This is a genomic window from Burkholderia orbicola (genome assembly GCF_900100915.1).
Classification (GTDB): domain Bacteria; phylum Pseudomonadota; class Gammaproteobacteria; order Burkholderiales; family Burkholderiaceae; genus Burkholderia; species Burkholderia orbicola.
In genome coordinates this window covers 1472913-2387390 of the sequence record NZ_FNKW01000001.1, presented here as the reverse complement: position 1 = coordinate 2387390, position 914478 = coordinate 1472913, and the positions used below count along the sequence as shown (strand labels likewise).

At 67.2% G+C, this 914478-nt stretch carries 815 protein-coding genes, 13 tRNA genes, 6 rRNA genes, 4 pseudogenes and 4 riboswitches (2 of these 842 running past the window's edge); of the genes and pseudogenes, 410 read left to right on the top strand and 428 right to left on the bottom strand.

Annotated elements, in window-relative coordinates; all coding sequences use genetic code 11:
* Both BLS50_RS11390 and BLS50_RS11385 read left to right on the top strand, forming a co-directional pair.
* Positions 1-893, top strand: the 3' portion of a protein-coding gene (locus tag BLS50_RS11390) for a YheT family hydrolase (protein WP_027809228.1). It extends 145 nt beyond the left edge of the window; the window shows 893 of its 1038 coding nt (coding positions 146-1038); its start codon lies off the left edge, out of view; its stop codon occupies positions 891-893.
* Positions 886-1473, top strand: coding sequence for a DUF2946 family protein (locus BLS50_RS11385; protein ID WP_074802238.1), 588 nt, complete (start codon positions 886-888; stop codon positions 1471-1473). The genes BLS50_RS11390 and BLS50_RS11385 overlap by 8 nt, the downstream gene beginning before the upstream one ends.
* A gap of 39 nt (positions 1474-1512) precedes the next feature.
* Here the strand turns inward: BLS50_RS11385 and BLS50_RS11380 are convergent, their stop codons facing one another.
* A complete protein-coding gene (locus BLS50_RS11380; protein WP_053523910.1) occupies positions 1513-3207 on the bottom strand; it encodes a M48 family metalloprotease in 1695 nt (564 codons plus the stop codon).
* 269 nt (positions 3208-3476) lie between these two features.
* Between BLS50_RS11380 and moaC the strand changes: the two genes are divergently transcribed.
* The 4 genes from moaC (at position 3477) to BLS50_RS11360 (ending at position 8901) form a co-directional block, all read left to right on the top strand.
* Positions 3477-3965, top strand: a complete 489-nt coding sequence (gene moaC / locus BLS50_RS11375) for a cyclic pyranopterin monophosphate synthase MoaC (protein WP_011546113.1) — start codon at positions 3477-3479, stop codon at positions 3963-3965.
* Between the two features lie 113 nt (positions 3966-4078).
* Positions 4079-6766, top strand: a complete 2688-nt coding sequence (locus tag BLS50_RS11370) for a type VI secretion system Vgr family protein (RefSeq protein WP_074802237.1) — start codon at positions 4079-4081, stop codon at positions 6764-6766.
* Complete coding sequence (locus tag BLS50_RS11365; protein ID WP_074802236.1) at positions 6759-7664, top strand: hypothetical protein; 906 nt, start codon at positions 6759-6761, stop codon at positions 7662-7664. The genes BLS50_RS11370 and BLS50_RS11365 overlap by 8 nt, the downstream gene beginning before the upstream one ends.
* 76 nt (positions 7665-7740) lie before the next feature.
* Positions 7741-8901, top strand: a complete 1161-nt coding sequence (locus BLS50_RS11360; RefSeq protein ID WP_074802796.1) for a WD40/YVTN/BNR-like repeat-containing protein — start codon at positions 7741-7743, stop codon at positions 8899-8901.
* Between the two features lie 363 nt (positions 8902-9264).
* On the opposite strand, the gene BLS50_RS11355 is transcribed toward BLS50_RS11360, so the two are convergent.
* From BLS50_RS11355 to recA, 9 genes are all read right to left on the bottom strand, one after another.
* On the bottom strand, positions 9265-9615 hold the full coding sequence (locus BLS50_RS11355) for a TonB family protein (protein ID WP_074802235.1): 351 nt from the start codon (positions 9613-9615) through the stop codon (positions 9265-9267).
* A gap of 458 nt (positions 9616-10073) precedes the next feature.
* A complete protein-coding gene (locus tag BLS50_RS11350; protein WP_074802234.1) occupies positions 10074-11852 on the bottom strand; it encodes a PglL family O-oligosaccharyltransferase in 1779 nt (592 codons plus the stop codon).
* Positions 11853-12007: 155 nt separating this feature from the next.
* Entirely contained in the window at positions 12008-12604 is a 597-nt protein-coding gene (locus tag BLS50_RS11345; RefSeq protein WP_011546121.1) for a pilin, read from the bottom strand.
* A gap of 96 nt (positions 12605-12700) precedes the next feature.
* A complete protein-coding gene (locus tag BLS50_RS11340) occupies positions 12701-13405 on the bottom strand; it encodes a TerC family protein (protein WP_011546122.1) in 705 nt (234 codons plus the stop codon).
* 157 nt (positions 13406-13562) lie between these two features.
* A complete protein-coding gene (gene sucD / locus BLS50_RS11335) occupies positions 13563-14444 on the bottom strand; it encodes a succinate--CoA ligase subunit alpha (RefSeq protein WP_006477916.1) in 882 nt (293 codons plus the stop codon).
* Positions 14445-14513: 69 nt separating this feature from the next.
* Positions 14514-15680, bottom strand: coding sequence for an ADP-forming succinate--CoA ligase subunit beta (sucC, locus tag BLS50_RS11330; RefSeq protein ID WP_006477915.1), 1167 nt, complete (start codon positions 15678-15680; stop codon positions 14514-14516).
* A gap of 68 nt (positions 15681-15748) precedes the next feature.
* Positions 15749-16357 carry a DUF2889 domain-containing protein gene (locus tag BLS50_RS11325; protein ID WP_012329167.1) on the bottom strand — a complete coding sequence of 203 codons (609 nt, stop codon included), beginning with the start codon at positions 16355-16357 and terminating at the stop codon, positions 15749-15751.
* Positions 16358-16503: 146 nt separating this feature from the next.
* A complete protein-coding gene (gene recX, locus BLS50_RS11320; RefSeq protein ID WP_074802233.1) occupies positions 16504-17397 on the bottom strand; it encodes a recombination regulator RecX in 894 nt (297 codons plus the stop codon).
* Positions 17397-18467 (bottom strand): recombinase RecA, encoded by a 1071-nt coding sequence (recA, locus tag BLS50_RS11315; protein ID WP_012329169.1) that lies wholly within the window; start codon positions 18465-18467, stop codon positions 17397-17399. Before recA ends, recX begins: the two co-directional genes overlap by 1 nt.
* Before the next feature lie 186 nt (positions 18468-18653).
* Here recA and BLS50_RS11310 point away from each other — a divergent pair, with 186 nt between their 5' ends.
* The 4 genes from BLS50_RS11310 to BLS50_RS11295 all read left to right on the top strand — a co-directional run bounded on the left by BLS50_RS11310 (position 18654) and on the right by BLS50_RS11295 (position 23074).
* Entirely contained in the window at positions 18654-19382 is a 729-nt protein-coding gene (locus BLS50_RS11310) for a response regulator transcription factor (RefSeq protein ID WP_006497347.1), read from the top strand.
* Between the two features lie 17 nt (positions 19383-19399).
* Complete coding sequence (locus BLS50_RS11305; RefSeq protein WP_027811887.1) at positions 19400-20953, top strand: sensor histidine kinase; 1554 nt, start codon at positions 19400-19402, stop codon at positions 20951-20953.
* Between the two features lie 227 nt (positions 20954-21180).
* A complete protein-coding gene (locus tag BLS50_RS11300; protein WP_027811886.1) occupies positions 21181-22839 on the top strand; it encodes an MFS transporter in 1659 nt (552 codons plus the stop codon).
* Between the two features lie 158 nt (positions 22840-22997).
* Positions 22998-23074: transfer RNA gene (locus tag BLS50_RS11295), tRNA-Met, on the top strand.
* A 108-nt stretch (positions 23075-23182) separates the two neighbouring features.
* On the opposite strand, the gene BLS50_RS11290 is transcribed toward BLS50_RS11295, so the two are convergent.
* Together BLS50_RS11290 and BLS50_RS11285 are read right to left on the bottom strand one after the other, a co-directional pair.
* Positions 23183-24157: a LysR family transcriptional regulator gene (locus tag BLS50_RS11290; RefSeq protein WP_027807635.1), complete on the bottom strand. Its 975-nt coding sequence runs from the start codon at positions 24155-24157 to the stop codon at positions 23183-23185.
* A 176-nt stretch (positions 24158-24333) separates the two neighbouring features.
* Positions 24334-25305 carry a GlxA family transcriptional regulator gene (locus BLS50_RS11285; RefSeq protein ID WP_074802232.1) on the bottom strand — a complete coding sequence of 324 codons (972 nt, stop codon included), beginning with the start codon at positions 25303-25305 and terminating at the stop codon, positions 24334-24336.
* Positions 25306-25419: 114 nt separating this feature from the next.
* Here BLS50_RS11285 and BLS50_RS11280 point away from each other — a divergent pair, with 114 nt between their 5' ends.
* Positions 25420-26103, top strand: coding sequence for a DJ-1/PfpI family protein (locus BLS50_RS11280; protein WP_011546131.1), 684 nt, complete (start codon positions 25420-25422; stop codon positions 26101-26103).
* A gap of 73 nt (positions 26104-26176) precedes the next feature.
* A complete protein-coding gene (locus BLS50_RS11275) occupies positions 26177-26488 on the top strand; it encodes a cupin domain-containing protein (RefSeq protein ID WP_027807637.1) in 312 nt (103 codons plus the stop codon).
* Positions 26489-26546: 58 nt separating this feature from the next.
* On the opposite strand, the gene BLS50_RS11270 is transcribed toward BLS50_RS11275, so the two are convergent.
* Positions 26547-26831: a PAAR domain-containing protein gene (locus BLS50_RS11270; RefSeq protein ID WP_006477906.1), complete on the bottom strand. Its 285-nt coding sequence runs from the start codon at positions 26829-26831 to the stop codon at positions 26547-26549.
* Between the two features lie 584 nt (positions 26832-27415).
* Here BLS50_RS11270 and BLS50_RS11265 point away from each other — a divergent pair.
* Both BLS50_RS11265 and BLS50_RS11260 read left to right on the top strand, forming a co-directional pair.
* On the top strand, positions 27416-28303 hold the full coding sequence (locus BLS50_RS11265) for a LysR family transcriptional regulator (RefSeq protein ID WP_027807638.1): 888 nt from the start codon (positions 27416-27418) through the stop codon (positions 28301-28303).
* A gap of 257 nt (positions 28304-28560) precedes the next feature.
* The gene (locus BLS50_RS11260; RefSeq protein ID WP_074802231.1) at positions 28561-31668 is read left to right on the top strand and encodes a transglycosylase domain-containing protein; all 3108 of its coding nucleotides are present in this window, start codon (positions 28561-28563) and stop codon (positions 31666-31668) included.
* 42 nt (positions 31669-31710) lie between these two features.
* On the opposite strand, the gene BLS50_RS11255 is transcribed toward BLS50_RS11260, so the two are convergent.
* A complete protein-coding gene (locus BLS50_RS11255) occupies positions 31711-32058 on the bottom strand; it encodes a GFA family protein (protein WP_027807640.1) in 348 nt (115 codons plus the stop codon).
* A gap of 147 nt (positions 32059-32205) precedes the next feature.
* Between BLS50_RS11255 and BLS50_RS11250 the strand changes: the two genes are divergently transcribed.
* Positions 32206-32451, top strand: coding sequence for a DUF1272 domain-containing protein (locus BLS50_RS11250; protein WP_006483256.1), 246 nt, complete (start codon positions 32206-32208; stop codon positions 32449-32451).
* A 28-nt stretch (positions 32452-32479) separates the two neighbouring features.
* On the opposite strand, the gene BLS50_RS11245 is transcribed toward BLS50_RS11250, so the two are convergent.
* Positions 32480-33163, bottom strand: a complete 684-nt coding sequence (locus BLS50_RS11245) for a FadR/GntR family transcriptional regulator (protein WP_034175645.1) — start codon at positions 33161-33163, stop codon at positions 32480-32482.
* A 146-nt stretch (positions 33164-33309) separates the two neighbouring features.
* On the opposite strand from BLS50_RS11245, the gene dgoD reads away from it, so the two are divergent.
* Entirely contained in the window at positions 33310-34458 is a 1149-nt protein-coding gene (dgoD, locus tag BLS50_RS11240; RefSeq protein ID WP_074802230.1) for a galactonate dehydratase, read from the top strand.
* A gap of 142 nt (positions 34459-34600) precedes the next feature.
* Here dgoD and BLS50_RS11235 read toward each other — a convergent pair whose 3' ends face one another.
* The gene (locus tag BLS50_RS11235; RefSeq protein WP_012329179.1) at positions 34601-35533 is read right to left on the bottom strand and encodes a CopD family protein; all 933 of its coding nucleotides are present in this window, start codon (positions 35531-35533) and stop codon (positions 34601-34603) included.
* Positions 35534-35923: 390 nt separating this feature from the next.
* Between BLS50_RS11235 and BLS50_RS11230 the strand changes: the two genes are divergently transcribed.
* The 3 genes from BLS50_RS11230 (at position 35924) to BLS50_RS11220 (ending at position 39595) form a co-directional block, all read left to right on the top strand.
* Positions 35924-36688: a c-type cytochrome gene (locus tag BLS50_RS11230; protein ID WP_006477898.1), complete on the top strand. Its 765-nt coding sequence runs from the start codon at positions 35924-35926 to the stop codon at positions 36686-36688.
* A gap of 19 nt (positions 36689-36707) precedes the next feature.
* Positions 36708-38006 carry a c-type cytochrome gene (locus BLS50_RS11225; protein WP_074802229.1) on the top strand — a complete coding sequence of 433 codons (1299 nt, stop codon included), beginning with the start codon at positions 36708-36710 and terminating at the stop codon, positions 38004-38006.
* 137 nt (positions 38007-38143) lie between these two features.
* Positions 38144-39595, top strand: coding sequence for a DEAD/DEAH box helicase (locus BLS50_RS11220; RefSeq protein ID WP_074802228.1), 1452 nt, complete (start codon positions 38144-38146; stop codon positions 39593-39595).
* Here the strand turns inward: BLS50_RS11220 and BLS50_RS11215 are convergent.
* From BLS50_RS11215 to BLS50_RS11205, 3 genes are all read right to left on the bottom strand, one after another.
* Entirely contained in the window at positions 39589-40095 is a 507-nt protein-coding gene (locus BLS50_RS11215) for a hypothetical protein (RefSeq protein ID WP_053523945.1), read from the bottom strand. The two genes, BLS50_RS11220 and BLS50_RS11215, sit on opposite strands and share 7 nt — an antisense overlap.
* 70 nt (positions 40096-40165) lie before the next feature.
* Positions 40166-40993 carry a ferritin-like domain-containing protein gene (locus tag BLS50_RS11210; protein WP_011546143.1) on the bottom strand — a complete coding sequence of 276 codons (828 nt, stop codon included), beginning with the start codon at positions 40991-40993 and terminating at the stop codon, positions 40166-40168.
* Between the two features lie 327 nt (positions 40994-41320).
* On the bottom strand, positions 41321-42961 hold the full coding sequence (locus BLS50_RS11205) for a gamma-glutamyltransferase family protein (protein ID WP_074802795.1): 1641 nt from the start codon (positions 42959-42961) through the stop codon (positions 41321-41323).
* Positions 42962-43172: 211 nt separating this feature from the next.
* Between BLS50_RS11205 and BLS50_RS11200 the strand changes: the two genes are divergently transcribed.
* Together BLS50_RS11200 and BLS50_RS11195 are read left to right on the top strand one after the other, a co-directional pair.
* Positions 43173-43952, top strand: a complete 780-nt coding sequence (locus BLS50_RS11200; RefSeq protein WP_006493999.1) for a DeoR/GlpR family DNA-binding transcription regulator — start codon at positions 43173-43175, stop codon at positions 43950-43952.
* A 301-nt stretch (positions 43953-44253) separates the two neighbouring features.
* Complete coding sequence (locus tag BLS50_RS11195) at positions 44254-44451, top strand: hypothetical protein (protein WP_006477892.1); 198 nt, start codon at positions 44254-44256, stop codon at positions 44449-44451.
* 95 nt (positions 44452-44546) lie between these two features.
* Here BLS50_RS11195 and BLS50_RS11190 read toward each other — a convergent pair whose 3' ends face one another.
* Positions 44547-44915, bottom strand: a complete 369-nt coding sequence (locus tag BLS50_RS11190; protein WP_027807645.1) for a hypothetical protein — start codon at positions 44913-44915, stop codon at positions 44547-44549.
* Between the two features lie 162 nt (positions 44916-45077).
* On the opposite strand from BLS50_RS11190, the gene glpD reads away from it, so the two are divergent.
* The 3 genes from glpD to BLS50_RS11175 all read left to right on the top strand — a co-directional run bounded on the left by glpD (position 45078) and on the right by BLS50_RS11175 (position 49014).
* A complete protein-coding gene (glpD, locus tag BLS50_RS11185) occupies positions 45078-46601 on the top strand; it encodes a glycerol-3-phosphate dehydrogenase (protein ID WP_074802227.1) in 1524 nt (507 codons plus the stop codon).
* 113 nt (positions 46602-46714) lie between these two features.
* A complete protein-coding gene (glpK, locus tag BLS50_RS11180) occupies positions 46715-48217 on the top strand; it encodes a glycerol kinase GlpK (RefSeq protein WP_053523946.1) in 1503 nt (500 codons plus the stop codon).
* A gap of 80 nt (positions 48218-48297) precedes the next feature.
* Positions 48298-49014: an MIP/aquaporin family protein gene (locus BLS50_RS11175; protein ID WP_074802226.1), complete on the top strand. Its 717-nt coding sequence runs from the start codon at positions 48298-48300 to the stop codon at positions 49012-49014.
* A 60-nt stretch (positions 49015-49074) separates the two neighbouring features.
* Here the strand turns inward: BLS50_RS11175 and BLS50_RS11170 are convergent, their stop codons facing one another.
* From BLS50_RS11170 to BLS50_RS11160, 3 genes are read right to left on the bottom strand one after another with little or no spacing between them, the layout of a single operon-like run.
* Complete coding sequence (locus BLS50_RS11170) at positions 49075-50325, bottom strand: NAD(P)/FAD-dependent oxidoreductase (RefSeq protein WP_074802225.1); 1251 nt, start codon at positions 50323-50325, stop codon at positions 49075-49077.
* 4 nt (positions 50326-50329) lie between these two features.
* Positions 50330-50638 carry a non-heme iron oxygenase ferredoxin subunit gene (locus BLS50_RS11165; RefSeq protein WP_074802224.1) on the bottom strand — a complete coding sequence of 103 codons (309 nt, stop codon included), beginning with the start codon at positions 50636-50638 and terminating at the stop codon, positions 50330-50332.
* A gap of 36 nt (positions 50639-50674) precedes the next feature.
* Positions 50675-51757 (bottom strand): fatty acid desaturase family protein, encoded by a 1083-nt coding sequence (locus BLS50_RS11160; RefSeq protein WP_074802223.1) that lies wholly within the window; start codon positions 51755-51757, stop codon positions 50675-50677.
* Positions 51758-51931: 174 nt separating this feature from the next.
* Between BLS50_RS11160 and BLS50_RS11155 the strand changes: the two genes are divergently transcribed.
* The 5 genes from BLS50_RS11155 (at position 51932) to BLS50_RS11135 (ending at position 56942) form a co-directional block, all read left to right on the top strand.
* Entirely contained in the window at positions 51932-52996 is a 1065-nt protein-coding gene (locus BLS50_RS11155) for a LacI family DNA-binding transcriptional regulator (RefSeq protein ID WP_074802222.1), read from the top strand.
* 143 nt (positions 52997-53139) lie between these two features.
* Positions 53140-54141, top strand: coding sequence for a xylose isomerase (locus BLS50_RS11150; protein WP_074802221.1), 1002 nt, complete (start codon positions 53140-53142; stop codon positions 54139-54141).
* A gap of 40 nt (positions 54142-54181) precedes the next feature.
* Entirely contained in the window at positions 54182-55006 is an 825-nt protein-coding gene (locus tag BLS50_RS11145; RefSeq protein ID WP_074802220.1) for a TIM barrel protein, read from the top strand.
* A 74-nt stretch (positions 55007-55080) separates the two neighbouring features.
* Complete coding sequence (gene iolG, locus BLS50_RS11140; RefSeq protein ID WP_074802219.1) at positions 55081-56067, top strand: inositol 2-dehydrogenase; 987 nt, start codon at positions 55081-55083, stop codon at positions 56065-56067.
* Positions 56068-56255: 188 nt separating this feature from the next.
* Entirely contained in the window at positions 56256-56942 is a 687-nt protein-coding gene (locus BLS50_RS11135; RefSeq protein ID WP_074802218.1) for an HAD family hydrolase, read from the top strand.
* A 70-nt stretch (positions 56943-57012) separates the two neighbouring features.
* On the opposite strand, the gene ribB is transcribed toward BLS50_RS11135, so the two are convergent.
* From ribB to BLS50_RS11120, 3 genes are all read right to left on the bottom strand, one after another.
* A complete protein-coding gene (ribB, locus tag BLS50_RS11130) occupies positions 57013-57723 on the bottom strand; it encodes a 3,4-dihydroxy-2-butanone-4-phosphate synthase (protein WP_050014629.1) in 711 nt (236 codons plus the stop codon).
* Positions 57724-57841: 118 nt separating this feature from the next.
* A riboswitch (FMN riboswitch) is annotated at positions 57842-57990 on the bottom strand.
* A gap of 187 nt (positions 57991-58177) precedes the next feature.
* Entirely contained in the window at positions 58178-58864 is a 687-nt protein-coding gene (locus BLS50_RS11125) for a helix-turn-helix domain-containing protein (RefSeq protein ID WP_011546157.1), read from the bottom strand.
* Positions 58865-59083: 219 nt separating this feature from the next.
* Positions 59084-60259: an MFS transporter gene (locus BLS50_RS11120; protein WP_074802794.1), complete on the bottom strand. Its 1176-nt coding sequence runs from the start codon at positions 60257-60259 to the stop codon at positions 59084-59086.
* A gap of 147 nt (positions 60260-60406) precedes the next feature.
* Between BLS50_RS11120 and BLS50_RS11115 the strand changes: the two genes are divergently transcribed.
* From BLS50_RS11115 to lnt, 8 genes are all read left to right on the top strand, one after another.
* Positions 60407-61339, top strand: coding sequence for a LysR family transcriptional regulator (locus BLS50_RS11115; protein ID WP_006477876.1), 933 nt, complete (start codon positions 60407-60409; stop codon positions 61337-61339).
* Positions 61340-61551: 212 nt separating this feature from the next.
* Positions 61552-62925, top strand: a complete 1374-nt coding sequence (miaB, locus tag BLS50_RS11110; RefSeq protein WP_074802217.1) for a tRNA (N6-isopentenyl adenosine(37)-C2)-methylthiotransferase MiaB — start codon at positions 61552-61554, stop codon at positions 62923-62925.
* Between the two features lie 33 nt (positions 62926-62958).
* Positions 62959-64005, top strand: a complete 1047-nt coding sequence (locus tag BLS50_RS11105) for a PhoH family protein (protein ID WP_074802216.1) — start codon at positions 62959-62961, stop codon at positions 64003-64005.
* A 154-nt stretch (positions 64006-64159) separates the two neighbouring features.
* A complete protein-coding gene (ybeY, locus tag BLS50_RS11100; RefSeq protein ID WP_074802215.1) occupies positions 64160-64936 on the top strand; it encodes an rRNA maturation RNase YbeY in 777 nt (258 codons plus the stop codon).
* A gap of 12 nt (positions 64937-64948) precedes the next feature.
* Positions 64949-65581 (top strand): gamma-glutamylcyclotransferase, encoded by a 633-nt coding sequence (locus BLS50_RS11095; RefSeq protein ID WP_011546161.1) that lies wholly within the window; start codon positions 64949-64951, stop codon positions 65579-65581.
* 88 nt (positions 65582-65669) lie between these two features.
* Positions 65670-65819 (top strand): hypothetical protein, encoded by a 150-nt coding sequence (locus tag BLS50_RS35895; protein WP_171984331.1) that lies wholly within the window; start codon positions 65670-65672, stop codon positions 65817-65819.
* Positions 65820-66116: 297 nt separating this feature from the next.
* Positions 66117-67004, top strand: coding sequence for an HlyC/CorC family transporter (locus BLS50_RS11090; RefSeq protein ID WP_006477871.1), 888 nt, complete (start codon positions 66117-66119; stop codon positions 67002-67004).
* 52 nt (positions 67005-67056) lie between these two features.
* On the top strand, positions 67057-68760 hold the full coding sequence (gene lnt, locus BLS50_RS11085; RefSeq protein ID WP_074802214.1) for an apolipoprotein N-acyltransferase: 1704 nt from the start codon (positions 67057-67059) through the stop codon (positions 68758-68760).
* A 54-nt stretch (positions 68761-68814) separates the two neighbouring features.
* Here the strand turns inward: lnt and BLS50_RS11080 are convergent, their stop codons facing one another.
* Positions 68815-70488, bottom strand: a complete 1674-nt coding sequence (locus BLS50_RS11080) for a hypothetical protein (protein WP_074802793.1) — start codon at positions 70486-70488, stop codon at positions 68815-68817.
* Positions 70489-70771: 283 nt separating this feature from the next.
* On the opposite strand from BLS50_RS11080, the gene glyQ reads away from it, so the two are divergent.
* The 5 genes from glyQ to BLS50_RS11055 are packed head-to-tail and all read left to right on the top strand — an operon-like array spanning position 70772 to position 76213.
* Positions 70772-71776 (top strand): glycine--tRNA ligase subunit alpha, encoded by a 1005-nt coding sequence (glyQ, locus tag BLS50_RS11075; protein ID WP_006477868.1) that lies wholly within the window; start codon positions 70772-70774, stop codon positions 71774-71776.
* 22 nt (positions 71777-71798) lie between these two features.
* Positions 71799-73898 carry a glycine--tRNA ligase subunit beta gene (gene glyS / locus BLS50_RS11070; protein WP_006477867.1) on the top strand — a complete coding sequence of 700 codons (2100 nt, stop codon included), beginning with the start codon at positions 71799-71801 and terminating at the stop codon, positions 73896-73898.
* 10 nt (positions 73899-73908) lie between these two features.
* Complete coding sequence (gene gmhB, locus BLS50_RS11065; protein WP_006477866.1) at positions 73909-74472, top strand: D-glycero-beta-D-manno-heptose 1,7-bisphosphate 7-phosphatase; 564 nt, start codon at positions 73909-73911, stop codon at positions 74470-74472.
* A gap of 43 nt (positions 74473-74515) precedes the next feature.
* On the top strand, positions 74516-75280 hold the full coding sequence (locus BLS50_RS11060) for a lysophospholipid acyltransferase family protein (protein WP_006477865.1): 765 nt from the start codon (positions 74516-74518) through the stop codon (positions 75278-75280).
* A 45-nt stretch (positions 75281-75325) separates the two neighbouring features.
* Positions 75326-76213, top strand: coding sequence for a M48 family metallopeptidase (locus BLS50_RS11055; RefSeq protein ID WP_006477864.1), 888 nt, complete (start codon positions 75326-75328; stop codon positions 76211-76213).
* A gap of 108 nt (positions 76214-76321) precedes the next feature.
* Here BLS50_RS11055 and gloA read toward each other — a convergent pair whose 3' ends face one another.
* Positions 76322-76705: a lactoylglutathione lyase gene (gene gloA, locus BLS50_RS11050; protein WP_006477863.1), complete on the bottom strand. Its 384-nt coding sequence runs from the start codon at positions 76703-76705 to the stop codon at positions 76322-76324.
* 345 nt (positions 76706-77050) lie between these two features.
* On the opposite strand from gloA, the gene BLS50_RS11045 reads away from it, so the two are divergent.
* The gene (locus BLS50_RS11045; protein ID WP_074802213.1) at positions 77051-77986 is read left to right on the top strand and encodes a DMT family transporter; all 936 of its coding nucleotides are present in this window, start codon (positions 77051-77053) and stop codon (positions 77984-77986) included.
* 95 nt (positions 77987-78081) lie between these two features.
* On the opposite strand, the gene rsmA is transcribed toward BLS50_RS11045, so the two are convergent.
* Genes rsmA through BLS50_RS11025 form a run of 4 tightly spaced genes read right to left on the bottom strand, consistent with a single transcriptional unit; the run spans position 78082 to position 83727 of the window.
* Entirely contained in the window at positions 78082-78909 is an 828-nt protein-coding gene (rsmA, locus tag BLS50_RS11040) for a 16S rRNA (adenine(1518)-N(6)/adenine(1519)-N(6))-dimethyltransferase RsmA (RefSeq protein ID WP_011546170.1), read from the bottom strand.
* Positions 78910-78956: 47 nt separating this feature from the next.
* Positions 78957-79946 carry a 4-hydroxythreonine-4-phosphate dehydrogenase PdxA gene (gene pdxA, locus BLS50_RS11035; RefSeq protein ID WP_074802212.1) on the bottom strand — a complete coding sequence of 330 codons (990 nt, stop codon included), beginning with the start codon at positions 79944-79946 and terminating at the stop codon, positions 78957-78959.
* A gap of 10 nt (positions 79947-79956) precedes the next feature.
* Complete coding sequence (locus BLS50_RS11030; RefSeq protein WP_011546172.1) at positions 79957-81315, bottom strand: peptidylprolyl isomerase; 1359 nt, start codon at positions 81313-81315, stop codon at positions 79957-79959.
* A gap of 51 nt (positions 81316-81366) precedes the next feature.
* Positions 81367-83727 carry an LPS-assembly protein LptD gene (locus tag BLS50_RS11025; protein ID WP_011546173.1) on the bottom strand — a complete coding sequence of 787 codons (2361 nt, stop codon included), beginning with the start codon at positions 83725-83727 and terminating at the stop codon, positions 81367-81369.
* A 221-nt stretch (positions 83728-83948) separates the two neighbouring features.
* Here BLS50_RS11025 and BLS50_RS11020 point away from each other — a divergent pair, with 221 nt between their 5' ends.
* Both BLS50_RS11020 and murU read left to right on the top strand, forming a co-directional pair.
* Positions 83949-84998 (top strand): aminoglycoside phosphotransferase family protein, encoded by a 1050-nt coding sequence (locus tag BLS50_RS11020; protein WP_027811447.1) that lies wholly within the window; start codon positions 83949-83951, stop codon positions 84996-84998.
* A 25-nt stretch (positions 84999-85023) separates the two neighbouring features.
* Positions 85024-85746 (top strand): N-acetylmuramate alpha-1-phosphate uridylyltransferase MurU, encoded by a 723-nt coding sequence (gene murU, locus BLS50_RS11015; protein WP_074802211.1) that lies wholly within the window; start codon positions 85024-85026, stop codon positions 85744-85746.
* A gap of 229 nt (positions 85747-85975) precedes the next feature.
* On the opposite strand, the gene BLS50_RS11010 is transcribed toward murU, so the two are convergent.
* A complete protein-coding gene (locus BLS50_RS11010) occupies positions 85976-87847 on the bottom strand; it encodes an ABCB family ABC transporter ATP-binding protein/permease (RefSeq protein ID WP_074802210.1) in 1872 nt (623 codons plus the stop codon).
* Positions 87848-88022: 175 nt separating this feature from the next.
* Here BLS50_RS11010 and BLS50_RS11005 point away from each other — a divergent pair, with 175 nt between their 5' ends.
* Positions 88023-88418: an acyl-CoA thioesterase gene (locus BLS50_RS11005; RefSeq protein ID WP_027809384.1), complete on the top strand. Its 396-nt coding sequence runs from the start codon at positions 88023-88025 to the stop codon at positions 88416-88418.
* Between the two features lie 54 nt (positions 88419-88472).
* Here BLS50_RS11005 and BLS50_RS11000 read toward each other — a convergent pair whose 3' ends face one another.
* Positions 88473-88955 carry a nitrate reductase associated protein gene (locus tag BLS50_RS11000; protein ID WP_012329205.1) on the bottom strand — a complete coding sequence of 161 codons (483 nt, stop codon included), beginning with the start codon at positions 88953-88955 and terminating at the stop codon, positions 88473-88475.
* A gap of 114 nt (positions 88956-89069) precedes the next feature.
* On the opposite strand from BLS50_RS11000, the gene fdhD reads away from it, so the two are divergent.
* Complete coding sequence (fdhD, locus tag BLS50_RS10995; protein WP_124632659.1) at positions 89070-89924, top strand: formate dehydrogenase accessory sulfurtransferase FdhD; 855 nt, start codon at positions 89070-89072, stop codon at positions 89922-89924.
* Between the two features lie 51 nt (positions 89925-89975).
* Here the strand turns inward: fdhD and BLS50_RS10990 are convergent, their stop codons facing one another.
* From BLS50_RS10990 to BLS50_RS10905, 18 genes are all read right to left on the bottom strand, one after another.
* A complete protein-coding gene (locus BLS50_RS10990; RefSeq protein WP_011694394.1) occupies positions 89976-90743 on the bottom strand; it encodes an enoyl-CoA hydratase in 768 nt (255 codons plus the stop codon).
* A gap of 91 nt (positions 90744-90834) precedes the next feature.
* Positions 90835-92034 carry an acetyl-CoA C-acyltransferase gene (locus BLS50_RS10985; RefSeq protein ID WP_006477849.1) on the bottom strand — a complete coding sequence of 400 codons (1200 nt, stop codon included), beginning with the start codon at positions 92032-92034 and terminating at the stop codon, positions 90835-90837.
* Positions 92035-92056: 22 nt separating this feature from the next.
* Positions 92057-94492 carry a 3-hydroxyacyl-CoA dehydrogenase/enoyl-CoA hydratase family protein gene (locus tag BLS50_RS10980; RefSeq protein ID WP_027809381.1) on the bottom strand — a complete coding sequence of 812 codons (2436 nt, stop codon included), beginning with the start codon at positions 94490-94492 and terminating at the stop codon, positions 92057-92059.
* A 118-nt stretch (positions 94493-94610) separates the two neighbouring features.
* Positions 94611-96398: an acyl-CoA dehydrogenase C-terminal domain-containing protein gene (locus BLS50_RS10975; protein WP_006485746.1), complete on the bottom strand. Its 1788-nt coding sequence runs from the start codon at positions 96396-96398 to the stop codon at positions 94611-94613.
* A 58-nt stretch (positions 96399-96456) separates the two neighbouring features.
* Complete coding sequence (locus tag BLS50_RS10970) at positions 96457-97056, bottom strand: TetR/AcrR family transcriptional regulator (protein ID WP_006477846.1); 600 nt, start codon at positions 97054-97056, stop codon at positions 96457-96459.
* A 200-nt stretch (positions 97057-97256) separates the two neighbouring features.
* The gene (gene clsB, locus BLS50_RS10965) at positions 97257-98531 is read right to left on the bottom strand and encodes a cardiolipin synthase ClsB (RefSeq protein ID WP_012329207.1); all 1275 of its coding nucleotides are present in this window, start codon (positions 98529-98531) and stop codon (positions 97257-97259) included.
* Positions 98528-99022 carry a dihydroneopterin triphosphate diphosphatase gene (nudB, locus tag BLS50_RS10960; protein ID WP_053525207.1) on the bottom strand — a complete coding sequence of 165 codons (495 nt, stop codon included), beginning with the start codon at positions 99020-99022 and terminating at the stop codon, positions 98528-98530. Before nudB ends, clsB begins: the two co-directional genes overlap by 4 nt.
* Before the next feature lie 158 nt (positions 99023-99180).
* On the bottom strand, positions 99181-100983 hold the full coding sequence (gene aspS, locus BLS50_RS10955) for an aspartate--tRNA ligase (protein ID WP_006477843.1): 1803 nt from the start codon (positions 100981-100983) through the stop codon (positions 99181-99183).
* Positions 100984-101050: 67 nt separating this feature from the next.
* Positions 101051-101701: a DUF502 domain-containing protein gene (locus BLS50_RS10950; RefSeq protein ID WP_006477842.1), complete on the bottom strand. Its 651-nt coding sequence runs from the start codon at positions 101699-101701 to the stop codon at positions 101051-101053.
* Positions 101702-101762: 61 nt separating this feature from the next.
* The gene (locus tag BLS50_RS10945; protein WP_074802209.1) at positions 101763-102116 is read right to left on the bottom strand and encodes an FmdB family zinc ribbon protein; all 354 of its coding nucleotides are present in this window, start codon (positions 102114-102116) and stop codon (positions 101763-101765) included.
* A 96-nt stretch (positions 102117-102212) separates the two neighbouring features.
* Positions 102213-102839, bottom strand: a complete 627-nt coding sequence (locus BLS50_RS10940; protein ID WP_074802208.1) for a class I SAM-dependent methyltransferase — start codon at positions 102837-102839, stop codon at positions 102213-102215.
* A 17-nt stretch (positions 102840-102856) separates the two neighbouring features.
* A complete protein-coding gene (gene ubiB / locus BLS50_RS10935) occupies positions 102857-104434 on the bottom strand; it encodes a ubiquinone biosynthesis regulatory protein kinase UbiB (RefSeq protein ID WP_006487907.1) in 1578 nt (525 codons plus the stop codon).
* Positions 104435-104446: 12 nt separating this feature from the next.
* On the bottom strand, positions 104447-105073 hold the full coding sequence (locus BLS50_RS10930) for a ubiquinone biosynthesis accessory factor UbiJ (protein WP_011546187.1): 627 nt from the start codon (positions 105071-105073) through the stop codon (positions 104447-104449).
* 164 nt (positions 105074-105237) lie between these two features.
* Entirely contained in the window at positions 105238-106269 is a 1032-nt protein-coding gene (locus BLS50_RS10925; protein WP_006477838.1) for a Tim44 domain-containing protein, read from the bottom strand.
* Positions 106270-106310: 41 nt separating this feature from the next.
* Positions 106311-107042 (bottom strand): bifunctional demethylmenaquinone methyltransferase/2-methoxy-6-polyprenyl-1,4-benzoquinol methylase UbiE, encoded by a 732-nt coding sequence (gene ubiE / locus BLS50_RS10920; RefSeq protein WP_006477837.1) that lies wholly within the window; start codon positions 107040-107042, stop codon positions 106311-106313.
* Positions 107043-107094: 52 nt separating this feature from the next.
* A complete protein-coding gene (locus BLS50_RS10915) occupies positions 107095-107508 on the bottom strand; it encodes a gamma-butyrobetaine hydroxylase family protein (RefSeq protein ID WP_074802207.1) in 414 nt (137 codons plus the stop codon).
* A complete protein-coding gene (locus tag BLS50_RS10910) occupies positions 107505-107948 on the bottom strand; it encodes an HIT family protein (RefSeq protein WP_011546191.1) in 444 nt (147 codons plus the stop codon). The genes BLS50_RS10915 and BLS50_RS10910 overlap by 4 nt, the downstream gene beginning before the upstream one ends.
* Positions 107949-108032: 84 nt before the next feature.
* Positions 108033-112058 (bottom strand): DUF3683 domain-containing protein, encoded by a 4026-nt coding sequence (locus BLS50_RS10905; protein ID WP_006477834.1) that lies wholly within the window; start codon positions 112056-112058, stop codon positions 108033-108035.
* Between the two features lie 598 nt (positions 112059-112656).
* Here BLS50_RS10905 and ilvA point away from each other — a divergent pair.
* Complete coding sequence (gene ilvA, locus BLS50_RS10895) at positions 112657-114180, top strand: threonine ammonia-lyase, biosynthetic (protein ID WP_006477833.1); 1524 nt, start codon at positions 112657-112659, stop codon at positions 114178-114180.
* Between the two features lie 12 nt (positions 114181-114192).
* Positions 114193-115023 carry an NADPH-dependent 7-cyano-7-deazaguanine reductase QueF gene (gene queF, locus BLS50_RS10890; protein WP_023477301.1) on the top strand — a complete coding sequence of 277 codons (831 nt, stop codon included), beginning with the start codon at positions 114193-114195 and terminating at the stop codon, positions 115021-115023.
* An 88-nt stretch (positions 115024-115111) separates the two neighbouring features.
* On the opposite strand, the gene BLS50_RS10885 is transcribed toward queF, so the two are convergent.
* From BLS50_RS10885 to BLS50_RS10875, 3 genes are all read right to left on the bottom strand, one after another.
* Positions 115112-115498: a RidA family protein gene (locus tag BLS50_RS10885; protein WP_006477830.1), complete on the bottom strand. Its 387-nt coding sequence runs from the start codon at positions 115496-115498 to the stop codon at positions 115112-115114.
* Between the two features lie 78 nt (positions 115499-115576).
* Positions 115577-117058 carry an N-acyl-D-amino-acid deacylase family protein gene (locus BLS50_RS10880; RefSeq protein ID WP_074802206.1) on the bottom strand — a complete coding sequence of 494 codons (1482 nt, stop codon included), beginning with the start codon at positions 117056-117058 and terminating at the stop codon, positions 115577-115579.
* A 2-nt stretch (positions 117059-117060) separates the two neighbouring features.
* Entirely contained in the window at positions 117061-117999 is a 939-nt protein-coding gene (locus BLS50_RS10875) for a MurR/RpiR family transcriptional regulator (protein WP_074802205.1), read from the bottom strand.
* A gap of 120 nt (positions 118000-118119) precedes the next feature.
* On the opposite strand from BLS50_RS10875, the gene BLS50_RS10870 reads away from it, so the two are divergent.
* Entirely contained in the window at positions 118120-119400 is a 1281-nt protein-coding gene (locus tag BLS50_RS10870; protein ID WP_012329215.1) for an amino acid deaminase, read from the top strand.
* A gap of 133 nt (positions 119401-119533) precedes the next feature.
* The gene (locus tag BLS50_RS10865; protein ID WP_006477826.1) at positions 119534-120115 is read left to right on the top strand and encodes a DJ-1/PfpI family protein; all 582 of its coding nucleotides are present in this window, start codon (positions 119534-119536) and stop codon (positions 120113-120115) included.
* A 68-nt stretch (positions 120116-120183) separates the two neighbouring features.
* Here BLS50_RS10865 and BLS50_RS10860 read toward each other — a convergent pair whose 3' ends face one another.
* Positions 120184-120630: a MarR family winged helix-turn-helix transcriptional regulator gene (locus tag BLS50_RS10860; protein ID WP_006477825.1), complete on the bottom strand. Its 447-nt coding sequence runs from the start codon at positions 120628-120630 to the stop codon at positions 120184-120186.
* Positions 120631-120684: 54 nt separating this feature from the next.
* Entirely contained in the window at positions 120685-122280 is a 1596-nt protein-coding gene (locus BLS50_RS10855) for an MDR family MFS transporter (RefSeq protein WP_074802204.1), read from the bottom strand.
* A gap of 107 nt (positions 122281-122387) precedes the next feature.
* Here BLS50_RS10855 and BLS50_RS10850 point away from each other — a divergent pair, with 107 nt between their 5' ends.
* The gene (locus BLS50_RS10850; RefSeq protein WP_074802203.1) at positions 122388-123230 is read left to right on the top strand and encodes an EcsC family protein; all 843 of its coding nucleotides are present in this window, start codon (positions 122388-122390) and stop codon (positions 123228-123230) included.
* On the opposite strand, the gene BLS50_RS10845 is transcribed toward BLS50_RS10850, so the two are convergent.
* A complete protein-coding gene (locus BLS50_RS10845) occupies positions 123200-124162 on the bottom strand; it encodes an alpha/beta hydrolase (protein ID WP_074802202.1) in 963 nt (320 codons plus the stop codon). The genes BLS50_RS10850 and BLS50_RS10845 overlap by 31 nt on opposite strands.
* Before the next feature lie 89 nt (positions 124163-124251).
* Positions 124252-124686 (bottom strand): CHRD domain-containing protein, encoded by a 435-nt coding sequence (locus BLS50_RS10840; protein WP_006477821.1) that lies wholly within the window; start codon positions 124684-124686, stop codon positions 124252-124254.
* Positions 124687-125184: 498 nt separating this feature from the next.
* On the opposite strand from BLS50_RS10840, the gene BLS50_RS10830 reads away from it, so the two are divergent.
* Positions 125185-126186 carry a hypothetical protein gene (locus BLS50_RS10830; RefSeq protein WP_074802201.1) on the top strand — a complete coding sequence of 334 codons (1002 nt, stop codon included), beginning with the start codon at positions 125185-125187 and terminating at the stop codon, positions 126184-126186.
* 31 nt (positions 126187-126217) lie between these two features.
* On the opposite strand, the gene BLS50_RS10825 is transcribed toward BLS50_RS10830, so the two are convergent.
* The 8 genes and pseudogenes from BLS50_RS10825 to BLS50_RS10790 all read right to left on the bottom strand — a co-directional run bounded on the left by BLS50_RS10825 (position 126218) and on the right by BLS50_RS10790 (position 133810).
* Positions 126218-126991 (bottom strand): class II aldolase/adducin family protein, encoded by a 774-nt coding sequence (locus BLS50_RS10825; RefSeq protein WP_074802200.1) that lies wholly within the window; start codon positions 126989-126991, stop codon positions 126218-126220.
* 254 nt (positions 126992-127245) lie between these two features.
* On the bottom strand, positions 127246-128868 hold the full coding sequence (locus BLS50_RS10820; protein WP_074802199.1) for a phospholipase D family protein: 1623 nt from the start codon (positions 128866-128868) through the stop codon (positions 127246-127248).
* Positions 128869-129107: 239 nt separating this feature from the next.
* Positions 129108-129411 (bottom strand): annotated as a pseudogene (locus BLS50_RS36525) (FCD domain-containing protein); the annotation flags it as partial.
* Positions 129412-129524: 113 nt separating this feature from the next.
* On the bottom strand, positions 129525-130286 hold the full coding sequence (loiP, locus tag BLS50_RS10810; RefSeq protein WP_011694399.1) for a metalloprotease LoiP: 762 nt from the start codon (positions 130284-130286) through the stop codon (positions 129525-129527).
* Between the two features lie 203 nt (positions 130287-130489).
* A complete protein-coding gene (locus tag BLS50_RS10805) occupies positions 130490-131272 on the bottom strand; it encodes a glycosyltransferase family 2 protein (protein ID WP_074802198.1) in 783 nt (260 codons plus the stop codon).
* Positions 131273-131397: 125 nt separating this feature from the next.
* Positions 131398-132651, bottom strand: coding sequence for a chorismate transformation enzyme, FkbO/Hyg5 family (locus tag BLS50_RS10800; RefSeq protein WP_074802792.1), 1254 nt, complete (start codon positions 132649-132651; stop codon positions 131398-131400).
* An 88-nt stretch (positions 132652-132739) separates the two neighbouring features.
* Positions 132740-133456: a 3-oxoacyl-ACP reductase FabG gene (fabG, locus tag BLS50_RS10795; protein WP_074802197.1), complete on the bottom strand. Its 717-nt coding sequence runs from the start codon at positions 133454-133456 to the stop codon at positions 132740-132742.
* A 69-nt stretch (positions 133457-133525) separates the two neighbouring features.
* A complete protein-coding gene (locus BLS50_RS10790) occupies positions 133526-133810 on the bottom strand; it encodes a phosphopantetheine-binding protein (RefSeq protein ID WP_011546210.1) in 285 nt (94 codons plus the stop codon).
* Positions 133811-134356: 546 nt separating this feature from the next.
* Between BLS50_RS10790 and BLS50_RS10780 the strand changes: the two genes are divergently transcribed.
* The 10 genes from BLS50_RS10780 (at position 134357) to BLS50_RS10735 (ending at position 144771) form a co-directional block, all read left to right on the top strand.
* Positions 134357-135010: a COG4648 family protein gene (locus BLS50_RS10780; protein WP_053524650.1), complete on the top strand. Its 654-nt coding sequence runs from the start codon at positions 134357-134359 to the stop codon at positions 135008-135010.
* A gap of 60 nt (positions 135011-135070) precedes the next feature.
* Complete coding sequence (locus BLS50_RS10775; protein ID WP_074802195.1) at positions 135071-136843, top strand: acyl-CoA synthetase family protein; 1773 nt, start codon at positions 135071-135073, stop codon at positions 136841-136843.
* Positions 136840-137823 (top strand): LpxL/LpxP family acyltransferase, encoded by a 984-nt coding sequence (locus BLS50_RS10770; protein WP_074802194.1) that lies wholly within the window; start codon positions 136840-136842, stop codon positions 137821-137823. The genes BLS50_RS10775 and BLS50_RS10770 overlap by 4 nt, the downstream gene beginning before the upstream one ends.
* A complete protein-coding gene (locus tag BLS50_RS10765) occupies positions 137820-138461 on the top strand; it encodes an outer membrane lipoprotein carrier protein LolA (RefSeq protein ID WP_074802193.1) in 642 nt (213 codons plus the stop codon). The genes BLS50_RS10770 and BLS50_RS10765 overlap by 4 nt, the downstream gene beginning before the upstream one ends.
* Positions 138461-140950 (top strand): MMPL family transporter, encoded by a 2490-nt coding sequence (locus BLS50_RS10760; RefSeq protein ID WP_074802192.1) that lies wholly within the window; start codon positions 138461-138463, stop codon positions 140948-140950. The genes BLS50_RS10765 and BLS50_RS10760 overlap by 1 nt, the downstream gene beginning before the upstream one ends.
* The gene (locus BLS50_RS10755) at positions 140947-141831 is read left to right on the top strand and encodes a polysaccharide deacetylase family protein (RefSeq protein WP_074802191.1); all 885 of its coding nucleotides are present in this window, start codon (positions 140947-140949) and stop codon (positions 141829-141831) included. Before BLS50_RS10760 ends, BLS50_RS10755 begins: the two co-directional genes overlap by 4 nt.
* 63 nt (positions 141832-141894) lie before the next feature.
* Positions 141895-143118: a beta-ketoacyl-[acyl-carrier-protein] synthase family protein gene (locus BLS50_RS10750; protein ID WP_074802791.1), complete on the top strand. Its 1224-nt coding sequence runs from the start codon at positions 141895-141897 to the stop codon at positions 143116-143118.
* 8 nt (positions 143119-143126) lie between these two features.
* The gene (locus BLS50_RS10745; RefSeq protein ID WP_074802190.1) at positions 143127-143945 is read left to right on the top strand and encodes a beta-ketoacyl synthase chain length factor; all 819 of its coding nucleotides are present in this window, start codon (positions 143127-143129) and stop codon (positions 143943-143945) included.
* Entirely contained in the window at positions 143942-144445 is a 504-nt protein-coding gene (locus tag BLS50_RS10740; protein ID WP_074802189.1) for a hotdog family protein, read from the top strand. Before BLS50_RS10745 ends, BLS50_RS10740 begins: the two co-directional genes overlap by 4 nt.
* The gene (locus tag BLS50_RS10735; protein ID WP_074802188.1) at positions 144442-144771 is read left to right on the top strand and encodes a hypothetical protein; all 330 of its coding nucleotides are present in this window, start codon (positions 144442-144444) and stop codon (positions 144769-144771) included. Before BLS50_RS10740 ends, BLS50_RS10735 begins: the two co-directional genes overlap by 4 nt.
* A gap of 101 nt (positions 144772-144872) precedes the next feature.
* Here BLS50_RS10735 and BLS50_RS10730 read toward each other — a convergent pair.
* The 9 genes and pseudogenes from BLS50_RS10730 to BLS50_RS10690 all read right to left on the bottom strand — a co-directional run bounded on the left by BLS50_RS10730 (position 144873) and on the right by BLS50_RS10690 (position 152712).
* Positions 144873-145080, bottom strand: a pseudogene (locus BLS50_RS10730) (hypothetical protein).
* A gap of 108 nt (positions 145081-145188) precedes the next feature.
* The gene (gene phbB, locus BLS50_RS10725; protein ID WP_027809372.1) at positions 145189-145932 is read right to left on the bottom strand and encodes an acetoacetyl-CoA reductase; all 744 of its coding nucleotides are present in this window, start codon (positions 145930-145932) and stop codon (positions 145189-145191) included.
* Between the two features lie 218 nt (positions 145933-146150).
* Entirely contained in the window at positions 146151-147332 is a 1182-nt protein-coding gene (locus BLS50_RS10720) for an acetyl-CoA C-acetyltransferase (RefSeq protein ID WP_074802187.1), read from the bottom strand.
* A gap of 311 nt (positions 147333-147643) precedes the next feature.
* Complete coding sequence (gene phaP, locus BLS50_RS10715; protein WP_011694404.1) at positions 147644-148228, bottom strand: TIGR01841 family phasin; 585 nt, start codon at positions 148226-148228, stop codon at positions 147644-147646.
* Positions 148229-148729: 501 nt separating this feature from the next.
* Positions 148730-149494: a ParA family protein gene (locus BLS50_RS10710; RefSeq protein ID WP_074802186.1), complete on the bottom strand. Its 765-nt coding sequence runs from the start codon at positions 149492-149494 to the stop codon at positions 148730-148732.
* A 113-nt stretch (positions 149495-149607) separates the two neighbouring features.
* The gene (locus BLS50_RS10705) at positions 149608-150231 is read right to left on the bottom strand and encodes a DNA-3-methyladenine glycosylase (protein WP_074802185.1); all 624 of its coding nucleotides are present in this window, start codon (positions 150229-150231) and stop codon (positions 149608-149610) included.
* Entirely contained in the window at positions 150218-150748 is a 531-nt protein-coding gene (gene mug, locus BLS50_RS10700; protein WP_074802184.1) for a G/U mismatch-specific DNA glycosylase, read from the bottom strand. Before mug ends, BLS50_RS10705 begins: the two co-directional genes overlap by 14 nt.
* Before the next feature lie 122 nt (positions 150749-150870).
* Positions 150871-151422: a single-stranded DNA-binding protein gene (locus BLS50_RS10695; RefSeq protein ID WP_012329229.1), complete on the bottom strand. Its 552-nt coding sequence runs from the start codon at positions 151420-151422 to the stop codon at positions 150871-150873.
* 102 nt (positions 151423-151524) lie between these two features.
* Positions 151525-152712 (bottom strand): MFS transporter, encoded by a 1188-nt coding sequence (locus tag BLS50_RS10690; RefSeq protein WP_074802183.1) that lies wholly within the window; start codon positions 152710-152712, stop codon positions 151525-151527.
* Between the two features lie 264 nt (positions 152713-152976).
* Between BLS50_RS10690 and uvrA the strand changes: the two genes are divergently transcribed.
* A complete protein-coding gene (uvrA, locus tag BLS50_RS10680; protein WP_012329231.1) occupies positions 152977-155862 on the top strand; it encodes an excinuclease ABC subunit UvrA in 2886 nt (961 codons plus the stop codon).
* Positions 155863-156101: 239 nt separating this feature from the next.
* Positions 156102-157184 carry an AI-2E family transporter gene (locus tag BLS50_RS10675; RefSeq protein ID WP_006477797.1) on the top strand — a complete coding sequence of 361 codons (1083 nt, stop codon included), beginning with the start codon at positions 156102-156104 and terminating at the stop codon, positions 157182-157184.
* A 93-nt stretch (positions 157185-157277) separates the two neighbouring features.
* Here BLS50_RS10675 and purU read toward each other — a convergent pair whose 3' ends face one another.
* The 5 genes from purU to BLS50_RS10650 form a co-directional block, all read right to left on the bottom strand.
* Positions 157278-158162 carry a formyltetrahydrofolate deformylase gene (gene purU, locus BLS50_RS10670; RefSeq protein ID WP_006483149.1) on the bottom strand — a complete coding sequence of 295 codons (885 nt, stop codon included), beginning with the start codon at positions 158160-158162 and terminating at the stop codon, positions 157278-157280.
* A gap of 73 nt (positions 158163-158235) precedes the next feature.
* Positions 158236-159102: an NUDIX hydrolase gene (locus BLS50_RS10665; protein ID WP_074802790.1), complete on the bottom strand. Its 867-nt coding sequence runs from the start codon at positions 159100-159102 to the stop codon at positions 158236-158238.
* Positions 159103-159107: 5 nt separating this feature from the next.
* Positions 159108-159722, bottom strand: a complete 615-nt coding sequence (locus tag BLS50_RS10660) for a LysE family translocator (protein WP_027810397.1) — start codon at positions 159720-159722, stop codon at positions 159108-159110.
* 87 nt (positions 159723-159809) lie between these two features.
* Entirely contained in the window at positions 159810-160376 is a 567-nt protein-coding gene (locus BLS50_RS10655; protein ID WP_074802181.1) for an adenine phosphoribosyltransferase, read from the bottom strand.
* Between the two features lie 77 nt (positions 160377-160453).
* Positions 160454-162460: a monovalent cation:proton antiporter family protein gene (locus BLS50_RS10650; RefSeq protein ID WP_012329236.1), complete on the bottom strand. Its 2007-nt coding sequence runs from the start codon at positions 162458-162460 to the stop codon at positions 160454-160456.
* Positions 162461-162584: 124 nt separating this feature from the next.
* On the opposite strand from BLS50_RS10650, the gene kdsD reads away from it, so the two are divergent.
* The 11 genes from kdsD (at position 162585) to BLS50_RS10595 (ending at position 171828) form a co-directional block, all read left to right on the top strand.
* Positions 162585-163568, top strand: coding sequence for an arabinose 5-phosphate isomerase KdsD (kdsD, locus tag BLS50_RS10645; RefSeq protein WP_006483136.1), 984 nt, complete (start codon positions 162585-162587; stop codon positions 163566-163568).
* Positions 163568-164104 carry a KdsC family phosphatase gene (locus BLS50_RS10640; protein WP_074802180.1) on the top strand — a complete coding sequence of 179 codons (537 nt, stop codon included), beginning with the start codon at positions 163568-163570 and terminating at the stop codon, positions 164102-164104. Before kdsD ends, BLS50_RS10640 begins: the two co-directional genes overlap by 1 nt.
* Before the next feature lie 3 nt (positions 164105-164107).
* Entirely contained in the window at positions 164108-164722 is a 615-nt protein-coding gene (gene lptC, locus BLS50_RS10635; protein ID WP_006477790.1) for an LPS export ABC transporter periplasmic protein LptC, read from the top strand.
* Positions 164723-164742: 20 nt separating this feature from the next.
* Entirely contained in the window at positions 164743-165408 is a 666-nt protein-coding gene (gene lptA / locus BLS50_RS10630; protein WP_012329239.1) for a lipopolysaccharide transport periplasmic protein LptA, read from the top strand.
* The gene (gene lptB / locus BLS50_RS10625) at positions 165405-166181 is read left to right on the top strand and encodes an LPS export ABC transporter ATP-binding protein (protein ID WP_006477788.1); all 777 of its coding nucleotides are present in this window, start codon (positions 165405-165407) and stop codon (positions 166179-166181) included. The genes lptA and lptB overlap by 4 nt, the downstream gene beginning before the upstream one ends.
* 172 nt (positions 166182-166353) lie before the next feature.
* On the top strand, positions 166354-167859 hold the full coding sequence (locus tag BLS50_RS10620; RefSeq protein WP_074802179.1) for an RNA polymerase factor sigma-54: 1506 nt from the start codon (positions 166354-166356) through the stop codon (positions 167857-167859).
* A gap of 158 nt (positions 167860-168017) precedes the next feature.
* Positions 168018-168377, top strand: a complete 360-nt coding sequence (hpf, locus tag BLS50_RS10615; RefSeq protein WP_006477786.1) for a ribosome hibernation-promoting factor, HPF/YfiA family — start codon at positions 168018-168020, stop codon at positions 168375-168377.
* A gap of 194 nt (positions 168378-168571) precedes the next feature.
* Positions 168572-169084 (top strand): PTS sugar transporter subunit IIA, encoded by a 513-nt coding sequence (locus BLS50_RS10610; protein ID WP_027806888.1) that lies wholly within the window; start codon positions 168572-168574, stop codon positions 169082-169084.
* 129 nt (positions 169085-169213) lie between these two features.
* The gene (hprK, locus tag BLS50_RS10605; protein ID WP_006483133.1) at positions 169214-170182 is read left to right on the top strand and encodes an HPr(Ser) kinase/phosphatase; all 969 of its coding nucleotides are present in this window, start codon (positions 169214-169216) and stop codon (positions 170180-170182) included.
* Positions 170183-170256: 74 nt separating this feature from the next.
* A complete protein-coding gene (rapZ, locus tag BLS50_RS10600; RefSeq protein ID WP_006477783.1) occupies positions 170257-171165 on the top strand; it encodes an RNase adapter RapZ in 909 nt (302 codons plus the stop codon).
* Positions 171166-171192: 27 nt separating this feature from the next.
* Positions 171193-171828 (top strand): LON peptidase substrate-binding domain-containing protein, encoded by a 636-nt coding sequence (locus tag BLS50_RS10595; protein ID WP_011546241.1) that lies wholly within the window; start codon positions 171193-171195, stop codon positions 171826-171828.
* Between the two features lie 113 nt (positions 171829-171941).
* Here BLS50_RS10595 and mutY read toward each other — a convergent pair whose 3' ends face one another.
* Positions 171942-173048 carry an A/G-specific adenine glycosylase gene (gene mutY / locus BLS50_RS10590; RefSeq protein WP_011546242.1) on the bottom strand — a complete coding sequence of 369 codons (1107 nt, stop codon included), beginning with the start codon at positions 173046-173048 and terminating at the stop codon, positions 171942-171944.
* 24 nt (positions 173049-173072) lie between these two features.
* On the bottom strand, positions 173073-173900 hold the full coding sequence (mutM, locus tag BLS50_RS10585; protein ID WP_011546243.1) for a bifunctional DNA-formamidopyrimidine glycosylase/DNA-(apurinic or apyrimidinic site) lyase: 828 nt from the start codon (positions 173898-173900) through the stop codon (positions 173073-173075).
* 246 nt (positions 173901-174146) lie between these two features.
* Here mutM and BLS50_RS10580 point away from each other — a divergent pair, with 246 nt between their 5' ends.
* The 8 genes from BLS50_RS10580 (at position 174147) to hisC (ending at position 181306) form a co-directional block, all read left to right on the top strand.
* Positions 174147-175970, top strand: coding sequence for a tetratricopeptide repeat protein (locus BLS50_RS10580; protein WP_012329244.1), 1824 nt, complete (start codon positions 174147-174149; stop codon positions 175968-175970).
* The gene (lolB, locus tag BLS50_RS10575) at positions 175970-176590 is read left to right on the top strand and encodes a lipoprotein insertase outer membrane protein LolB (protein WP_012329245.1); all 621 of its coding nucleotides are present in this window, start codon (positions 175970-175972) and stop codon (positions 176588-176590) included. The genes BLS50_RS10580 and lolB overlap by 1 nt, the downstream gene beginning before the upstream one ends.
* 27 nt (positions 176591-176617) lie before the next feature.
* Complete coding sequence (gene ispE, locus BLS50_RS10570; RefSeq protein ID WP_074802178.1) at positions 176618-177499, top strand: 4-(cytidine 5'-diphospho)-2-C-methyl-D-erythritol kinase; 882 nt, start codon at positions 176618-176620, stop codon at positions 177497-177499.
* Positions 177500-177554: 55 nt separating this feature from the next.
* A tRNA-Gln gene (locus BLS50_RS10565) sits at positions 177555-177631 on the top strand.
* A 44-nt stretch (positions 177632-177675) separates the two neighbouring features.
* Complete coding sequence (locus BLS50_RS10560) at positions 177676-178638, top strand: ribose-phosphate pyrophosphokinase (RefSeq protein ID WP_006477778.1); 963 nt, start codon at positions 177676-177678, stop codon at positions 178636-178638.
* A 157-nt stretch (positions 178639-178795) separates the two neighbouring features.
* On the top strand, positions 178796-179401 hold the full coding sequence (locus BLS50_RS10555) for a 50S ribosomal protein L25/general stress protein Ctc (RefSeq protein WP_011546248.1): 606 nt from the start codon (positions 178796-178798) through the stop codon (positions 179399-179401).
* Positions 179402-179521: 120 nt separating this feature from the next.
* The gene (gene pth / locus BLS50_RS10550) at positions 179522-180121 is read left to right on the top strand and encodes an aminoacyl-tRNA hydrolase (protein ID WP_006477776.1); all 600 of its coding nucleotides are present in this window, start codon (positions 179522-179524) and stop codon (positions 180119-180121) included.
* A gap of 117 nt (positions 180122-180238) precedes the next feature.
* Entirely contained in the window at positions 180239-181306 is a 1068-nt protein-coding gene (gene hisC / locus BLS50_RS10545) for a histidinol-phosphate transaminase (RefSeq protein ID WP_074802177.1), read from the top strand.
* 80 nt (positions 181307-181386) lie between these two features.
* On the opposite strand, the gene BLS50_RS10540 is transcribed toward hisC, so the two are convergent.
* The 3 genes from BLS50_RS10540 to rsmD all read right to left on the bottom strand — a co-directional run bounded on the left by BLS50_RS10540 (position 181387) and on the right by rsmD (position 182935).
* Positions 181387-181653 carry a YfhL family 4Fe-4S dicluster ferredoxin gene (locus tag BLS50_RS10540; RefSeq protein WP_074802176.1) on the bottom strand — a complete coding sequence of 89 codons (267 nt, stop codon included), beginning with the start codon at positions 181651-181653 and terminating at the stop codon, positions 181387-181389.
* Positions 181654-181711: 58 nt separating this feature from the next.
* The gene (gene coaD, locus BLS50_RS10535) at positions 181712-182209 is read right to left on the bottom strand and encodes a pantetheine-phosphate adenylyltransferase (RefSeq protein WP_006477773.1); all 498 of its coding nucleotides are present in this window, start codon (positions 182207-182209) and stop codon (positions 181712-181714) included.
* A 111-nt stretch (positions 182210-182320) separates the two neighbouring features.
* Entirely contained in the window at positions 182321-182935 is a 615-nt protein-coding gene (gene rsmD, locus BLS50_RS10530; protein ID WP_012329248.1) for a 16S rRNA (guanine(966)-N(2))-methyltransferase RsmD, read from the bottom strand.
* A gap of 216 nt (positions 182936-183151) precedes the next feature.
* On the opposite strand from rsmD, the gene ftsY reads away from it, so the two are divergent.
* Positions 183152-184318: a signal recognition particle-docking protein FtsY gene (gene ftsY, locus BLS50_RS10525; RefSeq protein WP_074802175.1), complete on the top strand. Its 1167-nt coding sequence runs from the start codon at positions 183152-183154 to the stop codon at positions 184316-184318.
* 95 nt (positions 184319-184413) lie between these two features.
* Here ftsY and maiA read toward each other — a convergent pair whose 3' ends face one another.
* Entirely contained in the window at positions 184414-185058 is a 645-nt protein-coding gene (gene maiA, locus BLS50_RS10520) for a maleylacetoacetate isomerase (protein ID WP_074802174.1), read from the bottom strand.
* 177 nt (positions 185059-185235) lie between these two features.
* Between maiA and ybiB the strand changes: the two genes are divergently transcribed.
* Both ybiB and leuA read left to right on the top strand, forming a co-directional pair.
* Positions 185236-186210 (top strand): DNA-binding protein YbiB, encoded by a 975-nt coding sequence (ybiB, locus tag BLS50_RS10515; protein ID WP_011546254.1) that lies wholly within the window; start codon positions 185236-185238, stop codon positions 186208-186210.
* 377 nt (positions 186211-186587) lie between these two features.
* On the top strand, positions 186588-188234 hold the full coding sequence (gene leuA, locus BLS50_RS10510) for a 2-isopropylmalate synthase (RefSeq protein ID WP_027810410.1): 1647 nt from the start codon (positions 186588-186590) through the stop codon (positions 188232-188234).
* Positions 188235-188377: 143 nt separating this feature from the next.
* Here the strand turns inward: leuA and BLS50_RS10505 are convergent, their stop codons facing one another.
* Positions 188378-188761, bottom strand: coding sequence for a nuclear transport factor 2 family protein (locus BLS50_RS10505; protein WP_006477767.1), 384 nt, complete (start codon positions 188759-188761; stop codon positions 188378-188380).
* Between the two features lie 45 nt (positions 188762-188806).
* Positions 188807-189376: a lipid A 3-O-deacylase PagL gene (gene pagL / locus BLS50_RS10500; protein ID WP_011546256.1), complete on the bottom strand. Its 570-nt coding sequence runs from the start codon at positions 189374-189376 to the stop codon at positions 188807-188809.
* Between the two features lie 360 nt (positions 189377-189736).
* On the opposite strand from pagL, the gene rpoH reads away from it, so the two are divergent.
* From rpoH to BLS50_RS10460, 6 genes are all read left to right on the top strand, one after another.
* Positions 189737-190672 carry an RNA polymerase sigma factor RpoH gene (gene rpoH / locus BLS50_RS10490; RefSeq protein ID WP_006477765.1) on the top strand — a complete coding sequence of 312 codons (936 nt, stop codon included), beginning with the start codon at positions 189737-189739 and terminating at the stop codon, positions 190670-190672.
* A 360-nt stretch (positions 190673-191032) separates the two neighbouring features.
* Positions 191033-191314: a cytochrome oxidase putative small subunit CydP gene (gene cydP, locus BLS50_RS10485; protein ID WP_027806881.1), complete on the top strand. Its 282-nt coding sequence runs from the start codon at positions 191033-191035 to the stop codon at positions 191312-191314.
* The gene (locus BLS50_RS10480; protein WP_006477763.1) at positions 191304-192884 is read left to right on the top strand and encodes a cytochrome ubiquinol oxidase subunit I; all 1581 of its coding nucleotides are present in this window, start codon (positions 191304-191306) and stop codon (positions 192882-192884) included. The genes cydP and BLS50_RS10480 overlap by 11 nt, the downstream gene beginning before the upstream one ends.
* 31 nt (positions 192885-192915) lie before the next feature.
* Positions 192916-194052 carry a cytochrome d ubiquinol oxidase subunit II gene (gene cydB / locus BLS50_RS10475; RefSeq protein WP_006477762.1) on the top strand — a complete coding sequence of 379 codons (1137 nt, stop codon included), beginning with the start codon at positions 192916-192918 and terminating at the stop codon, positions 194050-194052.
* Positions 194053-194114: 62 nt separating this feature from the next.
* The gene (gene cydX / locus BLS50_RS10470) at positions 194115-194237 is read left to right on the top strand and encodes a cytochrome bd-I oxidase subunit CydX (RefSeq protein ID WP_006477761.1); all 123 of its coding nucleotides are present in this window, start codon (positions 194115-194117) and stop codon (positions 194235-194237) included.
* A 545-nt stretch (positions 194238-194782) separates the two neighbouring features.
* On the top strand, positions 194783-197269 hold the full coding sequence (locus tag BLS50_RS10460; RefSeq protein WP_027810412.1) for a family 20 glycosylhydrolase: 2487 nt from the start codon (positions 194783-194785) through the stop codon (positions 197267-197269).
* A gap of 204 nt (positions 197270-197473) precedes the next feature.
* Here the strand turns inward: BLS50_RS10460 and nagE are convergent, their stop codons facing one another.
* The 6 genes from nagE to BLS50_RS10430 all read right to left on the bottom strand — a co-directional run bounded on the left by nagE (position 197474) and on the right by BLS50_RS10430 (position 206140).
* The gene (gene nagE, locus BLS50_RS10455; RefSeq protein ID WP_027814124.1) at positions 197474-199243 is read right to left on the bottom strand and encodes an N-acetylglucosamine-specific PTS transporter subunit IIBC; all 1770 of its coding nucleotides are present in this window, start codon (positions 199241-199243) and stop codon (positions 197474-197476) included.
* A gap of 100 nt (positions 199244-199343) precedes the next feature.
* Complete coding sequence (gene ptsP / locus BLS50_RS10450; protein WP_074802171.1) at positions 199344-201926, bottom strand: phosphoenolpyruvate--protein phosphotransferase; 2583 nt, start codon at positions 201924-201926, stop codon at positions 199344-199346.
* A gap of 15 nt (positions 201927-201941) precedes the next feature.
* Positions 201942-202973: an SIS domain-containing protein gene (locus BLS50_RS10445; protein WP_034174394.1), complete on the bottom strand. Its 1032-nt coding sequence runs from the start codon at positions 202971-202973 to the stop codon at positions 201942-201944.
* Positions 202966-204069 carry an N-acetylglucosamine-6-phosphate deacetylase gene (gene nagA, locus BLS50_RS10440; protein WP_027812018.1) on the bottom strand — a complete coding sequence of 368 codons (1104 nt, stop codon included), beginning with the start codon at positions 204067-204069 and terminating at the stop codon, positions 202966-202968. Before nagA ends, BLS50_RS10445 begins: the two co-directional genes overlap by 8 nt.
* Positions 204070-204191: 122 nt before the next feature.
* A complete protein-coding gene (locus BLS50_RS10435) occupies positions 204192-204926 on the bottom strand; it encodes a GntR family transcriptional regulator (protein WP_027812017.1) in 735 nt (244 codons plus the stop codon).
* Between the two features lie 302 nt (positions 204927-205228).
* Positions 205229-206140 (bottom strand): LysR family transcriptional regulator, encoded by a 912-nt coding sequence (locus tag BLS50_RS10430; protein WP_027812016.1) that lies wholly within the window; start codon positions 206138-206140, stop codon positions 205229-205231.
* A gap of 183 nt (positions 206141-206323) precedes the next feature.
* On the opposite strand from BLS50_RS10430, the gene BLS50_RS10425 reads away from it, so the two are divergent.
* From BLS50_RS10425 to BLS50_RS10415, 3 genes are read left to right on the top strand one after another with little or no spacing between them, the layout of a single operon-like run.
* Positions 206324-209770: a molybdopterin-dependent oxidoreductase gene (locus BLS50_RS10425; protein WP_074802170.1), complete on the top strand. Its 3447-nt coding sequence runs from the start codon at positions 206324-206326 to the stop codon at positions 209768-209770.
* Between the two features lie 25 nt (positions 209771-209795).
* Positions 209796-210731 (top strand): bifunctional Delta(1)-pyrroline-2-carboxylate/Delta(1)-piperideine-2-carboxylate reductase, encoded by a 936-nt coding sequence (lhpI, locus tag BLS50_RS10420; RefSeq protein WP_074802169.1) that lies wholly within the window; start codon positions 209796-209798, stop codon positions 210729-210731.
* 25 nt (positions 210732-210756) lie between these two features.
* On the top strand, positions 210757-212208 hold the full coding sequence (locus tag BLS50_RS10415) for a short-chain fatty acid transporter (RefSeq protein ID WP_074802789.1): 1452 nt from the start codon (positions 210757-210759) through the stop codon (positions 212206-212208).
* A 161-nt stretch (positions 212209-212369) separates the two neighbouring features.
* Here BLS50_RS10415 and BLS50_RS10410 read toward each other — a convergent pair whose 3' ends face one another.
* The 6 genes from BLS50_RS10410 to BLS50_RS10385 all read right to left on the bottom strand — a co-directional run bounded on the left by BLS50_RS10410 (position 212370) and on the right by BLS50_RS10385 (position 220758).
* Positions 212370-215585, bottom strand: coding sequence for an error-prone DNA polymerase (locus BLS50_RS10410; protein ID WP_074802168.1), 3216 nt, complete (start codon positions 215583-215585; stop codon positions 212370-212372).
* A 6-nt stretch (positions 215586-215591) separates the two neighbouring features.
* Entirely contained in the window at positions 215592-217088 is a 1497-nt protein-coding gene (locus BLS50_RS10405; RefSeq protein WP_074802167.1) for a Y-family DNA polymerase, read from the bottom strand.
* Positions 217021-217728: a translesion DNA synthesis-associated protein ImuA gene (gene imuA, locus BLS50_RS10400; protein ID WP_053525953.1), complete on the bottom strand. Its 708-nt coding sequence runs from the start codon at positions 217726-217728 to the stop codon at positions 217021-217023. Before imuA ends, BLS50_RS10405 begins: the two co-directional genes overlap by 68 nt.
* 233 nt (positions 217729-217961) lie before the next feature.
* The gene (locus BLS50_RS10395) at positions 217962-218756 is read right to left on the bottom strand and encodes an ABC transporter ATP-binding protein (RefSeq protein WP_027805337.1); all 795 of its coding nucleotides are present in this window, start codon (positions 218754-218756) and stop codon (positions 217962-217964) included.
* 1 nt (position 218757) lies between these two features.
* Complete coding sequence (locus BLS50_RS10390) at positions 218758-219654, bottom strand: ABC transporter permease (RefSeq protein ID WP_011546267.1); 897 nt, start codon at positions 219652-219654, stop codon at positions 218758-218760.
* A gap of 138 nt (positions 219655-219792) precedes the next feature.
* Entirely contained in the window at positions 219793-220758 is a 966-nt protein-coding gene (locus BLS50_RS10385; protein ID WP_027805336.1) for an ABC transporter substrate-binding protein, read from the bottom strand.
* 333 nt (positions 220759-221091) lie between these two features.
* On the opposite strand from BLS50_RS10385, the gene BLS50_RS10380 reads away from it, so the two are divergent.
* Positions 221092-221400: a VF_A0006 family four-cysteine protein gene (locus tag BLS50_RS10380; RefSeq protein ID WP_027805335.1), complete on the top strand. Its 309-nt coding sequence runs from the start codon at positions 221092-221094 to the stop codon at positions 221398-221400.
* A gap of 86 nt (positions 221401-221486) precedes the next feature.
* Here the strand turns inward: BLS50_RS10380 and BLS50_RS10375 are convergent, their stop codons facing one another.
* The gene (locus tag BLS50_RS10375) at positions 221487-222302 is read right to left on the bottom strand and encodes a MetQ/NlpA family ABC transporter substrate-binding protein (RefSeq protein WP_006477742.1); all 816 of its coding nucleotides are present in this window, start codon (positions 222300-222302) and stop codon (positions 221487-221489) included.
* A 211-nt stretch (positions 222303-222513) separates the two neighbouring features.
* Positions 222514-224151, bottom strand: a complete 1638-nt coding sequence (locus BLS50_RS10370; protein ID WP_074802166.1) for a methyl-accepting chemotaxis protein — start codon at positions 224149-224151, stop codon at positions 222514-222516.
* Between the two features lie 227 nt (positions 224152-224378).
* Between BLS50_RS10370 and BLS50_RS10365 the strand changes: the two genes are divergently transcribed.
* Positions 224379-224669, top strand: a complete 291-nt coding sequence (locus tag BLS50_RS10365) for a YciI family protein (RefSeq protein WP_012329263.1) — start codon at positions 224379-224381, stop codon at positions 224667-224669.
* Between the two features lie 153 nt (positions 224670-224822).
* Here BLS50_RS10365 and BLS50_RS10360 read toward each other — a convergent pair whose 3' ends face one another.
* Genes BLS50_RS10360 through BLS50_RS10340 form a run of 5 tightly spaced genes read right to left on the bottom strand, consistent with a single transcriptional unit; the run spans position 224823 to position 228905 of the window.
* Positions 224823-225440, bottom strand: coding sequence for an SCO family protein (locus BLS50_RS10360; RefSeq protein WP_074802165.1), 618 nt, complete (start codon positions 225438-225440; stop codon positions 224823-224825).
* Between the two features lie 18 nt (positions 225441-225458).
* Entirely contained in the window at positions 225459-226361 is a 903-nt protein-coding gene (cyoE, locus tag BLS50_RS10355) for a heme o synthase (protein ID WP_006477738.1), read from the bottom strand.
* 8 nt (positions 226362-226369) lie between these two features.
* Complete coding sequence (locus BLS50_RS10350) at positions 226370-227482, bottom strand: COX15/CtaA family protein (protein WP_011546270.1); 1113 nt, start codon at positions 227480-227482, stop codon at positions 226370-226372.
* A gap of 25 nt (positions 227483-227507) precedes the next feature.
* Positions 227508-228134 carry an SCO family protein gene (locus tag BLS50_RS10345; RefSeq protein ID WP_011546271.1) on the bottom strand — a complete coding sequence of 209 codons (627 nt, stop codon included), beginning with the start codon at positions 228132-228134 and terminating at the stop codon, positions 227508-227510.
* A gap of 60 nt (positions 228135-228194) precedes the next feature.
* Complete coding sequence (locus BLS50_RS10340; RefSeq protein WP_256334046.1) at positions 228195-228905, bottom strand: SURF1 family protein; 711 nt, start codon at positions 228903-228905, stop codon at positions 228195-228197.
* Between the two features lie 84 nt (positions 228906-228989).
* Between BLS50_RS10340 and BLS50_RS10335 the strand changes: the two genes are divergently transcribed.
* On the top strand, positions 228990-229199 hold the full coding sequence (locus BLS50_RS10335) for a twin transmembrane helix small protein (RefSeq protein ID WP_006477735.1): 210 nt from the start codon (positions 228990-228992) through the stop codon (positions 229197-229199).
* A gap of 174 nt (positions 229200-229373) precedes the next feature.
* Here the strand turns inward: BLS50_RS10335 and BLS50_RS10330 are convergent, their stop codons facing one another.
* From BLS50_RS10330 to BLS50_RS10300, 8 genes are all read right to left on the bottom strand, one after another.
* Positions 229374-230231, bottom strand: a complete 858-nt coding sequence (locus tag BLS50_RS10330; protein WP_006477734.1) for a cytochrome c oxidase subunit 3 — start codon at positions 230229-230231, stop codon at positions 229374-229376.
* Between the two features lie 164 nt (positions 230232-230395).
* Positions 230396-230596 (bottom strand): DUF2970 domain-containing protein, encoded by a 201-nt coding sequence (locus BLS50_RS10325; RefSeq protein WP_011546273.1) that lies wholly within the window; start codon positions 230594-230596, stop codon positions 230396-230398.
* A gap of 16 nt (positions 230597-230612) precedes the next feature.
* The gene (locus tag BLS50_RS10320) at positions 230613-231221 is read right to left on the bottom strand and encodes a cytochrome c oxidase assembly protein (protein WP_006477732.1); all 609 of its coding nucleotides are present in this window, start codon (positions 231219-231221) and stop codon (positions 230613-230615) included.
* Positions 231222-231256: 35 nt separating this feature from the next.
* Positions 231257-231397 carry a cytochrome oxidase small assembly protein gene (locus BLS50_RS35890; RefSeq protein WP_006486385.1) on the bottom strand — a complete coding sequence of 47 codons (141 nt, stop codon included), beginning with the start codon at positions 231395-231397 and terminating at the stop codon, positions 231257-231259.
* Positions 231398-231466: 69 nt separating this feature from the next.
* A complete protein-coding gene (gene ctaD / locus BLS50_RS10315; protein ID WP_006477731.1) occupies positions 231467-233074 on the bottom strand; it encodes a cytochrome c oxidase subunit I in 1608 nt (535 codons plus the stop codon).
* 43 nt (positions 233075-233117) lie between these two features.
* A complete protein-coding gene (gene coxB, locus BLS50_RS10310) occupies positions 233118-234716 on the bottom strand; it encodes a cytochrome c oxidase subunit II (RefSeq protein WP_074802163.1) in 1599 nt (532 codons plus the stop codon).
* A gap of 56 nt (positions 234717-234772) precedes the next feature.
* Entirely contained in the window at positions 234773-235297 is a 525-nt protein-coding gene (locus BLS50_RS10305) for a DUF2244 domain-containing protein (RefSeq protein WP_011546277.1), read from the bottom strand.
* Between the two features lie 195 nt (positions 235298-235492).
* Entirely contained in the window at positions 235493-236458 is a 966-nt protein-coding gene (locus tag BLS50_RS10300; RefSeq protein WP_074802162.1) for a methyltransferase domain-containing protein, read from the bottom strand.
* Between the two features lie 81 nt (positions 236459-236539).
* On the opposite strand from BLS50_RS10300, the gene BLS50_RS10295 reads away from it, so the two are divergent.
* A complete protein-coding gene (locus BLS50_RS10295; RefSeq protein WP_074802161.1) occupies positions 236540-237337 on the top strand; it encodes a ComF family protein in 798 nt (265 codons plus the stop codon).
* A 101-nt stretch (positions 237338-237438) separates the two neighbouring features.
* Entirely contained in the window at positions 237439-237909 is a 471-nt protein-coding gene (trmL, locus tag BLS50_RS10290; RefSeq protein WP_006477726.1) for a tRNA (uridine(34)/cytosine(34)/5-carboxymethylaminomethyluridine(34)-2'-O)-methyltransferase TrmL, read from the top strand.
* A gap of 34 nt (positions 237910-237943) precedes the next feature.
* Here trmL and BLS50_RS10285 read toward each other — a convergent pair whose 3' ends face one another.
* The 5 genes from BLS50_RS10285 to BLS50_RS10265 all read right to left on the bottom strand — a co-directional run bounded on the left by BLS50_RS10285 (position 237944) and on the right by BLS50_RS10265 (position 240867).
* A complete protein-coding gene (locus tag BLS50_RS10285; protein WP_027807188.1) occupies positions 237944-238468 on the bottom strand; it encodes an O-acetyl-ADP-ribose deacetylase in 525 nt (174 codons plus the stop codon).
* Between the two features lie 92 nt (positions 238469-238560).
* Positions 238561-239559, bottom strand: coding sequence for an NAD(P)H-dependent glycerol-3-phosphate dehydrogenase (locus tag BLS50_RS10280; RefSeq protein WP_027813646.1), 999 nt, complete (start codon positions 239557-239559; stop codon positions 238561-238563).
* A 26-nt stretch (positions 239560-239585) separates the two neighbouring features.
* Positions 239586-240080 carry a protein-export chaperone SecB gene (secB, locus tag BLS50_RS10275; protein ID WP_006477723.1) on the bottom strand — a complete coding sequence of 165 codons (495 nt, stop codon included), beginning with the start codon at positions 240078-240080 and terminating at the stop codon, positions 239586-239588.
* Positions 240081-240187: 107 nt separating this feature from the next.
* On the bottom strand, positions 240188-240448 hold the full coding sequence (gene grxC / locus BLS50_RS10270) for a glutaredoxin 3 (RefSeq protein ID WP_006477722.1): 261 nt from the start codon (positions 240446-240448) through the stop codon (positions 240188-240190).
* Positions 240445-240867, bottom strand: coding sequence for a rhodanese-like domain-containing protein (locus BLS50_RS10265; protein ID WP_006477721.1), 423 nt, complete (start codon positions 240865-240867; stop codon positions 240445-240447). Before BLS50_RS10265 ends, grxC begins: the two co-directional genes overlap by 4 nt.
* Before the next feature lie 134 nt (positions 240868-241001).
* Between BLS50_RS10265 and gpmA the strand changes: the two genes are divergently transcribed.
* The 3 genes from gpmA to BLS50_RS10250 all read left to right on the top strand — a co-directional run bounded on the left by gpmA (position 241002) and on the right by BLS50_RS10250 (position 244409).
* Positions 241002-241748 carry a 2,3-diphosphoglycerate-dependent phosphoglycerate mutase gene (gene gpmA / locus BLS50_RS10260; protein WP_012329275.1) on the top strand — a complete coding sequence of 249 codons (747 nt, stop codon included), beginning with the start codon at positions 241002-241004 and terminating at the stop codon, positions 241746-241748.
* Positions 241749-242004: 256 nt separating this feature from the next.
* Positions 242005-243552, top strand: a complete 1548-nt coding sequence (locus tag BLS50_RS10255) for a S41 family peptidase (protein WP_011546283.1) — start codon at positions 242005-242007, stop codon at positions 243550-243552.
* Between the two features lie 104 nt (positions 243553-243656).
* On the top strand, positions 243657-244409 hold the full coding sequence (locus BLS50_RS10250; RefSeq protein WP_074802160.1) for a HesA/MoeB/ThiF family protein: 753 nt from the start codon (positions 243657-243659) through the stop codon (positions 244407-244409).
* Positions 244410-244477: 68 nt separating this feature from the next.
* On the opposite strand, the gene ptsP (BLS50_RS10245) is transcribed toward BLS50_RS10250, so the two are convergent.
* The 7 genes from ptsP (BLS50_RS10245) to BLS50_RS10215 form a co-directional block, all read right to left on the bottom strand.
* Entirely contained in the window at positions 244478-246250 is a 1773-nt protein-coding gene (gene ptsP, locus BLS50_RS10245; RefSeq protein WP_027807186.1) for a phosphoenolpyruvate--protein phosphotransferase, read from the bottom strand.
* Between the two features lie 201 nt (positions 246251-246451).
* Positions 246452-246721: an HPr family phosphocarrier protein gene (locus BLS50_RS10240; RefSeq protein ID WP_006477716.1), complete on the bottom strand. Its 270-nt coding sequence runs from the start codon at positions 246719-246721 to the stop codon at positions 246452-246454.
* Between the two features lie 74 nt (positions 246722-246795).
* Positions 246796-247266 carry a PTS sugar transporter subunit IIA gene (locus tag BLS50_RS10235; protein WP_006477715.1) on the bottom strand — a complete coding sequence of 157 codons (471 nt, stop codon included), beginning with the start codon at positions 247264-247266 and terminating at the stop codon, positions 246796-246798.
* A 237-nt stretch (positions 247267-247503) separates the two neighbouring features.
* Positions 247504-248460 (bottom strand): glutathione synthase, encoded by a 957-nt coding sequence (gshB, locus tag BLS50_RS10230; RefSeq protein WP_069233185.1) that lies wholly within the window; start codon positions 248458-248460, stop codon positions 247504-247506.
* A gap of 27 nt (positions 248461-248487) precedes the next feature.
* Complete coding sequence (gene gshA, locus BLS50_RS10225; protein ID WP_006477713.1) at positions 248488-249777, bottom strand: glutamate--cysteine ligase; 1290 nt, start codon at positions 249775-249777, stop codon at positions 248488-248490.
* Positions 249778-250020: 243 nt separating this feature from the next.
* A complete protein-coding gene (locus BLS50_RS10220; protein ID WP_074802159.1) occupies positions 250021-251523 on the bottom strand; it encodes an ammonium transporter in 1503 nt (500 codons plus the stop codon).
* A 37-nt stretch (positions 251524-251560) separates the two neighbouring features.
* The gene (locus BLS50_RS10215) at positions 251561-251899 is read right to left on the bottom strand and encodes a P-II family nitrogen regulator (protein ID WP_006398175.1); all 339 of its coding nucleotides are present in this window, start codon (positions 251897-251899) and stop codon (positions 251561-251563) included.
* 355 nt (positions 251900-252254) lie between these two features.
* Here BLS50_RS10215 and BLS50_RS10210 point away from each other — a divergent pair, with 355 nt between their 5' ends.
* Entirely contained in the window at positions 252255-252506 is a 252-nt protein-coding gene (locus BLS50_RS10210; RefSeq protein ID WP_006489451.1) for an accessory factor UbiK family protein, read from the top strand.
* Between the two features lie 277 nt (positions 252507-252783).
* Positions 252784-254388, top strand: a complete 1605-nt coding sequence (locus BLS50_RS10205; protein ID WP_074802158.1) for a YifB family Mg chelatase-like AAA ATPase — start codon at positions 252784-252786, stop codon at positions 254386-254388.
* Between the two features lie 333 nt (positions 254389-254721).
* Here the strand turns inward: BLS50_RS10205 and BLS50_RS10200 are convergent, their stop codons facing one another.
* Complete coding sequence (locus BLS50_RS10200; RefSeq protein WP_074802157.1) at positions 254722-255294, bottom strand: hypothetical protein; 573 nt, start codon at positions 255292-255294, stop codon at positions 254722-254724.
* Positions 255295-255451: 157 nt separating this feature from the next.
* Here BLS50_RS10200 and BLS50_RS10195 point away from each other — a divergent pair, with 157 nt between their 5' ends.
* Positions 255452-255988 carry a peroxiredoxin family protein gene (locus BLS50_RS10195; RefSeq protein ID WP_006490813.1) on the top strand — a complete coding sequence of 179 codons (537 nt, stop codon included), beginning with the start codon at positions 255452-255454 and terminating at the stop codon, positions 255986-255988.
* Between the two features lie 103 nt (positions 255989-256091).
* On the opposite strand, the gene BLS50_RS10190 is transcribed toward BLS50_RS10195, so the two are convergent.
* From BLS50_RS10190 to BLS50_RS10150, 9 genes are all read right to left on the bottom strand, one after another.
* Positions 256092-257444, bottom strand: a complete 1353-nt coding sequence (locus tag BLS50_RS10190; protein WP_054928068.1) for a sigma-54-dependent transcriptional regulator — start codon at positions 257442-257444, stop codon at positions 256092-256094.
* Between the two features lie 91 nt (positions 257445-257535).
* Positions 257536-259545: a sensor histidine kinase gene (locus BLS50_RS10185; protein ID WP_074802156.1), complete on the bottom strand. Its 2010-nt coding sequence runs from the start codon at positions 259543-259545 to the stop codon at positions 257536-257538.
* Between the two features lie 4 nt (positions 259546-259549).
* Positions 259550-260842: a dicarboxylate/amino acid:cation symporter gene (locus BLS50_RS10180; RefSeq protein ID WP_006477705.1), complete on the bottom strand. Its 1293-nt coding sequence runs from the start codon at positions 260840-260842 to the stop codon at positions 259550-259552.
* Positions 260843-261213: 371 nt separating this feature from the next.
* Positions 261214-262899: a cation acetate symporter gene (locus tag BLS50_RS10175; RefSeq protein ID WP_074802155.1), complete on the bottom strand. Its 1686-nt coding sequence runs from the start codon at positions 262897-262899 to the stop codon at positions 261214-261216.
* A gap of 11 nt (positions 262900-262910) precedes the next feature.
* On the bottom strand, positions 262911-263216 hold the full coding sequence (locus BLS50_RS10170) for a DUF485 domain-containing protein (RefSeq protein ID WP_006477703.1): 306 nt from the start codon (positions 263214-263216) through the stop codon (positions 262911-262913).
* Between the two features lie 95 nt (positions 263217-263311).
* Complete coding sequence (locus tag BLS50_RS10165; RefSeq protein ID WP_074802154.1) at positions 263312-264517, bottom strand: CaiB/BaiF CoA transferase family protein; 1206 nt, start codon at positions 264515-264517, stop codon at positions 263312-263314.
* Positions 264518-264547: 30 nt separating this feature from the next.
* Positions 264548-265693, bottom strand: coding sequence for an acyl-CoA dehydrogenase family protein (locus BLS50_RS10160; protein ID WP_074802153.1), 1146 nt, complete (start codon positions 265691-265693; stop codon positions 264548-264550).
* Between the two features lie 14 nt (positions 265694-265707).
* The gene (locus tag BLS50_RS10155; protein ID WP_006477700.1) at positions 265708-266916 is read right to left on the bottom strand and encodes an acyl-CoA dehydrogenase family protein; all 1209 of its coding nucleotides are present in this window, start codon (positions 266914-266916) and stop codon (positions 265708-265710) included.
* Positions 266917-266954: 38 nt separating this feature from the next.
* Positions 266955-269081 carry a 3-hydroxyacyl-CoA dehydrogenase NAD-binding domain-containing protein gene (locus BLS50_RS10150; RefSeq protein WP_074802152.1) on the bottom strand — a complete coding sequence of 709 codons (2127 nt, stop codon included), beginning with the start codon at positions 269079-269081 and terminating at the stop codon, positions 266955-266957.
* Positions 269082-269260: 179 nt separating this feature from the next.
* Here BLS50_RS10150 and BLS50_RS10145 point away from each other — a divergent pair, with 179 nt between their 5' ends.
* From BLS50_RS10145 to BLS50_RS10135, 3 genes are all read left to right on the top strand, one after another.
* Positions 269261-270223 carry a LysR family transcriptional regulator gene (locus BLS50_RS10145; protein WP_074802151.1) on the top strand — a complete coding sequence of 321 codons (963 nt, stop codon included), beginning with the start codon at positions 269261-269263 and terminating at the stop codon, positions 270221-270223.
* A 101-nt stretch (positions 270224-270324) separates the two neighbouring features.
* Complete coding sequence (gene ggt, locus BLS50_RS10140; RefSeq protein ID WP_074802150.1) at positions 270325-272199, top strand: gamma-glutamyltransferase; 1875 nt, start codon at positions 270325-270327, stop codon at positions 272197-272199.
* A 286-nt stretch (positions 272200-272485) separates the two neighbouring features.
* Entirely contained in the window at positions 272486-274390 is a 1905-nt protein-coding gene (locus BLS50_RS10135; RefSeq protein ID WP_256333988.1) for a YadA family autotransporter adhesin, read from the top strand.
* A 119-nt stretch (positions 274391-274509) separates the two neighbouring features.
* On the opposite strand, the gene BLS50_RS10130 is transcribed toward BLS50_RS10135, so the two are convergent.
* The 6 genes from BLS50_RS10130 to BLS50_RS10105 form a co-directional block, all read right to left on the bottom strand.
* The gene (locus tag BLS50_RS10130; protein WP_027806730.1) at positions 274510-275475 is read right to left on the bottom strand and encodes an ABC transporter permease subunit; all 966 of its coding nucleotides are present in this window, start codon (positions 275473-275475) and stop codon (positions 274510-274512) included.
* Positions 275475-276272, bottom strand: a complete 798-nt coding sequence (locus tag BLS50_RS10125; protein WP_012329291.1) for a taurine ABC transporter ATP-binding protein — start codon at positions 276270-276272, stop codon at positions 275475-275477. The genes BLS50_RS10130 and BLS50_RS10125 overlap by 1 nt, the downstream gene beginning before the upstream one ends.
* Before the next feature lie 40 nt (positions 276273-276312).
* Positions 276313-277329 (bottom strand): taurine ABC transporter substrate-binding protein, encoded by a 1017-nt coding sequence (gene tauA, locus BLS50_RS10120; protein WP_074802148.1) that lies wholly within the window; start codon positions 277327-277329, stop codon positions 276313-276315.
* A 260-nt stretch (positions 277330-277589) separates the two neighbouring features.
* Positions 277590-278582 carry a lipoyl synthase gene (gene lipA / locus BLS50_RS10115; protein WP_012329293.1) on the bottom strand — a complete coding sequence of 331 codons (993 nt, stop codon included), beginning with the start codon at positions 278580-278582 and terminating at the stop codon, positions 277590-277592.
* A complete protein-coding gene (lipB, locus tag BLS50_RS10110; protein WP_054928077.1) occupies positions 278575-279330 on the bottom strand; it encodes a lipoyl(octanoyl) transferase LipB in 756 nt (251 codons plus the stop codon). Before lipB ends, lipA begins: the two co-directional genes overlap by 8 nt.
* 84 nt (positions 279331-279414) lie before the next feature.
* Entirely contained in the window at positions 279415-279741 is a 327-nt protein-coding gene (locus tag BLS50_RS10105; protein WP_011546304.1) for a DUF2917 domain-containing protein, read from the bottom strand.
* 102 nt (positions 279742-279843) lie between these two features.
* On the opposite strand from BLS50_RS10105, the gene BLS50_RS10100 reads away from it, so the two are divergent.
* On the top strand, positions 279844-280833 hold the full coding sequence (locus BLS50_RS10100) for a transcriptional regulator GcvA (protein WP_006485238.1): 990 nt from the start codon (positions 279844-279846) through the stop codon (positions 280831-280833).
* Between the two features lie 22 nt (positions 280834-280855).
* Here BLS50_RS10100 and BLS50_RS10095 read toward each other — a convergent pair whose 3' ends face one another.
* The 10 genes from BLS50_RS10095 to BLS50_RS10050 form a co-directional block, all read right to left on the bottom strand.
* A complete protein-coding gene (locus BLS50_RS10095; protein ID WP_011546305.1) occupies positions 280856-281164 on the bottom strand; it encodes an HP0495 family protein in 309 nt (102 codons plus the stop codon).
* On the bottom strand, positions 281164-282090 hold the full coding sequence (locus BLS50_RS10090) for a D-amino acid aminotransferase (RefSeq protein WP_012329295.1): 927 nt from the start codon (positions 282088-282090) through the stop codon (positions 281164-281166). Before BLS50_RS10090 ends, BLS50_RS10095 begins: the two co-directional genes overlap by 1 nt.
* Positions 282091-282138: 48 nt before the next feature.
* Positions 282139-283449: a D-alanyl-D-alanine carboxypeptidase family protein gene (locus BLS50_RS10085; protein WP_011694421.1), complete on the bottom strand. Its 1311-nt coding sequence runs from the start codon at positions 283447-283449 to the stop codon at positions 282139-282141.
* Between the two features lie 547 nt (positions 283450-283996).
* Positions 283997-284641, bottom strand: a complete 645-nt coding sequence (locus BLS50_RS10080) for an alpha/beta hydrolase (RefSeq protein WP_074802147.1) — start codon at positions 284639-284641, stop codon at positions 283997-283999.
* 13 nt (positions 284642-284654) lie between these two features.
* A complete protein-coding gene (locus tag BLS50_RS10075) occupies positions 284655-284972 on the bottom strand; it encodes a (2Fe-2S) ferredoxin domain-containing protein (RefSeq protein WP_006485233.1) in 318 nt (105 codons plus the stop codon).
* Positions 284973-285127: 155 nt separating this feature from the next.
* Positions 285128-286279: a VanZ family protein gene (locus BLS50_RS10070; protein WP_074802146.1), complete on the bottom strand. Its 1152-nt coding sequence runs from the start codon at positions 286277-286279 to the stop codon at positions 285128-285130.
* A 43-nt stretch (positions 286280-286322) separates the two neighbouring features.
* Positions 286323-286940 carry an ABC-type transport auxiliary lipoprotein family protein gene (locus tag BLS50_RS10065; RefSeq protein WP_074802788.1) on the bottom strand — a complete coding sequence of 206 codons (618 nt, stop codon included), beginning with the start codon at positions 286938-286940 and terminating at the stop codon, positions 286323-286325.
* A 129-nt stretch (positions 286941-287069) separates the two neighbouring features.
* A complete protein-coding gene (locus BLS50_RS10060; protein WP_012329298.1) occupies positions 287070-287999 on the bottom strand; it encodes an MlaD family protein in 930 nt (309 codons plus the stop codon).
* 17 nt (positions 288000-288016) lie between these two features.
* Positions 288017-288931 carry an ABC transporter ATP-binding protein gene (locus BLS50_RS10055; RefSeq protein WP_074802145.1) on the bottom strand — a complete coding sequence of 305 codons (915 nt, stop codon included), beginning with the start codon at positions 288929-288931 and terminating at the stop codon, positions 288017-288019.
* Entirely contained in the window at positions 288928-290052 is a 1125-nt protein-coding gene (locus tag BLS50_RS10050; RefSeq protein WP_069233201.1) for an MlaE family ABC transporter permease, read from the bottom strand. Before BLS50_RS10050 ends, BLS50_RS10055 begins: the two co-directional genes overlap by 4 nt.
* A gap of 383 nt (positions 290053-290435) precedes the next feature.
* On the opposite strand from BLS50_RS10050, the gene BLS50_RS10045 reads away from it, so the two are divergent.
* From BLS50_RS10045 to BLS50_RS10020, 6 genes are all read left to right on the top strand, one after another.
* Positions 290436-292505: a bifunctional 2',3'-cyclic-nucleotide 2'-phosphodiesterase/3'-nucleotidase gene (locus BLS50_RS10045; protein WP_074802144.1), complete on the top strand. Its 2070-nt coding sequence runs from the start codon at positions 290436-290438 to the stop codon at positions 292503-292505.
* A gap of 8 nt (positions 292506-292513) precedes the next feature.
* Positions 292514-293359 carry a tetratricopeptide repeat protein gene (locus tag BLS50_RS10040; protein ID WP_074802143.1) on the top strand — a complete coding sequence of 282 codons (846 nt, stop codon included), beginning with the start codon at positions 292514-292516 and terminating at the stop codon, positions 293357-293359.
* Positions 293360-293418: 59 nt separating this feature from the next.
* The gene (locus BLS50_RS36295) at positions 293419-293553 is read left to right on the top strand and encodes a hypothetical protein (RefSeq protein WP_256333986.1); all 135 of its coding nucleotides are present in this window, start codon (positions 293419-293421) and stop codon (positions 293551-293553) included.
* 90 nt (positions 293554-293643) lie between these two features.
* Positions 293644-294564 (top strand): biotin--[acetyl-CoA-carboxylase] ligase, encoded by a 921-nt coding sequence (locus BLS50_RS10030; protein ID WP_011546317.1) that lies wholly within the window; start codon positions 293644-293646, stop codon positions 294562-294564.
* Positions 294561-295358 (top strand): type III pantothenate kinase, encoded by a 798-nt coding sequence (locus tag BLS50_RS10025; RefSeq protein WP_074802141.1) that lies wholly within the window; start codon positions 294561-294563, stop codon positions 295356-295358. The genes BLS50_RS10030 and BLS50_RS10025 overlap by 4 nt, the downstream gene beginning before the upstream one ends.
* 206 nt (positions 295359-295564) lie before the next feature.
* Positions 295565-295807, top strand: a complete 243-nt coding sequence (locus BLS50_RS10020; RefSeq protein WP_074802140.1) for a hypothetical protein — start codon at positions 295565-295567, stop codon at positions 295805-295807.
* Between the two features lie 16 nt (positions 295808-295823).
* Here BLS50_RS10020 and rfaE2 read toward each other — a convergent pair whose 3' ends face one another.
* The 6 genes from rfaE2 to BLS50_RS09990 all read right to left on the bottom strand — a co-directional run bounded on the left by rfaE2 (position 295824) and on the right by BLS50_RS09990 (position 301836).
* Entirely contained in the window at positions 295824-296309 is a 486-nt protein-coding gene (rfaE2, locus tag BLS50_RS10015) for a D-glycero-beta-D-manno-heptose 1-phosphate adenylyltransferase (protein WP_012329309.1), read from the bottom strand.
* 162 nt (positions 296310-296471) lie between these two features.
* Positions 296472-297350 carry a ferritin family protein gene (locus BLS50_RS10010; RefSeq protein WP_011353352.1) on the bottom strand — a complete coding sequence of 293 codons (879 nt, stop codon included), beginning with the start codon at positions 297348-297350 and terminating at the stop codon, positions 296472-296474.
* A gap of 465 nt (positions 297351-297815) precedes the next feature.
* Positions 297816-299042 carry a patatin-like phospholipase family protein gene (locus BLS50_RS10005; RefSeq protein ID WP_074802139.1) on the bottom strand — a complete coding sequence of 409 codons (1227 nt, stop codon included), beginning with the start codon at positions 299040-299042 and terminating at the stop codon, positions 297816-297818.
* A 24-nt stretch (positions 299043-299066) separates the two neighbouring features.
* Positions 299067-299804 (bottom strand): PhaM family polyhydroxyalkanoate granule multifunctional regulatory protein, encoded by a 738-nt coding sequence (locus BLS50_RS10000; protein ID WP_074802138.1) that lies wholly within the window; start codon positions 299802-299804, stop codon positions 299067-299069.
* An 81-nt stretch (positions 299805-299885) separates the two neighbouring features.
* On the bottom strand, positions 299886-300713 hold the full coding sequence (locus BLS50_RS09995; RefSeq protein WP_074802137.1) for an enoyl-CoA hydratase/isomerase family protein: 828 nt from the start codon (positions 300711-300713) through the stop codon (positions 299886-299888).
* A gap of 130 nt (positions 300714-300843) precedes the next feature.
* Positions 300844-301836 carry a fumarylacetoacetate hydrolase family protein gene (locus tag BLS50_RS09990; RefSeq protein WP_027812546.1) on the bottom strand — a complete coding sequence of 331 codons (993 nt, stop codon included), beginning with the start codon at positions 301834-301836 and terminating at the stop codon, positions 300844-300846.
* A 129-nt stretch (positions 301837-301965) separates the two neighbouring features.
* Between BLS50_RS09990 and BLS50_RS09985 the strand changes: the two genes are divergently transcribed.
* The 6 genes from BLS50_RS09985 to BLS50_RS09955 all read left to right on the top strand — a co-directional run bounded on the left by BLS50_RS09985 (position 301966) and on the right by BLS50_RS09955 (position 309518).
* Entirely contained in the window at positions 301966-302832 is an 867-nt protein-coding gene (locus BLS50_RS09985; RefSeq protein WP_011546324.1) for an IclR family transcriptional regulator, read from the top strand.
* A gap of 114 nt (positions 302833-302946) precedes the next feature.
* On the top strand, positions 302947-304203 hold the full coding sequence (locus tag BLS50_RS09980) for a DUF3108 domain-containing protein (protein WP_074802136.1): 1257 nt from the start codon (positions 302947-302949) through the stop codon (positions 304201-304203).
* Positions 304204-304456: 253 nt separating this feature from the next.
* Complete coding sequence (locus BLS50_RS09970; protein ID WP_006477667.1) at positions 304457-304714, top strand: BTH_I0359 family protein; 258 nt, start codon at positions 304457-304459, stop codon at positions 304712-304714.
* A 202-nt stretch (positions 304715-304916) separates the two neighbouring features.
* Complete coding sequence (locus BLS50_RS09965) at positions 304917-305984, top strand: homocysteine S-methyltransferase family protein (RefSeq protein ID WP_054928089.1); 1068 nt, start codon at positions 304917-304919, stop codon at positions 305982-305984.
* Positions 305985-306013: 29 nt separating this feature from the next.
* Complete coding sequence (metH, locus tag BLS50_RS09960; protein WP_412668061.1) at positions 306014-308743, top strand: methionine synthase; 2730 nt, start codon at positions 306014-306016, stop codon at positions 308741-308743.
* Positions 308744-308930: 187 nt separating this feature from the next.
* Positions 308931-309518 carry a hypothetical protein gene (locus BLS50_RS09955; RefSeq protein ID WP_074802135.1) on the top strand — a complete coding sequence of 196 codons (588 nt, stop codon included), beginning with the start codon at positions 308931-308933 and terminating at the stop codon, positions 309516-309518.
* A 314-nt stretch (positions 309519-309832) separates the two neighbouring features.
* On the opposite strand, the gene BLS50_RS09950 is transcribed toward BLS50_RS09955, so the two are convergent.
* Positions 309833-310156 carry a DUF1840 domain-containing protein gene (locus BLS50_RS09950; RefSeq protein WP_006489103.1) on the bottom strand — a complete coding sequence of 108 codons (324 nt, stop codon included), beginning with the start codon at positions 310154-310156 and terminating at the stop codon, positions 309833-309835.
* A 200-nt stretch (positions 310157-310356) separates the two neighbouring features.
* On the opposite strand from BLS50_RS09950, the gene argS reads away from it, so the two are divergent.
* The 6 genes from argS to BLS50_RS09920 all read left to right on the top strand — a co-directional run bounded on the left by argS (position 310357) and on the right by BLS50_RS09920 (position 318552).
* Positions 310357-312138 carry an arginine--tRNA ligase gene (gene argS / locus BLS50_RS09945; protein WP_006477662.1) on the top strand — a complete coding sequence of 594 codons (1782 nt, stop codon included), beginning with the start codon at positions 310357-310359 and terminating at the stop codon, positions 312136-312138.
* Positions 312139-312272: 134 nt separating this feature from the next.
* A complete protein-coding gene (locus tag BLS50_RS09940; RefSeq protein ID WP_027809035.1) occupies positions 312273-313169 on the top strand; it encodes an SPOR domain-containing protein in 897 nt (298 codons plus the stop codon).
* Positions 313170-313239: 70 nt separating this feature from the next.
* Positions 313240-313878 (top strand): thiol:disulfide interchange protein DsbA/DsbL, encoded by a 639-nt coding sequence (locus BLS50_RS09935; RefSeq protein WP_012329316.1) that lies wholly within the window; start codon positions 313240-313242, stop codon positions 313876-313878.
* 19 nt (positions 313879-313897) lie between these two features.
* Positions 313898-314671, top strand: a complete 774-nt coding sequence (locus tag BLS50_RS09930; protein WP_011546330.1) for an SDR family oxidoreductase — start codon at positions 313898-313900, stop codon at positions 314669-314671.
* A gap of 437 nt (positions 314672-315108) precedes the next feature.
* Complete coding sequence (locus BLS50_RS09925) at positions 315109-316704, top strand: ABC transporter substrate-binding protein (RefSeq protein ID WP_074802134.1); 1596 nt, start codon at positions 315109-315111, stop codon at positions 316702-316704.
* Between the two features lie 192 nt (positions 316705-316896).
* Positions 316897-318552, top strand: a complete 1656-nt coding sequence (locus tag BLS50_RS09920) for an ABC-F family ATP-binding cassette domain-containing protein (protein ID WP_074802133.1) — start codon at positions 316897-316899, stop codon at positions 318550-318552.
* Positions 318553-318568: 16 nt separating this feature from the next.
* Here the strand turns inward: BLS50_RS09920 and BLS50_RS09915 are convergent, their stop codons facing one another.
* Positions 318569-319648, bottom strand: coding sequence for an MBL fold metallo-hydrolase (locus BLS50_RS09915; protein WP_074802132.1), 1080 nt, complete (start codon positions 319646-319648; stop codon positions 318569-318571).
* A gap of 301 nt (positions 319649-319949) precedes the next feature.
* Here BLS50_RS09915 and aceK point away from each other — a divergent pair, with 301 nt between their 5' ends.
* From aceK to bioB, 9 genes are all read left to right on the top strand, one after another.
* Positions 319950-321767 (top strand): bifunctional isocitrate dehydrogenase kinase/phosphatase, encoded by a 1818-nt coding sequence (aceK, locus tag BLS50_RS09905; RefSeq protein WP_074802131.1) that lies wholly within the window; start codon positions 319950-319952, stop codon positions 321765-321767.
* Positions 321768-321824: 57 nt separating this feature from the next.
* On the top strand, positions 321825-322592 hold the full coding sequence (gene can, locus BLS50_RS09900; protein WP_011546334.1) for a carbonate dehydratase: 768 nt from the start codon (positions 321825-321827) through the stop codon (positions 322590-322592).
* 111 nt (positions 322593-322703) lie between these two features.
* The gene (locus BLS50_RS09895; RefSeq protein ID WP_011546335.1) at positions 322704-323381 is read left to right on the top strand and encodes an SDR family oxidoreductase; all 678 of its coding nucleotides are present in this window, start codon (positions 322704-322706) and stop codon (positions 323379-323381) included.
* 42 nt (positions 323382-323423) lie between these two features.
* Entirely contained in the window at positions 323424-323858 is a 435-nt protein-coding gene (locus BLS50_RS09890; protein ID WP_074802130.1) for a YchJ family protein, read from the top strand.
* Between the two features lie 106 nt (positions 323859-323964).
* Complete coding sequence (locus BLS50_RS09885; RefSeq protein WP_074802129.1) at positions 323965-325236, top strand: dienelactone hydrolase family protein; 1272 nt, start codon at positions 323965-323967, stop codon at positions 325234-325236.
* A 515-nt stretch (positions 325237-325751) separates the two neighbouring features.
* The gene (gene bioA, locus BLS50_RS09875; RefSeq protein WP_175682921.1) at positions 325752-327098 is read left to right on the top strand and encodes an adenosylmethionine--8-amino-7-oxononanoate transaminase; all 1347 of its coding nucleotides are present in this window, start codon (positions 325752-325754) and stop codon (positions 327096-327098) included.
* Positions 327095-328315: an 8-amino-7-oxononanoate synthase gene (gene bioF / locus BLS50_RS09870; protein WP_074802126.1), complete on the top strand. Its 1221-nt coding sequence runs from the start codon at positions 327095-327097 to the stop codon at positions 328313-328315. Before bioA ends, bioF begins: the two co-directional genes overlap by 4 nt.
* Positions 328312-329031, top strand: coding sequence for a dethiobiotin synthase (gene bioD / locus BLS50_RS09865; RefSeq protein ID WP_074802125.1), 720 nt, complete (start codon positions 328312-328314; stop codon positions 329029-329031). The genes bioF and bioD overlap by 4 nt, the downstream gene beginning before the upstream one ends.
* A 41-nt stretch (positions 329032-329072) precedes the next feature.
* The gene (gene bioB, locus BLS50_RS09860) at positions 329073-330092 is read left to right on the top strand and encodes a biotin synthase BioB (protein ID WP_074802124.1); all 1020 of its coding nucleotides are present in this window, start codon (positions 329073-329075) and stop codon (positions 330090-330092) included.
* A 79-nt stretch (positions 330093-330171) separates the two neighbouring features.
* Here the strand turns inward: bioB and BLS50_RS09855 are convergent, their stop codons facing one another.
* Positions 330172-331089 carry a LysR family transcriptional regulator gene (locus BLS50_RS09855; RefSeq protein ID WP_006483476.1) on the bottom strand — a complete coding sequence of 306 codons (918 nt, stop codon included), beginning with the start codon at positions 331087-331089 and terminating at the stop codon, positions 330172-330174.
* A gap of 259 nt (positions 331090-331348) precedes the next feature.
* Here BLS50_RS09855 and BLS50_RS09850 point away from each other — a divergent pair, with 259 nt between their 5' ends.
* From BLS50_RS09850 to BLS50_RS09825, 6 genes are all read left to right on the top strand, one after another.
* Positions 331349-332131, top strand: a complete 783-nt coding sequence (locus BLS50_RS09850) for a 5-oxoprolinase subunit PxpA (protein ID WP_012329326.1) — start codon at positions 331349-331351, stop codon at positions 332129-332131.
* Between the two features lie 22 nt (positions 332132-332153).
* On the top strand, positions 332154-332396 hold the full coding sequence (locus BLS50_RS09845; RefSeq protein WP_069233224.1) for an acetyl-CoA carboxylase: 243 nt from the start codon (positions 332154-332156) through the stop codon (positions 332394-332396).
* A 4-nt stretch (positions 332397-332400) separates the two neighbouring features.
* Positions 332401-333858, top strand: coding sequence for an acetyl-CoA carboxylase biotin carboxylase subunit (locus BLS50_RS09840; protein ID WP_012329328.1), 1458 nt, complete (start codon positions 332401-332403; stop codon positions 333856-333858).
* Positions 333855-334730 (top strand): 5-oxoprolinase subunit B family protein, encoded by an 876-nt coding sequence (locus BLS50_RS09835; protein ID WP_006495445.1) that lies wholly within the window; start codon positions 333855-333857, stop codon positions 334728-334730. Before BLS50_RS09840 ends, BLS50_RS09835 begins: the two co-directional genes overlap by 4 nt.
* The gene (locus BLS50_RS09830) at positions 334720-335715 is read left to right on the top strand and encodes a 5-oxoprolinase subunit C family protein (RefSeq protein WP_006483468.1); all 996 of its coding nucleotides are present in this window, start codon (positions 334720-334722) and stop codon (positions 335713-335715) included. Before BLS50_RS09835 ends, BLS50_RS09830 begins: the two co-directional genes overlap by 11 nt.
* Positions 335716-335949: 234 nt before the next feature.
* Entirely contained in the window at positions 335950-337305 is a 1356-nt protein-coding gene (locus tag BLS50_RS09825; RefSeq protein ID WP_006484074.1) for a purine-cytosine permease family protein, read from the top strand.
* Between the two features lie 96 nt (positions 337306-337401).
* Here BLS50_RS09825 and BLS50_RS09820 read toward each other — a convergent pair whose 3' ends face one another.
* From BLS50_RS09820 to BLS50_RS09805, 4 genes are all read right to left on the bottom strand, one after another.
* Positions 337402-338127: a copper homeostasis protein CutC gene (locus tag BLS50_RS09820; RefSeq protein WP_074802123.1), complete on the bottom strand. Its 726-nt coding sequence runs from the start codon at positions 338125-338127 to the stop codon at positions 337402-337404.
* A gap of 96 nt (positions 338128-338223) precedes the next feature.
* Positions 338224-338628 (bottom strand): hypothetical protein, encoded by a 405-nt coding sequence (locus BLS50_RS09815; protein ID WP_074802122.1) that lies wholly within the window; start codon positions 338626-338628, stop codon positions 338224-338226.
* Positions 338625-339011, bottom strand: a complete 387-nt coding sequence (locus BLS50_RS09810; RefSeq protein ID WP_012329334.1) for a hypothetical protein — start codon at positions 339009-339011, stop codon at positions 338625-338627. The genes BLS50_RS09815 and BLS50_RS09810 overlap by 4 nt, the downstream gene beginning before the upstream one ends.
* Before the next feature lie 158 nt (positions 339012-339169).
* Positions 339170-340456: a sensor domain-containing phosphodiesterase gene (locus BLS50_RS09805; RefSeq protein ID WP_011546344.1), complete on the bottom strand. Its 1287-nt coding sequence runs from the start codon at positions 340454-340456 to the stop codon at positions 339170-339172.
* 306 nt (positions 340457-340762) lie between these two features.
* Between BLS50_RS09805 and BLS50_RS09800 the strand changes: the two genes are divergently transcribed.
* The gene (locus BLS50_RS09800; protein ID WP_011694427.1) at positions 340763-342430 is read left to right on the top strand and encodes a Na+/H+ antiporter; all 1668 of its coding nucleotides are present in this window, start codon (positions 340763-340765) and stop codon (positions 342428-342430) included.
* Positions 342431-342526: 96 nt separating this feature from the next.
* Here the strand turns inward: BLS50_RS09800 and BLS50_RS09795 are convergent, their stop codons facing one another.
* Together BLS50_RS09795 and BLS50_RS09785 are read right to left on the bottom strand one after the other, a co-directional pair.
* The gene (locus tag BLS50_RS09795) at positions 342527-346099 is read right to left on the bottom strand and encodes an indolepyruvate ferredoxin oxidoreductase family protein (RefSeq protein ID WP_074802121.1); all 3573 of its coding nucleotides are present in this window, start codon (positions 346097-346099) and stop codon (positions 342527-342529) included.
* Positions 346100-348138: 2039 nt separating this feature from the next.
* A complete protein-coding gene (locus BLS50_RS09785) occupies positions 348139-348696 on the bottom strand; it encodes a DapH/DapD/GlmU-related protein (RefSeq protein ID WP_074802120.1) in 558 nt (185 codons plus the stop codon).
* Between the two features lie 392 nt (positions 348697-349088).
* Here BLS50_RS09785 and BLS50_RS09780 point away from each other — a divergent pair, with 392 nt between their 5' ends.
* Positions 349089-349703, top strand: coding sequence for a glutathione S-transferase family protein (locus BLS50_RS09780; protein WP_074802119.1), 615 nt, complete (start codon positions 349089-349091; stop codon positions 349701-349703).
* A 32-nt stretch (positions 349704-349735) separates the two neighbouring features.
* On the opposite strand, the gene BLS50_RS09775 is transcribed toward BLS50_RS09780, so the two are convergent.
* Both BLS50_RS09775 and BLS50_RS09770 read right to left on the bottom strand, forming a co-directional pair.
* The gene (locus BLS50_RS09775) at positions 349736-350704 is read right to left on the bottom strand and encodes an ion channel (protein ID WP_074802118.1); all 969 of its coding nucleotides are present in this window, start codon (positions 350702-350704) and stop codon (positions 349736-349738) included.
* A gap of 165 nt (positions 350705-350869) precedes the next feature.
* A complete protein-coding gene (locus tag BLS50_RS09770) occupies positions 350870-351889 on the bottom strand; it encodes a sulfate ABC transporter substrate-binding protein (RefSeq protein WP_074802117.1) in 1020 nt (339 codons plus the stop codon).
* 451 nt (positions 351890-352340) lie between these two features.
* On the opposite strand from BLS50_RS09770, the gene dapA reads away from it, so the two are divergent.
* Positions 352341-353234 carry a 4-hydroxy-tetrahydrodipicolinate synthase gene (gene dapA, locus BLS50_RS09760; protein WP_074802116.1) on the top strand — a complete coding sequence of 298 codons (894 nt, stop codon included), beginning with the start codon at positions 352341-352343 and terminating at the stop codon, positions 353232-353234.
* Between the two features lie 21 nt (positions 353235-353255).
* On the opposite strand, the gene BLS50_RS09755 is transcribed toward dapA, so the two are convergent.
* From BLS50_RS09755 to BLS50_RS09745, 3 genes are all read right to left on the bottom strand, one after another.
* Positions 353256-353636 (bottom strand): type II toxin-antitoxin system VapC family toxin, encoded by a 381-nt coding sequence (locus tag BLS50_RS09755; RefSeq protein ID WP_011546352.1) that lies wholly within the window; start codon positions 353634-353636, stop codon positions 353256-353258.
* The gene (locus BLS50_RS09750) at positions 353636-353875 is read right to left on the bottom strand and encodes a type II toxin-antitoxin system Phd/YefM family antitoxin (RefSeq protein ID WP_011546353.1); all 240 of its coding nucleotides are present in this window, start codon (positions 353873-353875) and stop codon (positions 353636-353638) included. Before BLS50_RS09750 ends, BLS50_RS09755 begins: the two co-directional genes overlap by 1 nt.
* Positions 353876-353968: 93 nt before the next feature.
* Positions 353969-355018 carry a LysR substrate-binding domain-containing protein gene (locus BLS50_RS09745; RefSeq protein WP_027811665.1) on the bottom strand — a complete coding sequence of 350 codons (1050 nt, stop codon included), beginning with the start codon at positions 355016-355018 and terminating at the stop codon, positions 353969-353971.
* 106 nt (positions 355019-355124) lie between these two features.
* On the opposite strand from BLS50_RS09745, the gene BLS50_RS09740 reads away from it, so the two are divergent.
* The gene (locus BLS50_RS09740) at positions 355125-356408 is read left to right on the top strand and encodes an MFS transporter (RefSeq protein WP_074802115.1); all 1284 of its coding nucleotides are present in this window, start codon (positions 355125-355127) and stop codon (positions 356406-356408) included.
* Between the two features lie 67 nt (positions 356409-356475).
* Here the strand turns inward: BLS50_RS09740 and BLS50_RS09735 are convergent, their stop codons facing one another.
* On the bottom strand, positions 356476-357114 hold the full coding sequence (locus tag BLS50_RS09735) for a glutathione S-transferase family protein (protein WP_074802114.1): 639 nt from the start codon (positions 357112-357114) through the stop codon (positions 356476-356478).
* Between the two features lie 111 nt (positions 357115-357225).
* Between BLS50_RS09735 and BLS50_RS09730 the strand changes: the two genes are divergently transcribed.
* Positions 357226-358146 carry a LysR substrate-binding domain-containing protein gene (locus tag BLS50_RS09730; protein ID WP_074802113.1) on the top strand — a complete coding sequence of 307 codons (921 nt, stop codon included), beginning with the start codon at positions 357226-357228 and terminating at the stop codon, positions 358144-358146.
* Positions 358147-358167: 21 nt separating this feature from the next.
* On the opposite strand, the gene BLS50_RS09725 is transcribed toward BLS50_RS09730, so the two are convergent.
* From BLS50_RS09725 to BLS50_RS09715, 3 genes are read right to left on the bottom strand one after another with little or no spacing between them, the layout of a single operon-like run.
* Entirely contained in the window at positions 358168-360393 is a 2226-nt protein-coding gene (locus tag BLS50_RS09725) for a xanthine dehydrogenase family protein molybdopterin-binding subunit (RefSeq protein WP_074802111.1), read from the bottom strand.
* Positions 360390-361391, bottom strand: coding sequence for an FAD binding domain-containing protein (locus BLS50_RS09720; RefSeq protein ID WP_074802109.1), 1002 nt, complete (start codon positions 361389-361391; stop codon positions 360390-360392). The genes BLS50_RS09725 and BLS50_RS09720 overlap by 4 nt, the downstream gene beginning before the upstream one ends.
* 18 nt (positions 361392-361409) lie before the next feature.
* A complete protein-coding gene (locus tag BLS50_RS09715) occupies positions 361410-362168 on the bottom strand; it encodes a (2Fe-2S)-binding protein (RefSeq protein ID WP_069233240.1) in 759 nt (252 codons plus the stop codon).
* A 553-nt stretch (positions 362169-362721) separates the two neighbouring features.
* Here BLS50_RS09715 and BLS50_RS09705 point away from each other — a divergent pair.
* Positions 362722-363006 carry a hypothetical protein gene (locus BLS50_RS09705; protein WP_074802107.1) on the top strand — a complete coding sequence of 95 codons (285 nt, stop codon included), beginning with the start codon at positions 362722-362724 and terminating at the stop codon, positions 363004-363006.
* Between the two features lie 264 nt (positions 363007-363270).
* Here BLS50_RS09705 and BLS50_RS09700 read toward each other — a convergent pair whose 3' ends face one another.
* On the bottom strand, positions 363271-363894 hold the full coding sequence (locus BLS50_RS09700; protein WP_012329348.1) for an RBBP9/YdeN family alpha/beta hydrolase: 624 nt from the start codon (positions 363892-363894) through the stop codon (positions 363271-363273).
* A 335-nt stretch (positions 363895-364229) separates the two neighbouring features.
* Between BLS50_RS09700 and BLS50_RS09695 the strand changes: the two genes are divergently transcribed.
* The 4 genes from BLS50_RS09695 to BLS50_RS09680 are packed head-to-tail and all read left to right on the top strand — an operon-like array spanning position 364230 to position 366869.
* On the top strand, positions 364230-365171 hold the full coding sequence (locus tag BLS50_RS09695) for a 2-hydroxyacid dehydrogenase (RefSeq protein ID WP_074802105.1): 942 nt from the start codon (positions 364230-364232) through the stop codon (positions 365169-365171).
* Between the two features lie 29 nt (positions 365172-365200).
* Complete coding sequence (locus tag BLS50_RS09690) at positions 365201-366133, top strand: hydroxymethylglutaryl-CoA lyase (RefSeq protein ID WP_012329350.1); 933 nt, start codon at positions 365201-365203, stop codon at positions 366131-366133.
* A gap of 26 nt (positions 366134-366159) precedes the next feature.
* Positions 366160-366666: a YbaK/EbsC family protein gene (locus BLS50_RS09685; protein WP_023477734.1), complete on the top strand. Its 507-nt coding sequence runs from the start codon at positions 366160-366162 to the stop codon at positions 366664-366666.
* Entirely contained in the window at positions 366663-366869 is a 207-nt protein-coding gene (locus BLS50_RS09680) for a DUF1289 domain-containing protein (RefSeq protein WP_006477621.1), read from the top strand. The genes BLS50_RS09685 and BLS50_RS09680 overlap by 4 nt, the downstream gene beginning before the upstream one ends.
* A gap of 254 nt (positions 366870-367123) precedes the next feature.
* On the opposite strand, the gene BLS50_RS09675 is transcribed toward BLS50_RS09680, so the two are convergent.
* A complete protein-coding gene (locus BLS50_RS09675; protein WP_074802103.1) occupies positions 367124-368026 on the bottom strand; it encodes a DMT family transporter in 903 nt (300 codons plus the stop codon).
* 113 nt (positions 368027-368139) lie between these two features.
* Here BLS50_RS09675 and BLS50_RS09670 point away from each other — a divergent pair, with 113 nt between their 5' ends.
* Positions 368140-368631: an Lrp/AsnC family transcriptional regulator gene (locus BLS50_RS09670; protein ID WP_074802102.1), complete on the top strand. Its 492-nt coding sequence runs from the start codon at positions 368140-368142 to the stop codon at positions 368629-368631.
* A gap of 64 nt (positions 368632-368695) precedes the next feature.
* Here BLS50_RS09670 and BLS50_RS09665 read toward each other — a convergent pair whose 3' ends face one another.
* The gene (locus tag BLS50_RS09665; protein ID WP_011546367.1) at positions 368696-369592 is read right to left on the bottom strand and encodes an alpha/beta fold hydrolase; all 897 of its coding nucleotides are present in this window, start codon (positions 369590-369592) and stop codon (positions 368696-368698) included.
* Positions 369593-369843: 251 nt separating this feature from the next.
* Here BLS50_RS09665 and BLS50_RS09660 point away from each other — a divergent pair, with 251 nt between their 5' ends.
* On the top strand, positions 369844-370803 hold the full coding sequence (locus BLS50_RS09660; protein ID WP_012329354.1) for an NAD(P)H-dependent flavin oxidoreductase: 960 nt from the start codon (positions 369844-369846) through the stop codon (positions 370801-370803).
* Positions 370804-370926: 123 nt separating this feature from the next.
* Here the strand turns inward: BLS50_RS09660 and BLS50_RS09655 are convergent, their stop codons facing one another.
* The 3 genes from BLS50_RS09655 to BLS50_RS09645 all read right to left on the bottom strand — a co-directional run bounded on the left by BLS50_RS09655 (position 370927) and on the right by BLS50_RS09645 (position 373997).
* Positions 370927-371889, bottom strand: coding sequence for a LysR family transcriptional regulator (locus tag BLS50_RS09655; RefSeq protein WP_006477616.1), 963 nt, complete (start codon positions 371887-371889; stop codon positions 370927-370929).
* 194 nt (positions 371890-372083) lie between these two features.
* On the bottom strand, positions 372084-373160 hold the full coding sequence (locus BLS50_RS09650) for a porin (protein WP_011546370.1): 1077 nt from the start codon (positions 373158-373160) through the stop codon (positions 372084-372086).
* 345 nt (positions 373161-373505) lie between these two features.
* Positions 373506-373997, bottom strand: coding sequence for a peptide-binding protein (locus tag BLS50_RS09645; RefSeq protein WP_074802100.1), 492 nt, complete (start codon positions 373995-373997; stop codon positions 373506-373508).
* A 346-nt stretch (positions 373998-374343) separates the two neighbouring features.
* Here BLS50_RS09645 and BLS50_RS09640 point away from each other — a divergent pair, with 346 nt between their 5' ends.
* The 6 genes from BLS50_RS09640 to BLS50_RS09610 all read left to right on the top strand — a co-directional run bounded on the left by BLS50_RS09640 (position 374344) and on the right by BLS50_RS09610 (position 381386).
* A complete protein-coding gene (locus BLS50_RS09640) occupies positions 374344-375375 on the top strand; it encodes a bile acid:sodium symporter family protein (RefSeq protein WP_074802099.1) in 1032 nt (343 codons plus the stop codon).
* Positions 375376-375604: 229 nt separating this feature from the next.
* On the top strand, positions 375605-377452 hold the full coding sequence (locus tag BLS50_RS09635; protein ID WP_027809705.1) for an EAL domain-containing protein: 1848 nt from the start codon (positions 375605-375607) through the stop codon (positions 377450-377452).
* A gap of 387 nt (positions 377453-377839) precedes the next feature.
* Positions 377840-378859, top strand: a complete 1020-nt coding sequence (locus tag BLS50_RS09625) for a LacI family DNA-binding transcriptional regulator (RefSeq protein ID WP_011546374.1) — start codon at positions 377840-377842, stop codon at positions 378857-378859.
* The gene (locus BLS50_RS09620; protein ID WP_011694428.1) at positions 378856-380136 is read left to right on the top strand and encodes an AGE family epimerase/isomerase; all 1281 of its coding nucleotides are present in this window, start codon (positions 378856-378858) and stop codon (positions 380134-380136) included. Before BLS50_RS09625 ends, BLS50_RS09620 begins: the two co-directional genes overlap by 4 nt.
* Complete coding sequence (locus BLS50_RS09615) at positions 380133-381041, top strand: carbohydrate kinase family protein (RefSeq protein ID WP_074802097.1); 909 nt, start codon at positions 380133-380135, stop codon at positions 381039-381041. The genes BLS50_RS09620 and BLS50_RS09615 overlap by 4 nt, the downstream gene beginning before the upstream one ends.
* Before the next feature lie 123 nt (positions 381042-381164).
* Positions 381165-381386 (top strand): hypothetical protein, encoded by a 222-nt coding sequence (locus tag BLS50_RS09610; RefSeq protein ID WP_006484657.1) that lies wholly within the window; start codon positions 381165-381167, stop codon positions 381384-381386.
* Between the two features lie 63 nt (positions 381387-381449).
* Here the strand turns inward: BLS50_RS09610 and BLS50_RS09605 are convergent, their stop codons facing one another.
* Entirely contained in the window at positions 381450-381644 is a 195-nt protein-coding gene (locus BLS50_RS09605) for a DUF2905 domain-containing protein (protein WP_006477606.1), read from the bottom strand.
* A gap of 32 nt (positions 381645-381676) precedes the next feature.
* Positions 381677-382867, bottom strand: a complete 1191-nt coding sequence (locus BLS50_RS09600) for a class I SAM-dependent methyltransferase (protein ID WP_074802094.1) — start codon at positions 382865-382867, stop codon at positions 381677-381679.
* Positions 382868-382880: 13 nt separating this feature from the next.
* On the opposite strand from BLS50_RS09600, the gene BLS50_RS09595 reads away from it, so the two are divergent.
* The 9 genes from BLS50_RS09595 to BLS50_RS09555 all read left to right on the top strand — a co-directional run bounded on the left by BLS50_RS09595 (position 382881) and on the right by BLS50_RS09555 (position 390027).
* A complete protein-coding gene (locus BLS50_RS09595) occupies positions 382881-383624 on the top strand; it encodes an SDR family oxidoreductase (protein WP_053525185.1) in 744 nt (247 codons plus the stop codon).
* A gap of 75 nt (positions 383625-383699) precedes the next feature.
* On the top strand, positions 383700-384104 hold the full coding sequence (locus tag BLS50_RS09590) for a dihydroneopterin aldolase (RefSeq protein ID WP_011546380.1): 405 nt from the start codon (positions 383700-383702) through the stop codon (positions 384102-384104).
* The gene (gene ttcA, locus BLS50_RS09585; RefSeq protein WP_011694429.1) at positions 384101-385096 is read left to right on the top strand and encodes a tRNA 2-thiocytidine(32) synthetase TtcA; all 996 of its coding nucleotides are present in this window, start codon (positions 384101-384103) and stop codon (positions 385094-385096) included. The genes BLS50_RS09590 and ttcA overlap by 4 nt, the downstream gene beginning before the upstream one ends.
* Before the next feature lie 134 nt (positions 385097-385230).
* Positions 385231-386592, top strand: coding sequence for a bifunctional UDP-N-acetylglucosamine diphosphorylase/glucosamine-1-phosphate N-acetyltransferase GlmU (gene glmU, locus BLS50_RS09580; protein ID WP_006477599.1), 1362 nt, complete (start codon positions 385231-385233; stop codon positions 386590-386592).
* Positions 386593-386646: 54 nt separating this feature from the next.
* Complete coding sequence (glmS, locus tag BLS50_RS09575) at positions 386647-388464, top strand: glutamine--fructose-6-phosphate transaminase (isomerizing) (protein ID WP_074802091.1); 1818 nt, start codon at positions 386647-386649, stop codon at positions 388462-388464.
* Between the two features lie 130 nt (positions 388465-388594).
* A complete protein-coding gene (locus BLS50_RS09570) occupies positions 388595-388960 on the top strand; it encodes a type II toxin-antitoxin system RelE/ParE family toxin (protein ID WP_027813298.1) in 366 nt (121 codons plus the stop codon).
* Positions 388953-389273 carry a helix-turn-helix domain-containing protein gene (locus tag BLS50_RS09565; RefSeq protein WP_006477596.1) on the top strand — a complete coding sequence of 107 codons (321 nt, stop codon included), beginning with the start codon at positions 388953-388955 and terminating at the stop codon, positions 389271-389273. Before BLS50_RS09570 ends, BLS50_RS09565 begins: the two co-directional genes overlap by 8 nt.
* A gap of 68 nt (positions 389274-389341) precedes the next feature.
* A complete protein-coding gene (locus BLS50_RS09560) occupies positions 389342-389809 on the top strand; it encodes a hypothetical protein (protein ID WP_011546385.1) in 468 nt (155 codons plus the stop codon).
* Positions 389809-390027, top strand: coding sequence for a hypothetical protein (locus BLS50_RS09555; RefSeq protein ID WP_006477594.1), 219 nt, complete (start codon positions 389809-389811; stop codon positions 390025-390027). Before BLS50_RS09560 ends, BLS50_RS09555 begins: the two co-directional genes overlap by 1 nt.
* Before the next feature lie 94 nt (positions 390028-390121).
* Here the strand turns inward: BLS50_RS09555 and BLS50_RS09550 are convergent, their stop codons facing one another.
* Together BLS50_RS09550 and BLS50_RS09545 are read right to left on the bottom strand one after the other, a co-directional pair.
* Positions 390122-390958 carry an FTR1 family iron permease gene (locus tag BLS50_RS09550; RefSeq protein WP_027807839.1) on the bottom strand — a complete coding sequence of 279 codons (837 nt, stop codon included), beginning with the start codon at positions 390956-390958 and terminating at the stop codon, positions 390122-390124.
* 12 nt (positions 390959-390970) lie between these two features.
* A complete protein-coding gene (locus BLS50_RS09545; RefSeq protein ID WP_006477592.1) occupies positions 390971-391303 on the bottom strand; it encodes a cupredoxin domain-containing protein in 333 nt (110 codons plus the stop codon).
* Positions 391304-391633: 330 nt separating this feature from the next.
* Between BLS50_RS09545 and BLS50_RS09535 the strand changes: the two genes are divergently transcribed.
* The gene (locus tag BLS50_RS09535; protein WP_074802089.1) at positions 391634-391834 is read left to right on the top strand and encodes a heavy-metal-associated domain-containing protein; all 201 of its coding nucleotides are present in this window, start codon (positions 391634-391636) and stop codon (positions 391832-391834) included.
* Positions 391835-391899: 65 nt separating this feature from the next.
* Here BLS50_RS09535 and BLS50_RS09530 read toward each other — a convergent pair whose 3' ends face one another.
* A complete protein-coding gene (locus tag BLS50_RS09530) occupies positions 391900-393390 on the bottom strand; it encodes an aldehyde dehydrogenase (RefSeq protein ID WP_074802087.1) in 1491 nt (496 codons plus the stop codon).
* Positions 393391-393478: 88 nt separating this feature from the next.
* Positions 393479-394030 carry a cupin domain-containing protein gene (locus BLS50_RS09525; RefSeq protein ID WP_011546390.1) on the bottom strand — a complete coding sequence of 184 codons (552 nt, stop codon included), beginning with the start codon at positions 394028-394030 and terminating at the stop codon, positions 393479-393481.
* 454 nt (positions 394031-394484) lie between these two features.
* Between BLS50_RS09525 and BLS50_RS36290 the strand changes: the two genes are divergently transcribed.
* The 11 genes from BLS50_RS36290 to BLS50_RS09470 all read left to right on the top strand — a co-directional run bounded on the left by BLS50_RS36290 (position 394485) and on the right by BLS50_RS09470 (position 407372).
* Positions 394485-394667 carry a hypothetical protein gene (locus tag BLS50_RS36290; protein WP_006488040.1) on the top strand — a complete coding sequence of 61 codons (183 nt, stop codon included), beginning with the start codon at positions 394485-394487 and terminating at the stop codon, positions 394665-394667.
* A 281-nt stretch (positions 394668-394948) separates the two neighbouring features.
* Entirely contained in the window at positions 394949-395734 is a 786-nt protein-coding gene (locus BLS50_RS09515) for a gamma-glutamyl-gamma-aminobutyrate hydrolase family protein (protein WP_074802085.1), read from the top strand.
* A 28-nt stretch (positions 395735-395762) separates the two neighbouring features.
* Complete coding sequence (locus BLS50_RS09510; RefSeq protein ID WP_011546392.1) at positions 395763-397100, top strand: glutamine synthetase family protein; 1338 nt, start codon at positions 395763-395765, stop codon at positions 397098-397100.
* Between the two features lie 34 nt (positions 397101-397134).
* Positions 397135-398577 carry an aspartate aminotransferase family protein gene (locus BLS50_RS09505; RefSeq protein WP_069233255.1) on the top strand — a complete coding sequence of 481 codons (1443 nt, stop codon included), beginning with the start codon at positions 397135-397137 and terminating at the stop codon, positions 398575-398577.
* A gap of 62 nt (positions 398578-398639) precedes the next feature.
* Positions 398640-399755, top strand: coding sequence for a polyamine ABC transporter substrate-binding protein (locus tag BLS50_RS09500; RefSeq protein ID WP_027813302.1), 1116 nt, complete (start codon positions 398640-398642; stop codon positions 399753-399755).
* Positions 399756-399943: 188 nt separating this feature from the next.
* A complete protein-coding gene (locus tag BLS50_RS09495; RefSeq protein WP_011546395.1) occupies positions 399944-401098 on the top strand; it encodes an ABC transporter ATP-binding protein in 1155 nt (384 codons plus the stop codon).
* A gap of 10 nt (positions 401099-401108) precedes the next feature.
* Complete coding sequence (locus BLS50_RS09490) at positions 401109-402095, top strand: ABC transporter permease subunit (protein WP_006477583.1); 987 nt, start codon at positions 401109-401111, stop codon at positions 402093-402095.
* Positions 402092-402931 (top strand): ABC transporter permease subunit, encoded by an 840-nt coding sequence (locus tag BLS50_RS09485; RefSeq protein WP_006477582.1) that lies wholly within the window; start codon positions 402092-402094, stop codon positions 402929-402931. Before BLS50_RS09490 ends, BLS50_RS09485 begins: the two co-directional genes overlap by 4 nt.
* A 118-nt stretch (positions 402932-403049) precedes the next feature.
* Positions 403050-404642, top strand: coding sequence for a DUF3138 family protein (locus tag BLS50_RS09480; RefSeq protein ID WP_074802083.1), 1593 nt, complete (start codon positions 403050-403052; stop codon positions 404640-404642).
* A gap of 98 nt (positions 404643-404740) precedes the next feature.
* A complete protein-coding gene (locus BLS50_RS09475; protein ID WP_074802081.1) occupies positions 404741-406045 on the top strand; it encodes an NAD(P)/FAD-dependent oxidoreductase in 1305 nt (434 codons plus the stop codon).
* 25 nt (positions 406046-406070) lie between these two features.
* Complete coding sequence (locus BLS50_RS09470) at positions 406071-407372, top strand: NAD(P)/FAD-dependent oxidoreductase (RefSeq protein ID WP_074802079.1); 1302 nt, start codon at positions 406071-406073, stop codon at positions 407370-407372.
* A gap of 94 nt (positions 407373-407466) precedes the next feature.
* On the opposite strand, the gene BLS50_RS09465 is transcribed toward BLS50_RS09470, so the two are convergent.
* From BLS50_RS09465 to BLS50_RS09420, 9 genes are all read right to left on the bottom strand, one after another.
* A complete protein-coding gene (locus tag BLS50_RS09465) occupies positions 407467-408141 on the bottom strand; it encodes a DUF799 domain-containing protein (RefSeq protein ID WP_053524655.1) in 675 nt (224 codons plus the stop codon).
* 10 nt (positions 408142-408151) lie between these two features.
* A complete protein-coding gene (locus BLS50_RS09460) occupies positions 408152-408583 on the bottom strand; it encodes a DUF4810 domain-containing protein (protein ID WP_041489255.1) in 432 nt (143 codons plus the stop codon).
* 57 nt (positions 408584-408640) lie between these two features.
* Entirely contained in the window at positions 408641-409312 is a 672-nt protein-coding gene (locus tag BLS50_RS09455; protein WP_218133155.1) for a CsgG/HfaB family protein, read from the bottom strand.
* 541 nt (positions 409313-409853) lie between these two features.
* Positions 409854-411209, bottom strand: coding sequence for a glutathione-disulfide reductase (gene gor / locus BLS50_RS09450; protein ID WP_074802075.1), 1356 nt, complete (start codon positions 411207-411209; stop codon positions 409854-409856).
* A 240-nt stretch (positions 411210-411449) separates the two neighbouring features.
* A complete protein-coding gene (locus tag BLS50_RS09445; RefSeq protein ID WP_074802787.1) occupies positions 411450-411674 on the bottom strand; it encodes a hypothetical protein in 225 nt (74 codons plus the stop codon).
* 386 nt (positions 411675-412060) lie between these two features.
* Positions 412061-413182, bottom strand: coding sequence for a porin (locus BLS50_RS09440; protein WP_011546404.1), 1122 nt, complete (start codon positions 413180-413182; stop codon positions 412061-412063).
* A 426-nt stretch (positions 413183-413608) separates the two neighbouring features.
* Positions 413609-414355, bottom strand: a complete 747-nt coding sequence (locus BLS50_RS09430) for a YoaK family protein (protein ID WP_074802073.1) — start codon at positions 414353-414355, stop codon at positions 413609-413611.
* A gap of 58 nt (positions 414356-414413) precedes the next feature.
* Complete coding sequence (locus BLS50_RS09425; RefSeq protein ID WP_074802071.1) at positions 414414-414941, bottom strand: chromate transporter; 528 nt, start codon at positions 414939-414941, stop codon at positions 414414-414416.
* Positions 414938-415618 (bottom strand): chromate transporter, encoded by a 681-nt coding sequence (locus tag BLS50_RS09420; protein WP_011546407.1) that lies wholly within the window; start codon positions 415616-415618, stop codon positions 414938-414940. Before BLS50_RS09420 ends, BLS50_RS09425 begins: the two co-directional genes overlap by 4 nt.
* A gap of 96 nt (positions 415619-415714) precedes the next feature.
* Here BLS50_RS09420 and BLS50_RS09415 point away from each other — a divergent pair, with 96 nt between their 5' ends.
* A complete protein-coding gene (locus BLS50_RS09415; RefSeq protein WP_074802069.1) occupies positions 415715-416599 on the top strand; it encodes a transcriptional regulator GcvA in 885 nt (294 codons plus the stop codon).
* Between the two features lie 40 nt (positions 416600-416639).
* On the opposite strand, the gene BLS50_RS09410 is transcribed toward BLS50_RS09415, so the two are convergent.
* The 13 genes from BLS50_RS09410 to flgB form a co-directional block, all read right to left on the bottom strand.
* On the bottom strand, positions 416640-417947 hold the full coding sequence (locus tag BLS50_RS09410; RefSeq protein ID WP_027807827.1) for a solute carrier family 23 protein: 1308 nt from the start codon (positions 417945-417947) through the stop codon (positions 416640-416642).
* A 267-nt stretch (positions 417948-418214) separates the two neighbouring features.
* On the bottom strand, positions 418215-419450 hold the full coding sequence (flgL, locus tag BLS50_RS09405; protein WP_006477568.1) for a flagellar hook-associated protein FlgL: 1236 nt from the start codon (positions 419448-419450) through the stop codon (positions 418215-418217).
* A 14-nt stretch (positions 419451-419464) separates the two neighbouring features.
* Entirely contained in the window at positions 419465-421396 is a 1932-nt protein-coding gene (gene flgK / locus BLS50_RS09400; protein ID WP_074802067.1) for a flagellar hook-associated protein FlgK, read from the bottom strand.
* Between the two features lie 193 nt (positions 421397-421589).
* Positions 421590-422345, bottom strand: a complete 756-nt coding sequence (locus BLS50_RS09395; protein ID WP_006477567.1) for a flagellar brake protein — start codon at positions 422343-422345, stop codon at positions 421590-421592.
* Positions 422346-422565: 220 nt separating this feature from the next.
* The gene (gene flgJ / locus BLS50_RS09390; protein WP_074802065.1) at positions 422566-423549 is read right to left on the bottom strand and encodes a flagellar assembly peptidoglycan hydrolase FlgJ; all 984 of its coding nucleotides are present in this window, start codon (positions 423547-423549) and stop codon (positions 422566-422568) included.
* Positions 423550-424734, bottom strand: a complete 1185-nt coding sequence (locus BLS50_RS09385) for a flagellar basal body P-ring protein FlgI (protein WP_074802786.1) — start codon at positions 424732-424734, stop codon at positions 423550-423552.
* A gap of 5 nt (positions 424735-424739) precedes the next feature.
* Positions 424740-425429, bottom strand: a complete 690-nt coding sequence (gene flgH / locus BLS50_RS09380; protein ID WP_011546413.1) for a flagellar basal body L-ring protein FlgH — start codon at positions 425427-425429, stop codon at positions 424740-424742.
* A 21-nt stretch (positions 425430-425450) separates the two neighbouring features.
* Positions 425451-426239 (bottom strand): flagellar basal-body rod protein FlgG, encoded by a 789-nt coding sequence (gene flgG, locus BLS50_RS09375; protein ID WP_006477564.1) that lies wholly within the window; start codon positions 426237-426239, stop codon positions 425451-425453.
* 34 nt (positions 426240-426273) lie between these two features.
* Positions 426274-427032, bottom strand: a complete 759-nt coding sequence (flgF, locus tag BLS50_RS09370; RefSeq protein WP_006477563.1) for a flagellar basal-body rod protein FlgF — start codon at positions 427030-427032, stop codon at positions 426274-426276.
* Between the two features lie 19 nt (positions 427033-427051).
* On the bottom strand, positions 427052-428293 hold the full coding sequence (gene flgE, locus BLS50_RS09365; protein ID WP_011546415.1) for a flagellar hook protein FlgE: 1242 nt from the start codon (positions 428291-428293) through the stop codon (positions 427052-427054).
* Between the two features lie 27 nt (positions 428294-428320).
* Positions 428321-429067: a flagellar hook assembly protein FlgD gene (flgD, locus tag BLS50_RS09360; protein WP_074802063.1), complete on the bottom strand. Its 747-nt coding sequence runs from the start codon at positions 429065-429067 to the stop codon at positions 428321-428323.
* A 59-nt stretch (positions 429068-429126) separates the two neighbouring features.
* Complete coding sequence (flgC, locus tag BLS50_RS09355) at positions 429127-429552, bottom strand: flagellar basal body rod protein FlgC (protein WP_006477560.1); 426 nt, start codon at positions 429550-429552, stop codon at positions 429127-429129.
* A gap of 51 nt (positions 429553-429603) precedes the next feature.
* Positions 429604-430092, bottom strand: a complete 489-nt coding sequence (gene flgB, locus BLS50_RS09350; protein ID WP_006485705.1) for a flagellar basal body rod protein FlgB — start codon at positions 430090-430092, stop codon at positions 429604-429606.
* A gap of 204 nt (positions 430093-430296) precedes the next feature.
* Here flgB and flgA point away from each other — a divergent pair, with 204 nt between their 5' ends.
* The 3 genes from flgA (at position 430297) to BLS50_RS09335 (ending at position 432490) form a co-directional block, all read left to right on the top strand.
* Positions 430297-431526 (top strand): flagellar basal body P-ring formation chaperone FlgA, encoded by a 1230-nt coding sequence (gene flgA, locus BLS50_RS09345; protein ID WP_074802061.1) that lies wholly within the window; start codon positions 430297-430299, stop codon positions 431524-431526.
* A gap of 117 nt (positions 431527-431643) precedes the next feature.
* A complete protein-coding gene (gene flgM, locus BLS50_RS09340; protein WP_011546419.1) occupies positions 431644-431973 on the top strand; it encodes a flagellar biosynthesis anti-sigma factor FlgM in 330 nt (109 codons plus the stop codon).
* A gap of 76 nt (positions 431974-432049) precedes the next feature.
* Positions 432050-432490: a flagella synthesis protein FlgN gene (locus tag BLS50_RS09335; RefSeq protein ID WP_074802785.1), complete on the top strand. Its 441-nt coding sequence runs from the start codon at positions 432050-432052 to the stop codon at positions 432488-432490.
* 56 nt (positions 432491-432546) lie between these two features.
* Here BLS50_RS09335 and BLS50_RS09330 read toward each other — a convergent pair whose 3' ends face one another.
* Positions 432547-434397 (bottom strand): M24 family metallopeptidase, encoded by a 1851-nt coding sequence (locus BLS50_RS09330; protein ID WP_074802059.1) that lies wholly within the window; start codon positions 434395-434397, stop codon positions 432547-432549.
* Between the two features lie 377 nt (positions 434398-434774).
* Between BLS50_RS09330 and BLS50_RS09325 the strand changes: the two genes are divergently transcribed.
* Entirely contained in the window at positions 434775-435554 is a 780-nt protein-coding gene (locus BLS50_RS09325; protein WP_074802057.1) for a helix-turn-helix domain-containing protein, read from the top strand.
* 50 nt (positions 435555-435604) lie between these two features.
* On the opposite strand, the gene BLS50_RS09320 is transcribed toward BLS50_RS09325, so the two are convergent.
* The 4 genes from BLS50_RS09320 to BLS50_RS09305 form a co-directional block, all read right to left on the bottom strand.
* Positions 435605-436846: a multifunctional CCA addition/repair protein gene (locus BLS50_RS09320; RefSeq protein ID WP_074802054.1), complete on the bottom strand. Its 1242-nt coding sequence runs from the start codon at positions 436844-436846 to the stop codon at positions 435605-435607.
* Positions 436843-437490 carry a glutathione S-transferase family protein gene (locus BLS50_RS09315; protein ID WP_069233272.1) on the bottom strand — a complete coding sequence of 216 codons (648 nt, stop codon included), beginning with the start codon at positions 437488-437490 and terminating at the stop codon, positions 436843-436845. Before BLS50_RS09315 ends, BLS50_RS09320 begins: the two co-directional genes overlap by 4 nt.
* 67 nt (positions 437491-437557) lie before the next feature.
* Positions 437558-438517, bottom strand: a complete 960-nt coding sequence (locus BLS50_RS09310) for a complex I NDUFA9 subunit family protein (protein ID WP_074802053.1) — start codon at positions 438515-438517, stop codon at positions 437558-437560.
* A 50-nt stretch (positions 438518-438567) separates the two neighbouring features.
* Positions 438568-440520, bottom strand: coding sequence for a lytic transglycosylase domain-containing protein (locus BLS50_RS09305; protein WP_034174350.1), 1953 nt, complete (start codon positions 440518-440520; stop codon positions 438568-438570).
* 8 nt (positions 440521-440528) lie between these two features.
* On the opposite strand from BLS50_RS09305, the gene BLS50_RS09300 reads away from it, so the two are divergent.
* Positions 440529-441137 (top strand): 5-formyltetrahydrofolate cyclo-ligase, encoded by a 609-nt coding sequence (locus BLS50_RS09300; protein WP_006477550.1) that lies wholly within the window; start codon positions 440529-440531, stop codon positions 441135-441137.
* 73 nt (positions 441138-441210) lie between these two features.
* Here BLS50_RS09300 and BLS50_RS09295 read toward each other — a convergent pair whose 3' ends face one another.
* Positions 441211-441723 (bottom strand): winged helix DNA-binding protein, encoded by a 513-nt coding sequence (locus BLS50_RS09295; protein ID WP_006483173.1) that lies wholly within the window; start codon positions 441721-441723, stop codon positions 441211-441213.
* A 149-nt stretch (positions 441724-441872) separates the two neighbouring features.
* Between BLS50_RS09295 and pxpB the strand changes: the two genes are divergently transcribed.
* Genes pxpB through pxpA form a run of 3 tightly spaced genes read left to right on the top strand, consistent with a single transcriptional unit; the run spans position 441873 to position 444413 of the window.
* Complete coding sequence (pxpB, locus tag BLS50_RS09290; protein ID WP_006477548.1) at positions 441873-442529, top strand: 5-oxoprolinase subunit PxpB; 657 nt, start codon at positions 441873-441875, stop codon at positions 442527-442529.
* Positions 442526-443593, top strand: a complete 1068-nt coding sequence (locus BLS50_RS09285; protein WP_011546428.1) for a 5-oxoprolinase subunit C family protein — start codon at positions 442526-442528, stop codon at positions 443591-443593. The genes pxpB and BLS50_RS09285 overlap by 4 nt, the downstream gene beginning before the upstream one ends.
* Before the next feature lie 55 nt (positions 443594-443648).
* Positions 443649-444413 (top strand): 5-oxoprolinase subunit PxpA, encoded by a 765-nt coding sequence (gene pxpA, locus BLS50_RS09280; protein ID WP_006483671.1) that lies wholly within the window; start codon positions 443649-443651, stop codon positions 444411-444413.
* A gap of 558 nt (positions 444414-444971) precedes the next feature.
* Here the strand turns inward: pxpA and BLS50_RS09275 are convergent.
* The 10 genes from BLS50_RS09275 to BLS50_RS09230 form a co-directional block, all read right to left on the bottom strand.
* The gene (locus BLS50_RS09275) at positions 444972-446117 is read right to left on the bottom strand and encodes a TraB/GumN family protein (RefSeq protein ID WP_006477545.1); all 1146 of its coding nucleotides are present in this window, start codon (positions 446115-446117) and stop codon (positions 444972-444974) included.
* A complete protein-coding gene (locus BLS50_RS09270; protein WP_074802044.1) occupies positions 446110-447126 on the bottom strand; it encodes a peptide ABC transporter ATP-binding protein in 1017 nt (338 codons plus the stop codon). Before BLS50_RS09270 ends, BLS50_RS09275 begins: the two co-directional genes overlap by 8 nt.
* Positions 447123-448121: an ABC transporter ATP-binding protein gene (locus tag BLS50_RS09265; RefSeq protein ID WP_074802043.1), complete on the bottom strand. Its 999-nt coding sequence runs from the start codon at positions 448119-448121 to the stop codon at positions 447123-447125. Before BLS50_RS09265 ends, BLS50_RS09270 begins: the two co-directional genes overlap by 4 nt.
* A 1-nt stretch (position 448122) precedes the next feature.
* Positions 448123-449040 carry an ABC transporter permease subunit gene (locus tag BLS50_RS09260; protein WP_006489141.1) on the bottom strand — a complete coding sequence of 306 codons (918 nt, stop codon included), beginning with the start codon at positions 449038-449040 and terminating at the stop codon, positions 448123-448125.
* 4 nt (positions 449041-449044) lie between these two features.
* Positions 449045-450055, bottom strand: coding sequence for an ABC transporter permease subunit (locus BLS50_RS09255; RefSeq protein WP_006477541.1), 1011 nt, complete (start codon positions 450053-450055; stop codon positions 449045-449047).
* 118 nt (positions 450056-450173) lie between these two features.
* The gene (locus BLS50_RS09250; protein ID WP_006477540.1) at positions 450174-451802 is read right to left on the bottom strand and encodes an ABC transporter substrate-binding protein; all 1629 of its coding nucleotides are present in this window, start codon (positions 451800-451802) and stop codon (positions 450174-450176) included.
* Between the two features lie 324 nt (positions 451803-452126).
* Positions 452127-453434 (bottom strand): MFS transporter, encoded by a 1308-nt coding sequence (locus tag BLS50_RS09245; protein ID WP_011546431.1) that lies wholly within the window; start codon positions 453432-453434, stop codon positions 452127-452129.
* 190 nt (positions 453435-453624) lie between these two features.
* On the bottom strand, positions 453625-453936 hold the full coding sequence (locus BLS50_RS09240; RefSeq protein ID WP_006477538.1) for a high-potential iron-sulfur protein: 312 nt from the start codon (positions 453934-453936) through the stop codon (positions 453625-453627).
* 439 nt (positions 453937-454375) lie between these two features.
* The gene (locus BLS50_RS09235) at positions 454376-455485 is read right to left on the bottom strand and encodes an NAD(P)/FAD-dependent oxidoreductase (RefSeq protein WP_011546432.1); all 1110 of its coding nucleotides are present in this window, start codon (positions 455483-455485) and stop codon (positions 454376-454378) included.
* Between the two features lie 180 nt (positions 455486-455665).
* Positions 455666-456646: an AAA family ATPase gene (locus tag BLS50_RS09230; protein ID WP_006477536.1), complete on the bottom strand. Its 981-nt coding sequence runs from the start codon at positions 456644-456646 to the stop codon at positions 455666-455668.
* A 250-nt stretch (positions 456647-456896) separates the two neighbouring features.
* Here BLS50_RS09230 and BLS50_RS09225 point away from each other — a divergent pair, with 250 nt between their 5' ends.
* The 8 genes from BLS50_RS09225 (at position 456897) to BLS50_RS09190 (ending at position 464973) form a co-directional block, all read left to right on the top strand.
* The gene (locus tag BLS50_RS09225; RefSeq protein ID WP_034174348.1) at positions 456897-457625 is read left to right on the top strand and encodes a nitroreductase; all 729 of its coding nucleotides are present in this window, start codon (positions 456897-456899) and stop codon (positions 457623-457625) included.
* 146 nt (positions 457626-457771) lie between these two features.
* A complete protein-coding gene (locus BLS50_RS09220; protein WP_011546435.1) occupies positions 457772-458260 on the top strand; it encodes a hypothetical protein in 489 nt (162 codons plus the stop codon).
* Positions 458261-458265: 5 nt separating this feature from the next.
* Positions 458266-459081 (top strand): endonuclease/exonuclease/phosphatase family protein, encoded by an 816-nt coding sequence (locus BLS50_RS09215; protein WP_027807808.1) that lies wholly within the window; start codon positions 458266-458268, stop codon positions 459079-459081.
* Positions 459082-459389: 308 nt separating this feature from the next.
* A complete protein-coding gene (locus BLS50_RS09210; RefSeq protein ID WP_006477532.1) occupies positions 459390-460160 on the top strand; it encodes a ferredoxin--NADP reductase in 771 nt (256 codons plus the stop codon).
* 415 nt (positions 460161-460575) lie between these two features.
* Entirely contained in the window at positions 460576-461391 is an 816-nt protein-coding gene (gene rqpS / locus BLS50_RS09205; RefSeq protein ID WP_011694433.1) for a quorum system sensor histidine kinase RqpS, read from the top strand.
* Between the two features lie 7 nt (positions 461392-461398).
* Entirely contained in the window at positions 461399-462055 is a 657-nt protein-coding gene (gene rqpR, locus BLS50_RS09200; protein ID WP_074802041.1) for a response regulator transcription factor RqpR, read from the top strand.
* 232 nt (positions 462056-462287) lie between these two features.
* Complete coding sequence (locus BLS50_RS09195; RefSeq protein WP_011546437.1) at positions 462288-463694, top strand: amino acid permease; 1407 nt, start codon at positions 462288-462290, stop codon at positions 463692-463694.
* Between the two features lie 253 nt (positions 463695-463947).
* The gene (locus tag BLS50_RS09190) at positions 463948-464973 is read left to right on the top strand and encodes an XdhC family protein (RefSeq protein WP_012329405.1); all 1026 of its coding nucleotides are present in this window, start codon (positions 463948-463950) and stop codon (positions 464971-464973) included.
* 54 nt (positions 464974-465027) lie between these two features.
* Here BLS50_RS09190 and BLS50_RS09185 read toward each other — a convergent pair whose 3' ends face one another.
* From BLS50_RS09185 to fliE, 6 genes are all read right to left on the bottom strand, one after another.
* Positions 465028-465762 carry a PepSY-associated TM helix domain-containing protein gene (locus BLS50_RS09185; RefSeq protein ID WP_006477527.1) on the bottom strand — a complete coding sequence of 245 codons (735 nt, stop codon included), beginning with the start codon at positions 465760-465762 and terminating at the stop codon, positions 465028-465030.
* A 268-nt stretch (positions 465763-466030) separates the two neighbouring features.
* Positions 466031-466348, bottom strand: a complete 318-nt coding sequence (locus BLS50_RS09180) for an EscU/YscU/HrcU family type III secretion system export apparatus switch protein (RefSeq protein WP_006477526.1) — start codon at positions 466346-466348, stop codon at positions 466031-466033.
* Positions 466345-467709 carry a flagellar hook-length control protein FliK gene (fliK, locus tag BLS50_RS09175; protein ID WP_176934189.1) on the bottom strand — a complete coding sequence of 455 codons (1365 nt, stop codon included), beginning with the start codon at positions 467707-467709 and terminating at the stop codon, positions 466345-466347. The genes BLS50_RS09180 and fliK overlap by 4 nt, the downstream gene beginning before the upstream one ends.
* A gap of 171 nt (positions 467710-467880) precedes the next feature.
* Positions 467881-468213: a flagellar protein FliT gene (locus tag BLS50_RS09170; RefSeq protein ID WP_011546441.1), complete on the bottom strand. Its 333-nt coding sequence runs from the start codon at positions 468211-468213 to the stop codon at positions 467881-467883.
* Complete coding sequence (gene fliS, locus BLS50_RS09165; RefSeq protein ID WP_006477524.1) at positions 468210-468644, bottom strand: flagellar export chaperone FliS; 435 nt, start codon at positions 468642-468644, stop codon at positions 468210-468212. Before fliS ends, BLS50_RS09170 begins: the two co-directional genes overlap by 4 nt.
* Before the next feature lie 202 nt (positions 468645-468846).
* A complete protein-coding gene (fliE, locus tag BLS50_RS09160; RefSeq protein ID WP_006486991.1) occupies positions 468847-469191 on the bottom strand; it encodes a flagellar hook-basal body complex protein FliE in 345 nt (114 codons plus the stop codon).
* A 248-nt stretch (positions 469192-469439) separates the two neighbouring features.
* Between fliE and fliF the strand changes: the two genes are divergently transcribed.
* The 6 genes from fliF to BLS50_RS09125 are packed head-to-tail and all read left to right on the top strand — an operon-like array spanning position 469440 to position 476268.
* A complete protein-coding gene (gene fliF / locus BLS50_RS09150) occupies positions 469440-471203 on the top strand; it encodes a flagellar basal-body MS-ring/collar protein FliF (protein WP_074802037.1) in 1764 nt (587 codons plus the stop codon).
* Positions 471193-472188: a flagellar motor switch protein FliG gene (fliG, locus tag BLS50_RS09145; protein WP_011546444.1), complete on the top strand. Its 996-nt coding sequence runs from the start codon at positions 471193-471195 to the stop codon at positions 472186-472188. The genes fliF and fliG overlap by 11 nt, the downstream gene beginning before the upstream one ends.
* The gene (gene fliH, locus BLS50_RS09140; RefSeq protein WP_027806595.1) at positions 472181-472864 is read left to right on the top strand and encodes a flagellar assembly protein FliH; all 684 of its coding nucleotides are present in this window, start codon (positions 472181-472183) and stop codon (positions 472862-472864) included. The genes fliG and fliH overlap by 8 nt, the downstream gene beginning before the upstream one ends.
* 32 nt (positions 472865-472896) lie before the next feature.
* A complete protein-coding gene (fliI, locus tag BLS50_RS09135; RefSeq protein WP_233631873.1) occupies positions 472897-474402 on the top strand; it encodes a flagellar protein export ATPase FliI in 1506 nt (501 codons plus the stop codon).
* Between the two features lie 5 nt (positions 474403-474407).
* Complete coding sequence (fliJ, locus tag BLS50_RS09130) at positions 474408-474866, top strand: flagellar export protein FliJ (protein ID WP_027806593.1); 459 nt, start codon at positions 474408-474410, stop codon at positions 474864-474866.
* Between the two features lie 31 nt (positions 474867-474897).
* Complete coding sequence (locus tag BLS50_RS09125; RefSeq protein WP_074802035.1) at positions 474898-476268, top strand: flagellar hook-length control protein FliK; 1371 nt, start codon at positions 474898-474900, stop codon at positions 476266-476268.
* Between the two features lie 27 nt (positions 476269-476295).
* On the opposite strand, the gene BLS50_RS09120 is transcribed toward BLS50_RS09125, so the two are convergent.
* On the bottom strand, positions 476296-477936 hold the full coding sequence (locus BLS50_RS09120; RefSeq protein WP_074802034.1) for a GMC family oxidoreductase: 1641 nt from the start codon (positions 477934-477936) through the stop codon (positions 476296-476298).
* 725 nt (positions 477937-478661) lie between these two features.
* Between BLS50_RS09120 and BLS50_RS09110 the strand changes: the two genes are divergently transcribed.
* Complete coding sequence (locus BLS50_RS09110; RefSeq protein WP_006477516.1) at positions 478662-480104, top strand: coniferyl aldehyde dehydrogenase; 1443 nt, start codon at positions 478662-478664, stop codon at positions 480102-480104.
* Positions 480105-480180: 76 nt separating this feature from the next.
* Here BLS50_RS09110 and BLS50_RS09105 read toward each other — a convergent pair whose 3' ends face one another.
* Together BLS50_RS09105 and BLS50_RS09100 are read right to left on the bottom strand one after the other, a co-directional pair.
* A complete protein-coding gene (locus BLS50_RS09105; protein WP_027812642.1) occupies positions 480181-481203 on the bottom strand; it encodes a serine/threonine protein kinase in 1023 nt (340 codons plus the stop codon).
* 46 nt (positions 481204-481249) lie between these two features.
* On the bottom strand, positions 481250-481462 hold the full coding sequence (locus BLS50_RS09100; RefSeq protein ID WP_006477514.1) for a hypothetical protein: 213 nt from the start codon (positions 481460-481462) through the stop codon (positions 481250-481252).
* A gap of 807 nt (positions 481463-482269) precedes the next feature.
* Here BLS50_RS09100 and BLS50_RS09090 point away from each other — a divergent pair.
* A complete protein-coding gene (locus BLS50_RS09090; RefSeq protein WP_074802784.1) occupies positions 482270-483157 on the top strand; it encodes a DMT family transporter in 888 nt (295 codons plus the stop codon).
* Between the two features lie 354 nt (positions 483158-483511).
* A complete protein-coding gene (locus BLS50_RS09085) occupies positions 483512-483697 on the top strand; it encodes a hypothetical protein (protein ID WP_006482800.1) in 186 nt (61 codons plus the stop codon).
* Between the two features lie 106 nt (positions 483698-483803).
* Here BLS50_RS09085 and mgrA read toward each other — a convergent pair whose 3' ends face one another.
* Positions 483804-484847, bottom strand: a complete 1044-nt coding sequence (mgrA, locus tag BLS50_RS09080; protein WP_069233283.1) for an L-glyceraldehyde 3-phosphate reductase — start codon at positions 484845-484847, stop codon at positions 483804-483806.
* A 195-nt stretch (positions 484848-485042) separates the two neighbouring features.
* Between mgrA and BLS50_RS09075 the strand changes: the two genes are divergently transcribed.
* Complete coding sequence (locus BLS50_RS09075; RefSeq protein WP_006477510.1) at positions 485043-485249, top strand: DUF3185 family protein; 207 nt, start codon at positions 485043-485045, stop codon at positions 485247-485249.
* A gap of 208 nt (positions 485250-485457) precedes the next feature.
* Here BLS50_RS09075 and BLS50_RS09070 read toward each other — a convergent pair whose 3' ends face one another.
* Positions 485458-486231 (bottom strand): phytanoyl-CoA dioxygenase family protein, encoded by a 774-nt coding sequence (locus tag BLS50_RS09070; protein WP_012329416.1) that lies wholly within the window; start codon positions 486229-486231, stop codon positions 485458-485460.
* A gap of 352 nt (positions 486232-486583) precedes the next feature.
* On the opposite strand from BLS50_RS09070, the gene BLS50_RS09065 reads away from it, so the two are divergent.
* Positions 486584-486925 carry a hypothetical protein gene (locus tag BLS50_RS09065; protein ID WP_006477508.1) on the top strand — a complete coding sequence of 114 codons (342 nt, stop codon included), beginning with the start codon at positions 486584-486586 and terminating at the stop codon, positions 486923-486925.
* A gap of 110 nt (positions 486926-487035) precedes the next feature.
* On the opposite strand, the gene metK is transcribed toward BLS50_RS09065, so the two are convergent.
* Positions 487036-488223, bottom strand: coding sequence for a methionine adenosyltransferase (metK, locus tag BLS50_RS09060; RefSeq protein ID WP_011546455.1), 1188 nt, complete (start codon positions 488221-488223; stop codon positions 487036-487038).
* 265 nt (positions 488224-488488) lie between these two features.
* On the opposite strand from metK, the gene lpxL reads away from it, so the two are divergent.
* Positions 488489-489373, top strand: a complete 885-nt coding sequence (gene lpxL, locus BLS50_RS09055) for a lauroyl acyltransferase LpxL (RefSeq protein WP_006477506.1) — start codon at positions 488489-488491, stop codon at positions 489371-489373.
* 30 nt (positions 489374-489403) lie between these two features.
* Here lpxL and BLS50_RS09050 read toward each other — a convergent pair whose 3' ends face one another.
* Positions 489404-489706 carry a HigA family addiction module antitoxin gene (locus BLS50_RS09050; protein ID WP_074802030.1) on the bottom strand — a complete coding sequence of 101 codons (303 nt, stop codon included), beginning with the start codon at positions 489704-489706 and terminating at the stop codon, positions 489404-489406.
* Between the two features lie 302 nt (positions 489707-490008).
* Here BLS50_RS09050 and dapF point away from each other — a divergent pair, with 302 nt between their 5' ends.
* From dapF to hslU, 8 genes are all read left to right on the top strand, one after another.
* Entirely contained in the window at positions 490009-490878 is an 870-nt protein-coding gene (gene dapF, locus BLS50_RS09045; RefSeq protein WP_074802028.1) for a diaminopimelate epimerase, read from the top strand.
* A 37-nt stretch (positions 490879-490915) separates the two neighbouring features.
* A complete protein-coding gene (locus BLS50_RS09040; RefSeq protein WP_011546459.1) occupies positions 490916-491641 on the top strand; it encodes a DUF484 family protein in 726 nt (241 codons plus the stop codon).
* Between the two features lie 13 nt (positions 491642-491654).
* Complete coding sequence (gene xerC / locus BLS50_RS09035) at positions 491655-492575, top strand: tyrosine recombinase XerC (RefSeq protein WP_023477636.1); 921 nt, start codon at positions 491655-491657, stop codon at positions 492573-492575.
* A gap of 76 nt (positions 492576-492651) precedes the next feature.
* Positions 492652-493866, top strand: a complete 1215-nt coding sequence (locus BLS50_RS09030) for a class I SAM-dependent rRNA methyltransferase (RefSeq protein WP_011546461.1) — start codon at positions 492652-492654, stop codon at positions 493864-493866.
* Between the two features lie 190 nt (positions 493867-494056).
* Positions 494057-495139 carry a CobW family GTP-binding protein gene (locus BLS50_RS09025; RefSeq protein ID WP_023477633.1) on the top strand — a complete coding sequence of 361 codons (1083 nt, stop codon included), beginning with the start codon at positions 494057-494059 and terminating at the stop codon, positions 495137-495139.
* A 495-nt stretch (positions 495140-495634) separates the two neighbouring features.
* Positions 495635-496051 (top strand): RNA polymerase-binding protein DksA, encoded by a 417-nt coding sequence (gene dksA / locus BLS50_RS09015; protein WP_006477498.1) that lies wholly within the window; start codon positions 495635-495637, stop codon positions 496049-496051.
* A 237-nt stretch (positions 496052-496288) separates the two neighbouring features.
* A complete protein-coding gene (gene hslV, locus BLS50_RS09010; protein ID WP_023477631.1) occupies positions 496289-496825 on the top strand; it encodes an ATP-dependent protease subunit HslV in 537 nt (178 codons plus the stop codon).
* A 10-nt stretch (positions 496826-496835) separates the two neighbouring features.
* Positions 496836-498179, top strand: coding sequence for an ATP-dependent protease ATPase subunit HslU (hslU, locus tag BLS50_RS09005; RefSeq protein WP_074802025.1), 1344 nt, complete (start codon positions 496836-496838; stop codon positions 498177-498179).
* Positions 498180-498247: 68 nt separating this feature from the next.
* Here hslU and BLS50_RS09000 read toward each other — a convergent pair whose 3' ends face one another.
* The 3 genes from BLS50_RS09000 to BLS50_RS08990 all read right to left on the bottom strand — a co-directional run bounded on the left by BLS50_RS09000 (position 498248) and on the right by BLS50_RS08990 (position 500539).
* Positions 498248-498790, bottom strand: coding sequence for a response regulator transcription factor (locus BLS50_RS09000; protein WP_011546464.1), 543 nt, complete (start codon positions 498788-498790; stop codon positions 498248-498250).
* Between the two features lie 13 nt (positions 498791-498803).
* Positions 498804-500234, bottom strand: a complete 1431-nt coding sequence (locus BLS50_RS08995) for an ATP-binding protein (protein ID WP_074802022.1) — start codon at positions 500232-500234, stop codon at positions 498804-498806.
* A gap of 80 nt (positions 500235-500314) precedes the next feature.
* Positions 500315-500539: a cysteine-rich CWC family protein gene (locus BLS50_RS08990; protein WP_074802019.1), complete on the bottom strand. Its 225-nt coding sequence runs from the start codon at positions 500537-500539 to the stop codon at positions 500315-500317.
* 293 nt (positions 500540-500832) lie between these two features.
* Here BLS50_RS08990 and argB point away from each other — a divergent pair, with 293 nt between their 5' ends.
* The 7 genes from argB (at position 500833) to BLS50_RS08945 (ending at position 507748) form a co-directional block, all read left to right on the top strand.
* A complete protein-coding gene (gene argB, locus BLS50_RS08980) occupies positions 500833-501732 on the top strand; it encodes an acetylglutamate kinase (protein ID WP_006490510.1) in 900 nt (299 codons plus the stop codon).
* Positions 501729-502520, top strand: a complete 792-nt coding sequence (locus BLS50_RS08975; RefSeq protein ID WP_074802016.1) for a pyrimidine 5'-nucleotidase — start codon at positions 501729-501731, stop codon at positions 502518-502520. Before argB ends, BLS50_RS08975 begins: the two co-directional genes overlap by 4 nt.
* Positions 502487-503152, top strand: a complete 666-nt coding sequence (gene slmA, locus BLS50_RS08970; RefSeq protein WP_012329426.1) for a nucleoid occlusion factor SlmA — start codon at positions 502487-502489, stop codon at positions 503150-503152. Before BLS50_RS08975 ends, slmA begins: the two co-directional genes overlap by 34 nt.
* A 265-nt stretch (positions 503153-503417) precedes the next feature.
* Positions 503418-504563, top strand: coding sequence for a homoserine O-succinyltransferase MetX (metX, locus tag BLS50_RS08960; protein ID WP_006477489.1), 1146 nt, complete (start codon positions 503418-503420; stop codon positions 504561-504563).
* A complete protein-coding gene (metW, locus tag BLS50_RS08955; RefSeq protein ID WP_006755281.1) occupies positions 504560-505168 on the top strand; it encodes a methionine biosynthesis protein MetW in 609 nt (202 codons plus the stop codon). Before metX ends, metW begins: the two co-directional genes overlap by 4 nt.
* Before the next feature lie 116 nt (positions 505169-505284).
* Entirely contained in the window at positions 505285-506706 is a 1422-nt protein-coding gene (locus tag BLS50_RS08950; protein ID WP_074802010.1) for an AmpG family muropeptide MFS transporter, read from the top strand.
* Entirely contained in the window at positions 506696-507748 is a 1053-nt protein-coding gene (locus BLS50_RS08945; protein WP_074802782.1) for a M48 family metallopeptidase, read from the top strand. The genes BLS50_RS08950 and BLS50_RS08945 overlap by 11 nt, the downstream gene beginning before the upstream one ends.
* A gap of 23 nt (positions 507749-507771) precedes the next feature.
* Here the strand turns inward: BLS50_RS08945 and BLS50_RS08940 are convergent, their stop codons facing one another.
* Positions 507772-508716, bottom strand: a complete 945-nt coding sequence (locus BLS50_RS08940) for an AraC family transcriptional regulator (protein WP_006477485.1) — start codon at positions 508714-508716, stop codon at positions 507772-507774.
* 226 nt (positions 508717-508942) lie between these two features.
* Between BLS50_RS08940 and BLS50_RS08935 the strand changes: the two genes are divergently transcribed.
* On the top strand, positions 508943-509995 hold the full coding sequence (locus BLS50_RS08935; RefSeq protein ID WP_011546472.1) for an NAD(P)-dependent alcohol dehydrogenase: 1053 nt from the start codon (positions 508943-508945) through the stop codon (positions 509993-509995).
* Positions 509996-510081: 86 nt separating this feature from the next.
* Here BLS50_RS08935 and BLS50_RS08930 read toward each other — a convergent pair whose 3' ends face one another.
* The 5 genes from BLS50_RS08930 to gatC all read right to left on the bottom strand — a co-directional run bounded on the left by BLS50_RS08930 (position 510082) and on the right by gatC (position 515194).
* Positions 510082-510855, bottom strand: a complete 774-nt coding sequence (locus BLS50_RS08930) for an exodeoxyribonuclease III (protein ID WP_074802007.1) — start codon at positions 510853-510855, stop codon at positions 510082-510084.
* A 41-nt stretch (positions 510856-510896) separates the two neighbouring features.
* Complete coding sequence (locus BLS50_RS08925) at positions 510897-511736, bottom strand: polyphosphate kinase 2 family protein (RefSeq protein ID WP_006477481.1); 840 nt, start codon at positions 511734-511736, stop codon at positions 510897-510899.
* Between the two features lie 118 nt (positions 511737-511854).
* Complete coding sequence (gene gatB, locus BLS50_RS08920; RefSeq protein ID WP_006477480.1) at positions 511855-513330, bottom strand: Asp-tRNA(Asn)/Glu-tRNA(Gln) amidotransferase subunit GatB; 1476 nt, start codon at positions 513328-513330, stop codon at positions 511855-511857.
* Positions 513331-513334: 4 nt separating this feature from the next.
* On the bottom strand, positions 513335-514825 hold the full coding sequence (gene gatA / locus BLS50_RS08915; protein ID WP_074802003.1) for an Asp-tRNA(Asn)/Glu-tRNA(Gln) amidotransferase subunit GatA: 1491 nt from the start codon (positions 514823-514825) through the stop codon (positions 513335-513337).
* Between the two features lie 69 nt (positions 514826-514894).
* On the bottom strand, positions 514895-515194 hold the full coding sequence (gatC, locus tag BLS50_RS08910) for an Asp-tRNA(Asn)/Glu-tRNA(Gln) amidotransferase subunit GatC (protein ID WP_006477478.1): 300 nt from the start codon (positions 515192-515194) through the stop codon (positions 514895-514897).
* A gap of 366 nt (positions 515195-515560) precedes the next feature.
* On the opposite strand from gatC, the gene BLS50_RS08905 reads away from it, so the two are divergent.
* From BLS50_RS08905 to rodA, 5 genes are all read left to right on the top strand, one after another.
* On the top strand, positions 515561-516604 hold the full coding sequence (locus tag BLS50_RS08905) for a rod shape-determining protein (RefSeq protein WP_004189550.1): 1044 nt from the start codon (positions 515561-515563) through the stop codon (positions 516602-516604).
* 138 nt (positions 516605-516742) lie between these two features.
* Positions 516743-517807: a rod shape-determining protein MreC gene (gene mreC, locus BLS50_RS08900; protein ID WP_074802000.1), complete on the top strand. Its 1065-nt coding sequence runs from the start codon at positions 516743-516745 to the stop codon at positions 517805-517807.
* A complete protein-coding gene (gene mreD, locus BLS50_RS08895; protein ID WP_006477476.1) occupies positions 517804-518316 on the top strand; it encodes a rod shape-determining protein MreD in 513 nt (170 codons plus the stop codon). The genes mreC and mreD overlap by 4 nt, the downstream gene beginning before the upstream one ends.
* Positions 518317-518417: 101 nt before the next feature.
* Complete coding sequence (gene mrdA / locus BLS50_RS08890; protein ID WP_069233293.1) at positions 518418-520700, top strand: penicillin-binding protein 2; 2283 nt, start codon at positions 518418-518420, stop codon at positions 520698-520700.
* Between the two features lie 11 nt (positions 520701-520711).
* The gene (gene rodA, locus BLS50_RS08885; protein WP_011546477.1) at positions 520712-521860 is read left to right on the top strand and encodes a rod shape-determining protein RodA; all 1149 of its coding nucleotides are present in this window, start codon (positions 520712-520714) and stop codon (positions 521858-521860) included.
* Positions 521861-521936: 76 nt separating this feature from the next.
* Here the strand turns inward: rodA and BLS50_RS08880 are convergent, their stop codons facing one another.
* The 14 genes from BLS50_RS08880 to def form a co-directional block, all read right to left on the bottom strand.
* Positions 521937-522689: a tetratricopeptide repeat protein gene (locus tag BLS50_RS08880; protein ID WP_074801998.1), complete on the bottom strand. Its 753-nt coding sequence runs from the start codon at positions 522687-522689 to the stop codon at positions 521937-521939.
* On the bottom strand, positions 522686-523471 hold the full coding sequence (locus BLS50_RS08875; protein WP_027807152.1) for an HpcH/HpaI aldolase family protein: 786 nt from the start codon (positions 523469-523471) through the stop codon (positions 522686-522688). Before BLS50_RS08875 ends, BLS50_RS08880 begins: the two co-directional genes overlap by 4 nt.
* Before the next feature lie 338 nt (positions 523472-523809).
* Complete coding sequence (gene queD, locus BLS50_RS08870) at positions 523810-524262, bottom strand: 6-carboxytetrahydropterin synthase QueD (RefSeq protein WP_006477472.1); 453 nt, start codon at positions 524260-524262, stop codon at positions 523810-523812.
* A gap of 18 nt (positions 524263-524280) precedes the next feature.
* A complete protein-coding gene (queE, locus tag BLS50_RS08865; RefSeq protein WP_011546480.1) occupies positions 524281-524913 on the bottom strand; it encodes a 7-carboxy-7-deazaguanine synthase in 633 nt (210 codons plus the stop codon).
* A 76-nt stretch (positions 524914-524989) separates the two neighbouring features.
* On the bottom strand, positions 524990-525724 hold the full coding sequence (gene queC, locus BLS50_RS08860; RefSeq protein WP_011546481.1) for a 7-cyano-7-deazaguanine synthase QueC: 735 nt from the start codon (positions 525722-525724) through the stop codon (positions 524990-524992).
* A gap of 351 nt (positions 525725-526075) precedes the next feature.
* Positions 526076-526151 (bottom strand) — tRNA-Phe (locus BLS50_RS08855).
* 60 nt (positions 526152-526211) lie between these two features.
* A complete protein-coding gene (gene esaR / locus BLS50_RS08850; protein ID WP_006495385.1) occupies positions 526212-526913 on the bottom strand; it encodes a response regulator transcription factor EsaR in 702 nt (233 codons plus the stop codon).
* A complete protein-coding gene (esaS, locus tag BLS50_RS08845) occupies positions 526914-529328 on the bottom strand; it encodes a sensor histidine kinase EsaS (protein WP_011546482.1) in 2415 nt (804 codons plus the stop codon).
* Positions 529318-529908: a DUF4390 domain-containing protein gene (locus tag BLS50_RS08840; RefSeq protein ID WP_006477467.1), complete on the bottom strand. Its 591-nt coding sequence runs from the start codon at positions 529906-529908 to the stop codon at positions 529318-529320. Before BLS50_RS08840 ends, esaS begins: the two co-directional genes overlap by 11 nt.
* Complete coding sequence (gene rsmB, locus BLS50_RS08835; RefSeq protein WP_074801995.1) at positions 529905-531296, bottom strand: 16S rRNA (cytosine(967)-C(5))-methyltransferase RsmB; 1392 nt, start codon at positions 531294-531296, stop codon at positions 529905-529907. Before rsmB ends, BLS50_RS08840 begins: the two co-directional genes overlap by 4 nt.
* 231 nt (positions 531297-531527) lie before the next feature.
* On the bottom strand, positions 531528-532385 hold the full coding sequence (gene htpX / locus BLS50_RS08830; RefSeq protein WP_011546484.1) for a zinc metalloprotease HtpX: 858 nt from the start codon (positions 532383-532385) through the stop codon (positions 531528-531530).
* A 100-nt stretch (positions 532386-532485) separates the two neighbouring features.
* Positions 532486-533127 (bottom strand): LysE family translocator, encoded by a 642-nt coding sequence (locus tag BLS50_RS08825; RefSeq protein ID WP_074801992.1) that lies wholly within the window; start codon positions 533125-533127, stop codon positions 532486-532488.
* 119 nt (positions 533128-533246) lie between these two features.
* The gene (gene fmt / locus BLS50_RS08820) at positions 533247-534239 is read right to left on the bottom strand and encodes a methionyl-tRNA formyltransferase (protein WP_074801989.1); all 993 of its coding nucleotides are present in this window, start codon (positions 534237-534239) and stop codon (positions 533247-533249) included.
* Positions 534240-534273: 34 nt separating this feature from the next.
* The gene (gene def, locus BLS50_RS08815; protein WP_006485794.1) at positions 534274-534777 is read right to left on the bottom strand and encodes a peptide deformylase; all 504 of its coding nucleotides are present in this window, start codon (positions 534775-534777) and stop codon (positions 534274-534276) included.
* Positions 534778-534962: 185 nt separating this feature from the next.
* On the opposite strand from def, the gene dprA reads away from it, so the two are divergent.
* The 3 genes from dprA (at position 534963) to BLS50_RS08800 (ending at position 539484) form a co-directional block, all read left to right on the top strand.
* Entirely contained in the window at positions 534963-536276 is a 1314-nt protein-coding gene (gene dprA / locus BLS50_RS08810; RefSeq protein WP_176934186.1) for a DNA-processing protein DprA, read from the top strand.
* A 36-nt stretch (positions 536277-536312) separates the two neighbouring features.
* The gene (locus BLS50_RS08805; protein WP_027809102.1) at positions 536313-536693 is read left to right on the top strand and encodes a thioredoxin family protein; all 381 of its coding nucleotides are present in this window, start codon (positions 536313-536315) and stop codon (positions 536691-536693) included.
* A gap of 193 nt (positions 536694-536886) precedes the next feature.
* Positions 536887-539484 carry a DNA topoisomerase III gene (locus BLS50_RS08800; RefSeq protein WP_074801983.1) on the top strand — a complete coding sequence of 866 codons (2598 nt, stop codon included), beginning with the start codon at positions 536887-536889 and terminating at the stop codon, positions 539482-539484.
* Between the two features lie 130 nt (positions 539485-539614).
* On the opposite strand, the gene BLS50_RS08795 is transcribed toward BLS50_RS08800, so the two are convergent.
* Complete coding sequence (locus BLS50_RS08795; RefSeq protein ID WP_011546489.1) at positions 539615-540664, bottom strand: LysR family transcriptional regulator; 1050 nt, start codon at positions 540662-540664, stop codon at positions 539615-539617.
* Between the two features lie 428 nt (positions 540665-541092).
* Between BLS50_RS08795 and BLS50_RS08790 the strand changes: the two genes are divergently transcribed.
* Entirely contained in the window at positions 541093-542106 is a 1014-nt protein-coding gene (locus tag BLS50_RS08790; protein WP_011546490.1) for a D-2-hydroxyacid dehydrogenase family protein, read from the top strand.
* A gap of 46 nt (positions 542107-542152) precedes the next feature.
* Here the strand turns inward: BLS50_RS08790 and BLS50_RS08785 are convergent, their stop codons facing one another.
* Positions 542153-543019 (bottom strand): patatin-like phospholipase family protein, encoded by an 867-nt coding sequence (locus tag BLS50_RS08785; protein ID WP_074801980.1) that lies wholly within the window; start codon positions 543017-543019, stop codon positions 542153-542155.
* Between the two features lie 8 nt (positions 543020-543027).
* The gene (locus BLS50_RS08780; RefSeq protein ID WP_006477449.1) at positions 543028-543432 is read right to left on the bottom strand and encodes a PaaI family thioesterase; all 405 of its coding nucleotides are present in this window, start codon (positions 543430-543432) and stop codon (positions 543028-543030) included.
* 189 nt (positions 543433-543621) lie between these two features.
* Between BLS50_RS08780 and BLS50_RS08775 the strand changes: the two genes are divergently transcribed.
* The 3 genes from BLS50_RS08775 (at position 543622) to BLS50_RS08770 (ending at position 546948) form a co-directional block, all read left to right on the top strand.
* A tRNA-Lys gene (locus BLS50_RS08775) sits at positions 543622-543697 on the top strand.
* A 1040-nt stretch (positions 543698-544737) separates the two neighbouring features.
* Positions 544738-545688 carry a helix-turn-helix transcriptional regulator gene (locus BLS50_RS35245; protein ID WP_143028331.1) on the top strand — a complete coding sequence of 317 codons (951 nt, stop codon included), beginning with the start codon at positions 544738-544740 and terminating at the stop codon, positions 545686-545688.
* A 213-nt stretch (positions 545689-545901) separates the two neighbouring features.
* A complete protein-coding gene (locus tag BLS50_RS08770; RefSeq protein WP_074801975.1) occupies positions 545902-546948 on the top strand; it encodes a DUF3592 domain-containing protein in 1047 nt (348 codons plus the stop codon).
* A gap of 36 nt (positions 546949-546984) precedes the next feature.
* On the opposite strand, the gene BLS50_RS08765 is transcribed toward BLS50_RS08770, so the two are convergent.
* Positions 546985-547599, bottom strand: coding sequence for a CGNR zinc finger domain-containing protein (locus tag BLS50_RS08765; protein WP_074801972.1), 615 nt, complete (start codon positions 547597-547599; stop codon positions 546985-546987).
* 81 nt (positions 547600-547680) lie between these two features.
* Here BLS50_RS08765 and BLS50_RS08760 point away from each other — a divergent pair, with 81 nt between their 5' ends.
* Positions 547681-548496, top strand: coding sequence for an alpha/beta fold hydrolase (locus tag BLS50_RS08760; RefSeq protein WP_074801969.1), 816 nt, complete (start codon positions 547681-547683; stop codon positions 548494-548496).
* A 30-nt stretch (positions 548497-548526) separates the two neighbouring features.
* Here BLS50_RS08760 and BLS50_RS08755 read toward each other — a convergent pair whose 3' ends face one another.
* From BLS50_RS08755 to phnA, 5 genes are all read right to left on the bottom strand, one after another.
* Positions 548527-549285: an amino acid ABC transporter ATP-binding protein gene (locus BLS50_RS08755; RefSeq protein WP_006485792.1), complete on the bottom strand. Its 759-nt coding sequence runs from the start codon at positions 549283-549285 to the stop codon at positions 548527-548529.
* Positions 549282-549962 carry an amino acid ABC transporter permease gene (locus BLS50_RS08750; protein WP_012329442.1) on the bottom strand — a complete coding sequence of 227 codons (681 nt, stop codon included), beginning with the start codon at positions 549960-549962 and terminating at the stop codon, positions 549282-549284. The genes BLS50_RS08755 and BLS50_RS08750 overlap by 4 nt, the downstream gene beginning before the upstream one ends.
* Positions 549963-549976: 14 nt before the next feature.
* Positions 549977-550759 carry an amino acid ABC transporter substrate-binding protein gene (locus BLS50_RS08745; RefSeq protein WP_074801966.1) on the bottom strand — a complete coding sequence of 261 codons (783 nt, stop codon included), beginning with the start codon at positions 550757-550759 and terminating at the stop codon, positions 549977-549979.
* Between the two features lie 180 nt (positions 550760-550939).
* Positions 550940-552394, bottom strand: coding sequence for a phosphonoacetaldehyde dehydrogenase (gene phnY, locus BLS50_RS08740; protein ID WP_074801964.1), 1455 nt, complete (start codon positions 552392-552394; stop codon positions 550940-550942).
* A gap of 27 nt (positions 552395-552421) precedes the next feature.
* Complete coding sequence (phnA, locus tag BLS50_RS08735) at positions 552422-553660, bottom strand: phosphonoacetate hydrolase (RefSeq protein ID WP_074802781.1); 1239 nt, start codon at positions 553658-553660, stop codon at positions 552422-552424.
* A gap of 218 nt (positions 553661-553878) precedes the next feature.
* Between phnA and BLS50_RS08730 the strand changes: the two genes are divergently transcribed.
* The 5 genes from BLS50_RS08730 to BLS50_RS08710 all read left to right on the top strand — a co-directional run bounded on the left by BLS50_RS08730 (position 553879) and on the right by BLS50_RS08710 (position 560510).
* Complete coding sequence (locus tag BLS50_RS08730) at positions 553879-554934, top strand: putative 2-aminoethylphosphonate ABC transporter substrate-binding protein (protein WP_074801961.1); 1056 nt, start codon at positions 553879-553881, stop codon at positions 554932-554934.
* Positions 554935-555031: 97 nt separating this feature from the next.
* Positions 555032-556123 carry a putative 2-aminoethylphosphonate ABC transporter ATP-binding protein gene (locus tag BLS50_RS08725; RefSeq protein WP_006477438.1) on the top strand — a complete coding sequence of 364 codons (1092 nt, stop codon included), beginning with the start codon at positions 555032-555034 and terminating at the stop codon, positions 556121-556123.
* Complete coding sequence (locus BLS50_RS08720) at positions 556120-557847, top strand: putative 2-aminoethylphosphonate ABC transporter permease subunit (protein WP_012329445.1); 1728 nt, start codon at positions 556120-556122, stop codon at positions 557845-557847. The genes BLS50_RS08725 and BLS50_RS08720 overlap by 4 nt, the downstream gene beginning before the upstream one ends.
* A gap of 47 nt (positions 557848-557894) precedes the next feature.
* Positions 557895-559025: a 2-aminoethylphosphonate--pyruvate transaminase gene (locus BLS50_RS08715; RefSeq protein ID WP_074801958.1), complete on the top strand. Its 1131-nt coding sequence runs from the start codon at positions 557895-557897 to the stop codon at positions 559023-559025.
* Positions 559026-559121: 96 nt separating this feature from the next.
* Positions 559122-560510 carry an FAD-dependent oxidoreductase gene (locus BLS50_RS08710; protein WP_074801955.1) on the top strand — a complete coding sequence of 463 codons (1389 nt, stop codon included), beginning with the start codon at positions 559122-559124 and terminating at the stop codon, positions 560508-560510.
* Positions 560511-560602: 92 nt separating this feature from the next.
* On the opposite strand, the gene BLS50_RS08705 is transcribed toward BLS50_RS08710, so the two are convergent.
* Both BLS50_RS08705 and BLS50_RS08700 read right to left on the bottom strand, forming a co-directional pair.
* On the bottom strand, positions 560603-561331 hold the full coding sequence (locus tag BLS50_RS08705; RefSeq protein WP_074801952.1) for a phosphonate utilization associated transcriptional regulator: 729 nt from the start codon (positions 561329-561331) through the stop codon (positions 560603-560605).
* Between the two features lie 210 nt (positions 561332-561541).
* Positions 561542-563713, bottom strand: coding sequence for a phosphocholine-specific phospholipase C (locus BLS50_RS08700; protein WP_074801949.1), 2172 nt, complete (start codon positions 563711-563713; stop codon positions 561542-561544).
* A 226-nt stretch (positions 563714-563939) separates the two neighbouring features.
* Between BLS50_RS08700 and BLS50_RS08695 the strand changes: the two genes are divergently transcribed.
* On the top strand, positions 563940-564875 hold the full coding sequence (locus BLS50_RS08695; protein ID WP_074801947.1) for a LysR family transcriptional regulator: 936 nt from the start codon (positions 563940-563942) through the stop codon (positions 564873-564875).
* 99 nt (positions 564876-564974) lie between these two features.
* Here the strand turns inward: BLS50_RS08695 and BLS50_RS08690 are convergent, their stop codons facing one another.
* Positions 564975-566615 carry an L-lactate permease gene (locus tag BLS50_RS08690; protein ID WP_074801944.1) on the bottom strand — a complete coding sequence of 547 codons (1641 nt, stop codon included), beginning with the start codon at positions 566613-566615 and terminating at the stop codon, positions 564975-564977.
* 418 nt (positions 566616-567033) lie between these two features.
* On the opposite strand from BLS50_RS08690, the gene BLS50_RS08685 reads away from it, so the two are divergent.
* A complete protein-coding gene (locus BLS50_RS08685) occupies positions 567034-567351 on the top strand; it encodes a DUF4148 domain-containing protein (RefSeq protein WP_012329452.1) in 318 nt (105 codons plus the stop codon).
* 75 nt (positions 567352-567426) lie between these two features.
* Here BLS50_RS08685 and gshA (BLS50_RS08680) read toward each other — a convergent pair whose 3' ends face one another.
* From gshA (BLS50_RS08680) to ada, 3 genes are all read right to left on the bottom strand, one after another.
* Positions 567427-569040, bottom strand: coding sequence for a glutamate--cysteine ligase (gshA, locus tag BLS50_RS08680; protein ID WP_074801942.1), 1614 nt, complete (start codon positions 569038-569040; stop codon positions 567427-567429).
* A gap of 463 nt (positions 569041-569503) precedes the next feature.
* Positions 569504-570463 carry a DNA-3-methyladenine glycosylase family protein gene (locus tag BLS50_RS08670; RefSeq protein WP_074801939.1) on the bottom strand — a complete coding sequence of 320 codons (960 nt, stop codon included), beginning with the start codon at positions 570461-570463 and terminating at the stop codon, positions 569504-569506.
* Positions 570460-571551, bottom strand: a complete 1092-nt coding sequence (ada, locus tag BLS50_RS08665; RefSeq protein WP_074801936.1) for a bifunctional DNA-binding transcriptional regulator/O6-methylguanine-DNA methyltransferase Ada — start codon at positions 571549-571551, stop codon at positions 570460-570462. The genes BLS50_RS08670 and ada overlap by 4 nt, the downstream gene beginning before the upstream one ends.
* Before the next feature lie 431 nt (positions 571552-571982).
* On the opposite strand from ada, the gene BLS50_RS08655 reads away from it, so the two are divergent.
* Entirely contained in the window at positions 571983-572396 is a 414-nt protein-coding gene (locus tag BLS50_RS08655; protein WP_074801932.1) for a VOC family protein, read from the top strand.
* 41 nt (positions 572397-572437) lie between these two features.
* Here the strand turns inward: BLS50_RS08655 and BLS50_RS08650 are convergent, their stop codons facing one another.
* The 3 genes from BLS50_RS08650 to speG form a co-directional block, all read right to left on the bottom strand.
* Positions 572438-572992, bottom strand: coding sequence for a YaeQ family protein (locus BLS50_RS08650; protein WP_006477425.1), 555 nt, complete (start codon positions 572990-572992; stop codon positions 572438-572440).
* A 189-nt stretch (positions 572993-573181) separates the two neighbouring features.
* Positions 573182-573529 (bottom strand): surface attachment protein Sap1, encoded by a 348-nt coding sequence (gene sap1 / locus BLS50_RS08645; protein WP_006477424.1) that lies wholly within the window; start codon positions 573527-573529, stop codon positions 573182-573184.
* A gap of 502 nt (positions 573530-574031) precedes the next feature.
* Positions 574032-574574 carry a spermidine N1-acetyltransferase gene (speG, locus tag BLS50_RS08640; protein WP_011546509.1) on the bottom strand — a complete coding sequence of 181 codons (543 nt, stop codon included), beginning with the start codon at positions 574572-574574 and terminating at the stop codon, positions 574032-574034.
* 151 nt (positions 574575-574725) lie between these two features.
* On the opposite strand from speG, the gene BLS50_RS35885 reads away from it, so the two are divergent.
* The 4 genes from BLS50_RS35885 to BLS50_RS36285 all read left to right on the top strand — a co-directional run bounded on the left by BLS50_RS35885 (position 574726) and on the right by BLS50_RS36285 (position 577005).
* Positions 574726-574896, top strand: coding sequence for a hypothetical protein (locus BLS50_RS35885; RefSeq protein WP_006489933.1), 171 nt, complete (start codon positions 574726-574728; stop codon positions 574894-574896).
* A gap of 115 nt (positions 574897-575011) precedes the next feature.
* A complete protein-coding gene (locus BLS50_RS08635; RefSeq protein ID WP_027811031.1) occupies positions 575012-575260 on the top strand; it encodes a DUF2795 domain-containing protein in 249 nt (82 codons plus the stop codon).
* Between the two features lie 110 nt (positions 575261-575370).
* The gene (locus BLS50_RS08630; protein ID WP_074801929.1) at positions 575371-576729 is read left to right on the top strand and encodes a sensor domain-containing diguanylate cyclase; all 1359 of its coding nucleotides are present in this window, start codon (positions 575371-575373) and stop codon (positions 576727-576729) included.
* A gap of 150 nt (positions 576730-576879) precedes the next feature.
* Entirely contained in the window at positions 576880-577005 is a 126-nt protein-coding gene (locus tag BLS50_RS36285) for a hypothetical protein (RefSeq protein ID WP_256097665.1), read from the top strand.
* Between the two features lie 279 nt (positions 577006-577284).
* On the opposite strand, the gene BLS50_RS08625 is transcribed toward BLS50_RS36285, so the two are convergent.
* Positions 577285-578067, bottom strand: a complete 783-nt coding sequence (locus tag BLS50_RS08625; RefSeq protein WP_074801926.1) for a peptide arginase family protein — start codon at positions 578065-578067, stop codon at positions 577285-577287.
* A gap of 112 nt (positions 578068-578179) precedes the next feature.
* On the opposite strand from BLS50_RS08625, the pseudogene BLS50_RS36520 reads away from it, so the two are divergent.
* A pseudogene (locus BLS50_RS36520) lies at positions 578180-578402 on the top strand (Fe(3+)-hydroxamate ABC transporter permease FhuB); the annotation flags it as partial.
* A gap of 43 nt (positions 578403-578445) precedes the next feature.
* On the opposite strand, the gene BLS50_RS08620 reads toward BLS50_RS36520, so the two are convergent.
* Positions 578446-579309, bottom strand: coding sequence for a hypothetical protein (locus tag BLS50_RS08620; protein WP_256333981.1), 864 nt, complete (start codon positions 579307-579309; stop codon positions 578446-578448).
* A 246-nt stretch (positions 579310-579555) separates the two neighbouring features.
* Here BLS50_RS08620 and BLS50_RS35230 point away from each other — a divergent pair, with 246 nt between their 5' ends.
* Positions 579556-580254, top strand: coding sequence for a hypothetical protein (locus BLS50_RS35230; RefSeq protein ID WP_143028327.1), 699 nt, complete (start codon positions 579556-579558; stop codon positions 580252-580254).
* Between the two features lie 120 nt (positions 580255-580374).
* Here BLS50_RS35230 and mnmE read toward each other — a convergent pair whose 3' ends face one another.
* Positions 580375-581769, bottom strand: coding sequence for a tRNA uridine-5-carboxymethylaminomethyl(34) synthesis GTPase MnmE (mnmE, locus tag BLS50_RS08615; RefSeq protein WP_074801920.1), 1395 nt, complete (start codon positions 581767-581769; stop codon positions 580375-580377).
* 345 nt (positions 581770-582114) lie between these two features.
* On the opposite strand from mnmE, the gene BLS50_RS08610 reads away from it, so the two are divergent.
* Entirely contained in the window at positions 582115-582549 is a 435-nt protein-coding gene (locus BLS50_RS08610; RefSeq protein ID WP_006489946.1) for a transcriptional regulator, read from the top strand.
* Between the two features lie 132 nt (positions 582550-582681).
* Here the strand turns inward: BLS50_RS08610 and yidC are convergent, their stop codons facing one another.
* The 4 genes from yidC to rpmH form a co-directional block, all read right to left on the bottom strand.
* Positions 582682-584340 (bottom strand): membrane protein insertase YidC, encoded by a 1659-nt coding sequence (gene yidC / locus BLS50_RS08605; RefSeq protein ID WP_074801918.1) that lies wholly within the window; start codon positions 584338-584340, stop codon positions 582682-582684.
* An 8-nt stretch (positions 584341-584348) separates the two neighbouring features.
* Complete coding sequence (gene yidD, locus BLS50_RS08600) at positions 584349-584615, bottom strand: membrane protein insertion efficiency factor YidD (protein ID WP_011546514.1); 267 nt, start codon at positions 584613-584615, stop codon at positions 584349-584351.
* Positions 584616-584690: 75 nt separating this feature from the next.
* Positions 584691-585152, bottom strand: a complete 462-nt coding sequence (gene rnpA, locus BLS50_RS08595; protein ID WP_006489941.1) for a ribonuclease P protein component — start codon at positions 585150-585152, stop codon at positions 584691-584693.
* 15 nt (positions 585153-585167) lie between these two features.
* A complete protein-coding gene (rpmH, locus tag BLS50_RS08590; RefSeq protein ID WP_004198824.1) occupies positions 585168-585302 on the bottom strand; it encodes a 50S ribosomal protein L34 in 135 nt (44 codons plus the stop codon).
* A gap of 421 nt (positions 585303-585723) precedes the next feature.
* On the opposite strand from rpmH, the gene dnaA reads away from it, so the two are divergent.
* The 3 genes from dnaA to gyrB all read left to right on the top strand — a co-directional run bounded on the left by dnaA (position 585724) and on the right by gyrB (position 591244).
* Positions 585724-587301 (top strand): chromosomal replication initiator protein DnaA, encoded by a 1578-nt coding sequence (gene dnaA / locus BLS50_RS08585; protein WP_218133152.1) that lies wholly within the window; start codon positions 585724-585726, stop codon positions 587299-587301.
* 170 nt (positions 587302-587471) lie between these two features.
* Positions 587472-588578, top strand: a complete 1107-nt coding sequence (gene dnaN / locus BLS50_RS08580; RefSeq protein ID WP_006490996.1) for a DNA polymerase III subunit beta — start codon at positions 587472-587474, stop codon at positions 588576-588578.
* Between the two features lie 191 nt (positions 588579-588769).
* On the top strand, positions 588770-591244 hold the full coding sequence (gene gyrB / locus BLS50_RS08575; protein WP_011546516.1) for a DNA topoisomerase (ATP-hydrolyzing) subunit B: 2475 nt from the start codon (positions 588770-588772) through the stop codon (positions 591242-591244).
* Positions 591245-591422: 178 nt separating this feature from the next.
* On the opposite strand, the gene BLS50_RS08570 is transcribed toward gyrB, so the two are convergent.
* The 3 genes from BLS50_RS08570 to BLS50_RS08560 are packed head-to-tail and all read right to left on the bottom strand — an operon-like array spanning position 591423 to position 597487.
* On the bottom strand, positions 591423-594809 hold the full coding sequence (locus tag BLS50_RS08570; protein WP_074801912.1) for a DEAD/DEAH box helicase family protein: 3387 nt from the start codon (positions 594807-594809) through the stop codon (positions 591423-591425).
* On the bottom strand, positions 594810-595952 hold the full coding sequence (locus tag BLS50_RS08565) for a restriction endonuclease subunit S (RefSeq protein ID WP_143028326.1): 1143 nt from the start codon (positions 595950-595952) through the stop codon (positions 594810-594812).
* The gene (locus BLS50_RS08560; protein ID WP_074802779.1) at positions 595949-597487 is read right to left on the bottom strand and encodes a type I restriction-modification system subunit M; all 1539 of its coding nucleotides are present in this window, start codon (positions 597485-597487) and stop codon (positions 595949-595951) included. The genes BLS50_RS08565 and BLS50_RS08560 overlap by 4 nt, the downstream gene beginning before the upstream one ends.
* Positions 597488-598028: 541 nt before the next feature.
* Between BLS50_RS08560 and BLS50_RS08555 the strand changes: the two genes are divergently transcribed.
* From BLS50_RS08555 to BLS50_RS08545, 3 genes are all read left to right on the top strand, one after another.
* Complete coding sequence (locus tag BLS50_RS08555; protein WP_074801909.1) at positions 598029-600773, top strand: MrcB family domain-containing protein; 2745 nt, start codon at positions 598029-598031, stop codon at positions 600771-600773.
* A 3-nt stretch (positions 600774-600776) separates the two neighbouring features.
* On the top strand, positions 600777-603062 hold the full coding sequence (locus BLS50_RS08550) for a DUF2357 domain-containing protein (RefSeq protein ID WP_074801906.1): 2286 nt from the start codon (positions 600777-600779) through the stop codon (positions 603060-603062).
* An 88-nt stretch (positions 603063-603150) separates the two neighbouring features.
* Positions 603151-603339, top strand: a complete 189-nt coding sequence (locus BLS50_RS08545; protein WP_074801903.1) for a SymE family type I addiction module toxin — start codon at positions 603151-603153, stop codon at positions 603337-603339.
* Between the two features lie 248 nt (positions 603340-603587).
* On the opposite strand, the gene rrf (BLS50_RS08540) is transcribed toward BLS50_RS08545, so the two are convergent.
* The 5 genes from rrf (BLS50_RS08540) to BLS50_RS08520 all read right to left on the bottom strand — a co-directional run bounded on the left by rrf (BLS50_RS08540) (position 603588) and on the right by BLS50_RS08520 (position 610913).
* Positions 603588-603700: ribosomal RNA gene (rrf, locus tag BLS50_RS08540) — 5S ribosomal RNA — on the bottom strand.
* Positions 603701-603851: 151 nt separating this feature from the next.
* Positions 603852-606733: ribosomal RNA gene (locus tag BLS50_RS08535) — 23S ribosomal RNA — on the bottom strand.
* A 439-nt stretch (positions 606734-607172) separates the two neighbouring features.
* Positions 607173-608705, bottom strand: a 16S ribosomal RNA gene (locus BLS50_RS08530).
* Positions 608706-609297: 592 nt separating this feature from the next.
* Entirely contained in the window at positions 609298-609828 is a 531-nt protein-coding gene (locus BLS50_RS08525; protein WP_011544490.1) for a cytochrome b, read from the bottom strand.
* A complete protein-coding gene (locus BLS50_RS08520; protein WP_074802778.1) occupies positions 609828-610913 on the bottom strand; it encodes a catalase family peroxidase in 1086 nt (361 codons plus the stop codon). The genes BLS50_RS08525 and BLS50_RS08520 overlap by 1 nt, the downstream gene beginning before the upstream one ends.
* 158 nt (positions 610914-611071) lie before the next feature.
* On the opposite strand from BLS50_RS08520, the gene BLS50_RS08515 reads away from it, so the two are divergent.
* Both BLS50_RS08515 and BLS50_RS08510 read left to right on the top strand, forming a co-directional pair.
* Positions 611072-611593, top strand: coding sequence for a sigma-70 family RNA polymerase sigma factor (locus BLS50_RS08515; protein ID WP_060263554.1), 522 nt, complete (start codon positions 611072-611074; stop codon positions 611591-611593).
* On the top strand, positions 611590-612348 hold the full coding sequence (locus BLS50_RS08510) for an anti-sigma factor family protein (RefSeq protein WP_074801900.1): 759 nt from the start codon (positions 611590-611592) through the stop codon (positions 612346-612348). Before BLS50_RS08515 ends, BLS50_RS08510 begins: the two co-directional genes overlap by 4 nt.
* Positions 612349-612937: 589 nt before the next feature.
* Here the strand turns inward: BLS50_RS08510 and BLS50_RS08500 are convergent.
* The 4 genes from BLS50_RS08500 to BLS50_RS08485 all read right to left on the bottom strand — a co-directional run bounded on the left by BLS50_RS08500 (position 612938) and on the right by BLS50_RS08485 (position 614275).
* Complete coding sequence (locus tag BLS50_RS08500; RefSeq protein ID WP_074801893.1) at positions 612938-613255, bottom strand: PX domain-containing protein; 318 nt, start codon at positions 613253-613255, stop codon at positions 612938-612940.
* A gap of 182 nt (positions 613256-613437) precedes the next feature.
* Positions 613438-613656 (bottom strand): Imm74 family immunity protein, encoded by a 219-nt coding sequence (locus BLS50_RS08495; protein WP_256333980.1) that lies wholly within the window; start codon positions 613654-613656, stop codon positions 613438-613440.
* A gap of 57 nt (positions 613657-613713) precedes the next feature.
* A complete protein-coding gene (locus tag BLS50_RS08490) occupies positions 613714-614043 on the bottom strand; it encodes a hypothetical protein (RefSeq protein ID WP_012492979.1) in 330 nt (109 codons plus the stop codon).
* Between the two features lie 31 nt (positions 614044-614074).
* On the bottom strand, positions 614075-614275 hold the full coding sequence (locus tag BLS50_RS08485; protein WP_249191961.1) for a hypothetical protein: 201 nt from the start codon (positions 614273-614275) through the stop codon (positions 614075-614077).
* A gap of 654 nt (positions 614276-614929) precedes the next feature.
* On the opposite strand from BLS50_RS08485, the gene BLS50_RS08480 reads away from it, so the two are divergent.
* Together BLS50_RS08480 and BLS50_RS08475 are read left to right on the top strand one after the other, a co-directional pair.
* Positions 614930-615006: transfer RNA gene (locus tag BLS50_RS08480), tRNA-Val, on the top strand.
* Between the two features lie 321 nt (positions 615007-615327).
* Entirely contained in the window at positions 615328-615843 is a 516-nt protein-coding gene (locus tag BLS50_RS08475; RefSeq protein WP_074801884.1) for a DUF2628 domain-containing protein, read from the top strand.
* A 100-nt stretch (positions 615844-615943) separates the two neighbouring features.
* On the opposite strand, the gene BLS50_RS08470 is transcribed toward BLS50_RS08475, so the two are convergent.
* Positions 615944-616825 carry a sigma-70 family RNA polymerase sigma factor gene (locus BLS50_RS08470; protein ID WP_074802777.1) on the bottom strand — a complete coding sequence of 294 codons (882 nt, stop codon included), beginning with the start codon at positions 616823-616825 and terminating at the stop codon, positions 615944-615946.
* Positions 616825-617301 (bottom strand): carboxymuconolactone decarboxylase family protein, encoded by a 477-nt coding sequence (locus BLS50_RS08465; protein ID WP_011544480.1) that lies wholly within the window; start codon positions 617299-617301, stop codon positions 616825-616827. Before BLS50_RS08465 ends, BLS50_RS08470 begins: the two co-directional genes overlap by 1 nt.
* 580 nt (positions 617302-617881) lie before the next feature.
* On the opposite strand from BLS50_RS08465, the gene egtB reads away from it, so the two are divergent.
* From egtB to BLS50_RS08435, 5 genes are all read left to right on the top strand, one after another.
* Positions 617882-619108, top strand: a complete 1227-nt coding sequence (egtB, locus tag BLS50_RS08455; protein ID WP_074801878.1) for an ergothioneine biosynthesis protein EgtB — start codon at positions 617882-617884, stop codon at positions 619106-619108.
* A complete protein-coding gene (gene egtD, locus BLS50_RS08450) occupies positions 619092-620105 on the top strand; it encodes an L-histidine N(alpha)-methyltransferase (protein ID WP_074801875.1) in 1014 nt (337 codons plus the stop codon). Before egtB ends, egtD begins: the two co-directional genes overlap by 17 nt.
* Positions 620106-620400: 295 nt before the next feature.
* Positions 620401-620703, top strand: coding sequence for a hypothetical protein (locus BLS50_RS08445; RefSeq protein ID WP_006477218.1), 303 nt, complete (start codon positions 620401-620403; stop codon positions 620701-620703).
* A gap of 52 nt (positions 620704-620755) precedes the next feature.
* Positions 620756-621028, top strand: coding sequence for a hypothetical protein (locus BLS50_RS08440; RefSeq protein ID WP_074801872.1), 273 nt, complete (start codon positions 620756-620758; stop codon positions 621026-621028).
* A gap of 187 nt (positions 621029-621215) precedes the next feature.
* Complete coding sequence (locus tag BLS50_RS08435; protein WP_074801869.1) at positions 621216-621572, top strand: hypothetical protein; 357 nt, start codon at positions 621216-621218, stop codon at positions 621570-621572.
* A gap of 265 nt (positions 621573-621837) precedes the next feature.
* Here the strand turns inward: BLS50_RS08435 and BLS50_RS08430 are convergent, their stop codons facing one another.
* The 11 genes from BLS50_RS08430 to BLS50_RS08380 all read right to left on the bottom strand — a co-directional run bounded on the left by BLS50_RS08430 (position 621838) and on the right by BLS50_RS08380 (position 633155).
* A complete protein-coding gene (locus tag BLS50_RS08430) occupies positions 621838-624864 on the bottom strand; it encodes a type III restriction-modification system endonuclease (RefSeq protein ID WP_074801866.1) in 3027 nt (1008 codons plus the stop codon).
* Complete coding sequence (locus tag BLS50_RS08425) at positions 624864-626882, bottom strand: site-specific DNA-methyltransferase (RefSeq protein ID WP_011544473.1); 2019 nt, start codon at positions 626880-626882, stop codon at positions 624864-624866. The genes BLS50_RS08430 and BLS50_RS08425 overlap by 1 nt, the downstream gene beginning before the upstream one ends.
* 351 nt (positions 626883-627233) lie before the next feature.
* Entirely contained in the window at positions 627234-628016 is a 783-nt protein-coding gene (gene fliR / locus BLS50_RS08420) for a flagellar biosynthetic protein FliR (protein ID WP_027809606.1), read from the bottom strand.
* A gap of 25 nt (positions 628017-628041) precedes the next feature.
* On the bottom strand, positions 628042-628314 hold the full coding sequence (fliQ, locus tag BLS50_RS08415) for a flagellar biosynthesis protein FliQ (RefSeq protein WP_006401718.1): 273 nt from the start codon (positions 628312-628314) through the stop codon (positions 628042-628044).
* Positions 628315-628331: 17 nt separating this feature from the next.
* Positions 628332-629093, bottom strand: coding sequence for a flagellar type III secretion system pore protein FliP (gene fliP, locus BLS50_RS08410; protein ID WP_006477229.1), 762 nt, complete (start codon positions 629091-629093; stop codon positions 628332-628334).
* A 36-nt stretch (positions 629094-629129) separates the two neighbouring features.
* A complete protein-coding gene (gene fliO / locus BLS50_RS08405; RefSeq protein WP_069231972.1) occupies positions 629130-629711 on the bottom strand; it encodes a flagellar biosynthetic protein FliO in 582 nt (193 codons plus the stop codon).
* The gene (fliN, locus tag BLS50_RS08400; protein WP_069231973.1) at positions 629708-630196 is read right to left on the bottom strand and encodes a flagellar motor switch protein FliN; all 489 of its coding nucleotides are present in this window, start codon (positions 630194-630196) and stop codon (positions 629708-629710) included. The genes fliO and fliN overlap by 4 nt, the downstream gene beginning before the upstream one ends.
* The gene (gene fliM, locus BLS50_RS08395; protein ID WP_006477232.1) at positions 630189-631187 is read right to left on the bottom strand and encodes a flagellar motor switch protein FliM; all 999 of its coding nucleotides are present in this window, start codon (positions 631185-631187) and stop codon (positions 630189-630191) included. The genes fliN and fliM overlap by 8 nt, the downstream gene beginning before the upstream one ends.
* A gap of 22 nt (positions 631188-631209) precedes the next feature.
* Positions 631210-631710 carry a flagellar basal body-associated protein FliL gene (fliL, locus tag BLS50_RS08390; RefSeq protein ID WP_023477391.1) on the bottom strand — a complete coding sequence of 167 codons (501 nt, stop codon included), beginning with the start codon at positions 631708-631710 and terminating at the stop codon, positions 631210-631212.
* Positions 631711-631945: 235 nt separating this feature from the next.
* The gene (locus tag BLS50_RS08385; RefSeq protein ID WP_011544465.1) at positions 631946-632668 is read right to left on the bottom strand and encodes an LrgB family protein; all 723 of its coding nucleotides are present in this window, start codon (positions 632666-632668) and stop codon (positions 631946-631948) included.
* 13 nt (positions 632669-632681) lie between these two features.
* The gene (locus tag BLS50_RS08380) at positions 632682-633155 is read right to left on the bottom strand and encodes a CidA/LrgA family protein (protein ID WP_027812872.1); all 474 of its coding nucleotides are present in this window, start codon (positions 633153-633155) and stop codon (positions 632682-632684) included.
* Between the two features lie 141 nt (positions 633156-633296).
* On the opposite strand from BLS50_RS08380, the gene BLS50_RS08375 reads away from it, so the two are divergent.
* Complete coding sequence (locus BLS50_RS08375) at positions 633297-634223, top strand: LysR family transcriptional regulator (protein WP_006477236.1); 927 nt, start codon at positions 633297-633299, stop codon at positions 634221-634223.
* Positions 634224-634295: 72 nt separating this feature from the next.
* Here the strand turns inward: BLS50_RS08375 and BLS50_RS08370 are convergent, their stop codons facing one another.
* Both BLS50_RS08370 and BLS50_RS08365 read right to left on the bottom strand, forming a co-directional pair.
* Positions 634296-635858, bottom strand: a complete 1563-nt coding sequence (locus BLS50_RS08370; protein WP_011544461.1) for a DHA2 family efflux MFS transporter permease subunit — start codon at positions 635856-635858, stop codon at positions 634296-634298.
* A 176-nt stretch (positions 635859-636034) separates the two neighbouring features.
* The gene (locus BLS50_RS08365; protein ID WP_074801863.1) at positions 636035-636523 is read right to left on the bottom strand and encodes a MarR family winged helix-turn-helix transcriptional regulator; all 489 of its coding nucleotides are present in this window, start codon (positions 636521-636523) and stop codon (positions 636035-636037) included.
* Positions 636524-636697: 174 nt separating this feature from the next.
* On the opposite strand from BLS50_RS08365, the gene BLS50_RS08360 reads away from it, so the two are divergent.
* Both BLS50_RS08360 and BLS50_RS08355 read left to right on the top strand, forming a co-directional pair.
* Entirely contained in the window at positions 636698-636985 is a 288-nt protein-coding gene (locus BLS50_RS08360) for a multidrug ABC transporter ATPase (RefSeq protein ID WP_011544459.1), read from the top strand.
* 284 nt (positions 636986-637269) lie between these two features.
* Positions 637270-638841 (top strand): efflux transporter outer membrane subunit, encoded by a 1572-nt coding sequence (locus tag BLS50_RS08355; RefSeq protein WP_074801860.1) that lies wholly within the window; start codon positions 637270-637272, stop codon positions 638839-638841.
* A 31-nt stretch (positions 638842-638872) separates the two neighbouring features.
* Here BLS50_RS08355 and BLS50_RS08350 read toward each other — a convergent pair whose 3' ends face one another.
* From BLS50_RS08350 to gspG, 8 genes are read right to left on the bottom strand one after another with little or no spacing between them, the layout of a single operon-like run.
* A complete protein-coding gene (locus tag BLS50_RS08350; protein ID WP_012327580.1) occupies positions 638873-639661 on the bottom strand; it encodes a type II secretion system protein N in 789 nt (262 codons plus the stop codon).
* Positions 639662-639697: 36 nt separating this feature from the next.
* Positions 639698-640204 (bottom strand): type II secretion system protein GspM, encoded by a 507-nt coding sequence (gene gspM, locus BLS50_RS08345; RefSeq protein ID WP_023477383.1) that lies wholly within the window; start codon positions 640202-640204, stop codon positions 639698-639700.
* The gene (gene gspL / locus BLS50_RS08340) at positions 640201-641574 is read right to left on the bottom strand and encodes a type II secretion system protein GspL (RefSeq protein WP_074801857.1); all 1374 of its coding nucleotides are present in this window, start codon (positions 641572-641574) and stop codon (positions 640201-640203) included. The genes gspM and gspL overlap by 4 nt, the downstream gene beginning before the upstream one ends.
* A 26-nt stretch (positions 641575-641600) precedes the next feature.
* The gene (gspK, locus tag BLS50_RS08335) at positions 641601-642710 is read right to left on the bottom strand and encodes a type II secretion system minor pseudopilin GspK (RefSeq protein ID WP_074802776.1); all 1110 of its coding nucleotides are present in this window, start codon (positions 642708-642710) and stop codon (positions 641601-641603) included.
* Between the two features lie 2 nt (positions 642711-642712).
* Positions 642713-643411, bottom strand: a complete 699-nt coding sequence (locus BLS50_RS08330) for a PulJ/GspJ family protein (protein ID WP_006477243.1) — start codon at positions 643409-643411, stop codon at positions 642713-642715.
* Positions 643389-643796 carry a type II secretion system minor pseudopilin GspI gene (gspI, locus tag BLS50_RS08325; RefSeq protein WP_006477244.1) on the bottom strand — a complete coding sequence of 136 codons (408 nt, stop codon included), beginning with the start codon at positions 643794-643796 and terminating at the stop codon, positions 643389-643391. Before gspI ends, BLS50_RS08330 begins: the two co-directional genes overlap by 23 nt.
* Complete coding sequence (locus BLS50_RS08320; RefSeq protein ID WP_006477245.1) at positions 643793-644362, bottom strand: GspH/FimT family pseudopilin; 570 nt, start codon at positions 644360-644362, stop codon at positions 643793-643795. Before BLS50_RS08320 ends, gspI begins: the two co-directional genes overlap by 4 nt.
* A 39-nt stretch (positions 644363-644401) precedes the next feature.
* The gene (gspG, locus tag BLS50_RS08315) at positions 644402-644854 is read right to left on the bottom strand and encodes a type II secretion system major pseudopilin GspG (RefSeq protein ID WP_006477246.1); all 453 of its coding nucleotides are present in this window, start codon (positions 644852-644854) and stop codon (positions 644402-644404) included.
* 174 nt (positions 644855-645028) lie between these two features.
* Between gspG and BLS50_RS08310 the strand changes: the two genes are divergently transcribed.
* On the top strand, positions 645029-645439 hold the full coding sequence (locus BLS50_RS08310; RefSeq protein WP_011544450.1) for a type II secretion system protein N: 411 nt from the start codon (positions 645029-645031) through the stop codon (positions 645437-645439).
* Positions 645440-645476: 37 nt separating this feature from the next.
* Here BLS50_RS08310 and gspF read toward each other — a convergent pair whose 3' ends face one another.
* The 3 genes from gspF to gspD are packed head-to-tail and all read right to left on the bottom strand — an operon-like array spanning position 645477 to position 650537.
* A complete protein-coding gene (gene gspF / locus BLS50_RS08305) occupies positions 645477-646694 on the bottom strand; it encodes a type II secretion system inner membrane protein GspF (RefSeq protein ID WP_006477248.1) in 1218 nt (405 codons plus the stop codon).
* Positions 646695-646698: 4 nt separating this feature from the next.
* Entirely contained in the window at positions 646699-648198 is a 1500-nt protein-coding gene (gspE, locus tag BLS50_RS08300) for a type II secretion system ATPase GspE (protein ID WP_006490004.1), read from the bottom strand.
* Positions 648195-650537 (bottom strand): type II secretion system secretin GspD, encoded by a 2343-nt coding sequence (gspD, locus tag BLS50_RS08295; protein WP_074801855.1) that lies wholly within the window; start codon positions 650535-650537, stop codon positions 648195-648197. The genes gspE and gspD overlap by 4 nt, the downstream gene beginning before the upstream one ends.
* A 368-nt stretch (positions 650538-650905) precedes the next feature.
* On the opposite strand from gspD, the gene BLS50_RS08290 reads away from it, so the two are divergent.
* Together BLS50_RS08290 and BLS50_RS08285 are read left to right on the top strand one after the other, a co-directional pair.
* A complete protein-coding gene (locus BLS50_RS08290; protein WP_027811019.1) occupies positions 650906-651391 on the top strand; it encodes a lytic transglycosylase domain-containing protein in 486 nt (161 codons plus the stop codon).
* A gap of 153 nt (positions 651392-651544) precedes the next feature.
* The gene (locus tag BLS50_RS08285) at positions 651545-652858 is read left to right on the top strand and encodes a GTP-binding protein (RefSeq protein ID WP_074801851.1); all 1314 of its coding nucleotides are present in this window, start codon (positions 651545-651547) and stop codon (positions 652856-652858) included.
* Between the two features lie 128 nt (positions 652859-652986).
* Here BLS50_RS08285 and BLS50_RS08280 read toward each other — a convergent pair whose 3' ends face one another.
* Positions 652987-653265 (bottom strand): HU family DNA-binding protein, encoded by a 279-nt coding sequence (locus BLS50_RS08280; protein ID WP_006401505.1) that lies wholly within the window; start codon positions 653263-653265, stop codon positions 652987-652989.
* A gap of 388 nt (positions 653266-653653) precedes the next feature.
* On the opposite strand from BLS50_RS08280, the gene mnmC reads away from it, so the two are divergent.
* From mnmC to BLS50_RS08235, 7 genes are all read left to right on the top strand, one after another.
* Complete coding sequence (gene mnmC, locus BLS50_RS08275) at positions 653654-655585, top strand: bifunctional tRNA (5-methylaminomethyl-2-thiouridine)(34)-methyltransferase MnmD/FAD-dependent 5-carboxymethylaminomethyl-2-thiouridine(34) oxidoreductase MnmC (protein ID WP_074801848.1); 1932 nt, start codon at positions 653654-653656, stop codon at positions 655583-655585.
* A 670-nt stretch (positions 655586-656255) separates the two neighbouring features.
* Positions 656256-657470, top strand: a complete 1215-nt coding sequence (locus tag BLS50_RS08260) for a cation:proton antiporter (protein ID WP_011544444.1) — start codon at positions 656256-656258, stop codon at positions 657468-657470.
* Between the two features lie 14 nt (positions 657471-657484).
* The gene (locus BLS50_RS08255; RefSeq protein WP_006490006.1) at positions 657485-658600 is read left to right on the top strand and encodes a YbdK family carboxylate-amine ligase; all 1116 of its coding nucleotides are present in this window, start codon (positions 657485-657487) and stop codon (positions 658598-658600) included.
* Positions 658601-659104: 504 nt separating this feature from the next.
* Positions 659105-659743 carry a MarR family winged helix-turn-helix transcriptional regulator gene (locus BLS50_RS08250; protein WP_006477254.1) on the top strand — a complete coding sequence of 213 codons (639 nt, stop codon included), beginning with the start codon at positions 659105-659107 and terminating at the stop codon, positions 659741-659743.
* A 28-nt stretch (positions 659744-659771) separates the two neighbouring features.
* Entirely contained in the window at positions 659772-660482 is a 711-nt protein-coding gene (locus BLS50_RS08245) for a glutamine amidotransferase (protein ID WP_012327591.1), read from the top strand.
* A 227-nt stretch (positions 660483-660709) separates the two neighbouring features.
* A complete protein-coding gene (locus BLS50_RS08240) occupies positions 660710-661822 on the top strand; it encodes an NADH:flavin oxidoreductase/NADH oxidase (protein ID WP_012327592.1) in 1113 nt (370 codons plus the stop codon).
* Positions 661823-661999: 177 nt separating this feature from the next.
* On the top strand, positions 662000-662530 hold the full coding sequence (locus tag BLS50_RS08235) for an SET domain-containing protein (RefSeq protein WP_027808863.1): 531 nt from the start codon (positions 662000-662002) through the stop codon (positions 662528-662530).
* A 153-nt stretch (positions 662531-662683) separates the two neighbouring features.
* Here the strand turns inward: BLS50_RS08235 and BLS50_RS08230 are convergent, their stop codons facing one another.
* Together BLS50_RS08230 and BLS50_RS08225 are read right to left on the bottom strand one after the other, a co-directional pair.
* On the bottom strand, positions 662684-664168 hold the full coding sequence (locus tag BLS50_RS08230) for a sensor histidine kinase (protein ID WP_074801842.1): 1485 nt from the start codon (positions 664166-664168) through the stop codon (positions 662684-662686).
* A gap of 118 nt (positions 664169-664286) precedes the next feature.
* Positions 664287-664979, bottom strand: coding sequence for a response regulator (locus tag BLS50_RS08225; protein ID WP_006401494.1), 693 nt, complete (start codon positions 664977-664979; stop codon positions 664287-664289).
* A gap of 122 nt (positions 664980-665101) precedes the next feature.
* Here BLS50_RS08225 and BLS50_RS08220 point away from each other — a divergent pair, with 122 nt between their 5' ends.
* Positions 665102-665332: a DUF3717 domain-containing protein gene (locus BLS50_RS08220; RefSeq protein ID WP_006401493.1), complete on the top strand. Its 231-nt coding sequence runs from the start codon at positions 665102-665104 to the stop codon at positions 665330-665332.
* Positions 665333-665431: 99 nt separating this feature from the next.
* On the opposite strand, the gene BLS50_RS08215 is transcribed toward BLS50_RS08220, so the two are convergent.
* Positions 665432-665809 carry a 4a-hydroxytetrahydrobiopterin dehydratase gene (locus BLS50_RS08215; protein WP_256333977.1) on the bottom strand — a complete coding sequence of 126 codons (378 nt, stop codon included), beginning with the start codon at positions 665807-665809 and terminating at the stop codon, positions 665432-665434.
* A gap of 62 nt (positions 665810-665871) precedes the next feature.
* A complete protein-coding gene (gene phhA, locus BLS50_RS08210; protein WP_218133151.1) occupies positions 665872-666765 on the bottom strand; it encodes a phenylalanine 4-monooxygenase in 894 nt (297 codons plus the stop codon).
* Positions 666766-666903: 138 nt separating this feature from the next.
* Between phhA and BLS50_RS08205 the strand changes: the two genes are divergently transcribed.
* Positions 666904-667389, top strand: coding sequence for an Lrp/AsnC family transcriptional regulator (locus tag BLS50_RS08205; protein ID WP_027811012.1), 486 nt, complete (start codon positions 666904-666906; stop codon positions 667387-667389).
* 66 nt (positions 667390-667455) lie between these two features.
* Here the strand turns inward: BLS50_RS08205 and BLS50_RS08200 are convergent, their stop codons facing one another.
* Together BLS50_RS08200 and BLS50_RS08195 are read right to left on the bottom strand one after the other, a co-directional pair.
* A complete protein-coding gene (locus BLS50_RS08200; RefSeq protein ID WP_027811011.1) occupies positions 667456-667989 on the bottom strand; it encodes a class IV adenylate cyclase in 534 nt (177 codons plus the stop codon).
* 203 nt (positions 667990-668192) lie between these two features.
* A complete protein-coding gene (locus BLS50_RS08195; RefSeq protein ID WP_027811010.1) occupies positions 668193-669092 on the bottom strand; it encodes a LysR family transcriptional regulator in 900 nt (299 codons plus the stop codon).
* A gap of 282 nt (positions 669093-669374) precedes the next feature.
* Between BLS50_RS08195 and BLS50_RS08190 the strand changes: the two genes are divergently transcribed.
* The 26 genes from BLS50_RS08190 (at position 669375) to BLS50_RS08065 (ending at position 698470) form a co-directional block, all read left to right on the top strand.
* Entirely contained in the window at positions 669375-671060 is a 1686-nt protein-coding gene (locus BLS50_RS08190; RefSeq protein WP_074801836.1) for a GMC family oxidoreductase, read from the top strand.
* Positions 671061-671493: 433 nt separating this feature from the next.
* A complete protein-coding gene (locus BLS50_RS08185) occupies positions 671494-672273 on the top strand; it encodes an ABC transporter ATP-binding protein (protein WP_006477266.1) in 780 nt (259 codons plus the stop codon).
* Positions 672270-673025 (top strand): ABC transporter ATP-binding protein, encoded by a 756-nt coding sequence (locus BLS50_RS08180; RefSeq protein WP_006477267.1) that lies wholly within the window; start codon positions 672270-672272, stop codon positions 673023-673025. Before BLS50_RS08185 ends, BLS50_RS08180 begins: the two co-directional genes overlap by 4 nt.
* 77 nt (positions 673026-673102) lie before the next feature.
* Positions 673103-674302, top strand: a complete 1200-nt coding sequence (locus tag BLS50_RS08175) for an ABC transporter substrate-binding protein (protein ID WP_006496321.1) — start codon at positions 673103-673105, stop codon at positions 674300-674302.
* A 128-nt stretch (positions 674303-674430) separates the two neighbouring features.
* Complete coding sequence (locus tag BLS50_RS08170; RefSeq protein ID WP_012327599.1) at positions 674431-675315, top strand: branched-chain amino acid ABC transporter permease; 885 nt, start codon at positions 674431-674433, stop codon at positions 675313-675315.
* Positions 675315-676292 (top strand): branched-chain amino acid ABC transporter permease, encoded by a 978-nt coding sequence (locus tag BLS50_RS08165; RefSeq protein ID WP_006477270.1) that lies wholly within the window; start codon positions 675315-675317, stop codon positions 676290-676292. The genes BLS50_RS08170 and BLS50_RS08165 overlap by 1 nt, the downstream gene beginning before the upstream one ends.
* Before the next feature lie 332 nt (positions 676293-676624).
* On the top strand, positions 676625-677359 hold the full coding sequence (locus tag BLS50_RS35205) for a hypothetical protein (RefSeq protein ID WP_176934182.1): 735 nt from the start codon (positions 676625-676627) through the stop codon (positions 677357-677359).
* A complete protein-coding gene (locus tag BLS50_RS08160) occupies positions 677360-678517 on the top strand; it encodes an ABC transporter substrate-binding protein (RefSeq protein ID WP_011546810.1) in 1158 nt (385 codons plus the stop codon).
* A 200-nt stretch (positions 678518-678717) separates the two neighbouring features.
* Positions 678718-679773: a branched-chain amino acid ABC transporter permease gene (locus BLS50_RS08155; RefSeq protein WP_074801833.1), complete on the top strand. Its 1056-nt coding sequence runs from the start codon at positions 678718-678720 to the stop codon at positions 679771-679773.
* A gap of 4 nt (positions 679774-679777) precedes the next feature.
* Entirely contained in the window at positions 679778-681562 is a 1785-nt protein-coding gene (locus BLS50_RS08150) for a branched-chain amino acid ABC transporter ATP-binding protein/permease (protein ID WP_074801830.1), read from the top strand.
* Positions 681562-682317 carry an ABC transporter ATP-binding protein gene (locus tag BLS50_RS08145; RefSeq protein WP_012327602.1) on the top strand — a complete coding sequence of 252 codons (756 nt, stop codon included), beginning with the start codon at positions 681562-681564 and terminating at the stop codon, positions 682315-682317. Before BLS50_RS08150 ends, BLS50_RS08145 begins: the two co-directional genes overlap by 1 nt.
* 533 nt (positions 682318-682850) lie before the next feature.
* Positions 682851-684821: a tRNA uridine-5-carboxymethylaminomethyl(34) synthesis enzyme MnmG gene (mnmG, locus tag BLS50_RS08140; RefSeq protein WP_074801827.1), complete on the top strand. Its 1971-nt coding sequence runs from the start codon at positions 682851-682853 to the stop codon at positions 684819-684821.
* Positions 684818-685504, top strand: a complete 687-nt coding sequence (gene rsmG / locus BLS50_RS08135; RefSeq protein WP_074801824.1) for a 16S rRNA (guanine(527)-N(7))-methyltransferase RsmG — start codon at positions 684818-684820, stop codon at positions 685502-685504. The genes mnmG and rsmG overlap by 4 nt, the downstream gene beginning before the upstream one ends.
* A gap of 51 nt (positions 685505-685555) precedes the next feature.
* On the top strand, positions 685556-686335 hold the full coding sequence (locus tag BLS50_RS08130; protein ID WP_006482737.1) for a ParA family protein: 780 nt from the start codon (positions 685556-685558) through the stop codon (positions 686333-686335).
* A gap of 31 nt (positions 686336-686366) precedes the next feature.
* Positions 686367-687260: a ParB/RepB/Spo0J family partition protein gene (locus BLS50_RS08125; protein WP_011546803.1), complete on the top strand. Its 894-nt coding sequence runs from the start codon at positions 686367-686369 to the stop codon at positions 687258-687260.
* 10 nt (positions 687261-687270) lie between these two features.
* A complete protein-coding gene (locus BLS50_RS08120) occupies positions 687271-688401 on the top strand; it encodes an SLC13 family permease (RefSeq protein ID WP_074801821.1) in 1131 nt (376 codons plus the stop codon).
* 567 nt (positions 688402-688968) lie between these two features.
* Entirely contained in the window at positions 688969-689493 is a 525-nt protein-coding gene (locus BLS50_RS08110) for an ATP synthase subunit I (RefSeq protein WP_006477280.1), read from the top strand.
* Positions 689494-689603: 110 nt separating this feature from the next.
* Positions 689604-690455, top strand: a complete 852-nt coding sequence (atpB, locus tag BLS50_RS08105) for a F0F1 ATP synthase subunit A (protein WP_074801818.1) — start codon at positions 689604-689606, stop codon at positions 690453-690455.
* A 75-nt stretch (positions 690456-690530) separates the two neighbouring features.
* Entirely contained in the window at positions 690531-690800 is a 270-nt protein-coding gene (atpE, locus tag BLS50_RS08100; protein WP_006482730.1) for a F0F1 ATP synthase subunit C, read from the top strand.
* A 129-nt stretch (positions 690801-690929) separates the two neighbouring features.
* The gene (locus BLS50_RS08095; RefSeq protein WP_006477283.1) at positions 690930-691400 is read left to right on the top strand and encodes a F0F1 ATP synthase subunit B; all 471 of its coding nucleotides are present in this window, start codon (positions 690930-690932) and stop codon (positions 691398-691400) included.
* A gap of 2 nt (positions 691401-691402) precedes the next feature.
* The gene (locus BLS50_RS08090) at positions 691403-691942 is read left to right on the top strand and encodes a F0F1 ATP synthase subunit delta (RefSeq protein WP_006477284.1); all 540 of its coding nucleotides are present in this window, start codon (positions 691403-691405) and stop codon (positions 691940-691942) included.
* A gap of 44 nt (positions 691943-691986) precedes the next feature.
* A complete protein-coding gene (gene atpA / locus BLS50_RS08085; RefSeq protein ID WP_006477285.1) occupies positions 691987-693528 on the top strand; it encodes a F0F1 ATP synthase subunit alpha in 1542 nt (513 codons plus the stop codon).
* Between the two features lie 68 nt (positions 693529-693596).
* The gene (gene atpG / locus BLS50_RS08080) at positions 693597-694472 is read left to right on the top strand and encodes a F0F1 ATP synthase subunit gamma (RefSeq protein ID WP_006482709.1); all 876 of its coding nucleotides are present in this window, start codon (positions 693597-693599) and stop codon (positions 694470-694472) included.
* A gap of 66 nt (positions 694473-694538) precedes the next feature.
* Positions 694539-695933, top strand: coding sequence for a F0F1 ATP synthase subunit beta (gene atpD / locus BLS50_RS08075; RefSeq protein ID WP_006477287.1), 1395 nt, complete (start codon positions 694539-694541; stop codon positions 695931-695933).
* A 120-nt stretch (positions 695934-696053) separates the two neighbouring features.
* Positions 696054-696479 carry a F0F1 ATP synthase subunit epsilon gene (locus BLS50_RS08070; protein WP_006477288.1) on the top strand — a complete coding sequence of 142 codons (426 nt, stop codon included), beginning with the start codon at positions 696054-696056 and terminating at the stop codon, positions 696477-696479.
* Positions 696480-696742: 263 nt separating this feature from the next.
* Complete coding sequence (locus BLS50_RS08065) at positions 696743-698470, top strand: AMP-binding protein (RefSeq protein WP_074801814.1); 1728 nt, start codon at positions 696743-696745, stop codon at positions 698468-698470.
* A gap of 300 nt (positions 698471-698770) precedes the next feature.
* Here the strand turns inward: BLS50_RS08065 and BLS50_RS35880 are convergent, their stop codons facing one another.
* Positions 698771-699148 carry a hypothetical protein gene (locus BLS50_RS35880; protein WP_176934156.1) on the bottom strand — a complete coding sequence of 126 codons (378 nt, stop codon included), beginning with the start codon at positions 699146-699148 and terminating at the stop codon, positions 698771-698773.
* A gap of 26 nt (positions 699149-699174) precedes the next feature.
* Positions 699175-699987, bottom strand: a complete 813-nt coding sequence (locus BLS50_RS08050) for a transporter substrate-binding domain-containing protein (RefSeq protein WP_074801807.1) — start codon at positions 699985-699987, stop codon at positions 699175-699177.
* Positions 699988-700136: 149 nt separating this feature from the next.
* On the opposite strand from BLS50_RS08050, the gene hemE reads away from it, so the two are divergent.
* From hemE to BLS50_RS08025, 4 genes are all read left to right on the top strand, one after another.
* The gene (gene hemE / locus BLS50_RS08045) at positions 700137-701231 is read left to right on the top strand and encodes a uroporphyrinogen decarboxylase (RefSeq protein WP_279609113.1); all 1095 of its coding nucleotides are present in this window, start codon (positions 700137-700139) and stop codon (positions 701229-701231) included.
* A 451-nt stretch (positions 701232-701682) separates the two neighbouring features.
* The gene (locus BLS50_RS08040) at positions 701683-703944 is read left to right on the top strand and encodes a primosomal protein N' (RefSeq protein ID WP_074801802.1); all 2262 of its coding nucleotides are present in this window, start codon (positions 701683-701685) and stop codon (positions 703942-703944) included.
* 426 nt (positions 703945-704370) lie between these two features.
* Positions 704371-708303: a trifunctional transcriptional regulator/proline dehydrogenase/L-glutamate gamma-semialdehyde dehydrogenase gene (putA, locus tag BLS50_RS08030; protein ID WP_074801799.1), complete on the top strand. Its 3933-nt coding sequence runs from the start codon at positions 704371-704373 to the stop codon at positions 708301-708303.
* Positions 708304-708387: 84 nt separating this feature from the next.
* Positions 708388-709527, top strand: a complete 1140-nt coding sequence (locus BLS50_RS08025; protein ID WP_011546793.1) for a branched-chain amino acid ABC transporter substrate-binding protein — start codon at positions 708388-708390, stop codon at positions 709525-709527.
* Positions 709528-709637: 110 nt separating this feature from the next.
* Here the strand turns inward: BLS50_RS08025 and BLS50_RS08020 are convergent, their stop codons facing one another.
* Together BLS50_RS08020 and BLS50_RS08015 are read right to left on the bottom strand one after the other, a co-directional pair.
* Complete coding sequence (locus tag BLS50_RS08020) at positions 709638-711146, bottom strand: class I adenylate-forming enzyme family protein (protein WP_074801797.1); 1509 nt, start codon at positions 711144-711146, stop codon at positions 709638-709640.
* Positions 711147-711196: 50 nt separating this feature from the next.
* Positions 711197-712849 carry an acyl-CoA dehydrogenase family protein gene (locus BLS50_RS08015; RefSeq protein WP_074801794.1) on the bottom strand — a complete coding sequence of 551 codons (1653 nt, stop codon included), beginning with the start codon at positions 712847-712849 and terminating at the stop codon, positions 711197-711199.
* A gap of 118 nt (positions 712850-712967) precedes the next feature.
* Between BLS50_RS08015 and BLS50_RS08010 the strand changes: the two genes are divergently transcribed.
* The 4 genes from BLS50_RS08010 (at position 712968) to BLS50_RS07995 (ending at position 717293) form a co-directional block, all read left to right on the top strand.
* On the top strand, positions 712968-713636 hold the full coding sequence (locus BLS50_RS08010) for a TetR/AcrR family transcriptional regulator (RefSeq protein WP_027806350.1): 669 nt from the start codon (positions 712968-712970) through the stop codon (positions 713634-713636).
* A gap of 210 nt (positions 713637-713846) precedes the next feature.
* Positions 713847-715001, top strand: a complete 1155-nt coding sequence (locus BLS50_RS08005; RefSeq protein ID WP_074801791.1) for a pyridoxal phosphate-dependent aminotransferase — start codon at positions 713847-713849, stop codon at positions 714999-715001.
* Positions 715002-715058: 57 nt separating this feature from the next.
* Positions 715059-715847: an ABC transporter substrate-binding protein gene (locus BLS50_RS08000; RefSeq protein WP_074801788.1), complete on the top strand. Its 789-nt coding sequence runs from the start codon at positions 715059-715061 to the stop codon at positions 715845-715847.
* 15 nt (positions 715848-715862) lie between these two features.
* Positions 715863-717293 carry an FAD-binding oxidoreductase gene (locus BLS50_RS07995; RefSeq protein WP_074801786.1) on the top strand — a complete coding sequence of 477 codons (1431 nt, stop codon included), beginning with the start codon at positions 715863-715865 and terminating at the stop codon, positions 717291-717293.
* 45 nt (positions 717294-717338) lie between these two features.
* On the opposite strand, the gene BLS50_RS07990 is transcribed toward BLS50_RS07995, so the two are convergent.
* Together BLS50_RS07990 and cadR are read right to left on the bottom strand one after the other, a co-directional pair.
* Positions 717339-717911: a PadR family transcriptional regulator gene (locus tag BLS50_RS07990; RefSeq protein WP_006477299.1), complete on the bottom strand. Its 573-nt coding sequence runs from the start codon at positions 717909-717911 to the stop codon at positions 717339-717341.
* Between the two features lie 68 nt (positions 717912-717979).
* A complete protein-coding gene (gene cadR / locus BLS50_RS07985; RefSeq protein ID WP_006477300.1) occupies positions 717980-718411 on the bottom strand; it encodes a Cd(II)/Pb(II)-responsive transcriptional regulator in 432 nt (143 codons plus the stop codon).
* An 81-nt stretch (positions 718412-718492) separates the two neighbouring features.
* Between cadR and BLS50_RS07980 the strand changes: the two genes are divergently transcribed.
* Positions 718493-721051 (top strand): heavy metal translocating P-type ATPase, encoded by a 2559-nt coding sequence (locus tag BLS50_RS07980; protein ID WP_074801784.1) that lies wholly within the window; start codon positions 718493-718495, stop codon positions 721049-721051.
* Between the two features lie 10 nt (positions 721052-721061).
* Positions 721062-721445 (top strand): zinc ribbon domain-containing protein, encoded by a 384-nt coding sequence (locus BLS50_RS07975; RefSeq protein WP_074801782.1) that lies wholly within the window; start codon positions 721062-721064, stop codon positions 721443-721445.
* 137 nt (positions 721446-721582) lie between these two features.
* On the opposite strand, the gene BLS50_RS07970 is transcribed toward BLS50_RS07975, so the two are convergent.
* A complete protein-coding gene (locus BLS50_RS07970) occupies positions 721583-722464 on the bottom strand; it encodes an AraC family transcriptional regulator (protein ID WP_074801780.1) in 882 nt (293 codons plus the stop codon).
* Positions 722465-722740: 276 nt separating this feature from the next.
* On the opposite strand from BLS50_RS07970, the gene BLS50_RS07965 reads away from it, so the two are divergent.
* The 4 genes from BLS50_RS07965 to eutC all read left to right on the top strand — a co-directional run bounded on the left by BLS50_RS07965 (position 722741) and on the right by eutC (position 728127).
* Positions 722741-724204, top strand: a complete 1464-nt coding sequence (locus BLS50_RS07965) for a mechanosensitive ion channel (protein WP_012327619.1) — start codon at positions 722741-722743, stop codon at positions 724202-724204.
* Between the two features lie 218 nt (positions 724205-724422).
* The gene (eat, locus tag BLS50_RS07960) at positions 724423-725835 is read left to right on the top strand and encodes an ethanolamine permease (protein WP_027806342.1); all 1413 of its coding nucleotides are present in this window, start codon (positions 724423-724425) and stop codon (positions 725833-725835) included.
* 100 nt (positions 725836-725935) lie between these two features.
* Positions 725936-727333 carry an ethanolamine ammonia-lyase subunit EutB gene (locus tag BLS50_RS07955; RefSeq protein WP_012327621.1) on the top strand — a complete coding sequence of 466 codons (1398 nt, stop codon included), beginning with the start codon at positions 725936-725938 and terminating at the stop codon, positions 727331-727333.
* On the top strand, positions 727330-728127 hold the full coding sequence (gene eutC / locus BLS50_RS07950) for an ethanolamine ammonia-lyase subunit EutC (protein ID WP_023477993.1): 798 nt from the start codon (positions 727330-727332) through the stop codon (positions 728125-728127). The genes BLS50_RS07955 and eutC overlap by 4 nt, the downstream gene beginning before the upstream one ends.
* On the opposite strand, the gene BLS50_RS07945 is transcribed toward eutC, so the two are convergent.
* Positions 728120-729004, bottom strand: a complete 885-nt coding sequence (locus BLS50_RS07945; RefSeq protein WP_074801777.1) for a LysR family transcriptional regulator — start codon at positions 729002-729004, stop codon at positions 728120-728122. The two genes, eutC and BLS50_RS07945, sit on opposite strands and share 8 nt — an antisense overlap.
* Before the next feature lie 164 nt (positions 729005-729168).
* Here BLS50_RS07945 and BLS50_RS07940 point away from each other — a divergent pair, with 164 nt between their 5' ends.
* A complete protein-coding gene (locus tag BLS50_RS07940; protein WP_074801774.1) occupies positions 729169-730794 on the top strand; it encodes an MFS transporter in 1626 nt (541 codons plus the stop codon).
* 196 nt (positions 730795-730990) lie between these two features.
* Here the strand turns inward: BLS50_RS07940 and BLS50_RS07935 are convergent, their stop codons facing one another.
* Complete coding sequence (locus BLS50_RS07935; protein ID WP_074802772.1) at positions 730991-731419, bottom strand: pyridoxamine 5'-phosphate oxidase family protein; 429 nt, start codon at positions 731417-731419, stop codon at positions 730991-730993.
* Between the two features lie 331 nt (positions 731420-731750).
* Here BLS50_RS07935 and exaC point away from each other — a divergent pair, with 331 nt between their 5' ends.
* The 3 genes from exaC (at position 731751) to BLS50_RS07920 (ending at position 735237) form a co-directional block, all read left to right on the top strand.
* On the top strand, positions 731751-733277 hold the full coding sequence (exaC, locus tag BLS50_RS07930; protein ID WP_012327625.1) for an acetaldehyde dehydrogenase ExaC: 1527 nt from the start codon (positions 731751-731753) through the stop codon (positions 733275-733277).
* 181 nt (positions 733278-733458) lie between these two features.
* Entirely contained in the window at positions 733459-734004 is a 546-nt protein-coding gene (locus BLS50_RS07925) for a hypothetical protein (RefSeq protein WP_074802771.1), read from the top strand.
* 216 nt (positions 734005-734220) lie between these two features.
* Positions 734221-735237, top strand: a complete 1017-nt coding sequence (locus BLS50_RS07920) for a helix-turn-helix domain-containing protein (protein WP_027807895.1) — start codon at positions 734221-734223, stop codon at positions 735235-735237.
* A gap of 350 nt (positions 735238-735587) precedes the next feature.
* On the opposite strand, the gene BLS50_RS07915 is transcribed toward BLS50_RS07920, so the two are convergent.
* Entirely contained in the window at positions 735588-736682 is a 1095-nt protein-coding gene (locus BLS50_RS07915) for a glycosyltransferase family protein (RefSeq protein WP_069232006.1), read from the bottom strand.
* Entirely contained in the window at positions 736679-738382 is a 1704-nt protein-coding gene (locus tag BLS50_RS07910) for a thiamine pyrophosphate-binding protein (protein ID WP_074801771.1), read from the bottom strand. The genes BLS50_RS07915 and BLS50_RS07910 overlap by 4 nt, the downstream gene beginning before the upstream one ends.
* 340 nt (positions 738383-738722) lie before the next feature.
* Here BLS50_RS07910 and vapB point away from each other — a divergent pair, with 340 nt between their 5' ends.
* A complete protein-coding gene (gene vapB, locus BLS50_RS07905) occupies positions 738723-738959 on the top strand; it encodes a type II toxin-antitoxin system VapB family antitoxin (RefSeq protein WP_012327630.1) in 237 nt (78 codons plus the stop codon).
* On the top strand, positions 738959-739360 hold the full coding sequence (locus BLS50_RS07900) for a type II toxin-antitoxin system VapC family toxin (RefSeq protein WP_012327631.1): 402 nt from the start codon (positions 738959-738961) through the stop codon (positions 739358-739360). The genes vapB and BLS50_RS07900 overlap by 1 nt, the downstream gene beginning before the upstream one ends.
* Positions 739361-739427: 67 nt before the next feature.
* On the opposite strand, the gene BLS50_RS07895 is transcribed toward BLS50_RS07900, so the two are convergent.
* The 8 genes from BLS50_RS07895 to BLS50_RS07855 form a co-directional block, all read right to left on the bottom strand.
* A complete protein-coding gene (locus tag BLS50_RS07895; RefSeq protein ID WP_074801769.1) occupies positions 739428-740816 on the bottom strand; it encodes an L-serine ammonia-lyase in 1389 nt (462 codons plus the stop codon).
* A gap of 30 nt (positions 740817-740846) precedes the next feature.
* Entirely contained in the window at positions 740847-741989 is a 1143-nt protein-coding gene (locus BLS50_RS07890) for an alginate lyase family protein (RefSeq protein WP_074802770.1), read from the bottom strand.
* 154 nt (positions 741990-742143) lie between these two features.
* The gene (gcvP, locus tag BLS50_RS07885) at positions 742144-745071 is read right to left on the bottom strand and encodes an aminomethyl-transferring glycine dehydrogenase (protein WP_011546764.1); all 2928 of its coding nucleotides are present in this window, start codon (positions 745069-745071) and stop codon (positions 742144-742146) included.
* 58 nt (positions 745072-745129) lie between these two features.
* A complete protein-coding gene (gene gcvH, locus BLS50_RS07880; protein WP_074801766.1) occupies positions 745130-745510 on the bottom strand; it encodes a glycine cleavage system protein GcvH in 381 nt (126 codons plus the stop codon).
* A 125-nt stretch (positions 745511-745635) separates the two neighbouring features.
* Positions 745636-746754: a glycine cleavage system aminomethyltransferase GcvT gene (gcvT, locus tag BLS50_RS07875; protein ID WP_054928235.1), complete on the bottom strand. Its 1119-nt coding sequence runs from the start codon at positions 746752-746754 to the stop codon at positions 745636-745638.
* An 83-nt stretch (positions 746755-746837) separates the two neighbouring features.
* Positions 746838-746971: riboswitch (glycine riboswitch) on the bottom strand.
* A 35-nt stretch (positions 746972-747006) separates the two neighbouring features.
* Positions 747007-747109: riboswitch (glycine riboswitch) on the bottom strand.
* Between the two features lie 114 nt (positions 747110-747223).
* Positions 747224-747589 (bottom strand): hypothetical protein, encoded by a 366-nt coding sequence (locus tag BLS50_RS07870; protein WP_027811833.1) that lies wholly within the window; start codon positions 747587-747589, stop codon positions 747224-747226.
* 213 nt (positions 747590-747802) lie between these two features.
* The gene (locus BLS50_RS07865) at positions 747803-748855 is read right to left on the bottom strand and encodes an oxidoreductase (RefSeq protein WP_074801763.1); all 1053 of its coding nucleotides are present in this window, start codon (positions 748853-748855) and stop codon (positions 747803-747805) included.
* A 477-nt stretch (positions 748856-749332) separates the two neighbouring features.
* The gene (locus BLS50_RS07855; RefSeq protein WP_074801757.1) at positions 749333-750040 is read right to left on the bottom strand and encodes an SGNH/GDSL hydrolase family protein; all 708 of its coding nucleotides are present in this window, start codon (positions 750038-750040) and stop codon (positions 749333-749335) included.
* A 311-nt stretch (positions 750041-750351) separates the two neighbouring features.
* Here BLS50_RS07855 and BLS50_RS07850 point away from each other — a divergent pair, with 311 nt between their 5' ends.
* Entirely contained in the window at positions 750352-752439 is a 2088-nt protein-coding gene (locus BLS50_RS07850) for a UvrD-helicase domain-containing protein (protein ID WP_012327640.1), read from the top strand.
* A gap of 109 nt (positions 752440-752548) precedes the next feature.
* Here the strand turns inward: BLS50_RS07850 and BLS50_RS07845 are convergent, their stop codons facing one another.
* Positions 752549-753436: a c-type cytochrome gene (locus BLS50_RS07845; protein ID WP_074801754.1), complete on the bottom strand. Its 888-nt coding sequence runs from the start codon at positions 753434-753436 to the stop codon at positions 752549-752551.
* Between the two features lie 251 nt (positions 753437-753687).
* Here BLS50_RS07845 and BLS50_RS07840 point away from each other — a divergent pair.
* Positions 753688-753763, top strand: a tRNA-Arg gene (locus BLS50_RS07840).
* A gap of 54 nt (positions 753764-753817) precedes the next feature.
* Here the strand turns inward: BLS50_RS07840 and BLS50_RS07835 are convergent.
* Together BLS50_RS07835 and BLS50_RS36515 are read right to left on the bottom strand one after the other, a co-directional pair.
* Entirely contained in the window at positions 753818-754849 is a 1032-nt protein-coding gene (locus BLS50_RS07835; RefSeq protein ID WP_412668060.1) for a tyrosine-type recombinase/integrase, read from the bottom strand.
* Positions 754762-755016 carry a DNA-binding protein gene (locus BLS50_RS36515; RefSeq protein ID WP_349252866.1) on the bottom strand — a complete coding sequence of 85 codons (255 nt, stop codon included), beginning with the start codon at positions 755014-755016 and terminating at the stop codon, positions 754762-754764. Before BLS50_RS36515 ends, BLS50_RS07835 begins: the two co-directional genes overlap by 88 nt.
* On the opposite strand from BLS50_RS36515, the gene BLS50_RS07830 reads away from it, so the two are divergent.
* Positions 754909-755169 carry a hypothetical protein gene (locus tag BLS50_RS07830; RefSeq protein WP_176934178.1) on the top strand — a complete coding sequence of 87 codons (261 nt, stop codon included), beginning with the start codon at positions 754909-754911 and terminating at the stop codon, positions 755167-755169. The genes BLS50_RS36515 and BLS50_RS07830 overlap by 108 nt on opposite strands.
* 51 nt (positions 755170-755220) lie before the next feature.
* On the opposite strand, the gene BLS50_RS07825 is transcribed toward BLS50_RS07830, so the two are convergent.
* The 5 genes from BLS50_RS07825 to BLS50_RS07805 form a co-directional block, all read right to left on the bottom strand.
* A complete protein-coding gene (locus tag BLS50_RS07825; RefSeq protein WP_074801744.1) occupies positions 755221-755592 on the bottom strand; it encodes a hypothetical protein in 372 nt (123 codons plus the stop codon).
* Complete coding sequence (locus tag BLS50_RS07820) at positions 755589-758381, bottom strand: toprim domain-containing protein (RefSeq protein WP_074801741.1); 2793 nt, start codon at positions 758379-758381, stop codon at positions 755589-755591. The genes BLS50_RS07825 and BLS50_RS07820 overlap by 4 nt, the downstream gene beginning before the upstream one ends.
* A gap of 5 nt (positions 758382-758386) precedes the next feature.
* On the bottom strand, positions 758387-758644 hold the full coding sequence (locus BLS50_RS07815) for a hypothetical protein (RefSeq protein WP_069232015.1): 258 nt from the start codon (positions 758642-758644) through the stop codon (positions 758387-758389).
* A gap of 127 nt (positions 758645-758771) precedes the next feature.
* A complete protein-coding gene (locus BLS50_RS07810) occupies positions 758772-759020 on the bottom strand; it encodes an Ogr/Delta-like zinc finger protein (protein WP_006485448.1) in 249 nt (82 codons plus the stop codon).
* A 181-nt stretch (positions 759021-759201) separates the two neighbouring features.
* Positions 759202-759417: a hypothetical protein gene (locus tag BLS50_RS07805; RefSeq protein WP_074801738.1), complete on the bottom strand. Its 216-nt coding sequence runs from the start codon at positions 759415-759417 to the stop codon at positions 759202-759204.
* 90 nt (positions 759418-759507) lie between these two features.
* Between BLS50_RS07805 and BLS50_RS07800 the strand changes: the two genes are divergently transcribed.
* Both BLS50_RS07800 and BLS50_RS07795 read left to right on the top strand, forming a co-directional pair.
* Positions 759508-759999: a helix-turn-helix domain-containing protein gene (locus BLS50_RS07800; protein WP_074801736.1), complete on the top strand. Its 492-nt coding sequence runs from the start codon at positions 759508-759510 to the stop codon at positions 759997-759999.
* A 315-nt stretch (positions 760000-760314) separates the two neighbouring features.
* Entirely contained in the window at positions 760315-760611 is a 297-nt protein-coding gene (locus tag BLS50_RS07795; RefSeq protein WP_006485449.1) for a hypothetical protein, read from the top strand.
* A gap of 187 nt (positions 760612-760798) precedes the next feature.
* On the opposite strand, the gene BLS50_RS07790 is transcribed toward BLS50_RS07795, so the two are convergent.
* The 20 genes from BLS50_RS07790 to BLS50_RS07695 form a co-directional block, all read right to left on the bottom strand.
* Entirely contained in the window at positions 760799-761869 is a 1071-nt protein-coding gene (locus tag BLS50_RS07790) for a phage late control D family protein (RefSeq protein WP_074801733.1), read from the bottom strand.
* Positions 761866-762297: a phage tail protein gene (locus tag BLS50_RS07785; RefSeq protein ID WP_074801731.1), complete on the bottom strand. Its 432-nt coding sequence runs from the start codon at positions 762295-762297 to the stop codon at positions 761866-761868. Before BLS50_RS07785 ends, BLS50_RS07790 begins: the two co-directional genes overlap by 4 nt.
* Before the next feature lie 24 nt (positions 762298-762321).
* Positions 762322-764889, bottom strand: a complete 2568-nt coding sequence (locus BLS50_RS07780) for a phage tail tape measure protein (RefSeq protein ID WP_074801728.1) — start codon at positions 764887-764889, stop codon at positions 762322-762324.
* 15 nt (positions 764890-764904) lie between these two features.
* The gene (locus BLS50_RS07775) at positions 764905-765018 is read right to left on the bottom strand and encodes a GpE family phage tail protein (RefSeq protein WP_006484104.1); all 114 of its coding nucleotides are present in this window, start codon (positions 765016-765018) and stop codon (positions 764905-764907) included.
* An 8-nt stretch (positions 765019-765026) separates the two neighbouring features.
* Positions 765027-765410, bottom strand: coding sequence for a phage tail assembly protein (locus BLS50_RS07770; RefSeq protein ID WP_074801725.1), 384 nt, complete (start codon positions 765408-765410; stop codon positions 765027-765029).
* Between the two features lie 74 nt (positions 765411-765484).
* The gene (locus BLS50_RS07765; RefSeq protein ID WP_048251463.1) at positions 765485-765994 is read right to left on the bottom strand and encodes a phage major tail tube protein; all 510 of its coding nucleotides are present in this window, start codon (positions 765992-765994) and stop codon (positions 765485-765487) included.
* A 28-nt stretch (positions 765995-766022) separates the two neighbouring features.
* Positions 766023-767195, bottom strand: coding sequence for a phage tail sheath protein (locus tag BLS50_RS07760; protein WP_069232022.1), 1173 nt, complete (start codon positions 767193-767195; stop codon positions 766023-766025).
* Positions 767196-767275: 80 nt separating this feature from the next.
* Positions 767276-768112 (bottom strand): tail fiber assembly protein, encoded by an 837-nt coding sequence (locus BLS50_RS07755; RefSeq protein ID WP_069232023.1) that lies wholly within the window; start codon positions 768110-768112, stop codon positions 767276-767278.
* A gap of 14 nt (positions 768113-768126) precedes the next feature.
* Complete coding sequence (locus BLS50_RS07750) at positions 768127-770745, bottom strand: phage tail protein (protein WP_074801722.1); 2619 nt, start codon at positions 770743-770745, stop codon at positions 768127-768129.
* Positions 770746-770751: 6 nt separating this feature from the next.
* Positions 770752-771294: a phage tail protein I gene (locus BLS50_RS07745; RefSeq protein WP_074801720.1), complete on the bottom strand. Its 543-nt coding sequence runs from the start codon at positions 771292-771294 to the stop codon at positions 770752-770754.
* The gene (locus tag BLS50_RS07740; protein WP_069232026.1) at positions 771287-772201 is read right to left on the bottom strand and encodes a baseplate J/gp47 family protein; all 915 of its coding nucleotides are present in this window, start codon (positions 772199-772201) and stop codon (positions 771287-771289) included. Before BLS50_RS07740 ends, BLS50_RS07745 begins: the two co-directional genes overlap by 8 nt.
* Entirely contained in the window at positions 772198-772560 is a 363-nt protein-coding gene (locus BLS50_RS07735) for a GPW/gp25 family protein (protein WP_074801717.1), read from the bottom strand. The genes BLS50_RS07740 and BLS50_RS07735 overlap by 4 nt, the downstream gene beginning before the upstream one ends.
* Positions 772557-773243, bottom strand: coding sequence for a phage baseplate assembly protein V (locus tag BLS50_RS07730; RefSeq protein ID WP_074801714.1), 687 nt, complete (start codon positions 773241-773243; stop codon positions 772557-772559). Before BLS50_RS07730 ends, BLS50_RS07735 begins: the two co-directional genes overlap by 4 nt.
* Positions 773244-773736: 493 nt before the next feature.
* Complete coding sequence (locus BLS50_RS07725) at positions 773737-774186, bottom strand: phage tail protein (protein WP_074802769.1); 450 nt, start codon at positions 774184-774186, stop codon at positions 773737-773739.
* Positions 774179-774415, bottom strand: a complete 237-nt coding sequence (lysC, locus tag BLS50_RS36170) for an Rz1-like lysis system protein LysC (RefSeq protein WP_256333976.1) — start codon at positions 774413-774415, stop codon at positions 774179-774181. The genes BLS50_RS07725 and lysC overlap by 8 nt, the downstream gene beginning before the upstream one ends.
* Positions 774303-774743, bottom strand: a complete 441-nt coding sequence (gene lysB, locus BLS50_RS36280; protein WP_074801709.1) for an Rz-like lysis system protein LysB — start codon at positions 774741-774743, stop codon at positions 774303-774305. The genes lysC and lysB overlap by 113 nt, the downstream gene beginning before the upstream one ends.
* The gene (locus tag BLS50_RS07710; RefSeq protein ID WP_074801704.1) at positions 774740-775606 is read right to left on the bottom strand and encodes an N-acetylmuramidase domain-containing protein; all 867 of its coding nucleotides are present in this window, start codon (positions 775604-775606) and stop codon (positions 774740-774742) included. The genes lysB and BLS50_RS07710 overlap by 4 nt, the downstream gene beginning before the upstream one ends.
* The gene (locus BLS50_RS07705) at positions 775603-775869 is read right to left on the bottom strand and encodes a phage holin family protein (RefSeq protein ID WP_074801701.1); all 267 of its coding nucleotides are present in this window, start codon (positions 775867-775869) and stop codon (positions 775603-775605) included. The genes BLS50_RS07710 and BLS50_RS07705 overlap by 4 nt, the downstream gene beginning before the upstream one ends.
* Before the next feature lies 1 nt (position 775870).
* Positions 775871-776215, bottom strand: coding sequence for a putative holin (locus tag BLS50_RS07700; protein ID WP_074801698.1), 345 nt, complete (start codon positions 776213-776215; stop codon positions 775871-775873).
* Positions 776216-776231: 16 nt separating this feature from the next.
* On the bottom strand, positions 776232-776438 hold the full coding sequence (locus BLS50_RS07695) for a tail protein X (protein ID WP_074801696.1): 207 nt from the start codon (positions 776436-776438) through the stop codon (positions 776232-776234).
* 553 nt (positions 776439-776991) lie between these two features.
* Here BLS50_RS07695 and BLS50_RS07685 point away from each other — a divergent pair.
* The 3 genes from BLS50_RS07685 (at position 776992) to BLS50_RS07675 (ending at position 781537) form a co-directional block, all read left to right on the top strand.
* Entirely contained in the window at positions 776992-778596 is a 1605-nt protein-coding gene (locus BLS50_RS07685) for a TIGR04222 domain-containing membrane protein (protein WP_074801692.1), read from the top strand.
* 239 nt (positions 778597-778835) lie between these two features.
* On the top strand, positions 778836-780779 hold the full coding sequence (locus BLS50_RS07680) for a tetratricopeptide repeat protein (protein WP_074801689.1): 1944 nt from the start codon (positions 778836-778838) through the stop codon (positions 780777-780779).
* A 59-nt stretch (positions 780780-780838) separates the two neighbouring features.
* Positions 780839-781537: an acetyltransferase gene (locus BLS50_RS07675; RefSeq protein WP_256333974.1), complete on the top strand. Its 699-nt coding sequence runs from the start codon at positions 780839-780841 to the stop codon at positions 781535-781537.
* A 10-nt stretch (positions 781538-781547) separates the two neighbouring features.
* Here BLS50_RS07675 and BLS50_RS07670 read toward each other — a convergent pair whose 3' ends face one another.
* The 5 genes from BLS50_RS07670 to BLS50_RS07650 form a co-directional block, all read right to left on the bottom strand.
* Positions 781548-782690: a DegT/DnrJ/EryC1/StrS family aminotransferase gene (locus BLS50_RS07670; protein WP_074801683.1), complete on the bottom strand. Its 1143-nt coding sequence runs from the start codon at positions 782688-782690 to the stop codon at positions 781548-781550.
* Positions 782691-782718: 28 nt separating this feature from the next.
* Complete coding sequence (locus BLS50_RS07665; RefSeq protein ID WP_074801679.1) at positions 782719-785061, bottom strand: tetratricopeptide repeat protein; 2343 nt, start codon at positions 785059-785061, stop codon at positions 782719-782721.
* A 259-nt stretch (positions 785062-785320) separates the two neighbouring features.
* Positions 785321-785620: a flagellar protein FliT gene (locus tag BLS50_RS07660; protein ID WP_074801676.1), complete on the bottom strand. Its 300-nt coding sequence runs from the start codon at positions 785618-785620 to the stop codon at positions 785321-785323.
* Positions 785621-785645: 25 nt separating this feature from the next.
* On the bottom strand, positions 785646-787154 hold the full coding sequence (gene fliD / locus BLS50_RS07655; RefSeq protein WP_011546722.1) for a flagellar filament capping protein FliD: 1509 nt from the start codon (positions 787152-787154) through the stop codon (positions 785646-785648).
* Between the two features lie 132 nt (positions 787155-787286).
* Entirely contained in the window at positions 787287-788441 is a 1155-nt protein-coding gene (locus BLS50_RS07650; RefSeq protein WP_027808104.1) for a flagellin, read from the bottom strand.
* Positions 788442-788971: 530 nt separating this feature from the next.
* Here BLS50_RS07650 and rpsU point away from each other — a divergent pair.
* A complete protein-coding gene (gene rpsU / locus BLS50_RS07645) occupies positions 788972-789184 on the top strand; it encodes a 30S ribosomal protein S21 (protein ID WP_006401410.1) in 213 nt (70 codons plus the stop codon).
* Positions 789185-789347: 163 nt separating this feature from the next.
* Here rpsU and BLS50_RS07640 read toward each other — a convergent pair whose 3' ends face one another.
* On the bottom strand, positions 789348-791471 hold the full coding sequence (locus BLS50_RS07640) for a TonB-dependent siderophore receptor (protein WP_074801673.1): 2124 nt from the start codon (positions 791469-791471) through the stop codon (positions 789348-789350).
* 229 nt (positions 791472-791700) lie between these two features.
* Here BLS50_RS07640 and BLS50_RS07630 point away from each other — a divergent pair, with 229 nt between their 5' ends.
* On the top strand, positions 791701-792939 hold the full coding sequence (locus BLS50_RS07630) for a PepSY-associated TM helix domain-containing protein (protein ID WP_074801667.1): 1239 nt from the start codon (positions 791701-791703) through the stop codon (positions 792937-792939).
* A 126-nt stretch (positions 792940-793065) separates the two neighbouring features.
* On the opposite strand, the gene BLS50_RS07625 is transcribed toward BLS50_RS07630, so the two are convergent.
* Positions 793066-793668 (bottom strand): DNA-3-methyladenine glycosylase I, encoded by a 603-nt coding sequence (locus BLS50_RS07625; RefSeq protein WP_006477342.1) that lies wholly within the window; start codon positions 793666-793668, stop codon positions 793066-793068.
* A 142-nt stretch (positions 793669-793810) separates the two neighbouring features.
* On the opposite strand from BLS50_RS07625, the gene BLS50_RS07620 reads away from it, so the two are divergent.
* Positions 793811-794692, top strand: coding sequence for a glucosamine kinase nucleotide-binding domain-containing protein (locus tag BLS50_RS07620; RefSeq protein ID WP_074801664.1), 882 nt, complete (start codon positions 793811-793813; stop codon positions 794690-794692).
* Between the two features lie 166 nt (positions 794693-794858).
* Positions 794859-795683, top strand: coding sequence for a Cof-type HAD-IIB family hydrolase (locus BLS50_RS07615; RefSeq protein WP_074801662.1), 825 nt, complete (start codon positions 794859-794861; stop codon positions 795681-795683).
* A gap of 131 nt (positions 795684-795814) precedes the next feature.
* Here BLS50_RS07615 and aqpZ read toward each other — a convergent pair whose 3' ends face one another.
* A complete protein-coding gene (aqpZ, locus tag BLS50_RS07610; protein ID WP_006489324.1) occupies positions 795815-796558 on the bottom strand; it encodes an aquaporin Z in 744 nt (247 codons plus the stop codon).
* 299 nt (positions 796559-796857) lie between these two features.
* Between aqpZ and BLS50_RS07605 the strand changes: the two genes are divergently transcribed.
* Positions 796858-797154 carry an H-NS histone family protein gene (locus tag BLS50_RS07605; protein ID WP_006489320.1) on the top strand — a complete coding sequence of 99 codons (297 nt, stop codon included), beginning with the start codon at positions 796858-796860 and terminating at the stop codon, positions 797152-797154.
* 111 nt (positions 797155-797265) lie between these two features.
* Here BLS50_RS07605 and BLS50_RS07600 read toward each other — a convergent pair whose 3' ends face one another.
* Positions 797266-798330, bottom strand: coding sequence for a glycosyltransferase family 4 protein (locus tag BLS50_RS07600; RefSeq protein WP_074801659.1), 1065 nt, complete (start codon positions 798328-798330; stop codon positions 797266-797268).
* Between the two features lie 662 nt (positions 798331-798992).
* On the opposite strand from BLS50_RS07600, the gene flhD reads away from it, so the two are divergent.
* From flhD to metF, 24 genes are all read left to right on the top strand, one after another.
* On the top strand, positions 798993-799313 hold the full coding sequence (gene flhD / locus BLS50_RS07590) for a flagellar transcriptional regulator FlhD (protein WP_011350590.1): 321 nt from the start codon (positions 798993-798995) through the stop codon (positions 799311-799313).
* 92 nt (positions 799314-799405) lie between these two features.
* Positions 799406-799960, top strand: coding sequence for a flagellar transcriptional regulator FlhC (gene flhC, locus BLS50_RS07585; protein WP_006493184.1), 555 nt, complete (start codon positions 799406-799408; stop codon positions 799958-799960).
* Positions 799961-800152: 192 nt separating this feature from the next.
* The gene (gene motA / locus BLS50_RS07580; protein WP_006477350.1) at positions 800153-801013 is read left to right on the top strand and encodes a flagellar motor stator protein MotA; all 861 of its coding nucleotides are present in this window, start codon (positions 800153-800155) and stop codon (positions 801011-801013) included.
* Positions 801014-801026: 13 nt separating this feature from the next.
* Entirely contained in the window at positions 801027-802046 is a 1020-nt protein-coding gene (motB, locus tag BLS50_RS07575; protein WP_011546714.1) for a flagellar motor protein MotB, read from the top strand.
* A gap of 16 nt (positions 802047-802062) precedes the next feature.
* Positions 802063-802440, top strand: a complete 378-nt coding sequence (locus BLS50_RS07570; protein ID WP_006477352.1) for a response regulator — start codon at positions 802063-802065, stop codon at positions 802438-802440.
* A gap of 33 nt (positions 802441-802473) precedes the next feature.
* Complete coding sequence (gene cheA, locus BLS50_RS07565) at positions 802474-804744, top strand: chemotaxis protein CheA (RefSeq protein ID WP_074801656.1); 2271 nt, start codon at positions 802474-802476, stop codon at positions 804742-804744.
* A gap of 48 nt (positions 804745-804792) precedes the next feature.
* A complete protein-coding gene (cheW, locus tag BLS50_RS07560) occupies positions 804793-805308 on the top strand; it encodes a chemotaxis protein CheW (RefSeq protein WP_012327702.1) in 516 nt (171 codons plus the stop codon).
* A gap of 37 nt (positions 805309-805345) precedes the next feature.
* A complete protein-coding gene (locus BLS50_RS07555; protein WP_069232053.1) occupies positions 805346-807310 on the top strand; it encodes a methyl-accepting chemotaxis protein in 1965 nt (654 codons plus the stop codon).
* A gap of 3 nt (positions 807311-807313) precedes the next feature.
* Positions 807314-808306, top strand: a complete 993-nt coding sequence (locus tag BLS50_RS07550) for a CheR family methyltransferase (RefSeq protein ID WP_069232054.1) — start codon at positions 807314-807316, stop codon at positions 808304-808306.
* The gene (cheD, locus tag BLS50_RS07545) at positions 808303-809046 is read left to right on the top strand and encodes a chemoreceptor glutamine deamidase CheD (protein ID WP_023477954.1); all 744 of its coding nucleotides are present in this window, start codon (positions 808303-808305) and stop codon (positions 809044-809046) included. The genes BLS50_RS07550 and cheD overlap by 4 nt, the downstream gene beginning before the upstream one ends.
* On the top strand, positions 809043-810134 hold the full coding sequence (locus tag BLS50_RS07540) for a protein-glutamate methylesterase/protein-glutamine glutaminase (RefSeq protein WP_027810841.1): 1092 nt from the start codon (positions 809043-809045) through the stop codon (positions 810132-810134). The genes cheD and BLS50_RS07540 overlap by 4 nt, the downstream gene beginning before the upstream one ends.
* 67 nt (positions 810135-810201) lie before the next feature.
* The gene (gene cheY, locus BLS50_RS07535) at positions 810202-810597 is read left to right on the top strand and encodes a chemotaxis response regulator CheY (protein ID WP_006754880.1); all 396 of its coding nucleotides are present in this window, start codon (positions 810202-810204) and stop codon (positions 810595-810597) included.
* A 2-nt stretch (positions 810598-810599) separates the two neighbouring features.
* Positions 810600-811331, top strand: a complete 732-nt coding sequence (gene cheZ / locus BLS50_RS07530) for a protein phosphatase CheZ (RefSeq protein ID WP_006477357.1) — start codon at positions 810600-810602, stop codon at positions 811329-811331.
* A 272-nt stretch (positions 811332-811603) separates the two neighbouring features.
* Positions 811604-812107, top strand: coding sequence for a DUF2844 domain-containing protein (locus BLS50_RS07525; RefSeq protein ID WP_011546708.1), 504 nt, complete (start codon positions 811604-811606; stop codon positions 812105-812107).
* 16 nt (positions 812108-812123) lie between these two features.
* Positions 812124-813368: a DUF3443 family protein gene (locus BLS50_RS07520; protein WP_027808932.1), complete on the top strand. Its 1245-nt coding sequence runs from the start codon at positions 812124-812126 to the stop codon at positions 813366-813368.
* A 162-nt stretch (positions 813369-813530) separates the two neighbouring features.
* On the top strand, positions 813531-814028 hold the full coding sequence (locus tag BLS50_RS07515; RefSeq protein ID WP_011546706.1) for a VOC family protein: 498 nt from the start codon (positions 813531-813533) through the stop codon (positions 814026-814028).
* Between the two features lie 419 nt (positions 814029-814447).
* Complete coding sequence (gene flhB / locus BLS50_RS07510) at positions 814448-815647, top strand: flagellar biosynthesis protein FlhB (RefSeq protein WP_069232055.1); 1200 nt, start codon at positions 814448-814450, stop codon at positions 815645-815647.
* Positions 815644-817746: a flagellar biosynthesis protein FlhA gene (flhA, locus tag BLS50_RS07505; protein ID WP_069232056.1), complete on the top strand. Its 2103-nt coding sequence runs from the start codon at positions 815644-815646 to the stop codon at positions 817744-817746. Before flhB ends, flhA begins: the two co-directional genes overlap by 4 nt.
* Complete coding sequence (flhF, locus tag BLS50_RS07500; protein WP_069232057.1) at positions 817743-819506, top strand: flagellar biosynthesis protein FlhF; 1764 nt, start codon at positions 817743-817745, stop codon at positions 819504-819506. Before flhA ends, flhF begins: the two co-directional genes overlap by 4 nt.
* A complete protein-coding gene (locus BLS50_RS07495; protein ID WP_011546703.1) occupies positions 819499-820317 on the top strand; it encodes a nucleotide-binding protein in 819 nt (272 codons plus the stop codon). The genes flhF and BLS50_RS07495 overlap by 8 nt, the downstream gene beginning before the upstream one ends.
* A 25-nt stretch (positions 820318-820342) precedes the next feature.
* Positions 820343-821074 (top strand): RNA polymerase sigma factor FliA, encoded by a 732-nt coding sequence (locus BLS50_RS07490; protein WP_011546702.1) that lies wholly within the window; start codon positions 820343-820345, stop codon positions 821072-821074.
* A gap of 114 nt (positions 821075-821188) precedes the next feature.
* A riboswitch (S-adenosyl-L-homocysteine riboswitch) is annotated at positions 821189-821306 on the top strand.
* A 32-nt stretch (positions 821307-821338) separates the two neighbouring features.
* Positions 821339-822757, top strand: coding sequence for an adenosylhomocysteinase (gene ahcY / locus BLS50_RS07485; RefSeq protein WP_012327710.1), 1419 nt, complete (start codon positions 821339-821341; stop codon positions 822755-822757).
* 99 nt (positions 822758-822856) lie between these two features.
* Positions 822857-823210, top strand: coding sequence for a phage holin family protein (locus BLS50_RS07480; protein ID WP_006477367.1), 354 nt, complete (start codon positions 822857-822859; stop codon positions 823208-823210).
* A 34-nt stretch (positions 823211-823244) separates the two neighbouring features.
* Positions 823245-824075, top strand: a complete 831-nt coding sequence (metF, locus tag BLS50_RS07475; protein ID WP_011546700.1) for a methylenetetrahydrofolate reductase [NAD(P)H] — start codon at positions 823245-823247, stop codon at positions 824073-824075.
* 103 nt (positions 824076-824178) lie between these two features.
* Here the strand turns inward: metF and BLS50_RS07470 are convergent, their stop codons facing one another.
* Together BLS50_RS07470 and BLS50_RS07465 are read right to left on the bottom strand one after the other, a co-directional pair.
* On the bottom strand, positions 824179-825657 hold the full coding sequence (locus BLS50_RS07470) for an amidase (protein WP_074802768.1): 1479 nt from the start codon (positions 825655-825657) through the stop codon (positions 824179-824181).
* An 81-nt stretch (positions 825658-825738) separates the two neighbouring features.
* The gene (locus tag BLS50_RS07465) at positions 825739-826431 is read right to left on the bottom strand and encodes a dienelactone hydrolase family protein (RefSeq protein ID WP_011546698.1); all 693 of its coding nucleotides are present in this window, start codon (positions 826429-826431) and stop codon (positions 825739-825741) included.
* A gap of 222 nt (positions 826432-826653) precedes the next feature.
* On the opposite strand from BLS50_RS07465, the gene BLS50_RS07460 reads away from it, so the two are divergent.
* Together BLS50_RS07460 and BLS50_RS07455 are read left to right on the top strand one after the other, a co-directional pair.
* The gene (locus tag BLS50_RS07460) at positions 826654-827736 is read left to right on the top strand and encodes an NAD(P)H-dependent flavin oxidoreductase (RefSeq protein ID WP_074801653.1); all 1083 of its coding nucleotides are present in this window, start codon (positions 826654-826656) and stop codon (positions 827734-827736) included.
* Between the two features lie 436 nt (positions 827737-828172).
* Complete coding sequence (locus BLS50_RS07455; RefSeq protein ID WP_012327715.1) at positions 828173-829315, top strand: branched-chain amino acid ABC transporter substrate-binding protein; 1143 nt, start codon at positions 828173-828175, stop codon at positions 829313-829315.
* A gap of 99 nt (positions 829316-829414) precedes the next feature.
* On the opposite strand, the gene BLS50_RS07450 is transcribed toward BLS50_RS07455, so the two are convergent.
* Entirely contained in the window at positions 829415-830632 is a 1218-nt protein-coding gene (locus tag BLS50_RS07450; RefSeq protein ID WP_027806794.1) for an MFS transporter, read from the bottom strand.
* 187 nt (positions 830633-830819) lie between these two features.
* Here BLS50_RS07450 and BLS50_RS07445 point away from each other — a divergent pair, with 187 nt between their 5' ends.
* From BLS50_RS07445 to BLS50_RS07435, 3 genes are all read left to right on the top strand, one after another.
* Positions 830820-831479: a HugZ family pyridoxamine 5'-phosphate oxidase gene (locus tag BLS50_RS07445; RefSeq protein WP_074801650.1), complete on the top strand. Its 660-nt coding sequence runs from the start codon at positions 830820-830822 to the stop codon at positions 831477-831479.
* A 357-nt stretch (positions 831480-831836) separates the two neighbouring features.
* Complete coding sequence (locus tag BLS50_RS07440) at positions 831837-832130, top strand: H-NS histone family protein (protein WP_006491875.1); 294 nt, start codon at positions 831837-831839, stop codon at positions 832128-832130.
* Between the two features lie 243 nt (positions 832131-832373).
* Complete coding sequence (locus tag BLS50_RS07435; protein WP_011694093.1) at positions 832374-833531, top strand: cation diffusion facilitator family transporter; 1158 nt, start codon at positions 832374-832376, stop codon at positions 833529-833531.
* A gap of 70 nt (positions 833532-833601) precedes the next feature.
* Here the strand turns inward: BLS50_RS07435 and BLS50_RS07430 are convergent, their stop codons facing one another.
* The 3 genes from BLS50_RS07430 to BLS50_RS07420 all read right to left on the bottom strand — a co-directional run bounded on the left by BLS50_RS07430 (position 833602) and on the right by BLS50_RS07420 (position 835452).
* On the bottom strand, positions 833602-834072 hold the full coding sequence (locus tag BLS50_RS07430) for an Lrp/AsnC family transcriptional regulator (protein WP_006477376.1): 471 nt from the start codon (positions 834070-834072) through the stop codon (positions 833602-833604).
* 79 nt (positions 834073-834151) lie between these two features.
* Entirely contained in the window at positions 834152-834811 is a 660-nt protein-coding gene (locus tag BLS50_RS07425) for a 3'-5' exonuclease family protein (protein WP_011546691.1), read from the bottom strand.
* Positions 834808-835452: an MBL fold metallo-hydrolase gene (locus tag BLS50_RS07420; protein ID WP_012327719.1), complete on the bottom strand. Its 645-nt coding sequence runs from the start codon at positions 835450-835452 to the stop codon at positions 834808-834810. Before BLS50_RS07420 ends, BLS50_RS07425 begins: the two co-directional genes overlap by 4 nt.
* A 655-nt stretch (positions 835453-836107) precedes the next feature.
* Between BLS50_RS07420 and BLS50_RS07415 the strand changes: the two genes are divergently transcribed.
* Complete coding sequence (locus tag BLS50_RS07415; protein WP_012327720.1) at positions 836108-836719, top strand: septal ring lytic transglycosylase RlpA family protein; 612 nt, start codon at positions 836108-836110, stop codon at positions 836717-836719.
* 78 nt (positions 836720-836797) lie between these two features.
* Here BLS50_RS07415 and rsmI read toward each other — a convergent pair whose 3' ends face one another.
* Positions 836798-837685: a 16S rRNA (cytidine(1402)-2'-O)-methyltransferase gene (rsmI, locus tag BLS50_RS07410; RefSeq protein WP_074801647.1), complete on the bottom strand. Its 888-nt coding sequence runs from the start codon at positions 837683-837685 to the stop codon at positions 836798-836800.
* A gap of 46 nt (positions 837686-837731) precedes the next feature.
* Here rsmI and BLS50_RS07405 point away from each other — a divergent pair, with 46 nt between their 5' ends.
* From BLS50_RS07405 to BLS50_RS07385, 5 genes are all read left to right on the top strand, one after another.
* Positions 837732-838160: a YraN family protein gene (locus BLS50_RS07405; RefSeq protein WP_175769575.1), complete on the top strand. Its 429-nt coding sequence runs from the start codon at positions 837732-837734 to the stop codon at positions 838158-838160.
* Between the two features lie 136 nt (positions 838161-838296).
* Positions 838297-838881, top strand: coding sequence for an SIS domain-containing protein (locus BLS50_RS07400; RefSeq protein ID WP_074801644.1), 585 nt, complete (start codon positions 838297-838299; stop codon positions 838879-838881).
* Positions 838882-838898: 17 nt separating this feature from the next.
* The gene (locus BLS50_RS07395) at positions 838899-839699 is read left to right on the top strand and encodes a BON domain-containing protein (protein ID WP_012327725.1); all 801 of its coding nucleotides are present in this window, start codon (positions 838899-838901) and stop codon (positions 839697-839699) included.
* Positions 839696-840049, top strand: coding sequence for a c-type cytochrome (locus tag BLS50_RS07390; RefSeq protein WP_006477385.1), 354 nt, complete (start codon positions 839696-839698; stop codon positions 840047-840049). The genes BLS50_RS07395 and BLS50_RS07390 overlap by 4 nt, the downstream gene beginning before the upstream one ends.
* 67 nt (positions 840050-840116) lie before the next feature.
* Positions 840117-840192: transfer RNA gene (locus BLS50_RS07385), tRNA-Ala, on the top strand.
* Positions 840193-840639: 447 nt separating this feature from the next.
* On the opposite strand, the gene BLS50_RS07380 is transcribed toward BLS50_RS07385, so the two are convergent.
* The 8 genes and pseudogenes from BLS50_RS07380 to BLS50_RS07335 all read right to left on the bottom strand — a co-directional run bounded on the left by BLS50_RS07380 (position 840640) and on the right by BLS50_RS07335 (position 854244).
* Positions 840640-844746 carry a KAP family P-loop NTPase fold protein gene (locus tag BLS50_RS07380; protein WP_074801642.1) on the bottom strand — a complete coding sequence of 1369 codons (4107 nt, stop codon included), beginning with the start codon at positions 844744-844746 and terminating at the stop codon, positions 840640-840642.
* Between the two features lie 173 nt (positions 844747-844919).
* Positions 844920-846329 carry a DUF2130 domain-containing protein gene (locus tag BLS50_RS07375; protein ID WP_074801640.1) on the bottom strand — a complete coding sequence of 470 codons (1410 nt, stop codon included), beginning with the start codon at positions 846327-846329 and terminating at the stop codon, positions 844920-844922.
* A gap of 2 nt (positions 846330-846331) precedes the next feature.
* Positions 846332-848211, bottom strand: a pseudogene (locus BLS50_RS07370) (ATP-dependent nuclease).
* A gap of 885 nt (positions 848212-849096) precedes the next feature.
* A complete protein-coding gene (locus BLS50_RS07360; protein WP_074801634.1) occupies positions 849097-849357 on the bottom strand; it encodes a hypothetical protein in 261 nt (86 codons plus the stop codon).
* 460 nt (positions 849358-849817) lie between these two features.
* Positions 849818-850129, bottom strand: coding sequence for a hypothetical protein (locus tag BLS50_RS07355; RefSeq protein ID WP_074801630.1), 312 nt, complete (start codon positions 850127-850129; stop codon positions 849818-849820).
* A gap of 125 nt (positions 850130-850254) precedes the next feature.
* Complete coding sequence (locus BLS50_RS07350; protein ID WP_074802767.1) at positions 850255-851652, bottom strand: enolase C-terminal domain-like protein; 1398 nt, start codon at positions 851650-851652, stop codon at positions 850255-850257.
* Positions 851653-851714: 62 nt separating this feature from the next.
* Complete coding sequence (locus BLS50_RS07345) at positions 851715-853055, bottom strand: MFS transporter (RefSeq protein ID WP_074801628.1); 1341 nt, start codon at positions 853053-853055, stop codon at positions 851715-851717.
* 211 nt (positions 853056-853266) lie between these two features.
* Positions 853267-854244, bottom strand: a complete 978-nt coding sequence (locus BLS50_RS07335) for a LysR family transcriptional regulator (RefSeq protein ID WP_074801625.1) — start codon at positions 854242-854244, stop codon at positions 853267-853269.
* Positions 854245-854284: 40 nt separating this feature from the next.
* Here BLS50_RS07335 and BLS50_RS07330 point away from each other — a divergent pair, with 40 nt between their 5' ends.
* The 3 genes from BLS50_RS07330 (at position 854285) to BLS50_RS07320 (ending at position 857122) form a co-directional block, all read left to right on the top strand.
* The gene (locus BLS50_RS07330; protein WP_074801623.1) at positions 854285-855016 is read left to right on the top strand and encodes a glutathione S-transferase family protein; all 732 of its coding nucleotides are present in this window, start codon (positions 854285-854287) and stop codon (positions 855014-855016) included.
* 126 nt (positions 855017-855142) lie between these two features.
* A complete protein-coding gene (locus BLS50_RS07325) occupies positions 855143-855769 on the top strand; it encodes a DUF2239 family protein (RefSeq protein WP_074801620.1) in 627 nt (208 codons plus the stop codon).
* A gap of 15 nt (positions 855770-855784) precedes the next feature.
* Positions 855785-857122, top strand: a complete 1338-nt coding sequence (locus tag BLS50_RS07320) for a carotenoid oxygenase family protein (RefSeq protein ID WP_074801617.1) — start codon at positions 855785-855787, stop codon at positions 857120-857122.
* Between the two features lie 13 nt (positions 857123-857135).
* On the opposite strand, the gene BLS50_RS07315 is transcribed toward BLS50_RS07320, so the two are convergent.
* From BLS50_RS07315 to BLS50_RS07300, 4 genes are read right to left on the bottom strand one after another with little or no spacing between them, the layout of a single operon-like run.
* Positions 857136-858302 carry an ABC transporter permease gene (locus BLS50_RS07315; protein WP_011546675.1) on the bottom strand — a complete coding sequence of 389 codons (1167 nt, stop codon included), beginning with the start codon at positions 858300-858302 and terminating at the stop codon, positions 857136-857138.
* 8 nt (positions 858303-858310) lie between these two features.
* Positions 858311-859465: an ABC transporter permease gene (locus BLS50_RS07310; protein ID WP_027808344.1), complete on the bottom strand. Its 1155-nt coding sequence runs from the start codon at positions 859463-859465 to the stop codon at positions 858311-858313.
* A gap of 21 nt (positions 859466-859486) precedes the next feature.
* A complete protein-coding gene (locus BLS50_RS07305) occupies positions 859487-860185 on the bottom strand; it encodes an ABC transporter ATP-binding protein (protein ID WP_069232070.1) in 699 nt (232 codons plus the stop codon).
* A gap of 5 nt (positions 860186-860190) precedes the next feature.
* Positions 860191-861396 (bottom strand): efflux RND transporter periplasmic adaptor subunit, encoded by a 1206-nt coding sequence (locus BLS50_RS07300; RefSeq protein ID WP_074801615.1) that lies wholly within the window; start codon positions 861394-861396, stop codon positions 860191-860193.
* A gap of 360 nt (positions 861397-861756) precedes the next feature.
* On the opposite strand from BLS50_RS07300, the gene BLS50_RS07295 reads away from it, so the two are divergent.
* A complete protein-coding gene (locus BLS50_RS07295; RefSeq protein ID WP_023477920.1) occupies positions 861757-861990 on the top strand; it encodes a hypothetical protein in 234 nt (77 codons plus the stop codon).
* A 79-nt stretch (positions 861991-862069) separates the two neighbouring features.
* Here BLS50_RS07295 and BLS50_RS07290 read toward each other — a convergent pair whose 3' ends face one another.
* The gene (locus BLS50_RS07290) at positions 862070-862849 is read right to left on the bottom strand and encodes a Mut7-C RNAse domain-containing protein (RefSeq protein ID WP_074801612.1); all 780 of its coding nucleotides are present in this window, start codon (positions 862847-862849) and stop codon (positions 862070-862072) included.
* Positions 862850-862945: 96 nt separating this feature from the next.
* On the opposite strand from BLS50_RS07290, the gene BLS50_RS07285 reads away from it, so the two are divergent.
* Both BLS50_RS07285 and BLS50_RS07280 read left to right on the top strand, forming a co-directional pair.
* Entirely contained in the window at positions 862946-863815 is an 870-nt protein-coding gene (locus BLS50_RS07285; RefSeq protein ID WP_011546669.1) for an NAD(P)-dependent oxidoreductase, read from the top strand.
* Between the two features lie 73 nt (positions 863816-863888).
* A complete protein-coding gene (locus tag BLS50_RS07280) occupies positions 863889-864524 on the top strand; it encodes a LysE family translocator (RefSeq protein WP_074801609.1) in 636 nt (211 codons plus the stop codon).
* Between the two features lie 131 nt (positions 864525-864655).
* On the opposite strand, the gene BLS50_RS07275 is transcribed toward BLS50_RS07280, so the two are convergent.
* On the bottom strand, positions 864656-865939 hold the full coding sequence (locus BLS50_RS07275; RefSeq protein WP_074801606.1) for an MFS transporter: 1284 nt from the start codon (positions 865937-865939) through the stop codon (positions 864656-864658).
* Positions 865940-866036: 97 nt separating this feature from the next.
* Between BLS50_RS07275 and BLS50_RS07270 the strand changes: the two genes are divergently transcribed.
* On the top strand, positions 866037-866966 hold the full coding sequence (locus BLS50_RS07270) for a LysR family transcriptional regulator (protein WP_074801603.1): 930 nt from the start codon (positions 866037-866039) through the stop codon (positions 866964-866966).
* Positions 866967-867150: 184 nt separating this feature from the next.
* Here BLS50_RS07270 and BLS50_RS07265 read toward each other — a convergent pair whose 3' ends face one another.
* From BLS50_RS07265 to BLS50_RS07235, 7 genes are all read right to left on the bottom strand, one after another.
* A complete protein-coding gene (locus BLS50_RS07265; protein ID WP_074801600.1) occupies positions 867151-867984 on the bottom strand; it encodes an OmpW/AlkL family protein in 834 nt (277 codons plus the stop codon).
* An 18-nt stretch (positions 867985-868002) separates the two neighbouring features.
* Positions 868003-869244 carry a DUF2957 domain-containing protein gene (locus BLS50_RS07260; protein WP_011694100.1) on the bottom strand — a complete coding sequence of 414 codons (1242 nt, stop codon included), beginning with the start codon at positions 869242-869244 and terminating at the stop codon, positions 868003-868005.
* Positions 869245-869392: 148 nt separating this feature from the next.
* The gene (locus BLS50_RS07255) at positions 869393-870814 is read right to left on the bottom strand and encodes a DUF2957 domain-containing protein (RefSeq protein WP_006477399.1); all 1422 of its coding nucleotides are present in this window, start codon (positions 870812-870814) and stop codon (positions 869393-869395) included.
* A gap of 434 nt (positions 870815-871248) precedes the next feature.
* Positions 871249-872199: an N-acetyl-gamma-glutamyl-phosphate reductase gene (gene argC, locus BLS50_RS07250; RefSeq protein ID WP_053526517.1), complete on the bottom strand. Its 951-nt coding sequence runs from the start codon at positions 872197-872199 to the stop codon at positions 871249-871251.
* A 165-nt stretch (positions 872200-872364) separates the two neighbouring features.
* Positions 872365-872937, bottom strand: a complete 573-nt coding sequence (locus BLS50_RS07245) for a flavodoxin family protein (RefSeq protein ID WP_011546661.1) — start codon at positions 872935-872937, stop codon at positions 872365-872367.
* 211 nt (positions 872938-873148) lie between these two features.
* Positions 873149-873745: a YbhB/YbcL family Raf kinase inhibitor-like protein gene (locus BLS50_RS07240; RefSeq protein ID WP_074801598.1), complete on the bottom strand. Its 597-nt coding sequence runs from the start codon at positions 873743-873745 to the stop codon at positions 873149-873151.
* Positions 873746-873984: 239 nt separating this feature from the next.
* Complete coding sequence (locus BLS50_RS07235; protein ID WP_011546659.1) at positions 873985-874671, bottom strand: orotate phosphoribosyltransferase; 687 nt, start codon at positions 874669-874671, stop codon at positions 873985-873987.
* Positions 874672-875130: 459 nt separating this feature from the next.
* On the opposite strand from BLS50_RS07235, the gene BLS50_RS07230 reads away from it, so the two are divergent.
* A complete protein-coding gene (locus BLS50_RS07230; RefSeq protein WP_006477404.1) occupies positions 875131-877401 on the top strand; it encodes an NADP-dependent malic enzyme in 2271 nt (756 codons plus the stop codon).
* 150 nt (positions 877402-877551) lie between these two features.
* On the opposite strand, the gene BLS50_RS07225 is transcribed toward BLS50_RS07230, so the two are convergent.
* Positions 877552-881142, bottom strand: coding sequence for an indolepyruvate ferredoxin oxidoreductase family protein (locus BLS50_RS07225; protein WP_074801595.1), 3591 nt, complete (start codon positions 881140-881142; stop codon positions 877552-877554).
* 330 nt (positions 881143-881472) lie between these two features.
* Here BLS50_RS07225 and BLS50_RS07220 point away from each other — a divergent pair, with 330 nt between their 5' ends.
* Positions 881473-881667, top strand: a complete 195-nt coding sequence (locus BLS50_RS07220) for a hypothetical protein (RefSeq protein WP_012327745.1) — start codon at positions 881473-881475, stop codon at positions 881665-881667.
* A gap of 137 nt (positions 881668-881804) precedes the next feature.
* Here BLS50_RS07220 and hppD read toward each other — a convergent pair whose 3' ends face one another.
* The gene (gene hppD / locus BLS50_RS07215; protein WP_006477405.1) at positions 881805-882902 is read right to left on the bottom strand and encodes a 4-hydroxyphenylpyruvate dioxygenase; all 1098 of its coding nucleotides are present in this window, start codon (positions 882900-882902) and stop codon (positions 881805-881807) included.
* A gap of 211 nt (positions 882903-883113) precedes the next feature.
* Here hppD and BLS50_RS07210 point away from each other — a divergent pair, with 211 nt between their 5' ends.
* Positions 883114-883638 (top strand): Lrp/AsnC family transcriptional regulator, encoded by a 525-nt coding sequence (locus tag BLS50_RS07210; RefSeq protein WP_011546655.1) that lies wholly within the window; start codon positions 883114-883116, stop codon positions 883636-883638.
* A 58-nt stretch (positions 883639-883696) separates the two neighbouring features.
* Here BLS50_RS07210 and BLS50_RS07205 read toward each other — a convergent pair whose 3' ends face one another.
* From BLS50_RS07205 to paaA, 8 genes are all read right to left on the bottom strand, one after another.
* The gene (locus BLS50_RS07205) at positions 883697-884344 is read right to left on the bottom strand and encodes a GNAT family N-acetyltransferase (protein WP_074801592.1); all 648 of its coding nucleotides are present in this window, start codon (positions 884342-884344) and stop codon (positions 883697-883699) included.
* A 233-nt stretch (positions 884345-884577) separates the two neighbouring features.
* Positions 884578-885183: a TetR/AcrR family transcriptional regulator gene (locus BLS50_RS07200; protein ID WP_006482923.1), complete on the bottom strand. Its 606-nt coding sequence runs from the start codon at positions 885181-885183 to the stop codon at positions 884578-884580.
* A 16-nt stretch (positions 885184-885199) separates the two neighbouring features.
* Positions 885200-886021 (bottom strand): DUF1835 domain-containing protein, encoded by an 822-nt coding sequence (locus BLS50_RS07195; RefSeq protein ID WP_074801589.1) that lies wholly within the window; start codon positions 886019-886021, stop codon positions 885200-885202.
* Between the two features lie 129 nt (positions 886022-886150).
* Complete coding sequence (paaE, locus tag BLS50_RS07190) at positions 886151-887239, bottom strand: 1,2-phenylacetyl-CoA epoxidase subunit PaaE (protein WP_074801586.1); 1089 nt, start codon at positions 887237-887239, stop codon at positions 886151-886153.
* A gap of 2 nt (positions 887240-887241) precedes the next feature.
* The gene (gene paaD, locus BLS50_RS07185; RefSeq protein ID WP_027806703.1) at positions 887242-887805 is read right to left on the bottom strand and encodes a 1,2-phenylacetyl-CoA epoxidase subunit PaaD; all 564 of its coding nucleotides are present in this window, start codon (positions 887803-887805) and stop codon (positions 887242-887244) included.
* A 25-nt stretch (positions 887806-887830) separates the two neighbouring features.
* Positions 887831-888634, bottom strand: a complete 804-nt coding sequence (paaC, locus tag BLS50_RS07180; RefSeq protein WP_074801583.1) for a 1,2-phenylacetyl-CoA epoxidase subunit PaaC — start codon at positions 888632-888634, stop codon at positions 887831-887833.
* A gap of 10 nt (positions 888635-888644) precedes the next feature.
* The gene (gene paaB, locus BLS50_RS07175; RefSeq protein ID WP_011546649.1) at positions 888645-888929 is read right to left on the bottom strand and encodes a 1,2-phenylacetyl-CoA epoxidase subunit PaaB; all 285 of its coding nucleotides are present in this window, start codon (positions 888927-888929) and stop codon (positions 888645-888647) included.
* A 36-nt stretch (positions 888930-888965) separates the two neighbouring features.
* Positions 888966-889964: a 1,2-phenylacetyl-CoA epoxidase subunit PaaA gene (gene paaA / locus BLS50_RS07170; protein ID WP_006477414.1), complete on the bottom strand. Its 999-nt coding sequence runs from the start codon at positions 889962-889964 to the stop codon at positions 888966-888968.
* A gap of 206 nt (positions 889965-890170) precedes the next feature.
* Between paaA and BLS50_RS07165 the strand changes: the two genes are divergently transcribed.
* From BLS50_RS07165 to recQ, 20 genes are all read left to right on the top strand, one after another.
* Positions 890171-891436, top strand: coding sequence for an SGNH/GDSL hydrolase family protein (locus BLS50_RS07165; RefSeq protein ID WP_074801581.1), 1266 nt, complete (start codon positions 890171-890173; stop codon positions 891434-891436).
* Positions 891437-892000: 564 nt separating this feature from the next.
* A 16S ribosomal RNA gene (locus BLS50_RS07160) occupies positions 892001-893533 on the top strand.
* A gap of 63 nt (positions 893534-893596) precedes the next feature.
* Positions 893597-893673 (top strand) — tRNA-Ile (locus BLS50_RS07155).
* 42 nt (positions 893674-893715) lie between these two features.
* Positions 893716-893791 (top strand) — tRNA-Ala (locus tag BLS50_RS07150).
* A gap of 331 nt (positions 893792-894122) precedes the next feature.
* Positions 894123-897004: ribosomal RNA gene (locus BLS50_RS07140) — 23S ribosomal RNA — on the top strand.
* Positions 897005-897185: 181 nt separating this feature from the next.
* A 5S ribosomal RNA gene (gene rrf, locus BLS50_RS07135) occupies positions 897186-897298 on the top strand.
* Between the two features lie 2065 nt (positions 897299-899363).
* Positions 899364-899449: transfer RNA gene (locus BLS50_RS07130), tRNA-Tyr, on the top strand.
* A 43-nt stretch (positions 899450-899492) separates the two neighbouring features.
* Positions 899493-899566 (top strand) — tRNA-Gly (locus BLS50_RS07125).
* A 22-nt stretch (positions 899567-899588) separates the two neighbouring features.
* Positions 899589-899663 (top strand) — tRNA-Thr (locus tag BLS50_RS07120).
* Positions 899664-899729: 66 nt separating this feature from the next.
* Positions 899730-900920 carry an elongation factor Tu gene (gene tuf, locus BLS50_RS07115; RefSeq protein ID WP_011350666.1) on the top strand — a complete coding sequence of 397 codons (1191 nt, stop codon included), beginning with the start codon at positions 899730-899732 and terminating at the stop codon, positions 900918-900920.
* A 59-nt stretch (positions 900921-900979) separates the two neighbouring features.
* Positions 900980-901055, top strand: a tRNA-Trp gene (locus BLS50_RS07110).
* Positions 901056-901097: 42 nt separating this feature from the next.
* On the top strand, positions 901098-901478 hold the full coding sequence (gene secE, locus BLS50_RS07105; RefSeq protein WP_006477202.1) for a preprotein translocase subunit SecE: 381 nt from the start codon (positions 901098-901100) through the stop codon (positions 901476-901478).
* 1 nt (position 901479) lies between these two features.
* On the top strand, positions 901480-902037 hold the full coding sequence (gene nusG / locus BLS50_RS07100; protein ID WP_006400672.1) for a transcription termination/antitermination protein NusG: 558 nt from the start codon (positions 901480-901482) through the stop codon (positions 902035-902037).
* A 140-nt stretch (positions 902038-902177) separates the two neighbouring features.
* Entirely contained in the window at positions 902178-902609 is a 432-nt protein-coding gene (gene rplK / locus BLS50_RS07095) for a 50S ribosomal protein L11 (protein ID WP_074801579.1), read from the top strand.
* Positions 902610-903308, top strand: coding sequence for a 50S ribosomal protein L1 (gene rplA / locus BLS50_RS07090; protein WP_006477200.1), 699 nt, complete (start codon positions 902610-902612; stop codon positions 903306-903308).
* A gap of 308 nt (positions 903309-903616) precedes the next feature.
* A complete protein-coding gene (rplJ, locus tag BLS50_RS07085; protein ID WP_011546647.1) occupies positions 903617-904114 on the top strand; it encodes a 50S ribosomal protein L10 in 498 nt (165 codons plus the stop codon).
* A gap of 63 nt (positions 904115-904177) precedes the next feature.
* Positions 904178-904552 (top strand): 50S ribosomal protein L7/L12, encoded by a 375-nt coding sequence (gene rplL, locus BLS50_RS07080; protein ID WP_006477198.1) that lies wholly within the window; start codon positions 904178-904180, stop codon positions 904550-904552.
* Between the two features lie 381 nt (positions 904553-904933).
* Positions 904934-909040: a DNA-directed RNA polymerase subunit beta gene (gene rpoB / locus BLS50_RS07075; protein ID WP_011546646.1), complete on the top strand. Its 4107-nt coding sequence runs from the start codon at positions 904934-904936 to the stop codon at positions 909038-909040.
* A gap of 21 nt (positions 909041-909061) precedes the next feature.
* Positions 909062-913303, top strand: coding sequence for a DNA-directed RNA polymerase subunit beta' (gene rpoC / locus BLS50_RS07070; RefSeq protein WP_011546645.1), 4242 nt, complete (start codon positions 909062-909064; stop codon positions 913301-913303).
* A 277-nt stretch (positions 913304-913580) separates the two neighbouring features.
* Positions 913581-914478 carry the 5' end (the start) of a DNA helicase RecQ gene (gene recQ, locus BLS50_RS07065; RefSeq protein WP_006477197.1) on the top strand. It continues 950 nt past the right edge of the window, so the window shows 898 of its 1848 coding nt (coding positions 1-898); the start codon lies at positions 913581-913583; its stop codon lies off the right edge, out of view.

Genomic DNA, 914478 nt, shown 5'->3' with positions numbered 1-914478 from the left:
TCGGTTATCGGCGAGAGCGATGGGAAACGCCCGACCACGACTTCATCGACCTCGACTGGGTCGCGCACCTCGACAGCGCGGCGCCGGCGCCCGACGCGCCGCTGTTCGTGCTGTTCCACGGCCTCGAAGGCAGCTCCGGCTCGCACTACGCGCTCGCGATGATGGCCACCGCGCGCGCGAACGGGTGGCACGCCGTCGTCCCGCACTTCCGCAGTTGCAGCGGCGAGATCAACCGCCAGCCGCGCTTCTACCATCTCGCCGACAGCGCCGAGGTCGACTGGATCCTGCGCCGGCTCGCCGCGCAGCATCGCGGGCCGCTGGTCGTGGCCGGCGTATCGCTCGGCGGCAACGTGCTGCTGCGCTGGCTCGGCGAGCATCGCAGCGACACGTCGATCGTGCGCGCCGCCGCCGCGATCTCCACGCCGATCGACGTGCACGCGGGCGGCCGCGCGCTGTCGCAGGGGTTCGCGATGGTCTACACGCGCAGCTTCCTGAAGACGCTCAAGCGCAAGGGGCTCGCGAAACTCGAACAGTACCCGGGGCTGTTCGACCGCGACGCGATGCTGCGGGCCGTGACGATGCGCGACTTCGACGAGGTCGTGACCGCGCCGCTGCACGGGTTCGCGAACGCGGACGACTACTGGACGAAGGCGACCACGCGGCCGCTGCTGCGCGCGATCGACGTGCCCACGCTGATCCTCAACGCCCGCAACGACCCGTTCCTGCCCGAGTCGGCGCTGCCGGGCCCGGCCGACGTGTCGCCGGCCGTCGAGCTCGACCAGCCCGCGCACGGCGGCCACGCGGGCTTCATGACCGGGCCGTTCCCCGGCCGCCTCGACTGGCTGTCGGCGCGGGTGTTCGGCTATTGCTCGAAATTCGTCGACCATGGATGACATCGTCAGGCAGGCGCTCGCCAAATGGCCGAACGTGCCGGATTGCACCGGCTGGCTGCTGCTCGACCGGCGCGGCACATGGCGGCTGCGCGACGACGCCGCACAGGCGACCGGCGAGCTCGGCTCGCCGATCCGGCATGAGGCGCTGAACGCGTTCATCGGCCGCAACTACGCATGCGACGCGCAAGGCCAGTGGTTCTTCCAGAACGGGCCGCAGCGCGTGTACGTCGAGCTCGCCTATACGCCGTGGGTCGTGCGGCTCGCCGAACGTGACGGGCAGCTTGCGCTCACCGACCAGACGGGCGCCCCGTTCGAACCGGATGCGGCCTGGCTCGACGACGGCGGCGGCGTGCTGTTTCGCGAGGCCGGCACGCCTGCGCGCATCGCGGCGCTGCACGATCACGACCTTGGGCTGCTCGCCGATCACGCGGATTTCGATGCCGAGCCGCCGGTGCTGCGCTGGCGCGACGGCCGCACGCTGTCGCTCGGCAGTATCGCGTGCGCCGACGTGCCGGGCCGGTTCGGCTACGTCGCCAGCCCGGCGCACCACGCACGCGACGCGGCCGACAGCGGCAACTGACCCGCCGCGACGCCGGCTGCGTTCGCCCCGCGCCGGCCGCTACCCGCGGCCGTTCTTCTCGTCGTCGCGCTCTTCCTTGTAGCGCGCCTCGAATTCCAGCAGCCGCGCGCCGATGATCGACTGCTCGTAGAACGACACGTCCTTCGCGTCGCGCGCCTCCTTCAATTGCCGGATCGCCGACGGCCACGCTCCGTCGAGCGCCAGCTTCTCCGCCAGCGCCCGGCGCCGCGCGAGCACGTCGCCCTTGCCGTCGCTCGACTTCGCGAGGTAATCCCACCAGTCCGGCTGTTCGGGGTCGGCCTTCGCCTGCGCCCGCGCGAGGGTTTGCGCTTCGGCGAAGCGGCGCGCGGCGATCAGCGCCTGCAGGTGCGCGACGATCGCCGCGTGCGACGCCGGCCAGCGCCGCTGCGCGAGCGCCGAGAGCCGCACCGCGTCGTCGGTCCGGCCCGCGCGGCGGGCGATGTCGGCGGCCAGCACGTCGAGACTCGGCGAGCTGGTCGCCGGGTCGTCCTCGCGCCGCTCGCGCGTATCGAATGCGGCGCGGGCCGACGCGAGCGCGTTGTCGGCCGCGTCGTACTGGCCGAGCAGCGTGTTCGCGAGCGCGATGCCGTACCAGTTCGCCGCGACGTTCGGCGCCGTGTGATCGTCGATCTCGAGCTGCATCCGGCGCGCCTCGGCCGCGATGTCGGTCGGCGCCCGGTTCTGCAGGACGCGCAGCCGTGCCCGCACGAACCCGTATTCGGCCGACTGGCGCGGCTGCCGGTACGGCGCGCGGCGCGCGCGATCCTCCATGTCGGCAATCCGCTCCCCGGTCAGCGGGTGTGTGCGCGCATAGGCCGGCACGCCCGCATCGCCCATCGACGCGCGGTCGAGCCGCTCGAAGAAGCCGGGCATTCCGTACGGGTCGTAGCCGGCCCCCGCGAGCAGCTGGAAGCCGACGCGGTCGGCCTCGCGCTCGGCCGACCGCGAGAAGCGCAGCTGGTTGTCGACCGCATACGCCTGTCCGCCCATCGCGATCGCGCTGCCGAGATCGCCGCTGCGCGCGAGCACGCCGGCCAGCACGCCGAGCAGCATCGTCGCGAGCGCCGTGTAGCCGGTCTTCTCGCTCGCACCGATCATCCGCGCGATGTGCCGCTGCAGCACGTGGCCCATCTCGTGGCCGACCACCGATGCGAGCTCCGACTCCGTCTGCGTCGTGACCACCAGCCCGCTGTTGATCCCGATGAACCCGCCCGGCATCGAGAACGCGTTGATCTGCGGATCACGCACCGGGAACAGGTCGAAGTCGGGCGTGTAGCCGCCGATGTAGCGCGCCGCCGCCGCGGCCGCGAGCCGCGCCGCCATCGCGTTCAGGTAGTCCCGCACCAGCCAGTCGTCGAGATAGTCGGGATCGCGCCGCACCTCGCGCATCACGCGCTCGCCGAGCCGGCGCTCGGCGCGCGGCGTCAGCGAACCGCCGGAGCCGTCGCCGAGATCGGGCAGTTCCAGCGCCCGCAGCGGCGCGCGCAGGCTCGCGACCGGCGCCGACGCACCGGCCGCGCCCGAGAACCGGCTTTCCGCGCCGCCGTACGTGCCGAATACGCCGGTCGCGATGCCGGACGGCACGGTGGAAATCGACGTCGCGCCGCCTGCCGCCGGCTCGAGCGGCGGCGCGGATGCGCTCTGCGCATGACCGCCCGGCGGCAGCGCGAGCGCCGCCGACAGCGACACGGCAAGCAACTGTTTGACACGCATGGCAGGATGAAAACGACGCCGTCCCGCGCGCGCGGCGCGCATCGCGGCGTTTGGTCTGAATATTCGGGTCATTGTACCGGCGCCGCGACGACTGTCCCGTGCCGCGCGAGCGTCATCTGCGCCTCCGGCAACGCGAACGCCGCTGCTATGATAAGCGCCCGTTGCGAGGTTGGATCGGTTCGCCGCGCCGGTACGGGATGCGGTGCCCGGCCGGTCGCGCGGCTGGATCGAGGGACCTGCGCGCGCACGCCGTTCCACTAGAGGAAGACATGTCAGGACTCACCCATTTCGATGCCGCCGGCCACGCCCACATGGTCGACGTCGGCGACAAGCAGGAAACCCGGCGCATCGCGATCGCGCGGGGCACGATCCGGATGCTGCCGGCCACGTTCGCGCTGATCCGCGACGGCAAGGCCAAGAAAGGCGACGTGCTCGGCGTCGCGCGCATCGCGGCGATCCAGGGCGCCAAACGCACGGCCGACCTGATTCCGCTGTGCCACCCGCTCGCGCTCACGCGCGTGGCCGTCGAGTTCGAACTCGACGACGCGCTGCCGGGCGTGCATTGCGTCGTGCAGGTCGAGACGTTCGGGCGGACCGGCGTCGAGATGGAAGCGCTGACGGCCGTCCAGGTCGGGCTGCTGACCGTCTACGACATGTGCAAGGCGGTCGATCGCGGGATGGTGATCACCGACGTGAGCGTGCGGGAGAAGCGCGGCGGGAAGTCGGGGGACTGGAAGGCGGAAGACGCGGCGGGGTGAATACCCGGGCACCACCGGCCCGTCAATTCGAGATAAACCGTTTTATCTCATACAATTACCGGATTCCGCACGAGAGAGCGTGCGAACCAGCACAACAAAAGCGAGCACTGGTGATGAATTCGCAAGCGTTAAGAAGCGCGTTGCTGGCCGGACCGGTTCAGCATGAGCGCCTGATCAAACTGGATACCCCGCTCGGGCCCGACGTCCTGTTGCCGCAGCGCGTCACGGGACGATCGCGCCTCGGACGCCATTTCGAGTTCACCGTCGATACCGTGTCGGTATCCGACCACCTCGAACTCAAGAAACTGATCGCGCAGCCCGTGACGCTGTGGATCCAGCAGGCCGACCAATCGTATGCGCCGCACCACGGCTACGTGCATGCGGCCCGCCGGCTCGGGTCGGACAGCGGCGTCACGCACCATCAGATCGTCTTTGCGTCGTTCCTGCACTTCCTGAAGTTCCGCCGCGATCAGCGCATCTGGCAGGACCGGTCGGCGGACGACATCATCGCCGACGTGCTGAACCAGCATCCGCAGGCCAAGGGCCGCTTCACGTTCAAGCTCTACCAGCCGCTGCCGTCGCGCTCGTTCTGCATGCAATACGAGGACGACTGGAATTTCGTCCATCGCCTGATGGAATCGGAAGGCCTGTACGGTTTCTGGGAACAGGACAGCGACGGCAAGTCGCACCGGCTCGTCATCGTCGATCGCATCGACGCGTTGCCCGCGCTGTCGCCGCGAACCGTGCGCTTTCATCACGCGGGCACGGGCGACGAAGCCGACACGCTCGTCCAGTTCAGCGGTACGCGCACGCTGCGCAGCGTCGCACGCACCACGCGCACGTTCGACTACAAGCAGCCGCCCACGGCGTCGAATCCGAAGGCCACCCATACGCCGACGATCGCGAACCAGGGCGATCTGCCGCAGCAGCTCGAAGTCTACGAATACACGGGCGCCTACACGTATCCCGAGCAGTCACGCGGCGACCATCTGTCGAAGATCTGGATGGAAGAGCAGGAATCGCACGCGAAGCGCTTTCACGGTGTCGGCGGTGTGCGGCGCATGGACGCGGGACGCGTGTTCGAGTTCGCGGAACACCCCGAACACGACAAGGACGATGCCGGCCAGCGCGAATTCGCCGTGATCGAAACGGCGTGGGTCATCGTCAACAACCTGCCCGTGGCCGACGAGCCGGCCGTTTTCCCGCACAGCCTGCAGGCCGAGATCGGCAGCATCATGCAGGCCACCGATACGGACCGGTCCCGCGTGCGTCATCCCGACGGCAGCGAGGGCTTCTTTCAGATCCGCATCGAGGCGCAGCGCACGACGGTGCCGTTCCGTAGCCCGTTCGAGCACGCGAAGCCGCCGATGCACCTGCAATCGGCGATCGTCGTCGCCCCGCAAGGCGAAGAAGTCCATACGGACGAGCTCAACCGCGTCAAGGTCCGCTTTCACTGGGACCGCTTGAACGACGGCGACGAAAAGGCGTCGTGCTGGCTGCGTGCCATGGCGTCCGATTCGGGCAATGGCTACGGTGCCGTCCACCCGCACCGCAGCGGCGAGGAAGTGCTGGTCGACTTCCTCGGCGGCGACTGCGATCGTCCGATCATCGTCGGCAAGGTCTACAACGGCGCGACGAGCCCGCAATGGCACAGCAACGGCATCCTGTCCGGGTACCGGTCCAAGGAATACGCGGGCGCCGGCTACAACCAGCTGGTGCTCGACGACGCAACCGCGCAGAACCGCGTGCACCTCTACAGCAGCCAAGCCAACACGCACCTGCACCTCGGCTACCTGATCGACCATACGGGCAACAACCGCGGCAGCTATCTCGGCAGTGGCTTCGACCTGCGCTCGGACGCCTACGGCGCCGTGCGCGCGAACCGCGGGCTGTACGTCACGACGCATCCCAAGCAGGCGGCCAGCCAGCCGCTCGACGTCGACGAAACCCGGGAGCAGCTCGTGCGCGCGCAAGGGCTGATCGACGCCATGTCGCAGGTCAGCGCGCAGCATCAGGGCGAGTCGCTCGACCCCGGCCACACGGCGCTGAAGCAGTTCAGCGACGCGACGCAGAACAGCGTGAGCGGCAACACGTCGGGCGGCCGGACCGCCGGCGGCGGAACCGGCAACGCCAACGCGTTCAAGGAGCCCGTGATGCTGTTCGGCAGCCCGGCCGGCATCGGGATGTCCACGCAGCAGTCCGCGCAATTTTCCGCGGACCAGCACATCAACCTCGTCAGCGGGCAAAGCACCCACGTCGCCGCCGGAAAATCGCTGATCGCCAGTGTCCTCGACCGGATCAGCCTGTTCGCGCAGAACGCGGGGATGAAGCTGTTCGCCGGCAAGGGCAAGGTCGAAGTGCAGGCGCAGGCGGACAACATCGAGCTGACCGCGCAGAAGGCGCTGAAGCTGATCGCCGTCACGCAATCGATCGAAGGCGCCGCGGCGAAGGAGATCCTGTTGACGTCCGGCGGCGCCTATATCCGCATCGCGGACGGCAACATCGAAGTGCACGCGCCCGGCAAGATCGACATCAAGGGCGCGCAGCATGCGTTCAGCGGCCCCACCCACCTGTCGCAAACGATGCCGACGTTGCCGAACTCCAACGGCAACTACGACCAGGCGTTCATCGCGCACTGGGCCGGCACCGACATTCCGGTCGCGAACACGCGGTACCAGATGTTCTCGAACGGCAAGCTGCTCTCGGAAGGCGTCACCAATGCGGCAGGCGAAACCGGGCTCACGCAGAGCCACGTGCCGCACGACGTCGTCGTCAAGTTTCTAGGGAAATCGAATGGCTGACGGACAACAGGGCAAGGTGCTCGGGACCGGTGCGGGGATGCTGACCCCGACGGGATACCAGGATCGGCCGAAGGTGCAGATCAACATCTGCGACAAGCATGTGACGCCGGCTGCGGATTCCATTATCGGAACGTGCCCGTACTACTACCGGCCGCTGCATGGCGAGTACTGGGAAACGGTCGAGAAAGTCAGCACGTCGAGTATCTGGGCGACCGTCAAGAAATTCGCCACGTCATGGGATCCGTGGAAGGACACGAAAGTTGCCCGTGAACTGCTGCATCGGCGGGAGAACCTGATACAAGCCGAAAGCACCGATTCCGACTGGTCCCGCCACGGCAATTTCATGATGCGTCATATCGGCTGCGGACATAAGCCGCCGGGATATTACGTCAGCTACGGTTACTACTATTGCTCGAATTACGGCAAATACCTGCTCCCGCAATTGAGCGACAAAGGCAAGGCGTGGCTTGCGAGCGCACGCTGGTTCCTGCAGCATTATCTGGAACAGGGTTTGCAGCAGAACATGCGCGGCGACACCATTTCGATCAGGGGCAAGAAGCCGAACAGCGGCGGTTGCGAGATGAACGTGCCGCAGTACGCGCTCGAACTGGATGACGACACCTTCAAGACGTACGCGTTCAAGACCCACCCTCTCGCCTATCTCGACGGCGGCCTAGCGGGGCTCGGGCCTGTCGATATGTACTACATCCTGAAGCAACCCAACGCCCAGGAATGGGGTGATCTCAGAACGTTCTCCCAGGCGTTCGACAGCGGTGTCGGCGTGGGCAAACAATACGTCGACAATACCGTGGAATATGCAAAAAAGGCCGGTGATGCCGTCAACGAACATGTCATCGACCCTGTTGCACAGGCAATCGAAAAACTGATGCCGAAATGAAATGACGAAAAAATTCCTGAAACTGTCGCTGGGTGCGGCAGTCGTGTTCATTGTCTTGATTGTCGGGTTCTCATCTATGTCGAATGACTGGCAGGTCGTTTCCAACACTTTCATGAAGAACAGCAAGCCTTACGGCGGAGGCGACTTCGTGATATCGGGAAACGAAGCGATCACGCTGAAGATCAGCGATCCTGAAATCACCTTCAAGCCGTACGCTGAATGGAAGGACAAGGAAAAAGCCGAGCCGGCCGAAGCCTGGATGAACGACAGTCGCGAAACGCTGAACCGGACGTCGGTCGAATTCTGGCGCGGCCCGGTGAACGGCGACATGACGCGCCATTTCAAGCAGGTGGGCCAGACCGCTGCCTGGTGGCACGCCAAGGACTGGACGGTCGAATTCATCAGCACCGGCTGGATGGACTACAAGTCGCCTCAGCCTGCCGATGGGCTGACGCCGCAAGTGACCAAGCTCTGGAAGTCGTCCAACGGCGGACGCGACTGGGCGCAGCTCGCATGGCCCGAAGACCGGAACATCGGTCGCCTGCTGTTTCTCGACCCGCAGCGCGGCTATGCGATCGGCTGGGGCCCCCACGTGTGGCGCACGTCCGACGGCGGTCAATCGTGGCGGGAAATCCAACTGCCACCGGGTGCTGCGGACGCCGGCAAACCCCGCCGCACCTTTGACGGCATCGACCTCGGCCCGGACGGTACTTTGCGCGTGGCGTACCACGTCGAGAAGTCCGAGCATGGTTCCGCCGGAAGCGTGGTCTATCGGCTCGGCTGGGAGCAATCCGGGTTCGCCCTGGATGCAGTTTTGCCCGAACAGGTCGTCGTCAACCTGTCCTCGTCTCCGACCGCGTCGAATCACTATGCGCTTTACGCGCTGTCGCGCCTCGGCGAACCGCGCAATTTAGATAATCCCGCCGACAAGGGAAAACGCGTCGGCGCCATTTCCACCTGGACGAACAATGCGCCTGAGCAGGTGCGGCAGCTGCATTCGTTTGACGACACGCTGACGCTCGATAGTCTGAGCGTGGGCCGGGACGGATTGCTGCTCGTCTACGCAACCGACTCCAGCCGCAACGGCACGCCGCTCGATGTCACGTTCGTCAGCAGCGACGGTGGGAAGACCTGGGACTCGAGCAAGGACAAGCCGGCTCAGGGCGGGTATTTCAACGCCCAAACGAACACACTGTATTCGCTGGTCGCCTATACGCTCAAGAAGCGGCAGTTCTGATCGTTCCGATGCGATTGCCGCGGGGCGCCCGTCGCGATTCGGGTGCCGGCTCCGCGGCCTACGGCCGATCCGAAATGGCCGGGCAATGCGGGGCCCGGCCGCACGATCACGACGCGACGCCTGCCAGAGCCGTCAGATACCGGTCCTGCCGGGTCGGTCATGTCTCATGGGTGACCGCATATCCAATGACAAGCAAAAACACACTTGCATCGGCGCAAAAACCGGATCAAGACGGCAAGCACCGATACGCTCTATCCGGTGTTCGCCTACCCACTACGGAAACGGCAATTCTGACCGCTGCCAGACGCACTTGCCGTGGGTCGAGTCCGCAGAATCGGACGACGCCCGCGGCACGACCGTGCGTCATTCGACGCGCCGCGGCTCGAACACGAACGGTTGCGTCAGCAAGAAAGGATTCGCCGTCGCGCCGGTCTGCACGCAGCTCGCGTGCGTCATCGCTTCGACGGCCGCGCGATCGGCCGCCGCGTTGCGGCTGCTCGTCGTCACGGTGACGTTCTGCGCTTCGCCGGACGTCGTCATCAGCGCACGCACGAGCACGGTCGCCGGGCGCGTGAGCGGCTTCGCGGTATCCGGATAGACCGCACGCGGAATGTGGCAGGTCAGCTTGCTTTCCTGCGACGACGACAGCATCGCGCAGCCGGAAAACAGCATCGCGACGGCGGGCAGGATCAGGTAGGTCGAGCGAATGGCCATGGTCGAATATCGTTCTTCAGTACTGTTCTGGGCACACGCGCCGCGCAACGAAGGCCTTCCCCCGCCCGCATCGCGTGTGTCGCACTGCGCCGCGGCCATCGGACCGGCGCCCCGTTACGGCCGCACGGCCGAGCGATGCCCGGCCGCGATCCTGCTCGGCGCAATCCCCGGATAACCGGGAAGTGTGCCGTGTTGGCACCGCCTGCGCCCCACGCCGACGCGCACGCGAGCCCTTTCGCGCATTGTGCCCGCGCCGCCCGGTCAGCAGGCGGCAATTTGACAATGGTTGACGCGAATCGCCGCCCCTTCGACCCGAATCCGCGCGATCCGCGACGTAATCGATAGCCGATCGGCTCAGCGCGTGATGCGCCGGGCCATGTTGCGCCGACGACGTCAGCCCGCTTTCATCACGGCCAGACAAACGCCGGAATTCCCCGTTCCGGCGCGCACGACACGCGTCAATCCGAATCGTCGTCGTCCGAGTCGTCACCCTCGTCGGCCGGCGCTTCCCCGTATTTCGCGACGACGGCCGCCCTGAACGTCTTCAGCGCCGGCTCATCGCCGCACAGCTTGTACAACGCGGCCAGCTGTTGCGGCCAGTCCTTCAACTCCTTCGCAAACACATGCAGGCGCGCGACGGTATCGAGCGCGTCGGCTTCGCGGCCGGCCAGCGCCTGCAGCACCGCGTAGCGGCGCAGCACCGTCTCGCCCGGCAGCAGCGCGATCGCGCGCTCGTGCGCGGCGAGCTTGAGCGGCAGGTTGTCCGGCGAAATGGTCAGCAGCGTCGCCGCACCGTAATCGCCCCACGCGCCGAACAGCAGCGACGGCGCATCGCGATACTGCGCGGCCGGGCTGCTGCCGTAATAGAGCACTTCTGCGCGCTGGTAGTCGCGCAGCACGGGCACCGCCGCCAGCACGCCGCCCAGCGACAGCACTGCGAACAGCCCGAATGCCGCACGCCCCGGCAGGACGCGCAGCGGCTTCACCTCGAGCAGCCCGATCACGAACATCGCCGGTAGCAGGAAGAACATGTATTGCTGCGGATACTCGACCAGCGCATGCATCAGCAGGATGCCGATCAGCGCGAAGCCGAACACGCGCATGCTCGACTGCGGCGCCCGCACCGTGCGCACGAACCACATGACGAGCGTGACAGCGAGCACGCCGAGCCCGACGAGACCGGACTTCGCGAGCAGGTCGATGAAGATGTCGTGCGAGTTGTTCGCGATCTCGACGCCGCCGAGCGTGCGCACGAGCGCAAACTGGTGCGACGGGAATTCGCCCCAGCCGACGCCGAGCAGCGGATGCTCGCGGAACATCGCGAGCCCGTACTTCCACAGCGCGAGGCGCGGCGCGATCTGCCCGGCGTCGCGCATCCGGTCGGCGGCCGACTCCGCGAGATTCAGGTGATAGTGCACGTTGGCCCAGCGCACCGCGACGTTCACCGCGATGAACGCGACCGCCAGCACGACCGGTATCAGCCACGCACGCGCATTGCCCGGCGTGCGGCGCGATTCGACCCACGCCATCCAGAAGCCCGCGACGACCATCACCGCCACCTGCAGCCACGGCCCGCGCGACACCGTCAGCGCGAGACCGACCGACAGTACGAGCGACAACGCGAGCCAGGCCCACACCGCGAGCCGGCGTGTCTGGACCAGATACAGCGCGCCCGCGAGCGCGAAGGCGATGTAGCTGGCCAGGTGGTTCGCCTGCGCCATGTTGCCGTACGGACGGCGGTCGACCGCGATGTTGTACACGACGACGAACGGCGAGACGGCCGACTCGAGGTGGAACAGCTGCACGATCTGGGTACCGACCGCGAACACGCCGCCCACGAGCAGCGCGCCGGCCATCATCCGCGACACGGTTTCCGCCATCCCGTCGCGCGCGAGCGCGTAGCCGGCCTGCATCGCGACCAGCGCGGCCGCGAGATAACCGACCGCCAGCCAGTTCATCGACGGCACCTTGAGCGGGATCAGCGCGACCTGCGCGATCAGCACCGCCGCAAAGCCGAGCGGGACGACGAACGCGGCCGGTGCGGCAAACGGCTCGGCCGGGCGGCCGGTGCGCGCGAGCAGCACGACGGACACGCCCACCAGCAGATACAGCACCAGCGCGGAAAACTCGGAATAGAAGGTCGGGATCGGATACGTGTGATTCGTGATCGCGTACGGCACGATCAGGGCGACAGCCAGCGCAACGAGCGACAACGAACGGGAAAAAGTAGAAGGCATGAGCGAACCGGATGTCAGCAACCGGCGCACTATACAAAACTTTCCCTGCTCTGTGCGGGGCCGTCGCTCCGCGAGCCGGCGCCGGGCTGCGGCCCGGCCGGCCGAAGCGGCGGCCGGCAGGCCGCAGGCGCCGCCGCCCTGCTTCTCCGCCAGCCTTATGCGCGGCACTCCGCGGGCGCATATTTCGCGGGCAGCGTCGCGGCGTTACCCGGCAACGGCCCCGCTCCGGGCGCCGGCAGCGACGACGCGTCCTTGCCGGCCGCGAAGCATTCCCATGCAATCGCGCCCGCCTGTATCGCGCCCTTTTTGAGCGGCACGCGCGCGGTGGGCGCCTCGGCCTTGTCGGGCGCGGACGGCACGAGCACCAGCGTATTGGTGCCGGCCGCGGCGACGCGGGTGGTGAAAGAAACCGTGATCTGGCCGGTGGCGCCGTCGATCGCAACCGATTCGACGTTGCGGGTACCGGCGGGCGGGCTGTAGCCGCCGTCGAGACTCGCGCCGCTCGCGGCGTTGTCGGCGACCGCGAGCCGCGCGGACGATGCGAGCGCCAGCCCCTCGCCAACGCGCGAGCGCGCGAGGTAATCCTGGTACGCGGGAATCGCATAGGCCGCGACGACCCCGACGATCGCCAACACGATCATCAGTTCGATCAGCGTGAAGCCGGCCAGCCGCCAGCGCGACGACGGCCGGTTCGCGTGCCGCAGATCGGCGGCAACGCGACGGAACAGGGAAACGGAAAAGGCTTCGAACATGAACAGGCTCCGGAAACGAAAAACGCCTGCCGATACAGGCAGGCGTCTCGATCGTAGCCAGCGGGCCGCGAAGCCGGCAGTCAGCCGGATGGCCAGTCAGTGCGCGTGCGGCACGCTGCGGCGTTTCCTAAGCGCATAACCGATCGCGACGACGAACAGTGCGCCGACGATGCTCGCGCCGTAGACCACTTCCGGCGCATCGAGCACCGGCCAGCGGTCGCCGACCGGATCGTTCACGATCAGCCCGCCCGCGATCCAGCCGAGCAGCCCGGCGCCGAATGCCACGACGACCGGGAAACGGTCGAGCAGCTTCAGCACCAGCGTGCTGCCCCACACGATGATCGGCACGCTGACGATGAGCCCGAAGATCACGAGCGCGATCCGGTGCGACGGATCGGCCTGCTCGGCCGCGCCGGCGATCGCGATCACGTTGTCGAGGCTCATGACCGCATCGGCGATCACGATCGTCTTCACGGCATCCCACAGCCGGTCGGCCGGCTTGATGTTGTCGTGCGCGTCGGCGGCCGGCGCCATCAGCTTGATGCCGATCCACAGCAGCAGCAGGCCGCCGCCGAGCTTCAGGAACGGCACGTCGAGCAGCGCGACCGCGAACGTGATCAGCGCGACACGCAGCAGGATCGCCCCCGCGGTGCCCCAGACGACGCCGCGCAGCCGCTGGTTCGCCGGCAGGTTGCGGCACGCAAGCGCGATCACGACCGCGTTGTCGCCGCCGAGCAGGATATCAATGATGACGATCTGGAGAATGGCGCCCCAGTGCAGCGAGGTCAGGAATTCGAGCATGGCGGAGAGGAAAGGACAACGGCTGCCTTGCGGGCGGCCCGGTTCATCGTAGGCGCATGCAGAACGCATGCCCGGTGCTTACGAATTCATTGCGGGAGCATAACAAAAAACGCCGGCAAAGCCGGCGTTTTTTGCAGGACGAGCCCAATGGAAATGATTACAGCGCCTTCTTCAGCAGACGGCCCATTTCCGACGGGTTGCGCGTGACGGTGATGCCGCACGCTTCCATGATTTCCAGCTTCGCTTCGGCCGTATCCGCACCGCCCGAGATCAGCGCGCCGGCGTGGCCCATGCGCTTGCCCGGAGGCGCCGTGACGCCCGCGATGAAGCCGACCACCGGCTTCTTCATGTTGTCCTTGATCCACTCGGCGGCGTTGGCTTCGTCCGGACCGCCGATTTCGCCGATCATCACGACCGCATCCGTGTCCGGATCGTCGTTGAACATCTTCATCACGTCGATGTGCTTCAGGCCGTTGATCGGGTCGCCGCCGATACCGACTGCCGACGACTGGCCGAGGCCGAGTGCCGTCAGCTGTGCAACGGCTTCATACGTCAGCGTGCCCGAACGCGACACGACGCCGATGCGGCCCTTGCGGTGGATGTGACCCGGCATGATGCCGATCTTCAGTTCGTCCGGCGTGATCGTGCCCGGGCAGTTCGGCCCGAGCAGCAGCGTCTTGCGGCCTTCGCGACGCATGCGGTCCTTCACTTCGATCATGTCACGGACGGGGATGCCTTCCGTGATGCAGATCGCGAGATCCAGGTCGGCTTCGACCGCTTCCCAGATCGCAGCGGCCGCGCCTGCCGGCGGAACGTAGATGACCGACACGGTCGCGCCGGTTTCCGCCTTCGCTTCCTTGACGCTCGCGTAGATCGGAATGCCTTCGAAGTCTTCGCCGGCCTTCTTCGGGTTCACGCCCGCGACGAATGCTTCGCGGCCGTTTGCGTATTCACGGCAGGCGCGCGTATGGAACTGACCGGTTTTGCCGGTAATGCCCTGCGTGATGACCTTCGTGTCCTTGTTGATCAGAATCGACATGTATTTTGACCTCTGTTCGATGGGCGTCGCGTGCAAACCGCGCCGCCCTACGTGTTCATTAGCGCGTGCTTACTTGCCTGCGGCAGCCGCGACGACCTTCTGCGCAGCCTCTTCCATGCTGTCGGCCGAGATGATCGGCAGGCCCGAATCGGCCAGCATCTTCTTGCCGAGGTCCTCGTTCGTGCCCTTCATGCGCACGACGAGCGGCACGTTCAGGTTCACGGCCTTCGAACCGGCGATCACGCCTTCCGCGATCACGTCGCAGCGCATGATGCCGCCGAAGATGTTCACGAGGATCGCCTTCAGGTCCGGGTTCTTCAGCATCAGCTTGAACGCTTCCGTGACCTTCTCGGTCGTCGCACCGCCGCCGACGTCCAGGAAGTTCGCCGGTTCGCCGCCGAACAGCTTGATGGTGTCCATCGTCGCCATCGCGAGGCCCGCGCCGTTCACGAGGCAGCCGATGTTGCCGTCGAGCGAGATGTACGCGAGGTCGAACTTCGACGCTTCGATTTCAGCCGGATCTTCTTCGTCCAGATCGCGGTACGCGACGATTTCCGGGTGACGGAACAGCGCGTTCGAGTCGAAGTTGAACTTCGCGTCGAGTGCGGTGACCTTGCCGTCGCCAGAGACGTTCAGCGGGTTGATTTCGGCCAGCGATGCGTCGGTTTCCCAGAATGCCTTGTACAGGCCTTGCAGGATCGCGCGCGCTTGCGGAATCGACGCAGCCGGCACGCCGATCTTCGCGGCGAGGTCGTCGGCCTGCGCGTCCAGCAGGCCCGTCGACGGCTCGACGATGACCTTGTGGATCAGTTCCGGGTGCTTCTCGGCGACTTCTTCGATGTCCATGCCGCCTTCGCTCGAACCCATCAGCACGATCTTCTGCGAGATGCGGTCGACGACGAGGCTGACATACAGTTCCTGCTTGATGTCGGCGCCTTCTTCGATCATCAGACGGTTGACCTTCTGGCCTTCCGGACCGGTCTGGTGCGTGACGAGCTGCATGCCGAGGATCTGGTTCGCGTATTCGCGGACCTGCTCGATCGACTTCGCCACCTTCACGCCGCCGCCCTTGCCACGGCCACCCGCGTGAATCTGAGCCTTCACGACCCATACCGGGCCGCCGAGCTCTTCCGCCACCTTGACGGCCTCGTCAACCGAGAACGCCGGCTTGCCGCGCGGTACCGCGACTCCGAATTTCCGCAGGATTTCCTTACCCTGGTACTCGTGAATCTTCATGCGTGATTCCCTTCAGTCTGAGAGTTGGATGAAAAGTCGCTTAAGACGCTTCTTCGAATGATTTCCGTTCATTCCTTCGTGCTGCCTTCACCGGGCAGATCCGGCCGAATCGGGCCGTACCAGCGCGGGTAGTACTGCCGCACGACCTCGCCGTCGAATCGCAGCGCACGGCAGCGGCCGAGCTGGAAAGGCGGTTCGGCGTGCGCGCCGTCGTGATCCGGCCCTTCGCCGCCCTCCTCGCGCACGTTCCACACGTCACCGGCGAACGCCTGGATCGCGGCCGTCGGCAGCACGGCGCACAGTTCGGTGAGATGGGAACAGCCTGCGACGCCGGCGAGGAGCCGGTTCGCGTTGCGGCGGAAATTGCGGAAGAGATTGAGCCCGATGAGGGCCCGATAGGCGGGCGGGGCGGATTGACAATGACCAGGATAGGGCACCCATTCCGAAGACGCTTCGGCGTCGACGACATTGAGGTCACGATCGATGGTCACGCGCAGCCAGAGTTCGTGGATCGGCAGGCCCTGGGGCCGGATGCCCGACGCAAGCGCGACATCGCGCGGCTTGTGGTCGGTCAGGCAGGCTTCGATGTCCCACAAGCCGTCGCCGCGCTCGTAGGCTTCCGCTCGGATTGCGCGTCGATGTCGCAACTGACGGGGCACGGGCTCGGATAGCGGCATGCTGGAGGTTGAGGCCGAAGAGGAAAACCCGTGGATTTTAGCATATTGGGTATTTGAGACAGTTTGCCGCGACGGCGGGTATTCCCGCCTGTCCGGAAGCGGTTGCAATGCAGCAAAATCGCGCGCCACGCGCGCGACCGGGCGGCTCAGTCGTCGATCGGGAAATCGTCGCCGACCTTCAGCAACTTCACGATGGTCGCGCTCGAGAAGCCGCGCGCGGCCAGGAAGCGCGCCTGCTTCGCGCGTTCGGCGGGCGTTTGCGGCAGTGCACCGAATTTCTTGCGCCAGACAGCCTGCGCGCGCGTCAATTCGGTCTCGCGCAATTGGGCATTCACCTCTTCGACGAGACTGTCGCCGACCGCATGGCGCTTCAGCTCGCTGACGATGCGCGCGACGCCGACACGCGACGCGCGACGATGCACGAGGCTCTCGGCGAAGCGCGCGTCGGACAGCCAGCCTTCCTGTTCCAGCGCATCGAGTACCGGTTCGATGGACTCGCCTTCGTCGACGTAGGGTGCGAGCTTGCGCGCGAGCTCCGCGCGGCTGTATTCACGCCTCGACAGATAGCCGAGCGCGCGGCCCTTCAACGACCGCGGCGGCTTCGACGACTTGCGCTCGCTGGCGCCCGGCGCGTCGCTTGAAGCAGCGCCGCCGGAAGATGCGCCGAAAGACGCACCGGCTACGCGGCGTGTGCGGCGCGGATGCTGGCTGCTGCGCGTATAGACATCTTCCGTCGCGGACGCATCGGCTGTGCGATCGGCCGGGGCGCGATCGCCCGGGAAGCGGACACCGGACACGCGACGGCGCGAGCGATCATGCGCGTCGAACGACTCATCGTCGTCGAACGGATCGTCCGGTGCGGCAATCTCAAATGAAACGAGGGCATCGTCGGATGCCCTCGTCGCGGTGCGGTTCGCGGCGTTGCCGCCTGCGTCCCGCCGGTCGGCGCCCGAGGAACCGGCTCGCCGGCCGGAGCGACCCGCCGTTTCGGGCATGTCGCTCTCCTCCGGCTCGCCAGCCTGACCTCGGCGCACAACCATTACTCTTCTTCGTCCAACACCTCGGCTTCGTTGGCTACGCCATCGGGCATGCTGACGACACCGAGCGATTCGCGGATGCGGTTTTCGATCTCGCGTGCGATTTCCGGATTCTCGCGCAGGAATTCACGCGCATTGTCCTTGCCCTGGCCGATCTTCTCGCCGTTGTAGCTGTACCAGGCGCCCGCCTTGTCGACGATCTTCGCCTGCACGCCAAGATCGATGATCTCGCCCTGACGCGAAATGCCTTCGCCGTACAGGATGTCGAAGATCGCTTCGCGGAACGGCGGCGACACCTTGTTCTTGACGACCTTCACGCGGGTTTCGTTGCCGATCACCTCGTCGTTCTTCTTGATCGAGCCGATCCGGCGAATGTCGAGACGCACCGACGAATAGAACTTCAGCGCGTTGCCGCCGGTGGTGGTTTCCGGGTTGCCGAACATCACGCCGATCTTCATCCGGATCTGGTTGATGAAGATCACGAGGCAGTTCGTGCGCTTGATCGTGCCGGTCAGCTTGCGCAGCGCCTGCGACATCAGGCGAGCCTGCAGACCCGGCAGCGAATCGCCCATCTCGCCTTCGATTTCGGCCTTCGGCACGAGCGCCGCGACCGAGTCGATGACGATCATGTCGATCGAGCCCGAGCGCACCAGCGCATCGGTGATTTCGAGCGCCTGCTCGCCGGTGTCCGGCTGCGAGATCAGCAGTTCCGGCACGTTCACGCCGAGCTTCGACGCGTACTGGACGTCGAGCGCGTGCTCGGCGTCGATGAAGGCTGCCGTGCCGCCGATCTTCTGCAGTTCAGCGATGACTTGCAGCGTGAGGGTGGTTTTACCGGACGATTCCGGTCCGTAGATCTCGACCACCCGGCCGCGCGGCAGGCCGCCGACGCCCAGCGCGATGTCGAGACCCAGCGACCCCGTGGAGACGACCTGGATATTCTCGGCCGCCTCGCCGTCGCCCATGCGCATGATCGAGCCCTTGCCGAACTGCTTCTCGATCTGTGCGAGTGCGGCCGCCAGCGCCTTGCTCTTCTCGGCGGTCATCCCGGAGCCCTTCTTGCTATCTTCCATGAATCGTCCTTTGCTATGATGAGCAGCGTCTGTTGGAGGCGCGCTCGCTTCAAGCGCTGCCCACGAATGCAGACACTGTATAAAAAAACAGTGTTTTGTGCAAGCCCGCAATGCAAAGCGTTGTGCACGAATAACTTCGGAGACAGCCGCGCCGGCGCGAACGCCCTGCCGGCACCGGTCAGCAACATGCGAATTCTCATCGCCGAAGACGACAGCATACTCGCGGACGGCCTCACCCGGTCACTCCGCCAATCGGGCTATGCCGTCGATCACGTGAAGAGCGGCGTCGACGCCGACACCGCGCTGTCGATGCAGACTTTCGACCTGCTGATCCTCGATCTCGGGCTGCCGAAAATGTCCGGGCTCGACGTGCTCAAGCGCCTGCGCGCGCGCAATTCCAATCTCCCCGTGCTGATCCTGACCGCCGCCGACAGCGTCGACGAACGCGTGAAAGGGCTCGACCTCGGCGCCGACGACTACATGGCCAAGCCGTTCGCGCTCAACGAGCTCGAGGCGCGCGTGCGCGCGCTGACCCGGCGCGGCGCCGGCGGCGGCCCGACCGTCGTGCGCCACGGCTCGCTCGCGTTCGACCAGGTCGGCCGCATCGCGTACGCGAACGATCACGTGCTCGATCTCTCCGCGCGCGAGCTCGGCCTGCTCGAGGTGCTGCTGCAGCGGATCGGCCGGCTCGTGTCGAAGGAACAGCTCGTCGATCATCTGTGCGAATGGGGCGAGGAAGTCAGCAACAACGCGATCGAAGTCTACGTGCACCGGCTGCGCAAGAAGATCGAACCGAGCGGCGTGCGGATCTCGACCGTGCGCGGCCTCGGCTATTGCCTCGAGAAGGTCGCGCCCGCGACGCCGGCCGACACGGCGGCGCCCCAGCCCGCGGCGGCCGGCACGCCGCTGCGCTGACGCCGGGCGGCGCCGCGATGGCCACGCCGGCCCATTCCCCTTCCCGCCACCCGACCGGCGCGCCGTCGTCGGCTGCCGACGAGGCGCGCGACGCGCGCTACGAGAACCCGTTCGCGCCGCCCGACGAGACCGAATCGCCCGAAACGCCGCGCCCGCGCTCGCTGTTCGGCGAAATCCTCGACTGGATGCTCGCGCCGCTGCTGCTGCTGTGGCCGATGAGCATCGCCGTCACCTATCTCGTCGCGAAAACGATCGCGAACAGCCCGTTCGATCGCGCGCTCGAGACCAACGCCTACGTGCTCGCGCGCCAGATCCATCCGGTCAACGGCGTCGCCGAGCTGACGCTGCCGGAGCAGACGCGCGACTTCCTGCGCGCGGACAACATCGACAGCGTCTACTTCCAGGTGCTCGGCACGCGCGGCGAGCTGGTCGCCGGCGAAGCCGACATGCCGCTGCCGCGTGACGAGGACCGCCCGCCGCCGGGCGTCGTCGTGTTCCGTGACGATCTGCTGCGCGGCAACGACGTGCGCGTCGCGTATACGACCGTCGCGCTGCCGCAGGCGAGCGGCGCGCAGCCCGTGCTCGTGCAGGTCGGCGAGACGCTCGACAAGCGCAACGCGCTCGCCAACGACATCATCAAGGGCGTGATCCTGCCGCAATTCGTGATCCTGCCGCTCGCGATCCTGCTCGTCTGGTTCGGGCTGTCGCGCGGGCTCGCGCCGCTCAACGCGCTGCAGGCGCACATCCGCGCGCGGCGGCCCGACGACCTGTCGCCCGTCGAGGCGCAGCGCGCGCCGCCCGAGATCGAGCCGCTCGTCACGTCGTTCAACGACCTGCTCGCGCGCCTCGAACAGAACATGGCGCTGCAGAAACGCTTCATCGCCGATGCCGCGCACCAGATGAAGACGCCGCTCGCGGGCCTGCGCACGCAGGCCGAGTTCGCGCTGCGCCACCCGGTGCCACCCGACGTCCAGCGCTCGCTCGAGCAGATCGCGACGAGCTCCGAGCAGGCCGCGCGGCTCGTCACGCAACTGCTGGCGCTCGCGCGCGCCGAGAACCGCGCGAGCGGGCTGACGTTCGAGCCGGTCGAGATCGGTTCGCTCGCGCGGCGCACCGTGCGCGACTGGGTGCAGGCCGCGCTCGCGAAACGCATGGACCTCGGGTACGAAGGCCCGGACGACGACGCGCCGCTCGAGGTCGACGGCAACCCGGTGATGCTGCGCGAGATGCTCGGCAACCTGGTCGACAACGCGATCCGCTATACGCCCGAAGGCGGCCGCATCACGGTGCGCGTACGGGCCGAGCGCGCGGCGCGGCGCGTGCATCTCGAGGTCGAGGATACCGGCCCCGGCATCCCGGCCGGCGAGCGCGAGCGCGTCGTCGAGCGTTTCTACCGGATCCTCGGCCGCGAAGGCGACGGCAGCGGCCTCGGGCTCGCGATCGTGCGCGAGATCGCCACGCAGCACGGCGGCACGCTGACGCTCGACGATCACGTCTACCAGCACGCGCCGCGCCTCGCCGGCACGCTGGTGCGCATCAGCCTGCCGCTGACCGATACCGCCCCGGATTAACCCTGACGCGTGCCGCCACGGCGCGGCGCCAATACGCAGAAACCGGCGCTTTACCGGACGTTCACGCCACGATCGACACGCGAAGCGACCGATTCGACACGGGTTAACGCGCAGTCGTTTTGTACGCGCAAGTCAGTGCGCCGTAAGTTTCCGTGCCAATAATCGTCGACAGGCCCGCCCCTCCCAAGGCGGCCGCACATCTATATCAAGGGACTTGGAGACGATTCATGGCAACGTTAGGCGGGCAAATTTCGCACTCGCCGATGACGGGCGAAGAGAAGAAGGTGATCTTCGCGTCGTCGCTCGGCACCGTGTTCGAGTGGTACGACTTTTACCTGGCCGGCTCGCTCGCGGCCTACATCAGCAAGAGCTTCTTCTCCGGCGTCAATCCGACCGCCGCCTTCATCTTCACGCTGCTCGGCTTCGCCGCCGGCTTCGCGGTGCGGCCGTTCGGCGCGATCGTGTTCGGCCGGCTCGGCGACCTCGTCGGCCGCAAGCACACGTTCCTCGTGACGATCGTGATCATGGGCGTCTCGACGTTCGTGGTCGGCTTCCTGCCGGGCTACGCGTCGATCGGCATCGCCGCCCCCGTGATCTTCATCGCGATGCGGCTGTTACAGGGCCTCGCGCTCGGCGGCGAGTACGGCGGCGCGGCGACCTACGTCGCCGAGCATGCGCCGGCCAACCGGCGCGGCTTCTACACTGCCTGGATCCAGACGACGGCCACGCTCGGGCTGTTCCTGTCGCTGCTCGTGATCCTCGGCGTGCGCACGTTCATCGGCGAGGAAGCGTTCGGCAGCTGGGGCTGGCGCGTGCCGTTCGTCGCATCGATCCTGCTGCTCGGGGTGTCGGTGTGGATCCGGCTGCAACTGAACGAATCGCCGGTGTTCCTGCGCATCAAGGCGGAAGGCAAGACGTCGAAGGCGCCGCTGACCGAAGCATTCGGCCAGTGGAAGAACCTGAAGATCGTGATCCTCGCGCTGATCGGCCTGACGGCCGGCCAGGCCGTTGTGTGGTACACGGGCCAGTTCTACGCGCTGTTCTTCCTCACGCAGACGCTGAAGGTCGACGGCGCCAGCGCGAACATCCTGATCGCGATCGCGCTCCTGATCGGCACGCCGTTCTTCCTGTTCTTCGGTTCGCTGTCGGACAAGATCGGCCGCAAGCCGATCATCCTGGCGGGCTGCCTGATCGCCGCGCTGACCTACTTCCCGCTGTTCAAGGCGCTCACGCACTACGCGAACCCGCAGCTCGAACTCGCGACGCAGAAGGCGCCGATCACGGTCCTCGCCGATCCGGCCACCTGCTCGTTCCAGTTCAACCCGGTGGGCACGTCGAAGTTCACCAGCTCGTGCGACATCGCGAAGAGCGCGCTCGCGAAGGCCGGCCTGAATTATGAGAACGTCGCGGCGCCGGCCGGCGCGCAGGCCGAAATCAAGGTCGGTGACACGGTGATCCAGACCTACGACGGCAAGGCGGCCGACGCGAAGGCGCAGGGCGCGGCGTTCGACAAGACGCTCGCGTCGACGCTGAAGGGGGCCGGCTACCCGGCGAAGGCCGACCCGGCGCAACTCAACTGGCCGATGACGATCGTGATCCTGACGATCCTCGTGATCTTCGTGACGATGGTCTACGGCCCGATCGCCGCGATGCTGGTCGAGATGTTCCCGACGCGAATCCGCTACACGTCGATGTCGCTGCCCTATCACATCGGCAACGGCTGGTTCGGCGGCTTCCTGCCGGCGACCGCGTTCGCGATCGTCGCGGCGAAGGGCAACATCTACTCGGGGCTCTGGTATCCGATCGTGATCGCGCTGGCCACGTTCGTGATCGGCCTGCTGTTCGTCAAGGAGACGAAGGACTCGGACATCTACGCGCAGGATTGATGTCGAGGGTGCGGCGGGGATGGCCAGCGGAGGATCTCCTTCCGGTGACTGGCTCCCGCCACGATGGAGGTCGGCACGGCGACTGGCAACTTTTTTCGGGAAAGATGGAAAAAGCTATTGACAGCTGACCGGCCGATCGACATAATTCAAGTCTTCACGGCGAATTAGCTCAGTCGGTTAGAGCGACGGAATCATAATCCGCAGGTCCGGGGTTCGAATCCCTGATTCGCCACCAAATGCGAAAAGCCGCTGTTTCGAAAGAAACAGCGGCTTTTTTCATTGCTTCATCCGGCGCACGCGGCGTCGCGCGTTGCCCGCCTTCAGGCCGCGCGCTGCGCCAGGACTACGCCACCACCGCTCCGCGCTGCGCATCCGGCGTCTCCGCCCGCACCTTCCCCCGCCAGTTCTCCCCGCCCTCCAGCGCCGGCGTCGACTCGAACACCTCCGCGATCCAGTCCGCAAACACGCGCACCTTCTGCGACAGATGCCGGTTGTGCGGGTAGACGATCGAGATCGGCTTCGGCTTCGGATTGCTGTCCGGCAGCACCTCGACCAGCGAGCCGTCGAGCAGGTGCGGCAGCACCATGAACAGCGTCGGCTGGATCATCCCGAAGCCTTCGAGCCCGCACGTCACGTACGCATCGGAGTCGTTGACCGTGACGCTGCCGTTCATCCGCACCTCGAACGGCTTGCCGTCGATCATGAACACCCACGGAATCGCCCGCGCGCCGTGGCTCGAGCGAAAATTCACCGCGTGATGCTCGACGAGATCGGCAATCTCGTTCGGCTCGCCGTGACGGGCGAGGTAATCGGGCGACGCGCACGTCACGCGCTTGAGCATCCCGATACGCCGCGCGACCATCGACGAATCCTCGAGCGGCCCGACCCGGATCATGCAGTCGATGCCCTCCTCGACCGGATCGACGTAGCGGTCGGACAGCCCCAGCTCGAGCGTGATGTCCGGATAGCGCTGCCGGAAGATCGACAGCGACGGCAGCACGACGCGCCGCCCGAGCGAACTCGGCATGTGGACGCGCAGCACGCCGCTCGGCTTGCGGTTGCCGGCCTGGAAACTCGCATCGGCCTCGGCGATCTCCGCGATGATCTTCATGCAATGCTCGTAGTACGCGGCGCCCTCCGGCGTCAGCGACAGCCGGCGCGTGGTCCGGTGCATCAGGCGCACGCCGAGCAGCGCCTCGAGATTCTGGATGATGGTCGTCACCGATGCGCGCGGCATCGCGAGCGTGTCGGCCGCCCGCGTAAAGCTGTTCGCGTCGACCACGCGGGTAAAAACCTCCATTGCCTGGATGCGGTCCATGCTGCTTCCCCCTTCGAATCGCCAACGGGACAGAATAGAGCGCGCGGCGGGCGCGGCACAAGCCCCCGCCTATTGTTCTCCGATCCTGAATAGTTTCGACGCTTCGGACTGGAAACCGACCGGTTTCCGTTCAGTTCCGGGTAGCGGCCGCCGCGGCCCCGCTCATCCGTCAACCGTCACCGCACGAACCGCTCGCGATATCCCTGCGGCGATACGCCCAGCACGCGCACGAAGCTGCGCCGCAGCGTCTCCTCCGAACCGAAGCCGCAACGCCCGGCGATCCGCTTGACGGGCCATGTCGTTTCGCCGAGCAGGCGTTGCGCGGCCTCGACACGGATCTGCTCGACCGCACGCGCGGGCGTTCGGCCGGTTTCCGCGCGATAGTGGCGCACGAAGCTGCGCTCGCTCATGCTCACGCGCTCGGCGAGCGCGGGCACCGACAGGTCGGCCGTCAGGTGCTCGGCCATCCATGCGTGCAACTCGCCGAACCGGTCGGCGGTGCGCTGCATCGACAGCATCGTGCTGAACTGCGCCTGCCCGCCCGGACGCTTCAGGAATACGACGAGTTCGCGCGCGACGTCGAGCGCGGTCGCCCGCCCGAGATCCTCCTCGACCAGCGCGAGCGCGAGATCGATGCCGGCCGTCACGCCGGCCGACGTCCACAGCGCACCTTCGCGGATGAAGATCGGGTCCGGCTCGACGCGCACGTTCGGGTAGCGCGCCGCGAATTCGTCGCAGCGCGCCCAGTGCGTGACCGCGCGCCGCCCGTCGAGCAGGCCGGCCTCGGCGAGCAGGAACGCGCCGGTGCAGACCGACGCCACGCGCCGCGCGCGCCCGGCCTGCTGCCGCACCCAGCGTACCACCCGCGCGTCCTTCGACGCCGCGTGCACGCCCTTGCCGCCGGCGACGATCAGCGTGTCGGGACGGCGCGCGGCCGCACGCAGCGACTCGGCCATCACGACGAGACCCGACGACGTCTCGACGGGCCCCGCTTCGACGGCCACGACGCGCGGCGCATACGGCGCCGGCTGCCCGCGCTCCAGCGCGAGCTCGTTGACGGACGCGAACACCTGCAACGGGCCCGTCACATCGAGCAGTTGCGCACGGGGAAACGCGAGGACCAGGATCGAACGCGGGGCGGCAGGCATGGCGATTGGCTGAAAACGTGGGTGATATGGCAATTTCGCCAAACACTACGCGCCTAGAATCGACCTGTCCATCCCGTGCCGAACGGCGCGCCCCTTCCCTGTCGGAGCTTTCGCATGACCCTGCATATCGGCCTTCTCGTCTTTCCGGGCGTCCAGCAACTCGACCTCACCGGCCCGCACGACGTGCTCGCGTCGCTGCCGGACGCAACCGTCCATCTGGTGTGGAAGTCGCGCGACGCGGTCGCGTCGAGCAGCGGCCTCGCGCTCGCGCCGACCTGTACGTTCGACGACTGCCCGCCGCTCGACGTGATCTGCATCCCGGGCGGCATCGGCATCAACGAACTGCTGCTCGATGCCGAAACGATCGCGTTCGTGCAGCAGCGCGCGGCCACCGCGCGCTACGTGACGTCGGTCTGCACGGGCTCGCTGCTGCTGGGCGTGGCCGGCCTGCTGCGCGGGCGGCGCGCGACGACGCACTGGGCGTTCCACGCGCTGCTCGAACCGCTGGGTGCGATACCCGTGCGCGAACGCGTCGTGCGCGACGGCAACCTCGTCACGGGCGGCGGCGTGACGGCTGGTATCGACTTCGCGTTGACGATCGCCGCGGAGCTGGTCGGCGACGAAGCCGCGCAGGCGATCCAGCTGCAACTCGAATATGCGCCCGCGCCGCCGTTCGACGCGGGCTCGCCCGACACCGCGCCGGCCGCGGTCGTGAAGCGCGTCACCGAACGTTCGGCCGCCGGCTTCGCGAAGCGCAAGCAGATCATCGAGCAGGCGCTGCGCGCCACGTCGCGCTGAATGCGGAACGGGAGATGCGGATGTCGGAACAATCACTGGAAAGCAGCGCACGCGCGTGCCGGAGAACACCTCGATGAACATCATCCGGAGTGCCGCATTCACGGCGGACCGTGCGTGGGGCGCCCTCGACATCGCAAACCTGAACGGCATCACGGTGCGGCTGCACTGGACCGACGAGCCGTATCGCTGGCACGTGAACGACGGCGAGGAGGTGTTCGCGGTGCTCGACGGCCGCGTCGAGATGCGCTACCGCGAAGCGGGCGTCGAGCACGCGACGGTACTCGAAACGGGCGACGTCTTCCATGCGACGGTCGGCACCGAGCACGTCGCGCATCCGCTCGGCGCCGCGCGCATCCTCGTGATCGAGACCGAAGGCAGCGTCTGACGGCGGGCGTCGGGGTTTCGATGTCGCGCGGATGACGGGCGCCGCCGCGCGGCGAAGGTCACCCCGAGATCGTCCCGGTTGCCTGCGAGGGGATCAGTTTCGGTAGCGGTGTGCACTGGCACTGGCACAGGTCGTGTTCGAGCGCGACGACCTTGCCCATCACGGTCATCGTGCGCTCGCCGCCGTCCGATACGATCACGCCCGGCGACTTGCACGCCGCGCAGAACACGGCTGCGCCGAGATACGCGAGTTCGCGCCCGTCGAACGACGAATTGGCGATCCCTTCGAGCACGACGCCGCCGTGATCGGTCGTGTCGCCCTTCAGAATGAATTTGCGGCTCATGATGTCGGTTCTTCCCTCGGAAACGCCGCGCAACGCAACCGCGCACGGGCATCGTGAAACCGCCCGTCGGTCGCGGGCGTCCCGCGAGCATATCACCGCTCGCCGCGGCCGCGACACGCGCCTTCCGCATCGGCCGGTCGCTCCATCAGGTATTCGCCGCGCACGGCGATTCGGCGCCACGGCATGCTCACGCGCCGCGATGCGCCGAACCCGATCGCCTGCGGCTACCCGATCCACTGTTCCGTCGAGGCTCGCGCCGGCACGATCGCGCGACGTTGCCATGGCGACAGGGACGCATCCGGTTCGGCACCCCATCGCATCGATAATGTCTGATGCTTTAACCCAAAAATTAGCCTATATTTTCGTACAATTACTAAATACAAATACATCAAAAAGGTTTAATAGCAATTCACCTCGAATCATTCATTCGACGCTCCTCACATCTCAAAACCCATCATTCTCCGACCGTTCGCATACCCGATAAATACGCGGCTCCACAATAAACATTCACGAAAACAGGCCGTTAAAATTAAGCAAGCCGATAGATAGAATTCAATCAACGCTTTCTGTTTATCGATAAAAAAATGGACGAACTCCTACCGATGCGACTATTCGTCAAGGTCGCCGAACTTCGCAGTTTCGCGCGCGCCGCCACGGAACTGAACATCTCCAACTCATCGGCCACCCGCCTCGTCATGAGCATCGAGGACCGGCTCGGCGCACGCCTGCTGAATCGCACCACCCGCAGCCTGTCGCTGACCGACGCAGGCCACCTCTATCTGGCGCAGATACGTCACGTGATCGACGAAATCGACCGGGTGGAGGACACGATCGCCTCGATGCATCACGAACCGATCGGATCGCTGAAAATCGCCGCGCCGGTCATGTTCGGGATGCACGTGCTCGCACCGGCAATCGATGCGTTCAAGATGCGCCATCCGGCCATCGTGCCGGAAGTCACGATCGTGGACCGTCACGTCGACCTCGTGTCGGAGGGCTTCGACGTCGGGCTGCTGCTGTCCCAGCACATCAGCAACAACACGCTGGTGAAGCGCCCGCTCACGCGGCTCAAGCAGCTCGTCTGCGCCGCACCGCAATATGTCGAGCGGCATGGCACGCCCGCGCATCCGCAGGATCTCGCGTCGCACGCCTGCCTGGCGTTCCATGCCGATTTCATGGGCGAATACCTGTCGTTCGATCACGACCAGACGCGCATCACCGTACGCCCGAACAAGTCCGCGTCGTCGAACAACGTCGGGCTGATCCGGAACTGGGCGCTGTCCGGCATGGGCATCGCGGTCCTGCCCGACTTCCTCGTCAAGTCGGATCTCGACGACGGCCGGCTGCTCGCACTGCTGCCCGGCTATCGGCTCGAGGCCCTCGAGATGAACGTCGCGTACCCGAGCCGCCGGCACTTTCCGCGCAAGGCCCGACTTTTCGTCGATCACCTGATCGACCATTTCGTCAGTTGAATGCAGGACGGCATCGCGCACGATTTTTCATGCCGATTCGCCGTCGCCTGCTCGAGTCGCACTCGCCCCGCGCCTGGCCGGAGCGGCGCGCCGGCAGGCGCTCTCACGGCCGTCGACCCGTCGCCCGGCGGGTATGGGCACGCCTGTTGCGCCGGCGCATCTCGGTAGTCGACCGCTCTTGGCAGCCCGCCGCGGAGGACTACACTAATCCTTAATGGGGTGCGGCCGGATAACCGCGCCCTCAGGGAGACGCCGCCATGAATCGGCCGCTGAATCGTATCCTGCCGCGCGTGACCGGTCCCGCCTCGGTGTGGACGTGGGTCAAGTGGTCCTTGCTGGCCGCACTGCTGATCGCGCTCGCGATCGTCGCGCGACTCGTGCAGACCGAGATCGAAACCTCCCGGCTGCAGGCGCGCTACCTGTCCGAGCTCACCCGCGACGTCGGCTATACGGTCGAAGCGGGGCCGAGCGATCACATCCGCTTCCCCGCGAACGGCCCGTACGACCAGCGCTTCGGCTATGCGATGATTCCCGCGTTCCAGCAGCGGCTGCTCGCGCGCGGCTTCGTCGTCAGCGAGCAGGCGCGCGATTCGCAGCGGATGCTGGCGCTCGGCGAGCGCGGGCTGTTCCTTCCTTATGAAGAGAAAGACCAGACGGGCCTGATGCTGTTCGATTCGACCGGCTCGCCGCTGTTCGCGACCGTGTTTCCGCAGCGCGTCTACGCGGACTTCGACACGGTGCCGCGCGTGATCACCGATTCGCTGCTGTTCATCGAGGATCGCTACCTGCTCGATGCGAACGAACCGAACCGCAACCCGGCGATCGACTGGGGACGCTTCAGCCGCGCGCTCGCCGACCAGGCGCTGCACGTCGTCAACCGCCATCAGGCGCGCCCGGGCGGCAGCACGCTCGCGACGCAGATCGAGAAATTCCGCCATTCGCCCGAGGGCCGCACCGCGACGCCGCCCGAAAAGCTGCGGCAGATCGCGTCCGCGTCGGTGCGCGCCTACCTGAACGGCCCGCAGACGATGCTCGCGCGCCGCACGATCGTCGTGCGCTACCTGAACTCGGTGCCGCTCGCCGCGCGGCCGCACGTGGGCGAAATCACCGGCATCGGCGACGGTCTCGCCGCGTGGTACGGCCGCGACTTCAACGACGTGAACCGCATCCTCTCCGCGCCGACGACCGGCGACAACGTCGACCAGCAAGGCAAGACGTTCCGCGAAGTGTTGTCGCTGCTGATCGCGCAGCGCGCGCCGTCGTACTTCCTCAACCGCGGCTATCCGACGTTGCAGAAGCTGACCGACAGCTACCTGCGGCTGCTGTCCAACGGCGGGATGATCTCGCCCGCGCTGCGCGATGCCGCGCTCGCCGCGCAGATCGAACGCAGCGCGCCGCCGGCCGCCGCGCGCGTGCAGTCGTTCGTGTCGCGCAAGGCCGTCACCTCCGCGCGCGCGTCGCTGCTGTCGGCGCTGGGCATCAGCGACCTGTACCAGCTCGACCAGCTCGACCTGCAGGCTACCAGCACGCTCGACAACGGCGTGCAGCAGGCGGTCGCCGAGCAGCTCGCGCGGGCGTCGACGCGCGACGGTGCGCAGGCCGCCGGCCTGTACGGTTTCGAGATGCTCGCGCCGAAGGACGACCCGTCGCACCTCACGTACAGCTTCACGCTGTACGAGCACCGCAACGGCGCGAACATGCTGCGCGTACAGACCGACAGCGTGAACCAGCCGTTCGACGTGAATCGCGGCGGCCGCATCAACCTCGGCTCGACCGCGAAGCTGCGCACGCTGATCACGTACCTGCAGATCGTCTCCGACCTGCATGCGCGCTATGCGAACCTGTCGAACGCGGAGCTGGCGCGCGTGAAGCCCGATCCGATCGACGGGCTGTCGCGCTGGGCGCTCGACTACCTGTCGCATACGCGCGACCGCTCGCTGCAGGCGATGCTCGATGCGTCCGTCGAGCGCAAATATTCGGCGAGCCCGGACGTGTTCTACACGGGCGGCGGCGCGCAGGTGTTCTCCAACTTCGAGAAGTCGGACAACGGCCGCATCCTGACGCTGCACGCGGCATTCGAGCACTCGGTCAACCTCGTGTTCGTGCGGCTGATGCGCGACATCGTTCACTATGAAACGCTGCAGGCGGCCGGGCCGTCGTCGTCGTGGCTCAACGATCCCGCGCAGCGCCAGCATTACCTGCAGCAATTCGTCGACGGCGAAAGCCAGGTCTACGTGAAGCGCTACTACACGCGCTATGCGGGCAAGGCGCCCGACGACGCGCTCGCGCTGATGCTGCGCGACGTACGCAAGTCGCCGCCGAAGCTCGCGACGGTGCTGCGCAGCGTCGCGCCGAACGAGTCGCTCGCGTGGTTCTCGGCGCAGATGCGCGCGCAACTGAAGGGCACGCCGGCCGCGACGCTGTCCGACGACGATCTCGCCGCGCTCTACGCGAAGTACGCGATCGACCGCTTCAACCTCAACGACCGCGGCTATATCGCGAGCGTCCATCCGCTCGCGCTGTGGACGCTCAACTACCTGCGCGCGCACCCGGGCGCGTCGCTCGCCGAGGTTCAGCGCGACAGCCGCGATACGCGTTTCTACACGTATTCGTGGCTGTACAAGACCCGCTACCACGCGACGCAGGACCGGCGCATCCGCCGCATGGTCGAGCTGCGCGCGTACGCGGAGATCACGAAGTCGTGGCGCGCGCTCGGGTACCCGTTCGCGGAAGTGACGCCGTCCTATGCGGCCGCGATCGGCGCATCAGGCGACCAGCCCGACGCGCTCGCGAAACTGATCGGCCTGATCGCGAACGGTGGCCAGAAGGCGCCGACCGAGACGATCACGCGGCTCGATTTCGCGAAGGGCACGCCGTACGAAACGCGTTTCGTGCGCGCGGCCGCCCAGCCGCAGCCGGTGCTGTCGCCGGAGATCGTCAACGTGGCGCACACGCTGCTGCGCGACGTCGTGCTCCACGGCACCGCGCGCCGCCTCGCCGGCGGGCTCACGCTGCCGGACGGCAAGACGCTCGACGTGTACGGCAAGACGGGGACGGGCGACCAGCGCTTCAACGTCTATGCGCGCGGCGCGCGGCTGATCGAGTCGCGCAAGGTCAACCGCAGCGGCACCTTCGTGTTCGCGATCGGCGACCGGTTCTTCGGCGTGCTGACGGCGACCGCGCACGAACCGTATGCGGCGCGCTACGACTTCACGAGCGCGATGGCCGTGCAGTTGCTGAAGTCGATGGCGCCGGCGCTCGCGCCGCTGATCGAACGCCCGGCCGACGCCGGCACGCGCACCGCGGGGCCGGCGCCGCAGGCGGAAACGCCTGCGGCGAATGCAGCGGCCGTGCAACCTTCCTGACCGCCTGATCGCGGCGGGTAGGCACCCGCACCGGCGCGCCGCTCAGTGCGAGCGGCCGTCGTAGTGCGTGACGGGCAGCGCGTCGAGGTCGACGCCGTCGAGGCAGCGCACGTTGATCGCAGCCATCGCGGTGCCCTTCGGATCGACGCCCTCGCCGAACGCGTGAATCCCGCAGCGCTTGCAGAAGCGATGCTGGATCACGTGCTTGTTGAACATGTAGGTGGCAAGATTCTCGTCGGGCGTCAGCAGCTTCATGTGATCGCGCGGCACGAACCACATCAGCGCGCCCTTGCGCCGGCAGATCGAGCAGTTGCACGCCATCACGCCCTGCAGGTCGCCTTCCGCCTCGAACGTCACGTCGCCACAATGACAGCTTCCGCGATAAAGCATGGTCGTCTCCCGGTGCAGCCCGTGCACATCGCCGGCGCCCCGGCGGGACACCGTTGGCCGGGCCGATCCAAACGCGTACAGTAGCGCTCGCATGCGTCGCCCGCAATGTCCGGACGGCGCCATCCCTCACCGACCCAGGAGACCGTCATGCTCGAACTGCGCCCCGGCTGCGAATGCTGCGACAAGGACCTGCCGCCCGATTCGGCGGAAGCACGCATCTGTACGTTTGAATGTACGTTTTGCGCGACTTGCGCGGACGACGTGCTGAAGGGCCGCTGCCCGAACTGCGGCGGCGACCTGGTCGCGCGCCCGCGGCGGCCGGCGAGCCTGCTCGCGAAGTACCCGCCGTCGACGGAACGCATCCACAAGCCGGGCGGCTGCGCGAACGCCTGACGGCACCAGCGCCGCCTGCCCGCTTCCGTCACGACATCTCGATCCGGGCACGCGTCACCGCGAGCAGCGTCGCCATCGCGCGGCGCGCGCCGTTCTCGTCGCGCACGCGAATCGCGTCGCTGACGGCCGTATGCTCGGCAAGCGACGCGTTGTACACGTCCGCCCGGCGCGCATTCAGCTGCAGTTGCGCCTCGAGCGTGCGATCGATCAGCGCACCGAGCGGCACCAGCAGCTCGTTGCCGCCGGCCTCCAGCACGCTCAGGTGAAAGCACAGATCGGCGCGCACCCATTCGTCGACGTTGCGCGCGGCGGCCATCGCGCGCACCGCGCCGTCGATCGCGTCGAATGCTTCGGGCGTATGGGTGCGCGCGGCCAACGCGGCCGCGTGCGGCTCGATCATCTCGCGCATCTCCTGCAGCTTCAGCGCGAACGCGAGCGGCGGCGCGACGCGCGCATACCAGTCGAGCAGGTCGGCATCGAGCAGGTTCCACGCCCGGCGCGGCCGCACGCGCGTGCCGACCTTCGGCCGCGATTCGACGAGCCCCTTCGACGTCAGCGTGCGCAGCGCCTCGCGCATCACCGTGCGGCTCACGCCGTACATCTCCATCAGGTCGGGTTCCCTCGGCAGCAGCGATTCGGGCGGATAGTCGCCGCGCAGGATCGCCGTCGCGAGCCGGAAGGCCGTCTGTCCATGCAGGTCGCGTTGAATGATCGTTCTCCGTCGGGCGAACTGCCCACTATCTGCACATTAATGCTATTAATACTATTTTTTATTCGACTACGCTAGGATAACCGCGAAAGCACGGATCGTGCGCCGCGCCCGCGCGGGCGCGCCGGTCAATCATGGAGACTCGCGTCATGAAAATCACCCGCCTCGAAACGTTCGTCGTCCCGCCCCGGTGGCTGTTCCTCAAGATCGAAACCGACGAGGGCATCATCGGCTGGGGCGAACCGGTCGTCGAAGGCCGCGCGCACACGGTCGAGGCCGCCGTGCAGGAACTGGCCGACTACCTCGTCGGCCGCGACCCGCTGCTGATCGAGGATCACTGGCAGGTGATGTACCGCGCGGGCTTCTACCGCGGCGGCCCGATCATGATGAGCGCGATCGCGGGCGTCGACCAGGCGCTGTGGGACATCAAGGGCAAGCATCACGGCGTGCCGGTGCACGCGCTGCTCGGCGGCCAGGTGCGCGACCGCATCAAGGTGTATTCGTGGATCGGCGGCGACCGGCCGAGCGACGTCGCGAACAATGCACGCGCGGTGGTCGAGCGCGGCTTCAAGGCCGTGAAGATGAACGGCTCCGAAGAGCTGCAGATCGTCGACACCTATGACAAGGTCGAACAGGTGATCGCGAACGTCGCGGCGGTGCGCGACGCGGTCGGCCCGCACGTCGGGATCGGCGTCGACTTCCACGGCCGCGTGCACAAGCCGATGGCGAAGGTGCTCGCGAAGGAACTCGATCCGTACAAGCTGATGTTCATCGAGGAGCCGGTGCTGTCGGAAAACGCCGAGGCGCTGCGCGACATCGTCAACCAGACCAACACGCCGATCGCGCTCGGCGAACGGCTGTACTCGCGCTGGGACTTCAAGCACATCCTCGCGGGCGGCTACGTCGACATCATCCAACCGGACGCATCGCACGCGGGCGGCATCACCGAGTGCCGCAAGATCGCGACGCTCGCGGAAAGCTACGACGTCGCGCTCGCGCTGCACTGCCCGCTTGGGCCGATCGCGCTCGCCGCGTGCCTGCAGCTCGACGCGGTCAGCTACAACGCGTTCATCCAGGAACAGAGCCTGGGCATTCACTACAACCAGGGCAACGACCTGCTCGACTACCTGCGCAACCCCGAGGTGTTCCGTTACGAGGACGGCTTCGTCGCGATCCCGCAGGGCCCGGGGCTCGGCATCGACGTGAACGAGGAGAAGGTGCGCGAGATGGCGAAGACCAGCCACCGCTGGCGCAACCCGGTGTGGCGTCACGCGGACGGCAGCGTCGCCGAGTGGTGATGAACGCGTGAGATAAGAAAGAGGCGTTGCGCGGCATGCGCCGCGCGAGGCGTTCGACACGGCCGCCCCGACAGGGCGGCCGTTCTTGCATCTGCGGCGCGGCGCGCGCCGGCGCCCTACACTGTGCCGCCCCGTTCGGCCGTCAGCCGAGCGCCGCGAACCCCGGCACGCTGAACGACAGCACGGCCGCCGCGACGAACACGCCGATCATCGTCATCCCTTCGAGATGCAGGATGTTGCGGAACGTGTGCGCGTCCTCGGTCGACGCGGTGCGGCGCAGGCGCGGCAGCGCCGAGAAGCGGTTGAGCCCGCCGAGCACGAGCGCGAGTGCGACGAGCAGCAGCTTCAGCAGCAACACGCGCCCCCACGTGCTGCCGTCGAGCGGCGCGAGCGAGCCGCCGAGCCCGCGGATCGCGTTGAGCACGCCCGTGCCGAGCACGAACACGACCGCGACGATCGACGTGCGCGACAGGTGCTGGCCGATGCGGATCAGCGCGCCGCGCGCGACCGACGTCCCCAGCGCGGGCAGCACCGCGAGCCCGCCCGCGAGCACGAGGCCGCCCCATACGGCGGTGGCCAGCAGGTGCAGCGTCTGCACGCCGACCGCCGCGGACAGCACGCCGCTATCGGCCGCATGGCCGAGCGAGGCCTTGCCGGCCGCGACCACGATCACCGCGAGCCACAGCACCGCATGCGCGAGCGGGCCGTCCGGCTTCGCGAGCGCGACGAACGCGAGCACCACCGCGCCGGCGAACGCGACGCTCCACGCGAAGCCCGTGTGCGTCTGCATCAGCATCACGGGAATCGCGGCGAACGCGCCGCCGAGCCCCGCGCCGCTCATCGCCGCGGCCTCGTAGACGAGCCAGCCGAGGTCGGCGAGCACCAGCGCCAGCGCCGCCGCGACCAGCGAATGTTGCGCGCGCAGCCATGCGGGATGCGACGGCGCGACGACCGGCCGCGCGCCGTCCTTGCCGAGCCATGCCTTGAGCAGCGCCGAGCCGACCGCCATCGCGAACGCCGCATCCATCAGCGCCGCGAGCGCGACCTGACCGATCCACAAGCTGTCGAACTTCATCGCGCACACCCTCCCTCGAGCGGCAGGCCGGCAGGGCGGCTGCGAAGGGACGGACAGCGGGACGGACAGCGTGAGGCAGGCAACGGCACGGTAGAAAACGTCATCGATGAATCCGGAAACGGGAGAAATGACTGGACCTGCGGCGGAGGCGGCGCCGCGCGACCCGCGAGTGTACGGTCTTCGATGGTGAAAACGCACGCCGGTTCACACGCCCGGACCGCAATGCGCGTCAAATTGTCGCAAGTCGCAAACAGACAGGAACCGATGTCCTTTCGTCAAATAGCCGTCATTACCCATCGATGATAGAATGCCGCGTCGCAGCAGCCCGGCTGTCCTGCCGTCCATGCGCCGAGCCGATCGTAGCCCGGACAAGGTCCCCGACGAATAAACATGGAGTCTCGTGTGTCTTCAAGACGCCTCTTCCGTCCGCTGCTCGCCGTTCTGATGATCGGCGGCGCGGGCCTTATGAGCGCTGCCCAAGCGCAGACCAAGCCCACGGAGCAAGCGCACGCCCAGCAGGCGCCGCTCAAGGCACCCGATACCATGGCCGAGCGCGTGCGCGGCTGTACCGCATGTCACGGCGTCCACGGCCAGGGCACGGACAACGATTACTTCCCGCGTCTTGCCGGCAAGCCGGCCGAGTACCTGTACAACCAGCTCGTCAACTTCCGTGACGGCCGGCGCAAGTACCCGCCGATGAACTATCTGCTGACGTACCTGAACGACGACTACCTGCGCGAAATCGCCGAGCACTTCTCGGCCGAACGTCCGCCGTATCCGACGCCGGCGAAGCCGACGCTGCCGGCCGCGACGCTCGCACGCGGCAAGCAGCTCGTCACGCAGGGCGACCCGGCCCGCAAGCTGCCCGCCTGCGTGGCCTGCCACGGCGCGGGCCTGACCGGCATGCAGCCGGCGATCCCGGGCCTCGTCGGCCTGCACGCCGATTACCTGAGCGCGCAGCTCGGCGCATGGCGCTCGGGCAACCGCCACGCGAAGGCACCCGACTGCATGCACGACATTGCCGCGAAGCTTTCCGACGAAGACGTGACGGCCGTGACCGCATGGCTCGCCGCGCAACCGGCGCCCGCCAACCCCGTGCCGGCCCCGGCGCGTTCGATGAAGACTCCGCTCGCCTGCGGCAGCGAACCGCAATAAGGCAAGGGAGACAGACACAATGAAACGCAAGTCCCTGTTTGCAATCTCGGCCGTCGCGATCGTCGCGGCTGCTGCCCTCGTGCCGGTCCTGTGGCCGGGCAGCGACACGCTGCACGGCGCTGCCGCCGTCGCGGCCACGCCGGCCGACCAGGCCGCGCTGATCAAGAAGGGCGAATACCTCGCGCGCGTCGGCGACTGTATCGCGTGCCACACCGTGCGCGGCGGCAAGTCGTTCGCGGGCGGCCTGCCGATGGCGACGCCGTTCGGCACGATGTACACGCCGAACATCACGCCGGACGACCAGAACGGTATCGGCAAGTGGACGTCGGACGACTTCTATCGCGCGATGCACACGGGTCGCTCGAAGGACGGCAGCCTGCTGTACCCGGGCTTCCCGTTCGCGAGCTACACGAAGGTCACGCGCGCCGATTCGGACGCGATCTACGCGTACCTGCGTTCGGTCCCGCCGGTGTCGGTGCCGAGCCGTCCGCACGAACTGAAGTTCCCGTTCAACAACCGCAACCTGCTGATCGGCTGGCGCACGCTGTTCTTCAAGGAAGGCGAATACAAGCCGGACCCGACGAAGTCGGTCGAATGGAACCGCGGCGCGTATCTCGTCGAAGGCCTCGGCCACTGCTCGATGTGCCACACGTCGATCAACATGATGGGCGGCCCGGTGAGCTCGTCGGCGTTCGCCGGCGGCCTGATCCCGCTGCAGAACTGGTATGCGCCGTCGCTGACGAACGACAAGGAACTCGGCCTCGGCGACTGGCACGTGCAGGAGCTGTCCGACCTGCTGCAGGCCGGCGTGTCGCAGAAGGGTGCGGTATTCGGCCCGATGGCGGACGTGGTCCACAACAGCCTGCAGTACATGACCGACGAAGATACGCGCGCGATGTCGACGTACCTGAAGTCGATCCCGCAGAAGGCTGAAGCGCCGAAGAACATGCAGTACGAGCCGTCGAAGCAGTTCGGCAACGCGCTGTTCGACCAGGGCAAGAAGATCTACGCGGACAACTGCGCGACCTGCCACGCCGAAACCGGCGCCGGCAAGCCGCCGGCCTATCCGCCGCTCGCGGGCAACCACTCGATCATGATGGAATCGGCGGTCAACCCGATCCGCATGGTGCTGAATGGCGGCTACCCGCCGAGCACGTTCAAGAATCCGCGTCCGTATGGGATGCCGCCGTTCGCGCAGTCACTGTCGAACCAGGAAGTCGCGGCGGTCGTCACGTATATCCGGATGTCTTGGGGTAACAACGGTACGCCGATCTCGCCGCAACAGGTGAGCGACCTGCGTTCCGCGCCGCTCGACTAAGAAGCGGCTCACACAAACGGGGCGCGGCTGCGGGAAACCGCGGCCGCGCCCTTTTGCTTTTTGGCTGTTTAGCGATGCAGGTTTGCCGCGCGGGCCGCGCGCTGCATCGCCGATCATAAAACTCAAGAGTGGTATCTATGTCTTTCGAATCTCTCGGCCTGGCCGAACCGTTGGTCAAGGCGGTCAACGAGCTCGGCTACACGTCGCCGACTCCGATCCAGCAGCAGGCGATCCCGGCCGTCCTCGGCGGCGGCGACCTGCTCGCCGGCGCACAAACCGGCACCGGCAAGACCGCCGGCTTCACGCTGCCGATCCTGCAACGCCTGCACACGTTCTACGCCGAGCACCGTGGCGCGAAACGCGCGGTGCGCGCGCTGATCCTCACGCCGACGCGCGAACTCGCCGCCCAGGTCGAGGAAAGCGTGCGTGCGTACAGCAAGTACCTGAAGCTGCGCTCGACCGTGATGTTCGGCGGCGTCAGCATCAATCCGCAGATCGATGCGCTCAAGCGCGGCGTCGACATCGTCGTCGCGACGCCGGGCCGCCTGCTCGACCACATGCAGCAGAAGACCATCGACCTGTCGGATCTCGACATCCTCGTGCTCGACGAAGCCGACCGGATGCTCGACATGGGCTTCATCCACGACATCAAGCGCGTGCTCGCGAAGCTGCCGCCGCAGCGTCAGAACCTGCTGTTCTCGGCGACCTTCTCGGATGAAATCAAGGCGCTCGCCGACAGCCTGCTCGACTCGCCCGCGCTGATCGAGGTCGCCCGCCGCAACACGACCGCCGAGAGCGTCGCGCAGAAGATCCACCCGGTCGACCGCGACCGCAAGCGCGAGCTGCTCACGCACCTGATCCGCGAACACAACTGGTTCCAGGTGCTCGTGTTCACGCGCACCAAGCACGGCGCGAACCGGCTCGCCGAGCAGTTGACGAAGGACGGCATCAGCGCGATGGCGATCCACGGCAACAAGAGCCAGTCGGCCCGCACGCGCGCGCTGGCCGAATTCAAGAACAGCACGCTGCAGGTGCTCGTCGCGACCGACATCGCCGCGCGCGGGATCGACATCGACCAGTTGCCGCACGTCGTCAACTTCGACCTGCCGAACGTGCCCGAGGATTACGTGCACCGCATCGGCCGCACCGGCCGCGCGGGCGCGACCGGCGAAGCCGTGTCGCTCGTGTGCGTCGACGAGAAGCAGTTGCTGCGCGACATCGAGCGGCTGATCAAGCGCGAGATCCCGCAGGAAGTGATCGCGGGCTTCGAACCCGATCCGAACGCGAAGCCGGAGCCGATCCAGCAACGCCGCGGGCAGCAGCAACCGCGCGGCGGTGGCGGTGGCGGCGGCAATCGCCAGCCGCGTGCCGGCGGCTCAGGCCAGCCGGCCGCGAAACGCGACGGCCACGCGCAACCGAAGGCCGCACAGCAGAAGGCCGCGAAGCCGCGCACGCAAGGCGGCGCCGGCGCGGGTGGCAATAGCGGCGGACGTCCGGCAGGCGGCGGCAACGGCGCCCGCCCGGCAAGCGGCAACGCCGCGCATCCGAACCGCAACCGTTCGTCGCGCAGCGGCCAGCGCGGTCACTGAAGCCGCGCGGCCGCGCGCCGCAGGTGCTCGATCTGGCGTTGCCAGCGTGCGAGCACCGCGGCGCGCTCCCCTTCCAGCGTGAACGTGACGCCGGTCGCGAGACGCGCATAGCCGACCCGCTGCGCATCGCCGTGCGCGATCGTCGCAGCGAATCCGGCCAGGCCGCCGAAGTCCCCTTCGAGCGGCACCATCTCCAGTTGCGCCTGAAAGAACGCCCCGTCCGCGACGAGCGTCAACGCGGCCGTGCGCCGTTGCTCGATCGCGCGCGCCGCCCGCGACTGCGGCCAGAGCGCGATCAGCAGCGTGCGCGCATCGTGTGCATAGATCTCGCCGACGCCGAGCAGCGTCGTGCGCAACTGGCCGTCGTCGGTCGCGACGATCAACGACGCGGCGAGGTCGGCATGACGCTCGAGTGCGGTGCCGTCGAACAGCGACACGACGGCGGACGGCCACGCGTCGAACGTCCATTGTTCGAGCGCGTGGCGATGGGTATCGGTCATGATGGCGTGGCCCGGGCGCGGATCGGATGAGGATGCGTCAGCATACGCGCGCCGGGCCGTGCCGCGGCGATCAGCGCAGGAAAACGTGCCGCGTGATCTTCGTGAGCGGATAGTGGACGCCCGGCTGGATCTTCGCGGGCAGGTCGAGCGGCTTGAGCAGCATCTTCACGCACATGTCGGCCGACAGGTTGCGCCGCACCAGCGAGTTGATGCGCGCGGCGCGCTCGCGGTTGTACTGGCTGTCGCCGACGCGGTCCGGATAGCGGATCGCGAACACGTGGCGCAGCGCGATCTCGGAATCCTCGTTCTTGATTTCCATCACGCGGCGCGCGAGGGCCCCGAGCACCGCGAGCCGGCCGTTGCCTTCGACCTGGTTGTACTTCTTGAAGAACTTGAAGAAGTGCTTGTAGTGACGCACTTCGTCGGTGCGGATGTTGTCGGTGATTTCCTTCAGCACCGGCTCGTCCGAGCATTCGTTGATCGCGCGATAGAGCGTGGCCGTGCCCGTCTCGACGACGCAGCGTGCGACCATTTCGAGCGCGCGGGTCTTTTCGAACGCCTCGACCGAGCAGGTCTTCGAATACTCGGCAAAGAAATTCGCGAAGGCGGTATCCCAGTCGAACTCGGGCCACACGTGCGCGATGTACGCCTTCAGCGCGCGGCCGTGCTGCAATTCTTCGGGCTCCCATGCATTGTTGAGCCATGCGGAGACTTCCGGATCGTCATTGAAGAATTCGCTCAGATTGCTCGTATAGAGATCCGAGCCGCTCTCGATGAACGACGACGCGCACAGCAGCAGCAGCAGATCCTCGTTCGCGGCCGCACGCTGACGATCGATCCGGTTCAGGTCGATGTCCTCGATACGCCACGGCATCACATGCGTCGTTTTGGTGTCCATGGTAGTGCGCTCCCAGTCGTCGCGCGGAGGCCGGCCCATGCCTGGGGCACAGGCGCCAGCCGATCCGCAGGCGGCGTTTTACTTGCGTTTATAGTGAATCGGTCCGGCCGAACCATCTTGGCATCTTAGCCGGACTTTGATGTTCGTGCTCCAGAGCACTGACCATACCCGACGGGCGCAGTTCCACGGCGTCTATTGCCGTTCGTTAGATGAGTCCTTCAAACCGCTTGCGCGCGTTCGATGGCAGGCGCCGCGCCAAATGAAAACGGGCGGCCGTCGGGCCGCCCGTGATACCGGGAAACTGCCAAGGAAGCTGGAAGCGATCCGTCAGAAACCGGCCGCCAGCCCGTCGCGCCGGCTGTCGCTCGCGGCCACGTAGCCGCGCTCAGGATCGTCGGGATCGAGGCGCCAGACGAACTGCCCCGAACCGAAATCCATGTAAGGATCGTCGATCGACTTGATCGTATGGCCGCGGGCGGCCAGCCCATCGACGGTCGCGCGGTTCATCGTCGCCTCGACGTCGAGCGTGAAGTCGCGGTTGACCTTCCAGCGCGGCGCGCAACACGCGGCCTGCGGCTGCTGACCATAGCCGAGCATCCGGACGATGGTCTGCAGGTGACCCTGCGGCTGCATGTCGCCGCCCATCACGCCGAAGCTCATCACGGCCTCGGTGCGGCCGTCGACTTCCTCGGTGACGAACGCCGGAATGATCGTGTGGAACGGCCGCTTGCCGCCCGCGACGACGTTCGGCGAAGCCGGGTCCATCGAGAAGCCGTGCCCGCGATTCTGCAGCGCAATGCCCGTGCCGGGGACGACGAGGCCCGAGCCGAAGCCCATGTAGTTCGACTGGATGAAGCTCACCATCATCCCGCGCTCGTCGGCCGCCGACAGGTAGATCGTGCCGCCGGAATGCGGACGGCCGGCGGCGAAGTGCGTCGCCCGTGCGCGATCGATCAGCTTCGCGCGTTCGGCGAGATACGCATCGTCGAGCATCTGTTCGGGCGTGAGCTCCATCGCGCGCGGATCGGCGACGTAGCGATAGACGTCCGCGAACGCGAGCTTCATCGCCTCGATCTGCAGATGCTGCGAGTCGACCGAGTCGACCGGCCATTCGGTCACGCCCGCATGCTCGGCGATGCCGAGCGCGATGAGCGCGGCAATGCCCTGCCCGTTCGGCGGGATCTCGTGAATCGTGTGGCGACCGAAGCGCTTGCCGATCGGCTCGACCCATTCCGGCCGGTACGCGCGCAGGTCGGCTTCGGTCAGCGCGCCGCCGCCCTCGCGCGCGAAGGCGGCGATCCGCTCGGCGAGCGCCCCTTCGTAGAACGCACGGGCGCCGTCCTTCGCGAGCGTGCGCAGCGTCTGTGCATGACCGGGCAGGCACACGCGTTCGCCGACGAGCGGCGCGCGGCCGCGCGGCATGAAGGTGTCCGCGAAGCCCGGCAGGCCCTGCAGTTCGGGAACGGCCGCCGCCCACTTGTGCGCGACGATCGGCGGCACCGAATAGCCGCGCTCCGCGATCTCGATCGCCGGCTCGAGCAGATCCGCGAACGGCAGCGAACCGAACTTCGCGTGCAGCGCTTCCCAGCCCGCGATCACGCCCGGCACGGTGACGGTGTCCCAGCCACGCGTCGGCTTGTTCGCGATGCCGCGCGCATCCTCGCCGTGGCGCTTGCGGAAGTAGTCGACGTTCCAGGCGGCCGGCGCGACGCCCGATGCGTTCAGCCCGGACAGCCGCTCGCCGTCCCACACGAGCGCGAATGCATCGCCGCCGAGCCCGCACGACACGGGCTCGACGACCGTGATCGCGGCGGCGGCGGCCAGCGCCGCGTCCACCGCGTTGCCGCCCTTCCACAGCATCCGCAGCCCGGCCTGCGCGGCCAGCGGGTGCGACGTCGACACGACGTTGCGCGCGAACACCGGAATGCGGGTCGTCGGATACGGGTTGTGCCAGTTGAAGCCACTCATTGATACCACCTCGTCGAAAGCTGAATGAACGTGCCCGCGCGAGCGGGCAATCCGCCATTGCAGCGCGATCAGCGCCATCGCGCAAATTCATTTGTCACATGAATCCATGCAATTCACGCATGAATTGCGTGCGCCGACGGCTGGCAGGCCGGCCGAACGCCGTTACCGCCCTTACAATACCCGCTCCGTCTCACGACACGACCATCGAGCCATGACCCGAGATCCCCGCCTCACCCTCAACGCGCGCCAGCAGGAATTGCTCGAATGGGTGCAGCGCGACGGCTTCGTGACCGTCGACGATCTCGCCGCGCACTTCGCGGTGACCCCGCAGACGATCCGCCGCGACGTGAACTGGCTCGCCGACCTGAACCTGCTGCGCCGCTATCACGGCGGCGCGAGCCTGCCAACCAGCTCGGAGAACGTGTCGTACACGGCGCGCCAGCGGATGTTCCACGACGAGAAGCGGCGCATCGCGGCGCTCGCGGCGTCGCACATCCCCGACCAGGCGTCGCTGTTCATCAACCTCGGCACGACGACCGAGGAAGTCGCGCGCGCGCTGAACCGGCATCACGGGCTACACGTGATCACCAACAACCTGAACGTCGCGTCGATGATGAGCGGCTACCCCGACTGCGAGGTGCTGATCACCGGCGGCATCGTGCGGCCGTGGGACAAGGGCATCGTCGGCGAACTCGCGATCGACTTCATCCGCCAGTTCAAGGTCGACTACGCGATCATCGGCACATCGGCGATCGAGGCCGACGGCACGCTGCGCGATTTCGACACGCGCGAGGTACGCGTCGCCGAGGCGATCATGCAGCATGCGCGCACGGTCTACCTCGTGACCGACCATTCGAAGGTCGGCCGCCCGGCGCTGGTGCGCCAGGGCCATCTGAGCCAGGTGCACGCGCTCTTCACCGACAAGCCGTTGCCGCCCGAAATGGCCGACACGGTGGCCGCCGCCGGCACGCAGGTGTACGTCGCGGAATGACGGTTGCGATGCTGCACCGCACCTGAAACTTCAAGTGAAATCAAGAAGTTGGCGCCGCGCGCGGACCGCTCGTGGCGTGCGTTTCTGTCAAACGGAAAATTAACGGGGCACGATTTGTCGTTGCCCGCGCACTCGACTAGACTCCAGTTCCCCGGCCCGTTCGCCGATCCGCCTGTGCCAGGGCGGTGCGAATCGCAGGCCGGCGAATGCAGCTTTTCCCCCCAAGCCATACCCTCGCGGGGTATCGCGCGGCGGCGTATGCGCCGGCCGCGCGGGCAGTCTGATTGCCACGGAGAGAACGATGCTGAGTCCGCATGAATTCGCCACGCTCTTGCTTGTGAAGGACGCGCCTGATCAGCGCGACATGGATAGGGATGAACTGGACATCCTGCTCGAACAGCAGCTCGTCCGCCTGGAAGGGCTCGGCTCGGGGCGCAAATACTGCGTGACCGAGACCGGCGACGCCGCGCTGCGATCCATCAAGTACCGCTATTCGTAAACCCCGCTGTTCCCTGACCTGAACCTGATTGCGCGGCCGACATCCGGCCGCGCGGTCGTTCCTGCCTTCCCTCTGCCCGTTCGGCGCCGTCAGCTTCAACCGCCGCGCAGCGTCGGGTCGACCGCCGCCCGCCAACTGATGGCCTGCGCGCGCGCACCGTTGAAATAGGCGATCCAGCCGGCGCGTGCCGCCGCGTCAGGCGCCACATAGTGGGTCGAAAGTTCGTTTACGAACGCACAATAGTTCGCTTCGGTCAGCCCGCGATACCGTTTCGCCACATAGGCGTCGTACAGCGTCGAGTAAACCGGCTGCGCGTCCGCGCCCCAGTCGCGCGCCGCGCCGCCGCACGACGTCTGCAGGTCGACGAACGACGGCGCCCGCCAGTTGCCGGCGAGCGGCGGCATCCCCGCGCTGCACCCCGCCAGAAGGACGGCGCACGCGCCGGCCCACATCCCAATACGCATGATTCACCTCGCGAAACGGTCGATTCCGCCAGTATCGTCCGGGATCGTGTCACGCGCTACTGGCCCCGCTTTTTCGAACTTTACTTTTTCGATTTCGTTCGTTAAATTTCGAATTCGAACATTTCATGTTCGCCCTATTTCAACAGACGATAAGGACAGCAGGTGACCCAACCGAATCGCTACGATCTGCTCGTCGTCGGCGGCGGCATCAACGGCGCGGGGATCGCGCGCGATGCGGCCGGCCGCGGCCTGTCGGTCATGCTCTGCGAGCAGGACGACCTCGCGTCGCACACGTCGTCGTCCAGCACGAAGCTGATTCACGGCGGCCTGCGTTACCTCGAGTACAACGAGTTCGGGCTGGTGCGCAAGGCGCTGCAGGAACGCGAAACGCTGCTGCGCGCGGCGCCGCACATCATGTGGCCGCTGCGCTTCGTGATGCCGCACATGCCGAACCTGCGCCCGGCCTGGCTGATCCGCATCGGCCTGTTCCTCTACGATCACCTCGCGAAACGCGAGCTGCTGCCCGGCTCGCGCGGCATCGACATGCGCCGCCATGCGGCCGGCGCGCCGCTGATCGACTCGATCAAGCGCGGCTTCGTGTATTCCGACGGCTGGGTCGACGACGCCCGCCTCGTCGTGCTGAACGCGATGGATGCGAAGGAGCGCGGCGCCCAGATCCTGACGCGCACGAAGCTCGTTTCCGCCGAACGCCGCGGCGACGAATGGGAAGCGCGGCTGCAGCACGCCGACGGTTCGATCCGCGTCGTGCATGCGCGCGCGATCGCGAACGCGGCCGGCCCGTGGGTCGGCGAGGTGCTGCACGGCGCGCTCGGCCGCGACGCGCATCACAGCGTGCGGCTCGTGAAGGGCAGCCACATCATCACGCGCCGCCTGTTCGATCACGATCACGCGTACATCTTCCAGAATCCGGACAAGCGGATCATCTTCGCGATTCCGTACGAGCACGACTTCACGCTGATCGGCACGACCGACGTCGAATACACGAACGATCCCGCGAAGGTCGCGATCGATCGAGACGAGACGCAGTACCTGTGCGATTCGATCAACCGCTACTTCAAGCGCAAGATCTCGCCGGCCGACGTGCACTGGACCTATTCGGGCGTGCGCCCGCTGCTGGAAGACGAGAACGCGGCGAACGCATCGGCCGTCACGCGCGACTATCGCCTCGAACTCGACGATGGCGCGGGCGCCCCGCTGCTGTCGGTGTTCGGCGGCAAGATCACGACGTTCCGCAAGCTCGCGGAAGAAGCCGGCGACATGCTGTGCCGCGCGCTCGGCCGCGATGCGAAGACCTGGACGGCCGGCGTCGCGCTGCCGGGCGGCGACATCGCGGACGCGAAGTTCGACGGGTTCGCCAGCGCGTTCGCGAAACGCCATCCGTGGCTGCCCGCCGCGCTCGCGCGCCGCTATGCACGTGCGTACGGCACGCGTGCGGAGCGCGTGGTCGACGGCGCGAAGTCGCTCGCCGATCTCGGCGCCGAAATCGCGCCGGGCATCCACGACGCCGAACTGCGCTACCTGCGCGATGCCGAATGGGCGACCTGCGCGCAGGACGTACTGTGGCGCCGCTCGAAGCTCGGCCTGCACGTCGCGCCCGGCACGCTCGATGCGGTGACCGCCGCGGTCGATGCGTGGTTCGCCGCCGCGCATGCGCCGCATGCGTGATCCGAATGCAGTTGCAATGGTAGTTTTGCCTGACCGACGTTGATTCACCGACGCGCCGCCCCACATGCGGCGCGCATCACAACTAAGCCAATCCACGGATGGAGATGAGAGACATGCAGGACCAGTACATCCTCGCGCTTGACCAGGGCACCACGAGTTCTCGCGCGATGCTGTTCGATCGCCAGGGCAACATCGTATCGATCGCCCAGAAGGAATTCGAACAGATCTACCCGCAACCCGGCTGGGTCGAGCACGACCCGCAGGAAATCTGGTCGACGCAAGCCGGCGTCGCCGCGGAAGCCGTCACGCGCACGGGCCTGAACGGCACGTCGATCGCCGCGATCGGCATCACGAACCAGCGTGAAACCACGATCGTCTGGGATCGCGAGACGGGCCAGCCCGTCTACAACGCGATCGTCTGGCAGGATCGCCGCACGGCCGACTTCTGCGACTCGCTGAAGAAGCAGGGCCTCGAAGCGAAGGTGCGCGCGAAGACCGGCCTGCCGATCGACTCGTACTTCTCCGCGACGAAGATCCGCTGGATTCTGGACAACGTGCCGGGCGCGCGCGACAAGGCGCGCCAGGGCAAGCTCGCGTTCGGCACCGTCGACAGCTGGCTCGTGTGGAACTTCACGAAGCACGAACTGCACGTGACCGACGTGACGAACGCGTCGCGCACGATGCTGTTCAACATCCATACGCGCGAATGGGACAGCGAGCTGCTCGAACTGCTCGACATCCCGCGCAGCATGCTGCCGGAAGTGAAGGCATCGTCGGAGATCTACGGCCACACCAAGACCACCGTGTTCGCGTCGAAGATCCCGCTCGCGGGCATCGCCGGCGACCAGCACGCGGCGCTGTTCGGCCAGATGTGCACGACGTCGGGCATGGTGAAGAACACCTACGGCACCGGCTGCTTCCTGATGATGAACACCGGCGACAAGCCGATCGAATCGAAGAACAACCTCGTCACGACGATCGCCTGGCAGATCGGCGACGACGTGCAGTACGCGCTCGAAGGCAGCATCTTCATCGCGGGCGCGGTCGTGCAGTGGCTGCGCGACGGCGTCGGCCTCATCAAGACGGCCGCGGAAATCGAGGCGCTCGCCGCGACCGTGCCGCACACCGACGGCGTGTATCTCGTGCCCGCGTTCGCCGGCCTCGGCGCACCGCACTGGAACGCACGGGCGCGCGGCTCGGTGTTCGGCGTCACGCGCGGCACGAGCGCTGCGCATCTCGCCCGCGCGGCGCTCGATGCGATCGCGTATCAGTCGCTCGACGTGCTGGCCGCGATGGAAGCCGATTCGGGTATCAGCATCGGCGAGTTGCGCGTCGACGGCGGCGCCAGCGCGAACGACCTGCTGATGCAGTTCCAGGCCGACCTGCTCGGCGTCGACGCGGTGCGTCCGCAGATCACCGAGACGACCGCGCTCGGCGCGGCCTACCTCGCGGGTCTCGCGATCGGCTACTGGAAGAACCTCGACGAAGTGCGCGACCAGTGGCAGCTCGATCGCCGCTTCGCACCGTCGATGCCGAAGGAGCAGGTCGAGCAGCGCATGGCCGGCTGGCAGCGTGCGGTGCGCGCCGCGAAGGCGTGGGCCGACGACACCCAGTAATCCGAATAAAACCAAACGAAATACAACAACACCGGCGGACCGCGCGATGCGCGAGTCCGCCGTGACTTCGAGAGACAATCATGTCACCTTATATTGCAGAATTCATCGGCACGGCGATCCTCGTGCTGCTCGGCAACGGCGCGGTCGCAAACGTGCTGCTTGCAAAGACCAAGGGCAAAGGCGCGGATCTGATCGTGATCGTGATGGGCTGGGCGATGGCGGTATTCGTCGCGGTCTACGTGACCGCGTCGTTCAGCGGCGCGCACCTGAACCCGATCGTCACGATCAGCCTCGCGCTCGCGGGCAAGTTCGCGTGGTCGAAAGTCGGCGGCTACGTGCTCGCGCAGATGCTCGGCGGGATGGCGGGCGCGCTGCTCGTGTGGCTCGCGTATCGCCAGCACTTCGCGAAGGAAGCCGATGCCGACGTGAAGCTCGCGGTGTTCTGCACGGCGCCGGCGATCCGCAGCACCACGCACAACGTGCTGACCGAAGCGATCTGCACGTTCGTGCTGATCCTCGGCGTGCTGTATCTCGCGTCGCCGCAGGTCGGCCTCGGCGCACTCGACGCGCTGCCCGTCGGCCTGCTGGTGCTCGGCATCGGCATCTCGCTCGGCGGCCCGACCGGCTACGCGATGAGCCCCGCGCGCGACCTGTCGCCGCGCATCATGCATGCGCTGCTGCCGATTCCCGGCAAGCGCGACAGCGACTGGCGCTATGCGTGGGTGCCCGTCGTCGGCCCGCTGCTCGGCGGCGCGGCGGCAGCCGGCCTGTATCTGCGCCTGCACGCGATGGCCTGATCGCGGTTTGAACGAAGCGCGCGGCGTTCGCTGCCGCGCGCTTCATTTCCCTCTTTTCCGCTACCGGTCATTCACGGCCGTCACCAGCGACTTCAGCTTCACGTCGACGTCCGCGACCGCCGCGGGCGTCACGTCGATCCCGTGTTCGACCAGCATCCTCGATACGCGCATTTCCTTCACGAATCCCGCCGCCCGCCCGAAGCCGCTCGCCGCGACGAGCCGCGCGAGCGCATCGAAATGGAAATGGATTTCCGCATCGTCGCCAAGGCTGCGTGCGACCGACTGCGTACCGAGCGCCGGCTCCCCGGCCACCTGCAACTGCGCATCGTATTGATCGGACCAGAACCACGGCGTGTCGCGATACGCTTCGCCCGCACCGAGCATGTTACGGGCGGCGACGTACGCTTGCGTCTCGGCGCCATGCCAGGTCTCCTGTCGAACCAGCTGGCCCGATAACGCGCTCGGAAACACCGCGACGTCGCCGGCCGCGTAGATGCCTCGCGCCGACGTCTCGAGCTGCGCATTCACGACGATGCCGCGCTCGACCGCGAGGCCCGCATCGCGCGCCAGTTCATCGGCCGGTTCGATGCCGATGCCGACCACGACCGTGTCGGCGAGCAGCGTGTCGCCGTCGTCGAGCACGACGGCCAGCGCACCGCCCGAGGTCCGCTCGATCGCCATCGGCTTTCGGTTCAGGCGAATCGCCACGCCCTGCGCATCGTGCAGCGCATGCACGCGCGTCGCGATGGCTTCCGGCACAGCGCGGCCGAGCAGTCGCGGCGCCGCGTCGAGCACGGTCACGCGGCAGCCGCGCCGACGCGCCGACGCCGCGACTTCGAGACCGATGAAACCGCCGCCGATCAGCACGATCCGCGCGTCGGGCACGAGCCGCGCGCCGAGTACCGCCGCATCGTCGAGCGTGCGCAACGCGACTACGCCGTCGAGCGCCGCGCCCGGAATGGCCAGACGGCGCGCACGGCCGCCGGTGGCCAGCAGCAGCGCGTCGTAGCCGAACACGTGTCCGCCGGACATGCACACTTCGCGTGCGTGCGGATCGATACGCTCGACGGTCGCGACGATCCGCTCGATGCGGTCGACCGTCCATGCGTCGGCGTCGCGCAACCGGCATTGCACCGCGCTGCGCTCGCCCGTCAGCACGCCCTTGGACAACGGCGGCCGCTCGTACGGCGGATGCGGCTCCGCGCCGATCAGCACGATGCGCCCGCGCCAGCCGGACGCGCGCAGCACCTGCGCCGCGCGGCCGCCGGCATGGCCCGCGCCGACGATCGCCATCACCCGGTCGCTGGTCATCGCGTCATACCTCGATCAGGATGCGGCCGTCCTCGATCTTCGCGCGGTACGTGCGCAGCTTCTCGCACGCGGGCGCCGACAGCGGCCGGCCGTCGCGCACGTCGAAGCGGCCGTTGTGCTTCGGGCACTCGATCACGTGATCCATCACGAGCCCGTCCGCGAGATGCACCTGCTCGTGCGTGCACAGGCCGTCGCTCGCGTAGACCTCGCCGTCGATCCGGTAGATCGCATACGTGCAGCCGGCGTGATCGAAGCGCGCGACGTCTTCGTCGTCGATGTCGTCGAGCGCGCCGGTGTCGATCCATTGCGTCATGGTGCGTGTCTCCTTCGTTGTGAGGTTCGATAGCGGTCAGGCACGCGCGGCATCCGGCACCGGCCGCACGACGTAATCGGACGGGTCGCGCGTCTGCCGGACCAGCGCCGGCACGATCTCCGCATAGGCCGCCAGCGTGCTGCGGTACGGCGGCGGCATGTCGGCCTTCACGGCGTCGTGCAGCTTCGGCAGCGCATGGAACGGCACCATCGGGAACATGTGGTGCTCGACGTGGTAGTTCATGTTCCAGTACAGGAAGCGGAACACCGGATTCATCATCACGGTCCGGCAGTTGCGCCGGTGATCGAGCACGTTCTCCGGCATGCCCGCGTGCTGCGTGAGGCCGAAGTACAGGTACAGCCACGCGCCGTAGAGGCTCGGCAGCCCGATGTAGAGCAGCGGCAGGAGCGTGTGCCAGTACACCGCCGCGCCCGTCACGAGCGCGTAGATCGCGAGATGGATGCGCGACTCGCGCACGACCTTCGGCCATTCCGATTCGGGCACGTAGGTACGCTCCTCGTCGTCGAGCCGGCCGGTGAACGACACCGCGATCATCTTGCGCAGCTCACCGGCCACGTGCTTCAGCGCGACGACGTTCAGCGCGAGCGCGAGCCAGTCGGTCGGCTTCGGCGCGGCGATTTCCGGATCGCGCCCGACGACCAGCGTATCGGTGTGATGGCGCGCATGGCTCCAGCGCCAGGCGGTCGCGCGGCGGAACACCTGGAACGACGCGATCTGGTACAGCACGTCGTTCATCCAGCGCGTGCGGAACGCGGTGCCGTGCCCGCATTCGTGCCAGCGCGAATCGGCCGGGCTGCAGTACAGCGTGCCGTACACGAAGAACGCGGGAATCGCCCACGCCGAATGCGCGCGCCAAGCCAGCCACGCGAGCTCGCCGCTGATCGCGATCGCCGCGTACCAGATCAGCGTGTCGCGAATCGCCCGCGCATCGCCGCGCTGCATCAGCTGCTTCATCAGCGGCCGCGGCACCGCGCACCGGTACCACGCGGCGTTGACGAGCCCGGCCGCGTGCGCGCGCTCGCCGGCGCCGCCGATCATTCGGTATGCCTGACGGCGCGCCGCCGTGGGTTCGCGTGCCGGGTCGTCGGGTTGGGCCACTTCTGTCTCCTGGGGTTCTTGTGCGCGGCAAGCACGGCAAGCGCTTCGCCACAGGAACGAAATTAGGCGACCGGCCGCCCCGCCTCAATCGAAACGTTGACGAAATTTCGCCACCGCTTTAGCGTTCCCGACAACGCCACGCGATCGATGGCGACCCTCACGATGGAGACGACCATGGCAGGTGAATCCGGGCCGCGCTGGCGCAAGCGCACCGCGCGCTTCGACGAGATCGCGGCGCTCGCCGGCGTCAGCACGACGACCGTCGACCGCGTGCTGAACGAGCGCGGCAGCGTCTCCGCGCAGGCGCGCGAACGCGTGGTGGCGGCCGCGCGGCAACTCGGCGTGCCGCGGCAGTTGCCCGACACGCGGCACGGGCTGATCCACGTCGACGTGCTGCTGCCGGACACCGACGCACCGTTCTTCCGACGATTGCAGCAGGCGCTGCAGCGCTCGCTGCAAATGCTCGACCGGCGCGTGGTCGTGCACCGGACGATCCTGCCCGCCGCGGACGACGCGCGCGCCGCCGCACTGATCGAACGGCCCGCGTACCGGCGCGCGACGCTGATCGTCACCGCGCACGACACGGCCCGCGTGCGTGACGCACTGGCTGCCGCGATCGCGCGGGGCGAGACCATCGTCACGATGGTCACCGACATCGGCGGCATCGACCGCGCGCACTTCGCCGGCATCGACAACTATCGCGCCGGGCGCACGGCCGGCTACTACATCGGCCGCCTCGCCGCGCGCCCCGGCCGCGTGCTGCTGCTCGGCGGCCGGATGGGCTACCGCGCGCACGCCGACCGGATGGCCGGCTGCCGCGACCAGCTCGCCGATGCGTTCGCCGCCGTGCGCTGCGACGATGAACCGATCGAGACGCTCGACCAGGACGACCGCTGCTACCGCGCGGTGTCGAAGGCGCTGCAAGCGCACGACGACGTGGTCGCGATCTACAACAGCGGCGCCGGTTCGGCCGGCATCGAAGCGGCGCTGCGCAAGGCCGGCGCGATCGGTCGCGTGGTGTGGATCGGCCACGAGATGATCGACCTGCACCGTACCTTCATCGAAGCCGGCGCGATGGATCTCGCGATCGACCAGGACCCGGACGGACAAGCGATTTCCGCGCTGCAGCACGTGCTGCATGCGTGCGGCATCGTCGAACAGCCGCCGCCGGACGATCCGGTCGAATTCCGCGTGTTCTGTCCGGCGAACGTGAGGACGAGCGCGTACCTGCAGGCGTGAATCCCGCCGTGCGGCGCACCGCATGCGCACGATGAAAAAATCGACCGCGGCATGGGCGATTTTTCGTCAACGTTCGTCATGCAGCCCGCGCCGCGCATCCGTACATTGATCAGCCATCCACGGACAACGACGGACAGGAGACGATGGCTGAACCGATCCTCATCGGCGTGAACCTCGACGGCGTGCTCGAACACGACGGGCTGCCGCCGCCCACGCCCGCCGAACGCTTCCGGAGGGTCGCCGCTGCCGGCGTGTTCGACTACATCGAAAAGAACCCGGTGCGCGGCGAAAACCTGTCGCCGTATTTCGCGCTGGTCGATCGCCACGCGCTGCCGATCCGCGTGATCGGCGGCATCTGGTGCGCGGGCCGCGACGAAGCGCACGTCGCCGAGATCGTCGCGGCGGGTGCGCAGTTCGGCAGCACGGTGCTCAACTGCCAGCTACATGCGCGTCACGCGGACGGCCACCTGCTGTCGGACCGCGAAGTCGCCGATTTCTACCTGCGCGCCTACGCATTGGGCGAGCCGGTCGGCTGCCTGCCGAGCCTCGAAGTGCACGTCGACATGTGGAGCGAGGACTTCATGCGCGTGGCGCGCGTCGCGCGGCATGTCGAGCAGGCCGGCGCGCCGTTCCGTATCACGCTCGATCATTCGCACCTGCTGTTCAAGATCGGCAACCGCGCCGAGCTCGACGCATCGGGCCTGCGTGAATCGGCCGACGGTGGCCACGCGCTGCTCGACCCGGCGTCCCCCGCCGCGATCTACGCCGACTGGATCGCGCGCGGCTGGGTCCGACATGCGCATGCGCGCAGCGTGACGCCGAACAACCCCGAGAACCGCTGGATGCGCCGTGCGGACGGCAGCCCCGGCCGCGGCATCCAGTACCCGTTCGTCGCGCCCGCGCCGGGCGCGTATCACGGCGAATGGCGCGCGGATGCGCTGGACACGTGGAAAGCCGCGCTGCGCCAGTTGCTGCGAACGCAGGCTCACGCGCGGCCATCGCTGCTCGCGCAGATCAGCTGCGAGTTCATCCCGTTTCCCGACTACGGCGGCGGCGCGCGCTATTCGATCTTCGACAACAACGTCGCGTGCGCGCACTGGCTGCGCGACACGTGGCAGGCACTTGCCGCGCGCACCGGCACCTGATTCGGACCCGCCCCACTCCAGCCTCAAGGACAGAACGACGATGCAAACCTTCCACTTTTCGCTGAACCGGATGAGCGCGCCGCGCTTGCCGCTCGACCGCTACGTCGCGCTGTGCCGGCGCCTTGGCGTCGACACGATCGAAATCCGCAACGATCTCGACGGCGTCGAGCTCGCCGACGGCACGCCGGCGGCTGCCGTCCGCGCGACGGCCGAAGCCGGCGGCGTGACGATCCTGACGATCAACGCGCTGCAGCGCTTCGAGCAATGGAACGCCGAGCGCGCGGACGAGGCGACCGTGCTGGCCGACTACGCGGCGCAATGCGGCGCGCGTGCGCTGGTGCTGTGTCCGACTAACAACCACGGCGACACGCGCAGCGCAGACGCCCGCCATGCGGATCTCGTCACGGCGCTGAAGGCGCTGAAACCGATCCTCGAAGCCCGCGGCCTGCTCGGCTTCATCGAACCGCTCGGCTTCGAGGAATGCGCGCTGCGCCGCAAGTCGGACGCGGTGAAGGGCATCTACGCGGCGGCGGGCGAGCCGGTATTCCGGCTCGTGCACGACACGTTCCATCATCACCTCGCCGGCGAGGACATCTTCTTCCCGAACCTGACGGGCCTCGTGCACATCTCGGGCGTCGAGGACGCCGACCTGCCGGTCGACCGGATGCGCGACGGCCATCGCGTGCTGGTCGGCGGCGCGGACCGGCTCGGCAACGTCCGGCAACTACGCGAGCTGCTCGCGCGCGGCTACCGCGGCGCGTTGTCGTTCGAGCCGTTCGCGAGCGAAATCGCCGAAGCGGACGACATCGAAGACCGGCTGCGGGCGAGTATCGACTACGTGCGCGGCGAACTGGCCGATCGCTGAGCGGGCCACCGTGACGGTGCGCGACCCACGCCGGTCGCGCACCGGCAAGACGAGAAAATCCACAGGAGAACGGAATGATCGAATTCGCTTTGTTCGGCGCGGGCAGGATCGGCAAGATCCACGCGGCGAATCTCGCGCGCCATCCGGGCGCAAAACTGAAGTACGTGATCGACCGGCATGCGCCGTCGGCGGAAGCGCTCGCCCGCACGCACAACGCGCAGGTCGCCGACGTCGAGCGCGCGCTCGGCGATGCGTCGGTGCGGGCCGCCGTGATCGCATCGAGCACCGACACGCATGCGGACCTCATCATCGCGGCCGCGAACGCGGGCAAGGCCGTGTTCTGCGAGAAGCCGGTCGACCTCACCGTCGAGCGCTCGCGTGCGTGCGCGGACGTCGTGCGGCGCACCGGCGTGACCTGCATGATCGGCTTCCAGCGCCGCTTCGACCCGACCTTCGCGGCGCTGAAGGCACGCGTGGAGCACGGCGAGATCGGCGCGCCGGAAATGCTGATCGTCACGAGCCGCGATCCGGGCGCGCCGCCGGCCGATTACATCCGCAGCTCGGGCGGCATTTTCAAGGACATGCTGATCCACGACTTCGACGTGTTCCGCTGGATCCTCGGCGACGAAGCGCAGACGCTGCACGCGACGGGCAGTTGCCTGACCGATCCGGCCGTGCGCGACGCGGGCGACATCGATTCGACCGCCGTGACGATCCGCACGCGGCGCGGATTGCTGTGCCAGATCAACACGTCGCGGCGCGCGGCCTACGGCTACGACCAGCGCTTCGAACTGCTCGGCAGCCAAGGGATGCTGCAGGCCGGCAACGTGCGGCCGACCGAGGTGAGTGCCTGGCTCGCAGGCGGCATCGCGAGCGACGTGCCGGAGCCGTTCTTCCTCGAACGCTACCGGCATGCGTATGCGGCCGAGATCGCGCACTTCGTCGACGCGCTGCGCGACGGCACGCCGGTCAGGACGACGATCGACGACGGGCTCGCCGCGCTCGAACTGGCCGAAGCCGCGATGACGTCGTGGAAAACGGGGCGCGTGATCGAACTGTAACGCAGCAAACGGCGGCCGCGATCCGGGCAAGCGAGCCGCCGCTGCGCGAGCGGCGGCGCCCCGGCACGACCTGCCGCAACCCCACGGCGGCATCGGGCAAATTTGCCGCCACGTCACGCGGCATGCGCGTGAAAGCACGTATGATGACGAATCGATCGGCGTCGCCGATATCCCGCGTTTTCATCACCATGCTCGATCACCTCATCTGCGACTGCGACGGCGTGCTCGTCGACAGCGAAGTCATCGCCGACCGCGTGCTGCTCGACACGCTGTCCGCCACGTTCCCGAACCTCGATTTCGAAGCCGCCGCGAAGTCGGCATTCGGCCAGCAGACGTCGCGCTTCCTCACCGGCATCGAATCCCGCTTCGGCATCGAAATGCCCGCCAACTTCATCGAGACCATCGAGCACAACATCGAGATCGCGCTCGCGCAATCGCTCACGCCGATCAGCGGCGTGCGCGACGCGCTGCTGAAGGTCACGCTGCCGGCCGCCGTCGTGTCGAACAGCCGGCTCGTGCGCGTGCGCAATTCGCTGAAGCGCGCGTCGCTCACCGAAATCTTCGGCGAGCGGGTGTTCAGTTCCGAACAGGTCGCGCGGCCGAAGCCCTACCCCGACGTCTACCTTCACGCGGCGCACACGCTCGGCGTCGAGCCGGCGCGCTGCGTCGTCGTCGAGGACAGCATTTCGGGGCTGAATGCCGCGCGGGCGGCCGGGATGAAGACGATCGCGTTCGTCGGCGCGAGCCACATCCCCGACAACTACGCGGACGCGCTGCGCGCGATGGGCATCACGCGGATCATGCGCAAGATGGATGAACTGCCGGCGCTCGTCGAAGCCGGCATGCGCGGCGAATTCGGCGACGCGCAGTCCTGATCGTCATTCGGGCCGGATCGGTCGATCCGGCCGCGCCACGGGCGCGCGAACGCGCCCGCCTTTCCTTCGCTCAGGCCGGCTCGCAGCAGCGTTCGCGCGCGGCCGCCAGCGCCTCGCGGAACGCGACGAGTTCCGCGATCGTCAGCATCGGCAGCCCGTGCCGTTGCGCGAAGCGCTCGACATCGTCGCCGCGCGTCATCGTGCCGTCCGGATTCATCAGCTCGCACAGCACGCCGGCCGGCTTCAGGCCCGCGAGGATCGACAGGTCGACCGTGCCTTCGGTATGACCGCGGCGCGCCAGCACGCCGCCCGGTTGCGCACGCAACGGAAACACGTGGCCGGGGCGCACGATGTCGTGCGGCTTCGCGCCGTCGGCGATCGCCGCGCGGATCGTCGTCACGCGATCGGCGGCCGACACACCGGTATGCACGCCTTCGCGCGCCTCGATCGAGACGGTGAACGCGGTGCCGTTGCGGCTTTCGTTGGTCTGCACCATCGGCGGCAGTTCGAGCGCGCGCACCGTGTCGTCGGTCAGGCACAGGCAGACGATGCCGCTGCACTCGCGGATCAGCAGCGCCATCGTCTCGGGCGTGATGCGCTCGGCGGCGACGATCAGGTCGGCTTCGTTCTCGCGGTCGTGGTCATCCTGCAGCACGACCGCGCGGCCGGCGCGCATCGCGTCGAGCGCGGCGGCGATGCGCGGCGGCACCGGTTCGGCATCCAGCAGGGGGAGATCGGCAAAGGCGTCGGCAGGCGCCGACGAAACGGACATCAAGGACATGTGAAACGCTCCTCGCAAATACGATTAGGGCGAAAAACGTTTCAGGGCATTGCAAACAGACAGAACGACAACCCGCTTCGCATGCAGCGCGAAGCGGCCCTGACGGACATGACTATCTGCACATCTTCTCTCATCCGGACTGTGACCGTCGGCTCTGGCATTCGACCAGATCTGCTGACCCCGCGCGAATGCGCGGGCGCTCGCGGGCTCGCCGGCTTACGCCAGCCTACCGCCGGTGGGGAATTTCGCCCCGCCCTGAAGACGCACTGATTGCCGGACGGGAACGCCCCGTCACCGGCGGGCCAAGCATACAACAGCCGCGCACGACGCGCAGCCAACTACCGGTAAAACCTTACTGACGACCCCGTCTAACCGGATCGCCCGAACGGCCGGCGGGCGATCCCGCGATCCCGCGACCATCCGGGAACGCAGTCGCGCCGCGCGGCCCGCGCGATCAGTTGACGGCCGCGTGCGCCGCGTCGGGCACGAGCCAGCGCGGCGGCACCTCGGGGCTCACCGTCACGCGGAACGCGCGCGCTTCGCTGTCGCCCGGGTTGCGCAGGCTGTACGGCTGGTCGGCGTCGAACACGATCGCGTCGCCGGTCGCGAGCAACTGGCGGCGGTCGTGCACGCTGACTTCGAGCGTGCCTTCGCTGACGACGAGATTGACCGTCGTGCCGGGCGCACGGCGCGCGCCGGGCTCCGTATGCAGCGGTGCGATCCGCAGCTCGTGGAATTCGGCCGCGGCCGGCTCGCCTTCCGGGTACAGCGCACGTGCCGAGAAACGGCCGTTCGAGCTGACCACGCGCGACGCGCGCTCGGCCGCCAGATGCTCGAAGCCGTTCACCGCATGGCGCCGCAGGAACGCGGCGACCGACACCTTCAGTGCCGCCGCGATCTTGCAGAGCACCTTGATCGACGGCACGCTGCGCGCCGATTCGATCTGCGCGAGCATCGCGCGCGACACGCCGGACAGCCGCGCGAGCGCATCGAGCGACAGTTGCCGCTCGGCACGCAAGCGCGCGAGGTTCACGCCGACGACCTGCTCGAGGACGTCGAGCGACGCGGAGCCGCGCCCGTCGGCGGCATTGCCGGACTCGAAGGAAGACACGTCGCGCACGAGCGCCAGGGATGAAGACATAGCATTGCCTCCGGGCCGCTGCGCGGCCCTGCGTAGGGGTAAGCCGGAACCGGAATCGGGTTGCGCCGGTCATTGGCGCGTATCGAGACGCTATCACCCGGCCTGGCACGGGCAAACGAAGTTATCTTCACACCGTTATCAGCATCGCGGAGGAATACGTTTCTCGCGAACCTTTTCCTGCCGCTATGGCGTCGCCGCGCAAGGCGCCGTGGCGACCGCTTACTGCGCCGCCGGCGCGGCCCCGCGCGCCGGGCCGCGCGTGTCGAGCCGCATCGCGAGCCACGTGACGATCAGCGCCGCGAACGTCACCGCGACCGCGACCCACGGCAGCGCATCGAGCGCGAAGCCGTGTTCCAGCGCGAGGCCGCCAAGCCACGCGCCGCCCGCATTGCCGACGTTGAACGCGCCGATGTTCAGCGTCGACGCCAGATGCGGCGCGCTCGCGGCCTTCTCGACCACGCGCGCCTGCAGCGGCGGCACCGTCGCGAACGCGGCGATCCCCCAGACGAATACGGTCACGGCGGCCGCGACCGGCAGGTGGCTCGTCTTCGCGAACACGGCCATCACGGCCATCAGCGCGACGAGGATCGCGATCAGCGACGGCATCAGCGCGCGGTCGGCGAGCTTGCCGCCGATCGTGTTGCCGATCGTCAGCCCCGCGCCGAACAACACGAGGATCAGCGCGACCGCGCGCGGCGAGTAGCCCGACACGGTCTCGAGGATCGGCGCGATGTAGGTGAACACGACGAACACGCCGCCGAAGCCGAGCACCGTCATCAGCAGCGCGAGCCACACCTGCGGCTCCTTCAGCACGCGCACTTCGTGGCCAAGGCCGACCGGCCCGCTGTCGTGGCGGTTCGGCACCAGCGCGGCCACGCCGCCGAGCGCCAGCACGCCGAGCGCGGCGACGATCCAGAACGACGCGCGCCAGCCGAGCAACTGGCCGACGAACGTGCCGAACGGCACGCCGAGCACGTTCGACAGCGTGAGCCCGGTGAACATCAGCGCGATCGCGCTCGCGCGCTTGTCGGCCGGCACGAGCGACGCGGCGACCACCGCGCCGATGCCGAAGAACGAGCCGTGCGCGAACGACGTGACGACGCGCGCGACCATCAGCATCGCGTAGCCGGACGCGGTCGCGCACAGCACGTTGCCGACGATGAAGATCGCCATCAGCAACTGCAGCGCGGCCTTGCGCGGCATGCGGCTCGTCAGCACCGCGAGCAGCGGCGCGCCGACCGCGACGCCGAGCGCGTAGCCGGTGACGAGCAGGCCGGCCGACGGCAGCGACACGGCGAGGTCGTGCGCGACTTCGGGCAGCAGGCCCATGATGATGAATTCGGTGGTGCCGATGGCGAAGGCGCTGATCGCGAGCGCCAGGAGCGGAATGGGCATGACGTTCTCCGGAAGGCGGCGGCCGCGGCGCCGGTTCGGTGCCGCACCGCACAAGAAAGCGGGATGTGCGCGCATTGTCCCGAAGACGCCTATATTTGATAATTGGCGTGGCATTTGAACCATTTTCAAAAATTTCTGGAAAATCGCATGGACCGACTGGGCGATATCCGGCTGTTCGTCGAGGCGGCGGAGCTGGGCAGCCTGTCCGCCGCCGGGCGCAAGCTGAACCTCACGCCGGCCGCCGCGAGCGCGCGGCTTGCAAAACTCGAGGCGAAGATCGCGACACGGCTGTTCGAGCGCTCGACGCGGCAATTGCGGCTCACCGACGAAGGCAAGCTGTACCTGAACTGCTGCCGCCAGGCGCTGCAGGCGCTCGACGACGCGGATGCGATGCTGCAGGAAGGCCGCAACGTCGTGAGCGGCAAGGTGCGGCTGTCGTCGACGTCCGATTTCGGCCGCCACCAGTTGCTCGACTGGCTCCACGAATTCACGACGCTGCATCCGGGCGTCACGTTCTCACTGACGGCGTCCGATTCGTCGTCGAACCTGTGGCAGGACGAGATCGACCTCGCGATCCGCTTCGCCGCGCCGCCCGACGGCGCGCTGATCGCCCGCCGGCTCGCGACCAACCGGCGCGTGCTGTGCGCGGCGCCGTCGTTCGTCGAACGCCATGGCCTGCCGGCCGATCCGCACGATCTGGCCCGCTTTCCATGCAACGTGATCACGATCGCGTCCGGCCCGATGAACACCTGGCATTTCACCCGCGGCGACGAAGTGCAGATCCACACGGTGCCGGTATCGACCGCGTTCGAGACCAACGACGGCGGCCTCACGCGCGAATGGACGCTGCGCGGCCACGGCATCGCGCTGAAGTCGCTGTGGGACATCGCCGACGACGTCCGCGCGGGCCGGCTGCGCGTGCTGCTGCCCGACTGGCGGCACCAGGACGCGCCGCTGCACGCGATCTATCACAGCAAGCGCTACATGGCGCCGCGCGTGCGCGTGCTGCTCGACTTTCTCGCCGAACGCTTCGCGCGCGAGGAAGCCGCGCTCGACGACCTGCTGAACGCGTGCCACTGATCGCCGATTCGCCGCCATCAGGGTCAGAACCCTAGAGCCGGCGTCGCGCGCCCGCAACCGGCCGCCCGCCCGTCGTGGCACGAAAAGCTATAATGGAAGGCTTTCCCGACGGCCTTTCCTGCCCGATGCGCGCGATTCGCGTGCCGCGCACGGCCGTCCCGATTCACCCTTGACGACGCCCCCAGGTCAACCACTGCGAACGGCGAATCCCCATGACCAAGAAAGTTTACGTAAAGACCTTCGGCTGCCAGATGAACGAGTACGACTCGGACAAGATGGTGGACGTGCTCAATGCGGCCGAAGGCCTCGAAAAGACCGACACGCCGGAAGACGCGGACATCATCCTGTTCAACACGTGCTCGGTGCGCGAGAAGGCGCAGGAGAAGGTGTTCTCCGATCTCGGCCGCGTACGCGAGCTGAAGGAAGCGAAGCCGGGCCTGCTGATCGGCGTCGGCGGCTGCGTCGCGAGCCAGGAAGGTGCGTCGATCGTGTCGCGCGCGCCGTACGTCGACCTCGTGTTCGGCCCGCAAACGCTGCACCGCCTGCCGCAGATGATCGACGCGCGCCGCGCGAGCGGCCGCGCGCAGGTCGACATCACGTTCCCCGAAATCGAGAAGTTCGACCATCTGCCGCCCGCGCGCGTCGAGGGGCCGAGCGCGTTCGTGTCGATCATGGAAGGCTGCTCGAAGTACTGCAGCTACTGCGTGGTGCCGTACACGCGCGGCGATGAAGTGTCGCGCCCGCTCGACGACGTGCTGACCGAAGTGGCCGGCCTCGCCGACCAGGGCGTGCGCGAAGTCACGCTGCTCGGCCAGAACGTGAACGCCTATCGCGGCGCGCTGACGGCCGGTTCGACCGACATCGCCGATTTCGCGACGCTGATCGAATACGTCGCCGACATCCCCGGCATCGAGCGAATTCGCTACACGACGTCGCATCCGAAGGAATTCACGCAGCGCCTGATCGACATGTACGCGAAGGTGCCGAAGCTCGTGAGCCACCTGCACCTGCCGGTCCAGCACGGCTCCGACCGCATCCTGATGGCGATGAAGCGCGGCTACACGGTGCTCGAATACAAGTCGGTGATCCGCAAGCTGCGCGCGATCCGCCCCGACCTGTCGCTGTCGACCGACATGATCGTCGGCTTCCCCGGCGAGACCGAGGACGATTTCGACAAGATGATGGCGCTCGTGCACGAGATGGGCTACGACACCAGCTTCTCGTTCATCTACAGCCCGCGCCCCGGCACGCCGGCCGCGAACCTCGCCGACGACACGCCGCGCGACGTGAAGCTCAAACGCCTGCAACATCTGCAGGCGACGATCGAGGAGAACGTCGCGCGCATCAGCCAGTCGATGGTCGGGAAGGTCGAGCGGATCCTCGTCGAGGGCCCGTCGCGCAAGGACCCGAACGAGCTCGCGGGCCGCACCGAGAACAACCGCGTGGTGAATTTCCCGGCGCCGCTCGCGTCGCACCCGCGCCTGATCGGCCAGATGATCGACGTGAAGATCAACCATGCGTACCCGCACTCGCTGCGCGGCGAGCTCGTGCTCGTCAGCGACGACGCGAGCACGGCCACCCACTGACCGACTGACGCCCGACAGGAGCCCGACGCTACTTTGAAGACCGTCCAAGCACTGGAATTCACCGCCCCGCGCGACGACAACGCGCGCCTCGCCAACCTCTGCGGCCCGCTCGACGAGAACCTGCGGCAGATCGAACAGGCGCTCGACGTCACGCTCGCGCGGCGCGGCCACCGGATCACGATCCGCGGGCGCGGCGCCAAGCTCGCGCTCGCGGCGCTCGAAAACTTCTACAACCGCGCGCGCGATCCGCTGTCGGTCGACGACATCCAGCTCGCGCTGGTCGAAGTGCGCCACACGGCCGGCAACGGCCGCCAGGACACGGTCGACGTGCGCTTTCGCGGCGACCCCGATCATCCGTTCGACGAACCCGTCGCGCAGCTCGACGCCAGCGAGCCGGACGAGGAGCCGGGGCCGAAGCTCTATACGCGGCGCGCCGACCTGCGCGGCCGCACGCCCGCCCAGCGCGAATACCTGAAGCAGATCCTGCAGCACGACGTGACGTTCGGCATCGGGCCGGCCGGCACCGGCAAGACCTACCTCGCGGTCGCGTGCGCGGTCGATGCGCTCGAGCGCGACCAGGTCAAGCGGATCGTGCTGACGCGCCCGGCCGTCGAGGCCGGCGAGCGGCTCGGCTTCCTGCCGGGCGATCTCGCGCAGAAGGTCGACCCGTACCTGCGGCCGCTGTACGACGCGCTGTACGACCTGCTCGGCTTCGACAAGACGGCCAAGATGTTCGAGCGCCAGATGATCGAGATCGCTCCGCTCGCGTACATGCGCGGCCGCACGCTGAACCACGCGTTCATCATCCTCGACGAGGCGCAGAACACGACGCCCGAGCAGATGAAGATGTTCCTCACGCGGATCGGCTTCGGCTCGAAGGCGGTCGTGACCGGCGACACGAGCCAGGTCGACCTGCCGCGCGGCCACAAGAGCGGCCTCGTCGAGGCGCAGCAGGTGCTCGGCGGCGTGCGCGGCATCGCGCTCACGCGCTTCACAAGCGCGGACGTGGTGCGCCATCCGCTGGTCGCGCGCATCGTCGAGGCGTACGACGAATTCCACGCGCAGCATCAGGACGGCTGAGCGGCGGGCGGCGCCTGCGCGCAGCCCGCAGCCTCCCGGCCCGGCCCGCCAGACGGCGCGCCGGGCTTTTTTTCGCCCGGGGACAGCCGGTCCGAATTCGGGCGCGATCGGCCGTTTGGTGTATCCTCAACGCGTCCCAATCGCCGTACGCGTCATGAAATCCTCCCGTTCCCGCAAGTCCGGCCGCGCCCCGTCCGCCGCGCCCGAATCCCCCCGCCTTTCGCTGTTCGACGCGAAGGGCAAAGCCCGCACCGTCAACGCACAAGGGCTGCGGATCGACTTCCCGGACGGCCGCAGCCTGATGTTCGACCTGTCGGGCAGCTCGGGCGACGCGGCCGTCGCGATCGTCGCGCAGCACAACGATCCGGCGATGCGCGCGAAGCTCGCGCTGCAGCCCGAGCACTACGACAGCGTGACGCTGCACGTCGGCGCCGAATTCGCGCCGCGCGAGGACGACCCCGAAGACGAGCCGCGCGCGCTGGAGCTCGACCTGTCCGTGCAGTACGGCGACGAGATCACGAGCGACGTGCGCAAGACGCTGCCGAAGCGCAAGCTGATCGCCGAGTGGATCGAGCCGGCGCTGTTCGCGAGCGCGCAGCTCACCGTGCGCTTCGTCGGCGAAAACGAAGGCCGGACGCTGAATGCCGGCTACCGCCACAAGGACTATCCGACCAACGTGCTGACCTTCGCGTACGACGCGGCGCCCGACGGCACCGTGATCGGCGACCTCGTGCTGTGCTGCCCGGTGGTCGAGAAGGAAGCGCACGACCAGGGCAAGCCGCTCGCGGCCCATTACGCGCACCTGCTGGTGCACGGCGCGCTGCACGCGCAGGGCTACGACCACGAGACGAGCGACGAGGACGCGACCGAAATGGAAGCGCTCGAAGTCGACATCCTCGCGAAACTGGGTTTCCCGAACCCGTACCAGTAAGCCGTCCGCCCGATGCGTAACGCCGCGATGCTGCCGCCCGCCTACCCGCCGTCGATCGGCGAAGGCCGTCTGCTGACGGAAGACGAGCTCGCGGCGTCGCTCGCGCATACGATGCGCGACTGGGACGGCCAGCAAGATCTCTGGCTGTTCGGCTATGGCTCGCTGATCTGGAACCCCGGGCTGCCGACCGTCGCCGCCGTGCGCGGCAAGGTGCACGGCTATCACCGCGGGCTCTACCTGTGGTCGCGCGTGAACCGCGGCACCCCCGAACGGCCGGGCCTCGTGCTCGCGCTCGATCGCGGCGGCTCGTGCTCGGGCATCGCATTCCGGCTCTCCGGCCCGACCGCGCAGCCGCATCTCGAGACATTGTGGAAACGCGAGATGCCGATGGGCTCGTACCGGCCTGCTTGGCTGCCGTGCTCGCTCGAGACCGGCGAACGCGTGAACGCGCTCGCGTTTGTGATGCGCCGCGACGCACCGACCTATACGGGCAAGCTGCCCGACCCCGTCGTGAAGGAAGTGTTCGGCTGCGCGGCCGGCCGCTACGGCACGACGCTCGACTACGTGAGCCGCACGGTCGACGCGCTGCGCGCGAGCGGCATCCCCGACCGCGCGCTGGAAGGGCTGCTGGCGCGATGCCGGTGATCCCGCTGATCCCGCACGACGCGCGGCCCGCCGTCATGCGACACCGCTCAGCCAGCGCATCCCGCGCATCCGCACGAGGGCACACCCGATGAAACCGTCACGCTGGTCGCGTTGCAGGATCGCCGCGCTGCTCGTCGCCGCGAGCGTCGCGCTGTCCGGCTGCGGCATACTCGGCTGCGGCGGCGCAGCCACCAACGGCGCGGCTGCCGGCGGCTGCTCGGCCGGCATGCGGTTCTGAGCGGCGCGTGAGGCGGGCGCCCGCCTGCGGCAGAATGCCGCCGTCACGACCGATTTCCCGCGTCGGGCCGCGCCGCGCTTCCCGCCAGCGTTTTTTGGCCGCCATGCCCCGCCGACCCTTTCTGCGATAGGATGGACCCGAAGACGACGCCGCGCCCGGCGCGGCCGTCCGCGAGCGGGGCCCGCGCGAGCCGCCCATCCTGGCCGTGCGGCCGGGGTGACACGGTCGCGTCGTGCCCTTGGTGTATCCTTGCCTACTCCGTGACCGCGCGCTCCGGCATGACCCGGGCGCACCACCATGAACGATTCGTATCCCAGTCGTAAGCCAACCGACAAACCGCAAGAAAAGCGCTCGCTGCTCGAGCGCCTGACCGACTTCATCTCGCCCGAGCCCGAATCCCGCGGCGAGCTGCTGGAAATCCTCCAGGACGCCCACGAACGCAACCTGATCGACGCCGATTCGCTGTCGATGATCGAAGGCGTGTTCCAGGTCTCCGATCTGTGCGCGCGCGACATCATGGTGCCGCGCGCGCAGATGGACGCGATCAACATCGCCGACAAGCCCGAGGATTTCATCCCGTTCGTCCTCGAAAAGGCGCACTCGCGCTATCCCGTGTTCGAGGAGAACCGCGACAACGTGATCGGCGTGCTGCTCGCGAAGGATCTGCTGCGCTTCTACGCCGAGGAAGAGTTCGACGTGCGCGGGATGCTGCGCCCGGCCGTGTTCATTCCGGAATCGAAGCGCCTGAACGTGCTGCTGCACGACTTCCGTGTGAACCGCAACCACCTGGCGATCGTCGTCGACGAATACGGCGGCGTCGCGGGCCTGATCACGATCGAGGACGTGCTCGAACAGATCGTCGGCGACATCGAGGACGAATACGACTTCGACGAGGAAGCCGGCAACATCATCTCGGGGCCGGACGGCCGTTACCGCGTGCGCGCGCTCACCGAGATCGAGCAGTTCAACGAGGTGTTCGGCACCGATTTCCCCGACGACGAAGTCGACACGATCGGCGGGCTGATCACCCATCATTTCGGACGCGTGCCGCACCGCGGCGAGAAGCTGCAGCTCGGCAACCTCGTGTTCGAAATCCAGCGCGGCGATGCGCGCCAGGTTCATGTGCTGCTGGTGCGCCGCAACCCGCTCGCCAGCCGTCGCGCCGAAACCTCGCACGAAGACTGACCGCTCCGCGCCAGCCGCGCCTCCTTCAACCGCTCGCCCTCTTCCGCTTCACATGGACGATCCGATCCCGTCCCGCCCGGCTGGCGGCCTTCTCGCGCCGGCGCCCGGCCGCGCGCTGCCGCGCTGGCACTATCCGGCCGCGCTGCTCGCCGGCGCGGCCAATACGCTCAGCTTCGCGCCCACGCCGCATGGCGGCTGGCTGCAACTCGTCGTATTCGTCTGGTTTTTCGCACAGCTGACGCGCACGTCGAGCTGGCGCGGCGCCGCGCTCACCGGTGGCGCGTTCGGCTTCGGCAACTTCATCACCGGCGTCTGGTGGCTCTACATCAGCATGCACGTGTACGGCGAGATGGCCGCGCCGCTCGCGGGCGGCGCGCTCGTGCTGTTCTCGCTGTACCTGTCGCTGTACCCGGCGTTCTCGGCCGGGCTGTGGTCGTTCTGCGCGGGCCATGCGTGGCACCGCCGCGAGCCCGACCCGCGGCCGTTCTCGCCGACCTGGCACGGCGCGTTTGCATTCGCGAGCGCGTGGGCGCTCGGCGAATGGCTGCGCGGCACCGTGTTCACCGGCTTTCCGTGGCTCGGCAGCGGCTACCCGCAGGTCGACGGCCCGTTCGCGGGCTTTGCGCCGGTCGTCGGCGTGTACGGGATCGCGTGGGTGCTCGCGCTGTTCGCCGCGCTGGTCGTGCAGGCGCTCGCCGCCGCGCGCCCGTCGCCGGGGCGTGACAGTGGCGCCGGCGCACCGGGCGGCAACGCCCGCGTGCGCATCGCCGCGCCGGCCGGCATCGCCGTCGCGCTGGTCGCGGCCGGCGTCGGGCTGTCGCAGGTCACGTGGACGGTGCCCGCGAACGCCCCGCTCACCGTGCGGCTGCTGCAAGGCAACGTGAAGCAGGACATCAAGTTCGAGCAGGAAGGCATCGACGCGGCGATCAAGATGTACCAGCAGATGATCGTCGAGAAGCCGGCCGACCTGATCGTCACGCCCGAGACCGCGATCGCGGTGATGATCCAGGAGTTGCCCGAGCCGTTCGCCGTCGCGATCCGCAAGTTCAGCGACACGACCGGTTCGGCCGTGCTGTTCGGCGCGGTCGGCGCGTCGGTGACCGAGGACGGCCACTACGTCGACTACACGAACAGCCTGTACGGCGTGACGCCGAATTCGCGCGACATCTATCACTACGACAAGCACCACCTCGTGCCCTTCGGCGAATTCATCCCGTGGGGCTTCCGGTGGTTCGTCAACCTGATGAAAATGCCGCTCGGCGACTTCGCGCGCGGTGCGCCGGTGCAAAAGCCGTTCCTCGTGCACAACCAGCCGGTGATGGCCGATATCTGCTACGAGGACTTGTTCGGCGAGGAAATCGCCGCGACGATCCGCGACAACCCGCAGCCGCCCGGCGTGCTCGTCAACGTGACGAACCTCGCGTGGTTCGGCGACACGATCGCGCTCGACCAGCACCTGCAGATCGCGCGGATGCGCTCGCTCGAAACCGGCCGGCCGATGCTGCGCTCGACCAATACCGGGATGACGGCCGCGATCGACGCGCACGGGCGCGTGCTCGGCCAGTTGAAGCCGTTCACGATCGGCTCGCTCGACGTGCGGATCGAAGGCACGAGCGGCTTTACGCCGTACGTGACGAGCGGCAACAACATCGTGCTCGCGGTGTCGCTGGTACTGCTCGCGTTCGGCTTCACGTTCGGGCCCGGGCTGCGCCGGCGCAATGGCCGGAAGCAGCGCGGCGGCGACGCAGCGAAATGACGCAGCGGGCCGCCGCCACGCGCGGCTGCCCGTGACCGCCAACCGGCCGGCCGCTCAGGCCTGCCGGTCCGATTGGTCCAGTTGGTCCAGTTGGTCCAGTTGCTCCGGCTGCGCGGCGACGCGCCGCAGATCGCGGCTCACTTCCTCCATCACCGGCGCCCACGCGCCGAACGTCGGCTGCCGGTACAACGTCGCGGTCGGATACCACGGGCTGTCCCGGCGCTCGAGCAGCCACGGCCAGTGCGGATTCACGTCGAGCAGCACCCAGGTGCGCGCGCCGAGCGCGCCGGCCAGATGCGCGACCGACGTGCACACGGTAATCACGAGATCCAGCGCGCCGATGAACGCGGCCGTATCGTCGAAACTCGTCAATTCGGCCGTGTAGTCCTCGATCGCGAAACCGGCCGCGCGCGCGGCGGCGACATCGGCATCCGCACCCGGCTGCAGCGAATAGAACGTGACGCCATCGATGCCTCGGAACGCGTCGGCATAACGCTCGAGCCCGACGCGCCGGAACGGATTGCGCTGGTGGCCCGCACTGCCCGTCCACACGAGCCCGACCTTAAGCCGGCCGTCGCGGGCGAGCCGCGCGCGCCACGCGTCGCGTGCGCCCGGTTCGGCCCGCAGGTACGGCACCGAGGCGGCGAGCGTCGACGCCTCCATGCCGAGCATCAGCGGCAGGCCGATCAGCGGCACTTCGTAATCGAATGCCGGCAACGCATCGATGCCGCCGCCCGCGCCGAACACGTCCGCGTGCGCACCGAGGCTGCGCTGCATCAGCGTACCGAGCGCCGGAAACGTATTCCACGCGAGCCGGCCGCCCTCGCGATGCACGCGCTCGGCGAGCGGCACGACGAAGCGGCAGAACTGCAGCACGTCGCCGAGCCCCTGCTCGCCCCACACCAGCAGCGTCTTGCCGGCGAGCGGCTCGCCCTGCCAGCGCGGGCCCGGCAACGCCGGCCGGCGGCCGCGCAACTCGCCCGCGCCGTCCCAGCGCGCCTCGTGGCCGCGCCAGCCGGCCGCGTGGTTGCCGCGCACGAGCTGGATGATCGCGAGATTGAAGCGGAACGACGCATCGTCGGGCGCCAGCTCGCATGCGCACGCTGCATGGCGCTCGGCCTCGTCCCAGCGCTGCGCCTCCTTCATCGCCATCGCGACGTTGTTCATCGCGAGCGCGTTGTCGGGCGCGAGGTCGGCGAGCCGCGCTGCGCACGCGAGCGCAGCGTCCAGATCGTGCGTCGCGATCCGCGCGACGACGAGGTTGATCCATGCCTGCACGTCCCGCGGATCGTGCTTCACGGCCGCGTCGAGCAGCGCGATTTCTTCCGCGCGATCCGCGCCCGACAAGCGCAGCGCGATCGCGAGGTTGTTGCGCAGCGACGGCCAGCCGGCATCGATCGCGAGCGCCGCGCGGTACGGCGCGACCGCATCCGCGTGACGGCCGGCCATCTGCAGCGCGTAACCGTGGTTGAAGTGCGTGGCCGCGCCCGGCTGCACGCGCACCGCGCATTCGGCGAGCGCGAGCGCGTCGGCCGGGCGCTGCCGCGCGACGAGCGCCGTCGTGAGCCGCACCAGCGCATCGGCATCGACCGCATGCAGATGGGCCGCAGCGGCCAGCCACAGATCGTGCGCGGCGCGCTCGCCGCGCGCCTGCGCGTCGGCGGCCTGCCCGAGCAGTGCGAGAAACGGAGGAAGCAGCGGAATCAGGATGTCGTTCGGGTCGTCCATGCAGTCGGCGTCGGCAAGCGGTGACGCGGCACGCGTGGCGCGCCGCAATACGCGCATCTTACCGCCCGCGCGACGCGCCGCGGCATGGGCGCCGCGCACGTACGCGCAGGCCGCCGGACCGGTGCGGCGGTGCCCGCATCCGCCTTCCGGCCGCATCCGGTCGCCGATCCGGTAAAATTACGCGTTTCAGCACACTAACAAGCCGCGCCGCCGCGCGAGCCGACCCTCCGGGCCCGCCCGGAGCGCCGTCCGCAACGGAGCGCCAGCGCCACGAAGGCTCTTCATGCTTACGTTTCAGCAAATCATCCTGACGCTGCAGTCCTACTGGGACAAGCAGGGTTGCGCCCTGCTCCAGCCCATCGACATGGAAGTCGGCGCGGGCACGTCGCACGTCCACACGTTCCTGCGCGCGGTCGGCCCCGAGCCGTGGCGCGCCGCGTACGTGCAGCCGTCGCGCCGCCCGAAGGACGGCCGCTACGGCGAAAACCCGAACCGCCTGCAGCACTACTACCAGTACCAGGTCGTGCTCAAGCCGGCGCCGGAAAACATCCTCGACCTGTACCTCGGCTCGCTCGAGGCGCTCGGCTTCGACCTGAAGCAGAACGACGTGCGCTTCGTCGAGGACGACTGGGAAAACCCGACGCTCGGCGCGTGGGGGCTCGGCTGGGAAGTGTGGCTGAACGGGATGGAAGTCACGCAGTTCACGTATTTCCAGGAAGTCGGCGGCCTCGAATGCAAGCCGGTGCTCGGCGAGATCACGTACGGCCTCGAGCGCCTCGCGATGTACCTGCAGAAGGTCGAGAACGTGTACGACCTCGTGTGGACCGAGTGGGAAGAGCAAGGCCCGAACGGCCCCGAGCTGCGCCGCCTGTCGTATGGCGACGTGTACCACCAGAACGAGGTCGAGCAGTCGACCTACAACTTCGAGCACGCGAACGTCGACCTGCTGTTCACGTTCTTCAACAGCTACGAAGCGGAAGCGAAGAAGATGATCGACGCGCAGCTCGCGCTGCCCGCGTACGAGCTCGTGCTGAAGGCCGGCCACACGTTCAACCTGCTCGACGCGCGCGGCGCGATCTCGGTCACCGAGCGGGCGGCGTACATCGGCCGCATCCGCGCGCTGTCGCGTCTCGTCGCGCAGGCTTACTACGACTCGCGCGAGAAGCTCGGCTTCCCGATGCTCGGCAACCCGCCGGGCGTGCCGGGCCTCACCACCGACGCCCAGGACGCCGCGCAGCCGGCATGGGCGCCGCCGCTCAAGGTCGAACGCAAGATCGATCAGGACTGACGAGACGAGATTCAATCCAACCATGACGCACAATCATCCCGCCCCCCTGCTCGTCGAACTGCTGACCGAAGAGCTGCCGCCGAAGGCCCTCGCGCGCCTTGGCGACGCATTCGCCGAAGGCATCGCGCAACGCCTCGCGGCGCGCGACCTCATCGAAGGCGAACTCGTGTTCGAGCGCTACGCCACGCCGCGCCGCCTCGCGGTCGTCGTGCAGAACGTGCGCGCCGTCGCCCCTGACAAACAGGTCCGCGAAAAGGTCCTGCCCGTGTCGGTCGCGCTCGACGCGGAAGGCAAGCCGACGGCCCCGCTCGCGAAGAAGCTCGCGGCGCTCGGCCATCCGAATGCGTCGATCGCCGATCTCGAGCGTGCGCAGGACGGCAAGGCCGAAGCGTTCTTCATCAACTACTCGGCGGCCGGCGCCACGCTCGCCGACGGCCTGCAGGCCGCGCTCGACGAAGCGCTCGCGAAGCTGCCGATCCCGAAATTCATGACGTACCAGCGCCCCGACGGCTCGGACGTGAAGTTCGTGCGCCCGGTGCATCGCCTGACGGTGCTGCACGACGACCGCGTCGTGCCCGTCACCGCGTTCGGCGTCGATGCCGGCGACACCACGCTCGGCCACCGCTTCCTGTCCGACGGCCTGGTCGCGATCCAGCATGCCCGCGCGTATGCCGACACGCTGCGCGACAAGGGCCGCGTGATCGCGCACTTCGCCGATCGCCGCGAAACGATCCGCACGCAGCTGAACGAACATGCGAACGGCGACACGGTCGTGATGCCCGAGTCGCTGCTCGACGAAGTCACGTCGCTGGTCGAATGGCCGGTCGTCTACCCGTGCCGCTTCGAGGACGAATTCCTGCAGGTGCCGCAGGAATGCCTGATCCTCACGATGCAGACGAACCAGAAGTATTTCGCGCTGACCGACGTCGCCGGCAAGCTGCGCTCGCGCTTCCTGATCGTGTCGAACATCGAGACGAAAACGCCGGGCGAGATCATCGAAGGCAACGAGCGCGTCGTGCGCCCGCGCCTCGCCGATGCGAAGTTCTTCTTCGAGCAGGACAAGAAGAAGCCGCTCGCCGACCGCGTGCCGCAGCTCGCGAACGTCGTCTATCACAACAAACTCGGTTCGGCGCTCGCCCGCGTCGAGCGCCTCGAGGCGCTGGCCGGCGAGATCGCCCCGGCGATCGGCGCCGACACCGCGCACGCGAAGCGCGCCGCGCGTCTCGCGAAGGCCGACCTGCTGACCGACATGGTCGGCGAATTCCCGGAACTACAGGGCACGATGGGCACGTACTACGCGCGCCACGACGGCGAAGCCGACGACGTCGCGCTCGCATGCGCCGAGCACTACCAGCCGCGCTTCTCCGGCGACGCACTGCCGACCACGCCGGTGTCGACCGCCGTCGCGCTCGCGGACAAGCTCGAAACGATCGTCGGCATCTGGGGTATCGGCCTCGCGCCGACCGGCGAGAAGGACCCGTTCGCGCTGCGCCGTCACGCGCTCGGCGTGCTGCGCCTGCTGCTCGAAAAGCAGTTGCCGCTCGATCTCGTGTCGCTGCTGCGCACGGCCCACGCACGCTTTGCTGGCGTGCCGGGCGTCGCCGAGTCGACGGACGCGATCTTCGCGTTCTTCATGGATCGCCTGCGCGGGCTGCTGCGCGAGCGCGGCTATTCGGCCGGTGAAATCGACGCGGTGCTGAGCCTGAACCCGACGCGCATCGACGATCTCGTCGCGCGCCTCGACGCGGTGCGCGAATTCACGCGCCTCGCGGAAGCCGAAGCACTCGCGGCCGCGAACAAGCGGATCTCGAACATCCTGAAGAAGTCGGAAGGCGGCGCGAACGGCGCGGTACAGCCGACGCTGCTCGTCGAGGCCGCCGAGAAGGCGCTGCACGAACAGCTCGCGGCCGTCACGCCGCACGTGCAATCGCAGCTCGAGGCGCGTGCGTACACGGGCGCGCTGTCGGCGCTCGCCGCGCTGCGCGCGCCGGTCGACACGTTCTTCAACGACGTGATGGTCAACGCGGAAGATCCGGCCCTGCGCGCGAACCGTCTCGCGCTGCTGTCCGCGCTGCACCAGCAGATGAACTGCGTCGCCGACATCTCGAAGCTCGCCGCATAAGGGCCGCACGATGCCGACCAGCCCCAACCGAAAGCTCGTCGTCCTCGACCGGGACGGCGTGATCAACGTCGATTCGGATGCGTTCATCAAGACGCCCGACGAATGGATCGCGCTGCCCGGCAGCTTCGAAGCGATCGCCCGGCTCAACCACGCGGGCTACCGCGTGGTCGTCGCGACCAACCAGTCCGGCATCGGTCGCGGGCTGTTCGACATGGCCGCGCTCAACGAGATGCACCTGAAAATGCATCGCGCGGCGGCCGCGGTCGGCGCGCGCATCGACGCGGTGTTCTTCTGCCCGCACACGGCCGAGGATCATTGCGACTGCCGCAAGCCGAAACCGGGCATGATGCAGATGATCGCCGAGCGCTTCGAGATCGATCCCGATCACACGCCGGTCGTCGGCGATTCGCTGCGCGACCTGCAAGCCGGCGTCGCGGTCGGCTTCCAGCCCCACCTCGTGCTGACCGGCAAGGGCAAGAAGACGCTCGCCGCGGGTAATCTGCCGGACGGCACGAAGGTCCACGACGATCTGCGCGCGTTTGCGCTCGATTTTCTTTCACACGAACACGAGTGATGCGGCTGCCGCGCGCATCCTCCCCAACGCCAGACTCACGCCGATGCGCTTCGTCCGCTCCCTGCTGCTGCTGATCTACTTCATCCTGTACACGGTGCCGTACGCCACCGCGTGTTTCATCGCGTTCCCGTTCATGCGCCCCGACGCGCGCTACTGGATGGCGGCCGGCTGGTGCAAGTCGACGCTGTGGGTCGTGCGCTGGCTGAACGGCATCCGCTACCGGATCGAAGGGTTCGAGAACCTGCCCGACGGCCCGGCCGTGCTGCTGTCGAAGCACCAGTCCGCGTGGGAGACGCTCGCGTTTCCGGCGCTGATGCCCAAGCCGCTGTGCTATGTGTTCAAGCGCGAGCTGCTGTACGTGCCGTTCTTCGGCTGGGCGCTCGGACTGCTGCACATGGTCAACATCAATCGCAAGGAAGGCAAGAACGCGTTCGCGTCGGTGATCCGCCAGGGCAAGAAGCGCCTGTCGGAAGGCGCATGGATGATCATGTTCCCCGAAGGCACGCGCACGCCGGTCGGCAAGCAGGGCAAGTACAAGACGGGCGGCGCGCGCTTCGCGATCGAAACCGGCACGCCGGTCGTGCCGATCGCGCACAATGCAGGTCGTGTGTGGCCGCGCAACTCGTTCACGAAATTCCCGGGCGTCGTCACGGTGTCGATCGGCAAGCCGATCGCGAGCGAAGGGCTGACGCCCGACGCATTGAACTCGCAGGTCGAAGCGTGGATCGAAGCGGAAATGCGCCGCATCGATCCCGATGCGTATCGTCAGGCGGGCAACGCCGGCACCCGCGATGCCGCGCGCGCCTGACGCCCCGGATTGCAGCCGTTGCGTACGACAAAAAGAAGCGAACTGATGAAACAGCGTCCGCGGCCACGGCCTGCCGTCGTGGCCCTCGATCATCGCCAGATGGATCTGCCGCTCTTCGACGGGCCGGCCGCTGCGCCGTCGGCGCCTGCCGCCCCGCCGGCACCGCCCGAAGCCGCCCCCGCCGCGCCGCTCGATCCGGGCCGGGCCCCCGATCGCTCGCGCGTGCGCACGTTCGCGCTCGACAGCCGCGTGCTCGAATACCGGCTGAAGCGCTCGGCGCGCCGCACGATCGGCTTCACGATCGACGGCAGTGGGCTGTCGATCACCGCGCCGCGCTGGGTCACGCTCGCCGATATCGAAGCGGCGATCGCCGAGAAACAACGCTGGATCTTCGCGAAGCTCGCGGAGTGGAAGACGCGCACCGAGCAGCGCGCGCTGCCGCAAATCGACTGGCGCGACGGCGCGCAACTGCCGTATCTCGGCAAGACGGTGACGATCGCGCTCGGCGCGGGCGCCGTCGCGTTCGACGCCGATGCGTTGCGGCTGTCGCTGCCGCTGCCCGTGCAGGCCGACATGCAGCAGATCAAGGATCGCGTGCAGGGCTGGCTGCAGGGCGAAGCGAAACGCATCTTCGGCGAACGCCTCGTGGTCTACGCGGAAAAGCTCGGCGTCACGTATTCGATGTATGCGCTGTCGTCGGCCGCGACGCGCTGGGGCAGCTGCTCGAGCGACGGCAAGATCCGCCTGAACTGGCGGCTGATTCATTTCCCGATGTCGATCATCGACTACGTCGTCGCGCACGAGCTGTCGCACCTGCGCGAGATGAACCACAGCCCGGCCTTCTGGCAGACCGTCGAATCGATCTTCCCCGAGTTCCGCGAAGCGCGGCACACGCTCAAGCATCACCCGCCCGAGCTGCTGCCGTCGCTTTGACGCGCACGGCTTCGGCGTCAACGAAAAAGGGCGATGCGGATTATCCCGCATCGCCCTTTTTCGCTGCCGCGGCGTACGTCGCATGCCGCGGCCCGGTTCGTCCGGCGCTTACTTCTTCTGGATGAACTCGATCTTGTAGCCGTCCGGATCCTCGACGAACGCGATCACGGTCGTGCCGTGCTTCATCGGGCCCGCCTCGCGCGTGACCTTGCCGCCTTGCGCCTTGATCTTCTCGCAGGCCGCGTACGCATCGTCGACCGCCACCGCCAGATGGCCGAAGCCGTTGCCGAGATCGTAGGACGGCGTCTCCCAGTTGTGGGTCAGCTCGATCACGGTGCCCGTGCTCTCGTCTTCGTAGCCGACGAACGCGAGCGTGAACTTGCCTTCCGGATAATCCTCGCGGCGCAGCAGCTTCATGCCGAGCAATTCGGTATAGAACTTGATCGAGCGGTCGAGATCGCCGACTCGCAGCATCGTATGCAGCAAACGCATGTGTTGTACTCCTGTGGGGACTTTCCAGAACCGGAAATTCTACCGGAGTCGGGTGAATCTCGCCGGGGGCGCCTAGCCGGGGGCGCAGCCGATGCAGCGTGTCGGCTGCACCGGCGCGAGCAAGAGTGCAGCGGCGAAAACGGCACGATCCGGCTCGCCCGATCACCGCCCCGATCAGGTAACATCCCTCCACTTCGCACCAAAATCGGGCATGCGAGCCGCCGCCCGACCGCGACCACCCTCTCTTCGTTGCCGCCACACTGCCGTGCGAAACCGCCGATTCGAGCGCGCCGGACGCGCCGCCCGCCCTACCTCGTTGCCGCCATGCCCGCCCGAGGCGCGCCGATGACCGCGCTTGCCGCCGCCCCCATGCGCCGCACCCTCGATACACGCGCCGTCGGCCTGATGTTGCTGCTGTGCGCGATCTGGGGCTTCCAGCAGGTCGCGATCAAAAGCACGAACGCCGCGATCGCGCCGATGTTCCAGGCCGGGCTGCGCTCGGCGATCGCCGCGCTGCTGCTATGGGGCTGGGCGCGCTCGCGCGGCACGCCGCTGTTTCAGGCGGACGGCACGTTCGGCGCGGGGCTCGCGGCCGGGGCGCTGTTCGCCGGCGAATTCATCTGCGTGTTCTTCGGGCTGACGCTGACGAGCGCGTCGCACATGGCGATCTTCCTGTACACGGCGCCGTGCTTCACCGCGCTCGGCCTGCACCTGTTCGCACCGGGCGAGCGGCTGCAGCGCGCGCAATGGGGCGGCGTCGGCCTCGCATTCGCCGGCATCGCGCTCGCGTTCGCGGACGGCTTCCTGAAGCCGCGCATGCCCGGCGCGTCCGTGCTGGCCGGGCTCGCCGGCGACGCGCTCGGCATCCTCGGCGGCGCGATGTGGGCCGCGACGACGGTCGTCGTGCGCGCGACGGCGCTCGCGCGGGCCAGCGCGAGCAAGACGCTGTTCTACCAGCTCGCGGTATCAGCGCTCGTACTGGTCGCGCTCGCCGCGCTGTGCGGCCAGATGTCGTTCGCGCAGGTCACGCCGCTCGCGCTGGCGAGCCTCGCTTACCAGTCGGTGATCGTCGCGTTCGTCAGCTACCTGTCGTGGTTCTGGCTGCTGACGCGCTACAGCGCGTCCCGGCTGTCCGTCTTCACGTTCCTGTCGCCGCTGTTCGGCGTCGCGTTCGGCGTGCTGCTGCTCGGCGAATCGGTCGGCTGGCGCTTCATGTCGGCGGCCGCGCTCGTGCTGATCGGCATCGCGCTCGTCAACGCGCCGCCGCGCCGGCGGGCGTGACGGCCAGCGCAACACGCGCGGGAAATAAAAAAGGCTGCCGGTCGGGCAGCCCTCTTCGATACGGCCGGTGGGGTGGCTCGCGCCACGCGCGTCCGTCATCCGGCCTTGCGCAGCGCCGCCAGCGCCTGCGCGACGCCCACGTATTCGGCCACGCTCACGTCCTCCGCCCGGCGCGCGAGATCGAAGCCGAGCGCATCGAAATCGATCGTCTCGCGGTAGTCGCCGAGCGTATTGCGCAGCATCTTGCGACGCTGCGAGAACGCGGCCGTGACGATTTCGCCGAGCAGTACCGGATCGACGTCCGGCAGTTCGTGCGGCTCGTACGGAATCATCCGGACGATCGCCGAATCGACCTTCGGCGGCGGCTGGAACGATTCCGGCGGCACATCGAGCATCTTTTCCATCACGTAGCGGTACTGCAGCATCACCGACAGCCGCGAAAACGCCTTCGTGCCCGGCTCCGCGACCATCCGCTCGACGACTTCGTTCTGCAGCATGAAATGCTGGTCGATGACCGCATCGGCGAACGTCATCAGGTGAAACAGCAGCGGGCTGGAAATGTTGTACGGCAGGTTGCCGACGATCCGCAGCGACGGCTTGTCGCCCGGCGCCGCGAGCGACCGGAAGTCGAACGCGAGCGCGTCGCCCGCGTGCAGCTCCAGCAGCGCGCCGAAGCGTTGCTGCAGGCGCCCGATCAGGTCGCGGTCGAGCTCGACCGCGTGCAGCGGCGACTCGGGCGTCGCGAGACGCTCGATCAGCGGCCCGGTCAGCGCGCCGAGCCCCGGGCCGATCTCGACCATCCGCTGGCCGCGCGCGGGGCCGATCGTCGCGACGATCGAGTCGATCACGCCGTGATCGACGAGGAAGTTCTGCCCGAAGCGCTTGCGCGCGAAATGGCCTTGGTGCTGTCTGCTGTTCGACATCGACTGAATGAAACGAAAAATACGACGAATGGGGTAAACCGGCAGCGTCAGGCTGCGCGGCGATGGCGCGCCATCGTGACGGCCGTATCGAGCGCGGCGATCATGCTGCCCGGATCCGCGCGGCCCGTGCCGGCCAGATCGAGTGCGGTGCCGTGATCGACCGAGGTGCGGATGATCGGCAGCCCGAGCGTCACGTTGATGCCCTCGCCGAACGTCGCGTACTTCAACACGGGCAGACCCTGGTCATGGAACATCGCGAGTACGCAATCGGCATCGGCCAGATGGCGCGGCTGGAACAGCGTGTCGGCCGGATACGGGCCGCGCGCATCGATGTGTTGCGCGTTCGCGCGGGCCAGTGCCGGCGAGATCACGTCGATCTCCTCGCGGCCGAGATAACCGTTCTCGCCCGCGTGCGGGTTCAGGCCCGTCACGAGGATGCGCGGTGCGGCGAGACCGAAGTCGCGCCGCAGGTCGCGATCGATGATCGCGAGCGTCTCGACGAGCCCGTCGATCGTCAGCGCGGCCGATACGTCCTTCAGCGGCAGGTGCGTGGTCGCGAGAGCGACACGCAGCGACCGGTGGCCGGTGCCGGCCAGCATCATCACGACGCGCGGCGTATGCGTGCGCTCGGCCAGGTATTCGGTATGACCGGTGAACGGCACGCCCGCATCGTTGATCGTGCTTTTCTGCAGCGGCGCGGTGACGATCGCGTCGTACCGGCCCGCCAGCGCGCCGTCGATCGCCGCGTCGAGCAGGCCGAGCACGTACCGGCCGTTCGCCGCGTCCAGCTTGCCCGCCTGCGCGGGCACGGCCAGCGCGTGATGCGCGACCGACACCTGCGCGCCGCCGGCCAGCGTGGCCGGGTCGGCGCCGACCGCCGCGGCCCGCACGTCGAGCAGCGCCGCATCGCCGAGTACGGTGAAATGCGCGTCGGGCCAGCGCTGCGCGGCGTCACGCAGCGCCTGCACGGTCAGCTCCGGGCCGACTCCCGCGGGTTCGCCGGTCGTGATCGCGATCTGCAGCGCGGGCGTGGTCATTGATGCTCGCTCAGTTCGCCGGGCCGACGCCGCCGATCTTGTACTGCACGTACGACGAGTCGCGCAGCTCGCGCAGCCAGTCGGCATACGCCTGCTCGGCCTTGCGCTGGCCGATCGCCTGACGGGCGATGTCCATCTGCTGCTGTACCGACCCTTCCGCCTCGCGTCGGTTCAACACCTGGATCAGGTGGTAGCCGTATTCGGTACGAATCGGCTGGCTGATCTGGCCGTCCTGCAGGTTGTTCATCGCGCGCTCGAATTCCGGCACGGTCTCGCCCGGGCTGATCCAGCCGAGATCGCCGCCCTGCGACGCGGAACCGTCCTGCGAATAGGTGCGCGCGAACTTCGCGAAATCGCCGCCGGCCTCGACCTGGTTGCGGATGTCGACCAGTTGCTGGCGCGCCTGGCCTTCGGACTTGCCTTCGCCGACGCGCAGCAGGATATGGCGCACGTGCGTCTGGACGATCTTCGGCGCCGCCGCGCTCGCGCCCTGGCTCTGGCGGCGATCGACGAGGCGCACGATCTCGAAGCCGTCCGGCACGCGGATCAGCGTCGGGTTGACCTGGCCCGGGCGCAGCTTCGACGCGGCATCGACGACGTCGGCCGGCAGCGCGCTCGGCGACTTGAAGCCGAGATCGCCGCCCTTCTTCGCGTCGTTCGCTTCGGAATTGTTCTTCGCAAGGCGCTCGAAATCGGCGCCCGACTTCGCCTGCTGCAGCAGCGCGTCGGCCTTCTTCTGCGCGGCCTCGATGTCGGCCTGCGGCGCGTTGGTGGGCGCCTTGATGAAGATGTGCTGGAAGCGCAGGTCCTGCTGCTGCGACGCGTTCGGCCCGCGCTGGCTCGCGATGTAGTTCGCGACCTCGGCGTCCGACACCGTGATCTTGCCGTCGACCTCGCGCTCGCGCAGCTTCGACAGCATCAGCTCGGTACGCGCGTCGTTCGTGAAGATGCTCCAGGGCACGCCTTGCGCCTCGAGGCGCCCGCGGTACTGGTCGAGCGTCATCCCGTTCGCCTGCGCGAGACGCTGCAGCGTGGCCTGCACGGTCGCGTCGTCGATACGGATTCCGTCGTCCTTGGCCTTCTGCACCTGGATACGTTCGAGCACCATCTGGTTCAGCACCTGCGCGCGCAGCTGGTCGGCCGGCGGCACCGGCGCGTTCTGCTGCTGCAGCCGGCGCGCGATCAGGCCGACGCGCTGGTCGAGTTCGCGGCCCGTGATCACGTCGTTGTTGACGACCGCGACGACTTCGTCGGCGAGCTGCGCACCTTGCGAACCGAGCGCCTGCGCCGCGGCCGGCGCGGCGACGAGCAGCGCGGCGGACGCGGCGAGGCTGGACACGACTGCCGCGAAACGAAGGGTTTTCTTCATTGCCACTGGAACTCCATTGAAATCGTGCTGACCGGTGCAGACATGCCGGCGTTACTCGTAGTTGCTGAAGCGGGACATCGGCGGCGGCGGCGGCGGCAACGGCGTGTAGCCCGGCACCCCGGCGCGGAATGCGGACACGAGGCCGTTGTCGACGGTCGACAAGCCCTTGAGCGTCAGCTGCATCATGAATCGCGTCGACGAGTTCTGCTGTCCCGACGAATTGATGCCGTTCGCGGCCCGCTGCACCCCGACCCCGAGCGCCCAGCAATCCGCGTCGTATTGTAAGCCGACCAGACCGTCGACCACGCGATCTCCGGCGAGGTCGTAGTTGAAACGGCCGATCGCATACAGGCGGCGCGTGAGCGGCCATTGCGCGGACACCAGGAACTGGTTGATCGGCTGGTTGTCGAGCGTGGTGTTCGCTCGCGTATAGCGGTAGCCGACGTTGATCACGCGGCGCTCGCCCGGGCTGTAGCCGAAACCGACGCTCGACTTCACGAGCTGGTTGTTGTTCTGGTTGTACTGGAATGCCGTCTCGGACATGAAGCCCGAGCCGAGCTTCAGCGCGGCGCCGACGATCAGGTCGGAGTGGCGCGCCAGCACGGCGGCCTGCCCGGGGTTCAGCGTGACGCGCTGATCGGCGAAGTAGTACTGCTGCGCGATCACGAAGCGCGCGCGCTCGTCGCCGGTGCGCGGATCGATGAAGCGCGACGTGAGGCCGGCCGTGATCCGGTTCGCATCGGCGATCCGGTCGTTACCGACGAACGTGTTCGGCTGGTAGATCTCAGCGAGGCCGAAGTCCGATTCCGCGGTGTCGAACAGCGGCGCGTTCGACTGGTCGCGATACGGCGTGTACACGTAGTACAGGCGCGGCTCGAGGGTCTGGATGAAATCCTGGCCGAACAGGCGCACCGAGCGATCGAAGATCAGGCCGGTGTCGAAGGTCACGGTCGGGATCGACTCGGTGAAGCGCTTCGGGCTGTTCGGCGTGGTCGACGACAGGTAGTTCAGGTCGTACGACGCGAAGTGGTACTGGACCTTCGGCACGACGAAGTAGCCGGGGCCGTACACGCCGTACGAGATGTACGGGTTGAAGACGATCCGGTCGCCTTCGGTCGCATCGGCGGTCGTGATGCGGAACCGCGAATAGTCGGCTTCCGCGCCGAAGTCGAACCCGCCGACGTTGTACTTCGTGTACTTCACGTTCAACTGCGGCTCGCGGCTGTACGGCGCGATCGACGGCGGCAGCGTCTGCCAGTGCTGGTAGCGCGCGAGCACCGACCACGGCCCGTTGTTGTACGTGAGGCCCGCTTCCTGCTGGTACAGCGTCTGCGTCCCGTTGATGAACTGGTTCGCCGAGCCGAGGTCTTCGGGATACGTGTTGTCCGAGACCTTGTTGTAATAGACGTAGCCGCCGAAGCCGCCGCCGAAGTTCTGCTGGTGCTGCCAGTAGATCGCGTAGCGGTTGCGGTGCGCGAGCCGGTCATCCGGCAGGTAATTGGCCGTAAACGTGCCCGAATACGACGGCGACAGATAGCGGAACGTCGCTTCGGTCATCACGCCGCGCCGCGAGATGATGCGCGGCGTGAGCGTCAGGTCGCGGTTCGGCGCGATGTTGAAATAGTACGGCAGCGACAGCTCGAAGCCGTTGCTCGAGTTCATCGAGAACGTCGGCGGCAGCAGGCCGCTGCGCCGCTCGCCCGACAGCGGGAACGTCATCCACGGGCTCGCGAAGATCGGCACGCCCTGGAAGAACAGCACGCCGTTGCGCGCGGTGCCTTCGTCGGCGCCCGTATCGAAATCGAAGCGGCTGCCCTTGATGTACCACGCGGGGTTCGTCGAGCACTGGCACGCCGTGTACGTGCCGTTGACGAACACCGAGCGCTCGTTGTCGACCATGTCGACACGCTCCGCGCTGCCCGACCCGCCCGTCACGTTGAAGTGATACTTCGGCGCGGTCATGAAGCCCTGGTTCGCCTCGATCTTCAGGTGCGCCTCGGGGCCGGCGAACGACGTGCCGCCATTGATCACCTTGACCTGGCCGTACGCATCGGCCATGTCGGTATCCTGATCGTAGTGGATCGCGTCGGCCTTCACGACGGCGTCGCCGCGCCGCAGCTCGGCCGAGCCCTTCGCGGCGAGATCCTGCTCGGCGGTGCCGCTCGTATGGTCGGCGATCACGAAGGCGGCCGGCTTCGCGCCGTCCTTCAGCGGATGATCCTCGAGCTGGGGCGCGAGACGCAGATCCCACGGCGAGTCGAGCGGCTGCGGCTGCGCAGCCGCGCCCGACAGCTGCGCATACGACACGGCCGGCACGAGGCCGGGCACGGCCAGGAGCGCGAGCGCGAGCCGCCGTTTGCGCGGCGCCCCGTCACCGGGGAAAACATTCGGGAATAGCGGTTTGGGCGGCATCTATCGTTTGGCGAATCGCCCCTTGTCAACCGCGCCTGCACGGCACCTCGCGCGCGGCGGCCGCGCCGTCGAGCCGCGACTGCGGCTCTTCGCAAACCGGGGAGGCGATCGGGCGGACGGCGCGACAGGCGGCGGGCCTGCACGGCGGAAGCTGACGCGGGGCGCGTCAAAAAAGTCGTGGGGTATTATATGGCAAGACGTTCCCCCCTCCGCCGAGTTTCATGACGCCCCCATCCGCCGCATCCCAGCCCGACGCCCGCCTCGACGCGCTCACCGCGTGGCTGCACCCGCTCGCCGAGCGCTACGCCCTCGACCTGTCGACCCTCGCGCCCGCCTCGTCGGACGCCAGTTTCCGCCGCTATTTCCGCGTCGCGTCGGCCGCGAGCCCCGGCGGCACGCTGATCGCGGTCGATGCGCCGCCGCCCGAAAAGTGCCGCGAGTTCGTCCAGGTCGCGCAGTTGCTCGCCGCGGCCGGCGACCACGTGCCGGACGTGCTGGCCCACGATTTCGACGCGGGCTTCATGCTGGTGACCGACCTCGGCCGCACGTCGTACATCTCGGTGCTCGATCCGGCCGACCCGGCCGCCGCACGGCCGCTGATGCGCGCCGCGCTCGATGCGCTGATCCGCTTCCAGCTCACGTCGAAGCCCGACGTGCTGCCGCCGTTCGACGAAGCGTTCCTGCGCCGCGAAATGGAGCTGCTGCCCGAATGGTTCGTCGGCCGCCACCTCGGCAAGCCGGTCACCGACGCGATGCGCGGCACGCTCGACCGCACCTTCGCGCTGCTGGTCGCGAGCGCGCACGCGCAGCCGCAAGGCTTCATGCTGCGCGACTTCATGCCGCGTAACCTGATGGTCTGCGAGCCGAACCCGGGCGTGCTCGACTTCCAGGACGCCGTGTACGGACCGCTGACGTACGACGTCGTGTCGCTGCTGCGCGACGCCTTCATCAGCTGGGACGAGGAGTTCGAGCTCGACTGCTTCGCGTATTACTGGGAAAAGGCGAAAAAGGCCGGCCTGCCGGTCGATCCGGATTTCGGCGAGTTCTACCGCCAGCTCGAATGGATGGGGCTGCAGCGCCATATCAAGATTCTCGGCCTGTTCGCGCGCATCAACTATCGCGACGGCAAGCCGCATTACCTGAACGACCTGCCGCGCTTCCTGACCTATGCGCGCAAGGTCGCGCTGCGCTATCGCCCGCTCGTGCCGTTCGCGAAGCTGCTCGACGAGCTCGAGGGCAACGCACCGGCCGACGTCGGCTATACGTTCTGACCGTCCTCACGCCCCCCAGTCGAACATGAGCACTACCCTGACCACGGCGATGATCTTCGCCGCCGGACGCGGCGAGCGGATGCGCCCGCTGACCGACACCCGCCCGAAACCGCTGCTCGAAGTCGGCGGCAAGCCGCTGATCGTGTGGCAGATCGAGGCGCTCGCGCGGGCGGGCATCGAGACGATCGTGATCAACCACGCGTGGCTCGGCGAGCAGATCGAGGCGGCGCTCGGCGACGGCTCGCGCTGGGGCGTACGGCTCGCGTATTCGGCCGAAGGCGACGCGCTGGAGACCGCGGGCGGCATCGCGCAGGCGCTGCCGCTCATCGAGCGCGACGGGCGGCCGGCCGTGTTCGCGGCGGTTGCCGGCGACGTGTACTGCGCATTCGACTACCGGACGCTCGCGCCGCGCGCCGCCCGGATGGCCGCGCTCGACACGCCGGCGATGCATCTCGTGATGGTGCCGAACCCGCCGTTTCATCCGACGGGCGATTTCGTGCTCGGTGGCGACGGGTGCCTGTCGCTCGATGGCAGCGAACGTGTCACCTTCGGCAGCATCGGCGTATACGACACGCGGATGTTCCGCGACATCGTGCCCGGCACGCACCGCCCGCTGGCGCCCTACTTCAAGACGACGATCGAGGCCGGACTGGCAACCGGCGAACTGTACGAAGGTATCTGGGAGAACGTCGGTACGCCCGCACAGCTCGGCGAGCTCGACGCGCGCCTGCGCGCCGCCGCGGGCTGATCGTCTCGTGGCCGAGCGCCGGTCCCCCGGCGTCGTGGCGGCCGATGGGCTGACAGGCCACTGACGGCGCGCGGTCCACCAGCCGCGAACCGTTCCGGAGCGAATGCCGGAAACGCTCCGCCGGCTCACCCGGCCGTGACGGCGCCACGCTGCAGGGTGTCGGACAGCCGGCACACCGCCCGCTGCCGCTCCCGCCGCGCGCCACGGCACGCAGCACGCCTCCAAGCCGTTACACGGCCTCGGCCTCTTCCCCACCCGCTGCCGCGCGCTGCTGTTGCAGCGCCCACATCTGCGCATACAGCCCGTCGGCGCGCACGAGTTCATCGTGCGTGCCGCGTTCGACGATCCGCCCGTGGTCCATCACGAGGATCTGCTGCGCGTGCACGACCGTCGACAGCCGGTGCGCGATCACGAGCGTCGTGCGATGCCGCGCGATCTGGTCGAGTTCGTGCTGAATCGCACGCTCCGAGCGCGAATCGAGCGCCGACGTCGCTTCGTCGAACAGCAGCACCGGCGGGTCCTTCAGCAGCGTGCGCGCAATCGCGACGCGTTGCTTCTCGCCCCCCGACAGCTTCAGCCCGCGCTCGCCCACCGGCGTGTCATAGCCCTTCGGCAAAGTTTCGATGAAATCATGGATGTGCGCGGCGCGCGCGGCCGCGACCACCTCGTCGCGGGTCGCCGTCGGCCGGCCGTACGCGATGTTGTAGTAGATCGAGTCGTTGAACAGCACGGTGTCCTGCGGCACGATCCCGATCGATGCGCGCAGCGATTCCTGCGCGACGTCGCGGATGTCCTGACCGTCGATCCGGATCGCGCCGCCCGTCTCGCGGTCGAGATCGTAGAAGCGGAACAGCAGCCGCGACAGCGTCGATTTCCCCGAACCGCTGTGGCCGACCACCGCGGTCGTCGTGCCGGCCTCGATCGTAAACGTCACGTCGTGCAGGATCTGCCGCGACGGCTCGTACGCGAAGTTCACGTGTTCGAAGCGCACCTGCGCGCCGGCCACCGCGAGCGGCCGCGCATCGGGCCGGTCGGCCACTTCCTTCGGCGCGGACAGCAGCCCGAACATCCGGTCCATGTCGGTCAGGCTCTGCTTCAGCTCGCGATAGACGACGCCGAGAAAGTTCAGCGGAATGTACAGCTGCAGCATGAACGTGTTGATCAGCACGAGATCGCCGAGCGTCAGCTTGCCCGCGAGCACGCCCTGCGTCGCCCGCCACAGGATGAACACGAGGCCCGTGCCGATGATCGCCTGCTGGCCGAAGTTCAGCACCGACAGCGAGTTCTGCGAGCGGATCGCGGCCTTCCGGTAGCGCTTCAGGTTCTCGTCGTAGCGCTGCGCCTCCCACTCCTCGTTGCCGAAGTACTTCACCGTCTCGTAGTTGATCAGCGAATCGATGGCCCGCGAGTTCGCGCGCGAATCGAGCTCGTTCATCGTGCGGCGGAAGTGCGTGCGCCAGTTGGTGACCTTCACGGTGAACACGATGTACGTGACCAGCGCGGCGAACGTCACGTACGCGTAGTAGGCCTCGTACTTGACCACGAAGAAGCCGAGCACGAGCCCGACCTCGACGAGCGTCGGCAGGATGCTGTACAGCGAATACGAAATCAGTTGCTGGATGCCGCGCGTGCCGCGCTCGATGTCGCGCGACATGCCGCCCGTCTGGCGTTCGAGATGAAACCGCAGCGACAGCCCGTGCAGATGCCGGAACACCTGCAGCGCGAGCTGGCGCACCGCGCTCTCGGTGACCTTCGAGAACAGGATCTCGCGCAGCTCGGTAAAGAGCGACGTCGACAGCCGCACGAGCGCATACGCGACCACCAGCAGCCCGACGCCGCCCGCGAGCACGATGCCGGCCGACTGTTCGGCACGACCGAGCGCGGTGAGCTGCTGGACGTAGGACAGATGGTCGACGATGCGCTTCATCACGACCGGCACGCCGAGGTTCGCGACCTTCGCACCGATCAGGCAGCCGAGCGCGAGCGCGACGCGCCATTTGTAGGTGGTCAGGTACGGCAGCAGCGACCGGATGGTCTGCCAGTCGTTGCGAGGCCCGGTCGAAGCCGGCGCGGGCTCGCCGGAAGCAGGAAATCGGCGCATGGGGAAGGGTTCCGCGGCGGGGCTCCAACCGTGTCTCGACGGCCGGCTCGCGCGCTTTCTCGTACAATTTGCGAACGTTGTATTGTCGCAGAAGCCGCTTCGCGCCGCTGCCGGCGCCCTCGCCGGCCAAGCCTGCGCGCGGCGGCTCATTTATTACAGGATGAAAGCCCCCGCCATGACCGATTCGACCCTCGAACTCCCGCAGAAGCAGCCCGCGCTGCGCGTCGTCCCGCAACCGCACGACGCGAACGTCCACGGCGACGTGTTCGGCGGCTGGATCATGTCGCAGGTCGACATCGCCGGCTCGATCCCCGCGAGCCAGCGCGCGAACGGCCGCGTCGCGACGGTCGCGGTCAACTCGTTCGTGTTCAAGCAGCCGGTATTCGTCGGCGATCTGCTGAGCTTCTACGCCACCATCATGCGCACCGGCAACACGTCGATCACCGTCGACGTCGAGGTGTACGCACAGCGCATGCGCCTGATGGGCGAAGTCGTGAAAGTCACCGAAGCGACGCTCACCTACGTCGCGACCGGGTCGGACCGCAAGCCGCGGCAACTGCCGCCGCTCTGACGCGCACGCGTCGCGCCGCATCGCAGCGCGGCATGCGGCGCGGCATACGGCCGGTCAGTGCGTGGCGGCCAGCCCGAACTCCCGCATCGCGGGCACGAAATCGTGATTCAGCGTCGGCTTGCGCGACAGCTTGACCAGCACGTAGCGCTGGAATGGCGCAAGCCGCTGCCACTGCGCGAGCGCGGGCGCCGGCAGCCCGGCCAACGCGCTTTGCTGCACGAGCGACGCCGGCACCGTGTCGACGGCGCGCCAGGCCGGTTGCTCGTCCGGCTGGAACCATGACGGCTCCAGATCGGCGTGCGTGCGCAGCATTTCGAACAGCGCGTGATCGAAATTGGGCTCGATCGCGGTGTCGTCGTCGGCCGGAAAGCGCGCGAGCAGCTTGCGGTCCTCGAGCGGCAGCAGTTGCCACTGTTCGAGCGAAATCCGCAGCCCGAAGCGGTCGAGATTGAAACGCACGATCATCGGGATGTACGTGAAGTTTTCCGACGAATCGTGTTCGAAGTTGAAGAGCAACGGAGCGTCGCTGAGTCCCATGGTCGTTACCTGACGTGGCGGATGCCGGCGCGGCCGGCTTGCCTGGGGTATTTTAGAACCTCTGCGCGCGGGCGGCGGCACGATCGTCGCCGGCCGCGCTTCGAATCAACGGGAGTGCTCGTGAATCCGACCCAATCAGACGAACTGCGCGACGCGTTGCGCGACGAACCGCGCGGCGCGATCGAGCTGCCCGTGAGCCGCACGCGCGGCGGCGCGGTCGAAACCGCGCACGACTTCGTCGGCCAGGAATGGCCGGTCGCACTCGTCTTCAACGGCATCTCGCACGCGGTGATGATGTGTACGCCATGCGACCTCGAAGCGTTCGCGGTCGGCTTCGCGATCTCGGAAGGCATCGTCGCGCGCGGCAGCGACATCAAGGACATCGAGGTGATCCTGCACGCCGACGCGCCGCTGCCGCATGCGGAAGTCCATCTGGAAGTGGTCCAGCAGGCGTTCGCCGCGCTGAAGGACCGGCGCCGCGCACTCGCGGGGCGCACGGGCTGCGGCGTCTGCGGCATCGAGAGCATCGACCTGCTCGACCTCGCACCCGAACGCGTGCCCGATACCGGCTTTCTCGCGCGCCTCGCGCCCGACGCGCTGGCGCGCGCCGCGCATGCGCTGCCGGCGCATCAGGCGCTCACGAAACTGACCGGCGGCCTGCACGCGGCCGCGTGGTGCGACGCAACAGGCGCGATCCGCGCGGCATTCGAGGATGTCGGCCGCCACAACGCGCTCGACAAGCTGATCGGCTCGCTCGTGCTGTCGCGCGCCGATACCACCGACGGCTTCGTGTTCCTGTCGAGCCGCGCGAGCTACGAGCTCGTGCGCAAGGCCGCGCGGGTCGGCATCCCGCTGGTCGCGACCATCTCCGCGCCGTCATCGCTCGCGATCGAGATCGCGAAGGCGGCCGGCTTGCGGCTCGTCAGCTTCTGCCGCGAAACCGGCCACGTCGATTACGGCACGGCCTGATCCAGACCGTGCGCGCGCGGCGACGGTCTCCCGCCGGCGCGCCCCAGTCCGTCAGTCGAACTGACGGAAATCCGGCTTGCGCTTCTCGAAGAACGCGGTCATCGCCTCGCGCGCTTCCGGCGCGCGCAGCATCGTCGCGAAATGACGCGCTTCCTCGGCCATCCGCGCGGGCGTCGCCACGCCGCCCGTATCCTTGAGCAGCGCCTTCGTCACCCGCAGCGATGCCGCCGGCAACGCCGCCAGCTTCGCTGCCTGCTTCGCCGCGAACGCGTCGAGTTCGGCTGCCGGCAGCACGCGGTTGACGATGCCGATCCGGTGCGCTTCCAGCGCGTCGAACGCCTCGCCCAGCAGCAGCTTCTCGGCGGCGACCTGATGGCCTGCCAGGCGCGGCAGCAGTGCGCTCGACGCGGCTTCCGGGCACAGCCCGAGCTGCGCGAACGGCAGCGAGAACGTCGCGGTGTCGGCCGCGTAGACCAGATCGCAGTGCAGCAGCATCGTCACGCCGACGCCGACCGCGATGCCCGGCACCGCGGCCACGACCGGCTTGCTCGCGCTGCTGATCCGCGCCAGGAACTGGAACACCGACGCGGTATCGTCCTGCGGCGGCGCCTTCAGGAAATCCTCGAGATCGTTGCCCGCGCTGAAATTGCCGTCGCTGCCGCGCAGCAGGATCACGCGCGTCGCCTTGTCTTCCTGCGCGTCGGCGAGCGCATCGGCCATCGTCTGGTACATCGCCGCCGTCAGCGCATTCTTCTTCGCCGGGCGCGCGATCGTGATCGTCATCACGCCGTCGGCGCGTTCCACTTGAATGTCGGCCACAACCGTCTCCTTTGACTGTCTCTACCGGAATGAAAAAACGGTGCGCGAGCTCGTGGCCCGCGCACCGTCGTCGCTTCTCGTCGTGTCCCGCTTACAGGCGTTCGATGATGCCCGCCGCACCCATGCCGGTGCCGACGCACATCGTGACCATCCCGTACTTCAGGTTGCGGCGGCGCAGGCCGTGCACGACGGTCGCCGCGCGGATCGCGCCGGTCGCGCCGAGCGGGTGGCCCAGTGCGATCGCGCCGCCCATCGGGTTGACCTTCGACGGATCGAGGCCGAGATCGCGCATCACCGCCAGCGATTGCGCGGCGAACGCTTCGTTCAGCTCGATCCAGTCGAGATCGTCCTGCTTCAGGCCCGCGGCCTTCAGCGCGGCCGGAATCGCTTCCTTCGGACCGATCCCCATGATTTCCGGCGGCACGCCGCGCACCGCGAAGCTCACGAAGCGCGCGAGCGGCGTCAGGTTGAATTCCTTGAGCACCTTCTCCGACACGACGAGCAGCGCACCCGCGCCGTCCGACGTCTGCGAGCTGTTGCCGGCCGTGACCGAGCCCTTGTTCGCGAACACCGTGCGCAGCTTCGCGAGGCCTTCGAGCGACGTATCCGCGCGCGGACCTTCGTCGAGCTTGATCTCGCGCGTCTTCACGTCGACTTCACCGGTCGCGAGGTTCGGGAACCGCTCGGTGATCGTGTACGCAGCGATTTCGTCGCCGAACTCGCCGGCCTGCTGCGCGGCGAGCGCCTTGCGGTGCGATTCGACCGAGAACGCGTCCTGGTCGTCGCGGCTCACCTTCCACTGTTCGGCGACGCGCTCGGCCGTCAGGCCCATCCCGTACGCGATGCCGAAGTCTTCGCTGCGATCGAAGATGTGCGGCGACATCGACGGCTTGTTGCCCATCATCGGCACCATGCTCATCGATTCGCAGCCGCCCGCGAAGATCGCGTCCGATTCGCCGACGCGGATGCGGTCGGCCGCCATCGCCAGCGCGGTGATGCCCGACGCGCAGAAGCGGTTGACCGTCACGCCGCCGACCGTCTGCGGCAGCCCGGCGAGCAGCGCGCCCATGCGCGCGACGTTCAGGCCCTGCTCGGCTTCCGGAATCGCGCAGCCGATGATCGCGTCCTCGATCACCTTCGTGTCGAGACCGGGCACCTGCGCGACGGCCGACTTGATCGCGTGAACCAGCAGCTCGTCGGGGCGCGTGTTCTTGAAGACACCGCGCGGGGCCTTGCCGATCGGCGTGCGGCTGGCGGCGACGATGTATGCGTCTTGCAGTTGTTTGCTCATTTCAGACTCCTTGTCTGCTCGCTCAGTTACGCACCGGCTTGCCGGTCTGCAACATGCCCATGATCCGTTCCTGCGTCTTCTGCGTGCCGAGCAGCTCGACGAACGCGCGGCGCTCCAGCGCGAGCAGCCATTCCTCGTCGACGAGGCTGCCGGCTTCGACGTCGCCGCCGCACACGGCTTCGGCGATGCGGCTCGCGATCAGGTAGTCGTGGTCGCTGATGAAGCGGCCGTCACGCATGTTGACGAGCGATGCCTTGATCGTCGCGATCGCCGAGCGGCCAGCGACCGGCACGTCCTTCGCGCGCAGCGGTGCGCGATAGCCGGTGTCGGCCAGCGCACGCGCTTCCTTCTTCGCGGTGTCGAGCAGTTCGAACACGTTGAAGACGATCGTGTCGGACGGCTTCACGTAGCCCATCGCCCGTGCGTCGTGCGCGGACGCCGACACCTTCGCCATCGCCGCGTTCTCGAACGACTTCGTGACGAACTTCAGGATGTCGGTGGTCGCGTTCGCGGCCGTCGCGGCGTCCGCCGCGCGCAGCGCCGCTTCCTTCAGGCCACCGCCCGCCGGCACGAGACCGACGCCCACTTCGACGAGGCCGATGTAGCTCTCGACGTGCACGACGCGCTTCGCGCTGTGCAGCATCAGCTCGCACCCGCCGCCGAGCGCGATGCCCGACACGGCTGCCACGACCGGCACGTTCGCGTACTTCACGCGCAGCATGCCTTCCTGGAACTTCTTCACGAACGGCTCGATGCCCTTCGCGCCGCCCATCATGAACGCGGGCATCGCCTCCTCGAGGTTCGCGCCGGCCGAGAACGGGCCGCCCGGCGTGCCGAGCTTCAGCGACGTCGGCTGCCAGATCACCACGCCCTTGTAGTCCTTCTCCGCGAGTTCGATCGCCTGCACGAGGCCGTCGATCACGCTCGGTCCGATCGTGTTCATCTTCGACTTGAACGACACGATCACGACGTCGTCTTCGCCGGCACGGTCGTCGACCCACGCGCGCACCGCGTCGGTCTCGAACAGCGTCTTGCCGTACGTCTTCGGATCGGCGCCGGCTTCACCCAGCAGCGGCGCGCGGAACACCTGCTTGCGGTACACGGCCAGGTCCGAACGCGGCACGAAGCGCTTCGATGCCGGCGCCCACGAGCCTTCGGCCGTGTGCACGCCGCCCTTCTCGGCGACCGGGCCTTCGAGCACCCACGACGGCAGCGGCACGTTCGCGAGCGCCTTGCCGGCCGCGATGTCTTCCTGCACCCACTCGGCGACCTGCTTCCAGCCGGCGGCCTGCCAGCCTTCGAACGGGCCTTCGTTCCAGCCGAAGCCCCAGCGGATCGCGAGGTCGACGTCGCGTGCGTTGTCGGCGATCGACTCGAGATGCACGCCGATGTAGTGGAACACGTCGCGGAAGATCGACCACAGGAACTGCGCATGCGGATGATCCGTCTCGCGCAGCAGCTTCAGGCGTTCCGCCGGCGGGCGCTTCAGGATGCGGCCGACCGTTTCGTCCGCCTTCGCACCCGAATCGACGTAGCTGCCCGTCTTCGCGTCGAGCACCTTGATCGCCTTGCCTTCCTTCTTGTAGAACCCGCCGCCCGTCTTCTGGCCGAGCGCGCCCTGCTTCACCAGTTCGGCGAGCACGGCGGGCGTCTGGTAGACCGGGAAGAACGGATCGTCGGCGAGGTTGTCCTGCATCGTCTTGATCACGTGCGCCATCGTGTCGAGGCCGACCACGTCCGCGGTGCGGAACGTCGCCGACTTCGCGCGGCCGAGGCGGCTGCCGGTCAGGTCGTCGACTTCGTCGAAGCGCAGGCCGAACTTCGCGGCCTCGGTGATCACCGCGAGGATCGAGAAGATGCCGACGCGGTTCGCGATGAAGTTCGGCGTGTCCTTCGCGCGCACGACGCCCTTGCCGACGACGCTCGTCAGGAAGGTTTCGAGCTGGTCGAGGATCTCCGGACGCGTGTGCGCGGTCGGGATCAGCTCGACGAGGTGCATGTAGCGCGGCGGGTTGAAGAAGTGCACGCCGCAGAAGCGCGCCTTCAGCTCGTCCGAGAAACCTTCGGACAGCTTCGTGATCGACAGGCCCGACGTGTTGGTCGCGAAGATCGCGTTCGGCGCGATGTGCGGCGCGACCTTCTTGTACAGGTCGTGCTTCCAGTCCATCCGCTCGGCGATCGCTTCGATCACGACGTCGCATTCGGCGAGCTTCGCGATGTCGTCTTCGTAGTTCGCCGCCTCGAGGTACTTCGCATCGTCCTTCACGCCGAACGGCGCGGGCGACAGCTTCTTCAGGTTCTCGATCGCCTTCAGCGCGATCGCGTTTTTCGGGCCTTCCTTGGCCGGCAGGTCGAACAGCAGCACCGGCACGCGCGCGTTGACGAGGTGCGCGGCGATCTGCGCGCCCATCACGCCGGCGCCCAGCACGGCGACCTTGCGAATCAGGAAATTGCTCACGGGATGTCTCCGGATAGTGTCGTGCAGCACGGGATGTGAGGGCTGCACGGCGAAGTGAGTACCAGGAACCGTTGCGTTCGGGCGGCGCGGCACGCGGCGCGCACCGCCCGGACTCGCGTCAGAACAGCGATTCGTCGACTTCCATCAGCGTCTTCGAACCGGCGCGCGCGGCGCGGATCGTCGATGCCGTTTCGGGCAGCAGACGCGCGAAGTAGAAGCGGGCGGTGGCGAGCTTCGACTTGTAGAACGGATCGCCCGACGCTTCCTTGTCGAGGGCGAGGCGCGCCATGCGCGCCCAGAAGTACGAGAACACCAGGTGGCCGACGGTACGCAGGTACGGCACGGCGGCCGCGCCGACTTCGTCCGGGTTCTGCATCGCCTTCATGCCGATTTCCATCGTCAGCTTCTGCACCTTTTCACCGATGTCGGCGAGCGGGTTGATGAACTCGGCCATCTCCGGCTTCACGCCTTCGGCTTCCGCGAATTCGGTCACGAGCTTGCCGAACTTCTTCAGCTTCGCGCCCATGTCGCCGAGCACCTTGCGGCCCAGCAGGTCGAGCGACTGGATCGAGTTCGTGCCTTCGTAAATCATGTTGATCCGCGCGTCGCGCACGTACTGCTCCATGCCCCACTCGGAGATGAAGCCGTGGCCGCCGTAGATCTGCATCGCGTGGTTGGTCGACTCGAACGCGTTGTCGGTCAGGAACGCCTTGATGATCGGCGTGAGCAGCGCGACGAGGTCGGCCGCTTCCTTGCGCACCGCTTCGTCGGCGTGCGACAGCTCCTTGTCGATCTGCAGCGCGGACCAGTACGTGAATGCGCGCGCGCCTTCCGCGTAGGCCTTCTGCGTGAGCAGCATGCGACGCACGTCCGGGTGCACGATGATCGGGTCGGCCGGCTTGTCCGGTGCCTTCGGGCCCGTCAGCGAACGCATCTGCAGGCGTTCCTTCGCGTACGTCAGCGAGTTCTGGTACGCGACTTCCGTGAGGCCGAGGCCTTGCATGCCGACGCCGAGGCGCGCGGCATTCATCATCACGAACATCGCGTTCAAGCCCTTGTTCGGCTCGCCGACCATCCAGCCCTTCGCGCCGTCGAGGTTCATCACGCACGTCGAGTTGCCGTGGATGCCCATCTTGTGCTCGATCGAGCCGCACTTGATGCCGTTGCGCTCGCCCGGCTCGCCCGCGGCGTCCGGAATGAACTTCGGCACGATGAACAGCGAGATCCCCTTCGTGCCTTGCGGCGCGTCCGGCAGGCGCGCGAGCACGAGGTGGATGATGTTCTTCGACATGTCGTGCTCGCCGCTCGAGATGAAGATCTTCGTGCCGCTGATCGAGTACGAGCCGTCGCCGTTCGGTTCGGCCTTGGTGCGCAGGATGCCGAGGTCGGTGCCGCAGTGCGGCTCGGTCAGGCACATCGTGCCCGTCCATTCGCCCGACACCAGCTTCGGCAGGTATTGCTGCTGCAGTTCCGGCGCGCCGTGCGCGTGCAGGCATTCGTACGCGCCGTGCGACAGGCCCGGATACATCGTCCACGCCTGGTTCGCCGAGTTCAGCATTTCGTAGAGTGCGTTGTTCACGAACGCGGGCAGGCCCTGGCCGCCGTAGTCCGGATCGCAGCCGAGCGCCGGCCAGCCGGCCTCGACGTACTGCTGATAGGCTTCCTTGAAGCCGGTCGGGGTCTTCACGACGCCGTCGCCTTCATACGTGCAGCCTTCGCGGTCACCGACCTGGTTCAGCGGGAACAGTACCTCGGAGCAGAACTTGCCCGCTTCCTCGAGGACCTGGTTGATCGTGTCGGCGTCGAGGTCCGCATGCTTGGGCATTTGCTTGACTTCGGCTTCGACGTTCAGAAGCTCGTGCAACACGAATTGCATGTCGCGCAGCGGCGCGGCGTACTGTCCCATGACTCTCTCCAAAGGTGGGCAAAACGGCTCGAGCTCCTGGCGGGCGGATCACGCGCCGCTAACGGCTCTCGCTCTGATACGAAACAATCGTCTTTTCCAGCGCGGCCCACGTGAGGCGCACGGCGTCCGGCGAATGCAGGAAGCGTGCGTCGTGATGCAGGCCGAGCGTGAAGCTGTACAACTCGAAGAGCATCAGTTCCGGATCCGTATCCGCACGCAGATGCCCCTCTTCCATCGCCTGCGAAATGGCGCGCAGCAACGCGGCACGCCAGGCGGTCACGCTCGCGATCAACTGCTCGCGCACGGGGCTGTCCGGCCGGTCGTCGTACTCCACTGCGCCGCTGATGTAGATGCACCCGGTCGTCACCTCCTGGATGCGCTTCTCGATCCAGCGCGCCAGCATCGCCCGAAGACGCGGCAGACCGCGCGACTCGCGCAGGCTCGGAAAGAACACCTCGTTCTCGAAACGATGGTGGTACTCGCGGACGACCTCGACCTGCAGGTCCTCGCGCGATCCGAAGTGCGCGAACACGCCGCTCTTGCTCATCTGCATGCGCTCGGCCAGCAGGCCGATCGTCAGCCCCTCCAGCCCGTCACGGCTGGCAAGGTCCAAAGCAGCTTCAAGTATCGCGGCACGCGTCTGTTCGCCTTTTCGCATAGCTATTTCTGTAACCGTTCGGGGGTTCGAATAAAATCGAACGGCCGTACTATTATTGAGTGCGGCCGCTCGCGAAACAAGGAAATTATTAGAAACCGGTGTCTAACCGAGCCGCTATTTTGCGCGATTCCGGCGGGACCGGAGCGGCTTTTCCGCACGAACGTGCGGACAGATTTTTTGAAGCGAATACTTAGTCGGCGTCAGTCGTAACCGCCGACCGTCAGCGCCTTCATCACGACACGGTACGTGGTGTACGCGAGCCAGTTCAGCAGCCGTTCGATGCGCGGGCGGGCGGCATAGTGCGCGGCGTCGATCTCCCGCCCTTCGGCGAACGCGGTGGCGATCGCGTCGCGCAACTGGTTCGTCACTGCATCGTAGCGCACCAGCACGACGTTCGCTTCATTGTTCAGCATCAGGCTCAGTGCGTCCAGATTCGACGAGCCGACCGTCGCCCAGTTGTCGTCGATCACGGCGACCTTGCCGTGCAGGATCGTCTTGTCGTATTCGGCCACGCGCACGCCCGCGCGCAACAGCGAGTGATACAGGAACGGCACGGCCGTATCGAGCGCCGTGAACTCCTTGCGGCCGATCAGCACCTGCACGTCGACGCCGCGCCGTGCCGCGCCCGTCAGCGCGCGGCGCAGCTTGCGGCCCGGCATGAAGTACGGATTCGCGAGCAGGATGCGCTGGCGCGCCTGGCCGATCGCCGCGAGATACGCCTTCTCGATCGCGCGGCGGTTCACGACGTTGTCGCGCGCGACGAACGCGACGCTCGGCTCGGTCACGACCCGCAGCGCGCCGGCCTTGATCCACCGGTGGCTGCGCATCCAGCGCCGGAACATGTCGGGGAACGCTTCGCCGCCGTGCAGCCCGGCCGCGTACTGCGCATACGGCTTGTGGCCGAACTGGATCCGGTGCCACTGCAGCTCGAACGCGGCGCGCACGTCGGACACCGCGGGCCCGGCCATCTCGACCGCGAAATCCCAGCGCGGAAACGGCAGCGTCGCGCTGCCCTGCGTGTAGTCGTCGACGATGTTGATGCCGCCGCAGAATGCGGCCGTCTGGTCGATCACCGCGAGCTTGCGGTGCGTGCGCGAGAAGCCGAAACGGCCGAACAGGAAGCGGTTGTAGATGCAGTGCTCGACGCCGGCTTCGGCCCATGTGTCGAACAGCGGCAGGCGCGCGGTGCCGATGCCGTCGGTGATCACCCGCACGCGCACGCCGCGCTGCGCCGCGCGGATCAGCGCGTCGGACACCGGGCGGCCGGCCTCGTCGTCGCAGAAGATGTAGGTTTCGAGCATCACCTGCTCGCGGGCGGCGTCGATCCGCTCGATCAGCGCGTGGAAGAATTCGCCGCCGGTTTCGCACAGCCGCACCGTGTTGCCGGCCGTAAACGCGAGCCGCGACGCGGAGCCGCGCTCCTGCAGGAACATCTGCCGCAATTGCGCGAAGCGCTTGCGGGTCTCCGCATTCATGCGGACGAGCCGTGCGGCGCACGCGCGAGGGCCATGCGTGCGGGCAATTGCAGGATCGCCTCGGCGTTCGACGGCGAGAAGCAGCGTGCGGCCGCCTCGCGGAACGGCAGCCACGCATGGTCGACATGCTCGCGCGGCGACAGCGTCACGTCGACGCGATGCGGCACGCACAGGCCGAACCAGTGCTCGACGTTGCGGGTGACGCCCGGCGCATAGCGATGCAGGTATTGCGGATAGATCGTGTACTCGATCCGGTGATGCCAGTCGACGAGCGCGCTGGCCGGCACGTCCGGCGTGCCGACCGCGATGCCGGTTTCCTCGGCCACTTCGCGCGCGGCGGTGAGCGCGAGCGGCTCGTCGAGCGTGTCCTTCGAGCCGGTGACCGATTGCCAGAAATCGGGCTGGTCGGCACGCTTGATCACGAGCACATCGAGGTCGGGCGTGTAGATCACGACGAGAACGGATTCGGGGATTTTCGGCGGCTTCGTCATCTTTGTTTCATGCGGCACAGGGCCGTGCGCCGGGCCTGCGCCCGAACGTGCGGCAAGTGCTGCGACTGTACCGCAAAAAATGAAAAAGGCGCATCACTGCGCCTTTTTCAGGGTGCCGTGCGTGCGTGACCGCACACACGACCGGGGGCGAAAGCGCGTTACGCCTTCGGCTGCTCCGGCTGACGCAGACGGATGTGCAGCTCGCGCAATTGACGCTCGTCGACCGGGCTCGGCGCCTGCGTGAGCAGATCCTGCGCACGCTGCGTCTTCGGGAACGCAATCACGTCGCGGATCGAATCGGCGCCGGCCATCATCGTGACGATGCGGTCGAGACCGAATGCGATACCGCCGTGCGGCGGCGCGCCGTACTGCAGCGCGTCCAGCAGGAAGCCGAACTTCAGTTGCGCTTCTTCCGCACCGATCTTCAGCGCGCGGAACACCTTGCTCTGCACTTCCTCGCGGTGGATACGCACCGAGCCGCCGCCGATTTCCCAGCCGTTCAGCACCATGTCGTAGGCCTTCGCGAGGCAACGGCCCGGGTCGGTCTCGAGATACTCGAGGTGCTCGTCCTTCGGGCTCGTGAACGGGTGGTGCGCGGCAACGTAGCGCGCATCTTCGTCGTCGTATTCGAACATCGGGAAGTCGACGACCCACAGCGGCTTCCAGCCGGCCTGGACCAGACCGTTCGCCTTGCCGAATTCCGAATGGCCGATCTTCAGGCGCAGCGCGCCAAGGCTGTCGTTGACGACCTTCGCGCGGTCGGCCGCGAAGAAGATGATGTCGCCGTCTTCGGCGCCGGTGCGCTCGAGGATCGCCGCGATCGACGCGTCGTGCAGGTTCTTGACGATCGGGCTTTGCAGGCCGTCGCGGCCCTTCGCCTTCTCGTTGACCTTGATCCACGCGAGGCCCTTCGCGCCGTAGATGCGCACGAATTCCGTGTAGCCGTCGATGTCGCCGCGCGACAGCTCGCCGCCCTTCGGCACGCGCAGCGCCGCGACGCGGCCGTCCTTCGCATTGGCCGGCGTGCTGAACACCTTGAAGTCGACGTCCTTCATCGCGTCGGTCAGCTCGGTGAATTCGAGCTGCACGCGCAGGTCCGGCTTGTCCGAACCGAAACGCGCCATCGCTTCCGAGTACGGCATCACCGGGAATTTCGCGTCGAGCTCGACGTCGATCGTCGTCTTGAAGATGTGGCGGATCATGTCCTCGAACAGGTCACGGATTTCCTGCTCGCCGAGGAACGACGTCTCGCAGTCGATCTGCGTGAATTCCGGCTGACGGTCGGCGCGGAGATCCTCGTCGCGGAAGCACTTGGTGATCTGGTAGTAACGGTCGAAGTTCGCGACCATCAGCAGCTGCTTGAACAGCTGCGGCGACTGCGGCAGCGCGAAGAACTGGCCCGCGTTCACGCGCGACGGCACGAGGTAGTCGCGCGCGCCTTCCGGCGTGCTCTTCGTCAGCATCGGCGTTTCGATGTCGATGAAGCCCTGCTCGTCGAGGTACTTGCGCGCCTCGATCGCGACGCGGTAGCGCAGGCGCAGGTTGTGCTGCATCTGCGGGCGACGCAGGTCGAGCACGCGGTGCGTGAGACGCGTCGTTTCCGACAGGTTGTCGTCGTCGAGCTGGAACGGCGGCGTGACCGACGCGTTCAGCACGTTCAGTTCGTGGCACAGCACTTCGATCTTGCCGCTCTTCAGGCCGGCGTTGACCGTGCCTTCCGGACGGTTGCGCACGAGGCCCTTGATCTGCACGCAGAACTCGTTGCGCACGCCTTCGGCAGTCGCGAACATCTCGGCGCGATCCGGGTCGCACACCACTTGCACGAGGCCTTCACGATCGCGCAGGTCGATGAAGATCACACCGCCGTGATCGCGGCGGCGCTGCACCCAGCCGCACAGCGACACGGTTTGGCCCAGCAGGTGTTCGGTCACGAGACCGCAGTATTCAGTACGCATCGACATGATGTTTGCTTTCGTTCGGTTTGATCAACGGGCGCCGCAACGCGCGGCCCGGGCGATGATTCTTTACTTACAGCGGCGGCTCGACGGGACGGCGGGCGGGCGCCGGAGCCGGCGCCGAAGGCGCCACGACGCCCATCGAGACGATGTACTTGAGCGCGGCATCGACCGACATGTCGAGTTCGATGACTTCGCTCTTCGGCAGCATCAGGAAGAAACCCGACGTCGGGTTCGGCGTCGTGGGCACGTACACGCTCACGTACTCTTCCGTCAGATGGTTGACCACGTCGCCGCCGGGCGTGCCGGTCAGAAACGCGATCGTATACGAGCCGCGGCGCGGGTATTCGATCAGCAGCGCCTTGCGGAACGCGTTGCCGCTGCTCGACAGCAGCGTGTCCGATACCTGCTTGACGCTCGTGTAGATCGGCCCGACGACCGGGATGTGGCGTACCACCGCGTTCCACCACGTGACGAGCTTCTGGCCGATGAAGTTCTGCGTGGCCAGCCCGACGACGAAGATGAACGCGAGCGTCAGCACCGCGCCGATCCCCGGCAGGTGGAAGCCGAGCATCCGCTCGGGCTGCCACGATTCGGGCAGCAGGAGCAGCGTCTGGTCCATCGTGCCGATGATGAGGCCGAGCACCCACAGCGTGATCGCGAGCGGGACGAGAACCAGCAAGCCGGTCAGGAACACCGTTTTCAGGGTCGTCTTTTTCATCATCTGCCGTCAATGAACCGCGCCTGCGGCGCGAGTGGGTCGCGACCCGGCCGGGCCGCGACGGTCAACTGCCGGCGGCGGGCGTCGCGGCCAGAGCCGGCGCGGCGCTCGTCGTCGTGGTGCTGCCCGAACTGCTCGCCGCAGCCGGCGCGGCAGCGGCGGGTGCGGCTTCCGCCGCGGGTGCTGCCGGCGCCGCGTCGCCCGACGCCGTCGCCGGTGCGCTGGCGCCGCCCGAGCCGCCGCGGAAATCGGTGACATACCACCCCGAGCCCTTCAGCTGAAAACCGGCGGCGGTCACCTGTTTGCGAAAAGCATCCTTCCCGCATTCAGGACATTGCGTCAGCGGCGCGTCGCTCATCTTCTGGAGCACGTCCTTCGCGAAACCGCACGCTTCGCATCGATAGGCGTAGATCGGCATGATATTTTTTCCCGCAGAAACTGGAAACGGCTTGCAAAACCTTGAATTATAGCCGAAACCCCGGCGCGCTCCGGCAATGGCCGCGACGCCCGCGCATCAGCGACGGCGCCACGTGAGCCAGCGCTCGTGCCCGTCGAACACGGCCAGCGAATCGGTCACGGGCAAATCCTCGAGCAGCTCGAAGTGCGGCGCGAGCAGCGCATCGAGTTCCGCCCGCTCGATCCCGAACGGCGGCCCCTTCGGTTTGGCCACCACGAAGAAATAGCCGGCCAGCAATCCGCCCGTGGGCAGCAGCTCGGCCATCCGCGCCGCATAGTCGGCGCGCAGGCTCGGCGGCAACGCGCACAGGAACGCGCGCTCGTACACCCACTGCACGTCGAACGGCGGCCGGTACTGGAAAAAATCAGCCTGCTCGACGACGTCCGCATGCGCGCCGAGCTGCGCCTTCGCCGCAGCGACCGCCTGCGCGGCGAAATCGATCGCACGCACCGGCCAGCCGGCCTGCGCGAGCCAGCCGGCCTCCTGCGCACTGCCGCAGCCGGGAATCAGCACCGCGCACGGCTCGTGCCGCTGCGCGAATGCGCGAAACCCGTCCGGCACGCCGCCGAATTCCCACGGCGTCACGCCGCGTGCGAAACGCTCGTCCCAGAACGATGCGCTACCGGGGTCGCGCGTCGCGAAATCGGCGGCCGACGGTGCGGCCGGTTGCTTCGGATCGGACATCGCCGCGCTCCTTTCGATCAAGCGCCGTACGCGAGCGCGAGCAGCACGCGCGCGACGAGCGCCCCGACGCCGACGGCCAGGCCGAAGATCAGCAACGCCTGCAGCAGCCGGTTCGTCCGCTTCTGCTCGACGAGGACCTGACGCATCAGCTCCTCGCTCGCGGCGCGCGGCGCGTCGTGGCGCGCGGCCAGCGCATGGTGGATCAGGCGCGGCAGTTGCGGCAGCGTCTTGCTCCACTGCGGCGCCTCGACCTTGAACCGCTCGTACCAGCCGCGCAGGCCGATCTGCTCGGTCATCCAGCGCTCGAGATACGGCTTCGCGGTCTTCCACAGGTCGAGTTCGGGGTCGAGCGAGCGACCGAGCCCTTCGACGTTCAGCATCGTCTTCTGCAGCAGCACGAGCTGCGGCTGGATCTCGACGTTGAAACGGCGCGACGTCGAGAACAGGCGCATCAGCACCTGGCCGAGCGAGATGTCCTTCAGCGCGCGATCGAAATACGGCTCGCACACCGCGCGGATCGCGCTTTCGAGCTCCTCGACGCGCGTCTCGGGCGGCACCCAGCCCGATTCGAGGTGGAGCGTCGCGACACGGTGATAGTCGCGCTTGAAGAACGCGAGGAAGTTCTGCGCGAGGTAGTTCTTGTCGAAATCGGACAGTGCGCCGACGATCCCGAAATCGAGCGCGATATAACGGCCGAACGTGTTCGGGTCGAGGCTCACCTGAATGTTGCCCGGGTGCATGTCCGCATGGAAAAAGCCGTCGCGGAACACCTGCGTGAAGAAGATCTCGACGCCTTCGCGCGCGAGCTTCTTGATGTCGACGCCGGCCGAACGCAGCGTCTCGACCTGGCTGATCGGCACGCCGGTCATGCGCTCCATCACGAGCACCTGCGACGTCGAGAAATCCCAGAACATCTCGGGCACGAGCAGCAGGTCGAGGCCCGCGAAGTTGCGGCGCAGCTGGCTGCCGTTCGCGGCCTCGCGCATCAGGTCGAGCTCGTCGTGCAGGTACTTGTCGAATTCGGCGACGACCTCGCGCGGCTTCAGGCGCCGGCCGTCGGCCCACATGCGCTCGGTCCACGTCGCGATGTCGCGCATCAGCGCGAGGTCGGAATCGATCACCGGCAGCATGTTCGGCCGCAGCACCTTGACGGCGACGGCCTTGCCCGCGTGCACGCCCTGCTTCAGCTTCGCGAAGTGCACCTGCGCGATCGACGCGCTCGCGATCGGCTCGCGCTCGAATTCGTCGAACAGCTCGTCGACCGGCGCGCCGAGCGACTTCTCGATGATCGCGATCGCGACGGCCGAATCGAACGGCGGCACCTGATCCTGCAGCTTCGCGAGTTCGTTCGCGAAATCGACCGACAGCAGGTCGCGGCGCGTCGACAGCACCTGGCCGAACTTCACGAAGATTGGGCCAAGGCTTTCGAGCGCGTGACGCAACCGCACGGCGGGCGGATCGGAGAAGCGGCGGCCGATCGTCGTGATCCGCAACAGCAGCTTCACGCGCCGGTCGTCGATCCGGGACAGCATCACTTCGTCGAGACCAAAGCGGATGACGGTGTAGACAATCTTGATGAAACGGAAAATGCGCATGCCCTGCGGCCCTCAGTGCGCGCCGCGCGGGCCGGAGCCTGCGCGCGCGCCGATTTTTTGTTCGAGTCGCTCGACCCGCTTTTCGACCCGCGCGAGCGCATCGCGTGCGCGCGCCAGTTCGGCGTCGAAGCCGCCGAGCGACGCGCGCCGGACGACCTGCGGGTTCTCGTCGAGCCAGTATTCGGCGACGGAATCGAGCACATTGCGGCCGGTGCGGCGCGCGCGCGCGCCGGCGTCGCGCACGACCGTCGCGATCCGGTACGCCGCCGCATCACCGACCAGCTTCGCGAGATCTTCTTCCGGTTCCCAGCGCAGGTGCTCGGCCAGCTTCGCGATCTGCGTCGCGAATTCCGCGTCGCCTTCGATCTTCACGTGCTTCATCACGGCCGCCTGGCCGCCCTGCAGGAACGCGGCGACCGTGTCGCCGGCAAGCGCGATCGACACGTCGACCTGTTGCGCATCGTGCGCGTCGACGGCCGACAGATAGCCGTCGGGCTGCACCAGCAGCGTGAGCGTGACGGGAGGCACGTCGATCCGGGCAGTCTTGCCCGCATAGGGAATCAGGCGGTCTCGCGCCCACGATTCGCGCGCGAGCAAGTGGTTGACGGCAGCAGCAAAAGGCTTGGCGGCAAAGGTCATCGGGCTGGGAAAGAAAAAACCCGCGCAGGCCGGGCGCCCACGCGGGTTTCTATTGTAACGTCGGATCGGCGGCAGACCGTGCCTGACCGTACACCCGGGCGGCAAGCGGTCGCAGTGCGGCGGCCGTCGCCCGGGTGCCCGGCGGCGCAGGCCGCCGGCCACGCTCAGTGCGTGTTGATCTGCTGGATACCCGCGAGCAGCCAGCCCTGACTGCCCGACTTCGACAGGTTCCACACCTCGTCGAACGGCGCGGCCGACGTATTCGCCGATTCGCGGATCAGGCCGTGGAAGCGCACGCTCGCCGACTGCTCGATGCCGCGATCCTCGATCGCGACCAGTTCCGCGTCGAGCTGCACGACGTCGGTCTGATTCGCGTCGTTGCCGCGCGAATCGAGGTCGATCTTGATCTCGGCGAACATTTCGGGCGTCGTGAATTCGCGGATGTCGGCCAGGTTGCCCTGGTCCCACGCCGCCTGCAGGCGCACGAAATAGACTTTCGCGCTGCGCAGGAACGCTTCGGTGTCGAAGCCGGCCGGCACCTGCAGCGGCGCCGCTGCCGCCGCGGCTGCGCCGGCGGCCGCTGCACCGCCGCCGAACACGCCCTGTGCTTCGTTCGCATAGCTGCTGCCGCTGCCCGCGTAGTTGCTGCCGGTGTTGCCCTGCTGGAACGACGGGCTTTGCGAGTAGCCGCCCGACGACGAAGCCGCGCCGCCGACCGAATACGCCGGCTCCTGCGGGCGACGGCGGTTCATGAACTTGCGGATCAGCCAGATGCCGACCATCGCGAGCAACGCGATCACGATGACGTTCGCCATCATGCTCGCGAATGCGCCGCCGAGACCGAAGTGCGACAGCAGCGCCGCGATGCCGAGACCGGCCGCGAGGCCGGCGATCGGCCCGAGCCAGCGCGAGCGGTTGGGCTGCGCGGCCGGCGTGGGCGCAGCCGGGTTCGCACGCTGCGCCTGCGACGGCGCGGCCTGCTGCATCGGCTGCTGCGCGGGCGGCGTGGCCTGGCGCTGCGTAACGGTGGAATTCTGGCGGCCGATGCTGCGCCCGCCGCCCATGCGCCGGGCTTCGGCGTCAAGCGATGCGAACGTGCCGGCCGTGAGCAGGCCGACCATCAGCAGCGTGCCGACCCGTCGAGCCCACGGCTTCGACGGTTTGCTACGGTTGAACAACGAACGCGATTCAGACATCAGCTTCTCCGAATGTAAGACGAATGTAGGGAAAGAACCCCTTAGTACTTGGTCCCTAGGTGTAAAGCTACCACGCCACCTGACAAATTGTAATATTTGACGGCGTCGAGGCCCGCTTGTTCCATCATCGTCTTCAGCGTGTCCTGATCGGGGTGCATCCGGATAGATTCAGCAAGATACCGATAACTTTCAGCATCTTTCGCGAACTTGTCGCCAAGCCACGGTAATACTTTGAAAGAATACAGATCGTACGCCTTTTTCAGCGGATCCCAGACTTTCGAGAATTCCAGCACCATCACGCGGCCGCCGGGCTTCGTCACGCGGCGCATCTCGGCGAGCGCGGCATCCTTGTGCGTCATGTTGCGCAGCCCGAACGCGACCGTGACCACGTCGAAGTAGTTGTCCGGAAACGGAATTTTCTCGGCGTCGCACAACAGCGACGGCGTCACGACGCCCTTGTCGAGCAGCCGGTCGCGGCCGACGCGCAGCATCGATTCGTTGATGTCGGTATGCCAGACCTCGCCCGTCGGCCCGGCCGCCTTCGCGAACGACTTGGTCAGGTCGCCGGTGCCGGCCGCGATGTCGAGCACCTTGAAGCCGGGGCGCACGTTCGCCTGCGCGATCGTGAACGCCTTCCACGCGCGGTGCATGCCCGCCGACATCAGGTCGTTCATCAGATCGTAGTTGCTCGCGACCGAATGAAACACGCCCGCCACTTTCTTCGCTTTTTCGTTTTCCTCGACGCTCTCGAAGCCGAAGTGGGTTTTGCTCATCGCGTTGATCCTCAGTAAATGGCAAGACGGCGCCGAGCGGGCGCCGTCGATTTCAGTGGCAGTGGCCGTGCGGCGCGCTGGCCGCCTGCATCGGCGCGTCGCGCTCGACGCCCGCCGCCTTCAGTTTGTCGAAATAGTCGCGCCACAGCGCGTCCTGCTGCGTCGCCAGCTCGTACAGCAGGTCCCACGAGTAGATGCCGGTCGAATGGCCGTCGGAGAACGTCGGCTGCAGCGCGTAGTTGCCGACGCCCTCGAGCGCGGTGATCGTCACTTCGCGCTTGCCGGTCTGCAACGTCTCCTGGCCGGGCCCGTGGCCGCGCGCCTCGGCCGACGGCGAATAGACGCGCATCAGCTCGAACGGAATCCGGTAACTCTCGCCGTTCGGATACTGCAATTCGAGCACGCGCGACACCGCGTGCGCGACGACGCCGGACGGAATCGGCGTCGTGGAAGTCAAACCGCTCATGCTTGCCTCGAATCGGTCATGCGTTGAATTTCCTCGCGCACCGCATTGTGCAGCAGCGAGGCCTGCGCCGCGCGCGAGCGCAGCAGCGCCTCGGACACGCTGCGCTGGCGCGGCGCCCACACGGGCTGCGGAAAATGGGCATCGTTGGAAAAACGCGGAATCACGTGCCAGTGCACGTGCGGCACCATGTTGCCGAGGCTCGCGAGATTCACCTTGTTCGGCTGCATCACGCGGCGCACGGCCCGCTCGACCGCGTAGACCACACGCATCAGATGTGCCCGCTCGGGCTCGCCGAGATCGGAGAACTCGGCCACGTGCGCGCCCCAGATCACCCGGCAGAAGCCCGGGTAGTCGTGCTCGCCCGTGGCGAGCACGACGCGCAGCGCATCGTCCTGCCAGAGCACCTCGCCGCCGTCTTCACGGCAAAACACGCATTCCATCGTCGCTCCCATGTGGACGGGCGCCGGCATGACATGCCGGCGCCCGCTCATTCCCGGCCCGGTCGGGCGGTCGTCATGCCCGCATTAGACCAGCACGCGCTCGATCCCGCCATGGTTCGCCCGTGCGACATAATCGGCCATCCAGTTCTCGCCGAGCACCTGGCGCGCGATTTCGACCACGATGTAGTCGGCTTCGAGGTTCGCATCCTCGCTGTAGCGCGACAGGCCCTGCAGGCACGACGGGCAGCTCGTCAGGATCTTCACGTCCGGGCCGTTCGCAGCCGCGGCGGCCGGCGCCGGCGCATCGCCCGCGACCACCGGAATCGCGCGCAGCTTCGCGGCGCCCTTGCGGATCTCCTCTTCCTTGCGGAAGCGGACCTGCGTGGAGATGTCCGGCCGCGTGACCGCGAGCGTGCCCGATTCGCCGCAGCAGCGATCGTTCTTCTCGATCTTGTAGCCGTCCTTCTCCGAACCCATCAGCTCGTTGACCAGCTTGACCGGGTCGATCGTCTTGATCGGCGTGTGGCACGGGTCGTGATACATGTAGCGCGTGCCCGTCACGCCATCGAGCTTCATCCCCTTCTCGAGCAGGAACTCGTGGATGTCGATGATCCGGCAGCCCGGGAAGATCTTGTCGAATTCGTAGCCCGCGAGCTGGTCGTAGCAGGTGCCGCACGACACGACCACCGTCTTGATGTCGAGGTAGTTCAGCGTATTCGCGACACGGTGGAACAGCACGCGGTTGTCCGTGACGATCTTCTCGGCCTTGTCGTACTGGCCCGAGCCGCGCTGCGGATAGCCGCAGCACAGGTAGCCCGGCGGCAGCACCGTCTGCACGCCCGCTTCCCACAGCATCGCCTGCGTGGCCAGCCCGACCTGCGAGAACAGCCGCTCGGAGCCGCAGCCCGGGAAGTAGAACACCGCTTCCGAATCGACGGTCGTCGACTTCGGGTTGCGGATGATCGGCACGATCTTGTTGTCCTCGATGTCCAGCAACGCGCGCGCCGTCTTCTTCGGCAGGTTGCCCGGCATCTTCTTGTTGACGAAGTGGATCACCTGCTCGACCGCCGGCGGCTTGCCGGTCGTCGCGGGCGGGTGCTGCGTCTGCTTCGTCACGACCTTCTTCAGCATGTCGTTCGCGAAGCGCTGCACCTTGTAGCCGACGCCCATCATCACGCCGCGCGCGAGGTTGATCGTCTGCGGATTGGTCGCGTTCAGGAAGAACATGCCCGCCGCATTGCCGGCGTTGAATTTCTTCTTGCCCATCTTGCGCAACAGGTTGCGCATGTTCATCGTGACGTCGCCGAAGTCGATCTTCACCGGGCATGGCGTCGCGCACTTGTGGCACACCGTGCAGTGGTCGGCCACGTCGTTGAACTCGTCCCAGTGCTTGATCGACACGCCGCGGCGCGTCTGCTCTTCGTACAGGAACGCCTCGACCAAGAGCGACGTCGCGAGAATCTTGTTGCGCGGGCTGTACAGCAGGTTCGCGCGCGGCACGTGGGTCGCGCACACCGGCTTGCACTTGCCGCAGCGCAGGCAGTCCTTCACCGAATCGGCGATCGCGCCGATGTCGGACTGCTGCATGATCAGCGATTCATAGCCCATCAGCCCGAAGCTGGGCGTGTACGCGTTGCGCAGGTCGGCGCCGTCGAGCAGCTTGCCCTTGTTGAAGCGGCCGTTCGGGTCGACGCGCTGCTTGTACGCGCGGAATTCGGCGATCTCGTCGTCGGTCAGGAATTCGAGCTTCGTGATGCCGATCCCGTGTTCGCCGGAAATCACGCCGTCGAGCGAGCGCGCGAGCGTCATGATGCGGGCGACCGACGCGTGCGCGTCCTGCAGCATCTCGTAGTTGTCGGAGTTGACCGGGATGTTGGTGTGGACGTTGCCGTCGCCCGCGTGCATGTGCAGCGCGACGAACACGCGGCCGCGCAGCACGCGCTTGTGGATCGCCTGCGCCTCGTCGAGGATCTGCTTGAACGCGCCGCCGTTGAAGATCGCGCGCAGTTCCGCGCGGATCTCCTGCTTCCACGAGATGCGGACCGTGCGGTCCTGCGTGATGTGGAACACGGTCGCGCCCGGCTGCTCGTCCGCGCGATCCGCGAACTTCTCGGCGAGCGCCTCGTAGCCGAGCTGCACCAGGTAGTGCTGCGCCTCGCGCAGCGGCTGGTCGAGCCGGTCGCGCACGAATTCCCAGCGCGCGCGCACGCGCTTGAGCAGCTCCAGCGCCTGCTGCACACGGTCTTCCAGCAGTTCGGCGCTCGGGATCTCGTTCGCGTCGTCGGTCTTGCCGAGCGGCAGGTTGCCGCCGCGGAAGAACGCTTCGAGCGCATCCACCAGTTGCAGCTTGTTCTTCAGCGACAGCTCGATGTTGATTCGTTCGATGCCGTCGGTGTACTCGCCCATCCGGTTCAGCGGGATGACGACGTCCTCGTTGATCTTGAACGCGTTCGTGTGCTTCGCGATCGCGGCCGTGCGGCTGCGGTCGAGCCAGAAGCGCTTGCGCGCCTCCGCGCTGACCGCGACGAAGCCTTCGCCGCTCTTGCCGTTCGCCATCCGGATCACTTCGGACGTCGCCTGTGCGACCGCGTCGGCGTCGTCACCGACGATGTCACCGATCAGCACCATCTTCGGAAACGCATTGCGCTTGCTCTTGGTCGCGTAGCCGACCGCGCGCAGGTAGCGCTCGTCGAGGTGCTCGAGGCCCGCGAGGATCGCGCCGCCCTGCTTCGACGTCTCGAACAGGTAGTCCTTGATCTCGACGATGCTCGGGATCGCCTCGCGCGCCTGGCCGAAGAATTCGAGGCAGACGGTGCGCGTATGCGCGGGCATCTTGTGCAGCACCCAGCGCGCGGACGTGATGAGCCCGTCACAGCCTTCCTTCTGCACGCCCGGCAGGCCGGCGAGGAACTTGTCGGTCACGTCCTTGCCGAGCCCTTCCTTGCGGAACCGGCGGCCTTCGATCTCGAGCATTTCAGTGCGCAGCAGCTTCTCGCCCGGCGCATACGCGCCGTCGAACCACTTCAGCTCGAAGCGCGCGACCGCGATGTCGTGGATCTTGCCCTGGTTGTGCTCGTGGCGCGTGACTTCGAGCCAGTTGCCGTCCGGGTCGACCATCCGCCACCAGGCCAGGTTGTCGAGCGCGGTGCCCCACAGCACGGCCTTCTTGCCGCCCGCGTTCATCGCGACGTTACCGCCGATGCACGAGGCGTCGAGCGAGGTCGGATCGACCGCGAACACGTAGCCGGCCGCTTCCGCCGCCTCGGTCACGCGGCGCGTGACGACGCCTGCGCCGGAGAAGATCGTCGGCACCTTGTGCGCGACGCCCGGCAGCTCGGTCAGTTCGACCGCGCCGAGCTGTTCGAGCTTTTCGGTGTTGATCACCGCGGAGAACGGCGTGAGCGGCACCGCGCCGCCCGTGTAGCCGGTGCCGCCGCCGCGCGGGATCACGGTCAGGCCGAGCTCGAAGCACGCCTTGATCAGGCCGGCGATCTCGGCTTCGGTGTCGGGCGTCAGCACGACGAACGGGTATTCGACGCGCCAGTCGGTCGCGTCGGTCACGTGCGACACGCGCGACAGCCCGTCGAAGCGGATGTTGTCCTTCTGCGTGCAGCGGCCGAGCGCCTTGGTCGCGCGGCGGCGCAGGTCGGCCATCTTGTCGAATTCGTCCGCGAACTCGTTGACCGCGCGCTGCGCGGCGGTTTCGAGCATCTCGACGCGCGACGCACGCTCGCGGCCCGCGTCGTCGCGGTGCTCGGTGAGATCCGCGCTGCGGCGCTTGCCGATCTCGGTCAGGCGGTGGTTCAGCGCCTCGATCAGCAGCGCGCGGCGCTTCGGGTTGTCGAGCAGGTCGTCCTGCAGATACGGGTTGCGACGCACGACCCAGATGTCACCGAGCACTTCGTACAGCATCCGTGCCGAGCGGCCCGTGCGGCGCTCGGCACGCAGTTCGTCGAGCACCGACCACGCCTCTTCGCCGAGCAGGCGGATCACGATCTCGCGATCCGAGAAGGACGTGTAGTTGTAGGGAATCTCGCGCAAGCGGGGCGCGGGGTCGGCGGCGACGGCGGCGGCCGCGCCATGCGGATCGAAAACTTGTGGTGCGTTCATGTTCGGACGACTCGGAGGGCCGATACACCGTGCACGGGCGTCGGCAAGCGCGTAGGCGCAATCTTGGGGAAATCTGTTCTGTTACCAGGCGCGCGGCTGTCCTTCATGGGGCCGGAGCGGGCGACTCGCCCCTCCTGGCCGGCGACAGGGCCTGGCGGCACTCGGAATCATCAGCACGATCGCGCGCGGCGCGCATGCCGTTCGGCCGCGGGGCTGGCTGCGCGCGGCGTCGGCTTCAACGGTGCGATCCGAGGGTGCCTCTGCATCTTCCGAATCCTTGATTCAAAACGGAATTCTAACCCATGATCGGGCCGCCCGTGACACGCCGGACAGGTCGTGGGGCTATCGCCGCGAGCCGCGCCGGGCGGGGCTCGGCGCGATTTCATGTGATCATTCGCCGTCCGTCCGGTCGGTAACCATGCGGTTAAACCGGTAAAGTGCGCCGGTAAAAGGCGGCGCCCGGCGGCGCGAATGCCCTGTCCGCCCGCGCACGCGAGCGCTCACGGCCGCCCGCCCGGCATGCCGCTTGCGTGCGGGCGGACCCTTGGCGCTATCATTGACCCTTTACCGTCTGCATCCGCACTGCCCGCGAGCGCCCATGGCATCCCACGATTACCTGAAGAAAATCCTCACCGCGCGCGTCTACGACGTCGCGATCGAGACGGAACTCGAACCGGCCCGCAACCTGTCGGCCCGGCTGCGCAACGCCGTTTACCTGAAGCGCGAGGACAACCAGCCGGTGTTCTCGTTCAAGCTGCGCGGCGCGTACAACAAGATGGCGCACATTCCGGCGGACGCGCTCGCGCGCGGCGTGATTACCGCGTCGGCCGGCAACCACGCGCAGGGCGTCGCGTTCTCGGCGGCCCGGATGGGCATCAAGGCCGTGATCGTCGTGCCGGTCACGACGCCACAGGTGAAGGTCGACGCGGTGCGCGCGCACGGCGGCCCGAGCGTCGAGGTGATCCAGGCGGGCGAATCGTACAGCGATGCGTACGCGCACGCGGTCAAGGTCCAGCAGGAGCGCGACCTCACGTTCGTCCACCCGTTCGACGATCCGTACGTGATCGCCGGTCAGGGCACGATCGCGATGGAGATCCTGCGCCAGCACCAGGGCCCGATCCACGCGATCTTCGTGCCGATCGGCGGCGGCGGGCTCGCGTCCGGCGTCGCCGCGTACGTGAAGGCGGTGCGCCCGGAGATCAAGGTGATCGGCGTGCAGGCCGAGGACTCGTGCGCGATGGCGCAGTCGCTGGACGCGGGCGAGCGCATCGAGCTGAGCGAAGTCGGCCTGTTCGCGGACGGCACCGCGGTGAAGCTCGTCGGCGAGGAAACCTTCCGGCTGTGCCGCGAATTCCTCGACGGCGTGGTGACGGTCAACACCGACGCGCTGTGCGCGGCGATCAAGGACGTGTTCCAGGACACGCGCAGCGTGCTCGAGCCGTCCGGCGCGCTCGCGGTCGCGGGCGCGAAGCTGTATGCGGAACGCGAAGGCATCGAGAACCAGACGCTCGTCGCGGTCACGTCCGGCGCGAACATGAATTTCGACCGGATGCGCTTCGTCGCCGAGCGCGCCGAGGTCGGCGAAGCGCGCGAAGCCGTGTTCGCGGTCACGATCCCCGAGGAACGCGGCAGCTTCAAGCGCTTCTGCTCGCTCGTCGGCGATCGCAACGTCACCGAGTTCAACTACCGGATCGCCGACGAGAAGTCCGCGCACATCTTCGTCGGCGTGCAGATCAAGCGCCGCGGCGAATCGGCGGAGATCGCCGCGAACTTCGAGTCGCACGGCTTCAAGAGCGTCGACCTGACGCACGACGAGCTGTCGAAGGAACACATCCGCTACATGGTCGGCGGCCGCTCGCCGCTCGCGCTCGACGAGCGCCTGTTCCGCTTCGAATTCCCGGAACGGCCGGGCGCGTTGATGAAGTTCCTGTCGTCGATGGCGCCGGACTGGAACATCAGCCTGTTCCACTACCGCAACCAGGGCGCGGACTACAGCTCGATCCTCGTCGGGCTGCAGGTGCCGCAGGCCGATCGCGCCGAATTCGAACGCTTCCTCGCGGCGCTCGGCTACCCGTATGTCGAAGAGAGCGCCAACCCGGCTTACCGCCTCTTCCTGTCGTAAAGGCTTCGTGCAATGAATCCCGAACATTCCCCGCTCGGCAAGGCCACCGTCTACGCGGCGCAGTACGACGCGTCGCTGCTGTTCCCGATCCCGCGCGCCGGCGCGCGCGAGCAGCTCGGCATCACGTCGGCGCTGCCGTTCTTCGGCACCGACATCTGGAACGCGTACGAGCTGTCGTGGCTCAACGCGCGCGGCAAGCCGCAGGTCGCGATCGCGACGTTCTACGTGCCGGCCGAATCCCCGAACATCGTCGAATCGAAGTCGTTCAAGCTGTATCTCGGCTCGTTCGCGCAGTCGAAGTTCGACTCGGTCGATGCGGTGCGCGACGTGCTGAAGCGCGACGTGTCGGCCGCGTGCGGCGCGAGCGTGTCGGTCCAGCTGGTGTCGCCGCACGATTTCGCCAAGCTCGAGATGGACGAGCTCGACGGACTGTCGCTCGACCGGCTCGACCTCGACACCGACGTGTACGAACCCGATCCGTCGCTGCTGTCGGCGGCCGACGGCGAGAACGAAGCGCCGGTCGAGGAAACGCTCGTGTCCGACCTGCTGCGCTCGAACTGCCCGGTCACGGGCCAGCCCGACTGGGGCAGCGTGCAGATCCACTACGTCGGGCCGCAGATCGACCACGCGGGCTTGCTGCGCTACATCATCTCGTTCCGCAATCACACGGGCTTTCACGAGCAGTGCGTCGAGCGGATCTTCCTCGACATCATGCATGCGTGCAAACCGGTGAAGCTCGCGGTGTACGCGCGCTATACGCGCCGCGGCGGGCTCGACATCAACCCGTTCCGCACGAATTACAACCAGCCGATGCCGGACAACGCGCGGACCGCGCGGCAGTAACGGCCACGCGCGCGAGCGCCAAACGAAACAGCCCGGTCGGCTTCAACCGACCGGGCTGTTTCACTGTGCGTAGGGAAGCGCGGCCGCGTTACTTCACCGGCGGCTTGTAAGCGATGCAATCGACCTCGACCTTGCAGTCGATGACCATGCTCGACTGCACGCACGCGCGTGCCGGCGGATGCTCGCCGAAGTACGACACGAACACCTTGTTGAACGACGCGAAATCGCGCGCATCGTCGAGCCACACGCCGCAGCGCACGACGTGCTCGAGTCCGTAGCCGGCTTCCTTCAGGATCGCGATCACGTTCTCGATCGTCTGCTTCGATTGCGTGACGATCCCGCCTTCGACGACCTCGCCGTTCACCATCGGCGTCTGGCCCGACACGTACAGCCAGCCGTCGGCCTCGACCGCCCGCGCGAACGGCATCACCTGCCCGCCCGTGCCCTTCGCTTCGCCTACGCCATATCGCTTCATCGTTTCACTCCTCACATTTCGGTTACGGATGCGCGCGCCGGCTTGGGCACGCGCGGAAGATCGGAACACCTGCCGCGTTCAGAACGCCGCATCGGCACTGGCCGGCACGCGCTCGCCGCGCGCGACGAAACCGCCGGCGCGCTCGCCGGTCGGCTGGCCGTTTTCATAGGTCAGCACGCCGTTCACCCACACCGCGTCGATCCCGTGCGCGGGCTGTTGCGGCTTCTCGAACGTCGCGGCGTCGATCACGCTCGCCGGATCGAACAACACGAGATCCGCGTGGTAACCGACATGCACTTCGCCGCGCTTCGGGATGCCATAGCGACGCGCGGACAGCGACGTCATCTTGCGGATCGCCTCCTCGAGCGGCAGCAGGTTGGTGTCGCGCACGTAATGGCCGAGCACGCGCGGGAACGCGCCCCACAGCCGCGGGTGCGGCAGCGGATCGTTCGGCAGGCCGTCGGAGCCGACCATCGTCGCCGGATGCGACAGGATCCGGCGCACGTCGTCCTCCGACATGTTGTGGTACACGGCGCCCGCGGGGCGAATGCGCTGCGCGGCTTCCTGCTCGCTCACGCCCCAGTCGGCCGCGATCGCCTTCAGCAGCTTGCCCGCGACTTCCGGGTGCGGCTCCGACCATGTGATCGTGATGTCGATGTCGCCCGTCACCTGCTTCAGGTCGAGCGTCGACGAACTGCGGCTGTACGGATAGCAGTCGCAGCCGACCGGCTGGTAACGTCGCGCGCCGTCGAGCGACGCGAGCACCTCGGTGCTGCGCCCCCAGTTCGACGGGCCCGCGCACTTCAGGTGCGAGATCACGACCGGCACCTGCGCGTGACGGCCGACGCGATAAGCCTCGTCCATCGCATCGAGGATCGCGTCGAACTCGGTGCGCATGTGCGTCGTGTACAGCGCGCCGGCTTGGGCGAGCGGCTCGGCGAGCGCCATCACTTCCTCGGTCGGCGCCGCGAACGCGGAACCGTACGCGAGACCCGACGACAGGCCGAGCGCGCCGTTCGAGAGCGCCTCCTCGAGCTGCGCGCGCATGCCGGCGATCTCGTCGTCGGTCGCCGCGCGGTCGAGGCGGTCCATCTGGTTGTTGCGCAGCGCCGTGTGGCCGACGAGCGCCGCGACGTTCACGGCCGGGCGCGCGTCGTTCACGGCCGCGACGTAAGCGGCGAAGCTCGGGTACTGGAACGCGCCGCGCTCGCCGAGCAGGTTCATCGGATCGGGCGGGTCGCCGGCGAGCGTCACCGGCGATGCGCTGATTCCGCAGTTGCCGACGATCACGGTCGTCACGCCCTGCGAGATCTTCGGGATCATCTCCGGCGCACGGATCACGTGCGTGTCGTCGTGCGTGTGCACGTCGACGAAACCCGGCGCGAGCGCCCGCCCGTTCGCGTCGACGACGTGCTCCGCGAGCCAGTTCGACAGATTGCCGATCGCCGCGATCAGGCCGTTGCGGATCGCGACGTCGCGCGTGACGGGCGGCGCGCCGGTGCCGTCGTACAACTGCGCGCCGACGATCAGCGTATCAGCGGCTTCGGGATGCGAATGCATGGTCAGTCTCCTACCGGTTGACGGTCTCCGCCGCCACGGTGCGCATCGAGCGCGTGTTTGATGCGGCGCAGCGATTCACGGCCCGCATCGCCGAGCCGCAGCGCGACGCCGGTGACGAGCACGTCGATCGCCATCATCATCGCGTAGCGCGATGTCGACGGCTTGTAGATGAAATCGGTTTCGAACGCGACGACCGGGATCAGGTGGTCGGCGAGCTTCGCCAGCGGCGACGCCGGTGCGGTGATCGCGATCAGCTTCGCGCCGTAGCGCTTCGCGAGCCGGCAGCTCTCGAGCAGCTCGGGCACGCGCCCGCTCACCGACAACGCGACGACGACGGTGTCGCTCGACAGCGTCGCGGCCACCATCCGTTGCAGCAGGCTGTCCTGGTAGCTCGCGACCGGCCGGCCGAAGCGCACGAGCCGGAAGCGCAGCTCGTCGGCCAGCGCGGTCGAGCCGCCGCCCTGCCCGTACACGTACGTCATCTTCGCGCCGGCGAGCAGGTCGGCCGCCGCGTCGAACGACGTGTTGCGCAGCAACTGGTGGTTGTGCGCGAGCGCCACGCGAATCTCATCGTAGACCATCGACGCGGGGCTCGCGTCGTCGGCCGGCGCGTCGTCGGACGGCACCAGGAAGCGCTGGCCGACGGCCGCCGCCTGCGCGACGAGCACCTTCAGTTCGCGCACGTCGCGGCAGCCGACGGCCTTCGCGAAACGCGTGACCGTCGCGACACTGACCTCCGCGTCGCGCGCGAGCGCGCCGATGCTCGCATGCGCGGCGCGCGCCAGATCGGCGAGGATGAACGCGGCGACCTTGCGCTCGGCTTCGCGCAGCTCGGGCGCGCATTCGGCGATCCGCGCGACGATGTCGAGGACCGGCGGGGCGGCCTGAGCCGGATGCGGCTCGGCGGCAGGCGGAGCGGACGGGGAAGCGGACGTATTCATCGGCGGAAAAAGGGTGTGAAGCAGGATGTTATTAAATAACATCACCGCGCCGATGCTACTTTCTGTACCATCTACATGTCAACTTCAGTGCAATGCATAGTGATGATGGAGCGGGATGACATGAAAGTTACAAACTATCAGGAAGCGACGATCGATCCGTTCGGCAAGGGCCTGGGCAATCTGCCGAGCGCGAGCGTGCCGCTCGGCGACGCGAGCCGGCTCGAATGGAATCTGCTCGCGGAAGACGTCAGCCTGCCGGCCGCCGTGCTTTACGAGGATCGCGTCGAGCACAACCTGAACTGGATGCAGGCGTTCGTGCAGAAATACGGCGTCAAGTTCGCGCCGCACGGCAAGACGACGATGGCGCCGCAATTGTTCCGCCGCCAGCTCGACGCCGGCGCGTGGGGCATCACGCTCGCGACCGCACACCAGACGCAGGCCGCGTATCACGGCGGCGTGCGCCGCGTGCTGCTCGCGAACCAGCTGGTCGGCCGCCAGAACATGACGATCATCGCGGGGCTGCTGTCCGATCCCGATTTCGAATTCTTCTGTCTCGTCGATTCCGCGGAGAGCGTCGACCAGCTCGGCCGCTTCTTCGGCGCCGCGAAGAAATCGCTGAACGTGCTGATCGAGCTCGGCGTGCCGGGCGGCCGCGCGGGCGTGCGCGATGCCGCGCAGCGCGAGGCCGTGCTGGCCGCGATCGCGCGCTATCCGGACACGCTGAAGCTGGCCGGCATCGAGCTCTATGAAGGCGTGCTGAAGGAGGAAGGCGAGATCCGCGCGTTCCTGCAGCAGGCGGTCGCGCTCACGCGCGAACTGGCCGAAGCCGGCCGCTTCGCGCGCACGCCGGCGATCCTGTCCGGCGCCGGTTCGGCGTGGTACGACGTGGTCGCGGAAGAATTCAGGAAGGCGTCCGACGCGGGCTTCGCGGAAGTCGTGCTGCGTCCGGGCTGCTACCTGACGCACGACGTCGGCATCTACAAGAAGGCGCAGACCGACGTGTTCGCGCGCAACCCGATCGCGCGTTCGATGGGCGAAGGGCTGCTGCCGGCGCTACAGCTGTGGGCATACGTGCAGTCGGTGCCGGAAGCCGACCGTGCGATCGTCGCGCTCGGCAAGCGCGACGCGGCGTTCGACGCGGGCCTGCCCGAGCCGGCGCGCCACTTCCGCCCGGGCCGCGACACCGCGCCGCGCGACGTCGCCGCCGCCGAAGGCTGGGCCGTCACCGGGATGATGGACCAGCACGCATACCTGCAGATCCCGCCGGGCGCGGACGTGAAGGTCGGCGACATGGTCGCGTTCGACATCTCGCACCCGTGCCTGACGTTCGACAAGTGGCGCCAGGTGCTCGTGCTCGATCCGCAGTTCCGCGTGACGGAAGTCGTCGAAACCTTCTTCTGACGCACGTCGCGCGGGGCGGTCGTCACGCAGGCTTCAATCTGCCGGAGTACACTGCGCTTTCGTCCTCGGGGCCCGTCGCGGCCGTCATGCACGGCGCGACCGGGCCTTCAACGCTGCTTCACTGGAGAAAGCCATGGCCGCGAAGAAGATCCTGTTCCTGACCGGCGATTTCGCCGAAGACTACGAAACGATGGTGCCGTTCCAGGCGCTGCAGGCCGTCGGCCACCACGTCGACGCAGTCTGCCCGGGCAAGCGCGCGGGCGACAAGATCAAGACCGCGATCCACGATTTCGAAGGCGACCAGACCTACACCGAAAAGCCCGGCCACAATTTCACGCTGAACGCGGCGTTCGACGACGTCGATGCGGCGCGCTACGACGCGCTCGCGATCGCGGGCGGCCGTGCGCCCGAATATCTGCGACTCGATCCGAAGGTGATTTCGCTCGTGCGCGAGTTCGCCGAAGCCGGCAAGCCGATCGCGGCGATCTGCCACGCGGCGCAACTGCTCGCGGCCGCCGACGTGATCCGCGGCAAGCGCATTTCGGCCTACCCGGCCTGCGCGCCGGAGGTCAAGCTCGCGGGCGGCGAATACGCGGACATTCCGGTCGACGCGGCCGTGACCGACGCGCCGTTCGTCACTGCGCCCGCGTGGCCCGCGCATCCGGCCTGGCTCGCGCAGTTCCTCGCGCTGCTCGGCACGCGCATCGAGCTGTAAACCTGCACCCACTCGGAATGAAACGAAGCGATGGCCGGCGGCGCTGACGTGCCGCCCGGCCGCGCACGTCAACGCGCGGCTGGCGTCGACCCGACGTCCGCGATCCGCGATTCCAGCATCGCGAGCGCGCCCGACAGCGCATTCAGCACGTCGTCCGGCAACTGCGCCATCGTCTGTTCGAGAAACGCCTTGCGGCGCGGCAGGCACGCGTCGAACGCCGCGCGGCCTGCGTCCGTCAGCGTGACGTTGGTCACGCGGTTGTCGCGCGCGTCCGATTCGCGCTCGATCCAGCCGAGCGCGTCGAGCGACTTCAACTGGCGCGTGAGCGCGCCCGGATCGATGCGCAGCACTTCGACGAGCTTCTTCTGCGACGAATGACCGTCCATCGTGTGCAGCGCGACCATGATGCGCCAGCGCGGCATCGGCTGCCCGACGTGCGCTTCGAACGCGGTCATGAAGGCGCGATACGTGCGTCCGAATTGCTGCAAGATCGCGACGCGGTCCTGTTCTTCCATGCGCTGATTTCGTTCCGGTGAATCGTTGAGTCGTCGAATCGCTCGCCCGATCGGTCAATCGGCCGCGACGTGCGGTTCGATCTTGCGCCGCAGCGCGATCGGCGGCACGCGACGGCACTGCCACACCGACACCACGGCGACGACGGCCGCCATCGCGACACCCAGGTGAATCGCGCCGACCAGCGATTCCCGAGCCGCTTCCAGCAGCAGCGCGCCATTATGCCCGGCACGCGTCAACTCCGCGACGAGACCGCCCTGCGCCGCGCGATCGATCAGGATCTGCGGGTCGGCGAGCCGCGCGTGCCAATGCATCGCGTGGTCGGCCGACAGCGCGTCGCGCACGCCGCCCGAATACATCTGGTTGACGAGCGTGCCGGTGAGCGCGGTGCCGAGCATCCCGCCGACCATTCGCAGCGACTGCAACAGCGCCGTCGCGATGCCGAGATGCTCGCGACCGGCCGTCTGCTGCGCGAACACGGTGAGGTTCGGCAGCACGAAGCCGAGCCCGATGCCGCCCGCGACCATCAGCGCCATCAGCATCCAGGCCGGCGTCGTGTGGGTCGACACGACGACGCCCGCGCACGCGATGGCGAACAGCACGAAGCCGACGTGCAGCATCGTGTTCGGATGGCGGATGCGCGTGACGACGCGGCCGTTCATGATGCTGCCGATCGTGATGAACACGACGAGCGGCGTGATCACGAGCCCGGCCTCCCTCGGCGACATCCCGAAACCGCCCTGGAACAGCAGCGGCGCGTAGAACAGCAACGAGAACATCGAGAAACCGGCGAGGATCGCGAGCACGAAGAGGGCCGACAGCGCGCGGTTGCCGAACATGTCGAACGGCAGAATCGGCTGCGCGCAGCGCTTTTCCCAGTGCCACAGGCCGATGCCAGCCGCGACCGCGACGACGAGCAGCAGCGACGCCCAGCTCGCGACGCCGTACTTCGGCAGCCATTCGACGAACAGTTGCAGCGCACCGAGCGACAGCGCGATCAACAGCGCGCCCGGCCAGTCGAGCCGCATCTTGCGATCGTGCTCGACGTGGCGCAGGTGCGGCAGGTAGCGCCACACGAAGAACAGCGACAGGATGCCGATCGGCAGGTTCACGTAGAACACCGAGCGCCAGCCGAACGACTGGGTCAGCACGCCGCCGAGCGACGGGCCGACCGCGTTCGCGATACCGAACGCCGAGCTCATCAGCACCTGCCAGCGCAGCCGCACGACGGAATCGGGGAACAGATCGGGAATGCACGCGAACGCGGTGCCGACCAGCATCCCGCCGCCGATCCCCTGCAGCCCGCGCGCGAGCACGAGATACAGCATGTCGTTGGCCATCCCGCACAGCACCGACGCGCCGGTAAACACGACGATCGACGCGATCACGAACGGCTTGCGGCCGTAATAGTCGCCGAGCCGGCCGAAGATCGGCACCGTGATCACGGAACTGAGCAGGTACGAGGTCGCGACCCACGCGTACAGGTCGAAGCCGCGAAGTTCGGCGACGATGGTCGGCAGCGCGGTGCCGACGACCGTCTGGTCCAGCGCGACCAGCATGGTGACGAACGAGATCCCGATCATCGCGAGCAGCGATTCGCGGAACGGCAGGACTTGCCCGCTCGAATGGTGGGCGGCAGTATGAACGGCCATTTTTTGTCGATGCAACTTTTGCCGAGTCAAATAATCTCAAAATTCTAGCATGCCGGAGTAATCTAGGCTGGCGATAGGTTCAGGGCCTGTTCAGGCCAAGGAGAAAGATGGAACCGATTTCAATCACCCCCGCGACGACGCTTTCGCCGGAGGATCGGGACGCGCTGCGGCGCGCGAAGCAGGTGCTGGAAAGCCCGTCGCTGACGATGAAGCTGACGGGCGTGCTCGGCGCGCCGGTCGAGAAAATGATCGCGCGGCTGCCGGACTTCGCGACCGGCAAGATCAACGACGCGACGCAGCTCGCGCTGCGCAAGTGCCTGAACATCGCGCTGCGCACGCTCGGCAAGCCGCCGGCGCCGGACGCCGAGCCCGAAAAGCCCAGCAACCTGCTGCACAAGCTCGCGGTCGCGACGACCGGCGCGGCGGGCGGCGCGTTCGGCTTTCTCGCGCTGCCGGTCGAGCTGCCGGTGACGACCACGCTGATCTTCCGCTCGGTGTGCGACATCGCGCGCAGCGAGGGCGAGGATCTGACCTCGGTCGATACGCAGCTGCAATGCCTGGCCGTGCTGGGCATGGGCGGCAACCCGGACAAGCAGGAGGAAGACGCCGATCTCGGCTATTTCGTGCTGCGCGGCGCGCTCGCGCAGGCGATCTCGAAGGCGTCGTCGGACATCACCGCGAAAGGCATCGCCGCGCACAGCTCGGCGGCTGTCTTCAAGCTCGTGCAGACGGTGGCGTCGCGCTTCTCGGTGCAGGTGACCGAGCAGATGGCCGCGAAGTCGATCCCGGCGATCGGCGCCGTGCTCGGCGCGACCGTCAACACGCTGTTCATCGACCACTTCCAGCAGATGGCGCACGGCCACTTCACCGTGCGCCGGCTCGAACGCAAGTACGGCTCGGTGGCCGTCCAGGCCGCCTATCAGGCAATCGACGCCTCGCCCGCGCGCTGAACCGCACGTTCGACCGCGACGCGGCGCAGGAACGCGGCCGCGCGGTCGAGCGCGTCGCGCGCTTCCGGCACCATCGGCGCGTACAGTTGCCACACGTGCGGCATGTCGGGCCACACCTCGATTTCCACCGCCACGCCGGCCGCCTTCGCCTTCTCGGCGACGCGGCGCGAATCGTCGAGCAGCACCTCGGTGCTGCCGGCCTGGATATACAGCGGCGGCAGGCCCGTGAAATCGGCGTAGAACGGCGACGCGTACGGATGCGTCGCTGGCGCGTCGCCGAGATACAGCTTCGCCGCCTTCGGCAGCGCCGCGGCCGCGAACATCGGGTCGACGCCGTCGTTGCTGCGCATCGTGCCGCCGGTGCCGGCCAGGTCCGTCCACGGCGAGAACAGGATCGCGCCGGCCGGCAGCGGCTCGCCGCGGTCACGCAGCGCGACGAGCGTCGCGAGCGCGAGGCCGCCGCCCGCCGAATCGCCGCCGAACACGATCGACTCGGGCGGCGTGCCGAGCGCCAGCAGTTGCCGGTACGCGGCGAGCGCATCGTCGAGCGCGGCCGGGAAGCGGTTTTCGGGCGCGAGCCGGTAGTCGAGCGAGAACGAACGCACGCCCGCGCGCTTCGTCAGCCCGAACACCAGCGGCCGGTGAGTCTTCGTCGAACAGAAGTAGTAACCGCCGCCGTGGAAATACAGCAGCGTGCGGCCCGGTCCACGCCCCGCGGCCGCATCGGCGCGTTCGAGCCATTCGCCGCGCAGCGGCGCATCGTCGGCGCCATAGCACTGCCGCAGGCGGTAGCCCGACGGCGGGCGGCGCGGCACGAACATCCGCAGGTCGGTAAAGCGCCGGGCACGCGCGGGGTCGAGCACCTCGCGCGTGGTCTCCGGACGAAACTGCCAGCGCAGCAGCCAGCAGGCGAACTTGCTTTGCCAACTCATCGGACGCACTCCGTCATCACAGTGTGACGATGGTACGTTCAAACGTTCCCGCGTCGCTCGACAGGTGCCTCTACATCAAACGCCGGCGCTCAGTTCGCCGGCATCACCTGGCCGCGGATCTCGCCGGACGGGTGCTCCTTCGTATGGATGTTGAAGTACCACTTGCCGCCCATCAGGTCGGTGACCTGCTCGTCGGTGAGCGCCTTCGAACCCTTGATCGGGCTCGCCAGTTCGTCCTTCGGAATCGGCACCTGCACGCCGGCGTTCTGGCCGACCGGCGCGGGCCCGTGGAAATGCGCGGCGGTGGCCGGGCCCGAGAGGTGTTCGTAAGTGACCGTCCACTGCAGCATGTGGGTGGCCGTGTCGTAAGTGGCGGCGACGGTGCCGGAGCCCTTGGTCGCCGTCGGCGGCACTTCGCTCGACGGCTGCAGACTGGCGGACAGGCGCACCGTTTCGGCGGCGGCGCTGCCGGCGGCCAGCACGCCCGCCAATAACGCGACCTGGAGCAAACGCAGCTTGAGCATGGATTCTCCTTGTACGACGTGGTACGCCGCGCGAGCGGCGGCGTCATCCCTGATGGTAGTCGATCGGCGCCCGGTCCGGCAGACTGCCGGAACCTGGAAGAGACCTTTGCAGCATGGCCTCTGAATCCGTGCGCGGCCTTTCGCTACACTTCGTTTCACAGTTGCTTGTTTCCTTCGTCCGAAGGAGTCTGCGAGTATTCACGCGGCCGCCCCGGTCGCGTTTTTTTTGCGTGTTCCGAACGACACGCGGCATGCCGCACGCGGATTCCGCTTTTCCGCTCCCTCCATTACCAAGCAGCACGAAGCGTTTCTTTTCCCGCACACGTCGCGACCGACGCGCATCCCGCCAGTCATCAGGACGAGCCAGCGTACCCGCATGTTGTCGCGATACGTGTAATACGTTATTGCGCCAAGCCGGGTCGACACGTGTTTTCCTGCGCAGGAAAATGTTCGCGTGTTGTCGTGACTGGAAAGTGAACCGTGCCGGCCCGTCCCCCGATGCCCTGCCCGACCCGCCCCGTCCGTGTCCGTCCGCTGCTGGCGAGTCTCTGCTCCGTCGCCGCCCTTTACGGCGCGCCCGCCGACGCGCAGGAGTTCTCGCTGTTCACCGGCCCGCTCTGGGGCGGCGGACAACGCACGTATTCGTGGGCGTTCGATTACCAGGAAGGCTTGAGCCCGCATACCGCGCTCGGCTTCACGTGGTACAACGAAGGGCATATTCCGAATCACCACCGCGATGGCCAGGCGGTGCAGTTCTGGGGCCGCGTGCCGCTCGAGAACCGCCGCCTGGTGCTGTCGGCCGGCGCGGGTCCGTATCGCTACTTCGACACGGTGCCGGCCGCCGAAGGCCGCGGGTATTCGAATACGCATGGCTGGGGCGTGCTGATGAGCGTGCGCGCCGCGTACTACACGTCGCACCGCTGGATCGCGCAGCTTCAGGTCAACCGCGCGCACGTGTTCAGCGGGCCCGACACGACGTCGGTGATGTTCGGCGTCGGTTACCAGCTCGATGCGCCCGACACGCCGGGCCCGCGCGACACCGCGCTGCCGCGCACCCGCAAGGTCACGCACAACGAAGTCACCGCGATGCTCGGCGAGACGATTCTGAACAGCCGCTCGTCGCCGTCGACGCTCGGCGGCAGCCTCGAATACCGGCGCGGCCTCACGCGTTCGATCGACTGGACCGCGACGTGGATGTACGAAGGCGCGAAGCAGGCGGTCCGCCGCAACGGCATCGCGTCCGAGCTGTGGCTCACGCGCGCGTTCCTGAACGACAAGGTCACGCTGTCGGCCGGCGCCGGCGCGTACTTCACCGTCAACCAGCGCAACCGCGACGGCCAGCCGGGGCCGGGTGACGGCCGCCTCTCCGGCATCGTGTCGATCTCGGCCAGTTACCGGATTTCCGACCGCTGGCTCACACGTATCACGTGGAACCGCGTGGTCACGCGCTACGACCGTGATACCGACGTGATCCAGGCCGGCGTCGGCTACCGGTTCTAGTCCGGCGCCCTCACCGGGCGTGCTGTCCGCATCACGCGCGGTAGCCCGGATCGATCCGGTCGACGATGCGCTGGAGCGCGTCGAACGCGTCCTGTCCCGCGCCATGCTTCGGATCGAAATTCAGCGAATCGCGCACGCACCCTTCGAGCACGGGCGGCGCAATCGGCAGCGCCGCGCCGATCGCATGCGTCGCGATCTGCACCTCGCACGCGCGGTTGAGCAGCCACATCAGCGAAAACGTCTGCGCGAGCGTCGCGCCGATCGTCACGGGACCGTGGTTGCGCAGCAGCAGCACGGGCCGCCCGCCCGCGCTTTCGACGATGCGCCGGCCTTCTTCGAGATGCACGGTGATGCCTTCGAAGTCGTGATACGCGATCTTCCCGTACAGCTGCGCCGAATAGAAATTCGAGAACGACAGCCCGTCGCGCGAACAGCACACGGCCATCGTCGGCGTCGTGTGCACGTGCATCACGCAGTGCGCATCGAGCAGCGTCGCATGGATCGCGCCGTGGAACGTGAAGCCGGCCGGATTGATCGGCCAGTCGGAGTGGCCGATCACATTGCCGTCGATGTCGATCTTCACGAGATTCGACGCGCACACCTCGCGGTAATGGAGCCCGAACGGGTTGATCAGGAAATGTCCGTCCTCGCCCGGCACGCGCAGCGAGATATGGTTGTAGATCAGTTCGGTCCAGCCGAGATGATCGAAGATGCGGTAGGCGGCCGCGAGCTGCACCCGCGCCTGCCATTCGGCTTCGGAGAAGCGCGCGGGACGCGTGAACGGCTGGTTCGGAACACGTTGCATGGGGAACTCCGGTTGCGGGGGCGCGCGGCCCCGGGCGAATGGCGGTGCGTATCGTCCATCGTGTGCAGGCGCCGGGCGCGGTGCGAGGTGCGTATCACGCACGTGTGGCGGCACGTCGGTCGGCGCCGTTCCGGCCCGCATTGTGCGAGCGGCTCGGCAGCGCCTCTTCTCGATTCACTTATAGTTGCGCGCACAACCATATCACCTTTCCCCGCGCACCGATATCGCGGGTTTTGCCGGAGCCGTTCGTGCCCTTACAGCTGGTCGTCGACCGGCAGCAGCGTGAAGATGCCCGTCATCACGTTGCGCAGCAGCCCCGCATGCGGGTCGACGTGATAGGTGGAGGTCTGGCCGCCTTCGGTGCCCGTCCACTCGAGCGCGGGCGGGCTGCCGTCGGTCCGCTTCGCGAGCGTGACGCGGTAGCTTTCGTCCGGCTGCGTCACGCGCGCGAAGATCGCCGCGGCCTGCTGCGCGAGCACCGGGCTGTGGATCACGAGCGCGAGCTCGGTGTTCAGGTACGCGGAACGCGGGTCGAGGTTCAGCGAGCCGATCACGAGGATTTGCCGGTCGATCACGTACGCCTTCGCATGCAGGCTCGCACGCGAGCGCGAACCGAACAGCCGCGCGGGCTGCTGGTCCGGCTGCGACTTGAATTCGTACAGCTCGACGCCGCGCTGCAGCAGCGGCACGCGATACGGCGCATAGCCCGACTGCACCGCGACCGCGTCGGTCGCCGCGAGCGAGTTCGTCACGATCGCGACGCGCACGCCGCGCGCGACCGTGTCGCCGAGGATCTTCACGCCGGCGTCGTGCGGCACGAAGTACGGCGAAAACGCCAGGAATTCCTTCTGCGCGCCGCGCGTCAGCTCGGCCAGGCGCTGCATCGGCGGGCTCACGTACGTGCCGGTCGGCCGCGCGACCTTGTCCGGCGCATCGACCTTGAATTCGGCCGGCGCCCACACGAGTTCGAGTTCGTCGCGCGCGATCTGCCGGGCGAGCGGCGTCGCGTTCAGCGGTTTAGCGTTGTACGGATCGGCGTTCTTGCGCCAGTGATCGCGCAGCTCGTCGCGCATCGCGTCGAGATCCTTCGGATCGAACGTCTGATGATTCAGCACGCGCAACGGGTAGCTGCTCGCGCTCGCCCAGTAGTCGTCGAAGCTCTTCGAGATGTCGCTCGTCACGGGGCCGGCCGCCAGCACGTCGAGATCGCGGAACTGCAGCGTCGGGCTCGCACTGAAGTATTCGTCGCCGAGGTTGCGGCCGCCGACGATCGCGAGCTGGTTGTCCGCGATCATCGCCTTGTTGTGCATCCGGCGCGTGAAGCTGTCGATCCGCGTGAAGAAGTTGGCCGTGCGCTCCATCATGCCGCGCTGCGACGCGCCGAACGGGTTGAACACGCGGATCTCGATGTTCTGGTGCGTATTCAGCGCGGCCATCACGCGGTCGATATCGTGGAAGTTCAGGTCGTCGACCAGCATCCGCACGCGCACGCCGCGATCGGCCGCGTACAGCGCCGCGCCCAGCAGCAGCTTGCCGGTCGTGTCCTCGGTCGCGATGTAGTACTGCATGTCGAGCGTCTTCGTCGCCGCACGCGCAAGCGCGATGCGCATCTGCAATGCGGTGGCGCCGTCGGCCAGCAGCCGGAAGCCCGACTGCCCGGGATGCGCGGCTTCCGGCGCGGCCAGCGCATCGCGCAGCGGCGTGGCGGTTTCCGCCGACAACGCATGGGAGACGGGGCGATCGAGCGAGGTGGCGGGCGGATGCGTCGCGCACGCGGCGAGCGGCAGCAGCGCGCAGACGACCAGCGCGCGGGCCTGGCGGCATGCGGCGCGCCACGACAGCGCGGCCGGCGCGCGCCGGATCAGGGACGTGAGCACGGAAGCTTCCTCGACAGTCGGATCAATGGGCACATCATGGCCGCGGCGCGCGGCTGACAGGCGGTTCCGGACGATTCTAGTGGGCGCCCGACGAGCGGGTCAATCGAGCGGCCCCCGCATGCCGCGCCGCACCGCCGCCACGTGCGTCATGCACGGCGGCTCGTGATGCGTGATGCGCGACCGGTCGCCGCTCCTGCGGGCACCGGCGCAGGTCCAACCAATCTCACGGTGCGCCGCTCCCGTTCGAAATGGCTGCGCACGCAGCCGATATGCGTCTGCATCGCGGTGCGCGCCTCTTCGGGCCAGTGCGCGCAAATCGCCTCGTATACGCCCCGTGTGCTGCAATGACAGCAACTCGGATGCCTGCTCGTCCTCCATCGTCATCCGGTCACGTCGATGGCGATGTGCTCGCGCAGCATGCCGATCACGCTCGTATGTAGATGCAGGAACATCGTGTTGTCCGACGCCAACGCGATCGCCTCGTGCAGCTTCGCCTGGGTCGCGGCTTCGACTGCCGTCCTTCGCGTGCGCGGTTTCGAGCTGGTAAGCGGCGACGTGCATGCCGAAAAAACAAAAAACCCACGCCCGAGCGAGCGTGGGTTGCTTCATGTCGCTTGCCGATCGCCGGCGCTGACGGCCAGCGATCGGCCGCGGGATCAGCTGCCCTTCGCGATGCGATCCTGGATGTGCTGCGCGCGGCTCGCCGACGACGGGTGCGAGCTCATCATCGAGCTCTGGCCGCCGTCCATCTGCGCGAGCTTCTGGAAGCCGGTAACGAGGCCCTTCTGGCTCATGCCCTTCTGCTTCATCAGGTCGAACGAGTAGTCGTCGGCCGCGCTTTCCTGCGACTGCGAGAACTGCGCGTTGATGAACTTCTCGGTGATGTCGCCGAGCTGCGAGCTCGACAGTGCCGCCACGCCCGGCGATGCCGCGCCAGCCGCGCTGCGCGCCGCGCTCACCGCGTATGCCGTCTGCATTGCCTTCTTCGAGTGGCCGAGTGCGACGTGGCCCATTTCATGGCCGATCACGCCGCGCAGCTCGTCGTCGTTCATCATGTCCATCAGGCCGCTGTACACGCGCACGCAGCCGTTGCCCATCGCCCACGCGTTGACGTCCTTGGTCACGTAGACCTTGTAGTTGATCTTCTGGCCGTTCAGCGTCATGTCGCCGAAGCCCTTCATCACCTTCGTCAGGCGCTTCGCGTAGGCGCTGTTGGCCGGCGCGATCTTCGATTCGGCGTCGCTCGACTTGCACGACTCGTTCGACAGCGCGGCGATGTCGCTGTCCGACAGCGTCGCTGCCTTGTACAGGTTGGTCCCCGCCGACGTCAGGCTGTTCGCGTCAAGGCTCTGTACCCCGCCGCACGCGCTCAACAGAAACGCCACGCCACACGCCGCCACCGCTTTCTTGAGTTGCATCCCGGAATCCCTCGATAGTTGTATTTGGGAGCGGCGATTTTGCATAATCCGGCAGAAAATTACCAGATGTTTACATCGGATGACACGTTCATTACTCAGCGGATTGACATGACGTGGCGATCCGGCCCCGGATTGGCGACGAAAAGCGGGGCAATCGCCGCGGCCGGCGCGCCGGCCGGGAAGGAAAGCGGGCGGGCCGTCGCTCAGGCCGTCTGGTCGCGGCGACGCGTCAGGCGGCGTGCGACCAGCATCGGCAGCCGCATCGCGAAGCCGGTGAACAGGCGCAGGTGCATCCACGCGAGCAGTGCGTTGTCGCGGCCGTAGTGAAAGTGCGACACACCGCCTTCGTGCCGGCCGAAATAGCGCACCGGCGCGTCGATGCGGATCGGGCGCACGCCGGCCCAGCACAGCCGCACGGCCGCCTCGGGATCGAAGTCGAAGCCGCGCATCCACGGCTGGCGCCGCATGATCGCCGCCAGCGGCGCGACCGGATAGACGCGAAAACCGTACAGCGAATCGCCGATCCCGGCCCACAGCGTCTCGAGGTCGGCCCACGCGTTCGACAACCGGCGCCCCTGCACGCGCAACTGCGGCGCGCTCGCGTCGAACTTCGGCACGCCGAGCACCATCGCGTCGGGCGCGGCCTGCGAGGCCGCCATGAAGGCGGGAATCAGGTCGGCCGGATGCTGGCCGTCGGAATCCATCGTCAGTACGTGCGTGAAGCCGCTCGCGGCCGCCGCATCGAGCCCCGCGAGCACCGCGGTGCCCTTGCCGCGATTCTCCGGCAGCACGATCACGCGCAGGCCGGGATCGCGCTCGGCCATCGCCTGCAGCCGTTCGGCGCTGCCGTCGGTGCTGCCGTCGACGACGACCCACACCGGGTTCCACTGCGCACGGGCATTGCGCACGGTCGTGTCGACCTTGGCGCCCGGGTTGTAGCTCGGAATCAGGACGAGATGGGTGGACGACGCGTGCAGCTTGGACATGGGAACAGCCGATGACGAAGACGGAGATCCTGACAAAAGTGTATGACTCGCCGACGAACGCCGGCACGCTTCGTCGACACCGGCCGAGGGCCGGACCGGTTGCCGGATCGTGAGGCTCTCGCGCTTCATGACAGCCACTCCATCGCATGACCGGCGCTGGCCTCGATCTCGACCAGCAGGTCGTCGCGACACACGTCCGCATGAACGAACAGCGGCCGCACGTGAGGACCAGCGGCCTCGCGCAGCACGCGGCCGATCGCGGCCAGCGCCGCGGTGTCGCCTGCGTCGCGCACGTAGACGCGGTAACTGAGGTCGGCGAGCGAGAACGACCCGTGCCCCTGCCGCGCGGCCTGCTCGAGCACGGCCGCGAGGTTCGCGACCGTCTCGCGCGTCTGCGCAACGACGTCGCCGCGATGCACGGTGCGGTGCCCGACGATGCTCGCGGTGCCCGAGACGAACAGCACCGGCGTCGCTTCACCGTCGGCCCACGCGGCGGCGCGCGCGAACGTCGGCGCACGCGGGCCGTACTGCGCCGGATAGTGATACGCGCTGACCTGGCGCGGATTCTCGATCGAGTCGGCCGGCGTGCGACTCGCGAGGAAATGAATCGCGAGCGGCGCGGCCGGCGACGCATCGCCCGCGACCGCCTCGACCGAGCCGAGCGCGCACGCGGCCGGCACGCCGCCCGTCAATGCGCGGCGGCACGCGTCGAACGCGCGCTGACGGCCGATATTGAACTGACGATAGCGCTCGACGCCGAACTGCACCGCGTTGATCGCCGGCACGGTGTTCCAGATCCGCAGCGGATGCGGCATGCGGAGCGTATCGAGCAGGTCGAACAGCGCGCGGTACGCGTCGAACGTCGCGCGTTCGAGCGGCGTGCCGCCGTCGCGCGGCGCGTCGTACGCCGCGTCCGTCTCGTGCACGACGAGGCTGCCGAACACGAGCCCCGCCGCTTCACTGTAGCGGTAATGCAGTGGACCGCGCCGTTCGCCGCGCAGGTCGTGCGCATCGCACTGCCACAGTTCGCAGACGGCCTCGCCCGGTGCGACTTCGGCGCCGAGCAGCGCCATCTGCACCGGCGCGACCGGCAGGCCGGGCGCGGCATCGGTCAGCATCCGCGCCATGGCCGCCGCGCGCGACGCGTCCGGGGTTCCCGCCGCGCCGATGCACACCGCACCCAGCGCACCGGGAAACACGCGATCGAGTCCGTCGCCTCGGCCGCGCGCATCGTGCAGCAGCGCGACGAGCCGCGCATCGCTCATCTGGACGAGCCGCAACGCGCGGTCGCCGCCGTGCGCGAACGGCGCGGCCGCAGGCGCGGCGGCGGGCAACATCGAACACGGGCGCCGTTCGGCGTCGACTGGATGCACGGACACTTCGATTTCCTCACTATGCGGCGCAGGCCGCGCGACCACGCGGCCCTGCGCCACGTTGCGTTACGTCAGGCGAATGCGGCGCGCTTCGTCATGCGAGCCCGCCGTTGACGGACAACACCTGCCCCGTCACATAGGCCGCGGCGTCGGATACCAGATACGCGACCATCGCCGCGACTTCGTCGGGCCGGCCCGCGCGCTGCGCGGGCACGAGCTGCTTGATGCGTTCGGCGGGAAACGCCTGGTCGGCCATCGGCGACGCGATGATGCCGGGCGCCACCGCGTTCACGGTGATGCCGCGCGACGCGAGCTCCTGCGACAGCGACTTCGTCGCGCCGATCAGCCCCGCCTTCGCGGCCGCGTAATTGGCCTGCCCGCGATTGCCGGTCACGCCGGCCACCGACGCGATGTTGACGATCCGTCCGCGCCGCGTGCGGATCATCGGCAGCAGCAGCGGCTGCGTGACGTTGAAAAAGCCGTTGAGCGTCACGTCGATCACGCTGTGCCATTGCTGGCGCGACATGCCGGCCATCGGCGCGTCGTCGTGAATGCCCGCGTTGTTGACGAGGATCTGCACCGGCGTCTCGTCGATGAACGGCTTCAGCGCGGCGAGCGTCGCATCGGCGTCGGTCACGTCGAACGCGATCGCGTGCGCGGCGCCGCCGGCCGCGACGATCCGTTGCGCGACGGCCTGCGCCTGCTCGATATGGCGGTTCGCATGCACCCACACTTCATGGCCGGCCTGCGCGAGCGCCGTGCAGATCGCCTGCCCGAGTGCGCCGCTGCCGCCCGTCACGAGCGCCCGCATCGCCTTGCTCCGTTCATCGCGTGTTCCCCTCGATCGCTGCCGCCGCGCATCGTCCGCCGAGCGCCGCCGTCACTTCGTGCGATGCGCGGCGACGTAGGCAGCCAGCGCACCGAGCGTCGCAAAGATTGTCTGGTTGTCCGGATTGTCCGAGCGCAGTTCGAAGCCGTATTTCTTCGAAATCAGCAGCGCGATTTCCAGGATGTCGATGGAGTCGAGCCCGAACCCTTCGCCATACAGCGGGGTGTCGGCCGTCACTGTGTCGAGCGGGACGTCTTCGAGATTCAGTTCGCCGATGATCAGCGTGGCGAGCTCTTGTTCCAGTGCGTTCATCATGCGTGCGTGCAGGCGGCCCATGGCAGCGGGAGGCGCCCGGAAACGGCAACCGTCGTGCACGCCCGGCGCGTGCAAATCTCCGTCCCTCCGGCCTCTGCCGGCTTCCCCGCCTGCGTCGTTGGGGGATTGTTTGTAAAAGTTACGCGGATTCTAGACGAAGGGTATCGGGGCGTATACCGCGAATGGTTACAAGACTGGCGAGCCGCTGCAGCAGCCCGTTTCGGACGCGAAGGCACGAGACGCTTGAGCCGCTTCGGATGGAAATGGACCGACCCCGCGAAACCGTTCGGCCGGCGCCATACAATCGGTTACAAAACCCGGTCGCGACGCCCCCGAACCACACTGCCGCCGCCCTAAAATGTGCGTGCCCGACCACCGGCCCGGACCCGCGTCCCGGCCGCCATTCATATGATGTTTGACGGCCCGACCATCGTGTCCGGCCACGATCCGCCCGATGTCTCCAGTCATGCCGTATCCGCCCTTGCGCTCCGTTCCGGTTCGCCCGCCCGTCAGCCGCCGCAGCCCGGCCGCCGGCCGGTGCGCGCGCCGCGCGCCCGGAGGCCGCCGATGAGCCGGCTGCTGACCGTCGTGCGCGGCGTCGCGGCAGGGGGCGCCGTGGCCGCCTACCAGGTTGGCGCGCACTACGCGAGCGCGACACCCGGCGCGCACGGCCTCGGCCTCGCGATGGCGCTCGTGCCGCCGCTGCTGCTCGCGCTCGGCGCGGCGCTGCGCTCGCCGCGGCGCGCCTGGCTCGTGCCGGCGTGGCTGCTGGCCGCCGCCGCGCTGTGGGCGGCACGCGCGCCGCTCGCGCGGCACTTCGAATGGGGCCTGTATCTGGAACACGTAAGCTTCAACGTCGCGATGGCGCTGCTGTTCGGCCGCACGCTCGTGGCCGGCGACGTGCCGCTGTGCACGCGCTTCGCGGCGATGATCCACGGCACGGTCACGCCGGCCGTCGCGCGCTACACGCGGCGGATCACGCTCGCGTGGACGCTGTTCTTCGTCGCGATCGCCGCCGTGTCGACGCTGCTGTTCGCGACCGCGCCGATCGTCACGTGGTCGACCTTCGCGAACTACCTGTCGCTGCCGCTCGTCGCCGTGATGTTCGCCGCCGAGCATGCGTGCCGGCGTGTCGCGCTGCCGCACGAGCCGCGGCCGCGGATGGTCGATGCGGTGCGCGCGTATCGCGCGTCGACCCACGCCTCGCAGGCCGCGCGATGAATTCATGACCGGCGCGGCCCCAAGGACCGCGCGGGCCTTCGTTCCCGTCTTGACCGATTTATGCCGACTCACCCGCTGGTATTTCACGCCTCGCCCGACCAGACGATCGCCTGGCGCGACGGCTCGCCCGTCACCGTGCGCGCATTCGTCGCCGACGTCGCGCGCGTGGCCGCCGCGCTGCCCGCCGGCGGCCACGTGTTCAACGTGTGCCGCGACCGCTATCGCTTCGCGGTCAGCCTGTGCGCGGCGCTCGTCGCCGGCAAGGTCAGCCTGCTGCCGTCGACGCACACGCCGGAAATGGTGCGCCAGCTCGCGTCGTTCGCGCCCGATGCGTTCTGCCTGCACGATGCGCCCGACTGCGCGATCGACCTGCCGCGCTTCGCGTATCCCGATGCCGCGCCGGGCGAGCCGCCGAGCGATACACCGTTCGCCGTCCCGCGGATCGACGCGGCGCGGATCATGGCCTACGTGTTCACGTCCGGCTCGACCGGCGCGCCGGTGCCGCACCGCAAGACCTGGGGCTTCCTGGTCGGCTGCGTGCGCGCGGCGGCCGATCGCCTCGGGCTGCTCGACGGCCGCGCGGCCACGCTGATCGGCACGGTGCCCGCGCAGCACATGTACGGCTTCGAGTCGACGGTGCTGCTCGCGCTGATCGGCGGCCTCGCGTTCAGCAACCGCCAGCCGTTCTACCCGAGCGACATCCGCGACGAGCTCGACGCGATCCCGCAGCCGCGGGTGCTCGTCACGTCGCCGATCCACCTGCGCGCGTTGCTGTCGGCCGGCCATGCGCTGCCGCGCGCGGCGCTCGTGCTGTCGGCCACCGCGCCGCTGTCGGAGAAGCTCGCGTGCGAAGCCGAGGCCGCGCTCGACGCGCCGCTCGTCGAGATCTACGGCAGCACCGAGACCGGCCAGATCGCGACCCGTCGGACGTCGCAAGGCGCGGCGTGGGAACTGTTCCCGGACATCCGGCTCGACGCGCGCGCCGAACCGGATGGCGACGACGGCGGGCCGACCGTGTGGGTATCGGGCGGGCACGTCGAGGCGCCGGTGCCGATGGGCGATGCGCTCGAACTGCTCGGCGACGGCCGGTTCCTGCTGCACGGCCGCAAGGCCGACCTCGTCAACATCGCGGGCAAGCGCACGTCGCTCGCTTACCTGAACCATCAGCTCAACGCGATTGCCGAAGTGGTCGACGGCGTGTTCTTCATGCCCGACGAAGCCGCGCCGGCGCACGGTGACACCGCCCTCGAGCCGGTCACGCGGCTCGTCGCGCTGGTCGTCGCGCCGACGCTCTCGGCCGCCGATCTGCAGCGCGCGCTGCGCGAGCGGATCGATCCCGCGTTCATGCCGCGCCCGCTCGTGTTCGTCGATGCGCTGCCGCGCAACGAAACGGGCAAGCTGCCGCGCGACGTGCTGGCCGCACTCGTGGCGCAACATACGCGTAGCGCGGCGGCGGCGGCCACGACGGCCATGCCGCCCGCGACGCCGAACGAGCGCGACCCGGCCGGCACGCCCGCGCTCGCGTTCACGATTGCCGCCGACCATCCCGCGCTGCCCGGCCACTTCCCCGGCCATCCGGTCGTGCCCGGCGTCGTGCTGCTCGATCACGCGATCCATACGATCGGCGCGGCGCTGAACCGTCCGCTGCATGCGTGGCGGCTCGGGTCCGCGAAATTCCTGAGCCCGGTCGCGCCCGGCGAACCGCTCGATCTCGCGTACGACGCGACGGCCAGCGGCGCGATCCGCTTCACGGTGCGCGCCGGGTCGCGCGAGGTCGCGACCGGCGTGCTGTCCGCCCCACCGCCCGCCGCGCAGGATGGCGCGCAGCCATGAAGCGCACCGCATGGGCCGAACGCCAGGAACGCAGCAACGCGAGTTTGCTACGCGCCATGACGTGGATCTCGCTGCGCTTCGGCCGGCAGCGCGCGCGCATCGTGCTGCACCTGATCGCGACGTATTTCGTGCTGTTCTCGCCGATCGCGTGCGCGGCGTCGCGCGACTACCTGCGCCGCGTGCTCGGTCGCCCCGCGCGCTGGCGCGACGTGTACCGGCACGTGTTCACGTTCGCGGCGACGATCCACGACCGCATCTACCTGATGAACGGGCGCTTCGACCTGTTCGACATCCGGCTGCACGGCGAAACGCTCGTCGACGACGCGCTCGCGGGCGGACGCGGCGCGTTCCTGATGGGCGCGCACCTCGGCAGCTTCGAGGTCGTGCGCGCGATCGGCCGCACGCGTCCGGACCTGCGCGTGGTCGTCACGATGTACGAGAAGAACGCGCGCAAGATCAACGCGACGCTCGCCGCGGTGAACCCGGCCGCGCAGCCGGAGGTGATTCCGCTCGGCCAGGTCGACTCGATGCTGAAGGTGCGCGAGCGCCTCGAAGCGAACTGCATGGTCGGCATGCTCGCCGACCGCACGCTGCTCGACGATGCCGCCGCGTCGCTGCGGCGCGTGCCGCTGCTCGGCGCGCCGGCCGCATTCCCGCTCGGCCCGCTTTACATGGCCGCGATGCTGAAGCGCCCGGTGATCTTCATGACGGGCCTCTATCGCGACGGCAACCGCTACGACGTGCACTTCGAGACGCTCGCCGATTTCTCCGACGTGCGGCGCGACGCGCGCGCGGCGGCGGTCGATGCGGCGCTCGCGCGCTACGTCGCGCTGCTCGACAAGTACTGCCGCGCGGCGCCGTACAACTGGTTCAACTATTTCGATTTCTGGCAAGGCGGCGATGCCGCGGCCGCAACCGCGCGCCGCGAGACGGCGCATGCCGGCGCCGACCTGCCCGCCACGAGGGATTCCGACGCATGACCGCCGTTCGCCGCCGCCTGTTCCCGTTCCCGTCGCGCCGCATCCACCGCGCGGCCCGCGTGCTCGCCGCCACCGCCGCGATCGTGCTGGCCGTGCCCGCGCACGCGGCCGATACCGGCTCGACCTGGACCCTCGACCGGCTGATGTCGACGCTCGCGCAGCACAAGTCGGGCCGCGCGACCTTCACCGAGACGAAGACCCTGTCGATCGCCACGCAGCCGGTCGAATCGTCGGGCGAACTGATGTTCGTCGCGCCCGACCATCTGGAAAAGCACACGCTGAGCCCGAAGCCCGAACATCTGGTCGTCGACGGCGACATGCTCACCGTCGAGCGCAACAACCGCAAGTACACGCTCGCGCTCGCGCGCTATCCGGAGCTCGGCGCGTTCATCGACAGCATCCGCGCGACGCTCGCCGGCAACCGCTTCGCGCTCGAACGGGTGTACAAGGTCGCCCTGTCCGGACGCGGCGACGACTGGACGCTCACGCTCACGCCGCTCGACTCGCGGATGCTGAAGGTCGTCAACACGATCACGCTCGACGGCACGCGCGACGTGCTGCGCAGCGTCGCGATCCGGCAGGCCGACGGCGATCGTTCGGTGATGCGCCTGCAACCCGTGGCGGCGAACGCGAACTGATGGACGAGCGCACCCGATCCTCACCCGTCGCCCGCCGCGTGCCCGCGTGGCGGCAGCGCGCGGTGCTCGTGTGGCTGCTCGCGCTGGTCGCGTGCGGCATCGCGATCGGACGCGCGCACTTCACGGCCGACCTGTCCGCATTCCTGCCGAACGCGCCGAGCGCCGGGCAGCGCGTGCTCGTCGACCAGTTGCGCGACGGCATCGTGTCGCGCCTGATCCTCGTCGCGATCGACGGCGGCGACGCGGGCACGCGCGCCGCGCTGTCGCGGCGCGTCGCCGGCACGCTGCGCACCGATCCGCAGTTCGCGGCCGTGCACAACGGCGAAGCCGCGAACGACGCGCGCGACCGGCAATTCATCTTCGCTCACCGCTATCTGCTGAGCCCGGCCGTCACGCCGCAGCGCTTCAGCGCCGACGGCCTGCACCAGGCGCTCGGCGACAGTCTCGACCTGCTGAGTTCGTCAGCCGGCCTCGTCGCGAAGGCAATGCTGCCGCGCGACCCGACCGGCGAAGTCGCCGCGCTCGTCGACGAGCTCGACCGCGCGGCCGAACCGGCCAGCCGCGACGGCGTGTGGGCGTCGCGCGACGGCACGCGCGCGGTGCTGGTCGTGCAGACGGCCGCCGCCGGCTCCGATACCGACGCGCAGGCCCGTGCGATCGACGCCGTGCGCCGCGCGTTCGCGGTCGCGACGCAAGCCGTGCCGAACGCGGCCGGCACCTCGCTCGCGATGACGGGCCCCAGCGTGTTCTCGGTCGACACGCGCGACACGATCCGGCACGACGTGGAGCGATTGTCGACGGCGAGCGTCGTGCTGATCGTCGCGCTGCTGCTCACGCTGTACCGTTCGCCGCGCACGCTCGCGCTCGGCCTGCTGCCGGTGCTGACGGGCGTCGCGGCCGGGATCGCGGCGGTCAGCGTCGCGTTCGGCACGGTTCACGGGCTGACGCTCGGGTTCGGCACCACGCTGATCGGCGAAGCCGTCGACTATTCAATCTACCTGTTCGTGCAATCGGCGCAGGCCGGTACGCGCGGCGACCCACGCCCGGCCGACGCGACGCGCGCGTGGGTCGCCGCGTACTGGCCGACGATCCGGCTCGGCGTGCTGACGTCGGTGTGCGGATTCGCATCGATGCTGTTCTCCGGGTTCCCCGGCCTCGTGCAGCTCGGGCTCTATTCGATCGTCGGGCTGACGGCCGCCGCGCTCGTCACGCGCTTCGTGCTGCCGCATCTGCGTGGCGAGCATGTCGCGATCCGCGACGTATCCCGCGTCGGCGCCGCGCTCGCGCGCGCGGCCGACGCCGCGCCGCAGCTGCGCTGGCCGCTCGCGGTGCTCGTGGTCGCCGCCTGCGCGATGCTCGCGCTGCATCGCGACGCCCTGTGGAGCCGCGAGCTCGCCGCGCTCAGCCCCGTGCCGGCACAGGCGCAGGCGCTCGACGCACGGCTGCGCGCCGATGTCGGTGCGCCCGACGTGCGCTACCTCGTCGTCATTGCCGCACCAACCGAACAGGCCGCACTCGAAGGCGCGGAAAAAGTCGCCGCGCAATTGCAGCCGCTCGTCGACCGGGGTGCGCTCGGCGGTTTCGAGAACCCCGCCCGCTATCTGCCGAGCGACGCCGCGCAGCGCGCGCGCCAGGCGAGCCTGCCGGCTGCGGACGCACTCGCCGAACGGATGCGCGATGCCGTCGCGCATCAGCCGATCACGGTGAAGCCCGACCTGTTCGCACCGTTCCTCGCCGACGTCGACGCCGCGCGCCACGCGCCGCTGCTGACGCGTGCGGACCTGCGCGGCACGTCGATGGCGCTCGCCGTCGATGCGCTGCTGACCGAACGCGACGGCCGCTGGAGCGCGATGCTGCCGCTGCGTGCGCCGGACGCCGCGCGCGCCGGGCAGCCGGCGTCGAGCCTCGACGCCACGCCGATTCGCGCCGCGGTCGCGCGCGCGGGCGTGCCCGATGCGCTGTTCGTCGACATGAAGGCCGAAGCTGATCGGCTGTACGTGAGCTACGTGCATGAGGACATCCGGCTGTCGCTCGCAGGATTCGCCGCGATCGCCGTGCTGCTGCTGATCGCGCTGCGCTCGCCTCGCCGCGCCGCGCGCGCCCTTGCGCCGCTCGTCGCCGCCGTGCTGGTCGTGACGGCCGGTTTCCCGCTCGCCGGCGTGCAACTGACGATCCTGCACCTCATCGGGATGCTGCTGATCGTCGCGGTCGGCTCGAACTATGCGTTGTTCTTCTGCCGGCGCGACGATGCGCAGCCCGTCACGCCGCATACGCTCGTGTCGCTGCTGATCGCGAACCTCGCGACGGTCGCCGGCTTCGGGCTGCTCGCGCTGTCGCGCGTGCCGCTGCTCGAAACCTTCGGGCTGACCGTGGGCCCCGGCGCGATGCTCGCGCTCGCGTTCGCGGCGATTCTCGCGCCGCGCGCCGCAGAGACGGCGGCGACGGCGACGGCGACGGCCGGCAATCGTGAACGAGGAGGCCGCGCATGAACGTGCCGCCTCTCGTTCCACCGCACGACGCCGGCGACGCGCGCCGCTGGAAGCCGACGCCGCTGATCGCCGGCGCCGCCGCGCTGCACGCGGGCGCGGCCGCCGCGGTGATCGCGCAACCGGCCACGTGGCCGTGGGCCGTCGGCGGCGTGGTCGCGTCGCATTTCGCGCTGACCGCGGCCGGGTTGTGGCCGCGCAGCACGCTGCTCGGCCCGAACTGGACGCGCCTGCCGGCCGGCGCGGGCCGCCGCATCGCATTGACGATCGACGACGGTCCGGACCCGGACGTGACGCCGCGCGTGCTGGACCTGCTCGACCGTTACGACGCGCGCGCGACGTTCTTCTGCATCGGCGATCTCGCGCGCCGCCACCCACTGTGGATCGAGGCGATCGTCGCGCGTGGCCATGCGGTCGAGAACCACAGCCAGCGGCACCGCCATACGTTCTCGCTGTCGGGGCCGGCCGCACTGCGGCGCGAGATCGCGGCCGCGCAGCAGACGCTGACCGACATCACCGGTACGCGCCCGCTGTTCTTCCGCGCGCCGGCCGGCCTGCGCAATCCGTTTCTCGAACCGGTGCTGTGCGAATTCGGGCTGCAACTCGCGAGCTGGACGCGGCGCGGCTTCGACACGCGTGCGCGCGACGCCGCGACCGTCACGCGCCGCCTGCTGCATGGGCTCGATGCGCGCGACATCCTGCTCGTGCACGACGGTCACGCGGCGCGCGACACGCGCGGCGAACCCGTCGTGCTCGACGTGCTGCCCGCGGTGCTGCGTGCGGCCGCCGACGCGCAGTTGCCCTGGACCACCCTGCGCGCGGCGCTGGCGCCCGAACCGCCCGGCCAGCCGGGCGTTCCGGCACCCCCGTTTGATAAAATCTGACCTCGAACGGCGCGCGTGCCAGCCCTGCTGCGGCGCCCGTTCCGGCCACCGGATGCGACCCTCGTGAACCCTCTCCTGCTCTCGCACTTCACCGCCACCAGCTGCATCGGCCGCGGCCTCGACGCGACCCTCGATGCGCTGCGCCACGCCCGCGGCGGCCTCGTGCCGTGCAACTTCGAGCGTGCGGATCTCGACACGTGGATCGGTGCGGTGGACGGCGTCGATGCACACCCGGTGCGCGCCGATCTCGCCGACTTCGACTGCCGCAACAACCGCCTCGCGCAACTCGGCCTGACGCAGGACGGCTTCGACGCGCGCGTCGCGGCGGCGGTCGCGCGCTACGGCGCCGCACGCGTCGGCGTGTTCGTCGGCACGAGCACGGCCGGCATCCTCGAAACCGAACGCGCGTACCAGCGCCGCGATCCGGCGAGCGGCGCGCTGCCCGCCGACTTCCGCTACGCGCACACGCACAACCCGTATTCACCGGCCGCGTTCGTGCGCGCGTATTTCGCGCTGCGCGGGCCGGCGATGGCGATCTCGTCCGCGTGCTCGTCGGGCGCGAAGGTGTTTGGCTCCGCGCGGCGCATGATCGAGGCCGGGCTGATCGACGCGGCCGTCGTCGGCGGCGTCGATTCGCTTTGCCTGACCACGCTGTACGGCTTCAATTCGCTCGAACTGCTGTCGCGGCAGCCGTGCCGGCCGTTCGACGTCGCGCGCGACGGCATCTCGATCGGCGAGGCCGCCGCGTTCGCGCTCGTCGAGCGCGTCCCTGCCGCGCCCGCCACGCTCGACGCCGACGCGATCCTGCTGCTCGGCATCGGCGAATCGAGCGACGCGCATCACATGTCGTCGCCGCATCCGGAAGGGCTCGGCGCGCGCGCCGCGATCGAGCAGGCGCTCGCGTCCGCCGGCCTCGGCGCGCACGACATCGACTACGTGAACCTGCACGGCACGGCGACGCCGAGCAACGACGCAGCGGAAAGCCGCGCGCTCGGCGCGCTGTTCGCCCGCACGCCGTGCAGCTCGACGAAGGGCGCGACCGGCCATACGCTCGGCGCGGCCGGCGCGCTGGAGGCGATCGTCGCCGCGCTCGCGCTGCGCGAGCAGTTCGTGCCGGCCGGCGTCAACACGATGCAGCCCGACCCCACGCTCGTCGCCGATTACGTGCTCGCGAGCCGCGACACGCGCGTGCGCGCCGTCCTCTCCAATTCGTTCGGCTTCGGCGGCACGAATTGCAGCCTGATCCTCGGCCGCGCCCAGCGCGTGGCCGGTCGCGCCCCCCGTTGAGGCCCGCCATGACACTCACCGCCTTCATCGAAAGCATCGGCCTCGTCGGGCCGGGATTGACCGACTGGCCGCATGCGGCCGACGTGCTCGCGGGCCGCACGCCCTACGCGAGCGCCCGCACCGAGCTGCCGCCGCCGGCCGGGCTGCCGTCCGCCGAACGGCGTCGCACGGGCCCGGTCGTGCGCGCGGCGCTCGCGGTCGGCCACGAAGCGGTGGCCGCGAGCGGCCGCGACGCCGCGACGCTCGCGACCGTGTTCAGCGCATCCGGCGGCGACGGCCAGAACTGCCACGCGATCTGCGAAACGCTGGCCGGCGACGATCGTCAGCTGTCGCCGACCCGCTTCCACAACTCGGTGCACAACGCGCCGGCCGGCTACTGGAGCATCGCGACCCGCGCGACGGCGACGTCGAACGTGCTGTGCGCGCACGACGGCAGCTTTGCCGCCGGCCTGCTCGAAAGTCTCTGCCAGGTCGTCGTCGATCGCGCGCCGAGCCTGCTGATCGCGTACGACACCGACTATCCGGAACCGCTGCGCGCGGTGCGGCCGATCGGCGATGCGTTCGGCGTCGCGCTCGTGTTCGCGCCGGAAGCGAGCGCGCGCACGCTCGCCCGCATCGACGTGCAACTCACCGATGCGCCCGCCACGACGCTCGTGCATGCCGAACTCGACGCACTGCGCGCCGGCAACCCGGCCGCCCGCGTGCTGCCGCTGCTCGAAGCGCTCGCCGCACGGCAATCGACGCGCGTCGTGCTCGACTACCTGGCCGATACGCGCGTGCAGGTCGACGTCGCGATGTCCGAACCCTTCGCGGAGCGCGCGCGATGACCGCCACGGTCGTATTGACCCCACCGCTCGACCATGCGTGGATTGCCGCGCACATTCCGCACGCCGGCACGATGTGCGTGCTCGATTCGGTCGATGCGTGGGATACCGAACGAATCCGCTGCACCGCGACGAGCCACCGCGATCCCGACAACCCGCTGCGCGCGCATGGGCGGCTCGCGTCGGTCTGCGGCATCGAGTACGCGGCGCAGGCGATGGCCGTGCACGGCGCGCTGCGCGGCGCGCACGAAGCCCGCCCGCGCGTCGGCTATCTCGCGAGCGTGCGCAACGTCGACGCGTTCGTCGACCGCCTCGACACGTTCGAGCAGCCGCTCACCATCGACGCGCAACGCGTGAGCGGCGACGGCCGCTCGGTGCTGTACGAATTCACGCTGCGCTGCGGCGAGCGCGTGCTGCTGTCCGGCCGCGCGGCGGTGATGCTCGACGCATCGGCCGCCGGCGCGTTTCAACCGGCGCCTGCCGGCAACACGAATCCTCGATGAAGAGGCTCACCTCAAGGAACCCGGTCGTGAAAGTTCGTCAGTTCATTGGCGCCACGCTCGTTCTGGCGCTGCTCAGCCCGCTCGCCCACGCGGACATGTCGGAAGTGAAGCAGGACATCAAGCGCGATTCGAAGGAAGCCGCGCACAAGACCGGCGACGCGGCGCGCAGCTTCGGCCACGCGACCGCGAGCGCCGCGAAGGCGGTCGGGCACGGCGTCGCGCATGCGTCGCGCGAAGGCTGGGAAGCCACCAAGCGCACGACGAAGCGGCTCTTCCACAAGAACGACTCCGGCGAGTCAGCTGGAAGGGGCGAAAAGAACGACTGATCATGCATCCCGCGCGAGGGGCCGACGGCATGCGCGCGGGGCGTGACCGCTCATCGACCGGTCATCGAGCGTTCACCGATCGCGAGGCGTCGGCACCGCGCTCAGCGTGCACCGCGCATGCGGCGCAGCGACCTCGCCGGCTTGCGCGCGAAAGCACTTGCCGTACGCGGCGAGCCAGCAATCGCGATGATCGAAGTTCCTCAGCAGCCGCGCGCGGCGCCGCTCGAGCCAGTAGAGCGAGATCGTCATCGTCAGCGCGACGGCCAGTGCCGAGCCGCCGATCACGAGTCCCAGCCAGGTGTCGCCCATGCGCTCTCCGGAATGCGAGGCCGAAGCGGCGCGCCTGCCGCCGCTCCGGCACGGGATGGTGGGGAACGCGGCCCGCACCGGCGCGAACGCCGTACGGGCCGCCGCGCGTCAGTGCATGTGCTGACCGCCGTTGATCGCGATGTTGGAGCCCGTCACGAAGCCGGCCTCCTCCGAGCACAGGTAAGCGACCAGCGCCGCGACTTCCTCGGGCTTGCCGAGCCGGCCCGCCGGAATCTGCGGGAGGATCTTCGTATCGAGGATGTCCTGCGGAATCGCGGTGACCATCTTCGTCGCGAGATAGCCCGGCGACACCGTGTTCACCGTCACGCCCTTGCGTGCGACCTCGAGCGCAAGCGATTTCGTGAACCCGTGCATGCCGGCTTTCGCGGCCGCATAGTTGGTCTGGCCGACCGACCCTTTCGAGCCGTTCACCGACGAGATGTTGACGATGCGGCCCCAGCCGCGCTCGACCATGCCGTCGCAGACCGGTTTCGTCATGTTGAACACGGAATCGAGGTTGGTGCGGATCACCGCATCCCAGTTGACCTTGTCGAGCTTGCGCAGCGTCATGTCGCGCGTGATCCCCGCATTGTTCACGAGAATGTCGACCGGGCCGACGTCGCGCACGATCTTCTCGATGCATTGCTGGCACGAGTCGTGATCGGCCACGTCCACCGGATACGCATGGAATTCGCGGCCGGCCGCATGCATCTCGGTCAGCCAGCGGTCCGCGCCGGCGTTGTTCGGCGAATACGTGACGACTACCCGGTGACCCGCGTCGTTCAACCGGATGCTGACCGCTTCGCCGAGGCCGCCCATCCCACCTGTCACAACTGCGATTCGCTTAGTCATACTATGAATTACCGACAAAAAAGTAATCGATGAAAGGCGGGGCGACGGCATCGCACCTGCTGCCGCCCCACCGCTTCGATGCGCAGCCGCCCGCGTCGCGGACGCGGCACGCACCGGCACCTCGCGCTTATCGTTGACTACCTGTGTTGCTCGAAAACCGCCTGGCTCGCCCGCGGCGCTGGCCCACACCGCGAGCGAACCGTGTCGTCAACCGCTGCTCAGACGCGCTCGACCGCGAGCGCGACGCCCATCCCGCCGCCGATGCACAGCGACGCCAGCCCGCGCTTCGCGTCGCGCTTGGCCATCTCGTGCAGCAACGTCACCAGAATCCGGCAGCCCGACGCGCCGATCGGGTGGCCGATCGCGATCGCCCCGCCGTTCACGTTCACCTTCGACGTGTCCCAGCCCATCTGCTTGTGCACCGCCAGCGCCTGCGCCGCGAACGCCTCGTTGATCTCCATCAGGTCCAGGTCGCCCGGCGTCCAGCCCGCGCGCTCCAGCGCCCGGCGCGACGCCGGCACCGGGCCCATGCCCATCACGCTCGGGTCCACGCCCGCGTTCGCATACGCCTTGATTCGCGCCAGCGGCGTCAGGCCCAGCGCCGCCGCCTTCTGCGCCGACATCACCAGCACCGCCGCCGCGCCGTCGTTCAGCCCCGACGCGTTCGCCGCCGTCACCGAGCCGTCCTTGGAGAACGCCGGCTTCAGGCCGGCGAGCGATTCCGCCGTCACGCCGTGACGCACGAACTCGTCGGTCGCGAACTGCAGCGGCTCGCCCTTGCGTTGCGGGATCGACACCGGCACGATCTCGTCATTGAAACGGCCGGCCTTCTGCGCGGCTTCCGCCTTGTTCTGCGACAGCGCCGCGAACACGTCCTGCTCTTCGCGCGTGATCCCGTATTCCTTCGCGACGTTCTCCGCCGTGATGCCCATGTGGTACTGGTTGTACACGTCCCACAGGCCGTCGACGATCATCGTGTCGACCAGCTTCGCGTCGCCCATCCGGAAGCCGTCGCGCGAGCCCGGCAGCACGTGCGGCGACGCGCTCATGTTCTCCTGGCCGCCCGCGACCACGATCTCCGCGTCGCCCGCGATGATCGCGTTCGCCGCCAGCATCACGGCCTTCAGGCCCGAGCCGCACACCTTGTTGATCGTCATCCCCGGCACGGCCGTCGGCAGCCCCGCCTTGATCAACGACTGCCGCGCCGGGTTCTGCCCGGAGCCGGCCGTCAGCACCTGGCCCATGATCACTTCGCTGACCTGCTCGGGCTTCACGCCCGCACGCTCCAGCACCGCGCGGATCACCGTCGCGCCCAGTTCGGGCGCCGCAATCTTCGCGAGCGAGCCGCCGAATTTGCCGACCGCGGTCCGCGCGGCCGATACGATCACTACATCCGTCATGTTCAATCCCTGCATCGAAATCAGTTTGTCGTCGTGACGCCGGCACGAGGCGGTCACACGTGGCGATGGCACGCGCCGCGCCAACCGGCGCAATCGCGGTCGGGGTCGCACGCCGCCGTCCGGACGGGTTCGCACCGGCGGCACGGCACACCGCCGCACGAGCAACCGTGCACGGACGTCTTGCGGCGCACCGGACGCTTGCCGGCCCCCGCGTGGCACACGCGGCGCCGGCGCCGTCCGGCGCCGATCAATCGTGTCGCGCCGACGCGCGACACGCATTCACGCGCGCCTTCATGCGCGCATTTGCGCGATTACGCAGCCGATTCGCGCGCAGCCGCTGCGTCCTTGCGGGCGGCGGCCGCCGTCTGCTTGGCGCCGCGCGTGGCCGTCTCGCTGACCGCATCGAAGCCGCTCTGCGCCGCTTCGATCGCCTGGCCCGTCGCCGCACGCACGGAGTCGGCCGCGGCGCTCGCCGCGGACAGCGCCGAATTCAGCGCGGCCACCACCGGCGCCGAGCCGGCCGGCGCGTGCTTCGACAGTTCGCCGAGCACGTCCTTCAGGCGCTTGTCGTTCTGTTCGTACTGCGCCTGCGCGACCTTCGCCCATTCGGACTGCGTCGACACCGCGATGTCGAACAAATGGCGCCCATACGACACGGCCTTGCCGGCCGCTTCCTGCGGCGCGGCGACCTGTTGCGCGAAACCCGCGGCCGGGTTGTTGGCGTTGAACGCGTTCTTCAGCTTGTCCTCGTATTCCTCGAGCGCCGTCCGGGCCGCTTGCAGGTTGAGTTCGACGACGGCCTCGAAGCCGTGGATCGCCGGACGGGCGATCGCGAACCAGGCGGCGATACCGGATTGATAATCGGCGGCGAGTTTTTCGGGGGCAAATACGGACATCGGGCACGCTCCTGTTAACAATGCGAGAGACAAACGTAAAGAAAAGTGGAAGCTTGATCGACAGTCGCTTCCTTATTGGCAACCCGCTACCTGTTTGGGCACGGGAAGTTGAAGGAAACCATTCTAGAGCGATTAATTGTCAATTAAGTGGCATTAATGATAGGTATAAACCCTTATTACCCTATACGGCGACCGCCGAGGCCCGCTGCACGCCGATATCACGAACACGCAAACCGAGCGGCTCCGACCCGCAATGCCTTTTTACCTTTTTGCAGCATAGCGCATCGTGACATCGCGCAATATTTACCCATTCATTATTCTGTTTATTAGAAAACCGGCCTTCATTGAAAATGGAGCCGCAGTCTATGTAATCGTTTTTCTGAATTTATTATGAAATCGTTTTCCGGATTATAAATGACGAATTCAATAATCGGAGGAATGACGAGTCGCGATAAAAAAGGCCGCTCGAAGCGGCCTTGGTCGATCCGGTCAGGCGCGGGCTCAGCCCGTCAGTTCGCGATGCAGCGCGCGAAACTCCTGCGCGAGCTTGTGCGTCGGCTCGAGATGGATCACCGGCGTCGACTGCTGATGTGATTCGCGGATCTTCACCGACGCGGACAACCGCGACGCGAGCACCGGCAGCCCTTCGTCGACGAGCTCGTCGACCAGCCGCTGCGGCAGGCTTGCGCGCGGCTGGAACTGGTTGATGACGATCCCTTCCACCTCGAGCGCCGCGTTGTGGTCCTGCTGGATTTCCTTCACGTTCTCGAGCAACGTGTACAGCGCGCGCCGCGAGAAATCGTCGCAGTCGAACGGGATCAGGCAGCGCTCGACCGCGATCAGGGCCGAGCGCGTATAGAAATTCAGCGCGGGCGGCGTGTCGATGTACACGGCGTCGTACATGTCGAGTTCGTTCAGCGCGTCGCGCAACTTGTAGATCTTGTAGCGCGATTCGAGCTTGCCGTGCAGCGTATCGAGATCCGGATGCGCGGGCATCACGTCGAGCCCGTCGAACGGGGTCGCGTGGATGAACGACGCAACGTCGACCGGACGGAAGTTGAAGGTCAGCGCGGTTTCGAAGAAACCGGCGACGCCCGGTTGCGCGTCGGCCGCTGCGTCGCCGAGCAGGTAGCGCGTCGAGTTCGCCTGCGCATCGAGATCGATGACGAGCGTGCGCAATCCTTCGCTCGCGCTGATCGCCGCCAGGTTGCAGACGATCGTCGACTTGCCCACGCCGCCCTTCTGGTTGAATACGACCCGCCGCATGGTGTCCCCTCGATCGAAACGTCGAAACGGCCAGCTTAGCCGATCAATAATGGCGACCGCGTGACGCAGGTCGAATCGGGCGCGACGGGCATGTGACTTGGGCGCGGCACGCGTCAGATGCGCGGCACCGCGCCCGATACGTATCGGTTGCCGGGCACGCTCCACCGCCACGGCAGATCCTGGCCGACGCGAATGCCGATGCGCGGCCCGCCCGCCAGATCGGCGGGTGGCGCCATCCCGTCGTCGACGATCGCGAATCCTTCGCGCGCGCCGACCAGATCGACGCCATCCTGCGCGCCGCCGATCCCCATCGCCTGCGTCAATCGAGCCGGGCCGCGGCACAGGTCGCGATCGCGCGTGCGCGGCGGCCGCGCCGCGCGCATCTGCTCGAGCCCGTGCAGCGGCTCCAGCGCACGAATCAGCACGCCCGTTCCCGCGGCGTCCGGGCCGCACACGCAGTTGCAGCACCAGTGCATGCCGTACGTGAAATAAACGTAGAAGTGCCCGGGCGGCCCGAACATCGTCGCGTTGCGCGGCGTCTTGCCGCGATAGGTGTGCGCCGCCGGATCGAGCGCGCCCGCATACGCTTCCACTTCGACGATGCGGCCGGCCCGGCCATCCGCTGCCGCGAGGATCTTGTTCAGGAGTTGCGGCGCCACCTCGGTGGCCATGCGGTTGAAGAATGCGCGCGGCACGATGGTGCCCGGCCACGGCGCCGCCGTCTTACTGCGTCGCATCGTGCCGGTCCTTCATCGCCGCGAGATGAAGCCCTCGATACGCATCGACCAGATCGTCGAGCCCGAACGCAAGGTTTCTGCCGCTGGGGTTGGGGAGCACCCACACCCGCGCCCGCTGGATAGGGGACGGTTGCACTCCCCACGCGACTTCCCGTTGCCCCGACAGCGCCGCATACGCCGCCTTGCCGAGAAACGCGACGAAGCGCGGCGCATGACGCGCGACCTTCTGCTCGAACCCGGCGGCCGCGGCCACGAATTCCGCGCGCGACAGCTGATCGGCACTGGCGGTCGGCCGCGGCACCACGGCCGTCAGCCCGCAGCCGTAACGGAGGATCTCGCGATCATCCTGCGGCGAAATTTCCGTCGGCGTGAAGCCCGCGAGATGGATCACGCGCCAGAAGCGGTTGTTTCTCCCCGCGAAGTGATGACCGGTCGCGGCCGCGATCAGGCCGGGATTGATCCCGCAAAACAGGACGTCGAGATGGGGCGCGATGAGGTCGGGGAGTGCGTCAGCCACGGTTCATCCAGGGTGCGGCGTGCAGGAACCACGTAAACGAAACAAGGCCCGAAAACCCGGGCCAAGCGACTGGCTTGACTCGGACGTTCGGGCCCATCGTGATGCAGGATGCCGACTGGCGATCAGAACGGAATATCGTCGTCCATCTCGTCGAAGCCGCCGCCTGCCGGTGCGCTCGGACGGCTCTGGCCGCCGCCACCCGCACCGCCACGCGCCGCGCCGCTGGCACGGCCGCCACCACCACCGCCGCGCTCCGCCTGCTCGCCGCGACCGCCGCCGCCACCGTAGCCGCCGCCATAACCGCCTTCGTCACCGCCGCCGCCACCGCCGCCCGAACCGCCGCGGCCGCCGAGCATCTGCATCTGTTCGGCGACGATTTCGGTCGAGTAACGGTCCTGGCCGTCCTGGCCCTGCCACTTGCGCGTGCGGATACGGCCTTCGATGTAGACCGACGACCCCTTCTTCAGGTATTCGCTGACGATCTCCGCCAGACGGCCGAAGAACGCGACGCGATGCCACTCGGTCATTTCCTTGAAATCGCCGCTTGCCTTGTCCTTGTAGCGATCGGTCGTCGCGAGACGGATGTTCGCAACCGCGTCGCCGCTCGGCAGGTAACGGACTTCAGGATCGGCGCCGAGGTTGCCGACGAGGATGACCTTGTTGACGGATGCCATGTGTTTCTCCAGTAAATTCGATGCTGGGCCGCCCGCGCAAGCGTCGGAGCGGCCCGCCGGGCGAGCCGGCGAACGCCGCCGGCGCCTGCCCGACAATCAGGTTCAGGCCTTGCGCGGCGGCGCTTTCATATTGGCCGCGATTATAAGCCACGCGGCAACGAGCCCCGAACAGGTATAAAAGACCGTGTTCGCGCCGCCGTGCTTCAGCAGCCAGCCGCCCACGATGCCGCCGAGCGCGAGCCCGATCGACTGCGTGGTGTTGTAGACGCCCGTGGCCGCGCCCTTGCGCGAACCCGGCGCGAGCTTCGACACGAGCGACGGCTGCGACGCTTCCAGGATGTTGAAGCCGAGGAAGTAGACGAAGAGGATCGCCGCCACAATCAGAATGGTATGCGGTGCACTGCCGAGCAACAATTGGCCGCTCAGGATAGCCAGAATGCCGCCGAGCAGCACCGGCTTCATCTTGCCCCGTTTTTCCGCGACGATGATCGCCGGCACCATCATCACGAACGCGAGCCCCATCACCGGCAGGTAGACCTTCCAGTGCGCGGCGACCGGCAGCCCGCCGTCGACCAAGAGGCGCGGCACGACCAGAAACAGCGCCGTCTGCGTCGCATGCAGCACCAGCACGCCGAAGTTCAGGCGCAGCAGCTCGACGTTGTGCAGCACCTCGGCGAACGGCGCGCGCACGTGGACGGGCTTCGCCGCGTCGGGCACGATCCACAGCACGACGCCGATCGCGAGGATCGACAGCACGCCGACGATCGTGAACAGCCCGCTCATCCCGACCCAGTGGAACACGATCGGCGCACCGACGATCGCGACCGCGAAGGACACGCCGATCGAGCCGCCGACCATCGCCATCGCCTTCGTGCGGTTCTGCTCGGAGGTCAGGTCGGCGATGAACGCGAGCACCGCCGACGACACGGCGCCCATCCCCTGGATCACGCGGCCGACGATGATCCACGTGATGTCGTGCGCGAACGCGGCGACGAAGCTGCCGAGCGCGAAGATCACGAGGCCCGTGGCGATCACCGGCTTGCGGCCGAACTTGTCGGACGCCCAGCCGTAGAAGATATAGAACAGCGACTGCGTGACGCCGTAGGCCCCGAGCGCGATCCCGACGAGCAGCACGTTGTCGCCGCCCGGGATGGTTTTCGCATAGACCGAGAACACCGGCATGATCATGAACAGGCCGAGCATGCGCAACGCGAAGATCGCCGCGAGCGACGTGGTCGCGCGCAGTTCGGGCGCAGTCATGCGGGAAGACGTGGCAGACGGATTGGACATCGGGAATGAATTTCGAATGATCGGAATGTCCGCCCGGCAGCGGGCGGCGGAAGATCAGGACCGGCGGCCTGGCGGCCTTTCGGACGACACGTCGGGGCCGGATGCAGACGGCCTGCGGGCCGCCCGGAACCGTGCGGCGCGACCGCTTTCCCCGGCGCAGGTGTCGCCTTGCTGCCACCTGCTGTAAAGGCTGGGGGCCGTAAACGACGGTCTCGAAAAGCCGTTATAGTAGCAGGTTTGGTTCCCTCCATTTTCGCCAGGTTCATGGAACAGATCCGTATCCGTGGGGCACGCACCCACAACCTGAAAAACGTCAATCTCGACCTGCCGCGCCACAAGCTGGTCGTGATTACCGGGTTGTCCGGGTCGGGCAAGTCGTCGCTCGCGTTCGACACCCTTTATGCCGAAGGCCAGCGCCGCTACGTGGAAAGCCTGTCCGCGTACGCCCGCCAGTTCCTGCAGCTGATGGAGAAGCCCGACGTCGACCTGATCGAGGGGCTGTCGCCGGCGATCTCGATCGAGCAGAAGGCCACGTCCCACAACCCGCGTTCGACCGTCGGCACGGTCACGGAAATCCACGACTACCTGCGACTTTTATACGCACGGGTCGGCACGCCGTACTGTCCCGATCACGACATCCCGCTCGAGGCGCAGAGCGTGTCGCAAATGGTCGACGCGGCGCTCGCGCTGCCCGAGGAAACCAAGCTGATGATCCTCGCGCCCGTCGTCGCGGATCGCAAGGGCGAGCATGCCGAGCTGTTCGAGGACATGCAGGCGCAGGGCTTCGTGCGCTTTCGCGTGCGCTCGGGCGGCGGCGCCGCAAACGAAGGCGCCGCGAAGATCTACGAGGTCGAGTCGCTGCCGAAGCTGAAGAAGAACGACAAGCACACGATCGACGTCGTCGTCGATCGCCTGAAGGTGCGCCCGGACATGAAGCAGCGGCTCGCCGAATCGTTCGAAACCGCGCTGCGCCTCGCCGACGGCCGCGCGATCGCGCTCGAGATGGATACCGATCGCGAGCACCTGTTCAGCTCGAAGTTCGCGTGCCCGATCTGCTCGTACTCGCTGCAGGAGCTCGAGCCGCGCCTGTTCTCGTTCAACAACCCGATGGGCGCGTGCCCGGAGTGCGACGGCCTCGGCCAGATCACGTTCTTCGACCCGAAGCGGGTCGTCGCGCACCCGTCGCTGTCGCTTGCCGCCGGCGCGGTGAAGGGCTGGGACCGCCGCAACCAGTTCTACTTCCAGATGCTGCAGAGCCTCGCGGCGTTCTACGAATTCGACATCGACGCCGCATTCGAGGATCTGCCCGAAAAAATCCGCAAGGTGCTGCTGTTCGGGTCGGGCAAGCAGACGATCCCGTTCTCGTACATCAACGAGCGCGGCCGCACGACGATCCGCGAGCACGTGTTCGAAGGGATCATCCCGAACCTCGAGCGCCGCTACCGCGAAACCGATTCGGTCGCGGTGCGCGAAGAGCTGTCGAAGTACCAGAACAACCAGCCGTGCCCGTCGTGCGACGGCACGCGCCTGCGCCGCGAGGCGCGCCACGTGCGGATCGGCACCGGCGACCACGCGCGCGGCATCTATGAGATCAGCGGCTGGCCGCTGCGCGACGCGCTCGGCTATTTCGACGGGCTGACGCTCGAAGGCGCGAAGCGCGAGATCGCCGACAAGGTGATCAAGGAAATCGTCGCGCGCCTGACGTTCCTGAACAACGTCGGCCTCGACTACCTGTCGCTCGAGCGCAGCGCCGAGACCCTGTCGGGCGGCGAGGCGCAGCGCATCCGGCTCGCGTCGCAGATCGGCTCGGGGCTCACGGGCGTGATGTACGTGCTCGACGAGCCGTCGATCGGCCTGCACCAGCGCGACAACGACCGCCTGATCGCGACGCTCAAGCACCTGCGCGACCTCGGCAACTCGGTGATCGTCGTCGAGCACGACGAGGACATGATCCGCACGGCCGACTACGTGGTCGACATGGGCCCCGGCGCGGGCGAGCACGGCGGCGTCGTGGTCGCCGAAGGCACGCCGAAGCAGGTGCAGTCGAATCCGCAGTCGCTGACGGGCCAGTACCTGCTCGGCAAGCGCGTGATCGAGTATCCGGACGAGCGGCTCGCGCCCGATCCGGAGCGGATGCTGCGCATCGTCGACGCGCACGGCAACAACCTGAAGCACGTCGATCTCGAACTGCCGGTCGGCCTCCTGACCTGCATCACCGGCGTGTCCGGCTCCGGCAAGTCGACGCTGATCAACGACACGCTGTATCACGCGGTCGCGCGCCACCTGTACGGCTCGGCGGCCGAACCGGCGCCGCACGAGGCGATCGAGGGCCTCGAGCACTTCGACAAGGTGATCAACGTCGACCAGTCGCCGATCGGCCGCACGCCGCGCTCGAACCCGGCCACGTACACGGGCCTGTTCACGCCGATCCGCGAGCTGTTCTCGGGCGTGCCGACGTCGAAGGAGCGCGGCTACGATCCGGGCCGCTTCTCGTTCAACGTGAAGGGTGGCCGTTGCGAATCGTGCCAGGGCGACGGCGTGCTGAAGGTCGAAATGCACTTCTTGCCGGACGTCTACGTGCCGTGCGACGTGTGCCACGGCAAGCGCTACAACCGCGAAACGCTCGAAGTGCAGTACAAGGGCAAGAACATCAGCGAAGTGCTCGACATGACGGTCGAGCACGCGTACGAGTTCTTCAGCGCGGTGCCGGTCATCGCGCGCAAGCTGAAGACGCTGCTCGACGTCGGCCTCGGCTACATCCGCCTCGGCCAGTCGGCCACGACCCTGTCGGGCGGCGAGGCGCAGCGCGTGAAGCTGTCGCTGGAGCTGTCCAAGCGCGACACCGGCCGCACGCTGTACATCCTCGACGAGCCGACCACCGGCCTGCACTTCCACGACATTGCGCTGCTGCTGGAAGTGATCCACCGGCTGCGCGACCAGGGCAACACGGTCGTGATCATCGAGCACAACCTCGACGTGATCAAGACGGCCGACTGGGTGATCGACCTCGGCCCCGAGGGCGGCGCCGGCGGTGGCCAGATCATCGCGCAGGGCACGCCCGAGCAGGTCGCGAAGACGAAGGCGAGCTTCACCGGCAAGTACCTCGCACCGCTGCTCAAGCGTCCGACCCGCAAAGTCGCGGCCGGCTGACGCCCGTTCCACCCTGCCCGCGCGCGGCCGCCCGGCCGCGCGCTCGTCGAAGCCGCCGCGCCCCCTCGTTTTCCCTTCTGCGTTTACACCACGCGCCAAACGGCCCGTTTGCGGACCATAATGGCAGCTATACTTTACGGTCGTAAGGTTCGCCATCCGCACCAATCCGGTGCGGCGCCGGGCGACCCGCGCGCTACCGCGCGCGGCGCGGCACGACATACGGACGACAGGAATCCACGATGGAGAAGCAACAAGAGTCGCGCGACACGCAGAACCGCGAGCCGCACCTGCGCAGCGTGCGGCTGACGAGCGACTTGAGCCTGCCGAAGCTGTCGGCACTCGAGATCGGCAGCTATCTCTTCGCGCTCGTCATGATGTGGCTCGTCCTTGAGCTCAAGCTGCTCGGCGGGATGCTGGCCGGCCTGCTGGTCTACCAGTTGATCCACACGATCGCGCCCGTGATCGAACGCCATACCACCAGCATGCGCGCGCGCTGGGTCGCCGTCGTGCTGCTGTCGATCGCGATCGTCGGCGCGCTCACCGGCCTGACGCTCGCCATCATCGAGCATTTCGAGCACACGGTGCCGAACCTGCAGAGCCTGCTCGGCCAGTTGATGCAGATCGTCGAGCAGACCCGCGCGCGCACGCCGGCCTGGATCGCCAACCTGCTGCCCGTCGACGTCGAACAGATGAAGACGAAGGCGGCCGTGCTGATGCACTCGCACATGGACCAGCTCCAGCAAAGCGGCAAGAGCGTCGCGCGCGGCTTCGGCCACGTGCTGTTCGGGATGATCATCGGCGCGATGATCGCGATCGGCGTCGAGCAGGGCAAGGTGCGCCGGCCGCTGTCGACCGCGCTCGTCACGCGCGTGTCGCGCTTCGCCGACGCGTTCCGCCGCATCGTGTTCGCGCAGATCAAGATCTCGGCGATCAACGCGGCCTTCACCGGCATCTACCTGCTCGTCGCGCTGCCGATCTTCCATCAGCGGCTGCCGCTGTCGAAAACGCTCGTGCTGGTCACGTTCATCGTCGGCCTGCTGCCGGTGATCGGCAACCTGATCTCGAACACGCTGATCGTCGCGGTGTCGCTGTCGGTCAGCATGGGCACCGCGATCGCGTCGCTCGCGTTCCTCGTGGTCATCCACAAGCTCGAATACTTCCTGAACGCGAAGATCATCGGCGGCCAGATCGAGTCGCGCGCGTGGGAGCTGCTGCTCGCGATGCTGATCATGGAAGCCGCGTTCGGGCTGCCGGGCGTGATCGCCGCGCCGATCTTCTATGCGTACCTGAAACGCGAGCTGTACCTGCTGCGGCTGATCTGAAGCCGCCCGCTCGCCACCGGCAAGCGAAAACGCCGCGCCCCGTGAAGGGCGCGGCGTTTTCGCTTGTGGAGCCGGCCGTTGGGGGCCGACGGATCAGCGGAACACGACCGTCTTCGTCCCGTTCAGCACGATCCGGTGCTCGACGTGCCACTTCACCGCCCGCGCGAGCGTCACGCACTCGACGTCGCGGCCGATCGCGGTCAGCTGGTCGGGCGTCATGCTGTGGTCGACGCGCTCGACTTCCTGCTCGATGATCGGGCCTTCGTCGAGATCGGTCGTCACGTAGTGCGCGGTCGCGCCGATCAGCTTCACGCCGCGGTCGAAGGCCTGGTAGTACGGCTTCGCGCCCTTGAAGCTCGGCAGGAACGAATGGTGGATGTTGATCGCGCGCCCGGCGAGCTGCTCGCACATGTTCGGCGACAGGATCTGCATGTAGCGCGCGAGCACGACGAGATCGGCCTGGTGCTCGTCGATCACTTCCAGCACGCGTGCTTCCTGCGCGGCCTTCGCGGCATCGGACGAGCCGCCGATCAGCGGGAAGTGATGGAACGGAATGTTGTAGCTCGCGGCGAGCTGGTAGAACTCCTTGTGGTTCGACACGATCGCCGGAATCTCGATCGGCAGCTGGCCGGTGCGATAGCGGAACAGCAGATCGTTCAGGCAGTGGCCGATCTTCGACACCATGATCACGACGCGCGGCTTCACGGCCGCATCGTGCAGTTCCCAGCGCATCGAGAACTGTTCGGCGAGCGGCGCGAATTCCTTGCGAAGCGTGTCGAGCGCCGACGCGGCATCCACGCCGCCGCCGTCCTGTTCGAAGTGCACGCGCATGAAGAACTCGCTGGTGCGGCTGTCGCCGAACTGCGCGGAATCGAGGATGTTGTTGCTGCGCTCGAACAGGAAGCCCGAGACCGCATGGACGATGCCGTGCCGGTCAGGGCACGACAGTTTCAAGATAAAGCTGTGATCGGTCGGCATGACCGCTACTCCCATTGTTTCCGTATTCGTCAAATTGCCCGTTCACGCCGCGCCGCGCGCGTCGCGGCGCACGTCATGCAGCCGGCACGAACAGCGCGTCGATGCCGGCCGCGTCGGCCGCCGCGATCCAGCGGTGGCGCAGCAGCGTGTCGAGCGTCGCGAGGCTCGCATCCATCGTCGCGCGGCCTTCGCGCAGCCAGCCGATCACCTCGGGCACGCCGGCCAGCAGGTGCTCGGCCACTTCGCCATCCTGGTTGCGCGGCGCGAAATCGTGCGGCAGCGGCAGGTCGTACACGAAGATCAATTCGGACTGCGTGCCTTCCGGCAGCGAGTTCAGTACCTGCACCGTGCGGCCCGCGATCGCGCGCGCCGCCAGGTCGGCCGGAATGCCGGCTTCTTCCCAGCATTCCTTCGCGAGCGTCTCGTGAACGCCCAGCCCCCAGCCGATCCCGCCCGCGACGACGTTGTCGAGCATGCCGGGGTCGGTCGCCTTGGTCGCGCTGCGGCGGCCGAGCCACATCTTCGGCGCGGCCGCGACGGGCGGCTCGCCCGGCGTAACCGCATATTCTACGATGCCGTTCACGTGCACCGCATAGGTCTGCGTGCCGAAGAAGCGCGACGCGGCGCGCTCGATGTACGCGAGCGGCGGATCGTCGAAGCGGTTGCGGATCGCATAGATCTCGTCGCGCCAGCCGGGAATCGCGCCCTCGGCCGCGAGCGCGCCGATCGCGCTGGCCAACGCCATGCTGCGCGCATCGACCGAATCGTAGCGCGCCGACAGCACCACCCGCTCGCCGGTCAGCTCGAACACGTCGGGCCAGCGCACGAGCTTCGCGATGTCCTGGCGGCGCACCCAGCCGACCGCCTGGCCGGCGATCTCGAAACGCAGGTGTGCGGCCGGATCGAAGCGGCGCGCGGCCGCGATGCACGGAAACGTCATCGTCATCAATCCTTCAGTGCGACGCGAATGCCGATCGCGATGAACGTGGCGCCCGCGATCCGGTCGAGCCACACGCCGGCCTTCGGGCGCCGCTTCAGCCACGTGCCGATCATCCCCGCGCCGACGCCGAACAGCGAGAAGACCGCGGCCGTCTGCAGCATGAACAGCGCGCCGAGCTCGAACATCTGCAGCGTCACGCTCTGCGCGCCGTGCGGATCGACGAACTGCGGCAGGAACACGACGAAGAACAGCGTGACCTTCGGGTTCATCAGGTTGCCGATCACGCTCTGCCGGAAGATCGTGGCGAGCGGCTGCGGCGGCCGCGCATGCGCGTTAGCGAGGCCCTGGCTGCGCAGCGCCTTGATGCCGATCCACACGAGGTACGCGGCGCCCGCGAGCTTCAGGATCTGGAACGCGACCGGCGACGAACGCAGCACGGCCGCCACGCCGAGCGCCGCGAGCGTCGTGTGGAACAGGATTCCCGCCGTGAAGCCGAGCGCCGCGACGAAACCGGCCGCGCGGCCCTGCGAGATGCCGCGGGCGAGCACCTGCAGGTTGTCGGGACCCGGCGCGAACGTGATCGCGACCGACGTGGCGAGAAACAGCATGAAGTTGGGCATCGTGACCTCGCTGCGGAAGGTGAACCAAGCGGTGAACCAAGCGTGAACCGAGGCCAGCCGGGGCGGCAAACCCCGACGGACCGGCGTTCAGTGGCCGGCGAATTCGGTAACGGTATAGACCGGCAGTCCGGCGTTGCGCAGCAGCGTCGAGCCGCCGAGATCGGGCAGGTCGATGATCGCCGCGCCCTCGACGACCTCCGCGCCGAGCCGCTGCAGCAGGTTGCACCCCGCCATCATCGTGCCGCCGGTCGCGATCAGGTCGTCCATGATGATCACGCGGTCGCCGGGCTTGCACGCATCTTCGTGGATCTCGACCGTCGCGCTGCCGTATTCGAGGTCGTACGACTCCGAACGCGTCTTGTACGGCAGCTTGCCGACCTTGCGGATCGGCACGAAGCCGACGCTCAGCTCGTACGCGACGATCGGCGCGATGATGAAGCCGCGCGCGTCGAGCCCCGCGACGTAGTCGAGCTTCGCGTCGACATAGCGTTCGACGAACAGGTCGACGAGGATGCGCAGCGCCTTCGGGCTCTGCAGCAGCGTCGTAATGTCGCGGAACTGCACGCCGGGCTGCGGCCAATCGGGCACCGTGCGGATCTGGCTGTGGATGAAGGCGACCGGATCGAGCGGTGCGCCCGGCGACGAATGCGGCATGAAACTCTCCGAAAAAAACGGTGCGCGAAGATCGGGCACCGTTTCTGATCAATACGGGTCGGGTTGTGAATCGCGGCTCACGCAGCCGCGGCCGGCGGATCGCGCCGATGGCGCGACAACCGCTCCTCCGCGAGCGCGAGCGCCTCGGGCAACCCGCGCAGCACCACGATGTCGCTCGCGCGCAGCTTGGTCTGCGGATCGGGTTCGACGCCGCGGATGCCGTGCCGGCGGATCGCCGTGACTTCCAGCCCGAGCGCGTACAGCCCGAGTTCTTCCAGCGAACGCCCGACCGCGTCCGCGCGCGCATCGACCGGCACCGATTGTAGCCGCACCTGCTCGTGATCGTCGTCGTCCGCATCGTCCGCGCCGCGGAAATAGCCGCGCAGCAGGCTGTAGCGCTCGTCGCGCATCTCCTCGACGCGCCGCACGACCTTGCGCATCGGCACGCCGACCAGCACCAGCGTGTGCGACGCGAGCATCAGGCTGCCCTCGACGATCTCCGGAATCACCTCGGTCGCGCCGGCCGCGAGCAGCTTCTCGAGATCGGCATCGTCGACGGTGCGCACGATCGCGGGCAGCGTCGGCTCGAGCTCGTGCACGTGATGCAGCACGCGCAGCGCGGACGGCGTGTTCGCGTAGGTGATCGCGACGGCCGCCGCCCGGTGGATACCGGCCGCGAGCAGCGACTCGCGGCGCGCCGCGTCGCCGAACACGACCGATTCGCCGGCGGTCGCCGCAGCACTCACGCGATCGGGGTCGAGGTCGAGCGCGACGTACGAAATACCTTCCTGTTCGAGCATGCGCGCGAGGTTCTGCCCGGCGCGGCCGTAGCCGCAGATGATCACGTGGCCGCGCTGCTTGAGGCTTTGCGTCGCGATCCGCGTCATCTGCAGCGACTGCTGCATCCATTCCGTCGACGACAGCCGCATCACGATGCGGTCGGCGTTCTGGATCAGGAACGGCGCGGCGAGCATCGACAGCAGCATCGACGCGAGGATCGCCTGCAGCAGCGTCGAATCGACGAGATGCCGGTCGAGGATCAGGTTCAGCAGCACGAAGCCGAATTCGCCGGCCTGCGCGAGGCCGATGCCGGTGCGCATCGCGACGCCCGGCGTCGCGCCGAACAGCCGCGCGAGCCCGGCGATCATCGTCGCCTTGAACAGGATCTGCCCGACGAAGAAGCCGAGCACGATCAACGGATGCTCCCAGATCACGCGCGGGTCGAGCAGCATCCCCGTCGTCACGAAGAACAGGCCGAGCAGCACGTCGCGGAACGGCTTGATGTCCTCTTCCACCTGATGGCGGAACGGCGTCTCGGAAATGAGCATCCCGGCGATGAACGCGCCGAGCGCGAGCGACAGGCCGAAGCGGTCGGTGATGAACGCCGCGCCGAGCGTGACGAGCAGCAGGTTCAGCACGAACAGCTCCTGCGAGCGGCGCCGCGCGACGACGTTGAGCCAGCGCGTCATGAAGCGCTGGCCGATGACGAGCAGCAGCGCGAGCGCGATCACGATCTTGACCGCCGCGAAGCCGAGCGTGAGCGCGAGATCCTTCGACGATTCGGCGCCGAACGCGGCGATCACGATCAAGAGCGGCACCACCGCGAGATCCTGGAACAGCAGCACGCCGAAGATGTTGCGGCCGTGCTCGGTCTCGATCTCGAGCCGCTCGGCGAGCATCTTCGACACGATCGCCGTCGACGACATCGCGAGCGCGCCGCCGAGCGCGATGCTGCCCTGCCATGTGATGTGCACCCAGTGCTCGAACAGCGCGCCGAGCACGAGCGCGAGCACGAGGGTCGCGACGACCTGCAACAGGCCGAGGCCGAACACGAGCCGCTGCATCGACCTCAGCTTCGCCAGCGAGAATTCGAGGCCGATCGAAAACATCAGGAACACCACGCCGAATTCCGCGAGGTGCTCGGCCCGTTCGAGATCCGCCGCGACGCCGAATGCGTGCGGGCCGACCAGGATGCCGACGGTCAGGTAGCCGAGCATCGGCGGCAGGTTCAACGAGCGGAATACGACGACGCCCACCACTGAGGCCAGCAGCAGCAGCAGGGTCATTTCGAGCGGGGAAATCACAGGCGAAGCATCCTCGTTCGTCGGGGCCACGGCAATGCGGGCGCGGGTGGTGGCGGTGGACAGGCTGCTTCGGACGAGTCCGAAGGCCGGCGCGGCGAACAAACGCCTTTGCTATACTCCGCGCATGATAGCGAAAATCAATGATGATCGGGCGCTCGCGCTCGCCCGCGACGTGCTCGACATCGAGGCGGACGCCGTGCGCGCGCTGCGCGACCAGCTCGACGGCGGCTTCGTCCAGGCCGTGGCGCTGCTGCTCGGCTGCCGCGGCCGCGTCGTGGTCTCCGGGATCGGCAAATCGGGGCATATCGCCCGCAAGATCGCAGCCACGCTGGCCAGCACCGGTACGCCGGCCTTCTTCGTCCACCCTGCCGAGGCCAGCCACGGCGACCTCGGGATGGTCACCTCCGACGACGTCTTCATCGGCATCTCCTATTCCGGCGAATCGGAAGAACTCGTCGCGATCCTCCCGCTCGTGAAGCGGATCGGCGCGAAGCTGATCGCGATCACGGGCCGTGCGGGGTCGAGCCTCGGCACGCTCGCCGACGTGAACCTGAACGCCGCGGTGTCGAAGGAAGCGTGCCCGCTGAACCTCGCGCCCACCGCAAGCACGACCGCCGCGCTCGCGCTCGGCGACGCGCTCGCCGTCGCCGTGCTCGACGCGCGCGGCTTCGGCTCGGAGGATTTCGCGCGCTCGCATCCGGGCGGCGCGCTCGGCCGGCGCCTGCTCACCTACGTGCGCGACGTGATGCGCTCGGGCGACGACGTCCCGTCCGTCGGGCTGAATGCAACGCTGTCGGACGCGCTGTTCCAGATCACCGCGAAGCGCCTCGGCATGACGGCCGTGGTCGACGCCGACGGCAAGGTCGCCGGCATCTTCACCGACGGCGACCTGCGCCGCGTGCTCGCGCGCGACGGCGATTTCCGCACGCTGCCGATCACCGAAGTCATGACGCGCGACCCGCGCACGATCGCGCCGGATCATCTGGCGGTCGAGGCCGTGGAACTGATGGAGCGCCACCGGATCAACCAGATGCTGGTCGTCGATGCCGACGGCGCGCTGATCGGCGCGCTGAACATGCACGACCTGTTTTCGAAGAAGGTGATCTGATGAGCGCAGCGCTGACTGCGGCCGAACGCGCGAGCCGCGTGAAGCTGATGATTTTCGACGTCGACGGCGTGCTGACCGACGGCGGCCTGCTGTTTACCGCGGCCGGCGACGCGATGAAGTCGTTCAATTCGCTCGACGGCCACGGCGTGAAGCTGCTCGGCGAAGCCGGCATCGCAACCGCGATCATCACGGGCCGCCGCTCGGACATCGTCTCGGCGCGCGCGAAGGAAATGAAGATCGCGCACCTGTTCCAGGGCGTCGAGAACAAGCTCGCCGTGTTCGCCGAGCTGATCGCGTCGCTCGGCCTGACGGCCGACGCCTGCGGCTATATGGGCGACGACTGGCCCGACCTGCCGGTGATGCTGCGCTGCGGCTTCGCGACGGCCCCCGCGAACGCGCACCCCGAGGTGATCGCCCGCGCGCACTGGGTCGCCGAGGCCCGCGGCGGCCACGGCGCCGTGCGCGAGGTCTGCGATGCGATCCTGCGCGCGCAGCGCCGCTACGACGCGCTGCTCGCCGCCGCCTGCGGAGCCTGACCGATGAGCACGCATTTCCGCTGGACCCAGATGCTGCCGCTCGCCGCGGTCGCCGCGCTCGCGGGCGTCACGTGGTGGCTGCTGCAGGCCACGCTGCCGCCGCCCGGCGAGGGCATCGCGCAGCCGAAGCGCCACACGCCCGACTATTTCGCGGACAACTTCTCGGTCACCGAGCTCGACCAGACCGGCACGACCCAGTACCGGCTGACGGCCGCGAAGCTGGTCCATTACGAAGACACCGAAGGCAGCGACCTGACCGATCCGGCCATGCGCGCGTTCCAGCCCGGCAAGCCGGTCGTGACGACCACCGCGAAGCGCGGCACCGTCAACGGCGACGTGTCGATCGTCGATTTGTACGACGATGCACGCATCCTGCGCGCGGCCGGCGGCGGCGATCCGCAGATGCAGGCCGATTCCCAGCATTTCCGGATCTTCGTCAATGACGATGTGATCCAGACCGAAAAGCCGGTTAAACTTCAGCGCGGCCTGTCGCTCGTCAACGCGACCGACGGCATGAAGTACAACAACGTCACCCGGGTCATCGAGCTTTACGGCAACGTGCGCGGCACGATCGCCGCGGCGGACACGTCCGGCGGCTCGAAAGGTCAACCCAAGTGACGCATCCCTCACGTGACTGCATGAACGAACCGTTCCCTCGACAGATTTCCGGCGGCGCTGCGCGCGCCGTCCGCGCCGCGCTCGCCGCGACGCTCGTGGCGCTCCCGCTCGTCGGGCTGGCGCCGCTCGCCCATGCCGAGAAGGCCGACCAGAACAAGCCGATCAACGTCGAGGCCGACAACCTGACCTATGACGATCTGAAGCAGGTGACGGTCGCGACCGGCAACGTCGTGATCACGAAGGGCACGATCATCATCAAGGGCGATCGCGTCGAAGTGCGCCAGGACCCGGAAGGCTATCAGTACGCGACGTCGTTCGGCAGCGGCAAGAAGCACGCGACGTTCCGCCAGAAGCGCGAAGGCCTCGACGAATACATCGACGGCGACGCCGAGCGCATCGACTACGACGGCAAGCAGGATCTCACCACGCTGACCACCGCCGCGACCGTGCGCCGCCTGCAGGGCACGTCGACGATCGCCGATACCGTGCACGGCAGCGTGATCACGTACGACGGCCAGCGCGACTTCTACACCGCGAAGGGCGGCAAGGACGTCGCGGCGCCGGGCAACCCGAACGGCCGCGTGCGCGCGATGCTGTCGCCGAAGAACGGCGGCCCCGCGCCGCTGAACGGGGCGCCGGCCAAGCTGTCGCCGTCGACCACGATCCAGGGGGCGCCGGGCCAATGAACGCGCTCCCGAACCGCCAGCCGGCCGGCACCACGAGTTCGCTCGTCGTCCGCAACCTGAAGAAACGTTACGGCTCGCGCACGGTCGTCAAGGACGTGTCGCTCGACGTGAAGAGCGGCGAAGTCGTCGGCCTGCTCGGCCCGAACGGCGCCGGCAAGACCACGTCGTTCTACATGATCGTCGGCCTCGTGCCGACGGACGCGGGCGAAATCTCGCTGAACGGCAGCTCGATCAGTCTGCTGCCGATCCACAAGCGCGCGTCGCTCGGCCTGTCGTACCTGCCGCAGGAAGCGTCCGTGTTCCGCAAGCTGACCGTCGAGGAAAACATCCGCGCGGTGCTCGAGCTGCAGCACGGCGAGGACGGCAAGCGGCTGTCGAAGGACGCGATCTCGTCGCGTACCGAAGCGCTGCTCGACGAGCTGCAGATCGGCCACCTGCGCGAGAACCCCGCACTGTCGCTGTCGGGCGGCGAACGGCGCCGCGTCGAAATCGCGCGCGCGCTCGCGACCAACCCGAGCTTCATCCTGCTCGACGAACCGTTCGCCGGCGTCGACCCGATCGCGGTGCTCGAGATCCAGAAGATCGTCAAGTTCCTGAAACAGCGCAACATCGGCGTGCTGATCACGGACCACAACGTCCGCGAAACGCTTGGCATCTGCGACCACGCGTACATCATCAGCGACGGTTCGGTGCTGGCCGCCGGCGCACCGAGCGAAATCATCGAAAACGAAAGCGTGCGCCGCGTGTACCTCGGCGAACACTTCCGCATGTAACGTCCTCCTCGTGGCTGGCTGCACCCCGCCCGGCATCGCCGCGCGGGGCTGCGCCCCGCTTTGCATCCACGCCCGCGGCCCTGCCCGCGGCCGGGCGGCGCGCCGCGCGTAATCGCGGATGGCTCAATGCGCCTGGGTCGTGGCAAACTGCCGGTATGACTCCCTCCTTGCCATGAAAGCCAGCCTTCAACTCCGCCTGTCGCAACATCTTGCGCTGACGCCTCAGCTGCAGCAGTCGATCCGGCTCCTGCAGTTGTCGACGCTCGAATTGCAGCAGGAAGTCGCGATGGCCGTCGCGCAGAACCCGCTGCTCGAGAACGACGACGAATGGATCGCCAGCCCGCTGCGCGTCGCGGCGGACGGATCGCTGATCGCGCAGACGCCGCCCGCACAGAACACCGAGCCCACCGCGACCAACGGCAGCAGCACGTCCAGCGATCGCGCCGAGCGCGACGAGCCGGCCGGCGCCGACGAATACGACGGCTACGGGTCCGGTGACGGCAACGACGGCCCGCAGTGGAATCTCGACGAATACGGCCGCTCGAGCGGCGCGTCCGACGACGACGACCTGCCGCCGCTGCAGGTGCAGGAAGCCGCGACGTCGCTGCGCGATCATCTCTCGGCGCAGTTGCGCGTCACGCAGGCCGGCCCGCGCGATCGCGCGCTCGTGATGTTCCTGATCGAATCGCTCGACGACGACGGCTACCTGACCGCCACGCTCGACGAAGTGCTCGCCGACCTGCCGCCCGAACTGGAAATCGACGGCGACGAACTGAATGCGGCGCTCGCGCTGCTGCACAGCTTCGACCCGGCCGGCGTCGGCGCGCGCTCGGCCTCCGAATGCCTGAAGCTGCAGCTGCTGCGTCTCGATCCGTCCCCCACGCGCACGCTCGCGCTCGAGATCGTGTCGCAGCATCTCGAACTGCTCGCCGCACGCGACTTCACACGGTTGCGCAAGCACCTGAAGGCGAGCGACGACGCGCTGCGCGACGCGCACGCGCTGATCCGCTCGCTGGAGCCGTTCCCCGGCGCCGCCTACGGCAAGGCCGAGGCCGACTACGTCGTGCCCGACATCATCGTTAAGAAGGTCGGCCAGGGATGGCTCGCGGAGCTCAATCCGGAGGTCGTGCCGCGCCTGCGGATCAACAACCTGTACGCGAACATCCTGCGCAACAGCCGCGGCGATCCGTCGGCCGGATCGTTGAAACAGCAGCTGCAGGAAGCGCGCTGGTTGATCAAGAACATCCAGCAGCGTTTCGACACGATCCTGCGTGTCGCGCAGGCTATTGTCGAGCGTCAGAAGAATTTCTTTGCGCACGGTGAAATTGCCATGCGCCCCTTGGTTTTGCGGGAAATAGCTGATACGCTGGGCCTACACGAGTCGACTGTCAGCCGTGTGACAACCGGGAAGTACATGCTGACCCCGTTCGGGACGCTTGAATTTAAGTACTTCTTCGGATCTCACGTCTCGACCGACACCGGTGGCGCCGCCTCGTCGACCGCCATCCGAGCCCTCATCAAGCAACTGATAGGAGCTGAAGACCCAAAATCGCCACTTTCGGACAGCCGCATTGCCGAGCTGCTGGCAGAACAGGGTTTCGTGGTCGCGCGCCGCACGGTTGCGAAATATCGCGAAGCCCTCAAGATCCCGGCAGTGAATCTGCGCAAGTCTCTTTAAGCCTGCTGCCTGCCCGGCGGCAGGCGTGTCCCGGCCACCGCGCACACGGGGAACAGGCCGGACGATCTGTCCGCGATACGCCGCTTCGTGCGGCACGGGCAAGTCGACCGGAGCGCCGCCTCGATGCGGCCGGGTGGCCACTCGCTTGGAGAAGCACTATGAACCTGAAGATCAGTGGACATCATCTCGAAGTCACGCCTGCAATTCGCGAATACGTGATCACCAAGCTGGACCGGGTGCTACGGCATAGCGATCAGGTGATCGATGGCACTGTGATCCTCTCGGTCGACAACCACAAGGAAAAGGACAAGCAGCAGCGCGCGGAAATCAACCTGCACCTGAAGGGCAAGGACATCTTCGTCGAAAGCGCGAACGGCAACCTGTACGCCGCGATCGATCTGCTGATCGACAAGCTGGATCGCCAGGTCGTCAAGCACATGGAGCGCCTGCAAACGCACGCGCACGACCCGATCAAGCTGCAGCCGTCGATCGACCAGATCGAGCTGCCGCCGCAATAACCGTCACCGCAACACGCACGCCGCCCGGTTCGCCGGGCGTTTTTTTTGCCACTCCGCGCGGAGGTGCAACCGGTCCGTCCGTGCTGCGCCACGCACGCGGCTGTGCTCTATAATGTTCCGGTTATCGCCGGGGGGTGTTGGATGCGGTAGCTGCGTTGCAGGTTGCCATGCCACATGCCTTGATATCGCCGAACATGGAAAATCAGTCCGCCGCCGCAAGGAGACCCCAGGCCGCCCAATCGCCTGCCAACATGAATCGCCTAGCCAAAATCCTGCCCATAGAGAACGTCGTCATCGACCTCTCGGTCACCAGCAAGAAACGCGTCTTCGAACAAGCCGGGCTGATGTTCGAGAATCAGAACGGCATCGGTCGCAGCACCGTCACGGACAACCTGTTCGCGCGCGAGCGCCTCGGTTCGACCGGGCTCGGCGAAGGTGTCGCGATTCCGCACGGCCGCATCAAGGGCCTCAAGCACCCGCTCGCCGCGTTCGTCCGCCTCGCCGATGCGATCCCGTTCGAAGCGCCCGACGGCCAGCCGGTCGGCCTCCTGATCTTCCTGCTCGTCCCCGAGCAAGCCACCCAGCAGCACCTCGAGATCCTGTCGGAAATCGCGCAACTGCTGTCCGATCGCGACGCACGCGAGCGTCTGCACAACGAAACGGATATCGCCGAGTTGCATCGCCTGCTCACTCAGTGGCAACCTTGAGTTGTTCCGGGCGGAATATTTCCCCGTACGAGGCGGCCCACGCCGCCGTCCAGGGCCGCCCGGCGCCGGCCCGGCATGGCGACGTCCGTCGCCGCGCGCCCGCACCGGCCCATTGGAGTGACGAGAGTCATGGATACGTCCAGCATCAACGCCCAGAGCATCTTCGACGACAACGCAGCCACGCTGAAACTGAGCTGGCTGACGGGGCATGAAGGCTGGGAACGCGGCTTTTCGGCCGACACGGTCGGCAACGCAACGTCGAGCGCCGACCTCGTCGGCCACCTGAACCTGATCCACCCGAACCGGATCCAGGTGCTCGGCGAAGCCGAAATCGACTACTACCAGCGCCAGACCGACGAAGACCGTTCGCGCCACATGGCCGAGCTGATCGCGCTCGAGCCGCCGTTCCTCGTCGTTGCCGGCGGTGCCGCGGCGCCGCCCGAACTGGTGCTGCGCTGCACGCGCTCGTCTACCCCGCTGTTCACGACGCCGATGTCGGCCGCCGCCGTGATCGACAGCCTGCGGCTCTACATGTCGCGCATCCTCGCGCCGCGCGCGACGCTGCACGGCGTGTTCCTCGACATCCTCGGGATGGGCGTGCTGCTGACCGGCGATTCGGGCCTCGGCAAGAGCGAACTCGGCCTCGAGCTGATCAGCCGCGGGCACGGCCTCGTCGCCGACGACGCGGTCGATTTCGTACGTCTTGGCCCCGATTTCGTCGAAGGGCGCTGCCCGCCGCTGCTGCAGAACCTGCTCGAAGTGCGCGGCCTCGGCCTGCTCGACATCAAGACGATCTTCGGCGAAACGGCGGTGCGGCGAAAAATGAAGCTGAAGCTGATCGTTCAGCTGGTGCGGCGCCCCGACGGCGAATTCCAGCGCCTGCCGCTCGAAAGCCAGACCGTCGACGTGCTCGGGTTGCCGATCAGCAAGGTCACGATCCAGGTTGCGGCCGGCCGCAACCTCGCGGTGCTCGTCGAGGCGGCCGTCCGGAACACGATCCTGCAGTTGCGCGGAATCGACACGTTGCGCGATTTCATGGATCGGCAACGACTCGCGATGCAAGATCCCGACAGTCAGTTCCCCGGCAAACTGGTGTAACCCGCACGCGCCGGCCGCGCAACGCCGACGCGTCGAGCCGGTGCTATGATGAAACGTCAGGATTCTCTGTTCCCATGCGCATCGTCCTCATCACCGGCATCTCCGGCTCAGGCAAGTCCGTCGCGCTGAACGCGCTCGAAGACGCAGGCTATTACTGCGTCGACAACCTGCCGCCGCACGTGCTCCCCGAACTCGCCCGCTACCTCGCGCAGGACGGCCAGCGCCGGCTCGCGGTCGCGATCGACGCGCGCTCGAGCGCGTCGCTCGACGAAATGCCCGGGCTGATCCGCGAGCTGTCCCGCGAGCATGACGTGCGCGTGCTGTTCCTCAATGCGAGCACCCAGGCGCTGATCCAGCGCTTCTCCGAAACGCGCCGCCGCCATCCGTTGTCCGGCTCGCGGTCGCACGATGCGGACGTCGGCCTGCTGTCGTCGCTCGAGGAAGCGATCGAGCGCGAGCGCGAACTCGTCGCGCCGCTCGCCGAATTCGGCCACCAGATCGATACCAGCACGCTGCGCGCGAACGCGCTGCGCACCTGGGTCAAGCGCTTCATCGAGCAAAAGAACAACGACCTGATGGTGATGTTCGAATCGTTCGGCTTCAAGCGCGGCGTGCCGCTCGACGCCGATCTGATGTTCGACGTGCGCGCGCTGCCAAATCCGTACTACGACCACCAGTTGCGCCCGCTCACCGGGCTCGACCAGCCGGTCATCGCCTTTCTCGACGCACTGCCGATCGTCCATCAGATGATCGACGACATCCATGCGTTCCTGATGAAATGGCTACCGCACTTCCGCGATGACAACCGCAGCTACCTGACCGTCGCCATCGGCTGTACGGGCGGCCAGCATCGCTCGGTGTTCATCGCGGAAACGCTCGCCGCGCGCCTCGCGCGCGACGCGAACGTGATCGTGCGGCATCGTGACGCGCCAGTGGATGTCGACGCGTCGTCGCGGCTCGTCTCCGAGGTCGACCGACCCTAGCGACACCCGCTCCCACGCCCGCGTGCCATGTCCTCCCTATCGACCACCCTGATCGACCTGCCGCTGTTTCCGCTGCACACGGTGCTGTTTCCCGGAGGGCTGCTCCCGCTCAAGGTGTTCGAGGCGCGCTATCTCGACATGTCGCGCGCATGCCTGCGCGACGACGCACCATTCGGCGTGTGCCTGCTGAAGAGCGGGCCCGAAGTCGCGCAGGACGGCGCGGTGTCAGTGCCCGAAACCATCGGCTGCATGGCGCGCATCACCGAGTGCGATACCGGCGAATTCGGGATGCTGTATCTGCAGGCGGTCGGCACGCAGCGTTTCGAGCTGCTGTCGTATCGCGTCGAAGGCAACGGGCTGCTGGTCGGCATCGCGGAGCCGCTGCCCGACGACATCCCGCTCGAAGGCGAACAGGCGCTCGCGCAGTTCGGCTCGTGCGCCGAGGTGCTCGAGCGCATCATCGACGCGCTGAAGAAGTCCGATCCGGAGAAAATGCCGTTCGGCGAACCGTTCCGCCTCGACGATCCGAGCTGGGTATCGAATCGCCTCGCCGAGCTGCTGCCGCTCGACCTGCGCGCGCGGCAGAAGCTGATGGAGTTTCCGGACGTCGGCGCGCGCATCGACGCCGTGCACCACGTACTCGACCGGCACGGCTGGCTGTAACTGCCGCGCCTGAGCCGCCGCGCATTGCGTGCCGCGTGCGCCCGACGACCTGTCCTGCCCACGGCAACCCGGCACCTTTCCAAACGCGGCCCGCGCCGCGCCCTTCCCGTTCGTTACAGCAGCGGCCCGCTTAGCGCATCGAGCAGCTTGCGCACGGGCGCCGGCACGCCGTACGCGTCGAGCCGGCTCAGCGGCACCCATGCGGTGTCCGCGTCGCGCGCCTGCGACGGCAGGCCACCGCCGTCCGCCAGATCGCTCAGCCGCGGCTCGATCTCGAGCCGGAAATGCGTGAACGTATGCGTGAGCGGCGCGAGCGGCACCGTGCCGCCGCCGCCGAAGCCGCGTGCAAGCTCCGCGAGCGCGGCATCGCCGTCCGCTTGCGGCAGGCTCCACAGCCCGCCCCAGATGCCGGTCGGCGGCCGTCGCTCGAGCAGCACGGCGTCGCCGTCGCGCAGCACGAGCATCCAGGTCTTGCGCGTCGGCACGGCCTTCTTGGGCCGCGCGGCCGGCAGTTCGCGCTGGCGGCCGGTCGATTGCGCGACGCAGTCGCCCGCGAACGGGCAGCGCGCGCAGTCGGGCTTGCCGCGCACGCACAGCGTCGCGCCCAGATCCATCAGCCCCTGCGTATACGCGCTCACGTCGGCCGGGTTCGCGGCATCGGGCAGCAGCGATTCGGCGAGCGCCCACATGTCGTTCTCGACACGCTTCTCGCCCGGAAAGCCCTCGACGCCGAATACCCGCGCAAGCACGCGCTTCACGTTGCCGTCGAGGATCGTCGCGCGCGCACCGTACGCAAACGACGCGATCGCGGCGGCCGTCGAACGGCCGATGCCCGGCAGTTCGGCCAGCGCGTCGGGCGTCGCGGGAAACACACCACCGTGCTCGGCGACGACGACCTGCGCGCAGCGGTGCAGGTTGCGCGCGCGCGAGTAGTAGCCGAGGCCCGCCCACAACGCCATCACGTCGTCGCTCGGCGCGGCCGCGAGCGCGGCGACGTCCGGGAAGCGGTCGAGAAAGCGCGTGTAATACGGAATGACGGTCGATACCTGCGTCTGCTGCAGCATGATTTCCGACAGCCAGATCCGGTACGGATCGCGGGTGTTCTGCCATGGCAGGTCATGGCGGCCATGCGCGCGCTGCCACGCGACGAGACGCGTGGCGAACGTGCGGTGCAGCGGCGTGACGGGGAACGGAGCGGGGGCGATGCGGGGCGGCTTCAAGTTATCGAATTGTGGAAAAGGGTTTCAACGCTGGCACGTCGGGCAGAAATAGGTCGACCGCTGGCCCTGCACGATCTGGCGAACCGGCGTGCCGCAAACGCGGCACGGCTGGCCGGCACGATCGTAGACGAAGCAGTCGAGCTGGAAGTAGCCGCTTTCGCCGTTGCTGCCGACGAAATCGCGCAATGTACTGCCGCCGCGCTCGATCGCGTCGGCGAGCGTCGCGCGCACCGCGTCGGCCAGCCGCTCGTAGCGCGGCAGCGAAACCTTGCCGGCGGCCGTCGTCGGCCGGATGCCGGCGCGAAACAGGCTCTCCGACGCATAGATGTTGCCGACACCGACGACCATGTCGCCCGCGAGCAGCGCCTGCTTGACCGACACCGTGCGGCCGCGCGTGCGCGCATGCAGCAGCGCGCCGGTGAATGCCGGCGAGAACGGCTCGACGCCGAGGCTCGCGAGAAGCGGATGCGCATGCACGTCGCCTGCTTCGCGCGGGTGCCACAGCACGGCGCCGAAGCGGCGCGGATCGCGGAAGCGCAGCACGAATTCGTCGAAGATCCAGTCGATGTGGTCGTGCTTCGCGGCGACCGGCACGCCGGCCGCGGGCAGCACGCGCAGCGTGCCCGTCATCCCGAGATGGACGATGAACCAGCCCGCGTCGACCTCGAACAGCAGGTACTTGCCGCGGCGCTCGACGGCGAGCACCTCGCGCGCGCGCAACTGCTCGGCGAGCCCCGCCGGCACGGGCCAGCGCAGCATCGCGGTACGGACGTCGACACGCTCGACGCGGCGGCCCGCGACAAAGGGCTCGATGCCCCGGCGCGTGACTTCGACTTCTGGCAACTCTGGCATGTTTTGCGGGTCTGAGGCTACGGTCTGTTTACAGGGTGAACGCGCATGCGGCGCCACGAGAACGGCCGTTCTCGCGGCGACCCCGAATGAAACACGGGAATGCCCGAAATCGCCCGCCTGGCGGCACGCGAGGCGGGCGATTTCGGGCATTCGCATGGGGGTTCCACAGGTAAGCGGACCCTATCACGATCGTGCGTGTATTGTAGCGAGCGCGTTACAATCGGTTGAAACATCGAACGGATTTCCATGACCCTGCCCTCGAAGCTGCTTCAGGAGCGCCCCGCCGCCGTGCGCGGCGCGCGCGCCTTCCCGGTCCGCCGTGCACTCGGTGCCGCGCTGTTTGCCGCCTGGACCCTCACCGCCTTTCCGGCCCACGCGCAGGATCCGGCATCGGACGACGCGGAGCCGCAGGGTGCGTTCGAGCATGTGATGCCGGACGAGCAGAAAAATCTCCCCGGCGTGCCGCTGACGAGCCAGATCGTCTACCAGGTGCTCGCCGCCGAGGTCGCGCTCCAGCGCAACCAGCCAGCGCCGGCCTACCAGACCTACCTCGCGCTGGCCCGCGACACGCGCGATCCGCGCATGGCGCAGCGCGCGACCGAAATCGCGCTCGGCGCACAGAGCCCGGCCGACGCGCTGTCCGCCGCGAACCTGTGGCGTCAATACGCACCGGATTCGAACCGGGCGTCGCAGGTCGACGCCGCGCTGCTGGTGCTCGCCGGCAAGCCGGCCGACGCGCAGCCGATGCTCGCGCGCGAGCTGGCCCGCGCGAGCGGCGACACGCGCGGCCCGGCGATCCTCGCGCTGCAGGCGCTGCTGGTGCGCGGCCCCGACCGCGTCGGTGGCCTCGCGGTGCTGAAGGACATGCTGAAGAACGACATGAATCGCCCCGAGGCGCAGCTCGCGATCGCGCGGCAGCAGCTCGCGGTCGACGACAAGGACGGCGCCGCGCAGTCGCTGAAGCAGGCGCTGCAGCTCCGCCCCGACTACCTGCCGGCAGCGCTGATGCTATCGCAGATGGGGCCGGCGGAACGTGCGGCGGGCATCGCGTCGTTCGAGAAGTATGTTCAGCAGAATCCGAAGTCGCGCGACGCGCGGCTGGCGCTGTCGCAGCTCTATCTCGCCGACGATCGCCTCGACGACGCGCAGAAGCAGTTCGAGACGATGCGCAAGCTCGACGCGAAGGACCCGACGCCGTTGATGGCGCTCGCGCTGATCAAGATCCAGCAGAAGAAACTCGACGAGGCGACCGGCTACCTGAAGCAGTACGTGCAGCTCGGCGACAAGCAGCCGAACCTCGACGTCGGCCAGGGCTACATCTATCTCGCGCAGATCGCGATCGACCAGAACAACGACGCGCAGGCGTCGCAATGGCTCGACAAGGTCGACCAGACGAGCCAGCACTACCTGCCCGCGCAGATCACGCGCGCGCAGCTGCTGCAGAAACAGGGCAAGACCGACGAGGCGCGCAAGGTGCTCGACAACCTGCCGATCTCGGATCCGCGCGACGCGGCCGTGGTGGCGCGCACCGATGCGTCGATCCTGTTCACCGCGAAGCGCTATCCGGAAGCGGAGGCGCGGCTCGGGCAGGCCGTCCAGGACTTCCCGGACGACCCCGACCTGCGCTACGACTACGCGATGGCGGCCGAAAAGACCGGCCACTACGCGACGATGGAAAAGCAGTTGCGCGAGCTGATCCGTACGCAGCCCGACAACCCGCAGGCCTACAACGCGCTCGGCTATTCGCTCGCCGATCGCAACCAGCGCCTGCCCGAGGCAAGCAAGCTGATCGACAAGGCGATGGCGCTCGCGCCGAACGACGCGTACATCATGGACAGCCTCGGCTGGGTGAAGTACCGGATGGGCGACACGGCCGGCGCGACGAAGGTGCTGCAGCGTGCATACGAACTGCAGCCGAACGCCGAAATCGGCGCGCATCTCGGCGAAGTGCTGTGGAAGAGCGGCGCGCAGGACGACGCGCGCAACGCGTGGCGTGCCGCGCAGAAGCTCGAGCCCGACAACGAAACGCTGGTGCAGACGCTGAAACGCCTGCAGATCAACGGCCTCTGATGCAGATGTTCCCGATGTTTTCCCTGCCCTCCCGCGCGCAGCGCGCGCTGGCCGCGGCCGGCGCGGCGCTCGCGCTCGCCGGCTGCGCGAGCACGCCGCCGTCGGCCAATGCACCGACGGGCGCCGTACTGCAAACGGCCGCAACGCATGCCTACCATGGCCGCTTCGCGGTGCGCTACGACGATCGTCTCGGCAACCCGCAGAACGTGTACGGCAACTTCGACTGGCAGGAGCACGGCGACGACGTGTCGCTCGAACTGCGCAGCCCGCTCGGCCAGACGCTCGCGGTCGTGAAGTCGACGCCGCGCGCGGCGTCGCTCGAATTGCCGAACCGGCCGACCCAATATGCGCCTGACGTCGGCGACCTAATGCAGAAGACGCTCGGCTTCGAGCTGCCGCTCGCGGGCCTGCGCTACTGGCTGCTGCCGACCGCCGCGCCCGCGACGCCCGCCGAAACCGTGCGCGACCCGGCCGACGGCACGCGCATCAAGCAGTTGCGTCAGGACGGCTGGACGATCGACTACCTTGCCTACGCGGATGCCCCGGCCACGGGCGTCAAACGCGTCAACCTCGTGCGCGCGACGCCGCCGCTCGACATCAAGCTCGTGCTCGATCAGTGAGCACGCGCGCCTAGCCCCGATACCCGCATGACCGATTCGACCCGCTCGCTGCGCAACTGCCTGGCGCCCGCGAAACTCAACCTGTTCCTGCACATCACCGGCCGTCGTCCGAACGGCTATCACGATCTGCAGAGCGTATTCCAGCTGCTGAACTGGGGCGACACGCTGCACTTCACGCGGCGCGACGACGGCCGTGTCGCACGCGTCACCGACGTAGCCGGCGTGCCCGAGAAAAGCGATCTGGTCGTCCGCGCGGCCAACCTGCTGAAAGCGCATACGGGTACCGCGCACGGCGTCGACATCGAGATCGACAAGATCTTGCCGATGGGCGCCGGCCTCGGCGGCGGCAGCTCCGACGCGGCGACGACGCTGCTCGCGCTGAACCGCCTGTGGCAACTCGATTTGCCGCGCGCCGAGCTCCAGTCGCTCGCGGTCAAACTCGGTGCCGACGTCCCGTTTTTTATTTTTGGAAAAAATGCGTTCGCAGAGGGTATCGGAGAAGAATTAGCTGAGGTAGAATTGCCGACTCGCTGGTTCTTGGTTGTGACGCCACGCGTTCATGTCCCGACCGCTGAAATATTTTCAGATGAGTTGTTGACAAGAGATACGAAGCCCGTCACAATTGCTGACTTTCTTGCACAGCAAACCAGCGATGCGGAATGGCCAGATAGCTTCGGCCGGAACGATATGCAGGAAGTTGTAACAAGGAAGTACGCGGAAGTTGCACAGGTGGTCAAATGGTTGTATGATGTGACCCCCGCGAGGATGACCGGCTCCGGAGCAAGCGTGTTTGCAGCGTTTCACAGCAAGCACGAGGCAGAAGCGGCGAAAGCCAACCTGCCCGCCAGTTGGAATGGCGCAGTTGCCGAGAGTCTGAACGAGCATCCGCTCTTCGCTTTCGCGTCATGAAGTTTTACTTTGCCGAACGGCCTACACAAGTTCGGTGAAGTTATCAGTTAAGTGTAGGGGAGTCGCCAAGTTGGTCAAGGCACCGGATTTTGATTCCGGCATGCGAGGGTTCGAGTCCTTCCTCCCCTGCCAAAAATTTTCCCGCATTTCCCGCCCAAGCCTGAAGCAGGTGCACGATGAGCAGCCACAGCCATGATGGCCTGATGGTCTTTACTGGCAACGCGAATCCCGCGCTCGCCCAGGAAGTCGTCAATATCCTTGGTATCCCCCTCGGCAAAGCAATGGTCAGCCGTTTCTCCGACGGCGAGATCCAGGTCGAGATCCAGGAAAACGTGCGCGGCAAGGACGTCTTCGTCCTGCAATCCACGTGCGCACCGGCGAACGACAACCTGATGGAACTGATGATCATGGTCGATGCGCTCAAGCGCGCATCCGCTGGCCGGATCACCGCTGCCATCCCCTACTTCGGCTATGCGCGTCAGGATCGTCGCCCGCGTTCGGCGCGTGTCGCGATCTCGGCGAAGGTCGTCGCGAACATGCTGGAAATCGCCGGCGTCGAGCGGATCATCACGATGGATCTGCACGCCGACCAGATTCAGGGCTTCTTCGACATCCCGGTCGACAACATCTACGCGACGCCGATCCTGCTGGGCGATCTGCGCAAGCAGAACTACTCGGATCTGCTCGTCGTGTCGCCGGACGTCGGCGGCGTGGTGCGCGCCCGGGCACTCGCGAAGCAGCTCAACTGCGATCTCGCGATCATCGACAAGCGTCGCCCGAAGGCGAACGTCGCCGAAGTGATGAACATCATCGGTGAAGTCGAAGGCCGCACCTGCGTGATCATGGACGACATGGTCGATACGGCCGGCACGCTCTGCAAGGCCGCGCAAGTGCTGAAGGATCGCGGCGCGAAGCAGGTGTTCGCGTACGCGACGCACCCCGTGCTGTCGGGCGGCGCCGCGGATCGCATCGCCGCGTCGGAACTCGACGAGCTGGTCGTCACCGATACGATCCCGCTGTCGGCCGAATCGCTGGCCTGCTCCAAGATCCGCTCGCTGACGAGCGCGAGCCTGCTGGCCGAGACGTTCTCGCGGATTCGCCGCGGCGATTCGGTGATGTCGCTGTTCGCGGAATCCTGATCGCGAATCGACGGAACAAAGCATGCGCAGAAAGCGAAGCGGCAACGCTTCGCTTTTTGCACAATCGGACGGGATAGACGAAACCCCGGCCGTTTCATCGGGGGCCGCTGATGGCCCCGTTTTACTGCCTGGTCGCGGGCAGCAAATGGAGAATCACATGAAAGTCGTCGCTTTCGAGCGCCAACAGCAAGGTACGGGTGCGAGCCGCCGCCTGCGCAACGCCGGTAAGACCACGGGTATCGTCTACGGTGGCGAAGCAGCCCCGCAAAAGATCGAACTGGATCACAACGCGCTGTGGCATGCACTGAAGAAGGAAGCCTTCCACTCGTCGATCCTCGACCTGGAAGTGGCTGGCCAGTCGCAACAGGTTCTGCTGCGCGACGTGCAATACCACCCGTTCAAGCAACTCGTGCTGCACGTTGACTTCCAGCGCGTCGACGCGAAGAAGAAGCTGCACACGAAGGCACCGCTGCACTTCCTGAACGCAGAAGTCAGCCCGGCCGTGAAGCTGTCGAGCGCGATCGTTTCGCACGTCGCGACGGAAATCGAAATCGAGTGCCTGCCGGCCGACCTGCCGGAGTTCCTCGAAGTCGACCTGTCGAAGATCGAAGCCGGTCAGTCGCTGCATGCGAAGGACATCGCACTGCCGAAGGGCGTCGCGCTGGTCGCGCACGTCGACGCGGAAAACCCGGTCATCGCTTCGGCGACGGTCCCGGCTGGCGCCGTGTCGGACGCAGCAGAAGGCGAAACGCCGGCTGCCTAAGCGGCTGCGTACGCGCCCCATCGATCCGTTTCACGAAACGGTCGACGCAACCCGCCGCGGCTTGCCCGGCGGGTTTTTCTTTTTCTGCGCCCAGGCGGCTGCCGCCGCCTTCGAAACGTCATGATCAAACTGATCGTCGGCCTCGGCAATCCCGGGGCGGAATACACCGCGACGCGCCACAACGCCGGCTTCTGGCTGATCGACCAGCTCGCCCGCGAAGCCGGCACGACGCTGCGCGACGAACGCCGCTTTCACGGCTTCTATGCGAAAGCACGCCTGCATGGTGAGGAAGTTCATCTGCTCGAGCCGCAGACCTACATGAACCGCTCCGGCCAATCGGTCGTCGCGCTCGCGCAATTCTTCAAGATCCTGCCCGACCAGATCCTCGTCGCGCACGACGAGCTCGACCTGCCGCCCGGCACCGTGAAGCTGAAGCTCGGCGGCGGCAGCGGCGGCCACAACGGCCTGAAGGACATCACCGCGCACCTGTCGTCGCAGCAATACTGGCGGCTGCGGATCGGCATCGGCCATCCGCGCGACTTGATCCCGGAAAGCGCGCGCGCCGGCGCGAAGCCCGACGTCGCGAACTTCGTGCTGAAGCCGCCGCGCCGCGAGGAACAGGACGTGATCGACGCCTCGATCGAACGCGCGCTTGCCGTGATGCCGATGGTCGTCAAGGGCGAACTCGACCGCGCGACGATGCAGCTGCATCGCAACTGACCGCACCCGCACCAGCCCGGTAGCGTCGGCCGGCCGGCGCAACCGGGCGGCCTCGCCCGCCCCACCGCGATGCGCACATGCGGTAATCTGGACGCTTTGCCCGACAGGAGCCAAGCGGTGAGCCGTTACTGGAGCAACGTCGTTCAGCAACTCGTGCCTTACGTGCCGGGCGAACAGCCCGCGCTCGCGCACCCCGTCAAGCTGAACACCAACGAGAATCCCTATCCGCCGTCGCCGCGTGTCGTCGCGGCAATCGCACGCGAACTCGGCGCGACCGGCGACACGCTGCGCCGCTATCCGGACCCGGTCGCGCGCGCACTGCGCGAGACGGTCGCGGCCCATCACCGCATCCAGCCCGAACAGGTGTTCGTCGGCAACGGCTCCGACGAGGTGCTCGCGCATGCGTTCCAGGCGCTGCTCAAGCACGACCGGCCGCTGCGCTTTCCCGACATCACGTACAGCTTCTACCCGACCTACGCGCGCCTGTACGGCGTCGAGACCACGATCGTGCCGCTCGCGGACGATTTCTCGATCCGCGTCGACGACTATCTCGACGACGCCGGCGGCGTGCTGCTTCCGAACCCGAATGCACCGACCGGTCGCGCGCTGCCGCTCGCGGACGTCGAGCGGATCGCGGCCGCGAATCCGTCGTCGGTGGTCGTGATCGACGAAGCGTACGTCGATTTCGGCGCGCAGTCGGCCGTCACGCTGATCGACCGTCATCCGAACCTGCTCGTCGTGCATACGACGTCGAAGGCGCGCTCGCTCGCGGGCATGCGCGTCGGCTTCGCGTTCGGCGACGCGGCGCTGATCGACGCGCTGAACCGCGTGAAGGACAGCTTCAACTCGTACCCGCTCGACCGGCTTGCACAGGTTGCCGCGCAGGCCGCGTATGAAGACACCGACTATTTCAACGCCACCTGCCGGCGCGTGATCGACAGCCGGGCGCGACTCACGCACGCGCTCGACGCACTCGGCTTCGAGATCGTGCCGTCGGCCGCGAATTTCGTGTTCGCGCGCCATCCCGCGCACGATGCGGGCGCGATCGCGGCCAAGCTGAAGGAACGGGAAATTTTCGTGCGGCACTTCCGGCTGCCGCGGATCGACCAGCATCTGCGCATCACCGTCGGCACCGATGCCGAATGCGATGCGCTCGTCGCGGCGTTGCGCGAGTTGCTGGCCTGACACGGAAGAACCGGCGCCGGGCGGCGCCGATCTGAAAGAAAGCGCGACGCGCGCTACACAAAGCGCGCGTCAGCGCAGGATCACGACGCGTCGTCGTCCTTCACGGCGATCAACGCGTGGTACTTCTCCATCAATTGCGCGTGCGATTCGTCATGCTGCGGATCGCGCGGAATGCATTCGACCGGACACACCTGCTGGCACTGCGGTTCGTCGAAATGGCCGACGCACTCGGTGCACTTGTTCGGGTCGATCACGTAGATATCCGGGCCCATCGAAATCGCGCCGTTCGGGCACTCGGGCTCGCACACGTCGCAATTGATGCACTCGTCGGTAATCATCAAAGCCATACTGATCTCACTTCTTCAGGCCGGCGGCCGGCTTCGCGATGAAACCGGCCGCGCCGCATCACGCGGCAGGGCCTCCCATCGCGGTGACTTTCTCGGTCAGCCACTTCTCGACGGACGGAAACACGAATTTGCTGACATCGCCGCCCAACTGCGCGATTTCGCGCACGATCGTCCCCGAGATGAACTGGTACTGGTCGGACGGCGTCATGAACATCGTCTCGACGTCGGGCAGCAGATAGCGGTTCATCCCCGCCATCTGGAACTCATATTCGAAATCGGACACGGCGCGCAGCCCGCGCACGATCACGCGCGCATTGTTGACGCGGACGAAATCCTTCAGGAGGCCGGTGAAACTCATCACCTTCACGTTCGGGTAATGGCCGAGCACCTCGTTCGCAATCGTCAGACGTTCCTCGAGCGAGAAAAACGGCTTTTTCGCGCGGCTGTCGGCAACGCCCACCACCAGCGTATCAAAAATGCTCGACGCACGCCGCACGAGGTCTTCGTGCCCGCGCGTCAGCGGATCGAACGTACCGGGATACACGGCGACTACCATGTCGCTCCTCCTGTCATCACGCAAACGGGATGGCAGCCGTGCGATGCACGCGCCGCTGCCGAGATGGGCATGCGTCGCCTTTGCGGCGCGCCGCCTCGTATGGAACGCGCATTATTCATCATTTTCGCGCCGCAGCAAATGATAGTGAACCGCACCGGCCTTGCCGTGCTTCACCACCTGCCAGCCCGCCAGCGCGTCGTGCGCGGCCGGGTCGAGTTCCGCCCCCGTTTCGACGTACAGCGCGCCGCCCGCCGCGACGAGCGGCGCCGACAGCGCGATCGCGCGCTCGAGCGCGGCGAGGTCGTCGAACGGCGGATCGAGGAACACGACGTCGAACGCGCCCGGCGTGAGCCCGGCCGCGAGCCGCAGCGCATCGGCTTCGGCGACCTCGACCGAACGGGCGCCGAGCTTGTCCTTGATCGCACGCAGCTGCTGCGCGGCGCGCGGATGGCGCTCGACCATCACGACGCTCGCCGCGCCGCGCGACGCGGCCTCGAAGCCGAGCGCGCCGGTGCCCGCGAACAGGTCGAGGCAGCGCCAGCCTTCGAGATCCTGGCCGAGCCAGTTGAACAGCGTCTCGCGCACGCGATCGGGCGTCGGGCGCAGGCCGTCGAGATCGAGCACCGCGAGCGGGGTGCGTTTCCAGTCGCCGCCGATGATGCGGATCGTGTGCGGCTTGCCGCGACTGGAAGGGGCCGCCGGGCGGCCGGAAGAGGAACGGGACATACGGGATATCGACGACGGAGGAACCGGGCGCGCGCAGGGGCGCGCCGCCAAACAGGCGCACGTTACCACAGCGGCGACGCGCACTGACGCGAGGGCCACGCCGCACTGATAAAATGCACGGTTTCGGCCGCCGTGCGCCGCGCCCGCGCGAACGCAGAACGGCCCGTCCGGCGCCCCGCTCCCGGCGGCGGCCCACCCTCTTCCCGACGTCAGACCATGTTCAGTTTCTTCAAACGATTCAAGAAAACGCAGGAGCCCGATCCGGCGGAATCGCAATCGGCCGACGCGCAGCAAACGGACGAAGCGTCCGACGCGGCCGAGACGGCGCCCGTGCTCGACGCGCCGCCCGCGGCCGACGTGCCGCAGGCGAGCGCGCAACCGGCTGCGCCGGCCGTCGTGATGACGGTCACGCCGACCAACGACGGCCGCGACGAAGTCGTCGAGACGGTCGAGATCGTCCCGCCGCCGCTGCAGGACGCGTCCGCGAAGAAGTCATGGCTCGCGCGCCTGAAAACGGGGCTCGCGAAGACGGGCTCGAGCATCACCGGCGTGTTCGTCAATACGAAGATCGACGAGGATCTGTACGAGGAGCTCGAAACCGCGCTGCTGATGTCCGACGCGGGCGTCGACGCGACCGAATACCTGCTCGACGCGCTGCGCGAGAAGGTGCGCGCGGGCCGGCTGACCGATCCGCAGCAGGTGAAGGATGCACTGCACGACCTGCTCGTCGAGCTGCTGACGCCGCTCGAGAAATCGCTGATGCTCGGCCGCGCGCAACCGCTCGTGATGATGATCACCGGCGTGAACGGCGCGGGCAAGACGACCAGCATCGGCAAGCTCGCGAAGCATCTGCAGAGCTTCGACCAGTCGGTGCTGCTGGCCGCCGGCGACACGTTCCGCGCGGCCGCGCGCGAACAGCTGGCAGTCTGGGGCGAGCGCAACAACGTGACGGTCGTGCAGCAGGAAAGCGGCGATCCGGCCGCGGTGATCTTCGACGCGGTCAGCGCCGCGCGCGCGCGCAAGATCGACGTGATGATGGCCGATACGGCCGGCCGCCTGCCGACGCAACTCCACCTGATGGAAGAGCTGAAGAAGGTGAAGCGCGTGATCGCGAAGGCGCACGACGGCGCGCCGCACGAGGTGCTGCTGGTGATCGACGCGAACACCGGCCAGAACGCGCTCACGCAGGTGAAGGCCTTCGACGACGCGCTGGGCCTGACCGGCCTGATCGTCACGAAGCTCGACGGCACCGCGAAGGGCGGGATTCTCGCGGCGATCGCGCGGCAACGGCCGGTGCCGGTCTACTTCATCGGCGTCGGCGAGAAGGTCGAGGACCTGCAGCCGTTCAGCGCGGTCGAATTCGCGGACGCGCTGCTCGGCTGAACACCGCCGGCCCGCCTCGCACGGGGCGCCTTCGGGCGCCCTTTTTCATGCGGGCCCGATCCTGCCCGCCACGGGCCGCTGCGCGCATTCCGCGCTCATTCCGCGTCCGGCTGCACGCCCGGCTCGGCAGCCTTGAACGCATCGATCGTCGCCGCATGGTCGACGATCCGCTGGATCGTTGGGAAACGCGTCGTGTCGATCGAGAAGCGGTTCGCGTTGAACACCTGCGGTACGAGGCACACGTCGGCGAGCGTCGGCGTGTCGCCGAAGCACAGCTTGCCGGTGCGCGGATCGTTCGCGAGACGCGTCTCGAGCGTGTCGAAGCCCGCCTCGATCCAGTGCCGGTACCACGCGTTCTTTGCTTCCTCCGGCACTTTCAGCGTGTGCTTCAGATACTTCAGCACGCGCAGGTTGTTGAGCGGGTGGATTTCGCATGCGATCTGCAGCGCGACCGCCCGCACATAGGCACGATCGGCCGGCTGCTTCGGCAGCAACGGGGGCTCGGGATGGGTTTCGTCGAGATATTCGATGATCGCGAGCGACTGCTGCAGCGTCGCGTCGCCATCGATCAGCGTCGGCACGACCGCATCCGGGTTCAGCGCGCGGTACGCGTCCTTCAGTTGCTCGCCGCCGTCGCGCAGCATGTGTACGGGTGCATAGTCGAACGGCAGCTGCTTGAGGTTCAACGCAATCCGCACGCGGTACGACGCGGAACTGCGGAAATAGCTGTAGAGCTTCATGGGATGTCTCTCTTTGGTCGTATTCGGCCGGCGGCGGCCTGGGCGCGGCGCAGCGGCGCGCGCCGCCGGGACCCAGAGTGTAGCGCGGCACGATGGGCGGCCGCGCCCGTGCGATACTCGGGGCATTCCTTACCGCTCACCGCGCGGCCCGATGCCGGCCGCCCGCCCCACGTTCCGATGACCGCTTCCCACGATCCCGCCGCCGCTCCGTTCCCTTGCGCCCGCTTCATCAAGGAAATCGGCCGCGGCCCGAACGGCGCGCGCGCCCTGTCCGCCGAGGACACGTTCGCGCTCTATCGCGCGATGCTCGATGCGCGCGTGTCGGACGTCGAACTCGGCGCGATCCTGATCGCCTATCGGCTGAAGGGCGAATCCGCCGACGAACTGGCCGCGATGCTCGCCGCCGCGCAGGCGTCGTTCGAGCCCGTGCACGTACAGGACGCCGCGTTCCGCCCGGTGTCGATCCCGAGCTACAACGGTGCGCGCAAGCAACCGAACCTCGTGCCGCTGCTCGCGCTGCTGCTCGCGCGCGAAGGCGTGCCGGTGCTGGTGCACGGGGTGGAGCAAGACCCGGGCCGCGTGACGAGCGCCGAGATCTTCTCGGCGCTGTCGCTCGCGCCGTCAACGTCGCACGATGCGATCGAGGATACGCTCGCCGAACGCCGCGTCGCGTTCGCGCCGATCGACGTGCTGGCGCCGCGCATCGCGCGCCTGCTGTCGATGCGCGGCGTGCTCGGCGTACGGAACTCCACGCATACGCTCGTGAAGATCCTGCAACCGTTCGCGCCGGCCGGCCTGCGGCTCGTCAACTACACGCATCCGCCGTACCGCGACAGCCTCGCGCAGTTGTTCCGCGATCATCCGGACGCCGCGCTCGGCGGCGCGCTGCTCGCGCGCGGCACCGAAGGCGAAGCGGTGGCCGACACGCGGCGCCAGGTGCAGGTCGACTGGCTGCACGACGGCGTGTGCGACACGCTGATCGACGCCGAGCGTTCGTCGACCGACGCGCCGCCCGTCGCGCTGCCCGAGTCGCGCGATGCGGCGACCACGGCCGCGTGGACGGACGCCGTGCTGCGCGGCGAGGTGCCGGTGCCCGACACCGTGGCGCGACAGGTCGCGACGATCGTGCAGATCGCCCGCATCGCGCGCTGACGGCGCGACGACGACCCGCCCCTTTACCCCGACATTTGACACGCGGGCGCATCCTGGCATAGAGTGACCGTCATGCGTTCCTTTCCGAACCCCCTCCGAATTACCTCCGGCCGCCTAGCGCGGCCGCTATCGCTACGACTAGCCTAAGGCTGTCGTAGCGCCGTGTGCCGTCCGCACGGTCCTCCCAGCAGTTCCTCGCCGTACCCCTCTCGCAGTTTTTACAACCCGAAGTCGTCAGCATTCGTCCGTCCATCCGTCGGCCGATTCGCGAAGATCATCCGCATCCGCGGCGCCATCGCGCGCCGGATGCGAGGCAGCGCCAACCGTCGCCCATGCCGCCCGTCTTCGCTCGCGACTTGAGACCCGAGGTCCAGAAGATGATGCGCAATCCGCAAGACAAATACCGTCCGTTCGAGCCCGTCCGCCTCAATGGCCGCCGCTGGCCGGCCCGCACCATCGAGCGTGCGCCCGTGTGGATGAGCACCGACCTGCGCGACGGCAACCAGTCGCTGATCGAGCCGATGAGCATCGAGCAGAAGCTCGAGTTCTTCGAAATGCTGGTCGCCATCGGGTTCAAGGAGATCGAAGTCGGTTTTCCGTCGGCGTCGCAAACCGACTTCGATTTCGTGCGCAAGCTGATCGACGACAAGCGGATTCCCGACGACGTGACGATCGAGGTGCTCGTGCAGTCTCGCGAAGACCTGATTGCCCGCACCTTCAATGCGCTCGAAGGCGTGCCGCGCGCGATCGTGCACCTGTACAACGCGGTGTGCCCGTCGTTCCGCCGCATCGTGTTCGGGATGTCGAAGAACGACGTGAAGGCGCTCGCGATCGACGGCACGCGCATCATCAAGGCACACGCGGCCGCGCGCCCCGATACCCGCTGGACCTTCCAGTACTCGCCGGAAACCTTCAGCATGACCGAGCTGACGTTCGCGCGCGAGATCTGCGACGCGGTCGCGCAGACGTGGCGCCCGACCCGCGACCACAAGATGATCGTCAACCTGCCGGCCACCGTCGAGGCCGCGACCCCGAACGTGTTCGCCGACCAGATCGAATGGATGGACCGCAACCTCGCGTATCGCGACAGCATCGTGCTGTCCGTGCATCCGCACAACGATCGCGGCACCGCGGTCGCGGCGGCCGAACTCGCGCTGCTCGCGGGCGCCGACCGCATCGAGGGCTGCCTGTTCGGCAACGGCGAGCGCACCGGCAACGTCGATCTCGTCACGCTCGCGTTGAACCTCTACACGCAAGGCATCGACCCGGGCCTCGATTTCTCCGACATCGACGCCGTGCGCCGCGTCGTGGAGCGCTGCAACCAGATTCCCGTGCATCCGCGCCACCCGTACGCGGGCGATCTCGTGTTCACCGCGTTCTCGGGCTCGCACCAGGACGCGATCCGCAAGGGTTTCGCGCAGCAGCGTCCCGATGCGATTTGGGAGGTCCCGTACCTGCCGATCGACCCGGCCGACCTCGGCCGCAGCTATGACGCAGTGATCCGCGTGAACAGCCAGTCCGGCAAGGGCGGCGCGACGTTCCTGCTCGAGCGCGGGATGGGCTTCACGCCGACGCGTCGCGTCCAGATCGAGTTCAGTCATGCGGTGCAGACGCTCGCCGACGCGTCGGGCGAGGAAGTGACGGGCGACGCGATCTGCGCGCTGTTCTCCCGCGAATTCTTCGAGACCGACGGCCCGGCCGCACGCCACGGCAGCGGCGCGCGCTGGCAAAACCGCGAGATCGCGGTGGCGCCCGCCGCCGACGCGACGCCCGAGGACGCCGTGCGACGTTTCGCCGCGGCATTTGCGGCGGCCGCCGGCGCCGCGATCGACGTCGCGTCGTGCGAACACACGCGCACCGCGGACGGCCGGATCGCGGTATCGGTCGGCTGCCGGGTCGGCGACGCGCCGCTGCGGCACGGGGTCGGCGTGCACGCCGATGCGGCGAGCGCGGCACTCGATGCGGTCGTCAGCGCGATCAACCGCTCGGCATGGCACTGCGCCGATCGACGCGCGGCGGCCTGAGCGCCGGGCTTCGATGCAGGGTTGAAAGGTCAGCGAGCGGTGCGTGACCGCCCGTGCGCCGCGCGATCCGCGCCGCACGAGGCAGCAAAAAGCGGCTCAGAAGGCCGCTTCGGTCGGGACATGAAAAGGCGCGTCACCCGCGCTCACGTCTCGGTCGCGCACCGCGTCGCCTGCCACGCGAACAGGCACCATCGGCCCTGGTCGTGCGTGTGGACGGACGTATAGGCAATCGGGAAGACGAGGCCGCCGTTGTTCGTTTCCATCTCGATCAACGCGCGGCCGGTGACGACGCAGGTCTCGTCGCCGACCGGCAGCACGTCCTGCGACTGGATTTCGATCTGGCGATAGCGGCGGCGGCCGGCGACGATGGCGTCGATGAACTGCTGCTTGGTTTCGCGCTTGCCGTTGGTATGGACGAAAAACACCTTGTCCGACAGCAGCGCGGCGAGCGCCTCCCCGTCGCCGTCCACCATCGCCCGGAACCGGTCGCGCTCGAGCGCGCGGATCGCATCGACCACCTTCGCCATCGCCTGACTCCTCGGCAACGCGCCCGCCTTGCACGGGCGTACGGATCAGAAGTTGTACTGCAGGTAGAACTGGTGGAAATTTATACCAGGATTCGGCTCTTTGATACCCGCGTTAGACACATGTTCGAACCGGTAGCCGACCTGATACTGTTGCCGTTGGCCGAACTGCACGCCCACGCCGCCCGTCGGCGCGAACTGGAACGCGGTCGACAGCGAGAAATTGTCCGAGATCGTCGGGTGCGTCAGAAGCCGGACGCCCCCGCCCGCCTCGATGAACGGGCGAATCTGCCCGCTGCTCTTGATGAAACGGAACATCGGCGTGACGCCGAACTCGCCGATGTTGCCGTGGACGTTGCCGCCCGTATGCCAGTAGCCGGCGTGCCCTTCGACGACGAACGCGAAGTGCCAGCCGCCGATTTCCCACCAGTTCCAGCCCGGGTCCCATACGACGCCGATATCGGCCTTGTCGATCCCGCGACGATCCGAAAACCCGCCGCCCGCCTGGATCCCCCATCGATCCGCGAAAGCCGCACCGGATCCGCCCAGAAGAGACGCTGCCAGCATCGCATGCAGCACCAGCCGGCTGCCGGGCCGGCGATTCTTCTTATTGTTCATCTGACACTCCAACTTTGTGGGTTGAATGGAGCCTGCCGCAACGGCCGGGCCCGAGCGAACTGAATGGTATGGTAAAGGACTTTTCGGATCGGCATCACGAAGCGAAATTGTTTGCTTCCAAAACGACAAAAATCGAAATCGTCTACTGATTCCCATCAGAAACAACGGCTTACGGAACTTCATGGCTCCGCCCGTGTCGCAGAATAGACTATCGACTCAACCGGTTCGATAGAAAAACCGGGAACTCCGATGCCCCCGCCCGCTCTAAGGAATTAGCACTCGTATTGCGGGAGTGCTAAGATGACCCACGGAATCTCATTCGAGACCGGGGTTTGTCCCTGATTCCAAAGGAGTTTTTTAGTGAGCCACGCCCTGACCCTCCCGAACACGCTGAGCCCGACGCCGGCCAAGGCCGAATCGGCAGGCTCGCTGGCGCTCGCAGCCCAATCGATGTTGCCCGGCCAGCTCGGCAACATCGACGCGTACATCCAGGCCGTCAATCGCATTCCGCTGCTGACCGCCGAAGAGGAACGCCGCTACGCAACCGAATTCCGCGAGGACAACAACCTCGACGCGGCGCGCCGCCTCGTGCTGTCGCACCTGCGTCTCGTCGTGTCGATCGCGCGCAACTATCTCGGCTACGGCCTGCCGCACGGCGACCTGATCCAGGAAGGCAACATCGGCCTGATGAAAGCCGTGAAGCGGTTCGACCCGGCGCAAAACGTGCGCCTGGTGTCGTATGCGATTCACTGGATCAAGGCCGAGATCCACGAGTACATCCTGCGCAACTGGCGCATGGTGAAGGTCGCGACCACGAAGGCGCAGCGCAAGCTGTTCTTCAACCTGCGCAGCCACAAGAAGAGCATGCAGGCGATGACGCCCGAGGAAATCGACGGCCTCGCGCAGGAGCTCAACGTCAAGCGCGAGGAAGTCACCGAGATGGAAACGCGCCTGTCGGGCGGCGACATCGCGCTCGAAGGCCAGGTGGAAGACGGCGAGGAGTCGTACGCGCCGATCGCCTACCTGGCCGACTCGCACAACGAGCCGACCGCCGTGCTGGCCGCACGTCAGCGCGACATGCTGCAGACGGACGGCATCGCGCAGGCGCTCGACGCGCTCGACGCGCGTAGCCGCCGCATCATCGAGGCGCGCTGGCTGCACGTCGACGACGACGGCTCGGGCGGCTCGACGCTGCACGATCTCGCCGCCGAGTTCGGTGTGTCGGCGGAACGCATCCGCCAGATCGAAGCGAGCGCGATGAAGAAGATGCGCACGGCCCTCGCCGAATACGCGTAAATCCCGGCGATTTAGAGCGCTTCATCGAAAACCGCTGCCTGCCCGGCAGCGGTTTTTTTTCGTCCGTTTTTCCGCTGCTTTTCCCCCGCTTTTCAATGCGTTTCACGCTCCGTTTCTTCGCCGATTAATTGACCTGATTCATCGGGTATTACGCCATTTGCGGTGCCCTTCCGCATAACCTTGATCCACCTCAATTTTTACCCCACGTTTCGCGACGGTCTGCCGCAGCGCAGCACTCGGCATCGGAAAGCAGTCCTTTTAAAATTGGCATGTCAGGCGCACAAGGATTAAAACAGCTTCACGGCCGTCATAAATCCGACGTAAAGTCGCCCCCAATCCGACGTAAATCGATTCAGGATAATCGCCTTGATCTCGATCAATAAAGAGCCTGCGCCGCCTTCGCGGCCGGCCGGCACGATCGGCTGGCGTGCGCGCATCGCCGCGTGGGCACGCGGACCGACCCTCGCCCGCGACATCACCCTGGTGCTGATCGTCAAGCTGATCCTCCTGATGTCGCTCAAATACGCATTCTTCAATCATCCGCAGGCCGAGCACATGTCGTTGCCGCCTGCCGCCGTCGCCGAAAAGCTGCTCTCGGTGCCGGCGCCCGCCTCTACCGAGGGAGACCACCATGATAAGTAGTGAAGTCGTCGATCTGTCACGCCTACAGTTCGGCATCACGGCGCTCTACCACTTCCTGTTCGTGCCGCTGACGCTCGGCCTGTCCTGGCTGCTCGTCATCATGGAAGCCGTCTACGTGATGACCGGCAAACAGGTCTACAAGGACATGACCCAGTTCTGGGGCAAGCTGTTCGGGATCAACTTCGCGATGGGCGTGACGACCGGCATCACGCTCGAATTCCAGTTCGGCACGAACTGGTCGTACTACTCGCACTACGTCGGCGACATCTTCGGCGTACCGCTCGCGGTCGAAGGCCTGATGGCGTTCTTCCTCGAATCGACGTTCGTCGGCCTGTTCTTCTTCGGCTGGAACCGCCTGTCGAAGGTCAAGCACCTGATCGTCACGTTCCTCGTCGCGCTGGGCTCGAACCTGTCGGCGCTGTGGATCCTCGTCGCGAACGGCTGGATGAACAACCCCGTCGGCGCCGAGTTCAACTACCAGACGATGCGCATGGAGATGACGAGCCTGTTCGACGTGCTGTTCAACCCGGTCGCGCAGGTGAAGTTCGTGCACACGGTGTCGGCCGGCTACGTGTCGGCGGCGATGTTCGTGCTCGGCGTGTCGTCGTGGTACCTGCTGAAGAAGCGCGACGTCGACTTCGCGCTGCGCTCGTTCGCGGTCGCGGCCGGCTTCGGCCTCGCGGCGACGCTCTGCGTGATCGTGCTCGGCGACGAATCGGGCTATACGACCGGCGAAGTGCAGAAGATGAAGCTCGCCGCGATCGAATCCGAATGGGAAACCCAGCCGGCGCCCGCGTCGTTCACGCTGATCGGCATCCCGAACCAGGAGGAACAGCGCACCGACTACGCGATCAAGATCCCGTACGCGCTCGGCCTGATCGCGACGCGCTCGATCGACGAACCGGTGATCGGCCTGCGCGATCTCGCGAAGCACAGCGAGGAGCACATCCAGAGCGGGATGATCGCGTACGGCGCGCTGCAGAAGCTCAAGCAGGGCGACACGAGCGACGCGACCCGCGCGCTGTTCGACCAGCACAAGCAGTATCTCGGCTACGGGCTGATGCTCAAGCAGTTCACGCCGAACGTGACCGACGCGACGCCGGAACAGATCAAGGCCGCCGCGAAGAAGACGATCCCGCCCGTCGCGCCGGTGTTCTTCTCGTTCCGGATCATGGTGTTCCTCGGCTTCCTGTTCGTCGCGACGTTCGTTGCCGCGTTCTGGTTCTGCGCGCGGCGGCAACTGCTGCAGGACAACCGCCGCTGGTTCCTGCGCTACGCGGTATGGGCGATCCCGCTGCCGTGGATCGCGATCGAATTCGGCTGGATCGTCGCCGAGCTCGGCCGCCAGCCGTGGACGATCGCCGGCGTGCTGCCGACGCACCTGTCCGCGTCGAGCCTGCAGCCGAGCGACCTGTACCTGAGCCTCGCCGGCTTCATCCTGTTCTACACCGCGCTGTTCGTCATCGAGATCAAGCTGATGTTCAAGTACGCGCGCCTCGGCCCGTCGTCGCTGCATACCGGCCGCTATCACCACGAACTCGCCGCTGCCGGCGAGCGGGCCGCGGTCTGAGCACGCCCTCGCAACCGAACAAGGAATCGCTATGGACTATGCAACTCTCAAGCTGATCTGGTGGCTGCTCGTCGGCGTGCTGCTGATCGGCTTCGCCGTCACCGACGGCTTCGACATGGGCGCGACCGCGCTGCTGCCGTTCCTCGGCAAGACCGACGAGGAGCGCCGCATCATCGTCAACACGGTCGGCGCGACCTGGGAAGGCAACCAGGTGTGGCTGATCACGGCCGGCGGCGCGATGTTCGCGGCCTGGCCGCTCGTCTACGCGGCGTCGTTCTCCGGCTTCTACTTCGCGATGCTGCTCGTGCTGTTCGCGCTGTTCTTCCGGCCGGTGGGCTTCGACTACCGCAGCAAGCGCCCGGACCCGCGCTGGCGCGCGGGCTGGGACTGGGGCCTGTTCGCCGGCGGCTTCGTGCCGGCGCTGGTGTTCGGCGTCGCGTTCGGCAACCTGCTTCAGGGCGTGCCGTTCAAGTTCGACAGCGACCTGCGCGTGACCTACTACGGCGGCTTCTGGGCGCTCTTGAACCCGTTCGCGCTGCTGTGCGGGCTGGTCAGCCTCACGATGCTCGTCGCGCACGGCGCCGCGTTCATCAAGATGAAGACCGACGGCGTGATCGCGCGCCGTGCATCGATCGCGCTGCGCGTCGCGTCGTTCCTCGCGGTCGTGCTGTTCGTGCTGGCCGGCGTGCTGGTGGCCTCCTATATCGGCGGCTTCCACATCACGCATGCGGCGCCGACCGACACTGTCGCGAACCCGCTGCTCAAGGACGTCGCCGCCGGTTCGGGCCTGTGGCTCGCGAACTACGGCGACTATCCGTGGATGATCGCGGCGCCCGTCGTCGGGATCGCGGGCGGCGTGCTGGCACTGCTGCTCGCGGGCTCGAAGCAGGAGAAGACGGCGTTCTTCTGCACGGGCCTGATGATCACCGGCGTGATCCTGACCGCGGGCTTCTCGATGTTCCCGTTCATCATGCCGTCGTCGCTGGACCCGCGCAGCAGCCTGACCGTGTGGGATTCGACGTCGAGCCACATGACGCTGCAGGTGATGCTGTTCGCGGTGATCGTGTTCCTGCCGATCGTGCTGCTCTACACGAGCTGGGTGTATCGCGTGATGCGCGGCAAGGTCACGCACCAGACGCTCGAAGAGAACACGCACTCGATGTATTGATGCATTGAACCGGGCCGGGGTGCGCAGGCGCCCTCGCCCACCGTTTCGCAAGGAGTCGGATCATGTGGTATTTCAGCTGGATTCTCGGTATCGGCGTCGCGCTGTCGTTCGGCATCGTCAACGCGATGTGGCTCGAAGCGCGGCAGAAGACGCAGGAAGCGCCCGTGCGTGCGCGGCGCGACTGACGCGCCGGCGCCGCCCGGAAGGGAAAAGAACCTCGCTTCGTGCGAGGTTTTTTTTCGTCCTGGCCGCGCTGGCCGGCGTCGCCCGGCGATGCCAATTTAGCGCCAGATTGATACCACTTGAATACCAATAAAAGGTTTCATAAGATCGTTGGACACGGCCGCTGACAGGCCGAATCCTTCTGGGTGGGGGAGACATGCGAATCCCGTGTGTGGCGTGCGCCTGCGCGCCATCTCGACGTCCGTGCGCCACGGCGCGCGCCGTCGTCGCGCTCGTGCGCGGCCAACCGAGCGCCGCCGGCCGTGGCCGCCTCGTCGCCGCGGCGAACGCCATGGGCCGCCGATGAATCCGCGCACGCCGCCGCGCCGCTCCGATCGGCACGCATGCCCGCCGCCCGTTCCGTAACGCACGCTCCCGCGTGCCGAATGCGCGCGGGGCAGCCGCATCGCCCAGCGTGCCGGTATCTCCCGCAGCTCCACTGAAAGACCCGATCGCAGCGACGTCGCGTCACGGCGTCGCTACGCCCCCCTTTTTCTCAGGAGTTCGAATGAAGCGTACCTTGTCATCCCTCATTGCCGGCCTGTTGATCGCGGTGCTGTCGCCGGCTGCGATCTCGGCGTTGCCAGCGTCGGCCGCCACTGGCGCGACCGCCGGCAGCGCGCAAGCGGCCGCCGCACAAGCAGCCAGCCTCGCGACGCAGCTGTCGAACGGCCTCGCGTTGCGCGTCGCCGTGGACAACAACCACGCGGCCGCGGCCGGCGTGCCGTGCGCCGATCTCGGCGCCGACGGCGCGGCCTGCGCGACGGGCCGCCTGATCCTGCAGAACCGCGGCCACCAGGCGATCGCCGACGGCGGCTGGAAGCTCTATCTGCACAGCATCCGCCGCCTGCTGCGGATCGACCGGCCCGGCTTCGCGCTGCGGCGGCTCACCGGCGACCTGTACGAACTGACGCCGCAGCCGGGCTCGGTGCGACTCGCGCCCGGCGAGCGCATCGAGCTGCCGTTCGTCGCCGAATACTGGCTGCTGCGTTACAGCGACGTGATTCCGCGTCCGTACGTCGTCGTCGACGGCGCGCCGCCCGCCGTGCTGCGCTACAACGACACCGACAACGAGCTGCGCTACGTCGAATCGCTGCCGGCCGACGCGCAGAACAACTCGACCGGCAACGCGCCGCCGGTGGCCGCACGACCCGATCCGGGCCGCGCGCTGCCGAGCGTGAAGCGCGAACTGCCGCTGCCCGGCACGCTCGAGCTGCGCGGCGTCGAACTCGCGCTGCCGGATCTGCCGGACGCGCAGGTCGCGGCGCTGCACGAGCGCGCGACGACCCTCGGGCTCGACGGCGCTCGCGTGCCGGTGCGCGGCTTCGTCGCGCCGCGCCGGCTGCCGGCCGACATCGCGACACCGGGCGGCTATCGGCTCGCGATCGGGCCGCGCGGCGTGCTGATCGAAGGCTACGACCGCGCGGGCCTCTACTACGGCGTGCAGACGCTCTACTCGCTCGCGCCGGCCGGCGGCGGCCCGATCCCGGCGATGCTCGTCGAGGATGCGCCGCGCTTCACGCATCGCGGGATGCACGTCGACCTCGCGCGCAACTTCAAGCAGCCGGCGACGCTGCGCCGCCTGATCGACCAGATGAGCGCGTACAAGCTCAATCGCCTGCACCTGCATCTGTCCGACGACGAAGGCTGGCGCATCGAGATTCCGGGCCTGCCCGAGCTGACCGAGATCGGCTCGCGCCGCTGCCACGACCCGAGCGAGACGCGCTGCCTGCTGCCGCAGCTCGGCTCCGGCCCCGACAACCGCTCGGGCGGCGGCTACCTGACGCGCGACGACTACGTGGCGCTCGTGCGCTACGCGGCCGCGCGCTTCGTGCAGATCATCCCCGAGATCGACATGCCCGCGCATGCGCGCGCGGCCGTCGTGACGATGGAGGCGCGCTACCGGCGGCTGCATGCGGCGGGCCGCGAGCAGGAAGCGAACGCGTACCGGCTGCTCGACCCGCAGGACACGACGAACCTGACGACGGTGCAGTTCTACGACCGGCGCAGCGATCTGAACCCGTGCGTGCCGGGCGCGCTCAACTTCGCGTCGAAGGTGATCCGCGAGATCGCGGCGATGCACGCGGACGCGCAGGCGCCGCTGCAGACCTGGCACTACGGCGGCGACGAAGCGAAGAACATCTTCCTCGGCGGCGGCTTCCAGGCGCTCAACGGCACCGATCCGAACAAGGGGCGCATCGATCTCGCCGCGCAGGACAAGCCGTGGGCACGGTCGCCGGCTTGCACGGCGCTGCTCCAGCGCGGCGAGATCAAGTCGATCGACGAGCTGCCGACGCGTTTCGCGAAACAGGTGAGCGCGGCGGTCAACGCGAACGGGATCGGCACGATGGCCGCGTGGCAGGACGGCATCAAGCATGCGAACGGGCCGCAGGATTTCAGCACGCGCCACGTGATGGTGTCGCTGTGGGACACGATCTTCTGGGGCGCGTCGGACAGCGCGCGCGACCTGAGCGGCAAGGGCTACCAGACGGTGCTCGCGCTGCCCGACTACCTGTACTTCGACTTCCCGTACACGCTCAATCCGCGCGAGCGCGGCTACTACTGGGGCTCGCACGCGACCGACGAGTACAAGGTGTTCTCGCTCGCGCCGGAGAACCTGCCGCAGAACGCAGAAGTGATGGGCGACCGCGACGGCAACCCGTTCGAGGTGACGGGCACGGGCCCCGCGCCGCGCATCGAGGGCATGCAGGGCCAGGCATGGGGCGAGGTGATGCGCAACGACACCTTCCTCGAATACATGACCTATCCGCGGCTGCTCGCACTCGCCGAGCGCGCGTGGCACCGGGCCGACTGGGAGCTGCCGTATGCGGCCGGCGTGCGCTTCAAGCGCGGCGACACGCATCATGTCGACATCGCCGCGCTGCAGCGCGACTGGGCCGGCTTCGCGACGCTGCTCACGCAACGCGAATTGCCGAAGCTGGAGCGCGCCGGGGTCGGCTACCGGAAGCCGACCTTCACGCTGACGAATCCGTGAGCGGGTGAACGGCCGGGCAGTTGAGCGGCAGGCGATGCGGACCCACGCATCGCTTATCGCACACTTATCGCGCACTTATCGCACACGGCCTTCGGCAAAGCAAAAACGGCTTGCGACGCACACGTCGCAAGCCGTTTTTCTTTGACCGCTTTTGTCCGCCGGCCCGCATCCGCCGCGCGGATCGGTCAGGCCGGCCTCACCGCATCACGCCGGTTGTGCCGCCGCCCCGCTGCCCGACGGCGGCAGGCGCGCGCCGAGCTGTTCGGCATAGCGTGCCGCCGCGTTGCCGCAGACGATGTGGAACGTATCGAGCGACACCCACGCGACGTCGAGCGCGCCGAGACGCTCGCGATCGACCGCCGACGGGTCGCGCACGACCACGCGCAAGCGCGTGGTGGCCACCGCATCGAGCGACGCGACGTTGGTCGCCCCGCCGAACACCGCGAGCCAGCGGGTCGGTTCCGGATCGAGCGGGCCGGCGGCCGCGCCCGTGACGGGCTGCGCGGCAGCGGCCGGCGCGGCCGATGCGGCACCGGTCGCGCCGCCACCAATCGCGGCACGCATCTCGTCGGCAATGATGTCGGCCTCGGGCCCGATGATCACCTGCACGCTGTTGCCGCCGCGCTTGAGCACGCCGCGTGCACCGATCGACTTCAGTTCCGGCTCCGATACCTTTTCCGGATCGACGACGGTCAGGCGCAGGCGCGTCGTGCACGCGTCGACGACCGACAGGTTGGCCGCCCCGCCGAGTGCGGCGATGTAGCGTTGCGCACGCGGTGCGGCAGCCGTCGCAGCCGCTCCCGCAGCCGGCGCGACGAAGCCGCCCGGTGCGTACGACTCCGTGGCCGCATCGGCCGAGGCCGGCTCACGGCCCGGCGTGGCCATGTTGAACTTGCGGATGAAGAAGCGGAACAGCCCGTAGTACGCGACGCCGTACGCGATGCCGAGCGGGATCGCGATCCAGCCCTTCGTCGACAGCCCGTAGTTCAGCACGTAGTCGATCGCGCCGGCCGAGAACGTGAAGCCGAGCTTCACGCCGAGGATCTGGCAGATCGCGAGCGACAGCCCCGTCAGCACCGCGTGGATCACGTACAGCACCGGCGCGAGAAACATGAAGCTGAATTCGATCGGCTCGGTCACGCCGGTCAGGAACGACGTCAGCGCCATCGACAGCAGCAGGCCGCCGACCATCGCGCGGCGCTCCTTCGGCGCTTCGTGCAGCATCGCGAGACACGCGGCAGGCAGGCCGAACATCATGATCGGGAAAAAGCCGGCCATGAAGGTGCCCGCGGTCGGGTCGCCCGCGAAGAAGCGGTGCAGGTCGCCGTGCACGATCTCGCCGCCGGCGGGCGGCGTGAAGTTGCCGAACACGAACCACGCGAGCGAGTTGAGGATGTGGTGCAGGCCGGTGACGAGCAGCAGGCGGTTCAGGAAGCCGAACACGAACGCACCGATCGCGCCCGCCGTCGTCAGCCACTGGCCGGCCGCGTCGATCGCATGCTGGATCGGCTGCCACACGTACCCGAACGCAATGCCCAATATCACGCAGACCAGCCCCGTGATGATCGGCACGAACCGCTTGCCGCCGAAGAACGCGAGGTAGTCCGGCAGCTTGATGTCCTTGTAGCGGTTGTACAGCAGGCCCGCGACGACACCCGCGATGATCCCGGACAGCACGCCCATGTTCAGCTTGGGATCGATGTCCTTCATGATCGCGGTTTCGATCAGGTAACCGATCGCGCCCGCGAGCGCCGCCACGCCGTTGTTGTCCTTCGCGAAGCCGACCGCCACGCCGATCGCGAACAGGAGCGGCAGGTTGTCGAAGATCGCGCCGCCGGCGTCGGCGATCATCTTGATGTTGAACACGTCCGGCTGGCCGAGTCGCAGCAGGATGCCGGCGACCGGCAATACCGCGATCGGCAGCATCAGCGCCCGACCCAGGCCCTGTATTTTCAGAAACGGATTCCCGTTCATTCAGTCCTCCAATCCATGTCTCGTCATTAATCGTCGTTAATCGTCGTTGACCTACTTGCCTTCTTCGTCGTGAAACGCGCCGCGAACCTGCCGTCGACGCTCAGTCGAGCGGCCAGACCTCGCGGCTTGCTGCCCTTACCGCCTGTGCCGAGTCGAGCGCGAGCAGATCCTGCGCGCGCTGACGGCACAACGGGTAATCGAGACGGCGCACACGCGCCTTGATGCCCGGCACCGACACCGGGTCGACCGACAGTTCGGTCACGCCGAGGCCCACCAGGACCGGTACCGCGAGCGGATCGCCGCCGAGCGCGCCGCAGACGCCCACCCACTTGCCGTGCTTCGCGGCGCCGCGCACCGCGATGTCGATCAGGCGCAGCACGGCCGGATGCAGGCCGTCGGACTGCGCGGCGAGATCGGCCTGGCAGCGGTCCATCGCGAGCGTGTATTGCGTGAGGTCGTTGGTGCCGATCGACAGGAAATCCGCATGCTGCGCGAGCTGGTCGGCCAGCAGCGCGGCCGACGGCACCTCGATCATCACGCCGACCTCGATCGGCTCGGTGCGGCCCTGCGCGCGCGCGAATTCGTCGATGCGCTTGCGCAGCCGCACGAGTTCGCCCGCATCGGTCACCATCGGCAGCAGGATGCGCACCGCGCCGAACGGCTTCACCGCGAGCAGGCCCTGCAACTGATCGTCGAGCAGATCGGGGCGCACCTGCGCGAGACGGATGCCGCGCAGGCCGAGCGCCGGGTTCGGTTCGGGCGGCAGCGTCAGGTAGTCGACTTCCTTGTCCGCGCCGACGTCGAGCGTGCGGATGATCGCCGTGCGGCCCTGCAGCGCGTCGACGATCGACTGGTAGCTCTGCTGGTGCTCGACCGCCGTCGGGGCGGCCTGGCGATGGATGAACATCAGCTCGGTGCGCAGCAGGCCGACCGCGTCGGCGCCGTTGTCGACCGCGGTGTTCGCATCGTCGAGCGTCGCGATGTTCGCGGCGACCTCGATCGCGCGGCCGTCGATGGTCGCGGCCGCCTCGCCGGCCTGTTGCCGGTTCGCCTCGCGCACGCCGTCCAGGCGCTGACGCTCGTGCCGCGCGCGCTCGACGTCGAGCGCGGTCGGCGCGTGTTCGAGCCGGCCCGCGCTCGCATCGACGACCACCTGCGTGCCGTCCGGAATCGCGTACAGCGCATCGCCGACCGCCACCAGCGCAGGGATGCCGAGCTGCCGCGCGATGATCGCCGCGTGCGACGTCGCGCCGCCGCGCGCCATCACGAGCGCGGTCACGCGTTCGCGATCGAGCGACGACAGGTCGGACGGCGTGAATTCCTCGGCCGCGAGCACGGCTTCGTCGGGCAGCGCGCGCGCGGCGCCGCTCGTGTGGCCAAGCGCGCGCAGCACGCGTTTCTCGATGTCGCGCAGATCGGCCGCGCGTTCGGCGAGCAGCGCGTCGTCGAGCTTCGACAGCATGTCGATCTGCGTACGGATCGTCGCGCGCCATGCGAAGCCCGCGCCCTTGCCGAGACTGATCAGGTCGCGCGCCGCGTCGACCAGCGTCGGGTCTTCCAGCAGCACGCGATGCACCGCGAAGATGCCCGCTTCGCCGACCGCGCCGCGCGCCGACGCGCTACGGACCGTTTCGGTGAGTTCGGCATCGACCGTCTTCAGCGCCTGATCGAGCCGGCGGCTTTCCGTGGCCGGTGTGCCGGTCGCCTGCTCGGGCGGCACGATGTTCGCATCGTCGAGACGCACCAGCGTGCCGACCGCGATGCCGGGCGCCGCGCACACGCCGGCGAGCGTGTTCGGATCAATCGGCGCGCCGGCATGGCGTGCGACCGCCTGCGGTGCGGGCGATTTCAGCCGGGCCGGCTTTTCTTCCACTTCGCCGTGCGCTTCGCGCAGCAACTCGCGCTCGACCGCCTCGACGGCCTGTTGCGCGTGCGCGCCGCGGCCGACCAGCTCGACCGTCGCGCCTTCGCCGGCGCCGAGGCCGAGCAGGCCGACGACGCTCGCGATCGACGCCTTGCGGCCGTCGAACAGCACGTCGACGGTCGCGTCGAAGCCGCGCGCGGCTTCACGTGCCCGCGCGGCCGGCCGCGCATGCAGGCCACCCGGCTGCGCGAGCACGATCTCGCGACGCACTTCGTTGTGCGCGGCCGCACCGGCCTGCGCTGCCTGCGCGGCGGCTTCGCCCTTGCCGCGCAGCGCGAGCAGCGGCGTCTCGCCGGCCGTCGCGAAACCGCTCGCGCGCTCGACCACCTCGAACGCGTCGGAATTCGCGATCGCGATCACCGACACGAGCGAATGCGCGTTTCGCGCCACCGCGTCCTGGTCGAACTCGATCAACAGCGCGCCCGCTTCGACGCGCGCGCCGGCTTCGACGTGCGCGATGAAGCCCTGCCCGTTCAGCTCGACGGTGTCGATGCCGATGTGCAACAGCACTTCCGCGCCTTGCGGTGTCGTGATCGTCACCGCGTGGCCGGTGCGCGCGAGATGCGACACGACGCCCGCGCACGGCGCGACGAGCTTGCCCGCGAGCGGGTCGATGCCGATGCCGTCGCCGAACATCCCGCCGGAGAACACCGGATCGGGCACGTCGGCCAGTGCGACGATCGGCCCCGTCAACGGGCTAAGCAGAACGATCTGATCGTGGTTGGGGCTCTTCAACTGGGATTCCTCGGCGCGTCTCATCGGCTTTCTCGGCTATCAGTGCGTTTCGGTGACTTTGTTCAGGTGGCGCGGCGTGTCGGGATTGCGGCCGCGCGCGACGGCGAGATCCGCCGCCATCACGTAGAACGAAAGAATGGCGGCGATCGGGTCGAGCGCCGAATGGGCGGACTGCGCGAGCGGCAGCACGGTGCCCGATACGCCGGGCGTCGATACGCCGGGCGTACCGGCGGGCGCCGCGAGCAGCACGGCGGCGCCGCGTGCGCGCATGTCGGCGGCCAGCTGCAGCAGGCCGGCCTGCTCGGGCCCCGGCGGCGCGAACACGAGCAGCGGATAGTCGCGGTCGATCAGCTCCATCGGGCCGTGACGGACTTCGGCGCTCGAGAACGCCTCGGCCTGGATGCCGGACGTTTCCTTCAGCTTGAGCGCGGCTTCCTGTGCGATCGCGAGGCCCAGCCCGCGGCCGATGACGATCATCCGTTCGACGCCCGCGAGCGCCGCGACGGCCGGCGACCAGTCGAGCCGGCCGGCCTGCGCGAGCACGTCGGGCAGGCCGCGCAATGCGGTGATCAGCGCGGCGTCGCGCTGCCAGTACGCGACGATCTGCGCGGACAGCGACAGCATCGCGATATAGCTCTTGGTCGCGGCGACCGACAGTTCGGGGCCGGCCAGCAGCGGCAACTGGTGCTCGCACGCATCGGCGAGCGGCGACGGCAGCACGTTCACGGCGGCGACGGTACGCGCGCCGGCTTCGCGCAGCGCGGCCATCGTGTTGACGAGATCGGGGCTCTTGCCCGACTGGGAGAACGCGAGCGCGAGCTGGTCCTGCACCTTCAGCGGCGCCTGCTGCAGCGTCGCGACCGACATCGGCAGCGACGCGACGGGCACGCCGAGGCGGCTCATCGTCAGGCTCGCGAAATAGCTGGCGGCGTGATCCGAGCTGCCGCGCGCGACCGTCAGCGCGACGGCCGGCGGGTGATCGAGCAATTGGCCGGCGAGCGCTTCGACGCGCGTGGTGTCGGCGATCTGCGCGGCGACGACCTGGGCGGACTCGCGCGCTTCCTTAAGCATATTCGACAATCGATTCTCCTTCGACATAGGTCGCGGTGAGGTTCAGGTCGCGATCGAACACCGCAAGGTCGGCCCAGGCGCCGCGCTCGAGGCGGCCGCGATCGGCGACGCCGAGGTAGTCGGCCGCGTAGCGCGACATCCGGTTCGACACGTCGGCGATCGGCAGGCCGAGCGACACGAGGTTGCGCAGCGCCTGGTCCATCGTCAGCGTGCTGCCGGCGAGCGTGCCGTCGGCGAGCCGCACGCCGCCGAGGCACTTCGTCACGTGCTGGCTGCCGAGCCGGTATTCGCCGTCGGGCATGCCGGTGGCGGACGTGCTGTCGGTCACGACGTACAGGCGCGGAATCGCGCGCAGCGCCGCCCGGATCGCACCCGGGTGGACGTGCAGCAGATCGGGGATGATTTCCGCGTATTCGGCATGCGCGAGCGCCGCGCCGACGAGGCCCGGGTTGCGGTGATGCAGCGGCGACATCGCGTTGAACAGGTGCGTGAAACCGCATGCGCCGTGCTTGAGCGCGGCGACCGCATCGTCGTAGGTCGCGAGCGAATGGCCGAGCTGCACGCGTACGCCGCGCGCGGCCATCTCGCCGATGATTTCGATGTGGCCCGCGATTTCCGGCGCGAGCGTGACGACGCGAATCGGCGCGATCGACAGGTACTTCAGCACCTCGTCGAGCACGGCCGACACGGCCGCGTCGGGCTGCGCGCCGAGCTTGCCCGGGTTGATGTACGGGCCTTCGAGATGCACGCCGAGCACGCGCGCGCCGCCCGGCGTGCGGTTCCGCGCGACGGTGCCGAGGTTCGCGACGACTTCCATCAGCTCGTCGCGCGGCGCGGTCATCGTCGTCGCGAGCAGGCTCGTCGTGCCGAATTGCGCGTGCGTGCGGACGATCGTCTCGATCGCGTCGCCGCCTTCCATCACGTCGGCGCCGCCGCCGCCATGCACGTGCAGGTCGATGAAGCCGGGCAGGATGTACGGCGCGTCGTTCGTCGCGGGATCGACGGGCGTGCCGTCGAGCGTGGTGATGCGGCCGTTCTCGCTATCGAGCGAACCGTGAATCCAGCCGTCGGGGGTGAGGATGTTGCCAGTCAGCATGACGTTCTCTTGATGATCGGGTGACGCGAGCGTCCGCGTCGTGATGTGCCAATCCGTTGCGATTCATTGCGCGCGATTGCGTTCCATCGCGATCGCGCGGGATGCGCGGGCAGTCTCGCGCGTCAGCGTTTCAGTTCGGCGACGAAGTCGTAGTAGTCGTCGCGGCAATACGTTTCGGTCACTTCGATCGCACGCTGGTCGGCGCCGTAGCCGACGCGCGTGATCACCAGCAATGCCGAGCCCGGCTTCACCGCCATCCATTTCGCGATCGCGTGCGTGGCATTCGCCGCGCGAAAGTGCTGCAGCGCGCGCACGACGGTCATGCCGCGCGTATCGAGGTATTCGTACAGCGACGCGCCGAGCGCCTGCGGATCGGGCACCACCGCGGCCGGCAGCGTCGAATGCTCGACGGCCATCACGATGCCGTCCGCGCGACGCAGCCGTTCGAGCCGCGCCACCGTCGCGCCGGGCGCGAGGCCGAGATGCGTGAGCTCGTCACGGCTCGCGGCGCGCAGCGTGCGCGACAGCCACACCGAATCGGGCACGAAGCCGCGCTGCTGCATCTTCGCGGTGAAGCCGACGAGCCGCGACAGCGGATCGGCGACGCGCGGCGTGATGAAGCTGCCCGCACCGCGCGCCCGCTTGATCAGGCCCTGCTCGACCAGCAGCGCGAGCGCACGACGCGCGGTGATCCGCGACACGCCGACCGACCCCGACAGCAGCCGCTCCGACGGCAGCGCCTCGCCGGCCCGCCACGCGCCGGCGTGGATCGCGCTCGTCAGATTGCGGGCGAGCTGCAGATAGAGCGGCGTGTCGTCGAGGGGGTCGGGCGCCAGTTCGGACCAGCCGGTTTCCATGTGCCTCCGGGTGTCGGACGACGATCCGCGACCGTCGAAAGTGAACGCATTATATAACCACCATAATACCAGTCAACGAACTGGTATTAGCGCCGCGGAAATCGCCGAAAGCCTTGCGCGGCAAGCGTTTTAGTGCCGGCAAAGCCTTTGTTTACAACGCAGTGCGGGATAGGGATTTACCCGAAGTGGTATGCAAAGGGACGGGTCAAAGGAGGGATTTGCCGCGTTTCCGGGCGTCGAAAGCAGACCAGAATAGAACCACTTTGGGCAACTGGTATGCATCGCCCAACGAGGCCGATGCACTAGCCGGCCGTCTTTCTCCACGACCGGAACAGCTCCAGCAGCGCGCGGCACGGCATCGACGTCGCGCCGCCCCGCCGCCACACCGCGCCGACGTCCATCGTCGGTACGGTCACGCTGAGATTGCGGCGGCTGATCCGGTTGCCTTCCAGCGACCACGGCCGATAAACGAGATCCGAGAGGATCGTCACCCCGTGCCCGAGCGCGACGAGGCTTCTCACCGCTTCGATCGACTTGCTCTGCATCCAGACGTTCGGCGCAATGCCGTAGCTGCCCCAGTACTTGCCGACGGTGCGCAGGTGCTCGTCCATGTCGAGCAGCAGATAGTTCTCGCGCGCGACGTCCTCGAGGGTGACGCGACGGGCGTCCTGCAACGGATGCCCCGGATGGGTCCACAGCCGGCGCGGCGAACGAAGAATCGTCTCGTATTTCAGGTCGCCGACTTCCGCGGTATTCGACACCAGCAGCAGCGCGATATCGAGGCGATCGTCGATCAGCATCGTCTCGATCGTTTCGCGTTCGCTTTCGACGATGCTCACGCTCAGCTTGCCGAAGCGCCCGGAAATGGCGGACATCAGCGACGGCATCAGATAGGTCGAAATGGTTTCGGTCATCCCGATCCGGACATGCCCGGCGATCTGCTCCGGGTCCTCCTGGGCGGCCGCGACCGCGCGATCGATCGACGTCGTCGCGTGCTGCACGTGACGCAGGAACCGCTCGCCGGCCGGCGTCAGGCGCACGCCTTTCGGATGACGCAGCAGCAGCGTGACGCCGACCGCCTCCTCGAGGTTCTTCAACGCGATCGTCATCGACGATTGCGACACCGAACACAGATTGGCCGACTTCGAGATTTGCCCCGTATCGGCAACCGACACGAAGTATTCGATCTGGCGCAGGGTGATGTGCGTATTCACGGGAAAAGGTCCGGGAAGGCCGGGCAGCTCCGGATCAGCACTGCCTCGGAGGCCCGAACAGTACAACGGATCGAGGGATGCGATATTGATTCAATATATACCGGACCATCGAAAGGATGAATTTGTCATGGCCGCCGTCGCTTCCTAGCATGGTCGCAAACATGAACCGGACGATGCCAGGCGATGGAGACGCAGGAAAAGAAGGGCTATTGCACGTTGTGCCGGTCGCGATGCGGCACGATCAACGTCGTGCGTGGCGACATGATGATCAAGGTCCGGCCCGACGATACGCACCCGACCGGCCACGCGATGTGCATGAAGGGAAAAGCGGCGCCGGAACTCGTGCATAGCCCGAACCGCGTGCTGTACCCGATGCGGCGCACGCAACCGAAGGACGCCGCCGACCCCGGCTGGCAACGTATCGGCTGGGACGAAGCGCTGGCCGAGATCGCCGGGCGTCTCGCGTATTTCAAGCGGGAAAACGGCGCCGAATCGGTCGCGTTCGGCGTGACCACGCCCAGCGGCACGCCGATGAGCGACAGCATCGACTGGGTCGAGCGATTCGTCTGGTCGTTCGGCAGCCCGAATATTTGCTACGCGACCGAGATCTGCAACTGGCACAAGGACAGCGCGCATGCGTTCACGTTCGGCTGCGGCATGCCCGGCGCGGACTACCGGCATGCCGGGCTCATCGTGCTGTGGGGCAACAATCCCGCCAACACCTGGCTCGCGCAGGCCGATGCGATCGCGAAAGGCCGCCGCAACGGCGCCCGGCTGATCGTCGTCGATCCGCGGCCGACCGCGCTCGCCCGGGAAGCCGACCTGTGGCTGCGCGTCCAGCCCGGCACCGACGGCGCGCTCGCGATGGCGATCGCGCGGCAGATGATCGCGACCGGCAACGTCGACGATGCATTCGTGCGCGAATGGACCAACGGCCCGCTGCTCGTGCGGGCCGATACCGGCCGGTTCCTGCGCGAGCGGGATCTCGACGGCGAGGCGCCCGACAACCGCTACGTGGTCTGGAACGAGACGCTCGATCGGCTGGAACTCGCCGGCGGGGAAACCTCGACCCGGCCTGCCGACCTGTCGATGACCGGCGTGCGCCGCGTCGCGATCCGCGATGCGGCGGGCCGCTGCGTGGAGGTCGACTGCACGCCGGCCTTCGACCTCTATGCGAAGGCGCTCGACGCCTATACGCCGGAACAGGGGGCAACGATCACCGGCGTCGCTGCAGCCGACATCGTGAAGGCCGCCGACATGCTGCGCCCGCACCAGGCGATCGCCTATCACGCGTGGTCCGGCGTCGGCATGCACACCAACGCCACGCAGACCGAGCGCGCCATCGCGACGTTGTATGCGTTGACGGGTGCATTCGACACGCGCGGCTCGAACCGCGAATGGACGAAGCAGCCGGCCAACGCGGTGAGCAGCTACGCGATGCTGAACCCGCAGCAACGCGCGAAAGCGCTCGGCCTCGCGGAGCGACCGCTCGGCCCGCCGGCGCAAGGCTGGGTCACGGCGCGCGACGTCTATCGCGCGATCCTCGACGGCGAACCGTACCGCGTGCGCGCGCTGTTCGCGTTCGGCACGAACATGGTGATGTCGCAAGCGGACGGCGGCCTCGCGCACGAGGCGCTTTGCGCGCTCGATTTCCATGTCCACTGCGATCTGTTCGAAACCCCGTCGTCACGCTATGCGGACATCCTGCTGCCGGTGAACACGCCGTGGGAACGCGAAGGGCTGCGGCTCGGCTTCGAGATCGACGAGCGCGCGGTCGAACTCGTGCAGTTGCGGCAGCGCATGGTGCCGCCGCGAGGCGAGAGCCGCGCGGATTACGACATCGTGTTCGACCTGGCCGTGCGGCTCGGGATGCAGGACGCGTTCTTCGGCGGCAGCATCGAGGCCGGCTGGAATCACGTGCTCGAACCGCTCGGGCTGGACGTCGCATCGCTGCGCGCCCATCCGGAAGGTATCGTCAGGTCGTTGCCGCAACGCGAGCGGCAATACGCGGCGGCGACGCCCGACGGCATGCGCGGTTTCAACACCGAGACGCGGCGCGTCGAACTGTATTCCGAGAAACTGCATCGTCACGGCTACCCGCCCGTGCCGCAGTACGTGCCGCCGCGGCATGGCGACGATGCACGCGCGGACAACCCCCGCCGCTTTCCGTACACGTTGACGTCGACGAAGAACGGCTACTACTGCCACAGCCAGCATCGCGGCCTGCCGAGCCTGCGGCGCCGCGCGCCGTACCCGGTGGCGGAACTCAACGACGCACTGGCGGCGGAGCACGGCATCGTCGACGGCGACTGGTGCGTGATCGAAACGACGAACGGCGCGGCGCGCTTCAAGGCGCGCGTCGTACCGGAACTAGCGCGCAACGTGATCGTGGCCGAGTACGGCTGGTGGCAGGCCTGCGACGAGATCGGCCTCGATGCGCTCGCCGTGGACGGCCGCGACAACAGCAATTTCAACCCGCTCGTGTCGGCCGCGCAACTCGATCCGGTCAGCGGCTCGTCGCCGCTGCGGTCCTTGCGCTGCCGCATCCGGCGCGACCCGTCGGTCGATCCGGCGCGCCGCGCGTGGCAAGGCCTGCGGGATTTCGTCGTGTCCGCGATACGCGAGGAAGCGAGCGGCGTACGCACCGTCACGTTTCGGGCCGCGGACGGCGGCGCGCTGCCGGACTATTTGCCCGGTCAGCACGTGACGCTGCATATCCCGTCGCTCGGCGACGGCGGGACGACGCGCGCCTATTCGCTGACGGGCGCCGCACGCGAGGACGATCGCCGCACTTACACCATTTCGGTACGGCACCAGAAAGGCCAGACGCGCGACGGCACCGCGTTCGAAGGTGCAATGTCGTCCTACGTTCATTGCACGCTCGAGGTCGGCGACCCGGTGTTGCTCGGTGCGCCCGGCGGCACGTTCGTCGTGCCGCCGGCATCGCGCCAACCCGTCGTGATGTTCGCGGGCGGCATCGGCATCACGCCGTTCATTTCGTATCTCGAATCGATTTGCAATCTCGCGGACCGCGCGCCGGAATCGCGGCTCTTCTACGCCAACCTGAACAGCAGCACGCACGCGTTCCGCGACCGCATCGAGACGTTGAAGCAGCGCCTGCCGACGCTCGACGTCGTCAACTGCTACAACCAGCCGCGCGACGAGATACCGGGGCGCGACTTTCAGCTGCACGGCTACCTGTCGGCCGACGTGGTCGCTGACGACCTGATCCGGCGGCGCGCGCGGTTTTACCTGTGCGGCCCCGAACCGATGATGGAGGCGATCACGGCGGGGCTGATCGCGCGCGGCGTCCCGCCGTTCGACATCTTCAAGGAAGCGTTCAGGTCCCCGTCCCGGCCGACGCTCGACCCGTCGAAGCAATACGCGGTGCAGTTCACGCGGTCGCGCCGCACGGCCACCTGGACACCCGGCGACGGCAGCCTGCTGTCGTTCGCGGAAAGCCTCGGCATCGCGTTGCCGAGCGGTTGCCGGGTCGGACAGTGCGAGAGCTGCGCGGTCAAGGTCGTCTCCGGCGAAGTCACGCATCTGAGCGGACAGGGGCCGGACGAAGCCGACTTGTGCCTCGCCTGCCAGGCCATTCCGGCAACCGACATCAGCATCGATGCATAACCCCCCATTCGAGGAAAGGTTCACCATGAAACATTTCGACGCCGTCGCAACCCGCGACGCGCTGGATTTCGACTCGCTGGTCGCGCGCCTGCGGCAAGCATTCGTCGACGGCTGCCACGTGCCGCTGCGGCATTCGCACGTCGTCCATGCCGGCAGCGCGGACGAAGGCACGGTGCTCATCATGCCCGCGTGGCAAGACCACGGGTATCTGGGCATCAAGACGGTCAACATCTTTCCCGGCAATGCGGAACACGGCCTGCCCGGCTTGCACTCGACCTACGTGCTCTACGACGGACGAACGGGCCGCCCGCTCGCGCAACTGGACGGCAACGAAATCACGTCGCGCCGCACCGCGGCGGCGTCGGCGCTGGCCGCCACCTATCTGGCCCGGTCCGACGCATCGCGCCTCGTGCTGCTGGGCGCCGGCCGGGTCGGCAGCCTCGTGCCGCTCGCGTATCGCAGCCAGTTGCCGATCTCGCACGTCGAGGTCTGGGACAAGGATCGCGAAGCGGTGGCGCGACTGGTCGACCGGCTGACCGGCGACGGTTTCGACGCGGCGCCCGTCACGCATCTCGAGGAGAGCGTCCGTCGTGCCGACGTCGTCACCTGCGCGACGCTCGCGACGGAGCCGATCGTCCGCGGCGAGTGGCTCGCACCGGGCTCGCATCTGGACCTGATCGGCAGCTTCACGCCGCGCATGCGCGAAGCGGACGACGACTGCTTCCGGCACGCGGAGATTTACGTCGACACGGACGAGGCCGCGCAAAAATCCGGCGACCTGCTGGGCCCGCTGGCGCGCAACGTCATTGCGCCCGAGCACCTGAGCCGGACGCTGACGGCGCTGTGCCGGGGCGACGCGCAGGGCCGGACGAACGACCTGCAGCGCACCGTGTTCAAGGCCGTCGGCACCGCGCTGGAGGATCTGGCCGCGGCCATTCAAATCCATGAAAAAGCGAATTGAACCCGTGACGGGCAAGGAGATCGAGATGAAAGAGCTGATGAACGTGCAGCGCGGCGACGCGCCGGCGGCGGACCGCGAACGTGCGCTTGAACGGATGGCCGCGGGCATGGCGCGCTGGTCGGAGAAGTGGTTCCCGGACGCCTATATCTTCGCCGCGCTCGCGGTGATGATCGTGGCGGCGGGCGCCCTGGCGGTCGGGGCGCCGGTCACGCGGGTCGGCGTGGCGTTCGGCGACGGCTTCTGGAGCCTCATCCCGTTCACGATGCAGATGGCGATCGTCGCGATCTCGGGTTATGTCGTCGCGGTGTCGCCGCCTGCGTCGCGGCTGATCGGTGCGCTTGCGCGCGTGCCCGCGTCCGGGCGCGCCGCGGTGACGTTCGTCGCGCTCGTCAGCATCGTCGCGTCGCTGTTCAACTGGGCGATCAGCCTGATCTTCAGCGGCCTGCTGGTGCGTGCGCTCGCGCGCCGCACCGATCTGCGGATGGATTACCGCGCGGCCGGCGCGGCCGCTTATCTCGGCATGGGCGCGACGTGGGCGCTGGGTTTGAGTTCGTCCGCGTCGCAATTGCAGGCGAATCCGGACAGCCTGCCCAAGGCGCTGCTGGCGATCTCCGGCGTCATCCCGTTCACCGAGACGATCTTTCTCCCGCAGTCGATGCTGATGGCCGCGGTGCTGACCGTCGCGTCGCTGCTGATCGCGTATCTGTCCGCGCCGAACGACGCGCGGGCGAAGACCGCGACGGCGCTCGGCATTGCGCTCGACGAAAGCCATACCGCGCTCGCCCGCCCCAGCCGCCCGGGCGACTGGCTCGAATACAGCCCGCTCGTCACCGTCGTGATCGTGGCGATCGGCGCGATCTGGGCGTGGCACGAGTTCACGACGAAAAATCCGCTGATCGCGATCTCGAACCTGAACACGTACAATTTCCTGTTCCTGCTGCTGGGCATGCTGCTGAACTGGCGGCCGCGGCGCTTCCTCAATGCCGTCGCGCGTTCGGTGCCGTCGGTCGCGGGCGTGCTGATCCAGTTTCCGCTGTACGGCGGGATCGCGTACATCCTGACCAAGGCGGCCGCGCCCACCGGGCTGCCGCTGTCCGATCACCTCGCCCACTTCTTCGTCGCGATGTCGTCGCATGCGTCGTTCCCCGCGGTGATGGGCGTGTATTCGGCCGTGCTCGGGTTCTTCGTGCCGTCCGGTGGCGGCAAGTGGATCATCGAGGCGCCGTACGTGATCGAGGCAGCCAAACTGCTGCAGGTTCATCTGGGCTGGGCCGTGACGGTCTACAACGCGGCCGAGGCGTTGCCGAACCTGATCAATCCGTTCTGGATGCTGCCGCTGCTCGGCGTGCTCGGCTTGCGGGCGCGCGACATCGTCGGCTTCACGTTCACGCAACTGGTCGTGCACCTGCCGCTCGTGATCTTCATGCTGTGGGCCCTCGCCGGTACGCTCGCTTACCATCCGCCGGTGATGCCGTAACGCGTATGGGGGGCGGCTTGTGGTCTTGGGTGGTGGTGCGGCGGCGGTGTCGGTGTCGGTGTCGGTCCCGTGCCGTGCCGTGCCGTGCCGTGCCGTGCCGTGCCGTGCCGTGCGGCATCGTACCCGTCGTGCCGCGCGCGTGCCGGCGCTGCATGCCGGCCTTAGTGGAATTCGCGGCTCGACGTGCGCAGGCCGCCGAGCAGCGGCGTCAGATCCTCGAAATGCTGCGCGACGAGGTGCCGCACGTCGCTCACGACTTGCCACACGCCGGACGCCGCAAGCAGCCGCGAATCGAGCGTTTCGCGGCGCTGCCGCGCGAGCAGTTCGGGCCGGACGATCACGTTCACGCAGCCCGTTTCGTCCTCGAGCGTCATGAACATCACGCCCTTCGCGGTGCCCGGCATCTGTCGCGCGATCACGAGCCCGCATGCGCGTGCGAGCCGGCCGTCGGGACGCTCGCGCAACTCGGCCGCCGACGACAGCCGCTGCGCGCGCAAGGCCGGCCGCAGCAGCGCGACCGGGTGGCGGTTCAGCGTGAGGCCGGTGGTGTGATAGTCGGCGAGGATGTCGTCGGCTTCCGACGGCGCGCCGAGCGCGGGCTGCTCCACCTCGTCGATCGGCGCGGCGGCGAGCAGGTCGCGCTCCGGCGCCGCGGCGACGGCCTGCCACAGCGCATCGCGGCGATGGCCGGCGAGCGTCGCGAGCGCATTCGCGGCGGCAAGCACCTCGAGATCGCGGCGTTCGAGCTGCGCGCGACGGGCGAGGCTGTCGACGCTATCGAACGGGCCGGCGGTACGAGCGGCTTCGATGCGCCGCGCGGCGGCTTCGCTCAGGCCGCGCACGAGCGACAGGCCGAGCCGCACGGCCGGTTGACCATGCGGGGGCGGCTGATCGGGCAGTGCTTCGAGCGACGCTTCCCAACCGCTTTGCGTGACGTCGATCGGCAGCACCTTCACGCGATGACGCTTCGCGTCCTGCACGAGCTGCGACGGCGGGTAGAACCCCATCGGCTGGCTGTTCAGCAGCGCGGCGAGGAAGATCGCGGGTTCGTGGCATTTGAGCCAGCTGCTCGCGTACGCGAGTTTCGCGAAGCTGGCGGCGTGGCTCTCGGGGAAACCGTATTCGCCGAAGCCCTTGATCTGTTCGAAGATCTGCTCGGCGAATTCGCGCGTGTAGTTGCGTTCGAGCATCCCGCTGATGATCTTGTCCTGATATTTCTCGAGATTGCCCTTGCGCTTCCACGCGGCCATCGCGCGGCGCAAGTCATCCGCTTCGCCGGGTGTAAAACCGGCCGCAACGATCGCGATCTGCATCACCTGCTCCTGGAAGATCGGCACACCCAGCGTGCGAACGAGCACTTCCTTGAGCGCGTCGCTCGGATACGTGACCTCCCCCTTCTCTTCGCCGGCCACGATCCTGCGCCGCTTCAAATACGGATGCACCGCGCCGCCTTGAATCGGACCGGGCCGCACGATCGACACCTGGACGACGAGATCGTAGTAGTTGCGCGGCCTCAACCGCGGCAACATCGACATCTGCGCGCGCGATTCGATCTGGAACACGCCGACGGTATCGGCACGGCAGATCATGTCGTAGGTTGCCTTGTCATCCTGCGGAATGTGTTTCAGCGTGAATGGCTTGCCGTCCTTCGCTGGCCCGCGCCACGCGGTGCGCAGGTCGAACGCGCGATGCAGCGCCGACAGCATGCCGAGCGCGAGCACGTCGACCTTCATCAGCCCGAGCGCTTCGAGATCGTCCTTGTCCCACTGAATCACGCGCCGCCCGTCCATCGCCGCATTTTCGACCGGCACGAGCCGCGTGAGCTTGCCGCGGCTGATCACGAAGCCGCCCGAATGCTGCGACAGGTGGCGCGGAAAGTTGAGCAGGCGCCCCGCCAGTTCGGCCCATGTCTGAATGATCGGCGTCGCCGGATCGAGCCCGGTCGACGCGAATTGCTGCAGCAGATCGCGGCTGCCGTCGAACCAGCGATGGCCCTTCGCGACGCGATCCACCAGCATCGGATCGACGCCGAGCGCCTTGCCGGTTTCACGCAGCACGCCGCGCGGGCGATACGTCGAAACGGCGGCGGCAAGCGCGGCGCGATCCTTGCCGTATTTTTCGTAGATGTGCTGGATCACCTCTTCGCGGCGCTGATGCTCGAAGTCGACGTCGATATCAGGCGGCTCGCCTCGCTTCTCGCTGATGAAGCGCTCGAACAGCATCGTGCTCTGATCGGGATCGACCTCGGTGATGCCGAGGCAATAGCAGACGACCGAATTCGCGGCCGAGCCGCGGCCCTGGCACAGGATATTCTGGCTGCGCGCGTATTTGACGATGTCGTAGACGGTCAGGAAGAACGGTTCGTAGCTCAGCTTCGCAATCAGGTCGAGTTCATGGCGGATCAGCTTTTCGACCTTCTCCGGAATGCCCTGCGGGTAACGCACGGCCGCGCCTGCGAAGGTTTCCTGTTCCAGATAACGCGTCGGCGTGAGCCCCTTCGGCACGATCTCGTCGGGATACTCGTAGCGCAGCTTGCCGAGATTGACGTCACATGCATCGAGAATCGCGCAGGTTTCGCCAATCTCTTCGGACGAAAACAACTTCGCGATCCGCCCGCGCGAACGCAAATGCTGCTCCGCATTCGGCGCGAGCGCATAGCCGCACTCGGCCACCGGCATCCCGACACGAATCGCCGTCATCACGTCCTGCAGCGGCTTGCACGAGCGCACGTGCATCGTCACGTCGCCGAGCGCGACGAGTCGCACGCCGCGCCGTTTGCCGGCCGCACGAATCTCGTCGCGCTGCACGCCGTCGAGCGCGCGCTGCAACTGCACGAGCCCGAGCCGCGCACGCTCGCCGAACGTCGCGCGAAACCACGCGACCTGCGCATCGAGCACGTCCGCCCGCACCGGATACGTCGGCACGAGAATCGCGAAGCAGTCGGGCATCCCGCGCAGGTGTGCAAACTTCGCCGGCGGCGCCGACAGCATCCGCGACGTCAGCTTGTACGTCCCCTTCGGAGCCTCCATCCGCCGCCATGAAATCAGCTCGGACAGATTGCCGTACCCTTCGCGGTTCTGCGCGAGCAACACGAGCCCGAACGCACCGGGGCCCGGGTCGTGGCCGGGTGCGACGTCATCCGGCGTGACGTCGAAATACGAACCGATGACGAGCGACAGCCCTTTCTCTTTAGCGGCGACATGCATGCGCGGCGCGCCGGCGAGCGAGCATTCGTCGGTGATCGCGATCCCGCGATAGCCAAGTTCGTCGGCGCGCTCGACCAGTTCCTCCGCATGCGATGCGCCATGCAGGAACGAAAAATTCGAGCGGCAGAACAACTCCGCGTAATCGGGCAGCAAGCTGAATTCCGCAACCATCTTCGTTCACCCGAACAGGCCGTGCAGGAACCAGCGCGGCGCAGCCTGACTGCTCGTCCGCTCCCTGAACACCCAATAGCACGCACCCTCTTCGTCCTGCGCGACGTGGTAATCGCGTGCAGCGAGCTGCCCGTCGAACCACCCGGCCTCGATCCGCTCGACCGACGACATCATCCGGAGCGGCGTATGAAATACCGGCCGCTCGCCGCGCATCAGCAACGGCAGCGGCTCGGCCAGCAGCCACGCGGGACGCGGCGGCGCGGCGGGTGAAACAGCAGCGGGCTTGCCGGGCTGCGCATCGAGCGGTAGCCAACGGTTCGCGGCTTCGGGCCGGTAATCGGCGACAGGCGCCGCGCGCAGCACGTTGTCCGCGCCCAGCCGCGCGACCAGCAGTTCGAACAACCGCTCGCGGGTTTCCCGCGTACCGCCCGGCTCGGGAAAAAGATCGTCGGCCGGCGGCGCGACCGATTCGACGCGCGTGGCCTTCAGCCGCACCGCGATCACCGCGGCCGGCAACTCGACGCGCGCGAGCCGCTCGCCCAGCAGCCGCATGAAATGCGCTTCGTCGCGCACGGGCGCCGCGAACGCGAGCTCGAGCGGGGTCGGCGGCACGGCCTGGCGGCCGCGCTCGTGCTCGAGATCGAAGGTCATCGCGGCCAGCGACAGTTGCCGCGCGGCCAGCCAGCCGCACAGCTGCACGACGAGCCGCCGCGCGGCGAACAGCACGGCTTCCGCGTATTCGACGCGCTCCGGCAATTCGAGCCGCACGTCGAACACGGGCGGCACCGCCATCCATGCGAGCGGCTCGACCGCTTCGCCGTACGCCCGATCGAGCGCGGCCAGTAGCGCGGGACCGCAGCGCCGCTGCAGCCCCGCGCGCGGCAGCCGGCGCAGATCGGCGAGCGTGCGGCAGCCGAGGCCGTCGAACCAGCCCGCATACGGACGCGCATCGGGCAGCAGCATGCACGGCAACCGATCGAGCGTGCGGACGAGCGAGCCCTGGCGCGCGACGCGGCGCCGGATGCGTGCCCGCGCCGACGTGCGCGCGAGCAGCCACGCGCCGCACCCGGTCGGCGCGGCGGCCAGGCGCGCCGCGTAGCCGAGCGCCGCGAGCGTCGCGCGCACCTGGCGGCACAGCGACGGCAGCCCGCCGAACAGCCGCAGGCTCGGACCGACGTCGACGATCAGCGTGGCTTCGTCGCCGAGCGCGACGCACGGCGAGAAGCGCAGCAACGCGAGCGCGACCGCGCGCAGCGCATCGGCTTCGCGGGCGGGATCGCGCTCGACGAGCAGCGTGTCCGGCGCGAGCGTGAGCACGCCGCCGCGCTTCATGCCCGCGCGCACGCCCTGCCGGCGCGCGGCCGCATCGGCGATCAGCACGACACCCTGCTCGAGCACCGCGCAGCCTGCCTCGCTGGCCTCGCCGGCCGCCGCGTCAGACGGCGGCGGGGCGCACACGTCGAGCGGCAGGCGCGGCAGATGGATGCCGAGCAAGACGCGCATAGCGGCTCTCCACGATGGGCGACGGCAAATCGAGCACGAGCGGCTCGCTGCGCGCGGGCCCGCGACGCTTGACGATGTCGAGCGACACGCCGCCCGGCACCGGATACAGCGCGACGCGCAGCACGGCCGGCGACGGCTGCCGCGCGGCTGACAGCGGACGCAGCATCACGAACAGCGTGTCGCCGGTGCGCGCGGCCGCGAGATGCAGGCGCCGCAGCGCATCGGGCCGCGCGTCCTGCCAGAGCAGCAGCGCGCCGCAACAGCCGGTCTTGAGCGCCTGCTCGGCGGCCCACAGCGCATCGGTGCGGCTACCGGCGCGCAGCCACAGCAGCGTATCGGCCGGCACGCCGAGACTGGCGAGCGCGGTGGCATGCGGCGACTGCGGCGGCGCGACGAGCGCGAGCGGCCGCCGCGCGCTGACGCTGCGGGCGAGCGCGGGCGCGAGCAGCCGCATCTCGCCGCAGCCCGGCTGCGCGGCCAGCAGTTCGACGAGGCCGCCGACCGGCCAGCCGCCACCCGGCAGCTCGGCCGACAGCGGCGCGAAGCCCGTGTCGATCGTGCGCGGACCGCCGCGCGCGAGCTGCGAGCCGCGCCAAAGGGACGGATGAAGGGATTCGGGAGCAATGGAGGATGCGAGCATGACGCTACCCACAACTGTATGGATATACAGTATATGGCAATGCGTCCGCGCCGCACAGCACCGGTGTAGAACCGGTTTTCGTCAGAGGAAAAACGACGGGAAAGCCGGCGTGGCCGTCATGTTACGCCGCGCCGGAGCGGGCGTGCCCGGATCGTGCCGGCCCGGCCGGGCCGGCACGCCAACCCGCCGGAGAACCGGCACGATGCAGCACCCCGCACCGCACCGGCCGCCCGTCAGCCGAGCAGCAGCGCGTCGTCGTCGAGCTGCTCGTGCCGCACCTTCTCGAACATCTGCAGCAGGTCCGGCACGTCGAGCCCGCGACGCGCCTCGCCCGACACGTCGAGCACGACCTGCCCCTGGTGCAGCATCACCGTGCGGTCGCCGTAGTCGAGCGCCTGCCGCATGCTGTGCGTGACCATCATCGTCGTCAGCTTGCTCTCGGCGACAATGCGCGCGGTCAGCTCCAGCACGAACGCGGCCGTCTTCGGGTCGAGCGCGGCCGTGTGCTCGTCGAGCAGCAGGATTCGCGACGGCCGCAGCGACGCCATCAGCAGGCTCACCGCCTGCCGCTGGCCGCCCGACAGCAGCCCGATCCGGTCGGTCAACCGGTTTTCCAGCCCGAGGTTCAGCAGTCGCAGCTTGTCACGGAACAGCTCGCGCGACGGCCGGTCGAGCGCCGCCCGGAAACCGCGCCGGGCACCACGCGCCATCGCGAGCGCCATGTTCTCCTCGATCGTCAGCGCCTCGCAGGTGCCGGCCATCGGGTCCTGGAACACGCGCGCGACGAGGTGCGCGCGATCCCACGCGGCCTTGCGCGTGACGTCCGTGCCGTCGATCGCGATGCGCCCCGCATCGACGCGCTGGTCGCCGCTGACCGCATTGAGGAAGGTCGACTTGCCGGCGCCGTTCGAGCCGATCACCGCGACGAACTGGCCGTCGGGAATCTCGAGCGACAGCCCGCGCAGCGCGCGCGTCTCGATCGGCGTGCCGGGATTGAACGTGAGTTTGAGATCGTGTGCGGACAGCATGTCATGCCCCTCCGTTCTTGCGCGCGAACAGCTTCTTGCGCGTCGCCGGCAGCACCAGCGCGATCGTGACGAGCGCGGCCGTCACGAGGTTCAGGTCCTGCGCCTTCAGGCCGATGAATTCGCTGTTCAGCGCGAGCGCGATGAAGAAGCGGTAGACGATCGCGCCGAGCACGACGGCGAGCGTCGTCAGCACCAGCCGGCGCGCGGGCAGCAGCGTCTCGCCGATGATCACCGCGGCCAGCCCGATCACGATCGTGCCGATCCCCATCGAGATGTCGGAGCCGCCCTGCGTCTGCGCGAACAGGGCGCCCGCGAGTGCGACGAGCGCGTTCGACAACGCCATCCCGGCGAGCGTCGCGCGGCCGGTCGCGATGCCTTGCGCACGCGCCATCCGCGGGTTCGCGCCGGTCGCGCGCATCGCGAGGCCGAGCTGCGACGAGAAGAACCAGTCGAGGCCGAGCTTCGCGACCACGACGACGATCGCGAGCAGCGCCGGGCGCAGCACGTAATCGGGCATCCAGTCGGGCTGCAGCACGGTGAAGAGGGTCGGCTCCGTGATCAGCGGCACGTTCGGCCGGCCCATGATCCGCAGGTTCACCGAGTAGAGCGCGATCATCATCAGGATACTGGCGAGCAGATCCATGATCTTCAGGCGCACGTTCAGCCAGCCGGTGACGAAGCCGGCCAGCGCGCCCGCGACGATCGCGATCACGGTCGACGTGAATGGGTCATGGCCAGCCGAGATCAGCGTCGCGGCGACGGCGCCGCCGAGCGGAAAGCTGCCGTCGACGGTGAGGTCGGGGAAGTTGAGGATGCGAAACGAGATCAGCACCCCGAGGGCGACGAGGCTGAAGATCAGGCCGATCTCCAGTGCGCCCAGAAACGAGAACAGAGACATGATGGGGAAATCCTGTTGCTTCCCGGCCGGACGTGTACGGCCGGGCGAAGCGAACGGGCGGCCCCGGGTGGAGGCCGCCCGTCCGGCGATGTCGTCGAGGCCCGGATCGGGCCTGCCAGCGCGGCGTCGGGCCGCGGCTTACTTGATGACCGTCTTCGCTTCCTTCACGAGATCCGGCGACAGCGTGACACCCTGCTTCGCGGCCGCGCCCGTATTGACGAACAGCTCGAGGTTGCTGCTCGTCTCCGACGCGATCGCGCCCGGCTTCTCGCCCTTCAGGATGCGCGCGACGACCTTGCCGGTCTGGCGGCCGAGGTCGCCGTAGTTGATGCCGAGCGCCGCGATGCCGCCGCGCTTCACGCTGTCGGTATCGCCCGCGACGAGCGGGATCTTCGCTTCGTTCGCGACCTTCACGAGCGCTTCGTACGCGGACACGACGTTGTTGTCGGTGTTCGTGTAGATCACGTCGACCTTGCCGATCAGGCTCTTCGCGGCCGGGCCGATGTCGACGGTACGCGGCGCGGCCGCTTCCTTCAGCGTCATCCCCTGCTTCGCGAGGATCTCCTTGAGCTCCTTCACGACGACGACCGAATTCGCCTCGCCCGGGTTGTAGACCATGCCGACCGTCTTCGCATTCGGCACGACGCGCTTGATCAGCGCGACCTGGCGATCGAGCGGCAGCTTGTCGGACACGCCCGTCACGTTGGTGCCCGACGGGCCCCAGCCCTTCACGAGCTGCGCGGCGACCGGGTCGGTGACGCCCGAGTAGACGACCGGCACGCTCTTCGTCGCGGCGACGACCGACTGCGCGGCCGGCGTCGCGATCGCGACGATCACGTCGGGCTTGTCGCCGACGAACTTGCGCGCGATCTGCGCGGCCGTGCCCGTGTTGCCCTGCGCGCTCTGGTATTCCCACTTGAGCTTGTCGTCGCCGTAACCTTCCGCCTTCAGTTCGGCGCGCACGCCGTCGCGGATCGCGTCGAGCGCCGGATGGTCGACGATCGACAGCACCTTGACGGTCTGGGCATGCGCGGCGCCGGCCAGCGCGAATGCGGCGACGCCGGCCGTGATCGAACGGATCGCGAAAGTCTTGAATCGCTTCATGGGTATGTCTCCCCCGTATTGTGTCGGTTCTGGATGATGGATTCCCGCCGCCGTCGGGCGGGCGCCGCCCGTGCGTACGAAACGCGGGCGATCGGCCCGCGCATGCTCCGGGAAAGCATGCAGCGGCGAACGCACGAGGATACCATTTCCGCAGACCACCGCCTGACTCCACGCTTTCACGCGGCGCGCCGGACGCCGCCCTCGCCGAGGCCCCGCGAAGGCGTCCAAAGCCCCGCCGGTGGCGGCTCCGGCGCGCGGCGGCCAACGCGTCAGCCGTGCTCATGGCTTTACGCTATGCTGTCGGCCGACCCAATCCACTCCATCGGAGGGCAGATGAAACGGGGTATCCGAGCCGGCGCGTTCGCCGCCGTCGCGCTGGCGCTGCCGGGCGCGGCGTTCGCACTGACCGACGGCAGCGCGCAATACGACGACTGCATGCTCAATGCGCTGCGCGAAAGCCGCAACGGCGCGGCGGCCCAGTTGATCCAGCGCTCGTGCGACGCGCTGTACCGCAACAACGCGATGCTGCTGCCGCGCGAGCGGCGCTTTCACGAGTGCGTCGTGCAATCGCTGCCCGGCGTGCGCGACAACTACGCGATCCAGCAGATCATGTCGATCTGCTCGCGGCGCGGGGAGATGTAGGTATAGGCGCGCGTGCCGCGCCAATGAAAAAAGGGCCTGCGCGATGCAGGCCCTGTTCGTTCAGCGGTCCGACCGGTGGGCGGCGTTCAGAACGACGCGACCATCGAGCCCTTGAACTGCTTCTTGATGAATTCCTTCACTTCCGGCGACTGGTACGCCTTGACCAGCTTCTTCACCCACGGCTGATCCTTGTCCTTCGCGCGCACGGCGATCAGGTTCGCGTACGGGCTGGTCAGCGCCTCGAGTGCGATCGCGTCCTTGGTCGGCTGCAGGTTCGCGGCCAGCGCGTAGTTGGTGTTGATCACGGCCGCATCGACGTCCGACAGCACGCGCGGCAGTTGCGCGGCGTCGAGTTCGGAGATCTTCAGCTTCTTCGGGTTCTCGGCGATGTCGAGCACCGTCGCGTTGTTGCCGCCCGTGCCGGCGCCCGCCTTCAGCTTGATCACGCCTTGCGTCTGCAGCAGCAGCAGCGCGCGGTTTTCGTTCGACGGATCGTTCGGCACCGCGAGCTTCGCGCCCTGCGGCAGATCCTTCAGCGACTTGAACTTCTTCGAGTACACGCCGATCGGCGAGATGTAGGTCAGGCCCGCGCTGACGATCTTGTAGCCGCGCTGCTTCACCTGGCTGTCGAGGTAGGGCTGGTGCTGGAAGCTGTTCGCGTCGAGGTCGCCCGAATCGAGCGCCGCGTTCGGCTGCACGTAGTCGTTGAACTCGATGACCTTCACGTTCAGGCCTTCCTTCTCTTTCGCGACCTTCTGCACGACTTGCCACACTTCCGAATCCGGGCCGGCGACCGTGCCGACCTTGATCACCTTGTCTTCGGCGTGCGCGCCGGCCGACAGCGTCAGCGCGGCACCGGTGGCCAACACGGAAAATACCTTCAGGAGACTGCGACGCTTCATCTGTTTCTCGCTTGCTTGCTTACTTGAAATGGGGCGCGATACGGGTATGCCCGGACTCGCAGGAAGGGCCAAATGGTGTCACAGGATCGGTGGGAAGTGAAATACATCCCGCTCATATGGGTATGCACCAGCGCAGTGCTGGCGGCCGACGTGTCGACTCGGCCGTTAGTTGCATTTCTCGCTCAACGGATCAGTTCGTCGACCGACCGCGTCACGCCGCCACCGCCTCGTCGGCCGTCTGCTTGCCGAAGGCCGGCTCGGCCGCCCGTGCGCCGGCTCTGCGCGTCGACGCGCCGCCGGCATTGCCGACCCGGAACGCGCCGACCGCATCGCGCAGCCGTGCGGCCTGCTCCTGCAGCGACGCGGCCGCCGCCGCGGCTTCCTCGACCAGCGCCGCGTTCTGCTGCGTCACCTGGTCCATCTGCGTGACCGCGCGCCCGACCTGCGTGATGCCGCTCGCCTGCTCCTCGGACGCGGCCGCGATCTCGCCCATGATGTCGGTCACGCGCGCGACCGCCTGCAGGATCTCGCCCATCGTCGTGCCGGCCTGGCCGACCAGCGTCGAGCCGTTGCGCACGCGCTCGACCGAATCGACGATCAGCTCGCGAATCTCCTTCGCGGCCGTCGCGCTGCGCTGCGCGAGCGAACGCACCTCGCCCGCGACCACCGCGAAGCCGCGCCCCTGCTCGCCCGCACGGGCGGCCTCGACCGCCGCGTTCAGCGCGAGGATGTTGGTCTGGAATGCGATGCCCTCGATCACGCCGATGATGTCGGCGATCTTGCGCGAACTGTCGTCGATCTCGCCCATGGTGCCGATCACGCGGTTCACGACGTCGCTGCCGGTGCGCGCGATGTCCGACGCGTTGTTCGCGAGCCCGCTCGCCTGCCGCGCGTTGTCGGCGTTCTGCTTCACCGTCGCGGTCAGCTGCTCCATGCTCGCGGCCGTTTCCTCGAGCGACGCGGCCTGCTCCTCGGTGCGCTGCGACAGGTCGTCGTTGCCGGCCGAGATCTGGCGGCTCGCCGACGCGATCGCTTCGGCCGACTGGCGAATCCCGCCGATCGTCGCCTGCAGCCGCGCCTGCATGTCGTGCATCGCGGCCATCATGCTCGTGCGGTCGCCCGCGCGCACCGGCACCGGCAGCGTGAGGTCGCCCTGCGCGATGCGCGCCGCGAGCGCGGCCGCTTCGTCCGGCTCGCCGCCGAGGCTGCCGCGCACGTTGCGGATGATCACCAGCATCGCCGCGCTGATCACGAAGCCGATCACGAACACCACGGCCAGGTGGCCGAGCAGCGTCCGGTAGTAGACGGTGTCGATGTCCTTGAGGAACACGCCGCTCGAGATGTTCCAGTCCCACGGCGCGAACCGCGTGACGTAGCTGATCTTCGGCACGGCCGTCTCGCTGTGCGGCAAGCGCCCGCGATATTCGGCGAACCCGCTGCCGGTTGCCTTCGCGGCGTTCAGGATCGTCACGAACAGCGGCTTGCCGTCCGGATCGAGATAGTCGCCGACCTGCGTGTCGACGAGCTTCGGCAGCGTCGGATGCATCAGCACGACCGGCTTCGAATCCATCACGAACACATAGCCCGAATCGCCGTAGCGCATCGCGGCGAGACTCGCGAGCGCGTCGCGCTTCGCGTCGGCCTCGGGCAGCGTGCCGTTCTGCGCGAGCGCGTGATAGGCCTTCACGATGCCCGCCGCCGAGTCGACGAGATTCGCGATGCCCGCCTTGCGTTCGGCGAGCATCGTCGCGCGCGTCTCGTAGGCGCTCCATGCGCCGACGCCCAGAAGACCGATCCATACCAGCGCAAGCGCGAGCCACAGCTTGCGGTTCAAACTCATTCTGCTCATCTGCGTGCCTCTGTCGATGTCGATGCATCCGGCGCGCGAACGGCCTGCCGCGCGCAAACGGTTGCTCTTTTATTTACGGCAACGAGGCTTACATCTTGAATACACGCGAACCCGGCGAACCGGAGATCGACAAACGCACCGCCCGCCGGCGCGACAGCCCGCATCCGCTGTGCTAAAAAGACCGGCTGACCGGCGCACAAAGCGCCGGCATCATTCCAGGGCCATCCATGTACGTCATCGACATCCACTACACCGCGTCGCTCGAGCGCATCGACGACGCGCTCGAACGCCACCGCGCGTACCTTCAGCCGCAGTTCGACAAGGGCATCTTCATCGCGGCGGGGCCGAAGGTGCCGCGCGAAGGCGGCGTGATCCTCGCGGCCCGCATCGATCGCGACGCACTCGACGCGATCCTCGAAACCGACCCGTTCGTCACCGAGGGGCTCGCCACCTATCGCGTGACGGAATTCCGGATCACGCGCGCCGCGTCGGGCTTCAACGTGCCGGCGCTGCCGTAACGCGGCTTCGGCGCAATACGTGCGCAATACGCGCGCATGCCGACGCGCCGCCCGGCGGGCAGCGCATGCGCACGACAACGAGAGCGGGAAAACGTGACGGCGCAAAAACGGCCGTCACGCGAAACGCCGGACCGGGCGCCCGGCGGTTGCCGGTCAGTCGACCAGCAGCTTCAGGTCGTGGACCCACGGGGCCGGGCCCTGGCCGTCGCGCACGAACAGGCGCAGCTTGCCGTCGCGGTCGAACACGTAGCTCGCGGCCGTGTGATCCATCGTGTAGCTGCCGAGCGTCTTGCCGGGCACCTTCGCGTAGTACACGCGGAAATCCTTCGTGACCTTCTTCAGCGCCGCTTCGTCGGCCGGCCGCAGGCCGATGAACGACGGATCGAACGCGGGCACGTACTGGCCGAGCAGCGCCGGCGTGTCGCGTTCCGGATCGACGGTGACGAACAGCACCTGCACGCGTTTCGCGGCGTCGGGGCCGAGCTGCTTCAGCGCTTCGGACAATTCGGCCATCGTGGTCGGGCACACGTCCGGGCAATGCGTATAGCCGAAGAACATCACGACGGCCTTACCCTTGAAGTCGGCGAGCGTGCGCACCTTGCCGGTGGTATCGGGCAGCGAGAAATCGGAGCCGAACTGCGTGTTGCCGGTGATGTCGAGATTCTGGAATTTCGGCGCGTTGTCGCATCCGGCGAGCAGCAGCGCTGCCGTGAATGCGCACGCGAGCATCCAGCCTTGGCGCGCGCGGCGCCCGAACCGTGATGGAAGCATTGCGTTCAAACCGTGCGGTTACACGCCGAGCAGCGGGCGTGCATAGTGATCGACGAGCAGCGCGGCAAACAGCAGCGACAGATAGACGATCGAGTAGCGGAAGGCCTTGCGGGCGAGTTCGTCCGAATAGTCGCGATGGATCTTCCACGCATACGCGAGGAACACCGCGCCGAGCAGCACCGCGCTCGTCAGGTAGACGGCCCCGCTCATCCCGGAAATGAACGGCATCAGCGTGACCGCGAACAGGATCACCGTGTACAGCAGGATGTGCAGCCGCGTGAACTTCTCGCCGTGCGTGACGGGCAGCATCGGCAGCCCGGCGTTCTCGTAATCCTTGCGGCGATACAGCGCGAGCACCCAGAAATGCGGCGGCGTCCAGACGAAGATGATCAGCACGAGGATCCACGCGTCGCCCGGCACCGCGCCGGTGACGGCGGCCCAGCCGAGCGCCGGCGGCATCGCGCCCGACGCGCCGCCGATCACGATGTTCTGCGGCGTCATCGGCTTGAGCAGCAGCGTGTAGATCACCGCGTAGCCGACGAACGTCGCGATCGTCAGCCACATCGTCAGCGGGTTCGTGAACGTATAGAGCGTCCATGCGCCGACGCTGCCGAGCACGGCCGAGAACAGCAGGATCTGCGGCGTCGTGATCTCGCCGCGCGCGGACGGACGCCACGCGGTGCGGCGCATCATCGCGTCGATCTTCTGTTCGACGAGGCAGTTGATCGCGAACGCGGCGCCGGCCAGCAACCAGATGCCGACGGTGCCGCCGATCAGTACATGCCACGGCACCATGCCCGGCGTCGCGAGGAACATGCCGATCACCGCGCAGAACACCGCGAGCTGCGTGACACGCGGCTTCGTCAGCGCCATGTACTGGGAAAAGCGGCTACCGGGCGATTGGGAGAGGGTGCTTTGCATGGGGACGGTCACGCCGGGGCGGCGTCGCGCGCAGGCTGCGCGACACGGCCGGGGCGGCTTGAAAGGATGCGAAAGTTTAACATGACGACGAGCAGCAGCAGGATCGCGGCCCCGCCGTTGTGCGCGACGGCGACGGGCAGCGGCCACTGCAGCACGATGTTGGTCAGGCCCGTCACGAACTGCAGCAGGACGACCAGCAGCACGCCGTTCGCGGGCCGCCGCAGCGAGTCGAAGCGGCGCATCTTCAGCGCGAACGCGACCAGATACGCGACCACGACGAACGCGAACGTGCGGTGCGTCCAGTGGATCGCGACCAGCGCGTCCTGCGTGATCGCGTCGCCGTCCTTCGTCATTCCGAGCGCGCGCCACAGGTGGAAGCCGTGCTGGAAGTCCATCGGCGGAATCCACTGGCCGTTGCAGGTCGGGAAGTCGGTGCACGCGAGCACCGCGTAGTTGGTGCTCACCCAGCCGCCGAGCGCGATCTGCACGACCAGCAGCACGAGCGCCGCGAGCGCGGCCGCACGGTAACGCCCGGCCTCGGGGTCATACGACGGCAGCGGCGTCTGCCGCGCCGCGAGCCAGCCCAGCGTGCCGAGCAGCGTGAGACCGAGCAGCAGGTGGATCGTGACGATCACCGGTTGCAGCTTCATCGTGACCGTCCATGCGCCGAACGCGCCCTGCACGAGAATCAGCAGCAGCAGGCTCGTCGGCCACCACGGCGACACGTGCAGCGGGCGGCGGCGCAGCCGCGCGGCCCATGCGATCACCGTCTGCGCGATGATCAGCACGCCGATCGCCATCGCGAAATAGCGGTGGATCATCTCGATCCACGCCTTCGTCATGCTGACCGGCCCGGTCGGCATCGCCTGGTGCGCGGCCGTGATCGCCGCGTGCGCGATGAACGGCGACGACGTGCCGTAGCAGCCGGGCCAGTCGGGGCAGCCGAGGCCCGAATCGGTCAGCCGCGTGAAGCCGCCGAACATCACGAGGTCGAGCGTCAGGAACGTGGTGATCCACACGAGCTTGCGGAACTTGTCGTCGTCGGCCTTCACCCACACGTACGACAGCGGCAGCAGCGCGATGCACAAGCCGATCAGGCCGAGTTGCAGTAGATACGACATCGGAATGGTGCCTCGTTCTCTCGCCTTAACCGATGCTCGACCACTTCAGCAGCTTCGTCACGTCCGACTTGATCTTGCTGGGATTCGGGTCTTTCGGGAAACGCATCATCAGGTTGCCGTTCGGGTCGACCATGTAGATGTGGTCGCTGTCCTTCGTGCCGGCATCGGCCGGCAGCCACGCGGCCACCGCGGCCGGATCGGCGACGAGCCGGCGCGTGTCCGGATACGCATCCAGCACCTTCTGCGGCATCGCGCCCGCATCGCTGCGCAGCCACACCATCGTGATCCGGTGCCGTTCGCCCGCCTGCGTGACGCGGACCTGACGCATGAAATAAAGCTTCTGCGCGCAGGCGTCGTCGCACGCGCTGCGGTCGGTCATCACGAACAGCCAGACCCCGCGCAGCGACGACAGCGGCACCGTCTTGCCGGTTTCGTCGGTGACCTGCAGATCCGCCGGGATCGGGCGCTGCGGCTCGATCAGCGTGCCGTAGTTCGTCGACCCGCCCTTCGGCTTGATCACGTAATAGGTGAAGTACGACGCGATCATCGGCGCGGCGCACACGAGACCCAGCAGCACGAGCATCCAGCGGCCGCGCTTGCGGGCCGCGGGCGACATCGGCGCAGCGGCCGGACCCTGACGGGGAGATTGCATGGACAAATCAGACCTCTCGAAACGAACCCGCGGCGCCGGCGCCGCGTCCTGGCATGGCGCTCACGCGCCGGCCGACTTCTTCGCCGCACGCCGCGCGGCGTACAGGCCGAAGCCGAGCACGGCGGCCGCCATCGCCCACCACTGAAACATGTAACCGTAATTGCGCTCGACGCCGGTCGTCGCCGCCGGCCAGTCGCGCACGAGCTTGTCGCCGTCGTCGCTCGTCTGCTGGATCACGAACGGCTGCAGCGGCAGCCCGGTTTCCTTCGCATACGCGGCGACGTCGAGGTTCTGCCGGATCTTCTGGTGCGCGGCCGACCCGCCTTCGCCGAGCTCGAACGCGCGCGACGCGTCGGCACGCGCGATGCCGACGATCTCGATGTCGCCCGCCGGCGTCGCGAACGGCTCGATCGCCGTGCGATCGGCGATGTTGCGCGGCAGCCAGCCGCGGTTCACGAGCACGACGCCGCCGCCCGTGAGTTTAAACGGCATCACGACGTAAAAACCCGGCTGGTCGTTATACGGCCGATTGTCGAGGAACACCGCCTGCTCGGGCATGAAACGGCCCTTTGCCCGTACGCGATGAAACTCGATCGACGCGAGCGGAACCGGCTGCGCGCCGAGGTCGACGGGCGCCGCCCGTTCGTAGCGCCCGATGCTCGCCTGCAGCGCTTCCTTCTGGTGCGCGCGGTCGCGCTGCCAGAAGCCGAGACGGATCGTGACCGCGACGACGACGAGGATCAGCAGCGCGGGCAGCCAGCGGATCTTCATCATGCGGCCCGCCCGGCACCTGCGCGAAAGCGAAGTGCGATAATTATCCTCTTCCTTTCGAATTGCCGTCGTCCGGTTCGTGTCATGCACATACTCGTTCCCATCGCCTTCGTCCTCATCATTGCCAGCATGGGCTCGGCGCTCTACTTCATGATGCACGACCGCGGCCATACGAAGCGCATGGTCTGGTCGCTCGCCACCCGTGTCGGGCTGTCGGTGTCGCTGTTTCTGCTCATCCTGTTCGCGAACTGGATGGGCTGGATCCATTCGACCGGCCTGCCGATCGGGCGTTGATGCCGTTGCCGCGCCGGCCGCTGTGACATTTAGCCGCACGGCCGCGCCACCAAGCAAAAGCGCCGCCTGACTGAGTCGCGGCGGCGCCAGGGTGGTATCGCTCGCGGCTTCGCCGCCGCGCCCACGACACCAATGAAAACGGCCCGCGCATCGCTGCGCGGGCCGTTGTTCCATTTACAGCCAGTAGACGACGACGTACAGGCCGAGCCAGACGACGTCGACGAAGTGCCAGTACCACGCGGCGCCTTCGAAGGCGAAGTGATGATCGGGCTTGAAGTGGCCGCGGATCATCCGCACCAGCACCACCGCGAGCATCGTGCCGCCGAGGAACACGTGGAAGCCGTGGAAGCCGGTCAGCAGGAAGAACGTCGAACCGTACACGCCCGAGTTCAGCGTCAGGTTCAGTTCGTTGTACGCGTGGTAGTACTCGAAGCCCTGCAGGAACAGGAAGCAGATCCCGAACACGAGCGTCGCGGCCAGCCACGCAATCGCCTTCTTGCGATGATCGTCGCGCAGCGCGTGGTGCGAGATCGTCAGCGTCACGCCCGACGACAGCAGGAACGCGGTGTTCAGCGTCGGGATCGGCCACGGGCCCATCGTCTTGAAGTGACCGGCGAGCGCGGCGGGGCCTTCGTTCGGCCACACGGCGGAGAAGTCCGGCCAGATCAGCTTGTAGTCGAGGCTGCCGAGCTGGTGCAGCGCGATCTCACGCGCATAGAACAGCGCGCCGAAGAATGCGCCGAAGAACATCACTTCCGAGAAGATGAACCAGCTCATGCTCCAGCGGTACGACTTGTCGACGTTCTTGCCGTAATGACCGCCTTCCGATTCGGCGATCGCGTCGCCGAACCAGTGATACAGCGTGAAGAGCAACCACAGCAGGCCGAGCAGCGCCGTAAACGGCGCCCAGTCGTGACCGTTGATCCACAGCGCGGCCGACCCGAGCATGACCAGCAGGCCGATGGCCGCGCTGATCGGATGCTGCGACGGATGCGGCACGAAATAGTACGGGGTCTGGTTTTGACCGCTCATGCTTGATTCTCCACTTCAGTCCAATTTGTGTACCGGAAACCGCTCCGGCTTTATTTCTTGCGCGGCGAGACCGCCACCGCGCTTTCCTGCACGCCGCGCCGGGGCGCCGCGCACTGCATTCTTTCGTCGCTGCTAGCCGCTAGCCGCGCGCCGCCAGCACGCGCTCAACCCACGACGGCACGCACGATCAGGATCAGCACGCCGATGAACACGCCGGCCGCGAGCAACGCGACGATCAGCACGTGCAGCGGATTGAGCTGCGTCGCGTCGGCCTCCAGGTCGCGCCGCTTGCGCACCCCGAAGAACGACCACAGCACCGCTTTCAGCGCCTGACCGAACGTTCCGCTCCGCTTGACTTCCGTCATCGCCCCGTCTCCTTCGTCATGCGTCCGGCTTCGCCGCACCCTGCGCCGCCGTACTGCGCTGCGCCGGTGCCGGCGTGGCCGGGGTATTCAGCTCGAAGAACGTGTACGACAGCGTGATCGTCTTCACGTCCTTCGGCAATTTCGGGTCGATCACGAACACCACCGGCATCTTGCGCGACTCGTTCGCGGTCAGCGTCTGCTGCGTGAAGCAAAAGCACTCGATCTTCTTGAAGAACTCCGTCGCCTGCTTCGGCGCGTAGCTCGGAATCGCCTGCGCGACGACCGGCCGGCCCTGCCCGTTCGTCACGTCGTACACGATCGTCGTCAGTTCGCCCGGATGCACGTCGAGGCTGTTGTGCTCCGGCTTGAACCCGAGCGGCCCGCGCGCGTTCGCATCGAACTCGACGGACACCGTGCGGCTGGTGTCGACCTGCGAGTTCTTCACCTCGCGCTCGCTGACATCGCGCTGCACCAGGTTGTTGATGCCGGTGATCTGGCAAATCGCCCGATACATCGGGATCAGCGCAAAGCCGAAACCGAACATCAGCCCGGCCACGACGAAGAGCTTCACCAGCATCGAACGATTGAACGCACGATCCACGGCGCCCTCTTCCGGCTTCGACATACGACGACTTCCTCGCTACTGCGTCAGTTACTGCATCAGTGGGTGGACAGCCACCACTGCTTGATCACGACACCCACGAAAAAAACGGCGGCGATGACGAGCAGGGTGAGGCCGAGCCGCTTGTTGCCCGCGCGGATCTGCTCGGGCGTTCGTCTTTCTTGTGGATTCCGGGTCATCTGAAACTTCAGTTCCGCGCCCGCCGCGCCTGCCTGCGCGGCAGGCAGCGGCGGAACGCTCGGTGAAACTTATTCGACGTGCGGCGGTTGCTCGAACGTGTGGAACGGAGCCGGGCTCGGTACCGTCCACTCGAGGCCCGTCGCACCATCCCACGGCTTGTCCGACGCCTTTTCCAGCTCGCCGCCGCCACGGTAGGCCGGCAGCGCGACCGCGAACAGGAAGTACACCTGCGCGAGGCCGAAGCCGAATGCGCCGATCGTCGCCACCTGGTTGAAGTCCGTGAACTGTGCCGGGTAGTCCGCATAGCGGCGCGGCATGCCCGCGAGACCGACGAAGTGCATCGGGAAGAACGTCAGGTTGAAGAAGATCATCGACGCCCAGAAGTGGATCTTGCCGCGCGTCTCGTTGTACATCCAGCCCGTCCACTTCGGCGCCCAGTAGTACCAGCCCGAGAACAGCGCGAACAGCGAGCCGGCCACCAGCACGTAGTGGAAGTGCGCGACCACGAAGTAGGTGCCGTGATACTGGATGTCGAGCGGCGCCATCGCGAGCATCAGGCCCGTCAGGCCGCCGAACGTGAACACGAACAGGAAGCCGATCGCGAACAGCATCGGGGTTTCGAACGTCATCGAGCCGCGCCACATCGTCGCGAGCCAGTTGAACACCTTCACGCCCGTCGGCACCGCGATCAGCATCGTCGCGTACATGAAGAACAGCTGGCCGGTGACCGGCATGCCCGTGGCGAACATGTGGTGCGCCCAGACCATGAACGACAGGATCGCGATCGATGCCGTCGCGTACACCATCGAGCTGTAGCCGAACAGCGTCTTGCGTGCGAACGCCGGGATCACCTGCGACACGATCCCGAACGCCGGCAGAATCATGATGTACACCTCGGGGTGGCCGAAGAACCAGAAGATGTGCTGATACATCACCGGGTCGCCGCCGCCTGCCGCGTTGAAGAACGACGTGCCGAAGTGGCGGTCGAACAGCACCATCGTGATCGCGCCCGCCAGAACCGGCATCACGGCGATCAGCAGGTACGCGGTGATCAGCCACGTCCACGCGAACATCGGCATCTTCATCAGCGTCATGCCCGGTGCGCGCATGTTCAGGATCGTCACGACGATGTTGATCCCGCCCATGATCGACGATGCGCCCATGATGTGGACCGCGAAGATCGCGAAGTCCATGCCCGGGCCCATCTGCGTCGACAGCGGTGCGTACAGCGTCCAGCCGGCAGCCGTCGCGCCGCCCGGCGCGAAGAACGAACCGACCAGCAGCACGGCCGCGACCGGCAGCAGCCAGAAGCTGAAGTTGTTCATCCGCGCGAACGCCATGTCGGATGCGCCGATCTGCAGCGGAATCATCCAGTTCGCGAAGCCGACGAACGCCGGCATGATCGCGCCGAACACCATGATCAGGCCGTGCATCGTCGTGAGTTCGTTAAAGAACTCCGGACGCATGATCTGCAGGCCCGGCTCGAACAGCTCGGCACGGATGCCGAGCGCCATCACGCCGCCCGACAGGAACATGATGAACGAGAACAGCAGGTACAGCGTACCGATGTCCTTGTGGTTGGTGGCGAACAGCCAGCGACGCCAGCCGTGCGGGGCTTCGTGCGCGTGGTCGTCGTGCGCGTGGTCCGCGGCTACGTCGTGCCCGATGCTAGACATGAGAATCTCCTAATGCGAATACGTCGACTAACTCAGCGACACGTCAAGCCGCCGGGCCGATCTCGACACGCCGGGCTTCCTTTGCGTCAGCCCCGCCCGTGATCGTTTCCGGCTTTTTGAGAATAATGTGGTCTTCCGCCACGCCTGCTGCCTTCAGCGCATCGCGCACGGCCTGCGCGCGATGCTTCGCCAGTTCGGCGTTCGCGTCGGCCGAGCCCGTCTTGTCGGTGAAGCCCGACAGCGCGAGCTTCACGTCCGGATGTGCCTTCGCATAGTCGGCCGCGGCGGCGATCGCCGCCTTCGCGTCGGCCGGCAGCACGCTCTTGCCCGTCTCGAAGTAGATCGTCGACAGCGCGGCCGATGCCGCTGCCGCCGGCTGTTCGGCGCCCGACGCGGCTTGCGCCGGCGCCGAAGCCGCTTCTGCCGGGACCGCTGCCGTTGCCGCGCCCGCCGTGTCTTCCGGCAGCTTGCCGTTGCGTGCGTCAGCCACTTGCTTCGGCTGCAGCAGGTCGTTCTTGTGGTTGCCCCACGAGTTGCGTTCGTACGTGACGACCGAAGCGATGTCGAGGTCCGACAGCGACGCCCACGACGGCATCGCGCCCTTGCCGTGCAGCACGCGCTCGACGTGCGCGGCGATCGGGCCGTTCACGATCGGGCTGCCGTCCATCGCCGGGAACGCGCCGAGGCCCTTGCCGTTTACCTGGTGGCAGGCCGCGCAGTTCGCCTTGTAGACTTCCTCGCCGTGCGCGACGAGTTCGGCCATCGTGTAGACCTTGTTCGGATCGACCGCCGCGCTGGCCAGCTTGGCCTTCTGCGCGCTGACCCACTTCGCGTAGTCGTCGTCCGACAGGACTTCGACGACGACCGGCATGTACGCGTGCTCCTTGCCGCACAGCTCGGTACAGAAACCGCGGAACGTGCCGACCTTGTCGGCCTTGAACCACGTGTCGCGCACGAAGCCGGGGATCGCATCCTGCTTCACGCCGAACGCGGGCACGTACCACGAGTGGACGACGTCGTTCGCGGTCGTGATGATGCGGATCTTCTTGTTGACCGGCACGACGAGCGGGTTGTCGACTTCCTGCAGATAGGTGTCGGTGATCGGCTTCTTGCCCATCACTTCGTCGCGCGGGGTGGTCAGCGTCGACAGGAAGCCGATGCCCTCGCCCGGGCCCTTCACGTAGTCGTAGCCCCACTTCCACTGGTAGCCGGTGACCTTGATCGTGAGATCGGCGTTCGTCGTGTCCTTCATCGCGACGACGGCCTTCGTCGCCGGCAGCGCCATCAGCACGACGATGACGAACGGCACGATCGTCCAGATGATCTCGACGGTCGTGCTTTCATGGAAATTGGCGGCCTTGTGGCCCTTGGATTTGCGGTGCGCGAAGATCGAATAGAACATCACGCCGAACACGCCGACGAAGATCACCGTACACAGGATCAGCATCATCGTGTGGAGATCGTAGAGCTCCTCGGCGATCTTCGTGACAGGCGGCTGAAAGTTGATCTCGTTGACACGGGGGCCGCCCGGGCTATCACCGACCGCCAGGGCCGCACCGGCAAAGAGCAATCCGCTGCATGCCAGCACGCCCGTGAGGGCTCGCTTGATTGTTTTCATAGCATCCTTACCCAAAATTTCCATTCAAACCCTCCCCCGTCGCAAGCCACCAGCCTCGTCCGGCCAATGACCGCGCCTCGTCAGCCGCAGCGCCTGAGCGACACGCGCAGTTCGTCGGCGAACTGCGCACGCTTGTACTGCGCGAGATGCTGCCCGATTACGACGGTCTGCCCGCGCGATACCAGCCGAATCGGATCGCGTGGCGTCGCACCCGGCTCGACCCGCACCCAGCGCGGGTTGAATTCGATCTGCGTGAGCCGCTCCGCATCCATCCGCTCGATCACGAGCCGGTGCGGAAACAGCCTGATGCGCTCGTAATCGACCGCGTGGCGAGCATAGATCGCAAATGCGACACCCACCGCCAGCAACTCGATTCCGGTAAAGGGCATGACGAGCCAGACCCCTCTCCACAACAGCAACGCCGCGATCGCCAGCGAGAAGCCCGCCAGCGACGCGTAAAACAGCACGAACTGGCGTGGCGACACCGAACAGTTGCGTTTCATGAGCCAGTCTTCGAGGACCGGTTCGCTGTCCGCCGTCTCCGCCAAAACCCTCGCTGCTTCCATCGCCGCCTCACGCGAATGGCATGCGATGCATGCCTGCATCGGACTCGTCGCCCCGTATTGCGGGGACCCCGGGACGACAAGCTGACGCATTATAGGCGGGTTCAATGGCATCCACAAGCAAGCGCCTATCGCCCGCCAAGCCAAGCGCGACAAGCTTTCCGGCCGTTTTGGCCGCCAATTCGACCCCGCTTTGCGCCGCTAATTTCAGACATAACAAAACCCCTCTTTACCGCTTTACCGATTCTTCGGACGCCCCTTGCCGATGTCCTCGATGCGCACGATCCCGTGCCCTTCGGCGGTCGTGCGCGGCACGGCCTTCCACGCGTGGCCGTAGATCACCTCGAACGTCAGCGGAATCGTGCCGTCCTCGCGCCGGCGCGCGTCCAGCGCATCGCCGAGCGCCGCGCGAAAGCGCCGCGTCGCGTGCTGCGGCGTCGCCCGCTCGAACGGATAGGCGCCCCAGCGGCGCACGTCGGCGAGCAGGGAATCGGGGGACTTGTAGGTCACGGTCAGCACTTCCTGGTCCATCACGGGAATCTCGAAGCCGCTCTCGACGAGCATGTCGCCGAGGTCGTGCATGTCGACGAAATCGATCACGCGCGCGGCGGGCGGGGCGATGCCGAGCGCCGCTTCGGCGTCCGCGCAGGCCGCGCGCAGTTCGCGCATCGTGTCGGGGCCGAGCGTGCTGAACATCAGCAGCCCGTTCACGCGCAGCACGCGCTGCCATTCGGGGAAGACGGTATCGGGACGCGAATGCCAGTGAAGCGCGAGATTCGACCAGATCAGGTCGAACGCGCCGCCCGGGAACGGCAGTGCGGCGAAATCGGCCTGCGCGACGCGCGGGCCGCGCTGGCCCAGCGCCCGGCCGAGCGACGCCGGCAGCCAGCGGCGCCAGGTGGTCTGCTCGACTTCACGCTGACCGGCCCGCGCGAGCATCGCGCCGGACAGGTCCACGCCGAACACCGGCGCTTCCGGAAAGCGCGCGCGCAGCGCCGGCAGGTCGTCGCCCGGGCCGCAGCCCGCATCGAGCACGGCCGCGGGGCTCACCTTGATGTATTCGAGGCGCTCGTTCATCCGCTGCGCGATCTCGCGCGGCAGGAACGCAACCGCATCGAACGTGGCGGCACGGCGATCGAAGATCCGCCGCAGGCGCCTGGTGTCATTGGCCGGACGGCCGGTTGAAGTCGAAGCTGGGGACATGTCGGGCACACTGGCGAAGAGCCCGAAGTATACTCGCTCGCCTCGCAAGCTTCATTGAGGCGGCGTGCCAGGAGTGTTGCGATGGTCCGCGGTTCCGCCGAGCGCACGTTGCGCGTCGTTTTGTCGCAGGTTCGAACGCTGGCCGCGCGCGTTGCCGCGGCCACGTTGCCGAATCGCTGCGCGTTGTGCGGCAATTTGTCACACGTCGTGATTTGCGGCGCCTGCGATGCCGTGTACTGGAATGAAGCGCAGCTGCGCTGCGAGGTCTGCGCGCTGCCGCTCGGTGTCGGGCACGCGCGGTCACGCGGCGGCAGTGGCAGCGGCACCGCCCGCGCGGCCGCATACCGGTGCGAAACGTGCCGCACTGCGCCGCCGCCGTTCGACGCGACGCTCGCGCTTGCCGATTACCGCGCGCCGCTCGACGGGCTCGCGCGCGGCCTGAAATTTCACGCACGGCTCGCGCTCGGTGGTGAATTCGCAGCCCGGCTTGCGCGGCTGGTCGACGATACGCGCGGCGCGAGCGGCTTCGACCTCGTCGCGCCGGTGCCGCTGTCGCACCGGCGGCTGGTCGCGCGCGGCTACAACCAGGCGTGGGCGATCGCGCGTCCGCTCGCGCGCCGGCTCGGCGTGCCAGCGGAGGCAGCCTTGCTCACGCGCGTCGCCGACACCGCGCCGCAGTCGCGGCTCGACCGGCACGCACGACGCGACAACGTGATGGCGGCTTTCGCGGTGGCAGGCGGCGTCGCCGGCCGCCACATCGCGCTCGTCGACGACGTGATGACGTCCGGCGCGACGCTCGCGGCGGCCGCGCAGGCGCTGAAGGCGGCGGGCGCCGCGCGCGTGACGAATCTGGTTGCGCTGCGCACCGCCAGGGATTAATTAGATAGAGAGGCCGGCCGCCCGCATGCGGCCGTCACGAACCGGCCAGCCGGATGCACGCGCGCGTTGCGCCGCTCCGGCCGCCCCAGCCAAACCGAAACATGTTCAACGTCGTCCTCGTCGCCCCCGAAATTCCGCCGAACACCGGCAACGTGATCCGCCTGTGCGCGAACACCGGCGCGCATCTGCACCTGATCGAGCCGCTCGGCTTTCCGCTCGATGACGCGCGGATGCGCCGCGCCGGCCTCGACTATCACGAGTATGCGCAGATGCGCGTGCACCGCGACTGGGATGCGTTCGTCGCCGCCGAAACGCCCGATCCCGCGCGGATGTTCGCGTTCACGACGCGCGGCTCGGGCCGCTTCCACGATCATGCGTTCCTGCCCGGCGACTGGTTCGTGTTCGGCTCGGAAACGCGCGGCCTGCCGGCCGAGCTGCTCGAACGCTTCCCGAACGAGCAGCGCGTGCGCCTGCCGATGCGGCCGGACAACCGCAGCCTGAACCTGTCGAACACGGTCGCGGTGGTCGTGTTCGAGGCGTGGCGCCAGGCCGGCTTCGAAGGCGGCGCCTGACACGCGCCGGGCGTAGCCCGCGGCGCGGAACGCGTCAGGTCCGCGCGAGCCGCGCGCGGTACAGGTCGTAGATGTCGGGGGAAAAGCACGCGAATACCACGCGTGCGAGGTTCGGCGCCTGCGCGAGCATCTCGACGACGGTGCCGACCGCGATGTCGACGGCGGCTTCGGCCGGATAGCGGTAGACGCCGCAACTGATCGCCGGAAACGCGATCGACGTCGCGGCAACCTCCTCGGCCAGTTCGATCGCGCGCCGGTAGCACGACGCGAGCAGCTCGGCCTCGCCGCGCGCGCCGCCGTACCAGACCGGCCCGACCGCATGGATCACGTAGCGCGCCGGCAACCCGTGGCCGCGCGTGAGCTTCGCGTCGCCGGTGTCGCACCCGCCGAGCGTGCGGCACTCGGCGAGCAGGCCGGGGCCGGCCGCGCGGTGAATCGCGCCGTCGACGCCGCCCCCGCCGAGCAGCGAACCGTTCGCGGCGTTGACGATCGCATCGACATCGAGCGTCGTGATGTCGACGACCTGCGCATCGAGCGTGGTGGAATGGATCTGCAGCATGACAACCTCGCGGAACGCCGAAGACTGTTCAAGCGTAGTCCGCTTTGGCGCCGCGCGCCCGGTGCGACCGTGCCGGGCGAACCCGGCCCGTGCTACTCGGCGCGCGCGTCGCGGCGCAGCAGGCCGCTGACGGCGTCGCGCGGTGCGATGCCATCGAACAGCACGCCGCACACGGCTTGCGTGATCGGCATGTCGATCGATTGTGCGCGCGCGAGCGCCAGCACGGCCTGCGCGCAGCGCACGCCTTCGGCCACGTGGCCGAGCGCGCCGAGGATGTCGTTCAGCGTGCGGCCGGCCGCCAGTTGCAGCCCGACCGTGCGGTTGCGCGACAGGTCGCCCGTCGCGGTGAGGATCAGGTCGCCGAGGCCCGTGAGGCCCGTGAAGGTTTCCGCGCGGCCGCCGAGCGCCACGCCGAGCCGCGACATTTCGGCGAGGCCGCGCGTGATCAGCGCGGCGCGCGCGTTCAGCCCGAGGCCGAGGCCGTCGGAAATGCCGGTCGCGATCGCCAGCACGTTCTTCACCGCGCCGCCGACCTCGACGCCGACCACGTCGTCGCCCGTATAGATCCGCATCGCGCCGTGATGGAACGCGGCGAGCGTGCGCTCGCGGCATTCGGCCGACGCGCTCGCCACCGTCAACGCGACGGGCAGCGACTGCCCGACCTCGCGCGCGAAGCTCGGCCCCGACAGCACGCCGTTGCTCTGCTGTTCGGGCAGTTCGGCCGCGATCACCTGATGCGGCAGCAGATGCGTGTCGGCCTCGAAGCCCTTGCAGACCCAGACGACGTGCGCGGGCACGCAGCCCGCGTCGCGCATCGCGTGACACAGCGTGCGCAGCCCGGCCACCGGCGCGGCGATCACGCACAGCGCATCGTCCGCGGCGCCATGCGCGAGCGCGGCGCCGAGATCGGCGTCGTAGCGCAGCGCGTCAGGCAGCGCGATGCCGTCCAGATAGCGGGAATTTTCGTGCCGGGCCTGCAGCCCGGCGATGAGCGCGGCGTCGCGCGCCCACAGAAGCGTATCGTGCCGCGCGGCCAGATGGCCCGCGAGCGCGGTGCCCCAGGCACCGGCGCCGAGAACGGCTACTTTCATACCCAGCACCGGTCCGGAGTGAAACGTCAGTTCAGCGTCGTGCCATTCGGCGCGCCGTTCGGTGCGCCTGCTGCGGCGCCGGCTTGCTGCTGAAGCTGCGCGAGACGCTGCTCGTACAGCGCCTGGAAGTTGATTTCCGCGAGGTGGATCGGCGGGAAGCCGGCGCGCGTGATCGCGTCGGCGATGTTCGAGCGCAGGTACGGGAACAGGATCGTCGGGCATGCGATGCCAACGAGCGGATCGAGCTGTTCGTCCGGAATGTTGCGGATGTCGAAAATGCCGGCCTGCTTCGCTTCGATCAGGAATGCGACCTTGTCCTTCACCTTCGCGGTGACGGTACCCGACACGACGACTTCGAACACGCTTTCCGCGAGACGGTCGGCCTTGACGTCGACTTCGACTTCAACCGACGGCATGTCCTGCTCGAGGAAGATCGCCGGCGAATTCGGCTGCTCGAGCGACATATCCTTCAGGTAGACGCGCTGGATGTTGAAGAACGGTTGGTTTTCGACGTCGGACATGGTGTTTCCCTAAAAGTGGTGACGGGGCGGCCCGGCTGTTCGCCGGCCGCCACGGATGAATCCTGCGCGCCCGACCCGCGGCGCGGCCGGCGGCCATTCTGCCCTAATCAGGCCGCTTGCAGAAGCGGCACGAGGCCGCCTTCGCGGTCGAGCTTCGACAGATCGTCGTAGCCGCCGACGTGCGTGTCGCCGATATAGATCTGCGGCACCGTGCGGCGCCCCGTGCGCGTCATCATTTCCTCGCGGCGGGCCGGATCGCGATCGATCAGCACCTTTTCGATCTGCTCGACGCCGCGCAGCTTCAGCAGGCGCTCGGCCTGCATGCAATACGGACACACCTGCGTGCTGTACATCAAAACCTTGTTCACTTCGCCACTCCTTGTTTGACGACCGGCATCCCGGCCTGCTGCCAGGCGGCCACGCCGCCTTCGAGCACGTGCACCTCGGCGTAGCCCGCCGCCTCGACCTCACGCGCCGCCTTCTGCGACTGCTGGCCATTCTGGCAGACGAGCAGCACCGGGGTGCTCTTGTTCTTCGCGACCTGCGCAATTTTCGCGCCGATCTCGCCCGCCGCGACCTGGCGCGCCGACGGCAGGTGGCCGGCGGCGAAATCGGCGGCGGCACGCAGGTCGATCACGACCGCGTTGCGGCGATTGATGAGCTGCGTCGCTTCCGCAGCCGACAGCCCGCCGCGGCCGCGGCGCAGGGCCGGCCATGCCAGCAGGCCGCCGGAAACCAGCAGGATCGCGATAAGGGCCAGGTTCGTGTAATTGGTAAAGAACGTCACGGAATGCCGCCGGAAAAAGAGAAATCGGATGAGGACAATCCCGCCATTATAAAATAACCGTCTTGCGCGATGTCGGGCCCGGTTCGGTCCCGTGCGACGCGCCCCGCTTCCCATCACTACCGACCGCAAGATCCATGTACAAACTCGTTCTCATCCGCCACGGCGAATCGACGTGGAACAAGGAAAACCGCTTCACCGGCTGGGTCGACGTCGACCTGACCGAACAGGGTCGCAACGAGGCCTACCAGGCCGGCGAACTGCTCAAGGAGGCCGGCTACACGTTCGACATCGCGTACACGTCGGTGCTCAAGCGCGCGATCCGCACGCTGTGGCACGTGCAGGACAAGATGGACCTGATGTACCTGCCGGTCGTCCACTCGTGGCGCCTGAACGAGCGCCACTACGGCGCGCTGTCGGGTCTGAACAAGGCGGAAACGGCCGCCAAGTTCGGCGACGAGCAGGTGCTCGTGTGGCGCCGCAGCTACGACACGCCGCCGCCCGCGCTCGAGCCGACCGACGAGCGCGCGCCGTTCAACGACCCGCGCTACGCGAAGGTGCCGCGCGAGCAACTGCCGCTCACCGAGTGCCTGAAGGACACGGTCGCGCGCGTGCTGCCGCTGTGGAACGAGTCGATCGCGCCGGCGGTGCGCGCCGGCAAGCAGGTGCTGATCGCCGCGCACGGCAACTCGCTGCGCGCGCTGATCAAGTACCTCGACGGCATCTCGGACAGCGACATCGTCGGCCTGAACATCCCGAACGGCGTGCCGCTCGTGTATGAACTCGACGAGAACCTGAAGCCGATCAAGCACTATTACCTCGGCGACCAGGACGCGATCGCGCAGGCGCAGGCCGCCGTCGCGAAGCAAGGCAAGGCGGGCTGACGCCCGGCGCGGCGAGCAGGCCGCGTTCCGGCGCGGCGTGCCGGGCCCCGACCCGCACGCCGCGCGAACCTTCCCGGCCCCGCTGCGGTCGAACCCGCTTTCGAACCCCGCAGCGCGCCTGGCGGTGCCCCGCCGGGGCCTCTGCGGCCTTTTCGACGCTTTTCGCGCCGTTCCACTGAGTTATCGGACGAACAGTTATACTTGTCCGCTACATCCCCGCTACCGCCACGCGCTTCCCGACCGCACCAGACTCTCTATGCGAATGAATTTGAAGAACATCGGCCTGATTGCCGCGGGCCTCGCCACGGGCGTGTTCGCCACGCTGCAGGTTTCCGCATCGGCCGAGCAGACCGCCACGGCGCCGCTTCCCCTCGACCAGCTCCGCCTGTTCGCGGAAGTATTCGGGCAGATCAAGCGCGAGTACGTCGAACCGGTCGACGACAAGAAGCTGCTGACGGCGGCGATCAAGGGCATGGTGTCGAGCCTCGATCCGCACTCGTCGTTCCTCGACAAGACCGACTATGACGAGCTGCAGGAGCAGACGAAGGGCCGCTTCGCGGGCCTCGGCATCGAGATCTCGCAGGAAGACGGCCTCGTCAAGGTGATCTCGCCGATCGAGGATACTCCCGCGTTCCGCGCCGGCATCCGTCCGGGCGACCTGATCACGCGCATCAACGACAAGCCGGTGCGCGGCATGACGCTCGACAAGGCCGTCAAGCAGATGCGCGGCGAGCCGGGCACCAAGGTCACGCTGACGATCTTCCGCAAGAGCGACGACCGCACGTTCCCGGTCACGGTCACGCGCGCGATCATCAAGGTCCAGAGCGTGAAGATGAAGATGCTCGATCCGGGCTATGCGTATGTCCGCATCACGAGCTTCCAGGAGCGCACGACGCCCGATCTCGCGCAGAAGCTGCAGGACATCGCGCGCCAGCAGCCGAACCTGAAGGGCCTCATCCTCGACCTGCGCAACAACGGCGGCGGCCTGCTGCAGAGCGCGGTCGGCGTGGCCGGCGCGTTCCTGCCGCCCGACTCGGTCGTCGTGTCGACCAACGGCCAGATCCCCGATTCGAAGCAGGTGTACCGCGATACGTACGACAACTATCGCCTGCCGTCCTTCGACGGCGATCCGCTGAAGAACCTGCCGCCGGTCTTCAAGACCGTGCCGATGATCGTGCTGACGAACGCGTATTCGGCGTCCGCGTCGGAAATCGTCGCCGGTGCGCTGCAGGATTCGAAGCGCGCGCAGATCATGGGCAAGACGACGTTCGGCAAGGGTTCGGTGCAGACGGTCCGCCCGATGACGGCCGACACCGCGCTGCGCCTGACCACCGCGTACTACTACACGCCGAGCGGCCGTTCGATCCAGAACAAGGGCATCACGCCCGACGTGCCGGTCGATCAGTACGCGGACGGCGATCCGGACGACGTGCTCGTGACGCGCGAGGTCGACTACACGAACCACCTCGCGAACACGCAGGATCCGAACGAGAAGAAGGAACAGGAAGAGCGCGAGCAGCGCCGGATGGATCAGCTGCGCGTTCTCGAAGAGCAGAACGACAAGAAGACGCCGGAGCAGCGCCAGAAGGATCGCGATCGCAAGCCGATCGAGTTCGGCAGCGCCGACGACTTCATGATGCAGCAGGCGCTCAACAAGCTCGAAGGCAAGCCGGTCCAGGAATCGAAGTCGCTGCTCGCCGAGAGCACGGCGAAGAGCCCGGCCGCCAAGGCGGCCGCGAAGGCGTCGGGCGCCAGCGCCGCGAAACCGGCTTCCGCACCGAAGCCGGCATCCGCGCCGAAGTAAGCGCCAGCCGGCATCCAACGGGCCATCGCGGGAAGACCGCGATGGCCCGTTTTTCATGCGCGCCTAAAATAACGAACGTCCGCCCGCCTCGCTCACGCCTCCCCATGAACGACGATCAACTCCTTCGCTACTCCCGCCACATCCTCGTCGACGAGATCGGCATCGAGGCGCAGCAGCGCTTTCTCGATGCGCATGCGATCGTCGTCGGCGCGGGCGGTCTCGGCTCGCCGGCCGCGATGTATCTCGCGGCGTCGGGGGTCGGCACGCTCACGCTCGTCGACGCCGATACGGTCGACCTCACGAACCTGCAGCGGCAGATCCTGCACGTGACGGCATCGGTCGGCCGCAGCAAGGTCGAATCGGGACGCGACACGCTCGCGCATCTGAACCCCGAGGTGACGGTGAACGCGGTCGCGGAACGCGTCGACGACGCGTGGCTCGACGCACACGTGCCGCACGCGAGCGTCGTGCTCGACTGCACCGACAACTTCGCGACGCGGCATGCGATCAACCGCGCGTGCGTCGCGCACGGCGTGCCGCTCGTGTCGGGCGCCGCGCTGCGCTTCGACGGCCAGATCAGCACGTTCGACTTCCGCGACGCGGCCGCGCCCTGCTATGCGTGCGTGTTTCCGGAAGACCAGCCGTTCGAGGAAGTCGCGTGCTCGACGATGGGCGTGTTCGCGCCGACCGTCGGGATCATCGGCGCGATGCAGGCGGCCGAGGCGCTGCGCGTGATCGGCGGCATCGGCAAGACGCTCAACGGGCGGCTGATGATGCTCGATTCGCTGCGGATGGAATGGACGACGATGAAAATCGCGCGTCAGGCCGACTGCCCCGTATGCGGGGGCCGACACTGACGCGCGACGGGCATGCGCCAAACGGCCCATGCGTGACACTTCGCTACAGTTAGCGGCGGCGAAAACGCCTACGCGGCCGCGTCCGCCCGCGGCTCGGCGACCGCCAGCCGCTGCAGCGCCGCCTGCACTTCCTCCGGCTCGAACGCGGCCAGCACGTCGGCCGTCGGCTTCTCAAGCGCCTTCAGGTGCGCGCGCAGGATCTCCTGCTTCACGACGAGCAACTGGCTCGGGTGCATCGAGAACTCGGTGAGCCCCATCCCGAGCAACAGGCGCGTGAGCGCCGGGTCGCCCGCCATCTCCCCGCACACCGACACCGACACGCCCGCGCGCTTCGCTTCGCGCAGCGTATAGGCGATCAGATGCAGCACGGCCGGATGCAGCGGGTCGTACAGGTGCGCGACCGCATTGTCGGCGCGATCGATCGCGAGCGTGTACTGGATCAGGTCGTTCGTGCCGATCGACAGGAAATCGAAGCGCTTCAGGAACAGCGGAAGCGCGATCGCCGCGGCCGGGATCTCGATCATCGCGCCGAGGCGCACGTTCGGATCGTACGCGAGCCCCGCGTCGTCGAGCTGCCGCTTCGCCTCGCGGATCAGGTCGAGCGTCTGGTCGATCTCCTGCGCGTGCGCGAGCATCGGGATCAGGATCTTCACCTGGCCGAACGCGGACGCGCGCAGGATCGCGCGCAACTGCGTGAGGAACATCTGCGGCTCGGACAGGCTCCAGCGGATCGCGCGCAGCCCGAGCGCCGGGTTCGGCGCCGTTTCGTAGCCTTCGTCGAGCGCCTCGAGCGGTTTGTCGGCGCCGACGTCGATCGTGCGGATCGTCACCGGCATGCCCTTCATCCACTCGACGGCCCGCTTGTACGCGGCGAACTGCTCCTCCTCTTCCGGCATCTCCTTCTCGTGCATGAACAGGAACTCGGAGCGGAACAGGCCGACGCCGACCGCGCCGGCCTCGACGGCCGCCTTCGCGTCGTCGGGCAGCTCGATGTTCGCGTACAGGTCGATCTTCGTGCCGCACAGCGTTTGCGTCGGCGAGAACTTCAGGCGCTGCAGCTTGCGTTGCTCCAGCAGCTTCTCGGACTGGCGGTACGAATATTCCTCGAGGACGATCGGCGCCGGATCGACGATCACGATGCCCTGGTCGCCGTCGACGATGATCAGGTCGTCCTGGCGGATCAGCGAACTCGCATGCTGCACGCCGACCGCGGCCGGAATGCCGAGGCTGCGCGCGACGATCGCCGTATGCGACGTGCGCCCGCCGAGATCGGTGACGAACGCCTGGAACGACTGCGTCTTGAACTGCATCATGTCGGCCGGCGCGATGTCGTGCGCGACGACGATCATGTCGTTCGTGCCGTTCCTGGCCGCGCCGTCGAGCGCCTGCGATGCGGACGGCGCACCGGCGAGCGCCTTCAGCACGCGCTCGACCACCTGCTCGATGTCGGCCTTGCGCTCGCGCAGGTATTCGTCTTCGATGTCGTCGAAATGGCGCGTCAGCAGTTCGAGCTGCTCGGTCAGCGCCCATTCGACGTTGTAGCGGCGCGTGCGGATCAGGTCGATGGTTTCCTGCACGAGCATCTCGTCGCTCAGGATCATCGTGTGGACGTCGATGAATGCACCGACTTCGCTCGGGGTGTCGTCGGTCAGGTCGGCGCGCAGCGCTTCGAGCTCGCGACGCACGACGTCGAGCGCCGTGCGGAATCGCTCCACTTCGGCGTCGGTCCGGTTGGCCTCGATCAGGTAATGGGCGACGTCGAGCGCCGCCGGCGCGATCAGATACGCTCGCCCGATCGCGATACCTCGTGAGACGGGAATGCCATGCAGCGTGAAGGACACGCGCACCTCCTCTGTACAAGTAAAGCCGCGGCACACTGCTGCGATGCGCTTATGACCCCGGTTAGCGATTATAAATTCCGCGACTCCCTGCTGACTGCATGCAGCGCAGCATTGCGCATTCCGCATCAATGCTTCCGACGAAAAAAATGCCGCGACATCCGCGGCATTCTGACTGGAAACGGCAATGATTCCGCGTGGCGATCACTGGCCTTCGCCGAACTTGTCGGCGATCAGCTTCAGCAGCGCATCCATCGCTTCCCGCTCGTCGGGCCCTTCCGTCTCGATCGTCACGGTGCTGCCGATACCGGCCGCCAGCATCATCACGCCCATGATGCTCTTCGCATTGATCTTGCGCCCGTTGCGTGTCATCCAGACTTCCGACTGGAAGTTGCCGGCCAGTTGCGTAAGCTTGGCCGATGCGCGTGCATGGAGCCCCAATTTATTGACGATGGTGGTTTCTTGTTGAAGCATGATTCTCGGTCGGGTCGGTCGAGGCCGCCGGCGGCGGGCGTCGGCGGGTCAGTCTAAAACGGAAAACGGGGCGGTCAGTGCGATTCGGTGCGCGGCTGCGGTTCGGGCGGAATCGGCGCGCACTGGCCGCAACCGGTTTCCGACGGCGGCGGCGGCGTGCCGGCCGACACCTCGTGGACACCCTTCGCGCCGCCGGACAGCGCCTTGTCGACCAGCTTGTCGAGCGGCACGGTGCGGTAGCAGACGGCCCGCACGAGCATCGGCAGGTTCACGCCGGCCAGCACGCGCACGTTGTCGAGCTTCGCGAGCTGGCCTGCGATGTTTGCGGGCGTCGCGCCGTACATGTCAGTCAGCACGACCACGCCGTTCTCTTCCTTGAGCCGCGCGAGTTCCGCGTGCGCGAAGGCCATCACCTGGGCCGGATCGCTGTCCGCCGTCACGTCGATGCAGCCGATGCGGGCGGGCACGCCGCCGTAGATGTGCGCGATGCAGTCCCGCAGCGCGGTGGCGAGCGGAGCGTGCGCGATGATCAGGATTCCGGCCATGTCAGATCGCTCCCGGCCGCCCCTGGCGGGCCGATACCCCGCGGCGGGGCAATGAGCGTAGCGAGTGTGGAGAACGTTTCATGTTCAGCCTTGCAACAGTGTCGGCCCGACCGCCGGGCCTTCGGTGCGCCGATCACGGCACCGGGCAAGCGGGCATTGTAGCAGGCCGGTCAAGCTGCTCCGGCGACGGGGGACCTGCGCGGCCGCCGCCGGGGTTGCGCGGGAAACTGGTCGGGCCTACGCGGCCGCACGCTCCAGCGCGTCGATGAACATCGCGGCGACGTCGAAACCCGTCTGTTCCATGATCTCGCGGAAGCACGTCGGGCTCGTGACGTTCACCTCGGTCAGCCAGTCGCCGATCGCGTCGAGCCCGACCAGCAACAGCCCGCGCGACGCCAGCACGGGCCCGAGCGTGTCGGCGATCTCGCGGTCGCGGGCCGTCAGCGGCTGCGCGACGCCGAGCCCGCCCGCGGCGAGATTGCCGCGCACCTCGCTGCCCTGCGGAATCCGCGCGAGCGAATACGGCACCGGCTCGCCGCCGATCAGCAGGATGCGCTTGTCGCCGGCCTTGATCTCGGGAATGAACTTCTGCGCCATCACCGAGCGCGTGCCGTCGTGGCTCAGCATCTCGACGATCGAGCCGAGGTTCATGCCGTCCGGCTTCACGCGGAACACGCCCATCCCGCCCATCCCGTCGAGCGGCTTCAGGATCACGTCGCCATGCTCGGCGTGGAACGCGCGCAGCCGTTTCGCGTCGCGCGTGACGAGCGTCGGTGCGACGAACTGCGGAAACTCGCCGATCGCGAGCTTCTCCGAATGGTCGCGGATCGACTGCGCCTTGTTGAACACGCGTGCACCCGCACGCTCGGCCAGCTCGAGCAGCCACGTCGACGTCACGTACTCCATGTCGAACGGCGGGTCCTTGCGCATCAGCACCGCGCCGAACGATTCGAGACGGCGCGCGTCGACCGGGCCCGCTTCGAACCAGATGTCGCGATGCAGGTCGTCCAGCTCGCCGACGAACGTGATGCGCCGCACGTCGGCCTCGACGGCCGAGCCCGTCCACGCGAGGTGGCGCGGTTCGCACGCGTACACCGCATGCCCGCGCCGGGCGGCCTCCGCCATCATCGCGTAGGTCGAATCCTTGTAGATCTTGAAATGATCGAGCGGGTCGGCGATAAAAAGAATGTCCATGCGGGTCCTGTACGTAGCGAAGGTCCGTTACACCTGGATGGCTTCGGGATCGGTCTTTTCCAGTTCGATCGACGACGCGATCAGCGACAGCCGCGCGACGACGCCGTACATGTAGAAACGGTTCGGCGGCGCGGCGCCCGGCTTGGCGCCCGCATCCGGCAGCGCGGTGTGCTCGAAGCCGAGCGGCACGTAGTGCATGCCGGGCGCGTTCAGGTTCTGGTCGCGCTCGCGGCCGCCGTGCGTGCGGTAGAAGCCGCCGACCACGTAGCGGTCGATCATGTACACGACGGGCTCGGCCACCTCGTCGCCGACGCGCTCGAACGTGTAGACGCCTTCCTGCACGATCACGTCGCGCACCGCGAGGCCGGCCTTCGATTCGGCCATCTGCGCACGCTCGGCCTTCGTCATGCGGCCGATCTCGGCCGCGTCGTGCACGGTCATCACGCCACGGCCCGCGGTGCCCGCGTCGGCCTTCACGACGACGTACGGCTTCTCGCTGATCCCGTATTCGCGATACTTGCGCGCGATCTTCTTCAGCACGCCGTCGATCGCGTCGGCGAGCGCCTGCTCGCCTTCATGCGCCTGCCAGTCGACGCCTTCCACGTGCGCGAAATACGGATTCACCATCCACGGATCGACGCCGACCATCTTCGCGAACTTCTTCGCGACGTCGTCGTAGCACGAGAAATGCGTCGACTTGCGGCGCACGGCCCAGCCCGCGTGCAGCGGCGGCAGCAGATACTGCTCGTGCAGGTTTTCCAGCACGGCCGGGATGCCGGCCGACAGGTCGTTGTTCAGCAGGATCGAGCACGGATCGAAATTCTTCAGGCCGAGGCGGCGCTGCGAACGCTCGAGCGGTTCGAGCACGATCTTCTGGCCGTCGGCCAGCGTGATCGGCGTCATGTCGGTGATGCTCGGGTCGAGCGAGCCGAAGCGCACGTTCAGGCCGGCCTGGCGCATGATCGTCGCGAGGCGCGCGACGTTTTCCAGGTAGAACGCGTTGCGGGTCGGCAGCTCGGGAATCACGAGCAGATTCTTCGCGTCCGGGCAGATCTTCTCGATCGCGGCCATCGCGGCCTGCACGGCGAGCGGCAGCACTTCGGACGGCAGATTGTTGAACGCGCCGGGAAACAGGTTCGCGTCGACGGGCGCCAGCTTGAAGCCGGCATTGCGCAGGTCCACCGAACAATAGAACGGCGGGGTGTGTTCCTGCCATTCGAGCCTGAACCAGCGTTCGATCGCAGGCGTCGCGTCGAGGATCTTCTGCTCGAGTTCGAGCAGCGGACCGTTCAACGCGGTAACGAGGTGGGGAACCATGAATCACTCGCGAGCGGGAGAATGAAGATTGTAGAGCAATTGCCTTGCCCATTTGGGGATTGTTCCCGGCTTCGCAAGGATATCGAGGAACTTTTCGGCTATTGACCCGATAGAGTGAAGGGTTATCCGCTACGGCAGCGCGTGACAGGAGAAAAAAAGCCCGCCGGGTAGGCGGGCCGAAGTCGCTGCGCTCATTCGGGGCGGGCGCCGTCGTCGCGGCGGCCCGCCGTTGATTCGTGTGACTTATTCCACGTGCTCGCCGTGCAGGATCACGTCGAGACCTTCGCGCTCTTCCTCTTCGGTCACGCGCAGGCCGATCGTCAGGTCGATCAGCTTCAGCAGCACGAAGCTCAGCACGCCGCTGTAGACCAGCGTGATCAGCACGCCCTTGGCCTGCAGCAGGAGGCTGCCGTCGAAGCCGCCGATGTCCTTGACCGCGAATACGCCCGTCAGCAGTGCGCCGAGAATCCCGCCGATGCCGTGCACGCCGAACGCGTCGAGCGAATCGTCGTAGCCGAGCTTGGACTTGAGCCAGGTAGCCGACCAGAAGCAGACGACGCCCGCCGCGATACCGATCACCAGTGCGCCCGCCACGCCGACGAAACCGGCGGCCGGCGTGATCGCCACGAGACCCGCGACCGCGCCCGACACGATGCCGAGCACCGACGGCTTGCCCTTCGCGATCCACTCGGCAAACATCCAGCCGAGCGCCGCGCAGGCGGTCGCCACTTGCGTGGTCAGCATCGCGAAGCCGGCACGGCCGTCGGCCGCGACCGCGGAGCCCGCGTTGAAGCCGAACCAGCCGACCCACAGCATCGAGCCGCCGATCATCGTCAGCACCAGGTTGTGCGGCGCCATCGATTCACGGCCGTAGCCGACGCGCTTGCCGAGCACGAGGCACGACACGAGGCCCGCGATACCGGCGTTGATGTGCACCACCGTGCCGCCCGCGAAGTCGAGCACGCCGTCGGCCGACAGCCAGCCGGTCGGCTCCCACACCATGTGCGCGATCGGCACATAGACGATCAGCGACCAGAGCGTCATGAACACGAGCATCGCCGAGAACTTCATCCGGTCGGCGAACGCGCCGCAGATCAGCGCCGGCGTGATGATCGCGAACGTCATCTGGTAGACGAAGTAGACCGATTCCGGAATCGTCGACGCGAGATGGCTGACGGTCAGCGTCGTCGCCTTGTCGCCCTTGATGTAGTTCATGCCGTGCAGGAACGCACGCGACAGCCCGCCGATGAAGCCGTTGCCCGGCGTGAACGCGAGGCTGTAGCCGACCACCGTCCACAGGACCGTGATCACCGCGGTGATCGCGAAGCTCTGCATCACGGTCGCGAGCACGTTCTTCTTGCGGACCATGCCCGCGTAGAACAGCGCGAGGCCGGGGATCGTCATGAACAGCACGAGCGCGGTGGACGTCAGCATCCAGGCGGTGTCGCCCGCGCTGATCTTCGACGAATCGACCGAGAACGGGGCGGTGGGCGCGGCCGGAGCGGCCGGCGCGGACGCGGCAGCCGATGCGTCGGCCGTGCCCGAAGCCGGTGCGGCAGCGGCGGTGGCGGATGCGTCGGCGGCCGGCGCCGATGCGGCCGGTGCAGCGGCGGCCGATGCGTCGGAAGCGGTGGCGGCAGGCGCGGAAGCTGCCGCGGCGGACGCCGCGTCGTCGGCGAGCGCGGAGCCGACGCCGGTCGCGATCAGCGAACCGGCCATCAGCAGGGACATCAGAAGTTTTCGCATCTTGGGTTTCCTCTTGTCGCTTGTCTTGTCTGTTCTGTTACAGCGCGTCCGCGCCTGTCTCCCCGGTGCGAATCCGGATCACCTGTTCGATCGGCGTGACGAAGATCTTGCCGTCGCCGATCTTGCCGGTGCGCGCGGCCCGCTCGATCGCTTCCACCGCCTGGTCGACGAGATCGTCGGACACGGCCGCCTCGATCTTCATCTTCGGCAGGAAATCGACCACGTATTCGGCGCCGCGGTACAGCTCGGTGTGCCCCTTCTGGCGCCCGAACCCTTTCACCTCCGTCACCGTGATGCCGGAGACGCCAAGCGCCGACAGCGCCTCGCGCGTCTCATCGAGCTTGAACGGCTTGATGATTGCGGTAATGAGTTTCATGAAGTCCTCTCGCTGGGTTGTCCCGTCGAATGAGTTGGAATGTTGTAACGGACTCTTCTCAGCAACTCGCATGCCATGTTGGCCCGAACACCGTCTCGAACGGCTCCGGAACGGGGTCACATCCCGCGATGTAAGGCGCGAAAGCCCGGCCGAATGGCCAACATGGCCCGGTTTGCTGGCGCGGCGAAAGGATCGTTGCTAGAGTGCACGCACGTCCCGGATCGCCGGGCCATTCACCCATGCGGGCGCCATGCCCGGAATTCGCGCCCCGCGCGCACCATTTCCGGTCATGCGTGCATCATGGGCACGTACGCAACTGAAGATGCACATTTTTTGTGCAAGGAAGGGAAATCACATGAAGCAACCCAGCGACGTTTTCAACGATCTGCAGTCGCGCGTCAGCGATTTGCTGAAAAACTCGCCGGCCAAGGACGTCGAGCGCAATGTGAAGGCCATGCTGTCGCAAGGCTTCTCGAAGCTCGATCTCGTCACGCGCGAGGAATTCGACACCCAGGCGCAGGTGCTCGCCCGCACCCGCGTGCGCCTCGAGGAACTCGAAAAGCGCGTCGCCGAACTCGAGCAGAAGCTCGCGGCCCCGCAGGCCTGACGCTCTACCCGGATGCGGGCCGCGTCGTGCGGCCCGCATCCGCCACCTTCCGCCACGCTTCGTCGTCCGTCGTTCTTCGCTGCACCCCGCTCTTCGCTGTCCATCGCTCTTCGCAGCACCCCGCTCTTCGCTGTCCATCGCTCTTCGCAGTTCGTCGTTCCGCAACACCTCGTTCTTTCCCCGCGCCACGCCGGCAAGCGCGCACCCGATTCCTCCGATTCCCGCGGCATGCGGCCCCGAACGGCTGTCGTCCGCCTGCTTTTACAGGAGCCTCGCCATGTCGCTCGCCGTGGTGCGCAGTCGCGCGCCCGCCTCCGGCCGCGCGCCGGACGTCACCGTCGAAGTCCATCTCGCCAACGGGTTGCCGTCGTTCTCGATCGTCGGCCTGCCCGATCTCGAAGTCCGCGAAAGCCGCGAGCGCGTGCGCGCCGCGCTGCAGAACTGCGGGTTCGAATTCCCGGTGCGCCGCATCACCGTCAATCTCGCGCCGGCCGATCTGCCAAAGGAATCGGGCCGCTTCGATTTGCCGATCGCGCTCGGCATCCTCGCCGCGAACGGCCAGATCCCGGCCGACGCGCTGGCCGGCCGCGAATTCGCCGGTGAGCTGTCGCTGACGGGCGCACTGCGGCCGATGCGCGGCGCGTTCGCGATGGCGTGCGGCGCCGCGCGGGATTGGCGCACGGAGGCGTCCGGCGCGGGCCTAGCCGGCGGCCCGGGCCTGGATGGCGGCGAGACGCGCGCTTGCACCGCGACATCGCGTCCGCCCGAGTTGTACCTGCCGCTCGACAGCGCCGCCGAGGCCGCGCTCGTGCCGGGCGTGACCGTATTCGGTGCACGCGACCTGCCCGCGCTGTGCGCGCACCTCGCCGATGCGCCGGACGGGCGGCTCGCGCCGGTCGCGGCGCCCTGCCTCGACGGCCTGCCGGCACCCGCCGCGCCCGACCTCGCGGACGTCGTCGGCCAGCGCGGCGCCCGGCGCGCGCTGGAAGTGGCGGCCGCGGGCGGCCATCACATGCTGATGGTCGGCCCGCCCGGCGCCGGCAAGTCCATGCTGGCCGCGCGCCTCGCCGGGCTGCTGCCGCCGCTGACCGACGACGAGGCGCTGACCTCGGCCGCGCTGCTGTCCGCGAGCCGGCTCGGCTTCTCACCCGCGCAGTGGCGCCGCCGGCCGTTCCGCGCGCCGCACCACTCGTCGAGCGCCGCCGCGCTGGTCGGCGGCCGCAATCCGCCGCAGCCGGGCGAAATCACGCTCGCGCACCTCGGCGTGCTGTTTCTCGACGAACTGCCGGAATTCGACCGGCACGTGCTGGAAATGCTGCGCGAGCCGCTGGAAGCCGGCCGCATCACGATCTCGCGCGCGGCCCAGCAGGCCGACTTCCCCGCCGCATGCCAGCTGATCGCCGCGATGAATCCGTGCCCGTGCGGCTGGCACGGCGATCCGTCCGGGCGCTGCCGCTGCTCGCCGGACGTGGCCGCCCGCTATCTGCGCAAGCTGTCGGGGCCGCTGCTCGATCGCATCGACATCCAGATCGACCTGCCCGCGCTGTCGCCGGCGGAACTCGCGACCCGCGCGACGGCGCCCGGCGAGCCGAGTGCGGCGGTGGCCGCCCGGGTCGCACAGGCGCGTGCGCTGCAGCTCGCTCGGCAGGGCAAGACGAATCACATGCTGAGCGGTCGCGAAACCGACGACCTGTGCCGGCCCACCGACGAAGGCGAGCGATTGCTGCGCGAGGCCGGCGAGCGCTTCGGGTGGTCGGCGCGCGCGTATTTCCGCGTGCTGAAAGTCGCGCGGACGATCGCCGATCTGGCCGGCGACCCGCTGCCGACGGCCGCGCAGATCGCCGAGGCGATCCGCTACCGGCGTGCGCTGACGGCGCTGTAGGCGCGCTGGGAGGACAAAATCAGGCTGTCAAGACTTGACTTATGCACAATTCCCCTAATCCGGCCCCGGATCGCGGCTCGCCGCGGCCTTTGCCGGGCGGAATGCGTATCCCGTTGTTTTGATTGATTTTTCTCAAAGGGCGAATGGGCGACCAAACGAGCCGGAGGGCCGTCCGGCGCGGCTTTGCGGGAAATCCGTGCGACTTTTCAACAAAGTTATCCACATGCGCTGTGGATAGCCGAAAAACCCTCGCAAAATCCGGTGATTAGCGTCGAAAGCTGCGAATGAACTTTCAGTTGCCGTTGCCTGTCGGAGCGCCCTCGCCGGCCGTCGTCAATCGAGTTTGAACGAGCCGAAAAACTGGTCCAGCTGCTCCTGCGCGAGCGGCCCGTCGGCGATCACGACGGCCTGGTATGCGTGCCGGCCGCGCGCGGCAAGCCGCGCGACGATCGTCTTGCGCGCGCGATCGCCGCCGGCGGCGGCCCCCGCGATACGCAGTTCGAGCCCGTTCACCGCGCCGCCGGCGGCGAGCGGCACGGGCACCGCGGCCGTCTGCGGCGCGCCTTCGAGGTTGCGCGACAGCCCCGCGCGCAGGAAGTCGAGTGCCGTGCGGCGCGTGTCGTCGCGGTCGTCCGGCAGCGTCAGCGTGCCGACCGCGAACACCGCGCCGTCGACGTGCGCGGCCTGCATCCGCATCGGCATCGACGTGCCGCCGAGCGCCACCGGCTGCTCCTCGACGGTCGGCTTCGCCGGCAGGTCGATCGTGTAGCCGGCATCGTTGTGCAGCGTGCGCCAGTCGTACGACGGCGAGCACGCGGCCAGCGCGGCGCTCATGCAGGCCAGCGCGGCGAAGTGTCGCAGCGGGCGAAAAAGGGGGCGCAACGAATCGATGACTTCCTTCGGCATGGCGTGGATCGCGGCAGGCAAAACGGCCATTATCCGCCGAACCTGAAAACCGGGATGCGCGGCCGCCGCCGGTGCGCGCGCCGCATTCGCGCTAAAATGAGCGCCGAATTTCGACGTCCTTTGCATCGATCCGCGTCATCGACTCCGAGAGCACCAGATGAACACCACGCCTCCCGCCCGCCGCAGTACCGGCCCCGTCCGCTATATCGTCGCGGCCGCCGTCGTCGCGGCGATCGCCGTCGCCGGCTTCTTCGCGTTCAACGGCAAGTCCAGCGTGCCGGACGCGACCTTCACGCTGCTGTCGGGCCAGAAGGTCTCGACCGCCGGCGACCTGAAAGGCAAGGTCTATCTCGTGAACTTCTGGGCGACGAGCTGCGCGACCTGCATGCAGGAAATGCCGCAGATGGTCGATACCTACAATCGTTTCAAGGGCCAGGGACTGGAATTCGTCGCGGTCGCGATGAACTACGATCCGCCGATGTACGTCGCGAACTACGCGCAGACGCGCCAGTTGCCGTTCAAGGTCGCGCTCGACGACGGCAGCGTCGCGAAGCAGTTCGGCAACGTGCAACTCACGCCGACGACCTTCGTCGTCGACAAGGACGGCAAGATCCTGAAGCGCTACGTCGGCGCGCCGCAATTCGCGGAACTCGACGCGCTGCTCAAGAAGGCGCTCGACGGCAACGCGGCCTGAGCGCCGCCGCATCGGATTCGAAGGGGCGCGCACCGCACCGCCTCTTTCGGTAAAACAACGGACCGCATGACCGGGCACCCCGGTTCCGCGGTCCGTTTGCTTTTCAGCGCTCGGTTTCGCCTTTCGCCGACAGCCCGTAGCGCTTCATCTTCTCGTACAGCGTCGCCTTGCCGACATGCAGCCGGTCGGCCGTCGCGGCGACCGCGCCGCCCGTCTGGTTCAGCGCCTCGGCGATCACCGCGCGCTCGAACTGCTCGATGCGCTCCTTCAGCGTCTGGTCGTTGTCGGCGTCGTCGCCCGCGCCCGTTTCCGGCGGCATGTCGGCCACGCCGAGCACGAAGCGGTCGGCCGCATTGCGCAGCTCGCGCACGTTGCCCGGCCAGTCGCGCTGCATCAGGCTCGCGCGCTGCCGGTCGGTCAGCACCGGCGCGGGCCGCCCGTAGCGCACGGCCGCATCGAGCATGAAGTGCTCGAACAGCGGCACGATGTCCTCGCGGCGCTCGGCGAGCGGCGGCAGCGCGATCGTCACGACGTTGAGCCGGTACAGCAGGTCGCGCCGGAACGTGCCGGCCGCGACGAGCTCGCTCATGTCGCCCTTCGCAGCGGCGACCACGCGGCAGTTCACGCGGATCGGCTGGTTCGAGCCGAGCCGTTCCAGCACACCGTCCTGCAGCACGCGCAACAGCTTCACCTGCAGCGCGAGCGGCATGCTTTCGATTTCGTCGAGGAACAGCGTGCCGCCGGACGCGTATTCGAGCTTGCCGACGCGCCGCTTCGCCGCGCCGGTGAACGCCCCGGGCTCGTAGCCGAACATCTCCGACTCGAACATCGGCTCGGGCAGCGCGCCGCAATTGACCGCAATGAACGGCTTGTCGCGGCGCGGCGACAGCTCGTGCAGGCTGCGCGCGATCAGTTCCTTGCCGGCGCCCGTGTCGCCGTTGATCAGCACCGACGCGTCGGTGGGCGCGACGTTCGCGATCAGCTTGCGCACCTGCTCGATCGCGGGGCTGCGGCCGATGATGCGCGGCGCGACCACGTTCTGTCCGGCCAGCTCGCGCCGCAGCGCGTGGTTCTCGAGCACGAGCTCGCGGCGCTCGAGCGCGCGGCGCACCGTCTCGATCAGGCGCTCGGCCGCGAACGGCTTTTCGATGAAGTCGTACGCGCCGTCGCGCATCGCCTGCACGGCCATCGAGATGTCGCCGTGCCCGGTGACGAGAATCACCGGCACGTCCGGCACGCGCTCGCGGCACTGCGCGAGCACGTCGAGCCCGCTCGCGCCGGGCAGCCGGATGTCGCTGACGATCACGCCGGCGGTATCCGCGACGATCGCCTTCTCGGCCGCCTCGGCCGACTCGAAGCCGGCGACGTCGAAGCCTGCCAGTTGAAGGCTCTGCACGCTCGCCCGGCGCACGAGCGCATCGTCTTCGATATAGATCACTTGCAGCCGGTTGGCCATCTTGGTCACTTGCTCCTGACAGGCCGCGCGGCGCTGGCGCGTGCGGCTCTCGTTGATTCCGATCGTTCGTCGACCGGCCTGTTCACGCTAATTAATGCGAGCCCGCCGGCTCGGACACGGAGTCCGGATGATGCGTGCGGGCGCGCCGCAGCGTCAAGACGAACAGCGCGCCGCCCGACGGTGCGTTGCGTGCCGTCAGCGCGCCGCCCGCGTCGCTCGCGATCGACGACGAGATCGCGAGGCCGAGCCCGAGCCCGCGCCCCATTTCCTTGGTCGTGAAGAACGGCTCGAACAGGCGCGGCAGCAGATCGGGCGCAATGCCGGAGCCGTTGTCGCGCACCTCGACCGCGAGCGTCGCGGCCGACACCGCGATCGTCACCTCGATGGCCGGCGCCGCGACGCCGGCCACCGCGTCGAGCGCGTTGCCGAGCAGGTTGATCAGCACCTGTTCGAGGCGCAGGTCCTCGCAGCGCGCGACGAGTTCGGGATAGTCGCGCGCCAGGTCGAGCGGCGCGTCGTGCGCGGGCGACACGGTCGCGTCCTGCAGCGTCAGCGTCAGCGCGACGCCGCGCAGGCGCTCGCCGAGCAGCGACAGCACGCTGCGCAGCGCGCGCACGACGAGTGCCCGCTCGTTGCGCGGCTTCGCGCGGCCGACGAACAGCTTCAGCTGGTTGGTGATCTTGCCCATCCGCTCGGTGAGCGCGGCGATCGCCTCGAGATTCTCGCGCGCGGCGGCCTGCTCGCCGCGATCGAGCAGCACGCGCGTGTTGTCCGAGAAGCTGCGCAGCGCCGCGAGCGGCTGGTTCAGCTCATGCGTGATGCCGGCCGCCATCTGGCCGAGCGCGGCGAGCTTGCTCGCCTGGATCAGTTCGTCGTGCGCGGCGCGCAGCTCCTGCTCCGCGCGAATCCGGTCGCCGACTTCCTTCTGCAACTGCTCGTTCGCTTCGGACAAATCGGCCGTACGCTCCTCGACGCGCCGGTTCAGCTCCGCGTACGCCTGCTGCAGCAGCGCGCGGCCACGGATCATCTCGCGCACGCGGGCGCGGCGCATCCGCCAGTAGAACGCCAGGAGCGCGACCGACACGAAGCCGAAACCGGTGACGATCGTCGCGTTGCGCGCATCCGCGTCGATCGGTGCGAGCGGCGCGAGCGTGACGAGCAGCCAGTCGGGCTCGCCGATCCGGCGCTTGCTGGCGAGGAAGCGCGGCGCGCGCCGGCCGGCGCCGAGGCGCACGATTTCCGCGTCGGCGCCGAGCGTCTGCTCGACGCGCAGCGGCAGCGGCGTGACCGGTTGCTGCGCGTACTGGCGCGTTTCGTAGATCGACGCGGCGACCGGCCCCGTGAGCGGGCGCAGCGTGTGGTACTTCCACGCGGGCACCGACGACAGGAACACGACGCCGTGATCGTCCACGACGACGAGCGGCTCGGACGCGTCGGCGCCCTGGAACCATTCGAGGTTGAGCTTCACGACGACGACGCCCGCGATCTTGCCGTCGCGCCACACGGGCTGCGAGATGTAGTAGCCGGGATCGCGCGAGATCGTGCCGATCCCGAAGAAGCGGCCGACCTGGCCGTTCATCGCGTCGAGGAAATACGGGCGGAAACGGTATTCGATCCCGACGAAGCTGTCGGGCGCGCGCCAGTTGCTGGCGGCGACGCACAGGCCGTCCGCGCCGATCACGTAGGTGACGGTCGCGTGCGCGTGTTCGTTGAGGTCTTCGAGATAGCGGTTGACGCGGGCGGTGTAGTCGCCGCGCTTCGGGTCGGCGAGCAGATCCTGCACGTACGGATGGCTGCCGAGCAGATAAGGCAGCGATTCGTAGCGGTCGAGCGTGCTCTTGAGCGCGCTGGTGGTGCGGTCGACCCGCACCGCGGCATTGCGCTGCAGCTCGGCGACGCCGCGCTGCCAGGTGATCGTCCACGTCAGCGCGCACGCCGCGACGAGCGCGGCGGCGAGCACGACGAGGATGAGCAGGCGGCGCGTCACGGTCGAGGCTTCCTGGCGATGCGGATCGCCTATTGTGTCATAGGCCTCCGCCTCGATGCCCCGGCCGCCGCGGGCCGCCCGGCCGGCGGGCGGTGCCGCCGCCTGCTCCTTCATGACGTCAGACGCCGGCCGTCGTCTCGGTCGGCGCGACTTCGCCGCCACCCTTCAGCGCCTGGCGCAGCTTGTTGCGGTCGAGCTCCTTCTCCCATGCCGACACGACGACGGTGGCCACGCCGTTGCCGACGATGTTGGTCAGCGCACGGCATTCGCTCATGAAGCGGTCGATGCCGAGGATCAGCACCATGCCCGACAGCGGGATCGTCGGCACGACGGCCAGCGTCGCGGCCAGCGTGATGAAGCCCGCACCGGTCACACCGCTCGCGCCCTTCGACGTCAGCATCGCGACGGCCAGCAGCGTGAGCTGCTGCATCCACGTCAGCTCGATGTTGGTCGCCTGCGCGATGAACAGCACGGCCATCGTCATGTAGATGTTGGTGCCGTCGAGGTTGAACGAGTAGCCGGTCGGCACGACGAGGCCGACGACCGAACGCGAGCAGCCGGCCTTCTCGAGCTTTTCCATCAGCTGCGGCAGCGCGGCTTCCGACGAGCTCGTGCCGAGCACGATCAGCAGCTCTTCCTTGATGTACGACACGAAGCGGATGATCGAGAAGCCGGTGAAGCGCGCGATCGCGCCGAGCACGACCAGCACGAACACGACCGACGTCAGGTAGAACGTGCCGATCAGCTTGAGCAGCGGCACCAGCGAGCCGACGCCGTACTTGCCGATCGTGAACGCCATCGCGCCGAACGCGCCGATCGGGGCCAGCTTCGTGACGATGTGCACGATGCCGAACAGCACGCGCGTCAGGCCGTCGATGAAGTCGGTGACCACGCGGCCGCGCTCGCCGAGGTGCGCGAGCACGCTGCCGAACAGCAGCGCGATCAGCAGGATCTGCAGGATTTCACCCTGCGCGAACGCGTCGACCATCGTGTTCGGGATGATGTGCATCAGGAAGTCGACCGTCGACTGCCCGTGCGCCTTGGCCGCGTACGACGCGACGGCCTTGCCGTCGAGCGTCGCCGGATCGATGTTGAAGCCGACGCCCGGACGCAGCAGGTGCGTGGCCGCGAGGCCGAGCAGCAGCGCGAAGGTCGACACGATCTCGAAGTACAGCAGCGCCTTGCCGCCGACGCGGCCGACCTTCTTCATGTCCTCCATGCCGGCAATGCCGGTGACGACCGTACAGAAGATGATCGGGCCGATCACCATCTTGATCAGCTTGATGAACCCGTCGCCGAGCGGCTTCATGTCGGTGGCGATCGATGGGTAGAAGTGGCCGAGGATCACGCCGACGATGATGGCGAAAATCACCTGCACATAGAGCACTTTGTAGAAGGGTTTCTTCTTCACGATGGTTCCTGCTGAAGTAGATGAGCCGTGGAAACGGCGTCACGCGCGCAGGGATGAACGAGAACGGGGGGCAATCCCCCCCGAAGCCATTCGCCCGCGCGGCCGCCGTGCCGCAACAAGCGATGCCTCAGGACATCCGGAGGGGGAGGAAGGCATTGGTCATCGGTTGTCTCCTTGCTTGCTGTAGTAGTTCGGCCGGGGGATGGCCGTGCGCTTTATATCGCAAGGTCGATGCCAGGTTTCCGGAACCCCTCAAGCCGTTGTTTTCATTGTATTTCCCATAATGCGGCAGGCAAGGAAATCCGGGATTCCGGATTTCCGGAAAATATCCGTCCGGCGATCCGGACGGATGCGTCGTTTCACCAGAGGAATCAGTGCTGCACGGCCTCGCCGGCCAGCAGGCCGGTCTGCGCGTAGAACTCCTGCTGCGCGAACGCGTCGCGCTCGCGGCGTGCGCGCTCGCCACGATCCGCGAGCGAACCGACCACGATCCCGACGAACGCGAGCGGCACCGACACCAGCGCCGGGTTGTCGAGGAACACCGCCGCGTGCGCGTGGTGCAGCACGTCGACCCACACTGACTTCGACAACACCGTGAGCGCGACCGCCGACACGAGGCCGAGGCCGCCGCCGAGCACCGCGCCGCGGGTCGTCATCCCGCGCCAGAAGATCGACATCGCGAGCACCGGGAAATTGGCGCTCGCCGCCACCGCCGCGACGAGCCCGACCATGAACGCGACGTTCACGTGCTCGAACAGGATCGACAGCGCGATCGCGACGGCCGACAGCCCGATCGTCGCCGCGCGCGAGATGCGCATCTCGAGCCGTTCGTCGGGCTTGCCGCGCGCCCACATCTGCGCATACAGGTCGTGCGAGATCGTCGTCGCGCCGGCGAGCGTCAGGCCCGCGACCACCGCGAGGATCGTCGCGAACGTGACGGCCGCGATGAACCCGTAGAACCAGTTGCCGCCCACTGCCTGCGCGAGCTTCACCGCGACCATGTTGGAGCCGCCGAGCAGGTCGTGCGTCAGGTTGAACGTGCCGTTCGCGCCGAGCCGGAAGAATTCCGGATGCTGCGCGAGCAGCACGATCGCCGAGAAGCCGATCACGAAGGTCAGCAGATAGAAGTAGCCGATGAAGCCGGTTGCGTAGAGCACCGACTTGCGCGCCTCCTTCGCGTTCGGCACCGTGAAGAAGCGCATCAGGATGTGCGGGAAGCCGGCCGTGCCGAACATCAGCGCGATGCCGAGCGACAGCGCGTTGGCCGGGTCGCGGATCAGCTTGCCGGGCCCCATGATCGACAGCGCGCCCGGATGCACGGCCACCGCGCGGCGGAACATCGCATCGATGCTGAAGCCGAATTCGCCGAGCGCGAGCAACGCCAGCAGCGTCGCGCCGCACAGCAGCAGCACGGCCTTGATCACCTGCACCCAGGTGGTCGCGGTCATCCCGCCGAAGAACACGTAGACGACCATCAGCACGCCGACGATCAGCTCGGCCGTGCCGTACGACAGCCCGAACAGCAACTGGATCAGCTTGCCCGCGCCGACCATCTGCACGACGAGGTACAGCACGACGATGGTCAGCGCGTTCGCCGAGGTCAGCAGCCGGATCGGCCGCTGCGCGAAGCGGTACGCGACGACGTCGACGAACGTGAACTTGCCGAGGTTGCGCAGCGGTTCGGCGATCAGGAACATCACGAACGGCCAGCCGACCAGGAAGCCGATCGAGTAGATCAGCCCGTCGAAGCCGAACATGAACACCATCCCGGACAGCCCGAGGAACGACGCGGCCGACATGTAGTCGCCCGCGATCGCGAGCCCGTTCTGCAGCCCGGTGATGCCGCCGCCGGCCGTGTAGAAGTCGCGCGTCGAGCGCGTGCGGCGCGCGGCCCAGCGTGTGAGCGCGAGCGTCGCGAACACGAACGCGAAGAACATCCCGATCGCGACCAGGTTCAGCTCGACCTTGTCGGGCATCGGGCCGGCGATGCCGGTGGCATGGGCGGTGGAGGAAACGAGAACGGTCAGCGCGACGAGCGCGCTCGAAAGGAATCGCATGCGGGCCTCCGTCACGAACGCTGCAGGATCGCGTCGACGCGGCGGTCGAACGCACGGTTCGCGCGCAGCACGTAGCACGCGGTCAGGCCGATCGCGATCAGGATGATCGCGACGCCCGCGGCGATCCCGACCGTCGTCGTCGCGCCGCGGTACAGCGGCGCGGCGAGCACGTGCGGCGCGAGCGCGACGAGCAGGATGAAGCCGTAGTACGTGGCGATCATCAACGCGGTGAGCGTGAAGCTGAAGCGGCGCCGGGCCCGCACAAGCTGCTGGTAGTCGCGGCGCGCCGTGACCGATTCGATGACGGAAAGCTCCATGGTGTCTCCATTTCCGGCTCATCATTGCGAGCGGTGTTTTGTGGAATGGTCGGCGCGCGTCGACTCACCGCCCGCGCCGCGGCGGAACAAGCGATCTACACGACGCGATCCGCCCGCAGCCGCGCGACGTCCTCCGCCGACATCCCGAGCCAGCCGCCGAGCACCGCGTCGGTATCGGCGCCGAGCACCGGCGGCGCACCGCGCACCGGCAGCCGCGCGCCGTCGAAGCGGTACGGCGGCGCGAGCACGTCGACCGCGCCCGCGGCCGGATGCGGCTGCCGCGTGACGAGCCCGGCGCGGGTGGCGCGTTCGGACGTCAGCGCTTCGTGCAATCCGAGCACTTCGCCGCACGGAATGCCCGCGTCGGCGAGCGCCGCCAGCAGCGTCGCGCGCGACCGCCGCGCGAGTTCGCGGCGAATCTCGGGCAGCAGGTCGGCACGATTCTGCGAGCGGCCGAGGTTGGTCTTGTAGCGTTCGTCGGCCGCGAGATCGGGCCGCTCGATCGCGTCGCAAAAGCGCGCGAACTGCGTGTTGTTGCCGACCGTGATCACGAGCGGGCCGTCGGCCGCGTCGAACACGCCGTACGGCACGATCGACGGATGCGCGTTGCCGTAGCGCGGCGGGTCCTCGCCCATCAGCAGCGCGTCGAGCCCGTAGTAGGCGGTGATCATCAGCCCGCAATCGAACAGCGCCATCTCGATGCGGCGCCCGCGCCCGGTCGCATGGCGTTCGTACAACGCGGCGAGGATCGCCTGCGCCGAATACATGCCGGTGAACAGGTCGACCGCCGCGACGCCGAACTTCAGCGGCGGCTGGCCGGCCTCGCCGTTCAGCGCCATCAGCCCCGCCTCGCCTTGCACGACGAGGTCGTAGCCGGGCCGCGCGGCTTCGGCGCCCGACCGGTCGTAGCCGGAAATCGCGCAGTGCACGAGGCGCGGATTCAGTTCGGCCAGCGCGTCGTAGCCGAGCCCGAGTTTCTCCGCGCCGCCGCACTTGAAGTTGTGGATCACCACGTCGGCCTGCGCGGCCAGCTCGCGCGCGATGCGCTGGCCGGCTTCTGTCTGCAGGTCGACGCAGATCGACCGCTTGCTGCGGTTCACGCTGTTGAAATAAGTGGTTTCGGTGTCGCCGATCCGCAGCCCCCAGTCGCGCGTATCGTCGCCGCGCGCCGGATGCTCGACCTTGATCACTTCCGCACCGAAATCGGCAAGCACCATCGCGCACCACGGGCCCGCGAGCACGCGCGAGAAATCGAGCACCTTCACGCCGGCCAGCGGCAGCGCGCACCGTTCGTTCGTCATCCTTGTCTCCTCCATTCGCGCCGTGCGCCCTTACTGTTTCGACAGCGCGATGTAGCGCGCGAGATGGTGATCCTCGTCGCCCAGCTGGTGATCGATCATCACGAGCCGCTTCGCGTAGTGCGACAGCGGCAGCTCCCACGTCATCCCGATCCCGCCGTGCAGCTGGATGCTTTCCTCGGCGACGAGCGTGCCGATCCGGCCGATGCTGTATTTCGCCGCCGCGAGCGCGCGCTCGCGCACCGCGCGCGGCGCATCGAGCTGCGCGGCCGCGTTGATCACGGCCGAGCGCGCCTGCTCGACTTCGAGCAGCAGGTCGGCCATCCGGTGCTGCAGCGCCTGGAAGCTGCCGATCGGCAGCCCGAACTGCTTGCGTGTGCGCAGGTAGTCGAGCGTGTGCTCCTTCGCGACGTCCATCGCGCCGAGCGCTTCCGCCGACAGCGCGAGCAGCCCGTAGCCGAGCACACGTTCGAGCAGCTCGGCGCCCGCTTCGCCGTCGAGCGCATCCGGCGCGCCGAGCGCGGCGTCGGCCGGCAATGCGACACGCTCGAAGCGCACTTCGGCCGCGCGGCCGCCGTCGATCTTCTTGTAATCGCGCAACGACACGCCCGGCGCATCGGCCGGCACGACGAACAGGCCGATGCCGGCCGCGTCGTCGTCGTTGCCGAACACCCGCGCGCTGACGACGAAGAACGCCGCCTGCGCGGCCTGGTCGACGACGCCCTTCGCACCGGTCAGCACCCAGCCGTCGCCCGAACGTTCGGCGCGCGTGCGCACCGTCGTCAGTTCGTAGTGCGAGCCCGGTTCGTCGTGCGCGAACGCGGCGCTCGCGCTGCCGTCGATCAGCGCGGCGATCCGGTCGCGATGCGCGGCGCCGCCGGCGAGCGCGAGCGCACGGCCCGCGAGCAGCGCGCCGAGGAACGGCTCGACGACGAGCCCGCGCCCGAGGCATTCGAACACCACGGCGATGTCGAAGCCCGCGCCGCCGAAGCCGCCGTCGGCTTCGGCGAACAGCGCGCCGACCGTGCCGAGTTCGGCGAAGCGCTGCCACATCGCGCGATCGAACCCTTCGGCCGACTGCGCGATGCGGTCGCGCACCGGGAACGCGTACTGTTCGGCGATGAAGCGGTTCAACGTGTCCGCCAGCATCCGGCGGTCTTCTGTGTGCTGGAAATCCATCGTCGCGTCCCTCGTTACAGCCCGAGCATCATCTTCGCGATGATGTTCTTCTGGATCTCGTTCGAGCCGCCGAAGATCGACAGCTTGCGGTTGTTGAAATACTGCTGCGCGGCGCTCGCGGCTTCTTCCGGGCCGACCGGTTCGCCGTCGTAATCGGCGTCGAGCGCGTCGTCGACGAACGGCTGCGCGTACGGCCCCATCGCGCGCCGCATCAGCGCGGTGATCTCCTGGCGGATCTGCGTGCCGCGGATCTTCAGCATCGAGCTTTCCGCGCCCGGCACGCCGCCGCCCGCGACCGCGGCCAGCACGCGCAGGTTGGTCGTGCGCATGTTTTCCAGTTCGATCTCGACGCGGGCGAGCCGCGCCGCGAAGAACGGATCGTCGGCCAGCGGCCGGCCGTTTTTCGTGACCTTCGCGGCCACCGCGCGCAGCCGGTCGAGCGCGGCGGTCGAGAAGCCGATCCCCGCGATGTTGGTGCGCTCGTACGTGAGCAGGTATTTCGCGTAGGTCCAGCCGCGGTTCTCTTCGCCGACCAGGTTCTCGACCGGCACGCGCACGTCGGTGAAGAACACCTCGTTCACCTCGTGCTCGCCGTCGAGCGTGATGATCGGGCGCACTTCGACACCCGGCGTATTCATGTCGATCAGCAGGAAGCTGATGCCCTCCTGCTTACGTACGTCGGTCGCGGTGCGCACGAGACAGAAGATCATGTTCGCGTAGTGGCCCAGCGTGGTCCACGTCTTCTGGCCGTTCACGACGTAGTGAGCTCCCTGCGCATCCACACGCCGCACCGCGCTCGTCTTCACCGCCGCGAGATCGGAGCCGGCGCCCGGCTCCGAATAACCCTGGCACCACCAGTCGGTGCCGTCGAGAATGCGCGGCAGCCAGTGACGCTTCTGCGCTTCGTTGCCGTACTTGATCAGCACCGGGCCGAGCATGTTCACGCCGAACGGCACGATGCGCGGCGCGCCGGCGAGCGCGCATTCGTTGTCGAACAGGAATTTCTGCGCGACGCTCCAGCCGGGGCCGCCGTATTCGCGCGGCCAGTGGCTCGCGAGCCAGCCGCGCGCGTTGAGGATCGCGTGCCATTCGCGCATGTCGTCGCGCGTCAGGTGCAGGCCGCCCTTCACCTTGCGCGCGGTACGCGCCGGCAGTTCGGCGGCGAGGAAGCGCTGCACTTCCGTGCGGAAGGCTTCCTCTTCGGGGGTGAAATTCAGGTCCATCTTCGGTCCGTGGCAAATGCGGTGGGTGCGGTGGGTGTTCAGTCGATGTGGTTCAGGCTCGCGAAATCGGCGCCGCGCGCGACGAGATCGACGAGCAGCGGCGACGGCTTCCAGAACAGCGGATCTTCCTTCGCGAACGCGCGGATATCGGCGAGCACGTTCGCGAGGCCGACCGTGTCCGCGTAGTGCATCGGGCCGCCGCGATAGCGCGGGAAGCCGTAGCCGTGCAGGAACACCGCGTCGACGTCGAGCGGGCGCAGCGCGATCTTCTCGTGCACGACGTTCGCGCCTTCGTTGATCATCGCGGCGAGGTAGCGGCGCAGGATCTCGTCGTCGGAGAAGGTGCGCGGCGTGATGCCCTTCTTCGCGCGTTCTTCCGCGACGATCGCGTCCACTTCCGGGTCGGGCGTGCCGACGCGCGCGCCGTCCGGATACAGGTAGTAGCCGCGGCCGGTCTTCTGCCCGAACCAGCCGCGCTCGCACAGCCGGTCGGAAATCTCCACGTAGCGCGCGTTCGGATCGCGCGTCGCCGCGCGGCGCTTGCGGGTCGCCCAGCCGATGTCGCCGCCCGCGAGATCGACCACCTGGAACGGGCCCATCGGGAAGCCGAACCCGCGCACCGCGCGATCGATCTGGTACGGCGACGCGCCGTCTTCCATCAGGTAGTCGGCAGCCGTCCGATAAACGGCGAGGACCCGGTTGCCGATGAAGCCGTCGCATACGCCCGCGCGCACCGGCGTCTTCTTCAATTGCTTGGCCAGCGCGAACGCGGTCGCGACGACGTCCGGGCTCACCCGCGCCGGCACGACGATCTCCAGCAGCTTCATCACGTTGGCCGGCGAGAAGAAATGCAGGCCGATCACGTCGGCCGGCCGGTCGATGCTCGCCGCGAGCGCGTCGATGTCGAGATACGACGTATTGGTCGCGAGCACCGCGCCCCGCTTGCACACGCGGGCGAGTTCGGCGAACACGGCCTGCTTCACGGCCATGTCCTCGAACACGGCTTCGATCACGACGTCGGCCTGCGCGAGCGCGTCGTACGACGTGCTGCCCTTGAAGCGCGCGAGCCGCGCCGCGTGCGCGGCCGGCGTCATCCTCCCTTTCGCGACGAGGCCGTCGTACACCTTCTCGACGTGCGCCCGGCCGCGCGCGAGCGATGCTTCGTCGCGCTCGATCATCGTCACCGGCAGCCCGGCGTCGAGCGCCGCGACCGCGATGCCCGCGCCCATCGTGCCGCCGCCGACCACGCCGATCCGCTCGACCGGCCGCGCACTCGCGCGCCGCGCCTCGGGCGCCTTCGCCGCTTCGCGTTCCGCGAAGAACGCATGCACGAGGCCCGCGCGCTGCGGGCTGTCGAGGCATTGCAGGAACAGGCTGCGTTCGAGCTTCATCCCCGCGTCGAACGACTGCGTGAGCGCGGCCTCGACCGCGTCGACGATCTTCGCCGGCGAGAACAGGCCCCGCGACTTCTTCGGCAATTCCGCGCGCGCCGCGTCGATCGCGGCCTGCGCGGCCGCGCGGTCGGCCAGCCCCTGCGCGTCCCGCGTGCGGCGCACCGGCGCGCCGAGCGACACGAGTTCCTGCGCATAGGCGAGCCCTTCGGCGAGCGTGTCGTCGCTGTGCGCGATGCGATCGACGAGGCCGAGCGCGAGCGCTTCCTCCGCGCTCGCATGGCGGCCCGTCAGCATCAGGTCGAGCGCGGCCTTCGCGCCGATCAGACGCGGCGCACGCTGCGTGCCGCCCGCGCCGGGCAGCAGGCCGAGCGTCACTTCGGGCAACCCGAGCTTCGCGCCGGGCACCGCGAGCCGGTAATGCGCGGCCAGCGCGACTTCGAGGCCGCCGCCGAGCGTCGCGCCGTGCAGCGCGACCACGACCGGCTTGGTACCCGATTCGATCCGCTCGCACACGTCGGGCAGCGACGGCGGTACGGGCGGCTTGCCGAATTCGCGGATGTCGGCGCCCGCGATGAAGTTGCGGCCGGCGCCGACGATCAGCACCGCGCGGATCGCGTCGTCGGCGTGCGCGGCGTCGATCGCATCGGCGAGGCCGCGCCGCACGTCGGCGGACAGCGCGTTGACGGGCGGATGGTCGATCGTGACGACGAGCACCTTGTCGCGCCGTTCGCGCGTGACCGTGCCGGTTGGGGGGATGGCGGGGGAATTCATGGCGTCTCCTGTCGAAGCTGTCGAGGCAGCAGGCATGCCCTGATTCTCGATTGATCGAGATTCATTGACAATTCCCGCACGCCTTTACAAGCTGTCAAGTCTGACTTGACACTGAATGCTTTCGGACCGTTTCAGACCGCATCGATCCGATTAACGGGCCGGATCAGGAGAGACCCCGCATGGACCTGAACGCGCTGACGCTGCTCGTCGAGATCCTCGACGCCGGCAATCTCAGCAAGGCCGCGCAGCGGCTGAAGATGAGCCGGGCGAACGTCAGCTACCGGCTCAACCAGCTCGAGCGCTCGATCGGCCAGCAGTTGGTACGGCGCACGACGCGGCGCATGGAGCCGACCGAGATCGGGCTGAAGCTGTACGAGCACGGCCGGCGCATCCGCAACGAACTGCTCGCCGCGCAGGAGTCGGTGACGACGCTCGGCCAGGACCTGCAGGGCCGCGTGCGGCTGTCGGTGCCGAGCGGCTACGGGCAGATCGTGATGTCCGACTGGCTGCTCGCGTTCAAGCGGCGGCATCCGGGCATCGTGCTCGACGTGGTGTTCGAGAATCGCGTGGAAGACCTGATGCGCGACGAAGTCGACATCGCGATCCGCGTGATGTCCGAGCCGCCGCAGAATCTGGTCGCCCGCGACATGGGCGCGGTGCGCTACGTCGCATGCGCGTCGCCCGCGTTCGCGGCCGCGCACGGGATGCCGGCGAGCCTCGGCGCGCTGGCCGCCGCGCCGGTCGTCACCGCGACGGTGATGGGCCGGCAGCTCCGCATCGCCGCGTATCTCGGCGACGAACGCCACGAGGTGCTGCTCGAGCCGACGCTGATTTCGGAGAACTTCCTGTTCCTGCGCCAGGCGATCCTCGCGGGGATCGGCGTCGGCATCGTGCCCGACTACGTGATGCAGGACGACCTGCGGCACGGCACCGTCGTCACGTCGCTCGATGCGTACCGGCTCAGCATCTTCGGTACCCACATGTACATGCTGTACATGCCGAACCGCCACCACACGCGCGCGACTTCCACGTTCATAGAGTTCATCCTCGAACAGGCCGGAAAGTCCGGCCGGGGCGGGCCCGGCGGGATGCGTCAGGGTTTCCTGACGGATGACAAGCCGGCGGGCCCGCGGCGACAATAGCGCGCCGGGGCGGGCCGCACCGTTGCGCCCGCACCGACGTCAACGTCAACGTCAACATCAACGCCGCCGCCTCCTTCGAATTCACTGCTGCCGAGGGTTCAATGTTCGACCGGATTCGTCCGCATTCGCGTCCCTGGACGCTGCTCGCCGCCGTCGCGTTCGTCGCGTTGAACGCCGGCTGCACGTCCCCGTCCGCGCCGTCGGGCGCCGTCGTCCCGGTCGCCGCCGCGTCGGGCGCGGCCGTCCCGCTGCCCGGCGTTCACGCGCCCGAACTGTCGTCCGGCTGGACCGACAAGTCGGGCTGGACCTCGCAGCACTTCATGATCGCGGCCGCGAACCCGCTCGCGACGCAAGCCGGCTATGACATGCTGAAGGCGGGCGGCACCGCGATCGATGCGGCCATCGCGACGCAGATGGTGCTCGCGCTGGTCGAGCCGCAATCGTCGGGCATCGGCGGCGGCGCGTTCATGCTGTACTTCGACGGCAAGACGACGCAGGCGTACGACGGCCGCGAAACCGCGCCGGCCGCCGCGACCGAACGCCTCTTCTACGGGCCGACCGGCCAGCCGATGGGCTTCTACGAAGGTGTCGTCGGCGGGCGCTCGGTCGGCACGCCGGGCGTGCTGCGCATGCTCGACGCCGCGCATCGCGCGCACGGCAAGCTGCCGTGGCGCCGGCTGTTCCAGCCGGCCATCCGGCTCGCCGAACGCGGCTTCACGATCAGCCCGCGCCTGGCGATGCTGATCGCGAACGACAGGTACCTGAAGAACGACCCGGCCGCCCGCGCGTACTTCTACAACGCGGACGGCACGCCGAAGGCCGCCGGCACGGTGCTGAAGAACCCGGCGCTCGCGACCGTGCTGCGCCAGGTCGCCGACCGCGGCGCGAACGCGTTCTATGGCGGCGCGATCGCGCGCGACATCGTGACGAAGGTGCGCAAGCACCCGACCAACCCGGGGCTGCTGTCGCTGCAGGATCTCGCGCGCTACAAGGCGAAGGTGCGCGCGCCGCTGTGCGCCGACTACCGGCGCTCGGTCGTGTGCGGGATGCCGCCGCCGTCGTCGGGCGGCCTCGCGATCGCGCAGATGCTCGGCATCCTCGAAGCGATGCCCGACTGGCAACAGATCGGCGCGCAGAAACCGGTGCGCAACGAGGTCGGCTACGAGCCGACGCCGTTCGCTGCGCACCTGTTCAGCGAAGCCGGGCGCCTCGCGTACGCGGACCGTGCGCGCTACGTGGCCGATCCCGATTTCGTGCCGCTGCCGGGCGGCACCTGGGCGAGCCTCACCGACAAGACCTATCTCGCGCAGCGCGCGCGGCTGATCGGCGACACCAGCATGGGCGTCGCGCAGGCCGGCACGCCGCAGGGCGCGGCGCTCGCGCTGGCCGACGACCGCAGCCCCGAATTGCCGTCGACCTCCGACATCGCGATCGTCGACCGCTACGGCCAGGCGCTGTCGATGACGACCAGCATCGAGGACGCGTTCGGCTCCCGGCTGATGGTGCGCGGCTTCATGCTGAACAACCAGCTCACCGATTTCTCGTTCGCGTCGAACGACGACGGCCGGCCGATCGCGAACCGCGTGCAGCCGGGCAAGCGACCGCGCTCGGCGATGTCGCCGGAACTCGTGTTCGACAAGAAGACGAAGCAGGTAACGATGATCGTCGGTTCGGCCGGCGGCCCCGCGATCATCAATCACGTGACGAAGACGCTGGTCGGCGTGCTCGACTGGGGCATGACGATGCAGCAGGCGATCGCGCTGCCGAACTTCGGGTCGATGAACGGGCCGACGCAGCTCGAACGCGGCCGCGTGTCGGACGCGCTCGCCGACGGGCTGAAGGGCCGCGGGCACGACGTGCAGATCGTCGAGATGAACTCGGGGCTGCAGGGCATCCAGCGGCTGAACGTGCAGGGGCAGACGGTGTGGTTCGGCGGCGCGGACCCACGCCGGGAAGGGGTCGCGATGGGCGATTGAGCGGACGATGTTCGTCCGTCGGTGGCGGTGTGCGTGAAGCGGCGCGCACCGCCCATGAGGCTCCGGCGTTCATGCGCCATGCGCCCCCGCCCTCTCCCCGCGCCCGCCGGCCCCGGCCGCGCGCTGCCTCAACGCCCCGCCTGTACCCGATCCATCCCGGCGACACCGGCCGGCACGCGATCATGCGCTCGTAGCGCGTCCTATATCCGCCCAATCAATTTCGAAACTGTCTGATCGACGGCGCCTGCGTGCGTCCGTATAGTCGCTCCCCTTACATCGGGGCGACGTGATTGCGGTTCACCGCACACGCACCACCACACTTCACCCCTGCCTTTCGACGAAGCCGCACAGGCGTCATCCGGCTGCGTCACGCATAACGTTGATCAGGACTACGATTAATATGTCAGGTATCTCCGCTGCACACTCGCGTGCGACGCGTGCCCGCTCGCATGCTTCGCTCAAACGACAACGCACGCCGTCCGCCCGCCTGTCGGCGCTCGCCCTCGCCATCGCCGCACTCGCGCCGTGCTACGGCCACGCGTCCGGCACCGATCTCGTCGAGACCAACCTGATCGTCAAGGGCGGCGACAGCGGCGACCCGATCGCCTCGGGCGCCGGCTCGATCGCAATCGGTGCGGGCGCGAAGGCGACCGGCGAAACCGGTAGCGATTATTCCGCGATCGCGATCGGTGACAGGGCCGTCGCCAATGGTCGCTCGACCATCGCCGTCGGCGAAGCGGCGAACGTCCACGGCGATCGCTCGAGCGCCTTCGGCGTGTCGTCAAGCGTCAACGCGAATCGCGCGCTGGCGCTCGGCGCGGACGCGAAGGTCACTGCGCACGGTGCGGTCGCGCTCGGCCAGGGCAGCGTCGCCGATCGCACGAACACCGTGTCGATCGGCACGGCGGACACCCAGCGCCAGCTCGTCAACCTCGGCGCAGGCACGCGCGATACCGACGCAACCAACCTGTCGCAGTTGAAGCCCGTGGTCGCTGCGCTCGGCGGCGATGCGGCCGTCAACGCGGACGGCACCGTGCGCGGCCCGAACTACACGGTGGACGGGCGATCGTTCAACACCGTCGGCGGTGCGCTGACCCAACTCGACGGACGCGTCACGACGATCGACGGGCGTGTCACCACCGTCGAAAACAACGTCACGTCGATCCGCAACGACGTCACCGATCTCGGCACGCGGCTCGACAACGGCACGACCGGCCTCGTCCGGCAGGACCCGGCGAATCTCGCGATCTCGATCGGCGCCGACAAGGGCGGCACGTCGGTCAGCGTCGGCGGCACTGACGGCACGCGCACGCTGACCGGCCTGTCGAACGGCACCGGCGACACCGATGCCGTGACGGTCGCGCAGCTCAAGGCGACCGGGCTGATCGATCCGAACGGCAAGGCGCTCGGCGCGATCGTGTACGACGACCTGACGCTGAATCGCGCGACGCTCGGCGGCGTCGGCGGCACCTTGCTCGACAACGTCAAGGCAGGCGCGATCGCGGCGAGCAGCATGCAGGCCGTCAACGGCGGGCAGCTCTTCTCGATGCAGCAGCAATTCGAAACGCGCCTGGAATCGCTCGACACGCGCATCAAGAACATCGAGCAGGTCGGCCCCAACACCCGGCCGCCGACCGGGCAGGGCGGCCAGCTGGCGCAGCTGGGTGACGGCTCGGGCGCGACCGGCTCGGATTCGATGGCGCTCGGCCCGAACTCGAGCGCATCCGGCAACGGCAGCCTCGCGATCGGCAACAACACGACGGCGTCGGGCAACAATTCGGTGGCGCTCGGCAACGGCTCCGTCGCCGATCGCGACAACACGGTGTCCGTCGGCGCGCCCGGTCAGGAGCGGCAAATCACCAACGTGAAGGCCGGCACCGCGCCGACCGATGCCGTGAACGTGCAGCAACTGAACGACCACATCGGCAGCGTTCGTTCCGACATGGATCATTACCGGCGCGACGCAAGCGGCGGTATTGCGTCGGCGGTAGCGATCGCGAACTTGCCGCAGGCATCGCTGGCGGGCGAAAGCATGGTGGCGATCGCCGGCGGCACCTACAGCGGGCAGTCGGCCGTCGCGTTCGGCCTGTCGACCGCCACCCGCAACGGGCGCTGGGTGGTCAAGGCATCCGGGTCGACCAATACCCGCGGCACGGTCGCGGTCGGCGCCGGCGCCGGCTATCGCTGGTAACGCGCCACGGCTACATCGCCCGCATCAAGCAACAGGGGCCGGGGTTCTATCGATACGAACCCCGGCCCCTTCGCACTCGCTGCACGGACGCCAAACACAGTCCTTTCCGCCTGTACGGCCTACCCTCGCCCCTTCCACGGCACCACCCGCCGCTCGACCCAGCGCATCGCCAGATCGAACAGCCATGCGATCGCGCCGATGATCAGGATGCCCATCACGACGATGTCGGTGCGCAGGAAACTCGATGCGTTGAGCACCATCTGCCCGAGCCCGGCCGTCGCGGCAACCATCTCGGCCGCGACGAGCGTCGTCCAGCCGAACCCGATCGCGATCCGCAGGCCGGTGAGGATCTCCGGCAGCGCGGCCGGCAGCACGACATGCCGCACGATCTGCGCGAAGCTGCCGCCGAGCGAATACGCGGCGTTGATCTGCTCGACGGTTGCCGCACGCACGCCGGCGCGCGCGGCCATCGCGATCGGCGCAAAGCAGGCGAGAAAGATCACGACCAGCTTCGCCGTTTCGTCGATGCCGAACCAGATCACGACGAGCGGCAGATACGCGAGCGGCGGCAGCGGCCGATAGAACTCCAGCAACGGATCGAGCACGCCGCGCGCGATGCGGCTCACGCCCATCAGGATGCCGGCCGGCACGCCGATCGCGGTCGCGAGCAGGAACGCACCGAACACGCGCGCGGCGCTCCACAGCAGATGTTCGGACAACGGCAGGCCGCCCTGGATGCGGCCGTGCCATGCGTCGACGAACGCGGTCCACACTGCTTCCGGTGCGGGCAGGAACAGCGGCGGCAGCCACTGGAAATGCGTCGCGACCCACCAGAGCGCGGCCAATGCCGCGATCGTCGCAGCGCTCAACCCGGCCGTCTTTCCTTGCCCCGGCAACCGGTAACGATGTGATGTCCGGGCGGGACGCACCGCATGGCGCTGTTGCGCCGCGCGCGCATCCCGTTCGGAGTCGGCGGTCGCGCGATCGGCCGCCCAGGAATCCTGCGTGCTCATGTCGTCCTGCCTGTGCAATGTACTGATCCGGCCGCGCCCGACGGACGCACCCTGCCGCGCGAACTCGTGCATCACGCGGGCTCCGCGACCGCCTCGTCGCGATGCAGGTACGCGATCAGCCGCTCGCGCCACCCGATGAAATCCGGCGACGACTTCACCGCACGCGCGTCGCGCGATTCGACGTAGCGGCGTGCGAACGGCAACTCGAAGGTTTCGGCGATGCGACCGGGGCCCGGCGTCATCACGACGAGACGCGTCGCGAGGAACAACGCCTCCTCGACGTCGTGCGTGATGAAGAACACCGTCTTGCCGGTGCGCGCCCACACGTCGAGCACGAGCGCCTGCATCGTGCCGCGCGTCATCGCATCGAGCGCGCCCATCGGTTCGTCCATCAGCAGCACGCGCGGGTCGCTGGCGAGCGCACGCGCGATACCGACCCGCTGCTGCATCCCGCCCGACAGTTCATACACGCGTGCGTGCGCGTGGCGCTCGAGACCGACGAGCGTGAGCATCTCGCGCGCCCGCGCTTCGCGTTCGGCCTTCGATACGCGCGCAAAGCGCAACCCGAGCGCGACGTTGTCGAGCACGTCGAGCCACGGCAGCAACGCGTACTTCTGGAACACGACGCCGCGATCGGCGCCGGGGCCCGTGATCGGCACGCCGTCGACGCGCACGTCGCCCGTCGTCGGCGCGACGAAGCCGGCCATGCAGTTCAGCAGCGTGGTCTTGCCGCATCCGGACGCACCGAGCGCGACGACGAATTCACCGGCATCGATGCGCAGGTCGACCTGCGCGAGCGCCTGCGTCGTCGGCCTGCCGCGCTCGCCCGGATAGGCAACCGATACCTGGCGGACTTCCAGCGTGCTCATGATCGAAGGCCTCCGCGATGAGTGGGCTGAGTGGCCGCGCTCAGCGCGCGGCCTTCTGCACGAACTGCGGATCGACGCCGACCGAATAGTCGGCGAGCACCGTCTGGATCGTGCCTTGCGATTTGAGGAACGTGGCCGTGGCCGCGAGCGACTTCGCGGCGCCCGATTGCGCACCGCCGCCGAGCCACGTCGGCGATGCCTGTTCGGCCGCCGTCGGGAATGCGTAGAGCGCGAGGCTGGCCGGCACGTCCTGCGCGTTCGCGCCGGACACCTTCGCGACCGCCGCGACCTGCGGCGAGCCGACCTTCCACGCCGCCGCATGCGAGCGGTAGTCGGCGTCCGCCGCCGCGAGCACCTTCACGAAGCGCGTGACGAACTCGGGGTTCTCGCGCGCGAACTTGCGGCTCACGACGAAGCCGTCGAAGGTCGCCTTGCCACTTTCTTTCGCAACCTGGCCGGACGTCGTCAGCACGGTGCCCGACTGCTTGACCTTCGCGAGCACCGGGTCCCAGATATAAGTCGCGTCGATGTCGCCGCGCGTCCAGGCGGCGGCGACTTCGGGCGGACGCAGGTTGACGATCTTCACGTCGTTCGGATTGACGCCCGCGGCCTGCAGCGCGACGAGCGTATGGAAGTGCGACGTCGACACGAACGGCACGCCGATCTTCTTGCCCTTGAGCGCGGCGATGCTGGTCACGCCCGAGCCGTTGCGCGCGACGAGCGCCTCGGCGTCGTTGATGTTGTCGAGCACCCAGAACAGCGAGATGTCGAGCCCCTGCGACAGGCCTGCCGCGATCGGGCTCGAGCCCGCTTCGCCGAGCTGCACGGAGCCCGACGCGAGCGCGCGGATCACGTCGGCGCCGCTGTCGAGCTTGCGGAACGTGACCTTGTAGCCGGTCGCCTTTTCGACTTCACCGCTCGCCTGCGCGTAGCGCCACGGTACGACCATGTCCTGGTACGCGATCACGACTTCGCGCGATTCGGCGTGCGCCGCGCCGAGCGCGGCAAAGGCGGTCAGCGCGACGACGGCGCGGCGGATGAAGCTGAAACGGGACATGCGGCTCTCCTTCGGAATGCGGGCATTGCTGCGGGAGAGCCGACTTTACGGGCTTTGCGCGCGGCGGGAGCGAACTTATCCTGCGAAGCTATCGATGCCGTTTCAGCTTTGCTTTCCACGCTAGACCGGATTGCGCATCCGGTCGGATGACGATTGCCGCGCGCATGCACGGATAACCGCCGCGTCAACGAAAAAGCCCGCATCGCTGCGGGCTTTTTTCGACTGCTCGAGACTGTTGCAGATGGAAGTGAGCGCGACGCTCAGACCACCCCGGCCCCATGCGCCTGCAGATCGGCGTGATAGCTCGAGCGCACCATTGCGCCGACGGCCGCGTGCGTGAAGCCCATCTTGTACGCCTCTTCCTCGTACATCTTGAACGTGTCCGGATGCACGTACGCCCGCACCGGCAGGTGGTGCTCGGACGGCTGCAGGTACTGGCCGATCGTCAGCATGTCGACGTCGTGCGCGCGCAGGTCGCGCATCACCTGCAGGATTTCCTCTTCCGTCTCGCCGAGGCCGACCATCAGGCCCGACTTCGTCGCGACGTCAGGATGCAGCGCCTTGAAGTCCTTCAAGAGCTTCAGCGAGTGCGCGTAGTCCGAACCCGGGCGCGCTTCCTTGTACAGGCGCGGCACCGTTTCGAGGTTGTGGTTCATCACGTCGGGCGGCGCGGCGTTCAGGATCGAGATCGCGCGGTCGAGACGGCCGCGGAAGTCCGGCGTCAGGATCTCGATGCGCGTGTCCGGCGACTGCGCACGCGTTTCTCGAATGCACTCGACGAAGTGGGCGGCGCCGCCGTCGCGCAGGTCGTCGCGGTCGACGCTCGTGATCACCACGTACTTGAGCTTGAGCGCCGCGATCGTGCGCGCGAGGTTCTTCGGTTCATCCGCGTCGAGCGGATCGGGACGGCCGTGGCCGACGTCGCAGAACGGGCAGCGGCGCGTGCACTTGTCGCCCATGATCATGAACGTCGCGGTGCCCTTGCCGAAGCATTCGCCGATGTTCGGGCAGCTCGCTTCCTCGCACACGGTGTGCAGGTTGTGCTCGCGCAGGATCGTCTTGATCTCGTTGAAACGCGAGCTGCCGGTGGCCGCCTTCACGCGGATCCACTCGGGCTTCTTCAGCTTCTCGATCGGAATGACCTTGATCGGGATGCGCGCCGTCTTCGCCTGCGCCTTCTGCTTGGCGGTCGGATCGTAGGCCGGAGTCGCGGCCGAATCGGCCGGTGCGGGAGAAGCGGTAACGTCAGTCATTCGATTGTTCCAGTGCGTGCGGCTTGTCGGCGGCCGCGGATGCGCCGTCGAGGTTGGCGATCAGACGGCCCACCAGCGTGTGGGCGACGTCGTTCCAGTCGGCGGCAACCGCGAGGCTCGCCATGTCGACGGTTTCCAGTCCGGCATAGCCGCACGGGTTGATCGCAAGAAACGGGCGCAGATCCATCTTCACGTTCAGGCTCAGCCCGTGATAGCTGCAGCCGTTGCGGATCTTCAGGCCGAGGGCCGCGATCTTTGCGCCCTCGTGCACGCCGGACGCCACGTAGATCCCGGGCGCGCCCGCCTTGCGGACCGAAGCGAGATTATACGCCGCGAGGGTTTCGATCACGGCCTCCTCGATCTTCGTCACGAGCGTGCGCACCATCAGCTTGCGCCGGCGCAGGTCCAGCAGCAGGTAGACGACGATCTGGCCGGGGCCGTGGTAGGTGATTTGTCCGCCGCGGTCGACCTTCACGAGCGGCACGCCGCTGTCGGCCACCAGCAGGTGCGCCGGGTCGCCGGCCTGGCCGAGCGTGTAGACGGGCGGATGCTCGACCACCCAGATCTCGTCGCCGGTGTCGGCCGTGCGCGTGTCGGTGAACGCGCGCATCGCGTCGAAGCTCGCCTCGTACGCCTCGCGGCCCCGCCACCGCACGGTGACCGGCTGGACCGGCTGATCCGGAGCTCCGGCGGGCGATGCGGAAACGGCGACAGGCGTGGACACGATGGAAACCGGCGAAACGGACATGGGCGGTAGTTTACCGAAAACCCATGGGTCTCGCCGGCCTGGAGAGGGGGACGGATCGCCGGTATCCGTCGGATGAAAGGATGGTCAGACCGTGCGCCAGCCGTCGTGGAACAGCGCGCTCACGCGTTCGCGCAGCCGGGTCAGCCCGCCCAGCGCGACCTCCCGCGGCGGCCGCGACACCGAGAACGCGACGCACGCGCCCTCGCGGCCTTCCGCGCTGAGCCACAGCCGCTCGCCGCGACGCAGCTTGAGCGTCTCGCCGTCGACCAGGAAGTAATCGTCCACGTCGTTGCTGCGCGTCGCCCAGACCGGCCCGCACTGGACGGTCAGCCGCGTGCTGCGCTGCACCTTCATCGGCACGGTCTCGCCCGCGGGAATTTCAAAGGTGATGCTTGAAGAAATTTCTTGCATGATCGACTCCGCCAATAAGTGCTTCGATGGCTACAATCGTAGTCATTCAAAGGCGTCCGACCAAACGACCAATTTTCACGTCGATGTGAGGAAAATTAGCAAATGGACCTCCGCCAGCTCCCGGCGCTGAACGCGATTCGCGCGTTCGAAGCCGCCGCCCGCCACGAGAACTTCTCGCGCGCCGCCGACGAGCTGTTCGTCACGCACGGCGCGGTCAGCCATCAGGTGCGCGCGCTCGAGGAAGAGCTCGGCGTGCAGCTGTTCACGCGCAACGGCAAGCGGCTGTGCCTGACCGACGCCGGCATGCGCTACGCGCAGCAGATCCGCACCGCGCTGATGGTGATCGCCGACGCGACGCGCGACGTGCGCGCGAGCGACCGCGACCGGCGGCTGGTGGTGTCGATGCTGTCGTCGTTCGCCGCGCGCTTCATCACGCCGCGCATCGGCACGTTCATCGAGCGGCATCCGGAAATCGACGTCGAGCTGCAGTCGACCAACTCGCTGACCGATTTTGCGCGCGACGACGTCGATCTGGCGATCCGCTTCGGCTTCGGCAGCTATCCGGGGCTCCACGTGGAGCCGCTGTTCGAGGAGGTGTTCTTTCCGGCGTGCGCGCCGACGCTGAACGGCGGCAAGCTGCCGCAGACGCCCGCCGATCTCGTGCACTACCCGCTGCTGCGCTCGGACGACGAGCTGTGGCGGCCGTGGTTCGACGCGGCCGGGCTCGATACGCTGACCGAGCCGAAACGCGGGATTCTGTACCAGGATTCGTCGAACCTGCTGCTGGCCGCGATCGAGGGCCAGGGCATCGCGCTGGTGCGCCGCTCGCTCGCGGTGCACGACCTGCTCGACGGGCGCATCGTGCGCCTGTTCGACATCGACGGGCCGAGCCCGTGGCACTATTTTTTCGTGTGCCCGCCGCCGCTGCTGAACACGCCGCGCGTGCAGGCGTTCCGGACCTGGCTGTTCGAGGAAGTGGCCGAATACAAGCGGCTGTGCGACGAGCTGGACGCGCGGCGCGCGGCGGGGAAATGCCCCGCCGAGTGCGCGCTGGAGGGAGGATGGAAAGGGATCAGCGGCCGTTTGCGCTGATCCCGGACGCCGGAACGAGCGCTTAAAGGACGACCTTGACCATCGGATGGCCGGTCAGCGCACGGTAGATGTTGTCGAGCTGTTCCTGGCTCGTCGCGCGCACGGTGATCGTGAGGCCCGTGTAATTGCCGCCGCTCGACGCGCGCTCCTCGATCTTCTCGACGTCGATCTCGTTGTCGTGAACGGCCACGACCTTGAAGATTGTGTCCTTGAATTCGGGGTGCGCCTTGCCCATGATCTTGATCGGGAAATCGCACGGAAACTCCAGCAGCGACTCCTTCCGGGTCTCGATCGCGCCGGTCACCTCGACGGTTTTGGTCGGTTCGCTCATCATTTTCTCCGGGTCAGGTCAAACTGTTCAAATTCGCGTGCCTTCGCACGCTGGTACGCGTCATACAGCGCCGCGAACACGGGGCCCGGCTTGCCGCCCTGCACGGGCAGATCGTCGAGCGACGTCACAGGCAGGATTTCCTTGGTGGCCGACGTCAGCATGATCTCGTCGGCCGAGCGCAGCTCGACCTCGCTGATCTCGCGCGCGACGAACCGGATCCCGCACTCTTCGGCCAGCTGCTCGACCAGCGCGTAGCGGATCCCTTCGAGGATCTTGTTGCTGCGCGGCGGTGCGAACAGTTCGCCGTTCTTCACGATCCACACGTTCGACGACGAGCCTTCGGTCACGTTGTCGTCGCGCAGCTGGATCGTCTCGAACGCGTCGCGTTCGGCCGCATGCTGCGCCATCAACACGTTGCCGAGCAGCGAGATCGACTTGATGTCGCAATGCAGCCAGCGACGATCCTCGGCCGTCACGCAGCGCACGCCCTTCGCGCGCTCCGCTTCCGACGGCAGGCGCAGCGGGCTCGTCATCGCGAACACGGTCGGCACCGCGTTCGCCGGGAACGCGTGGCCGCGCTTCGCGACGCCGCGCGTCACCTGCAGGTAGACGAGCGCGTTGCCGTCGCCGAGGCCTTCGGCATTCGCCGCGACCACCCGCTCGATCAGCGCGCGCCAGCCCGCCGCATCGTGCGGGTCGTCGATGCCGATCTTCTTCAGGCTGCGCGCGAGCCGGTCCAGATGCTGTTCGATCCGGAACGGCACGTGCGCGCCATCGTGCGCATAGACGGGCACGACTTCATACACGCCGTCGCCGAAGATGAACCCGCGGTCGAGCACCGGTACACGGGCTTCGGACAGCGGCACCAGTTCCTCCTGCGCCGAGACGCTGAGGTAGACGATCGGTTCGAATTCGGCTTGGCTCATGGCTATGACAGATGGGGATGAAGTCGTGAAAACAAAGGCCCGTCGTGCTTACTTCTTCTTGCTGAACATCAGCAGGATCGAGTCCCAGATACGTCCGAAGATACCCGCTTCCGGCACGGCCTGCAGCGCGACGACCGGGAATTCGGACAGCGTCTTGCCGTCGGCGACGATCTTCACGGTGCCGACCTGCTGGCCTTCGGCGAGCGGCGCGATCAGCGGCGCGTTGACGTCGACTTCGGTCTTGACCTTGTCGCCGAGGCCGCGCGGCACGGTCGCCCACTGGTCGCCCTTCACGCCGACCTGCACGGTGTTGTCCTTGCCCTTGTAGATGCGCGGCGTCGAGATCGCCTGGCCGCCCTTGAACAGGCGCACCGAATCGAACGCGCTGTAGCCGTAGTTCAGCATCTTCATGCTGTCCTGCGTACGCTCGCTTTCCTTCTGCTCGCCCATCATCACCGACACCAGGCGGCGCTGGCCGTCGACGCCCGGGATCGCGCGCTTCGCCGACGCGATCAGGCAGTAACCGGCCGCCTGCGTATGGCCGGTCTTCAGGCCGTCGACCGTCGGGTCGAGCCACAGCAGCCGGTTGCGGTTGCCCTGGCGGATGTTGTTGTACTTGAATTCCTTCTCCGAGAAGATGCTGTAGTACTGCGGAAAATCGCGGATCAGGTGGGCCGACAGCTTCGCGAGATCGCCGGCCGTCGTGTAGTGGTTCGGGTCGGGCATGCCGTTCACGTCGGCGAAGTGCGTGCCCTTCATGCCGAGGCGCCCTGCCTCGTCGTTCATCATCGTGACGAACTGCCCTTCGCTGCCGCCGACGAGCTCGGCCAGCGCGATCGCGGCATCGTTGCCCGACTGGATGATCATCCCGTACACGAGGTCGTGCACGGACACCGGCTTGTTCGCCTCGATGAACATGCGCGACTCGTCGCGGCCGACGCGGCGCACTGCGTCGCTCGGCGTGACGATCTGCTCCATCGAGATCTTCTTCTTGTCGAGCGCCTCGAACACGAGGTAGGCCGTCATCAGCTTCGTCAGCGACGCCGGCTCGACGCGTTCGTCCGCATTGCCCGACGCGAGCACCGTGTTGCTCGTCGCGTCGACGAGCACCCACGAGCGCGCGTTCACGCCCGGCGGCGGCACCGCGCCCGGCATGTAGGTCGCGGGCGCGCCGGTGAACTGCTCGGCGGCCGGCGCCGCATGCGCGGCCTTGGCCTTGGCGGCCGGCTTCGCCTCGGCGACGACGATCGTCGAGGCGAGCGCGACGGGCAGCATCACGCCGAGCGCGACGTTGCGCGCGGCGGTGCCGAAGGCGATGGAAGAAGCGAGGGACTTGAGGCCTTGGGAAGACAGACGCATGATCGATTCAGGCTGATGGCAGAAAGTGCGGTGCGAGACGCGCAGGGTTGAACGGCAAGGCGGCGGGCGTCTCGGGCACTCGCCCGACACCGTCGGGCGACGCGAAACGCGCCGGTTGGACTCGTGCGGGCGCGTTCGGTTCGCGGCCGTCGCGAGCGGGCGGACAGGCGGCGAAACGAGCGCCGCATGGGCCCAGCCGGGCCGCGGGCAACGCGAAATGCGGCCATTATACGTGGCCGCGAACGGCGTTTTCGCGAACCTGGCAGCGGACACCCGCATACCGGTTGCGAGAGCATCGCACGGGCATGCAACGGACACGCGCGCTCGAAGCCGCGCGAAAGGTGTGCGCAGGCGGCGTGCAAGTCGGGTTGCGCCGCCATGCGGCCGGCCGCGCGCCGTGCGGGGCGGCGCGATGTCGCATGAAGTTTCGGGAAGGGTCGCGCCTCAGCCGGCCGGGCGCCGGTGCGCGGTGCGGTCACCGACGCTCACGCCGGCCACCGCATGCAGGCAAGGGCCTGTTCACGCCAATAACCGACTTGCGCCGACCCTAGCGCCACGCGTCGACGATGATGCGCTTCAGCACGTGCAGCTTGCGATGGAGAAAATGCTCGGCGCCGGGGATCACGACGACCGGCAGCTCCTGCGGCCGCGCCCAGTCGTACACCGACGCGATCGGCACCGTGTCGTCGGTTTCGCCGTGGATCACGAGCGTGTTCTCGGGCACGTCGGCCACCTGCCAGCGGCTCGCGGCCGTGCCGACGAACACCATCCGCTCGATCGTCTCGCCCGCGTCGCGCAACCGCTTCGCGACGTGCGACAGCACGAAGGTGCCGAACGAGAAGCCCGCGAGCACGAGCGGCAGGTCCGCATACGTGGGCTGCGCGCGCATGTGCGCGAGCACCGCGAGCAGGTCGTCGGCCTCGCCCGTGCCGTTGTCGTGCACGCCCTCGGTCGCGCCGACGCCACGGAAGTTCGACCGGTAGACGACGTAGTTCAACTGCACGAGCGTGCGCGCGAGCGTCTGCGCGACCTTGTTGTCCATCGTGCCGCCGAACAGCGGATGCGGATGCGCGACGAGCGCGATGCCGCGCGGCGCGGCGCCGCCTTCGCGCACGGCGTCGGGCAGGTCGACCGCGATTTCGATCTGGCCGACCGGGCCCGCGATCAGCGATTTCTGCGTATGAACGTTCATTCGGCCGGCCCGCTCAGATCTTCAGGCGGTCGACGACCTTGCCGTCGCGCAGGTGCGACTCGACGATCTCGTCGATGTCGGCCTGATCAACGTACGTGTACCACGTGCCTTCCGGATACACGACCATCACCGGCCCTTCCTCGCAGCGGTCCAGGCACCCGGCCTTGTTGATGCGGACCTTGCCGGGCCCCGCGAGACCGAGTTCCTTCACGCGCTTTTTCGCGTATTCCTGCATGGTCTGTGCATCGCATTGCGCGCAGCTCGGGCGTTCGGCGCCCGGATCGCGCTGGTTCAGGCAGAAGAAGACGTGGTGCTGGTAGTAGGAATCCATGATGGTGACGAGCGGCCCGGCACGAAGCCGTGCGGAAAGAGGGGCGATGGATTGCCGTTGCGCGAGGCGGCAACGGAGGATGCGGACGATTATAGCGACCGGCGCACGCGGCTGCCCGCGGCACGGCCGCCGCCGCACGGCCCCCGGCCGCCGGGTCAGCGGCGCAGCGCGGCCGGCAGCCACGCGTGCTCGACGCGCTGGCCGAGCCAGATCAGCGCCGCGTAGGGCCAGATCCATGCGAGCCAGCGCGCGATGCTGTTGAAGTGCACGTAGCGGCCCTGTCGCCACCCCGACAGCGTGAAGTCGAAGAACGGGTTGACCGGCAGCAGGTTCACCAGCGCGACACCGGCCAGCAGCGCGAGCGCCGCGAGCAGCGCGCGCCACGTCGCCGGCACGCGCAACGCGACGAGCGCCGCCGCGAAACCGAGCTCGATGCCGAGCCGCGCGCCGGGCGTCGCCCACACGACGACGAGGCCGGTGGCCGACTGCATGAACGTCGCGGCCGCCTTCAGCACGAGCGTGGCGACCACCAGCGCGATCAGCAGCCGGATGCGCGGCGCGCGCGCGCGCATCGCGAGCGACGCGATCGCCAGCGCGGCGAACAGCATCAGCCCGCCGAGCACGGCTTCCCATGCGGAATCGGACAGCCAGCCGTCGACCCGCTCGGGCCATTCGCTGACGCGCCATGCGGCCGGCAGCCACGCGAGCAGCGCGTCCTGCATCGACGCGTCGGCGCGCTCCCACAGCGCGGCCGGCCAGTCGCCGATGCCGAACAGGAACGGCGACGGAAACACGATCGCGAACGGCCACAGCGCGGCGAGCAGCAGCGGCGTCGAACCGTCGGGCTCCAGCCACGCGAAGCGCAGCCGGCGCAGCGCGCCGCGGTCGAGCAGCGCGCCGGTGGCCGGCGCCGCAAGCGCCGCGCCCAGCAGCGCGCCGAGCGCGTTGGCGCCGAGATCGAGATTCGACGCAACGCGCGTCGGCAGGTAGGTCTGCAGCGCTTCCATCGTGCCCGACAGCAGCACGCCGAGCCCGCCCGCGATCAGCGTCGCGGCCACGCCGCGCCAGCGCGGATGCAGCGCGAGCACGCCGAGCGCGCCGAACGGCAGATAACCGAGCACGTTCGTGACCACGTCGAACGCGGTCACGTAGCGCTGCATCGGCGCGAACAGGTAATCGAACGGGCCGATGCCGAGCGACACCCAGCCTTCGAACGGATACAGCGACGCATAGACGATCAGCGCCGCATAGGCGGCAAACGCCTGCCGTGCGAGCGGCGACGCGCGATGCGTGCCGGGCACGTTCATCGCGGATGCAATCGCGGATGCAATCGCGGCGGCACGTCGGGCGTCACGGCGTGCCCGCGTACGCCTGCACGCCGACCCACGCGGCGATCTGCGACACGAGTTCGTCGCTGGCCGCCGCAAGCGCACGCGCGCCGCCGGCGGCGTCGGGCGTGCTCGACGGCGCACGCGCGACGAACGTGCGCTGGCCGAGCACCTTGCCGTCGAGCATCAGCGTTGCGCGCGCGGTGACCGCGCCGTGGCTTTGCGACTGCCCGTCGAAGACCTGTTCGAATTCGCTGAGGTCGACCTTGAGGGTCGGCGCGCGCACGCCGTCGGCGCCTTCGAGCACCGTGCCGCGCGACGACAGCGCGCCGCGCAGCCGCTGTGTGAGCAGTTGCGCGGGCGGCGCGGTCCAGCGGCTGTCGCGATAGACGGCCACGTGCTGCGCATCCGCGTACGCGAGGCGGTACGCGAACTTGTCCGAATCGAGCGCGTCGGGCGCGGCGACGTCGAGCACCTTCAGCGCGGGGCCCGAACCGGTGGTCGTCACCGACGAGGCAGGTCCGAGGTCGTAGCGGATGTTCGACAGTACCGCGTCGTTGCCGGCGCAACCGGCCGCGAGCGCGAGCGTCAGCACGGCGAGCGCGGCCGGGCGCAACGCGCGGTCAAGGATTCGTGGCATGGCGTATTCCTGCATGATGTGTCCGGTTTCGATGGGCGTCATGCCCGGCCGCTCCCGGCCGGACGATCGATCAACTGCTGCGGGGTGTCCCGTATCGGTGTGTCCCGTATGTTCCGTACGTCCCGTCTGTCACTTCCCGGCCGTCGCACCCGGCCAGACGAAGCCCGCCTCGCCGGGCCCCGGCGCCGCGCCGGGCGAACCGAACAACAGACTGCGCGGGTTGCGGCCAAGTTCACCGGCGACGTCCTTCAATTGCCGCGACGCGTCGCCGACGCTGTCGGCCAGCGCATTGAAGCGCGGCAGCGTGTCGTACTGCACGCGCGCGTTGAGGCCGTTCAGCGCGACGCCCACCTGCTCGGCGGCCGTGCCGGCCTTGTTCAGGTTCGACACGAGCGGCCCGTTCGGCTGCAGCAGCGTGTTCGCCGACGCCATCGCGCGGTTCACCTCGTGCATCGTCTCCGGCAGCGCGGTGACCGCCGGGCCGAGCTGCTTCGTCAGCGTCGCGGCGCCGTCGGCCGCGTGCTGCAGGCTTTCGGCGGTCGCGCGCAACTGCTCGCGCATCTCGGGCGACATCAGCGCGTTCGCGCTCTTCGCGGCCAGTTCGAGCTGCCGCAGCAGCACGTCGCCGCGCTCCTGGATCTGGTCGAACAAGCTCGGCCGCATCGGGATCTGCGCGATCGCCTTCGGCGACGACGGCAGCGGCGCCAGATCGCGCCCCGTATCCTCCAGCTGCACGAACGCGATGCCCGTCACGCCCTGGAAGCCGAGGCTGCCGTAGGTCGACTGCGTGATCGGCGCATCGTGATCGACGAGGATGCGGATGCGGATCTGGCCCGGATGGGTGCGATCGAAGCCGATCGACTGCACCTTGCCGACGTCGAGGCCGCGAAAGCGCACCGCCGCGTCCGGGAACAGCCCCGTCACGTTGGTGCGCGCGAGCAGGTCGTACGGCACGCGCACGGTACGGTCGACGTTGAACCAGAACACGGTGCCCGCGATCGCGAGCGTCAGCGCGATCGTGAACAGGCCGGCCCAGAACGCATGTGATTTGTTTTCCATTCGCGGGTTCCTTGCTTCTACAGCTCGACGCTCGAGAGCGCCGGTTCGAGGGCCGCCTTCGGCAGCTTCGTGCGCCGCTCGGGCGGCAGCGCCTGCAATGCGCGGCGCCCGCGCAGCCCCAGGAAATATTCGTGGATGAACGGATGGTCGACGTTCGCGGCCTCCTCGACGGGCGCGGCGACCAGCACCTTGCGGTCGGCCAGCACCGCGACGCGCGTCGACAGCGCGACCATCGTGTCGAGGTCGTGCGTCACCATCACGACGGTCAGCCCGAGCGTGCGATGCAGCGTCGCGATCAGCTCGACGAATTCGTCGGACGCCTGCGGATCGAGGCCGGCCGTCGGCTCGTCGAGGAACAGCAGTTCGGGCTCCAGCGCGATCGCGCGCGCGATGCCGACCCGTTTCACCATCCCGCCCGACAGCGCGGCCGGCATCTTAGACGCGTGCTTGCACGGCAGCCCGACCATCTCGAGCTTCAGCATCACGATGTCGTGCAGCAGGTCCGGCGGCACGCGGCCAAGCTCGCGCAGCGGCTGCGCGACGTTGTCGAACACCGTCATCGACGAGAACAGCGCACCCTGCTGGAACAGCATCCCCGAGCGCGTGCGCATCATCCGCGCGCTTGCATCGTCGATCGTCGACGTATCCTCGCCGAACACCTTGATCGTGCCCGACGTCGGCCGTTCGAGGCCCAGGATCTGCCGCACGAGCGTCGTCTTGCCGGAGCCCGACCCGCCGACGATCGACACGATCTCGCCGCGCCGCACGTCGAAATCGAGCTTCTGGTGAACGATGTTGCGCCCGTAGCGCTTGGTCAGGTTGCGCACCTCGATCACGAGATCGCCGGCGTCGGCGGCCGCGTCCGGCCGGGCGCCGACCGACCCGGCGCCGATGGCCGCGGCATGCGCGGTCGTTTCGTTCGATGCGTTCATCCGAGCCCCACGTTCTGGAACAGGATCGCGAACACCGCATCGGCGAGGATCACGACCGTGATCGACGACACCACCGACGTGGTCGTGCCTTCGCCGAGGCTCTGCGAGTTCGCCTTGATCCGGAAGCCGAAATGGCACGCGACCAGCGCGATCAGCATGCCGAACACGACGCCCTTGCCGACGCCGATGTACAGGTTCGCGATCGGCACGACGCCCGGCAGCGAGCGCACGAAATAGTTGATGTCGATGCCGAGCACCAGCTTCGCGGCGAGCGCGCCGCCCGTGAGCGCGATGATGTTGGTCCACATCACGAGCAGCGGCATCGCGACGCCGAGCGCGAGCACGCGCGGCAGGATCAGCCGCAGCCCGTGCGGAATGCCCATCACGCGCATCGCGTCGAGCTCCTCGGTCACCCGCATCACGCCGATCTGCGCGGTGATCGCCGAGCCGGAGCGGCCCGCGACGAGGATCGCCGACAGCACGGGGCCGAGCTCGCGGATCACCGACAGCCCGAGGATGTTCACGATGTAGCGGTTCGCGCCGAACATCTGCAGTTGCTGCGCGGACAGGTAGCTGAGCACGATGCCGATCAGGAACGCGACGAGCGCGGTGATCGGCAGCGCCTGCGCGCCGGCGCTGTAGATGTTCGCGGAGGTTTCCTTCCACGGCATCGTCTTCGGGCGGCGCAGCACCGACAGCGCATCAAGGATCACGCGGCCGAACATCGTGATACCGCCCTGCAGGTGTTCGCCGAACGCGAAGATCGCCAGGCCGAGCCGCGTGACGGGATCGAAGCGCACGATGCGCTCCGGCGCCTCGCGTTCGCTGTCGAGCCGCTCGATGCGCTCGAAGATCGTGCGCTGCGTGGCGCTCAGCGCGACGCCGGCCGGCAGCTTGCGGCCCCATACGCGCCACAGCGCCTGGCCGCCGACGTGGTCGAGCCGCTCGATGCCGGACAGATCCCATTCGCTCACGCGCCCGGCGGCGATGCTCGCGATGCGGCGCGCCACGACGCCGCGGTTGCGCGCGAGCGAGAGCGCGGTCCACTGGCCGGTCAGGCGCACCGTCTGGCCCTGGCCGCCGGCGTCGACCGACAGGCCGGGAGGAGTCTCGAAGTCCAAGGGCAGGTTGTTTGCAAAAGGATGACAGCGGCCATTGTAGCGAACCGCCCGATGCCGCGACGTGAGGATTTCGGCGGGTTGCGCAGCCGGCGGCGCGAACTCGGGAGGCGCAGCCGGGGCGCGGGGGCGGGGGCGCCCGAACGCGGGGCGCGCGATCGAGGCGCCGGGCTCGGGCGTGCAACCGGGACGCCGGGCCGGGGCCGGCCGGGACCGGCCCGAAACCGAGACGGACCTCGGCTCGCGGCCCGCATCGCGACCTTTCATTGTTCCGTCACGTTTCCTTTCGATACTCTCACGCGCCGCACCTCAGGCCGACGGCGCGCCGCGCCGCCATTCGTGCGTACCTCGCGTTTCATAAAACAGAACACCGAACAGGACAACCGATGCGTCTCCCCCCGCTTTCCCGCCGTCACGTGCCGGCCGCCGCCGCGCTCGCCAGCCTCGCCTTCGTCCTCGCCGGCTGCGGCGGCGACGACGTCACCGCCACGCCGCCGGCTCAGCCGGAGGCCCAGGCGCCCGTCGGCACGACGGCCACGCTCGCGCTGCTCGAGACGACCGACCTGCACACCAACGTGCTGTCGTACGACTATTTCAAGCTCGCCGCCGACAATTCGCTCGGCTTCGAGCGCGTGTCGACGCTGATCGCGCAGGCGCGCAAGCAGTACCCGAACACGCTGCTGCTCGACAACGGCGACACGATTCAGGGCACCGCGCTGTCGGACTACCAGGCGCTCGTGAAGCCGGTCGGCTGCGACCAGACGCTCGCGATCTACAAGGTGATGAACGCCGCGAAGTTCGACGGCGGCGGGATCGGCAACCATGAATTCAACTACGGGCTGCCGTACCTGTCGCAGGTGACCGGCAACACGTTCGAGGTCGACGGCCTGCCGGCGCCGGCCCAGCAGAAGAAGTGCGCGGGCCCGAACTTCCCGCAGGTACTCGCGAACGTGATCAGCGCGAAGACCAACGCGCCGCTGTTCACGCCGTACACGATCCTGACGCGCACGGTGACGGCCACGACGCCGGACGGCAAGACGGTCAGCGCGCCCGTGAAGATCGGCATCATCGGCTTCACGCCGCCCGCGATCATGAACTGGGACAAGCGCTGGCTCGACGGCAAGGTCTACACGACCGGGCTGAAGGAAGCGGCCGAGAAGTACATTCCGGAGATGCGCGCGAAGGGCGCCGATCTCGTCGTCGCGATCTCGCACGGCGGCCTCGACAATTCCGCGTACTCGCCGACGATGGAAAACGGCAGCTGGTGGCTGTCGAAGGTGTCCGGCATCGACGCGATGCTGATCGGCCACTCGCACCAGGTGTTCCCGGACGCGAACAGCACCGTGGCGCAGTTCAACCTGCCGGGCGTCGACAAGGTCAAGGGCACCGTCAACGGCGTGCCGACCGTGATGGCCAACTACTGGGGCAAGCATCTCGGCGTGATCAAGCTCGGCCTGAAGTTCGATGGCAAGACCTGGGCCGTCGACAAGTCGCAGACGACCGTCGAGGCGCGGCCGATCCAGAATGCCGACAAGAGCTACGTCGCGGCCGACCCGTCGGTGTCCGCCGCGATCGCGGCCGAGCACCAAGCGACGATCGACTACGTGAAGACGCCGATCGGCTCCACCGACTACCGGATGAACTCGTACTTCGCGGACGTCGGCGATCCGGGCGCGATCCAGATCGTCAACGAGGCGCAGGCCGACTACGTGAAGACCTACGTGCAGGCGAACCTGCCGCAGTACGCGTCGCTGCCGGTGCTGTCGGTCAGCGCGCCGTTCAAGAGCGGCTTCGGCGGCGGCACCGACTATACCGACGTCGCGCCGGGCGCGCTCGCGATCAACAACGCGGCCGACCTGTACCTGTATCCGAACACCGTGTACGCGGTGAAGGTGAGCGGCGCCGACGTGAAGAACTGGCTCGAGACGGCCGCCAAGCGCTTCAACACGATCGACCCGACCAAGGCCACCGTGCAGCCGCTCGTCAGCACCTTCCCCGGCTACAACTTCGACATGTTCACGTCGGCCGATCTCGCGTATGAAATCGACGTCACGCAGCCTGTCGGCAGCCGGATCAGGAACCTAACGTACAAGGGTGTGGCGATCGACCCGAACGCGCAGTTCATCGTCGCGACCAACAACTACCGTGCGAGCGGCGGCGGCAACTTCCCGGGCCTCGACGGCAGCAAGACGATCTTCGCGTCGCCCGATGCGAACCGCGACGTGCTGATCGCGTTCATCAAGAAGCGCGGCGCGATCACGCGCGCGGCCGACGGCGCGCAGCGCAGCTGGCGCTTCACGAAGCTCGCGAGCTCGGTCGCGCACGTGCAGTTCGCGTCCGCGCCGAACCGCCTCGGCGACGCCGCGGCGGCCGGCCTGACCGGCATCACGCAGGTCGCGGCCGACGACGGCTCGGGCAAGAACCTCGCGACCTACGAAATCGACCTCACGCAATGAGACACGCTATGCAACCGATCCGGACGATGCGGCCCGCCGAAACCGGCTTCGCCGCCGCCGCGCGGCGCGTGCTGCGCGCGAAACTCCCGCCGGCCGCCTTGCTCGCGGCGGTGGCCGTGACCGTCGCGGCCGTCGTCGCGGCGACCGGCCTGCGCGGCGCCGGCCCCGCGCCGAGCGCCGCGCAGCTCGACGAATGGCAGGCGATGGTCACGCAGGCGACCGAGCCGCATGCGCTGGCCCAGTTGCGCACGCTCGCGCGGCGCGGCTCGGGCGCCGCGCAGGCGGCGCTCGGCATCGCGCTCATCGATGCACATGAGCCGGGGCTGCGCGACGAGGGGCGCGGCTGGCTGGAAACGGCCGCGGCGACGGAGGGCAAGGCCGACGCGCCGGCCGCGCGGCGCGCGCAGCTTGCGCTCGGCAAGGCGTTGCTGCTCGGCAGCGGCGACATTCCGAAGGACTATGTGCGCGCCCGCGCGCTGCTCGGCGCCGCGGCCGAACAGGGCGACCCGGCCGCCGCGTACTACCTCGGGCTGATCTACCGCAGCGGCTACGGCATCGCGGCCGACCCGGTGCAGGCCGCGCACTGGTTCGACATCGCGTCGCGCGCGGACATCCCGGCCGCCGACTTCATGCTCGCGAACGCGTACCGCGACGGCAGCGGCGTGCCGCGCGACGAGGTGCGCGCGCTCGCGCTGTATCGCCGCGCCGCCGAGCACGAGCTGCCGGAAGCCGTGCAGACGCTCGCGATGGCCTATCGCAACGGCGAACTCGGGCTTCGCCCCGACGCGGACGAATTCCACGCGCAGTGGATCGAGACCGCGCATGCGCTGAAGCACCCGGTCGTCGCGCCGTGATGGCCGTTCGGCTGGGGGGAGCGCGTGGGCGTGACCTGGCCGAACGGTGGTTGCGTCGTATGCGTCATCTGCGAGCCGTCGGCGGCGCACCGATCCTCGTTTCGACCCGCCAAGGCCCGGCGCTGAAGGGCAGGACGCCGCTCGCGTGCGAGATGACGTCGGAAGAGGACATCAAGGCGCTGGAGCGCGGATAGAGATGCAGCGCTAAGCCCCGCCGTGTCGTCCTGCAGGTTGGGCGCGCCCTCCGGCGCGCGCCAACGCCCCCTGTCGCTACAATAGGCGCCATGAACGCCCCCACATCCTCCGACACGCCCGAATCCGGCGACGCGCACATCGCGCGCAACCGGCTCGAGGCGCACCTGGACGCCGCGCCGCGCGCGTGGCCGCTCGACATCGTCGCCGCCACCGGCTCGACCAACGCCGACGTCGCGACGCGGCTCAAAGCGCTGCCGCGCAGCGCGAACGCGTTGCCCGCGCCGCTCGTGCGCGTCGCGTTCGAGCAGACGGCCGGCCGCGGCCGGCAGGGCCGCCCGTGGTTCGCGCAGCCCGGCAATGCGCTGCTGTGCTCGGTCGGCTGCATCGTGCCGCGCGCCGTCGATGCGCTCGGCGGCCTCAGCATCGCGATCGGCGTCGCGCTCGCCGAAGGGCTGGCCACGCTGCCGCTCGACGCCCGCACGCGCGTCGCGCTCAAATGGCCGAACGACCTGCTGCTGACGGCCGACGACGACGGCACGCCGCGCATCGTCGGCAAGCTCGCCGGGATCCTGATCGAAACCGTCTGGACCACCGCCGACGCCACCGCCGTCGTGATCGGCTTCGGCATCAACGTGCGAGGCGCGGAAGCCGTGGCCGCGCAGGTCGACGCGCTGCGCGCGCGCGAAGCGACGCTCGCGAGCGGGCTGCCGCCCGCCGCGCTGTCGATCGCGTGCGCGTCGGCGAACCTCACCGATACGCTCGCCGCGTCGCTGAACGCGCTCACGCCCGCGCTCGCGCAGTTCGGCACCGACGGCCTCGCGCCGTTCCTGCCGCGCTGGCACGCGCTGCACGCGTACGCGGGCCGTGAAGTCGTGCTGCTCGAACAGGGCGTCGAGCGCGCGCGCGGCATCGCGACGGGCATCGACGCGACCGGTCAGTTGCTGCTCGACACGCCGAACGGCATACAAACGATCGCGGCCGGCGACGTGTCGCTGCGCGAAGCGCAATGAGCGAACCGCACCTGCTGATCGATGCCGGCAACAGCCGGATCAAGTGGGCGCTCGCCGACGCGCGGCGCTCGCTCGTCGACACGGGCGCGTTCGGCCATACGCGCGACGGCGGCACCGATCCCGACTGGTCGCACCTGCCGCGGCCGCGCGGCGCGTGGATCTCGAACGTCGCGGGCGCCGACGTGGCCGCACGGCTCGACGCGCTGCTCGACGCGCGCTGGCCGGGCTTGCCGCGCACGACGATCCGCGCGCGGCCCGCACAATGCGGCGTGACGAATGGCTATACGACGCCCGAACAGCTCGGCAGCGACCGGTGGGCCGGCCTGATCGGTGCGCACGCGGCGTTTCCCGGCGAGCATCTGCTGATCGCGACGTTCGGCACCGCGACGACGCTCGAGGCATTGCGCGCGGACGGCCGCTTCACGGGCGGGCTGATCGCGCCGGGCTGGGCGCTGATGATGCGCGCGCTCGGCACGCACACCGCGCAGTTACCGACGCTGACCACGGATATCGCCAGCGGCCTGCTCGCGGGCGCGCAGGCCGAACCGTTCCAGATCGATACGCCACGCTCGCTGTCGGCCGGCTGCCTGTACGCGCAGGCCGGCCTGATCGAACGCGCGTGGCGCGATCTCGTCGCGGCGTGGCAGGCGCCCGTGCGGCTCGTGTTGGCAGGCGGTGCGGCGGACGACGTCGCGCGTGCGCTGACGGTCGCGCATACGCGGCATGACGCGCTGATCCTGTCCGGGCTCGCGCTGATCGCAGCGGACGCCGCTCCGGCAACGGCACAGGATTGACGCAAAAGCGTCGGCATCGCGCCGGCGCGTCGCGACGCAGGCCAAAGTGAGCCCGGCCGGCCCACGTCACGCCGACGAGGCAATACGCGCGGTGCCGCGCCAGCGGCCCGCACGAACGGTCAACGAAAGCCATGAAAAAAGCCGGCCATGCGGCCGGCTCGACTGAACGACGTGAATCACGTCAATGACGACAAGGAGTTTCGACGATGCTGCGCTGGCTGATCGCTGTTCTCTTTCTCGCCAACATGCTCGCGTTTGTGGTGGCACGCGGCATGTTCGGGCCGCTGCCCGCGGCCGGCCCGCGCGAACCGGGCGTGCTGTCGCGGCAGGTGCGGCCCGACGCATTGCGCGTGACACCGCTCGTGCGGGCGACCGACCAGCCCGTCGTCGGCGGCCCGATCGCGGCGCCGGCCATCACGACCGCACCGCTCGCGGCGTCCGCCCCGTGACGGCGCTGCGTCGCGCTCAAGACTGTTGCGCGCGCACCTTCTTCAGCAATGCAGTGGTCGAGCGATCGTGCTCGAACGGAATCGCCAGCGCCCGGCCGCCCCAGCCGCGCACGAGCGCCGATTCCGGCAGCGCGTCCATGTCGTAATCGCCGCCCTTCACGAGGATGTCCGGACGGACGGCTTCGATTAGCGACACGGGCGTCTTTTCCCCGAACGTCACGACCCAGTCGACGCTTTCCAGCGCCGCGAGCAGCGCTGCGCGATCTTCTTCGCGGTTGATCGGCCGGTCGTCGCCCTTGCCGAGCATGCGCACCGACGCGTCGCTGTTCACGCCGACGATCAGGCAGGCGCCGAGCGCTTTCGCATCGGCGAGATACGTGACGTGACCACGATGCAGGATGTCGAACACGCCGTTGGTGAACACGACGGGCGACGGCAGCGATGCGCGCAGCGCGACGAGGGCATCACGGGTGATCAGCTTGCGTTCGAAAGTGGCGGACATGATGGAGATCGGACGGGATGAACGACGGCGCGCGCGACGGCGGCACCCGATAAAAAGCCCGCCGGACCGGCCGGGCGGGCTTCATGCGACGAGCGCGACACGGTGCCGCGAGCCGGGCGCGAACCGGACACGACTCGCGCCGACGGCGGCCCCTGGCCGGCCTCAGGCCGGCTGCGCGGCCGACGACGGGCCGCTTTCGGCCTGCAGGCGGCCGGTGACTTCCTTGCGGTAGCGGTTCAGTTCCTGCGCGGTCGCGAACGTGCGCTCGAACAGGATCGACAGGTTGTGCAGAATCCGCTCGACGACCTTCTTCTCCCATTCGCCGTCGAAACGGATCTGCTCGTCAAGCCAGCGCTCGAGCCATTCCGGATCGGGCAGGCGCGACTGCACGGTGTCGCGCGGGAACAGCGCCTGGTTCACGTGCAGGTTGGTCGGGTGCAGCGGCTTCTCGGTGCGACGCGCCGACGCCATCAGCACGCCGATCTTCGCGAAGGCGGCACGCGCGACGTCGCCGCAGTTGTTCAGCGCTTTCTTCATGTAGCGCAGGTACGCGCCGCCGTGACGCGCTTCATCGCGCGAAATCGTTTCGTAGATCTGCTTGATGACGGGCTCGGTGTGCCAGTCGGCCGCGCAGCGGTACCAGTGGTTCAAACGGATCTCGCCGCAGAAGTGCAGCATCAGCGTCTCGAGCGGCGGCGCCGGGTCGAACTGGAAGCGCACCGCGTGCAGTTCCTCTTCGGTCGGCACCATCTCCGGCTTGAAGCGGCGCAGGTATTCCATCAGCACGAGCGAATGCTTCTGCTCCTCGAAGAACCACACGCTCATGAACGCGGAAAAGTCGCTGTCGTGCTGGTTGTCGCGCAGGAACATTTCCGTCGCGGGCAGCGCCGACCATTCGGTGATCGCGTTCATCTTGATCGTCTTCGCCTGCTCGTCGGTGAGCAGCGAAGCGTCGAACTTGTCCCACGGAATGTCCTTCTCCATGTCCCAGCGGACAGCTTCGAGCGACCTGTAAAGTTCCGGATAAAGCATGGTGTTCATGATGGTCCCACCCCTGTTCTGCGCAATGCGACTTCTCTAAACGTGACTGTTGCCGCGCCAGCGCGCCGCGCGCGCTTTTTGCGGCCAAGACTCTAATTTTACGCGGGAAACCGGCCGCCGGACGCTGATTCCTCGTCCGGCAGCCAGGCGGCCGCGTTGCCGCCGTTGGGCATGCCGCAACCCGCTCCGTTCCGACGGAGGCCGGTCGCGCTTGCCTGAGTGGGGGCCGGCGCTGGCCGGCTCGTTGGCGCGCCCGTCCCCTGCCCCAGGCGGGTTCCCCGAAAGGTCCCGTGCGGATGCCGGATCGGCGGGCTGCTCGATATGGTGTATACGGCGGCGGCCATGATAGCACGCGTGCATGACGGTTCCGAGACGCCTGCTCGGTCGCGCGCCGCCAACCGCGGTGCGGCGATCGGTCGCGCCCGACCGTCGCGAAAACGTAACCTTACATTGCGCCTGCGTGTGTCAGACCCGTATTTCACCGGCCGCGAGGCCGCCTTCCGGCGGCGTGCCGGCCGCCGATGCGCTGCTACCGTCCGCCTGAGCGATCCAGCCGGCGAGCGTCTCGCGCTGCGCCCGGCCGTCGCGGTAGCCGAGCTCGATCAGTTCGCGCGTGAAGGCCTCCTCGAACAGCAGGTAGCTCGCGAACGACGCGCCGGCCGGCTGGCTGCCGCCGATCGCGCCGAGCAGTCCGCGCATCGTCGCCGGCATCTGCTTCAGGTGCTTCGCGGCAATCAGCTCGATACGCTCGGACGGCGCGATCGCGAGCACGTCGACGTGCCGCCAGCCGCTGTCGAGCTCCACCTGGTGCGGCAGGTGCTCGATCATCCGGTTGATGTGCTCGATCCGTTCGATGTCCGAGCCGATCGAGTCGAGGAACACGCTCGCGAGCACCTGCTGGCCGATCTGCGCGAGGCTCGGGTAGCCACGAGCCCGTCCCGCGCCGTTCGCGGCCGGAATCTCGGGCCGCGGATCGGCTGCACCGACCACGACGATCCGGTCCGCGCCGAAGTGGATCGCCGGCGACAGCGGTGCGATCTGCCGGATCGAGCCGTCGCCGAAGTACTCGATCTGCCCGTCGAGCACGAGCGGCACGGCGGGGAACACGAACGGAATGGCCGACGACGCGAGCAGGTGCGACGCCGACAGGTCGACGAGCCGCGCGGTGCGCTGCGCGCGCCGCCACGCCTGGATCGGCTCGGCCGCCTGGTAGAACGTGAGGTGCCGGCCGCTCGAATAGCTGAGCGCGGTGATCGCGAGCGCGTGCAGCAGGCGCGCCTCGAGCATCTGCTCGATCCGGTGGAAACTCAGCTCGCGCTGCAGCAGGTGCGCGAGCGGCGTGTTGTCGAGCAGCCCGCGCGGCGAGCGGCGCGCCGCCCAGCCGAACGTCATCGTCGCGAGCCAGCGCGCGCCGGCGGCCGCGATGCCGAGCCAGTCGGTGCGATACACGTAATCGGCACGCAACGGCTCCCAGAATTCGAGCAGGCGCCGCACGCCATGGGAAAAGTCGTCCGCGTGGCTTGCGACCGACGTCGCGTTGATCGCGCCGGCCGACGAACCGCACACGACCGCAAACGGCAGCGTGTGCCGCTGCGGATCGGCCTCGCGCGCGATCTCGGCCAGCGCCTTCAGCACGCCGACCTGGTATGCGGCGCGCGCGCCGCCTCCCATCAGAACGAGCGCGAGTCGCATGATCGACCTGCTACCTGCGCCGCATCACGTCGAGCGCTTCGGCGGACGCGTTTCGGGCGACGAAGCGGCCGCCGCGCGCTCCGCGGCCGAACCGGACGGCTTCGCACGCTTCGCGGCGGGCTTGCGCGGTGCGGCCGCGGCGGATTTCGCGGCGGGCTCCGGCGCGGTGGCGGCCTCCGGCGGCGCGGCGCCCGGCGCGGCAGGCTGCATGCCCGGCTGCGCCATCGCGAGGCTCGCGAGCTGATTGAATTGCGTCTGCAGCAGGTTCCACCAGCCGGCCGGGTCGAACTGCTGCGCGGGGTCGCCCGCCGGCGCATCCGCCGCGGACGCCGCGGCATCGGGTGCGGCCTCGCCCGCCGACGTGGGTTTCGCGGCCTGCGCGGCGGCCACGGCCGCTTCCTCGGCCGCCGACATCGAGCTTTGCGCGAACGCGCCGAATGCGCGCAGCGTCGCGAGCGTCGCGCGCTGCACCTCGAGCGCCTGGATCGCGGACTGCAGCATCCCGAGATTGAGCTTCAGCCATTGCTCGACCGCGCGCAGGTCGGTGATCCGCTTGTCGAGCTCCTCGACGTTCGTGAGCGGCGACATCATGTCGGACATGCTCGACAGCGACGGCGGCAGCCCGTGCGTGGCGCCCGGAAACGGCGCCATCCCGCCGAACGGCGACATCCGCATCATGTCCCACATCCGGTCCATCATGTCGGCGGGCTGGAACCCGGCAAAGCCGGCGAAAGGGTTGGCGCCGGAGGCATCGGTCGTCATACGGGCATCCTGGTTGACTGGGGGAGCGAGGCGGCCGCCGTGCGTCGCGCAGCCGCGCGTGGTTCGATCATAGCGCGCACGTCAGAACGGCGCGTCGCCGGGGAACGCGGGCGGGCGCCGCTCGCGCAGCGAACGGATGCCTTCCTGCACGTCGGGCCCCGAAAAACCCATGAATTCGAGCGCGAGCGACGTATCGAAGGTCGGGCCGGCCATGCGCAGCCAGTTGTTCAGCGCGTACTTGGTCCAGCGGATCGCCGACTGCGAACCGTGCGCGAGCCGCTCGGCCACTTCGTATGCCTTCGGCAGCAGGTCGGCCGGCTCGACCGCGAGCGAGACCAGCCCGATCCGCTCGGCCTCCTCGCCGCTCACCGGCTCGCACAGCATCAGGTAGTACTTCGCCTTCGCCATCCCGCACAGGAGCGGCCACACGATCGCCGCGTGGTCGCCGGCCGCGACGCCGAGCCGCGTGTGGCCGTCGATGATGCGCGCATCCTTCGCGGCGATCGAGATGTCGGCGAGCAGCCCGGCGACGAGCCCCGCGCCGACGGCCGGGCCGTGCATCGCCGACACGATCGGCTTGCTGCAGTTGATCACGTTGTAGACGAGGTCGCGCGCCTCGCGCCACACGCGGGCGCGCACGTCGAAATCGTTCGCCATGTCCTCGACGAGCGCGAGATCGCCGCCCGCCGAAAAGCCCTTGCCTTCGCCGCGGATCACCGCGACGCGCGTGTCGGGATCGCGATCGACGTCGCGCCAGATGTCGGCGAGCTCGCGATGCATGCGCGCGTTCGCGGTCGCGAGGCCGCTGCGGTTCGCGCCCTCGCCGCTCATCACGATGTCGAGCACGCCATGGTCGCGGCGCGTCACCTTCAGTGCTTCGTAACCGCCGTACGCGGCAAGATCGGCCATCTGCTGCTCCTTGTTCGAGGCGCTCGAACGCTTGAATCGAGTGTAGCCAAGCCCGCGCGGTCAAACATCGGGCGAAACCCGGCGCGCGGGCCGAAGCCGGGTGTCGCCGGCGCGTTGCGTACCGCGCCGCTTATGCCGCGCCGTCGGGCGGGGCGACCGACTGCTCGATCGCGCCGAAGATCGATTTGCCGGCCGCGTCGAACATCTCGATGCGCACCGTATCGCCGTAGCGCATGAATTCGGTCTGCGGCGCGCCGTGCTCGATCGTCTCGAGGCAGCGCTTCTCGGCGATGCAGCAGTAGCCGCGCTTCGCGTCCTTGTTCGACACCGTGCCCGAGCCGACGATCGAGCCGGCACGCAGGTTGCGCGTCTTCGCCGCGTGCGCGATCAACTGGCCGAAGTGGAACACCATGTCGGTGCCCGCATCGGGCTGGCCGACCTTCTTGCCGTTCCAGTGGACGATCATCGGGCGGTGCACGCGGCCTTCGCGCCATTCGTCGCCCAGCTCGTCGGGCGTGACGGCGACCGGTGCGAACGCGGTGGCCGGCTTGCTCTGGAAGAAGCCGAAGCCCTTTGCGAGTTCGGCCGGAATCAGGTTGCGCAGCGACACATCGTTCACGAGCGTGACGAGCCGCACGGCCTTCAGCGCGTCGTCGGGCGTCGCGCTCATCGGCACGTCGCCGGTGATCACCGCGACTTCCGCCTCGAAATCGATGCCCCATTCCTCGGACGGGCACACGACGTCGTCGCGCGGCCCCAGGAAATCGTCGCTGCCGCCCTGGTACATCAGCGGATCGGTCCAGAACTCGGGCGGCATCTCGGCGCCGCGCGCACGGCGCACGAGCTCGACGTGGTTCACGTACGCGGAGCCGTCGGCCCACTGGAACGCGCGCGGCAGCGGCGCCATGCAGTTGGCCGGATCGAACGCGAACGCATTGCGCGCGCGGCCGTGGTTCAGCGCGTCGTACAGGTCGCGCAGTTGCGGCGCGTAGAACGCCCAGTCGTCGAGGACGCGCTGCAGCGTCGGCGCGATCGCATCGGCAATCGCCGCGGTGTGCAGGTCGCGCGACACGACGATCAGCTGGCCGTCGCGCGTGCCGTCCTTCAGCGAAGCAAGTTTCATAGGGAGGATCTGCCGTTGTAGTGACGATGGAGGGAATCTATTTTACGATGGTGAATCCATGCGGCGCGCCACGATCGCGCACGCCGTTTTCGCCCCGTTTCCTGTCGCATTTTCGCGCACCCGTTGCCCATGCCCGCCAGCCCGCTTCCCGACGACGATCTCGCCGACTCCGATACCGACGACGCTGCTTCCGGCGAACACGGCGAGAAGGTCCGTTCCGGCATCCAGTCGATCGAGGTCGGCTTCCGCCTGCTCGACGTGCTGACGAGCGAGCCGCGCGCGATGATGCTGCGCGATCTCGCGCAGCGCGCGGGCATGAGCCCGGCGAAGGCGCATCGCTACCTGGTCAGCTTCTCGCGGCTCGGCGTCGTGTCGCAGGACCCCGTCTCGGGCCGCTACGAGCTCGGCGGCTTCGCGCTGCAGATGGGCCTCGCGCGGCTCGCGCGCGTCGACGGCGTGAAGCTCGCACGGATCGCGCTGACCGAATTCCGCGACCGTCTCGACCAGACGGTCGGAATCGCGGTGTGGGGCAACCAGGGGCCGACGATCGTGCACTGGATGGAGTCGAGCCATCCGGCGAAGGCGTCGCTGAAGCTCGGCGACGTGATGCCGCTGCTCGGTTCCGCGACGGGCCTGCTGTTCGCCGCGTACCTGCCGCGCAGCAAGACCGCCGCGATGCTGGAGCGCGAACTCGCCGATACGCGCCGCTCGCCGCACCACGGCGGCCCGCGCACGCTCGACGAAGTCGATGCGGTGCTCGCCGACGTGCGCCGGCACCAGGCCGCGCGCGTCGAGGGGATGCTGCTGCCGACGATCCACGCGTTCTGCATGCCGGTGTTCGACGCGGTCGGCGAACTCGCGCTCGCGATCGTCGCGCTCGGCCAGGAAGGCTCGTTCGACATCGCGTGGGGCGGCGAGATCGACACCGCGCTGCGCGCCTGCGCGCAGAAACTGTCTTACGAACTCGGCTATAGTCCCGACGCACGCGACGCCTGACGCGTCCGGTTCACGCCACGTCACGCATCGCGAACGCGCAGCGCATCCGACGGTCCGATTCCTGTGGCGCGCGCCGCGCGCCCGACGTCACCCACGCGCCCCGATCCTGTTCCGATGCCCATGCAGCCTGCCGACCTTCGCCCGAGTCACGCCCAGCCCCGCCGCTGGCTGCGCGTGGGCGTCGCGCTCGTCGCCGTGCTGGTGCTGCATGCGCTCGCCGGGTTCTGGCTGATGCGCAACCGCGAATCGTTCACGCCGCCGCCGCCCGCCGACATCCCCGTGCAGATCGAGTTGCTGAAACCGCAGCCGATCGAGCGCCAGCCGGCCCCGCCGGCGCCGAAGCCGGTCGAACGTCCGGCCGCACCGGCCGCGCCCAAGGCCGCCCCGCCGAAACCCGCGCCGCCGCAGGAGCCGGTCCTCACGTCGACGCAGACGGCCGAGCACCGCGAACCGCCGGCGGCGGCCGCGTCCGCTGCGAGCGGCACACCGGAGGCGTCGGGCGCCTCGGCCGCGCACGCCGCGTCGGCCGCGGGCGCCAGCGCCGCGACACCCGGCCCCGCGACGAGCGGCGTGAAGTTCGCCGCGCCGCCGTCCGGCGACCTGCAGTACGACACGTTCTACAACGGCATGCAGAACATGATCGGCACGATCCACTGGCGCACCGACGGGCACACCTACGACCTGTCGGTGTCGATGCCCGTGCCGTTCGTGGGCCCGTTCACCTATCGCAGCGAAGGCCGCATCGATGCGTTCGGCGTCGCGCCCGACCGTTACGTCGAGAAGCGCGGCAAGCGGCCGGAAGACATCGCGATCTTCAACCGCGAGATCCGTCAGGTGGTGTTCACGCGCACGCCGAACAACGCGCCGCTGCCCGACGGCGTGCAGGACCGCTTCAGCATGCTGATGCAGTTGTCGGGGCTCGTGCGCGGCAATCCCGCCGCCTACAAGCCGGGCGTCACGCAGCAGTTCTTCGTGATCGACAACAACAGCGGCGAGACCTGGCCGATCACCGTGATCGGCGACGAGCAGGTGCAGACGCAGGCCGGCATCATCGCGGCGCGGCACTTCATGCGGCTGCCGCGCCGCGACGGCGACACGCGCCGCATCGACATGTGGCTCGCGCCGTCGCTCGGCTGGCTGCCCGCGCGACTCGTGCAGAGCGAGCCGAACGGGGCGCAGATCGAGCTGCTGTGGCACGGCCGCCTCGCCGCACCGAGCGTGTCTGCCGATACCGCGCCGCCCGGCGGCGCAACGAACGCGCCTGCCGCCGCGCCGACACCCGATGCATCGCCTGCGCCGCCAGCGGAACCGGCGCAAGCGGCACCGCCCGCGCCGCTGCAACCACCGGCCTCGTCGACTGTCACACAGTGAACGCGCGTGAATCCGCGCCGATCGGCAATTTCGACCGATTACAGATTTCCCGGAAATGGCCGATGACACTCTTTAACAACTATTTCAGTCCACCGGCTCACAATGAGAAACGTTTGATAGACATCGGCTTCTAACCGATACACCCCACGCAACGGGAGAACGGGGTGTGCAGCGCAAGCCCCTTGAAACCGGCAAGGCTTGCCCCACCTAGGGGACAACAAGGCCAGATGCCACTGCGAAGAGGAGTGCCGCCATGCAAATGATCTACAACAGCCCCAACTACTGCGTCGTCGAATTTGCGCCGCAGGCCGGCCATCACCTGATGAATGCCGGCGGATACGAAATCGTCGACAAGAACGCGCAGCGCGAAATCTTCATCGACGGCGAACTTGCCGAACGATTCCGCGCACACGTGAAGCAGCTGATCGAGGATGAACCGTCGCTCGACGAAGTCGACGAATTCCTCGGACAATTCGACAGCCTGATGATGATGCCCGTCGTGCTCCACTGACGAGCGCAGCCCGGCGCGTCACGCGGCCGGGCCATTTCGCCGCGCATCGACGCGGCGCCGCGCGCACTCCGATCCTGCCCCCGTCCGGCTCGCCGGCGGGGGCTTTCATTTGGCGGGCCGCCAGGCCGGCACGGCGAGGGCCCGCGCCCCCTTGACGCACCGGCTACAATGACGGTTTTCCGTCTTCGCCGGTCTTCCGCCCATGTCTGCGACTCCTCTCGCCGCTTCCGTCCCGCTCGACGCGCGCTACACGCGCGGCGCCGCCCTGCCCGCGCTGCTGAAATCGCGCATCCTGATCCTCGACGGCGCGATGGGCACGATGATCCAGCGCTACAAGCTCGACGAGGCCGCGTATCGCGGCGAGCGCTTCAAGGATTTTCCGCGCGACATCAAGGGCAACAACGAGCTGCTGTCGCTCACGCAGCCGCAGATCATCCGCGAGATCCACGACCAGTACTTCGCGGCCGGCGCCGACATCGTCGAGACCAACACGTTCGGCGCGACGACCGTCGCGCAGGCCGACTACGGGATGGAAGATCTCGTCGTCGAGATGAACGTGGCATCGGCGAAGCTCGCACGCGAATCGGCCGCGAAATACGCGACTCGGACCAAGCCGCGCTTCGTCGCGGGCGCGATCGGGCCGACGCCGAAAACGGCCAGCATCTCGCCGGACGTCAACGATCCGGGCGCGCGCAACGTCACGTTCGACGAGCTGCGCACGTCGTACTACCAGCAGGCGAAGGCGCTGCTTGACGGCGGCGTCGACCTGTTCCTCGTCGAGACGATCTTCGACACGCTGAACGCCAAGGCCGCGCTGTTCGCGCTCGACGAGCTGTTCGAGGACACCGGCGAGCGCCTGCCGATCATGATCTCGGGCACCGTCACCGATGCGTCGGGCCGCATTCTGTCGGGCCAGACCGTCGAGGCGTTCTGGAATTCGCTGCGTCACGCGAAGCCGCTCACGTTCGGCCTGAACTGCGCGCTCGGCGCGGCGCTGATGCGCCCGTACATCGCCGAGCTCGCGAAGCTGTGCGACACCTACGTGTCGTGCTACCCGAACGCGGGCCTGCCGAACCCGATGAGCGACACCGGTTTCGACGAAACCCCCGACGTCACGTCGGGCCTGCTGAAGGAATTCGCGCAGGCCGGGCTCGTGAACCTCGCGGGCGGCTGCTGCGGCACGACGCCCGAGCACATCGCCGAGATCGCGAAGGCGCTCGCCGACGTGAAGCCGCGCCGCTGGCCGAACCAGTACAGCGACAACGCCTGACCGACCGCCCCACGTCCTTCATCAAAAGAATTCGCACCGCCATGACCGATCACATGATGCGCCTTGCCGGCCTCGAGCCGTTCAACGTCACGCCCGGGACGCTCTTCATCAACGTCGGCGAACGCACCAACGTCACCGGCTCGAAGGCGTTCGCACGGATGATCCTCAACGGCCAGTTCGACGAGGCGCTCGCCGTCGCGCGCCAGCAGGTCGAGAACGGCGCGCAGGTGATCGACATCAACATGGACGAGGCGATGCTCGATTCGAAGGCGGCGATGGTGCGCTTCCTGAACCTGATCGCATCGGAGCCGGACATCGCGCGCGTGCCGATCATGATCGACTCGTCGAAGTGGGAGGTGATCGAAGCCGGCCTCAAGTGCGTGCAGGGCAAGGCGATCGTGAACTCGATCTCGCTGAAGGAAGGCGAGGACGCGTTCCGTCACCACGCGAACCTGATCCGCCGCTACGGCGCGGCCGCGGTCGTGATGGCGTTCGACGAAACCGGCCAGGCCGATACCTACGCGCGCAAGACCGAGATCTGCAAGCGCTCGTACGACTTCCTCGTGAACGAAGTCGGCTTCCCGCCGGAAGACATCATCTTCGACCCGAACATCTTCGCGGTCGCGACCGGCATCGAGGAGCACAACAACTACGCGGTCGACTTCATCGAGGCGACCCGCTGGATCAAGCAGAACCTGCCGCACGCGAAGGTGAGCGGCGGCGTGTCGAACGTGTCGTTCTCGTTCCGCGGCAACGACCCGGTGCGCGAGGCGATCCACACCGTGTTCCTGTATCACGCGATCCAGGCCGGGATGGACATGGGCATCGTGAACGCGGGCCAGCTCGGCGTGTACGCCGATCTCGACCCCGAACTGCGCGAGCGCGTCGAGGACGTGATCCTGAACCGCCGCGACGACTCCACCGATCGCCTGCTGGAGATCGCCGACAAGTTCAAGGCAGGCGGCGCGAAGAAGGAAGAGAACCTCGAGTGGCGCAACCAGCCGGTCGAGAAGCGGCTCTCGCATGCGCTCGTGCACGGCATCACGACCTTCATCGTCGAGGATACCGAGGAAGTGCGCGCGAAGATCGCCGCGGCCGGCGGCCGTCCGATCAACGTGATCGAAGGGCCGCTGATGGACGGGATGAACATCGTCGGCGACCTGTTCGGCCAGGGCAAGATGTTTCTGCCGCAGGTGGTGAAGTCAGCGCGCGTGATGAAGCAGGCGGTCGCGCACCTGATCCCGTTCATCGAGGAAGAAAAGCGCCTGCTCGCGGAAGCGGGCGGCGACGTGCGCGCGAAGGGCAAGATCGTCATCGCGACCGTCAAGGGCGACGTGCACGACATCGGCAAGAACATCGTGTCGGTCGTGCTCCAGTGCAACAACTTCGAAGTGGTCAACATGGGCGTGATGGTCCCGTGCAACGAGATCCTCGCGAAGGCGAAGGTCGAAGGCGCGGACATCATCGGGCTGTCGGGCCTCATCACGCCGAGCCTCGAGGAAATGGCGTACGTCGCGTCCGAAATGCAGCGCGACGACTACTTCCGCGTGAAGAAGATTCCGCTGCTGATCGGCGGCGCCACGACGTCGCGCGTGCACACGGCCGTGAAGATCGCGCCGCACTACGAAGGCCCGGTCGTCTACGTGCCCGATGCGTCGCGCTCGGTGTCGGTCGCGTCGAACCTGCTGTCCGACGAAGGCGCGGCAAAGTATCTCGACGAGCTGAAGTCCGACTACGAACGGATTCGCGACCAGCACGCGAACCGCAAGGCGCAGCCGATGGTCACGCTCACCGAAGCACGCGCGAACAAGACCAGGATCGACTGGGCCGGCTACCAGCCGGTGAAGCCGAAGTTCATCGGCCGCCGCGTGTTCAAGAATTACGACCTGAACGAGCTCGCGAACTACATCGACTGGGGCCCGTTCTTCCAGACCTGGGATCTCGCGGGCCCGTACCCGGCGATCCTGAACGACGAGATCGTCGGCGAATCGGCGCGGCGCGTGTTCTCCGACGCGAAGTCGATGCTCGCGCGCCTGATCCAGGGCCGCTGGCTGACCGCGAACGGCGTGATCGCGCTGCTGCCGGCCAATACGGTCAACGACGACGACATCGAGATCTACAGCGACGAGTCACGCTCGGAAGTGCTGCTCACGTGGCGCAACCTGCGCCAGCAGAGCGTGCGCCCGGTGGTCGACGGCGTGATGCGGCCGAACCGTTCGCTCGCCGACTTCATCGCGCCGAAGGAGTCGGGGGTGGCCGACTACATCGGGATGTTCGCGGTGACGGCCGGCCTCGGCGTCGACGTGAAGGAAAAACAGTTCGAAGCCGACCACGACGACTACAGCGCGATCATGCTGAAGGCGCTCGCCGACCGTTTCGCGGAAGCGTTCGCCGAAGCGATGCACGCGCGCGTGCGGCGCGAACTGTGGGGCTATGCGAGCGGCGAGACGCTCGACAACGACGCGCTGATCGCCGAGAAGTACGCGGGCATCCGCCCGGCGCCCGGCTATCCGGCTTGCCCCGACCACCTCGTGAAGCGCGACATGTTCGACGTGCTGCACGCAGACGAGATCGGCATGAGCGTGACGGATTCGCTCGCGATGCTGCCGGCGGCGAGCGTGTCGGGTTTCTATCTCGCGCACCCGGACAGCCGCTACTTCTCGGTCGGCAAAATCGGGCAGGATCAGCTCGAGGACTACGCGCAACGCATGGCGCTGTCGCTGGACGACGCGCGCCGCGCGCTCGCGCCGCAACTGTAACCGCGTCGACTGCGGCGACCCGCCGCTTCCATCGCCACGCGCCCCGTTCCAGGGGCGCGTCGCACAACGGCTTGATTTATCAGGACAACTAATCTCAATAATCGAGATCGAAGTCCTGCAACGCTGAGCTTTCAGGCCAACACGTGCGGGCGAGATGACGCGCCCTTCTCCGTCAATCCTTCCCGCCATGTCGACCTTCGAGATCCGGATCACCGAAACGCCAGCGGACAGCGCGAGCCCGTTCCCGCCGACGATCTACCGCGACGAGCGCTGGGATCTGAGCCATCTACGTCCGCTGGCATTCACCTGCGATCTGGAAACCGGCTTCGACGTGACGGTTCTGGTGCTGTTCTCCTGTCACTGCTTCACACGCAGCCTCAAATGGGACGGACGCACCCGCGACACCATTCCGGATGACGAGATCTACGACGACGGCCGCGAAACACGCGTGCTCTGCGCAGATCGGTACCGCGCGTCACGGGAGCTGCTGCGCGGCGTGATCGTCGGGCTGGCGACGCGCCGGATCGTCGTCGCGGATGAACGGCAACCCAATTTTGTGACGGTGGAAGCGGTCGTATCGGACGGCACGCAACGCGTGTATGCGGTGTTCTTCGAGGTTTCGAAGGACCGGATCAGGAAACGCCGGCTCATCCTGCGCGTACAGTCGGCCTACATGCTGGATGGCGGCCTGAACCGGCGCCAGCGGGAAGCCCGGAAAGTCGCGCTGCGCACGTTGCTGCGAGCAAGCCTCGAAGGCCGCAAGATCCGGGCGTAAAAAAACCAACGGCCGCCTTTCGGCAGCCGTCGCATGCGGGATTCTCTTTCCGTCGTTCGACGAAATACCCACTCCAGGTGGGACCCGGTTGCCCGGGCGGCGCCATGTTTTCGCACCCGCTTTCACATAGTCTTGCGTTGAATTATAAGGGATTTCATCCTTCGGTCAAGGCAGGCGCCGCGCTACCGCCCCGATTTCGCGCACGCCATCCGCTCGAGATAAATTTTCATCAGACAAAAGAAAAGGCCCGCTCGAAAGCGGGCTTTTTCCTGTCTGGCGAACCTTTCGATCTGCCAAGCAAGGAAGAAGGAAGCTCAGAAGCCCCAGTGCACGTCGGCCTGGCCGGCCTTCGCTTCGCGCAGCATCGTCAGGAACGGCGCGACGCGCTGCGCCAGGCTCGGCGGCACTTCGTGGTGCGCGTGGTCGGCTTCGTCCTCGTGGAAATGGCCGGCGTGCTCGGCGCGCTCCTGCTTCGCCTGCGCGACCGCGCCTTCCAGCTTGGCGATCGCGTGGTCCAGTTCGTCGTGCGTGATCACACCGCGCTCGCCCAGTTGCTTGCCGACGAGACCCAGCACATACACGGCGAAATCCTTCAGCACGTCGAGATCCTGTGCCGCCTTGCTCTTGAACGTAATCATGACAATTCCCTTTTCATCTTGTTGTGCCTGCGCGGCGCGGTTGGGGAACGCCGGCAGACCGGCGTCCGGCCTCGCGGACGCGGGCCGCCTGAGCGGCATATTAGCACCTGTTAAAATTCTGCGATCCCTGAAACGCGCGCTTAAAAAGCGTGCCGGCGGGCCGGCGTTTCCGGCCGCCACCAACGAAGCCTTCTACCAGCATGCTGCCAGCACACAAACAGACCCTCGAAGCCCTGCTCGCGGATAGCGTCAAGCAGGTCGCACACGCGCTGAAAGGCGCCGACGCAGCGTTCGTCGCCCCGGCCATCACGCTGGAGCGCCCGAAGGTCGCCGCGCACGGCGACGTCGCGTGCAACGTCGCGATGCAGCTCGCGAAGCCGCTCGGCACGAATCCGCGCCAGCTCGCCGAGCAGATCGTCGCCGCCCTCACCGCGCAGCCGGCCGCGCAAGGCCTCGTCGAAGCCGCCGAGATCGCCGGCCCCGGCTTCATCAACCTGCGCCTGTCGGCCGCCGCGAAACAGGCGGTAATCGCCGCCGTGTTCGAGCAGGGCCGCGCGTTCGGCACGTCGGATCGCGAGAAAGGCAAGCAAGTGTTGCTGGAATTCGTGTCGGCCAACCCGACCGGCCCGCTGCACGTCGGTCACGGCCGTCAGGCCGCGCTCGGCGACGTGCTCGCGAACGTGATCGCGAGCCAGGGCTACGCGGTGCACCGCGAGTTCTACTACAACGACGCGGGCGTGCAGATCGGCAACCTGGCGATCTCGACGCAGGCGCGCGCGCGCGGCCTGAAGCCGGGCGACGCGGGCTGGCCGGAAGCCGCGTACAACGGCGAGTACATCGCCGACATCGCGCGCGACTACCTGAACGGCGAAACGGTCGCCGCATCCGACGGCGAGCCGGTCAAGGGCACGGGCGACGTCGAGGATCTCGACGCGATCCGCAAGTTCGCGGTCACCTACCTGCGTCGCGAGCAGGACATGGATCTGCAGGCGTTCGGCGTGAAGTTCGACCAGTACTACCTCGAGTCGTCGCTGTACAGCGAAGGCCGCGTCGAGAAGACGGTCGACGCGCTGGTCAAGGCCGGCATGACCTACGAGCAGGACGGCGCGCTGTGGCTGCGCACGACCGACGAAGGCGACGACAAGGATCGCGTGATGCGCAAGTCGGACGGCACGTACACGTACTTCGTGCCGGACGTCGCGTACCACGTGACGAAGTGGGAGCGCGGCTTCACGAAGGTGATCAATATCCAGGGTTCGGACCACCACGGCACGATCGCGCGCGTGCGCGCCGGCCTGCAGGGGCTGCATATCGGGATCCCGAAGGGCTATCCCGACTACGTGCTGCACAAGATGGTCACCGTGATGCGCGACGGCCAGGAAGTGAAGATCTCGAAGCGCGCGGGCAGCTACGTGACGGTGCGCGACCTGATCGAATGGTCGGGCGGCGCGGCCGCGGGCCAGGAAGCGGCACCCGACCTGATCGACGAGGCCACCATCACGCGCGGCCGCGACGCGGTGCGTTTCTTCCTGATCTCGCGCAAGGCCGATACCGAGTTCGTGTTCGACATCGACCTCGCGCTGAAACAGAACGACGAAAACCCGGTCTATTACGTCCAGTACGCGCATGCGCGGATCTGCTCGGTGCTCAACGAACTGAAGTCGCGCTACAACGTCGACGTCGCGCAACTGCCGGGCGCCGACCTGTCGCAGCTGACGAGCGCGCAAGCGGCGTCGCTGATGCAGAAGCTGGCCGAGTATCCGGACATGCTCACGCACGCGGCGAACGAGCTGGCGCCGCACGCGGTCGCGTTCTACCTGCGCGATCTCGCTGGCGAATTCCACTCGTTCTACAATGCGGAGCGCGTGCTGGTCGACGACGAGGCGCCGCGCAATGCGCGCGCCGCGCTGCTCGCCGCGACCCGGCAGGTGCTCGAGAACGGCCTGGCGGTGCTCGGCGTATCCGCGCCCGCCAAGATGTAAGGATGTCAGCGCGGCCCCGAACCGGGCCGCGAATGGCTGCGGCAGCGGCCGTCGTCAGGTTGCCCGTCGCCGGGCGCCGTCGTCGGATACCCGCCGCAGCCTTTTCACGATTCTTTTTGCAGGTGACTCAAGCAATGGCACAACCACGCCGAACTTCGAAGCAGTCGAAACAAGCCGGAGGGACATTTCTTGGAATCGTGCTGGGCCTGATCGTCGGCCTCGCAATCGCCGTGGTGGTGGCGCTCTACATCACGCGTTCGCCGTCGCCGTTCGTGTCGAAAGTCGCGCCGCCGCCGGCCGACAACGGCGCGAGCCAGCCGCAGCAGTTCGACCCGAACCGCGCGCTGCAGGGCAAGACGCCCGGCCAGCCGGTGCCGCAGGCCGCGCAATCGGCGCCGCCGAACACCGCGCCCGGCCAGGCCGCGAACCAGACCCAGGGCGGCCTGCTGCCCGAGCCGCAGATCGTCGAAGTGCCGCCGTCGGGTAACACGAACGGCGCCACCGGCTCGAGCAACACCACCGCGTCGAACACGCCGTCATCGGGCAACGGCGTCGCCGTCGCGCCGAAGCCGGCCGACACCACGCCGCCGCCGAAGAAGACGCAACAGGCGCAGCAACAGCAGCAAGGCGGCGAGGACGACCTCGCCCGCTTCGCCGCGCAGAAGCAGGCGCAGCAGGCCGCCGCGCAAAAGCAGCAGCAACAGCAGCAGGCCGCGAACACGCCGAAGCCGACGTCGTCGGCCGGGGCCGCGGCGGCAGCAGCGGCGAAGCCGCCGACCGCGAACGACGCGAACACCGGCTACTTCCTGCAGGTCGGTGCGTACAAGACGGAAGGCGATGCCGAGCAACAGCGTGCGCGCCTCGGCTTCCAGGGCTTCGAATCGAAGGTGTCGAAGCGCGACGTCAGCGGCGTGACCTATTTCCGCGTGCGGGTCGGCCCGTTCTCGAAGTTCGAGGATATGAACTCGGCCCGCCAGCGCCTGTCCGATGCAGGTGTCGACACGGCGGTGATCCGCTTCACGAAGCAGTAAGCCAACCGGCCGAGCCCACGCAGAACCCGTTACGTTCCGTAACCCGAGCAACTGATTCGACGTTCACAACATGAAAAAACTGCTTAGCACGCTCCTTCTGTCCCTGGGCCTGGCCGCCGGCCTCGCCCAGGCTTCGCCCGCCGCGCCGGCCTCCGGCAAGGACTTCGAGGTGATGAAGTCGCCGCAGCCGGTGTCCGCGCCGGCCGGCAAGGTCGAGGTGATCGAGTTCTTCTGGTACGGCTGCCCGCACTGCTACGAATTCGAGCCGACGATCGAGGCCTGGGTGAAGAAGCAGGGCAACAACATCGACTTCAAGCGCGTGCCGGTCGCATTCCGTGACGATTTCCTCCCGCACTCGAAGCTGTTCTACGCGGTGTCCGCGCTCGGCATCTCCGAGAAGGTCACGCCGGCGATCTTCAACGCGATCCACAAGCAGAAGAACTACCTGCTGACGCCGCAGGCGCAGGCCGACTTCCTGGCCACGCAGGGCGTCGACAAGAAGAAGTTCATGGACGCGTACAACTCGTTCAGCGTGCAGGGCGAGGTGAACCAGTCGGCCAAGCTGCTGAAGGACTACGCGATCGACGGCGTGCCGACGGTCGTCGTCCAGGGCAAGTACAAGACGGGCCCGGCTTACACGAACAGCATCCCGGGTACCGCGCAGGTGCTCGACTTCCTCGTGAAGCAGGTTCAGGACAAGAAGCTCTGATCCCCGCCCGCGCGCCGGCATGACTACTCCGCTGAAGGTCTTCATCACCGGCGCGTCGAGCGGCCTCGGCCTTGCGATGGCCGAGGAATACGCCCGCCAGGGCGCCACGCTCGCCCTCGTCGCGCGACGCACCGATGCACTCGATGCGTTCGCGCGGCGGTTCCCGAAGCTGTCCATCTCCGTCTATTCCGCCGACGTGCGCGACGCCGATGCGCTCGCGACGGCCGCCGCGTCGTTCATCGCCGCTCACGGCTGCCCCGACGTCGTGATCGCGAACGCGGGTATCAGCCAGGGCGCCGTCACGGGCCAGGGCGACCTCGCGGCGTTCCGCGACGTAATGGACATCAACTACTACGGGATGGTCGCGACGTTCGAGCCGTTCGTCGGCCCGATGACGGCCGCGCGCCACGGCACGCTGGTCGGCGTCGCGAGCGTCGCCGGCGTGCGCGGCCTGCCCGGCTCCGGTGCGTACAGCGCGTCGAAATCGGCCGCGATCAAGTATCTGGAAGCGCTGCGCGTCGAGCTGCGCCCGGCCGGCGTCGGCGTCGTGACGATCGCGCCCGGCTACATCCGCACGCCGATGACCGCGCACAACCCGTACCGGATGCCGTTCCTGATGGACGCCGATCGCTTCGCCGCGCGCGCGGCACGCGCGATCGCCCGGCAGCACGCATTCCGCGTGATTCCGTGGCAGATGGGTGTCGTCGCGAAGGTGCTGCACGTGCTGCCGCGCTGGCTGTACGACCGCCTGTTCGAAAAGGCGCCGCGCAAGCCGAAGGCCGGCGCGCACTGAGTGCGTCGTGGATCCGGCGCGCGTCTCGCCGGATCGCTGTCGGGCCTCGGCCTGATCCGCATCGCCATCCCGCGAAACCGCGCGGGTTTCTCCCCCTCGTATCGCATCACACGCCGCGCACATCTGTCGCGGTCCTGCCCATTCCGGCGTTTGTGCCGCTCATTTCCGCCCCGCATTCGCGACCGACGGCCCCGTCCCGGCCCCTCGCCTCGCCCACACCTCCCGCACCGCGTCCGCCCCGTCTGGACCGCCGCCCCAACACGCATTCCGTCGCGAACGCAGCCGTTTTTCGGTCAATTCACCGCGTTCCGGCGCCTTTTTTCGCGCGTCGCACGCTTTGACGGTATGCTATTCGCCAGCCGCGTCGGCCCTGCCCGCTTCCGGGCCGCGCCAGCCTCCGTCATTCAGCGAAAAACACACGCCACGTGGGAGATCCTATGCACGTCAAGCTGTTCGCCGCGGCCGCCGTGGCCACGGCCCTTGCCGCCCCCGGCCTCGCCGCCGCCAAGCCGCTCACCGTCTGCACGGAATCGAGCCCGGACGGCTTCGACGTCGTGCAGTACAACTCGCTCGTCACGACCAACGCGTCGGCCGACGTGGTCTTCAACACACTCGTGTCCTACGACGAAGCCGCGAAGAAAGTCGTGCCCGCGCTCGCGGACAAATGGGAAGCGAGCGCCGACGGCCTCACGTACACGTTCCACCTGCGCCCGAACGTCGCGTTCCAGACCACCGACTACTTCAAGCCGGGCCGCACGCTGAACGCGGACGACGTCGTGTTCACGTTCACGCGGATGCTCGACGATGCGAATCCGTGGCACAAGGTCGCCGGCGCGAGCGGCTTTCCGCACGCGCAGTCGATGGGTCTCGTGAAGCTCGTGAAATCGGTCACGAAGGTCGACGACAGCACCGTGAAGTTCGTGCTGAACGAACCGAACGCGACGTTCGTGCCGATCCTGACGATGGGCTTCGCGTCGATCTACTCGGCCGAATACGCGGACCAGTTGCTGAAGGCCGGCAAGCAGGCCGACCTGAACGCGAAGCCGGTCGGCACCGGCCCGTTCGTGCTGAAGAGCTATACGAAGGACGCGCTGATCCGCTACGACGCGAATCCGACGTACTGGGGCACGAAGCCGAAGGTCGACCGGCTGATCTACGCGATCACGCCCGACCCGTCGGTGCGCCTGCAGAAGGTGAAGGCCGGCGAATGCCAGATCGCGCTGTCGCCGAAGCCGCAGGACGTGCTCGCCGCGAAAGGCGAAAGCGCGCTGAAGGTCGTGCAGACGCCCGCGTTCATGACCGCGTTCGTCGCGCTGAACACGCAGAAGAAGCCGCTCGACAACGACAAGGTGCGCGAGGCGCTGAACCTCGCGTTCGACCGCGCGACCTACCTGAAGGTCGTGTTCGACAACACCGCGACGGCCGCGAACAACCCGTATCCGCCGAACACGTGGAGCTATGCGAAGGACGTCGCGCCGTATGCGTACGATCCCGCGAAGGCGAAGCAACTGCTCGCGCAGGCAGGCTTCCCGAACGGCTTCTCGACCACCCTCTGGACGCGCCCCACCGGCAGCGTGCTGAATCCGAACCCGAAGGTCGGCGCGGAACTGCTGCAGGCCGACCTCGCGAAGATCGGCGTGAAGGCCGAGGTGAAGGTGATCGAATGGGGCGAGCTGATCAAGCAGGCGAAGCTCGGCCAGCATGACATGCTGTTCATGGGCTGGGCCGGCGACAACGGCGATCCGGACAACTATCTGTCGCCGCTGTTCAGCTGCAACGCGGTGAAGTCGGGCATCAACTTCGCGCGCTTCTGCGATGCGCAGCTCGACAAGCTGATCGCCGACGGCAAGTCGACCGCCGACCAGGCCAAGCGCGCGAAGCTGTACGAAAGCGCGCAGAAGATCATCCACGACCAGGCGCTGTGGATCCCGCTCGGCTACCCGACCGCGGCCGCGTTGACGCGCACGAACGTGAGCGGCTATCACGTGAGTCCGTTCGGACGACAGAACTTCACGACGGTCGCCGTGCAGTAACCGTGCGTGGCGCGCAAGCGACGGCGTGCACGCCGCTCGCTTGCGGCCCGCGCGCCGCGCTTGCTACACTGCGCCCCTGTTCCTCCTACCGGACGCCAGCCAAAGTGAACCACTAAGCCTTCCCGAAATGTTTTCGCCGCCCGTGCCACGCACGCCGCGCGCGAAGGTCTTCACGCATTTTTGGAGGTGCTCATGGCTGCAGCCACGCCCACCGGCGCGCTCGTCGCGCTTCATCACGTTTCCTTCCGCTTCGACGACGGCGTCACGCTGTTCGATTCGCTCGACCTGTCCATCGATCGCACGCCCACCGGCATCGTCGGCCGCAACGGCGTCGGCAAGAGCCTGCTCGCGCAACTGATCGCCGGCTGCCGTGCACCCAGCGCGGGAACGATCGAGCGGCATGCGCACGTCGTCTACGTCGCACAGCAGCACGATCATGACCGCGACGACACGGCGGCGGCGGCCCCGCGGACCGTCGCGCAGATCGCCGCGCTCGATGCACCGCTCGGCGCGCTCGCGCGTCTCGCGGAAGGCCACGCAACACCGAACGACTTCGACCTGATCGGCGATCGCTGGGATCTCGCGGAACGCCTGCGCATGGCGCTCGACGCGGCCGGCCTGCACGACGTCCACGCCGACACGCCCGCGCACGCGCTGAGCGGCGGCCAGGTCGCACGCGTGGCGCTGATCGGCGCGCTGCTGTCCGGCGCCGGCCTGCTCGTACTCGACGAACCGACCAACCATCTCGACGCACCGGGCCGCGCGTGGCTGCGCACGGCGCTCGACGGCTGGCGCGGCGGCGTCGTCATCGTCAGCCACGACCGTGCGCTGCTCGCCGGCGTGCAACGCATCGTCGAGCTGACGCCGCACGGCGCGCGTTCATATGGCGGCAACTATGCGCTCTACCGCGCGCAGCGCGACGCGGAACACGAAGCCGCACACGCGGCGCTCGACCATGCGCGTACCGAGCGCGGGCGCGTGCGGCGCAGGCTCGAACAGGAGCACGACACGATCCAGCGCCACGCGGCCGCGTCGCTGCGCGACGCGAAGACGGTCAACCTGTCGTCGATGGCGCGTCAGAGCCGCAAGGGCGCCGCGCGCGCGATCATGGGGACCGTCCGGCGTCATCAGAGCGACTTCAAGGCGACGCTCGACGCGCGCGTGCAGGAAGCGGCCGCGCGCGTCGAAGCCGACGCACCGGTGCTGGTATCGCTGCCGGGCACCGAGGTCAGCGCGCGCCGCCAGCTGTTCACGCTCGAACGCGCGCAACTGCCGTGGCGCGTCGCGGGCGACGCCGACGCGATCACGTGGTCCGCAAGCGGCGCCGTGCGCATTGCGCTGACGGGCCCGAACGGCTGCGGCAAATCGACGTTGCTGAGGATGCTCGCGGGCGAGCTCGCGCCGCGCTCAGGCACCTGCACGACGCACGTGAGCGCCGCGTATCTCGACCAGCGGCTCGCGCTGCTCGACCCCGAGCGCTCGATCGTCGAGCAACTGGGCCTGCTCGATACGCCCCTTGCCGAAGGTGATCTGCGCAGCCGTCTCGCGCTGCTGCAACTCGACGCGACGCGTGCGACGCAGCCGGCGCGGCAACTGAGCGGCGGCGAACGGCTGAAGGCCGCGCTCGCGTGCGCATTGTGGCGCGGCACGCCCGCGCAACTGCTGCTGCTCGACGAGCCGACCAATCACCTCGATCTCGAATCGGTGCGGGCGATCGAAGCGGCGCTGGCCGGCTTCCCCGGCGCGATCGTGGTCGCGTCGCACGACGCCGCGTTCCTCGCGGCGCTCGAACCGACGCACACGATGCAGTGGCAGCGCGACGGGTGGCGTTACGAACCCGTCGCGTAAGCGCTACGAAAAACGCTCAGCCGGCGGTACGGAACCGCAGCACCCCGTCGTCGCCCTGCTCGCGCACGAGTTCGCCCGCGAGCCACAGCAGGTTCAGGTGCGCAAGCGCCTCGCCGAGCGCGAACGTCATCTGGTGGATATCGAGCTCGCGGCGGCGGAACATGATCGGCACGATATCGGCCGCGCTCCTCGGCTGCTCCGCGCACGCGACGCGCACCTCGGCCAGGCGCGCATCGTGGTGTTCGCGCAGTTGCGCGATGCGTGTGCGCACGCCGCGGAACGGCTTGCCGTGCGACGGCAGCACGAGCGTGTCGGGCGCCATCGTCTCGTAGCGGCCGAGCGATTCGAGGTACAGCGCGAGCGGGTTCGCTTCCGGTTCGAGGTCGAACACCGACACATTCGTCGAGATGCGCGGCAGCACCATGTCGCCGGAAATCAGCACGCCGTCCGCTTCGCTGTGGAGCGCGCAATGTTCAGGCGAATGACCGAAGCCGGTGACGACGCGCCACGTGCGCGCGCCGATCGTCACCGCGTCGCCTTCGCGCAGGCGCCGGTAACGCGGCGGCACGGCCGGCACCAGATCCGCGTAGTAGCTGCGGCGGTTGCGCAGCTTGTCGAGCGCGGCCGGATCGGTCAGCCCGTGGCGCGCGAAGTGATCGGCGGCGGCCGCGCCGCCCGCGTTCGAACCGTTGCCGGCCGCCATCAGGCAGCCGAACATATATTCGCCGAGCGTCATCCACAACCGCACGTTCCAGCGGCCCTTGTCGCCGCCTTCGCACAGCCAGTTCGCGAGGCCGAAGTGATCGGGGTGGCAGTGCGTGACGAGCACGCGCAGCACGGGCAGGCCGTCGAGCTGCGTGTCGAAGATCTGCTCCCAGTGCGTGCGGATCGCGTCCGACGCGATCCCGCAATCGACCACCGTCCAGCCGGCCTGCCCGTCGATCTCGTCGCGCAGCAGCCAGAGATTGATGTGGTCGAGCGAAAACGGCAGCGGCATGCGCAGCCAGCGCACGCCGGGCGCGACCTCGAACGTGTCGCCCGCGGCGGGCAGCGTATCGGCGAAGGGGTAATCGAGTTGGTGTTCCAGGGCGTTCATCGGTGGGGCGTCTCGTCGTTATCGGTGCGAATGCGCGCCGGCGGCACGCGCGGCGGGCGGTGCGTCGATTCTATCGCCGTCGCGAGAAAGACGTGCCCGGCGCCCTGCGGCCCGTCAAAAAAGTTCGTGTCAGAATCGGTTCCGTACCCGTATCTTTACGCGAAGATGCACCGAACAGTGCCTAACGGCGAGCAACACACCGATTGACGACTGTTCGCGCGTCACCTCGAAAGTCATTGAAACGCCGACTTGGGCGCTAAAATGGCGGGTGCTTACAGCCCCTTGAACGAGCCTGCACGCGATGAATCACTTCCCCAAACTGCTGTCGTCGCAGATCGGTTTCGACGTCGCGCAGACGATGCTCGAATACTTCGATCGCCATTACCGGATCTTCCGCGAAGCGGCGGTCGATGCGAAGACGCTGTTCGAGCGCGGCGACTGGCACGGGCTGCAGCGGCTCGCGCGCGAACGGATCACGTCGTACGACGAGCGCGTGAAGGAATGCGTCGAGGTGCTGGAAGACGAATACGACGCGGAGAACATCGACGACGAAGTGTGGCAGCAGATCAAGCTGCACTACATCGGCCTGCTCACGTCGCACCGCCAGCCCGAGTGCGCGGAAACCTTCTTCAATTCGGTGTGCTGCAAGATCCTGCACCGCTCGTATTTCAGCAACGATTTCATCTTCGTGCGCCCGGCGATCTCGACCGAGTATCTGGAGAACGACGAGCCGGCCGCGAAACCGACTTACCGCGCGTACTATCCGGGCACCGACGGGCTCGCGGTCACGCTCGAGCGCATCGTCACGAACTTCCAGCTCGACCCGCCGTTCGAGGATCTCACGCGCGACATCGGCTGCGTGATGCAGGCGATCGACGACGAATTCGGCCACTTCGACGAGGCGCCGAATTTCCAGATCCACGTGCTGTCGTCGCTGTTCTTCCGCAACAAGAGCGCGTACATCGTCGGCCGCATCATCAACGCCGACCGCGTGCTGCCGTTCGCGGTGCCGATCCGCCACGTGCGCCCCGGCGTGCTCGCGCTCGACACCGTGCTGCTGCGCCGCGACCTGCTGCAGATCATTTTCAGCTTCTCGCATTCGTACTTCCTCGTCGACATGGGCGTGCCGTCCGCGTACGTGGATTTCCTCTGCACGATCATGCCGGGCAAGCCGAAGGCCGAGATCTACACGTCGGTCGGGCTGCAGAAGCAGGGCAAGAACCTGTTCTACCGCGACCTGCTGCACCATCTGTCGCATTCGAGCGACCGCTTCATCATCGCGCCCGGAATCAAGGGCCTCGTGATGCTCGTGTTCACGCTGCCGTCGTTCCCGTACGTGTTCAAGATCATCAAGGACCACTTCCCGCCGCCGAAGGAAACGACGCGCGCGCAGATCATGGAGAAGTACCAGCTCGTGAAGCGCCACGACCGGCTCGGGCGGATGGCCGACACGCTCGAGTATTCGAGCGTCGCGCTGCCGCTCGCGCGGCTCGATCACGCGCTCGTGCGCGAACTCGAGAAGGAAGTGCCGTCGCTGCTCGAATACGAGGACGACAAGCTCGTGATCAAGCACCTGTACATCGAGCGCCGGATGACGCCGCTGAACCTGTACCTGCAGAACGGCAGCGACGCGGACGTCGAGCACGGCGTGAAGGAATACGGCAACGCGGTGAAGGAGCTGATGAAGGCGAACATCTTCCCCGGCGACATGCTGTACAAGAACTTCGGCGTCACGCGCCACGGCCGCGTCGTGTTCTACGACTACGACGAGATCGAATACCTGACCGACTGCAACGTGCGGCGCGTGCCGCCGCCGCGCAACGAGGAAGACGAGCTGTCCGGCGAACCGTGGTATACCGTCGGCCCGCACGACATCTTTCCGGAGACCTACGGGCCGTTCCTGCTCGGCGACCCGCGCGTGCGCAGCGTCTTCATGAAGCATCACGCGGACTTTTTCGATCCCGCGCTGTGGCAGGCGAGCAAGGACAAGCTGATGCAGGGCGAACTGCCCGATTTTTATCCGTACGACGCGACCCTGCGCTTTTGCGTGCGCTACCCCGCGCGCTTCGGCGCGACGGGCGAGAACGACGGCACAGGCGACGCGCAGCGCGCCGCCTGACGCCGGCCACACCCCGATCCGATATCGACTTGATTTCCGCCAACGGAATCCACACCGATGACTACCCAAGACAATCCGCTTTCACATCTGTTCGACAACAACGATGCCTGGGTCAAGCGCCAGCTCGCCGACGATCCCGATTTCTTCGCACGGCTCGCCGACCAGCAGGCGCCGGAATATCTGTGGATCGGCTGCTCGGATTCGCGCGTGCCGGCGAACCAGATCATCGGCCTGCCGCCGGGTGAAGTGTTCGTGCACCGCAACATCGCGAACGTGGTCGTGCACAGCGACCTGAACTGCCTGTCGGTGATCCAGTTCGCGGTCGACATCCTGCGCGTGAAGCACATCATGGTCGTCGGCCACTACGGCTGCTCGGGCGTAAACGCGGCGTTGCACAACCGCCGCGTCGGCCTCGCGGACAACTGGCTGCATCACGTGCAGGACGTGCGCGAGCGCCATGCGGCCCTGCTCGACGAATGGCCGGTCGGCGAAGCAAGGTATCGCCGCCTGATCGAGCTGAATTCGATCGAACAGGTCGTCAACGTGTGCCGCACGACGATCGTCAACGACGCGTGGGCGCGCGGCCAGTCGCTGACCGTGCACGGGCTCGTGTACGGCGTGCACGACGGCCGGATGCGCAACCTCGGGATGTCCGTGTCGAACTTCGACGCGCTCGACGCAACCTACAAGCGCTGCGTGGCGGCGCTGACCGCGCGCGGCCAGCATGCGCCCGACAACGACATGGTCGCGGCGGACGCCGCGCAGCTCGACGGCGTCGCGCAGGCGGTCGCCGCCACGCTGAAGCCGTGCGACGACGCGCAGTAACGTGCGGTGCGCGCCAGCTGCCCGGCGGCGGCGGCCGCGCGGGCGCGGCACGCGTCGAACGGATCTGACACCGGCACTGCCACGGCGGCGCCCACCCAAGGAGCGACGGACATGAAAACCGTATTGATCGTCGGCGCATCGCGCGGCCTCGGCCGCGAATTCGTCCGGCAATACCGGCGCGACGGCTGGAACGTGATCGCCACCGCACGCGACGCGGCATCGCTCGACGCGCTGCGCGCGCTCGGCGCGCAGCCGCATGCGCTCGACATCGCGCGGCCCGAGCAGATCGCGGCGCTCGGCTGGAAGCTCGACGGCGAACGGCTCGATGCGGCCGTGCTGGTGTCGGGCGTGTACGGGCCGCGCACCGAAGGCGTCGAGACGATCACCGCCGAGGATTTCGACGCGGTGATGCATACCAACGTGCGCGGGCCGATGCAGTTGCTGCCGATCCTGCTGCCGCTCGTCGAGGACGCGCGCGGCGTGCTGGCCGTCGTGTCGAGCCGGATGGGCAGCATCGCCGAGGCGACCGGCACGACCGGCTGGCTGTACCGCGCGAGCAAGGCCGCGCTGAACGACGCGCTGCGCATCGCGTCGCTGCAGACGCGCCATGCCGCGTGCATTTCACTGCATCCCGGCTGGGTGCGCACCGACATGGGCGGCGCGCAGGCCGCGATCGATCCGGAAACGAGCGTGACTGGCATGCGTCGCGTGATCGCCGAATCCGCTTCGGACGTGTCCCAGGCGAACGGCCGGTTCTTCCAGTACGACGGCGTCGAGCTGAGCTGGTGAGTGCGCCGGCCGGCAACCCAGCGTTGTTAATTCACATTTCGCATGATTTTGACCCGACCTGACGCGTGCCCGTGCGGCGGCGCGTCCCCCGCGCCCGCCAAGGCGCCGCCGCCGCGCTACGCGGCCTGCTGCGGCCGCTTCATCGACGGTGGCGAAGCCGCCCCGACCGCACTCGAATTGATGCGTTCGCGGTACAGCGCGTACGTCCTCGGCGCGACCGATTACCTGCGCGCGACGTGGGCCGCGCGCACCTGCCCGCCCGATCTCGACACCGACCCCGACGCGCCGGACGCGCCGCGCTGGCTGGGCCTCGCGGTCAAACGCCACGCGCCGCTCGACGACCGGCACGCGGAGGTCGAATTCGTGGCCCGCTACAAGGTCGGCGGCCGCGCCTACCGGCTGCACGAGACGAGCCGTTTCGAGCACGACGAGCAGGGATTCTGGCGCTATGTCGACGGCGATGTAAGTGAACGCTGACAAATAGTTGCCGTGTCAGACGCCGGGTTATTCCCGCATTGCACAACCTGATTTTGTCGGGCTACGATGGGCTCGAATTGGTCATGTTGCGTGGCAGGGCTTACGGATGGCGTTCAGCAAGGTATTGGTGGGATGGATGGCGGCCTGTGCGCTGTCGGCCGCTCAGGCCGGTACGCTGCCGAGCGCGAACACGGGTGCAGGCGCCAGCGGCTCGCTCGCCCACGCCGAGCACTTCGACTACGCCGACGCGAACCTGCCGCAGGTCGCCGCCGACCTCAACGAACAGATCCTCCGCATTCCGGCCGACGCGTCGGGCGCCGTCACGCTCGAGGCGACGCTCTTCAAGCCGAACGGCCCCGGCCCGTTCCCGCTCGTCGTCTTCAATCACGGCAAAAATACCGGCGATCTCCATCAGCAGCCGCGCAGCCGGCCGCTCGCGTTCGCGCGCGAATTCGTGCGCCGCGGCTATGCGGTGATCGCGCCGAATCGCCAGGGCTTCGCCGGTTCGGACGGCACGTACCGGCAGGAAGGCTGCAACGTCGGCAAGAACGGCCTCGCGCAGGCCGCGGACGTCGACGCGACGGTGCGCTACATGGCGCGCCAGCCGTACGTCGATGCGTCGCGCATCGTCGTCGCCGGCACGTCGCACGGCGGGCTCGTGTCGGTCGCCTACGGCACCGAAGCCGCGGCGGGCGTGCGCGGCATCATCAACTTCTCCGGCGGGCTGCGCCAGGACCTGTGCGACGGCTGGCAGCGCAACCTCGTCGACGCGTTCGACCAGTACGGTGCGCACACGGCCGTGCGGTCGCTGTGGCTGTACGGCGACAACGATTCGGTGTGGACGCCCGCGCTCGTCGCGCAGATGCATGATGCGTACGTGTCGCACGGCACGCAGGCGCAGTTCATCGATTTCGGCCGCTACAAGGACGATGCGCACCGGTTGATCGTCGATCGCGACGGCGTGCCCGTCTGGTGGCCGGCCGTGCACGCGTTCCTCGCCGAACTGAACCTGCCGACCGCGGTGCGCTATGCGGTCGCGAACCCGCACGAACCGAAGGCTACCGGCTATGCGTCGATCGATGCGGTCAACGCGGTGCCGTACGTCGACGAAGCCGGCCGCGAAGGCTATCGCCGCTTCCTGAACCAGCATCCGAGCCGCGCGTTCGCGGTGTCGTCGGAAGGCGCGTGGTCGTGGGCCGAAGGCGGCGACGATCCGATGGCGCTCGCGCTCGACAACTGCGCGAAACAAGGCGCGGGCGCCTGCCGGCTGTATGCGGTCAACGACCGCGTCGTGTGGAACGACAGCACGACGCAGACGGCCGACAACGGCGGCGATCATACCCGCGACACCGATACGCGCGCACTGGCTTCGCGCTGACGCGCGGTTGTCGTTTCTCCCGCTTCCCCCTTCGCACGCCGTCGATTCAACGTCACCGCGGCACTCTGCCGCCTGCTTGTCAAATCGAGCACACGCCGCGTAATGCTCGTTTTTACGAGCAATCGACCTGAATTCGCGCCAGATTTCGTCCGGTCGTCCGGCGTTGCGCCGCCCCGCGTCGATCGACCCCGCGCACAACAAGTTCGGCCCCTTGTCGCCGTCAGCATCTCACCCTCATCGCTCCCCCTATTTCGACGCTCCATCGCGCCCCGGCCCGCGATTTTTTCTGTCGGGGGGTGTCACTCGAACGTCGTCATCTGCGCGCATTTCGCCCGATCCGCCGCGTTCCGTCCCGAGCACCCCCGAACTGCGCCGAACTCCCGCCCAGTAAGGCTGTGCGGCGTTTGTAACCGCTAGTGCAACGTCCGGCGGAACACGCTAATCTCTGCGCGTTTCGTGTCCCGCCGCGCGGCATCCCGTCGATGCCGCGCGGTCGTTTTACCCCCGGAGTCGCCTTGAGTACGCCAGCCACCGACGACTGGGTCGCGCGCAGCCTGCGCGCGGTCTGGCATCCCTGCACCCAGATGAAGCATCACGAGCGCCTGCCGCTCGTCCCCGTCGCGCGCGGCGCGGGCCTGTGGCTGTACGACCGTGACGGCCGCCGCTACTTCGACGCGATCAGCTCCTGGTGGGTCAACCTGTTCGGCCATGCGAACCCGGACATCAACGCGGCGCTGAAGGACCAGCTCGACACGCTCGAGCACGCGATGCTCGCCGGCTGCACGCACGAACCCGCGATCGAGCTCGCCGAACGGCTACACGCGCTCACCGCGCGCACGCTCGGTCATGCGTTCTTCGCGTCGGACGGCGCGTCGGCCGTCGAGATCGCGCTGAAGATGAGCTTCCACGCGTGGCGCAACCGCGGCCGCGCGAACAAGCAGGAATTCGTCTGCGTCGCGAACAGCTATCACGGCGAGACGATCGGCGCGCTCGGCGTGACCGACGTCGCGCTGTTCAAGGATGCGTACGACCCGCTGATCCGCCACGCGCACGTGGTCGCGTCGCCCGATGCGCGCGGCGCGCTGCCGGGCGAGACGGCCGCCGACGTCGCGGGCCGCGCGCTCGCGGACGTGCGGCGCCTGTTCGTCGAACGCGGCGACCGGATCGCCGCGCTGATCGTCGAGCCGCTCGTGCAGTGCGCGGCCGGCATGGCGATGCACGATCCGTCGTACGTGCGCGGGCTGCGCGCGCTGTGCGACGAATTCGGCGTGCACCTGATCGCCGACGAGATCGCGGTCGGGTGCGGGCGCACCGGCACCTTCTTCGCGTGCGAGCAGGCCGGCGTCTGGCCCGATTTCATGTGCCTGTCGAAAGGGATCAGCGGCGGCTATCTGCCGCTGTCGCTGGTGCTCACGCGCGACGACGTGTTCGCGGCGTTCTACGACGACGACACGACGCGCGGCTTTCTGCACTCGCATTCGTACACCGGCAACCCGCTGGCGTGCCGCGCGGCCGTTGCGACGCTCGACCTGTTCGCGCGCGACGACGTGCTCGCGAGCAACGCCCGCAAATCGGCGACGCTGCGCGCGGCGCTCGCACCGCTCGACACGCACCGCCAGGTGCGCCACCTGCGCGAGCGCGGCACGCTGTTCGCGTTCGACGTCACGCTCGACGGCGACGCGGCGCGCGGCTTCTCGCGGCGCTTCTTCGAACATGCGCTGGCGCGCGAACTGCTGCTGCGCCCGATCGGCACGACCGTGTACCTGATGCCGCCGTACGTGATGAGCGACGACGACATCGCGTGGCTCGCGCAGCGCACGCGCGACACGCTCGACGCGACGCTGGAGGACCTCGGCCGATGAGCCTGCTCGACACCCTGCAACGCGGCCTCGCCGACCTCGACGCGCAAGGGCTGCGCCGCGTGCGCCGCATCGCCGACACCGCGTGCGACGCGCGCATGATCGTGAACGGCCGCGAGATCGTCGGCTTCGCGAGCAACGACTACCTCGGCCTCGCCGCGCATCCGGCGCTGATCGCCGCGTTCGCGGAAGGCGCGCAGCGCTACGGCGCCGGCAGCGGCGGCTCGCACCTGCTCGGCGGCCATTCGCGCGCGCACGCCAGACTGGAAGACGAACTCGCAGGCTTCGCGGGCGGCTTCTCCGACGCGCCGCGCGCGCTGTACTTCAGCACCGGCTACATGGCGAACCTCGCCGCGATGACGGCGCTCGCCGGCAAGGGCGCGACGATCTTCTCCGATGCGCTGAACCACGCGTCGCTGATCGACGGCATGCGGCTGTCGCGCGCGAACGTGCAGGTCTATCCGCACGCCGATACGGCCGCGCTCGCCGCGCTGCTCGACGCATCGGAGGCCGAAACGAAGCTGATCGTCAGCGACACCGTGTTCAGCATGGACGGCGACATCGCGCCGCTCGCCGAGCTCGTCGCGCTGGCCGAACGCCACGGCGCGTGGCTCGTCGTCGACGACGCGCACGGCTTCGGCGTGCTCGGCCCACAGGGTCGCGGTGCGCTCGCGGCCGCCGCGCTGCGTTCGCCGCATCTGGTGTACGTCGGCACGCTCGGCAAGGCGGCCGGCGTCGCCGGCGCGTTCGTGATCGCGCATGAAACCGTGATCGAATGGCTGATCCAGCGCGCACGCAGCTACATCTTCACGACCGCCGCGCCGCCGGCCGTCGCGCATACGGTCTCGGCGAGCCTGAAGGTGATCGCGGGCGACGAAGGCGACGCGCGCCGCGCGCACCTCGCCGCGCTGATCGAACGCACGCGCGCGCTGCTGCGCAACACGCGCTGGCAGCCGGTCGATTCGCACACGGCCGTGCAGCCGCTCGTGATCGGCAGCAACGATGCGACGCTCGCGGCAATGCGCGCGCTCGACGCGCACGGCCTGTGGGTGCCCGCGATCCGGCCGCCGACGGTGCCGGCCGGCACGTCGCGGCTGCGCGTGTCGCTGTCGGCCGCGCATTCGTTCGACGATCTCGCCAGGCTCGAAGCCGCGTTGATCGAGGCCAGCGAGGCGGCCGCGGCCTCCGTTGGAGCGGCCCGGCAGGAGGCAGCAGCATGAGCGCCCCGCTCTCCGTCTTCGTCACCGGCACCGACACCGAGATCGGCAAGACCTTCGTGTCGGCCGCGATGCTGCACGGCTTCGCGCGGCACGGGCTGCGCGCGGCCGCGCTAAAGCCGGTCGCGGCCGGCGCGTACGAACGCGACGGCGTGTGGCGCAACGAGGACGCCGACCAGCTCGACGCCGCCGCGAACGTCGCGCTGCCGCCCGAGCTGCGCACGCCGTTCCTGCTGAAAGCGCCGGCCGCACCGCATATCGTCGCCGCGCAGGAAGGCGTGACGCTCGACCTCGACACGATCGTCGCGTGCCATCGCGAAGCGCTGACGCGCGCGGACGTCGTCGTCGTCGAAGGCGTCGGCGGCTTTCGCGTGCCGCTGAACGATACGCAGGACACCGCCGATCTCGCGGTCGCGCTCGGCCTGCCCGTCGTGCTGGTGGTCGGCGTCCGGCTCGGCTGCATCAGCCACGCGTTGCTGACGGCCGATGCGATTCGCCAGCGCGGCCTCACGCTCGCGGGCTGGGTCGCGAACCACGTCGACCCGGCCATGTCGTTCGCCGACGAGAACGTCGCGACGATTCGCGACTGGCTTGCGCGCGAGCACCGCGCGCCACTCATCGGCCGCATCGCGCACATGACGCCGGCCGCCCCCGAATCCGCCGCGGCGATGCTCGACATCGCCGCGCTCGTCGAGTCGCTGCGCGCCGCGCGGCCTTGACCCAACCGATCCCCCAATCCCGCCCAGGACAGGAAAACGAAATGACCCAAGCCCAGACCGCCGCCGTGCAACCCGCCGCGATCCCCGTGGCCGCCCCGGCGTCGCAGCGCTGGCGCGTCGCCGACGTCGTCGCGCTGTTCGAGCTGCCGTTCAACGATCTGATGTTCCGCGCGCAGCAGGTGCATCGCGAGCACTTCGACGCGAACGCGGTGCAGCTGTCGACGCTGCTGTCGATCAAGACGGGCGGCTGCGAGGAAGATTGCGGCTACTGCTCGCAGTCGTCGCATCACGACACGGGCCTGAAGGCCGAGAAGCTGATGGACGTCGACACGGTGCTCGACGCCGCGCGCGCGGCGAAGGCGAACGGCGCGAGCCGCTTCTGCATGGGCGCCGCGTGGCGCAACCCGAAGGAGCGCCACATGCCGGCGCTGACCGAGATGGTGCGCGGGGTGAAGGAGCTCGGTCTCGAGACCTGCATGACGCTCGGCATGCTGGAAAACGAACAGGCCCGGCAGCTCGCCGATGCGGGCCTCGACTACTACAACCACAACCTCGACACGTCGCCGGAGTTCTACGGCCAGGTGATCTCGACGCGCACGTACCAGGATCGCCTCGACACGCTCGACCGCGTGCGCGATGCGGGCATCAACGTGTGCTGCGGCGGCATCATCGGGATGGGCGAGTCGCGCCGCGAACGCGCGGGCCTGATCTCGCAGCTCGCGAACCTGAACCCGTATCCGGAATCGGTGCCGATCAACAACCTCGTCGCGATCGAGGGCACGCCGCTCGAAGGCACCGCGCCGCTCGATCCGTTCGAATTCGTGCGCACCATCGCGGTCGCGCGCATCACGATGCCGAAGGCCGTCGTGCGCCTGTCGGCCGGCCGCGAGCAGCTCGACGACGCGATGCAAGCGATGTGCTTCCTCGCCGGTGCGAACTCGATGTTCTACGGCGACCAGCTGCTGACGACCAGCAACCCGCAGACGCAGCGCGACCGCGCGCTGTTCGAGCGCCTCGGCATCCGCGCGAGCCAGGCCGACGCGCTGTCGGACAACGCGTAAGCGGCAACGGCCGGCGCGCCGCGCCCGCCAACGAAAAAGCCGGGGCATGCCCCGGCTTTTTTACGCCCGCGCGCACCACTCAGGTCGCGCCGCCCAGTGCGCGCGGCTCCATGAACGTGTGCCGGAAATAGTCGCGCACCGCGTGCATCGCGGGACTCAGCTCGATGTTCTTGCGCCACGCGAGGCCGACGCTCATCGGCGGCACCGGGTCGCGCAGCACGATCGTCTCGATGCGCCGCCCTTCGAGCGACCACGGGCGATACACCATGTCGGACAGGATCGCGACACCGCTGCCGTTCGCGACCATGCTGCGCACCGCCTCGACCGACGAGGTGCGCAGGATCACGTTCGGCCGGTACGGCGTCTCGTTCCAGTAACGCAGCGCGGTCTGCCCGGCCTCGTCCACCGTCAGCATCACGAACGGCTCGTGCGCGACCTCCGCGAACGTGACGCTCTCGCGCCGCAGCAGCGGATGATGCGCGCCGACCCACAGCCTGCGCACCGAATGGATCACCGGCTCCAGCACGAGCTCCGGATTCGACACGTTCGACGTGAGCAGCACGGCCATGTCGTAGCGGCCCGCGATCAGCCCTTCCTCGATCGACTCGCGGTTCAGCTCGTGCAGGTGGATCGTCAGACGCGGATAGAGCGTATTGAGCCGCAGCACGTGATGCGGCAGGAAGTAGCCGAGCACCGTGTAGCTCGCGGCGATCGCGAGCGTGCCGGTCAGCGTGCTTTCGAGATTCGGGATCCGCATCGCCTCGTCGACCGACGACAGGATCGTGTACGCGTGATTGAGAAAACGCCGCCCGGTATCGGTCAGCGTCACGCCCGCCGACGTGCGCACGAACAGCTGCGTGCCGAGACTGTCCTCCAGTTCCTTGATCGCGCTCGTCACGGCCGACTGCGAGATGGTGAGCTGGATCGCGGCCTGCGAGATCTGTCCGAGCTCGGCGGTCGCGACGAAGTACTTGAGCTGTCTGAGCGTCAGGGCCATGCGCGGTGGAAAACTGATGGGGGCAGGGCAACCATCATATCAACCGTCCGTTTCGCGGCAATCCGGACCCGCCCGACCCGCGCACATCCGCCTGCCGCGGCGCCGGGCGGCCGCTTCCCGTGATATCTGAAAAATCGATACGCTCGCATATAAAAATAGAACTATTTTGACGCACCCCGCACGGCTAACCTGCGTTCAACACGGTGTCGACACGCGCTGCGGCGCACGCGAAACCGGAGAACCTGGAGGAACGAACCGTATGAGGAAGCACAGTGTCGACCTGAATTCGGACATGGGCGAAGGTTTCGGCCCGTGGACGATCGGCGACGGCGTCGACGAGCAGATCATGCCGCTCATCAGCTCGGCGAACATCGCCACCGGTTTTCATGCCGGCGACCCGAACATCATGGCGCGCACGGTGCAGCTCGCGCGCGACGCCGGCGTCGGGATCGGCGCGCATCCGGGCTTTCGCGATCTCGCGGGCTTCGGTCGCCGCACGATCACCGAAACGCCGCAGGCGCTCGTCCACGACATTCTGTATCAGCTCGGCGCGCTTCGCGAGTTCGCGCGGCTCAACGGCGTGGGCCTGCAGCACGTCAAGCCGCACGGCGCGCTCTACATGCACGCGGCGGCCAACGAGGCGTTCTCGCGGCTGCTGATCGAGACGCTGCAGCGCGTCGATCCCGGCCTGTGGCTGTACTGTATGGAAGCGTCGGTCACGTATCGCGTGGCGAGGGAGTACGAACAGCCGGTGATCCGCGAGTTCTACGCCGATCGCGACTACGACCGCAGCGGCTCCATCGTGTTCACGCGCCGCGTCGGGCGCCTCGACCCGCAGCAGGTGGCCGACAAGGTGCTGCGTGCGTGCATCGACGGCAAGGTGCGCACGATCGACGGCGACGACATCGACATCGATTTCGATTCAGTCTGCATCCACAGCGACACGCCCGGCGCGCTCGACCTCGTGCGCGAAACGCGCGACGCGCTGGTCCGCGAAGGCATCCGGACCGCCGGCCCGCGACCGCTCGCCGCTCATCACTGAACCCGATTCAAGGAGACGCAAGATGGCATTGCACGACATCGTCAGCCCGTTGCCGGGCACGTTCTACCGACGCCCGTCGCCCGAGGCGGACTACTACGTCGCGGTGGATGCGACGATCGCGGCCGGCGCGGTGGTCGGCCTCGTCGAAGTGATGAAGCAGTTCACCGAGATCGAAGCCGATGCGGCCGGCCGCGTCGTCGAGCTGCTCGTCGACGATGGCGAGCCGGTCGACGCCGGCCAGGTGCTGATGCGGATCGAGGGGTGATGCGATGAAGCCGGCAAACGCCCCCGACACCTTCTATCGACCGTCGCGGATCAAGACCGTGCTGGTCGCGAACCGCGGCGAAATCGCGGTGCGCGTGATACGCGCGGCACGCGAGCTCGGCATGCGCGCGGTCGCCGTGGTCAGCGACGCGGACCGCGACAGCCTCGCCGCGCGCATGGCCGACGAAGCGATCCACATCGGGTCGTCGCATGCGGCGAAGAGCTATCTGAATCCGGCCGCGATCCTCGACGCCGCGCGGCAATGCGGCGCGGACGCGATCCATCCGGGCTACGGCTTCCTGTCCGAGAACGCGGCGTTCGCCGCGCAGGTCGAGGCGGCCGGGCTGATCTTCGTCGGCCCGGGCGCGCAGGTGATCGCGACGATGGGCGACAAGGCGCGCGCCCGCGACACCGCGCGGCGCGCGAACGTGCCGACCGTGCCCGGCAGCGACGGCGTCGTCCAGTCGCTCGACGCGGCCCGCGCGGTCGCCGCGCGCATCGGCTATCCGATCATGATCAAGGCGGCCGCGGGCGGCGGCGGGCGCGGCATCCGCGTCGCGCACGACGCCGCGCAGCTCGACGCCGAACTGCCGCTCGCGCAGCGCGAGGCGCAGGCCGCGTTCGGCGACGGCGGCGTCTATCTCGAACGCTTCATCGCGCGAGCGCGGCACATCGAGGTGCAGGTGCTCGGCGACGGCCGCGACGTCGTCCACTTGTTCGAGCGCGAATGCTCGCTGCAGCGGCGCCGCCAGAAGATCCTCGAGGAAGCGCCGTCGCCGTCGCTCACGCCGGCGCAGCGCGACGCGCTGTGCGCGTCGGCCACGCGCCTCGCGCGCGAAGTCGGCTACCGCAGCGCGGGCACGCTCGAATACCTGTTCGACGATGCGCGCGGCGAGTTCTACTTCATCGAGATGAACACGCGCATCCAGGTCGAGCATCCGGTGACCGAGGCGATCACCGGCATCGATCTCGTGCGCGAAACGCTGCGCATCGCCGACGGCGAGCCGCTGCGGTTCGCGCAGGCCGACATCGCGATGCGCGGCGCCGCGCTCGAATGCCGGATCAACGCGGAAGATCCGCTGCAGGATTTCCGACCGAATCCGGGCCGGATCGACGCACTGGTGTGGCCGACCGGCCCCGGCGTGCGCGTCGATTCGCTGCTCTACCCGGGCTACGTCGTGCCGCCGTTCTACGATTCGCTGCTCGCGAAGCTGATCGTGCACGACGAGAGCCGCGCGGCCGCATTGCGGCGTCTGTCTCGCGCGCTCGGCGAGCTGCAGGTCGGCGGCCTGAAGACCACCGCGCCGCTGCACGTCGCGCTGCTCGCGGACGACGACGTGCGCGCGGGCCGCTATCACACGAATTTTCTCGAAGCGTGGATGCCGTCATGGCGCGAGGCCGCGACGGCCGCCGCCCGGCAGCACGAAACCGCGGACGCCGCGCGCGTCGGGGAGGCCCTGTGACGACCCGTTATACGTTCGGCGGCGACGAGTTCGTGTTCGTCGAGATCAGCGAGGCGATGTCGCTCGACGCCTTCTTCAAGGGCACGGCGATCACGCGCGAATTGCAGCGGCGCGCGGTGCCGGGCATCACCGAGATCTGTCCGGCGAACGCGTCCTATCAGGTGCGCTATGACCCGGACGTGATCGAGCCCGACACGCTCGTCGCGCTGCTCAAGGCGATCGAGGCCGAGGTCGGCGACGCGCCGCTCGAACTCGATACGCGCATCGTCGAGGTGCCGGTGCTGTACAACGACCCGTGGACGCACGAGACGCTGATGCGGTTTCGCGAGCGTCACCAGGACCCGTCGTCGACCGACCTCGAATATGCGGCGCGGATCAACGGCAAGCGCGACGTCGACGACTTCATCGCCGCGCACTCGGGCTCGCCATGGTTCGTGTCGATGGTCGGCTTCGTCGCGGGCCTGCCGTTCATGTACCAGATGGTCGAGCGCGCACGCCAGCTCGAAGTACCGAAATACCTGCGGCCGCGCACCGACACGCCGAAGCTGACGGTCGGCCACGGCGGCTGCTTCGGCTGCATCTACTCGGTGCGCGGCGCGGGCGGCTACCAGATGTTCGGCGTGACGCCGGCGCCGATCTTTGATCCCGCGCAGCGGCTCGACTACCTGCGCGATTTCATGGTGTTCTTCCGGCCCGGCGACATCGTGAAGTTCCAGCCGATCGATCGCGACGCCTATGACGCCGCGGTGGCGGCCGTCGAAGCGGGTACCTTCTCGCTGCGCGTGCGCCCCGTGAAATTCTCGCTCGACGCGTTCCGGCGCGATCCCGATGCGGTCAACCGTTCTCTCGTCGAGGTGCTGCATGCCCGCTGACGCACACAACCTGATCGAGGTCGTGAAACCCGGCCTCGCGACGTCGGTCCAGGATACGGGTCGGCAAGGCTACTACCACGTCGGCATCCCGCCGTCGGGCTCGCTCGACCAGTACGCGTCGCGCGCGGCGAACCTGCTGGTCGGCAATCCGGAACAGGCGGCCGTGCTCGAATGCACGCTGCTCGGCCCGGAGCTGCTGTTCCATGCGGACGCGCTGGTCGCCGTCACGGGCGCCGAGATGACCCCGAAGATCGACGGCGTCGGGCAGCGCTGCAACGTCGCGCTGTGGATTCGCGCGGGCAGCGTGCTGTCGTTCGCCTACGTGAAGGGCGGCGCCCGCGCGTACCTGGCCGTCGCGGGTGGCATCGACGTGCCGGTCGTGCTCGGCAGCCGCTCGACCTACACGCTCGGTGCGATCGGCGGCCACGCGGGCCGGCGCCTGCAGAAAGGCGACCGTTTGCCGATCGGCGCGGCGCGCGGCACGCTTCGCGAAGGGCGCGAGCTGCCGGCGTCGGTCAGCCGGCCGCTGGACAGCCAGGTCGAACTGCGCGTGCTGCCGGGGCTGTACCACTACCGGCTCACCGACGCGTCGGCGCACACGTTCTTCGATGACGAATGGACGGTCGCGCCCGAGGCGGACCGCATCGGCTACCGCTACAAGAACGGCCGGCCGCTGCAGTTCCGGCCGCGCGAGCAGCCGTTCGGCGCCGGGGCCGATCCGTCGAACATCGTCGACGCGTGCTATCCGATCGGCTCGATCCAGGTGCCGGCCGGGGTCGAGCCGATCATCCTGCATCGCGATGCGGTGTCGGGCGGCGGCTACGCGACGATCGGCACGGTCATCAGCGCCGACATGGACCTGATCGGCCAGATGCAGCCGAACCATCGCGCGCGCTTCGTGCGCGTGACGATGGCCGACGCGCTCGCCGCGCGCCGCGAGTACCAGCGGCGCCTTGCGCTGCTGCGCGCCGTACTGAAGGACTGAGCGCCACGCGCCCGGCCGTCGCGCCGGGCACCGTGCGCCGCCCTCCGCTTTCATCCTCCGCTTTCATCCTTCGCTTCCGTTTCCCGTCCGTGCGGCCGCGCGCGGCGCGGCGGGGACGCCTGCGCGCCGTTTTCGCCGGACCGGTTGCCCGCCCCGACGTCGGGGCAACCCCGCGGCTCGCATGAGCCGCGGCCCAGACGTCGTCCGCTGTTTCGCTCATCGAGGAGCACGCTCATGGCCAACCTGGCTCAGGCCCGCACCGACGAGGATCTCGACCTGTCGACGCTCGCCATTCCCGATCACGCACGCATGCCGCCCTTTGCGCTGACGATGGCGTGGTGGGCCGTCTGCAGCGCGGTGTTCTACATCGTCGTCGGCGCGACGCTCGCGCTCACCTACGGCGCGCGCAACGCGCTGATCGGGATGGCGCTGTCGGTCGTCTCGTACGGCATCGTCAATTCGATCATCAGCCGTTACGCGATCCGTACCGGCCTGTCGGTCGCGCTGTTCTCGCGCGTGCTGTTCGGCAGCGCGGGCGCGGCGCTCGCGACGCTGATCTTCTTCGCGACGGCGATCTACTACGCGGTGTTCGAGGGCTCGGTGATCGCGGTCGCCGCGCATCACCAGTTTCCGGCGCTCGACTACAAGTGGGCCGCGCTGATCGTCGTCTGCTACAGCGTGCCGCTCGTGTTCGGCAGCGTGCAGCACTGGCTCGACAAGTTCAACGGCGTGCTGCTGCCGTTCTACCTGTTCGGGTTGCTCGCGGCGGTCGGGCTCGCGACGGCCGAGTACGGCTATCACGCCGCGTGGCTCGATTTCGGGCCGGCGGGCGGCGCCCCGGCCGGCGGCTGGTGGCAGTGCTTCGTCTACTACATGGGCGTATGGGTGCTGATGATGTTCACGTTCGACTACGCGCGCTTCGGCCGCAAGGCCGACGCCCGCTATCACGGCCGCTTCAACTTCGGGATGCCGTTCTACCTCGTCACGTTCCTCGTCAACGGCGCGGCCGGCATCTATCTCGTCAGCACGATTCCCGGGCTCGGCACGCTGTCGGAAGTGTCGGTCGTGCTCGCGCTGCTGAAGCTGATGGGCGTATGGGGGCTGCTGTTCGTGTGGGTCACGCAGTCGCGCATCAATACCGCGAACTACTACCTCGCGACCGTCAACATGCAGGCGTTCTTCCAGAAGGTCGCGGGGCTGCGCGCGCCGAAATTCGTGTGGGCGGTCGTGGTCGGCGCGGTCGTCTATGCGCTGATGATGGCCGACATCTTCTCGCGGATCCTGCAAGCGCTCGCGTACCAGGGCATCTTCGTCGTCGCGTGGGTCGGCGTCGCGCTCGCGCACATCCTGTCGGCGCGCTACGGGCAGCTCGTCGGCGACGACGTCGAATGCCGCGACGCGCACGTGCCGGTGTTCAATCCGGGCGGCCTGACCGCGTGGTTCGCGGGCGCGTTCGCGGGGCTCGCGCTGAACCAGGCGACCGGGTTCGCCGCGTCGCTGTCGGCGCCGGCCACCTTCGTCGTGTCGTGGCTCGTCTATCGCGCGCTGCTCGGCACCGCGAAGCGGACCTGGTTCGTGCGGAACACGTGACGCGCCGCGGCTCGGCCGATCGTCTGCATCCGACTGCCTGCGCGTCGCGAATCGATGAGCTTCTCGACGCGTCCACGCGCAGCTTCGGCACGCACGTCACACGTGCGACGCCGCGCCGTCGAGCGCCGCGCGCACGCGCTCGACGCGCTGCGCGTCGACGGGCGCCAGCACCTCGCCGCGCGGCCGCACGCCCGAGCCGAAATGCACCGCGCGCACGCCGGTGGCGCGGACGAAATCGCCGACCGCGTCGATCGTGAGCCCCGAGCCGGCCAGCACCGTGCAGGTCGTGCCCGCCGCTTGCCGCACGAGCCGCGTGATCGTCGCGACCGCATCGAGCACCGACGGATGGCCGCCCGACGTCAGCACGGACGTGACGGCCGGCACGCGCAGCAACGCGTCGAACGCGGCGTTCAGATCGCGCGCGACGTCGAATGCGCGGTGAAACGTGAGCGCGCGCCCGTCGGCGGCCGCCGCGATCCGGGCCAGCGCGCCGAGATCGACGTCGCCATGCGCGTCGAGCGCGCCGAACACGACCCCGTTCGCGCCGGCCGCAACCGCCGCGCGCACGTCGCGCTCGATCACGCGGAGGTCTTCGGCGTCATAGACGAACGAGCGGCTGTGCGGACGCACGATCACGTTGACGGGAATCGGCACGGCGGCCACGACGGCCTCGATCAGGCCGACGCTCGGCGTCAGCCCGCCTTCGGTGATCGCGGTCACGAGTTCGAGGCGGTCGGCGCCCGCGTGGGCGGCGGCCTTCGCATCGCCGACGGTCGTGGCGATCACTTCGAGGAGAACGGAGGAAGCGGCGTGTCGGTTCATGGGCGGCCCGCGAATCGTCTGGACAATTCGCGCATCCTAGCCGAGCCGCGTGACGGACGCCAGCGTCGCGGCCGCCGCGGACTTCAGCCCAGTACGTCAGCCGCGCCGCACGAGCCAGACGCCGACGAGCGCGGACAACGCCGTCACCGCGGTGCCGGACACGAACCGGAACATGCGCGCATCGAAGTACGCGCCCTGCTGCTGCATCACGTCGACGATCGCCGGTGTGAGCACGAGCATCCCCCAGCCGAGCATCCCGAGCGCCGTGGTCGCGGCCGCGACGAGCAACGTGATGCCCGCGCCGCGCGCACGCGGCCGGAATACGCCGGCAAACGCACCCGCGGCCAGCAGCACGGCCGACACCGCGAACAGCACGACGACGAATACGACCGTCGCGCCCGCCTGGCCGACTTTCATGAACGCGGCCATCTGCGCGGCCATCACGCAGAAGCCGGCGATCGAGAACAGCACGATCGCCAGCGCGTTGCGCACGACGCTCACGCGAAGGCGTGCCGGAAATACGCGGTCGCCGGGCGCCGGAACAGCAGATAGACGAACACCGCGAACAGCAGGAAGCCGGGAATCAGCACCATGAACATCGACTTCGGCATGTTGACGAACGAAAACGCGAAGCCGAACACCGACGTCGCGAGGTAGGCCTTGCGCGACCACTCGCGCCCCTTGAGGATCGCGATGCCGATCACGACGTTCGCGGCTTCGATGATCACGCTGATGCCGAGCGTCGCCCACACGGGCAGCAGGTAGTGCGACAGCAGCGCCTGGGTGGTCGGCATGCCGATCGAGAACGGCGTGTAGACGCAGGTGATCGCGTTGGTCACGATGATGATCCACGCGAGGATGGTCAGCGAAATTGGTCTTTTCATGGTGTTTTCCTTTTTATATTCGCCGCCATGGTGGCCCCCGGGACGGCGCGCGCGGTCACGACGGCCGCGCTCGCGCCATTGTCGGGGAAGCACGCGGTGAACGCAACGACCGCCCCCGCGGCCCCGCGCACCCGTCTCCGCATGCGAGCCGTGCGTCGCTACGCGGCCTGCGCGTCGTCGTCGAGCCAGTCGATATCGCCGCACAGCACGCGCTGCGCATCGCCGACGCGCACGGCCACCGACAGCGTCACGCACGGCTGCGCCTCGTTGATCGACAGGTACGGCCGCGTGACCTGCACGCGCCCCGGCTCGGCGATCGCCGAACGGAAATACGGCCGGCGCAGCCAGTTCGCGCCCTGCGCGTCTGCCAGCGGCGAAAAACGCGCCTCGGCCAGCGCGCGATCGGCGCGCAGCACGACGTTGCGGCCCGACTGCCGGCCCTGCGCGTCGAGCAGGAAGCAGCGCGCGGCGGCGTCGAGCGCGAGGAAATTCCAGCACACCTCGTCGAGCGGCTCGCCGGCCTCGAGGCGCTCGGCCGCGCGTTCGAACGCGCGCAGGTACGGCGCGAGCCGCTGCGTGTCGCGCCGCTCGCGCGCTTCGGTCTGCTGACGAAAGCGCTCGGTCAGCTCGCCGATGCAGCCGGTGGCGGCCGCGCTGTCGGGCAGCCCAGGCGCCGGGCGGCCGAAGTAGTAGCCCTGCACGAAATCGGCCTCGCACGACAGCGCGATCTGCGCTTCGTGCTCGGTCTCGATCCCTTCGACGAGCACCAGCTTGCCGGCCTCGTGCAACAGCGTCACGAGCCCGTGCAGGATCGCGGTGAGCCCGGTGCGGTGCGCCGCGTGCGACAGCATGATGCGGTCGAGCTTCACGATGTCCGGGTTCAGTTGCCAGATCCGTTCGATGTTCGAGTGGCCCGCGCCGAAATCGTCGAGCGCGATCAGGAAGCCGTGCGTGCGGAATTCGCGCACGGCCTCCGCGAGCCGCTCGACGTCGTCCGCGCGCTGTTCGAGCACCTCGAGCACGATGCGCCGCGGCGGCATGCCGAGCCGCTTCAGGTTCGCGAGCAGCGCGGCCGCCTGGAACGGGTCGGTGAGCACGCCGGGATGGACGTTGAGAAACAGCCACTCGCGCTCCGCGCCGAGCAGCGCGAAATTCTCCAGATGCAGCGCCTGCGCGAGCCGGTCGAGCTGCAGCAGTTCGTCGCGGCGCGCGGCTTCGCCGAACACGTCGAGCGGCGACACGGCGCGGTCGAGCGCATCGTGCGCGCGCAGCAGCGCCTCGTAGCCCACCGCGCGCTGATGCGACAGGCTGAATATCGGCTGGAACACGGTCGTGAGCGTCAGGTCGCGATGCTGCGTCGCCAGCCGTTCGAGGCCGGAGCTCATCTCCCGCTCGAACCGGTACGGCGACGCGGCGGCCGGACGCTCCTGTTGCACGATCGTCATGCTTCCTCCTGGTGATGCAATCGAACGCGACGTCCGGCGAAACGGACGACGAACGGGACGGCGCGCAATGTCATGGTTGGACCCTCGGTTGCCCGGCGCGGGCCGGGTGGCTGCCCACCTTCAAGCAAGCTCCGTGCAAGGCGCGCAGAACCCATGCGCCGCGCGGCCGCACGCGGCCACCGCACCACCGTGGCGCGCTACTCGCGCACCATTTCCGTGCGCACGCACCGACCGCTTGAACGCGCCCGTCACGTCGGCACGCTACACTCCGTACGATCGTTTCATTTCACGTCATTCGCCGTATCGATGGAAATCGTTTTCACAGTCCTCATTCTGCTGCTGACCGTCGCACTGTCCGGCGCCGTCACGCGTCTCCTGCCGTTGCAACTGCCGCTGCCGCTGATGCAGATCGCGTTCGGCGCGATGCTCGCGTGGCCGAAGCTGAACCTGCACGTCACGTTCGATCCCGAGATCTTCATGCTGCTGTTCATTCCGCCGCTGCTGTTCGCGGACGGCTGGCGGATTCCGAAACGCGAGCTTTACCTGCAGCGCCGCGCGATTCTGATGCTCGCGTTCGGGCTCGTGTTCATGACGGTACTCGCAGTGGGCTACTTCGCACACTGGCTGATTCCCGAGTTGCCGCTGCCGATCGCGTTCGCGCTCGCTGCGGTGCTGTCGCCGACCGACGCGGTCGCGCTGTCAGGCATCGCCGGCAAGGGTCGCATTCCGCCGCAACTGATGCACATCCTCGAAGGCGAGGCGCTGATGAACGACGCGTCGGGCCTCGTCGCGCTGAAGTTCGCGATCGCGGCCGCGCTGACGGGCGTGTTCTCGCTGCGCGCCGCGTCGGTCACGTTCGTGATCGTCGCCGCCGGCGGGCTCGCGACGGGCGCGATCGTGTCGTGGGTGTTCAGCGCGCTGTCGACGCGCTTCCTGAATGCCGAGCAGGAAGGCGATCCGGCCCCGGGCATCGTGATGACGCTGCTGGTGCCGTTCGCCGCCTACCTGTTCGCCGAGCACCTCGACCTGTCGGGCGTGCTCGCGGCCGTGTCGGCCGGGATGATGATGAATTACACGAGCTTCTCGCGCAAAAGCACGGTCGCGTCGCGCGTGCGCGCCGAAAGCACGTGGGCGATGATCGAATTCGTGTTCAACGGCATGGTGTTCATCATGCTCGGGCTGCAGTTGCCGCACATCATCGGCCGCGCGCTCGTCGACGCGCACCATACGAGCGACGCGCTGGTCGGCCGCATGATCTTCAACGTCTGCGCGATGATGCTCGCGCTGTATGCGATCCGCTTCCTGTGGGTATGGCTGCTGCGCTGGTTCGCGAGCCGCCGCGCCGCGCGCCATGGCCTCGCCGGCACGATGGCCGGCGTACGCACGATCGCGGTGATGACGGTCGGCGGCGTGCGCGGCGCGGTCACGCTCGCCGGCGTGCTGTCGATTCCGGTCGCGCTGTCCGACGGCGCACCGCTGCCGGGCCGCGACACCGCAATCTTCATCGCGTCGGCCGTGATCCTCGGCTCGCTGATCGTCGGGGTGATCGGCCTGCCGCTGCTGCTGCGCGGCGTGCGCTCGACGCGCAACCCGCTCGGCAACGAGGAACGCATCGCACGCTCGGCCGCCGCGCAGGCCGCGATCCGCGCGATCGATTCGTCGCACGACGCGATCTCGGCCGATCTCGACGAATCGGGCGCGGCGCGCTGCGCGGACATCTCCGCGCGCGTGATGGATCAATATCGCCGCCGGCTCGCCGCGCTGGCCGACGACGGCCCCACGCCACGCGCGCAAGCGCAGCAGGCCGAAACGATGGAGCTGCAGATGCGGATCGCGGCCGTGCGCGCGGAACGCTCGGCGCTGTACCGGCTGCGCAGCGACAGCAAGATTTCCGACGAGACGCTGACGAAGCTGCTCCGCGAGATCGACCTGTCTGAAACCGCGCTGTCGACGCGCAAGAAAGGCATTGTTTGACGGGCCGGATGCGGCCTGCGCGCAGCCACCGAGGACCATAAAAAAACGGCGACGCTCGCACGAGCATCGCCGTTTTCACATCCACTCACGCTCGCGTTACTTCGCGACGACGACCGGAATCCCCTTCAGCGTCCCCGCGCCCTTCATCTCGTCGAGCGCATGCTGCACGGCCGCGCTCGTCGCCGCGTCGATGCCGAGCTGCAGCGCGAGCTCGCGTTCCGCACGCTTCACGCCGGCCAGGTTGCGCACTTTCACGTGACCGAAGCCGCGCACGCGGGCGTGCAGATCGGCCAGTTGCACGACCTGCGCCGCATTGCCGGGGGTCATCGCGGCGAACGCACGCTTGAGTGTCGTTTCGTAGTCGTCGGCCAGCGCGCGCTCCATCTTGCGCTCGACCGTGCGGCCGAACGGATCGAGCCACGTGCCGCGCAGGCTGCGCACGCGCGCCAGCATGCCGAACACCGGCCACATCCACTGGCCGAACACGCGCTTCTTCGGCGTGCTGCCGTCGCTGCCGGCCTTCGCGACCGTCGGCGGCGCCAGGTTGAACTTCACGCGGTACGTCTGCCCCGGCACGCCTTCGAACTGCGCTTCGAGCGCCGTGCGGAACGCGTCGTCCGTGTACAGCCGCGCGACTTCGTATTCGTCCTTCACCGCGAGCAGCCGATAGAACGTCGTCGCGACCGCGCGCGTCAGCGCATCGTCGCCCTTCGCGCGCGCCGCGTTCACCAGCGCACGGTAGCGTTCGACGTAGCGCGCGCCGCCGTAGGCATCGAGGCGCGCCTCGCGATCGGCGATCAGCTCGGCAAGCGTCTCCGGCGCGGCGTGGACGGCCACCGCATGACGCGCATTCCACAACGCGTCGAGGCCCGCCGCGTCGCCGGCCGCCATCCGGCCGATCGAGAACGCGAGCTTGTTCATCGGCACCGCGACGTTGTTCAGCTCGATCGCGCGCATCATCGCGGCGAGCGACACCGGCACGAGGCCGAGCTGCCACGCGTAGCCGAGCATCAGGATGTTCGCGCCGATCGAATCGCCGAGGAATTTCGCGGCGAGCGCCTGCGCGTCGCAGCTCGACAGGTAGCCGTCGCCGGCCGCGTGGTGCATTTTTTCAAGCAATGCGTCCGCATGCAGGTTCGCGTCGGGGTTCTGCACGAACGATGCGTTCGGAATCCGGTGCGTGTTGACGACGATCCGCGTGCGCGCGTGACGCACCGTCTGCAGCGCCTCGGCGCTCGCGCCGACGACCATGTCGCACGCGAGCAGCACGTCGGCCTGCTGCGTGTCGATGCGCACCTGGTTCAGCCAGCGGTCGCTCGACGCGATCCGCACGAACGACAGCACCGAGCCACCCTTCTGCGCGAAGCCCATGAAGTCGAGCACCGATGCGCTCTTGCCTTCGAGATGCGCGGCCATGCTGATCAGCGCGCCGACCGTCACGACGCCGGTGCCGCCCACGCCCGTCACGAGCATGTCGAACGGCGCCGCGTCGAGGTGCGTCGCCGGCACCGGCAGCGCGTCGACACGCGCGGCGAGCGCGGCTTCGTCGAACGCGGCGCCGGCCGCCTTCTTCAGCGCCGCGCCTTCGACCGTCACGAAGCTCGGACAGAAGCCGTTCACGCACGAATAGTCCTTGTTGCACGACGATTGATCGATGCGGCGCTTGCGGCCGAGCGGCGTCTCGAGCGGCTCGACCGACAGGCAGTTCGACTGCACGCCGCAGTCGCCGCAGCCTTCGCACACCGCGTCGTTGATGAACAGGCGCTTGTCCGGGTCGGGGAATTCGCCTTTCTTGCGGCGGCGACGCTTCTCGGCCGCGCAGGTCTGGTCGTAGATCAGCACGGTGACGCCCGGCGTTTCGCGCAATTCACGCTGCACCGCGTCGAGTTCGCTGCGGTGATGGAACGTCGTGCCGGTCGGGAACTGCCCGTGATGGCCGTCGTACTTCTCCGGTTCGTCCGACACGACGACGAAGCGCGACACGCCTTCCGCCTCGACCTGCCGCGCGATCTGCGGCACCGAGATGCTGCCGTCGACCGGCTGGCCGCCCGTCATCGCGACCGCGTCGTTGTAGAGGATCTTGTACGTGATGTTCGCTTTCGCGGCGACCGCCTGGCGGATCGCGAGGATGCCCGAGTGGAAGTAGGTGCCGTCGCCGAGGTTCTGGAACACGTGCTTCGTGTTGGTGAACATCGCGTGCGCGGCCCAGTCGACGCCCTCGCCGCCCATCTGGATCAGCCCCGTCGTGTCGCGCTCCATCCACGACGCCATGAAGTGGCAACCGATGCCGGCCTGCGCGATCGAGCCTTCCGGCACCTTCGTCGACGTGTTGTGCGGGCAGCCCGAGCAGAAATACGGCGTGCGCTTCACCGCGTCGGCCTCGTTCGACAGGATCTGCGGCGCGACGAGATCGACCACGCGCTCGCGCCGGTCGAGCGCCGGCTTGTGCCGCGCGAGCCATTCCGCGAACACCGGCAGGATGCGCGACGGACGCAGCTCGCCGAGCTCGGACAGCAGGCACGCACCGGCCGCGTCGTGCTTGCCGAGCACGCGCGGGCGGGCGCCTTCGGTGCGGTTGTACAGGTAGTCCTTGATCTGCTGCTCGATGACCGGGCCCTTCTCCTCGATCACCAGCACTTCGGCGAGCCCGTCGACGAAGGTTTCGATGCGCGTCATTTCGAGCGGATACGACAGGCCGACCTTGTAGATCCGCACGCCGGCCGCGTCGAGATCGGCGACCGTCAGGTCGAGGCGGCGCAGCGCTTCCATCAGGTCGAGGTGCGCCTTGCCGCAGGTGACGATGCCGACGTTCGCCTGCGTGCTCGGCGCGATCCACTTGTCGATGCTGTTGGCACGCGCGAAATGACGCACCGCGTCGAGCTTCGCCGCGAGACGCGCCTCGATCGTGAGACTCGGCAGGTCGGGCCAGCGGTTGTGCAGGCCGCCCGCCGGCGGCGTGAAGCCTTCCGGCGCCGGCCAGCGCGTCTGCAATGCATCGAGGTCGACGGTCGAGCCCGACTCGACCGTTTCCGAGATCGCCTTGAAGCCGACCCACGCGCCCGAGTAGCGCGACAGCGCCCAGCCGTACAGGCCGAATTCGAGCATGTCGGCGATGTTCGACGGGTTCACGACCGGCATGTGCCACGCCATCATCGCGAAATCGCTCTGGTGCGGCATCGACGACGACACGCAGCCATGGTCGTCGCCCGCGACGACCAGCACGCCGCCGTGCGGCGACGAACCGTACGCGTTGCCGTGCTTCAGTGCATCGCCCGCGCGATCGACGCCCGGGCCCTTGCCGTACCACATCGCATACACGCCCTCGACCGTACGCTCCGGGTCGGCCTCGACCCGCTGCGTGCCGAGCACGGCCGTGCCGCCGAGTTCCTCGTTGATCGCGGGCAGGAAGCGCACGCTGCTGGCGTCGAGCAGTTTCTTCGCCTTCCACAGCTGCTGGTCGACCATGCCGAGCGGCGAACCGCGATAGCCGCTGACGAAGCCGGCCGTGTTGAGCCCCTGTTCGGTATCGACCGCGCGCTGCATCAGCAGCAGGCGGATCAGCGCCTGCGTGCCGGTCAGGAAGATCCGGCCGCGCGTCGCGGTCAGGTTGTCGGTCAGGCGGTAGTCGGACAGGGCAGGCGTGCCGTCGACGGGCAGGCGGGCGGTCATGAGGGGATGTCTCCGGATTGTGCTGTCGTGCTGTTCTGGGCCGTGCGCGGCGGGGCGTCGGATGACGCAGGGTCCCGGCAGCGAATGGCTCTATTTTTTCGCGCGCGGCCGAGAATGTTTTTTCTCATCTTGCTCGGAGGGGCCTGCCGTGAGAAAAACTGCGCAGCTTTTTGACGGGATTTGAGAGAGTTCTCGCTCGGGGCGGCCGGAGTGTGATGGGGAGGCGGGTCGCGGCGGTCGGATGGTCCGGCGGAAAAGGCGAGGCGTGCCGCAGGGCTCGCCCGTCAGCAGGGCGGATGGCGATCGAGCCCCCTGCGACAAGGGTTTCGGGGCATTGGGCCGTCACCCTCACCGTTGGAATGCACAGCGTTCCGATTGGCTGGCGACGTCGGATGTCCACAATGCCGCGCCCCTCTGTTGATCGGCTCGCGCACTCACCGTTCGATTGCACAGCGTTTCGAGTGGCGTCGGGGCCGGGATATCCACATCAGGAATCGGCATGCGGGGCGCTCAGGCGGCGCTCACCGTTGAAATTCACAGATTGGCGAGTGGGTTTCGGCGGCGGATATCCACATCGGAAACCGCGCGTTTCGCGCGGTCCTCCGTCTGCGCTCACCGTTCGAATACACAGGGCGAGCGTGGGTTTGCCGGCTGGACATCTCGCCTGAACACGCTGGTCGAGCGATTGCCGGCTCGCTCTCACCGTTGAAATACACAGGGCTTCGACTGGCTGGCGGGGTAGTTGTCCACGCGGAACTGCGTTGCCTCCCGGCCATACGCGCACCCTCACCGTTGAAAACCACAGCGCTTCGAGTGATTGAGCAGGCCGGATATCCACATGGACGTGCGTTCTCCGATCGATAGCTGACACACGTTTCGAAGCGTACCGCCAAGGGGCAATCCATATCGGAAGCGGCTCGTCACCCGATCGGACGCGGATGCTCACCGTCGAAATACACAGTGCCGCGAGTCGTTTCGACGGACGGATATCCACATGAGCGAACGCGCTTGATCGATAAGAGAAGCACGCTTCGAAGGCTACCGACGAGTGGCAATCCATACCGGAAGCGGCTCGTCAACCGATCGGGTGCGGATGCTCACCGTCGAAATACACAGTGCCGCGAGTCGTTTCGACGGACGGATATCCACATGGACGTGCGTTCTCCGATCAATAGCTGACGCACGTTTCGAAGCGTACCGCCAAGGGGCAATCCATACCGGAAGCGGCTCGTCATGCGGTCGGGCACGGATGCTCACCGTCAAAATACACAGTGTCGCGGGTCGTTTCTGCCGACGGATATCCACACGGGCACGCGCGTCGTCGTTGCTCGCTACCTTGCGCCCGGGTCGGACAGGAACACCGCTTCGTGCGGCCTCGGCGGTCGAACGGCAGCATTCCGACGGCCCTCGCGCCGATCGCCGGCTGACGCTCACCATTGAATTGCACAGCGCGCCGAGTCGCTGGGGAACGCGGATAGGCACGTCGAAATCTGCATATTGCGAACCACGCGCCGGCGCTCACCGTTAGAATGCACAGCCCTTCGATTGGGGGCCGGAGCCGGATGTCGACGTGTCGGGTCTGCGGATCGCGGTCATGCACGCTGCGCCATTCGGCTAGAATGCGCGGCGCTCCGAACCACGGCAACGACCGGAAACCCGTGCCAATGCAGGCACACCGCCAGATCGGGCGCGACACTCACCGTTGACTTTCACAGCATTTCGCTTCGATTTGCCGCAAGTTGTCCACAACCCGCTTCATGTATCGCGCAGCGTCCGGTCACCCTCACCTGTGAAAACCACAGCGCGCCGAGTCGTTTCGGGCCGCAGATATCCACAACCGGCGCACGCCCGGATCTTCCTCTGCCGATCGACGGACGACTCGGCACGCAACAATCGGGAAAAGCTGGAAAGGCTTGTCGGGCCGGCCTCGGCGGCACGCTCACCGTTCAAATGCACAGCGTTTCGAGTGATCGTGGTAAGCGGTTGTCCACATCCCTCCGCCGATGCTTCATCGCACCGGCGCGCACACCCGGGCGACGTTATTCAGCAATCGACCGGATGATCTTCGCCGGATTGCCGCCGACCAGCATATTCGGCGGAACGTCCCGGGTAACGACGGCCGCGGCTGCGACGACCGCATTCTCGCCGATCGTCACGCCGCCGATGATCGTCGCGCCCGCGCCGATCCACACGTTCCGCTCGATCACGATCGGCTTCGCGATCACGCCGTCGCGCCGCCGCGAAGGCTCGACCGGATGACCGGACGTGATCAGGCTGACGTTCGGGCCGATCATCACGTCGTCGCCGATCTCGAGTCCGCCCAGGTCGTAGAACGTGCAGTTCTGATTGACGAGCACGTTGCGCCCGAGCTTCATGCCGGCGCCGCCCGTCGCATGGAATGGCGGGATCAGCATGAAGCCGTCGTCCACCTGCGAGCCGATCAGTTCACCGAACAATGCGCGTACGTCCGCCGCATCGTCGAACGTCAGGCGGTTGAGCCGCGCGGTGATCGCCATCGCCCGCTTGACCTCGGCCACCATGGCCGCCGATTCGGGCGTTCTGCGCGGAATGATCGTGGTGCGATCGTCGGTTGCCATGCGTGACTTGTCTCCGGTGAGTGCGACGGTGCGTGATGCGTCGGCGAGCGCGGCCGGGCGATTGCGTTACCGTATGCGTGGGTACTGGGCAATGAGCCGGGCGCAGTGTAGCAATGCTGGTTCGCGCAAAGGATTTCTCTGAATTTTCATAACTAGTTTTACTATAACTAGTTATATTACGAACTTCAGTCACACAAGGCTCTGCGGGTCATCTCCCGCGATTCACCGCTGCCCCAGCGCATCGAATCAACTGCGTGCAACCGAACCCGGTACCCGTTGCCGGACGCCCTTGGCCCTGTGCCCCTAGCCGGGCGCCCCTGTCCCAACCTCCCGCGCTCGGGTACGCTTGAGCATCGACCGGATCGACAGCAGCACCCAAACGCGGAGGCGCGATGAAGCTCTACTACTGGCCGAAGACCCGGGCATTCCGGGCGCTGTGGATGCTCGAGGAAATCGGCGTGGTGTACGAACTCGTGCCGATCGACCTGCGCTCGCACGAACAGGGCAGCGACGCGTTCGTGCAAGTCAACCCGATGGCGAAGCTGCCCGCGCTCGACGACGGCAGCGCCCCGTTCGCCGAATCGGGCGCCGTGCTGCTCTATCTTGCCGACCGTTGCCCGGACGCCGGGCTCGGCGTCGCGCCCGACGATCCGCTGCGCGGCCGCTTCCTCCAGTGGATGTTCTTCACGCCGACCTGCCTCGAACCGGCGATGGCCGAGAAATTCACCGGCGCGTCGGGCAACCCGGTCGCATTCGGCTGGGGCAATATCACGCGCGTGCAGCGCGCCCTCGCACAAGCGCTCGCCCACAGCCGCTGGCTCGTCGGCGAGCGCTTCACCGCGGCCGATCTGCTGCTCGCCAGCACGCTGAAGATCGCGTTCGATGCGCATCTGTTACCGCACGAAGGCGTGCTCGGCGACTACGTCGCACGCGCCGAGGACCGCGACGCGTTCCGCCGCGCGGTCGCGATCGAACAGCGCGAAGCGGCGCGTCTGCTGCACGCATGACGCGCGACGGGGCGGCGCCCCGCCGCCCTTGATCACGCCTGCGCGGCCGACCCCGGCGCCGACGCACCCGCGTCGATCACCACACCCGGCGAACCGCGCTCGTCGGTATCGACGTCGATCGGCACGACTTCATGAAAATGCGTGTAATCGATGTGCGTGATGCCGTCCTCATCGTGCATCAGGTCGACATAGCGGTGGCCCCAGCGGATCGCGTCATGCGCCCACTCATGACGCGCCTGCATGACCTGCGCGGTGGTCTCGTCCGAGCCCTCGATCGTGATCAGCAGCGACGCTTCGCGCGCGGCGAGCGACTCGGGCGTCTCGCCGAACAGCGCGCTCGACTCGTCGATCACGTGCATCAGGTTCCAGCCGAGCAGGAAGATCGGATGCTCGTTGCGCACGAGCGGCAGGTCGTGAATCTTGCGCAGCGAGTAGCCCTCGTGCGTGCCTTCGACGCGCATCAGCCGCAGTTTCGCCTGCGCCTCGGCAATCACGTTCTGGCGGGCATTCGCGGCGCGCACCATCAGCGTCATCCGGCCGTTCAGCGGCCGCACGATCGCGTAGCGCGCGAACAGGATCTTCGCCTGCGGCCGCGAAAACCGCGCGAATACGAGCCCCGTGGCCAGTGCGATGCCCGACATCCCGACGAAGATCTCGAACGTCGCGACGAGGTGCGCATAGACCGTCTGCGGATGCATGTCGCCGTAGCCGACGGTCGCAAGCGTCTCGACGCTGAAGAAGAACGCGCCGCCGAAGCCGGCCGGCGACTGGTTCGCGATCGGCGCATGGCCGAGCAGATAGAGCGTCGCGAAGCCGCCGTTGAGCAGCAGGAACAACACCGCGAGCGACAGGAAGAACACGGGCCAGCTGACCGTCAGCGCGCGATGGTAGAAGTCGCGCCAGCCGAGCGGCGGCATCCCGTACGCGATCACCGGGCGGGTGCCCGACCAGATCTTGCGGCCACGGCCGCGGGAGGCTGGGGAGGACGAATCGACGTTCATCGCGCGGCGCCGGTTGCAGGGAGGCGATGAGCGTAGCACGCGCGGCGGCGGCCGGGAATGCGGGCCGGTTTGGAACGGCAACGCGCCGCGCAGGCGTAAAAAAAGCCGGCCGCACGAGCGGCCGGCTGCGTCGTCATGCGAACCCGCGCGTCGCGCTCACCGCGCTCACTTCCGGTCGACGATCACCTGGTCGAACGTACCGCCGTCGGCGAAATGGGTCTTCTGCGCGTTCGCCCAGCTGCCGAAGACCTGCTCGACGCTGAACGTCTTCAGCGCCTTGAACTCGGCCGCATGCTTCTTCAGCACGGCCGCGTCGCGCGGGCGCAGATGGTGCTGCGCGATGATCTCCTGCGCTTCCGGCGTGTACAGGTAGTCGAGATACGCCTGCGCGACCTTGCGCGTGCCCTTCTTGTCGACCACCTTGTCGACGACGGCGACGGGCGGCTCCGCGAGGATGCTTGCCGACGGATACACGGGGTCGAATTCCGCGCCCGACGCGCCCGTGTCCATCAGCGCGACCTCGTTCTCGAACGTGACGAGCACGTCGCCGATGCCGCGCTGCGTGAACGTCGTCGTCGCGCCGCGGCCGCCCGAATCGAGCACCGGCACGTTGCGGAAGATCGCCTTCTCGAAGTCGAGGGCCTGCTGGTCGGTCGCGCCCTTCTGCTTCTGGAAGCCCCATGCGGCGAGATACGCATAGCGGCCGTTGCCCGACGTCTTCGGGTTCGCGATGATCACCTGGACGCCCGGCTTCGCGAGATCGCTCCAGTCCTTGATCGCCTTCGGGTTGCCCTTGCGCACGAGGAACACCATCGTCGTCGAGTACGGCGAGCTGTTGTCCGGGAAGCGCGCGCGCCAGTCCTTGGGCAGAAGCTGCCCGCGCTCGGCGAGCAGGTCGATGTCGTTCGGCTGGTTCATCGTCACGACGTCGGCCTGCAACCCCTGCAGCACCGACAGCGCCTGCGCGCTCGATGCGCCGTGCGACTGCTTGATCGTGACCGTCTCGCCGGTCTTTTGCTTATAGGCGGCGGCAAAGCTCGTGTTGATGTCCTTGTACAGCTCGCGCGTCACGTCGTACGACACGTTCAGGATCGACGTATCCGCGTACGCGGCCGTCGCCGCCACGACCAGCGCCGCCGCCGTGCCCGTGTGCAGCCAGCGGCCGATCCCCTTGATGCTTGCCATCGTGATATGCCCCGTTTCCAGTGGTGGTGAATGTGCGTGACCGCACGCGTACGCGCTGTCATCGAAACGTAAGCGGGCATTCTAGCGGCCGGCCGCGGCGCGCCTTCCAATCAGTCGTGGAAAGCAAATCTCGAATTCTGCTAAACGGCGGCCGGGGCTCGCGCGCGCCGCCGCCCCGGTGTTAAGATCGCCGCTCAGCCCACTCACGGTTCATCCATGTCCGCTACCCTGCGCTCGCCCTCGATCCTCGCCGCCGTCGCGGCAGGTGCGCGCGCGGCCGGGCTGAAACTGAAAAAACGACTCCTCGACTGACGGGGACGTCGCGTCCCGTCAGGCGAATGCCGGACGGGATGCCCGCAGGTCGTTTCATTCTCCTTGCACGCACGCCTCGCTCCGGCACACCGCCGGCGGAACGGTTCCTTCCCACTCCGTTTCCACCATGAGGCTTTGCATGAACACACGTTTCGAAGGTATCTGGCTGCCGATCATCACGCCGTTTCATCATGGCGAGGTCGACCATGCAGCGCTCGCGCGGCTCGCGCGCCACTATGCGACCGCGGGCATCGCAGGCTTCGTCGCGGGGGCGACGACCGGTGAAGGCGTGCTGCTCGACGCGCGCGAACAGGACGCGGTGTTCGCGACGCTGCGCGATGCGGCGCCCGCGCTGCCGATCGTCGTCGGGCTGACCGTGAGCGCCACGCACTTCGCGGCCGCCCGCGCGCGCGAACTCGCGGCGCTGCGCCCCGACGGGCTGCTCGTCACGCCGCCCGTCTACGTGCGGCCGACGCAGGACGGCATCCGCCGCCACGTCGAAGCGATCGTCGACGCGGCCGACCTGCCGGTGCTCGTCTACAACATCCCGTATCGCACCGGCGTGAACGTCGAACTGGACACGCTGCAGGCGCTCGCGTGCGACTCGCGCGTCGCCGGCATCAAGGAATGCGGCGGTACGCTCGACCGGATGAGCCGGCTCGTGCACGACACGCCGCTCGCGATCCTGTCCGGCGACGACAACCAGAATTTCGCGGCGATGTGCGCGGGGGCGCACGGCGCGATCGCGAGCAGCGCCCACGTGCTGCCTGAATGGCATGTGCGCATCCATGCGCTGCTGCGCGACGGGCGGCTCGCCGATGCGCGGCGCCTGTCGGTCGCGCTGCAGCCGCTCGTCGCGGCGCTGTTCGCGGAACCCAACCCGGCGCCGGTTAAGGCCGTGCTCGCCGCGCAAGGGTGGTGCGAGGACGGGTTGCGGCTGCCGTTCGTGCCGGCGAGCGAGGGGTTGCGGGAGCGGTTGGCGGCGATTTGCGCGACGCTCGAGGCGTCCGCGCAAATTACCGCGGCGGCGTAGGATTTCGCGCCGAAAACTGTTTCAAACCGTCAAAATCCGTGACGCGCCATACTGCGAAAGATGGCCGTCCGCGGTCACGAGCAACAGCGGTTCGTACCACGCCTGCGCGACGAGCAGGCGGTCGAATGGATCGAGATGGTAGTGGGGTAGATGACGCACGGCAGCGCCGTGCGCCATTCGAACCGGCAGTTCGCGGTACTCGCTCGTGTTGATCTTGTCGACCAGACGATCCACATCGACATCCAGCTTTCCCTTCCCGGCCTTGATCGCAACCTCCCAGATACTCACGCTGCTCACGAACACTTCATCGGCAGCGGTGATCAAACTGCGCGCGCGAACGCTCAGTTTCGGATCGTTCGCCACTGCCCAGAGAAAGATGTGCGTATCGAACAGCAACCGCATTACTTCCCCATGAATGCGGCCAGTTCTTCGACGGAAAGCGGTGCATCGAAATCATCCGCAATCCACATCTGCCCCTCGAGGGCACCGAATGGATGAATCGGCCTGAGCGGCACGAGCCGGACCGCCTGCTTGCCGGCCTGCGTGATCACGACACGTTCGCCGGCAATCGCGGCATCGAGAAGCCGCTGCAGATCGAGCGTGGCTTCGGGGACAGTGGCAACTTGCATGATGAGCTCCATTGAGTGACCCACCATTGTTACGACATTCGCGTCATTGCTCCAATAGGCCGAACGTCCAGCCGCTCGGACACTGGCTGGTCGTCGCGTCCGGAATCACGCCGCAAGCGCTCCCTCCGTCGCCTCCCCCACCGCCTGCGTCACGATCCGCGCGAGCCGATCGACCGTCGGCGTCGCCGACGACGTGCGCCGCAGCAGGATCAGCGGCAGGCTCGGCAGCGCCGGCAGCCCGCACGACGCTGCATCGAGCACGCGCACCGACGCGGGCAGCCCGTAATGCGAGCGCACCGTCAGCCCGAGACCGGCCGCCGCGGCCGCCCATAAGCCGGCCAGGCTCGGCGTCGTGAACGCAACGCGCCACGGCACGCCCGCACGGTCGAGCGCATCGGTCGCCGCGCCGAAGAACCGGCACGGCCGGTCGAACACGACGAGCGGCAACGGCTCGCCCGTCGCACGCACGGCACGGCCGCCCTCGCCCTCACCGCGCACACCGCCCTCCCCACCCGCATCCCCGCCGCCGTCCATCATCCCGACACCCCCGCCCGCCACCGCACCGATCCATTGCATCGGCACGTGCGCGATCGCTTCGCTGTCGATGCCCGCCCGCGACACGAGCGCCGCCGACGCCGGATCGCCCCACACGAGCGCCAGATCGAGCTGGTTCGCATCGAGCCGGTCGAGCAGATCGGCGTTGCGCGCGACGCGCGCCTCGATCTTCACCTTCGGATGCGCACGCGCGAACCGCCCGAGCACGTCGGGCAGGATCGCCTCGCCGAAATCCTCCTGCAGCCCGACCCGTACCCAGCCGTCGAGCTTCACGCCGCGCACGGCCGCGGCCGCCTCGTCGTTCAGCTCGATCATCCGCCGCGCGTAGCGCACCATCGCGTCGCCGGCGTCGGTCAGCGCGAGCCCGCGCCCGGCTTTCACGAACAGCGGCGTGCCGGCCTGCTCCTCGAGCTTGCGAATCTGCGCGCTCACCGCCGACGACGAGCGCGCGACGCGGTCGGCCGCCTTCGCGAAACTGCCGAGATCCACGCCCGCGACGAGGCTGCGCAGCGCCGCGACGTCGAAGTTGGGCCGCGCCAGCGCGGCATCGGCCCCCGCGAGCGGCTCGCCGCCGTCGCGCGGAATGTCTTGTCCGGGCATCTCAATCATCCTGATTTATCGAACGATTCATCAAAAACTTTCCGATTTTCAGGATGAATGTAGGCCGCCAGACTGTGGACGTCAACTTCGAACCGGGCCTACCGTCATGGATACGTCGTGCATCGCTTCTCCCTCCTCGCCGGCCCGCGACGTGCGCGGGCCCGCCCATCGCTGGCGCGTGCTGGCGGCCGGCGTCGCCGCGAACCTGAGCTTTTCGGCCGCCGCAGCCGGTATTCCGACCACGGCCGTATGGATGCGCTCGGCCTATCACCTCGACAACGGCGCGCTCGGCCTCGTGCTCGGCGCGCTCGGCTTCGGCGTCGCGCTGTCCGAGCTGCCGTGGGGAATCGCCGCCGACCGCTTCGGCGACCGCCGCGTACTGCTGACCGGGCTCGTCGCGACGGCCGCGATGCTCGCGCTGATGGTGTGCACGATCGTCCCGACCGCGCACGCGGTGCCGCCGCTGATGCGCGTCGTCGCGGCAATGTGCTGCGTCGGCCTGCTCGGCGGCAGCGTGAACGGCTCGAGCGGGCGCGCGGTGATGCGCTGGTTCGGCGAGCGCGAACGCGGGCTCGCGATGAGCATCCGCCAGACGGCCGTGCCGCTCGGCGGCGGCCTCGGCGCGGCGCTGCTGCCGTCGCTCGCGTCGCATGCGGGATTTGCCGCGGTGTTCGGTGCGCTGATGCTGCTGTGCGCGGGATCGGCCGCGCTCACCTGGCGCTGGCTGCACGAGCCGCCCGCCGAGCCGGCCGCGGCGCACCTCGCCCCATACGTCGCCACGCCTCGCGCGGCCCAACGGCCGCAGGCCGCCAGCCCCACGCGCAATCCGCTCGCGAGCGGCCCCGTATGGCGCATCGTGCTCGGCATCGGCCTGTTGTGCGCGCCGCAGTTCGCGGTGCTCACGTTCGCGACGGTGTTCCTGCACGACTTCGGCCGGCTCGGCCTCGCCGGCATCAGCGCGGCGATGGTCGCGCTGCAGCTCGGCGCGATGGTGATGCGCGTCTGGAGCGGCCGCCATACCGACCGGCACGGCAACCGGCGCGCGTACCTGCGCGGCTCCGTGTTCGTCGCGGCCGGGTCGTTCACGCTGCTCGCGGCGGCCACGGCCGGCAGCCCGCATGTGCCGCTCGCCGCGATCGTCGCGATTCTCGTGTTCGCCGGCATCTGTGTGTCGGCGTGGCACGGCGTCGCGTACACGGAGCTCGCGACGCTCGCCGGCGCGAACCACGCGGGCACCGCGCTCGGGATGGCGAACACGGTCGTCTACCTCGGGCTGTTCGCGACGCCGCTCGCGATTCCGCCGCTGCTCGCCGCGAGTTCGTGGAGCGTGGTGTGGCTCGCGGCCGCGCTGATCGCGGGCGCGACCTATCCGCTGTTCGCGGCGAAATAGCCGCCGACCGTTTCACTCGGGCGACGCGGGCATCGCGGCAAAGACCCGCGACGCCCGCACCCCCTCGTCAGGCCGCCTCGCGCGCCAGCGCGCGCCGCGCGGCCGGCCGTTCGGCCTCGCGCTGCGCATGGGCGGTCCATGCAGGATGCCGCGTCATGTCGAGCCCGATCGCGACGCCCCAGCGATACAGCACGAGCAGGAACGGATCGACGATCGAATGCGCGCCCGGCTCGGCCCACGTGCGGCCGTCGGCCAGCAGGGCTTCGATCGACGCGTTCGCGGCGTCGATCGTGCCGCGCCCATGCGCGCTCACCGCGCCGTGCAGCGCCGGATCGTCGATGAAGCGGCCCGGCCGCCACAGCGCGCCATAACCGACGCCATGCACCCAGCCGACCAGCCAGGCGAGCCATTCGTGGCACCGCGCCTCGCGCAGCGGATCGTCGAGCGGCAGCAATTGCGCATCCGGATAGCGGCGCGCGAGATACGTGAGGATCGCCGGCGTTTCGGTCAGCACGCGCGGCTCGCCCGGAATCGCGAGCACGGGCACGCGCGCTTTCGGGTTGATCGCGAGATAACGCGCTTCGAGGTTCTGCTGCTCGCGCACGGACACGATCCCGACGTCGAACGGCGCGCCGGTTTCCTCCAGCGCGATGTGGGCGGCGAGCGAGCAGGCGCCCGGCGAAAGATAGAGACGATAGGCGTTCATGGCGGTGTGGCCCGACGGGCTGTGGAAGACGGAACCGAGTGTAGGAACGCACGCCGCCGCGCGGCAAACGATGAATTGTCGTGCTCGGGCATTAGTGTTACTAATATCCGTATGCGACGCATCCACCTCCCTCCGCTGCAGACGCTGCGCGCGTTCGAAGCCGCCGTGCGGCTGCAGAGCTTCACGCGCGCAGCCGACGAGCTCGCGCTCACGCAAGGCGCGGTCAGCCAGCACATTCGCACGCTCGAGGCGCAGCTCGGCTATCCGCTGTTCACGCGCGAACGCAACGGCGCGACGCCGACGCACGCCGCGCATGCCCTCGCACTGCAGGTTCGCCAGGGCCTGAGCGTGCTCGAACGCGCGTTCGAGCCGACGCTGGCGGTGCGCCGCCGCCCGCGCACCTGCGACGTGACGCTGAACGTGAGCGTGCTGCCGAGCGTCGCCGAGCGCTGGCTCGCGCCGCGCCTGCCGCGCTTCTCTGCCGCACATCCGCACATCTCGATCGTGCTGCATCCTGACGTGGCGCTCGCGCCGCTGCGCAAGCGCGACCGTATCGACGTCGCGTTGCGCTACGGGCCCGGCACGTGGCCCGGCGTCGTCGCCGAGAAGCTGATGAACGAGACGATCTTCCCGGTCGCGAGCCCTGCATACCGCAATCGCGACGGCGTCGCGCCGCGCACGCCGGCCGATCTCGTGCGCGCGACGTTGCTGCGTCATCCCGCGCAGCCGTGGGAACCGTGGTGCCAGGCCGCGCGGCTCGACCTCACCGAATCCGCGCGCGCGCCGCGCTTCACCGACACGAACGCGCTGATCGACGCGGCGCTGAAAGGCCGCGGCGTCGCGCTCGCGCGCCGCTCGCTGATCGAGCCGGAACTCGCCGACGGCACACTCGTGCGCGTGTCGACGGTACGCATCACCGACGTGTACGCGCACTACGTCGTGTGGCGCCCCGGGCATCCACACGAAGCCGCGATCCGCACCTGGCTCGACTGGCTGCGCAGCGAAGTGCGGCGCAGAACGCCGCGGCGCTGACGCCAATGCCGATGCCGACGCTCACGCGCGCATCGGTATCGCCACCTTGTCGAGCGTGATCGGCAGATCGCGCACCCGCACGCCAGTCGCGTGATAGACCGCATTGGCGATCGCGGCCGGCACGCCGGTGATGCCGATCTCGCCGATGCCGCGAATGCCGAGCGGATTGAAATGCGTGTCGTTTTCGTCGACGAAACTCACGTCGAGCTCGCCGATGTCCGCGTTCACGGGGACGTGATATTCGGCGAGATTCGCGTTCGTGAAGCGGCCGTGCCGCACGTCGAGATGCGAGCCTTCCTCGAGCGCGGTGCCGAGCCCCCACACCATCCCGCCGATCAACTGGCTGCGCGCCGTCTTCGCGTTGAGCAGGCGGCCGACGCTGTAGACGCCGACGATGCGCGGCACGCGAATCGTGCCGAGTTCGGCGTCGACGTGCACTTCGGCAAACACCGCGCCGAACGAATGGGACGCATAGCGCGACTTCTCGTCGCCAGGCTTCGCCGTCGCCTGCGCGTCGATCGGCTGGCCGCCCGCACGCGCGATCACCGCCGCGGCCGGATCGCGCCGCGACGGGTCGCCGCGATGCACGACCCAGCCGCTGTCGACCGTCACGTCGTCGGCCGCGGCGCCGTGCAGCGGCGATCCGGAGTCGGCGATCGCCAGCGCGATCAGCTTCGCGCGCGCCTGCAGCGCGGCCTCGCGCACGGCGGGCGCGACGCTTGCCGCCGATTGCGAGCCGCCCGATACCGGCGCGCGCGGCAGACTGGAATCGCCGAGCGAAAAGCGCACGTTCTGCGGCGCGAAACCGAGCGCATCGGCCGCGACCTGCGTCATCACCGTGTAGGTGCCGGTGCCGATGTCCTGCGTGCCCGACGCGACTTCGGCCGTGCCGTCCGGCAGGATGCGCGCCCGCGCCGATGCTTCGCTGCGGTTCGCCGGATACGTGGCGGCCGCCATCCCGAGGCCGATCAGCGTGTCGCCGTCGCGCATGGTGCGCGGCGCGCCGGTGCGGCGCGACCAGCCGAAGCGCCGCGCGCCGGCCTCGTAGCATTCGCGCAGCTTGTTGCTCGACCACGGCTTGCCGTCCTGCGGATCGACCTCCGCGTAATTCGCGAGCCGCAGCGCGACCGGGTCCATGCCGAGCCGCCACGCGAGCTCGTCCATCGCCGATTCCAGCGCGAACGAGCCCGACGCCTCGCCGGGCGCGCGCATGAACGTCGGCGTGCCGACGTTCAGCGACACGATCCGGTGCGTGGTTGCCTGGTTCGGCACCGCATACATGATGCGCGACGGCATCCCGCACATCTCCATCCAGTCCTCGAACGTCGACGTGGTGGCGATCGTGTCGTGGCGCATCGCGGTCAACGTGCCGTCCTGCCGTGCGGCCAGCACGATGCGCTGTTCGGTGAACGGCCGCCCGCCGACCGGGCCGAACATCTGTGGCCGCGTCAGCGCGAGACGAACCGGCCGCCCCACCTGCTTCGCGGCCATCGCGCACAACGACACGTGCGACCACGACGAACCCTTGCAACCGAAGCCGCCGCCGAGGAACGGCGAAATCACGCGCACGTGCTCCGGCGCGATGCCGAACACGGCGGCCACCGCCGTGCTCGCGCCCGACACGCCCTGCGTCGCGTCATGCAGCGTGAGCGTCGGGCCGTCCCAGCGCGCCATCGTCGCGTGCGGCTCGATCGGGTTGTGGTGCTGCATCGGCGTCGTATAGGTTGCGTCGATGCGCACCGCGCCTTCGCGCAGGCCGGCCTCGACGTCGCCGCGCTGCGTGTCCATCGCGCGGCCCTGCTGCTTCGGCGGCACGCGCGCGCCGCGCTTCGCCTGCCCGAAATCCGCCACCGCCTCGCTCGCGCGATAACGCACCTGCACCGCATGCGCGGCGTCGGTCGCCTGCTCGAGCGTCTCGGCGACGACGACCGCGACGGGTTCGTTGCTGTAGCGCACCGTGTCGTCCTGCAGCAACGTGAGCCGGCGCCCGGCGGGCGGCGACAGCGGCGGCCGGCCGCCGTTGGGCAGCCGCATCGCGTTCTCGTGCGTGATCACGATCAGCACGCCCGGCATCGCGCGGGCGCGCGCCGCATCGATCGATTCGATGCGGCCGGACGCGATCGTGCTCGTCACGAGCACCGCATGCGCGAGCCGCGTATCGGAGAATTCGGCCGCGTAATGCGCGCCGCCCGTCACCTTCAGCACACCGTCGACCCGGTCGAGTGGTTGTCCCGTCAACGTGTTCATGCGGCACCTCCCGTGGTGGCGGCCGCCGTTTCGACCGCACGGACGATCGCCCGCTGCGCGAGCGTGACCTTGAAGCCATTGCCGTCGAGCGGCCGCGCATCGCGCAACGCCAGCGCGGCCGCCTCGCGCAACGTCGCGTCGGTTAGCGTGCGGCCCGCGAGATGCGCTTCCGCCTCCGTCGCACGCAGCGGCTTGTGCGCGACGCCGCCGAGCGCGATCCGCGCGTCGGCGATGCGCGGGCCGTCCATCCGCAACGCGGCCGCGACCGACACCAGCGCGAACGCGTAGCTCGCGCGATCCCGCACTTTCAGATAGTGCGCATGGTCGGCAAAGCGCGGCGGCGGCAAGTCCACCGCGGTGATCAGTTCGCCCGGTTCGAGCGTCGTGTCGAGATCGGGCCGGTCGCCCGGCAAGCGGTGAAACGACGCGATCGGAATCTGCCGTGCGCCGCGCGGGCCGCTCACCTGCACGACGGCGTCGAGCGCGGCGAGCGCGACGCTCATGTCCGACGGGTTCACCGCCACGCACTGCGGGCTCGCGCCGAGGATCGCGTGCATCCGGTTGTGGCCGCCGATCGCCGCGCAGCCGCTGCCCGGCTCGCGCTTGTTGCACTGTGCGAACGCGGGATCGTAGAAATACGGGCAGCGCGTGCGCTGCATCAGGTTGCCACCGACGGTCGCCATGTTGCGCAATTGCGCGGACGCGCCGGCGAGCAGCGCCTGCGACAGCAGCGGATAGTCGGCGCGCAGGCGCGGATGGTCGGCTGCATCGCTGTTGCGTACCAGCGCGCCGATGCGCACGCCGCCGCCGGGCAGCGCGTCGACCGTATCGAGGCCCGCGATCCGCGTGATGTCGATGAGCGTGACGGGCCGCGCGACGCCGCCCTTCATCAGGTCGAGCAGGTTCGTGCCGCCGCCGATGAAGGCCGCGCCGGGCCGCTGCGCCGCGCGCACGGCGCCGGCGACGTCCGTCGCGCGTTCGTAGGAGATCGCTTCCATTGCGGTGCCCTCCGTCGGCTAGCCGTGCGCCGCATGCGCGGCGCGCACGGCGGCGACGATGTTCGGGTACGCGCCGCAGCGGCACAGGTTGCCGCTCATGCGCTCGCGGATCTCGTCGTCCGACAGGTGCTCGGGACGGCGCCGCACGTCGTCGGTAGCCGCGCTCCCCGCGCCCGCCGCGAACTCGTCGAGCAGCGCGGTCGCCGAGCAGAGCTGACCGGACGTGCAGTAGCCGCACTGGAACGCATCGCATTCGACGAACGCGCGCTGCACCGGGCTCAGCTCGCCGCCGCGCGCCAGCCCTTCGACGGTCGTGATCCGCGCGCCTTCGTGCATCACCGCGAGCGTCAGGCAGGCGTTGATGCGCCGCCCGTCGACGAGCACCGTGCACGCGCCGCACTGCCCGCGATCGCAGCCCTTCTTCGTGCCCGTGAGTCCCGCGTATTCGCGCAGCGCGTCGAGCAGCGTGACGCGCGGTTCCAGCTGCAGCGTGTACGCGCGTCCGTTGATGTCGAGACGCACGGGCTGCGCCGGCACCGTATCGCGGCGAGGCGCAGCCGGCGTGGATGCCGCGTACGGCGGCTGCGAATGAACGTGCGATGCGGCGCTGACGGTCGCGGCAGCCGCCGCGGATTGCAGGAAGCGGCGCCGCGCGGCGCTGGACGGCGTATCGTGCGACAGCGGCGGCGCCCCCGCTGAATGGCTGGTCCCGAGCGGCGACGGGGCGGCATCGCGCGCCGGTTCGGCAGACGGAGAATCGGATCGATCGCTGGACATGACTTCTGCTCGCTCCATGGTGGATGGACGCGGATGTGCCGCCAGTGCCTGAATGGCAGCACGGTCGGCACGCGCATCGGCAAAGAGCAATTCGGGTGCCGCGAAATTGTGGGGACAGCGTGCCGGTGCAGTGCCGGCCGCCTGTGCGTGGCGCATACCGGGCAACAGCTGGCCGCGTTGCCGGTGATGGCGGCTCCATGACGCCACGCTGTCGCGCGGCTGGCCGTTCGCTGACGAAGCGGCAATAACGCCCGGATTTTGGGCGTGACGGGGCGCGCATCGGTCGCAAGTTGCCGGGCGCATTGGCCATGCCGCGCATGGCGCGCGCGTCGCCGCGGCCGGGTCGCGGCGTGGCGCGCCGTGTAAATGTGCGCAGCATCCGCGTCTGCTGGAAAATTCCGCCATGCGTGCCGGTGGATCGCCGCGACGGCCTTCGGTCAGCCTGACGAAAACCTGTCGCGATCACGCCCCGAACGCAGACGATTCACCGAAACGTCGCATCGCGGCGGCATACTCGAAAACGTTTCCCGATCAGCCTGCCAGGAGAGAAGTCATGCGTCGCGTTTCCGTCGCCGTCGTTCTGTGTGCCGCCGTGTTCGTCGCCGCCTGCAGCGACGACGCACCGCACGACGCCAACGCGACCGACGCCGCGCCGCAGGCCGGCGCCTCGAGCGGCGCCGCCAGCGCGTTCAACAGCGACGCGACCGCGAATACGGCCGCGTCCGATGCCGCGCCGCTCGCGCCGCCCGTCGTGCACTACCCGCCCGATGACGACGACGATGCGAAGCCCGCCGCGAATGCAGCGGCCTCCAGCACGGCCGCGTCGTCGCCGAGCTGATTCCGTCGCCACCTGATAGAAGTCGGTACCGCTCGGGGAGAGCGGCGGGCGCTCACGTCGAGCCGGCGCTGGCATGACGTAACGGTCGGCGACGGCACGAACGGCACGGTGTCGCGCCGCCTCACGGGCGATGCCGAGCCCGGCCGGCCAAGGGATTCGGACCCGGCCGCCGTCAGGCCCGTGCGCGCGCCACAAGCGCCGCAAGCGCGACGGCGCGCGATGCCGCGACCGCCGCCGCGCGGCATGCGCCGCGCAACCCGTCCGTCAGACCGCGTGCGCGAGCGCGCGATCGACGAGCGCGGCCTCGAAGCCGTCGTCCGCGTCGCGAAAGCGCAGCGGCGCCGCGCAATGCACCAGCGTGTCGATGAAGTATTTCGCGCGCGGCCACGGCCCGAAGCCGGCCGCCGTGTTGATGTGCCCGGCGTCGCCGAGGTTCACGAATGCGCTGCCCAGCCGCTGCGCGAGCGCGCGCGCATCGGCGAGCGGCATCCACGGGTCGGTCTCGCTGCCGATCACGATCGACGGCACCGCGAGCCGGCGCGCGTCGAACGGCCCGGCAAAGGTGAATTTCTTCGGGCTGGCCGGCGCGACGAACAGCACGCCCGCGACATCGCCCACGTGCGGCCACTGCGCGAGCGCATGCGCGGCCGCGAGGCAGCCGAAGCTGTGCGCGGCGAGCACGAACGGGCCGCGCTCGCGATCGAGCAGCGCGCGCACCGATTGCGCCCAGCCCGCGAGATCGGGCGCGTCCCAGTCGTGCTGCTCGACGCGCAACGAGCGCGGGAACTGACGCTCGAGCCAGGTCTGCCAGTGGGCGCCTTCGCTGCCGTGCAGGCCCGGAACGGTGACGAGCCGCGGCGGCCACGCCGATTTGCTGCATGCGCGCATGATTGCCCTCGCTTCCTTGAAGACGAGGTTCGATTGTGGCGTCGGGTACGCGGCGACCGAACCAATATTTTGTGCTTTGCTTTTGCTCGGCCGACGGCCCGGCGACCGTGCGAAACGCGGCCCGGGTCGAATGCCCGGCCCGCACGACGGCGCAATGCGCGGCGAAACCGTAGAATGTGGGCTTCCCGTCAGCTTCACACGGACCGGTCCCCGCGCCGACGCGCCGGGCCGGCCGTCAGGAGTCGCCCGATGTCCGCTACGTCCGCCGGCGCGCCGCGCCCGGCTCTACTCGTCGTTCCCGCGACGCACCTCGCCGGCGCGCGCGCCGTCACGCAATGAAGATCCTGTTCCATTCACCGCATCAGGACGCCGGCGCATGGCGCGACGAGATCGCGCGTGCGCTGCCGGAAGCCGAACTGCGCGCGTGGCAGCCGGGCGATACGGCCGCCGCCGACTACGCGCTCGTGTGGCGCCCGCCGCGCGAGTTGTTCGCGCCGCGCGACGGCCTGCGCGCGATCTTCAACCTCGGCGCGGGCGTCGATGCGCTGCTCGCGCTCGAGCACGCGCATCCGGGCACGCTGCCCGCGCACGTGCCGCTGGTGCGGCTCGAAGATTCCGGCATGGCGCAGCAGATGGTCGAATACGTGACGCACGCGGTGCTGCGCTACCTGCGCCGTTTCGACGAATACGACCTGCAACAGCGCGAACGCCGCTGGCAGCCGCTCGAACCGCATGCGCGCGCGAGCTTCACTGTCGCCATCCTCGGCCTCGGCGTGCTCGGTGCGGCAGTCGCCCGCGCGCTCGCCGCGCTCGGCCTGCCGGTGCGCGGCTACAGCCGCAGCGCGAAGCAGCTCGACGGCGTCGCGACCTTCGCCGGCGACGGCGCGTTCGACGCGTGCATCGACGGCGCGAAGGTGCTCGTCAACCTGCTGCCGAGCACGCGCGACACCGACGGCATCCTGTCGGCGCGCGCGTTCGCGCGGCTCGCGCCCGGCGCGTACGTCGTCAACGTCGCGCGCGGTGCGCATCTCGTCGAAGCCGACCTGCTCGACGCACTTGCAAGCGGCCAGGTCGCCGCGGCCACGCTCGACGTGTTCCAGCACGAACCGCTGCCGGACGACCATCCGTTCTGGCGCGCGCCGCGCATCACGATCACGCCGCACAGCTCGGCCGAGACGCTGCGCACGGAAGCCGTCGAACAGATCGCCGGCAAGATCCGCGCGTTCGAGCGCGGCGCGCCCGTCAGCGGCATCGTCGACTACGCGCGCGGCTACTGAATTCCGCCTACACAAAACCGGAGACAACCATGACGTTCCCCACCGCCGTCAAGATCGTCGAAGTCGGCCCGCGCGACGGGCTGCAGAACGAGAAGACCTTCGTACCGACCGACGTGAAGATCGCGCTCGTCGACCGGCTGTCGCGCGCCGGCTTCCGCAACGTCGAGGCCGCGTCGTTCGTCTCGCCGAAATGGGTGCCGCAGATGGCCGACGGCGCCGACGTGATGGCCGGCATCGAGCGCCGCGCGGGCACCGTGTACTCGGTGCTCACGCCGAACCTGAAGGGCTTCGAGAATGCGGTCGCGGCACGGGCCGACGAAGTCGTGATCTTCGGCGCGGCGAGCGAGGCGTTCTCGCAGCGGAACATCAACTGCAGCATCGCCGAGAGCATCGCGCGCTTCGAGCCGGTCGCGAAGGCCGCGAAGGACGCGGGCCTGCGGCTGCGCGGCAGCGTGTCGTGCACGCTCGGCTGCCCGTACCAGGGCGAGGTGCCGGTCGCGTCGGTCGTCGACGTCGTCGAACGGTTCGCCGCGCTCGGCTGCGACGAGATCGACATCGCCGACACGATCGGCGTCGGCACGCCGAAGCGCACGCGCGAAGTGCTCGCGGCCGTCACGCGCGTGTTCCCGCGCGAACGCCTGTCGGGCCACTTCCACGATACCTACGGCCAGGCGCTCGCGAACATCTACGCGGCGCTGTTCGAAGGGATCGAGATCTTCCACGCGTCGGTCGCGGGCCTCGGCGGCTGCCCGTACGCGAAGGGCGCGACCGGCAACGTCGCGACCGAGGACGTGCTGTACCTGATGCAGGGCCTCGGCATCGAGACCGGCATCGATCTCGCGCAGGTCGTCGCCGCAGGCGATTTCATCTCGAACGCGATCGGCCGCGCGAACGTGTCGCGCGCCGGTCGTGCACTGCTTGCCAAGGCGCAGAGCGCGGCCGACGCCGCGAACTGCGTCTGATCACCTCGTTCCACGGATTCCCCGACATGACGACACCCGCTTCATTCGATTCCCTCCCCGATTCCGCGCGACGCGTCGCGCTGCTGCTGCGCGAGCGCGGCCATGCGAAAGGCATCGTGATGCTCGCCGAAACCGGCAAGACCTCGGCCGAGGCCGCGGCCGGGCTCGGCTGCTCGGTCGCGCAGATCGCGAAGTCGATCCTGTTTCGCCGGCAGGCCGACGGCGCACCCGTGCTGGTGATCGCGAGCGGCGTCAACCGCGTGGATGAAAAGAAGGTCGCCGCGCAGGTCGGCCCGGTCGGCCGTGCGGACGCGAAATTCGTGCGTGACAACACCGGCTATGCGATCGGCGGCGTCTGTCCGATCGGCCATCTGGTCGAACCGGTCACGCTGATCGACGCCGACCTGCTCGCGCTCGACAGCCTGTGGGCCGCCGCCGGCCATCCGCACGCAGTGTTCAACCTGTCGCCGCACGAGCTCGTGTCGCTGACCGGCGCGCCGGTCGCGGACGTCGCGTTGCGGGAGTCCGCATGAGCGACGTGACGATGCCGGTCGCCACGGTCGCGTCGCCGTGCACCGACGTCTGCCGGATCGATCCGCGCACCGACTGGTGCGCGGGCTGCCTGCGCACGCGCGGAGAGATCAAGGGATGGCGTGAGTCGGACGACGACGCGAGGCGCGCGCTGCTCGCGCGGCTCGACGCGCGGCGGCGCCTGATCGCGGGCAGCGAGACATAAAAAAAAGCCGTTCAACCTCACGGGCGAACGGCATCGAGATCGGAATCCTGTGAACGTGATCAACGTCACAGCCCGCATCATACGAGCGACGCGACCGCATCGCATCGGGTGTTTCCCTACAACTTCTTACAGCGCTTTTCACGGCTGCGCGCGACGGCCGCGTGACGTCATTTCGTGCGCAACCGTCGTTCCCGATACGCGCCCTCGACGGGCCGTCGCGTCACCGCGCAACGGCGTCGAATCGTCTGACCGTTTCAGTTACCGACCGCCGCGCGACGCGTGGGCACGATCCTCCAGCCGAGGTTCACACCGGCCGCCGCGAGCAGGATCAGCAGCGCGCCGAATACCTGCGTCCACGCAAGCGTCTGCCCGAACGCGACGCGATCGACGACGATCGCGACGACCGGATAGACGAACGACAGCGCGCCCGTCATCGCGGTCGGCAGCTTCTGGATCGCGCCGTACAGCAGCACGTACATCAGCCCCGTGTTGACGATGCCGAGCACGATCAGGTCGAGCCATTGCCCGGCCGTCGCCGGCAACGCGTCGAAGTGCGCGAACGGTGCGAGCAGCACGATGCCGAGGCCGACCTGTAGCAGTGCGAGCAGATGCGGCGGCGTGCCCTTCAGGTGCTTCGTGATGATCGACGAGATCGCATACAGGAATGCCGCGCCGAGCGACAGCGCGACGCCTTCCAGATATTCGCCGGGCACCGCGAGCACGGCCGGCTCGACGCGCACCACGAACACCAGCCCGGCGAACGCGAGCGCGAGCCACGCGAGCGTCGACGCGGTGATCCGCTCGCGGAACACGATGGCCCCGAGCGCGACGAGCATGAACGGCTGGGTGTTGTAGACGGCGGTCGCCATCGAGATCGACGCGCGCGAATAGGCGGCGAACAGCAGCAGCCAGTTCGCGACGATCGCGAGGCTGCCGAGCGTCACGAGCGCGAGCATCCGCGGCGAGAACAGCGAGCGGCGCAGGAAGCCGAACACCGCGCAGACGATCGCGAGCGTCGCGGCGCCGAATATGCAGCGGAAGAACACGACATTGGTCAGCGGCTGCTGCGACGACATCACGAGCCAGCCGATCGTGCCGGACATCAGCATCGCGACGATCATCTCGGCGGCGCCGCGGCGAATTTCATTCGAGGCCATCATGAACTCCGTTGAAAAAGCGGGGATGAGTTCGATTCTAGAAACTTGCTTTCGCCACAACCATGACTAAACTGAAGTGAATCCGCCAATTCACCTTCGAAAGCAAAGCGATCATGCCGAAACGCCTTTCCCCGCCCGCCGTCACGTCGCTCGACGCGACCGACCGCGCGATCGTCGCCGCGCTGGCCGACGACGCGCGCCTCGCGACCAGCGAACTCGCCCGGCAGATCGGACTGTCGGCGCCCGCGACCGCCGACCGCGTGCGGCGGCTCGAGGCGCAAGGCGTGATCGCAGCATTCACCGTCGAGCTCGATCCGCGCGCGCTCGGCTACACGCTGCAGGCGATCGTCCGCGTGAAGCCGCTGCCGGGTCAGTTGCATCTGGTCGAGGAGTTGCTGCGGCGGATTCCCGAGTTCGTCGAATGCGACAAGGTCACCGGCGACGACTGCTTCATCTGCCGGCTCTACCTGCGCACGATCGAGCATCTCGACGACATCCTGTCGAAGGTGACGGAGCGCGCGGAGACGAGCACCGCGATCGTGAAATCGACGCCCGTGCCGCGCCGCCTGCCGCCGCTCGTCGAGGACGACCCCGCCCATCGCTGAGCCGCGACGGCCGGCGTACATCGCCGAGCCGCGGGCGGCACGCGCCGCCCGCGCGCCCGCACCGTCATGCCGCCGCGTCGCGCGCCTCGAAGAACGCGAGCAGTTCGTCGATCAGCGCGGCGGGCGCCTCTTCCGGAATGTAGTGCCCGCAATCGAGCGCGCGGCCGCTGACGTCGCGCGCGACGCGCCGCCATTCGTCGAGCGGATCGAAGCAACGGCCGACGACGCCGTGCTCGCCCCACAGCACGCGCAGCGGACACGCGACCTTGTTGCCGCGTTCGAGATCCGCACGGTCGTGCTCGAGATCGATCGTCGCGGACGCGCGGTAGTCCTCGCACATCGCATGCACGGCGCCCGGCTGCGCGAGCGCCGCCCGGTACGCGTCGAGCGCCTCCGGCGCGAACGGCGCCAGCCCGGCCGACCGGTTGCCCATCACGCGCTCGATGTACGCATCGGTGTGCGCGCCCACCAGCGTCTCGGGCAGCGGCTCGGGCTGAATCAGGAAGAACCAGTGGAAATACGCGGTCGCGAACGCGCGATCGGTTTTCTCGTACATCGCGAGCGTCGGCGCGATGTCGAGCAGCATCATCCGCTCGACGGCGTCCGCGTGATCGAGCGCGAGCCGGTGCGCGACCCGCGCGCCGCGATCGTGCGCGCACACGTGGAACTGCTCGAAGCCGAAATGCCGCATCACGGCGACCTGGTCCGCCGCCATCGCCCGTTTCGAATACGGCGTGTGCCGCGCGTCGCTCGGCGGCCGGCCCGATGCGCCGTAGCCGCGCAGGTCGGTGGCGATCACCGTGAAGTGATTCGCGAGCGTCGCCGCAACGCGATGCCAGATCATGTGGGTCTGCGGATGGCCGTGCAGCAACAGCAGCGGCGGACCCGTGCCTCCTTTGACACCGAAAATGTCGGTGTCCTGCACCGTCACGCGAAACGGTGCAAACGCCTCAAACGACATGGTTTGTTTCTCGTTGGTTTGTTATGGCGGCTATTTTAGGAGCGACGACGCGTCTTCACAGCGGGCCAAGCACCCGAAACCGTAGAAAGAGAACACTCACTCGATTGCCGGCACACCGCGCAGTTTGTTAAGCTCGCGTAGAATCGCACGACCGTTCGTATTAATATGAACGAACGCGTTGCGCCGCTACACTCAATACACTCGAATCACCGTCCGACCGCAACGCCCCCCCCGGAGACTGGAGACATCACATGGCATTGCCCACCGTCCTGCAGAACCTGACGCTCCCCGTCATCGCGTCGCCGATGTTCATCGTCAGCTACCCCGAACTCGTGCTCGCGCAATGCAAGGCGGGCATCGTCGGTTCGTTCCCCGCGCTCAACGCGCGCCCGGCCGAACTGCTCGACGCGTGGCTCACGCAGATCCAGTCGGAACTCGCCGACCACAAGGCAAAACATCCCGAGGCGGTGATCGGCCCGATCGCGGTCAACCAGATCGTCCATCAATCGAACGCGCGGCTCGAACACGACGTGCGCGTGTGCGTCGAGCACAAGGTGCCGATCTTCATCACGAGCCTGCGCGCACCGGCGCGCGAGATCGTCGACGCGGTGCACAGCTACGGCGGCATCGTGCTGCACGACGTGATCAACCTGCGGCACGCGCAGAAGGCGCTCGAAGCGGGCGTCGACGGGCTGATCCTCGTCGCGGCCGGCGCCGGCGGCCACGCGGGCACGACGTCGCCGTTCGCGCTGGTCGGCGAAGTCCGCAAGATCTTCGACGGCCCGATCGTGCTGTCCGGCTCGATCGCGAACGGCGGCTCGATCCTCGCCGCGCAGGCGATGGGCGCCGACTTCGCGTACATGGGCACGCGTTTCATCGCGACGCAGGAAGCGCACGCGATCGACGACTACAAGCACGCGATCCTGAACGCGAAATCGTCGGACATCATCTACACGAACCTCTTCACCGGCGTGCACGGCAACTACATCCGCGAGAGCATCGAGAAGGCCGGCCTCGATCCGGACGCGCTGCCGGAATCCGACAAGACCAAGATGAATTTCGGCAGCGACAAGACCAAGGCGTGGAAGGACATCTGGGGTGCCGGCCAGGGCGTCGGCCTGATGGACGACCTGCCGAGCGTAGGTGCGCTCGTCGAGCGGCTCAAGCGCGAGTACGACGACGCGAAGGCGCGGCTCGGCATCCCGCGCTGACGGAGGCGGCGGCCGGCGCGGTCGCCATCGACGCGAGATCGTCGAACCAAACAAAAAAGCGCGAACCGTTGCGGTTCGCGCTTTTTTATTGCCCCGCCGCGGCAGACGGGCCGACGCTTTGGCTCAGACCGCGCGCTTCATCCGCGTGATCGGCAGCACACGCAGCCGCGATTCGATCGACGGGCACAGCGACTGCCCTTCGAAACGCGCGGCCAGGAAATCGACGAACGAGCGCACCTTCGCGGACACGTGGCGACGGCTCGCGTACACCGCATAGATCGGCGCCTCGTGCGGCGGCACGGAATCGAGCAGCACCGGCACGAGCCGGCCCGATTCGATGTCGTCGCCGACCACTTCGGTGCCGAGCAGCGCGATACCCGCGCCGGCGAGCACGGCCGCGCGCAGCCCTTCGAGATGGTTCACGATCAGGTTGCCGTTCAGGCTCACGCGCGACGCGGCGGCCGCGTCGATCACGAGCGAATCGAGCATCGTCGAATTCGAATCGCGCCGCAGGTAGTTGTGGTTCGCGAGATCGGCGATCGTCTGCGGCGTGCCGTGTTTCTCGAGATACTCGGGCGACGCGACCAGCAGGATGTGCGCGGTCGCGATCTGCCGCGCGACCAGCGACGACGATTTCAATCCGTTCGGCGCCGCGCGCACCGCGACGTCGTAGCCTTCCTCGATCAGATCGACCACGCGATCGGACAGCGTCATGTCGACGGTCACGTCCGGGAACCGGCCCGCGTAATCGGTGACGGCCTGCATCACGTGCCGCAGCCCGAACGCGGACAGCGACGTCACGCGCAACCGGCCCTGCGGCACTACGCTCGCGGCGCCGACGGCCTGGCCGGCTTCGTCGAGTTCGGACAGCGCCTGCACGAGGCGCTCATAGTATTCGCGTCCCGCCTCGGTCGGCGCGACGCGTCGTGTCGTGCGATGCAGCAGCCGCGCGCCGAGCTGCTGCTCGAGGTGCATCACGTGCTTGCTCGCCATCGCCGCCGACATCTGCATGCGCTCCGCCGCGCCGACGAAGCTGCCCACTTCGACGACGTAGCGAAACACATTCATGCTGACGAGGGTATCCATCGAACTAGCTCGCAATCCCGGGGGAATCAACCAATTACGAGATAGGGTAACAAAGGCGAGGAAACAGAAAGGTCAAGAAAGGCAAAACGGCGCCGCGGGTGACGGCGCCGTTTTGGGTAGCAATGACGGACGAAAACATGCAGCCAAAACGCGCGATTGACGCGCGCGTCCGGCGCACCGATCGCGCGTGCGCGTCAGAACTTCGCGCGGATGCCTGCGCCGAACGTGTTGCCGGTCGACAGGCCGCTGATGTGGTCGTTCATGTAGGCCGCGTAGACGTCGGTGCGCTTGGACAGCGGATAGTCGTAGCCGACGGCCCACGTCTGGCGCGTCTGGTCGAGGCCGCCCGCGTCGCGCGAATACGCATACGACGCCATCGCGTTGCCCACGCCGATCGGCACCGACACGCCGCCCTGCGCGGTGTTGACGTGCCAGCTGCCCGCGACCTGGTCGTTCTTCGTATACATGTACTGGCCGAACAGCTTCACGAGCTTCAGGTCGTAGGTCGCGCCGACCAGCGCGATGCCCTGGCTCTTCATGCCGGTCACGAGCGCGCTCAGATCCTGCGGGCCGTTGTTGAAGTTCACGTACTGATACACGGCGGTCGCCGCGAACGGGCCGTTCGCGTAGTTGAACTGCGCGCTCCACTTCTTCGAACGGTTGTCGCCGGCCTGGTTGCCGAGTGCGTACATCGCGCCGAAATTCAGGCCACCGAACGAAGGCGACGTATAACCCACCGCGTTGTTCCAGCCCGAATCGCCGACCGCGCCCTGGTCGCTCGGATAGGTCGGGAACGTGCCGAGGCCGAGGAACACGTGATACACCATCGGCGAGAAGGTGTACGAGTCGTAGAACGGGTTGAACAGGATCGTCGACAGGAACAGGTGCGTCGTCAGGCGGCCCGCCGTCACCGTGCCGTACGGCGAGCTGATGCCGACGTACGCGTTGCGCGCGAAGAACGTGTCGCCCTGGAAGCGGCCGTACTGGCCGTTCTGCGCACGGAAGAAGCTCTCCAGCGTGAAGATCGCCTTGTAGCCGTCGCCGAGATCCTCTGCGCCGTGCAGGCCCCAGTACGACGTCGACATGCCGCCGCCCGACACGTTCCACGCACGATCGCCGCCGGGGAACTTGGTGGCGCCGACCCATTCGTCAACCTGCCCGTAGAGCGAAACGCTCGATTGCGCATGGACGGGTGCGGCGGCCGCCACGCAGGCGGCCGCGGCGATCAGCTTGACGGACGTGCGCGACGCACGGCGAGCGAATGCTTTCATGGGATCTCCAGGTTTTGTCGGATAGTCGATAAGTGGCGCGAGCGTTGTTGTTTGGAGCCGAGTGCTTGCGTCGTATGGGGCGCAGCCATCTTTACGGATCATTCGTCCGGTCAAAATTGCGCACACTTATTGCGGGTATAGCGCCGGCATTAACTTCGCGGAATGTATCCATGGCCGGACGCACGGCAGCGGCCCGGCGCAAGCGCGGTCGCGCGGGCGGGCGGCGGCGTGGCATACGCGTACCGGGCGCGAAAGATAGCGCAATGCGGTCGGAAAATCAGCGGAAATCTGCGCGCGACTGTGGCGAATTCGCATCAGCCGGCCAGGGGACGAGCGCCGAGGCGCTCAGTTTCGGTAGAACGGGGAGAAAGAAGGCGAGTGTGCAGGCTCTTCCTGCGAGCGGGGCGGCGGCATCGGGCGTCCGCCGCGCTCCTCGTTGTAGCGGGCGACGTCGGCGCGGATCGAACCGGCCCGCAGCGGAACGTTGCCGCCGCCCGGCGGGCGCGGCATCTGGCGGACTTCGGCGCTGATCGGCCGATACGGGCTTTGCGCGGCGTAATGGCCGTACGACGGCGTCGGGCGCAGCCCCCAGCGGGAGCCCGAGCCGCTCACGCCGCCGGGACGCACGCCGGCAGGCGGCGCAGCACGGCGCCAGATGGGACCCGGGCCGGGGCCGCCGGCCTGCTGGCCGTACGCGCGCATGTCGCCGCCGCCGAAGCCGTGGCCGCCGAACCCGTGACCGCCATGGGGCGGCTGGGCGAGCGCGAGCGGCATCAGCAGCGCGCCGAGCACGCCTGCCACCCATCGTCCGATCTTCCGTTTCACCCGTTCCGTCATCGTTCCGTGCCCATCGACGCCCGCCGTCGGTTCCTTTCGGCCGACCCAAGGCTTTCAGCAGTAATTTATGGGCGGGGGGAAAGAGTGTCGAGCCAAAAAGTGTTATGTCGCCGGCATCGGTGTAACACCATGTTACTGCTAGGTTTTTTCGCTTCGGCGGGCGGTCGCGACAGAACATTCTTCTGCCGTTTGGAGTGCGGCCGGGCAACGGCGGCCGCCGCCGCCTCATGCAATCGGTTCATCAATCGATTCGCACAATGAATTTGTGTAGTGAATCGCCAACCGGGACAATAACGCCATCCGCGCGCGCGACGCGCGCCTTCGCCATTTCCGAATCGAGTTCCCGATGGCCCGTCCCCGTTTTCTGCCCGACAACTTCACGCTCGCGCTCGTCGGCACCGTCGTGCTCGCGAGCCTGCTGCCCTGCCGCGGCCCGGCCGCCCATGCGTTCAACTGGGCGACCAACCTCGCCGTCGGCCTGCTGTTCTTCCTGCACGGCGCCAAACTGTCGCGCGAAGCCGTCGTTGCCGGCGCGACGCACTGGCGGCTGCACGCGGTCGTGCTGCTCAGCACGTTCGCGCTGTTTCCGCTGCTCGGCCTCGCGCTGAAACCCGTGCTGCAGCCGCTCGTCACGCCGACGCTGTATGCAGGCGTGCTGTTCCTGTGCACGCTGCCGTCGACGGTCCAGTCGTCGATCGCGTTCACGTCGATCGCCAAGGGCAACGTGCCGGCCGCCGTGTGCGCGGCCTCCGCGTCGAGCCTGCTCGGGATCTTCGTCACGCCGGCGCTCGTCGGGCTGATGATCACGTCGCAGTCGGCCGCCGCGGCGTCGCCGTGGAGCACCGTCGGCAGCATCGTGATGCAGCTGCTCGTGCCGTTCATCGCCGGCCAGTTGCTGCGACCCGTGATCGGCGGCTGGATCGACCGCAATCGCGGCGTGCTGCGCTTCGTCGACCAGGGCTCGATCCTGCTGGTCGTCTACGTCGCGTTCAGCGAGGCCGTCAACGAAGGGCTGTGGCACCAGATTCCGCCGCGCGCGCTCGGCGGCCTGCTCGTCGTCAACCTCGTGCTGCTCGCGATCGCGCTGCTGCTGACCGCGTTCGTCAGCAAGCGGCTCGGCTTCAACCGCGCGGACCAGATCACGATCATCTTCTGCGGCTCGAAGAAGAGCCTCGCGGCCGGCGTGCCGATGGCGAAGGTGATCTTCTCGGCGAACGCGGTCGGCGCGATCGTGCTGCCGCTGATGTTGTTCCACCAGATCCAGCTGATGGCGTGCGCGGCGCTCGCGCAGCGCTGGGGCGCACGCGACACGAGCGGCGAGCACGACGAAAGCGACGCGGCAGCCGCGTCGGGTGCGCTGAGCACGGGCAAGCGCTGACGCGTCGGGGGGCAGGAGGGCCGCCGGTGGCGGCCTTCCGCCTCCCGCCTTCCGCACCCGGCCCTCCGCCTTTCACACGCAGCTTCCCGTCCGCCCCTTCGCACCACGCGCCCGCGCGGGCCCGGCGCGATGCACCGGCAACGCCCCCTCGTGTCACGAAATCTTCATTCAATTCTCCGCGAGCGGTGCCGTTAAGCCGGGCGTCCCGTCGATTCGGCTGCCCTCACCCATGCCCGCGCTCCCCTCCGATTCCGCTGTCGCCCGCACTACGCGCCTGATCGCGGAACGCGCGCTCGCCGCCGTGTTCCAGCCGATCGTCGACCTCGGGTCGGGGACGGTCATCGGTTACGAAGGGCTGATCCGCGGCCCGCGCGGCACCGAACTCGAGCCGCCCGCCGCGCTGTTCGCGCAGGCCGCGCGCGACGGCGAAACCATCGCGCTCGAACGGGCCGCCGCGCTCACCTGCCTCGACGCGTTCGCGGCGCTCGGCTGCGACGGCAAGCTGTTCCTCAATTTCAGCGCGGGCACCATCCTCACGCTCGCCAGCGAACGCGAGCGCGCACGTCAATTCCTCGGCCGCGCGCGGATCGGCGCCGAGCGCATCGTGATCGAGCTCACCGAGCAGAACGCGATTCCCGATCTCGCGGACATCGGGCCGGCGGTCGCATCGTTGCGCGACGCCGGCATCCAGTTCGCGCTCGACGACTACGGCACCGCGAACGCCAGCATGAACCTGTGGCTGCGCCTGCATCCGGACGTCGTGAAGATCGACCGCTTCTTCATCCACGACATCGCGCGCGATCCGCTCAAGTTCGAAGCCGTGAAAGCGATGCAGCACTTCGCGCAGGCGAGCGGCGCGAAGCTGATCGCGGAAGGCATCGAGAACGAATGCGACCTGATCGTCGTGCGCGACATGGGCATCTGCTGCGTGCAGGGCTTCCTGCTCGGCCGGCCGAACGCGCAGCCGTCGCGGGTGGTCGCGCCGGCCGCGCGCGACGCGATCCGCGCGCCGCACATCGCGGTGTTTCCCGGCGTGACGCGCGCGGTGCGGCCGGCCGGCACGATCGCCGGGAAGATGCTCGTGCCCGCCCCGGCGCTGCCGCGCGACGCGACCAGCAACGACGTGCTCGAGCTGTTCAACCGGATGCCCGACCTGCACGCGGTCGCGCTCGTGGAACGCGGGCGGCCGGTCGCGCTCGTGAATCGGCGCGGCTTCATCGACCGCTTCGCGCTGCCGTATCACCGCGAGGTGTTCGGCAAGAAACCGTGCCTGCAGTTCGCGAACGACGCGCCGCTGATGATCGACAACGCGACCACCTTCGAGCAGCTCGCGATGCTGCTCGCGAGCCACGACCAGCGCTATCTCGCCGACGGCTTCGTGATCACCGAGCACGGCCGCTATGTCGGGCTCGGCACCGGCGAGAGCCTGGTACGCGCGGTGACCGAGATGCGCATCGAGGCCGCGCGCTACGCGAATCCGCTGACCTTCCTGCCCGGCAACATCCCGATCAGCGCGCACATCGACCGCCTGCTCCAGCGCGACGCCGGCTTTCACGCGTGCTACGTCGACCTGAACCAGTTCAAGCCGTTCAACGACCAGTACGGCTACTGGCAGGGCGACGAAGTGCTGAAGTTCGCCGCGACGGTGCTGGCCGGCGTGTGCGATCCGCAACGCGACTTTCTCGGCCACGTCGGCGGCGACGATTTCCTCGTGCTGTTCCAGCGCGACGACTGGCGCGAGCGCGCCGCCGACGCGATCGCGCGCTTCAACGACGGCGCGCAACTCTTCTACACGCAGGTCGACCGGCAGGCGGGCGGGCTGCGCGGCGAGGACCGCCACGGCAATCCGGCGTTCTTCGGCTTCGTGACGATGGCGATCGGCGCGGTCGGCGTGCCGGCCGGCGCGCACGGCGCGAAACGCTACGGCAGCGACGAGATCGCGTCGGTCGCGGCGCTCGCGAAGCGGCGGGCGAAGCAGCAGCCGGACGGGCTCGCGGTCGTCGATCTCGATGCCGGCCGCGCCGCGCTGCGCGATCGCGGCGAACCGCCGGCCGTGGCGGTGGCGGGGGCGGGCTGAACGGCGCGCTAGTCGCCGGGGATGCACGGAACACGGAAGCACCTGCGCATCGTGCGACGGGGCCGATGCGAGGCGGCGCAAGATTCGGCCGTTGCGCAACGGCACGTCGTCGTCACGCGCGCAGGCCAAGGGCGCCGCGCCCTCATGCTCGCCCCTGCCCCGCAGCCGCGCTGTTGCCTTTCCGGCGGGCGCCATCCGCCCCGCCAGACACCCGCACCCCCACCTTGCCTTTTTCGCGTTTTGTTTAGTATTTTTAGTAACGGCGTTTTCGCAGATTAGCGCTTAAAAACCCGTTATTCGCGGGTATTCCCCGGTTATCCGGCCCGAATTCCGCCATCCGTTTTACTATACAATCGCTTTCAACCTAAACAAACCGGACCCCGAACGATGGGTACGACCATTCGCGATGTGGCGCGGGCGGCAGAGGTCTCGATCGGCACCGTCTCCCGCGCGCTGAAAAACCAGCCCGGCCTGTCCGAAGCCACGCGTGCGCGCATCGTCGGGATCGCCCAGCAGCTCGGCTACGATCCCGCCCAGTTGCGGCCGCGCATCCGCCGGCTCACCTTCCTGCTGCACCGCCAGCACAACCGCTTTCCCGCGAGCCCGTTCTTCTCGCACGTGCTGCACGGCGTGGAGGACGCGTGCCGCGAGCGCGGCATCGTGCCGACGCTGCTCACGGTCGGCCCGAACGACGACGTGCTGCGCCAGATGCGCCCGCACGCGCCCGACGCGATCGCGGTCGCCGGCTTCATCGAGCCCGAGACGATCGAGGCGCTCGCCGCCACCGGCCGGCCGCTCGTGCTGATCGACCTGTGGGCGCCCGGGCTGCGCTCGGTCAACATCGACAACGCGACGGGCGCGGCGCTCGCGATGCGCCATCTGCTCGCCACCGGCCGCTCGCGGATCGCCTTCATCGGCGGCTCGGCCGCGCACTACAGCATCGCGCAGCGCGCGATCGGCTACCGGCGCGCGTTCTTCGAAGCCGGGCGGCTGTTCGATCCCGCGTACGAAGTGACGATCGACGCGGGGCTCGACCCGGACACGGGCGCCGCGCGTGCGATGGAGCAACTGCTCGACGCGCCCGGCCCGCGGCCCGAAGCCGTGTTCGCATACAACGACGCGGCCGCGCTGGCCGCGCAGCGCGTATGCATCGCGCGCGGCCTGCGGATTCCGGACGACATCGCGATCGTCGGCTTCGACGACATCCCGGCCGCCGCGCACGCGAACCCGCCGCTCACGACGCTCGCGGTCGACAAGGAAGCGCTCGGCCGCCGCGGCGTCGAGCTGCTGCTCGCCGACGCGCCCGAGCGCACCGAGATTTCCCTGCCCGTCGAGCTGATCGTGCGGGCCAGCAGCCAGCCCGCCGGCTCCCCGGCACTCGATACCGTAACGGCCACCGAATCATGAACATGCCCCCGGTCCAACCCTGCACGGCCGCGCCGGCCGCCCACACGCCCGCCGTACCGTTCGTCGCGAGCTTCCGCGATCCGTCGTTCCTGCTGTCGCACATCGAAGACACGCTGCGCTTCTACGCGACCAACGCATTCGACCCGACGGGCGGCTTCTACCATTACTTCCGCGACGACGGCAGCATCTACAACCGCACGTCGCGCCACCTCGTCAGCACCTGCCGGTTCGTCTTCAACTACGCGATGGCGTACCGCCACTTCGGCGATCCGCGCCACCTGGACTACGCGCGCCACGGGCTGCGCTTCCTGCGCGACGCGCACTGGGACGACGCGCTGCAGGGCTACGACTGGGAGCTCGACTGGCGCGACGGCGGCAAGCGCGCGACGCTCGACGGCACGCGCCACTGCTACGGGCTCGCGTTCGTGCTGCTCGCGGCCGCGCACGCGACGATGGCCGGCATCGACGAAGCGCGCCCGCTGATCGCGGCCACCTACGAGCTCGCCGAGCACCGCTTCTGGGATGCGGCCGCGGGCCTGTATGCGGACGACGCGACGCCGAACTGGATCGTGTCGTCGTATCGCGGCCAGAACGCGAACATGCACATGACGGAAGCGCTGCTCGCCGCCTACGAGGCGACCGGCCACCTCACGTACCTCGATCGCGCGGAAAAGCTCGCCTCGCACATCACGCAGCGCCAGGCCGCGCTGTCGGGCGGCCTCGTGTGGGAGCACTACCATGCGGACTGGTCGGTCGACTGGGACTACAACAAGGAAGACAGCTCGAACATCTTCCGGCCGTGGGGCTTCCAGCCCGGGCACCAGACCGAATGGGCGAAGCTGCTGCTGATCCTCGAGCGGCACCGCCCGCTCGACTGGCTCGCGCCGCGCGCGGCCGAGCTGTTCGACGCGGCGCTCACGCACGCGTGGGACGCCGATCACGGCGGCCTCTGCTACGGCTTCGGCCCCGACTTCACGATCTGCGACCACAACAAGTATTTCTGGGTGCAGGCGGAAACCTTCGCGGCGGCCGCGATGCTCGGCGCGCGCACCGGCAGCGAACGCTTCTGGGACTGGTACGACGAGATCTGGCGCTACAGCTGGGCGCATTTCGTCGATCACCGCTACGGCGCGTGGTACCGGATCCTCACCTGCGACAACCGCAAGTACAGCGACGAGAAGAGCCCGGCCGGCAAGACCGACTATCACACGATGGGCGCCTGCTACGACGTGCTCGCGACCCTCGCGCGCACGCAACGCAGCGAGCCGACGCAATGAGCGGCGGCACGTTTCCGGCTTTCGTGTCGGCGGGCGACATCCTGACCGACATGGTGCGCGCGGGCGACGCGCAGTGGACGTCGGTGCCAGGCGGCGCCGGCTGGAACGTCGCGCGCGCCGTCGCCCGGCTCGGCGTGCCGAGCGCGCTCGCCGGCTCGATCGGCGAAGACTGCTTCTCCGACGTGCTGTGGCACACGAGCGAAGCGGCCGGCCTCGACCTGCGCTTCCTGCAACGGGCCCCGCGGCCGCCGCTGCTCGCGATCGTCCACGAGACGCGCCCGCCCGCGTACTTCTTCATCGGCGAAGCGAGCGCGGATCTCGCGTTCGACCCGGCGCGTCTGCCGGCCGGCTGGACCGAGCACGTGCAATGGGCGCATTTCGGCTGCATCAGCCTCGTGCGCGAGCCGCTCGCGGGCACGCTGGCCGCGCTCGCGGCCGATTTGCACGCGCGCGGCGTGAAGATCAGCTTCGATCCGAACGTGCGGAACCTGATGACGGCCGCGTACCGGCCAACGCTGGAGAAGATGGCCGCCCTAGCCGACCTGATCAAGGTGTCCGACGAAGACCTGCGGCACCTGTTCGGCGGCGACGGCCCCGACGCGATCACGGCCGTGCGCGCGCTGAACCCGCGGGCGGCGGTGCTCGTCACGCGCGGCGCGCAGACGGCGACGCTCTACGCGGACGGCGACGTGCACGAAGCCAGCCCGCCGCGCGTGGAGGTGGCCGACACCGTCGGCGCGGGCGACGCGTCGATCGGCGGCCTGTTGTTCAGCCTGATGGCCGCGCCGCAGCGCGGCTGGCGCGAGCATCTCGCGTTCGCGGTGGCGGCCGGCGCCGCCGCGTGCCGGCACACGGGCGCGCACGCGCCGACGCTCGACGAGGTCGTCGCGCTGCTCGAAGGATGAAGGGACGTTGAAGGAACGACGCCGGCAGTACGGTGGCCGATCGCCGATCGGTCACCGATAAGCGGCGCTGTACATGTTGCGCCGCAGTGCTACGATGAAGTGTCCTTTTCGCGGGAGAGCACGATGGACACGAACACGTTCACCAAAGGCATCTATACGGCCAAGGCGCATACGCACCGCGCGGACAACGGCGAGTTTCAGGGCTACGTGATCCTCGCGCGGGACGACGGCGACGAGACGGAGAACATGCGCTACGACGTTCACACGACGAGTTCGAGCGAGGAAGAAGCGTTCGAGGAAGCGAAGGCGCTTGCGCACCGGATCCTCGGCGAAATCGAGCTGTAACGCGCGAGCTGTAACGCGCGAACTGTCATGCGCGCGCCGCGGCCCGGCCGCGCCGTCTTCGGCTCAGAGCAGCCGCGCCACCATCGAGAGCAGCATCGTCAGCACCAGCGTCGACATGAACGGGAACGGGTAGCGCCGCCCGCCCAGCGTCAGCGTGACGTCGCCCGGCATCCGCCCGATGCCGAGCTTGCCGAGCCACGGCCAGCAGCGCGTCAGGATCATCACCGCGATGAACGTCGTCAATAGCCAGCGGAGCATGTGCGTTCCATATGGAAACAGGCCCTGGCCCGTCAGAGCGCGTGCGAGCGGTCGCCGCGCGCGAACGCGTCGAGCGTGCCGTCGATCCCGCGCGAAAACGCGATCACCTTGAACAGCTCGCCCATCTCGGCTTCCGAGATCAGCTTCTGCACCGCGTTCGCGGCCGGCAGGAACGCGCGGATGTCGGACGGGTCGATCGCGGCCAGCGCGTCGGTGATGCCCGCGTTCAACAGGAAGCGCGCCTGCGACGTGTAGCCGAGCAAGTCGACGCCGGTGGCGACCGCCGCCTCATAGATGCCGGTGAATTCGACGTGCGCGGTGAGGTCCTGCAGGCCCGGGTAGACGAACGGATCGTCGTGCGCGTGGTGACGGTAGTGGCACATCAGCGTGCCGCGGTCGCGCTGCGGATGGTAGTACTCGTGCGCGGGAAAACCGTAGTCGATGAGCAGCACCGCGCCGCGGCCGAGCATCGTACAGACGGTGCGCGTGAACGCGAGCGCGGCCTCGTGCGTTTCGGTCACGTAGCCGTCGCCGACGTCCAGCGCCGCGAGCACCGCCGGCAGGCCGGCCGCGCCGACCGGCCGGTCGTCGAACACGAACGCGTGCCGCGCGTCGAGCGCGACGCCGCGCTCGCGCCACGCGCCATCCGCCTTCGCGAAGAGGCGCACCGGCATCGCGTCGAGCACCTCGTTGCCGACCACGACGCCGTCGAACCGCTCGGGCAGCGCGTCGAGCCAGCGCACCTTCGCGGCCAGCGCCGGCACCGCGGCTTCGATCGTGTCGCGCTGCCGTTCGCGCAACTCGCCGGACAGGTCGACGATCAGGTATTCGTCGAGTTCGGCGCCGAGCGCGTCGAGCGCCGCGAGCAGCCCGGCCGCGAGCTTGCCGGTGCCGGCGCCGAATTCCATCACGCGGCGCGTGCCGCTCGCCGCGAGCGCCTCGGCCACCGGTTGCGCGAGCGTCTGCGCGAACAGCGGCGACAGCTCGGGCGCGGTGATGAAGTCGCTGCCGTCGTCGGCGCGGCGCCCGAACTTGCGCGCGCCGCCGCTGTAATAGCCGAGGCCCGGCGCATACAGCGCGCGTTCCATGAAGCGGTCGAACGACAGCCAGCCGCCGGCCGCCGCGATCTCGTCGCGCAGTTGCGCGGCGAGGGTTTCGGACTGCGCGAGCGCGTCAGGGCCGGGAGCAGGTAGACTAGCGGGTTCGTGAGCTTTCGGGTTCATCCCGGCATTGTAAATGACCGTTTCAGCCGATACGTCGACCCCACGCGTGGTGCTCGTCACGGGCGCCCTGGGCAGCGCGGCCGACGCCGCGTCGATCGGCCGTGCGCTCGCGACGGGTTTCGCCCGCCGCGGCTGGGACGTCGCGCTGCAGCGCAGCCACGGCGCGCCGCGCGCGGCCGCCGACGCACTCGTCGCCGAAGTCGCGGCGCTGGGCCGCCGCGCGGCCGTGCTCGACGCCGATCCGGCCCTGGAAGCCGATGCCGCGGCCCTCGTCGCCGCGTGCGGCGAAGCGCTCGGCCGGCCCGCGTGCGCGGTGTTCGTCAGCGCCAGCGCCGGCGCCGACGACGCGCACACGGTGGACGGCGCGTCGCTCGCCGCCGCGCTCGCCCGCAACGTGACGGCGCCGCTCGCGCTGGCCCGCGCGCTCGCCGATGCGACGCCCGATGCCGCACGCGACGACGAAACGCTGCGCGCGTGCGCGATCCACGTGCTGGATCAGGCCCTGTTTCACCCGGCACCGGCGCAGCTGTCGCACGCGCTGATGCAGGCCGCGTTGAACCGCGCGACGTCGGCGCTCGCGCTGGCGCTCGCACCGAAGGTGCGGGTCGCGGCGCTCGTGCGCGGCCACGCGCCGCACGCGGACGACATCGCGGCGGCCGCCTGCTATCTCGCGAGCGCGCCCGGCGTGACGGGCGCGACGCTGACCGTCGACGGCGGCGAGCACCTGGTGCCGCCCGCCGCCGGCCCGAATGAATGAACCGCGCGGGTGCGGCCTGAGCGCCGCCGCCCGCGCCGCTTTGCGTGCGCGCACGCCAATTTGACTGGGACGACCATGTTTTCCGCTCTCCTGCACCCCCGCCTCGCGGATTGCCGCAGGCTCTACCTGCGCGACTACGAGGTGCACATCAACATCGGGGCCTTCGAACACGAGAAGCGCGGCGAGCAACGCGTCGTCATCAACATCGACCTGTTCGTGCCGCTCGCGCTGTCCACCCCCGTCGACGACCGGCTGCACGAAGTCGTCGACTACGACCTGATGAAGCAGAGCGTCGCGCAGAGCCTGGCGCGCGGCCACATCCACCTGCAGGAAACGCTGTGCGATTCGATCGCCGCGCACCTGCTGGCGCACGATACCGTGCGCGCGGTACGTGTCCGTACCGAGAAACCGGACGCCTATCCGGACTGCGACGCCGTCGGCGTCGAAGTCTTTCGCATCAAGGACGAGGAGCGCCAATGAACGCCCCCCACATGAACGACACGGCGGCCGACGCCGCCACGCTGGACGACGCCGCCGCGCCGGCCGGCCGCCCCGCGCTGACGCGCCGCGAGCAGAAGGAAGCGTACGAGAACAACAAGCTGTTCAAGCGGATCGTGCGCCAGGTCGGCCAGGCGATCGGCGACTACAACATGATCGAGCAGGGCGACAAGGTGATGGTGTGCCTGTCGGGCGGCAAGGACAGTTACGCGATGCTCGACGTGCTGCTGCGCCTGCGCGAGCGCGCGCCGATCGACTTCGACATCGTCGCGGTGAACCTCGACCAGAAGCAGCCGGGCTTCCCCGAGCACGTGCTGCCCGAATACCTGAAGCAGGTCGGCGTGCCGTTCCACATCGAGAACCAGGACACCTACAGCATCGTCAAGCGGCTCGTGCCGGAAGGCAAGACGACCTGCTCGCTGTGCTCGCGGCTGCGCCGCGGCATCCTGTACCGCGTGGCCGGCGAGCTCGGCGCGACCAAGATCGCGCTCGGCCATCACCGCGACGACATCGTGCAGACGCTGCTGCTGAACATGTTCTACGGCGGCAAACTGAAGGGAATGCCGCCGAAGCTGCAGTCGGACGACGGCAAGAACATCGTGATCCGCCCGCTCGCGTACGTGAAGGAAACCGATCTCGAGAAATACGCGGAGCTGCGCGAATTCCCGATCATCCCGTGCAACCTGTGCGGCAGCCAGCCGAACCTGAAGCGCGCGGAAATGAAGGCGCTGATCCGCGAATGGGACAAACGCTTCCCGGGCCGCGTCGACAACATGTTCAACGCGCTCGCGAAGGTCGTGCCGTCGCACCTGATGGACACGACGCTATACCCGTTCCAGTCGCTGCGCGCGACGGGCGAAGCCGATCCGCAAGGCGACATCGCGTTCGACGAGGAACCGTGCGCATCGGGTGACGACGCGGCGGCGCCGGGCGCCGCCCAACCGATCTCGATCGTCCAGTTCGACGACCTGTAAGCAGGGCCGGAACACCCGCCGAAACCGGGGCCGGCGGCCTCGTTTCGGCGTTGTCGCCCCGCCGCGACAGGCCCGGAGCGACAAGGGCCGCATGCTAAAATGGACGGCTTCGAACTCTGACCCACGCGCGCGCCATGAATATCGTGATTTTGGCGGCAGGCACCGGCAAGCGCATGCGTTCCGCGCTGCCGAAAGTGCTTCACCCCTTGGCCGGCAGGCCGCTCCTCTCCCACGTCATCGACACCGCGCGCACGCTGCAGCCGTCCCGGCTCGTCGTCGTCGTCGGCCACGGCGCCGAGCAGGTTCAGGCCGCGGTCGCCGCACCCGACGTCCAGTTCGCGGTGCAGGCCGAGCAGCTCGGCACCGGCCACGCGGTGCGCCAGGCGCTGCCGCTCCTCGATCCCGCGCAACCGACGCTCGTGCTGTACGGCGACGTGCCGCTCACCCGTGCGTCGACGCTGCAGCGTCTCGTCGATGCCGCGCGCGACGGCCGCTACGGCATCCTCACCGTCACGCTCGACGACCCGACCGGCTACGGCCGCATCGTGCGCGACGCGTCCGGCTTCGTCACGCGCATCGTCGAGCAGAAGGATGCGTCGCCGGAAGAGCTGAAGATCGCCGAGATCAACACCGGCATCATCGTCACGCCCACGGCGCAGCTCTCGATGTGGCTCGGCGCGCTGAAGAACGAAAACGCGCAGGGCGAGTACTACCTGACCGACGTCGTCGAACTCGCGATCGAGGCCGGCTTCGAGGTCGTCACGTCGCAGCCCGACGACGAATGGGAAACGCTCGGCGTGAACAGCAAGGCGCAGCTCGCGGAGCTCGAGCGCATTCACCAGCGCAACGTCGCCGACGCGCTGCTCGTCGACGGCGTCACGCTCGCCGATCCGGCGCGCGTCGACGTGCGCGGCACGCTGCGCTGCGGCCGCGACGTGTCGATCGACGTGAACTGCGTGTTCGAAGGCAACGTGACGCTCGCCGACAACGTGACGATCGGCGCGAACTGCGTGATCCGCAACGCGTCGGTCGGCGCGGGCACGCGCATCGACGCGTTCACGCACATCGACGGCGCCGAACTCGGCGCGCACACCGTGATCGGCCCGTACGCGCGGCTGCGCCCCGGCGCGCAGCTCGCGGACGAAGCGCACGTCGGCAACTTCGTCGAGGTGAAGAACGCGGTGATCGGCCACGGCTCGAAGGCGAACCACCTCACGTACATCGGCGACGCCGACATCGGCGCGCGCGTGAACATCGGCGCGGGCACGATCACCTGCAACTACGACGGCGCGAACAAGTTCCGCACCGTGATCGAGGACGACGTGTTCGTCGGCTCCGACACGCAGCTCGTCGCGCCCGTGCGCGTCGGCCGCGGCGTGACGATCGCCGCCGGCACGACGATCTGGAAGGACGTGGCCGAGGGCGTCCTCGCGTTGAACGAGAAGACGCAGACCGCGAAGAGCGGCTACGTCCGCCCGGTCAAGAAGAAGAGCTGAACCTTTTGCGGGCGCCCACGCGGCGCCCGCTTCGACTGACAGGATTGACCATTCATGTGCGGCATTGTCGGCGCAGTTGCGCAACGTAATATCGTTCCGGTGCTGATCGAAGGATTGCGGCGCCTCGAATACCGTGGCTACGACTCGTGCGGCGTCGCCGTGCTCGAGCCGGGCGCACCGAAGCGCGCGCGCAGCGTCGCGCGCGTCGCCGATCTCGACACGCAGGTGCGCGACACGCACCTCGAAGGCGCGACGGGCGTCGCGCACACGCGTTGGGCCACCCACGGCGCGCCCGTCACGCACAACGCGCACCCGATCTTCTCGTCGAACGCGCTCGCGCTCGTGCACAACGGCATCATCGAGAATTTCGAGCCGCTGCGCGACGCGCTGCGAGCCAAGGGCTACGAATTCGTGTCGCAGACCGACACCGAAGTGATCGCGCACCTGGTGCACAGCCTGTACCGCGGCAACCTGTTCGACGCGGTGCGCGAAGCGGTGCAGCAGCTGCACGGCGCGTATGCGATCGCGGTGATCCACAAGGACCAGCCGCACACCGTCGTCGGCGCGCGCCAGGGTTCGCCGCTCGTCGTCGGTCACGGCGACGGCGAGAACTTCCTCGCGTCCGATGCGCTCGCGCTCGCGGGCAGCACCGACCGCTTCACGTTCCTCGAGGAAGGCGACGTATGCGAGCTGTCGCTCGACGGCGTGACGATCGTCGATCGCCACGGCGCCACCGCGCAGCGCGAAATCCGCGTGGTCAGCGCATACGGCGGCGCGGTCGAGCTCGGCCCCTATCGCCACTTCATGCAGAAGGAAATCTTCGAGCAGCCGCGCGCGATCGGCGACACGGTGCCGCAGACGGAAGCCTTCGACGCGACGCTGTTCGGCGACGCCGCGCCCGCCGCGTTCGCGGACATCGACAGCCTGCTGATCCTCGCGTGCGGCACGAGCTACTACTCGGGCCTCACCGCGAAGTACTGGCTCGAATCGATCGCGAAGATCCCGACCCAGGTCGAGATCGCCAGCGAATACCGCTATCGCGAGTCGGTGCCGAACCCGCGCCAGCTCGTGCTGGTGATCTCGCAGTCGGGCGAGACGGCCGATACGCTGGCCGCGCTCAAGCATGCGCAGTCGCTCGGCCACACGCACACGCTCGCGGTCTGCAACGTCGCGACGAGCGCGATGGTGCGCCTGACCGAAATGCAGTTCCTGACGCACGCGGGCACCGAGATCGGCGTCGCATCGACGAAGGCGTTCACGACCCAGCTCGTCGCGCTGTTCGTGCTGGCCGCGACGCTCGGCAAGCTGCGCGGGCACGTCGATGCCGCGCAGGAAGCGCAATTCCTGAAGGAGCTGCGCCATCTGCCGGCCGCGCTGAACAGCGTGCTCGCGCTCGAGCCGCAGATCATCGCGTGGTCGGAGGAATTCGCGCGCAAGGAAAACGCGCTGTTCCTCGGCCGCGGGCTGCATTACCCGATCGCGCTCGAAGGCGCGTTGAAGCTGAAGGAAATCTCGTACATCCACGCCGAGGCCTATCCGGCCGGCGAACTGAAGCACGGGCCGCTCGCGCTCGTCACGGAAGCGATGCCGGTCGTCACGGTCGCGCCGAACGACACGCTGCTCGAAAAGCTGAAGTCGAACATGCAGGAAGTGCGTGCGCGCGGCGGCGAACTGTACGTGTTCGCCGATGCCGACACGCAGATCGTCAACGACGACGGCCTGCACGTGATCCGGATGCCGGAGCACTACGGGCAACTATCGCCGATCCTGCACGTCGTGCCGCTGCAGCTGCTCGCGTATCACACCGCGTGTGCGCGCGGCACCGACGTCGACAAGCCGCGCAACCTCGCGAAATCGGTGACGGTGGAGTAATACGCGGCGACGGGAGGGCCCCTCGCCGGGCCCTCCCGACCGCTTGCGGGTGTGAGGCAGGCCGTTTGGCCAGGTCGAAATATGTACCACGTAGTGGTATATAATCCTGTGCTAACTCGATCGGCTCGACATGTCTGCTTCCGTACGACGCGTCTTCAAGACGAAGTGGTTTCACAAGGCAGCCGGGAAAGCGGGAATCGCCGATGGCGAACTCTGCCGCGCGGTGCGGGAACTGGCCCGCGGCCAGGGCGTCGATCTCGGCGGCAACGTCTGGAAAAAGCGCCTCGACGGCAATCGGCAGCGCGGGATCGTGCTGGGCAAGGTCGGGCACACGTGGGTGTTCGTGTTCCTGTTCGCGAAATGCGACCGCGACGACATCGACGCATGCGAACTGCGCGCGTTCAGAAAGCTCGCCGCGGACGTGGGTCGACACACCGACAGCGACATCGCGACGCTGGTCGCACTGAAAGAGCTTGTGGAGATTTGCAATGGCTAAGAGTCGATTCAAGAGCGATGCGACGGAGGCGATCCACAGCGCCGCGTCCGGCCTGTATCGTGCGCAACTGATCGACAAGAAGACGATGCGGGAATACGACGATCTCTGCATCGAAGCCGCGCCGCAGTTCGATCCGGAAGCGATCGCCCGCATCCGCAAGTCGGTCAACGTCAGCCAGAGCGTGTTTGCGCTCTACCTGAACACGACGACGTCGACGATCCGCCAATGGGAACAGGGGGACAAGCGGCCGAGCGGCATCGCCGCGCGCATGCTCCAGATCGTCGAGAAACACGGGCTCGAGGTGTTCTCCTGAGCCGGCTTCCCCGAATGCCCCTGCACGGCCCCGACCGGACGCGCCGCAACGAATATGACGGAGAGACAATGGTAAGACTGTTTGGATGCGGATTGCTGGCGCTGACGTTCGCGTCGACAGGCTGGGCCGCCGAGCACTATGTCGAGGTCTGGAACCCGCCCGAGGCGCGGCAGCCCGCAGCCCGTACGCCGGATGCCCGTCTGCCGACTGCCCACCCGGGCGCCGACGCGCGCACCGGCAAGAGCGCGGAGAAGCACGCGAGCGCCACGCCGAAAGCAGCCGCGAAACCGCCCAAGCGCCGCGTCGCGCAGGCCGTGAAAGCGGGCTCGCACCGCCCGGCCGCCACCGCGACCGAAACCCGTGCCGCCCCGCGCCCCGTCGCGCAACCGGCGCCCGGGCGTCTCACGGTGATGCAGCCGGCCGCGCCGGACGCGACGCGCGCGCTCACCTTCTCCGACATCCCGCGTCAATACACGCCGGACGGCAACGTGCTGCAGGTCGGCACGCACGGCCGCTCCGCGGAGGTGACTCGATAATGGAAGCGCAGACCTACCACGGCTACCAGATCTGGGGCCACGCGATCCTGCAGCAGGACGAGATCATGCAGCCCGAGCGCTTCGCGGCGAGCGGCACGATCACGCAGAACAACCGGCTCGTCGAGGCGTCGGGCGTGCTCGGCGTGTTCGACACCGAAGACGACGCGCGCGATGCCGGGCTCGAATGGGCACGCGCGTGGATCGACAACCACAGCTGAGCGAGCGCAGGCGCGTCACGCACCGCAAATGAAAGAAGGGGCGTCCATGACGCCCCTTCTTTCATTCGAACCCGGAAACCCGGCAACACTCCACTCACGCAGCGGCGTGCGGCGGCCTCAGCGTCTGCTGCGGCCGGCCGACGAGCCGTGTCAGCACGACGATCGCCACGAGCGTCGCGACGTACGCGGCGATCTGGATGCCCGCCGGCCGCGCGGTATAGCCGATCAGCGTGTGCAGCGCCTTGCCGACGATGCTCGATTCCTTGAGCAGCCACGACGTGTCCCAGACCGCATCGCCCCACGACGGCACGAGGCCGGCCGCCAGCAGGAAGCCGACGCACTGGCTCGCCATGCCCGCGGCGAGCAGCACGATCAGCGCGTTGGTGACGGAGAACAGGCGCTTCAACGGAATCTGCAGCAGGCCCGCATACATCGCGTAGCCGAGCCCCGCCCCGCCGAGCACGCCGAGCAGCCCGCCGACGATCATCTGCGGCGTCTGGCCCGGATCGCCCGCCGCGATCCCGTACAGGAACAGCACGGCCTCGGAGCCTTCGCGCAATACCGCGACGCCGACCACGATCGCGAGCCCGGTCAGCGGCCGGCTGCCGGCCGCGACCGCCCGGCCGACCTCGCCCATGTGCAGCGCCATTTCGCGGCCGTGCCGGCTCATCCAGATGCAATGCCACGCAAGCATCAGCGTCGCGACGAACATCACGCCTGCGTTGAAGACTTCCTGGCCCATGCCCGAAGCCCATTGCGAGATCACGTCGGCGAACGCCGCGATCAGGCCGGCGCCGACCACGCCGCCGACCAGCCCGCCGCCCACCCACCAGCCGCGCCGCGGCACGCCCTTCGTGGCGGCCATCACGATCGAGACCACCAGCGCGGCCTCGAGCACTTCACGAAAGACGATCAGGGCGGTAGACAGCATGTCGGTATCGGCTTACTTGACGGTCAGATGCGTCTTCGACTGCGCTTCGTGATACTCGTCGTGGAACTCGTAGGTCCCCGCCTTCAGCGGCCCGACCAGGATCTCGACCGACTTGCCGGCCGGCACGACCTTCTCGGCCTTGAAGTCGTCGCTTTCGAATTCCGCGGGCGTCGCGTCGAGGTTCTTCACGACGAATTTCACCTTCTTGCCAGCGGGGATCGTCACGCCATCGGGCGAGAACTTGTGGTCCTTCAGCGTCAGGTTGACGACGTCGTCGGCAGCGAAGGCGGACGTTGCCGAGGCGCCCAGCAGGGCCAGTGCGAAACCGAGAGCGAAACGGGTCATGTGCGTAATGGTTTGAAATATCGAAGGGAATCGATACTAAGATCGATTCGCATTTTCACCTCGGAGTACCCTTACTCGGCTCAGGGAGATCGTGGGCAGTCGATCCCGCACGCCCGTTGCCACGCAAGGCTCCGCCGGATTTCTCCGATAATGGACAATCGTCAATCGGGAAAAATTCGGACTGACGCGCGCACGCGATTGGCTATTCGTCAGACCTCAGCATTACAAATGGCTGATGCGATGCACGTCGCCGCATGCGGCGCTTGACCTTCCCACCATGGCAAGCTTCATGCTGAACCTATTCGTCAACCATCAACCCGGGAGAACACGATGGAATTCGAAGTCCAGGACATGACCTGCGGCGGCTGCGCCAACGCCATCACGCGCGCGGTGACGGCCGCCGACCCCGCCGCGAAGCTCGACATCGACGTCGCGGCGAAGATCGTCAAGGTCGACTCGGCGCAAGGCGCCGAGCGCGTGCAGTCGATCATCGAGGCCGCCGGCTTCCATCCCGCGTTGCGCGCCGCGTAACGCGCACCGAAGGCCGCGGGCGCGGCGCCGCACGGCGACGCGCCCGCCCCCGCCCCGGTAGCGCGTCAGCGCAGCCGGATCAGCGTCGACTTCAGTTCCGTGTACTTCTCGAGCGCATGCAGCGACTTGTCGCGACCGTTGCCCGACTGCTTGTAGCCGCCGAACGGGAAGTTCATGTCGCCGCCCTCGTCATAGCAGTTCACCCACACGGTGCCCGCACGCAGCCGGCGCGACACGTCGTGCGCGGTCGTCAGGTTCGACGTCCACACGGCCGCGGCCAGCCCGTATTCGGTGTCGTTCGCGATCCGCACGGCCTCGTCGACGTCGTCGAACACGATCACCGACAGCACGGGCCCGAAGATTTCCTCGCGCGCGATCTTCGCATCGGGCTTCACCTCGAACACCGTCGGCTCCACGTAGAAGCCGCCCGTTTCCGCGTTCACGCGCGCACCGCCCGTGACGAGCCGGCCTTCGCCGCGCCCCGCTTCGATGTAACCCAGCACGCGCTCGAGCTGGATGCCGTCGACGATCGCGCCCATCGATACCGACGGATCGAGCGGATTGCCCGGCACGTACGCGCGGGCGGCCGCGACGAGCTTCTCGATGAACGCGTCCTTGATGTCGCGATGCACGAGCAGCCGCGAGCCGGCCGTGCACATCTCGCCCATGTTGTAGAAGATCGCGCCGGCCGCCGTCCGCGCCGCGCGGTCGAGATCGGGGCAATCGGGCAGCACGATGTTCGGCGACTTGCCGCCGAGCTCGAGCCACGCGCGCTTCAGGTTCGACTGCGCCGCGTACTGCATGATCAGCTTGCCGACCGCCGTCGAGCCCGTGAACGCGATGCAGTCGACGTCGCGATGCAGCGCGAGCAGCTTGCCCGGTTCGCCCGCGCCCGGCACGACGTTGAATACGCCGGCCGGGATGCCGGCTTCGAACGCGAGCTGCGCGACGCGGATCGCGGTCAGCGGCGATTTCTCCGACGGCTTCAGCACGACGCTGTTGCCGGCCGCGAGCGCGGGGCCGAATTTCCATGCGGCCATCAGGATCGGGAAGTTCCACGGCACGACGGCGGCCACCACGCCGACCGGCTCGCGCGTGACGAGACCGACGAGATGATGATCGGCCGGCGCGACCTCGCCGCCGACCTTGTCGATCGCTTCCGCAAACCATTCGACGCAGTACGCGGCGCCCGGCACGTCGACCGTCGTCGTGTCGCCGATCGGCTTGCCCGCGTCGAGCGTCTCGAGCAGCGACAGTTCGTCGAGATGCGCGCGCATCAGCGCGGCCCAGCGCAGCAGCACGGCCTTGCGCTCGCGCGGATTCAAGCCGGCCCACACACCCGCGTCGAACGCGCGGCGGGCCGCCGCGACGGCAGCGTTCACGTCCGCTTCGCCGCAGTCGGCGACCTTCGCCAGCACGCGGCCGTCGATCGGGCTCACGCAGTCGAACGTCTTGCCGCCGTGCGCGTCGCGCGACGCGCCGTCGATGAATGCGCGCCCTTCGATCTCGAGCGACGCCGCCTTGTGTTGCCAGTCAGCCAAAGTCAACTTGTTCATCAGGATGCCTCAATGTTGGGGCATTCGCGATGCGGCACGCCGTGCGCGTGGCAAGCTGCCGGCCTGCAGCGAATGCGGTGACGCGCGGTCAGAAGGTCGCCGGCGAATTGGCCGAGACGACCTCGCAGATCAGCTCCGCGCTGGGATTGCGAAAACGATGCGGCAAACGGCTCTCGAAGTAGTAGCCGTCTCCGGGGTCGAGCAGCCACGTCGCACTATCGACGGTCAGCTCGAGCCGGCCCGACACGACGACGCCGCCCTCGTGCCCCGCGTGCACCAGCATCTCGGGCCCCGTGTCGGCCAGCGGCTGGTAGATCTCGCGCAGGATGCACATGTTGCGATCCTTCACGTTCGCACCGACCAGATGAAACGCGAGCGACTCGTTGCCGAGGTTCGGCATCTCGTCGCGACGCGACACGACCGCGCGCGATTCGACGAGCTCGAACGTGAAGAATTCCGCGAGACTCATCGGGATGCATTCGAGCAGCTTCTTCAGCGAGCCGACCGACGGGCTCACGCGGCCCTGTTCGATCAGCGAGATCGTGCCGTTGGTGACGCCGGCGCGCTTCGCGAGTTCGCGCTGCGACAGGCCATGCTTGTTGCGCACGAAACGCAGGCGCTCGGCGACTTCGGTGGACATCGATTCGGTTTCGGACACGATAAGTGCGATGACAAAGTGAAACGACGCGGTGGACTGCCGTTGAATATTCTAATCACTTTATGCCGCACATCAGCGGGGAAAACCCTGAAAGGCGTTCGAAATAATGGACACCGTGTCGATTATTCCTTTTATGAATCTTTTGTTTTCACGCTCGGGAAAGCCCTGATGCAGGACCTTAAAAAAACATTTGACGCCGTTATTGGCTCGTATATGCTGGCTCTCAGGTCAGCGTCATCAGGCTTTCACAGGCATCGAAAAGCGTTATCGCAACGCAACAATTTGATGCCCCGAATGTAAATGATGCGGGGCCGGCACCTTGATTATTTTAAACGCCCAGCGCGTCGAAACGATCGGGTGTTCAATACTTTCAACAAACCAGTCGAGTGTAATCGTGAGAGTCCGTGGCCCTCTGGTGAGGTGGGATCGAGGCGATGTGCGAAGTTTGCGCAGCGCCGTTCCCGCTTCCGACGGCAGTTGCGGCTGGCATAGTCCTCGCCTGCTTCACCTGTCGATCTACACCATCCTGTCCCGTCGTTCCGTTCGGCGCCACAACGCCGTTTCCGCACGCGCATTCGTCGCCGTCGATACCGACGAAGTGGCGTCGCTGCTGCCGTAGCGCCTCTCCTTTCTTCACGTCGTTCGTTTTTTCTGTCGATTCGCCAACCGCATCGTCCGTGCGGTGACGGCACGCGTTCGCGCATACGTTGCGCGTCGCATATCGCGATGAAACGAACGACGGCCTGACCGTCGCGCGCAGCGCGGATCGCCACGCCATCCCGTTGCGCCCATTCACCAGCGGCCGTGCGCCTTGCGCCCGGCTGCGGGGTCGTGTCGCGCCTGCGTTTTGCCGCATCCGGCTCGGTGCACGTCACGTCCCTATGGATTACTGAAGACGTCATGGAAAGGAAACCTCTCGTCGGCATCACCGCCGACCTCACCCAGATCGGCGCGCACGCGTCGCATACGGTCGGCGACAAGTACGTCGCCGCGATCGTCGACGGCGCGCAGGCACTCGCGATGGTGCTGCCGGCCCTCGGCGAGCGCCAGTCGAGCGCCGACGTGCTCGACGCGGTCGACGGGCTGCTGTTTACCGGCAGCTACTCGAACGTCGAGCCGCATCTCTATGGCGGCGAACCGAGCGCACCGGGCACGAAGCACGACCCGGCGCGCGACGCGACGACGCTGCCGCTGCTGCGCGCGGCCATCGTCGCCGGCGTGCCCGTGCTCGCCGTGTGCCGCGGCTTCCAGGAGTTGAACGTCGTCTGCGGCGGCACGCTGCACCAGCGCGTGCATGAAGTGCCCGGCTTCGCGGATCACCGCGAGGACGACGACGCGCCGATGGACACGCAATACGGCCCCGCGCACGTCGTGCGCCTGACGCCCGGCGGCAAGCTGCATGCGCTCGCCGGCGGCCGCGACGAAGTGCACGTGAACTCGCTGCACAAGCAGGGCATCGCGCAGCTCGGCTCCGGCCTCGCCATCGAGGCCGTCGCGCCGGATGGGTTGATCGAGGCCGTGAGCGTCGTCGACGCACCGGCTTTCGCGCTGGCCGTGCAGTGGCATCCGGAATGGCGGCATGCGCAGGACCCACTGTCGAGCGCGATCTTCCGCGCGTTCGGCGATGCGTGCCGCGCCCGCCGCGCCGAACGCACGCGCGCCATCGCCGCCGCCGCGCTCGCCTGAGCGCGCCCACCAGACAACGAGAACAGACATGCAAGACATCGAAGACTTTCTGAAGCAGCATCGGATCACCGAGGTCGAGGCGATCATCCCCGACATGGCCGGCATCGCGCGCGGCAAGATCACGCCGCGCAACAAGTTCACGTCCGGCGAATCGATGCGCCTGCCGCAAGCCGTGATGGTGCAGACCGTTACCGGCGAATACCCGGAAGACGGCTCGCTCACCGGCGTGACCGACCCCGACATGGTGTGCGTGCCCGACACGTCGACGATCCGCCTGATCCCGTGGGCCGTGGACCCGACCGCGCAGGTGATCCACGATTGCGTGCACTTCGACGGCTCGCCGGTCGAGATCTCGCCGCGCTACGTGCTGCGCCGCGTGCTCGACCTGTACAAGGCGAAGGGCTGGAAACCGGTCGTGGCGCCGGAGCTCGAGTTCTACCTGGTCGACATGAACAAGGACCCCGACCTGCCGCTGCGTCCGCCGGTCGGCCGCACGGGCCGCCCCGAAACGGGCCGCCAGTCGTATTCGATCGAGGCCGTCAACGAATTCGATCCGCTGTTCGAAGACATCTACGAGTACTGCGAAGCGCAGAACCTCGACATCGACACGCTGATCCACGAAGTCGGCGCCGCGCAGATGGAGATCAACTTCATGCACGGCGACGCGCTGTCGCTGGCCGACCAGGTGTTCCTGTTCAAGCGCACGGTGCGCGAGGCCGCGCTGCGTCACAACATGTACGCGACGTTCATGGCCAAGCCGATGGAAGACGAACCGGGCTCGGCGATGCACGTGCACCAGAGCATCGTCGACGAGGAAACGGGCCAGAACCTGTTCACGTCGCCGGAAACCGGCGGCGCGACGTCGATGTTCTACAACTACCTCGCGGGGCTGCAGAAGTACACGCCGGCGCTGATGCCGATCTTCGCGCCGTACATCAACTCGTATCGCCGCCTGTCGCGCTTCATGGCCGCGCCGATCAACGTGCAGTGGGGCTACGACAACCGCACGGTGGGGTTCCGCATTCCGCATTCCGGCCCGGCCGCGCGCCGCATCGAAAACCGCATCCCCGGTGTCGACTGCAATCCGTACCTCGCGCTCGCGGCGACGCTGGCGGCCGGCTATCTCGGCATGACGCAGCGCCTGGAGCCGACCGAGCCGCTGGTGAGCGACGGCTACAGCCTGCCGTACCAGCTGCCGCGCAACCTCGAGGAAGGGCTGACGCTGATGGCCGCGTGCGAGCCGCTCGGCGAGATCCTCGGGCCCAAATTCCTCAAGGCGTATTTCGCGCTGAAGGAAACCGAATACGAAGCGTTCTTCCGCGTGATCAGCTCGTGGGAACGCCGCCATCTGCTGCTGCACGTTTAAGCGTGCCAACCGCATACGGAATCACGGAGGAAACATGACTTACCGCAACGAATCTGCCTGGGTCCAGCCGGCCGCGCCGAGCGCCGCGGCCGCCGCGCCGCGCGCGACGCAGGCACGCACGACCGCCGAATACCGCGCGCTCGACGCCGCGCACCACATCCACCCGTTCTCGGACATGGGCGCGCTCAACCGCGCCGGCAGCCGCGTGATCGTGAAGGCCGACGGCGTCTATCTGTGGGACTCGGACGGCAACAAGGTGATCGACGGGATGGCCGGCCTGTGGTGCGTGAACGTCGGCTACGGCCGCAAGGAACTCGCCGACGCCGCGTATCGCCAGATCCAGGAACTGCCGTTCTACAACACGTTCTTCAAGACCACGCATCCGCCGGTGATCGAGCTTTCCGCGATGCTCGCGGAAGTGACGCCCGCCGGCTTCAACCACTTCTTCTATTGCAACAGCGGCTCGGAAGGCAACGACACCGTGCTGCGTCTCGTGCATCAGTACTGGCGCGTGCAAGGCAAGCCGCAGAAGAAATACGTGATCTCGCGCAAGAACGGTTACCACGGCTCGACGATCGCGGGGGGCACGCTCGGCGGGATGGGCTACATGCACGAGCAGATGCCGTCGAAGGTCGAGCACATCGTGCACATCGACCAGCCGTATTTCTTCGGTGAAGCGCAAGCAGGCGAGACGCCCGAAGCGTTCGGCCTCGCGCGTGCGCAGCAGCTCGAAGCGAAGATCCTCGAACTCGGCGCGGAGAACGTCGCGGCGTTCATCGGCGAACCGTTCCAGGGCGCGGGCGGCGTGATCTTCCCGCCGTCGACGTACTGGCCGGAGATCCAGCGGATCTGCCGCAAGTACGACATCCTGCTGGTCGCCGACGAAGTGATCGGCGGGTTCGGGCGCACCGGCGAATGGTTCGCGCACCAGCACTTCGGCTTCGAGCCGGACCTGATCACGATGGCGAAGGGCCTGACGTCGGGCTACGTGCCGATGGGCGCCGTGGGCATTCACGAGCGCATCGCGCGCCCGATCATCGACAACGGCGAATTCAATCACGGCCTCACGTATTCGGGGCACCCGGTGGCGGCGGCCGTCGCGGTCGCGAACCTGAAGCTGCTGCGCGACGAGGGGATCGTCGAGCGGGTGAAGACCGACACCGGCCCGTACTTCCAGGCGCTGATGCGCGAAACCTTCGCGCGTCATCCGATCGTCGGCGAAGTGCACGGCCACGGGATGGTCGCGAGCCTGCAACTGGCCGAAGCGCCGGCCGAACGCCGCCGCTTCGCGAACGGCGGCGACGTCGGCACGATCTGCCGCGACTTCTGCTTCAACGGCAACCTGATCATGCGCGCGACCGGCGACCGGATGCTGCTGTCGCCGCCGCTCGTGATCTCGCGCCAGGAAATCGATGAACTCGTGTCGAAGGCGAAGAAGGCCGTCGATGCCACCGCCCGGCAACTGGGCGTTTCGTAACGGTTTTGCCTACAGGCGTGCGGCGGGCGCCGCACGCCGCCATCACTCAAGGGAATTCCACCATGCGTGCCTGCATTCTTCGCCAAGCCTGTTCCGTCGCCGCCCTCGCCGCCGCGGCCGCGCTCACGTCGGTCGCCAGCCCGTCGGCGCATGCCGACGAGCTGAACGTCTACAACTGGTCCGACTACATCGCGCCGGACACGATCCCGAACTTCCAGAAGCAGACGGGTATTCACGTCAAGTACGACAACTACGACAGCGACGACACGCTCCAGGCGAAGCTGCTCGCCGGCAGTTCCGGCTACGACATCGTCGTGCCGACCTCGAACTACATGGCCAAGCAGATCCAGGCCGGCGTGTACCAGAAGCTCGACAAGTCGAAGATTCCGAACCTCGCGAACCTCGACCCGCTGCTGATGAAGATGATCTCGGATGCCGATCCGGGCAACCAGTACGGCGTGCCCTGGGCGTACGGCACCGACGGCATCGGCTACAACGCGCAGGCGGTGAAGAAGGCGCTCGGCGACAAGGCGCCGGTCGACAGCTGGGCGCTGGTGTTCGACCCGGCCAACATGGAGAAGCTGAAGAGCTGCGGCGTGTCGTTCCTCGACCAGGCCGTCGACGTGTTCGCCGCCACGCTGCAATACATGGGCAAGGACCCGAACAGCAAGAACCCCGGCGATTACCAGGCCGCATTCGAAGTCCTGAAGAAAGTCCGCCCGTACATCACCCAGTTCAACTCGTCCGGCTACATCAACGACCTCGCGAACAACGACGTGTGCGTCGTGCTCGGCTGGTCGGGCGACGTCGGCATCGCGCACCGTCGCTCGGCGGAAGCGAAGCGTTCGTACGACATCAAGTTCTCGAATCCGAAGGAAGGCGGTCTGCTGTGGTTCGACGTGATGGTGATCCCGAAGGATGCGCCGCATCCCGAGAGCGCGCTGAAGTGGATCAACTACATTTCCGATCCGAAGGTCAACGCGGCGATCACCAACACGGTGTTCTACCCGACCGCGAACAAGGCCGCGCATCCGTTCGTCACGCCGGCCGTCGCGCAGGACCCGACCGTCTATCCGCCCGAAGACGTGCTGAAGAAGATGGTGCTGATGAAGCCGATGCCGGCCGACATCCTGCGCCTCGAGAACCGTCTGTGGGCCCAGTTGAAGACAGGCCACTGATCGCCATGCATCACGGCGGCGCAGGCATCGCGGTACGCCTGCCCGCCTGAAATTCGCGGACCTCCGTCCGCTCGCGCGCACCGCGCGCCCTGTTCCATCCGGCACGAGCCGTTGCTCGCGAGTCGCGTTGCGCGCCTCGCGCGGGGACGCTCACGCCTGCAATCCGTGAAGAACGAATGGTGACTCCCATGCAATCGATACCCTCTTCCGCTGCTGCACGCCAGACCCAACCGGCCGCCGCGCCCCGTACGCAAAACGACGCATTCGTGCGCATCGAAAACGTCGTGAAGAAATTCGGCGACAGCACGGCCGTCGACAACGTGAACCTGACGATCGCGAAGAACGAACTGTTCGCGCTGCTCGGCAGCTCGGGCTGCGGCAAGTCCACACTGCTGCGCATGCTCGCCGGGCTGGAAACGGCCACCTCCGGCAAGATCTTCGTCGACGGCGAGGACCTCGCGTCGCTGCCGCCGTACCGCCGCCCGGTCAACATGATGTTCCAGTCGTACGCGCTGTTCCCGCACATGACGGTCGAATCGAACGTCGCGTTCGGCCTGAAGCAGGAAGGCACACCAAAAAACGAGATCAAGGAACGCGTGGCCGACGCGCTCGCGCTCGTGCAGATGAGCAAGTATGCGAAGCGCAAGCCGCATCAGCTGTCCGGCGGCCAGCAGCAGCGCGTCGCGCTGGCCCGCTCGCTGGTGAAGCGCCCGAAGCTGCTGCTGCTCGACGAGCCGATGTCCGCGCTCGACAAGAAGATTCGCCAGAAGACCCAGCTCGAACTCGTGAACATCATCGAGAAGGTCGACGTGACCTGCGTGATGGTCACGCACGACCAGGAAGAGGCGATGACGATGGCGAGCCGCCTCGCGGTGATGAGCGAAGGCAAGATCGTGCAGATCGGCTCGCCCGGCGAAGTCTACGAATATCCGAACAGCCGCTTCTCCGCCGAATTCATCGGCTCGACCAACCTGTTCGAGGGGCGCGTGGTCGAGGACGAGCCCGATCACATCTTCGTCGAAAGCGACGACCTCGAAACGCGCATGTACGTGAGCCACGGCGTGACCGGCCCGCTCGGGATGCCGGTCGGCATCTCGGTGCGCCCGGAGCGCATCCACGTATCGCGCGAGAAGCCGGGCTCGAAGCACAACTGGGCGCGCGGCGTCGTCACCGACATCGCGTACATGGGCAGCTATTCGCTGTACCACGTGCGCCTGCCGAGCGGCAAGACGGTGGTGTCGAACCTGTCGAGCTCGCACCTGATGAACGACGGCGCACCGGCGTGGAACGACGACGTGTTCGTGTCGTGGTCGCCGGCCAGCGGCGTCGTGCTGACGCAGTGAGGACGCCACGATGAGAACCTCCGCTTCCACTCCTTCCGCGCCGGTGTCGACCGGCGCCGCGCGCACCGGCGCGGGTCATGCCCGCCGCGGCCGCTTCGCCGCGCTGTCGCGCTTCCTGCCGTCGGGCCGCAGCGTCGCGATCGGCGTGCCGTTCCTGTGGCTGGCCGTGTTCTTCGCGCTGCCGTTCGTGCTGGTGCTGAAGATCAGCTTCGCCGACCAGGTGATGGGCATCCCGCCGTACACGTCGCTCGTCGAGATCAAGGACGGCGTCGTGCACTTTGCGCTGCAGATGTCGCACTACGCGTTCCTGCTGCAGGACGACCTGTACATCGCGACCTATCTCAGCTCGCTGAAGATGGCCGCCGTGTCGACGGTGCTGTGTTTGCTGATCGGCTATCCGATGGCGTACTACATCGCGCGCTCGGAGCCGAACCGCCGCAACGTGCTGATGATGGCCGTGATGCTGCCGTTCTGGACGTCGTTCCTGATCCGCGTGTACGCATGGATCGGCATCCTGAAGGACGATGGCCTGCTGAACCACACGCTGATCGCGCTCGGCATCATCCACACGCCGCTGCGGCTCTACCACAGCGATGCGGGCGTCTATATCGGCATGGTCTATTCGTACCTGCCGTTCATGGTGATGCCGCTCTATGCGCACCTCGTGAAGATGGACCTGACGCTGCTCGAAGCCGCGTACGACCTCGGCGCGAAACCGTGGGTCGCGTTCACGCGCATCACGCTGCCGCTGTCGAAGAACGGGATCATCGCCGGCAGCCTGCTGGTGTTCATCCCGGCGGTGGGCGAGTACGTGATCCCGGAGCTGCTCGGCGGCGCCGACACGCTGATGATCGGCCGCGTGATGTGGGATGAATTCTTCAACAACATGGACTGGCCGATGGCGTCCGCGGTGACGGTCGCGATGGTGCTGCTGTTGCTGGTGCCGATGGCGCTGTTCCAGTACTACCAGGTCAAGGAACTGGGAGACGCGAAATGATCAAGCCGAGCAAACCGCTGTCGACGGGCGTTCTCGCCTTCGGCTTCCTGTTCCTGTACATCCCGATCATCAGCCTCGTCGTGTACTCGTTCAACGAGTCGAAGCTGGTGACGGTGTGGTCGGGCTTCTCGCTGAAGTGGTACGCGGCGCTGCTGGACGACGACGAGCTGCTGACGGCCGCGTGGCTGTCGCTGAAGATCGGCCTGCTGACGGCCACAGCGTCGGTCGTGATCGGCACGTGGGCCGGCTTCGTGCTCGCGCGCTTCGGCCGCTTCAAGGGCTTCACGCTGTACACCGGGATGATCAACGCGCCGCTGGTGATTCCGGAGGTGATCCAGGGGATCTCGCTGCTGCTGCTGTTCGTCGCGCTCGAGCAGATGTTCGGCTGGCCGAAGGGCCGCGGGATGCTGACGATCTGGATCGGCCACGTGATGCTGTGCGTGTCGTACGTGGCGATCATCGTGCAGTCGCGCGTGAAGGAGATGAACAAGTCGCTCGAGGAAGCCGCGCTCGACCTCGGCGCCACGCCGCTGAAGGTGTTCTTCGTGGTGACGCTGCCGCTGATCTCGCAGGCGCTGCTGTCGGGGTGGCTGCTGTCGTTCACGCTGTCGATCGACGATCTGGTGCTGTCGGCGTTCCTGTCCGGGCCGGGGTCGACGACGCTGCCGCTGGTGGTGTTCTCGCGCGTGCGGCTGGGGCTGAACCCGGAGATGAATGCACTGGCGACGCTGTTCATCACGGCCGTGACGATCGGCGTGATCGTCGTGAACCGGATGATGATCGCGCGCGAGCGTCGCCGGATGGCCGACTTGAAGGCCGCGTTCGCGGCGGCTTGACCGCTCGTCTCCCGCTTCGAGGATAACAAGCACTGCAGACAAGCAAGGCGCGCTGCCCCAGGGGGGGGGCGCGCGATTCGATCCCGATTTGACAGGCGCACGACTAGGAGAATCCGCAATGAAGAAGAAACTGATCTGCCTGCTGGTGGCCGGCGCGTTGCCGGGCATCGCGCTGGCCGGTTCGACATCCGCCGAAATCAAGGCGCTGCAGGCGCAGGTCGCGGCGCTGCAGAAACAGATGAAGGCGATGCAGGCGCAGCTCGCCGCGAAGCCGGGCGGCGCGGGTGTCGTCGCGGCGTCCGGCGTGAACGGCGGTGCGGCCGGCGGCGGCAACGCCGTCGCGGTCGCCGCCGACCCGGGTTCGCCGGATTACGGCCGCGCACGCGCGACGCTGACCAACGACGAGGTCAGCGAAATGAAGCAGCAGATCGCGAACCAGCAGCTGAAGGTCGACTCGCTGACCGACGCGGCCAACACCGGCCCGCTCGCCGGCCTGTCGGTGACCGGCTACATCGATCCGACCTACATCTACAACCGCGCGGCCGGCACGTCGTCGTTCCTGTTCGCGAACCACGAGAACGCGTACAACTACTTCAACAGCACGTTCGGCGATCTCTACCTCGACATCAAGAAGACCTTCGGCGTCGGTCCGATGGCGCCGTCGGCCGAGATCACGTTGATGCCGAACCGCGGCAACGGCATCACGCTGCTGCAGAACTCGCGCGGCTCGATCACCGACAACCTGCTGAACACGGCGGTGATCAACGTGCCGATCACCGCGGAAACGACGCTGGTCGCCGGCCTGATCCCGAGCTTCGGCGGCTACGAAGTGCAGCAGTCGAACCAGATGCTCACCCTCACGCACAACCTGCTGTACGATTTCTCCGATCCGGGCAGCTACGTCGGTATCGGCGCGAACTACACGAAGGGCGCCTGGGCGTGGAAGTTCTTCCTCGGCAACGAGCAGTACCGCACCTACGGTTCGGTCACGCAGACGGGCACCAATGCGCTCGGCGACCCGATCACCACCAGCAACAAGGTGCCGACCTTCACCGCGCGCGCCGACTACACGTGGTCGAGCGCGCTCGATCTCGGCGGGTCGTTCAACATCGGGCGCCAAACGCTGGCGAGCGCGATCGACCCGACCACTGGCGCCGTCAGCTACGGTCCGGGCGGCGCGGCGCCAAGCGCGTACGGTTCGTTCTTCTTCGGCGAACTCGACGCGACCTACACGCTCGCCGACATTCAGTACAACGCCGAAGTCGACTACGGCCGGCAGCAGCATGCGGCGTTCAACGGCGGCCTCGCGCAGTGGTACGGGCTGTCGCTGCTCGCGCACCGCAAGTTCAACGCGCCGGTGGTCGGCCGCATGGGCGTGACGCTGCGCTACGACCTGCTCGCGAACTCGAAGAACGGCGGGGGCGGCGGCGGTATCGCGCTGAACGGCAACGGGATGGACCCGAGCAACGGCTTCGGCGTCGACGCGGACTGCCTGGCGCAGTCGAAGGCCGGCGGCGGCCTGGGCTTCGAGTGCAAGGGCGCGGTGCGCCAGGACGTCGCGCTCGACCTGCTGTTCTATCCGACCCAGCAGATCACCGTGAAGGTCGAATACCGGCACGACTGGGCGAACAACAAGGTGTTCCTGCGCAACGACGGGTCGTACGGCAAGTCCAACGACCTGCTCGCGACGCAGTTCATCTATTCGTTCTGATGCGGCACGCGCGGGGCGCCGTGCCGCACGCACGGCGTCCCGCGCCGTTTTCAGGGTGGCTGCGCGCAGGGTGCAGCCTTGTCGAGGGAGTCGGTTTCATGACGCAGTCTTTCACCCGCCGCGCCGACGCGCTCGCGCGCGACTCGTACTACGAAGCAACGGCCACGCGGCCGTTGGCCGACGATCCGGTCCTCGAGGAAGCGATCGACGTCGACGTCTGCGTGATCGGCGCCGGATTCGCGGGCCTGTCGACGGCGCTCGACTGCCGCGCGCGCGGGCTGTCCGTCGCCGTGATCGATGCGCAGCGGCCCGGCTGGGGCGCGTCGGGCCGCAACGGCGGCCAGGCGATCACGGGCTTCGCGAAAGACGAGGTGATCGAGCAGCAACTCGGCCCCGACGGCGCGCGCGCCGCGTGGTCGCTGTCGCTCGACGGCGTCGCGCTGATTGCCGAGCGCATCGCGCGCTACGGGATCGACTGCGACTTCACGCGCGGCTACCTGACGGTCGCGACGAAGCCGCGCCGCATCGACGACCTGCGTGCGTGGATGAACGCCGCGACGTCGCGCTGGGGCCATCCGTCGCTCGCGTGGCTCGATACCGGCGAGATCCAGGCACGCATTGCATCGACGCGCTATCTGGCCGGCGTGCACGATCCGCTGTCGGGCTATCTGCATCCGCTCAAGTACTGTCTCGGCCTTGCCGATGCCGCACGCCGCGAAGGCGTCGCGCTGTACGCACACACGCCGGCACTCGACGTCGTGCGCGGCGCCCGGCCCGTCGTGCGCACGCCGTCGGGCGAAGTGCGCTGCCGCTTCGTCGTGGCGTGCTGCAACGCGGGGCCCGGTGGCGTGCTGCCGGCCGCGACCGCCGCGCGCATCGCGCCGATCGCGTCCTACATCATCGCGACCGAGCCGCTCGGCCGCGCGCGCGCCGACGCGCTGATCGCCCGACGCGAAGCCGTGTGCGACAACAACTTCTTCCTCGACTACTTCCGGCTGTCGGCCGACCACCGGATGTTGTTCGGCGGCCGCGCGAATTCGGCCGGCGCGTCGCCGGCAGCGCTCGCCGAAGCGATCCGGCAGCGCATGGTCGGCGTGTTCCCGCAGCTCGGCGACGTGCGCGTCGACCACGCGTGGGGCGGCTTCGTCGACGTCACGCGCAACCGCGCGCCGGATTTCGGCGCGATCGATCCGAACTTCTTCTACGCCCAGGGCTTCAGCGGCCACGGCGTCGCGCTCACCGGCATCGCCGGACGCGCGGTCGCCGGCGCGATCGCGGGCGACACGCGCGCGTTCGACCTGTTCGCCCGCCTGCGTCACCGGCGCTTTCCCGGCGGCGATGCATGGCGGCAACCCGCGCTCGAACTCGGGATGCTGTATCACCGCGTGCGCGAGCTGTTCTGAGCCCTTTCACTCCGCTTTCCTGATCATGCAGACATTCGCCAACCAGCCGCACGTCGCGTCGTACTACGCGGCGACCGCCAACGATACGACCCGCCACGCGCCGCTTGCCAGCACGACCGACGCCGACGTGTGCGTGATCGGCGCGGGCCTCACGGGCCTGTCCGCCGCGCTCAACCTCGCCGAGCGCGGCCATTCGGTGACCGTGCTCGAAGCGTCGCGGGTCGGATGGGCGGCGAGCGGCCGCAACGGCGGCCAGTTGATCGGCGGCTTCGCGTGCGACATCGACACGTTCGCGCAGTTCATGCCGGAAGGCGACGTGAAGCGGATCTGGGACATGGGGCTCGAAACGCTGTCGCTCGTGAAGTCGCGCATCGCCCGACACGCCATCGACTGCGCGCTGGTGCCCGGCTACCTGACCGCGGCCAACACCGAGCGCGACGCCGATGCGCTGAAACGCTGGCGCGACGAAGCCGCGAAGCGCTTCGGCTACGACCGCTTCCACTTCGTCGAAGCCGACGAACTCGGCGACTACGTGCAGTCGGCCCGCTATTGCGGCGGCCTGTACGACCCCGACAGCGGTCACCTTCATCCGCTCAATTACACACTCGGCCTCGCGCGGGCGGCGACCGACGCGGGTGTGCGCATCCACGAGGACAGCTGCGTGACGCGCGTGCGCGACGTGGCGGGCGGCCACGTCGTCGAGACGAGCGGCGGCAACGTGCGCGCGCGCTTCGTCGTGCTCGCCTGCAACACCTACGTCGGCACGCTCGCGCCCGCGCTGTCGAGGAAGATCATGCCGGTCGGCACCTACGTGATCGCGACCGAGCCGCTCGGCGACGCGCGCGCCGCCGCGCTGATGCCCGCCCGCGCGGCGATCTGCGACAGCCGCTTCGTGCTCGACTATTTCCGGCCGGCGCCCGACACGCGGCTCGTGTGGGGCGGCAAGGTCAGCTATTCGACGCGCGAGCCGCGCGATCTGGCCGCGGCGATGCGCGCCGACATGCTGAAGACGTTCCCGCAACTCGCGGACGTGAAGGTCGACTATGCGTGGGGCGGCTTCGTCGACATCACGATGAACCGTGCGCCGCACTTCGGCCGCATCACACCGACCACGTACTTCGCGCAGGGGTTCTCGGGGCACGGCGTGAACACGACCGCGCTCGCGGGCAAGCTGATTGCCGAGGCGATCGACGGCCAGGCGAGCCGCTTCGACCTGTTCGACAAGATCCGGCATCGCGACTTCCCCGGCGGCGAGGCGCTGCGCACGCCGGCGCTGGTGCTCGCGATGAGCTGGTACCGGCTGCTGGATGCGTTCGGCGTGCATTGAGCGCCGCGCGGCATCGCCGCGCAGAAGCAGAACGGCCGCTCAGTTCGAGCGGCCGTTCGGTCCGGCAGCAGGATTGGCGTGGCGCCGCCGCGCGTCAGTCGGTACCGTACTTCGGCGAGCGCGGCCCGTACAGCAGCCCGTTCGGCGGGCCGGCCGACAACAGCCTGGTGCTCGTCAGCCCGGCCACGTCATGCGCTTCGTCGGTCAGCGAATGCGCGACCTGCTTGACGGCCGCCTGCACGAGCGCCCCGACGATGCCGAACGCATTGACGCTCATGTTGTTGCCGACTTCCTTGCCGGTCGCGCGGCCCTCGCCCTGCCACAGCACGTCGCCATTCTTCAGGTCGACGAGCTTCGCCGACGCGGAAACGATCGTCGTGCTGTCGACCAGCTGGTAGACGGAGCCGTACTGCGTGATCTTCGAATACAGCGCGGCGTCCGCGCCGAAGATCTCGCGCAGCTTCGCCGGCGACGTAGCCTGGATGTCGGTCGCGTTCGTCAGGCCGTTCTGCTTGAACGTCTCGTCCATCACCGCGACGGGCACCACGTAGTAGCCCGACTCGGCGAGCGGCAGCGTCATTTGCGACAGCACGCCGTAAGTCGCGCCGACGTCGGTGGTTTCGTTGACCGGCGGCAGCACGAGGATCGAGCGCGGCTGGCTCTTCTTGAACGCCGTGTAGTCGGGACGTTGTACCGGTTGCGCGCACGCGCTCAGCAGCGCGGCGATCGACAGCGCAAACAGCAGCTTGAATGAAAGTGTCTTGAACATGGCGGGCGTGTCACTGTTTGGCGGGATTCGAATCGGCGTTCTTCTGACCGGCAACGGTCTGGCCCGCGGCCGCCGCATTCGCGGCTTTCGATGCACCGGCCTTCTTCTTCATCAGGAAATCCATATACGCGGCGGATTCCGGGAACAGTTGCTTCTCGGCCTGCAGTTCCTGCTCGGCCTGCTGCTCGTTGCCGACGCTCGCATACAACATCCCGAGATGCGCATGGAAACCCGGCGGCGGCGTATGGCCCTTCGCGCGGATCTCCTGCAGCGCTTTTTCGAGCGCGTCGATCTGCTGCTGCGGCGCTTGCTGCCCCTTGAAGTATTCGTACACCTGCGGCTGATAGCCGGTCCACTGATACAGCGGCGGCGTGGTCGGCGCCGCGCAGCCCGCGAGCAGCAAGGCGGCCGCCGTCGCCGGCAGCCAGATTCCCCGTTTCATGGTCTTGTCTCTTCTGGTTGGTGAAATGATTCGTGCGCGCCGTATCGCGCGCGGCACTTATTGCGCGGACTTCAGCACGCCGGCGTCGACCTGGTCGACGAGATGGTTCACGGCTTCCTGGATCGCGAGGTCCAGCACCTTGCCGTTGAGCGTCGAGTCGTAGCCGGCCGTGCCGCCGAAGCCGATCACCTCGCGGTTCGACAGGCTGAACTCGCCCGCGCCCTGGCTCGATGCGACGACTTCCGACGTCGTCGTGTCGACGATGTTCAGGTTGACCTTCGCGTACGCGACCTGCGTCTTGCCGCGGCCGAGAATGCCGAACAGCTGATGATCGCCGACGTCCTTGCGGCCGAACTCGGTCACGTCGCCGGTCACCACGTAGTTCGCGCCCTTCACGGCCTGCGCCTTCTTCATGAAGCCCGCTTCCTGCCTGATCTCGTCGAGGTTCTCGCGATCGAGCACGTTGAAGCGGCGGCTCTGCTGCAGGCGCGTGACGAGGATCGTCTTCGCCTGTCCGCCGAGGCGGTCGATGCCGTCGGAGAAGATGCCGCGCATGTAGCTCGACCGGTTGTCGAACTTGCCGACGGCGATCGCGACGGGCTTGCCCGCGTACGGCTTCTGCGCGCTGCTGACGGCCGGCACGTCGAGCGTGCGCGACGATTCGGTCGCGCAGCCGGACAGCGCTGCGACGACCGCCGCCGCCACGAGGACGGTGCGTCGTGTCTGAATGTTCACTGCGGGTCTCCTTGCTGGAAAAGAGGGCACTGCGCGGGGCACGCGCACGCGTTCATCGCCGATTCGGCGATCGCGGCAAGTCATGGAGGAACGCGCGCAACGGATGCGTCACGGCGAAAAGCGGATGGATAATGCGATACGCGCGGGCATCGCGCGCACGGATGATTCCGTTATTCTGATTACTGCGCTGTTGATCGCGCATGGTCGGCCCCGTATATGATTTTTCGCGATCATATCAAGCCTGTTTATCAAGACGGCCTATCTTGATAATAATTGACGATTTTCACGCTTATATCGAATAGGCGATCCATTCACGCGTAAAGCCTTGCAGGCATGGGCTCGCGCGACACACGATCGATACCCGCCGCTCGTCCGTGTCGATATCGGCGGATTAGCGATCGATCCGGCGATACCGACACACGTTAATCCGCCTCTTCGATCCGAACGATCGATATCTCGAAAATACGCCGTTCGGCATGCCGACCGCACGCGCGCATGCATCGGTGCAAACGCGCGTGCGGTTTCCCGGTTCCTGCTAATCGGCCACCTTCTGCCGCATCGTCACGAATTCCTCGGCCGCGGTCGGATGAATGCCGATCGTGTCGTCGAACTGCGCCTTCGTCGCGCCCGCGCGAATCGCGATCGCGATGCCCTGGATGATCTCGCCCGCCTCGCGGCCGACCATGTGCGCGCCGACCACGCGCTGGCTGTCGCGCGCGACGACAAGCTTCATCAGCGTGCGCTCGTCGCGACCCGACAGCGTGTGGCGCAGCGCCTTGAACGACGTGCGGTAGATGTCGACGTCGCCCAGCGTACGACGCGCATCGGCTTCGGTCAGGCCGACCGTCGCGACCTCCGGCTGGCTGAACACGGCCGACGGCACGTACGCGTGGTCGACCGCCACGCGCGACCCGCCGAACAGCGTGCGCGCGAGCAGCCCGGCGTCGCGCGTCGCGACCGGCGTGAGCTGCGGCCGCGACGTGACGTCGCCGATCGCGTGGATCGACGGCACCGACGTCGCCGAATACGCATCCACGGCAATCGCGCCGCGCGCATCGAGCAGGATGCCCGCCTGCTCGAGCCCGATTCCGTCAACGTTCGGCACGCGGCCGGTCGCATAGAGCACCTGATCGTACGGCCCGTGCCGCGCGTCGCCGACCTGTACGAACAGCGTGCCGTCATCTGCGCGCTCGATCGATTCGATCACCGCGCGGGCATGAATCGCGACGCCCTGCTTCGTCATCTCGTCGGTCAGGAATTGACGCACGTCGTCGTCGAAGCCGCGCAGGATTTGTTCGCCGCGATAGAACAGCTCGACGTGGCTGCCGAAACCGTTGAAGATGCCCGCGAACTCGACCGCGATATAGCCGCCGCCGACCACCGCGATGCGTTTGGGCAGCGCCGCGAGCGACAGCGCCTCGCGCGACGTGATCGCATGCTCGATGCCGGGCCGCGGCGGCAGCGACGGCCGCGAGCCGGTCGCGATCGCGATGTGGCGCGCGCGGATCGTACGCTCGCCGATCGCGACGGTATGCGCATCGACGAGCGTCGCGCGGCCGGCGTGCATGTCGACGCCCGATTGCCGCAGCAGGTTGATGTAGATGTCGCTCAGCCGGTTGATCTCGCGATCCTTCGCGGCAATCAGCGCGGACCAGTCGAGCGTGCCGGCGCCGAAGGTCCAGCCGAAGCCCTTCGCGTCGTCGACTTCGTGCGGGTAGTGCGACGCGTAGACGAGCAGCTTCTTCGGGATGCAGCCGCGCAGCACGCAGGTGCCGCCGATCTGCTCTTCTTCCGCTATGCCGACGCGTGCGCCGTATGACGCGGACATGCGCGCGAGCCGCACGCCGCCCGAGCCGGCGCCGATGACGAACAGGTCGTAGTCGAAATCCATCGCATTCCCTCATCGCAGTTCGGATGGAGGGACGATAGCAAGATTCGGGAATTCGTGCGGCGCGTGGTGCGTGCCGCGCGCCCAATAAAAAACGGCGAGAGACGAGGCCTCTCGCCGGTCAAACCGGCTGGCGGTTGTGCCATGCGCACCGATCGACCGCATGCCCGACCTGCCGATTGCGCGGCACCGGCCGGCCCGGGCACGCGAAGGGCGCGCCCGCGGCCGGACCGGCCGCCATGCTCATGCCTGCGACGTGTCGCTGCCGTCCGTCGCCTGCGTATCGTCCGCCTGCTGCGGCTGCTCTTCCTTCTTCTCGAGCATGCCTTCGATCGCCTCGGCGCCCTTGAAACCGGCGACGGCCGCGGCCGCCTTGGTCAGGAGGCCCGCATCCGGATCCAGCTTTTCCGCGCCTTCGACGGCGGCGACTGCGCCGGCGATCTCACCCACGACATTCAGGATACCCATCGTCATCCCCTTTCAAGAAAATCGTGAGCGCATCGTCCCACGAAAGAAACCGGCGGACCGTGTTTGTCATCGCCGGATACACAAGTTACGCACCAGGCCGGCCGCGCTCGCGAAGCGCCACCGGAACGACGCACGCGCACGCCGGACGGCATGCCACGCGCGATGCACGCAGCGTAGCGGAAAGCCTGCGCGCGGACTGTAAAAGTATGTTCTGGATTGCCGACGGATCGCTTACGGCGCGGGACTTCCGCAATGGAGCGCCCGCCGAATAGTCGTGTGCGCGTATGAAGCTCGCATTGAAACTCGCGTGACGAAAAAAAAGAGGCTCCTCGCGGAGCCTCTTCGGTGCGTGCCGGACGAAGCCGGCGCGTGCGTTCCGACGTTCGTCAGAAGATATTGCGCAGGCCGATCGCAATGCCCGTCTGGTTGCTGCGGCCGGGCAGCTCGACGTTCGCCGCGCCGTTCGTCTTGTTGAAGTCGACGGTGCCGTAGATTTCGGTGCGCTTGCTCAGCGCGTACTCGGCGATGCCGACGATCGCGTAGCGGTTGCCGCTCGCGAGCGTGCCGTTCGTGGTCATCGCATTGCGCATGTGGTCGTAGTAGAACGCGCCCGTCAGCGTCAGCGGCGCGCTGACCTGCCAGCTCACGCCCGCGAACGGACCGTCGTCGATCCGGCCCGTGCCCTTCGCGACCGGAATCGACTGCTGCGCGAGCAGGCTGTCGACGAAGCCCGTGTCGTCCTTCGAGCGCAGGTAGCCCGCGTAGATCTTCGCCTTGCTGAACGCGTACACGACGTTCGCGTGGTAGATCGTCTGCTTGCGCGCCGAGTTGTCGCTGTTCTGCTGCGCACCGGCCGCGATGCTGAGCGGGCCCATCACGTACGACAGCGACACGCCCCACGCATTGCCCTTGCCGAGCGAACCCGGAATCTGGCCCGAGAAGCCGCCGGCGCCGGTCGATTCGTAGTTGGTGCCGGTCGAGTACATCGCCTTCGCCGTCAGGCCCTCGAACTTGCCCGTGTACTTGATCTGGTTGTCCGCATACAGGCCGCCGCCGAGTGCAACCGGCAGCCACGCGTTTTCGAGGTAGTTGCCGACCGTCAGAGGATCGTAGGTGTCCGACAGCAGGTCGAACAGCGGCGTCTTCTGGCGGCCGAGGGTCACCGTGCCGTACGGGCTCTGCAGGCCGACGTACGCCGCGCGGTTGAACAGGCGGCCGCTGTCGGCGAACGCGCCGTTCTGCAGGTTCACGCCGCTCTCGAGGTTGAACACGGCCTTCAGGCCGCCGCCGAGGTCTTCCGTGCCGTAGATGCCGAAGCGGCTGTTCGTGATCGCGCCGTTGGTCATCGACAGCAGGCCGTCGTTCTTGGCGTTGGCGTTGGTCAGGTAACGAATGCTGGCGTCGGCGACGCCCCAGAGCGTGACCGAGCTTTGTGCTGCTGCGTACTGGCTGGCGAAGGCCAGCGCCGCGCCCCCTGCGATGACTGCGAGTCGGGTGGTCTGCTTCATGAGCTTTCCCTTTTGTAGGTGTCTCCATTCATGGCCGGCCGCGTGCGCAGCCGGGTGGCGATCGCACACGTTCATGGCGTGCGCGATGTGGGCTGAATCATAAGACCAGTGCGAACGCTGAAAGAAATTGAAATACGCGGCAATCGCGCGATTGTCGTCCGGGAACAACGGTTCCCGCGCCGGGCCTGTCTCGCGCGGCGACGGGAGGGTGCGCGACGGCGCCGGCGGGCACGTGCGGCGCTGTAAGGTTCGGCGATGGTGCAGTGCGGCGCGGCGCGGCGCAGTGAAATGGTCGGTGCGATCGTTGCGATCGGCTTGCCGCTTGCCGCTTGCCGCTTGCCGCTTGCCGCTTGCCGCTTGCCGCTTGCCGCTTGCCGCTTGCGGCTTGCGACTTGCGACTTGGGGTTGTCCGATTGCCACCTGCCGTCAGGCCGTCTGCGCCGCCCCGTCGCTGCCGGCGCCCGCGTCGTCGTTACCGTCCTCGCCGCCCGCACCGCCGTTCCCCGCGCGACGCCACGCCCGCCGCACGATCTCCGCGAACGCACCGACGAGCAGCAGCACGGCGCCCCACAGCGCGATGTCCGGCACGAGCCGCGTCACGAGGCCGCCGACCACCGCGCCGGCCAGGAAACAGAAACTGATCGTCGCGAGCAGCGCCGAGTCGTGCAGCGCCCCCGCGTCGTAGCGCGGGATCAGCCCGACGAACAGCTTCTGCGCCGCACGCCGCAGGTTGCCGGTCGTCATCACCGACGTGTACGACAGTTCCTCGAGATGGGTGAACGACAGCGTCTGCAGCGTCGCGACGAACGAGATGCCCGGAATCAGCCATGCGCTCGACGCGCCGACGAGACCACTCGCGGCGACGCCGAGAAACGCGATTTCGACGATCAGGCTCACGAACGCCGTATGCCGCATCCAGCCGCGCCCCGCGGCGAGACCGAACAGGTGCGCGACGAACACCGCGAGCACGAAGCCGCCGAGCGGCGGTACGTGATGCAGCGCCGCGGCCCATTCGCCGGCCGACAGGTTGATGCCGAGCAGCGCGACGTTGCCGGTCATCGTGTTCGCGAACACGTGGCCGTGGCCGACGTACGTGTACGCGTCGAGATAGCCGCCGGACAGCGTCAGCAACGCGGCGACAGTGAGATTGCGGCTGGCGCCGTCGAGATCCATCGATCCTCCCGTGAAAAGTCGCGCCAGTATCGCGCACGGGAGGGCGGTTGTGCGCAGCTCACTGCCCGATGCCCGTGAGCCCGATCAGCGCACCACCCGCGAGCAGCCACAGCGGATGGATGCGCGTGCGCCACGCCAGCACCGCGCACGCGGCCGTGATGCCCCACTGGATCGCGGTGCGGTTCGACGCCTCGGAAATCAGCACCGCGCTTGCCGCGACGAGCCCGGCCGTCACCGGCATCATCCCCTGCTGCATGTAGCGGCGCCACGGCCGGTCGCGAAAGCGCTCCCACGCATGCAGCGCGAGCACGGTGACGATCGACGACGGCCCGAACTTCGCGAGCGACGCGACCAGCAGCCCGGCCCAGCCGGCCACGTGCCAGCCGACCAGCGACACGATCATCATGTTCGGCCCGGGCGCCGCCTGGGCCAGCGCGAACAGCGCGGTGAACTCGTGCGCGCTCATCCAGTGATGCACGTCGACGACCTGCCGCTGCATCTCCGGCAGGATCGTGTTGCCGCCGCCGAACGCGAGCAGCGACAACTGACTGAAGATCGTCGCGATGGCGATCAGCGTATCGCTCATGGCCGGCCCTCCTGTTGCGAGCGGGGCGCGTCGGGCGCGCCCTGCGTGCCGGGCGCGGCAGCCGGCGCCGGCCGCGGCGTGCGCCCATCGCGACGGCGCGACGCGAGCCAGATGCTGACGGGCGTCAACACCAGCATCGTGGTCAACAGCGGCATGCGCAGCACCGCGATCGCGACGAACGCGAGCGCCGCGATCGCCGCCGCCGTGCGCGGCGCCCGCAGCAGCGGCTTCGCGACCTTCACGGCCATCGCGACGAGCAGGCCGGCCGCCGCCGCGGCAAGCCCCGCGAACAGGTGCTGCACGCGCGGATCGTTCTGCGTCTTCGCGTACAGCACGCCGAGCGCGACGACGACGAGCGTGGGGCCCGCGATCAGCCCGAGAATGCCGGCGAACGCGCCGGCGACGCCGCGAAAGCGCATGCCGACGGCGACCGACAGGTTGATCACGTTGCCGCCCGGCAAAAACTGGCACAGGCCGAGCAGATCGGTGAATTCGTCGGCGGAGAGCCACTTGCGCTCGTCGACGATCGTGCGCCGCGCGAACGGCAACGCGCCACCGAACGACATCAGGCCGAGCGACAGGAAACCGGTGAACAGCTCGGCGAGGCCGACGCTGCGAGGAGACGCGCCAGGCGGCGGGGAAGCGGGCGGCGAGTCAGGCTGAAAAGCGGATTGCATGGGGCTCCTCATCAAACGGTGAATCGAGGTTACCGCCGTTCAGGATTCCGGCAAAACGATTTTATCGGCGCGCCCTTGTGATCTAGAATCACAAGCATGGCACGCGATCTCCCACCCTTTTCCGCGCTTCGGGCCTTTGAAGCCGCGGCACGACATGAAAGCTTCAGCGCCGCCGGCGACGAGCTGCATGTGACTCACGGTGCCATCAGCCGACAGATCGCCGGGTTCGAGGCGTGGCTCGGCAAGCCGGTGTTTCACCGCTACGGCAAGCGCGTGAAGCTCACCGACGAAGGCCGCCGCTACCTGGACACCGTGCGCGCGGCCTTCGACAGCATCGCGCTCGCCACCGAACAGTTGCGCAACACCGGCGCGGCGCGCGTGCTGCGCATCAACGCGCTGCCGACCTTCGCGATGAAATGGCTGCTGCCGCGCCTGTCGCGGTTCCAGCGCGACGTGCCGAACGTCGAGCTGAAGCTGTCGACGTCGAATGCGCCGCTCGACACGCTGAACGGCTTCGACGTCGCGATCCGCCGCGGCCCCGGCCACTGGCCGAACTGCACGAGCGGTCACTTCCTCGACGAAAGCGTGATTCCGGTGTGCAGCCCGGCGCTGCTCAAGCGCGCGCCGATCGCGCGCGCGGACGATCTCGCGCGGCACGTGCTGCTGCATTCGGATACGCGGCCGGAAGGCTGGCGCGACTGGTTCGCGGCGGCCGGCGTGACGATGAAGGGGCGCAAGCGGCAGTCGTTCGATCACTTCTACCTGGCGCTGCAGGCGGCCGTCGACGGGCTCGGCGTCGCGCTCGGCCCGCTGCCGCTGATCGACGACGAGCTCGCGAGCGGGCGCCTGGTGATGCCGCTCGACGGGCCGCGCATCGCGACGCGCAGCTACTGGTGGATCGCGCCGGGCGCGCCGGCCGACGATCCGCTCGTCGCGCAGTTCTGCGCGTGGCTGCAGGGGCAGTCGAATACCGGCGCATGAAGGCGCGCCCGCGGGCGGCATTGCACCGCCCGCTCCCGAATCAGACCACCGGCCCCGGTTCCTTCTCCTTGCGCAGGATTGCGTACAGGATGATCGCGCCGAACGTCGCGGTGCCGATCCCGCCGAGCCCGAAGCCGCCGATCTTCAGCGAGAAGTCGCCGGCGCCGAGCACCAGCGTAACGGCCGCGACGATCAGGTTGCGGTTGTCGGAGAAGTCGACCTTGTTGACGACCCAGATCCGCGCGCCCGTCACCGCGATCAGCCCGAACACCACGATCGACACGCCGCCGAGCACGGGGCCGGGAATCGTCTGGATCACCGCGCCGAACTTCGGCGAGAAGCCGAGCCCGATCGCGATCAGCGCGGCGACCGCGAACACCAGCGTCGAATAGATGCGCGTGACGGCCATCACGCCGATGTTCTCCGCGTAGGTGGTCACGCCCGTGCCGCCGACGCTGCCCGAGACGATCGTCGCGAGCCCGTCGCCGATGAACGCGCGACCGACGTAGCGGTCGAGGTTGGTGCCCGTCATCGCGCTGACGGCCTTGATGTGGCCGAGGTTCTCCGCGACCAGGATCACCGCGATCGGCGCGAGCATCAGCATCGCGTGCGGATCGAACACCGGCGCGCGGAAGCTCGGCACACCGAACCACGCGGCCTGCGCGACGATCGCGAAATCGATCGGCTTGCCGAGGCCCATTCCGTTGGTCGCGATCGCGTAGATCACGTACGCGATCACGAGCCCGACGAGGATCAAGAGGCGCTGCATCATCCCGCGCGCGAACACCGCGACACCGCCGACGCACAGCACCGTGACGAGCGCCATCACCGATTCGAAGGTCGAGCCCGACACGCCCTTGACCGCGATCGGCGCGAGGTTCAGCCCGATCACCGCGACCACCGCGCCGGTCACGACGGGCGGCATCAGCGTCTCGATCCAGCGCGTGCCGATCGCCTGCACCAGCGCGCCGAGCGCGACGTACACGACGCCGCACGCGACGATCCCGCCGAGCGCGACCGGAATGTTCGGGTTCGGGCCGCTGCCGCCATAGCCCGTCACCGCGATCACCAGGCCGATGAACGCGAAGCTCGAGCCGAGGTAGCTCGGCACGCGGCCGCCGACCAGCACGAAGAACAGCAGCGTGCCGATGCCCGACATGAAAATGCACAGGTTCGGGTCGAAGCCCATCAGCAGCGGCGCGAGCACGGTCGAACCGAACATCGCGACAACGTGCTGCACACCCATCGCGATCATCTGCGGCCACGCGAGGCGCTCGTCGGGGCCGACGACGCGCGAGGCCGCGCCGGTCGGCTGGACCCGCCAGCGCGGGAAATAGGAATCGGACATGGGGAAAGCGCTCCTGTCGGTCGTCGGTCGCCGGCTGCCAGGGATGCGCCGGTCTGGAATCTGGCGCGAGTTTACGGAGCGGAATGGGGGCTGGCAAGCGAGCCGGTATGCGCGGCCGGCCAAACGAGGACGCGGCAGCCCGCATGAGAGAACCGGTGCGCGACCGCGCGGCCCGGTGAAGCGTCCGTCCGCACACGATGCACGGGCGGCGGCGGGCGCCGACAGCGAAGTAAGCGTGCGCTCACCTCGCCGCCGGCGCGTCGTGCATCACGGATTGATGTACTGGAACAGCGACAGGTTCTGCAATTGCGCGTAAGCCTTCTGCGACCCCGTCAGCGCGTTCTGCATCTGCAGGAACTGGCTGATCGTCGCGACCATGTTGGTGCTCGTCAGGTCGGCCAGGTCGCTGCTGACCTGCAGCGTGTTGGTCTGGTTCACGGCCTGCATCGCCTTGATTTCCTGCTCGCGGCCGCCGACCGACGCCTGCACCGTGAGGACGTTCGTCATCATGTTGTTCAGCTTGGTCGTGCCGGTGGTCATCGCGTTCGCGAGCGCGGTCGCGGCGGTCGTGTTGCTGCTGATCGGCACCTTCAGCGCGGCGATCATCGTGTCGAGCGCCGCGAACACGTCGGTGCCGGCCTGCGGCGCGGGCGTGACCGTGAACGTGTCGCCCGGGGCCGGCTTGCCCGACACGGGCACCGACAGGCCGTTGCCGAGCGCGATCCCGGCGCCGTCCGAATACGGTTGCGCGGTCGTCGTGGTCGGCGGCACGACGGTGTTGTCGGTCACCGTGTAGGTGGGCGCGGCGGCCGTGCCGCCGAATGCGATCGTGAACTGGTGCGCGTTGGACGCGGCCGACGGGCTCGTGATCGTCACGCCGCCGATCGTGCCCGTGCCGGTGTTGGCCGCGCCGGCGAGCGGCACCGGCTGGCTGCCGAGCATCGGCACCGACAGGAACACGTTCGCGCCGTTGTCGCCCTGCGCGATCGAGCGCGTGTCGGCGATCTGCACCTGGCGCGAGCCGGTGTCGCCGCTGTAGGTCACGCCGCCGCCCGGCGCGTTCGAGAACGGCGCGGTGGCCGACTGGAAGCCCGCGAACAGATAGTTGCCCGAGCCGTCGGTCGAATTCGCGAGCGTCAGCAACTGGTCGCGATAGCCCTGCAACTGCGTCGACAACGCCGAGCGATCGCTGTCCGACAACGAGCCGTCGCCGGCCTGGATCACGACCGTGTGAATGCTGTTGAGCAGGTTGTTGACGCTGATGAGCGTCTGGTCTTCCTTCTGCAGCGACGACAGCGCGGCGTTCTGGTTCGACGCGTACTGCGACAGCGTCGCCGACGTCATCGACAGCTGCACGGCCTGCGCCGCGCCGAGCGGGTTGTCGGCCGGCGTCGCGAGGCTCACGCCGCTCGAGATCTGCTGGTACAGCTGCGAGAGCTGCGCCTGCTGGTCGCTCATCTGGGCAACGTTCATCTGGTAGAACTGCGCAGTGGAAATCCGCATCGCTTACCCCGAAATCAGTTGAACAGGCCGAGCACGGTCTGGAACAGCGTCGACGCGGTCTGGATCACCTTCGCGTTCGCCTGGTAGAGCTGCTGGTACTGCATCAGGTTGGCCGCTTCCTCGTTCTGGTTCACGCCCGACACCGACTGCTGCGCCTGCGTGATCTGGCCGACCAGCGCGGTCTGCGCGGCGCTCGACGACTTCAGCTGGCTCGCCGTGTTGCCGATGCCGTTCACGTAGTTCGCGTATGCGCCCGTCAGCGTGGCCGAGCCGTTGCCGAATGACTTCGAGTTGACGAGCTTCGACAGCGCGAGCGCGTTGCTGCCGTCGTTCGTGCCGCCCGTGTTCGGCGCGACCTTGAACGTGTCGCCCACCGCCGGCGTGCCCGACACCGTGACCGTGACGCCCGCCGTCAGCGTGATCGACGAGCCGGACTGGTACGGCTGCGCGGCGCTGGTCGTCGGCGGCACGGCCGTGTTGTCGGTGACCGTGTAGGTCGGCGCGGCCGTGGTGCCGCCCATCGTGATCGTGTAGTTGTGCGCGTTGGCCGCGGCCGTCGCGCTCGTGACCGACAGCCCGCCGATCGTGCCGTTGCCGGTGTTGGTCGTCGTGGCCGACGGCACGTACGGCGCGGCCGCCGCGATCGCGGAGCCGTTCGACGTCGCGAGGCCGAAGCCGTTCAGCGCGCCGCGCGTCGGCTGCACGGTGAACTTGTCGCCGGCGCTCATCGAGCCGGACGAGAACGAGAAGTTCAGGCCGCCGATCGAGGCCGGCATCGACGTCGACGTACCGACCACCGTGCCGGTCGCACGGTCGGTCAGCGTGTAGTTCGTGCCGTCGTACGCGAGCGTGTAGTCGCTGGTGGTCGGCTGCGCGGCGTTCGCGAACGACACGGACAGCGCCGCGTTGCCGGTATTGCCCTGGTTCGCGTAGGTGATCGGCGTGCCGGTCGAAAACAGGTTGCCGCCGACCTTGCCCGACAGGTCGATGCCGAGCGCGTTCTGCGCGTTGACCTGCGCGGCGAAGCTGGTCGCGATCGCGCCGAGCTGCGCTTCGGCCGGATCGAGCGTCTGGCTGCGGAACGCGAGCAGGCCGCCCAGCGTGCCGCCCGACAGCGACGCGTCGGACAGGAACTGGTTCGGCCCCTGCGGGGTCGCGCCGGCGATGCCCTGCGACACGACGGTCAGCTCGCTCGGATCGGACGGCGACGTGACGGTCGCGAGCTGATAGCTCTTGTCCGCGACGACGAGCGGCGTGCCGCCCGACATGAACACGCTGTAGCCGTCGCTGTTGCGCACCACCTGCACGCCCGCGAGATTCGACAGGTTCGACACCGCGAGATCGCGCTGGTCCATCAGCTGGTTCGGCGGCTGGCCCTGGCTGCTCGCCGACGCGATCTGCTGGTTCAGTTGCGCGATCTGCGCGGTGTACGCGTTGATCTGCGTGACGGTGCTGGTGAGCTGCGTGTTCACGCTCTGGCGCAGCGCGTCGTACTGCTGGCCGGCCGCCGTGATCTGGTTCGCGAGCGTCTGCGCATTGCTCATCGCGGTCTGCCGCACCGACGAGTCGGACGCGCTGTTCGCGACGTTCTGCATCCCGGTGAAGTAGCTCGTGATCGCGGTCGAGATGCCGGCCGTCGGGCTGCCGATGTAGTTGTTCAGCTGCGTGACGAGCGAGTACCACGTCGACAGCGCGCCGCCCTGCGTCTGCGCGCCGTTCAGCTGGTCGCTCAGGTACTGGCTGTACTGCCGCTGCACGGTGACGGTGTTCACGCCCTGCGGCATGTAGCCGCTGCTGGTGTACTGCCCGCTTGCCTCGGCATAGACGGGGCGTTCGACCGAATAGCCGGGCGTCGCGGCGTTGCTGATGTTCTGGCCGGTCGTCGTGAGGCCCCAGAGCGCGGCATTCAGGCCGCTGACACCGAGGTTCATGAGTGAGTTGGACATGCGCGATCCTGATGAGCCGGCCGCGCTGCGGCCGCCGGGTTGCGTGACTCCCGGTATAACGGCCGCGGATCGAAAAAATTGAGGAAAAAATGCACGCGCGGCGCACCGGCGTGCGTCGCCGTTCGAAGCGGCCGGCGAAGGGCGCCGGCGGCGCTGCGCGGGCGGCCCGGACGGGGCCGGCGCCGGGTGCGCGTCAGGCCCGCGCGAGCGAGCGGCGCTTCATTTCGAGCTGGGTGATCAGCCGCTGCAGCGTGTTCTCCGCGCTGCCCGGCAGCGACATGTAGCGGAAGCCGAGCTGGTAGCGGCGCGACCCGTTCGGCATCTGCGTCGAACGTTGCGACACCAGTTGCAGGTCGAGCGACAGCTTGCCGTGGCCCGTCAGCTCGAGCTCGACGTCCGGCAGCAGCGTGCCGACCTCGAGCGCCTCGACGCGCTCGTCGGCCGTGCGCAGCCCCACGCCGCCGAGCGACAGGTTGTGCACCTCGAACAGGAAGCTCTCGCCGTCCGGCAGCTTGCCGCGGCACAGGAACGGATCGACGATCGGCGCGTCCACGCGGAAATATTCGCGACGCTGGATGCAGACCAGCACGTCGGGGAAATCGGCGACGAACGCGGGCAGCCCCTCGTAGCGCGTCTCGCGCGGCGTGCCCGTGGTGAATTCGACGCGCACGCCCTCCGGCGAGGCCGCGAACGTGCAGTGCGATGCGCCGAGGATGCCGGCGTTCTGCTCGGACAGCGCGCCCCAGTCGAACGTGAACGTCCGCGCGCCGACGTCGACCTCGAGCAGACGCGTGACGAGCTGGCCACCCGGGTACTGCACGGTCAGGAAATCGCCGCGATTCACCAGGTTGCGCAGCTGCACGCCGATTTCCAGCGGATTGCGGCGGGCATAGTCGGGCCCGGAGTGGCCTGCATCCAGGCTGGGGTCCGTCGACGTTTCGATATTCATGGCTAGCCGGTCTTTCTTGTCATGGGCGCCCGGGGCAACCGGTACGCAATAAAACCGGGCCAGAACGGGGGCCCGGTCGCAGGTCTCTCACACTTAGCGGCAGTGCTGACCGAAAGTTTAGATCGAAACGGCGATTTATTTCGCGCAAACGTTGAAACCGCGCGCGGCGGGCTGCCGGGCGCGGTCCGAAAGGGGGACGAACCGATGACGGGCGGGCCCGTCAGCCGATCTGCTGCATGATCGAGATCAGCTTCTTCGCGTAATTCGGGTCGGTTGCGTAACCGGCCTTCTGCATGCCGTGCGCGAAGCCCTCGACGCTGCGGCTCGCGCTCAGCACGCCCGCGTAGCGCGGGTTGTTCTTCAGCAGGTTCGCGTAATCGGTCATCGCGTGCTCGTACGAGTCGTACGCGCGGAACTTCGCGACCACGCGGCGCGGCGTGCCGTTCACGTATTCGGTGGTCAGCGCCGACACGGTGCGGCCGGTCCAGCTCTTGTTCGCCTTGATGCCGAACACGTTGTAGCTGGTCGAGCCGTCCGCCGCGCGGATCTCGCGCTTGCCCCAGCCCGATTCGAGCGCGGCCTGGCCGACGATGAAGCGCGCCGGGATGCCGGTCGTCGCGCTGGCCGCCTGCGCGGGGGCCGCGAGCCGGTCGACGAACGCGTCCGCGTCCTGCACGCCGCTCGCGCCCTTGACCGGCGGCGTCAGCGCGCTGCCGGCCGAATAGCCGCGCGCACCGGCGAGCCCGCCGTTGTTCGCCGCGTTCGCATAGGCCTTCGCCATCGCGTTCATCGCGGCGAGGCTGCCTTCGTTGCCGGCCGTGCCAAGGCCGCCGGCGCCCATGCCGCCCGCGCCCACGTCCGCTGCCGTATCGCTGCCCGCGCCGGCGCCCGCATTGCGCAGCAACTGCTTCATCAGCGCGTCGGCGACGCCGATCCCGCGCGTCGACATCTGCTGCGCAAGCTGCTGGTCGAGCATCGACGTGTACATCTTCGACGTATGCGAATCGAACAGTCCGCCATCGGGCGACGCGTCGCGCATGCTCTTGAGCATCATCTGCGTGAACATCGCGTCGAACTGGCCGGCCACCGCCTTCGCGCCGGCCTGCGGCGACTGCTTCGCCTGCGCGCGCAGCGCGTCGAAACCCTGCACGTCGAGCGCGAAGCGCTGCGTGAGGTCGTTTGCGTTCGGAAGGTTCGCCGCCATTTAGATCACCTCCAGGTCGGCGCGCAGCGCGCCGGCCGCCTTCATCGCCTGCAGGATCGACATCAGGTCCGCGGGCGTCGCGCCGAGCGTGTTCAGCGCCTTCACGACGTCGGCGAGATTTGCACCGGCCGTCACCATCTTCAGCGCGCCGTTGTCCTGCTTCAACTGGATCTGCGACTGCTGCGCGACCACCGTCTGCCCGTTCGAGAACGGCCCCGGCTGCGACACCACCGGCTGCGTGTTGACGACGACCGACAGGTTGCCGTGCGCGACCGCGCAGCTCTGCAGCGTGACCATCTGGTTCATCACGATCGAGCCGGTGCGCGCGTTCAGGATCACCTTCGCGGCGGCCTTGTCCGGGCTCACGTCGAGGTTCTGCAGCCGCGCCATGAACGCGACCTGCTGCGCCGAATCGGCCGGCGCGGCGAGCTGGATCGTGCGGCCGTCGAGCGCCGTCGCGGTGCCCGGGCCGAAACTCGAGTTGACCGCGGACACGATGCGCTGCGCGGTGCCGTAGTCCATGTCGTTCAGTTGCAGTTGCAGCACGCCGTTCATCTGCGCGATCGCGTTCGGCACCGCGCGCTCGACGATCGCGCCGCCGACGATCCGGCCGGCCGCGAGCTGGTTCACCTGAACGCGGCTGCCGTTCGCGCTGGCGCCTGCGCCGCCGACCGCCATGTTGCCCTGCGCGAGCGCGTACACCTGCCCGTCCGCGCCCTTCAGCGGCGTGAGCAGCAGCGTGCCGCCGCGCAGGCTCTTCGCGTTGCCGAGCGACGACACCGTCACGTCGAGCGCTTCGCCCGGCCGCGCGAACGGCGGCAGCGTGGCCGTCACCATCACGGCCGCGACGTTCTTCAGCTGCATGTTGTTCAGCGACGACGGGCCACCGTTGGCCGAGCCGTTGTTGATCGAGATGCCGAGGTTCGCGAGCATGTTCGCGAGCGTCTGCGTGGTGAACGGCGTCTGCATCGTCTGGTCGCCCGTGCCGTCGAGGCCGACGACGAGGCCATAGCCGATCAGCGGGTTGTCGCGCACGCCCTGGATCTGCGCGAGATCCTTCAGGCGTTCCGCGTGCGCCGGCGCGGCGCCGAGCACGCAGGCGGCGGCCACCGCCGCGAACGCGACGGCGAGCCGCGCGGCCGCGTGCGCGCGGGCCGACAGGCAGTGGAACAGGGTCGTCTGCATCGTCATCACCACGGCGCGATATTGAGGAAGAAGCGCTGCAGCCAGCCCATCGTCTCGGCTTCGTTGATGTAGCCCTTCGACGAGTATTCGATCTTCGCGTCGGCGACCTGCGTCGAGTAGACCGAGTTCGCGCCCGAGATCGTGTTCGGGTTGACGACCCCCGAGAAACGCACGAATTCGTTGCCCTGGTTGATCAGCATCTGCTTCTCGCCGCTGACCACGAGGTTGCCGTTCGGCAGCACGTTGGTGACGGTCACCGTGATCGTGCCGTTGAACGTGTTCGCCGCGCTCGCGCCGCCGGTGGCCGCGAACTTGTTCGCGCCGGTCGCCGACAGGTTCGCCTTCGCGAACAGCCCGCCGAGGAAGCCGGCGGTCGGCACGTTGAAGTCGGTGTTGCCCTGCCGGTTCGTGTTCGCGCCCGACGACTTGGTCGCGTTGATGTTCTCCGCGATCATGATCGTCAGGATGTCGCCGATGTTGCGCGGGCGCTGATCCTCGAACAGCGGCCGCCCCGCGTAGCCGGGGTTGTAGATCGAGCCGGGCGCCTGCATCGACATCGGCATCGGCGGCTGCGCCGTCATCGGCTGCTGGATGATCGGATCGCGCGGAATCTGCGCGCAACCGGCGAGCGCCGCCACCGCGACCGCGCAGGCGGCGCGGACGGTGGCTGACGAGGGGAGGCGAACCTGCTTCATGGCTGCGACGGGACGTTCCGGTTAGCTCTTCATCTGCGTGACGGTCTGCAGCATCTGGTCGGACGTCGTCACGGCCTTGCTGTTGATCTCGTAGGCACGCTGCGTCTGGATCATGTTGACGAGTTCCTGCACGACGTTCACGTTCGACGCCTCGACGTAGCCCTGGTTGAGCACGCCCGCGCCGTTCAGCCCCGGCTGCGACACGTTCGGCGCGCCCGACGACGTCGTTTCCGCGAACAGGTTCTCGCCCTTCGCCTCGAGGCCGGTCGGGTTGATGAAGGTCGCGATCTGCAGCGAGCCGATCTGGACCGCGTTGCTCGAACCCGGCTGCGTGACCGACACGACGCCGTCCTTGCCGATCGTCAGCGACTGCGCGTTCTGCGGCACGGTGATCGCCGGCAGCACCTGGTAGCCGCTCGACGTGACGAGCTGGCCCTGCGCGTTGGTCTGGAACGAGCCGTCGCGGGTGTACGCGTTGGTGCCGTCCGGCATCAGCACCTGGAAGAAGCCCGCGCCGTTGATCGCGACGTCCTTCGAGTTGCCGGTCTGCGTGAGGCCGCCCTGCGTATACAGGCGCTCGGTCGCGACCTGCTGCACGCCGGTGCCGAGCTGCAGGCCCGACGGCAGCTCGGTCTGCTGCGTCGAGTTCGCGCCGGGCTGGCGGATGGTCTGGTACAGCAGATCCTCGAACACCGCGCGCGACGCCTTGAAGCCGTTCGTGCTGGTGTTCGCGAGGTTGTTCGAAATCACGTCCATCTGCGCCTGCTGCGCATTCATGCCGGTGGCGGCGATATAGAGCGAACGATTCACTTGTCAGGTCTCCTGCGTGGGCTGGCGCGGGCGCTCAGCTGAAGTTGAGCAGCTGGTTCGCCGTCTGCTCGTTCTGGTCGGCCGTCTGGATCAGCTTCGACTGCAGCTGGAATGCCCGGGCGTTGTCGATCATCGCGACCATCGCGGTCACCGGGTTCACGTTGCTGCCTTCGAGCGAATTCGGCGTGACGACCACGTTCGGGTCGACGTCGGCCGGATTGCCGTCGGCGGTGCGGAACAACCCGTCGTTGCCGCGCGTGAGCGTGGCCGCATCGGGATTGACGAGCTTCATCTGGTCGACGATCGCGACCGCGGTCGGCGGGTCGCCCGGCATCAGCGCGGACACCGTGCCGTCCTTGCCGATCGTCACTTCCGCGTTCGGCGGCACCGAGATCGGGCCGCCGTTGCCGATCACCGGCAGGTTGCTCGCGTTGACGAGCTGGCCGTTCTCGTCGACGTGCAGGTTGCCGGCGCGCGTGTACGCCTCGCTGCCGTCGGCCGTCTGCACCGACAGCCAGCCCGGGCCCTGCACGGCGACGTCCAGCGGATTGCCGGTGCGCGTGATCGGACCCGGCGCGTAATCGGCGCCGGGCGTCGACGCGAGCACGTAGGTGCGCGTCGTCGTCGGGTCGATGTTGCTGCCGTCGCCGAAATTCATCGGCACCGCGCGATACGTCGCGAGCTGCGCGCGAAAGCCCGTCGTCGACGCATTCGCGAGGTTGTTCGCGACGATCGCCTGCTGGTCGAGCGACTGCGACGCGCCCGTCATCGCCGTATAGATCAGTCGGTCCATGGCTGCCGGTTATCCGCGCTTACAGGTTGATGAGCGTCTGGTCGACGGTCTGCTGCGTCTTGATCGTCTGCGCGTTCGCCTGGTAGTTGCGCTGCGCGGTGATCAGGTTGACGAGCTGCGACGTCAGGTCGACGTTCGAGTTCTCGAGCGCGCTGCCCTGCAGCGTGCCGTGGTTCGTGCTGCCCGGCGCCGACACCTGCGGCACGCCCGATGCGGCCGATTCCGCATACTGGTTGCCGCCGAGGTTCACCAGCCCGTTCGGGTTGTTGAAGTTCGCGAGCGCGATCTGGCCGAGCACGGCGGTCTGGCCGTTCGAGTAGTTGCCGGTCAGCTTGCCGTCGGTGCCGATCGAATAGGTGGTGAGCGTGCCGCTCGCGTAGCCGTCCTGCGCGAGGTTGTTCACGCCGTCCTTGCCGCCGTACTGCGTCGTGCCGGTCAGGTCGAGCGTGAGATTCTGCGGCGTCGCCGAGCCGTCGGTGTTCGGCACGGTGAACTGGAACTGGCCGAGCGACGCGGTCGGCGTGGCCGGCGTGCCCGTCGTCGTGCTCTTGATCGCGCCCGACGTATCGAACGTGATCGTGCCGAGATCGTTCGTCGCGCCGCCCTGCACGCCCGCGTACGCTTCCCACGTGCCGGCCGCCGACTTCACGAAGTACATGTTGACCGCCTGCGAGCCGCCGAGCGAGTCGTACACCTGGATCGACGTCGAGTAGTTGTACGTCGTGGTGTCGGTCGCGTTGAACGGCGTCTTGGCCGGCACCGTGTCCTGCGAGTTCAGGTTGAACTGGCCGGTGATCTTGGTCGTCGCGGTCGGCGCGATGTTGGTGGTCGGCGCCTGCAGCGGCACGGTCTGCGCGGTGTTGAGCACGCCGTTCTTGTCGGCCATGTAACCCATCAGGTTCATGCCCTGCGCGTTGACGATGTAGCCGTTCTTGTCGCGCTGGAACGTGCCGTCGCGCGAGTACGTCGTCACGCCGTTGTTCGACATCTGGAAGAAGCCGTTGCCGTTGATCGCGACGTCGAGCGACGAGTTCGTCGTGTTGATCGTGCCCTGGCCGAACTGCTGCTGCACCGAGTTCAGCGTCGTGCCGATGCCGATCTGCGTGTTGACCGACGTCGCGACCGAGTTCGCGTACATGTCGGCGAACTGCGCGGTGCTCGACTTGAAGCCGACCGTGTTCGCGTTCGCGATGTTGTTGCCGATCACGTCGAGCGCGTTCGATGCGCCCGAGAGGCCGCTCAGACCCTGTTGATAACCCATTTCGTTCTCCGTTACGGGAAAGCTCGATCAGTTGGTGGTGGTGTCGCCGGACGAGGACGACTTCGTGTTCGGGAAGATCGACGCAACCTGGGTGAGCCCCACCGTCGTGCCGTTCGACAGCACGAGCCCCGCGGTGCCGTCCGCCTGCTTGACCACGCTCTGCACCTGCGCGGCCGCGAGCGTCGTGGCCGCCTGCGGCGTGCCGGCGCTGTTGGTGTACGACGCGCTGACCGTATACGCGCCGTCCGGCAGCGCGTTGCCGGCCGCGTCGGTCGGGGTCCAGTTGAACGGCACGGTGCCGGCCGACTGCGCGCCCGCGTTGATCGTGTTCACGACGGCGCCCGCCGAGTTCTTCACGGTGATCGTCAGGTTCGACACCGAGCTCGCGAGCGACACGCCGAACGGCGACGCCGCGCCGCTCTTCACCGCGACCGAGTTGCCCGGCGCGAGCACGTTCGTGCCGATCAGCAGCGCGGCCTGCGTCTGCTGGCCGGCCGCGAGCTGCGTCGACAGCGACGTGAGCGACGTGTTCAGTTGCGCGATGCCGCTCACCGTGTTGATCTGTGCGAGCTGCGACGTCATCTGCGAGCTGTCGACCGGGCTGGTCGGGTCCTGGTTCTGCAGTTGCGTGACGAGCAGCTTCAGGAACGTCGCCTGCAGGTCGCTCGCCGACGTGCCGTTGGTCGACGACACGTTGTTGGTGTTCATCGTGTCGGTCGGCAGCGTCGACACGCTGGTGCCGTTGCTGCCGATCGTCGTGTTGGAGGAAGTCATCCTGTTGGCCTTCTGTCGGAACTGTCGGTGTCGGGTCGGTCAGGTCGGCGGCGCGCGGCTTACGAGCCGATCGTCAGCGTCTTGAGCATCAGCGTCTTCGCGGTGTTCAGCGTCTCGACGTTGGCCTGGTACGAGCGCGACGCCGAGATCATGTTCACCATCTCCTGTACCGGGTCGACGTTCGGCATCTGCACGTAGCCGTTCGCGTCGGCGGCCGGGTTCGCCGGGTCGTAGGTCGATTTCATCGGCGACGGGTCGTCCATCACCTTGGTCACGCGCACGCCGCCCACGCCCTGGCCGGACGCGGTGCGCGCGCCGCCCAGCGGGTCGGTCGCGAACACGACCTGCTTGGCCTTGTACGGCTTGCCGTCGGGGCCGGTCGCGCTGTCGGCGTTCGCGAGGTTCGACGCGGTGACGTTCAGGCGCTGCGATTGCGCGGACAGCGCCGAACCGGCGACGCCGAAGATGTTCATCAACGAAGGCATGGAGGCTCCTTGTGCTGGGGTCCGGATTCGGAAGCGGCGCTTACGAGTTCGTTACGAGTTCGTCGTGATCGCGGCGATCATCGCCTTGATCTGCTGGGTCATCACGGTCATCCCGGTTTCGTAGTGCAGCGCGTTGTTCGCGAACTGCACGCGCTCGACGTCGAGATCGACCGTGTTGCCGTCGAGCGACGGCTGCAGCGGCATCCGGTATTGCGCGCGGCCGTAGTCGTCCGCCGGGCCGCCGGTCGGGATCAGCTTCGCGGTGCCGGCCATGTGGCCCGGCGCCGTCGACACCATCGACATGCCGCTCGTCACGCCGGCCGGCTGCGTCATCGGCAGTTGCGCGGCGTTGCTCGGCGCCAGGCCGCCGCTCGTCTGCTTCAGCGAGCGCGCGAGCGTCGACGCGAAATCGACGTCGCGGGCCTGGTAGCCGGGCGTGTCTGCGTTCGCGATGTTCGACGACAGCAGTTCCTGCCGGTAGGCGCGCACGTCGAGCGCCTGTCGGCCGAACGCGAATTCCGCATCGAGTTTGTCCAGCATGTGTGCGTCTCTCCGTATGAAGCGCTGCACGCCCCTCGCACCGGATGGCGACCCGAGAGGCTTTTTTCCATGACAGCGATGGTAGGCGCGGGACGCAACCGGCAATCGGGCGAATAACGCGGCAAAGGCCCCCTCTATTCATCGTTTGCGCGACGCCCCGGCTCCCTAGAATGCGAAGCGGATCAACGGATCGAGGACACGGCGATGACGGGCGACGCACTTCGCGACAGGAACGGGCGGCTCACGCACGTCCGGCGCGCGTTCGCGCTCGCCGCGGCGCTGTGGATCGCCGCGCCTGCCGCCCATGCGGACGACGGGATGATCGTGATTCCCGGACGCGGCGAGACGGCCGAAACCGCGCTCGCGCACGCCAATGCGGCGAGCGGCGGGCAGTTCGGCGGGAATGCGGGCGTCGCTTCGGCTTCGGCCTCAGGCCTGCAGCGCGCGGTTGGCGGGGCGAGCGCCGCGACCGGCAGCGACTACGCGGCGCAACCGGCCAGCCAGATGGTCGTGACGAGCGTTCCGCCGCCGGCCGCTGCGCCGGCTCCGGTCTACGCAGCCGCCCGCGCGAATGCCGGGTACGGTGCGCCGCCGCGCGCTGTCGACCCTGCCGCCATCGCGACGGTCGTCGCCGGCACGGCCGAGCCTGCCGCGAATTCCGCACGGCCTGCGCCGCAACCGGCCGCTGCCGCCCGCTTCGCGGCAGCCCGTGCAGCCTCGGCAACGGCGCCGCGCACGGCGGCCGCTTCGGCCCGCCCGGCTCCGGCTACCGTCGCGGCCCAGCCCACGGCCCAACCCGCGACGCCGCCCGGCCAGCAAGACCCCGAAACGATCCGGCGCGCGGCGCTCGCGTTCCTGCAGCAGCAGATCGCCGGCCTGCCCGGCAAGACCACCGCGACGGTCACGACCGCCTTTCCGCGCGGGCTCGCCGCGTGCACGACGCTCGAACCGTTCCTGCCGACCGGCGCGCGCCTGTGGGGCCGCACGACGGTCGGCGTGCGCTGCGCGGGCGAGCGGCCGTGGACCGTCTACCTGCAGGCGAAGGTCGCCGTGCAGGCCACCTATTACGTCGCCGCGCGCCAGATCGCGCCCGGCGAGCCGCTCTCTGCGGCCGACCTGGTCGCACGCGACGGCGACCTGACGGTCATGCCGCTCGCGGTGATCACCGATCCGGCACAGGCGATCGGCGCGACCGCGCTCGCGCGCATCTCGGCCGGGCTGCCGCTGCGGCAGGACATGCTGAAGAGCGCGGCGTCGGTGTCGGCCGGCCAGACGGTGCGGGTCGTCGCGGCCGGCCCCGGCTTCACGATTTCGGCCGAAGGCAGCGTGCTCGCGAATGCGGCGCCGGGCCAGTCGGTGCGGGTGCGGATGGCGGCCGGGCAGATCGTCACGGCGATCGTCAAGGACGCCGGCACCGTGGAAATTCCGCTGTAGGGACGGATCTGCCGCAAGAATGTAAAGAATTGTTTATTCGGAGCATTTCGGGCTCGCGATGCTAAAGTTCGGGCCGACCCGGCCGTTATCTGGGTCAAACCGTACAGGAAACCCATCGTGAAGATCGATTCCACTCCGAAACCGAGCCCCCTCGCGCCGACCGGCAACGGCGCGGCCCGTGCGCCGTCCGGCACGGCCCAGTCGTCCGCGCAGGCAGCCGATGCAGGATCGAGCGGCGGCGACACGACCGTGAACCTGTCGGGTCTGTCCGGCCAGTTGCGTTCGGTCTCCGCGTCGGGCGACGCCGATATCGACACGGGCCTGGTCCAGTCGATCAAGGACGCGCTGAACAACGGCACGCTGACGATCGACGCGAACAAGATTGCCGACGGCGTATTGAACACCGCCCGCGAACTGCTGCAGCAGCAGCGCCCGCAGGGCAGCTAATCCCGGCCTCGTGGCCGGTTCACCCGGTTTGCCGGCGTGCGGCCATCCCGCGCACCGGCGTGACGAGCATGACGCGATGAGAGAAGAGCTGCTGGCCACGGTCAACGACGAACACGCGACGGTCGAAGCGTTCGCGTCCCTGCTCGCCTACGAGGAAAAGGCGCTGACGACGGCCGAGCCGCTCGAGATGCTGCCCGGGATCGTCGAGAAGAAAAGCGCATTGATCGACCGGCTCGCGCAGCTCGAACGCACGCGCGACACGCAGCTTTCCGCGCTCGGCTTTCCGGCCGGCAAGAAAGGCATGGACCAGGCGGCCGAGCGCGACGCGCGCCTCGCGAGCCGCTGGCAACTGCTGCAACAGGCCGCCGAACGCGCGCGCCAGGCCAACGCGAACAACGGGATGCTGATCCGGATCCGGATGGACTACAACGAGCGCGCGCTCGCGGTGCTGCGCTCGGCGCCCGCGCCGGCCGGCGTGTACGGCCCCGACGGACGCGTGTCGGCGCTCACGCGCTGACCGGCTGACGGCGCGCCGCGCGGCCGCCCGGCGGCCGCGTCGCTGCTTCCCCTTCGTTACAACAGCGGACACGCAGTGACCTGCGTGCCGCGTTCCACGCACAGCCGCTCGTAGTCGCGCAGGTACGCGCGCTCGGCGTCGTCCAGCAGATCCAGATCGATCAGGTCCCAGTCGTAGCCGACCGTCACGATGTTCTCGAACGTCACGGTGCCGGGCTGCGCGTCGTCCGCCCGCACGATCACGATGTTCTCGATCCGCACGCCGCCCTTGCCCGGCAGGTAGATGCCCGGCTCGACCGAAATCACCGCATTCGGCACCAGCCCGTACGTCGCGCCCGGCGCGAACCGCACGCCGCCCTCGTGCACGTGAATCCCGACGCCGTGCCCGGTGCCGTGGCCGAAATCGTGGCCATGGTCGCGGCACACCTGCCGCACCAGCGCATCGACGTCGCCGCCCGTCGCGGTGGCCGGAAAGCGGGTGACGAGCCCCTTGATGCAGGCCTTCAGCGCGACCGTGTAGATCTCGCGCTGCCACGGCTGCGCGACCGTGTCCGGCCGCGTGCGGCGCAGCACGACGCGCGTGCAGTCCGTCGCGAAGCCGGCTTCGTAGTACGCGCCGCTGTCGAGCAGCACGAGTTCGCCTTCGGTCAGCTCGACGTCGGCGCTCGCCGCCGTGTAATGCGCGAACGCGCTGTTCGCGCCGTTCGCCGCGATCGACGGAAACGACAGCGCGACCGCGGAGCGTGCGCCGTACGCGTCGTTGATCCGGCGCGCGAGGTCGTACTCGGTGTGGCGCACGCCCGGCTCGCCGGTCTTCGCCCAGCGCATCGTCTCGGCGATCGCCGCGCAGCTGCGCGCGAACGCGTCGCGGAACCGGTCGAGCACCGCCGGCGTCTTGCTCGCCCGCAGCGCCTCGACCGGGTTGAAATCGGCATGCCGCGCGTGCGGCCACACCCGCTTCACCGCGTCGACGAGCGCGCAGTTCACCGATTCGAAGCCGTAGCACACGTGCTCGACGGCGAACTGCGCGAGGAAGCGCTCGAGCGCCGCGACATCGCGCCGGATCACCTGCAGCGCCGGATACGAATCGAGCGCGACCTCGCAGCGGTCGCAGCCTTCCGGGAGGAACAGCGCCACCCGCCCGCCGACCGCGAACAGGAAGCCGAGGTGCGACGATGCATTCGGGATGTGATAGCCGCGGCTGTTCAGCAGATACGCGAGATCGTCCGACGCGCAGGTGAAGAACGCGGTCTTGCCGTCGGCCGCGCCGGTATGCGCGGCGAGCCGGCGGTTCAGCGCGTCGAGGTTCTGCACGACGCTCAGGCCGGTCATCGCTGCCGGGATCTCGAAGATCGGCCGCTCGACGTTCCAGCCCGGCAGCGCGATCGCCCGGTCGATCTCGCGCTCGGCGAAGCTCGTCCAGTCGAGCGACGCGGCCTGCGTCTGCTCGAACAGCCGGTTGCGCTGCGCGACGCTGATCCGCCGCGCGTCGTAGCCGACCCGCGCGAGCCGGCTCGCGTGCGCGAGCAGCCAGTCGGCCATCGCCTGCCAGATCGTCACGTTCATGCCGAGCTTCTCGACGCGCACGCGCGCCGGATCGCACTGCTCGTCGGCCTGAAAGTGATAGCGGCCGTCGACGAACAGCACGAACGGCGGCAGATCGAGCGCCTGCGCGGTCGCCGCGCTCAGGAAGATTCCGCAGCCGGCCGAGCCGTCGAAGCCGGACACCGCGTAGCGCGGGTTGTTGCCGCGCGGCAGGTACTCGGTCACGTATTCGTCCTGCGACGTGATCAGCACCGCATCGAGTCGCGCGGCATCGAGCAGGCGCGACAGGCCGGCCTGCGTAGCGGCGACGGACGCGTCGTACGGGGGAAGGCCGGAGAAGCTGTATTTCAGTCGATCGATCATCGGATGCCCGTTATTCATTGTTGTCGGCGGCCGGCGGCGTGCCGCGGCATCGCGCGCCGGCACGGCACGTCGTTGCGGCGCAGGTCACGCGCGGCACGACGCGCGGCCGGGCCGCGCCGCCGGCCGAGAGGCAGGCCTTCGGTAAAATTTTTGTCTCACTTAACTTTGTTTGATGCGCGACAGAATCTAGAGCACGTCGAAATCGAGGTCAAGCCAAGATTTTCGTAGGACTAAAATCGGCGTGCCGCCTGCGGATTCCGGCACAACGCCGATTCGCCGCCGCGACGCTGCGCGGTACAATGCGCCGGCCTCGCCGCCCCCGGGCGGCCGCACGGCCCCTTTGCCCGCGCCCCGACTCGTTGCCACGAAAGAGATTCATGGATTCAGACCTCATGCGTATCGGCCAGCGCATTCGCCGCCTGCGCCGGGAAGCGAAGAAGACGCTGCTGGAAGTCGCGACCGAAGCGAACCTGTCGGTCGGGTTCCTGTCGCAGGTCGAGCGCCATCTGACGGGCATCTCGCTGTCGTCGCTCGTCAACGTCGCGAAGGCGCTGGGGGTGCCGCTCGGCACGCTGATCGAGCAGCCTCGCCAGGCGCAGCCCGATTCGCACGAGGGCAGCCGCAAGCCGTACGCGCTCGACGCCGCGTCGCAGTGGTACGAGCGGCTGTCGACCACGTTCGACGGCAGCCAGATCAACGCGCTGAAGGTGCAGATGATGGAAGGCTACCGGTCGGAATGGGTCGCGCACGGCGGCGATGAATTCGTGTACGTGCTGGCGGGCCGCGTCTGCTACACGGTCGGCAAGAAGAATTACCCGCTGACGCCCGGCGACTCGCTGCACTTCGACGCGCGCAAGCGGCATCGCGTGGCCAATGTCGGCGGCGGGCCGGCCGAGTTGATCACCGTCAGCACGCTGCCGCTGTTCGACGACAGTGGTGCGGAATTCGTATCCGCGACGACGGAAATCAGGCAGTCGAAGCCCGGCGAGCCGCGCGTGAGCCGGCGCGCGCCGGCGTCCAAACGGGATGACCGCGACGCCGCCGCGGCACGGCCGTCCAGGGCAGGCGCAGCCGAAAAGAAGGCGGCGGCGAAGCCGCGCGCCGCCGCCGGCAAACGCCCGGCGGCCGCGACTCCGGCGCGCAAGAAGAAACAGTAACGGCTGGCCGGCGCGCAGGCCGCGCCTGCTACTTGCCTGTCACTTGCCGACTACTCGCCGATCGCGAGCGCCTGCGCGACGGCCTGGATTCGTGCGCGATGCACGGCTTCCTTGATCTTCTCCGTATCGTTGCCGATGCCGCGTGCGATCGCGCCGGCGTCGACACTGCGCGCCGCCGCGAGCGCGACGCGCAGCCGCTCGGCCTGCGGATACGGCTGCGCATCGAGCCCGAGCCGGCCGCGCGCATCCGATTCGCAGGCCTGCAGCAACTCGGCGAAGCGCGCCGGCTTGCGCAGCGCGTCGCTGCGCTCGAAGAGCCGCACCAGCGCGGCCGCGCCCATCTCCATCACGCGATGCAGGTTGCCGTGCTCGCGCGCGACCACCAGCGCGAGATCGCGGCATTCGTTCGGCACCCGCAGCCGCTCGCACAACGGCTTGAGCAGCTCGACGCTGCGGCTTTCGTGGCCGACGTGGCGCGGCAGCACGTCCGCGGGCGTCGTCCCCTTGCCGAGATCGTGCGTGAGCGCCGCGAAGCGCACCGCCAGCGAATAGCCCTGCTTCGCCGCGTAGTCGACGACCATCATCACGTGCACGCCGGTATCGACTTCCGGGTGGTAATCGGCGCGCTGCGGCACGCCCCACAGCGCGTCGACCTCGGGCAGGATGCGCGCGAGCGCGCCGCAGTCGCGCAGCACCGCGAACATCCGCGACGGCTTCGCTTCCATCAACCCGCGCGCGATTTCCTGCCATACGCGTTCGGGCACGAGCGCGTCGACCTCGCCCGCATCGACCATCCGCCGCATCAGCGCGAGCGTTTCGTCCGCCACCGTGAAATCCGCGAACCGCGCGGCAAAGCGCGCGATGCGCAGGATTCGCACCGGGTCCTCGACGAATGCGTCGCTCACGTGCCGGAACACGCGCGCACGCAGGTCGGCCTGCCCGTCGAACGGATCGATCACCGGGCCGACCAGCGCGCCTTCCGGGCTCACCTCGCGCGCCATCGCGTTGATCGTCAGGTCGCGCCGCGCGAGATCCTCGTCGAGCGTCACGTCCGGCGCGTAGTGGAACTGGAAGCCGTGATAGCCGGCCGCCGTCTTGCGCTCGGTGCGCGCCAGCGCGTACTCCTCCTGCGTCTGCGGATGCAGGAACACCGGGAAATCCTTGCCGACCGGCCGGAAGCCCTGCGCGGTCATTTGCTCGGGCGTCGCGCCGACCACCACGTAGTCGCGGTCCTGCACCGGCACGCCGAGCAATTCGTCGCGGATCGCGCCGCCTACTGCGTAGATGTTCATGGCTGCGGCTCGTATTCGGCGATCACGTTGGTTTCACGGCGCGCGGCATCGATCCACTGCTGCACGGCCGGCAGCGCGGTCACCCGCGCCGCGTAGCCGGCCGCCTCCGGCGACAGCGCCGGCGCATACGTGTTGAAGCGCATCACGACGGGCGCATACATCGCATCGGCGATCCCGAATTCGCCGAACAGGAACGGCCCGCCCGACGCCTCGATGCATTCGCTCCACAGCGCGTCGATGCGCGCGACGTCGGCGAGCGCCTCGGGCGTCGCGCCGCGCCCCGGCATCGACGCGCGGATGCTCATGCCCATCTGCGTGCGCAGCGCCGCGAAGCCCGAATGCATTTCGGCGGATACGCAGCGCGCATGCGCGCGTGCGAGCGGGTCGGCCGGCCACATCGGGAATTGCGGATAGCGCTCGGCGAGCGTCTCGGCGATCGCGAGCGAATCCCAGATCGCCAAGCCGTGATCGTCGACGAGGCACGGCACCTTGCCGGTCGGCGAGTATTCGCGGATGCGCGCCGCCGTGTCGTCGCGACGCAGCTCGACCACGATCTCGTCGAACGGGATGCCGAAATGCGCGAGCAGCAGCCACGGCCGCATCGACCACGACGAGTAGTTCTTGTCTCCAATGACGAGCTTCATGACGGGGTTCCGGAAAATGCGAAAAAGGAAAAGAAAGAGGCCGGCCGGCAGCGCCCCGCGCGCGGGGCTAGCGACGCGAGCGGAACCAGTCGAACCGCGAGCGCCCGCTCGCTTCGCCGAGGTACGCGGGCGCGATGCTTTCGAGACTCGCGGGCGAGATCCCGAGTTCCGGCGCGAGCGGCCCCGACAGCACGTTCGGCACCGACATCGTCGCGAGATTGTCGCGCGTGAGCACCGGTTCGCCCGGCAGGCATTCGAACACGCTCGCCTGCAGCCGCGCAAGCGCGTCGGGCAGTCGCACGATGCGTGCCTGCCGGCCGACCAGCGTGCCGCAGTAGCGCACCAGTTGCTCGAGCGTGTAGACGGTCGGGCCGCCGAGCTCGTAGGTCTTGCCGTGCGCGCCGACGAGATCGAGGGTGTTGACGAACGCGCGCACGACGTCGCCGACGAATACCGGCTGGAAGCGCGCGTCGGGCATCGCGAGCGGCAGCACGGGCACCGTGCGCTGCAGGTTCGCGAACGTGTTGAGGAAAGCGTCGCCGGGGCCGAACACGACCGACGGACGGAAGATCGTCAGCGCGAGCGAATCGGTGGCCGCGACTGCATGCAGCGCGGCTTCGCCATCGCCCTTCGAGCGCTGGTACATGCTCGCGCCGTGCGAATCGGCGCCGAGCGCGCTCATGTGCAGCAGGCGCCGCACGCCGACCTCGCTGCAGGCGGTCGCCAGCGCGGCCGGCAGCGCGACGTGCGCGCGCTCGAAGCCCGGCCCGTACGGCATGCCACGGCCGCCGTGCAGCACGCCGACCAGGTTGATCGCCGCGTGCGCGCCGGCGACGAAGCGTGCGAGCGTGCGCGTATCGAGCGCGTCGAGCTCGACGATATCGACCGGCAGCATCTGCAGGTGGCGCGCGTGGTCGCGCCGCCGCGTGCCGATCCGCACGTGCTTGCCGGCATCGATCAGCGCATTGACGAGCCGGCTGCCGATGAAGCCGGTGCCGCCCAGCAGCGCGACGGTCTGGCGATCCATGTTCGAGTCCTAAAAAGAACACTGCCGCGTCTCGCGCGGCAGTTCGTGTATCAGGGCGAGATCATGCCTAGACGTTTCTTCAACGACTGCGGTTTGCCCTCGAAGAGCGCCGCGTAGTAGACGGTATTCGACAGCACGTTCTTCACGTAGTCGCGCGTCTCGTTGAACGGAATCGTCTCCGCGAAGATCGCGCCTTCGACCGGCTGCGTCAACACCTGGCGCCACTGGCGCGGCCGGCCCGGGCCCGCGTTGTAACCGGCGGTGGCGAGCACCGGCGAGCTGTCGAAGTTGTTGTAGATGTCCGCGAGATACCAGGTGCCGAGCTGGATGTTGGTGTCGATGTCGTGCATCTGCGCACGCGAGATCGTGCCCATGCCGAGCTTCTTCGCGACCATCTGGGCCGTCGCCGGCATCAGCTGCATCAGGCCGCCCGCCCCCACCGACGAACGCGCGCTGATGATGAAGCGCGATTCCTGGCGGATCAGCCCGTACGCCCACTCGACGTCGAGGCCCGTCGACTGCGCATAGCGCTCGACGGTCGTGCGGTACGGCGACGGATAGCGCAGCGTGAAGTCGTGCTCGGCCTTCGTGCGGTCGGCCGTGTTGACCGTGCGGTCGAGCAGCTCGACGCGCTTGCCGTATTCGGCGGCCGCGAGCAGCTGGCGATCGGTCATCCCGCGCAGCGGCCAGTTCCATTCGCGATTGCCTTCGAGGCGCAGGTTCAGCGCATAGAAACGCTGCGCGAGCGCGAAGCCCGGGATCTTGCCCATCGCGTCGATCTCGGCGTCGCTCACCTTCGTGCGCGGCGGGATCGTCGTGCGCTGGCCGAGCTCTTCGCCGGCCAACTGCCCGTAGAAGTTGAACTGGCCCGCGACCTGCTCGAATTCCTGGTTCGCCTGCAGCGTGTCGCCGCTCTGCTTGAGCGCGCGCGCGTGCCAGTAGATCCACGCCGGATCGTTGCGCAGCGACGGCGGCATCTGCTCGATCGACCAGCGCACCATCGGCCAGTTGCCGGCGAGCAGCGCGGCGCGCGTGCGCCATTCGTAGCCCGGGTTCGACAGCGGCGCGTTCGCCGACTTCGCATACCAGACCGACGCCATCGGCGAGCGCTTGATCGCGCCCTGGTAGCCGATCGCGCCCCACGCGATCGCCTGTTCCTGCTTGGTCAGCGAAGGCGCGACCGTCGTCAGCATCCCGGCGGCCGCGTCCGGATCGTTGCGCGCCATGCGGCCGAGCGCGATCAGCGCGAGCTGATGCGACGCGGCGTCAGGCCCGACGCCGCGCGCGAGATACAGCGGCGGCGCGCTCGTCGCCTGGTCGAAGCCAACGGGGCGCGGGCCGAGCGCGTCGACGATCTTGCCGCCGAGCGTCGTGTAGTTCTGCTCGTACGCGAGGCGCGCCTGCTGCCACACGTCGTCGCTCGTGAACTGCTGATTGACGGTGAGCGCGGTGATCAGGTCGACGCACGCATCGCCGTAGTTCTTCGGCTCGACGAGCAGCGCGCGCGCCGCATCGGCGACGTTCTCGTTGCGCGCCGCGCGCGATTCGAGCGCATAGCACTTGACCTGCGTATCGTCGTCGAGCACGAAGCGCTTGTACTGGTCGTCGAAATTGCGCCAGTCGTGGCGCGCGCCGAGCACGAGCAGGTAGTCGTTGCGCAGGCGATCGGCGATCGCCTGGCCATCGTAGCGCTGCAGGAACGACTGCACGGGCGCGTCCGGCGCATCGACGCGCGCGCGGCCCGTCGAATCGAACAGCTGCGGCTTGATCTGGAAATACTCGACGTAGGACGGCACCGGATAGTTCGGGATCATCGACGCGAGCTGCGCGGCCTTCGCGGCGTCGTTGCGGCGTGCGGCTTCGCGAAGCTGCACGAAGATCTGGTCATCCCCGGCGAGCGTGTCGTCGTTCGGTGCGGCACATGCGGCCGTGCCCGCGACGAGCGCGGCGGCAGAAAGCGCCAGCGCGACCGCGCGATATACTCGGAAAAGGCTGTTCGACATCGTTTTGAATGGAGCACGAAGTGAGCGAAAGCATAGCACGCAACCCTGTGCCGAACCCGAAGGTTGCGCTGCGCAAAACGCTGTCCGGCGCCCGTCGCGACGCCGCGTCGCAACCCGCCGCGAATGCCGCGCTCGACGCGCGGCTGCGCACGTTGCTCGACCGTCTGGCGCCGCGCACGGTCGGGTTCTACTGGCCGCTGCCGGGCGAATTCGATGCGCGCGACGCGGTGCTCGCATGGTGCGCGGCGGGCGCCGGCCGGTGCGCCGCGCTGCCGGTGATCGGCGAACGTCACACGCCGCTCGCCTTCCACGCATGGGATGCGCACACGCCGATGCGCGAAGGTCATCACCGGATTCCCGAACCGGCGTCGGGAATCGTCGTCGTGCCCGATCTTTTGCTGATTCCCTGTGTAGGATTCGATGCGCAGCGCTACCGGCTCGGCTACGGCGGCGGCTACTACGACCGCACGCTCGCCGCCTGGCCGGGCGACACGCTGCCCGTGACGGTCGGCATCGCGTACGAAGCGTGCCGCGTCGATGCGCTGCCGGCCGAAGCACACGATCTCGCGTTACGCTGGATCGTCACCGACGCCGCGCTTTACCCGGCCGCCGAATGATGACGATCGCGGCGCCGCGATCGTCGCGGCTTGCCGCGAGCGTGTCGCGGCGACCGACCGTTTCCGCGATCGTTTACAGTGACGCCGCCGCCCGCGCGGCCGTGTCGTAGAGGCCCGATGCGTGGCGCAGCAACTGCGCCGCGTCGCCGATCTGCTCGTTGGTGAGGCCGCTGTCCTTCAGCGTCTCGATCAGGCAATGCTCTCGGACCTCGCGGTACTTCAGGCACAGGTCGCGGCCCGCGTCGGTCGCGAAGAAGAACACTTCCTTGCCGTTCTTCTCGCTCTTCACATAGCCGCGGGCGATCAGTTTTTTCAGCGCATAGGTCGCGACGTGCGTATCCTCGATATTGAGCACGAAGCAGATGTCGGCGAGTTTCTTCTTGCGTTCGCGATGGCTGACGTGATGCAGCAGCGAGACCTCGACCGCCGTCATGTCCTTCGCGCCCGCCGCCGACATGCAGCGCACCATCCAGCGGTTGAACGCGTTGCCGGCCATGATGAGCCCGTATTCGAGCTCCGACAGCTCCGCGCTCGAATCGGAAACGAGGTGTTCGGATGACACGATTTTGGTCGCAGGACGCTTCATGGAAAGGCGGCGCAAGCCGGATGACAGGATGTGCCCGAGTGTACGCCAGAAGCCCCGGCCTACGAGCTAGGCGAAAACGCTTATTGAGAAGTTGTCGATATTTTATTGACAATGTGCGCTAACATTGCCGTCCGAACCGTGCCAGTCCGATGACGCAACCCCGCATTTATCCGCTCGGCGATGCCGCCCTCGTCTGCGAGGTGCCGCCGCCCGCCACGCTCGATTGCCAGCGCCGCGTCTGGGCCGTGGCCGAGGCCGCGCGCGCGTGGCCCGACGTGATCGACGTCGTCCCCGGCATGAACAACCTGACCATCGTGTTCGACGCGCTCGCCGCGACGGCCGACTCGCTCACGCCCGCGCTGCGCGACGCGTGGGAGACCGCCGACGTCGAGCACGCGGACGGCCGCGAGGTCGAGATCCCGGTCGAGTACGGCGGTGCCGCCGGCCCCGACCTGGCGGCCGTCGCCGCCCACACGGGGCTGTCGGCCGACGAGGTCGTCGCACGCCACGCAGCCGGCGCCTACGTCGTGTTCTTCGTCGGCTTCCAGCCGGGCTTCGCGTATCTGGGCGGCCTTGACGCCGCGCTGCACATGCCGCGCCGCGCGGCGCCGCGCCTCGAGGTGCCGGCCGGCTCGGTCGGCATCGGCGGCGCGCAGACGGGTATCTACCCGGCCACGTCGCCCGGCGGCTGGCAACTGATCGGCCGCACGTCGCAGGTGCTGTTCGACCCGGCGCGGCCGCAGCCGACGCTGCTGCTGCCCGGCGACCGCGTGCGCTTCACCATTGCGGGAGTCGACGCACGATGACCCAGAGCAACGCACCGGGCACCATCGAGGTCGTGCGGGCCGGCCCGCTGTCGACCGTGCAGGATCTCGGCCGCCGCGGCACGCGCCATCTCGGCGTCGCGCAGGGCGGCGCGCTCGACGGCCTCGCGCTCGAAGTCGGCAACCGGCTGGTCGGCAACCGCCCCGACGCGGCGGCCGTCGAAATCACGATCGGCCCCGCCACGTTCCGCTTCACGCGCGCCACGCGCATCGCGATCACCGGCACCGAGTTCGGCGCGACGCTCGACGGCAAGCCCGTGCATTCGTGGTGGAGCCTGCCGGTCGACGCCGGGCAGACGCTCGTGCTGCCGGCCGCGAAACGCGGCATGCGCGGCTACCTGTGCATCGCGGGCGGTATCGACGTGCTGCCGATGCTCGGCTCGCGCAGCACCGATCTCGCGTCGCGCTTCGGCGGCCTCGGCGGCCGCACGCTGCGCGACGGCGACCGGCTCCCGGTCGGCGTGCCGCCGGCCGGCGCGGGCTGCCTTTCGGCCGATGCGCCGGAATTCGGCGTGAAGGCGCCGGCGTGGTGCGCGTTCGTGCGCGTCGACGAGCCGCCGCGCCGTCATCGCCCCGTGCATGCGCCGTGGGCGATGCCCGTGCGCGTGCTGCCGGGCCCCGATTACGCGTCGTTCGCGGCCGATTCGCAGCAGGCGTTCTGGGATGAGGAATGGCTCGTCACCGCGAACAGCAACCGGATGGGCTATCGGCTCGCCGGCGCCGAGCTCGTGCGCGAGCGGCCGGTCGAACTGCTGTCGCACGCGGTGCTGCCCGGCACGATTCAGGTGCCGCCGAACGGCCAGCCGATCGTGCTGATGCACGACGCGCAGACCACCGGCGGCTACCCGAAGATCGGCACGGTGATCCGCGCCGACCTGTGGAAGCTCGCGCAGGCGCGGCTCAACCTGCCGATCCGCTTCGTGCGCACGACACTCGACGCCGCACGCGCCGCCCTCGTCGCGGAACGGGCGTACCTGCGGCAGATCGACGTCGCGATCGAGATGCGCGAGGAAGCGCGCCGCCGCGCCCAATCGCGCGCGGCGTGACAATGGCGGAAGCAGTCGCGAAGGACGCGCCACGCAACCAGTGGACGAGGAACATATGGAAATCGATCTGAATGCCGATCTCGGCGAAGGATGCGGATCGGACGAGGCGCTGCTCGACCTCGTCACGTCGGCGAACATCGCATGCGGATGGCACGCAGGCGGCGCGAATGCGATGCGCGACTGCGTGCGCTGGGCCGTGCAGAAAGGCGTGTCGATCGGCGCGCATCCGAGCTTCCACGATCCGGAGAATTTCGGCCGCAAGGAAATGCAGCTGCCGGCCGGCGACATCTATGCGGGCGTGCTGTACCAGCTCGGTGCGCTGTCGGCGATCGCGCAGGCCGAGGGCGGCCGCATCGCGCACGTGAAACCGCACGGCGCGCTGTACAACCAGGCCGCGCGCGACCCGCTGATCGCCGACGCGGTGGTGTCCGCGATCCACGATTTCGATCCGTCGCTCGCGGTGTTCGGGCTCGCGAACAGCGTGTTCATCGCGGCCGCGCGGCAGGCGGGGCTCGCGGCGGTGGAGGAAGTGTTCGCCGATCGCGGCTACCGCGCGGACGGCTCGCTGGTGCCGCGCAGCCTGCCCGGCGCGTTGATCGACGATGAAGATGCGGTGCTCGCGCGCACGCTCGACATGGTGCGCAACCGGCAGGTGCGCGCGCTGAGCGGCGAATGGGTGCCGCTCAATGCGCAGACCGTCTGCCTGCATGGCGACGGGCCGCATGCGCTGGCGTTCGCGAAGCGAATCCGCGCGGCGCTCGAGGCCGCCGGCGTCGACGTCGTGGCACCCGGCGCGCTGCAGGCCGACGAAGGCGCGTAACGCAGCATTCGGCGCATGGCCCGCGCGCCGCACGTTTTCGTCGCACCAAAGAAAAAAGCGCCCTCGTGGCGCTTTTCCGTTGGTGCAATCGGTGCGGCTTCGCCGTCTGTCGATTCACCCCCCGAAACCGTCTTTCAACGGTGACCGGAAAAATATTCCGGATTAAAAAACGTCCGCCGCCGCCCGATCACTGCCTTCCCCGGTCAGACGACGGAACGTCGCTTATGTGCAAGTCGGCCCGCATGCATGTGTTGTTCGACGATGATTGGCCCCGCCGTGCATGCAGACTCTCCGCGGCCGGCACGTGCTTCACGTGCCGGCGACGCTCACCCCGCGCTTTATTTCTGCTACCCCGTAGAACTTATCTATTCTTTTCATTGTTTCAACTTGTGGGGTGAAGAATAGATATTGGCCGAACGGGATGTCAATCGTTTTAAACGCTATTTTCCGACGATTCAAGGGTTTTCCTTATCGACCGGCACCACCGCGCAGGCGCGTCGCACGGTACGCGCGACGTCGATCAAACAGGGGACGATCAGTGCGGGCAGCCGGGCGCGATCAGTTCGCGTCGACCCGGTATCCTTGCTGGCGCAACAATTCGAGCACGCCGCGCGGGCCACCCAGATGCAGCGCGCCGATCGCGACGAACAGCGGCCGGTTCGGCGCGGCGATTGCAGTCATCCGTGCAACGAAGCGCCGGTTGCGCTCGTACACGATCTTGTTGTCGAGCGACGCCGACAACGCCTTCGAACGGGCGAGCCGTTCGCTCTTCGCGACGGCCCACGCCGAGATCGCATCGGCGTCGCCAATTCGCCACAGCCGGTGCAGCGCCTTGATGTCGTCGGCGTTCTGCGCGGGCGTCTGCACCATGTCCTGCGCGAGCATCTCGCGCTGCTCGGCCAGCGTCAGCCCGGTGAACGCGCGCATCTGTTCGGCGAGCGTCTCGAGTCCGATCACGCGGCCGCCCTTCTTCTTCAGGAACACGTTCTGCAGTTGCGCCTCGGTACCGTATTCGGTCTGCAGGCCCGCGGACAGCGAATCGTAGGTCTCGACGACGAGCGCCGCGAGCCACGGCCGCATCTTGCGGATTTCGGCGAGCGCGGCCGGGTTGCCGCGCAGGCGCGCCGCGAGCCGCTGCCACAGCGGCTCGGGCAGCAGGCGCTGCAGGCACGGGTAGCGGCACACGCCGTACTTCGACACGTCGTCCTGCGATTCGAGCAGATCGTCGGGCGACAGCTCGAGCGCGAGCGTCGGCGACGCGGCGAGCGCCGCGAGGATGCGCGGCCGGAACGGCTGCGCGCTCGGGTAATCGGACGGGTCGCCCGTGTGCAGCGTGCCGAGCACGTAGAGCGTGACCTTGCCCTTGGTCGCGACGTAGAACGGCATGCGCGCCGGCTGCACGCGCACGGTGCCGCGCGACACGGTGCCGTCGGACACGGCCGGCGTATGGAAGCCCGGCAAGCTCATGCCGGGCGGCGGAACCTGCGACGGACGAATCGGCGAAGTCGCCGGCGCACGCCCTTCGGCGCGCACCGGCTCAACGGGGACCACGACGCTGGCCGCCGCGCACGCGCCGGCCAGCGCCGCGCCCGTGACGGTACGCACGCTCCAGCGCCGCGCGTAGCGGTACGCGCGCATCACGCGCGCGCCGCCTGCCCCCGCACGGCGCACGCCGGACACGCGCGCCGCCAACGCTTCAGGCATTCTCCTCCCCGACCTCCTCGGCGCGATGGCAGGCTACACGCCGGCCGTCCACTTCGCGCAATTGCGGCTCCTCGACGCGGCACCGCTCGACCGCGTACGGGCAGCGCTGGTGGAACGCGCAGCCCGACGGCGGATTGAGCGGCGACGGCAGTTCGCCCTGCAGCTTGATCTGCACGCGGCGATCTTCCTCGAAGATCGCCGGCGTCGCCGACATCAGCGCCCGCGTGTACGGATGGCGCGGCCGTGCGTAGATCGTCGCCTTGTCACCAAGCTCGGCGACGCTGCCGAAGTACATCACCATCACGTCGTCGGCAACGTGTTCGACCACCGACAGGTTGTGCGAGATGAACACGTAGCTCGTCTTGAACTGCTCCTGCAGATCCATGAACAGGTTCAGGATCTGCGCCTGGATCGACACGTCGAGCGCGGACACCGGCTCGTCCGCGACGACAATGCGCGGATCGAGGATCATCGCGCGCGCGATCGCGACCCGCTGGCGCTGGCCGCCGGAGAACATGTGCGGATAGCGCTTCGCGTGCTCGGGGCGCAGGCCGACCGTGCGCATGATCTGCGCGATGCGCGCGGCGCGCTCGGCGGCCGTCAGGTTCGCGTTGATCTCGAGCGGCTCGGAAAGCGTCTGCTCGACGGTCTTGCGCGGGTTCAGCGACGCGAACGGGTTCTGGAACACCATCTGCACGCGGCGGCGCAGGTCGGCGACCGTCTCGCGGCTCGCGCCGGCCACGTTCTTGCCGTCGATCGTCAGGCTGCCCGCGGTGGGCGTCTCGATCATCGTGAGCTGGCGCGCGAGCGTCGATTTCCCGCAGCCCGACTCGCCGACGACGGCGAGCGTCTTGCCGCGCTTCAGCGAGAACGACACGCCGTTCAGCGCCTTCACCGTGCCCTGCCCGAACATCCCGCGCTTCACCGAATAGTGCTTCGCGAGGCCGTCGGCCACCAGTACCGCTTCCTCGTCGTGCGAAGCGCGAGGCGTTTCATTGACTGCATTCATCGTGCGCCTCCCGTCAGGTCGAGGTTGGAAACATTGAGCGGCTTGATGCAGCGCGCGCGCATCGCATCGTTGGCCGGCACCAGCGTGTCGAGCGCCGGCCGCGCCTTGCGGCAATCGTCGACGACGTACTTGCAGCGCGGCGCGAACAGGCACCCGGACGGGCGATCATCGCGGCCCGGCACCATGCCCGGCAATGCGGCAAGGCGACGCGCCCCCTGATTGTGCTCGGGAATCGCCGCGAGCAGTGCTTCGGTGTACGGATGATGCGGCGCGCGGAAAATGTCGGGCACGCGATTGGTTTCGATGATCTCACCCGCGTACATCACCGCGACGCGATGCGCGACCTCCGACACCACGGCCAGATCGTGCGAGATCAGCACGAGCGCCATCCCGCGCTCCTTCTGCAGCTTCACGAGCAGATCCATGATCTGCGCCTGGATCGTCACGTCGAGCGCGGTGGTCGGCTCGTCGGCGATCAGCAGCTTCGGGTTGCACGCGACGGCCATCGCGATCATCACGCGCTGGTTCATCCCGCCCGACATCTGGTGCGGGAACGACGCGATGCGGTTCTTCGCATCGGGAATGCCGACCTGGTCGAGCAGTTCGAGCGCGCGGCGGTGCAGCGCGTCGCCGCGCAGGCCTTCGTGCAGCTTCAGCACTTCCTTGATCTGGTAGCCGACCGTGTAGCTCGGGTTCAGGCTCGTCAGCGCGTCCTGGAACACCATCGCGATGTCCTTGCCGACGATCCTGCGGCGCGCCTTCGGCGACGCCTTCAAGAGATCCACGCCGTTGAACGTGACTTCATCTGCCGTCACCTTGCCCGGCGCGTCGATCAGGCCCATCAGCGCCATCATCGTCACGCTCTTGCCCGAGCCCGATTCGCCGACGACGCCCACCACCTCGCCCGGCGCGACCGACAGGTTGATCCGGTCGACCGCGGGCAGGCCGTTGAAGTTCACCGCGAGATTACGGATGGTCAGGAGATTGTTGCTCATGTCAGGCCATCCGTTTCAGTTTGGGATCCAACGCGTCGCGCAGCCCGTCGCCGAGCAGGTTGATCGCGAGCACCGAAATCAGGATCGACAGGCCGGGCATCGTCACGATCCACCACGCGTTGTCGATGTAGTCGCGTGCGGAGGCCAGCATCGCGCCCCACTCGGCGGTCGGCGGTTGCACGCCGAGGCCGAGGAAGCCGAGTGCGGCCGCGTCCAGGATCGCCGACGAGAAGCCGAGCGTCGCCTGCACGATCAGCGGCGCCGTGCAGTTCGGCAGCACCTGCGAGAACATCAGGCGCAGCGTGCCGGCGCCGGCCACGCGCGACGCGGTCACGTATTCCTTCTGCAGCTCGCCGAGCGCCGACGCACGCGTGAGGCGCACGTAGGCCGGCAGCGCGACGATCGCGATCGCGAACATCGTGTTGGTGAGGCCCGGGCCGATGATCGCGACGACCGCGACCGCGAGCAGCAGCGACGGCAGCGCGAGCAGCACGTCCATGATGCGCATCACCGGCGTGTCCGCCCACTTCTGGAAGAACGCGGCGACGAGCCCGAGCACGATGCCGGGGATCAGCGCGAGCACGACCGACACGAAGCCGATCCAGAACGACATCCGCGCGCCGAACATCAGCCGCGAAAGGATGTCGCGGCCCGCTTCGTCGGTGCCGAGGATGAATTGCCAGTTGCCGCCGGCGAGCCACGCGGGCGGAATCTTCACGTAGTCGCGGTATTGCTCGACCGGGCTGTGCGGCGCGATCAGCGGCGCGAGCAACGCGACTGCGATCAGCACGATCACGACGATGCCCGCGCCGACGGCGCCGCGGTTGCGCGAGAAGTTGGCCCAGAACTCGCGCAGCGCGAGCGCACGGCCGCCGGCCGGCGCGGATTCGGTCGGCAGGGTATTTTGCAGATTGCTCATGGGATTACCTCGTGTGGCGGATGCGCGGATTCAGCACGCCGTACAGCAGGTCGACGACCAGGTTCACGACGATCACGAGCGTCGCGATCAGCAGGATGCCGCCCTGGACGACCGGATAGTCGCGGCGGCCGATCGCATCGATCAGCCACTTGCCGACACCGGGCCACGAAAAGAGCGTCTCGGTCAGCACCGCGCCAGCAAGCAGCGTGCCGATCTGCAGGCCGATCACCGTGACGACCGGGATCAGCGCATTGCGCAGCGCATGCACGACGACCACGCGCACGGGCGACAGCCCTTTCGCGCGGGCGGTGCGGATGTAGTCCTCGCGCAGCACTTCGAGCATCGACGAGCGCGTCATCCGCGCGATCACCGCGAGCGGGATCGTGCCGAGCACGATCGCGGGCAGGATCAGGTGGCTCACCGCCGACTTGAACGAACCTTCGTCCGGCGCGAGCAGCGCGTCGATCAGCATGAAGCCGGTCGGGTGCGGGAAATCGTATTCGACCGCGATGCGCCCCGACACGGGCGTCCAGCCGAGGTAAGACGAGAACACCATGATGAGGATCAGCCCCCACCAGAAGATCGGCATCGAGTAGCCGGTGAGCGCGGTGCCCATCACGCCGTGGTCGATCACCGAGCCGCGCCGCAGCGCGGCGATCACCCCGGCCGGCAGGCCGACCGCGAGCGCGAACACGAGCGCGCACAGCGACAGTTCGACGGTCGCCGGGAAGCGCGCGAAGAATTCGCCCGCGACGCTCGTGTTGGTGATGATCGACATGCCGAGGTCGCCATGCAGCGCCCGGCCGATGTAGTGCAGATACTGCAGCGGCAGCGGCTCGTCGAGCCCGAGGCGTTTCATCGCCTCCGCGTGCATCGCGGGATCGACGCCGCGCTCGCCCATCATCACTTCGATGGGGTCGCCCGGTATCAGGTGAATCAGCGCAAACGCCAGGATGGTGATGCCGATGAAAGTCGGGATCACCATCCCCACGCGGCGCAACACGAATCTGAGCATGATGCGTCTCGTATTTTCTTGTGGGAAATGTGCGACCGGCGACGAGGGGCTTTTGACCCCTCGTCGCCGGATGATTTCAAGCCGGTTTTCTCAATGACGACAGCTTACGCCAGCCGGGTTACTTCACGCTGACACCGTCGAAACGCGCATAGCCGAGCGGCTCGATACGCATGTCGACCACGTTCTTGCGCACCGGCTGGTAGACCGTCGAGTTCGCGATCGGCGAGAACGGCAGCTGTTGCGCGAAGATCTGCTGCGCCTGCGTGTAGAGCTTCGTGCGCGCGTCCTGGCCCGTCGTCGTGCGGCCCTTCTGCACCAGCTCGTCGAACGGCTTGTAGCACCAGTGCGAGAAGTTGTTGCCCTTGATCGCCTCGCAGCCGAGCAGCGTGCCGAGCCAGTTGTCCGGATCGCCGTTGTCGCCCGTCCAGCCGATCAGCATCGTGTCCTGCTCGCCCGAGTGCGCGCGCTTGATGTACTCGCCCCACTCGTACGTGACGATCTTCGCCTTCACGCCGATCTTCGCCCAGTCGGCCTGGATCATCTCGGCCATCAGGCGGGCGTTCGGGTTGTACGCGCGCTGCACCGGCATCGCCCACAGCGTGATCTCGAACCCGTTCGGGAAGCCGGCCTTCGCGAGCAGCGCCTTCGCCTTCGCGGTGTCGTAGGCCGCCATCTTCAGGTTCTTGTCGTACGACCATTGGGTCGGCGGCATCGGTGCGGTCGCGGCCTGGCCGGCGCCCTGGTAGACCGACTCGAGGATCGCCTTCTTGTTGATCGCCATGTCGAGCGCCTGACGCACTTCGAGCTTGTCGACCGGCTTGTGCTCGACGTTGTACGCGAGGTAGCCGAGGTTGAAGCCGGCCTGCGACGGCATGTCGACGTTCGAATCGGCCTTCAGCGTCGCGATGTCGGCCGGACGCGGATAGCTCATCACCTGGCATTCGTTGCGCTTGATCTTCTGCACGCGCACGCCCGGGTCCGGCGTGATCGAGAAGATCAGCTTCGACAGCTTCACCGCACCCTTCTTCCAGTAATCAGGATTGCCATCGAAGCGGATCGTCGCGTCCTTCGTGTAGCTGCGGAAGATGAACGGGCCCGTGCCGACCGGCTTCTGGTTGATGTCGGCGGCCTTGCCGGCCTTCATCAGCTGGTCGCCGTATTCGGCCGACAGGATCGACGCGAATTCCATCGCCATGTTCTGGATGAACGGCGCGTTCGGCTCGGCCAGCGTGAATTTCACGGTGTACGGATCGACCTTCTCGATCTTCGTGATCAGCTTGTCGAGGCCCATGTCGGTGAAGTACGGGAACGACACCGGGTACGCCTTGCGGAACGCATTGTTCGGGTCGAGCATGCGCTCGAACGAGAACACGACGTCGTCTGCGTTGAATTCACGCGTCGGCTTGAAGAAGTCGGTCGTGTGGAACTTCACGCCGTGGCGCAGGTGGAACGTGTACACCTTGCCGTCGGACGACACGTCCCACTTCTCGGCGAGGCCGGGCTCGACCTTCGTGCCGCCGCGCTCGAATTCGACGAGGCGGTTGTAGACGGTGAACGTGGCGGCGGTGAAATCGACGCCGGTCGTAAATTGCGCGGAATCGAAACCCGCCGGGCTGCCTTCTGAGCAGTAGACGAGCGTTTTGTTCGGGATCTGTGCGAATGCAGAGCCCGCGACGCCGAGCGATGCCGCTGCCACGCCTGCCATGGCGGTAACACGCAGGGTGTGCAACAGACGGTTGTATTCCATGTTTCCTCCAGGTCTCCAGATCGGAACCGGCCCCGCCAGGGTCCGGCGTACGCGGATATTACTTGAGCTAGCGATCCTGCAACAAGCTGGAGAAAAAACTCTTCTATATGCCCGCCGGGTTTTTGCCGATTTTTAGTGTGGGTAAAAAATGCAACAACGCGCGCGAGCGACCATTCCGTTCATTTCGCGGCATGTTTCGTTCGACGACTAAACAATTCGGGCGCGAACACGAAGGGGCGACGCACCGTTTGCCCGCGTTGCGCAGCACATCATTGCGTTTCGCGAAACGATCGATTCGATGACCGTCTTCACATCGTCATGTCGTCACGCTGGCGCATCGAGGTCGGCGTTGCGCGCGGGCACGAACGCGACCGCCACGATCGACAGCGCGATCCCCGCCATCACGTAGTAGGTCGGCGCGAGCGGCGTGCCGGTCACCTTGATCAGCCACGTGACGATGAACTGGCCGAAGCCGCCGAACAGCATCACCGCGACGTTGTACGCGATCGACAGCCCGGTTGAGCGCACGTTGGCCGGGAACAGCTCGGCGATCATCGCGCCGAACGGCCCGTAGTAGCCTGCCAGCGTCACCGACAGCACGGCCTGTACCGCGATCAGCCGCCCGATGCTCGGTGCGGCGTCGAGCCACGCGAACAGCGGATACATCAGTGCGAGCGTCAGCACCAGCGACCACAGCGACAGCCCCTTGCGCCCGATGCGGTCCGACCACGCGCCCGCGACCGGCGACAGCACCATCAGCAGCAGGTTGCCGACGATCACCGCGTAGAACGATTCCGCATACGGCAGCTTCAGTTGCTTCACTGCGAAGGTCGGCAGATAACTGATCAGCACGTAGATCGTCACGGTGAGCGCGATCACCGAGCCGAGCCCGCACAGCACCTCGCGCGGGTGGCGCGTGAACACTTCGCCGAGCGTCGCGCGGCGCGCGCTCTGCTGCGCATGCAGGAACGCTTCGGAATCGGCGAGATGGCGGCGGATGTAGAAGCCGATCGGGCCGATCACGAGCCCGAGGATGAACGGCACGCGCCAGCCCCAGCTGCGCAGCGCGTCGTGCGACAGCCCGCGCGTGACGGCCGCGCCGACGAGCGCGCCGATCAGCAGCGCGGCCGCCTGGCTCGCCATCTGCCAGCTGCCGTAGAAACCGCGTTTCGAGAACGGCGCCGCTTCGATCAGCAGCGCGGTCGAGCTGCCGAATTCGCCGCCCGCGGAGAAGCCCTGCAGCAGGCGGCCGAGCACGATCAGGATCGGCCCGCCGATGCCGATCGCCGCATAGGGCGGCGCGATCGCGAGCAGGAAGATGCCGGCCGTCATCAGCAGGATCACGAGCGACAGCGCGGCTTTGCGGCCCGCGCGGTCCGCGTACAGCCCGAACACGATGCCGCCGATCGGGCGCATGAAGAACGCGACGCCGAACGTCGCGGTGGTGAGCAGCAGCGACGAGTATTCGCTGGAGGTGGGGAAGAACAGCTCGGCGATCACGACCGTCATGAAGCCGAATACCGTGAAGTCGTACCACTCGAGCGCATTGCCGATCACGGCGGCCACCACCGCACGCCGGTTCAGCGCACGCTCGGGCCGGGTCGTTTTCGTTGAACTCGCAATCGTCGCCATGCGTGCCTCGTCCTCGTGAATTCGCCGTGTCGGGCGGTGCGGCGCGCGGGGTGCCGCGGCGCGCTGGTGTGCAGCGAGTGTAGAAAGCGACGGAACCGTTTTCAAGCAATAAAAAACGCCCGCCATCGAACGACGGCGAGCGTGTTGCGGTTTTCGCCACATTGCGGCATCGCACGATGCCGCACGGGCCTCAACCCATCTTCGAGAAAGCGCTGCACCAGCCCTTCGCCGACACCTGCTTGCCGGGGAACGCGCCGCACGGGCCCGAAGCCGAGCCCTTCTTGCCCTGGTACAGCATGCAGGCCGCGCAATCCTGGCCCGCCGCATATTTCGGGTACTTCGTCTTGTCGACCTTCGTGGCATCGGCCTTGTAGCCGAGCGCCACCGCGGTCGGGTCCGTTTCCGGCAGCATCGGCGCATCGGCCAGCGCTTCGCGCGACAGCGCCAGCGCGGACACCGCACCAATGCTCGTGATCAGGAAACTCCGACGGGATGTTTTCATGGGGGACTCGCTCCAACGTTATCGGTTTGAAAGCCGTTCTAGGGTCTGTCTACCGATGGAACGCACATGCGAAGGTCCGAAATCGCTCGCAGGGCAAGGAGGGAGGAGCGCCGTTTGGCCGAGCCAAACAAGCGACGACCGACGCCGCCATGCGGGCGATTTCGGGCCTTCCCGTGAACACGCTACAAATTAGGGGTTGCCCCGAGAAGGGCCGCTCGCCACGTTGCGCACCTTGCGAATACGTCAGTATTCGCGGCGGCGCGCGCCTCGCGAGCGGCCCTTCTCGGGGCAACGCATGTGCGTTCCATCGGTAGACAGACCCTGGACAGCCGTTCGACAGAATAACTCCCGAGCGAATAAATGTGCGCGCCGAAATGCCGGAGATAAGGGATTTCACACGGGTTTCGCGCGGCCGGCCCGCACGGCGGCGGGCCGTGCGTCAGGCGCGCGACACCATGTCGCCTACCCGCTGCGCGAGCGCGAGCGACGCGGTGAGCCCCGGCGACTCGATGCCGAACAGGTTCACGAGCCCGCGCACGCCATGCTGCGCGGCGCCCTGCACGATGAAGTCGGCCGGCGGCTCGCCGGGCCCCGCGAGCTTCGGCCGGATGCCCGCGTACGCCGGCTGCAGCGCATCGTCGGGCAAGCCCGGCCAGAACGCGCGGATCGACGTGTAGAACGCCCCCGCGCGCGCCGGATCGACTTCGTAGCGCAGCGAATCGCACCACTCGACGTCCGGGCCGAAGCGCGCCTGCCCGCCGAGATCGAACGTCAGGTGCACGCCGAGCCCCGCGCGCTCGGGCATCGGGTAGATCAGGTGCGAGAACGGCGCACGCCCCGACAGGCTGAAATAATTGCCGCGCGCGAGATAAAGCGGCGGCACCCAGCGCGGATCGAGGCCGCGCGTGCGGCGCGCAAGCGCCTGCGCGCCGAGCCCCGCGCTGTTGATCACGCACGCGGCGTCGATCTCGGTCGGCGCGGCGCCGCCGGTGCGCACGATGAAGCGCCCGCCGCCCAGCACGTCGATCGATTCGACCGGAGATTGCAGCGCGCACACGGCGCCGTCGCGTTCCGCATCGCCGAGCAGCGCGAGCATCAGCTGGTGGCTGTCGACGATGCCGGTCGACGGCGAGAACAGCGCCTCCACGCATTCGAGCGCGGGCTCGAGCGTCTGCGCCTCGGCGCGCGTGAGCGGCAACAGGTCGAGCACGCCGTTCTCGGCCGCGCGCGCGGCGATCGCCTTCAACTGCTTCAGCTGCGCGGCGCTCGTCGCGACCAGCAGCTTGCCCGTGCGCCGGTGCGGCACGTGGTGCGTGTCGCAGAATTCGTACAGCAGGTCGCGCCCGTGCACGCACGACGTCGCCTTCAACGACCCGCGCGGATAGTAGAGTCCCGCGTGAATCACCTCGCTGTTGCGCGAACTCGTGCCCGTGCCGATCGCGTCGGCCGCTTCGAGCACGATCGTTTCACGCCCGCGCGCGGCCAGTTCGCGCGCAATCGCCAAACCGACGACACCCGCGCCGATCACGACACAATCCGTCTGCTCCATGGCTTTTCGCGCTGCTCGCGCGTCGATGGGGGAGAGAAGAATTGTACGTCCCGGTTCGCCCGCTTGCCGAACGCGTGCGCATCGCGTCGCGGCGATACGGCCGGTGGTGCGGACAACGAGGCGGCCGCAAGCGCGACGAACGCCACGCGCGCACGCCGCGGCCGTGCGCGCGTGGCCGCGTCAGAAGCCGATCGGGCGGCGCTTCGCCGCGCCTTCGTCGGCGCGGATGTCGGCCGGCCCGATCGCGTCGCGGCCGTCGAGCCGCGCGGCGCCGAACGCGTGCAGCAGCGCGCGGCGCATCGTACGCGGCGGCGTCGCGGCCAGCACGTCGAGCGCATCGTCGCCGAGCGTCTCGGGGAAGCGCCGCCCCCACGCATGCGACGTGCGGATCTCGTCGTAGATCGTCTGCGCGATGCGGCGCGCGCCGGCCGCATCGGGCGCCGCGATCTCGTACACGTTCATCCGGTTGAGCAGCGGCTCCGGAATCGCTTGCGCGTCGTTCGCGGTCGCGATCCAGATCACGTTGCCCGCGTCGATCGGCACTTCCGCGAATTCGTCGACGAACGCGCGCGCGGTGTCGTGCTCGAGCAACGCATACAGCGCGCCGAGCGGATCGTATTGCGCATCGCTGCCGGCCTTGTCGATCTCGTCGACCGCGATCACCGGGTTCGCGTAGCTGCCGTTCACGAGCGCGTCGAACACCTTGCCGGGCTTCGCGTTCTTCCACTGCGACGACGCGCCGGACAGAATCCAGCCGGCCGTCAGCGAGCTCATCGGCACGTAGTGGTACGCGGTGCCGAGCAGTTGCGCGAGGGCCTTCGCGAAATGCGTCTTGCCGATCCCGGGCGGCCCGAGCAGCAGGATCGGCATCAGTTCGAGCCGGTCCTCCGTTTCGAGACACAGCGCGATCTGCTTGCGCACGTCGGCGAGCGGCTCGCCGAAATTCGGCAATGCTTCGCCGAGCGCGTCGAACGACGGCATCCGGGTCGGCTTCACGCAGAAGCGCAGATTCCCCGTCTTGAGCATCTTCTCGTAGGTCGAGCGCAGCGCATCGCTTGCGCTCTCGTTCAGGTCGCCCAGCGCCGTCTCGACCTGCTCGAGGTCGTACACCGTGCTGAAGGACGCTACCGCCAGTTCCTGCTTCACCATCGCCGTCGTCATACCCACCTCGCTCCACTTGCCGTCACACACTCATCAGACCCTTACGATTTCAGTGTAGCGATCCCGTATCGCCGTGCAAGCAAGCAGCCGGGCGGGTCTGCTGCTAACAGCGCGCGCACGCTGCACGGCCGCGCGCCGCGGCGTATGATCGACAGTTCACGATGCTCGCGCGGGGCTTCCCGATCGCGCCCGCGCGCCGCGCACACGCTGCTGTCCCGCACTTCGCCTGACGCCTCCCGAAGGGTTGCCGATGTCCGTCCCCGCTGCTTCCCCGCGCGTCGACTCCGACGCGGTCCGTTCCGTCGATGCCGTCGACGCCGCGCTCAAGTCACGCCATTCAGTCCGGGCGTTCCTGCCGACGCCCGTGCCGCGCGCCACGATCGAGGCGATCCTCGAAGCCGCGAGCCGCGCGCCGTCGGGCACCAACATCCAGCCGTGGCGCGTGTACGTCGCGACGGGCGCCACGCGCGACGCGCTCGCCGCCGCGCTCACCGCGGCCTACGACGATCCCGCGCGCGACGAGAAATACGTCGCCGAATACGACTACTACCCGCGCGAATGGGTGTCGCCGTATGTCGACCGGCGCCGCAAGGTCGGCTGGGACCTGTACGGCCTGTTGAACATCGGCCGCGACGAGAAGGCGCGCATGCATGCGCAGCACGCGCGCAATTTCCGTTTCTTCGATGCGCCGGTCGCGTTGTTCTTCACGCTCGACCGCGTGATGACGTTAGGGGCCTGGCTCGACTGCGGGATGTTCCTGCAGGGCGTGATGACGGCCGCGCGCGCCCGCGGCCTCGACACCTGCCCGCAAGCCGCGTTCGTGCCGTTTCACCGGATCGTCGCCGAACACCTCGACATTCCCGCCAACGAGCAGCTCGTCTGCGGCATGTCGCTCGGCCATGCGGACCCCGACGCGATCGAAAACCGCCTCGTCACCGAGCGCGCGAGCGTCGCCGAGTTCACGCGCTTTTTCGCTTGAAAACGCATGACGCGGCCTTACCTGTCGAGCAGGACCGCATCGTGCTGCGAACCTGTCGCGGCACGTCCTGTCACATCACGACCGAAATCGATCGGGCGTAAGATGTGCGTCCGTTCCCCGCTATCCCGCGTTTCCGGAGACGTTTCATGCTGAAACACGGCCTGGCCGTCCTGCTTGCGAGCGTCGTGCTCGCCGCCCATGCGCAGAGCCCCGCGCCGGCCGTCGTCGCATGGGAAATCCAGGTGGTGCGCGACGGTCAGACGATCGACACGTTCCAGCAAAACACCACCGTGGGCCAGTCCCGCACCGATACCCATCGCTATCCGTCATCCGTGCCGGTGGGCTGCGGCAATGCCGCGCGCGTCGTGCCGACCGAGCGCTCGCGCTCGGTGACGGTCGCCCCGCTCGCCGTCGACGCCAACGCGAACACCGTGTCGCTGGGGCTCGACGTGCAGGAAACGCTCGACGACGAAAACGCGACGCGCAGCGATCCGTGCGTGCCCGCGTCGCCGCGGCAGATCGTCGCGAGCCACCCCGGCCTGGCGGTCGGCGGCGACGCCTGGACCGACTGGACGCTCGTCGAGCAGCATCCGCATCTCGTGTACCGCGTGCGCGCGCACGTCGCGAAGGACTGAGCGTCATGTCCGCCGACGCCCTCTCCGTGCCGTTCGCCGAGCCGCACGCCGCGCCCGACGAAATCACCGCGGTCAGCTGGAACCTGCACAAGGGCCGCTCGCCGCTCGGCTTCACCGCGTGGAACGCGATGCGCGACTGGATGCAGTCGACCCACGCGGACGTGTATTTCCTGCAGGAAGCGATGGCGCGCCGCATGCCGCGCCCGATGCTCGCCCCGGGCTTCGGCGCGCCGATGGACGATACGGTCGACGACGTGTGGCATTGCCAGGCCACCGAGATCGCGCAGGCGCTCGACTGGCAGATCGCGCTCGGGCCGAACGTGTTCAAGCCGTCGTGGCGGCACGGCAACGCGATCCTGTCGCCGCATCCGCTCGACCTCGGCGGCCGCTGGGACATCTCCGCGCACCGCTTCGAGCGGCGCGGGCTGCTGGTCGCGCGTGCGACGCTCGCGGGCGCACGCCCGGTCACGCTGCTGTGCGCGCACCTCGCGCTCACGCGCGCCGCTCGCCTGCGCCAGATGCACTGGATCGCGCACTGGATCGTCCGCAATGCGGGCGACGGCCCGCTGATGCTGGCCGGCGACTTCAACGACTGGCGCAACGACTCGGTCGCGCTGTTCGGCGAGATCGGGCTGTCCGAGGTCGCGACGCTGCTCGGCGAGTCGGGCCGCACGTTCCCCGCGTTCTCGCCGGCGCTCGCGCTCGACAAGATGTTCGTGCGCGGGCTGACGCCGCTCGAGTGGCGCGCGCCGTCCGGCGAAGCCGCGTGGCTGTCGGACCACCTGCCGTACATCGCGCGCCTGCGCCTCGATCCGCAGTAACGCCGCCGGCCGGCGCCGCCTCCGGTCACGCCGCCGCTGAAACGCGTCGGCGCCGGCGCGACAACGCGCGGCCAATCACCGAAAGCTCGCTGAAAGAATGCGTTGCGCCAAATCCGCGCAGCCGCCCGGGTCAAGCCCGCATCTGCCCCAAGCAGGGTAAAATAACGAGTTACTCAAACGTCTGTCATCGAGAGGGCGCGTGTCCGACGCGCCGGCCGGCCGATCCGCGATCGGGCCGTCGCACTCGGTTTTTTGCCCGTTTTTGGGCCCGTTACACGCGTCCGCTACGCGCGTCCGTTTTCAAAGCCATGAGCAAATACGACACCGCCACCGTCCAATCCGTCCATCACTGGACCGACACGCTTTTCAGCTTCACCTGCACCCGCGAGGCGAGCCTGCGCTTCAACAACGGCGAATTCACGATGGTCGGCCTCGAAGTCGACGGCAAGCCGCTCGCGCGCGCCTATTCGATCGTCAGCCCGAACTACGAAGAGCATCTCGAATTCTTCAGCATCAAGGTGCAGGACGGCCCGCTGACGTCGCGCCTGCAGCACCTGAAGGTGGGCGACACGGTGCTGATCGGCAAGAAGCCGACGGGCACGCTGATCGCCGACAACCTGCTGCCGGGCAAGACGCTGTGGATGCTGTCGACGGGCACGGGCCTCGCGCCGTTCATGTCGATCATCCGCGATCCGGACATCTACGACCGCTTCGACAAGGTGATCCTGACTCACACGTGCCGCCTGAAGGGCGAGCTCGCGTACATGGACTACATCAAGCACGACCTGCCGGGCCACGAGTACCTGGGCGACATCATCAAGGAAAAGCTCGTCTACTACCCGACGGTCACGCGCGAAGCGTTCGACAACGAAGGCCGGATCACCGACCTGATCGCGACGGGCAAGCTGTTCACGGATCTCGGCGTGCCGGCGTTCTCGCCGGAAAACGACCGCGTGATGCTGTGCGGCAGCACCGCGATGCTGAAGGACACGACCGAACTGCTGAAGCAGGCCGGCCTCGTCGAAGGCAAGAACAGCGCGCCGGGCCACTACGTGATCGAGCGCGCGTTCGTGGACTGATCCGCCCCCGAATTTGTGCCGCATCAAGAACCGGAGCAAAAGCTCCGGTTTTTTTTCGTCCGGACTTGGCGAATTCGTAACAAACTGGGACCATTCCATCTCAAATAGTTACATTTGGATACGTCGTCGCCCGGCGCTCGGGTGTCAGTGTTTTTCCTACAACACCTTCATTCCGATTATTCACATTTACCCTTAAATGTCCGTCCGACATGACCTTTTCGGAAATTTTGAGATATTATTCGGCCCGCGTGGTTGCCGTTCGGATGACAGTGGAAGGGTCGGATGAAAGTGTTACAAGACGTAACTTTTGTTACCTCGGCATGGAGCGATTCTCTGGCGGCGACCGTCATCGAAACGGCAGCCGGTCCACGCAGCCAGCCGGTGTCTGAACCGCTTTCTGACAGCAGGGAGAGTCATGGATACGTCGCTTAACGCGCCCTTGGGCGCCCACGCCCCGTTCCCGTCGCGGCAGCGCATGCCTGGCTGCGCTGCTACTCCGCCCATGGCCGACGCCGCGTCGAAACGCGACGCGTCCGCCGCGCGGATCGCGGCACTTTCCGCCCAGCTTCTCGCCGCCGACGAAGCGGCCCGCCGCCATCTGGCCGGCGAGCTGCACGACGGGCTCGGCGCCGAACTGACCGCTGCCCGATTCGCGCTCGCAAACGTTCAAACGTGGCTCCCGGCCGATGCGCCGGAAGGCTGCCTGCGCGCGCTGGCGCTGGCGCAGCAGGCGCTCGACGCCGCGACCGACGCGAATCGCCGGCTCATCGACGAGCGCGACACGCCGGCGCTCGACGCGGGCGTGGTCGGCGCGCTGTCGTCGTGGATCGACACGCATGCGGCCCGCACCGGCCTGCGCACGAGCTTCGTGTGCGCGGCCGACGCCCGCCTGACGCAGCTCGCCGGCGCCAGTGCGCTCGCGGTGTTCCGCGTCGCGCAGGAAGCGCTGTCGAACGTCGCGAAGCACGCCCGCGCGACGTCGGTCGACGTGCGGATCGTCACCGACGGCACGCACCTGTCGCTGAGCGTTACCGACGATGGGACCGGTTTCGCGCGCAATCGCCGCAGCGGCTACGGCCTCGCCGGCATGCGCGCGCGCTGCGAGGCGTTCGGCGGCAGCTTCGAGACGGCCACGCCGGCAACCGGCCGCGGCACGCGCGTCACCGCGCGCTTCGCGTGGGCTTCGCTGCTGGCGGCGCCCGTCGCGGCACGCCGCACGTCGCTTTCGTGAGGTCGCGATGAGCCTGAACATCCTGCTCGTGGACGATCACGCGATCGTCCGGCAAGGGATCCGCCAGTTGCTGATCGACCGCGGCGTCGCCCGCGACGTGACCGAGGCCGAGAACGGCGGCGATGCGATGGCCTCCGTCGACAAGCAGGAATTCGACGTGATCCTGCTCGACATCTCGCTGCCCGACACGAACGGCATCGAGGTGCTCAAGCGCCTCAAGCGCAAGCTGACGCGCACGCCGGTGCTGATGTTCTCGATGTATCGCGAGGATCAGTACGCGGTGCGCGCGCTGAAGGCCGGCGCGGCCGGCTACCTGTCGAAGACGGTCAACGCCGCGCAGATGATCGGCGCGATCCAGCAGGTCGCGGCCGGCCGCAAGTACGTGAGCCCCGCGATGGCCGAGGCGCTCGCCGAATACGTGTCGTTCGAGAACGAACCGCTGCCGCACGAGAAGCTGTCCGATCGCGAATACCAGACGCTCTGCATGCTCGCGTCGGGCAAGCGGCTCACCGATATCGCGAACACGCTGTCGCTGTCGGTGAAGACGGTGAGCGTGTACCGCTCGCGGCTGCTGGAGAAGATGCGGCTGTCGAACAACGCGGAACTGACGTTCTACGTGATGAGCAACCGGCTCGTCGACATGGCGCCCACGGCCGGCGCCTGATTCCGGCCCGATCGAACTCGTCCGATCCCGGGCGCGGCGGCCGCCGCGCCGCGCTGGACCGTGCCCCTTCGCGCCCGGTTTACTCCCGTTTCGCGCGCAAGCGCTTGTTTTAACGGCCGATTTCGCCGCACGTCGCTGCGCCACCGCGGGACTTGCACGCCAAATCAGCTAAAATTATCGGTTTTCACTCAGTCGGCGCGCCGTGCCTGCGCGTGCCGGCGATCCATCCGCAATGTCTCTCTTCCGCAAGAAAAACGTCGATCGCATGATCGCCGGCGCGCAAGCCGCCGGGCTCAAGAAAGCGCTCGGCGCGATCGACCTCACCTTCCTCGGTATCGGTGCGATCATCGGCACCGGCATCTTCGTGCTGACCGGCACCGGCGCCGTCCAGGCCGGCCCCGCGCTGATGCTGTCGTTCGTGATCGCCGCGATCGCGTGCGGCCTGGCCGCGCTGTCGTACGCGGAGTTCGCGTCGTCGATCCCCGTCGCCGGCTCGATCTACACGTATTCGTACGCGACGCTCGGCGAACTGGTCGCGTGGATCATCGGCTGGGACCTGATGCTCGAGTACGGCCTCGCATCGTCGGCCGTGTCGGTCGGCTGGTCGGGCTACCTGCAGTCGCTGCTGCAGGGCTTCGGGCTCACGCTGCCGACCGTGCTGACGGCCGCGCCCGGCGCCGTGCCGGGCGTCACCACGTGGTTCAACCTGCCCGCGTTCCTCGTGATGATCGTGATCACGACGCTGCTGTCGATCGGTATCCGCGAATCGACCCGCATCAACAACATCATGGTGTTCATCAAGGTATCGGTCGTGCTGCTGGTGATCGCGGTCGGCCTGTTCCACGTGACGCCCGCGAACTGGAAGCCGTTCATGCCGCACGGCTGGAACGGCGTGTTCGGCGCGGCCGCCGTGATGTTCTTCGCGTTCATCGGCTTCGATGCGGTGTCGTCGGCGGCCGAGGAAGTGAAGAATCCGAAGCGCGATCTGCCGATCGGCATCATCGCGTCGCTCGCGGTGTGCGCGGTGCTGTACGTGACGGTCGCCGCGGTCGCCACCGGCATCGTGCCGTCGGCCCAGTACGCGAACATCTCGCACCCGATCTCGTACGCGCTGCAGGTCGCCGGCGAGAAGTGGGTCGCGGGCTTCATCGATCTGGGCGCGGTGCTCGGCATGCTGACCGTGATCCTCGTGATGAGCTACGGCCAGACGCGCGTGATCTTCGCGATGTCGCGCGACGGGCTGCTGCCGGCCGCGCTGTCGCGCGTGCATCCGCGTTATGCGACGCCGTTCCTGACCACCTGGCTGGTCGGCCTGTTCTTCGGGCTGATCGCCGCGCTCGTGCCGCTCAACGTGCTCGCCGAACTGATCAACATCGGCACGCTCGCGGCGTTCTCGATGGTGTCGATCGCCGTGCTCGTGCTGCGTCGCACCCATCCCGAGCTGCCGCGCGCGTTCCGCTGCCCGGGCGTGCCCGTGGTGCCGATCCTCGCGGTCGCGGCATGCCTGTTCCTGATGCTGAACCTGCAGCCCGTCACGTGGGCCGCGTTCGGCATCTGGCTCGTGATCGGCCTCGTGATCTACTTCCTGTACTCGCGGCACCACTCGAAGCTCGCGCACGGCCACTCCGACACGCATTGAGCGCCGTCATGGCGCGCCTTTCGCGGCGTGCCATGACGAATCCCACGCGGAGCCGGCCCCGGCTCCGCACGCCCCCTCTCCCGCCCCCCCCGCCGCCGCGCGATCAGTGTCCGATCGTCGCGATCTCTTGCCTGATCGTCCAGATTCGCCTTCACCCGCTGCGCGCCGCCTGCACGCGCGCGCCGGGCGGTTCATAATCCCGCCATCGAACGACGGCGCCGCGCGGCGGGCCGTCCGGCAACAGGAAAAAACGATGGAAAGCGTCGATCTCGATGTACTGAAATCCAGCGCGCGCTGGCTCGAAGAAGGGCGCCGCGTGCTGCTCGTGACGGTCGTGAAGACGTGGGGCTCGTCGCCGCGCCCCGAAGGCGCGATGCTCGCGGTGCGCGAGGACGGCCTGGTGGTCGGCTCCGTGTCCGGCGGATGCATCGAGGACGACCTGATCGCCCGCGTGCATGCGAGCGGCATCGCGGCCGATGCACGCCCGGAAGCGCTCAAGTACGGCGTGACGGCCGAAGAGGCGCACCGCTTCGGGCTGCCGTGCGGCGGCACGATCCAGCTGGTGCTCGAACCGCTCACGCGCGACAGCGGGATCGCCGCGCTGTGCGCGGAAGTCGAGGCCGGCCGCCTCGTCACGCGTACGATGACGCTCGCGACCGGCCGCGCATCGCTGTCGCCCGCGCAGGCGACCGACGGGCTCGCGTTCGACGGCGAACGGCTCGTGACGATCCACGGGCCGCGCTACCGGATGCTCGTGATCGGCGCCGGCCAGTTGTCGCGCTATCTGTGCCAGATCGCGGTCGGGCTCGACTACCAGGTGACGGTATGCGATCCGCGCGAGGAATACACGGATGCGTGGGACGTGCCGGGCACGCGGGTCGTCCGCACGATGCCCGACGATACGGTGCTCGACATGAAGCTCGATGCGCGTTCGGCCGTGATCGCGCTCACGCACGACCCGAAGCTCGACGATCTCGCGCTGATGGAGGCGCTGAAGACGCCCGCGTTCTACGTGGGCGCGCTCGGCTCGCGGCGCAACAACGCCGCGCGGCGCGAGCGGCTGCGCGAATTCGATCTGAACGAAGTGGAACTGGCCCGGCTGCACGGGCCGGCCGGCATCTACATCGGCAGCCGGACGCCGCCGGAAATCGCGATCTCGATCCTCGCCGAGATCACCGCCGCGAAGAACAACGTGTCGCTGCCGACGATCCTGCAGGTCGAAGGCGCGAAGGCCGCGCGCGAAATCGCGGCGAACAGCGGCGCGGCCTGCGGGCTCTGACCTGCGGCGGCGGGCGGCCACGCTCGCCGGACGCCGCCCCGGCGCGGATCTCGATCAGGTCAGGCCGGCAGCGAGCGCCGCGGCAACCGAACCGACCACCAGCACGACGCCGACCGTGCGGCGCTTGTTCAGTTCGGTCCACAGCAGCACGCCCGTCAGCGACAGCAAGATCAGCGAACCCGCGATCGTATCCATCAGCAGCACCCAGCCGAGATTCATCCCGACGCCGCGATGCAGGTTGTTCAGCGTCGTCAGGAACGTGTTGCCCGTGCGCTTCACCGACACGTAGCCGTTGCCGACCCAGTACTCGGCCTGCAGGTTCTGATGTGGCCCGAACACGCCGAATTGCCAGTGCTCGGGCTGCATCACGCGTTTGTCGCCCCACGCGACGGCCTGCGCGGGCTCCTTGCGCATGCGGCCCGGCTTGCCGTCGAAATGCAGTTCCTGCTGCAGCCACTTCGTCATCGCGGCGGGCGTTTTCGGCACCGGGTCCGGCAGCGCGATCTGCAGCTCCTCGACCTGCGGCTCGCCGGTCGAAATCTTCAGCGGCGGCGCGCGGTGGTTCAGCAGCACGCCGGTCACGCCGAACAGCAGCCCGAGCACCGCGCCCCACAGCCCGACCCAGCCGTGCACCTTGCGCAGCCACTTGATGAAGGTCGCGCGGCGCGAGCGCTGGCGGCGCGCGGCCAGTTCGTCGTCGTTCAGCGGGCGGCCCGCCGGGTGCAGCACGGTGACGCCGGCGCGCGGCATGCCCGTCTTGGGCGGGTCGATCGTTTCGGGCGCGTTCACGCGAAAGTATCCATTCGTTCAAAACAACGGGCGGCGCGCAGGGAGTGCGCACCGCCCGGTCAGCATGAAAATGAGAATGGATATCATTACATAAATCGAAAGCCGGCTCAATCCGTATGCATCCGGAGCGGCAGGTTGGGCGTGCGCGCGAATCAGGGAGAAAGGCACGCGTTGCGAGGCGATGACGCTCGATGAGCGGCACATGCCGGCAAAGCGGTCACGCAAGCCCGGACAGCATTTCGTAAGCAGGCGCCCGACGGCAGGCCGTTCAGCGCAACGGCGGCAACGGAAAACGCGGCGCGGCGTCGTCCGGCGCGGGCTCGGTGCGGTCGAGCGCGTACAGCCACGCGAGCAGATCGGCGACCGCCTGATAAAGCTGCGGCGGAATCCGGTCGTCGAGATCGACCTGCATCAGCAGCGACACCATCTCCGGCGCCGTATGCACGTACAGCCCGGCATCGTGCGCACGCGCGACGATCATCTCGGCGAGCACGCCGTAGCCCTTCGCGACCACGCGCGGCGCCGCATCGCCACCTTTCGGGTCGTAGACGAGCGCGGCCGCGCGCTTGCGGGACGTCATGCTCATGGCAGCGCCTCGTCATCGTCGCCCGGCACCCGCGCCTCGGGGCCGCCCGCCGCGCCGCGCGCATACGCGGCCGCGGCGGCCTGGGCGGCGAACAGGTCGAAGCCGTCCGGCCCGTCGTCGACCGCGCGGATCGACAGCCCGCCCACCTTGAGTCCCGAGCCTTCGAGCCGCTGCCGCAGCGCGGCTTCGTGGCGCGTCAGACGGTCGGCGCCCGTCGGGTTCGCGCGCAGCCGCGCGACGAGCTGCGCGCCGTTCAGCACCAGCTCGGCATCGACCGTGCCGAGCGACGGCAGCGTCAGCGTCAGGCGCGTGCGCCACGCGATGCCGTCGCCCGCGTCGTCGCCACCGCCGCCGCGCGGCGCACGGTGACCCGGCTCGTCGGGTTCGATCGTCCAGTCGAGCCGCGCGCCGGGCCATGCCTCGCCGGTCCAGCGAAACTGGTCCGTCGCGAGCGCATCGAGCTGCTGCCGCACGAGCGGCACCGCGGCCGGGTGGACGGTCGCGAGCGGTTGCGGCTGCGGATCGGACGATGCGGCGGCCAGTTCGGCACGCGCGGGCGTCCAGCGCGTATCGGCGGGCGTAGCCAGCGGATCGGACGGATCGGGCGGCAACGACGCGCCCGGCCGGGCCGCCGCCGGGGCGGCCTGCGCAGGGTCGCGCGCAGGCGCGCCGCCCGGTGCGGGCGGTTGCGCGGTGCCCCGCGCGGCGGCCGGCAGCGACGGACGCTGCGCGAGCAGTTCGTCGAGCAAGTCGGTCGATTCGTGCGGGACGGCGTCCGGGTCGGCCGGCGCGAGCGCGGTCGCTAGGCGCGCCTGCGGCTCGCGCAGCAGCGCCGCGAGCGGACGCTGGCCGGCCAGCCACTGCGCGAGATGGGATTCGTAGAAGAGGCCGCTTTCGCTCACGGCCTGCGCCAGCGCCGCACGCAGCGCCGCGACGGGCGGGGCCACCGACGGCGCAGCCGCGGCCCGCGTCGCCGCGGCGGACGACGCTTGATCGGAAACCGGCGTGGCGGACCCAGCGGGACCGGACGCAGCCGGCGCGCGCGCCGGCACGGGCGTATCGGTGAGCAGCACGGCCGGATCGGCCAGCAGCGGCAGCCGACCGACGATCGCCGGCGTCGCATCGCCGCCCGAGCGCGAGATCGCGTCGAGCACGCGCCCGACCTCGGACAGCGCGGTCTGCGTGGAAGCAGGCGGCGCGGCGGGCGGGCTGCCGGCCGGCGGTGCGGACGACGCACCGGCGCCCGGTGTGCCGACCTGCGCGGTCGCGCCGCCGCCGGCGGGCGCCGACACGGTGCCGGTCAGCAGGCTGTCGAGGCGGCTCGCCAGCAGCGCGGCCGCAACGGAGTCGATACCGGTCATGATCGGAGCCTGCTCACCTTGGGGCATTCGCATGCGCGTTGCATATGCAAACAGACCCTACACATCGTTGCGAATCCGGGGCGCGGCACGCCGGTGCCGCCCGCGGGAACAGCGCGCGCCGCGTGCGGCGCCGGGCCCGGGCGCCGCGCGCCCGTCTCCCGGAACACGGCCCTACCCGCGCGCGCGGTAGAGGTCGGTCAATACCTGGGTCGAGCGCCGCGCCTCGAACAGCGCGGACAGCCGCGCGACGTCCGGGCTCGCGAGATCGCGGATCGCGGCGTCGTCGGCCAGGATGCGGCGGATCAGGTCGAGCTTGCGACCGAGATCCGATTCGTCGAGCGCGACGCCCGGATCGGCCTCCTTCAACCCGTCGACGAGCTGCATGAATTCGGCCTGCAACCCCGGCAACGCGCTCCAGTCGGCGCCGCGCGCGGCGCACAGCATCCGGCCCGACACGGCGGCGAGCGCCTCGTAACGCGCGAAGTATTCGGCCTTGAGATTCATCGTGATGCTTCCGCTACCTGTTGCGCGGCCATCCGCGCGACTTCCGGGGCGATGCCCGTCCATGCTTCCTCGAGCGTCGCGAGCAGGCCGTCGACCTCCACCAGCATCGCATCGCTCGCCTGCGCGTTCGCTTCCAGCAGGCGCCGGCCGATATACGCATACAGCGCATTGAGGCGCTCGGCGATCTCGCCGCCCGCGTCGCGGTTCAGCGACGCCTGCAGGCCGCTCTCGACGATCCGGATCGCCTTGCCGATCGCTTCGCCGCGCCCGGACACGTTGTCCTGCTGCAAATGCATGCGCGCCAGCGCGATCGCCTGCCGGGCGCCCTGGTACAGCATCGCGATCAGCCGGTGCGGGGAGGCGCCCATCACCCCGGTCTCGACGCCGACACGCGCGTACGCACTGGCTCCAGCGTGTCCTGGGGAAAACATGCGCTTCTCCTTGTTATGTGCCTTGGCTATGCGGGAGCCGCCGCCGTGCGTCGCACGGCGCGGCCTTCACCGGAGTTATCGGAAGGGATTTGGAAAGCTTTAGGTGAGCAGGGGCTGCCGCCGGGCGGCCGATGCCGGCGCGCCGGTCTCGTTCTGCAAGCCCGGGCTGTGCCCGGATACCCGTCGTCGAATGGCCGCCCCTTTACACCGACATCTGCATGATGTCGTTGTAAGCGCTCACCAACTTGTTGCGGACCTGGAGCCCGAACTGGAAACCGATATTGGCTTTCTGCATGTCGACCATCACGTCGTTCAGCGAGATGTTCGGCGCGCCGACCTCGAACGCCTTCGCCTCGCCGAGCGCGTGCTGCTGGTCGCCGCTGATCTTGTCGAGCGATGCCTTCATCGCGCTCGCGAACGTGCCGGCCGTCGCCGCGCCCGAGCCGGCCAGCGCCGCCGTCGGGCTCGCGACGCCGCCGGACGCCTGCGCGGCCATCGACTGCATCTGTTGCAACACCGAACCGATTCCGCTGACGTTCGCAGTCATGCTGTCCCCAGACATAGAGAAAAGACCCGGACGCACCGGGCGATCCGCCGGCGCCGCACCACGCGCACCATGCCGGATCGCGAAAAAGGATAGCAGCGCGGCGCGCGTCAAAGCCGCGAAAGTACGGGGGAAACCCCGCTCTTTTCGGTCGATCGGAGTACGCCGCCGGTCACGATAATCGCATCGTGTCATTGTCCGCCCGCTCGTCCGAGCGAGCTCAGTCGTCCCGCTCCGGAGAAACTCGACGCATGGATTCGCAGGCCAACTCGCTGATCAACCCAGACGCCCGCGCGGGCCTCAGCCCGGCGCCCGGCGCCGCCGCGGCCGCCGCGTTGCCGGGCGCGGGCGGCGCAGGCGCGGACTTCGGGCTGGGCGGCTTCGCCGAACGCATTCCCGGCATCTCGCGGATGAAGGGCAACCCGAAGCTGCCGTTCGTGATCGCCGTCGCGTTCGCGATCGCCGCGATCACCGCGCTCGTGCTGTGGAGCCGGGCGCCCGACTACCGCGTGCTGTACAGCAACCTGTCGGACCGCGACGGCGGCGCGATCATCGCCGCGCTCCAGCAGGCAAACGTTCCCTACAAGTTCGCCGATGCCGGCGGCGCGATCCTGGTGCCGTCGGGCCAGGTGCACGAAACGCGCCTGAAGCTCGCCGCGATGGGGCTGCCGAAGGGCGGCTCGGTCGGCTTCGAGCTGATGGACAACCAGAAATTCGGCATCAGCCAGTTCGCCGAGCAGATCAACTACCAGCGCGCGCTCGAAGGCGAGCTGCAGCGCACCATCGAATCGATCAACGCCGTGCGCGGCGCGCGCGTGCATCTCGCGATCCCGAAGCCGTCGGTGTTCGTGCGCGACAGGGAAGCGCCGAGCGCGTCGGTGTTCGTCGACCTCTACCCGGGCCGCGTGCTCGACGAGGGCCAGGTGCAGGCGATCACGCGGATGGTGTCGTCCGGCGTGCCCGACATGCCGGCCAAGAACGTGACGATCGTCGACCAGGACGGCAACCTGCTGACCCAGACCGCGTCCGCGTCCGGCCTCGACGCGAGCCAGCTCAAGTACGTGCAGCAGGTCGAGCACAACACGCAGAAGCGCATCGACGCGATCCTCGCGCCGATCTTCGGCGCCGGCAACGCGCGCTCGCAGGTCAGCGCGGATCTCGACTTCTCGAAGATCGAGCAGACGTCGGAAAGCTACGGCCCGAACGGCACGCCGCAGCAGGCCGCGATCCGCAGCCAGCAGACCAGCAGCGCGACCGAACTCGCGCAGGGCGGCGCGTCGGGCGTGCCGGGCGCGCTGTCGAACACGCCGCCGCAGCCGGCCTCCGCGCCGATCGTCGCCGGCAACGGCCAGAACGGGCCGCAGACCACGCCGGTCAGCGACCGCAAGGACCAGACGACCAACTACGAGCTCGACAAGACGATCCGCCATACCGAACAGCCGATGGGCAGCGTGAAGCGGCTGTCGGTCGCGGTCGTCGTCAACTACCAGCCGGTCGCCGACGCGAAGGGCCACGTGACGATGCAGCCGCTGCCGCCCGCGAAGCTCGCGCAGGTCGAACAGCTCGTGAAGGACGCGATGGGCTACGACGAGAAGCGCGGCGACTCGGTAAACGTCGTGAACAGCGCGTTCTCGACCGTGAGCGACCCGTACGCCGACCTGCCGTGGTGGCGCCAGCCCGACATGATCGCGATGGCGAAGGAAGCCGCGAAGTGGCTCGGCATCGCGGCGGCCGCGGCGGCGCTCTACTTCATGTTCGTGCGCCCGGCGATGCGCCGCGCGTTCCCGCCGCCCGAGCCGGCCGCGCCGGCGCTCGCGGCGCCGGAAGACACGGTCGCGCTCGACGGCCTGCCCGCGCCGGAAAAGGCCGCGGAAGAAGCCGATCCGCTGCTGCTCGGCTTCGAGAACGAGAAGAACCGCTACGAACGCAACCTCGACTACGCGCGCACGATCGCCCGCCAGGATCCGAAGATCGTCGCCACCGTCGTGAAGAACTGGGTGTCCGATGAACGCTGAAGGCTTGACCAAGAGCGCGCTGCTGCTGATGTCGATCGGCGAGGAAGAGGCCGCGCAGGTATTCAAGTTCCTCGCGCCGCGCGAGGTCCAGAAGATCGGCGTGGCGATGGCCGCGCTGAAGAACGTCACGCGCGAGCAGGTCGAGGAGGTGCTGCAGGACTTCGTGAAGGAAGCCGAGCAGCACACCGCGCTGTCGCTCGATTCGAACGAGTACATCCGCTCGGTGCTGACGAAGGCGCTCGGCGAGGACAAGGCCGGCGTGCTGATCGACCGCATCCTGCAAGGCAGCGACACGAGCGGCATCGAGGGCCTGAAATGGATGGATTCGGGCGCGGTGGCCGAACTGATCAAGAACGAGCATCCGCAGATCATCGCGACGATCCTCGTGCACCTCGATCGCGACCAGGCGTCGGAAATCGCGTCGTGCTTCACCGAGCGGCTGCGTAACGACGTGCTGCTGCGGATCGCGACGCTCGACGGCATCCAGCCGGCCGCGCTGCGCGAGCTCGACGACGTGCTCACGGGCCTGCTGTCCGGCAGCGACAACCTGAAGCGCAGCCCGATGGGCGGCATCCGCACCGCGGCCGAGATCCTGAACTTCATGACGAGCGTGCACGAGGAAGGCGTGCTCGAAAGCGTGCGCCAGTACGACGCCGATCTCGCGCAGAAGATCATCGACCAGATGTTCGTGTTCGAGAACCTGCTCGACCTCGAGGATCGCGCGATCCAGATGGTGCTCAAGGAAGTCGAGTCGGAAACGCTGATCGTCGCGCTCAAGGGCGCGCCGCCCGCGCTGCGCCAGAAGTTCCTCGCGAACATGTCGCAGCGCGCGGCCGAACTGCTCGCCGAGGATCTCGACGCGCGCGGCCCGGTGCGCGTGTCCGAAGTCGAGACGCAGCAGCGCCGCATCCTGCAGATCGTGCGCAACCTCGCCGAGAGCGGCCAGATCGCGATCGGCGGCAAGGCGGAAGACGCGTATGTCTGATTCGGCGAGCGATCGCGTGGGCACCCTCACCGCGTACCAGCGGTGGGAGATGGCGTCGTTCGACCCGCCGCCGCCCCCGCCGCCGCCCGACGACGCGGCAGCCGCTGCCGCCGCGCTCGCCGAGGAGCTGCAACGCGTGCGCGACGCCGCGCACGCCGAAGGCCATGCGGCCGGCCACGTCGAAGGCCAGGCGCTCGGCTACCAGGCCGGTTTCGAGCAGGGCCGCGAACAGGGTTTCGAGGCCGGCCAGGCTGAAGCACGCGAACAGGCCGCGCAGCTCGCGGCGCTCGCCGCGTCGTTCCGCGAAGCCGTCTCGAGCGTCGAACACGATCTCGCGTCCGACCTCGCGCAGCTCGCGCTCGACATCGCGCAGCAGGTCGTGCGCCAGCACGTGAAGCACGACCCGGCCGCGCTGGTCGCCGCCGTGCGCGACGTGCTCGCGGCCGAACCCGCGCTGTCCGGCGCGCCGCATCTCGCGGTGAATCCGGCCGACCTGCCCGTCGTCGAGGCCTATCTGCAGGACGACCTCGACACGCTCGGCTGGAACGTGCGCACCGACGCGTCGATCGAGCGCGGCGGCTGCCGCGCGCACGCCGCGACCGGCGAGGTCGACGCGACGCTGCCCACCCGCTGGCAGCGCGTCGCCGCCGCGATCGGCAAGGTGAGCACGTGGTGACGCGCTCGCCCGAGGCGCTCGCGCACGACGGCATGACGCCGCTCGAACGCGAGCTCGCGCTCGCGTCGTTCGGGCCGGCGGCCGCGCACGATGCCGCGGACGACGCCACGCCGCACGCCGCATCCGAAGCCGCCGACGCCGCCCCGCGCGCGCCGCACAATCCGCATCTCGCGCACTGGCGCACGCACCTGAACGGGCTCGCCGCGCGCAGCCACCGCGCGCTGCCGCTGCGGCCGTGCGGACGCCTCACGCGCGCGGCCGGCCTCGTGCTCGAGGCGATCGGGCTGCGCCTGTCGGTCGGCGCCGAATGCACGATCGAGTTGCCGCCCGGCAGCACGCTGCCGCACGCGGAAGCCGAAGTCGTCGGCTTCGCCGGCGACCGCCTGTTCCTGATGCCGACCACCGACGTCGCGGGCGTGTTGCCCGGCGCACGCGTATGGCCGCGCGAGAGCGCGCCCGTCACCGATCCGCTCGCCGGCGCGAAGCGGCTGCCGGTCGGCTGGGAGATGCTCGGGCGCGTCGTCGACGCGTCGGGCCGCCCGCTCGACGGCCTCGGCCCGCTCGCGTCGAAAGTCGATGCGCCGCTGTCGGCGCCGTCGATCAACCCGCTCGATCGCGAGCCGATCCACCACGTGCTCGACGTCGGCGTGCGCGCGATCAACGCGCTGCTCACCGTCGGCCGCGGCCAGCGGATGGGCCTGTTCGCGGGCTCCGGCGTCGGCAAGTCGGTGCTGCTCGGCACGATGGCGCGCTACACGAGCGCGGAAGTGATCGTGATCGGCCTGATCGGCGAACGCGGCCGCGAAGTGAAGGAATTCATCGAACAGATCCTCGGCGAGGACGGGCTCGCGCGCTCGGTCGTCGTCGCGGCGCCGGCCGACGTGTCGCCGCTGTTGCGGATGCAGGGCGCCGCGTACGCGACGTCGCTCGCCGAGTATTTCCGCGACCAGGGCAAGCACGTGCTGCTGCTGATGGATTCGCTGACGCGCTATGCGATGGCGCAGCGCGAGATCGCGCTGGCGATCGGCGAGCCGCCCGCGACGAAAGGCTATCCGCCGTCGGTGTTCGCGAAGCTCCCCGCGCTCGTCGAGCGCACCGGCAACGGGCCCGAAGGCGGCGGCTCGATCACCGCGTTCTACACGGTGCTGACCGAAGGCGACGACCAGCAGGACCCGATCGCCGATTCGGCGCGCGCGATCCTCGACGGCCACATCGTGCTGTCGCGCGCGCTCGCCGAGGCCGGCCACTATCCCGCGATCGACATCGAGGCGTCGATCAGCCGTGCGATGACCGCGCTGATCGACGAAACGCATCTCGACCACGTACGGCAGTTCAAGCAGATGCTGTCGCGCTACCAGCGCAATCGCGACCTGATCGCGGTCGGCGCCTACGCACCAGGCCGCGACGCGCAGCTCGACCGCGCGATCGCGCTCTACCCGCGCATCGAAGCGTTCCTGCAGCAGGGCTTTCGCGAATGCGCGCCGTTCGCATCGAGCCTCACCGCGCTCGATGCGCTGTTCGACGCTTACGGAGGCTGATCCCGATGGCCCACGGCTTTCCCCTTCAGTTGCTGCTCGACCGCGCGCAGGAAGATCTCGATTCGGCCGCGAAGCAGCTCGGCACCGCGCAGCGCGACCGCACCGCGGCGGCCGAACAGCTCGACGCACTGCTGCGCTATCGCGACGAATATCACGCGCGCTTCGCGCAATCCGCGCAGAGCGGCATGCCGGCCGGCAACTGGCGCAATTTCCAGGCGTTCATCGACACGCTCGATGCCGCGATCGCGCAGCAGCGCAGCGTGCTCGCCGCGGCCGAAGTCCGCATCGACGAGGCGCGCCCGAACTGGCAGCAGAAGAAACGTACCGTCGGCTCGTATGAAATCCTGCAGGCGCGCGGCGTCGCGCAGGAAGCGCAGCGCGACGCCCGGCGCGAACAGCGCGACGCCGACGAACATGCCGCGAAGATCCTGCGCATGCGGGCCGACGCGGCCCGTTCGTCGTAACCGACCACCGCCTTCGAACGAGAGAACCGTCATGCCTCCCCTGCCCCTGCTCGGCGCGCTGCTCGACACCGCCGGCGCCGCACTCAAGGCCGCCCGCGGCTCGGGTGCGTCCGCCGCCAACGACGCGTCGGCCGCCACGAGCGCCGTGCCGTTCGCGCAGACGCTCAAGCAAAGCGTCGCCACGCGCGGCGATACGACCAATGCCGGCACGTCGGACGTGTCGACCAAACCGGCTGCGTCGAAGCCGGCCGCCGGCGCGAAGCCGTCCGGCACCGACGATGACAAGGCGACCGAAGATACAACCGCGAACGCCGCCACCAACCCCGATGCCGCCGCCCTCGCGGCCGCCGCGGCCGTGCAGGCGCAACTGCAGGCGCGCCCGGACCCCGCGACGCCGGCCGACGCGGCGACCGCTGCCGCGGCTGCCGCCGCCGTCACTGCGCAAAAGACGGCCGTATCCGGCCAGCCGGACGCCACGGCGACGCTCGCCGATCATGCGGCCAAGGATGCGACCGCCCAGCCGACCGACCCGGCATCGAGCCGCGACGCGCTGCAAGCGGCGCTCGCGAAGCTGACGGGCGGCGCGGGCGCGATCACGATGCCGGCGACCGGCACGAGCGCCGCCGCCACGCCGACGGCGCCGGCAGCGACCGCGTCGAACGCCGCCGCGCCGCTGACGCCGAAAGTGCCGACGTTCGACCGCACGCTCGCCGACGCGAAAGGCGCGCTCGCCACCCAGCAGACGCCGACCCAGGTCACGCCGCAGACGCTGCAGGCCGACGCGAATGCGCAGTCCGGCGCCCAGCACGCGCTCGCGGCGGCCAGCAATGCGACGGACCCGGCCGCCAGCGCGACGCTCGCGGCGGGCGCCACGGCCGCCGCCGCAGCGCAGGCGAACCTGCAACTGTCGCCGGCCGCCGGTGCGATCGCCGCCGCCAACGCACACGCGCTCGCACCGCACGTCGGCACGGCCGACTGGACGGATGCACTGAGCCAGAAAGTGGTGTTCCTGTCGAATGCGCACCAGCAGAGCGCCGAGCTGACGCTCAACCCGCCCGATCTCGGGCCGCTGCAGGTCGTGCTGCGCGTCGCGGACAACCATGCGCATGCGCTGTTCGTGTCGCAGCACGCGCAGGTGCGCGACGCGGTCGAAGCCGCGCTGCCGAAGCTGCGCGAGGCGATGGAAGCGGGCGGGCTCGGGCTCGGCAGCGCGACCGTCAGCGACGGCGGCCTCGCTTCGCAGCAACAGCAGCCCAACCCGCAGCAGACCTTCGCCCACGGCCAGTCGTCGCGACGCGGGAACGGCGGACCGTCAGCCGTCGATGCACCTGTCGACGCCGCGCAATCCGCACCGGTCGCCGCGCGCGCGAGCCGCGCCGGCCTCGTCGATACGTTTGCCTGAGCATGGGCGCTGCCGTGTGCGCCGCGCTCAGCGGCCGTGCACCGCGGCAGCCGCCTCGCCGCGCGGCACCCCGCCCTTACGCGCGGCGACGATGAAGTCCGCCGCGCGCTCGCCGATCATCACCGACGGCGCATTCGTGTTCCCGCCGACCAGCGTCGGCATCACCGACGCATCCACCACGCGCAGCCCGTCGACGCCGCGCACGCGCAGTTGCGGATCGACGACCGCGCGCGCATCCGAGCCCATCCGGCAGGTGCCGACCGGGTGATAGATCGTGTCCGCATGCGCGACGATCGTCGCGCGCAGCTCCGCTTCGCTCTGGTCCGGCCGCGTGTACAGCTCGCGCCCGCCCTGCGATGCGAGCGGCGCCTGCGACAGGATGCGGCGCATCGCCTGCGTGCCGCGCACCAGCAGATCGAGGTCGCGTGAATCGCTGAAGAAGCGCGGATCGATCAGTGGCGCGTCGCGCGCATCGCCGCTCGCGAGCGCGACCGTGCCGCGGCTGAACGGCCGCAGCGCGCACACGTGCAGCGAATAACCGAAGCCCCAGTGCATCTTGCGGTTGTGGTCGTCAACGAGCGCCGTGCAGAAATGCAGCTGCAAGTCGGGACGCTCGAGCGACGGATCGCTCTTGATGAAGCCGCCGGCCTCCGCGACGTTGCTCGTCATCATCCCCGTGCGGCTCGAGAAATAGCGCGCGAGCGCCGGCGTCATCTTCGCGATGCCGCGCAGGCACACGCCGACCAGCTCCGACGAATTCACGCGCGTGTTGATGATGAAGTCGATGTGGTCGATCAGGTTCGTGCCGACGTCCGGCGCATCCTGCACGACCGCGATCCCGTGGCGGCGCAATTGCTCGGCCGGGCCGATCCCCGAACACATCAGCAGTTGCGGCGAATTGAACGCGCCGGCCGACAGGACCACTTCCGCGCGCGCGCCGAACGTCTCGACCCGCCCGTTGCGCGACACCACGACGCCGACCGCGCGCTTGCCGTCGAAGCCCACGCGCAGCACCGTCGCGTCGGTGATCACGTGCAGGTTCGGCCGGTTGCGACCGTAGATATACGCGCGCGCCACGCTGCAGCGCGACCCGTCGCGATGCGTGACCTGATAGAAACCGACGCCTTCCTGCGTCGCGCCGTTGAAGTCGTCGTTCAGCGGATAGCCGGCGGCATGCGCGGCCTGGATGAATCGTTCGGAGAACGGATTGCGAAAGCGCAGATCGGAAACGGTCAACGGGCCGTCCGCGCCGTGCCATTCATCCGCGCCGCGCTCGTTGCCTTCCGCGCGGCGGAAATACGGCAGCACCTCCTGCCAGCCCCAGCCCGTCGCGCCGAGCTGCGCCCACTCGTCGTAATCGCCCGGGTGGCCGCGCGTATAGATCATCGCGTTGATCGCGCTCGATCCGCCCATCCCGCGCCCGCGCGGCTGGTAACCGCGCCGGCCGCCCAGGCCCGGCTGCGGCACCGTCTCGTAGCCGTAGTTGGTGCCGAGCTTGTACGGCACCAGCGCCGCGATGCCGACCGGCATGTTGACGAGCAGGTTGCGCTCCGTATGCGAGCCGGCCTCGATCAGCGCGATCGTCGCATCGGGGCAGGCATCGGCGAGACGGCCGGCCAGGCTCGAGCCGCCCGAACCGCCGCCGACGATGATGTAGTCGTATTGCATGTCACGTCTCCGTCGTGTCATGGAAGGCGCCCGGCACCGCCGCGCGACCGCGTCTCCTCTTGTGTTCGGGCATTGTAGGAACGGCTGTCCCGTGCGCGGCGCGCCGATTCGAGAGCGATTCCTCTAAACGCCCGCGTGAACTAAATTTAAGATGTATCGATGCGCTTCGCGCGATGCACCGGCCACGAGAAGCCGATTCGTCGCGAAACGGGAGGAACGACGATGCAGCGCAAGATCCTGCAGGCCGCGTGTCGACCAAGTGATCCAAAAGTCACGCGCGCGGCCCGCATTTCATTTCAAACGGCGGCCCGCGCGACGATCCACGGCGCGATGCGCGCAGTCGGTCGAAATCGAACGGCACGTGTCATCGCCGACCGTTTGGATGGTGTGTCGGCGCCGTGGCACGATGCGCGGCGACCCGCCGTCGCGGCTATGTCGCGCTGCGCTGCCGCGGTGCGCCGGCAGACGTGCGCAAGACGGCATCGCGTGCCTGCTCGTCACCGTATCGGATCGTGCGCGCCTGCCGTGCGGCATGACTTTCGGACACGGACACCGTCGCGCGGATACGACGCCTGCCGCGCGCGGCAACCGGTTTTCGAACACCCGTCGCATCCGGCCCCGTGCCGGGCGACATGCATCACCCGATCCGCGTCGCCCCGCTCGCCGAGCGTGCGCGTGCGGCGTGACGGCCGGCCGATCAGCCAGGCCCAACTGGAGGAGACGACATGAAGAACGACCTGCCCGAACTGGCCCCGCAAGCATTGCCATCGGTCGATGCGCTGACGTCGCTGCTGCACGACCAGCGTGCGGCGTACCTGCGCGCACCGTACCCGGCATGGGACACGCGTGCGCAGCACCTGCGTGCGCTGCGCACGATGCTGATCGACCACGCGGATGCACTCGCCGACGCGATCAGCGCCGATTTCGGCCATCGCGCGAAGCAGGAAGTGCTGCTGTCGGAAATCTGGATGGCCAAGGAAGAGATCGACGACGCGCTGAAGCACGGCAAGCGCTGGATGAAGCCGATCCGCAAGCCGATGAACAAGTGGCTGCGCCCGGCGCGCGCGAAGGTGATTCCGCAACCGCTCGGCGTGGTCGGCATCGTCGTGCCGTGGAACTACCCGGTGCTGCTCGCAGCCGGCCCGCTGATCTGTGCGCTCGCCGCCGGCAACCGCGCGATCATCAAGATGTCCGAACTGACGCCGCGCACGTCGGCGCTGTTCGAGCAGCTCATCGGCAAGACCTTCACGCGTGACCACGTCGCGGTCGTGAACGGCGATGCGGAAGTCGGCGCCGCGTTCAGCGCGCTGCCGTTCGACCATCTGCTGTTCACCGGCTCGACGCAGGTCGGCCGCCACGTGATGCGCGCGGCCGCCGACAACCTCACGCCCGTCACGCTCGAGCTCGGCGGCAAGTCGCCGGCGATCGTCGGCCCGAATGCGCGCTTCGACGCGGCCGTCGATGCGATCGTCGCCGGCAAGACGCTGAACGCCGGCCAGACCTGCATCGCGCCCGACTACGTGCTGCTGCCGCGCGGAATGGAAGGCGCGTTCATCGAGCGCGCGCGGACCCGCTTCGCGAAGCTGTATCCGGACCTGTCGGCCAACGGCGACTACACGACGATCGTGTCGCCGCGCCACTACGCACGCCTGCAACAACTCGCGAGCGACGCGCAGGCGGCCGGCGCGCAGCTGCATCCGCTGTCCGACGCGCAGTCCGATCCCGCGTCGCGCCGCTTCGTGCCGTGCGCGGTGACGCAGGTGCCGGCCGCGTCGCAACTGATGCAGGAGGAAATCTTCGGGCCGCTGCTGCCGCTCGTGCCGTACGAGCGGCTCGACGAAGCAATCGCGTACGTCAATGCGCGCCCGCGTCCACTCGCGCTGTACCTGTTCGACGAGGATGGCGGCACGATCGACCGCGTGATGCGCGAAACGATCTCGGGCGGCGTCTCGATCAACGAAACGCTGATGCACATCGCATGCGGCAGCTTGCCGTTCGGCGGAGTCGGTGCGAGCGGCATGGGCGCGTATCACGGCTACGACGGCTTCGTGACGTTCTCGAAGATGAAGCCGGTGCTCACGCAGGCGCGGCTGAACGCGCGCAACCTGCTCGCGCCGCCGTACGGCAAGCGCTTCGCCGCGCTGATCAAGCTGATGCTGAAGTTCTGAGCGAGGCGGGCCGCACGCATCGCGCCGCGGCCCTGTCCAAACCTGCCGCGCGGCATGGATGCCGCGCACGCAGCCGTCACACGGGCCAGAGCGGCCCTTCCTGCATCGCACCGATCTGCTCGCGCAGTTCGAGCACGCGCGCTTCCCAGTAACGATGCGTGTTGAACCACGGAAAAGCGGCCGGAAACGCCGGATCGTCCCAGCGCCGCGCGAGCCACGCCGCGTAGTGGATCAGCCGCAACGTGCGCAGCGCTTCGACCAGATGCAGCTCGCGCGGCTCGAATTCGCAGAAATCCTCATAGCCCGCGAGCAGGTCGGCCAGCGCGCGCGACGCGCCTTCGCGATCGCCCGGCAGCAGCAGCCACAGATCCTGCACGGCCGGTGCCATCCGGCTGTCGTCGAAGTCGACGAAATGCGGGCCGGCATCGGTCCACAGCACGTTGCTCGGATGACAGTCGCCGTGCGTGCGCAGCAGGCGAATCTCACCCGCGCGCTCGAACGCGGCCTCGACGCCTTCGAGCGCGAGCGCGACCGCGGTCGCGTACGCCGGTCTTACGTCATCCGGAATGAAATCGTGCGCGAGGAGGTAGTCGCGCGGCTCGTAGCCGAACGTATTGATGTCGAGCACGGGACGCGCGACATACGGCTGCGTCGCGCCGACCGCATGAATGCGGCCGATGAAGCGACCCAGCCATTCGAGCGTGTCGCTGCGGTCGAGATCGGGGGCGCGGCCGCCGCGCCGCTCGAAGATCGAGAAGCGGAAACCGTCGAACGCGTGCAGCGTGCGGCCGTCGAAGGCTCGCGCGGGCACCGCCGGAATCTCGCGCGCGGCGAGTTCGGCGACGAACGCATGCTCTTCGAGAATCGCGTCGTCCGACCAGCGCGCCGGGCGATAGAACTTCGCGACGACCGGCGGGCCGTCTTCGATACCGACCTGGTAGACGCGGTTTTCGTAGCTGTTGAGGGCGAGCAGGCGCCCGTCGGTGCGTAGGCCGGCCGGCATCAGCACGCTGTCGAGCGCGTCGAGCACGCACTCGGGCGTGAGGCCGGCGAACGGCGGGCTGGCGGGAGAAGCGGGAGCGGAAGTGGCGTCTGTCATGCCCCGCATTGTGCCGCCTGCCGGACCGAAAGACGAGCGTCGGTGCTTAGTGAAGCGCCGCGCCGGCCGGCAGAACGGATTCGCCGGTGTCGATCAGGTCCTCGAGAAAGAACGGTTCGGTGTTGAGTTCTTTCGACTCACCCGGCACGCCCGCGTACCAGGTCACCATGGCCATGTCGCCCAGGATGCGCTGGACGATGCCGCGCGCGCCTTTCGGCACCGCGATATGGGTAGTGCAGACGATCGACCCGATATGCATGATGGTTCCCCACTCTTGAATCTTGAAACCCGGCCCGCTGGCGAGCCGGCAAATGCGCGATCCGCGCCGCTCTCGGCGGAGCGTTGCGCGTGATCCCATTGTTCACGGTTTATCGAAGCGCGAAAAGAAGAAGAAGCAGGCGAAGTGCCGCGAATTCGTCGAATGTCTCCAATCAACCACTGCGCCGGGCATGTACTTGCCCACCCGGTTACCCCCATCATACCCTGTCGAATGTGACTGCCCGCCGAAACCGCCCGGCGCCGCCGCACGCACATGATTGACGCAACGCGCGTGCCGCTTCGCTTCGCCGCTGCGGAATCATCTGAACACTTCGCGCGACCGACCGGAATCACCTAGCACGCGTCGCATGCCCATCGCTTTGCACCCTTCATCGAACGCTTGCGTGCGCAGCGGCATCGCCCCCCTCCCGACGCACCCTATCGCCCGCGATACGCGGCCGCGGACAGTGGTTGCATTCGATGGCTGCCTTGCGGTACCTTAGGCTTTCATTCGCGTTCAACCGCATTCCGACACGATGTATCCGCTCACGTCCGCCCTCGCAAAATCCCGGCCGCAGTTCGACGCGCGGCCGCAGGCGTGCGTGCATCCGTCGGTCCTTCCTCCTCCTGTCGCACCGCCGCTCGTCAGCGCCGCGCCGCCCCCTCCGGCGGCACGCGCCGGCTGACTCGCCGGCTTTTCGTTTTCGTCTTCCATTCGCCCCGCTGACTGTAGGTGCGTGCGTCGTGACGCACGGCACGTTGCCGCGCGCGAATGGAACGTTTCGATCCGTTCGACAGGTGGATTCACATGGTTTCGTTCAAACGCGCGCTCGCCGCGCATGGCGCGACGTCGCTCTTCGTGCTGCTGTGGAGCAGCGGCGCGATCTTCGCTGAACTCGGTCTGCGTCACGCGTCCGCGTTCGCCTTTCTCACCGCCCGTTTCGCGCTCGCGTCGCTCGTGCTGCTCGTGCTGGCGTTCATGCGCAGACGGTGGCTGCCGCCGCGCGGCGAGCGGTGCATGGCCGCGCTGACCGGCTTGCTGATGATGGGCGGCTATTCGATCTTCTACCTGCTCGCGCTCGAGCGCGGCATCGCGCCCGGCGTGCTCGCGACGATACTCGGCGTGCAGCCGATCCTCACGCTCGTGATCGTCGAGCGTCGCTGGCAACCCGTGCGCATCGCCGGGCTCGCGCTGTCGCTCACCGGCCTCGCGCTCGTCGTGAGCCGTGGCGTGAGCGGCGGAACCGGCGGCCTGTCGGCGGCCGGCATCGCGTGCGCGCTGACGGCGCTCGTCGCGCTGACCGTCGGCTCGCTGCTGCAAAAGCGCGTACGCGCGGCCCCCGCCGACGTGCTGCCGCTGCAGAACGCGATCGGCCTCGCGTTGTGCGTCGCGATCGTGCCGTTCCGGCCGGTGTCGTTCGACATGAGCTGGGCGTTCGTCGTCCCGCTGCTGTGGCTCGGCATTGTGATTTCGGTGATCGCGCAACTGCTGTTCTACCGGTTGATGCAGCGCGGCGATCTCGTCAACGTGACGAGCCTGTTCTATCTCGTGCCCGTCGTCACCACGTTGATGGATGCCGTGTGGCTCGGCAACCGGCCCGAGCCGCTCGCACTCGCCGGCATGGGCGCGATCATCGCGGGGCTCGCGCTGGTGTTCCGCGCGCCGGCCGCCCGCCCGCAACCCGACCGCGCGTGAGTAGACGGGCCGCCGCGCTCGCGGGTGCGGCGGCCCGTATCGGACACATACGACGATTCCGCGCAAATCGAAAGGAACGGGAAAGATGCGTGCAAGGCGTTCGTCTTGTTTGCCCGAAAAACGCGGAATTCTCGAGGCTTTCCGCTGATTTTTAATGGTTCGGATAGCGAAAAACGCCGCCGGTTGCCTATACTCGAATTGACCGGCCTGCACGTAACGGGCCGGACCAACTAGAAACACCCGGCATGGGGCCGGGGTGAGCGTATGCGTGCCGTTTCAGGCCGATATCCCACAGGGATGGAGCCGCCAACGCAAGCACTGAAGCGCCCACTTCGGTCGACACTGGAGACACGCATGACGACCTACTTCACGATCGGCGACTTCATCCTGTTGATTCCGATGGCGCTGGCCGGAGCGCTGTTTCTCGGCGCGGTGCCGTGCGCCACTCAATTCCGTCACAACCTGCTGCGCGTACTCGGCGTCATTCTCGGCGTCGGCGTCGCGGTATTGCTCGTTGAAGGCCTGCCTGCGCTGATCTAGCGCCGCCGGCCGTGCGCGACGCGCATCGCTGCATCGCAGCGATGCGACGTACCGCGTGCGCCTCGGACCCGGCACGCGATGTTTCGCATGCCGTATCGACTTCCGCTCAGATCGCCTGATCAGTGGACGGCTTTTCCCACAAATTAATGCCGCCTTCGGTCGCGTAACGATCGATCTCCGCGAGTTCTTCCGCCGAGAATTCGAGGTTCTTCAACGCACCGACGTTCTCGCGCACCTGCTCCGCCCGGCTCGCGCCGATCAGCGCGGACGTCACGCGGCCGTTACGCAGCACCCACGCCAGCGCCATCTGCGCCAGGCTCTGCCCACGCCGTTCGGCGATCGCGTTGAGCTTGCGCACATGCTCGAGGTTGTCCGCGCTCAGGTGATCCTCCTTCAGCGAGCCGCCGCCCGGCTTGTTCACGCGCGCATCGGCCGGCACGCCGTTCAGGTACTTCGACGTGAGCAGGCCCTGCGCGAGCGGCGTGAACGCGATGCTGCCCGCGCCGACGTCGTCGAGCGTGCCGAGCAGATCCTCTTCGATCCAGCGGTTCAGCATGTTGTACGACGGCTGGTGAATCAGCAGCGGCACCTTGTATTGCGCGAGCAGCGCGGCCATCTCGCGCGTCTTCGCGGCCGAATACGACGAAATGCCGATGTAGAGCGCCTTGCCCTGCTGCACGGCCGACGCCAGCGCGCCCGCCGTTTCCTCGAGCGGCGTATGCGCGTCGAAACGGTGCGAATAGAAGATGTCGACGTAGTCGAGCCCCATCCGCTGCAGGCTCTGGTCGAGGCTCGCGAGCACGTACTTGCGCGACCCGCCGCCGCTGCCGTACGGGCCCGGCCACATGTCCCAGCCGGCCTTCGTCGAGATCAGCAGCTCGTCGCGATACGGCCGGAAATCCTCCTTCAGCAGCCGGCCGAAGTTGATCTCGGCGCTACCGTATGGCGGCCCGTAGTTGTTCGCGAGGTCGAAGTGGTTGATGCCGAGGTCGAATGCGGTGCGCAGGATCTCGCGCTGCGTCGAGATCGGCGTCGAATCGCCGAAGTTGTGCCACAGGCCGAGCGACAGGGCGGGCAGTTTGAGCCCGGATTTGCCGCAAGTGCGGTATTGCATGCCGGCATAACGTTCGGAAGCTGCTTCGTAGGCCATGAGTCTGTTCCGTCAGGACATCGGGGAAAGGGACGCGCGCCGGCCGCGCCAATGACGCGACACGGCGGCGAAGGAGTCATACGACGACCATGGTAGCGAAAGCGGCCGGATCACGCACGGCGGCGCGACGATGGACGCGACCGCGGCGCTCGCCTACACTGCGGCGTCTCGAATCACCGTTTCAGCGAGGTTGGTATGTCCCGGGTCATCTCGGTTGCACTGCTCGTCGGCGGCGTCGTGCTGCTGTATTTCGGCGGCCAGTCGTTCCATTCGATCAACGACAACGTGTCGCGCTTCTTCACCGGCTCGCCCGCGACGAAGACGATCCTGCTGATCGTCGGCGGCGCCGTCGCATCGTTCGTCGGCCTGATCGGCCTCGCGATGCCGGGCGGCAAGCGCTGATCGCATCGCAGCGCGACGCGCGCACGGCTAGCGATCGCATCGAGAGCGGCTTGGTCGACTATCCGGCCTATGGCAACCGGCTCGTCGTGCCGACATCACGCGCGCGAGCCGCGCCAAACGAAACGGGCGGCCAGGCCGCCCGTCGTTTCATTTGCCCGCGATGCACCGCATCGCGTGATCGCCGCGGCTTCGCCGGCCGCCGGTCGGCCTAGAACTGCACTTCCGGCTTCGATGCCGAGCGCGTGCCGGGCACCGGCCGGTTGCTTGCGCCGTGATACGTGTACACGAGCGAAAACTTCACCTGGTCGGAACGGTTCTGCCCGGCCGAATGCAGCGTATTGCTGTGGAAGAACACGACGTCACCCGTCTGCAGCGACGGGCAAGTGGCCGCGTCGATCATCCTGCGGTTCTCCGGCAGATCACTGCGGAAGAATTTCGCGTCGTCGAACGCTTCCGGTCCGAATTCGGCCGTATGCGAACCCGGCACGAGCCACAGCGCGCCGTTCTCGTTGGTTTCCGGCCCGAGCGCGAGCCACACCGACACCATGTCCGGCCGCTCGAACGCCCAGTAGCGGAAATCGCGATGCCAGCCGGTCAGGCTGCCGTACGCCGGGTGCTTCGTCATCATGCAGTTGTGATGCGCACGCGACAGCACGGGCTCCTCGCCGAAATACGCACGCATCCACGCGCCGATTTCGGGCGCGATCGCGCGCTCGGCAAACGCCGGATCGCGCGAATACGCATCGAGCAGCCGTCGCACCGTATGCCCGCCCGGCGCATGCTTCGATTCGGGCGCGCCCGGGTAGCGCAGGTCGGCCTCGAACTCGATCGGCTCGGCGGCCTCCCGCAACTGGCGCTCCGCGATCTGCCGGAGCGCCGCGCACTGCGCTTCGCCGACGAGGCCGCGCGCGACGACGAAGCCGCGCTCGCGCAATTCCGCGACTTGCGCGCGGATCGATTCCGACTGCAATGGAGACGACATGGGATGCCAGACGTTTATTGTGTGAATGTGACGATTGTAAATCGGCGCCGGATACCGCGAACAGCACCATTGTCGTGCGCAGGGGCATGCCAATCGCGGATTTGATCCAGCGCAAGGGAACTGTGCGGCGCGGCACCTGCCTGAGCGACAGGCGGTATGCGGCACACGCCTTGCTGCACGAGGGTTTATCGCGACTTTTGCCGGTCACGAAACCCCTGTAGCCTGACGCGGCCTGTCAATTCTGGCGGGCGCGGCGCGCGACGGGTTTAGGTAAGATCCGTTGTGCCATCCGAGGCCGTTGATACCAGTGCGCTCTTCAGGGCGCCACCCATACAAGCGAAGCATCGTTCACATGCCATTCCGTCTGACTTCCCGTTTCAACCGCGCTGCGAAGCGCGTCGTGCCGTCCGCTCCTGCCCGCTCGCTGCGCCATCACCGCGCCCGCACGCAGGCGCTGGCCGAACGTACGCACACGCACAGCCGGCTGGACGGCATCCGTGCGTGGTTCCACGCGTTTTTCTCGATGATGAGCGCCCAGGCGTTCGCCCGCCGCGCCGGCCTGCGTTCGCTGCTGCAGAAACCGTCGTCGCTGCGCGCGCTCGCGTTGCGCCGCAAGCTCGGCCCGCAGCGCCGCGTCAACCGTCCGCGCCGCCTCGCGGCGAGCAACGGCTGGTTCGGGTTCGGCGCACGCTGATCAGGTGCCGGCGGGCATGGCCCGCACCGATCGCCGCCGTTGCCGCGACGATCGACATCCATAAAAAAACCCCGGCTAGGCCGGGGTTTTTCATTTCAGGCGAACGACGCTTACGCGACGCGTGCGGTCGGCTCCACGCCGGCCGCTTCGGCCAGCGCGAGCGCCTTGTCGGTTGCTTCCCACGAGAATTCCGGCTCTTCGCGGCCGAAGTGGCCGTAAGCCGCGGTCTTCTCGTAGATCGGACGCAGCAGGTCGAGCATCTTGATGATGCCCTTCGGACGCAGGTCGAAATGCTCGCGCACGAGCTTCGTGATCACCGCATCCGACACGCGGCCCGTGCCGAACGTGTTGACCATCACCGAGGTCGGCTCGGCCACGCCGATCGCGTACGACACCTGGATCAGCGCGCGCGACGCGAGGCCGGCGGCGACGATGTTCTTCGCGACGTAACGGCCGGCATACGCAGCCGAACGGTCGACCTTCGACGGATCCTTGCCCGAGAACGCGCCGCCGCCGTGCGGTGCGGCACCGCCGTAGGTATCGACGATGATCTTGCGGCCGGTCAGGCCGCAATCGCCCTGCGGGCCGCCGATCACGAACCGGCCGGTCGGGTTCACGAGAAACTTGATGTCGCCCTTGATCAGCTCGGCCGGCAGCGTCGGCTTGATGATTTCCTCGATCACCGCTTCGCGCAGCGCGGGCAGCTCGATGTCCGGTGCGTGCTGCGTCGACAGCACGACAGTGTCGATCGAATCGGGCTTGCCGTCGACGTAGCGGACGGTGACCTGCGACTTCGCGTCCGGACGCAGCCATTGCAGGCGACCGTCGCGGCGCAGGCTGGCCTGGCGCTCGACGAGGCGGTGCGACAGGTAGATCGGCAGCGGCATCAGTTCCGGCGTTTCGTCGCACGCATAGCCGAACATCAGGCCCTGGTCGCCCGCGCCTTGGTCGAGGTTGTCGTCGTGTGCACGATCGACGCCCTGCGCGATGTCCGGCGACTGCTTGTCGTACGCGACGAGCACCGCGCAACCCTTGTAGTCGATGCCGTAGTCGGTGTTGTCGTAGCCGATGCGCTTGATCGTATCGCGCGCGATCTGGATGTAATCGATGTTGGCCGTCGTGGTGATTTCACCGGCCAGCACGACGAGACCCGTGTTGCACAGCGTTTCCGCCGCAACGCGGGAGTATTTGTCCTGCTCGAGGATGGCGTCGAGAATCGCGTCCGAGATTTGGTCCGCGACTTTGTCCGGATGGCCTTCGGAGACGGATTCGGACGTGAAGAGATAATCGTTTGCCACTTTTTCAGGCTCCTGTGTGGTTACGGTTGGTTTCACGTAGCCAGCTTCGTTGGGCCTGAAGCGGCGACGCTTTAGCGGATTACCAGGACCGGGCAGCGTGTGTCGCGCCAGCCGGCTTCGCCCCGCAAGTTGTCAGTTAACTCGGCGAAGCCCGTATTATAGCGGCTTTCCTGAATTGTCACAGAGCGCCGCCCGTGCTGCATCGTCCGCTGTCTCACCACCCTGTTCGCAACGTACCGGCCAGCCGGCCCTACGGAGATTCCGCATGCTAGGCCGCCTCGGCACGCACCTCGCCATCGGCTTGCTGAAGCTGCTCGCCCTGCTGCCGTACGGTCTGACCGCACGGTTCGGCGATGGCCTCGGCTGGCTGCTGTATCAGATCCCCAGCCGGCGAAAGCGCATCGTACATACGAATCTGAAACTCTGCTTCCCGGACTGGAGCGACGAGCGGCGCGAGGAAGTGGCGGGCCGGCATTTCCGTCATGCGATCCGCAGCTACGTCGAGCGCAGCGTGCAATGGTTCGGCTCGGAGAAGAAGCTCGCGAAGCTGATCCAGGTCGACAGCGCGGTCGATCTCACCGATCCCGACCTGCCGCCGACGCTGTTCCTCGGCCTGCACTTCGTCGGCATCGAGGCCGGTTCGATCTGGCTGAACCGTTCGCTGCAGCGTCGCTGCGGATCGCTGTACCAGCCGTTCTCGAACGCGGTGCTCGAGGAAGAGGCGAAGAAGGCGCGCGGGCGCTTCGACGCCGAGATGGTCGGCCGCGCGGACAGCGCGCGCGTCGTGCTGCGCTGGCTGCGCGACCGCAAGCCGGTGATGCTCGGCGCGGACATGGACTACGGGCTGCGCAACTCGACGTTCGTCCCGTTCTTCGGCGTGCCGGCCTGCACGCTGACGGCCGTCGGCCGGCTCGCGAAGACGGGCCGCGCGCAGGTCGTGCCGTTCATCGGCGAAGTGCTGCCGAACTACAAGGGCTACCGTCTGAAGGTATTCAAGCCGTGGGATCACTACCCGACCGGCGACGACGATCTCGATGCGCGGCGGATGAACGCATTCCTCGAGGAGCAGATTCCGCTGATGCCCGAGCAGTATTACTGGGTGCACAAGCGTTTCAAGACGCGCCCGCCCGGCGAGCCGAGCCTGTACTGAGCTTGCGGCGAGACGTTCGCGGGCGCGCCGTCATGTGCGCGCCCGTGCTCTCGCCACCTTCGGGGCGCCCTTTGCGCGCGCCTGCCACAGATCGTAAGCCGACTGCTGCGCGAGCCACAGATCGGCCCTTCCCCCGTTTTCCTCGCCGAGCCACGCTTCGAGCCGCAACGCCATTTCCGGCGAGATGCCGGCATAGCCGTGCAGGACCCGCGACAGTGCGGCACGGGTCACGCCAAGTTGCGACGCGGCCTCGGTGACGGTCAGACCGAGCGCCGGCAGCACGTCGTCGCGCAGCGTTTCGCCCGGATGGGGCGAATTGAAGAGACGGGTCATGGTGTTGGGTCAATTCTGTGGTGAGCGCGATACCGGAAGCGCTGGCAGCGTATAGCAGCACTATACGAATCACTGGAGCGGGACATCAATTTGACGGGTACGAAATACACACCAGGTGTGTCCGCGCACCCTGTCAATCCGACCGCTCTTCATTCGCGCGGCCCCGCCCGCGCAGGACGCCCCTCTCGCCTGCATGTATCATTTGCGGTTGAGATCAGCACGACGAACGAGGCTGCCCCGGCATGGCCGCCGGCCGCCCGTGTCGTGCCGACCGCCTTGTTCGCCATGGAATTCCGGACCCAGTGAAACTCTCGTTCACCAAGATGCACGGCGCGGGCAACGACTTCGTCGTGCTCGACGGCTATTCGCGCGCGCTGCCGCCGCTCACCGAAGCGCAGGTGCGCGCACTCGCCAACCGCCATTTCGGCATCGGCGCCGACCAGTTGCTGCTGGTCGAGAAACCGACCGTCGACGGCGCGGATTTCAAGTACCGGATCTTCAATTGCGACGGCGGCGAGGTCGAGCACTGCGGCAACGGCGCACGCTGTTTCGTGAAGTTCGTCAGCGACCGCGGCCTGACCGACAAGCGCAGCGTGCGCGTGCAGGTGATGAAGGGCCTGATCACGCTGACGCTGCAGGACAACGGCGAAGTCGTCGTCGACATGGGCGCGCCCGTGTTCGCGCCGGCGCAGGTGCCGTTCGATGCCGCGGGCCTCGACGCCCGCAAGGAAGGCAACGACACGCTGTGGCCGCTCGACGTGGGCGGCGCGACGCGCTGGATTTCGACGGTGTCGATGGGCAATCCGCACGCGGTGCAGGTCGTCGACGACGTCGAAGCGTATCCGGTGCTGGAAGAAGGCCCGCTGATCGAGCGCCATGCGCGCTTCCCGCAGCGCGTGAACGCCGGCTTCATGCAGATCGTGTCGCGCCACGAAGTGAAGCTGCGCGTGTACGAACGCGGCGCGGGCGAGACGCTCGCGTGCGGCACCGGCGCGTGCGCGGCGGTCGCGGCCGGCATCCGGCGCGGCCTGCTCGATTCGCCCGTGACCGTGCACACGCACGGCGGCACGCTGACGATCAGCTGGGACGGCGCGCGCGACGAAGCCGCCGCGCTGATGATGGCCGGCCCCGCCACGACCGTGTTCGAAGGCGAGATCGACCTGAACGCCTGACCCTGCAACGTCCCTGATAACTGAACGCTCCCGCCACATGAACGATCGCGAAGTCGCCGACTACCTGCTCGCCAACCCCGAATTCTTCGCGCAGCACGCCGAGCTGCTCGCGACGATCCGTCTCGCGAATCCGCACGGCAAGGCCGCGATCTCGCTGCAGGAGCGGCAGATGGAGATGCTGCGCGACAAGAACAAGCATCTCGAGCGCCGGCTCGCCGAGCTCGTGCGCTACGGCCACGAGAACGACAGCCTGTCCGCGAAGTTCAGCCGCTGGACCGCGCGCGTGATCGCGGAACGCGATCCGTACGCGCTGCCGCGCACGATCGCCGACGGCATCGCCGACGTGTTCGACGTGCCGCAGACGGCGCTGCGCGTGTGGGACGTCGCCGACACTTACGCGCAAGCCGACTTCGCGCGCCAGGTCGGCGAGGAAGTGCGCCTGTTCACGAACGGCCTGTCGACGCCGTACTGCGGCGCGAACACGGGCTTCGAAGCCGCCCAGTGGCTCGCGCCCGCGCTTGCCGCCCCGGCGGCGAACGCGGCGGAAGGCGCCGAAGCCGCGCCGGCCGGCGACGGCTCGGCCGCGTCGGTCGCGCTGCTCGCGCTGCGCGCGCCGCTCGCCGGCAGCGATGCGCCCGCGTTCGGCCTGCTGGTCCTCGGTTCGCCCGATCCGCGCCGCTTCCACGACGGGATGGCCACCGACTTCCTCGCGCAGATCGCGACGCTCGCGAGCGCCGCGCTCACGCGCCTGCTGCCGCACTGATCCGCCGCACGCGATGACCGACGATCCGATCGCCGCCTACCTGTCGAACCTGAAGCACGTCAGGCAGCTGTCGGAACATACGCTGCGCGCGTACACGCACGAACTCGACGAACTGAAGAAGCTCGCGGCCGGCCGGCCGCTCGAAGCATTGACCGCCGCCGACATGCGCGGCGCGGTCGTGCGCGGGCACGCGGCCGGGCTGTCCGCGCGCTCGATCTCGCACCGCCTTTCCGCATGGCGTGCGTTCTATCGCTGGTTCGCGCAACGCGTCGAGATGCCCGCGAATCCCGTCGCCGGGGTACGCGCGCCCAAACGCGAGAAATCGCTGCCCAAGGCGCTGTCGGTCGACGATGCGGTCGCACTGATGGACGCGCCGCTCGCCGGCACGACCGAAAGCATCCGCGACCACGCGATCCTCGAGCTGTTCTATTCGTCGGGGCTGCGCCTCGCCGAACTGGTCGGGCTCGACGTCCGGTACACGCAGGCCGACGGCTACCGCTCGGCCGGCTGGCTCGATCTCGCCGAAGCCGAAGTCACCGTGCGCGGCAAGGGCAACAAGGAGCGCAAGGTGCCGGTCGGCAGCAAGGCGATCGACGCGCTGAACGCGTGGCTCGCGGTGCGCGGCGAATTCGTGAAGCACGATCCGCATCCGCTGTTCGTGTCGGTGCGCGGCAACCGGATGTCGCCGGGCGTCGTGCGCGAGCGCGTGAAGCGTGCGGCGCTCGCCGCCGGCATCCCCGCCAACGTCCACCCGCACGTGTTGCGCCACTCGTTCGCGACGCACGTGCTGCAGTCGAGCGGCGACCTGCGCGCGGTGCAGGAACTGCTCGGCCATGCGAGCGTCGCCGCGACGCAGATCTATACGTCGCTCGACTTCCAGCATCTCGCGAAGATTTACGACAGCGCGCATCCGCGCGCGAAGAAGCGCGACTGACGCGCGTCCCGTGTTACCCGCCACGCGCGGCGGCCGGCACCGGCCGGCGTCGCGCGCGGCCCATTTCGATCTCATCATGCAAACCGTCACCCTCAAGCCGTCCAAGGAAAAATCGCTGCTGCGCCGCCATCCGTGGATCTACGCCAATGCGATCGACCGCGTCGACGGCAAGCCCGCGCCCGGCGCGACCGTGCTCGTGCGCGCGCACGACGGCCGCTTCCTCGCGCGCGGCGCGTACAGCCCGCAGTCGCAGATCCGCGTGCGCGTGTGGAGCTTCGACGAGCACGAGCCGATCGATCACGCGTTCTTCAAGCGCCGCGTGCAGCGCGCGGTCGCGCATCGCACGACGATGGTGTCGGGCACCGGCGCGGTGCGGCTCGTGTTCGGCGAAGCCGACGGGCTGCCGGGGCTGATCGTCGACTACTACGTCGCGGATACCGCCGAAGCCGGCGCGGCGCCGCGCGGCCAGCTGGTCTGCCAGTTCATGGCCGCGGGCGTCGAAGCGTGGAAGGACGCGATCGTCGCGGCGCTCACCGGCGCGACCGGCTGCCCGAACGTGTACGAGCGCTCGGACGTGTCGATCCGCGACAAGGAAGGGCTCGAACAGACGACCGGCGTGCTGGCCGGCGACGCGCCGCCCGCGACGCTGATCGCGAACGAAAACGGCGTGCGCTATCACGTCGACGTGCCGAACGGCCACAAGACGGGCTTCTACGTCGACCAGCGCGACAACCGCGCGCTCGTCGCGCAGTACGCGGCCGACCGCGACGTGCTGAACTGCTTCTGCTACACGGGCGGCTTCTCGCTCGCGGCGCTCAAGGGCGGCGCGAAACGCGTCGTGTCGATCGACTCGTCGGGCGATGCGCTCGCGCTCGCGCAGCAGAACGTCGTGGCCAACGGCTTCGACGCGGCACGCGCAACCTGGCTCGACGCCGATGCGTTCAAGACGCTGCGCCGCCTCGTCGACGAAGGCGAGCGGTTCGACCTGATCGTGCTCGATCCGCCGAAGTTCGCGCCGACCCGCGACAGCGTCGATCGCGCGGCGCGCGCGTACAAGGACATCAACCTGAGCGGTTTCAGGCTGCTGCGTCCGGGCGGCCTGCTGTTCACGTACTCGTGCTCGGGCGCGATCGACATGGACCTGTTCCAGAAGATCGTCGCAGGCGCCGCGGCCGACGCAAAGGTCGACGCACGCATCCTGAAGCGGCTCGGCGCGGGCGTCGATCATCCGCTGCTCGCCGCGTTCCCGGAAGGCGAATATCTGAAGGGCCTGCTGTTGCAAATCGTCTGATCGCCCCGATCTAGCGCGGACAACCGCGCCCGCCTCCGTTGGCGGCGCAGCGCCCCAGCCTGTCGTTCGGACGACGGGCGGGGGCTTGACAGGTATGTTTCAATGGATGGTTGTGCGCCCCGGCTCGCAGCGCGAGGGCGCGACGCACATCCTGGTTTTGACCCCGATTCACGAACCACAGGCGACCGACATGGCCACTCCCGTCACCATCCTTACTGGCTTCCTCGGCAGCGGCAAGACGACGCTGCTCAAGCGCATCCTGAACGAACAGCACGGCATGAAGATCGCCGTGATCGAGAACGAGTTCGGCGAAGAGAACATCGACAACGAAATCCTCGTGCAGGATTCGAACGAGCAGATCATCCAGATGAGCAACGGCTGCATCTGCTGCACGATCCGCGGCGACCTCGCCCGCGCGCTCGGCGATCTGGCCGCGAAGAAGCGCGAAGGCAAGCTCGACTTCGACCGCATCGTGATCGAGACGACCGGCCTCGCGAACCCGGGCCCCGTCGCACAAACGTTCTTCATCGACAGCGAAATCGCCGACGACTTCCTGCTCGATGCGGTCATCACGCTGGTCGACGCGAAGCACGCGAACGCGCAGCTCGACGAACACGAAGTGGTGCAGCGCCAGGTCGGTTTCGCCGACCGCCTGTTCATCACGAAGTCGGACCTCGTCGACGACCAGACCGTCGCGGGCCTCAAGCACCGCCTGATGCACATGAACCCGAAGGCCGCGATCAAGGTCGTGAATTTCGGCGAAGCGGACATCAAGGAAATCTTCGACCTGCGCGGCTTCAACCTGAACGCGAAGCTCGAGATCGATCCCGATTTCCTCGCCGAGGACGATCACGCGCACGATCATCACGATCACGACCATGATCACGATCACGCGAATTGCGACCACGATCACGGCCAATGCGCGCACGATCACGACCACGGCCACCACCACAATCATCACCACGCGCACCACGACGACAAGATCAAGTCGTTCGTGTACCGCAACGACCGCCCGTTCGACCCGAACAAGCTGGAAGACTTCCTCGGCGGCATCCTGCAGATCTACGGCGAGCGGATGCTGCGCTACAAGGGCGTGCTGTACATGAAGGGCGTCGACCGCAAGGTCGTGTTCCAGGGCGTGCACCAGATGATGGGCAGCGACCTCGCGGCGAAGTGGCTGCCGGTCGAGAAGAAGACCAACAAGATGGTGTTCATCGGCGTCGACCTGCCGCAGGACCTGATCACCGACGGCCTCGACGCCTGCCTCGCCTGATCCGCGCGGGCGCCTGCCGCACGCCCGCTGCCGGCCGCCTGCACCGGCGGCCGCGGCGGTCGGGCGGCGCCTTTTCCGGGCAGGGTTTCGCCGTCATCGCTTTTTCGCGATTTGCGCGTTATATTTTCTAGATATTGGCGCAGCCGACGGGGATCGACCCGATACGGCGCCCGCTTGCGATTCAGTTACAATACGTGCCCGCTGGAGTACGGCAACAAACAGGCCCGGTTCTTGCTGAACCAGTTTTCCGGGCATCGCAACCGCGCCGGATCGCCAATCCGCCTCCCGGCCGCGGCCGATGCGATGTGCCGCGCAGCACACCGGTTCGCAGCGCGCGCAAATCCGCGCCAGGCCTATCCTGGTATTTGAGAACCGGTTTTCCAGAGGCTTTCGGCCCCGCGGCGGCAAATCGCAAATGATTGCAAGCGCGGTTGCGGGTAATCCCAAAGTGCAGGCAATATCTCTCGATTTGCCGCACATTGAAGAAGCAAGCAGATGACGAAGAAACTCTTGACCGAAGCCGAAATCCTGAAGATGAGCGACAAGGATTACATGAATGAGGATCAGCTCGCCTTCTTCAAAAATCGGCTCGAACAGTTGCAGGCGGACATCCTCAAGAATGCAGGCCAGACGACCGAGAACCTGCGCGAGACCGTGATCGTCCCCGATCCCGCCGACCGCGCGACGATCGAGGAAGAGCACGCGCTCGAGCTGCGTACGCGCGATCGCGAACGCAAGCTCCTCAAGAAGGTTCAGCAGTCGCTCGCCCGCATCGATTCCGGCGATTACGGCTGGTGTGAGGAAACCGGCGAGCCGATCGGCATTCCGCGCCTGCTCGCGCGTCCGACCGCCACGCTGTCGCTCGAGGCGCAGGAGCGCCGCGAGCTGCGCCAGAAGCTGTTCGGCGACTGATCGAGCGGCATTCCGCTCAAACACGCTGCTTCCCGAAAGCGCGCGGCCTGCCGCGCGCTTTTTGTTTTTCCGGCACCGGTTCCCGGCCGCCGGCCGATTTGCCTTCCCCTCTTGATATCCCGGCGCCCGCCCTAAAATGAAACGGACGCGCGCCGGGCCGCTCCCCGGCGCACTGCGGATTCACGCGGCGGCGCATCGCGCCGCCCGACTCTTCCCCGTTTTTCTCAAGGAACGCAGATGGAGCAATTTCACGGCACGACCATCGTTTCGGTCCGGCGCGGCGACAAGGTCGCGCTCGGCGGCGACGGCCAGGTAACCCTCGGCAACATCGTCATGAAGGGTGGCGCGCGGAAAGTGCGGCGAATCTACAACAACCAGGTGCTGGTCGGATTCGCGGGCGGCACCGCCGATGCGTTCTCGCTCCTCGACCGCTTCGAGGCGAAGCTCGAGAAGCATCAGGGCAACCTGACCCGCGCGGCCGTCGAGCTCGCGAAGGACTGGCGCACCGACCGGATGCTGCGCCGCCTCGAGGCGATGCTGATCACGGCCGATGCCACCACCACGCTCGTCATCACCGGCAACGGCGACGTGCTCGACCCGGAAGGCGGGATCTGCGCGATCGGCTCGGGCGGCGCGTACGCGCAGGCCGCGGCCCGCGCGCTCGTCGAGAACACCGAGCTGTCGCCGCGCGACATCGTCGAGAAGTCGCTCGGGATCGCGGGCGACATGTGCATCTACACGAACCACAACCGCATCATCGAAACGATCGAGTAAGGACAGCCCCATGAGCACCATGACCCCTGCCGAGATCGTCTCGGAACTCGACAAGCACATCATCGGCCAGGCGAAGGCGAAGAAGGCCGTCGCCGTCGCGCTGCGCAACCGCTGGCGCCGCCAGCAGGTCGCCGACCCGCTGCGCCAGGAAATCACGCCGAAGAACATCCTGATGATCGGGCCGACGGGCGTCGGCAAGACCGAAATCGCGCGCCGCCTCGCGAAGCTCGCCGACGCGCCGTTCATCAAGATCGAAGCGACCAAGTTCACCGAAGTCGGCTACGTCGGCCGCGACGTCGACAGCATCGTGCGCGACCTGATCGAGATTTCGGTCAAGCAGACGCGCGAAGCCGAAATGCGCAAGGTGCGCAGCAAGGCCACCGACCAGGCGGAAGACCGCATCCTCGACATCCTGCTGCCGCAACCGCGCGCGGTGGGCTTCGGCGGCAATGCCGAGCACGCGAACGACGACAACAACGCGACCCGCCAGACCTTCCGCAAGCGCCTGCGCGAAGGCCAGCTCGACGACAAGGAAGTCGAGCTCGACCTCGAGCAGCCGTCGGTCGGCATGGACATCATGGCGCCGCCGGGGATGGAAGAGATGACCGAGCAGATCCGCTCGATGTTCTCGAACCTCGGCAGCGGCAAGAAGCAGCGCCGCAAGGTGAAGATCAAGGAAGCGCTGAAGCTGCTGACCGACGAGGAAGCGGCGAAGATGCTCAACGAAGAGGAAGTGAAGACGAAGGCCGTGCAGAACGTCGAGCAGAATGGCATCGTGTTCCTCGACGAGATCGACAAGATCACGTCGCGCAACAACGAAGGCAGCGGCGGCGAAGTGTCGCGCCAGGGCGTGCAGCGCGACCTGCTGCCGCTTGTCGAAGGCACGACGGTCAACACGAAGTACGGGATGGTGAAGACCGATCACATCCTGTTCATCGCGAGCGGCGCGTTCCACCTCGCGAAGCCGAGCGACCTGATTCCGGAGCTGCAAGGCCGCTTCCCGATCCGCGTCGAGCTCGATTCGCTGTCGGTCGAAGATTTCGAGGCGATCCTCGATGCGACCGACGCGAGCCTCGTCAAGCAGTACCAGGCGCTGCTCGCGACCGAAGACGTGCAGCTCGAATTCGCCGCGGACGGCATCCGGCGCCTCGCCGAGATCGCGTTCGCGGTCAACGAGAAAACCGAGAACATCGGCGCGCGCCGGCTGTACACGGTGATCGAGAAGCTACTCGAGGAAGTGTCGTTCTCGGCCGGCAACCACGCCGGCGAGCGCGTGACGATCGACGCGAAGTACGTCGACCGTGCGCTCGGCGAAGTGGCGCAGGACGAGGACCTGTCGCGCTACGTGCTGTAACGCGGGCAGGGCGGGATGAAAGAACGGGCGGCCCCTTCCGGGGTCGCCCGTTTTCGTTGGTGCGCCGCTTACTGCCGAACCGGCTTCTTCGCGAGCTTGCGCTGCAGCGTGCGGCGGTGCATGTTCAGCGCCCGCGCAGTGGCCGAGATGTTGTTGTTGTTCTCCGCCAGCACGCGCTGGATGTGCTCCCATTCGAGCCGGTCCACCGACAGCACGACCGGATTCTCGAGCGCCTCGTCGGCCTGCACTTCGGTCGCGTTGGTCTGCAGCGCGGCCAGGATCGACTCGACGTTCGCCGGCTTCGCGAGGTAGTTGTCGGCGCCCTCCTTCACGGCCTGCACGGCGGTCGCGATGCTCGCGTAGCCGGTCAGCACGAGAATGCGCGCATCGGGCTGCAGGTCGCACAACGGCGCGATCAGGCTCAGCCCGGAATCCTCGCCGAGATGCAGGTCGACGGTGATGAACTGGAACTTGCCGCCCGCGGCGAGCCGCAGCGCCGTCTCCTTGTCGTGCGCCTGCTGGACCGCGTAACCGCGGCGCTCGAGGCCGCGCGCGAGCGTGCCCGCGAACACCTCGTTGTCGTCGATCACCAGGAAATTGTTCTCGCTCATGTGGTTTCTCCGTCTACGTGTTGGTTGAGGCCGCCGGCATCGCGACGCGCACGACCGGCAGGCGCAGCACGGCCCGCGTGCCGCGCCCTATTGGAGCGCCGGCCGGGCGGCTGTCCGGCGCGCCGGCCGGCCGTTCCGCTGCACGTGCACCCGTGCGCGATCCCGCGCGTTGTCCCGATACGGCCGCCGCGTGGCCATTTGCCGCACCGCCGGCCCGCCCGTTGCCGCCCGCCGCGCGCGGCGTGACGTCGGACAGTTCGATCTCGCCGCCGAGCCGCACGGCCGCACTGAACGCGAGATACAGGCCGACGCCGTGCCCGCCCTGCGTGCTGTCGACCGGCATCGCGCCGAGCGATTCGCGCAGCGCGGCCGGAATGCCGGGCCCGTCGTCGCATACCTCGAATTCGATTTCGTCGGCCGTGCCGCCATGCGCGACCTTCGCGGCGAGCGTCACGCGCTGCGGGCTCGCGCGCGCGGCGTTGTCGAGCAGGATCGTCAGGATCTGGCCGGCCGCGACCGTATCGTCGAGCGCGACGCCGGCCGGGCGCGCGCCGAGCAGCTCGAACTGCACGTGCGGATGCCGCAGGCGCCAGTGCTCGACGAACGTGTCGAGCCAGTCGTCCACCGGCTGGCGGCTCGCCGACGTGCTCGCGCGGCTGCGCAGGCGCGCGAGCGCCGACGTGCACAGCGACATCTGTTCCTCGAGCACCTTCAGGTCGGCGTCGTAGCGCGCGAGCCCCGGATCGGCGCGCGCCGCGTCGCGCAATTCCTCGGCGAGCATCGCGATGGTCGACAGCGGCGTGCCCATTTCATGCGCGACGGTGGCGGCCTGCACGCCGAGCGCGACGGCCCGCTCGTCGCGCAGCAGATGCGCCTGCGCCTCGCCGAGCGCCGCGTCGCGCTGGCGCAGCGCGTTCGACATGCGCGCGACGAACCACGCAATCAGCCCGACGCTGACCATGAAGTTCACCCACATGCCGGTACGGTAGTAATCGAACAGGTTCGCCGGGTTGTCCATGTTGAGCGGCACCGAATCGAAGCCGAGCGCCGCGTAGCAGGCGACCGCGAACGCAGCGAGCCAGATCATCAGGTGCCACGGCAGCACGGCCGCCGCGATCGCGAGCGACGGCAGGTACAGCGACACGAACGGATTGGTCGTCCCGCCCGACAGGAACAGCAGCGCGGACAGCGCACCGAGGTCGACCCACAGCTGGCCGAGCAGCTCGAAATTGGTCTCGGGCCGGGCGCGCAGCACGCGTACCCAGGTCAGCGCGTTGAAAACGATTTCGAGCGCGATGACCATCAGCATTGCCGGCAGCGGCAGATGCACGCCGAAATAGGTCTGCACGACGCCGATCGTCACGAGCTGGCCGATGATCGCAAGATTGCGGAGCCAGAACAGGTGACCGAGGTTGACGCGCCCGGTGGTGGTGATTCGTTGCATCCGGGCAGTTTACCCGTTTAGCGCCCGGCGCCTCTAGCGGGGCCGGATCGATGCGCGCGAACGGGCGCGGCATGGCGCCGTCAATCGGTCGCGCCGGCCATGCGCTGCGCGATCTCGTCGGCCAGGCACTCGGGGCATCGGCACCGCGCGCCGGCCGCAGGCGGCGTGCCGCCGGGCGGCACTGGCATCGCCGCGCACCAGCAGTCGAACGGCTGCGTATGCGCGCCGCAGTCGAAGCCGCGCCCGCAGTGCGGGCAGCGCGCACGGCGCGGGGCGGAACGGGCGTCGGCGGCGGAATCGGTCATGGCGCAATCGCGGAAGCGGGCGGGACATCGCCCCACGCGACAAGCATAGCGCGACGGCTGGATTTTGCACGCCGGCCGCCCGGCCGAACGCCATCGGAAACGCACGTTGGCCAGCCCTACGCCGCCACCCGCGCGACGGCGCCCGAATCGCGCCGCGCCATAGCCGGCGGGCCGCCGCGTGCGATGCCGCGCCGCGCCGCCGGGGCGCCGGCCGGCCCAAAAACCCGATGCTGCGCTGCGCCACTCCTGTACAATTCGCCCTGTTTCAACCGTTCCCAGCCAGAGCCGCCGCCATGTCCGAGCCCATCGACCTCTCGCAGATCGCCCCCACGCTGAAAGCAGAAATCCTCGCGGAGGCGCTGCCGTACATCCGTCGTTACCACGGCAAGACCGTGGTCATCAAATACGGCGGCAACGCGATGACGGAAGAGCGGCTCAAGCAGGGCTTCGCGCGCGACGTGATCCTGCTCAAACTGGTCGGCATCAACCCGGTGATCGTCCACGGCGGCGGTCCGCAGATCGATCACGCGCTGAAGAAGATCGGCAAGGCCGGCACCTTCATCCAGGGCATGCGCGTCACCGACGAAGAGACGATGGAAGTCGTCGAATGGGTGCTGGGCGGCGAAGTGCAGCAGGACATCGTGATGCTGATCAATCACTTCGGCGGCCACGCGGTGGGCCTGACGGGCAAGGATGGCGGCCTGATCCACGCACGCAAGCTGCTGATGCCGGACCGCGACAACCCGGGCCAGTACATCGACATCGGCCAGGTCGGCGAAGTCGAGGCGATCAACCCGGCGGTCGTGAAGGCGCTGCAGGACGACGCGTTCATCCCGGTGATCTCGCCGATCGGCTTCGGCGAGGACGGCCTGTCGTACAACATCAACGCCGACCTCGTCGCGGGCAAGCTCGCCACGGTGCTGAACGCCGAGAAGCTGCTGATGATGACCAACATCCCCGGCGTGATGGACAAGGACGGCAACCTGCTGACCGACTTGTCCGCCCGCGAGATCGACGCGCTGTTCGAGGACGGCACGATCTCCGGCGGCATGCTGCCGAAGATCTCGTCGGCGCTCGACGCCGCGAAGAGCGGCGTGAAGTCGGTGCACATCGTCGACGGCCGGATCGAGCATTCGGTGCTGCTGGAAATCCTGACCGAGCAGCCGTTCGGCACGATGATCCGCTCGCATTGAGCGCGCGCCGCCCGCCTGCCAGCCCCGACCTGCCGGCCCCGCTGCGGCGCCGGCGCATCTCGCGCAGCCGGCCGCGTGCCGGCGCGCCCGTCTGGCTGTTCGATCTCGACAACACGCTGCACCACGCGTCGCACGCGATCTTTCCCGAGATCAACCGTGCGATGACGCAATACATCATCGACGCGCTGCAGGTCGGGCGCGCCGAAGCCGACCGCCTGCGCAACGGCTACACCGAGCGCTACGGCGCCGCGCTGCTCGGCCTCACGCGCCATCACCCGATCGACCCGCACGATTTCCTGCGCGTGGTCCACACGTTTTCCGACCTGCCCGCGATGGTGCGCGCCGAGCGCGGCCTCGCGCGCATCGTCGCCGCGCTGCCGGGCCGCAAGCTGATCCTGACCAACGCGCCGGAAAACTATGCGCGCGCGGTGCTGCGCGAGCTGGGCATCGAGCGGCTGTTCGAGCGCGTGATTGCGATCGAGCACATGCGCGACCGCCGCATGTGGCGCGCGAAGCCCGACCATGCGATGCTCCGCCGGACGCTGCGCGCCGCGCACGCACGGCTCGCCGACGCGATCCTCGTCGAGGACACGCGCGGCCACCTGAAGCGCTACAAGCGTCTGGGCATCGGCACGGTATGGATCACCGGCCACCTGCCTGGCCATCTGCCGGCAACCGGACGCCCGCATTATGTCGACCAGCGCATTCGTTCGTTAAAATCGCTGCGACTGGGCACACGATCGGGGCGACAAAAATGCAGCCGACTTACCCGCAGGACCAAGCCGTAACGGAAAGCCAGGCCACACCGTCCCGCCCGCGCCCGAAGCCGGGCGAGCGCCGCGTCATGATCCTGCAGACGCTCGCGGCGATGCTCGAGGCCCCGAAACCCGAGAAAATCACGACCGCCGCGCTCGCGGCCCGGCTCGACGTGTCGGAAGCCGCGCTGTACCGGCACTTCGCCAGCAAGGCGAAGATGTACGAAGGGTTGATCGAGTTCATCGAACAGGCGCTGTTCGGGCTCGTCAACCAGATCGTCGCGAAAGAGCCGAACGGCGTGCTGCAGGCTCGCACCATTGCGCTGACGATGCTCAATTTCGCCGCGAAGAACCCGGGAATGACGCGCGTGCTGACCGGCGAGGCGCTGGTCGGCGAGGACGAGCGGCTCACCGAGCGCGTGAACCAGCTGCTCGACCGCATCGAGGCAACCGTCAAGCAATGCCTGCGCGTCGCGCGCACCGAGGCGAATGCGCCACAGGACGGCGCGACGCCGTTCGTGCTGCCGGCCGACTACGATCCCGGCGCCCGTGCGAGCCTGCTCGTCAGCTACGTGATCGGCCGGTGGCATCGGTTCGCGAAAGGCGGGTTCCAGAAGCCGCCGGGCGAGCAGGCCGATGCGCACCTGCGGCTGATCCTGCAGTGACCGGCGCGTGACGGTACGCCCGCCATGCGCCCGAATCCGGGCCTCGCAATTTCCGCTATACTTTGCCGACTGTCGCCTCACGGGCGGCAGGTCGGAAGCGCGCCGATTTGCTGACTCGATTGCGGGCGCGCGAACCGGTCAGGGCGTGGCTGTGCGTTCGCCCCGGCGGTTCACTACAAATGCGGCTAAAGAGGTCGTCAGCCGCGCACCTTCGCCTCCGCGCATCGCCGACACCATTTAGCCGCCCAGTCATAAGGCGGAACGAATGGAATCGATCGGCATCGTCGCTCCACAGACCATGCACTTCGCCGAACCGCTGCGCTTGCAAAGCGGCAGCGTGCTCGGCAACTATCAGCTCGTCGTCGAGACGTACGGCGAGCTCAACGCCGCGCGCTCGAACGCGGTGCTCGTGTGCCACGCGCTCAATGCGTCGCACCACGTCGCCGGCGTCTACGCGGACGATCCGCGCAGCACCGGCTGGTGGGACAACATGGTCGGCCCGGGCAAGCCGCTCGACACCAACCGCTTCTTCGTGATCGGCGTGAACAACCTCGGCTCGTGCTTCGGCTCGACCGGCCCGATGAGCATCGACCCGTCGACCGGCAAGCCGTACGGCGCCAAGTTTCCGGTGGTGACCGTCGAGGACTGGGTGCATGCGCAGGCGCGCGTCGCCGACGCATTCGGCATCGAGCGCTTCGCCGCGGTGATGGGCGGCAGCCTCGGCGGCATGCAGGCGCTCGCGTGGAGCCTGATGTATCCGGAACGCGTCGCGCACTGCATCGACATCGCATCGACGCCGAAGCTGTCCGCGCAGAACATCGCGTTCAACGAGGTCGCGCGCTCGGCGATCCTGTCCGATCCCGACTTCCACGGCGGCGACTACTACGCGCACGGCGTGAAACCCAAGCGCGGCCTGCGCGTCGCGCGGATGATCGGCCACATCACGTACCTGTCCGACGACGACATGGCCGAGAAATTCGGCCGTGCGCTGCGGCGCGCCGACGGCGCGCTCGACGCGTACAACTTCAGCTTCGACGTCGAGTTCGAGGTCGAGTCGTACCTGCGCTACCAGGGCGACAAGTTCGCCGACTACTTCGACGCGAACACGTACCTGCTGATCACGCGCGCGCTCGACTACTTCGATCCGGCGAAGGCGTTCGACGGCAACCTGACGGCCGCGCTCGCGCACACGCAGGCGAAGTACCTGATCGCGAGCTTCTCGACCGACTGGCGCTTCGCGCCCGCCCGCTCGCGCGAGATCGTGAAGGCGCTGCTCGACAACAAGCGCACGGTCAGCTACGCGGAAATCGATGCGCCGCACGGCCACGATGCGTTCCTGCTCGACGACGCGCGCTATCACAACCTGCTCCGCGCGTATTACGAACGAATCGCCAACGAGGTGGGCGCATGAACCAGCAAGCGTTGAATTCCCTGTCCGCGCGTGCGGACTTCCGCACGATCGCGCGCTGGGTCGAGCCGCGTTCGACCGTGCTCGACCTCGGCTGCGGCGACGGCTCGCTGCTCGCGCTGCTGATGGAAGAACTCGACGTCACCGGCTACGGGATCGAGCTGAACGACGCGGGCGTGCTCGCGAGCGCGAAGAACGGCATCAACGTGATCCAGCAGAACCTCGAGGATGGCCTGCGCCTGTTCGAGGATCACAGCTTCGACATCGCGATCCTGTCGCAAACGCTGCAAACGATCCACCAGACGGCCGCGATCCTGCGCGAAACGGCGCGCGTCGGCCGCGAGTGCATCGTGTCGTTCCCGAACTTCGGCTACTGGCCGCACCGGCTGTCGGTGCTGAACGGCCGGATGCCGGTGTCGAAGTCGCTGCCTTACCAGTGGCACAACACGCCGAACGTGCGGGTGCTGACGATCGAGGATTTCGAGGCACTGGCGCCCGAAGTGGGGGTGACGATTCTCGACCGCGTCGTGCTGCACGAAGGCCAGCCGATTCGATGGGGAGCGAACTGGCGTGGTAGTCTTGCTGTCTATCGCGTCAAGCGCAGCTGAGCCGGGGAGCCGTTGACGGAAGATCCGGCCCGCCCACGCGCGCGGCCGCCCCTCCTGCGCCGTGCGCGCCGCCTGCGCTGCCGCCGCCATCAGTCAACGCTACCCAGTTCCTGTCCATGTCGAAAACGCCACACGAGGCGCCCGCACTCACCGCTCACGAGGATCACCCCGGCTGGCGCGCCTATCTGAACACGCACATGCTGATCTGCGTGTTCCTGGGCTTCACGTCGGGGCTGCCCCTCTTCACGCTCGTCTACCTCGTGCAGGCATGGCTGCGCTCCGAGGGCGTGAACCTGAAGGAAATCGGCCTGTTCGCGCTGATCCAGTTCCCGTATACGTGGAAGTTCCTGTGGGCGCCGCTGATGGACCGCTACATCCCGCGCCTGCCCGGCTGGCGGCCGGGCCGCCGGCGCGGCTGGCTGCTGCTCACGCAGCTGCTGGTCGCGGGTGCGATCGCCGCGCTCGGCTTCGTGTCGCCGCGCGACTCGATCTGGACGGTCGCCGCGCTCACGACGCTCGTCGCATTCTTCGGCGCGAGCGCCGACATCGTGATCGATGCGTATCGCCGCGAGCTGCTGCGCGACACCGAGCAGGGCCTCGGCAACGCGGTGCACGTGAACGCGTACAAGCTCGCCGCGCTGATTCCCGGCTCGCTCGCGCTGATCCTGTCCGACCACCTGCCGTGGGACGCCGTGTTCGCGATCACCGGCGCGTTCATGCTGCCGGGCATCCTGATGACGCTCGTCGTGCGCGAGCCGGAAGTGGTCGGCACGCCGCCGCGCAACCTGCGCGACGCGATCGTGCTGCCGTTCCGCGAATTCATCGAGCGCGACGGCTGGGCCGGCGCGCTGCTCGTCATCGCGTTCATCTTCCTGTTCAAGATCGGCGACACGATGGCGACCACGCTGTCGACGTCGTTCTTCCTCGACATCGGCTTCTCGCGCACCGAGATCGGCATCGTCGCGAAAACCACCGCGCTCGTCGCGAGCGTCGCCGGCGGCATCATCGGCGGCATCTGGCTCGTGAAGATCGGCATCGGCCGCGGGCTGTGGATCTTCGGCGCGCTGCAGATGGTGTCGACGCTCGGCTTCGCGTGGCTCGCGCAGCTCGGCCCCGGCTCGCCGGTGCTCGCGATGCTGTACGACTTCACGGTCGCGGCCAGCCACGCGCTCGCGTCGTTCATGTCGGTGTTCGGTATCGAGATCACGCCGAAGCTGAGCCCGATGACGGTCGCGCTCGCGCTCGTCTACGGCTTCGAAACCTTCACGACCGGCCTGACGATGGCCGCGTTCGTCGCGTATATCGCGAGCACGACCGACCCGCGCTACACGGCCACGCAGTTCGCGCTGTTCACGAGCCTCGCGTCGGTGCCGCGTACGCTCGCATCGGCCGCGAGCGGCTTCGTCGTCGCGAAGATCGGCTGGTACGACTATTTCATCGTGTGCACCGCGCTCGCGGTTCCCGGCATGCTGCTGCTGTTCAGGATCGCGCCGTGGAACGGTGCCGCGCGCGACGGCGAGGCGAGCCGTGCGCGGTAACCGCCTGCATCGTCTCGCGCGCGTGACGGCTGCGTTGAGCGTCGGCGCCGCGGCATTCACCGCGACGAGTGCGCACGCGACCGACATCGGCGCGACGGCTGCGGGCTCCGCACCGGCCGCCGCGCAGGCGACGCCGCCCACCCCCGCCACGTCTGCCGCGCCCGTCCCGCCGTCCGCCGCCGAAGGCGCGCAGCCGACCGGCGCCGCGGTGCCGGCGAAGGCCTATACGCCGACGCCGCAGCAGGTCCGCTACGGCAACGCGATCGCGTTCCGCACGCTGATCCCGTCGCCGCTCCTCGAGCAGCTCACCGCGAACGAATACGCGCAGATCGTGCAGACGGCCGCCGACAGCAACCGCCTGCTGCCCGCGAACCAGCCGCGCGTGAAACGCCTGCGCGCGATCGTCGCGAAGCTCGCGCCGTATTCGGTGAAGTGGAACGACCGCGTGAAAAGCTGGGCGTGGGACGTGAACGCGATCCGCTCGCGCGACATCCGACTGACCTGTCTGCCGGGCGGCAAGGTGCTGGTGTACGGCGGCATGCTCGACCGCGTACGCCTGAACGACGACGAGCTCGGCGTGCTGCTCGCGCACGGCATCGCGCATGCGCTGCGCGAACACGCGCGCAGCAACTTCAGCGTGACCTCGCAGACGTCGCTGCGCGCGGCCGCGCTGCCGCCGCTGTTCGGCGTCGGCGATCCGCTGCCGCAGGCGCTGAATCTCGGCGAGCGTCTGCAGTCGCTCCACTACGATCCGACCGACGAAACCGAAGCCGACGTGATCGGCGGCGACATCGCCGCACGCGCGGGCTTCGATCCGCGCGCGGCGATCACGCTGTGGGACAAGCTCGCGGTCGCGACGCGCGCGAACAAGGCGTCGGGCTTCATCTACACGCACCCGTACGGCGCCGCGCGCCGCCAGGATCTGCTGAACCGGCTGCCGGACCTGATGCCGCTGTACGCGAAGGCGACGGGCAAACGCGTCGAATCGCTGCCCGACTATGCGGGCATCAGCGCGCAGCGGCGCAAGATCGTGCGGCGCTGAGCCGCCGCGCGAGACCCGGGACGCTATGCGTGCGCGTCGGCCATCGCCGGGCGCACCCCGCTGTCACGCATCCAGCGCACGTCATCCGCGGGGCTGCGGCCGAACAGCCGCTTGAACTCGCGACTGAACTGCGACGCGCTCGCATAGCCGACCCGCGCGGCTGCCGCACCGGCGCCCAGCCCGTCGCGCACCATCATCAGCCGCGCCTGGTGCAGCCGCGCGGTCTTCACGTACTGCATCGGCGACGTCGCCGTCACGTGCTTGAACTGCGCGTGGAACACCGCGAGGCTCATCCCGGCTTCGCGGGCAAGCGTCTCGACGTCGAGATCGGCCCTCAGCTCCGCATGGATGCGCCGCAGCGCCTTCGCGATGCGGCCGAAATGATGCTGCTGCACGAGCGCCGCGCGCATCGCGTCGCCCTGCTCGCCGGTCAGCACGCGATACGCGATCTCGCGCATGATCGCCGGCCCCAGCACGCGCGTGTCGTGCGGCGACGCGAGTGCTTCGAGCAACCGCACGACCGCATCGGCCAGTGGCGCGTCGAGCGGCGTCGAATAGACGCCGAGCGGCTCGCTGATCGCCGCGCCGAGCGTCTCGTCGAGCAGGATCGCGAGCTCGGCGATCACGGCGAGATCGACGCGGATCGAGATCGCGAGAAACGGCTCGTCCATGCTCGCGAAGGTTTCGCATTCGAACGGCAGCGGCACCGACAGCACCAGGTATTGCTGCGCGTCGTACACGAACGAGCGGTCGCCGAGATAGCCGAGCTTGCGACCCTGGCACACGACGATGATGCTCGGCTCGTACAGCACGGGCATGCGCGGCGCGGGACGGCTCACGCGGAGCAAGCGCACGCCGTCGAGCGCCGCGAGCGTGTCGCCCTCGTTCGGCGCGAGGCGCGTGTGCAGCTCGATCATCCGGCGCTGCACGCGGTCGCCCGAGTCGGCAAAAAGGGGCTGGAAGCTCATCTGCGTGGTCCTGTCCGGCAAGAGAATCTGGCTCGCAATTTAGCACCTTGAACGCGTTTTGACGGGCGTTCGCGCGCAATTCAAGAGGAATAGGCAAATCTTCCAGACCTTCATGTATTTCGCCGCGGCGGTGCGCTCCTTACGATAGGCACCTGTCTCGCCGCATCGCCACATGATGCGACGGCAGTCTGTTTCGCCGGATCTTTTCCGGACAAGGAGCCTTTGCATGAGCACGACCTATGCCTACGCGGCGACCGATTCGCAATCGCCGCTCGCCCCGTTCGAATTCCAGCGTCGCGCGCTGCGCGACCTCGACGTCCAGATCGACGTCCTCTACTGCGGCGTCTGCCACTCCGACCTTCACCAGGCGCGCAACGAATGGCGCAACACGATCTACCCGGTCGTGCCGGGCCATGAAATCGTCGGCCGCGTGACCGCGACCGGCCCGCAGGTGTCGCGCTTCAAGGTCGGCGAGCTGGTCGGCGTCGGCTGTCTCGTCGATTCGTGCCGCACCTGCGCGAGCTGCGAAGAAGGCCTCGAGCAGTATTGCGAGAACGGTTTCGTCGGCACCTACAACGGGCAGGACCGCGTGACGGGCGACATCACGTACGGCGGCTATTCGACGCAGCTCGTCGTCGACGAGGCGTTCGTGCTGCGCGTGCCGGACACGCTCGACCCGGCCGGCGCGGCGCCGCTGCTGTGCGCGGGGATCACGACCTACTCGCCGCTGCGGCAGTGGAACGTCGGCCCCGGCAAGAAGGTCGGGATCGTCGGTCTCGGCGGCCTCGGCCACATGGGCGTGAAGCTGGCGCGCGCGATGGGCGCGCACGTCGTGCTGTTCACGACGTCGCCGTCGAAGATCGAGGACGGCAAGCGGCTCGGCGCGCATGAAGTGGTGATCTCGAAGGACGAAGCGCAGATGAACGCGCACCTGAACAGCTTCGACTTCATCCTGAACACGGTCGCCGCGCAGCACGACCTGAACCCGTTCCTGCACCTGCTCAAGCGCGACGGCACGATGACGCTGGTCGGCGCACCGGAGCACGACCATCCGTCGCCGCAGGTGTTCAACCTGATCTTCAAGCGCCGCCGCCTCGCGGGCTCGCTGATTGGCGGGATCGCGGAAACGCAGGAAATGCTCGACTTCTGCGCGGAGCACGGGATCACGTCCGATATCGAGACGATTCCGATGCAGCAGATCAACGCCGCCTACGAGCGGATGCTGAAGAGCGACGTGAAGTACCGGTTCGTGGTGGACATGGCGTCGCTCAAGCAGTAAGCCACGCCCCAAACGAAACGGGCCGCATGTTCGACATGCGGCCCGTTTTGCATTCGGCGGCTACGCGCGCGGCGCGGCGCCGGCCGTCACTTCGTGTAGTCGTAGTCGATCGTCAGCGGCGCGTGATCGCTGAACTTGATGTCCTTGAAGATCGACGTGCTTTTTGCGGTCCCGGCCACGCCCGGGGTCGCGATCTGGTAATCGATCCGCCACCCGACGTTCTTCGCGTACGCCTGGCCGCGGTTGCTCCACCATGTGTACTGCTCGGGGCGCTGATCGAGCGTGCGGAACACGTCGACGTAGCCGACGTCGTCGAACAACTTCGTGAGCCACTCGCGCTCTTCCGGCAGGCAGCCCGAGTTCTTCTGGTTGCTCTTCCAGTTCTTGATGTCGATTTCCTTGTGGACGATGTTCACGTCGCCGCACAGGATCACCTCGCGCTTCTTCTTCAGCGCCGCGAGGTGCGGCATGAATTCGGCCATGAAGCGGTACTTCGCCTGCTGGCGCTCCTCGCCGCTCGAACCGGACGGCACGTACACCGACACGACCGACAGCTTGCCGTAGCGCGCCTCGACGTAGCGCCCTTCGGGATCGAACTCGCTGCTGCCGAAACCGATGATCACGTCATCGGGCTCGCGGCGGCTGTACACGCCCGCGCCGCTGTAGCCCTTCTTCTCGGCGTGGTGGAAATAGCTCTTGAAGCCGTGCGGCTCGACGAATTCGGCCGGCAGGTCGTCGGCCGACACCTTGATTTCCTGCACGCATACGCAATCGGCGTTCTGTTCGCCGAGCCAGTCGAAGAAGCCCTTCTTCGCGGCGGAGCGGATGCCGTTCAGGTTGGCGGTAATCACTCGCATCATGTCGGGTTCCGTTCAGTTCGATGTTTTTACAGGGGGGCAGCTTAACGGATCTTCACGCCTTCGAGCTCGGGCTTCGGCGGCGGGAATTCCAGCTTCATGTCGGTCATCGTGCGCAGCAGCAGCTCGGCGATCATCACGTTGCGGTGCGTCTTCGAATTCGCCGGGATCACGTACCACGGCGCATGCTCGGCCGACGTCGCGGCGAGCGCGTCGCGGTACGCGGACTGGTACGCGTCCCAGTGCTTGCGCGCGTCGAGATCGGAGATGTCGAATTTCCAGTGCTTGGTCGGGTCGTCGATGCGTGCCTGCAGCCGCGCGCGCTGCTCGTCCTTCGAGATGTGCAGGAAGCACTTGATGATGGTCGTGCCGTTCTCGAACAGCATCGTCTCGAAATCGCGGATCTGCCGGTAGCGGCGCTCGCACTCCTTGTCGCCGATCGCGCCGAGCACACGCGGCACCAGCACGTCCTCGTAGTGGCTGCGGTTGAAGATCGCGAGCTCGCCCGCCGCCGGCACCTGCGCATGCACGCGCCACAGGAAGTCGTGCGCGGCCTCGATCGGCGTCGGCGCCTTGAACGGCACGATGCGCAGGCCGAGCGGGTCGACTTCGCGAAACACCGCGCGCACGGTGCCGTCCTTGCCGCTCGTGTCCATCCCCTGCAGCACGAGCAGCACGCGCTTCTTCTGCTGCGTGTGCAGACGCTCCTGCTGCACGTCGAGCTCTGTCGACACGACCGACAGCCGTTCGCGGTCGGCCTCCTTCGAGCCCGACGAAAACGGCTTCGCGCCAGGGTCGAACGCGTCGAGCTTGAATGCGGCGGCTTCCTTCTCGCGCGTGCTGTAGGGCACGCGGAAATCGTCGAGCGACGGTTGTTTCGCCATTCGTTCCTCCGTTGGACGGTGTGGTGCATACGATAACGCATCCACCAAACGCGACGGGCCGCCCCGAACTGGTTCGGAGCGGCCCGTCGTCAAGCGCGGTTCAGACGCGCGCGCATGCTCAGCCGAGCTTCTTCTTCAGCAGTTCGTTGACCTGCTGCGGATTGGCCTTGCCCTTGGTCGCCTTCATCGCCTGGCCGATCAGCGCGTTGAACGCCTTTTCCTTGCCGGCGCGGAATTCCTCGACCGACTTCGCGTTCGCCGCGAGCACTTCGTCGATGATCGCTTCCAGCGCGCCGGTGTCGGAGATCTGTTTCAGGCCCTTCGCGTCGATGATGCGGTCGGCCGCGCCTTCGTCGGTCGCCTTCTCGTCCCAGATCGTCGCGAAGATTTCCTTCGCGATCTTGTTCGAGATCGTGCCGTCGGCGATGCGCTGCAGCAACAGCGCGAGCTGCGCGGCCGACACCGGAATCGCGTCGATCTCGATGCCGTCGCGGTTCAGCTGCGACGACACGTCGCCCATCAGCCAGTTCGCGACGATCTTCGCATTCGCCGCGCCGGCCTTCGCGACCACCGACTCGAAGTACGCGGCCATCGCCTTGCTCGACGTCAGCACGCCCGCGTCGTACGCGGACACGCCGTACTCGTCGACGAAGCGCTGCTGCATCGCGGCCGGCAGCTCCGGCATGCCGGACTGCACGCGCTCGACCCAGTCCCGGCCGATCACGAGCGGCATCAGGTCGGGGTCGGGGAAGTAGCGGTAATCGTGCGCGTCTTCCTTGCTGCGCATCGAGCGCGTCTCGCGCTTGTCCGGGTCGTACAGGCGCGTTTCCTGCACGACTTCGCCGCCGTCCTCGATCAGCTCGATCTGGCGACGCACTTCGTAGTTGATCGCTTCCTCGAGGAACCGGAACGAGTTCAGGTTCTTGATTTCCGCGCGCGTGCCGAATTTCTCCTGGCCGACCGGGCGCACCGACACGTTCGCGTCGCAGCGGAACGAGCCTTCCTGCATGTTGCCGTCGCAGATGCCGAGCCACACGACGAGCGCGTGCAGCGCCTTCGCATAGGCCACGGCCTCGGCCGCGCTGCGCATTTCCGGCTCGGTGACGATCTCGAGCAGCGGCGTGCCCGCGCGGTTCAGGTCGATCCCGGTCATCCCGGCGAAGTCTTCATGCAGCGACTTGCCCGCGTCCTCCTCGAGGTGCGCGCGGGTCAGGTTGACCGTCTTCTCGTACGCAGGCTTGCCGGCCTTCTCGTTGGCCGGCACCTGGATCGTGATCTGGCCGCCCTGCACGACCGGAATCTCGTACTGGCTGATCTGATAGCCCTTCGGCAGATCGGGGTAGAAATAATTCTTGCGCGCGAAGATGCTGCGCGGCGCGATGGTCGAGCCGATCGCGAGGCCGAAGCGGATCGCCCGCTCGACCGCGCCGCGGTTCAGCACCGGCAGCACGCCCGGCAGCGCCAGGTCGACCGGACACGCCTGCGTGTTCGGCTCGGCGCCGAACTGCGTCGATGCGCCCGAGAAAATCTTCGAGACGGTCGACAGTTGCGCGTGCGTCTCGAGACCGATAACGACTTCCCACTGAGTAGCCATATGCTTACACCCCTGCCGGAACTTGCTTGTGCCAGTCGGTCGCGCGCTGGAACGCGTCGGCGACCTGCAGCATCCGGGCTTCGTTGAAATAGTTGCCGATGATCTGCAGACCGACCGGGCGCTTCGCGTTCGCGCCCGCGCCGAAGCCGCACGGCACGCTCATACCGGGCAGGCCCGCGAGGCTCACCGACAGCGTGTAGATATCCGCGAGATACATCTGCACCGGATCGTCACCCTTCGCGCCGAGATCCCATGCGACCGTCGGCGACGCCGGGCCCATGATCACGTCGCAGGACTTGAACGCTTCCTGGAAATCGTTCGCGATGATGCGGCGGATCTTCTGCGCCTGCAGGTAGTACGCGTCGTAGTAGCCGTGCGACAGCACGTAGGTGCCGACCAGAATCCGGCGCTTCACTTCAGGCCCGAAGCCTTCGGCGCGCGACTTCTTGTACATGTCGAGCAGATCGCCGTACTGCGCGGCGCGGTGGCCGAAGCGCACGCCGTCGAAACGCGACAGGTTCGACGACGCTTCCGCCGGGGCGATCACGTAGTACACGGGGATCGACAGTTCCGTCTTCGGCAGCGACACCGGCACGAGCGTCGCACCGAGCGCTTCGTATTGCTTGAGCGCCGCGTCGATCGTCGCGCGCACGTCGTCGGCAAGGCCGGCGCCGAAATACTCGTTCGGCAAACCGATGCGCAGGCCCGCGAGCGGCTTGCCCGCGTCGTTGCCGGCCACCCACGGCTGACCGAGGTGGCGCGTGAAGTCTTCGTCGTCGCGCTCGAGGCTCGTCGAGTCGCGCTCGTCGAAGCCGGCCATCGCGTTCAGCAGCAGCGCGCAGTCGGACGCGCTCTGCGCCATCGGGCCGCCCTGGTCGAGCGACGACGCGAACGCGATCATCCCGTAGCGCGACACGCGGCCGTAGGTCGGCTTGATGCCCGTCACGCCCGCGAACGACGCGGGCTGGCGGATCGAGCCGCCGGTGTCGGTGCCGGTCGCGGCCGGCGCGAGGCGCGCGGCGACGGCGGCCGAGCTGCCGCCCGAGCTGCCGCCCGGCACCGCGTTCGTGTCCCACGGGTTCTTCACCGCGCCGAACGCCGAGTTTTCGTTCGACGAGCCCATCGCGAACTCGTCCATGTTGGTCTTGCCGAGCGTGACCATGCCGGCCGCCTGCAGGCGGGCGACGACGGTCGCGTCGAACGGGCTCTCGTAGTTCGCGAGCATCTTCGAGCCGGCGGTCGAGCGCCAGCCGCGCGTGACGAACACGTCCTTGTGCGCGATCGGCAGGCCGGTGAGCGCGCCGCCCGCGCCGCGCGCGAGTTCGGCGTCGGCGGCTTTCGCCTGCGCGAGGGTGAGGTCGGCGTCGACTTGAACGAACGCGTTCAGGTCGCGCGCGGCGTCGATCCGTTTCAGATAGTGCTGCGCGAGCTCGACGGCCGAGCATTCCTTGGCGGCGAGCGCGGCGCGCAGTTCGGTCAGGCTTTTTGCGTGCATTGAGTGGTTTTCCTGGGAATTCTGGGTCGCGCGCGGCGCAGGACGGCCGGCGCGCTTGTCATCGAATGCTTACTCGATCACCTTCGGCACGAGATAGAGGCCGTCCTGGACGGCCGGCGCCGGACGCTGGTTGTCGTCGCGATTGACGACTTCCGTCACGGCGTCGTCGCGCAGGCGCTGCGCGACTTCCTGGATCTGTTCGATCGGGTGGGCGAGCGGCGCGATGCCGGCGGTGTCGACCGCCTGCATCTGCTCGACGAGGCCGAAGAATTCATTGAGCTGGCCGAGCATGTGCTCGGCGTCGGCGTCGGCCATTTCGAGTCGCGCCAGGTGCGCGATGCGTTTCACATCGGTCAGGGTCAGGGCCATGCGATCACCGGAAAAACAAGGCTGCGCAGTGCATCGAAAGCAGCACTGCGGCGGGGGGTTGGAGGGTGCGATCCACCCTCAGAAATCGGGGCCGAAGCGGCAAAAATACCGCCCGTTTCGATTCAAATACCGTGAAATTATAAGGTATCATTACGCGTTCGACCCAAACCCGGCAGCCTTTTCCCGCACCGTTTCGCCCTGCTTCGGCAAGCCGTGCGTGCTTCGTGCGATCCCCGGTAGACATCACTCGCAGCTTCGTGCGCCGCGGCGGCCGCTTCCGCCACGCTTCCCGAGGCTGTTATTTTTTCCGCTGCCGCCCTCAGCGCTCGCTATGCAGGGCCGGCCCAGAGCGAAACAGGATTCTGAATGTTCGGTTTTTTGCGCAGCTACTTCTCCAACGATCTCGCGATCGACCTCGGCACCGCAAACACCCTGATCTACATGCGCGGCAAGGGCATCGTGCTCGATGAACCGTCCGTCGTGTCGATCCGCCAGGAAGGCGGCCCCAACGGCAAGAAGACGATCCAGGCGGTCGGCAAGGAAGCCAAGCAGATGCTCGGCAAGGTGCCGGGCAACATCGAGGCGATCCGCCCGATGAAGGACGGCGTGATCGCCGACTTCACCGTCACCGAGCAGATGATCAAGCAGTTCATCAAGACGGCCCACGAGTCGCGCATGTTCTCGCCGTCGCCGCGCATCATCATCTGCGTGCCGTGCGGCTCGACCCAGGTCGAGCGCCGCGCGATCAAGGAAGCGGCGCACGGCGCCGGCGCGTCCCAGGTCTACCTGATCGAGGAGCCGATGGCGGCCGCGATCGGCGCGGGCCTGCCGGTCTCGGAAGCCACCGGCTCGATGGTCGTCGACATCGGCGGCGGCACGACCGAAGTCGGCGTGATCTCGCTCGGCGGCATCGTCTACAAAGGCTCGGTGCGCGTCGGCGGCGACAAGTTCGACGAGGCGATCGTCAACTACATCCGCCGCAACTACGGGATGCTGATCGGCGAGCAGACCGCCGAGGCGATCAAGAAGGAAATCGGCTCCGCGTTCCCGGGCTCCGAAGTCAAGGAAATGGAAGTGAAGGGCCGCAACCTGTCGGAAGGCATCCCGCGCAGCTTCACGATCTCCAGCAACGAAATCCTCGAAGCACTGACCGATCCGCTGAACCAGATCGTGTCGTCGGTGAAGATCGCGCTCGAACAGACGCCGCCGGAACTCGGCGCCGACATCGCCGAACGCGGGATGATGCTGACGGGCGGCGGCGCGCTGCTGCGCGACCTCGATCGCCTGCTCGCGGAAGAAACCGGCCTGCCGGTGCTCGTCGCGGAAGATCCGCTGACCTGTGTCGTGCGCGGTTCGGGCATGGCGCTCGAGCGCATGGACAAGCTGGGCAGCATCTTCTCGTACGAGTGATCGCCCAGTGATCGCCTAGGCAGTCCCGTTTGATATGACGCACCCGCGGCGTGGCCGGATCGCTCGTTCAGAACGAACCGCCGCGCCGTTTGCGCGTCTGAGCATTATTTAACCGATCACACGCGCCCGGCGCCGACCATGGAATACAGTCCGCCGCCCCTCTTCAAGCAAGGTCCGCCCGCGCTCGCGCGGCTCATCTTCTTCGTCGCCCTCGCCATCGCGCTCCTCGTGTCGGACGCGCGCTTCAGCACGCTCGAAATCGTGCGCGGCGTGCTCGGCACCGTGCTCTACCCGCTGCAACGCGCGGCGCTCGTGCCGCGCGACCTGTTCATGGGCGCGGCCGACCTCGCCGTCACCGGCGCGGCGCTGCGCCACGAGAACGACGATCTCCGCAAGCGCAACCTGCAATTGTCCACGCAGGCCAACCAGGCCGCCGTGCTCACGCAGGAGAACGCGCACCTGCGCGCGGTGCTCGAACTGCGCCAGCACATCGCGACGCAATCGACGCCGGTCGAGATCCAGTACGACACGAGCGATCCGTTCACGCAGAAGATCGTGGTCGGGCAAGGCTCGCAGCAAGGCATCCAGGACGGCTCGCCCGTCGTCAGCGAGGACGGCGTGGTCGGCCAGGTCACGCGCGTGTTCCCGCTGCAATCCGAAGTCACGCTGGTCACCGACCGCGATCTCGCGATTCCCGTGCAGGTGCTGCGCACCGGCCTGCGCAGCGTGATCTACGGCACGCCGAAGGGCGATTCGCTCGACCTGCGCTTCGTGCCGACCAGCGCGGATCTCGTCGCCGGCGACGAGCTGATCACGAGCGGCCTCGATGGCGTCTATCCGCCCGGCCTGCCGGTCGCGAAGGTCGTGCGCGTCGACAAGCTCGCCGATACCGCGTTCGCCCGCGTGACCTGCGCGCCAGTCGCGGCCGTGCGCGGCGCGCGCCAGATGCTCGTGCTGCATTACCGCAACGACATCCCGCCGCGCCCGGCCGAGCCCGATCCCGCCGCCGAGAAGAACGCGAAGGGCAAGAAGGGTGCGAAAGCCGCCGCGAAGGGCGAAAAGGCCGAGAAGGCCGAGAAAACCGACAAGGCCGACGCGAACGCGAAGCCGGCCGCCGCGGCCCAGCCCGGTGCGAAGCCGGCGCCCGCGGCGCCTGCCGCGCCCGCGAAGCCCACGGCCGGGCAATCAGGAGCCCAGCGATGAACCGCCCGCAATACATCCTGCAGCCGGTCAATCCGTACTTCATCGTCTTCAGCCTCGCCGCCGCGTTCCTGCTGAACCTGATGCCATGGGGCCGCCTGCCCGGCGTGCCCGATTTCGTCGCGCTCGTGCTGCTGTTCTGGAACATCCACCAGCCGCGCAAGGTCGGGATGGGCGTCGCGTTCGCGCTCGGCATCCTGATGGACGTGCACGACGCGGGGCTGCTCGGCGAGCACGCGCTCGCCTATACGCTGCTGTCGTACGGCGCGATCACGATCCACCGCCGCGTGCTATGGATGCCGATCGGCGTACAGGTGCTGTACGTCACGCCGCTGCTGGTCGCCGCGCAGCTCGTGCCGTTCGTGATCCGCCTGCTGATGGGCGCCGCGTTCCCCGGCTGGCGCTATCTCGTCGACGGTTTCGTCGAAGCCGCGCTGTGGCCGATCGCGAGCCACCTGCTGCTGATGCCGCAACGCCGCCCGGTCGACCCGGACGATACGCGCCCGATCTGAACCGGACCGACCTTGAATACCCGCCGCCCCCACGCCCGCCGCGCGCCGCGCTCCGGGGCGGCACCTCGCCCGCGTCCGCGCGCGGGCCAGATTGCCCTTAAATGACCGAATTCAACGACACCCAACAGCAGCTCTCGAGGTTCCGCCTGCGCGTCGCGGCGGCGGGCGTGTTCGTGTTCGTCTGCTTCGGGCTGCTCGCGAGCCGCTTCTTCTACCTGCAGCTGATGCAGCACGGCAAATACGCGCTGCAGGCCGAGGAAAACCGCATCTCGGTCGCGCCGATCGTGCCGAACCGCGGGATCATCACCGACCGCAACGGCGTGATCCTCGCGAAGAACTACTCGGCGTACACGCTCGAGATCACGCCGTCGAAGCTCGACGACACGCTCGACAACACGATCGACAAGCTGTCCGAGATCATCCCGATCGACGCCCGCGACCGCCGCCGCTTCAAGAAGCTGCAGGAAGACTCGAAGAACTTCGAGAGCCTGCCGATCCGCACGCGGCTCACCGACGCCGAAGTCGCGCGCTTCACCGCGCAGCGTTTCCGCTTCCCCGGTGTCGACGTGCGCGCGCGGCTGTTCCGCCAGTACCCGCTCGGCATGACGGCCGCGCACGTGATCGGCTATATCGGCCGGATCTCGAAGCGCGACCAGGATCGCATCGACGCGATGAGCGACGACAACGACAGCGACCAGGAGCACTACGATCCGCGCCGCGACGCGAACAACTACAAGGGCACCGACTACATCGGCAAGATCGGCGTCGAGCAGAGCTACGAGACCGAGCTGCACGGGCTGACGGGCTTCGAGGAAGTCGAGGTGACGGCCGGCGGCCGGCCGGTGCGCACGCTGTCGCGCACGCAGGCGACGCCCGGCAACAACCTCGTGCTGTCGCTCGACATCGGGCTGCAGCAGGTCGCCGAGCAGGCGTTCGCCGGCAAGCGCGGCGCGCTCGTCGCGATCGAGCCGAAGACGGGCGACGTGCTCGCGTTCGTATCGTCGCCGAGCTTCGACCCGAACTCGTTCGTCGACGGCATCGACCAGCAGACCTGGGACGAGCTGAACAACTCGCCCGACAAGCCGCTCCTGAACCGTCCGCTGCACGGCACCTACCCGCCCGGCTCGACGTACAAGCCGTTCATGGCGCTCGCGGGCCTCACGCTCGGCAAGCGCACGCCGGGCTGGGGCTTCCAGGACCCGGGCTACTTCACGTTCGGCGGCCACACGTTCCGCAACGACGTGCGCTCGGGCCAGGGCTGGGTCGACATGAACAAGGCGATCATGGTGTCGAACGACACCTACTTCTACATGCTCGCGCGCGACCTCGGCGTGAACGCGATCGCGAACTTCATGAAGCCGTTCGGCTTCGGCCAGATCACCGGAATCGACATCCAGGGCGAGGCGCGCGGCATCCTGCCGTCGACCGACTGGAAGAAGAAGGCGTTCAAGAAGGCCGCGCAGCAGAAGTGGTTCGACGGCGAGACGATCAGCCTCGGGATCGGCCAGGGCTACAACTCGTTCACGATCCTGCAGCTCGCGCATGCCACGGCAACGCTCGCGAACAACGGCGTCGTGATGAAGCCTCACCTCGTGAAGGAAGTCGAGGACCCGATCTCGCGGGCGCGCCACCTGACCGTGCCGAAGGAAAGCGAGGTGATCCCGCTGAAGGCGGCCGACATCGACGTCGTGAAGCGCGGGATGGAGAACGTGATCGAGAACCCGTCCGGGACCGCGTACAAGGTGTTCCGCGGCGCGCAGTACCTCGCCGCCGGCAAGACCGGTACCGCGCAGGTGTTCTCGCTGCAGGGTTCGAACTACAAGGGCCACCTGCTCGCCGAACACCTGCGCGACCACGCGCTGTTCATCGCGTACGCGCCGGTCGACCATCCGCAGATCGCCGTCGCGCTGGTCGTCGAGAACGGCGGCTGGGGCGCGCAGGCCGCCGGCCCGATCGCGCGCCGCGTGCTCGACTACTACCTGGTCGAGCGCCAGAACCCGAAGAACGAGGCCGCGGCCGTGGCCGCCGCGGCGTCGGCGACCGAGCCTGTGAGCGCGCCGGTGGTCGGCGACACGTCGAAGCCCGCCACGATCGCGGCCGGCTTCACCGCACTGCCGCAGCCGGTCGTGCCGTCGGCGGCCAGCGCGGCCGAGGCGGCATCGGCCGCGTCGGGTGCCTCGGCCGCATCGGGTGCGGCCAGCGCCACCGCGCCGGCCGACGCGAGCGCCGCGGCGCCGATGGCCGCGAGCCTGCCGCCGATCCGGCGTCCGCACCGGCCGCGCCGGCCCGCCAGCGACGCGCAGCCGGTCGCCGCCGCGCCGCGGGACGACAACCATCGTGCGACGGCCCCCGCGAAAGCGGCGGACGCCGGCACCGCTCATTAACGGAGAAAGGCATGCAATTCGACAAGCGCGCCTGGCTCGACAAGATCAAGCAGATGTTCGCGGGCTTCGACCGCCCGCTCGCCCTCATCGTGTTCCTGTTGCTGTGCGTCGGCATCGTCACGCTGTACAGCGCGTCGATCGACATGCCGGGCCGCGTCGAGGACCAGTTGCGCAACATCCTGCTGACGTTCGTGCTGATGTGGGTGATCGCCAACATCCCGCCGACCACGCTGATGCGCTTCGCGGTCCCGCTCTACACGTTCGGGGTGACGCTGCTGATTGCGGTCGCGCTGTTCGGGATGACCAAGAAGGGCGCGAAGCGCTGGCTGAACGTCGGCGTCGTGATCCAACCGTCCGAAATCCTCAAGATCGCGACGCCGCTGATGCTCGCGTGGTACTACCAGCGCCGCGAAGGCGGGCTGCGCTGGTACGACTTCATCGCCGCGTTCGGAATCCTGCTGGTGCCGGTCGGGCTGATCGCGAAGCAGCCCGACCTCGGCACGGGCCTGCTCGTGTTCGCGGCCGGCTTCTTCGTGATCTACCTCGCCGGCCTGTCGTTCAAGCTGATCGTGCCGGTGCTCGTCGCGGGCGTGCTCGCGGTCGGCTCGATCGCCGTGTTCGAGGAACGCATCTGCCAGCCCGAAGTACAGTGGCCGCTGATGCACGACTACCAGAAACACCGGGTGTGCACGCTGCTCGACCCGACCTCCGACCCGCTCGGCAAGGGCTTCCACACGATCCAGGCCGTGATCGCGATCGGCTCGGGCGGCGTGCTCGGCAAGGGCTACCTGAAAGGCACGCAGGCGCACCTCGAATTCATTCCGGAAAAGCACACCGACTTCATCTTCGCGGTGTTCTCGGAGGAATGGGGGCTCGCCGGCGGGCTCGTGCTGCTGACGCTGTACATGGCGCTGATCGCGCGCGGGCTCTACATCGCCGCGCAAGGCGCGACGCTGTTCGGCCGGCTGCTCGCGGGCTCGCTCACGCTCGCGTTCTTCGTCTACGCGTTCGTCAACATCGGGATGGTGAGCGGCGTGCTGCCGGTCGTCGGCGTGCCGTTGCCGTTCATGAGCTACGGCGGCACCGCGCTCACGACGCTCGGCATCGCGATCGGGATGATCATGAGCGTCGGGCGGCAGCGGCGGCTGATGAAAAGCTGACCGCGGGCCCCGCACCGCGGCACACGAAAACGGCGCCCCGGCGCCGTTTTTCATTGGATGCGCCGAATGCGGCCGCTTACTGCGGCGGCGCGTGCGGCTTGCCCTGCTCCCCGCCGGCGCCCGATGCCGGCCCCGGCGCCTTCAGCCGCGCGCTCAGCTCCTTGAATTTTATCCCGGCCGTCTCGTCGCCCTGCGCGGCCGCCGCCGCGTAATACGCCCGCGCGATGTTCAGGTTCTGCGCGACGCCGTCGCCGCCGCGCTCGTAAAACGACGCGGTCACGTACTGCGCGGTCGGCTCGCCCGCGTCGGCGGCCTGCTTGTACCACGCGAACGCCTGACGGTTGTCGCGGGGCGTGCCGCGCCCGTCGAGGAACTGGTTCGCGAGCGACAGCTCGGCCTGCACGTGCCCCTGCTTCGCGGCGCGCAGGAACCAGCGATGCGCTTCCGCCGGATTGCGCGCGACGAATTCGCCATCGTCGAACATCCGGCCGTACACGTACTGCGCATGCGACATGTTCGCGTCCGCCGCGCGCCTGAGCCAGCGCAGCCCTTCGTCGACGTTCGCCGTCACGCCTTCGCCCGTCAGCAGCATCATCGCGTAGTTGAACTGCGCGAGCCGATCGCCGCGCTCGGCCGCATCGTGGAATTGCACCAGCGCCGCGCGATAATCGCCGGCGTTGTAGTCGGCAACCGCCGATTGCGTCTCGTGCGACGGATCGGGCTTCGCTTGCGGCGCGCCCTGCGCGGCGGCCACCGCACACACGGCCCACAGGCCGACCATCGTCCCGATCCGCACGCGCCCGCGGCACGCAGCGTCTGCGCCGTTCATGACCGTACCTCCTGCAACGCCTGCCGCGTCGCGCGCAATAGCCAGCTCACGTCGGCCGATACCGTGATCATCCGGTAACCGGCGTCGCGATACTGGCGCGCGGCCGCCGTGTCGCCCGCGAAGATGCCGACCGCGACGCCTGCCTGCTTGCCGGCCGCGAGCACGCGCGCCATCGCGGTTTCGACGTCCGGGTGGCGGATGTCGCCGAGATGCCCGAGGCTCGCCGCGAGGTCGGCCGGGCCGACGAACAGGCAGTCGACGCCGGGTGTCGCCGCGATCCGCTCGACTTCGTCGACGCCGCGCGCCGATTCGACCTGCACGACCACCGCCACTTGCGCATTCGCCGTCTGCAGGTAGTCGCGGCGCATGCCGAACGCCGCCGCACGCACCATGCCCGCGACGCCGCGCAGCCCGTCGGGCGTGTCGGGCGACGGGAAGCGCGTGAGCCGCACCGCGTGCGCGGCGTCGTCGGGCGTCTCGATACACGGGAACATCAGCGTGCGCGCGCCGGCGTCGAGCGCGCGCTTCACGAGCCACGGCTCGCGCGCCGGCACGCGCACGACCGGCTCGCTCGGCAGGTGCGCCGCGGCGATCGCACGCAGTTGCGACGCCACGTCGCGACTGTCGTTCGGCGCATGCTCCATGTCGATGCAGAGCCAGTCGTAACCGGCGTGCGCGAGCGCTTCCGCGGCCGAGTCGCTGCCGAGCGACAGCCACAGGCCGTACAGCGGCTCGTCACCGTCGCGCAGGCGTTGTTTGAGGGAATTGGTGAGCGTGCTCATCGATACGGCCTCCGGAACGGAACGGCAATCGAACGGGACAAGCAACAGGCGCAGCGGAAAGCGGAATGCATACCGCCGGGCAACCGAAGCACGGCGGCGGCGACGGATCGCGCGCCGGAGAACGTGAGTCGGCCCGGGACGGCCGATCTGACAGCGCGGGCCGCGCAATGGCTCACGCGAGCGTTTTTCGGTGCGGCACGTCGATCATAGCGCGGCGGGCGCTCGATGCGGGAACAGACAGGGGAAGCCCTACCGACGCGGGAAGGAGGGAGTCGAGGCCGCGGTGCGCGGCGACGGGCAGCCCGCGCCGGACGGCGGGGCTGCGGGGGCAGGCAGGATCAGCGGCCGGGCTGGCGCTCGACGTCGGCCCAGCAGTTCGGCGTTTCGTACAGCCGCACGCGCTCGAGGCGCAGGTTCACGCCGTAGTGCGCGTCGTACACGTTCGCGAGGAGGTCGAACGCGATCGCCGCGAGGTTCTCGACGGTCGGGATCCGGTCGATCACGACCGTCTTGTGGTCGGCCATCTGCTCGAGGAACGAGCGCACGACGTCGTCGCGCGCATAGACCAGGAACGCGTGGTCCCACTTGCTGACGAGGTGCTCCATCGCGAGCGCCTTCACGTCGGCGAAATCCATCACCATGCCGCGGTCGGGCGCCCCCTCGGTATCGACGAGATCGCCGCGCAGCGTGATTTCGAGCACGTAGCGATGGCCGTGCAGGTTCCTGCACTGGCTGCGGTGATCGGGAATGCGGTGGCCCGCGTCGAATTCGAGTTTTCGGGTAATCAGCACGATGTCAAAAGCCGTGGCTCAGGGAATGTTCAGATATTTGTGGGTCTGCATCGACAGCCGCCACTGCGGATGACGCTTGCACCAGTCGATCGCGAGCTTCGTGTTGAGGTCGCGCGACGGGCCGTCCATCGGCTGCACGAGAAAATACTCGAAATCGAGCTTCGCGTAGTCGGCCAGCCGCTGGTTGTCCTGCGGCACGACGACCTTCAGTTCGTTGCCCTTCGTGACGACGAGCGGCGCATCGGCCTTCGGGCTCACGCAGATCCAGTCGATCGATTCGAGCACCGGCAGCGAACCGTTGGTCTCGATCGCGATTTCGAAGCCCGCCGCGTGCAGCGCGTCGACGAGCGGCTGGTCGAGCTGCAGCATCGGCTCGCCGCCCGTGCAGACGACGAAGCGATTCGCTTCGCCCTCCGGCCACAGGCCGGCGATCGTCGCGACGAGCGCGGCGGCGTCCTTGAACTTGCCGCCGTTCTCGCCGTCGGTGCCGACGAAATCCGTATCGCAGAAGCGGCACACGGCCTCCGCACGATCCTCTTCGCGGCCCGACCACAGGTTGCAGCCGGCGAACCGGCAGAACACGGCCGGCCGGCCCGCATTCGCGCCCTCGCCCTGCAACGTGTAGAAAATTTCCTTGACCGCGTAAGTCATCGTGCTTCGTCCGGCTCGCGCCGCTCGTTGTCGATCAGAATCCGTTGTCCATCAAGCGCTGCCCGCGCGAGCCGCATCACAGCGGCGCTTCGGTCACCCGCTCGCCCTTCAGGTAAGCCTCGTAGCCGCGCTTGCGCAGCTTGCAGGCCGGGCATTCGCCGCAGCCGAAGCCCCAGTCGTGCAGTTCCGCGCGCTCGCCCACGTAGCACGTGTGCGTCTCGACGCGGATCAGTTCGACGAGCGCCTCGCCGCCGAGCTGTTCGGCGAGCTGCCAGGTCTGCGCCTTGTCGAGCCACATCAGCGGCGTCTCGAGCACCATGCGCGTATCCATCCCGAGATTCAGCGCGACCTGCAGCGCCTTCATCGTGTCGTCGCGACAGTCTGGATAGCCCGAGAAATCGGTCTCGCACATCCCGCCGACCAGCACGCGCAGCCCGCGGCGATAGGCGATCGCCGCGGCGATCGTCATGAACATCAGGTTGCGGCCCGGCACGAACGTGTTCGGCAGGCCGTTGGCCGTCGTCTCGATCTCGATCGTGCGCGTCATCGCGGTATCGCTGATCGCGCCGAGCACCGACAGGTCGATCATGTGATCGTCGCCGAGCCGGTCCGACCACGCCGGAAACCTGTGCTTCAGCGCTTCGCGCACGCCTTCGCGGCACTCGAGTTCGACGCGATGACGCTGGCCGTAATCGAAGCCGAGCGTCTCGACCGTCTGGTAGCGTTCGAGGGCCCATGCCACGCACGTGGCGGAGTCCTGCCCGCCGGAAAACAACACGAGCGCGCCGTCTTTAGCGTCTGTCCGAATCACCGTGATACTCCGTGAATGTGTAGGCTCGCGTCGCACTGCGCCCCGAGGCCGGCTGCCGCCGGGCGGCCCGACGCGACCGGCCTGCGCCGGCTCGACCAGTATAGGCAGCGCGGTCGGCCGCGAATGCGGCGGCGCGCTTATACCGCTCATCGCGCGGCATCGTGGCCGCGCGCCACGACAGGCGCGCCACGGGCAGCCTGCCATGCGCATGAAGCGATGCGCTAAGTCATTGAGCGGGCACGGATTTTATCATGCCCCGGCGAATGCTGCCGGGCCCGCCGCCCACGACACGCGATACCCACCACAAACGAAAAACCCCAAGAACCTTCCGATTCTTGGGGTTTTAAATGCTGGTGGCCTGGGACGGAATCGAACCATCGACACGCGGATTTTCAATCCGCTGCTCTACCAACTGAGCTACCGGGCCAACGAAGAATGAAAGTATATCGAGCTATCCGCCCCCGGGCAAGTGCTTTCGCAAAATATTTTACAGCGCACCTTCGGACGGCTTCTTGCCGAGCTCGACGCCGAGCTGCTTGAGCTTGCGATACAGGTGCGTGCGCTCGAGGCCCGTCTTCTCCGCGACGCGCGTCATGCTGCCGTTCTCGCGCGCGAGGTGATACTCGAAGTACGCGCGCTCGAACGCATCGCGCGCTTCGCGCAACGGGATGTCGAACGGGATCGCGGCCGTCTGGCCCGCGAGGCCGAGCGCCGACGCCATGTCGTCGCCGAGCGTCGGCAGCGCCGCCGCGGACGCGACCGCCGCCGGCCCCGCGGCCTGCCCGCCGCCCGCCTTCGCCGCCGCGTTCGCGGACACCGGCGCCGCGCCGCGGGCGAGACCGTGCTCGACCGACTTCAGCAGCTTCTGCAGCGCGATCGGCTTTTCGAGGAAATCGAGCGCGCCGATCTTGGTCGCCTCGACGGCCGTATCGATCGTCGCGTGCCCGGACATCATGATCACGGGCATCGTCAGCAGCCCCTGCGCCGCCCATTCCTTGAGCAGCGTGACGCCGTCGGTATCGGGCATCCAGATATCGAGCAGCACGAGATCGGGCGCCTGATTCAGCCGGTATTCCCGCGCGGCCTGCGCGTTCTCCGCCGCCTCGACGACATGTCCTTCATCGCTGAGGATCTCCGAGAGCAATTCCCGGATGCCCATTTCATCATCTACCACCAGGATGGTTGCCATTTACGCTGCCTTTGTCTGCTCACTTGCTTTTGTCTTGGCGGGAGTCGTCCCGTCCTGTGCACCCGGTTCGGCGCCTGGCGTATCGCTCGCCATCTGCAGGAACAGGATCGATACCTGCGCACCCTCGACGGTCTCGCCGTGCATGCGATTGCGCAGATCGATCCGCGCGCCGTGCTCGTCAACGATTTTCTTGACCGTGGCCAGCCCGAGCCCCGTGCCCTTCGCCTTCGTCGTCACGTAAGGCTCGAACGCGCGGGTCAGGATGCGTGCCGGAAAACCGGGCCCGTTGTCGGACACGGTCAGACGTACCGCGACGCGCGTTTTGCCCTCGGCGTCGGGGTCGCCATATTCTACTGTCTTGGTTTCGATCAACACACGCGGATGCGCGGACTCCGCGACCGAATCCTGCGCATTCTGCAGCAGGTTGTGAATCACCTGGCGCAATTGCGTCGCGTCGCCGCGAATCACCGGCAGCGACGGCGCGAGCTCGGCGACGATCGGGCTCTTGCCTTCGCCGACGCCGTACAGCCCGAGCACCTCGCTCGCCAGTTCGTTCAACTGCAGGTTCGCGAGCACCGCCGGCGGCGTGCGCGCGTATTCGCGGAAATCGTCGACCATCCGCTTCATCGCGGCCACCTGGTTCACGATCATCGTCGCGCCGCGCTTGAGCACGTCCGCGTCGGGCGGCGCGAGCTTGTCCGACAGCTTCATCTGCAGCCGCTCGGCCGACAGCTGGATCGGCGTCAGCGGATTCTTGATCTCGTGCGCGAGCCGCCGCGCGACCTCGCCCCACGCGACCGAACGCTGCGCGGAAATCACGTCGGAGATGTCGTCGAACACGACGACGTAGCCGGACGTCTGCGGATCGTCGGCCTGCCCCTCGACCGTCGACACGAGCCGCGTGCCGCGCACGAGCAGCGTCAGCGGATCGGTTTCGCCCGGCACCTCGATCGCGAACTGCTGCTGCCAGTGGCCGCGATCGCCGCTGCCGCCGTCGGACGCCGCCTCGCGATCGGCGAACGCCTTGCGCACCATCGCGCCGAACCCGGCGGCCACGCCGATCCGGTCGAGCGTCGTGCCGATCAGCGAGTTGAACGGCTGCCGGAAGATCCGCTCGGCGCCGCGATTGGCCGTCGTCAGCCGGAACTGGCGGTCGAGCACGAACACGCCGGCCGTCAGGTTCGCGAGGATGCTCTCGAGATACGTCTTCGAATGCTCGAGCGCGATGCGGTTCTTCTCGACCGCGAGCCGCGCCTCGGACAACTGGCGCGTCATCGCGTTGAACGACTGCGTGAGGAAGCCGAGCTCGTCGCGCGTCTTGATCTCGCGCTTCGGCGTGTAGTCGCCTTCCGTGATCTCCTTCGTGCCCTGCGCGAGCAGGAACAGCGGCCGCGCGAGCTGCTGGCCGAGCGCGAGCGCGAGCATCATCGCGATGAAGGTCGCGAGGAACAGCGCGAGCGTCAGCGTGCCGATGTACATCTTGCGCAGGCCCGTGCGGCCGAGCGACTTTTCCTGGTACTCGCGGTACGCGCGCTGCACGGCGTCCGCGTTGTGCGCGAGCCCGGGCGGCACCGGCTGCGTGAGCTGCAGGAACCGCTCCGCCGGCTGCAGCAGCGACGTCGTCGCGTCCGGAATCGGCCGCACGACGCGTAACCGCAGCGCGCCCTTCGCGCCATGCGCGCGCGGGTCGCCGTCGACTTCGCCCTCGATCGCCGCATACGCGCCGTGTTCGCGCGCCTGGCTCAGCATCAGCGGCGTCGGCAGGTCGTCCGGAATCAGCGCCGCGAAGTTGCCCGACGCCTGCGCGACGATGTGCAGGTCGGGCGCGGCGCCCGAGCCGCCGCGGCTCGGCTCGACGATCGTCGCGTCCTGCACGCCGAACTGGTCGCGCAGCCGTAGCAGCGTGAGCGTCGTGCCGTTCGTGTTCGCGTCGACGCTCGCGAGCTGGTCGGACATCAGCCGCGCCTTGGTCTGCAGATCGGACAGCGACGCATCGAGCATTCCGCGGCCGAGGTTCAGCCCGGCCGTCAGCGCCGTCTCGACGTTCACGTCGAACCACGACTCGATACTGCGCGACACGAACTGGTACGACACGATGTAGATGATCCCGCCCGGCACCACGCCGACGAGCGCGAAGAACACCGCGAGCTTCGCGAGCAGCCGCGTGCCGAACTTGCCCTTCCTCAGGCGCACGACGATCATCCCGATCAGCCCGAGCACGACGAGCAGGAACACGAGCGCGACGATGATGTTCGTCGCGTACAGCCACGAGTAGTAGCGGTCGAAGAATTCGGTGTTCGCGCTCGCGGCCGCGAGCAGCACGAGCAGCAGCAGTGCGGTGATCGCGACCGTCGAGACGATCACGCGGATGAGGAGGCTCTTCCCGCTGGCCGCGCGGCGTACTTTATTTAGCACGTTCGGTCACCGTGAAGTTGAAGCGCTTCCAGTCCGACCCGAGCGTCCAGTCGCGGTTGTTCACGGCATCGACCTGGAACGGCTTCGGCATCAGCGCCGTGTCGAGCTGCATCCGCACCGACGCCGTGTAGGTTTCGCCTGCCCGTACCTGGTTACGGTCGATCACGTGCCACGACGTGATGTGGCGGACCACCGCGAGCGCATCCTTCAGCGACGGGAAGCCGAGCTGCAGGCCGCCGGTCGACACGCGGTACTCGCGCGTGAGCGGCTGGAACGACAGGCGGATCGTCTGCGTGACCGCCACCGGCTGCTCGTCGAACCAGTACCAGCGCGCGCGGCTCAGCTCGAAGTCGGTCGTGAAGTAAAGCGGGATGCCCTTGTTGACGGCATCCTCGAGGTTCGGATTCAGCTCGAAGTCGAACCGCGCGTCGAGGCTCCAGCCGCTGCCGTCGGACTGGAGCGACGCGCGCTGCACGGCGATCGATTCGGCATGCGCCGGCCGGACGACGGCCAGGCACAGCGTCAACGCGACCAGCAAGACGGCCGCGAGCCGAAAGGGAAAAAGGTGTTTGATCGTCACCGTTTCTGAAACCGCGCGTAGAAAAATCCGTCGTGATCGGTGTTCTGGTCGAGTGCGCCGGCGGCCGCCCGTCCCTGCACGCCGCCCGGCAGCAGTTGGCCGGGGGCGTCCAATCGTACCGCATCTTCACAGGCCGCTTCAAACCAGCGGGCCTGCAATTCGCCTTCCTCGGGGAAGATCGAACAGGTCACGTAAAGCAGTTCGCCGCCCGGCTTCACGAGCGGCCACAGCGCCGACAGGATGCGACGCTGCTCCGCGACCAGCGCCGGGATGTCGGCCTCGCGGCGCAGCCAGCGGATGTCGGGGTGCCGCCGCACGATGCCGGACGCCGAGCACGGCACGTCGGCCAGGATGCGATCGAACGGACGCCCGTCGTACCAGGTGTCCGGCGTGCCCGCGTCGCCGACGCACACGTTCGCCGCGAGTGACAGGCGCACGAGATTCTCGCCGATGCGCGCGGCGCGCGTCGCGTCGCTTTCGAGCGCCACGACCTCCGCATCGGCGAGTTCGAGAATATGGCCCGTCTTGCCGCCGGGCGCCGCGCACGCGTCGAGCACGCGCATGCCGTCGCGCGCGCCGAGCCATTCGGCCGCGAGCTGCGCGCCGGCGTCCTGCACCGACACCACGCCGTCGGCGAAGCCCGGAATGCGCTCCACCGGCAGGGCCGACGCGAGCCGCACCGCGTGCCGCCCGATCGCGGTCGCGTCGATTCCGCTCGCACGCAGCGTGTCGAGATACGCATCGACGCTCGCGCGGCGCGCATTCACGCGCAGCGTCAGCGGCCCCTGATGCTCGCCGGCCGCGAGGATCGCCTGCCACACGTCGGGCCATGCGCGCTTCACCGCATCGACCCACCACGCGCGGTAGTTCCAGCGTGCGACCGGGTCGTCCTGCATCGCGGCGACGAGTGCGTCACGCTCGCGCAGGAAACGGCGCAGCACCGCGTTGACCATCCCCTTCGCGAACGCGAATTCGCGGCGCGCACCGATGACGGTGACGGCTTGGTCGACCACCGTGAACGCCGGGTACGCGGCCTCGTCAGGCGGGTCGAGCAGCAGCGCGAACGCACCGGCGAGCACCGCGTGCACGTGCGCGGGCGGCGCCTTGCTGACGAACTTGCCGATCAGCCAGTCCGCGCTGCCGAGGCGACGCATCGTCCGGTAGGCGACGTCCTGCGTCGCGCCGCGCGCGAGCGCCTGCGCACCGGACGGCATCTGCGCGAATACCGTCGACAGCGCCGCCGGCAACGCGGTGCCGCGTCGCACCGCGTCGACCGCCTGCGCGGCCGCGTCGAGCGCGAAGCCGAGCGAATCGGGCGCCAGGTGCAGCGCAGCCAGGCGCGCCGGGCGGCCGGAAGAAGTCGAAGCGGAAGAACGGGGTCGTGTCATCGGTACGGAATGGGCGAGCAGGCGCGGCAATCAGGTGCGGCAAACAAATGCGGCAAACGGCGGGATCGCGGCGGCCAGATGACCCGGCGATCCCAAACCGCGCATTGTAGCGTGCGGCCATACTGGCCCTTTGGCCCCTTTACGGCGCGCACAAATGAAACACCCCGCAGCGCGAAGCATGCGGGGTGGCGGGCGGCCCCACGCGGCAGCAGCCGCGCGGGTCGCCGGGGGTCACTCGAAGCGGCCGGTGCGCGCCATCTCCATCAGGCGCGCGATGCGCTCCTCGGTGGCCGGGTGCGTCGAGAACAGGTTCTGCAGGCCGCCGCCGTGCAGCGGGTTCATGATCATCATCTGCGCGGTGGCCGGATGCGCCTCGGCCGCCTGGAACGGAATGCCCGCCGCATAGCGATGGATCTTGTCGAGCGCGGTGGCGAGCGACTGCGGATCGCCGGAAATCTGCGCGCCGCCGCGGTCGGCTTCGAACTCGCGAGCCCGCGAAATCGCCATCTGGATCAGCGCGCCTGCGATCGGGGCGAGCAGCGCGACCGCGATCCCCGCGATCGGGTTGGCCGGCCGGCCGTTCTCGTCGCGCCCGCCAAAGAACATCGCGAAGTTCGCGAGTGCCGAGATCGCGCCCGCCATCGTCGCGGTGATCGTCGAGATCAGGATGTCGCGGTGCTTCACGTGCGCGAGCTCGTGCGCCATCACGCCGCGCATCTCGCGCTCCGACAGCACGCGCAGGATACCCGTCGTCGCGGCGACCGCCGCATGCTCGGGGTTGCGGCCCGTCGCGAACGCGTTCGGCGCATCCTCGTTGATCAGGTAGACGCGCGGCATCGGCAGGTTCGCGCGCGTGGCCAGCTCGCGGACCATCCGGTAGAACTGCGGCGCCGTGTTCTCGTCGACCTCCTGCGCGTTGTACATGCGCAGCACCATCTTGTCCGAGAACCAGTACGAGAAGAAATTCATGCCGAGCGCGAACAGCAGCGCGATCGTCATGCCGCGCGAGCCGCCGATCATCCCGCCGATCACGATGAACAGGGCCGTGATCGCGGCCATCAGCATCGCCGTTTTGACCCAATTGAACATACCCACTCCTTATCCGTCAGGGGACCCGCCGCGCATCACAGGGCACGGCGGAAAATTGTAAGCGATTTGTTAGATAAGGTCTTGCCGGAAAAATTCAATCTCAGCGTTGCGAAGCTGCCAGACGAAGACCGAGGCCGACGAAAGCGCTGCCGACCGTGCGATCGAGCCACTTCCTGACGCCCGGCTTGCCGGAAAAGCGCTGCGTGACACTGCCCGCCACCCATGCAACCAGGCTCGTCCAGACCGTGCTCATCGCGACGAACACCGCGCCGAGGGTCAGGAACGCCCAGGCCTTGTGCGGACTGTCGGCCGACACGAACTGCGGGAAGAACGACACGAAGAACAGCACGACCTTCGGATTCAGCACGTTGGTCCAGAAACCCTGCATGAACAGCTGGCGCAGCGGCTTGGCGGCCGCGGCCTCCGCGGCTGTGGCGCCCGACGGCGCGGCGGCCTGCTTCGCGATGATCATCCGCACGCCGAGATAGATCAGGTACGCGGCGCCGACCAGCTTGATCACCGTGAACGCGGTGGCCGACGCGGCCAGCAGCGCGGTCAGGCCGAATGCGCAGGCGAGCGCGTGGACGCAGCAGCCGGCCGAAATGCCGAACGCCGACATCAGCCCCGCGCCGCGCCCCTGCGCGACGCTGCGGCCGACGATGTAGGCCGTATCGGGGCCGGGCGTGATGTTCAGCAGGAAAACCGCGAACACGAAGAAGCCGAAATGGGTGATGCCGAACATGAAAACCTCGAAACCGGGGAGCGCAGGGAAATTCTACGCGTGCCTGCCGCCCCGCGCGACTCGGCCGTCCGGCCAGTTGCGCCGGGCCGGCAGACCGGGTCGAATGGCGCTCAGGCCTGTCAGTCGACGTCGGGCAGCGCGAAACGCTGGCCGGCGGCGAGCGGCGAACCGGCGAGGAATTCGCGTACAGGCAGCCGTTTTCCGCCGGGCTTCTGCAGCTGGGTGACGCGCAGCGCGCCGCTGCCGCACGCGACCACCACGCCTTCCGGCGCGGCTTCGACGATCGTGCCGGGCGCCGCGGTGGCAATCGTGCCATGCGCCGCCACGGGCTCGGCCGCCCACAGCTTGATGGCCGCGCCGTCGAGCGTCGCGACGCCGCCCGGGAACGGGTCGAACGCACGCACCTGGCGCGCGAGTACGTCGGCAGGCTTGCGCCAGTCGAGCGCCGCTTCGTGCTTGCCGATCTTTTCGGCGTAGGTCACGCCGTCGGCCGGCTGCGGCGTCGCCGGCAGCGTCCCGTCGCGCTCGAGCCGCACGAGCGCGTCGACGATCAGCCGCGCGCCGGCGGCGGCGAGGCGGTCGTGCAGCGTCGCGGTCGTATCGTCGGGCGCGATCGCGATGCGCGCCTCCTCGATCATCGCGCCGGTGTCGAGGCCGACGTCCATCTGCATCAGCGTGACGCCCGTCTCGGCGTCGCCTGCTTCGATCGCACGATGGATCGGCGCCGCGCCGCGCCAGCGCGGCAGCAGCGATGCGTGAATGTTGATGCAGCCGGCGCGCGGGATATCGAGCACTTCCTGCGGCAGCAGCAGGCCGTACGCGGCCACCACCATCACGTCGTGCGGCGTCGTGCGCAGCAGTTCGATCGCGTCGGCCGCCTCCGCCGGGTACTTGCCCGCGCGGCGCAGCGACGGCGGCTGCGCGACGGCCATCCCGTGCTCGACGGCGTAGCGCTTCACGGCACTCGCCTGGAGCTTCATCCCGCGCCCGGCCGGGCGATCGGGCTGGGTGAGCACGAGCGGCACCGGGAAACCGGCCTCGTGGATCGCGGCCAGGGCGGCCGCGGCGAATTCCGGCGTGCCGGCAAAAATCACGCGCAACGTATGGGTCATGACAGCGTTCGGGGTCGGGCTGGGCGCACGCGCATCACATCGCGCGTTCGAGTTTCTTCATCTTCGTCTTGATGCGCGTCTGCTTGAGCGGCGACAGATATTCGACGAACACGCGCCCCATCAGGTGATCCATCTCGTGCTGGACGCACACGGCGAGCAGGCCTTCGCAGTCGAGCTCGAACGTCTCGCCCTGCTCGTTGAGCGCACGCACGCGCACGTGGTCGGGGCGTTCGACTTCGTCGTAGATGCCGGGCACCGACAGGCAGCCTTCTTCATAGGTCTGCTTCGCGTCGCTCGACCACACGATCTCCGGGTTGATGAACGCGCGCAGCTCGTTCTTTTCCTCGGAGACGTCGATCACGATCACGCGCTCGTGCACGTCGACCTGCGTGGCCGCCAGGCCGATGCCGGGCGCCGCGTACATGGTCTCGGCCATGTCGGCGACGAGCTTGCGGATCCGGTCGTCGACCTTGTCGACGGGCTTCGCGACCTTGTGCAGCCGCTTGTCGGGGTAATGAAGAATATTGAGCAATGCCATGGTGTTCGGTATTCGGTGGAGCGGCGTGCCGCATCGGCCATCCGGCCGGCTGGCGCCGCCGCCGGGATGCAATGAAGATGAGGCGGATGCGTGGCATATCAATGCCGCGGATCGCGCCTCCTGCAATCGGCCGCGTGCCTGCGCGCACGGCCCTGTCGAGTATTTCGGATGATGAAAATTTTATCATGGCGCCACGCGCTCCGCTGGCCGCCGCATTCGAGGGCCGCCTCATGTCCCCGCAAGCGCTGACGCCCGCCGCGCTGCGCGCCTGGCTGCAGCTCGCGCATGCGCCCGGTCTCTCGCCCGCCGGGCTGCAGGTGCTGCTCGCGGCTTTCGGCTCGCCGGAAGCGCTGCTGCGCGCGCCCGACGAGGCAATCGCCGCCGTGGCCAGCCCCGCCGCCGCGCAGGCCGTCCGCGCGAGCGAGCGCGACGATCTCGATACGCGCACCGACGCCGCGCTCGCGTGGCTCGACGGGCCGGGCAACGTGCTCGTCACACTGAGCGATCCGGCCTACCCGCCGCGGCTGCGCGATCTGCACGATCCGCCGCCGCTGCTATATGTAAAGGGGCAGCTCGACCTGCTGCACGCACGCGGCCTCGCGGTGGTCGGCAGCCGCCATGCGACGCCGCAGGGGCTCGCCGACGCCACGCATTTCGCCCACGTGTTGTCCGACGCGGGCCTCACGATCGTCTCGGGCCTCGCACTCGGCATCGACGGCGCCGCGCATCGTGGCGGGCTCGACGGCCGCTCGGGCACCGTCGCGGTGATCGCGACGGGCGCCGATCTCGTCTACCCGGCGCGACACCGCGCGCTCGCGCACGAGATCGCCGCACACGGCGCGATCGTGTCGGAATGGCCGCTCGGCACGCCGGCCCGCGCCGCGCATTTCCCGCAGCGCAACCGGCTGATCGCCGCGCTCGCGATCGGCGCGCTCGTCGTCGAGGCAGCCCCGCGCTCGGGGTCGCTGATCACCGCGCGGCTCGCGAACGAATTGGGGCGCGACGTGTTCGCGATGCCCGGTTCGATCCACGCCCCGCTCGCGCAGGGCTGCCACGCGCTGATCCGCGACGGCGCGAAGCTCACCGCGGCGCCGCTCGACGTGCTCGAGGAATACGGGCTGGGCGAACCGGCGGCGCGCGCAACGAGCGGCGCAATGCGAGCCGGTAATCAGGGCCCGAATGCCGACGAGATCCGCGAACCCGAAGCTGCCTGCATCGCGCAAGCGGGTCGCCCTGCCGCGACCACCGCGCCGGCCTCCATCGAAGCCGCGCCACCAGGCACCCCGTCGGAACAGGCGGTGCTCGCCGCGCTGGGATACGGCCCCGTGACGTACGAATGGCTGGCCGAGCACAGCGGCCTGTCCGACGACGTGCTGCATGGCGCGCTGCTCGCGCTGGAACTGGCTGGCCGCGTCGCGAGCGTCGCCGGCGGACGGTTCGCGCGGCTTGACGCCGCGCCCACCCCCTCTGCGCGGGGCGTGCTACATTCCCCGGCATAGGGGCGGCCCGACCGCCGACGCTACCCAAGGAATTCCATGCCCGCGCTGAATCTCGACACCGATGCAGATCGGATCGCCGAGCGCCTCGCCGATCCCGGCACGTTGCTGGTCGCCTGCCTGTGCGCCGAATGGTGCGGCACGTGCCGCGACTACCGGAGCGCCTTCGACCAGCTCGCCGATGCGCATCCGGACGCCTGCTTCGCCTGGATCGACATCGAAACCCATGCCGACCGCCTCGACGATCTCGACGTCGAGAATTTCCCGACCATCCTGATCGAGGATGTCCACACCGCCCGCTTCTTCGGCACGGTGCTGCCGCACGCGGCGATCGTCGAACGCATGCTGTCCGACCTGAGTGCGGTGCCCGGTGCGCCGCACGCACCGAAATTGCGCGACATCCTGAACGTCGAAGCCTGAATTCGCGGGCCCGCCCGGCGGTTTTGCGCAGGTTGGCGCGGCCCGCCGCGCCGGGCGCTTGCCGCCATTGCAGCCCCCCTCTATGATGAGCCGCTTTTTACACGCCGAGCCGCCGTCGCTGCGGCGTGTGCTATAAAGCGGTCGTAAAAGGGACCCACAACCGGCGAACCCGGTCTACCAACACACACCTGTCATGTCCAAAGCACTGATCATTGCGGAAAAGCCTTCTGTCGCGAACGACATCGCACGCGCTTTGGGCGGCTTTACCAAGCATGACGAGTATTACGAGAGCGACGATTTCGTCCTTTCGTCCGCTGTCGGCCACCTGCTGGAAATCGCCGCCCCGGAGGAGTACGAGGTCAAGCGCGGGAAATGGAGCTTCGCGCATCTGCCCGTCATTCCCCCGCATTTCGACCTGAACCCGATCGCAAAAAGCGAGTCGCGCCTCAAGGTGCTCACGAAGCTGATGAAGCGCAAGGACGTCGACCGCCTGATCAACGCATGTGACGCGGGGCGCGAGGGCGAGCTGATTTTCCGTCTGATCGCGCAGCACGCGAAGGCGAAGCAGCCGGTCCAGCGCCTGTGGCTGCAATCGATGACGCCGCAGGCGATTCGCGACGGTTTCGCGAACCTGCGCAGCGACACGGACATGCAGCCGCTCGCCGACGCCGCACGCTGCCGCTCGGAAGCCGACTGGCTCGTCGGGATCAACGGCACCCGCGCGATGACCGCGTTCAACAGCAAGGGCGGCGGCTTCTTCCTGACCACCGTCGGCCGGGTTCAGACGCCAACGTTGTCGATCGTCGTCGAACGTGAAGAGAAAATCCGCCGCTTCATCCCGCGCGACTACTGGGAAGTGAAGGCCGAATTCGCGTGCGCGAGCGGCTTCTACGAAGGGAAGTGGTACGACCCGAAATTCAAGCGCGACGAATTCGATCCGGAAAAGCGCGACTCCCGCCTGTGGAGCCTGCCGGCCGCCGAGACGATCGTCGCCGCCTGCCGCGACCAGATCGGCACGGTGTCCGAGGAATCGAAGCCGTCGACGCAACTGTCGCCGCTGCTGTTCGACCTGACGAGCCTGCAGCGCGAAGCGAACGGCCGTTTCGGCTTCTCCGCGAAGAACACGCTCGGTCTCGCGCAGGCGCTGTATGAAAAGCACAAGGTGCTGACGTACCCGCGTACCGACGCGCGCGCGCTGCCGGAAGACTACCTGTCGACCGTGCAATCCACGCTCGAGATGCTCAAGGAGAGCAACAACTACCTGCCGCACGCGAAGCAGGTGCTCGACAAGGGCTGGGTGAAGCCGAACAAGCGGATCTTCGACAACTCGAAGATCAGCGACCACTTTGCAATCATCCCGACGCTCCAGGCGCCGAAGGCGCTGTCCGAGCCCGAGCAGAAGCTGTACGACCTGGTCGTGAAGCGCTTCCTCGCCGTGTTCTTCCCGGCGGCCGAATTCCGCGTCACGACCCGGATCACCGAAGTCGCCGGCCATCACTTCAAGACCGAAGGCAAGGTGCTGGTCGAGCCGGGCTGGCTGCAGGTGTACGGCCGCGACGCCGAAGGCGCGGACGCGAACCTCGTGCCGGTGCAGAAGGACGAGAAGGTGAAGACCGACGAGATCGCCGCCGTCGCGCTCGTGACCAAGCCGCCCGCACGCTACTCGGAAGCGACGCTGCTGTCCGCGATGGAAGGCGCGGGCAAGCTGGTCGAGGACGACGAGCTGCGCGAGGCGATGGCCGCGAAGGGCCTCGGCACGCCGGCCACGCGTGCGGCGATCATCGAAGGCCTGCTTGGCGAAAAGTACCTGCTGCGCGAAGGTCGCGAACTGATCCCGACCGCGAAGGCATTCCAGCTGATGACGCTGCTGCGCGGCCTCGGCGTGAAGGAACTCACGGCGCCCGAGCTCACCGGCGAATGGGAATACAAGCTGTCGCAGATGGAGCGCGGCAATCTCGGCCGCGACGCGTTCATGCAGGAAATCGCCCGCATGACGCAGCAGATCGTCAAGCGCGCGAAGGAATACGATTCCGACACGATCCCCGGCGATTACGCGACGCTCCAGACACCGTGCCCGAATTGCGGCGGCCAGGTAAAGGAAAACTACCGCCGCTTCGCGTGCACGAAGTGCGACTTCTCGATCTCGAAGATCCCGGGCAGCCGGCAGTTCGAGATCCCGGAAGTCGAGGAACTGCTGCAGAAGAAGGAAATCGGGCCGCTGTCCGGGTTCCGCAGCAAGATGGGCCGCCCGTTCTCGGCGATCCTCAAGCTGTCCTTCGACGACGAGACGAAGAACTACAAGCTCGAGTTCGATTTCGGCCAGGACCAGGGCGGCGAGGAAGGCGAAGCGCCCGACTTCTCCGCGCAGGAGCCGGTCGGCGCGTGCCCGAAGTGCAAGGGCCGCGTGTTCGAGCACGGGATGAGCTACGTGTGCGAACACTCGGTGGCGAACCCGAAGACCTGCGACTTCCGCTCGGGCAAGGTGATCCTGCAGCAGGAAATCACGCGCGAGCAGATGGGCAAGCTGCTCGCCGACGGCCGCACGGATCTGCTGCCGAACTTCAAGTCGTCGCGTACCGGCCGCAACTTCAAGGCGTTCCTCGTGAAGCAGCCGGACGGCAAGATCGGTTTCGAGTTCGAGAAGAAGGAACCGAAAGCCGCCGCCGCGAAGAAGACGGCCAAATCGGCGACGAAGAATGCCGAAACCGTGACGGAAGGCGCCGAAGAGAAACCGGCACCGGCCCGCAAGACCGCCGCCCGCAAGACCACGGCGCGCAAGACGGGTTCGTGACGGCCCGGCCGCCGGGCGCCGCTTGCGGCGCGCCCGGCTCCGGCATGCAGCCATAAAAAAACGCGGATCGATCGATCCGCGTTTTTTCTTTGTGCCGGCTGTAGCGCTGCCGGCCCGGGCCGCTGCGCCGTTACAGCGGCGACGGCACCGCTGCGCGCGTGCGCGGCGAGCGCGCCAGACGCGGCTGCAGGTTCGGATCGGTCGATTCGGGCTGCTCGGCGCGCATCTCGACGCCGATCGGCGGCAGCGTCGCGCTCTGCGCGGCCCACTGTTCGCCCATCATCGCGTCGGTCGAGTGGCTGAAATGCTCGACGAGATGGTCGATGAACGTGCGCACCTTCGCCGGCAGATGGCGCCGGCTCGGATAGGCGATGTTGATCTCGACCTGTGGCAGCCGGAAATCCGGCAGCAGCCGCACGAGCGCGCCGCGCGCGATGTCGCTGCCGATCAGGTAGCTCGGCAGGATCGCGACGCCCATCCCGAGCAACGCGAACTGGCGCAGCATCGCGGTGTTGTTCGCGACGATCACGTTGGTCGGGCGCACGCGCACTTCGCCGTCCGGCCCCGTGAACACGCGCTCGTCGCCCCAGTATTCGGTCGGCAGGCTCAGCGCCGGATGCTCGGCGAGCTGTTCCGGATGCGTCGGCACGCCGTGCTTCTCCAGATAGCTCGGCGTCGCGCACACGGTCATGCAACCGGTGGTCAGGCGCCGCGTGACGATGCTCGCGCTACGCATCTGGCGCGTGACGACGATGCCGACGTCGAAACCTTCCTCGACCAGATCGACCTGCCGGTCGACCAGCGTGAGATCGGGCACCACCTTCGGGAAATTCTCCGTGTACGACTGCAGCACGGGGGCGAGGTTGTGCAGGCCGAACACCACCGGCGCGACGATGCGCAGCGTGCCGACCGGCTCGTGATTGCGTGCGACGACCATCTGCTCGACGTCCTCGAGCTCGTCGAGGATCTGGCGGGCACGCTCCAGATAGACCTGACCCGACTCCGTCAGGGAGAGGCTGCGCGTGGTGCGGTTAAGCAAACGCGTGCCGAGCCGGCCTTCCAGATCGGCGACGTGGCGCGTCGCGACCGCGTTGGAGATATCCATTGCGCTCGCGGCCCGCGCGAAACTGCCGAGATCTGCAACCTTGACGAACACGCGCATCGACTGCAAATGATCCATAAACGACTCCTGCCGCTGTTACAACTTCAAAAAGATGAAGCAAATGCGTAATTCTCCTACGACAGCGGAAATGATGCAGAGTTGCTCAACAAGGGGCCGGTTGACGATAAAAATAGTCAAAAATCCTCGGCTTCTGCGGATAGTTGATCCAATTATTCTGCTGAGAGCAACAATTGGGTGAACCTCGTCGAGTAAGTGGCTGAATCAGGAAGGACATATTTGATGCGACACAACAGCGCACCCCGCCGCACCGCGCGGGAGTAGCGCCAGGTGTGGCTGGCGCCGATTGCGGCGGAGCGTAACAACCTGTTAAAAAGACACCATGGAGGCGGCCGACGTAGCATCATGTCGGCCCCGGCCGGGCGGGACGGGTGCGCAAGGCGCGCCGCCGCCACGGCCCCGCTTTCAACGCGCGACACCCGTTCACCATGAAAATTGCCATCCTCGACGACTACCAGGACGCCGTCCGCAAGCTGAACTGCTTCGAGATGCTCGCCGGCCACGACGTAAAGGTCTTCAACAATACGGTGCGCGGCCTCGGACAGCTCGCCAGCCGTCTGGCGGAAGTCGAGGCGCTCGTGCTGATTCGTGAACGGACCCCGATTACGTCCCAGTTGCTCGCCAAGCTGCCGAACCTGCGCATGATCAGCCAGACCGGCCGCGTGTCGAGCCATATCGATCTCGACGCGTGTACCGACCGCGGCGTCGCGGTGCTCGAAGGCACCGGTTCGCCGGTCGCGCCGGCGGAGCTGACCTGGGCGCTCGTGATGGCCGCCCAGCGCCGCATTCCGCAATACGTCGCCAACCTGAAGCAGGGTGCGTGGCAGCAGTCGGGCCTGAAGACGTCGGCGCTGCCGCCGAACTTCGGCCTCGGCCAGGTGCTGCGCGGCCAGACGCTCGGCATCTGGGGCTATGGCAAGATCGGCCGGCTCGTCGCCGGCTACGGCAAGGCATTCGGGATGAACGTGCTGATCTGGGGCCGCGAGCATTCGCTCGAAGCCGCGCGCGCCGACGGCTACACGGCCGCCGAGAGCCGCGAAGCGCTGTTCGAGCAAAGCGACGTGCTGTCGCTGCACCTGCGCCTGCACGACGACACGCGCGGCATCGTGAAGCAGGAAGACCTGATGCGGATGAAGCCGACGTCGCTGCTCGTCAACACGAGCCGCGCCGAGCTGCTCGAGGAAAACGCGCTCGTCAACGCGCTGTCGCACAACCGGCCGGGCATGGTCGCGATCGACGTGTTCGAAAGCGAGCCGATCCTGCAGGGCTACAGCCTGCTGCGGATGGAAAACGTGATCTGCACGCCGCACATCGGCTACGTCGAGCGCGAAAGCTACGAGCTGTATTTCAGTGCCGCATTCCGCAACATTCTCGCGTTTGACGACGGCGACATGTCGAGCGTCGCCAACCCGGAAGCGCTCACGCCGATCCGCAAGCGCTGATCGCACGGGCTGCGCGCGTCGCGCGGCCCCCTTTCATTCCCGCTCGTCAGGCGGCCACGCGGCCGCCCATCATCGCGCCGACCCGCGTGAGGAAGTGCTCACCGTCGCGCCGCCCGAGATCGTACGCATGCCGCATCTGCGACGGGCTCGTGTAATCCCAGCTCGAAATCGGCACCTTGCTCGACGGCTGCACGTACAGCCGCCGCTGGTCGCCATGCGCGACCGTGAACATCTGCGGACGCGGATACAGTCGCGTGACCAGCACCAGCACGTCGCCCGGCGACGGATCGAGCGCATCGACCGGCACGTTGTCGACCATCCCGCCGTCGAGCACCGGCCGGCCGCCACGCCGCAGCACCGGCGTGAACGGCGGCGTGCAGGACGACTGCAGGATCAGGTCGGCGAGTTCGTCGACGTGCGTGCAGGCCTGCGCCCGCACGAATTCGGGGCGAAAACCGAGCGTGCGCCCGAGCGTCGGGTGCAGCGTCTTGCGCACGTACTTCTCGATGTTGTATGCGACGAGGCCGGCCGCGACCGCGCTGCGCGCGCCGAGCCAGCGCGGCACGTGCGACACGCCGATGCGGATCTCCGGCGCCGCGGCGAGCTGCGCGAACGGCTCGCCGTAGATGTCGAGCAGCGCCTGACGATAGATCCGGTAATGCGGAAACACCGGCTCGCGCCCGAACAGGTTGCCCCAGTAGGCATTCTTCCGGTTGTGGCGCAGCGCCTCTTCGTAATAGCGCATCACCCACGCGGCATCGCGCGTATACAGCATGCAGGCGGTGGCCGCGCCGGCCGAGATGCCGGTGATCACGCGCGGGCGCAGGGCGAGGGCCGGCTGGGCGACGTCCCAGAAGCCGGCCTGCCACCAGCAGCGATTGCCGCCGCCCGCAAAGACGATCTGGTCGAACATCGCGCCGCTCAGCTGACGAGCGCGTAGGTCGACGTCGCGTGGACGGCCATCTTGCCGTCCTCGTCGAACAGCTCGACTTCGCCGAACACGAGGTTGCGGCCCATTCGCAGCACGCGCGCGGTGACGAGCACGTCGCCCTTGCGCACGGGACGCATGAAGTTGGTGTTCAGCGACACCGTCGTCATCGGCCGGAATTCGCCGAGCGCGGCCGAGATCGCGACCACCATCGCGGTGTCGGCGGCCGCCGTGAACACCTGGCCGCAGATGATGCCGCCCGAATGACGGAACTCGCCGGAAAACGGCAGGCGCAGCGTGACGCTGTCATCGCCGATCGACACGGGGACCAGACCCAGCGAGCGGACCCACGGGGCCAGCAGGCGATCCAGCAATTCGCGGACTGCGTTTTCGTCCATCTTCGATGTCCAGAAAGCGTTGCGCGACCGCCGCGCAACACGTGTGGCGTCATCATACCGGGAGCGCGCGAACTGCGATCGCTCGTTACCGCGCCGACAGCCCTCGTTGTCTTGACGAAATATTTTCAGGAAATTTGCACAAAGGGCTTGCCATGCCCTGAAAACCCCGGCATAATCTTTCTTCTGTTGGGGGCGTTAGCTCAGTTGGTAGAGCAGCGGACTCTTAATCCGTAGGTCGAGTGTTCGAGTCACTCACGCCCCACCAGGAATTTCAAAGGCCGGTCAGCGAAAGCTGACCGGCCTTTTCCGTTTTGATCGCTGTCAATGAAATGTTGACCGCGTGCTCGCCGCCCCCTCATTCCGGCAATGCTGAGCACGACTTCATTCGAGTCAGCTTGCTTTGCGCTCTGAAACACCTCGCGCGTCGCCCGCCACGGCCTCTACAACGAAGCACATGCCGTTACGTGCTCTGACGCGCTAGCGTTCCACTACTTGCGAGGCGCAGGGAGGATACCGGCGATTTTCCGCATGCAAGCATACGCGCTGCTCTCTCGGAGTATCTATATTTCTGCAGGGCTCGAACCACAAACAGCAAAGCTGCTACGCGCTTCTCCCCAGAAGAATGGAACGGACACTTCAGTCGGCCCCCATCTAAGCAGGAAATGCCCGGCGCATGGCGCCCCCGATACAGAACATCCGAAGTGAGTTCCGCCGCCCGACCACATGATCGAAGCCTGAACGAAGGCAACCAGCACGAAGAAAACTACGTACAAAGCCATCGTTCGAATAGTTTTTAAAATCGAGTCATGATCGATTTTACCCCGCCCAAAATAGATCGGTTTATCGCGGCAATCGCCCCAGTAACCACCTACGTCTTCATGTGACACGCAGTCAGACGGACAAGTCGCAAGATTTCCTAGATTATAAGAATCAGACAACAATCCCAGCAGCCAGCATTTATTCGCAACGTTCCTCCGATAGCGGAGTCGATAATGCACGCGCCTGCTGCTCAGCTCCGCGTTGCACAGACGGGTATCACCAGCGCCGCGACAACAATATTTGCACGCCTCAGAATGGTATGAGCTTCGCCAACAAACGCAGGCGTTTTGACGAAACACCAACGGAACACTGCATCCTTGACAACACAACTGATTGGCTAGTTGACGCTGCTGAACCGCGGTACGTCTCATGGAACCCATAAAAACCTCCATCTAAAAATGATGGCTCCATGCTATAAATGCCGCATGCAGCACGCACGCCCAAAATCTCACTGAGCCTCAAGTAAAATTTGTCCAAGGTCTGCCAATGACAACGCAAAACCAAGATCGAATCGATGAAGAAGGCGCCCCTACGTCAGCCAAAGTCGGTCGCGAAAGTTGGCCCCCACACCCTGGGGCTGTGCTCAGAGAGCAAATCAACGGTATCGCTCTTGAAACCCTATGCGTGAATTTGGCCACATCCCCTGCCGCACTATCGTTACTGCTTGACGAAAAAATCCCCCTCACGGCTGGCATAGCCCTGAGATTGAGCAGAACACTCCCTGGCCGGAGCTTTCACGAATGGATGAAAATTCAGAATGACTATGATCTCCACACAGAAGAATTTAGATTGAAATACGTTGCTTCAGGACATCATTTTGATTTATCACACCTACTCCCCGCCGATCAAAAAAACAAACATGGAAAAGCAAAAATGGGGAAAGATTTTCGCCGATTCATAACCCATTACCTAACAAATCAGATAGAAGAAAGCGTCAATTCGCAGCGAAAACAAGTCGATCTATCACCGTGGAAAGATAGAGATTTCGAAAAGGCATTCTCGCTCGGAACTGGAAACGATGCCCATTCCGGGAGGCAGTGGCGTCGCCTAAAGAGCAAATCCGGAGGCAGCACGACTGAAGATAAAATTATGCAAATCAAGCGATTCGCAGAAAAAAGGGGCTGGCTACCATCCACGGAATTTAATATCACCGAAGACATGGTGAGAGAATTTCTGGAAATACAGAACCTCAATTTTCTAGATGTTAAAAAAAATGAAATCTGTCACTTAATAGAAATATTCTCTAGCACATTAAGAGAATGTGCTTTTCAGCGTCTTGTGCTTTGGGGGACTGATGTTTATAATTTGGACCCTGACGAGTCCGTCTTGGACGAGTACTCCTCGGAAGAGGAGATCCAGGAATTTATTCTCGAACAAATGAATAAAATCCAACGCAATCTGGAGTGGATGACAATTTCACTACGAAACATACGATAAGGATATTCGGCGCGAGAACCCACCCCGAGACCAAGGCCGGTCAGCGAAAGCTGACCGGCCTTTTCCGTTTTGGCGCGGCGCACTCGAGACGCGCACTCTTCGCGGCGGTACGCAACCGCACGCCTGCCGCCCATCGTTTCCGCTAGAATCGTCCGACAAATATCACACGACCGGCGCCAAGCATCGTCGTTTGCCCGCCGGCACTGAGAGAACATGGGACGTCAGACATGGAAGCATGTGAACGAGACGCGACCATTCAGAGGGCATGGTTGCGTCAATATCGGCCCGTCCGTCGCGATGGGCCGTTCACCGGGGCACCCCCGACGCCGCGCGACGCACGAACCGGATCGCGTCATGCCGGGTAAGGACGCGCTGATCGCACTGATGATCGGTGTCGTCCTGTTCGTGCTGGCCGGCGTACTCGCCGTCACGGCCGGCCGGGAACCCGGCCACCTGGTCCGCGCGCCGGGCACGGTCGTGCGGATCGTCCAGGACAGCGATGCGATGCGCGCGTACCGGCCGATCGTCGCCTACCTCGCGAACGACGGCCAGCGCCGCGAAGTCGCCGGCAATACCGCATCGACGGTCCCCGCATACGACATCGGCGAAAACGTCGACGTCCTGCTCGACCCCGATCATCCCGAGCGCCCCGCGCTGATCGACGATTTCACGCAACGCTGGTTTCCCGTGGCCGTGCCGGCGCTGCTCGCCGTCGCGTCGTTCGCGATCGGCGGGCTGCTGATCGCCAGCGAGCACCGCCGACGGCAATCGGACCCGGCACCACGCCGCGTCGCACGCAAGCCGGTACGGCGCCGCTGGGATGTCGCGATCGTGCTGATTCCGATCGCGATCGGCACGGGCTTCCTCGCCGGCGCCGGCGCGGCCGGCCTGCGTCAGTGGCAAATCGTCCACCACTATGCGCGTTCGACCGGCCACGTCGTCGAGATCGCGAAAAACGGGCGGTCGTCGCGGTCGCGCACGGCGCTGTATTCGGCCGTCGTCGCGTTCACGACCGACAGCGGGCGACTCATCACGTTCGCCCAGGGCTCGGCGTCGTCGCACCCCGGGCTGCACGAAGGCGACGCGGTCAACGTGCTGTACGACCCCGTCACGCCCGAGCGCGCGCTCGTCGACCGCTTCTGGGATCGCTGGGGCCTCACGGCCATCCTGTTCGCGATCGGTGCGCCATTCCTTGCAGCGGGGCTGTTCGTCGCCGCGACGTTATGGCCCGATCATCGGCCGCACGAAGCCGCTCAATAACGCAAGCGCGGCGCGGCAATCGTCGCGACGCGCGCATCACCGCTCCCTGAACGCCTCCACCTTCGCGCGATTCCCGCACGTGCGCATGTCGCACCACCGCCGCCCGACGCCGCGGCCGCGATCGACGAAGAACCACGTACACCGGCCGCACTGCCGCACGCGCGCGAAATCGTCGCTGCGCATCAGATGCTCGAAACCGAGCGCGGCCGCATCGATCCAACGCGACGCGGCCCGTGCATCGGGCCGCCATGCGAAGCGGCCGCCGACCGCGTCGAATGCGCTGCGCCCGATCGCGTCGCGGATCGCCACCGCGAGCCGCTCCGCCGCGCGCGCGCCCGCGCTACCGCCGCCTTCGGCCGTCAGATGCGCGATCGCGACGTACGCGTCGTCGCGAAAGCGGCGCAGCGCCGCCAGTTCATCCGGGCCGTCCTGGCGCGGATGACGCAGCAGCCGCGCCAGATCGTCGGGCGCCGGCAATCCCGCTTTCCCGGCCCACGCCCGCACGGCCGGCCAGTCGACGAGCTTCTCCTCGTCGCGCGTCTTGCCCGTGTCGGCCACCGTATTGAGGAAGTCGAGCGCCGGATGGCCGCCGATGAAATCGGCCGCACGCCATTCGTACCCCGGTCGCGCCGGGTCGGATCGAGTAACCATTTATTTTCACCTATCGGTTTCACATCCGGAGAATCCGGCGTAACCTGTTAACAACGAAAACAGGTTATCACGGAGAAGCCGATGCTCGAACTCCCGAACCGCTTCAATTTCGAAGGCCACCGGATTGCATGGGGCACGCTCGGCGAAGGCCCGCCGCTTGTCCTCGTGCACGGCACGCCGTTTTCGTCGCAGGTCTGGCGCCGGATCGCGCCGTGGCTCGCGCGACGCCATCGCGTGTATTTCTACGACCTGCTCGGCTACGGCGAGTCCGACATGCCGGATGCGGACGTGTCGCTGGGTCGCCAGAACGTGCTGTTCGGCGCGCTGCTGAATGAATGGAAACTGGCGCGGCCGCGCGTGCTCGCGCACGACTACGGCGGCGCAACCGTGCTGCGCGCGCACTTTCTCGACGGCATCGCGTATGCGGATCTCACGCTCGTGAACCCGGTCGCGATCGCGCCACAAGGCTCGCCGTTCGTGCGCCACGTCGCGCAGCACGAAGCCGCGTTCACCGGCTTGCCCGCGTATGCGCACCATGCGCTCGTGTCGGCGTATATCGGCCAGGCAGTCGCACGGCCGTTGAGCGACGACGTGTTGTCGATCTACCGCGAGCCGTGGCTCACGCCGGCCGGCCAGGCCGCGTTCTATCGCCAGATCGCGCAGATGCGCCAGCGCTACATCGAGGAAGCAGAGGCCCGCTACGCGCCGCCGGACTTTCCGGTGCGCATCGTGTGGGGCGAGGACGACGTGTGGATTCCGCTCGAACAAGGGCAGGCGCTCGCCGATCGCATCGCGGACAGCCAGTTGATCCGGGTCCCGCACGCGGGCCATCTGGTTCAGGAGGATGCGCCGGAAGCAATCGTCGCCGCCGTGCTCGACGGATACACGCTGGGCTGAGCATCACCCCAGCGCGTGTTACGTGCCGCGTCAGAACGCCGGCACGCCTTGCGCGAGCGTCGCGACGAACTTCGCGGTGCGCGGGTCGCGCGGCCGGCCGAACAGGTCACGCGAGGCGCCCGCTTCGACGATGCGGCCATCGGCGAGGAACACCGCATCGTGCGCGATCGATGCGGCCAGGCGCAGGTCGTGCGTGGCCATCAGCATCGTCGTGCCTTCGCGCGCGAGTTGGCGCAGCACCTCGACCACTTCGACGGACAGCTCCGGATCGAGCGCCGACGTCGGCTCGTCGCACAGCAGCACCTGCGGCGACGGCGCGAGCGCCCGCGCAATCGCCACGCGCTGCTGCTGTCCGCCCGACAGTGTGGCCGGCCATGCGTCGGCCTTGTCCGCGATGCCGACCTTGTCGAGCAGCGCGAGCGCACGCTCGCGGGCCCGCTCGCGCGGCCAGCGCTGCACGGTCACGAGCCCCTCCATCACGTTCTGCACGACGCTCAGGTGCGGAAACAACTGGAAGTTCTGGAACACCATGCCGGTCTGCTTGCGCACCGCGAACACCGCGTCGCGCGACGGCCGGCGCGCCGGCACGAAGTCGATGCGCGCATCGCCGACGACCAGCGCACCCGCCTCCGGCACTTCGAGCAGGTTCACGCAGCGCAGCAGCGTGCTCTTGCCGCTGCCGGACGGCCCGATCAGCGCGGTCACGCTGCCCGGCTGCAGCGCGAGGTCGATCCCGCTCAGCACGCGATGCGCGCCGAACGACTTGTCGATGCGTTCGAGGCGGATCATCGCAACTCCGCGTGGAACAGCGCGTGGCGGCCGAAGCGAAGCTCCAGCCGGCGTTGCAGCGACGAAAGCACCGAGCTGAACAGCAGGTAGATCAGCGCGGCTTCGGTATAGAGAATCAGCGGCTCGTAGGTCACGGCCGCGATGCGTTGCGCGGCCTGGAAGATCTCGGGCACCGTCAGCACGGCCGCGAGCGACGTGTCCTTCACGAGCGAAATGAATGAATTCGACAGCGCGGGCAGCGCGACGCGCGCGGCCTGCGGCAGGATCGCGCGGCGCAGCGCCTGCGCGCGCGTCATCGACATCGAGTACGCGGCCTCCCACTGCCCCTTCGGCATCGATTCGATCACGCCGCGAATCACCTCCGCGTTGTACGCGCCGACGTTCAGCGAAAAACCGATCACGGCGGCCGTCAGCGGATCGAGCACGATGCCGACGTTCGGCAATCCGTAGAAGATCACGAACAGTTGCACGAGCAGCGGCGAGCCGCGGAACAGCCAGATATAGAACCGCACGACGGCCTGCGCCCAGCGCGGCCCGAACAGCCGCGTGAGCGCCGTGCCGAACGCAAGCAATAAACCGATCGCGAACGACGCGAGCGTGAGCGGAACCGTGAACACGAGCCCTGCAACGAGCAGGGGCCGCAGCGATTCCGCCATCAGGTGCAGCCAGGCCGGCATCGTTCAGCCTCGCGTCACGGCTGCGACACGTCGCGGCCGAAGTACTTCTGCGAGATCTTCGCGTAGGTACCGTCCGCCTTGATGTCCGCGAGCGCCTTGTCGATCGCCGCCACCAGCGCGGGGCTGCCCTTGCGCAGCAGCACGCCGGACGCATCGCCCGCGCCGCTCGTGTCGGTCGCCGCGATCTTCAGTTTCGCGTCGGGCTTGTGCTTGCGGAAATCGAGGTACGACAGCGAGTCGTTGATCGTCGCATCGACGCGGCCGGACGTCAGCAGGTCGATCGATTCGTTGAAGCCCTGCACGGGCACCACGTCGGCGCCGTGCGCGGCCGCGAGCTTGCCGAAATTGCTGGTCAGCGTGTTCGCGGATTTCTTGCCCTTCAGGTCGTCGAACGAGAGGATCGTCGTGTTGTCCGCGCGCACGATCAGCACCGCGTGCGACGTGATGTACGGCGTCGAGAAATCGTATTTCGCCTTGCGCGCGTCGGTGATCGACACTTCATTGACGACCGCGTCGTAGCGGTTCACGTCGAGCCCCGCGATCAGCCCGTCCCATTTGCCTTCGACGAACTGCGGCTTCACGCCGAGGCGCTGCGCGATCGCGGTCGCGATGTCGACATCGAAGCCCGTCAGCTTGCCGGTTTCGTCGTGGTACGTGAACGGCGCGTAGGTGCCTTCGGTGCCGACGCGGAACACGCCGGCCGACTTGATCTGCGACAGGTCGTCGGCAGCCAGCGCACTGGTGGCCGCGACGGCCTGCAGCAGCGCGACGACCAGGAGGGAGCGGAGGAATTTCATGGTGCGGACCCCGAATGATTGGAGAGGATCATCCCGCCGGCACGCGGGCGCCGTTCGAGAGGTCCGCGAATTCTACCGATGCGTGGAGGGCCGGCAAAAACGCAAATCGGCTAACGATATGAGCCGATCGAATAACGCCCGCACCGGCCACGATGCCGGCGCGGGCGCCTTACACGTCGCTTACCACGGCAGCGAATACGTCTTGGTATTCGTGAAGCTCTTCATCGCTTCCTGCACGCCCTCCTTGTACCCGAGCCCCGAATCCTTCACGCCGCCGAACGGCGTCAGTTCGAGCCGATAGCCGGGCACCTCGCGCACGTTCACGCTGCCGACTTCCAGCTCGGTGATGAAGCGCGTGATGTGGTCGAAGCGGTTCGTGCATACCGACGACGACAGCGCGTAGTCGGTGCTGTTCGACATCCGGATCGCCTCGTCGATGTCGCGAAAACGCATGATCGGCGACACCGGCCCGAAGGTTTCATGCTTGACCAGCGGCATGTCGGGGGTCACGCGATCGACCACCGTCGGCGAATACAGCGCGCCGGCGCGCACGTTGCCGACCAGCAGCCGCGCCCCGCGCGCGATCGCGTCGTTCACCTGCTGCTCGCAGAATTTCGCGGCCGCTTCGTCGATCACGGTGCCCATGTCGACCGACGGATCGGACGGATTGCCGTACGACCAGGCGCGCGTCTTCTCGACGACGAGTTCCGTGAAGCGATCGGCCACCGCCTCGTGCACGAGCATCCGCTTGATCGCCGTGCAGCGCTGCCCGGAATTCCTGTACGAGCCCGACACCGCGAGCGTGCTCGCTTCGTCGAGATCGGCGTCTTCCATCACGATGATCGGATCGTTGCCGCCGAGTTCGAGCACCGCGCGGCGATAGCCCATCCGCGCGGCGATCGACTTGCCGATCGACACGCCGCCGGTGAACGTGATCATGTCGATCGCCGGGTTCGTGATCAGCTCGTCGGCGATCTCCTTCGGGTCGCCGGTGATCACCTGCAGCATCTGCGGCGGCAGGCCGGCTTCGTACAGGATGTCCGCGAAGCGATAACACGACAGCGGCACCTTCTCCGACGGCTTCACGACGATCCGGTTGTTGGTCGCGACCGACGGCACGATCTTGTGCGCGACCTGGTTCATCGGATGGTTGAACGGCGTGATCGCCGAAATCACGCCGAGCAGCGGATCGCGCTGCGTGTACACACGGCGCTTCTTGCCGTGCGGCGTCAGGTCGCACGAGAAGATCTGCCCGTCGTCCTTCAGCACTTCGCCGGCGCCGAAGGTCAGCACGTCGGCCACGCGGCCGGCTTCGTACGTCGAATCCTTGAGGCACAACCCGGCCTCGGCCGTGATCAGCGCCGCGATCTCGGCGGTGCGCGCCCGCACGATGTCGGCCGCGCGGCGCAGGATCGCCGCGCGATCGTGGCGCGTGAGCGTCGGCCGGTACGCACGCGCGACCGCGAAGGCGCGGCGCACGTCGTCGAGCGTCGCCTTCGGCACGGTGCCGACCAGCGTGCCGTCGTACGGGTTGCGTACTTCGATCACCGCGTCGCGGTAGATCTTTTCACCGTCGATTCGCAGTGCTTCACGATGAGGCGTGCGGACATCCGTCGATGCTGCAATGGCGTTCATGAGTGTCTCCTGGCGGATGCGGCCGCGTCACTGCAGATGGTTGAGCACGATGTCGATGATGTCGAAGTTGCGCAGCCGCGCGCGGCCGGTGACGTCGGTCGCGACCGGCTTGCTGAAGATCAGCGGCACGATCTGCTCGGAGATCCCGCCGTGCGAGCGCAGCGGCACGTCGAGGCCCGACAGGTCGTGCTTGATGCGGCGCGTGCCGAGCACGACGTCCTGCTTCGAGATCACGATCAGGTCGCCCATCCGCGCGGGCGGCAGCTCGAAGCGCGCGCAGCCTTCGGCGCCCGTCAGCACGACCTCGATGCCGTCGACCGCCGCGAGCCGCGCGCGCAGCGCGTCGGTGTCGGCGTCGCCCGGCACGTAGACGGTCGCGAACGAACCGAGCGCGCCGTGGTGCACGACGTACGGGTCGGTGATCGGCAGGATCACACGCGCCGCATCGTGGCCGAGCCATTCGTCGAACAGCTCCTGCAGGTAGATCACGTTCGGCTCGCCGGTCGCGTCGTCGTGCTTCGCGTTCATCCCGTGATCGGCGGTGATCGCGACGATCGCGCCGAGTTCGTCGAGCCGCTTCAGGTACTTATCCATCATCGCGTAGAACGCGTTCGCGCCGGGCGTGCCGGGCGCGCACTTGTGCTGCACGTAGTCGGTGGTCGACAGATACATCAGGTCGATCGGGCGCGTCTCGAGCAGGCGCACGCCGGCCGCGAACACGAATTCCGACAGGTCCGCGCTGTACACGCTCGGCACCGGCTTGCCGACCAGCTCGAGCACGTGGTCGATGCCGTTTTCCTCGACGCTCGCTTCATCGGCCTTTTCCGACGAGAAGCAGATGCCCTTGAGCCCCTTGCCGAGCAGGCGGCGCAGCTTGTCCTTCGCGGTGACGACCGCGACGCGCGCGCCCTGCTCGGCGAAGGTCGCGAGCACGGTGGGCGCGACGAGGTACTTCGGATCGTTCATCAGCACCTCGGCGCCGGTGTCGCGATCGTAGAAGTAGTTGCCGCTTATCCCGTGGATCGCCGGCGGCACGCCGGTCACAATCGACAGGTTGTTCGGATTCGTGAAGCTCGGCACCACGCACTCGCCCTTGAGCGCCGTGCCGGGCTTCAGCAGCGTGCGCAGGAACGGCGCGACGCCGGCCTCGGCGGCTTCCTCCAGATATTCGTATGCGCAGCCATCGACGCAGACGACCACCACGGGCCGGCTCATCCAGTTGTAGCGGCGGCCGTTCACTTCCACGGATACAGGCGTTTCAGTCATGACGTTCATTCCTTTCAGGTCGAAGGGTGTGAGCCGTCGGCGCCCGCGCCGCGCCGAACAGAGGTGTTTTCCATGCTTGACATTAAAATTGATGATTTGTAGATTGTCAACAACATGCAGAGAACAGAAAGCAAAACACGAAAGCACGAGGAAGCATAAGAGGGCTGGTCTCCACTCATCCGCCGTGTGCCGCGGCGCCACAGTCAAGGGGTCTGAAGATGAACGAAGTGCCGGTAAACAAGCGTTTGAACGCATGGGCGGCGGGCGCGGCCCGTGTCGCGCTGGCTGCGGCGGTAGCGCTCGGCGTCGCGCAGGCAGCGCACGCGAAGACGTCGCTGCTGGTCTACACCGCACTGGAAGACGAGGCGATGAAGCCCTACAAGGACGCGTTCGAGAAAGCGAACCCCGATATCGAGATCCGCTGGGTGCGCGACTCGACCGGCTCGGTCACCGCGAAGCTGCTCGCGGAGAAGAACAACCCGCGCGCGGACGTCGTGCTCGGCCTCGCCGCGTCGAGCCTCACGCTGCTCGACCTGCAGGGCATGCTGATGCCGTACACGCCGAAGGGCTTCGACCAGCTCACGCGCAAGTACAGCGATGCGAACACGCCGCCGCACTGGGTCGGCATGGACGTGTGGGGCGCGACGATCTGCTACAACCGCGTCGCCGCGCAGGCGAAGAACCTCCCGAAGCCGACGTCGTGGGAAGACCTGACGAAGCCGGTCTACAAAGGCGCGATCGTGATGCCGAGCCCGGTGTCGTCGGGCACCGGCTATCTCGACGTGACCGCGTGGCTGCAGACCTTCGGCGACGACCGCGGCTGGAAATTCATGGACGCGCTCGACAAGAACGTCGCGCAGTACGTGCACTCGGGCTCGAAGCCGTGCACGCTCGCCGGCACCGGCGAATTCCCGATCGGCATCTCATTCGAGTTCCGCGGCCACGAACTGCAGTCGCAGGGCGCGCCGATCGATCTCGTGTTCCCGAAGGAAGGGCTCGGCTGGGACATGGAAGGCACGGCGATCATGAAGACGACGAAACAGCCCGACGCCGCGAAGAAGCTCGCCGACTTCATGGCGAGCAAGGAAGCGAACCAGATCACCGCGCGCTGGTGGGCGATCGTCGCGTATCCGGGCGTCGCGCGCAAGCTGGCCGGCATCCCCGACAACTACTCGGACCTGCTCGTGAAGAACGACTTCGTGTGGTCGGCGAAGAACCGCCAGTCGATCCTCGATACGTGGCAGAAGCGCTACGGCGCGAAAGCCCAGCAGTAACGCCGCGACCGGCAGCGGGGCCGCGCCGCGCGCCGCCCCACGCCATCCTTTCCGTCGTCGAATCCGGCCCCCGGGCCGCCCCTCTCTGGAGGCGCGCATGGCACCTTATCTGAGCGTAGAACGCATCGAGAAGCGGTACAACGACACACAGGTCCTCACCGACATCAACCTGAGCGTGATGAAGGGCGAGATGATCTGTTTCCTCGGGCCGTCCGGCTGCGGGAAGACGACGCTGCTGCGGATCATCGCGGGGCTCGAGACGCAGAACGCCGGCCACATCATGCAGGACGGCCGCGACATCTCGCGGCTGCCGCCGCAACTGCGCGACTACGGCATCGTGTTCCAGTCGTATGCGCTGTTCCCGAACCTCACCGTGTACGACAACGTCGCGTACGGGCTCGTGAACCGCAAGATGAAGCGCGACGCGATCCACGAGCGCGTGCACACGCTGCTCGCGCTGGTCGGGTTGCCCGACAGCCATCGCAAGCATCCGGGCCAGTTGTCCGGCGGCCAGCAGCAGCGCATCGCGCTGGCGCGTGCGCTCGCCACGTCCCCCGGCCTGCTGCTGCTCGACGAACCGCTGTCGGCGCTCGACGCGCGCGTGCGCGTGCGGCTGCGCCAGGAAATCCGCGCGCTGCAGCAGCGGCTCGGCGTGACGACGATCATGGTCACGCACGACCAGGAAGAAGCATTGTCGATGGCCGATCGCATCGTCGTGATGAACCACGGCGTCATCGAACAGATCGGCACCCCGCTCGAAATCTACCGGCAGCCCGCGTCGCCGTTCGTCGCGGACTTCATCGGCCGCGTCAACACGATTCCGGCCGAAGTCGCGCAGGACGGCACGCTGCGCGCGGGCGGCGTCGGCTTCGACTGCCGCCATGGCGCGGCCCGCCCCGCGCAGGGCGCGGCGGTGTCGGTCTACGTGCGGCCGGAGGACCTGCGCATCCGCGTGCCGGGCGAGACGGCCGACAACGTGCTGGCCGGCCGCGTCGAGAAGCTCGAATTCCTCGGCGCGTTCTGCCGCGTGAGCTTCCGGATCGACGGGCTCGACGGCCAGGAGATCGTCGCCGACCTGTCGTATCACGACGTCGACCGCACCGGCGTGCAGGCCGGCGCGCGCATCGACCTCGCGCTCGATCGCGAGCATGTCCGCGTGTTCCCGTGCGCGAAGGAGCGACTGCAATGAGCACCGTCCTGACCGAGCGCCGCCGCGGCGCGTCCGCTCCTGCCGACGTGCGGCAGATCACGCACTGGCACGACCGCCTCGCGCAGCTCGCGCTCGTCGCGATGGCCGCGCTGATGTCGCTGTTCCTGCTGCTGCCGCTCGCGCTCGTCGTACAGAAATGCTTCGTCGACGCGGACGGGCGTTTCGTCGGCGCGCACAACTTCGTCGAGTACCTGGAGGACAGCGGCGTGCTGCGCTCGATGCTGCATTCGCTGACGGTCGGCGCACTCGTCACGATGATCGTCGTGCCGATGGCGTTCACGTTCGCATATGCGCTGACGCGCTCGTGCATGCCGCTGAAGAACGCCGCGCGCACGATCGCGCTGCTGCCGCTGCTCGCGCCGACGCTGCTGTCGGCCGTGTCGTTCATCTACTGGTTCGGCAATGCGGGGCTCCTGAAGCCGCTGCTGCACGGCCATTCGATCTACGGGCTGCCGGGCATCGTGCTCAGCATGGTGTACGCGTCGTTCCCGCACGTGCTGATGATCCTCGTCACCGCGCTGTCGCTCGCCGATGGCCGGCTCTACGAGGCTGCCGACGCGATGGGCACGCGCCGCATCCGCAAGTTCTTCACGATCACGCTGCCCGGCGCGAAGTACGGGCTGATCAGCGCGACGATGGTCGCGTTCACGATGTGCATCAACGACTTCGGCGTGCCGGTCGTGATCGGCGGCTCGTACAACGTGCTGTCGACCGACATCTACAAGCTGATCATCGGGCTGCAGGATTTCAACCGCAGCGCGGTCGTGAGCCTGATGCTGCTGTGCCCGGCGCTCGTCGCGTTCGGCGTCGACTACTTCATCCGCCGCCGCCAGCAGTCGCAGCTCGGCGCGCGCTCGACGCCGTACCAGCCGAAGCCGTCGCGCGGCTTCGACGCCGCGATGCTCGCGTACTGCGCGCTGGTGTGCGCGTTCTTCATCGCGGTGGTCGGCATCTCGGTGTTCGCGTCGTTCGTGAAGTTCTGGCCGTACCAGATGACCCTCGGGCTGCAGCATTACGAGATGGGGCTGATCGGTGCCGGCATCTTCGACGCTTACAAGAACAGCCTGCGGATGGCCGCGACGGTGGCGATCGGCGGCACGATCGTCGTGTTCGGCGGCGCCTACCTGATCGAGAAGACCCGCGGCGCACGCTGGCTGCGCGGCTTCATCAGCCTGTGCGCGATCTTGCCGATGGGCGTGCCGGGGCTCGTGCTCGGCATCAGCTACATCTTCCTGTTCAACGCGCCCGGCAATCCGCTGAACGGGCTGTACGGATCGCTGTGGCTGCTCGCGATCGTCACGGTCGTCCACTACTACGCGTCGAGCCATCTCACCGCGGTAACCGCGCTCAGGCAGATCGACGGCGAGTTCGAGGCCGTATCCGCGTCGCTGAAGGTGCCGTTCTACAAGACCTTCCTGCGGGTCACGGTGCCCGTGTGCCTGCCCGCGATCCTGCTGATCGCGCGCTACCTGTTCGTCAACGGGATGACGACGGTGTCCGCCGTCGCGTTCCTGTACTCGCCGGACACACAGCCCGCATCGGTCGCGATCCTGAACCTCGACGACGCGGGCCAGATGGGCCCGGCCGCCGCGATGGCCACGCTCGTGCTCGCGACGTCGTCGTTCGCGTGCGTGCTGTTCGCCTGCATCTCGCATCGCCTGCTGCGTCGTACGCAGGCGTGGCGCCATCCGCATCGCCGTTGATTCCCTGCCGTATCCACGTGACGTCCCGACTTCATCAAGGAGACACCATGACGCTCGCCGCCCCGCCCATCCTGCTCACCCCCGGCCCCCTGACGACCTCCGACCGCACGCGCGACGCGATGCTGCGCGACTGGGGTTCGTGGGACGGCGACTTCAACGCGATCACCGCGCGGCTGCGCGAACGCCTGCTGCGGATCGTGCACGGCGAAGGCACACACGAATGCGTGCCCTTGCAAGGCAGCGGCACGTTCTCGGTCGAGGCGGCGATCGGCACGCTGGTGCCGCGCGACGGCCACGTGCTGGTGCCGAACAACGGCGCATACTGCCAGCGCCTCGCGAAGATCTGCCGCGTGCTCGGCCGGCGGCTCACGACGATCGACTACCGCGAGGATCGCCGCGTCGATCCGGCCGACGTCGAGCGCGCGCTCGCGGCCGATCCGTCGATCACGCACGTCGCGCTCGTGCACTGCGAAACCGGCGCCGGCGTGCTGAACCCGCTGCACGACGTCGCGCAGGTCGTCGCCAAGCACGGGCGCGCACTGATCGTCGATGCGATGAGCTCGTTCGGCGCGATCGACATCGACGCGCGCACGACGCCGTTCGACGCAGTGATCGCCGCGTCCGGCAAATGCCTCGAAGGCGTGCCCGGGCTCGGCTTCGTGATCGCGAAGCGCAGCGCGCTCGAACGCTGCGAAGGCAACAGCCACTCGCTCGCGATGGACCTGTACGACCAGTGGGTCTACATGCAGCGCACGACGCAGTGGCGCTTCACGCCGCCCACGCACGTGGTCGCCGCGCTCGACGCGGCCGTCGCGCAATACGTCGACGAAGGCGGGCTCGCCGCGCGCGGCGGCCGCTACCAGCGCAACACCCACGCGCTGATCGACGGGATGCGCGCACTCGGCTTCCGGCCGTTCCTCGATCCCGCGATCCAGGCGCCGATCATCGTCACGTTTCATGCGCCGGACGATCCGAACTACGACTTCAAGCGGTTTTATCAGGAGGTCAAAAAGCGCGGCTACATTCTGTATCCGGGCAAGCTGACCGAAGTGGAGACGTTCCGCGTCGGCTGCATCGGCCATTTCGGCGAAGCCGGCATACCAGGCGCCGTCGCCGCGATCGCCGACACGCTGCGCGCGATGGGCGTGCGCCGCGTATCGGCCGAAGCGGCGGCCTGACGATGTGACGCGATGGTCCCGGCCGCGTGCGCAGGCGCATGCGGCCGCCCGTTTTTCCGGCCGTGCGCCGCGCGGCCCCTTATCGACGAACCTCCGATGCGACCCTTCTGGATCGAACAAGCGCTGTTCAACGACGGCGATCTCGCCCCCGCGCTGCAAGGCGCGACGCAGGCCGACGTGTGCATCGTCGGCGGCGGCTTCACGGGCCTCTGGACCGCGATCCAGGCGAAGCAGCACAACCCTGCGCTCGACATCGCGATCCTCGAGGCCGACCTGTGCGGCGCCGGCGCGAGCGGCCGCAACGGCGGCTGCCTGCTCACGTGGTCCGCGAAATTCCTGACGCTGCGGCGCCTGTTCGGCGAAGCCGAGGCGATCCGGCTCGTTAAGGCATCGGAAGCGGCCGTGCAGCACATCGCCGATTTCTGCCGCGCGCACGACATCGACGCCGAATTGCGGCTCGACGGCACGCTGTACACCGCGACGTCGCGCGCGCAGGTCGGCACGCTCGCGCCGGTGCTCGACGCGCTCGCCGCATGCGGCATCCACAGCTACGAGCCGCTGCCGCCCGCCGAGGTCGCACGCCGCTCGGGCTCCGCGCGCAATCTCGACGGCGTCTACTCGCCGATCGCCGCGACCGTGCATCCCGGCAAGCTCGTACGCGGGCTGCGCCGCATCGCGCTTGCAATGGGCATCCGCATCTACGAGCGCACGCCGATGCTCGACTTCACGCCCGGCCAGCCGGTCGTCGTGCGCACGCCGTCCGGCAGCGTCACGGCGGGCAAGCTCGTGTTCGCGATCAACGCGTGGATGGCGAGCCGCTTCCCGCAGTTCGAACGGACGATCGCGGTGGTGTCGAGCGACATGGTGATCACCGAGAAATGCCCGGAGCTGCTCGCGCGGACCGGGCTCGTGGACGGCGTATCGGTGCTCGATTCGCGGATTTTCGTGTACTACTACCGCACGACCGCCGACGGGCGGCTGATGCTCGGCAAGGGCGGCAACACGTTCTCGTGGCGCAGCCGCATCGCGCCCGTGTTCGATCGCCGCTCGCCGTACGAGGCGCAGCTCACGCGCAGCCTGCGCGAATTCTTCCCGTCGCTCGCCGGCGTGCCGATCACCGCGAGCTGGAACGGGCCGTCGGATCGTTCGGTGACGGGCTTCCCGTTCTTCGGCCGCCTCGACGACGCACCGAACGTGTTCTACGGCTTCGGCTATTCGGGCAACGGCGTCGGGCCGACCTACATGGGCGGGCAGATCCTGTCGTCGCTGGTGCTCGGCCTCGACAACGCATGGACGCGCAGCCCGATCGTGCGCGGCCCGCTCGGCCATTTTCCGCCGGAGCCGATCCGTTATGTCGGCGCGCACGTCGTGCGCAACGCGATCCGTCGCAAGGAGCGCGCGGAGGAGGAGAGCCGGCAGCCGTCGGTGATCGATACGTGGCTCGCGAAATTCGCGAGCGCGGCGGGGAAGGCCGACAAGGCGTGACGAAACGCTGAACGGAATCCACAACGAAAAAGGGACGCGGCGACGCGTCCCTTTGCCGGTGCGCGGCAGCCCGCGCGGGCATTGACCGACGCTTACGCGCCGGCCTTCTCCCGCGCCGCCTTGCCCGTCGCGGGCAGCCCCTGCTCGTCGTGCGTACGGCGCATCCGCGCGAGGCCGTGCGCGACGTGCTCGCGCACGAGCGCGACGGCCTTGTCCTCGTCGCCGGCCGCGAGCGCCTGCACGATCTTGTCGTGCTCGGCCGCCGACACGGCGATCGCATCCTCCTCGGCCTCGATCGCCGCCTGGCGCAGCAGGCCGAGCTGGCGCACGAGCCGGCGGTAGGTATCGGTGAGATGGGTATTGCCGACGCCGACGACCATCGCGTCGTGGAACTGCACGTTCAGCTCGGTATAGCGCGTGACGTCGTGCGTCTTCGCGGCGTCCTTCATCGACTGGATGATGCCCTTCAGCACCTTCAGCGTATCGGGCGAGATGCGCTTCGCGAGCGCGCGTGCGACCGATTCGTCGAGCATCGCGCGCACTTCGTAGATCTCCTCGGCCTCGCGCAGCGGCACGACCCGCACGGTCACGCCGCGATTCTTCTCGTTGCGCAACAGGCCGGCCTGCTCCAGCGCGCGAAACGCCTCGCGCACCGGGCCGCGCGACACGTTCAGCCTGGTCGCGATCTCGACTTCGTTGAGCTTTTCGCCGGGCGCGTATTCGCCGGAGACGATCGCGCGCTCGAGCATGTCCTGGACGATCATCGCGAGCGACTGGCTTTGCAGGAGTTCGATGGCGCTGAGCGCGTTCGGGGCAGTCATGGTCGGGCAGGCAGCGGGGCTGTGGATGAAAACGAGGGCGCCATATCGGCGAATGATCCTTGTATACCCTCGGCCCGACATATTGTCAACAGTTTTCAGTTTCCAAAAGCCAATCCTGCGGGGCGGAGCGCCACCCGCCTGCAGCCGGCACGCGGTGGTCGCGCGCTACGGGCGAACTGCCCCGCTTCGCACGACCGCCGCGTCGCGCCGTCAGGCCGTCTGCTTCACCGGCCCCGGATCGCTGTGGCTCGGCCGGCCCGTCTCGACGTGGCCCGCGAAGCGGCGCACGACCTTGTCGTCGCCGCCGCGCAGCGTGGTCGCGGTGATCGTCAGATCGTACCAGCCGTGGCTCGACGACAGCTCGAAGTGCCCCTCGACGCGCTCGCCCGGCGCCAGCGTGTAGGTGCGCGCATGCGCATGGCTGTACGCGTTGTCGACCGTCACGCGGCACGTCGCGCGGCCGCTGTTGCGCAGTTGCAGGTACACGTGGCGATTGCGCACGTCGTAGCCGAGCTTCGCTTCGGGGTTCGCGTGGCGGCCATCCGCGGCGAGCCGCGTGTTGCCCTGGAATTCGCACAGATAGCCGTTCGGGCCGTAGGCGGCCAGATGGTACTCGCCGCGCGCGGCCGACGTGCTCCACGTATCGACGAAGCGGTCGCGCGCGGACACCGCGTAGCGGCGCGGCGGCGTCGCCGGGTTGCGGCGGTCGTACACGTAGAACGCGGCGCCCGCGTCGCCGGTGTTCGCGAAGTCGAGCGACACGGTGTCGTCATGCGCGCCCACGCGGCTGTGCACGAACAGCTCGTACGGCAGCGCACGCGCCGGACGCGTGCCGGGCTCCTGCGCCGGCATCGACTGCTGCGCGGGCACCTGGTACGCCTGGCCGGCGGTGGCGATGTGCTGCGGCACCGTGAAGCTGACCGTGCGCGTGTCGGGACGCGCGGAGAAGTCGAACGCCGACGTGAGGTCGCCGCAGATCGACCGGCGCCACGCGCTGATGTTCGGCTCCTTCACGCCGAAGCGCGCTTCGAGGAAACGCAGCACCGACGTATGGTCGAACGTCTCCGAGCAGACCCAGCCGCCCTTCGTCCACGGCGAGATGATGATCAGCGGCACGCGCGGCCCGAGGCCGATCGGCTGGATGCCGCCCGGGTCGGCGCCCGGCACGAGCGGGCTCATTTCGCCCGGGTACTTGTTCAGGTCGAGCAGCTCGTCGCCGAGATTCGACAGCAGGTTCGACGACACGATGCCCTGCCCGCCCACGCCGCTCGTGACCGGCGGCACCGGCGGCACGACGTGGTCGAACAGCCCGTCGTTCTCGTCGTAGTTCAGGATGAACACCGTCTTCGCCCACACTTCCGGGTTCGACGTCAGCGCCTCGAGCACCATGTTGATGTAGAACGCGCCGTCGGTCGGCGACGCCTGCGGGTGCTCGCTGTACTTGTACGGCGACACGATCCACGACACCTGCGGCAGCCGGTTGGCCTGCACGTCGGCCTTCAGTTCGGCGAGCGTGTGGTCCGACGCGCCCTTGTCGACCAGCGGGCCGCTCGCGCCTTCCTTCACCTGGAAGCGCTTGAAGAACATCAGCGAGTTGTCGGTGTAGTTGTCGGTCGGGTCGCCCGGAATGCCGGTGCCGCCCTGGTACACCTTCCAGCTGATCTTCGCGTTCTCGAGCCGTTCGGCGTAGGTCGTCCACGTGTAGCCGTTCACGTCGTTGCGCTCGCCGATGCCCGGGCCGTTCGGCGCGCTGCCGTAGACGTTGCGCGAGTCGACCGTGCCGGTCCACAGGTAGATCCGGTTCGGCGCCGTGTCGGCATGCGCGGAGCAGAAGTACGAATCGCAGATCGTGAACGCGTCGGCGAGCGCGTAGTGGTACGTGAGATCCTGGCGCTTCAGGTAGCCCATCGTCAGCACGTCCTGCTTCTGGTTCACCCACTGGTCCCACTGGCCGTTGTTCCAGGACAGGTGGCCGCTGCTCCAGCCATGGTTGGTGCCCGGCTGGAATTCGGTCGTCTGCTTCGGGTCGAGATAGAACGGCAGCACGTACGGCGCCGACGGATCGAGCCCGCGCGAATGGTAGTTCTTCGTGAACACCGACGCCGGCGGCTGTTGCCACACCGGTGCGCCGTTCGGCAGCAGGTGCGGGCGCGGGTCGTTGAAACCGCGCACGCCGCGCAGCCCGCCGAAGTAATGGTCGAACGAACGGTTTTCCTGCATGAAGATCACGACGTGCTCCACGTCGCGGATCGTGCCGGTGCGATAGGCGGCCGGCATCGCCAGCGCATTGCGGATCGCGGGCGGAAAGCCCGCGTAGGCGGCCATCGCGCCGGCCGACTGCGCGGCGAGGCGCAGAAAATCGCGTCGATTGTTCGAAGACATGAAGAGCACCTGTGGTCGGTGGGAGTGGGGGCGCCGGGCGAGCGGGCCGGCGATCTGGCGTCGCCGTTATTACCCCGCACCGGCATGTCCCGGCCGTGACCGGTTCCCGCAGGTTTCTTGCGGTCACCCCCAGCTTTTTTTCGAAGTCTCGCACGGCGCGTCTTTCATCCGGCCGACATATCCGTGCGCTACGCTGACGCGCGATGAAGAGGGGAGAAGCCGAGTCGTGTTCGATCAGCTGAAGGCGTTCCACGCGACCGTCCGGCAGGGCAGCATCACGCGCGCCGCGCGCCACCTGGGCGTGAGCCAGCCGACGATCGCCGCGCAGATCCGGCAGGTCGAGCAGGTGTACGGCGTCGAGCTGTTCTACCGCAGCGGCCGCAAGCTCGAGGTGACCGAGACGGGCATCGAGCTGCTGCCGCTCGTCGAGAAGATGATCGCGCTCGAGGCGCAGGCCGACATCATGCTGCGCAACGTCGGCGGCCTGTTCGAGGGCCATCTGCGGATCGGCGCGACGGGCCCGTACTACATCATGGATGCGGTCGGCCGCTTCTCGAGCGCGCACCCGTCGATCGCGCTCACGTGCCGGATCGGCAACTCCGAGGAAATCCTGCAGGCGCTGCAGGAGTTCCGCATCGATCTCGCGGTCTCGTCGCAGCGCAACGACGCCGACGGCCTCGAACGCAAGGTGATCTCGACCGATCCGCTCGTGCTCGTCGTGCACCGCCATCATCCGCTCGCGCGATTCGAGTCGATCGACGCGGCGCGGCTCGCCGACGTGCGGCTGCTGATGCGCGAGGAAGGGTCGGTCACGCGCCGCTGCACGGAGACGATCCTCGCCACGGCCGGCGTCGCGGCGACGTCGGTCGCCGAGATCGGCAGCCGCGAAGCGATTCGCGAGGCGATCCTGCATGGGGTGGGTGGGAGCCTGTTTCCGCTCGGCGAGGCCGAACGCCATCCGGACCTGCGCGTGATCGCGCTGCGCGGCATCGACACGACGATCGACGAATACGTGTACTACCTGAAAGCGCGCCGCCAGAGCCCCGCGATCGATGCGTTCCTTGCGTGCATCCTGCCGGGCGGAGGCGAAGCGGCCGGCGTGGTCGATGCTGCCGACGCGATCGAAACCGGACGAACGACGCGGCGGGCGAACGCGCGCTGAGCCGCCGCGCGTTCGCCAGTTCCGCACATTGCGTGGCGCTTTTCCCGCGCCTTCCCTCGCTGCCTTCCTCGTGCCTTCCTTCTGTCGCCGCGCCGCGCGTCACTTCGGCAGCGCCGGAATCATCCACGTCAGCACGTGCTGCTGCAGGAACACCAGCACGCCGAGCAACAGCGTGAGGATCACGCTGTGCCAGAAGGTGCGTGCGAACACGACACCCTCCTGCCCTTTCAGGTCCGTCGTCGACACGCCCGTCGCGATGTTCTGCGGCGAGATCATCTTGCCCATCACGCCGCCCGACGAGTTGGTGGCGGCCATCAGCACCGGATCGAGGCCGAGCTGCCGGGCGGCAACAACTTGCAGGTTGCCGAACAGCGCGTTGCCCGACGTGTCGCTGCCGGACAGGAACACCGCGATCCAGCCGAGCGATGCCGACACCAGCGGGAACAGCGCACCGGTGGACGCGACGCCGGTGCCGAGCGTATAGCTGATGCCCGAGTAGTTCAGCAGGTACGCGAGCCCGACGATCATCATCACGGTGACGATCGCGATCCACGTCTGCCGCCACGTCTTCACCACGCATTCGACGAACGCGCCGGGGCCGGTGCGCGTCAGCGCGGCCGTGATGATTGCCGACACGAGGATCGCGGTGCCCGTGCCGAGCGGCTGGAAATCCCAGATCGCCGCGTACGGCTTGTGATACAGCGACACGTATACGGCGTTGTGCAGGCCCGGCCACTTGATCTTCACGTCGCCGATCGCCGCGATGTTCGCGTGCACCCACACGATCACGACCACCGACACGACGAGCCACGGCAGCCAGCCGCCGAAACCCGCGCGCGCGGCGCCGGCAGCGGCCGGCACGCTGCGCGCGAGCGCGTATTGCGGATCGGGCTGCGGCTTCCACAGCTGCAGGAAACCGATCGTCACGATCAGCGACGTGAGCGACGACAGCACGTCGGTGAGCTGGTAGCCGAGGAAGTTCGACGTGACGAACTGCGCGATCGCGAAGCTGCCGCCCGACACGAGCAGCGCCGGCCACAGCTTCGCGATCGAGCGCAGCCCGCCATACGCGCCGACCACGTAGAACGGCAGCAGCAGCGCGAAGAACGGCAACTGGCGGCCGACCATCTGCGCGAGCGTCGCGGGCGGCAGCGACGTGACCGCGCCGAGCACGGTGATCGGCACGCCGAGCGCGCCGAACGCGACCGGCGCCGTGTTGAACAGCAGCGTATAGGTGAGCGCTTCGAGCGCGGGGAAACCGAGCGCGATCAGTAGCGCGCTTGTGATCGCGACCGGCGTGCCGAATCCGGAGATCCCTTCGAGCAGGCAGCCGAACGAGAACGCGACGACGAGCAGCACGAGACGGCGATCGTCGGGCAGGTTGTCGAGCATCCATTGCCGGAACTGGTCGAAGCGGCCCGACTTCACCGCGATGTTGTACAGCAGCAGCGCGTTGAAGACGATCCACATCACCGGCACGACCGCGAGCGCCATGCCGGCGCCGACCGCGTTGAACGCGAGCCCGGCCGGCATCCCCCACGCGCCGATCGCCACCGCGAGGCCCGCGACGAGCCCGGCGAGCGACGCCTGCCACGCGGGGCGGCGCAGCACGCCGAGCGCGATCAGCGCGACCGCGATCGGGATCACCGCGACGAGGAACGACAGGAGCAGCGAGCCGGCGATAGGCGTCAACGGTTGCGCGAAGACGATGCCGGGCGGTAGGGCGTCGGTGGGATTCATCGTGTCTCCAGAGTCGACCCGGTTCGCATCTCGATGCGCCGGGTTCGGGTCAAGGCGATGTCCTGCAGTCACGGCCACGATCAGGCGCTTGCTTACGCAACGACGTTGCGCGGCCAACCGATCGGTCGCTTAAAAGAGGTTAGGAGGCGCGACGCGCTTGTACAAGGGGGAGAAGCCCGATGCGGGCGAGCCGGTGCGAACCGGCCGCCGCACGCTGGCCGGCAGATGGCGTGCGGCTGGCGCATTCGACAGGAAACCCGTCGCGGCCGGCTCGCCGGAGCCCGCAATGTTGCGCGGCCGGAAAAGGTGACTGCCAGCCACGAGGATGTTTCGTTTGGCCTCCGAAGCCTAGACTGGCTGCATCGTTTCCGGCCGCGCCGGCGATGGCGCGGCACCGGAACCTCACGGAGCACACACGATGAAAACGATGAAACACGCGGCATGCGCATTCGTGCTGATCGGCGCGGCGTTCGCCGCTCACGCGCAAGCCGCGTCGACACTCACCCGCGCGCAGGTCCGCCAGGAACTCGTGGAACTGGAGGCCGCGGGCTACCGGACGAGCCTCGCAAGTAGTCCCGATTTTCCCCGGAACATGCAGGCGGTCATGCAGCGTGCCGCGCAGGCGCGCGGTGAAGGCGACGTTGCCGGTTACGGCAGCGACGGCCGGGCGACCGGGGAATCAGGCAAGCCGGCGCTGCCACACGCAATCGACCGGGGCACGTATGCGCATCACTAACCGACTCACCGACGGAACCGGATGGATCGCACGGCAGCGGCGCGGCACACGCCGCGCCGGCCGCATGCGCGATCGTCACACGCTGAAGCGGTTCAGCGTGTAGGCGCGATAGGCGGCGACGAATGCGTCGAACGATCCGGCCTCCTTCGCTTCGAGCTCGGCCTGCTCGGCCAGCGACTTGGCGGCAAGCGCCTGCTCGGTGTGCAGCGTCTCGGCCGACGGCGGATGCGCGCGGAAATGCGCGGCATGCGCTTCGCTCTGCGCGAGCCCGAACGCGAGGAACGATTGGCCGTTCTCGCGCATCGTGCGCAGCACGCGCGCCGACGGCGTGCGCTCCGGATCGGCGAGCTTCTCGCGCTGCGCGGCGATCGCGCGCGCATGTTCGTCGCCGCCGCGGATTTCGTCGAGCCGGCGGCCGACGATTTCGATATCGGCCATCAGTTCATCGGCCCACTGCTGCAGCGTGACCGATCGACCTTCGCGCGTCAGCGTGAGCCCCGGCTTGCGGCCGTCCAGCGTCACGCTGCCGAAGTTCGCGTTCGCTTCCTTGTACGCGTCGCAGTCGAGCGGCGCGCTGTCGTCGAGCGCGCACGCGAGCAGGAACGCGTCGATGAAGCGCGCGGTCTCCAGCGCGATGCCGGTCGGCTCGAACGGGTCGATGTCGAGGCAGCGCACTTCGATGTACTGCACGCCGCGCGACGCGAGCGCATGCAGCGGCCGCTCGCCCGAATACGTGACGCGCTTCGGCCGGATCGTCGAGTAGAACTCGTTCTCGATCTGCAGCACGTTCGTGTTGATCTGGATCCACTCGCCGTCGCGATGCGTGCCGATCGCCTCGTACGCCGGATACGGCTCGCTCACGGCTTTCGACAGCGCGTCGAGATAGCCCGGCAGCGTGTTGTAGTCGACGTGCAACGCGGCCTGGGCCGTCGTGTTTGAGTAGCCGAGATCGCTCATCCGCAGGCTGGTCGCATACGGCCGGTACAGCGTATCGGCGTCGAACGTGTCGAGCTTGTGCGGCTTGCCGCGCAGGAACTTCGTGTCGAGCACCGGCGACGCGCCGAACAGGTACATCAGCAGCCAGCTGCGGCGGCGGAAGTTGCGGATCTGCGCGAGATAGCGTTCCGACTGGTAATCGACGAGCGTCGCCGTCGACGCTTCTTCCTCATGCAGGCGCCGCCACACTTCCTCGTGCAACGAGTAGTTGTAGTGGATGCCGGCGATGCACTGCATCGTGCGGCCATAGCGATACGCGAGGCCGCGGCGGTACACCGTCTTCAGGCGGCCGATGTTCGACGTGCCGTAGTTGGCGATCGGGATCTGGTCGTCGGCCGGCAGCAGGCCGGGCATCGAATCGTTCCACAGGATCTCGTCGCCGAGCGATGCATAGACGTAGCGATGCAGCTCGTCGAGGCGTTCGAGCGTGAGCGCGGCGTCGCGCTCCGCGGGCGTGATCAGTTCGATCAGCGCTTCGGAATAGTCGGTCGTCAGCGCCGGATGCGTGAGCGCCGAACCGAGCGCGCGCGGATGCGGCGTGAACGCGATCATCCCGTCGCGCGTCACGCGCAGGCTTTCCTTCTCGATGCCGCGCAGGCCGTCGGGCAGATGCTGCCGCGTCGGGCCCGAACTCAGCGCGTCGAGGCGTTTCAGCAGCAGTTCGGACTGGCGGTGAGTCATGGTGTTCGACATGGAGACGCAAGTGCGTGACGGCCGCGCGCAGAACGCCGCGCGCGGCCGGCTGGATTGTTGGTCGCTTCGTTGGTAGCGGGCACTTTAACATCTCGCCGGAAGCCGCGCTTGAGGTGGCCGCGGGCACGGCGCGCGGGCCTGAGCGGGTGATCGGGCGGGGCGGGCGGGGCAGTCCCGGTCTGCATCATCGGTTCCGGGCGAGACCGATCGGCACGCCGGTCGGCGGAATTCGTCGGAAGAAACGTGAGCGGTGAACGGGTGGCGGCAGGTGCGACCTTGCCGCTGGATCGATCGCGAAACGACGCGGGCGCAGGCATCGCACGCGCTACATTGGCCGGCATCGGAGGGGGCGGAAGCGCCGTGACGGCGCCGCGTCACGCCCCGGCGCTTGCCGCATGCCGGCACCGCGTGCGCGACGGGTTGCGGCGCCGCCTCCTTGCGGGCGCACCCGGCCGCGGCGTGCTTACCCGCCGCGCGCGCCGCCTGCCCGGTCGGCCACTTCGTTCCACAGATGCAGCGCCGCATACGCACGCCACGGCCGCCAGCCTTCGGTGCGGTGCTTCTGGCTGGCGAGCCGGTCGAGCGCCGGGTCGCGCGCGGCGATCGACTGCATCAGCACGAGATCGGATGCCGGCCACGCATCCGGGTCGCGCCATGCGCGCATCGCGATGTATTCGACCGTCCACGGGCCAATGCCAGGCAGCTCGAGCCACGCGCTGCGCAGCGTCGCGAGATCGGCATGCGCGCGATCGACCGGCACGTCGCCGGCCGCCACCGCGCGCGCCACGCCGGTCAGCGCGGCCACGCGCTTGCCGGGCATCCCGATCTTGTCGAGATCGCACGCGGCCAGCGCGTCGGGTGTCGGGAACCGCCACGCGGGCGCGCCGTCGTCTTCATGAATCACGCGTTCGCCGGCCCGTTCGACGAGCCGGCCGACGATCGTCGTCGCGGCCTTCACGCTCACCTGCTGGCCGACGATCGCGCGCACGGCCAGCTCGAACCCCGACCACGCGCCCGGCACGCGTAGCCCCGGCGCGGCCTCGACGAGCGGCGCGAACCACGGATCGCGCGCGAGGCCGCCGCCGATCGCGGCCGGATCGGCGCCGAGGTCGAACATCGTCGCGACGCGTGCGGCGAACGCATCGTCGACGTGACGCGCGACCGCCCCTTCGACGGTCGCGATCAGGCAATGCTTGCGCGGATGTTTCGTGACGGTGAGTCGGCCCGCATCGCCGTGCAGATCGACGATGCGGCGATACACGCCGTCCGCGACCTGCTCGACACCGGGAATCGCGCGCCCGCTGAAGAAGCGCAGCACGCGCGCCCAGTCGTACGGCGCCTTGTAGCGCAGCTCCATCTGCGCGGACGGCGGCACAGGGCCGCCGTTCGCGAGGGAGGTAATCGTTGTCGTGTCGATGCTCAAACCGCACTGCCCTCCGTCTCGGCTTCGGCTTCATCGTTGTGAACATGGCGCGCCTCGGCCGCGAGCAGCGTCGCCTTGCGGCGCACGCCCCAGCGATAGCCGGCGAGCGCGCCGCCCTTCTGCACGACGCGGTGGCACGGAATCGCGAGCGCGACCGGATTCGACGCGCACGCGGACGCGACCGCCCGCACCGCGCGCGGCGAGCCGAGCGCCTCGGCGATCTCCGAATAGCTGCGCGTTTCGCCGTACGGGATATGCGTCAGCGCTTCCCACACGCGCTGCTGGAACGCGGTCGGCGCGATGTCGAGCGGCAGGTCGAACGCCTGCCGCGTGCCGTCGAGGTACGCGCGGATCTGCGTGACGAACGGCGCGAGCCGGGCCGACGCTTCGACCAGTTCGGCGCGTGCGAACGTGTCCTTCAGCTCGCCGACGAGCGACGCCGCGTCGTCGCCGAACGCGATCCGGCAGATGCCCTGTTCGGTGGCGGCGACGAGCACCGTGCCGAGCGACGTCGACGCGGTCGCATAGTCGATCCGCAGGCCGGCGCCCTGGCGGCGGAATGCGGACGGCGCCATCCCCAACTCCCTCGGCACCGACGCATAGAGCCGCGACGGCGAGTTGAACCCCGCGTCGACGGCCGCCTGCGTGACCGGCTGCCCGCTTTGCAGCGCCTGCCGCAACGCGGCGCCGCGCTGCGCGGCCTGGTACTGCCGCGGCGACACGCCGACCACACGTTTGAAGAGCCGCTGCAGGTGAAACGGGCTCACATGCACGGCGTCGCTCAACTGCTGCAGCGTGAGCCGCTCGGCGTGCGCGTCGAGCACCGCGCATGCACGATTGACGATTTCCAGCTCGCGCGGCAGCCCTTCCGGCTGGCAACGCTTGCAGGGCCGGAAGCCGGCCACGCGCGCGGCCGCCGGATCGGCGAAAAAGGACACGTTCTCGCGGCGCGGCTGCCGCGACGCGCAGGTCGGGCGGCAGAACACGCCGGTCGTGCTGACGGCATAGAAGAACGCGCCGTCCGCATGCGGATCGCGCTCGGTCACGGCGCCCCAGCGGGCATCGTCGGTCGAATAGGCGGTTTTCATCTGAACCTCGCACTCTCTAGTGTAGATGGTGCCTACTCTAGCCATCGGCACATGCCGTCGCGCCCTGAATCTTGCTCTGTGATTCGTGCCGGCGAGCCGGGGGTCGCATCGATAAAGATCAAATCCGACGAAACGTGCGCGGCGGCTGCTCCAGCGCCGTTTTCGTCATCGTCCCGTCACCCTTTTGTTGCAGTGCGGATGCGACAAATCGCCGTCCTGACGTTTTTTTGCAATCGGAATATTGCGTCGCACCATCGCCGTGTGTATAGTTGGAACTGTCTCCTCCATGTCTCCTCCTGATATGGATTAAGCCCGTTCCGCTCTGCGTGAACGGGCTTTTTTTCGTCCGTCGATTGTGCCGCGTTCCGGTCGGCAGCGCAGGCGCGATGCGTCTACACTCGATGCTCGTCGACTGCGAAGGAGTCCCGCCCATGAAGCCCACCATCCGCGGAATCGATCACATCGTGCTGCGCGTGACCGACATGGCGGCAATGACGCGCTTTTACTGCGATGCCGTCGGTTGTCATGTGGAGAAGGAACAGCCCGACCTGGGCCTCGTGCAACTGCGCGCCGGCGACGCGCTGATCGACCTGCTGACGGTCGGCGCCCCGATCGACCGGCCCGACAGCGGCCCGCCGGGCACCGGGCGCAACCTCGATCATCTGTGCCTGCGCGTCGAGCCGTTCGATCCCGACGCACTGATCGCCCATTTCGCCGCGCATGGCGCTCGCCCCGGCGCGCCGGCCGAACGCTACGGCGCCGGCGGCTACGGCCCGTCGATCTACCTGTTCGATCCCGAAGGCAACATGGTCGAATTCAAGGGGCCGCCGGCCGCGCTCGGCTGAACGCGGCCGGCGCGCGGGCCCTGACGGGCCCGTACGGACCCTTATGCGCCCTCGCGCGCCTTCAGCACCGTCCACTCGACCGCGACCGGATCGTGGTCGGCGCTCGAGATCCACGCGGTGCCGTCCTGCACCGTGCATTGCAGGCGCATCGTGCGCGCCGCGAGCCGCCCGAGCGCGGCCGCGACGCCGTCGGCGAGCGACAGCACCTGCACGTTGCGCAGCCGTTCGACCTTGCTGCGCACGCCCTGCCACCAGATATCCGACGTCTTGCCGCCGTAGGCGATCACCGTGACCTGCCCGGCGCGGCCGGCCGCCTTCGAGATCCGGCGTTCGTCCGGCTGGCCGGCCTCGATCCACACGTCGATCGCGCCCGTCAGGTCTTTCTGCCACAGGTCGGGCTCGTCGACGTCCGACAGCCCCTTGCAGAATTCGAGCCGCTCGTGCGCGAACAGCGCGAACGCGACGATGCGCACCATCATCCGGTCGTCGGTTTCCGACGGATGGCGCGCCACCGTCAGCGCGTGATCGGCGTAGTAATGCCGATCCATGTCGGCGATTTGCAGTTCGGCTTTGTAGATCGTGGATTTCAGCGCCATGCGGATGCGGCCCGGGCGGGCATTCGGTTCGGTCGGGCCGTGATGATACCGAATGCGCGCCGTCCGGCGTGCGTGAGGCGCGATCCACAGCGCAACGGCCCGGCAGGCGCCGGGCCGTGATCGGTTCGCGCCGCCGGCTGGTCGGGCCGGCGCGCTCGCGCGTCGTGCGACGGCGCGATGAAGGGACGCTTACTGCTTGACGAAGCGCGAATCGGTCCAGAGGCCTTGCTGGTCGCTGTTGTCGGCGCTGACGAACTGCACGTCGCCCTGATCGACCGACACCACGCGGAAACGCTGGCCTTCCGGCACCGACAGGCAGCGGAAGTCGTCGAAGTACTGCTGCTTCGCCTGCGACTTGCCGTCACGTTCGTGGTTCAGTACGGAATCCAGATTGTCTTTCGACAGGCAGCCCCATGCGTTCTTCGTCAGCTGGATTTCCTGCTTCGGCTTGACGGCCGAATCGCCGCCGGCCTGCGCAATCGACACAGCGCAAAATGCGCCGACAAGGGCAAAAAGGACACCGGTACGCTTGATCATGTTCTGTCTCCAGGCTTGCGGGCACCAGGCCGGGTTAGCTATGTGTTTAAAGGTGATCGTGAACCCGCGTTTTTCACTTTAGAAGACCGGTAAACGATAGCAAGCACATTTGTTGTGCGACCGCAATAGCGGCGGATTGTCGCACCCCGTGCGCAGGCTGCTTTTTGCGCAATGGGCACACCCGGCAAGTGCGGCCAAACTGCGCATCGACCCGCGTGGCCGGGCGGAGAGCGTTACCAGGCAAGGCTTTCAGCAAAATTACAATGCGGCGATTGAACGGTTTGGATAATCCATTTCGCTATCCGGATCATTTTGATGCGATGCACATAAAGTCATCCGAAACGATTCGACTTTACCGCAGCGCGGAATCGCAAATACCTGATACAAGAAAAATGCCAGGTATAAGCGTATCCGTATTTATCCGTAGTTCCCCGCCTGTATTCGGCGTTCGCGAAGCCTCGTCGCAAACGCTTTTACCGGTGTGGCGTTTACCCTGCTTTATTCAGGCGGTTTGCTGCCGTTCGAAATAATCGCGCTGGAAGATGCACATGCGATAAGCGTTGTGATACGCGCCATTCCCGAAAAATTCCTCCTTCAATTCGGCCTCGTGCTGGAATCCGCATTTCTCGTACACGTGAATCGCCGCCGCGTTCGACGTATCGACGATCAGGTACAGCTTGCGCATGTTCAGCACCTTGAACGCGTACTCGATCGCGAGGCGCGTCGCCTGGCCCGCATAGCCGCGCCCCTGGCGCTGCGGCGCGATGATGATCTGGAACTCGCCGCGGCGGTGGATGTAGTCGAGCTCGATCAGCTCGACGAGGCCGACCAGTTCGTCCTGCGCATCGACCGCGACGAAACGGCGCTCGCGCTGGTCGTGTACGTGGCGGTCGTACAGCTGCGACAGTTCCGAGAAGGTTTCGTACGGCTCCTCGAACCAGTAACGCATGATCTTCGCGTCGTTGTTGAGTTCGTGGACGAAGCGCAGGTCCTGGCGCTCCAGCGGCCGCAGCGCGAGCGTGTTGGTATCGTTCTGGAGTTGCATGTTCATGTCCTTTTTGAGGGCGGCGCACGTGCGGAACGCCCGCGCGGCGCGGCCGCGTTCGGGCCCGTTTCGCACTGTAAGAAATTGAACGCGGGCGGAGTTCAGAGCCTAGAATGGGAGCAAGGGTTCCTGCCACCGCAAGGAGGCTATCGTGATCGAGCAAGTCATCCTCGGAATTTTCCTCGTGCTGCCGCTCGTCATCGTGGCTGCGCTGTTTTCCGACGAACTGTGGCAGGAGCACCGCCGCCAGCATCCGCGCGACGAGAACGCACCGCACATCGACTGGAAGCATCCGTGGCGCCGCGTGCGACGCGGGCATTGACGTCGATCATCGCCATCCGCGACAAGCGCCGGCCGGGGCGACCCGGGCCGCGTAACCTGCCGGGCACGCCCCTTGCGCTTCGATCCGATTCCCGCCCAACCCGCGAGACGCCGACGTGAACGACAAGCCCACCACTCCTCCGCACGATATCCCGAACGAAACGATCGACCTGCAGATCGCCGATGTGCTGGCGGCCGTCCGCTATCCGGCGAACAAGGATGCGATCGTCGATGCCGCGCGCGACGCCGGCGCCAGCAACGAAGTGCTGTCGATGCTCGACGGCCTGCCCGAACAGGACTACGCGGACGTCGACGCCGTCACGCGCTGGGTCGCCGGCAACTTCGGCCCGGGGCTCGGCATTTGAGCGCCGACCAATAACGCGATAGGATCGGGCCGCACCGGTCGCGCCGCGATCGGCAGGCGTGCCGCCCGGCGCAAGATCGGGCGTTCGAGCACGCGTGTCCGGGGGACTCCATGGAAGGCATCCTGATCCAGCACACGACGCAACGTCAGCTGTGGTTCGGCGCGCTGACTGCGCTCGTCATCCTGCTCACGCTCGGGATTGCCGCGCCGCACGCGAACGTCGCGCTGCCGGCCGTCGAGCCGTTCATGCCGATGTGCGCGCTCACCGTGTTCACGACCGCGAGCATCGCCGCGTTCTTCCTCGGCGCGCAGTTCACCGTCACGCGCCAGCCCGTGCTCGGTGCGCTCGGCGGCGCCTATGCGTTCACCGCGCTCGCCGTCGCGCTGCAACTGCTCACCTTCCCCGGCGTGTTCGCCCCGCACGGCCTGCTCGGCGCGCGCCCGCAAAGCGCCGCATGGATGTGGGTCTTCTGGCATGCCGGCTTTCCGTGCTTCGTGATGGCCGCGCTGGTCGCACGCGAGCGGCTGACGCGCGCCCCGGTCGGCGCGAAAGAGACGCGCCGCTGGACCGTCGCGCTCGTCGGCGGGCCGGCCGTCGCGGCGGCGCTCCTGTGTGCGCTCGCGCTGAACGTGTCGCTGCCGCCGGCATTCCACCCGCCCCGCGACGCGGCCGTGCTGCCCGTCAGCGGCATCGCGCTCGTCGTGTGGGTCCTCAACGTGCTCGCGCTCGTGGCCGTGCTGGTCACGGGCCGGCTGCGCACGACGCTCGACCTGTGGCTCGCGATCGCGGTGCTCGCCTGCCTCACCGATACGACGCTGAACCTGCTGTCCACCAACCGCTTCACGGTCGGCTGGTATGTCGCGCGCGTGTTCAGCATGTTCACGCCCGGCGTGCTCGTGTGCGTGCTCGCGTGGGAAGTGACGATGCTGTATCAGCAGCTGTTCGAAGCGCACGCGACGCTGATCCGCTCTTCCGCGCGCGATGGACTCACGGGCGCGTTCAACCGCAGCCACTTCAACGATCATTTCCACACGCTGTTCCTGCAGGCGCGGCGGCAGGGCGAACCGCTGTCGCTGCTGATGGTCGACGTCGACCGCTTCAAGGCGTACAACGACGCGTTCGGTCATGTGAAGGGCGATGCGTGCCTGATCGCCGTCGCAAATGCACTGGCCGGCGCGGTGCGGCGGCCGGCCGATATCGTCGCGCGCTACGGCGGCGAGGAGTTTGCCATCGTGCTGCCGAACACCGGCGCGCGCGGTGCGCGGGTGGTGGCTGACGAAGTGCGCGACGCCGTGCTGCGGCTCGACCTCGCGATGCCCGACTCGCCGGCCGGGCGCGTGAGCGTCAGCGTCGGCTGTGCGACCGTGTCGGCCGACGATCTGTCGACGCCCGACGCGTTGATCGAGGCTGCCGATGCCGCGCTGTATCGCGCGAAGGATGCGGGGCGAAACCGGGTCGTCGTCGCCTGAAAACGTCTGCTGTTTGGCGAATTGTTACGGTCATTGTGACCGGAATAATCCGCCGTTACGGATTGCGGCGCGGGGATACGATCGCTTACAGCCTGGGGCGAGGCCGCTCGCTATGCTGGGTTTCATATTGAATCCAAGCAGGTGAACGCGATGAAGAAGGCCCTTTTGCTGATTGCCGGCGTCGCCGTGTTGTTGAGCGGCTGTATCGTGGTGCCTGATGGTGGCGGGTATTACGGTGGGGGTGGGTATTACCATCATCATCGTCATTGGGATTGATGCCCTCCGGCCGAGCACTGCGTCACCATTCCGGATGTTTGAATTCGTTTCGGCATCCGGCCATGACGATGCGTGAGCGCCCATGCCGTTCGTACTCGATGGCACGCCGCTGGCAGCGGCAACGTACAGTTCAGTGCCCGCTCACTTCCAATACAGAATCGAGCGAGATCGATGGATGCCTTGACTAGCAAGGGCAGAAACCCGACAAAGCGATTTGCGTGCTAAAGACACAAGGTGACTCGAGTTATCCACAAGATCCTCGCCCAGCGCCGTTGATGCTCACGCCATCGATGCTTCGATGTGCTGCTTCATGCGTTCGAGCAGGGCTTCACTCGTGATGTTCGAGCCATTGTCACGACAATCCTCGACGTACTCCGGTTCGATCGCGATGGTCACGGCGGCCGCGTTACGTACCAGGCGGTAGAAGGTCGCAGGATCGTCCGGCTCAATCGCTTTTTCAGAGTGGAAATAGTCGAGGTCGATGTCGAGAACATAGGGTTCCGCCTCCACCGTCGGCACACCGTCCCGCGCTGCCATAACGTTGAGCACGTTGAGCTCGTGGTCGAGATAGACCGTTTCCAGCACCTGCGCCGAGTGGACCGGCGTGCACTCGTCATCGTGCGACTCCTTCATGCAACCGATCGCACAAATCGAACCCGCCTCGTAGAGCACGCCTGGCTCGCTGCAAGTCTCGTAGCACAGGTTGATGACGAAGCCGCGGGACAGGATCCCCGCTGCGATCGCGGTCTGGATGTGTTCGTCATTGTGAAGCTTGCCAATGGCGTCCAGCACCGACGCCTCGTCGTCGTAGCGCAGGTTAGCGATCATCCCCGGCAACATCGCCTCCATGGCCGCTGCCCGAGCGCCGCCAGTCTTTCTGCGCGTGGCATCGAACAGGTGCCGGTAGAACGGTTCGTAAGTGTCCGTGTGATGGTCGAGCGTGAGCAGCACCGGCGCAGCGACTAGGGACCGACGAATCTCCGCCCATGACTGCAGGACGTGGTGGTGCGATGTGACGATATAGACGTCCTTGCTACCAATGATGGCCTTCTCGTGAAGCATGGTGTTGGGTAATACGCGCGTCCGGGAGCATCAGCATACAACGGTGGAGCCGCCCGCGATGCGTTGCGCGTCGCGCCCGGCCTGCGGACGTGGGGGACTGCGACGCCCGGCAGCGACGCTGTCGACCGACGTCGCGATCGCTCTGGTCGGCACACCGCTGATGCTCGCGACGATCCGGCGCGGCGCCACGTGGTCGGGCATCTACATGCGGATGCCGAACGCGCGGCGAGCAGCAGCTCGTCGACTGGCTCGAACGGCCCGGCTAGCCGCTGCGCACTGCGCTGTTCGTCGTGGCCGACGTGCTGGCGGTGCCGGTCAGCGTGTCGGCCAGCCCCGCGGTAGCCAACTTGAAATCTGATTACCGATCTTTAAGAGTGGTCAGTTGAGGGTCTTGAGATATTGCTCGAACTCCCATTCATCGACCCATGACACCTTGCCCAGACACGACAGGTTGTCGACGGTGAGAAGCTGGCGCCCCGATGCTACTGCGTCCCGAGCGCGTTGAAGTTTCGCCTCGATAGAACCCACCCATTTGACCCACTTCGACAACTGCGTGTACGACAGAGTATCGATATCCAACCCAGCCAATTCTTTACACGTCGCCGCCAAGTCGACGACAAGTATCTCTTTCAAATTATTTTCTTGATATAGCGCATCGAGATTGCTGATCTGACCGACCAGCTCATCGATGATGAACGGACGCGGCACGGGGCGGCCGGTGCGCGCTTCCTCCGCGTCCGCCTCTTCCTTTGTGGCTTCACGCGGGACCGTCACGATGTTGCTGCCTCTTTTGATCATGTCGCAGACGTATCGGACAATTTTTTCAGGAACCCCTTTATTCAGATCTACGAGCGGGCGAGCGTGTTTATAAACCCAATCCGCACCTCTCCCCTCCTTGCGAATTTCCTCGATGGTCTGCATCAACTCGTCTAGGCGGAAATGGAAGCTCCACAGGGTCTCGCGGTTCTCCTTCTCGGTGATATCGCGCTCGAACTGGCGGGACTTGTCGTTGAAATCCACACCGAAGTGGGTCTTCCCACAATCCTTTCCGATATTGGTTTCCAAGCCACTCTTGGTCACTACGATATAGCCGCGATTGTGTGGCGTATGACAGCTCGACAAACCGCATCGCAGTTTGTCCTTGAACGCGTATCGGCCGATGATTTCCTTAAGCTCATGCTGCTTCGGGTCTAGGTCACCGGTGAACCCCGCCCGTTCGACGATGGTCGACCAGTCATCCACTCGGATGAGCTGCTTTTCAGTATTTATCGTGATCAACGCGCTTCCCCTTGGTGCAATGCACCACGCATACCCCGTTGCACAACATCGAGCCTCGTCATCCTACCGGGCGATTGCCCACAAGTGTACCTGCTCGCGGAACGAGTTCTTGGAACCAACTCACAGGATCACGCTGTTGCCCACACCGGTGGTAACCGTGGGAAAATTCGTGACACAGCGCCACCTGACCACAGGCCGCACGGGGAAAACATGAATACCAAAGAGGTCATCGATGATATTCGTCATGCGCTCGACGATATCGAATCAAAAGGTATTACACAGATAGACATTCAGAATTTACGAAATTATCTGAACCACGTCGAGAAAACCGTTAACCACACCGACATATCGAGCGACGGCACACAAAACCCGATCACCTACAATCTTGAGGTTTGGAAAGCTCAGTTGGTATACAACACCGCATCATCTACTGAGATGTTTAAGGCAGTCGTCGAGGCAGGACAAACTGCTCTAAAATCTGCCATCGTCATCAACGGCGGCGCAGCAGCAGCTCTATTGGCGTTTGTCGGAAATGCCATCACGAAAGGAGCAATGGTTCCGGGCGACATATTGTTGACTCAAGTGGGAAAGGCGATGTTTCTATTTACTTCCGGCATGGGCTGTGCGGGCCTTGCCACTGGATTTAGATATCTTTCGCAATATGGATATGCTCATGCAGCTGGAGACAAAAGGCTTCTTCGCGCTGGAGCAATATCGAACATCGTATCCATTTTGCTAGGTCTACTTGCATTTATCGGTTTCGCCACGGGGAGTTTCCAAGCGTACAGTGCGATTACAACTCCCGTACCGCGCGTGCATGTTGCCGCATCGCAGACAACGCCACCAACTCGCGAGGAGCGGCGAACCGGAGACGCATCGACACCAAACGGAACGGCCGCTACCAAATAGCTGATCGATGTCGCATATTGCGACGCGTCAGTTCGGCGCTCCAGTGTTGCTGGCTCTCGGCCTCAAACCCTTGTCACGCAACGATCCACTCGACGATGTTTGGCAACAATGGGCGACTGCTCACTTCCCGATACAAAACCTGCTGAAAATCACCCCCAGCAGATCATCCGACGTGAACTCCCCGGTAATCGCATTGAGCTGCTCCTGCGCGAGCCTCAGCTCTTCGGCAAACAGATCGAGCGACTGCGCCCGCTGCTCCGCGTGATCCGCCGCCTGCGCGAGATGTTCCTGCGCGGCCCGCAGCGCGATCAGATGCCGCTCGCGCGCCAGATACACACCCTCGGCCCCCGCCTGCCACCCCGCAATCCGCAGCAGTTCCGCACGCAGCATGTCGATCCCGTCGCCGCGCTTCGCCGACAGATGCACCTCGGTCAGATCGCCTTCTGCCGCCGGATGCTCGACGCACGCCGGCACGCCGGTCAGATCCGTCTTGTTCAGCACGCGCACCACCGGCACGCCGGCCGGAAACCGCGCGGCGATCGTTTCGTCGTCCGCCGTCATCCCCGTGCGCGAATCGAGCAGATGCAGCACGACGTCCGCGCGCTCGATCTCGCTCCACGTGCGCGCAATGCCGATCCGTTCGACTTCGTCCTCCGTCTCGCGCAGCCCGGCCGTATCGATGATGTGCAGCGGAATCCCTTCGACCTGGATCGTCTGCGCGACCTTGTCGCGGGTCGTGCCGGCGATCGGCGTGACGATCGCCAGCTCGGCGCCCGCCAGCGCATTCAGCAGCGACGACTTGCCGACGTTCGGCTGCCCCGCGAGCACGACCGACAGCCCTTCGCGCAACAGCGCGCCCTGTCGCGCGTCGCCGAGCACGTGCGCGAGTTGCGCGCGGATCTTCGCGAGCTTGCCGCGCGCGTCGGCCGCTTCGAGGAAGTCGATTTCCTCCTCCGGAAAATCGAGCGTCGCCTCCACCAGCATCCGCAGCGTGATCACGTCGTCGACGAGCGCATGGATCTGCCGCGAGAACGCGCCATCGAGCGAACGCCCGGCCGAGCGCGCGGCCGCCTCGGTGCTCGCCTCGATCAGGTCGGCGACGGCCTCGGCCTGAGCGAGGTCGAGCTTGTCGTTCAGGAACGCGCGCCGCGTGAACTCGCCCGGCTCCGCCAGCCGCAGCCCGAAGCCGCGGCCCGCATCCAGGCAGCGCTGCAGCAGCAGCTGCATCACGATCGGCCCGCCATGCCCCTGCAACTCGAGCACGTGCTCGCCGGTGTACGAATGCGGCGCCGGGAAATACAGCGCGATCCCGCGGTCGAGCGGCGCGCCGTACGCGTCGAGGAACGGCACGTAGCTCGCATGACGCGGCGCGAGCTTCTGCCCGCACAACGCGTCGATCAGCGGCAGCGCGGCCGCCTCGCCGCCGCGCCCGAACGACACGCGGACGACGCCGATGCCACCCCGGCCGGCAGCAGTGGCAATGGCGACGATCGGATCGGAATCGGTAGCGAGCATGGGAATCGAAGGAATCAGGGAAATCGGGTAATCAGCGGGTCAATGGTGCGCCCGCGCAACAGTTCGGGCATCGGAACGCCGGCATTGTAGCGTGCCGGCTCATACGCCACCGGCCGCGACGCCGGCTTCGGACTCGCCCGAATTTATCCCGCCGGGGATAAGCCGAGTATCAGTCCGGCGTCATGACGGTGCGGCCATTTCGGACGAGTATGCGTGCCGGAGGGGCTTGGCACCGCGTCCCTCAATTTCATTCCCCATCCTGACCAAGGGGGGATTCGTCCGAACGAGATACGTTTATCCCATATGGTTGTCTGGGACGCGGCGATGGAATTGCACAATCTCCCCATGCCGACATCCGAAGAAAAAGCCGCGTTCTCGGAACGCCTGAAATTCGCCCTGCGGCGCAGCCCGGAGAAGGTCACCGGCGCGACGGAGCTGGCGAACCGATTCAATCTGCGTCACCGCGGAACGCACCCCGTTTCGCCGCAAACCGCGCATAAATGGCTGACGGGCCGCACGATCCCGACGTCGGACAAACTCGAAACGCTCGCCGAATGGTTGCGCGTCGAAGTGCACTGGCTGCATTACGGGCCGTCGCCGAGCGTGATCGAACATCCGACGCCGCAACCGCTGCCGCGCGACGAACGGTATCCGCCCACGCCCGAGACGATCGAACTCGCATCGAAGATCGAGGCGTTGTCTCCGCATCAGCGCTACCTCGTGCAGGAACTGGTCGAGCAGTTCTACGGCGATCCGAAGCTCGAAGCGAAGAAGGCCTGAGCGGCAGCAACCGCACGCGCCGCCGCCGTCGCCGGGAAAACGCCGGGAAAACAAAAAGCCGCATGGTCACGAACCATGCGGCTTTTTTTGCGCGCATCGCGGGCGGCTGGCCACCCGCGAATGCAACGAACGTCAGGCCGGCTTCTTCTTGACGCCGCCGAGCTTGCGCGTGATGTAGTACTGCTGCGCGATCGACAGCACGTTGTTCACCACGTAGTACAGCACGAGACCAGCCGGGAAGAAGAAGAACATCACCGAGAACGCGATCGGCATGAACTTCATCATCTTCGCCTGGACCGGGTCCGGCGGCGTCGGGTTCAGGCTCGTCTGCACGAACATCGACACGGCCATCAGCACCGGCAGGATGAAGAACGGATCGCGCTGCGACAGGTCGTGAATCCACAGAATCCACGGCGCGCCGCGCATTTCGACCGACGCGAGCAGCACCCAGTACAGCGAGATGAACACCGGGATCTGGATCACGACCGGCAGGCAGCCGCCGAACGGATTGACCTTCTCGGTCTTGTACAGCTCCATCAGCGCGGCGTTCATCTTCTGCGGATCGCTCTTGAAGCGTTCGCGCAGCGCCTGCATGCGCGGCGTGATTTCCTTCATGCGCGCCATCGACTTGTAGCTCGCGGCCGACAGCGGGAAGAACACGGCCTTGATCAGCACCGTCAGCAGCACGATCGCCCAGCCCCAGTTGCCGACATAGCCGTGGATCTTCTCGAGCAGCCAGAACAGCGGCTTCGCGATGATCGTCACCCAGCCGTAGTCCTTCACGAGCTCCAGGCCCGGCGCGATGCCTTCGAGCATGCGCTCTTCTTCCGGACCGGCGAACAGGCGCGCCTGCACGTCGGCCGACTGGCCCGGGGCGATCGCGGCGATCGGCTGCTTCACGCCGACGCGGTACAGCGTCGGGTCGATCTTTTCAGCGTAGATGTCGCGCTTCGCGCCCTGCTGCGGAATCCAGGCCGACGCGAAGTAGTGCTGCACCATCGCGACCCAGCCGTTGTCCGCGGACTTTTCGAAGTTCGCCTTGTTCTTGTCGAGGTCGCTGAAGTCGATCTTCTGGAAGTGCTTCGCGTCCGTGTAGACCGCCGGCCCGAGGAACGTATGCGAGAACATCGGCGTTTCGACGGCCGTGTTGTCGCGCACCAGTTCCATGTAGACCGTCGGCGTGACCGGTGCCGTGCCGACGTTGTCGATCTTGGTGTCGACGCCGATCACGTAGCTGCCGCGCGTGAACGTGTAGGTCTTCACGACCTTCACGCCGCCCTTCACCGGCGATTCGAACGACAGCTTCAGCGTGTTCTGGTCACCCGTCAGCGACGTCGAGCCGGGGTTCAGCTGCGTGTAGACGTCGTTGTGGTTCGGGAAATCGCCGCCGAGCAGGCCCGTGCGTGCGAGATACGTATGGCCGGCCGTGTGGTCGAACAACGTGATGTACAGATCGGGCTGCTTGCCGTCGCCCTGCTTCTTCAGCGTCAGCTTCGCGAGCGTGCCGCCGCGCGTGTCGATTTCGCCGTCGTACACGTCGGTCGAGAACTTCACGAGCTGCGCCTGCGCGGCCGGAGCCGTCGTCGACGGTGCAGCGCCGGCTGCAGCGGCAGGCACGTCACCTGCGGTCGTCGCGCTCGTGCCCGATGCGCCGCCGGCAGCGGCCGGGGCCGTGTGCGTGGCGCTCGGGAAGAACATCGACGGGCGTCCATGGTCCCGCTGCCAGTTGTCGTACAGCATGACAGCTGACATGAAGAAGATCACCCATAGGACGGTGCGTTTGATATCCATGCGTTGTCTCAGAGTCGATGGGACCGCGCGTCGGCTTCGCCGCGAGCGCGAGTGTCGGAGTTGGGCGGCGGGACGAGGTCGACGCCGCCCGCGGAAAACGGGTGGCATCGGCACACGCGCCTGACGGCGAGATACGTGCCGCGCGCGGCGCCATGATACTGGATTGCCTCACGCGCGTAATCCGAACAGGAAGGATAAAAACGGCAACGGTTGCCGAGCATCGGGCTCACGGCAACCTTGTAGAAGCGCAGCAAGGCGATCAATACCGTTTTCATACCTTGGGCGGCGCCGTACGACGCCGCGTCAAAACCGGCCGGGCGGGCGCGAACGCCGCACCGGGCACGGATGCGTCACTCGGACGCGGGCTTCGACGCGCGGCGCGCGATTTCCCGGACTGCCCTGTCGAGCAGTTCGCGGATCTCGGCCGCGCACATCGCCGCGAGCGGGGCGGAAGCCGCGCTCGGCAGCGCTTTCTTGTCGAAGCGCGTGTGCTGCCGCAGCAGCAGGTCGTAACCGGCGAATTCGGCGCGGCGCAGGCGAAACTGATCGCGCGCCAGCCGCTTCACGAGGTTACGGGTGACTGCTCGCGGCGCATACTTCTTGCCGATGACGAGCCCCAGGCGTGCGGGCTGACCGGTCGGCTTGCCGTAGATCACGAAGTGCGCGGAACGCCGCCAGGGGCGCAAACGAAAAACGGATGAAAATTCATCCGTTTTCAGAAGTCGCGCAGCTTTCGGGAAGGCGGCTTTCGTCTGCGACGGATTCGCACCCGGCTCGACGGCACCTTCCGCAGGACTGCGGACGGCGGACACAGCGCGCAACCTGCCTTAGATGGCGAGGCGCTTGCGGCCCTTCGCGCGGCGAGCGTTGATGACCTTGCGGCCACCTGCCGTCTTCATGCGGACACGGAAGCCATGGGTGCGCTTGCGGCGCGTCACGGACGGTTGGTAAGTACGTTTCATGATGTTCTCACTTGTTCGAGAATGTCGAAATTCAGGGGACCGCGTGCCCTTAACCGGAGGCATTCGGGCGAACGCAATCGCCGGGAATACAGGATTGGTTTTCGCGGAACCCGCTATTTAAACCGTTTTTCCGTTGACGGTCAATACTTTACGAGTCGCTCGCCTGTGCCGGGCCGCGCCGATCCGGCCCCGCGACCCACCAACCCAGCCTGTGGATAAGTCCCGCTGTGGCCGCGTTTGGCGTTAGAATCTCGCCTTATCTCCAAGAATCCCGCACGCCGCCTCGGCTCGCGCCTGCCCCTCCAACACTGTGACGCAGGCGTCCGAGGCACGCTCGCACGACCGCTTCGGGCCTTGTTGCGCGACTGCGACAAGGGCGCCGGCGAGCCGCGCTGTGCACGCAAAAAACGACAGTTACTTGATGAACGATTTCTGGCAACACTGTTCCGCACTGCTGGAGCGCGAGCTGACGCCCCAGCAGTACGTGACGTGGATCAAACCCTTGGCCCCGGTGGCCTTCGATGCGTCGGCGAACACGCTGTCCATCGCCGCGCCGAACCGCTTCAAGCTGGACTGGGTCAAGAGCCAGTTTTCGGGCCGGATCTCCGATCTGGCCCGTGAATTCTGGAACACGCCGATCGAAGTCCAGTTCGTCCTCGATCCGAAGGCCGGCATGCGCAGCGCCGCCGCAGGCGCCACACCGGCCGCCCCGCGTGCGCCGCTGACCCCGAACGGCCCGGCCGCGACGGTCGCCGCGATCGCCGCCAACCTGACCGCGAATGCTTCCGCTGCGCCTGCCGCGCCGGCCGACGTGCCGATGACGCCGTCGGCGGCCGCCGCACACCACCTGAACGCCGACGACGCCGACATCGACCTGCCGAGCCTGCCCGCGCACGAAGCCGCGGCCGGCCGCCGCACATGGCGTCCGGGCCCGGGCGCCGCGCCCGCGAACGGCGGCGAAGCCGATTCGATGTACGAGCGCTCGAAACTGAACCCGGTGCTCACGTTCGACAACTTCGTGACCGGCAAGGCGAACCAGCTCGCGCGCGCCGCCGCGATCCAGGTCGCGGACAATCCCGGCATCTCGTACAACCCGCTGTTCCTGTACGGCGGCGTCGGCCTCGGCAAGACCCACCTGATCCACGCGATCGGCAACCAGCTGCTGCTCGACAAGGCCGGCGCGCGCATCCGCTACATCCACGCCGAGCAATACGTATCGGACGTGGTGAAGGCGTACCAGCGCAAGGCGTTCGACGACTTCAAGCGCTACTACCACTCGCTCGACCTGCTGCTGATCGACGATATCCAGTTCTTCTCCGGCAAGTCGCGCACGCAAGAGGAATTCTTCTACGCGTTCGAGGCGCTGGTCGCGAACAAGGCGCAGGTGATCATCACCAGCGACACGTATCCGAAGGAAATCTCCGGCATCGACGATCGCCTGATCTCGCGCTTCGACTCGGGCCTCACCGTCGCGATCGAGCCGCCCGAGCTGGAAATGCGCGTCGCGATCCTGATGCGCAAGGCGCAGTCGGAAGGCGTGAACCTGTCGGAAGACGTCGCGTTCTTCGTCGCGAAGCACCTGCGCTCGAACGTGCGCGAGCTCGAAGGCGCGCTGCGCAAGATCCTCGCGTATTCGAAGTTCCACGGCCGCGAGATCTCGATCGAGCTAACCAAGGAAGCGCTGAAGGACCTGCTGACCGTGCAGAACCGGCAGATTTCGGTCGAGAACATCCAGAAGACCGTCGCCGACTTCTACAACATCAAGGTCGCGGACATGTACTCGAAGAAGCGCCCCGCGAACATCGCGCGGCCGCGGCAGATTGCGATGTACCTGGCGAAGGAACTCACGCAGAAGAGCCTGCCGGAAATCGGCGAGCTGTTCGGCGGGCGCGATCACACCACCGTGCTGCACGCGGTGCGCAAGATCGCCGACGAGCGCAGCAAGGACGCGCAGCTCAACCACGAGCTGCACGTGCTGGAACAGACGCTGAAGGGCTGAGCGCGCGCACCGCGCTTGATAATTCGGCCTCCGCCCCAATTTAAGGGGGGCGGTTCGGTTTTGAGGCACAATACTGGTTTGACCGCCCCGGTGGTGGCGGGCCAAGAGCCCGGCCGGCGGGGCGCTGCGTGGCTGCTGCGCTGCAGGCCGTTACTCAACGAAGGAACTCTATGCAACTGGTCAAGACCGAACGAGACACCCTCCTCAGGCCGCTGCAAACGGTCAGCGGCATCGTCGAACGCCGCCATACGTTGCCGATCCTCGCCAACCTGCTGATCACCAAGAACGGCCCGGACGTTTCATTCCTGTCGACCGACCTGGAGCTGCAGATCACCACGCGCGCCGACTTCGGCGTCGGCGGCGACCAGATCGCGACCACCGTCGCGGCCCGCAAGCTGCTCGACATCCTGCGCGCGATGCCTGACGGCCAGGTCACGCTGTCGCTCGCCGACAAGCGCCTCACCGTTCAATCGGGCAAGAGCCGCTTCGCGCTGCAGACGCTGGCGGCCGACGAGTTCCCGACCGTCGCGCAGGCGAAGGATTTCGGCGCCACGCTCACCGTCCCGCAGAAGTCGTTCCGCCAGTTGCTCGGCATGGTGCACTTCGCGATGGCGCAGCAGGACATCCGCTACTACCTGAACGGCATGCTGCTCGTCGTCGACGGCGACCAGCTGATGGCCGTGGCCACCGACGGCCACCGCCTCGCGTTCTCGTCGATGAAGCTCGAAGGCGGCACGTTCGGCCGCCAGGAAGTCATCGTGCCGCGCAAGACGATTCTCGAGCTGCAGCGCCTGCTCGAAGACATCGACGACACCGTCACCATCGACATCGCGCAAACCCAGGCCAAGTTCACGTTCGGCCAGGTCGAGCTCGTGTCGAAACTCGTCGAGGGCAAGTTCCCCGACTTCCAGCGCGTGATCCCGAAGGCGCACAAGAACACGTTCGAGATCGGCCGTGAAGAACTGCAGCGTTCGCTGCAGCGCGCGGCGATCCTGACCTCGGACAAGTTCAAGGGCGTGCGCTGCATCATCGCGCCGGGCCAGCTGAAGATCATGTCGACCAACGCCGATCAGGAAGAGGCGCAGGAAGAACTCGAAATCGCCTACCAGGGCGATACCGTCGACATCGGCTTCAACGTCACGTATCTGCTCGACGTGCTCGCGAACCTGAAGGTCGACACCGTGCAGGTGAGCCTCGGCGACGCCAGCTCGAGCGCGCTGATCACCGTGCCCGAGAACGACGAGTTCAAGTATGTCGTGATGCCGATGCGCATCTGACGCGCTCGACATCGCGACACACACCAGGGGGCGGCAAGCCCCTTTGGCGTTTTTATGGCGAACCGACAACCCGCCCTTTTAGTGCCTTTTCGGCACTTGGGGCGGGCCAGGAAACTGGAGCGGCCCGGCGATTTCTCGCTGAAACGCACCGCGCCGCCACGAGAGTGGCCCCGCAGAACCGGAAGATATCCATGAGTGAACAGCACAATTCGCAACCCGATAACAGCAGCTACGGCGCTTCGTCGATCCAGATCCTCGAAGGTCTGGAAGCGGTGCGCAAGCGCCCCGGGATGTACATCGGCGACACGTCGGACGGCACCGGTCTGCACCACCTCGTGTTCGAGGTGCTTGACAACTCGATCGACGAAGCGTTGGCCGGGTACTGCAACGACATCCACGTGACGATTCACGCCGACAACTCGATTTCCGTGACCGACAACGGCCGCGGGATTCCGACCGACGTGAAGATGAACGACAAGCACGAACCGAAGCGCAGCGCCGCCGAGATCGTGATGACCGAGCTGCACGCGGGCGGCAAGTTCGACCAGAACAGCTACAAGGTATCGGGCGGCCTGCACGGCGTGGGCGTGTCGTGCGTGAACGCGCTGTCGAGCTGGCTGCGCCTCACCGTGCGCCGCGACGGCAAGAAGCGCTTCATGGAGTTCCATCGCGGCGTCGCACAGGATCGCGTGCTCGAGGTGGTGGACGGCGTGGAAGTGTCGCCGATGCTGGTTACGGGCGACACCGAGAACCGCGGCACCGAAGTGCATTTCATGGCCGATCCGACCATTTTCGGCACGGTCGAGTATCACTACGACATCCTCGCGAAGCGGATGCGCGAGCTTTCGTTCCTGAACAACGGCGTGCGGATTCGCCTCACCGACCTGCGCTCGGGCAAGGAAGACGATTTCGCGTTTGCCGGCGGTGTGAAGGGCTTCGTCGAGTACATCAACAAGACGAAGACCAACCTGCACCCGACCGTGTTCTTCGCGAACGGCGAGAAGGACGGCGTGGGCGTCGAAGTCGCGATGCAGTGGAACGACAGCTACAACGAGAACGTGCTGTGCTTCACGAACAACATTCCGCAGCGCGACGGCGGCACGCACCTGACCGGCCTGCGGGCCGCGATGACGCGCGTCATCAACAAGTACATCACCGACAACGAAATCGCGAAGAAGGCGAAGGTCGAGACGACCGGCGACGACATGCGCGAAGGGCTGTCGTGCGTGCTCTCCGTGAAGGTGCCGGAGCCGAAGTTCAGCTCGCAGACGAAGGACAAGCTGGTTTCTTCCGAAGTTCGTGCGCCGGTTGAGGAAGTTGTGGCGAAGGCGCTCGAAGAGTTCCTGCTCGAGACGCCGATCGACGCGAAGATCATCTGCGGGAAGATCGTTGAAGCCGCGCGTGCGCGGGATGCTGCGCGGAAGGCGCGTGAAATGACGCGCCGCAAGGGCGTGCTCGACGGCGTCGGCCTGCCGGGCAAGCTCGCGGACTGCCAGGAGAAAGACCCGGCGAAGTGCGAAATCTACATCGTCGAGGGTGACTCGGCAGGTGGGTCGGCGAAGCAAGGGCGTGATCGCAAGTTCCAGGCGATCCTGCCGCTGCGCGGCAAGGTGCTGAACGTCGAGAAGGCGCGCTACGACAAGCTGCTGTCGTCGGAGCAGATCGTCACGCTCGTGACCGCGCTTGGGTGCGGCATCGGCAAGGAAGATTACAACCTCGACAAGCTGCGCTATCACCGCATCATCATCATGACCGACGCGGACGTCGACGGTGCGCACATCCGGACGCTGCTGCTCACGTTCCTGTATCGCCAGATGCCGGACATGATCGAGCGCGGGTACGTGTATATCGCGCAGCCGCCGCTTTACAAGATCAAGGCGGGCAAGGACGAGCGGTATCTGAAGGACGACGTGGAGCTCAACGCGCACATGCTGCGGTTGGCGCTGCAAGGGTCGGAGCTGGTGCCTGGGGAGAATGCGGCGGCGATTTCTGGGGATGCGCTTGGGGAGTTGGCGCGGTCGTATCTGCTGTCGCAGAGCGTGATCGATCGGTTGAGCCGGTTGTATGACCCGGCCGCGCTGGAAGCCGTTATGGATGGCGTGGTGATCGATCTTTCCAATGAGGAGTCGACTGAGGCTTCGGCTAAGGCGCTGCATGCTGCGTTGCATGATGAAGCGCTGAAGAACGAAGTGCGGGTCGTGCCTTCGTATGACGCGGTTCGCGAACAGCGGGCGCTGCATGTCGAGCGGACGCATCACGGCAACGTGCGGGTTTCGGTCATCGACCAGGAATTCCAGCACACGGCGGATTATCAGCAGCTCGTGACCACCGCGAATACGTTCAAGGGGCTGATTGGGGAAGGCGCGGTCATCAAGCGCGGTGAGCGCAGCATGGCCGTGGCGGACTTCAAGAGCGCGATGAAGTGGTTGCTGGCGGATGCAGAGCGGAACGTTTCGAAACAACGCTATAAGGGGCTCGGCGAAATGAACCCCGAGCAGCTGTGGGAAACGACGATGGATCCGGCAGTGCGGCGTCTGCTGCGGGTGCAGATCGAAGACGCGATTGCGGCGGATGGGATCTTTACTACGCTGATGGGGGATGACGTCGAGCCGCGGCGGGCGTTTATCGAGTCGAATGCGTTGCGGGCGGGGAATATTGACGTCTAACCCATGGTAATAAAAGGACGCATATCCTGAGCACATTTGTCGCACAAATTGCCTAAAATGAACAACGGCCGCCTCAGTCGAGGCGGCCGTTGTTCTTTAAGCCCGCGATTTTGCAGCTACAAACGGAGCTGGCTACGGCTCCCGCAGCTACATGTGCGCTTGTGTGCAGCGCGCCGATTCAAGCAACCGCTCGCTCTCGGATTTCTGCCAGAACACGTACTATTTGCGTCACAGTCGCTTCGGGAAACACCCCAAACGGCCCCTGTGCATTGATGTCAGTGAACGGTGATTCGAAGAGGCGACCGGCCTCCATGAAACCGTTCTGTATCAGCTCCTGGACAATCAGGTTGATGAATTCGATTTGGTCTGCGGTTGTCGTCGTACCCTGAATAAAGATGCTGAAGGCTGCTGCTGCTGCCTCCCGGTCGAGGCCGACCAGGGAGCGAATGAAAATGCCGAGACCATGGCTCTTCTCTTTCGCCTCGTTGATGAGGGCAGGCGTGCCACCCGCTTCCACCAACATGCGTTCCAATTCTTCTAAGTCAGACGGAGTCAGCCGCTGATTCCGCCGCAGTCGTTGCAAGGAGAGATGAGATTCATGCTCCCGGAGAAACTGGCGGGCTTTCTCCCGAAACTTGTTCATGTTCAGTCCGGCCATCACCTGCGGCAGCTCGACGAAGCCGATGTCACCGAGTTCGTCCTCGAAACTAGTGTAGACAATCCGCTTCTGCCCTTTCGGAATCAGTCTGACCAGAGCGCGAAGGCGTCGCCGTATCGTCTCCAGCATGGGAACCGTTACATCCTGCCACCACTCCTCGCCGGCAACTGCCTGGATGAGTTCCGCCTCAGCCTTGATGGCGGGAATCGCCATCTGCTCCTCCAGTGCGCTGGCAATAGCCTGAATCTTTTCCCGAAGACCTGCGAATGAGGGCGCGGCCTGCAGGACAGCTAGTTGGGTTCGCAAAACCAGAATGTCAAAGCGTTTGGCTTCTTCATCCTCATCGCCCTGTTCTGACGGGAGTGCGGCCACGTGAACATTAAGTTCATGAACCTGCTCGTCGCCAAGGATTTTCCATGCTTCGGCGGCGGCGTAACGCTCGACGTATTGCCGATGCGGACGGACTACAAAATTGTCCAAATTCATCGCGGCAACACGCTCCTGCAACAGCGTTGCCGTGTCGCCGCGTAGCCTCGCGACAGTCAGCTCGCCATCCGCAGCATCGTCCGCCTCATCTTTAAGCCGCTTGTCAAGTTCCAGAAGCATTTCCACCCGGGCCTTGAACAGCCGTGTGGTGAGAGATTCAGCCATCGCTCCTTCGGATACCTTCGGATTCTGGCTGAAGAATTCGAGGTTCTGGCAGAAATCGAAAACGAAAAAATCCTTTTTGTCCTGCCCGGGGCCAAACAGGTCCTTGCACAGGCGAGTACCACGCCCCAACATCTGCCAGAACTTGGTGTTTGAGCGAACGATCTTGAAAAACACCAGATTCACAACCTCCGGCACGTCGATGCCCGTATCCAGCATGTCGACGGAGACGGCGATGTGAGGTGCTTTTTCCTTGTCAGAGAAATCGTCGATGAGCGACTGCGCATACTCGGTTTTGTACGTCACCACGCGGGCAAACTTCCCTTTGTGGTGGGGATAGTTCACGTTGAAACGCTCGGCGATGAAATCGGCATGGTCGTTATTCTTGGCGAAGATGATGGTCTTGCCGAGACGGTCGCCGCCCGCCACCTTGTGACCGAGTTGCATCAACACCTCGAGCGCCTTGTCGACGGTATCGGTGTTGAACAGCCATTTGTTCAAATCCTCCGAGCCGACCTCATCAGGCGTCGTGCCCTCGTCGTTCCAGTCCTTCTCATCCCATTCCTCTTTTTCCTCTTCAGACAGATCGTCATATCTGATGCCCTGACGCTGAAATTTGAGCGGGACGGATACAGCAACGGGCGGGACGAGATACCCTTCGGCAACGGCATCGTCCAGGCCATAGGCATCCGTTGGAACACCAGGTTCGAGGTCAAACAAGCCGTAGGTGTTTTTGTCGATTTCGTCTCGCGGGGTGGCAGTCAGGCCCACGAGTAACGAATCGAAGTATCGGAAAATCGCTCGGTACTTCTGGTACACAGAGCGGTGTGCCTCATCGATGATGACCAGGTCGAAGTAACCCACACCGAAGCGACGGTTGCCGTCAAAAGCTTCGTCAATGAGCTTCATCATGGTGGGGTATGTGGACACGTACACACGGCCATCCGTATTCTTCTCAGTCACCAGATTGACCGGCGACGAAGACGGAAGATGTGTCTTGAAGGCGTTCACAGCCTGGTTGACCAGCGCCACGCGGTCGGCAAGGAAGAGAATCCGCTTCGCCCAGTTTGCCCGCATTAACACGTCTGCTAGGGCAATCACCGTTCTTGTCTTGCCCGAACCCGTGGCCATCACGAGCAGGGATTTACGAAGATTTTCCTTCTCAAATGTCTCGCCGACGCGCCGCACTGCGCGCGTCTGGTAGTGGCGCTCAATGATCTCCCCGTCAATCAACGTCTCGCCCAGCTTTTTGCGACTGGACCGACGCTGAACCAGGAGTTCCAATTCGTCTTTCTTGTAGAAACCCTGCACCTCGCGCGGCGGATAGTAATGGTCATCCCACATCCAGTGCTCGTAGCCACTCGAGTAGAAGATGATGGGGCGTTGCCCATACATCGCCTCCAAGCAGTCGGCATAGTGCTTCACCTGCTGTTGACCGAACGAGGCGCTCTTCGTGGTCCGCTTAGCCTCGATGACCATGAGTGGTTTGCCGTCATCGCCCCAGAACACGTAATCGGCATAACCCACACCCTGCCCATTCGGCATGCCGGTGACCTCGACCTCGAAGTTCTTGGCCGGGTCGAGCCTCCAGCCGGCTTCCTTCAGCAGGAGGTCAATGTACGCCTTGCGAGTCTCCGCTTCCGAATAATCATGGGTATCCGGCTGAGCGGAGTTCGCAGCTTTGGCAGCAGCTACCTCGTCCCGCAGCCGCTCCAGTTCTCCCTTGGTTTGCTCGTAGTCGGCACGGAGCGCTGACAGATTGTCGTCACGCTGTTGGAGCTCCTGAGTCAGCTTCTGCAGCTGCACCTGGGAATGCGGGGGCACGACCGAAGCGGCAGGAATCAGTTCAATGGAAAAAGATTTGCCAGGCTCCGGTCGGGAGCAACGCCCATAGGTACGGGCAACCCAATAACAGAAGTGGAACAGCTCGCGGACCGCATTTAGTGCGTCGGATTGAGTGAGCTTTTTCTGACTGTGAGCGGCCTCATTGCCAAGATCCTTGATGAGTCTGGCCTTGGTGAATACCGCCTGTCCGACGCCATTACGAAACGTGGCCTCGTAAATGTACGCGCTGAGCGTGTCCTGATACGGTTGCTTCAGGGTATTGTCGTGGGAATATAGCCAGGCGACTGCAAGCTCGAGGCACCGGCGGGCATAGATACAGGCGACCCGCGGGTCGCCGTTGACTGCGCCTTCCGCCTTGCGTGCATCTTCATAAAGGAAGGGCCACTCGGGTTGGAGGAAGGCAAAGTTGCTCACTTATTGAGTCCCACGGAAGGCGTGATATTGAAGGGAAGCGAACAAGGCATCTAACTCGGTCAACATTCGTCGATGAAGTGCTTTGGCCTTTCTCAAGCCATCAATCCGCTCTGCATATTCAGCCTGAAATTTAAGCGGTGGACAGGCTATTTTCATGGCCTTAATTTCAGTCGCATTGATATTCGCCATACCAATGATGCTCTTGCACATTCCCCGCAGGACCTTTTTCGCATAGGGCGTATTGAGAAATCCAGACAAATATTCTGGACGATTACCCCCACCAACACGGAGCCGAATTAGGTAACCCGCATAAGCCATTGGTACTTCATGCCGGAAGAGCGCCGTTTTCCCCACGAGCTCAACACTATTCGTTCGATTAAATAATATATCACCGTCTCTCACAAGATAGCGTTCTCGCTCGCTCTCCGATAAATTCATGAATTTCAGATCGGAAAGATCTACCTCACCAGTTCGGGTGATGTTATTCATTCGCAAAACAGGAACCTCCCCATCTGGCATCGATTTTTCACTCGTTCCATAGCTGGCTGACACTAGTAGGTCACCAATTGTGCCTATCTGCCATCCCTTCCGATTTGTTGCCGGATCTCCAAATATGTCAACAAAATTCGACTGTGCCATGTTGTCTAGCAGCGTGAGCGCCGCCTTTCGCTTCGCGCGTAACTCGTCGGCCTTATCGAGGATGGCCGCGATGCGGCGCTGCTCTTCAACTGGTGGCAGGGCAATTTCGAGAGAACCAATATCGTCTCGATTCACTTGCTTAAATGTAGCCCCTTTTCCCTTCGCTGCCAACGTCGGTGCGTGATGGCTAAGCCAATGCCACAAAAAAACGGAATCCAACCCACTCTTCGGTCGAAGTCCCGCCACACCACGACCTAAACAATACTCCGCATCTGACCAAACTTTCTCCCCAATCGTTGCACGAATGCCAAGCACAATGTCACCGGGGCGGCATTTCTTCCAAGCACCAGTCGTAAATTTCTTTGGTTTTGGATAAATTTCACCGAAATCTCCAGCGCCTGCGATAAGCGGCAATCCCTCATTAGAATTGTTATAGGTGTCCCCGCTCGGCGCCTGTCCCATCGTAATTTCGCATACCGAATCCAGCCGCATAACCTTCGTCACTTGAGCATCTCCTCAAGCTCGGCCATACCAGCCTGAATTTCAGCCTCAAGTGCCTGCAGCTTCGCCAGAATTTCCTTCGGCGGCAGGTGCTCAACTTCCTCATGTACGACTTCCCTGTACCGATTGATGGACAGGTCATAGCCTTGCGCAGCGATGTCCGCCTTGGGAACTGAGAAGCTCTGGGACGTACGGGGATGCTCCCGCTCGGCACCATTTCTCTGCTTCCAGCGCACCAGTACATCAGGGAGATTGTTCTTAGCGTGCTCCGCCTCGGTTAGTGCCTGGGCCGGCATCACACCCAGTTTGTCTTCATCGAGAAGTGGCTGACGTTTGTCATCCAGGCTCCAACCATCGGCTTCCATGTCATAGAACCAGACGTGATCCGTGCCACCGGAATTAGTCTTCGTGAACAACAGGATGGCGGTGGAAACGCCGGCATACGGCTTGAACGCGCCGGCCGGCAGCGAAATCACTCCATCGAGCTTTTGGTCTTCGACAATAGTCCGCCGCAGCTCCTTGTGCGCTTTCGATGAGCCGAACAGCACGCCGTCCGGCACGATGACGGCAGCGCGCCCCCCCGGCTTCAGCAGTCGCAGGAACAGTGCCAGAAAAAGCAGTTCCGTCTTCTTCGTTTTGACAATGGCCAGCAGGTCCTTGGCCGTGTTCTCATAGTCGAGAGAGCCAGCGAACGGTGGATTCGCGAGGATGAGCGAGTATTTCTCTTCATCACCGGCATGATCCTGTGCCAACGAATCCTTGTAGCAAATGTCCGGATTCTCGACCCCGTGCAGCACCATGTTCATGTTGCCGATGCGGAGCATGGTGTTGTCGAAGTCGTAGCCGTGGAACATACCGTTGTGGAAATGCTCGCGACGGCCCGCATCGTTCAACAGCTTCGGATAAGTTTCGCGTAGGTACTCACTGGCTGCCACCAGGAAACCACAGGTACCACTTGCCGGGTCACAGATGACGTCATCGGCATTCGGCTCGGTCAGCGCAACCATCAGCTTGATGATGTGGCGCGGCGTGCGAAACTGGCCATTCTGGCCCGCGCTCGCAATCTTGCCGAGCATGTATTCGTAGACGTCGCCCTTGGTATCCAGGTCGTCCATCGGGACGTGGTCGAGCATGTCGACGACTTTGGCGAGCAGGCCTGGAGTTGGGATGGTAAAGCGCGCATCCTTCATGTGATGCGCATAGGCAGTATCCTGCCCGCCCAATACACGTAGGAATGGAAAGACGTGTTCACCAACGACCGTGTACATCTCAGGTGCGGCAAAATTCTTGAACCGCGACCAGCGAAGATCACTGTATTCCCGGCCTTTCTCGTCCTTGCCGCGCGGAAAAATTCGGTCGACCTGAGGCCGACCTGTGACGACGGCCTTCTGCTCTTCCAGCGTATGCATCTCGTCGAGACGGCGGATGAACAGAAGGTAGGTGATTTGTTCCATCACCTCCAACGGATTTGAAATCCCCCCGGACCAGAATGAGTCCCAGATGGCGTTGATTTGGCTTCGGATTTCGCCGGTCAGCATGCTCGATTGCCCTAAAACGTGTTTTTTGCGATATGCAGCGTGACCGAGATTTTGGCATAGGATCATCCTGAGCTGCGCAGATGCCTCAAAGATCTCGGCACGCCTTCGCACTGCGACACGGGCGAATGTTTCGATCGGCGACGCGAACTGCGGGCCGTTGTAGCGAATCACGTCATAGGTGCTGCTCTGACGGTTGCTGCGCCTCGCAGACGAGGTCGTACACCCAAGTAGCCCGATCATCGTCGCCGCTGCCGACGAACAGCGGACCGACAAATCGCTTGCATGAGGCCCACAAGCCGGAAAGCGCCCTAGCAGCCAGCCCAGGCCCGCGCTATTAGCATGTCGCTCCTCGAGCTTCGATCCGCAATGGAATTGCTCGCGCTACCAATATCCGAGAGAACATGTCACGGCCAACAACGCAAACCTCTCGCGCTTGTACAATTCCGATCTCGAACGACTGTGATCCACAATAGAGTACGAGTTATCTAGCGATGCAACCTTGATTGCATGGCGCCATATTTAGAAACCTACGGGGCAAAGTATGAGCAGGTACTGCGGAGACGATGATCCCAAATCCATCTTGGAAGCGGCTATTCACTGGCGTGATGCGGCGCTCTTAGGTAGCCGCTCAATCCTGACCAATCAACCGCTTTGGACACCGCCGGTTCTCGACTTGCTCGACGAGCACTTCGTACGTAACCCTGATCTCGGAGACGGAAAGTTTCTTGAGAAATTAGAGAGTCAGCTCGCCCCGGCCGCGCACTCCGCGAAGCAACTGGTCGCAGAACTGATGTGGTTGCTGTACCTTTGTCCAAGTAGCCTCACAGCAGCCCACAAACGCAAGACTATCCAGGCTATTTGGTCGTGGTCCGGCGAAACGTTACCAACGGACTCGCGCTGGCTAGATGACGACGTACTCGCAGGTGTCGGGAGCGCCGGCCCCGGCTTCAATCAAAATCAATGGCGCGAGCTCGTCTTCCTGATCAACTTTCTCCGCCGCTTCAGTGAGCTAACCAGCATTCGTCAACTGGAGTTGATCGGAGACGGTTGGGCATTCGATGAATGGCTCCGCCAGGTCCCCGATTGGGAGGCAAGACAGTTTCGTCACATGCTGCTCTTCCTGCTGTTCCCCGACGACTTCGAACGGATCTTTGGGCAGAACGACCGCAAGACTATTGTTCGCCACTATTCAAAGCACGAGCGCCGTGTAGTCAATCGCATGGATCCTGTTCAATTGGATCGCGAACTGCAAGCAATTCGAAAACGTCTTGAAACAGAGCGCGGCACGACGCAGCTCGACTATTACGTGCCCCCGTTGAAGGGAGAGTGGCGTAGCGAGACATTCGCTGCGGCAACAGAGAACGTAACGGCAGAGCACATTCGATTGGCTCTGCACGAAATCGATCAAGAAGGTGTGCCGAAGGACGCGGAATCCACCGGCTACGATTTGATTTATGACGGCAAGCGCTACCCGCCAAAGTTGGTCCTGTCCCTGGCTGTTAAACAAGCAACGGGGGAGCCACTAGATCGTGCAGCTTTCTCCGGAGGCGAAGCTTCGTCCGCCTTCCGGTTGCTGCGACGTCTCGATTTCGAAGTTGAACCCAAAGAGGAATCGTCAGACGGCATTCCGGAGCTACTCAATCGCTTTCTCAAGCAGGCGAGTGATGGAAGGGAACTCGGAACAAGGGGCTACCTCAGCGTATACCGAGATCTAAAAGTTCGAGTGAGTTTTGGTAAAGGCAACTTTGCCCGGATTCCCTGGATCGCGTTTCTTGGCGATGGGCAATCGGTCAACCAAGGCATTTACCCCGTCCTTCTTCTGTACGCGGAGCAGCAGCAATTACTGCTGTGCTATGGAGTGAGCGAAGAAGGTGCTTCCCGATTGAGCTGGGGCGAACTGGCTGGAGTACAAACGGTAAAGGAATGGTTTAAAGGACGATATGGTCGAGTGCCGGATCGCTATGACACATCCTTTGTTCGCGCGACGTACGACCTCACGCAACCATTGCCGATGGCCGAGCTGCAACAGGATTTGGACGATGTAATCGACATTTATAGCCAAGTGCTTGCCGTCAGCGATGACAATGAGCTTTCACAAGTAGTCGAACCAGAGCAATCGGACGAACCGCTTCCGGTTAGAGCAGACCTGCGCGAGGCCATTGATACATTCAGCACCGCGTTACGCGCGAGTGGCGTGAAGTTTGGCGACCATCACGACGGGCTCGTCACATCCTTCATTTCAAGTCTGGTCACCAAGCCGCTGGTCATTCTGACCGGGCTCTCGGGCTCGGGCAAAACGCAAATTGCGATTCGTTTCGGCGAGTGGCTGGGCAAAGATCGGCTTCACGTTGCCGCAGTGCGGCCCGATTGGACGGGCGCTGAAGCGTTGTTCGGATATGAAGACGCGCTTAAACGCGAACTCGATGGGCGCCGTGCCTGGACGGTGCCGGCCCCGTTGGAATTCATCCTAAAGGCGGCAGCTGACCCACAGCATCCGTACCTACTCCTTCTGGATGAAATGAACCTTGCACACGTCGAACGCTACTTCGCTGACGTGCTATCGGGGATGGAGTCCGGTCAACCATGCATTCCGAACCTCCACAAAGGGACGGACGACTGCTGGCGACTGAAAGCTGGTGCTGATAAGCAAATCCCCCTTCCGGCAAACCTGTGGATTGTGGGTACCGTCAACATCGACGAGACGACCTACATGTTTTCACCAAAGGTACTTGATCGCGCCAACACGTTCGAATTTCGTGTGCACTCCAGCGATCTTTCGACTGAAGCCATTAAGCCGCAGCCGTGTGTAGCCGGTGATCAGGAACTAGTGAGAGGATTGCTGAGCATCGCGCAGGACGACAGCTGGCATCGGCAGCGCTCCGGTGACTCGATCATCGAGCTAACGCAGCGCTTGCGGCAACTGCACGAATTGCTGAGCCGTTACAACCTCGAGTTCGGTCATCGCGTCTTCTATGAGGCGATACGATTCGCAACGTTGGTGCAAGAAGCTGGGATCAACAGCCTAGCAGCGATTGTCGATCGGATCGTCATGCAGAAGGTACTTCCCAGACTGCACGGATCACGTAGACGGCTCGAATCGCCGCTGCTGGCGATCGCGCATTTCTGCCGCGACCTGCCAGATTCGGTAGCAGCCGATGACAAGCTACCGACATTAGAAGTCGAAGCGCTACCCGAGCAAGGCGCAGCTCTTCCGATTTCCTATGCCAAAGCTATCCGCATGCTCCGCAGCCTGCGTGCCAATCAATTCGCGAGCTTTACGGAATAAGCCGTGCAAGCTGTTTCAGAAGCTATCGCCCTCCTTCGGGATTCGACCGGAAACATCGCTGCAAAGTTACACGTTGCGGTGTTGCCCCGTCGCTCTGCCGCTCCTCGCGCAACTCTTTGGAGCTTAGACAGCACCGACACGGAAAACGGCTGTTCGGGTACGGTCGAGCTCTTGGAGGGAATGGAATATCGGTACACCTGGGAGACCATCGGCCTTGGCGACGGTCCGCTGATCACGGATCCCGAAGAAGTGTTTCAACCCGATACCTTGGAGGGTATGTCTGGTCGCCTACGGCCAGGGCTTGCCACTGGCACCATACGCGTTGTCCTACGTACCGACATCAGTACACTCGGCCAGCTTGAGCTCGAAGTCCGATCCCGCAAACTCTCATATCACTCGGAGTATCGCTGGATGCTGCGCGATATCGCTGAGCGAATGACCGAACTCGTGATGAACCGCTTCGCCGTGAGCGATGCAAATTTCGAACTCGACGACACCCGTGATGCCGTCACGCTCTATCAACGCTTCACGTTCCTGCGAGCACTGTTCGAAAGCGAAAACTTCCAAGGAGCGCTTCACGAAATCACTCGTCGTCCGCACACCGCGTGGGAAACAACAAACGAAATGGTGCGTGCTGGTGCAGGCATACGAGCGGACTCACATGTCCTTCGGCAATTCGCTAAGGGCGGATCTCGGTCTGCTTGGCCTGACGGGGCGCTCAAGTCCGTCCCGTCCTACTTTGAGCTCGCGCAGACCGAAGCAACACACGACACCGCTCCAAATCGTTTCGTTAAATTTGCCCTGGAGCAATGGCTTCGGATACTTGGCGACATCGATCAAGGTCTTTCCAAGAACCAAACGACACCAGCGACAACGCGCGGACGGCGGGAAATTTCGGTTGTAACGTCTCGGTTAGAAGAAGTGCTGCATCACGACATCTTCACCGACGTTGGACGACTCACGAGATTTCCTGCGGACGATCAAGTGCTTCAGAAGCGCGAAGGCTATCGGGATATCTTCAAGGCCTACGTGGAAACGGAGTTTGCGGCGCGCCTCTCTTGGCAGTCGTCGCCCGACGTATACGGTGCCGGCCAGCGCGATGTCGCAACGCTTTACGAGTACTGGGCGTTCATTCAGCTATCACAGGTGGTGGCCGATCTTGTTGGCCACTCGTTCGACCTGAGTCCGTTGGTACAGACCCGGTTGGACGGATTGACTGTCGGCATCCGGACCGGCGTAGAAACTGTTCTAGCCGGAGAGATCAATCGCCTTGATCGACGCATGCGCGTGGAGCTCTGCTTCAATCGGACCTATCGGCAAGGCTCGGCAGGTATCACATCCTGGACGAGGCCCATGCGACCGGACTACTCATTGTTGATCAGCCCGTCCAACGACGAGCCATCACCTTTTGAACCCATTGCGCTCCATTTCGACGCTAAGTATCGGGTCGATTTTGTTCGAGAAATTTTCGGCGCCGACAATGAAGAGGAAAGCGCCGCCGGTTCCGAATCGCCGACACGCTTACAGCGCGGCGGCCCGCTCCGTGATGACCTACTGAAGATGCACGCATACCGCGATGCTATCCATCGCACCGCCGGGGCATATGTTCTCTATCCAGGTGGCGACGATGAAGGAGACGGCCTCAGATATCCGGAATATCACGAACTTCTGCCAGGACTGGGGGCGTTCGTGTTGCGACCAACAGATACTGGTATTGCGCGTGGCACATCCGCACTACAACGCTTTATCAGTGACGTACTCGATCACGTGGCAGCGCGTTTGACCAGGCACGAACGCGGCCGGTACTGGCTAAGCGAAGCCTACGACACGTCACTCCATGGGCCATCGACGCAATCACTCACTTCACCGTCTCCAGAGGCAAGCGTCCTTCTGGGTTTTGTGAAGAGCCACGAACACTGGAGCTGGATTCAAGAACGGAGGTCGTACAACGTCCGAGCTGGAGGCCGTCGCGGTGGTGTTCACGCCGGCGCAGCCTTACTAAGTAGCCAGCTTCTACTTCTTTACTGTCCGTCGACACAGGAAGTTGCGTTGACGCGCATCGTTTCTGGTGCAGAAGAAGTCTCAGAAACCGGGATGAGCGAATCTGGCTATCCAGCGCCTCGCGGAAACTACTGGTGTGTGCAGATCCAGTGGCTCGCTCATGATCAGTGGCTTCAAAGTCTTTCGCCACACTCGATCGATACCTATGTCGGGAGTCTAGGGCTAGAGTATGGCGAACCCATTAGCGTTCGGTGGAGTGAAATTTTGTCGCTTGCTGACGGACCATAGTCGTTCACGTCAACCGCTCGCCTGACCATCACGGTCAAGCCTGACAACGCCTACGCCTTGATTTCCTGCGGCGAGAACTCAAGAAGGTATGCCGATTGGCCATCCCTCGAATTTTCCATATTTCGAGATGCCCATCAGAGCGCACCGGAAGCTGAACACGACGTATTTCCCGTGGATCAAAATCGCGCGAGTATGGCTTGAGGACGCGGGATTCGAGGCAGGAGAACGCGTCCGGATTACCGTCGAGGACAAGCGACTCATCATCACGCCGATGTGATCGGTGCATTGCCCATGGTGCGCGTCGCAAGTCACCACCGCTAAGGTAGCTCAACACCCGAGACTCGATACCGTTAGTAACTGTGACAAGCGCCGATTGCGATGCAAGCGCAGCGGGCCAGACATTCAGGTCCGCTGCCGTTTAGCCTGTCGGCATGAGCGGCAACCCATACTAGGCGCACTGCACATTTCCATCGCGCAAATGCAAAAACCCCCGCCTTTCGGGCGGGGGTTTCTGGCTTGAGGGGAGCCTGACGATTACCTACTTTCACACGGGAATCCGCACTATCATCGGCGTAGAGTCGTTTCACGGTCCTGTTCGGGATGGGAAGGGGTGGGACCGACTCGCTATGGTCATCAGGCAAAGGGGGTTGTTGCGTTGCTTCGCAGCGCAACCAATCTTGGAAGAAGCAGTAATTAGGTTGTGTGTATCACACACGAGAATCCAACATGTCGCTCTGGATCGCGGCCAGTGCTTTCACACGGCGCCGATCTACAAGGCAGACTTGTTATAGGATCAAGCCTTACGGGCAATTAGTATCAGTTAGCTGAACGCATTACTGCGCTTACACACCTGACCTATCAACGTCCTGGTCTCGAACGACCCTTCAAGGGGATCTAGTCCCCAGGGATATCTCATCTTAAGGCGAGTTTCCCGCTTAGATGCTTTCAGCGGTTATCTCTTCCGAACATAGCTACCCGGCGATGCCACTGGCGTGACAACCGGTACACCAGAGGTTCGTCCACTCCGGTCCTCTCGTACTAGGAGCAGCCCCCTTCAAATATCCAACGCCCACGGCAGATAGGGACCAAACTGTCTCACGACGTTTTAAACCCAGCTCACGTACCTCTTTAAATGGCGAACAGCCATACCCTTGGGACCGGCTACAGCCCCAGGATGAGATGAGCCGACATCGAGGTGCCAAACACCGCCGTCGATATGAACTCTTGGGCGGTATCAGCCTGTTATCCCCAGAGTACCTTTTATCCGTTGAGCGATGGCCCTTCCATACAGAACCACCGGATCACTATGACCTGCTTTCGCACCTGCTCGACTTGTCGGTCTCGCAGTTAAGCACGCTTATGCCATTGCACTATCAGCACGATTTCCGACCGTACCTAGCGTACCTTCGTACTCCTCCGTTACGCTTTGGGAGGAGACCGCCCCAGTCAAACTGCCTACCATGCACTGTCCCCGACCCGGATCACGGGCCAAGGTTAGAACCTCAAACAAACCAGGGTGGTATTTCAAGGACGGCTCCACCGAAACTAGCGTTCCGGTTTCATAGCCTCCCACCTATCCTACACAGATCGGTTCAAAGTCCAATGCAAAGCTACAGTAAAGGTTCATGGGGTCTTTCCGTCTAGCCGCGGGTAGATTGCATCATCACAAACACTTCAACTTCGCTGAGTCTCGGGAGGAGACAGTGTGGCCATCGTTACGCCATTCGTGCAGGTCGGAACTTACCCGACAAGGAATTTCGCTACCTTAGGACCGTTATAGTTACGGCCGCCGTTTACCGGGACTTCAATCAAGAGCTTGCACCCCATCATTTAATCTTCCGGCACCGGGCAGGCGTCACACCCTATACGTCCACTTTCGTGTTTGCAGAGTGCTGTGTTTTTATTAAACAGTCGCAGCCACCAGTTTATTGCAACCCCTTCACCCTCCTGGCGCAGGCCAGTCAAGCTACAAGGGCGTACCTTATCCCGAAGTTACGGTACCAATTTGCCGAGTTCCTTCTCCCGAGTTCTCTCAAGCGCCTTAGAATACTCATCTCGCCCACCTGTGTCGGTTTGCGGTACGGTCATCATTAGACTGAAGCTTAGAGGCTTTTCTTGGAACCACTTCCAATTGCTTCGCTCCCTAGGGAGCTCGCGCCACACCCTTGAATTACGCGCCCGGATTTGCCTAAGCGCCTTCTCCAATGCAGCGACCGGGACTTCCAACACCCGGACAACCTTCCGCGATCCGTCCCCCCATCGCATCTAACAATGGTGCAGGAATATTGACCTGCTTCCCATCAGCTACGCATTTCTGCCTCGCCTTAGGGGCCGACTCACCCTACGCCGATGAACGTTGCGTAGGAAACCTTGGGCTTACGGCGAGGGGGCCTTTCACCCCCTTTATCGCTACTCATGTCAGCATTCGCACTTCCGATACCTCCAGCACCCTTTACAAGGCACCTTCGCAGGCTTACGGAACGCTCTCCTACCATGCGAGCAAAGCTCGCATCCGCAGCTTCGGTATATAGCTTAGCCCCGTTACATCTTCCGCGCAGGACGACTCGATCAGTGAGCTATTACGCTTTCTTTAAAGGGTGGCTGCTTCTAAGCCAACCTCCTGACTGTTTTAGCCTTCCCACTTCGTTTCCCACTTAGCTATATTTGGGGACCTTAGCTGGCGGTCTGGGTTGTTTCCCTCTTGACACCGGACGTTAGCACCCGATGTCTGTCTCCCGTGATTGCACTCTTCGGTATTCGGAGTTTGCTATGGCGGGGTAATCTGCAATAGACCCCCCAACCATGACAGTGCTCTACCCCCGAAGGTGAGACACGAGGCACTACCTAAATAGTTTTCGGAGAGAACCAGCTATTTCCAGGTTTGTTTAGCCTTTCACCCCTATCCACAGCTCATCCCCTAACTTTTCAACGTTAGTGGGTTCGGACCTCCAGTACGTGTTACCGCACCTTCATCCTGGCCATGGATAGATCACCTGGTTTCGGGTCTACGCCCAGCAACTGAACGCCCTATTCGGACTCGCTTTCGCTACGCCTGCCCTATACGGTTAAGCTTGCTACTGAACGTAAGTCGCTGACCCATTATACAAAAGGTACGCCGTCACCCCTTACGAGGCTCCGACTGTTTGTATGCATGCGGTTTCAGGATCTATTTCACTCCCCTCCCGGGGTTCTTTTCGCCTTTCCCTCACGGTACTGGTTCACTATCGGTCGATCACGAGTATTTAGCCTTGGAGGATGGTCCCCCCATCTTCAGACAGGATTTCACGTGTCCCGCCCTACTTGTCGCACACCTAGTTCTTTCATACTGTTTTCGCCTACAGGGCTATCACCTGCTATGGCCGCACTTTCCAGAGCGTTCGGCTAACAATACAAATAAAGAGTGCAAGGCTCATCCCATTTCGCTCGCCACTACTTTGGGAATCTCGGTTGATTTCTTTTCCTGCGGTTACTTAGATGTTTCAGTTCACCGCGTTCGCTTCACATGGCCTATGTATTCAGCCATGGATACTCCAAAAGGAGTGGGTTTCCCCATTCGGACATCTACGGATCAAAGCTCGTTTGCCAGCTCCCCGTAGCTTTTCGCAGGCTACCGCGTCCTTCATCGCCTGTGATCGCCAAGGCATCCACCACATGCACTTGTTCGCTTGACCCTATAACGAGTCTGTCTCATCGACAGTCGCTACAGGTTGAGTTCTCGCGTTGTGCCGTATTCCAATTGATGTCGGTCCGGCGTTAGCGCTTTAGCGCTTACGCAGGCCCCACTCCCGAAGGGAGTAGACCCGAATCATCTTGAGATACATCGATACAATCACAACCCGGATAACTTCCACGTCCATCTCAAGACGCTTCCGCTATCCAAATTACTTACTTCTTCCAGATTGTTAAAGAACGACAGCCGATATCTGTTGATATCCTCTGACTGGCTCAATCGCCAATGACAAAGACTCGAACCAAACTTCATTCGAATGTTTGTCATTGAAGATTATTGAAAGCGGCCGGCATGATAACCGGTTTAAACCGCAGACAGCTAGTCTGTCTTGATCAACAGCCGATAAGCGTGAGCGCTCAACTTGTGCGAGATAGCTCTGGAAAGGAGGTGATCCAGCCGCACCTTCCGATACGGCTACCTTGTTACGACTTCACCCCAGTCATGAATCCTACCGTGGTGACCGTCCTCCTTGCGGTTAGACTAGCCACTTCTGGTAAAACCCACTCCCATGGTGTGACGGGCGGTGTGTACAAGACCCGGGAACGTATTCACCGCGGCATGCTGATCCGCGATTACTAGCGATTCCAGCTTCATGCACTCGAGTTGCAGAGTGCAATCCGGACTACGATCGGTTTTCTGGGATTAGCTCCCCCTCGCGGGTTGGCAACCCTCTGTTCCGACCATTGTATGACGTGTGAAGCCCTACCCATAAGGGCCATGAGGACTTGACGTCATCCCCACCTTCCTCCGGTTTGTCACCGGCAGTCTCCTTAGAGTGCTCTTGCGTAGCAACTAAGGACAAGGGTTGCGCTCGTTGCGGGACTTAACCCAACATCTCACGACACGAGCTGACGACAGCCATGCAGCACCTGTGCGCCGGTTCTCTTTCGAGCACTCCCGCCTCTCAGCAGGATTCCGACCATGTCAAGGGTAGGTAAGGTTTTTCGCGTTGCATCGAATTAATCCACATCATCCACCGCTTGTGCGGGTCCCCGTCAATTCCTTTGAGTTTTAATCTTGCGACCGTACTCCCCAGGCGGTCAACTTCACGCGTTAGCTACGTTACTAAGGAAATGAATCCCCAACAACTAGTTGACATCGTTTAGGGCGTGGACTACCAGGGTATCTAATCCTGTTTGCTCCCCACGCTTTCGTGCATGAGCGTCAGTATTGGCCCAGGGGGCTGCCTTCGCCATCGGTATTCCTCCACATCTCTACGCATTTCACTGCTACACGTGGAATTCTACCCCCCTCTGCCATACTCTAGCCTGCCAGTCACCAATGCAGTTCCCAGGTTGAGCCCGGGGATTTCACATCGGTCTTAGCAAACCGCCTGCGCACGCTTTACGCCCAGTAATTCCGATTAACGCTCGCACCCTACGTATTACCGCGGCTGCTGGCACGTAGTTAGCCGGTGCTTATTCTTCCGGTACCGTCATCCCCCGACTGTATTAGAGCCAAGGATTTCTTTCCGGACAAAAGTGCTTTACAACCCGAAGGCCTTCTTCACACACGCGGCATTGCTGGATCAGGCTTTCGCCCATTGTCCAAAATTCCCCACTGCTGCCTCCCGTAGGAGTCTGGGCCGTGTCTCAGTCCCAGTGTGGCTGGTCGTCCTCTCAGACCAGCTACTGATCGTCGCCTTGGTAGGCCTTTACCCCACCAACTAGCTAATCAGCCATCGGCCAACCCTATAGCGCGAGGCCCGAAGGTCCCCCGCTTTCATCCGTGGATCGTATGCGGTATTAATCCGGCTTTCGCCGGGCTATCCCCCACTACAGGACATGTTCCGATGTATTACTCACCCGTTCGCCACTCGCCACCAGGTGCAAGCACCCGTGCTGCCGTTCGACTTGCATGTGTAAGGCATGCCGCCAGCGTTCAATCTGAGCCAGGATCAAACTCTTCAGTTTAAACCTGTTACTGTTTTCGGTTCGGTTAAGAACCGGTCGCTCACTCAAAGCTGACAGGAATATGAATCACTTCATAAACCTGACTTACTTTAGTGTGAGACTCTTGATACTTTCGCTATCTGATCCGAGGATCAGCTCGCTTTCATCAAGCGCCCACACTTATCGGCTGTTAATTTTTAAAGAGCATTTCTGCGAGAAACTCCGTGTTTCCCAGCAGCGCTGCGTTTTCAGCAGCAGAGAAGCGAGATTATCAACCGTTTTTTGAAACTCGTCAACAACTTTTTTAACTACTTCGTTGCGACGACTGCGGTTTAATTTCACGTGCACTGGAATCGATAAAACCGACTTCAACAGCACCGCTTCCCTCTTCTTCCCCCGCGCCGTGTTTCCGTCAGCGCGAAAGAGGCGTGATTCTATGCATCTGCCCCGGTCTCCGCAACCCCTTTTGTGAAATATTTTTGACATGCTATGGCGGAGACCGCCGAGCCTTCCCAGTGCTCATATATAGGCGACACGGTATAGGCGACACGGCAGGCGCAGCCTCGGTCGCCCTTGAACAGCCCCCGCCGCATCGAACACAACCCTCCGTCGATTACCGCCCCACCATCGCCCTCACCACGCCGTCCCGCCGAATCAGCCCGTGATACAGCGCCGCGGCAAAGTGCGCGAGGAACGTCAGGAAGAAGAGATAGGCCAGCACGCGATGCGCAACCCGAAGCCACGCGAACGTCACCGGATCAGCCGACACCAGCGCCGGGAGCTGCACGCCGCCGCCCAGCGTCACCGGATATCCGCCCGCCGACAGCATCGCCCAGCCGATCAGCGGCATCGCGACCATCAGCGCATACAGCACGAGATGCGAACCGTGCGCAGCCACCTTCTGCCACCACGGCAGATCCTCGGGCAACGCCGGCGGCTTCGACAGCATCCGCACCACGATCCGCACGCACACCAGCACCAGTACGGCCACGCCCAGCGGCTTGTGAATCGCCACCAGGATCTCGTGCCGCCCGGAAACCGACGCCACCATCCCCACCCCGATGAACAGCATCGCGAGGATCATCGCGGCCATCACCCAGTGCAGCACCCGCGCCGGCAAACTAAACGTCGTCGAAGCCTTCATCACCGTCCCTCCCCACTCACTCGCGCCACGCCTGCCACGCCGGCCTCTTCACTCGTGCGCCGCAGATACGAATCCGCATACGCGGCCGAGCGCGCCGCCAGCAACGGATCGCCCGACACCTGAATCCCCTGCGGCAGCACCGTCGGGTCGTAATTCACGTCGCGGCACGGGCCGCTGTCCTGCGCCTCCACGCGGTCGAGCACGAGCGTGCCCGCATCGATCGTCGTGCGCTGCGCGGGCCAGATCTTCGTCGCGTCGTCCACCGGGTCGCCGGGCTCCGCCAGCGTGACCAGCAGCTTCCACTTCTGCGGGCCGGCCGCGATGCGCTGCGTCACGTCCTGTTGCAGTACGTTCGGGTCCGCGGCCGTCGCGACGTCGCCGGCGCCCGCCGTCTGCTCCGGCACGACGCGCCACCGCACCGCCTGGCGCTTGCCGGCCGCGTCGACGAAGTAGAACGCGTTCAGCCCGTAATAGCTTTCGGTGACGTAACTCGCGCTCGGCTTCGCACCCTTCACCCATTGCAGGAACGCGCCCGCTTCCGGATGCGCGCCGAAGAACGCCTTCACCTTCGCCGGGTCCGGCTTGCCCGTCTTCGGATCGGGCCGGGTCGCAAGCGTCTGCTCGTAGAACGCCTGCGGCGTCGCCACTGGAAACACCGGCATCGCATTCATCCCGGTCCGCCATTGCTCGCCGTCCGGCGCGGTCAGCTTCAATGCAAGGCTGCGGATCGGCACGCTGCTGTCCGGCGCGTAAGGATTCCCGCCGGGCAATGCGAAGCGCCCGACCAGCGGCGTGCGCACCGCCTTGAAGAACGGCGCGACCGAATACGCGCTCGCGGCGCCGTTGCCTTCGAAGTAGCCGGTCACGCACACGCCCTTCGCGTGATTGCGCCGGAAGCCCGGATGGATGCCGCTGTTGGTCTGCAGCGCGTCGACGAGCCGGTGCGGGGTCAGACGCGCCGGCGCGAGCCACCCGCCGGCATACCCGAACGCCGCGGCCACGCCGGCCACCGCGCCGCCGATCACGGCCCAGCGCCACCACCCGCGCCCGGGCTCGCGCTGCGGCGAAGAAGAAGATTGCTTCATGAATGCACTCCCGATCGTCAGATCATTGTCGAACGCGCGTAGGACGCCGCCCACGCCGCTTTATTCCACGAAGAATTTTTTCGTATGCTGGAGGGAATAACCGATGCCGGCCGGCGTCCTACGCGGCATCTACGACCCTTTCGGCAACCGGCCTGGCCATGCCCTCCACCGCCCTCGACGACGAAGCATTGCGCGAACTCATCCCCAGGCTGCGACGCTTCGCGCTCTGGCTGGCGCGCGACGTCCACGCGGCCGACGATCTCGTCCAGTCGACGCTCGAGCGTGCGCTGTCGCGCTGGACGAGCCGCCGCGACGACGCATCGCTGCGCAGCTGGCTCTTCACCATCCTGTACCGGCAATTTCTCGACGGCAAACGCAGCGCGAAGCGCTACAACTGGCTGCTCGGCCGCATTCGCGACGACGACGAAGCGCACTGGCCGTCCGCCGAACGCGAATTCGCCGCGCGCGCGACGCTCGAAGCATTCGGCCGGCTCTCGGACGAGCAGCGCAGCCTGCTGCTGCTCGTCGCGGTCGAAGGCTTCACCTATCAGGAAGTCGCCGACCTGCTCGAGGTGCCGATCGGCACGGTGATGTCGCGGCTCTCCCGCGCGCGCCAGGCGCTGCGCCAGCTCAGCGACGGCGAACTCCCTGCTCCTTCCTTGCGGCTGATGAAGAAATGAACACGCCTCCGAACGAACATGACCTTCAGGCCTATGTCGACGGCCAACTCGACGACGATGCGCGCGCCGCGGTCGAGCGCTATCTCGCGCTGCATCCGGAGCGCGCCGAACAGGTGAAGCAATGGCAGCAGGACGCGCAGCGGTTGCGGGCCGCGCTGGAGAGCGTGCGGATGCCGGCGGACAACCCTGCACTCGACCCAGCGACGATTCGCGGCCGGCGGGCCGAGCGCTCGAGGATGCGGTTCGCGATGGCGGCTTCGTTCGTGTTCTGCGTCGGGCTCGGGACCTTCGGCGGATGGCAGGCGCGCGGGTGGAACGCGCCGCCGCCCATCGCGCCGATGAGCGATGCGGTCAAGGCTTACCAGATGATGGTGGTCGATCGGACGGCCAAGGTCGATTACTGGCCGACCGGTGCGGGCGATTTGCAGGGATGGCTCACCAAAGGCGTGGGCGCATCGGCGAAGCTGCCGGATTTGAGCGCGGCGGGGTTCAGGCCGGTCGGTGGGCGGTTGTTCACGACGGACAGCGGCGCCACGGCTGCGATGGTGCTCTATGAGGATGACGCGGGACGGACGTTGAGCTTCTATCTCCGGCCGGCGGAATCGAAACATCGGCTACTGCCGAACGGGCAACGGGTGGATGGCGCGCTGCTGGCGCGGTATGGCTCGGTGAACGGGCTCAACTATGCGGTGGTCGGGCCGGCGGGGAGTCTCGGCGAGAAGGCGGTCGTGCAGGCGCTCGATCAGCAGACTTGAAGTGGTAGGATGCGCGCGCCCGACTGATGGTCGGCGATGGCCGCCAGCGCTTTTTGTGGTGCGGCTCGGCCGGCTTGAACGGGTGCACGCTCACCACTCGAATGCACAGCGTTTCGACTGACTTTCCTCGGCTGTTATTCACACCGAAACCTCGCCGGCACCCTCACCTTTAAAATCACAGGGTTTCGAGTCGCCGCGGAACGGGATATCCACACCTCTCCTGATGGTGCTGCATGCTGACTTCGATGGGTTCGCTCACCTTTGGCATGCACAGCGTTTCTCGTTGTTTTGGGCATCGATATCCACAACCCGGGTGATTGACCGATCGTCTTCGCCGGGTTCGACTCCGCTCACCCGTTGAATGCAGCCGGTTTCGAGTGGCTTCGAGTCAACGATATCCACACGGCATTCGACGTCCGGACGTCGCCGCCGATTCGTTCGCTGCCCTCTTTCATGGTCGGCAAAGCCTTGCCGGGCAACGCATTCAGGCCGACGAGCCCATCGAAACCGGGACGCTCACCGCTCGGATGCACAGGGTTTTAACTGGATCGCGCGCCGGTTATCCACACACCGCCGCTTACGCTTCGGGTCACTTCGTCCCGACTGTCCCGAGAATCTCGCCGGTTTCCGGCGCGATGACGTAGTGGATCGACTTCCCGAGCCGGTTTGCGTTGCCCAGTCCGCGCATGCCCGGAATCAGCTTTGCCACGAACGTGATGGTGACGACATCGTCATCTGGCATGGGGTCCACCGTGGATGCCCTTTTATCCGTGATGCAGATCTCGAAGTTATGCAGATCCTGCCCGGTCGCCGCAAAGTCTTCGTAGGCAGCCTTCAGGCCCAGCAGCGTCGCTGTGTTGAGCGTGACCGAACACTGGTCGACCGTGCCGAAATTCAACGTGCTCATCGTGTTCTCCGAATATCACCGGGCGAAAACTGCCCGCGCTGCCGGATGCGCGCGGCAATGCCCACGGATATCGTGATCCCGTTATCGGGTCCGTGCGGACGGCACATGATCGGTCCCGTTACCTGCTCCCTTTGCAAGCGCCGCTCGCATCACCCTGCTCTTTCCTGGGTGTCGTGACTGGCTCAGGATTCGAAATCAACCGTTGTACGTCGCGACAAAAAATAGTCGGTGATCGCCGAGATCACGGCCTCGCGCGTGGCGTTATCGATCGTCTCGCCATCGCCTTGGGGCTCGACGTACTTCATCGAATCGACATAGACGACGAATGCGGGACCGTTGTCCACGCCGAACGACAATGCCTCGCCAGGCGCCCGCACGGTACGCTTTCCGTCGGACAGCACGATTTCGCCGCGCGACACCATCAGGACCGTGTACGTCATCGCGTTGCCTCGCGTGATTCAGTCATGTCGTTCGACCACGTATTGCGACGGCCCGCGCCATGCAACCGAACGGTAACCACTTCGAACGACACCGATCTCCCTGTAATACTCGACGAGTGCCTGCGGGCTCCAGTCACGGCCCGCGGAGAACAGCGCATCGAGATCGATGAGCGCGGCTACGAGCGCCTGGCGGTCATGGTCGTCTGCGATCGCCCGTTCCCAGCGATCGGATTGTCGAGCGAAGCCCAACTGCTTCAGCACATCGGCGGCAGCTGTCAGCTCGGTCACGACGACCGCAACGCGGCCTGCGATATCCGTCACCAGCATCTCATTGACAGGTGCCTTCATCGATCGCTTCGCCCCGTATCGTCTGCCGTGATCACCCTGCCTCCTTCGTGAGCCATCCAACGATCTTCGCGACGTCCTCGGCGGACAGCATGCCGACACGCTCGACAAACATGCCGTAGTCGAGATCGAACTTCACGTTGAATCGCTCGCCCTCGTAGCGGCAACACAGGACCTCGGCTTCCGGTATCGACACGCGTTGCTCGAACACGATGTCGCCTGGATGGTGCCGCATCCTGCGTACGACCGTATCGATATCGAGTGCCTGGAGACGGGGCGATGAAGCATTTGTCATTTGCCGTGAGCCCGTTCGAGTTCGTCGGACCTTTGCATCCTGGATGCCGGCGATTCTACAGACATGACGGCTCACGCATCGCTCGAGCGCTTCACAGCGTTCCGCTTCGTTGATCCGGACGCTGCACGCAGTGCATATCCTGAGCCGATCACAGTCGACGGACTGTGCTTATCCAAAGGTGTTAACAGGGTTCGTATATATACGTAGTGATAGTTAACAAGCGCTGTGCCCCACAGTGGATAACCTCCGTAACGCACTGAATTTTCAACGCGAACCGAAATGCATAACCCTGGGTGCGCGACGTGAACAGCGTCCGGCAGCACAGAACAACTTTTCGTCGATTCACAGCCGCGCCGACATATCCTCAATCGTTCCACTGTGAATCCAGAGGCTTGCCGGACGGTTATCCAGAGGGCAATGTGGATAACACCGCATCACATCGACGCGTTTTGCTGTGATGCGAACAGGTGAAGCTCACGCTCGCGGCATCGCGAGGCAACATCGATCGTCAGCCCACCGCACACGTCGATTCAAAAAATTTTCACGAAGGGGGTTGTGCTCCCCCAAAACCCTCTCTATAATTCGCGGCTTCTTAGGCTCGTAGCTCAGTTGGTTAGAGCACCACCTTGACATGGTGGGGGTCGTTGGTTCGAATCCAATCGAGCCTACCAACGAACAAAATGAAGGGGTCCGGCAGCACAACTTGCCTACAGGCAACGCGGCTCGCCAAACATACAAACGCCACGCGGCAACTTCGCGTGGCGTTTTTCTTTTCCGGTCCGAAACAACGCAAAGCAACGCATGAAGCCCCGATGCGTTGTGCGATACACGGCCCGGCATCGCATCGTCATCGACCATCCGATCCGCCACACAACTGCCGCTGCACGGCGCGTAGAATCGTCTGCGCATCGACGTGGCCGCTTCGCCCGTCGCCAGATTTCCACCGCATCAGAACAACGACGCGCGATCCGCGCGACTGAGAGCACACGATCATGTCCGAGGTCACGACCGCCGCATCGTCCGCGAGCAACGACGAAATCGCCGCTTACGTCGGCAAGAACGCCGCCTGGTTCGAACGAAAATGGGCGATCGCCGACTCGCGCAAGAGCCGGCAGTCGTGGAACTGGGCCGCGTGCTTTCTCGGCCCGGTCTGGTTGGCGTATCGATGCATGTACTGGCAGGCGGCCGCCGTGCTCGCCGTCACGCTCGGCATCACGCTGATCGAATTGCTGTACTTCCCGGGATACTTCGAATCGAGCGTGCTCGACCCGGCCACGATCGCGATCGCGGTGTCGCTCGGCTGGTACGGGAACGGCCTCTACAAGCGGCACGTCGAGCGCCAGATCGAAAAACTGCGCCCGAACGCGACGTCCCGCGAATCGTTTCTCGCGCTGCTCGAGGCGCAAGGCGGCACGAACTGGCTGGCGGCGGCCGGTTTCGCCGTCGCGACGTCGCTGCTCGGCGTACTGCTGTTCATGATGGGCAACGCCGGAGGTATGCCGTACTGATCGCTGTAGCCGGCAATCGGCAACGCAAGGCGGAAAGAAGAGGGCGCACGGCGCCGTCGCCACGCTTTCACACGGCATACGGCACATGCTCGCGCTGCCCTCAATGCAGATGCTTCAATTTGTCAGGATTCCGCACGACATAGATCGCGACGATCTTGCCGTCGTCGATCTCGAGCGCAGTCGTCTGCAGCTCGCCGTCGGCTTCGAGCGTGACGAAACCCGGCAGCCCGTTGATGAACCCGGCCCGCACGAGCTTCGACGCATGCGTCGCGAACAGCTCGGCCAGGTACGCATGCACCCGCATCACGAGCTCGAAGCCGAATACCGGCTTGCCGGCCGCCGTGCGCTTGCCGCCGCCATCGGAATGCAGGCTCACGTCCTCGGCGAGCATCGCGCCGAGCGCGCGCATGTCGCCGCTGCGTGACGCCGCGAAAAACGCTTCGGCCAGTTCGATCCCGCGCTGCTTCTCGACATGAAAACGCGGTCGCGCCTCGCGCACGTGCGTGCGGGCCCGCGCGGCGAGCTGCCGGCACGCGGCCGGGTCGCGCTGGATCGTCGTGGCGACTTCGTCGAATTCGAGGCCGAACACGTCGTGCAGCAGGAACGCCGCGCGTTCGAGCGGCGAGAGCCGTTCGAGCGCGAGCAGCAGCGGCAGCGTGACGTCGTCCGGTTCGTCTTCCTCGACGACCGGCTCGGGCAGCCACGGGCCGATATAGGTCTCGCGCTGGTGCCGCGCGGATTTCAGCTGGTCGAGGCACATGCGCATCACCATGCGGCGCAGGAACGCCTCGGGCACGCGCACCTCGGTACGGTCGACGTCCATCCAGCGGATGAACGCCTCCTGCACCATGTCCTCGGCATCCGCGACGGAACCGAGCATCCGGTACGCGACGCGGATCAGCGTGCGACGCAGCGGATCGAAGCTCGCCGCCGCGTCGGCCCGTTCGTCGGCGCTGCCGCTGGCCGGGTCGAGATTCGGCATCAGGCCACCATCTTCGCGGCGGCGGCCTTCGCGTCGGCCGGGTCGACCCACAGCCCGAAGCCGACGGCGAGCCGGTTCCAGCCGTTGATCACGTTGATCATCACCGTGAGTTTCACCTGTTCTTCCTCGCTGAAATGGTCGTTCAGCGCCGCGTAGGCCGCTTCGTGCGCCGCATGGCCCTCCGACAGCCGCGTGAGCGCCTCGGTCCAGCCGAGCGCCGCGCGTTCGCGGTCGGTGTAGCAGGGCGCTTCGCGCCACGCGGACAGCAGGTAGATGCGCTGCTCGGTTTCGCCTTGCTCGCGCGCCTCGACGGTGTGCATGTTAAGGCAGTTCGCGCACGCGTTGATCTGCGACGCGCGGATCTTGACCAGCTCGATCAGCGTCGGCTCGAGGCTCCCGGCCGCGGCGACCGACACGGTCATCCAGCTCTTCATCAGCGCGGGGGCGGCGGCAAACGGGTTGAGTTTCGCAGTCATGGTTCCTTCTCCTTTCGTGTGGGTTCCGCCGATATGACGAGCGAACACCCCGCGCGTGTGACATCGACGCGAAAAATTTTTCGCAACCGGGGAAGCGCGCGGCGGAAAGCGAAGAGCGGAGCCACCAGGCAGGGCGCCACGAAGGACGCGATATCGACTGACGAATCGGCTGCATAAGGCCGCTCCTTCGACGAACGCGCGCCATCGACCTTTCACGCAGGCCGGGCGGCTGTCACCGGACGTCAGTAGCACGCAGCCGCGGGCACGCGCATTGCATCCGGGGCCAAACCGCGCCACGACGGGCGTCGACGGTTCGTGACACGCGCGACGCCCACACCACACATGCTTTCATTTTTCTTTCACATTCGTTTCACTGGAAATCCGATTCGCGACGTTCACATTTCTGGACCATACTGTTCTGCACGGGCAGATGAAGTGACGCCGCATCCGCGGCCCGGCGCGCGCGCCGGCTGCCCCACGACGCAGCAGCAAATCGCACGTCAGCCGCGCGCATTCGAGCGCAAGGCTTTCCCTTTTCCGGCAACGCAACGCAGCGAATCGCGACGTGAACGGTAAACCGATGAGCCTCCTTGCATCCCAGCTTCAGCGCCGTTACCAGGACGTGCGCGCCCATAGCATCGCGTTGACCGCGACGCTGTCCGCCGAAGACCAGGCCGTGCAGTCGATGCCCGACGCGAGCCCGACCAAATGGCATCTCGCGCATACGACCTGGTTCTTCGAAACCGTCGTGCTGATGCGCCGCGTGCCCGGCTACGCGCCGTTCGACGACGCGTTCCAGTTCCTCTTCAATTCCTATTACGAAGCGCTCGGCCCGCGCCATCCGCGGCCGCAGCGCGGGCTGCTCACGCGTCCGTCGCTCGACGAGGTGCATGCGTACCGGCAATACGTCGACGACGCGATGCTGCGCGCGCTGGCCGGCGCCGATGCGGCATTGCTCGACGCGATCGCGCCCGAGCTCGTGCTCGGCCTGCATCACGAGCAGCAGCACCAGGAACTGATCGTCACCGACATGCTGCATGCGTTCTCGTGCAACCCGCTGCGGCCGGCATTCCGGCCGCGCACCGGCGACGAAGCCGGATGCGCGCTCGCCGCGGGCGACGCCGGCCCGTTGCGCTGGCTGCACCAGCCCGGCGGGCTCGTCGAGATCGGCCACGATGGCGATGCGTTCTCGTTCGACAACGAACGGCCGCGCCACACCGCGCTCGTGCGGCCGTACGAGATCGCGAACCGCCTGGTGACGAACGCGGAATTCGCCGCGTTCATCGCCGACGGCGGCTATACGCGGCCCGAGTTCTGGCTGTCCGACGGCTGGGCCACGGTGCAGCGGGAAGGGTGGCAAGGCCCCGCGTACTGGATGCCGGACGACGACGATGCGGCCGCCACGCGCGTGCGGCGCACGTTCGGCCTGCACGGCGTCGAGCCGCTCGCGCCCGACGCGCCGGTGTGCCACGTGAGCTTTTACGAAGCGGCCGCGTATGCGGAATGGGCCGGCGCGCGGCTGCCGACCGAATTCGAATGGGAAACCGCGTTCGCGGCCGACGGCATCCGCCAGATGCTGGGGCACGTCTGGCAGTGGACGCGTTCGTCCTACGAGCCGTATCCGGGCTTTCGGCCGCTCGCCGGGGTCGCGGCCGAATACAACGGCAAGTTCATGGTCGGCCAGCAGGTCCTGCGCGGCAGCAGCATCGCGACGCCGCCCGGACACGAACGGCCGACGTACCGCAATTTCTTTCCGCCGGCGGCACGCTGGCAATTCACGGGGGTGCGACTTGCGCGAGACGTCTGACCTGACGGCCACGAGCGGTGGCCTGCAACCCGCCCGCGATTCGCGGCCGAGCGCGTTCGAGCGCGACCTGATCGACGGACTGTCGCGCACGCCGCGCAGCATTCCACCGAAATACTTCTACGATGCGGCCGGCTCCGCGCTATTCGACCGCATCTGCGAACTGCCGGAGTACTACCCGACGCGCACCGAGCTCGGCATCCTGCGCGATCGCGCGGCCGAGATCGTGCGGCGGGTCGGCCCGCATGCGGACATCGTCGAATTCGGTGCGGGTTCGCTCGAGAAGATCCGCGTGCTGCTCGACGCATTCGCGGACAATTATGCGAACGCACCGGCGCGCTACGTGCCGGTCGACATCTCCGCCGATTACCTGCACGGCGCGGCCGCGCGGCTGCGGGCGGCGTATCCGTGGCTCGACGTCGCGCCGCTGGCGGCCGACTACACGAAGGCCGAGCAACTGGCCGCGCTGACCGAGACGCCGCGGCGGCGCATCGGCTTCTTTCCCGGCTCGACGATCGGCAACTTCTCGCCGGAAGAGGCCGACACGTTCCTGCGCGACGCGGCGCGGCTGCTGCGCGGCGGCGGCCTGCTGGTCGGCGCGGATCTCGTGAAGGACGAGCGCACGCTGCATCACGCGTACAACGACGCGCAGGGCGTGACCGCGCAGTTCAACCTGAACCTGCTGGTGCGCGCGAACGCGGAGCTCGGCGCGGATTTCGACGTCGACGCGTTCTCGCACTGCGCGTTCTACGATCGCGGGCGGCAGCGCATCGAGATGCATCTGGTCAGCGACGTCGCGCAGACCGTGCACGTGCGCGGCCACGTGTTCCGTTTCGAAGCCGGCGAACGCATCCATACGGAGAATTCGCACAAATTCACGATCGACGGCTTTCATGCGATGGCGTGCCGCGCCGGGTTCGAACCCGATACCGTGTGGACCGATGCGGACAACCTGTTCAGCGTCCACTGGCTGCGCAGCGTCGACGATATCCGCGCGTAACGCGCGCGTTGCCGCGAACCGCCCGCGCCGCGAAGGCGAGGGCGGTTCGCTCGCCATGCACACCGGCGGGTGCGATCCGATCGCCGGTTTCGTGCCGAAAATCCCCTTTTTACCGACCCGATGCATCGCTGCAACGGTGTGTGGAATACCGCCTTTGCCTTGCTCCATCAGGCTTTGCGGGCATCCGTAAACGTCCGTTACCTGTCTCGCATACCCGTTTCACCTGTGTCAGCGCCTGGTGCCTAGACTCCGAACCGTAGTCACATGACGCACGACACGTGCAGGGAGTCGCGAAATGAGCAAGAAACTTATTCTCGGTGCAGTTCTCGGTGTAGCGGCGCTGGCAGCCTCGGGCGTCGCGTCGGCCCACGTCGACCTGTCGGTCGGTATCGGCGTGCCGGGCGTCTACACGGCGCCGGCGCCCGTCTACGTCGCGCCGCCTCCGCCGGTGATGTACGCGCCGGTCGGCTATCGCGATGACGACTGGCGTGCGCGGCAGTGGCGTGAACACGAGTGGCGCCGCCGTGAATGGCGCGAGCACGAGTGGCGCGAGCGCGCCTGGCGTGACGGTGGCGGCTGGCGCGGCCGTTGGGACTGAGCGCGATCGCTCGCGAGCGCACTGATCACGACGACCTGAGGAGAGTGATCACATGAATCCCATCCGGCACATCGGACGGTATGCCGCCGCCGCAGTCGTTGCGCTCGCAACGATCGGCAGCGCGCATGCGGCGGGCTGCATGAAGGGCGCGGTGGTCGGCGGTGTGGCCGGCCACTACGCGGGGCACCACGCAGTGGTCGGCGCGGTCGGCGGCTGTATCGTCGGCCATCACATGGCGAAGAAGCAGGCGCAAGAGCAGGCCGCGCAGCACAAGGCCGCCGCGCAGGGCATGCAGGCGGCGCAGGGCATGCAGGCGGCGCAGTAAGCGACCTCGTCACCGGGGCGATGCCGTGGCGTCGCTCCGGTGCTCCGTTCCCGCGTTCATGCACGCACCGAATTGATCCGACGAATGCGTGCCGCACGCGTCGTTACGATCATTTACAACGTCGTGCAGCGCGAATTGTGCGCGTTCATAAAATGCAGTCACACAAACGCGCTCCAGGGAGCACAAGATGAAACAGCAACGATATCTGTCCGTCCTGACGGCCGCGCTGCTCGCGCTCGGCTCGGTGTCCGCCCATGCGGCGGCCGGCGGCAACGGCGGCGGTCATGGCGCAGGCGGCTCGGGCGGCAATGCGGGCGGCATGTCAGGCGGCCACATGAGCGGCCAGGCCCTGAGCAACTCGAACGGCATGCACGCGGGCGACCGCGACAAGGGCCTCGCGCGCGCGGCCGACCGTTCCGACACGATCGCCGACCGCGCCGGCACGCAGCCGGGCCGGGGTCACACGCACGCGCATGGCCATACCGCCCATGCGTCGACGTCCACGCATCATTCGCATCGCAACGCATTCGGCCGCACGCTGTAAGCACGGCCGGCGAATGCAGGAGAAGGGCGCTTCGGCGCCCTTTTTTCATGGTGAAAACGCAACGAGGCTGCCGAGCGGAAACATCATGCCGACCCGATTTGCAACCAGCCGTAACTGCGTCGCCCGCCCGCGAGAATAAGGATGGCTTTCATGCGAATGACAGGATGAAAACCGGCCGGAGCAACAGGCGCCGCGGGCACTCGGCACGATCGGTAAAGGCCCGGCCACGCCGATAAAAAAGGGCGGCTCGTCGCCGCCCTTCGTCTCACCGCCCCGCGCCCGCCGTCGGCGCTGCAGGTTCGAACAACGCATCGGCCTGCGTGACCCGCACGAAGCGCGCCGCGCCGTCGCCATCGACCAGCGCGCGGAAATGCGCTTCGCCGCACGCGAGCTTCGCGCGCTCGTGCTCGCTCGGCACGTGGCCGTCGGCATTCGGCGTATCGACGACGAAGTACAGCCGCTCGCCGCCGTCCTGTTCCGCGAGCACGGCCCAGTCGGGGTGATAGCTGCCGAGCGGCGTCTGCACGCGGAACCACGCCGGCAGCTTCGCGTACAGCTTCACGCCGTCGTGCGCTTCGAGCGCATCGGCGAACGCGCGCTCCGCGTCCGTCTCGCACACGACCGCTTCGTGGATCGACTTGCGCGCATCCGGCCGCAGGTTGCGCAGGTAGCCGGTCAGCGCTTCGCTCTCGAACGATTCGAGCGCATGCACGTGGCGCTCGCCGAGCTTGCGGTACGCGATGCCCGCGACGAGCGCGAGCCGCTTGCAGCGGTTGATCGCGTCGGCCGCGACCGCGATGAACTGCTGCGGATTCACGCGGAAATCGTCGAGCCGGCCGCTGTCCGCGAGGATCGTCGCAAGCGAACGGCGCGTGAGCTGCGTACGGTCCTGCAGCTCGGTGAGCAGGTCGGGCAGCGGCAACTCGCCTTCGTCGAGCAGCACGGTGCCGGCGCCGGCCACCTCGATCGCCTCGATGCCGGCCTTGCCGATGTCGATCTCGGCCTTGCGCCACTGCAGCCGCGCCCGTGCGATGTCTGGCGCATCGCGCAGCGCGGCCGTGCAGTCGCGCACCAGCTTCGCGTTGTCGAACTCGACGCGGTACACGGTGCGATGACGGATGCGATCCCACAGCGCGCGGAAATCCTCGCCGAACACGACGGCCTTGCCCGACGCATCGCGCCGCAACGCGATCGCGCGGCGCTCGTCGGCGTTGCGCACCGCGAAGCGGCCCGACAGCTTGCGCAGCGTCGCGACGATCGGTGCGCGCAGCCGCTCGAATGCATCCGGCAGCACGAGCGCGCTCTGGCGCAGCGCATCCTTCAGCCGGTCGAGCACCTTGCCCTGCGCGTCGACGTAGCCCTGCTCGTGCAGATGGTTCCACAGCACGCGCGACAGCTCGATGCCGAGCGCGTGCGCGGGGCCGTCGTCTTCCTGCACGGGCAGCGCCGCGAACTGGTGTTCCTCGACGATCCCGAACCGGATGCCGGTATCGGCCTCGATTTCCTTCTGCAGGTTTTCCGCGAACGACTCGTAGCGCTCGGTCGCGATCACGGTGAGCGTGTTCACGCCCGCGTCGCGCACGCGTTCACCGTCCTGGTCGACCGCGAGGCGCAGCCCGCGGCCGAGCGTCTGGCGGCGCTCGCGTTCGGTCTGGATGTCGCGCAGCGTGCAGATCTGGAACACGTTCGGGTTGTCCCAGCCTTCCTTCAGCGCCGAGTGCGAGAAGATGAACTTCAGCGGCGTGTCGAACGACAGCAGCGCTTCCTTCTCGCGCATGATGAGGCCGTACGCGCGCTCCGCGTTCTCGCGAGCCGCCGCGCTGCTCTCGCTCGTGTCGGTCCAGCCGCCCTTGCGGTCGATCGAGAAGTAGCCGTTGTGCGCGCGCTCGACTTCCAGCGCGACGTCGACGCCGTCAAACAGCGCACGGTAGGCCGGCACACGGGCCGCGCGCGCATATTCCTCTTCGAAGATCAGCGCGTAGTCGCCCTTCACGGGCATGCCGTTCTCGTCGTAGCGGCGATAGCGTTCGACCGAGTCGACGAAGAACAGCGACAGCACCTTCACGCCGCGCTCGGCCAGGCGCAACTCCTTGTCGAGATGCTCGCGGATCGTGCGGCGGATCATCTCGCGCTGCACCGCCAGCGTGTCGATGTCGCCGAACGCCTCGCCGAGCGACAGGAACGCCTCGCCTTCCGGATGGCGCAGCTCCACGTATTCGGCGCCCTTGACCGCATGCACTTCGCCGATCCGCAGCCCCGCGTACAGCGCGCGCTTGGTCAGGCGTTCGAGATCGTCACCGTCGGTCGCCGACACGATCTGGCGCTTCACGCCGGCCGCCGTCGCGACGTCGAGCTCGATGCGCGCGCTGATCGCGCCGCGCCGGTTCGACACGCCGACGAGCCGCACGTACGGCTTGTTGTGCGCATCCTCGACGATCGCCGACGCGATCTCGATCTGCTTGACGAGCTTGCGCTCGTACGCGTCGACCGCATCGAGCCGGTACACCATGTGATGGCGGTCGACGTGCGTGGCCGAATAGCGCAGCGTGCAGAGCGGCGCCATCGCGGCGAGCGCTTCGCGCCCGCGCCCTTCGAGGCCGCCGTCGACGCTTTGCGGCTCGTCGACGATCACGATCGGCCGCGTCGCGCGGATCAGGTCGATCGGCTTCTCGCCGCCGGTCTTCTCGCTGTCCTTGTAGAGGTTGTTGATCTCTTTCTTGTTGATCGCGGCGACCGTCATCACCATGATCTGGATCGCCGCGCTCGCCGCGAAGTGGCGCACCTGGCCGAGCTTCGCGGAGTCGTACAGGAAGTAGTCGTACGGCACGCCCGCGTACAGCGCGCGGAAGTGATCCTCGGTGATCGCGAGCGTCTTGTGCACGCCTTCCTTGATCGCGATCGACGGCACGACGATCACGAATTTCGTGAAGCCGTAGCGGCGGTTCAGCTCGAAGATCGTGCGCAGGTACACGTAGGTCTTGCCGGTGCCGGTTTCCATCTCGACGGTGAAGTCGCGCGAGCCGGGCAGGCCGGACGGCGGCAGCCCGCCGCGCAGCTGCACGTCGGCGAGATTGCGCGCGAGCGCGTCGTCGGTCAGCGACAACCGGTTGCCGACGCCTTGCTCCGATACCGCGAAACCGAGCGAGCCTTGCGCGGCGGCCGTCGTGCCGGGTGCGGCGTTCGCGAGCACGCTGAAGTCGCCGCGATATGATTCCTGGCCGCGAAACAGGTCGCAGACGGCGTCGATCGCCTCGCGCTGGTAGTCGAGATCCGCTTCGAAATGCAGCCGCATCACAGGCTCCGCACGCGCTTCACGCCGTGCTGTTCGAGCAGCGCGGCGAGATTGAGCTTCGCGACGTCGTCGACGAAGCCGCTGTCGCGGAACAGGCACGTGACGTCGCGCGACGCGCCGCTCGCGTCGAGCAGGTCGACGATGCCGTCCGCGAGCGGGCCCGCGTCGTCGCGTGAAATGCGTGCATCGAAGCACGCGACGATCGCGCGGCCGATCAGGTGCACCGTCTTGCCGGCCACCTGGTGATGCTCGACCGGCGTGCACAGGTCGAGACCGAGCTTCAAGGTGAGTTCGGCAAGCAGGTCGTCCTCGGTGCGGCCGGTCTTCACGTGTTCGACGGACGCGAAGAGGGCATGATCGAAGTCGTCGCGACGCGGGTCCCACTCGATCACGTTGGTCGTGTCGAGCCGGTACACGCGAAAGCCGAGGTCGCCATAGCTTTCCGGATAGTCGCGCGCGACCTGCTGCGCGGCGCGGCGCAGGCGCTCCTTCGTGATTTCCGCGAGCGTCAGCGGCTTCTTCAGTTTCGCGCAGAAATCGGCGGCCGCCGTTTGGGTCTTGTCGCGGCGGTCGAGCGCCTCGGGCAGCTGCACGAGGATGTAGCGGCGCGCGCCGCCGTCGGTCGCGTTCACCTGCATCACCGCGTGGCCGGTCGAACCGGAGCCGGCGAAGCAGTCGAGCACGATGTCGTCGCCGCGCGTGCACCAGCCGATCACGGCCGCCGCGAAGTCGACCGGCTTCGGCAGGTCGAACGGGATGCCGAGCGTCTTCAGCAGCGCGTCGTCGGAGCCCGCGAACGGCAGCACCGACGGCACGTTCTCGTACATGTTCTCGTCGAGGTAGTAGATCCGCTGCGGCTGCGTGGTTTCATCCGGGCCGAATTCGATCTGGCCGCGCTCGAGCAGCGCCTGCATCGTCGCGGGCGGGTTGCGCCAGCCGCGCGCCGGCATCGCGCACGGCTTGCCGGTGACCGGGTGGATCAGCGGCGTGAAATATTCGTCCGGCGCCTTCTTCTTGTTCGGCCACGCCATCGACACGAGGCGGTACACGCGGCCTTCCGGCGACAGCCGGTCGTACATCACCTCGCCACCGGACAGGTTGGTCTGCGCCTTCATCCACGCGCGGTATGCCTTCTGCGCGTCCTTCGGGTTGCCGCTGCGGTACACCGCGTCGTGCGCGGCATCGAGCATGCGCTGCGCGTTGCGCTTCGGGCGCTTGAGCGGCGCCCGTTCGAGCAGCGTCTCGGCGTTGCGCGCGAACAGCACCAGCGATTCGTGCTGGTACGCGACGCCGCGCGCGTCGCCCTTCGGGTTGCGCTTGTCCCACACGGCCACGCCGAGCTCGTTTTCCTCGCCGAAGATCTCGCGCAGCATCAGCACCAGCGCGTGCACTTCGTGCTCGTCGATGTGCACCGCGATCAGCCCCTCGTCGGACAGCAGCGCGTGCGCGAGCTTCAGGCGCGGATACATCATGTTCAGCCAGTCGGTGTGGAACCGGCCGTTCGCCTCGGTGTTGGTGCTGCGCTTCACGCCGGCTTCGGTCTGGCCCGTCATCGCCAGGTAGTGGCGGATGCTGTCGCTGAAGTCGTCCGGATAGACGAAATCGCTGCCGGTGTTGTACGGCGGGTCGATGTAGACGAGCTTCACCTTGCCGGCGTAGCTCTTGTGCAGCAGCTTCATCACGTCGAGATTGTCGCCCTCGATCACGAGATGACGCGTGTCGTCCCACGCGACGCTGTCGTCGGGGCAGGGCCGCAGCGTGCCCGTCGACGGCGTGAGCGCGGCCTGGCGCGCGGCGCGCTTGCCGTGCCAGTGGAAGCCGTAGCGCTCGTCGGCGTCGCCGACCGTGCGCTCGCCGACCAGCGCCTTCAGCACGTCGACGTCGACCGACGCGCCGTCCGGGCCTTCGGTCACGAGTTCGGGGAACAGCGCCTTCAGGCGCGCGACGTTGTCGGCGGTGAAATCCGTCGACATCGCCTGCGGGCTGGCCGCATCGAGTTTCTGCATCGTCTTTTCCATCGGAGCCCGGCCGCGCGCGCCAGGACGTCGGGCGCGCTCACGGCACCGGCGGCAATGGCCGCCCGGGCAAACCCGAAACGCTAGCGAGTCGGTCGGCGCAGGTCAAGCGCCGATGTGAGCCGAGCATGCGCGCATCGGCCGCGATCGCCCGCCGGACGGGCCTTGCGCAGGGTCGGGCCGGTTGTCGCACGGGGCGGGCGCGTCGCGGCTGCGGAAAGGACGAAAAAAGGGCACGGTCGGAATCAAATGCCGGGGTGCCCGTAGGGAGAATCGCGGAAGGAAAGTGCGGCACGGGCCGACGAGTGCGGCCCGAATGAGGCGGAAGAAGATCTATGTGCGTCGGCGGGGCGTCTAGCGCCAGCCGATCAACACCCGCCCCATCGCATCGAGCCCCATGTCGAACAGGTGCGACACGAACGGCACGAGGTTCGGGATCATCAGTTGCACGAGCAACAGCCCGACGATCAGCGTGACGGGAAAGCCGATCTGGTACATGCCGATCTGCGGCGCCGCGCGGTTCAGGATGCCGAGCGCGAGGTTCGCGATCAGCAGCGCCACCACCACCGGCAGCGACAGCAGCAGCCCCATCTCGAACACGGTCGCGCCGAACGCGGCGAGCGTACGCCAGCCCGGCGCGTGCAGCAGGTCGGCCGACACCGGCAGCGACTGGAACGACGCGGCGAGCGCCGCGAACATTTGCAGGTGGCCGTCCACCGCGAGGAACGCGAGCATCGCGACCGCGTTCAGGAACCGGCCCATCGCGGGCGTCGCGCCGCTCGAATGCGGATCGAAGAAGGTCGCGAAGCCGAGCCCCATCGACAGCCCGATGAAATCGCCGGCCGCTTCGACGGCCGCGAACACGAGCTGCATCGTGAAACCCATCGCGACGCCGATCAGGAATTGATTGACGAGGATCCAGATGCCCTGCGCGGAGAATACGGTGACGTCCGGCATCGCGCCGAGCGTCGGCGCGACGACGAGCGCCATGAACGCGGCGACGCCGATCTTCACGCGCACCGGCACGGCCGCGTGGCCGACCATGGGCGCCGTCGCGACGAGCGCGAGCATCCGCACGAACGGCCACAGGAACGCCGTGAGCCAGCCGTTGAGCTGCGCGTAGGTGACCGAGAACATGCGGGAGAAGGGGGCCGAGCGCGGCTCAGCCGGCGCCGAGCGTCGCGACGTGCAGCAGCGTCTGCCGCAGGTAGTCGAGCATCGTCGTCAGCATCCACGGGCCGGCGATCACGAGCGTCGCGGCGACCGCGAGCAGCTTCGGGATGAACGACAGCGTCGCTTCGTTGATCTGCGTCGCGGCCTGGAACAGGCTCACGACGAGGCCGACCGCGAGCGCGACCAGCAACAGCGGGGCCGCGAGCAGCAGGCCGACCATCATCGCCTGGTGCGCCAGCGTCATTACTTGTTCGGGCGTCATCGCGCGTGTTCCTCCGCTTAACTGAAGCTCTGCGCGAGCGAGCCAATCAGCAGTTGCCAGCCGTCGACCAGCACGAACAGCATCAGCTTGAACGGCAGCGACACGGTGGACGGCGACACCATCATCATCCCCATCGACATCAGCACGCTCGCGACGACCATGTCGATGATCAGGAACGGGATGAACACCGTGAAGCCGATCTGGAAGCCGGTCTTCAGTTCGCTCGTGACGAACGCGGGCACCAGCAGCGACAGCGGCACGTCCTCGGGGCCCTGCATCGGCGCGGCCTTCGAGATCTTCGCGAACAGCGCGAGATCGGTCTCGCGGGTCTGCTTCAGCATGAAGGTCTTGAACGGCGCGACGCCGCGCTGCACGGCCTGCTCCATCGGCATCGAGCCGTCGGAGAACGGCTTGTAGCCGTCGTTGTACGCACGGTCGAGCACCGGCGACATCACGAAGAAGGTGAGGAACATCGCGAGGCCGACGAGCACCTGGTTCGGCGGCGTCGTCGCGGTGCCGAGCGCCTGGCGCAGCAGCGACAGCACGATGATGATGCGCGTGAAGCTCGTCATCATCAGCAGCATCGCCGGCAGGAACGACAGCATCGTGAGCAGCAGCATCGTCTGCACGCTCAGCGAATAGGTGGTGCCGCCGTGCGGGCCCGGGCTCGCGTTGAACGCGGGCAGGCCGTTCGCCTGCGCATACGCGAGCGCCGGAGCGAGACAGAGGATCAGCACGGGCGCGACGCGCGCCGCGTGACGCAGGAATGCGTGTTTCATCGGAATGCGGATACTGGAAGAGGGCGCGGCGCCATGTCAGCGGTCCTTGCCGCGCCCGAGGCGTTTCGCGGCTTCGCCCGCGAGCGCGTCGCGAAACCGCGAGCCGAACGTGCCGGGCAGGCCGGCGTCGGACGAAGTGCCGCCGACGGACGCGTCGGCCGGGGCCGAACCCGCAGTCGCCGTCGCGGTGGCCGCCACCGAACCGGCCGGCAGCGTATGCAGCAATCGCACGTTGCCCGGCGCGACGCCGAGCACGAGCCAGGTGTCGCCGATCTCGACGATCGTCGCGCTTTCCTTCGCGCCGAGCCCGACGCTCGACACGACCTTCAGCGGGCCGCCGCGCCGCGCGGGCTGGAAGCCGAAGCGGCGGGCGAGCCATGCGCACGCGAACACGAGGCCGATCACGACCGCGAGCCCGACGAGCGTCTGCAGCACCGCGCCGATGCCGAGCGACGGCGCGGCCGAACCGACCATCACGCTCGACGCGATCGAACCGGGGTGGTTGACCGCGTTCATGTCGGCGGCGCCGGCCGGTGCGCACACGAGCGACGCGGCGGCGGCCAGTGCCGCCGCCGCAATCGCGCGGCACGCGCGCCGGCCGGACATCACGACGTTCATCGATTCAGCTTCCGGATGCGTTCGGCCGGCGTGATGATGTCGGTGAGGCGAATACCGAACTTGTCGTTGACCACCACGACTTCGCCCTGCGCGATCAGGCAGCCGTTCACGAGCACGTCCATCGGCTCGCCGGCCATGCCGTCGAGCTCGACGACCGACCCCTGCGCGAGCTGCAGCAGGTTGCGGATCGCGATCTTCGTGCGGCCGAGCTCCACGGTCATCTTGACCGGGATGTCGAGGATCATCTCGATGTCGTTGTGCGTCGAGCTCGCCGCGGCCTTCGACAGCGGCTGGAACACGCCGGCGCTCGTCGCGCCCGCGGGCACCGGCTGCTCGTTCTGCTCGGCGAGCGCGGCCGCCCAGTCGTCCATGCCCGGATCTTCCTCGGCCGCGGCCGGCGCCTTCGCGTCGACAGCCGACGCCGCGAGGGCCGCATCGGCCATCGCCTGGATGTCGTCGTCGGGCGTCTGGTTCAGCTCACTCATATCCACCTTCCTTCATCGAATCGCTCGCGCCGATCATCTTCTGCACGCGCAACGCATATTGACCATTGAAAATTCCGTAGCCGCATTCCATCACCGGCACGCCGTCGACCTTCGCGGTGATCGTGTCCTCGATCTCCAGCGGCAGCACGTCGCCCGCGCGCAGGTTCAGGATCTTCTCGAACGTCGACGAGATCTCGGCGAGATTCGCGGTCAGCTCGACTTCCGCGGCCTGCACCTGCTGCGACAGCACGCGCACCCAGCGGCGGTCGACTTCGAGCGCCTCGCCCTGGATCGGCGAGCTGAGCACGTCGCGGATCGGCTCGATCATCGAGTACGGCATGCAGATGTGCAGCGTGCCGCCGGTCGGCCCGAACTCGATCGAGAACTGCGTGACGATCACGATCTCGTTCGGCGTCGCGACGTTCGCGAACTGCGTGTGCATCTCCGAGCGCACAAATTCGAACTGCAGCGGCCGCACGCTCTTCCACGCGGTCGTGTAGTGCTCGAACACGAGGTTCAGCAGCTTGCCGATGATCCGCTGTTCGGTGGCCGTGAAGTCGCGGCCCTCGACGCGCGTGTGGAAGCGCCCGTCGCCGCCGAACAGGTTGTCGACGACGAAGAACACGAGGTTCGGGTCGAACACGAACAGCGACGTGCCGCGCAGCGGCTTCACGTGCACCAGGTTCAGGTTGGTCGGGATCGGCAGGTTGCGGGTGAATTCGCTGTACTTCTGCACCTTCACCTGGCTGACGGAAATTTCCGCCGTGCGCCGCATGAAGTTGAAGATGCCGATCCGCAACAGGCGCGCGAAGCGGTCGTTGATGATCTCGAGGCCGGGCATCCGGCCGCGGACGATCCGCTCCTGCGTCGCGATGTTGTAGGGGCGGACGCCCGATGTGTCGCGCTGCTCGTCGACTGCATCGGTTTCGCCCGTGACGCCCTTGAGGAGGGCATCGACCTCCTCCTGGGACATGAACTCCTGGTGACCCATACGCGCTCCTTTCGCGGCCGCGTTACTGGACGACGAACTCGGTGAACAGGACGTCGTCGACCTTCGCGCGCTGATTGCCCGGCTGCGTCGGCTGTTCGATCAGCTCCCGCAGCTCCGTCGCGAGCGAGCGCTTGCCCTCCGGCGTCGCGAGCTCCTCGGGATGCTTGTTCGACAGCGCGAGCAGGATCCGGCTGCGGATTTCCGGCATCCGCGCGGTCAGTTGCTCCTGCGCCTTCGGATCGGTGAGCTTCAGCGACAGGCCGACGCGCAGGTAGTGCTGCGCGCCGTCGTCGGACTGCAGGTTCACGGTCAGCGGGTCGAGCGGGAAGAACACCGGCGCGGCAAGCGGCGCCGGCTCGGCGGGCGCGCTCGGATGGCCGACGCCCGCCTTGTTCAGGAACACGTACATGCCGCCGGCGGCGGCGGCAGCCGCGCCCAGCGCGATGACGGCGATGAGCGCGATGCGCTTGAACTTGCCGGACGAAGCCGGCTTGTCGGCGGTCGGGGTTGCAGTCGTGGCCATGTGAATGCGTGCGTGATGTCTCGTAGCATGCATTGTTCGACATCCGGGCCGAGGCCGATGGGCGGAAAAGAGGGGGGAATTGCGGCTATCTCAGCCGATGGTCGGCCGGGTGCCGGCTCGATGTCGCGCAGGAACGCAGAGGGGGAAACGATCAGGCGGGGGCGCGGCCGGCGGGAACCGGGCCGTCAGGCGGGAAGCGCGGCAGGGCGGCCAGCGGCGCCCGCCCGCACTTCTGTCAGATCGGCAGCAGCGTGAGCAACGGCGCGATCAGCACCATCGCGACGCCCGCGATCATCATCGTCAGGCTCGACACGACGCCTTCCTCGTTGCCGATCTCGCGCGCCTTCGCGGTGCCCACGCCATGGGCGGCCGCGCCGAACAGCGCGCCGCGCGCGAGCCGCGTGCGCATCGGCACGAGCGCCAGCACGAGCTCGCCGAGCAGCATCCCGCAGATGCCGGTCGCGATCACGAACAGGGCGGTGAGATCCTTCGGCGCGTGGATCTTGTCCGACACGGCGAGCGCGAACGGCGTCGACACCGAGCGCGTCATCAGCGAGCGCTGCAGCTCGGGCGACAGGTGCAGCAGCTTCGCGAGCAGCAGCGACCCGCATACGCCCGCTGCGATCCCGACCGCGACACCGACCGACAACGACAGCCAGTGGCGGCGGATCAGGTCACGATAGTCGTAGATCGGCACCGCGAACGCGATCGTCGCCGGGCCGAGCAGCCACATCAGCCAGCGCGTGTCGCGGAAATAGACCGAATACGGGATGCCGGTCAGCAGCACGAGCAGCACCAGCACGCCCGGCACGAACACCAGCGGCGAGAACAGCAGCGTCTTCTTGTACGCGTAGAGCCGCTTCGACGCGAAATACAGCACGATCGTCAGCACGAAGCAGCCGACGGAGATCGCGGTATTCACCCGGTCGGCGGGCAAGTTCGATAGCGCGGCGAGCATGGCAGGCCCCCGCTCAGTGAGCGACGGCGCTCAGGCGCGCGCGGCGGCGCTCGGCGAACACGCGCTGCGCGGCGAGCCGGCGTTCGAGCTTCGCGGCGAGATCGACCGCGACGGCCACCGCGACCATCACGAACGCGGTGCCGGCGAGCATCACCAGCGCGATGCGCCAGCCGTCCTCGCGGAACAGCCCGCCGTACTGCACGGCCGCGACGGCGGCCGGCACGAAGAACAGCAGCATGTCGGACAAGAGCCAGTTCGCGCCGTCCTTCACCCACGCCGGCGCGACGCGGCCCGAGAACAGCAGCACGAGGAGCACCGCGAGGCCGATCACGCCGGACGGAATCGGCAGCCCGACCGTGCGCACGGCCCAGTCGACCGCCATCCACAGCACGCCGAGCGCGGTGGCCTGCAGCACGATCCGGCCCGTGTGCGCGAAGCTGCCCGAAGCGGCGGGGCGGGCGGCGGCAGTGGCGGTCGGCTTGTTCATGGCGGGCTCCATACAGATGTTTCTGTCAATGGAGCAAGTATAGGGTTTCCCCTAACCATAAATAAAATGACTTGTCTCTATCCTTGTCATTCCAATTCGGAATTCGCTTGCATTCAGCTGCACCAATCTGGGGAGTGATCGATGGAATTGCGCGCGTTGCGGTACTTCGTCGAGGTGGTTCGCCAGCAGAGCTTCACCGCGGCGGCCGACAGGCTGTTCGTCACGCAGCCGACCATCAGCAAGATGGTGAAGGCGCTGGAGGACGAGATCGGTTCGCCGCTGCTGCTGCGCGACGGCCGGCAGATGGTGCTGACCGACGCCGGGCGGATCGTGTTCCAGCGCGGCCAGGACGTGCTCGCCGCACAGGCGCAGCTGCAGTCGGAGCTGAACGATCTCGGCACGCTCGGACGCGGCGAGCTGACGATCGGCATCCCGCCGCTCGGCGGTTCGCTGTTCACGCCGATCATCGCCGCGTACAAGCAGCGCTACCCGAACATCGAGCTGAAGCTGTTCGAGCAGGGCGCGCGGATGATCGAGGCCGCACTGATGTCGGGCGAGCTGGAACTCGGCGGGCTGCTGGAGCCGGTCGATCCGGGCACGTTCGAGCGGCTGCCGATGGTGCGCGCGCCGCTGTGGCTCGTCGCGCCGCGCGAGTCGCGCTGGGAGGACCACGCGGCCGTGCCGCTCGCGGATCTCGCGCGCGAATCGTTCGTGTTCTATGCGGAAAGCCTCGCGCTGCACGATGCGGTGCTCGATGCGTGCCGGCAGGCCGGCTTCACGCCGTCGATCGTGAGCCGCAGCGGCCACTGGGATTTCATGGCCGCGCTCGTGCATGCGGGCGTCGGCATCGCGCTGCTGCCCGAGCCGTATTGCCGGCGGCTCGACGCGAGCCAGTTCACGTGCCGGCCGATCGTCGAGCCGGAAATCACGTGGGCGATCGCGCTCGGCTGGCTGAAGAAGGGCTATCTGTCGCACGCGGCGCGCGCATGGCTCGACGTCGCGCGGGCGACGCTGCCGCTCGCACCGGCCGACGATCTGGCGTTCGGGGGCTTGCGAGCGCGGGAGTGAAGGCCGGGCCGCCGGGCGACGAAGCGAACGGCGAAACGAAAAGGGCGGCCGTGATGGCCGCCCGTCGTGCGCTCAATGCCCCATCGCGGGCCCCGCGCCCTTCTTCGGCTTCGTGATCCACACGAGCGCCGCGAGCGCGACGAATACGCCCGCCGACAGATGGAAGAAGTCGTTGGTCGCCATCATGAAGCCCTGCTGCGTGACGAGCTGGTTGAGTTGCGCATTGGCCGTCTGGCCGACGATGCCGAGCTGCGCGAGCGCGCCCTGGTAGTCGGTCGTGTTCTGCGCATAGATGCTCACCGATTCCGACAGCCGCGCATGATGGTAGATCGCGTCGTTCTCCCAGAACGTCGAGCTGGCAGCGGTGCCGATCGCGCCGGACAGCGTGCGCAGGAAGTTCGACAACCCCGATGCGCTCGCGAGCCGCTCGTCGGAGATGCTCGACAGCGTGATCGTCGTCATCGGCACGAAGAAGCACGCGACGCCGATGCCCTGCACGAGCCGCGGCAGGATCACGTGGTTGAACGGCACGTCGAGCGTAAACGTCGCGTTCCACAGCGACACGCCCGCGAACACGATGAACGCGAAGCTCGCGACCATCCGCAGGTCGAGCCGGTGCATGTTGCGGCCGATCAGCGGCGACAGCACCAGCGCGAGCAGCCCGACCGGCGCGGTCGCGAGGCCGGCCTTGCCGGCCGTGTAGCCCATCACCGTCTGCAGCCACAGCGGGAAGATCACGACCGAGCCGAAGAACGCCATGAAGCCGAACGAGATGATCAGCGCGCCGAGCGCGAAGTTGCGGTCCTTGAAGAGCGACAGGTCGACCACCGGCTCCTTCTCGGTCGCCTCCCACACGAGCATGAACGCGAGCGACACGACCGCGATCAGCGCGAGCGCGACGATGAAGGTCGAGTTGAACCAGTCGCGGTCCTTGCCGAGGTCGAGCATCATCTGCAGGCACGACACGCCGATCACGAGCAGCGCGAGGCCGATCGCGTCGATCCGCTGCTTCGACGTCTTGGTCTCGCGGCCGCGCAGCAGGAAATACGCGCAGGTCGCCGAGAACACGCCGATCGGCAGGTTGATGTAGAAGATCCACGGCCACGTGTAGTTGTCGCTGATCCAGCCGCCCAGCAGCGGGCCGAAGATCGGCGCGACGATCACCGTCATCGCCCATAGCCCGAGCGCGAGCCCGCGTTTCGCGGGCGGGTAGCTGCGCATCAGGATCGTCTGCGACAGCGGCACCATCGGCCCGGACACGAGGCCCTGCAGCAGCCGGAACGCGATCAGCGTCTCGAAGTTGGTCGCGAAGCCGCACAGCGCCGACGCGATCGTGAACGCGAGCACCGACAGCGTGAACAGGCGCACCTCGCCGACCCGGCGCGCGAGCCAGCCGGTCAGCGGCACCGCGATCGCGGACGCGACCGAATACGACGAGATCACCCACGTGCCCTCGCTCGTCGCGACGCCGAGGCTGCCCGAGATGGTCGGCACCGCGACGTTCGCGATCGACGTGTCGAGCACTTCCATGAAGGTGCCGAGCGCGAGCCCGACGGTCAGCAGCGCGAGCGCGCCGCCGGTCAGCGGCGCCGGTTCGGCAGCGGGGGAGGGGGCGGATGCCGTGGTGGCGGACATCGGAATCTCCTAGACGCGGCGCGCGCGACGCGCCGGCACAACGCACGGACACGCGACGCAGCGCGGCCCGGCCGGGTGGAATGAAAAAGAGGAAAAGCGGAGCGGGTGCCTTGTCATCTTCTGCCCAGACAGAGAAATAAGCGAGTGTTTAACCTAGACATGGGGCTCCGCACGCGTCAGCAGTCGGGTTCGTCGGGCTTCGGGCAGCCGCTCGAACCGGGCCCGTTGGCGATGAAGCGTTGCAGCAGGCCGGTGAGCATCGCGAGTTCGTCGGCCGAGAAGCCTTCGAGCTGCGCGTTGAGCACGGTCGCGACCAGCGACGGCAGCGCGCGGGCGGCTTCGATGCCGCGTTCGGTCAGCGTCAGCTCGATCATCCGGCGGTCCTGCTCGCTGCGCGCCCGTGCGATCAGCCCCTTGCGTTCGAGCCGGTCGAGCATGCGCGTCATCGAGCCGCTGTCGTACGACATCTTGCGCGACAGTTCGAACGGCGTGCGTGCGTAGCCGCGTGACAGCAGCAGGATCACGCCGATCTGCTGCGCGGTCAGGTCGAACGGCTCGAGCGCGCGATCCATCCGCTCGACGAGCGCCTGCTTCGCCTTCGACAGGTAATAGCCGAGGCTCGTTTCCAGCGCGATGTTCTCGGGATCGTAGAGGCCGCCGGTCATACGATTGCGCGCGCAGCAATAGTGCGTTTCGGGTTAAAACGCGCCCAGTATCTTGAAAAATGATTGCTTAGTCAATATTATTTGAGTCAACCAGTTACGACGTGCATGTTGCACTGCCGGAGACTATGTTCTGACCGATTGGCCCGCGCTGCCGGGCACCTGAGGATGTTCGCGATGCTGTTCCTGAAAAATGCCGCCGGCGCGCTGCGCCGCAACCTGACCGATACCGCTCATCATGTGTTCTCCGGCCCGCACCGCGGCTGGAAGATCGCGCTGTACGTGACGATGCTGGTCGTGCCTGGCGGCTCGCTCGCGGCGCTCGGGTTCGCATGGTTCGATCATCGCCGGCAGCGCAACGCGAAAAATGCCGCCCGCCGCACGAGCCAGCCGGCCGCGACGGAGCCGTCGACATGGCGGGCTGCCGCCGCCGAACCCGTCCCGGTGCCCGTGCGCTGCCACTGACGCCGCAGCACTCCCGCCGCTCTCCGCACGATCCCGCCTGATCGCCGGCCGCGTCACGCGCGGCCGGTGCCGTACGCCGATTCGCCCGCCCGTTTTCCCGCAAGCTGGCCGTAATGGCCGGTAAACCGGCTGGCCGCGCCGGTAACACATTCCGGCTGCCGCGCACCGTACCCTTAGGGCTGCGCAGCTTTCCCGCCGTCAGTTACCATTTGTCCGCCAGCGGCATGACGACCGCATCGCGCGGCGCCGCTCGCCGGCCGTCACGCCCAGACAGGAAAACCACCATGCCGTACGCCTCCCTCCCGCGCGCCGTTCGCCCGCTGAGCGCCGCCGTCGCCATTGCGACGGCCGTGCTGCTCGCCGGCTGCGCCGTCGGGCCCGACTATCACCGCCCCGACACGTCGATCCCCGCCGCGTTCAAGGAAGCGCCGGCCGGCTGGAAAGTCGCGCAACCCGCCGATCGCGCCGACCGCGGCGCGTGGTGGACGGTCTACAACGATCCGCAGCTCGATGCGCTGATCGGCAAGCTCAACGCGTCGAACCAGACCATCGCGCAATCGGCGGCCGCCTACCGGCAGGCGCGCGCGCTCGTCACCGAGGCACGCGCCGCGTATTTCCCGACCGTCGGGCTGACCGCATCGGGCTCGCGCGCACGGACGCCGCGCACGTCGCTGTCGTCGGGTTCGTCGTCGAATTTCGGCAGCGGGTCGACCGGATCGATCAACAACAGCTACAGCGTCGGCCTCGACGCCAGTTGGGAACCCGACCTGTGGGGCAAGGTGAGCCGCACCGTCAGCGCGCAGCGCGCCGGCGAAGCGGCCGCCGCGGCCGACCTCGCGAACGCGCGGCTGTCGCAGCAGGCGCTGCTCGCGCAGACCTATTTCCAGCTGCGTACGTCCGATGGGCTGCAAAAGCTGCTCGACGACACCGTGAAGTCGTATGAACGCTCGCTGCAGCTCACGCAGAACCAGTACGCGCAGGGCGTCGCCGCGCGCGCCGACGTGATCCAGGCGCAGACGCAGCTGCAGAGCGCGCAGGCCGCGCAGATCGACAACGGCGTCGCCCGCGCGCAGTACGAGCATGCGATCGCGACGCTGATCGGCGAGCCCGCGTCGACCTTCTCGCTGCCGCCCAATCCGCTCGCGGCCGAGCCGCCGGTCACGCCGGTCGACGTGCCGTCCGCGATCCTCGAGCGCCGGCCCGACATCGCGGCGGCCGAGCGCCGCGCGGCGGCCGCGAACGAGCAGATCGGCGTCGCGATCTCGGCGTTCTTCCCGACGCTCACGCTGTCGGCCACCGGCGGCTTCCAGAGCTCGGTGTGGTCGCAACTGTTCACGCTGCCGGCGCGCTTCTGGACGGTCGGCCCGCAGCTCGCGGCCACGCTGTTCGACGCAGGGCTGCGCGCCGCGCAGACCGACGCCGCGCGCGCGACCTACGACCAGGACGTCGCCGCCTATCGCCTCGCGGTGCTCACCGCGTTCCAGGACGTCGAGGACAACCTCGCGTCGCAGCGCATTCTCGCGCAGGAAATCGACGTGCAGCGGCAGGCCGTCGACAGCGCCGAGCACGCGCTCGCGATCGTCACGAACCAGTACAAGGCCGGCACGGTTGCGTACCTGAACGTGCTGACCGCGCAGACCACCGCGTTCACCGCGCAGCAAAAGCTCGCGACGATCGCCGGGCAGCGGATGGTGTCGTCGGTCGGGCTCGTGAAGGCGCTCGGCGGCGGCTGGAACGTATCGGAGATGGCGCGCGAGAACGGCGACATGGCGGCGCCGGCGCCCTTGCCGGCGTCCGGTGCGGCCGCGCCCGCGGCCACCGCACCGTCGGTCGCCGCACCGCTCGCGCAGAAGTAGAAAGGGAAGCGGGCGACGCGCGCAATCAGAATCAGCGTTGCGCGTCGCCGAAGATCAGCGACACCTGGTTGTTGCCGATCGGGTGGCCGAGCAGGTTCAGCAGCCCGGCGAGGTTCGCCTGCTGCTCGGGCGCCGCATGCGCGGTCCCGCGGAACGATCCCTGGCCGGGGCCGAAGCTGCCGTGCCCGTCGAGGAACAGCGGGCCCTGCGTCGTCGACAGGTCGAGATCGGCGCCCGCGCCCTTCGCCTGCAATACCGCGCGGTACGAACCGAGCGGCTTCACGCGCGACACGCGCGAACTCATCGAATCGATCGTCACCGTCAGCTGGCCGAACGCGTTGTTGCCGATCAGCCGCCAGTCGCTCCAGCCGAGCCGCACGTCGCCCTGCAGGTCGAGCGTGTTGAACGGCGTGCCGAGCCCGGTGAGCAGCGACGCAGGCACGGCCATCGTGCCCGCCGACAGCACCGCGCCGCGCCACGTCGCATCGAGCGTGACCGCATCGGGCATCGCTTCGGTCTGCCGCATGCGCATCTGCACACGCCCGGTCAGCAACGGCCAGAAGCGCGTGGTCCATTCGACCCGGCCCGGCAGCAGCGTCGCCGCGCTCTGGTCGGCGCCCGGCGCGAGCATCAGCGTGCCGGAGCCGTGCCACAGCGACCCGTCCGGATCGGCGAGATTCACGTGGCCGCCGGTCGCACGCGCGAACTGCGGCGCGATCCACGCGGCCGGCGCGAGCGCGACGAGCGTCACCGCCGTCGCCAGGCCGCCTGCCAGCACCCACGGCAACACGGTGACGAGCCGTCTCACCCACGGCCGCATCGGCCGGCCTTCGTTTGCGTCATCCACTGCCGTCATCTATTTCTGGACGGAAGGTTGCATCACGGCCGTCAGGTCCACCTGGCCGTCTTCCTTCAGCGCCGTGGCATGTGCCTCGCCGACCTGCACCTTGAACTGCCGGCGCGCATCGTCGAGCCACTGGGTCCATGCCGGGAACGACACGTTCTTCATCTGGATCTGCACGCCGTTGCCGACGATCTGCACCTGCGCGCCCTGCAGCCCGTGATCGGACAGCGACGCAGTGAGCGCATCCTTCAGCGCGAGGCCGGTCGGCGCGACACCCTGCGCGGCGGCGGCCAGCGACTTCGCCTCGTTCGCCTGCGCGGTCATCTGCGCGAGTTCGTGACGCATCGCGGGCAGCTCGCGCTGAATCCTCGCGCGGCCTTCCTGCGCGGGCGACCACAGCACCGAATACGCGATCGCGATCGCCAGCACGGCGCCACCCCAGCCGAGCAGCGTCTTCTCGCGCGGCGTGCGCTCGCCCCAGAACTGGGCCAGCGTCTGGTTCAGTTGTTCGGTTTTCATGAGCGGCTCCGGATCGTCCATTTGCCCGTGTTGCTGTCGACTTCGCCGGACAGTCCGTTACGCGCGAGGCGCTGCGTGAAATCGGGATCGACCTTGATCTCCGGCTTGAAGCCGACGTCGAGCCGCCGGTCGTGATAGTCGAGCGACGCGATGCCGTTCAGCGGCAGCGCGCCCATCGAGCGCGACAAGCCGCTCGACAGCGCGAGGAAATCGTTCGGCGACAGCTCGCCGGCAGCGAGCCGAAGCTGGTCGAGCTGGCGCTGCATCTGCGCGGGCGGATCGAGCACGGTGGTCGTCTTCGGGAAGGCAGACAGCAGCGTCTCGGTGATCTGCGCGGACAGCGCATCGCGCTCACGCGACAGCTTCCACCAGTGCAGGTTCATCCCGATCACCGCGACGCCGAGCGTCGCCGCGGCCAGCGCGATCGGCACGCGCAGGCGCTTCACCGTCGCGCGGTCGAAGCGCCACGGCTGCGATTCGAATTCGAACTGGCACAGATCGAATGGTTCGGTCAGCGCCCGGCGCGCGAACGTGTCGAACGACAGCGGCGCGGCGCCCGGCAGCAGCGCCGCGTCGGTGCGGCCGACCGACGCGAGCCGCGGCTCCGCGCCCGGTTCGCCGAGTTCGTACAGTTCGACGTCGCCGCCGCCCGCGAGCGCGGCCAGCGTGCCGGCCGCGCGCGATGCGGGCGCCGCGAAGCCTTCGCCGAGCGCGCCGCGCGCGACCGCCAGCTCGAGGCGCGGCGCCCCGGCCGCGGCCGGCAGCGCGCCGGCTTCGACGAGCACCGGTTCGACCGCCGTCGCGAGTCCGAGCACCGCGGCGACCGTCGGCGGGCGGGCAGGCGGCTCGGTGACGTCCGCGACGAGCGCGGCGGCGTCGGTGGGCTCGCCGTCGGCCGGCACGGCGGAGCCCGCGTCGGCCGACGCGCGCGGCGCCGGCAGGCAGCGGGTCGCGGGCACCGCGCTCAGGTGCCGGTGGCCGGCCGCGGTGAACGCGTCGCAGATCGTGCGGAACCACGCGCGGTCGACGACGGCCAGTACGCGACGCCCGTCGGGCAGCGCGGCCGGATCGAGCGCGATGTGGCAGCCGAGCGGGTCCTGGATCAGCTGATCCTCGACGATGTTGGGCAGCGCCTGGCGGAGCTTCGGCCCCTTCAGCGGCGGCACGGTCGCGGCCAGCAGCAGCACGTCGCGCGCGGCGACGATCAGCACCGTCGCGTTCGCGCGCGGCAGCAACGCGAGCGCGGCACGGCCCGCGCGCTGCACCTGGCCGGCCTTGTCGACGAGCGTGAACGGCAGCTCGGGCCACTGCCATTCCTGCAACGGCACGGCAGGCTCGCGCGGCGGCAAAGAAACAATCAACGTGCTCACAAGAGCTCCTCTCCCGATTGGCGTCGTTATAGCTGGTCGCGGATGCGCACGACCCGCGTCGAGTGCGTGGTCGGATCACGATACACGAGCGAGGTGCGGTCGACCTCAGCGCGTTCGTGCTGAATCCGGCCATGCACGATGAAATAGCTCGAATTGACGTCGACGAGGCTCGAGTCGATCGTCACGTTCGGCGGCGCGCCGGCGCCGCGCAGCGCGAGCTGCACGTCGCCCACGTTGCGGAAAAACACCGTCTCGCGGCGCGACACGAGCGCCTGCGCGGACGACACGCTCATCCCCGGTATCAGCGCGGCGATCACTTCGGCCGGTGCGGTGTTCATGTTCACGGGCGTGGTGGTCGGCAGCACCGTGACGAACGGGCGCAGCCGCGCGACCATCTCCGGCGTCACGCCGTCGACGTCGAGCAGGCTGTCGACGCGCGTCATCATCAGCGGCGCGGGTCCGCGGTCGCCGCCGGCCATGCCGGGATCGTCGGTGAAGCCGCTGCCCTGCATGTCGCCGCTCGTCACCGGCGCGGTCGCGGCGTTCGCGGCGGTCCCGCCGCCGCCGGGCAGGTTCGGCATCTGGAACCGCGTGGCCGAATGCAGCAGGCCCGCGCGCACCTGCAGCGCGATGCGCTTCGCGAACGCGCTGTCGTAGCCGAGCGTCGTCAGCAGGCGCTGGAACGCCTGCATCTGCGTGACGTTCAGTTGCAGCACGCCGGGCGCCGGCGACGACACGAGGTTGCGCAGGTTGAACTTCGCCTGCGCGTCCTCGATCGAGCCGGACAGATAGGTATCGTCGCCGCCCGCGTCGTTCGGCGCGCCGATCCGGCCGAGGAAATCCGACAGCTTCGTCTTCGCGATCGGCACGCCCCAGATCCCGCCGAGATAGGTGATGCCGGGCGCCGTGTCGCCTTCGGAGCGCAGGATCATCCGGGTCCAGTCGAGCGCGCCGCGCGCGACCCACTGCGCCTGCGCGATCACGCGCTGGTTCTCGATGCGGCGAATCTGAACCTGCTGGCGCCACAGCATCCCCGACACGAGGATCGCCGACAGCGCGACCACGAGCAGCGCGGTAATGATCGCGGCGCCGCGCTGGCGGCGGGCAGGCATTCGACGGAAAGGGCGCGCGCGCATCGTCATTCCCCGACGAGGAAGATGCGCGTGATCGGCACGCGCAACGACGTCGCGCCGATGCTGACCTGCAGCCCGGTCACCGCGCGCGCCGGCGGCGCGTTGCCGATCTGCGGCACCTTCAGCGCGTCGTTGTTCTGCGCGAGCGCGTCGTCGGCCGTCTGCAGGTTGGTGGTCCAGCCCACGCGCGGCACGTACAGCTTCGCGTCGATCGCGCCGACGCCGCCCATCAGCGCGACCCAGCTCCAGCCTTCGACGCTGCTGTCCTTCAGCAGGGTGCGCAGCCGGTTCGTGTCGTCGATCGGCGGCGATGCGTAGCGCACGACGCGCCCGCCGGCGATCCGGTAGCGGACCACCTGCAGCCGCGGCGCGACGCCCGGCACGTCGAGTTCGCGCACGATCTGCAGCGTATTGCCGGCGACGCCGATCGCCGGCTGGCCGGCCTCGTCGTCGGTCGCGGCGAGCCGCGCGTCGATGCGCATCTGGTCGAACATCTGCGCGAACACGCGCTCATCTTCCATCGCGGCCGCGACCTTGTCGCGACCGCGCATGATCTGGTCGAGCCCGCGCCACGCGAGGATCGCCACCACCGCGAGGATCGCGATCGCGATCATCAGCTCGATCAGCGTGAAGCCGCGGGCAGCGCGGGACGAGGGGGCGGACGGGCGGCGCATCGGCGCGTCAGAGCGGACGGCTGGTTTCATTCGCGACCACCGTCACCATCTGCGCGAGCACGCCGGCGCGGCCGGGCATGCTCACCGAGATCCGCACGCGCCGGAACACCGGATTCGGCGTGGTGCTCACGCGCTGCGTGCAGACGAGCTGCACGTTGCCTTGCGAGCAGTCGAAACTCTGTTCGCCGACCTCCGGCCACGCATGCGTGAGCCGCAGCTGCGCGAGCGCGTTGTCGGCGCTCCAGCCGGCCAGCAGGCGGCGATGCAGCTCGGACGCGTTGGTCGCCATCGTGCCGACCGCGCGGATCGACGCGGCAAGCGCGACCGCGATGATCGCGAGCGCGACCAGCACCTCGATCATCGTGAAGCCGCGGGCGGAAGAAACGGGGAAGGGCAGGCGACGACGCATCGTCATTGCACCTCGTAGCGGCCGTTGCCGGTGCCGACGATCGTCGCGCTGCCGGCGGCCGAATGCAGCGTCACGCGCACCGGCGTGTCGATGCTCTCGGTGCCGAACACGACGCGGCTCGCGCGCGTGTCCGACCCCGGATAATCGATGTCGGCGCCGGTGACGCCGCCGTCCCAGTCGCGCGGGCGCAGCAGGTCGTCGCGCAGCGTGCGCCAGCCGTCGGGCGAGCTCACGTCGAACTGGAAACCGTGCGCGGTCGGCTGCCACGCGATCGGCCGCGCGCGCACCTGCGCTTCGTCGCCGGCCGTCTCGAACAGCAGCGCGATACGCTGCGCTTCCTCGCGCAGGTCGGTGCGCGGATTGCGCGTCAGCGACAGCGACGCGAGCGACACGAGCAGCCCCGCGATCACCAGCACGACCAGCATTTCGAGCAGCGTGAAGCCGCGCGTGCGACGTCGTGCCGCGCCGTGCTTCATCAGGCCGCCATCGGTACGTGCCGGTACGAACGGCACCGCACCGCGACGCACACGGCAATCGCGGCCGCAGCGGGAGGTCGTGCGAATGGCGAGCATGAAGAACGGAAAAGAAACGTCGGGCCGATCAGTGCCGGCCTATTGCCACGAACCGATGTCGGTATCGTTGCCGTCGCCGCCTTCCTTGCCGTCGGCGCCGTAGCTGAACACGTCGATCTCGCCGTGCACGCCCGGGTTCAGGTACTTGTACCCGTTGCCCCACGGGTCGTTCGGCAGGCGCTCGAGATAGCCGCCGTCCTTCCAGTTGTTCGGGATCGGATCGGTGGTCGGCTTCTGGATCAGCGAATTCAGGCCCTGCTCCTGGGTCGGATAGCGGCCGTTGTCCAGACGGTACAGCTTGAGCGCCTGCATGATCGTGCCGATGTCCTGCTTCGCGGCGATGCGGCGCGCCTCGTCCGGGCGGCTCATGATCTTCGGCACGATCAGCGCCGCCAGGATCCCGAGGATCGCGACCACCACCATGATCTCGATCAGCGTGAAACCGCGCTGACGACGCACGGCCGCGTTGCGGCGAGTGATCCACGTTTGCATGACTGACTACCTCTTTCCAAAAAATGTCGTCGATTGAGTGACGCACCCGGCGCACCGGACGATTGCCTGACAGCAACCTTCCGGCCGGCGGGCGCGGAGCACGCATTGTAAGGCGCGCATCGCCGAGGGCTTTCACCCAACGCAAATTTCATATACATCCGTACAATAGCGCGCATGAACGCGCTCTCGATCCGGATCCTTTCCCTCGCCCTCTTCGCGGGTTTGTGCGCGACGGCCACCTACTGGGTCGTCACGCTGTCCGCTCGCGAAGCGCCGCTGCCCGCCGCCGCCGCGCGGCTGCCGATCCGCACCGAGGACGCCGCGGCGCTCTTCGGCGGCCAGCTCGACAAGAATCCCGTCCAGGACATCCACCTGTTCGGCATTCTCGCGCTCGACCACGGCGGCGCCGCGATCGTCAGCGTCGGCGGCGAACCGCCGCGCGCCGTGTCGCTCGGCGCGGACGTCACGTCCGGCGCGAAGCTCGCCGAAGTCCGCCCGCGCTCGATCATCGTCGACCGCAACGGCGCCCGCGCCGAAATCCAGCTCCCGGCGAACACGCCGTCCCCCGCGATCTACATGCGCTGAACGGCGGCGGCCCGGCAAGCGGAATCGGGCCGCTCCGTCACTGCACCATGTTGTTCAGCTCGATGATCGGCAGCATCACGGCCAGCACGATCACGAGCACGATGCCGCCCATCGCGAGGATCAGCAGCGGCTCCAGCAGGCTCGTCAGGAACATCGTGCGGCGCTCCAGCTCGCGCGCTTCGCCTTCGGCCGCGCGATCCAGCATCGTCGTCACGTCGCCCGTCGCCTCGCCCGAACGAATCAGGTGCACGAGCACCGGCGGAAACGTCTTCACGTTGTTCAGCGCGCGCGACAGCGCGGAGCCTTCGCGCACGCGCACGATCGCATCGTCGATGTTCGCGCGCATCGCGCGGTTCGACAGCGTCTCGCCGGCCGCCTGCAACGCGCGCAGGATCGGCACGCCGGCTGCGGTGAGAATGCCGAGCGTGCTCGCGAAGCGCACCGTGTTGTAGCCGCGCACGAGCTTGCCCGCGAGCGGCGCGGTCAGCACCCAGCGATCGAACGCGAGCCGGGGCCCGGCGCGCGACAGCGTCGCCTTCACGAACCACACGATGAGCGCGACCGCGATCAGGATCGCCCACCACCAGTGCCGCACGAATTCCGACAGCGCCATCATCACGACCGTGAGGATCGGCAACTGCTGCTTCGTGCTCGCGAACACGTTGACGACCTGCGGCACGACGTAGCTCAGCAGGAACGTGACGATGCCGAACGCGATCAGCGTGACGATGCCCGGATACGTGAACGCCAGCAGGATCTTCTGCTTGAGCGCATTGCTCTGCTCGATGTAGTCGGCCAGGCGCGACAGCACGATGCCGAGCTTGCCGGTGTGCTCGCCCGCGGCAACGAGTGCGCGGTAGATCTCCGGAAAATCGCGCGGATGCTGGCCCAGCGCATTCGCGAGCGAATGGCCGCCGAGCACTTCCGCGCGGATCGCGGCCATCAGTTCGCGGATGTAGTCGCGCTCGGCCTGCTCGGTCAGCACGCCGAGCGCCTCGTCGAGCGGCAGCCCGGCGATCAGCAGGCTCGCGAGCTGGCGCGTGAGGATCGCCTGTTCGCGCTGCGACAGCTTGCGGCCGAACGCGAGCCGCTGCGAACGCGCGCCGCGCGTCGCGCTGGCGGCCGGCTCGACGACGAGCGGCGTGAGCCCCTGCGTGCGCAGCTGGCCGCGCGCGGCGCGCGCACTGTCGGCATCGATCACGCCTTTCTGCGCGCGTCCCGCCGCATCGATTGCTTCGAAACGGAATGCCGGCATCGCGCTATGCGCCTCCCGTCACGCGCAGCACTTCCTCGAGCGACGTCGCGCCGGACGCGAGCCAGCGCTCGGCGTCGTCGCGCAGCGTGCGCATGCCTTCCGCGCGGCCGGCGGCGAGAATTTCAGCATCGGCCGCGTTGCGGTGAATCAGCGAGCGGATCGAATCGTCGATCACCAGCAGCTCGTACACACCGCGCCGGCCCGCATAACCGGAATGTCCGCACTTCGCGCAGCCGACCGGATGCCACACGGTGCGGCCGTCCTCATGCCGCTCTTCCTTGCAGACCGGGCAGAGCTGGCGCACGAGGCGCTGCGCGAGCACGCCGAGCAGCGACGACGCGAGCAGGTACGGCTCGACGCCCATGTCGGTCAGGCGCGTGACGGCGGACGCCGCGTCGTTCGTGTGCAGCGTCGCGAGCACGAGGTGGCCCGTCAGCGACGCCTGCACCGCGATCTGCGCGGTTTCGAGGTCGCGGATTTCGCCGATCATGATCACGTCCGGGTCCTGGCGCAGGATCGAGCGCAGCGCGCGGGCAAAGGTCATCCCGATCCGCTCGTTCACCTGCGTCTGGCCGATGCCGGACAGGTCGTATTCGATCGGGTCCTCGACGGTCATGATGTTGGTCGTCGCGGTTTCGAGCCGCGACATCGACGCGTACAGCGTGGTCGTCTTGCCCGAACCGGTCGGGCCGGTGACGAGCACGATGCCGTGCGGGCGGCCGATCAGCTTGTCGAACTGGACGAGCGTGTCGCGGCCCATCCCGAGCGCTTCGAGGTTCAGGCGCTGCGCATCCTTTTCCAGCAGACGCAGCACCGCGCGCTCGCCATGCCCGGTCGGCAGCGTCGACACGCGCACGTCGACCGGCCGGCCGCCGACGCGCAGCGTGATGCGGCCGTCCTGCGGCAGGCGCTTCTCCGCGATGTCGAGCTGCGCCATGATCTTGATCCGCGAGATCAGCGCGCCGTGCAGCGCCTTCTTCGGGCGCACGACGTCGCGCAGCGTGCCGTCGACGCGAAAGCGCACGACCGACGCATTCTCGAACGGCTCGATGTGAATGTCCGACGCCTGTTCACGCGCCGCTTGCGTGAGCAGCGCGTTGATCATCCGGATGATCGGCGCGTCGTCTTCCGATTCGAGCAGATCCTCGACTTCGGGGATGTCCTGCATCAGCCGCGACAAGTCGACTTCGCCTTCGACCTCGCCGACCACCTGCGCGGCGCTGCCGTCCTGGCGCGCGTAGGCCTGGTTGATCGCCTGCGCGAGCTCGTCGGCCGGCACGCGATGCACGGCGATCGAGCCGAAGTTGCGCGCGATCTCCGCGAGCGCGGCGTCGCTCGTGCGTTCGCTGATCCATACCTCGAGCGTGTCGTCGAGCTGATGCGCGATCAGCACCTGGCCGCTCTTCGCGAAGCCGTACGGCAGCAGGCGCGCGGCGAGCGGCGACGGCGGCTGGCGTTCGCCCGGCGCGCCGTCGTGGGCGGAGGACGCGAGCACGTCGCTCACTGCGAGGCTCCCGGCGCGGTGGTCAGCGGCTGTTGCGGCACCGCCTGCTGCGGCACGCTTTGCGGCTGCGCGGGCGTTGCTTCCGGCAACGGCTGGGCAGGCACGGGCACCACCTGGCGCTGCAACTGCTGGCGACGCATCTTGTCGAGATCGAACAGGTTGCCGGCCGGCGTGCCGCCCTGGCTCGGGCCGAGCGGCATCGGCGGGACGACCGGGTCGTCCTTGTCGCGGATCACGTTGTTGTCCGACTTGTACGCGCCCGTCACGCCCTGGATGTAGTCGTAGCGGTTCGCGGTGACTTCCTGCGCGGTGCTGCGATCGGAAATGATCACCGGGCGCAGGAACACCATCAGGTTGGTTTTCGCGCGCACCTTCGATTCCGAACGGAACAGCTGGCCGATCCACGGAATGTCGCCGAGCAGCGGCACCTTGCTGTTCGACACCTGGTAGTTGTCCTGCATCAGGCCGCCGAGCACGATGATCTCGCCGTTGTCGGCCAGGATCGTCGACTGGATCGAGCGCTTCGTGAAGGTCGGGCCGGTCTGCGCGTTGGTGGTGCCGCTGACGACCGCCGAATCCTCGGTGTAGAGCTGCAGCTTCAGGATCCCGCCGTCGGTGATCTGCGGCTTCACGTGCAGCGTCAGGCCGACGTCGCGACGGTCGTAGGTATTGAACGCGTTGCTCGTCGTGCCGCTCGTCAGGTTCGAGTACGAACCGGTCGCGATCGGCACGTTCTGGCCGACGACGATCTTCGCTTCCTCGTTGTCGAGCGTGATCAGGTTCGGCGTCGACAGCACGTTCGCGTCGCTCACGCCCGCAAAGTACTGCAGCAGCGCGCCGAGCCCCTGCACGCCGAACATGTTGTGCAGCCAGCCGATGTTCAGGCCCTGGGACAACTGCCCGAGGTTGGAGGCCAGTCCGCCGCCGGTGATCCCGCCGGCGGCATTGGTCAGGCCGCCGGCCGTCAGGTTGATGATGCTGTTGCCGAGGCCCAGCCCGGGATTCAGGTTCGTGCCGCCGAGGAACTGGCCGCTCGCGACCTGCCACTGGATGCCGAGGTTGCCCTGCGTCGTCGAGTTCAGCTCGACGATCAGCGCTTCGATGTAGACCTGCGCACGCCGTGCGTCGAGCTGGTCGATCACCGAGCGCAGGTTCCGGTACACCGGATCGGACGCGGTGATGATCAGCGAGTTGGTGGCCGAGTCGGCCTGGATCATCCCGCCCGGCTGGTTGTCGTCGCCGCTCTTGTCCTTGTCACCGCCGAGCAGGCCGCCGGTACCGAGGCCACCGCCGGACGAGCCGCCGCCATACCCGGACGACGACGACGAACCGCCCAGGCCGCCCGACGGCAGCGGCGGGGTGCCCGACGTGCCGGTCGAGAAGTTGCCGCTCGCCGACGAGCCGCCGTTCTGGTTGAAGCTGTTCGCATCGTTGGACGACGCCGACGAGCCGCTGTCGTTGCCGCCCTTGCCGAGCATCCCGCGCAGCGTCTTCGCGAGCTTCACCGCATCGGCGTTGCGCAGCGGCACGACGTGCATGTTGCCGGGCACCGCGCTCGGTGCGTCGAGCTGCTGCACGAGACGCTTGGCGGCCGCGAGGCGCGACGCGTTCGACGCACGCAGCAGCAGCGCGTTGGTGCGCGGGTCGGCCGTGACCGATACCTTCAGCGTCGCGTCGCTGTTGCCGATCGCGCCCGGGTCGAGCATTTTCTGCAGTTGCGCGGCGAGGTCGATCGCGTTCGCGTTGCGCAGCGGCACGACCTGCACCTGCGCGCCCGCGGCGCTGTCGACGCCCGAGATGATCTGCGCGATGCGGCGCACGTTGTCCGCATAGTCGGTCACGACGATCGTGTTGTTCGCCGGGTAGGCCGTCACCGTGTTGTTCGGCGAAATCAGCGGCCGCAGCACCGGCAGCAGGTTGTTCGCCGATTCGTTGTGCAGTTCGAACACCTGCGTGATCACCTGGTCGCCGCGCGCCTGCGGCGCATTGCCGATGTAGGTCGGCACGCCCTGCAGCTTCGCGTCGGCTTCCGGTACGACCTTCAGCACGCCGTGATCCTGCACGAGCGCGAAGCCCTGCATGCGCAACGCCGACTGCAGCGTCTTCAATGCCTGGTCTTCCGGCACCGGCCGTTCGGCCACGAGATTGAGCTGGCCCTTCACGCGGGGGTCGACGATGATGGTCTTGCCGGTCGCGGCGCCGATCGCTTTCGCGACCTGGTCGATATCCGCATTCACGAAGTTGAGCGTGACCTGAGCGTAGGCGGCCTGCGAGACGATGATGCCTGCCACGAGCAGGGTCGTGGCGATACGCCGCATAACGAAGCGATTTCTTGTCATGGATGAATGGGTCGATGCCGGCTCAGGCCACTTCCGGCGGTAGTGCTGGGATCCAAGTCCGAAAGAGGCGACATTAGCAGTTTTTCATGTCCGAAATATCACATTGATCCGAAGACTGTCTCACATACGACAGGTATCCGACGAATCGTATGCAAGATGTAAGGATCGGTGCAACCCTCCGCATGCCGGCCCTCTCCCTTGTTTTCGCGATGAACCGACACGGAAATGCGGTATAACCGGGCTGCCGTATTCCTGCCTGTCGCAATCTGACGGTCTGCCGGTATGATACGGGCGGCGCGTTTCTCGTCGCACTAATAACAGGCACGGGTTTTCCCGAGCTTCGCGCAATTTCCTTTCGTTTCCGCACGATGAACAGACGGTTCGCTTCGATCGCGTTGATCGCCGCCGGCGCGTGGTTCGCCAGCGGCAACGCACGCGCGGACTGTTTCGACGAAGCGGCCAAATATCAGCAGGTCAATCCGCTGATCCTGCGCGCGATCGCGTGGCAGGAATCGCGCAACCGGCCCGGTGCGCTGAACAAGAACACGAACGGCTCGGTCGACTACGGCCTGATGCAGATCAATTCGATCCACCTGCCGACGCTGTCGCGCTACGGGATCGGCCGCGACACGCTGATGGAGCCGTGCAAGAACGTGTACATCGCCGCGTGGCATCTCAAGCAGAAGATGAACCGCTACGGCAACACGTGGCAGGCGGTCGGCGCCTATCATTCGGAAACGCCGTCGCTGCGCGACAAGTACGCGCGGCAGATCGCCGGCATCCTGACGCAATGGAAGCTGCTGCCGCCCGCGCAGACCACCCAAGCCGCTCAAGCGCCTCAAGCCGCTCAGTGATTCCGCGCCGCGTCGCCGGCTGACGCCGGGCCGGCCGCGCGCGTTTGATGCACAATGCGGGCTGACGCCGCCGTTTCGCCCGTGCGCGGGCCGATCGCGCCCCGGCAGGGCGCCGCGGCCGCTTTCTCCTCTTTTCCGTTGGTGCATATCATCATGAATCCGGCAATGAAACAGCCGTTGCCCGTCACCGTGCTGTCCGGCTTCCTCGGCGCCGGCAAGACCACGCTGCTCAACCACGTCCTCGCGAACCGCGCGGGCCTGAAAGTCGCGGTGATCGTCAACGATCTCGCGGCGGTCAACATCGACGCGTCGCTCGTGCGCGATGCGCAGGCGCTGTCGCATGTCGAGGAGCGCCTCGTCGAAATGTCGAACGGCTGCATCTGCTGCACGCTGCGCGACGATCTGCTCGTCGAGATCCGCAACCTTGCGTCCGAAGGCCGCTTCGACGCGATCATGATCGAATCGACCGGTATCGCGGAGCCGATGCCGATCGCCGAGACCTTCACGTTCGTCGACGACGACGGCACGTCGTTGTCGGCCATCGCGCGGCTCGACACGCTCGTCACCGTGGTCGACGCGTACAACTTCCTGCGCGACTACGGCTCCGACGACGCGCTCGCGACACGCGGTATCGCCGCGTCGGAAGACGACGACCGCACGCTCGTCGAGCTGCTGATCGAGCAGATCGAATTCTGCGACGTGCTGGTGATCAACAAGGCCGACCTCGTCGGCGCGGACGATCTCGCGCGCCTGCAGCACATCCTCGCGCGCCTCAATCCGCGCGCGCACCAGGTCGTCTCGACGTTCGGCAACGTGCCGCTCGACGAAGTGCTGAACACCGGCCGCTTCGATTTCGACGAAGCCGCGAACGCGCCTGGCTGGCTCGCATCGCTCGATCACGATCACACGCATTGCGACGACCCGGACTGCCATGACGACCATCATGCGCACGTACACGGCGAAGCCGACGAATTCGGCATCGGCAATTTTGTTTACCGTGCGCGCCTGCCGTTTCACCCGGCACGACTCTGGGCGCTGCTGCATCAGGAGTGGCCGGGCGTACTGCGCAGCAAGGGTTTCTTCTGGCTCGCGACGCGCAACGACATCGCGGGTTCGCTGTCGCAGGCGGGCGGCGTATGCCGGCATGGCCCGGCAGGTTTGTGGTGGGCGGCGCAGGATCGCGCGGAATGGCCGGACGACGACGAGCTGCTCGCTGAAATCCGCACCGAATGGCTGGGCGATCTCGACGATCGCACGGTCGGCGATCGTCGCCAGGAACTCGTGCTGATCGGCATCGCGCTCGACGCCGATGCATGGCGCGCGAAACTCGATGCATGCCTGCTGACCGATGCGGAGTTCGCACTCGGCGCGGCGGGATGGGCGGCGTTCGACGATCCGTTCCCGGCGTGGGACGTCGATTCGCACGACGACGACGATCACGGCGACACGCAGATCGTGCACGCATGATCGCGTGGTAACGGCTTGTAAAATAACCGTTAACTTTTGCAAGAGCGGCGCGAACTGTGGCGAAAATGCCGCGCGCGCCCAACAAAAAACCCGCCGAGAGGCGGGTTTTTCATGGAACAGGCGCGGGTTTAACGCTTGTTGACGGCGTCCTTGAACGCCTTGCCAGCCGTGAACTTGACCGTCTTGGCTGCCGGGATCTTGATGGTTTCGCCCGTCTTCGGGTTGCGGCCCGTACGTGCTGCGCGCTTGCCCGAACCGAAGCTGCCGAAGCCGATCAGCTGAACCGCATCACCCTTCGACACGGCCTTCTTGATGACTTCGAGCAGCGTGTCCAGCGTTTCGCCGGTTTGAGCCTTGCTGGCGCCCGTTTGGGCGGCGACGGCGTCGATCAGTTCCTGTTTGTTCATTAAGGTTCCTTTATCAGGTTAGGTTGACACGAACAGCGCGAACGCGCCGATTATACGTGCGCGAACCGTGCCGTCGAGAGTCAGACTCCGACGACACAGCGCCGAATCCTGGCCCGCGCGACGCGCCCTCCGGCTTGCCGGCGGCCACCCCGCGGTACGGCGTTGCTATGATAGCGCAGCGCAAACCCAATAACGACAAGGGTTTCAAAGATTTTCATCGGTATTTCGCCGAATGAATCGTCGACTGCCCGTTTTTTGACCTGCGCCAACCGGACAGGGTCCGCGGCGTGGTCCGCCCGATCGTCGCGCCGTTGCCCCTTTCCAACGGCCGGTTGGACGGTCTCCCGCAATCCCTTGCCAGGCTTGGCTGCCACGTTTTTTGTTTCGCATGCCCGACCGACTTGTTTCCGCCACGCTCGCGCTTCGCGACGACGGCACGCTCGTCTCGCCCGAGTTCGGCGAGCTTCATCGCGGTGCATCCGGCACGCTCGCTCGCGCGCATCGCACGTTCGTCGCGGGCAACGGGCTGCCCGCGCGCTGGCAGCGCCGCCGAACGTTCACGATCGTCGCGACCGCGTTCGGCGCGGGCGCCGGCTTCCTCGCGGCCTGGGCCGCGTGGCGCGACGATCCGGCGCGCTGCGAACGGCTGCACGTCGTCGCGGTCGAACCGCATCCGTTCTCGCGCGACGACCTGCGCCGCGCGGTTTCGCACATGGTTGCGGACACAACCATATCCGCAGATGTCGACGCGTTGATCGATGCCTGGCCGATGCGGGTACCGGGCCTGCATCGGCTCGAATTCGACGCAGGGCGCGTGGTGCTCACGCTCACGTTCGGCGATACGATCGACTTGTTGAAGAAGCTCGTCGCGCGTGCCGATGCGTTTTTTCTCGAAGGCGCCGCGGCATCGAGCGACGGGATTCGCGCACTCGCGAAACTCGCCGGCGAACACGCGACGTTTGCGACACATGCAAAGTCCGACGACGTGAAACACGCGCTCGGCGAAACAGGTTTCACGTTCCGCGAAGTCGACGATCGCCTCGTCGGCGACTATGCGCCGCGCTGGCGCGCGCGCCGGCACGAGCCGCCGCGTGCGCTGCCCGTTGCCGCGCGCCGCGCGATCGTGATCGGCGCGGGTCTCGCCGGCTGCGCGGTCGTCGAACGTCTGGTCGCGCGGGGCTGGGACGTCACGCTGATCGAACGGCACGAACGGATCGCGAGCGAAGCGTCGGGCAATCCGGCCGGTGTGTTCCATCCATTGATGACGCGCGACGACAACGTCGCGAGCCGGCTCACGCGCGGCGGCTTCCTGCACGCGCTCGCCCGCTGGCGTGCCCTCGAACGCGCGGGGCATGCATTCGCACGCAGTACGCACGGGATGCTCCATCTCGCCGAATCGGCCGACGATTTCGCGCGGATGCGCGACGCGTTCGACGCGTTCGGGGCGCCGTCCGACTATGCAACGTTGCTCGATGCCGATGCCGCGCGGGCGCACCTGAATCTGCCGGTCGCGCAGGGCGGCCTGCTGTTTCCGCACGGCGGCGCCGTGTGGCCGGCCGGGCTGTGCGCCGCGCAATATGCGGCGGCCGGCGAGCGCGTGCGGCTGCTGGCGTCCACCTGCGTCGCACGGCTCGAACGGCGAGGCGATACCTGGCATGCACTCGACGATACGGGCGCCACGCTGGCCGATGCGCCCGTCGTCGTGCTCGCGAACGCGGGCGACGCAGCGCGTCTTGCCGGGCTGCGGCATGTCGCGCTGCAACCGGTACGCGGCCAGCTCACGCTGTTGCCGCCGGGCACGACGGCGCCGCTGCCATGCCCGGCGATCGGCGACGGTTATGCGGTCCCGCTCGACGACGGCACGCTGCTGATCGGCGCCACCTTCGAACCGGACGACACCGATCCCGCGATGCGCGCGGCCGGCCACGCCGAAAACCTCGATCGCGTGCGGCACCTGCTGCCGGGCCTGATCGGCGCGCTGCCGGATCCCGCCACGCTGCGCGGCCGCGTCGCATTCCGCTGGGTCGTCGGCGACCGCCTGCCGCTCATCGGCCCGCTCGCCGACGAAACGCAGGCCACCGCGAACGCACGCGCGCTGGGCGGTGCGCAGGCACGCGATCTGCCGCGCATGCCGGGCCTCTACGGCGCCTTCGGCTTCGGTTCGCGCGGCCTCGTGTGGGCCGCGCTCGGCGCCGAACTGATCGCATCGCAACTCGAAGGCGAGCCCTGGCCGCTCGAGCGCGAACTCGCCGACGCCGTCGATCCTGCCCGCTTCCTGATCCGCGCACTGCGCGCCCGCCGCGTCGGCTCGGCTGGCTGACCTCGCGCGCGCCCCTCACAGTTTCCCGATTTTTCCGCACAAGGTTATCCACGCGATGCTGTGGATAACCGCGCGGAATCCGCGCGCACTTCGTGTGCAATCACAGTGGACGTAAACTGGGTAACTCTGCACAGCTGTGAAGCGGCCCGAAAGTTGCTCAACTCAAACGTCTGTGAGCGAACAGCCTGTGCAACCAGTTATGGTTTCGCCAACACCTTGATCTTCCAGCGTAAACCGGAGTTATCCACAGAACTGTGCGTCCTTTGTTAACTTCTACTACGTATATATACAGGTAAACCTTTGAAACCAAAGACCTGTGGCGCCGCACAGCGCCGCGAGTCGATTCAGTCGGTTCCGGAACGAAAAAGCTGTGGCACAATCGGTTTCCTTCGCGTTCGTTCGGCCAAGCGCCGGACATGCTTCAACGGAACGGTCGGCACGATTTCGAATCTGAATCTTCGAGACTGCGCAGTCCGTTCACACACCAGGCCGACAATCCAGATCGGCAACCTGAACGACGTTCCGCCTTGTGGCGGAACAGGCGGACCCCATGTACCGCCATCGTCGAGCACAACAATCACATTCGGGGCGATACCCAGCCGGCGCGCATCCATTCCTGTCGCTTGACCCCGCGTCGCTGGCGGTTGCTTCTAAAGGAGAAGTCACCACGATGAAGTCGGCGTTCTCATTCCTGCCCAACTGGCCGCTCGCGCCGGATGCCGTGTTTTGGGCCGGGCTCGCGCTGTTTGCAGCCGGCCTGTGCGGCGAGCTGTGCTATCGCGCGTGGCGCTTGCCGCGCATCACCGGCTATGCCGTGATCGGCCTGATCGCCGGTTCGTTCGGATTCGGCGTGATCGACACGAGCACCGACGAAACCTCGCGACTGTTGATGGACGTCGCGCTCGGCCTGCTGCTGTTCGAGCTCGGCAGCCGCCTCGACCTGCGCTGGATCCGGCGCAATCCGTGGCTCGTCGCGTCGAGCCTCGCGGAAGCCACGCTCACCTTCGTGCTCGTGCTGTTCGTGATGCTCGCGCTCGGCGTATCGGGGATGGTCGCCCTCGTGCTGTCGGCGATCGCGATTGCGACGTCGCCGTCGATGGTGATCCAGCTCAAGACCGAACTGCGTGCGGAAGGGCAGGTGTCGCAGCGCCTCATCACGCTCACCGCGCTCAACAGCGTGTATGCGATCGTGCTGACCAAGCTCGTGACGAGCTGGCTGCACCAGGAAGCGTACGGCAACGTTTTCGCGACGATCCTGCAGCCGCTCTACCTGCTCGCCGGTTCGTTCATCGTCGCGTATCTGGTCGCGCGTTCGTGCAATTACCTGTTCCGTCACATGACCGCGACGATGCGCGACGAGCATTCGTTCGTCGCGCTGTTCGGCCTCGTGATGCTCGCGATCGCCGTCGCGCAGGCGCTGAAGCTGTCGACGCTGCTCACGCTGCTGCTCGCCGGCATCATCGTGAAGAACCTCGAAGCGCGGCCGCAGCTGTGGCCCGAGCACTTCGGCACGGCCGGCTGGCTGCTGACGGTGGTGCTGTTCGTGCTGACGCTCACGTCGTTCACGTGGGGCGACATCGCGCTCGGCGGGCTGCTCGCGATCGTGCTGATCGTCACGCGGCTCGTCGCGAAGCTGGCCGGCGTCGTCGCGTTCGCGAAGCCGAGCGGCCTCGGGATGAAGCAGGGCGTCGCGCTCGGCATCGCGCTCACGCCGATGTCCGCGCTGTCGTACCTGCTCGTCGACGATACCTACCAGCTCTATCCCAATTTCGACCCGCACCTGCGCGCGATCGTGATGTGCTCGATCGTGATCCTGCAGCTCGTCAGCCCGTTCGTCGTCTATCGCTGCCTGTCGGCGGTCGGCGAACGCAGCGACAGCAACTGATTCCGGAACCTGCCATGGCACTCGAAACCTTCGTCAATTCCGAACCGTTCACGTTCGGCGTCGAACTGGAGATCCAGGTCGTCAACACGCACAACTACGACCTGACCAAAGCGGCATCCGACCTGATGCGCCTGATCCAGGGCGAGACCTTTCCAGGCAACATCACGCCGGAAATCACCGAAAGCATGATCGAACTGTCGACCGGCATCTGCCATTCGCACGAGCAGGCCGTCAGCGAGTTGCATGCGATCCGCGACGTGCTCGTGAAGGCGGCCGACCAGCTCAACGTCGGGCTGGCCGGCGGCGGCACGCATGCGTTCCAGCAATGGAGCGACCGGCAGATCTACGATGCGCCGCGCTTCCAGTACATTTCCGAGCTGTACGGCTATCTCGCCAAGCAGTTCACCGTGTTCGGCCAGCACGTGCACATCGGCTGTCCCGATCCCGACAGCGCGCTGTTCCTGCTGCACTCGATGTCGCGCTTCATTCCGCACTTCATCGCGCTGTCGGCGTCGTCGCCGTTCGTGCAGAACGTCGACACGGGCTTCCATTCGGCACGCCTGAATTCGGTGTTCGCGTTCCCGCTGTCGGGCCGTGCGCCGTTCGTGCTCACCTGGGACAGCTTCGAGGAATACTTCACGAAGATGGTGAACACGGGCGTCGTCAACTCGATGAAGGACTTCTACTGGGACATCCGGCCGAAGCCCGGCTACGGCACGATCGAGGTGCGCGTGATGGACACGCCGCTGTCGGTCGATCGCGCGGCGGCGATCGCCTGCTACATCCAGACGCTCGCACGCTACCTGCTGACCGACCGGCCGCTGAAGCTGTCGGAGGACGATTACCTCGTCTACACGTTCAACCGTTTCGAAGCGTGCCGCTTCGGGCTCGAAGGCACCTGCGTGAATCCTCAGACGGGCGAGCGCCGCACGATCGCGGAGGACATCCTCGACACGCTCGACCGGATCGCGCCGCATGCGGCCGCGCTCGGCTCGCGCGCGGCGCTCGACGAGATCGGCGCGCTCGCGAAGGCGCGCGTGAACGACGCATCGTGGTTGAGAACCGTTTTCAAACAGGAAAAATCGCTGAACGAGACGGTCCGGCAGCAGTGCTTACGTTGGCGCGAGTGAAAATATGTTTTGCAGATAGCAGGATCGACCGCATGGCGATTCGCTGAGCGGTAATCGGCACCGTGTCCCGCCGAAATCGATGCGAGGCGTCCTAAAAATCTGTGGATAACCCGATATTCCACTGCAAAGTCAACGCTCTGCAGGCGGGATAACCGGTGGATCATTCCCATGCGGCCAATGGCCGATTCGAACAGGACAATGCTGGCGCGCCCCGTTTCGCGGGCGCGCGACATTGCACGCACAACAAGAATTTGCGGTTATCCAGCGATTTTCCACAGAATGCAGGGGATAACTTAGCTGTGCGATTTTCCGCTCTCGCTTAGAATGTCGGCTTTGCGGACAGCGGAACGACGTGTGTCTCTCCGGTCGCCGCGAACGCGACCGCCGCGTGTGCCTCGCGACGGCCGTGCTGACGCACTCGAGTGGGTGTGTCTGTTTTGAGATAGATTCGATCTCCACACTACGGCTGCTCGGCCATCCGGGCGGCGGCAAAGCGAAAAGACTATGAGCGAAGGCGTTTACGGGAACCAGGCTGCGGGACGTGTGACCCACAGCCTGCTGCGGTTGAGCACGGCCATGCGGAGCGAGGCATGGGATTGGGCGGAAGGCGCTGGCCTCACGCCGACGCAGGGCGAGATTCTCGTGCTGCTGCTGCAGCGCAAGGGCCCGATGCGGCTCGGCGAGATCGCGCGCGAGACGCAGCTCACCGCGGCCACCACGAGCGATGCGGTCAGCACGCTCGAGACGAAGGGGCTCGTCGAGAAGCGCCGTGCGCTGGACGACGGCCGGGCACTGGCCGTACGCCTGTCGGCGCGTGGCCGCACGGCCGCGAAGAAGGCGCTGCAATGGCCTGAATTCCTGACGAAAGCGGTCGGCAAGCTCGGCGCGGACGAGCAGGGCACGCTGTATCGCGCGCTGCTGAAGACGCTGCGCGAGCTGCAGGTGGCCGGCGCGACGCCGCCGCAACGCATGTGTCTCACGTGCACGCATTTCCAGCCGAGCAAGCCGTCGAAAAAGACCGTGCATCACTGCGCGGTGCTCGACATTGCGATGTCGGACAGCGATCTGCGTCTCGACTGCTCGGTGCAGGAAGAAGCCGACGCGGCGACGCAGAAGAAGACCTGGAAGATTTTCGCAGGCTGACGTCCGTCGATCGACCGGGAGGCCGATGATGAACGCTGAAGTCGTGGCGATCCGCCACGTGCATTTCGAGGATCTCGGGAGCTTCGAGCAGGTGCTCGGCGAACGCGGTCGGCGGGTGCGCTATGTCGATGTCGGATCGTCGCGGGTCGAGGTGCTCGACGTGCTCGAGCCGTCGCTGCTCGTCGTGCTCGGCGGGCCGCTCAGCGTGTACGACGACGCGCAGTATCCGACGATCGCGCCGCTCCTGGCGCTCGTGCGCCAGCGCATCGACGCGGGGCTGCCGATCCTCGGCATCTGCCTCGGCGCGCAGTTCATCGCACGGGCGCTCGGGGCGCGCGTCTATCCGGCCGCGCAGCACGAACTCGGCTGGGCGCCGCTGACGCTCACCGACGCCGGCCGCGCGTCGCCGCTGCGTCATCTCGACGGCGCGACGACGTCGATGCTGCACTGGCACGGCGATACGTTCGACCTGCCGGGCGGTGCGATCCATCTCGCATCGACGCCGGCCTGCCGCCATCAGGCCTTCGCGTGGGGGCAGCACGTGCTGGCGCTGCAATGTCATCCCGAGATCCGTACCGATCGCTTCGAACCGTGGCTGATCGCGAATGCCGGCGAAATCGCGGCGACGCCAGGCGTCGACGCGCGCCAGTTGCGGGCCGATACCGTTCAGCACGGCCCCGCGCTCGAGACGGCCGCCCGGCACATGTTCGCGGAGTGGCTCGGCAGCGTCGGGCTCTGACGTCACGGGCGGCTGCGGCCACTGCAAAGGCTTGGCCCGGCCTGGGTCCGTTACGGGCCGACGCCTCGCCGTCGCCGTACGTCGCGCATTCCGCTCATTCCGCGCCTCGCCGGCATCCAGCCGGCGCCGTACCTGACCATCCGCTTACTGCCGATGGCGCCGTCTGCACGCTTCCAGCCTGCGTGCTACGCTCGTCCGCTCTTTCCCTTTCCTGGCGAGCGGCTTCCATGACTGCGCTGTTTTCCCCGTTCACGCTGCGCGGCGTGACCCTTCCGAACCGGATCGTGATTTCCCCGATGTGCCAGTACTCGGCCGAACGCGGCGAAGCGACCGACTGGCACATGATTCACCTCGGCCATCTCGCGCTGTCAGGCGCGGGGCTGCTGTGCATCGAAGCGACCGCGGTGGAACCCGACGGGCGCATCACGCATGGCGACCTCGGTCTGTGGGACGACGTGACCGAAGCCGCGCTGAAGCCGGTGCTGGCCGCGATCCGCAAGCATTCGCCGATCCGCGTCGCGATGCAGCTGTCGCACGCGGGCCGCAAGGCGTCGAGCGCGGCGCCGTGGGAGGGCGGCCAGCTCGTGCCGGTCGCCGACGGCGGCTGGCTGCCGCACGGGCCGTCGGCCGTGCCGCACAAGGACGGCGAGACGCCGCCGCTCGCGCTCGATGCGGCGGGCCTGAACCGCATCCGCGAAGCCTTTGCCGCATCGGCCCGGCGTGCCGCGCGGCTCGGCATCGATGCGATCGAAGTGCACGCGGCGCACGGCTACCTGCTGCATCAGTTCCTGTCGCCGCTCGCGAACCGGCGCACCGACGAATACGGCGGCTCGCGCGAAAACCGGATGCGGTTTCCGCTCGAGATCTTCGAGATCGTGCGCGCCGCGTTTCCGGAAGACCGGCCGGTCGGCGTGCGCGTGTCCGCGACCGACTGGGTCGAAGGCGGGTGGGAGCTCGACGATACGATCGCGTTCGCGCACGAACTGAAGCGCCGCGGCTGCGACTGGATCGACGTGTCGTCCGGCGGCGTGTCGCCGCTGCAGAAGATTCCGCTGTCGCCCGGCTACCAGGTGCCGTTCGCGCAGGCCGTGAAGCGGGCGGTCGGCATGCCGACGATCGCGGTCGGCCTGATCAACGAACCCGCGCACGCGAACCGGCTGATCGAGGCCGGCGATGCCGATCTCGTCGCGATGGCGCGCGCGATGCTGTACGACCCGCGCTGGCCGTGGCACGCGGCGGCCGAACTCGGCGCGCAGGTGACGGCGCCGCCGCAGTACTGGCGTTCGCAGCCGCGCGAGCACAAGGCGCTGTTCGGCGACGTCGCATTCGGCCAGCGCTGAGCACATCGCGCAATATTGCGCGCGATGTTGAACGAAGCAATCTTGAACGTGTAGGATGCGGATGATTCGCCGCATGCCCCGACGCGGCACCGACCGGTGCCGCGTTTTCGTTTTGCGCGGCGCCCGGCCGCGATCGCGGCCGCTTCCATTCAAGTCGTCTTCACAAGGATTGGTTCGATGAGTTCACGCAGGATCGCGGTGCGCCGCTCGGGAGTACACGGCAAAGGCGTGTTCGCCGTGGCGCCGATCAAGGCCGGCGAGCGCGTAGTGGAATACAAGGGCGAGCGAATCTCGTGGAAGGAAGCGCTGCGCCGCCATCCGCACGACCCGAGCGAGCCGAACCATACGTTCTACTTCGCACTGGACGAAGGCGGCGTGATCGACGGCAAGATCGACGGCAACAGCGCGCGCTGGATCAACCATTCGTGCGCGCCGAACTGCGAAGCCGAGGAAGTCAAAGGCCGCGTGTACATCCACGCGCTGCGCGACATCGGGCCGGAAGAGGAGCTGTTCTACGATTACGGCCTCGTGATCGACGCGAAGCTGACGAAGAAGCTCAAGCGCGAATACGCGTGCCACTGCGGGGCGGAGTCGTGCCGCGGCACCTTGCTCGCGACGTCCGACGAAGGCGGGAAGAAGAAAAAGAAGAAGGACAAGAAGGACGGCAAGCCGGCGTCCGGTTCGAAGGACAAGAAGAGCAAGAAATGATGCAGGCGGCAGCGCATCGCGCGCTGCCGCTGTCGTTTCAGCCGACGGTTGCCGCGTCGTCGCGGCGCGTCATCCGCTTGCCGTCTTTCCGTTCCTGTTCCGGTGGGCGGCCCGGTCGACGGGCCAACCGTTGCCCGCCGACAATCGCGTTGCTCAGTGCGTCGGCGCCGCAGCCGGCGTTTCGCTGGCCGGCTGCGCCGTATGCGCGGCGAGCGGCACCCTCACCACGAAGCGCGAGCCGCCTTCCGATGCATCCTCGTACGACACGGTGCCGCCATGCATCGCGATGATGTCGTGCACGATCGCGAGCCCGAGCCCGGCGCCCGTCTCGACGCCATTGCCGCTTTGCGCGTCGCCGCGGAAGAAGCGCTTGAACAGGTCGGCCTGCTGGTTCGCGGGCACGCCGGGACCGTTGTCCTCGACGACGATCTCGGCGGCCGGCTGGCTGCCCTCGAGCGAGGCGCGCGCGACGTTCACCGTGATTCGCGCGCCGTCTGGCCGCGCGAGCGGCACGTACTTCAGCGCATTGTCGAGCAGGTTCGCGATCACCTCGCGCAGCAGCACGGGGTTGCCGCGCACGATCAGCTTCTCGTCGTCGCCCGGATCGTCACTGCGCTGGAAGCCGAGGTCGACATGCGACGCGAGCGCGCGCGGCACCCATTCGGCGCCCGTCTCGAACGCCATCGCCGCGAGATCGACATCGACGAAGCGCGCGGCCTGTTCGCCCGGCTCGGCACGCGCGAGCGACAGCAACTGATTGGACAGCCGCACCGCCCGGTCGGCCGCTGCGCGCAGCTCGCGCACCGCGGCGAAGGTCTGGTGCGGGTCGCGCGCGACGGCCGCCTGCTCGGCATGTAGCTTCACCGCGGTGAGCGGCGTGCGCAACTGGTGCGCGGCATCGGCGATGAACTTGCGCTGCGCGTCGAGCGCGGTCTTGAGGCGGCCGAGCAGCGCGTTCATCGCGCTCGTCAGCGGCCGGATCTCCAGCGGCACGTCGGTTTCGTCGACCGGCTCCAGCGACGTGTGGGTCTGCCGGTTCAGCGAATCGGCGAGATGCGTGAGCGGACCGAGCTGCTGGTTCACCACGCGCCAGACGATGCCCCAGCCCGCGAGCAGCAGCAGGAGTAGCGGCATCATGATCGCAACGAGGAATTCGGCCGCGATCCGGTAGCGGTGCCGCACCGGCTGCGCGACTTCGACGACCATCGGCTTGCCGCCCTCGACGTCGTCGACGCGCACCTGCGCGACCCGCACCGCGCGGTTGTCGTACTCGGCCTCGAACACGTACGCGTGATGCATGCGGCGCACGTTGATGCCCTGCAGCGGCAGCTTCGGGTCGCCGGCGAGTTCCTGCTCGCCGTCGCTGATCCGGTAGATCAGCGCTTCGGCCGGATCGGAGAACATCGCCTGCGCGAGCGGCGGCACCGTGAACGGCGCGTCGGGGCCGGCGATCTGGATCTGTTTGGAGATGGCGGTCGCGAGATCCGCGAGCGAGCGGTCGATCACGTGCTGCGTGTATTGCCACGCGAGCCAGTAGGCGATCAGGCCGCTCATCAGCGCGAGCATCGACAGCGGGGCGGCGAGGCGCCGGAGCAGCGAGCGGCGCAGGCTGGTGGTCACAGCCGGATCAGGAGACATTTCGACGGGCAAATGGATAAGCGCCGCTCACGGGGAGCGGCGCGGTCGTGCGCCGGGCGGCGACGCGGAGCAGCACGCATGCGCCGGCGGCACGCGGCCGGCCGGCGCGCGGCGTCGCTCAGACGCTCGCCGTCTGGCGGATTTCCTGCAGCAGGTAGCCGAAGCCGCGCACCGTGACGATTTCGACCCGGCATTGCTCGAGTTTCTTGCGCACGCGGTGCACGTAGACTTCGATCGCGGTGTCGCCGAGATCGCCGCCGAAGTGCGTGAGGTGATCCTGCAACTGGGCCTTGCTGACGACGCGGCCATGACGCAGCAGGAGCATTTCCAGCACCGCGAATTCGCGCGGCGACAGTTCGAGCGGCTTGTCGTCGTTGAAGATGCGGCGGTCGACGCCCGACAGGCGGACGCCGCCGAGCGACACTTCCGGGCGCGGCATGTCGCTGTGTGGGCCGCTGCGGCGCATCACCGCGCGGATGCGCGCTTCGAGTTCGGCCGGCTCGAACGGCTTGAGCATGTAGTCGTCGGCGCCGGAGTTCAGGCCCTGGATCCGGTCGTTCAGCTCGTCGCGCGCGGTCAGCACGATCACGGGCGTGTGGCGGTTGGTCTGGCGAAAGCGCGTGAGCAGCGTCATCCCGTCGATGCCCGGCAGGCCGAGGTCGAGGATCACGAGTTCGTGGCGGTTCTGTGCCAGCGCCTGTTCGGCAAAAATGCCGTCATGCACCATGTCGACGGTGAAGCCAGCCTGTTCGAGGCTGCTCTGGATACCGCGTGCGATGGGGCGGTCGTCTTCGATCAGAAGGAGTCGCATGAAGTTCGCTCAAGTACAATGGGTTGGCGGTTCAGGCACGCGGACAGCACGAAGCCGTTTCCACAGGGACGCCGCATCGCCTGACATCAAGCATGGCGGCCAGCGAACGATTAAATCCAATCATGTCCGATATTTCGATCCACGACCTCGAAGCCGCGATCAATTTCTGGCGCGCCCGCTCGCCGTCGAGCGGCGACGAACTCAAACTCTGCGAAGAGGCCAGCGCGCTCTCCAAGCCGTATGCGCTGCTGATTGTACAGCGCGAAAGCGCGCTGCAACTGGAAGGATTGGACCCCAAGGCGCGGAAAGCGTACGAGACTTACGTGCGCCTTAAGGATGGCTTGGAAAGCTGAAGGCTTTCGCTGAGTACATCCTAGAAAACGTTTAGCGAAATGAAAAGTTGACGCGCCGCGCACGGAAAGATGCGCGGCGGTAGCGGCGGGACTCGGGATTCAGGCGCCCGGTTGCGCGTGCGCGGCGGCGCCGTCGATGAACCGCGCGAGTTCGATGTCGCGTTCGGTCAGGCCGTCGGCGTCGTGGGTCGACAGCGTGATGTCGACACGGTTGTACACGTTGAACCATTCCGGATGGTGGTTCATCTCCTGCGCCTTGATCGCGACGCGCGTCATGAAGCCGAACGCTTCGTTGAAATCGGCGAAGCGCAGGCGGCGCTGGATCGCGTCGCGGCCGGCCACGGCCGTCCAGTGCGGCAGGCCTTCGAGCCGGGTCTTGCGTTCTTCGGATGTGAGCTTGTGGATCATCTTGCACCTCTCGTTCGGTAACGGCGCCCACGCGCGGCTGCACCGCGCGGCGAGGCCGGCATCGTTCATTGTTTCATAGTTGCGCAAAGGGTGACGGGCGGCCGGCCGACGGCGGTCGGCGCCGCGGTACGTCATGCGTCGGCGTCGTCGGGCCAGCCTTCGCCCGTGCCGCGATGCAGCACGCGGTCGGTGTCGAGCACCGCGCCGGCCGCGAATTCGGGCAGCGCCGCGAGCCGATCGGCCAGTGCGCGGCCGTCGACGTCGGCGAGCGCGAACAACTGCGCGAAATCGTCGATCACGAAGTAAGTCTTCTGGAACGTGTCGATCCGGTACTTCGTGCGCATCACGCGCTCAAGGTCGAACGCGAGCCGGTTCGGCGCCGCGCTTTCGAGGCTGTACAGGCTTTCGCCCTTGCTCGACACGATCCCGGCGCCGTAGATCGACAGCCCGTTGGCCCCGCGCGGGTCGCGGATCAGCCCGAATTCCACCGTATACCAATAGAGGCGCGCGAGCCGCGCCAGTGCCGCTTCGTCGTCGGCGACCGCGAGCGCGGTGCGGCCATACGCCTGCATGTAGTCGGCGAACACCGGGTCGATCAGCAGCGGCACGTGGCCGAACAGGTCGTGGAAGCAGTCGGGTTCCTGCAGGTAGTCGAGCTGGTCGGGACGGCGCATCCACCAGGTGACGGGGAAACGCCGGTTCGCGAGGTGCTCGAAGAACACGCGGTCGGGCACGAGGCCCGGCACCGCGACGATTTCCCAACCGGTCGCGGGCTTCAACTGGCGGTTCACGTCCGCGAACGACGGTACACGATCGGCCGGCAGCTCGATCTTGCCGAGCCCGGCGACGAACGCATCGCACGCGCGGCCGCGCAGCAGGGCCGACTGGCGCGCATAGAGCTGCTGCCACACCGCGTGATCGGCCTGGCCGTAGCGCTGCAGCGGCTGGTCGATGGTGAAATCGGCGCGGGTTTCGAGGCCCGCGTCGAACTGCTCCTGCAGTTTCGCGGTGACGACGGTGGACATGATCAGGCTCTGCACGCTGGGGTTGGAACCATGCAAGTGTAGAGCGGGCTGCGCGCGGATTGGGCGCATAGTTGGCGTTGATTTGATGGGTGATGCGATAATCACGCATCAAGCAACGAATCAATGCGGAGAATGCTCATGCTGGAACTCGATCACTTCGATCTCGCACTGCTGAACGTGCTGCAGCGCTTCGGCCGCGCGACGCATCAGCAACTGGGCGAGGAGGTGCCGCTGTCGCCGTCGCAGATCGGCCGGCGGTTGCAGCGGCTCGAGGCGGCCGGCGTGATCGAGGGCTACCGCGTGATGCTGCGCCCCGAAAAGCTCGGGCTCGGCGTGACCGCGTTCACGAGCCTGAAGCTCAAGCATCACGGCGATTCGATCATCGAGCAGTTCCAGCAGCAGATCGACGTGCTGCCCGAAGTGCTCGAATGCCATGCGGTGGTGGGCGATGCCGACTACCTGCTGCGGATCGTCGCGCCGGATCTCAACGCCCTGTCGCAGTTCGTGATGAAGAAGCTGATGCGGGTGCCGGGCGTCGACAGCGTGCGCTCGAACATCGTGCTGACCACCTTCAAGCGCAACGGCGCGCTGCCGCTCGCGCATCTGGCGCCCGGCGCTGCATGACCGGGAGGCGGCAGCGGCAGGGGCGCTGAAGGTGGCACGCGCGGCGCCGCCTTCGGTGGGGCCGGATCAGGCCGTTTCAGGCTCGGCGTCGGCGTTCAGCAGATCGACGTACGCGACCGCGACGAGGTCGTCTTGCGCCACGCCGAGCTTCGCGAACACGTCGTGCGCTTCGGCTTCGCCGCCCGCTTCGTCGTCGTCGGGGCCGAGCACGACCTCGAGCTCGATGAAATCGCCGAGGCCGTCGACGCGGTCGAGGTGGATGCGCGTGCGGCCCGCGAGGTACACGTGCCGCTCCTTCGTCACGATCCCGCGCGTGGTCAGCGCGGTCGCGAGCAGCGAATGCATCGCGTCGGGGTTCGTGACCGGGCTGCGCGTGTAGTACGACGCCTTCGGGCCGTCGCGGTCGTCGCGCTGGTAGAAGATGAGCTCGGCCGGCGTGCCGTCCTCGAAGCGGCGCAGCTTGAGCCGGCCGCGCGGCACGTCATAGAAGAAATCCTGTTGGCGGTAGAACAACGGTGCTTCGGTCGCGAGCTGGGCCGCCTGTTCGCGCAGCCGGTCGAATTCGCGGGCGCGGGCTTTGATCTCGATGTTGCGGGCCATGCGGGTCTCCTTCAATCGGGGTCTCGCGGTGTGCGAACGCACAATCTAGCAAAAAGCCTGCGATGGTGGCGTGACGAACGGACGGGCCGCGGCGACGCGACGCGGGGCGGGCTGAGCGGCGATTCGGCCCGCAGTGGCAATCCGCGGCATGCGCGAGGCACCGAAACCCGCTGCGCAATCGGTCACCTCGACATCAGCCACGCTCATATCGCCCACTGCGCTTCGATCAGCCGCAACGCGGCCGCGATCGCCGGCTCGTCGCGCCGCGCGGCGAGCGTCACGAACGTCAGTTCGGTCGGCACCGTCACGGGTTCGACGATCGTCAGCGCATGCGCATGCGCTTCGGCCAGCGCGGTCGAATCGCGCGCGAGCGTCAAGCCGATCCCCGATTTGACGAGATCGAGCATCGACTGCTCCTGGTCGACCTCGGCGACCTTCACCGGCTGCGCGCCGGCCGCCGCGAAACGTCGCGACAGCAGCCGATGGTGCGCGGACGCCGGCGGCGTCCAGATCCACGGCAGCGCGGCGAGCGCGCGCCAGTCGTGCGCGCGCTGCAAGCGCTCCTTCCAGCCGGCCGGCGCCAGGACGCGATATTCGAAGCGCGTGAGCGTGACGGTGTGGAACAGCGCGCCGTCGAGCGGATCGTCCTCGCCCGGGCGGCCGATGTAGTAGCCGACGTCGAGCGCCTGCGCGCGCACCTGTTCGATCACCCAGCCCGACATCCCGTGCCGCAGCGCGGTCTCGATCTGCGGATGGGTCTCGACCAGCGCGCGCAGGAAGCCGCCGAGGCGCAGGAAGCCCGGATCGAGGATCGTGCCGATCCGCAGCCGGCCGCGCACTTCGTGCCGCAGTGCGGCAGCGGCGCGCTGCACGTCGGCGGCCGCGGCGAGCGCGCGTTCCGCATGCGGCAGCAGCGTCTGCCCGTCGCGCGTGAGCGCGAGGCCGCGCGACGTGCGCGTGAACAGCGCGACGCCGAGCGTTTCCTGCAGATGCTTGATCTGCAGGCTGACGGCCGGCTGCGTGACGTGCAATTGCGCGGCGGCGCGCGTCAGGTTGCCTTCGCGCGCGACCGTCGCGAACGCGCGGAGCAAGGTGAGATCCATCGTCGTGATATGAGCGTGGCTTATAACGCAGTTCAGCATAACTCATTGGATCGGCGGCCGGGCGCGGGAGTACGCTTCATCGGGTCGTCATGGCGCGCGGGGCTGCAGGCGCGGCTCGCGACGCACTATGCTGAAAATGACGCGCGGTATCGCGCCGCGCGGTACACAACAACGCGCTCGCAGGGGCCGGAGTCAGCGCTGGAGCGCTCGTCCGGGTCGACCGCGAAGCATGAGGCCCGAGTCAGTGCCAAAGCACTCACTCGGGTCGACAGGAGACACGCCGTGAGTACTCAACGTACGCTCGAGGGCGAATTCGACTACGTGATCGTCGGCGCGGGCACCGCAGGCTGCGTGCTCGCGAACCGCCTGACCGAGGATCCCGACATCAGCGTGCTGCTGCTCGAAGCGGGCGGCAAGGACGACTACCACTGGATTCATATCCCGGTCGGCTATCTATATTGCATCGGCAACCCGCGCACCGACTGGCTGTACAAGACGCAGCCCGAAGCGGCGCTCAACGGCCGCGCGCTGTCGTATCCGCGCGGCCGTGTGCTCGGCGGCTGCTCGTCGATCAACGGAATGATCTACATGCGCGGCCAGCGCGAGGACTACGACAACTGGGCGCAGGAAACCGGCGACGCCGGCTGGTCGTGGGACAGCGTGCTGCCGATCTTCAAGCGCAGCGAGGATCATCATGCGGGCGCGAGCGATGCGCACGGCGCGGGCGGCTACTGGCGCGTCGAGAAGCAGCGGCTGCGCTGGGAGATCCTCGAATCGTTCGCGCAGGCCGCGCAGCAGACGGGCATCCCCGCCACCGACGATTTCAACCGCGGCGACAATGCCGGGGTCGGCTACTTCGAAGTGAACCAGAAGCGCGGCGTGCGCTGGAATACGTCGAAGGCGTTCCTGCGGCCCGCGATGGCGCGCCCGAACCTGACCGCGATCACCGGCGCGCATGCGCAACGCGTGATTTTCGACGGGCGGCGCGCGGTGGGTGTCGAGTACCACGGCGGCGGCACCGATTACGTCGCGCGGGCGCGCTCGGAAGTGCTGCTGACGTCGGGCGCGGTGAATTCGCCGCAACTGCTCGAACTGTCGGGTATCGGCGATGGCCGGCGGCTGCAGGCGCTCGGCATCGACGTCGTGCAGGATCTGCCGGGCGTCGGCGAAAACCTGCAGGATCACCTGCAATTGCGGATGGCGTTTCGTGTCGACGGCGTGCGCACGCTCAACACGCTGTCCGCGCGCTGGTGGGGCAAGCTGATGATCGGCGCCGAATATGCGCTGCTGCAGCGCGGGCCGATGTCGATGGCGCCATCGCAGTTGGGCGCGTTCGCGAAATCCGATCCGGACGATCCCGCACTCACGCGCCCCGATCTCCAGTACCACGTGCAGCCGCTGTCGCTCGAACGCTTCGGCGAGCCGTTGCACGGCTTCAACGCCTTTACGGCGTCGGTCTGTCATTTGCGGCCGAGCTCGCGCGGCAGCGTGCACGTCACGAGCGCCGATCCGGCCAGCGCACCGGCGATCGCGCCGAACTATCTGTCGACCGACCACGATCGCCACGTCGCCGCGAATGCGCTGCGCCTCACGCGCCGGATCGCCTCCGCACCGGCGCTCGCACGCTATCGCCCCGAGGAAATCCTGCCCGGCCCGCAGTACCGGACCGAGGCCGAACTGATCGACGCAGCCGGCGTCGTCGGCACGACGATCTTCCACCCGGTCGGCACGTGCCGGATGGGGCGCGCCGACGACGCGCGCGCGGTGGTCGACAGCCGGCTGCGCGTGCGCGGCATCGCCGGGTTGCGGATCGTCGATGCGTCGGTGATGCCGTTCATCACGTCGGGCAACACCAATTCGCCGACGCTGATGATCGCCGAGCGCGCGAGCGACATGATTCGTGCCGACCGCCGTGCGGCGCGCGAAGCGATGGCGGTGCGCACCGAAGCCGCTGTGACGGCGGCGTGACGACCCGCTGACACGCACGCCAGCGGGCGGTCATGCGAACGCCCGCTGATTCGCTATGCGAAACAAGCTGCCGTCGCATCCGCTCGAATGGCAAGATCCGTGCAAGCCGCGCCGTCGCACGGCTTTTTTTCATCGCGTGCGTGCCCGGTCCTGCAGCAGGTCAACGCGTGATGATGCACGTATCAAAAAAGCGCGGTGAATAACCGCGCGCAGTCTCGGCCGATATGGCGGCCAGCCCTATAAGTGCAAATCCCGATGATTGCACTGCACCAACGGCGCGACAATGTTCTGTAATGTGCATACGCGTCGGCGCGGGAGACCACCCTCGAGGCGTACCACGGCGCCCGGGGGCAGCCCGCTGATCCGCTGACCTGTTCGCGGCCGCTTGCGCCAGGCTTCCCGGTGCTTCGCCTGACTTCGTACGGAAGGGAACATGATTCTCGGCGACACGATTCTGGAAACACGCGGACTGACGAAGGAATTCAGGGGCTTCACCGCCGTGAACGGTGTCAACCTGCGTGTGCGCCGCGGCGCGATCCACGCATTGATCGGGCCGAACGGCGCGGGCAAGACCACCTGTTTCAACCTCCTCACCAAATTTCTGACGCCGACGGCCGGCCAGATCGTCTTCAACGGCATCGACATCACCGACGAGCGGCCCGCGCAGGTCGCGCGGCGCGGCATCATCCGCTCGTTCCAGATCTCGGCCGTGTTCCCGCACCTGACCGCGCTGCAGAACGTGCGCATCGGCCTGCAGCGCGCGCTCGGCACCGAATTCCATTTCTGGCGCAGCGAACGCACGCTGAAACGGCTCGACGATCGCGCGATGGACCTGCTCACGCAGGTCGGCCTCACCGATTTCGCGCACGTGCCGACCGTCGAGCTGGCCTACGGCCGCAAGCGCGCGCTCGAGATCGCGACGACGCTGGCGATGGAGCCCGAACTGATGCTGCTCGACGAGCCCACGCAGGGGATGGGCCACGAGGACGTCGACCGCGTGACCGCGCTGATCAAGAAGGTCGCGAGCGGCCGCACGATCCTGATGGTGGAACACAACATGAACGTGATCGCGGGGATCTCCGACACGATCACCGTCCTGCAACGCGGCGAGGTGCTGGCCGAAGGCTCGTATGCGGAAGTATCGAAGAATCCGCTCGTCATCGAGGCCTACATGGGCAGCGCCGACGCGGCGCTCGCGGGGGCGCACGCATGAAGCACAGCGAACGGGAGGAACGCGAATTGAGCGGCGTCGAGAGCGGTACGCCTGCGCTGGAGATCACGGGCCTGGAGGCCTGGTACGGGGAATCCCACATCTTGCACGGTGTCGACCTGACCGTGCATCGTGGCGAGGTCGTCACGCTGCTCGGCCGCAATGGCGCGGGCCGCACGACGACGCTGCGCGCGATCATGGGCCTCACGGGCCGCCGCAGCGGGTCGATCAAGGTCGCGGGCCACGAGACGATCGGCCTCGCGACGCATCGCATCGCGCATTTCGGCATCGGCTACTGCCCGGAGGAGCGCGGGATCTTCTCGAGCCTGTCGTGCGAGGAGAACCTGATGCTGCCTCCGCTGATCGGGCCGCGCGAGCACGCGATGTCGCTCGACGAGATCTACGCGATGTTCCCGAATCTCGCGTCGCGCCGGCAGAGCCAGGGCACGCGGCTGTCGGGCGGCGAGCAGCAGATGCTCGCGGTCGCGCGGATCTTGCGCACCGGCGCGAACCTGCTGCTGCTCGACGAGATCTCCGAAGGCCTCGCGCCGGTGATCGTCCAGGCGCTCGCACGGATGATCGTCGCGCTGAAGGCGCGCGGCTACACGATCGTGATGGTCGAACAGAATTTCCGCTTCGCCGCGCCGCTCGCCGACCGCTTCTACGTGATGGAGCACGGCAGCATCGTCGAGCATTTCCGCGCCTCCGAACTGGAAGGCAAGATGCCGACGCTGCACGACCTGCTCGGGGTGTGACGCCGCTCCGTTTCCCTTGCCGCTAGCCGTGGCGGCCCTCGAACAACCACAACGCATCAGAACAACAGGAGACGTCAATGAAAATGAAGACCCTCGCACAGGCCTGTCTCGCGCTCGCGACCGCCGCGCTCACCGCCGGCGCCGCCCACGCGGCGGATACCGTGAAGATCGGCTTCATCACCGACATGTCGGGGCTTTACGCGGATATCGACGGGCAGGGCGGTCTCGAGGCGATCCGCATGGCGGTCGCGGACTTCGGCGGCAAGGTGCTCGGCAAGCCGATCGAGGTCGTCTATGCCGACCACCAGAACAAGGCCGACATCGCCGCGTCGAAGGCGCGCGAATGGATGGACCGCGGCGGCCTCGACCTGCTGGTCGGCGGCACGAACTCGGCCACCGCGCTGTCGATGAACCAGGTCGCGGCCGAGAAGAAGAAGGTCTACATCAACATCGGCGCGGGCGCCGACACGCTGACCAACGAGCAGTGCACGCCGTACACGGTCCACTACGCGTACGACACGATGGCGCTCGCGAAGGGCACCGGGTCGGCGGTGGTGAAGCAGGGCGGCAAGAGCTGGTTCTTCCTGACGGCCGACTACGCGTTCGGCAAGGCGCTCGAGAAGAACACGTCGGACGTCGTGAAGGCGAACGGCGGCCAGGTGCTCGGCGCGGTGCGTCACCCGCTGTCCGCGTCGGATTTCTCGTCGTTCCTGTTGCAGGCGCAATCGTCGAAGGCGCAGATCCTCGGCCTCGCGAACGCGGGCGGCGACACGATCAACTCGATCAAGGCCGCGAAGGAATTCGGCATCACGAAGACGATGAAGCTCGCCGCGCTGCTGATGTTCATCGACGACGTGCACAGCCTCGGCCTCGAAACGACGCAGGGCCTCGTGCTGACCGACAGCTGGTACTGGAACCGCGACGCGGCGTCGCGCCAGTGGGCGCAGCGCTACTTCGGCAAGATGAAGAAGATGCCGTCGAGCCTGCAGGCGGCCGACTACTCGTCGGTGACGACCTACCTGAAGGCCGTGCAGGCCGCCGGGACGACCGACTCCGACAAGGTGATGGCCGAGCTGAAGAAGATCAAGATCAGCGACTTCTACGCGAAGGGCTACATCCGTCAGGACGGCAGCATGATCCACGACATGTACCTGATGGAAGTGAAGAAGCCGTCCGAATCGAAGGAGCCGTGGGACTACTACAAGGTGCTCGCGACGATTCCGGGCGAACAGGCGTTCGGCACCAAGCAGGAAACGCGCTGCGCGCTGTGGAAGTAGGCATCGCTTAGCGGCGCGCACGGGCGCGCCGCATGGTGGCGGCTGCAGCGACGTGCCCGCTGCGCCGCCCGCGTGCGCGATGCAGGAACGTTGCGCACGCAACGAAACTCATTCTGACGGCTAAGTCGATGGACATCTTTGGCATTCCGTTGCCGGCGATGCTGAGCCAGTTGCTGCTCGGGCTCGTCAACGGCTCGTTCTACGCGATCCTGAGCCTCGGGCTCGCGGTGATCTTCGGGCTGCTCAACGTGATCAACTTCGCGCACGGCGCGCTGTTCATGCTGGGTGCGATGCTCGCGTGGATGGGCCTGTCGTATTTCGGGCTGCCGTACTGGGCGATGCTCGTGCTCGCGCCCGTGCTCGTCGGCGCGTTCGGGATCGCGATCGAGCGCTCGATGCTGCGCTGGCTGTACAAGCTCGATCACCTGTACGGGCTGCTGCTCACGTTCGGCCTCACGCTGGTCGTCGAAGGCGTGTTCCGGTCGATCTACGGATCGTCGGGCCAGCCGTACGACGTGCCGTCGCAGTTGTCCGGCGCGACCAACCTCGGCTTCATGTTCCTGCCGAACTATCGCGCGTGGGTCGTCGTCGCATCGCTCGCGGTGTGCCTCGCCACCTGGTTCGTGATCGAGAAGACACGGCTCGGCGCGTATCTGCGTGCCGGCACCGAGAACCCGAAGCTCGTCGAGGCGTTCGGCGTGAACGTGCCGATGATGATCACGCTCACCTACGGCTTCGGCGTCGCGCTCGCCGCATTCGCGGGCGTGCTGGCCGCGCCGGTGATCCAGGTGTCGCCGCTGATGGGCCAGCCGATGATCATCACCGTGTTCGCGGTGGTCGTGATCGGCGGGATGGGCTCGATCCTCGGCTCGATCGTCACGGGCCTGCTGCTCGGCGTGATCGAGGGCTTCACGCGCGTGTTCTATCCCGAAGCGTCGGCCACCGTCGTGTTCGTGATCATGGCGATCGTGCTGCTGTTCCGCCCGGCGGGCCTCTTCGGCAAGGAAAAATGATGCAGAGAAAAGTGCTCTACGGCGTGCTGCTCGCCGCACTGCTCGCCGCGCCGTTCATCGGCGCGTATCCGGTGTTCGTGATGAAGGTGCTCGCGTTCGCGCTGTTCGCGGCGGCGTTCAACCTGCTGATCGGCTATACGGGGCTGCTGTCGTTCGGCCATGCGATGTTCCTCGCGACGGCCGGCTATGCGACCGGCTATTCGATGCAGACGCTCGGTTTCACGCCGGAGCTCGGCGTGCTGGCCGGCACCGTCGCCGCGACGGTGCTCGGGCTCGTCGTCGGGCTGTTCGCGATCCGCCGGCAGGGCATCTACTTCGCGATGATCACGCTCGCGTTCGCGCAGATGGTCTACTTCATCTATCTGCAGGCGCCGTTCACGCACGGCGAGGACGGCCTGCAGGGCGTGCCCCGCGGGCGCCTGTTCGGGCTGCTCGACCTGTCGAACGACGTCGCGCTGTACTACGTCGTGCTGGCGGTGGTCGTGGCCGCGTGCGCGTTCATCGTGCGGGTCGTCCATTCGCCGTTCGGCCAGGTGCTCGTCGCGATCAAGGAGAACGAAGCGCGCGCGATCTCGCTCGGCTACGACACCGACCGCTTCAAGCTGCTCGCGTTCATCCTGTCGGCCGGGCTGGCGGGGCTGGCCGGCTCGCTGAAGGTGCTGGTGCTCGGCTTCGAGACGCTGTCGGACGCGTACTGGACGATGTCGGGCCTCGTCGTACTGATGACGCTCGTCGGCGGGATGGGCACGCTGTTCGGGCCGCTGCTCGGCGCCGCGCTGATCGTGGCGCTGGAAGACCGGCTCGGCGACATCGGCGAATGGCTCGCGTCGACGACGGGCGTCGCGTGGTTCCATTCGCTCGGCGAATCGGCGACGATCGTCACCGGGCTGATCTTCATCGCATGCGTGCTGGCGTTCCGGCGCGGCATCGTCGGCGAGATGGTCGCGCGGATCAAGCCGCTCAGGGCCTCGTCGTGAACCTGCGGCGCGCTCGCCCGCGCGTTGATGCGAAGCACCATCCGGCACGCGCGGGAAGGGCGCTGCGGCGGGCTCGGGCCGTCACCGCGCGGCAGATTGGTGCCCCATTTTCGTGCGGCGATGCACCATAGGGGTAAATGCTAAGTTGTCGTGGTGCTTAAGCCTCTTTAAGATTCACCTTAGTTCTGATGCACCGCGAAACGAATTTGCAGGTGGAGAACGAGGAGACAATCGAGGCACAAAGTGCCCGGACCCCAAAGCGCTGTTGGACGGAATCCAACAGCGCTTTTTCATTTGCGTGCACGGATTCCCTCGATGGTGCATCGGCCCGCATGACGGCCATCTTCCGCGTTTGCGTTCGCACCGCGTCTTTCCGCGCTTCGCCGCGTCCTCCGTTTTTCCGTTCCCGTGATTCGTTTGCAGAGCGCGCGCCATTGCGCACCTGCTGTCCGGGCTTACCCGGTTGGCGTGCGCGAAACGCGTCCGTTACACTCAGCTTTCGCCGACCGAGCGGTCGGGAAAACGGTCGGCAGTTCTCCTACAAGCAGAATGCAGAAGAGGGAGTACGGTTGGATGAGCAGCGCGGGACGATGGTTCGGGGCAGGAAGGGCGGCTGGCGCCGTTCGTTCGTCGCGGGGTGGGGCGATGGTCGGCGCGGCTTTACCGAGCCGTTTTGCGGCCTGTATACGCGCTCCGATGCCATTGAATGTCGTTGCGTTCGCATCCGTATCCGCATTCTCATGAGCCGGCGGCTTTCCGACGTTTCATCGCACGCGTGCCAGGCCGCCTCGGGCCGGCACGGCGGGCGTTCCCGCCATCGTTGCGCACGCACCGATTTTCCTCGCGGTTCCGCATTTTTCTGCCTGCTTCATCCTGACGACATTGCTGCTGCGCATCGTGATGGTCGAATGATCGTCGCGGCCGGCGTGCGGCGCATGGGTGCGGCGTTTCACGGGAAAACGAGCATGGCGCGGATGAGCGTGATAATTAATATATTAACTTGTTTGGGAGCGGGGAGCCGCCCGAGCGACCGTGGTTTTTTCGAGCAGCGTTTGGAGACAACGTAAATGAAGATGAATCGATGGATGGAGGCCCTGCTTGCCGCGGGTCTCGTGTGTGCGGCGGCCACGGCGTCGGCGCAGGTGAAGATCGGCGTGACGCTGTCGGCCACCGGCCCGGCCGCCTCGCTCGGGATTCCGGAAAAGAACACGATCGCGCTGCTGCCGAAGGAAATCGCGGGCAAGAGCGTGCAGTACATCGTGCTGGACGACGCGTCCGACACGAGCCGCGCGGTGCAGAACGTGCGCAAGCTGATCGACGAGGACCACGTCGACGCGATCATCGGCTCGTCCGTCACGCCGAATTCGCTCGCGATGCTCGATCCCGTGTCGCAGGGCAAGACGCCGGCGATCTCGCTCGCGGCGAGCGCGCAGATCATCGCGCCGATGGACGCGAAGCGCGCATGGATGTTCAAGGTGCCGCAGAACGACCAGCTGATGGCCGACGCGATCGCCGGCTACATGGCCAAGCACGGCGTGAAGACGGTCGGCTTCATCGGCTTCGCCGATGCGTACGGCGACAGCTGGTACAAGACGTTCGACGCGGCGGCCGCGAAGAACGGGCTGAAGCTCGTGTCGAACGAGCGCTACAACCGGACCGACGCGTCGGTGATGGGGCAGGTGCTGAAGCTGCTGGGCGCGAACCCGGACGCGGTGCTGATCGCCGGCTCCGGCACGCCGGCGGCGCTGCCGGCCAAGACGTTGAAGGAGCGCGGCTACAAGGGCAAGGTGTACCAGACGCACGGCGTCGCGAACAACGATTTCCTGCGCGTGTGCGGCAAGGATTGCGAAGGCGAGATCCTGCCGGCCGGCCCCGTGCTCGTGACCGACCAGCTGCCCGACTCGAATCCGGTGAAGAAGCCGGCGCTCGGCTACAAGGCCGCGTACGAGAAGGCCTACGGCGCGGGTTCGCTGTCGACGTTCGGCGGCCATGCGTGGGATGCGGGCCTGCTGCTGCAGCGGGCGATCCCGGAAGCGCTGAAGAAGGGCCAGCCGGGCACCGAGGCGTTCCGCGAAGCGCTGCGCGCGTCGCTCGAAAGCGTGAAGGATCTGCCGGTCTCGCATGGCGTGATCAACATGACGGCGACCGATCACAATGGCTTCGACACGCGTGCGCGCGTGATGGTGCAGATCGTCGACGGCAAGTGGAAGCTGCAGGCCGAGTAAGCATCACGTGAAACCGGCATGCGCGGCGCGAACGGCGCCGCGTGTGCCGTCGGCAGGGTGGTGCGCCTCATGGCCACCGCCGTGCCGCCTGGAACCACCGGGGCCCGCCGCATGGCGCGCGACGTGCCGATCGCGTCGCGCGCGTCCCGGCCGTTTCCGCCTTTCGTTTCTCCGCAGCCTTCTCTCGATACACGAAACGTATGGATCTCTCGATTGCGGCGATCCTCGCGCAAGACGGCATCACGACCGGCGCCATTTATGCATTGTTGTCGCTGGCGCTCGTGCTGGTGTTTTCCGTCACGCGGGTGATCTTCATTCCCCAGGGCGAGTTCGTCGCCTACGGTGCGCTGACGCTCGCCGCGTTGCAGGCGCAGAAATTCCCCGCCACCTGCTGGCTGCTGTTCGTGATGGGCATCGCGTGCTTCCTGCTCGAAACCGGCGGCCTGATCCGGCATCGCGAACGCCGCCATCAGCTCGGCCGCACGCTCGCGACGCTCGGCAGCCGCTACATCCTGCTGCCGCTCGCGGTGTTCGCGATCACGCGCAGCTTCGCCGCGCAGCCGATGCCGATGCTCGCGCAGATCGCGCTGACGCTCGCGATCGTCGTGCCGATGGGGCCGTTCGTCTACCGGCTCGTGTACCAGCCGATCGCCGAAGGCACGACGCTGCTGCTGCTGATCGTGTCGGTGGCCGTCCATTTCGCGATGGTCGGCCTCGGCCTCGTGATGTTCGGCGCGGAAGGCTCGCGCACCAACGGGTTCTCGGACGCGTCGCTCGCGATCGGCAGCATGACGGTGTCGGTGCAGAGCGTCCTGGTCGTCGTCACGGCGCTCGTGCTGATCGGTGCGCTCTACGTGTACTTCGGCCGCACGATCGCCGGTAAGGCGCTGCGCGCGACCTCGGTGAACCGGCTCGGCGCGCGGCTCGTCGGCATCGGCACGACCGAAGCCGGGCGGCTCGCGTTCACGTTCGCGGCGGGGCTCGGCGTGCTGTCGGGGATCCTCGTCGGCCCGCTGACGACGATCTACTACGACTCGGGCTTCCTGATCGGGCTGAAGGGCTTCGTCGGCGCGATCATCGGCGGGCTCGTCAGCTATCCGCTCGCGGCCGCCGGCTCGCTGCTCGTCGGCGTGCTCGAATCGTATTCGTCGTTCTGGGCGAGCGCCTACAAGGAGGTGATCGTGTTCACGCTGATCATTCCGGTGCTGCTGTGGCGGAGCTTCGTGACGCCGCATGCGGAAGAGGAAGAGGAGTGACGCGATGAAGACGATGGTACGCAACAAGACCTTCTGGCTGTTTCTCGTGGTGCTGTTCGCGCTGCCGGTGCTGCCCGGCGCGCTCCAGGTACCGGAGTACTGGATTACGCTGCTGAACTACATCGGCCTGTATGCGATCGTCGCGATCGGGCTCGTGCTGTTGACGGGCGTCGGCGGGATGACGAGTTTCGGGCAGGCCGCGTTCGTCGGCATCGGCGCGTATGCGACCGCGTTCCTGACGACACACTACGGCGTGTCGCCGTGGCTCGCGCTGATCGTCGGCGTCGTGCTGACGGCGCTCGTCGCGCTCGTGCTCGGTGCCGTGACGATGCGGCTGTCCGGGCACTTCCTGCCGCTCGGTACGATCGCGTGGGGCCTCGCGCTGTTCTACCTGTTCGGCAACCTCGAACTGCTCGGCAAGTACGACGGGATCAACGGGATTCCGGCGCTGAACCTGTTCGGCATCGTGCTCGAGAGCGGCCGCAGCCTGTATTTCCTGATCTGGGCCGTGGTGCTGGCCGCGATCGTGTCGGTACAGAATCTGCTGAACAGCCGCCCGGGCCGCGCGATCCGCGCGCTGCGCGGCGGCGGCGTGATGGCCGAGGCGATGGGCGTGAACACCGCGTGGATGCGCGTCGTGATCTTCGTCTACGCAGCCGTGCTCGCGGCGGTATCGGGCTTCCTGTACGCGCACCTGCAGCGTGCGGTGAACCCGACGCCGTTCGGCCTGAACCACGGGATCGAATTTCTGTTCATGGCCGTGGTGGGCGGCGTATCGCACGTGTGGGGCGCGGTACTCGGCGCCGCGATCCTGACCGTGCTGCAGGACTATCTGCAGACGCTGCTGCCGAAGCTGCTCGGTTCGGAAGGCAACTTCGAGATCATCGTGTTCGGCGTGCTGATGGTGCTGCTGCTGCAGTACGCGCGCCAGGGCGTATGGCCGTTCGTCGCGAGGCTGTTCCCGCGCGGGCCGCGCGCGCATGTGCCGGAACAGGCCGACCCGCTGCCGCAGCGCGCGAAACCCGTGGCCGGCGAGCCGCTGCTCGTCGTCGACAACGCACGCAAGCAGTTCGGCGGGCTGGTGGCCGTCAACGACGTCAGCTTCGACGTGAAAGCGGGGCAGATCATCGGGCTGATCGGCCCGAACGGCGCGGGCAAGTCGACCACGTTCAACCTCGTGACCGGCGTGCTGAGGCCCACTGGCGGTGCGATCACGTTCCGTGGCGAGCGCATCGACGGGCTGACGTCGCGTCAAATCGTGCGCCGCGGCATCGGTCGCACGTTCCAGCACGTGAAGCTGTTGCCGGCGATGACGGTGCTCGAGAACGTCGCGATCGGCGCTCACCTGCGCGGTCATACCGGCGTGTGGCGCAGCATCGCGCGGCTCAATGCGCACGAGGAAGCGCAGTTGCTGGCCGAAGCTGCGCGCCAGATCCGCCGCGTCGGGCTCGAGAAGCACATGTACGACGAAGCAGGCAGTCTCGCGCTCGGCCAGCAGCGGATTCTCGAAATCGCGCGAGCGCTGTGCTGCGATCCGACGCTGCTGCTGCTCGACGAACCCGCCGCGGGGCTGCGTTACCAGGAGAAGCAGCAACTCGCCGACCTGCTGCGGCGGCTGAAGGCCGAAGGCATGAGCGTGTTGCTCGTGGAACATGACATGGATTTCGTGATGAATCTCACCGACCGGCTGGTGGTGATGGAATTCGGCACGCGGATCGCGGAAGGGCTGCCGCAGGATGTGCAGCAGGACCCGGCCGTGCTGGAAGCGTATCTGGGCGGGGTGGAGTGATGACGGACACGACGATGCCGATTCTCGAAGTGCGCGGGCTGGCGGTACGGTACGGGAAGGTCGAGGCGCTGCACGGTGCGGCAATCAAGGTCGGGGCGGGGCAGATCGTCAGCGTGATCGGCCCGAATGGCGCCGGTAAATCGACGCTGCTGAACGCGATCATGGGGGCGCTGCCGGTAACGGGGCATGCGTCGGGCGCGGTCGTGTATCGCGGCAACGAAGTCGGCGCGTTGCCGGTCGAGCAGCGTGTCGCCCGCGGCATGTGCCTCGTACCGGAGAAGCGCGAGCTGTTCAGCACGATGACGGTCGAAGACAACCTCGTGCTGGGCGCGTATCGGCGCAAGCAGGCGGGGGAATCGAACTTCCTCGATCAGCTCGATCACGTGTTCGCGCTGTTTCCGCGGCTGAAGGAACGCCGCAGGCAGGCGGCCGGCACGCTGTCCGGCGGCGAGCGGCAGATGCTGGCGGTCGGACGGGCGCTGATGGGCAAGCCCGACCTGCTGATGCTCGACGAGCCGAGCCTCGGGCTGGCGCCGCTGATCGTGAAGGAGATCTTTCATATCATCAGCGCGTTGCGCGGCACCGGCGTTGCGACGCTGCTGATCGAGCAGAACGCACGGGCGGCGCTGCAGATCTCCGACTACGGCTATGTGCTGGAGACGGGCGAGTTTGCGCTGGAAGGGCCGGCGGCCGAGCTTGCGCAGAATCCGCAGGTGATCGAGACGTATCTCGGGTTGGCGAAGAAGACGGCTTGATTGTTAGGTCGGTGGGCGGGAAACGGGCGGCGTGTTTCACGTGAAACACGCCTTTTTTGTTTGTGAGCCACGAGGGTCGAGGCTTCGACGGTTCAAGGCCGGGGATAAGTCGTGCGGGAACAATGGGAAGCGCTGTGCGGTGCCGGTTGTTGGGCCCCGCAGGCTGGGCGACGCACCGCATCTCGGTGGATAAGTGCCCGGACAATCGACAGAAATGCTGTGTGGATGAGGGGCACAGGGCATCGCGTTCACCTGTTGTGCCGGGCACAGGCGCCGGGTCGAGTCAGGCGTTCCACACCTGCTGGGTGGCTAGTACTCCGGTTTTTGCACAGGCGCGAAGATGTGCATTGAACCGCGCGAAGCATTGCCACGGCGGCTCGGAACGACAAATCCGCTCGCCCACAGCGAAAAAAGCGCCCAAATGCACAGACCCTACCATTCGGATGGCCTTCGAGTGAAAAGCGAACCCGCTATAATTCGGCCCATACATTTCTCTGATAGGTTCGTGCGCAGCTCCGCGTACGGAATCCACCATGCTTTTTCCCACAGAATTTGACGTCATCGTCGTCGGTGGCGGCCATGCCGGCACGGAAGCCGCGCTGGCGTCGGCCCGTATGGGCGCGAAGACACTGCTGCTGACCCACAACATCGAAACGCTTGGGCAGATGAGCTGCAATCCGTCGATCGGCGGTATTGGCAAGGGCCATCTGGTCAAGGAAGTCGACGCGCTCGGCGGCGCAATGGCTGCCGCGACGGATGAAAGCGGTATTCAGTTCCGGATCCTCAATTCATCGAAGGGCCCGGCCGTGCGCGCGACTCGCGCACAGGCGGATCGCATCCTGTACAAGGCCGCGATCCGCCATCGGCTCGAAAATCAGCCGAACCTGTGGCTGTTCCAACAGGCCGTCGACGACCTGATGGTCGAAGGCGACCGCGTGGTCGGCGCCGTTACGCAGATCGGCATCCGCTTCCGCGCTCGCGCGGTCGTGCTGACGGCCGGGACGTTCCTCGACGGCAAGATCCACGTCGGCCTGAACAACTACACGGGCGGTCGCGCTGGCGATCCGGCGGCCGTGTCGCTGTCGTCGCGCCTGAAGGAGCTGAAGCTGCCGCAGGGCCGGCTGAAGACCGGTACGCCGCCGCGTATCGACGGCCGCACGATCGACTTCTCGAAGCTCGACGAGCAGCCGGGCGACCTCGATCCGATTCCCGTGTTCTCGTTCCTGGGCCGCGCGGAGCAGCATCCGCAGCAGCTGCCGTGCTGGGTCACGCATACGAACGAGCGAACGCACGACATCATTCGCGGCGGTCTCGATCGTTCGCCTATGTATACAGGCGTGATCGAAGGCGTCGGGCCGCGCTATTGCCCGTCGATCGAGGACAAGATCCACCGGTTCGCCTCGAAGGAGTCGCACCAGATCTTCCTCGAACCGGAAGGGCTGACGACCAATGAGTTCTACCCGAACGGGATCTCGACGAGCCTGCCGTTCGATGTCCAACTCGAACTCGTGCATTCGATGCGCGGCCTCGAGAACGCGCACATCCTGCGCCCCGGCTACGCGATCGAGTACGACTACTTCGACCCGCGTGCGCTGAAGGCATCGCTCGAGACGAAGGCGATCAACGGGCTGTTCTTTGCGGGCCAGATCAACGGCACGACCGGCTACGAAGAAGCGGCCGCGCAGGGGCTGTTGGCCGGCCTCAATGCGGGCCGCTACGTGCAGGAGAAGGATGCGTGGTGCCCGCGTCGCGACCAGGCTTATCTGGGCGTGCTGGTCGACGATCTCGTCACGCGCGGCGTGGCCGAGCCGTACCGCATGTTCACGAGTCGCGCCGAGTATCGCCTGAGCCTGCGCGAAGACAATGCCGACATGCGTCTGACCGAAATCGGCCGCGAGCTGGGGCTCGTCGACGACGCGCGTTGGGACGCATTCAGCCGGAAGCGCGACGCTGTTTCACGTGAAACCGAACGCCTGAAGTCGACCTGGGTCACGCCGAAGACGCTGCCGGCGGAAGAGGCGACGGCATTGCTCGGCAAGGCAATCGATCACGAATACAGCCTCGCTGAACTGCTGCGTCGGCCTGGCGTGAGCTACGATGGCGTGTGCGGACTGAAGGGCGGCGAGTGCGGCCCCGCAGAGCCGTTGGCGGACGATCCGGTGCTGCTCGACCAGATCAAGGAGCAGGTCGAGATCGGCATCAAGTATCAGGGCTATATCGAGCGCCAGGCATCCGAGATCGAGCGCAACGACGCGAACGAGAACACGCGCCTGCCGGACGGTATCGATTACCGCGAAGTCCGCGGCCTGTCATTCGAGGTGAGCCAGAAGCTCAACGAATTCCGGCCGGAAACGATCGGGCAGGCGTCGCGTATCTCGGGCGTCACGCCGGCGGCAATCTCGCTGCTGATGGTGCACCTGAAGCGTCGCGGCCTGGGCCGCCGTAACGGTACGGCCGCAGAGGCCGCGGAGCAGGGGGACGGCGCCGTCCCGACGCAACAATGACGGCGCGTCGCGCGCCGGCGGTTAATCGGGACGTACTGGAAGGGATGCTCGTCGAAGGTACGGCGGCGCTCGGCCTCACGCTGACGGATACGCAACGCAACCAGTTGCTCGACTATGTCGCGCTGCTCGGCAAGTGGAACGCGGTCTACAACCTGACCGCGATCCGCGACCCGAAGCAGATGCTGATCCAGCACATCCTCGATTCGCTTTCCATCGTCCCGCATCTGCGCGGCCGTGCGTCGGCGCGCGTGCTCGACGTCGGCTCGGGCGGCGGGCTGCCCGGTATCGTGCTCGCGATCGTCGAGCCGGGCTGGCAGGTCACGCTGAACGATATCGTGCAGAAGAAGTCTGCCTTCCAGACGCAGATGCGCGCAGAGCTGAAGCTCGCGAACCTGTCGGTGGTCACCGGGCGGGTCGAATCGCTGCAGCCGGGTGTCGAAGTGCCGGAAAAATTCGACATGATCGTATCCCGCGCTTTCGCGGATCTATCCGACTTCGTTAAACTTGCTCGACATCTGGTCGCGCCGGGCGGTTCGATCTGGGCGATGAAGGGCGTTCACCCGGACGACGAGATTGCGCGGTTGCCGGAAGGCAGCCGTGTCACGCAGACGATCCGGCTGGCGGTGCCGATGCTCGATGCAGAGCGGCATCTGTTCGAAGTGGCCGTCGACGACGCGAATTGAAGGCGCGCGGTAGCGCGCCGTTTGTTTGAAGGTAAAGGGAACACACCAACGATGGCAAAGATCTTCTGCGTTGCGAACCAGAAGGGGGGCGTCGGCAAGACGACGACATCGGTCAATCTCGCCGCAAGCCTTGCAGCGCAGGAGCAACGAGTCCTGTTGATCGATCTCGACCCGCAGGGCAACGCGACGATGGGCAGCGGGATCGACAAGGCCGCCTGCGAAGCGACCGTGTACGAGGTGCTGGTCGACGGCGTGTCGGTGACCGATGCGCGCGTGCGTCCGGAAGGCGTCACCTACGACGTGCTTCCCGCGAACCGCGAGCTGTCCGGCGCGGAGATCGAACTGATCAGCATCGACAACCGCGAGCGCCGCCTGAAGGCCGCGCTCGAGCGCGTGGCCGACGACTACGATTTCGTGCTGATCGATTGCCCGCCGACGCTGTCGCTGCTGACGCTGAACGGCCTGTGCGCGGCGCATGGCGTCGTGATCCCGATGCAGTGCGAGTATTTCGCGCTGGAAGGGCTGTCGGACCTCGTCAATACGATCAAGCAGGTTCACGCGAACATGAACCGCGACCTGAAGATCATCGGCTTGCTGCGCGTGATGTTCGATCCGCGCATCACGCTGCAGCAGCAAGTCTCCGATCAACTGAAAGCGCACTTCGGCGACAAGGTGTTCGACGCGGTGATTCCGCGCAACGTGCGCCTGGCCGAAGCGCCGAGTTACGGGTTGCCGGGCGTCGTGTTCGACCGCAGTTCGCGCGGTGCGCAAGCGTATATCCAGTTCGGTGCCGAGATGATCGAGCGCGTGCGCGCGTTCGAGGTGTCGTGATCCGGACATGAGCGAAGCGAGGAAGAAAGACATGAACGCGGTACCAAAGAAGAAGGGCTTGGGACGTGGCCTCGAAGCGCTGCTCGGCGGCAGTGCCGATATCACCGAAGCGGTGAAGATCGAAGGGGCACCGAACACGCTCGCGCTCGGCAAGCTGCAAGCCGGCAAGTACCAGCCGCGTACGCGGATGGACGAGGGCAGCCTGCAGGAGCTCGCGGCCAGCATTCGCGCGCAGGGCGTGATGCAGCCGATCCTGGTACGGCCCATTTCATCAGACAAATACGAGATCATCGCGGGCGAGCGGCGTTTCCGCGCGGCGCGCCTGGCCGGCCTCGATGAAGTGCCGGTGCTGGTGAAGGACGTATCCGATCAGGCTGCCGCCGCGATGGCGCTGATCGAGAACATCCAGCGCGAGGATCTGAATCCGCTCGAAGAGGCACACGGTATCCAGCGCCTGCTCGACGAGTTCGGTTTCACGCACGAACAGGCGGCCGAATCGGTCGGCCGTTCGCGCAGCGCGGTATCGAACCTGCTGCGCCTGCTTAACCTCGCATCGCCGGTGCAGACGATGCTGCTGGCCGGCGATCTCGACATGGGGCACGCACGCGCGCTGCTCGCGGTCGACGCGGCCACGCAGATCACGCTCGCGCATCAGGTGGTCAACAAGCGCATGTCGGTGCGCGAGACCGAGAAGCTCGTCTCGCACACGACGAAGGAAGCGCCGGCCGTGAAGGCGCGTGCGAAGGACGATGGCGGCCGCGATACGCGTCGCCTCGAAGAGGAGTTGTCGGACCTGCTCGCGTCGACGGTGAAGATCAAGCTGGGCCGCCGCGGGCGAGGGCAGGTGCTGATCGACTTCGGCAACCTCGATGCACTCGAAGGCATTCTCGCGCGGCTGCGCGGCAACGTCGCAACAGAAGAATAACGGGGCGGGTATGGAGGAAACGGGGGCACCGGCACCACGCCGGTGGCTCGGCTGGCTTGCGCAGGAACCGGTGCTGTCGGTGCTCGCGCTTGGCCTGATCGTGCTGCAATGGGTGCGTCCGCAACCATTTTCGGTACTGGCCGATCGCGTCGACTGGCAGACGGTCGCGACGCTCGCGGGCCTGCTGATGCTGACCAAGGCGCTCGAGTTGTCCGGCTGCCTGATGTGGCTCGCGCATCGCATCGTGCATCACGTGCATTCCGAACGCGGGCTCGCGATGCTGCTCGTCGGCTTCGCCGCCGTGCTGTCGATGTGGCTCACCAACGACGTCGCCTTGTTCGTCGTCGTGCCGTTGATGGTGTCGCTGCGCGCGCTGACACCGCTGCCGTTCCGGCGGCTCGTGATCGTGGTCGCGCTGGCCGTCAACGCGGGGTCCGTCGCAACCCCGCTCGGCAATCCGCAGAATCTTTTCCTGTGGCAGTTGAGCGGCGTGTCGTTCGGTCGTTTCGTGGTCACGCTCGGGCCGCTCGCCGTCGCGCTGATGGTGCTGCTGCTCGTGCTGACCGCGTTGATGTTTCGCGCGAAGCCGCTCGACTTGTCGGGCGACGCCGCCGCGTTGCCCGTACAACGCATGCACGCGCTGATCGCGGCCGTGCTGTTCGCCGCGTTCGTGCTGCTCGCCGATGCGCACCATCCGCTGCCGGGCCTCGTCGGTGTCGCCATCGTGCTGCTCGCCGTCAAACGTGACGCAGTCCTGAAGATCGACTGGCTGCTGCTGCTGATCTTCGTGCTGATGTTCGTCGTGCTGCGCAGCGCGGCTGCGCTGCCCGTCGTGCACGACGCGATCGCGCACGCGCAACTCGATTCGCCGCTGCGCGTCTATGCCGCCGGCGCCGTGCTGTCACAGGTGATCAGCAACGTGCCGGCCGCGATCCTGCTGTCGGAGTTCACGCACGACTGGCGCGCGCTTGCGTTCGGCGTATCGGTCGGCGGCTTCGGTTTCGCGATCGGCTCGCTCGCGAACCTGATCGCGGTGCGTCTCGCGAAGGAGCCGCGCATGTGGTTGCCGTTCCACCTCGTTTCGATTCCGTTCGCGCTGGCGAGCGCGGCGCTTGGCGCGTGGCTGCTCATGCACGGTTGAGCGAGCCGGTGCGTGCGGCACAGGTGTGCCGTTCGGGTGGCGGGCAGGGCGCACAGCGTCCGCAGTGATCAAGGATTGTTGATAAGTGCTGCAACCCACAGTCGAACATCTGTGGCGGCGCGACAACTGATTGGATGAATCGATGCGCGAACATCCGGTCGAATGTCGCGCGTCGCGTGCGGTGGTTCGGTCATCGCGCGTTGCCTGTTCCGCCGCGTTGCGCCGCGTCATTCGAGATGGCTGGATTACCGCCCATTCCCCGTCGCCATCGCGCCGCTTCCGCCTGGCCCGCATCGGGCATCGTTTCCCCGCCATTTACCCCGTTACCGGACTTTTTCGCGCAAGAAATACCGGTGCGAAAAACCGACCTTACAACTGTCATCGTACGTCGTCGAATCGGGCGTTTTTTCACATCATGAGGCGTCGTTTTATGCAGGTTTTTGTCGCGTCTAAAGCCTTGAATCACTTGCAACTATCGCTTACAATCGCCCGGATTTGTTAGCTAGGCACCCCTGAAAGCTTTCGGAAAGCTTGGGGTCGGTTTGAAGGATTCTGCGGAAGATTGCGATGGCGGGTCAGGCGCCGGACGACAGGCACGATGATCAGCGCACGCAACGCACCGCTTCGGCGGTTGGCGCGCGGCGTGAATCCGACGATGACTGGGATGTCGAGCAGCAAGATAACAACATCGTTCCGCTGACGCGGGCCGAGGCCGAAAGGCTGTTCGGTCCGAACGTGAGCAAGCCCTCGCGCGTGACCCCCTACAAGGTGGTGTTCGCGCAAGTGGTCCTGTCCCTGGTTGCAACGCTGGCGTGGTGGCTGTTTTCGAAGTCGCCGGGCGCCGCTGCGCAATCCGCGTTTCTGGGCGGAGCGATCGGCTGGGTGCCCAGTGCGGTATTCGTGGCACGACTGAAGGCAGGTGGCTCGGCCACCGTGATGAGCTGGGTGATGGGCGAAGCCCTGAAACTGGCTCTGACGATCGGGATGTTCACCGCGGTGGCGTTCGGCTGGGCCGGCGTGCATTGGGTGCCGTTCCTCGTCACGTACCTCGTCGTGCTGAAGACGTACTGGATCGCGCTGGCCTGGCGGTAAGGAACAAGCAGCGTGCGGTTTCGACAACGAACCGCACCGGCCCGTTCCCGCAATAGCGTGTTGCGGAACGGGGCAAAACGATTTTCGACAATTTGGGTGGCATTAACGATATGGCAGCTAGCGAAGGCACGCGCGGTCCGGATCCGTCCGAGTACATTGCGCACCACTTGCAGAATTTCTCCACCTCGCATCAGACGTCGATTTTCGACATTCACGTCTGGAATCTCGACACGCTGTTCTGGTCGATCGTTTGCGGCATCGTGACGATCGTCCTGCTGCGTCTGGCCGCCCGCAAGGCGACGTCGGGCGTGCCGGGCCGTTTCCAGTGTGCGATCGAGATGCTCGTCGAAATGGTCGAAGACCAGTCGAAGGCCATCGTCCACGGCAATCGTACCTTCATCGCGCCGCTCGCCCTCACGGTGTTCGTGTGGGTCGCGCTGATGAACTCCCTCGACTTCCTCCCGGTCGACCTGCCGGGCCGCGTGATCGGCCTGCTCGGTCTGTCGGACGTGATTTCCCACCATCGCATCGTCCCGACGGCCGACCTGAACGGCACGCTCGGCATCGCGCTCGGCGTGTTCGTCCTGATGATCTACTACAGCGTCAAGATCAAGGGCGCGGGCGGCTTTGCGCATGAGCTGCTGTCGGCGCCGTTCGGCGGCCACCCGGCGCTGTGGATCCCGAACCTCGCGCTCAACATCGTCGAATACGTTGCAAAGACCGTTTCGCTCGGCATGCGGCTGTTCGGCAACATGTACGCGGGTGAGCTGTTGTTCCTGTTGATCGCCCTGCTCGGCAGCATGTGGAGCTTCGGTGGCGATGCAACGTTCCTCGGCTTCGTTGGTCATGTGATCGCGGGTAGCGTCTGGGCAATCTTCCACATTCTGATTGTTCTGTTGCAGGCATTCATTTTCATGATGCTGACGCTGGTGTATCTCGGCCAGGCGCACGACACGCACTAAGCGTGGCGTGCAACAAAGAGTCTTCGTTTTAGTTTTTTAAATCTCAGTTCCAAGTCTTTTCACAAAGGAGTGATCATGCAAGCTTACATCGCCAACATCCAGGGTCTGACCGCCATCGGTATCGGCATCATCATCGGCCTGGGTGCAATCGGCGCCTGTATCGGTATCGCGCTGATGGGTGGCAAGTACATCGAAGCCTGCGCACGTCAGCCGGAACTCATCAACCCGCTGCAAACGAAGATGTTCCTGCTGGCTGGTCTGATCGACGCTGCATTCCTGATCGGCGTTGGTGTCGCAATGCTGTTCGCGTTCGCGAACCCGCTCCTGTCGAAGCTCGCAGGCTAAGGTTCCTCGGAAATATGCGTCCGGCGTGAGCCGGCGCAGGGCGGAACGGAGACTTGGGGCGCTGATCGAATGCAACTCGATGAGCGCCTTACCGTTTCATTTTTCCGGAATAGCAGATAAGGAAACACCGTGAATCTCAACGCAACTCTGTTTGCGCAAATGGTCGTGTTCCTGGTCCTCGCGTGGTTCACGATGAAATTCGTGTGGCCGCCGTTGATCAACGCCCTCGACGAACGTTCGAAGAAGATCGCCGACGGCCTCGCCGCCGCGGAGAAGGGCAAGGCGGAACTCGACGCAGCGCACAAGCGCGTGGACCAGGAACTCGCGCAGGCCCGCAACGACGGCCAGCAGCGCATCGCCGACGCTGAAAAGCGTGCCCAGGCGGTCGCCGAGGAAATCAAGGCCAACGCCCAGGCTGAAGCCGCCCGCATCGTCGCCCAGGCGAAGGCGGAAGCAGAACAGCAAATCGTGAAGGCGCGCGAAGCGCTGCGTGGCGAAGTCGCCGCGCTGGCCGTGAAGGGCGCCGAGCAGATCCTGAAGCGCGAAGTCGATCAAACGGCCCACGCCCAACTGCTGAATCAACTGAAAGCCGAGCTCTGATCATGGCCGAACTTGCAACCATCGCCCGCCCTTACGCAGAAGCGCTGTTCCGCGTGGCCGAGGGCGGTGACATCGCCGCCTGGTCCACGCTCGTGCAAGAGCTGGCCCAGGTTGCGCGTCTGCCGGAAGTACTGTCGGTCGCGTCGAGCCCGAAGGTGACGCGCACGCAAGTAGCCGAGTTGCTGCTTGCTGCGGTGAAGTCGCCCGTCGCGGCCGGCGCCGAAGCGAAGAACTTCGTGCAGATGCTGGTCGACAATCATCGCATCGCGCTGCTGCCGGAAATTGCCGAGCAGTTCGAGGCGCTCAAGAACGAACGTGAAGGCGCAGCCGACGCCGAGATCGTGAGCGCGTTCCCGCTGAACGGCGCGGATCTCGACAGTCTCGTCTCGGGCCTCGAACGCAAGTTCAAGCGCAAGCTGAAACCGACGGTCGAAGTCGATTCGTCGCTGATCGGCGGCGTGCGCGTGACGGTCGGCGACGAAGTGCTCGACACCTCGGTTCGCGCGCGCCTCGCATCGATGCAGGCTGCCTTGACCGCCTGAGCGCCACGCCGGCACGCAACAGAATTGACTATCAGGAGCGAATAATGCAACTCAATCCCTCTGAGATCAGCGAGCTGATCAAGAGCCGGATCCAGGGCCTTGAAGCGAGCGCAGACGTTCGCAACCAGGGCACCGTGATCTCCGTGACCGACGGTATCGTGCGTATCCACGGCCTGTCGGACGTGATGCAGGGCGAAATGCTCGAGTTTCCGGGCAACACGTTCGGTCTCGCGCTGAACCTCGAGCGCGACTCGGTCGGCGCGGTGATTCTCGGCGAATACGAACACATCTCGGAAGGCGACATCGTCAAGACGACGGGCCGCATTCTCGAAGTCCCGGTCGGCCCGGAACTCGTCGGCCGCGTGGTCGACGCGCTCGGCAACCCGATCGACGGCAAGGGCCCGGTCAACGCGAAGCTGACCGACGCGATCGAAAAGATCGCCCCGGGCGTGATCTGGCGTAAGTCGGTGTCGCAGCCGGTGCAGACGGGCATCAAGTCGATCGACGCGATGGTGCCGATCGGCCGTGGCCAGCGTGAGCTGATCATCGGCGACCGTCAGTGCGGCAAGACCGCGGTGGCGCTCGACGCGATCATCAACCAGAAGGGCAAGGACCTGATCTGTATCTACGTCGCGATCGGCCAGAAGGCTTCGTCGATCATGAACGTGGTTCGCAAGCTCGAAGAAACGGGCGCGATGGAATACACGATCGTCGTCGCCGCTTCGGCATCGGATTCGGCTGCGATGCAGTACCTGGCACCGTACGCCGGCTGCACGATGGGCGAATACTTCCGCGACCGTGGCCAAGACGCGCTGATCATCTATGACGACTTGACCAAGCAGGCTTGGGCATACCGTCAGATCTCGCTGCTGCTGCGCCGCCCGCCGGGCCGTGAAGCGTACCCGGGTGACGTGTTCTATCTGCACTCGCGTCTGCTGGAGCGTGCGGCTCGCGTGTCGGAAGAGTACGTCGAGAAGTTCACGAACGGCGAAGTGAAGGGCAAGAGCGGCTCGCTGACGGCACTGCCGGTCATCGAAACGCAGGCTGGCGACGTGACCGCGTTCGTTCCGACGAACGTGATCTCGATTACCGACGGCCAGATCTTCCTGGAAACCGACCTGTTCAACGCAGGCATCCGCCCGGCAATCAACGCCGGCGTGTCGGTGTCGCGCGTCGGTGGCGCCGCTCAGACGAAGGTCGTGAAGAAGCTGTCGGGCGGTATCCGTACCGACCTCGCGCAGTACCGTGAACTGGCCGCATTCGCGCAGTTCGCATCGGACCTCGACGAAGCGACCCGCAAGCAGCTCGAGCGCGGCCGCCGCGTGACGGAACTGCTGAAGCAGCCGCAGTACCAGCCGCTGCAGGTCTGGGAACTGGCCGTGTCGCTGTACGCCGCGAACAACGGCTACCTCGACGACCTCGACGTCAAGCAAGTGCTGCCGTTCGAGAAGGGCCTGCGCGACAACCTGAAGACCAGCCACGCTGACCTCATCAAGCGCATCGAAGACACCAAGGATCTCTCGAAGGACGACGAAGGCGCGCTGCGCTCGGCGATCGAAGCCTTCAAGAAGTCCGGTGCCTATTGATCCGCGAGTGACACACTGAGGCCGCGCGGGTGCCGAGCACCCGCGCCGCTTCGGTCAAGGAGCAAGCTATGGCTGGAATGAAGGAAATTCGCGGCAAGATCAAGAGCGTGCAGAACACGCGCAAGATCACGAAGGCGATGGAGATGGTGGCTGCATCGAAGATGCGTCGCGCGCAGGAACGCATGCGCGCCGCTCGTCCGTATGCAGACAAGGTCCGTGCCATCGCCGCGCACATGAGCCGTGCGAACCCCGAGTACCGTCACCCGTTCATGGTGGCGAACGACGGCGCGCAGACGGCCGGCATCATCCTCGTCACGACGGACAAGGGTCTGTGCGGTGGTCTGAACACCAACGTGCTGCGTGCGACGGTGCAGAAGTTCAAGGAGCTGGAAGAGAAGGGCCAGAAGGTCGAAGCCACCGCGATCGGCGGCAAGGGCCTCGGGTTCCTGAACCGCTTCGGCGCGAAGGTGATGTCGCAGGTCGTGCACCTCGGCGACACCCCGCACCTGGACAAGCTGATCGGCGCCGTGAAGACGCAGCTCGATCTGTACTCGGAAGGCAAGCTGTCGGCGGTTTATATCGCTTACACGCGCTTCGTCAACACGATGAAGCAGGAAGCCGTGATCGAGCAGCTGCTGCCGCTGTCGTCGGACCACTTCGAAGCCGATGACGGTACGCCGGCGACGTCGTGGGACTACATCTACGAGCCGGACGCGCAGGCAGTCGTCGACGAACTGCTCGTGCGTTACGTCGAGGCGCTGGTGTACCAGGCCGTCGCGGAAAACATGGCGTCCGAGCAATCGGCGCGCATGGTCGCGATGAAGGCCGCGTCCGACAACGCGAAGACGGTGATCAGCGAACTGCAGCTCGTATACAACAAGAGCCGTCAGGCCGCGATCACGAAAGAACTGTCGGAGATCGTCGGCGGCGCAGCCGCTGTTTAAGCGCGCGCCCGGGACGACAACTGCGCCTTTGCGCGAGTAAAGAATCAGGTATTTAAAGGAAAAGCGATGAGTACTGCTGCTTTGGTAGAAGGCAAGATCGTACAGTGCATCGGCGCCGTTATCGACGTGGAATTCCCGCGCGACAGCATGCCGAAGATCTACGACGCGCTCATTCTCGATGGCTCGGAACTGACGCTCGAAGTCCAGCAGCAGCTGGGTGACGGCGTGGTCCGTACCATTTGTCTGGGTGCATCCGACGGCCTGCGCCGCGGCCTGACCGTGAAGAACACGGCGAAGCCGATCTCGGTGCCGGTCGGCAAGCCGACCCTCGGCCGAATCATGGACGTGCTCGGCCGTCCGATCGACGAAGCCGGTCCGATCGAGAGCGACGTGACGCGTTCGATCCACCAGAAGGCACCGGCGTTCGACGAACTGTCGCCGTCGACCGAACTGCTCGAAACGGGTATCAAGGTCATCGACCTGATCTGCCCGTTCGCAAAGGGCGGCAAGGTTGGCCTGTTCGGTGGTGCAGGCGTGGGCAAGACCGTCAACATGATGGAGCTCATCAACAACATCGCGAAGGAACACGGCGGTTACTCCGTGTTCGCGGGCGTGGGCGAGCGTACCCGTGAAGGGAACGACTTCTACCACGAAATGAAGGACTCGAACGTTCTCGACAAGGTCGCGCTGGTGTACGGCCAGATGAACGAGCCGCCGGGCAACCGTCTGCGCGTCGCGCTGACCGGCCTGACGATGGCCGAGCACTTCCGTGACGAAGGCCTCGACGTGCTGTTCTTCGTCGACAACATCTACCGTTTCACGCTGGCCGGTACCGAAGTGTCGGCACTGCTCGGTCGTATGCCGTCGGCAGTGGGTTATCAGCCGACGCTGGCTGAAGAAATGGGCAAGCTGCAAGAGCGCATCACGTCGACCAAGAAGGGCTCGATTACGTCGGTTCAGGCCGTGTACGTCCCTGCGGACGACTTGACCGACCCGTCGCCGGCAACCACCTTCGGCCACCTGGACGCAACCGTCGTTCTGTCGCGTGACATCGCTTCGCTGGGTATCTACCCGGCGGTCGACCCGCTCGACTCGACGTCGCGCCAGATCGACCCGAACGTGATCGGTGAAGAGCATTACTCGATCACCCGTCGCGTTCAGCAGACGCTGCAGCGCTACAAGGAACTGCGCGACATCATCGCGATTCTGGGCATGGACGAACTGTCGCCGGAAGACAAGCTGTCGGTCGCACGTGCGCGTAAGATCCAGCGTTTCCTGTCGCAGCCGTTCCACGTCGCTGAAGTGTTCACGGGCTCGCCGGGCAAGTACGTGCCGCTGAAGGAAACGATCCGTGGCTTCAAGATGATCGTCGACGGCGAGTGCGACCACCTGCCGGAACAGGCGTTCTACATGGTCGGCACGATCGACGAAGCCTTCGAAAAGGCCAAGAAGATCCAGTAAGGGCTGAGTGAGTCGCAAGCCGGCGAGTGCCGGCCGGAACAATAAGTCAGTGATGACTTGTATTCCGGCCGCCTGCGCCGGCCGCAATACGCTCAACCCGTGGATGAGATTGGAGTCGATATGGCAACCATCAAAGTAGACGTCGTCAGCGCGGAAGAGCAGATCTTCTCGGGCGAGGCGAAATTCGTCGCGCTGCCGGGCGAAACGGGTGAGCTGGGCATTCTGCCGGGTCACACGCCGCTCATTACCCGGATTCGTCCGGGTGCGGTGCGCATCGAGGTCGAGGGCGGCAACGACGAATTCGTGTTCGTCGCAGGCGGCATTCTCGAAGTGCAGCCGGGCGCCGTGACGGTGCTCGCCGATACCGCGATCCGCGGCAAGGACCTCGACGCGGCGAAAGCCGAGGAAGCGCGCAAGCGTGCCGAGGAAACGCTGCAGAACGCGAAGTCGGATCTCGACCTCGCGAAAGCGCAATCCGAGCTCGCGACCGCGATGGCGCAGCTCGAGGCGATCCAGCGTCTGGCGAAGATCCGCAGCCGGCACTGAGCCGCGCCGCGTATCCCGCGAAAGAAAGCAGCCTTCGGGCTGCTTTTTTTTCGCCCGCGTTTCGCCTGCATTTCGTCCATCTTTTTGCGGGCCGGATCGTATCGGCCGGTCGTGCTATTTCACCCGTCCGCCGCGATTCGATGTCAGAGTATCGTCAGCGGAGCGCGGCATCATCCGCGGTGAGGCCGGCCGTCGCGATCGTTGCGGCGGAGGCGCGCAGCAGGCGCGCGCGGCCGATCAGACAAAAACGGACGGAGACATCGATGGCAGCAGACCTTGGCAAGGGGGCGCTGATCGCGCCCGAAAACGGACTGTCGTACGTGCGCGGCGCGACCGACGTGCCGCTATCCAACGCGACGATCGGCCGGTTCCTGCTCGACACGGCCGGCCGCTTCCCCGACCGCCCGGCGGTCGTGTTCCGCGAGCAGCAGGTGCGCTGGACCTGGCGCGCGTTCGCGAACGAGATCGATGTGCTGGCCGCAGGGCTCGCCGCGCTCGGGATCGTGAAGGGCGACTGCGTCGGCATCTGGTCGCCGAACCGCAGCGAATGGCTGCTCACGCAGTTCGCGACCGCGCGAATCGGCGCGGTGCTCGTCAACATCAACCCGGCCTACCGGCTGTCGGAACTCGAATACGCGTTGAACAAGGTCGGCTGCAAGGCCGTGATCGCGGCCGAACGCTTCAAGAGCTCCGCGTACGTCGAGATGCTGCAGACCCTCGCGCCGGAGCTCGCGACCGCGACGCCGGGCGACCTGCATGCGGCGCGCGTGCCGAAACTGCGCACGATCGTGTCGATGGGCGAGGTGGCGCCTGCCGGCATGTTCCGCTTCGCGGACGTGATGGCGCGTGGCCGCCAGGCCGTCGATCCGGCGCTGCTCGATGCGATCGGCGCGGCGCTCACGGCCAACGATCCGATCAACATCCAGTTCACGAGCGGCACGACCGGCAGCCCGAAGGGCGCGACGCTCACGCACCGCAACGTCGTCAACAACGCGCGCTCGATCGCGATGGCGATGCGTTTCACCGAACAGGATTCGCTCTGCATCCCGGTGCCGCTCTATCACTGTTTCGGGATGGTGCTGGCCGTGCTCGCCTGCGTGTCGACGGGCGCCGCGATGGTGTTTCCCGGCGAAGCGTTCGACCCGGTGGCGACGCTCGCGGCGGTGGCCGAGGAGCGCTGCACCGCGCTGCACGGCGTGCCGACGATGTTCATCGCCGAGCTCGATCATCCGGCATTCCCGACATTCGATCTGTCGACGCTGCGCACCGGGATCATGGCCGGCTCGCCGTGCCCGATCGAGACGATGAAGCGCGTCGTGTCGCAGATGCATCTTTCCGAAATCACGATCGCGTACGGGATGACGGAGACGAGCCCCGTGTCGTTCCAGAGTTCGACCGACGATCCGCTGGAAAAGCGCACGACGACGGTCGGCCGCATCCAGCCGCATCTCGAAGTGAAGATCGTCGATCCGAGCGGCGACATCGTGCCGGTCGGCGCGACGGGCGAGCTGTGCACGAAGGGCTATTCGGTGATGCTCGGTTACTGGGACGACGACGCGAAGACGCGCGAGGTGCTGGTCGACGGCTGGATGCATACGGGCGATCTCGCGACGCTCGACGCGGACGGCTACTGCAACATCGTGGGCCGCCTGAAGGACATGGTGATTCGCGGCGGCGAGAACGTCTATCCGCGCGAGATCGAGGAATTCCTGTTCCGCCATCCGAAGATCCAGAGCGCGCAGGTATTCGGCGTGCCCGATGCGAAGTACGGCGAGGAGCTGTGCGCGTGGATCGTGCTGCGCGCGGACGAGCAGATGACCGAGGACGACGTGCGCGCGTTCTGCACCGGGCAGATCGCGCACTACAAGATTCCGCGCTATATCCGCTTCGTCGACGAGCTGCCGATGACGGTGACGGGCAAGGTGCAGAAGTTCGTGATGCGCGAGCGGATGATCGAGGAACTGAAGCTCGACGTGCAGAAGACTGCGTGAAGCGGGACGGTGCGGTGCGCGAAAATGCCGGAAAAACGTGGCGGCCTGCGGGTCGCTACGTTTTCGATGGACGAAAAAAAGCGGGCTTATTAGCCCGCTAAAAACCACACGCTACGGGGTTAGCGCGAGGAGACCAAAGATGAAACCGAGTCCGGCGGGGGGCCGGAAACGACTCCAACAGGGATGCCCCTCGGAAGGGCTTCGGTACGTGACCGACTGGCTCGCAGCGCTTCGCGTCCGCTCACACTTGGCACACGAGACCGCATCCGTGTTGAAACCGTTGAGGCCATTGTGGGCGAATTAATGACCCGTCGCGGTAACAAAGTGTTTCAGGTTGTAACGCCCGCCAGATAAGGCTTTCCGGGATTTTTTGCTGTTTTCGGGGTCCTGAAAAAGGTCATTTTTACCCATATTTTCCGCCGCGTTTTCAAGGTATGCGCACGATGCGTTTTTCATGCGTATCGGGCGCGATGAATTGCCGATTTTCACGCGAGAAAGTGCACGGCGCGATCGATACCGCGCATGACGATTCATTCGTCGGAAAGATTTTGAAACGTGATCGGAATGCGGGGAAGTCGGCCATTCGGCCAATTCGTCGGGTTTTGCGGCGCTGGAAGGCTCAGCGCAGCGACGGCAATGTGTAACGGCGCGCGCGGCGGCCGCGGGGTCGGTGCCCATGATCGGCCGCCGCGGCGCGGGTCAGCTTACTTCAGCCACTTGTCCGAAACCGCCTGGTACTCGCCGGTGGACAGCGCGAGATGCAGCCACTGGTCGACGTACTGCTGGAACGCGACGTCGCCGCGCGGCACCATGTACGCCTTCTCGCCGAACTGGAACGGCTTGTCCGGATGCACCGAGCAAAGGCCCGGATTCAGCTTTTGCTGCAGCAGCGTCTCGGACGCATCCGTCACCATCACGTCGGCCTTGCCCGCGAGGATCTGCTTGAAGATCGTCACGTTGTCCGGGAAGACGGTCAGGTTCGCGTGCGTGAAGAACTGCTTCGCGAAGCGCTCGTTGGTGCCGCCCGGATTCACGATCACGCGCGTCTCGGGCCGGTCGATCTGTGCGACGGTCTGGTACTTGTCGGCATCCGCGCAGCGCACGATCGGCGTCTTGCCGTCGACGACGTACGGCTGCGTGAAGAACACGCGCTTCTGGCGCTCGAGCGTCGTCGATACGCCGCCTACCGCGATGTCGCATTTCGCGACGAAGTCGTTGGTGAGGTTCGACCAGCTCGTCTTCACGTAGTCGGTCTTCACGCCGAGCGATTTCGCGAGCGATTCCGCCATGTCGATGTCGATGCCCTCGAAGCGGCCATCCGCGCGATAGTACGAATACGGCTTGTAGTCGCCCGTCGTGCACACGCGCAGCGCGCCGCGCGCGAGCACGTCGTCGAGCCGCGAGCCGGCGGCAGCGGCGCTCGCGGGCGCCGCCGTGGTCGTGCCCTGCGCGTGCGCGGCGGCGCAGCAAAACGCGGCGGCGGCAGCGAGCGTGGCAAGCGTGGCGAATGTCTTCATCGGTCTCCTCCTTCGTTCGGTTGGATATGAGCGTCCGATCATAACGGAGCCATCGCGCGCGTCATATGGCCGCCATCGCATCGGCATGCGCAGCCCGATCGCGGCTGTCCGGTAAAATGCCGCTTTGCCTTCGCATCGTCGCTCCTACCGTGGCCCATAACCTGCTCAACGACACCTTCCTGCGTGCGCTTCTGCGCGAGCCGACCGACTACACGCCGATCTGGCTGATGCGCCAGGCCGGCCGCTACCTGCCCGAATACAACGCGACGCGCGCGCGCGCCGGTAGCTTCCTCGGCCTCGCGAAGAATCCCGACTACGCGACCGAAGTGACGTTGCAGCCGCTCGAGCGTTTCCCGCTCGACGCCGCGATCCTGTTCTCGGACATCCTGACGATTCCCGACGCGATGGGGCTCGGCCTCGACTTCCAGGTCGGCGAAGGGCCGAAGTTCGCGCATCCGGTGCGCACCGAGGCCGACGTCGCGAAGCTCGCGGTGCCGGACATCGAGGAGACGCTAGGCTACGTGACGGGCGCCGTGCGCGAGATCCGCCGCGCGCTCACCGACGGCCAGGGCCGGCAGCGCGTGCCGCTGATCGGCTTCTCGGGCAGCCCGTGGACGCTCGCGTGCTACATGGTCGAAGGCGGCGGCTCGGACGATTTCCGCACGGTGAAGTCGATGGCGTATTCGCGCCCCGACCTGATGCACCGGATCCTCGACGTGAACGCGCAGGCGGTGGCCGCGTACCTGAACGCGCAGATCGAAGCGGGCGCACAGGCCGTGATGATCTTCGATACGTGGGGCGGCGCGCTGGCTGACGGCGCGTACCAGCGCTTCTCGCTCGACTACATCCGCCGCGTGGTGTCGCAGCTCAAGCGCGAGCACGACGGCGAGCGCGTGCCGGTGATCACGTTCACGAAGGGCGGCGGGCTGTGGCTCGAGGAGATCGCGGCGACTGGCGTCGACGCGGTCGGGCTCGACTGGACGGTCAACCTCGGCGCCGCGCGCGAGCGCGTCGCGGGGCGCGTGGCACTGCAGGGCAACCTCGACCCGACGATCCTGTTTGCGCCGCCGGCCGCGGTGCGCGAACAGGCGCGCGCGGTGCTCGACAGCTACGGCAACCATCCGGGCCACGTATTCAACCTCGGGCACGGCATCTCGCAATTCACGTCGCCCGACCACGTCGCCGAACTCGTCGACGAAGTACATACCCACAGCCGCGCGATCCGTAGCGGAGCGGCGGGCTGAACGCAAGCGCCGTCATGCTGCGCTGCGGCATGACGATGTTTCGTTTCTGAAACTAAACAGGACGCAACCCCGCTCCCGTTGCCGATTCGGTGCTTGTCAAGACTTGACTTATACACATTTTCCACGTTGCAGCGCGGTAGAGCCCCGTATCGGTCAATTTGTCTCGCTATGGTTCGGTAATTTGAATAGCAGCCTTATGGAATAAGGCTTCGCGGGACACCTCGGCAAACGGCGAAAAACAGCGGAAAGCGCGGCCCCGCGCGCGTTGCGGCCGTTGAGGGGCGAGTTCTCAACAAAGTTATCCACAGGCTGGGCAGGGTATACGGCGATTCCTAATGCGAATCCAAAACTTAGCGCCGAATCTGAAGTTTTACTTTAAGTTCGCCGTCACGATGCGGGTGCGGATGCTGGCCGTCCGTCGCCTGCGTGCCGCCGCTGCCGGAGCGTGTGGATGAGCGGTACCTACCTGCGCGTCGCGCTCGACCATCCGCTCGCGACCCTGTTCGACTACCGCTGCGACGTGCAGCCGGCGCCTGTGCCCGGCACGCTCGTGCAGGTGCCGTTCGGCAAGCGGCAGGCCGTCGGGCTCGTCTGCGAAGTCACCACTCACACCGAGGTCCCGCCGTCGCGGCTGCGCGCGGTCGACGCGATCTGTACGGAACTGCCGCCGCTGTCGCCGGATTGGCTCGCGCTCGTCTCGTTCGCCGCCGACTATTATCAGCGCGGGCGCGGCGAAGTCGCGTTGCCGGCGCTGCCGCAGGCACTGCGCGACGCCGGGCGCTGGGGGCGGCTGCTCGCGCCGGAAGTGCGCTACCGGCCGACCGAAGCCGGCCGCGCGGCGCTGCCCGATGCGTTGCCCGCGCGCGGCGCGGCGCTGCGCCGGCTCGCACAGGCGCTGGTCGATACCGGCTCGCTGACGCTGCCGGACGCGCGCGCGCTGCATCCGAAGGCGGCCGCGACGCTCGACGACTGGGCTGCGCGCGGCTGGGTGGACGTGGAGGAGATCGGCTGGGCCGATGCGCCTGTGGCCAACCCTGTGGATAACCTGTCGACAAGCAGTGGACGCGCTGTGCCGCCGGCATTGACGGACCAGCAGGCCGAGGCGCTCGACGCGATTCGCGCGGCGCAAGGCTTCGCGCCGTTCCTGCTGCACGGCGTGACGGGCAGTGGCAAGACCGAGGTCTATCTGCATGCGCTTGCGTCGCTGCTCGACGCGCGGCCGGACGCGCAGGCGCTGGTGCTCGTGCCCGAAATCAACCTGACGCCGCAGTTCGAGGCCGCGTTTCGCGCGCGCTTCGCGGGCGCGCTCGCCGACGACGCGATCGTCACGCTGCACAGCGGGCTCGCCGAAGGCGAACGGGCGCGCAACTGGCTCGCCGCGCACACGGGCCGCGCGCGAATCGTGCTCGGCACGCGCCTCGCGGTGCTCGCGTCGATGCCGACGCTCGCGCTGATCGTCGTCGACGAGGAGCACGAGCCCGCGTACAAGCAGCAGGAAGGGCTGCGCTATTCGGCCCGCGACCTGGCCGTGTGGCGCGCGAAGCAGCTCGGCATCACCGTCGTGCTCGGCTCGGCCACGCCGTCGCTCGAAAGCTGGTGGCAGGCCGAGCAGGGGCGTTACACGCGGCTCACGCTGTCGCGTCGCGCGGTGGCCGACGCGACGCTGCCGACCGTGCGTCTGATCGATCTCGAAGAGGAACGGCGGCGCGGGCGCGCGTCGATGGGCGGGCTGTCGGGACCGCTCGTCGCGGCGCTGAAGGCGCGGCTCGAACGCGGCGAACAGAGTCTCGTGTTCCTGAACCGGCGCGGTTACGCGCCCCAGCTCGCGTGCGACGCATGCGGCTGGGTGGCCGGCTGCCCGCGTTGCAGCGCGTACGTCGTGCTGCACAAGCCCGAGCATGCGCTGCGCTGCCATCACTGCGGCTGGGAAGCGCGCATTCCGCGTTCGTGCCCCGAGTGCGGAAACGTCGACATCGCGCCGCTCGGGCGCGGCACGCAGCGCATCGAGGAGGCGCTCGCCGAAGCGGTGCCCGGCGCGCGGATTCTGCGGATCGACGCGGACAGCACGCGCCGCAAGGGCAGCGCGCAGGCGCTTTTTTCCGACGTGCACGCGGGCGAGGTCGACATCCTGGTCGGCACGCAGATGATCGCGAAAGGGCACGACTTCCAGCGCGTGTCGCTCGTCGGCGTGCTCAATGCCGATACCGCGCTGTTCTCGCACGACTTCCGCGCGAGCGAGCGGCTGTTCGCGCAGCTGATGCAGGTGAGCGGCCGTGCGGGGCGCGCCGGGCTGCCGGGCGAAGTGATGGTGCAGACGCGCTACCCGCGTCACGCGCTGTATCACGCGCTCGGGCGGCAGGACTACGTGGGCTTCGCGAATTCGACGCTCGCCGAGCGCCGCGACGCGCACCTGCCGCCGTTCGTCTACCAGGCGCTGCTGCGCGCCGAAGGGCGCACGCTCGACGCGGCGCTCGCGTTCCTGCTGCAGGCCGCGGCCGCGTTGCCCGGGCTGCCGGGCGCCGATCGCGTGACCGTGTACGACGCGGTGCCGATGACGATCGTCAAGGTCGCGAATGTCCACCGTGCGCAGCTGCTGCTCGAAAGCGCGTCGCGGGCGGCGCTGCAGCACGCGCTGCGCGCATGGCAGCCGGAACTGCGCGCGCTGAAGGGCGTGCTGCGGTGGAGCGTCGAGGTCGATCCGCTGGATATCTGAGCGGCGCCAGCGCGGCCGTCGCGCGGCGTTGCGGGATATCCGGCACCCGGGCTGCCGCCGGGTACCCGAACCCTCGTCCGCCGCATTGCCCGACCCGAACACCTGGCCGCCAGTGCCCGATCCCCTCCGTCGCCTATCCGACACCGGCACCGCGCCACGTCCCACCCCAGTGCAACCCGTTTCCGGCCGCCTCCGCGCAAACGAAAGGTTGCACACGCGTGTCGAATCGTCCCGATCAGGGAAAACACCGATCCTCGGACCACGGGCAACCCCTAGGTTGCAACCGCATAAGTGGCTGATTATATTGACTAACTTATGGGTGCAACCTATCTCTCAATTTGGTTGCACCTTTTTATTGCGTGCCGTAGGATTTCGCGCATCCTCTTACACCACATTGCCGGGCTCGCACCGGCGCACGAACCCACCATGGCAAGCACGACTCTCGGCGTCAAAGTCGACGACCTTCTCCGCTCGCGCCTGAAAGACGCGGCGGCGCGTCTCGAGCGCACTCCCCACTGGCTGATCAAGCAGGCGATCTTCGCGTATCTCGAGCGGATCGAGCACGGCCAGCTGCCGCCCGAGCTGTCGGGCCACAGCGGCGTGACGGAGCTCGCCGACGGTCAGGCCGCGGACGGCGACGACGACAACTCGCCGCATCCGTTCCTCGAGTTCGCGCAGAACGTGCAGCCGCAATCGGTGCTGCGCGCGGCGATCACGGCCGCGTACCGCCGCCCGGAGCCGGAGTGCGTGCCGTTCCTGCTCGGCCAGGCGCGCCTGCCCGCGAACCTGCAGGCGGACGTGCAGGCGCTCGCGACGAAGCTGGTCGAGGCGCTGCGCGAGAAGAGCTCGGGCGGCGGCGTCGAGGGGCTGATCCACGAGTTCTCGCTGTCGAGCCAGGAAGGCGTCGCGCTGATGTGCCTCGCCGAAGCGCTGCTGCGCATTCCGGATCGCGCGACGCGCGATGCGCTGATCCGCGACAAGATCAGCAAGGGCGACTGGCGCTCGCACGTCGGCCACGCGCCGTCGCTGTTCGTGAACGCGGCGACCTGGGGGCTGATGATCACCGGCAAGCTCGTGACGACCAACAGCGAAGCGGGCCTGTCGTCGGCGCTCACGCGCCTGATCGGCCGCGGCGGCGAGCCGCTGATCCGCAAGGGCGTCGACATGGCGATGCGCCTGATGGGCGAACAGTTCGTCACCGGCGAAACGATTTCCGAAGCGCTCGCGAACAGCCGCAAGTACGAAGCGCGCGGCTTCCGCTACTCGTACGACATGCTCGGCGAAGCGGCGACGACCGAAGAGGACGCGCAGCGCTACTACGCATCCTACGAACAGGCGATCCACGCGATCGGCAAGGCGGCCGGCGGCCGCGGCATCTACGAAGGCCCGGGCATCTCGATCAAGCTGTCGGCGCTGCATGCGCGCTACTCGCGTTCGCAGCAGGACCGCACGATGAGCGAGCTGCTGCCGCGCGTGCGCGCACTCGCGCTGCTCGCGCGCCGCTACGACATCGGCCTGAACATCGACGCGGAAGAGGCCGACCGTCTCGAACTGTCGCTCGACCTGCTCGAGGCGCTGTGCTTCGATCCGGAGCTCGCGGGCTGGAACGGCATCGGCTTCGTCGTGCAGGGCTACCAGAAGCGCTGCCCGTTCGTGATCGACTACCTGATCGATCTCGCGCGCCGCAGCCGTCACCGCCTGATGATCCGCCTCGTGAAGGGCGCGTACTGGGACAGCGAGATCAAGCGGGCGCAGGTCGACGGCCTCGAAGGCTATCCGGTCTACACGCGCAAGATCTACACCGACGTGTCGTACCTCGCGTGCGCGAAGAAGCTGCTCGGAGCGCCGGACGCCGTCTACCCGCAATTCGCGACGCACAACGCGCACACGCTGGCCGCGATCTATCACCTGGCCGGCCAGAACTACTACCCGGGCCAGTACGAATTCCAGTGCCTGCACGGGATGGGCGAGCCGCTGTACGAGGAAGTCACGGGCCGCGACAAGCTGAACCGTCCGTGCCGCGTGTACGCGCCGGTCGGCACGCACGAGACGCTGCTCGCGTACCTCGTGCGCCGTTTGCTGGAAAACGGCGCGAACACGTCGTTCGTGAACCGCATTGCGGATAAAACCGTGCCGGTGAAGGAACTGGTCGCCGATCCGGTCGACGAGGCGTCGAAGGTCGTGCCGCTCGGCGCGCCGCACGCGAAGATTCCGCTGCCGCGCAACCTGTACGGCGACGAGCGCCCCAACTCGATGGGCCTCGACCTGTCGAACGAACACCGTCTCGCGTCGTTGTCGTCCGCGTTGCTCGCGAGCGCGCACCACCCCTGGCGCGCGGCGCCGATGCTCGCTGACGACGCGCTCGCCGACGCACCGGCGCGCGACGTGCGCAACCCGGCCGACCAGCGCGACGTGGTCGGCACGGTCAGCGAAGCGACGTCCGAGCACGTGAGCGCGGCGCTCGCGCATGCGGTGGCCGCCGCGCCGATCTGGCAGGCGACGCCGGTCGACGCACGCGCCGATTGCCTGGTGCGCGCCGCTGACCTTCTCGAAGCGCAGATGCACACGCTGATGGGCCTGATCGTGCGCGAAGCCGGCAAGTCGCTGCCGAACGCGATCGCCGAAATCCGCGAAGCGGTCGACTTCCTGCGCTATTACGCGGCGCAGATCCGCGGCGAATTCTCGAACGACACGCACCGCCCGCTCGGCCCCGTGGTCTGTATCAGCCCGTGGAACTTCCCGCTCGCGATCTTCATGGGCCAGGTGGCCGCGGCGCTCGCCGCCGGCAACACGGTGCTCGCGAAGCCGGCCGAACAGACGCCGCTGATCGCCGCGCAAGCTGTGCGCCTCTTGCGCGAGGCCGGCGTGCCGGCCGGCGCGGTGCAACTGCTGCCGGGCACCGGCGAGACCGTCGGCGCGGCGCTGGTCGCCGATCCGCGCACGCGTGCGGTGATGTTCACCGGCTCGACCGAAGTCGCGCGCCTGATCAACAAGACGCTCGCCGCGCGCCTCGACCCGGACGGCAAGCCGATTCCGCTGATCGCCGAAACGGGCGGCCAGAACGCGATGATCGTCGACTCGTCGGCGCTCGCGGAGCAGGTCGTCGCGGACGTGATGCAGTCGTCGTTCGACTCGGCCGGTCAACGGTGTTCGGCGCTGCGCGTTCTGTGTCTGCAGGACGACGTCGCGGACCGCACGCTGACGATGCTCAAGGGCGCGATGCACGAGCTGGCGCTCGGCAACCCGGACCGGCTGTCGACCGATGTCGGCCCGGTGATCGACGCCGAAGCGAAGCAGACGATCGACACGCACGTCGCGGCGATGAAGGACAAGGGCCACGCGGTCACGCAACTGCCGATGCCCGACGCGTGCGCGCACGGCACGTTCGTGCCGCCGACGCTGATCGAGATCGGCAGCATCGACGAGCTCAAGCGTGAAGTGTTCGGCCCCGTGCTGCACGTGGTGCGCTACCGCCGCAGCCAGCTCGACAAGCTGCTCGAGCAGATCCGCGCGACCGGCTACGGGCTGACGCTCGGCATTCACACGCGGATCGACGAGACGATCGCGCACGTGATCTCGAATGCGCACGTGGGCAACATCTACGTGAACCGCAACGTGATCGGCGCGGTGGTCGGCGTGCAGCCGTTCGGCGGCGAAGGGCTCTCGGGCACGGGCCCGAAGGCCGGCGGCGCGCTGTACCTGCAGCGCCTGCTCGCGACGCGTCCGTCGGGCCTGCCGCGCTCGCTCGCGCAGTCGCTGGTGGCGGACGGCGCGACCGAAAGCGATGCGCGCGGCAACCCGGCGGCGGCGCTCACGACGCTGCGCGACTGGCTGATCGAGCAGCGCGAGCCGGCGCTGGCCGCGCGTTGCGACGGCTACCTCGCGCAGGTGCCGGCCGGCGCGACCGCGGTGCTGAGCGGCCCGACGGGCGAGCGAAACACGTATACACTCGGCCCGCGCGGCACGGTGCTGTGTGTCGCGGCGACGCCGGGCGGCGCGCGTGCGCAGTTCGCGGCGGTGCTGGCGACCGGCAACCGTGCGTTGTTCGCCGGCGCGGCGGGCGAGGCGCTGGTCGCCGCGCTGCCGGCGTCGCTGAAGGCGCACGCGGCCGTGCGCAAGCAGGCCGATGCGCCGTTCGACGCGGTGCTGTTCGAAGGCGACAGCGACGAACTGCAGACGCTCGTGAAGGACGTCGCGCAGCGGCCGGGCCCGATCGTGTCGGTGCAGGGCGTGTCGGCGGGCGCGTTCGAGAACGGCGATGCGGAAGACTACGCGCTCGAGCGGCTGCTGACGGAACGCTCGGTGAGCGTGAATACGGCCGCGGCGGGCGGCAATGCGAATTTGATGGCGATCGGCTGATCATCCTTGCCGTTCGGATCAAACAAAGGAAGCGGCCAGGCGATCCCGAAGCCGCTTCATTTACCCTGGTACCAAGGAGATGCTATGCAACACACGATGAAAAAGGTGGCAGGCGCGACGTTCGTCGCCGTCATGTCGCTGGCGGGGACGGCTCATGCGGATGACGTGAAGATTGGTTACGCAGGGCCGATGACGGGCGCGCAGGCGCACTACGGCAAGGATATGCAGAACGGGATCGTGCTCGCGCTGGAAGACTTCAACGCGACGAACCCGAAGATCGGCGGCAAGGCCGTGAAGTTCGTGCTCGACACGCAGGACGACCAGGCTGACCCGCGCACGGGTACGACGGTCGCCCAGAAGCTGGTCGACGACGGCATCAAGGGCATGCTCGGCCACTTCAACTCGGGCACCACGATTCCGGCTTCGCGCATCTACGCGAACGCGGGCATTCCGGAAATCGCGATGGCGACGGCGCCGGAATACACGCAGCAGGGTTACAAGACGACCTTCCGCATGATGACGTCCGACACGCAGCAGGGCTCGGTGGCCGGCACGTTCGCGTCGAAGGATCTCGGCATGAAGAAGATCGCGATCGTCGACGACCGCACGGCCTACGGCCAGGGTCTCGCCGACCAGTTCGAGAAGGCCGCGAAGGCCGGCGGCGCGACGATCGTCGACCGCGAATTCACGAACGACAAGGCCGTCGACTTCAAGGCGATTCTCACGAAGCTGAAGGCGGCGAAGCCGGACCTCGTCTACTACGGCGGCGCGGATTCGCAGGCAGCGCCGATGGTCAAGCAGATGAAGACGCTCGGCATCACCGCCCCGCTGATGAGCGGCGAAATGGTGAAGACGCCGACGTTCCTGAAGATCGCGGGCAACGCGGCCGAAGGCACGATCGCGTCGCTGGCCGGCCTGCCGCTGGAAGAAATGCCGGGCGGCAAGGCTTACGCCGACAAGTACAAGAAGCGTTTCGGCGAAGACGTGCAGACGTACTCGCCGTACGCGTACGACGGCGCGATGGCGATGCTGAACGCGATGAAGAAGGCCGATTCGACCGATCCGGCGAAGTACCTGCCGGTGCTCGCGAAGACCGACATGGCCGGTGTGACGTCGACGCACGTCGCGTACGACGCGAAGGGCGACCTGAAGAACGGCGGCATCACGATGTACAAGGTCGAGAAGGGCGACTGGAAGCCGCTGAAGAGCATCGGCGGCAAGTAAGCAGCCTGATGGGACGCGCGGGCGGCGGTGTAACGCGCCGCCCCGCGCCTCATGCAAAAGCCACCGGACCCGATGGGTCCGGTGGCTTTTTTATCGACGCGAACCGGCGGCTAGTCCCCCCGCACCCGCAGCAGAAACTTCTGCAACTTACCGGTCGGCGTGCGCGGTAGCGCCTGCGCGAACGTGAACTCGCGCGGAATCTTGTACGCGGCGAGCCGCTCGCCGCAGAACGCGCGCAGCGCGTCCGCATCGGGCGCCGCGTTCGCCCGCATCACGACGTGCGCGACGACCGTTTCGCCCCAGTCCGGATGCGGCACGCCGACGACGGCCGCCTCGGCGATGTCCGGGTGCGCGCCGAGCACGTCCTCCACTTCCTTCGAATAGACGTTCTCGCCGCCGGTGACGATCATGTCCTTCAGCCGGTCGACGATGAACAGGTAGCCGTCCTGATCGATCCGCGCGATGTCGCCGGTGCGATACCAGCCGTCCGGCGCGAACGCGGCGCGCGTCGCGGCCGCGTCGTCGAGATAGCCGAGCATCATGCAATCGGTCTTCAGCCAGATCTCGCCGGTCTCGCCCGGCTGCGCATCGACGCCGTCCATCCGCACGACCCGCAGGTCGACGCCTGGGCCGCCCTGACGGCCGATCGAGCCGGCCTTCGCGATCTGTTCGTCCGGATACAGCGTCGTGCCGGCCGGGCCGGTTTCCGTCATCCCATACACCTGGAAGAACGCGTGGCTGCGATACGCTTGCGCGAGCCGTTCGGCCTGCGCGGCGCCGATCGGGCCGCCGCCGTACAGCCACGCGCGCACGCTCGACAGGTCGAATGCCGCGAAGCCGTCGATCGTGTCGAGCGGCAGCGTGTACGACACCGGCGCACCGAAATACAGCGTCACGCGCTCGCGCTCGATGGTCTGCAGGAAGCGCAGCGGATGGTATTCGCGCAGCAGCACGACGGTGCCGCCCGCGACCAGCGTGCCGCCGAACCAGTTGTTCAGCGGCGACGAATGCCAGATCGGCATTGCCATCAGCGTGCGCTCGTTGCGGCCGATCCCGGTCGCGAGCGCCGCCTGCATCGCGGCGAGCGTCACCGTGCGATGACTGTGCACGCAACCCTTCGGGCGGCCGGTCGTGCCGGACGTGTAGAGGATCTGCGCGACGTCGTCGTCGGCCGGCTCGATGCCCGGGAGGCCGTCCATCGTCGCGCACATCGTGTCGAAATTCGGCACGCCGTCGAGTTCGCCCTCGGTCACGAGCCGCCGCGCCGGATGCACGATCCGCTCGACCACCGGCGCGAGCGCCACGTCGAACAGCAGCGCGGTGCTGCCGCTGTGTTCGAGCACGTAGTCGACTTCCGGCGCCTGCAGCTTGTGGTTGATGGGCACGAACGCCGCGCCGAGCCGCCATGCGCCGAACATCAGGTCGACGAAAGCCGGCGTGTTGAAGCACATCGCCGCGACACGGTCGCCGGCCGCGACGCCGAGCGCGCTCAGCACGGCCGCCGCCCGGTGCGAACGCTCGCGCGCGGCCGCATACGTGATCGTCGCGGATTCGCTGACGAGGAACGGCTTGTCGGGCGTCGCACGGGCGGCGCGGTCGAGGGCGGCGACGAGGTTCATCGAGGCTCCGGGCGGGCGAACGAACGCGAAATCGGGTGAACGGGCCGGCGTCAGGCCGGGTACGCGCGCTGCAGCAGCGCGGCGACGTCGATCGCGTGCGGATCGAAGCCGCCCGCGATACGGCCCCAGTCGGGCGCGGCGAGCCGCGTCGCGACGAACGCGTCGGTGACGACCGCCGGCGCATCGCGGCGCAGCAGGCACGCCTGCGCGACGACCGCGAGCCGCTGCGCGAACACGCGGCCCGACGCTTCGAGCGTGTCGGTCGGGGCGGCGAGCATCGCGCGCAATCCGTCGAGCGCGGCACGAATGCGCGGTTCGCCCGCGCCGAGGTCGGCCAGTTCGTCGAACAGCGCGGCGGCCGCGTCGGGCTCGCGCGATACGGCGCGCAGCACGTCGAGGCACATCACGTTGCCGGAGCCTTCCCAGATCGAGTTGACGGGCGCCTCGCGGAACAGGCGCGCGATCGGGCCGTCGTCGACGTAACCGTTGCCGCCGAACACTTCCATCACCTCGCCGGTCAGCTCGACCGCGCGCTTGCAGACCCAGAATTTCGCGGCGGGCGTGACGATCCGCTTCCACGCGCGTTCGCGGGGCGAGTCGTCGCGTTCGAACGCATCGGCGAGCCGCATCGCGAGCGACAGCGCCGCTTCGCTCTCCAGCGCGAGATCGGCGAGCACGGTGCGCATCAGCGGCTGCTCGGCGAGCGCGCGGCCGAACGCATGGCGCTGGCGCGTGTAGGCGATCGCCTGCACGACGCCCTGGCGCAGCATCGCCGCGCTGCCGAGCACGCAGTTCAGCCGCGTGGTGGTGGCCATCTCGATGATGGTCGGAATGCCGCGGCCTTCGTCGCCGAGCATGATGCCCCACGCGTCGTTCAGCTCGATCTCGCTGCTCGAGTTGCTGCGGTTGCCGACCTTGTTCTTCAGCCGCTGGATCTCGACCGCGTTCTTCGTGCCGTCCGGCCGCCAGCGCGGCACGTAGAAGCACGACGGGCTGCCGGCCTCGGTGCGCGCGACGACCAAGTGCGCGTCGCACATCGGCGCGGAGAAGAACCACTTGTGGCCGCGCAGCCGGTATTCGCCGCCCCGGCCGCCCGCGCCGACCGGCGTGGCGAGCGTCGTGTTCGCACGCACGTCGGAGCCGCCCTGTTTCTCGGTCATACCCATGCCGAACCAGATCGCGCGCTTGTCGGCGACCGGCACGTCGCGCGGATCGTAGTCGTCGCTGTAGAGCTTGTCGCGCAGCAGGTCCCACAGCGCCGGCTCCTTCTGCAGCACGGGGATCGCGGCCTGCGTCATCGTGGCCGGGCACAGCGTGCCGGCCTCGATCTGGCCATGCAGGTAGAAGCCGGCGGCCGTCGCGGCCCAGCGGCCGCGGCGCGACTCGCGGAACGCGAGCGACACGAAGCCTTCATGGCGGTACTGGCCGAGCAGCGCGTGCCAGGCGGGATGGAAGTCGACGCGGTCGATGCGCCGGCCGCGCCGGTCGAACGTGTGCAGTTCCGGCGTGTGGCGGTTCGCTTCGTCGGCGAGCCGCGCGGTGTCGGCGCTGCCGAGCCGCGCGCCGTACGCGTCGAGCCGTGGCACGGCCCAGTCGGCGCCGGCCCGGGCGAGCGCGTCGCGCAGCGCGAGATCCGTCGCGAAGAGGTTATAGTCGACGAGTTCGTCGAACTGGTTCGTGACGGCGTGAGTCGAGTCGGTCATCGCGGTTGTCTCCGGTCTCATGCTGCGCGGTCAGCCGGTGTCGTGCCGCGCAACGCGCTTCGGCGCGGATTCCGGCTTCCGGTAAAACGTATTCCCTGCTGAATTCAGAGTAGCAAATATGCCGCCGCGACATGTTCAGGTTCCGGCGCTGCCCGGCTCGCCGGCGGCGCAACCCGCGCCCGCATTGCGCCGCCGGCCGCGCCAGTCGCGCGCGCAGGCGAGCTCCGACGCGCTGCAACAGGCGTTCGTTCAGCTTTTGCTCGAACGCGGCTACGCGAAGGCGACGATCCGCGAGATCGCGGCCGTCGCGGGCGTCAGCATCGGCACCTTCTACGAGTATTTCGGCGACAAGCAGAGCCTCGCGGCGCTCTGCATCCACCGCCGCGTGCTGGCGCTGGCCGACCGGTTGCGCGACACGGTGCAGCGGTTGCGCGGTGCGTCGCGGGCCGAACTCGCCGTCGCGCTGGTCGACCTCCAGGTCGATACGATCGCCGCCGACGCGGCGCTGTGGGGCGCGCTGTTCGCGCTGGAGCGGCAGGTGTCGCCGCTCGCCGCCTATCGCCGGCATTACGACGCCTATGTCGCGCTGTGGCGCGACGCGCTGGCCCAAGCGGCCGACCCGCCGCCGGCCGCGCGGCTCGACGGGCTCGCGCGGATGGCCCACACGATCTGCTACGGCGGCCTGTCGCAGGCGCTGCTGACGCTCGGGCCGACGCTCGATTTCGCCGCGCAGCGCCGCGAACTGCGGGCCGTGCTGCTCGCGTACCTCGTGGCGGCGGACGCGTAGCTTCCCTCGGGGAAATGCCTGATTCGCATATCAGGCGCGCAGTCTGGCCTTGCCGCCAGGCCCTTCTCCGGGCGAGCCATGAGAAAAATGCATGGCCGCCATGACGAACTTTCGATTGTCCGCCGATATTGGCTCGGGCTAAATCATGCGGCAGATGCAGGCCGCGCACATGTCGAGCGGCCCGCCCGAAGGACATCAGGAGGAGGAGTCATGCGAAGCGCCACCGCGCCCCGTTCGAAACTGCCCGACGTCGGGACGACGATCTTCACGGTAATTGGCCAACTGGCTGCTCAACACGACGCGCTGAACCTGTCGCAGGGCGCGCCGAATTTCGCGCCCGATCCGGCGCTCGTCGAAGGCGTCGCGCGTGCGATGCGCGACGGTCACAACCAGTACGCGCCGATGGCCGGCGTGATCGCGCTGCGCGAGCGGCTCGCCGAGAAGACCGAGGCGCTGTACGGCGCGCGCTACGATCCGGCGACCGAAATCACGGTGATCGCGAGCGCGAGCGAAGGGCTTTACGCGGCGATCAGCGCGCTCGTGCATCCCGGCGACGAGGTGATCTATTTCGAGCCGTCGTTCGACAGCTATGCGCCGATCGTGCGGCTGCAGGGCGCGACGCCGGTCGCGATCAAGCTGTCGCCTGAGCATTTCCGCGTGAACTGGGACGAGGTGGCCGCGGCCATCACGCCGCGCACGCGGATGATCATCGTCAACACGCCGCACAACCCGACCGCGACGGTGTTCTCCGCCGACGATCTGGCGCGCCTCGCGCAGCTCACGCGCGATAGGGACATCGTGGTGCTGTCCGACGAAGTGTACGAGCACGTCGTGTTCGACGGCGCGCAGCACCAGAGCGTCGCGCGCCACCGCGAGCTGGCCGAGCGCAGCGTGATCGTGTCGTCGTTCGGCAAGTCGTTCCACGTGACCGGCTGGCGGGTCGGCCATTGCCTCGCACCGGCCGAGCTGATGGACGAGATCCGCAAGGTGCACCAGTTCATGGTGTTCTCGGCCGACACGCCGATGCAGGTCGCGTTCGCGGAGATCCTCGCGCGGCCGGACAGCTATCTCGGCCTGTCGGCGTTCTACCAGGCCAAGCGCGACCTGCTCGCGCGCGAGCTGGCCGATTCGCGTTTCGAGCTGCTGCCGAGCGAAGGCTCGTTCTTCATGCTCGCGCGCTTTCGCCACTTCTCGGACGAAAGCGACAGCGATTTCGTGCTGCGCCTGATCCGCGACGCGCGTGTCGCGACGATTCCGCTGTCGGCGTTCTATACCGACGGCACCGACGCCGGCGTGATCCGGCTCAGTTTTTCGAAGGACGACGCGACGCTGGTCGAAGGCGCGCGGCGGCTGCGTTCGCTGTAAAGCCCATACGGAAACCGGCGGCGGAGACGTCGCATCGACCAGACCCAGGAGATCACGATGAAACACACGGCTACCTTGAAACTCGCATTTGCACTCGCGTGCGCAATCGGCTCCGGCGCGGCGCTCGCCGATGCGCCGACGCTGCGCTTCGGCCTCGAAGCGCAATACCCGCCGTTCGAATCGAAGGCGCCGAACGGCGACCTGCAGGGCTTCGATATCGACGTCGGCAATGCCGTCTGCCAGACGGCGAAGCTGTCGTGCAAATGGGTCGAGACTTCGTTCGACGGACTGATTCCGGCGCTGAAGGGCCGCAAGTTCGACGCGATCAACTCGGCGATGAACGCGACCGAGCAACGGCGCCAGGCGATCGACTTCACGACGATCATCTATCGCGTGCCGACCCAGCTGATCGCGCGCACCGGCAGCGGGCTGCTGCCGACGCCCGAATCGCTGAAGGGCAAGCGCGTGGGCGTGCTGCAGGCGTCGATCCAGGAAACCTTCGCGAAGGCGCACTGGGAGCCGGCAGGCGTCGCGATCGTCGCGTACCAGGACCAGAACCAGGCGTATACGGATCTGGTCGCGGGCCGCCTCGACGCGACGCTCGTGCTCGCGCCGTCGGGCCAGCGCGGCTTCCTGTCGCGCCCGGACGGCAAGGGCTTCTCGTTCGTCGGCCAGCCGGTGCACGACGACAAGATCCTCGGCAGCGGCATCGCGTTCGGCCTGCGCAAGGGCGACGACGCGCTGAAGGCGAAGCTCGACGCGGCGATCGACAAGCTGAAGGCGGACGGCACGGTGAAGTCGCTCGGGCTGAAGTATTTCGGCGATATCGACATCTCGACGAAGTAAGCGGGGCCGCGCACTATGCCGACCTCGAACACGAGCGCCGCGGGTAGCGAGCCGGACGGCAGGCCGCTGCCGGACGAGGCCGTCGATGCCGTGCTCGCCGCCGAACTGGGCGACGCGCTCGTCACGCGCGCGGCCGATATCGATCCGCGTTACTTCACCGCGTACAACGAGCCGGCCGGCGTGCGACCGCGCGCGCTGGTGCGCCCGTGCAGCGTCGACGACGTGTCGCGCACGCTCGCGCTGTGCACGCGGCTCGGCCAGCCGGTCGTGCCGCAAGGCGGGCTGACCGGGCTCGCGCGCGGGGCGGTCGCGCTGGGCGGCGAGGTCGTGCTGTCGATGGAGCGCTTCGCGGGCATCGAAGCGCTCGACGCGGCGGCCGGTACGATCACCGTGCGCGCGGGCACGCCGCTGCAGACGGTGCAGGAAGCCGCCGAATCGGCGGGCTTCACGTTCGGCGTCGATCTCGGCGCGCGCGGCTCGTGCCAGATCGGCGGCATGCTCGCGACCAATGCGGGCGGCACGCGCGCGATCCGCTACGGGATGATGCGCGAGCAGGTGCTCGGGCTCGAGGCGGTGCTCGCGGACGGCACGATCGTGTCGTCGATGAACCGGATGCTGAAGAACAACGCGGGCTACGACCTGAAGCAGCTGTTCATTGGCAGCGAAGGGACGCTCGGCGTCGTCACGCGCGCGGTGCTGCGGCTGCATCCGTTGCTCGCGGCGCCGGCCACGGCGCTCTGCCGCGTGCGCGACTACGACGCGGTGGTCGCGCTGTGGAATCGTGTCCGCACGCTGCCGGAAGTCGTCAGCTTCGAGGCGATGTGGCCGGCGTTCTACGACTACGTCGCGCGGCATACGCCCGGGGTATCGGCACCGTTCATCGGCGACGGCGGTTTCGTGGTGTTGATCGAATGCGCGACGAGCGCGCCGGGCGGCGATGCGCACCAGGCGCTCGAAACGGGGCTGGCCGCGGGATTCGATGCAGGGCTCGTCGACGATGCGGTACTCGCGACCTCCGAGCGGCAGGCGCGCGATTTGTGGGCGCTGCGCGAAGGTCTCGCGATCGATGCGCTGCCGCAGCTCGTCAACTTCGACGTGAGTCTGCCGACGGGCGAACTCGGCGCGTTCGCCGAACGCTGCGAGGCGGCGTTGCGGGCGCGCTGGCCGGCGCTCACGTGCCTGTTCTTCGGCCATGTCGGCGACGGCAACGTGCATATCGGCGTGTCGCTGGCCGCGATGACCGACGCGGACGCCGATGCGCTCGATCACTGCGTGTATGCGGTGGTGCGCGACATGGGCGGCTCGGTGTCGGCCGAGCACGGGATCGGCGTGCTCAAGCGTCCTTATCTGGCGCACACGCGCAGCGGCGCGGAAATCGGGCTGATGCGGCGGCTGAAGGCCGCGCTGGACCCGCGCGGCATCCTGAATCCCGGCAAGGTACTTTGATGCGGCCGACGGCCGCTGCCGCCGGGCATCGGCCGGCGCCGCGCGTCAGCCGTCCACCCAGCGCAGCGCGCCGATCTTCAGGTGTTCGACGACGCTGCGCGCCCAGTCGAGCTCCGCATTGAGCAGCACGAGCGCATGCTCGTTCTGCAGCAGGAACAGGCGCGGCACCTGGTCGGCCTGTGCGGTGGCGCGCAGCGCTTCCAGCCGCTCGCGCTCGGCGTCAAGCCGCGCGATGCGCAGCTCGAGCTGGTGACGCGCATCTTCCGCATCGAGCAGCGGCAGGAACGCGAGGCCGGCGCCGAACGCCGGAAATTCACGGGCGGGCTCCGCGAGCAGCGCATGCAGCCATGCCTGCCCGGCCGTGTGCCCGGCTTCCGTCAGCGCATACACCGTGCGCTCCGGAAACGCGCCGTCGCGTTCGGTGTCGTGCACGGCGATCAGCCCGTCGCGCAGCAGCCGGTCGATCGTCTGGTACAGGCTCGTGCGCTGCCGCACGTTGACGACTTCGTCGTAGCCGCGGGCCTTCAGTTGCTGCAGCATCCCGTACGGATGCATCGGCGTTTCGGTGAGCGTCGCGAGGACGGCCAGCGCGAGCGGGGACGGGCGGCTCGTAGACATGAATAGTTAAAGTATATCTAGTAAGAATATAACTATTCTCAATCAGACTATCTGGTTTGACAAGGGTTTCAGCCGAGGTGCGAGCGCTTCGCGGCCGGCGCGACGGTTTCCATCGTCGCAAGGCCATGCACGATGCCGCAATCCTCGACCGAATGCTCGCCGACGCACTGGCGGCGCAATTCGGTGAGCTGGTCGCGCAGATGCGTGAGTTCCGCGAGGCGCGCGTCGACGTGTCCGATGTGATCGTCGAGCAGCGAATTGATCGAATCGCAGCGGTCGGCCGGCGTGTCGGTGAGCCGCAGCAGCGCGCGGATTTCGTCGTGCGCCATGTCGAGTGCGCGGCAGTTGCGGATGAAGCGCAGCCGCTCGACGTGCACGTCGGTGTAGTTGCGGTAGTTCGAATCGGTGCGCTCCGCATCCGGCATCAGACCCTCTTTCTCGTAGAAACGGATCGTCTCGGGCGTGCAGCGGGCCGCTTTGGCCAGTTCGCCAATCTTCATGCCTTTCTCCCGTGTAAGGGTTGACCTTGTAGTGGCTTCAGGGTGTTAACTCTACACCGTCAAGCCACAAAGGAGGTTGTCATGATCGACGCCAAGCGTACCCCCGACCCACGACACCGCCATGCCGGCGGCGCCGATGCGTGCTGCGCCGATGCGCGCGACACGCAGACGGCGACCGTTGCCGACGCGGCGCCGGCGGCCGGCGAGCACGCGCACGGCCATGACCACGATCACGGCCACGGGCACGATCACACCGCGCACGGCGAGGCGGGTCATGACCACGGTCACGGCCATGCGGGCGACGACCAGCATGTGCACGGTGCGACGTGTTCGCACGACCACGCCGCGCATGACCATGCCGGTCACGACCACGACCACGACCACGACCACGACCACGACCACGACCACGACCACGACCACGACCACGCGGCCGGCGACTGCTGCGCGCCGGCCGCGCTGACGCTCGCGCCGCTGCCGGTCGCGCAGGCAACCGCGTCGGGCCACGTGCGCTCCGCGTTCCGCATCATGCAGATGGACTGCCCGACCGAGGAAACGCTGATCCGCAAGAAGCTCGGCGGGATGGGCGAAGTGTCGGCGCTCGAATTCAACCTGATGCAGCGGATGCTGACCGTCGAGCACGTGCCCGGCGCGCAGCCGGCGCTCGAAAGTGCGATCCGCTCGCTCGGCATGACGCCGGAAGCCGCGTCGGCCGATGCACCGGGAGCGCCCATCGCGCCGCCGCCCGCGAAGCCGTGGTGGCCGCTGGCGCTCGCCGGCGTCGCGGCGATCGCGTCCGAAGGCGCGACCTGGGCCGGGCTGCCGGTGTGGCTGTCGGCGGCGCTCGCGCTCGCCGCGGTGCTCGCGTGCGGGTTGACCACGTACAAGAAGGGCTGGATCGCGATCCGCAACGGCAACCTGAACATCAACGCGCTGATGAGCATCGCGGTGACGGGCGCGATGGCGATCGGTCAGTGGCCGGAAGCCGCGATGGTGATGGTGCTGTTCACGATCGCCGAGCTGATCGAGGCGAAGTCGCTCGACCGCGCGCGCAATGCGATCCAGGGGCTGATGCAGCTCGCGCCGGATACCGCGACCGTGCAGCAGGCCGACGGCGCGTGGCGCACGATCGAGGCCGCGCAGATCGCGCTCGGCGCGGTCGTCCGCGTGAAGCCGGGCGAGCGGATCGGGCTGGACGGCGAAGTCGTCGCGGGCCGCTCGACGGTCAACCAGGCGCCGATCACCGGTGAAAGCCTGCCCGTCGAAAAGGCGAGCGGCGACGCGGTGTACGCGGGCACGATCAACGAATCGGGTTCGTTCGACTACCGCGTGACGGCCGTCGCGGCCAACTCGACGCTCGCGCGGATCATCCACGCGGTCGAGGAAGCGCAGGGCGCGAAGGCGCCGACGCAGCGCTTCGTCGACCAGTTCGCGCGCGTCTACACGCCGATCGTATTCGCGGTCGCGCTGCTGGTCGCGGTGGTGCCGCCGCTCGTGATGGGCGGCGCATGGCACGACTGGATCTATCGCGCGCTCGTGCTGCTCGTGATCGCTTGCCCGTGCGCGCTGGTGATCTCGACGCCGGTGACGATCGTGTCGGGGCTCGCGGCCGTGGCGCGGCGCGGGATTCTCGTGAAGGGCGGCGTCTATCTGGAAGAAGGGCGCAAGCTCGCGTGGCTCGCGCTCGACAAGACCGGCACGATCACGCACGGCAAGCCGGTGCAGACCGACTTCGACGTGCACGCGGACGATGCCGATGCGGCGCGCGTGCGGCACCTCGGTGCAAGTCTCGCGGCGCGCTCCGATCACCCGGTGTCGCAGGCGATCGCCGCCGCGGCCCGCGACGCCGGTACGACGGCCTTCGCGGACGTGCAGGACTTCGAAGCGATCGTCGGGCGCGGCGTGCGCGGCACGATCGACGGCACGCGCTACTGGCTCGGCAATCACCGGCTCGTCGAGGAACTCGAACGCTGCTCGACGGCGCTCGAGGCGAAGCTCGACGCGCTGGAGCGGCAGGGCAAGAGCGTCGTCGTGCTGGTCGACGCCACGCGCGTGCTCGGCATCTTCGCGGTGGCCGACACGATCAAGGACACGAGCCGCGATGCGATCGCCGATCTGCATGCGCTCGGCATCCGCACTGCGATGCTGACCGGCGACAACCCGCATACCGCGCAGGCGATCGCGCAGCAGGCCGGCATCGACGACGCGCGCGGCAACCAGTTGCCGGAGGACAAGCTCGCGGCGGTCGAGGAACTGGCGGCGAGCGGCGCGGGCGCGGTCGGGATGGTCGGCGACGGGATCAACGATGCGCCGGCGCTCGCGCGCGCCGACATCGGCTTCGCGATGGGCGCGATGGGCACCGACACGGCGATCGAGACGGCCGACGTCGCGCTGATGGACGACGACCTGCGCAAGATTCCCGCATTCGTGCGGCTGTCGCGCGCGACGCACCGCGTGCTGGTGCAGAACATCGGCTTCGCGCTCGGCGTGAAGGTCGTGTTCCTCGGCCTCACGGTCGCGGGGCTCGGCACGATGTGGATGGCGGTCTTCGCCGACGCGGGCGCGAGCCTGATCGTCGTGGCCAACGGCTTGCGGCTGCTGTCGTCCTCCGGGGCGTTCGGCGGCGCACCGGCCAAGCGTTGAGGAGCGGACGATGAGCTTTCTGAAACGGATACTCGGCGGCCATGGCGGCGGGCACGGCAGCGGGCACGGCAATAGCGGAAACGGGGGCCATGGCGGCCACGGTGGCGGGCATCACGGCGGGTCGCGCCAGGGCGGCCACGATGCGCGCGGGCGCGATCGCCACGGCTGGGGCTGGCAGGCGCCGGCCGACGCCGGTGGCGGGCAAGGCGGCCAGCGCGGCAACGTGCCGCTGAGCCAGCTCGCGTGTGCGGGCTGCGGCGCGCTCAACGGGGCCGAGGCACGCTTCTGCGCGCAGTGCGGCGCGGCGCAACGCGGCAAGGCGTGCAGCCGTTGCCACGCGGCGCTGGCGGCCGATGCGCGGTTCTGTCCCGGCTGCGGGACGCAGGCTGCTTGAGGATCTCCGCGAATTCGCGCCGGCGCGCTGCGTTCAAGGCCGGCACACCGGCATGCCCGATGTCGTCCCGGGCATCCTCGCACCAGCAATATCGTCGCGGTCCGTCCAGATACACGGCGCCACGGCACACCCGTCGCTCAGCGCAGCGGCAGGTGAATTTCGGTGCGCAGGTCGGCCGGCGCGGTATCCATCGGCGTATTGAGGTATAGCTCGAACGGCGGCGCGTCGGCGGCTTCGCGGCCCGAGTGACGCAGCCAGTCGCCGTACAGCCACTGGTAGGCCGTCTTCAGGTCCGCATACGGCCCCGTATGCAGCAGCACCGCGTATTCGCCGGCTGCTATCGTCGCACGCTCGACCGTCGGCACGGGCGCGACGTCCGGCGCGCCGTCGGCCGGCATGAAGCACGCTTTCGCGCGCAACTGCGCTTCGGGCGTCGTGTCCGGATCGTCGTAGAAAATCCCGATCATCTTCGCGCCCGGGCCGATCAGCCCGTGCTGCCCGACCCACGCACCGATCCGCGCGAACGCGTCCCCCACCTTCATGTACGCACCGGTGTGCGTCACCGCGTAGCCGCGCAGTGCCGGCAGGCGCCGGATCTCGACCTCGTGCTTGAACATGTCTGCCTCTCCTCGCTGTAATGGATAAATCGGCCGGTGGATGCCGGTGCGCCGGTGCTGCGCGGGCAGCACGCCGTACGCGTCGCGAAACGCCCGCGCGAATGCGTGCGTCGACCCGTAGCCCGCGCGCCGCGCGATCTCGTCGAGCGGCCGCGCGGTGCAGACCAGATCCTCGGACGCCCGCACGATCCGCATCCGCCGCACCGTCAGCACGATCGACTCGCCGTACAGCGCGCGGTAGACGCGCTGCCAGTGATACGGCGACAGGCACGCGACTTCGGCGAGCCGGTTCAGGTCGAGCGGGCCGTCGAGATGCGCGCTGATGTACGCGTGGACCCGCGCCACGCTTGCCGCGTAGCGCACCCACGCGGGCGGGTCGGTTTTCGTTTCGGCTGGGGTCATCGGCGTGTCCGGGCTGGAACCGACGCCACGGTAGCACGGGCCGAATGGACAAATCTTGCGGAAATGCGTAGCCGCCCAGCATCCGCCCCTTTTTAATTTTCAACGAAATAGGGTCTTGTCCCGCCGAGAAGTAGAACTAAAGTTAAAGACGGTGAAATCGGGTGAACGCGTCATTTTTCTCGGGTAAGTTGCCCGGACGGAGCAGCACGCTTTTCGAATTACGCAGGTCGTTCGTCGATGTTCAATCGCCACACCACGTTTTCGGGAGAAGAAGAAATGGATGCTTCCAGCTTCATCACGTCGCTGCAGGCCACGCTAGGCGGATACCTGCCCAAGATCGCCGGCGCGATCGGCATCCTGGTGATCGGCTGGCTGATCGCCGTCGCGGTGCGGGCCGGCGCGCTCCGGCTGCTCAACGCGCTGAAGGTCGATCAGCGGATCACCGACAGCACCGGCCAGGGCGCCTGCGTCGAACGCATCATCGCCGGCGGCCTGTTCTGGCTCGTGCTGCTCGTCACCGCGGTGGGCATCTTCAACGTGCTCAACCTGTACGCGGTGTCCAATCCGTTCTCGCTGCTCGTCACGCACATCGTCAACTACCTGCCGAACCTGATCGGCGGCGCGGCGCTGACGCTGATCGCGTGGCTGATCGCGTCGCTGCTGCGCAGCCTTGCGAACCGCGCGCTGAAGGCGAGCAAGGTCGACGCCACGCTGTCCGAAAGCGCCGGCATGCAGCCGATGAGCGGCTATCTCGGCGACGTGCTGTTCTGGCTCGTGATCCTGATGTTCCTGCCGGCGATCCTCGGCTCGTTCGCGCTGTCGGGCCTGCTGTCGCCGGTGCAGGGGATGGTCGACAAGCTGCTCGCGATCGTGCCGAACATTTTCGCGGCCGCGGTGATCGGCTTCGTCGGCTGGGTCGTCGCGCGCGTGCTGCGCGGCCTGGTGACGAACCTGCTGGTCGCCGCCGGCGCCGACCGTCTCACGCAAGGGATCGACAGCCCGACGCCCGTGCGCGTGTCGAGCCTGGTCGGCACCATCGTCTACGTGTTCGTGTTCGTGCCGACGCTGATCTCCGCGCTCGATGCGCTGAAGATCGACGCGATCTCGATTCCCGCGACCAACATGCTGAACCAGTTCCTCGGCGCGGTGCCGGACATCGTCGCGGCGATCGTGATCGTGCTGGTCACGTTCTACTTCGCGCGCTTCGTCGCGTCGCTCGCGCAGAAGCTGCTGGAAGCCGCCGGCGTCGACGGGCTGCCGGCCGTGCTCGGCGTCGAGCGCGTGTTCTCGGGCATCCTGCAGCCGTCGGTGCTGGTCGCGCGACTGATCGTGTTCTTCGCGATGCTGTTCGCGTCGGTCGAGGCCGCGAACCGGCTCGGCTTCACGCAGGTGCGCGACGTCGTCACGCTGTTCATCGAATTCGGCGGCCACGTGCTGATGGGCGGCGTGATCCTCGTGATCGGCGTGTGGCTCGCGGGCCTCGCGCGCCGCGTGATCGAGCAGGCCGACCGCGAACACAGCGTGCTGTTCGCGCGCATCGCGCAATTCGCGATCCTCGGCCTCGTGTTCGCGATGGGGCTGCGCGCGATGGGCATCGCGAACGAAATCGTGCAGCTCGCGTTCGGCCTCGTGCTCGGCGCGATCGCGGTGGCCGTTGCGCTGTCGTTCGGCCTCGGCGGCCGGGAAGCGGCCGGCAAGCTGCTCGACCGCTGGTTCAACCAGCGCGGCGGCGGCCAGTAAGGCCGGTCGGCACGGCCGATCCGGCCCGCATCGCGCGGGCCGGACCGGCGTGGCAACGGGCGCGGCGGGCGTTGCCGCGAGCGGTACCGCAAGCGTTTCCGCAAGCGAAATGTCAGCCGCGATCTTTGCCGAATTTCGATAACACGTCGTTTAATGACTCTCTAGCATCGATTCTCAGTCGCGCGGGCCCGCAGGCCGGCGCCTTTGAGGAGAGTCCGATGAAAGCAGAGTCGAATGGCCGGCCCGCCGCCGGCGCCAAGTCCTCCGGCCAGCCCGCGCTGCAGCAGACGCTCGGGACCTGGCAACTGTGGGGCATCGCGGTCGGCCTCGTGATTTCCGGCGAATACTTCGGCTGGAGCTACGGCTGGGCGAGCGCGGGCACGCTGGGTTTCGTGATCACCGCGCTGTTCGTCGCGGCGATGTACACCACCTTCATCTTCAGTTTCACCGAGCTGACGACGTCGATCCCGCACGCGGGCGGCCCGTTCGCGTATGCGCGCCGCGCATTCGGCCCGACCGGCGGCTATCTGGCCGGCGCCGCAACGCTGGTCGAGTTCGTGTTCGCGCCGCCCGCGATCGCGCTCGCGATCGGCGCGTACCTGCACGTGCAGTTTCCGGGGCTCGAACCGAAGCACGCGGCGATGGGCGCGTATCTCGTGTTCATGGCGCTGAACATCGTCGGCGTGCAGATCGCGGCGACCTTCGAGCTCGTCGTCACGCTGCTCGCGATCTTCGAGCTGCTGGTGTTCATGGGCGTCGTGTCGCCGGGCTTCGCGTGGAGCAATTTCACGAAGGGCGGCTGGTCGGGCGCCGATCACTTCAGCCTGGGCGCGTTCCACGGGATGTTCGCGGCGATTCCGTTCGCGATCTGGTTCTTCCTCGCGATCGAAGGCGTCGCGATGGCCGCCGAGGAAGCGAAGAATCCGAAGCGCTCGATTCCGATCGCGTACGTGGCCGGCATCCTGACCCTCGTGGCGCTTGCGATCGGCGTGATGGTGTTCGCCGGCGGCGCGGGCGACTGGACCAAGCTCGCGAACATCAACGACCCGTTGCCGCAGGCGATGAAGTACATCGTCGGCGCGAACAGCGGCTGGATGCACATGCTCGTGTGGCTCGGGCTGTTTGGGCTCGTCGCGTCGTTCCACGGGATCATCCTCGGCTATTCGCGCCAGATCTTCGCGCTGGCCCGCGAAGGCTACCTGCCGGAGTGGCTCGGGAAGGTGCATCCGCGCTTCAAGACGCCGCATCGCGCGATCCTCGCGGGCGGCGTGGTCGGGATTGCCGCGATCTACAGCGACGAGCTGATCCAGTTCGGCGGCCAGACGCTCACCGCGAATATCGTGACGATGTCGGTGTTCGGCGCGATCGTGATGTATATCGTGAGCATGGCGGCGCTGTTCAAGCTGCGCCGCTCGCAGCCGAACCTGGAGCGGCCGTTCCGCGCGCCGCTGTACCCGATCTTCCCGGCATTCGCGATCCTGGCGGCGCTCGTCTGCCTCGGTACGATGGTGTATTTCAACGGGCTGGTCGCGCTGGTGTTCGTCGGCTTCCTCGCGGTCGGCTACGCGTACTTCCTCGCGACCCGTTCGCAGCGCGCGAGCGCGCCCGGCGACGCGCTGCTGGAGGAGTGAGCGCCGTGACGACGGTGAACGTGAAAGGCCGTTCCTGACGGCAACCGGCGCGCCCCGTCGAACGGGCGCGCCGTCGGCTTTTGGCAAGGAGATTCGAACGATGTCCTATACGGAGACGATCGGTCCGCGCACGTACCGCTTCGCGGACCTGAAGACGCTGCTCGCCAAGGCGAGCCCGCTGCGTTCCGGCGACCAGCTCGCCGGCGTCGCGGCGGCGAGCGAGGAGGAGCGCGTCGCCGCGAAGATCGCGCTCGCGGGCGTGCCGCTGAAGGCGTTCCTGAACGAAGCGGTGATCCCGTATGAAGACGACGAGGTCACGCGCCTCATCATCGACGATCACGATGCGCAGGCGTTCGCGGAAATCTCGCACCTCACCGTCGGCGATTTCCGCAACTGGCTGCTGTCGCCCGCGGCCGACGGCGCGGCGCTCGAACGGATCGCGCCCGGCCTCACGCCCGAGATGGTCGCGGCCGTGTCGAAGCTGATGCGCAACCAGGACCTGATCGCGGCTGCGCGGAAGCGCCGCGTCGTCACGCGCTTTCGCAACACGGTTGGGCTACCCGGCCGGATGTCGGTGCGGCTGCAGCCGAACCACCCGACCGACGACGTGAAGGGCATCGCCGCGTCGATGCTCGACGGGCTGATGTACGGCTGCGGCGACGCGATGATCGGCATCAATCCGGCCACCGACAGCCTCGCGGCGATCGTGAAACTGCTCGCGATGATCGACGGCTTTCGCGAACGCTACGGCGTGCCGACCCAGTCGTGCGTGCTCACGCACGTGACCAACACGATCGCGGCGATCGAGAAGGGCGCGCCGGTCGACCTCGTGTTCCAGTCGATCGCGGGCACCGAGAAGGCCAATGCCAGCTTCGGGATCTCGCTCGCGCTGCTCGCCGAAGCGCGCGAGGCCGCGCTGGCGCTGAAGCGCGGCACGGTCGGCAACAACCTGATGTATTTCGAGACGGGCCAGGGCAGCGCGCTGTCGGCGAACGCGCATTTCGGCGTCGACCAGCAGACCTGCGAAGTGCGCGCGTATGCGGTCGCGCGCAAGTTCGAGCCGTTCCTCGTGAATACGGTGGTGGGCTTCATCGGGCCCGAATACCTGTACGACGGCAAGCAGATCATCCGCGCGGGCCTCGAGGATCACTTCTGCGGCAAGCTGCTCGGCGTGCCGATGGGCTGCGACATCTGCTACACGAACCACGCGGAGGCCGACCAGGACGACATGGACACGCTGCTGACGCTGCTGGGGGCGGCTGGCATCAACTTCATCATGGGAATTCCGGGCGCGGACGACGTGATGCTGAACTACCAGAGCACGTCGTTCCACGACCAGCTCTACGTGCGCGAGGTGCTCGGCCTGCGCCGCGCGCCCGAGTTCGAGGAATGGCTGGAGACGATGGAAATCGCCGACGCGCACGGCGCGCTGCGCGCGGCGACGGCACGCGTGCCGCTGCTCGCGGGCGCGAACGACTGGATGGGGATTTCCGCATGAGCGACGCCGTCGAGAAGAACCCGTGGGCGCAGCTGAAGTCGTTCACGAACGCGCGGATCGCGCTCGGCCGCGCGGGTAACAGCCTGCCGACCGCGCCGCTGCTGGCCTTCAACCTGTCGCATGCGCAGGCGCGCGACGCGGTGCACCAGCCGCTCGACGCGGATGCGCTGCGGCGCGAGATCGAGGCGGCCGGCCTGCTGCCGACGCTGCGCGTGCAGAGCGCCGCGCCCGACCGCGACCACTACCTGCGCCGGCCCGATCTCGGCCGCAAGCTGTCGGACGACAGCCGCGGGCTGCTGGCCGGCTACGGGGCGGCGCTCGACGACGCGCCCGATGTCGTGTTCGTGGTGGGCGACGGGCTGTCGGCGTTCGCGGCCGCGAAGCAGGCGCTGCCGCTGTTGCAGGCCGTGCGGCCGCGGCTCGACGCGGACGGCTGGCGGATCGGCCCGGTGGTGGTCGCGACGCAGGCGCGCGTCGCGCTCGGCGACGAGATCGGCGAGCTGCTGCGCGCGAAGGTGGTCGCGATGCTGATCGGCGAACGGCCCGGCCTCAGTTCGCCGGACAGCCTCGGCGTGTACCTGACGTGGGCGCCGAAGGTCGGCTGTCACGACGCGCTGCGCAACTGCATCTCGAACGTGCGGCCCGAAGGGCTGCCGCACGCCGCCGCCGCGCACAAGCTGCATTACCTGATGACGCATGCGCGCAGGCTCCAGTTGACGGGCGTCGGGCTGAAGGACGACAGCGACGCGCTGCTGCCGGCGGCGGAAGCGGAGCGGATCGGCGCGGCTACCTGAACAGCCGCTCGCACAGGAAATCGACGAACACGCGCAGCTTCGGCGACAACTGCCGGCTCGACGGCCATACGATCGAGAACTGTCCCGGCGCGATCCGGTAGTCGTCGAGCACGGTGACGAGCGTGCCGTGTTCGAGCGCGTCGCGTGCGAGGAAGTCGGGCATGTAGCCGATGCCGAGCCCCGCGAGCACGGCGCCGCGCAGCGCTTCCATGTTGTTGCAGGTCATCGCGGTGCGCAGCGTGAGCGGCGTGCCGTCGGCGGCCGCGAGCGCCCAGTCCTGCAGCTTGCCGGTGGTCGGGAAGCAGTAGCGCACGCAGTCGTGCGCTTCGAGCTCGCGCGGCGTGCGCGGCGTGCCGGCCTGCGCGAGATAGGCGGGCGTCGCGCACAGCACGAACGCGAACGGGCCGAGCCGCCGCGACATCAGGCTCGAATCGGACAGCGGGCCGCTGCGGATCACCGCGTCGAAGCCGCCTTCGACCACGTCGACCATCCGGTCGTTGAAATCGAGATCGAGCTCGACGTCCGGATAGCGCTGCCGGAATTCGGGCAGCACCGGCAGCAGGAAGCGGTAGCCGATCACCGGCAGGCTCACGCGCAGCTTGCCGCGCGGGCGCTGCGCGGACGCCGTCACGGTCGCCTCCGCGTCGCGGAAATCCTCGAGGATGCGCTGGCAGCGCTCGTAGAAATGCCGCCCCTCGTCGGTGAGCGTCACGCGCCGCGTCGTGCGGTTGAACAGCCGCACGCCGAGCGACTGCTCCAGTTTCGCGATCGTCTTGCCGACCGCCGACGCCGAGATGCCGAGCGCGCGGCCGGCCGCGACGAAGCTCAGCGCTTCCGCGGTGCGGACGAACGCGACGATGCCGGAGAGGTTTTCCATCTTTCCATCGAATCGAAGGACGTGCGGCGACGCACGCGGGCAGGGATATTGCGGAATTTTAGTCCGTTATATGCGGAGCTTCGCGTGGTTTTTCGCGGATTGAATCGGATTTATCTTCTGTCGCTCTGATGGCGCATCCGCGCCGGCTTTTTCGAGGAGCGATGATGGATCACCCTGTTTCAGCCGCCCCGGCCCACGTGGCCCACGCGGCGCGCCGGCGCGCATGGGTGCTGGCCGCCGTCTGCATGGCCGCCGTCGCGCTGCCGCTGTCGTTTTCGGGCGGCGCGGTCGCGACGCCGGCGATCGGTCGCGACCTGCACGGCAGCCCGGTCGCGATGAACTGGATCACCAACGCGTTCATGCTCGCGTTCGGCAGCTTCCTGATGGCGTCGGGCGCGCTGGCCGACCAGTTCGGCCGCAAGCGCCTGTTCGCGATCGGCGTCGGCGGCTTCACGCTGATGTCGATCGCGCTCGCATTCGCGCCGTCGATGCTCGCCGTTGATTGGCTGCGCGCCGCGCAAGGGCTCGCGGCGGCTGCGGCGCTGGCCGGCGGCACGGCCGCGCTCGCGCAGGAATTCGACGGCGCGGCGCGCACGCGTGCATTCAGCCTGCTCGGCACGACGTTCGGCATCGGGCTCGCGTTCGGGCCCGTGATCGCCGGCGGCCTGATCGGGCATTACGGCTGGCGCGCGATCTTCGTGACGAGCGCGGTGGCCGGCGTGCTGTCGCTCGCGTTCGGGCTGCCGCGCATGCACGAGTCGCGCGACCCGCACGCGACCGGGCTCGACTGGCCCGGCACGGCGGCGTTCACGGCCGCGCTGACACTGTTCACGTTCGGCGTGATCGAGGCGCCCGCGCGCGGCTGGTCGAGCCCGCTCGTGATCGCGCTGCTGGCGGGCGCGGTATTCGGCGCGTGCGCATTCGTGACGATCGAGACGCGCGTCGCGCGGCCGATGCTCGACCTGTCGCTGTTTCGCATCGCGCGCTTCGTCGGCGTGCAGGTGCTGCCGGTGTCGACCTGTTGCTGCTACATCGTGCTGCTCGTCGTGCTGCCGCTGCGCTTCATCGGCATCGACGGCTTCAGCGAGATCGACGCTGGCTGGCTGATGCTCGCGATCTCCGCGCCGATGCTGGTCGTGCCGCTCGTCGCGGCGACGCTCACGCGCTGGCTGTCGGCCGGCGTGATTTCAGGGCTCGGGCTGCTCGTCGCGGCGGCCGGGCTCGTGTGGCTCGGTATCGCGCTGCGCGGCGGCGCGGGGCCGGCGGCGATCGCGCCGATGCTCGCGATCGGCGTCGGGGCCGGCATGCCGTGGGGGCTGATGGACGGGCTGTCGGTGAGCGTCGTGCCGAAGGAGCGCGCGGGGATGGCGACGGGCATTTTCAGTACGACGCGTGTCGCCGGCGAGGGGATTGCGCTGGCGATCGTCGGCGCGGTGCTGGCCGCGCTCGCGCAAGCGGGGCTCGCGCACGCGGCCGGTGCCGCGGCCACGCCTGATGCAACGCTGCGTGCGGCCGCGCGGCTCGCGACCGGCGATCTCGCGGGCGCGGCTGCCGCGTTGCCGGGCGTCGGACGTGCGGCATTGTTGGCGAGCTACACGCATGCGTTCGACCGGCTGCTGATCGGGCTGGCCGCCGTCACGGTGCTGTGCGCGGTGGTGGTGTTCGGGTTTCTCGGCGGGCGGTCGGCGGCCGACGAAACGGGCGACGAGGCGGATGGCCACGCGCAGGCCGATGCGTTGGCGGCGCGCAGTCGAGGTGAGCCGGCGTGTGTGGAGACGCAAGGGCGTTGAGCGTTGCACCGTGGCGCGCGGGTGTTTCGGTGCTCGGTGCTCGGTGCTCGGTGCTCGGTGCTCGGTGCTCGGTGCTTCGATGTTTCGGTTCCCGGTTCCCGGTTCCCGGTTCCCGGTTCCCGGGTGCTTCGGTCTTTTGGTCAATGCAGCGGCCGTGCCCACCTCGTCCGCTCGTTAAAGCCTCATCCGCCGCGCGTCACGCCAGCACGAGCGGCGGCAGTCCTGCATCCGCGCGCGCCTCCGCGCATTCCACCTCGATCACCAGATAGCGCAGCGCATCCGGCCATAGATGCGCGCGCCCTTGCGCATCCTCGTCGAGCGTCGCGCGACCCTGCACGAGCCAGGTCGTCTGCCGCACGAAATCGACGAACAGCAGCGCGATGGCCGGGTTCACCAGCAGGTTGCCGATCGTGTTGAGCAGGTGGTTGCCCGCGAAGTCGGGCAGCACCAGCGTGCAGCGGTCCGGGATGTCGACGAGCGGCGTGAACGAGCCGTCGGCGCGCGGCTGACGGCCGCGGTACGAACAGTCGGCATTACCGGCCGCGTCGGCGGTCGCGACGATCAGGAAAGCCTGCTCGCGGATGAAGGCGATGGCGTCGTCGGTCAGGGGGCCGCGATCGTTCATGGTGTCGGTCGGCGCGTGCGCCGTGGCGTGTGGATCGGTGATCCGCATGCAAGCGACATGCCACGCGGCGCGACGCGCGTCCGCGGGCCGCACACCGCCGCGCACTGTGGAAATTCCGAACACCGGCCCCGTCGCTGCGCAATCGCGGTGTTCAGAATCGGTACACCCGCCGTGTTGCGTGCGTGAACACCGCACGGTGCGAGCGCGCGCCGGCCGCACTCGACGTGCTCTCGTTCCCTCTCGTCCTGTTTGGCACGCATGTTGCGTAAACGGGACCAGCGCATTCCAACCGGCGCTGTACTCACACAAGCACGATGAACAGGAGACATGTATGAACCCGTTTGACCTGAAACAACTGGGCCTCGACGTCGAATACCCGTACCGTCAGCAATACGACAACTACATCGGCGGCAAGTGGGTTCCGCCGGTGAAGGGCGAGTATTTCGAGAACGTGTCGCCGATCAACGGCCAGCCGTTCTGCCGCATCCCGCGCTCCGGCGCCGACGACATCGAGCTGGCGCTCGACGCCGCGCATGCCGCGCGCCGCCAGTGGGGCAAGACGTCCGTGGCCGAGCGTGCGAACCTGCTGCTCGCCGCCGCCGACCGGATGGAAAAGAACCTGAAGCTGCTGGCCGTGGCCGAGACGATCGACAACGGCAAGCCGCTGCGCGAGACGATGGCGGCCGACCTGCCGCTCGCGATCGACCACTTCCGCTACTTCGCGGGCTGCATCCGTGCACAGGAAGGCGGCATCTCCGAAATCGACGACAACACCGTCGCGTATCACTTCCACGAGCCGCTCGGCGTGGTCGGCCAGATCATCCCGTGGAATTTCCCGCTGCTGATGGCCGCGTGGAAGCTCGCGCCGGCGCTCGCGGCCGGCTGCTGCGTGGTGATGAAGCCGGCCGAGCAGACGCCCGCGTCGGTGCTCGTGCTGATGGAACTGATCGGCGATCTGTTCCCGGCCGGCACGATCAACATCGTGAACGGCTTCGGCAAGGAAGCGGGCGAAGCGCTCGCGACCAGCAAGCGGATCGCGAAGATCGCGTTCACGGGCTCGACGCCGGTCGGCAAGCACATCCTGCGTGCGGCGGCCGACAGCCTGATCCCGTCGACGGTCGAACTGGGCGGCAAGAGCCCGAACATCTTCTTCGCCGACGTGCTCGACCAGGACGACGCATTCCTCGACAAGGCGCTCGAAGGGCTCGCGATGTTCGCGCTGAACCAGGGCGAAGTGTGCACGTGCCCGTCGCGCATCCTGATCCAGGAATCGATCTACGAACGCTTCATCGAGAAGGCCGTCGCGCGCGTCGAGCGCATCAAGTCCGGCCACCCGCTCGACCTGCAGACGATGATCGGCGCGCAGGCATCGCAGCAGCAGCTCGACAAGATCCTGTCGTACATCGACATCGGCCGCGGCGAAGGCGCGCAATGCCTGACGGGCGGCGAGCGCGCGGCGCCGGCCGCCGATCTCGGCACGGGCTACTACGTGAAGCCGACGATGCTGCTCGGCAACAACAAGATGCGCGTGTTCCAGGAGGAAATCTTCGGGCCGGTCGCGTCGGTGATGACGTTCAAGGACGAGCAGGAAGCGATCGAACTCGCGAACGACACGTTCTACGGGCTCGGCGCGGGCGTGTGGACCCGCAACGGCACGCGTGCGTACCGGATGGGCCGCGAAGTCGAGGCCGGCCGCGTGTGGACCAACTGCTACCACCTGTATCCCGCGCATGCGGCGTTCGGTGGCTACAAGCAGTCGGGCATCGGCCGCGAGACGCACAAGATGGCGCTGTCGAACTATCAGCAGACGAAGTGCCTGCTGGTCAGCTACCAGGCCGAGGCGCTCGGGTTCTTCTGATCGCCGAAGCCGGGGCGACGTGTCGGGGCCGGTTGGGGCCGGCACGTCGCCGATTCGATTTCCCTATTTCGACAGTCGGCGCCGGTTGCGCTTCGTTGTACGGCCGGCGCCGGCAACGCTGCCGGCCGTCGCGCATGCGCGGCGGCACGGTGCGCCGATGCGTGCGACGACGACAACCAGCATGGCAGAACTGCCCCGATCCTTTCCCCGCCACCCGGTCTTCCATCCGGGCGAACTCGACGCGCAACACCGCTTCGGCGTCGCCAACGAAGCCGAGCGGATGAGCGATGCCGTGACGACGCGGCTGAGCCTCGGCGTACGGCAGTTCGTCGAATCGCAACCGTTCATGTTCGTCGGCATGGCATGCGGCGCCGGTGCGTCGATGACCTGCGACATCGTGCAGAGCCGGCGCGACGCGAACGGCGATCTGCTGCCGGTGGTGCGCGTGATCGATACGAAGACGCTGCGGTTTGCGCTGCCCGCCGCGCATGACGGCGGTGGCCGGATCGACGCGGCCGCCTGCGACGGCAGCGGGGTCGGATTGCTGTTCGTCGATTTCGTGCGCGGCCTGCGCTACCGGATCAACGGTCGCGCCACGCTGCGCACCGATCTGCCGGAAGCGGACGCGGCGCCGTGGGCGGTGGGCAGCGCGATCGTCGAGCTGACGATCGTGCAGGCATACGGCAATTGCGGGACGCGGGTCGTGCGGCTGAAGCCGGCCCGGTAGGCGGTAGCCGGTGACTGCGCCCGGGCGGCGGCGCGCATGCGCGGTCGCCGCGCGGATCGCACCGGCGGCGTGCGCGGCATGCCGCCTTCGGGTGCGCCCGCATGGCGTGCATCGGCCGGACAGCGTGCAATGGCGGGCTGCTCGCCGGGCCATGCGGTTCGGCACGGGACTTGCGTGATGGATACGCACGGTTCCGCGCAGGTGAGGGAGGACACGATGAATCAACATGTGGCGTGTACGGCGGAGCCGACCGCCGAAGACACGCGGCGCAGCGCGCAGGGCGACGACGCGTTCGCCGGGCAGGCTGTCGTCAGCGTCGCGCACGATGCGGACGAGCAGGCGCGCAACCTGATCGGCTGGCGGCAGACCTACGACCAGCTCGCGGCCGGCCGCTTTGTCGGCACGCTGACCGAGCTGCCGCTCGACACGATGAAGCTGTTTCGCGAATCGACCAGCCACCTGCTGCGCCAGGCGTGCGAGGTGCGCGGCGATGCGTACTGGTTCGGCATCCCGCTCGTGTGCGACGGTTCTGCGCGCGTCGATGCGTGCCGCATCGGCCCCGGCGCGCTCGCGTTCCGGCCCGGCAACGTCGAATTCGAACTGGTGACGCCTGCGCAGTTCTCGATCTACGGCGTCGTCGTGCGCGGCGACGTGCTGCGCCGCTATGCGGAGGAAGTCGAACGGCGCGCGCTCGACGAGCGGCTGTTCACGCAGCGCGTGATGCAGGTCGGCGACGCGCGGCTCGCGCGCCTGTGCGCGCTGCTCGGACGCCGGCTCGACGGCGCGGTGGCGATGGCCGGCCCGCTGCCCGATGCGCAGCGCGACGACCTGCAGGCCGAAGTGCTGGCCGCGCTGTTCGATGCGTGCGCGCAACCGGCCGACGACGGCAGCGGCGCCGCGCCGTCGACGCGCCGCTGGATCGTCGACCAGGCGCGCGACTACGTGCTCGCGCATCGCACGCGCCCGGTCGGCGTGCCCGAGCTGTGCGAGCAATTACACGTGAGCCGGCGCACGCTGCAGTACTGCTTCCAGGACGTGCTCGGGATGGCGCCCGCGACCTACCTGCGCACGCTGCGGCTGAACGGCGCGCGGCGCGACCTGTGCGGGCGCGCGGCCGGTTCGGTGCAGGACGTCGCGGAGGCGTGGGGCTTCTGGCATCTGAGCCAGTTCGCGACCGATTACCGGCGCCTGTTCGGCAAGCGGCCGTCGGAGACGCTGCGCGATCGCGCGTGAGGGGCTTGGCGGGGTAAGCCGGGCAGGCGGCGCGGCGGTTGCGGTGGAGCTGGCGTCGGGGGCGCGCTGCTGACGGTTCGACCCTTCCGCTCGCCGTCGCGCCGGTTTCGCCCAGATGGCTAGGCGAGCTTGGCGGGGTCAGTCGGGCCGCCGAAGTGGCCCCCGCCCGGTGCTCATGCCGTGCGCGTACGGCTGCCGGTTCGGTCGTTCCGCTCGCCGCTGCGGCGGTATTGCTCAGGGGCTGGCGGTAGCTTGCCGAGGTAAGCCGAGGCGACGGTCGCGGCGGGGCTGGCGCTGTGCGCGTGCCGCTGCCGGGTCGATCGTTCCGCTCGCCGCGGCGCTGGCTTCGCTCAGATTGCCGGTGCAGTCACGTCGCGCGGTGCCGGCCACGCCAGCGCGTCCCAGTCGATGGCGCGGTAAGCGGCTTCGACCGCCGCCAGATCCTCCGGCCGCTCGCTGCGATGCAGCCCGTGCAATTCAGCCGGCACGTCGAGCGCGACCGGCACGCAATGCGGATAGTCGCGCACGCGCAGCGCCGGCCCGATCGTCGTGAAGCACGCGAGCGTCGGCACGTCGAAACCGTCGGCGAGATGCAGGGCCGCCGTGTCCGGTGCGAACAGTGCGCTTGCGCCCTTGATCCACCCGATGAAGCGTGCGGTGTCGGTCGCGTCGCGGCTCACGTCCACGTAAGCCGGATGCGCGAGCGGACCGAAGCCGACGACCGGCAGCCCGTAACGCTGCGCGAGCTGTTCCACGAACGCGACCCGCAACGCGGGCGGCACGCTGCGCACCGCGGTGCTCGCATTCGGGCAGAACAGTACGTAGGGCCGCTGCCATTCAGCCGGCAGTGCGGGCAGCGGCAGCCGCGCGAGCCAGCGATTGCGCTTCGCGGCGGCCGGCACGGCGGCCGGATCGACGCCGAGCGCATCGAGGAAGAAATCGATCATCGGCAGCCGCGCGAACGCGGGCCAGTACAGGTGATTGCCGACGTCGATGCAGTGCGCATCGGCGGGCAGCGCGTCGGCGGGGCACGGCAGCGCGCGCGACGGCGCGACCACGTCGGTCGCGAGCGCATACAGCGCGTCGACATAGCGCGGCGCGCGCGCCGGCCGGTACAGCGTGAAGCGTACGTCCGCATGGGCCGCTCGCAGCGCGGCGAGGGCCGTCAGTCCGATCACCGAATCGCCGAGCGTGACCCCCATCCCGTTGATCACGTGCACGTGTCGCGCCTCACTGTAATCGAGCCGGAACGGCCGGTGCGCGGCATGCAGCAGGCCGAGCGCGGGCGCGGCCGCCGCATGGCTTTCGGCCCGCTCGTCGCCATGCTCGAGGTCGTACGGCGCGACGAGCGTGCCGTCGGGCGCGAGCAGCGTGCCGGGGTACGCCAGCGCGTCGTCGTGCGACAGCGCGGCGACGGGCGGTGCGATATGCCTGGCCACCGTCATGCGCCGCGTGCGCGGCGGCCCTGCTCGCGGATCTGTTCGAGCGTCGCGGCCGGCGTGCTGGCGTCCTGCGGGATGCGGATCTCGATCACCGCGGGCAATCCGCAGGTCAGCGCGCGTTCGAGCGCCGGCGCGAAATCGGCAGTGCGCTCGACCGTCTCGCCATGCGCGCCGAACGCACGCGCATACGCGGCGAAATCGGGATTCGTGAGCCCCGTGCCGTGCACGCGGCCCGGGTAGTTGCGCTCCTGATGCATGCGGATCGTGCCGAAATGGCCGTTGTTGACGACGATCGCGACGATGTTCAGCCCGTATTGCATCGCGGTCGCAAGCTCGTTGCCGGCCATCATGAAGCAGCCGTCGCCCGCGAGCGCGACAACCGCGCGCTGCGGATACAGCGACTTCGCGGCGAGCGCGGCCGGCAGCCCGTAGCCCATCGCGCCGCTCGTGGGCGCGAGCTGCGAACGGAAGTGCCGGTACGCGAAGTGGCGATGCAGCCAGATCGCATAGTTGCCCGCGCCGTTGGTCAGGATCGCGTCGTGCGGCAGGCGCTCGCGCAACTGCACCATCACGTCGCCGAGCTGCACGTCGCCGGGCATCGGCAGCAGCGCATGCCATTCGCGGTACGCGCGGTGCGCGTCGGCGGCCGCGCCGGCCCACGCAGGCCGCTCGGGCGGTTCGAGCGCGGCCAGCGGCGCGGCGATCTCGGGCATGCCCGACACGATCGGCAGGTCGGCCGCGTACACGCGGCCGAGTTCGTCCGCGCCCTGATGTACATGGATCAGCGTCTGGCGCGTTTTCGGGATGTCGAGCAGCGTGTAGCCGCCGGTCGTCGCTTCGCCGAGGCGCGGCCCGATCACGAGCAGCAGGTCGGCGTCGCGAATGCGTTTCGCGAGCGCGGGATTGATCCCGAGCCCGACGTCGCCCGCGTAGTTCGGGTGCGCGTTGTCGATCGTGTCCTGGAAGCGGAACGCGCACGCGACCGGCAATCGCCAGCGTTCGACGAAGGTGCGCAGGTTCGCGCAGGCGTCCGGCGTCCAGCCGCTGCCGCCGACGATCGCGAACGGCCGTTCCGCGCGCGCGAGCCGCTCGCTCAGCTCGTCGATCTGCGCGGGCGACGGCGCGGCCGCGATGCGTTTCGCGGCCGGCACGACGGGCTGCGGCGCGCACGCGTCGGACAGCACGTCCTCCGGCAGCGCGAGCACGACCGGGCCGGGCCGGCCGGACGTCGCGACGTGGAACGCGTGGCTCAGGTATTCGGGGATGCGGTGCGGGTCGTCGATCTGCGCGACCCATTTGGCCATCTGGCCGAACATCCGGCGGTAGTCGATTTCCTGGAAGGCTTCGCGGTCGAGGTGTTCGCGTGCGCACTGGCCGACGAACAGGATCATCGGCGTCGAATCCTGGAACGCGGTGTGCACGCCGATCGACGCATGGGTCGCGCCGGGTCCGCGCGTGACGAATGCGATGCCGGGGCGGCCGGTCAGCTTGCCGACCGCTTCGGCCATGTTCGCGGCGGCCGCCTCGTGGCGGCAGACGACCGTCTGGATGCGGGCGGTGTCGTCCGCCAGCGCATCGAGCACGGCGAGGAAGCTCTCGCCCGGCACGCAGAACACGCGTTCGACGTGATTGGCGAGCAACGCATCGACGAGCAGTCGCGCACCGGTGGTGGCGTGCGGCTCGAGATCCTTGGAATGCGACATGGGCTGCCGTCTCCCTGGGTAGCGGGACGTACAGCTTACGCCGGTTGGCCGCGGGCCGGTACGGCGGCCGGCGAAAAGTGTCGGAACGCCGGGCGGGTGGGGGATTGCGTGCTGGCTTCGGTTGGCCATTCGGCCAGCTTGTGCCCGCTTGCGTGACGGCGGAAAGTGGGCGCTACGGATTTGAGCCGGGCGCTGAATCCGGCATGTCGGCGTTCTGCGGCGGCATTGATGCTGACGCGTCGAGCGAAACGTTATCGGGAGGCTTATGTACACACATGGATTTACATCTCGGCCCGCATCGGATAATGTACATACGGAGTACATCCGGACGGAGATCGACATGCATACCACGAGGGTATTCAGGAACGGCAACTCGCAGGCCGTGCGAATTCCTGCGGACCTTGCCTATGAGCGCAGCGATATCGAACTGGAAATCGAGCGCGTCGGTGACGAAATCCGCATTCGGCCGATGCGGCGGCCTTTGACTCAGGTACTGGAGAAGTTCGCGAAATTCGGGCCTGACTTCATGACAGAAGGGCGTGGCGACCACGAGCAGGCCGAACGCGAGGGTTTGTGATGCCGCGCTTCATGCTCGACACCAACATGTGCATCTATTTGATGAAAAATCAGCCGGAGCAGGTCGCGAGACGGTTTGCGCAGTGCTACACGGGCGACGTCGTCATGTCGGCGATCACCTATGCGGAGCTCGAGTACGGCGTGACCGCATGCACGAGCCCCGCCCGGGAGCGCCGCCATCTCGCCGCATTGATCGAGGATATTCCCGTCGCGCCTTTCGACGCCGCGGCAGCCCAAGCGTATGGCCCGGTGCGCGACGCAACCCGCGAGCGGAAGAAGGATCACCTCGACAAATTGATCGCCGCGCATGCGGTGTCGCTCGATGTCGTCCTGGTGACCAACAACGAGCGGGATTTCGCGAGTTATCCGGGCGTGAGACTTGAGAACTGGTTGAACGACTAGCGTCGGGCGCCAGGTCCGGCGGCAATGCGGGGTATCGATCCACCCCGCGCCACCGCCGGGTCCCGCATCAGCACTCGACGATATTCACCGCCAGCCCGCCGCGCGACGTTTCCTTGTACTTGGTCTTCATGTCGGCGCCGGTCTCGCGCATCGTCTTGATCACGGAGTCGAGCGACACGTAGTGCGAGCCGTCGCCGCGCAGCGCCATGCGGGCCGCGTTGACGGCCTTCACCGACGCCATCGCGTTGCGCTCGATGCACGGGATCTGCACCATCCCGCCCACCGGGTCGCAGGTCAGGCCGAGGTTGTGTTCCATCCCGATCTCGGCCGCGTTCTCGACCTGCTGCGGCGTGCCGCCGAGCACGGCCGCGAGCGCGCCGGCCGCCATCGAGCACGCGACGCCTACTTCACCCTGGCAGCCGACTTCCGCGCCCGAGATCGACGCGTTGAGCTTGTACAGGATGCCGATCGCGGCGGCCGTCAGCAGGAAGTCGATCACGCCCTGTTCGTTCGCGCCGGGCGTGAAGCGCGTGTAGTAATGCAGCACCGCCGGGATGATGCCTGCCGCGCCGTTGGTCGGCGCGGTGACGACGCGGCCGCCGGCCGCGTTTTCCTCGTTGACCGCGATCGCGTACAGGTTGATCCAGTCGATCATCGACAGCGGGTCCTGCAGCGCGCGCTCCGGGCTGCCCGTCAGCGTGCGGTACAGCTGCGGCGCGCGGCGCTTGACCTGGAACGGGCCGGGCAGGTTGCCTTCGGCTTCCGGATTGCCGATCCCGCAGCCGCGCGATACGCACGACTGCATCACGGCCCAGATCTTCAGCAGCCCGTCACGCGTTTCTTCCTCGGTGTGCCACGCGCGTTCGTTTTCCCACATCAGCTGCGCGATCGACTTGCCGGTCGACGCGGTCAGCGCGAGCAGCTCCGCGCCGGTGCGGAACGGATGCGTCATCTGCTCGGCCGCGCTCAGCACCTTGGTGTTCGGCGCGCCGGCCGTCACGACGAAGCCGCCGCCGACCGACAGATAGGTGCGCTCGACCAGCACCGCGCCATTCGCGTCGCTCGCGCGCAGCTTCATCCCGTTCGGATGTTCGGGCAGCGCCTGGCGGTAGAACGCGATGTTCTCCTTCAGCACGAACGGCACCGGATGCGTGCCGAGCAGCGCGAGCTGCTTCGTCTTGCGGATGTCTTCCAGCTGCGCGTCGATCGTGTCGGGATCGACGGTGTCGGGCGCGTCGCCGAGCAGGCCGAGCATCACGCCGCGGTCGGTGCCGTGGCCCTTGCCGGTGGCGCCGAGCGAGCCGTACAGCTCGACCTTCACGTGGGCCGTCGCGTCGAGCAACCCGTCGCGCTCGAGGCCCTGGACGAACATCAGCGCGGCGCGCATCGGTCCGACCGTGTGCGAACTGGACGGACCGATGCCGATCTTGAAAAGGTCAAACACGCTGACTGCCATTTCGATACCTGCCTTGCGATAAGAATGATGCTAGCGCGCCTGCAATGGCAGGCACGCGGCGAGCCATGCGGGCGGCGTTGGGGAAAGCTGCTGCGCGACGCGGGCATAGCGCCCGTCGAGCCGCGCGGCCAGATGAAAGAGTTCGGTGGCGTTTTTCGGGTCCCACTGCCCCGTGTAGCCCGGCAAGCCGGCCTCGCGGCGCTTCGCGTCGAACGGCACCGGCGAATTCACGAACTCCTCGTGCGTCTTCTCGCCGAGCGCATACGGCACGAGCCAGTCGAGCGCGGCCGCGAGCGTCGCGCCGTTCGCGCCGCGCTCGCGCAGCCAGTTGCGGTTGAAGCGGCGCGCGGCGAGCGCGGCCGTCACCAGCGGCTGCAGATCGTAGACCGCGTAATGCAGCGCATCGCGTTCCTCGAAATCCCAGGTCTTGCCGTCCGGGCCGATGTTGTCGGCGAGATGCTCGACGAACAGCCGCTGTGCGGCGTTCATCATCTTGCGGTCGCCGAGCGTGAACGCGGACAGCGCGATCAGCTTGATCCGGTGGCTCTGCCAGTTGTTGCGCCAGGTGCCGGTGAGCGGGCGCTTCTGCGCGTCGACCTGCGCGACGTAGCCGGCGCCGAGCTTCGCGATGAACGCGGCCGTCGCGTTGCGCGTTTTCACCGGCAGCGCGCTCGCGGTCATGTCGTACGCGACGATCAGGCTCTCGAAGCGCGTCTCGTCGATCGGGTTGAAGCTCGGCTGGTAGGTCGAGACCCACGCGGACAGGAAGCGGTCGACGAGCTGCAGGTAGCGCGGCGCGTTCGTCACGCGCCACGCGAGCGCCGCATCGCGCATCAGGTCCATGTCCTTGAGCGCGGCCGCACTTTGGTCATAGATGCCTTCGTGCGGCAGCGTGCCCTCGGTGTGCACGCGCGCCATCGCCTTCGGCTGCTCGCCGATACGCGCGTCGACGCTGCGGATCAGCGCCTGCACGCCCGGCTCGGCCTGCGTCGTCTCGCTCGCCTGCAGCGCCGGCGCCGCGCAGAAATTCATCGCCGCGCGCGCACTGCCGGACACGCCGAGGCCGGCGGCGGCCAGCGACAGTGCTGCGACGAGCGTCGGCACGTAGCGGCCTGCGCGGGGGCGCGGCCGCCGCGCTGTTGCACCATGGCCCGGAAACATCGGACGCACCATGCGGAACTCCTTCATTGGCTGGATCGCGTGTGATGTTAGCCGGATTGGCGGGCGAGCGTGAAACGGTTGGCCGGGCGGCGAACGTAAAAACCGCACGCAACCGGTGGCTGCGTGCGGTGGGTTCACGGTCGGACGCTCCGGTGCGAGACGGGCGTTATGCGTAGTCCGACATCGGAACGCACGAGCAGAACAGGTTGCGGTCGCCATACGCGTTGTCCGCGCGGCCGACCGGCGGCCAGTACTTGTTCGTGCCGAGCGACGCGACCGGGTACGCGGCCTGCTCGCGCGAGTACGCGTGCGGCCATTCGTTCGCGGTGACGACGGCCGCCGTATGCGGCGCGTGACGCAGCGGGTTGTCCTCGCGATCGGCGCGGCCTTCCTCGACCGCGCGGATTTCCTCGCGGATCGCGATCATCGCGGCGATGAAGCGGTCGAGTTCTTCCTGCGATTCCGATTCGGTCGGCTCGACCATCAGCGTGCCCGGCACCGGGAAGCTCATCGTCGGCGCGTGGAAGCCGTAGTCCATCAGGCGCTTCGCGACGTCGTCGACGCTGATGCCGCTCGTTTCCTTGATCGGACGCAGGTCGAGAATGCACTCGTGCGCGACCAGCCCGCCCGGGCCCGAATACAGCACCGGGTAATGCGGCGCGAGGCGCTTCGCGATGTAGTTCGCGTTGAGGATCGCGGTTTCGGTCGCGGCGGTCAGGTTCTTCGCGCCCATCATCGCGATGTACATCCACGAGATCGGCAGGATCGACGCCGAGCCGTACGGCGCGGCCGACACCGCGCCGATGCCGTCTTCCGCGCGGGCGTAGCCGGTCGAGCGCTGGTTCGGCAGGAACTTCGCGAGGTGCGCGCCGACCGCGACCGGGCCGACGCCCGGGCCGCCGCCGCCGTGCGGGATGCAGAAGGTCTTGTGCAGGTTCAGGTGCGACACGTCGCCGCCGAACTGACCCGGCGCGGTCAGGCCGACCATCGCGTTCATGTTCGCGCCGTCGACGTACACCTGGCCGCCGTGCGCATGGACGATCTCGCAGATCTCGCGGACGTTCTGCTCGAACACGCCGTGCGTCGACGGATACGTGATCATGATCGCCGCGAGGTTCGCCGAATGCTGCTCGGCCTTCGCCTTCAGGTCGGCGATGTCGACGTTGCCCTGCGCGTCGCAGGCGACGACCACGACCTTCATGCCGGCCATGTGTGCGGATGCCGGGTTCGTGCCGTGCGCGGATGCCGGGATCAGGCACACGTCGCGATGGCCTTCGCCGCGCGATGCGTGGTACGCGTGGATGATCAACAGGCCCGCGTACTCGCCCTGCGAGCCCGCGTTCGGCTGCAGCGACACGGCCGCGTAGCCGGTGGCCGCGACGAGCATTTCCTCGAGCTGATCGATCATCTCGCGGTAGCCGACGGTCTGCTCGGCCGGCGCGAACGGATGGATGCCGCCGAACTCGGGCCACGTGACGGGCAGCATTTCCGAGGTCGCGTTGAGCTTCATCGTGCACGAGCCGAGCGGGATCATCGAGCGGTCGAGCGCGAGATCCTTGTCCGACAGGCTGCGCAGGTAGCGCAGCATTTCGGTTTCGGAATGGTGACGGTTGAACACATGGTGCGTCAGGTATGCGCTCGTGCGCTCGAGGCCGGCCGGCAGCGCGGCGACGCCGGCAAGGCCCGCGTCCAGCGCATCGACGGCCGGCGCGGTGCCGCCCGCGGCTTGCGCGAACACGTCGAGCAGATCGGCGAGGTCGTCGCGCGTCGTCGTTTCGTCGACCGATACGCCGACTTGCGTGTCGCTCACACGGCGCAGGTTGATGCGCTTCGCCTTCGCGAATTCGTGGACCTGCGCGGTGCGCGCGCCGGTGTCGATCGTCAGCGTGTCGAAGAACGTGTCGTTGACGGTCGCGAAGCCGAGCTGTTTCACGCCGGCCGCGAGTAGCGCCGCGATGCGGTTCACGCGCAGCGCGATCGTCTTCAGGCCGTGCGGGCCGTGATAGACCGCATACATGCTGGCCATGATCGCGAGCAGCGCCTGCGCGGTACACACGTTCGACGTGGCCTTCTCGCGGCGGATGTGCTGTTCGCGCGTCTGCAGCGCGAGGCGCAGCGCGGGCTTGCCCTGCGCGTCGACCGTCACGCCGACGAGGCGGCCCGGCATCTGGCGCTTGAATTCGTCACGCACGGCCAGGTAGGCGGCGTGCGGGCCGCCGAAGCCCATCGGCACGCCGAAGCGCTGCGTGTTGCCGATCGCGACGTCCGCGCCCCATTCGCCGGGCGGTGTCAGCACGGTGAGCGCGAGCAGGTCGGCCGCGACGACCACGTGGCCGCCGGCCGCATGGATCGCGTCGGTGAGCGCGCGGTAGTCGCGCACGTCGCCGTTCACGCCCGGGTACTGCAGCAGCACGCCGAACGCGTTCGCCTGCGCGGCGTCGGCGGCCGGGCCCGTCTTGACCTCGATGCCGATCGGCAGCGCGCGCGTGCGGATCACTTCGAGCGTTTGCGGCAGCACGTCGTCGGCGACGTAGAACACGTTCGACTTCGGCTTGCCGGTGCGTTGCAGCAGCGTCATCGCTTCGGCCGCGGCCGTCGCTTCATCCAGCAGCGACGCGTTCGAGATCGCGAGGCCCGTGAGGTCGGCCACCATCTGCTGGAAGTTCAGGAGCGCCTCGAGGCGGCCCTGGGAAATTTCGGGCTGGTACGGCGTGTAGGCCGTGTACCACGCCGGGTTTTCGAGCACGTTGCGCAGGATCACGGCCGGCGTGTGCGTGTCGTGATAACCCTGGCCGATATACGAGCGGAACACCTGGTTCTTGTCCGCGAGCGCACGCAGCGCGGCGAGGGCTTCGGCCTCGCTCTTCGGCTGCGCGAACGGGCCGAGCGGCAGCGTTTCGGCGCGGCGGATCGAGGCCGGGATCACGGCGTCGATCAGGGCGGCGCGCGACGCGAAGCCGAGCGTGTCGAGCATGGCCTGCTGGCTGGCGGCGTCGGGGCCGATGTGGCGTTCGGCGAACGCGTCATGCGTTTCGAGCGCGGCGAGCGAGAGGGGCGTGCGGTTCATCAGGCGGTCCGGGTGTTCGAGCTTCATGGCGTGACTCTGGTCCCGCGCGCGCCGAGGCCGGCGCCGCGCGGTTCGGGTAGGGAAATTAGTCGATCAGCTTGCTGTAGGCGTCGGCGTCGATCAGCTTGTCGGTCGATGCGCCGGCCGCGAGCTTGATCTTGAAGAGCCACACGCCGTATGCGTCGCCGTTCACTTCTTCCGGCGCATCGGTGGCGGCTTCGTTGACGGCGACGATCTCGCCGGACACCGGCGAGTAGATGTCGGATGCCGCCTTCACCGATTCGACGACGCCGACGGCGTCGCCCGCGTTCACCGACTTGCCGACTTCGGGCAGCTCGAGGAAGACGATGTCGCCGAGCGTGCTTTGCGCGTGATCGGTGATGCCGACCGTCAGCGTGCCGTCCGCCTCGGTGCGGATCCACTCATGTTCGTCGGTGTACTTCAGATCGGCCGGGACGTTGCTCATCGGATGCTCCTGGATAAAAGGTGTGTTCGTTCTGCTGGCGCGCCGCCATGGCACGCCGAATAGGGTTGCGCCGGGCGCCATCTCCCGGCTTGCCGGAAGGCGGCCCCGCGGCCGCTTCCCGGTCGTTACGCAGCGAGGACCTTGCCGTTGCGCACGAACGGCAGTTTTACCACGCGCGCGGGAAGATTCTTGTCTCGAATTTGCACCTGGACGATGTCGCCGACCTGGACGGCTGCCGGCACGCGCGCGAACGCGATCGATTCCTGCATCGACGGCGAGAACGTGCCGCTCGTGATCTCGCCTTCGCCGTGCGGCGTGACGACCTTCTGGTGCGCGCGCAGCACGCCGCCCGCCTTGCCGTTTTCCTTCTGCAGGATCAGGCCGACGAATGCGGCACGCGTGCCGTTGGCTTCGAGTGCGGCGCGGCCGACGAAGTCGCGAGGCGCGGTGAGGTCGACCGTCCAGGCGAGGCCCGCGTCGAGCGGGGAGACGGTGTCGTCCATGTCCTGGCCGTACAGGTTCATGCCGGCCTCGAGGCGCAGCGTGTCGCGCGCGCCGAGCCCGCACGGACGCACGCCGTGTTGCTGCAGCGCATTCCACAGCACTTCGACGTGCACGGCCGGGACGATCACTTCGAAGCCGTCTTCGCCGGTGTAGCCGGTGCGCGCGATGGTGAGATCGCCGAACGGCGTGCCGGCGACCTGCGCGGCGTTGAACGGCTTGAGTTCGCTGGTGGCGGCGCGGGCGGACGGCACCGTCGCCCAGACCTTTTCGCGGGCGTTCGGGCCCTGGACGGCGACGATCGCGAAATCGCGGCGCGGCGCGATCGTCAGGCCGTAGCCGCCTTGCTCGTTCAGCTGGTTGAACCACGCGATGTCTTTCTCGGCGGTGCCGGCGTTGACCACCACGCGGAAGAATTCTTCGGTGAAGTAGTAGACGATCAGATCGTCGATGACGCCGCCCTGCGGGTTGAGCAGGCACGAGTAGAGCGCCTTGCCGGGCGTCTTGAGCTTGCCGACGTGGTTCGCGATCGCATGCTCGAAGAACGCGCGCACGCGGCTGCCGGTGAAATCGACGACGCACATGTGCGACACGTCGAACATGCCGGCGTCGGTGCGCACGGCAGCGTGTTCTTCGATCTGCGAGCCGTAGTTGACGGGCATGTCCCAGCCGCCGAAGTCGACCATGCGGGCATTGAGCGCGCGATGCGCGGCGTTGAGCGGGGTGTGATTCAGTGCAGTCATCGAGGCCTCAGGCAAGGCGCTTGCGCGCGGATCAGAACGGCCATGTGCCGACCGCCGCGGCTGATAGCCTCGAGCGATCCGGTACATGCCCCTCTGTCCTCGATACCTGAGAGATTGCGCTGCGGGCAAAGCCCGGCGAACGCGCGCCCCTTCGGTGGGCAGCTTGCCCGCGCAGCCAATGCGCTGCGGGCTACTGCCGCTCTCCAGAGTGCGGGGAGAGTAGGTGCCCGCGCAATGCGCGGACGCGGTTCCCCGACGCGGTCGGTCCTTTTGCCTGAGAGTTTGCGGGTGTGCCCCTTCGGCGGCGCAACCGGTGTCGGAACGACCCGGTCACACGCTCTCCCGACGCGTGCGGGCGACTGTACGCGAGCGGGTGGGCCTTGTCAATTTGAGCAAAAGAATGTCGCTTCGCGACAAGCGGCGGCGGCCGGCGCCGCCGCTTTTCTGCGCGCCGGCGGGCGCGGGCGCATTACTCGCCGATCGCGCGCGCGGCCGTGTCGAGTTCCTGGTTCAGCACGCGCTGCTCGTCGCCGGACAGGCCGCCGTTGTGCTGGGCCGACATGTCGTTCGCTTCCTGGCGGATCACGTCGAGACGGTGGTGCAGCTGCGCACCGTACGGCGGCGGGTAGTAGCCGCCGTTCACACGGGCGTCGATGCGGCGATGCAGGTTGTCGATCCGGCCCTGGACCTCCTGCATGCGGTCGTTCGCGACGACCTGCGGGTTCGGTCGCGGCGGCGGAGGCGCCTGCCGGGCCGGCCGCTGCGGCTGCACGATACAGGCCGCGAGCGAGGAAACCAGGACGCAGCATGCCGCTGCGCGAATCAACCGTTGCATCACATTCTCCTGACGGATAAGTGTCGAATCGACTTTTTGAGAAACGCGTCAGACCGGACGATCGCTGACTTTCGTTCCCGCACCATTTGTAACGGAATGTTCGGGGCCGTGGCCGCGGGGCGGCGTGGCGGTAGACACAAGCGCCGCCGGTGCCGATGCCTGGCGGCGTGGCGCGGAGGGTGGCCGGGTCGGCACCGACCCGGACGGCGGCCGTCAGACCGTGCGGCGCACGAACGGCACCCGGCGGCCGTCGTGTTCGCTCTGCGCGGCGAGCTCGATGATCGTCATCACGTCGACCGCGTCCTGCGCGGTGACGGGAAACGGCGCGCCGTCGCGGATTGACGCGGCGAGCGCGCGGTAGAACTCCGCGTACTGGCCGTCGAGCGTCGGCACCGGCCGCTCGACCTCGACCTCGCCGTCAAGCACGCGCAGCAGGCCGGGCGGATTGCCGCCGCCGAATTCGACATCGTCCGCGGTGAGGCCGGCCTTGAGCTGGTCTTCCTGCGTGTCGAGCCCGAACTTCTGGTAGCTGCCGCGCGTGCCGTGCAGCGTGAAGCGCGCGGGTTCGATCGCCGACAGCGCGCTCGCATGCAGCGCGACGTCCTTGTCTGGATAGCCGAGCAGCAGGTGCACGAAATCGGGCGCCGTGCCGTTGTCGCGGCGCGTCTTGATGGTGGCGCTCACCGTTTCCGGCGTGCCGAACAGCGCGAGCGCCTGGTCGATCAGGTGCGGGCCGAGGTCGAGCAGCAGGCCGCCGCCGCGGGCCGGCTCCTCGCGCCAGCGCGTGCGCGGCGTCGGCCGGAAGCGGTCGAAGTGCGACGCGAAGTAGGTGAGGCGGCCGAGCTCGCCCGATTCGACGATCCGGCGCACGGTGAGGAAATCGCCGTCCCAGCGGCGGTTGTGGAACGGCGCGAACAGCCGGCTGCGCGCGTTCGCGAGCCGCGCGAGGGCGAGCGCCTCGTCGGCGGTGAGCGTGACGGGCTTGTCGACGACCACGTGGCGGCCGGCTTCGAGCACCTGGCGCGCGAGCGTGAAGTGGGTGTCGTTCGGCGTGGCGATCACCACGCATTCGATGTCATCGAGACCGAGCAGCGTGTCGAGATCGGGGACGATGCGCGCGCCCGGATACGCGGCCTGCGCGCGATCGGGCTGACCCGTCGCGATCGCGGCGACTTCGGTGCGGCCGCTCGTGGCGATCACGGGCGCGTGGAACGTCGCGCCGGCGAAACCGAAACCCATCAAACCAATCCTGAGCAATGACGACATGGCAATTCCTGGCTGCGAAGGAAACTAAAGGATGGCGCGCCGGAGCGGCGCGAGGACGACCGGCTATTTTGGCATGGCGCCGCTGCTTGCACAGACGCGTCGGGCGAAATGCACGAAGCGAGGCGGCGCTTGCGCGGAGGAGGCTGGCATTTTGCGCGGGGTCGTGCGCCGTGCCGCGGTATGGTTGACTGGTTCGCGGCTCTTGCCCCGGCCCCGGCCCCGGCCCCGGCCCCGGCCCCGGCCCCGGCCCCGGCCCCGGCCCCGGCCCCGGCCCCGGCCCCGGCCCCGGCCCCGGCCCCGGCCCCGGCCCAAGCCCAAGCCCAAGCCCAAGCCCAAGCCCAAGCCCAAGCCCAAGCCCAAGCCCAAGCCCAAGCGCGGCCCGGCCCGGCCCTCCCAAGCCCCCGGCTCCCGGCTCCCGGCTCCCGGCTCCCAACCCCCGGCAAGCCGTGGCGGCAGTCAGCCCCCGAACGCGCCCCATCATCCGCCCGGCTGCTGCCGCACGGCGGCCGCGACCTGCGCGGCCCACACCGCGCACGCGGCTGTGCCGGGATGGAAGCCGTCGGCGGCCATCAAGTGGCGTTCGAGCGGCAGGTCGACCCGCAGGAACGTGCAGTGCGGTTGCCAGCCAGCCCAGCCGGCGAGCGCCGCGTTGAGCCGCTTCGCGCGCCGCCCCAGATACCACGCGAGCGGCTGCGGCAGCGCCGGGAAGCGCTCCATCGGCGGCACTGCCGACAGGATCGCGTGCCCGACCTGGAAACGCGTGGCGAGCAGCCGCACCAGCTCGGCCTGCTGCGCGAGCCAACGTGCGGGCGGCACGCCGCCCGTCACGTCGTTGACGCCGAGCGACGTCACGGCCACGTCGAACGGCTCGGCCGGCTCCGCGGCGAGCCAGTCGACCAGCTCCCGCGTGGTCAGGCCGGTGCGTGCGAGCAGTTTCCAGCGCACGCGGTGCGTGGCCGCCAGCGCGTTCGCCAGTTGCCCGGCGAGCGCATCGTGCTGCGTCGCGACTCCGACGCCCGCGGCGGCCGAATCGCCGACCACCAGCACGCGCAGCGGTGGGCCGTCGCCGGCCACGCCGTCGCGCGGGCCGGCCGCCTCGGGCAGCCGCGGCGTGACGCGGCGCACGTAGCGCCCTTGTGCGAACAGCAGCGGGCCGAGGGCAGCGGTGGCGAACGGGTATCCCATGAGGTCGATCCTGCGGTGGTTGAAACGCATTGAAGCGAGGGCGGCGCGGGTGGCGTCGGGGAGTGCATATTGTGTCCGATCGCAGCGCGAACAGGGCCAGATTGGCCGAGCGGACAGCCACGACCACGCCGAACGGACAGGGGGCGCCCGCCCGGCAAGCCCGCGCGCCCCCGTCCGGCGGCGTGCCCGAAATACGCGCCGCCGACGTGTTAACATGCGCGTCCTGCCCCGCGTGTCCGCCTGCTTCGCCAGCCTGCCGCGCACGGCATCCTCTCGGCGTCCGCCGTCAACCAGCAACACCATCCGCCATCATGTCCGCAGGCCTCAATCCCGCTCAGAACGAAGCGGTGCGCTATCTCGACGGTCCCTGTCTCGTGCTCGCCGGCGCGGGCAGCGGCAAGACACGCGTGATCACGCAGAAGATCGCGCATCTGATCGAAGCGAAGGGCTTCGAGCCGCGCCATATCGCCGCCGTCACGTTCACGAACAAGGCGGCCGCCGAAATGCGCGAGCGCGTGTCGAAGCTGCTGGAAGGCAAGACCCTCACCACGCCGGGCAAGGAAGGCCGCAAGGTGCCCGTCAACCAGCTCACCGTCTGCACGTTCCACTCGCTGGGCGTGCAGATCCTGCGCCAGGAGGCCGAGCACGTCGGCCTGAAGCCGCAGTTCTCGATCATGGATTCGGACGACTGCTTCGGGATGATCCAGGAGCAGCTCGGCACCACCGACAAAGGGCTGATCCGCAAGATCCAGAGCATCATCTCGCTGTGGAAGAACGGCCTGATCATGCCCGACGAGGCGATGGCGATCGCCGCCAACGAGGACGAGCACCAGGCCGCGCTGGTCTACCGCAACTACGTGGCGACGCTGCACGCGTACCAGGCGGTCGACTTCGACGACCTGATCCGCCTGCCGGCCGAGCTGTTCGCGAAGAACGAGCAGGTGCGCGACCGCTGGCAGAACAAGCTGCGCTACCTGCTGATCGACGAGTACCAGGACACCAATGCGTGCCAGTACGAACTGCTGAAGCAGCTCGCGGGCCCGCGCGCCGCGTTCACGGCGGTCGGCGACGACGACCAGGCGATCTACGGCTGGCGCGGCGCGACGCTGGAGAACCTCGCGCAGCTCGGCAAGGATTTTCCGAAGCTGCACGTGATCAAGCTCGAGCAGAACTACCGGTCGACGGTACGAATTCTGACCGCCGCGAACAACGTGATCGCGAACAACCCGAAGCTGTTCGAGAAGAAACTGTGGTCCGAGCACGGGATGGGCGATTCGATCACCGTCACGGCGTGCAACGACGAGGAACACGAGGCCGAATCGGTCGTGTTCCGGCTGTCCGCGCACAAGTTCGAGCGGCGTGCGCAGTTCCGCGACTACGCGATCCTGTACCGCGGCAATTTCCAGGCGCGCATCTTCGAGCAGGTGTTGCGGCGCGAGCGGATTCCGTACGTGCTGTCGGGCGGCCAGTCGTTCTTCGACAAGGCCGAAATCAAGGATCTATGCGCGTACCTGCGGCTGATCGCGAACGCCGACGACGATCCCGCGTTCATCCGCGCGGTCACGACGCCGCGCCGCGGCATCGGCAACACGACGCTGGAAGCGCTCGGCTCGTTCGCGGGGCAGGCGAAGGTGTCGCTGTTCGAGGCCGTCTACATGGGCGGGATCGAGGCGCGGCTGTCGGCGCGCCAGGTCGAGCCGCTGCGGATGTTCTGCGACTTCATCCAGCGCCTGACCGAGCGCGCGGACAAGGAGCCCGCGACCGTCGTGCTCGACGACATGATGGAGGCGATCCACTACGAGGCGTACCTGTACGACGCGTTCGACGAGCGGCAGGCGCAATCGAAGTGGCAGAACGTGCTCGAATTCCTCGAATGGCTGAAGCGCAAGGGCACGAAGCCCGAGACGGACGCCGTCGACGGCGAGGCCGAAGGTTTCCACAACGCGGACGGCCTCGCCGATACGGGCAAGAACCTGCTCGGCCTGATCCAGACCGTCGCGCTGATGTCGATGCTCGAGGGCAAGGACGAGGACCCGGACGCCGTGCGGCTGTCGACCGTCCATGCGTCGAAGGGGCTCGAGTATCCGCACGTGTTCCTGGTCGGCGTCGAGGAAGGCATCATGCCGCACCGCGGCGGCAGCGAGGACGACGGCCCGATCGACAACGAGCGGATCGAGGAGGAGCGTCGGCTGATGTACGTCGCGATCACGCGCGCGCAGCGCAGCCTGCACCTGAACTGGTGCAAGAAGCGCAAGCGGGCGCGCGAGACGGTCGTGTGCGAACCGTCGCGCTTCATCCCGGAGATGGGGCTCGACGAAGCGCCGCCGCCGACGCCGGAAGAAGCGCCGATGTCGCCGAAGGACCGGCTCGCGAGCCTGAAGGCATTGCTGCAGAAGTGACGCGGCGGCGGTGCCGCGCACGCTGGCGCGGCCAACCGGCGACACAAAAACGAAACCCCCGCGATGCAAGGGCGTCGCGGGGGTTTTTTACGGATGGCCGGGTGACTCGTTACTTCGCCGAGTTGACCATGTAGTCGACGGCCGCCTTCACGTCGGCATCGGACGCGTTCGATCCGCCCTTCGGCGGCATCGCGCCCTTGCCGTGCAGCGCGTAGTTGTAGACCGTATCCATCGAGTCCTTCAGGCGCGGCGCCCAGTCTTCCTTGCTGCCGAACTTCGGCGCGCCCAGCACGCCGGCCGCGTGGCAGGCCTGGCAGGTCGACGCGTACAGCGCCTTGCCGGCCGTTGCCGCGTCGGCGCCAGCCGGGGCGGCCGCGGGCTTTTCGCCGGCCTTCGGGATCGCGGCGATCGCGGCCATGGCCGCGGCGGCCTGCGCGTTCGACGCGTCGGCGCCCGACGCGGGCGCGCCGCTGGCGGGCTGCGCCGCATTGGCGGCCGGTGCGGCCGGCTCGGGGAAGTTCGCGCCGTCGTTGTTCACCATGTAGACGATCGCGCGGGCGATTTCATAGTCGCTGACGTCGTCGGGGCTCGTGCCGCCGCGCGCCGGCATCGCGCCCTTGCCCGCAAGGGCCGTCTTCAGCAGCGTGTCGAAGCCTTGCGAGATGCGCGGCGCCCAGTCGTCCTTGTTGCCGAACTTCGGCGCGCCGGCGGCGCCGGTGCCGTGGCAGGTCACGCAGACGGCCTTGTAGACCTCCTCGCCGGTCTTGTACGTGCGGGGTGCGTTGGCGTCCTTCACCTCGACCTTCGCGATGGGGGCGATACGTGCGGCGACCTGCTCGTCGGATAGCGCGTCCGTGCCGGCGCCGGAACGGAACGCATGGTTCGCGTAATTGGCGAACAGGACGATCAGGATGATCGGAATCGCGAACGACGCGATGATGACGGCAATCAGCTGCCCGGGGGTTTTGACGGGAGATTCGTGGGGTGCTTCGCTCATGCTTGCCTCGTCTCCATGAATAGGAATTGTGAGCGCGGTGCAACGGCAAAATGGCAGTCCAATGAAGCACGGACGATTATAGACGGAACGTTTACATCACGGCGAGCGGCGCGATGGCGCGTGTTTACCCGCACGCAGCGGCGCCCGGCGGCGATTCGGCGGGCAAGGTGGACGCGTCTTGGGAAACCGGGTATCCTTGCCGTCTTGCCAATCGTGGGCGGCCTGTATATGGGGTCGCTTCACTGTCTCACGCGCCCGTAGCTCAATGGATAGAGTACTGCCCTCCGAAGGCAGGGGTTGCTGGTTCGATCCCAGCCGGGCGCGCCAAGCCTATCAAGGCTTTCAGCGGTTTCCTCCCTTCGTCGTGCAGTACCGTTGCAGCTAGATTGCAGCCGGAATCGGCGCGGGCTCGGCCGTCAGCGGCGTGACCCAATGCGCCAGGTGATCGGCCGACAGATGCGCGTACCGCTGCACCATTTCCATCGTCTCCCATCCGCCCAGCTCCTTCAGCACCTGCAGCGGCGTGCCGCGTTGCACATGCCAGCTCGCCCAGGTGTGGCGCAGGTCGTGCCAGCGGAAGTCGTGCAGGCCGGCGCGCCGCAGCGCTTTGGCCCAGGCGGCCGTGGCCGTCTGGTAGACCGGCTTGCCGCGATACACGAACACGCAGTCCGCGCATGCCGGCGCCCGCGGGTTCGCGCGCTGGCGTTGCAGCACGGCGATCGCGGTATCCGACAGCGGCACCGTGATCGCCTTGCGGGCCTTGGCCTGATCCGGATGAATCCACGCGACGCGCCGTGCGAGGTCGACCTGCGACCACCGCAGCCCCGTCACGTTGGCGCGCCGCAAGCCGGTTTCGAGGCTGAAGCGGGCCATGTCGGCGAGGTGCGCAGGCAGTTCGGCGAGCAGCCGCTCCGCCTCGGCCGGCGTCAGCCAGCGGATGCGTTTCGAGACCACCTTCGCGCGTTTTGTGACCGGCGCGCGCGCCAGCCATTCCCATTCGACGGCCGCGTTCAACACGGCTTTCAGCACGCCGATCACGCGGCGCACCGTGGCGTCGCTGACGGGGCGGTCGGTTGCGACGATGCCGTGCCGCGTGCGCACCGTGCGCGGCTCCCGACGCTTGGCGAGCGCGATCGCGTCGATGCGGCTCCGGTCGATGTCGGCGAGCGCGACGCCGGACAGGTGCCGGTCGAGCCAGCGCAGATGGATCTTCGAGGTCTCCAGGCTCGCGAGGCCCGCTCGTTCGCCGACATAGCGGACGACGGCGTCGTTCCACGAATGGCGCGGCTTCGTCCCGAGCCGCACCTGGTTCCACAGGTCGACCTTCAGCCGGTCGTGGAATTCCTGGGCCTGCGTTTTGTCGCGGGTGCCAGTGCTTCCCTGTACCGGCGTTCCGCCGCCAGGGGGGTACAGCTTGTATTGCCAGTTCGGGCTGGTTTTTCGTTTGTAGAGCGACATGAGTGGGCTTCCTCGTGCTGATCGTCCTGCGCCGCTCGCGGGAGCCACTCCCCGGCGAGGTAGCGCTGCAGGGCCATGATGGAAAAGATCCAGCGCTTGCCGACCTTGCGGCCGGGCAGCATGCCGGCCCGGGCCTTCAGGCGCACCGTTTCGGGATGTGCGCCGAGCAGGGCCGCCGCGCCGGCGAGGTCGACGGTCGCCGGGTTCGCGTCGTCGGCAGGCCGCGCGCCGGGCGGGCACGCAGCGCAACTGGTGGCAGGATGGATGGCGTGTGAAGGGCGCATAACGCGTTGATATTCAAGAATTTTGTTTGCCATGGGTTGCCATCATTCAGACATGGCGGCCGTGCGGAACCCATGGCGCGAAGCCTTGGTGCCGCGGGCGACCGATGGCGGCGCGCGCCTGACTCGTGGTGCTCGGCGGCGGCCAGTTGCTGCGGCTTCCCGGTACGCTTTCTTCTTTTCTTTCAATACTTTGAAGAGAGAAGAAGAGAGAGGCGTCGCGGTTTGCGGGCAAGCCGGACCCGTGGCAAAAGCGGCCCGACTCGTGGCGATCCGCGTGCCATGCGCGGCGGCACTTTCCTCAACAATCAAGGACTTGCGAACCTCGGCCGGCGAAATCCACGACTCGCGTGCGCTGCCCGCCCGTTCCCCGCAATATCCGGCGCGCACCGATTGATTGAGCTGATCGCGGCTCATGCGCGGCCTCCGTGCAGCGCGTCGGTCGCCAGATCCTCGCGCACCGACACATGCAGGCCGAAGGTGGCCAGTCGTTCGAGCGACACCGGCGTCAGGTACGGCACGCGGCGCATGTAGATGCGGCGCTCGACCTCTTTCTCGCCGACCACGACGCCCGCGTGCTTCAGCTGAGCCTTGAACACGCGGTCGGATTTCACGGGCAGGCCGTTCCATTTGTCGCGCAGGGCGCTCGTGTGCGCGAGGTGATCCATCACATGCCCGGTGCGCAGCAGCAGGCAGAACTCGCCGTCGACGGTGTCGAACGTGTACGGATGCTTGTAGTTGCCGCCGTCGATTTCCGACAGCACCGTTTCCATGATCCAGACCCACGGCTCGCGGTCGGCGCTCGTTTCGGCGACGTGGCCGTTCATCTCGGCGAGCAGATCGCGCGGGAACTCGCCCTCGCTCGCGTCCATTCCGGCGAATTCGCACAGGTAGCGCCATGCCAGCCCGACCGCCGCGTAATTGGCGGCCATGCGCCGCGCGCCGTCGTCCTCGCCGCTTGCGCGGCAGCCGGCGAGCGCCTGGTCGCGCAGCGTCGCGTATTGATCGAGCGCCGCGCGCCGGTCGAGCCCGGTCAGGAATTCGAGCCATTGCCGGACCGGGAAGCGCGGCAGGTCGTCGGGCAGCAGCGGCCCGCGCTTGCCGGTCAGCGTCGTGCGCACGAGCTTGCCGAGCAGGCTGCGCACCGGCACGTCCTCGCCGGCGAGCATCACCGGCGCGCACAGCAGGTATTCGGTCATGTCGGTGCCGCGCCGCGTCACCGTGTATTGATAGTTCTCCTGCAGCAGCCCGACCGCCTTGTCGATTACGTCCTGCCGGCGTGCCGACAGCTCTTCCCAGCCGACCGGGTGGCTCGTGTGGCTGATGCTGGTCAGCAGCCGGAATTCGGTCTGCAGCGACTGCCCGGAGAACATCGTGAACGCGAGCGAGCGCTCGAGCCGCTTGATGAGCGTCGACTTGCCCGCGCCCTTGTTCGCCTGGATCGTCAGGTGTGGCCAGAAGCCGAGCAGCGCCTTCAGGTGGCCGCCGAGCGCCCAGACGAGCGGGATCGTCGCGGCGTTCTGCCGGAACGTCGTCTGGTAGGCCGCGATCACGCGGCGCGCGTCGCTCACCGGGCCGCCCGGGAAAGTCAGGTTGTGATACGGGCACTGCTTGTCCGCTTCGGTGAAGTAGCAGTCGGGGCCTTCGTTGACGATCAGCCGGCCGTCGCGCCACGCGAGCCCGACGAAGTTCGCGGCGCGGCGTGCGCCCAGGTCGGCACCGCGCTCGAGGATGTTGACCATCCGCTTGAACGGCGCCGGCGCCCAGATCGGACCGAACTTGCCCCATTGATCGACGTTGTGCAGCTGGTCGTCGAGCATCACGCGACGGATCAGCAGTGCGCCGTGCCGCGGCGCCTGCACCGATACCGCGAAGTAGACGGTGGGCGCCTGGTCGGCGTCGCCCGTCATCGTCGAGGTCGCGCTCGCGACGGCCACGCGGCTGATGCCGGCGATGCGAAAGCCGCACAGATCGGTCATCACGGGTGTGTCGACGCCCGATTCCTCGTTGCGATCCATCTTGGTGATGTAGCTCGTGAAATCCGGCCGCACGCGAAATCGCCAGTACTGCGCGAAATCGTGCGGCGGCAGGAACAGGCGCGGCCGACCGCGGCGCGATGCGTCGCCGGGCAGCCCGGCGAGCAGCCACGGCTCGAGCTGGTCGAGTGCGCGCGCCAGCTCGGCCGGGCCGCGCAACTGCAGGTAGTCGTTCACGTCGTTAATCGGCGTGCGCGTGGCGTTGCCGTCCGCCAGATCCGCGAACCAGTCCGACTGGTCGACCAGCACGGCGCTGATGTCGAGTGCCGTCAGCCGTTCGTAGAGCGCCCACGCGGCCTCCGGGCCGGGGCGCTGGCCGGCGCGCGGGTGGCCGTCGGCGAACGGTTCGTCGTTGTCCAGGCAGATCGTGACCTGCTTGCCGCGCAGGAACGCGAAGTCGATGCGCTCGACGTTCGCGAGGCCGCGCAGCGCGAGCGCGGCCGTGCCGGGCAGCGCGCAGGTGTCGATCGACAGCGCGTTGATCGCGCTCTCGACGATCACGACGCGCTTCGCGCGGTCGAGTCGGCGTGAGTCAGCGGTCCACGCATAACCGGCCTTGTCGCCCTGGGTCTGCGTCTTGACCTCGCCGTTGAGCGCGGGATCGACGTAGCGCATGTCGACCGCGACGACGCGTGCGTCGCCCGGCGCGCGCACCACGAACGCGGCCGCGGGGCCGCCGTGGCCGACTTCGCCGGCGGCGATCTTCGGGCTCGTCCACGTATTGAAGCCGACGGTGCGCGCGGTGAGCGCCGCGTCGATCGCGGCGGCCGCAATGCCGCGGCTGCCGAGGTACTCGCGCACGCGCTCGCGCTCGGCCACGCACCGGTCGGCGATGTATTCGACGGTCGATTTCTCGCGGCGCTCGGCCGGCGCCGGCCGCTCGGACGGGAGGCCGTATGCGTCGTGGAGATAGCGGACCGCGTCAGCGACGGTGCCCCCGCGCGCGTGGATTACGAGGTCGATGCAGGACCCGCCGGCATCGGCGCTGTGGTCGCGCCAGCCGGTGCCGTACTTCGGGTGGTTCGCATAGATCGACAGCGACGGGTTGCGATCCGCGTGCTGCGGCGAGTGATAGAGCGCGCGGTCGCCGCCGCGGCCGCGCTTCAGGCCGAGACGGCTCGCAAGATCGTGCAGGTCGATGTGTCGTTTCAGTTCGTCGATCGAAGCCATTTTCGTTATTGCTGTCGTTCAGGTTGGGCGTGCCGCGGAGGGTCGCCAGCCGAGGCCGGCGGCGCGACGAGCACGCGCAGCGCGGCGGCGGATTGCGGGAAGCCGAGCGCAAGACGATCGGCGAGCGCCGACACGAAGTGGTCGAGGGCGGGCTGGCGCGCGACGCTGCCGGACGCGGGCGCGCGGCGCAATGTGTCGACGGCGGCCGCGATGGCGGCGCGCAGCGCGACGTCGTGCGGTGCGGGTTCGGCGTGGCGGTTCATGTGAGCGCCTCCAGGCCATGGCTCACGAGGTTCGAGATCATGAGGAATCCTTTCAATGGCAAAAACGATTCCCTCGCGCCGCTCGGGCACGATGCGAGGGAAACGGAGAGGGTGACGGGTTAGGGCGTCAGACGGGCAGCTCGAGCTGTGCGGCGAGGCGTTCGCGCACGTGCGGCGAGAGCGGCAACTGCAACGACAGGTTCGGGATCGCGGACGGCGACAGCGTGCGCGCGAATTCCATGTTGACGACGTACGTGTGGCCGCATTCCGGATTCGAGCACTGGAACGTGATTTCGCGGAAGGTCAGCGACATTTCACGGCTGCTGCGCGCGGTGGCGCGGGTGCGGCAGTGCGGGCAGCGGTTCAGGATTCGCATGAGGGCTCACTCCGGGCGAAAGACGGCAGAGGGCCGGGCCTGACGCGGGTCGCGTCGGCGGCCGGGTGGCGGTACTGGCCGATCGGCGAATGGATGCCAGCGCGCGCACGGCTCACAATCGATGTTGCGGGCACGGCCAGTCGGGCGCGTTCGACAGCGGGGAACATGACGGCGCTCCGGCTCACTGGCGCGCGCCGCGCGAGCGAGGTGCCGCGATCGCGCGCAGGCGGCTGGCGCCGAGGCGGATCAGTTCGCGCGCCATGCTCGAGATCGAGCGGTTGCGCTGGGCGGCGAGCTGCTCGAGCTCGCCGCGCTCGACGGGCGTCAGCCCCACGTAGACGGGCTTGTCCGACATCGTGCCGCGCGGCGAACGGCGTGGGCCTTTGGGAGTAGTCATGGTCGGTATACTTTGCGGAGATAGTCTTGCGTTACGGTAAGGCTAGTCTAATGAGCAAAAAACGGCTCGTCAATTGTTAATGGGTAATTTATGACACAAATCGGGAGTCGCCTGCGGGACGAGCGCTTGCGGATCGGGCTCAGCCAGGACGAGTTTGCGGCCGTGGGCGGCGTGGCGAGGCGCTCGCAGTCGGCGTACGAGTCGGACGAGCGCGCTCCCGACGCGGCCTATCTGCTGGCCGTTCGCGAAATCGGCGTCGATATCGGCTACGTGCTGACCGGCGAGCGGCCCGCCGCGGGCGAAGGGGCGCCGGCGCCAGGTGCCCGCGACGCGGACGAAGCCGAAGTGCTCGCGATGTACCGGCAGCTCAACGACACCGGCAAGGCCTCGCTGCATGCGTTCCTCGCGAGCTGCATCAGCACCGGCGCGATGGTGCAGACCGCGGCGCCGCGGCGTGCGAAGCGCCTGCCGGAGAAGCGCCGCGCGGCGCTCGATCAGCGCACGGCGGAGAACGTCGATCGCGCGATGGCCGAGATCGAACGGCTGAAGGCCGAACGCGCGGCGAAGCAGCCGAAGAAGTAACGCCTCCGCGGGGTGGCGCCCCGCCGCATCACCCGGCGCGCATGCATACGGCGCACCCCGCGCGGCCGTCCCCCCGCCCGATTCGAGCCGTTGCGTGCGCGACGGTGGGGTCGCGCACTTCCGTTCTTCGATATCGCGGCCGCGCGCTCAGCGCACCGTGCAAGGGCATCGGATAAAATCGGACGAAACACTGTATATCCATACAGTATTGGTTTAGCATTCTGAAAGCCGGTGAGCTGGCAGCGGGGCGTTCCGAGGCGCCCCGTCGTGTCAGGCGGCCCCCGGTTGATGACTGAGTTTGCGGAGACCGGAAAAATGGACACCAACAGGAAGCACGACAACGGGACGATCGGCGCGTCGGCGCACGCCGACCATCGCGCGGACGCGCGTGGAGCGACGATGGGCCCGCCGCGATATCGTTCGGACCTGACCGACGACGAGCGGGCCGACGCGCACGCAGCGATCGACAACGCGATGCTGTCGGTCGGGCAGGTGCTCGAGGCCGCGCTGCAGGCGATGGCCAATCTGCGCGATGCGCGCGCCACGCTGCAGCAATGTGGCGACGCGCGCGACCTGCGCATGACGCTCGGCGGGCGTCAGCAATCGAGCTGAACCGCCACTCCCGCTGATCCCCCCGGCCGGCATTCGCTCCGGCCCGCTGCCACGAATCCGGGCCGCGCCTCCCGCGCGTTGCCTCGCTCTCCCTCCCGCGACAATCCTGCCTTCGCCACCGCGATCGACGACCTGCGATCGCGCGTCGCGGCATGGCCGCGCAGCGGTCGCAGGCAGAGCCTGCCGGTCAGCGCTGACCGGCGCGAGGCGTCTTCTTCGGTGCGTCGCGCACCTCGAGCTCGAGCGCGGTCGTGAAGCCGCCGTCGCCGATCGTATGCGTCGCTTTCTTCACGAGCCACGGCGTGCTGTCGATGTCCGGCTTGAATCCCGTCACGGTGACGGGCATCTCGGGAAACAGCTCGGGCCGACCGAGCGCGAGCGTATAGCTCAGCGTCGATTCGCCGCGCTGCGTGCGCGCATATTCGGCTTGCGCGGCCGCGCGCGCCTCGGCCTCGGTCGCGTAGTCCTCGGGCAGCACCTTGACGTTCTTGCCCTTGGCATCGCCGACGACCACCGAGAGCCGGCGCGCGCTGCCATTCGAGTGATAGTGCGCGCGCACCGACGTGTAGCTGTCGCGCTGCGCGACGTGATAGCGATGCTGGTCGCCGCTCGCGCGCGTGATGGCCAGCACGTCGAGCGGCTTGCCGCTGACCGTCTTGCCGCTGCCGATCGGCGTGAACAGCAAGTGCTTGTCCTTCACGGTCATCACCGCGTCGTAACGCTTCGCGAGGCGCGTCAGGAACGACATGTCGGACTCTTGCGTCTGGTCGACGTGATCGATCCGCGTCGCGGCAAGTGTTGCATCGACGGCGGCCGTGAGCCCGTAGCGCGCGGCGATGGTCCGCACGATCGCGCCGATCGTCTGCCGGTGCCAGCTTTTCTCGCGGCGCTCGTGCATGTCGTTCGTCATCGATGCGGAGCGGGCGCGGATCGTGATGACGTCCGGTGCGCCGCCGTGCTCGACTTCGTCGACCGTGAACGCCCCCTTGTCGACCAGCGGCTCGCCGACCCATCCGATCGACAGCTTGATGCGCGCACCGCGTTTCGGAATCGCGAAGGTGCCCTGCGCATCGTCGAGGACCAGGTCGAGCATGTCGGCCTCGTCCGCGCGCGATTCCGCCAGCGACAGGCTGATGAGGTTGGGGGCGATCAGGCGCGACAGGTCGCGGCCGTCGAGCGTGATCCGGTAGTCGGCCTGCGGCTGCACGCGGCCCGCGCGGGCCGGCGCGTCGCCCGGCTTGCGTTCCTGCGTGCTCATTGCTCGGCCGCTCCGCTGTCGTCGTCCTGCTGCACTTCGGCGAGCACGCCGTCGTCGACGCGCTTGAGCGTCAGCGTGAACGCGATCTTGCGCGGCAGGCCTTCCTTCGTGTGATACGTGGCCGTTTCGTTGAGGCTGTCGATGACGTAGGCCCCGTACACGTTGCCGTTGCCGTCGACGAGCACGTACGCGTCGCCGGCGTCGCCCATGCGGGCGAGCGCCTCGATCGACGCGATCTCGCCGATGCCGTTTTCGGGCGCGACGATGCCGGTGAGGGTGATCATGTCATCGCCGGCGCCGGTGAACTGGCTCGCGTCGCGCACGCCGATGCGCGAGCTGGTGCGATGCTTCCAGTTGCGCTGGCGCTGGAGCTCCTGGTACGGCGTGGTCGCCAGGCTGAAAACGAACTGGTCGAGCGACATCATCATGGGCGGGTTTCCTCCAGCGGACAATCAATCGGACAGGCGCGACGCGGTGCGCGACGCCTTCGCGCGCTCGGCGCGTTCGAGCTCGGCGCGCACCATGCGGGCGATCTGGGCCGCATCGGCGCCGGGCGGCGGCGCGATGTTGATGGTGACGGGGCCGGCCGCGGGCGTGGCGCTCGCCGCGGCGGCCGGCGCCGTGAGCGGCGGGCGGTAGTCGAGCGACAGGTTGTAGCGTTCGAGCGGCGCGGCGGCGCCGATCGCCGGGCTCGCCGCGAACGCGGGCGGGCCGACCAGCGCGGCGGCGGTCGTGAGCGCGGCGGCCGTGCGCGTCATGCGGTTCGGATTGCCGGCGGCGGCGCCCGGCCCACCGTCGGGCGTGGCCGACGGCTGCAGGCCGAGTTTTTCCTTGAGCCATCCGACCGCTGAGCCGCCCAGGTTGCCGACCGTGCCCTTCAGCGCGCCGAGGCGATTCGTGATGCCGCCGACCAGACCGGACACGATGCTGGCGCCGATTTCCTCGAAACGCGTACCGATGTCGCCGAACCAGTCGCCGATGCCGCCGAGCGAGGTCTTCACCCACTCGACGGTGGCGTCCCATTTCGCGGTGATCCAGTCACCGGCCGCGCCGAATGCACCCTTGATCGTGTCCCACAGCGCGATGAATTTCGGCCCGAGCGTGTCCCAGTTCTGCCAGACGTAGACGGCGGCCATCGCGATCAGCCCGATCACGGCCAGCAGCGGATTCGCCATCGCCAGCCGGCCCAGGGCCAGCAGCGCCTGCCCGACGAGACTGAATGCGCTGGCCATCGACGTCGCGAAGCGCAGGACATTGACCGATCCCAGGAGGGTGCCGAATACGCTCGCCAGTGTGCCGGCGACGGTGAGTACCCCGCCCAGCGCCGCGAAGGTCGTGACGAGGATCCGGGTGGCCGTGCCGTGTTCGCGCACGAACCGGACGATCTTCTCGAGCACCCTGGCCGTGACGTCCAGCGCCGCGTTGTAGACCGGCGTGATCTTCTCGCCGATCTCGAGCTTCAGGTCGCGCAATTGCGCGAGCACGACGAGCTCGCGGCCGGCGGTCGAATCCGCGGCCTTCGCCCGCATCCTGGTGATGCCGTCGGCGGCGGCGCTCTGCCTTTCGGTGTCGCGGATCTGCTCGCGTTGTTCGTACATCGCGGTGAGCAGGGTTCCTGCGGCCTTGTCGGGGACCAGCTTCGCCAGCGCGGCTTTCACCTTGTCGGGCTGGGTGATGCCCTTCGCCGCCAGCTTCGGCAGCAGCACTTTTTCGAGCCATTCGAGCGGCGAGGCCTGCAGCATGTCGCTGCCCGAGAGCGCACCCGGCTCGAGCCCGCGGATCGCGCCGTTCCTCGCATGCATGACCCGCTTCGGATCGACCAGACCGAGCGCGGCCAACTGCCGTGCGGCGGGCGCCGTCACCTTGCCGTCGAAGAGGCTGCCGGACAGCGCCGCGAGGCCTTCGCCGGCCGCCTTGCCGCCGAGCTTCTCGATGAGCGGCTGCATCTGGTAGTAGAACGCGTCCGTGCGCAGCTTCCTGGCTGCGCCGCCACCCGATTCGGCGAACGTGTTCCACTCGTCGCCGCTGACCTTGCCGCCGGTCGCCGTCTGCATCTTCTGCACGATGTTCGCTTCGACGCCGAACGCGGCTTCGCTTTTCGTGCCGCCGCGCAGGTCGATCACCTTCAGCATGGCCATGAACTTGTCGACGTTCGCCTTCGCGTCGTCCTTGCCGAACAGCGCCTCGTTCGCCGATTTCATGTTCGCGAGCATCGGCAGCGCGACGCGCGCGCGTTGCTCGTCGCCACCCAGCGCCGACAGCGATTCGCGCATCAGCGCCAAGTTGTCGACGACCGACTGGCCGCCGACCTGCTGTGCGCGCGCGAACGTCACGGCGTCGGCCGACGCGCCTTGCGCTCGCAGGCGCAGCGTTTCGCTTTCGGCCTGCTTCGCGACGTCGAGCGGCTCGGACAGCATGCCGAACATGCTCTTGCCGGCGCCCATGATCGTCTTGCCGCGCTCCGCCCATTGCTTGCCGACGCCGCTCAGTGCGTCGATCCTCGCGCGCCTGGCATCGGCGCGCTGGCGGCGCGCGTCGTCGTACGCGAGCGCGTCGGCTGTCATCTTCGCCTTGCGTCGCGCGCTGTTCGTGGCCAGCGCGAATTCGTGCTGGTCGAGGTGGCGCGTGTCGATGCCCGCGCCCACGAGCTGGGTGCGCAGTTCGCGGATGCGCGCGACCTGCCTGCCTTGCGTGGCCGTCAAATTCGTGGCCGTGCGCTCCAGCCTGGCGAGGTCGTCGACCATCTGGCGTGACGGCGGACCGGACGCGCGCAGCGCCACGCGCAGCTCCCCGGCACGCAGCTTCGCTGTTTTGAGGTCGGTCGCGGTTTTCGCCACACCGCTGCGCAAGTCGCGAAACTCGCCGATGCGCTTCTGCGTCTTCGCCATGTCATCCAGCTCGCGGCGGGTGGCCCGCAGCGAGTCGGCCAGCCCCTTGTTGCCGGTCAGCATCATCTGCAGGGGCTTCGTCATGTTGTCGATCATGTCGACCATGACGCGCAGTTTCAGGGTGTTGTCCATCTTCGATCGTTTCGCTCATTGGGCGCCGGCACGCACTCGCGCGCGTTCACGCCAGTCCATCAGCTCGGCCAGGCTGAAGGCGTCCATCACGGGCGGTGTCCAGCCGAACACCGTCGCGATGTCCGCCATCGGGTCTTCTATGCGGTTTGGGAGGCCAGTCGGGATTTCACGGCCTTCGGCATCAAAAAACCGGCGAAGATGCCCCCCAGTTGTACGAGGTCGGCCGGATCGATGCTGGCGACGTCGGCTTCGGTCAGCATCGGCGAGCTGATGCGCGGCAGCACTTTCGACAGCGCGACCACGTCGAGGCTGACGAGGTCGGACAGCGATACGCCGCGCAGCTCGCCCGACTTGGGCTTGCGCAGCGTGATCGACGTGATCGTCTGGTTGCCGCGCACGAGCGGCGTGTCGAGCGTATGCGTCGCCGGATCGTCCTGCCCGGGTGTCGCGATGGCGCTCGCATCGGCCTGCAGATCGGCTTGCTGGTCGGTCGCGGCGGCGTCGGATTGGATCGGATTCATGGTGGTCCTGTGCGTGATCAGTCGGGAGAAAAGGGGAAGGCGGGCCCGGCCGGCTTAGCCGGCCGGATGGCCGATTACAGGCCGATCGCGTTGCGCAGCGCCGCGAACAGGTCGTTGCCGTTGACCTTCTCGATCATGTTGACGAAGTCGATCTCGATCACGTCCTGGCCGTTCACGGACAGCTTGTAGTAGCTGGCCACCGTCGTGACCTTGAACGCGGTGTCTTCCTTCGACTTCGCGGTGCCCGGGTCGATTTCGCTATGACGGCCGCGGATGACGATCTCGATCGCGTCGACATTGGTCGAATCCTCGGATTGATAGCCGCCCGCGAAGCGCAGCAGCACGCCGTCGTGCTTCGTGATCGCGTACTGGCCGAGCACGGAGCGCATGAAGCCGCCACAGGTCCATTCGAGCTGGATCCCTTCCTGCCCGAAGTCGACCTTGATCGGGCCGCTCATGCCGCCGCCCTGGTAGTCCTCCATCTTGCGCGTGAGCTTCGGCAGCGTGACTTCGACGACCTGTCCGACGAAGTTCTCGCCGTTCTGGAACAGGTTGAATCCCTTGAGTTTGCGAGGCATACCCATCGTGTTTGACTCCTGGTGAGGCCGGTCGTTACGCGCTCACGCGCGCGGCGAAATCGGCGAGATAACGGTCGGTGATGCGCTGGCGCAGCATCAGGTTTTCGAGCGGCGGAACCGGCGTGTATTCGTAGTCGAGATACGCCTTGCCGGACTTCAGCACGTCGGTCGTGTTCGGCTCCGGGTCGTACCAGGCCGAGCCGCCGATCAGGTAGCCCTGCGAAATCCATTCGCGGAACTTGGCGTTGATCGTCTCGATGATGTCGCGCGGCAGCGACGGATTGAGCGGGCCGTCGATGATGGCCATCTGCGCTTCGGCGATCGAATCCGCGATGACCTGCGCGGTGCGCGTGTAGTTCTCGAACGCGAACAGCGGATCGTCCGAGCACGTGCGCGAACCCCAGAAGCGGAAGCCGTTGCGGTTCACGAGCGTGGTCACGTCCTGTTCGTTCAGGAAACCCGCGTCCGTCGCCGGGTCCTGCAGGTCCCACGACACGTCGGCGCTGATGCCGGTGACGCCGTTCACGCCGACGTTCGACAGCGTCTTGTGCCAGCCCGTGTCGTTGTCGATCTTCGCGCGCAGGCCGGCGGCATACGCGGTGGCCGGCACGACGACGGTCGTGTTGGTCGTGTCGTCCCACGCGAGGAAGTCCGGCCAGACCACCATGAGCTCGCGCTGGCTGAACTGCTTGCGGTAGGCGACGGCGTCTTCCTTCGTCTTCGCGCCATTGGCCGACACGTACGCGAATGCGCGCAGCGATTGCGCGATCGACGCCAGCGCGGCGGCGACGGGCTGCGTGTCGAGGCCCGGCGTCGCGAGGATGCGCGGCTTCACGCCGAAGCGTGCCTGCGCGCCGAGCAGCGCCTTCATGCCGGTGTACTTGCCGTCGGCGGTGACGCTGCCGATCACGTTGGTTGCCGTTTCGCCGGCGTCCTTGCCTTCGGCGACGCGCACGACGATCGTGACGGGCTTGGTTTGCCGGCCGATCGCGTCGAGCGTGCGGCGCAGCGTGCCTTTGGTGCCGGCCTTGCCGAGTGCGGCGACGACGTTGGTCAGAAGGACCGGCGTGTCGAGCGGGAAGGCGGTGGCGTCGGCGTCGGACGCGGTGCAGACGATGCCGACGACGGCCGTCGACACCGTGCGGATCGGGCGGCTGCCTTCGTTGATTTCGATGACGCGTACGCCGTGGTGGTAATCCTGCGGCATGGTGTGTGGCTCCTGTGATGAATGAAAAACGGAAACGAGATCACGTTCGCTTGCGGGCGCGCATCATGCGGCCCGCCGCCTTACGCAGTTCGTTCGGGGTTCTCCGGCGCGTCGTGAGCCGGATTCTTGAGCGGTACCGGTTCGTCGGGCCAGACGACTTGCCGGTCGCCGAGCGCGTTGTCGACTGCGCGCTCGAGCGCATCCGCGTAGGTTTTCCACGCGCGATAGTTGATCTGATCGACCGCCGACAACGAGCCATTCGCAAATGCGTCGCCATGCGTATCGAGAAACGCGCGCGCCTTGCGGATGCGGCTGTCGTATTCGGACAGCATCGGCCCGCAGACGACGTCGAACGGTTCGGGCTCGGCGGGCCACTCCGCTACGTCGGGAAAGCGCTCGGACTCGATCACGCGCACGAGGTCGAGCTGGTAGTCGGTCCAGGCGAGGAAGTAATAGGCTTCTTCGCGCGACAGTCGGCGGGCTGCGAATGCGTCGGCCTTGCCGCGATTCATGTCGCGGGCGCGTGCCATCCGCGTTTCGAATTCGGTCATCGCGGCAGCACGTTGTTTCTCCGCGATGCGCGCCGCGTCGAGCACCCATTCCCCGTTTCGCCACACATGGTCGTCGGAGGGGCGGCGCTGGTCCGTCAGGCGGAGCTCGTCGGGTGTCGTACCGGCCGCCATGATTTCGGTCGGCTCGCCGTTGTCCTGTCGGTACAGGACTTGCCCGCGATGGTCCGGCAGCAATATCCAGGCATCGTTCCGGCGAAACGGCCAGGTCATTTGCGGACGCTCCGGCAGCGGGTCGGGCGTGCTGAACGCCGGGATCAGCCATCGATCGGCGTTCATCGGATCGGGGTCGGCCAGGCAGCTCGAAAGGTATTGCCCCGTCACTGCGTCGAAGTTGTGAATCAGCATGGTTGTCCCTGTTCCTAGTAAGCGCGGATCATCGCGAGCAGTGCGACGTTGCGCGGTCGCGTTTCATTGGCGCCGTCGCCGTTGACGGTGATCGCGTGCGAGTGCGCTCCCGCGTTGCCGATGCCGACGTTGTGCGCGTGGTTGCCGTCGCCACCGACCCAGACATTGACCGTCGCGGCATCGGTTCCGATGCTGAACTGGCGGCCGTTGTCGGGGCCATAAGCACGCCCGACGCTGGTCCCGTAGGCCGCATCGGCACCGAGGCCGACGCCGTGGGCGTGCGCGTCCTGCCCGACCGGGTGACCGTGCCAGCCTTGCGTGTCCGTCCACGCGCTGTGAGCGTGGTCGCCCACGCCGCTGGCGCTTGCGCCGTGGCTGTGCCAGCGGTTCGCGCTGTCCTGCCATGAGCCGAGGATGCGATTGGTGTCGATGCCGCGGGCGTCGTCCCAGCACCGGATGAATTCGCCGCGCATCTCCGGCAGCCGGAACGTCGTTGTGCCGTCGCCGGACGAGAAGCAGCCCCAGAGAGCCTTCGTCCATTCGTCTTCCGTCACCAGCGCACCGCTGGCCTGTGCGTAGGCCCACAGCGCCGGGTAATCGGCTCGCTTGACGAGCGCGCCGTTGACTTTCAGGAAGCCGGCCCGTACCGACGTGCGAGGCTCGAAGACAATCTGGCCGACAGCCGTCGTCGACAGCGCAGCCAGCACCCATTCGGTCGTGGCAAGTGCGGTCGACCGGTCGCCTGCCGCCGGCGTAGGACCCTGTACCGGCGTTTTGAAGACAGTGCCGCCGGGCGTGAACGATGCCTGCGCGACCGAGTTGCACGTGACGCCGAACGATCCATCGTTGATGTGGTACAGGCCGGTGTCCGGTGCGCCATCGTTGATGAACGTGAGCGACGGTGCCTGCGCGCTGCCTTCCGCCAGGTAGATCCGCTTGCCCGGATCGAACCGGAGATCCCCCGACAGCGTTCCACCCGTCGCACGGTCGAGCGGCGCCAGGTTCCCGGAGTGCCACACGGGATTGCCGTCGATGCGGAAAGTGCGATCGGCGATGTAATACTGGAACGCGCCCTTCGTCGGCGTCCACCAGCCATAGCCCTCGCTGTTCGAATAGAGGAAGCCGTCGACCGGGCCGACACGGATGGAGCCTTGAGCCTGACCGGTACCCACGGAAAGTTCGCCGCGAACCGTGGCGTTTCCGCCGATCGCCGTACCTGATCCCGTGTCATCGATCGAGACGCGACCGGTCGCGAGATTCCAGGTAACCGGACGGAAATCGTTCCACTGGCCTTCCTGGTCGCCCTTGTTCGTCGACAGCAGATACACGTTCGTGCCGTCGTTGCGCAGGAAGGCGCCGTAGTCGCCGGAGATCGCGCGGAAATGGGCACCGTTGACGTCCATCGCCCGCGAGGTCAACCCGCCATTGAAAGTCGCGTTTCCCGCCGCCTGAATCGCATTGCGGCCGTCATCACCGATATCACCGACGAGCAGGCGTTTCGCGACCGAGAACGCTTGCGTGCCCCGGCTGACGCGAAACGCGGGGAACTGCGTGACACCGTCGTCCGCGAACGCATTCACGCCGAAATCGTTGCCGCCGTTGCCCGCGGTTGCCGCGCCGTCGCGCTTGAACATCGACCAGCGGATCTTGCCGCCGTCGGTAAAGAACAGCGTCGAGAAGTTGCCGGCGCCCCCGTCGATCGATGCAGCCTTCGAATAGCTCGTACCTTCGGCAACGGTGTCGCCACCGACCCGCAGTCGCGAATTCCCGTCGTCGTTCTTGACGTCGCCCACCAGCACGCGGCCGCCGTAGCCGATGCGCAGCGCGCGCGCCTGGTACGAATCGGACTGGACGTCATTGGCCGTGCGATTCAGCCACAGATCGACGTACTCGCGGCCCCAGGCGCCGTTGTCGAAACCGGAGCGGATCGTTGCGACCAGGTGCGATCCCGTATCCGGGTTGTTGCCGCCGAACGTGCCGTGCAGACGCACGCGACCTTCGCGGCCGTTCTTGCCCGACGGAGGGCGAATCGACACGTGCGCGGTATCCGGGCCCGCATCGAATTCGGTGATGACCGGCCCCGTGAACTTCGCGCCGGTCAACGCCGCGTATCGCGACGCAGCCGTCTTCGGTGTGATGGCGCGCGTGTCGTCGTTGCCCGCGTCGACTTCCCCCTGCGTCGCCAGCTCGACCACGCCCTGCCGCTCCGTCGTCGCCGGCGGATTCAGGAACGACGCGTCGCCGAACACCAGCTGCGTCGCGTCGATCGTCGCGAACTGCATGTCGGTCGACAGCAGCAGCAACGCGGCCGGCGATTTCTCCATGATCGGCGTCGCCTGGCCGTACGCGGCCAGCAGCACGCCGTTCTCGAGGTAGAGACCGAAGCCGTACAGCGAATACTGGTCCGCCGAGTCGTCCTTCAGCGTCGTATGGATCGTGTCCGGCGCGACGTTGGCGCCGCCGAAGGACTTGATCCGCTTCAGCTCGTTCGGCAGCTTGGTGAGCCCCTTGTCGGCGACGAACGGTGCGTTCGCCAGGCCGATTTCCACGACCTGGTGGGCGTTCGTACCGCCGTTGCCGGCGGCGACGAGCGCCGCGCGGCCGGCGTCGGTGATGATGATCTGGGTTGCCATGTGCGATCAGTAGTCGGTGAAGTTGAGGCGGCGATAGGCCGCCACGCGTGCGGCGGCGCCGATCGGTTGTCGGCCCCGCATCTCGAAGCCCTGCGTGAACGTGTAGTGCGCCCGGACGGGTTTGGTGCGGTCGATTTCCGCGAGGATGTCGGCCACGTATTCGGCGGTCGGCGGTTCGCCCTCCTGGCCGCTGACCGTCATCACGAGGTCGAACGTGCCGGGCGCGCCCGGCGGCTGTTGCTCGAACCATTCACGCAGGACGATGTTTCCGCCGAAGGCCGCGACGACCTCGCGCACCGACGCCGCGGTGCCCTTGCGGCGGGCGATCGGAATCGCCTGCCCGACGCGGGCGCGCTTCACGTATTCGGGCCAGTAGTCCTTCCACGCATCGATACCGAGGTGCCAGGCGAGCCACGGCAGCAGGTCGGACCGGATGGTGTCCGGGTTCGTCAGCGTCGCGAGCGGCGTCGGCACGTCGTCGATACGGGCGTTCGTCGCGGCGAGCCTGCGCTCGAGCCGCGTCGCGTTCGGCGGCAGGATGTCATTCATTGCTGTACACCCCGCCGTCGATCAGCTCGATCCCGGTGCAATAGGGCGCCTGCTGCTTGGTCGCCGGCAGGCCCGCGAGCGGGCTTTCGAGGATCACCTTCTGCACGCCGGCCGCGCGGGCGGCCGCATAGATGCCGTCGAGCGTGACTTCCATCCCGAGGCGGTGCATGGAATCGGTGTACTGCTTCATTGCCCGGTTGGCTTGCGCGAGCGCCACCGCGCGATCCGGGCCGGCGAAGAACACTAGCCGCGCGCGTACCTGGTAGCGCAGGATGTCCGCGCCGCGCACCGTGACCTTGTCGGTCAGCGGCCGAACGTCGTCGGCCTGCAGGGCGGCGGCCACGGCGTCGATCAACGCCGGCGTCGCCGTGCCGTCGCCATCGCGTGCGAGTACCGTGACGAGCACCTCGCACGGGGCCGGGCTGATCGCCGAGGCGTCGAGCACGCGGCCGTCCGCGTTGCGGGCATGCGAGACGTACGCGCCTTCGGGGCCGGCGACCGAGAAACTCTGCGGAGCGAGCTGCGTGCGGGCGCGCAGGTCGGCGTCGCTTTCCATGACGGCCGCGAGGTCGTGTTCCGGATCGGCCGGCGAAATCGTCAGGCGCCGGATGCCGAACAGCGCCGCCAGATGGTCGAGGTCCGTGCCGACGGCATACGCGAGCATCACCGCACGCGCGGCGTCGTTCACGCGCTGGCGCAGCACGAGTTCGCGGTACGCGTTTTCCTGCAGCAGCTTCACGAGCGGCTCCGACTCGAGCGCGAGCGTCGCGGCGATCTCGGCTTGCTCGGCCGCCGGGTAGAGCGACACGAGCCGTGCCTTGCGCGCAGCCAGCAGCGTCTCGTAGTCGAGCGTTTCGACGACGTCGGGCGACGGCAGCTGGGAGAGGTCGATCGGCGTCACGCTCATGCCGGGCTCCCGTTCGCAACCGGCACGCGGGTCGACACGGCCGTGCCGCTCTCGCCGGTCCAGCCTTCGATGTCGAGATAGAGCGCGCCGGCGGCCGCGTTCGCGTCGTCCGCGGCGAGCACGACGCGGGTCAGCGTCAGGCGCGGTTCCCAGCGCATCAGCGCCGTGGCGACGGCGGCATACAGCCGCGTGCGCACGGTGCCGTTGCCCGGTGCGTCGATCAGGTCGGGCAGCTCGGAGCCGAACGTACGGCGCTTCACGCACGACGCGAGCGGCGTCGTCACGATCTTGCCGATCGACTGGTAGAAGTGGTCCAGGCCCGAGATCGAGCGGCCGGTGTTCGCGTTCATGCCTTTCATTGCGGTTCGCTCACGAGTTGTCCATCGCCTTGTTCGCGATGCGTGTGATGCGGGAGGCTGATGCCCCGGGATGTCACTTCGCGGGTAAAGGTGGCCGCGCCGTCGATCTGCATCGTGGCGCCGCCGCCGGCGCCGCCCGTACCGGTCATGCCGGCTTCGAATGCGAACGGCCCCTTGACCGTCATCGCGCCGGTGCAGGTCGTCTGCGGCGCATCGAGCGTGATGCGCTCGGCCTGCACGGTGGCGTCCCGGGTCTGCACGACGACCGACCCCGGCGCGACGACGCGCACGGTCGCGCCGGCCGGCAGCTCGGCCGTGAGCGCATGCGCGGCATGGTCGTACGTGATGCTGGCGCCGTCCGGATAGACGCGTGCATGGGTATCCGGGCTCGCGGCCGGTGCTGGCGCCGCATTCGAATAGACGCCGCGCAGCGCGACACCCTGCGCCGGGTCGCCCATCGGGCAGAGCAGCACGACCTGTTCGCCGGGCGTCGGCGGCAGCCAGTCACGGGTGCCGCCGGCGGTGCCGGCCACCCATGGAATCCAGTTGGTCTGCAGTCCGTTGCCATCGGTATCGGCGTCGCCGACCGAGACGCGGCACAACGCAGCCGCATGGTCGACCGCGAGGATCGTGCCCTTGCGCACTGCGTTGCGTGCCTGCCGTTGAATTTCATTTGCGTCCATGCAGCCATGGTGCCGGCCGGGGCAACGCGACGCGAGCGATCGCCTGTGTCGTCGCGGCGGGGACAGCGCGCAGCGGATGCCGGCATGCAGGCGTGCGTCGACAATCGCAGCACCGGTTCGCATGAGGATGGAGTCGTGCGCCTTCGCGACGGCGTCACGAGGTCTGAGCGCGGGTGTGCCGATCGATGTCGGGACGGGGCGATAGGACGGATGTTTCGGCGGACTGACCGCCGCGGCGACGGGCAACGGATGCCGCGTGAATGGCTGGGCGGGCGTTTAGCGGAGAAGTCGCGTGGGCCGTCGTTGCGGGTTACGCAGCGAGGCCGTCGTCAGGATGTGTGTCGTTGCGGTGGCCGATTCGACAGGAAGAGGGGGCCGGTGCCGTGCGGGCGGTTTCGCGTAGCGGGCAAGGGGAGCCAACGGGCTGCGGCATGCGGTCGTTGTCGGGAGCAATGATGTGGCTCGAGCGAAGGCGGGCCAGCGCCCGCCCGGCTCAGCGGATCTGCGGCAGCGCGACCCAGGTGAGCGTATCGGCCGGGTCGACGCGGGTGTCGTCGACGTGCGTGATCACCCGTTGGCCGTCCGGGCCGGTCGTCACGACGACGCTTTCCGTCAACGCCAGCCGGATCGACAGGTCGACCGCGGCCTGGTCGCGGATGCCCACCTCGAAGGTGATGCCGCTCGCGCGTGCGGCCGGGTTCGTCACGAGATCCGGCTGGTTCGCACGCACCCATTCGATCAGGGCGACGAACACGGGATCGGTGTCGCCGGAGAAGTTGGTCGCGAGTACATGGGCCGTGTACCGGTATTCGAACGACGGCGTCAACGTGCCGGTCGTCGCGATCGACCCTTGCTCGACGAGCACGGTCAACGCGCCGGGTTCGGCGGCGATCGACGGGATGGCGGCGGCGAGCGCTCGCCGCAGGCTGTCCGGCTTAATCATGCGGATGAGCTCCATAGTCGGGGGCGGCCGTGCCGGCCTGGCACGCCGCGATCATGTCGACGGTCGCCGCGCACGTCGCCCAGGCGGCCTTGACGAGCGTGAGCGCACCATCGAGTTCACCGTTGGTCCGCGGCGCGAGCATCGGCAGCGTGCACGGTTTCACCGTCTGGCACGTGTTCGACATAATCGCCGGCGCCGGTGAGAGCGGGACTGGCTTGCAGGCGGACAACGTCGTCAGGCAGACGAGTATCAGCCCAGGCGCGAAGCGCGGCGTTTTCATCGGTCAATCTCCGGTTTTCAAGTCGAATGGCGTCGAGCGTCGACGCGATGGCGGTTTGCGAGCGGTCGAGCCGCGCTTGCTGTCGCGCGCGCTCGGCGGCGTCCTGCTGCAGGCGCGAAATGACGCCGTCGCGCGCGGCGAGCGCCTGTTGCGCATCGACGCGTTGCTGCCGTGCCGTCGCCAGCTCGGCGCGCAGCCCGTGCACGTACAGCGCGACGGCGGCGCACACGGCGAGCGCGACGATTCCGGCGGCGAGTTTCGCGGCGAATGCGTTCATGCGATGGATGTGGTGGTGGCATCGGTCGGTCCGGCCGCGGCCTGCATCGATGCCGCTGCGAGCGACGCGTAGCGGTCGAAGGCACGCGCGAGCTTCACGTCGTAGAGGTTCGCCGCATAGTCGGGCCCGTTGTACGCGCGGGCGAATGCGGCCCACTGGCGTGCGCCGAGTGCGCGGCGCAGCGCGTCGTCCGCCGCGATGTAGCGGACGAACGCGTCGAGGTGCTGTGCTTCGCCGTCTTCCATGCACGCGACGAATGCGTCGATGCCCGCGTAGCCGAGGCGTTCCCAGTGATAGCCCATCACCTGGAACGCGCCCCAGCTCGCGGATTCCCACGCGGCGCCGGCGTCGATCGACTCGGCCATGGCGAGACGCAGATATTCCGCGCCGCCGCCGCGATAGCCGCCGCGCGTGCGCGACACGATGTCCGGCTGCCGAGCCGCGAACGGCGCGGGATCGATCCCGCGGGCCTGCAGCCGCTTCCAGAACACATGGCGTTCGAACAGGATGACCGGGCGGCCGCCGGACAGGAAGCCGGCGCGGCGCGACTCGACTTCGTTGACCGCGCGAATGCAGGCAAGCGGCACGTCGAGCGTGCGCGCGGCGCGTTCGAGATCGGCGAGCGCCAGATGCTTCGGATCGCGCTGGCCGGTGGCCAGCGCCGCATAGGTCTTCGGGCCGGCGATACCGTCGTCGACGAGGTCGGTCTTGCGTTGCAGGGCGATGACGGCGGCTTCGGTCGCCGCGTCATAGACGTGCGTGATCTGCACCGCATAGCCGGCGCGGATCAGTCTGCGTTGCAGCAGGCCCACGTCGTCGCCGTGGTCGCCGTGGTCGCCGAGGCGGCGGGTCTTCATCGTCATTCGCTCCTCAGGAGACGCGCGACGTTGCCGCGCGTGCTACAGACGAACATCGCCAGGAACACCGAAGTGGCCGCATCGAAGAAACCGACGGAGCCGGTATGCAGCAGCAACTCGATCGATGCACCACCGGTGACGGCGACGAGGCTCCACGCGAACCACGATGCGTGGCGCCGGTGCCGTGCGCCGTTGCGTCGGTAGGTGAGCACGCGCACGAGCACGGCGAGGTGGGCGGCGAGCGCGATCAGCGCGAACGGGAACGGCACGTCACCCTCCTTTGCGGAACAGCGCCAGGAGATCCAGCGTCTTGATCCGCTCGATCAGCTGCAGCGTCACGGTGATCACGAGTGCCGCTGCGAAGAACGCGGCGACGCCGGTCGAGTGGATCGGCGTCGCGCCGACGATTTCCGGCGCGGCGAGATAGCCCATCACGAGCGAGATCAGCAGATAGGCCGTACGCCGCGCGACCCCGATCTCCTTCGAGGTGACGACCACGAGCGCGGCGCCGGTGAACGCGCCGATCAGCGCATTGCCGTCGATACCGGGCGCGAGCCCGGCGACGCCGATCGCGGCGGACAGCATGGCGGCGGTAGTGAGATTCGGTTCGGCCATGACGGCGATTCCAGGGTCAGTCAAACAATTGCAGCAACGGGCGTGCGCTCGTCACGGTGTCGAACGGCGGCAGGTAGACGGGCGTGCCGGCGGGCAACACGACGCCGAGGCTGGCAAGTCCGGTATTGACCTCGAGCACGGTCTCGACGGTGCCGTCGGTCCGGCCGTAGTGACGCCAGCACAGCGTGTCCACCGTGTCGCCCTGCAGGGTGCGCGCGATCATGGCCGGGCCTGCCGATGCTGAAGGGGCGGAGTGGCGGCGGCGGTGCCGGCCGGCGTGCCGCGAACGCGTATCGAAGTCGTGCTGTTTGCCATGGCGAGGTCTCGAGCCGTGAGGCAGTGAAGATGGTGCTCATGGTCGAGCTTCGCGGGGCGGGGCTCAACGAGATGCGTGCGTGGTCTGCGCGGACACGCAGCCGGGCGCGTGTCGCGACGTGCATCGCGCTTTACGCTTCATGGACGGGTGCCGAGGTTCACGGGCGAGTGCCGTGCAGCCGAATTGCAGCCTGGGTGAACCGGGGCGGGCTTGAGTGCGCTTGCGCAGCCTTGGTTCTGCCGGGGGCGCGGCCTGCGGAGCCTTGCCGGAGAAGGGTTAGGCACGCGTAGGTAAAACTCCGAAGGCAGGGGTTGCTGGTTCGATCCCGGATGCGGTCATCGTCGCGCCGAGCCGGTCCCAGGCGGCAGTGCCGGTGCATTCGCCGTTGTGCGAGAATCGCCCGCAACGACAACTCCAAGCGTCGATCGCGGCGGCCGTCCGCGCATCGCGCCAACTCCCGATGGCTGCCATCCCGTCTACCTCGACCGCAGTCGCTGCCTGCCCGCTGACCGATGCGCAGCAGGCGCTGCTTGCGCGTCTGCACGCGTATTCCCCCGACGATCCGCATGCGCCGCTGCCGTACAGCCGGCGCCTCGCCGAAGCCGAAGGCTGGTCGCACGACCACGCGCTGGCCGTAATCGACGAATACAAGCGCTTCGCGTTTCTCGCGCAGGCGGCCGGGTATCCGGTCACGCCGTCGGTCGCGGTCGATGCCGCGTGGCATTTCCATCTGCAATACACGCTCGAATACTGGGATGTCTTTTGCGCCGACGTGCTGCGCGCACGGTTGCACCATATGCCCGGTACCGGCGCGCCCGACGAGGCCGCCGTGTACGCGCAGCGCTACCGCGACACGCTCGACAGCTATCGTCGGCTGTTCGGCTGTGAGCCGCCGGCATCGATCTGGCCGCGTCCGGTCGACCGGCAGGCCGAGGCGGATGCAGAGGCGCGGCAGACCGAGCGCATGGCCGCCGTGGCGCCGCGCCGCGCATGGCGCGACCGTCTACCGAAACTCGTGTGGCCGGCGGCGGCCGCGAGCGTCGCCGCGACCTGCGCATCGGCGCAGGATCTCGACGTGCTGGACTACACGGGACCGCAGTTTCTCGCGTTCTACGTGCCGGCCTGTATTCTCGCGTTGTTGCTGATCGTCGCGCTCCAGGCTATCGAATTTCGCATCCGGCGCTGGGGCCGGCGCACGCGCAAGGCTTCGTCCGGGCTGAGCGCCGACGAAGTCGCCTATCTCACCGGCGGCGAAGCACGGGTCGCGCAGGTCGTGACGATGTCGCTCGCGCATGCGGGCGCGGTCGGCTTGTGGAGCGTTCACCGGCAAGGCAGCTACGTGAAGATCGCGGATCTGGAACGCGCGGGCCGGTACGACGACTACTGCGCGTGGCTCAACGAACAACCGTCCGGCACCGTACGCTACGGCGTGTTTCGCGAGCGGCTTGCGAGGTATGCGCAGGAGGTCGTCGACGGGATGCGTGCGCAGGGCTGGTTATGGGCGCCCGGCGAGTTGCGCGCGTCCCTGATGGCCGCGCGCGCGATCGCGCTGCTCGTGTTGGGCACGGGTGCCGCGAAGCTTGCGGTCGGTTTGAGCCGCGGGCGGCCCGTGCTGCTGCTGTGCATCTGCATGGCGGTGTTCGCGATCGCGTACCGGATCGTCGCTGGAAGGCTGACCGGCTTCGGGCGCGGCGGTGCAACGGCGGCCGGGCGCGCCGCGCTGCTCGAGCGCCGGAACGCGCACGATCCGCGGGCTGCGCGCGACGCGCGGCACGTACGCAGCGGGCAGGGAGCGTCCGGGATACGCGACGCCGAACGCGACGATCCGGACCCGTTGCTGTGGACCGCAGCGCTGTTCGGTGCAGGCGCGCTGGCCGGTACCGTATGGTCGGCGTATGCAGGCCCGGTGCTGGCGGCCTCGCAGGTCTCGTCGGCCGCCGCGGCGAAAGCGGGCGGTGGCACTTCGTCCGACAGCAGTTGCTCGTCGTCGAGCTGCAGTTCGTCGAGTTCGTGCAGTTCCAGCTCGTGCAGTTCGAGCAGTTGCGGGGGATGTTCGTCGAGCTGAGCGGACGGCCGGTGTCGTTCAGCGAGGCCCCGCCACGCACGGGGTGACGGGGCCATCGCCCGAACAACCGCATGGAATGGGCTCAGATCGCCGCATTGCGTGCGCGCGTGCTTCGGTAACCTGTCAATCGACGCTCTCCGTGCCGAAACGGTCGCCCGGGCGCGACACGCGTCGCGCATGCCGGGCTGCCGCCGTGACGGCCGGACGGGATGAATGTCCGCCGCTTTGCCCAGCCCTCCATGACGACGCCAGCTTCCGACGTTTCCGCGTGCGTTCAACACGCCGCGACCTTGTGCCAGAACGGACAGTTTGCCGACGCGCTGTCGCACATCGCGCCGCTGCTCGACGCGCCCGCGGTGGACGTCGCGGCGCTGCACGTCGCGGCCGTCTGTGCGCTGGGCCTGAACCGGCTGGCGGATGCCGAGGCGTGGTGGCGGCGCGCGATCGACGCGATGCCGGCGTTCGAGCCCCCATACGACGGCCTTCACGCGCTGCTGCTGTCGCAGGAGCGCTTGCCCGAAGCCGAAGTGATCCTGCGCCGGCAGCTTGCCTGCGTCGCGCCGTTGCGCGCGTCGCACCATCACCGGTTCGGCAAGGTGCTCGAAGCGCTCGGTCGGTTCGACGAAGCCGAGCAGGCGTTCGGGCAGGCCCTGTCGATCGAGCCGCGGTCGCCCGACGTGCTGACCGATCTCGGCAACCTGCTTCGCATCCTCGTCCGGCCCGCGGAGGCGGAGCTCGCGTACCGGCTCGCGATCGCCGTTCGCGCCGATCATGTGCTCGCGCACGCGAATCTCGGCGCGATCCTCGTCGACATGCAGCGGCTGCCGGAAGCGGAGGCGGCTAGCCGGCAGACCATCGCACTGTGTCCAGATCATCCGGAAGCGCATTACAACCTCGGCGTCGCGCTGCAGAACCTCGATCGGCTGTCCGAAGCGGAGGCGGCCTATCGCGACGCCATCCGCTGCCGGCCCGGCCTGCCCCAGGCACACAACAATCTCGGCTGCGTCCTGCGTGCGCAGGGCCGCCACGATGAAGCGGCCGTCGCGTTCACCGACGCGCTGGCGCTCGCGCCGCAGATGGCCGAGGTGCACTACAACCTCGGCACGACCTTGGCGCATGCGGGCCAACTCGATGAAGCCGAACGCGCATACCGTCGCGCGCTCGACCTGCGCGCCGACTATGACGACGCGCGCTTCGGGCTGGCGACGCTGCTGCTCGGCCGTGGACGATTCGAGGAAGGCTGGCGCCGCTACGAATCGCGCTACGAGCAGTCGACGTTCGTGCACCGCCGAACCCGCGAGGTACTGCGGTGCGCGCAGTGGCAAGGCGAGCCGCTGGCCGGCAAGACGCTGCTCGTCTGGCAGGAGGATGGTCTTGGCGACATGCTGCAGTTCAGCCGTTATTTCGCGGAATTTCGCGCGAGGGGCGCGGCGCGGGTGGTGTTCGCGTGCCAGCCGGCGCTGCATCGACTGATGGAGACGGTCGACGGTGTCGACGCGGTGCTCGATCACGAGGCGGCCACCGCGCAGGCCGGGCAATTCGATTACTGGACGAGCCTGTTGAGCGCGCCGATGCACGCGGGCACGACACTCGACACGATCCCGCCGCCGGTGCGGTTCGTACCCGATCCGGCGCGCGTCGCTCGCTGGGGCGCGCGCCTCGATGCGCTGCCGGCCGGCCCGCGCGTCGGGCTCGTGTGGAAAGGCAACCCGAAGCATCACAACGATGCGCACCGCTCACTGCCGTCACTTGCCTTGCTGACGCCGCTGTGGAGCGTGCCCGGCGTGAATTTCGTGAGCCTGCAGAAGGGGCAGGGCGAGGATGAGGCGCGGCATCCGCCGGGTAGCCTGCCGTTGCTGCACCTGGGCTCGGAAATCGACGATTTCGCCGATACGGCCGCGATCGTCGCGCAACTCGATCTCGTGGTGTGCGTCGACACGTCGACCGCGCATCTGGCCGCATCGCTCGGCAAGCCTTGCTGGGTGCTGTTGCCGAATCAGGACGTGGACTGGCGGTGGATGCACGACCGTGAGGATTCGCCTTGGTATCCGGGCACGGTGCGGCTGTTCCGGCGTGGGCGCGGCGACAACTGGATTCAAATGGCCGAGCGGCTCCGGGAGGCGTTTGCCGCACATTTTTCAGTCGGACGCGTGACGACGGACGAAACGGCGCATACCGTCTGACGTGACGGCGCGCGCGACGCGCGGTCGTAGCGACACGGCATACTGCCGGGAACGCGGCCATGCTGTCCCCGCTTTTCAGATCAATCGAGGCCCTCGTGGAAAACATCGTCATCGTCGGCTCGTCCGGTCACGCCAAGGTCGTGATCGACATCGTCGAACAGGCAGGCCGGTACCGGATCGCCGGGCTGATCGATTCGTTCCGCACCGCCGGCGAGCAAACGCTAGGCTACGCGGTGCTGGGTGCAGAGCGCGATTTGCCGCAGCTGGTCGACAAGCACGGGATCGGCGGGGCGCTGGTGGCCATTGGTGACAATCACGCACGCGAGAGCGTCACGGCGAGTCTTGCGTCGCTCGTGCCCGGCCTGCCGCACGTTTCGGCGGTGCATCCTGCCGCGCGTGTCGGCAAGGCGTCGACGATCGGCGCGGGCACGGTCGTGATGGCCGGCGCGGTGATTAACCCGTGCTGCTCGATCGGAGAAGGGTGCATCGTCAACACGAATGCGTCGCTCGACCACGACGGTGTGATGGACGATTTCTCGAGCCTCGCCCCCGGCGTCGTCACGGGCGGCAACTGCCGGATCGGCCGCGGCGCCGCGATCGGCCTCGGCGCGATGCTGCGGCACCGGATTGCGGTCGGCGAGCACAGCGTCGTCGGCGCGGGTGCGGTCGTATTGCACGACGTCGAGCCGTACACGGTTGCATACGGCAACCCGGCGCGCCGGATCCGCACGCGCGCGGCCGACGAGCGTTACCTGTAGGCGCGGCGAGTCAGAAGGCGATCAGCTCGACGATGCGGCGGACCATGTCGTCGCTGAGCGCCGGATAGATCGGCAGGCACAGCACCTTGCGCGCGGCCTCGCTTGCGACCGGCAGGTTGTCGCGGCTGGCGGACGGCAGCCCGCGGTACATCGGAAATTCCGAAATCAGCGGATGGAAGTAGCGGCGCGCATACACATCGTAGTCGCGCAGCTTCTGGTACAGCGCATCGCGGTCGAGCGGATAGTCTTCGTCGACGAGGATCGCGAAATACGCGTGGTTCGCGACAGTCTGGCCGCCGAGCGGCACACAGCGGATGCCGCGCACGTCGGCCAGCAGTGTGCGGTACAGCGCGTCGATCTCGCGGCGGCGCGCGAGTGCGCCGTCGATATGCTGCAACTGCAGCATCCCGAACGCGGCGTTGATCTCGCTCATCTTGCCGTTGATGCCGGGCGCGACGACCGTGACTTCATCGACGAAACCGAAGTTCTTCAGGTGATCGATCCGCTGCTTGGTCTTCGCGTCGGGGCAGATGATCGCGCCGCCCTCGAACGTGTTGAACACCTTCGTCGCGTGAAAGCTCAGCACCGACAGGTCGCCGTGCGCGAGCACGCTGCCGTCGGCGTTCTGCACACCGAACGCGTGCGCCGCATCGTAGATCACGCGCAGGTTGTAGTTGTCGGCGATCTTCTGGATCGCGTCGACGTCGCACGGATTGCCGTAGCAATGCACGGGCATGATCGCGGTGGTCTGAGGCGTGATCGCCGCTTCGATGCGTGCGGGGTCGAGATTGAGCGTGCCGGGCGCGACGTCGACGAATACCGGCTTGATGCCGTTCCACAGCAGGGAGTGTGCGGTCGCGACGAACGAGTACGGTGTGGTGATCACCTCGCCGGTAATGCGCAGCGCCTGCAGCGCGGTGACGAGCGCAAGGGTGCCGTTCGCGAACAGCGACAGGTACGGCACGCCGAGATAGTCGCACAGCGCGCGCTCGAACTGCTGGTGAAACGGGCCGCCGTTCGTCAGCGTGCGGCTCTCCCAGATCTTCTCGAGATACGGGAGGAATTCCGCGAGCGGCGGCAGGTGAGGTTGCGTGACGTAGATGCGTTCGTGCGGCAGTTGCGCGACGGACGATGCGGGCAGGCTGGCGGTCATGATGGTCTCTCTCGATAACGCGCGGCGTTCAGGCCTCGGCAGCGGCCGGTGCGGTCGCCACGTCGTCGAACAGCGGCGTGTCGAATGCGGTGGCGGGCTCTCCCGCGCACCAGCGGGTCCACATCGTGCGCAGCGCGGACGACAGCCCGGCCGCGACGACGGCCGGCCGGAACGCGGCGGACTCCCCGCAGCGCGCGCGCAGGCCGGCGCGAAGCGCCTGCAGCGCGGCGGTGTCGCGGCCGAGCGTCAGCGCCCGCGCGACGAAGTCGTCCTCGTCCGTCGCGATGTACGCATCGAGCCCGACGTGCTGCAGCCAGCCCGCGCTACCGCGCCCGGCCATCGTCGCGCCGGGGATCGTCACGGTCGGCACGCCCATCCACAGCGCATTCAGCGTGGTCGTCGAACCGGTGTACGGGAATGCGTCGAGACAGAGGTCGACGCCGTGATGCTGCTGCATGTAAACGGGGATGTTCGAGCGCCGGTGGAACGTCAGACGGCTGGCGTCGATACCGCAGGCGGCGAACCATTCGGTCAGCGTCTGCTTGTCGCCTTCGCTGCCGATCGCGCCGAGCGCCATGCGTGCGGTCGGGTCCGCGTGCAGCACGCGCGACCAGACCTCGATCACGTGCGGGCTCAGCTTGTTCAGGCGGTTGAAGCTCGCGTACGTCGTATAGCCGTTGTGCAGTGCGGGCAGCACGTTGACGGGCGGGCAGTTCGGCGGCGGCATGAACGGCGCGATCGCGGGCAGCCGCACGATCTGTTCGACGAACTGGTCGTCGAATGCGCCGTGCGGCGCGACGAAGCGGTCCGTCAGGTAGTAGTCCATCGCGGCGAGGCCGGTCGTGGCCGGATAGCCGATCCATGACGCCTGCACCGGCGCCGCGCGCTGCGCCAGCGCGACTAGCCGGTTACGACCGGTGTGCCCAGACAGGTCGATCACGATGTCGATGTGGTCGTTCCGGACACGCTCGAGGAAGGCCGTGTCGCTCATGCCGGCGACGTTGCGCCAAGTCGTGGCGTGGGCCTTGAAGCGCTCGGTCGTGTGATCTTCCTCGAAGTGATTGTGATAGAAGTGCATCGCAATGCCGGGATCGGCCGCGAGATGCTCGATCACCGGCACCGCGTAGGAGGCGACCGCGTGGCTGAACAGGTCGCCCGACACGAAGCCGACCTGTAGCTTGCGCGCCGGGTCGCGCGGGTTCGAGAACACGGCCGCGCGCTTGCGCTTGTGATTGCCGTAGCGCTCGCCGAACTTGCGGTGTGCCGCAACGAGCGCCTGCGGATCGAAGTCGCTGCTGTGCGCGATACAGAACAGCATGCTGCTGTGGGTGATGCTGTCGGTCGGATTGATTTCGATCGAGCGTTTCAGCCAGCCGATCGCTTCCTGCGTGGCGCCCAGTTCGAGCAGCACGAAGCCGAGCGTGCCGCACGGCGCAGCGGCGTTGGGCGCAAGCTCGACCGCACGTCGGCAGGCCGCGATCGCTTCATCCGTGCGGCGCAGCGCGAACAGCACCAGACCGCGAATCCGGAAGGCCTCCGGGTGATCGGGCTGAAGCTGGAGCAGGCGCGTGCACTGCTCGTCGGCCTCCGCGAGACGGTTCACCATCCGCAGCGTGTCGGCGAGCAGCATGCGCACGAGCAATTCATCCGGCAGCAATTCGATCGTACGAAATCCGGCCTCGATCATCTCCGCGAAGCGGCCTTCCCGGTGAAGCGATGCGGACAGCGCGCGCCAGCATGCACCGTCTTCCGGGTAGTCGGCGACCAGCTGCCGCGCAAGCGCGGTGGCTTCCGCGTGCTTGTTCTTGTCGAACAGCGCCGCGTGCTTTTGCAGCAGCGTCTGATTGGGGCGCCGGACCGGCTTGCCGGCGTTGCTCTTCCCTGCGTGGCCGGCCGCGGTTTCCAGGACGATCGCCGTGTCGATGCCGCTCGGCGCAACCGCGGCCGTCGCGAGCACGACGTCGGGCGACGCCAGTTGCGCGATCAGCCCGTCGAGCGCCGGGCCGTGCACGCCGCGCTGTTGCGCGATTTCGACCGCGATCCACGCGGCGGCCGTTTGCCCGCTGCGATGCAGCGCATGAATATAGCTGACCCAGTAGTAACCGTTGTCCGGGCTCGCGCCGATGGCGGCTTCGAAATGCGGCACCGCGTCGGCCGCCTGGCCCGTATCGACCATCAGCACCGCGAGGTTGTAATGCGCATCGCCATGCGCGGGCACCGCGTCGAGGATGGCCTCGTACAGCGCCCGGGCGTCGTCGAACGCGCCGCTGCGCTGGCGCTCGAGCGCGTTCTCCATGACGAGCGCAATGTCCTGCGCAAGCTGCTGTTCAGGCGTGAGCGCGGCGGAGGCGGGCAGTTCGGTCGAGAACATGATGAAATCTGCGGAAAGTCGGTCGATACCATTATGGGTAGCGTGCCGTCGCGCCGATGCCGCGAGGTGACGGGAAAAGCCCGGTCAGTTTGGTCGATTGAGCGGTCGGCCGACGCCGGGACGGTGCGGCTGGCGGCGCCCCAAAAAAACGCCCGCACGAGGCGGGCGGGGAGGCGAACGAGCACGCCCTCACATCAGCGTGTAGTTCTTGTTGTCGGATTGGCGGCGCATGCGTGTCGAGCACGCCGCGCGGCGGGTCTTAACGGTTCGCGATGCTCTGGTACTGGCCGACGGCCTGCACGCGGCTCATTGCCGTCTGGTATTCGTCGGTCAGCTCCTGCTGCGCGCGTTGCGCGCCGGCGAAGATCCGGTCGTTGCTGGCCTGCATGCGGCGGATCGCGGCGATGCCGACGGGCGGCTGGTCGGTGGAGAGCAGCGCGATGAGCGACCCGCGCGCATCGACGAGGCGCACGGCCTCGATCCAGTCGGCCATCGCGGCCGCGTGTTCGATCGCATCGGTGAACGCGTCGATCTGCGCAATCAGTTCGGTCTGTTCCATCTGGGCTCTCCTGTCCGGCTAGCGGTCAGCTCTTGTTGTTCGCCAGCGCGCCGCCGCTGTTCGCGCCGCCGAACAGCTGGGTCAAGTATTGCGAGTTGCTGTTCATCGTCGCCATCAGCGTGTTGAGCGCGGTGAACTGCGCCTGGTACTGGCTTGTGAGCTGGGCTGCGTAGTTCGACAGCGTCGTCTGCTGCTGGGCGACGTTTTTCAGATCGTTGCTGAGCGCGGTAGTACGCGCGGCGATCAGTCCGTTCGTCTTCGTGTAGTTCGTGATGTTCGTCGTCAACTGCTCGCCGATCCCGTTGGTCGAGTTGAACAGCGACGCGACACCCGTCGGATTGTTCTGCAGCGCCCCGTTGAGCGCCGTGCTGTCGACCTTCAGCGTGCCGTCGGCCTGCAGCGTGACGCCGATCGACGCGAGGTTGACCGTCGAGCCGTTGCTGGTCACGCCGCTCGCGACGATCGACGCGAGTGCGTTCTTGATCGTGTTCAGCGTCGAGTCGCCGAGCAGCGGGCCTTGCGACGACGCGCCGGACGTGAAGCTCGACAGCGAGCCCATCGTCGTGACGAGCGTGTTGTAGAGCGTCGCGAAGTTGTTGATCGCGGCGGCCTGGGATTTCGTGTCGGTCGCGACCGTCAACGTTTGCGGCTGCGTGGCGCTGACGGCGGCGCTGGTCAGGTTCAGCGTAACGCCGGTGATCGCGCTCGTCACGGTGTTGCTCGCGCTGGTGCCGGCGATCCCGTTGATCGTGAACGCGGCGTCCTGCGCGGCGGTGCTTTGTTTCCATGCTGCGCCGCTATTCGCGGACGTGATCGTCGACTGGCCGCCCGTCGTGCTGGCTGTCGACGTGACGCCGAGGCTGGACAGGCCGTTGTCGCCGGCGACGTTGCTGAGCGCGACGCCGATCGTGCTCGCCGCGCCGGTCGGCGTCGAGCTGAGCACGAGGTGCGCGCCGTCGCTGCCGTTGACGACCGACGCGACGATGCCCGGGTTCCCGGTCGCGGTGTTGATCGCGGCGGCGATGCCGGACAGCGTGTTGTTGGTGCCGTTCACATCGACCGAGAACGACTGGCTGCCGAGCGACAGCGTCATCGTGCCGGTGCCGAGCGCGGTCGACGCACCGAACGCGGCCGACGACAGCGACTGCGACGTCGCGATCTGCGTGACGCCGACCGAATAGCTGCCGGCCACCGCGCCGGCACCCGCGGTCGCGGTCAGGCCGGTGCCGCTCGCGGTCGCGGTGAAGGTGTTCTGCAGCGAGCCGTTCGACAGCGTCGTGAGGCTCGCCTGCAGTGCGCTCAGCGCGGCCGACAGCGCGCCGTACGCGGAAATCTGGGTGTTGTCGCTGCTTTGCTGCGCATTGAGCGCGGCGGCCTGGCCGGCGGTTTTCGCATTGACGAGTGCCGTCACGAGCGAGTTGACGTCCATCGACGAGTTGCCGGTCGAACCGCTGATGATCGATTGGGCAGCCTGCTGCAGCTGGCTGTTGGCCGAATTGTTGGCGGCTGTGACGGCGGAATTGATCGTCGACATCGTAGTGCTCCGTGCGGCGGATGATCCGTGGAATTCTGGGTGAAGACCTGGCGGCGGGGCAATGCCCCGCGCGTCAAGTGCCTGCGGCCGGGCCACGCATTACGCGGGGCCCGGCCGTGGGTTGCTACGCGATTACTGCAGGAGCTTCAGGACCTGCTGCGGCAGCGAGTTCGCCTGTGCGAGCACCGAGATGCCTGCTTGCTGCAGCACCTGGTTCTTCGACATGTTCGCGGTTTCCTGCGCGAAGTTCGCGTCGGTGATCTGCGACTGTGCCGACGACAGGTCGGTCGATTCTGCCTGCTGCGACGTGGCGATTGCCGTGAAGCGGTTTTGTGCCGCGCCGAGTGCCGCCTGCACGTTGTTCACCGTTTGCAGCGCGTTGTCGATCGACACCATCGCGACGTTCGCGCCGCTGACCGTGCTGATGTCGAGGTTCGACACGGTAGCCGGCTTGTTGACGGCGTTGATCTGAGCGATTGCGTTGGTGATTGCCGTCTGCTGCGCGGCGGAGGTGCCTGCGCCGGTTGCGCCAGTCTGCAGCGTCAGATTGCCGACTGCCGTACCGGTGCCGCTGGTTGCGTTTGCGCCGAACACGGACTGGGCAACGGATTGCGAGATGGTGCCGCCGTTCTGGTCGGTGAACGTGTAGCCACCCTTACCGTCGGACAGCACGTTGATCGCGGTGATCGTTGCACCCGAACCGGTGTACGCGCCGTTGTTGTCGAGCGACAGACCCGTCACCGTACCCACCGTCTGGCCCTTCTGCACCAGGCCGCCGCCGATCTTCGCAGCCGACATGCTTTGGCTCAGGTCCAGCGAAATCGTCTGACCGACGTTCGCGCCGACCTGGAACGACACGATGCCTGCCGAGCCGTCGAGAATGTTCGTGCCGTTGTACGTCGTTTGCGACGCGATACGGTTCACTTCCTGGATCTGCTGCGAAACTTCCTGTTGCAGTGCTGCCTGGTCGGTCGTGGACATCGTGCCCGTCGACGCCTGGACGGCCAGCTGGCGGATACGCTGCAGGCTGTTCGTCAGCGACGACAGTGCGCTCGATGCCGTTTGAATCATCGACACGCCGTCGTTGGCGTTCGACACGCCCTGGTTCAGACCGTTGATCTGGGTCTGCATCCGGGTCGAGATCGCGAGGCCTGCTGCGTCGTCCGCTGCGCTGTTGATGCGCTTGCCCGACGACAGGCGCGTGATGGCCTGGGACAGGGCGTTTTGCGAGCCGTTGAGGTTCTGCTGTGCAACCAGCGAGTTGATGTTGCTGTTAATTCCGAGCATGGAAAAATCTCCTGTGTAAGCCGAAAGCCCTGGAAAGCCGTTTTGGCGTCGGCGGAAGCACTCGTTCATTGCTGGCCGCCTCAGAGCAGGATTTCGGCGCACCAAAACAAAACTTGAGGGGCACTTGGAGATTCGGCCCGATTTTTTATCCTTCTTTGTCATTTCGGACCGCCCCGGCACCGCGCCGGATTAAACGGGGGCAGAAACGGGCCCGATGCGGCTCCGGCACTCAGTCGTGACGCTGTGCACACACGACCGACAAAAGGGTGGTTTTGTCTGTGATTCCCTGCTATGATGGCGGGCTGAATTGAGATTTTCTGTCACGCCTTTGCCGGTTTCGGCATGTCTGCTGGCAGTCAAACGCGGCGCTGCACGCGGTTGTGAAGCGTACTCGCGGTGCTTTCCGCCTCTCTTTTCCGGCCTCCGAGGCCGTATTTCCGCTCGTTTCGCCTGTTGTGGGGACGCTCGGATGGCCGGTGCGTGGCGCTTGGCCGCTACGTTTTTGACCGTTTAAGCAATTTAGGAACGACATGACGACGATTCTTCTGAAAGAAAACGAGCCGTTCGAAGTGGCGATTCGCCGCTTTCGTCGCGCTATCGAAAAAAATGGCCTGATCGCTGAACTGCGTGAGCGCCAGTCTTACGAAAAGCCGACCGCAGTCCGCAAGCGCAAGAAGGCAGCAGCCGTCAAGCGCCTGCACAAGCGCCTGCGCAGCCAGATGCTGCCGAAGAAGCTCCACTAAGAGCGTCTGACGGTTCGCCGCGAAACGGCGGAGTGTGCCTCGAAAGAGGCCGCTCCGCCGTTTTGCTTTTGCAGGCCGGGAAAATCCCGAGGCTGCGGCGGCCGACGGGTCGCGCGGCGGCGCCGGCCGGAGGCCTGCGGTATGCAGCCGCCGGCCGCCGCGTTCAGAAGTCGATCTTCGCGCTCAGGCTCACCGTGCGCGGATCGCCCGGCTTCACGTAGTCCGCGTACTGGTATTCCCAGTAACGGCGGTTCAGCACGTTGTCGATCGATGCGCGCAGCGTCACGTCGTGGCGGCCGACCCGCGTCAGGTAGCGCGCGCCGGCGTTGACGACGAGAAAGCCCGGCGCGTCGAGGCCGCCGGCCGCGCGCAACGGCGTCGCGCCGGTGAATTTCGCGTCGACGCCGAGCGTCAGCCCCGGCACGCCCGGCACCGCATAGCCGAGGTCGCCCGCGAGTACGAAGCGCGGCGCGCCGGCGACACGGTTGCCGTTGTTGCCGATCCCGTTCGCGTACCACGCGTCGAGCAGCATCGCATCGACGCCCGCGTTCCAGTGCGCGCCGAATTTCGCGCGCGCGCCGACCTCGATCCCCTGAATGATCGATTCGCCATCCTGCACGTAGACGTTCGCGGCGTTCGCGTATTCGGCGCTGCGCTCGATGCGGAACAGCGCGGCCGTCGCGCTCCAGCGCGCGTGCTCGCTCTTGATCCCCAGCTCGTACTGCTTGCTGCGCAGCGGCTTGAGCACCTGGCCCGCGTTCGCGTAGACGTCGTTCACGCGGCTGCCGGGCTCGAGCGACTCGGCGTAGCTCGCGTACGCGGTGGTCGTCGGCGCGAGCTTGAACATCACCGCGAAAGTCGGCGTCACCACGCCGTTCTGGTGGTAACCGGGGTCCTCGGCGCCGCTTGCCTGGAATGCGCGCTGCTCGTAGTTCATGTAGCGCACGCCGGCCAGCACCGACCAGCGCTCGGTCAACTGCACGGTGTCGCTCGCGAACAGCGATTTCTGCACGATCTCGCTCGTGCGGTACTGGATGAAGCCGTGCGGACTCTCGTAGCGGTACGGATTCGGCGCATAGAGGTTGCCGGCGCCCAGCGGCACGAACACGCTGTTCGCCGAATAGTCGTTCGCCTGCTTCTGCCACGACGCGCCGAGCACGATCTGGTGGCTGAACGGGCCCGTGCGCACCTTGCCCTCGACCATCGCGCGCCATTGGCTGAAGCGGTGATCCTCCATGCCGACGTAGCGGCTGTCGGTGTAGTTGCCTGCGGCGTCCTGCAGGTACAGGGTGCTTTCGTTGCGTCGGCGTGTCGCCTTGCTGTAGCTGTACGCGACGTCGAGCTGCCAGTCCGGCGCGAGCTGGTATTGAAGCCCGGCCGTATAGAGCTGCAGGTTCGTGTTCAGGTACTGGTCCTTGCCGCCCAGGTTCGTCGACCCGCCGCTGATCGTGGCGGGCAGTGCGCCGCCCGGATAGCTGCCGGTGAAGATCGACGGCGTCTGGCCGGTCGTGCGGCGATCCTGGTACAGCGCACCGAACGACACGGAGAGGTCGCGCGTCAGGTTCGCCTGCAGTGCGAGCGACACGCTGTCCCGGCGGATGTTGCCGTCGTTGTACGTCTTGCCTTCCTCGTGCGTCGCATTCAGCCGCGCGCCGAACATGTCGTTCGGCCCGAAGCGCTGGCCAAGATCGACATGCTCCGTCCACACGTTGGTGCTGCGGTAGCTGACATCGACGCTGCGCACCGGCTCGGCGCCCGGCTGCTTCGTCACGTAGTTGACGACGCCGCCCGGCGTCACGAAGCCATACAGGAAGCCGCCGAGCCCCTTCAGCAGTTCGACGCGCTCGAGCTGCTCGTACGGCATCGTGATGCCGTACGTGACGAACGGCAGCCCGTCGATCTTGTAGCCGTTCTGCCAGTCGAGCTGCATGCCGCGCACGGTCATGTAGCTGGCCCACGCGCTGTACGCGCCGCTGTTGTCGGACACCGACGCGTCGTTCGCGAACACGTCGCCGAGCTTGTACGGCTGGCGTGCCTCCAGTTCTTCCGACGTGACGATCGTCGTCGAGAACGGCGTGTCCAGCTGGCGGCGGGTGCCGAGTGCACCGGTCGAGATCGTGTCGGTCAAGTGTTGGGGTGAATCGTGCGCGGCCGTGATGTTCAGGGCAGGCAGGACCGCGGCGTCGCCGGATGAATCGTCCGCATGCGCGAGCGAGGCGGCAAGGCAGGCGAGGGCGGCGGCCACGCGGCGTGGACGGACAGGAGGGCGGGCAAGGCTGACGGTCATGGCGAGCGAGCAAAAATGCGAGTAAGAATCATTCGCATTGCGTTAAAATGTCGCGCATCGTATCAAAACCCGCCCACGGCGCAACAATTCCATGCCGCGTACAAGGGCATCCGGCCTTGCCTGACCCGGCCGGATGACCGTTGCGCGGCGCCCGACATCGAATGAACTGCCTCCCGTCGAATCGGGGCCGCCGCTCGTGCCGGCCCGCCTTCCTTTCGCTGCGCACGCGATGAATGCGTTTCTGCGACCGTTTCTCGTCCGCCTGCACCGTTGGTTCGGACTCGCCATCGCGCTGTTCCTGTTCGTCGCGGGGCTCACCGGCGCATTGATTGCGTGGGACCATGAGCTCGACGCGGCGCTGAACCCGGATTTCTATATCGCGCGCAGCGGCGCGGCGCCGCTGGCGCCGCTCGAACTCGCGGCGCGCATCGAGACGGCCGATCCGCGCGTGCAGGTGACCTATCTGCCGCTCGCGGTCGAACCGGGGCGCACGCTGCAGGCGGGCGTGATGCCGCGTACCGATCCGGCGACCGGCCAGCCGTATGCACTCGGTTTCAGCCAGATCGCCGTCGATCCCGCCACCGGTGCGGTGCAGGGCCGCCGCGAATGGGGCGCGCTGTCGCTCGCGCGGCTCGACCTGATGCCGTTCATCTACCGGCTGCACTATTCGCTGTTCCTGCCCGTGTACGGCGGGATCAACTTCGGGTTCTGGGTGATGGGCGTCGTCGGCATCGTGTGGGCGATCGACAGCCTGATTGCGCTGGTGCTCGCGTTTCCGAACCTGAAAAGCTGGCGCAAGTCGTTCGCGTTCCGTGTGCGGCGCGGCGGCTATCCGCTCGTGTTCGACCTGCACCGCTCGGGGGGCGTGTGGGTGTGGGGGCTGCTGCTCGTCGTCGCGGTCACGTCGATCTCGATGAACCTTGCCGTTCCGGTCGTGCGCCCGTTGGTCTCGCTGGTGTCGCCGCTCGCGGAGACGCCGTACACCAATCCCGAGCATTTCCCGCCGGCCCCGGCGGGCAGCCAGGTGCTCCCGCGCGAGCGGATCATCGAGATCGCCCGCTCGGCCGGCCGCGACGCGGGGATCACCGCGCCGCCGGGTGCGCTGCTGTTCGCTCCGGCGATGAACGCCTATGCGGTCGGGTTCTTCACGCCGGGCAACGACCATGGCGACGTCGGGCTCGGCAATGCGTGGCTGTACTGGAATGCGGTGACCGGCAAACCCGTCGCGGCGCAGGTGCCGGGCCGCGGTTCGGCTGGCGACCTGTTCATGCAGGCGCAGTTTCCACTGCACTCGGGGCGGATCGCCGGTGTCGCGGGACGTGTCGCCGTGAGCGTGCTCGGCATCGTGATCGCGATGCTGAGCGTAACGGGCGTCTGCATCTGGGTGAAGAAGCGCAGCGCTCGCGGGCGGGCCGCGCGGAGCGCGCGGCCGGTCGTGCCGGCGTCGTCGTCGCGCGCCGCGCGGTAAGGGCCGGGCGGCAAGCACCGAGCACCGAGCACCAAGCACCAAGCACCAAGCACCAAGCACCAAGCGGACGGTGCTATCGCCGCAGGTCTGCGGCGCGGCACCGGCGCCGAACTTGCCTCCGCGCCGTCAGCCCGCCTTGCGCCGGCGGGCCGGCTGCTTGCCGCCGAGCGCCGCGCATTGCGCGTGGCACGGGCAGCCGGCTTCGTGATCGTTGACCATGCCGGTCGCCTGCATCAGCGCATAGCAGATCGTCGAGCCGACGAACTTGCAGCCGTATGCCTTCAGCGCCTTGCTGAGCGCGTCGGACTGCTCGGTCGACGCGGGCGCGTCGCGGTACGACTGCCACGCATTCTGGACCGGTGTGTCGCCGACGAACGACCACAGGAACGCGGCGAGCGACCCATGCTCCTCCCGGATGCGCTGCACGGCGCGCGCGTTGGTCACCGCCGATTCGACCTTCGCGCGGTTGCGCACGATGCCCGGGTTCTCCAGCAATTTCTCGATGCGCTTGGGCGTGAAGCGCGCGACGGCATCGACGTCGAAATCGGCGAACGCTTCGCGATAGCCCGCGCGTTTGTTCAGGATCGTCGACCACGACAGCCCGGCCTGCGCGCCTTCCAGGATCAGCATTTCGAACAGGTGGCGATCGTCGTGCGACGGCACGCCCCACTCGGTATCGTGATAGTGAGCGTCCGCTTCCGTCTTCACCCAGTTGCACCGCTGCGACATCGTCTGCCTCGTTTTCAGTGTCGATTCGATCGCGCCAGCATAGCGGAAGCCCTTTTGGCGGGATAGCCGGCCGAACGGCAGATGGGCGCGCGGCGCCGATCCGGTTAAGCTTGGCGCCTGTTCGAATCAGCGGGATGAAGGCATGGCGGCATTACTTTTTGCGATCGGCATCGACGGCGGCGGCACGGGCACGCGCGCGGTTCTGGCCGACCGGCATGGGCGCGAGCTGGCGCAGGGGCGCGGCGGCCCGTCGGGGCTCGGTCTCGGCATCGAGCGGGCATGGGCATCGATCGGCGCGGCGTGCGCGGACGCATTCACGCAGGCCGGTCTCGCATTCGACTGGTCGCAGTGCGCGCTCGGCTGCGGGCTGGCCGGCGTCAACAACGCGGCGTGGCTCGCTGCATTCCGCGCGCAGGCGCCGCTCGGCGCGCTCGCGATCGAGAGCGACGCGTATACCACCGTCGTCGGCGCGCATGGCGGCGCGCCGGGGCTCATCGTCGCGCTCGGCACCGGCAGCATCGCGGCGGCGCTCGACGCGGCCGGCGCGTGCCGAATCGCGGGCGGCTTCGGCTTTCCGTCCGGCGACGAGGCGAGCGGCGCGTGGCTCGGCGTGCGCGCGCTCGCCTACGCGCAACAGGCGCTCGACGGCCGCGTGCCGCGCGATGCGTTCGCCACGGCCCTGCTCGCGGAAACGGGCACGCGGGATCGCGATGCGCTCGTCCAGTGGTCGTGCGACGCGAACCAGACGATCTATGCACGTCTCGCACCGATCGTGTTCGCGCACCGCACGCATCCGGTCGCGCGCGGGCTGATCGCGCAGGCCGGCGACGAGATCGGCAAGATGATCGACGCGCTCGATCCGCAGCACGCGTTGCCGGTCGCGCTGTGCGGCGGGCTGGCGGACGCGCTCGCGCCGGCCGTGCCGGCACGGCACGCCGCGCGGTTGCGCGCGCCGCTCGACGATTCGGCGCATGGTGCGCTGCGGCTCGCGCTCGAGGCGTTGCGGGCGGCGGAGGCGGGCTAAGCCAAGCCGAGCGGGGTGCGTACGGTGAATGCCGCGTCGCAGCAGCATCGCGCGCGGCGCCTGGCCGGCAACCGCCCGGTAACCGCGCGGCAACCGCCCGGCGCGCTACCGGGCACGACGTTAAAATGACGCTTCCTCCGTGCCCCGAGCGCCACTCTCCCGCCCCATGTACAAAGTCATCGCCACCGATCTCGACGGTACGCTGCTGAACAGCGACCACCAGCTCGACCCGTACACGATCGACACCGTTCGCCGGCTCGACCGCGACGGCGTGCAGTTCGTGATCGCCACGGGGCGCCACTATGCGGACGTCGCCGGCATTCGCGACGTGCTCGGCATCCGGCCGTACCTGATCACGTCGAACGGTGCGCGCGTGCATGCGCCGGACGACACGAAGATTCACGCGCAGGACATCGACGCAGCGATCGTGCGCAGCCTCGTGCAGCCGGCAGTCGTCGGCGCGCACGGCCGCGTGATCGTCAACCTGTTCACCAACGACGGCTGGCTGATCGACCGCGACGCGCCGCACCTGCTCGAATTCCATCAGGATTCGGGCTTCCGGTACGACGTGATCGACATGGCCGCGCACGACGGCGCGGATATCGCGAAGGTGCTGTATATCGGCGAACCAGCCGACCTGGCGGTCGTCGCGGAGCAGATGCGCGTGCAGTTCGGCGACGCGCTGTACGTCACATACTCGCTGCCCGACTGCCTCGAAGTGATGACCGCGAACGTGTCGAAGGGGCGCGCGCTGCGCGCGGTGCTCGCGCGGCTCGGCGTCGATGTCGGCCACTGCATCGCATTCGGCGACAACATGAACGACATCGATCTGCTCGAAACCGCCGGTCATGCGTTCATGATGAACAACGCGAACCCCGACCTGATCGCGCGGCTGCCGCACGTCCCGCGGATCGGCAACAACTTCGACGCGGGCGTCGCCCGCCATCTGCGCACGCTGTTCTCGCTGGAAGACGACGTCGTCGCGTCCTGAGCGTCCGCCCCGGGCGCGTGTCCCGCGCGGAAATGAAAAACGGGCGCCAGGGGCGCCCGTCGAAATTACCTGCCTCGATGTTCTTCGACAGCGTGAGGCTCGCTGCTCTGCTCGCTTGACCCCGTAGTGTTTTATTCGCTTGTGCGAGCGGATGCCGGCAGCAGGTCGACGGCGTCGTCACGCCCGGCGACCAGCGGGTAGATGATCCCCGCGAGTACCGCGCCGATCAGCGGCGCGACCCAGAACAGCCACAGCTGGCCGATCGCGTCACCGCCCACGAACAGCGCCGGGCCGGTCGAGCGCGCCGGGTTCACCGACGTGTTGGTGACCGGAATCGAGATCAGGTGAATCAGCGTCAGGCACAGCCCGATCGCGATCGGCGCGAAGCCGGCCGGCACCCCGCGCTTGTCGGTCGCGCCGAGGATCACGAACAGGAAGAAGCCCGTCATCACGACTTCGCAGATGAACGACGCGGCGAGCGAGTAGTGGCCGGGCGAGCGATCGCCGAAGCCGTTCGTCGCAAAGCCGCTGCCGACGACGTCGAAACCCGGCTTGCCGGTTGCGATCAGGTACAGCACGAAGGCGCCGAGCGTGGCGCCGACGACCTGCGCGACGATGTACGGCGCGAGATCGCGTGCCGGGAAGCGGCCGGCGACCGTCAGGCCGACGCTCACCGCCGGATTCAGGTGGCAACCCGAGATGTGGCCGATTGCGAATGCCATCGTCAGCACGGTCAGGCCGAAGGCGAGTGCGACGCCGGCAAAGCCGATGCCGAGGCCCGGAAAGGCGGCGGCCAGCACGGCGCTTCCGCACCCGCCGAGCACCAGCCAGAACGTGCCGAATACCTCTGCAGCGAGACGCTGAGAAAGATTCATGTAAGGACCTCGTCCAAGTGGGTTGAAGACCCCGGCCGACGCAACGGATTTATTTCGTCGTCCGGAATTGGTCTGGATTATAGGAAATGAATCGGGTTCGGGAGGGTAAACGATTGTTAAATTTGAATGGCTGACGAATGCCTTTTATTAGAATAAGTCCGCATTCTCGATATAGACGATTCGGTTAAAGATGGCAGCATTAATTTCGAAGGGCAGGGCGGCAGTGCGGATGACGTAACGGACGTTGGCGTCCCGGCCGGATTCGCCGGGGCCGCATCATCGAAAAGGGGAGTCGAAAAATGTCTCAATACGCGAAACTCAAGGCGCAGATCGCCGATCTGCAGGCCCAGGCGGACGACGTGCGCCGCCAGGAAGTGGCAGCGGTGATCGCCGATGTCCAGCGAATGATTGCCGAATATGGCCTGACGGCCCAGGACCTGGGCTTCGCGGAACGGGCGCGGCGCGGGCGTCCGCCGAAGAAGGCGCCGTTGCCGCCGAAATACCGCGATCCGAAGTCGGGTGCCACCTGGAGTGGGCGCGGCAAGCCGCCGAATTGGATCGTCGGCAAAAACCGCGATCGTTTCCTGATCGAGTGACCGAAGGCCAAATGGAAAGAGCCGCATCGACGATGCGGCTCTTTTGTTTTGCGGGTTTTGCGCGCCGATTTCGGCGCGGATTTACGGCCTATTTCGGCGCGGATTTCCGCGTCAGGCGCCCGCGACCCGGCGCAATGCCGGTTGCTTGGTTGCCGCGCACAGCGTTTCGTAAGTCTCGACGTAACGCTGCGCCATTGCCTTCGCGCTGAAACGCGTGTCGAAACGCTCGCGGATCGCGGTGCGCGACAGGCTGTCGATCCGGTGCAGCGCGCCGACCGCGCCCTGCACGTCCTCGACGATGAAGCCGGTCACGCCGTCCTCGATCACTTCAGGCACGGAGCCGCGGTTGAACGCGACGACCGGCGTGCCGCAGGCCATCGCCTCGATCATCACCAGGCCGAACGGCTCCGGCCAGTCGATCGGGAACAGTAGCGCCTTCGCGCCGGACAGGAACGCCGGCTTTTGCGCTTCGTTGATCTCCCCGATGAATTCGACGTGCGCCTGGCCGAGCAGCGGCTCGATCACTTCCTTGAAGTAGTCGGCGTCGGCCTTGTCGACCTTCGCGGCGATCTTCAGCGGCAGCCCGCTTTGCGCGGCGATGCGGATCGCGGTGTCGACACGCTTTTCGGGACAGATCCGGCCGAGGAACGCGAGGTATTCGGGCTTCACGTCCGGCCGCGGCGTGAGCAGCGTGTCGGGCAGCCCGTGGTACACGGTGCCGGCCCACGCGGCCTGCGGCAGCGGCTTGCGCTGGTTGTTCGAGATCGACACGACCGGCGAATCCGGGAACGCGTCGAATACCGGCTGCAGCTCCGGCAGGTCGAGGCGGCCGTGCAGCGTCGTCACGTACGGCGTGTCGAGGCGCGACATCAGCGGGAACGGCAGGTAGTCGAGGTGGAAGTGCAGCACGTCGAATTCGTGCGCGACCCGGGCGACCTGCTCGAGGAGCCGCATATGGGGCGCCATCGAATCGCGGACCGACGGGTCGAGCCGCAGCGCGCGCGGCCACGCCGCCTCGAGACGGGCCGACGTGACGGAGTCGCCGCTGGCGAACAGCGTCACGTCATGGCCGAGTTCGACGAGCGCCTCGGTGAGGTAGGACACGACACGCTCGGTGCCGCCGTAGAGTTTCGGCGGGACGGCTTCGTACAGCGGCGCGATCTGGGCAATTCGCATGGATGTTCTCCTGTGTCGATCCGGGGCGCGATGGCGCCGAGACGGATCCCGTACAAGGTTGCGGAACTTGCCGACGCACGCGGTTGGCGGTACGTGGCCGGGCCCTGGGCGGGGTGCGCGGAGCGCCGGACGGCAAGCTGCGGGGCGGGCCGGCACGGCTCGCGCCGCCGCCCATTGGAGTCCATTATCGATATCGCCCTGAGGGGTTCGAGTGTTTTTTCAAACACTTAAGGCTTGTTACACGATGAAATACGCGAAAACCCCGAGAAAAAGGGCGCGGAATCATGAATCGCGACAGCCATAACTATTGTTGCGCTATCGTGAAAAAGCACTATAATTTTTACCGATCCGATTGTCGGCAGCCTTGCCGGCAAGCCTTCCACCTCTGGCGTGGCGGCCATCGGGGCCCTTCGCAACCGAATTCGCGTTGCAACCCGTTTTTCCGATTCCTTTCAATTCGCCTTGTCGGAAAAATTCCTACACGGTTTACAGACAAATCCTGCACGGCATACGCCACTTCGCTGATACCGACATAAATCCCGTTTGGCCAAAATTCGCCCTGTAAGACTATAAACGAGCCGACTGAGCGCCCGGTGCGCGCTGATCGAGCAAACGTTTTCATAACATGAATGGCCAAAGCAAAGCTTTTTAACGGGGGAATCATGAGCGCTACCAGCGAAATGCTCAGTGAGATCAAAGAGGTCAACCTGTCGTACCTCCTCCTCGCGCAGCGACTGCTGCGGGAAGACAAGGCGATGGGCATGTTCCGCATGGGCATTTCCCAGGAACTCGCCGACGTGCTCGCCAACCTCACGCTCGCGCAGACCGTGAAGCTGGCCGCGTCGAACCAGATGCTGTGCCGCTTCCGCTTCGATGATCACGCGCTGCTGTCGTCGCTCGCCGACAAGGGCCGCAGCGATGTCGTCGCGCACGCCCACTCGGCCATCCTGATGGCCGGGCAGCAGGTCGAAGGCGTCCGCTGATCCATCCCGCCTTGCGTTTGTCCCGGCGCGCCGCGCCGGCCGGCAGCGTGTTGGCCATTCATTCGAATAACGTCAAGCGGACGGTTATCACCATGGCAAGCAAAAGCGTCGTGATCGAGGTGAAGGAAATCACCCTCGCCATCGAACTGATCGAACTGGGCGCCCGGCTGCAACTGCTGGAGGCGGAGACGAGCCTGTCGCGGGACCGTCTGATCAAGCTGTACAAGGAACTGAAGGGCGTGTCGCCGCCGAAGGGGATGCTGCCGTTCTCGACCGACTGGTTCATGACGTGGCAGCCGAACATCCACTCGTCGCTGTTCTACAACATCTACCGGTTCATGCAGGACCACGGCCGCTGCGAGCCGATCCAGTCGATCGTGAAGGCGTACCGGCTCTATCTGGAGCACGTGAACCTGTCCGGCGACGAGGCCGCGCTGAGCCTCACGCGGGCGTGGACGCTGGTGCGCTTCTTCGATTCGGGGATGCTGCAGATGACCCCGTGCACGCGCTGCGGCGGCCACTTCGTCGCGCATGCTCATGATCCGCATCAAGGTTTCGTGTGTGGCCTCTGCCAGCCGCCGTCGCGCGCCGGCAAGACCCGCAAGGCCGCCGCCGCGCGCGCCGAACTGGCCGCCGCCGTGGCCTGAGCGCCGGGCCGGGCAAGGCCGGACGGGGCGCAAGCGGGGCCCGAGTGGCGCCCCGCGGGCCGCGCGAATCGTCCGCGCATTGCTGGTAAACACCGTCGGGCCGCCGCCGGGCGGCCGCGAAAGTTTTCCTGCCGACTGCCGTAAACCTGTTTAACGGCGGTCTCCCCGCCGGTCTTTCGTGAGGGACAGGCAGTGCTGATTATCGTGGGAACACTCGTGACGCTGTTGTCCGTCTTCGGCGGTTATGCGCTGGCAGGCGGGCATCTGGGCGCCTTGATCCAGCCCGTCGAGATCCTGATGATCGTGGGCGCCGGCGTCGGCGCGTTCATCCTCGGCAACGGCGGCAAGACCATCAAGGCCACGCTGCGCGTGCTGCCGACGCTCTTCAAGGGTTCGAAATACACGAAGGACGTCTATATGGAGCTGATGGCGCTGCTTTACGTGCTGCTCGCGAAGGCACGCAAGGAAGGCACGCTGACGCTCGAGGCCGACATCGACGATCCCGAAAAGAGCCCGATCTTCACGCAATACCCGAAGATCCTCGCCGATCGCCACATCGTCGAATTCCTGACCGACTACCTGCGCCTGATGGTGGGCGGCAACATGAACGCGTTCGAGATCGAGAGCCTGATGGACGAGGAGATCGAGACGCACCACACCGAAGGCGAAGGCCCGGCGCATGCGCTGATGCGCGTCGGCGACGCGATGCCGGCGTTCGGCATCGTCGCGGCCGTGATGGGCGTCGTGCACACGATGGCCTCGGCCGACAAGCCGCCCGCGGTGCTCGGCGCGATGATCGCGCAGGCGCTGGTCGGCACGTTCCTCGGGATCCTGCTGTCGTACGGGCTGATCGGGCCGCTCGCGAGCCTCGCGGAGCAGCGCGTCGCCGAGTCGACCAAGATGTTCCAGTGCATCAAGGTGACGATCCTCGCGACGCTGAACGGCTATGCGCCGGCGATCGCGGTGGAGTTCGGCCGCAAGGTGCTGTTCTCGACCGAGCGTCCGTCGTTCTCCGAGCTCGAGGAACATGTTCGCCGCGTGAAGGCGAAGTGACGCGGAGCGACCGATGAGCAAGAGCAAGGATCGCGCGATCGTCGTCAAGCGGGTGGCCCCGGCGAAGAAGGGCCACCACGGCGGCGCATGGAAGCTCGCGTACGCGGATTTCATGACCGCGATGATGGCGTTCTTCCTGCTGATGTGGCTGCTGAGCTCGGTCACGCCGGTGCAGCTGAAGGGGATCGCCGAATACTTCAACATGCCGCTGAAGGCCGCGATTCTCGGCAGCGGCGACCGCAGCTCGCAGGAGTCCAGCATCATCAACGGCGGCGGCCGCGACCTGTCGAGCGTCGACGCCGGCACGCTGCGCCGCACCGACGGCACGACGTCGCTCGCCGAGCGCCTCGCGAAGGCGGGCGACGACAATTCCCGGTCGCAGGCGCAGGGCGCGCAGGACCGGCTCGAGCAGACGCGCCTGCACGACCTGCAGATCAAGCTGATGGCCGCGATCGAGGCCAATCCGACGCTGCGCCAGTTCAAGCAGCAGATCCGCATCGATTCGACGCTGATGGGGCTGCGCATCGAGATCGTCGACTCCCAGAAGCGGCCGATGTTCGCGATGTCGAGCGACCACGTCGAGCCGTACATGCGCGACATCCTGCGCGAGATCGGCAAGACGCTGAACGACGTGCCGAACCGGATCATCGTCCAGGGCCATACCGACGCCGTGCCGTACGCGGGCGGCGAGGGCGGCTACAGCAACTGGGAGCTGTCGGCCGACCGCGCGAACGCGTCGCGCCGCGAGCTGATCTCCGGCGGCATGGACGAGGCGAAAGTGCTGCGCGTGCTGGGCCTCGCGTCGACGCAGAACCTGAACAAGGCCGATCCGCTCGATCCGGAAAACCGCCGGATCAGCGTGATCGTGCTGAATCGCAAATCCGAAGAAGCGCTGATGCGCGACGACGCGACGACGACGACGCTGTCCGCCGACGCGGCCGGCTCGAAGCTGCTCGCGCAGCAGCTCGGCGGCCCGACGCCGGCGGTGCGTCCGGTCGTGGCGAGCGCCGTCGCCGTGGCGCCGAAACCCTGACGTTTCCGAGACAGACATGATCCGAACCATTCTCGCCATCGACGACTCCGCGACCATGCGTGCGCTGCTGCAGGCCACGCTTGCGCAGGCCGGCTACGACGTGACGGTGGCGCCGGACGGCGAAGCCGGCTTCGACATGGCGGCGACGGCGCCGTACGACCTGGTCCTGACCGACCAGAACATGCCGCGCAAGAGCGGGCTTGAGGTGATCGCCGCGCTGCGCAAGCTGACCGCGTACGCGGACACGCCGATCCTCGTGCTGACGACCGAGGGCAGCGATGCGTTCAAGGACGCCGCACGCGACGCGGGCGCGACCGGCTGGATCGAAAAGCCGATCGACCCGGGCGTGCTCGTCGAGCTGGTCGCGACGCTGTCCGAGCCGGCTGCCTCCTGACATGAACGCGACGAATTCAACCGGTGACCGGGCATGACTCTCGACATCACTCAGTTCTACCAGACCTTTTTCGACGAAGCGGACGAGCTGCTCGCGCAGATGGAGCAGCTGCTGCTGAACCTCGACGTCGATGCGCCCGACCCCGAGGATCTGGCGGCGATCTTCCGCGCCGCGCATTCGATCAAGGGCGGCGCGGCGACGTTCGGCTTTTCCGCGCTGACCGATACGACGCACATCCTCGAATCGCTGCTCGACCGCGCGCGCAACCATGAGCTGACGCTGACCAAGGAAATGATCGACGCGTTCCTGGAAACCAAGGACGTGTTGTCCGACCAGCTCGTTGATTACCGCGCGAGCGCGGAACCGGACGCGGCCGCCGCCGCGACGATCTGCGCGAAGCTCGAACGGCTGAAGGCCGAAAGCGGCGCGGGTGCGCCTGCTGCGGCCGCCGAGCCTGCGCCGGCCGCGCCGGTTGCACCGGTCGCCGCCGTGGCGCCCGCCGTCGAACCCGCCGCTGCCGGCGATCGCGCCCCCGACCATGTGGTCGAACAGGCCGTCGCGGCCGCGCATCCGGCGGCCGACGCCGATGCCGGCGGCCCGCACCTGAAGATCACGCTCGTGGGCGTCGACGCGAAGGATCGCGAACTGCTCACCGAGGAACTCGGTAACCTCGGCCGGATCGTCGGCCGCGAGGAAACGGGCGCCGACTTGTCGCTGTGGGTCGAATCGGACGTGCCGTCGGACGACATCGTCGCGGTGTGCTGCTTCGTGATCGACGAAAGCCAGATCCGCGTCGCGCACGGCACCGCGCCGGCCGCGCAGGCGGCGCCGGCCGCCGCGCAGGGCGCCGCCGCCGAGGCTGCCGAGCCGGCCGCCGCCGCGCCGCCGGCACGCGTCGAGGTGTTCGCGCCGCCGCCGGCCGCGCCGCAACCGGCTGTTCCGGCACCGGCGCCGGCGCCGGCCGAGCCGGCCGCCGCCGCCCAGCAGCCGCAGCCGCAACAACACGCACAACCCCAGCCAGCCGAACACGCGACGCCGGCCGCCGCCGCGCATCACGACGACAAGCGCGCGCGCCCGGCCGCTGCCGCCGCGGCGGGCGCCGAAGGCAGTTCGATCCGCGTCGGCGTCGAGAAGGTCGACCAGCTGATCAACCTCGTCGGCGAACTGGTGATCACGCAGGCGATGCTGGCCGAGACGGCGACCGCATTCGATCCGGCGCTGCACGACCGCCTGTTCAACGGGATGGCGCAGCTCGAGCGCAACGCGCGCGACCTGCAGGAAGCGGTGATGTCGATCCGCATGATGCCGATGGACTACGTGTTCAGCCGCTTCCCGCGGCTCGTGCGCGACCTCGCCGGCAAGCTCGGCAAGCAGGTCGAACTGGTCACGTTCGGCCAGGCGACCGAGCTCGACAAGAGCCTGATCGAACGGATCATCGATCCGCTCACGCACCTGGTGCGCAACAGCCTCGACCACGGCATCGAGACCGTCGACAAGCGCGTCGCCGCCGGCAAGGACGCGGTCGGCCAGCTCGTGCTGTCGGCCGCGCATCACGGCGGCAACATCGTGATCGAGGTGAGCGACGACGGCGCGGGCCTGAACCGCGAGCGAATCCTCGCGAAGGCCGCGAAGCAGGGCATGCAGATCTCCGAGAACATCAGCGACGACGAAGTCTGGCAACTGATCTTCGCGCCGGGCTTCTCGACCGCCGAGACGGTGACCGACGTGTCGGGCCGCGGCGTCGGGATGGACGTCGTGAAGCGCAACATCCAGTCGATGGGCGGTCATGTCGAAATCTCGTCGCAGGCCGGCCGCGGCACGACCACGCGGATCGTGCTGCCGCTCACGCTGGCGATCCTAGACGGGATGTCGGTCAAGGTGGGCAGCGAGATCTTCATCCTGCCGCTGAACTTCGTGATGGAGTCGCTGCAGCCGTCGAACGACGACATCTACACGGTCGGCAACGGCGAGCGCGTGGTGCGCGTGCGCGGCGAATACCTGCCGCTGGTCGCGCTGCACGAGGTGTTCTCGGTCGAGGACGCGCGCACCGACCCGACGCAGGGGATCGTCACGATCATGGAAACCGAGGGGCGCCGCTTCGCGATGCTGATCGACGAGCTGGTCGGCCAGCAGCAGGTGGTCGTGAAGAACCTCGAAACCAACTACCGCAAGGTGCATGGCATCTCGGCGGCGACCATCCTCGGCGACGGCAGCGTCGCGCTGATCGTCGACGTCGCGGCGCTGAACCGCGAAACCCGTGCGACGCACGGCGCCCGAGCCGGCGCCGAGCTCGCCGTCTTCTGACTCTCGCCATTCAACCGATTGGGGGCAAACGTGTCTGCTGAAGTCCAAATGATCAATCCGGCCGCGGCGAATGCCGCGACGAGCCGCCGCGACGCGGCGCACGGCGATGCGACGGGCCAGGAATTCCTCGTGTTCACGCTCGGCGACGAGGAATACGGGATCGACATCCTGAAAGTGCAGGAAATCCGCGGCTACGACAGCGTCACGCGCATCGCGAACGCGCCCGAGTTCATCAAGGGCGTGATCAACCTGCGCGGGATCATCGTGCCGATCGTCGACATGCGGATCAAGTTCCACCTCGGCCGCGTCGAGTACGACCACCAGACCGTCGTGATCATCCTGAACGTGTCGAACCGCGTGGTCGGGATGGTGGTCGACGGCGTGTCGGACGTGCTGACGCTGCAGACCGACCAGATCATGCCGGCGCCGGAATTCGGCGCGACGCTGACGACCGAGTACCTGACGGGCCTCGGCACGGTCGACGGCCGGATGCTGATCCTGATGGACATCGAGAAGCTGATGTCGAGCCGTGAAATGGCGCTGATCGAGACACTCGGCGGGTAAGCGCGCCGCGCGCGCAGCAATTTCGGGAGAATCTGCAATGTTGCATAACTGGTCGATCCGCACGACGCTCACGGCGGTCGGACTCATCCTCGTGTGCCTGGCCGCCGCGGTCGGCGGGCTCGGCCTCTACGCGCTGAATCACGCGAGCCGTTCGCTCGACGAGATCGCGCACGTCGACCTGCCGGCGATCCACACGCTGGACGACACGGCCGCGTACCTGCTGCGCTCGCGCGTCGCGCTCGATCGCTTTCGTACGCTGACCGAAGCCGGCAATGCGGCCGACGCGGCGAAGGTGCTCGACCGCGCGCAGGAGCTGTATGCGAAGTCGAACCAGAACTGGCAGACGTTCCAGTCGACGCCGAAGCTCGGTGTCGAGCAGGCGCTCGTCGACGAGCTCACCGCGCGTTACACGACGATCATGAAGGAAGGCGTCGAACCGGAATTCGCCGCGGCGCGCGCGGGCGACATGGCCGCGTACCACGCGATCGCCGACGCGAAGATCAGCCCGATGTTCGTCGCGTTCGACCAGACGGCGGCGGCCGTGATCGCCGCGCTGCAAAAGCGCGCGGAAGACCGCCAGGCCGCGACGCAGTCGCAGATCTCGATGATGATCGCGCTGATCGCGGCCGGCATCGCGCTCGCGTTCGTCGTCGTGATCGCGATCCGCTTCGTCCTGCGCGGGCTGATCGTCCAGCCGATCGAGGACGCGATCGCGCACTTCGAGCGCATCGCCGGCGGCGACCTCACGCAACCGGTGAGCGTGTTCAGCACGAACGAGATCGGCCGCCTGTTCGGCGGCATCAAGCGGATGCAGGACGCCGTCACGACGATGGTGCAGGCCGTGCATCGCGGCACCGAATCGATCGACGTCGGCGCGCGCGAGATCGCGACCGGCAACATCGACCTGTCCCAGCGCACCGAGGAGCAGGCCGCCTCGCTGCAGGAAACCGCGTCGAGCATGGAGCAACTGACGGGCACCGTGCGGCAGAACGCGGAAAACGCGCGGCAGGCGAGCCAGCTCGCGGTGAACGCGTCGGACATCGCGACGCAGGGCGGCGACGTGGTCGGCCAGGTCGTGTCGACGATGCAGGACATCGCGGCGAGCTCGGGCAAGGTCGTCGACATCATCGGCACGATCGAGGGCATCGCGTTCCAGACCAACATCCTCGCGCTGAACGCGGCCGTCGAAGCGGCGCGGGCCGGCGAGCAGGGCCGCGGCTTCGCGGTGGTCGCGGGCGAAGTGCGTTCGCTCGCGCAGCGCAGCGCGAGCGCCGCGAAGGAAATCAAGCAGCTGATCGGCGATTCGGCCGAGAAGGTCGACAGCGGGTCGGCGCTCGTCGCACGCGCCGGCGCGACGATGGACGAGATCGTGCAGGCGGTGCGCCGCGTGACCGACATCATGGGCGAGATCAGCGCGGCATCCGACGAACAGTCGACCGGCATCGAGCAGGTCAACCGTGCGGTCGGCCAGATGGATGCGGTCACGCAGCAGAACGCGGCGCTCGTCGAGCAGGCCGCCGCCGCGGCCGCGTCGCTCGAGGAGCAGACGCGCCAGATGAAGGCGATCGTGTCGGGCTGGCGCGTCGCGGGCGGCATCGCGCTCGCGCCGGCGCGCGGCGTCGCGCGGCCGGTGGCCCATGAACCGGCGGCGCTGCCGTCGGACGCGCGCCACGACGCGCCGGTCGCCGCGCTGCCGGCGCCGGCAGCGGCCCAGCCGGCCGCACGGCGCGGCGCGCCGGCGTCGCGTGCCGCTGCCGCGGGCGCCGCGGCAGCGGCCGCCGAACCGAAGCGTGCGGCCGATGCGGCCACGCGCACGCAGAAGGACGCACCGGCTGCCCGTGGCGGTACCGCCGCGGGCGGCTACGGCCCGCGTCTCGCGAAGACGGCCGCCGCGGCGGACAAGCCGGCCGCGAAGCCCGCGCTCGTGCGCCCGGCGCTGAACGGCGAGAAGCCGGCGCTGGCCGCCGCCGGCGCGTCGGACGACGACTGGGAGACCTTCTAAGCCATGTCGCACGCGCGCGCGCCGTTTCGACCCGATGCACCGGATGCCTCGCCTCGCGCGGGCGAGCCGGGGCGCGACTTCGCGTTCACCGGCGCGGATTTCGCACGCATCCGCGCGCTGATCCATCAACGCGCGGGCATCTCGCTGTCCGAGCACAAGCGCGACATGGCCTACAGCCGTCTCGCGCGGCGGCTGCGGGCGCGCGGCCTCGACACGTTCCGCGACTACCTCGACCTGCTCGAGCAGGAAGACGATCCGCTCGAGTGGGAAGCGTTCACCAACGCGCTGACGACCAACCTGACCGCGTTTTTCCGCGAGTCGCACCATTTCCCGATCCTGTCGGAGTTCGTGAAATCGCGGCCGGCGCCGGTGTCGGTCTGGTGCTCGGCGGCGTCGACCGGCGAGGAGCCGTACTCGATCGCGATCACGCTGATCGAGGCGCTCGGCGACACGGCCGCGCGCAACGCATCGATCCTTGCGACCGATCTCGACACGCAGGTGCTCGCGAAGGCCGAAGCCGGCATCTATACGTACGACCAGGTCAAGCACCTGTCGCCGGAGCGGCTCAAGCGCTTCTTCCTGAAGGGCACGGGCGCGCAGGCCGGCCGCGTGAAGGTGCGCCCCGAGCTGCGCGCGATGATCCGTTTCGAGCAGTTGAACCTGACCGATGCGGACTACGGGATCGCGAAGCCGTTCGACGCGATCTTCTGCCGCAACGTGATGATCTATTTCGACAAGCCGACGCAGGGGCAGGTGCTGTCGCGCTTCGAGCCGCTCGTGAAGCCGGGCGGGCTGCTGTTCGCCGGCCATTCGGAGAACTTCACGTACGTGACGCAGGCGTTCCGGCTGCGCGGGCAGACGGTGTACGAACTGACGCGCGACGCCGCGCAGGGCGCGCGGCCGCGCGGCGCGCCGACGAGCGCGGCGGCCGCGATGCCGGCGCCCGGGCGCGTGCGGGCCGCAGGCGGCGCACCGGCCTATGGAGAGCGCGGATGAGCGCCCTGCCGATCGCGACCAATCGCTACTTCGACAACCACTTCGAGCGCCCCGGCGTGAAGCTGTTGCCGAACGAGTTCTACACGACCGCCGAGGACATGGTGCTGATGACCGTGCTCGGCTCGTGCGTCGCCGCGTGCCTGCACGACCCGTACGCAGGCATCGGCGGGATGAACCATTTCATGCTGCCGGACGACGGCGCCGATCCGGGCGCGGCCGCGTCGGAATCGATGCGCTACGGCGCGTACGCGATGGAAGTGCTGATCAACGAGCTGATCAAGGCCGGCGGGCGCCGCGAGCGCTTCGAGGCGAAGGTGTTCGGCGGCGCGGCCGTGCTGGCCGGGATGACGACGATCAACATCGGCGATCGCAACGCGGATTTCGTGCGCCGCTATCTCGCGCTGGAGCGCATCCGCATCACCGCGGAAGACCTGCAGGGCGTGCATCCGCGCAAGGTCGCGTTCATGCCGCACAGCGGGCGCGCGATGGTGAAGAAGCTGCGGCTGCAGGTGCCGGGGGTGACCGAGCGCGAAGCCGCGCTCGCGCGCGAGGCCGATCGCCTCCGCGCCGCACGGACCCGCGCGCAGGTCGAGCTGTTCGCCGCGAAGCGGCCTGCCGCGCCGCAGCCGGCGCGCCCGCGCATCGAGCTGTTCGGCGGGCGCGGCACGGCGCCGGGCAACGGGAGCCCGTCCGCCGGGAGCCCGTATGCCGCGAACCTATCAAGAAAGCAGGAGGCCTGACCGCAGTGCAGAAGATCAAAGTGTTGTGCGTCGACGATTCGGCGCTGATCCGCAGCCTGATGACCGAGATCATCAACAGCCAGCCCGACATGACGGTGGTCGCGACCGCGCCCGATCCGCTCGTCGCGCGCGAGCTCATCAAGCAGCACAACCCCGACGTGCTCACGCTCGACGTCGAAATGCCGCGCATGGACGGGCTCGACTTCCTCGAGAAGCTGATGCGCCTGCGGCCGATGCCGGTCGTGATGGTGTCGTCGCTGACCGAGCGCGGCTCGGAAATCACGCTGCGCGCGCTCGAACTCGGCGCGGTGGATTTCGTCACGAAGCCGCGCGTCGGGATTCGCGACGGGATGCTCGACTACGCGGAAAAGCTCGCCGACAAGATCCGCGCGGCGTCGCGCGCGCGCGTGCGCCAGGCGCCGCAGCCGCAGGCCGCCGCGCGCTCGGCGGACAGCGCCGCGGCCGCGCCGATGATCAACAATCCGCTCGTCAGTACCGAGAAGCTGATCATCATCGGCGCGTCGACGGGCGGCACCGAGGCGATCCGCGAAGTGCTGACGCCGCTGCCGCCGGATGCGCCGGCCGTGCTGATCGCGCAGCACATGCCGCCCGGCTTCACGAAATCGTTCGCGCAGCGGCTGAACGGCCTGTGCCGGATCGCGGTGAAGGAAGCCGAGCACGGCGAACGCGTGCTGCCGGGCCATGCGTACATCGCGCCGGGCCATGCGCACCTGTTGCTCGCGAGAAGCGGCGCGAACTATATTGCGCAACTGTCGGACGAGCCGCCGGTGAACCGGCACCGCCCGTCGGTCGACGTGCTGTTCCGCTCGGCGGCGACGCACGCGGGCAAGAACGCGATCGGCGTGATCCTCACCGGGATGGGCCGCGACGGGGCGGCCGGCCTGCTGGAAATGAAACGCGCGGGCGCTCACACGTTCGCGCAGGACGAAGCGAGCTGTATCGTGTTCGGGATGCCGCGCGAGGCGATCGCGCTCGGCGGCGCGGACGAGGTCGCGCCGCTCGCCGACATGAGCCGCCGCGTGATGGCGCGCCTGGCGACGATGGGCGACCGCGTGCAGCGCGTGTGAATGGAATGTCACGGGGCGCGTGCCACGATACGCGCCTCGACGGAAACGAATCTGGAAAGGAACGACGATGGACAAGAGCATGAAAATCCTGGTGGTGGACGATTTCCCGACGATGCGCCGGATCGTCCGCAACCTGCTCAAGGAACTGGGCTACACGAACGTCGATGAGGCGGAAGACGGCGCGGCCGGCCTCGCGCGGCTGCGCGGCGGCGGCTTCGACTTCGTGATCTCGGACTGGAACATGCCGAACCTCGACGGCCTCGCGATGCTGAAGGAAATCCGCGCGGACGCGACGCTCACGCACCTGCCGGTGCTGATGGTCACGGCCGAGTCGAAGAAGGAGAACATCATCGCGGCCGCCCAGGCCGGCGCGAGCGGCTACGTCGTGAAGCCGTTCACGGCCGCGACGCTCGACGAGAAGCTGAACAAGATCATCGACAAGATGGCCAAGGCCGGGAGCTGAACGTGAACGAGCCGATCCATGCGGCGCTTGCCGGTGCGGCGATCAACGCCGACGGCCATGCCGAAGGCGCCGATTACGCGAGCGACCGGATCCTCGCGCGCATCGGCCACGTCACGCGCACGCTGCGCGATTCGATGCGCGAGCTCGGGCTCGACAAGCATGTCGAGCGCGCGGCGGAAGCCGTGCCCGATGCGCGCGACCGGCTGCGCTACGTCGCGACGATGACCGAACAGGCCGCCGAGCGCGTGCTGAACGCGATCGAGATCGCGAAGCCGGTGCAGGAGCGCATCCAGAACGAAGCCGAGGCGCTCGACGCGCGCTGGGCGCAGTGGTATGCCGCGCCGATCGAGCACGCGGAAGTGCGCGAGCTGATGGACGATACGCGCACGTTCCTGCGCACGCTGCCCGAGTCGACGTCGGCGACCCGCGCGCAACTGCTCGAGATCATGCTCGCGCAGGATTTCCAGGACCTGACCGGGCAGGTGATCAAGAAGATCATGGACATGGTCTACCTGATCGAGCAGCAGCTCCTCACCGTGCTCGTCGAGAACATCGCGCCGGAGCGGCGCGAGCAGTTCGCCGCCACCGCGGCCGCGCTGGCGGCCGAGCAGATGAGCGCGACCGGCAGCCCCGAATCGCTGCTGAACGGCCCGCAGATCGCGCCGGAAGGCAAATCCGACGTCGTTCAGGACCAGGGGCAGGTCGACGATCTGCTCGCGAGCCTCGGCTTCTGATCCTGCCGCGGCGCATCCGCGCGCTCCATCGCCGGGCGCCCCGTCCCCCGCGGGGCCGAGGCGCGCATTCCCCTTTCCCGCTTCGTTCTCCCGCCCGCCGCGCTTGCGCGGCGCGGTGTCATCCTGCGTCGAATTGACACTTCGCCACACTCCGCAGGCATACTACGCGTCAGCAGCAACGTAGCGTCTCATTCGTAAGATTCATAAGTTGGCAGGCGGCGCGTGCCGACGGCGGCGCCGTCGGCAACGAAGCCAGTCCCTTGGGGGGGAACGTGAAGCTGAAACGCTTGGGCTGGACCGTCGCGCACGCGACGGCTGCAATGGGTGTGCTGTGGGCCGTCCACGCACATGCGGAACTGGGCGGCGCGCCGATGTCGCCGCCGGCGGACGATCAGGCCGCCACCGTGCGCGCGCTGCAGCGCGCCATGCGCTCGGCGGACGGCGCGCAGGCCAGCACGGCCGCCTATACCGTTCGCGAGATCACGCTCGGATCGGGCACCGTCATCCACGAATACACGTCGGCCGCCGGCAGCGTGTTCGGCCTCGCGTGGCGCGGGCCGACGATGCCGGATCTCGCGTCGCTGCTCGGCAGCTATTTCCCGCAGTACACCGCCGGCGTCCAGGCGGCGCACCGGGCGCGCGGCTGGCGCGCGCCGGTGGCCGTCGAGACGAGCGGCCTCGTGATCCGGACGGGCGGCCACATGGGCGCCTTCTCCGGCCAGGCGTGGCTGCCGTCGGCGCTGCCCGCCGGCGTGGCCGGCACCGATATCCAGTGACAGCGGGAGAGCGATCTTGAGCATTCCTCGTACATTCAAGCGCTGGCTCGGCGTGCTGGGCCTCCTGGCCGCGACGGCCGTGCTCGTGACGGCATGCGGCGGCGGCGATGGCGGCGGCGGTTCGGGCAACGGCGGCAATGCCGGCAATACGGGCGGCAACGGCTCGGGCGGGTCCGACGGCAACAGCGGCAACACGGCCGTCGTCACGGTCGGCGCCGGCGCCGCGAACGTGATCAACATCCCGACCATCAGCCTGAAGATCTGCGTGCCTGGCACGTCGAACTGTCAGGTCGTCAACAACGTGCTCGTCGATACCGCGTCCTACGGGTTGCGGCTCGTCGGCAGTGCGGTGGCGGGCGTGCACGACAGCCTGCCGCAGGTGACGAGCGGCGGCGCGCCGGTCGCCGAATGCGGCAAGTTCGTGTCGAGCTACACGTGGGGCTCGGTGCGCACCGTCGACCTGTCGATCGGCACCGAGCAGGCGAGCTCGCTGCCCGTGCAGATCATCGGCGACCTCGGCACGACCAACGTACCGAGCTCGTGCACGAACGGCGGCGCGTCGGCCAACTCGACCGGCGCGCTCGGCGCGAACGGGATCCTCGGCATCGGGCCGGCGCCGTACGACTGCGGCACGACCTGCGCCACGTCGACGTCGACGAGCAACAACTACTACGCGTGCCCGAACGGCGACAACGCGCGCTGCACGGTCGCGCTCGTGCCGCTGGCGCAGCAGGTGGCGAACCCGGTGCATCGGTTCGCGAACAACGACGGGGTGAGCGTGCAGATGCCGGCCATCTCCGACAACGGGCAGGCAAGCGCGACCGGCACGCTGACGTTCGGCCTGCCGAACCTGAGCGGGAAGACGGTGATGACGTCGACCACGACCGGCGACGTCAGTGCGACGTTCCAGGGGCGCAGCGTGACCGCGTTCTTCGATACCGGCTCCAACGCGTATTTCTTCAACGATTCGGCGCAGACGGTCTGTTCGAGGAATACGGAGTTCTACTGCCCGTCGGCGACGACCACCTATTCGGCCACGCTGAGCGGCCAGAACGGCGCGTCGGGCACCGTGTCGATGCCGGTCGCGAACGCGGATTCGCTGTTCTCGAATCCGTCGACGTTCGCGTTCAACGACATCGCGGGCCCGTTCGGCTCGTCCAGCTGGCTCGACATCGGCATGCCGCACTTCTACGGCAAGACGATCTACTTCGGGATGGACAAGACCGCGAGCGGCGGCCCGCAGCCGTTCGTCGCGTTCTGACGCGGCACGGCCGGACGCAGGAACGAGGGGGCGAGCGATCGCCCCCTTTTTTTCGGCCCCGGCGGGCGCGAGGCTACGGACCGGCGCTCGGCCGGGCGCCGGCATAGCGTCTACGATGTAAGACCGGCACCGGTGCCGGCACGACATCGAGGAGACAGCGCCATGAATCCGCGTATCCAGCGCATCACGCCGTTCCTGTGGTTCGACCGCGACGCCGAGGCGGCGGCCGGTTTCTACGTATCGGTGTTCGACAACGCGCGCATCGTGCACGTCGCGCGCTACGGCAAGGCCGGTGCGCACGCGTCCGGCAACGCCGAGGGCGCGGTGATGACCGTGGCGTTCGAGCTCGACGGGCAGGCGTTCGTCGCGCTGAACGGCGGCCCCGTGTTCCAGATGACGCCGGCCGTGTCGTTCGTCGTCAACTGCCGCGACCAGGCCGAGATCGACCATTACTGGGCGCGCCTGTCCGAAGGCGGCGACGAGCGCGCGCAGCAATGCGGCTGGCTGCGCGACCGCTTCGGCGTGTCGTGGCAGGTCGTGCCCGTGCAGATGGCCGAGCTGATGACCGGCGACCCGGCCCGCGCCGAGCGCGTGATGGCGCAGGTGATGACGATGAAGAAGCTCGATCTCGGCGCGCTGCAGCGGGCGGCGGCCGGCTAGGGCCAGCGAAGCCCGTTGTCGGCGTGAACAGGCCCGAGGCCGCTTCGGTCGGTCGGGCCGCTCAAGGCCGGCGGCCGACCGTTTCGTTGCGATGCGCGACATCGTTGCGTCGAGGCCGATTTCCCGCCTTTCCCGGCCGTCGGCTCACCATTCCCCCGCATCGCGCCGCCGCGGTCCCGCTGGCCGCCGCCGCTTCGCCGATACGCCGATACGCCGACGCGCCGACGCGCAGGCCGGCCCGTTTTCCCGCCGCGCCGCGCGGCGTTCCGCCCCCGCTCCAGCCGCGTTCGCGGCGGTTCGCCCGATTCTCCGAAATACCCCCCTTTCCCGGCTTTGCTCGACCGATCGGCGTTTGACGCCTCCATGAATAATCGGTGTCACTGGAAAGCGGCATTCCGCCGTACCCGACTGGAGGCCCCGTGGCAGACGAGAGCGATCTCGACAAGACCGAAGCCGCCACTCCCAGGCGCCGCGAGAAGGCGCGCGAGGAGGGGCAGGTCGCGCGTTCGCGCGAACTGGCTTCGTTCGCACTGCTCGCGGCGGGGTTCTACGGCGCATGGCTGCTCGCGGGCCCGTCGGGCGCGCATCTGCAGGCGATGCTGCGCGGCGCGTTCACGTTCGATCGCGCGACCGCGTTCGACACCCACCGGATGCTGTCGGCGGCCGGCAGTGCGAGCCTCGAAGGCTTCGCCGCGTTGCTGCCGCTCCTCGCGCTCACCGGCGTCGCCGCGCTGCTCGCGCCGATGGCGCTCGGCGGCTGGCTGATTTCGCAAAAGACGTTCGAGCTGAAGTTCGACCGCCTGAACCCGATCTCGGGCCTCGGCCGGATCTTCTCGATCCAGGGGCCGATCCAGCTCGGGATGTCGATCGCGAAGACGCTGGTCGTCGGCGGGATCGGCGGCATCGCGATCTGGCACAGCAAGGACGAACTGCTCGGCCTCGCGACCCAGCCGCTCGGCGCCGCGCTGCCCGATGCGCTGCATCTGGTCGCCGTGTGCTGCGGCACGACGGTCGCCGGGATGCTGGTCGTCGCCGGGCTCGACGTGCCTTACCAACTCTGGCAGTACAACAAGAAGTTGCGCATGACGAAGGAAGAAGTGAAGCGCGAGCATCGCGAGAACGAAGGCGATCCGCACGTGAAGGGGCGAATTCGCCAGCAGCAGCGCGCGATCGCCCGCCGCCGGATGATGGCGGCCGTGCCGAAGGCCGACGTGGTCGTCACGAACCCGACGCACTTCGCGGTCGCGCTGCAATACACGGATGGCGAGATGCGCGCGCCGAAGGTCGTCGCGAAGGGCGTGAACCTCGTCGCCGCGCGCATCCGCGAGCTCGCGGCCGAGCACAACGTGCCGCTGCTCGAAGCGCCGCCGCTCGCGCGTGCGCTGTATCACAACGTCGAACTCGAGCGCGAGATCCCCGGTTCGCTGTACTCGGCGGTCGCGGAAGTGCTCGCGTGGGTCTACCAGCTCAAGCGCTTCCGTTCGGAAGGCGGCGCGTTCCCGGCGATGCCGGTCGATCTCGACGTGCCGGCCGAACTCGACAAGGGCACGTCGGTCGCCGCCGACGACGAGCGTGAAGAAGCCGAGGACACCCTCGGCAAGCAAGGGAACGCAGCATGAGCACCCCGACCACCGGCCTGTTCGCGAAGCGCCCGAACGTGCTGGCAGGCACGAACCTGCGCGCGCTCGCGGGCCCGATCCTCATCTGCATGATCCTGGGGATGATGATCCTGCCGCTGCCGCCGATGCTGCTGGATCTGCTGTTCACCTTCAACATCGCGCTGTCCGTGATGGTGCTGCTCGTCAGCATGTACACGATGAAGCCGCTCGACTTCGCGGCGTTCCCGAGCGTGCTGCTGTTCTCGACGCTCCTGCGCCTGTCGCTGAACGTCGCGTCGACCCGCGTCGTGCTGCTCGAAGGCCACACCGGCCCCGACGCGGCCGGCCAGGTGATCGAGGCGTTCGGCCACTTCCTCGTGGGCGGCAACTTCGCGGTCGGCATCGTCGTGTTCGTGATCCTGATGATCATCAACTTCATGGTGATCACGAAGGGTGCGGGGCGGATCGCCGAAGTGTCCGCGCGCTTCACGCTCGACGCGATGCCCGGCAAGCAGATGGCGATCGATGCGGATCTCAACGCCGGCCTCATCAACGAGGAACAGGCCCGCAAGCGCCGCCTCGCCGTGTCGCAGGAAGCCGAGTTCTACGGGTCGATGGACGGCGCGTCGAAGTTCGTGCGCGGCGACGCGATCGCCGGCCTGATCATCATGGCGATCAACGTGATCGGCGGGCTGATCGTCGGGATGGTGCAGCACGACATGAGTTTCGCCGCGGCCGGCACCAACTACACGCTGCTGACGATCGGCGACGGCCTCGTCGCGCAGATCCCGTCGCTCGTGATCTCGACCGCGGCCGGCGTGATCGTGTCGCGCGTCGCGACCGACGAGGACATCGGCACGCAGATCACCGGCCAGCTGTTCACGAACCCGCGCGTGCTGAACATCACCGGCGCGATCATCGTGCTGATGGGGCTGATCCCGGGGATGCCGCACTTCGCGTTCCTCGCGCTCGGCGGCGGTGCGATCTGGCTGGCGCGCACCCAGACCAAGCGCGCGGCGGCCCGCAAGGTGGCCGGCGACGTGACCGACATCGCACCGCCCGCCGTGCTGCCGGCCGACAGCCACGAAGCGACGTGGGACGACGTGCAGCTGATCGACCCGCTCGGCCTCGAAGTCGGCTACCGGCTGATCCCGCTGGTCGACAAGAACAGCGACGGCGAGCTGCTCAAGCGCATCAAGAGCATCCGCAAGAAATTCGCGCAGGAAATCGGCTTCCTGCCGCCGGTGATCCATATCCGCGACAACCTCGAACTGCGGCCGAACGCGTACCGGATCGCGCTGAAGGGCGTCGAGATCGGCGCGGGCGAAGTGTTTCCGGGCCAGTGGCTCGCGATCAACCCGGGTCAGGTGACGGCCGCGCTGCCGGGCGCCGTCACGCAGGACCCCGCGTTCGGGCTGCCGGCCGTGTGGATCGACGTCGCGCTGCGCGAGCAGGCGCAGGTGTACGGCTACACGGTGGTCGACGCGAGCACGGTGGTCGCGACGCACCTGAACCATCTCGTCGTCCAGCACGCGGCCGAGCTGCTCGGCCGCCAGGAAGTGCAGGCGCTCGTCGAGCGTACCGGCAAGGACGCGCCGTCGCTCGTCGAGGACCTCGTGCCGAAGACGATCTCGCTCACCACGCTGCAGAAGGTGCTGCAGAACCTGCTCGAGGAAGGCGTGCCGATCCGCGACATGCGCACGATCCTCGAGGCCGTGTCCGAGCATGCGGGCCGCGGCGACGCGTTCGAGATCACGGCCGCGGTGCGGCTCTCGCTCGGCCGCGCGATCACGCAGCAGTGGTATCCGGGCAACGGCGAAATGCAGGTGATGGGCCTCGACGCGAACCTGGAGCGCGTGCTGTCGCAGGCGCTCGCCACCGGCGCGAACCCGGGCCTCGAGCCCGGCCTCGCGCACAACCTTCTGACCGGCACGCAGCAAGCGATGCTGCGTCAACAGAATCTCGGGCTGCCGCCGGTGCTGCTGGTGCAGCACGCGCTGCGCGCGATGCTCGCGCGCTTCCTGCGCCGCAGCCTGCCGCAATTGAAAGTGCTGTCGTATGCCGAAGTGCCGGACACACGCACGATCAAAGTCGTTAACGTCATCGGGGGTTCCGCTTGAACATTCGCAAATTCACCGGCGCAACGAGCCGCGACGCGCTTCGTCTCGTGCGCGAGGCGCTCGGCGCCGACGCGGTCGTGCTGTCGAACCGCACGCTCGATGACGGCAGTGTCGAAATCGTTGCACTCGCCGATTCGGATCTCGCCGCGGTGGCGCCGCCGGCCGCGCGTCCGCGCGTCGCCCCGTCGCGCGTGCCGGAATCCGTGCCGGCCGCCGCCGTGCCGGGCATCGTGTCGCGCCCCGGCATCGCACCGCGCCCGGCCGTCAATCCGTATGCGGCGGGCGAAGGCGGGCTGCCGGACGTGTTTTCTTCGGTGTTCGGCGCGAGCGCCGAGCCGCAAGAGGCGGATGCGCATCGTTCGTCGATCGAGGCCGACGCGCCCGCGGCGGCCGTGCCGTCGAGCGCAGCACCGGCCGCCGGATCGCCGGCCGCCGGATGGCCGGCCCCCACTTCCGAACCCGCACCGTGGCTGGTCGAGCACGCGAAGCGCCTCACGCAGCAGCGCGACGCGCTGATCGCCCGAGCGCAGGCGCCTGCCGAGCCGCAGGCGAGTGCGCCGCAGCCCGCAGCCAGTGCGACGCCGCCCGACTGGGCACGCGACATCGTGCGCGACGCAGAACGCCGGATGCCGGCCGCCGGCGCGCCGGCCGCCGCGCGGCGCGCCCCCGACACGGGCGCCGCGTACGCCGCCAAGACGGCCGAACGCACGCGCCTGTCGTCCGACGCGGCCGCCGCGGTGGCCGACGCGGTGAAGTCGCGCATCGAGCGGATCGTCAACGACACCGTGATGCAGGAGCTGGGCGAGCTGCGCGGGGTGATGCAAGAGCAGTTCGACAGCCTGATGTGGCACGACCGCCAGCGTCGCAGCGCCGTTCACGGCGCGCTGACGAAGCACCTGTTCGCGGCCGGCTTCTCCGCGCAACTGGTGCGGATGCTGGTCGACAACCTGCCGTCCGGCGACGGTGCGCAGACCTTCGAGCAGGCCGCCGAATGGGCGCAGTCGGTGCTCGCGTCGAACCTGCCGGTGCTCGACAGCGAGGACGCGCTGATGGAGCGCGGCGGCGTGTTCGCGCTGATGGGGCCGACGGGCGTCGGCAAGACGACCACCACCGCGAAGCTGGCCGCGCGCTGCGTGATGCGCTTCGGCGCGAGCAAGGTCGCGCTGCTGACCACCGACAGCTACCGGATCGGCGGCCACGAGCAACTGCGCATCTTCGGCAAGATCCTCGGCGTGCCGGTGCACGCGGTGAAGGATGCGGGCGATCTCGCGCTCGCGCTGTCCGAGCTGCGCAACAAGCACATCGTGCTGATCGACACGATCGGCATGAGCCAGCGCGACCGCGCGGTGTCCGACCAGATCGCGATGCTGCACGGCGCGAACGCGCCGGTGCAGCGCCTGCTGCTGCTCAACGCGACGAGCCACGGCGACACGCTGAACGAAGTCGTGCAGGCGTACCGCAGCGCGGGCGACCACCCGGATCTGGCCGGCTGCATCCTCACGAAGCTCGACGAGGCGACCCACCTCGGCGGCGTGCTGGACACGGTGATCCGCTACAAGCTGCCGGTCCACTACGTGTCGACCGGCCAGAAGGTGCCGGAGAACCTGTACGTCGCGTCGACCAAATTCCTGCTGAAGAGCGCGTTCTGTGTGCCGCGCGACGGCTCGCCCTTCGTGCCGCAAGACGAGGACATGCCGACGCTGCTTTCCGCACTGACCGCACGTTCCACCGCCGAGCTGCACGAGGTGCGATTTGGATAAACGGATCATCGATCAGGCCGAAGGGCTGCGGCGCCTGCTCGCCGGGCGCGCGTCGCGCATCGTCGCGGTGACGGGCGGGCCGGCGGGCGTCGGCTGCACGTCCACCGTGGTGAATCTCGCGGCGGCGCTCGCGTCGCTCGGCAAGGACGTGCTCGTCGTCGACGAGCGCGCCGACGTGCATTCGGCCAGCGCGACGCTCGCCGGCGCGTGGCTGCGCGACGGCGAACGCACGCGGGTGGCGGCCGGCTTCGGCCTGTGCGGCGCCGCGCGGCTCGCGCGCGCCGGCTACAGCGACGCGCAACTGAGCGACTTCATCGACGGCCCGGCCGACATCGTCCTCGTCGACGCGCAGCTCGGCGCCGACGGGTCGTTCTCGGCGCTCGCGCGTGAAGCGCACGACGTGCTGGTCGTCACGCGGGTCGCCGCGCAGGCGATCACCGAGGCGTACGCGTGCATGAAGCGGCTGCATTTCGCGCACGCGTTCGCGCAGTTCCGCGTGCTGACCAATCAGGTCGGCAGCCACGCGGACGCGAAGACGGCCTTCGACAACCTCGCGGGCGTCGCGAGCCGCTACCTGACCGTATCGATCGCCGATGCGGGCTGCGTAAGCGCCGATCCGCTCGTCGAGCACGCCCGCGAACTGATGCATGCGGTGGTCGACGCGTTCCCGTCGTCGCCCGCCGCGCGCGATTACCGGCAGATTGCCGCCGATTTGTTGTACTGGCCGATGCGCCCGCGTTCGGGTGCGGGCCGCGCGGTCCACGCCGGCGGCAAGCCGTCGTATGAGGCGGGCGCGGCACACGCCGCGTGAGCGCCACCCGAAGGAGAGAGCCACGATGTACAACGCTCAAGGAAAGATGTCCCAGGCCGACGTGCTCGCGCAATACGCGCCGCTCGTGCGCCGCCTCGGGCTGCAGCTCGTCGCGAAGATGCCGGCGAGCGTCGATCTCGACGACCTGATCCAGGCCGGCATGATCGGCCTGATGGACGCGGCCGGCCGCTACAAGGAAGACCAGGGCGCGCAGTTCGAGACCTACGCGACGCAGCGCATCCGCGGCGCGATGCTCGACGAGCTGCGCAGCAACGACTGGCTGCCGCGCAGCCTGCGCAAGACGTCGCGCGAGGTCGAGCACGCGGTGCACCAGGTCGAGCAGCACCTCGGCCGCTCGGCGAGCGAGACCGAGATCGCGCAGCACCTGAACATGCCGCTCGACGAATACCAGGGGATGCTGCAGGACCTGCACGGCAGCCAGCTCATCTATTACGAGGATTTCGACCGCGCGGCCGATGACGAGCCGTTCCTCGACCGCTATCGCGTCGATCACGCCGATCCGTTGTCGGCGCTGCTCGACGACCACCTGCGCGAGGCGCTCGTCGAGGCGATCGAGCGGCTGCCGGAGCGCGAGAAGCTGCTGATGTCGCTGTACTACGAACGGGGTCTGAATCTGCGCGAGATCGGCGCGGTGCTCGAAGTGAGCGAATCGCGCGTGTGCCAGCTGCACAGCCAGGCCGTCGCACGCCTGCGCGCGCGGCTGCGCGAACAGGCGTGGGTCGGCGCGGAGTCCTGACCCGAAGACGTCCCGGCCCTTTGCCGACGGCCGCGCGCGCCGGCGCCGCGCGTGTCGCGTGCCTACGCGTCGTCCTTGCGCATTTCGCGCGCCGATTTGCTACAATCCCCTCCGTTTTCCGAGGAGCGTTGCGACGGACCATCCGTGTCCGCCAGGCTCGGAGAGCTTCACCAAGCAGCCGTGCGGCGATTTTTTCGCGCCGGCCCCGCTTCCTGAACGGCGCTCACGTCACCAATCTAGAAACTTTTTAGAAAGGAGGGCGTGATGAACGCCATTATCGATTCCAAGGCTTCCCACGATTACGTCGTCGCCGACATGGCGCTGGCCGGCTGGGGCCGCAAGGAACTCAACATCGCCGAGACCGAAATGCCGGGCCTCGTGCAGATCCGCGACGAATACAAGGCACAGCAGCCGCTGAAGGGCGCGCGCATCGCCGGTTCGCTGCACATGACGATCCAGACTGGCGTGCTGATCGAGACGCTGAAGGCGCTCGGCGCGGACGTGCGCTGGGCGTCGTGCAACATCTTCTCGACCCAGGATCACGCGGCCGCCGCGATCGTCGAAGCCGGCACGCCGGTGTTCGCGTTCAAGGGCGAATCGCTCGACGAATACTGGGAGTTCTCGCACCGCATCTTCGAATGGCCGAACGGCGAATTCGCGAACATGATCCTGGACGACGGCGGCGACGCAACGCTGCTGCTGATCCTCGGCTCGAAGGCCGAGAAGGACCGTTCGGTGATCGCGAAGCCGACCAACGAGGAAGAAGTCGCGCTGTACAAGTCGATCGCGGCGCACCTCGACGTCGACGCGAACTGGTACTCGAAGCGCCTCGCGCACATCAAGGGCGTGACCGAAGAGACCACGACCGGCGTGCACCGCCTGTACCAGATGGAAAAGGACGGCCGCCTGCCGTTCCCGGCGTTCAACGTGAACGATTCGGTCACGAAGTCGAAGTTCGACAACCTGTACGGCTGCCGTGAATCGCTCGTCGACGGCATCAAGCGCGCGACCGACGTGATGATCGCGGGCAAGGTCGCGGTCGTCGCGGGCTACGGCGACGTGGGCAAGGGCTGCGCGCAGTCGCTGCGCGGCCTGGGCGCGACCGTGTGGGTCACCGAAATCGATCCGATCTGCGCGCTGCAGGCGGCGATGGAAGGCTACCGCGTCGTGACGATGGAATACGCGGCCGACAAGGCCGACATCTTCGTGACGGCGACCGGCAACTACCACGTGATCAACCACGATCACATGAAGGCGATGCGCCACAACGCGATCGTCTGCAACATCGGTCACTTCGACTCGGAAATCGACGTTGCGTCGACGCGCCAGTACCAGTGGGAAAACATCAAGCCGCAGGTCGACCACATCATCTTCCCGGACGGCAAGCGCGTGATCCTGCTGGCTGAAGGCCGCCTCGTGAACCTCGGCTGCGCGACCGGCCACCCGTCGTTCGTGATGTCGAACTCGTTCGCGAACCAGACGCTCGCGCAGATCGAGCTGTTCACGCGCGGCGAGCAGTACGAGAACAAGGTGTACGTGCTGCCGAAGCACCTCGATGAAAAGGTCGCGCGCCTGCACCTGGCGCGCATCGGCGCGAACCTGTCGGTGCTGTCGGACGAGCAGGCTTCGTACATCGGCGTGCAGAAGGACGGCCCGTTCAAGCCGAACCACTACCGCTACTGATGTACTGATGCGCTGCCGCCGCGCCGCGCGCCCGTTGCGGGCGCACGGCGCGGCGGCGCTCACCGATCGTACCGATCGACAACCGAACCGGAGCCCTCCATGAGCGTCATCCTCACCTGGGTCATCAACGCGCTGGCGCTGCTGATCATCACGTACCTCGTGCCGTCGATCCACATCAAGAGCTTCGGCACCGCGCTGATCATCGCGGTCGTGCTCGGGCTGATCAACACGGTGATCCGGCCGGTGCTGATCCTGCTGACGCTGCCCGTCACGATCGTCACGCTCGGGGTGTTCATCCTCGTCGTGAACGCGCTGTGCTTCTGGTTCGCGTCGTCGCTGCTGAAGGGCTTCGAGGTATCGGGGTTCTGGTCCGCGTTCTTCGGTTCGATCCTGTACAGCATCGTGTCGTGGCTGCTGTCCGCCCTGATCTTCGGCCAGCGCGACATCGGCTGAGGGCTGGCGGGCGCAGGCCCAACCCCATCGAATCATGAAACCGATCGAACTCTCGTTTGAATTCTTCCCGCCGAAGACGGCGGACGGCGTCGAAAAGCTGCGCGCCACGCGCGCGCAGCTGCTGCCGCTGAAGCCGAAATTCGTCTCCGTGACGTTCGGCGCCGGCGGCTCGACGCAGCAGGGCACGCTCGATACCGTGCTCGACATGCAGAAGGACGGCCTCGAGGCCGCGCCGCACCTGTCGTGCATCGGCTCGTCGCGCGACAGCCTGCGCGCGATCCTCGACCAGTACCGCTCGCACGGCATCCGGCACATCGTCGCGCTGCGCGGCGACCTGCCGTCGGGGATGGGCGAGGTCGGCGAGCTGCGCTACGCGTCCGAGCTCGTCAGCTTCATCCGCGCCGAGCATGGCGACTGGTTCCACATCGAGGTCGCCGGTTATCCGGAGTACCACCCGCAATCGCGCTCGCCGAAGGCCGATCTCGAGAATTTCGCGCGCAAGGTGAAAGCCGGCGCGAATTCCGCGATCACGCAGTACTTCTTCAACGCGGACGCGTATTTCCGCTTCGTCGACGATGCGCGCAAGCTGGGCGTGGACGTGCCGATCGTGCCGGGCATCATGCCGATCACGAACTTCTCTCAGCTGATGCGCTTCTCCGAGATGTGCGGCGCCGAAGTGCCGCGCTGGGTCGCGCGCCGGCTCGAGAGCTTCGGCGACGATCGCGAGTCGATCCGCGCGTTCGGCGCGGACGTCGTCACGAACCTGTGCCAGCGCCTGATCGACGCGGGCGTGCCGGGGCTGCATTTCTACACGCTGAACTTGGCGACCGCCACGCGGACGATCTGCGAACGGCTCGCGGTGTAAGCGCCGTCACGCGGTTGCCTGCGTGAAAGCCCCGCCGGTTTGCGCCGGCGGGGCTTTTTTTATCGTGAAGCGCCGCGCATGCCGCGTGGCGGAAGCCGCTGAATCAGCGCTGCGCCTGCATCAGTGGCGGGCGGCGGTCGAACCACGGCCGCGCCTGTTCAAGCTGCCGCGCGAGCCGGAGCAGCAACGCTTCGTCCGCGTGGCGCGCGGCGAACTGCACGCCGATCGGCAGCCCGCGCACGTTCCAGTACAGCGGCACCGACATCGCCGGCTGGCCGGTCAGGTTGAACAGCTCGGTGCAGCCGGCCCACGCGAACGCCTTCTCCGACGACTTCGCGAGCATCTCCTTCAGCAGCGGCTTCACCGGCAGCGCGGCGACCAGCTTCATCTGCGCGGATTCGAACGGTGTCGGCTGCAGTTCGCCGATCTTCACCGGTGGCCCCGCGAGCGAGGCGCACAGGATCGCGTCGTAACGCGACACGAGACCGGCGACCTGCACGGTGAGCTGGCGTTGCCATTCGAGCACGTCGGGCAGGCGGGTGCGCGCGAGCCGCCTGCCGACCACGGCCATCGCCCAGGTCGCGGCCTCGAATTCGCCGCGCCGCGGCGTGCGGCCGGTCAGTTCGCGCGCGCCGAGCACCATTTCTTCGGCGATCGTCGCCCACAGCGTGAGGAAGGTTTCGGCCGCGCGCGCATAGTCGATCTGCAGCGTCGCCGGCTCGACGTGATGGCCGAGCGATTCGAGCAGCGCGGCCGCGTCGTCGAGCGCCGCGCGCGTGTCGTCGGCGAGCGCCGGCGCGAGCATCGGATCGACGACGAGGCCGATCCGCAGCGGGCCGGGCGGCGTATCGAGCGCGCCGAGGAAGGTGCCGGGCGCGCCGGGCGGCAGCGTCTGGCCGGTCGTCACGTCGAGCAGCAGCGCACTGTCGCGCACGCTGCGCGACACCGCGTGCTGGACGACGAGTTCGCCGTTCGACGGCAGGTCGACCAGCACCGGGTTGCGGCTCGGCTTCAGGCCGAACAGCCCGCAGCACGATGCCGGAATGCGAATCGAGCCGCCGCCGTCGGACGCATGCGCGAGCGGTACGATGCCGGCCGCGACGGCCGCCGCCGCGCCGCCGCTCGAGCCGCCCGGCGTGTGGTCGAGATTCCACGGGTTGCGGCACGCGCCGAACAGTGCCGGTTCGGTGTACGGCATCTGGCCGATCTCGGACGTGTTGGTCTTGCCGAATACGTTCAGGCCCGCCGCGCGGCTGCGCGCGATCACCGGCGAATCGTCGGCCGGCACGAAGTAGCGGTAGTGCCGGCTGCCCATCGACAGCGGCAGCCCGGCGACCGCCGCGCCGAGATCCTTGACGAGATACGGCACGCCCGCGAACGGCGTAGCGGCGCCCGGTTCGGGCGCGCCCGCCGCACGTTCGCGCGCGGCTTCGTAATCCTGCAGCACGATCGCGTTGATCGCGCCGTTGACCGCTTCGGCCTGGCCGATCGCGGCGTCGAGCAGTTCGCGCGGGCTGGCCTGGCGGTCGCGCACGAGCGCGGCGAGGCCGATTGCGTCATGCGCGAGATAGTCCGAGTGCATCGCGGTCACCCCCGTTGTGACTCGTGGCGATGGTGCGAGCATAACGCGAGCCCGGCGTGGCGGGCCCGCGGCCGGGCCTTTTTAGAGATGCTCGGCGAGGAAGGTCAGCGTGCGGCCGTGCGCGAGCGCCGCCGCGCGCTGGTTGTACGACGCGCGGTCCGTGCAGTTGAAGCCGTGCTCGGCGCCCGGGTACACGTGGAACGACGCATCGCCGTGGCCGGCGAACGCGGCCTTCACCTGGTCGACGGCGGTGAGCGGAATGCCGTGGTCGTTTTCCGCGTAGTGGAACAGGATCGGCTGCGTGACCTGGCCGGCGAGGTCGAGCGCGTTCTGGATGCCGCCGCCGTAATAGGACACCGCCGCGTCGAGCTTGCCGGTCGCGGCCGCGCGGTACGCGAGCTGGCCGCCGAAGCAGTAGCCGATCGCGGCGAGCTTGCCGGCCACTTCGGGGCGGGCGCGCAACGCGTCGGCCGCCGCGCCGATGTCCGCGACCGCGAGACCCACGTCGGTCTTTTTCATCAGTTCGATGCCCTTGTCGCGATCCGCGCCTTCGTAGGTCAGCTCGACGCGCGGCTGCGTGCGCCAGAACACGTCGGGCGCGAGCGCGACGAAGCCGTCGGCCGCGTACTGGTCGGCGACCGCACGGATGTGCGCGTTCACGCCGAAGATCTCCTGGATGATGATGACGGCAGGGCCCTTGCCGCGCTTGGGCAGCGCGAGATAGCCGCCGAAGCTGTCGTTACCGGTCGGGATGTCGATCCATTGGGCAGTCACGTTCTGAACTCCTGGCAGGCGGGGTGCGCGAGGCGCCCCGGGGTGAAAAGAGGGCGGCCTAGTGTGCCACCAATCGTTCGGTGCTGCAGTGCACGCGGGCGCTTCTCGCGCAGCGATCGTTTCGATCTCGATTATTCATTTTTCGGCGCCGCGCCGCTTCGATAGAGTCGATGTGTCGGCCTTTACAAAGCGCTTTCGCGCATCGTCATCGAAGGATTCGCCATGTCCGCCCGCTCGTTTTCCACGCCCTTTTCCGAACGCTTCGGCCTGTGTCTGCCGCTCGTGCAGGCGCCGATGGTCGGCGCGACCACGACCGCGATGGCCGCCGCCGCATCGAATGCCGGTGCGCTCGGCAGCTTTGGCGCCGGCGCGCTCGCGCCCGAGCGTATCGAGGCTGAAGTCGCCGCGATCCGCGCGGCGACCGATCGCCCGTTCGCGATCAACCTGTTCGTGTTGCCCGATGACGCCGCGCCGGACGCGGCGACCGTCGCGCGCGCACTCGCGGCGATCGCCCCGCTGAACGCCGCGCTGGGCCTGCCGCCGGGCACGGCGCCGGCGCGCTACGCGCCCGATTTCCGCGCGCAGCTCGATGCACTCGTCGCGCTGCGCGTGCCGGTCGCGAGCTTCACGTTCGGCGTGCTCGACGCGGCCGACGTCGCCCGTCTGAAAGCCGCCGGCACCTATGTGATCGGCACCGCGACGCACGTCGCCGAAGGGCTCGCGTGGCAGGCGGCCGGCGCCGATGCGATCTCCGCGCAGGGCGCCGAGGCCGGCGGCCATCGCGGCACCTTCATCGGTGCCGCCGAGGACGCGCTGATCGGCACGTTCGCGCTCGTCCCGCAGCTCGTCGACGCGACCGGCCTGCCCGTGCTGGCCGCGGGCGGCATCATGGACGGCCGCGGCATCGCGGCCGCACTGGCGCTCGGCGCGCAGGGCGCACAGCTCGGCACCGCGTTCCTCACGTGCGCGGAAAGCGCGATCGCCGCCGACTGGAAGGCTCGCCTGCTCGCGAGCGCCGATACGTCGACGCAGGTCACGCGCGCGATCACCGGCCGTCATGCACGCGGGCTGCGCAACGCGCTGATGGCGCGGCTCGGCGAGCACGTGGCCGACGTCCCGTCGTATCCGGTGCAGAACGCACTGACCCAGCCGTTGCGTCAGGCCGCCGCGCGCGCGAACGACGGCGACTACCTGTCGCTGTGGGCCGGCCAGGGCGCGCCGCTCGCGCGGCGGCGCGGCGATGCGTTGACGACGTCGCAGCTGGTCGCCGCGCTCGACGCGGAGTGGCGCGCATCGGCTGCCTGAACGCTGCTTCAACCGCTGGAACGATGGATATCCAACGACGAAACGCGCGTGCTGTCACGCGCGTTTCATTCAACGATCGCGGACACAAAATACCGAATCGAAATGCCCGCGCGAATCGATTGAAACGACCTTTCCACAGTGTGCTGGAACTAGCGGAAACCCTTATCCGTCGGGGCTTGCAGCGCCATTCGAGTCATCCCTCCAAAGCGCGCATATCGGTAGTGTTACCACTATCCTAAAAAAGTCCCACAAATTAATTTGATCACCTACACTTGCGCGCAAGTACGAGCGGGCGGCTGCTAAAAGCGGCTGTTTTCACGTGCTTGAGGCCAAGTGCATGAACGATGCAACCGGCGAATCGTCCAGTGATTGAAACACGGGGATGGCAGCGGGGCACCGGGCGATGGCGTTTTTTGGGACCGAACTGGAGACTTACATGAATATCAAGATGCAAAAGCTGTTGCCGATCACCGCGGCAGCGATGCTGTGCGCTGCAGCTGCAAGCAACGCGTCCGCCGATCAAGTCGTCAAGATCGGCCACGTCGCGCCGTTGACGGGCGGCATTGCACACCTGGGCAAGGACAACGAAAACGGTGCACGTCTCGCAGTCGAGGAGATCAACGCGAAGGGCCTCACGATCGGCGGCCAGAAGATCACGCTGCAACTCGACCCGCAGGATGACGCCGCCGACCCGCGGCAGGCGACGCAGGTTGCGCAGAAGCTCGTCGACGACAAGGTCGTCGCGGTGGTCGGCCACCTGAACTCGGGCACGTCGATCCCGGCCTCGAAGATCTACAGCGATGCGGGCATCGTGCAGATCTCGCCGTCGGCGACCAACCCGGCGTACACGCAGCAAGGCTTCAAGACCACGTATCGCGTGGTGGCGACCGATGCGCAGCAGGGCCCGGCACTGGCGAACTACGCGCACTCGAAGGGCATCAAGAGCGTGGCGGTGGTCGACGATTCGACCGCGTACGGCCAGGGTCTCGCGAACGAGTTCGAGAAGAAGGCGAAGGCGCTCGGCCTGAAGGTGATGTCGCATGACGCGACGAACGACAAGGCGGTCGACTTCCGCGCGATTCTGACCAAGATCAAGGGCGAAAACCCGGACGCGATCATGTACGGCGGCATGGACGCCACCGGCGGCCCGTTCGCGAAACAGGCGAAGCAGCTCGGCCTGCGCGCGAAGATCTTCGCGGGCGACGGCGTGTGCACGGAAAAGCTGGCCGACCTGGCCGGCGACGCGACCGACAACATCGTGTGCTCGGAAGCCGGCGCTTCGCTCGAGAAGATGCCGGGCGGCAACGCGTTCAAGGCGAAGTACGAGAAGCGCTTCGGCCAGCCGATCCAGATCTACGCACCGTTCACGTATGACGCCGTGTACATCATCGCCGACGCGATGAAGCGCGCGAACTCGACGGACCCGGACAAGATCCTCGCGGCGATGCCGGCGACGAAGTACACGGGCGTGATCGGCACGACGACCTTCGACTCGAAGGGCGACCTGCAGCACGGCGTGATCTCGCTGTACAACTACAAGAGCGGCAAGAAGTCGCTGCTCGACGAAGTGAAGATGTAACGCGACGCGCGATCGACAAGCGGTCGACAGGAGGGTGAAAGCGCGCATGCGGCAACGCATGCGCGCTTTCTTTTTGGGCCGGCGTGTGCGGCCGCGCCGTCAGATCTTCAGGTGCGCGAGCACCTTCGGCGCGACGAGTGCGACGAGCGCCGCGCACAGCGCGACGACCGACAGGCCGACCGTCAGGTTCGACGCCTGCGCGACCGCGCCGATCGCGACCGGACCGAACAGCAGTCCGAAATACGCGAGCCCGGCCACGTGCGCGAGCCCTTCGGCCGCGTGAATGCCTTTCACGCGCGCCGCGGCCGCGAACAGCACGGGCATCATGTTGGCCAGCCCGAGGCCCATCAGCGTGAAACCGGTCAGCACCGCGGCCGAATACGGCAGCAGCAGCGCGCCGATCATCCCTGCGCAGGCGAGCGACGCGCTCGCGAACACGAGCTGCGGCGCGCCGAAGCGGGCGCGCACGGCGTCGCCCGCGAAGCGCGCGATGGCCATCCCGCCCGAGAACGCCGCATACGCGGCACTCGCGAGCGCGGGGCTCGCCGCGACCACGTCGCGCATGTAGACCGTCGCCCAGTCGTACATCGCGCCTTCGGCGATCAGTGCGATCAGCGCGATGCCACCGAGCATCCACAACGCGGGCGAGCGCCAGCGGTTGCCGCCGCCGTGCGCCTGTTCGTGATGCGGCACGTGCGGCAGCACGGCCGGGCTCGCGGCCACGAGCACCGCGGCGCCCACCGCCGCCGCGAGCGCGAGATGCACGGCCGGCGCCATGCCGGCCGACAGCAGCGCGCCGCCGGCTGCCGCGCCGGCCATCCCGCCGATGCTGAACATCCCGTGCAGCGACGACATGATCGGTTTGCCGAGCGCGATTTCGACCGCGCTGGCCTCGGCATTCATCGCGACGTCGAGCGTCGCCATCGAGAAGCCGAACAGCGCGAGCACCGCGAGCAGCATCCAGTAGTCGGGCACGACGAGGATCAGCGCCGCGCACGCGGACATCACGAGGCCGCCGGCGAGGCACGCGGTGCGCGAGCCGACGCGCGCGATCCAGCGCGCGATGCTCAGCATCGCGACGATCGACCCGCCGGCGACCGCGAACAGCGCGATCGACAGCAGCCCGGGGCTCAGCGCGAACTTGTCGCGCACGGTCGGCACGTGCACGCCCCACGACGCGTACATCATGCCGGCGACGAAGAACAGCGCCATCGACGCGGTGCGCGCGCGCTGGCGGGCCGGCAGCGGCAGGACGCGATGCGCGTCGGGCGGCGCGGCGAACGGGGACGACGATTCGGGGGAAGAGGATTGGGACACGGGAAGGCTCGTCAGGAAAATGCACGGGCGCACGCGGCGCCCGTCGGATGGGTCCGATTCTATCGAACCGCTTGCGTTCCTGCCGCGCGCTGGCCGTCCGGCCGATGCGCGGCGCGGGGCGCCAGCAGGTAACATCAACGCGCATGCGGCATGCCCGACGCGCCGCCTTTCGACCGCAGGAGTCCGCTTGAACATCGATCCCGCCTTCGCCCTGCATCTGCTGCACCGCTGCGCGCTCGGCACGCTCGCCACCCATACGCGCGAGCCGCAGGGCTTTCCGTATCCGACCGTCGTGCCGTTTGCACCCGATGCAAGCCATCGGCCGGTGATCCTGGTGAGCGGCCTGGCCGAGCACACACGCAATCTCGTCGCCGATCCGCGCGCGGGTTTCCTCGTCGTCGACGCAAGCGACGGCGATGTCCTGAACGCCGAGCGCGCGACGCTGCTGGGCCGGTTCGTGCCGCTCGGCGACGATCCGCACGTCACCGCGCGCTACCTGCGCTACGAGCCGGACGCCGCGCGCTATCTCGCGCTCGGCGATTTCTCATTCTGGGCGCTCGAGATCGAGCGGCTGCGCTATATCGGCGGGTTCGGGCGAATGGGCTGGGTCGACGGCACGCAGCTCGATACGCTGCCGCCGCTCGCGTTCGACGACGAACAGGCGCTGTGGCACGCCTACGAGGCGGGCGACGCACACCGCGACGGGCTCGACCTGCTCGGCGTCGATCGCCATGGCGCCGACTGGCGATGCGACGGTCGCCGGGTGCGCACGCCGTTCGAGTCGCCGTCGGCCGATACCGGTGCGTTGCACGAGCGGCTGATCGCCTGCGCGAAGGATGTGACGTGACGTCGCGGGTCAGCGATTTGTCCGTTTAGCAAACTGCGTCATGTGGTTTTCGCAAAACTGTCGTCCGATGAAAGCTTTGATTTTTTCGAATGCAGGGTAATTGCGTATGTTGATAGGCCTAATAGCCAATCGCTAATGTCCTAATCTCTATGTAGGAGCGTGAAAATTTGAGAAAAGGCCGCGTCCGGTCAAAATGACATGTGCGAATTACAATCGGTCTCGGGATTTTCGTGAATCTCGCTTCTATCAAATCTTTTTTGTGCTAATCTCTGCCTTCGAAAATCCGAGGCACATATATTTCATGGAATGGTGAGCTGGCTGCAGACCGGCGCCATTGGTCAGATAGAAAGGGAAACTATGTCTTCTTACAAGGACCTGCTGGCCCAGCGGGAGAAGCTGGAGAAGCAAATCGAAGAAGCGAAGTCGCGTGAATACGCTGAAGTACTGAATGACGTGAAGCAGAAAATTGCCGACTACGGCTTTTCGCTCGCCGAACTCGGTCTCAGCCGCGCGAAGGCCGGCAAGGTCGGTCGTCCGCGCGCAGGCGTGGCGGCAAAGTACCGCGATCCGGAAACGGGCGCGACGTGGTCGGGTCGTGGCAAGCCGCCGCGCTGGATCGCAGGCAAGAACCGTGAGCAGTTCGCGATTTAAACGTTCGTTTAGGTTGCCCGCTCTTCAAAAGAGCCGCGTGTCCGTCGAGGAGCGCGGCTTTTTTGTTTTTCGGTCATCGGCAGGCTCGTCGGCATCGTCATGAAAATGTAAGCATGCCATGTGAATGAAAATGCGACACGTTCGTATAAGCGATTGATTTAAATGAGAAATTTGTGGGTATTGGAAGGGCTTGCGCGGCGGCTTTGATAGAATTGCGTACCGCACACCGATATCTCATATTTCATGTCCACGTTTTCCGGCGACGCGCAGAGCGCAGATAAGCACGCAGTTGCGCGCAAGAGCACGCTCGTCAGTATTGTCCTGAATGTCGTGCTTGCGACATTTCAGATTGCCGTCGGCGTGATTGCGCATTCGCAGGCATTGATTGCCGACGGCGTGCATTCGATTTCCGATTTGATCTCGGATTTTGTCGTGCTGGTTGCGAATCGGCATAGCGGCGCATCGCCGGATGCCGACCACAATTACGGCCATAGCCGCTACGAGACGGTCGCGTCGCTGTTTCTCGGTGCGATCCTGATTGCGGTTGGTATCGGCATGCTCTGGCGTGCCGGCGATCGTCTCGTTAATCTCGAAAACATTCCGGCCGTGCATTTTTCCGCGCTGATCGTTGCGCTGACGGTGCTCGTGTCGAAGGAAGCGCTGTTTCGCTACATGCTGCGCGAAGCACGGCGCGTGCGCTCGGCGATGCTGGTCGCCAACGCGTGGCATGCGCGTTCGGATGCCGCGTCGTCGCTCGTCGTCGCGATCGGCATCGTCGGCAGCCTGGCCGGCGTGCGATTGCTCGACCCGATCGCGGCGGCCATCGTCGGCTTCATGGTCGCGCGCATGGGCTGGACGTTCGGCTATGACGCGTTGCAGGACCTTTCCGACCGCGCGCTCGATACGGCCGACACGGCCGAGATCCGCGCGCTGCTCGCCGCGACGCCTGGCGTGCGCGACGTGCACGACCTGCGCACGCGCAAGATGGGCGATGCCGCGCTCGTCGATGCGCACATCCTCGTCGATCCGAAGATCTCCGTCTCCGAAGGGCATTACATCGCCGAGACCGCGCGGGCGCGTGTGTTGTCCGACCCGCGCGTGCTCGATGCGTTGATCCACGTCGACCCGGAGAACGATGCGGCGCGCCGTCCGGCGCTCGCGTTGCCGCCGCGCGGCGAGCTCGCGGCGCGGCTCGAGGCCGCGCTCGCGCAGCGCGGGCTGCGCGCGGCGGCGATCAACCTGCATTACCTGAGTACGGGGCTCGAGGTCGACGTGACGCTCGACAGCGATCCGCGCGACACCGATGCGGCGCTGGCCGGCCGGCTCGACATCGATACGCTGAAGCGTGAGTTCGGCGCGCGCCGGATCAGCTTCACGCGCACGTTGCCCGCGCGGACGTGACCGGCAGCGCCAGCCGGCAACCGCCGCCGGCAACCGCGAACGCGGCCCGCCGCAGGGGCGGGCCCGCGCGTTACAGCGGCAGTTGCGTGTCGAACTTGATTTCGCGCAGCACGACGCTCGTGCGCACCTGCGACACGGCCGGGATCTTGAAGATGCGTTCGTGCAGGAACACGTCGTAGGCCTTGATGTCCGGCGCGACGATCTTGAGGATGTAATCGGCTTCGCCGGTGGTGCTGTAGCACTCGGTGACTTCCGGACAGGTGGCGATCTCGCGCTCGAACTGCTCGACGCCGCCTTCGTTGTGGCGCGTCAGATGCACGTGCGCGAGCGCGCAGACGTGCAGGCCGAGCTTCTCGCGATCGAGCAGCGCCGTGTAGCGCTGGATCACGCCCGACTGTTCCATGTCCTTGATGCGGCGCCAGCACGGCGTGCTCGACAGCCCGACCTGGTCGGAGATTTCCTGAACGGAACGGCGCGCGTCGAGCTGCAACAGGCGAAGGATTTTTTGCGAAAAGGAATCGAGCGTCACCTGCGCCTCCATGCGGCAGCTACAACACGCTGAATGTTAGAGGGCCGGGAAAGGAAAGGCAATCTGGCGACGCGCCGTTGAGCGAGATTCGCTAATTTGCTCGCGGATCCGTGGGATTTTGTCCCGCCCCCGCGCTTTCCGACCGATCGGTATCCGATACGGCCAGGCCCGCGAGCGCGGCTTGCTGCCGGCGCAGGTCGGCGAGCATGTTGCAGAACAGCGCGCCTTGCTCGATCGCGTCGTCGAGCGCGACATGCGTGTGCGGATGGTCGTCGAACCAGTGCTTCGGAAAGCGCGGCTTGATCGCCTTGCGGTACGGCAGGCCGGTCATCGCGAACGCGAGCGTCTTGATGTCGAGCGCCGACCACGAGAACGGGCAGCGCCCCGCGAAACGCATCATGTACCAGAACATGAACGTGAAATCGAAGCCGGCCGGCATCGCGACGAACACCGGCTTGCCGGGCAGCGCCTCGACCCATTCGACGTAGGCGACCAGCGCTGCCTCGGGCGCCTGCAGATCGCGCCGGCAGGCGGCCCAGGCTTCCGGCTCGGTCTTCCACCAGGCTTCCTGCACCGGGTGCGCGTGCGCGCCGGGCAGCGTCTCGAGGTTCGCCGAGAACGTCGCGATCAGCTGCTTGTCCTCGGTATAGGCGGCCGACGCGAAGCTCAGCATCGAGTGCGGGCCGGGAATCGGGCCGTCGGCCTCGACGTCGGTGCTGACGTAAATTTCCGGGATGGCGGTCTGGTTCATCCGAATACCTTGTCGGACACGAACGGATTCGTGCGGCGCTCGTCGCCGAACGTCGACACCGGGCCATGGCCGGGCACGAACGTGACGTCGTCGCCGAGCGGCCACAGCTTTTCCTTGATCGAACGGACGAGATCCTCGTGATTGCCGCGCGGGAAATCGGTCCGGCCGATCGAGCCCGCGAACAGCACGTCGCCGACGATCGCGACGCGATGCGCGCGGCTGAAGAATACGACGTGGCCGGGCGTGTGGCCGGGGCAGTGATAGACCTCGAGCGTCTCGTCGCCGAATTGCACGGTGTCGCCGTCGTTCAGCCACTGGTCAGGCTCGAAGACGTCGGCGGCCGGAAAGCCGAAGCGCTCGCTTTGCATCGGCAGCTTCTCGATCCAGAAGCGCTCCTCTTCCTGCGGCCCCTCGATCGGCACGCCGTAGCGCGTCGCGAGCGTCTTCGCGCCCGCGCAGTGATCGATGTGCCCGTGCGTGAGCAGCACCTTCTCGACCTGCACGTTCTGCCGCGCGACTTCCTGTTCGATGCGGTCGAGATCGCCGCCCGGATCGACGACGGCGGCGCGGCCCGTCTTCTCGCAGACGAGCAGCGAGCAGTTCTGCTGGAACGGCGTGACCGGAATGAGCGTGACTTTCATGGGTGCACCGGCGGCTAAAAGGAGCGATTGTACCGGTCGCGCGTACGGGCTGCCGGGCGTGCGATACATGTGGCGGCGTGCCGATCAGGGCATTCCCGGAGCATGCCGATTGTTACAGTCATAGAGAGAATCAATGGTGCGCCCGGGGTGCTTTTCGAGACAAGGTTTTGATTTATGTATAATGCGCTCCATTGCACGTGAATTTCACGCAATTCGCTGGTGTTTCGGCCCCGTTAAACGAGGCGTTCGATTCACCGTCAAGCATCAGCCGCCGGGGAGTCCGGCGGTGTATCCAGCACCGAACATTCGGTGCTCACGTCTTGTCCGGCCGGGTGCTGCGCGCCCGCCTGCGGCCCTGCTGCCGCGCCGCCGGATGAGGCCTGTGCCGCCGTTCCTGTGCGTTGGTCGTAGCGACGCGCGCGAACGTGAAGCCATGTTCGATGGCGGCATGTGGGGTCTGGTCAGGCTGTTGGGGACAGGTTGCGCCAGACGTGAAAGCTAATCAGGACGGTTGCGGCCAGGACGAAGGCCGCGCCCATGCTAGCCGCCTGCTCGCATTCGAGCGGGGCGTGCACGCATTTGCCGTCCGGGCCGCATCTCTGCGTTGTGAAGCAGCGTTGTATCGATGCGGCCCGAACCAGAAGGCGACACGTCGATGAATTTACGTTTTCCGAGCCGATTCGGAACCATTGCATTGTTTTTTGCGCTGACGGGCTGTGCGGTGCCATCCAGCCAGACCACCGGCAGCGTGAACCAGAAGAAGGCCGTCGACAAGACGGCCGCCGCCGCGAAGGCGGACGACGACAAGCAGCCGCTCAGTTTCGATTCCGCGCTGGCATCGATGCCGGCCGCCGACAGCAAGGACGCGAAGAAGTCGTCGCTGGCGGACGCCGAGCCGATCGACGGCAAGGATGTGTCCGAGTTCCGCCAGAGCGGCCGCGCATCGTGGTACGGGCGGGATTTCCACGGCCGCCGCACCGCGAACGGCGAACGCTTCAACATGAACGCGTTCACCGCCGCGCACCGTACGCTGCCGCTGTCGTCGTACATCAAGGTGACGAACGCATCGACCGGCAAGTGGGTCGTCGTGAAGGTCAACGATCGCGGGCCGTTCAAGCGCGGCCGCGTGCTCGACCTGTCGTATGCGGCGGCCAAGGTGATCGGCCTCGTGCACGCCGGCACGGGCCGCGTGAAGATCGAAGGGCTGTCGCCGCAGGAAGCGCGCGAGGCCCGCGACGAAATGTTCGCGTCGATCTCGGCGAAATAACCCGGCAGATCGTCCGCTCATGCGCAAAGGGCTGCCTTCCGGCAGCCCTTTGTCGTTTCCGCGCGGCGGTGTCGCGCGTCAGTCCTCCTTGCCTTCCTTCAGCACGAGCGCACGCGCATACAGCGTGCTGCGCGATGCGCCCGTCAGCGCGGCCGCGAGCTTCGCCGCGCTCTTCACCGGCACCTCTTCCAGCAGCAGCCTGAGCAGCGCGTCGTGCGCGGTATCGTCGGCTTCGCCGCTGGCCGTCGGCGCGCCTTCGACCACCAGCACGAACTCGCCGCGCTGCCGGTTCGCATCGCCGGCGAGCCAGCTCTGTCCTTCGGCCAGGGTGCCCTGGAACAACTGCTCGTGTAGCTTGGTGAGCTCGCGCGCGATCAGCAGCCGGCGCGCGGGGCCGAACGCTTCGGCGAGCGCGGCGACGGTTTCGGCGATCCGGTGCGGCGCTTCGTAGAACACCAGCGCGTACGGGTGCGACACCAGCGCCTGCAGCGCGGTCGCGCGCTGTTTCGCCTTCGGCGGCAGGAAGCCCGCGAACGTGAACGCGCCGGCCCAGTCGCCGGCCACGCTCAGCGCGGTCACGGCCGCGCTCGCGCCAGGCAGCGGAACCACCGTGAAGCCGGCCGCGCGCACGGCGTCGACGAGCCGCGCGCCGGGGTCCGAGATGCCGGGCGTGCCGGCGTCCGACACGTAGGCCACGCGTTCGCCGCCGCGCAGCAGTTCGATCACGCGCTGCGCGGCTTCGCGTTCGTTGTGCTCGTGCACGGCGACGAGCGGTTTCGAGATCCCGTAGCGGGCGAGCAGCTGGCCCGTGTTGCGGGTGTCTTCGGCGGCGATGCGGTCGGCGAGGCCGAGCACGTGCAGCGCGCGCAGCGTGATGTCGGCTGTATTGCCGATCGGTGTGGCGACCACGTAGAGCGTGGCGTCCGGGTAGTGCTGCGTACGCGCGAGTTCGAGGAGGGCAGTCATGGCAGGCAATGCACGCAGTCGCGGCACGAACGGAACAAGGACGGCATTGTGCCACGCGGCGCCGGCCCGGCCGGAGGGCGCGCGCGGTCGGCCGCCTTCGGGCGACAACTTTTCCGGCGCGGCGCGATCCAAACCGGTCGGCGCGGCGTTCGAGCAGCGCGCGCGGCAGTTTCTCGAGCGTCATGGCCTCGGATTCGTCGCCGCGAACGTGACGATGCGCGGCGGCGAGCTCGATCTCGTGATGCGCGAGCCCGACGGCATGCTCGTGTTCGTCGAAGTGCGCGCGCGGCGCAGTACCCGGCACGGCGGTGCGGCCGCGAGCGTCGGCTGGCGCAAGCGGCGGCGTCTGGTCGCGGCCGCGTTGCAGTTCTGGTCGCGGCACGGCGCCGGCGCCGCGTGCCGTTTCGACGTCGTCGCGTTCGAGGCCGGCCGGCTTGCGTGGCTGCGCGACGCATTTCGTACCGACGATGCGTAGCCGCGAGCTGTGACGAGATGTAAAGAGTTCTTGCCGGACCCCCGGAGAGGGCGCCGGAGTACGGTAAACTCGCCGCACCCACGATGTCGCGCGAGTGGCGCCACGTTGTGCCACGCGCCCAGTTCACCAGGAATCGATGTCAGTCGAACGTATTCAGCAACAATTCCGCGACAGCGCCGCGCTTCACGCCGAAGCGGCCGACGCGCTGTCGCTGCCGATCGCAGCCGCGGTCGATGCGATGTTCGCCGCGCTGGCGAACGGCAACAAGATCGTCGCGTGCGGTGACGGCCCGTCGGCCGCCGCCGCGCAGTACCTCGCCGCGTCGCTCGTCGGCGGTTTCGAGCGCGAACGTCCGGGCCTGCCCGCGATCGCGCTGGCCACCGACGCGTCGCAGGCCGGCCTCGCGGGCGCGGCGGCGGCCGACCAGTTATTTGCTCAGCAGGTGCGCGTGCTGGGCCAGACGGGCGACATCCTGCTGGTGCTCGACGCGGGCGGCGCATCGCCGCGCGTGCTCGCGGCGATCGACGAGGCGCATGAGCGCGAAATGACCGTCGTCGCATTGACGGGCGGCAACGGCCACATGGTCGCGGCCGCGCTGTCCGACACCGATATTCCAATCAGCGTGCCCGCCGTTCGCGCGGCGCGCATCCACGAAGTCCATCTGCTGACCATCCACAGCCTGTGCGACGGCATCGACGCGATGCTGCTGGGTGAGGATTGAACGAAGGAGAGCCGTCGATGAATCAAAGCCGCGTCAAACAGACGCTCGTCAGAACCACGCTGCTCGCCGCGCTGACGGCGGGCCTCGCCGTGTCGCTGCAGGGTTGTGTGCTCGGGGTCGTGGGTGCGGCGGCCGGCGGCGGCGCGCTGATCGCGACCGATCGCCGGACGCTCGGCGCGCAGACGGAGGATCGCGAGATCCAGGTCAAGTCGCTCACGCAGATCAACAACGGGCTGCCGGACCAGTCGCACGTGAACGTGACGGTGTTCAACCGCCGCGTGCTGCTGACGGGCGAAGTGCCGAACGATGCGTCGAAGCAGCGCGCCGAGGAACTCGTGCGCGGCATCAACAACGTGAACGGCATTGTCAACGAGCTGTCGGTCGAGCCGGCGTCGTCGCTGTCGTCGCGCGCGAACGACTCGTACCTCGAAGGGCGCGTGAAGTCGGAGCTGATCGCGACGAAGGGCATCTCGGCGAACTACTACAAGGTCGTCAGCGAGCGCGGCAATCTCTACCTGATGGGCCTCGTGACGGTGGACGAAGGCAATCGCGGCGCGGAAGCCGCGAGCCAGGTGCCGGGCGTCGAGAAGGTCGTGAAGGTGTTCCAGTACGTGAAGCCGCAGGACGCGCAGGCGCTGCAGGACGCGTCGCCCGCGAGCGGCGCATCCGGCGCGCAGCCGGCTGCCGCACCGGCGGACAGCGCGACGGTCGGCGCGGTGCCCGACGCATCGGTGCAGTCCGCGCCGCTGCAGCCGCCCGCGCCGATCTCGAATTCGTCGAACGTGCATCCGGGCAATCCGAAGGCGAAGGCGCAATGACGGGCATGCAGATGAAACGATGGATGGTGCAGGGCGCCGCGGCCGCGGCGCTCGTGGCCGGCACGCTGGGCGCCGCGCACGCGGACGTCGGCGACGGCCTGAAAGTCGCGCGCAGCAACGCGTGCATGGGGTGCCACGCGGTCGACCGCAAGCTCGTCGGCCCGTCGTTCAAGGATATCGCCGCGCGCTACAAGTCCGATCCGCAGGCCGTCGCGAAGCTGTCGAAGAAGGTGAAGGACGGCGGCTCGGGTGTGTGGGGCGCGATTCCGATGCCGGCGCATCCGCGGATGAGCGACGCCGACGTCCGGTCGGTGGTCGAATGGGTGCTGGCCGGCGCGCCGTCGAAGTAAGGTTTCGGGGGCGATTCAACCCCCTATTGCCAAGCGCAGAAATGCGTGTGTATGATAGTTGACTGATGGGGCGGTAGCTCAGCTGGGAGAGCGTCGCGTTCGCAATGCGAAGGTCGGGAGTTCGATCCTCCTCCGCTCCACCAACGGAATTCGAAAGGCCTGATCGCAATGAGACAGGAAGGATATTTTTGCCCCAGATGCAAAGATATGCTTCCCTGACAAAGTGCAATCTTATGCTTCCCAAGCCACAAAGCCGGCCTTGCGCCGGCTTTGTGGCATCTGGCGCGCCCAGTACCTGATGCCGTAGGTGTCACGGAGATTGCAAGCGAGAGGCGCAACTGAACGCTTGTGATAGCAAAGCGCCCACACGTAGTGGTCGGAATGGGGCTCGACGAGCCTCGGTAGCTGACGATAAAGGTCGCGCAAAGTGAGACCGAGCGTCGGGCGGGAGCCACGTAATATCGGCAACCTCATTCATCTCAACTGCCCGGTGCGAACACGCTATAGGGGGCGAATCCCGTTAGCTTTCGCGGGACCGCTACGGGCACAGGCGAACGATGGTTGAACAGTTCGCCCGTGCCAGTACGTATCTAGCTGCCTTTCTGGATCTGGTTTTTGATCCGGTCAAGCTCTTTGGACGATCCAAATGCCCCCGAAAGGATCGGCAAATCGCTTGCCGCCAGGCTTTCGATATTCAACCCCTTCAACGCGCCGTCCCCGACCAGTCGGTTCGCCATAGCACCTGCGTTGCCCTTGATCGTTTCCGTTCCGAACTCATGGAACCGGCTCATCAGGCCACGGGCGAAGTCTGAACGTGCCTGGCCATCATTCATCAGCTTTTCAACGGGCTGTGCGCTGTCGAAAACGGCGGCCGAGAGAGCCTCGCTGTTCTGTACGCTCAAGGCGCGCGGAATAAGGTCAACAAAGAATCCTTTTCCAAATGCCTCAGAGCGTGAGACCGCTTGCCTCCAAAGCCTCGCCCGTTGTTCATCGGGGATGGTACCGTCGACGAGCAGGTCGATCAGCAACGCACGTTCTCTGTCATCTTGCGCAGACAGCCACACATTCAACGCCAAGTCTGCGTCTCCTGTTGTCTGAACTGCACCGCGACGAAGCAGCGCAATGGTAGCTGTCCGGCGCGTATCATCCCCAATTTGTCGTGATACGACCTGCCATGCCTTGCTGAGAGTTGCTATCTGTTCAGGCTCACTGGTGTTCAACGTGCTTACGAGAGAATCAATCTGCTCGACCGACAGGTCAGGATATCGCCGGAAGAACGGTAGTGCGAGATGAGGCTCGACCTTCCAGAGAGAGCATGCGGCCTCGATTAGACGCGCACGCTTGTCCTGCGCGACCATGCCGTGGTCAAACATGTCGGAAGCGGAACTGAGCACATCGTCTTTCACTGTTGCTGCTTGGCTGATTGAAGTGGCACAGGCCTCTTCAAACAGGGCAGATGGGTCATATGGTGCAAGCGTCGGGGCAGATGCAGGCCAGTGACCGACCATATGTCGATGCAGTAACGCGTAGTGAGCGGGATAGTTTTTGGCCTGTTGGAAGAGCTGCTGCAGCGAGGTACCAAGCGTTTGGGGTGTCGCGTGAGCTAGCACTTTCGAGATGGGCGGAAAAATCGATTCTAGATAGTTGCTGTTGCCGCTGCGGCTGGCGAGATTGCCTAAAGCGTTGTCCAGGTGCCCCTTGAATGGCGCCTTGTCCCAGTCGGAGGCGGCAAGCCCATCGACGAACGCGGAGTAACGGCTCGCCGTGGCATCGTTAATCGGTTCCGTAGTCAGAATAGCGTTCACTGAATTCATAACTGCGACCTTGAGGCTGTCATCCTCTTGGGGCAGAAGCTTCGTCAACATCTCAAGACACGGCAGGGGAAGATCGGAAATAACCCGTGGAGCCCATGTGGTCAACACTGCGGTGGCCCGTGCAGGGTTCACCCGACGCAGTTGGGAGACGACGTCGCACGCGTGTTGGGCGAGCACGTCTTCGCGGCTCCATGCTGTTGCAAGCGCGACCAGTTGTTGCAGCGCGCTGTCGTCGAGCGACTGTATCCGCGCCACAACCAGTTTCATCAACTCTGGGAATGCCTCATGAACGTCGACATCGGAACTGTCGTCTGGGACGTCCTGCAGTAGGCGGGTGACAAATGCACTGACAAGCGACGAGATTTCAGCATCGGCGGCGAACCCTTCATTTGACACGGCAACCTGCCAGGCGACTCTGACGGTATCTGGCTGCCTGAGCCTCATAAACCGACATACGATTGGCCATGTTGCTCGCCGTGCCTCTTCCCCAACCGACATCTGCGCCGAGAACACGTTTTTGGCTCGCTGCGTTGCGGCGTCCATGTCGAATGCTGCCGGCTGATCTTTTTCAAGTTCACTCGCAAGTGCTTCCGCGTAACGCGTCCCCAAAGAACCAGCGATGCTGCCAGTATCGGTTGAGAGCCAGGCTTCCAGCTCATCAAAGCCGAGCTGTCTGGAGGCGTTGGGAACGCGAACATTGCGAGCCAACAGCCAATCGAGGAACTGCGTGTCTTCCCTCGCTTCGAGGCCCTGTTCTCCACGCACACCGATGGCAAGCGCAACAATAGCTCTCACCATCTCTATTGCCTCGTCCAGACTCGGCGTTTGCCCGGAGTCAAGCTTGAGGCTCAGATCTTCGTCTCTTGCCATCGCGTCACCAATGAGACGGGAAGTTACAGCGCGCTTGTCGGAGCCCGCAGCTGTGACGAGCATATTCTTGATTCGTACAGGTCCGAGTTGCGATCGCAGGCTTGGACTTTCGTCAAGGGTTCTGCAAAGCTCGTTGAGTACCTGTGTGAGGGGAGGGTCTGGAATTCGATCGACTACGTCCGCCATTACACGTGCGCCATTGGTGCGACGGACTTCCGTTTCGCCTCGGAGATCTTCAAAGAGGTTGTACAGATTCTTTGCCTGATCGACGCTCAAAGGCGAGAGATCATGATGCCTGCCCAGCCCCTCCAGAACGCCATCGGTGTCGCCGGAGATGAATGCGTTTCGCAACTGCGCAATCTTTGGTCCGAGCCGCCGAGAGATAGGGTCTTCGGAGAGCAGTAGCAGGCTCTCCAGCGGCTGAGCCCATCGAACACCTACGAGCCCCGCGAGAAATTGACGCAGCGGCCTGAATTCCGGTCGTAATTGCGGCTTTTGTTTAGCGGAAGCCTCCTCTCCACCCGAAGCAGGCTCGGGGGCCAGATACTTGTCGGCCAGGATTCGCTGGATCGACTCAGGACGCTCAGACAGACTCTGTCCTCTCACGACGACTTCGGTGAAGTGAAAGAGAAGCTCGGGGTCATCCTGCAGTTCGCGATAAAAATCCGGGAAACTCACCTTCAGGGCCGAAAGTGCGCCAAGTGAGATAGGGTGGCCAGTGACGGCCCCTTCGTGCAACCCGCCTGCGCGGTCGCTACCCACTCCATCGGCTTCACGCTTTTTGGCCAGCCACCACGATTGCTCGAACGCGTTGACAATTTGCAGCGCATTTCGCGGATCTTGCACGCCGACATGAATCATTCTGTCAACGATGGGTGCTAGGGGCACGCCGCGCGCTGCGAGATCGGCTGCAACACCTCCCATGCTTACCAGTTTTCTCGTAGCAAACTCTCGCATGTCGTTATGTGGCGGCGGCGGGATCTCCAGGCGGAACTGGAAGATTCGGTCGAGGTACCGCCGGGCGTCAAATCGGTTGAACACCGTCGCGGGCAAATCTGCCGAGCGTCGGCCCTTGGCCAGCGCATCCGCAATCTTTCCTTCGTCACACGAAATGACGAATACCAGGCCGAGTCCATCTGGCAGGCGACCTTTGGGAATTTCCATGAACGTGCGTACGCCGTCCAGGCCGAGCACCATCTCTTCAGCAGACAACCGGTCGAGATCATCGACAAACACAACCAGCCGTTCACACTTCCTTCCATCCCGCCCGTCTGGGGATCTGTTCTCTCCGGCCTTGTAGCGGGACAGTTGTCCGAGCAACATATCCTCGTACTGCTCCGAACTCGTGCTGGGAAGCATAACCCGTGTCATGGCGGACGCGGCCTTCACCTCCGGTGGTTTCACATGCTTAAGCACGTATCCAAAGAGAAGCGACACACACAACGATCCGGCCACTTTGGTCACATTGTCACCGGCACCGAAGATCCAGTTGACGGCGGCGAGGACACCGACAAATGCGACCATTACCGCGAGCACGGCGGGAATCGGCAACAGCCAGGCGCGAAGCGTTTCCAGGCAGTATTGAAGCGCGGGCTTAGGCTCCTCCGTGACGTGGCTAATCTGGCGGAAGAGCCGATCCTGCAGGCTTTCCTCGTGCCCACCTAACTCAAGGAACACGTGGCGTAGCAGTGCTCGCTTGATGTCCTGGTCGCGCCCCCCGAAGCGCCAAGCATTGAACGTTATGCATTGGATCTTCTCCGACCGCTTCGTGCCTTGATGCCTGGTGGCATCGTTTCGAAGCTCATCCATGTACATCTCTTTGATGCTGCTCTTGCCCGTACCCCAGCCACCGAGAAGGCCAATGCTGAAGGGTGTCGGGTGATCACCCGATTCGATCAGGCTGCGTAACGCAAGCGCAAAATGACGGTGACCAAACGCGTCAAGTTGAGCGTCCGCGATCTCCCTGTCCAGAACGGACGGCATCTCGTTTGTGATGGAAATGTCTCTTTTCATTGCCGTTTTCTAGTAGCGTTGTTTTGAAATTAAGATCGATCGAAGAGCCTCCGTCGGAGGCATACGTTCAGTGACTATTCAACGGGTTATTCAAGCGATCGGTGGCGCAATCATTTGAACTCGCGGCGTGCGACCTACGGGGTCTGGACTAGTCTCGGGGCCGCTGACCTGACTCATTCGGCATCGGGAGGATCATCATTCTTGAGCTCGGCGAATTTGGCCGCCATCGTCGGGTTGCCCCGAGTCAACCTCTTGATCGTCACGTCCTGAGCCTTGTCGTTTGCAAGACGAAGGTTCCGATCGGTGCCGAGCAGGGCTTCCTTCGTCTTCTGCAGGTGGTCGATCGACTTGTCGATCTCATCGATCGCCGTTTGGAAGCGCCTAGAGGCGAGATCATAGTTCTTCGCAAATGCGGTCTTGAACGTCTCGAGCTCGGTTTCGAAGTTCGTGATGTCTATGTTCTGCGCCTTGACGAGTGCTAGCTCCGACTTGTACTTGAGCGAGTTCATCGCCGCATTGCGCAGAAGTGTGATGATTGGAAGAAAGAACTGCGGTCGCACGATGTACATCTTCGGGTAGCGGTGGAGCACATCGACGATCCCGGTGTTGTAGAGCTCACTGTCAGGTTCGAGCAGGGAGACCAGCACTGCATACTCGCACCCCTTCTCAGTGCGATCCTTGTCGAGTTCCTTCAGGAAATCCTCGTTCCTGCTCTTCGTCGCGGTGCGATCGTTCTCGTTTTTCATTTCGAACATGATGGAGACGATCTCGGTGCCCGCCTCGTCCGAGTCGCGGAAGATGTAGTCGCCCTTGCTGCCAGTCCGCGCGTCGTTGTCCTTCTCGAAATATGCCCTTGGAAACGCCGTCGCTCGAATGCGGTTGAACTCGGTCTCGCAGTGCTGCTCAAGGGTTTCACCGACCATCTTGGTCGACAAGCGAACCTTCATGTCTCGGAGGCGCTCGATCGCGTCATCTCGGTCCTTGATCTGCGTTTCGTACTTATCCTTGAGCGAGTTCTCTGCGAGTCGTTTTTCAAGCTCCGCGCGCTCGAGGCCGCTCTTAAGTTCATCTCGCTCTTTCTCGACCACGCCAACTGCTTCGGTAATTGCCAGCTTCTGCGCAACCTCAAGGGCGTCGAGCTTGGCCTTCAGGCCTTGGATCTCCGCGTCCTTCGTAGCGGCGGCTCTCTGCAGTTCGCTAACGAGCTTCATCTCGGCTAGATCAGAAGCAGCTTGCTTGTCCTGTTTCGCCTGCTCAAGTTCGTTTGCGAGTGCGTCTCGCTCTTTTTCTACGGCGCTTAGGGCCTCGGTCACGGCGAGTTTTCGCGCGACCTCACCGGCATCGAGCCTGGCCTTCAGTTCCTGGATCTCGGCGTCCTTCGCTGCGGCAGCCTTTTGCAATTCGCTGGCGCCCTTGGTTTGAGCGAGTTCGACGGCGTTTCTCTTATCCTGCTCCGCCAGCTCAAGCCGCTCGTGCAACTGTTTTTCGAACTCGCTGTCGCGAACTTGCTTCAGGATGTCCGCGTAACCAGCTTCGTCAATCTTGAATGCTTTCCCGCAGTGTGGGCAGATGATTTCATGCATGTCTACGCGCCTCCCGCCTTTGTGAGGATCTGCTTGAGCATCTCCGGAACAGTTCCGCTCGCCTCAAGCGTCGCAGTTCGGTAAGCATATTGATTTTTTGCGAGCTGGATTCCAGCAGCGGTCTCAATCGCTGCACACGACGTGACCCACTCCGCCCAATTGGACTCTAGGTAGGTCTCGAGGTGGTCGCTTAGCGTCGCTACACGATCCCCGACCTGTTCCGATGGGAAATCAACCTCTGTTTCACCGAGGTACTTCAGCAGTCGACGGTTCTCTGTCGAAAACTTCGTGCGCTCACCATCTATAGCGGTCTGAGTCTTGCCTGCGGCTTTAGCTCGTCCTTCGAAGTCACCGTCTCCGTCGAAGAGTACGTAGGTCGGAATCCCAAGACAGGTGAGAATGGCGTGAGCAAGCGGGATTCCACCTTTGCCTCCGGCCGAAATAATCGATAGTCCCTGAGATTCGAGGCGACCCACGGCGTCCCGGTCGCCGATTCCGTAGAACACGGCCCCCTCTGTATCCCCTCGACCAGCAGCACATGTGCTGCGAACAATGCGACCGAGAGGCGATTTGTGGCGACGCCATCGAGCTGGCGACCAACCTGATCGGCATCTATCGTTCCATTGAGCTTCGTCTTCACCTCGTCGATCGTGGCGAAATGAACAGTGACCACGGGCGTATCGTTACACGATCTCGTCATGCGCCTGATCTGGTTGAAATATCGAGCCTCGAGGAAGTAGGGGCTATGAGTCGCGTAGGTAACTTGGACGCGCTTGCTGGCATTCTCGGCGAGGGACCTCAGTACCTTCGCAAAGGTCTGGGCTTGTATCGGGTGCTGATATAGTTCCGGTTCCTCGATCGCTAAACAGATCACACCGTCGGCCGACGCTGCACCTGACTGCGCCAGGAGTTGGAGCGCCGAGATCAAAAGCGTGCGCTGAAAACCATGCCCCTGTCGTTCCACAGCTGTCTCAGTTGTGCCATCGAGCACGGCCACTTCGAACGTGGTCCGTGGGGCTTTGAGTTCGACATCCGCAGGCGAAACCGTGACAGCCCGACCTGGTGTGTAAGAAGTGAGGACCCCGTTGAGCCGCGTCGTCATGATTTCCAGCTGCGTTTTGAACTTTTCCTCATAGACTTTCTGCTGCTTCGCGCGCGACTCTTCGACGATTGCTGCAATCGCATCGTCAGCAGCAGCACGATCAACTGAACGCTCAAGGATTCGCCCAATGATGCTTGCTTTGCTGTCGGTAGATTCCTCACTAGCGCGAAGGTCGGCCGTGACGAGGACGAAGTCGAAGAGGCCGCTCATCTTGCCGCCGCTGTTGAAGCCGAAGAAATTGGTTTGCAACTCTTCGGGAGCATCGACAAGCTGGCCAGTATGGGAGGACTCCCAGGCCGTCATCGCCTGGTCAACGGCGGTACCTGTATTGGCAGCAGGGAGATTTAGTTCCGGACGGCTACTGCGGAGATCGGCATACAGTTCCTTTTTTGCTGCCGCACTACCTGCTGCTTTGACTGCGTTGAATTCTGGAAAGCCCTTCGCATTCGCCGAAAGCACCTCTGAGCCGTCAGGTGAGCGGCGCTTCCATGCCGTGAATGTCGCAACACCGTCCGGCGCGTATTTACCAAGTGCTTCGCGGTCCTTGTCGGTGAGATCGGCGAACGTGACTTGAACTTCAATGTTCTCAGTAGTGCTCCCGAAGGAACAGTCCTTCTCTGTCAGCGAGACGGGCTTACCGTTAAAATACCAGTCGAGCGCACGAAGCACGGTTGACTTCCCAGTGCCGTTCGGTCCAATGAACGTCGTGACGGAATCAAAGGGGATAGTCACATCTTTCAACGTGCGGAAGTTTCTTATGCGAACGGATTGAATCTTCATTGCAGATTCCGGCTCCTTGTGTCTTTTGCCGAAGACTACAGAGACAGTGATTGTCGAAGTTCAGGCGATCGACGCCGCCGTCGCTTTCTCGAGCACGTTGACCGGCGTAGTGTCCAGGACATGCTTGACCATCATGGCGAAAAACCGACTGGGTACGAGTTCCTCTGGGGCTTCCCTTCGACGATTCGCACGTCTAGGAACTGTCGAATGTCGCGATCAATTTGCGAATCGGACTTGGGTGTTGGCGTCTCTCTCCTCTTCGACTTTGAGTCGGGTCCAGCAAACGGGCAAATAGACCGCGCGCCGGCCGATCCCGGCGCTTTCTCCTAGGCCCTAGCCGCGTAACCATTTCTCACGGCTGGATTGCTGTTGATATAGGCGTTAAGCCCATAGCCTTGAACTGCGAGTCTCTTCATTGTCTCGACGTGCGTGGCGCCGGGCCTTACGTAGGTGTAAGAGTAAGTTCGGAACGTCCCCTGGGTAAATGTCACATTGATAAAGTCCTGCCCCATCTCATATGATGAAATCCCCGAGTCGCCATTTAGATTTAGATAAACAGGCATTTTTTACCTCCGTCGTCGCCCGTGTGGCGTAATTGCCGATAGAAGGATAGGACATTTGGGGAGGGTTCACGGAGAAGTTCATATGAACTCGACGTTGACCGGCATTGCTTGCCCGACTCGCGCAGGCAAGCTCCCCGTGATCGACTATCGGTGTGATGGCGGAAAGGAAAATGCCGACTTATCGCCAGCGCACTGAAGAGGTGGGACGGAAACATACCGCGGAACAACGTCCAGACCGATACGCCCCGTTCCCTGTTTTCTGTCACCAGGCGTGGATCCGCGCTAGTGTGAGAGTGGTTGCTAGGTGCGGACGCGCAACGTACTACCCGGCGGCTCCTTCCCTAAGCGCTGAGATGTAGCGGAGTAAATCGCCGGTGCGCCCATCTGACACGAGCTGTTCAGCTGTCTTATCGTCGAAGGTAGAGAGCGGCTCGTTGCGATACCAAAAGAGCGCGCGCTGTACGTCTCCGGAGACATCGGCCGCAGCTTGGATGACTTTGATCGCGTCCTGAAGAAATCTCTGCATACGCTCCGATCTAACGGCATTGCGGTCTACGCCGGCCAACTGCGCGAGCGTTGGCATGTCGATATGCAAGGCGACGGCGAAGCGTCGTGCTGAGATCAGTGGATTCGCGCCTCCCGATCATTCAAGGACGAGATGAATTGATCGACGCTACTAGGCGGCGTTGAGGCGTGAGCGGTATCGGGATCCATGGCGGTTGGCCTAGAGGTACGCTGCATGCACATCTGCAGCCCGTGTCGACTGATTGCCATTCCACGTAACCATACCTGTATCGAGTGGGACCTGCATCAGAAGCGCGCCATACCCACCACCACGCTAAGTGCACAAAGTGCAACGAAATCAGTGCAGCTAGGACAAAGTGCAGAGAATTGCTTCCACCTGCTCGACATTCGTTTTACAGAGGCCTTTGATTTCTGCGGTTGGAGTGCAAAGAGATGAGTCCGAGTGCGTGCAAGGATTTGCTCCCTGTCTCAGCAAGATCGGGCCTTTTTGTTTTTCTGCAGATCCATTGGCCGACGCGCTAGGTCGCCAATTCGTAGATCACCCTGAACGTCGGCACCGCCAACACGGCGAACCCCGCCGTCATGACCGCGAGCACCGCGGTCCTCTTCCGCAGCAGCGCGCAGACGGCGATCGACAGCCCATAGAATGCGCAAGTCAGAATGATGATCCACCACAGCGCAGCATAGCCCGCGCCGCCTTCGAAATTCGATACGTTCTGCGTGATCCGGGTCGCGACATACCCGGCAACGGTCATGCTTGCGGGCAGGCACAGCACCGAATACAGCACGAAGACGATGATCTGCCGCGGTGTTGGATCGGATGGCGTCATGGATGGCGTTCTGTTGCGGATAGACGGGGGGCACCCGACCGTCCGCCACGCGGGCCGATCAAGGCAGCCGGCAGGATGCGACCGTTTCCCGCGTTTGGCAACCGCCACCGTCCCGCCACTCTGCCCTAAACCCGCCCCAAACTCGGCCGCTTCGGATCATACGTCCACCCCGGCACCAGATAACGCATCGCGACCGCATCGTCGCGCGCCGTACCACCCACCGCGTTGTACAGCGCATGCGCGGCCTCGACCTGCGCGATGTCCAGCTCGATGCCAAGCCCCGGCCGTTCCGGCACGGCCACCTTGCCGCCGACGATCGCGAGCGGTTCGCGCGTGAGCCGCGCATCGCCCTCCTGCCAGATCCAGTGCGTGTCGATCGCGGTGATCGTGCCGGGCGCGGCTGCCGCCGCATGCGTGAACATCGCGAGCGACACGTCGAAGTGATTGTTCGAGTGCGAACCCCACGTGAGCCCCCAGTCGCGGCACAGCTGCGCGAGCCGCACCGAGCCCTGCATCGTCCAGAAATGCGGATCGGCGAGCGGGATGTCGACCGCCTGCAGCCGCACCGCGTGATCCATCTGCCGCCAGTCGGTCGCGATCATGTTGGTCGCGGTCGGAATCCCCGTCGCGCGGCGGAATTCGGCCATCACCTCGCGGCCCGAATAGCCGGCTTCCGGCCCGCACGGATCTTCCGCATACGCAAGCAGGTGGCCTTGCCCGCGGCACAGTGCGATGGCCTCGTCGAGCGACCACGCGCCGTTCGGGTCGAGCGTCGCGCGCGCGTCGGGAAAGCGCGTCTTGATCGCCGCGATCGCTTCCATCTCGTCGGCGCCGGCCATTACGCCGCCCTTCAGCTTGAAATCGGCGAAACCGTAGCGCTCGACCGCGGCTTCGGCCTGCCGCGCGATCGCGGCCGGCGTGAGCGCCTCCTCGTTGCGCAGCCGGAACCAGGCGTCCGAGGCCTGCGCCTCGTCGCGATACGGCAGATCGGTGCGGCGCCGGTCGCCGATGTAGAACAAATACGCGAGCATCGGCACCGCGTCGCGCTGCTGGCCTTCGCCGAGCAGTGCCGCGACCGGCACGTCGAGGTGCTGGCCGAGCAGGTCGAGCAACGCGGCTTCGATCGCGGTGATCACGTTGTCGAGCCGCAGGTTGATCTCGTGCGGCTGGCGCAGCACCGCCGCCTCGCCGGCCGACGTCACTTCGTGGCGGATCGTGCGGCCGGCACCGGCGCCCGCGCCGGACAGCGCCGCGCGCACCGCGTTGAGCGTCGCCTGGTAGCGCCCGATCGACTGGCCGACGACGAGATCCGTCATGCGTTCGAGCGCATGGCGGATGCCTTCGCCGCCCGGCACTTCGCCGACGCCCGTGTGCCCGCTGCTGTCGTCGAGGATCACGAGGTTGCGCGTGAAATACGGCGCGTGCGCGCCGCACAGGTTGAGCAGCATGCTGTCGCGGCCGGCGACGGGAATCACCTGCATGCGCGTGACGCGCGGGGTGCCGGCACGGCTGGGTTCGGACATCGGTTCGCTCCTGGTTCCGGTGGCGTGCGGGCCGCGGGGTGCGCCGGCGCGGCCCGCGCCGTTCATTGAAGCTCGACGCGGCGGATCTCGCCGACGACGAACAGGTAGCAGATCACGGCGACGAGCGCGTGCGCGACGACATAGACGAGCGCGCCGTTGAACGAGCCGCTGCGGTCGACGATATAGCCGATCGCGATCGGCGTCGTGATGCTGGAAAGATTGCCGCACGTGTTGAGCAGCGCGCCGCTCAGGCCGGCGATCTGGCGCGGTGCGGTGTCGGCGTTGACGGCCCAGCCGAGCGCGCCGAGCCCCTTGCCGAAGAACGACAGCGCCATGAACACCACGACGATCACGTGCGAATCGGTGTAGTTGCAGACGATCATCGACATCGACAGCAGCATGCCGATCACGATCGGCACCTTGCGCGCGACCGACAGCGACCGGCCCTGCCTGAGCAGCGCATCGGACACGATGCCGCCGAGAATCCCGCCGAGGAAGCCGCACACGGCGGGGATCGATGCGACGAGCCCCGCGTTGAGGATCGACATCCCGCGCGCCTGCACCAGATAAACGGGGAACCACGTGATGAAGAAGTAGGTGAGGGCGTTGATGCAGTACTGCGCGACGTACACGCCGACCAGCATCCGGTTTCTCAGCAGCGCCTTCACGTGGCGCAGCGACGGGCCGCCGTCGCGCCCACCGGTCGACTGGTCGATGTTGACGAGCGCACCGCCTTCGGCGAGGTAGTCGAGTTCCGCGCGGTTGATGGTCGGGTGGTCCTTGGGGTCGTACATCGTGCGGTTCCACACCAGCACGAACGCGAAGCCGAGCACGCCCATCACCGCGAACACCGACTGCCAGCCGAACGCGTGCACGAGCCAGCCCATCAGCGGCGCGAACACGACGGTCGCCGCGTACTGCGCGGCGTTGAAGATCGCCGACGCGGTGCCGCGCTCGGGCGCCGGGAACCACGCGGACACGATCCGGCTGTTGGCCGGGAACGACGGCGCTTCGGCCGCGCCGACCAGGAAGCGCAGCCCGAACAGCAGCGCGAACGCGGCCGCGCCGCCGAAGAAGCCGATCCCGCCTTGCAGCAGCGTGAACAGCGACCAGAAGAAGATGCTGAATGCGTAGACGATGCGCGACCCGAAGCGGTCGAGCAGCCAGCCGCCCGGCAATTGCGCGATCACGTACGACCAGCCGAACGCGGAAAAGATGAAGCCCATCTGCACGTGGCTCAGGTGCAGCGCGCGGGCGAGGCTCGGGCCGGCGATCGCGATTGCCGCGCGATCCGCGTAGTTGATCGTCGTGACCGCGAACAGGACGGCCAGCACCAGCCAGCGCACGCGGGTGCGCCGGGCCGTTGCCGACGCGGACGCCGGCAGCGCGTGAAGCGGATCCATGACTTGTCTCCTCCGAGGGGCGGAAGGCGCCGTCGTGCGGCAGGCGCGTCGGTGCGCGCGTTGTATGTGTCGATGCCGCCGGCGGGAGGCCGGGCACCGGACGCCGAGGCAGGTGGGGCGTCCGGGCCATTCTGTCATGTCGAAATTTGCGCTTTCATGCCAATTGCTGACTTGATCGATTCAGCATTTGAATCGATCCGGCGAAATACGGTCACGCGCGCGGCTCGATCGTGCTGCCGCTGCCGTGATGGCGCGCCACGTGCTGCGCGAGAAACTCGACGGCGGCGCGCACGCCGGGCAACTGGCCGCGCCGGTGCGGCATCAGCAGCGTCGTCGTGACGGTGCCGGCGCACCAGCCGGGCAGCACGCGCACGAGCGCGCCGGACGCGAGCGCGGCGCCGGCGATCCAGTCGGGCAGGCACGCGAGGCCGAGGCCGGCCGTCGCGGCCTGTAGCAGCAGCGTCGATTCGTCGGCCTGCAGCCGCAGGCGCGGCGTCACGTCGACGGCATCGCCGCCGCGCTGCAGCCGCCACGGCTGCGGGCCCGGGTGGAGCCCGTCGTGCTGCGCGAGATCAGCCGGCGTGTCGGGCGTGCCGGCCCGCGCGAGATAGGCCGGCGCGGCCACGACGACGATCGGCGACGCCGCGAGGGGCCGTTGCACGAGCGCGGAATCGGGCAGCGGCGCGAAATGGCTGCGCACCGCGATGTCGAAGCCTTCCTGCGCGATGTCGACGAGGCGGTCGCTCGCATGAATCTGCAACAGCAGCTTCGGGTGCGTGATCGCCAGCGCCGGCAGGCACGGCGCGAGGATGTGCTGCGCGACCGGCACCGAGCTCGTGATCCGCACGACGCCGGCCGGCTCGGCGGCCTGCCGCAGCACCGCGTCGCGCGCGCTGTCGGCCTCGATCACGGCGGCGCGCGCATGCTCGAAGAATTCGGCGCCGACCGGCGTGAGCCGGAAGCTGCGCGACGTGCGATGCACGAGCCGCGCGCCGAGCGTGCGTTCCAGCTCGGCCACGCGCTTGCTGACCGTCGATTTCGGCAGGTCGAGCCGGCGCGCGGCCGCCGACATGCTGCCGGCCTCCACCGCCTGCACGAACAGGTAGAGATCGTTCAGATTCATTGCCAGCGTCCATATGAAGAAACGATGGGTTTCGATTTTAGCGGCTACTGCGCCATCGTTCGCCATGGGAGCATGACTGCTCGTTCAACTTCTGTGGAATTCCCCGATGTCCCCGATCCTTCTCTACGGTATTCCCGCCGGCTGCTCGTTCGGCTCGATCGTCGCGCTCGAATGGACCGGCCGCCCGTACCGGCTGTCGCGCATCACGATGCCGGGCGCCGTGACGAGCGACGCGTTCCTCGCGCTGAACCCGGTCGCCGAGACGCCGGCGTTCGTCACGGCGAACGGCGACGTGCTGACCGAAAGCATCGCGATCCTCGGCCATATCGGCGCGCAGGCGCTCGACCGCGGCCTCGCGTTTCGGCAGGGCAGCGCGGATTTCGATCAGTTGAACCGGATGCTGGCGTGGCTGAACACGACGTTCTTCAACGCGTTCGGCGCGCTCTGGTACGTGTACGAACACGACACCAAAGGCGCGGAGAAAGCGGCGTTGCAGGCGTACGGTCGCGGCAAGGTGCTGAAGGCGCACCGACAGCTCGAAGCGCTGCTCGAGCGCGGCGAAGGCCCGTGGCTGCTGGGCGCGCGGCGCACGCTGGCCGACGCGTACTTCACGGGAATCGCGCGCTGGGCCGACTATCACGCGGTGTTCGAGCGCGATGCGTTCCCGCGCGTCGCCGCGCTGCGCGAGCGGCTTGCCGACGATGCTGGCGTGCAGTTCGCGCACGCGATCGAGGAGAACCTGCCGCCGCCGGCGTCTTCCGCGTTCGAAGGGCATGTGTCGCTCGACGACGCGCTGGCCAGCGCGCGCGGCATCGTGGTGCCGGCGCGGGCGGTCTGATCGGCAAGCCGGTCGCTCCACAGGACGGAACATGCTGGCGACAATTTTTACCCGGATAATATTGACATTCAATTAATACCCGGATAAAAATAGCGTCATTCCGATTCCAGCCTGCGGGCGACCACGATGACAACCTCCACACTTCTTCCCTCGTACACGGCCTTCGACGGCCACCGGCGGCTCGCGTCGGGTCCGCTCGCAGAGGTCGCGCTCGCGGTCCGGCAAGCGGCCGGCGACGCGATGCCCGGTTCGATCCTGATCTTCGACGACGCGACGGGCCGCTCGATCGACCTGGACCTGCGCGGCACGGCCGACGACATCCGCGCGCGCTATGCGCCGCCGTTGGGCGGCGCCGGCGAGCCGGCCGGCGCGGGCGCAGGCGCAGGCGAACAACGCGGCCGCGGCCGGCCGAAGCTCGGCGTGGTGTCGCGCGAGGTCACGCTGCTGCCGCGTCATTGGGAATGGCTCGGCGCGCAGCCGGGCGGCGCGTCGGTGGCGCTGCGCAAGCTCGTCGAGGACGCGCGGCGCACGCACGCGGCGGCCGACCGGCAGCGCGACGCGCAGGCGCGCGCGTACCACTTCATGTCGGCGATGGCGGGCGACCTACCCGGTTTCGAGGAAGCCGCGCGGGCGCTGTATGCGAACGACCCGGCACGGCTGGCCGAGCTGATCGCCGGCTGGCCCGACGACGTGCGCGACCATGCGCTGGCCCTCGCGCGCGGCGATCTGCCGCCGTCTGCCGAAGACTGCTGACGGAGTGCCGACGCGATGACCGTATTCGACCTCAACCGCGGCGCGCTCGCGCCGGTCGCCGACGAAGTCGACATCGTCGAGCTGCGCGTGACGGGCGCCATTCCGCGCGAACTCGACGGCACGTTGCTGCGCAACGGTCCGAACCCGCCGGGTGGCCGCTTCGAAGGCAACGACATGCTGTCGTGGTGGCCGGAGGCCGCGATGCTGCACGCGATCGCGTTCGACGACGGCCGCGCGGCCGGCTACCGGAACCGTTGGGCGCGCACCCGGCGCTGGGCCGCCGTCCACGCGCCCGGGCAGGCGCCGCATCTGCCCGACACCAATCCGAACGTGAACGTGCTGCAGCATGCGGGCGAACTGCTCGCGCTGGCCGAGGGCGGCGCGCCGCTCGCGATCACCGCCGCGCTCGATTCGTTCGGCGTGCCGGCGCGGCACGCGGGCTTCGACGGCGCGATGACCGCGCATCCGAAGGTCGACCCGGTGACCGGCGAGCTGATCCTGTTCCGCGCGGACTGGCGCGCTCCGTGGCTGCGCTACGGCGTCGTGGATGCGCAGGGCGTGCCGCGCGTCGATCTCGAGATCGAACTGGGCGCGCCGTCGATGATGCACGACCTCGCGATCACCGAAACCCGCAGCCTGCTGCTCGACCTGAACGTCGGCTACGACTTCTCGCTGCTGCAGCAGGGCCACCGGATGCCGCTGCGCTGGCACGACGACCGGCCCGCGCGCATCGGCGTGATCCCGCGCCACGGCGGCGACGTGCGCTGGTTCGGCGTCGAGCCGTGCTTCATCCAGCACGTCGTGAACGCGTACGACTGCGACGCGTCGTGCCTCGTGCTCGATGCGGTGCGCTATCCGTCGTTCCTGCGGCTCGACGCGTGCACGGGCCGCTTCGCCGACAACCCGGTCGGCGAGCTGTGGCGCTACGTGATCGATACGGCGAACGGGCTGATCGACGAAGGGCCGCTCGCCGACGGCGGCATCGAGCTGCCGCGCATCAACGAAAGCCGCACCGGGCGCCGCTACCGCTACCTGTATGCGGTCGAGCAGCCGAACAACGCGGAAATGCGCGGCGTGATGCGTTTCGATCACGCGCGCGGCACGACGATGCATTACGCGGTGCCGGCCGGCGACCAGAACGGCGAGCCGGTGTTCGTGCCGCGCCCGGGCGGCGCCGACGAGGACGACGGCTGGCTGCTGGTGATGGTCTACCGCGCGGCGACGGATATGAGCGACGTCGTGATCCTCGATGCGCGCGCGATCGACGCGGGGCCGGTCGCGACCGTGCACCTGCCGCGCCGCGTGCCGGCCGGGTTCCACGGCGCGTGGGTGCCGCGCGAACGTCGAGCGTGAGCGGCGGCGCGCGTCACTGCGCGCGCAGCGCGTCGACGATCTTCAGCCGCGCGGCGCGCATCGCCGGCAGGAACCCGCCGACGAGCCCCATCACGAGCGAGAACAGCAGCGTCTTCACGACGATCGCGGGCGTCAGCACGAAGCGGAACGACAGGTCCGAGAAAGTCTGGAAGTTGGTCGTCGAGAACGACGCGAACTGCATCAGCGACGCGCACGCGAGCCCCGCGACGCCGCCGACGAAGCCGAGCAGCAGCGCCTCCAGCAGGAACGCGGCGAGCACGCTGGTGCGCTTGAAGCCGAGCGCGCGCAGCGTGCCGATCTCGGCCACGCGGTTCGCGACCGACGCATACATCGTGATCATCGCGCCGATCATCGCGGCGATCGAGAAGATCGTCGACAGCGTGATGCCGAGGATGTTGATGAAGGTCGACAGCGCCTTCGACTGGTCGCCGTAGAAGGTCTGCTCGCGCTTCGCCTCGTCGGTCAGTCGCGGGTCGACGTCGATGTCGGCCTTGAAGCGTGCGAAGCCGTCGGCGCTCGGGATGCGCAGCACCATCGACGAATAGCTGGTGCGCCGGAACGACTGCATCAGCTGGTCGACGTCGCCCCAGATCTCCGAATCGAAGCCGCTGCCGCCCGCATCGAAGATGCCGACGATGGTCCAGTCGCGCTGCGCGAAATGCAGGCGGTCGCCGAGCTGGGTGCCGCTGAAGCCTTTCGCGATCGCGCTGCCGACGACGATCTCCGACGAGCCGGGCGCGAACGGGCGGCCGGCCACGAGCTTCACGTGCGGCCGCAGCGCGAGGCCGGCCGGCGACACGCCGCGGATCACGACGTTCGACGGCTTGCCGGTCGACGTCTTCACGAGCGAAATCAGCACGACGGCTTCCTTCGACACGAGCGGCCGGCCGTCGGGGCCGAGCGCGACGGCCGGGTGCATCTCCAGCGCATTCGCCTGCTGATGGTCGATCGAACTCTGGATCTCGGTCTCGGCGCCCTTGCGGATCACCACCGCGTTGTCGGGCTCGCCGGTCGACACGAGCGTTTTCGTGAGGCCGGCATCGAGCATCTGCACCGTCGCGAACACGAAGATCACGAGCGCCATCCCGCCAGCGGTGAGCGCGGTGGTGAGCCGCCGGGTCCACAGGTTGCGTGCGATGTAGGTGAGCGGGATGGCCATGCGCGTCGCTACCCGATCGCCCGCAGGCCTTCGACGACGCGCACGCGCGCCGCCTGCCACGCCGGCACGATTGCCGCCGCGAAGCCGACCGCGACCGAACACGCGGCCTGCAGCACGACCGTCTCGGTCGACACCTTGAACACCGGGAAGATGCCGCCGGCCGCCTGCTTGAACAGGCTCGCGGCGGGCGGCGTCGCGAGAATCCCGAGCCCGCCGCCGGCCACCGCGATCACGACCGATTCGCCGAACACGATCAGTGCGAGGAACCCGGGGCCGAAGCCCAGCGCCTTCAGCGTCGCGTATTCGGCCGTGCGCTCGCGGGCGCTCATCGCCATCGCGTTGGCCATCACGGCCATGATGATCAGGATCACCACGTACGACACCAGGCGGATCGCCGCGATGATCTGGTTCGACATCGCGACGAAGCCGAGCTGGAACGCCTGCTCGGTCTCGGTCAGCGTCTCGGCGAGCGAGTTCTTGAACACCGCGTCGACGTTGCGCGCGATCGACGCGCCGTCGTCGGGGTTCGCGACGCCGAGCACGAACACGCCGACCTGGTCGGCCTGCTTCGGCGTGCGCTTGCGCACCGTCTCGTTCAGGTAGTCCCAGTGGAATACCAGCTGGCGCGTGATCGTCGAATCGTCGCGGCCATCGAGAATGCCGCGCACGACGAAATCCCACGTGCCCGGATAGATCGTGCCCTTCAGCGGGATCACGTCGCCGACCTTGAAGCCGAACTGCGTCGCGAGCTGGCGGCCGACGAGGCAGCCGCGGCGGTCGCGGGCGTAGTCGGCGCGCTGCTGTGCCGGCAGGATGAATTCCGGATACAGGTCGAGATAGTTGTCCGACACCGCGAAGCTCGCGAAGAAGTTCTTCGGGTCGCGATAGATGCCGCCGAACCAGTTCGAGCGCACCACGGCCGTCACGCCGTCCACGCCGCGGATGCGGTTCTCGTAGCTGACCGGCAGCGGAAACACCAGCGAGATCGCGTTGCGCGTGACGAGCCGGCCGCTGGACGCGGCCGCCGCGCCTGCGTACCACGCGTCGACGACGGTATGCAGCAGCCCGAACGCGAGCACGGCGATCGTGAGCCCGAGCACGGTCAAGAGCGTGCGCAACCGGTGCCGCAGCGCGTTGCGCGCGATCAGCTTCAGCACGAACATCGCGCGCGCTCCCGTCGCCGGTCAGCCGGCGTGCCCATCGATCAGCTCTCCTTTTTCCAGATGGACGAGCGAGCGCGCGGCGCCGGCCGCGTGCGCGTCGTGCGTCACCATGATGATCGTCTTGCCGAGCTCGGCGTTCATCCGCTGCAGCATCGCGAGCACGTCGGTGGCCGACGCGCGGTCAAGGTCGCCGGTCGGCTCGTCCGCGACGATCAGCACCGGATCGGTGATCAGCGCACGCGCGATCGCGACGCGTTGCTGCTGGCCGCCCGACAGCTCGGACGGGTAATGGCTCGTGCGGTCGCCGAGATTCACCATGTCGAGCACGAGCTCGACGCGTTCGCGCCGCTCGCGGCGCGACAGGGGCGTGAGCATCAGCGGCAGCTCGACGTTCTCGAACGCGGTCAGCACTGGCATCAGGTTGTAGAACTGGAAGATGAAGCCGACGTTCGCCGCGCGCCATTCGGCCAGTTGCGCCTCGGCGAGTTGCGAGATGTCGAGGCCGCCGACCCGCAGCTCGCCGCTGTCGGGCCGGTCGATGCCGGCCACGAGGTTCAGCAGCGTGCTCTTGCCGGAACCCGACGGCCCCATCAGCGCGACGAAGTCGCCTTCGCCGATCTCGAGCGAGATGTCGGTCAGCACGGGCACGATCTGGTTGCCGCGCCGATACGACTTCGCGACGTGGCTGAGTTCGACGAGGGGCGTCGGGGCGGCGTTCACGCGCGCTACTTCTTCGCGACGGTCACGTTCGCGCCGTCCTTCAGCTTCGCGCCCGGCGCGAGCACGACCGTGTCGCCGGGCTTCACGCCGCGCACCGCGACGAGCTCGCCGATCCGGGCACCCTTCGTCACGGCCACCGCCTGCACGGCGTCGTCCTTCACGACGAACACGACCGGCCGGCCGTCGCGCTCGACCACCGCGCTCGCCTGCACGGCGGTCACCGGCTGCCGGTCCTGCGGCGTCGCGGGCTTCGACAGGAATGCGATCTTCGCGCTCATGTCGGGCAGCACGCGCTCGTCGCGGTCGACGAAGCGTACCTTCACGAGCACGGTGGCCTTCGAGCGGTCGACGGTCGGCACGATGCGCGACACGCGGCCCGCGAAGCGCAGGTCGGGCAGCGCGTCGAGCTGGATCTCGCACGGCTGCTCCGCGCGGATCTTCGCGATGTTCGATTCGGCGACGTCGGCCTCGACCTCGAGCGTCTCCATGTCGGCGATCGTCACGACCGCGCCCTTGCTGTCCGACGCGGACGAGAACGGCGTGATGTTGTCGCCGACGTTCGCATGCTTGGCGAGCACGATGCCGTCGAACGGCGCGCGGATCACCGTCTGGTCGACCGCGACCTGCGCGGCCTGCGCGTTCGCTTCGGCCGACACGATCGCGGCCTGGTCGCTGTCGAGCGTCGCGCGCGCCTTGTTCACGCGCGCCGTGTCGATGTCGAGCTGCGCGGCCGGCACCGCGCCCTTCGGCGCGAGCGCGGACGTGCGGCGCAATGCGATCTCGGCGTCCTTCAGCTCGGCCTGCGCGACGCCGAGGTTCGCGCGGGAGACCTGCACCTGCGCGCGCGCCTGGGCAAGCGACGCCTGCACGTCGTTGCTTTCGAGGCGCGCGATGATCTCGTTCTGCTTCACGCGCGTGCCTTCGAGTACGCCGAGCCATTCGACGCGCCCCTGACCCTTCGATGCGACCGCGGCCTTGCGCTGCGGCACGACGTAGCCGGTCGCATTGAGCTGCGTGTCGTTCTGGTACGGGTAGGCGGACGTGACGGAGGTGGTGTCGACGGTCGGCCGGCCGGTGAGGGCGAGGCCGGCGCCGATCGCGATGACGATCAGCGCGGCGGCGACCGCGTAGCGGGTCCACCGGCGCCGACGCGGCACCGGTGCGATCGGACGCCGGTCGATTTTCAGTTTGTCCAGATTGTGGTCGGGCAATTTGAGCGCCTCGAGACGGCGGCGGTCGTGTGACCGGCCGCGATCCGGTTTCCGGGGAAAGGGACGGATGGACGCCAGTATAAGCGTCGCCCCGGCGCCGCGCGAGCCGGTTTGCGGCGCCGTGTGGCGGCGGCGCGTCCGGCCCGCGCGGGGCCGGCTGACGCACCCGCCCCCGGGGAAACCCGAGGATGCAAGCAACGTGTCAACTTGCCGCGAAGGCGGTGCGTTATGGAACCAGTGCGTCAGGTTTTGTCGCGACGGAACGGCGAAAGCCGGCCGCGCGGCCTGGGGCTCCGATGCGAATGCCTCGCATCTCTAATTACCGGTACGTTTGATTTTTTCTCCGCTAAAGGAAGAACAATGAAGAAGACGCTCGCTTCGATCATCGCCGCAGCATTCGCTCTCGCATCGGTTTCGGCATTCGCACAGGCGTCCGCGCCGGCAGCCGACACGCCGGCCGCCGCTTCGGCACCGGCCAAGAAGGATCACAGCAAGCCGAAGCACCAGCTGAAGCACCACGGTTCGAAGAAGGGCCAGGCGAAGGCTGCAGCCGCATCGGCCGCCGGCACCAACGACGCAGGCACGCAGAACTAAGCGGCTCGCCGCCACGGCCGGCGTTGCCGGTCATCGGTCGGCCAACCCCGCATGCTCCGGCATGCGGGGTTTTGTTTTTTCAGGCGCCGGGTTCGTCGGGTCCGCCCGCTCCGTCGCGCCGGACGGGCGATGGCGTGCGCATCGCGTCGACCACCGCGCGCATGCGCCGCCAGTGCGAACCTTCCCAGAACACGCGCCGGCACACGTCGCATGCGGCGAAGCGCTGGTGCCGCAGCCGGACGCCGGCCGGCACGCGCGGCGCGGCGGCCGCCGCGTCGAGCGGATGCAGCGGCGCGTTGCAGCGCAGGCACAGCCGGAACGGCCGCATGTGCGGCGCGAGATCGAGCCGCTCGAACAGTTCGCGCAACTGGTCGGCCGGCTGCAGCGCATGCAGGTAGCAGCCGCGCACGACCGCGCGCCGCTTGAGCAGCTCGCGGTCGCGCGTCAGCACGATCCGCTGCTCCCGCTCGGCCAGCGCCGCGAGTTCGTCGTCGCGGTAGTGGTTGTCGTAGCAGGTGTCGAAGCCGGCGAGGCGCAGCAGTTGCGCGAGGCCGCCGAGATGCGCGTCGGCGACGAAGCGCCATGACGCCGCTGGTAGTCCGGTTGCGCCGTCGGCCGCGGGCCGTGCGCGTTCGGGAAAGACTTCGACGCGGTCGCGGTCGTCGAGCGGCCGGTCGAGCGCGGCCGGCGCGTCGTTCACGTACAGCCGGCCGATTTCGGTATGCGGGACGCCGAGCGCCTCGATCGCATGCTTCACCGTCGCATCGCGGGCACACGCGTGTGCGAACGCCCGGTCGCGCTGCTGACGCGCGAGAAAGGCGTTCAGTTCGCCGTGAAAGCGGAAGGTCGCGGTCGCCATCCGTGCAGTATCGCACCGCGCCCGGCCGGCGGCAGACGCTGCAGAGCGCCGGCATCTGTGTTTAACTCGCCGCTTCACGAAGCGAAGGAGCGGGACATGGATCTCGGGTTTATCGGGCTGGGCGAAATGGGGCAGGCGATCGCGACGAACCTGCTGAAGGCGGGCCACACGGTGCGGGTCTGGAACCGGTCGCGCGAGCGGGCCGAGCCGCTCGCGGCATTCGGCGCGCAGATCGTCGACACGCCGGCCGACGCGTTTCGCGGCGACGCCGTGTTCTCGATGCTCGGCGACGATGCGGCCGCGCGTGCGGTGTTCGACGACGCGCTGCTGGCCCAGGCGCCGCGCGGGTTGATCCACGTGAACATGGCGACGGTGTCGGTCGCGCTCGCCGAATCGCTCGCGCACGCGCATGCGTCGCGCGGCATCGACTATGTCGCAGCACCCGTGATGGGGCGACCCGACGTCGCGGCCGCCGCGCGCCTGACGATCATGGCGGGCGGCCCGGCCGAGGCGATCGACCGCGTGCAGCCGCTGTTCGACGCGATCGGCCAGAAGACCTGGCGCTTCGGCTCGCTGCCGCAGCACGCGAACGTCGCGAAGATCGCCGCGAACTTCACGCTCGCGTCGGCGATCGAGACGCTCGGCGAGGCGTCCGCGCTGCTCGGCGCGCACGGCGTCGCGATGCGCGATTTCCTCGACGTGATCACCAGCAGCGTGTTTCCGGGGCCCGTGTACGAAGGCTACGGCGCGATGATCGCCGAGCGGCGCTACGAGCCCGCACGCTTCAAGGCGCGGCTCGGGCTGAAGGACGTCCGGCTCGCGCTGGAGGCCGGCGACGCGACGTCGGTGCCGCTGCCGGTGGCGAGCGTCGTGCGCGACAGCCTGCTCGACGCGCTCGCGCACGGCGGCGGCGACCAGGATTTCGCGGTGCTCGGCGAGGTCGCGCTGCGCCGCGCCGGCCGCTGATACGCGACAGAAGCGCAACCCGCACGGCATAATCGGCGGTTCGTTTCCCCCTACATTTGAGGCAGAGGCAGTCATGAACTTGCATACGTGGTGGCTTTTCGTGGCGACGGTGTTCGTCGTGTCGGCGATTCCGGGCCCGAACATGCTGCTCGTGATGACACACGGCGCGCGGCACGGGCTGCGGCGTTCGTCCGCGACGATGGCCGGTTGCCTGAGCGCGCTGGTGCTGATGCTCGCGGTCTCCGCGGCGGGGCTCGGCGCGGTGCTCGAGGCATGGCCGGCGATGTTCAATACGTTGCGCTTCGCGGGCGCGGCCTACCTGGTCTATCTCGGCGTGAAGGCGTGGCGCGCCCGCGTGGACGACGTGCCGGCGGCCGACGTCGACGCCGTGTCGCAAGGGGCATTGGCCTCGCGCGCGGTGCTGTTCCGCAATGGCTTCCTGGTCGCGGGCAGCAACCCGAAGGCGATCCTGTTCGCGGCCGCGCTGCTGCCGCAGTTCATCAACGCGGCCGAGCCGACGCTGCCGCAGTTCGGCATTCTCGTCGTCACGTTCGCGGTGATCGAGGTGAGCTGGTATCTCGTCTACGCGTCGTTCGGCACGCGCATCGGCGCCACGCTGAAGAGCCAGAGCGTGGCGAAGGTGTTCAACCGTCTGACGGGCGGGCTGTTCGTCGGCTTCGGCGCGATGATGGCGCTGGTTCGGCACTGATTCCCGGCCGACACAGGCGTACCGAACGCCCCGTCCCTCGCGAGAGGGCGGGGCGTTCGGCATTTTGGCGCCGATTCATCGTCGCTTCACCGCCGCTGGCATCACGCGCGCTCATGCCCGCTCATGTTTGCTCACGCCCCCGGCCGATCCCATGCCGCCGCGCCGGACCCGCGGCCGGCCATCAGCCCGAACACCGCCGCCGCACCGGCGAACGCGAACCCGGCACCACACACTGCGCTCCAGCCGCCCCAGGCCCATGCACTGCCCGCGAGCGCCGCACCCAGCGCGCCGCCGACGAAGAACAGCCCGACGAACAGCCCGTTCAGGCGTCCGCGCGCGGCCGGATTCAGCAGGTTGATCGCGCGGCGGCCGATCGTCTGGTCGACGATCACGCCCGCATCGAGCAGCGCCGCGCCGCCGGCCAGCAGCGCGAGCGCGACGCCGCGATGCGCATGCGCATCGAAACCGAACCAGCCGGCGCCGGCGACGCCGAGCACGACGAGCGCCGCGAGCATCGTGCCGTGCGCGAGCCGTTGCGCGGCCGGGCCGTGGCCGTGGTCGCCCGCGCGGCCGGCGAGCGGCGTGACGATCGCGCCGCTCGCGCCGGCGAACGCGAACAGCGCAATGCCGTGCAGGTCGAGCGCGAACGGCGGTTGCGCGAGCCGCAGCCCGACGGCGGTCCAGAATGCGCTGAACGCGGCCATCGCGAGCGCGGCCGACAGCGCATGCCGGCGCAGCACCGGCTCGTCGGCAAGCAGGCGTCCCATCGACGCGAGCAACGCGCGGTAGCTGGCCGTGATCGACGGCGTGCGCGCCGGCAGGCGCAGCGCGAGCACGACGGCGATCGCCGCGTCCGCGAGCGCGGCCAGCAGATAGAACGCCCGCCAGCCGGCCGAGCCCGCGATCAGGCTCGCGAGCGGCCGCGACAGCAGGATGCCGAGCATCAGCCCGCTCATCACGTTGCCGACCGCGCGGCCGCGCTGCGCTTCGGGCGCCATCGACGCGGCCATCGGCACCAGCATCTGGATCACGCTCGACGCGGCGCCGGCCGCGAGCGTTGCAAGCAGGAACACGGCGCCCGACTGCGTGAAGGCGGGCAGCGCGAGCGCCGCCGCGCAGACGGCGAGCGTCGCGACGATCAGGCGGCGGTTCTCGAGCAGGTCGACCAGCGGCACGAGCAACGCGAGCCCGGCCGCGTAGCCGAGCTGCGGCAGCATCGCGACGAGGCCGGCGAGGCCGGGCGGCAGGTGCAGGTCCGCGCTGATCGGGCCGGTCAGCGGCTGCGCGGCGAACAGGTCCATCACGATCACGCCGACCGTCGCGGCGAAGAACAGCGTCATGCCCGTGCTCAGTGCGGGCGGCGCGGCGACGGCGGGCGAAACGGGGGCGGAGCAACGGTCGGCAGGGCAGTTCATCGGAAGCCTGGGGTGGAAATCGAAGGAACTCCCATCGTAGGTGCCTGATGTTTATGCGACAATTGAAATATGTATAACATGATTATGCGAGTTTGTTTTGAATACGCGTGATCTCCAGGCGTTCGTCGCGGTCGTCGACAGCGGGTCGATGGTCGCCGCAGCGGCGAAGCTCCACCTGACGCAGCCGGGCCTGACGCGGCGCGTGCAGAACCTCGAAACCTTGCTCGGTGTGCCGCTGCTCGAACGGCAGAGCAAGCCGCTGAAGCCGACCGCGGCCGGACGCGACGTCTACGCGCTCGCGCGAAACGTGCTCGGCGCCGTCGACGAATTGATGGCAGCGGGCGCGCCGGACAGCGAGCCGTCGGGCGAGTTGCGCATCGGCGTGCCGCCGTTCCTGTCGGAACTTGCGCTGGAGCGGCCGATCGACCGGCTACGCGACGCGTTTCCGCGCCTCACGCTGCGCGTGACGGCCGGCTGGTCGCCGGCCTTGGTGCAGGGCATCGAGCGCGGCGCGCTCGACGTCGCGACCGTGATGGTGCCGGCGAGCGCGGCGCTGCCGGACGCGTTGACGGCGACGCTGCTCGCCACGCAGCCGACGGTGCTCGTCGCCGCGCGCGATTTCCCGCTGCCGGACGGCCCGCTGTCGCTCGATACGCTGTCGGGTTATCCGTGGGTGCTGAGCCAGGACGGCTGCGGGATGCGTTCGGCGCTGAGCCGCGCGCTCGGCGCGGCCGGACTGCCGTTCGACGTCGCGGTCGAGGCATTCGGCTCGGAGTTGCAGTTGTCGCTCGTCGCGCGCGGCGCCGGCATCGGCATCGCGCCGCCGAACGCGCTGGCGCGCAGCGCGCATCGCGAGGCGCTGAGGGTGGTGGAAACGGCGGGGCTGGAAACGCGGATCAACGTGTGGATCGTGCACGGCACGTTGCCGGGCCGGCTGGCGCGGCCCGTCGCGCTGCTGCGCGACGCGCTAGGCGAGGTGCTCGAGCGGGAGAATGGAAAGGGGTCAGGTGCCGTCACGGCGAACTAGAGGCCGCATTCGAGGGAAAATCCTTATTTTCTCTACGGAAATGTTGCATTGCGGAAACCGATTCGATATGATTGGAACTGTCTCCTCCATGTCTCCTCTGATATGGATTCAGCCCGCCACTTAGGCGGGCTTTTTTTTGCCTGCGATTTTGTCGCGGCCTTCCATTCGCCGGCTGTCGCCGCGCTCAGAACTTGTACGTCATCCCGACGTAGCTGATGATCGGGTCCGCTTTCAGGTCCGATTTCGACTCGGCGAGCACCGAGCCGTCCGCCGCCTTGATCGTCACCGTCGACGTCGTCTTCAGCGGGATGTAGGTCACCGATGCCACCAGCCCGAAGTGTTCCGTCAGGTTGTACTGCAGGCCCGCGTTGAACACCGGCTGCCACGACGACGACGCCTTCGCTTCCACCGAGGTCGTCCCGGGCTTGCCCGCGCCCGCCGCGAGGATCGCGCCGAGGTTGTCCTGCGTCTGCTTGATGAAGTTCGTGTTGAGCTGCAGATCGCTGAACCAGTTGTACGACACGCCGAGGCCGAGGAACGGCCGGAACTTCGCGGTGGCCTGCCCGAAGTAGTACTGCAGGATCACCGCCGGGCTCCACTGCCGCACGCTCTTCACGATCGGGTTGACCGACCCCAGCCCGATGTTCTGCGTGCCGAGCGCGCCGGCCGGGCCCGGCGGCTTGATCGTGCCCTGGCCCGACACCTTGAACACCGGCGGCACGCCGGCCACCGACGTCACCGCGATATGGTCGGTCAGGAAGTGGCTGACCGTCAGGCCGACGGTGTCGGCGCCGCTCGTGTGCAGCCCGGTGCCCGCCGACGTGAACGACGGCGGCAGCCGCAGCGGCGTGTTGATCGGCGTCGGCGCGACGTTGGTCGTCATCGGCGTGCTGCTCTGCTGCGGCATGATGTGGAACCAGCCCAGCGTGACGACGTTGCTGCCGGCGCTCTGCGCGTGCGCCGCGAGCGGCGTCACGGCGGCGGCGCCGGCCGCCGCGCAGAGAAGGGTTTTCTTCATCACGGCTTTCCCCTCCGCTTACTGGACGAATGCGCCGATCGTGAAATACGGCGTCGATCCGGCGTTGTCGAGGAAACCGAACACGCCACCCGAGAAGATGAACTTGCCGGTCGGCGACGTGCTGCCCGAACCCGTGTGGATCGTCGTGACCGTGCCCGGCACCTTCTGCGTGTAGTCGAGGTCGAGCGCGGTCGCGAGCGACGCCTGCGACGGCTGGAACGGATCGAGCAGCGTGGCCTGCTTGTCGATCAGCGCGGTGGTCCGGTAATCGAACTGGCTGTCGACGCCGATGTACTCGCCGTTCTGCGAGCCGGCCGCGACGGCCGTCTGCGGCGCGAGGATCGAGATGCTCGATTCGTCGTCGGCGGTCAGGCCCGGCACGCCGTTGCTGTCCGGCGTCGGGTTCGGGTTCGCGACCCCCGTGCGCACGAGGATCGGCACGAGCTGGTTACGCAGCTTGCCGACGATCATGAAGCCCTTGCCCTGCGGCGTGGCCGACAGCGTCGGCTTCAACTGGCTCGCGTAGTTGTTCGACTGGAACGCGCCGCTGCCGTCGGCCGACTGCACGAAATTCGTGCCCTGCTGCGCGCACGCGCCGCCGGCGAACTGGCCGGTCGTGTCGCACTTGGTCCAGGTGCCGTCCGCGTTGATCGTCACCTTCGCGTCGATCGACGCCGGCCCGAATTTCTGCGACGGTACTTCGCCGAAGCCGATGTGGCTGTACGTGCCCGCGACCTTCGTGATGTCGGTTTCGATCGACGAGAAGCCGATGAACGGGTAGTACGGGAATTTCGTGTCGGGCACCGCGGCCTGGCCGAGCACGCCGTCGAACTGGATCTCCTTGCCGGGAATCGTGCCGCCGGCAACGCCGAAGCCGACGAAGATGCGCGCCGGGCGCGACGCATCGAGGCTCGCGCCGTTCAGGCGGAATGCGCACTGGTTCAGCTTGTTGGTCGGCAGCAGCGTTTCCTGCGTGAGCGTGCCGCTGTCGACGGTGCCCGCGCGGGTCGGCGTGACGGTGCCGGTCTTTTGCGGCACCGCCGATTCGACATAGGTGACCTGCCAGGTCATCTTGGTCGTGTCGAGCTGGACCTTCGCGAGTTCGCCGCTGCCCGCGCCGCCCGTGAACACGGTGTTGTAGTCGAGCGTGGCGGGGCAAAGCCGGTCTTCGACGAGCGGGGGCGGATTGTCGCTGCCGCCGCCGCAAGCGGAAAGAAGGGGGGCGGCAAGGGCCGCCGCCAGAATGAGGTTGCGCTTCATGTTGCTCCTCCAGATTTGTCTTTGTGCGGCGGCCAGCTCCCTGTCGGCCGCTTCTGTTGGTCGTACTCGTCCTGCCTGCGCCGTGCCGAGCGCCTTCGTGCCTTCCCTGCCATCCGCGGCGGCAGGCCGGCCGCCGCGTCCTCGATCGCTACTTGCTGATCTGCGCGCCCACGCCGAAGTACGGGGTCGACGACGTCGTCGAATTCGCCGACGTCGACGTGACGCCGCCGTTCACCGTGCCCTGGATCAGCGCTGCATACAGGCCGCCCGTCGCGATCACCACGCCCGATGCGGACGGGTAGCTCGCGCCGCTCGGCGGGGTGGTCTTCGCGTTCAGCAGGCCCGGCGTCGTCTGGCCGTAGTCGAGCGTGAAGCCGTCTTCCTCGGCTTGCGTGGACGGGTTGATGAACGACGCGTTGCTGCCGCGGATCAGTGCGGCCGTGTACTTGAAGTTCGAGTCCGCGCCCGCGTAGCCGCCATCGATCGTGCCCGACGTGACGGCCGTCGCCGCGCCGAGCACCGCGATGCCCGATTCGTCGTCGACCTGCGCGTCGAGGTGCAGCGGCGGCGTGCCGAGGTTCACGTTGCCCGTGCGCACGATCACCGGCACCGTCGCGCCGTTGAGCTGGCCGATCACCATGTGCGCGGTCGCCGACTTGCCGGTCGCGCCGACGATCGGCAGTTGCGTCTGCGGCAGCGTCTGCGGCGCCTTGGTGCTGTCGAAGTAGCCGCCGTTCGCGCTCGTCTTCCACGGATCACCGGTGGTCTGGCAGCCGCCCGACCCGCTCGACGTGCACGCGCCGTTCGCGTCGAACGTCTCGCTCGAGTTCGAGCCCTTCGTCGCGTAGTTGCCCGACGGCACGAGGTGATAGAGCAGCGCGTTGTACGTGCCCGGCAGCTTCGAGAGGTCGGTCGTCGTGTTCGCGAAGCCGAGGAACGGATAGAAGTCGAAGTGACGGTTCGGCACCTGGCCGACGTTCTGCACGACGCCCGGGATGATCGTCAGCCCGTCGTACTGGATCGTCGCGCCGGGAATGCCGCCGCCCGCCACGCCCATGCCGACCAGCAGCATCGGCGGGTTCGCCTGGTTGAAGTCGGCGGCCGTCGAATAGGTCGAGCCGTCCGGCGCGGGGCCGGTGCCCGGCGTGAGGACGAACGCGCAGCGCGTCTGCTCGGCGGTCGGCAGCGTGCCGGTCGGCGGGTGGATGACCTTGCCGGTGATGGTCGTGCCGACGCGGCTCGGCGTGACGGTGCCGGTCTTCAGCGGAATCGGCGATTCAAGCCACTTGAGCGTGTACGTCATCGCGACCGCGTCGATGTTGACGCTGACGATCTCGCCGCTCCCCGCGCCGCCGAGATACGTGCTCTTCACGATATCCGCGTTGGCCGGGCACAGTGCGCCGTTGATCGGCTGCGAAGGCGGCTGCCCTTGCGTGCCGCAACTCGAGCCGGAACATTGGGGCGCATTGATCGGCGCGAGCGCGCCGCCGGAGTCCCCCCCACCACATGCAACCAGGAAAGGGGCAATGGCAAAGGCCGTTGCCACCCCCTTCGATAAGGCGTGCGACATGCCGCTGTCTCCAATCGTTTAATTGTGCGAGCTAATGTCGCTGCCTGGGTTTTTGCTGTCAATTGATGAACCCGTCTAAAAAAGGCGATTGAAACGGGAGCTGCGATTTGAATCCTTGCCCGATAAGGCAATGAGTAAGAATTTAAACGCGAGACAGGCTGCCGAAAGCTGCCGGAGTGGGGGATGTGCGACGCCCGGCACGCTCTTGCAGCGCCTTCCTGCGTATAACGGCAGTGTTTAAATCGACGGGTATCCGGTTTATCCCTATTCGGGATTGACTGGATGAGGAGGGGCTGGATTAATTCACTTGTAATCGCGCAATGGAAAGCTTGTAAATATTTGTAAAGGCGCGATCCGGTGTTTTTATATATTGCCTGATACGGGTAAATAAAAAGCCGGCCAGTGGCCGGCTTTGCATGGCATGCGATGCTGAATCAGCGTTTGAGGCCTGCGTCCTCGGCCGCGCCGATGTTGAGGTTCATGCACTGGATCGCGGCGCCCGACGCGCCCTTGCCGAGGTTGTCGAGGCGCGCGACGGTGACGAAGCGCTCCGCGTTGCCGAACACGAACAGGTCGACGCGGTTCGTGTCGTTGTTCGCCTGCACGTCGAAGAAGCCGCCGTCGAGGTTGGCTTCCGCGTCGAACGGTGCGACGCGCACGAACGCCTCGTCCGCGTAGTACTCGGCGAACACGCGCTGCACGTCCTGCGGTGTCGCGCGCTTCGCGAGCTGCTCGGGCGTGAAGTAGGTCGTCACCGCGAGGCCCTTCAGGAACGGGCCGACGATCGGCGTGAAGATCGGCGCGTTCGCGAGGCCCGTGTGCGCGGCCATTTCCGGCAGGTGCTTGTGCGTGAGGCCGAGCGCGTACGGGCGCGGGCTCGCGAGCTTGCCGCCCGGCGCGGCGCTTTCGTACTCGGCGATCATCGACTTGCCGCCGCCGCTGTAGCCGGTGATCGAGTAGCTGTGCGCGGCGAACGTCGGCGCGACGATGCCCGCATCGACGAGCGGACGCATCGCGAGCACGAATGCCGATGCGTGGCAGCCGGGCACGGCGATGCGCTTCGACGTACGAATCTTCTCGCGCTGCGCGCGGGTCAGTTCGGGCAGGCCGTACGCCCAGTCGGGATTCGTGCGGAACGCGGTGCTCGCGTCGATCAGCGTGGTGTTCGGATTCTCGACGAGCGACGCGGATTCGCGCGACGCGACGTCCGGCAGGCACAGGAACGTGACGTCCGACGCGTTGATCAGGCGGCGGCGCTCGTCGACGTCCTTGCGCTTCGCTTCATCGATGCGCAGGATCTCGATGTCGCTGCGTGCCGACAGGTATTCGAAGATCTTGAGGCCGGTCGTGCCTTCCTGGCCGTCGACAAAAACTTTGGTGCTCATTTCGCTCTCACTGAATGAAACGGGAGCCGCGGCGCCCTGAAACCGCCATTTTAAGACGTCATCCGGCGGCACTGCACCGCGCGGGGCGAAAAAAGACGGCCCGCGGGCCGTCCTGGTGTCCGTTTGACGCCCGCCGGCCCGCGCGCGGGCCGGGGAGGGACGTGCTCAGCGGGCGCCGGCGTCCCAGCGCGCCGTCGCTTCGGCGACGCGCCGGCCGAATGCCTTGCCGGTCTCGAGGTCGCCCGGCAGCGGCCCCTCGTCGGGCGTCGCATCCGCCGGCGACTGCGCGAGCAGGCCCGTGGAGCCGCCGAGGTAATTGATGTCGTTGCGCGTGGCCGCCTTCGAGTTCGCCGGCATCAGGCTCGTGCCGACCCACACCATCCCATGCTGCATCGCCAGCGTGACGAAATATTGAATCGTCGAGAACTTGTCGCCGTTCATCGTCGCGGAGTTCGTGAAGCCCGCGGCGATCTTGTCCTTCCACTTCTGCGTGAACCACGCTTTCGACGTGGCATCGGCGAACTGTTTGAACTGTGCCGACGGGCCGCCCATGTAGGTGGGCGCGCCGAAGACGATCGCGTCGGCCGCGTCGAGCGCGGCCCAGCCTGCGTCGTCGAGGTCGCCGACGGCGATCAGGCGTACGTTCGCGCCGGCATCCTGCGCACCCGCGTGCACGGCTTCGGCCAGTTTCTGCGTATGACCGTAGCCGCTGTGATAGACGATGACGATGTTCGACATGAAGCGTTCTCCGGAAAGGGACGGGAACGGCGGACCGCAGGCTCGCCGCGTCACGCGCCGTACTCGGGCGGCGCGCCGGATGCGCGGCGGGGTGCCGCGACCGGTGCAACCGAGTCTAGCAAGCCGAAATGACGGGAAAAATGTGCGCAGGCAGCGCACAGAAATTCGCGGGCGCGGGCAATCGCGACCCGCAACGGGCGGCAGGACCCGGTTACTGCCCGTAAGTGACCGTGAGTTGCGCGGTGCCGATCGCGAGCGTGCCGATCTCGTGCTCGAACATCGGCGCGGGGCGGCCCTGCGAGACGCGCAGGTCGGTGCCTTTCAGCGCGTAGACGGTGATCACGTAGCGATGCGGCTTGCCGGGCGGCGGGCACGGGCCGCCGTAGCCGTCGAGCCCGAAGTCGTTGCGCGCCTCGCTCGCGCCGATGCGGCGCAGGAAGCCGGAGGCGCTGGCGTCGGCCGGCAGGCTCGTGACGGTCGCCGGGATGCCTGCGACGGCCCAGTGCCACCAGCCGTGCCCGGGCGCGTCGGGATCGAAGATCGTGACCGCATAGCCGCGCGTGCCGGGCGGCGGGTTGTGCCATGCGAGTTGCGGCGAGCGGTTCGCGCCCTTGCAGTCGCCGCGATCGAACACGTTCGCGAGCCGCACGCGCGCGCCGGGCGTCAGGTCGTCGCTCGTCACGGTGAACGGGCCTTCGGCACGCGCGGGCAGCGCCGCGAAAACGGCGGCGCACAGGAGGGTGGAGAGAAGAAACGGAGAAGGGCGACCCGATGGCGCAGGCGGAGTGATCCGGCGATCCACACGCATATGGCGCTTCTCCCGTCACGTGGGCCGGGCCGAACCGCCCGGCATTGTTGGCGTTGTATGTTGCCCGCAGCGCTGAGGGCGGCGATGGATCAAGTCTAGCATTAGGGTTCGATGAGCGACGCCCGCCGTCGCGCGCGATTGCGATCGGTCAGCGCGCCGGTCGACGGACGAAAAAAACCGCCTGCGATCAAGCAGGCGGTTTTCCTGGCCAGTGCGCCGGCACACGTGCCGGCGTGGCGTCATTCCTTCGGGGCCGTCGCGCCGCCGTGCGCGGCCGACCATTCGGCCGGTGCGTGCAGGAATTTCTCGACTTCGTCGAGCGTCTTCGTCTCGAAGTAGCCGGACGCCTTCGCGACGCGCAGCACGTCCCACCACGTCGCGAGCGCGTGCAGGTCGACGTCGATGTCCTTCAGGACCGACACGCTTTCCTTGAAGATGTCGTAGTGGAACAGCACGAAGCAGTGGTTCACCGTCGCGCCCGCGGTGCGCAGCGCGTTGACGAAGTTGATCTTGCTGCGGCTGTCGGTGGTCAGGTCTTCCACCAGCAGCACGCGCGAGCCTTCTTCCAGATGGCCTTCGATCTGCGCGTTGCGGCCGAAACCCTTCGGCTTTTTGCGCACGTACTGCATCGGCACCATCATCCGATCCGCGATCCAGGCCGCGAACGGGATGCCGGCCGTCTCGCCGCCCGCCACCGCGTCGATCTGCTCGAAGCCGATGTCGCGCGTGATCGTCGTTTCCGCCATTTCCATCAGCGCACGGCGCACGCGCGGATACGAGATCAGCTTGCGGCAGTCGATATAGACGGGGCTTGCCCAGCCGGACGTGAAGATGAACGGTTTTTCGGCATTGAAGTGCACCGCCTGCACTTCGAGCAGGATTTTGGCGGTCGTATCCGAGATCGACTGACGATCGTAGCCTGTCATGGGCATTCCTTGGGTGATGAGCGAGGAGCGGGCGCGGGCCCGGTGGCGCAGCAAGGGGAACCTGCCCGAAGGGCCGGGGCGCGATCGGCGGACCAATCGCATCGCTGCGCGCGTAGCCCGCTATTTTACCCGATTCAGGCCGGTTTTCGGCGGAATTCGCGCGGGTTCGCCATGCCGCTCACCACCCGCGAAACAAACGGGGCACGACCATCCGATGCTGATGCCGGGGATGCGGCGGTGCACCAACGGAGGTCATTTAGGGGGTGTACACTAGGCGGCCCTAAGAAATCGTTCAGTACTTTGGACCTTCCTCTTGCCATCCGCCAAGGTTCGATGGCGTGCCGATCCGGCGCGTCGCGGGCCGTCTCGCAGTCGACCATCCCCTCGATTCAAGCAGACGCGGCCGAAGGTGCTGTGTACTGAGTCGTCAATATTTCGCATGTCTCTCGCAGGTCAATCATGGACGAACAACTGAAGCAGGCCGCTCTCGCTTATCACCTGAACCCGAAACCCGGCAAGATTTCGGTCACCCCGACCAAGCCGCTGTCGAACCAGCTCGATCTGTCGCTCGCCTATTCGCCCGGCGTCGCCGCTGCGTGCGAGGCGATCCACGCCGATCCGCTCGACGCGCAGAAGTACACGTCGCGCGGCAACCTCGTCGGCGTCATCACGAACGGCACCGCCGTGCTCGGCCTCGGCAACATCGGCCCGCTGGCCGCGAAGCCGGTGATGGAAGGCAAGGGCTGCCTCTTCAAGAAATTCGCGGGCATCGACGTGTTCGACATCGAACTGTCGGAGTCCGACCCCGACAAGCTCGTCGAGGCGATCGCGATGCTCGAGCCAACGCTCGGCGGCATCAACCTCGAGGACATCAAGGCGCCGGAATGCTTCTACATCGAGCAGAAGCTGCGCGAGCGCATGAAGATCCCGGTCTTCCACGACGACCAGCACGGCACCGCGATCATCGCGTCGGCTGCGATCCTGAACGGCCTGAAGGTCGTCGGCAAGAAGCTGTCGGAAGTGAAGCTCGTGTGTTCGGGCGCGGGCGCGGCGGCGATCGCGTGCCTGGACCTGCTGGTGAACCTCGGCCTCACGAAGTCGAACATCCTCGTCGCCGATTCGAAGGGCGTGATCTACGAAGGGCGCGGCAACCTCGATCCGTCGAAGCAGCGCTATGCGGCGAACACCGACGCGCGCACGCTCGCCGACGCGATCGTCGGCGCGGACGTGTTCCTCGGCTGCTCGAGCGCGGGCGTGCTGAAGCAGGACATGGTCAAGACGATGGGCGAGCGCCCGCTGATCCTGGCGCTCGCGAACCCGGAACCGGAAATCCGCCCGGAAGACGCGAAGGCCGTGCGCCCGGACGCGATCGTCGCGACCGGCCGTTCGGACTACCCGAACCAGGTCAACAACGTGCTGTGCTTCCCGTTCATCTTCCGTGGCGCGCTCGACGTCGGCGCGACGACGATCACGGAGGAAATGAAGCTCGCGTGCGTGCGCGCGATCGCCGAGCTGGCCGAGGAAACCGACCAGAGCGAGGAAGTCGCGAAGGCGTATGAAGGCCATTCGCTCGAATTCGGGCCGGACTACCTGATTCCGAAGCCGTTCGACCCGCGCCTGATCATCAAGATCGCGCCGGCCGTGGCGCAAGCCGCGATGGATTCGGGCGTCGCCACGCGCCCGATCCAGGACATGGACGCGTACCGCGAGCAGCTCGGCGCGACCGTCTACCGCACCGGCATGGTGATGCGCCCGGTGTTCGCGGCCGCGAAGCAGAAGGAGGCCCGTATCGTGTTCGCCGAAGGCGAGGACGAGCGCGTGCTGCGCGCTGCACAGTTCGTGCTGCTGGAAAAGATCGCCAAGCCGATCATCGTCGGCCGTCCGTCGGTCGTCGACATGCGCTTGCAGAAGATCGGCTCGAAGCTGAAGGCCGGCGTCGATTTCGAAATCGTCGATCCGGAAGACGATGCGCGCTACCACCGCTACTGGCAGGCGTATCAGGAGATCGGCGCGCGCGACGGCGTGACGCCGGAAGTCGCGAAGGCCGCGATGCGCAAGTTCAACACGCTGATCGGCGCGATGCTCGTCCATCTGGGCGATGCGGACGGGATGATCTGCGGGATGATCGACACGTTCCACAGCCACCTGAAGTTCATCGAGCAGGTGCTGGGCCGCGCGAAGGGCGCCGAGCACTTCGCCGCGATGAACCTGCTGATGCTGCCGGGCCGCAACCTGTTCGTGTGCGACACGTACGTGAACGAACTGCCGAGCGCCGACCAGCTCGCCGACATGACGATCCAGGCCGCGGCCGAGATCGAGCGCTTCGGCATCGCGCCGAAGGCCGCGCTGCTGTCGAACTCGAACTTCGGCAGCGCGCCGTCGGCGTCGTCGCGCCGGATGGCCGAGGCCCGCAAGCTGATCGTCGAACGTGCGCCGAACCTCGAAGTCGACGGCGAAATGCACGGCGACGCGGCACTGTCGGAACTGATCCGCAAGCAGGCGTTCCCGGGCACGACGCTGTCGGGCGAAGCGAACCTGCTGATCATGCCGAACGTCGAAGCGGCGAACATCGCGTACAACCTGCTGAAGATGGTCGGCGGCGAAGGCGTGACGGTCGGCCCGTTCCTGCTCGGCGCGGCCAAGCCGGTCCACATCCTGACGCCGGCCGCGACCGTGCGCCGGATCATCAACATGACGGCCGTTGCCGCCGCGAACGTGAACACGAAGTAAGTCCACGCCCGCGTGTGCCGCGCGTTACTCGCGGCGCAATGAAAAACGCCACGGGACCTGCGTTCCGTGGCGTTTTTTTTCGCGTGAACCGTAAGGGCGACGGTGGCGCGGAAAGGGCGTCCAGACCGCGAACGCCCGCCGCGCGCGCCCTTACGCGACCTGCTGGTGCGACTGCCCGCCTGCCGGCGAACGCCACTTCGCCAGCAGCGTGTCCCACTTCTGCCGCACCGCGCGCAGGTTGTTCTCCTTCACGTGGCCGTAGCCGCGAATGTCGTCCGGCAGCGCCGCGAGTTCGAGTGCGAGCGGGCGGTTGGCCGCGTTCAGCCGGGTCAGCACCTCGTCGATCAGCGTTTCGTACTCGCCGATCAGCGCGCGCTCGGTGCGGCGCTCCGCGGTGCGGCCGAACGGATCGAGCCCCGTGCCGCGCAGGAACTTCGCCTTCGCGAGCAGCCGGAACGCCGACATCATCCACGGGCCGTACGCCTTCTTCACGAGATGGCCGTGGGCGTCCGTCTTCGCGAACAATGGCGGCGCGAGATGGAATTTCAGCTTCCAGTCGCCTTCGAACTGCGCGGTCAGGCGCGCGAGGAACGCGGGGTCGGACTGCAGCCGCGCGACCTCGTACTCGTCCTTGTACGCCATCAGCTTGAACAGGTTGCGCGCGACCGCTTCGGTCAGCGGCTCCTGCACCGTGTCGCCGTCCGCCAGCGCACGCTCGGCGGCGCGCACCTTGTCGACGAAGGCCGCATAGCGCGACGCGTACGCGGCGTTCTGGTACGCGGTGAGGAACTCCACGCGCTTCGCGATCAGCGCGTCGACCGCCTTCTTCGTGTGCAGCGAGATCACCGTGGCGCCTTGCGCGGGGCGGGCGTCGCCGGCCGCGGCCTGCTTCACGCTGGCGAGGTCGTACGCGGCGCGGCGGCCCCAGTCGAACGCCGCGCGGTTCTTCTCGACCGACACCGCGTTCAGCTCGATCGCGCGTTCGAGCGACGCGAGCGTCAGCGGCAGCCAGCCTTTCTGCCACGCGTAGCCGAGCACGAACGGGTTCGTGTAGATCGCGTCGCCGAGCAGCGCGACCGCGAAGCGGTTCGCGTCGATGAAGTCGACCGCAACACCGGCCGCCGCGCGGATGTCGTTCTCGGCGGACAGGCCCGGGAACGCCCAGTTCGGGTTCTTGATGAACTCGGCGGTCGGTGTCTGCGCGCTGTTGACGACCACCCGCGTCGTGTCGTGGCGCATGCGCGACGTGCACTCGTCGCCGGCCGTGACGATCGCATCGCAACCGATCACGAGATCGGCTTCGCCCATCGCGATCCGCGTGGCATGGATGTCGGTCGGCGCGTGCGAGATCTGCACGTGGCTCATCACGGCGCCGCCTTTCTGCGCGAGGCCGGTGACGTCGAGCACGGTCACGCCCTTGTTTTCCAGATGCGCGGCCATCCCGAGCAGCGCGCCGATCGTGACGACGCCCGTGCCGCCCACGCCGGTGACGAGCACGCCGTACGCGCGATCGATCGCCGGCAGCGTCGGTTCCGGAATCGGCGGCAATGCGCTGCCGTCGACCGACACGGCCTTCGGCTTCTTCAGCTGACCGCCCTCGACCGTGACGAAGCTCGGGCAGAACCCCTTCACGCACGAAAAGTCCTTGTTGCAACTCGACTGGTTGATCTGGCGCTTCGTGCCGAATTCGGTTTCCAGCGGCTCGACCGACAGGCAGTTCGACTGCACCGAGCAGTCGCCGCAGCCTTCGCACACCGCGTCGTTGATCACGACGCGTTTCGCCGGGTCCGGATACGTGCCGCGTTTGCGGCGGCGGCGCTTCTCGGTCGCGCAGGTCTGGTCGTAGATCAGGATCGTCGTGCCTTCGATCTCGCGCAGCTCGCGCTGCACGTCGTCGAGCTGGTCGCGATGATGGATCGTCACGCCCGGCGCGAGCAGCGCCTTCTGGCTGTCGTACTTCTCCGGCTCGTCGGTGACGATCACGATCTTCTTCGCGCCTTCGGACGCGAGCTGGTGCGTGATCTGCGGCACCGTCAGCACGCCGTCGACCGGCTGGCCGCCCGTCATCGCCACCGCGTCGTTGTAGAGGATCTTGTAGGTGATGTTCGCCTTCGACGAGATCGCCGCGCGCACGGCCAGCAGGCCCGAATGGAAGTAGGTGCCGTCGCCGAGGTTCGCGAACACGTGCTTTTCGTCGGTGAACGGCGCCTGGCCGATCCACGGCACGCCTTCGCCGCCCATCTGGCTGAAGGTGCTCGTGCTGCGGTCCATCCATACGGTCATGTAGTGGCAGCCGATGCCGGCGATCGCGCGCGAGCCTTCCGGCACGTTGGTCGACGTGTTGTGCGGGCAGCCCGAGCAGAACCACGGCTTGCGCTCGGTCTGCACGTGCGGCTTCGCGAGCGCCATTTCCTTCGCGTTGATCACCGCGAGCCGCGCGGCGATGCGCGCGCGCACGTCGGACGGCAATTCGAACTTCTCGAGCCGCGTCGCGATCGCCTTCGCGATGATCGCCGGCGACAGCTCGTAGTGCGCGGGCAGCAGCCAGTTGCCCATCGGCACCGACCATTCGCCGCCGGCACCATCCTTCTCGTCGAACTTGCCGAACACGCGCGGGCGTTGCGCGTCGGGCCAGTTGTACAGCTCTTCCTTGATCGCGTATTCGAGGATCTGGCGCTTTTCCTCGACCACCAGGATTTCGTCGAGGCCGCGCGCGAACGCCTGCGCGCCCTGCGCTTCGAGCGGCCACACGCAGCCGACCTTGTAGAGCCGGATGCCGATCCGTGCGCAGGTTTCGTCGTCGAGGCCGAGGTCGGTCAGCGCTTGACGCACGTCGAGGTACGCCTTGCCGCCGGTCATGATCCCGAAGCGCGCGTGCGGCGAATCGATCTCGATCCGGTCGAGCTTGTTCGCCCGCACGTAGGCGAGCGCCGCATACCACTTGTAGTCGAGCAGCCGTGCTTCCTGCACGAGCGGCGGATCGGGCCAGCGGATGTTCAGTCCGCCTTCCGGCAGGATGAAATCGGTCGGCAGCACGATCTCGGTGCGATGCGGGTCGATATCGACCGACGCCGACGATTCGACGACGTCCGTCACGCACTTGAGCGCGACCCACAGGCCCGAGTAGCGGCTCATCGCCCAGCCGTGCAGGCCGAAATCGAGATATTCCTGCACGTTCGACGGGAACAGCACCGGCAGCCCGCAGGCCTTGAAGATGTGTTCGGACTGGTGCGCGAGCGTCGACGACTTCGCCGCGTGGTCGTCGCCGGCGAGCACCAGCACGCCGCCGTGCTGCGACGAGCCGGCCGAGTTCGCGTGCTTGAAGACGTCGCCGGTGCGGTCGACGCCCGGGCCCTTGCCGTACCACATGCCGAACACGCCGTCGTATTTCGCGCCGGGGTACAGGTTCACCTGCTGCGAGCCCCACACGGCGGTGGCGGCGAGATCTTCGTTGAGGCCGGGCTGGAACACGATCTGGTGGGCGGCCAGGTGCTGCTTGGCTTTCCAGAGCGACAGATCGAGGCCGCCGAGCGGCGAGCCGCGGTAGCCGGAGATGAAGCCGGCCGTATTGAGACCGGCGGCGCGGTCGCGTTCCTGCTGGAGCATCGGCAGGCGCACGAGGGCCTGGATGCCGCTCATGTACGCGCGGCCGCGCTCCAGTGTGTATTTGTCGTCAAGCGTGACGGACTTCAGCGCGGCTTCTAGCGACGCGCGTTGGTCTGCGTCTAGCGGGGCATTCATTAACTGTCTCCTCCACCCGGTCTGGGATCACCAAAACTTCGGTTGCGTCGGCATCTTTTGGACGCGTCTGCAGTGGCCGGCATGTTCGCCGGTTTTAAGGGATGGTAGCACTGGGGCAAACCCGCCGCCCATCGGTCGCAACGCGGAGAGACGGGCGGCCGCACATTGAGAAACAGGGCGAGATGATGCGTTACATCATGTAAAAGCATGTAAAGCCGCGTTGATCTTCGGGCAAATGCCGTTAATCTTGTCGGCCTGTCGGAGGTGCCCGGCCGCGTGGGTTCGTTCCGACGCAGTCGGGGAGGCGCCGGCAGTTTTACAGGAGGTGCAATGAACACACGTCATATCCAGAGTTTCCTGATCGTGTCCGCCGCGTTTTTCTCGATGACCGGCCCGGTGCACGCGCGAGGCGCGAGCGCACTGGCGGCAGCCGGCGCGCAGATGCAGCAGATCGTGCCGGCTCAAGGCGCGGCGGCCCAGCCGTCGGCCGAGCGTGCCGCCGAATCGAAGGCGAGCGTGCGTTGATGCGATCGCGCGGCCCGCGGGCTGCGCCGGAATATGAAAAGGGCGGGAATCCTCGGATTCCCGCCCTTTTTCTTTGCGCTGCGCGGATGGTGCGGCCGCCCGGGTTGCCCGGCGCCGCCGCCGCGCGGCGGAAAGCGTCAGGCCTTGTCCTGCACGACACCGCGACGGATCTGGTCGAGTTCGATCGATTCGAACAGCGCCTTGAAGTTGCCTTCGCCGAAGCCCTGGTTGCCCTTGCGCTGGATGATCTCGAAGAAGATCGGCCCGATCTGGTTCTCGGTGAAGATCTGCAGCAGCAGGTCGTCGCGCGCGCCGTCGATCAGGATCTTGCGCTTCTTCAGCTCGTCCAGCGATTCGCCGTGGTTCGGCACGCGGCGATCGACCAGCTCGTAATACGTGTCGATCGTGTCGAGCAGCTTCACTTCCTTGCTGCGCAGCCCGTCGACCGCCTGGTAGATGTCGCTCGCGCCGAGCGCGATGTGCTGGATGCCTTCGCCGTGATACGCGTCCAGGTACTCCTGGATCTGGCCGGCCGTGTCCGAGCCTTCCTCGTTGATCGGGATGCGGATCTTGCCGCACGGCGACGTCATCGCCTTCGACTTCACGCCCGTCACCTTGCCTTCGATGTCGAAGTAGCGCACTTCGCGGAAGTTGAACAGGCGCTCGTAGAACTCGGCCCATTCCTGCATGCGGCCGCGATGCACGTTGTGCGTCAGGTGGTCGATATAGGTGAGGCCGTGGCCGACCGGATTCGGGTTCGCGCCGGCAATCGGCTCGAAGTCGACGTCATAGATGCTGATGTCGCCGATCGCGCCCGGCTGCGCGCCGTTCTTGCCGCGCCAGCGGTCGACGAAATAGATCAGCGAATCGCCGATGCCCTTGATCGCCGGGATGTTCAGCTCCATCGGGCCCGTCTTGTTGTCGAAGCCCCATGCGCCGAGTTCGAGCGCACGCTGGTACGCCTTTGCCGCATCCTGCACGCGGAACGCGATCGCGCAGATCGACGGGCCGTGCAGCCGCGCGAAGCGTTGCGCGAACGAATCGGGTTCGGCGTTGATGATGAAGTTGATGTCGCCCTGGCGGTACACCGTCACGTCCTTGTGGCGGTGGCGCGCGATCGCGGTGAAACCCATCCGTTCGAACAGTTGTCCGAGTGCTTTCGGGTCCGGTGCCGTGTATTCGATGAATTCGAAGCCGTCGGTGCCGACGGGGTTATCCCAGGTGGGGATCTGCATGTCGTGTCTCCTGTGCGGGGCGATCGGCCGGGGCGGCATGCGCGTGCCCGGCGGGGTTCGATGTCGACGGCCGCGCCCATGAGCGTGCGCGGCGAGTCGAGACATGCGACAGAGTGTAGCGGGCGGCCGCGAGCGGAAACTTGCGAACTTAATCGCCCGCGCCTACGATGGCGCAATTTCCAGTCTCAAAATAATCAGTGGAGGGCAGAAGATGGCGCAAGCCGAATTGGATGCCATCGATCGGCGAATTCTCGCGATTCTTCAGGAGAACGGGCGCCTGTCGAACCAGGAGATCGCCGAGCGCGTGAACCTGTCGCCGAGCCCGTGCCTGCGGCGAATCCGGCGGCTCGAGGAAATGGGCGTGATCACCGGCTACGTCGCGCTGCTGAATCCGCAGAAGCTCGGGCTCGACCTGCTCGCGTACGTGAGCGTGCGGCTCGAAAAGCGCGGTGGCCTCGCGCCGATGCGGGCCGACGAGACGTCGGCGCGCGCGGGCGCGACCCACGCGGAGCTGTTTCGCGCGGCCGTGCAGACCTGGCCGGAAGTCGTCGCGTGCCATGCGATGACGGGCGACATGGATTACCTGTTGCGCGTGCAGGTCGAGGACATGGCGCATTTCTCCCGCTTCGTGCAGGAGCATCTGCTGCATCACCCGTCGGTGATCGACGTGAAAACGAGCTTCTCGCTGGACTGCTTCAAGGAAACGACGGCGTTGCCGATTCGTTCGGTGCGCTAGCTGGCGCGGCGGGGAAGGAGGGAGCCGGGCGGCCGCAGGGCGGCCCGGCTGGCCGACGTCAGGCCGTCAGCGCGGTGGGTATCAGCGATTCGATGAACTTCGACGTGCGGCGCGCCTGGCGCTTCATCGCGTAGTCGAACACTGCGGCCTGCTCCTGCAGCATCTCGGCGATGATCGTCGAGTGGTCGGCCGGCGGCAGCGACAGGTACGCATCGGCTTCTCCGTACGCGTACTCGATCCGCATCCCGGACTTCTTCGCGATGTGCATCATCGTCGCGTTGCGCGACAGGCAATGCATGTACAGCATCGTCACGTGCGTGTTGCGGCTGCGGATCGCCGCGCGCTCGAACAGCTTCGAGCCGACGCCGCGGCCGCGCGCGCTTTCGAGCACCGACACGCCGAATTCGGCCGTGCGCTTGTCGCCCTCGGCCGGCAGATAGGCCAGATGACCGACGCCGATCAGTTCGAGGTCGTGGTCGAACACGCCGAACACGGTATCTCGACCGAAATCGATCGTGCGGACATAGTTCTCGATCACGTGGTCGGGCACCATCTGGCCGAAGCGCAGCAGGCGGTCCTCTTCGTCGAGCGAGAGAAAGTGGGTGAGCATCTGCTCACGGTCTTTGGAAGCCAGTTCCCTGACGAGAACCGGCGCAGTACCGACCTTGCCGACAGCATCGGCACGGCCGTTGAATTGCGTGTTCATCGTGGGTTCCTCAGTGTGGGCGCACAAGCGGGTTGTGCAATGCAACAGCATTTTACCCGAGCGGGGTTGGGGAAAACCCGTATTTAACGTTGTTTGTGCTGAGGGGGAATTCTAAATCCGCTTAGTTCATTCTATATCTATTTGATTTTAAACGGATTTAAAATTCATCATATGAAATGAGCGGCGGGCGGTCGCACTGTGCCCGGCGCGCAACGCATGCTGCTGCGCGGCAATCAGGCCGCCGTCGACAGCCCGCGCTCGATCAGGTCGATCACCTGTTCGGCGAAGTCGCGGTAGCCGAGGCGCCCGCCCGGCTTCAGCCACGTGAAGGTCCAGTTGATCATCCCGAACACCATCATCGTGACGGAGGTCTGGTTTTCCTTCGAGATGCGGTCGGGGTAGGCGCGCGCGAGCTGCCGCGTGAACGCCGCGACGATGTCGCGCTGGCGATCGAGCACGATTTCGCGCTGCGCGTCCTCCAGATATTTCACGTCGTTGAGCAGCGCGACGTGGCGGCTGTGCGACGTCTCGTACTCGGCGAGGAACGCACGCACGAGTTCGGCGAACGCGTCGCGCTCGCTGAGGCCGCGCCGCTGGCTCGCGCCCTCGACCTCGGCGATGATCAGCATCAGCCGTTTCGTGTAGCGGTCGAGCAGGTCGAACAGGATCGCTTCCTTGCTCTCGTAATAGTGATAGAGCCGCGCCTTCGACGTGCCGCTCGCGGTCGCGAGATCGGACATCGACGTGCTCGGGTAGCTCGTCTGCGCGAATTTCTCGGCGGCCAGGTCGAGGATCTGCTCGCGCTGGGATTCGTGGTCGGGCGCTCGGGTTCGGGCCATGGTCGAATGCGAAAGATTAGCGGTGCGCGGCGGCGCGGGCCGCACGCACCTGCGTGGAAGAGAGGGCGTCGGGCGCGTCGTCCTGCAGCTCGAGCCGGCCGGCTGCCGCGAGTTCGCGGCAGCGCCACCACGCGATCGCGTCGCTGACGAACAGGCCGCCGCGGTCGGCGGCGGCCATGATGCTGCCGACGAGGCGCCGCGCGGGCTGCCAGTCGGCTGCAGTGCGCGCGACGATCAACGCGTCGAGATCGGCGTAGTGGCCGCTCTTGATCGTGTTGCTGACCCAATAACGCAGTTCGGCGTTCAGATGTTTCGCCTCCTGCCATTCGAGCGCGAGGCGGCCGATGCGCAGGACCGAGACCGGCGCGGCCGCCGGCCGCTTGCGCGCCAGTTCCGCGGGCGAGAACATCCCGGTCGAGCACGCCTGGTCGGTGCGCGACAGCGCTGCGCGCGGCGCGGCGTCGAGGTCGGCGGCCGACAGCCGTACCTCGTTCAGGCGTTGCGGCACGTTGCGCAGGTGATAGGCGACGCGGCGCAGCAGCAGCTTGTCGCCGACGCTCGGCGCGTGCCACACGACGACCTGGCCGGCATCCGTCGCGAGCTGGTCGAGGCGTGCGAATTCGGCCTCGATTTCCGCGTTCCAGTCGGGAATCTGTTCGCCGAGCACGTGCTGCCAGAAGGCGGCGCGCGTGTCGGGCGTCTCGTCGACGCCCTTCAGCGGCCCGACGCCGAGATCGTCGAGCAACCCGACGACGCGCTCGTCGCGTCCGGCTTGCGCAAGGGCCTCGCGCAGCGACGCGGCGGCGGTGCCGCCCTGAATCACATGAATGGTACTCATCGGCCTGTCGTCAACAAAAGAAAACCGCCGGCCGGGCGGACGTTGCGATGTCCAGCCGGCCGGCGGCCCCTAGTGTAAGCGAGATGTGTGACGACGAGAAACCGGTGCGTCGCGACGGTCCGACGCCGCTCAACGTTCGTCGAAGCTCACGACGACCTTGTCGCTGATCGGGTGGCACTGGCACGTCAGCACGAAACCGTCCCTGACTTCGTGCTCCTCGAGCGTGTAGTTCTTCTCCATCCGCACTTCGCCCTCGACCACCTTCGCGCGGCAGGTGCAGCACACGCCGCCCTTGCACGCATACGGCAGCGCGAGGCCCGCGCGCAGGCCCACGTCGAGCAGGCTCACGCCTTCGTACGGCAGACGCAGCTTGCGCTTCTTGCCGTCGAGCACGATTTCGAGGTCGGCGGCCGGCGTCTGATCGGTGATCTCGACGACCGGTGCGCCAGCCTGCGGCAGCGGTGTGCCGAAACGCTCGACGTGCACCTTCGCCTGCGGCACGCCGGCCGCTTTCAGCGCGGCTTCGGCGGCGTCCATCATCGGCGCCGGGCCGCAGATGAACGCCTCGTCGATCGCGTCGGCCGGCGTCAGCGTCGCGAGGAATTCCGCGCATTTCGCCTGGTCGAGCACGCCGTTGAACAGCTCGACGTCCTGCAGGTCGTCCGACAGCACGTGATAGAGGACGAAGCGGTTCATGTAGCGGTTCTTCAAGTCCTCGAGCTCTTCCGCGAACATGATCGCGTCGACGCTGCGGTTGCCGTAGATCAGCGTGAACGTGCTGCGCGGCTCGAGCTCGAGCGTCGTCTTCACGATCGCGAGCACCGGCGTGATCCCCGAACCGCCGGAAAACGCGACGTACTGCTTGCCGTGGTCGGCGTTCAGGTGCGTGAAGAAGCGGCCGTCCGGCGTCATCACGTCGATCGTGTGGCCGGGCTTCAGCGTGTCGAACGCGAAGTTCGAGAAGCGGCCGCCGCGCACGCGCTTGATGCCGATGCGCAGTTCGCCGTCGCGGTCATAGTCCGTCGTGCCGACGCAGATCGAATACGAGCGGCGCGTCTCCTCGCCGTCGATGTGGGTCTTCAGCGTGACGAACTGGCCCTGCGTGAAACGGTACGCGTCGCGCAGCTCGGGCGGCACGTCGAACGAGACGGTCACGGCGTCGGCGGTCTCGGGCCGCACGTCGCGGATACGCAGCGGGTGAAATTGCGGGGTCGCCATATTCAGTAGGGTTTGAAGTAGTCGAAGGGTTCGCGGCAGTCGATGCAGCGATACAGCGCCTTGCACGCCGTGGACGCGAATTGCGCGAGACGTTCGGTGCGCGCGGAGCCGCAGCGCGGGCAGGCGGGCGCCGCGACCGGGCGCGGCACGAAGCGCACGACGTTCTCCCGCGGCGCGGCGCTGCCGCACTGGCCGACCGGCGGCGCGATGCCGTAGGCCCGCAGCTTGTCGCGCGCTTCCTGCGTGATCCAGTCGGTCGTCCACGCGGGGGCGAGCACCGTCTCGATCCGGTGCGGCGGCAGATCGGCGGCCTGCAGCGCGGCGGCGATGTCCTCGGCGATCTGCGACATCGCCGGGCAGCCAGAGTAGGTCGGCGTGATCACGACTTCGAGCTGGCCGTCGTCCGCGCGGCGGACGTCGCGCAGGATGCCGAGCTCGCGGATCGACACGACCGGGATCTCCGGATCGGGCACGGCTTCGAGCACGTCCCACGCGCGGGCGAGCAGCGGATCGTCGCGGTGCGCGGCGGGCGCGGCGTAGGCAGGGGCGGCGGTCTGGGCGGACATCGTCGGGCTCCGTGGCGTGGGCCGGTTACCAGCTCGCGCCGGGGTGCTGGCGCGCGAGGCTCTGCATTTCGGCGAGCAGGTAGCCCATGTGTTCCGAGTGCTCGCCCTGCTTGCCGGTCGTCACATGCTTCACGGGCGCAGGCGGCGTGAGCGTGGCTTCGGCGAGTGCGTCTTCCACGTCCGCGCGCCACGCGGCCTCGATCGCGGCCGGTGCGGGGCCGATGCCCGCCGCGACGATCGCGTCGTCGACTTCATCGGCGGCGAAGAATTCGCGCGTGTACGGCATCAGATAGTCGAGCGCGGCCTGCGCGCGGCGGTGCGATTCGTCGGTGCCGTCGCCGAGGCGCACGAGCCATTCGCGCGCATGCTGGACGTGATAGCGGGTTTCCTTCACCGATTTCGCGGCGATCGCGGCCAGTTGCGTGTCGGTCGACGTCTCCAGCGCGCTCCAGACGTGCAGCATCAGCGCCGCGTACAGGAAGTTGCGCACGATCGTCACCGCGTAGTCCTTGTCGGCGTGCGCGGTACCGGAGACGGGGCCATAGTGCGGCAACTCGGCGAGCGTGAAGTTCGCGAATTCGCGCTCGGTGCGGAAGTACGCGTAGTCGTCTTCCGTCTTCGTCGTGCCGGTGAGCTGGCGTTCGAGCTCGGCCGCGTGCGTGTACAGCATGCGCGCCTGGCCGATGAGGTCGAGGCTCATGTTGGTGAGCGCGATGTCCTCCTCGAGGATCGGGCCGTGGCCGCACCATTCGGCGTTGCGCTGACCGAGGATCAGCGCATTGTCCGCGAGGCGCAGCACGTAGGAGAGGTGTTCGGGCGTGATCGTCATGGCGCGGGCGTTACATGTGGTTGACTTCGTCGGGCAGCGTATAGAACGTCGGGTGACGGTAGATCTTGTCGCCCGCTGGCTCGAACAGTTCGGCCTTCTCGGCCGGGTCCGACGCGGTGATCGCCGACGACGGCACCACCCAGATGCTCACGCCTTCCTGGCGACGCGTGTACACGTCGCGCGCCATGCGCAGCGCCATCGTCGCGTCGGCGGCGTGCAGGCTGCCGCAATGCTTGTGGTCGAGGCCCTGCTTGCTGCGCACGAACACTTCCCAGATCGGCCATTCCTTGTTCATCACTTTCTCCAGATTCCTGAATTCGAGGGGTGCCGCTCAGGCGGCGTGCTGTTCGGCGCGGGCGCGGCGCTTCGCTTCGTGCGCGAGCGCGGCTTCGCGCACCCAGGCGCCGTCCTCGTGTGCTTTCACGCGCGTCGCGAGGCGTTCCTTGTTGCACGGGCCGTCGCCGTTGACCACGCGCCAGAATTCGTCCCAGTCGATCGTGCCGTAGTCGTGGTGGCCGCGCGCTTCGTTCCATTTCAGGTCGGGATCGGGCAGCGTCACGCCGAGCACCTTGGCCTGGTCGACCGTCGCGTCGACGAATTTCTGGCGCAGATCGTCGTTCGAGATCCGCTTGATGCCCCATTTCGCGGACTGGCTGCTGTGGACCGAATCGGCGTCGCTCGGGCCGAACATCATCAGCACCGGCCACCACCAGCGGTCGACCGCCTGCTGGACCATCGCGCGTTGCGCGTCGCTGCCCTTCATCATCGACAACAGCGCGTCGAAACCCTGGCGCTGGTGGAACGACTCTTCCTTGCACACGCGGATCATCGCGCGCGCATACGGGCCGTACGTGCAGCGGCACAGCGGGATCTGGTTCATGATCGCGGCGCCGTCGACCAGCCAGCCGATCACGCCGACGTCGGCCCAGGTCGGCGTCGGATAGTTGAAGATGCTCGAGTATTTCGCCTTGCCGGCGTGCAGCGCGTCGATCAGCGAGTCGCGCGATACGCCGAGCGTTTCGGCCGCGCTATACAGATAGAGGCCGTGACCGGCTTCGTCCTGCACCTTCGCGAGCAGGATCGCCTTGCGTTTCAGGCTCGGCGCGCGCGAGATCCAGTTGCCTTCCGGCAGCATGCCGACGACTTCGGAATGCGCGTGCTGCGAGATCTGGCGTACCAGCGTCTTGCGATACGCGTCGGGCATCCAGTCCTGCGGTTCGATCTTGCCGTCCGCGGCCATCACCGCATCGAACCGCGCCTGCTCGGGCGACTCGGCTGCGGCGTCGAGCGGCGCGACGTTGCCGGGGATGTCGAGGGATTGCGTGTACATGGCGAAAGCTCTCGTCCGGTTGAATGTGTGCGAAGTATAAACCAACCGACCGGTCGGTTAATAAATTTCTTGCGGATTTGCAGTGGGATTCGGGTAAACGAGGGAAGTCAGGGTGCGGTCAGGTGGGCGCAGCTACGGCTCCGCACGTGGTCTCGCGTCTTCGGCTTCTGCGGCACAATGCCCGCTTTCCGATGAGGATTTTGCCGATGTCATTTCGAAGCAGTTTCGCCGCGGCCGTGCTGGGTGCGGCCGTTCTCGTGGCGCCGCTTGCGGCGTCGGCCGCACCGGCCGGGTGGGTCGCCGCGTGGGCGACCGCGCTGCAGCCGATTCCCGATCTCGCCGCGCCGCCGCCGCTTTACCGCGCCCCCGACGTGGCCGGGCGGACCGTGCGCCAGATCGTCTACCCGACCGTGTCGGGACGCGCCGCGCGGATTCGCGTGAGCAATGCATACGGTCGCGCACCGCTGGTCGTCGAGGCCGCGAGCCTTGCGCGCGCCGGCGACGGTGCTGCGCTCGCCGGCGGCGCGGCGGTGCCGGTTCGGTTCGGCGGCAAGGCGTCGGTGACGCTCGCACCGGGCGCGGAGCTCGAAAGCGACCCGGTGACGATCGGCGTGACGGCCGCGCAGCCGTATGCGATCAGTCTCCAGATGGGGCCGGACCAGCGGATGACGGTCTGGCATCGCGTATCGAACCAGTTCAATTACGTGTCCGCGCAGGGTGATCACGTAAGCGATCCGGGTGCCGCCGACTTCCGGACCCGTTTTACCCAATATGCGTGGGTGACCGAGCTCGCCGTCGAAGCCGGCTCCGCGCACGCCAGCGTGGCGGCGATCGGCGATTCGATCACCGACGGGCTGCGCTCCAGTGTGAACCGGAACCGCCGCTGGCCGGACGCGCTCGCGCGCCGGCTGACGGCGTCGGGCGTCGATTCGATCGGTGTCGTGAATCTCGGCATCAGCGGGAACCGGCTGCTCAGCGATTCCGCTTGCTACGGCACGTCGCTGGCGTCGCGATTCGAGCGCGATGCGCTGTCGCGCTCCGGGGTGAAGGCGGCGATCGTGCTGATCGGGATCAACGACATCAACTTCGCGGCGATGCCGCCGCGCGCGGGGCTCGATTGCGATCACCCGCATACGCAGGTGACGGCCGCGTCGCTGATCGACGGCTATCGCCGCCTGATCGAGGCGGCGCACCGGCAGGGCGTGAAGGTGTTCGGCGCGACGCTCACGCCAGCGGCGTTGCCGGCCGGACGCGAGGCGATCCGGCTCGAGGTGAACCGGTGGATTCGCAGCGGCGGCGGGTTCGACGGCGTGGTGGACTTCGACGCGGTGTTGCGCGACCCGGAGCGCCCGAGCGTGCTGCAGCGCCGATACGATAGCGGCGACGGTATCCATCCGAGCGATGCGGGCTACACGGCGATGGCCGGCGCGGTGCCGGTCGAGCGACTGCAGGCCGCGGTGGGCGGCAAGTGACGCGCTTCTATATATAGAGGGAAAGGTTGCCGACGGCCTGCGGGCCGACACCGCGACATCGTTCGTCGAGCCCAAAGCCTCCGTGCGCGGCAGCGCACGGAGGCTTTTTCAAACTTTCTTCACAAAGCGCTTGCATGGATGGGGGCGGATGCTTAGAATCACGCCTCTTTCGCGCTAACGGAAACGCGGCGCGGAGGGAAGGGAAGCAGTGCTGTTGAGGTTCGGCGGTAGCGAGCCTTGGCGGTACGGAAGTTGAGCCCCGCAGTCGCAACGAAGTCGTTCAGAAAGTTGTTGACGAACTGCGAAACACGGTTCATAATCTCGCTTCTCTGCTGCTGAAAACGCAGCGCTGCTGAGGGGTTCAAGATTCCTCGCAGAAATGCTCTTTAAAAATTAACAGCCGATAAGTGTGGGCGCTTGATGAAAGCGAGCTGATCCTCGGATCAGATAGCGAAAGTATCAAGAGTCTCACACTAAAGTAAGTCAGGTTTATGAAGTGATTCATATTCCTGTCAGCTTTGAGTGAGCGACCGGTTCGAAAGAACCGAAAACAGTAACAGGTTTGAACTGAAGAGTTTGATCCTGGCTCAGATTGAACGCTGGCGGCATGCCTTACACATGCAAGTCGAACGGCAGCACGGGTGCTTGCACCTGGTGGCGAGTGGCGAACGGGTGAGTAATACATCGGAACATGTCCTGTAGTGGGGGATAGCCCGGCGAAAGCCGGATTAATACCGCATACGATCTACGGATGAAAGCGGGGGACCTTCGGGCCTCGTGCTATAGGGTTGGCCGATGGCTGATTAGCTAGTTGGTGGGGTAAAGGCCTACCAAGGCGACGATCAGTAGCTGGTCTGAGAGGACGACCAGCCACACTGGGACTGAGACACGGCCCAGACTCCTACGGGAGGCAGCAGTGGGGAATTTTGGACAATGGGCGAAAGCCTGATCCAGCAATGCCGCGTGTGTGAAGAAGGCCTTCGGGTTGTAAAGCACTTTTGTCCGGAAAGAAATCCTTGGCTCTAATACAGCCGGGGGATGACGGTACCGGAAGAATAAGCACCGGCTAACTACGTGCCAGCAGCCGCGGTAATACGTAGGGTGCGAGCGTTAATCGGAATTACTGGGCGTAAAGCGTGCGCAGGCGGTTTGCTAAGACCGATGTGAAATCCCCGGGCTCAACCTGGGAACTGCATTGGTGACTGGCAGGCTAGAGTATGGCAGAGGGGGGTAGAATTCCACGTGTAGCAGTGAAATGCGTAGAGATGTGGAGGAATACCGATGGCGAAGGCAGCCCCCTGGGCCAATACTGACGCTCATGCACGAAAGCGTGGGGAGCAAACAGGATTAGATACCCTGGTAGTCCACGCCCTAAACGATGTCAACTAGTTGTTGGGGATTCATTTCCTTAGTAACGTAGCTAACGCGTGAAGTTGACCGCCTGGGGAGTACGGTCGCAAGATTAAAACTCAAAGGAATTGACGGGGACCCGCACAAGCGGTGGATGATGTGGATTAATTCGATGCAACGCGAAAAACCTTACCTACCCTTGACATGGTCGGAATCCTGCTGAGAGGCGGGAGTGCTCGAAAGAGAACCGGCGCACAGGTGCTGCATGGCTGTCGTCAGCTCGTGTCGTGAGATGTTGGGTTAAGTCCCGCAACGAGCGCAACCCTTGTCCTTAGTTGCTACGCAAGAGCACTCTAAGGAGACTGCCGGTGACAAACCGGAGGAAGGTGGGGATGACGTCAAGTCCTCATGGCCCTTATGGGTAGGGCTTCACACGTCATACAATGGTCGGAACAGAGGGTTGCCAACCCGCGAGGGGGAGCTAATCCCAGAAAACCGATCGTAGTCCGGATTGCACTCTGCAACTCGAGTGCATGAAGCTGGAATCGCTAGTAATCGCGGATCAGCATGCCGCGGTGAATACGTTCCCGGGTCTTGTACACACCGCCCGTCACACCATGGGAGTGGGTTTTACCAGAAGTGGCTAGTCTAACCGCAAGGAGGACGGTCACCACGGTAGGATTCATGACTGGGGTGAAGTCGTAACAAGGTAGCCGTATCGGAAGGTGCGGCTGGATCACCTCCTTTCCAGAGCTTCTCGCACAAGTTGAGCGCTCACGCTTATCGGCTGTAAATTAAAGACAGACTCAGGGGTCTGTAGCTCAGTCGGTTAGAGCACCGTCTTGATAAGGCGGGGGTCGTTGGTTCGAATCCAACCAGACCCACCACCGTCTTGTGTGGCGGTACACACCTGAGGCAAATCTGTACATGGGGGCATAGCTCAGCTGGGAGAGCACCTGCTTTGCAAGCAGGGGGTCGTCGGTTCGATCCCGTCTGCCTCCACCAATCCTCAATGACAAACATTCGAATGATGATTGTTCGAGTCTTTGTCATTGGCGATTGAGCCAGTCAGAGGATATCAACAGATATCGGCTGTCGTTCTTTAACAATCTGGAAGAAGTAAGTAATTTGGATAGCGGAAGCGTCTCGAGATGGACGTGGAAGTTATCCGGGTTGTGATTGTATCGATGTATCTCAAGATGATTCGGGTCTACTCCCTTCGGGAGTGGGGCCTGCGTAAGCGCTAAAGCGCTAACGCCGGACCGACATCAATTGGAATACGGCACAACGCGAGAACTCAACCTGTAGCGGCTGTCGAGAGACAGACTCGTTATAGGGTCAAGCGAACAAGTGCATGTGGTGGATGCCTTGGCGATCACAGGCGATGAAGGACGCGGTAGCCTGCGAAAAGCTACGGGGAGCTGGCAAACGAGCTTTGATCCGTAGATGTCCGAATGGGGAAACCCACTCCTTTTGGAGTATCCATGGCTGAATACATAGGCCATGTGAAGCGAACGCGGTGAACTGAAACATCTAAGTAACCGCAGGAAAAGAAATCAACCGAGATTCCCAAAGTAGTGGCGAGCGAAATGGGATGAGCCTTGCACTCTTTATTTGTATTGTTAGCCGAACGCTCTGGAAAGTGCGGCCATAGCAGGTGATAGCCCTGTAGGCGAAAACAGTATGAAAGAACTAGGTGTGCGACAAGTAGGGCGGGACACGTGAAATCCTGTCTGAAGATGGGGGGACCATCCTCCAAGGCTAAATACTCGTGATCGACCGATAGTGAACCAGTACCGTGAGGGAAAGGCGAAAAGAACCCCGGGAGGGGAGTGAAATAGATCCTGAAACCGCATGCATACAAACAGTCGGAGCCTCGTAAGGGGTGACGGCGTACCTTTTGTATAATGGGTCAGCGACTTACGTTCAGTAGCAAGCTTAACCGTATAGGGCAGGCGTAGCGAAAGCGAGTCCGAATAGGGCGTTCAGTTGCTGGGCGTAGACCCGAAACCAGGTGATCTATCCATGGCCAGGATGAAGGTGCGGTAACACGTACTGGAGGTCCGAACCCACTAACGTTGAAAAGTTAGGGGATGAGCTGTGGATAGGGGTGAAAGGCTAAACAAACCTGGAAATAGCTGGTTCTCTCCGAAAACTATTTAGGTAGTGCCTCGTGTCTCACCTTCGGGGGTAGAGCACTGTCATGGTTGGGGGGTCTATTGCAGATTACCCCGCCATAGCAAACTCCGAATACCGAAGAGTGCAATCACGGGAGACAGACATCGGGTGCTAACGTCCGGTGTCAAGAGGGAAACAACCCAGACCGCCAGCTAAGGTCCCCAAATATAGCTAAGTGGGAAACGAAGTGGGAAGGCTAAAACAGTCAGGAGGTTGGCTTAGAAGCAGCCACCCTTTAAAGAAAGCGTAATAGCTCACTGATCGAGTCGTCCTGCGCGGAAGATGTAACGGGGCTAAGCTATATACCGAAGCTGCGGATGCGAGCTTTGCTCGCATGGTAGGAGAGCGTTCCGTAAGCCTGCGAAGGTGCCTTGTAAAGGGTGCTGGAGGTATCGGAAGTGCGAATGCTGACATGAGTAGCGATAAAGGGGGTGAAAGGCCCCCTCGCCGTAAGCCCAAGGTTTCCTACGCAACGTTCATCGGCGTAGGGTGAGTCGGCCCCTAAGGCGAGGCAGAAATGCGTAGCTGATGGGAAGCAGGTCAATATTCCTGCACCATTGTTAGATGCGATGGGGGGACGGATCGCGGAAGGTTGTCCGGGTGTTGGAAGTCCCGGTCGCTGCATTGGAGAAGGCGCTTAGGCAAATCCGGGCGCGTAATTCAAGGGTGTGGCGCGAGCTCCCTAGGGAGCGAAGCAATTGGAAGTGGTTCCAAGAAAAGCCTCTAAGCTTCAGTCTAATGATGACCGTACCGCAAACCGACACAGGTGGGCGAGATGAGTATTCTAAGGCGCTTGAGAGAACTCGGGAGAAGGAACTCGGCAAATTGGTACCGTAACTTCGGGATAAGGTACGCCCTTGTAGCTTGACTGGCCTGCGCCAGGAGGGTGAAGGGGTTGCAATAAACTGGTGGCTGCGACTGTTTAATAAAAACACAGCACTCTGCAAACACGAAAGTGGACGTATAGGGTGTGACGCCTGCCCGGTGCCGGAAGATTAAATGATGGGGTGCAAGCTCTTGATTGAAGTCCCGGTAAACGGCGGCCGTAACTATAACGGTCCTAAGGTAGCGAAATTCCTTGTCGGGTAAGTTCCGACCTGCACGAATGGCGTAACGATGGCCACACTGTCTCCTCCCGAGACTCAGCGAAGTTGAAGTGTTTGTGATGATGCAATCTACCCGCGGCTAGACGGAAAGACCCCATGAACCTTTACTGTAGCTTTGCATTGGACTTTGAACCGATCTGTGTAGGATAGGTGGGAGGCTATGAAACCGGAACGCTAGTTTCGGTGGAGCCGTCCTTGAAATACCACCCTGGTTTGTTTGAGGTTCTAACCTTGGCCCGTGATCCGGGTCGGGGACAGTGCATGGTAGGCAGTTTGACTGGGGCGGTCTCCTCCCAAAGCGTAACGGAGGAGTACGAAGGTACGCTAGGTACGGTCGGAAATCGTGCTGATAGTGCAATGGCATAAGCGTGCTTAACTGCGAGACCGACAAGTCGAGCAGGTGCGAAAGCAGGTCATAGTGATCCGGTGGTTCTGTATGGAAGGGCCATCGCTCAACGGATAAAAGGTACTCTGGGGATAACAGGCTGATACCGCCCAAGAGTTCATATCGACGGCGGTGTTTGGCACCTCGATGTCGGCTCATCTCATCCTGGGGCTGTAGCCGGTCCCAAGGGTATGGCTGTTCGCCATTTAAAGAGGTACGTGAGCTGGGTTTAAAACGTCGTGAGACAGTTTGGTCCCTATCTGCCGTGGGCGTTGGATATTTGAAGGGGGCTGCTCCTAGTACGAGAGGACCGGAGTGGACGAACCTCTGGTGTACCGGTTGTCACGCCAGTGGCATCGCCGGGTAGCTATGTTCGGAAGAGATAACCGCTGAAAGCATCTAAGCGGGAAACTCGCCTTAAGATGAGATATCCCTGGGGACTAGATCCCCTTGAAGGGTCGTTCGAGACCAGGACGTTGATAGGTCAGGTGTGTAAGCGCAGTAATGCGTTCAGCTAACTGATACTAATTGCCCGTAAGGCTTGATCCTATAACAAGTCTGTCTCGATGCCCGTTAGCGCTTTAGCGCTTACGGACATCGAGCGTCGAGTGCAAGGCACTCGACGTACTGCGGTTGAAGTACCGCGTACGTGTGAGATACAGCTCACAACCTAAATTACTGCTTCTTCCAAGATTGGTTGCGCTGCGAAGCAACGCAACAACCCCCTTTGCCTGATGACCATAGCGAGTCGGTCCCACCCCTTCCCATCCCGAACAGGACCGTGAAACGACTCTACGCCGATGATAGTGCGGATTCCCGTGTGAAAGTAGGTAATCGTCAGGCTCCCCTCAAGCCAGAAACCCCCGCCCGAAAGGCGGGGGTTTTTGCATTGCGGCGCCATAAAGCATGCGTTGAAGCGCCGTATGACAGGGGCCGCGTGTCGAATGTACCGGCTCAAATCGGAATCGCTCCCCGCGAGATTGGCGCAAATGAATCTCGCCTATTGGGGGCGGGCTGTCGCCAGCAATTGGTGCTGCTAAAGCCACCGTCCTTCTACCTCCTGTTCGCTCTGGTGGCCCATCGGAGCTGCAACGGGAAATCGCGTTGGCAACGTCTCCATGGCTATCCTCCGTCCGGCCTTGCCCGACGTCGACCGCGATCAGCCGTGCCTAGCCCTCGTCGTCCGATACTCGGTCAACCGCTCCTGATCGTCGGCTTACGAGGTGTATCTTCTGCCAAAATTTTTCGTACCTCGTGCGGCAGCGGGATGCGTCTTGCATTCGCTCCGCCTTCCGTGTGTTGTTGGCAAGAGCGGGCAGGATGTCACTGCTCCCGGCTCCCTTGTCGCATGAATCCGCGCGACTGAACGCCGGCAGAGGCACAGTTGCCATTAAGCGCCATTCGATCAACGGGTCATATCTCGCCTCGAAAGAGCTCCATCGAGGAGTAATACACGTGCTTGAGCTGCAGCAAGAAGTGACTCGACCAAGAGCTGGCCGCGCCGTGACGTATCGGGGTCTGGCGAGATCCAAAAATCGGCGCGGCTCTCCTCGACGGCCGCTCGTTGACGCTTCTTGCCCCTTCTGTAGCGCGTAGTTTTCCTCGATCAGCGAATAGATGGCACCGCATACACGGTCCCGCCCTTCACCCATCGGCGTGAGGTGCGTGCCGCCTGACGCGCGTTCCGTGCATGCCGTATTCGGATCGCCGGACGGAGAGTCTCCTGCAGGCGGAAGCTGGTGCACGGTGCCCCGGTCTTGATTCCCGGTCAGCTCGAGCATTGCCGCGCAGCGTATGTCGGATGTCGATGCTTCGGCGACACCCATCGGCTCTCCGTCGTCTTGGTGAGCGTGAGGTGAAGGGCGCCTACGTAGAATCCGACACGGAGAATCGCGTTCAGTTGGACGACGGCGCATAAGAGCGGTTGCGATATCGCGTGTACGCCGAAGATCTGCTGTGATAAGCGACCACGTACGGACGTGAGCCGGTTGCACGACGAGATGCGTCGGTGCCAAGCAGCAGCATTCGACGCGGCAGCAGCAGGGTCGTGGGGATGCCTGGACTTAGCGCGTCGTCGGCTATAGCGCATGCGTAGAGAATCGCCGGAATCATCCTGCGGGGCGTGGTCGGGCCACTGCATCTCGATTCATCGGTTGTGCCGCGCGAGCCGACGTACGCCCAACCCGGGCGTTCCGCATCGTTTGCTTCAACCATTGATACTCGCCGAGCGCCAAGCATGCCTCTGGCGCTGCGCGGTGAAGCCATAAGCCGGGCCTGGCTGTCGGACCGTCACCAGCGGGGACCCGGCAGGCGCTATAGGCGTCTTCCGGCGCCGCGGCATGTGCCGTTGCAACCACGAGGATTGCCATTACAGAAAACGCGGACGCAGGGAGACTTGTACCGCGGGCTGGAGGGTGACTCGAGACGGTATCGTGCCCTCCGGTGAAGTCGTCGAACGCAGCTGAGCGAATTCGGTGGTGGAGCTGGGAGAGGTGGGCGGAAGCCGCGTCAGCACGGGGCGCCGGGAACCAAGAGAAGGCGCTGCCCTCGCCGCTCGCTACAAACCTCTATTTCCCGCCGGAAATGCCACCGAGCCTCCCGCGAACCATCGCCACCCGAGCTCGCCGAACCCGCCCGGCACGAAATTTGCCGAAATTTTGTGTCTACCCGCTTGGCATTGTGTGAAAGAGGCCGTATGATGGCGGTCTTTCGTTTTCAGCGCAGATGCAGATCGGCGTTGAGGGCGGAGTCTGACGAAGATGTGGCGCCGATCGGCAACATCTCGCGCTTGCCTTAGCCGGGCGAGAGCGGGGTCGGCGGGAAGCAGAAGTCGGGAAGAAAGTGAAAATAATCTTCCGGATGTGCTTGACAGGAGTGCGATGCACCCCCATAATCGTCAGTTCTCTACGGAGGGGTGCCCGAGTGGCTAAAGGGGGCAGACTGTAAATCTGTTGGCTTACGCCTACGTTGGTTCGAATCCAACCTCCTCCACCAAGATATCAGCGCAGTGAGCGGTAAGGAATCGTTAGTGGCCCGTGCGGGTGTAGCTCAATGGTAGAGCAGAAGCCTTCCAAGCTTACGACGAGGGTTCGATTCCCTTCACCCGCTCCAGATCGCTAAGTTGAAGCGTAGCGCCCATGTGGCTCAGTGGTAGAGCACTCCCTTGGTAAGGGAGAGGTCGGCAGTTCGATCCTGCCCATGGGCACCAGCAGTAAAAAGTCAGTGTCTTGTTTGCGCGCGGCGCAACCTGTGAAATTCCTTTTGGGAGTCGAAAATGGCCAAGGGTAAATTTGAGCGGACCAAGCCGCACGTGAACGTTGGTACGATTGGTCACGTTGACCACGGCAAGACGACGCTGACGGCAGCGATCACGACGGTGCTGACGAAGAAGTTCGGCGGCGAAGCGAAGGCATACGACCAGATCGACGCGGCACCGGAAGAAAAGGCGCGCGGCATCACGATCAACACGGCACACGTCGAGTACGAAACGGCTAACCGCCACTACGCACACGTCGACTGCCCGGGCCACGCTGACTATGTGAAGAACATGATCACGGGCGCAGCGCAGATGGACGGCGCGATCCTGGTTTGCTCGGCAGCAGACGGCCCGATGCCGCAAACGCGTGAGCACATCCTGCTGGCGCGTCAGGTTGGCGTTCCGTACATCATCGTGTTCCTGAACAAGTGCGACATGGTTGACGACGCGGAACTGCTCGAGCTGGTCGAGATGGAAGTTCGCGAACTCCTGTCGAAGTACGACTTCCCGGGCGACGACACGCCGATCGTGAAGGGTTCGGCGAAGCTGGCGCTGGAAGGCGACACGGGCGAGCTGGGCGAAGTGGCGATCATGAGCCTGGCCGACGCGCTGGACACGTACATCCCGACGCCGGAGCGTGCAGTTGACGGCGCGTTCCTGATGCCGGTGGAAGACGTGTTCTCGATCTCGGGCCGCGGTACGGTGGTGACGGGTCGTGTCGAGCGCGGCATCGTGAAGGTCGGCGAGGAAATCGAAATCGTCGGTATCAAGCCGACGGTGAAGACGACCTGCACGGGCGTTGAAATGTTCCGCAAGCTGCTGGACCAAGGTCAGGCAGGCGACAACGTGGGTATCCTGCTGCGCGGCACGAAGCGTGAAGACGTGGAGCGTGGCCAGGTTCTGGCGAAGCCGGGTTCGATCACGCCGCACACGCACTTCACGGCTGAAGTGTACGTGCTGAGCAAGGACGAAGGCGGCCGTCACACGCCGTTCTTCAACAACTACCGTCCGCAGTTCTACTTCCGTACGACGGACGTGACGGGCTCGATCGAGCTGCCGAAGGACAAGGAAATGGTGATGCCGGGCGACAACGTGTCGATCACGGTGAAGCTGATCGCTCCGATCGCGATGGAAGAAGGTCTGCGCTTCGCGATCCGCGAAGGCGGCCGTACCGTCGGCGCCGGCGTCGTCGCCAAGATCATCGAGTAAGCCAGTTATTCGTTGATCGACAGTTTTGGGGCTGGCATCAGCCGGCCCCAACATGGTTTAGGGGTATAGCTCAACTGGCAGAGCGTCGGTCTCCAAAACCGAAGGTTGGGGGTTCGATTCCCTCTGCCCCTGCCAAAAATCGCCACGTGTCCCACGTGGCATTTGTTTTAAGGTGTTATGGCGAATCCATCCGTCGAAACTGTAAATACCTCCGGCGATAAGCTGATGCTGGCCCTGGGCGTATTGCTGGTGTTGGCCGGATTCGTGGGCTTCTTCTGGCTGACCAATCAGCAGTGGTATGTCCGCGGTGCCGCGTTGGCGGTAGGTATCATCGCCGGCGTGGCCGTCGGGCTGATGTCCGCCCCTGGCAAGAGCCTCATCGCGTTTGCCAAGGATTCGTACAAGGAAGTCCGGAAGGTCGTATGGCCCACCCGCAAGGAAGCAACGCAAACCACACTCGTCGTGTTCGGTTTCGTGCTTGTGATGGCGATTTTCCTCTGGTTGAGCGACAAATCGATCGAATGGGTGATTTTCTCGGCGATTCTGGGTTGGAAATGATATGAGCGATACTCCGGCATCCCCGAGCGGAAAGCGTTGGTACGTCGTGCACGCCTACTCCGGTATGGAGAAGAGCGTGCAACGTGCGCTTCAAGAGCGTATCGAACGTGCTGGCATGCAGGACAAATTCGGTCAGATCCTGGTTCCGACCGAAGAAGTGGTCGAAGTCAAAGGCGGCCACAAGGCTGTGACCGAACGTCGTTTCTTCCCCGGCTACGTGCTGGTGGAAATGGAAATGACGGACGAAACGTGGCACCTCGTGAAGAACACCGCGAAGGTCACCGGTTTCGTCGGCGGTGCGCGTAACCGCCCGACCCCGATTTCCCCGAAGGAAGTCGAGAAGATCATGTCGCAGATGCAGGAAGGCGTCGAAAAGCCGCGCCCGAAGACCCTGTTCGAAGTCGGCGAGATGGTGCGTGTCAAGGAAGGCCCGTTCACGGACTTCAACGGCACCGTCGAAGAAGTCAACTACGAGAAATCGCGCGTGCGTGTGTCGGTCACCATCTTTGGCCGCTCCACCCCGGTCGAACTCGAGTTCGGCCAGGTCGAAAAAGTTTGATCCCGATTCGGTGGGCAGCCTCGGCTGCCCACCTTCGCGCTTACGGCCCGCGTCATGGTCGTTGAGGAGCGTCAGTAGCCAGCGGCGAAAGCGCGTTATCACTCACCGAACGCCTTCCCGGCGTTCCAATGAGGTTTCAAATGGCAAAGAAGATTATCGGCTTTATCAAGCTGCAGATCCCTGCAGGTAAAGCCAACCCGTCGCCGCCGGTCGGTCCGGCACTGGGCCAGCGCGGCCTGAACATCATGGAGTTCTGCAAGGCGTTCAACGCGCAGACTCAAAGCATGGAGCCGGGTCTGCCGGTGCCGGTGGTCATCACGGCATTCGCTGACAAGAGCTTCACGTTCGTGATGAAGACGCCGCCGGCGACCGTCCTGATCAAGAAGGCGGCGAAGGTGGACAAGGGCTCGAGCAAGCCGCACACCGACAAGGTCGGTTCGATCACGCGCGCTCAAGCCGAAGAAATCGCGAAGACCAAGATGCCGGACCTTACGGCAGCTGATCTGGACGCAGCCGTTCGCACCATCGCTGGTAGCGCACGCTCGATGGGTATCACTGTGGAGGGCGTGTAAATGGCTAAGATCTCCAAGCGCCGTCAGGCATTTGCCGCCAAGGTCGATCGTCAGAAGCTGTACGCGATCGAAGACGCACTGAGCCTCGTGAAGGAATGCGCGAGCGCGAAGTTCGACGAGTCGATCGACGTCGCAGTCCAGCTCGGCATCGACGCGAAGAAGTCGGACCAGGTCGTTCGTGGTTCGGTCGTTCTCCCGGCAGGTACGGGCAAGTCGGTTCGCGTTGCCGTGTTCGCGCAAGGCGAAAAGGCCGAGCAGGCGCGTGCAGCAGGCGCGGAAATCGTCGGTATGGAAGACCTGGCTGAGCAGATCAAGGCTGGCCAGATGGACTTCGACATCGTGATCGCTTCGCCGGATACGATGCGTATCGTCGGTACGCTCGGTCAGATCCTGGGCCCGCGCGGCCTGATGCCGAACCCGAAGGTCGGTACGGTCACGCCGGACGTCGCAACCGCCGTCAAGAACGCGAAGGCTGGTCAGGTGCAATTCCGTGTCGACAAGGCCGGTATCATCCACGCGACCATCGGCCGTGCATCGTTCGAGCCGACCGCGCTGCGTTCGAACCTGTCGGCGCTGATCGAAGCGCTGCAGAAGGCGAAGCCGGCAACGAGCAAGGGCGTGTACCTGCGCAAGATCGCACTGTCGAGCACGATGGGCGTCGGCGTGCGTGTCGACCACGCTACGCTGGCAGCACAGTAAGCAAGTATTCGGGCCGCTTCGTTCGCGAAGCGGCCTACATGGGCTTTGGGCGGTTGTTCGTGCAGTAGGGCGGACAACCGGTTATCAAAGACCGTTGGTGGGGCGCAGCAGGCAGGCGATCCCTTAATTCAAGCCAACGCAGATGGCGAACCCGAAAAAGTTTTGCAGTGGTGAAGCCGCAGGCCGCGAAGCGATTCGCGGCGTGAGGTGGAAATACTCCTAACGAGGTCGGACGCCGTTGTTGAACGAGGTACGTGAGGTTTCGGTCATACCGGCCATGCCGAACGTATCGTTTCTGGAGGCTAACCGTGCCGCTTAATAGAGAAGACAAGCAAGCCGTCGTCGCTGAGGTTTCCGCGCAAGTCGCGAAGGCCCAGACCGTTGTGCTGGCTGAGTATCGTGGAATTGCGGTTGGCGATCTGACCAAGCTGCGCGCGAAAGCGCGTGAGCAACAGGTTTACCTGCGCGTGTTGAAGAACACGCTGGCGCGTCGCGCCGTCGAAGGTACGCCTTTTGCTCCGCTGGCAGAGCAGATGACTGGTCCCCTGATCTACGGCATCTCGGAAGATGCCATTGCCGCTGCTAAGGTCGTCAACGACTTCAGCAAGAGCAATGAAAAGTTGGTCATCAAGGCTGGTTCGTTCGATGGCAAGGTGATGGACAAGGCTGGCGTGCAAGCGCTGGCAAGCATCCCGAGCCGCGAAGAACTGCTCTCGAAGCTGCTGTTCGTTATGCAATCGCCTGTTTCGGGCTTCGCGCGTGCTCTCGCCGCGCTGGCCGAGAAGAAGCAAGCGGAAGCTGCGTAAGCGAACGTGCATCAGCGTTACTGATCGCTGGCTGTATCCGAATTCAATTTAGGAGTATTTCAAATGGCAATCGCAAAAGAAGACATCCTGGCAGCAGTCGAAGGGATGACCGTTCTGGAACTGAACGAACTGGTCAAGGCGTTCGAAGAGAAGTTTGGCGTGTCGGCAGCTGCAGTGGCAGTCGCTGGCCCGGCAGGCGGCGGCGCAGCTGCTGCAGCAGAAGAGAAGACCGAATTCACGGTCGTCCTGGCTGAAGCCGGCGCCAACAAGGTTTCGGTCATCAAGGCCGTTCGCGAACTGACGGGCCTGGGCCTGAAGGAAGCGAAGGACCTGGTTGACGGTGCACCGAAGCCCGTCAAGGAAGGCGTCGACAAGGCTGCTGCTGAAGAAGCCAAGAAGAAGCTGGAAGAAGCTGGCGCGAAGGTCGAAGTCAAGTAAGTTTCGGCGCGCTGTGCGAAGGCTGGCGGTATTTTCACCGCCGGCCTTTTTGTGCTTTGTGGGGACGTTATTCTGGCACTCATTCGGGAGCCCGAATAATCGGCCCCAGAAGCCAAAGAAAACCGCTTGATCGTTGTGATGAATCACTCACGATTGGCGGTTCTCTTTGTCTTCTGAAGCGACTGCAGAAGGCAAGTTTGGTCGGGTAGCGGGCAACACAGGCATCCGCTGCCGTCAGCCAGCGGTTGGTAGCGGCCAACCACCAAGCTTCTCGGCTCGTTCAAGCCGTCGAACGGCCATCGGGTCTCAGTCGGTGAACACTCGGGTTTGAAACGTCCAGGTATTCCGCCTCGATAGCACCCGCCGTGATTCGGAGATCGTATGCAATATTCCTTCACCGAGAAGAAGCGCATTCGCAAGAGTTTCGCGAAGCGCCCCATCGTTCACCAAGTTCCGTTCTTGCTGGCTACCCAGCTTGAATCATTCAGCACGTTTCTGCAAGCCGATGTGCCCGCGACGCAACGTAAGCCTGAGGGTTTGCAGGCCGCGTTCACATCGGTATTTCCCATTGTTTCGCACAACGGTTTCGCGCGCCTCGAGTTCGTGAGCTATGCGCTGTCCTCGCCGGCATTCAACATCAAGGAATGCCAGCAGCGGGGCCTGACGTACTGTTCCGCGCTGCGCGCGAAGGTCCGCCTCGTCATCCTCGACAAGGAATCGCCGAACAAGCCGGTCGTCAAGGAAGTGAAGGAGCAGGAAGTGTACATGGGCGAAATTCCGCTCATGACGCCGACGGGCTCGTTCGTCATCAACGGCACCGAGCGTGTCATCGTCTCGCAGCTGCACCGTTCGCCGGGCGTGTTCTTCGAACACGACAAGGGCAAGACGCACAGCTCGGGCAAGCTGCTGTTCTCGGCACGGATCATTCCGTACCGCGGCTCGTGGCTCGACTTCGAATTCGATCCGAAGGACATCCTGTACTTCCGCGTCGACCGTCGCCGCAAGATGCCGGTCACGATCCTGCTGAAGGCCATCGGCCTGACGCCGGAGCAGATCCTCGCGAACTTCTTCGTGTTCGACAACTTCACGCTGATGGACGAAGGCGCGCAACTCGAGTTCGTGCCCGAGCGCCTGCGTGGTGAAGTCGCGCGTTTCGACATCACGGATCGCGACGGCAAGGTCATCGTCCAGAAGGACAAGCGGATCAACGCGAAGCACATTCGCGACCTCGAAGCCGCGAAGACCAAGTTCATCTCGGTGCCGGAAGACTATCTGCTCGGCCGCGTGCTGGCGAAGAACGTCGTCGACGGCGATACCGGCGAAGTGATCGCGAGCGCGAACGACGAAGTCACGGAGAGCGTGCTCGAGAAGCTGCGCGAAGCGGGCATCAAGGACATCCAGACGCTCTACACGAACGATCTGGACCAGGGCCCGTACATCTCGTCGACGCTGCGTGTCGACGAAACGACCGACAAGACGGCCGCGCGCATCGCGATCTACCGCATGATGCGTCCGGGCGAGCCGCCGACCGAGGAAGCGGTCGAGGCCCTGTTCAATCGTCTGTTCTACAGCGAAGAAGCGTACGACCTGTCGAAGGTCGGCCGCATGAAGTTCAACCGCCGCGTCGGCCGTGACGAGATCGTCGGCCCGATGACGCTGCAGGACGACGACATCCTCGCGACGATCAAGATCCTCGTCGAGCTGCGCAACGGCAAGGGCGAAGTGGACGACATCGACCACCTCGGCAACCGTCGCGTGCGTTGCGTCGGCGAACTGGCGGAAAACCAGTTCCGCGCGGGTCTCGTGCGTGTCGAGCGCGCGGTCAAGGAACGCCTCGGCCAGGCCGAAAGCGAAAACCTGATGCCGCACGACCTGATCAACTCGAAGCCGATTTCGTCGGCGATCCGCGAGTTCTTCGGTTCGTCGCAGCTGTCGCAGTTCATGGACCAGACCAACCCGCTGTCGGAAATCACGCACAAGCGCCGTGTTTCCGCACTGGGCCCGGGCGGTCTGACGCGTGAGCGCGCAGGCTTCGAAGTCCGCGACGTGCACCCGACCCACTACGGCCGCGTGTGCCCGATCGAAACGCCGGAAGGTCCGAACATCGGCCTGATCAACTCGCTCGCACTGTACGCGCACCTGAACGAATACGGCTTCCTCGAGACGCCGTACCGCAAGGTCGTGGACAGCAAGGTGACCGACCAGATCGACTACCTGTCGGCGATCGAGGAAGGCCGCTACATGATCGCCCAGGCGAACGCCGCGATCGACGAGAACGGCCAGCTGATCGACGAACTCGTGTCGTCGCGCGAAGCCGGCGAAACGATGATGGTCACGCCGGACCGGATCCAGTACATGGACGTCGCGCCGTCGCAGATCGTGTCGGTGGCAGCCTCGCTGATCCCGTTCCTCGAGCACGATGACGCGAACCGTGCATTGATGGGTTCGAACATGCAGCGTCAGGCCGTGCCGTGTCTGCGTCCGGAAAAGCCGGTCGTCGGTACGGGCATCGAGCGCACCTGCGCGGTCGACTCGGGTACGACGGTCCAGGCGTTCCGCGGCGGTGTGGTCGACTACGTCGACGCAGGCCGTATCGTGATTCGCGTGAACGACGACGAAGCGGTCGCGGGTGAAGTCGGTGTCGACATCTACAACCTGATCAAGTACACGCGTTCGAACCAGAACACGAACATCAACCAGCGTCCGATCGTGAAGATGGGCGACAAGGTCTCGCGCGGCGACGTGCTGGCCGACGGCGCCTCGACGGACCTGGGCGAGCTCGCGCTCGGCCAGAACATGCTGATCGCGTTCATGCCGTGGAACGGCTACAACTTCGAGGATTCGATCCTGATCTCGGAGAAGGTGGTCGCGGACGATCGCTACACGTCGATCCACATCGAAGAGCTGAACGTCGTTGCACGCGACACGAAGCTCGGGCCGGAAGAAATCACGCGCGACATCTCGAACCTGGCGGAAGTCCAGCTCGGCCGTCTCGACGAATCGGGCATCGTGTACATCGGTGCTGAAGTCGAAGCAGGCGACGTGCTGGTCGGCAAGGTCACGCCGAAGGGCGAGACCCAACTGACGCCGGAAGAGAAGCTGCTGCGCGCGATCTTCGGCGAGAAGGCTTCGGACGTGAAGGACACGTCGCTGCGCGTGCCGTCGGGCATGAGCGGCACCGTGATCGACGTCCAGGTGTTCACGCGTGAAGGCATCCAGCGCGACAAGCGTGCGCAACAGATCATCGACGACGAACTGAAGCGCTACCGTCTCGACCTGAACGACCAGCTGCGTATCGTGGAAGGCGACGCGTTCCAGCGTCTCGCACGCATGCTCGTGGGCAAGGTCGCGAACGGCGGTCCGAAGAAGCTCGCGAAGGGCACGAAGATCGACCAGGCTTACCTGGAAGACCTCGACCACTACCACTGGTTCGACATCCGCCTCGCGGACGACGAAGCAGCGGCGCAGCTCGAAGCGATCAAGAACTCGATCGAAGAGAAGCGTCACCAGTTCGATCTGGCGTTCGAAGAGAAGCGCAAGAAGCTCACGCAAGGCGACGAACTGCCGCCGGGCGTGCTGAAGATGGTCAAGGTGTACCTCGCGGTGAAGCGCCGTCTGCAGCCTGGCGACAAGATGGCAGGCCGTCACGGTAACAAGGGTGTCGTGTCGAAGATCGTCCCGATCGAAGACATGCCGTACATGGCCGATGGCCGTCCGGCAGACGTCGTGCTGAACCCGCTCGGCGTGCCGTCGCGGATGAACGTGGGTCAGGTTCTGGAAGTGCACCTCGGCTGGGCCGCGAAGGGCCTCGGCTGGCGTATCGGCGAAATGCTGCAGCGTCAGGCGAAGATCGAGGAACTGCGCACGTTCCTGACGAAGATCTACAACGAGTCGGGCCGCCAGGAAGATCTGGAAAGCTTCACCGACGACGAGATCCTCGAACTCGCGAAGAACCTGCGCGAAGGCGTGCCGTTCGCGACGCCGGTGTTCGACGGTGCGACCGAGGAAGAAATGGGCAAGATGCTCGACCTCGCGTTCCCGGACGACATCGCCGAACAGCTGGGCATGAACCCGTCGAAGAACCAGGTCCGCCTGTACGACGGCCGCACGGGTGAAATGTTCGAACGTCGCGTGACGCTCGGCTACATGCACTACCTGAAGCTGCACCACTTGGTCGACGACAAGATGCACGCGCGTTCGACCGGCCCGTACTCGCTCGTCACGCAGCAGCCGCTGGGTGGTAAGGCGCAGTTCGGTGGCCAGCGTTTCGGTGAAATGGAAGTGTGGGCGCTCGAAGCGTACGGCGCGTCCTACGTGCTGCAGGAAATGCTGACGGTGAAGTCGGACGACGTGACCGGCCGGACGAAGGTGTACGAAAACCTCGTCAAGGGTGATCACGTGATCGATGCAGGCATGCCGGAATCCTTCAACGTGCTCGTGAAGGAAATCCGCTCGCTCGGTATCGATATCGATCTCGACCGCAATTAATCGGACTACGGAGAGAAAGCAATGAAAGCTCTGCTCGATCTATTCAAGCAAGTCCAACAGGAAGAAGTTTTCGACGCGATCAAGATCGGTCTGGCCTCGCCCGACAAGATCCGTTCGTGGTCGTTCGGCGAAGTGAAGAAGCCGGAGACCATCAACTACCGTACGTTCAAGCCGGAACGCGATGGTCTGTTCTGCGCGAAGATCTTCGGGCCGATCAAGGACTACGAGTGCCTGTGCGGCAAGTACAAGCGTCTGAAGCACCGCGGCGTGATCTGCGAGAAGTGCGGCGTCGAAGTGACGCTGGCGAAGGTGCGTCGCGAGCGGATGGGCCACATCGAGCTGGCCTCGCCGGTCGCGCACATCTGGTTCCTGAAGTCGCTGCCGTCGCGTCTGGGCATGGTGCTCGACATGACGCTGCGCGACATCGAGCGCGTGCTGTACTTCGAAGCGTACGTGGTGATCGAACCGGGCATGACGCCGCTGAAGGCGCGGCAGATCATGACCGAAGAGGATTACTACAACAAGGTCGAGGAATACGGCGACGAATTCCGTGCCGAAATGGGCGCGGAAGGCGTGCGTGAACTGCTGCGCGCGATCAACATCGACGAGCAGGTCGAGACGCTGCGCACCGAGCTGAAGAACACCGGCTCGGAAGCGAAGATCAAAAAGTACGCGAAGCGCCTGAAGGTCCTCGAGGCATTCCAGCGTTCGGGCATCAAGCCCGAGTGGATGATCCTCGAAGTGCTGCCGGTGCTGCCGCCGGAACTGCGTCCGCTCGTGCCGCTGGACGGCGGCCGTTTCGCGACGTCGGACCTGAACGACCTGTATCGCCGCGTGATCAACCGTAACAACCGGTTGAAGCGTCTGCTCGAGCTGAAGGCGCCTGAAATCATCGTCCGCAACGAAAAGCGGATGCTGCAGGAAGCCGTCGACTCGCTGCTCGACAACGGTCGTCGCGGCAAGGCGATGACGGGCGCGAACAAGCGTCCGCTGAAGTCGCTCGCCGACATGATCAAGGGCAAGGGCGGTCGTTTCCGTCAGAACCTGCTGGGCAAGCGCGTCGACTACTCGGGCCGTTCGGTCATCGTGGTCGGCCCGACGCTGAAGCTGCACCAGTGCGGTTTGCCGAAGCTGATGGCGCTCGAGCTGTTCAAGCCGTTCATCTTCAACAAGCTGGAAGTGATGGGCGTCGCTACGACCATCAAGGCTGCGAAGAAGGAAGTCGAGAACCAGACGCCGGTGGTGTGGGACATCCTCGAAGAGGTGATCCGCGAGCACCCGGTGATGCTGAACCGTGCGCCGACGCTGCACCGTCTCGGTATCCAGGCGTTCGAGCCGGTGCTGATCGAAGGCAAGGCAATCCAGCTGCACCCGCTCGTCTGCGCGGCGTTCAACGCCGACTTCGACGGTGACCAGATGGCCGTTCACGTGCCGCTGTCGCTCGAAGCGCAGATGGAAGCGCGGACGCTGATGCTCGCGTCGAACAACGTGCTGTTCCCGGCCAACGGCGATCCGTCGATCGTGCCGTCGCAGGATATCGTGCTGGGTCTGTACTACGCGACCCGCGAAGCGGTCAACGGCAAGGGCGAAGGCCTGTCGTTCACGGGCGTGTCGGAAGTCATCCGCGCGTACGAGAACAAGGAAGTCGAGCTGGCCTCGCGCGTCAACGTGCGGATCACCGAAATGGTCCACAACGAAGACAAGTCGGAAGGCGCGCCGCCGTTCGTGCCGAAGATCACGCTGTACGCGACGACCGTCGGCCGCGCGATCCTGTCGGAGATCCTGCCGCACGGCCTGCCGTTCTCGGTGCTGAACAAGCCGCTGAAGAAGAAGGAAATCTCGCGCCTGATCAACACGGCGTTCCGCAAGTGCGGTCTGCGTGCGACGGTGGTGTTCGCCGACCAGCTGATGCAGTCGGGTTTCCGTCTCGCGACGCGTGCCGGCATCTCGATCTGCGTGGACGACATGCTCGTGCCGCCGCAGAAGGAAACGATCGTCGGCGACGCCGCGAAGAAGGTGAAGGAGTACGACCGCCAGTACATGTCGGGTCTCGTCACCGCGCAGGAACGCTACAACAACGTGGTCGACATCTGGTCGGCAACGTCGGAAGCGGTCGGCAAGGCGATGATGGAGCAGCTGTCGACGGAGCCGGTGACGGACCGCGACGGCAACGAGACGCGCCAGGAGTCGTTCAACTCGATCTACATGATGGCCGACTCGGGCGCCCGGGGTTCGGCGGTTCAGATTCGTCAGCTGGCCGGTATGCGTGGCCTGATGGCGAAGCCGGACGGCTCGATTATCGAGACGCCGATTACCGCGAACTTCCGCGAAGGTCTGAACGTGTTGCAGTACTTCATCTCGACCCACGGTGCACGTAAGGGTCTGGCTGATACGGCACTGAAGACCGCGAACTCGGGTTACCTGACGCGTCGTCTCGTCGACGTCACGCAGGATCTGGTCGTGGTGGAAGACGATTGCGGCACGTCGAACGGCGTGGCGATGAAGGCGCTGGTCGAAGGCGGTGAAGTCGTCGAAGCGCTGCGTGACCGTATCCTCGGCCGCGTCGCGGTCGCGGACGTCGTGAATCCGGAAACGCAGGAAACGCTGTACGAATCGGGCACGCTGCTCGACGAAACGGCGGTCGAGGAAATCGAACGCCTCGGCATCGACGAAGTGCGCGTGCGCACGCCGCTGACCTGCGAAACGCGTTACGGCCTGTGCGCAGCCTGCTACGGCCGTGATCTCGGCCGCGGCTCGCTCGTGAACGTCGGCGAAGCAGTCGGCGTGATCGCGGCGCAGTCGATCGGTGAACCGGGCACGCAGCTGACGATGCGTACGTTCCACATCGGTGGTGCGGCATCGCGTGCGGCAGTGGCTTCGTCGGTCGAAGCGAAGAGCAACGGTATCGTCCGCTTCACGGCGACGATGCGCTACGTCACGAACGCGAAGGGCGAGCAGATCGTCATTTCCCGTTCGGGCGAAGCGATGATCACCGACGACTTCGGTCGCGAGCGCGAACGTCACAAAGTGCCGTACGGCGCGACGCTGCTGCAGCTCGACGGCGCGACCATCAAGGCCGGCACGCAGCTCGCCACGTGGGATCCGCTGACGCGTCCGATCATCACCGAGTACGGTGGTACGGTGAAGTTCGAGAACGTCGAGGAAGGCGTGACCGTCGCGAAGCAGATCGACGACGTGACCGGCCTGTCGACGCTGGTCGTGATCGACGTGAAGCGCCGCGGTTCGCAGGCTTCGAAGAGCGTGCGTCCGCAGGTGAAGCTGCTCGACGCGAACGGCGAGGAAGTGAAGATTCCGGGCACGGAGCACGCAGTGCAGATCGGCTTCCAGGTCGGCGCACTGATCACCGTGAAGGATGGCCAGCAGGTGCAGGTCGGTGAAGTGCTCGCACGTATCCCGACGGAAGCGCAGAAGACGCGTGACATTACCGGCGGTCTGCCGCGGGTGGCGGAACTGTTCGAAGCGCGTTCGCCGAAGGATGCCGGCATTCTCGCGGAAGTCACCGGTACGACGTCGTTCGGCAAGGACACGAAGGGCAAGCAGCGTCTCGTCATCACGGACCTCGAGGGCAACCAGCACGAGTTCCTGATCGCGAAGGAAAAGCAGGTTCTGGTTCACGATGCCCAGGTCGTCAACAAGGGCGAAATGATCGTGGACGGTCCGGCCGATCCGCACGACATCCTGCGTCTGCAGGGTATCGAGGCGCTGTCGCGCTACATCGTCGACGAAGTGCAGGACGTGTACCGCCTGCAGGGCGTGAAGATCAACGACAAGCACATCGAGGTGATCGTTCGCCAGATGCTGCGTCGTGTGCAGATCACCGACAACGGCGATACGCGCTTCATCCCGGGCGAACAGGTCGAGCGTTCCGACATGCTGGACGAGAACGATCGCATGATCGCCGAGGGCAAGCGTCCGGCTTCGTACGACAACGTGCTGCTCGGTATCACGAAGGCATCGCTGTCGACCGACTCGTTCATCTCCGCGGCATCGTTCCAGGAAACGACCCGCGTGCTGACCGAAGCGGCGATCATGGGCAAGCGCGACGATCTGCGCGGCCTGAAGGAAAACGTGATCGTCGGCCGTCTGATTCCGGCCGGTACGGGTCTCGCGTTCCACAAGGCACGCAAGGCGAAGGAATCGTCGGATCGCGAGCGTTTCGACCAGATCGCAGCGGAAGAGGCATTCGACTTCGGCACGCCGAGCGCGCCGGCAGAAGAGCCGCAACACCCGGCAGCCGAGTAAGCGCGGCGCGGCGCAAGCCGCGTTGCCTTGCTATCATCGCTGTCACCGAAACCGCCCGGTTCTGCCGGGCGGTTTTTTTTCATCCTTCGTTCACGCGCATGACGTGCCTGCGCCGCGCCGGGGCATGCCCTGCGAACGCGTCCAGCATGGCCGCGGCAGGCCCGTGATGCCCGCGAACGAACCCTGACCGAACGGCCAACGTCGCGCGATTCGCCACGCGTCGCGCGAGCGGGTTGTTAAAATTGCGTTCATCGCTTAGCCGTCCCTGTTCCTATTCATGTCCCGCGCCCTCGAAATACTCGACGAAGTCTTTGGTTATTCCGCCTTTCGCGGCCAGCAGGGCGAGATCGTCGAGCACGTCGCCGGCGGCGGCGATTGTCTCGTGCTGATGCCGACCGGCGGCGGCAAGTCGCTGTGCTACCAGATTCCCGCGCTGCTGCGCCGCGAGGCCGGGCAGGGCGCCGGCATCGTCGTGTCGCCGCTGATCGCGCTGATGCAGGACCAGGTCGCCGCGTTGAGCGAAGTCGGCGTACGTGCGGCCTACCTGAATTCGACGCTGTCGGGCGCCGAGGCCGCGGCCACCGAGCGCGCGCTGCGCGAAGGCGAAATCGACCTGCTGTACGTCGCGCCGGAGCGCTTGATGACGGGGCGCTTCCTCGAGCTGCTCGAGCGCGCGAAGATCGGCCTGTTCGCGATCGACGAAGCCCACTGCGTGTCGCAATGGGGGCACGATTTCCGCCCGGAATACATCCAGCTGTCGGTGTTGCACGAGCGCTTCCCGTCGGTGCCGCGCATCGCGCTGACCGCCACGGCCGACGCGATTACGCGCGACGAGATCATCCATCGTCTCGCGCTCGACGACGCGCGCGTTTTCGTGTCGAGCTTCGACCGCCCCAACATCCGTTACCGGATCGTCGAAAAGGACAACGCGCGCTCGCAGTTGCTCGACTTCATCCGTGCCGAGCACACGAATGCCGACGGCACGACGGACGCGGGCGTCGTCTATTGCCTGTCGCGCCGCAAGGTCGAGGAAACGGCCGAATGGCTGAAGGCGCAGGGCGTGCGCGCGCTGCCGTATCACGCGGGGATGGAGTTCGAGGTGCGGCAGAAGCACCAGGAAATGTTCCAGCGAGAGGAAGGCATCGTGATGTGCGCGACGATCGCGTTCGGCATGG

Coding starts and splice junctions, on each gene's coding strand:
- BLS50_RS08255 (WP_006490006.1), top strand. CDS start 657,485: ATGGCACTCGAAACCTTCGTCAATTCCGAACCGTTCACGTTCGGCGTC.
- phnA (WP_074802781.1), bottom strand. CDS start 553,660: ATGACTGAAACGCCTGTATCCGTGGAAGTGAACGGCCGCCGCTACAAC.
- BLS50_RS09685 (WP_023477734.1), top strand. CDS start 366,160: ATGACGACACCCGCTTCATTCGATTCCCTCCCCGATTCCGCGCGACGC.
- BLS50_RS09625 (WP_011546374.1), top strand. CDS start 377,840: ATGGGTACGACCATTCGCGATGTGGCGCGGGCGGCAGAGGTCTCGATC.
- gatA (WP_074802003.1), bottom strand. CDS start 514,825: ATGCACGCAAAAAGCCTGACCGAACTGCGCGCCGCGCTCGCCGCCAAG.
- BLS50_RS10950 (WP_006477842.1), bottom strand. CDS start 101,701: ATGATGAAAAAGACGACCCTGAAAACGGTGTTCCTGACCGGCTTGCTG.
- miaB (WP_074802217.1), top strand. CDS start 61,552: ATGACCAAGAAAGTTTACGTAAAGACCTTCGGCTGCCAGATGAACGAG.
- BLS50_RS08745 (WP_074801966.1), bottom strand. CDS start 550,759: ATGAAATTCCTCCGCTCCCTCCTGGTCGTCGCGCTGCTGCAGGCCGTC.
- rsmG (WP_074801824.1), top strand. CDS start 684,818: ATGACGGCGCGTCGCGCGCCGGCGGTTAATCGGGACGTACTGGAAGGG.
- BLS50_RS09850 (WP_012329326.1), top strand. CDS start 331,349: ATGAGGAAGCACAGTGTCGACCTGAATTCGGACATGGGCGAAGGTTTC.
- BLS50_RS09275 (WP_006477545.1), bottom strand. CDS start 446,117: ATGCCTGAAGCGTTGGCGGCGCGCGTGTCCGGCGTGCGCCGTGCGGGG.
- BLS50_RS09810 (WP_012329334.1), bottom strand. CDS start 339,011: ATGAAAAGACCAATTTCGCTGACCATCCTCGCGTGGATCATCATCGTG.
- BLS50_RS08930 (WP_074802007.1), bottom strand. CDS start 510,855: ATGATGCGAGTGATTACCGCCAACCTGAACGGCATCCGCTCCGCCGCG.
- BLS50_RS08765 (WP_074801972.1), bottom strand. CDS start 547,599: ATGGTTACTCGATCCGACCCGGCGCGACCGGGGTACGAATGGCGTGCG.
- BLS50_RS08355 (WP_074801860.1), top strand. CDS start 637,270: ATGCCGTACGCCTCCCTCCCGCGCGCCGTTCGCCCGCTGAGCGCCGCC.
- BLS50_RS09635 (WP_027809705.1), top strand. CDS start 375,605: ATGCCCGCGCTCCCCTCCGATTCCGCTGTCGCCCGCACTACGCGCCTG.
- BLS50_RS07605 (WP_006489320.1), top strand. CDS start 796,858: ATGTCTCAATACGCGAAACTCAAGGCGCAGATCGCCGATCTGCAGGCC.
- BLS50_RS10295 (WP_074802161.1), top strand. CDS start 236,540: ATGGTCCGCGGTTCCGCCGAGCGCACGTTGCGCGTCGTTTTGTCGCAG.
- BLS50_RS07820 (WP_074801741.1), bottom strand. CDS start 758,381: ATGGCTTCGATCGACGAACTGAAACGACACATCGACCTGCACGATCTT.
- BLS50_RS07425 (WP_011546691.1), bottom strand. CDS start 834,811: ATGAACCAGACCGCCATCCCGGAAATTTACGTCAGCACCGACGTCGAG.
- BLS50_RS07920 (WP_027807895.1), top strand. CDS start 734,221: ATGAATCAACATGTGGCGTGTACGGCGGAGCCGACCGCCGAAGACACG.
- BLS50_RS08170 (WP_012327599.1), top strand. CDS start 674,431: ATGGACATCTTTGGCATTCCGTTGCCGGCGATGCTGAGCCAGTTGCTG.
- BLS50_RS11090 (WP_006477871.1), top strand. CDS start 66,117: ATGAACGATTCGTATCCCAGTCGTAAGCCAACCGACAAACCGCAAGAA.
- BLS50_RS08195 (WP_027811010.1), bottom strand. CDS start 669,092: ATGGATCTCACCTTGCTCCGCGCGTTCGCGACGGTCGCGCGCGAAGGC.
- BLS50_RS09415 (WP_074802069.1), top strand. CDS start 415,715: ATGGCACGCGATCTCCCACCCTTTTCCGCGCTTCGGGCCTTTGAAGCC.
- BLS50_RS10940 (WP_074802208.1), bottom strand. CDS start 102,839: ATGTCCGATCCGAAGCAACCGGCCGCACCGTCGGCCGCCGATTTCGCG.
- BLS50_RS09470 (WP_074802079.1), top strand. CDS start 406,071: ATGCAGACATTCGCCAACCAGCCGCACGTCGCGTCGTACTACGCGGCG.
- cheW (WP_012327702.1), top strand. CDS start 804,793: ATGATCAATCCGGCCGCGGCGAATGCCGCGACGAGCCGCCGCGACGCG.
- can (WP_011546334.1), top strand. CDS start 321,825: ATGACTACCCAAGACAATCCGCTTTCACATCTGTTCGACAACAACGAT.
- bioB (WP_074802124.1), top strand. CDS start 329,073: ATGACCCAAGCCCAGACCGCCGCCGTGCAACCCGCCGCGATCCCCGTG.
- BLS50_RS07680 (WP_074801689.1), top strand. CDS start 778,836: ATGACGACGCCAGCTTCCGACGTTTCCGCGTGCGTTCAACACGCCGCG.
- BLS50_RS10595 (WP_011546241.1), top strand. CDS start 171,193: ATGTCCTCCCTATCGACCACCCTGATCGACCTGCCGCTGTTTCCGCTG.
- yidD (WP_011546514.1), bottom strand. CDS start 584,615: ATGAAAACGGTATTGATCGCCTTGCTGCGCTTCTACAAGGTTGCCGTG.
- BLS50_RS11355 (WP_074802235.1), bottom strand. CDS start 9,615: ATGGCCATTCGCTCGACCTACCTGATCCTGCCCGCCGTCGCGATGCTG.
- BLS50_RS10905 (WP_006477834.1), bottom strand. CDS start 112,058: ATGAACGCACCACAAGTTTTCGATCCGCATGGCGCGGCCGCCGCCGTC.
- BLS50_RS09530 (WP_074802087.1), bottom strand. CDS start 393,390: ATGAACAAGTTGACTTTGGCTGACTGGCAACACAAGGCGGCGTCGCTC.
- flgB (WP_006485705.1), bottom strand. CDS start 430,092: ATGCTGGACAAACTCGATGCGGAATTCGCGTTCGGCCGACAGGCGCTC.
- BLS50_RS10850 (WP_074802203.1), top strand. CDS start 122,388: ATGGAACCGATTTCAATCACCCCCGCGACGACGCTTTCGCCGGAGGAT.
- BLS50_RS07850 (WP_012327640.1), top strand. CDS start 750,352: ATGTCCGCAGGCCTCAATCCCGCTCAGAACGAAGCGGTGCGCTATCTC.
- BLS50_RS09885 (WP_074802129.1), top strand. CDS start 323,965: ATGGCGTTCAGCAAGGTATTGGTGGGATGGATGGCGGCCTGTGCGCTG.
- BLS50_RS10925 (WP_006477838.1), bottom strand. CDS start 106,269: ATGTCTGAATCGCGTTCGTTGTTCAACCGTAGCAAACCGTCGAAGCCG.
- BLS50_RS08610 (WP_006489946.1), top strand. CDS start 582,115: ATGCCGACATCCGAAGAAAAAGCCGCGTTCTCGGAACGCCTGAAATTC.
- BLS50_RS08370 (WP_011544461.1), bottom strand. CDS start 635,858: ATGTCCGCCACCACGGCATCCGCCCCCTCCCCCGCTGCCGAACCGGCG.
- BLS50_RS08290 (WP_027811019.1), top strand. CDS start 650,906: ATGAACAGACGGTTCGCTTCGATCGCGTTGATCGCCGCCGGCGCGTGG.
- BLS50_RS07235 (WP_011546659.1), bottom strand. CDS start 874,671: ATGACAGGCTACGATCGTCAGTCGATCTCGGATACGACCGCCAAAATC.
- BLS50_RS07230 (WP_006477404.1), top strand. CDS start 875,131: ATGGACGAACAACTGAAGCAGGCCGCTCTCGCTTATCACCTGAACCCG.
- pxpB (WP_006477548.1), top strand. CDS start 441,873: ATGACGCAACCCCGCATTTATCCGCTCGGCGATGCCGCCCTCGTCTGC.
- dksA (WP_006477498.1), top strand. CDS start 495,635: ATGACGAAGAAACTCTTGACCGAAGCCGAAATCCTGAAGATGAGCGAC.
- def (WP_006485794.1), bottom strand. CDS start 534,777: ATGGCATTGCTCAATATTCTTCATTACCCCGACAAGCGGCTGCACAAG.
- gcvT (WP_054928235.1), bottom strand. CDS start 746,754: ATGACTGCACTGAATCACACCCCGCTCAACGCCGCGCATCGCGCGCTC.
- BLS50_RS10985 (WP_006477849.1), bottom strand. CDS start 92,034: ATGAGCAAACAACTGCAAGACGCATACATCGTCGCCGCCAGCCGCACG.
- BLS50_RS09950 (WP_006489103.1), bottom strand. CDS start 310,156: ATGATTACGTTCAAGAGCAAGGCGGCACAGGATCTCGACGTGCTGAAG.
- rsmA (WP_011546170.1), bottom strand. CDS start 78,909: ATGTCGAACAGCAGACAGCACCAAGGCCATTTCGCGCGCAAGCGCTTC.
- BLS50_RS08730 (WP_074801961.1), top strand. CDS start 553,879: ATGAACGAAGTGCCGGTAAACAAGCGTTTGAACGCATGGGCGGCGGGC.
- BLS50_RS08545 (WP_074801903.1), top strand. CDS start 603,151: ATGCCGATTGGCCATCCCTCGAATTTTCCATATTTCGAGATGCCCATC.
- trmL (WP_006477726.1), top strand. CDS start 237,439: ATGTTCAACGTCGTCCTCGTCGCCCCCGAAATTCCGCCGAACACCGGC.
- cydX (WP_006477761.1), top strand. CDS start 194,115: ATGTGGTATTTCAGCTGGATTCTCGGTATCGGCGTCGCGCTGTCGTTC.
- queF (WP_023477301.1), top strand. CDS start 114,193: ATGAATCCCGAACATTCCCCGCTCGGCAAGGCCACCGTCTACGCGGCG.
- BLS50_RS09195 (WP_011546437.1), top strand. CDS start 462,288: ATGTCTCTCTTCCGCAAGAAAAACGTCGATCGCATGATCGCCGGCGCG.
- BLS50_RS09725 (WP_074802111.1), bottom strand. CDS start 360,393: ATGAACACGTTGACGGGACAACCACTCGACCGGGTCGACGGTGTGCTG.
- BLS50_RS10760 (WP_074802192.1), top strand. CDS start 138,461: ATGGACGAGCGCACCCGATCCTCACCCGTCGCCCGCCGCGTGCCCGCG.
- BLS50_RS08005 (WP_074801791.1), top strand. CDS start 713,847: ATGCGAAGCGCCACCGCGCCCCGTTCGAAACTGCCCGACGTCGGGACG.
- metW (WP_006755281.1), top strand. CDS start 504,560: ATGAACCAGCAAGCGTTGAATTCCCTGTCCGCGCGTGCGGACTTCCGC.
- BLS50_RS07695 (WP_074801696.1), bottom strand. CDS start 776,438: ATGATCGCGCGCACCCTGCAGGGCGACACGGTGGACACGCTGTGCTGG.
- BLS50_RS08230 (WP_074801842.1), bottom strand. CDS start 664,168: ATGTCTCCTGATCCGGCTGTGACCACCAGCCTGCGCCGCTCGCTGCTC.
- BLS50_RS07395 (WP_012327725.1), top strand. CDS start 838,899: ATGAATCAAAGCCGCGTCAAACAGACGCTCGTCAGAACCACGCTGCTC.
- BLS50_RS09190 (WP_012329405.1), top strand. CDS start 463,948: ATGGAAAGCGTCGATCTCGATGTACTGAAATCCAGCGCGCGCTGGCTC.
- BLS50_RS10250 (WP_074802160.1), top strand. CDS start 243,657: ATGAACGACGATCAACTCCTTCGCTACTCCCGCCACATCCTCGTCGAC.
- BLS50_RS08200 (WP_027811011.1), bottom strand. CDS start 667,989: ATGGCCCGCAACATCGAGATCAAAGCCCGCGCCCGCGAATTCGACCGG.
- BLS50_RS10105 (WP_011546304.1), bottom strand. CDS start 279,741: ATGCAAGAAATTTCTTCAAGCATCACCTTTGAAATTCCCGCGGGCGAG.
- fliE (WP_006486991.1), bottom strand. CDS start 469,191: ATGACTGCGAACGTCAGCGGAATCGGTTCGGTGTTGCAACAGATGCAG.
- BLS50_RS11200 (WP_006493999.1), top strand. CDS start 43,173: ATGACCCGAGATCCCCGCCTCACCCTCAACGCGCGCCAGCAGGAATTG.
- fliF (WP_074802037.1), top strand. CDS start 469,440: ATGGATTCGCAGGCCAACTCGCTGATCAACCCAGACGCCCGCGCGGGC.
- BLS50_RS10100 (WP_006485238.1), top strand. CDS start 279,844: ATGGACCTCCGCCAGCTCCCGGCGCTGAACGCGATTCGCGCGTTCGAA.
- rplL (WP_006477198.1), top strand. CDS start 904,178: ATGGCAATCGCAAAAGAAGACATCCTGGCAGCAGTCGAAGGGATGACC.
- BLS50_RS35880 (WP_176934156.1), bottom strand. CDS start 699,148: ATGGGCACCGACCCCGCGGCCGCCGCGCGCGCCGTTACACATTGCCGT.
- BLS50_RS07210 (WP_011546655.1), top strand. CDS start 883,114: ATGGCGCAAGCCGAATTGGATGCCATCGATCGGCGAATTCTCGCGATT.
- BLS50_RS10655 (WP_074802181.1), bottom strand. CDS start 160,376: ATGCCGCATTCGTCGCCGGGCGCACCGCTCGATCCGGTCGCCTTCATC.
- BLS50_RS10205 (WP_074802158.1), top strand. CDS start 252,784: ATGTCGCTCGCCGTGGTGCGCAGTCGCGCGCCCGCCTCCGGCCGCGCG.
- rsmI (WP_074801647.1), bottom strand. CDS start 837,685: ATGACTGCCCTCCTCGAACTCGCGCGTACGCAGCACTACCCGGACGCC.
- BLS50_RS10435 (WP_027812017.1), bottom strand. CDS start 204,926: ATGGAAACCGGCTGGTCCGAACTGGCGCCCGACCCCCTCGACGACACG.
- BLS50_RS10880 (WP_074802206.1), bottom strand. CDS start 117,058: ATGCATTCGCATCCCGAAGCCGCTGATACGCTGATCGTCGGCGCGCAG.
- flgL (WP_006477568.1), bottom strand. CDS start 419,450: ATGCGGATTTCCACTGCGCAGTTCTACCAGATGAACGTTGCCCAGATG.
- gspM (WP_023477383.1), bottom strand. CDS start 640,204: ATGAAAACCGAACAACTGAACCAGACGCTGGCCCAGTTCTGGGGCGAG.
- BLS50_RS10075 (WP_006485233.1), bottom strand. CDS start 284,972: ATGGATTCCTACTACCAGCACCACGTCTTCTTCTGCCTGAACCAGCGC.
- BLS50_RS07915 (WP_069232006.1), bottom strand. CDS start 736,682: ATGACGGTGGCCAGGCATATCGCACCGCCCGTCGCCGCGCTGTCGCAC.
- BLS50_RS07745 (WP_074801720.1), bottom strand. CDS start 771,294: ATGAATGACATCCTGCCGCCGAACGCGACGCGGCTCGAGCGCAGGCTC.
- hpf (WP_006477786.1), top strand. CDS start 168,018: ATGAACCTGAAGATCAGTGGACATCATCTCGAAGTCACGCCTGCAATT.
- BLS50_RS07615 (WP_074801662.1), top strand. CDS start 794,859: ATGTACAAAGTCATCGCCACCGATCTCGACGGTACGCTGCTGAACAGC.
- BLS50_RS11225 (WP_074802229.1), top strand. CDS start 36,708: ATGAAACGCAAGTCCCTGTTTGCAATCTCGGCCGTCGCGATCGTCGCG.
- BLS50_RS07700 (WP_074801698.1), bottom strand. CDS start 776,215: ATGGCCGAACCGAATCTCACTACCGCCGCCATGCTGTCCGCCGCGATC.
- BLS50_RS11145 (WP_074802220.1), top strand. CDS start 54,182: ATGCAAACCTTCCACTTTTCGCTGAACCGGATGAGCGCGCCGCGCTTG.
- BLS50_RS07810 (WP_006485448.1), bottom strand. CDS start 759,020: ATGCGAATCCTGAACCGCTGCCCGCACTGCCGCACCCGCGCCACCGCG.
- BLS50_RS09800 (WP_011694427.1), top strand. CDS start 340,763: ATGGAAATCGTTTTCACAGTCCTCATTCTGCTGCTGACCGTCGCACTG.
- BLS50_RS08110 (WP_006477280.1), top strand. CDS start 688,969: ATGGCGGGTCAGGCGCCGGACGACAGGCACGATGATCAGCGCACGCAA.
- BLS50_RS09980 (WP_074802136.1), top strand. CDS start 302,947: ATGCCCATGCAGCCTGCCGACCTTCGCCCGAGTCACGCCCAGCCCCGC.
- BLS50_RS08710 (WP_074801955.1), top strand. CDS start 559,122: ATGCGACCCTTCTGGATCGAACAAGCGCTGTTCAACGACGGCGATCTC.
- BLS50_RS11270 (WP_006477906.1), bottom strand. CDS start 26,831: ATGAGCCGCAAATTCATTCTGAAGGGCGACACGACCGATCACGGCGGC.
- rfaE2 (WP_012329309.1), bottom strand. CDS start 296,309: ATGTCCGCCACTTTCGAACGCAAGCTGATCACCCGTGATGCCCTCGTC.
- BLS50_RS08145 (WP_012327602.1), top strand. CDS start 681,562: ATGACGGACACGACGATGCCGATTCTCGAAGTGCGCGGGCTGGCGGTA.
- BLS50_RS08785 (WP_074801980.1), bottom strand. CDS start 543,019: ATGTTCGACCAGATCGTCTTTGCGGGCGGCGGCAATCGCTGCTGGTGG.
- BLS50_RS09070 (WP_012329416.1), bottom strand. CDS start 486,231: ATGTCGTCTCCATTGCAGTCGGAATCGATCCGCGCGCAAGTCGCGGAA.
- gatB (WP_006477480.1), bottom strand. CDS start 513,330: ATGGCTACTCAGTGGGAAGTCGTTATCGGTCTCGAGACGCACGCGCAA.
- metF (WP_011546700.1), top strand. CDS start 823,245: ATGAAACCGATCGAACTCTCGTTTGAATTCTTCCCGCCGAAGACGGCG.
- iolG (WP_074802219.1), top strand. CDS start 55,081: ATGATCGAATTCGCTTTGTTCGGCGCGGGCAGGATCGGCAAGATCCAC.
- BLS50_RS09855 (WP_006483476.1), bottom strand. CDS start 331,089: ATGGCCCTGACGCTCAGACAGCTCAAGTACTTCGTCGCGACCGCCGAG.
- BLS50_RS10185 (WP_074802156.1), bottom strand. CDS start 259,545: ATGAAGGAGCAGGCGGCGGCACCGCCCGCCGGCCGGGCGGCCCGCGGC.
- BLS50_RS08805 (WP_027809102.1), top strand. CDS start 536,313: ATGCCCGCGCTGAATCTCGACACCGATGCAGATCGGATCGCCGAGCGC.
- pagL (WP_011546256.1), bottom strand. CDS start 189,376: ATGAACAATAAGAAGAATCGCCGGCCCGGCAGCCGGCTGGTGCTGCAT.
- rsmB (WP_074801995.1), bottom strand. CDS start 531,296: ATGACACGACCCCGTTCTTCCGCTTCGACTTCTTCCGGCCGCCCGGCG.
- glyQ (WP_006477868.1), top strand. CDS start 70,772: ATGCTTACGTTTCAGCAAATCATCCTGACGCTGCAGTCCTACTGGGAC.
- BLS50_RS10300 (WP_074802162.1), bottom strand. CDS start 236,458: ATGTCCCCAGCTTCGACTTCAACCGGCCGTCCGGCCAATGACACCAGG.
- flgA (WP_074802061.1), top strand. CDS start 430,297: ATGACGGGCGACGCACTTCGCGACAGGAACGGGCGGCTCACGCACGTC.
- lolB (WP_012329245.1), top strand. CDS start 175,970: ATGCAGATGTTCCCGATGTTTTCCCTGCCCTCCCGCGCGCAGCGCGCG.
- gcvP (WP_011546764.1), bottom strand. CDS start 745,071: ATGAAGCTCGAACACCCGGACCGCCTGATGAACCGCACGCCCCTCTCG.
- ispE (WP_074802178.1), top strand. CDS start 176,618: ATGACCGATTCGACCCGCTCGCTGCGCAACTGCCTGGCGCCCGCGAAA.
- mrdA (WP_069233293.1), top strand. CDS start 518,418: ATGACCGAATTCAACGACACCCAACAGCAGCTCTCGAGGTTCCGCCTG.
- BLS50_RS10150 (WP_074802152.1), bottom strand. CDS start 269,081: ATGAATTCCCCCGCCATCCCCCCAACCGGCACGGTCACGCGCGAACGG.
- BLS50_RS10145 (WP_074802151.1), top strand. CDS start 269,261: ATGGACCTGAACGCGCTGACGCTGCTCGTCGAGATCCTCGACGCCGGC.
- BLS50_RS10875 (WP_074802205.1), bottom strand. CDS start 117,999: ATGAATACGTCCGCTTCCCCGTCCGCTCCGCCTGCCGCCGAGCCGCAT.
- hppD (WP_006477405.1), bottom strand. CDS start 882,902: ATGCAGATCCCCACCTGGGATAACCCCGTCGGCACCGACGGCTTCGAA.
- BLS50_RS09425 (WP_074802071.1), bottom strand. CDS start 414,941: ATGAGCGATACGCTGATCGCCATCGCGACGATCTTCAGTCAGTTGTCG.
- rpsU (WP_006401410.1), top strand. CDS start 788,972: ATGACGACGATTCTTCTGAAAGAAAACGAGCCGTTCGAAGTGGCGATT.
- BLS50_RS10775 (WP_074802195.1), top strand. CDS start 135,071: ATGCCGACTCACCCGCTGGTATTTCACGCCTCGCCCGACCAGACGATC.
- purU (WP_006483149.1), bottom strand. CDS start 158,162: ATGCCGACCGATCACAGCTTTATCTTGAAACTGTCGTGCCCTGACCGG.
- BLS50_RS11230 (WP_006477898.1), top strand. CDS start 35,924: ATGGAGTCTCGTGTGTCTTCAAGACGCCTCTTCCGTCCGCTGCTCGCC.
- BLS50_RS08160 (WP_011546810.1), top strand. CDS start 677,360: ATGAAGATGAATCGATGGATGGAGGCCCTGCTTGCCGCGGGTCTCGTG.
- BLS50_RS10220 (WP_074802159.1), bottom strand. CDS start 251,523: ATGCGAAAACTTCTGATGTCCCTGCTGATGGCCGGTTCGCTGATCGCG.
- BLS50_RS35245 (WP_143028331.1), top strand. CDS start 544,738: ATGACAACGCAAAACCAAGATCGAATCGATGAAGAAGGCGCCCCTACG.
- BLS50_RS10085 (WP_011694421.1), bottom strand. CDS start 283,449: ATGCGTCTGTCTTCCCAAGGCCTCAAGTCCCTCGCTTCTTCCATCGCC.
- BLS50_RS09690 (WP_012329350.1), top strand. CDS start 365,201: ATGACGTTCCCCACCGCCGTCAAGATCGTCGAAGTCGGCCCGCGCGAC.
- BLS50_RS09505 (WP_069233255.1), top strand. CDS start 397,135: ATGACTTACCGCAACGAATCTGCCTGGGTCCAGCCGGCCGCGCCGAGC.
- phaP (WP_011694404.1), bottom strand. CDS start 148,228: ATGTCCGTATTTGCCCCCGAAAAACTCGCCGCCGATTATCAATCCGGT.
- BLS50_RS09695 (WP_074802105.1), top strand. CDS start 364,230: ATGAAGATCCTGTTCCATTCACCGCATCAGGACGCCGGCGCATGGCGC.
- BLS50_RS07355 (WP_074801630.1), bottom strand. CDS start 850,129: ATGACGCCATCCGATCCAACACCGCGGCAGATCATCGTCTTCGTGCTG.
- BLS50_RS07195 (WP_074801589.1), bottom strand. CDS start 886,021: ATGAGTACCATTCATGTGATTCAGGGCGGCACCGCCGCCGCGTCGCTG.
- BLS50_RS08020 (WP_074801797.1), bottom strand. CDS start 711,146: ATGAACCTCGTCGCCGCCCTCGACCGCGCCGCCCGTGCGACGCCCGAC.
- BLS50_RS07855 (WP_074801757.1), bottom strand. CDS start 750,040: ATGGGATACCCGTTCGCCACCGCTGCCCTCGGCCCGCTGCTGTTCGCA.
- BLS50_RS07435 (WP_011694093.1), top strand. CDS start 832,374: ATGTCCACGTTTTCCGGCGACGCGCAGAGCGCAGATAAGCACGCAGTT.
- BLS50_RS09795 (WP_074802121.1), bottom strand. CDS start 346,099: ATGACCGCCCGCCTGCCCGTCGACGGCACGCCTGCCCTGTCCGACTAC.
- mnmE (WP_074801920.1), bottom strand. CDS start 581,769: ATGCTCGCTACCGATTCCGATCCGATCGTCGCCATTGCCACTGCTGCC.
- kdsD (WP_006483136.1), top strand. CDS start 162,585: ATGATAGCGAAAATCAATGATGATCGGGCGCTCGCGCTCGCCCGCGAC.
- BLS50_RS10240 (WP_006477716.1), bottom strand. CDS start 246,721: ATGCTTCAACAAGAAACCACCATCGTCAATAAATTGGGGCTCCATGCA.
- BLS50_RS10375 (WP_006477742.1), bottom strand. CDS start 222,302: ATGAAGCGTCGCAGTCTCCTGAAGGTATTTTCCGTGTTGGCCACCGGT.
- BLS50_RS09615 (WP_074802097.1), top strand. CDS start 380,133: ATGAGCGGCGGCACGTTTCCGGCTTTCGTGTCGGCGGGCGACATCCTG.
- BLS50_RS09525 (WP_011546390.1), bottom strand. CDS start 394,030: ATGTCCACCGAAGTCGCCGAGCGCCTGCGTTTCGTGCGCAACAAGCAT.
- flhA (WP_069232056.1), top strand. CDS start 815,644: ATGAGCACCCCGACCACCGGCCTGTTCGCGAAGCGCCCGAACGTGCTG.
- argB (WP_006490510.1), top strand. CDS start 500,833: ATGTCCGAGCCCATCGACCTCTCGCAGATCGCCCCCACGCTGAAAGCA.
- BLS50_RS10330 (WP_006477734.1), bottom strand. CDS start 230,231: ATGAGCGGTCAAAACCAGACCCCGTACTATTTCGTGCCGCATCCGTCG.
- BLS50_RS09730 (WP_074802113.1), top strand. CDS start 357,226: ATGCGACGCATCCACCTCCCTCCGCTGCAGACGCTGCGCGCGTTCGAA.
- lnt (WP_074802214.1), top strand. CDS start 67,057: ATGGACGATCCGATCCCGTCCCGCCCGGCTGGCGGCCTTCTCGCGCCG.
- BLS50_RS08995 (WP_074802022.1), bottom strand. CDS start 500,234: ATGCAACGAATCACCACCACCGGGCGCGTCAACCTCGGTCACCTGTTC.
- BLS50_RS10155 (WP_006477700.1), bottom strand. CDS start 266,916: ATGGACCTGAATTTCACCCCCGAAGAGGAAGCCTTCCGCACGGAAGTG.
- BLS50_RS09180 (WP_006477526.1), bottom strand. CDS start 466,348: ATGAGCATGACGTCCCGCAAGCGCGCGGCCGCGCTCGTCTACGACCCG.
- fliJ (WP_027806593.1), top strand. CDS start 474,408: ATGGCCCACGGCTTTCCCCTTCAGTTGCTGCTCGACCGCGCGCAGGAA.
- BLS50_RS09775 (WP_074802118.1), bottom strand. CDS start 350,704: ATGAACGTCGATTCGTCCTCCCCAGCCTCCCGCGGCCGTGGCCGCAAG.
- BLS50_RS08520 (WP_074802778.1), bottom strand. CDS start 610,913: ATGAAGCAATCTTCTTCTTCGCCGCAGCGCGAGCCCGGGCGCGGGTGG.
- BLS50_RS07320 (WP_074801617.1), top strand. CDS start 855,785: ATGACCGTATTCGACCTCAACCGCGGCGCGCTCGCGCCGGTCGCCGAC.
- BLS50_RS09430 (WP_074802073.1), bottom strand. CDS start 414,355: ATGGATCTCGACGGCGCCAGCCGCAATCTCACTGTCGCCGCGTTGCTG.
- BLS50_RS07970 (WP_074801780.1), bottom strand. CDS start 722,464: ATGACCCCAGCCGAAACGAAAACCGACCCGCCCGCGTGGGTGCGCTAC.
- ada (WP_074801936.1), bottom strand. CDS start 571,551: ATGAAAACCGCCTATTCGACCGACGATGCCCGCTGGGGCGCCGTGACC.
- leuA (WP_027810410.1), top strand. CDS start 186,588: ATGATGCGCAATCCGCAAGACAAATACCGTCCGTTCGAGCCCGTCCGC.
- BLS50_RS09925 (WP_074802134.1), top strand. CDS start 315,109: ATGCACGTCAAGCTGTTCGCCGCGGCCGCCGTGGCCACGGCCCTTGCC.
- fliK (WP_176934189.1), bottom strand. CDS start 467,709: ATGACCGGTATCGACTCCGTTGCGGCCGCGCTGCTGGCGAGCCGCCTC.
- atpE (WP_006482730.1), top strand. CDS start 690,531: ATGCAAGCTTACATCGCCAACATCCAGGGTCTGACCGCCATCGGTATC.
- cheA (WP_074801656.1), top strand. CDS start 802,474: ATGACTCTCGACATCACTCAGTTCTACCAGACCTTTTTCGACGAAGCG.
- BLS50_RS07730 (WP_074801714.1), bottom strand. CDS start 773,243: ATGGACGCAAATGAAATTCAACGGCAGGCACGCAACGCAGTGCGCAAG.
- gshA (WP_074801942.1), bottom strand. CDS start 569,040: ATGTCGAACACCATGACTCACCGCCAGTCCGAACTGCTGCTGAAACGC.
- BLS50_RS07225 (WP_074801595.1), bottom strand. CDS start 881,142: ATGAATGCCCCGCTAGACGCAGACCAACGCGCGTCGCTAGAAGCCGCG.
- rplK (WP_074801579.1), top strand. CDS start 902,178: ATGGCAAAGAAGATTATCGGCTTTATCAAGCTGCAGATCCCTGCAGGT.
- BLS50_RS09090 (WP_074802784.1), top strand. CDS start 482,270: ATGGTTTCGTTCAAACGCGCGCTCGCCGCGCATGGCGCGACGTCGCTC.
- BLS50_RS09245 (WP_011546431.1), bottom strand. CDS start 453,434: ATGGCGACGATTGCGAGTTCAACGAAAACGACCCGGCCCGAGCGTGCG.
- BLS50_RS08880 (WP_074801998.1), bottom strand. CDS start 522,689: ATGAACGGCGCAGACGCTGCGTGCCGCGGGCGCGTGCGGATCGGGACG.
- dapA (WP_074802116.1), top strand. CDS start 352,341: ATGAACACACGTTTCGAAGGTATCTGGCTGCCGATCATCACGCCGTTT.
- BLS50_RS09565 (WP_006477596.1), top strand. CDS start 388,953: ATGGCTAAGAGTCGATTCAAGAGCGATGCGACGGAGGCGATCCACAGC.
- BLS50_RS09985 (WP_011546324.1), top strand. CDS start 301,966: ATGCCCGCCAGCCCGCTTCCCGACGACGATCTCGCCGACTCCGATACC.
- BLS50_RS08725 (WP_006477438.1), top strand. CDS start 555,032: ATGGCACCTTATCTGAGCGTAGAACGCATCGAGAAGCGGTACAACGAC.
- BLS50_RS08130 (WP_006482737.1), top strand. CDS start 685,556: ATGGCAAAGATCTTCTGCGTTGCGAACCAGAAGGGGGGCGTCGGCAAG.
- BLS50_RS07760 (WP_069232022.1), bottom strand. CDS start 767,195: ATGCCGCAGGATTACCACCACGGCGTACGCGTCATCGAAATCAACGAA.
- BLS50_RS09235 (WP_011546432.1), bottom strand. CDS start 455,485: ATGGAGCAGACGGATTGTGTCGTGATCGGCGCGGGTGTCGTCGGTTTG.
- flgK (WP_074802067.1), bottom strand. CDS start 421,396: ATGTCCAACTCACTCATGAACCTCGGTGTCAGCGGCCTGAATGCCGCG.
- tauA (WP_074802148.1), bottom strand. CDS start 277,329: ATGTCCCGTTTCAGCTTCATCCGCCGCGCCGTCGTCGCGCTGACCGCC.
- BLS50_RS08750 (WP_012329442.1), bottom strand. CDS start 549,962: ATGCCGGCCTGGCTGCACCTGATGGCGGAATCGCTGCGGCCCCTGCTC.
- BLS50_RS08330 (WP_006477243.1), bottom strand. CDS start 643,411: ATGAAACCAGCCGTCCGCTCTGACGCGCCGATGCGCCGCCCGTCCGCC.
- fliI (WP_233631873.1), top strand. CDS start 472,897: ATGACGCCGCTCGAACGCGAGCTCGCGCTCGCGTCGTTCGGGCCGGCG.
- BLS50_RS08560 (WP_074802779.1), bottom strand. CDS start 597,487: ATGCTGACCGGCGAAATCCGAAGCCAAATCAACGCCATCTGGGACTCA.
- BLS50_RS07380 (WP_074801642.1), bottom strand. CDS start 844,746: ATGAAAAGAGACATTTCCATCACAAACGAGATGCCGTCCGTTCTGGAC.
- rpmH (WP_004198824.1), bottom strand. CDS start 585,302: ATGAAACGTACTTACCAACCGTCCGTGACGCGCCGCAAGCGCACCCAT.
- BLS50_RS07965 (WP_012327619.1), top strand. CDS start 722,741: ATGGATGCTTCCAGCTTCATCACGTCGCTGCAGGCCACGCTAGGCGGA.
- BLS50_RS07725 (WP_074802769.1), bottom strand. CDS start 774,186: ATGATTAAGCCGGACAGCCTGCGGCGAGCGCTCGCCGCCGCCATCCCG.
- BLS50_RS07935 (WP_074802772.1), bottom strand. CDS start 731,419: ATGAACGATCGCGGCCCCCTGACCGACGACGCCATCGCCTTCATCCGC.
- BLS50_RS10745 (WP_074802190.1), top strand. CDS start 143,127: ATGACACTCACCGCCTTCATCGAAAGCATCGGCCTCGTCGGGCCGGGA.
- BLS50_RS09500 (WP_027813302.1), top strand. CDS start 398,640: ATGCGTGCCTGCATTCTTCGCCAAGCCTGTTCCGTCGCCGCCCTCGCC.
- BLS50_RS10460 (WP_027810412.1), top strand. CDS start 194,783: ATGAAGCGTACCTTGTCATCCCTCATTGCCGGCCTGTTGATCGCGGTG.
- BLS50_RS09680 (WP_006477621.1), top strand. CDS start 366,663: ATGAGCGACGTGACGATGCCGGTCGCCACGGTCGCGTCGCCGTGCACC.
- flgH (WP_011546413.1), bottom strand. CDS start 425,429: ATGAAGCAGGTTCGCCTCCCCTCGTCAGCCACCGTCCGCGCCGCCTGC.
- BLS50_RS09025 (WP_023477633.1), top strand. CDS start 494,057: ATGGCCACTCCCGTCACCATCCTTACTGGCTTCCTCGGCAGCGGCAAG.
- BLS50_RS09590 (WP_011546380.1), top strand. CDS start 383,700: ATGTTTTCCGCTCTCCTGCACCCCCGCCTCGCGGATTGCCGCAGGCTC.
- BLS50_RS08025 (WP_011546793.1), top strand. CDS start 708,388: ATGCAACACACGATGAAAAAGGTGGCAGGCGCGACGTTCGTCGCCGTC.
- BLS50_RS09915 (WP_074802132.1), bottom strand. CDS start 319,648: ATGAACGCCCTGGAACACCAACTCGATTACCCCTTCGCCGATACGCTG.
- BLS50_RS08385 (WP_011544465.1), bottom strand. CDS start 632,668: ATGCTCGCCGCGCTATCGAACTTGCCCGCCGACCGGGTGAATACCGCG.
- BLS50_RS09480 (WP_074802083.1), top strand. CDS start 403,050: ATGAAGAAGAAACTGATCTGCCTGCTGGTGGCCGGCGCGTTGCCGGGC.
- BLS50_RS09610 (WP_006484657.1), top strand. CDS start 381,165: ATGGACACGAACACGTTCACCAAAGGCATCTATACGGCCAAGGCGCAT.
- BLS50_RS11310 (WP_006497347.1), top strand. CDS start 18,654: ATGCGAATTCTCATCGCCGAAGACGACAGCATACTCGCGGACGGCCTC.
- flhC (WP_006493184.1), top strand. CDS start 799,406: ATGGCAAGCAAAAGCGTCGTGATCGAGGTGAAGGAAATCACCCTCGCC.
- fliP (WP_006477229.1), bottom strand. CDS start 629,093: ATGAAACACGCATTCCTGCGTCACGCGGCGCGCGTCGCGCCCGTGCTG.
- paaC (WP_074801583.1), bottom strand. CDS start 888,634: ATGACGATCACGCCCGAACACCTCTCCTACGTGCTGCGCCTCGCGGAC.
- loiP (WP_011694399.1), bottom strand. CDS start 130,286: ATGCAACTCAAGAAAGCGGTGGCGGCGTGTGGCGTGGCGTTTCTGTTG.
- BLS50_RS07665 (WP_074801679.1), bottom strand. CDS start 785,061: ATGTTCTCGACCGAACTGCCCGCCTCCGCCGCGCTCACGCCTGAACAG.
- nudB (WP_053525207.1), bottom strand. CDS start 99,022: ATGACGAAGCCGCCGAAAATCCCCGAATCCGTTCTCGTCGTGATCTAC.
- BLS50_RS10915 (WP_074802207.1), bottom strand. CDS start 107,508: ATGAGCGGTTTGACTTCCACGACGCCGATTCCGTCCGGCGTCGTCGCG.
- argC (WP_053526517.1), bottom strand. CDS start 872,199: ATGAGCACCAAAGTTTTTGTCGACGGCCAGGAAGGCACGACCGGCCTC.
- fliG (WP_011546444.1), top strand. CDS start 471,193: ATGAACGCTGAAGGCTTGACCAAGAGCGCGCTGCTGCTGATGTCGATC.
- BLS50_RS09805 (WP_011546344.1), bottom strand. CDS start 340,456: ATGACGATCGTGCAACAGGAGCGTCCGGCCGCCGCGTCGCCGTACCGG.
- BLS50_RS10190 (WP_054928068.1), bottom strand. CDS start 257,444: ATGGCCAACCGGCTGCAAGTGATCTATATCGAAGACGATGCGCTCGTG.
- BLS50_RS10790 (WP_011546210.1), bottom strand. CDS start 133,810: ATGGGCCGCCTGCACGCACGCATGATGAACGCACTGGAACAAGAGCTC.
- BLS50_RS09310 (WP_074802053.1), bottom strand. CDS start 438,517: ATGGATCGCCAGACCGTCGCGCTGCTGGGCGGCACCGGCTTCATCGGC.
- BLS50_RS07675 (WP_256333974.1), top strand. CDS start 780,839: ATGCTGTCCCCGCTTTTCAGATCAATCGAGGCCCTCGTGGAAAACATC.
- gpmA (WP_012329275.1), top strand. CDS start 241,002: ATGTACAAACTCGTTCTCATCCGCCACGGCGAATCGACGTGGAACAAG.
- BLS50_RS07955 (WP_012327621.1), top strand. CDS start 725,936: ATGTCCTATACGGAGACGATCGGTCCGCGCACGTACCGCTTCGCGGAC.
- BLS50_RS07480 (WP_006477367.1), top strand. CDS start 822,857: ATGAGCGTCATCCTCACCTGGGTCATCAACGCGCTGGCGCTGCTGATC.
- BLS50_RS07750 (WP_074801722.1), bottom strand. CDS start 770,745: ATGGCAACCCAGATCATCATCACCGACGCCGGCCGCGCGGCGCTCGTC.
- BLS50_RS08000 (WP_074801788.1), top strand. CDS start 715,059: ATGAAACACACGGCTACCTTGAAACTCGCATTTGCACTCGCGTGCGCA.
- mutM (WP_011546243.1), bottom strand. CDS start 173,900: ATGCCAGAGTTGCCAGAAGTCGAAGTCACGCGCCGGGGCATCGAGCCC.
- BLS50_RS07260 (WP_011694100.1), bottom strand. CDS start 869,244: ATGAAGCGCAACCTCATTCTGGCGGCGGCCCTTGCCGCCCCCCTTCTT.
- BLS50_RS08365 (WP_074801863.1), bottom strand. CDS start 636,523: ATGACCGGCGGCCTCTACGATCCCGAGAACATCGCGCTGGAAACGAGC.
- BLS50_RS10030 (WP_011546317.1), top strand. CDS start 293,644: ATGAACGCCCCCACATCCTCCGACACGCCCGAATCCGGCGACGCGCAC.
- BLS50_RS08630 (WP_074801929.1), top strand. CDS start 575,371: ATGGAAGGCATCCTGATCCAGCACACGACGCAACGTCAGCTGTGGTTC.
- BLS50_RS10860 (WP_006477825.1), bottom strand. CDS start 120,630: ATGGAAGAACAGGACCGCGTCGCGATCTTGCAGCAATTCGGACGCACG.
- BLS50_RS09650 (WP_011546370.1), bottom strand. CDS start 373,160: ATGAAAGCATTCGCTCGCCGTGCGTCGCGCACGTCCGTCAAGCTGATC.
- vapB (WP_012327630.1), top strand. CDS start 738,723: ATGCATACCACGAGGGTATTCAGGAACGGCAACTCGCAGGCCGTGCGA.
- BLS50_RS08240 (WP_012327592.1), top strand. CDS start 660,710: ATGACTGCGCTGTTTTCCCCGTTCACGCTGCGCGGCGTGACCCTTCCG.
- recA (WP_012329169.1), bottom strand. CDS start 18,467: ATGGAAGATAGCAAGAAGGGCTCCGGGATGACCGCCGAGAAGAGCAAG.
- gmhB (WP_006477866.1), top strand. CDS start 73,909: ATGCCGACCAGCCCCAACCGAAAGCTCGTCGTCCTCGACCGGGACGGC.
- sucC (WP_006477915.1), bottom strand. CDS start 15,680: ATGAAGATTCACGAGTACCAGGGTAAGGAAATCCTGCGGAAATTCGGA.
- BLS50_RS10705 (WP_074802185.1), bottom strand. CDS start 150,231: ATGCGACGCAGTAAGACGGCGGCGCCGTGGCCGGGCACCATCGTGCCG.
- BLS50_RS09385 (WP_074802786.1), bottom strand. CDS start 424,734: ATGCAGACGACCCTGTTCCACTGCCTGTCGGCCCGCGCGCACGCGGCC.
- BLS50_RS07285 (WP_011546669.1), top strand. CDS start 862,946: ATGGATCTCGGGTTTATCGGGCTGGGCGAAATGGGGCAGGCGATCGCG.
- phbB (WP_027809372.1), bottom strand. CDS start 145,932: ATGACTAAGCGAATCGCAGTTGTGACAGGTGGGATGGGCGGCCTCGGC.
- BLS50_RS09110 (WP_006477516.1), top strand. CDS start 478,662: ATGAAGAACGACCTGCCCGAACTGGCCCCGCAAGCATTGCCATCGGTC.
- BLS50_RS11235 (WP_012329179.1), bottom strand. CDS start 35,533: ATGAAGTTCGACAGCTTGTGGATCGGTCAGGTCGCGCTCGCGGCGCTG.
- BLS50_RS09305 (WP_034174350.1), bottom strand. CDS start 440,520: ATGTCGAACAGCCTTTTCCGAGTATATCGCGCGGTCGCGCTGGCGCTT.
- BLS50_RS09890 (WP_074802130.1), top strand. CDS start 323,424: ATGATTTTGACCCGACCTGACGCGTGCCCGTGCGGCGGCGCGTCCCCC.
- gspK (WP_074802776.1), bottom strand. CDS start 642,710: ATGCGCGCGCGCCCTTTCCGTCGAATGCCTGCCCGCCGCCAGCGCGGC.
- BLS50_RS08950 (WP_074802010.1), top strand. CDS start 505,285: ATGTCGAAAACGCCACACGAGGCGCCCGCACTCACCGCTCACGAGGAT.
- BLS50_RS09125 (WP_074802035.1), top strand. CDS start 474,898: ATGCCTCCCCTGCCCCTGCTCGGCGCGCTGCTCGACACCGCCGGCGCC.
- BLS50_RS09460 (WP_041489255.1), bottom strand. CDS start 408,583: ATGAAACGGGGAATCTGGCTGCCGGCGACGGCGGCCGCCTTGCTGCTC.
- esaR (WP_006495385.1), bottom strand. CDS start 526,913: ATGGCAACCATCCTGGTGGTAGATGATGAAATGGGCATCCGGGAATTG.
- BLS50_RS09515 (WP_074802085.1), top strand. CDS start 394,949: ATGGAAAGGAAACCTCTCGTCGGCATCACCGCCGACCTCACCCAGATC.
- BLS50_RS11165 (WP_074802224.1), bottom strand. CDS start 50,638: ATGACGCAATGGATCGACACCGGCGCGCTCGACGACATCGACGACGAA.
- pth (WP_006477776.1), top strand. CDS start 179,522: ATGATCAAACTGATCGTCGGCCTCGGCAATCCCGGGGCGGAATACACC.
- gshA (WP_006477713.1), bottom strand. CDS start 249,777: ATGGTTCCCCACCTCGTTACCGCGTTGAACGGTCCGCTGCTCGAACTC.
- BLS50_RS07735 (WP_074801717.1), bottom strand. CDS start 772,560: ATGAAAGGCATGAACGCGAACACCGGCCGCTCGATCTCGGGCCTGGAC.
- rpoC (WP_011546645.1), top strand. CDS start 909,062: ATGAAAGCTCTGCTCGATCTATTCAAGCAAGTCCAACAGGAAGAAGTT.
- BLS50_RS08555 (WP_074801909.1), top strand. CDS start 598,029: ATGAGCAGGTACTGCGGAGACGATGATCCCAAATCCATCTTGGAAGCG.
- BLS50_RS10735 (WP_074802188.1), top strand. CDS start 144,442: ATGAAGAGGCTCACCTCAAGGAACCCGGTCGTGAAAGTTCGTCAGTTC.
- BLS50_RS08625 (WP_074801926.1), bottom strand. CDS start 578,067: ATGCTTCACGAGAAGGCCATCATTGGTAGCAAGGACGTCTATATCGTC.
- BLS50_RS08010 (WP_027806350.1), top strand. CDS start 712,968: ATGCCGCCGCGACATGTTCAGGTTCCGGCGCTGCCCGGCTCGCCGGCG.
- BLS50_RS10910 (WP_011546191.1), bottom strand. CDS start 107,948: ATGGAATGCGTGTTTTGCCGTGAAGACGGCGGCGAGGTGCTCTGGCAG.
- BLS50_RS07420 (WP_012327719.1), bottom strand. CDS start 835,452: ATGAAAGTCACGCTCATTCCGGTCACGCCGTTCCAGCAGAACTGCTCG.
- BLS50_RS07280 (WP_074801609.1), top strand. CDS start 863,889: ATGAACTTGCATACGTGGTGGCTTTTCGTGGCGACGGTGTTCGTCGTG.
- BLS50_RS08990 (WP_074802019.1), bottom strand. CDS start 500,539: ATGACCGATTCCGCCGCCGACGCCCGTTCCGCCCCGCGCCGTGCGCGC.
- BLS50_RS07220 (WP_012327745.1), top strand. CDS start 881,473: ATGAACACACGTCATATCCAGAGTTTCCTGATCGTGTCCGCCGCGTTT.
- BLS50_RS11365 (WP_074802236.1), top strand. CDS start 6,759: ATGGCTGACGGACAACAGGGCAAGGTGCTCGGGACCGGTGCGGGGATG.
- BLS50_RS09640 (WP_074802099.1), top strand. CDS start 374,344: ATGGCCCGTCCCCGTTTTCTGCCCGACAACTTCACGCTCGCGCTCGTC.
- paaD (WP_027806703.1), bottom strand. CDS start 887,805: ATGTCCGCCCAGACCGCCGCCCCTGCCTACGCCGCGCCCGCCGCGCAC.
- BLS50_RS10350 (WP_011546270.1), bottom strand. CDS start 227,482: ATGTCGTATCTACTGCAACTCGGCCTGATCGGCTTGTGCATCGCGCTG.
- BLS50_RS11025 (WP_011546173.1), bottom strand. CDS start 83,727: ATGCCGCCCAAACCGCTATTCCCGAATGTTTTCCCCGGTGACGGGGCG.
- BLS50_RS08250 (WP_006477254.1), top strand. CDS start 659,105: ATGAGCGAAGGCGTTTACGGGAACCAGGCTGCGGGACGTGTGACCCAC.
- BLS50_RS07865 (WP_074801763.1), bottom strand. CDS start 748,855: ATGTCGTCATTGCTCAGGATTGGTTTGATGGGTTTCGGTTTCGCCGGC.
- BLS50_RS07800 (WP_074801736.1), top strand. CDS start 759,508: ATGACACAAATCGGGAGTCGCCTGCGGGACGAGCGCTTGCGGATCGGG.
- BLS50_RS08435 (WP_074801869.1), top strand. CDS start 621,216: ATGAAACAGCAACGATATCTGTCCGTCCTGACGGCCGCGCTGCTCGCG.
- BLS50_RS09260 (WP_006489141.1), bottom strand. CDS start 449,040: ATGAGCAATCTGCAAAATACCCTGCCGACCGAATCCGCGCCGGCCGGC.
- gloA (WP_006477863.1), bottom strand. CDS start 76,705: ATGCGTTTGCTGCATACGATGCTGCGAGTCGGCGATCTCGACCGCTCG.
- BLS50_RS08220 (WP_006401493.1), top strand. CDS start 665,102: ATGTCCGATATTTCGATCCACGACCTCGAAGCCGCGATCAATTTCTGG.
- BLS50_RS07790 (WP_074801733.1), bottom strand. CDS start 761,869: ATGAGCACGCAGGAACGCAAGCCGGGCGACGCGCCGGCCCGCGCGGGC.
- BLS50_RS09645 (WP_074802100.1), bottom strand. CDS start 373,997: ATGACGGAACGGGTGAAACGGAAGATCGGACGATGGGTGGCAGGCGTG.
- egtB (WP_074801878.1), top strand. CDS start 617,882: ATGAGCCTCCTTGCATCCCAGCTTCAGCGCCGTTACCAGGACGTGCGC.
- BLS50_RS09230 (WP_006477536.1), bottom strand. CDS start 456,646: ATGACGACGGCGATGGTGAAGCAGGAACTGGCGGTAGCGTCCTTCAGC.
- BLS50_RS10755 (WP_074802191.1), top strand. CDS start 140,947: ATGAACGTGCCGCCTCTCGTTCCACCGCACGACGCCGGCGACGCGCGC.
- BLS50_RS09410 (WP_027807827.1), bottom strand. CDS start 417,947: ATGTCCGATTCCTATTTCCCGCGCTGGCGGGTCCAGCCGACCGGCGCG.
- argS (WP_006477662.1), top strand. CDS start 310,357: ATGCTGCCAGCACACAAACAGACCCTCGAAGCCCTGCTCGCGGATAGC.
- BLS50_RS07660 (WP_074801676.1), bottom strand. CDS start 785,620: ATGGAACAGACCGAACTGATTGCGCAGATCGACGCGTTCACCGATGCG.
- BLS50_RS07815 (WP_069232015.1), bottom strand. CDS start 758,644: ATGAACCGCCACGCCGAACCCGCACCGCACGACGTCGCGCTGCGCGCC.
- BLS50_RS11125 (WP_011546157.1), bottom strand. CDS start 58,864: ATGTCTTCATCCCTGGCGCTCGTGCGCGACGTGTCTTCCTTCGAGTCC.
- BLS50_RS08040 (WP_074801802.1), top strand. CDS start 701,683: ATGAGCGGTACCTACCTGCGCGTCGCGCTCGACCATCCGCTCGCGACC.
- rqpS (WP_011694433.1), top strand. CDS start 460,576: ATGGATACGTCGCTTAACGCGCCCTTGGGCGCCCACGCCCCGTTCCCG.
- BLS50_RS08760 (WP_074801969.1), top strand. CDS start 547,681: ATGCTCGAACTCCCGAACCGCTTCAATTTCGAAGGCCACCGGATTGCA.
- BLS50_RS11280 (WP_011546131.1), top strand. CDS start 25,420: ATGACCCTGCATATCGGCCTTCTCGTCTTTCCGGGCGTCCAGCAACTC.
- BLS50_RS07825 (WP_074801744.1), bottom strand. CDS start 755,592: ATGAGCCGCGATCAGCTCAATCAATCGGTGCGCGCCGGATATTGCGGG.
- BLS50_RS10885 (WP_006477830.1), bottom strand. CDS start 115,498: ATGAAGCGATATGGCGTAGGCGAAGCGAAGGGCACGGGCGGGCAGGTG.
- BLS50_RS08655 (WP_074801932.1), top strand. CDS start 571,983: ATGAAGCCCACCATCCGCGGAATCGATCACATCGTGCTGCGCGTGACC.
- BLS50_RS08875 (WP_027807152.1), bottom strand. CDS start 523,471: ATGAGCACGCTCACCAATTCCCTCAAACAACGCCTGCGCGACGGTGAC.
- BLS50_RS09335 (WP_074802785.1), top strand. CDS start 432,050: ATGAGAGAAGAGCTGCTGGCCACGGTCAACGACGAACACGCGACGGTC.
- BLS50_RS11000 (WP_012329205.1), bottom strand. CDS start 88,955: ATGGGACTCAGCGACGCTCCGTTGCTCTTCAACTTCGAACACGATTCG.
- ptsP (WP_074802171.1), bottom strand. CDS start 201,926: ATGAGACGCGCCGAGGAATCCCAGTTGAAGAGCCCCAACCACGATCAG.
- gspD (WP_074801855.1), bottom strand. CDS start 650,537: ATGACAAGAAATCGCTTCGTTATGCGGCGTATCGCCACGACCCTGCTC.
- BLS50_RS09605 (WP_006477606.1), bottom strand. CDS start 381,644: ATGCTCCGCTGGCTATTGACGACGTTCATCGCGGTGATGATCCTGACG.
- BLS50_RS11135 (WP_074802218.1), top strand. CDS start 56,256: ATGCTCGATCACCTCATCTGCGACTGCGACGGCGTGCTCGTCGACAGC.
- BLS50_RS08015 (WP_074801794.1), bottom strand. CDS start 712,849: ATGACCGACTCGACTCACGCCGTCACGAACCAGTTCGACGAACTCGTC.
- BLS50_RS07900 (WP_012327631.1), top strand. CDS start 738,959: ATGCCGCGCTTCATGCTCGACACCAACATGTGCATCTATTTGATGAAA.
- BLS50_RS08685 (WP_012329452.1), top strand. CDS start 567,034: ATGAAAACGATGAAACACGCGGCATGCGCATTCGTGCTGATCGGCGCG.
- BLS50_RS07490 (WP_011546702.1), top strand. CDS start 820,343: ATGTACAACGCTCAAGGAAAGATGTCCCAGGCCGACGTGCTCGCGCAA.
- aspS (WP_006477843.1), bottom strand. CDS start 100,983: ATGTCGATGCGTACTGAATACTGCGGTCTCGTGACCGAACACCTGCTG.
- BLS50_RS08790 (WP_011546490.1), top strand. CDS start 541,093: ATGAAAATTGCCATCCTCGACGACTACCAGGACGCCGTCCGCAAGCTG.
- BLS50_RS11260 (WP_074802231.1), top strand. CDS start 28,561: ATGAATCGGCCGCTGAATCGTATCCTGCCGCGCGTGACCGGTCCCGCC.
- BLS50_RS09720 (WP_074802109.1), bottom strand. CDS start 361,391: ATGGAAGCGATCTCCTACGAACGCGCGACGGACGTCGCCGGCGCCGTG.
- BLS50_RS08780 (WP_006477449.1), bottom strand. CDS start 543,432: ATGGACGAAAACGCAGTCCGCGAATTGCTGGATCGCCTGCTGGCCCCG.
- coxB (WP_074802163.1), bottom strand. CDS start 234,716: ATGGAAATTTTGGGTAAGGATGCTATGAAAACAATCAAGCGAGCCCTC.
- BLS50_RS08185 (WP_006477266.1), top strand. CDS start 671,494: ATGATTCTCGGCGACACGATTCTGGAAACACGCGGACTGACGAAGGAA.
- BLS50_RS10070 (WP_074802146.1), bottom strand. CDS start 286,279: ATGAACGTGCCCGGCACGCATCGCGCGTCGCCGCTCGCACGGCAGGCG.
- BLS50_RS10410 (WP_074802168.1), bottom strand. CDS start 215,585: ATGGTTGCGGAATTCAGCTTGCTGCCCGATTACGCGGAGTTGTTCTGC.
- BLS50_RS07455 (WP_012327715.1), top strand. CDS start 828,173: ATGAATATCAAGATGCAAAAGCTGTTGCCGATCACCGCGGCAGCGATG.
- ubiE (WP_006477837.1), bottom strand. CDS start 107,042: ATGAGCAAAACCCACTTCGGCTTCGAGAGCGTCGAGGAAAACGAAAAA.
- BLS50_RS08795 (WP_011546489.1), bottom strand. CDS start 540,664: ATGGATCATTTGCAGTCGATGCGCGTGTTCGTCAAGGTTGCAGATCTC.
- gor (WP_074802075.1), bottom strand. CDS start 411,209: ATGGATTTCGACTACGACCTGTTCGTCATCGGCGCCGGCTCGGGCGGC.
- imuA (WP_053525953.1), bottom strand. CDS start 217,728: ATGCTCGCATCCTCCATTGCTCCCGAATCCCTTCATCCGTCCCTTTGG.
- BLS50_RS09830 (WP_006483468.1), top strand. CDS start 334,720: ATGCCCGCTGACGCACACAACCTGATCGAGGTCGTGAAACCCGGCCTC.
- BLS50_RS09785 (WP_074802120.1), bottom strand. CDS start 348,696: ATGGCAACCGACGATCGCACCACGATCATTCCGCGCAGAACGCCCGAA.
- lipA (WP_012329293.1), bottom strand. CDS start 278,582: ATGACTGACGTTACCGCTTCTCCCGCACCGGCCGATTCGGCCGCGACT.
- BLS50_RS11060 (WP_006477865.1), top strand. CDS start 74,516: ATGCGCTTCGTCCGCTCCCTGCTGCTGCTGATCTACTTCATCCTGTAC.
- BLS50_RS09495 (WP_011546395.1), top strand. CDS start 399,944: ATGCAATCGATACCCTCTTCCGCTGCTGCACGCCAGACCCAACCGGCC.
- BLS50_RS08380 (WP_027812872.1), bottom strand. CDS start 633,155: ATGAACAAGCCGACCGCCACTGCCGCCGCCCGCCCCGCCGCTTCGGGC.
- atpA (WP_006477285.1), top strand. CDS start 691,987: ATGCAACTCAATCCCTCTGAGATCAGCGAGCTGATCAAGAGCCGGATC.
- BLS50_RS35895 (WP_171984331.1), top strand. CDS start 65,670: ATGAAACCGTCACGCTGGTCGCGTTGCAGGATCGCCGCGCTGCTCGTC.
- flgE (WP_011546415.1), bottom strand. CDS start 428,293: ATGGGTTATCAACAGGGTCTGAGCGGCCTCTCGGGCGCATCGAACGCG.
- glmS (WP_074802091.1), top strand. CDS start 386,647: ATGTGCGGCATTGTCGGCGCAGTTGCGCAACGTAATATCGTTCCGGTG.
- BLS50_RS09970 (WP_006477667.1), top strand. CDS start 304,457: ATGCAAATGATCTACAACAGCCCCAACTACTGCGTCGTCGAATTTGCG.
- BLS50_RS09420 (WP_011546407.1), bottom strand. CDS start 415,618: ATGCAATCCGCTTTTCAGCCTGACTCGCCGCCCGCTTCCCCGCCGCCT.
- BLS50_RS08205 (WP_027811012.1), top strand. CDS start 666,904: ATGCTGGAACTCGATCACTTCGATCTCGCACTGCTGAACGTGCTGCAG.
- BLS50_RS07620 (WP_074801664.1), top strand. CDS start 793,811: ATGGCGGCATTACTTTTTGCGATCGGCATCGACGGCGGCGGCACGGGC.
- BLS50_RS11095 (WP_011546161.1), top strand. CDS start 64,949: ATGCGTAACGCCGCGATGCTGCCGCCCGCCTACCCGCCGTCGATCGGC.
- pxpA (WP_006483671.1), top strand. CDS start 443,649: ATGGAAATCGATCTGAATGCCGATCTCGGCGAAGGATGCGGATCGGAC.
- gspI (WP_006477244.1), bottom strand. CDS start 643,796: ATGACGATGCGTCGTCGCCTGCCCTTCCCCGTTTCTTCCGCCCGCGGC.
- BLS50_RS09265 (WP_074802043.1), bottom strand. CDS start 448,121: ATGAGCAACAATCTCCTGACCATCCGTAATCTCGCGGTGAACTTCAAC.
- BLS50_RS08490 (WP_012492979.1), bottom strand. CDS start 614,043: ATGAAGGCACCTGTCAATGAGATGCTGGTGACGGATATCGCAGGCCGC.
- BLS50_RS07755 (WP_069232023.1), bottom strand. CDS start 768,112: ATGCTGATTCACAACTTCGACGCAGTGACGGGGCAATACCTTTCGAGC.
- BLS50_RS09210 (WP_006477532.1), top strand. CDS start 459,390: ATGAGCAAATACGACACCGCCACCGTCCAATCCGTCCATCACTGGACC.
- BLS50_RS08500 (WP_074801893.1), bottom strand. CDS start 613,255: ATGAGCACGTTGAATTTCGGCACGGTCGACCAGTGTTCGGTCACGCTC.
- BLS50_RS07200 (WP_006482923.1), bottom strand. CDS start 885,183: ATGGCCCGAACCCGAGCGCCCGACCACGAATCCCAGCGCGAGCAGATC.
- cheY (WP_006754880.1), top strand. CDS start 810,202: ATGGACAAGAGCATGAAAATCCTGGTGGTGGACGATTTCCCGACGATG.
- rpoB (WP_011546646.1), top strand. CDS start 904,934: ATGCAATATTCCTTCACCGAGAAGAAGCGCATTCGCAAGAGTTTCGCG.
- nusG (WP_006400672.1), top strand. CDS start 901,480: ATGAGCGATACTCCGGCATCCCCGAGCGGAAAGCGTTGGTACGTCGTG.
- BLS50_RS09555 (WP_006477594.1), top strand. CDS start 389,809: ATGGAAGCGCAGACCTACCACGGCTACCAGATCTGGGGCCACGCGATC.
- ilvA (WP_006477833.1), top strand. CDS start 112,657: ATGGCATCCCACGATTACCTGAAGAAAATCCTCACCGCGCGCGTCTAC.
- BLS50_RS08065 (WP_074801814.1), top strand. CDS start 696,743: ATGGCAGCAGACCTTGGCAAGGGGGCGCTGATCGCGCCCGAAAACGGA.
- BLS50_RS07375 (WP_074801640.1), bottom strand. CDS start 846,329: ATGCATGAAATCATCTGCCCACACTGCGGGAAAGCATTCAAGATTGAC.
- BLS50_RS09170 (WP_011546441.1), bottom strand. CDS start 468,213: ATGAATCTCAAGGCCGAATACTTCGCGCGTTACGAGGCGCTCGCCGCC.
- paaA (WP_006477414.1), bottom strand. CDS start 889,964: ATGTACACGCAATCCCTCGACATCCCCGGCAACGTCGCGCCGCTCGAC.
- BLS50_RS10840 (WP_006477821.1), bottom strand. CDS start 124,686: ATGCTCAAGCTGCGTTTGCTCCAGGTCGCGTTATTGGCGGGCGTGCTG.
- BLS50_RS08090 (WP_006477284.1), top strand. CDS start 691,403: ATGGCCGAACTTGCAACCATCGCCCGCCCTTACGCAGAAGCGCTGTTC.
- BLS50_RS10080 (WP_074802147.1), bottom strand. CDS start 284,641: ATGAACGTTCATACGCAGAAATCGCTGATCGCGGGCCCGGTCGGCCAG.
- fliR (WP_027809606.1), bottom strand. CDS start 628,016: ATGTTCTCGGTCACCTACGCGCAGCTCAACGGCTGGCTCACGGCGTTC.
- mnmC (WP_074801848.1), top strand. CDS start 653,654: ATGCCCGACCGACTTGTTTCCGCCACGCTCGCGCTTCGCGACGACGGC.
- BLS50_RS10055 (WP_074802145.1), bottom strand. CDS start 288,931: ATGAACGCATCGAACGAAACGACCGCGCATGCCGCGGCCATCGGCGCC.
- BLS50_RS07600 (WP_074801659.1), bottom strand. CDS start 798,330: ATGCGAATTGCCCAGATCGCGCCGCTGTACGAAGCCGTCCCGCCGAAA.
- BLS50_RS09745 (WP_027811665.1), bottom strand. CDS start 355,018: ATGCCCGGACAAGACATTCCGCGCGACGGCGGCGAGCCGCTCGCGGGG.
- BLS50_RS10020 (WP_074802140.1), top strand. CDS start 295,565: ATGCTGCGCTGGCTGATCGCTGTTCTCTTTCTCGCCAACATGCTCGCG.
- BLS50_RS10335 (WP_006477735.1), top strand. CDS start 228,990: ATGCACATACTCGTTCCCATCGCCTTCGTCCTCATCATTGCCAGCATG.
- BLS50_RS07770 (WP_074801725.1), bottom strand. CDS start 765,410: ATGAATCCGATCCAATCCGACGCCGCCGCGACCGACCAGCAAGCCGAT.
- BLS50_RS09675 (WP_074802103.1), bottom strand. CDS start 368,026: ATGGCCTCGAATGAAATTCGCCGCGGCGCCGCCGAGATGATCGTCGCG.
- BLS50_RS07710 (WP_074801704.1), bottom strand. CDS start 775,606: ATGACGATGAAGACCCGCCGCCTCGGCGACCACGGCGACCACGGCGAC.
- BLS50_RS08715 (WP_074801958.1), top strand. CDS start 557,895: ATGACGCTCGCCGCCCCGCCCATCCTGCTCACCCCCGGCCCCCTGACG.
- BLS50_RS10695 (WP_012329229.1), bottom strand. CDS start 151,422: ATGGCATCCGTCAACAAGGTCATCCTCGTCGGCAACCTCGGCGCCGAT.
- clsB (WP_012329207.1), bottom strand. CDS start 98,531: ATGAATGCGGAGACCCGCAAGCGCTTCGCGCAATTGCGGCAGATGTTC.
- flgJ (WP_074802065.1), bottom strand. CDS start 423,549: ATGGCGGCGAACCTTCCGAACGCAAACGACCTCACGCAGCGCTTCGCG.
- BLS50_RS09215 (WP_027807808.1), top strand. CDS start 458,266: ATGTCCGCCGACGCCCTCTCCGTGCCGTTCGCCGAGCCGCACGCCGCG.
- BLS50_RS10640 (WP_074802180.1), top strand. CDS start 163,568: ATGAGCGCAGCGCTGACTGCGGCCGAACGCGCGAGCCGCGTGAAGCTG.
- BLS50_RS10970 (WP_006477846.1), bottom strand. CDS start 97,056: ATGCGAAAAGGCGAACAGACGCGTGCCGCGATACTTGAAGCTGCTTTG.
- moaC (WP_011546113.1), top strand. CDS start 3,477: ATGTCAGGACTCACCCATTTCGATGCCGCCGGCCACGCCCACATGGTC.
- BLS50_RS08150 (WP_074801830.1), top strand. CDS start 679,778: ATGAAGACGATGGTACGCAACAAGACCTTCTGGCTGTTTCTCGTGGTG.
- BLS50_RS08690 (WP_074801944.1), bottom strand. CDS start 566,615: ATGAATCCCACCGACGCCCTACCGCCCGGCATCGTCTTCGCGCAACCG.
- BLS50_RS09620 (WP_011694428.1), top strand. CDS start 378,856: ATGAACATGCCCCCGGTCCAACCCTGCACGGCCGCGCCGGCCGCCCAC.
- BLS50_RS10170 (WP_006477703.1), bottom strand. CDS start 263,216: ATGGAGCTTTCCGTCATCGAATCGGTCACGGCGCGCCGCGACTACCAG.
- BLS50_RS09440 (WP_011546404.1), bottom strand. CDS start 413,182: ATGAAGCAGACCACCCGACTCGCAGTCATCGCAGGGGGCGCGGCGCTG.
- BLS50_RS07290 (WP_074801612.1), bottom strand. CDS start 862,849: ATGGCGACCGCGACCTTCCGCTTTCACGGCGAACTGAACGCCTTTCTC.
- ubiB (WP_006487907.1), bottom strand. CDS start 104,434: ATGCGCATTTTCCGTTTCATCAAGATTGTCTACACCGTCATCCGCTTT.
- BLS50_RS11370 (WP_074802237.1), top strand. CDS start 4,079: ATGAATTCGCAAGCGTTAAGAAGCGCGTTGCTGGCCGGACCGGTTCAG.
- BLS50_RS07685 (WP_074801692.1), top strand. CDS start 776,992: ATGGCTGCCATCCCGTCTACCTCGACCGCAGTCGCTGCCTGCCCGCTG.
- BLS50_RS09595 (WP_053525185.1), top strand. CDS start 382,881: ATGACCGTTTCAGCCGATACGTCGACCCCACGCGTGGTGCTCGTCACG.
- nagA (WP_027812018.1), bottom strand. CDS start 204,069: ATGCTGACTGGCAACATCCTCACCCCCGACGGCTGGATTCACGGTTCG.
- BLS50_RS07265 (WP_074801600.1), bottom strand. CDS start 867,984: ATGAAGAAAACCCTTCTCTGCGCGGCGGCCGGCGCCGCCGCCGTGACG.
- BLS50_RS09820 (WP_074802123.1), bottom strand. CDS start 338,127: ATGAACCGACACGCCGCTTCCTCCGTTCTCCTCGAAGTGATCGCCACG.
- BLS50_RS08235 (WP_027808863.1), top strand. CDS start 662,000: ATGAGTTCACGCAGGATCGCGGTGCGCCGCTCGGGAGTACACGGCAAA.
- speG (WP_011546509.1), bottom strand. CDS start 574,574: ATGCAACTCCAGAACGATACCAACACGCTCGCGCTGCGGCCGCTGGAG.
- BLS50_RS10385 (WP_027805336.1), bottom strand. CDS start 220,758: ATGAAGCGATTCAAGACTTTCGCGATCCGTTCGATCACGGCCGGCGTC.
- BLS50_RS09240 (WP_006477538.1), bottom strand. CDS start 453,936: ATGAAAACATCCCGTCGGAGTTTCCTGATCACGAGCATTGGTGCGGTG.
- BLS50_RS09895 (WP_011546335.1), top strand. CDS start 322,704: ATGAAAACCGTATTGATCGTCGGCGCATCGCGCGGCCTCGGCCGCGAA.
- lpxL (WP_006477506.1), top strand. CDS start 488,489: ATGCTAGGCCGCCTCGGCACGCACCTCGCCATCGGCTTGCTGAAGCTG.
- BLS50_RS10765 (WP_074802193.1), top strand. CDS start 137,820: ATGACCGCCGTTCGCCGCCGCCTGTTCCCGTTCCCGTCGCGCCGCATC.
- BLS50_RS09475 (WP_074802081.1), top strand. CDS start 404,741: ATGACGCAGTCTTTCACCCGCCGCGCCGACGCGCTCGCGCGCGACTCG.
- xerC (WP_023477636.1), top strand. CDS start 491,655: ATGACCGACGATCCGATCGCCGCCTACCTGTCGAACCTGAAGCACGTC.
- flgD (WP_074802063.1), bottom strand. CDS start 429,067: ATGACTTCCTCCAACACGACGATCGGCAGCAACGGCACCAGCGTGTCG.
- BLS50_RS09535 (WP_074802089.1), top strand. CDS start 391,634: ATGGAATTCGAAGTCCAGGACATGACCTGCGGCGGCTGCGCCAACGCC.
- BLS50_RS09665 (WP_011546367.1), bottom strand. CDS start 369,592: ATGTCGTTTGAGGCGTTTGCACCGTTTCGCGTGACGGTGCAGGACACC.
- BLS50_RS35230 (WP_143028327.1), top strand. CDS start 579,556: ATGAATACCAAAGAGGTCATCGATGATATTCGTCATGCGCTCGACGAT.
- lptB (WP_006477788.1), top strand. CDS start 165,405: ATGAACGCGCTCCCGAACCGCCAGCCGGCCGGCACCACGAGTTCGCTC.
- BLS50_RS09705 (WP_074802107.1), top strand. CDS start 362,722: ATGCGTCGCGTTTCCGTCGCCGTCGTTCTGTGTGCCGCCGTGTTCGTC.
- BLS50_RS10370 (WP_074802166.1), bottom strand. CDS start 224,151: ATGAGCAGAATGAGTTTGAACCGCAAGCTGTGGCTCGCGCTTGCGCTG.
- BLS50_RS07360 (WP_074801634.1), bottom strand. CDS start 849,357: ATGCCAACGCTCGCGCAGTTGGCCGGCGTAGACCGCAATGCCGTTAGA.
- BLS50_RS10805 (WP_074802198.1), bottom strand. CDS start 131,272: ATGTCCAAGCTGCACGCGTCGTCCACCCATCTCGTCCTGATTCCGAGC.
- gcvH (WP_074801766.1), bottom strand. CDS start 745,510: ATGAGCAACGTCCCGGCCGATCTGAAGTACACCGACGAACATGAGTGG.
- BLS50_RS07740 (WP_069232026.1), bottom strand. CDS start 772,201: ATGAGCGTGACGCCGATCGACCTCTCCCAGCTGCCGTCGCCCGACGTC.
- maiA (WP_074802174.1), bottom strand. CDS start 185,058: ATGAAGCTCTACAGCTATTTCCGCAGTTCCGCGTCGTACCGCGTGCGG.
- BLS50_RS11010 (WP_074802210.1), bottom strand. CDS start 87,847: ATGCGCCGATTTCCTGCTTCCGGCGAGCCCGCGCCGGCTTCGACCGGG.
- BLS50_RS07975 (WP_074801782.1), top strand. CDS start 721,062: ATGAGCTTTCTGAAACGGATACTCGGCGGCCATGGCGGCGGGCACGGC.
- BLS50_RS10045 (WP_074802144.1), top strand. CDS start 290,436: ATGCGTCTCCCCCCGCTTTCCCGCCGTCACGTGCCGGCCGCCGCCGCG.
- BLS50_RS09030 (WP_011546461.1), top strand. CDS start 492,652: ATGCAAACCGTCACCCTCAAGCCGTCCAAGGAAAAATCGCTGCTGCGC.
- BLS50_RS11350 (WP_074802234.1), bottom strand. CDS start 11,852: ATGCCTTCTACTTTTTCCCGTTCGTTGTCGCTCGTTGCGCTGGCTGTC.
- BLS50_RS11205 (WP_074802795.1), bottom strand. CDS start 42,961: ATGAGTGGCTTCAACTGGCACAACCCGTATCCGACGACCCGCATTCCG.
- ybeY (WP_074802215.1), top strand. CDS start 64,160: ATGAAATCCTCCCGTTCCCGCAAGTCCGGCCGCGCCCCGTCCGCCGCG.
- BLS50_RS10280 (WP_027813646.1), bottom strand. CDS start 239,559: ATGAAAGTAGCCGTTCTCGGCGCCGGTGCCTGGGGCACCGCGCTCGCG.
- BLS50_RS07350 (WP_074802767.1), bottom strand. CDS start 851,652: ATGTCCGAACCCAGCCGTGCCGGCACCCCGCGCGTCACGCGCATGCAG.
- BLS50_RS07390 (WP_006477385.1), top strand. CDS start 839,696: ATGACGGGCATGCAGATGAAACGATGGATGGTGCAGGGCGCCGCGGCC.
- BLS50_RS10215 (WP_006398175.1), bottom strand. CDS start 251,899: ATGAAACTCATTACCGCAATCATCAAGCCGTTCAAGCTCGATGAGACG.
- BLS50_RS09445 (WP_074802787.1), bottom strand. CDS start 411,674: ATGGGTATCCTGAATGTCGTGGGTGAGATCGCCGGCGCAGTCGCCGCC.
- rodA (WP_011546477.1), top strand. CDS start 520,712: ATGCAATTCGACAAGCGCGCCTGGCTCGACAAGATCAAGCAGATGTTC.
- BLS50_RS09545 (WP_006477592.1), bottom strand. CDS start 391,303: ATGACCCGTTTCGCTCTCGGTTTCGCACTGGCCCTGCTGGGCGCCTCG.
- BLS50_RS09510 (WP_011546392.1), top strand. CDS start 395,763: ATGCAAGACATCGAAGACTTTCTGAAGCAGCATCGGATCACCGAGGTC.
- BLS50_RS10285 (WP_027807188.1), bottom strand. CDS start 238,468: ATGCTGCAGATCCATTCCACCACGCTCGATGCGCAGGTCGTCGACATC.
- BLS50_RS07555 (WP_069232053.1), top strand. CDS start 805,346: ATGTTGCATAACTGGTCGATCCGCACGACGCTCACGGCGGTCGGACTC.
- BLS50_RS09965 (WP_054928089.1), top strand. CDS start 304,917: ATGTCTGCGACTCCTCTCGCCGCTTCCGTCCCGCTCGACGCGCGCTAC.
- atpD (WP_006477287.1), top strand. CDS start 694,539: ATGAGTACTGCTGCTTTGGTAGAAGGCAAGATCGTACAGTGCATCGGC.
- BLS50_RS08940 (WP_006477485.1), bottom strand. CDS start 508,716: ATGAGCTTCCAGCCCCTTTTTGCCGACTCGGGCGACCGCGTGCAGCGC.
- BLS50_RS10830 (WP_074802201.1), top strand. CDS start 125,185: ATGCCCTGCCCGACCCGCCCCGTCCGTGTCCGTCCGCTGCTGGCGAGT.
- BLS50_RS09255 (WP_006477541.1), bottom strand. CDS start 450,055: ATGCTCAGATTCGTGTTGCGCCGCGTGGGGATGGTGATCCCGACTTTC.
- BLS50_RS07990 (WP_006477299.1), bottom strand. CDS start 717,911: ATGTCTACGAGCCGCCCGTCCCCGCTCGCGCTGGCCGTCCTCGCGACG.
- BLS50_RS07295 (WP_023477920.1), top strand. CDS start 861,757: ATGAAGAAGACGCTCGCTTCGATCATCGCCGCAGCATTCGCTCTCGCA.
- BLS50_RS07315 (WP_011546675.1), bottom strand. CDS start 858,302: ATGGCCATCCCGCTCACCTACATCGCACGCAACCTGTGGACCCGGCGG.
- BLS50_RS10620 (WP_074802179.1), top strand. CDS start 166,354: ATGAAAGCCAGCCTTCAACTCCGCCTGTCGCAACATCTTGCGCTGACG.
- eat (WP_027806342.1), top strand. CDS start 724,423: ATGAAAGCAGAGTCGAATGGCCGGCCCGCCGCCGGCGCCAAGTCCTCC.
- gyrB (WP_011546516.1), top strand. CDS start 588,770: ATGAGTGAACAGCACAATTCGCAACCCGATAACAGCAGCTACGGCGCT.
- lptC (WP_006477790.1), top strand. CDS start 164,108: ATGAGCACGCATTTCCGCTGGACCCAGATGCTGCCGCTCGCCGCGGTC.
- BLS50_RS09700 (WP_012329348.1), bottom strand. CDS start 363,894: ATGCGCGCATGCAGCAAATCGGCGTGGCCGCCGCGGCTCGTCACCGTT.
- BLS50_RS10320 (WP_006477732.1), bottom strand. CDS start 231,221: ATGTCGAAGCCGGAAGAGGGCGCCGTGGATCGTGCGTTCAATCGTTCG.
- BLS50_RS09315 (WP_069233272.1), bottom strand. CDS start 437,490: ATGAAGCTCGTCATTGGAGACAAGAACTACTCGTCGTGGTCGATGCGG.
- BLS50_RS10010 (WP_011353352.1), bottom strand. CDS start 297,350: ATGAACACCATGCTTTATCCGGAACTTTACAGGTCGCTCGAAGCTGTC.
- BLS50_RS09105 (WP_027812642.1), bottom strand. CDS start 481,203: ATGACAGACGCCACTTCCGCTCCCGCTTCTCCCGCCAGCCCGCCGTTC.
- BLS50_RS10380 (WP_027805335.1), top strand. CDS start 221,092: ATGAAACGGGGTATCCGAGCCGGCGCGTTCGCCGCCGTCGCGCTGGCG.
- BLS50_RS08280 (WP_006401505.1), bottom strand. CDS start 653,265: ATGAACAAACAGGAACTGATCGACGCCGTCGCCGCCCAAACGGGCGCC.
- BLS50_RS09000 (WP_011546464.1), bottom strand. CDS start 498,790: ATGAGCGAGAACAATTTCCTGGTGATCGACGACAACGAGGTGTTCGCG.
- BLS50_RS10480 (WP_006477763.1), top strand. CDS start 191,304: ATGATAAGTAGTGAAGTCGTCGATCTGTCACGCCTACAGTTCGGCATC.
- BLS50_RS07940 (WP_074801774.1), top strand. CDS start 729,169: ATGGATCACCCTGTTTCAGCCGCCCCGGCCCACGTGGCCCACGCGGCG.
- BLS50_RS09075 (WP_006477510.1), top strand. CDS start 485,043: ATGTCCCGGGTCATCTCGGTTGCACTGCTCGTCGGCGGCGTCGTGCTG.
- fliH (WP_027806595.1), top strand. CDS start 472,181: ATGTCTGATTCGGCGAGCGATCGCGTGGGCACCCTCACCGCGTACCAG.
- fliD (WP_011546722.1), bottom strand. CDS start 787,154: ATGTCGACGATCAATTCCGCCGTCACAGCCGCCAACAATTCGGCCAAC.
- rqpR (WP_074802041.1), top strand. CDS start 461,399: ATGAGCCTGAACATCCTGCTCGTGGACGATCACGCGATCGTCCGGCAA.
- BLS50_RS07325 (WP_074801620.1), top strand. CDS start 855,143: ATGACAACCTCCACACTTCTTCCCTCGTACACGGCCTTCGACGGCCAC.
- BLS50_RS10425 (WP_074802170.1), top strand. CDS start 206,324: ATGGAGACGCAGGAAAAGAAGGGCTATTGCACGTTGTGCCGGTCGCGA.
- BLS50_RS09995 (WP_074802137.1), bottom strand. CDS start 300,713: ATGGCCGATCTTGCCGCGTACGGCGGTTACGAAGCACTGAAGGTGACG.
- BLS50_RS10610 (WP_027806888.1), top strand. CDS start 168,572: ATGGAAAATCAGTCCGCCGCCGCAAGGAGACCCCAGGCCGCCCAATCG.
- BLS50_RS08650 (WP_006477425.1), bottom strand. CDS start 572,992: ATGGCGCTGAAATCCACGATCTACAAAGCCGAACTGCAAATCGCCGAC.
- BLS50_RS08125 (WP_011546803.1), top strand. CDS start 686,367: ATGAACGCGGTACCAAAGAAGAAGGGCTTGGGACGTGGCCTCGAAGCG.
- BLS50_RS08320 (WP_006477245.1), bottom strand. CDS start 644,362: ATGCTCGCCATTCGCACGACCTCCCGCTGCGGCCGCGATTGCCGTGTG.
- BLS50_RS10390 (WP_011546267.1), bottom strand. CDS start 219,654: ATGTCTCTGTTCTCGTTTCTGGGCGCACTGGAGATCGGCCTGATCTTC.
- BLS50_RS08165 (WP_006477270.1), top strand. CDS start 675,315: ATGCAGAGAAAAGTGCTCTACGGCGTGCTGCTCGCCGCACTGCTCGCC.
- BLS50_RS08215 (WP_256333977.1), bottom strand. CDS start 665,809: ATGAACGATGCCGGCCTCGCCGCGCGGTGCAGCCGCGCGTGGGCGCCG.
- BLS50_RS11195 (WP_006477892.1), top strand. CDS start 44,254: ATGCTGAGTCCGCATGAATTCGCCACGCTCTTGCTTGTGAAGGACGCG.
- BLS50_RS08310 (WP_011544450.1), top strand. CDS start 645,029: ATGAACGCGCTCTCGATCCGGATCCTTTCCCTCGCCCTCTTCGCGGGT.
- dgoD (WP_074802230.1), top strand. CDS start 33,310: ATGAAAATCACCCGCCTCGAAACGTTCGTCGTCCCGCCCCGGTGGCTG.
- BLS50_RS35890 (WP_006486385.1), bottom strand. CDS start 231,397: ATGACCCGGAATCCACAAGAAAGACGAACGCCCGAGCAGATCCGCGCG.
- ctaD (WP_006477731.1), bottom strand. CDS start 233,074: ATGTCTAGCATCGGGCACGACGTAGCCGCGGACCACGCGCACGACGAC.
- BLS50_RS11340 (WP_011546122.1), bottom strand. CDS start 13,405: ATGCTCGAATTCCTGACCTCGCTGCACTGGGGCGCCATTCTCCAGATC.
- gspF (WP_006477248.1), bottom strand. CDS start 646,694: ATGCCGGCATTCCGTTTCGAAGCAATCGATGCGGCGGGACGCGCGCAG.
- BLS50_RS11285 (WP_074802232.1), bottom strand. CDS start 25,305: ATGCCTGCCGCCCCGCGTTCGATCCTGGTCCTCGCGTTTCCCCGTGCG.
- BLS50_RS07400 (WP_074801644.1), top strand. CDS start 838,297: ATGTCAGTCGAACGTATTCAGCAACAATTCCGCGACAGCGCCGCGCTT.
- mreC (WP_074802000.1), top strand. CDS start 516,743: ATGGAATACAGTCCGCCGCCCCTCTTCAAGCAAGGTCCGCCCGCGCTC.
- atpG (WP_006482709.1), top strand. CDS start 693,597: ATGGCTGGAATGAAGGAAATTCGCGGCAAGATCAAGAGCGTGCAGAAC.
- BLS50_RS08445 (WP_006477218.1), top strand. CDS start 620,401: ATGAGCAAGAAACTTATTCTCGGTGCAGTTCTCGGTGTAGCGGCGCTG.
- BLS50_RS09560 (WP_011546385.1), top strand. CDS start 389,342: ATGGTAAGACTGTTTGGATGCGGATTGCTGGCGCTGACGTTCGCGTCG.
- BLS50_RS07440 (WP_006491875.1), top strand. CDS start 831,837: ATGTCTTCTTACAAGGACCTGCTGGCCCAGCGGGAGAAGCTGGAGAAG.
- BLS50_RS10325 (WP_011546273.1), bottom strand. CDS start 230,596: ATGACGGAAGTCAAGCGGAGCGGAACGTTCGGTCAGGCGCTGAAAGCG.
- BLS50_RS11300 (WP_027811886.1), top strand. CDS start 21,181: ATGGCAACGTTAGGCGGGCAAATTTCGCACTCGCCGATGACGGGCGAA.
- BLS50_RS09050 (WP_074802030.1), bottom strand. CDS start 489,706: ATGACCCGTCTCTTCAATTCGCCCCATCCGGGCGAAACGCTGCGCGAC.
- BLS50_RS11385 (WP_074802238.1), top strand. CDS start 886: ATGGATGACATCGTCAGGCAGGCGCTCGCCAAATGGCCGAACGTGCCG.
- BLS50_RS08260 (WP_011544444.1), top strand. CDS start 656,256: ATGAAGTCGGCGTTCTCATTCCTGCCCAACTGGCCGCTCGCGCCGGAT.
- bioF (WP_074802126.1), top strand. CDS start 327,095: ATGAGCCTGCTCGACACCCTGCAACGCGGCCTCGCCGACCTCGACGCG.
- BLS50_RS07415 (WP_012327720.1), top strand. CDS start 836,108: ATGAATTTACGTTTTCCGAGCCGATTCGGAACCATTGCATTGTTTTTT.
- BLS50_RS10865 (WP_006477826.1), top strand. CDS start 119,534: ATGGCCGCGAAGAAGATCCTGTTCCTGACCGGCGATTTCGCCGAAGAC.
- BLS50_RS10200 (WP_074802157.1), bottom strand. CDS start 255,294: ATGCCGAAGGAAGTCATCGATTCGTTGCGCCCCCTTTTTCGCCCGCTG.
- flhD (WP_011350590.1), top strand. CDS start 798,993: ATGAGCGCTACCAGCGAAATGCTCAGTGAGATCAAAGAGGTCAACCTG.
- mreD (WP_006477476.1), top strand. CDS start 517,804: ATGAACCGCCCGCAATACATCCTGCAGCCGGTCAATCCGTACTTCATC.
- BLS50_RS10930 (WP_011546187.1), bottom strand. CDS start 105,073: ATGACCTTTGCCGCCAAGCCTTTTGCTGCTGCCGTCAACCACTTGCTC.
- BLS50_RS10675 (WP_006477797.1), top strand. CDS start 156,102: ATGGAGAAGCAACAAGAGTCGCGCGACACGCAGAACCGCGAGCCGCAC.
- BLS50_RS10395 (WP_027805337.1), bottom strand. CDS start 218,756: ATGCTGTCCGCACACGATCTCAAACTCACGTTCAATCCCGGCACGCCG.
- BLS50_RS10415 (WP_074802789.1), top strand. CDS start 210,757: ATGAAAGAGCTGATGAACGTGCAGCGCGGCGACGCGCCGGCGGCGGAC.
- dnaA (WP_218133152.1), top strand. CDS start 585,724: ATGAACGATTTCTGGCAACACTGTTCCGCACTGCTGGAGCGCGAGCTG.
- BLS50_RS10175 (WP_074802155.1), bottom strand. CDS start 262,899: ATGCGATTCCTTTCGAGCGCGCTCGTCGCGCTGACCGTTCTCGTTTCC.
- BLS50_RS11210 (WP_011546143.1), bottom strand. CDS start 40,993: ATGGACACCAAAACGACGCATGTGATGCCGTGGCGTATCGAGGACATC.
- BLS50_RS07335 (WP_074801625.1), bottom strand. CDS start 854,244: ATGGCGAACGATGGCGCAGTAGCCGCTAAAATCGAAACCCATCGTTTC.
- queE (WP_011546480.1), bottom strand. CDS start 524,913: ATGACTTACGCGGTCAAGGAAATTTTCTACACGTTGCAGGGCGAGGGC.
- BLS50_RS10710 (WP_074802186.1), bottom strand. CDS start 149,494: ATGCGGCGGGTCGTATTCAACCAGAAGGGCGGCGTGGGCAAGTCGACG.
- BLS50_RS10345 (WP_011546271.1), bottom strand. CDS start 228,134: ATGCAATCTCCCCGTCAGGGTCCGGCCGCTGCGCCGATGTCGCCCGCG.
- BLS50_RS10560 (WP_006477778.1), top strand. CDS start 177,676: ATGAGCAGCCACAGCCATGATGGCCTGATGGTCTTTACTGGCAACGCG.
- mgrA (WP_069233283.1), bottom strand. CDS start 484,847: ATGGCCTACGAAGCAGCTTCCGAACGTTATGCCGGCATGCAATACCGC.
- BLS50_RS08360 (WP_011544459.1), top strand. CDS start 636,698: ATGCTGTTCCTGAAAAATGCCGCCGGCGCGCTGCGCCGCAACCTGACC.
- fliM (WP_006477232.1), bottom strand. CDS start 631,187: ATGGGTCACCAGGAGTTCATGTCCCAGGAGGAGGTCGATGCCCTCCTC.
- rapZ (WP_006477783.1), top strand. CDS start 170,257: ATGCGCATCGTCCTCATCACCGGCATCTCCGGCTCAGGCAAGTCCGTC.
- hprK (WP_006483133.1), top strand. CDS start 169,214: ATGGATACGTCCAGCATCAACGCCCAGAGCATCTTCGACGACAACGCA.
- BLS50_RS08375 (WP_006477236.1), top strand. CDS start 633,297: ATGGAATTGCGCGCGTTGCGGTACTTCGTCGAGGTGGTTCGCCAGCAG.
- BLS50_RS09750 (WP_011546353.1), bottom strand. CDS start 353,875: ATGGAGCTCATCATGCAAGTTGCCACTGTCCCCGAAGCCACGCTCGAT.
- BLS50_RS10005 (WP_074802139.1), bottom strand. CDS start 299,042: ATGCGACTCGCGCTCGTTCTGATGGGAGGCGGCGCGCGCGCCGCATAC.
- BLS50_RS07255 (WP_006477399.1), bottom strand. CDS start 870,814: ATGTCGCACGCCTTATCGAAGGGGGTGGCAACGGCCTTTGCCATTGCC.
- BLS50_RS08175 (WP_006496321.1), top strand. CDS start 673,103: ATGAAAATGAAGACCCTCGCACAGGCCTGTCTCGCGCTCGCGACCGCC.
- dprA (WP_176934186.1), top strand. CDS start 534,963: ATGGCGCCACGCGCTCCGCTGGCCGCCGCATTCGAGGGCCGCCTCATG.
- BLS50_RS08180 (WP_006477267.1), top strand. CDS start 672,270: ATGAAGCACAGCGAACGGGAGGAACGCGAATTGAGCGGCGTCGAGAGC.
- lptA (WP_012329239.1), top strand. CDS start 164,743: ATGAACGAACCGTTCCCTCGACAGATTTCCGGCGGCGCTGCGCGCGCC.
- BLS50_RS07515 (WP_011546706.1), top strand. CDS start 813,531: ATGAATCCGCGTATCCAGCGCATCACGCCGTTCCTGTGGTTCGACCGC.
- BLS50_RS09990 (WP_027812546.1), bottom strand. CDS start 301,836: ATGAAACTTGCTTCGCTGAAGGACGGCACGCGCGACGGCCAGCTGATC.
- BLS50_RS08525 (WP_011544490.1), bottom strand. CDS start 609,828: ATGAAGGCTTCGACGACGTTTAGTTTGCCGGCGCGGGTGCTGCACTGG.
- BLS50_RS07765 (WP_048251463.1), bottom strand. CDS start 765,994: ATGGGTATGCCTCGCAAACTCAAGGGATTCAACCTGTTCCAGAACGGC.
- ybiB (WP_011546254.1), top strand. CDS start 185,236: ATGACCGCTTCCCACGATCCCGCCGCCGCTCCGTTCCCTTGCGCCCGC.
- BLS50_RS08700 (WP_074801949.1), bottom strand. CDS start 563,713: ATGTCTTCGAACAATCGACGCGATTTTCTGCGCCTCGCCGCGCAGTCG.
- BLS50_RS11275 (WP_027807637.1), top strand. CDS start 26,177: ATGAACATCATCCGGAGTGCCGCATTCACGGCGGACCGTGCGTGGGGC.
- BLS50_RS07980 (WP_074801784.1), top strand. CDS start 718,493: ATGATCGACGCCAAGCGTACCCCCGACCCACGACACCGCCATGCCGGC.
- BLS50_RS10040 (WP_074802143.1), top strand. CDS start 292,514: ATGCAACCGATCCGGACGATGCGGCCCGCCGAAACCGGCTTCGCCGCC.
- metX (WP_006477489.1), top strand. CDS start 503,418: ATGGAATCGATCGGCATCGTCGCTCCACAGACCATGCACTTCGCCGAA.
- murU (WP_074802211.1), top strand. CDS start 85,024: ATGAGCACTACCCTGACCACGGCGATGATCTTCGCCGCCGGACGCGGC.
- BLS50_RS09330 (WP_074802059.1), bottom strand. CDS start 434,397: ATGATCGATCGACTGAAATACAGCTTCTCCGGCCTTCCCCCGTACGAC.
- BLS50_RS10540 (WP_074802176.1), bottom strand. CDS start 181,653: ATGGCTTTGATGATTACCGACGAGTGCATCAATTGCGACGTGTGCGAG.
- secE (WP_006477202.1), top strand. CDS start 901,098: ATGGCGAATCCATCCGTCGAAACTGTAAATACCTCCGGCGATAAGCTG.
- BLS50_RS07430 (WP_006477376.1), bottom strand. CDS start 834,072: ATGGAGGCGCAGGTGACGCTCGATTCCTTTTCGCAAAAAATCCTTCGC.
- BLS50_RS07925 (WP_074802771.1), top strand. CDS start 733,459: ATGGCAGAACTGCCCCGATCCTTTCCCCGCCACCCGGTCTTCCATCCG.
- rsmD (WP_012329248.1), bottom strand. CDS start 182,935: ATGTCCCGTTCCTCTTCCGGCCGCCCGGCGGCCCCTTCCAGTCGCGGC.
- BLS50_RS08510 (WP_074801900.1), top strand. CDS start 611,590: ATGAACACGCCTCCGAACGAACATGACCTTCAGGCCTATGTCGACGGC.
- BLS50_RS07805 (WP_074801738.1), bottom strand. CDS start 759,417: ATGACTACTCCCAAAGGCCCACGCCGTTCGCCGCGCGGCACGATGTCG.
- BLS50_RS10360 (WP_074802165.1), bottom strand. CDS start 225,440: ATGCTTCCATCACGGTTCGGGCGCCGCGCGCGCCAAGGCTGGATGCTC.
- BLS50_RS09755 (WP_011546352.1), bottom strand. CDS start 353,636: ATGCGGTTGCTGTTCGATACGCACATCTTTCTCTGGGCAGTGGCGAAC.
- BLS50_RS09220 (WP_011546435.1), top strand. CDS start 457,772: ATGCTGAAACACGGCCTGGCCGTCCTGCTTGCGAGCGTCGTGCTCGCC.
- ttcA (WP_011694429.1), top strand. CDS start 384,101: ATGAACGCCCCCCACATGAACGACACGGCGGCCGACGCCGCCACGCTG.
- BLS50_RS08770 (WP_074801975.1), top strand. CDS start 545,902: ATGGGACGTCAGACATGGAAGCATGTGAACGAGACGCGACCATTCAGA.
- BLS50_RS07550 (WP_069232054.1), top strand. CDS start 807,314: ATGTCGCACGCGCGCGCGCCGTTTCGACCCGATGCACCGGATGCCTCG.
- BLS50_RS09295 (WP_006483173.1), bottom strand. CDS start 441,723: ATGAAGCGTCCTGCGACCAAAATCGTGTCATCCGAACACCTCGTTTCC.
- BLS50_RS09600 (WP_074802094.1), bottom strand. CDS start 382,867: ATGAACCCGAAAGCTCACGAACCCGCTAGTCTACCTGCTCCCGGCCCT.
- BLS50_RS07245 (WP_011546661.1), bottom strand. CDS start 872,937: ATGTCGAACATCGTCATCGTCTATCACAGCGGCTACGGTCATACGCAG.
- cadR (WP_006477300.1), bottom strand. CDS start 718,411: ATGAAGATTGGCGAACTGGCCAAAGCGGCCCGCTGCACGCCCGAGACG.
- BLS50_RS11115 (WP_006477876.1), top strand. CDS start 60,407: ATGGACCGACTGGGCGATATCCGGCTGTTCGTCGAGGCGGCGGAGCTG.
- cheD (WP_023477954.1), top strand. CDS start 808,303: ATGAGCGCCCTGCCGATCGCGACCAATCGCTACTTCGACAACCACTTC.
- recX (WP_074802233.1), bottom strand. CDS start 17,397: ATGGTTGTGCGCCGAGGTCAGGCTGGCGAGCCGGAGGAGAGCGACATG.
- BLS50_RS09930 (WP_011546330.1), top strand. CDS start 313,898: ATGACTACTCCGCTGAAGGTCTTCATCACCGGCGCGTCGAGCGGCCTC.
- gspG (WP_006477246.1), bottom strand. CDS start 644,854: ATGCAAACGTGGATCACTCGCCGCAACGCGGCCGTGCGTCGTCAGCGC.
- BLS50_RS11345 (WP_011546121.1), bottom strand. CDS start 12,604: ATGTTCGAAGCCTTTTCCGTTTCCCTGTTCCGTCGCGTTGCCGCCGAT.
- BLS50_RS11150 (WP_074802221.1), top strand. CDS start 53,140: ATGGCTGAACCGATCCTCATCGGCGTGAACCTCGACGGCGTGCTCGAA.
- secB (WP_006477723.1), bottom strand. CDS start 240,080: ATGTCCGACGTCGAAAACCAACCGTTCTTCAACATCCAGCGCGTCTAC.
- BLS50_RS08440 (WP_074801872.1), top strand. CDS start 620,756: ATGAATCCCATCCGGCACATCGGACGGTATGCCGCCGCCGCAGTCGTT.
- BLS50_RS08825 (WP_074801992.1), bottom strand. CDS start 533,127: ATGTTCGGCATCACCCATTTCGGCTTCTTCGTGTTCGCGGTTTTCCTG.
- fliS (WP_006477524.1), bottom strand. CDS start 468,644: ATGTTTTCCCCAGGACACGCTGGAGCCAGTGCGTACGCGCGTGTCGGC.
- eutC (WP_023477993.1), top strand. CDS start 727,330: ATGAGCGACGCCGTCGAGAAGAACCCGTGGGCGCAGCTGAAGTCGTTC.
- BLS50_RS09715 (WP_069233240.1), bottom strand. CDS start 362,168: ATGTCCAGCGATCGATCCGATTCTCCGTCTGCCGAACCGGCGCGCGAT.
- BLS50_RS10660 (WP_027810397.1), bottom strand. CDS start 159,722: ATGCCCAACTTCATGCTGTTTCTCGCCACGTCGGTCGCGATCACGTTC.
- BLS50_RS10405 (WP_074802167.1), bottom strand. CDS start 217,088: ATGCGCGTCTTGCTCGGCATCCATCTGCCGCGCCTGCCGCTCGACGTG.
- uvrA (WP_012329231.1), top strand. CDS start 152,977: ATGGAACAGATCCGTATCCGTGGGGCACGCACCCACAACCTGAAAAAC.
- BLS50_RS11055 (WP_006477864.1), top strand. CDS start 75,326: ATGAAACAGCGTCCGCGGCCACGGCCTGCCGTCGTGGCCCTCGATCAT.
- BLS50_RS11255 (WP_027807640.1), bottom strand. CDS start 32,058: ATGCTTTATCGCGGAAGCTGTCATTGTGGCGACGTGACGTTCGAGGCG.
- motB (WP_011546714.1), top strand. CDS start 801,027: ATGAGCAAGAGCAAGGATCGCGCGATCGTCGTCAAGCGGGTGGCCCCG.
- pdxA (WP_074802212.1), bottom strand. CDS start 79,946: ATGACCACGCCCGCGCTGCAGATCGCGATCACGACCGGCGAACCCGCG.
- BLS50_RS07165 (WP_074801581.1), top strand. CDS start 890,171: ATGTCATTTCGAAGCAGTTTCGCCGCGGCCGTGCTGGGTGCGGCCGTT.
- BLS50_RS11290 (WP_027807635.1), bottom strand. CDS start 24,157: ATGGACCGCATCCAGGCAATGGAGGTTTTTACCCGCGTGGTCGACGCG.
- aqpZ (WP_006489324.1), bottom strand. CDS start 796,558: ATGAATCTTTCTCAGCGTCTCGCTGCAGAGGTATTCGGCACGTTCTGG.
- BLS50_RS10000 (WP_074802138.1), bottom strand. CDS start 299,804: ATGACGACCGATGCCTCCGGCGCCAACCCTTTCGCCGGCTTTGCCGGG.
- BLS50_RS11175 (WP_074802226.1), top strand. CDS start 48,298: ATGTCACCTTATATTGCAGAATTCATCGGCACGGCGATCCTCGTGCTG.
- BLS50_RS10720 (WP_074802187.1), bottom strand. CDS start 147,332: ATGACGGATGTAGTGATCGTATCGGCCGCGCGGACCGCGGTCGGCAAA.
- BLS50_RS07640 (WP_074801673.1), bottom strand. CDS start 791,471: ATGACCGTCAGCCTTGCCCGCCCTCCTGTCCGTCCACGCCGCGTGGCC.
- BLS50_RS07845 (WP_074801754.1), bottom strand. CDS start 753,436: ATGAGCGAAGCACCCCACGAATCTCCCGTCAAAACCCCCGGGCAGCTG.
- BLS50_RS10505 (WP_006477767.1), bottom strand. CDS start 188,761: ATGGCGAAGGTGGTCGATGCGATCCGCGCGCTCGAGCGCGACCGGTTC.
- ribB (WP_050014629.1), bottom strand. CDS start 57,723: ATGTCCTTGATGTCCGTTTCGTCGGCGCCTGCCGACGCCTTTGCCGAT.
- BLS50_RS07870 (WP_027811833.1), bottom strand. CDS start 747,589: ATGCAACGGTTGATTCGCGCAGCGGCATGCTGCGTCCTGGTTTCCTCG.
- BLS50_RS07670 (WP_074801683.1), bottom strand. CDS start 782,690: ATGACCGCCAGCCTGCCCGCATCGTCCGTCGCGCAACTGCCGCACGAA.
- BLS50_RS09735 (WP_074802114.1), bottom strand. CDS start 357,114: ATGAACGCCTATCGTCTCTATCTTTCGCCGGGCGCCTGCTCGCTCGCC.
- ftsY (WP_074802175.1), top strand. CDS start 183,152: ATGTTCAGTTTCTTCAAACGATTCAAGAAAACGCAGGAGCCCGATCCG.
- gatC (WP_006477478.1), bottom strand. CDS start 515,194: ATGGCCCTGACCCTGACCGATGTGAAACGCATCGCGCACCTGGCGCGA.
- fliN (WP_069231973.1), bottom strand. CDS start 630,196: ATGAGTGAGCTGAACCAGACGCCCGACGACGACATCCAGGCGATGGCC.
- BLS50_RS08285 (WP_074801851.1), top strand. CDS start 651,545: ATGAATCCGGCAATGAAACAGCCGTTGCCCGTCACCGTGCTGTCCGGC.
- BLS50_RS11360 (WP_074802796.1), top strand. CDS start 7,741: ATGTCGAATGACTGGCAGGTCGTTTCCAACACTTTCATGAAGAACAGC.
- BLS50_RS09825 (WP_006484074.1), top strand. CDS start 335,950: ATGGCCAACCTGGCTCAGGCCCGCACCGACGAGGATCTCGACCTGTCG.
- BLS50_RS09570 (WP_027813298.1), top strand. CDS start 388,595: ATGTCTGCTTCCGTACGACGCGTCTTCAAGACGAAGTGGTTTCACAAG.
- BLS50_RS09285 (WP_011546428.1), top strand. CDS start 442,526: ATGACCCAGAGCAACGCACCGGGCACCATCGAGGTCGTGCGGGCCGGC.
- BLS50_RS10025 (WP_074802141.1), top strand. CDS start 294,561: ATGAGCGAACCGCACCTGCTGATCGATGCCGGCAACAGCCGGATCAAG.
- BLS50_RS10195 (WP_006490813.1), top strand. CDS start 255,452: ATGAACACCACGCCTCCCGCCCGCCGCAGTACCGGCCCCGTCCGCTAT.
- BLS50_RS10210 (WP_006489451.1), top strand. CDS start 252,255: ATGAAGCAACCCAGCGACGTTTTCAACGATCTGCAGTCGCGCGTCAGC.
- BLS50_RS07240 (WP_074801598.1), bottom strand. CDS start 873,745: ATGCGTGTGGATCGCCGGATCACTCCGCCTGCGCCATCGGGTCGCCCT.
- BLS50_RS09465 (WP_053524655.1), bottom strand. CDS start 408,141: ATGTTCAAGACACTTTCATTCAAGCTGCTGTTTGCGCTGTCGATCGCC.
- BLS50_RS07945 (WP_074801777.1), bottom strand. CDS start 729,004: ATGGAAAACCTCTCCGGCATCGTCGCGTTCGTCCGCACCGCGGAAGCG.
- BLS50_RS08155 (WP_074801833.1), top strand. CDS start 678,718: ATGGATCTCTCGATTGCGGCGATCCTCGCGCAAGACGGCATCACGACC.
- BLS50_RS11305 (WP_027811887.1), top strand. CDS start 19,400: ATGGCCACGCCGGCCCATTCCCCTTCCCGCCACCCGACCGGCGCGCCG.
- BLS50_RS10340 (WP_256334046.1), bottom strand. CDS start 228,905: ATGAAGATCCGCTGGCTGCCCGCGCTGCTGATCCTCGTCGTCGTCGCG.
- BLS50_RS09490 (WP_006477583.1), top strand. CDS start 401,109: ATGAGAACCTCCGCTTCCACTCCTTCCGCGCCGGTGTCGACCGGCGCC.
- BLS50_RS09100 (WP_006477514.1), bottom strand. CDS start 481,462: ATGCATATCGGGTCGATCGTCTGCACTACCCATATCGCGGTGCCGAAA.
- BLS50_RS08935 (WP_011546472.1), top strand. CDS start 508,943: ATGAGCACGACCTATGCCTACGCGGCGACCGATTCGCAATCGCCGCTC.
- fliL (WP_023477391.1), bottom strand. CDS start 631,710: ATGGCCACGACTGCAACCCCGACCGCCGACAAGCCGGCTTCGTCCGGC.
- BLS50_RS09935 (WP_012329316.1), top strand. CDS start 313,240: ATGAAAAAACTGCTTAGCACGCTCCTTCTGTCCCTGGGCCTGGCCGCC.
- BLS50_RS11325 (WP_012329167.1), bottom strand. CDS start 16,357: ATGCCGCTATCCGAGCCCGTGCCCCGTCAGTTGCGACATCGACGCGCA.
- gshB (WP_069233185.1), bottom strand. CDS start 248,460: ATGGACATTCTTTTTATCGCCGACCCGCTCGATCATTTCAAGATCTAC.
- BLS50_RS07625 (WP_006477342.1), bottom strand. CDS start 793,668: ATGTCGCAGCGGTGCAACTGGGTGAAGACGGAAGCGGACGCTCACTAT.
- BLS50_RS07895 (WP_074801769.1), bottom strand. CDS start 740,816: ATGGCAGTCAGCGTGTTTGACCTTTTCAAGATCGGCATCGGTCCGTCC.
- BLS50_RS10845 (WP_074802202.1), bottom strand. CDS start 124,162: ATGAGTTGGCAAAGCAAGTTCGCCTGCTGGCTGCTGCGCTGGCAGTTT.
- BLS50_RS09660 (WP_012329354.1), top strand. CDS start 369,844: ATGGCATTGCCCACCGTCCTGCAGAACCTGACGCTCCCCGTCATCGCG.
- BLS50_RS08800 (WP_074801983.1), top strand. CDS start 536,887: ATGTCCAAAGCACTGATCATTGCGGAAAAGCCTTCTGTCGCGAACGAC.
- BLS50_RS10165 (WP_074802154.1), bottom strand. CDS start 264,517: ATGACGAACGAACGGTGCGCGCTGCCGCTGGCCGGCGTGAAGGTGCTC.
- BLS50_RS08070 (WP_006477288.1), top strand. CDS start 696,054: ATGGCAACCATCAAAGTAGACGTCGTCAGCGCGGAAGAGCAGATCTTC.
- BLS50_RS10235 (WP_006477715.1), bottom strand. CDS start 247,266: ATGGCCGGAATCCTGATCATCGCGCACGCTCCGCTCGCCACCGCGCTG.
- BLS50_RS09225 (WP_034174348.1), top strand. CDS start 456,897: ATGTCCGTCCCCGCTGCTTCCCCGCGCGTCGACTCCGACGCGGTCCGT.
- BLS50_RS10945 (WP_074802209.1), bottom strand. CDS start 102,116: ATGCCGATCTACGCCTATCGATGCGAAGCGTGCGGTTTCGCGAAGGAC.
- slmA (WP_012329426.1), top strand. CDS start 502,487: ATGCAGCCGACTTACCCGCAGGACCAAGCCGTAACGGAAAGCCAGGCC.
- BLS50_RS07995 (WP_074801786.1), top strand. CDS start 715,863: ATGCCGACCTCGAACACGAGCGCCGCGGGTAGCGAGCCGGACGGCAGG.
- glyS (WP_006477867.1), top strand. CDS start 71,799: ATGACGCACAATCATCCCGCCCCCCTGCTCGTCGAACTGCTGACCGAA.
- BLS50_RS07910 (WP_074801771.1), bottom strand. CDS start 738,382: ATGTCGCATTCCAAGGATCTCGAGCCGCACGCCACCACCGGTGCGCGA.
- BLS50_RS11155 (WP_074802222.1), top strand. CDS start 51,932: ATGGCAGGTGAATCCGGGCCGCGCTGGCGCAAGCGCACCGCGCGCTTC.
- BLS50_RS10690 (WP_074802183.1), bottom strand. CDS start 152,712: ATGTCCAATCCGTCTGCCACGTCTTCCCGCATGACTGCGCCCGAACTG.
- BLS50_RS08905 (WP_004189550.1), top strand. CDS start 515,561: ATGTTCGGTTTTTTGCGCAGCTACTTCTCCAACGATCTCGCGATCGAC.
- flgF (WP_006477563.1), bottom strand. CDS start 427,032: ATGGACCGACTGATCTATACGGCGATGACGGGCGCGTCGCAGTCGCTC.
- BLS50_RS08225 (WP_006401494.1), bottom strand. CDS start 664,979: ATGCGACTCCTTCTGATCGAAGACGACCGCCCCATCGCACGCGGTATC.
- bioD (WP_074802125.1), top strand. CDS start 328,312: ATGAGCGCCCCGCTCTCCGTCTTCGTCACCGGCACCGACACCGAGATC.
- ahcY (WP_012327710.1), top strand. CDS start 821,339: ATGAACGCCATTATCGATTCCAAGGCTTCCCACGATTACGTCGTCGCC.
- BLS50_RS08515 (WP_060263554.1), top strand. CDS start 611,072: ATGCCCTCCACCGCCCTCGACGACGAAGCATTGCGCGAACTCATCCCC.
- phhA (WP_218133151.1), bottom strand. CDS start 666,765: ATGTCCACCGTCGTCACCGCGAAACTGCAGGAGCAGTTCGACGCGGGC.
- BLS50_RS07275 (WP_074801606.1), bottom strand. CDS start 865,939: ATGAACTGCCCTGCCGACCGTTGCTCCGCCCCCGTTTCGCCCGCCGTC.
- BLS50_RS08245 (WP_012327591.1), top strand. CDS start 659,772: ATGAACGCTGAAGTCGTGGCGATCCGCCACGTGCATTTCGAGGATCTC.
- BLS50_RS08755 (WP_006485792.1), bottom strand. CDS start 549,285: ATGATCCGCCTCGAACGCATCGACAAGTCGTTCGGCGCGCATCGCGTG.
- tuf (WP_011350666.1), top strand. CDS start 899,730: ATGGCCAAGGGTAAATTTGAGCGGACCAAGCCGCACGTGAACGTTGGT.
- BLS50_RS07460 (WP_074801653.1), top strand. CDS start 826,654: ATGTCCGCCCGCTCGTTTTCCACGCCCTTTTCCGAACGCTTCGGCCTG.
- BLS50_RS08050 (WP_074801807.1), bottom strand. CDS start 699,987: ATGAAGACATTCGCCACGCTTGCCACGCTCGCTGCCGCCGCCGCGTTT.
- BLS50_RS11030 (WP_011546172.1), bottom strand. CDS start 81,315: ATGAAGAAAACCCTTCGTTTCGCGGCAGTCGTGTCCAGCCTCGCCGCG.
- BLS50_RS09395 (WP_006477567.1), bottom strand. CDS start 422,345: ATGAATATCGAAACGTCGACGGACCCCAGCCTGGATGCAGGCCACTCC.
- BLS50_RS08470 (WP_074802777.1), bottom strand. CDS start 616,825: ATGCCGAATCTCGACCCGGCCAGCGGCAGCGCCGACGAACGGGCCGAC.
- BLS50_RS09485 (WP_006477582.1), top strand. CDS start 402,092: ATGATCAAGCCGAGCAAACCGCTGTCGACGGGCGTTCTCGCCTTCGGC.
- BLS50_RS07470 (WP_074802768.1), bottom strand. CDS start 825,657: ATGCACTCGGACTATCTCGCGCATGACGCAATCGGCCTCGCCGCGCTC.
- BLS50_RS11380 (WP_053523910.1), bottom strand. CDS start 3,207: ATGCGTGTCAAACAGTTGCTTGCCGTGTCGCTGTCGGCGGCGCTCGCG.
- glmU (WP_006477599.1), top strand. CDS start 385,231: ATGAATATCGTGATTTTGGCGGCAGGCACCGGCAAGCGCATGCGTTCC.
- BLS50_RS08425 (WP_011544473.1), bottom strand. CDS start 626,882: ATGGAAAAGACGATGCAGAAACTCGATGCGGCCAGCCCGCAGGCGATG.
- BLS50_RS10740 (WP_074802189.1), top strand. CDS start 143,942: ATGACCGCCACGGTCGTATTGACCCCACCGCTCGACCATGCGTGGATT.
- BLS50_RS11045 (WP_074802213.1), top strand. CDS start 77,051: ATGACCGCGCTTGCCGCCGCCCCCATGCGCCGCACCCTCGATACACGC.
- BLS50_RS07785 (WP_074801731.1), bottom strand. CDS start 762,297: ATGATGATGTCGCTCGACCAGTTCGTTTTCAGCCTGGCGACCACGCCG.
- BLS50_RS07570 (WP_006477352.1), top strand. CDS start 802,063: ATGATCCGAACCATTCTCGCCATCGACGACTCCGCGACCATGCGTGCG.
- BLS50_RS10870 (WP_012329215.1), top strand. CDS start 118,120: ATGAAAGTTACAAACTATCAGGAAGCGACGATCGATCCGTTCGGCAAG.
- fliQ (WP_006401718.1), bottom strand. CDS start 628,314: ATGACGCCCGAACAAGTAATGACGCTGGCGCACCAGGCGATGATGGTC.
- BLS50_RS07890 (WP_074802770.1), bottom strand. CDS start 741,989: ATGGTGCGTCCGATGTTTCCGGGCCATGGTGCAACAGCGCGGCGGCCG.
- cydB (WP_006477762.1), top strand. CDS start 192,916: ATGGACTATGCAACTCTCAAGCTGATCTGGTGGCTGCTCGTCGGCGTG.
- BLS50_RS09780 (WP_074802119.1), top strand. CDS start 349,089: ATGAAGCTCTACTACTGGCCGAAGACCCGGGCATTCCGGGCGCTGTGG.
- BLS50_RS10445 (WP_034174394.1), bottom strand. CDS start 202,973: ATGCTTAAGGAAGCGCGCGAGTCCGCCCAGGTCGTCGCCGCGCAGATC.
- yidC (WP_074801918.1), bottom strand. CDS start 584,340: ATGGATATCAAACGCACCGTCCTATGGGTGATCTTCTTCATGTCAGCT.
- BLS50_RS10975 (WP_006485746.1), bottom strand. CDS start 96,398: ATGGGACAGTACGCCGCGCCGCTGCGCGACATGCAATTCGTGTTGCAC.
- BLS50_RS09250 (WP_006477540.1), bottom strand. CDS start 451,802: ATGGAATACAACCGTCTGTTGCACACCCTGCGTGTTACCGCCATGGCA.
- sucD (WP_006477916.1), bottom strand. CDS start 14,444: ATGTCGATTCTGATCAACAAGGACACGAAGGTCATCACGCAGGGCATT.
- fabG (WP_074802197.1), bottom strand. CDS start 133,456: ATGCGGGCGCTCGTGACGGGCGGCAGCGGCGCACTCGGGCAGGCGATC.
- BLS50_RS09120 (WP_074802034.1), bottom strand. CDS start 477,936: ATGCAATACGACTACATCATCGTCGGCGGCGGTTCGGGCGGCTCGAGC.
- BLS50_RS10255 (WP_011546283.1), top strand. CDS start 242,005: ATGCGAATGAATTTGAAGAACATCGGCCTGATTGCCGCGGGCCTCGCC.
- BLS50_RS08485 (WP_249191961.1), bottom strand. CDS start 614,275: ATGCGGCACCATCCAGGCGACATCGTGTTCGAGCAACGCGTGTCGATA.
- BLS50_RS09770 (WP_074802117.1), bottom strand. CDS start 351,889: ATGGCAAGCATCAAGGGGATCGGCCGCTGGCTGCACACGGGCACGGCG.
- fmt (WP_074801989.1), bottom strand. CDS start 534,239: ATGACCCATACGTTGCGCGTGATTTTTGCCGGCACGCCGGAATTCGCC.
- BLS50_RS10780 (WP_053524650.1), top strand. CDS start 134,357: ATGAGCCGGCTGCTGACCGTCGTGCGCGGCGTCGCGGCAGGGGGCGCC.
- putA (WP_074801799.1), top strand. CDS start 704,371: ATGGCAAGCACGACTCTCGGCGTCAAAGTCGACGACCTTCTCCGCTCG.
- BLS50_RS10065 (WP_074802788.1), bottom strand. CDS start 286,940: ATGCCACGAATCCTTGACCGCGCGTTGCGCCCGGCCGCGCTCGCCGTG.
- BLS50_RS07345 (WP_074801628.1), bottom strand. CDS start 853,055: ATGGATCCGCTTCACGCGCTGCCGGCGTCCGCGTCGGCAACGGCCCGG.
- BLS50_RS07775 (WP_006484104.1), bottom strand. CDS start 765,018: ATGGCGGACATCGCGACGGTGTTCGGCTGGACACCGCCCGTGATGGAC.
- BLS50_RS08705 (WP_074801952.1), bottom strand. CDS start 561,331: ATGACTGCCCCGAACGCGCTCAGCGCCATCGAACTCCTGCAAAGCCAG.
- sap1 (WP_006477424.1), bottom strand. CDS start 573,529: ATGATCAAGCGTACCGGTGTCCTTTTTGCCCTTGTCGGCGCATTTTGC.
- paaE (WP_074801586.1), bottom strand. CDS start 887,239: ATGGCGACCCCGCAATTTCACCCGCTGCGTATCCGCGACGTGCGGCCC.
- BLS50_RS10555 (WP_011546248.1), top strand. CDS start 178,796: ATGAAAGTCGTCGCTTTCGAGCGCCAACAGCAAGGTACGGGTGCGAGC.
- BLS50_RS11170 (WP_074802225.1), bottom strand. CDS start 50,325: ATGACCAGCGACCGGGTGATGGCGATCGTCGGCGCGGGCCATGCCGGC.
- lhpI (WP_074802169.1), top strand. CDS start 209,796: ATGAAACATTTCGACGCCGTCGCAACCCGCGACGCGCTGGATTTCGAC.
- ggt (WP_074802150.1), top strand. CDS start 270,325: ATGTTCGACCGGATTCGTCCGCATTCGCGTCCCTGGACGCTGCTCGCC.
- BLS50_RS09040 (WP_011546459.1), top strand. CDS start 490,916: ATGAACGATCGCGAAGTCGCCGACTACCTGCTCGCCAACCCCGAATTC.
- BLS50_RS09320 (WP_074802054.1), bottom strand. CDS start 436,846: ATGAACATCTACGCAGTAGGCGGCGCGATCCGCGACGAATTGCTCGGC.
- BLS50_RS09670 (WP_074802102.1), top strand. CDS start 368,140: ATGCCGAAACGCCTTTCCCCGCCCGCCGTCACGTCGCTCGACGCGACC.
- BLS50_RS07630 (WP_074801667.1), top strand. CDS start 791,701: ATGAATGCGTTTCTGCGACCGTTTCTCGTCCGCCTGCACCGTTGGTTC.
- BLS50_RS07330 (WP_074801623.1), top strand. CDS start 854,285: ATGTCCCCGATCCTTCTCTACGGTATTCCCGCCGGCTGCTCGTTCGGC.
- BLS50_RS10665 (WP_074802790.1), bottom strand. CDS start 159,102: ATGACGTTTCCGTGCATCGCGGCCGCGCGCCGCTTCGATCCGGCCGCA.
- lysB (WP_074801709.1), bottom strand. CDS start 774,743: ATGAACGCATTCGCCGCGAAACTCGCCGCCGGAATCGTCGCGCTCGCC.
- BLS50_RS11120 (WP_074802794.1), bottom strand. CDS start 60,259: ATGCCCATTCCGCTCCTGGCGCTCGCGATCAGCGCCTTCGCCATCGGC.
- BLS50_RS36285 (WP_256097665.1), top strand. CDS start 576,880: ATGAAGAAGGCCCTTTTGCTGATTGCCGGCGTCGCCGTGTTGTTGAGC.
- BLS50_RS36295 (WP_256333986.1), top strand. CDS start 293,419: ATGCGTCATCTGCGAGCCGTCGGCGGCGCACCGATCCTCGTTTCGACC.
- paaB (WP_011546649.1), bottom strand. CDS start 888,929: ATGAACAAGGAATGGCCGATCTGGGAAGTGTTCGTGCGCAGCAAGCAG.
- BLS50_RS08720 (WP_012329445.1), top strand. CDS start 556,120: ATGAGCACCGTCCTGACCGAGCGCCGCCGCGGCGCGTCCGCTCCTGCC.
- mnmG (WP_074801827.1), top strand. CDS start 682,851: ATGCTTTTTCCCACAGAATTTGACGTCATCGTCGTCGGTGGCGGCCAT.
- glpK (WP_053523946.1), top strand. CDS start 46,715: ATGCAGGACCAGTACATCCTCGCGCTTGACCAGGGCACCACGAGTTCT.
- phnY (WP_074801964.1), bottom strand. CDS start 552,394: ATGAACGCCATTGCAGCATCGACGGATGTCCGCACGCCTCATCGTGAA.
- BLS50_RS09840 (WP_012329328.1), top strand. CDS start 332,401: ATGAAGCCGGCAAACGCCCCCGACACCTTCTATCGACCGTCGCGGATC.
- BLS50_RS10090 (WP_012329295.1), bottom strand. CDS start 282,090: ATGAGCCAAGCCGAATTCGAACCGATCGTCTACCTCAGCGTCTCGGCG.
- BLS50_RS10770 (WP_074802194.1), top strand. CDS start 136,840: ATGAAGCGCACCGCATGGGCCGAACGCCAGGAACGCAGCAACGCGAGT.
- dnaN (WP_006490996.1), top strand. CDS start 587,472: ATGCAACTGGTCAAGACCGAACGAGACACCCTCCTCAGGCCGCTGCAA.
- BLS50_RS11215 (WP_053523945.1), bottom strand. CDS start 40,095: ATGACCGATACCCATCGCCACGCGCTCGAACAATGGACGTTCGACGCG.
- BLS50_RS08475 (WP_074801884.1), top strand. CDS start 615,328: ATGTCCGAGGTCACGACCGCCGCATCGTCCGCGAGCAACGACGAAATC.
- BLS50_RS09300 (WP_006477550.1), top strand. CDS start 440,529: ATGGAGCACGAAGTGAGCGAAAGCATAGCACGCAACCCTGTGCCGAAC.
- BLS50_RS09655 (WP_006477616.1), bottom strand. CDS start 371,889: ATGGATACCCTCGTCAGCATGAATGTGTTTCGCTACGTCGTCGAAGTG.
- BLS50_RS07780 (WP_074801728.1), bottom strand. CDS start 764,889: ATGGACAACACCCTGAAACTGCGCGTCATGGTCGACATGATCGACAAC.
- BLS50_RS09085 (WP_006482800.1), top strand. CDS start 483,512: ATGACGACCTACTTCACGATCGGCGACTTCATCCTGTTGATTCCGATG.
- hslV (WP_023477631.1), top strand. CDS start 496,289: ATGGAGCAATTTCACGGCACGACCATCGTTTCGGTCCGGCGCGGCGAC.
- BLS50_RS11080 (WP_074802793.1), bottom strand. CDS start 70,488: ATGGACGACCCGAACGACATCCTGATTCCGCTGCTTCCTCCGTTTCTC.
- BLS50_RS08120 (WP_074801821.1), top strand. CDS start 687,271: ATGGAGGAAACGGGGGCACCGGCACCACGCCGGTGGCTCGGCTGGCTT.
- BLS50_RS10130 (WP_027806730.1), bottom strand. CDS start 275,475: ATGCACGAGTTCGCGCGGCAGGGTGCGTCCGTCGGGCGCGGCCGGATC.
- BLS50_RS07795 (WP_006485449.1), top strand. CDS start 760,315: ATGGACACCAACAGGAAGCACGACAACGGGACGATCGGCGCGTCGGCG.
- BLS50_RS35205 (WP_176934182.1), top strand. CDS start 676,625: ATGACGGCCATCTTCCGCGTTTGCGTTCGCACCGCGTCTTTCCGCGCT.
- BLS50_RS08465 (WP_011544480.1), bottom strand. CDS start 617,301: ATGACTGCGAAACTCAACCCGTTTGCCGCCGCCCCCGCGCTGATGAAG.
- BLS50_RS09325 (WP_074802057.1), top strand. CDS start 434,775: ATGGATTCAGACCTCATGCGTATCGGCCAGCGCATTCGCCGCCTGCGC.
- BLS50_RS09550 (WP_027807839.1), bottom strand. CDS start 390,958: ATGCTGTCTACCGCCCTGATCGTCTTTCGTGAAGTGCTCGAGGCCGCG.
- BLS50_RS09845 (WP_069233224.1), top strand. CDS start 332,154: ATGGCATTGCACGACATCGTCAGCCCGTTGCCGGGCACGTTCTACCGA.
- BLS50_RS09940 (WP_027809035.1), top strand. CDS start 312,273: ATGGCACAACCACGCCGAACTTCGAAGCAGTCGAAACAAGCCGGAGGG.
- BLS50_RS10825 (WP_074802200.1), bottom strand. CDS start 126,991: ATGCAACGTGTTCCGAACCAGCCGTTCACGCGTCCCGCGCGCTTCTCC.
- lipB (WP_054928077.1), bottom strand. CDS start 279,330: ATGTCCGTTTCGCCGGTTTCCATCGTGTCCACGCCTGTCGCCGTTTCC.
- hslU (WP_074802025.1), top strand. CDS start 496,836: ATGAGCACCATGACCCCTGCCGAGATCGTCTCGGAACTCGACAAGCAC.
- coaD (WP_006477773.1), bottom strand. CDS start 182,209: ATGGTAGTCGCCGTGTATCCCGGTACGTTCGATCCGCTGACGCGCGGG.
- BLS50_RS08350 (WP_012327580.1), bottom strand. CDS start 639,661: ATGCGGCCGTGGGTGAGACGGCTCGTCACCGTGTTGCCGTGGGTGCTG.
- BLS50_RS07310 (WP_027808344.1), bottom strand. CDS start 859,465: ATGTTCGTGCTGAAGCTGATCGCGCGCAACGCGCTGCGGCACCGGTTG.
- BLS50_RS11020 (WP_027811447.1), top strand. CDS start 83,949: ATGACGCCCCCATCCGCCGCATCCCAGCCCGACGCCCGCCTCGACGCG.
- BLS50_RS08430 (WP_074801866.1), bottom strand. CDS start 624,864: ATGCGGCTGCATTTCGAAGCGGATCTCGACTACCAGCGCGAGGCGATC.
- nagE (WP_027814124.1), bottom strand. CDS start 199,243: ATGAACGGGAATCCGTTTCTGAAAATACAGGGCCTGGGTCGGGCGCTG.
- BLS50_RS11220 (WP_074802228.1), top strand. CDS start 38,144: ATGTCTTTCGAATCTCTCGGCCTGGCCGAACCGTTGGTCAAGGCGGTC.
- BLS50_RS11005 (WP_027809384.1), top strand. CDS start 88,023: ATGACCGATTCGACCCTCGAACTCCCGCAGAAGCAGCCCGCGCTGCGC.
- BLS50_RS10060 (WP_012329298.1), bottom strand. CDS start 287,999: ATGGAAAACAAATCACATGCGTTCTGGGCCGGCCTGTTCACGATCGCG.
- exaC (WP_012327625.1), top strand. CDS start 731,751: ATGAACCCGTTTGACCTGAAACAACTGGGCCTCGACGTCGAATACCCG.
- BLS50_RS10305 (WP_011546277.1), bottom strand. CDS start 235,297: ATGCAGGCATGCATCGCATGCCATTCGCGTGAGGCGGCGATGGAAGCA.
- BLS50_RS11250 (WP_006483256.1), top strand. CDS start 32,206: ATGCTCGAACTGCGCCCCGGCTGCGAATGCTGCGACAAGGACCTGCCG.
- BLS50_RS09270 (WP_074802044.1), bottom strand. CDS start 447,126: ATGAATGCAGTCAATGAAACGCCTCGCGCTTCGCACGACGAGGAAGCG.
- BLS50_RS08925 (WP_006477481.1), bottom strand. CDS start 511,736: ATGGCGAAACAACCGTCGCTCGACGATTTCCGCGTGCCCTACAGCACG.
- BLS50_RS10580 (WP_012329244.1), top strand. CDS start 174,147: ATGACCCTGCCCTCGAAGCTGCTTCAGGAGCGCCCCGCCGCCGTGCGC.
- atpB (WP_074801818.1), top strand. CDS start 689,604: ATGGCAGCTAGCGAAGGCACGCGCGGTCCGGATCCGTCCGAGTACATT.
- BLS50_RS10160 (WP_074802153.1), bottom strand. CDS start 265,693: ATGGATTTCCAGCACACAGAAGACCGCCGGATGCTGGCGGACACGTTG.
- htpX (WP_011546484.1), bottom strand. CDS start 532,385: ATGTTCAATTGGGTCAAAACGGCGATGCTGATGGCCGCGATCACGGCC.
- BLS50_RS09920 (WP_074802133.1), top strand. CDS start 316,897: ATGGCTGCAGCCACGCCCACCGGCGCGCTCGTCGCGCTTCATCACGTT.
- BLS50_RS09065 (WP_006477508.1), top strand. CDS start 486,584: ATGCCATTCCGTCTGACTTCCCGTTTCAACCGCGCTGCGAAGCGCGTC.
- BLS50_RS10365 (WP_012329263.1), top strand. CDS start 224,379: ATGTACGTCATCGACATCCACTACACCGCGTCGCTCGAGCGCATCGAC.
- BLS50_RS10125 (WP_012329291.1), bottom strand. CDS start 276,272: ATGAGCACGCTGGAAGTCCGCCAGGTATCGGTTGCCTATCCGGGCGAG.
- BLS50_RS09740 (WP_074802115.1), top strand. CDS start 355,125: ATGGATACGTCGTGCATCGCTTCTCCCTCCTCGCCGGCCCGCGACGTG.
- BLS50_RS07650 (WP_027808104.1), bottom strand. CDS start 788,441: ATGCTCGGAATTAACAGCAACATCAACTCGCTGGTTGCACAGCAGAAC.
- BLS50_RS11190 (WP_027807645.1), bottom strand. CDS start 44,915: ATGCGTATTGGGATGTGGGCCGGCGCGTGCGCCGTCCTTCTGGCGGGG.
- BLS50_RS10855 (WP_074802204.1), bottom strand. CDS start 122,280: ATGGCCGTTCATACTGCCGCCCACCATTCGAGCGGGCAAGTCCTGCCG.
- BLS50_RS07205 (WP_074801592.1), bottom strand. CDS start 884,344: ATGAACACGCAATTCAACGGCCGTGCCGATGCTGTCGGCAAGGTCGGT.
- BLS50_RS11265 (WP_027807638.1), top strand. CDS start 27,416: ATGGACGAACTCCTACCGATGCGACTATTCGTCAAGGTCGCCGAACTT.
- cyoE (WP_006477738.1), bottom strand. CDS start 226,361: ATGCAAAGCACCCTCTCCCAATCGCCCGGTAGCCGCTTTTCCCAGTAC.
- aceK (WP_074802131.1), top strand. CDS start 319,950: ATGAATCACTTCCCCAAACTGCTGTCGTCGCAGATCGGTTTCGACGTC.
- fliO (WP_069231972.1), bottom strand. CDS start 629,711: ATGAACGTCGTGATGTCCGGCCGGCGCGCGTGCCGCGCGATTGCGGCG.
- rplA (WP_006477200.1), top strand. CDS start 902,610: ATGGCTAAGATCTCCAAGCGCCGTCAGGCATTTGCCGCCAAGGTCGAT.
- flgC (WP_006477560.1), bottom strand. CDS start 429,552: ATGCCTTCGTTGATGAACATCTTCGGCGTCGCCGGTTCGGCGCTGTCC.
- BLS50_RS36515 (WP_349252866.1), bottom strand. CDS start 755,016: ATGCTGCCCGGCCGCAAGGTCGGCAAGCGCTGGATCTTTTCCATCATG.
- BLS50_RS10095 (WP_011546305.1), bottom strand. CDS start 281,164: ATGAGCGAACCGACCAAAACCGTCGAGGTGACCGGCGCGATCGAGACC.
- BLS50_RS09955 (WP_074802135.1), top strand. CDS start 308,931: ATGTCGACCTTCGAGATCCGGATCACCGAAACGCCAGCGGACAGCGCG.